Source organism: Pseudomonas sp. SWI7, from assembly GCF_006351945.1.
In the GTDB taxonomy this organism is placed as follows: Bacteria; Pseudomonadota; Gammaproteobacteria; order Pseudomonadales; family Pseudomonadaceae; genus Aquipseudomonas; species Aquipseudomonas fulva.
Genome location: NZ_CP040930.1, coordinates 859,793 through 1,782,538, shown reverse-complemented (window position 1 = coordinate 1,782,538; position 922,746 = coordinate 859,793). Strand labels below are relative to the sequence as shown.

Annotated in this window: 818 protein-coding genes, 5 tRNA genes, 24 pseudogenes and 3 riboswitches (2 of these 850 only partly in view); of the genes and pseudogenes, 445 read left to right on the top strand and 402 right to left on the bottom strand. The window is 60.8% G+C overall.

Translation table 11 applies throughout. From position 1 onward, the window contains the following. The 10 genes from pstC to nahK form a co-directional block, all read left to right on the top strand. Positions 1-168, top strand: partial view of a phosphate ABC transporter permease subunit PstC gene (gene pstC / locus FH041_RS07980; RefSeq protein WP_028687012.1) — the end only. The gene continues 798 nt to the left of window position 1, outside the view; the window shows 168 of its 966 coding nt (coding positions 799-966); its start codon lies beyond the left edge, outside the window; its stop codon occupies positions 166-168. Then, the gene (pstA, locus tag FH041_RS07975) at positions 168-1,061 is read left to right on the top strand and encodes a phosphate ABC transporter permease PstA (protein ID WP_027914761.1); all 894 of its coding nucleotides are present in this window, start codon (positions 168-170) and stop codon (positions 1,059-1,061) included. The genes pstC and pstA overlap by 1 nt, the downstream gene beginning before the upstream one ends. A gap of 73 nt (positions 1,062-1,134) precedes the next feature. Continuing rightward, complete coding sequence (pstB, locus tag FH041_RS07970) at positions 1,135-1,896, top strand: phosphate ABC transporter ATP-binding protein PstB (RefSeq protein ID WP_042139286.1); 762 nt, start codon at positions 1,135-1,137, stop codon at positions 1,894-1,896. 88 nt (positions 1,897-1,984) lie between these two features. Next, positions 1,985-2,677, top strand: coding sequence for a hypothetical protein (locus tag FH041_RS07965; protein WP_027914763.1), 693 nt, complete (start codon positions 1,985-1,987; stop codon positions 2,675-2,677). Further along, on the top strand, positions 2,674-3,273 hold the full coding sequence (locus tag FH041_RS07960) for a hypothetical protein (protein WP_042139284.1): 600 nt from the start codon (positions 2,674-2,676) through the stop codon (positions 3,271-3,273). Before FH041_RS07965 ends, FH041_RS07960 begins: the two co-directional genes overlap by 4 nt. 260 nt (positions 3,274-3,533) lie before the next feature. Further along, complete coding sequence (locus tag FH041_RS07955; RefSeq protein ID WP_140174385.1) at positions 3,534-4,724, top strand: porin; 1,191 nt, start codon at positions 3,534-3,536, stop codon at positions 4,722-4,724. A gap of 307 nt (positions 4,725-5,031) precedes the next feature. Beyond that, on the top strand, positions 5,032-6,348 hold the full coding sequence (locus FH041_RS07950) for a type II toxin-antitoxin system HipA family toxin (RefSeq protein WP_140174384.1): 1,317 nt from the start codon (positions 5,032-5,034) through the stop codon (positions 6,346-6,348). Further along, positions 6,345-6,773 carry a helix-turn-helix domain-containing protein gene (locus tag FH041_RS07945; protein WP_140174383.1) on the top strand — a complete coding sequence of 143 codons (429 nt, stop codon included), beginning with the start codon at positions 6,345-6,347 and terminating at the stop codon, positions 6,771-6,773. The genes FH041_RS07950 and FH041_RS07945 overlap by 4 nt, the downstream gene beginning before the upstream one ends. A 259-nt stretch (positions 6,774-7,032) precedes the next feature. Beyond that, positions 7,033-8,196 carry a nitric oxide-sensing protein NosP gene (gene nosP, locus FH041_RS07940; RefSeq protein WP_028687015.1) on the top strand — a complete coding sequence of 388 codons (1,164 nt, stop codon included), beginning with the start codon at positions 7,033-7,035 and terminating at the stop codon, positions 8,194-8,196. Further along, positions 8,126-10,780, top strand: a complete 2,655-nt coding sequence (nahK, locus tag FH041_RS07935) for a hybrid sensor histidine kinase/response regulator NahK/ErcS' (protein ID WP_140174382.1) — start codon at positions 8,126-8,128, stop codon at positions 10,778-10,780. Before nosP ends, nahK begins: the two co-directional genes overlap by 71 nt. On the opposite strand, the gene FH041_RS07930 is transcribed toward nahK, so the two are convergent. The 6 genes from FH041_RS07930 to FH041_RS07905 all read right to left on the bottom strand — a co-directional run bounded on the left by FH041_RS07930 (position 10,769) and on the right by FH041_RS07905 (position 15,922). After that, positions 10,769-11,431 carry a response regulator transcription factor gene (locus FH041_RS07930; protein ID WP_027914768.1) on the bottom strand — a complete coding sequence of 221 codons (663 nt, stop codon included), beginning with the start codon at positions 11,429-11,431 and terminating at the stop codon, positions 10,769-10,771. The genes nahK and FH041_RS07930 overlap by 12 nt on opposite strands. 56 nt (positions 11,432-11,487) lie before the next feature. Further along, positions 11,488-12,048, bottom strand: a complete 561-nt coding sequence (locus FH041_RS07925; RefSeq protein ID WP_027914769.1) for a PQQ-dependent catabolism-associated CXXCW motif protein — start codon at positions 12,046-12,048, stop codon at positions 11,488-11,490. Between the two features lie 133 nt (positions 12,049-12,181). After that, a complete protein-coding gene (locus FH041_RS07920) occupies positions 12,182-12,973 on the bottom strand; it encodes an ABC transporter permease (RefSeq protein WP_027914770.1) in 792 nt (263 codons plus the stop codon). Continuing rightward, a complete protein-coding gene (locus tag FH041_RS07915; protein ID WP_028687017.1) occupies positions 12,973-13,713 on the bottom strand; it encodes an ABC transporter ATP-binding protein in 741 nt (246 codons plus the stop codon). The genes FH041_RS07920 and FH041_RS07915 overlap by 1 nt, the downstream gene beginning before the upstream one ends. Further along, positions 13,710-14,699 carry a YVTN family beta-propeller repeat protein gene (locus FH041_RS07910; protein ID WP_033695038.1) on the bottom strand — a complete coding sequence of 330 codons (990 nt, stop codon included), beginning with the start codon at positions 14,697-14,699 and terminating at the stop codon, positions 13,710-13,712. Before FH041_RS07910 ends, FH041_RS07915 begins: the two co-directional genes overlap by 4 nt. 29 nt (positions 14,700-14,728) lie before the next feature. Beyond that, positions 14,729-15,922, bottom strand: a complete 1,194-nt coding sequence (locus tag FH041_RS07905) for an ABC transporter substrate-binding protein (protein ID WP_027914773.1) — start codon at positions 15,920-15,922, stop codon at positions 14,729-14,731. A gap of 147 nt (positions 15,923-16,069) precedes the next feature. Between FH041_RS07905 and FH041_RS07900 the strand changes: the two genes are divergently transcribed. Beyond that, positions 16,070-17,353, top strand: coding sequence for a histidine kinase (locus FH041_RS07900; protein ID WP_027914774.1), 1,284 nt, complete (start codon positions 16,070-16,072; stop codon positions 17,351-17,353). Continuing rightward, a complete protein-coding gene (locus tag FH041_RS07895) occupies positions 17,350-17,988 on the top strand; it encodes a response regulator transcription factor (RefSeq protein WP_027914775.1) in 639 nt (212 codons plus the stop codon). Before FH041_RS07900 ends, FH041_RS07895 begins: the two co-directional genes overlap by 4 nt. Before the next feature lie 14 nt (positions 17,989-18,002). On the opposite strand, the gene FH041_RS07890 is transcribed toward FH041_RS07895, so the two are convergent. Together FH041_RS07890 and exaA are read right to left on the bottom strand one after the other, a co-directional pair. Then, the gene (locus FH041_RS07890; protein ID WP_027914776.1) at positions 18,003-18,662 is read right to left on the bottom strand and encodes a pentapeptide repeat-containing protein; all 660 of its coding nucleotides are present in this window, start codon (positions 18,660-18,662) and stop codon (positions 18,003-18,005) included. Between the two features lie 62 nt (positions 18,663-18,724). Continuing rightward, positions 18,725-20,620, bottom strand: a complete 1,896-nt coding sequence (exaA, locus tag FH041_RS07885) for a quinoprotein ethanol dehydrogenase (protein WP_140174381.1) — start codon at positions 20,618-20,620, stop codon at positions 18,725-18,727. Positions 20,621-20,871: 251 nt separating this feature from the next. On the opposite strand from exaA, the gene pedF reads away from it, so the two are divergent. From pedF to FH041_RS22720, 11 genes are all read left to right on the top strand, one after another. After that, complete coding sequence (pedF, locus tag FH041_RS07880) at positions 20,872-21,333, top strand: cytochrome c-550 PedF (protein WP_027914778.1); 462 nt, start codon at positions 20,872-20,874, stop codon at positions 21,331-21,333. Next, the gene (locus tag FH041_RS07875; protein ID WP_140174380.1) at positions 21,330-22,223 is read left to right on the top strand and encodes an ABC transporter substrate-binding protein; all 894 of its coding nucleotides are present in this window, start codon (positions 21,330-21,332) and stop codon (positions 22,221-22,223) included. Before pedF ends, FH041_RS07875 begins: the two co-directional genes overlap by 4 nt. Positions 22,224-22,232: 9 nt before the next feature. After that, complete coding sequence (locus FH041_RS07870) at positions 22,233-22,997, top strand: quinoprotein dehydrogenase-associated SoxYZ-like carrier (RefSeq protein WP_028687020.1); 765 nt, start codon at positions 22,233-22,235, stop codon at positions 22,995-22,997. Between the two features lie 39 nt (positions 22,998-23,036). Then, entirely contained in the window at positions 23,037-23,969 is a 933-nt protein-coding gene (locus tag FH041_RS07865; protein WP_110606771.1) for a quinoprotein relay system zinc metallohydrolase 1, read from the top strand. Positions 23,970-24,111: 142 nt separating this feature from the next. Beyond that, entirely contained in the window at positions 24,112-25,902 is a 1,791-nt protein-coding gene (pedH, locus tag FH041_RS07860) for a PQQ-dependent alcohol dehydrogenase PedH (RefSeq protein ID WP_027914782.1), read from the top strand. Between the two features lie 118 nt (positions 25,903-26,020). Beyond that, positions 26,021-27,541 carry an aldehyde dehydrogenase family protein gene (locus FH041_RS07855; protein WP_027914783.1) on the top strand — a complete coding sequence of 507 codons (1,521 nt, stop codon included), beginning with the start codon at positions 26,021-26,023 and terminating at the stop codon, positions 27,539-27,541. A gap of 119 nt (positions 27,542-27,660) precedes the next feature. Then, complete coding sequence (gene pqqA / locus FH041_RS07850) at positions 27,661-27,732, top strand: pyrroloquinoline quinone precursor peptide PqqA (protein ID WP_080672057.1); 72 nt, start codon at positions 27,661-27,663, stop codon at positions 27,730-27,732. Positions 27,733-27,795: 63 nt separating this feature from the next. Then, positions 27,796-28,068, top strand: a complete 273-nt coding sequence (gene pqqD, locus FH041_RS07845; RefSeq protein ID WP_027914784.1) for a pyrroloquinoline quinone biosynthesis peptide chaperone PqqD — start codon at positions 27,796-27,798, stop codon at positions 28,066-28,068. 89 nt (positions 28,069-28,157) lie between these two features. Further along, on the top strand, positions 28,158-29,321 hold the full coding sequence (gene ercA / locus FH041_RS07840; RefSeq protein WP_027914785.1) for an alcohol dehydrogenase-like regulatory protein ErcA: 1,164 nt from the start codon (positions 28,158-28,160) through the stop codon (positions 29,319-29,321). Then, a complete protein-coding gene (locus tag FH041_RS07835; protein WP_111475338.1) occupies positions 29,305-31,032 on the top strand; it encodes a NahK/ErcS family hybrid sensor histidine kinase/response regulator in 1,728 nt (575 codons plus the stop codon). The genes ercA and FH041_RS07835 overlap by 17 nt, the downstream gene beginning before the upstream one ends. A 222-nt stretch (positions 31,033-31,254) precedes the next feature. Further along, positions 31,255-31,395 (top strand): hypothetical protein, encoded by a 141-nt coding sequence (locus FH041_RS22720; protein ID WP_165919249.1) that lies wholly within the window; start codon positions 31,255-31,257, stop codon positions 31,393-31,395. Between the two features lie 39 nt (positions 31,396-31,434). On the opposite strand, the gene FH041_RS07830 is transcribed toward FH041_RS22720, so the two are convergent. Further along, the gene (locus FH041_RS07830; protein WP_027914787.1) at positions 31,435-32,292 is read right to left on the bottom strand and encodes an SDR family oxidoreductase; all 858 of its coding nucleotides are present in this window, start codon (positions 32,290-32,292) and stop codon (positions 31,435-31,437) included. Between the two features lie 154 nt (positions 32,293-32,446). Next, complete coding sequence (gene nhaA, locus FH041_RS07825; RefSeq protein WP_027914788.1) at positions 32,447-33,784, bottom strand: Na+/H+ antiporter NhaA; 1,338 nt, start codon at positions 33,782-33,784, stop codon at positions 32,447-32,449. Positions 33,785-34,018: 234 nt separating this feature from the next. Between nhaA and FH041_RS07820 the strand changes: the two genes are divergently transcribed. Continuing rightward, complete coding sequence (locus tag FH041_RS07820) at positions 34,019-38,356, top strand: NEL-type E3 ubiquitin ligase domain-containing protein (RefSeq protein WP_168199526.1); 4,338 nt, start codon at positions 34,019-34,021, stop codon at positions 38,354-38,356. Positions 38,357-38,407: 51 nt separating this feature from the next. Here FH041_RS07820 and FH041_RS07815 read toward each other — a convergent pair whose 3' ends face one another. Then, on the bottom strand, positions 38,408-40,834 hold the full coding sequence (locus FH041_RS07815; protein ID WP_140174378.1) for a TonB-dependent receptor: 2,427 nt from the start codon (positions 40,832-40,834) through the stop codon (positions 38,408-38,410). An 822-nt stretch (positions 40,835-41,656) separates the two neighbouring features. Here FH041_RS07815 and FH041_RS22715 point away from each other — a divergent pair. The 4 genes from FH041_RS22715 to FH041_RS22710 all read left to right on the top strand — a co-directional run bounded on the left by FH041_RS22715 (position 41,657) and on the right by FH041_RS22710 (position 45,805). Beyond that, positions 41,657-41,806 (top strand): hypothetical protein, encoded by a 150-nt coding sequence (locus FH041_RS22715; protein WP_168199525.1) that lies wholly within the window; start codon positions 41,657-41,659, stop codon positions 41,804-41,806. 263 nt (positions 41,807-42,069) lie between these two features. After that, a complete protein-coding gene (locus FH041_RS07800; RefSeq protein ID WP_140174377.1) occupies positions 42,070-44,424 on the top strand; it encodes an FdhF/YdeP family oxidoreductase in 2,355 nt (784 codons plus the stop codon). Between the two features lie 89 nt (positions 44,425-44,513). Continuing rightward, complete coding sequence (locus tag FH041_RS07795) at positions 44,514-45,629, top strand: catalase family protein (protein ID WP_140174376.1); 1,116 nt, start codon at positions 44,514-44,516, stop codon at positions 45,627-45,629. Between the two features lie 17 nt (positions 45,630-45,646). Continuing rightward, positions 45,647-45,805, top strand: a complete 159-nt coding sequence (locus FH041_RS22710; protein WP_165919269.1) for a hypothetical protein — start codon at positions 45,647-45,649, stop codon at positions 45,803-45,805. 195 nt (positions 45,806-46,000) lie between these two features. On the opposite strand, the gene FH041_RS07790 is transcribed toward FH041_RS22710, so the two are convergent. Continuing rightward, entirely contained in the window at positions 46,001-47,329 is a 1,329-nt protein-coding gene (locus FH041_RS07790) for an MFS transporter (protein WP_023533529.1), read from the bottom strand. Between the two features lie 73 nt (positions 47,330-47,402). Further along, the gene (locus tag FH041_RS07785; RefSeq protein WP_049696108.1) at positions 47,403-48,380 is read right to left on the bottom strand and encodes a hydroxyacid dehydrogenase; all 978 of its coding nucleotides are present in this window, start codon (positions 48,378-48,380) and stop codon (positions 47,403-47,405) included. A gap of 224 nt (positions 48,381-48,604) precedes the next feature. Here FH041_RS07785 and FH041_RS07780 point away from each other — a divergent pair, with 224 nt between their 5' ends. Both FH041_RS07780 and FH041_RS07775 read left to right on the top strand, forming a co-directional pair. Further along, a complete protein-coding gene (locus tag FH041_RS07780; RefSeq protein ID WP_027915508.1) occupies positions 48,605-49,282 on the top strand; it encodes an RraA family protein in 678 nt (225 codons plus the stop codon). A 70-nt stretch (positions 49,283-49,352) separates the two neighbouring features. After that, positions 49,353-50,585: an MFS transporter gene (locus FH041_RS07775; RefSeq protein WP_027915509.1), complete on the top strand. Its 1,233-nt coding sequence runs from the start codon at positions 49,353-49,355 to the stop codon at positions 50,583-50,585. Between the two features lie 50 nt (positions 50,586-50,635). Here FH041_RS07775 and cyoD read toward each other — a convergent pair whose 3' ends face one another. From cyoD to cyoA, 4 genes are read right to left on the bottom strand one after another with little or no spacing between them, the layout of a single operon-like run. After that, positions 50,636-50,974: a cytochrome o ubiquinol oxidase subunit IV gene (cyoD, locus tag FH041_RS07770; RefSeq protein WP_027915510.1), complete on the bottom strand. Its 339-nt coding sequence runs from the start codon at positions 50,972-50,974 to the stop codon at positions 50,636-50,638. After that, positions 50,974-51,585, bottom strand: coding sequence for a cytochrome o ubiquinol oxidase subunit III (gene cyoC, locus FH041_RS07765; protein ID WP_027915511.1), 612 nt, complete (start codon positions 51,583-51,585; stop codon positions 50,974-50,976). The genes cyoD and cyoC overlap by 1 nt, the downstream gene beginning before the upstream one ends. A gap of 3 nt (positions 51,586-51,588) precedes the next feature. Further along, a complete protein-coding gene (gene cyoB / locus FH041_RS07760) occupies positions 51,589-53,562 on the bottom strand; it encodes a cytochrome o ubiquinol oxidase subunit I (protein WP_027915512.1) in 1,974 nt (657 codons plus the stop codon). Between the two features lie 4 nt (positions 53,563-53,566). Next, on the bottom strand, positions 53,567-54,490 hold the full coding sequence (cyoA, locus tag FH041_RS07755; RefSeq protein ID WP_080992867.1) for a ubiquinol oxidase subunit II: 924 nt from the start codon (positions 54,488-54,490) through the stop codon (positions 53,567-53,569). A gap of 227 nt (positions 54,491-54,717) precedes the next feature. Here cyoA and FH041_RS07750 point away from each other — a divergent pair, with 227 nt between their 5' ends. Then, positions 54,718-56,040 (top strand): APC family permease, encoded by a 1,323-nt coding sequence (locus tag FH041_RS07750; RefSeq protein ID WP_110607474.1) that lies wholly within the window; start codon positions 54,718-54,720, stop codon positions 56,038-56,040. Positions 56,041-56,140: 100 nt separating this feature from the next. Next, positions 56,141-56,326, top strand: coding sequence for a DUF1289 domain-containing protein (locus FH041_RS07745; protein ID WP_023533540.1), 186 nt, complete (start codon positions 56,141-56,143; stop codon positions 56,324-56,326). A 126-nt stretch (positions 56,327-56,452) separates the two neighbouring features. Here FH041_RS07745 and FH041_RS07740 read toward each other — a convergent pair whose 3' ends face one another. Further along, positions 56,453-57,238 (bottom strand): LysR family transcriptional regulator, encoded by a 786-nt coding sequence (locus FH041_RS07740; RefSeq protein WP_140174375.1) that lies wholly within the window; start codon positions 57,236-57,238, stop codon positions 56,453-56,455. A gap of 315 nt (positions 57,239-57,553) precedes the next feature. Between FH041_RS07740 and FH041_RS07735 the strand changes: the two are divergent. Together FH041_RS07735 and FH041_RS07730 are read left to right on the top strand one after the other, a co-directional pair. After that, a pseudogene (locus tag FH041_RS07735) lies at positions 57,554-58,399 on the top strand (SDR family NAD(P)-dependent oxidoreductase). Beyond that, positions 58,396-58,656, top strand: coding sequence for an SMP-30/gluconolactonase/LRE family protein (locus tag FH041_RS07730; RefSeq protein WP_027915516.1), 261 nt, complete (start codon positions 58,396-58,398; stop codon positions 58,654-58,656). Before FH041_RS07735 ends, FH041_RS07730 begins: the two are co-directional and overlap by 4 nt. A 232-nt stretch (positions 58,657-58,888) precedes the next feature. Here FH041_RS07730 and FH041_RS07725 read toward each other — a convergent pair whose 3' ends face one another. Further along, on the bottom strand, positions 58,889-60,052 hold the full coding sequence (locus tag FH041_RS07725) for a DUF3472 domain-containing protein (protein WP_027915517.1): 1,164 nt from the start codon (positions 60,050-60,052) through the stop codon (positions 58,889-58,891). Between the two features lie 535 nt (positions 60,053-60,587). Here FH041_RS07725 and FH041_RS07720 point away from each other — a divergent pair. Continuing rightward, positions 60,588-61,016: pseudogene (locus tag FH041_RS07720) on the top strand (IS5 family transposase); the annotation flags it as partial. 197 nt (positions 61,017-61,213) lie between these two features. Here the strand turns inward: FH041_RS07720 and FH041_RS07715 are convergent. The 10 genes from FH041_RS07715 to FH041_RS07670 form a co-directional block, all read right to left on the bottom strand. Continuing rightward, positions 61,214-61,675, bottom strand: a complete 462-nt coding sequence (locus tag FH041_RS07715) for a type II toxin-antitoxin system YhaV family toxin (RefSeq protein ID WP_027915518.1) — start codon at positions 61,673-61,675, stop codon at positions 61,214-61,216. Continuing rightward, a complete protein-coding gene (locus tag FH041_RS07710) occupies positions 61,675-61,992 on the bottom strand; it encodes a type II toxin-antitoxin system PrlF family antitoxin (protein WP_140174373.1) in 318 nt (105 codons plus the stop codon). Before FH041_RS07710 ends, FH041_RS07715 begins: the two co-directional genes overlap by 1 nt. Before the next feature lie 707 nt (positions 61,993-62,699). After that, on the bottom strand, positions 62,700-63,455 hold the full coding sequence (locus tag FH041_RS07705; protein ID WP_218938940.1) for a hypothetical protein: 756 nt from the start codon (positions 63,453-63,455) through the stop codon (positions 62,700-62,702). Positions 63,456-63,595: 140 nt separating this feature from the next. Further along, complete coding sequence (locus tag FH041_RS07700; protein ID WP_241194973.1) at positions 63,596-63,859, bottom strand: hypothetical protein; 264 nt, start codon at positions 63,857-63,859, stop codon at positions 63,596-63,598. Between the two features lie 73 nt (positions 63,860-63,932). Next, on the bottom strand, positions 63,933-64,346 hold the full coding sequence (locus tag FH041_RS07695; protein WP_140174372.1) for a hypothetical protein: 414 nt from the start codon (positions 64,344-64,346) through the stop codon (positions 63,933-63,935). A 51-nt stretch (positions 64,347-64,397) separates the two neighbouring features. Further along, a complete protein-coding gene (hxsA, locus tag FH041_RS07690) occupies positions 64,398-65,006 on the bottom strand; it encodes a His-Xaa-Ser repeat protein HxsA (RefSeq protein ID WP_140174371.1) in 609 nt (202 codons plus the stop codon). Further along, the gene (gene hxsC, locus FH041_RS07685) at positions 65,003-66,238 is read right to left on the bottom strand and encodes a His-Xaa-Ser system radical SAM maturase HxsC (RefSeq protein WP_140174370.1); all 1,236 of its coding nucleotides are present in this window, start codon (positions 66,236-66,238) and stop codon (positions 65,003-65,005) included. Before hxsC ends, hxsA begins: the two co-directional genes overlap by 4 nt. Then, positions 66,238-67,725: a His-Xaa-Ser system radical SAM maturase HxsB gene (gene hxsB, locus FH041_RS07680; RefSeq protein ID WP_140174369.1), complete on the bottom strand. Its 1,488-nt coding sequence runs from the start codon at positions 67,723-67,725 to the stop codon at positions 66,238-66,240. Before hxsB ends, hxsC begins: the two co-directional genes overlap by 1 nt. Next, positions 67,722-68,021, bottom strand: a complete 300-nt coding sequence (hxsD, locus tag FH041_RS07675; protein WP_140174368.1) for a His-Xaa-Ser system protein HxsD — start codon at positions 68,019-68,021, stop codon at positions 67,722-67,724. The genes hxsB and hxsD overlap by 4 nt, the downstream gene beginning before the upstream one ends. Positions 68,022-68,368: 347 nt before the next feature. Continuing rightward, a complete protein-coding gene (locus FH041_RS07670) occupies positions 68,369-69,283 on the bottom strand; it encodes a LysR family transcriptional regulator (RefSeq protein WP_023533541.1) in 915 nt (304 codons plus the stop codon). A 204-nt stretch (positions 69,284-69,487) separates the two neighbouring features. Between FH041_RS07670 and FH041_RS07665 the strand changes: the two genes are divergently transcribed. From FH041_RS07665 to ureG, 14 genes are all read left to right on the top strand, one after another. Then, positions 69,488-70,510 (top strand): zinc-dependent alcohol dehydrogenase family protein, encoded by a 1,023-nt coding sequence (locus tag FH041_RS07665; protein ID WP_027915525.1) that lies wholly within the window; start codon positions 69,488-69,490, stop codon positions 70,508-70,510. Positions 70,511-71,130: 620 nt separating this feature from the next. Further along, the gene (locus FH041_RS07660) at positions 71,131-72,510 is read left to right on the top strand and encodes a hypothetical protein (RefSeq protein ID WP_104926111.1); all 1,380 of its coding nucleotides are present in this window, start codon (positions 71,131-71,133) and stop codon (positions 72,508-72,510) included. Next, the gene (locus FH041_RS07655) at positions 72,510-73,838 is read left to right on the top strand and encodes a GntR family transcriptional regulator (protein WP_104926112.1); all 1,329 of its coding nucleotides are present in this window, start codon (positions 72,510-72,512) and stop codon (positions 73,836-73,838) included. Before FH041_RS07660 ends, FH041_RS07655 begins: the two co-directional genes overlap by 1 nt. Before the next feature lie 132 nt (positions 73,839-73,970). Then, positions 73,971-75,620: a VRR-NUC domain-containing protein gene (locus FH041_RS07650; protein WP_104926113.1), complete on the top strand. Its 1,650-nt coding sequence runs from the start codon at positions 73,971-73,973 to the stop codon at positions 75,618-75,620. Continuing rightward, on the top strand, positions 75,617-77,878 hold the full coding sequence (locus FH041_RS07645; RefSeq protein WP_027915529.1) for an ATP-dependent DNA helicase: 2,262 nt from the start codon (positions 75,617-75,619) through the stop codon (positions 77,876-77,878). Before FH041_RS07650 ends, FH041_RS07645 begins: the two co-directional genes overlap by 4 nt. 243 nt (positions 77,879-78,121) lie before the next feature. After that, positions 78,122-79,036, top strand: a complete 915-nt coding sequence (gene xerC / locus FH041_RS07640) for a tyrosine recombinase XerC (protein WP_027915530.1) — start codon at positions 78,122-78,124, stop codon at positions 79,034-79,036. A 282-nt stretch (positions 79,037-79,318) separates the two neighbouring features. After that, positions 79,319-80,152: an urease accessory protein UreD gene (locus FH041_RS07635; RefSeq protein ID WP_128610547.1), complete on the top strand. Its 834-nt coding sequence runs from the start codon at positions 79,319-79,321 to the stop codon at positions 80,150-80,152. Between the two features lie 11 nt (positions 80,153-80,163). Next, a complete protein-coding gene (locus FH041_RS07630) occupies positions 80,164-80,466 on the top strand; it encodes an urease subunit gamma (RefSeq protein ID WP_003253929.1) in 303 nt (100 codons plus the stop codon). Between the two features lie 19 nt (positions 80,467-80,485). After that, positions 80,486-80,803 carry an urease subunit beta gene (locus FH041_RS07625; RefSeq protein ID WP_028687722.1) on the top strand — a complete coding sequence of 106 codons (318 nt, stop codon included), beginning with the start codon at positions 80,486-80,488 and terminating at the stop codon, positions 80,801-80,803. Further along, positions 80,800-82,503 (top strand): urease subunit alpha, encoded by a 1,704-nt coding sequence (gene ureC, locus FH041_RS07620; protein ID WP_028687723.1) that lies wholly within the window; start codon positions 80,800-80,802, stop codon positions 82,501-82,503. Before FH041_RS07625 ends, ureC begins: the two co-directional genes overlap by 4 nt. A 10-nt stretch (positions 82,504-82,513) precedes the next feature. Continuing rightward, a complete protein-coding gene (gene ureE, locus FH041_RS07615) occupies positions 82,514-82,999 on the top strand; it encodes an urease accessory protein UreE (protein WP_028687724.1) in 486 nt (161 codons plus the stop codon). A 17-nt stretch (positions 83,000-83,016) separates the two neighbouring features. After that, positions 83,017-83,562: a HupE/UreJ family protein gene (locus tag FH041_RS07610; RefSeq protein WP_027915535.1), complete on the top strand. Its 546-nt coding sequence runs from the start codon at positions 83,017-83,019 to the stop codon at positions 83,560-83,562. Further along, positions 83,562-84,236, top strand: a complete 675-nt coding sequence (locus FH041_RS07605; RefSeq protein ID WP_027915536.1) for an urease accessory protein UreF — start codon at positions 83,562-83,564, stop codon at positions 84,234-84,236. The genes FH041_RS07610 and FH041_RS07605 overlap by 1 nt, the downstream gene beginning before the upstream one ends. A gap of 11 nt (positions 84,237-84,247) precedes the next feature. Continuing rightward, positions 84,248-84,871, top strand: a complete 624-nt coding sequence (gene ureG / locus FH041_RS07600; RefSeq protein WP_140174367.1) for an urease accessory protein UreG — start codon at positions 84,248-84,250, stop codon at positions 84,869-84,871. Between the two features lie 68 nt (positions 84,872-84,939). On the opposite strand, the gene FH041_RS07595 is transcribed toward ureG, so the two are convergent. The 11 genes and pseudogenes from FH041_RS07595 to FH041_RS23200 all read right to left on the bottom strand — a co-directional run. Then, positions 84,940-87,141: an LTA synthase family protein gene (locus FH041_RS07595; RefSeq protein ID WP_140174366.1), complete on the bottom strand. Its 2,202-nt coding sequence runs from the start codon at positions 87,139-87,141 to the stop codon at positions 84,940-84,942. 134 nt (positions 87,142-87,275) lie between these two features. Continuing rightward, positions 87,276-88,556, bottom strand: coding sequence for a hypothetical protein (locus tag FH041_RS07590; RefSeq protein ID WP_027915539.1), 1,281 nt, complete (start codon positions 88,554-88,556; stop codon positions 87,276-87,278). A 45-nt stretch (positions 88,557-88,601) separates the two neighbouring features. Then, entirely contained in the window at positions 88,602-89,360 is a 759-nt protein-coding gene (locus FH041_RS07585) for a hypothetical protein (RefSeq protein WP_027915540.1), read from the bottom strand. 45 nt (positions 89,361-89,405) lie between these two features. Next, positions 89,406-90,086 (bottom strand): C39 family peptidase, encoded by a 681-nt coding sequence (locus tag FH041_RS07580; RefSeq protein ID WP_027915541.1) that lies wholly within the window; start codon positions 90,084-90,086, stop codon positions 89,406-89,408. Positions 90,087-90,147: 61 nt separating this feature from the next. Then, the gene (locus tag FH041_RS07575) at positions 90,148-91,566 is read right to left on the bottom strand and encodes a hypothetical protein (protein ID WP_027915542.1); all 1,419 of its coding nucleotides are present in this window, start codon (positions 91,564-91,566) and stop codon (positions 90,148-90,150) included. A 49-nt stretch (positions 91,567-91,615) separates the two neighbouring features. Continuing rightward, positions 91,616-92,194 carry an adhesin gene (locus FH041_RS07570; protein ID WP_140174365.1) on the bottom strand — a complete coding sequence of 193 codons (579 nt, stop codon included), beginning with the start codon at positions 92,192-92,194 and terminating at the stop codon, positions 91,616-91,618. A 1-nt stretch (position 92,195) separates the two neighbouring features. Next, positions 92,196-92,630 carry a hypothetical protein gene (locus FH041_RS07565; protein WP_027915544.1) on the bottom strand — a complete coding sequence of 145 codons (435 nt, stop codon included), beginning with the start codon at positions 92,628-92,630 and terminating at the stop codon, positions 92,196-92,198. A gap of 299 nt (positions 92,631-92,929) precedes the next feature. Next, positions 92,930-93,484 (bottom strand): AAA family ATPase, encoded by a 555-nt coding sequence (locus FH041_RS07560; RefSeq protein WP_049696092.1) that lies wholly within the window; start codon positions 93,482-93,484, stop codon positions 92,930-92,932. Beyond that, positions 93,481-94,047 (bottom strand): nicotinamide riboside transporter PnuC, encoded by a 567-nt coding sequence (pnuC, locus tag FH041_RS07555; RefSeq protein WP_140174364.1) that lies wholly within the window; start codon positions 94,045-94,047, stop codon positions 93,481-93,483. The genes FH041_RS07560 and pnuC overlap by 4 nt, the downstream gene beginning before the upstream one ends. A gap of 112 nt (positions 94,048-94,159) precedes the next feature. Beyond that, a pseudogene (locus FH041_RS23205) lies at positions 94,160-94,675 on the bottom strand (methyl-accepting chemotaxis protein); the annotation flags it as partial. Between the two features lie 405 nt (positions 94,676-95,080). Then, positions 95,081-95,704 (bottom strand): annotated as a pseudogene (locus tag FH041_RS23200) (cache domain-containing protein); the annotation flags it as partial. 387 nt (positions 95,705-96,091) lie between these two features. On the opposite strand from FH041_RS23200, the gene FH041_RS07545 reads away from it, so the two are divergent. Both FH041_RS07545 and FH041_RS07540 read left to right on the top strand, forming a co-directional pair. Next, positions 96,092-96,922: an undecaprenyl-diphosphate phosphatase gene (locus tag FH041_RS07545; protein WP_140175107.1), complete on the top strand. Its 831-nt coding sequence runs from the start codon at positions 96,092-96,094 to the stop codon at positions 96,920-96,922. After that, positions 96,915-97,328 (top strand): DUF1294 domain-containing protein, encoded by a 414-nt coding sequence (locus FH041_RS07540; protein ID WP_049696090.1) that lies wholly within the window; start codon positions 96,915-96,917, stop codon positions 97,326-97,328. The genes FH041_RS07545 and FH041_RS07540 overlap by 8 nt, the downstream gene beginning before the upstream one ends. 75 nt (positions 97,329-97,403) lie before the next feature. On the opposite strand, the gene FH041_RS07535 is transcribed toward FH041_RS07540, so the two are convergent. Beyond that, on the bottom strand, positions 97,404-98,306 hold the full coding sequence (locus FH041_RS07535) for a LysR substrate-binding domain-containing protein (protein ID WP_027915550.1): 903 nt from the start codon (positions 98,304-98,306) through the stop codon (positions 97,404-97,406). Between the two features lie 131 nt (positions 98,307-98,437). On the opposite strand from FH041_RS07535, the gene FH041_RS07530 reads away from it, so the two are divergent. The 3 genes from FH041_RS07530 (at position 98,438) to FH041_RS07520 (ending at position 100,555) form a co-directional block, all read left to right on the top strand. Then, positions 98,438-99,049: an FMN-dependent NADH-azoreductase gene (locus FH041_RS07530; RefSeq protein ID WP_140174363.1), complete on the top strand. Its 612-nt coding sequence runs from the start codon at positions 98,438-98,440 to the stop codon at positions 99,047-99,049. A 192-nt stretch (positions 99,050-99,241) separates the two neighbouring features. Then, positions 99,242-100,126, top strand: a complete 885-nt coding sequence (locus FH041_RS07525) for an EamA family transporter (RefSeq protein ID WP_028687733.1) — start codon at positions 99,242-99,244, stop codon at positions 100,124-100,126. Between the two features lie 129 nt (positions 100,127-100,255). Next, positions 100,256-100,555, top strand: coding sequence for a hypothetical protein (locus FH041_RS07520; protein ID WP_027915553.1), 300 nt, complete (start codon positions 100,256-100,258; stop codon positions 100,553-100,555). Between the two features lie 41 nt (positions 100,556-100,596). Here FH041_RS07520 and FH041_RS07515 read toward each other — a convergent pair whose 3' ends face one another. Both FH041_RS07515 and ampC read right to left on the bottom strand, forming a co-directional pair. Further along, complete coding sequence (locus FH041_RS07515) at positions 100,597-100,929, bottom strand: hypothetical protein (RefSeq protein ID WP_023533476.1); 333 nt, start codon at positions 100,927-100,929, stop codon at positions 100,597-100,599. Between the two features lie 297 nt (positions 100,930-101,226). Then, positions 101,227-102,369: a class C beta-lactamase gene (gene ampC, locus FH041_RS07510; RefSeq protein WP_027915554.1), complete on the bottom strand. Its 1,143-nt coding sequence runs from the start codon at positions 102,367-102,369 to the stop codon at positions 101,227-101,229. A gap of 119 nt (positions 102,370-102,488) precedes the next feature. Between ampC and FH041_RS07505 the strand changes: the two genes are divergently transcribed. Further along, entirely contained in the window at positions 102,489-103,481 is a 993-nt protein-coding gene (locus tag FH041_RS07505; protein WP_027915555.1) for a bile acid:sodium symporter family protein, read from the top strand. A 50-nt stretch (positions 103,482-103,531) separates the two neighbouring features. Here the strand turns inward: FH041_RS07505 and FH041_RS07500 are convergent, their stop codons facing one another. The 3 genes from FH041_RS07500 to FH041_RS07490 all read right to left on the bottom strand — a co-directional run bounded on the left by FH041_RS07500 (position 103,532) and on the right by FH041_RS07490 (position 105,793). Beyond that, complete coding sequence (locus FH041_RS07500; protein ID WP_027915556.1) at positions 103,532-104,077, bottom strand: cupin domain-containing protein; 546 nt, start codon at positions 104,075-104,077, stop codon at positions 103,532-103,534. A 139-nt stretch (positions 104,078-104,216) separates the two neighbouring features. Continuing rightward, the gene (locus tag FH041_RS07495; protein ID WP_027915557.1) at positions 104,217-104,744 is read right to left on the bottom strand and encodes a cytochrome b; all 528 of its coding nucleotides are present in this window, start codon (positions 104,742-104,744) and stop codon (positions 104,217-104,219) included. Further along, positions 104,741-105,793 (bottom strand): catalase family peroxidase, encoded by a 1,053-nt coding sequence (locus FH041_RS07490; protein ID WP_049696145.1) that lies wholly within the window; start codon positions 105,791-105,793, stop codon positions 104,741-104,743. The genes FH041_RS07495 and FH041_RS07490 overlap by 4 nt, the downstream gene beginning before the upstream one ends. 126 nt (positions 105,794-105,919) lie before the next feature. Here FH041_RS07490 and FH041_RS07485 point away from each other — a divergent pair, with 126 nt between their 5' ends. Together FH041_RS07485 and FH041_RS07480 are read left to right on the top strand one after the other, a co-directional pair. Then, positions 105,920-106,441: a sigma-70 family RNA polymerase sigma factor gene (locus tag FH041_RS07485; RefSeq protein ID WP_027915559.1), complete on the top strand. Its 522-nt coding sequence runs from the start codon at positions 105,920-105,922 to the stop codon at positions 106,439-106,441. Continuing rightward, complete coding sequence (locus FH041_RS07480; protein WP_027915560.1) at positions 106,438-107,187, top strand: anti-sigma factor; 750 nt, start codon at positions 106,438-106,440, stop codon at positions 107,185-107,187. Before FH041_RS07485 ends, FH041_RS07480 begins: the two co-directional genes overlap by 4 nt. A 33-nt stretch (positions 107,188-107,220) precedes the next feature. Here the strand turns inward: FH041_RS07480 and xthA are convergent, their stop codons facing one another. After that, complete coding sequence (gene xthA / locus FH041_RS07475) at positions 107,221-108,033, bottom strand: exodeoxyribonuclease III (protein ID WP_023533543.1); 813 nt, start codon at positions 108,031-108,033, stop codon at positions 107,221-107,223. Between the two features lie 156 nt (positions 108,034-108,189). On the opposite strand from xthA, the gene FH041_RS07470 reads away from it, so the two are divergent. From FH041_RS07470 to FH041_RS07460, 3 genes are read left to right on the top strand one after another with little or no spacing between them, the layout of a single operon-like run. Next, positions 108,190-108,837, top strand: a complete 648-nt coding sequence (locus FH041_RS07470) for a GNAT family N-acetyltransferase (RefSeq protein WP_027915561.1) — start codon at positions 108,190-108,192, stop codon at positions 108,835-108,837. A 52-nt stretch (positions 108,838-108,889) separates the two neighbouring features. After that, the gene (locus tag FH041_RS07465) at positions 108,890-110,632 is read left to right on the top strand and encodes an autotransporter assembly complex family protein (protein ID WP_027915562.1); all 1,743 of its coding nucleotides are present in this window, start codon (positions 108,890-108,892) and stop codon (positions 110,630-110,632) included. Next, a complete protein-coding gene (locus FH041_RS07460; RefSeq protein WP_140174362.1) occupies positions 110,629-114,303 on the top strand; it encodes a translocation/assembly module TamB domain-containing protein in 3,675 nt (1,224 codons plus the stop codon). Before FH041_RS07465 ends, FH041_RS07460 begins: the two co-directional genes overlap by 4 nt. Positions 114,304-114,365: 62 nt before the next feature. On the opposite strand, the gene FH041_RS07455 is transcribed toward FH041_RS07460, so the two are convergent. The 4 genes from FH041_RS07455 to FH041_RS07440 form a co-directional block, all read right to left on the bottom strand. Beyond that, positions 114,366-114,923 (bottom strand): DUF2589 domain-containing protein, encoded by a 558-nt coding sequence (locus FH041_RS07455; protein WP_027915564.1) that lies wholly within the window; start codon positions 114,921-114,923, stop codon positions 114,366-114,368. A gap of 85 nt (positions 114,924-115,008) precedes the next feature. Then, the gene (locus FH041_RS07450) at positions 115,009-115,644 is read right to left on the bottom strand and encodes a DUF2589 domain-containing protein (protein ID WP_027915565.1); all 636 of its coding nucleotides are present in this window, start codon (positions 115,642-115,644) and stop codon (positions 115,009-115,011) included. Positions 115,645-115,702: 58 nt separating this feature from the next. After that, the gene (locus FH041_RS07445; RefSeq protein ID WP_027915566.1) at positions 115,703-116,083 is read right to left on the bottom strand and encodes a Mor transcription activator family protein; all 381 of its coding nucleotides are present in this window, start codon (positions 116,081-116,083) and stop codon (positions 115,703-115,705) included. 238 nt (positions 116,084-116,321) lie between these two features. Continuing rightward, positions 116,322-116,780 carry a hypothetical protein gene (locus FH041_RS07440; RefSeq protein ID WP_027915567.1) on the bottom strand — a complete coding sequence of 153 codons (459 nt, stop codon included), beginning with the start codon at positions 116,778-116,780 and terminating at the stop codon, positions 116,322-116,324. Positions 116,781-116,928: 148 nt separating this feature from the next. On the opposite strand from FH041_RS07440, the gene FH041_RS07435 reads away from it, so the two are divergent. Continuing rightward, positions 116,929-117,117, top strand: a complete 189-nt coding sequence (locus FH041_RS07435) for a hypothetical protein (RefSeq protein WP_023533551.1) — start codon at positions 116,929-116,931, stop codon at positions 117,115-117,117. A 32-nt stretch (positions 117,118-117,149) separates the two neighbouring features. Here FH041_RS07435 and FH041_RS07430 read toward each other — a convergent pair whose 3' ends face one another. Further along, positions 117,150-117,503, bottom strand: coding sequence for a fe2+ zn2+ uptake regulation protein (locus FH041_RS07430; RefSeq protein WP_027915568.1), 354 nt, complete (start codon positions 117,501-117,503; stop codon positions 117,150-117,152). Between the two features lie 225 nt (positions 117,504-117,728). Here FH041_RS07430 and FH041_RS07425 point away from each other — a divergent pair, with 225 nt between their 5' ends. Beyond that, entirely contained in the window at positions 117,729-120,056 is a 2,328-nt protein-coding gene (locus FH041_RS07425) for an acylase (protein ID WP_050587346.1), read from the top strand. Positions 120,057-120,198: 142 nt separating this feature from the next. Here FH041_RS07425 and FH041_RS07420 read toward each other — a convergent pair whose 3' ends face one another. Beyond that, the gene (locus tag FH041_RS07420) at positions 120,199-120,921 is read right to left on the bottom strand and encodes a UDP-2,3-diacylglucosamine diphosphatase (RefSeq protein ID WP_027915570.1); all 723 of its coding nucleotides are present in this window, start codon (positions 120,919-120,921) and stop codon (positions 120,199-120,201) included. After that, positions 120,918-121,418 (bottom strand): peptidylprolyl isomerase, encoded by a 501-nt coding sequence (locus tag FH041_RS07415; RefSeq protein ID WP_027915571.1) that lies wholly within the window; start codon positions 121,416-121,418, stop codon positions 120,918-120,920. The genes FH041_RS07420 and FH041_RS07415 overlap by 4 nt, the downstream gene beginning before the upstream one ends. 250 nt (positions 121,419-121,668) lie before the next feature. Here FH041_RS07415 and FH041_RS07410 point away from each other — a divergent pair, with 250 nt between their 5' ends. The 3 genes from FH041_RS07410 to FH041_RS22705 all read left to right on the top strand — a co-directional run bounded on the left by FH041_RS07410 (position 121,669) and on the right by FH041_RS22705 (position 125,784). Next, a complete protein-coding gene (locus tag FH041_RS07410; RefSeq protein WP_027915572.1) occupies positions 121,669-123,372 on the top strand; it encodes a glutamine--tRNA ligase/YqeY domain fusion protein in 1,704 nt (567 codons plus the stop codon). 9 nt (positions 123,373-123,381) lie between these two features. Further along, positions 123,382-124,764, top strand: coding sequence for a cysteine--tRNA ligase (cysS, locus tag FH041_RS07405; RefSeq protein ID WP_027915573.1), 1,383 nt, complete (start codon positions 123,382-123,384; stop codon positions 124,762-124,764). A gap of 738 nt (positions 124,765-125,502) precedes the next feature. Beyond that, positions 125,503-125,784 (top strand): hypothetical protein, encoded by a 282-nt coding sequence (locus FH041_RS22705; RefSeq protein WP_168199524.1) that lies wholly within the window; start codon positions 125,503-125,505, stop codon positions 125,782-125,784. 240 nt (positions 125,785-126,024) lie between these two features. Here the strand turns inward: FH041_RS22705 and FH041_RS07395 are convergent, their stop codons facing one another. Continuing rightward, positions 126,025-127,416 (bottom strand): HAMP domain-containing sensor histidine kinase, encoded by a 1,392-nt coding sequence (locus FH041_RS07395; protein WP_027916477.1) that lies wholly within the window; start codon positions 127,414-127,416, stop codon positions 126,025-126,027. Then, positions 127,394-128,074 (bottom strand): response regulator transcription factor, encoded by a 681-nt coding sequence (locus tag FH041_RS07390; protein WP_027916476.1) that lies wholly within the window; start codon positions 128,072-128,074, stop codon positions 127,394-127,396. Before FH041_RS07390 ends, FH041_RS07395 begins: the two co-directional genes overlap by 23 nt. Positions 128,075-128,266: 192 nt before the next feature. Between FH041_RS07390 and FH041_RS07385 the strand changes: the two genes are divergently transcribed. From FH041_RS07385 to proP, 3 genes are all read left to right on the top strand, one after another. Next, positions 128,267-129,160 (top strand): PA4780 family RIO1-like protein kinase, encoded by an 894-nt coding sequence (locus FH041_RS07385; RefSeq protein ID WP_027916475.1) that lies wholly within the window; start codon positions 128,267-128,269, stop codon positions 129,158-129,160. Positions 129,161-129,330: 170 nt separating this feature from the next. Then, positions 129,331-130,305, top strand: coding sequence for a porphobilinogen synthase (hemB, locus tag FH041_RS07380; RefSeq protein ID WP_027916474.1), 975 nt, complete (start codon positions 129,331-129,333; stop codon positions 130,303-130,305). Between the two features lie 162 nt (positions 130,306-130,467). Next, positions 130,468-131,970, top strand: a complete 1,503-nt coding sequence (gene proP / locus FH041_RS07375) for a glycine betaine/L-proline transporter ProP (RefSeq protein WP_027916473.1) — start codon at positions 130,468-130,470, stop codon at positions 131,968-131,970. A gap of 24 nt (positions 131,971-131,994) precedes the next feature. Here proP and FH041_RS07370 read toward each other — a convergent pair whose 3' ends face one another. The 7 genes from FH041_RS07370 to nspC all read right to left on the bottom strand — a co-directional run bounded on the left by FH041_RS07370 (position 131,995) and on the right by nspC (position 140,217). Then, on the bottom strand, positions 131,995-132,672 hold the full coding sequence (locus FH041_RS07370) for a YoaK family protein (protein WP_140174361.1): 678 nt from the start codon (positions 132,670-132,672) through the stop codon (positions 131,995-131,997). Positions 132,673-132,687: 15 nt separating this feature from the next. After that, positions 132,688-133,311 carry a riboflavin synthase subunit alpha gene (locus FH041_RS07365; RefSeq protein ID WP_140174360.1) on the bottom strand — a complete coding sequence of 208 codons (624 nt, stop codon included), beginning with the start codon at positions 133,309-133,311 and terminating at the stop codon, positions 132,688-132,690. 76 nt (positions 133,312-133,387) lie between these two features. Continuing rightward, complete coding sequence (gene treS / locus FH041_RS07360) at positions 133,388-135,454, bottom strand: maltose alpha-D-glucosyltransferase (protein ID WP_027916470.1); 2,067 nt, start codon at positions 135,452-135,454, stop codon at positions 133,388-133,390. A 110-nt stretch (positions 135,455-135,564) separates the two neighbouring features. Beyond that, positions 135,565-136,413 (bottom strand): TIGR03915 family putative DNA repair protein, encoded by an 849-nt coding sequence (locus FH041_RS07355; protein WP_027916469.1) that lies wholly within the window; start codon positions 136,411-136,413, stop codon positions 135,565-135,567. After that, positions 136,404-137,624 carry a putative DNA modification/repair radical SAM protein gene (locus FH041_RS07350; RefSeq protein ID WP_023533877.1) on the bottom strand — a complete coding sequence of 407 codons (1,221 nt, stop codon included), beginning with the start codon at positions 137,622-137,624 and terminating at the stop codon, positions 136,404-136,406. Before FH041_RS07350 ends, FH041_RS07355 begins: the two co-directional genes overlap by 10 nt. 217 nt (positions 137,625-137,841) lie before the next feature. Further along, positions 137,842-139,086, bottom strand: a complete 1,245-nt coding sequence (locus tag FH041_RS07345; RefSeq protein ID WP_049696073.1) for a saccharopine dehydrogenase family protein — start codon at positions 139,084-139,086, stop codon at positions 137,842-137,844. A 33-nt stretch (positions 139,087-139,119) separates the two neighbouring features. Beyond that, entirely contained in the window at positions 139,120-140,217 is a 1,098-nt protein-coding gene (gene nspC / locus FH041_RS07340; RefSeq protein ID WP_027916467.1) for a carboxynorspermidine decarboxylase, read from the bottom strand. A gap of 193 nt (positions 140,218-140,410) precedes the next feature. On the opposite strand from nspC, the gene FH041_RS07335 reads away from it, so the two are divergent. Then, on the top strand, positions 140,411-140,620 hold the full coding sequence (locus tag FH041_RS07335) for a DUF2945 domain-containing protein (RefSeq protein WP_027916466.1): 210 nt from the start codon (positions 140,411-140,413) through the stop codon (positions 140,618-140,620). A gap of 138 nt (positions 140,621-140,758) precedes the next feature. Here FH041_RS07335 and FH041_RS07330 read toward each other — a convergent pair whose 3' ends face one another. The 4 genes from FH041_RS07330 to yghU all read right to left on the bottom strand — a co-directional run bounded on the left by FH041_RS07330 (position 140,759) and on the right by yghU (position 145,227). Continuing rightward, on the bottom strand, positions 140,759-141,679 hold the full coding sequence (locus FH041_RS07330; protein WP_027916465.1) for a pyridoxal-phosphate dependent enzyme: 921 nt from the start codon (positions 141,677-141,679) through the stop codon (positions 140,759-140,761). Next, complete coding sequence (locus FH041_RS07325) at positions 141,676-142,380, bottom strand: transcriptional regulator (RefSeq protein WP_371259687.1); 705 nt, start codon at positions 142,378-142,380, stop codon at positions 141,676-141,678. The genes FH041_RS07330 and FH041_RS07325 overlap by 4 nt, the downstream gene beginning before the upstream one ends. Before the next feature lie 51 nt (positions 142,381-142,431). After that, positions 142,432-144,135 (bottom strand): amidase, encoded by a 1,704-nt coding sequence (locus tag FH041_RS07320; RefSeq protein ID WP_027916463.1) that lies wholly within the window; start codon positions 144,133-144,135, stop codon positions 142,432-142,434. 252 nt (positions 144,136-144,387) lie between these two features. Next, complete coding sequence (gene yghU, locus FH041_RS07315) at positions 144,388-145,227, bottom strand: glutathione-dependent disulfide-bond oxidoreductase (RefSeq protein WP_049696072.1); 840 nt, start codon at positions 145,225-145,227, stop codon at positions 144,388-144,390. Positions 145,228-145,416: 189 nt separating this feature from the next. Between yghU and FH041_RS07310 the strand changes: the two genes are divergently transcribed. Further along, positions 145,417-146,460: a dienelactone hydrolase gene (locus FH041_RS07310; protein WP_088523793.1), complete on the top strand. Its 1,044-nt coding sequence runs from the start codon at positions 145,417-145,419 to the stop codon at positions 146,458-146,460. On the opposite strand, the gene FH041_RS07305 is transcribed toward FH041_RS07310, so the two are convergent. From FH041_RS07305 to FH041_RS07260, 10 genes are all read right to left on the bottom strand, one after another. Further along, positions 146,442-148,028: an ABC-F family ATPase gene (locus tag FH041_RS07305; protein WP_088523792.1), complete on the bottom strand. Its 1,587-nt coding sequence runs from the start codon at positions 148,026-148,028 to the stop codon at positions 146,442-146,444. The two genes, FH041_RS07310 and FH041_RS07305, sit on opposite strands and share 19 nt — an antisense overlap. Before the next feature lie 20 nt (positions 148,029-148,048). Further along, a complete protein-coding gene (locus tag FH041_RS07300; RefSeq protein WP_140174359.1) occupies positions 148,049-149,242 on the bottom strand; it encodes a site-specific integrase in 1,194 nt (397 codons plus the stop codon). A gap of 211 nt (positions 149,243-149,453) precedes the next feature. Next, on the bottom strand, positions 149,454-149,810 hold the full coding sequence (locus tag FH041_RS07295; protein WP_140174358.1) for a hypothetical protein: 357 nt from the start codon (positions 149,808-149,810) through the stop codon (positions 149,454-149,456). Positions 149,811-149,860: 50 nt separating this feature from the next. Next, a complete protein-coding gene (locus FH041_RS07290) occupies positions 149,861-150,061 on the bottom strand; it encodes a hypothetical protein (protein WP_140174357.1) in 201 nt (66 codons plus the stop codon). Then, positions 150,058-150,423, bottom strand: a complete 366-nt coding sequence (locus FH041_RS07285; RefSeq protein WP_140174356.1) for a phage protein NinX family protein — start codon at positions 150,421-150,423, stop codon at positions 150,058-150,060. The genes FH041_RS07290 and FH041_RS07285 overlap by 4 nt, the downstream gene beginning before the upstream one ends. Continuing rightward, positions 150,420-150,668 carry a hypothetical protein gene (locus tag FH041_RS07280; RefSeq protein ID WP_140174355.1) on the bottom strand — a complete coding sequence of 83 codons (249 nt, stop codon included), beginning with the start codon at positions 150,666-150,668 and terminating at the stop codon, positions 150,420-150,422. The genes FH041_RS07285 and FH041_RS07280 overlap by 4 nt, the downstream gene beginning before the upstream one ends. Continuing rightward, the gene (locus tag FH041_RS07275; RefSeq protein WP_023379810.1) at positions 150,665-150,916 is read right to left on the bottom strand and encodes a hypothetical protein; all 252 of its coding nucleotides are present in this window, start codon (positions 150,914-150,916) and stop codon (positions 150,665-150,667) included. Before FH041_RS07275 ends, FH041_RS07280 begins: the two co-directional genes overlap by 4 nt. Then, positions 150,913-151,407, bottom strand: coding sequence for a hypothetical protein (locus FH041_RS07270; RefSeq protein WP_140174354.1), 495 nt, complete (start codon positions 151,405-151,407; stop codon positions 150,913-150,915). The genes FH041_RS07275 and FH041_RS07270 overlap by 4 nt, the downstream gene beginning before the upstream one ends. 65 nt (positions 151,408-151,472) lie before the next feature. Next, positions 151,473-152,666 carry a DUF3450 domain-containing protein gene (locus tag FH041_RS07265; RefSeq protein WP_140174353.1) on the bottom strand — a complete coding sequence of 398 codons (1,194 nt, stop codon included), beginning with the start codon at positions 152,664-152,666 and terminating at the stop codon, positions 151,473-151,475. 53 nt (positions 152,667-152,719) lie between these two features. Continuing rightward, on the bottom strand, positions 152,720-153,670 hold the full coding sequence (locus FH041_RS07260; RefSeq protein ID WP_140174352.1) for a phosphoadenosine phosphosulfate reductase family protein: 951 nt from the start codon (positions 153,668-153,670) through the stop codon (positions 152,720-152,722). Positions 153,671-153,774: 104 nt separating this feature from the next. Between FH041_RS07260 and FH041_RS07255 the strand changes: the two genes are divergently transcribed. Beyond that, the gene (locus FH041_RS07255) at positions 153,775-154,227 is read left to right on the top strand and encodes a hypothetical protein (protein ID WP_140174351.1); all 453 of its coding nucleotides are present in this window, start codon (positions 153,775-153,777) and stop codon (positions 154,225-154,227) included. Between the two features lie 21 nt (positions 154,228-154,248). Here the strand turns inward: FH041_RS07255 and FH041_RS07250 are convergent, their stop codons facing one another. Then, the gene (locus FH041_RS07250; RefSeq protein WP_140174350.1) at positions 154,249-154,794 is read right to left on the bottom strand and encodes a hypothetical protein; all 546 of its coding nucleotides are present in this window, start codon (positions 154,792-154,794) and stop codon (positions 154,249-154,251) included. 109 nt (positions 154,795-154,903) lie between these two features. On the opposite strand from FH041_RS07250, the gene FH041_RS07245 reads away from it, so the two are divergent. Next, on the top strand, positions 154,904-155,377 hold the full coding sequence (locus FH041_RS07245; RefSeq protein ID WP_140174349.1) for a hypothetical protein: 474 nt from the start codon (positions 154,904-154,906) through the stop codon (positions 155,375-155,377). A 6-nt stretch (positions 155,378-155,383) separates the two neighbouring features. On the opposite strand, the gene FH041_RS07240 is transcribed toward FH041_RS07245, so the two are convergent. The 12 genes from FH041_RS07240 to FH041_RS07185 all read right to left on the bottom strand — a co-directional run bounded on the left by FH041_RS07240 (position 155,384) and on the right by FH041_RS07185 (position 163,900). Next, the gene (locus FH041_RS07240) at positions 155,384-155,950 is read right to left on the bottom strand and encodes a hypothetical protein (RefSeq protein WP_140174348.1); all 567 of its coding nucleotides are present in this window, start codon (positions 155,948-155,950) and stop codon (positions 155,384-155,386) included. A 249-nt stretch (positions 155,951-156,199) separates the two neighbouring features. Continuing rightward, positions 156,200-156,712, bottom strand: coding sequence for a hypothetical protein (locus tag FH041_RS07235; protein WP_140174347.1), 513 nt, complete (start codon positions 156,710-156,712; stop codon positions 156,200-156,202). A 9-nt stretch (positions 156,713-156,721) separates the two neighbouring features. Continuing rightward, a complete protein-coding gene (locus FH041_RS07230; RefSeq protein ID WP_140174346.1) occupies positions 156,722-157,339 on the bottom strand; it encodes a lambda exonuclease family protein in 618 nt (205 codons plus the stop codon). A 3-nt stretch (positions 157,340-157,342) separates the two neighbouring features. After that, positions 157,343-158,101, bottom strand: a complete 759-nt coding sequence (locus FH041_RS07225; protein WP_140174345.1) for an ERF family protein — start codon at positions 158,099-158,101, stop codon at positions 157,343-157,345. Between the two features lie 7 nt (positions 158,102-158,108). Next, positions 158,109-159,239 (bottom strand): hypothetical protein, encoded by a 1,131-nt coding sequence (locus tag FH041_RS07220; protein WP_140174344.1) that lies wholly within the window; start codon positions 159,237-159,239, stop codon positions 158,109-158,111. 165 nt (positions 159,240-159,404) lie between these two features. After that, positions 159,405-159,626, bottom strand: a complete 222-nt coding sequence (locus FH041_RS07215; protein WP_140174343.1) for a hypothetical protein — start codon at positions 159,624-159,626, stop codon at positions 159,405-159,407. Continuing rightward, entirely contained in the window at positions 159,623-159,844 is a 222-nt protein-coding gene (locus tag FH041_RS07210; protein ID WP_140174342.1) for a hypothetical protein, read from the bottom strand. Before FH041_RS07210 ends, FH041_RS07215 begins: the two co-directional genes overlap by 4 nt. Beyond that, a complete protein-coding gene (locus FH041_RS07205) occupies positions 159,841-160,044 on the bottom strand; it encodes a hypothetical protein (RefSeq protein WP_060516552.1) in 204 nt (67 codons plus the stop codon). The genes FH041_RS07210 and FH041_RS07205 overlap by 4 nt, the downstream gene beginning before the upstream one ends. Further along, the gene (locus tag FH041_RS07200; RefSeq protein WP_140174341.1) at positions 160,041-160,454 is read right to left on the bottom strand and encodes a hypothetical protein; all 414 of its coding nucleotides are present in this window, start codon (positions 160,452-160,454) and stop codon (positions 160,041-160,043) included. The genes FH041_RS07205 and FH041_RS07200 overlap by 4 nt, the downstream gene beginning before the upstream one ends. Positions 160,455-161,610: 1,156 nt before the next feature. Then, a complete protein-coding gene (locus FH041_RS07195) occupies positions 161,611-162,036 on the bottom strand; it encodes a hypothetical protein (RefSeq protein WP_140174340.1) in 426 nt (141 codons plus the stop codon). A gap of 107 nt (positions 162,037-162,143) precedes the next feature. Beyond that, a complete protein-coding gene (locus tag FH041_RS07190; protein WP_140174339.1) occupies positions 162,144-163,130 on the bottom strand; it encodes a hypothetical protein in 987 nt (328 codons plus the stop codon). A gap of 23 nt (positions 163,131-163,153) precedes the next feature. After that, positions 163,154-163,900, bottom strand: coding sequence for a helix-turn-helix transcriptional regulator (locus FH041_RS07185; RefSeq protein WP_140174338.1), 747 nt, complete (start codon positions 163,898-163,900; stop codon positions 163,154-163,156). A gap of 87 nt (positions 163,901-163,987) precedes the next feature. Between FH041_RS07185 and FH041_RS07180 the strand changes: the two genes are divergently transcribed. Genes FH041_RS07180 through FH041_RS07130 form a run of 12 tightly spaced genes read left to right on the top strand, consistent with a single transcriptional unit; the run spans position 163,988 to position 169,346 of the window. Next, positions 163,988-164,200, top strand: coding sequence for a YdaS family helix-turn-helix protein (locus tag FH041_RS07180; protein ID WP_140174337.1), 213 nt, complete (start codon positions 163,988-163,990; stop codon positions 164,198-164,200). A 2-nt stretch (positions 164,201-164,202) separates the two neighbouring features. Further along, entirely contained in the window at positions 164,203-164,514 is a 312-nt protein-coding gene (locus FH041_RS07175; protein ID WP_140174336.1) for a transposase family protein, read from the top strand. A 1-nt stretch (position 164,515) separates the two neighbouring features. Beyond that, positions 164,516-165,499 (top strand): phage replication protein, encoded by a 984-nt coding sequence (locus FH041_RS07170; RefSeq protein ID WP_140174335.1) that lies wholly within the window; start codon positions 164,516-164,518, stop codon positions 165,497-165,499. Further along, a complete protein-coding gene (locus tag FH041_RS07165) occupies positions 165,489-166,292 on the top strand; it encodes a hypothetical protein (RefSeq protein WP_140174334.1) in 804 nt (267 codons plus the stop codon). The genes FH041_RS07170 and FH041_RS07165 overlap by 11 nt, the downstream gene beginning before the upstream one ends. Beyond that, positions 166,292-166,525 carry a hypothetical protein gene (locus FH041_RS07160; RefSeq protein WP_140174333.1) on the top strand — a complete coding sequence of 78 codons (234 nt, stop codon included), beginning with the start codon at positions 166,292-166,294 and terminating at the stop codon, positions 166,523-166,525. Before FH041_RS07165 ends, FH041_RS07160 begins: the two co-directional genes overlap by 1 nt. Continuing rightward, positions 166,525-166,782, top strand: a complete 258-nt coding sequence (locus tag FH041_RS07155; RefSeq protein ID WP_140174332.1) for a hypothetical protein — start codon at positions 166,525-166,527, stop codon at positions 166,780-166,782. Before FH041_RS07160 ends, FH041_RS07155 begins: the two co-directional genes overlap by 1 nt. Then, positions 166,779-166,910: a hypothetical protein gene (locus FH041_RS22980; protein WP_257225419.1), complete on the top strand. Its 132-nt coding sequence runs from the start codon at positions 166,779-166,781 to the stop codon at positions 166,908-166,910. The genes FH041_RS07155 and FH041_RS22980 overlap by 4 nt, the downstream gene beginning before the upstream one ends. Beyond that, a complete protein-coding gene (locus FH041_RS07150) occupies positions 166,907-167,314 on the top strand; it encodes a hypothetical protein (RefSeq protein ID WP_140174331.1) in 408 nt (135 codons plus the stop codon). The genes FH041_RS22980 and FH041_RS07150 overlap by 4 nt, the downstream gene beginning before the upstream one ends. After that, the gene (locus FH041_RS07145; RefSeq protein ID WP_140174330.1) at positions 167,307-167,777 is read left to right on the top strand and encodes a hypothetical protein; all 471 of its coding nucleotides are present in this window, start codon (positions 167,307-167,309) and stop codon (positions 167,775-167,777) included. Before FH041_RS07150 ends, FH041_RS07145 begins: the two co-directional genes overlap by 8 nt. After that, a complete protein-coding gene (locus FH041_RS07140; RefSeq protein WP_140174329.1) occupies positions 167,774-168,073 on the top strand; it encodes a response regulator transcription factor in 300 nt (99 codons plus the stop codon). Before FH041_RS07145 ends, FH041_RS07140 begins: the two co-directional genes overlap by 4 nt. Beyond that, complete coding sequence (locus tag FH041_RS07135) at positions 168,064-168,666, top strand: recombination protein NinG (RefSeq protein ID WP_140174328.1); 603 nt, start codon at positions 168,064-168,066, stop codon at positions 168,664-168,666. Before FH041_RS07140 ends, FH041_RS07135 begins: the two co-directional genes overlap by 10 nt. After that, positions 168,663-169,346 carry a hypothetical protein gene (locus FH041_RS07130; RefSeq protein WP_140174327.1) on the top strand — a complete coding sequence of 228 codons (684 nt, stop codon included), beginning with the start codon at positions 168,663-168,665 and terminating at the stop codon, positions 169,344-169,346. The genes FH041_RS07135 and FH041_RS07130 overlap by 4 nt, the downstream gene beginning before the upstream one ends. A gap of 493 nt (positions 169,347-169,839) precedes the next feature. Here the strand turns inward: FH041_RS07130 and FH041_RS07125 are convergent, their stop codons facing one another. After that, positions 169,840-170,229 carry a hypothetical protein gene (locus FH041_RS07125; RefSeq protein WP_257225418.1) on the bottom strand — a complete coding sequence of 130 codons (390 nt, stop codon included), beginning with the start codon at positions 170,227-170,229 and terminating at the stop codon, positions 169,840-169,842. A 59-nt stretch (positions 170,230-170,288) separates the two neighbouring features. Here FH041_RS07125 and FH041_RS07120 point away from each other — a divergent pair, with 59 nt between their 5' ends. Continuing rightward, positions 170,289-170,615, top strand: a complete 327-nt coding sequence (locus tag FH041_RS07120) for a hypothetical protein (RefSeq protein WP_027916422.1) — start codon at positions 170,289-170,291, stop codon at positions 170,613-170,615. Continuing rightward, positions 170,612-170,923, top strand: a complete 312-nt coding sequence (locus tag FH041_RS07115; RefSeq protein ID WP_140174326.1) for a hypothetical protein — start codon at positions 170,612-170,614, stop codon at positions 170,921-170,923. The genes FH041_RS07120 and FH041_RS07115 overlap by 4 nt, the downstream gene beginning before the upstream one ends. A gap of 46 nt (positions 170,924-170,969) precedes the next feature. Here the strand turns inward: FH041_RS07115 and FH041_RS07110 are convergent, their stop codons facing one another. Beyond that, positions 170,970-171,302, bottom strand: a complete 333-nt coding sequence (locus FH041_RS07110) for a hypothetical protein (protein WP_140174325.1) — start codon at positions 171,300-171,302, stop codon at positions 170,970-170,972. A 141-nt stretch (positions 171,303-171,443) separates the two neighbouring features. Here FH041_RS07110 and FH041_RS07105 point away from each other — a divergent pair, with 141 nt between their 5' ends. After that, the gene (locus FH041_RS07105) at positions 171,444-171,635 is read left to right on the top strand and encodes a hypothetical protein (RefSeq protein WP_140174324.1); all 192 of its coding nucleotides are present in this window, start codon (positions 171,444-171,446) and stop codon (positions 171,633-171,635) included. A gap of 275 nt (positions 171,636-171,910) precedes the next feature. Here the strand turns inward: FH041_RS07105 and FH041_RS07095 are convergent, their stop codons facing one another. Next, positions 171,911-172,126, bottom strand: coding sequence for a hypothetical protein (locus FH041_RS07095; protein ID WP_140174323.1), 216 nt, complete (start codon positions 172,124-172,126; stop codon positions 171,911-171,913). Positions 172,127-172,201: 75 nt separating this feature from the next. On the opposite strand from FH041_RS07095, the gene FH041_RS22970 reads away from it, so the two are divergent. The 21 genes from FH041_RS22970 (at position 172,202) to FH041_RS06990 (ending at position 188,709) form a co-directional block, all read left to right on the top strand. Then, a complete protein-coding gene (locus tag FH041_RS22970) occupies positions 172,202-172,612 on the top strand; it encodes a hypothetical protein (protein ID WP_257225417.1) in 411 nt (136 codons plus the stop codon). Positions 172,613-172,775: 163 nt separating this feature from the next. Then, positions 172,776-173,390, top strand: a complete 615-nt coding sequence (locus tag FH041_RS07085; RefSeq protein ID WP_140174322.1) for a putative metallopeptidase — start codon at positions 172,776-172,778, stop codon at positions 173,388-173,390. 31 nt (positions 173,391-173,421) lie between these two features. Then, the gene (locus tag FH041_RS07080; RefSeq protein ID WP_140174321.1) at positions 173,422-173,898 is read left to right on the top strand and encodes a DUF2280 domain-containing protein; all 477 of its coding nucleotides are present in this window, start codon (positions 173,422-173,424) and stop codon (positions 173,896-173,898) included. Beyond that, entirely contained in the window at positions 173,873-175,201 is a 1,329-nt protein-coding gene (locus FH041_RS07075) for a terminase (protein WP_140174320.1), read from the top strand. The genes FH041_RS07080 and FH041_RS07075 overlap by 26 nt, the downstream gene beginning before the upstream one ends. Further along, on the top strand, positions 175,201-176,661 hold the full coding sequence (locus tag FH041_RS07070) for a DUF4055 domain-containing protein (RefSeq protein WP_140174319.1): 1,461 nt from the start codon (positions 175,201-175,203) through the stop codon (positions 176,659-176,661). The genes FH041_RS07075 and FH041_RS07070 overlap by 1 nt, the downstream gene beginning before the upstream one ends. Continuing rightward, positions 176,612-177,673 (top strand): minor capsid protein, encoded by a 1,062-nt coding sequence (locus FH041_RS07065; protein ID WP_140175101.1) that lies wholly within the window; start codon positions 176,612-176,614, stop codon positions 177,671-177,673. Before FH041_RS07070 ends, FH041_RS07065 begins: the two co-directional genes overlap by 50 nt. Positions 177,674-177,785: 112 nt before the next feature. Beyond that, the gene (locus FH041_RS07060; RefSeq protein WP_140174318.1) at positions 177,786-178,559 is read left to right on the top strand and encodes a hypothetical protein; all 774 of its coding nucleotides are present in this window, start codon (positions 177,786-177,788) and stop codon (positions 178,557-178,559) included. A 3-nt stretch (positions 178,560-178,562) separates the two neighbouring features. Further along, complete coding sequence (locus tag FH041_RS07055; protein WP_132578447.1) at positions 178,563-179,540, top strand: major capsid protein; 978 nt, start codon at positions 178,563-178,565, stop codon at positions 179,538-179,540. Between the two features lie 46 nt (positions 179,541-179,586). Beyond that, entirely contained in the window at positions 179,587-179,892 is a 306-nt protein-coding gene (locus FH041_RS07050; RefSeq protein WP_140174317.1) for a HeH/LEM domain-containing protein, read from the top strand. A 3-nt stretch (positions 179,893-179,895) separates the two neighbouring features. Then, positions 179,896-180,273 (top strand): hypothetical protein, encoded by a 378-nt coding sequence (locus FH041_RS07045; RefSeq protein ID WP_140174316.1) that lies wholly within the window; start codon positions 179,896-179,898, stop codon positions 180,271-180,273. Positions 180,274-180,276: 3 nt separating this feature from the next. Beyond that, a complete protein-coding gene (locus tag FH041_RS07040; protein ID WP_140174315.1) occupies positions 180,277-180,669 on the top strand; it encodes a hypothetical protein in 393 nt (130 codons plus the stop codon). Position 180,670: 1 nt separating this feature from the next. After that, entirely contained in the window at positions 180,671-181,345 is a 675-nt protein-coding gene (locus FH041_RS07035) for a hypothetical protein (protein WP_140174314.1), read from the top strand. Further along, positions 181,342-181,779, top strand: coding sequence for a phage tail terminator-like protein (locus tag FH041_RS07030; RefSeq protein ID WP_140174313.1), 438 nt, complete (start codon positions 181,342-181,344; stop codon positions 181,777-181,779). The genes FH041_RS07035 and FH041_RS07030 overlap by 4 nt, the downstream gene beginning before the upstream one ends. Further along, positions 181,776-181,967, top strand: coding sequence for a hypothetical protein (locus FH041_RS07025; RefSeq protein ID WP_140174312.1), 192 nt, complete (start codon positions 181,776-181,778; stop codon positions 181,965-181,967). Before FH041_RS07030 ends, FH041_RS07025 begins: the two co-directional genes overlap by 4 nt. Before the next feature lie 61 nt (positions 181,968-182,028). Beyond that, a complete protein-coding gene (locus FH041_RS07020; RefSeq protein WP_059183913.1) occupies positions 182,029-182,688 on the top strand; it encodes a phage tail protein in 660 nt (219 codons plus the stop codon). A 9-nt stretch (positions 182,689-182,697) separates the two neighbouring features. Next, positions 182,698-183,081: a phage tail assembly chaperone gene (locus FH041_RS07015; RefSeq protein WP_140174311.1), complete on the top strand. Its 384-nt coding sequence runs from the start codon at positions 182,698-182,700 to the stop codon at positions 183,079-183,081. A 47-nt stretch (positions 183,082-183,128) separates the two neighbouring features. After that, entirely contained in the window at positions 183,129-183,395 is a 267-nt protein-coding gene (locus FH041_RS07010) for a DUF1799 domain-containing protein (RefSeq protein ID WP_257225415.1), read from the top strand. A 3-nt stretch (positions 183,396-183,398) separates the two neighbouring features. Further along, positions 183,399-186,854: a phage tail tape measure protein gene (locus FH041_RS07005; RefSeq protein ID WP_140174310.1), complete on the top strand. Its 3,456-nt coding sequence runs from the start codon at positions 183,399-183,401 to the stop codon at positions 186,852-186,854. Further along, on the top strand, positions 186,854-187,192 hold the full coding sequence (locus FH041_RS07000; protein WP_140174309.1) for a phage tail protein: 339 nt from the start codon (positions 186,854-186,856) through the stop codon (positions 187,190-187,192). The genes FH041_RS07005 and FH041_RS07000 overlap by 1 nt, the downstream gene beginning before the upstream one ends. A 9-nt stretch (positions 187,193-187,201) precedes the next feature. Further along, positions 187,202-187,951 carry a phage minor tail protein L gene (locus tag FH041_RS06995; RefSeq protein WP_140174308.1) on the top strand — a complete coding sequence of 250 codons (750 nt, stop codon included), beginning with the start codon at positions 187,202-187,204 and terminating at the stop codon, positions 187,949-187,951. A 2-nt stretch (positions 187,952-187,953) separates the two neighbouring features. Next, complete coding sequence (locus tag FH041_RS06990; protein ID WP_140174307.1) at positions 187,954-188,709, top strand: C40 family peptidase; 756 nt, start codon at positions 187,954-187,956, stop codon at positions 188,707-188,709. Positions 188,710-188,828: 119 nt separating this feature from the next. Here the strand turns inward: FH041_RS06990 and FH041_RS06985 are convergent, their stop codons facing one another. Next, the gene (locus FH041_RS06985; RefSeq protein ID WP_140174306.1) at positions 188,829-189,056 is read right to left on the bottom strand and encodes a hypothetical protein; all 228 of its coding nucleotides are present in this window, start codon (positions 189,054-189,056) and stop codon (positions 188,829-188,831) included. 586 nt (positions 189,057-189,642) lie between these two features. Here FH041_RS06985 and FH041_RS06980 point away from each other — a divergent pair. The 9 genes from FH041_RS06980 to FH041_RS06940 are packed head-to-tail and all read left to right on the top strand — an operon-like array spanning position 189,643 to position 200,458. After that, on the top strand, positions 189,643-190,065 hold the full coding sequence (locus tag FH041_RS06980; RefSeq protein ID WP_140174305.1) for a hypothetical protein: 423 nt from the start codon (positions 189,643-189,645) through the stop codon (positions 190,063-190,065). A gap of 41 nt (positions 190,066-190,106) precedes the next feature. Next, positions 190,107-190,703: a tail assembly protein gene (locus FH041_RS06975; protein WP_140174304.1), complete on the top strand. Its 597-nt coding sequence runs from the start codon at positions 190,107-190,109 to the stop codon at positions 190,701-190,703. Between the two features lie 56 nt (positions 190,704-190,759). Continuing rightward, entirely contained in the window at positions 190,760-197,851 is a 7,092-nt protein-coding gene (locus tag FH041_RS23195; protein ID WP_140174303.1) for a phage tail protein, read from the top strand. A gap of 3 nt (positions 197,852-197,854) precedes the next feature. Then, positions 197,855-198,157: a hypothetical protein gene (locus tag FH041_RS06965; protein ID WP_140174302.1), complete on the top strand. Its 303-nt coding sequence runs from the start codon at positions 197,855-197,857 to the stop codon at positions 198,155-198,157. Positions 198,158-198,165: 8 nt separating this feature from the next. Next, positions 198,166-199,017 (top strand): hypothetical protein, encoded by an 852-nt coding sequence (locus tag FH041_RS06960; RefSeq protein WP_140174301.1) that lies wholly within the window; start codon positions 198,166-198,168, stop codon positions 199,015-199,017. Between the two features lie 17 nt (positions 199,018-199,034). Beyond that, a complete protein-coding gene (locus FH041_RS06955; protein WP_140174300.1) occupies positions 199,035-199,256 on the top strand; it encodes a hypothetical protein in 222 nt (73 codons plus the stop codon). 58 nt (positions 199,257-199,314) lie between these two features. Beyond that, positions 199,315-199,803: a glycoside hydrolase family protein gene (locus FH041_RS06950; RefSeq protein WP_140174299.1), complete on the top strand. Its 489-nt coding sequence runs from the start codon at positions 199,315-199,317 to the stop codon at positions 199,801-199,803. Continuing rightward, a complete protein-coding gene (locus FH041_RS06945) occupies positions 199,800-200,177 on the top strand; it encodes a hypothetical protein (protein WP_306674838.1) in 378 nt (125 codons plus the stop codon). Before FH041_RS06950 ends, FH041_RS06945 begins: the two co-directional genes overlap by 4 nt. Further along, a complete protein-coding gene (locus FH041_RS06940) occupies positions 200,174-200,458 on the top strand; it encodes a hypothetical protein (protein ID WP_140174298.1) in 285 nt (94 codons plus the stop codon). Before FH041_RS06945 ends, FH041_RS06940 begins: the two co-directional genes overlap by 4 nt. A 188-nt stretch (positions 200,459-200,646) precedes the next feature. Here FH041_RS06940 and FH041_RS06935 read toward each other — a convergent pair whose 3' ends face one another. Next, positions 200,647-201,024, bottom strand: coding sequence for a response regulator (locus FH041_RS06935; protein WP_140174297.1), 378 nt, complete (start codon positions 201,022-201,024; stop codon positions 200,647-200,649). Between the two features lie 290 nt (positions 201,025-201,314). Here FH041_RS06935 and FH041_RS23105 point away from each other — a divergent pair, with 290 nt between their 5' ends. Then, positions 201,315-201,470, top strand: a complete 156-nt coding sequence (locus FH041_RS23105; RefSeq protein WP_306674837.1) for a DUF2514 family protein — start codon at positions 201,315-201,317, stop codon at positions 201,468-201,470. Here the strand turns inward: FH041_RS23105 and FH041_RS06925 are convergent. Continuing rightward, complete coding sequence (locus tag FH041_RS06925; RefSeq protein ID WP_140174296.1) at positions 201,457-201,909, bottom strand: response regulator; 453 nt, start codon at positions 201,907-201,909, stop codon at positions 201,457-201,459. The two genes, FH041_RS23105 and FH041_RS06925, sit on opposite strands and share 14 nt — an antisense overlap. A gap of 180 nt (positions 201,910-202,089) precedes the next feature. Between FH041_RS06925 and FH041_RS06920 the strand changes: the two genes are divergently transcribed. Together FH041_RS06920 and FH041_RS06915 are read left to right on the top strand one after the other, a co-directional pair. Next, positions 202,090-202,314, top strand: coding sequence for a hypothetical protein (locus tag FH041_RS06920; RefSeq protein ID WP_140174295.1), 225 nt, complete (start codon positions 202,090-202,092; stop codon positions 202,312-202,314). A 67-nt stretch (positions 202,315-202,381) separates the two neighbouring features. Next, entirely contained in the window at positions 202,382-202,762 is a 381-nt protein-coding gene (locus FH041_RS06915; RefSeq protein WP_140174294.1) for a LexA family transcriptional regulator, read from the top strand. 186 nt (positions 202,763-202,948) lie between these two features. On the opposite strand, the gene FH041_RS06910 is transcribed toward FH041_RS06915, so the two are convergent. From FH041_RS06910 to FH041_RS06895, 4 genes and pseudogenes are all read right to left on the bottom strand, one after another. Beyond that, the gene (locus FH041_RS06910; protein ID WP_140174293.1) at positions 202,949-203,299 is read right to left on the bottom strand and encodes a hypothetical protein; all 351 of its coding nucleotides are present in this window, start codon (positions 203,297-203,299) and stop codon (positions 202,949-202,951) included. A 416-nt stretch (positions 203,300-203,715) separates the two neighbouring features. Next, the gene (locus FH041_RS06905; protein ID WP_373682130.1) at positions 203,716-204,705 is read right to left on the bottom strand and encodes a DUF4062 domain-containing protein; all 990 of its coding nucleotides are present in this window, start codon (positions 204,703-204,705) and stop codon (positions 203,716-203,718) included. Between the two features lie 537 nt (positions 204,706-205,242). Then, positions 205,243-205,557, bottom strand: a pseudogene (locus FH041_RS23100) (integrase). 43 nt (positions 205,558-205,600) lie between these two features. Further along, a pseudogene (locus FH041_RS06895) lies at positions 205,601-205,953 on the bottom strand (SAM-dependent methyltransferase); the annotation flags it as partial. A 273-nt stretch (positions 205,954-206,226) separates the two neighbouring features. On the opposite strand from FH041_RS06895, the gene FH041_RS06890 reads away from it, so the two are divergent. Further along, on the top strand, positions 206,227-206,697 hold the full coding sequence (locus FH041_RS06890) for a lysozyme inhibitor LprI family protein (protein ID WP_158526960.1): 471 nt from the start codon (positions 206,227-206,229) through the stop codon (positions 206,695-206,697). Between the two features lie 378 nt (positions 206,698-207,075). Here the strand turns inward: FH041_RS06890 and FH041_RS22950 are convergent, their stop codons facing one another. Then, a complete protein-coding gene (locus FH041_RS22950) occupies positions 207,076-207,357 on the bottom strand; it encodes a hypothetical protein (RefSeq protein ID WP_088523790.1) in 282 nt (93 codons plus the stop codon). An 831-nt stretch (positions 207,358-208,188) separates the two neighbouring features. Further along, entirely contained in the window at positions 208,189-208,608 is a 420-nt protein-coding gene (locus tag FH041_RS06880; RefSeq protein WP_125922693.1) for a hypothetical protein, read from the bottom strand. A 483-nt stretch (positions 208,609-209,091) separates the two neighbouring features. Between FH041_RS06880 and FH041_RS22695 the strand changes: the two genes are divergently transcribed. The 6 genes from FH041_RS22695 to FH041_RS22690 all read left to right on the top strand — a co-directional run bounded on the left by FH041_RS22695 (position 209,092) and on the right by FH041_RS22690 (position 211,907). Continuing rightward, positions 209,092-209,259 (top strand): hypothetical protein, encoded by a 168-nt coding sequence (locus tag FH041_RS22695; protein WP_168199523.1) that lies wholly within the window; start codon positions 209,092-209,094, stop codon positions 209,257-209,259. A gap of 788 nt (positions 209,260-210,047) precedes the next feature. After that, positions 210,048-210,353, top strand: coding sequence for an NIPSNAP family protein (locus FH041_RS06875; protein WP_088523788.1), 306 nt, complete (start codon positions 210,048-210,050; stop codon positions 210,351-210,353). 166 nt (positions 210,354-210,519) lie between these two features. Next, a complete protein-coding gene (locus FH041_RS06870) occupies positions 210,520-210,810 on the top strand; it encodes a hypothetical protein (RefSeq protein ID WP_225806690.1) in 291 nt (96 codons plus the stop codon). 62 nt (positions 210,811-210,872) lie between these two features. Further along, positions 210,873-211,229: a hypothetical protein gene (locus FH041_RS06865; RefSeq protein WP_027916392.1), complete on the top strand. Its 357-nt coding sequence runs from the start codon at positions 210,873-210,875 to the stop codon at positions 211,227-211,229. Between the two features lie 201 nt (positions 211,230-211,430). Further along, the gene (locus FH041_RS06860; RefSeq protein ID WP_027916391.1) at positions 211,431-211,619 is read left to right on the top strand and encodes a hypothetical protein; all 189 of its coding nucleotides are present in this window, start codon (positions 211,431-211,433) and stop codon (positions 211,617-211,619) included. A 120-nt stretch (positions 211,620-211,739) separates the two neighbouring features. Then, the gene (locus tag FH041_RS22690; protein ID WP_165919287.1) at positions 211,740-211,907 is read left to right on the top strand and encodes a hypothetical protein; all 168 of its coding nucleotides are present in this window, start codon (positions 211,740-211,742) and stop codon (positions 211,905-211,907) included. Positions 211,908-212,014: 107 nt separating this feature from the next. On the opposite strand, the gene FH041_RS06855 is transcribed toward FH041_RS22690, so the two are convergent. Then, the gene (locus tag FH041_RS06855) at positions 212,015-212,392 is read right to left on the bottom strand and encodes a VOC family protein (protein ID WP_088523787.1); all 378 of its coding nucleotides are present in this window, start codon (positions 212,390-212,392) and stop codon (positions 212,015-212,017) included. Positions 212,393-212,481: 89 nt separating this feature from the next. Next, on the bottom strand, positions 212,482-212,919 hold the full coding sequence (locus FH041_RS06850) for an acetyltransferase (protein ID WP_088523786.1): 438 nt from the start codon (positions 212,917-212,919) through the stop codon (positions 212,482-212,484). A 170-nt stretch (positions 212,920-213,089) separates the two neighbouring features. Here FH041_RS06850 and FH041_RS06845 point away from each other — a divergent pair, with 170 nt between their 5' ends. The 6 genes and pseudogenes from FH041_RS06845 to arsH all read left to right on the top strand — a co-directional run bounded on the left by FH041_RS06845 (position 213,090) and on the right by arsH (position 217,361). Further along, positions 213,090-213,506, top strand: coding sequence for a hypothetical protein (locus tag FH041_RS06845; RefSeq protein WP_028687865.1), 417 nt, complete (start codon positions 213,090-213,092; stop codon positions 213,504-213,506). 496 nt (positions 213,507-214,002) lie between these two features. Then, positions 214,003-214,419 (top strand): annotated as a pseudogene (locus FH041_RS06835) (transposase); the annotation flags it as partial. A 68-nt stretch (positions 214,420-214,487) separates the two neighbouring features. Further along, entirely contained in the window at positions 214,488-214,838 is a 351-nt protein-coding gene (locus tag FH041_RS06830; protein ID WP_088523785.1) for a metalloregulator ArsR/SmtB family transcription factor, read from the top strand. A 19-nt stretch (positions 214,839-214,857) separates the two neighbouring features. After that, positions 214,858-216,147, top strand: a complete 1,290-nt coding sequence (locus tag FH041_RS06825) for an arsenic transporter (RefSeq protein ID WP_140174291.1) — start codon at positions 214,858-214,860, stop codon at positions 216,145-216,147. Positions 216,148-216,156: 9 nt separating this feature from the next. Beyond that, positions 216,157-216,627, top strand: a complete 471-nt coding sequence (locus FH041_RS06820) for an arsenate reductase ArsC (protein ID WP_059184053.1) — start codon at positions 216,157-216,159, stop codon at positions 216,625-216,627. A gap of 56 nt (positions 216,628-216,683) precedes the next feature. After that, positions 216,684-217,361 (top strand): arsenical resistance protein ArsH, encoded by a 678-nt coding sequence (gene arsH / locus FH041_RS06815; RefSeq protein WP_230396049.1) that lies wholly within the window; start codon positions 216,684-216,686, stop codon positions 217,359-217,361. Positions 217,362-218,044: 683 nt separating this feature from the next. On the opposite strand, the gene FH041_RS06805 is transcribed toward arsH, so the two are convergent. Continuing rightward, positions 218,045-218,377, bottom strand: coding sequence for a hypothetical protein (locus FH041_RS06805; RefSeq protein WP_088523783.1), 333 nt, complete (start codon positions 218,375-218,377; stop codon positions 218,045-218,047). A 196-nt stretch (positions 218,378-218,573) separates the two neighbouring features. Between FH041_RS06805 and FH041_RS22945 the strand changes: the two genes are divergently transcribed. After that, the gene (locus FH041_RS22945; RefSeq protein WP_027916381.1) at positions 218,574-218,873 is read left to right on the top strand and encodes a hypothetical protein; all 300 of its coding nucleotides are present in this window, start codon (positions 218,574-218,576) and stop codon (positions 218,871-218,873) included. 464 nt (positions 218,874-219,337) lie between these two features. On the opposite strand, the gene FH041_RS06790 is transcribed toward FH041_RS22945, so the two are convergent. Then, complete coding sequence (locus FH041_RS06790; protein ID WP_088523782.1) at positions 219,338-219,595, bottom strand: hypothetical protein; 258 nt, start codon at positions 219,593-219,595, stop codon at positions 219,338-219,340. 316 nt (positions 219,596-219,911) lie between these two features. On the opposite strand from FH041_RS06790, the gene FH041_RS06785 reads away from it, so the two are divergent. Beyond that, positions 219,912-220,220: a hypothetical protein gene (locus FH041_RS06785; protein ID WP_088523781.1), complete on the top strand. Its 309-nt coding sequence runs from the start codon at positions 219,912-219,914 to the stop codon at positions 220,218-220,220. Positions 220,221-220,255: 35 nt separating this feature from the next. Here FH041_RS06785 and FH041_RS06780 read toward each other — a convergent pair whose 3' ends face one another. The 3 genes from FH041_RS06780 to FH041_RS06770 all read right to left on the bottom strand — a co-directional run bounded on the left by FH041_RS06780 (position 220,256) and on the right by FH041_RS06770 (position 221,249). Continuing rightward, complete coding sequence (locus FH041_RS06780) at positions 220,256-220,492, bottom strand: hypothetical protein (RefSeq protein WP_305955534.1); 237 nt, start codon at positions 220,490-220,492, stop codon at positions 220,256-220,258. Positions 220,493-220,616: 124 nt separating this feature from the next. Then, the gene (locus FH041_RS06775; RefSeq protein ID WP_028687870.1) at positions 220,617-220,823 is read right to left on the bottom strand and encodes a hypothetical protein; all 207 of its coding nucleotides are present in this window, start codon (positions 220,821-220,823) and stop codon (positions 220,617-220,619) included. 117 nt (positions 220,824-220,940) lie between these two features. Beyond that, positions 220,941-221,249 (bottom strand): hypothetical protein, encoded by a 309-nt coding sequence (locus tag FH041_RS06770; RefSeq protein ID WP_059184049.1) that lies wholly within the window; start codon positions 221,247-221,249, stop codon positions 220,941-220,943. 214 nt (positions 221,250-221,463) lie between these two features. On the opposite strand from FH041_RS06770, the gene FH041_RS06765 reads away from it, so the two are divergent. Next, positions 221,464-221,790: a hypothetical protein gene (locus tag FH041_RS06765; RefSeq protein WP_027916377.1), complete on the top strand. Its 327-nt coding sequence runs from the start codon at positions 221,464-221,466 to the stop codon at positions 221,788-221,790. A gap of 93 nt (positions 221,791-221,883) precedes the next feature. Here FH041_RS06765 and FH041_RS22685 read toward each other — a convergent pair whose 3' ends face one another. Then, positions 221,884-222,054 carry a hypothetical protein gene (locus FH041_RS22685; protein WP_023533860.1) on the bottom strand — a complete coding sequence of 57 codons (171 nt, stop codon included), beginning with the start codon at positions 222,052-222,054 and terminating at the stop codon, positions 221,884-221,886. A gap of 135 nt (positions 222,055-222,189) precedes the next feature. Between FH041_RS22685 and FH041_RS06760 the strand changes: the two genes are divergently transcribed. Beyond that, entirely contained in the window at positions 222,190-222,708 is a 519-nt protein-coding gene (locus tag FH041_RS06760) for a methylated-DNA--[protein]-cysteine S-methyltransferase (protein ID WP_059184048.1), read from the top strand. Here the strand turns inward: FH041_RS06760 and FH041_RS06755 are convergent. Together FH041_RS06755 and FH041_RS06750 are read right to left on the bottom strand one after the other, a co-directional pair. Further along, positions 222,693-222,935: a hypothetical protein gene (locus FH041_RS06755; protein WP_027916375.1), complete on the bottom strand. Its 243-nt coding sequence runs from the start codon at positions 222,933-222,935 to the stop codon at positions 222,693-222,695. The two genes, FH041_RS06760 and FH041_RS06755, sit on opposite strands and share 16 nt — an antisense overlap. Then, on the bottom strand, positions 222,932-223,672 hold the full coding sequence (locus FH041_RS06750) for a carbon-nitrogen hydrolase family protein (protein ID WP_140174290.1): 741 nt from the start codon (positions 223,670-223,672) through the stop codon (positions 222,932-222,934). The genes FH041_RS06755 and FH041_RS06750 overlap by 4 nt, the downstream gene beginning before the upstream one ends. 114 nt (positions 223,673-223,786) lie before the next feature. On the opposite strand from FH041_RS06750, the gene FH041_RS06745 reads away from it, so the two are divergent. Continuing rightward, on the top strand, positions 223,787-224,479 hold the full coding sequence (locus tag FH041_RS06745; protein WP_140174289.1) for a metallophosphoesterase: 693 nt from the start codon (positions 223,787-223,789) through the stop codon (positions 224,477-224,479). Here FH041_RS06745 and FH041_RS06740 read toward each other — a convergent pair. Then, entirely contained in the window at positions 224,460-225,071 is a 612-nt protein-coding gene (locus tag FH041_RS06740; RefSeq protein WP_140174288.1) for a LysE family translocator, read from the bottom strand. The genes FH041_RS06745 and FH041_RS06740 overlap by 20 nt on opposite strands. Before the next feature lie 97 nt (positions 225,072-225,168). Beyond that, complete coding sequence (locus tag FH041_RS06735) at positions 225,169-225,990, bottom strand: AraC family transcriptional regulator (RefSeq protein WP_088523776.1); 822 nt, start codon at positions 225,988-225,990, stop codon at positions 225,169-225,171. Between the two features lie 128 nt (positions 225,991-226,118). Between FH041_RS06735 and FH041_RS06730 the strand changes: the two genes are divergently transcribed. Then, positions 226,119-226,742, top strand: coding sequence for a LysE family translocator (locus FH041_RS06730; RefSeq protein WP_088523775.1), 624 nt, complete (start codon positions 226,119-226,121; stop codon positions 226,740-226,742). A gap of 42 nt (positions 226,743-226,784) precedes the next feature. Here the strand turns inward: FH041_RS06730 and FH041_RS06725 are convergent, their stop codons facing one another. The 12 genes from FH041_RS06725 to FH041_RS06670 form a co-directional block, all read right to left on the bottom strand. Continuing rightward, positions 226,785-229,259 carry an autotransporter outer membrane beta-barrel domain-containing protein gene (locus tag FH041_RS06725; protein ID WP_140174287.1) on the bottom strand — a complete coding sequence of 825 codons (2,475 nt, stop codon included), beginning with the start codon at positions 229,257-229,259 and terminating at the stop codon, positions 226,785-226,787. Positions 229,260-229,391: 132 nt separating this feature from the next. Beyond that, on the bottom strand, positions 229,392-229,667 hold the full coding sequence (locus FH041_RS06720) for a peptidylprolyl isomerase (RefSeq protein ID WP_027916368.1): 276 nt from the start codon (positions 229,665-229,667) through the stop codon (positions 229,392-229,394). 75 nt (positions 229,668-229,742) lie between these two features. Next, positions 229,743-230,513: a 3-hydroxybutyrate dehydrogenase gene (gene hbdH / locus FH041_RS06715; RefSeq protein ID WP_028687875.1), complete on the bottom strand. Its 771-nt coding sequence runs from the start codon at positions 230,511-230,513 to the stop codon at positions 229,743-229,745. A 178-nt stretch (positions 230,514-230,691) separates the two neighbouring features. Continuing rightward, complete coding sequence (locus tag FH041_RS06710) at positions 230,692-230,973, bottom strand: peptidylprolyl isomerase (protein ID WP_027916366.1); 282 nt, start codon at positions 230,971-230,973, stop codon at positions 230,692-230,694. 36 nt (positions 230,974-231,009) lie between these two features. Continuing rightward, complete coding sequence (locus tag FH041_RS06705) at positions 231,010-232,119, bottom strand: 3-deoxy-7-phosphoheptulonate synthase (RefSeq protein WP_042139876.1); 1,110 nt, start codon at positions 232,117-232,119, stop codon at positions 231,010-231,012. 570 nt (positions 232,120-232,689) lie between these two features. Continuing rightward, a complete protein-coding gene (locus FH041_RS06700) occupies positions 232,690-232,998 on the bottom strand; it encodes a hypothetical protein (protein ID WP_027916365.1) in 309 nt (102 codons plus the stop codon). Between the two features lie 98 nt (positions 232,999-233,096). Continuing rightward, positions 233,097-234,392, bottom strand: coding sequence for an MFS transporter (locus tag FH041_RS06695; protein WP_028687876.1), 1,296 nt, complete (start codon positions 234,390-234,392; stop codon positions 233,097-233,099). Positions 234,393-235,780: 1,388 nt separating this feature from the next. Continuing rightward, positions 235,781-236,935, bottom strand: coding sequence for an HlyD family secretion protein (locus tag FH041_RS06690; RefSeq protein ID WP_028687774.1), 1,155 nt, complete (start codon positions 236,933-236,935; stop codon positions 235,781-235,783). Beyond that, the gene (locus FH041_RS06685) at positions 236,932-238,581 is read right to left on the bottom strand and encodes an MFS transporter (protein WP_027916362.1); all 1,650 of its coding nucleotides are present in this window, start codon (positions 238,579-238,581) and stop codon (positions 236,932-236,934) included. The genes FH041_RS06690 and FH041_RS06685 overlap by 4 nt, the downstream gene beginning before the upstream one ends. A 75-nt stretch (positions 238,582-238,656) precedes the next feature. After that, on the bottom strand, positions 238,657-241,170 hold the full coding sequence (uvrA, locus tag FH041_RS06680; protein WP_140174286.1) for an excinuclease ABC subunit UvrA: 2,514 nt from the start codon (positions 241,168-241,170) through the stop codon (positions 238,657-238,659). 112 nt (positions 241,171-241,282) lie between these two features. Next, positions 241,283-241,861, bottom strand: a complete 579-nt coding sequence (locus FH041_RS06675) for a hypothetical protein (protein ID WP_028687776.1) — start codon at positions 241,859-241,861, stop codon at positions 241,283-241,285. After that, a complete protein-coding gene (locus FH041_RS06670) occupies positions 241,845-242,531 on the bottom strand; it encodes an HAD family phosphatase (protein WP_028687777.1) in 687 nt (228 codons plus the stop codon). Before FH041_RS06670 ends, FH041_RS06675 begins: the two co-directional genes overlap by 17 nt. Before the next feature lie 93 nt (positions 242,532-242,624). Between FH041_RS06670 and lexA the strand changes: the two genes are divergently transcribed. The 4 genes from lexA to FH041_RS06650 are packed head-to-tail and all read left to right on the top strand — an operon-like array spanning position 242,625 to position 248,364. After that, complete coding sequence (gene lexA, locus FH041_RS06665) at positions 242,625-243,242, top strand: transcriptional repressor LexA (RefSeq protein ID WP_027916358.1); 618 nt, start codon at positions 242,625-242,627, stop codon at positions 243,240-243,242. Continuing rightward, a complete protein-coding gene (gene imuA, locus FH041_RS06660; RefSeq protein ID WP_027916357.1) occupies positions 243,242-243,862 on the top strand; it encodes a translesion DNA synthesis-associated protein ImuA in 621 nt (206 codons plus the stop codon). Before lexA ends, imuA begins: the two co-directional genes overlap by 1 nt. Before the next feature lie 6 nt (positions 243,863-243,868). Next, positions 243,869-245,287: a DNA polymerase Y family protein gene (locus FH041_RS06655; RefSeq protein ID WP_028687778.1), complete on the top strand. Its 1,419-nt coding sequence runs from the start codon at positions 243,869-243,871 to the stop codon at positions 245,285-245,287. Beyond that, a complete protein-coding gene (locus FH041_RS06650; RefSeq protein WP_104926708.1) occupies positions 245,284-248,364 on the top strand; it encodes an error-prone DNA polymerase in 3,081 nt (1,026 codons plus the stop codon). Before FH041_RS06655 ends, FH041_RS06650 begins: the two co-directional genes overlap by 4 nt. 21 nt (positions 248,365-248,385) lie before the next feature. Here FH041_RS06650 and FH041_RS06645 read toward each other — a convergent pair whose 3' ends face one another. Both FH041_RS06645 and FH041_RS06640 read right to left on the bottom strand, forming a co-directional pair. Then, positions 248,386-249,207, bottom strand: coding sequence for an aldo/keto reductase (locus tag FH041_RS06645; protein ID WP_028687780.1), 822 nt, complete (start codon positions 249,205-249,207; stop codon positions 248,386-248,388). Next, a complete protein-coding gene (locus FH041_RS06640; RefSeq protein WP_140174285.1) occupies positions 249,195-250,100 on the bottom strand; it encodes a LysR family transcriptional regulator in 906 nt (301 codons plus the stop codon). Before FH041_RS06640 ends, FH041_RS06645 begins: the two co-directional genes overlap by 13 nt. A gap of 141 nt (positions 250,101-250,241) precedes the next feature. Between FH041_RS06640 and FH041_RS06635 the strand changes: the two genes are divergently transcribed. The 8 genes from FH041_RS06635 to FH041_RS06605 all read left to right on the top strand — a co-directional run bounded on the left by FH041_RS06635 (position 250,242) and on the right by FH041_RS06605 (position 258,024). Further along, complete coding sequence (locus FH041_RS06635; protein ID WP_023535422.1) at positions 250,242-250,940, top strand: CoA transferase subunit A; 699 nt, start codon at positions 250,242-250,244, stop codon at positions 250,938-250,940. 33 nt (positions 250,941-250,973) lie between these two features. Further along, a complete protein-coding gene (locus tag FH041_RS06630; protein WP_027916352.1) occupies positions 250,974-251,630 on the top strand; it encodes a CoA transferase subunit B in 657 nt (218 codons plus the stop codon). Between the two features lie 152 nt (positions 251,631-251,782). Next, entirely contained in the window at positions 251,783-253,201 is a 1,419-nt protein-coding gene (locus FH041_RS06625) for a short-chain fatty acid transporter (protein WP_023535446.1), read from the top strand. Between the two features lie 319 nt (positions 253,202-253,520). Beyond that, entirely contained in the window at positions 253,521-253,697 is a 177-nt protein-coding gene (gene eppA / locus FH041_RS22680) for an EPS-associated small membrane protein EppA (protein WP_165919238.1), read from the top strand. Positions 253,698-253,926: 229 nt separating this feature from the next. Continuing rightward, positions 253,927-254,484, top strand: coding sequence for a polysaccharide biosynthesis/export family protein (locus FH041_RS06620; RefSeq protein WP_027916351.1), 558 nt, complete (start codon positions 253,927-253,929; stop codon positions 254,482-254,484). Between the two features lie 25 nt (positions 254,485-254,509). Next, complete coding sequence (locus FH041_RS06615; protein ID WP_027916350.1) at positions 254,510-255,625, top strand: hypothetical protein; 1,116 nt, start codon at positions 254,510-254,512, stop codon at positions 255,623-255,625. Positions 255,626-255,644: 19 nt separating this feature from the next. Further along, complete coding sequence (locus FH041_RS06610; RefSeq protein ID WP_028687782.1) at positions 255,645-257,207, top strand: Wzz/FepE/Etk N-terminal domain-containing protein; 1,563 nt, start codon at positions 255,645-255,647, stop codon at positions 257,205-257,207. Between the two features lie 10 nt (positions 257,208-257,217). Further along, on the top strand, positions 257,218-258,024 hold the full coding sequence (locus FH041_RS06605) for a CpsD/CapB family tyrosine-protein kinase (protein WP_088523732.1): 807 nt from the start codon (positions 257,218-257,220) through the stop codon (positions 258,022-258,024). 40 nt (positions 258,025-258,064) lie between these two features. Here the strand turns inward: FH041_RS06605 and galE are convergent, their stop codons facing one another. The 3 genes from galE to FH041_RS06590 all read right to left on the bottom strand — a co-directional run bounded on the left by galE (position 258,065) and on the right by FH041_RS06590 (position 263,278). Continuing rightward, positions 258,065-259,042 carry a UDP-glucose 4-epimerase GalE gene (galE, locus tag FH041_RS06600; RefSeq protein WP_028687783.1) on the bottom strand — a complete coding sequence of 326 codons (978 nt, stop codon included), beginning with the start codon at positions 259,040-259,042 and terminating at the stop codon, positions 258,065-258,067. Between the two features lie 106 nt (positions 259,043-259,148). After that, positions 259,149-261,746: a cellulase family glycosylhydrolase gene (locus FH041_RS06595; RefSeq protein ID WP_140174284.1), complete on the bottom strand. Its 2,598-nt coding sequence runs from the start codon at positions 261,744-261,746 to the stop codon at positions 259,149-259,151. After that, positions 261,743-263,278, bottom strand: coding sequence for an O-antigen ligase (locus tag FH041_RS06590; protein ID WP_042139422.1), 1,536 nt, complete (start codon positions 263,276-263,278; stop codon positions 261,743-261,745). Before FH041_RS06590 ends, FH041_RS06595 begins: the two co-directional genes overlap by 4 nt. A 95-nt stretch (positions 263,279-263,373) precedes the next feature. Between FH041_RS06590 and FH041_RS06585 the strand changes: the two genes are divergently transcribed. The 12 genes from FH041_RS06585 (at position 263,374) to FH041_RS06530 (ending at position 275,454) form a co-directional block, all read left to right on the top strand. Then, positions 263,374-264,750, top strand: coding sequence for an oligosaccharide flippase family protein (locus FH041_RS06585; protein ID WP_140174283.1), 1,377 nt, complete (start codon positions 263,374-263,376; stop codon positions 264,748-264,750). A 40-nt stretch (positions 264,751-264,790) separates the two neighbouring features. Further along, positions 264,791-265,003 (top strand): twin-arginine translocation signal domain-containing protein, encoded by a 213-nt coding sequence (locus FH041_RS06580; RefSeq protein ID WP_027916344.1) that lies wholly within the window; start codon positions 264,791-264,793, stop codon positions 265,001-265,003. Beyond that, positions 265,000-266,466, top strand: a complete 1,467-nt coding sequence (locus FH041_RS06575) for an FAD-dependent oxidoreductase (protein ID WP_027916343.1) — start codon at positions 265,000-265,002, stop codon at positions 266,464-266,466. Before FH041_RS06580 ends, FH041_RS06575 begins: the two co-directional genes overlap by 4 nt. Positions 266,467-266,570: 104 nt before the next feature. Next, on the top strand, positions 266,571-267,188 hold the full coding sequence (locus FH041_RS06570) for an acyltransferase (RefSeq protein WP_027916342.1): 618 nt from the start codon (positions 266,571-266,573) through the stop codon (positions 267,186-267,188). After that, positions 267,181-268,134 (top strand): glycosyltransferase family 2 protein, encoded by a 954-nt coding sequence (locus FH041_RS06565; RefSeq protein ID WP_033695182.1) that lies wholly within the window; start codon positions 267,181-267,183, stop codon positions 268,132-268,134. The genes FH041_RS06570 and FH041_RS06565 overlap by 8 nt, the downstream gene beginning before the upstream one ends. A gap of 8 nt (positions 268,135-268,142) precedes the next feature. Further along, on the top strand, positions 268,143-268,667 hold the full coding sequence (locus tag FH041_RS06560) for a serine O-acetyltransferase (protein WP_049695992.1): 525 nt from the start codon (positions 268,143-268,145) through the stop codon (positions 268,665-268,667). Continuing rightward, positions 268,664-269,650 (top strand): glycosyltransferase family 2 protein, encoded by a 987-nt coding sequence (locus FH041_RS06555; protein ID WP_049695991.1) that lies wholly within the window; start codon positions 268,664-268,666, stop codon positions 269,648-269,650. Before FH041_RS06560 ends, FH041_RS06555 begins: the two co-directional genes overlap by 4 nt. Before the next feature lie 9 nt (positions 269,651-269,659). Then, positions 269,660-270,664: a DUF535 family protein gene (locus FH041_RS06550; RefSeq protein ID WP_027916338.1), complete on the top strand. Its 1,005-nt coding sequence runs from the start codon at positions 269,660-269,662 to the stop codon at positions 270,662-270,664. Between the two features lie 49 nt (positions 270,665-270,713). Then, complete coding sequence (locus tag FH041_RS06545) at positions 270,714-271,916, top strand: glycosyltransferase (RefSeq protein WP_140174282.1); 1,203 nt, start codon at positions 270,714-270,716, stop codon at positions 271,914-271,916. Further along, the gene (locus FH041_RS06540; protein ID WP_140174281.1) at positions 271,913-273,100 is read left to right on the top strand and encodes a glycosyltransferase family 2 protein; all 1,188 of its coding nucleotides are present in this window, start codon (positions 271,913-271,915) and stop codon (positions 273,098-273,100) included. The genes FH041_RS06545 and FH041_RS06540 overlap by 4 nt, the downstream gene beginning before the upstream one ends. After that, on the top strand, positions 273,100-273,858 hold the full coding sequence (locus FH041_RS06535) for a WecB/TagA/CpsF family glycosyltransferase (RefSeq protein ID WP_028687791.1): 759 nt from the start codon (positions 273,100-273,102) through the stop codon (positions 273,856-273,858). The genes FH041_RS06540 and FH041_RS06535 overlap by 1 nt, the downstream gene beginning before the upstream one ends. A gap of 174 nt (positions 273,859-274,032) precedes the next feature. Then, positions 274,033-275,454, top strand: coding sequence for an undecaprenyl-phosphate glucose phosphotransferase (locus tag FH041_RS06530; protein ID WP_027916334.1), 1,422 nt, complete (start codon positions 274,033-274,035; stop codon positions 275,452-275,454). 38 nt (positions 275,455-275,492) lie between these two features. Here FH041_RS06530 and FH041_RS06525 read toward each other — a convergent pair whose 3' ends face one another. Further along, positions 275,493-276,446 carry a LysR substrate-binding domain-containing protein gene (locus FH041_RS06525; RefSeq protein ID WP_027916333.1) on the bottom strand — a complete coding sequence of 318 codons (954 nt, stop codon included), beginning with the start codon at positions 276,444-276,446 and terminating at the stop codon, positions 275,493-275,495. A 146-nt stretch (positions 276,447-276,592) separates the two neighbouring features. Between FH041_RS06525 and FH041_RS06520 the strand changes: the two genes are divergently transcribed. After that, the gene (locus FH041_RS06520) at positions 276,593-277,969 is read left to right on the top strand and encodes an L-serine ammonia-lyase (RefSeq protein WP_059184034.1); all 1,377 of its coding nucleotides are present in this window, start codon (positions 276,593-276,595) and stop codon (positions 277,967-277,969) included. A gap of 12 nt (positions 277,970-277,981) precedes the next feature. On the opposite strand, the gene FH041_RS06515 is transcribed toward FH041_RS06520, so the two are convergent. From FH041_RS06515 to FH041_RS06500, 4 genes are all read right to left on the bottom strand, one after another. Beyond that, on the bottom strand, positions 277,982-279,901 hold the full coding sequence (locus FH041_RS06515; RefSeq protein WP_033737093.1) for an acyltransferase family protein: 1,920 nt from the start codon (positions 279,899-279,901) through the stop codon (positions 277,982-277,984). A 120-nt stretch (positions 279,902-280,021) separates the two neighbouring features. Beyond that, positions 280,022-281,317: an FAD-binding oxidoreductase gene (locus FH041_RS06510; RefSeq protein ID WP_028687794.1), complete on the bottom strand. Its 1,296-nt coding sequence runs from the start codon at positions 281,315-281,317 to the stop codon at positions 280,022-280,024. A 13-nt stretch (positions 281,318-281,330) separates the two neighbouring features. Next, a complete protein-coding gene (locus FH041_RS06505) occupies positions 281,331-282,419 on the bottom strand; it encodes a polyamine ABC transporter substrate-binding protein (protein ID WP_028687795.1) in 1,089 nt (362 codons plus the stop codon). Between the two features lie 67 nt (positions 282,420-282,486). Then, the gene (locus tag FH041_RS06500; protein WP_027916328.1) at positions 282,487-283,845 is read right to left on the bottom strand and encodes a glutamine synthetase family protein; all 1,359 of its coding nucleotides are present in this window, start codon (positions 283,843-283,845) and stop codon (positions 282,487-282,489) included. Between the two features lie 161 nt (positions 283,846-284,006). Between FH041_RS06500 and FH041_RS06495 the strand changes: the two genes are divergently transcribed. Both FH041_RS06495 and FH041_RS06490 read left to right on the top strand, forming a co-directional pair. Beyond that, positions 284,007-284,906 carry a helix-turn-helix domain-containing protein gene (locus FH041_RS06495; protein ID WP_028687796.1) on the top strand — a complete coding sequence of 300 codons (900 nt, stop codon included), beginning with the start codon at positions 284,007-284,009 and terminating at the stop codon, positions 284,904-284,906. A 101-nt stretch (positions 284,907-285,007) separates the two neighbouring features. After that, the gene (locus tag FH041_RS06490; protein WP_140174280.1) at positions 285,008-286,918 is read left to right on the top strand and encodes an AAA family ATPase; all 1,911 of its coding nucleotides are present in this window, start codon (positions 285,008-285,010) and stop codon (positions 286,916-286,918) included. A 218-nt stretch (positions 286,919-287,136) separates the two neighbouring features. Here the strand turns inward: FH041_RS06490 and FH041_RS06485 are convergent, their stop codons facing one another. Beyond that, positions 287,137-288,522, bottom strand: a complete 1,386-nt coding sequence (locus FH041_RS06485) for an aldehyde dehydrogenase family protein (protein WP_028687798.1) — start codon at positions 288,520-288,522, stop codon at positions 287,137-287,139. Positions 288,523-288,628: 106 nt separating this feature from the next. Here FH041_RS06485 and FH041_RS06480 point away from each other — a divergent pair, with 106 nt between their 5' ends. Both FH041_RS06480 and FH041_RS06475 read left to right on the top strand, forming a co-directional pair. Beyond that, positions 288,629-289,498: a LysR family transcriptional regulator gene (locus FH041_RS06480; protein ID WP_023535440.1), complete on the top strand. Its 870-nt coding sequence runs from the start codon at positions 288,629-288,631 to the stop codon at positions 289,496-289,498. A 366-nt stretch (positions 289,499-289,864) separates the two neighbouring features. Beyond that, positions 289,865-290,386 (top strand): acyloxyacyl hydrolase, encoded by a 522-nt coding sequence (locus FH041_RS06475; protein WP_027916324.1) that lies wholly within the window; start codon positions 289,865-289,867, stop codon positions 290,384-290,386. A gap of 51 nt (positions 290,387-290,437) precedes the next feature. Here FH041_RS06475 and FH041_RS06470 read toward each other — a convergent pair whose 3' ends face one another. Continuing rightward, entirely contained in the window at positions 290,438-292,573 is a 2,136-nt protein-coding gene (locus FH041_RS06470) for a TonB-dependent siderophore receptor (protein WP_140174279.1), read from the bottom strand. 135 nt (positions 292,574-292,708) lie between these two features. After that, the gene (locus FH041_RS06465) at positions 292,709-293,491 is read right to left on the bottom strand and encodes a helix-turn-helix transcriptional regulator (protein ID WP_042139415.1); all 783 of its coding nucleotides are present in this window, start codon (positions 293,489-293,491) and stop codon (positions 292,709-292,711) included. A 412-nt stretch (positions 293,492-293,903) separates the two neighbouring features. Here FH041_RS06465 and FH041_RS06460 point away from each other — a divergent pair, with 412 nt between their 5' ends. The 5 genes from FH041_RS06460 to FH041_RS06440 all read left to right on the top strand — a co-directional run bounded on the left by FH041_RS06460 (position 293,904) and on the right by FH041_RS06440 (position 337,292). Further along, positions 293,904-300,245, top strand: a complete 6,342-nt coding sequence (locus FH041_RS06460; protein ID WP_140174278.1) for a non-ribosomal peptide synthetase — start codon at positions 293,904-293,906, stop codon at positions 300,243-300,245. A 132-nt stretch (positions 300,246-300,377) separates the two neighbouring features. Then, positions 300,378-322,730: a non-ribosomal peptide synthase/polyketide synthase gene (locus FH041_RS06455; RefSeq protein ID WP_140174277.1), complete on the top strand. Its 22,353-nt coding sequence runs from the start codon at positions 300,378-300,380 to the stop codon at positions 322,728-322,730. Continuing rightward, complete coding sequence (locus FH041_RS06450) at positions 322,727-334,045, top strand: non-ribosomal peptide synthetase (RefSeq protein WP_140174276.1); 11,319 nt, start codon at positions 322,727-322,729, stop codon at positions 334,043-334,045. The genes FH041_RS06455 and FH041_RS06450 overlap by 4 nt, the downstream gene beginning before the upstream one ends. 83 nt (positions 334,046-334,128) lie before the next feature. Further along, positions 334,129-335,286 (top strand): macrolide transporter subunit MacA, encoded by a 1,158-nt coding sequence (gene macA, locus FH041_RS06445; RefSeq protein ID WP_027915637.1) that lies wholly within the window; start codon positions 334,129-334,131, stop codon positions 335,284-335,286. 2 nt (positions 335,287-335,288) lie between these two features. Then, on the top strand, positions 335,289-337,292 hold the full coding sequence (locus FH041_RS06440; protein WP_050587349.1) for a MacB family efflux pump subunit: 2,004 nt from the start codon (positions 335,289-335,291) through the stop codon (positions 337,290-337,292). Positions 337,293-337,320: 28 nt separating this feature from the next. Here the strand turns inward: FH041_RS06440 and FH041_RS06435 are convergent, their stop codons facing one another. Further along, the gene (locus tag FH041_RS06435; RefSeq protein ID WP_219859649.1) at positions 337,321-337,944 is read right to left on the bottom strand and encodes a helix-turn-helix transcriptional regulator; all 624 of its coding nucleotides are present in this window, start codon (positions 337,942-337,944) and stop codon (positions 337,321-337,323) included. Between the two features lie 212 nt (positions 337,945-338,156). On the opposite strand from FH041_RS06435, the gene hisN reads away from it, so the two are divergent. Together hisN and FH041_RS06425 are read left to right on the top strand one after the other, a co-directional pair. Beyond that, positions 338,157-338,948 carry a histidinol-phosphatase gene (gene hisN, locus FH041_RS06430; RefSeq protein ID WP_027915634.1) on the top strand — a complete coding sequence of 264 codons (792 nt, stop codon included), beginning with the start codon at positions 338,157-338,159 and terminating at the stop codon, positions 338,946-338,948. 113 nt (positions 338,949-339,061) lie between these two features. After that, positions 339,062-339,793 (top strand): hypothetical protein, encoded by a 732-nt coding sequence (locus FH041_RS06425; protein ID WP_028687501.1) that lies wholly within the window; start codon positions 339,062-339,064, stop codon positions 339,791-339,793. Here the strand turns inward: FH041_RS06425 and FH041_RS06420 are convergent. Next, the gene (locus FH041_RS06420; RefSeq protein ID WP_028687502.1) at positions 339,744-340,688 is read right to left on the bottom strand and encodes an alpha/beta hydrolase; all 945 of its coding nucleotides are present in this window, start codon (positions 340,686-340,688) and stop codon (positions 339,744-339,746) included. The genes FH041_RS06425 and FH041_RS06420 overlap by 50 nt on opposite strands. A 223-nt stretch (positions 340,689-340,911) precedes the next feature. On the opposite strand from FH041_RS06420, the gene FH041_RS06415 reads away from it, so the two are divergent. The 4 genes from FH041_RS06415 (at position 340,912) to aldA (ending at position 346,502) form a co-directional block, all read left to right on the top strand. Continuing rightward, on the top strand, positions 340,912-341,985 hold the full coding sequence (locus tag FH041_RS06415; RefSeq protein ID WP_028687503.1) for a metal-dependent hydrolase: 1,074 nt from the start codon (positions 340,912-340,914) through the stop codon (positions 341,983-341,985). A gap of 6 nt (positions 341,986-341,991) precedes the next feature. Then, positions 341,992-342,696 carry a TraX family protein gene (locus FH041_RS06410; RefSeq protein ID WP_088523656.1) on the top strand — a complete coding sequence of 235 codons (705 nt, stop codon included), beginning with the start codon at positions 341,992-341,994 and terminating at the stop codon, positions 342,694-342,696. 196 nt (positions 342,697-342,892) lie between these two features. Then, the gene (locus FH041_RS06405) at positions 342,893-345,061 is read left to right on the top strand and encodes a PQQ-dependent dehydrogenase, methanol/ethanol family (protein WP_059184021.1); all 2,169 of its coding nucleotides are present in this window, start codon (positions 342,893-342,895) and stop codon (positions 345,059-345,061) included. A gap of 7 nt (positions 345,062-345,068) precedes the next feature. Then, the gene (gene aldA, locus FH041_RS06400; protein WP_088523660.1) at positions 345,069-346,502 is read left to right on the top strand and encodes an aldehyde dehydrogenase; all 1,434 of its coding nucleotides are present in this window, start codon (positions 345,069-345,071) and stop codon (positions 346,500-346,502) included. A gap of 43 nt (positions 346,503-346,545) precedes the next feature. Here the strand turns inward: aldA and FH041_RS06395 are convergent, their stop codons facing one another. The 3 genes from FH041_RS06395 to FH041_RS06385 form a co-directional block, all read right to left on the bottom strand. Then, complete coding sequence (locus FH041_RS06395; RefSeq protein WP_088523654.1) at positions 346,546-348,462, bottom strand: sigma-54-dependent Fis family transcriptional regulator; 1,917 nt, start codon at positions 348,460-348,462, stop codon at positions 346,546-346,548. 84 nt (positions 348,463-348,546) lie between these two features. Continuing rightward, positions 348,547-350,067 carry an FAD-dependent oxidoreductase gene (locus tag FH041_RS06390; protein ID WP_088523653.1) on the bottom strand — a complete coding sequence of 507 codons (1,521 nt, stop codon included), beginning with the start codon at positions 350,065-350,067 and terminating at the stop codon, positions 348,547-348,549. Positions 350,068-350,229: 162 nt separating this feature from the next. Then, a complete protein-coding gene (locus FH041_RS06385; RefSeq protein WP_027915625.1) occupies positions 350,230-351,558 on the bottom strand; it encodes an MFS transporter in 1,329 nt (442 codons plus the stop codon). A gap of 161 nt (positions 351,559-351,719) precedes the next feature. On the opposite strand from FH041_RS06385, the gene FH041_RS06380 reads away from it, so the two are divergent. Continuing rightward, positions 351,720-352,817, top strand: coding sequence for a sugar diacid recognition domain-containing protein (locus tag FH041_RS06380; protein ID WP_028687509.1), 1,098 nt, complete (start codon positions 351,720-351,722; stop codon positions 352,815-352,817). Positions 352,818-352,949: 132 nt separating this feature from the next. Further along, entirely contained in the window at positions 352,950-354,089 is a 1,140-nt protein-coding gene (locus FH041_RS06375; RefSeq protein WP_028687510.1) for a glycerate kinase, read from the top strand. 18 nt (positions 354,090-354,107) lie between these two features. On the opposite strand, the gene FH041_RS06370 is transcribed toward FH041_RS06375, so the two are convergent. Continuing rightward, positions 354,108-355,094: a site-specific integrase gene (locus FH041_RS06370; RefSeq protein WP_140174275.1), complete on the bottom strand. Its 987-nt coding sequence runs from the start codon at positions 355,092-355,094 to the stop codon at positions 354,108-354,110. 62 nt (positions 355,095-355,156) lie between these two features. Continuing rightward, entirely contained in the window at positions 355,157-357,244 is a 2,088-nt protein-coding gene (locus FH041_RS06365; RefSeq protein WP_028687511.1) for a bifunctional diguanylate cyclase/phosphodiesterase, read from the bottom strand. 134 nt (positions 357,245-357,378) lie between these two features. Then, positions 357,379-357,495: riboswitch (TPP riboswitch) on the top strand. Positions 357,496-357,577: 82 nt separating this feature from the next. Between FH041_RS06365 and FH041_RS06360 the strand changes: the two genes are divergently transcribed. The 3 genes from FH041_RS06360 to codA all read left to right on the top strand — a co-directional run bounded on the left by FH041_RS06360 (position 357,578) and on the right by codA (position 360,265). Next, positions 357,578-358,225 (top strand): TenA family protein, encoded by a 648-nt coding sequence (locus tag FH041_RS06360; RefSeq protein ID WP_140174274.1) that lies wholly within the window; start codon positions 357,578-357,580, stop codon positions 358,223-358,225. Next, positions 358,222-358,884 carry a thiaminase II gene (gene tenA, locus FH041_RS06355; protein WP_049695966.1) on the top strand — a complete coding sequence of 221 codons (663 nt, stop codon included), beginning with the start codon at positions 358,222-358,224 and terminating at the stop codon, positions 358,882-358,884. The genes FH041_RS06360 and tenA overlap by 4 nt, the downstream gene beginning before the upstream one ends. A gap of 139 nt (positions 358,885-359,023) precedes the next feature. Then, positions 359,024-360,265, top strand: coding sequence for a cytosine deaminase (gene codA / locus FH041_RS06350; protein WP_140174273.1), 1,242 nt, complete (start codon positions 359,024-359,026; stop codon positions 360,263-360,265). Positions 360,266-360,276: 11 nt separating this feature from the next. Here codA and FH041_RS06345 read toward each other — a convergent pair whose 3' ends face one another. From FH041_RS06345 to FH041_RS06335, 3 genes are all read right to left on the bottom strand, one after another. Next, positions 360,277-361,224, bottom strand: coding sequence for an ornithine cyclodeaminase family protein (locus FH041_RS06345; protein WP_140174272.1), 948 nt, complete (start codon positions 361,222-361,224; stop codon positions 360,277-360,279). Further along, entirely contained in the window at positions 361,221-362,216 is a 996-nt protein-coding gene (locus FH041_RS06340; protein ID WP_033695114.1) for a threonine/serine dehydratase, read from the bottom strand. Before FH041_RS06340 ends, FH041_RS06345 begins: the two co-directional genes overlap by 4 nt. A 102-nt stretch (positions 362,217-362,318) precedes the next feature. Next, complete coding sequence (locus tag FH041_RS06335; RefSeq protein ID WP_028687516.1) at positions 362,319-362,924, bottom strand: transcriptional regulator; 606 nt, start codon at positions 362,922-362,924, stop codon at positions 362,319-362,321. Between the two features lie 257 nt (positions 362,925-363,181). Between FH041_RS06335 and FH041_RS06330 the strand changes: the two genes are divergently transcribed. After that, a complete protein-coding gene (locus FH041_RS06330) occupies positions 363,182-364,171 on the top strand; it encodes a DNA-binding protein (RefSeq protein ID WP_140174271.1) in 990 nt (329 codons plus the stop codon). 53 nt (positions 364,172-364,224) lie between these two features. After that, entirely contained in the window at positions 364,225-364,395 is a 171-nt protein-coding gene (locus FH041_RS22675) for a DUF6021 family protein (protein WP_165919237.1), read from the top strand. A gap of 100 nt (positions 364,396-364,495) precedes the next feature. On the opposite strand, the gene FH041_RS06325 is transcribed toward FH041_RS22675, so the two are convergent. Next, complete coding sequence (locus FH041_RS06325; RefSeq protein ID WP_028687518.1) at positions 364,496-364,765, bottom strand: hypothetical protein; 270 nt, start codon at positions 364,763-364,765, stop codon at positions 364,496-364,498. A gap of 7 nt (positions 364,766-364,772) precedes the next feature. Continuing rightward, positions 364,773-365,273 carry a DUF4142 domain-containing protein gene (locus FH041_RS06320; protein ID WP_027915612.1) on the bottom strand — a complete coding sequence of 167 codons (501 nt, stop codon included), beginning with the start codon at positions 365,271-365,273 and terminating at the stop codon, positions 364,773-364,775. A 140-nt stretch (positions 365,274-365,413) separates the two neighbouring features. Between FH041_RS06320 and FH041_RS06315 the strand changes: the two genes are divergently transcribed. Beyond that, positions 365,414-366,994 carry a sensor domain-containing diguanylate cyclase gene (locus tag FH041_RS06315; RefSeq protein ID WP_140174270.1) on the top strand — a complete coding sequence of 527 codons (1,581 nt, stop codon included), beginning with the start codon at positions 365,414-365,416 and terminating at the stop codon, positions 366,992-366,994. Between the two features lie 18 nt (positions 366,995-367,012). Here the strand turns inward: FH041_RS06315 and FH041_RS06310 are convergent, their stop codons facing one another. Further along, positions 367,013-367,708 (bottom strand): MgtC/SapB family protein, encoded by a 696-nt coding sequence (locus tag FH041_RS06310; RefSeq protein WP_059184010.1) that lies wholly within the window; start codon positions 367,706-367,708, stop codon positions 367,013-367,015. A 388-nt stretch (positions 367,709-368,096) separates the two neighbouring features. Between FH041_RS06310 and FH041_RS06305 the strand changes: the two genes are divergently transcribed. The 10 genes from FH041_RS06305 to FH041_RS06260 all read left to right on the top strand — a co-directional run bounded on the left by FH041_RS06305 (position 368,097) and on the right by FH041_RS06260 (position 376,531). Next, positions 368,097-368,567, top strand: a complete 471-nt coding sequence (locus FH041_RS06305) for a sterol desaturase family protein (protein ID WP_027915609.1) — start codon at positions 368,097-368,099, stop codon at positions 368,565-368,567. 125 nt (positions 368,568-368,692) lie between these two features. Beyond that, a complete protein-coding gene (locus FH041_RS06300) occupies positions 368,693-369,580 on the top strand; it encodes a Dyp-type peroxidase (RefSeq protein ID WP_140174269.1) in 888 nt (295 codons plus the stop codon). An 82-nt stretch (positions 369,581-369,662) separates the two neighbouring features. Beyond that, a complete protein-coding gene (locus tag FH041_RS06295) occupies positions 369,663-370,571 on the top strand; it encodes an aldo/keto reductase (protein WP_027915607.1) in 909 nt (302 codons plus the stop codon). A 4-nt stretch (positions 370,572-370,575) separates the two neighbouring features. Further along, the gene (locus FH041_RS06290) at positions 370,576-371,859 is read left to right on the top strand and encodes an NTP/NDP exchange transporter (protein ID WP_088523644.1); all 1,284 of its coding nucleotides are present in this window, start codon (positions 370,576-370,578) and stop codon (positions 371,857-371,859) included. A gap of 147 nt (positions 371,860-372,006) precedes the next feature. Continuing rightward, complete coding sequence (locus FH041_RS06285) at positions 372,007-372,180, top strand: general stress protein (protein ID WP_028687523.1); 174 nt, start codon at positions 372,007-372,009, stop codon at positions 372,178-372,180. Positions 372,181-372,240: 60 nt separating this feature from the next. Continuing rightward, positions 372,241-372,438 carry a hypothetical protein gene (locus FH041_RS06280; RefSeq protein ID WP_028687524.1) on the top strand — a complete coding sequence of 66 codons (198 nt, stop codon included), beginning with the start codon at positions 372,241-372,243 and terminating at the stop codon, positions 372,436-372,438. A gap of 21 nt (positions 372,439-372,459) precedes the next feature. Then, positions 372,460-373,806 carry an iron-containing redox enzyme family protein gene (locus FH041_RS06275; RefSeq protein WP_028687525.1) on the top strand — a complete coding sequence of 449 codons (1,347 nt, stop codon included), beginning with the start codon at positions 372,460-372,462 and terminating at the stop codon, positions 373,804-373,806. Beyond that, a complete protein-coding gene (locus FH041_RS06270) occupies positions 373,806-374,759 on the top strand; it encodes a class I SAM-dependent methyltransferase (RefSeq protein ID WP_028687526.1) in 954 nt (317 codons plus the stop codon). Before FH041_RS06275 ends, FH041_RS06270 begins: the two co-directional genes overlap by 1 nt. Before the next feature lie 219 nt (positions 374,760-374,978). Beyond that, a complete protein-coding gene (locus tag FH041_RS06265) occupies positions 374,979-375,566 on the top strand; it encodes a nucleosidase (protein WP_027915601.1) in 588 nt (195 codons plus the stop codon). A gap of 104 nt (positions 375,567-375,670) precedes the next feature. Next, on the top strand, positions 375,671-376,531 hold the full coding sequence (locus FH041_RS06260) for a Ku protein (RefSeq protein WP_028687527.1): 861 nt from the start codon (positions 375,671-375,673) through the stop codon (positions 376,529-376,531). Between the two features lie 6 nt (positions 376,532-376,537). Here the strand turns inward: FH041_RS06260 and FH041_RS06255 are convergent, their stop codons facing one another. The 5 genes from FH041_RS06255 to ligD are packed head-to-tail and all read right to left on the bottom strand — an operon-like array spanning position 376,538 to position 382,154. Then, positions 376,538-377,212, bottom strand: a complete 675-nt coding sequence (locus FH041_RS06255; RefSeq protein ID WP_059184005.1) for a glycosyltransferase — start codon at positions 377,210-377,212, stop codon at positions 376,538-376,540. Next, the gene (locus FH041_RS06250) at positions 377,209-377,808 is read right to left on the bottom strand and encodes a bifunctional 2-polyprenyl-6-hydroxyphenol methylase/3-demethylubiquinol 3-O-methyltransferase UbiG (RefSeq protein ID WP_027915598.1); all 600 of its coding nucleotides are present in this window, start codon (positions 377,806-377,808) and stop codon (positions 377,209-377,211) included. The genes FH041_RS06255 and FH041_RS06250 overlap by 4 nt, the downstream gene beginning before the upstream one ends. Positions 377,809-377,819: 11 nt before the next feature. Further along, positions 377,820-378,575: a PIG-L deacetylase family protein gene (locus FH041_RS06245; RefSeq protein WP_027915597.1), complete on the bottom strand. Its 756-nt coding sequence runs from the start codon at positions 378,573-378,575 to the stop codon at positions 377,820-377,822. Then, positions 378,572-379,615, bottom strand: a complete 1,044-nt coding sequence (locus FH041_RS06240) for an acyl-CoA dehydrogenase family protein (RefSeq protein WP_140174268.1) — start codon at positions 379,613-379,615, stop codon at positions 378,572-378,574. Before FH041_RS06240 ends, FH041_RS06245 begins: the two co-directional genes overlap by 4 nt. Positions 379,616-379,649: 34 nt before the next feature. After that, positions 379,650-382,154 carry a DNA ligase D gene (gene ligD / locus FH041_RS06235; RefSeq protein WP_140174267.1) on the bottom strand — a complete coding sequence of 835 codons (2,505 nt, stop codon included), beginning with the start codon at positions 382,152-382,154 and terminating at the stop codon, positions 379,650-379,652. A 147-nt stretch (positions 382,155-382,301) separates the two neighbouring features. On the opposite strand from ligD, the gene FH041_RS06230 reads away from it, so the two are divergent. Together FH041_RS06230 and FH041_RS06225 are read left to right on the top strand one after the other, a co-directional pair. After that, a complete protein-coding gene (locus tag FH041_RS06230; protein ID WP_027915594.1) occupies positions 382,302-382,760 on the top strand; it encodes a hypothetical protein in 459 nt (152 codons plus the stop codon). A gap of 2 nt (positions 382,761-382,762) precedes the next feature. After that, the gene (locus FH041_RS06225) at positions 382,763-382,987 is read left to right on the top strand and encodes a metallothionein (RefSeq protein ID WP_027915593.1); all 225 of its coding nucleotides are present in this window, start codon (positions 382,763-382,765) and stop codon (positions 382,985-382,987) included. A gap of 178 nt (positions 382,988-383,165) precedes the next feature. Here the strand turns inward: FH041_RS06225 and FH041_RS06220 are convergent, their stop codons facing one another. From FH041_RS06220 to FH041_RS06205, 4 genes are read right to left on the bottom strand one after another with little or no spacing between them, the layout of a single operon-like run. Further along, the gene (locus FH041_RS06220) at positions 383,166-384,119 is read right to left on the bottom strand and encodes a lysylphosphatidylglycerol synthase domain-containing protein (protein WP_028687531.1); all 954 of its coding nucleotides are present in this window, start codon (positions 384,117-384,119) and stop codon (positions 383,166-383,168) included. Beyond that, positions 384,119-385,321: a cardiolipin synthase ClsB gene (clsB, locus tag FH041_RS06215; RefSeq protein WP_027915591.1), complete on the bottom strand. Its 1,203-nt coding sequence runs from the start codon at positions 385,319-385,321 to the stop codon at positions 384,119-384,121. The genes FH041_RS06220 and clsB overlap by 1 nt, the downstream gene beginning before the upstream one ends. Then, positions 385,318-386,103, bottom strand: coding sequence for an endonuclease/exonuclease/phosphatase family protein (locus FH041_RS06210; protein WP_028687532.1), 786 nt, complete (start codon positions 386,101-386,103; stop codon positions 385,318-385,320). Before FH041_RS06210 ends, clsB begins: the two co-directional genes overlap by 4 nt. Further along, positions 386,100-387,017, bottom strand: coding sequence for a DUF72 domain-containing protein (locus tag FH041_RS06205; protein WP_027915589.1), 918 nt, complete (start codon positions 387,015-387,017; stop codon positions 386,100-386,102). The genes FH041_RS06210 and FH041_RS06205 overlap by 4 nt, the downstream gene beginning before the upstream one ends. A gap of 186 nt (positions 387,018-387,203) precedes the next feature. Here FH041_RS06205 and FH041_RS06200 point away from each other — a divergent pair, with 186 nt between their 5' ends. Then, positions 387,204-387,755: an ATP-dependent Clp protease proteolytic subunit gene (locus FH041_RS06200; RefSeq protein ID WP_027915588.1), complete on the top strand. Its 552-nt coding sequence runs from the start codon at positions 387,204-387,206 to the stop codon at positions 387,753-387,755. 44 nt (positions 387,756-387,799) lie between these two features. Here the strand turns inward: FH041_RS06200 and FH041_RS06195 are convergent, their stop codons facing one another. After that, positions 387,800-388,198, bottom strand: a complete 399-nt coding sequence (locus tag FH041_RS06195) for an NUDIX hydrolase (RefSeq protein ID WP_028687533.1) — start codon at positions 388,196-388,198, stop codon at positions 387,800-387,802. A 90-nt stretch (positions 388,199-388,288) separates the two neighbouring features. Further along, positions 388,289-392,428: a CheR family methyltransferase gene (locus FH041_RS06190; protein ID WP_140174266.1), complete on the bottom strand. Its 4,140-nt coding sequence runs from the start codon at positions 392,426-392,428 to the stop codon at positions 388,289-388,291. Between the two features lie 319 nt (positions 392,429-392,747). Here FH041_RS06190 and FH041_RS06185 point away from each other — a divergent pair. After that, positions 392,748-392,921: pseudogene (locus FH041_RS06185) on the top strand (general stress protein); the annotation flags it as partial. A gap of 131 nt (positions 392,922-393,052) precedes the next feature. After that, a complete protein-coding gene (locus tag FH041_RS06180; protein ID WP_027915584.1) occupies positions 393,053-393,322 on the top strand; it encodes a DUF6555 family protein in 270 nt (89 codons plus the stop codon). A 25-nt stretch (positions 393,323-393,347) separates the two neighbouring features. Here FH041_RS06180 and FH041_RS22670 read toward each other — a convergent pair whose 3' ends face one another. Continuing rightward, the gene (locus FH041_RS22670) at positions 393,348-393,518 is read right to left on the bottom strand and encodes a hypothetical protein (protein WP_154665202.1); all 171 of its coding nucleotides are present in this window, start codon (positions 393,516-393,518) and stop codon (positions 393,348-393,350) included. A 155-nt stretch (positions 393,519-393,673) separates the two neighbouring features. Beyond that, positions 393,674-394,288, bottom strand: a complete 615-nt coding sequence (locus FH041_RS06175) for a response regulator transcription factor (protein WP_027915583.1) — start codon at positions 394,286-394,288, stop codon at positions 393,674-393,676. A gap of 115 nt (positions 394,289-394,403) precedes the next feature. On the opposite strand from FH041_RS06175, the gene FH041_RS06170 reads away from it, so the two are divergent. Further along, the gene (locus FH041_RS06170) at positions 394,404-396,026 is read left to right on the top strand and encodes a hybrid sensor histidine kinase/response regulator (protein WP_088523640.1); all 1,623 of its coding nucleotides are present in this window, start codon (positions 394,404-394,406) and stop codon (positions 396,024-396,026) included. An 18-nt stretch (positions 396,027-396,044) separates the two neighbouring features. Here FH041_RS06170 and FH041_RS06165 read toward each other — a convergent pair whose 3' ends face one another. The 4 genes from FH041_RS06165 to FH041_RS06145 all read right to left on the bottom strand — a co-directional run bounded on the left by FH041_RS06165 (position 396,045) and on the right by FH041_RS06145 (position 399,987). Continuing rightward, positions 396,045-396,341, bottom strand: coding sequence for a hypothetical protein (locus tag FH041_RS06165; RefSeq protein ID WP_027915581.1), 297 nt, complete (start codon positions 396,339-396,341; stop codon positions 396,045-396,047). 360 nt (positions 396,342-396,701) lie between these two features. Next, positions 396,702-397,955, bottom strand: coding sequence for an arsenic transporter (locus tag FH041_RS06155; protein WP_088523639.1), 1,254 nt, complete (start codon positions 397,953-397,955; stop codon positions 396,702-396,704). Positions 397,956-397,962: 7 nt separating this feature from the next. Next, entirely contained in the window at positions 397,963-399,213 is a 1,251-nt protein-coding gene (locus tag FH041_RS06150; RefSeq protein ID WP_111475847.1) for an MFS transporter, read from the bottom strand. 309 nt (positions 399,214-399,522) lie between these two features. Continuing rightward, entirely contained in the window at positions 399,523-399,987 is a 465-nt protein-coding gene (locus tag FH041_RS06145; protein ID WP_140174265.1) for a class I SAM-dependent methyltransferase, read from the bottom strand. A gap of 1,474 nt (positions 399,988-401,461) precedes the next feature. Here FH041_RS06145 and FH041_RS06140 point away from each other — a divergent pair. After that, the gene (locus FH041_RS06140) at positions 401,462-402,769 is read left to right on the top strand and encodes a site-specific integrase (protein WP_088523636.1); all 1,308 of its coding nucleotides are present in this window, start codon (positions 401,462-401,464) and stop codon (positions 402,767-402,769) included. Between the two features lie 473 nt (positions 402,770-403,242). On the opposite strand, the gene FH041_RS06135 is transcribed toward FH041_RS06140, so the two are convergent. The 4 genes from FH041_RS06135 to FH041_RS22940 form a co-directional block, all read right to left on the bottom strand. Further along, the gene (locus tag FH041_RS06135) at positions 403,243-405,444 is read right to left on the bottom strand and encodes a hypothetical protein (RefSeq protein ID WP_088523635.1); all 2,202 of its coding nucleotides are present in this window, start codon (positions 405,442-405,444) and stop codon (positions 403,243-403,245) included. Beyond that, complete coding sequence (locus FH041_RS06130; RefSeq protein ID WP_088523634.1) at positions 405,444-406,607, bottom strand: hypothetical protein; 1,164 nt, start codon at positions 406,605-406,607, stop codon at positions 405,444-405,446. Before FH041_RS06130 ends, FH041_RS06135 begins: the two co-directional genes overlap by 1 nt. Next, positions 406,604-407,041 carry a MazG nucleotide pyrophosphohydrolase domain-containing protein gene (locus tag FH041_RS06125; protein WP_055137105.1) on the bottom strand — a complete coding sequence of 146 codons (438 nt, stop codon included), beginning with the start codon at positions 407,039-407,041 and terminating at the stop codon, positions 406,604-406,606. The genes FH041_RS06130 and FH041_RS06125 overlap by 4 nt, the downstream gene beginning before the upstream one ends. Positions 407,042-407,574: 533 nt before the next feature. Then, positions 407,575-408,045 (bottom strand): antitoxin Xre/MbcA/ParS toxin-binding domain-containing protein, encoded by a 471-nt coding sequence (locus FH041_RS22940; RefSeq protein ID WP_256585620.1) that lies wholly within the window; start codon positions 408,043-408,045, stop codon positions 407,575-407,577. A gap of 610 nt (positions 408,046-408,655) precedes the next feature. Here FH041_RS22940 and FH041_RS06115 point away from each other — a divergent pair. Further along, the gene (locus FH041_RS06115) at positions 408,656-409,606 is read left to right on the top strand and encodes a hypothetical protein (protein WP_088523633.1); all 951 of its coding nucleotides are present in this window, start codon (positions 408,656-408,658) and stop codon (positions 409,604-409,606) included. A 231-nt stretch (positions 409,607-409,837) separates the two neighbouring features. Here the strand turns inward: FH041_RS06115 and FH041_RS06110 are convergent, their stop codons facing one another. The 3 genes from FH041_RS06110 to FH041_RS06100 form a co-directional block, all read right to left on the bottom strand. Beyond that, complete coding sequence (locus FH041_RS06110; RefSeq protein ID WP_088523632.1) at positions 409,838-411,565, bottom strand: RNA-directed DNA polymerase; 1,728 nt, start codon at positions 411,563-411,565, stop codon at positions 409,838-409,840. A 180-nt stretch (positions 411,566-411,745) separates the two neighbouring features. Then, positions 411,746-411,973, bottom strand: coding sequence for a hypothetical protein (locus FH041_RS06105; protein ID WP_111475846.1), 228 nt, complete (start codon positions 411,971-411,973; stop codon positions 411,746-411,748). Positions 411,974-412,270: 297 nt separating this feature from the next. Further along, positions 412,271-413,101 carry a hypothetical protein gene (locus FH041_RS06100; protein ID WP_176417812.1) on the bottom strand — a complete coding sequence of 277 codons (831 nt, stop codon included), beginning with the start codon at positions 413,099-413,101 and terminating at the stop codon, positions 412,271-412,273. Between the two features lie 268 nt (positions 413,102-413,369). On the opposite strand from FH041_RS06100, the gene FH041_RS22665 reads away from it, so the two are divergent. The 3 genes from FH041_RS22665 to FH041_RS06090 all read left to right on the top strand — a co-directional run bounded on the left by FH041_RS22665 (position 413,370) and on the right by FH041_RS06090 (position 414,511). Continuing rightward, positions 413,370-413,537, top strand: coding sequence for a hypothetical protein (locus tag FH041_RS22665; protein ID WP_165919278.1), 168 nt, complete (start codon positions 413,370-413,372; stop codon positions 413,535-413,537). Between the two features lie 173 nt (positions 413,538-413,710). Continuing rightward, positions 413,711-414,064 (top strand): hypothetical protein, encoded by a 354-nt coding sequence (locus FH041_RS06095; protein WP_140174264.1) that lies wholly within the window; start codon positions 413,711-413,713, stop codon positions 414,062-414,064. A 57-nt stretch (positions 414,065-414,121) separates the two neighbouring features. Next, entirely contained in the window at positions 414,122-414,511 is a 390-nt protein-coding gene (locus tag FH041_RS06090) for a hypothetical protein (protein ID WP_140174263.1), read from the top strand. Between the two features lie 812 nt (positions 414,512-415,323). Here FH041_RS06090 and qatD read toward each other — a convergent pair. Genes qatD through FH041_RS06075 form a run of 3 tightly spaced genes read right to left on the bottom strand, consistent with a single transcriptional unit; the run spans position 415,324 to position 417,688 of the window. Then, positions 415,324-416,064 (bottom strand): Qat anti-phage system TatD family nuclease QatD, encoded by a 741-nt coding sequence (gene qatD / locus FH041_RS06085; RefSeq protein WP_088523629.1) that lies wholly within the window; start codon positions 416,062-416,064, stop codon positions 415,324-415,326. After that, positions 416,064-417,329 (bottom strand): Qat anti-phage system QueC-like protein QatC, encoded by a 1,266-nt coding sequence (gene qatC, locus FH041_RS06080; protein ID WP_088523628.1) that lies wholly within the window; start codon positions 417,327-417,329, stop codon positions 416,064-416,066. The genes qatD and qatC overlap by 1 nt, the downstream gene beginning before the upstream one ends. Continuing rightward, positions 417,326-417,688, bottom strand: coding sequence for a hypothetical protein (locus FH041_RS06075; RefSeq protein ID WP_204846419.1), 363 nt, complete (start codon positions 417,686-417,688; stop codon positions 417,326-417,328). The genes qatC and FH041_RS06075 overlap by 4 nt, the downstream gene beginning before the upstream one ends. 2 nt (positions 417,689-417,690) lie before the next feature. Between FH041_RS06075 and tssA the strand changes: the two are divergent. The 16 genes and pseudogenes from tssA to FH041_RS05995 all read left to right on the top strand — a co-directional run. Continuing rightward, positions 417,691-418,287, top strand: a pseudogene (tssA, locus tag FH041_RS06070) (type VI secretion system protein TssA); the annotation flags it as partial. 35 nt (positions 418,288-418,322) lie between these two features. Next, a complete protein-coding gene (locus FH041_RS06065) occupies positions 418,323-418,577 on the top strand; it encodes a PAAR domain-containing protein (protein ID WP_028687577.1) in 255 nt (84 codons plus the stop codon). Between the two features lie 11 nt (positions 418,578-418,588). Continuing rightward, a complete protein-coding gene (locus FH041_RS22935; RefSeq protein ID WP_239937953.1) occupies positions 418,589-419,710 on the top strand; it encodes a hypothetical protein in 1,122 nt (373 codons plus the stop codon). Continuing rightward, positions 419,710-420,564, top strand: coding sequence for a hypothetical protein (locus FH041_RS06055; protein ID WP_088523626.1), 855 nt, complete (start codon positions 419,710-419,712; stop codon positions 420,562-420,564). Before FH041_RS22935 ends, FH041_RS06055 begins: the two co-directional genes overlap by 1 nt. A gap of 36 nt (positions 420,565-420,600) precedes the next feature. Further along, entirely contained in the window at positions 420,601-423,354 is a 2,754-nt protein-coding gene (locus FH041_RS06050; RefSeq protein WP_140174262.1) for a type VI secretion system Vgr family protein, read from the top strand. Continuing rightward, complete coding sequence (locus FH041_RS06045) at positions 423,351-424,340, top strand: DUF2515 family protein (RefSeq protein ID WP_239938282.1); 990 nt, start codon at positions 423,351-423,353, stop codon at positions 424,338-424,340. Before FH041_RS06050 ends, FH041_RS06045 begins: the two co-directional genes overlap by 4 nt. Beyond that, positions 424,333-425,190: a hypothetical protein gene (locus tag FH041_RS06040; protein ID WP_166741504.1), complete on the top strand. Its 858-nt coding sequence runs from the start codon at positions 424,333-424,335 to the stop codon at positions 425,188-425,190. Before FH041_RS06045 ends, FH041_RS06040 begins: the two co-directional genes overlap by 8 nt. 36 nt (positions 425,191-425,226) lie before the next feature. Beyond that, a pseudogene (locus FH041_RS06035) lies at positions 425,227-427,708 on the top strand (type VI secretion system Vgr family protein); the annotation flags it as partial. Positions 427,709-427,928: 220 nt separating this feature from the next. Further along, positions 427,929-429,632 carry an alpha/beta fold hydrolase gene (locus FH041_RS06030; RefSeq protein ID WP_225806693.1) on the top strand — a complete coding sequence of 568 codons (1,704 nt, stop codon included), beginning with the start codon at positions 427,929-427,931 and terminating at the stop codon, positions 429,630-429,632. 101 nt (positions 429,633-429,733) lie between these two features. Then, a complete protein-coding gene (locus FH041_RS06025) occupies positions 429,734-430,696 on the top strand; it encodes a T6SS immunity protein Tli4 family protein (protein WP_140174260.1) in 963 nt (320 codons plus the stop codon). Between the two features lie 641 nt (positions 430,697-431,337). Beyond that, positions 431,338-432,195 (top strand): hypothetical protein, encoded by an 858-nt coding sequence (locus FH041_RS06020; protein WP_236167241.1) that lies wholly within the window; start codon positions 431,338-431,340, stop codon positions 432,193-432,195. Between the two features lie 36 nt (positions 432,196-432,231). Continuing rightward, a pseudogene (locus FH041_RS06015) lies at positions 432,232-434,702 on the top strand (type VI secretion system Vgr family protein); the annotation flags it as partial. Between the two features lie 281 nt (positions 434,703-434,983). Further along, complete coding sequence (locus FH041_RS06010) at positions 434,984-436,684, top strand: triacylglycerol lipase (RefSeq protein WP_088523458.1); 1,701 nt, start codon at positions 434,984-434,986, stop codon at positions 436,682-436,684. A 20-nt stretch (positions 436,685-436,704) separates the two neighbouring features. Then, positions 436,705-437,685, top strand: coding sequence for a T6SS immunity protein Tli4 family protein (locus tag FH041_RS06005; protein ID WP_236166153.1), 981 nt, complete (start codon positions 436,705-436,707; stop codon positions 437,683-437,685). Between the two features lie 697 nt (positions 437,686-438,382). Continuing rightward, positions 438,383-439,270 (top strand): T6SS immunity protein Tli4 family protein, encoded by an 888-nt coding sequence (locus FH041_RS06000; RefSeq protein ID WP_088523459.1) that lies wholly within the window; start codon positions 438,383-438,385, stop codon positions 439,268-439,270. 105 nt (positions 439,271-439,375) lie between these two features. Then, a pseudogene (locus tag FH041_RS05995) lies at positions 439,376-440,599 on the top strand (DUF2345 domain-containing protein); the annotation flags it as partial. Between the two features lie 175 nt (positions 440,600-440,774). Here FH041_RS05995 and arfB read toward each other — a convergent pair. The 4 genes from arfB to FH041_RS05975 form a co-directional block, all read right to left on the bottom strand. Next, complete coding sequence (gene arfB, locus FH041_RS05990) at positions 440,775-441,188, bottom strand: alternative ribosome rescue aminoacyl-tRNA hydrolase ArfB (protein ID WP_028687427.1); 414 nt, start codon at positions 441,186-441,188, stop codon at positions 440,775-440,777. Between the two features lie 138 nt (positions 441,189-441,326). Further along, positions 441,327-441,665: a hypothetical protein gene (locus tag FH041_RS05985; protein WP_177413045.1), complete on the bottom strand. Its 339-nt coding sequence runs from the start codon at positions 441,663-441,665 to the stop codon at positions 441,327-441,329. A 188-nt stretch (positions 441,666-441,853) separates the two neighbouring features. Then, positions 441,854-442,231, bottom strand: a complete 378-nt coding sequence (locus FH041_RS05980; protein WP_028687429.1) for a nuclear transport factor 2 family protein — start codon at positions 442,229-442,231, stop codon at positions 441,854-441,856. 49 nt (positions 442,232-442,280) lie between these two features. Beyond that, positions 442,281-443,102, bottom strand: coding sequence for an NADPH-dependent oxidoreductase (locus FH041_RS05975; protein WP_088523460.1), 822 nt, complete (start codon positions 443,100-443,102; stop codon positions 442,281-442,283). A gap of 259 nt (positions 443,103-443,361) precedes the next feature. Between FH041_RS05975 and FH041_RS22930 the strand changes: the two genes are divergently transcribed. After that, positions 443,362-443,556, top strand: coding sequence for a hypothetical protein (locus tag FH041_RS22930; RefSeq protein ID WP_236165909.1), 195 nt, complete (start codon positions 443,362-443,364; stop codon positions 443,554-443,556). On the opposite strand, the gene FH041_RS05965 is transcribed toward FH041_RS22930, so the two are convergent. Together FH041_RS05965 and FH041_RS05960 are read right to left on the bottom strand one after the other, a co-directional pair. Next, complete coding sequence (locus tag FH041_RS05965) at positions 443,539-443,901, bottom strand: hypothetical protein (RefSeq protein ID WP_027914972.1); 363 nt, start codon at positions 443,899-443,901, stop codon at positions 443,539-443,541. The two genes, FH041_RS22930 and FH041_RS05965, sit on opposite strands and share 18 nt — an antisense overlap. A 9-nt stretch (positions 443,902-443,910) precedes the next feature. Next, positions 443,911-444,216 (bottom strand): DUF6482 family protein, encoded by a 306-nt coding sequence (locus FH041_RS05960; protein ID WP_027914971.1) that lies wholly within the window; start codon positions 444,214-444,216, stop codon positions 443,911-443,913. 239 nt (positions 444,217-444,455) lie between these two features. Between FH041_RS05960 and FH041_RS05955 the strand changes: the two genes are divergently transcribed. From FH041_RS05955 to FH041_RS05940, 4 genes are all read left to right on the top strand, one after another. Beyond that, positions 444,456-445,742 (top strand): DUF2254 domain-containing protein, encoded by a 1,287-nt coding sequence (locus FH041_RS05955; protein ID WP_088523462.1) that lies wholly within the window; start codon positions 444,456-444,458, stop codon positions 445,740-445,742. A gap of 283 nt (positions 445,743-446,025) precedes the next feature. Continuing rightward, the gene (locus FH041_RS05950; protein ID WP_028687434.1) at positions 446,026-446,718 is read left to right on the top strand and encodes a DUF421 domain-containing protein; all 693 of its coding nucleotides are present in this window, start codon (positions 446,026-446,028) and stop codon (positions 446,716-446,718) included. 157 nt (positions 446,719-446,875) lie between these two features. Continuing rightward, on the top strand, positions 446,876-449,137 hold the full coding sequence (locus tag FH041_RS05945) for a TonB-dependent siderophore receptor (protein ID WP_088523463.1): 2,262 nt from the start codon (positions 446,876-446,878) through the stop codon (positions 449,135-449,137). Positions 449,138-449,401: 264 nt separating this feature from the next. After that, entirely contained in the window at positions 449,402-450,409 is a 1,008-nt protein-coding gene (locus FH041_RS05940) for a zinc-binding alcohol dehydrogenase family protein (protein ID WP_049695936.1), read from the top strand. Between the two features lie 23 nt (positions 450,410-450,432). Here the strand turns inward: FH041_RS05940 and FH041_RS05935 are convergent, their stop codons facing one another. Continuing rightward, on the bottom strand, positions 450,433-451,047 hold the full coding sequence (locus tag FH041_RS05935) for a dTMP kinase (protein WP_049695935.1): 615 nt from the start codon (positions 451,045-451,047) through the stop codon (positions 450,433-450,435). Between the two features lie 199 nt (positions 451,048-451,246). Between FH041_RS05935 and FH041_RS05930 the strand changes: the two genes are divergently transcribed. Continuing rightward, complete coding sequence (locus FH041_RS05930) at positions 451,247-453,793, top strand: HWE histidine kinase domain-containing protein (RefSeq protein WP_140174259.1); 2,547 nt, start codon at positions 451,247-451,249, stop codon at positions 453,791-453,793. 128 nt (positions 453,794-453,921) lie between these two features. On the opposite strand, the gene FH041_RS05925 is transcribed toward FH041_RS05930, so the two are convergent. Beyond that, entirely contained in the window at positions 453,922-455,565 is a 1,644-nt protein-coding gene (locus tag FH041_RS05925; protein WP_104926235.1) for an acetolactate synthase large subunit, read from the bottom strand. A gap of 168 nt (positions 455,566-455,733) precedes the next feature. On the opposite strand from FH041_RS05925, the gene FH041_RS05920 reads away from it, so the two are divergent. The 5 genes from FH041_RS05920 to FH041_RS05900 all read left to right on the top strand — a co-directional run bounded on the left by FH041_RS05920 (position 455,734) and on the right by FH041_RS05900 (position 461,130). Then, positions 455,734-456,615, top strand: a complete 882-nt coding sequence (locus tag FH041_RS05920) for a LysR family transcriptional regulator (protein ID WP_027914963.1) — start codon at positions 455,734-455,736, stop codon at positions 456,613-456,615. A gap of 206 nt (positions 456,616-456,821) precedes the next feature. After that, a complete protein-coding gene (locus FH041_RS05915) occupies positions 456,822-457,955 on the top strand; it encodes an MFS transporter (RefSeq protein WP_033695050.1) in 1,134 nt (377 codons plus the stop codon). A 160-nt stretch (positions 457,956-458,115) separates the two neighbouring features. After that, complete coding sequence (locus FH041_RS05910; RefSeq protein ID WP_140174258.1) at positions 458,116-458,967, top strand: LysR family transcriptional regulator; 852 nt, start codon at positions 458,116-458,118, stop codon at positions 458,965-458,967. A 94-nt stretch (positions 458,968-459,061) separates the two neighbouring features. Further along, positions 459,062-460,057: an aldo/keto reductase gene (locus tag FH041_RS05905; RefSeq protein WP_140174257.1), complete on the top strand. Its 996-nt coding sequence runs from the start codon at positions 459,062-459,064 to the stop codon at positions 460,055-460,057. A 122-nt stretch (positions 460,058-460,179) separates the two neighbouring features. After that, positions 460,180-461,130: an endonuclease gene (locus FH041_RS05900; protein WP_049695929.1), complete on the top strand. Its 951-nt coding sequence runs from the start codon at positions 460,180-460,182 to the stop codon at positions 461,128-461,130. A gap of 24 nt (positions 461,131-461,154) precedes the next feature. Here FH041_RS05900 and FH041_RS05895 read toward each other — a convergent pair whose 3' ends face one another. The 8 genes from FH041_RS05895 to FH041_RS05860 form a co-directional block, all read right to left on the bottom strand. Continuing rightward, on the bottom strand, positions 461,155-462,117 hold the full coding sequence (locus FH041_RS05895) for a D-glycerate dehydrogenase (protein WP_104926239.1): 963 nt from the start codon (positions 462,115-462,117) through the stop codon (positions 461,155-461,157). Further along, entirely contained in the window at positions 462,114-463,418 is a 1,305-nt protein-coding gene (locus FH041_RS05890; protein ID WP_028687445.1) for an MFS transporter, read from the bottom strand. Before FH041_RS05890 ends, FH041_RS05895 begins: the two co-directional genes overlap by 4 nt. A gap of 43 nt (positions 463,419-463,461) precedes the next feature. After that, positions 463,462-464,427 (bottom strand): sugar kinase, encoded by a 966-nt coding sequence (locus FH041_RS05885; RefSeq protein ID WP_027914957.1) that lies wholly within the window; start codon positions 464,425-464,427, stop codon positions 463,462-463,464. Further along, entirely contained in the window at positions 464,420-465,208 is a 789-nt protein-coding gene (locus tag FH041_RS05880) for a sugar phosphate isomerase/epimerase (RefSeq protein WP_027914956.1), read from the bottom strand. Before FH041_RS05880 ends, FH041_RS05885 begins: the two co-directional genes overlap by 8 nt. A gap of 74 nt (positions 465,209-465,282) precedes the next feature. Further along, the gene (locus FH041_RS05875) at positions 465,283-466,302 is read right to left on the bottom strand and encodes a LacI family DNA-binding transcriptional regulator (protein ID WP_104926241.1); all 1,020 of its coding nucleotides are present in this window, start codon (positions 466,300-466,302) and stop codon (positions 465,283-465,285) included. Between the two features lie 323 nt (positions 466,303-466,625). After that, positions 466,626-467,900 carry a c-type cytochrome gene (locus tag FH041_RS05870; protein WP_371259673.1) on the bottom strand — a complete coding sequence of 425 codons (1,275 nt, stop codon included), beginning with the start codon at positions 467,898-467,900 and terminating at the stop codon, positions 466,626-466,628. Between the two features lie 48 nt (positions 467,901-467,948). Further along, entirely contained in the window at positions 467,949-469,733 is a 1,785-nt protein-coding gene (locus tag FH041_RS05865; protein ID WP_132578803.1) for a GMC family oxidoreductase, read from the bottom strand. Between the two features lie 3 nt (positions 469,734-469,736). Continuing rightward, entirely contained in the window at positions 469,737-470,480 is a 744-nt protein-coding gene (locus tag FH041_RS05860; protein ID WP_140174256.1) for a gluconate 2-dehydrogenase subunit 3 family protein, read from the bottom strand. A 171-nt stretch (positions 470,481-470,651) separates the two neighbouring features. On the opposite strand from FH041_RS05860, the gene alkB reads away from it, so the two are divergent. Beyond that, positions 470,652-471,299, top strand: a complete 648-nt coding sequence (gene alkB, locus FH041_RS05855) for a DNA oxidative demethylase AlkB (protein WP_059183978.1) — start codon at positions 470,652-470,654, stop codon at positions 471,297-471,299. Between the two features lie 142 nt (positions 471,300-471,441). Continuing rightward, a complete protein-coding gene (locus FH041_RS05850) occupies positions 471,442-471,729 on the top strand; it encodes a hypothetical protein (RefSeq protein ID WP_049695925.1) in 288 nt (95 codons plus the stop codon). Between the two features lie 33 nt (positions 471,730-471,762). On the opposite strand, the gene FH041_RS05845 is transcribed toward FH041_RS05850, so the two are convergent. The 4 genes from FH041_RS05845 to FH041_RS05830 form a co-directional block, all read right to left on the bottom strand. Next, the gene (locus FH041_RS05845) at positions 471,763-472,023 is read right to left on the bottom strand and encodes a DUF1652 domain-containing protein (RefSeq protein WP_027914949.1); all 261 of its coding nucleotides are present in this window, start codon (positions 472,021-472,023) and stop codon (positions 471,763-471,765) included. Between the two features lie 219 nt (positions 472,024-472,242). Continuing rightward, on the bottom strand, positions 472,243-473,106 hold the full coding sequence (locus FH041_RS05840; protein WP_140174255.1) for a pirin family protein: 864 nt from the start codon (positions 473,104-473,106) through the stop codon (positions 472,243-472,245). A 45-nt stretch (positions 473,107-473,151) separates the two neighbouring features. Then, a complete protein-coding gene (locus FH041_RS05835) occupies positions 473,152-474,072 on the bottom strand; it encodes an alpha/beta fold hydrolase (protein ID WP_059183977.1) in 921 nt (306 codons plus the stop codon). A gap of 20 nt (positions 474,073-474,092) precedes the next feature. Then, positions 474,093-474,716 carry a LysE family translocator gene (locus FH041_RS05830; RefSeq protein WP_033736985.1) on the bottom strand — a complete coding sequence of 208 codons (624 nt, stop codon included), beginning with the start codon at positions 474,714-474,716 and terminating at the stop codon, positions 474,093-474,095. 134 nt (positions 474,717-474,850) lie between these two features. Here FH041_RS05830 and FH041_RS05825 point away from each other — a divergent pair, with 134 nt between their 5' ends. The 8 genes from FH041_RS05825 (at position 474,851) to FH041_RS05790 (ending at position 482,177) form a co-directional block, all read left to right on the top strand. Continuing rightward, the gene (locus FH041_RS05825) at positions 474,851-475,330 is read left to right on the top strand and encodes a GNAT family N-acetyltransferase (protein WP_028687455.1); all 480 of its coding nucleotides are present in this window, start codon (positions 474,851-474,853) and stop codon (positions 475,328-475,330) included. A gap of 44 nt (positions 475,331-475,374) precedes the next feature. Continuing rightward, positions 475,375-475,598, top strand: a riboswitch (cobalamin riboswitch). Positions 475,599-475,685: 87 nt separating this feature from the next. Beyond that, on the top strand, positions 475,686-475,877 hold the full coding sequence (locus FH041_RS05820) for a CbtB-domain containing protein (RefSeq protein ID WP_140174254.1): 192 nt from the start codon (positions 475,686-475,688) through the stop codon (positions 475,875-475,877). Between the two features lie 10 nt (positions 475,878-475,887). Continuing rightward, a complete protein-coding gene (locus tag FH041_RS05815; RefSeq protein ID WP_028687456.1) occupies positions 475,888-476,574 on the top strand; it encodes a CbtA family protein in 687 nt (228 codons plus the stop codon). Between the two features lie 41 nt (positions 476,575-476,615). Then, positions 476,616-476,957, top strand: a complete 342-nt coding sequence (locus FH041_RS05810; protein WP_042139238.1) for a cobalamin biosynthesis protein — start codon at positions 476,616-476,618, stop codon at positions 476,955-476,957. A 34-nt stretch (positions 476,958-476,991) separates the two neighbouring features. After that, positions 476,992-477,738, top strand: coding sequence for a precorrin-4 C(11)-methyltransferase (cobM, locus tag FH041_RS05805; protein WP_028687458.1), 747 nt, complete (start codon positions 476,992-476,994; stop codon positions 477,736-477,738). A gap of 63 nt (positions 477,739-477,801) precedes the next feature. Beyond that, the gene (locus FH041_RS05800; protein ID WP_081783955.1) at positions 477,802-478,044 is read left to right on the top strand and encodes a DUF1272 domain-containing protein; all 243 of its coding nucleotides are present in this window, start codon (positions 477,802-477,804) and stop codon (positions 478,042-478,044) included. Positions 478,045-478,264: 220 nt separating this feature from the next. Next, positions 478,265-478,879, top strand: a complete 615-nt coding sequence (locus FH041_RS05795) for a response regulator transcription factor (RefSeq protein ID WP_027914941.1) — start codon at positions 478,265-478,267, stop codon at positions 478,877-478,879. Positions 478,880-478,895: 16 nt separating this feature from the next. Next, complete coding sequence (locus FH041_RS05790) at positions 478,896-482,177, top strand: transporter substrate-binding domain-containing protein (RefSeq protein ID WP_028687459.1); 3,282 nt, start codon at positions 478,896-478,898, stop codon at positions 482,175-482,177. A gap of 43 nt (positions 482,178-482,220) precedes the next feature. On the opposite strand, the gene FH041_RS05785 is transcribed toward FH041_RS05790, so the two are convergent. Then, positions 482,221-483,240: a LacI family DNA-binding transcriptional regulator gene (locus tag FH041_RS05785; protein ID WP_027914939.1), complete on the bottom strand. Its 1,020-nt coding sequence runs from the start codon at positions 483,238-483,240 to the stop codon at positions 482,221-482,223. Positions 483,241-483,445: 205 nt separating this feature from the next. Here FH041_RS05785 and FH041_RS05780 point away from each other — a divergent pair, with 205 nt between their 5' ends. From FH041_RS05780 to FH041_RS05750, 7 genes are all read left to right on the top strand, one after another. Continuing rightward, positions 483,446-483,985, top strand: a complete 540-nt coding sequence (locus FH041_RS05780; RefSeq protein ID WP_027914938.1) for a gluconokinase — start codon at positions 483,446-483,448, stop codon at positions 483,983-483,985. 109 nt (positions 483,986-484,094) lie between these two features. After that, a complete protein-coding gene (locus FH041_RS05775; protein WP_027914937.1) occupies positions 484,095-485,447 on the top strand; it encodes a GntP family permease in 1,353 nt (450 codons plus the stop codon). Between the two features lie 85 nt (positions 485,448-485,532). After that, positions 485,533-485,820 carry a hypothetical protein gene (locus tag FH041_RS05770; RefSeq protein ID WP_027914936.1) on the top strand — a complete coding sequence of 96 codons (288 nt, stop codon included), beginning with the start codon at positions 485,533-485,535 and terminating at the stop codon, positions 485,818-485,820. 175 nt (positions 485,821-485,995) lie between these two features. Further along, positions 485,996-487,237 carry a multidrug efflux RND transporter periplasmic adaptor subunit MexE gene (gene mexE / locus FH041_RS05765; protein ID WP_027914935.1) on the top strand — a complete coding sequence of 414 codons (1,242 nt, stop codon included), beginning with the start codon at positions 485,996-485,998 and terminating at the stop codon, positions 487,235-487,237. Between the two features lie 12 nt (positions 487,238-487,249). Continuing rightward, positions 487,250-490,429 carry an efflux RND transporter permease subunit gene (locus FH041_RS05760; protein ID WP_059183975.1) on the top strand — a complete coding sequence of 1,060 codons (3,180 nt, stop codon included), beginning with the start codon at positions 487,250-487,252 and terminating at the stop codon, positions 490,427-490,429. Then, complete coding sequence (locus FH041_RS05755) at positions 490,426-491,841, top strand: efflux transporter outer membrane subunit (protein WP_049695916.1); 1,416 nt, start codon at positions 490,426-490,428, stop codon at positions 491,839-491,841. Before FH041_RS05760 ends, FH041_RS05755 begins: the two co-directional genes overlap by 4 nt. A gap of 188 nt (positions 491,842-492,029) precedes the next feature. Next, entirely contained in the window at positions 492,030-493,085 is a 1,056-nt protein-coding gene (locus tag FH041_RS05750) for a tetratricopeptide repeat protein (protein WP_028687463.1), read from the top strand. A gap of 18 nt (positions 493,086-493,103) precedes the next feature. Here the strand turns inward: FH041_RS05750 and FH041_RS05745 are convergent, their stop codons facing one another. Further along, on the bottom strand, positions 493,104-494,996 hold the full coding sequence (locus FH041_RS05745; protein ID WP_088523493.1) for a PAS domain-containing sensor histidine kinase: 1,893 nt from the start codon (positions 494,994-494,996) through the stop codon (positions 493,104-493,106). A 473-nt stretch (positions 494,997-495,469) separates the two neighbouring features. On the opposite strand from FH041_RS05745, the gene FH041_RS05740 reads away from it, so the two are divergent. Continuing rightward, positions 495,470-496,282, top strand: a complete 813-nt coding sequence (locus FH041_RS05740; RefSeq protein ID WP_027914931.1) for a CSS-motif domain-containing protein — start codon at positions 495,470-495,472, stop codon at positions 496,280-496,282. A gap of 15 nt (positions 496,283-496,297) precedes the next feature. Here the strand turns inward: FH041_RS05740 and hppD are convergent, their stop codons facing one another. Then, positions 496,298-497,374, bottom strand: coding sequence for a 4-hydroxyphenylpyruvate dioxygenase (gene hppD / locus FH041_RS05735; RefSeq protein WP_027914930.1), 1,077 nt, complete (start codon positions 497,372-497,374; stop codon positions 496,298-496,300). Positions 497,375-497,670: 296 nt separating this feature from the next. Here hppD and FH041_RS05730 point away from each other — a divergent pair, with 296 nt between their 5' ends. Further along, positions 497,671-499,257 (top strand): EAL domain-containing protein, encoded by a 1,587-nt coding sequence (locus FH041_RS05730; RefSeq protein ID WP_088523474.1) that lies wholly within the window; start codon positions 497,671-497,673, stop codon positions 499,255-499,257. A 33-nt stretch (positions 499,258-499,290) separates the two neighbouring features. Then, positions 499,291-500,178: an EamA family transporter RarD gene (gene rarD, locus FH041_RS05725; protein ID WP_027914928.1), complete on the top strand. Its 888-nt coding sequence runs from the start codon at positions 499,291-499,293 to the stop codon at positions 500,176-500,178. Here the strand turns inward: rarD and FH041_RS05720 are convergent. After that, entirely contained in the window at positions 500,141-501,712 is a 1,572-nt protein-coding gene (locus FH041_RS05720; protein WP_027914927.1) for a TerC family protein, read from the bottom strand. The genes rarD and FH041_RS05720 overlap by 38 nt on opposite strands. Positions 501,713-501,997: 285 nt before the next feature. On the opposite strand from FH041_RS05720, the gene FH041_RS05715 reads away from it, so the two are divergent. Further along, the gene (locus tag FH041_RS05715) at positions 501,998-502,579 is read left to right on the top strand and encodes a LysE family translocator (protein WP_027914926.1); all 582 of its coding nucleotides are present in this window, start codon (positions 501,998-502,000) and stop codon (positions 502,577-502,579) included. On the opposite strand, the gene FH041_RS05710 is transcribed toward FH041_RS05715, so the two are convergent. The 3 genes from FH041_RS05710 to FH041_RS05700 form a co-directional block, all read right to left on the bottom strand. Next, positions 502,572-503,360 carry an AraC family transcriptional regulator gene (locus FH041_RS05710; RefSeq protein ID WP_027914925.1) on the bottom strand — a complete coding sequence of 263 codons (789 nt, stop codon included), beginning with the start codon at positions 503,358-503,360 and terminating at the stop codon, positions 502,572-502,574. The genes FH041_RS05715 and FH041_RS05710 overlap by 8 nt on opposite strands. 36 nt (positions 503,361-503,396) lie before the next feature. Continuing rightward, positions 503,397-504,527, bottom strand: a complete 1,131-nt coding sequence (locus FH041_RS05705) for a glycosyltransferase 61 family protein (RefSeq protein ID WP_027914924.1) — start codon at positions 504,525-504,527, stop codon at positions 503,397-503,399. Positions 504,528-504,593: 66 nt separating this feature from the next. Beyond that, positions 504,594-505,745 carry a hypothetical protein gene (locus FH041_RS05700; protein ID WP_027914923.1) on the bottom strand — a complete coding sequence of 384 codons (1,152 nt, stop codon included), beginning with the start codon at positions 505,743-505,745 and terminating at the stop codon, positions 504,594-504,596. Between the two features lie 314 nt (positions 505,746-506,059). On the opposite strand from FH041_RS05700, the gene FH041_RS05695 reads away from it, so the two are divergent. The 4 genes from FH041_RS05695 to FH041_RS05680 all read left to right on the top strand — a co-directional run bounded on the left by FH041_RS05695 (position 506,060) and on the right by FH041_RS05680 (position 512,869). Beyond that, positions 506,060-509,338: a dermonecrotic toxin domain-containing protein gene (locus FH041_RS05695; protein WP_140174253.1), complete on the top strand. Its 3,279-nt coding sequence runs from the start codon at positions 506,060-506,062 to the stop codon at positions 509,336-509,338. Continuing rightward, positions 509,257-509,868 carry a hypothetical protein gene (locus tag FH041_RS05690; RefSeq protein WP_140174252.1) on the top strand — a complete coding sequence of 204 codons (612 nt, stop codon included), beginning with the start codon at positions 509,257-509,259 and terminating at the stop codon, positions 509,866-509,868. The genes FH041_RS05695 and FH041_RS05690 overlap by 82 nt, the downstream gene beginning before the upstream one ends. Before the next feature lie 141 nt (positions 509,869-510,009). After that, the gene (locus FH041_RS05685) at positions 510,010-511,629 is read left to right on the top strand and encodes an NADP-dependent glyceraldehyde-3-phosphate dehydrogenase (protein WP_049695911.1); all 1,620 of its coding nucleotides are present in this window, start codon (positions 510,010-510,012) and stop codon (positions 511,627-511,629) included. Between the two features lie 58 nt (positions 511,630-511,687). After that, on the top strand, positions 511,688-512,869 hold the full coding sequence (locus FH041_RS05680; RefSeq protein ID WP_027914920.1) for a hypothetical protein: 1,182 nt from the start codon (positions 511,688-511,690) through the stop codon (positions 512,867-512,869). Between the two features lie 9 nt (positions 512,870-512,878). On the opposite strand, the gene ilvA is transcribed toward FH041_RS05680, so the two are convergent. The 4 genes from ilvA to FH041_RS05660 all read right to left on the bottom strand — a co-directional run bounded on the left by ilvA (position 512,879) and on the right by FH041_RS05660 (position 517,139). Next, the gene (gene ilvA / locus FH041_RS05675) at positions 512,879-514,438 is read right to left on the bottom strand and encodes a threonine ammonia-lyase, biosynthetic (protein ID WP_140174251.1); all 1,560 of its coding nucleotides are present in this window, start codon (positions 514,436-514,438) and stop codon (positions 512,879-512,881) included. 178 nt (positions 514,439-514,616) lie between these two features. After that, on the bottom strand, positions 514,617-515,048 hold the full coding sequence (locus FH041_RS05670; protein WP_023535716.1) for a PACE efflux transporter: 432 nt from the start codon (positions 515,046-515,048) through the stop codon (positions 514,617-514,619). 81 nt (positions 515,049-515,129) lie between these two features. Next, positions 515,130-516,437 (bottom strand): ATP-binding protein, encoded by a 1,308-nt coding sequence (locus tag FH041_RS05665; RefSeq protein ID WP_140174250.1) that lies wholly within the window; start codon positions 516,435-516,437, stop codon positions 515,130-515,132. A gap of 6 nt (positions 516,438-516,443) precedes the next feature. Next, entirely contained in the window at positions 516,444-517,139 is a 696-nt protein-coding gene (locus FH041_RS05660; protein WP_049696125.1) for a response regulator transcription factor, read from the bottom strand. A 208-nt stretch (positions 517,140-517,347) separates the two neighbouring features. Between FH041_RS05660 and FH041_RS05655 the strand changes: the two genes are divergently transcribed. The 3 genes from FH041_RS05655 (at position 517,348) to mobA (ending at position 522,300) form a co-directional block, all read left to right on the top strand. Continuing rightward, a complete protein-coding gene (locus FH041_RS05655; RefSeq protein WP_027914917.1) occupies positions 517,348-518,523 on the top strand; it encodes an efflux RND transporter periplasmic adaptor subunit in 1,176 nt (391 codons plus the stop codon). Positions 518,524-518,534: 11 nt separating this feature from the next. Beyond that, the gene (locus FH041_RS05650; RefSeq protein WP_110606434.1) at positions 518,535-521,663 is read left to right on the top strand and encodes an efflux RND transporter permease subunit; all 3,129 of its coding nucleotides are present in this window, start codon (positions 518,535-518,537) and stop codon (positions 521,661-521,663) included. Positions 521,664-521,724: 61 nt separating this feature from the next. Then, on the top strand, positions 521,725-522,300 hold the full coding sequence (mobA, locus tag FH041_RS05645; RefSeq protein WP_027914915.1) for a molybdenum cofactor guanylyltransferase MobA: 576 nt from the start codon (positions 521,725-521,727) through the stop codon (positions 522,298-522,300). A gap of 171 nt (positions 522,301-522,471) precedes the next feature. Here mobA and FH041_RS05640 read toward each other — a convergent pair whose 3' ends face one another. Beyond that, a complete protein-coding gene (locus FH041_RS05640) occupies positions 522,472-522,777 on the bottom strand; it encodes a DUF3077 domain-containing protein (protein ID WP_104926251.1) in 306 nt (101 codons plus the stop codon). Positions 522,778-523,328: 551 nt separating this feature from the next. Here FH041_RS05640 and FH041_RS05635 point away from each other — a divergent pair. Together FH041_RS05635 and FH041_RS05630 are read left to right on the top strand one after the other, a co-directional pair. Then, positions 523,329-524,399, top strand: a complete 1,071-nt coding sequence (locus FH041_RS05635; protein WP_140174249.1) for an enoyl-CoA hydratase/isomerase family protein — start codon at positions 523,329-523,331, stop codon at positions 524,397-524,399. 16 nt (positions 524,400-524,415) lie between these two features. Next, positions 524,416-525,567 (top strand): acyl-CoA dehydrogenase family protein, encoded by a 1,152-nt coding sequence (locus tag FH041_RS05630; RefSeq protein ID WP_028687477.1) that lies wholly within the window; start codon positions 524,416-524,418, stop codon positions 525,565-525,567. 49 nt (positions 525,568-525,616) lie between these two features. Here the strand turns inward: FH041_RS05630 and FH041_RS05625 are convergent, their stop codons facing one another. Both FH041_RS05625 and FH041_RS05620 read right to left on the bottom strand, forming a co-directional pair. After that, entirely contained in the window at positions 525,617-526,549 is a 933-nt protein-coding gene (locus FH041_RS05625) for a LysR family transcriptional regulator (protein WP_110606432.1), read from the bottom strand. A gap of 5 nt (positions 526,550-526,554) precedes the next feature. After that, on the bottom strand, positions 526,555-527,268 hold the full coding sequence (locus FH041_RS05620; protein WP_028687479.1) for a class I SAM-dependent methyltransferase: 714 nt from the start codon (positions 527,266-527,268) through the stop codon (positions 526,555-526,557). Positions 527,269-527,394: 126 nt separating this feature from the next. Between FH041_RS05620 and FH041_RS05615 the strand changes: the two genes are divergently transcribed. After that, positions 527,395-527,775: a RidA family protein gene (locus FH041_RS05615; RefSeq protein WP_027914909.1), complete on the top strand. Its 381-nt coding sequence runs from the start codon at positions 527,395-527,397 to the stop codon at positions 527,773-527,775. A gap of 145 nt (positions 527,776-527,920) precedes the next feature. Here the strand turns inward: FH041_RS05615 and FH041_RS22925 are convergent, their stop codons facing one another. Both FH041_RS22925 and FH041_RS22920 read right to left on the bottom strand, forming a co-directional pair. Continuing rightward, on the bottom strand, positions 527,921-528,358 hold the full coding sequence (locus FH041_RS22925; RefSeq protein WP_028687480.1) for a hypothetical protein: 438 nt from the start codon (positions 528,356-528,358) through the stop codon (positions 527,921-527,923). A 105-nt stretch (positions 528,359-528,463) separates the two neighbouring features. Beyond that, a pseudogene (locus tag FH041_RS22920) lies at positions 528,464-528,697 on the bottom strand (hypothetical protein); the annotation flags it as partial. Positions 528,698-528,905: 208 nt separating this feature from the next. On the opposite strand from FH041_RS22920, the gene FH041_RS05605 reads away from it, so the two are divergent. Beyond that, positions 528,906-530,906 (top strand): U32 family peptidase, encoded by a 2,001-nt coding sequence (locus FH041_RS05605; protein WP_140174248.1) that lies wholly within the window; start codon positions 528,906-528,908, stop codon positions 530,904-530,906. 25 nt (positions 530,907-530,931) lie between these two features. Here the strand turns inward: FH041_RS05605 and FH041_RS05600 are convergent, their stop codons facing one another. Continuing rightward, a complete protein-coding gene (locus FH041_RS05600; RefSeq protein ID WP_027914907.1) occupies positions 530,932-532,254 on the bottom strand; it encodes a sigma-54 dependent transcriptional regulator in 1,323 nt (440 codons plus the stop codon). 341 nt (positions 532,255-532,595) lie between these two features. Here FH041_RS05600 and FH041_RS05595 point away from each other — a divergent pair, with 341 nt between their 5' ends. Next, complete coding sequence (locus FH041_RS05595; RefSeq protein WP_140174247.1) at positions 532,596-532,862, top strand: YcgL domain-containing protein; 267 nt, start codon at positions 532,596-532,598, stop codon at positions 532,860-532,862. Between the two features lie 101 nt (positions 532,863-532,963). Here the strand turns inward: FH041_RS05595 and FH041_RS05590 are convergent, their stop codons facing one another. The 4 genes and pseudogenes from FH041_RS05590 to cobW form a co-directional block, all read right to left on the bottom strand. Then, entirely contained in the window at positions 532,964-533,509 is a 546-nt protein-coding gene (locus FH041_RS05590; protein WP_241015289.1) for a VWA domain-containing protein, read from the bottom strand. A gap of 119 nt (positions 533,510-533,628) precedes the next feature. Further along, positions 533,629-534,639, bottom strand: coding sequence for an ATP-binding protein (locus tag FH041_RS05585; RefSeq protein ID WP_140174245.1), 1,011 nt, complete (start codon positions 534,637-534,639; stop codon positions 533,629-533,631). A gap of 1 nt (position 534,640) precedes the next feature. Continuing rightward, positions 534,641-538,402: a cobaltochelatase subunit CobN gene (gene cobN, locus FH041_RS05580; protein WP_110606428.1), complete on the bottom strand. Its 3,762-nt coding sequence runs from the start codon at positions 538,400-538,402 to the stop codon at positions 534,641-534,643. 3 nt (positions 538,403-538,405) lie between these two features. Then, a pseudogene (gene cobW, locus FH041_RS05575) lies at positions 538,406-539,472 on the bottom strand (cobalamin biosynthesis protein CobW). 99 nt (positions 539,473-539,571) lie between these two features. Further along, positions 539,572-539,785, bottom strand: a riboswitch (cobalamin riboswitch). Positions 539,786-540,038: 253 nt separating this feature from the next. Here cobW and FH041_RS05570 point away from each other — a divergent pair. Beyond that, positions 540,039-541,058, top strand: coding sequence for a branched-chain amino acid aminotransferase (locus FH041_RS05570; RefSeq protein ID WP_023535596.1), 1,020 nt, complete (start codon positions 540,039-540,041; stop codon positions 541,056-541,058). Between the two features lie 162 nt (positions 541,059-541,220). Further along, positions 541,221-541,940, top strand: coding sequence for a TorF family putative porin (locus tag FH041_RS05565; protein ID WP_088523482.1), 720 nt, complete (start codon positions 541,221-541,223; stop codon positions 541,938-541,940). A 43-nt stretch (positions 541,941-541,983) separates the two neighbouring features. Here the strand turns inward: FH041_RS05565 and FH041_RS05560 are convergent, their stop codons facing one another. From FH041_RS05560 to FH041_RS23095, 3 genes are all read right to left on the bottom strand, one after another. Next, positions 541,984-542,877, bottom strand: a complete 894-nt coding sequence (locus FH041_RS05560; RefSeq protein ID WP_140174244.1) for a DMT family transporter — start codon at positions 542,875-542,877, stop codon at positions 541,984-541,986. An 88-nt stretch (positions 542,878-542,965) separates the two neighbouring features. Beyond that, the gene (locus tag FH041_RS05555) at positions 542,966-543,394 is read right to left on the bottom strand and encodes a RidA family protein (RefSeq protein WP_132578788.1); all 429 of its coding nucleotides are present in this window, start codon (positions 543,392-543,394) and stop codon (positions 542,966-542,968) included. A 142-nt stretch (positions 543,395-543,536) separates the two neighbouring features. After that, complete coding sequence (locus tag FH041_RS23095) at positions 543,537-543,749, bottom strand: PLDc N-terminal domain-containing protein (protein WP_023535666.1); 213 nt, start codon at positions 543,747-543,749, stop codon at positions 543,537-543,539. A gap of 220 nt (positions 543,750-543,969) precedes the next feature. On the opposite strand from FH041_RS23095, the gene FH041_RS05545 reads away from it, so the two are divergent. Further along, a complete protein-coding gene (locus FH041_RS05545) occupies positions 543,970-544,977 on the top strand; it encodes a GlxA family transcriptional regulator (protein ID WP_132578787.1) in 1,008 nt (335 codons plus the stop codon). Between the two features lie 31 nt (positions 544,978-545,008). On the opposite strand, the gene FH041_RS05540 is transcribed toward FH041_RS05545, so the two are convergent. After that, a complete protein-coding gene (locus FH041_RS05540) occupies positions 545,009-545,890 on the bottom strand; it encodes a hypothetical protein (RefSeq protein ID WP_049695899.1) in 882 nt (293 codons plus the stop codon). A gap of 196 nt (positions 545,891-546,086) precedes the next feature. On the opposite strand from FH041_RS05540, the gene FH041_RS05535 reads away from it, so the two are divergent. The 3 genes from FH041_RS05535 to FH041_RS05525 all read left to right on the top strand — a co-directional run bounded on the left by FH041_RS05535 (position 546,087) and on the right by FH041_RS05525 (position 549,416). Continuing rightward, the gene (locus tag FH041_RS05535) at positions 546,087-547,067 is read left to right on the top strand and encodes an aliphatic sulfonate ABC transporter substrate-binding protein (RefSeq protein WP_027914897.1); all 981 of its coding nucleotides are present in this window, start codon (positions 546,087-546,089) and stop codon (positions 547,065-547,067) included. A 14-nt stretch (positions 547,068-547,081) separates the two neighbouring features. Further along, on the top strand, positions 547,082-548,473 hold the full coding sequence (locus FH041_RS05530; protein ID WP_140174243.1) for an LLM class flavin-dependent oxidoreductase: 1,392 nt from the start codon (positions 547,082-547,084) through the stop codon (positions 548,471-548,473). Between the two features lie 106 nt (positions 548,474-548,579). Next, entirely contained in the window at positions 548,580-549,416 is an 837-nt protein-coding gene (locus FH041_RS05525; protein ID WP_023535538.1) for a bifunctional allantoicase/(S)-ureidoglycine aminohydrolase, read from the top strand. Between the two features lie 59 nt (positions 549,417-549,475). Here the strand turns inward: FH041_RS05525 and sodC are convergent, their stop codons facing one another. From sodC to ggt, 3 genes are all read right to left on the bottom strand, one after another. After that, positions 549,476-549,991 (bottom strand): superoxide dismutase family protein, encoded by a 516-nt coding sequence (gene sodC / locus FH041_RS05520; RefSeq protein WP_023535661.1) that lies wholly within the window; start codon positions 549,989-549,991, stop codon positions 549,476-549,478. Between the two features lie 99 nt (positions 549,992-550,090). After that, positions 550,091-550,972: a LysR substrate-binding domain-containing protein gene (locus FH041_RS05515; RefSeq protein ID WP_027914895.1), complete on the bottom strand. Its 882-nt coding sequence runs from the start codon at positions 550,970-550,972 to the stop codon at positions 550,091-550,093. A 69-nt stretch (positions 550,973-551,041) separates the two neighbouring features. Further along, entirely contained in the window at positions 551,042-552,832 is a 1,791-nt protein-coding gene (ggt, locus tag FH041_RS05510) for a gamma-glutamyltransferase (RefSeq protein WP_140174242.1), read from the bottom strand. A 227-nt stretch (positions 552,833-553,059) separates the two neighbouring features. Here ggt and FH041_RS05505 point away from each other — a divergent pair, with 227 nt between their 5' ends. Further along, positions 553,060-553,458, top strand: coding sequence for a MerR family DNA-binding transcriptional regulator (locus FH041_RS05505; RefSeq protein ID WP_028687491.1), 399 nt, complete (start codon positions 553,060-553,062; stop codon positions 553,456-553,458). Positions 553,459-553,477: 19 nt separating this feature from the next. Continuing rightward, positions 553,478-554,377, top strand: a complete 900-nt coding sequence (locus FH041_RS05500; protein ID WP_027914892.1) for a hydroxymethylglutaryl-CoA lyase — start codon at positions 553,478-553,480, stop codon at positions 554,375-554,377. 533 nt (positions 554,378-554,910) lie between these two features. On the opposite strand, the gene FH041_RS05495 is transcribed toward FH041_RS05500, so the two are convergent. Next, positions 554,911-555,417 (bottom strand): MgtC/SapB family protein, encoded by a 507-nt coding sequence (locus tag FH041_RS05495; RefSeq protein ID WP_028687493.1) that lies wholly within the window; start codon positions 555,415-555,417, stop codon positions 554,911-554,913. Positions 555,418-555,692: 275 nt separating this feature from the next. Here FH041_RS05495 and FH041_RS05490 point away from each other — a divergent pair, with 275 nt between their 5' ends. The 4 genes from FH041_RS05490 (at position 555,693) to FH041_RS05475 (ending at position 561,043) form a co-directional block, all read left to right on the top strand. Continuing rightward, positions 555,693-555,932, top strand: a complete 240-nt coding sequence (locus FH041_RS05490) for a DUF3203 family protein (RefSeq protein ID WP_059183964.1) — start codon at positions 555,693-555,695, stop codon at positions 555,930-555,932. Positions 555,933-556,052: 120 nt separating this feature from the next. Next, on the top strand, positions 556,053-557,456 hold the full coding sequence (gene ccoG, locus FH041_RS05485) for a cytochrome c oxidase accessory protein CcoG (RefSeq protein WP_088523489.1): 1,404 nt from the start codon (positions 556,053-556,055) through the stop codon (positions 557,454-557,456). A 49-nt stretch (positions 557,457-557,505) separates the two neighbouring features. After that, a complete protein-coding gene (mapR, locus tag FH041_RS05480) occupies positions 557,506-558,915 on the top strand; it encodes a GntR family transcriptional regulator MpaR (protein WP_027914888.1) in 1,410 nt (469 codons plus the stop codon). 484 nt (positions 558,916-559,399) lie between these two features. Then, positions 559,400-561,043 (top strand): PAS domain-containing sensor histidine kinase, encoded by a 1,644-nt coding sequence (locus tag FH041_RS05475; RefSeq protein ID WP_049696124.1) that lies wholly within the window; start codon positions 559,400-559,402, stop codon positions 561,041-561,043. Positions 561,044-561,059: 16 nt separating this feature from the next. Here the strand turns inward: FH041_RS05475 and FH041_RS05470 are convergent, their stop codons facing one another. Further along, entirely contained in the window at positions 561,060-561,806 is a 747-nt protein-coding gene (locus FH041_RS05470) for an SDR family oxidoreductase (RefSeq protein ID WP_028687497.1), read from the bottom strand. Between the two features lie 558 nt (positions 561,807-562,364). Between FH041_RS05470 and icmH the strand changes: the two genes are divergently transcribed. The 5 genes from icmH to FH041_RS22855 all read left to right on the top strand — a co-directional run bounded on the left by icmH (position 562,365) and on the right by FH041_RS22855 (position 570,154). Then, the gene (icmH, locus tag FH041_RS05465; RefSeq protein ID WP_140175095.1) at positions 562,365-563,159 is read left to right on the top strand and encodes a type IVB secretion system protein IcmH/DotU; all 795 of its coding nucleotides are present in this window, start codon (positions 562,365-562,367) and stop codon (positions 563,157-563,159) included. A 116-nt stretch (positions 563,160-563,275) separates the two neighbouring features. Then, positions 563,276-565,462: a type VI secretion system Vgr family protein gene (locus FH041_RS05460; protein WP_140174241.1), complete on the top strand. Its 2,187-nt coding sequence runs from the start codon at positions 563,276-563,278 to the stop codon at positions 565,460-565,462. Beyond that, the gene (locus FH041_RS05455; RefSeq protein ID WP_082693207.1) at positions 565,459-566,361 is read left to right on the top strand and encodes a DUF4123 domain-containing protein; all 903 of its coding nucleotides are present in this window, start codon (positions 565,459-565,461) and stop codon (positions 566,359-566,361) included. Before FH041_RS05460 ends, FH041_RS05455 begins: the two co-directional genes overlap by 4 nt. Next, positions 566,349-568,958, top strand: coding sequence for a T6SS effector BTH_I2691 family protein (locus FH041_RS05450; RefSeq protein WP_140174240.1), 2,610 nt, complete (start codon positions 566,349-566,351; stop codon positions 568,956-568,958). The genes FH041_RS05455 and FH041_RS05450 overlap by 13 nt, the downstream gene beginning before the upstream one ends. Then, a complete protein-coding gene (locus tag FH041_RS22855; RefSeq protein WP_177438145.1) occupies positions 568,958-570,154 on the top strand; it encodes a DUF6708 domain-containing protein in 1,197 nt (398 codons plus the stop codon). The genes FH041_RS05450 and FH041_RS22855 overlap by 1 nt, the downstream gene beginning before the upstream one ends. A gap of 167 nt (positions 570,155-570,321) precedes the next feature. Here the strand turns inward: FH041_RS22855 and FH041_RS05440 are convergent, their stop codons facing one another. From FH041_RS05440 to FH041_RS05430, 3 genes are read right to left on the bottom strand one after another with little or no spacing between them, the layout of a single operon-like run. Continuing rightward, positions 570,322-571,854: a DHA2 family efflux MFS transporter permease subunit gene (locus FH041_RS05440; protein ID WP_027914885.1), complete on the bottom strand. Its 1,533-nt coding sequence runs from the start codon at positions 571,852-571,854 to the stop codon at positions 570,322-570,324. Then, complete coding sequence (locus tag FH041_RS05435) at positions 571,851-573,044, bottom strand: efflux RND transporter periplasmic adaptor subunit (protein ID WP_140174239.1); 1,194 nt, start codon at positions 573,042-573,044, stop codon at positions 571,851-571,853. Before FH041_RS05435 ends, FH041_RS05440 begins: the two co-directional genes overlap by 4 nt. Positions 573,045-573,074: 30 nt before the next feature. Further along, positions 573,075-573,548: a MarR family winged helix-turn-helix transcriptional regulator gene (locus tag FH041_RS05430; RefSeq protein ID WP_027914883.1), complete on the bottom strand. Its 474-nt coding sequence runs from the start codon at positions 573,546-573,548 to the stop codon at positions 573,075-573,077. Between the two features lie 238 nt (positions 573,549-573,786). Between FH041_RS05430 and FH041_RS05425 the strand changes: the two genes are divergently transcribed. Then, positions 573,787-574,785: a FecR family protein gene (locus FH041_RS05425; RefSeq protein ID WP_027914882.1), complete on the top strand. Its 999-nt coding sequence runs from the start codon at positions 573,787-573,789 to the stop codon at positions 574,783-574,785. An 11-nt stretch (positions 574,786-574,796) separates the two neighbouring features. On the opposite strand, the gene FH041_RS05420 is transcribed toward FH041_RS05425, so the two are convergent. After that, positions 574,797-576,116 carry a Na+/H+ antiporter family protein gene (locus FH041_RS05420; protein WP_140174238.1) on the bottom strand — a complete coding sequence of 440 codons (1,320 nt, stop codon included), beginning with the start codon at positions 576,114-576,116 and terminating at the stop codon, positions 574,797-574,799. 216 nt (positions 576,117-576,332) lie between these two features. Here FH041_RS05420 and FH041_RS23190 point away from each other — a divergent pair. The 6 genes and pseudogenes from FH041_RS23190 to FH041_RS05395 form a co-directional block, all read left to right on the top strand. Then, positions 576,333-577,571 (top strand): annotated as a pseudogene (locus FH041_RS23190) (chemotaxis protein); the annotation flags it as partial. Between the two features lie 150 nt (positions 577,572-577,721). Then, positions 577,722-578,477, top strand: a complete 756-nt coding sequence (locus tag FH041_RS23185) for a methyl-accepting chemotaxis protein (RefSeq protein ID WP_371259672.1) — start codon at positions 577,722-577,724, stop codon at positions 578,475-578,477. Between the two features lie 69 nt (positions 578,478-578,546). Then, positions 578,547-579,563 (top strand): ABC transporter substrate-binding protein, encoded by a 1,017-nt coding sequence (locus FH041_RS05410; protein WP_125922266.1) that lies wholly within the window; start codon positions 578,547-578,549, stop codon positions 579,561-579,563. Next, a complete protein-coding gene (locus tag FH041_RS05405) occupies positions 579,560-580,408 on the top strand; it encodes a proline/glycine betaine ABC transporter permease (RefSeq protein WP_027914878.1) in 849 nt (282 codons plus the stop codon). Before FH041_RS05410 ends, FH041_RS05405 begins: the two co-directional genes overlap by 4 nt. Before the next feature lie 90 nt (positions 580,409-580,498). After that, the gene (locus FH041_RS05400; protein WP_049695884.1) at positions 580,499-581,416 is read left to right on the top strand and encodes an AEC family transporter; all 918 of its coding nucleotides are present in this window, start codon (positions 580,499-580,501) and stop codon (positions 581,414-581,416) included. 249 nt (positions 581,417-581,665) lie between these two features. Next, positions 581,666-582,517, top strand: coding sequence for a CAP domain-containing protein (locus tag FH041_RS05395; RefSeq protein WP_125922267.1), 852 nt, complete (start codon positions 581,666-581,668; stop codon positions 582,515-582,517). A gap of 64 nt (positions 582,518-582,581) precedes the next feature. Here the strand turns inward: FH041_RS05395 and FH041_RS05390 are convergent, their stop codons facing one another. The 4 genes from FH041_RS05390 to pgm all read right to left on the bottom strand — a co-directional run bounded on the left by FH041_RS05390 (position 582,582) and on the right by pgm (position 588,300). After that, positions 582,582-584,987 carry a TonB-dependent receptor gene (locus FH041_RS05390; RefSeq protein ID WP_140174237.1) on the bottom strand — a complete coding sequence of 802 codons (2,406 nt, stop codon included), beginning with the start codon at positions 584,985-584,987 and terminating at the stop codon, positions 582,582-582,584. Positions 584,988-585,118: 131 nt separating this feature from the next. Beyond that, positions 585,119-586,075 (bottom strand): FecR domain-containing protein, encoded by a 957-nt coding sequence (locus FH041_RS05385; protein ID WP_132578714.1) that lies wholly within the window; start codon positions 586,073-586,075, stop codon positions 585,119-585,121. Next, positions 586,072-586,584, bottom strand: coding sequence for a sigma-70 family RNA polymerase sigma factor (locus FH041_RS05380; RefSeq protein WP_132578713.1), 513 nt, complete (start codon positions 586,582-586,584; stop codon positions 586,072-586,074). Before FH041_RS05380 ends, FH041_RS05385 begins: the two co-directional genes overlap by 4 nt. A gap of 78 nt (positions 586,585-586,662) precedes the next feature. Next, positions 586,663-588,300, bottom strand: a complete 1,638-nt coding sequence (pgm, locus tag FH041_RS05375; protein ID WP_088523423.1) for a phosphoglucomutase (alpha-D-glucose-1,6-bisphosphate-dependent) — start codon at positions 588,298-588,300, stop codon at positions 586,663-586,665. Between the two features lie 232 nt (positions 588,301-588,532). On the opposite strand from pgm, the gene FH041_RS05370 reads away from it, so the two are divergent. Beyond that, positions 588,533-589,180, top strand: coding sequence for a DUF1345 domain-containing protein (locus FH041_RS05370; protein ID WP_128610445.1), 648 nt, complete (start codon positions 588,533-588,535; stop codon positions 589,178-589,180). 335 nt (positions 589,181-589,515) lie between these two features. Then, a complete protein-coding gene (locus FH041_RS05365; protein WP_027914870.1) occupies positions 589,516-589,776 on the top strand; it encodes a DUF1652 domain-containing protein in 261 nt (86 codons plus the stop codon). Here the strand turns inward: FH041_RS05365 and FH041_RS05360 are convergent. The 9 genes from FH041_RS05360 to FH041_RS05320 form a co-directional block, all read right to left on the bottom strand. After that, the gene (locus FH041_RS05360; RefSeq protein WP_132578712.1) at positions 589,773-591,839 is read right to left on the bottom strand and encodes a bifunctional diguanylate cyclase/phosphodiesterase; all 2,067 of its coding nucleotides are present in this window, start codon (positions 591,837-591,839) and stop codon (positions 589,773-589,775) included. The genes FH041_RS05365 and FH041_RS05360 overlap by 4 nt on opposite strands. A gap of 145 nt (positions 591,840-591,984) precedes the next feature. Continuing rightward, positions 591,985-593,472 (bottom strand): efflux transporter outer membrane subunit, encoded by a 1,488-nt coding sequence (locus FH041_RS05355; protein ID WP_132578711.1) that lies wholly within the window; start codon positions 593,470-593,472, stop codon positions 591,985-591,987. Next, complete coding sequence (locus tag FH041_RS05350; RefSeq protein ID WP_027914867.1) at positions 593,469-596,576, bottom strand: efflux RND transporter permease subunit; 3,108 nt, start codon at positions 596,574-596,576, stop codon at positions 593,469-593,471. Before FH041_RS05350 ends, FH041_RS05355 begins: the two co-directional genes overlap by 4 nt. Before the next feature lie 31 nt (positions 596,577-596,607). After that, positions 596,608-599,703, bottom strand: a complete 3,096-nt coding sequence (locus FH041_RS05345) for an MdtB/MuxB family multidrug efflux RND transporter permease subunit (RefSeq protein ID WP_027914866.1) — start codon at positions 599,701-599,703, stop codon at positions 596,608-596,610. Further along, positions 599,700-600,974 carry an MdtA/MuxA family multidrug efflux RND transporter periplasmic adaptor subunit gene (locus FH041_RS05340; RefSeq protein WP_028686353.1) on the bottom strand — a complete coding sequence of 425 codons (1,275 nt, stop codon included), beginning with the start codon at positions 600,972-600,974 and terminating at the stop codon, positions 599,700-599,702. The genes FH041_RS05345 and FH041_RS05340 overlap by 4 nt, the downstream gene beginning before the upstream one ends. Positions 600,975-601,192: 218 nt before the next feature. Beyond that, entirely contained in the window at positions 601,193-601,693 is a 501-nt protein-coding gene (tpx, locus tag FH041_RS05335; protein WP_027914864.1) for a thiol peroxidase, read from the bottom strand. 153 nt (positions 601,694-601,846) lie between these two features. Then, entirely contained in the window at positions 601,847-603,127 is a 1,281-nt protein-coding gene (locus FH041_RS05330) for a serine/threonine transporter (RefSeq protein ID WP_027914863.1), read from the bottom strand. Between the two features lie 312 nt (positions 603,128-603,439). Next, on the bottom strand, positions 603,440-604,636 hold the full coding sequence (locus FH041_RS05325) for an amino acid aminotransferase (RefSeq protein ID WP_027914862.1): 1,197 nt from the start codon (positions 604,634-604,636) through the stop codon (positions 603,440-603,442). A 147-nt stretch (positions 604,637-604,783) separates the two neighbouring features. Beyond that, the gene (locus tag FH041_RS05320; RefSeq protein WP_027914861.1) at positions 604,784-605,809 is read right to left on the bottom strand and encodes an Ldh family oxidoreductase; all 1,026 of its coding nucleotides are present in this window, start codon (positions 605,807-605,809) and stop codon (positions 604,784-604,786) included. A gap of 428 nt (positions 605,810-606,237) precedes the next feature. Here FH041_RS05320 and FH041_RS05315 point away from each other — a divergent pair, with 428 nt between their 5' ends. From FH041_RS05315 to FH041_RS05295, 5 genes are all read left to right on the top strand, one after another. Then, positions 606,238-607,047: a gamma-glutamyl-gamma-aminobutyrate hydrolase family protein gene (locus FH041_RS05315; protein WP_104926273.1), complete on the top strand. Its 810-nt coding sequence runs from the start codon at positions 606,238-606,240 to the stop codon at positions 607,045-607,047. Between the two features lie 286 nt (positions 607,048-607,333). Next, entirely contained in the window at positions 607,334-608,245 is a 912-nt protein-coding gene (gene kdgD, locus FH041_RS05310) for a 5-dehydro-4-deoxyglucarate dehydratase (RefSeq protein ID WP_027914859.1), read from the top strand. 102 nt (positions 608,246-608,347) lie between these two features. Next, the gene (locus FH041_RS05305; RefSeq protein ID WP_111475637.1) at positions 608,348-609,712 is read left to right on the top strand and encodes an MFS transporter; all 1,365 of its coding nucleotides are present in this window, start codon (positions 608,348-608,350) and stop codon (positions 609,710-609,712) included. Between the two features lie 76 nt (positions 609,713-609,788). Beyond that, positions 609,789-611,342 (top strand): galactarate dehydratase, encoded by a 1,554-nt coding sequence (gene garD, locus FH041_RS05300; RefSeq protein ID WP_059183957.1) that lies wholly within the window; start codon positions 609,789-609,791, stop codon positions 611,340-611,342. 23 nt (positions 611,343-611,365) lie between these two features. Continuing rightward, on the top strand, positions 611,366-612,958 hold the full coding sequence (locus FH041_RS05295) for an aldehyde dehydrogenase (NADP(+)) (protein WP_049695877.1): 1,593 nt from the start codon (positions 611,366-611,368) through the stop codon (positions 612,956-612,958). Between the two features lie 45 nt (positions 612,959-613,003). Here FH041_RS05295 and FH041_RS05290 read toward each other — a convergent pair whose 3' ends face one another. Then, entirely contained in the window at positions 613,004-613,753 is a 750-nt protein-coding gene (locus tag FH041_RS05290; protein WP_027914855.1) for a FadR/GntR family transcriptional regulator, read from the bottom strand. A 138-nt stretch (positions 613,754-613,891) separates the two neighbouring features. Between FH041_RS05290 and FH041_RS05285 the strand changes: the two genes are divergently transcribed. Then, the gene (locus FH041_RS05285) at positions 613,892-614,542 is read left to right on the top strand and encodes a DUF998 domain-containing protein (RefSeq protein ID WP_049695875.1); all 651 of its coding nucleotides are present in this window, start codon (positions 613,892-613,894) and stop codon (positions 614,540-614,542) included. Positions 614,543-614,616: 74 nt separating this feature from the next. Beyond that, the gene (locus FH041_RS05280) at positions 614,617-614,946 is read left to right on the top strand and encodes a hypothetical protein (protein ID WP_027914853.1); all 330 of its coding nucleotides are present in this window, start codon (positions 614,617-614,619) and stop codon (positions 614,944-614,946) included. A gap of 110 nt (positions 614,947-615,056) precedes the next feature. Here FH041_RS05280 and FH041_RS05275 read toward each other — a convergent pair whose 3' ends face one another. Then, complete coding sequence (locus FH041_RS05275) at positions 615,057-616,271, bottom strand: YeeE/YedE family protein (RefSeq protein ID WP_027914852.1); 1,215 nt, start codon at positions 616,269-616,271, stop codon at positions 615,057-615,059. A gap of 134 nt (positions 616,272-616,405) precedes the next feature. On the opposite strand from FH041_RS05275, the gene FH041_RS05270 reads away from it, so the two are divergent. Then, positions 616,406-617,314: a LysR family transcriptional regulator gene (locus FH041_RS05270; protein WP_049695873.1), complete on the top strand. Its 909-nt coding sequence runs from the start codon at positions 616,406-616,408 to the stop codon at positions 617,312-617,314. Here FH041_RS05270 and FH041_RS05265 read toward each other — a convergent pair. The 4 genes from FH041_RS05265 to FH041_RS05250 all read right to left on the bottom strand — a co-directional run bounded on the left by FH041_RS05265 (position 617,299) and on the right by FH041_RS05250 (position 622,116). Beyond that, positions 617,299-617,832 carry a DMT family transporter gene (locus tag FH041_RS05265; protein ID WP_027914850.1) on the bottom strand — a complete coding sequence of 178 codons (534 nt, stop codon included), beginning with the start codon at positions 617,830-617,832 and terminating at the stop codon, positions 617,299-617,301. The two genes, FH041_RS05270 and FH041_RS05265, sit on opposite strands and share 16 nt — an antisense overlap. Positions 617,833-618,020: 188 nt before the next feature. Next, positions 618,021-619,310 (bottom strand): sorbosone dehydrogenase family protein, encoded by a 1,290-nt coding sequence (locus FH041_RS05260; RefSeq protein WP_027914849.1) that lies wholly within the window; start codon positions 619,308-619,310, stop codon positions 618,021-618,023. Next, positions 619,307-619,735, bottom strand: a complete 429-nt coding sequence (locus FH041_RS05255) for a DUF2231 domain-containing protein (RefSeq protein ID WP_027914848.1) — start codon at positions 619,733-619,735, stop codon at positions 619,307-619,309. The genes FH041_RS05260 and FH041_RS05255 overlap by 4 nt, the downstream gene beginning before the upstream one ends. A gap of 194 nt (positions 619,736-619,929) precedes the next feature. Beyond that, positions 619,930-622,116 carry an OsmC domain/YcaO domain-containing protein gene (locus tag FH041_RS05250; RefSeq protein ID WP_088523435.1) on the bottom strand — a complete coding sequence of 729 codons (2,187 nt, stop codon included), beginning with the start codon at positions 622,114-622,116 and terminating at the stop codon, positions 619,930-619,932. 263 nt (positions 622,117-622,379) lie between these two features. On the opposite strand from FH041_RS05250, the gene FH041_RS05245 reads away from it, so the two are divergent. Genes FH041_RS05245 through FH041_RS05235 form a run of 3 tightly spaced genes read left to right on the top strand, consistent with a single transcriptional unit; the run spans position 622,380 to position 626,439 of the window. Further along, positions 622,380-622,835 (top strand): (2Fe-2S)-binding protein, encoded by a 456-nt coding sequence (locus FH041_RS05245; RefSeq protein ID WP_027914846.1) that lies wholly within the window; start codon positions 622,380-622,382, stop codon positions 622,833-622,835. Then, a complete protein-coding gene (locus tag FH041_RS05240) occupies positions 622,835-625,075 on the top strand; it encodes a molybdopterin cofactor-binding domain-containing protein (RefSeq protein ID WP_140174236.1) in 2,241 nt (746 codons plus the stop codon). The genes FH041_RS05245 and FH041_RS05240 overlap by 1 nt, the downstream gene beginning before the upstream one ends. Positions 625,076-625,092: 17 nt before the next feature. Continuing rightward, positions 625,093-626,439, top strand: a complete 1,347-nt coding sequence (locus tag FH041_RS05235; protein WP_132578706.1) for a cytochrome c — start codon at positions 625,093-625,095, stop codon at positions 626,437-626,439. 31 nt (positions 626,440-626,470) lie between these two features. Here the strand turns inward: FH041_RS05235 and FH041_RS05230 are convergent, their stop codons facing one another. Together FH041_RS05230 and FH041_RS05225 are read right to left on the bottom strand one after the other, a co-directional pair. Next, positions 626,471-627,247, bottom strand: coding sequence for an ABC transporter substrate-binding protein (locus tag FH041_RS05230; protein ID WP_110607206.1), 777 nt, complete (start codon positions 627,245-627,247; stop codon positions 626,471-626,473). 69 nt (positions 627,248-627,316) lie between these two features. Beyond that, entirely contained in the window at positions 627,317-627,634 is a 318-nt protein-coding gene (locus tag FH041_RS05225; protein ID WP_027914842.1) for a hypothetical protein, read from the bottom strand. 311 nt (positions 627,635-627,945) lie between these two features. On the opposite strand from FH041_RS05225, the gene FH041_RS05220 reads away from it, so the two are divergent. Together FH041_RS05220 and FH041_RS05215 are read left to right on the top strand one after the other, a co-directional pair. After that, positions 627,946-629,691: a BCCT family transporter gene (locus FH041_RS05220; protein WP_028686362.1), complete on the top strand. Its 1,746-nt coding sequence runs from the start codon at positions 627,946-627,948 to the stop codon at positions 629,689-629,691. A gap of 466 nt (positions 629,692-630,157) precedes the next feature. Further along, positions 630,158-630,808 (top strand): TIGR04211 family SH3 domain-containing protein, encoded by a 651-nt coding sequence (locus FH041_RS05215; RefSeq protein WP_027914840.1) that lies wholly within the window; start codon positions 630,158-630,160, stop codon positions 630,806-630,808. A gap of 158 nt (positions 630,809-630,966) precedes the next feature. Here FH041_RS05215 and FH041_RS05210 read toward each other — a convergent pair whose 3' ends face one another. Beyond that, the gene (locus tag FH041_RS05210) at positions 630,967-631,848 is read right to left on the bottom strand and encodes a LysR family transcriptional regulator (RefSeq protein WP_028686363.1); all 882 of its coding nucleotides are present in this window, start codon (positions 631,846-631,848) and stop codon (positions 630,967-630,969) included. Between the two features lie 133 nt (positions 631,849-631,981). On the opposite strand from FH041_RS05210, the gene argC reads away from it, so the two are divergent. Next, positions 631,982-632,941, top strand: coding sequence for an N-acetyl-gamma-glutamyl-phosphate reductase (gene argC, locus FH041_RS05205; RefSeq protein ID WP_104926278.1), 960 nt, complete (start codon positions 631,982-631,984; stop codon positions 632,939-632,941). 61 nt (positions 632,942-633,002) lie between these two features. After that, positions 633,003-633,689, top strand: a complete 687-nt coding sequence (locus FH041_RS05200) for a GNAT family N-acetyltransferase (protein WP_027914837.1) — start codon at positions 633,003-633,005, stop codon at positions 633,687-633,689. A gap of 50 nt (positions 633,690-633,739) precedes the next feature. On the opposite strand, the gene FH041_RS05195 is transcribed toward FH041_RS05200, so the two are convergent. The 5 genes from FH041_RS05195 to FH041_RS05175 all read right to left on the bottom strand — a co-directional run bounded on the left by FH041_RS05195 (position 633,740) and on the right by FH041_RS05175 (position 638,232). Continuing rightward, positions 633,740-634,495: an ABC transporter permease gene (locus tag FH041_RS05195; protein WP_027914836.1), complete on the bottom strand. Its 756-nt coding sequence runs from the start codon at positions 634,493-634,495 to the stop codon at positions 633,740-633,742. After that, positions 634,495-635,700, bottom strand: coding sequence for an ABC transporter substrate-binding protein (locus FH041_RS05190; RefSeq protein WP_140174235.1), 1,206 nt, complete (start codon positions 635,698-635,700; stop codon positions 634,495-634,497). Before FH041_RS05190 ends, FH041_RS05195 begins: the two co-directional genes overlap by 1 nt. Then, a complete protein-coding gene (locus FH041_RS05185; RefSeq protein ID WP_028686367.1) occupies positions 635,687-636,508 on the bottom strand; it encodes an ABC transporter ATP-binding protein in 822 nt (273 codons plus the stop codon). Before FH041_RS05185 ends, FH041_RS05190 begins: the two co-directional genes overlap by 14 nt. Next, positions 636,505-637,569: an acyl-CoA dehydrogenase family protein gene (locus FH041_RS05180; protein ID WP_140174234.1), complete on the bottom strand. Its 1,065-nt coding sequence runs from the start codon at positions 637,567-637,569 to the stop codon at positions 636,505-636,507. The genes FH041_RS05185 and FH041_RS05180 overlap by 4 nt, the downstream gene beginning before the upstream one ends. A 99-nt stretch (positions 637,570-637,668) precedes the next feature. Continuing rightward, positions 637,669-638,232, bottom strand: a complete 564-nt coding sequence (locus FH041_RS05175) for a carboxymuconolactone decarboxylase family protein (RefSeq protein WP_023535132.1) — start codon at positions 638,230-638,232, stop codon at positions 637,669-637,671. Positions 638,233-638,334: 102 nt separating this feature from the next. Here FH041_RS05175 and FH041_RS05170 point away from each other — a divergent pair, with 102 nt between their 5' ends. Both FH041_RS05170 and FH041_RS05165 read left to right on the top strand, forming a co-directional pair. Continuing rightward, entirely contained in the window at positions 638,335-639,246 is a 912-nt protein-coding gene (locus FH041_RS05170) for an AraC family transcriptional regulator (protein ID WP_027914832.1), read from the top strand. A 211-nt stretch (positions 639,247-639,457) separates the two neighbouring features. Then, positions 639,458-641,083, top strand: a complete 1,626-nt coding sequence (locus FH041_RS05165) for a methyl-accepting chemotaxis protein (RefSeq protein WP_128610435.1) — start codon at positions 639,458-639,460, stop codon at positions 641,081-641,083. A 48-nt stretch (positions 641,084-641,131) separates the two neighbouring features. On the opposite strand, the gene FH041_RS05160 is transcribed toward FH041_RS05165, so the two are convergent. Then, positions 641,132-642,538, bottom strand: coding sequence for a cytosine permease (locus FH041_RS05160; RefSeq protein WP_027914830.1), 1,407 nt, complete (start codon positions 642,536-642,538; stop codon positions 641,132-641,134). 316 nt (positions 642,539-642,854) lie between these two features. Between FH041_RS05160 and FH041_RS05155 the strand changes: the two genes are divergently transcribed. From FH041_RS05155 to FH041_RS05110, 10 genes are all read left to right on the top strand, one after another. After that, positions 642,855-643,340, top strand: coding sequence for a flavin reductase family protein (locus FH041_RS05155; RefSeq protein WP_088523440.1), 486 nt, complete (start codon positions 642,855-642,857; stop codon positions 643,338-643,340). A gap of 98 nt (positions 643,341-643,438) precedes the next feature. After that, positions 643,439-644,479 (top strand): LLM class flavin-dependent oxidoreductase, encoded by a 1,041-nt coding sequence (locus FH041_RS05150; protein WP_027914828.1) that lies wholly within the window; start codon positions 643,439-643,441, stop codon positions 644,477-644,479. A 247-nt stretch (positions 644,480-644,726) separates the two neighbouring features. Beyond that, the gene (locus tag FH041_RS05145; RefSeq protein ID WP_028686370.1) at positions 644,727-645,323 is read left to right on the top strand and encodes an amino acid synthesis family protein; all 597 of its coding nucleotides are present in this window, start codon (positions 644,727-644,729) and stop codon (positions 645,321-645,323) included. A gap of 67 nt (positions 645,324-645,390) precedes the next feature. Continuing rightward, positions 645,391-646,224 (top strand): alpha/beta fold hydrolase, encoded by an 834-nt coding sequence (locus FH041_RS05140; RefSeq protein WP_027914827.1) that lies wholly within the window; start codon positions 645,391-645,393, stop codon positions 646,222-646,224. Continuing rightward, complete coding sequence (locus FH041_RS05135) at positions 646,221-647,702, top strand: aldehyde dehydrogenase (protein ID WP_028686371.1); 1,482 nt, start codon at positions 646,221-646,223, stop codon at positions 647,700-647,702. Before FH041_RS05140 ends, FH041_RS05135 begins: the two co-directional genes overlap by 4 nt. A 12-nt stretch (positions 647,703-647,714) precedes the next feature. Beyond that, positions 647,715-648,200, top strand: a complete 486-nt coding sequence (locus FH041_RS05130; protein WP_027914825.1) for a flavin reductase family protein — start codon at positions 647,715-647,717, stop codon at positions 648,198-648,200. 75 nt (positions 648,201-648,275) lie between these two features. Continuing rightward, positions 648,276-648,665, top strand: a complete 390-nt coding sequence (locus FH041_RS05125) for a carboxymuconolactone decarboxylase family protein (RefSeq protein ID WP_028686372.1) — start codon at positions 648,276-648,278, stop codon at positions 648,663-648,665. A 91-nt stretch (positions 648,666-648,756) separates the two neighbouring features. Beyond that, the gene (locus FH041_RS05120) at positions 648,757-649,509 is read left to right on the top strand and encodes a GntR family transcriptional regulator (protein WP_023535134.1); all 753 of its coding nucleotides are present in this window, start codon (positions 648,757-648,759) and stop codon (positions 649,507-649,509) included. A 2-nt stretch (positions 649,510-649,511) separates the two neighbouring features. Next, entirely contained in the window at positions 649,512-650,075 is a 564-nt protein-coding gene (locus FH041_RS05115) for an NUDIX hydrolase (protein ID WP_028686373.1), read from the top strand. Between the two features lie 83 nt (positions 650,076-650,158). Then, positions 650,159-651,976, top strand: a complete 1,818-nt coding sequence (locus FH041_RS05110; RefSeq protein ID WP_140174233.1) for an ATP-binding protein — start codon at positions 650,159-650,161, stop codon at positions 651,974-651,976. Positions 651,977-651,986: 10 nt separating this feature from the next. On the opposite strand, the gene FH041_RS05105 is transcribed toward FH041_RS05110, so the two are convergent. Together FH041_RS05105 and FH041_RS05100 are read right to left on the bottom strand one after the other, a co-directional pair. Beyond that, entirely contained in the window at positions 651,987-654,170 is a 2,184-nt protein-coding gene (locus FH041_RS05105) for a response regulator (RefSeq protein ID WP_140174232.1), read from the bottom strand. Between the two features lie 136 nt (positions 654,171-654,306). Next, the gene (locus FH041_RS05100) at positions 654,307-655,011 is read right to left on the bottom strand and encodes an NUDIX domain-containing protein (protein ID WP_027914821.1); all 705 of its coding nucleotides are present in this window, start codon (positions 655,009-655,011) and stop codon (positions 654,307-654,309) included. Positions 655,012-655,149: 138 nt separating this feature from the next. On the opposite strand from FH041_RS05100, the gene FH041_RS05095 reads away from it, so the two are divergent. From FH041_RS05095 to FH041_RS22660, 4 genes are all read left to right on the top strand, one after another. Further along, positions 655,150-655,800, top strand: coding sequence for an isochorismatase family protein (locus FH041_RS05095; RefSeq protein ID WP_027914820.1), 651 nt, complete (start codon positions 655,150-655,152; stop codon positions 655,798-655,800). Next, complete coding sequence (pncB, locus tag FH041_RS05090) at positions 655,797-656,999, top strand: nicotinate phosphoribosyltransferase (RefSeq protein WP_132578698.1); 1,203 nt, start codon at positions 655,797-655,799, stop codon at positions 656,997-656,999. Before FH041_RS05095 ends, pncB begins: the two co-directional genes overlap by 4 nt. Positions 657,000-657,095: 96 nt before the next feature. Continuing rightward, positions 657,096-657,341, top strand: a complete 246-nt coding sequence (gene trbK / locus FH041_RS05085) for an entry exclusion lipoprotein TrbK (protein ID WP_023535077.1) — start codon at positions 657,096-657,098, stop codon at positions 657,339-657,341. Further along, the gene (locus FH041_RS22660) at positions 657,341-657,496 is read left to right on the top strand and encodes a hypothetical protein (RefSeq protein WP_165919244.1); all 156 of its coding nucleotides are present in this window, start codon (positions 657,341-657,343) and stop codon (positions 657,494-657,496) included. The genes trbK (FH041_RS05085) and FH041_RS22660 overlap by 1 nt, the downstream gene beginning before the upstream one ends. Here FH041_RS22660 and FH041_RS05080 read toward each other — a convergent pair. Further along, positions 657,493-658,383 (bottom strand): LysR family transcriptional regulator, encoded by an 891-nt coding sequence (locus FH041_RS05080; protein ID WP_027914818.1) that lies wholly within the window; start codon positions 658,381-658,383, stop codon positions 657,493-657,495. The two genes, FH041_RS22660 and FH041_RS05080, sit on opposite strands and share 4 nt — an antisense overlap. Before the next feature lie 110 nt (positions 658,384-658,493). Between FH041_RS05080 and FH041_RS05075 the strand changes: the two genes are divergently transcribed. Then, positions 658,494-659,555, top strand: a complete 1,062-nt coding sequence (locus FH041_RS05075; protein WP_140174231.1) for a YeiH family protein — start codon at positions 658,494-658,496, stop codon at positions 659,553-659,555. A gap of 132 nt (positions 659,556-659,687) precedes the next feature. After that, the gene (gene ppnN / locus FH041_RS05070) at positions 659,688-661,061 is read left to right on the top strand and encodes a nucleotide 5'-monophosphate nucleosidase PpnN (protein WP_023535126.1); all 1,374 of its coding nucleotides are present in this window, start codon (positions 659,688-659,690) and stop codon (positions 661,059-661,061) included. Positions 661,062-661,212: 151 nt separating this feature from the next. Here the strand turns inward: ppnN and FH041_RS05065 are convergent, their stop codons facing one another. The 3 genes from FH041_RS05065 to pssA all read right to left on the bottom strand — a co-directional run bounded on the left by FH041_RS05065 (position 661,213) and on the right by pssA (position 666,530). Then, positions 661,213-662,361, bottom strand: a complete 1,149-nt coding sequence (locus tag FH041_RS05065) for a GGDEF domain-containing protein (RefSeq protein ID WP_049695861.1) — start codon at positions 662,359-662,361, stop codon at positions 661,213-661,215. Positions 662,362-662,556: 195 nt separating this feature from the next. Next, positions 662,557-665,103: an EAL domain-containing protein gene (locus FH041_RS05060; RefSeq protein ID WP_132578696.1), complete on the bottom strand. Its 2,547-nt coding sequence runs from the start codon at positions 665,101-665,103 to the stop codon at positions 662,557-662,559. Between the two features lie 101 nt (positions 665,104-665,204). Continuing rightward, on the bottom strand, positions 665,205-666,530 hold the full coding sequence (gene pssA / locus FH041_RS05055; RefSeq protein ID WP_132578695.1) for a CDP-diacylglycerol--serine O-phosphatidyltransferase: 1,326 nt from the start codon (positions 666,528-666,530) through the stop codon (positions 665,205-665,207). Between the two features lie 52 nt (positions 666,531-666,582). On the opposite strand from pssA, the gene FH041_RS05050 reads away from it, so the two are divergent. Further along, positions 666,583-667,575 carry a GlxA family transcriptional regulator gene (locus FH041_RS05050; protein WP_132578694.1) on the top strand — a complete coding sequence of 331 codons (993 nt, stop codon included), beginning with the start codon at positions 666,583-666,585 and terminating at the stop codon, positions 667,573-667,575. Between the two features lie 15 nt (positions 667,576-667,590). Here FH041_RS05050 and FH041_RS05045 read toward each other — a convergent pair whose 3' ends face one another. From FH041_RS05045 to FH041_RS05015, 7 genes and pseudogenes are all read right to left on the bottom strand, one after another. After that, the gene (locus FH041_RS05045; RefSeq protein WP_132578693.1) at positions 667,591-668,802 is read right to left on the bottom strand and encodes a M24 family metallopeptidase; all 1,212 of its coding nucleotides are present in this window, start codon (positions 668,800-668,802) and stop codon (positions 667,591-667,593) included. A 149-nt stretch (positions 668,803-668,951) separates the two neighbouring features. Next, positions 668,952-669,829, bottom strand: a pseudogene (locus FH041_RS05040) (DMT family transporter). A 167-nt stretch (positions 669,830-669,996) separates the two neighbouring features. Next, positions 669,997-671,409, bottom strand: coding sequence for a DOPA decarboxylase (locus tag FH041_RS05035; protein WP_049695857.1), 1,413 nt, complete (start codon positions 671,407-671,409; stop codon positions 669,997-669,999). Positions 671,410-671,528: 119 nt separating this feature from the next. Further along, on the bottom strand, positions 671,529-672,473 hold the full coding sequence (locus FH041_RS05030; protein WP_140174230.1) for a LysR family transcriptional regulator: 945 nt from the start codon (positions 672,471-672,473) through the stop codon (positions 671,529-671,531). Positions 672,474-672,572: 99 nt separating this feature from the next. Next, positions 672,573-673,283 carry a YebC/PmpR family DNA-binding transcriptional regulator gene (locus FH041_RS05025; RefSeq protein ID WP_028686384.1) on the bottom strand — a complete coding sequence of 237 codons (711 nt, stop codon included), beginning with the start codon at positions 673,281-673,283 and terminating at the stop codon, positions 672,573-672,575. A gap of 123 nt (positions 673,284-673,406) precedes the next feature. Then, entirely contained in the window at positions 673,407-674,183 is a 777-nt protein-coding gene (gene tam / locus FH041_RS05020; protein ID WP_140174229.1) for a trans-aconitate 2-methyltransferase, read from the bottom strand. Between the two features lie 110 nt (positions 674,184-674,293). Then, positions 674,294-675,703 carry an amino acid permease gene (locus tag FH041_RS05015; RefSeq protein WP_027914808.1) on the bottom strand — a complete coding sequence of 470 codons (1,410 nt, stop codon included), beginning with the start codon at positions 675,701-675,703 and terminating at the stop codon, positions 674,294-674,296. Between the two features lie 323 nt (positions 675,704-676,026). Between FH041_RS05015 and FH041_RS05010 the strand changes: the two genes are divergently transcribed. Further along, positions 676,027-677,451, top strand: coding sequence for a PLP-dependent aminotransferase family protein (locus FH041_RS05010; protein ID WP_140174228.1), 1,425 nt, complete (start codon positions 676,027-676,029; stop codon positions 677,449-677,451). Positions 677,452-677,633: 182 nt separating this feature from the next. Here FH041_RS05010 and FH041_RS05005 read toward each other — a convergent pair whose 3' ends face one another. Beyond that, positions 677,634-678,611: a polyprenyl synthetase family protein gene (locus tag FH041_RS05005; RefSeq protein WP_050437964.1), complete on the bottom strand. Its 978-nt coding sequence runs from the start codon at positions 678,609-678,611 to the stop codon at positions 677,634-677,636. A 186-nt stretch (positions 678,612-678,797) separates the two neighbouring features. Between FH041_RS05005 and fni the strand changes: the two genes are divergently transcribed. From fni to FH041_RS04980, 5 genes and pseudogenes are all read left to right on the top strand, one after another. Beyond that, positions 678,798-679,844 (top strand): type 2 isopentenyl-diphosphate Delta-isomerase, encoded by a 1,047-nt coding sequence (fni, locus tag FH041_RS05000; RefSeq protein WP_110607221.1) that lies wholly within the window; start codon positions 678,798-678,800, stop codon positions 679,842-679,844. Then, positions 679,841-681,118, top strand: a complete 1,278-nt coding sequence (locus FH041_RS04995; protein WP_140174227.1) for a glycosyltransferase — start codon at positions 679,841-679,843, stop codon at positions 681,116-681,118. The genes fni and FH041_RS04995 overlap by 4 nt, the downstream gene beginning before the upstream one ends. After that, entirely contained in the window at positions 681,103-682,269 is a 1,167-nt protein-coding gene (crtY, locus tag FH041_RS04990; protein ID WP_027914804.1) for a lycopene beta-cyclase CrtY, read from the top strand. The genes FH041_RS04995 and crtY overlap by 16 nt, the downstream gene beginning before the upstream one ends. Further along, on the top strand, positions 682,266-683,756 hold the full coding sequence (locus tag FH041_RS04985; protein ID WP_140174226.1) for a phytoene desaturase: 1,491 nt from the start codon (positions 682,266-682,268) through the stop codon (positions 683,754-683,756). The genes crtY and FH041_RS04985 overlap by 4 nt, the downstream gene beginning before the upstream one ends. Next, positions 683,753-684,685 (top strand): annotated as a pseudogene (locus FH041_RS04980) (phytoene/squalene synthase family protein); the annotation flags it as partial. The gene FH041_RS04985 and the pseudogene FH041_RS04980, both read left to right, overlap by 4 nt. Here the strand turns inward: FH041_RS04980 and FH041_RS04975 are convergent. Continuing rightward, entirely contained in the window at positions 684,609-685,160 is a 552-nt protein-coding gene (locus FH041_RS04975; protein ID WP_080992844.1) for a sterol desaturase family protein, read from the bottom strand. The pseudogene FH041_RS04980 and the gene FH041_RS04975 overlap by 77 nt on opposite strands. Before the next feature lie 237 nt (positions 685,161-685,397). Here FH041_RS04975 and FH041_RS04970 point away from each other — a divergent pair, with 237 nt between their 5' ends. Beyond that, positions 685,398-686,333 carry a LysR family transcriptional regulator gene (locus tag FH041_RS04970; RefSeq protein ID WP_027914800.1) on the top strand — a complete coding sequence of 312 codons (936 nt, stop codon included), beginning with the start codon at positions 685,398-685,400 and terminating at the stop codon, positions 686,331-686,333. Here FH041_RS04970 and FH041_RS04965 read toward each other — a convergent pair. Beyond that, entirely contained in the window at positions 686,303-687,514 is a 1,212-nt protein-coding gene (locus FH041_RS04965) for an MFS transporter (protein ID WP_059183944.1), read from the bottom strand. The two genes, FH041_RS04970 and FH041_RS04965, sit on opposite strands and share 31 nt — an antisense overlap. A 192-nt stretch (positions 687,515-687,706) precedes the next feature. Here FH041_RS04965 and FH041_RS04960 point away from each other — a divergent pair, with 192 nt between their 5' ends. Then, entirely contained in the window at positions 687,707-689,077 is a 1,371-nt protein-coding gene (locus tag FH041_RS04960) for an 8-oxoguanine deaminase (protein ID WP_140174225.1), read from the top strand. Between the two features lie 123 nt (positions 689,078-689,200). Here the strand turns inward: FH041_RS04960 and FH041_RS04955 are convergent, their stop codons facing one another. After that, on the bottom strand, positions 689,201-689,692 hold the full coding sequence (locus FH041_RS04955; protein WP_049695852.1) for a GNAT family N-acetyltransferase: 492 nt from the start codon (positions 689,690-689,692) through the stop codon (positions 689,201-689,203). 119 nt (positions 689,693-689,811) lie between these two features. Between FH041_RS04955 and FH041_RS04950 the strand changes: the two genes are divergently transcribed. From FH041_RS04950 to FH041_RS04940, 3 genes are all read left to right on the top strand, one after another. Continuing rightward, entirely contained in the window at positions 689,812-690,432 is a 621-nt protein-coding gene (locus tag FH041_RS04950) for a biliverdin-producing heme oxygenase (RefSeq protein ID WP_028686392.1), read from the top strand. Between the two features lie 148 nt (positions 690,433-690,580). Beyond that, positions 690,581-690,967 carry a VOC family protein gene (locus FH041_RS04945; protein ID WP_027914795.1) on the top strand — a complete coding sequence of 129 codons (387 nt, stop codon included), beginning with the start codon at positions 690,581-690,583 and terminating at the stop codon, positions 690,965-690,967. 70 nt (positions 690,968-691,037) lie between these two features. Further along, positions 691,038-691,607 (top strand): hypothetical protein, encoded by a 570-nt coding sequence (locus tag FH041_RS04940; protein ID WP_027914794.1) that lies wholly within the window; start codon positions 691,038-691,040, stop codon positions 691,605-691,607. A 41-nt stretch (positions 691,608-691,648) separates the two neighbouring features. On the opposite strand, the gene FH041_RS04935 is transcribed toward FH041_RS04940, so the two are convergent. After that, complete coding sequence (locus tag FH041_RS04935; RefSeq protein WP_027914793.1) at positions 691,649-692,575, bottom strand: alpha/beta fold hydrolase; 927 nt, start codon at positions 692,573-692,575, stop codon at positions 691,649-691,651. A 176-nt stretch (positions 692,576-692,751) separates the two neighbouring features. Continuing rightward, positions 692,752-695,304 (bottom strand): UvrD-helicase domain-containing protein, encoded by a 2,553-nt coding sequence (locus tag FH041_RS04930; RefSeq protein WP_140174224.1) that lies wholly within the window; start codon positions 695,302-695,304, stop codon positions 692,752-692,754. 43 nt (positions 695,305-695,347) lie between these two features. Between FH041_RS04930 and FH041_RS22850 the strand changes: the two genes are divergently transcribed. Next, on the top strand, positions 695,348-695,746 hold the full coding sequence (locus FH041_RS22850; RefSeq protein WP_177438143.1) for a hypothetical protein: 399 nt from the start codon (positions 695,348-695,350) through the stop codon (positions 695,744-695,746). Positions 695,747-696,469: 723 nt separating this feature from the next. Then, positions 696,470-697,168: a pirin family protein gene (locus tag FH041_RS04915; RefSeq protein WP_027915730.1), complete on the top strand. Its 699-nt coding sequence runs from the start codon at positions 696,470-696,472 to the stop codon at positions 697,166-697,168. A 28-nt stretch (positions 697,169-697,196) separates the two neighbouring features. On the opposite strand, the gene FH041_RS04910 is transcribed toward FH041_RS04915, so the two are convergent. Continuing rightward, positions 697,197-697,688, bottom strand: coding sequence for a cysteine hydrolase family protein (locus FH041_RS04910; protein WP_059183940.1), 492 nt, complete (start codon positions 697,686-697,688; stop codon positions 697,197-697,199). 279 nt (positions 697,689-697,967) lie between these two features. On the opposite strand from FH041_RS04910, the gene mrdA reads away from it, so the two are divergent. Then, complete coding sequence (gene mrdA / locus FH041_RS04905) at positions 697,968-699,863, top strand: penicillin-binding protein 2 (protein WP_104926296.1); 1,896 nt, start codon at positions 697,968-697,970, stop codon at positions 699,861-699,863. 14 nt (positions 699,864-699,877) lie between these two features. On the opposite strand, the gene FH041_RS04900 is transcribed toward mrdA, so the two are convergent. Beyond that, positions 699,878-700,504 carry a glutathione S-transferase family protein gene (locus tag FH041_RS04900; protein ID WP_104926716.1) on the bottom strand — a complete coding sequence of 209 codons (627 nt, stop codon included), beginning with the start codon at positions 700,502-700,504 and terminating at the stop codon, positions 699,878-699,880. Between the two features lie 227 nt (positions 700,505-700,731). On the opposite strand from FH041_RS04900, the gene FH041_RS04895 reads away from it, so the two are divergent. From FH041_RS04895 to FH041_RS04870, 6 genes and pseudogenes are all read left to right on the top strand, one after another. Next, positions 700,732-701,052, top strand: coding sequence for a DUF2388 domain-containing protein (locus FH041_RS04895; protein ID WP_027915726.1), 321 nt, complete (start codon positions 700,732-700,734; stop codon positions 701,050-701,052). A gap of 119 nt (positions 701,053-701,171) precedes the next feature. Continuing rightward, a pseudogene (gene glcD, locus FH041_RS04890) lies at positions 701,172-702,670 on the top strand (glycolate oxidase subunit GlcD). Next, positions 702,670-703,725 (top strand): glycolate oxidase subunit GlcE, encoded by a 1,056-nt coding sequence (glcE, locus tag FH041_RS04885; RefSeq protein ID WP_104926297.1) that lies wholly within the window; start codon positions 702,670-702,672, stop codon positions 703,723-703,725. Before glcD ends, glcE begins: the two are co-directional and overlap by 1 nt. Before the next feature lie 9 nt (positions 703,726-703,734). Further along, entirely contained in the window at positions 703,735-704,985 is a 1,251-nt protein-coding gene (gene glcF, locus FH041_RS04880) for a glycolate oxidase subunit GlcF (RefSeq protein ID WP_104926298.1), read from the top strand. 161 nt (positions 704,986-705,146) lie between these two features. Beyond that, positions 705,147-705,485 carry a hypothetical protein gene (locus tag FH041_RS04875; RefSeq protein WP_033695131.1) on the top strand — a complete coding sequence of 113 codons (339 nt, stop codon included), beginning with the start codon at positions 705,147-705,149 and terminating at the stop codon, positions 705,483-705,485. Between the two features lie 81 nt (positions 705,486-705,566). Then, positions 705,567-707,000 carry a PLP-dependent aminotransferase family protein gene (locus FH041_RS04870; RefSeq protein WP_059183937.1) on the top strand — a complete coding sequence of 478 codons (1,434 nt, stop codon included), beginning with the start codon at positions 705,567-705,569 and terminating at the stop codon, positions 706,998-707,000. Here the strand turns inward: FH041_RS04870 and FH041_RS04865 are convergent. Together FH041_RS04865 and FH041_RS04860 are read right to left on the bottom strand one after the other, a co-directional pair. Further along, positions 706,993-708,189: a CynX/NimT family MFS transporter gene (locus tag FH041_RS04865; RefSeq protein ID WP_027915720.1), complete on the bottom strand. Its 1,197-nt coding sequence runs from the start codon at positions 708,187-708,189 to the stop codon at positions 706,993-706,995. The two genes, FH041_RS04870 and FH041_RS04865, sit on opposite strands and share 8 nt — an antisense overlap. Next, positions 708,186-708,644, bottom strand: coding sequence for a nucleoside deaminase (locus FH041_RS04860; RefSeq protein ID WP_033695130.1), 459 nt, complete (start codon positions 708,642-708,644; stop codon positions 708,186-708,188). The genes FH041_RS04865 and FH041_RS04860 overlap by 4 nt, the downstream gene beginning before the upstream one ends. A gap of 193 nt (positions 708,645-708,837) precedes the next feature. On the opposite strand from FH041_RS04860, the gene FH041_RS04855 reads away from it, so the two are divergent. Beyond that, positions 708,838-709,275, top strand: a complete 438-nt coding sequence (locus FH041_RS04855) for a carboxymuconolactone decarboxylase family protein (protein WP_028686398.1) — start codon at positions 708,838-708,840, stop codon at positions 709,273-709,275. Positions 709,276-709,652: 377 nt separating this feature from the next. Here the strand turns inward: FH041_RS04855 and FH041_RS04850 are convergent, their stop codons facing one another. Continuing rightward, positions 709,653-710,114 (bottom strand): hypothetical protein, encoded by a 462-nt coding sequence (locus FH041_RS04850; RefSeq protein WP_027915718.1) that lies wholly within the window; start codon positions 710,112-710,114, stop codon positions 709,653-709,655. A 131-nt stretch (positions 710,115-710,245) separates the two neighbouring features. On the opposite strand from FH041_RS04850, the gene FH041_RS04845 reads away from it, so the two are divergent. From FH041_RS04845 to FH041_RS04830, 4 genes are all read left to right on the top strand, one after another. Then, positions 710,246-710,737, top strand: coding sequence for a DUF1543 domain-containing protein (locus FH041_RS04845; RefSeq protein ID WP_028686399.1), 492 nt, complete (start codon positions 710,246-710,248; stop codon positions 710,735-710,737). A gap of 35 nt (positions 710,738-710,772) precedes the next feature. Beyond that, on the top strand, positions 710,773-711,741 hold the full coding sequence (locus FH041_RS04840) for a 5'-nucleotidase (RefSeq protein ID WP_027915716.1): 969 nt from the start codon (positions 710,773-710,775) through the stop codon (positions 711,739-711,741). Positions 711,742-711,785: 44 nt separating this feature from the next. Next, positions 711,786-712,556 (top strand): SDR family NAD(P)-dependent oxidoreductase, encoded by a 771-nt coding sequence (locus FH041_RS04835; RefSeq protein ID WP_059183936.1) that lies wholly within the window; start codon positions 711,786-711,788, stop codon positions 712,554-712,556. A 72-nt stretch (positions 712,557-712,628) separates the two neighbouring features. Next, positions 712,629-713,393 (top strand): hypothetical protein, encoded by a 765-nt coding sequence (locus FH041_RS04830; protein WP_059183935.1) that lies wholly within the window; start codon positions 712,629-712,631, stop codon positions 713,391-713,393. Positions 713,394-713,445: 52 nt separating this feature from the next. Here the strand turns inward: FH041_RS04830 and FH041_RS04825 are convergent, their stop codons facing one another. Beyond that, entirely contained in the window at positions 713,446-713,763 is a 318-nt protein-coding gene (locus FH041_RS04825) for a hypothetical protein (protein ID WP_027915713.1), read from the bottom strand. Positions 713,764-713,872: 109 nt separating this feature from the next. Further along, the gene (locus FH041_RS04820) at positions 713,873-714,061 is read right to left on the bottom strand and encodes a hypothetical protein (protein ID WP_033695128.1); all 189 of its coding nucleotides are present in this window, start codon (positions 714,059-714,061) and stop codon (positions 713,873-713,875) included. A gap of 112 nt (positions 714,062-714,173) precedes the next feature. On the opposite strand from FH041_RS04820, the gene FH041_RS04815 reads away from it, so the two are divergent. Then, positions 714,174-714,632, top strand: a complete 459-nt coding sequence (locus FH041_RS04815) for a GNAT family N-acetyltransferase (RefSeq protein ID WP_059184164.1) — start codon at positions 714,174-714,176, stop codon at positions 714,630-714,632. A 135-nt stretch (positions 714,633-714,767) separates the two neighbouring features. Here the strand turns inward: FH041_RS04815 and FH041_RS04810 are convergent, their stop codons facing one another. Both FH041_RS04810 and FH041_RS04805 read right to left on the bottom strand, forming a co-directional pair. Beyond that, complete coding sequence (locus FH041_RS04810) at positions 714,768-714,992, bottom strand: hypothetical protein (RefSeq protein WP_059183934.1); 225 nt, start codon at positions 714,990-714,992, stop codon at positions 714,768-714,770. Between the two features lie 119 nt (positions 714,993-715,111). Next, on the bottom strand, positions 715,112-716,173 hold the full coding sequence (locus tag FH041_RS04805; RefSeq protein ID WP_027916043.1) for an aldo/keto reductase: 1,062 nt from the start codon (positions 716,171-716,173) through the stop codon (positions 715,112-715,114). Between the two features lie 222 nt (positions 716,174-716,395). Here FH041_RS04805 and FH041_RS04800 point away from each other — a divergent pair, with 222 nt between their 5' ends. Further along, a complete protein-coding gene (locus tag FH041_RS04800; RefSeq protein WP_027916044.1) occupies positions 716,396-716,902 on the top strand; it encodes a GNAT family N-acetyltransferase in 507 nt (168 codons plus the stop codon). Positions 716,903-716,905: 3 nt separating this feature from the next. Here the strand turns inward: FH041_RS04800 and FH041_RS04795 are convergent, their stop codons facing one another. Continuing rightward, a complete protein-coding gene (locus tag FH041_RS04795; protein WP_080992843.1) occupies positions 716,906-717,076 on the bottom strand; it encodes a DUF2986 domain-containing protein in 171 nt (56 codons plus the stop codon). Positions 717,077-717,154: 78 nt separating this feature from the next. On the opposite strand from FH041_RS04795, the gene FH041_RS04790 reads away from it, so the two are divergent. The 3 genes from FH041_RS04790 (at position 717,155) to FH041_RS04780 (ending at position 719,708) form a co-directional block, all read left to right on the top strand. Continuing rightward, the gene (locus FH041_RS04790) at positions 717,155-718,021 is read left to right on the top strand and encodes an AraC family transcriptional regulator (protein WP_049695843.1); all 867 of its coding nucleotides are present in this window, start codon (positions 717,155-717,157) and stop codon (positions 718,019-718,021) included. A gap of 29 nt (positions 718,022-718,050) precedes the next feature. Further along, on the top strand, positions 718,051-718,437 hold the full coding sequence (locus tag FH041_RS04785; RefSeq protein ID WP_027916046.1) for a cupin domain-containing protein: 387 nt from the start codon (positions 718,051-718,053) through the stop codon (positions 718,435-718,437). Between the two features lie 107 nt (positions 718,438-718,544). Further along, the gene (locus FH041_RS04780; protein ID WP_027916047.1) at positions 718,545-719,708 is read left to right on the top strand and encodes an AAA family ATPase; all 1,164 of its coding nucleotides are present in this window, start codon (positions 718,545-718,547) and stop codon (positions 719,706-719,708) included. A 74-nt stretch (positions 719,709-719,782) separates the two neighbouring features. Here FH041_RS04780 and FH041_RS04775 read toward each other — a convergent pair whose 3' ends face one another. From FH041_RS04775 to FH041_RS04765, 3 genes are all read right to left on the bottom strand, one after another. After that, positions 719,783-721,357: an aldehyde dehydrogenase (NADP(+)) gene (locus tag FH041_RS04775; protein WP_027916048.1), complete on the bottom strand. Its 1,575-nt coding sequence runs from the start codon at positions 721,355-721,357 to the stop codon at positions 719,783-719,785. A gap of 88 nt (positions 721,358-721,445) precedes the next feature. After that, a complete protein-coding gene (gene araD1 / locus FH041_RS04770) occupies positions 721,446-722,435 on the bottom strand; it encodes an AraD1 family protein (protein ID WP_028686406.1) in 990 nt (329 codons plus the stop codon). 29 nt (positions 722,436-722,464) lie between these two features. Continuing rightward, on the bottom strand, positions 722,465-723,772 hold the full coding sequence (locus FH041_RS04765; protein WP_027916050.1) for an MFS transporter: 1,308 nt from the start codon (positions 723,770-723,772) through the stop codon (positions 722,465-722,467). 184 nt (positions 723,773-723,956) lie between these two features. Here FH041_RS04765 and FH041_RS04760 point away from each other — a divergent pair, with 184 nt between their 5' ends. The 3 genes from FH041_RS04760 to FH041_RS04750 all read left to right on the top strand — a co-directional run bounded on the left by FH041_RS04760 (position 723,957) and on the right by FH041_RS04750 (position 730,029). Further along, positions 723,957-725,690 carry an IlvD/Edd family dehydratase gene (locus tag FH041_RS04760; protein WP_027916051.1) on the top strand — a complete coding sequence of 578 codons (1,734 nt, stop codon included), beginning with the start codon at positions 723,957-723,959 and terminating at the stop codon, positions 725,688-725,690. Positions 725,691-725,924: 234 nt separating this feature from the next. Continuing rightward, the gene (locus FH041_RS04755; protein ID WP_027916052.1) at positions 725,925-726,647 is read left to right on the top strand and encodes a FadR/GntR family transcriptional regulator; all 723 of its coding nucleotides are present in this window, start codon (positions 725,925-725,927) and stop codon (positions 726,645-726,647) included. Between the two features lie 244 nt (positions 726,648-726,891). Beyond that, the gene (locus tag FH041_RS04750; RefSeq protein WP_140174223.1) at positions 726,892-730,029 is read left to right on the top strand and encodes an autotransporter domain-containing protein; all 3,138 of its coding nucleotides are present in this window, start codon (positions 726,892-726,894) and stop codon (positions 730,027-730,029) included. Between the two features lie 189 nt (positions 730,030-730,218). Here the strand turns inward: FH041_RS04750 and FH041_RS04745 are convergent, their stop codons facing one another. After that, entirely contained in the window at positions 730,219-730,932 is a 714-nt protein-coding gene (locus FH041_RS04745; protein ID WP_028686409.1) for a hypothetical protein, read from the bottom strand. 471 nt (positions 730,933-731,403) lie between these two features. Here FH041_RS04745 and FH041_RS04740 point away from each other — a divergent pair, with 471 nt between their 5' ends. Together FH041_RS04740 and FH041_RS04735 are read left to right on the top strand one after the other, a co-directional pair. Beyond that, on the top strand, positions 731,404-731,646 hold the full coding sequence (locus FH041_RS04740; RefSeq protein WP_027916055.1) for a hypothetical protein: 243 nt from the start codon (positions 731,404-731,406) through the stop codon (positions 731,644-731,646). 115 nt (positions 731,647-731,761) lie between these two features. Further along, positions 731,762-732,034 carry a DUF3077 domain-containing protein gene (locus tag FH041_RS04735; protein ID WP_028686410.1) on the top strand — a complete coding sequence of 91 codons (273 nt, stop codon included), beginning with the start codon at positions 731,762-731,764 and terminating at the stop codon, positions 732,032-732,034. 23 nt (positions 732,035-732,057) lie between these two features. On the opposite strand, the gene FH041_RS04730 is transcribed toward FH041_RS04735, so the two are convergent. Next, positions 732,058-733,236 (bottom strand): multidrug effflux MFS transporter, encoded by a 1,179-nt coding sequence (locus FH041_RS04730; protein WP_104926306.1) that lies wholly within the window; start codon positions 733,234-733,236, stop codon positions 732,058-732,060. A gap of 144 nt (positions 733,237-733,380) precedes the next feature. On the opposite strand from FH041_RS04730, the gene FH041_RS04725 reads away from it, so the two are divergent. The 3 genes from FH041_RS04725 (at position 733,381) to FH041_RS04710 (ending at position 737,604) form a co-directional block, all read left to right on the top strand. Continuing rightward, positions 733,381-734,250, top strand: a complete 870-nt coding sequence (locus FH041_RS04725; RefSeq protein WP_027916058.1) for a LysR family transcriptional regulator — start codon at positions 733,381-733,383, stop codon at positions 734,248-734,250. Positions 734,251-734,416: 166 nt separating this feature from the next. Then, positions 734,417-734,827, top strand: coding sequence for a VOC family protein (locus FH041_RS04720; protein WP_027916059.1), 411 nt, complete (start codon positions 734,417-734,419; stop codon positions 734,825-734,827). A gap of 161 nt (positions 734,828-734,988) precedes the next feature. Beyond that, positions 734,989-737,604 (top strand): ATP-binding protein, encoded by a 2,616-nt coding sequence (locus FH041_RS04710; RefSeq protein ID WP_236165607.1) that lies wholly within the window; start codon positions 734,989-734,991, stop codon positions 737,602-737,604. A gap of 51 nt (positions 737,605-737,655) precedes the next feature. Here FH041_RS04710 and FH041_RS22655 read toward each other — a convergent pair whose 3' ends face one another. The 7 genes from FH041_RS22655 to pcaQ form a co-directional block, all read right to left on the bottom strand. Further along, positions 737,656-737,826 (bottom strand): hypothetical protein, encoded by a 171-nt coding sequence (locus FH041_RS22655; protein WP_166741483.1) that lies wholly within the window; start codon positions 737,824-737,826, stop codon positions 737,656-737,658. A 226-nt stretch (positions 737,827-738,052) separates the two neighbouring features. Then, complete coding sequence (gene pcaC / locus FH041_RS04705) at positions 738,053-738,454, bottom strand: 4-carboxymuconolactone decarboxylase (protein ID WP_027916060.1); 402 nt, start codon at positions 738,452-738,454, stop codon at positions 738,053-738,055. A gap of 18 nt (positions 738,455-738,472) precedes the next feature. Continuing rightward, complete coding sequence (gene pcaD / locus FH041_RS04700) at positions 738,473-739,261, bottom strand: 3-oxoadipate enol-lactonase (RefSeq protein ID WP_132578412.1); 789 nt, start codon at positions 739,259-739,261, stop codon at positions 738,473-738,475. Continuing rightward, positions 739,262-740,632, bottom strand: coding sequence for a 3-carboxy-cis,cis-muconate cycloisomerase (locus tag FH041_RS04695; protein ID WP_140174222.1), 1,371 nt, complete (start codon positions 740,630-740,632; stop codon positions 739,262-739,264). Positions 740,633-740,838: 206 nt separating this feature from the next. Continuing rightward, the gene (gene pcaG, locus FH041_RS04690) at positions 740,839-741,444 is read right to left on the bottom strand and encodes a protocatechuate 3,4-dioxygenase subunit alpha (RefSeq protein ID WP_027916063.1); all 606 of its coding nucleotides are present in this window, start codon (positions 741,442-741,444) and stop codon (positions 740,839-740,841) included. A 12-nt stretch (positions 741,445-741,456) separates the two neighbouring features. Next, on the bottom strand, positions 741,457-742,176 hold the full coding sequence (gene pcaH, locus FH041_RS04685) for a protocatechuate 3,4-dioxygenase subunit beta (protein WP_027916064.1): 720 nt from the start codon (positions 742,174-742,176) through the stop codon (positions 741,457-741,459). 120 nt (positions 742,177-742,296) lie between these two features. Beyond that, positions 742,297-743,226 carry a pca operon transcription factor PcaQ gene (pcaQ, locus tag FH041_RS04680; protein ID WP_027916065.1) on the bottom strand — a complete coding sequence of 310 codons (930 nt, stop codon included), beginning with the start codon at positions 743,224-743,226 and terminating at the stop codon, positions 742,297-742,299. 682 nt (positions 743,227-743,908) lie between these two features. Between pcaQ and FH041_RS04675 the strand changes: the two genes are divergently transcribed. From FH041_RS04675 to FH041_RS04660, 4 genes are all read left to right on the top strand, one after another. Continuing rightward, a complete protein-coding gene (locus FH041_RS04675; RefSeq protein ID WP_140174221.1) occupies positions 743,909-746,326 on the top strand; it encodes a glucose/quinate/shikimate family membrane-bound PQQ-dependent dehydrogenase in 2,418 nt (805 codons plus the stop codon). A 115-nt stretch (positions 746,327-746,441) separates the two neighbouring features. After that, complete coding sequence (locus tag FH041_RS04670) at positions 746,442-747,722, top strand: carbohydrate porin (RefSeq protein ID WP_042139108.1); 1,281 nt, start codon at positions 746,442-746,444, stop codon at positions 747,720-747,722. Positions 747,723-748,051: 329 nt separating this feature from the next. Beyond that, positions 748,052-748,501 (top strand): type II 3-dehydroquinate dehydratase, encoded by a 450-nt coding sequence (gene aroQ, locus FH041_RS04665; protein ID WP_088523187.1) that lies wholly within the window; start codon positions 748,052-748,054, stop codon positions 748,499-748,501. Continuing rightward, a complete protein-coding gene (locus tag FH041_RS04660) occupies positions 748,498-749,346 on the top strand; it encodes a shikimate dehydrogenase (RefSeq protein ID WP_028686418.1) in 849 nt (282 codons plus the stop codon). Before aroQ ends, FH041_RS04660 begins: the two co-directional genes overlap by 4 nt. Positions 749,347-749,562: 216 nt before the next feature. Here the strand turns inward: FH041_RS04660 and FH041_RS04655 are convergent, their stop codons facing one another. Then, on the bottom strand, positions 749,563-750,234 hold the full coding sequence (locus tag FH041_RS04655) for a TetR/AcrR family transcriptional regulator (protein ID WP_027916070.1): 672 nt from the start codon (positions 750,232-750,234) through the stop codon (positions 749,563-749,565). 128 nt (positions 750,235-750,362) lie between these two features. After that, positions 750,363-752,270: a 3-dehydroshikimate dehydratase QuiC gene (gene quiC / locus FH041_RS04650; protein WP_028686419.1), complete on the bottom strand. Its 1,908-nt coding sequence runs from the start codon at positions 752,268-752,270 to the stop codon at positions 750,363-750,365. A 302-nt stretch (positions 752,271-752,572) separates the two neighbouring features. On the opposite strand from quiC, the gene FH041_RS04645 reads away from it, so the two are divergent. Next, a complete protein-coding gene (locus FH041_RS04645; RefSeq protein ID WP_140175089.1) occupies positions 752,573-753,949 on the top strand; it encodes an MFS transporter in 1,377 nt (458 codons plus the stop codon). Between the two features lie 519 nt (positions 753,950-754,468). Here the strand turns inward: FH041_RS04645 and FH041_RS04635 are convergent. The 9 genes from FH041_RS04635 to thrS all read right to left on the bottom strand — a co-directional run bounded on the left by FH041_RS04635 (position 754,469) and on the right by thrS (position 761,956). Beyond that, positions 754,469-754,545 (bottom strand) — tRNA-Pro (locus FH041_RS04635). 111 nt (positions 754,546-754,656) lie between these two features. Continuing rightward, positions 754,657-755,013: a MerR family transcriptional regulator gene (locus FH041_RS04630; RefSeq protein WP_003250681.1), complete on the bottom strand. Its 357-nt coding sequence runs from the start codon at positions 755,011-755,013 to the stop codon at positions 754,657-754,659. Continuing rightward, positions 754,994-755,296 (bottom strand): integration host factor subunit alpha, encoded by a 303-nt coding sequence (ihfA, locus tag FH041_RS04625; protein ID WP_003250679.1) that lies wholly within the window; start codon positions 755,294-755,296, stop codon positions 754,994-754,996. The genes FH041_RS04630 and ihfA overlap by 20 nt, the downstream gene beginning before the upstream one ends. A gap of 4 nt (positions 755,297-755,300) precedes the next feature. Further along, a complete protein-coding gene (pheT, locus tag FH041_RS04620; RefSeq protein ID WP_027916074.1) occupies positions 755,301-757,682 on the bottom strand; it encodes a phenylalanine--tRNA ligase subunit beta in 2,382 nt (793 codons plus the stop codon). A gap of 33 nt (positions 757,683-757,715) precedes the next feature. Next, positions 757,716-758,732 (bottom strand): phenylalanine--tRNA ligase subunit alpha, encoded by a 1,017-nt coding sequence (gene pheS, locus FH041_RS04615; protein WP_027916075.1) that lies wholly within the window; start codon positions 758,730-758,732, stop codon positions 757,716-757,718. A gap of 109 nt (positions 758,733-758,841) precedes the next feature. Continuing rightward, positions 758,842-759,198 carry a 50S ribosomal protein L20 gene (gene rplT / locus FH041_RS04610; RefSeq protein ID WP_003250671.1) on the bottom strand — a complete coding sequence of 119 codons (357 nt, stop codon included), beginning with the start codon at positions 759,196-759,198 and terminating at the stop codon, positions 758,842-758,844. A 27-nt stretch (positions 759,199-759,225) separates the two neighbouring features. Next, a complete protein-coding gene (gene rpmI / locus FH041_RS04605; RefSeq protein ID WP_003250667.1) occupies positions 759,226-759,420 on the bottom strand; it encodes a 50S ribosomal protein L35 in 195 nt (64 codons plus the stop codon). A 62-nt stretch (positions 759,421-759,482) separates the two neighbouring features. Continuing rightward, a complete protein-coding gene (infC, locus tag FH041_RS04600; RefSeq protein ID WP_173645890.1) occupies positions 759,483-760,034 on the bottom strand; it encodes a translation initiation factor IF-3 in 552 nt (183 codons plus the stop codon). After that, complete coding sequence (thrS, locus tag FH041_RS04595; protein WP_027916077.1) at positions 760,034-761,956, bottom strand: threonine--tRNA ligase; 1,923 nt, start codon at positions 761,954-761,956, stop codon at positions 760,034-760,036. The genes infC and thrS overlap by 1 nt, the downstream gene beginning before the upstream one ends. A 336-nt stretch (positions 761,957-762,292) precedes the next feature. Here thrS and FH041_RS04590 point away from each other — a divergent pair, with 336 nt between their 5' ends. Together FH041_RS04590 and FH041_RS04585 are read left to right on the top strand one after the other, a co-directional pair. Then, a complete protein-coding gene (locus FH041_RS04590; RefSeq protein ID WP_027916078.1) occupies positions 762,293-762,598 on the top strand; it encodes a hypothetical protein in 306 nt (101 codons plus the stop codon). 162 nt (positions 762,599-762,760) lie between these two features. Continuing rightward, positions 762,761-762,973 (top strand): cold-shock protein, encoded by a 213-nt coding sequence (locus tag FH041_RS04585; RefSeq protein WP_027916079.1) that lies wholly within the window; start codon positions 762,761-762,763, stop codon positions 762,971-762,973. A 105-nt stretch (positions 762,974-763,078) separates the two neighbouring features. On the opposite strand, the gene FH041_RS04580 is transcribed toward FH041_RS04585, so the two are convergent. Then, complete coding sequence (locus tag FH041_RS04580; RefSeq protein WP_027916080.1) at positions 763,079-763,399, bottom strand: I78 family peptidase inhibitor; 321 nt, start codon at positions 763,397-763,399, stop codon at positions 763,079-763,081. 258 nt (positions 763,400-763,657) lie between these two features. Between FH041_RS04580 and FH041_RS04575 the strand changes: the two genes are divergently transcribed. Then, the gene (locus tag FH041_RS04575; protein ID WP_027916081.1) at positions 763,658-763,870 is read left to right on the top strand and encodes a hypothetical protein; all 213 of its coding nucleotides are present in this window, start codon (positions 763,658-763,660) and stop codon (positions 763,868-763,870) included. Here FH041_RS04575 and FH041_RS04570 read toward each other — a convergent pair. From FH041_RS04570 to FH041_RS04540, 7 genes are read right to left on the bottom strand one after another with little or no spacing between them, the layout of a single operon-like run. After that, positions 763,842-764,843 (bottom strand): nucleoside hydrolase, encoded by a 1,002-nt coding sequence (locus tag FH041_RS04570; RefSeq protein ID WP_111475619.1) that lies wholly within the window; start codon positions 764,841-764,843, stop codon positions 763,842-763,844. The two genes, FH041_RS04575 and FH041_RS04570, sit on opposite strands and share 29 nt — an antisense overlap. Positions 764,844-764,892: 49 nt before the next feature. Next, positions 764,893-765,291, bottom strand: a complete 399-nt coding sequence (rbsD, locus tag FH041_RS04565) for a D-ribose pyranase (RefSeq protein ID WP_027916083.1) — start codon at positions 765,289-765,291, stop codon at positions 764,893-764,895. Next, entirely contained in the window at positions 765,288-766,196 is a 909-nt protein-coding gene (gene rbsK, locus FH041_RS04560; protein WP_027916084.1) for a ribokinase, read from the bottom strand. Before rbsK ends, rbsD begins: the two co-directional genes overlap by 4 nt. Positions 766,197-766,205: 9 nt before the next feature. Next, positions 766,206-767,228 (bottom strand): LacI family DNA-binding transcriptional regulator, encoded by a 1,023-nt coding sequence (locus FH041_RS04555; RefSeq protein WP_027916085.1) that lies wholly within the window; start codon positions 767,226-767,228, stop codon positions 766,206-766,208. A gap of 3 nt (positions 767,229-767,231) precedes the next feature. Next, positions 767,232-768,227 (bottom strand): ABC transporter permease, encoded by a 996-nt coding sequence (locus FH041_RS04550; RefSeq protein ID WP_027916086.1) that lies wholly within the window; start codon positions 768,225-768,227, stop codon positions 767,232-767,234. Then, complete coding sequence (locus FH041_RS04545; RefSeq protein ID WP_140174220.1) at positions 768,224-769,777, bottom strand: sugar ABC transporter ATP-binding protein; 1,554 nt, start codon at positions 769,775-769,777, stop codon at positions 768,224-768,226. The genes FH041_RS04550 and FH041_RS04545 overlap by 4 nt, the downstream gene beginning before the upstream one ends. A gap of 20 nt (positions 769,778-769,797) precedes the next feature. Next, positions 769,798-770,757 (bottom strand): sugar ABC transporter substrate-binding protein, encoded by a 960-nt coding sequence (locus FH041_RS04540; RefSeq protein WP_027916088.1) that lies wholly within the window; start codon positions 770,755-770,757, stop codon positions 769,798-769,800. 375 nt (positions 770,758-771,132) lie between these two features. Between FH041_RS04540 and FH041_RS04535 the strand changes: the two genes are divergently transcribed. Both FH041_RS04535 and FH041_RS04530 read left to right on the top strand, forming a co-directional pair. After that, positions 771,133-772,221, top strand: coding sequence for an asparaginase (locus FH041_RS04535; RefSeq protein WP_028686428.1), 1,089 nt, complete (start codon positions 771,133-771,135; stop codon positions 772,219-772,221). 458 nt (positions 772,222-772,679) lie between these two features. Beyond that, positions 772,680-773,183 carry a hypothetical protein gene (locus FH041_RS04530; protein ID WP_088523184.1) on the top strand — a complete coding sequence of 168 codons (504 nt, stop codon included), beginning with the start codon at positions 772,680-772,682 and terminating at the stop codon, positions 773,181-773,183. An 85-nt stretch (positions 773,184-773,268) separates the two neighbouring features. Here FH041_RS04530 and FH041_RS04525 read toward each other — a convergent pair whose 3' ends face one another. Then, positions 773,269-775,266, bottom strand: a complete 1,998-nt coding sequence (locus FH041_RS04525; RefSeq protein WP_239936042.1) for a TonB-dependent receptor — start codon at positions 775,264-775,266, stop codon at positions 773,269-773,271. Between the two features lie 266 nt (positions 775,267-775,532). On the opposite strand from FH041_RS04525, the gene FH041_RS04520 reads away from it, so the two are divergent. Both FH041_RS04520 and FH041_RS04515 read left to right on the top strand, forming a co-directional pair. Then, positions 775,533-775,778: a DUF1654 domain-containing protein gene (locus FH041_RS04520; RefSeq protein WP_028686430.1), complete on the top strand. Its 246-nt coding sequence runs from the start codon at positions 775,533-775,535 to the stop codon at positions 775,776-775,778. A gap of 6 nt (positions 775,779-775,784) precedes the next feature. Beyond that, entirely contained in the window at positions 775,785-776,474 is a 690-nt protein-coding gene (locus FH041_RS04515; protein WP_027916093.1) for an endonuclease, read from the top strand. 18 nt (positions 776,475-776,492) lie between these two features. Here FH041_RS04515 and FH041_RS04510 read toward each other — a convergent pair whose 3' ends face one another. The 3 genes from FH041_RS04510 to FH041_RS04500 form a co-directional block, all read right to left on the bottom strand. Next, positions 776,493-777,062, bottom strand: coding sequence for an SPOR domain-containing protein (locus FH041_RS04510; RefSeq protein WP_027916094.1), 570 nt, complete (start codon positions 777,060-777,062; stop codon positions 776,493-776,495). Between the two features lie 133 nt (positions 777,063-777,195). Next, positions 777,196-777,272 (bottom strand) — tRNA-Val (locus FH041_RS04505). Positions 777,273-777,431: 159 nt separating this feature from the next. Further along, positions 777,432-777,508, bottom strand: a tRNA-Val gene (locus tag FH041_RS04500). Between the two features lie 199 nt (positions 777,509-777,707). Here FH041_RS04500 and FH041_RS04495 point away from each other — a divergent pair. After that, positions 777,708-778,991 carry an FAD-binding oxidoreductase gene (locus FH041_RS04495; protein WP_027916095.1) on the top strand — a complete coding sequence of 428 codons (1,284 nt, stop codon included), beginning with the start codon at positions 777,708-777,710 and terminating at the stop codon, positions 778,989-778,991. 149 nt (positions 778,992-779,140) lie between these two features. Here FH041_RS04495 and FH041_RS04490 read toward each other — a convergent pair whose 3' ends face one another. Continuing rightward, positions 779,141-779,824: a peptidase C39 family protein gene (locus tag FH041_RS04490; RefSeq protein ID WP_088523183.1), complete on the bottom strand. Its 684-nt coding sequence runs from the start codon at positions 779,822-779,824 to the stop codon at positions 779,141-779,143. Positions 779,825-780,045: 221 nt separating this feature from the next. On the opposite strand from FH041_RS04490, the gene FH041_RS22650 reads away from it, so the two are divergent. Beyond that, positions 780,046-780,222 carry a hypothetical protein gene (locus FH041_RS22650; RefSeq protein WP_165919234.1) on the top strand — a complete coding sequence of 59 codons (177 nt, stop codon included), beginning with the start codon at positions 780,046-780,048 and terminating at the stop codon, positions 780,220-780,222. A gap of 49 nt (positions 780,223-780,271) precedes the next feature. On the opposite strand, the gene FH041_RS04485 is transcribed toward FH041_RS22650, so the two are convergent. Both FH041_RS04485 and FH041_RS04480 read right to left on the bottom strand, forming a co-directional pair. Beyond that, the gene (locus FH041_RS04485; protein ID WP_027916097.1) at positions 780,272-781,024 is read right to left on the bottom strand and encodes a TerC family protein; all 753 of its coding nucleotides are present in this window, start codon (positions 781,022-781,024) and stop codon (positions 780,272-780,274) included. A gap of 29 nt (positions 781,025-781,053) precedes the next feature. Then, positions 781,054-781,293 (bottom strand): hypothetical protein, encoded by a 240-nt coding sequence (locus tag FH041_RS04480; RefSeq protein WP_059183857.1) that lies wholly within the window; start codon positions 781,291-781,293, stop codon positions 781,054-781,056. A gap of 132 nt (positions 781,294-781,425) precedes the next feature. Between FH041_RS04480 and nhaR the strand changes: the two genes are divergently transcribed. From nhaR to FH041_RS04465, 3 genes are all read left to right on the top strand, one after another. Beyond that, positions 781,426-782,319, top strand: coding sequence for a transcriptional activator NhaR (gene nhaR / locus FH041_RS04475; protein ID WP_059183856.1), 894 nt, complete (start codon positions 781,426-781,428; stop codon positions 782,317-782,319). Positions 782,320-782,402: 83 nt separating this feature from the next. Then, positions 782,403-783,614 (top strand): serine/threonine transporter SstT, encoded by a 1,212-nt coding sequence (gene sstT / locus FH041_RS04470; protein WP_140174219.1) that lies wholly within the window; start codon positions 782,403-782,405, stop codon positions 783,612-783,614. A 75-nt stretch (positions 783,615-783,689) separates the two neighbouring features. Further along, positions 783,690-784,337: a YceH family protein gene (locus tag FH041_RS04465; protein WP_088523182.1), complete on the top strand. Its 648-nt coding sequence runs from the start codon at positions 783,690-783,692 to the stop codon at positions 784,335-784,337. A 3-nt stretch (positions 784,338-784,340) separates the two neighbouring features. Here FH041_RS04465 and FH041_RS04460 read toward each other — a convergent pair whose 3' ends face one another. The 8 genes from FH041_RS04460 to FH041_RS04425 all read right to left on the bottom strand — a co-directional run bounded on the left by FH041_RS04460 (position 784,341) and on the right by FH041_RS04425 (position 791,762). After that, on the bottom strand, positions 784,341-784,529 hold the full coding sequence (locus FH041_RS04460; protein ID WP_027916102.1) for a hypothetical protein: 189 nt from the start codon (positions 784,527-784,529) through the stop codon (positions 784,341-784,343). A 146-nt stretch (positions 784,530-784,675) separates the two neighbouring features. Next, complete coding sequence (gene ahpF / locus FH041_RS04455) at positions 784,676-786,238, bottom strand: alkyl hydroperoxide reductase subunit F (RefSeq protein ID WP_027916103.1); 1,563 nt, start codon at positions 786,236-786,238, stop codon at positions 784,676-784,678. Positions 786,239-786,424: 186 nt separating this feature from the next. Next, positions 786,425-786,988: an alkyl hydroperoxide reductase subunit C gene (gene ahpC, locus FH041_RS04450; protein ID WP_028686434.1), complete on the bottom strand. Its 564-nt coding sequence runs from the start codon at positions 786,986-786,988 to the stop codon at positions 786,425-786,427. A 248-nt stretch (positions 786,989-787,236) separates the two neighbouring features. Continuing rightward, the gene (gorA, locus tag FH041_RS04445) at positions 787,237-788,592 is read right to left on the bottom strand and encodes a glutathione-disulfide reductase (protein WP_027916105.1); all 1,356 of its coding nucleotides are present in this window, start codon (positions 788,590-788,592) and stop codon (positions 787,237-787,239) included. Positions 788,593-788,740: 148 nt separating this feature from the next. Beyond that, positions 788,741-789,580: a UTP--glucose-1-phosphate uridylyltransferase GalU gene (gene galU / locus FH041_RS04440; RefSeq protein WP_027916106.1), complete on the bottom strand. Its 840-nt coding sequence runs from the start codon at positions 789,578-789,580 to the stop codon at positions 788,741-788,743. Between the two features lie 183 nt (positions 789,581-789,763). Continuing rightward, complete coding sequence (locus tag FH041_RS04435; RefSeq protein ID WP_049695791.1) at positions 789,764-790,675, bottom strand: c-type cytochrome; 912 nt, start codon at positions 790,673-790,675, stop codon at positions 789,764-789,766. Continuing rightward, positions 790,672-791,322 (bottom strand): cytochrome c, encoded by a 651-nt coding sequence (locus FH041_RS04430; RefSeq protein WP_104926317.1) that lies wholly within the window; start codon positions 791,320-791,322, stop codon positions 790,672-790,674. The genes FH041_RS04435 and FH041_RS04430 overlap by 4 nt, the downstream gene beginning before the upstream one ends. A 77-nt stretch (positions 791,323-791,399) precedes the next feature. Then, complete coding sequence (locus FH041_RS04425; protein WP_028686437.1) at positions 791,400-791,762, bottom strand: hypothetical protein; 363 nt, start codon at positions 791,760-791,762, stop codon at positions 791,400-791,402. Positions 791,763-791,921: 159 nt separating this feature from the next. Here FH041_RS04425 and FH041_RS04420 point away from each other — a divergent pair, with 159 nt between their 5' ends. From FH041_RS04420 to csrA, 8 genes are all read left to right on the top strand, one after another. After that, positions 791,922-792,224 (top strand): DUF1883 domain-containing protein, encoded by a 303-nt coding sequence (locus FH041_RS04420; protein ID WP_027916110.1) that lies wholly within the window; start codon positions 791,922-791,924, stop codon positions 792,222-792,224. Positions 792,225-792,232: 8 nt separating this feature from the next. Then, entirely contained in the window at positions 792,233-792,403 is a 171-nt protein-coding gene (locus FH041_RS22645) for a hypothetical protein (RefSeq protein WP_088523181.1), read from the top strand. 39 nt (positions 792,404-792,442) lie between these two features. Continuing rightward, entirely contained in the window at positions 792,443-793,519 is a 1,077-nt protein-coding gene (locus tag FH041_RS04415; RefSeq protein ID WP_140174218.1) for a nitronate monooxygenase family protein, read from the top strand. Between the two features lie 116 nt (positions 793,520-793,635). After that, complete coding sequence (gene modA, locus FH041_RS04410; RefSeq protein WP_128610402.1) at positions 793,636-794,388, top strand: molybdate ABC transporter substrate-binding protein; 753 nt, start codon at positions 793,636-793,638, stop codon at positions 794,386-794,388. Beyond that, a complete protein-coding gene (gene modB / locus FH041_RS04405; protein ID WP_027916113.1) occupies positions 794,388-795,068 on the top strand; it encodes a molybdate ABC transporter permease subunit in 681 nt (226 codons plus the stop codon). Before modA ends, modB begins: the two co-directional genes overlap by 1 nt. Before the next feature lies 1 nt (position 795,069). Continuing rightward, on the top strand, positions 795,070-796,161 hold the full coding sequence (gene modC / locus FH041_RS04400) for a molybdenum ABC transporter ATP-binding protein (RefSeq protein ID WP_028686440.1): 1,092 nt from the start codon (positions 795,070-795,072) through the stop codon (positions 796,159-796,161). A gap of 71 nt (positions 796,162-796,232) precedes the next feature. Then, positions 796,233-797,255, top strand: a complete 1,023-nt coding sequence (locus FH041_RS04395; RefSeq protein WP_028686441.1) for a DNA topoisomerase IB — start codon at positions 796,233-796,235, stop codon at positions 797,253-797,255. 253 nt (positions 797,256-797,508) lie between these two features. Then, complete coding sequence (gene csrA / locus FH041_RS04390; RefSeq protein ID WP_027916116.1) at positions 797,509-797,700, top strand: carbon storage regulator CsrA; 192 nt, start codon at positions 797,509-797,511, stop codon at positions 797,698-797,700. A gap of 41 nt (positions 797,701-797,741) precedes the next feature. Here the strand turns inward: csrA and FH041_RS04385 are convergent, their stop codons facing one another. Genes FH041_RS04385 through FH041_RS04375 form a run of 3 tightly spaced genes read right to left on the bottom strand, consistent with a single transcriptional unit; the run spans position 797,742 to position 800,717 of the window. After that, positions 797,742-798,095, bottom strand: a complete 354-nt coding sequence (locus FH041_RS04385; RefSeq protein ID WP_027916117.1) for a response regulator — start codon at positions 798,093-798,095, stop codon at positions 797,742-797,744. Between the two features lie 11 nt (positions 798,096-798,106). Then, complete coding sequence (locus tag FH041_RS04380) at positions 798,107-799,552, bottom strand: ATPase domain-containing protein (RefSeq protein WP_028686443.1); 1,446 nt, start codon at positions 799,550-799,552, stop codon at positions 798,107-798,109. A 10-nt stretch (positions 799,553-799,562) separates the two neighbouring features. Beyond that, positions 799,563-800,717 (bottom strand): nitrogen regulation protein NR(II), encoded by a 1,155-nt coding sequence (locus FH041_RS04375; RefSeq protein WP_027916119.1) that lies wholly within the window; start codon positions 800,715-800,717, stop codon positions 799,563-799,565. A gap of 290 nt (positions 800,718-801,007) precedes the next feature. Here FH041_RS04375 and FH041_RS04370 point away from each other — a divergent pair. Next, positions 801,008-801,092, top strand: a tRNA-Leu gene (locus tag FH041_RS04370). A 59-nt stretch (positions 801,093-801,151) separates the two neighbouring features. Here FH041_RS04370 and FH041_RS04365 read toward each other — a convergent pair. After that, positions 801,152-801,340: a hypothetical protein gene (locus tag FH041_RS04365; protein ID WP_027916120.1), complete on the bottom strand. Its 189-nt coding sequence runs from the start codon at positions 801,338-801,340 to the stop codon at positions 801,152-801,154. 432 nt (positions 801,341-801,772) lie between these two features. On the opposite strand from FH041_RS04365, the gene adhP reads away from it, so the two are divergent. After that, positions 801,773-802,783, top strand: a complete 1,011-nt coding sequence (gene adhP / locus FH041_RS04360; protein WP_027916121.1) for an alcohol dehydrogenase AdhP — start codon at positions 801,773-801,775, stop codon at positions 802,781-802,783. A 99-nt stretch (positions 802,784-802,882) separates the two neighbouring features. On the opposite strand, the gene FH041_RS04355 is transcribed toward adhP, so the two are convergent. After that, positions 802,883-803,116 (bottom strand): hypothetical protein, encoded by a 234-nt coding sequence (locus FH041_RS04355; protein ID WP_028686445.1) that lies wholly within the window; start codon positions 803,114-803,116, stop codon positions 802,883-802,885. A gap of 367 nt (positions 803,117-803,483) precedes the next feature. Here FH041_RS04355 and FH041_RS04350 point away from each other — a divergent pair, with 367 nt between their 5' ends. From FH041_RS04350 to FH041_RS04335, 4 genes are all read left to right on the top strand, one after another. Continuing rightward, positions 803,484-803,705: a hypothetical protein gene (locus tag FH041_RS04350; RefSeq protein ID WP_027916123.1), complete on the top strand. Its 222-nt coding sequence runs from the start codon at positions 803,484-803,486 to the stop codon at positions 803,703-803,705. A 35-nt stretch (positions 803,706-803,740) separates the two neighbouring features. Then, a complete protein-coding gene (locus FH041_RS22905; protein WP_080992835.1) occupies positions 803,741-803,977 on the top strand; it encodes a hypothetical protein in 237 nt (78 codons plus the stop codon). Between the two features lie 129 nt (positions 803,978-804,106). Further along, the gene (locus FH041_RS04340) at positions 804,107-805,093 is read left to right on the top strand and encodes a DUF1852 domain-containing protein (RefSeq protein WP_059183852.1); all 987 of its coding nucleotides are present in this window, start codon (positions 804,107-804,109) and stop codon (positions 805,091-805,093) included. Positions 805,094-805,120: 27 nt separating this feature from the next. After that, positions 805,121-806,161 carry a methionine synthase gene (locus FH041_RS04335; protein ID WP_028686447.1) on the top strand — a complete coding sequence of 347 codons (1,041 nt, stop codon included), beginning with the start codon at positions 805,121-805,123 and terminating at the stop codon, positions 806,159-806,161. A gap of 222 nt (positions 806,162-806,383) precedes the next feature. On the opposite strand, the gene hcnC is transcribed toward FH041_RS04335, so the two are convergent. From hcnC to FH041_RS04305, 6 genes are all read right to left on the bottom strand, one after another. Then, positions 806,384-807,622 carry a cyanide-forming glycine dehydrogenase subunit HcnC gene (hcnC, locus tag FH041_RS04330; RefSeq protein ID WP_027916126.1) on the bottom strand — a complete coding sequence of 413 codons (1,239 nt, stop codon included), beginning with the start codon at positions 807,620-807,622 and terminating at the stop codon, positions 806,384-806,386. Position 807,623: 1 nt separating this feature from the next. Continuing rightward, positions 807,624-809,018, bottom strand: coding sequence for a cyanide-forming glycine dehydrogenase subunit HcnB (gene hcnB, locus FH041_RS04325; RefSeq protein WP_104926319.1), 1,395 nt, complete (start codon positions 809,016-809,018; stop codon positions 807,624-807,626). Continuing rightward, on the bottom strand, positions 809,015-809,320 hold the full coding sequence (gene hcnA / locus FH041_RS04320) for a cyanide-forming glycine dehydrogenase subunit HcnA (protein WP_033695161.1): 306 nt from the start codon (positions 809,318-809,320) through the stop codon (positions 809,015-809,017). Before hcnA ends, hcnB begins: the two co-directional genes overlap by 4 nt. Positions 809,321-809,530: 210 nt before the next feature. After that, positions 809,531-810,226 (bottom strand): lipopolysaccharide kinase InaA family protein, encoded by a 696-nt coding sequence (locus FH041_RS04315; protein WP_080992834.1) that lies wholly within the window; start codon positions 810,224-810,226, stop codon positions 809,531-809,533. A 207-nt stretch (positions 810,227-810,433) separates the two neighbouring features. Next, a complete protein-coding gene (gene umuC / locus FH041_RS04310) occupies positions 810,434-811,708 on the bottom strand; it encodes a translesion error-prone DNA polymerase V subunit UmuC (protein WP_028686450.1) in 1,275 nt (424 codons plus the stop codon). Next, entirely contained in the window at positions 811,698-812,126 is a 429-nt protein-coding gene (locus FH041_RS04305) for a LexA family transcriptional regulator (protein ID WP_027916131.1), read from the bottom strand. The genes umuC and FH041_RS04305 overlap by 11 nt, the downstream gene beginning before the upstream one ends. Before the next feature lie 103 nt (positions 812,127-812,229). On the opposite strand from FH041_RS04305, the gene FH041_RS04300 reads away from it, so the two are divergent. Together FH041_RS04300 and trbK (FH041_RS04295) are read left to right on the top strand one after the other, a co-directional pair. Continuing rightward, positions 812,230-812,949 carry an SOS response-associated peptidase family protein gene (locus tag FH041_RS04300; RefSeq protein WP_027916132.1) on the top strand — a complete coding sequence of 240 codons (720 nt, stop codon included), beginning with the start codon at positions 812,230-812,232 and terminating at the stop codon, positions 812,947-812,949. Positions 812,950-813,072: 123 nt separating this feature from the next. After that, positions 813,073-813,318 carry an entry exclusion lipoprotein TrbK gene (trbK, locus tag FH041_RS04295; RefSeq protein WP_042139095.1) on the top strand — a complete coding sequence of 82 codons (246 nt, stop codon included), beginning with the start codon at positions 813,073-813,075 and terminating at the stop codon, positions 813,316-813,318. A gap of 228 nt (positions 813,319-813,546) precedes the next feature. Here the strand turns inward: trbK (FH041_RS04295) and FH041_RS04290 are convergent, their stop codons facing one another. Then, the gene (locus FH041_RS04290) at positions 813,547-814,806 is read right to left on the bottom strand and encodes an MFS transporter (RefSeq protein WP_027916134.1); all 1,260 of its coding nucleotides are present in this window, start codon (positions 814,804-814,806) and stop codon (positions 813,547-813,549) included. Between the two features lie 349 nt (positions 814,807-815,155). Between FH041_RS04290 and FH041_RS04285 the strand changes: the two genes are divergently transcribed. After that, positions 815,156-816,538 (top strand): VOC family protein, encoded by a 1,383-nt coding sequence (locus tag FH041_RS04285; protein WP_027916135.1) that lies wholly within the window; start codon positions 815,156-815,158, stop codon positions 816,536-816,538. A gap of 81 nt (positions 816,539-816,619) precedes the next feature. After that, entirely contained in the window at positions 816,620-817,507 is an 888-nt protein-coding gene (locus tag FH041_RS04280; RefSeq protein WP_140174217.1) for a LysR family transcriptional regulator, read from the top strand. Between the two features lie 42 nt (positions 817,508-817,549). Here the strand turns inward: FH041_RS04280 and FH041_RS04275 are convergent, their stop codons facing one another. From FH041_RS04275 to sohB, 3 genes are all read right to left on the bottom strand, one after another. Then, positions 817,550-817,750, bottom strand: coding sequence for a hypothetical protein (locus FH041_RS04275; protein ID WP_027916137.1), 201 nt, complete (start codon positions 817,748-817,750; stop codon positions 817,550-817,552). 474 nt (positions 817,751-818,224) lie between these two features. Beyond that, positions 818,225-818,298 (bottom strand) — tRNA-Cys (locus FH041_RS04270). A gap of 151 nt (positions 818,299-818,449) precedes the next feature. Then, the gene (gene sohB / locus FH041_RS04265) at positions 818,450-819,469 is read right to left on the bottom strand and encodes a protease SohB (RefSeq protein WP_027916138.1); all 1,020 of its coding nucleotides are present in this window, start codon (positions 819,467-819,469) and stop codon (positions 818,450-818,452) included. Between the two features lie 196 nt (positions 819,470-819,665). On the opposite strand from sohB, the gene FH041_RS04260 reads away from it, so the two are divergent. The 4 genes from FH041_RS04260 (at position 819,666) to FH041_RS04245 (ending at position 822,822) form a co-directional block, all read left to right on the top strand. Further along, a complete protein-coding gene (locus FH041_RS04260) occupies positions 819,666-820,376 on the top strand; it encodes a histidine phosphatase family protein (protein WP_027916139.1) in 711 nt (236 codons plus the stop codon). A 56-nt stretch (positions 820,377-820,432) separates the two neighbouring features. Then, positions 820,433-820,750: an SCP2 sterol-binding domain-containing protein gene (locus tag FH041_RS04255; RefSeq protein ID WP_027916140.1), complete on the top strand. Its 318-nt coding sequence runs from the start codon at positions 820,433-820,435 to the stop codon at positions 820,748-820,750. Between the two features lie 199 nt (positions 820,751-820,949). Next, complete coding sequence (locus tag FH041_RS04250; protein WP_028686509.1) at positions 820,950-822,017, top strand: phosphotransferase family protein; 1,068 nt, start codon at positions 820,950-820,952, stop codon at positions 822,015-822,017. A gap of 37 nt (positions 822,018-822,054) precedes the next feature. Beyond that, positions 822,055-822,822: an SDR family oxidoreductase gene (locus FH041_RS04245; protein WP_059183849.1), complete on the top strand. Its 768-nt coding sequence runs from the start codon at positions 822,055-822,057 to the stop codon at positions 822,820-822,822. Here FH041_RS04245 and FH041_RS04240 read toward each other — a convergent pair whose 3' ends face one another. Together FH041_RS04240 and FH041_RS04235 are read right to left on the bottom strand one after the other, a co-directional pair. Further along, entirely contained in the window at positions 822,823-823,644 is an 822-nt protein-coding gene (locus tag FH041_RS04240) for a bifunctional 2-polyprenyl-6-hydroxyphenol methylase/3-demethylubiquinol 3-O-methyltransferase UbiG (protein WP_027916143.1), read from the bottom strand. A gap of 104 nt (positions 823,645-823,748) precedes the next feature. Further along, the gene (locus tag FH041_RS04235) at positions 823,749-824,099 is read right to left on the bottom strand and encodes a hypothetical protein (protein WP_023535507.1); all 351 of its coding nucleotides are present in this window, start codon (positions 824,097-824,099) and stop codon (positions 823,749-823,751) included. 117 nt (positions 824,100-824,216) lie between these two features. On the opposite strand from FH041_RS04235, the gene FH041_RS04230 reads away from it, so the two are divergent. From FH041_RS04230 to FH041_RS04220, 3 genes are all read left to right on the top strand, one after another. Beyond that, positions 824,217-824,504, top strand: coding sequence for an RcnB family protein (locus FH041_RS04230; protein WP_027916144.1), 288 nt, complete (start codon positions 824,217-824,219; stop codon positions 824,502-824,504). A gap of 158 nt (positions 824,505-824,662) precedes the next feature. After that, on the top strand, positions 824,663-826,492 hold the full coding sequence (locus FH041_RS04225) for an SLC13 family permease (protein WP_049695783.1): 1,830 nt from the start codon (positions 824,663-824,665) through the stop codon (positions 826,490-826,492). Between the two features lie 119 nt (positions 826,493-826,611). Next, the gene (locus FH041_RS04220; RefSeq protein WP_027916146.1) at positions 826,612-828,033 is read left to right on the top strand and encodes a GGDEF domain-containing protein; all 1,422 of its coding nucleotides are present in this window, start codon (positions 826,612-826,614) and stop codon (positions 828,031-828,033) included. A 657-nt stretch (positions 828,034-828,690) separates the two neighbouring features. Here the strand turns inward: FH041_RS04220 and FH041_RS04210 are convergent. Further along, positions 828,691-829,044 carry an SH3 domain-containing protein gene (locus tag FH041_RS04210; RefSeq protein WP_027916147.1) on the bottom strand — a complete coding sequence of 118 codons (354 nt, stop codon included), beginning with the start codon at positions 829,042-829,044 and terminating at the stop codon, positions 828,691-828,693. A 211-nt stretch (positions 829,045-829,255) separates the two neighbouring features. Here FH041_RS04210 and FH041_RS04205 point away from each other — a divergent pair, with 211 nt between their 5' ends. The 4 genes and pseudogenes from FH041_RS04205 (at position 829,256) to FH041_RS04195 (ending at position 832,222) form a co-directional block, all read left to right on the top strand. Then, positions 829,256-829,441 (top strand): hypothetical protein, encoded by a 186-nt coding sequence (locus tag FH041_RS04205; RefSeq protein ID WP_027916148.1) that lies wholly within the window; start codon positions 829,256-829,258, stop codon positions 829,439-829,441. A gap of 407 nt (positions 829,442-829,848) precedes the next feature. Continuing rightward, positions 829,849-830,331 (top strand): annotated as a pseudogene (locus tag FH041_RS23180) (MCP four helix bundle domain-containing protein); the annotation flags it as partial. A 141-nt stretch (positions 830,332-830,472) separates the two neighbouring features. Then, positions 830,473-831,474: pseudogene (locus FH041_RS23175) on the top strand (methyl-accepting chemotaxis protein); the annotation flags it as partial. A gap of 220 nt (positions 831,475-831,694) precedes the next feature. Continuing rightward, positions 831,695-832,222, top strand: a complete 528-nt coding sequence (locus tag FH041_RS04195; RefSeq protein WP_027916150.1) for a ProQ/FinO family protein — start codon at positions 831,695-831,697, stop codon at positions 832,220-832,222. A 116-nt stretch (positions 832,223-832,338) separates the two neighbouring features. Here the strand turns inward: FH041_RS04195 and FH041_RS04190 are convergent, their stop codons facing one another. The 7 genes from FH041_RS04190 to nicC form a co-directional block, all read right to left on the bottom strand. Continuing rightward, the gene (locus FH041_RS04190) at positions 832,339-834,555 is read right to left on the bottom strand and encodes a TonB-dependent siderophore receptor (protein ID WP_028686513.1); all 2,217 of its coding nucleotides are present in this window, start codon (positions 834,553-834,555) and stop codon (positions 832,339-832,341) included. Positions 834,556-834,743: 188 nt separating this feature from the next. Continuing rightward, the gene (locus tag FH041_RS04185; RefSeq protein WP_128610397.1) at positions 834,744-836,036 is read right to left on the bottom strand and encodes an OprD family porin; all 1,293 of its coding nucleotides are present in this window, start codon (positions 836,034-836,036) and stop codon (positions 834,744-834,746) included. Between the two features lie 135 nt (positions 836,037-836,171). Next, positions 836,172-837,485, bottom strand: a complete 1,314-nt coding sequence (locus FH041_RS04180; protein ID WP_049695779.1) for an MFS transporter — start codon at positions 837,483-837,485, stop codon at positions 836,172-836,174. A gap of 209 nt (positions 837,486-837,694) precedes the next feature. Next, a complete protein-coding gene (locus FH041_RS04175) occupies positions 837,695-838,336 on the bottom strand; it encodes an N-carbamoylsarcosine amidohydrolase (RefSeq protein ID WP_027916154.1) in 642 nt (213 codons plus the stop codon). A 15-nt stretch (positions 838,337-838,351) separates the two neighbouring features. Then, positions 838,352-839,104, bottom strand: coding sequence for an Asp/Glu racemase (locus tag FH041_RS04170; RefSeq protein ID WP_128610396.1), 753 nt, complete (start codon positions 839,102-839,104; stop codon positions 838,352-838,354). A 13-nt stretch (positions 839,105-839,117) separates the two neighbouring features. Beyond that, a complete protein-coding gene (gene nicD / locus FH041_RS04165; RefSeq protein WP_027916156.1) occupies positions 839,118-839,924 on the bottom strand; it encodes an N-formylmaleamate deformylase in 807 nt (268 codons plus the stop codon). Then, complete coding sequence (nicC, locus tag FH041_RS04160; RefSeq protein WP_027916157.1) at positions 839,921-841,069, bottom strand: 6-hydroxynicotinate 3-monooxygenase; 1,149 nt, start codon at positions 841,067-841,069, stop codon at positions 839,921-839,923. The genes nicD and nicC overlap by 4 nt, the downstream gene beginning before the upstream one ends. Before the next feature lie 326 nt (positions 841,070-841,395). Here nicC and FH041_RS04155 point away from each other — a divergent pair, with 326 nt between their 5' ends. The 4 genes from FH041_RS04155 (at position 841,396) to FH041_RS04140 (ending at position 847,223) form a co-directional block, all read left to right on the top strand. Continuing rightward, on the top strand, positions 841,396-842,448 hold the full coding sequence (locus FH041_RS04155; RefSeq protein ID WP_028686518.1) for a 2,5-dihydroxypyridine 5,6-dioxygenase: 1,053 nt from the start codon (positions 841,396-841,398) through the stop codon (positions 842,446-842,448). A gap of 69 nt (positions 842,449-842,517) precedes the next feature. Next, complete coding sequence (locus FH041_RS04150; RefSeq protein WP_028686519.1) at positions 842,518-842,994, top strand: MarR family winged helix-turn-helix transcriptional regulator; 477 nt, start codon at positions 842,518-842,520, stop codon at positions 842,992-842,994. 195 nt (positions 842,995-843,189) lie between these two features. Further along, positions 843,190-843,663 (top strand): (2Fe-2S)-binding protein, encoded by a 474-nt coding sequence (locus FH041_RS04145; protein ID WP_049695776.1) that lies wholly within the window; start codon positions 843,190-843,192, stop codon positions 843,661-843,663. Continuing rightward, a complete protein-coding gene (locus FH041_RS04140; protein ID WP_140174216.1) occupies positions 843,660-847,223 on the top strand; it encodes a molybdopterin cofactor-binding domain-containing protein in 3,564 nt (1,187 codons plus the stop codon). The genes FH041_RS04145 and FH041_RS04140 overlap by 4 nt, the downstream gene beginning before the upstream one ends. A 2-nt stretch (positions 847,224-847,225) precedes the next feature. Here FH041_RS04140 and FH041_RS04135 read toward each other — a convergent pair whose 3' ends face one another. Then, positions 847,226-847,864, bottom strand: coding sequence for a TetR family transcriptional regulator (locus tag FH041_RS04135; RefSeq protein ID WP_027916162.1), 639 nt, complete (start codon positions 847,862-847,864; stop codon positions 847,226-847,228). A 299-nt stretch (positions 847,865-848,163) separates the two neighbouring features. On the opposite strand from FH041_RS04135, the gene FH041_RS04130 reads away from it, so the two are divergent. Then, entirely contained in the window at positions 848,164-848,709 is a 546-nt protein-coding gene (locus FH041_RS04130) for a hypothetical protein (protein ID WP_088523163.1), read from the top strand. Positions 848,710-848,754: 45 nt separating this feature from the next. Here FH041_RS04130 and FH041_RS04125 read toward each other — a convergent pair whose 3' ends face one another. Then, entirely contained in the window at positions 848,755-849,390 is a 636-nt protein-coding gene (locus tag FH041_RS04125) for a hypothetical protein (RefSeq protein ID WP_088523162.1), read from the bottom strand. 421 nt (positions 849,391-849,811) lie between these two features. On the opposite strand from FH041_RS04125, the pseudogene FH041_RS04120 reads away from it, so the two are divergent. Continuing rightward, positions 849,812-850,319, top strand: a pseudogene (locus FH041_RS04120) (transposase); the annotation flags it as partial. Positions 850,320-850,537: 218 nt separating this feature from the next. Here FH041_RS04120 and FH041_RS23170 read toward each other — a convergent pair. Continuing rightward, on the bottom strand, positions 850,538-850,666 hold the full coding sequence (locus tag FH041_RS23170; RefSeq protein WP_345788826.1) for a hypothetical protein: 129 nt from the start codon (positions 850,664-850,666) through the stop codon (positions 850,538-850,540). A gap of 118 nt (positions 850,667-850,784) precedes the next feature. Continuing rightward, entirely contained in the window at positions 850,785-851,183 is a 399-nt protein-coding gene (locus FH041_RS22895; protein WP_239936011.1) for a hypothetical protein, read from the bottom strand. Positions 851,184-851,896: 713 nt separating this feature from the next. Here FH041_RS22895 and FH041_RS04110 point away from each other — a divergent pair. Next, complete coding sequence (locus tag FH041_RS04110) at positions 851,897-852,820, top strand: hypothetical protein (protein WP_239935995.1); 924 nt, start codon at positions 851,897-851,899, stop codon at positions 852,818-852,820. 153 nt (positions 852,821-852,973) lie between these two features. Here FH041_RS04110 and FH041_RS04105 read toward each other — a convergent pair whose 3' ends face one another. Both FH041_RS04105 and FH041_RS04100 read right to left on the bottom strand, forming a co-directional pair. Further along, positions 852,974-854,149 carry a restriction endonuclease gene (locus FH041_RS04105; RefSeq protein ID WP_088523160.1) on the bottom strand — a complete coding sequence of 392 codons (1,176 nt, stop codon included), beginning with the start codon at positions 854,147-854,149 and terminating at the stop codon, positions 852,974-852,976. A gap of 48 nt (positions 854,150-854,197) precedes the next feature. Next, positions 854,198-855,556, bottom strand: coding sequence for a DUF4041 domain-containing protein (locus FH041_RS04100; RefSeq protein ID WP_088523159.1), 1,359 nt, complete (start codon positions 855,554-855,556; stop codon positions 854,198-854,200). Between the two features lie 1,821 nt (positions 855,557-857,377). On the opposite strand from FH041_RS04100, the gene FH041_RS04085 reads away from it, so the two are divergent. Both FH041_RS04085 and FH041_RS04080 read left to right on the top strand, forming a co-directional pair. Next, the gene (locus FH041_RS04085; RefSeq protein WP_168199522.1) at positions 857,378-857,767 is read left to right on the top strand and encodes a hypothetical protein; all 390 of its coding nucleotides are present in this window, start codon (positions 857,378-857,380) and stop codon (positions 857,765-857,767) included. Positions 857,768-857,790: 23 nt separating this feature from the next. After that, on the top strand, positions 857,791-858,684 hold the full coding sequence (locus FH041_RS04080; RefSeq protein ID WP_140174214.1) for a viroplasmin family protein: 894 nt from the start codon (positions 857,791-857,793) through the stop codon (positions 858,682-858,684). Between the two features lie 201 nt (positions 858,685-858,885). Here FH041_RS04080 and FH041_RS04075 read toward each other — a convergent pair whose 3' ends face one another. Both FH041_RS04075 and FH041_RS04070 read right to left on the bottom strand, forming a co-directional pair. Next, a complete protein-coding gene (locus tag FH041_RS04075) occupies positions 858,886-861,033 on the bottom strand; it encodes an AAA family ATPase (RefSeq protein WP_140174213.1) in 2,148 nt (715 codons plus the stop codon). 549 nt (positions 861,034-861,582) lie between these two features. Further along, positions 861,583-861,948, bottom strand: a complete 366-nt coding sequence (locus tag FH041_RS04070) for a histone-like nucleoid-structuring protein, MvaT/MvaU family (RefSeq protein WP_140174212.1) — start codon at positions 861,946-861,948, stop codon at positions 861,583-861,585. A gap of 422 nt (positions 861,949-862,370) precedes the next feature. Between FH041_RS04070 and FH041_RS04065 the strand changes: the two genes are divergently transcribed. Both FH041_RS04065 and FH041_RS04060 read left to right on the top strand, forming a co-directional pair. Further along, the gene (locus tag FH041_RS04065) at positions 862,371-863,261 is read left to right on the top strand and encodes a helix-turn-helix transcriptional regulator (protein ID WP_140174211.1); all 891 of its coding nucleotides are present in this window, start codon (positions 862,371-862,373) and stop codon (positions 863,259-863,261) included. Positions 863,262-864,084: 823 nt separating this feature from the next. Next, positions 864,085-865,062 (top strand): phospholipase D-like domain-containing protein, encoded by a 978-nt coding sequence (locus FH041_RS04060; protein ID WP_140174210.1) that lies wholly within the window; start codon positions 864,085-864,087, stop codon positions 865,060-865,062. Positions 865,063-865,171: 109 nt separating this feature from the next. On the opposite strand, the gene FH041_RS04055 is transcribed toward FH041_RS04060, so the two are convergent. The 7 genes from FH041_RS04055 to FH041_RS04025 all read right to left on the bottom strand — a co-directional run bounded on the left by FH041_RS04055 (position 865,172) and on the right by FH041_RS04025 (position 872,717). Further along, complete coding sequence (locus FH041_RS04055; RefSeq protein ID WP_140174209.1) at positions 865,172-865,801, bottom strand: hypothetical protein; 630 nt, start codon at positions 865,799-865,801, stop codon at positions 865,172-865,174. Next, complete coding sequence (locus FH041_RS04050; protein WP_168199521.1) at positions 865,798-867,234, bottom strand: AAA family ATPase; 1,437 nt, start codon at positions 867,232-867,234, stop codon at positions 865,798-865,800. The genes FH041_RS04055 and FH041_RS04050 overlap by 4 nt, the downstream gene beginning before the upstream one ends. A 387-nt stretch (positions 867,235-867,621) precedes the next feature. Continuing rightward, a complete protein-coding gene (locus FH041_RS04045) occupies positions 867,622-868,077 on the bottom strand; it encodes an NUDIX hydrolase (protein ID WP_140174207.1) in 456 nt (151 codons plus the stop codon). Positions 868,078-868,118: 41 nt separating this feature from the next. After that, positions 868,119-868,769, bottom strand: coding sequence for a hypothetical protein (locus tag FH041_RS04040; RefSeq protein WP_140174206.1), 651 nt, complete (start codon positions 868,767-868,769; stop codon positions 868,119-868,121). A gap of 3 nt (positions 868,770-868,772) precedes the next feature. Beyond that, positions 868,773-870,452: an adenylosuccinate synthetase gene (locus FH041_RS04035; protein ID WP_140174205.1), complete on the bottom strand. Its 1,680-nt coding sequence runs from the start codon at positions 870,450-870,452 to the stop codon at positions 868,773-868,775. A gap of 3 nt (positions 870,453-870,455) precedes the next feature. After that, entirely contained in the window at positions 870,456-871,022 is a 567-nt protein-coding gene (locus FH041_RS04030) for an AAA family ATPase (protein ID WP_257225386.1), read from the bottom strand. Between the two features lie 648 nt (positions 871,023-871,670). Next, on the bottom strand, positions 871,671-872,717 hold the full coding sequence (locus tag FH041_RS04025) for a DUF4062 domain-containing protein (protein WP_140174204.1): 1,047 nt from the start codon (positions 872,715-872,717) through the stop codon (positions 871,671-871,673). A 426-nt stretch (positions 872,718-873,143) separates the two neighbouring features. Between FH041_RS04025 and FH041_RS04020 the strand changes: the two genes are divergently transcribed. The 5 genes from FH041_RS04020 to FH041_RS04000 all read left to right on the top strand — a co-directional run bounded on the left by FH041_RS04020 (position 873,144) and on the right by FH041_RS04000 (position 879,060). Further along, entirely contained in the window at positions 873,144-873,581 is a 438-nt protein-coding gene (locus FH041_RS04020; RefSeq protein WP_140174203.1) for a hypothetical protein, read from the top strand. Positions 873,582-873,632: 51 nt separating this feature from the next. Further along, a protein-coding gene (locus FH041_RS04015) for an IS3 family transposase (protein ID WP_140174202.1) occupies positions 873,633-874,795 on the top strand; the annotation gives its coding sequence in 2 pieces (ribosomal slippage) (positions 873,633-873,888 and positions 873,888-874,795; 1,164 coding nt in all). A gap of 119 nt (positions 874,796-874,914) precedes the next feature. Further along, a complete protein-coding gene (locus tag FH041_RS04010; protein ID WP_140174201.1) occupies positions 874,915-876,687 on the top strand; it encodes an SIR2 family protein in 1,773 nt (590 codons plus the stop codon). A 350-nt stretch (positions 876,688-877,037) separates the two neighbouring features. Further along, a complete protein-coding gene (locus FH041_RS04005; RefSeq protein ID WP_140174200.1) occupies positions 877,038-878,084 on the top strand; it encodes a hypothetical protein in 1,047 nt (348 codons plus the stop codon). Between the two features lie 202 nt (positions 878,085-878,286). Continuing rightward, complete coding sequence (locus FH041_RS04000; RefSeq protein WP_140174199.1) at positions 878,287-879,060, top strand: hypothetical protein; 774 nt, start codon at positions 878,287-878,289, stop codon at positions 879,058-879,060. A 1-nt stretch (position 879,061) separates the two neighbouring features. On the opposite strand, the gene FH041_RS03995 is transcribed toward FH041_RS04000, so the two are convergent. Then, positions 879,062-879,442, bottom strand: a complete 381-nt coding sequence (locus FH041_RS03995) for a hypothetical protein (protein WP_140174198.1) — start codon at positions 879,440-879,442, stop codon at positions 879,062-879,064. A gap of 415 nt (positions 879,443-879,857) precedes the next feature. Here FH041_RS03995 and FH041_RS03990 point away from each other — a divergent pair, with 415 nt between their 5' ends. Both FH041_RS03990 and FH041_RS03985 read left to right on the top strand, forming a co-directional pair. Next, on the top strand, positions 879,858-880,565 hold the full coding sequence (locus FH041_RS03990; protein WP_140174197.1) for a hypothetical protein: 708 nt from the start codon (positions 879,858-879,860) through the stop codon (positions 880,563-880,565). 305 nt (positions 880,566-880,870) lie between these two features. Beyond that, complete coding sequence (locus FH041_RS03985; protein WP_038453505.1) at positions 880,871-881,065, top strand: hypothetical protein; 195 nt, start codon at positions 880,871-880,873, stop codon at positions 881,063-881,065. A gap of 888 nt (positions 881,066-881,953) precedes the next feature. Here the strand turns inward: FH041_RS03985 and FH041_RS03975 are convergent. The 3 genes from FH041_RS03975 to FH041_RS03965 form a co-directional block, all read right to left on the bottom strand. Beyond that, positions 881,954-882,451 (bottom strand): hypothetical protein, encoded by a 498-nt coding sequence (locus FH041_RS03975; RefSeq protein WP_140174196.1) that lies wholly within the window; start codon positions 882,449-882,451, stop codon positions 881,954-881,956. A 186-nt stretch (positions 882,452-882,637) separates the two neighbouring features. Further along, a complete protein-coding gene (locus FH041_RS03970) occupies positions 882,638-882,952 on the bottom strand; it encodes a hypothetical protein (RefSeq protein WP_140174195.1) in 315 nt (104 codons plus the stop codon). Then, positions 882,952-883,683, bottom strand: coding sequence for a metallophosphoesterase (locus tag FH041_RS03965; protein ID WP_140174194.1), 732 nt, complete (start codon positions 883,681-883,683; stop codon positions 882,952-882,954). The genes FH041_RS03970 and FH041_RS03965 overlap by 1 nt, the downstream gene beginning before the upstream one ends. Before the next feature lie 338 nt (positions 883,684-884,021). On the opposite strand from FH041_RS03965, the gene FH041_RS03960 reads away from it, so the two are divergent. Beyond that, positions 884,022-884,435 (top strand): helix-turn-helix domain-containing protein, encoded by a 414-nt coding sequence (locus FH041_RS03960; protein ID WP_371921251.1) that lies wholly within the window; start codon positions 884,022-884,024, stop codon positions 884,433-884,435. 13 nt (positions 884,436-884,448) lie between these two features. Here FH041_RS03960 and FH041_RS03955 read toward each other — a convergent pair whose 3' ends face one another. The 5 genes from FH041_RS03955 to FH041_RS03935 all read right to left on the bottom strand — a co-directional run bounded on the left by FH041_RS03955 (position 884,449) and on the right by FH041_RS03935 (position 889,875). Continuing rightward, entirely contained in the window at positions 884,449-885,105 is a 657-nt protein-coding gene (locus FH041_RS03955) for an HAD family hydrolase (protein ID WP_140174193.1), read from the bottom strand. A gap of 439 nt (positions 885,106-885,544) precedes the next feature. Then, entirely contained in the window at positions 885,545-885,856 is a 312-nt protein-coding gene (locus tag FH041_RS03950; RefSeq protein WP_140174192.1) for a hypothetical protein, read from the bottom strand. A gap of 831 nt (positions 885,857-886,687) precedes the next feature. Next, complete coding sequence (locus FH041_RS23165; protein ID WP_166741485.1) at positions 886,688-886,867, bottom strand: MbcA/ParS/Xre antitoxin family protein; 180 nt, start codon at positions 886,865-886,867, stop codon at positions 886,688-886,690. A gap of 302 nt (positions 886,868-887,169) precedes the next feature. Then, entirely contained in the window at positions 887,170-887,757 is a 588-nt protein-coding gene (locus FH041_RS03940) for an NAD(P)H-dependent oxidoreductase (protein WP_239937007.1), read from the bottom strand. Between the two features lie 456 nt (positions 887,758-888,213). Next, positions 888,214-889,875 carry a choline dehydrogenase gene (locus FH041_RS03935; protein WP_140174191.1) on the bottom strand — a complete coding sequence of 554 codons (1,662 nt, stop codon included), beginning with the start codon at positions 889,873-889,875 and terminating at the stop codon, positions 888,214-888,216. A gap of 735 nt (positions 889,876-890,610) precedes the next feature. Here FH041_RS03935 and FH041_RS03930 point away from each other — a divergent pair. The 8 genes and pseudogenes from FH041_RS03930 (at position 890,611) to FH041_RS23155 (ending at position 900,901) form a co-directional block, all read left to right on the top strand. Continuing rightward, positions 890,611-892,044 carry an APC family permease gene (locus tag FH041_RS03930; protein WP_088523311.1) on the top strand — a complete coding sequence of 478 codons (1,434 nt, stop codon included), beginning with the start codon at positions 890,611-890,613 and terminating at the stop codon, positions 892,042-892,044. Between the two features lie 64 nt (positions 892,045-892,108). Beyond that, a complete protein-coding gene (locus FH041_RS03925) occupies positions 892,109-893,542 on the top strand; it encodes an aldehyde dehydrogenase family protein (protein WP_088523312.1) in 1,434 nt (477 codons plus the stop codon). A 101-nt stretch (positions 893,543-893,643) separates the two neighbouring features. Beyond that, a complete protein-coding gene (locus tag FH041_RS03920; RefSeq protein WP_257225381.1) occupies positions 893,644-894,453 on the top strand; it encodes a FadR/GntR family transcriptional regulator in 810 nt (269 codons plus the stop codon). Beyond that, positions 894,453-895,127, top strand: a complete 675-nt coding sequence (locus FH041_RS03915; RefSeq protein ID WP_140174190.1) for a cache domain-containing protein — start codon at positions 894,453-894,455, stop codon at positions 895,125-895,127. Before FH041_RS03920 ends, FH041_RS03915 begins: the two co-directional genes overlap by 1 nt. Positions 895,128-895,364: 237 nt before the next feature. Beyond that, the gene (locus FH041_RS03910; protein WP_088523314.1) at positions 895,365-896,096 is read left to right on the top strand and encodes a TorF family putative porin; all 732 of its coding nucleotides are present in this window, start codon (positions 895,365-895,367) and stop codon (positions 896,094-896,096) included. Positions 896,097-896,726: 630 nt separating this feature from the next. Continuing rightward, on the top strand, positions 896,727-898,649 hold the full coding sequence (locus FH041_RS03905) for an ATP-binding cassette domain-containing protein (RefSeq protein ID WP_140174189.1): 1,923 nt from the start codon (positions 896,727-896,729) through the stop codon (positions 898,647-898,649). Between the two features lie 152 nt (positions 898,650-898,801). After that, a pseudogene (locus FH041_RS23160) lies at positions 898,802-899,995 on the top strand (cache domain-containing protein); the annotation flags it as partial. A gap of 144 nt (positions 899,996-900,139) precedes the next feature. Continuing rightward, a complete protein-coding gene (locus FH041_RS23155; RefSeq protein WP_373682145.1) occupies positions 900,140-900,901 on the top strand; it encodes a methyl-accepting chemotaxis protein in 762 nt (253 codons plus the stop codon). Positions 900,902-901,268: 367 nt separating this feature from the next. Here the strand turns inward: FH041_RS23155 and FH041_RS03895 are convergent, their stop codons facing one another. From FH041_RS03895 to FH041_RS03845, 11 genes are all read right to left on the bottom strand, one after another. Beyond that, the gene (locus tag FH041_RS03895) at positions 901,269-901,895 is read right to left on the bottom strand and encodes a TetR/AcrR family transcriptional regulator (RefSeq protein ID WP_088523317.1); all 627 of its coding nucleotides are present in this window, start codon (positions 901,893-901,895) and stop codon (positions 901,269-901,271) included. Between the two features lie 219 nt (positions 901,896-902,114). Continuing rightward, positions 902,115-902,774: an amino acid ABC transporter permease gene (locus tag FH041_RS03890; protein ID WP_140174187.1), complete on the bottom strand. Its 660-nt coding sequence runs from the start codon at positions 902,772-902,774 to the stop codon at positions 902,115-902,117. Then, positions 902,774-903,421 (bottom strand): amino acid ABC transporter permease, encoded by a 648-nt coding sequence (locus FH041_RS03885; protein WP_088523319.1) that lies wholly within the window; start codon positions 903,419-903,421, stop codon positions 902,774-902,776. Before FH041_RS03885 ends, FH041_RS03890 begins: the two co-directional genes overlap by 1 nt. After that, positions 903,421-904,188: an amino acid ABC transporter ATP-binding protein gene (locus FH041_RS03880; RefSeq protein WP_220634175.1), complete on the bottom strand. Its 768-nt coding sequence runs from the start codon at positions 904,186-904,188 to the stop codon at positions 903,421-903,423. Before FH041_RS03880 ends, FH041_RS03885 begins: the two co-directional genes overlap by 1 nt. A 176-nt stretch (positions 904,189-904,364) precedes the next feature. Then, positions 904,365-905,261 (bottom strand): nitrilase-related carbon-nitrogen hydrolase, encoded by an 897-nt coding sequence (locus tag FH041_RS03875; protein ID WP_088523321.1) that lies wholly within the window; start codon positions 905,259-905,261, stop codon positions 904,365-904,367. Next, a complete protein-coding gene (locus FH041_RS03870; protein WP_088523322.1) occupies positions 905,254-906,753 on the bottom strand; it encodes a class I adenylate-forming enzyme family protein in 1,500 nt (499 codons plus the stop codon). The genes FH041_RS03875 and FH041_RS03870 overlap by 8 nt, the downstream gene beginning before the upstream one ends. 45 nt (positions 906,754-906,798) lie before the next feature. Beyond that, a complete protein-coding gene (locus FH041_RS03865) occupies positions 906,799-907,281 on the bottom strand; it encodes a MaoC/PaaZ C-terminal domain-containing protein (protein WP_042571930.1) in 483 nt (160 codons plus the stop codon). Between the two features lie 15 nt (positions 907,282-907,296). Then, positions 907,297-908,109: a polysaccharide deacetylase gene (locus FH041_RS03860; protein WP_042571931.1), complete on the bottom strand. Its 813-nt coding sequence runs from the start codon at positions 908,107-908,109 to the stop codon at positions 907,297-907,299. Beyond that, on the bottom strand, positions 908,106-909,290 hold the full coding sequence (locus FH041_RS03855; RefSeq protein WP_088523324.1) for an acyl-CoA dehydrogenase family protein: 1,185 nt from the start codon (positions 909,288-909,290) through the stop codon (positions 908,106-908,108). The genes FH041_RS03860 and FH041_RS03855 overlap by 4 nt, the downstream gene beginning before the upstream one ends. Continuing rightward, complete coding sequence (locus FH041_RS03850; protein ID WP_088523325.1) at positions 909,287-910,075, bottom strand: SDR family NAD(P)-dependent oxidoreductase; 789 nt, start codon at positions 910,073-910,075, stop codon at positions 909,287-909,289. The genes FH041_RS03855 and FH041_RS03850 overlap by 4 nt, the downstream gene beginning before the upstream one ends. 55 nt (positions 910,076-910,130) lie before the next feature. Next, positions 910,131-910,919 carry an aspartate/glutamate racemase family protein gene (locus FH041_RS03845; protein WP_088523326.1) on the bottom strand — a complete coding sequence of 263 codons (789 nt, stop codon included), beginning with the start codon at positions 910,917-910,919 and terminating at the stop codon, positions 910,131-910,133. A 347-nt stretch (positions 910,920-911,266) separates the two neighbouring features. Between FH041_RS03845 and FH041_RS03840 the strand changes: the two genes are divergently transcribed. From FH041_RS03840 to FH041_RS03825, 4 genes are all read left to right on the top strand, one after another. Continuing rightward, on the top strand, positions 911,267-911,665 hold the full coding sequence (locus tag FH041_RS03840; RefSeq protein ID WP_140174186.1) for a RidA family protein: 399 nt from the start codon (positions 911,267-911,269) through the stop codon (positions 911,663-911,665). Positions 911,666-911,682: 17 nt separating this feature from the next. After that, a complete protein-coding gene (locus FH041_RS03835) occupies positions 911,683-913,263 on the top strand; it encodes an NAD(P)/FAD-dependent oxidoreductase (protein ID WP_088523328.1) in 1,581 nt (526 codons plus the stop codon). 277 nt (positions 913,264-913,540) lie between these two features. Further along, entirely contained in the window at positions 913,541-913,942 is a 402-nt protein-coding gene (locus tag FH041_RS03830) for a thioesterase family protein (protein ID WP_140174185.1), read from the top strand. Between the two features lie 38 nt (positions 913,943-913,980). Further along, positions 913,981-914,589 carry a TetR/AcrR family transcriptional regulator gene (locus FH041_RS03825; protein WP_371921252.1) on the top strand — a complete coding sequence of 203 codons (609 nt, stop codon included), beginning with the start codon at positions 913,981-913,983 and terminating at the stop codon, positions 914,587-914,589. 40 nt (positions 914,590-914,629) lie between these two features. Here FH041_RS03825 and FH041_RS03820 read toward each other — a convergent pair whose 3' ends face one another. From FH041_RS03820 to FH041_RS03805, 4 genes are all read right to left on the bottom strand, one after another. Continuing rightward, positions 914,630-915,475, bottom strand: a complete 846-nt coding sequence (locus FH041_RS03820) for an ABC transporter substrate-binding protein (RefSeq protein WP_088523330.1) — start codon at positions 915,473-915,475, stop codon at positions 914,630-914,632. Between the two features lie 66 nt (positions 915,476-915,541). Beyond that, positions 915,542-916,201 (bottom strand): TetR/AcrR family transcriptional regulator, encoded by a 660-nt coding sequence (locus FH041_RS03815; protein ID WP_088523331.1) that lies wholly within the window; start codon positions 916,199-916,201, stop codon positions 915,542-915,544. A 56-nt stretch (positions 916,202-916,257) separates the two neighbouring features. Next, the gene (locus FH041_RS03810) at positions 916,258-917,058 is read right to left on the bottom strand and encodes a citryl-CoA lyase (protein ID WP_088523332.1); all 801 of its coding nucleotides are present in this window, start codon (positions 917,056-917,058) and stop codon (positions 916,258-916,260) included. Between the two features lie 763 nt (positions 917,059-917,821). Continuing rightward, on the bottom strand, positions 917,822-918,613 hold the full coding sequence (locus FH041_RS03805) for an FAD-dependent oxidoreductase (protein ID WP_218570365.1): 792 nt from the start codon (positions 918,611-918,613) through the stop codon (positions 917,822-917,824). 173 nt (positions 918,614-918,786) lie between these two features. Here FH041_RS03805 and FH041_RS03800 point away from each other — a divergent pair. Next, positions 918,787-919,745 (top strand): annotated as a pseudogene (locus tag FH041_RS03800) (IS66 family transposase); the annotation flags it as partial. A gap of 26 nt (positions 919,746-919,771) precedes the next feature. Here the strand turns inward: FH041_RS03800 and FH041_RS03795 are convergent. Continuing rightward, positions 919,772-920,895 (bottom strand): annotated as a pseudogene (locus tag FH041_RS03795) (sensor histidine kinase). A gap of 110 nt (positions 920,896-921,005) precedes the next feature. Between FH041_RS03795 and FH041_RS03790 the strand changes: the two are divergent. Next, positions 921,006-921,491: a hypothetical protein gene (locus tag FH041_RS03790; RefSeq protein ID WP_257225365.1), complete on the top strand. Its 486-nt coding sequence runs from the start codon at positions 921,006-921,008 to the stop codon at positions 921,489-921,491. A gap of 283 nt (positions 921,492-921,774) precedes the next feature. Here FH041_RS03790 and FH041_RS03785 read toward each other — a convergent pair whose 3' ends face one another. After that, positions 921,775-922,746, bottom strand: partial view of a hypothetical protein gene (locus tag FH041_RS03785; protein ID WP_177438141.1) — the 3' portion only. 618 nt of this gene lie beyond the right edge of the window; 972 of the gene's 1,590 nt are visible here — the last part of the coding sequence; its start codon lies off the right edge, out of view; it ends in the stop codon at positions 921,775-921,777.

Below are 922,746 nucleotides of genomic sequence, written 5' to 3'. Positions count from 1 at the left end.
GCGCCGGCCAATACCCTGGCAGCGTTGCTGGCCCTGAACTTCCCCGAAGCCGGACCAAACGAGGTGGAAGTGCTGATGTACGCCGCCCTGGTGCTGATGTTCATCACGCTGCTGGTGAACGTGCTGGGCTCGATGATCATGCTCTACGCGCAACGAGGTAACCGCTGATGACCGATCTCTCTACACCAGTGGCCGCGCTGCCAAGCCTGCAGCGCAAGCTCGAGGGCCGGGCGCTGCGCAGCGTACTGCTGACCACACTGGCCTGGCTCGCTGCCCTGGTGGCCAGCGTGCCCCTGATTTCGGTGCTGTACATGCTCATCACCCGGGGTGGCGCACGGCTGAACCTGGAAGTGTTCACCGAGCTGCCGCCAACCGGCTTCGAAATGGGCGGCGGCTTCGGCAACGCCATGGTCGGTACCCTGGTCATGGTCGGCATTGCAGCGGCCATCGCTGTGCCGGTGGGCATCCTGGCGGCCGTGTTTTTGGCCGAGCTCGGGCCTGACAGCAAGCTGGCCAACGCCGCACGCTTCGCCGCCAGGATGCTGACCGGCTTGCCGTCCATCCTGGCTGGCGTGTTTGCCTATGCGCTGGTGGTGATGACCACTGGGACCTACTCGGCGCCGGCGGGCGGCGTGGCGCTGGCCGTTTTGATGCTACCAATCGTGGTCCTGACCGCCGAGGAAGCCATGAAGATGGTGCCCAAGATCATGAAGGACGCCGCCTACGGCATGGGCTGCACCCAGGCCCAGGTGATCTGGAAGATCGTGCTGCCCACCGGCCTGCCCGCCATCCTGACCGGCGTCATGCTGGCCGTGGCCCGGGCGGCGGGTGAAACGGCGCCGCTGCTGTTCACCGCGTTGTTCAGCAACTACTGGATCTACCACGATGGCAGCCTGGCGGTGATGAACCCCACCGCTTCGCTGGCGGTGCTGATCTACAACTTCTCCGGCATGCCGTTCGACAACCAGTTGGAGCTCGCCTGGGCGGCGTCGCTGGTTCTGGTAATGATCGTGCTGGTCATCAACATCCTGAGCCGTGTATTCGGCAAGCCCAAGTACTGATAAGGGAGCATTCGACGTGAACGTATCCACCGCCCAAAGAGTCGCTCCCCTGGCCAGCGAAACCCCCATCGTCATGGATTGCAAGCTGGACAAGATCTTCTACGGCAACTTCATGGCCGTGCGCGACAGCCACGTGCCGATCCGCAAGAACGAGATCACCGGTTTCATCGGCCCGTCCGGTTGTGGCAAAAGCACCGTGCTGCGCAGCCTCAACCGCATGAACGACCTGGTCAAGGGCTTTCGCTTCGAAGGGCATGTGCACTTTCTGGGGCAGGACGTCTACGGCAAGGGGGTCGATCCAGTCGTGGTGCGCCGCTACATCGGCATGGTGTTCCAGCAGCCCAACCCGTTCTCGATGAGCATTTTCGACAACGTGGCCTTCGGTCTTCGGCTGAACCGCTACAAGGGCGATATCGGTGACCGGGTCAAGCATGCCTTGCAAGGCGCTGCGTTGTGGGATGAAGTGAAAGACAAGCTCAAGGTCAGTGGCCTGTCCCTGTCCGGTGGCCAGCAGCAGCGCTTGTGTATTGCCCGGGCCATCGCCACCGAACCCGAGGTGCTGTTGCTCGATGAACCCTGTTCGGCGCTGGACCCGATTGCGACCCGGCGGGTGGAGGAGCTGATGGTGGAGTTGAAAAAGGACTACACCATTGCGCTGGTGACCCACAACATGCAGCAGGCCATTCGCGTGGCTGACACCACGGCGTTCTTTTCGGTCGACATTTCCCAAGGCACGCGCACGGGCTACCTGGTAGAGATGGGGCCCACCACCCAGATATTCCAGGACCCTCGTGAACAGCTGACTGCCGACTACATCAGTGGCAAGTTCAGCTGAGCCTCGCTTGAGAACGCCCGCGCGCCAGTGCCAGGACGGCCAAGGCCCGCGGTGGTCTTTACCCCAATACCGCAATCAGGGATAACCGATGCCAGCGACGCCCCGCCTGGATCTCAACGCCGTCGAGCACGCCCTGCGCCAAGTGCAGGCGCATTTCGCCGAGCTCAGCCGCCACTTCACCGAACCTCGCGACCCGTTCACCGACGAGGTGCTGTGCAACGTGCTGGAGGGCTACGCGTTGGTCGATCACTACGTGGCGCGCGGTATCGACCTGTTTCACCTGCAGCAGGTGAACCTGATGCTGGAAATCAACGCCACGGTGCTCTGTGGCACCGACGCCGCCCGCCGCCAGGAGTTCGCTGCGCACCTGGCGGCTACCGAAACCCATTTTTTCAACAACGTCGAAGGCGGCATCAAGGACTTGTACAACTGGTACTGCGGTTATGGCAGCGATTCGATATGGAAGCGCGCAGCTGGCGTGTACGTGCGCATCCTCAGCAAGCCGCAGCTGTTCATCGAAGGCAACAACCGTACCGGCTCGCTGATCGTCAGTTATCTGCTGATGCGCGCAGGCTTGCCGCCATTCGTACTGTCGCTCGAGAACGCCGAAGGCTACTTCAATCCCTCGTCAGTCATCCGCAACTCGGCCAAGCATGGCGTCAAGGCGCTGTACGAGCTGCCCAAGATCAAGAAAAAGTACGCCGCCTTCCTGGAAGCCCATGCCCCGGCGCCCGAGACGTTTTTCCTGCCAACCCCCCTGCGCGAGAGGAGCCTTCGATGAGTCGCGGATTAGCCTGGCAGCGCTGCCGAGCGGTGCTCGAAAGCACTGTACGTCAAGCGCGAGTGCGCATCTCGTTCGACATCGACGATACCTTGGCCTGCCTGCCCGAGCACGCCGAAGCCGAGCCGGACCGGCTACCGAGCTTCGTCCACCGCTGGTTGGGCGAGCCACTGCGCAGCGGTACCCGGGAATTGATCAGCGACCTGCGCCGCCAGGGTTGCAGCGTGTGGATCTACACATCGTCCGGACGCACGCCGGCCTACATCCGCCGATGGTTGCTGCTGTACGGTATCCGCGTCGATGGCGTGGTCAACAGCGACCGCCACCAGCACATGCTGGGCCAGCGGGGGCTGGTCAACTCGCCCTCCAAGCTGCCCTCGGCGTTTGACATCGACCTGCATGTGGACGACTCCGAAGGTGTACGGCTCGAGGGGCTCGAGCATGGTTTTCGCGTGGTAGTGGTCTGCCCCAAAGACGACCAATGGACGCAGAAGGTCAAGCAGGCGGCTACCGATGTTCAGGCCACGCTGGCCTGGCAGCAACCTCATCGCTTTACCACAGCACGTGCGCAGCGGGGATCGATGCTCGCTTCCTGACCCGCCAGAGGCCAGGCAGGCCCTGCCTGGTCAGCTATCCCGTTCATACGCTCGGCCACTTTCGTGCCGATCTTCGGTGTCCATCATTGATGCGTAAGCCCTAGGTCGCACGACCCGGCCTAGCCCGTAGTGGTCCCAAACCACCGGGCCTTGCACGCCCTTCGCAAGCAGGCTCGATGCTGCGCCAAAGCAGCGTTTCTGACCGCTACCCACCTTTCGATAATCGCCTCCGACCCTCTGTCCCCCGTTTGGAGCGCGCCATGCACAACAATAAAAACAAGTCTCTGCGGCCTCGTTACCTGGCAGTTGCCATCGCCAGCCTTGCGGCTGTCAGCCTGAGTTCCCTGGCGCAAGCCGAGATCATGCTGTACGACCAGAACCAGACCACCTTTTCCACCGACGGCTATATCAACGCGTTCTACGTCAACAGCAAGGTCGACCGTGAAGGTGAACAGTTCGACCGCCGCCAGTCTCGGGTGAAGATGGGCTTTCTGCCCAATTACCTGGGTTTCAACATGGGCAAGCAGGTCAATGACCTGAAGCTCGGTGCCCGTGCCTCGTTCTGGGTCACCATCAACGACAGCGAAAGCACGGGTACCGACACGGCCATCGATGTCCGGCAGTTCTACGGTACCGTGGCCAACCCTGAATGGGGCGAGGTGCTCATCGGCAAGGACTTCGGGCTGTTCGCCCGCTCGAACATCCTGCTCGACGAGTTGCTCGCCGGTTACGGTCAGGTCAGTGACACGCTGGGCCTTGTCGATGGCGGTGGGGTATCGTTCGGCAACATCGGCAGCGGCTACCCGTACCCGTTCCCGACCTCGCAAATCACCTACCGTACCCCGGTCATGGAGGGCCTGCGTATCGCCGTGGGGATCATGGATCCGGTCGACACCAACGACAGCAGCCCCACGGGCAAGGCCTACCAGAAGAACCCCCGCACCGAGTCCGAGATCACGTACCAGTTCGACCTGGCAGGCGCACACATCTACAGCTGGCTAAACGGCAGCTACCAGAGCTCCGACAACACTGACGACGCGGTGCGGTCTGTCACCTCAAAAGGGCTTGGCTATGGCGTGCAGGCCAAGCTGGGCGGGCTGTCCCTGACAGGGTCCGGCTTCCAGGCCAAGGGCATCAACCCGTTCTTCACCAACAATGCCGGCGAACCGGTGTTGCGCAACGTGGACAGCGACGGCTACCTGCTGCAAGCCTCTTACAAGGTCGGCAAGAACCGGATTGCGCTTTCCTACGGCAAGACCAAGGACGACGGCAACGGCGCGGTAGGCAGCGGTGCCGATTATCAAACCCGCGGGGTGGCGCTGTTCCATGACATCAACGACAACCTCAAGCTGGTGGCCGAGTACAACCAGTTTTCCATTGAGGGCCATGAGACTCGCGAGCAGAACGAAGACACCGATACGTTTGCCGTGGGTGCGGTGCTGACGTGGTAACGATGTGGCGCAGGCGCAGTGTTCAACGGGGCTTGCGTGGTATTCCAGACCTTCAGGGTCAGGCGCCTGATGGCGGTGCAGCGCTGCAGCCCGAATGATGCTTGCACGCACAACGCTGTTGACGCTCACTTGCCCGCCGGACGCTTCCCAGCCGTCAGGACAGCACCCAATGCATCCGGCAAGCAATTAAAACCAGCAGTTTAGTGCCGGTTTTTTCAAAGTTCAGGCTGTTAGTCAGCATTTTATTGCCGGTTATTGACCCGGGGACTATTCTAATCAGCATTGCAGGACTGATTAGGAGATTGACATGCCACTCAAGCTCGTCATTCAAGCTTTTTTTGATGGCACATGGGCCGACGCGGCCACGCTTACGCTTGAGAACCCTGAGCGTGTTGCTGAGGGTGCGTGCCTGGTGGCTTATGACGACGACTACATCATCGCAAACTTTGAATGCATGGAAGATCGTTGCGAACGGGCGCTGAGCGTTGGCCTGCCCTTGAACTGGGATCACCACCGCGGTAAAGGCTACCCGGCATTTCTATACGACCTCATTCCTTCTGGCGCTGCCAAAGATTCCCTTGAATCGCGCTACGCGCGATCCAAACCCGAAGGTATGGAAATGGGGCTGTACCTTTTGGAGCGTTTCACGCCGGCCCCCGTCGGGCATCTGCGTATCAAGGAGTCGGTAGAGGATCTCCAGCCGGGTCGACAAGAGGCATTCGCGCGCCTTGAAGTCGTGAACAGGACGCATGAGTTTCTGGAGTACGCCTTTGAAACCGGTGCGGCGTTGGGTGGCGCTACCGGTGCCAACGGGCAAGCCCCCAAACTGCTTATGACCCAATCCCACGACGGTGCGCTATACGCTGATGCAATGCTTGCCGATAACCAAGCGCGTCAACACTGGCTGATCAAGTTCGCGCGCAATAAAGGGAGTGAGCGCGATAACGATATCCTGCGCACCGAGTTCCATTACTACAACGCGGTGGCGGCCCTGGGACTTGATACGGTTCCCACTGAGGGCTTGATGCTCGAGGAGGCAGTCAAGCCCAGCCTGTGGATGTCGCGCTTTGATCGCCGAGTCGTGAATGGCGTAGTGGAGCGGGTGCCACTGGAGTCGGTGTATTCAATCTGCGGCATTACCGGTTATGGGCAGGTGATGGCCCATGCTGAAGTCGTTCACCGATTGGTGGAGCTGTGGACCCACAACGGCCAGCAGGATGAGATAGAGGACTTGGTGTTCGAGTACGCACGGCGCGATCTGCTCAATCGCATTCTGGGCAATACCGATAACCACGGACGAAACATCTCCATCATCCGTGAAAATGGAAAGTTTCGTTTGGCCCCGATCTATGACCTTGCGCCAATGATCCTTGACGAAGAGGGCGTCACACGGACGACGAAGTGGGTGGCCGAGCGCAAGGGTTCCTCCAACTGGAGGGACAATTGCGCTGAACTGGCCGGTTACACCGATCCCGATGTGCTGCTGCAACGGTTGATGAATGCGGCTGATGGCTTCAGGGCGTTGCCCGATCTGCTGACGGGTGTCCCCGAGTCGGTACGCAATGCAGCCTCTTTGCCGGTCAATGACCTGGACAAGCGACTCGCACAGTGGGGGTTGAGATGAAAAAATTACAGCCCGAACAGCGTGCTCAGCTTGTGGAGGAGATCGCCCAGCGCAACGCCTTGGGGCTTGATTCGATCGGAACATCCATCCGCCGCTTGCGGCTCGAAGTCACCGGTCTGGATCAAGAGACCTTTGCAACGATGTGCAAGATGTCCACGAAAAGCTTGTATGAACTCGAAAGTGGGAAATCCAACCCCAAACTCGGCACCCTGGAGGCTGTGCTGCGTCTTTTTGGGCTGCGGATGGGTATTGTGCTCAATCCCCGGGGGGGAATTAACCCGGTGTCGTTGACCGATACACCCGCACAGGCTGAACCGAAACGAGGAAGAAGCCCTGCGGCAGCTAAGGCAAAACGGGGAGGATCCAAGCAGGAAACGTCCAAATTGCCGTCACGCGACGACGGACAGTCAAAGGGCGGTAGCTGAGCGTGCGAGAGGCGCGCTGACGACCGCCTGGATGATCTTGCGATGGTGCGGGGATCGTTTCGCCAGTGCATGGAGGCTCGGGCAGTGCTGCTACCGGACGTTCTGGGCCACCCCGGGCATTCGCCTCCTCCAGCAATAGCGTGCGTCAGTAGCTCACCACTACGCCCATCGACGCGTGCACCCGCTACGCAAGTAGCATTCGAACCCTGGCCCATGCTTCGTACACTCACCGCTCAGCCAGCCCTTGCCGGAGACCCCGATGCAGCAGGCACATAACGAGGGCGTGGTCAGCGCCATGTCCCAGGCCAGCGATGCACGCGTGGCGGCTCAGGAACTGGCGCGGCAACTGCTGCATCCGCACTTGGGCTTCGTGCTGTTCTTCTGCACCGCCGAGTACGACCTGCAGGCCTTGGGCCAGGCCCTTGAACAAGGCTTTGGCGGCATCCCGCTGGTCGGGTGCACCAGTGCGGGGGAAATCACGCCGCTGGGTTATGGGCGCAGTTGCGTGACGGCCGTAGGTTTTGATCACCGGCATTTTTCCATCGCCACCGAACTGATCGACGAAATGGAGCGTTTCAGCCTGATCGACGCCCAGCAGATGGTCGAGCGGTTGGTCGGCAGCTGTCGCGGCAACGCCTTGGCCCAGATCAAAGGGCACAGCTTCGCCTTGACCTTGCTCGATGGCTTGTCCAGCCGTGAAGAGACGGTGCTGGCGGCCCTGAGCGCAGCGTTGGGCGATATCCCGCATTTTGGCGGCTCGGCCGGGGACGACAACTACCTGACACGGACCCACGTCTTCTATGGCGGGGCGTTTCACCACGGTGCTGCCGTGGTGGTGCTGGTCAATACCTGGCTGGACTTCGAAGTGTTCACCACCCACCACCTTGAGCCACGGCAGGAAAAACTGGTGGTCACCGGCGCCGACAGCGCCCAGCGACGGGTGTATGAGCTCAATGCCGAGCCTGCGGCCGAAGAATATGCACGCCATATCGGGGTGCCCGTCAGCGCCCTGGACCACAGGCTGTTTGCCGCCCACCCGCTGGCCGTGCGCATGCACAACCGGTACTACGTGCGGGCCATCCAGCAGGTGCATGCCGATCTGAGCCTGAGCTTCTACTGTGCGGTAGAGAACGGCATTGTGCTCACGCCCATGACACCCGGCCCGTTGCTGCCGAACCTGCAGCAGCTGTTCGATGGCCTGCAGCAACGCCTGGGTCCGCTGATGCTCACCATCGGCTGCGACTGTTTTTTGCGGCGCTTGGAGCTGGAGACCCAGCAAGGCCTGGCGGCGGTGGGTGATTTTCTGCGCGAGCAGCGGGTGATGGGCTTCAACACCTATGGAGAACAGTTCAATGGCATGCACATCAACCAGACCTTCACCGGGGTTGCCATTGCCCGCAACCGAACCCGCCCCGGGCAATGACGTGCAGGCCGAACTGGCGCAGCTTCGCTATGAAAACCGCAAGCTGCAACGGATCAACGCCGCGCTGATCGAGCGCATCGAGTCGGGTGGCACGCGCGGCAGCGATCCCTATGCGGCGTTCCAGCATTCGGTGGTGCTGGCCGAGCAGGTGCGCGAGCGCACTGATGCGTTGAACCAGGCCATGGCCGAACTCAAGGCGGGCAACCAACTGCTCAGCGAAGCACGTCTGCGCGCTGAAACCGCGCACCAGCACCTGATCGATGCCATCGAAAGCATTTCCGACGCGTTCATCCTGTTCGACCGAAACCTGCGCATGGTGCTGTGCAACAGCCGCTTCAAGGCTTTCTGGGAGAACCGCCGCGTGCGCATCATTCCCGGCATGCGCCTGGTCGACGTGCGCAAGCTGATGACCAGCAGCGGCCTGTTCAGCGAGGATCCGCGCGGCCCTGCCGACGAACATCTGTTGTACCGACAGCACAATGGCCGTTGGCTGCAGGTCAACGAGCGCCCCACCTGCGAGGGTGGCCGGGTGATCCTGTTCACCGACATCACCGAGGTCAAACTCAGCGAAACCCTGCGCAGGGAACAGGCGGTGGCGCAGAAATCGCACCTGTTGCAGCGGGCGGTGGACAACCTGTCCCAAGGCGTGGCCATGGTCAACGCGGACGGTGTCTTGGAGTTGTGGAACCGCCGGTTCCTGGAGCTGAGCGGGCTGGCCCCGGTCGCTGCGCACCGTCCCTTCGCCGACGTGATTGCCGACAGCGAGCTGCGTTTGCTCACGCCCGAAAGCCGCGACGACAACGGGCGTATGGTGCACGAGTGCGAGCAACGCCTGTTCGACGGGCGCATGCTGGAGATCCGCACGCATCCACTGCCCACTGGCGGATTCGTCAACACGTTTACCGATATCACCGAACGCTACCTGCATGCCGAGGCCCTCAGCGAAAGCGAGCGCTGGATCCGGCTGATCACTGACCATGTGCCGGCACTGATCGCCTACCTCAACGCCGACCTGGTGTATGAGTTCACCAACAAGGTCTATGAGCAATGGTATTGCTGGCCCAGTGGGCTGATGCTGGGCCAGAGCCTGCGCCAGGCCCATAGCGAGCAGCATTATCAGCGCCTTGAAGCCTATGTGGCGCGGGCGCTGGCAGGGGAGAGCGTCACGTTCGAATTTCCGGAAACCAACATCAACGGCCAGGAGCGCCACATGCTGCGCTCCTATGTGCCCAATCGGCTGGCCTCTGGCGAGGTGGTCGGTATCTTCGTGTTGATCCGTGACATCACCGAACGGCGCAACACCGCCCAGGCGCTGCACCAGGCTTATCAGCACCTGGAGCTGCGGGTCCGTGAGCGTACGGCCGAGTTGACCAGCCTCAACGAACAGTTGTTACGGGAGATCGAAGAACGGCGACGTGCCGAGGCGCGTTTGCGCGAGGCCAAGCACGAGGCTGACCAGGCCAACCTGTCCAAGACCAAGTTCCTTGCCGCGGTCAGCCATGACCTGCTGCAGCCACTGAACGCGGCGCGCTTGTTCACCAGCGCCTTGCTCGAGCGCCGCGATCCGCTGGCCAGTGCACAGCTGGTGCGTAATGTCAGCAACTCCCTGGAAGACGTCGAGAACCTGCTGGGAACGCTGGTGGACATCTCCAAGCTCGATGCCGGCGTCATCACAGCCGACGTGGCACCCTTCGCCCTGGCGGAACTGATGGACAACCTGGCGGCAGAGTATGCCCACGTCGCCCGCAGCGAGGGGCTGGCCCTGCACTTCGTAAGCTGCTCGGTCGTGGTGCGCAGCGATATTCAGCTGCTGGCGCGGATCCTGCGCAACTTGCTCAGCAACGCCATCCGCTATACCCCCAGCGGGCGCGTGGCGCTGGGCTGTCGCCGCCAGGCAGGTTGCGTGCGCATCGAGGTGTGGGACACCGGTATCGGCATTGCCGAGGAGCATCTGGAGGAAATGTTCCAGGAATTCAAGCGTGGCGCCGTGCAGCGGCCGGATCAGGATCGCGGCCTGGGCCTGGGGCTTGCCATCGTCGAGAAGATTGCCGGCATCCTCGGCCACCGTATTGCCGTGCGCTCCTGGCCCGGCAAGGGGTCAGTATTCGCCGTGGAAGTGCCGCTGAGCACCGCCGTCCCGATTGCACGGCCCGAGCATGCCGTATGCCAGCCGATGCTCGAGTGCCTGCGTGGGGCCCGGGTGTGGGTGCTGGACAACGACGCTGCCATCTGTGCCGGCATGCGCACACTGCTCGAAGGCTGGGGCTGTTGCGTGATCACGGCACTGTCGGAGCAGGACCTGGCCCGTCAGGTGGAGAACTACCACGCCGATGCCGACCTGCTGATTGCCGACTATCACCTCGATGACGACTGCACTGGCGTCGACGCCGTGGCACGTATCAATGCCCGCCGTGCCCGGCCGCTGCCTGCGCTGATGATCACCGCCAACTACAGCAATGAACTCAAGCAACAGATCCGTGAGCGAGGCCATACGCTGATGCACAAGCCCGTACGGCCCATGAAACTCAAGACCGCCATGAGCCACTTGCTGGCCTCCCGGGCCCCTTGGGGGTCAGCGCCGTAGATAGTCAGCGAAGTCGATGTCGCCGGCGCTGAGGATGGCCTGCACCCGGTTGTGCACGTTCAGCTTGCGCAGGATGGCCGAGACGTGGGCCTTGACGGTGGTTTCGGCGATGTCCAAGGCATAAGCGATCTGTTTGTTCGATTCGCCCTTGGTCATGCGTTCGAGCACCAGCAACTGCTTGCGCGTCAGGGCCTGGAGCATTTCCGGCGGGAAGCTTGGGGCATCGCTCAGGCGGCGGCTGCTGCTTTTCTGCGCGCGGATGATATCCGGCGGCAGGTACACGTTGCCGTTGAGGATCTGCTCGATCGCCTCGATCATCTGCGCGCGCGGCGAGGACTTGGTGATGAAGCCCACCGCACCGTAGGTGATGGCTTGCAGCACCACCTGCTTCTCCTGCTCGGCCGAGACGATCACCACCGGGGTGGTAGGTGCCTCGTTGCGCAAGGTGATCAGCCCGTTCAGGCCATGCATGCCCGGCATGTTCAGGTCGAGCAGGATCAGGTCGAGGTCGTCATGGTCCTGGGTCAGCGTCAGCGCACTGTCCAGGTCGGCGGTTTCCATGATTTCACTGCCCTGAAACCCGTCACTGATGACGTTGTGGATCGCTTCGCGAAACAGCGGGTGATCGTCGGCAATCAAGATTTTGTACATGGCCTTTTCACCTTGTTCTTGTTTGAATAATTAAGCGCGCAGGGGCAAGCAAGCTGTCAGGGAAACGCTGCTGGCTGGGCCGTCTGCACGGGCAGGTCGGCCTGCTGCCAGGCGTCTAGCCCGTCGCGGTACCAGTAGAGGTTGGTGTAGCCCAGGTGTGCTGCGCGTTTTACCGCGTTCCAGCTCAACCAGCAATCGGACCGACAATAGAAGACGACAGGGTAATGAGGCTGCCCCCCTGTGGCCTGACGCAGGTGATGCTCGAAGTAACCTTGCCAGGCAGGGCTGAGCACGCCGTCGCCGGTGTTGGGCAGCCACAGGCTGCCAGGCAGGTTGGCGTGGGGCTCGTCTTCGATGAAGCGTTCATGCAGCCACTGGCGGCGGTAGACGTCGATCAGGACAGGGGCCGGATGCCCCCGCATCATCGATTGCAGCGCGGCAGTGTCTATCACCTTGCCACCTTCGACCTGCGGCGGGGTCGGGCTGCGGTACAGCGTGGCGCGGTAGCCATCTGGCGTGAACGTCGGTGGGGCGGCGGCCTGGGCATGGCCCAGCAGAAGGCTCAGCGAGGCGGCGGCCAGCAAGCACAGGGGCAGCCTTTGGAGGGCACGTGGCATGGTCTGTTCCTTCTTGTTATAAGCGCATTACATGCCAGTGCCACGGCTTTGTGAATGCGACCATAGACACCCTGGGTAGTACCAAAGTAGTAGAGGCGAGCCTCCCCTGCAGCGCACGGTCCACCGGGGCACCTCACCGTGGTTTGCGCAGGGCGGCGTGCTGCGGGTTGAAGGTGACGATAGCCAGCAGCGTGAACAGCATGCTCAGCGTCAGGCATACCGCCAGCGCCAGAAGGCTCAGCCGCTCGTAGAGCGCAAAGCGCACCAGCTCGACGGCGTGGGTGAACGGGTTGACCGCACACAGCCAGTAAAGCCACTGGCTGGCCTCCTGCATTTTCCAAAGCGGATAGAGCGCCGACGACAGAAAGAACAAGGGGAAGATCACGAAATTCATCACTCCGGCAAAATTCTCCAGTTGGCGGATGGCATTGGACAGCAACAGCCCCAGTGCGCTGAGCATGAACCCCACGAGCAGTACCGCGGGCAGGGCCAGCCCCAGGCCGCCGACTGGGGGCTGAATGCCGTAAAGCCAAGCGATGGCGATGAAGATGTACACCTGTAGCACAGAGATAAGCGACGTCGCCAAAAGCTTGCTGCACAACAGAAAGGCCCTGGGCAGCGGGCTGGTCAGCAGCACCCGCATGCTGCCCATCTCCCGGTCGTAGACCATCGATAGCGAACCTTGCATGCCATTGAACAGCAGGATCATGCAGGCCAGGCCCGGCACGATGTAGACCTCGTAGGGAATGTAGCTGTCGTATGGCTCGATGATGGCGATGCCCAGTGCAGCACGAAACCCGGCAGCGAACACCACCAGCCACAACAAGGGGCGCACCAGTGCGCTGATCAGACGCGTGCGTTGGCGCACGAACCGCAGGGCTTCACGCATGAGGATGCCGCTAAAACAGTACCAATAGGCGTTCATCAGGCGGGCGCTCCAGCCGTGTTACACGTGTGATAGGCGAACGTACGGCCCAGATCGCCGCCGTGGGGCTGCATCATGGCCTCGGCAGGCCCATTTGCCACCACCCGACCCTGGTGCAGGATGACCAGGTCATCGGTCGCCTGCACTTCATCGAGCAGGTGAGTGGTCCACAGCACGCTCAAGCGCCGATCGCTGTGGCACAAGCTACGCACGTGCTGGTTGAGTGCTTGCCGGCTGGGCGGATCCAGGCCAACGCTGGCTTCGTCGAGTAGCAAAAGGCGGGGCCCGTGCAGCAGTGCCCGGGCGATTTCGACGCGGCGCCTGTGCCCAACATTGAGTTCGCGCACAGGGTCACGGCGCCGCTCTCCCAGCCCTTGGCGGGCCAGTTCGGCGTCCACGCGGCGCTGGGCCTCCCGCCGGGGCATCCCATGCAGCGCTGCGTGATAGCGCAGGTTCTGTTCCACGCTAAGGTCCAGGTCCAGCGTGCTCTGCTGAAACACGACGGCCAGCTGCCCTAGCGCTGCCCGAGGCTGACGGCGCAGCGAATAACCCAAGACCTGGATATCGCCGTGCTGCACGTCATACAGGCAGGTCATCAAGGCAATCAAGGTCGACTTGCCGGCGCCGTTGGGCCCCAGCAAGGCGGTGAAGTGGCCGGGCGTCAGGCTGAAGGTCACGTCCCTGAGTGCCGCGCGCTGACCATAGGCGAAACTGACCCCCTCAATGTGCAGCGCGTTCATGGCGTGACCACCACACCCCATGGATAGCGGCCGACCTTGATCGATTTGAGCACCTTGAGGCTGGCCACGTCGATCACCGACACGTCGCCGCTCACGCCATTGGTGGCCAGCAGTTGCTGCTGGTCAGGGGTGAAGGCCAGCTGCCAGACGCGACGCCCCACCAGCAGGTAGTCCAGCACTTCGAATGTCCTGGCATCGACCACCGCCACATGATTGGCCGGGCCCAGTGCCACGAACGCGTACTTGCCATCGGCGCTGAGCTTGATGCCCACTGGCTGGACTTTGTCAGGGTGCACGCCCTTGATGGCGAAGTTCAGGGTCTTGAGCACCTGGCGCGAAGCCACGTCCAGGATGGTGACCGTGCCGCCGATTTCTGCCGACGCCCACAGGTGCTTGCCATCCTGGCTGAATTCCACGAAACGGGGGCGCTGGTCCACCGGGGTGCTGTCGGCCAAGGTCTGGGTCTGGGTGTCGATCCAGTGCAGCATGTTGGTGGTTTCGCTGGTGTTGACCGCCCATTTGCCATCCGGGCTCACGGCCATGCCCTCAGGTTCGATGCCCACATCCACCTGGGCCAGCACCGTGTCGCTAACGGTGTCGATGACCGTGACCAGGGCATCGTCTTCGTTTGACACGTACAACCAACGGTCGTTGGGATGCAGGGCGAATTGCTCGGGGTCTTTGCCTGACGGGAGTTCCTTGACGAGGATACGGCTGGCCACGTCCATCACCTGCACCCGATCCGAATCGCTGGCGCAGATGTACAGCAGCTTGTTGTCGTGCGACAGCAGCAGGCCGCGCGGGCGTTGGCCGACGGGCAGGGTGTCGGTCACCGTCAAGGTCTGCAGGTCGATCAGGCTCAGGGTGTTGTCCTTCTCGTTGGACACCCAGGCGGTGGCGGCCAGAGCAGGCTCGCCGGCCAGGGCCAGGACGACCGGCAGAAGACGGGCGCACAGCAGGCAGCGTGATGAGGGGCGGCGGCGCATGACAGGTTCCTTGTTATTGTGTGGGCGTGTCAGGGGTAAGTGCAGGTCACATCGGCCTTGTCGAATCCCAGGCTGTCCATCTCGTTGGAAGGGTGCAGGAAGCCTTCCTGCGGTGAGGTGCTGACCAGGGCTCTGGGCTGCACCAGGGGGATGGGTTGGCGCAGCTCGCCATTCCAGGGCCTGTAGCTGAGCTTGCGCCCCTTGAAACCGTCGAGTGGCAGTTGTTCGCTCACAAGCAGTTGCTGCAAGGCCCTGGGCTTGGCCTCGCGCAGCTTGCTGACGGCCGTGGCGATGCTGCGCACGGCCATCCACGCTGCGAAATCGCGGTCGTTCATCCAACGGCCGGCCTGCGCTTCGAAGCGTTTTTGCAATTGCGCGGCGCCAAACGTTTCTACGGTCTTGTGCCAGCCGGTGGGCGTCAGGCCCTGAGTGCCGGCGACCGGGCGTGGCAACCAGGTCTGGTAGGGCACGTATTCGCCGAAGTCGCCCCGTTCATCAGCCACCAGCACCACGTCGTATTCGCGCGCCTGAGTGAACAGCGGCATGTCGGCCTGGGCGCTGCGGCGCTGGTCGTTGTCGAACGTCCAGCGCTTCTCGGCCACCAGTTGCAGGCCAAAGCGCTTGGCCGCGCGGCGCAGCGCGGCGGCGTAGGCTTCATCGTCCGGGGTCTGCCCGACGATCAGCAACCCGCGCTGCCATTTGCGCAGCACCAGAAACTGCACCAGCGCATCGGCCAGCATCGCCCGCCCAGGCAGGGCGTGCAGCACATTGCCCAGGCACTGCACGCTGCGTATGGCGTCATCCGGGCTGCCGGCATTGAACAGCAGGCTGTCAGGCAGGGCCGCAGACAAGGCCCGCAGGCTGGCGACCGGCGCGTTGATGACGAACAACCGCACGCCATCCCCATGCTGGGCCTGGGCGGCATGCAGCAGTTGCTCGGCGGAGTCGGCACGTGCGCTGACCAGCGCGAACTGCTGCTTGAGAAACCGCCCGGTGGTATTGCTGTCGGCAACGGCTAACTGTGCCCCTTGCAGGCCGGCATCGTTCGGTTCAGGCCAGATAGTGGACAACAGCGGGCCGCTGTCAGGGCGATAGCTCAGGTAGCCGATACGGATCTGCAAGGGGCTCACGGCCTGTGTGTCGGCCCTTTCGTTCTGAGCCCAGGCCGTCGGCGCAAGCAAGGTCAGCAGGCAAGTCAGGACAAGGTGGGCAGGCTGGCGCATATCGCACTCCACGGCAGATGGCGCCAGCATAGAAAGCCTACCGGGGCCGGGGAATATGCAGAAAGTAGCGCCCAGCCGCTACCAAGGTAGTAGCGGGTGCGCTGGCGTGGCGCCCTAGGATGGCAGCAGTTGCCCTGGAGCCCGGTCATGCATGCTGTCAATCTGTCTGCCCTCTGGCGTATCAACCTGTGGGTCGCTGGCTGTTTCGCGGTGTTGACCCTGGCCTGCGCGGGGGTCGTGCTGCACCAGGCATCAGCCGATGTGAAGCGGGAGTTGCAGTCGGCCGAAGCGGTGATGGCGTACATGGCCCAAGCCGCCAGCCACGACCCGGCGAGCCTGCAACCTGTGCTGACCGAGCACCTGCGCCACGTGCGCGTGCATTGGCTGAACCCTGGCGAGCCTGAAAAAACGGCGGTGCCGTCCGAGGCCGGGCTCGATGGCTGGTTGGGCACGGTGCTGGCAGGCGAGCATTACGACAGCACCCGTATGCTGGTACTCGATGATGGCCGCCGCGTCGCGTTGAGCGTGGACGCACGCGATGAGGTCGATGAAGTCTGGGACTCGCTGCAACAGCTGCTGGCGGTATGTGCTGTCGCGTTGGCCATGAGCCTGCTGTCCATCAGTTGGGCCGTGCAGCGCGGGCTGCGCCTGCTGGCTGCGCTGCTGCGTGCATTGCGCCAGGTGTCGCAAGGGCAGTTGGACGTGCGTCTGCAAGTGACCGGTGGCCCGCAAGCGCGCCAATTGGCCGGGCACTTCAACCAGATGGCCGCGGCGATCGAGCAGGCCCAGGCCGACAACCAGCAACTGACTGGCGCTTTGCTGGCGGTCCAGGAGCAGGAACGCACGCGGCTGGCTCAGGCGCTGCACGACGACCTGGGCCAGTACGTGGCCGGCATCCGCGCCCAGGTGTGTCTGTTGCAATTGTGTGCCCACCAACCTGAGCAGGTGCGACAAACCACCCAGACGCTGGAGCGCAACTGTGCAGGCTTGCAGTTCGGTTTCCGAGCCTTGATACGGGACTTGTACCCGGTTGCGCTGCAGCACCTGCCCATGGCCGAAGCCCTCGACCAGTTGGTGAGCCAATGGCGTGCCAGCCAGGCCATCGAGTGTCATTTGCGGGTCGGGGCCCAGTTGCCGGCGCTGTCATCTACCCAACGCACGCATCTGTACCGGTTGTTGCAGGAAGCGCTGACCAACGTCGCTCGCCATGCCCACGCCCGTCAGGTGCGGATACGCCTGCAACGGGGCGCCAACGGGCTGCGCCTTCTGGTTCGCGACGACGGCTGCGGCGCCAGCCAGCCTGGGCGGCCCGGGGTAGGTTTGCATTCAATGGCCGAGCGCGCCCGCAGCCTGGGCGGTGAACTGCTCATTCTCACCCGTCCCGGTGCCGGGTGGGCACTGGCCCTGACGATTCCCCTGGAGGTGTCATGAATATCGTGCTGGTCGACGACCACGCCGTGGTTCGCCAAGGCTACGCCAGCCTGCTGCGCGCCGTGTTGCCATCGATGCAGGTGCGTGAGGCTGCCAGCGGTGAAGAAGCCCTGGCTCGCGTGCAGGAGCAGGTACCGAATCTGGTGATCATGGACTTCGGCCTGCCCGGCATCAGTGGGCTGGAAACCACCCGACGCCTGCGCCAGCGCCTGCCGCAGTTGCGGGTGCTGTTCTTCAGCATGCATGACGAGCTGCCACTGGTACGCCAGGCGCTGGACGCCGGCGCGGCCGGCTATCTGACCAAGAGCTCGGCCCCGCAGGTTCTGGTCGAGGCCGTACAGCGCGTGCTTGCCGGATACGCGTACATCGAGCAGGGGCTGGCTACCCAACTGGCCTGCAGCTCGACGCACGATGCTTGTGATCCCAGGCTGCAACGCCTGACCCAGCGGGAGCTGGAAATCTTCGTGATGCTGGTTCGCGGCACACCGGCCCGGTCGATCGCCGAGCAGCTGTGTATCAGTGCAAAGACCGTCTCCAATCACCTGACCATGCTCAAGAGCAAACTGCAGGTCGGCTCCCATGCTGAACTGGTGCACGTGGGCATCGACCTGGGTCTGGTACGTGTAGCGGGTTAGCCGAGTGCTCGAAGTCAATGTTCCCAGGTGGCTGGGCAGCCGCTGCAGCCTTGCATGTTGGCGTCCTGGAAGTTGCCGTAGTGAAGGCGCGCGCCTTCCAGCTTGGCTTGTTCGAGGTTGCTCTGCCCAAGCTTGGCTTCTTGGAGATTGGCATCGTTCAGATGCGCGCCGCGCAAGTCGGTCTTGTTCAGCCAGGCCATTTCCAGGTCCGCAGCCTGCAAGTTGGCCTGCTGCATCCTGGCGCCCGAGAGCCGGGCGAATTGCAGGTAGGCAGCGCTCAGGTCGGCGTTGGTGAACTGGGCGCCTTGGGCAAACAGCCCCCAGCCCTGGATGGCCATCAGCCGTGCACTGCTCAGGTCGGCCAGGCGCAGGTTGCTTTGCTGCAGGCTGGCGCGGGTCAGGTTGGCGCCCTGCAACCGGGCTTTTTCGAGATTGGCCAGGTCCAGCCGGGCGTGGCGCAGGTCGGCATCGCGCAGGTCGGCGCCGGCCAGGTTCATCTTGCGCAGGTCCTGATTGGCCAGCTTGGCGCCCCGCAGGTTGGCGCCGGGGCATTGGCTGGCTTCGGCGATCACGCAGCCGTTGATGCTCAACGGCGTGTCGCCGTCATCGCTATCAGTGGCCAGCGCCAACGCGGGAGTGATGGCCAGCAACAAGGCCAGTGGTAGAAAGGTCATGATCGAGTTCCCTGGACAGACGCAAAAGGGCGGGGCGCAGCCGGAGCGCGCCCCGCTGTCGGTCAACGTTGAGCAGTCGTGGTGTCCCAACTCGGTATCTTGAACACCCAGAACGAACCGCCCTGGGCCACTGGCTTGGTCAGTTCGGCCATGTCGCCGCCCCACAGCGGCACCGCCCCGCCATAGCCGACAGTGACACCGATGTATTGCTCCCCGTCCTGCTCCCAGGTAATGGGCGGGGAAACGATGCCGCTGCCCGTCTGGAATTTCCAAAGCTCTTTGCCGGTCTTGGCGTCGAAAGCCTTGAAGAAACCGTCACCGGTTCCGGTGAACACCAGGTTGCCCTTGGTCGCCAGCACCCCGGCCCACAGCGGCAGTTGCTCCTTGTGTTCCCACACCAGCTTGCCGGTGGTCGGGTCCATGGCGCGCAGGGTGCCTACGTGGTCGTCGTACATGCGCTTGATGCGAAAGCCCATGCCCAGGTAAGCGGAGCCTTTCTTGTAGTTCACTTCCTCGGTCCAGTATTCCTCTTTCCACTGGTTGCCCGGGATGTAGAAAAGACCGGTGTCCTGGCTGTAGGCCATGGGGTTCCAGTTCTTGCCGCCCAGGAAGGGTGGCGACACTTCCACCGGCTTGCCCTTGGTTTCTCCCGGCAGCGGCTTGGCAGGCCGTTGCCCTGGATTTTCCACGGGACGGCCGGTCTTGAGGTCGATGTGACTGGCCCAGGTGATGTTGTCGACGAAGGGGAAGGCGTTCTGCAGCTTGCCGTCGTTGCGATCGACCACGTAGAAGAAACCGTTGCGGTCGGCATGCCCTGTGGCCTTGATCACCTTGCCTTGCTTGTCCTTGTAGTCGAACAGCACCAGCTCGTTGTTGCCAGAGAAGTCCCAGGCGTCGTTGGGGGTGTGCTGGTAGAACCATTTGACCTCGCCAGTGCTGGGGTCCACGCCCACCTGGCCGGAGGTATAGAGGCTGTCGTAATCGTGCGGGTTGCCGTCCTTGGCGGTGCGTGCCCAGGTGTTCCAGGGGCCTGGGTTGCCTGCACCAACGATGATGGTATTGCTTTGGGCATCGAAGCTTGCACTCTGCCAGGGTGCGCCGCCGCCGTGGCTCCAGGCCTCCACCTTGCCGGTTTCGGTGGTCGGGTCATCCGGCCAGGACGGTGCCTTGACGTTGCCAGTAGGGGTGCTGTCCTTGCCATTGAGGCGGCCCATGTGGCCCTCGACGAAGGGGCGCATCCACACTTCCTCGCCGGTTTCCGGGTCACGGGCGAACAGCTGGCCCACCACGCCGAATTCGTCACCCGAGCTGCCGTGGATCAGCAGCACCTTGCCGCTGGTCTTGTCCTTGACCAGCACAGGCGCCCCGGTCATGGTGTAGCCGGCGCTGTGGTCGCCGAATTTCTTGTTCCACACCACCTTGCCGGTGTGTTTGTTCAGCGCGATGACCCGGGCGTCCAGCGTGCCAAAGTAGACCTTGTCGCCGTAAATGGCAGCGCCACGGTTTACCACGTCGCAGCACGGGCGAATGTTGTCCGGCAGGCGGTGATTGTAGGTCCACAGGCGTTTGCCGGTCTTGGCATCGAGGGCGAATACCCGCGAGTAGGAGCCGGTGACGTACACCACGCCGTCGCTGACAATAGCCTGAGACTCCTGGCCACGTTGCTTTTCGTCACCAAAGGAGTAAGACCAGGCCGGGGTCAGCTTGAACACGTTCTTGTCGTTGACCTGGGCCAGCGGGCTCCAGCGCTGGGCGTTGGTGCCCATGCCGTATTGCAGGACGTCTCCAGTCGTGAGGTGGTCGTTGGCGATGTCTTCCCAGGTCACGTTCTTGCTGGCAGGTGCCGGGCTTGTGGTTGCCGCCGTGGCCACTGTCCCGGTGGCCAGGCTTGCGGCCAGCAGCAGGGCCTTCACGCTCAGGGCCAGGGGAGACGGGGCGGGTAGCGATCTTGTTGTCATGGTTGCAATTCCCTGTGGAGTTTGGCCCGCACAGCGTGGTCCGTCCGGACGCTGCGCAACAGGGAGAAAATCCCGCCGAGGCCGGGAAAACTTCCCACCGCCAACCTCTTTTCGCACGTCGTCGCAAGCCCTACTACCAAGGAACGAGCACCCGACCACCAAAGCAGCATACGGCCCCGGCGCCGCGGTTTCTAAGATGGCGGCACGGCCTCTGTGGTTGAGGCCTTGCGTGCAACCGTGAGGGCATAACAATGACAATCAAACGCAACGTCGTGCTGGCTGCCGGCCTGTTGGCCGGTGCCGTGTTGACCGGGTCGGCCTGGGCCCATGGCAACGTGGTGCCGCAGGCGGTGGAGACCCAGGGGCTGACCCCGATCAAGGAGGCCGGCGTGAGCCTGGATGCCGATGGCTGGGCGGCGGTCAACCCTTACCGCGAGTCACCCGAGCACGACAAGGCGGTCGAAATCGGGGCGTCGGCGTACAACCAGAACTGCGCGGCGTGTCATGGTCTTGAAGCCAAGTCCGGCGGCATCGCGCCTGACCTGCGCATGCTCGACGTCGGTGAAGCGGGTGATGAGTGGTTCGTCGAACGTGTGCGTCACGGTGCCGTACGCGATGGCCGCGTATACATGCCCAAGATGGCGGACTACCTGAGCCAGGAAGCGCTCTGGGCAGTGCGCACTTACCTGGACAGCGTGCACGTGGAGGAATGAACGTCGTGCGCCACTGGGCGGCCATGTTCTGCGCCATTGCCGGCCTGCTGCTAGGGGCGGCGGCGGTGCAGGCGCAGGTGCGCAACTACGATTCGATCATCGCCGCAGGCGAGCTCAAGGTGGCGGTCTACAAGGACTTTGCCCCCTACAGTTTCCAGGACCATGGCCAGGCCCGTGGGGTGGACGTGGAGCTGGCGCAGGCGCTGGCCGACGGGTTGGGCGTACGCCTGCAACTGATCTGGGCACCGCCTGGCGAGAAGCTCGACGACGACCTGCGCGATTACATCTGGCGAGCAAGCCCGCTGCGTCACCAGCAGCTGGCCGATGTGATGATGCGCGTGCCCTACGACCAGGCCTATACCCAGAAGCGCAACGAATTGGGCGAGCTGGAAAACGGCCAGGTGGTGATGTTCGGCCCTTACCAGCAGGAGCGCTGGCAGGTGGCGTTCGATCGCAGGCGCCTGCCTGCGGTCAGTAGTATCGCGGCGCTAGAGGGTCACCCGGTCGGGGTCGAGGTGGACAGCGTGCCTTCGTTCTACCTGACATCGGTGTTCGACGGGCTACTGCGTGCCAGCGCGCGCCACTACCCCAGCGTGCAGCGAGCGTTCGCGGCCATGGGCAAGGGCGAGGTGGATGCGGTGATGGCCATGCGCGGTGAAGTGGATTGGCAACTGCACCAGGCCCGCGATCGGCACCTGCAGGTGGCTGAAAACGCCTACCCCAGCCTGGGCAAGCAGGTTTGGGACATCGGAATGGCGGTGCACGAAAGCAACCGGCAGCTGGCCTATGCCCTGGAAGAAACCCTGGAAACGATGATCCGCGAGGGGCGCATGCAGGCGCTCTACGCGCACTACGGGCTGCGCTACGAAGTCCCGGAGATGTACCAATAGGAGCGGACGATGAACTGGCGAGCGGGATTGGGGCTGGTGTGCATCCTGAGCGGGTCGGCTCATGGGCTGGGCGGTACACCTGCCAGCAATGCCGACCCTGTCCCTTCGGTGATGTGGGCGTTCTACCACAAGCAGATCTTGAACCAGGCGCCGTTCGTCTTCGATGATCGGGTCAAGGTGCTGGCGCCGCCTTTTGCCGAGGATGCTCGCCAGGTCCCGCTGGAGATCGATGCTCGGGCCTTGCCTGACGTGGTGCGGATTCTGGCCTGGGCCGAGCTCAATCCGTTGCCGCGCATCGTCGACTTCGAACCTGGGGAACAGGTCATGCCCTGGTTGTCGGTGCGCATCCGGGTCGAGCAGGCTACGCCGTTACGCGCAGCGGCGCTGACCCGCGACGGCACCTGGCATGTGGGATCGGCCCTGGTCGACGCAGCGGGTGGGGGGTGCACCGCACCCAGCGTGGTGCGCACCCAGCCTGGATGGGAGGAGCACTTGGGTGAAGTGCTCGGGGGGCGCTATCGGCGCCAGGATGGCAGCCGCTTGCGCCTGCAGATCGCTCACCCCATGGACAATGGCCTGGTCAGCGGGATTCCCGAGTTCTTCATCAACCAAGCTGAGTTGCTGGATGAACACGGGCAGCAGATCGCGACCTTGGTGCTTTATCCGGCGGTCAGTGAAAACCCAAGCCTTGGGTTCGATGTACGCGCACCGGGGCCTATCCGCCTGGTGCTTCAGGACAACAGCGGCAATCGGTTCGAAGCCGCCGTGCCTTGAACGTGGCCGGCGTGGTTTCATGCCCATGGGAGGTATCTGATGCGATGGATGATGCTCTTGCTGCTGGGCGTGGGCCTGCCGGCGCTGGCCGACTTCGACTACCGGCTGGGGCCGCGACAGATCGCCCAGGGCACCTGGGTAATTGAAGGCAGTACCGACAATTTCCAGAAGGCCAACGGCGGTAATGTCGTGAACACGGCGTTCATCGTGACCGACGCCGGTGTGGTGGTGATCGATAGTGGGCCGTCCAAGCGCTATGGGGAGGCCATGCGCCAGGCAATCGCCGGGGTCACGGACAAGCCCGTCATCGAAGTCCTGTTGACCCATCACCACCCGGATCATGTGCTGGGTAACCAGGCATTCGCCGAGGTGCCGATCGCTGCGCTGGCCGGTACGACCGAGCTGTTGCGCCAGCAGGGCGATGCCATGGCCGAGAACATGTACCGTCTGGTCGGTGACTGGATGCGAGGCACCGAAGTGGTCTTGCCGACCGAGGTGGTACAACCCGGCAGGCGTGAAGTGGGCGGGCATCGACTGCGCCTGTTGGGCTTGGCAGGGCATACCGGCGCTGACCTGGCCATTTTCGATGAAACGACCGGCGTGCTGTTCGCGGGCGACCTGGTGTTCTACGAGCGTGCCCTGACCACGCCCAACAGCCCGGGGCTGGACGTCTGGCAACGTGACCTGGACACGTTGCAGGCCTTGCCCTGGCAGCAACTGGTACCGGGCCATGGCCCTGTCGCAAGCGATAGCAGGCCCTTTGCCCAGATGCACGATTACCTGCGTTGGCTGGATGGCCTGATGCGCGAAGGCGCCGAGCAGGGCGCCGACATGGTCGAGATGATCCGCAGCCCTGTGCCCGAGCGGTTTGCCGCGATCAGCCTGACGCGCTATGAGCTGATTCGAAGTGTCAGTCACCTGTACCCACGCTATGAAAAGCAGGTGATGCAACGGGTGGATGTGAGGCCCTGATAAGGGCCAGGCCCTGTTCCCTTGTACCAAGGAACTAGGGTTTTGCGCATTGCGGTCAATTGCTGGCAGCCAGGGCGGGAACAAGAATTCCCGCCACACCGGGAAAATTTCCCGGCATAACAAAAAGCCAAAGGTAGCTGCCATGACCCGTACTCCATGCCGTCCCGTGTTTGCCTTGAGCCTTGTGTTCAGCGCCTTGCTGCTTGCCGGCGCAGCCCACGCCGGCGTCACCGATGCCGAGATCCTGCAAGACCCCAAGAACCCCCAGCAGATCGTGACCAACGGGCTGGGTGTGCAGGGCCAGCGCTACAGTCCGCTGGACATGCTCAACACCCGCAACGTCAAGGAGTTGCGGCCGGTTTGGGCATTCTCGTTTGGCGGCGAGAAGCAGCGCGGCCAGCAGGCGCAGCCGTTGATCAAGGATGGGGTCATGTACCTCACAGGTTCCTACTCACGGGTATTCGCCGTCGACGCACGCACCGGCAAGAAGCTGTGGCAGTACGATGCCCGCTTGCCCGACGATATCCGCCCTTGCTGCGATGTCATCAACCGAGGGGTTGCGCTGTACGGCAACCTGGTCTTCTTCGGCACCCTGGATGCCAAACTGGTGGCCCTGAACAAGGACACCGGCAAAGTGGTCTGGAGCAAAAAAGTGGCCGACCACAAGGAAGGCTACTCCATCAGCGCGGCGCCCATGATCGTTAACGGCAAGCTCATCACCGGCGTTGCCGGGGGCGAATTCGGGGTGGTGGGCAAGATCCAGGCCTACAACCCGGAGAATGGCGAGTTGCTCTGGATGCGGCCCACGGTCGAGGGCCACATGGGCTATGTCTACAAGGACGGCAAAGCCATCGAGAACGGCATCTCGGGCGGTGAAGCCGGCAAGACCTGGCCGGGTGATCTGTGGAAGACCGGCGGCGCGGCTCCCTGGCTGGGCGGCTACTATGACCCGGAAACCAATCTGATCCTGTTCGGCACCGGTAACCCCGCCCCCTGGAACTCGCACCTGCGTCCCGGCGACAACCTGTATTCGTCCTCGCGCCTGGCATTGAACCCGGACGATGGAACGATCAAGTGGCACTTCCAAAGCACGCCCCACGACGGCTGGGACTTCGACGGCGTCAACGAGCTGATAGCGTTCAACTACAAGGACGGGGGCAAGGAGGTGAAGGCCGCCGCCACGGCTGACCGCAACGGCTTTTTCTACGTGCTAGATCGCACCAACGGCACATTCATCCGCGGCTTCCCCTTCGTCGACAAGATCACCTGGGCCACGGGCCTGGACAAGGACGGTCGCCCGCTCTACAACGACGCCAGTCGCCCGGGCGCACCGGGCAGCGAGGCCAAGGGCAGCTCGGTGTTCGTCGCGCCGGCCTTCCTGGGCGCCAAGAACTGGATGCCCATGGCCTACAACCGTGACACCGGGCTGTTCTACGTGCCTTCGAACGAATGGGGCATGGACATCTGGAACGAGGGCATCGCCTACAAGAAAGGCGCAGCGTTTCTGGGCGCAGGCTTCACCATCAAGCCCCTGAACGAAGACTACATCGGCGTACTGCGTGCCATCGACCCGGTCAGCGGCAAGGAAGTCTGGCGCCACAAGAACTACGCCCCGCTGTGGGGTGGGGTGCTGACCACCAAGGGCAACCTGGTCTTCACCGGCACCCCCGAGGGGTTCCTCCAGGCCTTCGATGCCAAGACCGGCGAGAAGGTGTGGGAGTTCCAGACCGGCTCCGGTGTGCTTGGCTCACCAGTGACCTGGGAAATGGACGGCGAGCAGTACGTGTCGGTGGTCTCCGGCTGGGGCGGGGCTGTACCGCTGTGGGGCGGGGAGGTGGCCAAGCGGGTCAAGGACTTCAACCAGGGCGGCATGCTCTGGACCTTCAAGCTGCCCAAGCAATTGCAGGGCGCCAGCGCAACCGCGCAGCGCTGAACCCTACTACCAAATGACGAGCGCCCCGCTGCCAACGATGCATTCGCCTGGCAAGCGGGGCTTTTTACCATCGTCGTATCGCCTGTCGCAGGCAGGCATCGACCCGCAGAGGCTCAGCATGATCTACGCACAACCCGGAACCCCAGGCGCCGTCGTGTCCTTCAAGCCACGCTATGGCAACTTCATCAACGGCCAGTTCGTACCGCCAGTGGCGGGGCAATATTTCACCAACAGCTCGCCGGTCAACGGCCAGCCGATCGCCGAATTTCCGCGGTCCACCGCCCAGGATGTGGACAAGGCCCTGGACGCCGCCCACGCCGCGGCCGATGCCTGGGGCAGAACCTCGGTGCAGGACCGCGCGCTGATGCTGCTGCGCATCGCCGATCGCATCGAGCAGAACCTGGAGGTGCTGGCGATCACCGAAACCTGGGACAACGGCAAGGCCGTTCGTGAAACGCTCAATGCCGACGTGCCGCTGGCGGCGGATCATTTCCGCTATTTCGCCGGCTGCATCCGAGCCCAGGAGGGCGGCGCCGCCGAGATCAACGAGGGCACCGTCGCATACCATTTCCATGAACCGCTGGGTGTGGTGGGGCAGATCATCCCTTGGAACTTCCCTTTGCTGATGGCCGCCTGGAAGCTTGCCCCGGCACTGGCCGCTGGCAACTGCGTGGTGCTCAAGCCCGCCGAGCAGACGCCGCTGTCGATTACCGTGTTTGCCGAACTCATCGCCGACCTGCTGCCCGCTGGCGTGCTCAATATCGTCCAGGGCTTTGGCCGTGAAGCCGGAGAGGCCCTGGCCACCAGCAAGCGCATTGCCAAGATCGCCTTTACAGGTTCCACGCCGGTGGGCGCGCACATCATGAAATGCGCTGCGGACAACATCATCCCCTCGACGGTAGAGCTGGGCGGTAAATCGCCGAACGTGTTCTTCGAGGACATCATGCAGGCCGAGCCCGCCTTCATCGAGAAGGCGGCAGAAGGGCTGGTCCTGGCCTTCTTCAACCAGGGAGAGGTGTGCACCTGCCCGTCGCGGGCGCTGATCCAGGAATCGATCTACGAGCCGTTCATGGCCGAGGTGATGAAGAAGATCGCCAAGATCAGCCGTGGCAACCCGCTCGATACCGACACCATGGTCGGCGCGCAAGCCTCCGAGCAGCAGTACGACAAGATCCTGTCCTACCTGCAGATCGCCCAGGACGAAGGCGCGCAATTGCTGGCCGGCGGCGCTGCCGAGCGCCTGCAGGGCGACCTTGCCAGCGGCTATTACATCCAGCCCACGCTGCTCAAGGGCGACAACAAGATGCGCGTGTTTCAGGAGGAAATCTTCGGGCCCGTGGTGGGTGTGACCACCTTCAAGGACGAAGCCGAGGCGCTGGCCATCGCCAACGACAGTGAATTCGGCCTGGGCGCTGGCGTGTGGACCCGCGATATCAACCGTGCCTACCGCATGGGCCGCGGCATCAAGGCCGGGCGCGTCTGGACCAACTGCTACCACTTGTACCCGGCGCACGCTGCGTTCGGGGGCTACAAGAAGTCGGGCGTGGGCCGCGAAACCCACAAGATGATGCTCGACCACTACCAGCAGACCAAGAACCTGCTGGTGAGTTATGACATCAATCCACTGGGCTTCTTCTAAGGCTCAGGCACCCTCGTCCATGGGCGCCGTGAGTTCGTTCCAAAGTAGCATTTGGCCCCGCGGCTGCCCGTGCATTAATGGCTGTACCGGAATCGTCCGGCCCAAGAAGAGGACACGCCATGTGGACCAAACCCACCTTCACCGACTTGCGCATTGGCTTTGAAGTGACGATGTACTTCGCTAACCGTTGATCCGCACGCCGGCCACCCTCGCGGTGGCCGGCGTCTTTCTACCCGCCAGGAACATGTTGAGCCGTGGAGCCGATCAGCCGTCAGCAGGCCTTGCAAGTGCACCGGCGGGCACGCTTGCGCTGGGAGCCGAGTACCGGCATGCATGTGCTCCAATGCCCGGGCATGGTCATCGAACTGACCGGCAGTGCCGGTTGGGTGCTGGAACTGCTGGACGGGCAGCGCAGCGTGGCCGTTGTGATCGAGCACTTGCGTCAGCGCTATGGGGACGTGCGAGGCCTTGAGGAGGATGTGCTGGGCTTTCTCGAGCTCGCCAGGGTCAGGGCCTGGGTCGAGTGAGCAACGATGCCACCTAGGTCTGGTTGCTTTCGTGGATGGATGCATTACGCTGGCACTCACCTTCCAGAACAATAAGATCAGGCTTGCCCATGAGCCAGAGTTTCAGCCCGCTACGCAAATTCGTTTCGCCTGAAATCATCTTCGGTGCCGGCTGCCGGCATAACGTGGCCAACTACGCCAAGACCTTCGGGGCCCGCAAGGTGCTGGTGGTCAGCGACCCCGGGGTGATCGCTGCCGGGTGGGTGGCCGACGTCGAGGCCAGCCTGCAAGCCCAGGGCATCGACTATTGCCTCTACAGCGCAGTGTCGCCCAACCCCCGGGTCGAGGAGGTGATGCTCGGCGCCGAGATCTACCGGCAAAACCATTGCGATGTCATCGTCGCAGTCGGCGGGGGCAGCCCGATGGACTGCGGCAAGGCCATCGGCATCGTGGTGGCGCACGGACGCAGCATCCTCGAATTCGAGGGTGTGGACATGATCCGCGTGCCCAGCCCCCCGCTGATCCTGATCCCGACCACGGCCGGCACCTCGGCGGATGTGTCGCAGTTCGTGATCATCTCCAACCAACAGGAACGCATGAAGTTCTCCATCGTCAGCAAGGCGGTGGTGCCCGACGTGTCGTTGATCGATCCGCAGACCACCCTGAGCATGGACCCGTTTCTGTCGGCCTGTACCGGGATCGATGCCCTGGTGCATGCGATCGAGGCGTTCGTCTCCACCGGCCACGGCCCCTTGACCGACCCCCATGCCCTTGAAGCCATGCGGCTGATCAACGGCAACCTGGTGCAGATGATCGCCAATCCGACCGACATCGGCCTGCGCGAAAAAGTCATGCTGGGCAGCATGCAGGCGGGGCTTGCCTTTTCCAATGCCATCCTCGGCGCCGTGCACGCGATGTCCCACAGCCTGGGCGGCTTCCTGGATCTGCCCCACGGGCTGTGCAACGCGGTGCTGGTCGAGCATGTGGTGGCGTTCAACTACAGCTCGGCGCCAGAGCGTTTCAAGGTGATTGCCGAGGTGATGGGCATCGATTGCCGGGGCCTGAACCACCGGCAGATCTGCGCGCGTCTGGTCGACCACCTGATCGCCTTGAAATACGCCATGGGCTTCCATGAAACACTCGGGCTGCACGGTGTGCGCACCAGCGATATTCCATTCCTGTCGCAGCACGCAATGGACGATCCGTGCATCCTGACCAACCCACGTGCCTCCAGTCAGCGAGACGTCGAGGTCGTTTATGGCGAAGCCCTCTGAAGCGCAGCAGCGAGCACTGGCCGGGCTGCTCGGGCTGGGCGACCAGTCCGCGCGCAAGAGTCATTACCCGGAGCTGGCCGCGCGGCTGGAGGAACTGGAAGCTGAGCGCAACCGCTACAAGTGGTTGTTCGAAAATGCCGTTCACGGCATCTTCCAGGCCAGCCTGCAGGACGGCATGCGTGCTGCCAACCCGGCCCTGGCGCGGATGCTGGGCTACGACGACCCTCAGGCCGTACTGTTCTCGTTGACCGACCTTGGCGCCAACCTCTTCGTCGGGGGTGCTCAGGAACTGCACGCCATCACCACGACCTTGGCGCGCGAGCATAGCCTGCACGGTTACGAAACCCGCCTGCGGCGCCGTGATGGCAGCCACATCGACGTGCTCATGAACCTGTTGCGCAAACCCGGGCATGAGGGCTTGGTGGAAGGGTTCGTGGCCGATATTACCGAGCGCAAGCTGGCGCAGCAGCACTTGCAGCAACTCAACGATGAGCTTGAGCAGCGGGTGGCCGACCGGACCGACCAACTGCTCGAAGCCAATCGCAACCTGCACCAGCAGATCACCGAACGCAAGCAGATCGCCCGGGCCCTGCGCGACGCCCGGGACGCCGCACAACTGGCCAATCGCAGCAAAGACAAGTACCTGGCGGCGGCCAGCCATGACCTGCTGCAGCCGCTCAATGCCGCCCGCTTGCTGATCTCGACCCTGCGCGAGCGGCCGCTTGCGCAGGCCGAACAACTGCTGGTGGAGCGCACTCACCAGGCCTTGGAAGGGGCCGAAGACCTGCTGACTGACCTGTTGGACATCTCGCGACTTGATCAGGCCGCCGTGAAGCCGGACATGGGCGTGTACCACCTGAGCACCGTGTTCGCGCCGCTGGTGTCTGAGTTCGAGCCAGTGGCCGACGCCGCAGGGCTCAAGCTCAGGGCGCGCATTCCCGACGTTGCCGTGGGCACCGATCTGCGGCTGATGACCCGTATCCTGCGCAATTTTCTCAGCAATGCCTGCCGCTACACGTCAACGGGCGGCGTGCTGTTGGCGGCGCAGCGGCGTGGCCATTACCTGGCGCTGCAGGTATGGGATACCGGGCGCGGTATCCCGGAAGATCGCCTGGAGTCGATCTTCCTCGAGTTCAACCAGTTGGATGTGGGCCGTGCAGCCGAGCGCAAGGGGGTTGGCCTGGGCCTGGCGATCGTCGAGCGCATCGCCAAGATACTCGAGCATCCGGTACGGGTGCGGTCGCGGCCCGGACGAGGGTCGGTGTTCACGATTGAGGTGCCAATGGCAAGCTGCCTGCCGGCTGCTACCCCAGTGGTCCTCCTGCAGCCGAGCATGGGGGACCCACTGCCGGGGCGGCGGCTGCTGGTGCTGGATAACGAGTCGAGTATCTTGCACAGCATGGGCGCCTTGTTGAGCCAATGGGGGTGCGAGGTCGTCACGGCTTTGGATCAGCACGCGGCCTGTATCGCGCTGCAGGGTCGGCCGCCAGAATTGATTTTGGCCGACTATCACCTGGATCATGGCGTTTTGGGGTGCGACGTGGTTGAGCGGTTGCGTGAGCAATTCGGGTGCACGATCCCTGCGGTCATCATTACCGCCGACCGCAGCGACGAAGGCAGGCGGGCGTTCCAGGCGCTGGGCATGCCGGTACTGAACAAGCCGGTAAAACCCGGGAAACTGCGCGCGGTGCTCAGTCAACTGCTGACCTGACCGACAATCGGGCAGCGTATTTCACGGAATTTAAGCGTTGGCACGGATATCTCATGGAAGTTGGCCATGCCCGGGTCGGGTGGGTCATGCGACCACGCGTTGGTGAACAAGAACAACAAGGGGGCTTACATGAGCTGTCTGATATGCGCAGGACAAGCAGAGTCCGTCGAATGTGCCGGCGGGTGGGAGCAGCGCCAGTGCGCCCAGTGTGGGTGTTACCGAATGTCCCAGGCATTGATTCTGACGATGATGGAAGAAGGCCAGATATTCGACACTGCTCGCATGCGCCAGTGGCTCATGGTGAGCAGGGACAGCATGCCGGTGCCTTGCATTGACCACGCTCAGGCGATTCTGATGCCGTGAGGTGGTGGAGGGCTCTGCGGGTGCAGAGCCCTGCGTCAGTCAGAGAATGGGCTTGCCGCCTGTCACTGCATAGCGCGAGCCGCTGATGTAGCTCGCTTCGTCCGAACCCAGCAGCACGTAGATCGGGGCTACTTCCACCGGTTGGCCCGGGCGGCCCATGGGGTAGCTGGAGCCGAAATTCTTGACTGCTTCGTCGGGCATGGTCGCGGGGATCAACGGCGTCCAGATCGGGCCTGGCGCTACGCTGTTGACGCGTACCCCTTTTTTGGCCAGCAGTTGCGCAAGCCCTGCGGAGAAGTTGGCGATGGCGCCTTTGGTCGCCGCATAGGCCAACAGCGAGGAAGACGGATCATCGGAGTTGACCGAGCTTGTGTTGATGATCGAGCTGCCTTTGGGCATGGACGGCAAGGCGGCCTTGCAGATGCGGAAGATCGCCGTGATGTTGGTGTCGAAGGTTTTCACCCACTCGTCGTCTTCGATTTCCTCGAACGTTTCGTGGGCCATCTGGAAGGCGGCGTTGTTGACCAGGATGTCGATGCGGCCGAATTCGGACACGGTTTTTTCCACGATCGCATGGCATTGCTGCTTCTGCGCCAGATCGCCTGGCAGCAGTAGGCACTTGCGCCCGGCTGCCTCGACCCAGCGCGCGGTCTCCTTGGCGTCTTCGTGTTCGTCCAGGTAGGAGATAGCGACATCGGCGCCTTCACGGGCATAGGCGATGGCCACTGCGCGGCCAATGCCGCTGTCGCCGCCAGTAATCAGCGCTTTCTTGCCCTCGAGCCGGCCATGGCCGACGTAGGTCTGCTCGCCGCAGTCCGGTACCGGGTCCATTTTCGGCTGGGAGCCGGGCACTGTCTGGGGTTGGGAGGGGAAGGGCGGGGTAGGGTAGTCGCGCATGGTAAAAGCTCCTGCAGTTGAGAATGCTCGTACCTGTTCGAAAGGTCCCGTTGCCCTGGGTTGACTCGGATCGATGATTGGGACGACGAGCGGCTCTTGGCAAGCCTTAAGCGTGTTTCCCCATGCGCGTGAGCATGGGGAAACAGCGTCGGCGCTACCTGTGTTTACCGCGCACGCGCCACGCGCCCCATGCCAGGCCCAGCGTGGCCGCAACCACCGAGCCTGCCAGCACGCCCAACTTGGCCGCACCCAGCGCCGCTGGGCTGGCGAACGCCAGGTTGGCGATGAAGATGGACATGGTGAAGCCAATGCCGGCCAGCAGCCCGATCAAGGTGATGCCGCTCCAGTTGACCCCTGGCGGCAGCGAGCACACGCCCAGGCGCACCATCAGCCAGCTGATGCCGACGATGCCCACTGGTTTGCCGATGACCAGCGCCGCCATCACCGACTCCATCACCCAGCGCGGCGTCTCGCTGTCCAGGTTGACGCCCGACAGGCTCACCCCGGCATTCGCCAAGGCAAACAGCGGCATGATCCCGAATGCCACCCAAGGGTGCAGCGCGCTTTGCACACGCACCACCGGCGGCAGCACTTCACGTTGGGCCACGCGCAGCTGCTTGAGGGGCGTCAGCAGTTCGCTTGCGTCTTGGGCCGCGGCTTTGGCGCGGCCGACTACCTCATCGCTCAGGCGCGACACGGCTTCTACGGGGCGCTCCCACATGGGTCGGCTGGTGACAGGGGTCATCAGGCCGAGTACGACGCCTGCCAGGGTAGGGTGGGCGCCGGTCATCAGCACACCCACCCATGTGATCGCGCCTGGGATGACGTAGGCGAAGGCCGAGCCGACGCCAATGCGCTGCATGAGCAGGACCAGCAGCACGCCCACTGCCGCGACAGCGAAGCCTAGGTAGTCCAGGCCACCGGAATAGAACACGGCGATGATCAGCACGGCGATGATGTCGTCGATGATCGCCAGGGCCAGCAGAAAGACGCGAATATTCGACGGGATCGACTTGCCCAGCAACGCCAATACGCCGACCGCAAAGGCGATATCGGTGGCTGTCGGCACGGCCCAGCCTTGCTGTTCGCTGGGCGCATGGCCGAAGCCCAGGTAGACCATGGCAGGCACGGCGACGCCGCCCATGGCTGCCACCATGGGCAAGGACGCCTGGCGCAGGCTGGAAAGGGCGCCTTCATGAATCTCGCGGCGAATCTCCATGCCGACCACGAGGAAGAAGATCGTCATCAGGCCGTCGTTGATCCAGAAATGCAGGGACTGGGAATAGACCAGCGAGCCGATGCCCAGCGTGATTGGCGTATGCCAGAGGGCGTCGTAACTGGCGGCGGCCGGGGAGTTGGCCCAGATCAGGGCGGCGATGGCGGCGATCAGCAGTACCACACCACTGACGGCTTCGATGTGCAGGAAACGTTCGAGGCTGGCCAGCGCGCGCTCGGCCAGTTGCTGTGCTTTGGGGACTATCGTGTTTTGCATAGGCGCAATAACTCCCGCATGGCGGCCCGACCTGCGTAGCTTGTTTAACCTGCTTCACTGCCCCAAGCAGCTAGCACCCGGGCGCGATTGTAGCGCAACTGGCCACGTGTGGGGAGACTGAGGTCGGTGACGCCGGGCTATGCACCGCGCTGCATGTGGGTGGCGTTAGACAACTACCTCAAAGACAGGTCTCGAAGCTGGCTGAGTGACGCTTTTGCGACTCACAGGTGCTTCATGACAAACTCGCCGTTCTCCGATGATTCCGTGGATGCATTCATCGCCGACCGACTGCCGCCCTGGATGACTGATGCCACGGTCGAGCAGCTCCAAGTCCTGCATCAGGCGCTGCTTGACCAGCAACGGGCGCGTGAGCAGGTTCAGGCCGTTTTCGCCCAAGTGCAGCCTCTGGACGACTTCGCCAGCACATTACTTGAGGCGGCATTGCAAAGGCTCTTGCACCGGCCGGTGGACGTCCGAGCTGCCAGGCTTCATCGCGTGGTGCATGTACGTTACCCGTCCGGTGTAACCGCCATTCCTGATCGCGTGGTTCCCAAGACGCTGGAGCAACCCTTGCTGGCCTGTGCGTTGCACAATTTTGATCGGCGAGAGACCGCCGAGGTAGCCTGGTTGCCACAGTCGAACGTGCTGGATGCGGATGGGACGGTGCTCCCCTTGCGTCCGCGGGCTTTCGCGGGGGTCTGTCGGTCCTTGGACCTGGGCGCTGCTTACCAGCAGCACCTCAAGCAGGTGCTGTTTGCCGACGACAAGCGCCGACGCGAAGTCAACGCGGACCTTGAAGAGGGGTGGCGCCGCAGCCTACTGGCCGCTGTAGAGCTCGCGCGGCTACAGGGCGTCGTGAAGGGTGCGGAGCTTGATCGCCTGGTCAGTGCTGTAGCCGGCGCTGTCGAGCCACTGCCAGGCGCGTTCAGCGAAATTCGGCTGTTTGGCCGAGTGGTGACCGGTGTTACGGTGTTCGAACCTGCGTCTGAGCACGGCTCATCCGCGCCACAGAACCTGATCGTGTGGATACCTGACGATCCCCATGGCGCCATTGGCGCTTACCCTTCGTGGTCGCAGTTGTTTCGCAGCCTTGGCACGCGTTTGCGCGACCCTGCGTACCGGCAGTTCTTCCAGCGCTTCATCAAGGAGCATGATCGCCTGCATTTCAGCCAGCGCTTCCAGCATGCGCTGGGCAGCGCAGCGGCTGAGGACCCCATCGAACTGGACGGTCGCCACCAAGTCATCCACGGTGCACTGATCGCGCACCTGCGCAGCGTCCAGGTCGATACCCTGCTCGAGGACGCGCAGTCCCTGGCTGTGCCCAGCACGGCGGTGGACAGTCAAGCGCGCGACCGGCGTAACCACTTACTCAAGGGTCTCGGGCTGGACCTGCTGGGCTTGGCCAGTTTCTTCGTACCCGAGCTCGGGTTGCCCTTGCTCGCACTGGCGGCGCGCCAGGTTACCGATGACGTGATCGATGGCTACCACGAGTGGGCGCTTGGCGATCGAGAGGCAGCGCTCGGTCATCTGATGTCGGTGGCGCAAAACGTCGTCATGATTGGGGTAGGCGCCGCTGTCGGTGCAGCCACGGGCCGGATGCTGGCGCGAGAGGGCGTTATCGATGAACTGGCACCTGTGCTGACGCCTGCGGGCGAGCAGCGCCTGGCCCGGGTCGACCTGCCAGGTTATGCGGTTCCCGACTCGCACCTGATGGCCGGGCAGCGGGGTTTGCTCAATGGGCGTTTACACGTGGCCGTAGAGGGCAGTGCCTACAGGTTGGGGCCTAGTGAGTATCGCGCGACGATTGAGCATCCGCAGCGTGTCCAAGCCCCTGCAGTTAGCCTGGAAGACAATGAGGCGGGCGGGATGCGCCATGCACTGGAGCGCCCTCAGGAGTGGTCCGACGTCGGCATGCTGGTGGCGCGTCTGGGCTCGAACCTGAGTTCGGTTAGCCCAGCAGCGGTGCGCGCGGTGCTGCGCAGTGTAGGGCTGGACGAAGCCGCGTTGCGTCGCTTGCATCTTGAAAACGCACCTGCACCTGCGCGGTTGTGTGATGCCGTGCACAGATACGAGCTGCATCGAGCGTTCCCCCGCCTGCGTGGACAAGCCTTCGAAGCGCATTGGCATGAGGCACAGGAAGTGCCCGCGCTGGCGGCCGAGCCGCTGCACCGCGATTTTCCAGCACTTTCCACGCGCGCTGGCCGGGAGTTGCTCACGGCCGCGGGCGATACCGAGCTCAGGCAGTTGCTGGAGCAACGCAAAGTGCCGCTTGCGCTGGCCGAGCGGGCACGATGGGCGTTGCATGACGCACGCCTGGATCGTGCGTGTGCCGGTTTCGAGCAGGCCAACGCCGTTAACAGGGATACCGAGCGGTTGGCTTTGGCATTGCTGCACCGCGACTGGGCTTGGGCTGCGGCAGTCAAGATAGAAGTGCACGAGGCGCAATTCGGGGGCGATATGCGAGCCAGCGTAGGCGCTGACACGGCACCCGAGACCCGCTGCCTGATTCATAAGGCACAGGGGTACCTGATAACCGATCATGCAGGACGTCCCCTGCACGGTGCTGTGGCCAGTGATGATTTTTTCCAGGCATTGCTGCGCACCCTTGACCCCGAGCAGCGCGTTGCCATGGGGGCGGCCTCGGGGGCCCCGGCCGATCTTGCCAGCGCGCTGGCAGACCGTGCTTTTGCTGACCGGACACAGGCTGCGCGGCTCTTGGGCATGGTGCCGGTGGGCAAGCCAAGGCCCGCGATGCGCCTTGGCGATGGACGTATCGGCTATAGGCTGAGTGGCCGTCCGGAAGGGTCGCGGCAAGCCATGCTTCGGGGCTACCAGCAGATCTTCCCGACGCTGAACGAGATGGAAATCGAAGTGTATCTTGAGCGGGTGCGGTTGCAGGGCGAGCAACCGTGGGATCACCTGCGCCAATTGCAGCAGTGCCTTGTCGATCTGGGTGAAAACCTGGCAGCCTGGCGCCGAGAAGCAACCACTGCGCCTTTGCCTGAGCGCCGTCGACAGATTGCTCGTCGCATCCGCCAATGCTGGCGGCGTAAGCGACCCGATGCCGATGGCGAGTACCGCCTGGTCATCGACAGCGAGCGCATCGAAAGTCTTCCGCTGTTGCCTGAGCAAGCGTCGTTCGATCACGTCACCCACCTGACAATTCGCCGCGCCTACTTGTCGGGCATCACCGAGGGGTTTCTCCAGCGATTCCCCAATGTACGCACCCTGGACTTGAGCCACAACTTGCTAAGCAGTGTTCCAGAAGGCTTGCAGGCACTGACCCAGCTCACCGAGCTGCGCCTGACGCGCAACCAGATCGTGATCGACGATGCAGGCCTGGCCAGGCTCAGTGCATTGACCAGGTTGCGCATCCTTGACCTGTCGCATAACCCTATCGGTCGGCTGCCACCGCTGGGACGGTTGCTGGATCTACAACGGCTGCACTTGCGTGGCACGGGCTTGAACGAGTTGCCGATAGAGGTATACATGCACCCCGCGTTGGAAGACATCGACCTTCGCGACAACCATATCGCGGGCATGAGCCCGACCCTTGCTCACTCTCACCGGCGTCTGGCTGGGCTAAGCCTGCACGATAACCCTGTGCCCGAACCCACGCAGACCGCGCTGCGCAGCACTCTGGGCGAAGTCGGGGCAACGGCCTTGCCTGTGCGCCGTCATGGCCCTGGCGGGCAAGAATCCCTTGAGCGCTGGTTGGCGGACTCCAGCCCTGAGGAGCGTGGGATTCGCTCCGAGCATTGGGCGGCGCTGACCGACGAGCCTGGCAGCGATGACCTGATGCGGTTCTTCAACGACCTTGGGCGCTCGAACGACTATGACTTTCAAGGCATCGATCTGCGCAGGCGCATCTGGGCGTTGATCGAGGTGTGTGTCGAGCATTCGCTGGTCCGTGAAGCTGTCTTCCAGCAGGCAGCGGGCCCGCGCACCTGTGCTGATCAGATGCTGCTGATGCTTAGCCTGTTCGAGGTGCGTGCCCTGGTCGCGACCCGCACCGCAGGGCTTGCCGCCGCAGACACGGCGCCTGCTCTCGTGCGCATTGGCCGCGAGCTGTATCGCCTGGACGAGGTGGATCGTGTCGCAGCCCAGCACATTGCCAGCGAGCGGGCCAGCAACCCCTACGGCCTGATCGATGAAGTGGAGATACACCTGGCATATCGGGCAGGGTTGGTCCGGCCGTTGGGACTGCCGGCTCAATCACGCTACATGTATCACCGGGTATTTTCCGACGTCGACGATGTGCGTCTGCGTGAAGCCGCACGCAGTATTCTGCTGGCTGAAAGCAACGCGCGGATTGCCGATTCGCTACTGCAGCGCACGTTTTGGATGGATTTTGTGCGCACTTCGTATGCAAACGAATACGAGACATTGAACCAGCCCTACCACGTCCAGCTCGAGGCACTTTTGCAGGGCCAGGAAGGTATGACCGAGCAGCAGATCATCGAGGCCGTGGGTAAACTTGCCGATGAGCGCAGCGCGGCCGAGCGCCAGCTGACCCTGTCATTGACCTTGCGGCTGCTGCTGGAGCATCCCTGGGAGGGAGAACTGGCGTAACTACCGGGCCCGTCATTGATGGGCCCGCTTATCCGCTGGCGGGTGTGGGCCTCAGAAGTTGTAGCGCAGGGTTGTCATGACGTTGCGTGGTGCGCCGTAGATGCCACCCGCCGTGGTCGTCAGGTAGTGCCTGTCGAACAGGTTACTGACGTTCACACTGGCTGAAAGCTGTGGAGTGACCTGGTAGCGAGTCATCAGGTTGACCAGCGCATAACTGCTCTGGGTGGTGGCGTAGCTCAAGGCGTAGCCCGTTTCACTTTGCCAGTTGACCCCGCCGCCGACAGTCCATTTATCCAGCTCGCCCGGCAGGCGGTAAGTGGTGAACAGCTTCACGCTGTTGCGCGGAATCTCGGTGACGATGCGCTCGTCGTTGGTATCGAAGCTGACGTTATAGGAATAGCCCGCCATTACCTGCCAGCCTTCAGCCAGCTCACCGTTGACCTCAAGCTCCACACCTTCGCTCGTGGTGCCGCTCTCGGCGCGATACGCCTGAAACCCGTTAGGCTGGAGCAGGCGCCCATCGGCGATTGCCAGGTTGTCCTGCTCTACTCGGAACAGGGCCAGGCTCGCGGTCAGGCGTTCGTCGAGCAGGTCGGCTTTCAATCCTACTTCGTAGCCTGTGCCTTCCTGTGGGTCGAGGGGCGAGCCCTTGACGTCGCGGATCTGGTTACCTTGCGGGTTGAAGATTTGGGTATAGCTGGCGTAGGCAGCCCAGGTATCGTTCAGGTCATAGACCAGCCCAGCATAGGGGATGACCACACCATTTTCGGTGCGCTCGGTGCGTTGACGCGAGCCACTATAGAGCGCGCTCTTGTTCACCCTGTTCCAGTCGACCACGCGCGCCCCGAGGATCAGCCTGGCGGCGTCGCTCAGGTGCAGCCGCGAGGTCAAGTAGCCGGCGTACTGGGTTTCGGTCATGTCGGTGGTACCGATTTGGGTGAACACTGGCTTGGGGGACGACCCGTTCCAGTTGAAGATGTTGTCGATGGTGTCGTCGTAGCCTGTTCGAGCGCTCTGCCAGCCGCCGAAGTTGGAGGTGCCTCTTTCCTCGGTCCGCGACAGGGTCACGCCGCCGATCAATTCGTGCTCGCGCCCCAGGGCGTCGAAGGTGCCGGTGAGATAGGCGTCCAGGCTGTCCTGGGTGGGCGCTGCCTTCCAGCGTGTCGGGTTGATCGTTGCACCGGCACCGGTTGCTGGGTCGATTTCGCCATCGACGTAGGCGATCACGGTGTCGTAGTCGTTGCGCGCGTGCGTGTACTCCACCTTGCCGCTCCACCCGTTGGCGAACTGATGTTCAAGCGAGGTGAAGAGGGTACTTTGCTGCCGATCATAGTAGCTCCAGTTTGGCGCGGTATTGAACGAGCGGGAGAAATGTGTGCGTGCCCCGTCCGTGGTGAACAGCGGGAAGCCGGTGCGAATGGGGGCGGTACTGTGGGTGACCTGATGGCTGAGGCCCAACGTCAGCAGGGTCGTGTCGCTCAGGTCCAGTTCGGTGATGCCATATAGGGTCGAGATTGCTTGGCTAAAGCGGTCGATCCAGGCGTGCTGGTCCTTGTGATCGGCCACCAGGCGGCCGCGCAGCCTGCCGCTTTCATCGAGCGCGCCGCTCACATCAACACCCAGGCCATAGTGATCCCAGCTACCAGCCTCGGCGCTCAGTTGCACGTGAGGATCAACGGTGGGGCGTTTGCGAATCAGGTTGATGGTGGCCGATGGGTTGCCCATGCCACTGATCAGGCCCGTGGCGCCGCGCACGATTTCCACGCGGTCGTACATGGCCGTGTTCTGGGTGTAGTTGTCCATGTTCGCCGACGTGGGGACGCCGTCGATCTCGAAGTTGCGGATGGCAAAGCCCCGTGACAGGTACGCCGTACTGTCGGCGCCCAGACTTTCGCGAATGACGGTGATGCCGGTGGTCGCGTCCAGTGCGTCGGTGAGGGTATCGAGCTTCTGGTCGTCCAGGCGCTGGCGCGTCAGGACCGTGATCGATTGTGGGGTTTGCTTGAGTGACAGGTTCAGGCGCGTGGAGCTGCTGGACGATTCGGTCGTGTAGGCGCCTGAACCTTCGGTGAGTGCGCCGGGGGCCTTGCCGGAAATGCTCAGGGCGGTCAGTTCCATCGCCCCGCTGTTGCTCGGGGCGGGGGGGAGCACTAGGTAGCCACCATTGGTGTCGCGACTGAGGCGCAGGCCAGTGCCTTGCAACAGGTGATTAAGCCCTTCCCATGCGCCGTAGCGTCCTTGCAGGCCGCTCGAGCGCAGGTCGGCGAGGGCGTTACGATCGAACGACACCGAAAGGGCGGCGCGCTGGGCGTATTCGTTCAGTACGCTGTCGAGGGGGCCTGGGGCGATATCGTGGCTGATGGTCTTCACCTGATCAGCTGCCAAGGCGGGTAGGTGGTCAAGCGGTGAGAGGGCAACGGCTAGCAAGGTTAGGCGCAATATCTGGGTACGTGAAAGTGATTGGGTGCGAAGTGTCATGGCGTGTCCGTTCGTCCTAGGCGTGATCGCGGGTTATTCCGCCGCTTTTTTATATGAACGAACGAGCACGATGATTCACCAGGGTTGTTGGGGATGAGCCTTGGCTAGGGTGATATTCTATGGCCCTACAAGACTAATTTCAGTTGCAATACATCTTGCAGGGCGCGCGGCTTGCAGTTGCAGTTGCAGTTGCAGTTGCAGTTGCAGTTGCAGTTGCAGTTGCTCTTGCTTTTGCTCTTGCTTCTAAGCGCGCGGTAGCCCAGGCGCCGCAGATCGCGACTTCAGGAGGCCGAGCGCAGGGCTTGCGGAGGGAGGTGACAGGCATGGATGCCTGTCAAGCGCTGGGCCCCAGGATGGGGCCTGCAGCGCGGTCCTCCCGGGAGCAAGCCCGGAGCGAGGGGACCCCGGAGCGTAGCGTAGGGGCCGGATGATAGGAGCAGGCGGTTTTTGCTTACTTTTTGACAAGACAAAAAGTGAGCCGCCGTAAGGGCGGAAGGGTGACTGTGCGCCACCCGCGCCAATGAATACCAACTCGATATATGCGCCAACGCTTTGAAGTTTGAAGTTTGAAGTTTGAAGTTTGATTGGGTTGGTGTGGGTATTGATAGAGCGCATAGTCCATTTGCGATGGCGACGGTTAATCACCTTTTCGCCCTTACGGCGAGTTACTTTTTGTCAAACGCCACAAAAAGTAACCAAAAAAGGCTGCGCTCCATTCATACGGCCCCTACGCTGCGCTTCGGGGTTCCCTCACTCCGGTCTTGCTCCCGGGAGGACCGCGCTGCAGGCCCCATCCTGGGGCCCAGCGCTTGACAGGCATCCATGCCTGTCACCTCCCTTCGCAAGACCTGCGTTCGGCCTTCTGAAGTCGCGAAGATCAAGATCAAGATCAAGATCAAGATCAAGATCAAGATCAAGATCCACAGCGACAGCGGTGACGACGATGACAACTATGTTGGAAGTAGTTTGTAAGCGTGTCCATATCGAATAACTAAGAATTGAATATCGCCCCTAGGTACCCTTATCCCCCATGTGGGAGCGGTCTCGTGCCGCGATGGGCCGCACAGCGGCCCCTGGCGTTATCGGATCGATCTCAGAAAAGACCAATTTGCAGCGACCCCTTTGAGAAGACGCTCCCACCCCACGCCCACTCAGCCAGCAAACACCATGCTCGCTTGAACTTCCCTCTCCCATCCCACCTCGAAATATTCAGACATAACTACAGCGAGGCGGCCATGTCGCTCATCCACCCTCAAGCGCGATACAAGCCCTATAAAGATGCAGCAGGCGGTTGGGGGTCGGCGCGCTCTGTCATGACCATACTCTGGCGGGAACAGGCCATTACAACAGCACCCATGGCGCTGGTCAGGCAAAACAAACCCAAAGGCTTCGCCTGCGTCAGCTGTGCCTGGGCCAAGCCAGGCAACCCACACGCGCTGGAGTTCTGCGAGAACGGCGCCAAGGCCACCGCCTGGGAACTTACCCGCCACCGCACCGGCCCGGATTTTTTTGCCACCCATACCCTCTCAGCGCTGCGCACATGGACCGATTACGCCTTGGAGCAGCAAGGCCGGCTGACCCACCCCATGCGCTACGACCCGGCTAGCGACCGTTACCAAGTTACCACCTGGGCAGAGGCGTACCAGCAGATCGGCCAACAGTTGCAAGCCCTGAGCCCGGACGAAACGGTGTTCTATGCCTCGGGCAGGGCATCGCTGGAAGCCTCGTTCATGTACCAGCTGTTCGCCCGCGCCTACGGCACGAACAACCTCCCGGACAGCTCGAACATGTGTCATGAGAGCACGTCGGTCGGACTGCAGGAGAGTATTGGTGTACCCGTCGGCACCGTCACGCTGGAAGATTTTGAACACACCGACTGCATTTTCTTCTTCGGCCAGAACGTAGGCAGCAACAGCCCGCGAATGCTTCACCCGCTGCAGGAAGCGCGCAAGCGCAATGTGCCCATCATCACCTTCAATCCACTGCGCGAGCGAGGGCTTGAGCGCTTCGTCAACCCTCAATCCCCCAGTGAAATGCTGGGGCCTGAATCGACTGTGATCAGTACCCAGTATCATCAGGTCAAGGTAGGGGGCGACCTGGCAGCAGTGATGGGGATCATCAAGGCCCTGCTTGCGATGGAACAACAGGCAAGTGACGAGGGCAAGCCGGCTGTGCTCGACCATGCGTTCATCCAGGCACACACCGATGGGTTGAACGCGCTGCGAGAAGAAGTTCAGCACCATGAGTGGGCGACCCTGGAGCGTCAGTCCGGCCTCGGGCGTGCTGCGATGGAAGCTGCAGCTACCGTCTATGCCCGTAGCAGCAAGGTCATGATCATCTACGGGATGGGCATGACCCAGCACCGACGCGGTGTCGACAACGTGCAGATGCTGGTCAACCTGCTGCTATTGCGCGGCAACATCGGCAAGCCCGGCGCAGGCATCTGTCCCGTGCGCGGGCACTCCAATGTGCAAGGCCAGCGCACGGTCGGTATCACGGAGGACCCGGCCAAGGTTCCGGGTCAAAAACTGCAAGCACTGTTTGGCGTGCAGGTTCCACCGAACAAGGGCATGGCCACGGTGGACTGCTGCCAAGCGCTCGTCGAGGGCAAGGTCAAGGCTTTCATCGGCCTGGGTGGCAACTTCCTGCGGGCGATTCCCGACACCCAGTGCATGGAGGCGGCCTGGCAGACGCTTACGCTGAACGTCCAGGTGGCGACCAAGCTTAATCGCACGCATCTGTTCCCGGGGCGACATGGCTGGTTGTTGCCCTGTCTTGGGCACATAGAAGCTGATCGTCAGGAGGGTGTAGAGCAGGTCTATACCACCGAGGACAGTACCGGCTGCATCCGCGCCTGGCAGGGCCGCAATGAGCCAGCCAGTGAACACCTCCGCTCCGAAGTGGCGATTATTGCCGGGTTGGCCGAAGCGACCCTGGATCAGCGAACGACTGTCGACTGGGATGCTTGGCGCCACGACTATGCATTGATCCGCGAAGCGATCAGCCAGGTCTACCCCGAGATATTTCACAACATGGAAACACGCATGTGGGAGCACGGCGGTTTCCATAGGCCCCTGCCGGCGGCTAAACGGGAGTGGCAGACCCCGTCTGGCAAAGCCCAGTTCGTGGCGCCCCAGGGGCTTGATGAGGACAACGACTTGCAGCCCGCTGTCTCGGCGCATGATGTGCTGCAATTGATGACGCTGCGCAGCAATGACCAGTTCAACACCACTGTCTATGGCTACGACGACCGTTTTCGTGGGGTAAAAGGCACCCGTAGCGTCGTGTTCCTCAATCGCAGCGATGTGGTTCGGTTGGGTTTGGCTGCAGGCGACTGGGTGCTGCTACGCACTGCTGTCGAGCCCCAGGTCGTGCGAGAAGTCGGTCCTTTGCAGATCATCGCCTATGACATTCCCGAAGGCTGTGCGGGCGCCTATTACCCTGAGTGCAATCCGCTGATCCCGCTGTGGCACCACGCTGAACGCAGCAAGGTGCCTGCCGCCAAGTGCGTGCCGGTGACGCTGCACAAGGTCGATCCCCGTGCAAGCGACCTCAGCAAGGCAGTGCCTGCGCACGATCAGATCAATTGAGCGTGAGGGGTGCTGGACCATGCAGAATCGTGAAGGCTGTGTGCTGGTAACCATCCCATTGTTCGTCTCGAGACGACAGGAGCGTAGTAATGAATAAGCTGCCCGATGCCCCCGCCTTGGTAGTGCCATTACCTTTTGAGCCTGGGTTTGAACAGATTCCCGAAGATGAAGCACAGACCAGCCAGGCGTTGCAGGATACGCTGCGCGAAATCATTGAGACCACCTTCAAGGACAATGGCCATGCCAACCGCAGCGTTCATGCAAAAGCACATGGATTGTTGCGCGGCACACTGAAAGTGGCGCCAGGGTTGCCGGCGCAGCTCGCTCAGGGGGCGTTCGCCACACCGGGTGAGTTCGATGCTTACCTGCGGTTTTCCACCAACCCGGGTGACATCCTCGATGACAAGGTTTCCACCCCACGGGGGCTGGCGCTCAAGATCGTTGGCGTACAAGGCCCGCGGTTGCCAGGCAGTGAAGGGCAAGTCACGCAGGACTTTGTCATGCAAAATGCCAAAGCCTTCACCGCGCCAGACCCCAAGGCGTTTCTCAAGACGTTGAAGTTGCTTGCCAAAACCACTGACAAAGCGCCGGGTACGAAAAAGGTAGTGTCGGCCGTGCTGCGCGGTGCAGAAAAAGTGGTCGAAGCGTTTGGCGGTGAGAGCGGCACGCTCAAAAGCCTTGGTGGGCACCCTCAAACCCACATTCTTGGCGAAAGCTTCAGCACCGTCGTACCTGTACTCTATGGCCCTTACTACGCAAAGCTTGCGGTAGTGCCCGTGTCGGCGGCCTTGACTGCGCTGACCGATCAGGTTGTTGACCTCAAAGACGATCCAGACGGGCTACGTCACGCCATGGAAGCGTTTTTTGCAAGCGAGGGCGGCGTCTGGGAGCTTCAGGTCCAGTTGGCCACCGACCTTGATCAAATGCCGATCGAAGATGCATCCAGTCAGTGGCCCGAGACGCTCAGCCCCTATGTGACCGTGGCCACGTTGGAGGTCAAGCCTCAAGCGGCATGGAGTGAAGAGAATGTGCGCCGTATCGACGACGGCATGGCGTTCAGCCCCTGGCACGGTCTGGCGGCGCACAGGCCCTTGGGTGGCGTGATGCGGGTGCGCAAGCCGGCCTATGAAATGTCGGCCAATTTTCGTGGGCAGCACAATGGGTGCCCAATCCATGAGCCCGGTCCTAAAGGGCCGAGCCTGTAAGTCGAGGAGAGTACGCCATGCAACCAGAAACCGCGGGCACTGAAGAGAAAGGCCCAAGCGATGTGCCTTATATCAACGATCCGTTAAAACCGACTTCCCCTGCGCTCAATGACGCGGATGCCACGGAGGCGGCGGAGGCTGAGATGGACATCGAGGACGACGGCGAATCGCTCTAGGTTCGCTGGCGCCGTCGCCCGAGCAGCGGCGGCGCCAGGTATGAAGTCTGAGTCTACCGGTCGTTTGAATAAACCTTCCACGTGGTAAAGCCATCACCGCCTGATTTTTAGTGTTGTGGTTTGACTTGGCGCCGGCTTCGCCGGCTCCATGGCACGCTTGTGAGCCATGGACGGCAACCGAGCGCCAAGCGGCTTCTACTTGGCAGCCAGCGTTCCTGCGGCCTGCGCCTGTTCAAGCTGGCGCTTGCGGCCAATGACCAGCACCATGACCCCAGCCAGCGTGCACAACGCCGCCAGTGGCATCAGTGCCAGTGCGTAGCTGCCGGTGGCGTCATGGATGGCGCCGTACACGTTGACCATCAAGCCACCCCCGATCAGGTTGGCCATGGCGCCAACCGCAGCCAGCCCAGCTGCTGCAGTGGAGGAGGACAACCAGCCCGACACCAATGCCCAGAACGGGCCTTTCATGGAGTAGGCCCCCACCAGCACCATGGTCAGCATCACCACCGTGGCCGGCAGTGACGAGGTGAACAGGGTCATCAGCAGGCCGGCCGCAATCAGCAACATGGTCATTGCGGTGTGCCAGCGACGTTCACCGGTGCGGTCGGAACTGCGGCCCCAGATGACCATCAGGATCGAGGCAACGCCATAAGGAATCGCGTTCACCAGCCCGATTTCCATGGAGCTCAGGCCGAAGGTCTTGAGCAGTTGTGGCGCCCAGACGCTCATGGTGCTGCCAGCCGCCGAGGCGCCCGAGTAAATCAGCGCGAGCACCCAGATGTCCTTGTGGCGCAGCAGTTTCCACAGCGAGATATGACCGATGGTGGTTTTCTGTGCTCGTTCCTCGGCCAACCGCCCGGTGAGCCAGCCGCGTTGATCGTCATTCAGCCATTTGGCCTGCTCAGGCCGATCGGTCAGTACGAACAGGCAGGCGATCCCCAGCAGCACCGCCGGGATGCCTTCGAGGATGAACAGCCAATGCCACCCACGCATGCCCAACCAGCCGTCCAGGCTCAACAGCAGCCCTGAAATCGGCGAGCCGATGAAGTTGGCGGCGGGAATCGCGACCATGAATAGCGCCACCATGCGCGCGCGATACGCCGACGGCAGCCAGTAGGTGAGGTACAGCAGCACCCCTGGGAAGAACCCGGCCTCGGCAGCGCCCAGCAAAAAGCGCATCACATACAGTGAGTTGGCCCCTTGCACGAAGGCGGTACCGGCGGAGATCAGCCCCCAGGTGATCATGATGCGCGCGATCCAGATGCGCGCACCGTAACGCTGCATGGCCAGGTTGCTGGGGACTTCCACCAGGAAGTAGGCGAAGAAGAACAAGCTGCTGGCGAAACCGAAGACCTTGGCTGACAACTCCAGGTCCTGGTTCATCTGCAACGATGCCATGCCGATGTTGCCGCGATCGATGATCGCGATCAGGTAGCAGATGATCAGAAAGGGCAGTAGACGCCAGGCAACACGGCGCATGGTGGCGCGTTCGAGCTCGCTGGGCGGGGTTGAGGCTGCTTTCATGGTGCTCTCCAATTGTTTTTTTTCTGGAGTTACGCAGGGGTCTGTGCGGCCGGACAAGCCGGCGCAAGGGCAATCAGTTATCGATCAGGTGACGGTTCACCACACAGCGCGGGTCCAGCGCCTTGCCGTCCCAGGCATCGAGGATTTGCTGCAGGGCAACCAGGCCTACGCGGTCCCGGGCTTCGCTGGTGTTGGCCCCGATGTGAGGTGTGGCGACCAGGGTTGGCAGGCCCCACAGCGGGCTGTCGGCCGGAGGCGGTTCGGGGTGGAAAGTGTCCAGGCCGGCACCCCCGATGCGCCGCTCGCTCAACGCAAGCACCAAGGCCTCGGTATCGACCAGCTCGCCACGTGCGGTGTTGATCAAGATGGCACCTGAACGCATGCGCTCAAGCTGCTGGGCGCCGATGAGGTTGCGATTGGTGTCTGTGAGGGGGCAATGCAGGCTGATGATATCGCTATCGGCCAGCAAACGATCGAAATCCTCTTCGCGCTCGAGGTGATCACGCACGGGTAACTGCTGCAAGTAAGGGTCGTAAACCTTGACCTTCATGCGCAGCGGCGCCACCAGGTCCATCAGGATCGCGCCGATCGAGCCAAGGCCGACCAGGCCCAGTGTCTTGCCCGCCAACTCCATGCCGTTGGCAGTGGCCTTGTCCCAGTGGCCTTCGCGCATGCGCGCATCGAGCAAGGCGGTTTGGCGCGCAACGCTGAACATCAACGCAAAGGCGTGCTCGGCCACTGACTGGGCGTTGGCCCCAACGGCGACGGAGACAGGAATACCCCGGTCGGCGGCGGCCTGGATGTCGATGGTGTTGTAGCCGACCCCATGCTTGGCGACCACCTTCAACGCGTTGGATGCGTCGATCATCGCGCGGGTCAGGCTGCCTTGTCGCACGATGATGGCATCGGGTTGCTCTGCGCGGATGATCGCTTCGAGCTCATGCTCGGACAGATAGGGCGTGGTGGGGATGACGCGGATGGCGTGTTGATCGGCCAGGCGCATCGCGTCGTCGGCCAGCGCCGGACCTGTCAGCAGAAGGGTACGGGACATCGTCGATACCTTGTTTTTGTTGAAGACGGTAGGACTGCACTGAGTGCTTTCACCAATAACCTATCATAATGAAATGGCGTTGCAACAATAGATTTTTAGTCAGCCACATTGCCGAATAACTGAGATTTCAAACCCTTGAAATCTGTTTAATGGAATGCCATTCTGAAATGGCGTTCTGATTCGACGTTGAGCGCGCCCAATAAATCCAAGAAGAGGTAGGTCACATGAGCATTGGTTTCCAGGTGCTTGAGCGCACGCGAAAAATCGGTGATGAGTGGGTATCGCGCTACCGCGAGGTGCCGGTCGCCAACGTCAGCGACTCGATGAATCGCATGACGGCGGGTGGTGCGCGTTTGCGCCCCATGCACCGGGAAGGTGTGCTGTGCGGCGCGGCTCTGACGGTCAAGGCCCGTCCTGGTGACAACCTGATGCTGCACTACGCCATCGACAGCGCCGAGCCAGGTGATGTGATCGTGGTCGATGCCGGCGGCGACCTGACCAATGCTCTGATCGGCGAGATGATGGTGGCGTACGCCGTGAAGCGCGGTGTAGCGGGCATCGTCATCCATGGTGCAATCCGCGATGCTGGCAGCATCAAGGCCGGTGACTTCCCCCTGTTCGCTGCCGGTGTTTCCCATCGCGGCCCTTACAAGGACGGGCCGGGTGAGATCAACGTGCCCATCGCCATCGATGGCATGGTGATCGAACCCGGGGACCTGATCATCGGTGACGATGACGGCTTGCTGTGCGTACCCTATGCCCATGTCGCAGAGGTCTACCAACGCGCCACGGCCAAGCACGCTGCCGAAACGGCGCAAATGCAACATATCGCTCAAGGTACCAATGACCGCACCTGGGTCCTGGAGTCCTTGAAAAAGAAAGGCTGCCTGCTGCCAGGCTGAGGATCGACCCGCACGTGGTCCGAGCAAGATCCTTCAATGGCGGCTGCTTCTCACCTGAGGACTCGCTCACTTGTCTGACCTGACGCCGCCCCCTCGTACCCGTTGGCCTTCTGCTGTACGCGCATTGGGCCACCATCATTTCCAGGTTTATTTTGCCGGCCAAGGCGTTTCGACCTTGGGCAAGTGGGTTCAGCAAGTCGCGCTGTCCTGGTTGGCCTATCACCTGACCGGGTCAGCTGTATTGCTGGGCCTGATCACCTTTCTTTTTCTCGCCCCGCAGTTGATCGTCGGTCCGTTCGCAGGCGCCTGGATCGATCGCCACGACAAGCGTCGACTGCTGATCGTGGTCCAGTCGATGCTGGTGGCGCAATCGGCCGCGCTTGCGCTAGTGACCTGGGCTGGTTGGGTAGATGGCCCCTTCATTGCCGCAATGGCACTGCTGCTGGGCTTGCTCAATGCCGTCGAAACACCCCTGCGTCAGGCCCTGATCGGCTCTTTCGTGGAAGATCCAGCTGACCTGCCCAACGCGCTGGTCCTCAACGCGATGCTTATCAACGCCGCCCGCTTCGTGGGCCCGCCACTGGCCGGCGGGCTGATAGCCGTGGCGGGGGAGGCGGCTTGCTTCGCCTTGACCGCCGTCGCCTTCACCGCGCTGCTGGCAGGGTTGCTGAAGGTGCAAGCCACAGCCAGCCCTCGGGCGACAGGTTCCACTGCCCAGGTCTTTCGTGAGGGCCTCGCTTATCTATGGCGGGAACAGGGCGTCAGGCAACTGCTGTTCAATGTCATCATGGTCAACCTCCTGGCGTCCTGCTATGCAGCGCTTCTGCCGATCCTGGCCAAGCGCGTGTACGCCGGTGACGCACGGGTGCTGGGCTGGCTCTGGGGCGCGGCAGGCGCTGGCGCGTTCGTGGCCACGTTAGTGCTGGCGGTGGGCGGAGCCTTGCCTCGCCTTCGGCAGTTCATCGAAGTGGGCGCAGGGCTTTGCGCCCTGGCACTGCTGGGTGTGTGCTGGGCAGGGCAGTGGCAGCTGGCATTGCTGGCGCTTCTGGTGCTGGGGTTCGGCATCACGCTGAGCAACGTGAGCACCAACATGCAGTTGCAGAGCCAAGCGCCGGGCCATCTGCGCGGACGTGTCATTGCGTTCTACATCGCCATGCGCTTCGGGTTCGAGGCGTTGGGTGGCATGGCCGCCGGGCTGCTGGCTGCTCGTGTGGGCGCCCCGGCCACCTTGGGTGCAGCCGGGGCAGTGTTGCTGTTGGGTGTCGCGGGGACTTGTGCATGGCGCAACCGTCGGGCTGCATGAGCGCGCCGGTCCGACCTGCTGGTGGCAGGCCAGCCCGGATGGGAAGACAGTCATAACCCGAGCATGTTGTAGTGCACGTAGTACATGATCCACAGCGACAACCCCACCAACAGCGTGATGATCACCACCGTGAACACCAGCGCGATCAAGTTCCAACGCTGCTCTCGCGCTGTGGTCAGGTGCAGGAAAAACACCATGTGCACCACGATCTGGACCAGGGCGCACACCAGCACGGTCATGAAGGTCAGGTGACGCGGCAGGCTGGGGTACATGGCCAGCCCGAAGGGCAGCAGGGTGAGCAGGGCTGCCAGCACGAACCCTGTGTTATACGAACGGTGGCTGCTCTGGCTAGCGCCGGCACTGCTAGGTACATGGCTTTGACGACTCATCAGATCACCCCGAACAGATAAACGACGGTAAACACACAGACCCACACGATGTCCAGGAAATGCCAGAACAGGCTCAGGCAGCTCAAGCGCGTAGCATTGACACAGGTCAGGCCGCGCTGGTGAACCTGCATCATCAACAGGGCCATCCAGATCAGCCCCACCAGCACGTGCAGGCCGTGAGTGCCCACCAACGTGAAGAACGCCGTCAGAAACGCACTGCGTTGGGGGCCTGCGCCCTCGCTGATCAGATGATGGAATTCATTGATCTCCATGGCGATGAAGCCCAGGCCGAGCAGGAACGTGACGCCCAGCCAGCGCAGCACCCAGCGCTTGTCCTGGCGGTGGTTGGCGAGCATCGCATAGCCGTAGGTGATGCTGCTCAAGAGCAACAGGAACGTCTCCACCAGCACATAAGGCAGTTCGAAGATGTCCGCCGCGCTGGGCCCACCTGCCACAGACTGTCCCAGCACCGCATAGGTAGCAAACAGGGTGGCGAACAGAATGCAGTCGGTCATCAGGTAGACCCAGAAGCCGAACAGGCTCAGGGAGCCTGCGTCTTCGTGGCCATGCTCTTGCTCGCGGGCCGTTTCGTTGTGCACGACATGGGACATGATTCAGGCCTCCGCCAACCGTTGGCGACGCTCGGTTTCCATCCGTTCGACCGCTTCGGCCGGGATGCAGTAGTCGGTATTGGGGTCGTAACTGCGCACGATCAGGGTGGCGATGACTGCCAGTGAACTGGCGATGACCAACCACCAGATGTGCCAGATCAACGCAAAGCCCAGCACCGTGGACAGAACGCCTAGCCCCAGGCCCAGGCTGGTGTTGCGAGGCATGTGGATCTTGCGAAAATCCATCTCGGCCAGGGTTTTCACGCCTTTCTCCTTCATGCCCCAGTACGCGTCGATGCCGCCCACGACAGGTTGCTCGGCGAAGTTGTAGAACGGGGGCGGCGAAGCGGTCGCCCATTCCAGCGTGCGCCCGTCCCAGGGGTCGCCCGTCGTGTCGCGGTTCTCATGACGTTTGCGGATACTCACCACCAGTTGCATGACCTGACAGGCCACGCCACACAGGATGATCAATACACCGACCATTTCCAGCAGCAGGAAGGGCCGCCACTCGGGTACGTCGAAGTGATTCAGGCGCCGGGTCATGCCCATGAACCCCAGGAAATAGGACGGCATGAAGGCAAAGTAAAATCCAGCCAACCAGCACCAGAAGGCAGCACGCCCCAGTGGGTCATGGAGTTTGAAGCCGAAGGCCTTGGGGAACCAGTACGTCAGGCCGCAGAGGTAGCCGAAGACCGCGCCGCCGATGATCACGTTGTGGAAATGGGCAATCAGGAACAGGCTGTTATGCAACAGGAAGTCCGCACCGGGCACCGCCAGCAGGACCCCGGTCATGCCCCCGATGCTGAAGGTGACGATGAAGCCAACCGTCCACAGCATCGGCGTCTCGAAACGCACCCGACCCCGGTACATGGTGAACAGCCAGGTGAAGATCTTCACCCCGGTGGGGACGGCGATGATCATGGTCATGATGCCGAAGAACGCGTTCACGTTGGGTCCTGCGCCCATGGTGAAGAAATGGTGCACCCAAACGATGAAGGACAGCACCGTAATGACGATGGTCGCCCACACCAGGGAGTAGTAGCCGAACAGCTTCTTGCGCGAGAACGTCGAGGCCACCTCCGAGAAGATACCGAACGCTGGGAGTATGAGGATGTACACCTCGGGGTGGCCCCAAGCCCAGATGAGGTTCACGTACATCATGGGGTTGCCGCCCAGTTCATTGGTGAAGAAGTGCATGCCCAAATAGCGGTCCAGCGTGAGCATGAACAAGGTGGCGGTGAGGATGGGAAAGGCAGCCAGGATCAGGATCGAGGTGCACAACACTGTCCAGGTGAACACCGGCATGCGAAACAGCGTCATGCCGGTGGTACGCATCTTCAGAATGGTGACGAAGAAGTTCAGCCCGGTGAGCAGGGTGCCTACCCCGGAAATCTGCAACGCCCAGATGTAGTAGTCCACTCCCACCCCGGGGCTGTATCCGATACCGGACAACGGGGGGTAGGCCACCCAGCCGGTGCGTGCGAACTCGCCAATGCCCAGGGAAAGGTTCACCAGCACGGCGCCGGAAACAAACAGCCAGAAGCTGACGGCATTCAAAAATGGATAGGCCACGTCGCGGGCGCCGATCTGCAAAGGTACCACCACGTTCATCAGCCCGACCACGAACGGCATGGCCATGAAGAAGATCATGATCACCCCATGGGCGGTGAAGATCTGGTCGTAGTGCTCAGGCGGCAGGTAGCCAGGCGAGCCGTCCGAGGCCATGGCCTGCTGGGTGCGCATCATTAACGCGTCGGCGAACCCGCGCAGCAGCATCACCAGGGCGACGACGATGTACATCACGCCGATGCGCTTGTGGTCCACGCTAGTGAACCACTCCTGCCACAGGTATTTCCATTTGCCCATGTAGGTGATGGCCCCTACGACCGCCAGGCCCAGCAGCCCGACGACGGCCAGCGTGTACATGATGATCGGCTCGTGGAGGGGGATGGCGTCCCAGGTCAGTTTTCCGAACATGCGCTTACTCCTTGCTGCCTTGGGGGCTCTGGCCCTGGGAATCGCTGAGGCGGCGTTCGACCTCCCGGGAGCGGTTGACGCCCTGGTACTTGTCGATCAACGACTGGAACAGGTGCGGGTCGACCTTGCCGTAATGTTCTACCGGGTGGGCAATACTGGGCTTGGCCAGCTGCGTGTAGGCAGCCCCATCGAGCTGGCGCCCGGCGGCGCGGGTGCGTTCGACCCAGTCATCGAAGCCCGCCGGGTCGAGGGCCAGCGCCTTGAAGTGCATGTCGGAGAACCCCGGGCCGTTGTAGTTGGCGGCGATCCCGGTGTAGTCGCCTGCGTGGTTGGCGATCAGGTGCAGCCGTGTCTGCATCCCGGCCATGGCGTAGATCTGGCCGCCCAGGGCCGGAATGAAGAACGAAGTGATGGCGCCGTCGGAAGTCACCCTAAAGTCAACGGGCGTGTCTACAGGCATCGCCATTTCGTTGACCGAAGCAATGCCGAGTTCGGGATAGACGAACAGCCACTTCCAGTCCATGGCGATGACCTGGACCTTGAGCGCAGGGGTGTCGGATGCCAGCGGCCGGTACGGGTCCAGCGCATGGGTCGAACGCCAGGTGACAACCCCCAGCACGATGATGATGGCCAGCGGCACGCCCCATACCACCGCTTCGATCAGCCGCGAGTGGCTCCAGTCGGGGGTATAGCGGGCCTTTTCGTTCGAGGCTCGATAGCGCACCGAAAACACCAGCGCCATGATCATCACCGGTACCACTACGATCAGCATGAGCAAGGTGGCGAGGATGATCAGGTTGCGCTGCTCGAGCCCCACCTGCCCCTTGGGGTTGAATAACACCATGTCGCAGCCCGAGAGCTGGAGTGCTACGGTGCCCAGCGCCATCATCCAGAGCAGTCGCCTTGCCGTTTTCGGTTCCCTGGCCATGTGAGCATCCCGTATGTGTTGTCAGATGTTTCGGCTATCACATCTGAGAGGAACCCAATGCTCCCAAGGTTGTTTGCAATGCGCGATTGGTCGACGAATGGCAGCCCAGGTCAGGGAACTTATGCCCATGGGTGGCTGGCAGTTGGCGCGCCACCTGGGCAGGGCACTGAACCTTGCGCGCAGGGGGGCAGTCACAGCGCCATTGACCAGACGATTGGAGCGCCATGATGGCCAGCGACGCAACCGCCTCACTCAAACGCGTGATTACCCTGCCGTTGCTGGTGTTCTTCATCCTCGGGGACGTATTGGGCGCCGGGGTATACGCACTGGCAGGCGCCATCGCCGACCGGGCCGGTGGCGCCATCTGGGCGCCTCTGGCCCTGGCACTGTTCTTCGCCCTGTTGACTGCGGCGTCCTACGCCGAGCTTGTCAGCAAATACCCCCGGGCTGGCGGTGCGGCGGTGTTCGCACGGCGGGCGTTCGGCTCGCCGTTGCTGGCTTTTTTGGTGGGGTTCGCCATGTTGGCGGCAGGCATCACCAGTGCCGCAGGGTTGGCGCTGGCGTTTGCTGGGGAATATCTGCGCGTGTTTATCGACTGGCCTTCGGCGGTGCTGGCGCCCCTGTTTCTAGTATTGATGGCAATGCTCAACGCCCGGGGTATCAAGGAGTCGCTCAGTGCCAACCTGGTCATGACCCTGATCGAACTCAGCGGCTTGGTGCTGGTGATCGTCGCTGTGGCGGTGTTGAGCGGCCAAGGGCAGGCCGAGCCTACCCGTTTGCTGGATTTCGGCGAACAGGGCCCGGCTACTGCGGTACTGGGCGGCGCTTTGCTGGCATTTTATTCGTACGTGGGGTTCGAGACGTCCGCCAACCTGGCCGAGGAAATCAAGGACGTACGCCGGACGTACCCACGCGCGCTGTTCGGGGCCTTGCTGGTGGCCGGCCTGGTTTACCTGGCAGTCGGCGCCGGCGCCGCGTTGGTCATGCCAGTGCAGGCACTGATCGACGCCAAGACGCCCTTGATGGACATCGTGCACAACGCTGACCTGGGGCTGCCCCACGGTGTATTCGCCATCATCGCTTTGGTGGCGGTGGCCAACGGCGCCATGTTGACCATGATCATGGCCAGCCGCCTTGCCTGGGGCATGGCCCGCGATGGCATGCTGCCGCGCGTTCTGGGCCAAGTGCTACCCAACCGCGGCACACCCGGTTATGCGATAGCCGCGACCACGCTGCTGGCCATCCTGCTGACCTTTACTGGCTCGCTGGAAGTGCTGGCCGAAACCGTCGTGCTGTTGCTGTTGTTCGTATTTTTGAGCACGAACGTGGCGGTGTTGGTGCTCAAGAAGGAAAAGGTCGATGCCGAGCATTTCTCGGTTCATCCGGTGGTCCCTGTGTTGGGTATCCTGTCGTGCCTGCTGGTGCTGAGTCAGCAACCTTTCGAGAACTGGCTGAGGGCAGGGGCATTGCTGGGTTTGGGGGCGGTGTTGCACTGGCTGGCGGGCAAGGGCATTGGTCGGACCATTAGCGAGGGTGATGCGGGACAGTGACGGGGGCAAGCGATCATGTGCGAGCTTTGAATGTCCCATACTTCACTAGCCAACCGCGCCCCTGCGCAGACTTGCGCTGCTACTCATCAGGAACCGTTCAATGGCCAAAGAGATTGAAAACCCTTGCGTGTCGAGCTGCAAGCTCAAGCATGAAGTGTGTACCGGCTGCGGGCGCAGCAAGGAGGAGATACGCGGCTGGCGAAACATGAAGCGTTCCGAGAAGAAGGCGACGGTCGAGAAAGCGGCTGCGCGCTTGAAGAAGATCAAAAAGAAGGGCAAGGGGTGAGTGGTGTGCAGGGTTTGTTGACAGCCCGGAACGGTTGGTAGGCGCAATTTATCGGCGTGCGGCCTGTGCATGGGCATCAATCACCTTGGTCCTTGCCGCATGGCTCCAGGATGTCCAGCTGGCGTTCTAACTGACACGAGCGGCCAACATCCCCTCGACCTGGGGAGCGACATCGAGGTCGAACATGGAAATGAAGCTGTCCATCAACGGTGATTCGTTGTGGGTGCTCCAGCTCATGTACAGGCCGATGGCCGGGTTGGGGGAGGCGGTCACGGGGTGGATACGGCGGAACACGACCCTGTCGCGCATGATCGAGTTGGCAATCGACTCAGGCACCAAAGCAACGCCGAAACCGCAGGCCACCAAGCCTATCAAGGTATGGATCTGCGCGGCCTCCTGCACCACCTTGGGGTAAAAACCGGCGGCTTCACACAAGGCGGTCAGCTGGCTGTGATAGCCGGTGCCCAGCGCTTCGGGGGTGAAGACGAAGTCTTCCCCGGCGAAGTCCCTCAAGTCGATCTGACCTTCCTTTGCCTTCGGGTGATGGGCGGGCAGGGCCATCACGATCTCTTCGTCCAGTAACAGGCGCGACTCGACGTTTTCCGCCGAGATCGGCAATGCCGTTACTGTGAGTTTGCCAGCAATGCCCTCGGACACCTGGGGTGCGTGTTCGATGCCCAGCTCAAGCGCCTTCAACGTGCTGTAGGCCGCACTCAGGAATGCACTGCCGGCGGGGGTCAGTTTGACCCCGCGCTTATTGCGCGTGAACAGACTGAACCCCAGTTTGTCTTGCAGCCGATGGATGGCTTGGCTCAACGGGGGCTGGGCCCTGTGCAGGCGAATAGCGGCCTTGTGAAAGTGCAGCTCTTCAGCCACGGCGATGAATTGGCGCAGCAGGCGGGTTTCGATCACTTCTTCTGTTCCTTCATCTGAATTGATCTGAGGACGGGGGTGCGGCAAGGTTACCGGTTAACAGGCCCCCGACTAAATACTAAACAAAAAGTAGAGCTAAGTTAATCATTGGATCCAATACCCGCAAGCGGTCTCGAACAGGTCCGAGTTCGGTGGCGTGGCTTACGAAAGGGCCTCAGAAGAGTAATCATCAAGAAATTATTCGGATTTACCAGCAACTTGATAGGCACCAGGTATCAACCTGCGCTGCCGTTAGTATTAAACAACGTGAACATTCATTGTTAAGGTAGGGCGGTACTCAAGCGGAAACAGACCATGAACTTTACAGGAAAGACCGCCCTTGTAACGGGTGCTGGCCGAGGACTCGGTTTCAGTTATGCGCACGCTTTGGCGACACTGGGCGCCAATGTGGTAATTAGTGATATCGGCGCAGATAAGCTGGGCGCCGGGGGCGATGGCTCCATTGCCATGGAGGCTGCGAAAGCGCTCCGGGGCTAAGGTTTCAACGTGTTGGGGCATCATGGGGACTTGTCCGGTGAGCAGGGTTGCGAGCAACTGGTGGCAATGGCCATCGAGGCATTTGGTCAACTCGATATCGTGATTCATAACGCCGGTTGGGTCGGTTATCAAGCGATTGAAGACGCTGATGCGACATTCATTGGCCGCGCCGTGGATATCAATATCTATACCCCCGTGTGGTTATGCAAACATGCATGGAAACACCTCAAACAGTCTGCTGCCACACGGGTCGTGCTGACCTCATCCGACCGCGCGATGTACCAGCAATATGCCCAACCGGGCCTGGTGGCGTATGCCGCCGGCAAGATGGCACAACTGGGCATCATGAATGCGCTAAGCATGGAAGGCACCGAAGCCGGCATTCTCGTCAATGCTGTATCTCCAGTGGCCAAGACCCGTATGTGGGGCGTGACGGGTGAACCGGAGAATCTCAAGCCTGAATGGGTGACGCCCGGCGTGGTGTTCCTGGCGTCGCCGCAGTGCCAGGACACAGGTTATGTCCTGCGTGCCAGCAATGGCCAATTTACGGCCACGCGGTTTGTGGAAAACCCAAATGTCGATTACCCAGTCGATCTGGCCCGCGTGAAGGCCACTAGCGCCGAACAAGTTGCCCAGCGGTGGGACCACATTAAGGAGCGATGAATAGGCCTCCTCAGGAAAACCTCAAACGCTTCTTACCGTGCCAGGCCGATCTGGAGGAAAGCCCGGTCTGGGATGAAGCTCATCAGTGCCTGCGCTTCGTCGACATCAGTGGTGGCCAGATCAATGCGCTGGACCTGCATGGGCAACTGACGCGACTGTATGAATCGCCTGCGCGCATTGGCGCCCTGGCTTTGACTGAAAAGGGCAACCTGATTGTCTCCCAGCATGCTGGCGTTGCCATCCTAGGCTTTGTGTGAAAAGTCTTGAGACAAAGGTCAGGCAAAGCGAAAACAGCCGAAGGACGGCCGAAGTCGCGCTCGACTTTACGGGTTGCAAATGAGCCTTCCGACCGTGCGGCCGCTCCAGACTGTTTTCAACGTAGCCTCACCGAGTATCAAGGCGCTTGATACAAAGCCTAGTGCCCACAATCAGAGCCACCGCCGGTGTCGGGTTGAGCAGATGGGCCGCCTATGTGCGTCGCCATTCAGGTTAGGCGTAATCAAATACTACCTGAACGTACCCATTATTGGATTTCTGCTCAAAGATGTCGAAGTACTCGATACGTGCGAAGTACCTGTACGTTCCTTTGTAATCGTTCTCCCTGAGCAGCAGGTCATTGGTGATAGCCTTGCGGCCACTGGGTCCGTTGATTTCATGGAGATAGACGTCCTGTCCGTATACTTCATCACGTGAAATGGAGAGCAAGGTCCTGATGGGAGGAGGCGAACTGTCTTTGATGGTCCACGCCCATTCAATTGTTTGCGCACGCACATGGTAGGTCACGGTGAATGACTCAATGATCGGCGGCGTGATGGTGGTGGGCCGGTTTTGCTGCGCTGGCCTCAATGTGATTTCTTGATCTCGTTCGGGCGTTTGCCCAACTTGGACTTTGACGTCTTGTCCGGAGTGACCATTGACCAAGGAGGCTCGCCATGGTGCTTTGCCGGCCCCGACGGTGTATTTGTGGGGTGACTGCCACTCGCCACCCTCGACCATGATGAAGTAGTTGCCAAAATGCCCGTAGTAGTGCTGTGCATTGCCTCCATAGCGCTCTACGAAGCCGGCGGGATTACCCTCAAGCATCAGCGCGCGCCCTGCAATCCGTGCAGACATCCAATGCGTCCATGTCTTGGCCGTGAACGAATACATGAACATCGACGTGTAGGTGTACTTGTCATCACCTTTGCGTGTCCAGCGGCGTATGACCATGGCATAGCGCTCACCGGGTTTCCATGCATTCTGATTACTGGTGTGCAAACCAGTTCCTTCATTGCCGAAGTGATCCCAGTATATACCAGGTCTACCGCTGATAAGTGTTGCCTCGGGTAAGGTGTCCTCGGGCAAATCATCGGAATCCCAGATGGAGCAGATGTTGTTTCCGTAAACATCGTTACCCGGCACTAGGCTCATCTGTATTCCAGCATAACTGGGGTTCTTTCCATAGTTTGGATTCATCAGGCTCCAGTAGATGTAGCGCTGGGCCCCGGCCTGCGGCACATGTATCTCGGCATAGAACAGTTCAACCCCTTTGCGCGGGTTGAAGTGGGCGGTGATGTAAGGTCCCCACGCTGGTACGTCGTTGGCAGGCTCAGGCAGGTCAGCGTGTTCATCTCGCAATATTGCGGTCATGGACTGTGCTTGACGGGTATCCATTGAGTGTTCCTCGTTATGTAAACGTCGCGATAGTGCGATGAAAGTCATGCTATTCGGATCCCTTGTGCCCACAACTGGCAGTTTTGACAGGTCTTCATCTTGCAACACGGTACAACCGCGACCTCCTGAGCTAGGTCGACCGGGGCCAGCAGGGCAGTAAGCAGAAGCCGCTGTTATGAGGGGCGCGACGTCTGTGCTGCATAACCTAATGCATCAGGGAAGTCTCCGGTCTATTGGTGGTACTCAATGCCGGTTGGTGCCCAGTCCTTAGGCCCTATGTGAAAAGCGTTGATACTCGGTGATGCTGCGTCGAAAACAGCCTAGTGCGCCAGCCCGGTCGGATTGCTCATTTACAACCCGTTAAGTCGAGCCCGACTCCAACCGTTCCTCGGCTGTTTCGCCTTGCCTGAGCTTCGTCTCAAGACTGTTCACACGGAGCCTAGGCTCTCTGCGAAATCACGAAAAACCTAATCGTTGCCCCTTCAGCGCTGAGATTTTGTAGAGTCACACGCCATCAACGGAAGGGAACCCTGTGCTGGCAAGGCGCTACGAACTCGCGGACGAGGCCTGGGATGTGGTCTCCGATCTCTTCATCGAAACCCATGGCCGGGGCCGGCCGCGATTGAGCGACCCACTGATGCTCGATGGCGTCCTCTGGGTACTCTGCTCAGGGGCTGCATGGCGAGCTATGCCTGAGCGCTTCGGTCCATGGACACTGGTGTATCAACGGTTTCGGGACTGGCGAAACCAAGGGACTTTCGAGCAAATGCTCAAACGTCTGCACCTGGGATTGAATGAGCTGGGCTTGATCGATCTGCAAACCTGGAGGATCGAGTCAACCGCAGTACGCGCAACCGAGCCTCATCTGGCGCCGGGAAATAAGGGGGCTGACGAACCTGCCGATCACGCTCTAGGCCGCAGTCGTGGCGGCCTGACAACCACAATCCACATGCTCTGCGACGCACCAGCCTGCCAGAAGATGCCTCAAGACTCTCAGGATCCCCAAAAAACATTTGGGCAATCATGCTAATCAACAAGTTACGAGTGAGAAATTCAATTTGTACCCCCAGAAGTACCCTTTTTGCAGTGGTTCCGAGTGGACGATAGTGGACGCACTGAGGCGCGGTGTTGAACGTGCTATCACTCGCCAAAGCGTGCCGCCTACGCTTTGGGCTCGTCCCAGTCGCTACGCGTCGCAGCAGTCAGCGCATCCCAGTCATCAGGAGGGTTGCCGCGGCTAAGCATCTTCTCGAATACAGCGTAGGGATCGGATTTGCTGCCTGCAGACCGGAGGGTATTTTCGTCGTTGACCCATGCATAGACGATGACCTTGGATCTTGAGTCGTAGCGAAAGAACAGCCGAAAGCGCCTACCGATCTTTGCCCGCCGCCAATGTCGGTAGGCGGTGCCCAGCGTGTTGCCTTGGCGGAACTCATCACGGCCCGGGTCGGCAGGCACAGCCTCCATGATCAGATGGCTCAATGCCCGAAACAGCTTGACGTTGGCATTGCTCTCAAAACCTTGCGGGTCGTTTTGCTCGGCCCGGGCGGCGGCTTCTTGCAATTTGCGTAGCTGTAAAGTCACACCTTCATGGAACAACAGTGTCCAGCCATGTCGCACCATCAGATCGCGACCTCACCATCGATATCTTCGTCCAGGTTTACAGGGTGTTTTGCATTGGCGAGCATGGTTTGCGCCAAGTCTTCCGGCAGGGTAGTGAGGTTGCGTCCGTTTCGGATATCAGCCTCCAGCAATCCCAGGAACGCACCGATTGCAGGGTCTTCGTGGGTGGTTTCGACGCGGCTGACCACGATTTCACCGCCGCGTACGTCGAATGCAATCTTGCCACCTGTGTCAATGCCCAGTAGCTGGCGAACGGATTTGGGCAGTGTGACCTGCCCCTTCGAGGTCAACGTGGCGATTTCGTGGATGGCAGGCATGAGTGTTCTCCCAGATATACTAAGCGAATGGTAAGGAATAATCCTTACGTGGTCAATCTTGGTTTCTGGCCAAGGAGCGAGATGCTGACACTGATCAGAAGAAGGGCTACGTCTGCCTTTCCACCTCGGCGGCGACATGCCAGGATGGCGTATTGACTTCGGTGCGTAGGCTTGGCCTACTCGCGGCGTCAATTCTGTAGTGTGAGCGTGGTCGCTTTTCGGCGCTTGGCACCTCGAGGTTTGCTGCCAAATTCTAGAAAAGGAGTTCTCTGCAAATTCTCGAACGACTCGCATGGCTTACTAACAAACCGGTCACTCGAGATCGGCAACACTGTTCTTCTTCAAAAGAGGATCTTATTGGACATGATAGATGTAAACGCATTGGCGCCCTATGTGAGTAATCCACTCGCTCTGGTCGCCTTTGTATTGCTGGTGATTTTGTTAGCCATGCTCAAAGTACCCGCCAGTAGTACGTTTCTCAAGGTGCTCGCCTGTATTTTGATCGTGGCTAACCAGGTTTAACGCAGTATCGAGTCAGACTCAGTCTCTGAAGCAGCGCTGCTGAGCAGCCAAATCAGGGCAGGGGATTGCTTGACGTGTTCTGCCATGGTTGTCATTGCAACCTTGAGAGGGGGAATAGTCGACACCACGACATCGTAATTCTCAGTAGGCTGTAAACGAACGCCAATGATGACACTTTTGTCTTCTTATTCGCGGGCGTAAGCAATAAAACCATTCTCCAACGGATGCACATATTCTCCATTCCGCACGTCGGGATAGTTTGGGGCTTTGTGGAAATCACTTCGTAGTGCAATGACTTTGGTCACGGCCTTGAAGGCCGGGCTGAAGTTGTCGGTAAGATAGTCGTAGCTCATGGCAAATAGCACGCTAATGATAAGAGCCCCTGCACCATGGAACATGATCATACTGCGCGATTGCTTGAGCTTAGCCTGAAAGCTGAGGAGCGCGGCCAAGCGGGTCATGTGTTGCCAGGCTGCTTCGAATGGCAGGCTGATCATCGCGATGACCATGATCAGTATTGCTGTCAGACCAAGGAGTATTGCCACCACAAGCAGCCACGATGGAATGTAAAATAGCAACGCGAGAAAGCCGACTGTCAGATCAAAACTTTGAGGAGGCAGCCCTAACGCCTCGGCAACCGCGAAACGCGCGCATGCTGTGGATATCAGCAGTGCAAGCAGATGCATAATGATGATGGGCGTTTTGGCGAATGGCTTCTCCCATGCTGTATGGAGCCAGCGGGCGAAAGGGATGCACCAGGCAATGAATCCGCAAATTATCAATGCAGCCGCGACCGTCGTCTCGATGGTAAGCGCGGATATGCCCGTATATTGAGAAGCTGCGATCGTGATGAGGTACGTAACTACCGAGGCGAGATAGAACCGTTGGGATACGGAATATTGTTGGAATTTGGCGAGCAGTTTTGCTTTCAGAGCTATCATTTTTCATCCTTGAACTTCTTTTCAGTGCTTCCAAATCCATGCGGATAGCAATGCTTGGCCGCCTTGATGTACGTTTTGTTCTGCCATTTGAGGTGGATGACCTCGTGGCGGCCCATCAAACTCCCACGAGTTCAGCTTATTTATGTGGGCACGAATGACGAATCAATCGGCTGGCAGACAATCCGCCACATCCCGCGTACGCCGTCTTCGACCCAAGTGCCTTCCAGTACATTCGAGCCTTCGAAGCGGTACAGCGTTGCTCTGCCGTCGAAACCTTCTGATTGCAGTTCGTAATGCCCCAGGCCTTTTGCCTGGCCTCGGTATTGCCAGGGCTGCCCCGCGTCGTCATAGGAGACGGTGATAAACTCGATGTCGATCGTCACCTTGCAGGGTTGATCAAACACGCGGCACTGCCGGGGCGAAAGGTGTCCATTTTGGCGTACATGTTGGCGTCCTTGTAAAGATATCAGGAGCTGTTCAGGGCAGCAGCCAAGTACTGTTTGGGGTGGTGGACCGGATGCCGACTGCCTGGCACTGCTCCAGAATCGGCAGAATGTAGGTGATGTTGGTACGCCCCGGCTTGCCTTCTGCTCTGTAACGAGCCGCCTGGCAAAGTGGGCCTGCTTTTTCGTAGGTATGGTTAGAGCTGATTTCCACAGCTTGTGCTTGGCCGAAATGATTGTTACCGGCTAGGTAGTCCAACGTTTGCTGGAAAGCTGCTCGAGTCAGCGCCAACTGCGAGTCTTCCGACCCGGTTTCAATCACAACGCGATTTGCATCAACGGTCGTGATTCGGAAACGGGCGCTACGCGACGGTGTTTGCAGTTCCTTGCCTTGCAGGCGGCTGATCAATGCCCAGAGAGTGTTGTCGATTTGAATGATGTGCTGCATGGGATAATTTCTTTCGTTACTGAACGGACGCTAGCTTTAACCTGAAGCGATTTATGGAATCTTGATACCCAACGCATTCAGCGATGGCGTATCCATCCGGCCATTCACGGTCAGCCCACTGTCCATCTGAAAGGCCATCAACGCACCTCGTGTCGCCTTGCCCATCACCCCATCAATGGTGCCTTGGTAATACTGGCGCACCATCAGCGCGGTCTGCACACGGGTGACCAGGTTGCTTTTTTGCTCATTGGTCGCGCGGCTCTTTGAAGTGCTCGAACTTGTCCCGCTGGTAGTGCCAGACGACTGATAAAGGCTGTTGCTGCCTGAGGTGCTGCTCGAAGCACTCGGCGCGCTGTAGCTTCGGGTACTGGTAGCAGGTGGGCTGTAGTAGCGAGGTGCGCTATAGCCACCCGAGCCGCTGTAGTGAGAACTGTGCGAACTGTGGGACCGGTGTGAACTGTGTGAGCGATGTGCTGCATAGATGTTGACGGCATCTGGCGCATTGAGCGTATCGGTAAATACTGGGGGCTGAAGCTTGTCATTGGGTTGCCAGTTCGCATCGGCCAGTGACAGATGTCCCGGCTGTGCCAGGGTAGTACCTGCCATTGGCAGCAGGCTGATCCCACTGATCAGGACTTTCCAGCGTTCGAGCAATTTCACTGTGCACTCCTTGCATAGGCACTGAAGGCCTCGGTCGATAGTGGTTGTACGCCGCGGCTCTGCCAACGGTCGGTATGGGATTTGAAAAAGCCAGAGCAATGTTTGACGGCAGCGCATTGTTGGCAGGTTTCGATGAACAGGTTTTTCCAGTCCGAGATGCTCTGGCGGGCGAAGCGCGAGAGGTGGGACGGGATCAGGCACAGGGGCAAGTTGTAGATCGAAACCGGCACGCCACGGTTGGACAGGAAATACACGGCCTGGGTCAACGACCCTTGATAGTCCAGCGGGTCAATCCACAGTTCTTCATAGTTCTTCCTCGCCAGGCCGGTACTTTCGATGCCCATCAGCGCAACATGCCGCATGAAGGGCAGGTTTCTGAATACATAGTGGGCGAGCTCTGGCAAGCGTGGTGTGGTCAGGCGATTGAGCACCACGCGAATTTCGATGATCTGGTTGGCCCGCGACAGGTTATAAAGACCTTGCAGGGTTTCGCTGAACGCGCCTGGGGCCTGCACCACATGGTCATGGTCTTCGGCATTGTCGGCGTACAGGGGGATGCCCCAGCTCAACTGAGGGTGACCGATTGCAGAGAGCGCTGCGATCCAGCTTGGGTCTCGGAACAGGCGCCCGTTGCTGAGCACATGAATGGATTTCTGCGGCAAAACAGCTTTGCACTTGGCCAGGATTTCCAGCAGGCCATCGCGATAAAGTGTTGGTTCTCCGCCGCTGATACCTAGATTTTCCTCGCCCGGATCCATCAGGTCGATCAGCCGTAGGTTTTCTTCAATGTGCCAACGGTCATCGATATCCTTGGGCGGCTGCGAGCACATCAGACAGAGGCTGTTGCAACGATCGGTCATGAACAGCAGGTTGCTGTCCGAGCCTCGTCGATAGAGCACTCGCACCAACGTGTTGCCTGGAGTGATGGCAATGACATCGCCGGGCTGCACGACATCCGCATCCTTGGGAGTGTGCAGGTATGGCCGCGCGCTGTCGAAGTCGCCGATCAATGGCTCCGGGATCAGGAACCCACCTACTGGCAGCGAGAGCAGATGCGGGCTGCGTAGCCGTTCTTCGTTTGGCAGCCAAAGCAGCAGGTCATCGAACGCGGCAGTTCCGGCGCAAGCAGCCAGGCCGTGTTCGATGAACTCATCCAGCGTGATGACCTTGAGCAGTTTCGGCTCATTCAGGTGATGGATTTCGAAGTGGGTATCTTTGCGCAGCATCGCAATCAGCCCCTGTAACCCGGGATCCGGACATCGCTGTAAGAGCGCCTGTTCAACCAGGACAGCAGCACCCTCTGCACGTTGTCGTCGCCATCGCGAAGCAGGCCGAAAAGATGCTTCAGAAGACCCATGTTCTTCTTGCAGAAGCTGCTGAACGCTCGATGTCCGATCGGGTCAGCGTGGCGAGCATAGTGTTCGATGGGGTCAGCACCACAGTACGGGACAAGCGCGCAGTCGGAGCAGCCCGGCAGCGCCTCTGCTATTCCACTGGCGAGCAACGCATTCATAACTGGCGATGCGAGCAATGCTGACAAGGGTTGCTGCACGGTGCCGAGCCTCAAGCCGTCTTCACCCATTTCCAGCAGCATTCGGGCTTCGTCCGAGGGATAGACGTAACCGTCATAGTTATAAACCAGCGCCGCAGTGCCAGCGCCAGCAGGGGACCGCAGGTCTACGTAGCCGGAGGAGAAGGGTGTCAGGATATTTTTCAGCAGCAGGCTTGTATAACTCTCTGAGATATATACGCCCTGTTGGTTGATATGCAGCAAATAGGCCAGTGCCTTCTTGTAGAAGGCCAGGTATCGCTCAATAGGGTAATCAAGTCGATGGGCACTCTTGGTGGCAAACCCATAAGGGCTCAGAGGCCGAAGCGAAATGCTGGAGAAGCCCTGGCTTACATACTCATCGATGATCGCTTCAGGTTGTTCGAGGCTTCTTGAAGTTAGCGTGGTCAGCGCGGAAACTGCATCATGGCCAAGGCGCTCACGGACCCACTGGATACCTTTTACAGTGCGTTCGTAGGAGTCTCGTGACGGGGTAGGGCGGTTGGCATTGTGTAAGGGCGCCGGCCCATCGAGCGAAGTCGAAAACTGGATGCGATTTTGTTCTGCGAAGTCGAGTATTTCCTCCGTCAGGTGGTGCAGCGTGGTGGTGATGACGAACTGAATATCCCTTTGTTCGACCACGTTCCGTTCAACGACCCATTCGACAATCTGGCGGACGCGCTCGAAGGCCAGTAGCGGCTCGCCACCCTGAAACTCCACAGTCAAGGCGGGAGCGTTCGATTCGAACAGGCGATCGACCGCCGCCTGTGCATCTGCTTCCGATAGATCGTGGCCGGATCCTCCCAGAGGGGCCCTCGATACCTGGCAGTACTGGCAGGTGTGGTTGCAGCGCAATGTAACCACGAACAAGTGCAGTGCAGGGCCCTGGAAGAGGAAGTCCTTTCGGCTCCGATATTGCGCGGCCATTTCCGGGAACGGATCGTGGCGGCCTGGTTCGTAGATGAAGTGGCGGGCCAGCAGGTCCTTGTAAAAAGGCGTACTTGCTTGAAGGTCGAAGTAACTGAGGGCTCGTAATTGCGCGTCGTTCACGTGCATGTACTCACCGGTATCGGAGGTGAGCAGGATGTCACGGCCATTTCCCGTGTTCATGCGCATAAATCGAAAAGGCAGCAAGCGGTAGTGCTTGGCGTCTGTCGCAATCAGTGTCACTGTGAAATCCCACATCCAGCGAGCGCGGCTCGGGCCAGGACTTCGCGCAACCCTACTGTTTCGCAGTTGATATGGTCGCGTAGGGCGAAGTCGTTCAGATGCTGAAGGATCAGCGAGTGAGCTTGCTCCGGGGAAAGCGTTAGCCTTGCTTCAGCGGGGTGGGCCGTGAGGCTTATCTGATTGGCTTCAATACCGACCTGGATCGTGACAGTGCCGGCCAGGGAATAAGCGGCGCGTTGCACCACGCTGAGCGGGTAGGCTGCACTGTCGAGTTTTAGCGTGACTGGCCATGTCATCGGAACCGGTCCTTCAAATCCGTTGGGAGCGTGTGGATTTTGCCGGTTGACGCGGCATTATGCCATCATAATTTTTTACATTTGCACGCATTTGTCCAGCGTGGCGGGTGGTGAGCTCACTACGGCTCGGTCATTGAGACGGGGTAGGGTCGCGGGTTCATATCTCCCTCAGTCCACCCATTGCCATCTATAACCTGCTTGGCCTCAGGCTAGGGGCATCCTTTTCAAACCATCCATAGCATGCCGTCATATATGCCCACCAATGTAGCAATCCACTGGAAGTACATAGAGCTCCATGGTTTGTGGAAAGGCAGGAATGATCAGCCGAACAGCCTATCCGGCGGCGACTAGAGACTCTCAGGATCCCCAAAAAACATCTGAATCCTAGACCTTAACCACCGCTCCGCCGGGTCATTGTCCTGCGCCCCACGCCAGGCCATGTGCAATTCAAAGCTGCGCACGTCCAGTGGCAGCTCTTCAGCCCGCAACCCACCGGCCGCCGTCAGGGCATCGGCCGTGTAGTCAGGCACGGTGGCGACAATGTCGGTGCCGGCCAGCAGGCTGCCCAGGCCATTGAACTGCGGCACGGCGAGGACCACGTGGCGCTTGCGCCCAAGCGCCTGCAAGGCTTCGTCGATAAAACCCGACAGGTCCCCGGCGAAAGACACCAGGGCATGGGGCCGTGCGCAGAAATCATCGAGGCTGATGCTGCCCGGTACGCTGTCGGCACGCAGCAGCTTTGGCCGGCTGCGGCGCAGCACTTTGCGCTTGGCATTGGCCGGGAGTTCGCTGGTGTAGCTGACGCCAACCGAGATTTCGCCGGAGGCCAGCAGGGTGGGCATCAACAGGTAATTGACGCGTCGTATCACCAGCACGATGCCTGGCGCCTCGGCGCGTACGCGCTTGAGCAACTGCGGCAGCAGGCCGAATTCGGCATCGTCCGACAAGCCGATGCGAAACACGGCGTTGCTGGTGGCCGGGTCGAACTCGGCCGCTCGGCTGACGGCCGTGGAAATCGAATCCAGCGCGGGCGAAAGCAGGGCGAAGATTTCGTTGGCGCGGGCGGACGGCTCCATGCTGCGCCCAGTGCGCACGAAAAGCGGATCATCGAACAGGTTGCGCAGGCGCGAGAGGGCGGCGCTGATGGCGGGCTGGCCGAGGAACAGCTTCTCCGCTGCACGGGTCACGCTTCGCTCATGCATGAGCGTTTCGAACACGATCAGCAGGTTGAGGTCTACGCGACGCAGGTCGTTTCGATTCATCGGGGCGCTTCGCCAGAAAAGGAGCAGGGGTGAATATTAAGGCCAAAGGCTGGTAATCTGCACCCATCCAGGGGGCCAATAGCAGGGAAAATGCGGGGCCCAATCGATGACAGGCATGTCGACTATTAATGATCGCGGCTGGTCCGATGCGTAAAGCCCGGATAGAGTCAGTGGCAATTGATGTTTCACTAGGCGAGGTAGGCGATGTCCCGCATGATTCGGTTCCACAAGTTCGGCGCTGCGGATGTGCTCCGTTGCGAGGAGCAGGCCGAGCCGATGCCTGCCGCCGGTGAGGTACAGATCCGCGTCGAGGCGATCGGTGTCAGCTGGTACGACGTGCTCTGGCGCCAGAACCTGGCGTCCTCCCGTGCCCGGCTGCCAGCCGGTATAGGTCATGAAATGGCCGGCGTGGTGACGGCGGTGGGCGATGCGGTCGACGACATCGTGGTCGGAGACAGGGTCGCGAGCTTCCCAGCCACCAGTGCCAACGATCACCCCGTGTACGGTGACGTTATCGTCTTGCCCCGTTCAGCCATCACCCGCTATCCGGAGGTGCTGACACCGATTGAAGCGAGCGTGCATTACACGCCATTGCTGATCGCCTATTTCGCGTACGTCGATCTGGCCCGTGCAAAAAGTGGGCAGACGGCATTGGTTACCGATGCCAGTCATTGCGCGGGACCGGCGTTCGTGCAGTTGGGCAAGGCGCTTGGCCTGACGGTGTTTGCTGCGACCAAGGATGGCGAGCAACGTGATTATCTGCTCGGCCTGGGCGCTGACAAGGTGATCGTCACCGAGGAGCAAGACCTGGTGATGCAGGTAGGCAAGTACACCGAGGGTCGCGGTGTGGACATGGTGCTCGATGGCCTGGGTGGGCCGCAGATGTCGTTGCTCGGTGATGTGTTGGCCCCGCGTGGCAGCCTTGTGCTGTATGGCCTGCAAGGCGGCAACCAGACCCCATTTCCGGCCTGTGCTGCGTTTCAGAAGAACATTCAGTTCTATGTACACTGCATTGGCAATTTTACGGGCAAGCCTGAACTGGGCATCAGCCAGGACCAAGTGGCTTTGCATAGGGCGTTGCGCGATATCAACCAGTTCACGGCCGACAAGCTGCTCACCCCGCAGATCATCAAGGTGTACCCGTTCGAGCAAGTGGTCGACGCCCATCGCTACATGGATCAGTGCCCTTGCGGTGGGCGCGTGGTGCTGGACCTGATGCCTGCCTGACAGGCTGTGCGCGCAATGATGGCTCGCTTCATTAGGCGGGCGTCCACAGATCGTCGCCGACCGCATCGGGCTTGACCCGCCGATACCTATCCCAACGTTCAGCTGTCGTCGGCGTCCTGGCCGGCGGCGACTGACTGTTCCTGGCCGTTCACTCGGTTCGGCAAGTGGCCGGCGATCCTGTGCATGAATTTTATAAAAGGATAATTCCTACAACGCACCAAGACTGATACTACATAAAGTTTCAGTGTTATGGAGTTTGGGAAATATCTCGCCTCTTATCTTTGATTGAAGTCTTCAAGTTTCAAGGTCAAGCTGTCGTTTCAACAGCTCTGACTACTTTTTTTCCCCTGATCTGTATCTTCAATTCTTCTGTTGCATATCGATAATGGCGCAATGACAGTTTACGCAAGGAGCGTGATATGAGCAGGGCTGAGCTGGCTGGGCAATGGCGTGAAAAGCCGGTGTGCCATGGGTATGCGGTGAGGGCTTCCGGCGTGTGTCGACAGTGAAGATGAACTTCGTTGTGCGTGGACTGTAACGACCATTCGGAATATCCCGGCCAGGGTTGATGCCGAGTGCTTGTGCATCGACTGGCCGCATGAACTGGACGAGGTAATATCGTGACGGCTATTCACGATCAGGCAATGCATCATATTTATCGGCAAGTGCTGGAGCGCTTGTTGAATCATATGTCCCAATCACAACGTGCTTCCTTGCAGTTGTTGATTCAGCGATTGCTGATAGCTGCCGGAGGCGCTGAATATATCGGGACGTTTCGTGTATTGGCTCTGCATGGCAACGACCGCCGTAGTGCCAGATTGCTGGCCATGCTCCGGGCTGCGCAATTGAGCATCGCCACACGCGGGCCGGTCACCTTCCAGTTGCGTGTGTTGGTGATCAGTCAACCCGCTCCTGGTTCTCACACCCTGGTATGTCACGAGCGTGCGTTCAATGCCTTGTTCCTCCAGGATGATCCACGCGTTGAGTTGCTCATGGTCCAGGGTCGGGCGGTCAGACCCTTTTCGCGAGACTGGGTGCCCAGCAGGGACGACGTCCCTCTGGCCAGCACTGCCATGCTGCTGTTGGGGCATCTGGCAGGGGCCAGGCCCGAGGGATTGTTGGGCGCTTGGCTTTATCTGGACCTGGCAAACACATTCAGCGAGGCCGTGCAGTTCCAAACACCTGTCGACGTGATGATCACGGCAATACCGGCTCAAGAGCGGCATCGTTTTCTGGCCTGGTTCCGGCGCATCTTGCACCTTGCCGGCGAAAGCGGCTTGCCCGAGGCGCAGCATTGCCTGGCTGCGTTGGCTGACGGGCTCGCTCAACTGGGCCAGCGGCTGGAGGGTGTTGTTGGCCAGGAAGTCAGGCCGGCAGGCCGGCAGGAGCAGGTATGTACGCCACTGCGGGTCATGGGGATCGATGAGCTTCTGGCAGACTTGCTTGAAGGACAGAAACTTGAATCGATGCTCGGCAATCCGTGCGCAGTGCCGCAGGATGCCTATCCATTGGGGGCTTTCGTGGATCCTGAGGCGTTGGCGCAGGTGCACCAACTGCAGGCCCGCGCTCAGCAAGCCCAGGGGTGCAGGCCCGCATTGTCGCTCAAGCATCAGGTGGACAAACCGGGCCGGGGCCGCACTGGGCAGGTGGGCGGCGTGTTGGGGTTGAGCCACGATCAGCTGATGTGCTTGCTGTTCACACCCTTTGCTCGCAGGGGTAAGCATTTGGAGCGCTTCCTCAAGTGCCGGCATACCGACATGCTGGTGGCATTGCCCTACCTGCATCACGCCTTGCGCGGCGAGCCATGTCCACAAGCCGTGAAGGCTTGGCTCGTCAATGTCAGTGGCTTGCCTGTTGCACAGCTGCGGGCCCTGTATGAAACCAACTTGCCTGCCTCGGCCATGCGCGTGTTGAGGCACCTGGCCCGGCGTGACATCAACTTGCGTCTGCTGTGCCAGGCGCCCTTGCCGGCGCAAGGCTGCGACGTGGAGCGGCCGTGATGCCGCAGGCCCCGCATCGCGAGTTTGCCTATCGCAAGGTCTACCGGTACATCGAAGCACTCATTGATCAATCGCCGCCCGGGCAACGGCAGCGTTTGCCCTCGCTGCGAGGCCTTGCTTCGAGGCTACGGGTGTCGCTGGGCACTGTCCAGCATGCCTATAACCTGCTGGAGGAGGCCGGTCGTGTTGAGCGTCTGCCCAGGTCGGGCTACTTCGTGCACAGTGCATCAAGCAGCGAGGTGGCCCTCACGCCCCGGCAACCGCCGGTATTCGAGCCATCGCTGTTCGAGCTGAACTTGCACAATCATGAACGTCGGCTGGCGCGTCAGCGGCTGCGAGCCATGGGCTGGGGTCAGGACCCGGGCAGCGTGAGATTGCGTCAGGCGCTTGCCGAGCGCTACACCCATTCCAGCAGCCGCTACTGGTGCGCCACGGATGTGCACGTGGCGCCGGACCTCACTGCGTTGCTCGATACCGTGTGGGCAGCGCTTGAGCTCAAGCATGCGGCAGTGGTGGTTCATTCACCTTGCTGCTGGCAGCTATTGCAGGCGCTCGCTCGCACCGGGGTGCCCGTGCTTGAGGTGCCAGTGGATACTCGGGGTGATCTCAATCTGTATGCGCTGACCTGTCTGTTGGAAAGCGAGCCAGTGGGGCTTGTGGTGCTGCCCTCCTGTCTGAGCACGCCACAAGGCCGGCTGGTGACCTCGGCGGGCCAGCAGCAGTTGGGCCATCTGCTCTCGCGGTATCGGGTATGGGTGCTGGAAAGCGACCTGGACAGCGAGCTCTGTCACGCAGGCCCGCCTGTCATCCGCCAGCGAGACTGGGTGGATGTCAGGCAACTGCTGGTGGTGGGTGGGTTCGAGGCAGTGCTTGGGCCCGAGGCCCCGTATGCCTACGTGTTAGGACCGACCGGTGCCCTGACCAGAGGCTTCTGCGAACGGGCTTTCCGCTTGCCACCCTTACGCATGCAGGCGTTGGCCTGCATGTTGGACAAGGGGGAGGTGGATGCACAATGGGCCCGGCTTCGCCAGGCCCTGCAACGCCGTACCCGAACATTGGCACGCGTGCTCGCGTTACGCTTTGGGCCACAGCTGCAACTGCGCTTGCCCGACGGTGGCGGCTTGCTCTGGGCAAGGTTGCGCCAGCCTGTCCATTGGGATTCCATCAGTAAGGCCCTGGCCGGTACGCCGCTGCATGCCATGCCTGGCAAGCACTTCAGCTTGCACGGCCGCTTTCAGCATCATCTGGCCTTGGGCTGGACGGGTGATGACCCGGTAGAGCTACAGATTGCCGTCGATCGACTGGCTCAGGTCGCCGGGCACCCTTGATGACCGCCCCAGGCCTGCACCGGCCATGCTGCCAGGGCGCGAAGATGCACGGCCCGACCCGCGGCACTTGTCACACGCGCTAGTCTGTATGTATAACCAGTACCCCGTAAAGCTGCCGTCCGACCGATTTCCGTGATTGCCCATTCTGTCGAAGATCCGTTGTATTACCTGCATAACTTCCGCCAGGTCCTGTGCTGGGTGGGTCAGCGCTACGCAGACCTGCTCGATCTGAGCGAGCAGGCGTTCATCGCTACGTTCGCCGAGCTCGACGCACCTGCACAGGCGATCATGGTGCGCATGGTCATGCGCAAGGGTGAGCTGTTTCGCGATGATCGCCTGCAGTATGCCGAGGTTGGTGATATCGGGCAGGCGCTGGCACCTTTGATGGGGCTTGGCTGGGTGTGCGAGCCCGAGCACTTGACCCTGGAGCAGTTGTTCACGCTCTTGCGCAAGGATGAACTGGTGCAGTGTTTCGCAACGCAGCTCAGCCGGCCGCGTGCGGCCAAGCATGAGTTGCTGGCCGAGCTGCAAGCATTGGAGCTGGCGCCCCGTTCTTTGCGCCAATGGTTCGCCCACAGCGAACTGCGTATCGTGCAGTGGTGCCGACAGCCGGTCTGTGACCGGATCCGGCTGCTGTTTTTCGGCAATCTCTATCAAGACTGGTCGGACTTCGTGCTGGCTGACCTGGGTGTATTGCGCTTCGAGCAGGTAGCGTTCAGTGCTGACTCGCGGGCCTTGCACCAGCGCTCGGAGGTTGACCTGGCGCTAGCGCTGCACCAGTGCGCCGAGCGTCTTGAGGAGGGGGCCGATACCGCTTCGGTCCTGGCGACACTGCAAGGCTTGCACAGTGGCAATGCATGGCTGGCCAGGCGCCGGGCGCGGTTACTGTTCGCGCTGGGCCAGCAGTGTGAACGCAGGGGCGAATGGGATCAGGCCATGGCAGTGTACGCCCAGTGCGCCCACCCCCAGGCGCGCATTCGTCAAGTACGCGTACTGGAACGCACGCAGTCCTGGGAGCAGGCCCATGCCCTGGCCTTGCAACTGGCAGCAGCGCCGGCCAATGCGCTCGAGGTACAGGCGCTGGAGCGCATGTTGCCGCGCCTGGCGCGCAAGCTTGGCGGGCCACCTCAGCGTCGCCAGCGCCTCAAGCCAGTCGAGTTGATCGAGCTGGAACTGCCCAGGGCCCACGCCGAGCTTGGCGTTGAGGAAGCGGTGCGACAGCACCTGGCTGCTTCGGGTGGCGAAGTGCACTATGTGGAAAACACCTTGTTCAACAGCTTGTTCGGCCTGTTGTGCTGGGAGGCTGTGTTCGCCCCGGTTCCAGGGGCCTTCTTCAACCCGTTCCAGTCGGCGCCCCAAGACCTGCACGACAGCGACTTCCAGCATCGGCGCAGCGACGTGTTCGAGCGTTGCCTGAGCCGGCTGGACGACGGTACGCATCGGCAAATCATTCGGGACTGCTATGCCACCAAGCGCGGTCTGCAATCGCCGTTCGTGTTCTGGGGCATGCTTAATGAAACCCTGCTGGACCAAGCCTTGGGCTGCTTGCCGGGCGCTCATTTGAAACAATGCTTTTTGAGGCTGCTGCAGGACATCCGCAATAACCGCACCGGCATGCCGGACTTGATTCAGTTCTGGCCGGAGCAGGGCAGCTACCGCATGGTGGAGGTCAAGGGGCCGGGTGATCGCCTGCAGGATAACCAGCTGCGTTGGCTGGAATTCTGCCGCCTGCACGGCCTGCCGGTTGCGGTGTGCCATGTGCGCTGGAGCGAGGCGGCGTGAGCTACAGCGTGGCCGTACGGGCGTTGTGTGAGTTCAGCGCCAAGGTGGGTGACCTGGACCTGCGCTTCACGCCGTCGCCCACAGCCCAGGAAGGCATCGAAGGCCATCGGCGCGTGGTCGCACGGCGGGGCGCGGGCTATGAATCGGAAATCGCCTTGGAAGGTCAGTTCGAAACCTTGCGCGTGCGCGGACGCGCCGACGGCTATGACCCGGCCTGCAACCGCCTCGAAGAAATCAAGACCCACCGTGGTGACCTGGCTCGTCAGCCTGACAATCATCGCCAATTGCACTGGGCTCAAGCCAAGGTCTATGGCTGGCTGCTGTGCCAGGCGCGTGGCCTGGCAGCCCTAGATGTCGCCCTTGTATACCTGGACGTCGACAGTGATGGGCAGACGCTGATCACCCAGCACTGCACAGCGACGGATCTGCAGGCCTTCTTCGACGACCAGTGCCAGCGGTTTCTGGCCTGGGCTCACGGTCAGCAACGGCGCATTGCGCAGCGCGACCAAGGGCTACTGGCGCTGCGTTTTCCCTATCCGCAGTTTCGTCAAGGGCAGCGACAGCTGTCTGAGACCCTGTACAAGGCCGTGAGCACTGGCCGCTGCCTCATGGCCCAGGCCAGCACTGGCATCGGCAAGACCCTGGGGACGCTGTTTCCCCTGCTCAAGGCCATGGTGCCGCAGCAACTGGACAAGCTGTTCTTTCTGACAGCCAAGACACCGGGACGCGCGCTGGCCCTTGATGCACTTCGTCAACTGACCGACACCCAGGCCCAGCCCGGCCTGCGCACGCTGGAGTTGATCGCCCGCGACAAGGCCTGCGAACACCCGGACAAAGCCTGCCATGGGGAGTCATGCCCGTTGGCGGCGGGCTTCTACGACAGGCTCCCCGCTGCACGCGAAGCCGCCGCTGCCCAGCCCTTGCTCGACCGCAGCAGCCTGCGCGCAGTGGCATTGGCCCACCAGGTATGCCCGTATTACCTGGGGCAGGAAATGGCGCGCTGGGTCGATGTGCTCATTGCCGACTACAACTACTATTTCGATGCCCACGCCTTGCTCTTCGGCCTGGCCCAGGCCAACCAGTGGCGTACCGCCGTATTGGTGGACGAGGCTCATAACCTGGTCGATCGAGGCCGCAGCATGTACAGCGCCAGCCTCGATCAGGGCCAGCTGCAGGCGTTACGCCAGCGCAAGCCGGCCGGGCTGACCACGGCGCTGGACCGTTTGAACCGGCAGTGGAATGCGCTGCACAAAGAGCAGCGCGCACCGTACCAGGCCAGTGACGTGTTGCCCCAAGCGCTGCTGCGCGCACTCCAGCAATGCATAAGCCTGATCCAGGAGCAGATGAATCAATCCCCGGCGCATACCGATCCGCAACTGCTGCAGTTTTTTTTCAGTGCGTTGCAGTTCAACCGGGTGGCTGAACTGTTCGACGAGCATTTCATGTTCGACATCAGTGTGCGCAACGGCCCACGCAACAAGCGCTATTCCACACTGTGCCTGCGTAACGTCAACCCGGCGCGGCTGCTCTCGCCCCGCATGCAGGCGGCCCGCAGCGTGACCCTGTTTTCAGCCACCCTGAGCCCCCGACGCTTCTACCACGACCTGCTGGGCATGCCGGCGGACACCGCCTGGCTCGAGGTGGCCGCACCGTTTCGCGCCGAGCAGCTGCAAGTGCGCATCGCAAGCCAGGTTTCCACGCGTTATCAGCAGCGCAGCGCCTCGTTAGCGCCAATCGTCGAGCTGATTGCGCAGCAGTACCAGCGCCTTCCCGGTAACTACCTTGCCTTCTTCAGCAGCTTCGAATACCTGCAGCAGGTGGCGGAGTTGCTGGCGCGCCAGCACGGGCAGATCCCCCTCTGGTCGCAAGCGCCAGGCATGGACGAGGGTGAACGTCAGGCGTTCCTGGACCGATTCGTCGAAGGCGGGCGCGGCATAGGGTTTGCGGTATTGGGCGGGGCCTTCGGTGAAGGTGTCGATCTGCCGGGAACGCGCTTGATCGGCGCATTCGTGGCCACCTTGGGTCTGCCCCAGGTCAACCCGATCAACGAGCAATTCAAGCAGCGACTTGGGCGCCAGTTCGGCGCCGGGTTTGACTATGCCTACCTGTATCCAGGTGTGCGCAAGGTCATCCAGGCCGCAGGCAGGGTCATCCGGGGCGACCAGGACCGCGGAGTGCTGGTGCTCATCGACGAGCGCTTTGCCGAACCCCGCGTCCAGCAGATGTTCCCAGGCTGGTGGCCGCCAGCGATTGCCTGACCCTACTGCTTGGGCCCGATTCCTCAACTGATGAAAAGGCGGCTTTGAGGCCCTGCGTTCGTTCTGGTCGAGCCTTTGCGGTAAGATCAGCGACCACACCGATCCGCAATCCGTTGTATTGGAGGGCGGTTGAGCGTGTCAGGTTCGCAGTGGCCTGGCCCGTGCGCTGTCTCGAAAGCCTGAGAATGGGTAGCCTGCACTCATCGCCCGCCTGCGCTGCAACACTGCTACAGGATTTATGTTTTGTCCGAACTTCCGAAAAACCCGCTCTTGCAGTACATGGACCGGCTGGCGCCCTCCAGTCAGCAGACCATGCGCTATATCCTCCAGGACGCTGCCGACCGGCTAGGGTTCGTGGACTGCAACCTGGTCGATGTGCCGTGGCACCAGCTTGAGCCTGGCCATGTGATAGGGCTGGTCGCCGCGCTTCGCAGTGATGGTTTTGCGCCCAACAGCTCGTCACTGTATGTCAATGCCATTCGCGGCGTCATGAACGAGGCCTGGCGACAGGGCCTGATCGACCACGAGCACCTGCTGCGCATGCGCGAAGTCAAACCTGCCACTGGCTCGCGACTACCGCCTGGTCGCAACCTGCGGCGCAGCCTGATTCGTGAACTGATGGATGTGTGCGCCGCTGACCCGCGCCCGCAGGGGGTTCGTGACGCCGCCATCATTGCCTTGTTGTACGGCACTGGCATGCGCAAGTCGGAATCGGTGGACATCGATCTGAACCAGGTGGATTTCGAGGCCCGCAGTTTGCAGGTGGTGGGCAAGGGCAATCACCAGCTGATCAAGTACGCCCCGCCCTGGGCCTTCGAGAAACTGCAGGCCTGGCTTGACCTGCGGCGCGCTGACTTGCCTGCCGGCGCCGAGGACGATCCGTTTCTGTTCAACCGTATCCGGCGGGGCAACCACATCACCCGGGCCCGGATCACCAAGCATGCGATCTACTACATTGCCCGCCAACGCGGCACGCAGGTAGGCGTGAAGATCATGCCGCACGATTTTCGTCGGGCCTTCATCACGCGGGTCATCGAAGAGCACGACCTGTCCATCGCTCAGAAGCTGGCGCACCACGCCAACATCCAGACCACTGCCATCTATGACCGGCGCGATGACAATGAACGTCGGCGTGCTGTGGACCGCTTCGACTACTGAACACGCCCATCCTTTGTCCTGAGGATGGCAGACCCTACGCCCATGGCCACGAGCACCTCAATAGCGCTCGTGGTTGCCCCTGCCTAGTGCACGCGATATCGGGCTGCCCGATGCGGGCGCAGCTGTCTGATATCAGCGTCTGTGACTGATCCACTGAATTGGCCCATTCCCTGCTAAGTCCACTTCGAGAATATTGATCGAGTGGTCAGGCAGGGGCGGGCAGCCGTTCCCGCCCAATGCCCTCCCAACGGCTACCAGGCCACGCATTACAAGGGCTGCAGGATGATGCTCGCAGAGCCGCTGAATACATTGGATGACCCGAGCGGGTGGAGCGCTCATCTGCAATTGCGTTTCGTCCTACGTGAGGGTGTGACCCGCCTTGGTGCGCGCCGGCATTTCGGACCTCTTTTGGTGCAACGGCCATTCTATCCAGAAGGTGCGCCATGCCATGTCTATGTCCTGCATCCGCCAGGCGGCATCGTTGCCGGTGACCGGTTGGAGTTGGACATCAGCCTGGAACCCGGTAGCCACGCACTGCTCACCATGCCGGGGGCGAGCAAGTTCTACCGCAGCGTGGGGCCGACGGCGCGCCTGACCCAGCGCTTTCGCCTAGCAGCGGACAGCACACTGGAGTGGCTGCCGCAGGACAGCATTTTTTTCAATGGTGCCAAGGCAACGCTCGAGAGCCGCTTCACCCTCGAAGCAGGTGCTCGACTGCTGGCCTGGGAAACCCTGTGCCTGGGCAGGCCGGTCATGCAGGAGCGCTTCGAGCAAGGCGCGCTCGACAGCCTGCTGAGCATTGAGCAGGCAGACGAAATCGGCTTGCACGAACGCTTGCGGGTGCGCGGTGGACGCCTGGAGAAGCTCGGCGGTCATCCGTTGCTGTCAACCTTCTGCGCTGCGCCCGCCAATCAAGACACCCTCGAGGCCGTACGCCCGCAACTGGATGGGCTAGGTATCCCGGCAGGCGCGACGTTGCTCGGCTCGCTGCTGGTGATTCGCCTGCTCGATCACGATAACCAACGCCTGCAACACACCCTGCAACGCCTGTGGCAAGTGCTGCGTCCGGCCGTCCTGGGGCTGTCCGCCTGCCCGCCACGCATCTGGGCCACCTGAAGAGAGTACCGATGGAGCTGACCCCTAGAGAGAAAGACAAACTGCTGCTGTTCACCGCCGCATTGCTGGCCGAACGGCGCCTGGCCCGTGGCCTGAAGCTCAATTACCCGGAGGCGGTGGCGCTGATCAGCGCGGCGGTGCTCGAAGGAGCACGCGACGGGCGAACGGTCGCCGAGCTGATGAGCCTCGGCCGTGAGGTGCTGACCCGCGAGCAGGTCATGCCCGGCATCGCCGAGATGCTGCACGACGTGCAGGTAGAAGCAACGTTTCCCGATGGCACCAAGCTTGTGACGGTGCATGACCCCATTGTCTGAAACCCCACCGGAGCCCCTGATGATTCCAGGTGAAATCCAGGTCGCCCTCGGCGACATCGAGCTCAACAGCGGCCGTGCCACCGTCAGCGTGAGCGTTGCCAACCATGGCGACCGCCCCGTGCAGGTCGGGTCGCATTACCATTTCTACGAGGTCAACGCGGCCCTGGTTTTCGAGCGTGGCCCTACCCGCGGGTTTCGCCTGGACATTCCGGCAGGTACCGCCGTGCGTTTCGAACCCGGCCAGGCTCGTACCGTGCAATTGGTCGCCTACGCCGGCAAGCGTGAGGTGTACGGGTTCCAGGGCAAGGTCATGGGGCCTCTGGAGCGTGAAGCATGAGCCGACTGTCTCGCCAGGCTTATGCCGACATGTTCGGGCCCACGGTGGGGGACCGGGTACGCCTGGCTGACACCGAGCTGTGGGTGGCCGTCGAAAAGGATTACACCCTGTACGGTGAAGAAGTGAAGTTCGGCGGCGGCAAGGTCATCCGCGACGGCATGGGCCAAGGGCAGATGCTGGCCGCCGAGGCCATGGATCTGGTCCTTACCAATGCGCTGATCATCGACCACTGGGGCATCGTCAAAGCTGACATTGGCATCAAGCAGGGCCGCATTGCAGGCATTGGCAAGGCCGGCAACCCTGACGTGCAGCCAGGCGTCACCTTGCCAATCGGCCCCGGCACCGAGGTGATTGCGGCCGAAGGCAAGATCGTCACCGCCGGCGGCATCGATTCGCACATCCATTTCATCTGCCCACAGCAGGTGGATGAAGCCTTGAACAGCGGCGTCACGACCTTCATTGGCGGCGGTACCGGACCTGCCACCGGCACCAATGCCACCACCTGCACACCAGGCCCCTGGTACCTGGCGCGTATGCTCCAGGCAGCTGACAGCCTGCCCATCAACATCGGGTTGCTGGGCAAAGGCAATGCTTCGCGGCCAGAGGCGCTGCGCGAGCAGATCGCCGCCGGGGCTGTGGGGCTCAAGCTGCACGAGGATTGGGGGTCGACCCCCGCGGCCATCGACTGTTGCCTGGGGGTGGCCGAGGAGATGGACATCCAGGTGGCTATCCATACCGACACCCTCAACGAGTCCGGCTGCATCGAAGACACCCTGGCCGCCATTGGCGAGCGCACCATCCACACCTTTCATACCGAAGGGGCTGGCGGGGGGCATGCGCCCGACATCATCCGGGCAGCGGGGCAGCCCAATGTACTGCCGTCCTCGACCAACCCGACCTTGCCCTACACGGTCAATACCGTGGATGAGCATCTGGACATGCTGATGGTCTGCCACCACTTGGACCCGAGCATTGCCGAAGACGTCGCCTTCGCCGAGTCGCGTATCCGGCGCGAGACCATTGCGGCCGAGGATATCCTGCATGACATGGGCGCCTTCGCCATGACGTCTTCCGATTCCCAGGCCATGGGCCGGGTCGGGGAAGTCGTGCTACGCACCTGGCAGGTGGCACACCAGATGAAAAAGCGTCGCGGACCCCTGGCGCCCGATACGGCCTACAGCGATAACTTCCGGGTCAAGCGCTATATCGCCAAGTACACCATCAACCCTGCAGTCACCCACGGGATCGCCCATGAGGTCGGCTCGGTCGAGGCGGGCAAACTGGCAGACCTGGTGTTGTGGTCACCGGCGTTTTTCGCGATCAAGCCCGCGTTGGTGATCAAGGGCGGCATGATCGTCACTGCGCCCATGGGCGACGTCAACGGCTCGATTCCAACGCCGCAACCGGTGCACTACCGGCCGATGTTCGGCGCCCTGGGCGCGGCCCGCCATGCCACACGCATGACCTTCCTGCCACAGGCCGCAATGGACGACGGCCTGCACCAGGCATTGAACCTGCGCAGCCTGATCGGGGTGGCCCACGGCTGCCGACGGGTGCGCAAGGCCGACATGATCCACAACACCCTGCAACCGGTGATCGAAGTCGACGCCCAGACCTATCAGGTCAGGGCCGACGGTGAACTGCTGGTATGCGAACCGGCCACCGAGCTGCCGCTGGCGCAGCGCTATTTCCTGTTCTGAAGGAGTTCCGATGCTAGTCCTTACCCGTCGTATCACCGACCCCGGTACTCATGCCCAAACCGGCACTGTCACCCTGGATGTGGACAGCCGCATCAAAAGCCGTTTGCGGGTAACCCTGGACGATGGCCGCGAAGCGGGCTTGATGCTGGAACGGGGTCACCTGCTGCGCGGCGGAGAACTGCTGGCAGATGCCACCGGTAGCCAGTTGATCCGAGTACAAGCCGCGCCCGAAGCAGTCTCGACCGTGCGCTGTGCGGACCCGCACCTGCTTGCACGCGCCGCCTATCACCTGGGGAATCGACACGTACCCCTGCAAATCGAGCCTGGCCTGCTGCGCTTTCAGCATGACCATGTGCTCGATGACATGCTGCGTGGCCTGGGCCTGACAGTGGAGGCCGAACAGGCGCCTTTCGAACCGGAGGCCGGCGCCTACCAGAGTGCGCCACATGCCCATGCCCATGGCCATCCCTTCGTGCGCCTGCCTGCTCATTCCTGACCCTGTTGGAGCTACCTATGAAAAAGATGTTCGCGTTGTTGCTGCTGATGCTGGCATTGCCGGCTTTCGCCCACCCGGGTCACGATACCCACCCGCTACAGGACGGGCTGTTGCACCCACTGACCGGGCTGGATCACCTGTTGATGCTGCTGGGTACAGGCGTGTTAGCGGCGCTCACCGGCCGCACGTTGCTGCTCCCCCTGGCCACATTGGCGGCGATGTTCGCCGGTGCTGTAGGGGGGCACGTGTTCGGCAATGTGCTGGGCATGGAAACCCTGATTGCTGGCTCGCTGGTGGTGGCTGGTGCAGCAATGCTGCTGCCAGCAAGGCAACTGCTGCTGGCCCTGGCCATGCCGGTGTTCGCGCTGTTCCATGGCTGGGCGCATGGGGTGGAGGCGACGCCTAGCGCGTTCTGGCAGTTCAGCGCAGGTTTCGTTGCAGTGAGCGGCCTGTTACTGGCCTGTGGCTACGCCGCAGGCCTGCTGCTGCGTCGTCATGCGCGGCTGCAGAAAGCGTTCGGCGGTGGGCTGTTGGCCGGTGCAGCCCTGGTGCTGGCAGGTTGATGAGCACCGATCTGGCGTTGCTGCGATTGTTGCAGCTGGCAAGCCCCGGCTTGCCAGTCGGGGGCTTCACTTACTCGCAAGGCCTGGAATGGGCAGTTGAAGCAGGGTGGGTCAAGGACACGGCTGGCTTTGCAGCCTGGCAACGCGAACAGGTCCAGGACACCCTCGCGTGCCTGGACTGGCCCGTGCTTGTCCGCCTATACGACGCCTGCCTGGCCAGCGATGCCCAGGCTTACGCCCGCTGGTGCCGGTTCTTGCTGGCCAATCGCGAAACCGCAGAGCTGCGCCTGGAAGAGGGACAGCGCGGGGCCGCGCTGGCGCGCCTGCTCGACGGTTGGCAACTGGCACAGGTCCCGGCCTGGCGTGACAGCCTAGGGCTCACCCAGCTCGGTGCCATGGCCTGGCTGGCTGTGCATTGGGCGATTCCCTTGCGCCAACTGGCCATGGGCTACGGCTTCGCCTGGCTCGAAGGGGCGGTGATGGCCGGCGTCAAGCTGGTGCCGTTCGGCCAACAGGCTGCCCAGACCCTGCTGCATGCGCTCAGCAACGACCTGCCCGACGCATTCGATCATGCACTGACCCTCGGCGACGACCAGCTTGGCGGCGGCTTGCCGCTGCTGGCCATCGCATCGTCGCGTCACGAAACCCAATACACCCGTTTGTTCCGCTCTTGAGGACTGCCTGAATGCAAAGCTATCAACAACCCCTGCGTGTCGGTGTGGGTGGCCCTGTGGGCTCCGGCAAGACCGCATTGCTCGAGGCGCTGTGCAAGGCCATGCGCGGTCATTACCAGATCGCGGTGGTGACCAACGACATCTATACCAAGGAAGACCAGCGTATTCTGACCGAAGCCGGCGCACTTGAGCCTGAGCGCATCGTGGGCGTGGAAACCGGCGGCTGCCCGCACACGGCCATTCGTGAAGATGCGTCGATGAACCTCGCAGCCGTCGAGGAGCTGGCGCGCAAGTTTGGCAACCTTGAAGTCATCTTTGTCGAAAGTGGCGGCGATAACCTGAGCGCCACGTTCAGCCCCGAGCTCGCGGACCTGACCATCTACGTGATCGACGTCGCCGAAGGGGAGAAGATTCCGCGCAAGGGCGGACCCGGCATCACCAAGTCGGACTTCCTGGTCATCAACAAGACCGACCTGGCACCGTACGTTGGGGCTTCACTCGAAGTAATGGAGCGTGACACCCAACGGATGCGGCCCGAGCGGCCCTGGACGTTCAGCAACCTGAAAAAAGGGGAGGGGTTGCAGGCGGTGATCGACTTCATCATCGAGCGAGGCATGCTGGGCGTGCGGACCTGACTCCGCTTGATGTGCAACCCCCAGCCTGGGCCGTACGCCAGGCTGGGTAGACAAGACCAGGCAGCGCATCAGCCTGAGTGCGCAACGTGCTCCGGCGTCAGTTCATCCTGAAAATCCGCCTCGCCAGGCAATGCAGTGATGACGCTGAAGTCACTCACCTCGACCTGCCCACCCCCATAACCCAGAAGGTGGAACGAGAAGGCCTTGCGTTCCACTGGGTTGTCGAACCCGAACTCTATCTCCAACGGTTCGTCGGCGGTGACCCTGACTTCCTCCGGCAAGCCTAGCGGCACATCCTGCTCCAGTTGCTTGGCCTTGAGCTGGATGTAAGCGGCGTGCCGGGCGTCCAGCGCACGCACCTTGACCCTGACACGCGTGCGCGAGCCTTCGGGCATCTCCAGGTACTGCGCGCCGATCAGGTTATCGGCCCAGTCGTCATGGATGCGCTTGCTGAGCTGGATGGGTGAGGGCCCGCCAAATTGATAGCGCAGATTGAGGGGGCTTTGCATCAGCGATTGGTCCAGTACGCCGGCCAATGCACCTATTTGCTGCCCCAGCGCATTGTCGCCCTGGTCCAGGTAGCGGGCCCGATCGGCAATGAACCCTTCACTGGCGTAACGGCGACAGCGCTGCTGGAAATCGCACTCGGTAAACACGCCCTTGCCGTCGTGGTAGCGGAGCATGCCATTGGTAAACGAGATCATTTCGCGGCCGGTGTCGTAGTCTCGATACATCGACCGCCCGCCAAGGGCCAGCGGGATGGGCAGCGCGAAATAGTCGAGCAGCGAAGTGGCCAGGTCGACGTGACCGTAGGTACCGCCCTTGAGGTGAGGCAACTGGGCCTGATCGGGTGCGAGGGTCAGGTTGAAGCCCCAGGAAGAAGCCAAGCGCACCCCATCGATGCCGTGGGATTCATCCGAGGTGACCACCACCAAGGTATCCTTGAGCACGCCCTGGCGCTCCAGGTTGTCCAAGAAAGCGCCCAAGGCGTCGTCCAGATAGGCCACGGCGGCCTGCTTGGGGGTGTCGAAGCGCGCCAGGTAATCGGCAGGGGCGGAGTAGGGCTGATGGGTGCCGACGGTGAGCAGGGTGAGCATCCACGGTTGGTCTTGCTTGCGCAGTTGCCCGACGTAATCCAGCGCCCCTTCGAAAAAGGCTCGGTCATCCTTGCCCCATGGGAAGTCCAGGTAATTGCGGTTGCCGAACCACTCCACGCCATGTACCGAATCAAAACCTACGTGGGGCATGATGCGGTCCTTGGCCATGAAACGCAGCCCAGCGCCTTGCAGGTAATGGGTGGTAAAACCAGCCTGGCGCAACTGCGCCGGCAGGCAGGCCTGGTTGCGCTCGGCCTGGGTCAACAACTCCACGCCTTTGGGCGTGCCGTTGGCCAGGTTGTCGTAGTCGCCGCAGAGCATTGCATACAGCCCGCGTATGGTCTGGTGGCTGTGTAGGACATAGTCCGGGGTATTCATGCCCCGCGTAGCCCACTGGCTCAAGCGCGGCATCAAGTCTTCGTCGAAGCGGCTGTGCAGCGCCTCGCGATTGGGACGCAGGTAGGCACCGGGGATGCCCTCGACCGTGATGACCAGCAGGTTGCGCGCACTGCCTGGGCCATCGAGCAAGCGTTGGCCGTTGAGGTCTGATTGGGTAAGGCCGGCGCTGGGCAGGGGGGTGAACGGCGTCACCTGGCCGCTCCAGCGTTGCACTTGGCGCTGCACATCGCCCACCGCCGCAGAGGCGAGCTGATGGCCCAGGTTGTATTGGCGCCATTGCTCGGCATCGGAGGGTGCCAGGTGTTGACTGGCCCAATGCACGCCGAACAAGGCCAGTACCGCTACCCACGCCTTGCGTGGTAACGGCCGGCCAGGCTGGCGACGGGTCTTCCATGCCCAGGCCAACCAGGCCAGCAGCCCGGCACCCATGGACCAAGCCAGCCAGGCGTGGGCCAGGCCGCCCCCGGTGGAGTTTTCCATGAACTGCGGGTCGACCAGGTAGGCGAGGTCTGCGCTGGTGGGCAACCGTCCCACCGCGCTCACCAGTTCGGCCGAGGCGACCCAAAGCAGGGCCCACGCCAGCAGCACCGGCAGCGCCAGCCACCAGGGCCGACGATGCAAAAGCAGTAACAGCGCGCCGCCCAGGGCCAGGTCGGAGAGATAGCCAAGCGGGTTGGACCAGCCCAACGCGGCACGTGCGCCCAAGGGTAGCACCAGCACCAACACGGCCAAGGCGGCGAGCCGCTTGTGTGAGGGGTCTGAGAGGCTTTTCACAAAAACGTTCCTTTGCCATTAAATCGTCATCAATCTGTGGCTGATGATAACAGGCCAAGGGCGGGCAAAGCGGGCGTGCAAAGCGCTGGCACACAAAAGCCAGGCCCGCGTAAGCGGGCCCGGTGCGTCGATCATCAGAAGTAGTAGGGGAATTTCAGACTGAACGAGAAGTCGGGCGCATCATCGGTCAGCCCGATGGACAGATTGGGCACGATCGTAAGGTTGTTGGTCGCCGCAAACGTCATGCCGACGTTGAAGTTGGCCGCGTTGTAGTCGCTGTTGGAGACCGATTGCCAGTCACCACCGTCGGGCTTGATCTTGCTCTTGCGTCCGAACTGGTCGGAGACCGAGAACGACATGCTCATCTTCTCGTTCAGCGCGAAGGCAATGCCCGCACCGATTTGCCACGAGTCGCCCAGCTTCACGTCACCGGGTACCTTGCTGTTGACCTGCGGGCTGATGTCGCTGAAGGAGTCTTCCAGGTTGTACGTGTAGGACAAGCTGCCGAACAGCACGGCCGGGTCGAACGTCTTGACCAGGGAGATACCCGGCGTGATGGACCAGACCCCGTTGCCGGTCGGCAGGCTCTCAGGCACCGAAAGGTTGTCGTTGCCCGCCACTTCGCGCAGCTTGATCCCGTAGGGGTCCTTGCCGGTCGGCGCCTTGACCCGCAAGGTGGCTACGGCATCTGGCCAGGTCTCGGATTCGTCCAGGAACTTGTAGGCGACACCTACGTTGATATCGCCGATTTCCGGGTCGCGCGTGACCGTGGCGTCCGAGGTGCTCGGCCCGGCCCCTCCAGCGCCGCCAGACGAATAGGTGGACTCGCGGTAGATGACCGGGACGTTGATGTCAAACTGCCAACGCTGGTCCAGGTTGTAGCGTGCCGTCAGGTCCAGGGTCCAGTTGTCGGCCTTGATACGGTCCAGGTTGATATTGCCCAGGAAGATCGAATCCAGCGCCAGGAAGCCGTTGAGGGTCAGGGCGCGGGTGTCGTAGTGGGTATAGGTCAAGCCGGTTTCGAGGCTGAACTTGCCACCCCCGAAGAACCCGCTGGCCTCGTCGTACAAGTTGGAGACGCTCTGCGCAGGCTCGGAGTCCGCGGCCAGCGCCTGCCCATACGAGGCGCCGGTGGTCCCAGGCGCCCCGGCAGCGACGGTCTGGCCCCCCTTGACCCGTTCGCTGGGCGATCGCACCAGGCGTTTGGGCGGGGGGGCTGCCGGGGTTTCTTCGACCTGGCGAACCCGCTGCTCCAGCACCATCAGCGCCTGCTGCTGGGCTTCGTAGCGGCGCTTGAGTTCGGTCAGTTCCTGTTTGAGTGCTTCGACTTGCGGATCTACAGCGGCGTATAGCGATGTGGCGGGTGCCAAGGTTGTCAAACACACAACCGCTTTGAGTGCTAACGATCGTTGCATGAAGATGCCGTCCCTTCCGACTGCTGTGATGAGACTGAGCGTAGATCAGTATCCGACAGAGCGAAGCCCTTTGAGCTGGTCCAGGCTGCCATTTAGCGAAGCGGCGGTTGGCAGGTTCTGGCGCATGACCACGTTCAGAGAGGTGACGTTGTTCACCAGGTTGCCATTGCCGAGCACGGTGGTGTTCTGCATCAACCCGCCTTGGGCCAGACGCTGCACGCTGTTGCCCTGATTGCCGTGGGCATCTATGTTCATTTGCACGCCTACGCCTGTGGACGACACGCTCAGCGCGCCGGCGCCGTTCTCGGCCATCAGCGTCTGTCCGGCGGCCAATACCTGCCCATGGGGCTGCACCGTGGGAGCCTGGTCGGCTTTGGTCACATTGACGTTCACATTGTTGTAGGCACTGTTGTCGTCGCCGGCCGCGCGGACCACTTGGGTCACCCCCTGCGTAGTACCAAGCCCGGCACCGCCGCTCACCGTACCGCTGCCCTGGGCAACCGGCTGGGCACTTCCCTGGGCCGTCGGCGCGCCGCGCTCATCGATCAACGAGACGTAGAATTGCGGCTTGATCGTGGCCTGCTGCACCTGCAAGGTGCTGCTGGCGCCTATCACTTCACCGCGCGCGTTCTGCCAGGTGCTGCTCATGACGATGCCGAAACTCACGATTCGACCCGGCATCACGTAGCGTCCGCGCAAGCTCGCCAGTTCCTGGTCCTTGAGCTCGATAGGGTGCAGCACTTCGGCGTGGATAGGCAGGCTGGCCGTCATGCAGGCCAGAACCAACCAGATAGGGGTCTTCATGCAATGCTCCCCGGCGCATCGTGCACCTTGTTCTTGGAAGAGGCGTTAGAAGAAATCGCTTCGAATGAAGCCGTAGTCCAGCAGATCGGCATCCTTGACCGGCGTGAAGCCGTCCAGGCGGCCTTTGGCCGTCAGCGGCAGCGGAGGGTCGAGCAGGGCGTTTTGCTTGTCGTAGCCCTGGCCGATCACCGCGAAGATGATGCCGTTCCAGCCCTTTAGGAAGTCCTCGGTTCTGTAACGCTTGTGCCCCAGCACCGGATCGCCGATGTAGACCCAGCCCCGGTCGACCTTCTGCATGACCACAAAGTGCTTGTAGCCGCGGATGTCCATCAGCACCACCACTGGGATTCGAACGCTGTTCAGTGTCTCGGGCGCCACTCGGTAACCCCGGGCGCGCATGCCCAGGCTTTCCACATAGCGCTTCATGTCGAGCATCGAAAACCCCTGGGTGCGGACCAGGTTCTGGTCGGCATGGGTGAGCATGCCCTCGATGATCTGGTGTTCGTCCACGTCCAGCCAGTAGGCCTGACGCAGGATGGTTGCCAGCGCGGCGGCGCCGCAGCTGAAATCGGTCTTCTGTTGCACCAAGTCGGCGAACTTGCGTTCGCGCATGCTCTGGATGGGCTTGAACACCACCGCGCCGCCAGGCAGGACCGACAGCGGCATCTGGGCTGCTTGACCCATGCTGGCCAGGCACAGCAGGAACGCCAGGGCGAATACGCGCATGATCGACGCCTTTGGGTGCGTTGGAGATAGGCCCCCAAAAAGGGGGCCTTGGGGTCTGGCATCAGAACGAGGTGTTGGAGATGGCCAGCGAGTTGCTCTGCTGGTTGCCCACACCGGCCGCCACGTTCACGCCCAGGTTGCCGCTGCCGCCATTGACCGAACCGCTAAGGGTTGCAGTGTTGGTCACAGGGTTGGCCCAGCCGGTCGGGGTCAGCACTTGGAAGGACACGGTATTGCTCAAGTCGTAAGCGCTGCTTTCGCTGTAGCTCTTGGCGACGTCGTTGGAGGACTGACTGGAGGTTTCGCCAGACTTTTCATACGCCGAAGCCGAAGCGTTCTCGTAGGAAGAGTCATGCGACTTGGTGTACGACGAGTCCCGCGAATGGTTATAGGACGACTCGCGCGACTTGTCGTAGTTGGAGTCGAAGGCTTTTTCGAACGAAGAGTCGTATGCACTTTGCTGCGAGGTGTTCACCGAAGCATCCAGGGATGCATTGAGCGAACCGTCTACGCTGCTGGTGCGGGTGCGCTCGCGATCGCCGTTGGTCAGGGTCAGGGTACGCGTGGCATCGGCAGCCGCTGCCAGGCTGGCACTCAGGCTGGCGCTGCTCGAGGCGCTGGCGCTGCCGCTTGCCGAACCGTTCATGCCCCAGCTGTTGGAACCACTGGCACTGGCACTGTTGGAGCCGCTGGCGTTATTGGCACTCGAACCACTTGAATTCCAACCGCTGGAGCCGCTGGAGCTGGCACTTTGCGAACCCGCCAGGTTGAAGCTGGACGAGGCACTGCGGTCATCGGTGGAGTTCAGCGTACCTTCACGCGAGCTGGAACCGGTGGCCGAGGTGGTGAAGGTCAGGGTATCGACGCGGTACGTGCGGTCGGCCCCGTTGTTGACCACAAGCCCTGGGCCGTTCTGATCGGCCTTGGCCGTAGCCGTGGCATTGCCGATACCGGCGTTGGTATTGGCGATGGCCATGCTGTTTTTCTGCTGGTTCAGGTCGCCGCCGGCAATGTTGATGCCCACGTTACCCGAGCTGCCTTCGCCAGAGCCGCTCATCACTGCCGAAGACTGGGTCGACCAGTTGTCGACACGGTTGTTGTTGCTGTACTGGCTGACGTCAGCGTTGGCTTCGGCGGTGCCGAAGACGAAACTGTTGTCCAGGGTAGAGTCGGCAGCGGCATTGGCGATGGCCGACGCGTTGCCCTGCTGGTTGCCGTTACCAGACGCCACGTTGACACCCACGTTGCCACTGGCACCGGTTGCCGAGCTGCTCATTTCAGCTTCGTTGACGGTGCCCTGGTTGGTGATGGTGTTGCCGGTGCTACGCTGGGTGTCCAGCGCATCGGCCTTGGCCGAGATGGGCAGCCAGGTGGTGCTGTTGCCGTTGTAGCTGCGACGGTTCTGATCGGCTTGTACAGCAACGGCCATGACCGCAGCAATTGCGAAAACCAGAGGCTTGAGTGCCATCGAAGGTTTCATGGTGATTCTCCGTACTCTAAAGGTTAAGTGTCGTTCATGACTCAAACGGTCAGTCGGCGACCCGTATGCTCAAGGTGTTGGCCATGCGGTTTCCCACCCCGGCACTCTGATTCAGCTGAACCACGCCACGGCCACCGGTGAACGCTTGGTCACTGGTGGTGACCTGGCGATGACCCGTCGAGGTAGCAGCTGAGTCAAAGGTGTTGAGCAGCGTCACGTTCTGTTGCAGGAGGACGCTGTCGTCGATGCTTTGCGGTTGTGTACCCACGCTGATGCGCAGGGCGTTGGCCTGCTGGGTGCCTGCACCGGCGCTCTGGTTGACACCAAGCGCGCCATTGCCGTGGCTGAACGAGGCGCCGCCAATATTGGCCTGGGTATCCATGGCAGCGTCCGGAGGTGTATTGAGCCGCTGCCGGATCTGTGTCGTGGCACTGGCGCCGTGGCCCAGGGCGAACGCCCGGGCGTTGGCCTGCTGCTGCAGGTCTCCGGCAGCCTGGTTGACCGTCATGTTGCCCTGATAGGCACGGCCGGCGTCGTCGATGGTGGCGTTGTTGCTGACGGCAGCCGGTGGCTGGGCGATGGCGGACGCGCTGCACAGCAGGGTGATTACGAGCAGGGCAGGCTTCATGTCATTTGCCCCCCGTCAGGATCTGCAGGGGCGCGAGGCCTTTCTGCACGCTCGAATTGACCATGTTGGAGATCCCGTTGCCCGAGCCTGATCCACGTCCGCCTGCCAGGTTGGGCAATTGGGTCTGGTGGCCGAGGTTGCCGCCCAGGTGGTCGGTCTGCTGGGTGATCATGGCGTTGATGCCTGAGCCGCTGCTGATGCTGGCGAAGTCGCCGTCACTCAACTCGTTGGTCTGGCGCAGCACATGATTGACCGGGTTGGCATTGACGGTGGTAGGTGTGGGGTCCGGGCGCAGTGGGGGAATCACGGCATTGCGTGTCTGCACGTCGCGGGTAATGACGATGGTGCCATTGTCGGCTTGGGTGGTTGCGCTGAGCGAGCTGACCACGCACCCCAGCAGCAACAGGTAACCCAGGCGTTTGTCGATGTTCCTCACGACGGCGGTTCCTTCTTCAGCCGCTGGCCTTGTTCAGCGTTGCGCTAGCAAGAGCAGGAGCCGTGCCGCTTTTGAGAAGTCGCGGTATTTCAGGGGGTTAGCGTAATAAAGGCCGTCGTGCAGGCCTGCGTTGTGTCAGGGCTGATACAACGAGCAGATACCGGTGACCGAGCGGTCACCTCTGGGAGAGGGTTTGATCACAGTGGCAGGCAGTGTTTCGGTGGCGTGACACTTACCGCACTTCACGGCGTAAGCCGCATGCTTGCAGGGTTGGCTGCGGCGGGGGTGTGTCAGGGGCTTTACACCGGGGCCGAGCGACGCAGCATTGAAGCGACCAGCTCCAGCGCCAGGGCCTGCCGTGTTGCCCAGTCGCCTTCGATGATGCGGTAAGGCTGATCGTGGTCTTGCAACCAGTGCAGGCTCGCCTCGAAAAACTGCTGGCGCTCTCGCACATCCGGCTGGGTGCGCTGACCATCGGCAACCCAGGGCACGCCCTCAGGGCTAAGCAGCAAGTGCAGGTCGTAGTGACGATCGAGAAGAGCCTGCTCCAGCCAAGGTGGGCAATCGCCGAACAAGGTCTGGCTCCAGAGCATATTGCTGAGCAGATGAGTGTCCAGAATCAGCAGCGACGGCGAGCTTGCGCGTGCAGCGTCTTCCCAGGCCAATTGCCCACGGGCGATGCTGGGGATGTCGGCGTAGCACGTGTCGCGGCAGTGCTGGTCGATGAAGTGACGCACGTACTCACCCACTACCAGCCCACCGAAACGCGCCTGGATCTGGCCGCTCAACCAGCTCTTGCCACTGGATTCGGGGCCGCACAGCACCACCACCTGAGTGCTCGTCACAGCGCTCATGCCTTCACCAACGCTGGGTCCCGGTACCACTCCAGCCATCCGCGCAGGGCGATGAGGGTAAGCACCGCAAACAGCGCTGCGGTGAAGTACAAGTGCTGGTGCAGGTACTGCCCGACATAGATGATGTCCACCACGGCCCACAGGGGCCAGCATTGCAAGCGCTTTTGCGCCATCCACCACTGCGCCACCAGGCTGAAGCCGGTCAGGCTGGCGTCCAGCCAGGGCAGGGCGGCCTCGGTCCAGGTGGCCATGGCAGCACCTAATGCTGCGCTGAGCAGCACGCCCAGGCACAGGTGGGTGAGCAGCGCGCCGGGTCGCAAGCTCGATACCTGGCGTGCCGCATCTTGGCGTTCAGGGCGCTTCCACTGCCACCAGCCATACACTTGCAACAGCGCATAGGCAACTTGAAGCAGCATGCCCGAATAGAGCTTGACCTCGTAAAAGAGCCAGGCATAGATCAGCACCATGATCAGGCCAATGGGCCAGCACCAGGCGTTCTGCTTGACCGTGAGCCACACAGCGATGACGCCGAGGACGGCGGCGATGAGTTCAAGGCCGGACATCGGCGATCCTTGGAGAATTGAGCGGGGGGCGCGATTGTAGCGGTTAGCTCAAGGAAGGTGTAGGGCGTTGCCGGCATCAGGGCCGTCTTGCAGCCCTGAGCCGGTGTCGGCTTCAGACCTTGAACTGGCGCAGCAGTTGTTCCAGGTCCTGGCTGAGCCGGCCCAGCGCCACGCCGGCTTCACTGGACTGACGCGCCGCATCGGCCGCCTGCTGGGAAAGGCCTGCCGTGTCCAGCACGTTGCGGTTGATGTCTTCCACTACGTGGGATTGCTGCAGGGTGGCGCTGGCAATGGAAGCATTCAACGCTGTCAGGGTGTGCAGGGCCTGGTTGATCGCATTGAGGCTGGCGCCTGCTTCACGGGCTTGCGTGACAGTTTGCCGTGAGGCCTCGCTGCTGGTGTCGATCGCCTTGACGGCGGCATCGGACTGGCTCTGCAAGTGTTCGATCATGGTGTGGATCTCGGCGGTGGACTGGGCCGTGCGCTGCGCCAGCAGGCGCACTTCATCGGCTACCACGGCAAAACCCCGGCCTTGCTCGCCTGCGCGAGCCGCTTCGATCGCCGCATTGAGGGCCAGCAGGTTGGTCTGTTCTGCAATCGAGCGGATCACGTCCAGTACGCCGCCAATGCGGGTACTGTGCCCGGCCAGATCGCGGATCACCTGCACTGCCTGTTCGATGGTCATGGACAACCGGTCGATCTGAGCCAGGCTGCCATGGATCGCCTGCTGCCCCTGCGCGACCTGTTGCTGAGCGGTGTGCATCTCCCCGGCGGCCTGCTCGGCGGTCTTGGCAACATCCTGCACGGCGTAGGTCACCTCGTTCACGGCCGTTGCCACCTGGTCCATCTGCAGTGATTGCTGCGCGCTTTGCTGTTGCGCCGCACCGGCGTTGTCGCCTACATGGTCGGCCGATCTGGCCAGCGCATGCGCCGCCCCTTGCAGTTGTCCGATCACCCCTTGCAGCTTGCCGTTGAAGCGGTTGAAGTGCTCGCCCAGCTGGCTGAGTTCATCACGCCCGTGGGTATCCAGCCGCCGGGTCAGGTCGCTTTCGCCGCTGGCGATATTGCCCATGGCCTGCACGGCTTCCTGCAGCGGGCGGGCAATGCTGCGTGCGATGACCCAGACCATCAGGCCCATCAGCAGCGCGATCACCACGCCCAGCAGCGAAGCGTCACGCAGCTGTCGAGCGAACTCGGCCTGTACGTCGTCCACGTAGACGCCAGAGCCGATGATCCAGCCCCAGGGCTTGAACAGCTGGATGAAGGACGTCTTGGCAACAGGTTCGCTAGCCCCGGGCTTGGGCCAGCGGTAATTCACAGGCCCCGCCCCCTGCTGGCGCGCCAGCGCAGCCATTTCGTTGAATACCGCAAAACCATCCGGATCCCGGATGCCCGACAGGTCCTGGCCATCGAGCTTGGGATTGGCCGGATGCATGATCATGCGCGGGGTCAGGTCGTTGATCCAGAAGTAGTCGTCATGGTCATAGCGCAGCGCCCTCACCACCTGCAGGGCTTGTTGCTGGGCCGCGTCGCGGCTCAACGTGCCGGCGGCCTCCAGCTGTTGGAAATGCACCAATACACCTGTGGCCGTTTCCACCACATGCCGGGTTTTCTCAGCCTTGGCCTGGTACAAGTCGCCGTGGATCTGGCGCAGCATCAGCAGACCAAGCGCCAACAGCATGGCTATCGCCACTACCAGGATCAGCCACAAGCGGCTGCTGATCGACATCGATCTAAGCGTCTTCATTGCGCATGCTCCATTTGTTCTTGTTTTCACCTGCATCCAAGCACGCCTGTGGCCATGGACCCACTCGACCAATGGCTAAGTGCCATGTGCCGTGGAGTCTGTTGCCTGCAACGTCATGACAGTGCAAAGGGGTTCTGCCAGCATTTCGGCGGCGCAACATGAAACCTTTAGTAACCGTGAACTTTTCCACTGGCTTTGCGACCAACAGACGCTGTAAAACAGCCGGGCCGCGTGCGGCAATATTCAGGCAAATCAAGAACAAGGAGCTTGCCACGAGCAGGCTCCATCGGGGGGATGATGGATTTTTGGACGGCCTTTCAGGCAATCATACTGGGCGTGGTGGAAGGGCTGACGGAGTTCCTGCCGATTTCCAGTACCGGCCACCAGATCATCGTCGCCGACCTCATCGGGTTCACAGGTGAGCGGGCGATGGCCTTCAACATCATCATTCAGCTGGCCGCCATCCTGGCGGTGATGTGGGAGTTTCGCGGCAAGATAGTCGACGTGGTCCGCGGGTTGCCCACCCAGCCCAGGGCCCAGCGCTTCACCGGTAACCTGCTATTGGCCTTTCTGCCAGCGCTGGTATTGGGTGTATTGTTCGCCGACCTGATTCATGAGTACCTGTTCAACGCGGTCACCGTGGCGGCTGCGCTGGTGCTGGGTGGGGTGGTCATGCTCTGGGCCGAGCGACGGCAACATACGGTTGAGGTGACGCATGTCGATGAGATGCGCTGGAGCCATGCGCTGAAAATCGGTTTTGTGCAGTGCCTGGCCATGATTCCTGGTACTTCGCGCTCCGGCTCGACCATCATCGGTGGCCTGCTGTTTGGCCTGTCGCGTACTGCTGCGACGGAGTTTTCCTTCTTTCTGGCGATGCCGACGATGGTGGGGGCTGCCGTGTACTCGGGCTACAAGTACCGTCATCTGTTCCAGCCCGATGATCTACCGATCTTTGCGCTGGGCTTCGTGACCTCGTTCATCTTCGCGATGATCGCCGTACGCGGCCTGTTGAAGTTCATCGCCAACCACAGTTATGCCGCCTTTGCCTGGTATCGGATCGTCTTCGGCATGCTGATTCTGGCCAGCTGGCTGTTCGGCTGGGTCGACTGGACCGTTGCCCATGGTTGAGCAGCCAGATCGCCAGCGCCCCGCGCAGATACGCAACGCCCGGTTCAAGGGGGTGCTGCTGGGGCTGCTGTGTGTGCTGCCGGTGCTGGGTGTAGCGTGCCTGGCCTACGACGCGCAGGCGTGGTGGCCGCTGGTGGTGTACCCGGGGATGAGCCTGGTCAGCGTGTTGCTCTACTGGCACGACAAGGCCCAGGCCCGCACCCAGGCGCGGCGCATCCCGGAGAAGCTGTTGCACGGTACAGAACTGTTCGGTGGCTGGCCTGGCGCTCTGCTGGCGCAGCAGTTGTTCAGGCACAAGACACGCAAGGTGCCTTACCAGGTTACCTTCTGGGCAATCGTGGTCGTGCACCAGGCCGCCTGGGCGTATTGGCTGTTCTTCCAGGGGCGAGCTGCGGCATTGGCGTGAAACCGCTTTATCACACACGGGAGCGAGCGCGCTTAATACATTTCCCGGCCACTCCTCTATTTGCTCAGTGACCTGTCAGACATAGCGTTCCCCGCACGTTTCGAATGAGGCGGCCAAATGGTCGATCCATACGCGCACCGCAGGCGTGACACCGCGTCTGTGAGGGTATACCGCCTGCAGGTAGCCGCCTGGCAAGGACCAGTCCGGGAGCAGCCTGACAAGTTCTCCACGCTGCAGCTGCTCTTCACAAAACAGGCTGGGCAGGGCGGTGAAGCCCAGGCCCGCGCGTACAGCTGCATTACGTACCACGAAATCGTCCACTGACAGCCTGGGTTCGAGCGCCAAGGCGCGCAGCTGGCCCCCAGGCCCTTGCAGCCTCAGGTGTACCAGGCGGTCGGCTTCGGGTGCGCCGAGCACCGGCAGGTCGGCTAGCTGCTCAGGCTCGCGTACCTGTGGGGCAAAACCAGGCGCGGCAACCAGTTGCATCTGTGCCTGACAAAGTCGCCGGGTCACCAGCGTAGGGTCCTCATCGCCCAGGTCACGCACACGCAGCGCTACATCTATACCTTCGGAGATCAGGTCCACCCGACGGTTGAGCAAGACCAGGTCCAGTTGTACGAGCGGATATTGCCGCAAAAACTGGGTCACCACGTCCGGCAAGAACGCATGACCCAAGGCCACCGGGCAGGATACGCGTAGCCTGCCGCGCGGTTCACTGCTCATGCTGGCTACCGCTTCCTCGGCAGCCTCGGCTTCGAGAAGCATGGCCTGGCAGTGATGCAGGTAGCGCTCGCCCACGGCGGTCAGTTTCACCTGGCGTGTAGTGCGCTGTAGCAGGCGCATCCCTAAGCGTTCTTCCAGTTCGGCGATTCGACGGGACAACCTTGATTTCGGAATGCCCAGTTGGCGTCCGGCGGCGGCGAAGCCGCCTGCTTCGACGACGCGGGCAAAGTAGAACAGATCGTTCAAATCCTGCATGGGCAATGCTCATTGTTCCAGGGATAGGACAAACTAACGCGATTGGGGGCACTTATCATCCATTACTCGCTTAGGTAACATCGTTCCCATCAAACATCTCCCGCTTCAACCCCTTTTCGCAGGAGCACCTCATGAAACTGCTGCACATCGATTCGAGCATCCTGGGTGACAACTCGGCCTCGCGCCAACTGAGCCGTGAGGTCGTAGCCGCTTGGCAGGCCGCTGAGCCAAACGTCGAAGTGGTCTATCGCGACCTGGCAGCCGATGCCATGGCTCATTTCTCGGCCGCTACCCTGATGGCTGCCGGCACGGGTGAAGAGCTGCGCGATGCAGCCCAGGCCTTCGAGGCCAACCTCAGTGCCGAGACCCTCGAAGAGTTCCTGGCCGCCGATGCGGTGGTCATTGGCGCACCGATGTACAACTTCAGCGTGCCGACCCAACTCAAGGCGTGGATCGACCGCATCGCCGTCGCCGGCAAGACCTTCCGTTACACCGAAGCTGGCCCGGAAGGCTTGTGCGGTGACAAGAAAGTGGTGCTGGTTTCCACGGCAGGTGGTGTGCACGCCGATCAACCTACCGGGGTAGGCCATGAAGACTTCCTCAAGGTGTTCCTGGGCTTCATCGGCATTACCGACCTGCAGGTGGTTCGGGCTCACGGCCTGGCTTACGGTCCGGAGCAGCGTATCCAAGCGATTACCGCTGCACAGGCGCACATCGAGAACTATCTGTTCGCCGTTGCGTGACGGCGAGGGTTCGCCTTAGCGCAAGTTGAGGGTCGCCTAGGCGGCCCTTTTTCATGCGCGGCCACCGCATTCCGCTAACGGCGACACAGCCTACTGTTGCGCAACGCTAGGGCTCAACTGTAATGGTGGGTCATCGAGGAATAGCCTTATGCTGTAACGAAATATGTATAAGCGCTGAAGAAGGAAGCCGCAATGCCGCTCAAGGACCTGCTCATCGCTCTGGTGGTAATCATCGCCTGGGGCGTCAACTTCGTCGTGATCAAGGTCGGGCTCGATGGGTTGCCGCCCATGTTGCTGGGGGCGCTGCGTTTTCTCCTTGTGGCATTCCCCGCGGTGTTCTTCATCAAGCGGCCAAACCTGCCCTGGCGTTGGCTGATCGCGTACGGCGCGACCATCTCCCTGGGGCAGTTCGCATTTCTGTTCCAGGCCATGGCCAGCGGCATGCCACCGGGGCTGGCTTCATTGGTCCTGCAGTCCCAGGCCTTCTTCACCCTGGGCTTCGCCGCGCTGTTTCTGGGCGAGCGCTTGCGCGTGGCCAGTGTGCTCGGGCTGCTGGTGGCCGCTGGTGGACTGGCGCTGATCGGCAGTGAAGACGGCAGCCATGTTCCCACGCTCGCGCTGATATTGACCTTGTGTGGCGGGGCGATGTGGGGCTTGGGCAACATCATTACCCGCCGCTTCGGATCGATTGACCTGGTGGCATTGGTCATCTGGGGCGGCTTGATCCCTCCGCTGCCCTTTCTGCTGCTCTCTGGCTGGCTGGAGGGGCCTGAACGCATCAGCCAGGCGCTCACGCACATCGGCTGGCACTCGATTGCCGCGCTGGCATACCTGGCATTCGTCGCCACCATCCTGGGCTACAGCCTCTGGAGCACGCTGTTGTCGCGCCATCCGGCTGGCAAGGTCGCGCCTTTTTCGCTATTGGTGCCTGTGATAGGCCTGAGTTCGTCGGCACTGCTGCTGGGTGAGCGCCTGACCGAAACCCAGGGTTGGGGTGCCTTGCTGGTCATGTGTGGTTTGCTGGTGAACGTGTTTGGTGCCCGACTCGGCCAGCGGCTCAGGGCCGCGAGGGCCTGAGTAACTGCGGGCGCTACCCGTTTTTTTCGAGTTTTGATTGACCAGGCTCATGTTGTTGGTCGGTTACAGTCGCCCAGCAGGCACGGATATGCTTCCCTGGCTACGTTTTGGTAGGGAGGACCGCAAACGATGCGAGTCAGGGACGAAATCTATTGGCAGTGGGCCGATGCACAACTGCACAGCCGCTGCCACGACGAGGCGCTCAGCGACGGCACGACCCTGGATGTGCAGGTGCGCCTGTCCAGGCAAGGCGCAACTCAACTGTTTCTTGGCCTTTACGCTCGCGACGGGCAGGCTCTGGTGGAGGAGTATTATCCCGCCCGCTGCGGCGAAACCATGACCCGCGCGCTGGTGTGGGGTGTGGAGCGCGCTCGGGCATTGGCCACGGGCGCCACGCCGTTACCCCATAAGGCAAAAAGGCGCGCATGAAAAAGCCCGGCGCGGTGGCCGGGCTTGAGACCGCGTGAGGGTCAGTACTGCGCTTCGATCACCTTCACGGCATGTTGCGTACGCGCCTCTGGCCATTGCTGTTGCAGGGTTTGCAAGACACGGCCGACGAACTCGGTATCGGCAGCCGCCTTCTTGCCTACATAGCCCTGGCCTCGGCGGTAGGCCTTGAAGCGCGCACGCATGCTTGGCAGGTGCTCCTGGAATTCATCTTCAATCGTGTTGGGTGGCAAGCGGTCCAGGCGCACTTCGCCGCTTTGGCTCACCCACAGCAGATGGTCATCAAGGCTGTCCTTGCGCGTGGCGAACAGCTTGGCCAATTGATCAATGGTCGGATTGTCGTTCAAGTTCATCATAAAGCCCCCATTACCCAGTTTCAGGTGATATTCACAGTTGGCGCTATCGCGATGTAGCGCGTTTCCAAGGCTGCTACTGCAGCTTTGCAACAGGGGCTTTCTCACGCTGCCTTTTGGACAGTTCCCTCTCCACGGGCCGCCTGCGTTACCGCGCAGGCGGCCTGGAACACCCTTGCCACGACTCCCGATCAGGGAGACGGCCTCATCATGCACAAGCGCGATGAACGGCGTCAACCGTTTTGTAGTGATTATTTTTGCTCACTACATTTTCGTAGAGTTGTCCGACAATCCTTGGTTTCAGAGCCCTGAAAGAATCTCGAATGCCGCGCGGACCCGGGCTTCGTTGGGGTAGTTGCGGTTGGCCAGAAGCACGATGGCCAACCCTTCTGATGGGACGAACGCTGCATATGAACCGAAACCGTTGGTGGAGCCGGTCTTGTTGTACCATGCTGCCGCCAACGGAGCGGCTGGCGGCTGCAGCCGTTGTGCCGGCTGGGGGCCTCGTATCATCTGCGGACCATTGCCGGTGAGGAGGGTGCGCAATGTGACGGGGTACGCATAACGCTCCCAGCCCAGGCCTTGTGTCATCTCACCGATCTGGGCGTAGCCATTGCGGGTGATGAGGACGGCGCGGGCCAAGGGCGCGGGCAGATCGTCGGGCTGCATGTTCAAGCGCACGTAGCGCAGCAGGTCGCTGGCACTGGTCTTGATGCCGTAGGCTTGTTGCGCGTAAGGGCCAGGGTTCACGCGCACAGGCTTGTCGCTGGCATCGTAGCCTTGGGCATACAGGCTACGTGCATCGCTGGGCACATCCAGGTAGGTACTGTGCAGGCCCATGGGCTTGAGCACGTTTTGCTCAAGCAAGGTGGCAAACGGTTGATGCTGGGCACGGGCGGCCAGGTCGCCGAACAGGCCCAGGCTCGGGTTGGAGTAACACCGTTGGGCACCCGGCGTGCCTTTGGGCTGCCATTGCCGCAAGAACGTCACGATTTGCTGGGGGGAGTTCACGGTGTCGGGGAACTGCAAGGGCAAGCAGTCAGCGCTGTAGGTGCCCAGGTCCTGCACGGTGGCGTCCCCCATGGGAGTACCCCCCAGGGCCGGGTGATAGCGTTTGGCAGGGGCGTCGAGGGCGAGCTGGCCTTCGGCATTGGCCACGGCTACCAACGTGGCGGTGAATGTCTTGCTCAGCGAGCCGATTTCGAACAGGGTGTCGCGGCTAACGGGCACGCCGCTGTCGCGGCTGGCGACGCCGTAGCTGAAGTAATGAGCGTGGCCATGGGCATACAGCGCGACGGCCATGCCGCTGATGCCCTCGGCCTGCATCAGGGGGCCGATGACGGTGTCGACTTTAATTCGCAGCGGATCATTGGCGTAGGCGGATGACCAGGGTGCGCCGAGCATGAGGGCGACCGCAATATAGACGGAGCGGGAGCAGATCATTGAAGTTCCTTGGCTGAGTGTCCGTTGCGCGATACCGGCAGGGGTTCCGGCGTTAGCGCCTGGGGACGCAAAACCTTATCCTCCGTGCTTGCCCAAAGACAAGACGGAACGGAACTGTGATGAAGTATCTGCGCATGCTGTTCGACAACTTCACCCTGGCGTTGCTGGCCGTGGTGGCGATTGCCACCGTGCTGCCTTGCTCAGGTCAGGGGGCTGTGTATTTCGGCTGGCTCACCAACCTGGCGATCGGTTTGTTGTTCTTCCTGCACGGGGCCAAGCTCTCGCGGGAGGCAATCATCGCTGGGGCGGGGCATTGGCGCCTCCATCTGCTGGTGTTTTCCTGCACGTTTGTGCTGTTTCCACTGCTGGGCATGGCGTTCAAGCCGCTGTTCCTGCCACTGGTGGGAGATGAGCTTTACTTGGGGGTGCTGTACCTCTGCGCGTTGCCTGCCACCGTCCAGTCGGCCATTGCGTTCACCTCGCTGGCACGGGGTAACGTGCCGGCGGCCATCTGCAGCGCAGCCGCCTCCAGCCTGCTGGGCATATTCCTGACCCCAGTGCTGGTGATGTTGTTGCTGGGCGCCAGCGGAGACACCGGCTCAGGTCTGGACGCAGTGCTCAAGATCACCTTGCAGTTGCTGGTGCCGTTCGTGGCCGGGCAGCTCGCCCGCCGCTGGATTGGTGCCTGGGTCAAGCGCAATGCGCGCTGGCTGAAGATCGTCGACCAGGGCTCGATTCTGCTGGTGGTCTACACCGCCTTCAGCGAAGCGGTGGTCACAGGCTTATGGCACACCGTTTCGCCGCAGCACCTGGCAGGCCTGTTCGCCGTCTGCGGCATCCTGCTGACCGTGGTGCTGGTAGGGACGAGTTTGCTGGGTAAAGTGTTTGGCTTCAATCTGGAAGACCGGATCACCATCCTGTTCGCAGGCTCGAAGAAGAGCCTGGCAACCGGGGTGCCGATGGCGCAGGTGCTGTTCGTCGGGAGCGGCATTGGCGCAATGATCCTGCCACTGATGCTGTTCCACCAGATCCAGCTGATGGTCTGCGCCGTGCTGGCGCAACATTACGCGAGCCGCGAGCAGGATGATATCGAGGTGCCAACGGTCCGATGAACCGGTGATGGTTGCAGCCGACCTGGGCTGCAACCCTCACGGCGCCTGAATCAGAAGTTCGCGGGGGTATTGGCGCTGATGATCTCCGCTTCGTCCTGGCCAATATTCTTGAAACTGTGGGGCAGCGTGGTTGGGATGTAGTAGCCGTCACCGGCATTGAGCACGCTGACTTGGCCATCGACCCACAGCTCGACGGTGCCTCGGGTGACAAGCCCGCACTCTTCACCCTCGGCGTGCACGATGGGCTCGCCCGAGTCGGCTCCTGGGGCATAAAGCTCGCGCAGCATACGCATTTGCCGGCCCTCGACGCTGGCACCCACCAGCAGCATGCGCAACCCGTTGCGACCCAAGTCGGGCTGCTCGCCTGCCCGGAACACAAATCGCTCCTCACGCACGGGTTCATCGAAGCTGAAAAACTCTGCCAGGCTCATCGGAATGCCCTCCAGCAGCTTTTTCAAGGAGCTGACTGAAGGACTGACGCGATTCTGCTCGATCTGCGAAATGGTCGAGTTGGTGAGCCCGCTGCGGCGCGCCAGCTCTCGCTGCGAGAGGTTGTTGCGTTCACGCACTAGTTTGAGTCGCGTCCCCGTGTCCATAGCCGCCTTGTGATAAGAGGTGTCAAGAATAATGAGCGAGGCGCATTAAAACATACTCTCAAGCCTTGCGCGCTGCGGTTTGCCAGTGCAGGCCGTTGGCGATGCCGGATGGGTCATCGCCAGGCGAGATACGGCGCCCTTATTCCGCTCTCGGGCCTGGCCACATGCTGCGCAGCACCCCGTCACGGCGAACCCAGGCGTGCATCAGCGCAGCGCCCACGTGTACCAGTACCGTGGCAAACAACAGGTAACCCGCCCAGCCATGCGCCTGGCGCAGCACGGCATACAGCTGCACGTCATGAGGCGCGATCGCCGGCAGGTCGAGCGGGCGAGGGTACCCGCCGGCCGAGAGCATGGCCCACCCCAGCAAGGGCATGGCAAGCATGAGGCCGTACAGAAGCAGATGCGAAGCGCCCGCAGCCAGGCGCTGGACAGCTGGCAGGTCCTGGGGCAGGGGCGGATGGGGAATACTCAGGCGCACGATGATGCGCGCTATCACCAGTACCAGCAGCGCCAGCCCTGTGCCCTTGTGCAAACTGACCAGCACTGGATGACGGACCGACAGGTCCGTGACCATGCTTACCCCGATGAAGAGCATGGCCAGGATCAGAATCGCCATCGACCAGTGCAGCACGCGGGCGACGGGATGAAAGACGGTGGGTTTCATGGTCGGGCTCCAGTGCTCAAGGACTCGCGGCTACGACGGTTGAACGATTCGGAATAGGCCGCTGAACGAGCCGCGAGTATAGGGTCGGCGGTAGGTTCGATGCCGCGGGGCAGGATCAAGGGATCGAAGTTGAGGTCGCGGCAGGCACCCTGTTCCGGTGCGTCGACCTGTTCAAGCACCAACGTGCCTGCGTTGACGCTGCGCCGGTTCGCAGGCCAGGGTTTGGCGGGGTCGTCGATGGCGTCATCCGGCTCGGCAAGTACCAAACGCAGGGTCCAGCGCAAGGGCCCCTGCGCCAGCCGTCGCTGCAGGTCATGTTGCAGAAACAGGGGGTCGTCTACCTGCGCCGGCAACGCGGTGTAGGGCGTGAGCGGTTCAAGCTGCCAGCGCACCGGGTGGGCATTGCCGTCGGCATCGATCAACTTGAATGCATTGATGCTGTGGTACTGGGTGTTGGCGAAACTGTCGCTGGGCTTGTAGCTGGCGGCCCATTGCCGAAACGCGGCGCTTTCGGGGTGGGTTGCAAAGAAGGCCTGTACCTTGGCAGGGTCCGGCTTGCGCGTCGCCGGGTCCGGGGTGTTGGCAAGCACCTGCTCGTAGAACGCCTCGGCCGTACTCACTGCCAGTACGGGCGGATTGTTCATGCCTGTCCTCCAGACTTGCCCGTCATCGGTGGAGAGCTCGATTGCCAGGCTGCGCACGGGGATGCCGGTGTCAGGCGCGAACGGGTTGGCACCGCCAATGGCCAGGCGGCCTATCACCGGCACGCGCGCCTGGGTGAACGCCCGTGCCGTCGACAAGCTTGCCGCTTGCCCGCTGGCCTGGAAATAGCCGCTCACGCACAGGCCTTTGGAGTGGTTCTTGCGATAACCCGGGTAATGCCCAGCCTGGGCCTCGAACGTATCGATGATGCGCTGTGGTGTGAGCGCGGAGGGGCCAAGCCAGCCGGCGCTGTAGGCAAAGCCCGCACCGGCAGCCAGCATTAACGCGCCGATTGCCGCAAGACGCCAGGCCTTGGCCTGGCCCTGCAAAGGTTGGTTCATGGTCAGTCCCGTTGATTTCACGAAAGGTGCCAGTACGACGCTGCACTGAAAAAGTTATTCCTCGGGTGGGAATAACTTTTTCTCCAGCGCGTCTGTTCCCTACACTGCCCCATCATTGCCCGGATACTTTCCATGCAGGACTTGGACGACCAACAATGGCGAGCGCTGCTGGCCCGACTGCGCCGCTTCGCCATCTGGTTGACTCGCGAGGCGGGGAGTGCCGATGACCTTGTGCAGGCCACGGTCGAGCGTGCCTTGAGCCGGCGTCAGCAGCATCAGGATCCCGATGCCCTGCGCGCCTGGCTGTTCACCATCCTTTATCGCCTGTTTCTGGATGGCAAACGGCGAGAACGCCTGCACGCCCGCTGGCTCTCCTGGTTCGCCAGCAGCAGCGCGGCCGAAGAAGTGGCTGGCGACAATCTTGAGGACATCGTGCTGGCCCAGGCGGATTTGCAGGCATTCGGCCGACTCAAGACCGAGCAACGTGCCTTGCTGTTGCTGGTGAGCGTTGAAGGTCTGAGTTACAAGGAGGCTGCCCAGACGTTGGGCATTCCCATCGGTACTGTCATGTCACGCCTGTCGCGCGCGCGCGATGCCCTGCGCGCATTGACCGAGGACAGCCCTCGACCACCGGCCTTGCGGAGATTGAAATGACACGTCTTATGCCTAGTGAAGAAGAGCTTCATGCCTACGTCGATGACCGCCTGGACCCGGTGCGCCGCGCCGAAGTCCAGGCCTGGCTGGCCAGCCATCCCCAGGCTGCGCAACGCGTTGAAGGCTGGCTCGCCGATGCGCGCCAATTGCGTACGGGCCTGGCGGGCCTTGCGCAGCCGCGGGCGAGCACGCTGGTTGATCGGGATCAGCTGCGGCGACAGGCGCGACACCGCCTGCAGCGTCGCTGGGCAAGTGCTGCCGCGATCGTAGTGGCCTTGGGCGTAGGCGGGCTCGGTGGGTGGCAGGCGCGCGATGCCAGCCTTGCTGACGTAAAACCCATGGCTGATGCCGTGCAGGCTCACCGCTTGTTCGCCGACAGCCAGGCGCTGGACATCCAGGCGCGTGATTCCGATCAATTGCGCACTTGGCTGCAAGCGCACTTTGATCAGGTGGGGCAACTGCCTGACCTGGCAGGCTACGGGTTCACCCCCGTGGGCGCCCGACTGCTCAGTAACGAGCAAGGGCCGGCGGCGCTGGTGGTGTTCGAAGATGGGGTGGGGCGCAGGATCAGCCTGTTCCTGCGCTCACCCGGCAAGCACTTCCGGCGCATGCCGCAAGGGCAGCGCATCGATGGTCAGCTTCAGGCCCGGTACTGGTCCCATGGTGCGTACAATTTCGCCCTGGTCAGCGCCGCCGATGATGGCCGGGGTGTCGGCATCGGGGAGGCCTTGCGCACGACGTTGTGAGCCGGACGAGACCCCGTGCGCGCCCAGGCTGGCTTAGCTGAGCTCTAGCCAGATGGGCGCATGGTCCGACGGTTTCTCCATCGCGCGCAGTTCGTAATCCACTCCCGCAGCCTTGATCCTCGGGACCAGGCTTGCCGAGGCCATGATCAGGTCGATGCGCAGGCCTCGCTTGGGCGCGTCTTCGAAGCCACGGCTGCGGTAGTCGAACCAGCTGAAGCGGTCGTCGACACCCGGGTGCAGATGCCGGAAGCTGTCTACCAGGCCCCAGCCTTTCAAGCGCTCCATCCACTCACGCTCCTCTGGCAGGAAGCTGCATTTGCCGGTCCTGAGCCAGCGCTTGGCATTGTCTGGGCCGATACCGATGTCGCAGTCTTCTGGCGATATGTTCATGTCGCCCATCACCAGCACGGGTTGGTCATTGCGAAACTGGCCTTCGAGCAGTGCTTGCAGGTCGGCGTAGAAACGCTGCTTGGCCGGAAACTTGGTGGGGTGGTCACGGCTTTCGCCCTGCGGGAAATAGCCGTTCATGACGGTAATGGGGTTGCCTTGGTGGTCGGCGAAGGTGCCCCAGATGAAACGGCGCTGAGCGTCTTCTTCGTCCGTTGCGAACCCCTTGTGAAGGCTCAAGGGTGCCTGGCGCGACAGCAGGGCGACACCGTAGTGGCCCTTTTGCCCGTGGTAATGCACGTGATAGCCCAGGGCCTGGACCTCGGCTAGCGGAAACTGATCGTCGCTGACCTTGGTTTCCTGCAGGCCGATGATGTCCGGCTGGTGCTTTTCGACCAGGGCGGCCAACTGGTGTGGGCGCGCCCGCAGGCCGTTGATGTTGAAACAGACGATCTTCATGCAGAGACGATCCCGGTAAAAAGGCGCGATGCTAGCCGACATCGGCGTTGATCACCAGCATGGTGGCGCGTAGGCGCCACTGGTGCAGCGCCAAGGTGAACGATGGGCGGCATTGTGCCTCCAAGGCCTATCAGCCAGCCCAGAAGGTTCCCCTCCATGTATCAAGCCCCTGCCGCCGAGGCCCGCGTTTGCCTGCTCGATTCCGGTTACCGCCGCGAAACCCGGGCACTGCTGTACACCGTCTACCGGGACGACCCAACCTTCGCTTATCTGCTCGAAGCGCATCGCCCCGGTTATGAGCGGCGCCTGCGCACACTGCTGCGCGAGTGGGTCCGCCAGCATTTTTACCTGCAGCTGCCCGCCGTCGGCCTGCTACTCGACGATCGTCTGATCGGCGTCGCGCTGATCGTCCCGCCCCTGCGGCGTCTGGGTGTGGCAGACAGTTGGGCCTGGCGTTTGCGCATGATGGTTGGCGCAGGGGTGCGTGCCACCCGGCGCTTCATGGCTTACCAGGCGGCCGTCTCGACGTGCCGGCCTACCGATCAGGTGCACGTGTTACCGCTGCTGGGTGTGTTGCCAGTGCTACAAGGCCAGGTGTATCCGACCCAGTTGTTACATGCGGTACAACACTGGTGCAGAAATGATGGAGATGCCCAAGGCATCGTCGTCGACACGGGCAATGACGAACACGTGGCGTTTTATCACACCCAAGGCTTTGTCGAGACCGGTGAGGTCGCCATTGGGACAGTACGCCAACGCGTCTTGATGTATGACAACGCTCAGGCCGGTGAGCCATTGGCGTGAATGGCGTTTGGGTTGGCTTCTTTTACACTGTTGGTCTGGTAGCATGCGCGGGATGACATATTCAGGAAGAGTTCGCTGGGGCCTGGTGATCTGGGCCGTTAGCTTTGCTGCATGGGGCCAGAGCGAATTGGTGGTGACGGTCAAACCGGCCAACAAGGCGCTCAAGGCCAATGTCGAGGGCTATATCGGTAGCTTGGGTGACCGCGACGAGCAAGCGCTGCTGCGTTTCAGTCGCGGGGCCGAGGAGCAGGCGCGCAAAGCGGCCCAGGCGCTGGGCTACTACCAGGCCCAGATAAGCACCGACGTCAAGCCGCCTAGCGGTGATGACGGTTCACCGCGATTGGTGGTGAACATCGTGCCTGGCGAGCCGATTCGCCTGCGCAACGTAACCGTGCGCGTCGAGGGGCCGGCCAGTGACATGACCGCCTTCAGGGTGCCTTCCGGCGGCGCCCTTCGCGCTGGCCAGCCACTGAACCACGGCGTCTATGAAGATGCCAAGCGTGTCATTCAGAACCAGGCCTCACGTTATGGCTTCTTCGCAGGCCGCTTCAGCCAGCAGCGCCTGGCCGTCGATCCACGTGCTGGCGTGGCCGATATCGATCTGGTCTACCAAAGTGGGCCGCGGTACCGCTTGGGCGCGGTCACCTTCAGTGGCGATACGCCGTTGGACGACGATCTGCTGCAGCGTATGGTCTCGTTCAAGCCCGGTACACCCTATGATTCGGAGCTGATTGCCGAACTCAACAACGATTTGCAATCGAGCGGCTACTTCGAGGGCGTGCGCGTAGACGCCGCGCCCACGGCCGCTGTCGCCCAGAACATTCCGGTCGATGTGCGCCTGGAAACCCGCAAACCCCGTACATTAGGCCTGGGCCTTGGCTACTCCACCGACGTCGGTCCGCGCGGCAAGGCCAACTGGACTCGCCATTGGGTCAACCCTCAGGGGCACAGCTATGGCTGGGAAGCGGAGCTGTCGGCGCCGCGGCAAAACGTGGGGTTGTGGTACGACATCCCGTTGGACCCACCATTGACGGACAAACTGCGTTTTGCCGGGGGGTACCAGAACGAGGAACTGGCGGGTACCGACACCCTCAGCAAGCTGTTGACGGTAGGCCCTGAATGGCACAGCAAGCTGCCCAATGGCTGGCAGCGAGTCATATCGCTCAAGTACCAACGCGAAGAGTACCGGCTGGGGGACGATGCGGGCCTGAGCAACCTGCTGATGCCCGGTATCAGCTATTCGTTTCTGCGCAGCGACAACCGCATAGACCCCCACAATGGCTATCGCGTGCAGTTCGAAGCGCAAGTGGCCAAGGAAGGTGTCGGCTCCGATACGAACCTGCTGCGCGGCAACGTGTTGCTCAAAGGGCTTACGACGGTAGGCCAGAATCACCGTCTACTGGGCCGCGTGCAGTTTGGCGGTAGTGCCACCAACGGTTTCCAGAACAGCGTTCCGCCTTCGCTGCGGTTTTTCGCCGGTGGCGACCAGAGCGTGCGCGGCTATGACTACCAGACGCTGTCGCCAAAAAACAGCGATGGGGATCGCATCGGTGGTCGCTACCTGGTGGCGGGCAGCGTCGAGTACCAGTATTCCCTGACGGACAAATGGCGCCTGGCAACCTTCGTCGACCAGGGCAATGCGTTTAATGACTTCGAATTGCCCAACCTGAAGACGGGCGTCGGCTTCGGCGTGCGCTGGGTGTCACCGGTAGGGCCGCTACGCCTGGACCTGGCCAAGGCCCTGGACGACGACGGCGGCATCCGCCTGCACTTTTCCATGGGGCCTGAGCTTTGAAACCTGTAATCAAATACATGCTGCTGGGCCTGTTGGGGCTCGTGAGCATCCTGACCCTGACCATCGCGTTGCTGATCGGCACAGAGGGCGGCAGCCGGTGGGCGCTGGGCAAGGTTCCCGGGCTGAGCGTAGAGGGCTTCGCAGGACGGCTGGCGGGCACTTGGCAAGCGACTCGTCTTTCCTACGTCGATGGGCAAACCCAGGTTCTGGTGCAGGCGCCCTTGCTGAACTGGTCCCCGGCGTGCCTGCTGCGTGGGGCTTTGTGCATCGATCAGCTGCACGCAGAACGTATCGACATGGCGTTTGCCCCTTCGACCGACGTCAGTGACGACGGCCCGCTGCAATTGCCCACAGTGGACTTGCCGCTTGCCATCGAACTGGGCGAGGTGCAGATCGGGCAATTGCGTCTGGATGGCAGCGACCTGCTTGGTGATCTGCAACTGGCTGCGCACTGGACCGGTGAGGGCATGCGCATCGACAGCCTGCATCTGACCCGCGACGATTTGAAGCTGGACCTGCAAGGTGACGTGAAGCCCCAAGGCGATTGGCCTGTGCAGCTACAGGCCCAGGTGCAGCTCCCTGCCATGGGTGACCAGCCATGGCAACTGGCATTGCAGGCCACGGGTCAATTGCAACGCTCGCTTGACCTGACCGGCACTAGCAGTGGGTACCTGGATGCCACTCTTGCAGGCAAGGTCCAGGCGTTGGCCGAACACCTGCCCGCCAGCTTGAGCATTCAGTCCAAAGCGTTCAAACCGTCGGAAGCACTGCCCGACACCCTGCAGCTCGATGACCTGGTGCTGCTGGCCGATGGGAACCTGGAGACGGGTTATGCATTGACCGGTTCTGCCAACTTGCCAGCCGAGCAGTCGCCCATCGCTCTGGCCTTGTCCGGCGTGGTCGACAGCAAGGGCGCCGTGGTCAAGGGCCTTGATCTCAACGCAAGCGATAGCCAGCAGGTGAAGCTGCAAGCCAAGGTCGACTGGCAGGAGGGCCTGGCAGCGGACGCGCAATTGGTTTGGCAGGACTTCCCCTGGCTGCGCCTGTACCCATTGGATACACCACCCGAGGTGACGCTCAAGCGCCTGAATGCAGAGGTCCGCTACCGCGACGGTCGCTATGAAGGCAGCTTCGATGGCGATCTGGACGGGCCTGCCGGCGCTTTCAAGGTGGCGAGCCCCTTCGAAGGTGACCTTGAGCAGGTCACCTTGCCAACGCTGGCGCTCACTGCGGGGCAAGGCAAGGCAACTGGCCGTGTGGCCGTACGCTTCGCCCAAGCACTCGCCTGGGACGTCGACCTGCAACTGTCGGCGTTGAACCCGGCCTATTGGGTTGCGGAACTCCCTGGAACATTGGCCGGGCCGTTGCGCAGCAAAGGCCAGGTGCAGGGCGATGACCTGTCGCTCGACGCACAGCTTGACCTCAAGGGCCGCCTGCGTGGTCAACCCGCTGTACTCAACGTTCAGGCGGACGGGGCCGGGCAGCGCTGGACCCTAGCAGCCTTGCGCGTACAACTGGGCGACAACCGCATAAACGGCAGTGGCAGCCTGCAACAGCGCCTGGCCGGCAAGGTGGACATCGACCTGCCACGCCTTGGGCAGCTGTGGCCCGAGCTGCAGGGCCAGGTCAAGGGGCAGCTGGACGTGGCCGGCACCCTGCAGGCGCCGCAAGGCACACTGGCTCTGCGCGGTACCGGGTTGGCCCAGGCCGAGAATCGCTTGCAGCAACTGAACCTGTCGGCCCGTCTGGACGACAGGCAACGGGCCAATATCGACTTGAAGGTCACGGGCATTCAGGCGGGTGATACCGACCTCGGTACGCTGCAAGCGGTCGGCAATGGCGACATGCGACGACAAGCATTGACGCTGGCGTTGAACGGCCCGCAGCTGAAGTTGGACGTGGGGCTGGACGGGCAACTGGACGATGGTGACTGGCGCGGCCGCCTGGCCACTGGGCGGGTACAGGCTGGCGGACAAGACTGGCAATTGCAGGCGCCTGCCAAATTGCAGCGCCTGGCCAGCGGTCAGCTGGATTTCGGTGCCCATTGCTGGCGATCCGGGCAGGCCAGTCTGTGTGGTGACGATCAACGGTTGGCGCCTGAGCCACGCCTGCGGTACCACCTCAAGCGCTTCCCGCTGGACAGCCTGGCGCAGTGGATGCCCAAGGATTTCGCATGGCAGGGTCTGCTCAATGCCGACATCAACCTGGACCTGCCCGCCAGCGGCCCGAAGGGTACGGTGGTAGTGGACGCCAGTGGCGGCACATTGCGCGTCAATGACGGTAATCGCTGGGTCGATTTCCCCTACCAGACCCTGCGACTGGATAGCACCTTGGCACCGCGGCGTATCGATACGCGTCTTGCATTCCGTGGGGAGCGCCTGGGACAGCTGAATCTCACAACGCGCATTGACCCACTGGGCAAGGACAAGCCGTTGTCCGGTGATTTCAACCTGGCTGGTCTCGACCTTTCGGTCGCCCGTCCCTTCGTGCCGATGGTGGAGCACCTGGCTGGGGAGCTCAAGGGTAGCGGGCAGCTGTCCGGCACATTGTTGGCGCCGCAAGTCAACGGTAGTGTGAATTTGAGCGGTGGCCAGATCACCGGCGCCGAACTGCCGACCCAGTTCCAGGACCTCAGCCTCCAGGCCCGGATCGCGGGTGAACAGGTGCAGCTTGCCGGCACCTGGCGCAGCGGCAGCACCGGGCGCGGCCAGGTCGATGGTAGCCTGACCTGGGGCCAGGCGCTGGGGATGAACATCCGCGTGCAAGGGCAGCAGTTGCCCGTCACGGTCGAACCCTATGCCACCCTGGAGGTGGCGCCGGACCTTACCTTGCAACTGATCGACGACAAGTTGGCAGTCACAGGCAAGGTGCAGGTGCCCAACGGCAAGATCACGGTGCGCGAGCTGCCCCCCTCGACGGTCAAGGTTTCCGACGACACGGTCATCGTGGGCAACCAGACCGAGGAGGGCAAGCCGCCCATGGCCATGGCCATGGATATCGATGTAGAGGTAGGACGAGGCAAGCTGTCGTTCAGTGGTTTCGGCCTGACTGCCAACCTGCTGGGGCACGTACATATCGGTGACAATCTCGATACGCGCGGCGAGTTGAGCCTGGCCGATGGTCGCTACCGCGCCTACGGCCAGCGGCTGACCATCCGCCGCGCCAGGCTGCTGTTTGCCGGTCCGATCGACCAGCCCTACCTGGACATCGAAGCGATCCGCCAGGTTGATGACGTGATTGCCGGCATCCGCTTGAGCGGCAACGCCGAGCAACCGACCAGTACGGTGTTCTCCGAGTCTGCCATGAGCCAGGAGCAAGCGTTGTCCTACCTGGTGCTTGGCCGTCCGTTGGGAGCATCGGGTGAAGACAACAACATGCTGGCCGAGGCCGCATTGGGCCTGGGACTGGCTGGCAGCGCAGGGATCACGGGGAATGTGGCATCGCGTCTGGGCATCGACGACTTCCAGCTCGATACCGAGGGTTCAGGCAACACTACCAGTGTGGTGGCCAGTGGCAACCTGACCGAGAAACTCAGCCTGCGCTATGGGGTAGGTGTGTTCGAGCCGGCGAACACCATCGCTCTGCGCTACAAGCTCAGCAAGAAGGTGTATGTCGAGGCTGCCAGTGGAGTGGCAAGCTCGCTGGACGTCTTCTACAAACGGGACTTCTAGTCGCCACCCAAGGTTGACGGCCTGACCTGGCCGAGGGTCGGGCTGAGCAGATGGTGTCGGAATCAACGGATCGTCGCCGCCTCGATGAACTCGTTGGTGGGCGCGGGGGGTGTCGCTGGAGCCGGGGCGCGAACTGGGGTGATCAAGTTCGTGTACTCCTCGATCAGCCGGTTCAAAGCCTCGGGCGGTTCGCTTGCCTGGAACTGCATGCGGATCTGCACTTCGTCGGGATCGCGGTTATCCCCTTGGCGGCCATGGCCGCCGATGGTGACCTTGAAACTCGCCGAGCGGTTTCCATCGGCTGGGGTGAGAGCTCGGCGTGCTTCGGTATTCTGGACGCGAACCGACAGGTCGACCTGCATCCGTTCGAGCGCCAACCCTTTGGGCGAAACCAGCGCAAAAAGGGGCACGCGCATCAAGTGTTGCCCATCCATGGCCACCTCGACCATCTTCGCGGTCATCGGTGCGCCCAGCTCTTGGTGATTGCAGTCGAAAAAACGATCGAACAGTTCAATGTACTGTTGCGCGATCATGCTGTTGGCGGCGCTCGCAGCTTCCTGCAGGCCGCGAGTGATTTCGCGCAGGTCAATGGAGGTCATGGGGGCGGGGCTCTTGTCCATGGGGTCGACTCATTGGGCCAAGTGGGTCCCCTGAAGAACCTTCAGGGGGACAGGTCGCGTCACGCCGTGAGTGCGTCGACGGTGGTCATGCCGTTGGGCGATTGCGCTCTTCCTGAGCCTCAGATGGCGGATTCGAAGGGCGCTCTTGCTGCGTGGCATCCTTTGCAAGAACGGGCTTGGTGGCGGCCTCCGTGAGGAAGTCGATCACCCTCATCATTGCCTCCGGTGGATCCTGGCGCTTGAGGGTCGTGTTGAATGCGTACCGCGCCCGGGTGTCGGTCTTGCGAGTTTGCGAGGACTTGTGGCTTACGCTGCCCTTGACGTTGAGTTTGAAGGGTCCCCAACCCAAGGAGGCGGCGGCTTCTGCGTTCACATCCCTGGCCGACGTGTCTTCGGACATCTGGTTGATGACCAGCTCGAATTCGACAGTACCGTTTTCGATGGCGATGTTGGGGTGGGTGATCGCCGCCATCAGCGGCACTTGCAGCGTCTTCTTGACCACGCCCTTTGATTGGCCCTGCTCGTCGACGATGGTCTCGTCGTAATCGAACTGAATGGCGACCGCCTTGCCGTCCTGTACGCAGACTTGCATGAGGAAGTCTGCGTAGGATTTGCTGGCGGTGACCTGGGCTTGGACCATGGCCTGCAATGGGCCTGCGATCATGCGGTCCATGGGCAGGGCGTTGATGACAGACCCGATTAAGCTGTTATCTATAGACATACTGGGTTCTCTTCTTAGGTTTCAGGTTGAGGGGGGGTATGAGTTGATAAAGCGTCGCTTATCGCAATGGCAAATCCTGACGGCGGATGTTGCCGATCTGGCGCAGGCTCAGCCCGTACTTATTGGCCAACAAGCTGCGCGAGAATCCGCTGGCGCTTTCTTTCTGAATCTGTTGGTTGCGCAGTTGGCGGACGAAATGATCAGCCTTGGGAATCTCGAGCGCGACACCTGCAAAGCGCTTGATCAGGGCGTCGAGTGCCTCAGCCGGTAACACATCAGCAAGCTTGGTACGATCGCGGTGCTTTGGAATGTACTTAGGCCTACCGCCAAACGCGCAGGTCAGCTGGTACGCGTTTTCTATGCCTATGCACTCAATCAATGCCTGTAACGATTGCGGCAATTGGCTGACGTCGATGTGGCTCAAGTCTGGCGTTTCCATATGACGCTCCTTCGAAAATGGTAGGGATCACCAGCGGCATAACGTCGAGGTGTGGCTGGATTTTCAGTGATAGCCGGCGGGGCCCGCTAGGCGCCATTAGGGCTGAGGGTTGTAGCTTCGGTTACTAGCTTATGCAGGCAGCGCAGTCTCACCGTGTAGGAAAACAGCATGTATGCGCTTGAGAATCGACTGTTGTCAGGGGGTGAGCGCAACGTATGGCATTTTGGGTACTAGCACCTCAGTCGCAGGGATAGGCACTGAGTAAACTGGCGCTGCTCACGCGCGCCTGTTCAAGGCTTCGCAGCTCCGATGGCACGGACCTCCAGTCCACTTGCACGCAGAGCGCGCGAAGGGGCTGCCCTTTACGGGATCCGATAATCCGGTCATCGAAGGTCCGGCGGTAGATCGCCTGGGTCTGGGACACAGGCCGTACATGGTCGGCCCCGGCCAGGGTCTGCTGCGCAAGTGCTGGCAATACAGCGGAGGGCACCTCGAAGCGCAACGAGGTGTTGTCAGGACTCAGGTAGCCAGCCTTTCGGACCCGTTGCCACAACTGTTGCCACTGGCTGCTCCCTGCTTGCTGGCTCAGCGTGTGCCCAAGCTCGAGCAGTGTTGCGCAAGGGACTTCAGTTGTAGTGAAAGCGTGCAGTGGCGTGGCGACCAGGCACAGCAAGAGGGTTGTCAGGCGCTTGTTCATGGGGCTCCCCACAGGTGTGATGAAGCCGTATGTTTTCAGCTGGCGATGCTACCAGGCAGCAGGAAATGCAGCGCCGGGGCGGGCGAACGTTGTATCATCTGCGCGGCTTGAGCAAAGCCATCTGTCCCGGATGTAGCAAGGAACCCTGATGACACACGTGCAGCGCCTGAAATATTCTCTCCTGATCATTCTGGTAGTCCTCGGGCTGATGATCGGTCTTTCCCACTTGCAAAAAGCCGGTACGATCAGCGAGCAGACCTTCCAGATGCTGGCTATCGCCATTGCCGTGGTCGTGGTCGTGATCAACGGCATACTACGACGCAAAGTCAGGCGCTGATGCTTGCCGGGCCAGTGGGCCGGCCCAGCTGCTCAGGGCGAAATAGTCCGCTCCAACAGGGCGCGTGCATGCGGATCAAGGCTGTAGCATTTGTCGGCCCCTAGCTGAATCACGCCTTCGGCGCATAACCGCTTGAGCACTTCTCGTACGCTGAGAAATGACAGCGGTATGTCCAATTGCTCCAGTTGCGCATGCACACCTCGCACCCCAATGCTTCTTCCATTTCGCTGCGCCGCGTGCAGGGTGTCTATCACTTTCAGCCGTATCAGGCTGGTACGCAGGCCGAAGCTGCGCAGCAACTCGCGTATCTGCTCGTTGCCGGTTCGTTCGTCGATCTGCGCGTCCTGCCCCGTCGTGGCATGCATCGGAGTTGGCGGGTTGTACATGTGAATGCTCCTTTTCCTGGACGAATCCGAACGATGGGTGCCTCTTTGAATAAGACGAATGAGCGCATGTAATCTGCAATGCAAAAGCAGAAAAAACTTGATCATTCGTTGGGTTTCCAGATCAAGCGGCCTCTTCTCCAGTCATGTCTTGGGCTCTGCGCGCTGGTGCCAGGCCTGAGCGCGGAGGCCGCCTAAACTCTACCCACGTTCGTTCGTTTCACCGGCATGAACCGTATTCGAGGAGTGCCCGTGTCCCCACTTATCCGCTCAAGTCGTTGTGCCGGTTTAGCCGCAGCGCTCATGGTTGCGGCCTTGACCGCACAGGCCGAAACCGTAGCGCAAGACGCCAGCGCCCAGATCCGTCGCACTACCTATGGCGTGCCGCATATCGTGGCCAAAGACGAAAGAGGGCTCGGTTATGGCATTGGCTATGCCTATGCCCAGGACAACCTTTGTTTGCTGGCTGACCAGGTGCTGACGGTCAGTGGTGAGCGCTCGCGCTATTTTGGTAGCCAAGGCCAGACCGTGGACCAGCGCGAGAACCTGGCCAGCGATGTGTTCTTCACGTGGCTCAACGCGCCGGCTCAGGTGCAGGCCTTTCTGGAGGCACAGCCCGCTGCCATCCAGGCCCTCCTGGCGGGTTATGCCAGTGGTTTCAATCGAGCACTGGCCGAGCGGCGTCAACAGGGCTTGCCTGCGGAATGTGGAGATGGCACGTGGGTGCGCGCCATCACCAGCCAGGACCTGGTCAAGCTTACCCGGCGGTTACTTGCAGAAGGTGGGGTCGGGCAGTTCGTCGAGGCCCTGGCCGGGGCGCACCCGCCTCAGAACGATGCCCAGCGACCCGCCGTCGCTTATGGGCAAGCGTTGGAGCAGCAGCAACGCTTTGCCACCCAGCGCGGCAGCAACGCCATTGCAGTGGGTGCCCAGCGTTCGCTCAATGGCCGAGGTTTGCTGTTGGCCAACCCGCATTTCCCTTGGGTGGGAGGCATGCGGTTCTACCAGATGCAATTGACCATCCCCGGTGAGCTCGATGTGATGGGCGCAGCGCTGCCAGGCTTGCCGATGGTCAATATTGGCTTCAATCGCCACCTTGCGTGGACCCACACCGTCGACACGTCCAGGCATTTCACCCTGTTTCGCCTGCAACTCGATCCAAAGGACCCAACCCGATACATGCTCGACGGCAAGTCGCTGCCGCTGACCCGTCAAAGCATCAGCATCATGGTCAAGGCCGCCGATGGCCAATTGCAGAAAGTTGAGCGTGTTCTGTACAGCTCGTCATTTGGCCCGATCGTCCGGTGGCCAGGGCGGTTGGATTGGGACAGACATACGGCTTACAGCCTGCGCGATGCCAACAGCGACAACACCCGCGTCTTGCAGCAGTGGTACCAGATCAATCGCGCTGACAGCGTGGCGGCGCTGACGCGTTCCGTCGAGCAGCTGCATGGCATTCCATGGGTCAACACCGTCGCTGTGGATGAAGGTGGCAAGACGACCTACCTGAACCAGTCGGTGGTGCCTTATGTCGACCAGGCATTGCTCGATGCCTGCGGGGGCGAACAGGCAGGCCCGTTGGTCGTGCTCGATGGTTCCCGCAGCCTGTGTAACTGGAAGGTTGACGGCCGCGCCGCCCAACCCGGTACGGTTCCGGCTGAACTCATGCCGCGCCTGGAACGCGATGACTTCGTCCAGAATTCCAATGATCCAGCCTGGATGACCAACCCTGCGCAGCCGCTGACAGGCTACTCCCCGTTGGTCAGCCGCAGTGATCAGCCTCTGGGCATGCGCGGGCGTTTCGCATTGGAACGTTTGCAAGGCAAGGCGCTGCTTGGTGTGGACGACCTGCAGCGCATGGTGACCGATGATGAAGTCTACCTTGCGCGTTTGTTGCTGCCGGATCTGTTGAACTGGTGCAAGCGTGCCCCCACAGATGTCGAGCCAGTGTGCCGTAGCCTGGCCAGCTGGAACGGCAAGGCCAACCAGCAGAGCAACATGGGGCTGGTGCACTTTCAAAACATCTACGATGCACTTGAGCAACAACCGCAGGTATGGCGAGTAGCGTTCGATCGCAACGATCCCGTGAATACCCCGCGTGGTTTAGCGGTGGAGCAGGCATCGGTGAGCAAGGTGGTTCATCAGGCGGCGCTTGCCTCACTCCGTCAAGTGGCCGAGGAGGGGATCGACCCGATGGCGCGGTGGGGGCAGGTGCAACAGGCCCATGATGGCACGCCAGTGCCGGGCGGCCCCCAGGCGCTTGGCGTGTACAACGCCATGTACAGTGTGCCGATGGGGCAGGGCAAGCGTCTGGTTGTCAGCGGCACCAGCTACCTACAGCTGGTCAGCTTCACCGACGATGGCCCCAAGGCACGCGGTCTGCTGGCGTTCTCCCAATCGAGCGAGGCGGCCTCGCCGCATGCCAGTGATCAGACCAAGGCGTTCGCCGCTGGTCAGCTGCATGATATGCCGTTTACAGAGAAGCAGATTAAGGCCGATCCGGCGTACCGGGCGATGATTATCCGTGAGCGAGATGAGCGGCCAGGCGTTCAGTGATTGTCGGTACGGGAGACGAGCCTTGCTGGTCTCCCGCATGCCTTGACTGTGAGCGTCGCGCGTTGCGTATGAGCATCAGGCCGACGCCTGATGCTGCGCTCAGGCGGGCTATCCCGTTGTCGAGCAGGTAGCGCTCAAGCGCTCAGGGAAACTCGAACGGCGCCAGCTGAAACCCTTGCGCGTCCACTTGCAAGGCCCAGGCCCGCTTGTCCCAGTCGCCCAGCACGATGCGCCGGGCCGGCTCCCCGTCCACCATCAGCTTGTGAATCGCCGGACGATGGGTGTGGCCGTGCACCAGCGTTCGCACGTGGTGCGCTGCCATGACCTTGGGCACTTCCTCGGGCGTGACGTCAACGATCTCCGTGGACTTCATTTGCGTCTGTGCGCGGCTTTCGCTGCGCAGCTTGCGTGCCAATTTCATCCGAACTGACAGCGGCAGGTGCCGAAGCAACCAGAGGCTTACAGGGTTGCGCAGTAACCGGCGCATTTTCATGTAGCCCACGTCGCGGGTGCACAAGGTATCGCCGTGCATCAGCAGCACCCGTTCTGCTCCCAACTCCACCACGCAGGGGTCGCTCAGCAGGGTGCAACCTGCGGCCTCGCAAAAGGCCTGGCCAATCAGAAAGTCGCGGTTGCCGTGCATCAGGTACACCGCTGTGCCGCTGTCACTGAGTCGGCGCATGGCCTGGCAGATCGACTGCTGGAAAGCGGTCATGGCATCGTCGCCGATCCACGCTTCGAAAAAGTCGCCCAGTATGTACAGTGCCTGGGCCTGGCGAGCACGACCTTCGAGCAGATCAAGAAACGCCCGGGTAATGTCCGGGCGTTCTTCTTGCAAGTGCAGATCAGAGATCAGCAGTATCACTCAATGATCTCGGCTTTCTCGATGATCACGTCGTCTTTGGGTACGTCCTGGTGGCCAGCACTCGAGCCCGTGGCAACCTTCTCGATGGCGTCGACGACTTCACGGCCTTCGATCACTTCGCCGAACACGGCGTAGCCCCAGCCCTGAGTGTTCTTGCCACTGTGGTTGAGGAAATCGTTGTCCGAGGCGTTGATGAAGAACTGCGCCGAGGCGGAGTGCGGGTCCATGGTGCGCGCCATGGCGATGCTGTACTTCTTGTTCTTCAGGCCGTTGTCGGCTTCGTTCTGGATGCTGGCGCGGGTTTTCTTCTGGGACATGCCGGCTTTGAAGCCGCCGCCCTGAATCATGAAGCCTTTGATGACACGGTGGAAAACGGTGCCGTCGTAGTGGCCTTCCTTGACGTACTGCACGAAGTTCGCGGTCGTCTGCGGCGCTTTCTCGGCGTCCAGTTGCAGGACGATGTCGCCGTGGTTGGTGCTCAGTTTGACTTTGGACATGCTGAAACTCGCTTTTTCAAGGCAATCGGAAATTGGGATGCGCTGGGCGCTGATTACTAACCAGACGCGGCATCAGGTGTTGGGGACACATGGCGCGCTTGCGCCATTTTGCCAAGGCTGCGGCAAAAAGGCGTGATAAAACACGCCAGTTTGGCGGAGCCCGACTGTCGGCAGCTTGACTGCTTCGGCTATGATAGGCCCTTTGATTCATTCGGCCTACCCAGGCCGGCTACGTGCATTCAAGGATCCTATGAGCAAGCCCACTGCCGACAACGCGCCCAACGCCGCTGCCAAAGGCGCCCCCGCTGTCCCTGCGAACTTCCTGCGGCCGATCATCCAGGCCGACCTGGACTCGGGCAAGCACGCCAGCATCGTCACCCGCTTCCCGCCAGAGCCAAACGGCTACCTGCACATCGGACATGCCAAGTCGATTTGCGTCAATTTCGGCCTGGCCAAGGAGTTCGGGGGTGTCTGTCACCTGCGTTTTGACGACACCAATCCTGCCAAGGAAGACCAGGAATACATCGATGCCATCCAACGCGATGTAAAGTGGCTGGGCTTTGACTGGGCCGGTGACGTTCGCTATGCCTCCAGCTACTTCGACCAACTGCACGCCTGGGCCGTCGAGCTGATCAAGCAGGGCAAAGCCTACGTGTGCGACCTCACCCCGGAGCAGGCCAAGGAATACCGCGGCAGCCTCAAGGAGCCAGGCAAGAACAGCCCGTTCCGCGAGCGCAGCGTGGAGGAAAACCTCGATCTGTTCGCGCGCATGAAGGCCGGCGAGTTCAAGGACGGCGAGCGCGTGCTGCGCGCCAAGATCGACATGGCGTCGCCCAACATGAACCTGCGGGACCCGATCCTCTACCGGATCCGCCATGCGCACCATCACCAAACAGGTGATACCTGGTGCATCTACCCCAACTACGACTTCACGCACGGCCAGTCGGATGCCATCGAAGGCATCACCCACTCCATTTGCACCCTGGAGTTCGAAGGTCACCGGCCGCTGTACGAGTGGTTCCTGGACAACCTGCCGGTGCCGGCGCATCCGCGCCAGTACGAGTTCAGCCGTCTTAACCTCAACTACACGATCACCTCCAAGCGCAAGCTCAAGCAACTGGTGGACGAGCAACACGTCGAGGGCTGGGACGACCCGCGCATGTCCACGCTGTCGGGCTTCCGCCGCCGTGGCTACACACCAGCATCGATCCGCAACTTCTGCGAAATGATCGGTACCAACCGCTCGGACGGCGTGGTCGACATGTCCATGCTGGAGTTCTGCATCCGCGACGATCTGGACCGCACTGCACCCCGCGCCATGTGCGTGTTACGCCCTTTGAAGGTGGTGATCACCAACTATCCCGAAGGCCAGACCGAGCAGCTCGAGCTGCCGCGCCACCCCAAGGAAGACATGGGGGTGCGCGTGCTGCCGTTCGCACGCGAGTTGTACATCGACCGTGACGACTTCATGGAAGAGCCGCCCAAGGGCTACAAACGTCTTGAGCCCAACGGCGAAGTGCGCCTGCGCGGTAGCTACGTCATCCGCGCCGACGAGGCGATCAAGGACGCCGATGGCAACATCGTCGAACTGCGCTGCTCGTACGATCCCGACACCCTGGGCAAGAACCCCGAAGGCCGCAAGGTCAAGGGCGTGATCCACTGGGTGCCGGTCGAAGGCAGCGTGGAGTGCGAAGTCCGCTTGTACGATCGGTTGTTCCGTTCGGCGAACCCTGAGAAGACCGAGGAGGGTGGCACTTTCCTCGACAACATCAACCCCGATTCGCTGCAAGTGCTCAGCGGCTGCCGTGCCGAGCCCTCGCTGGCCCAGGCGCAGCCAGAAGATCGCTTCCAGTTCGAACGCGAAGGCTATTTCTGTGCTGACCTCAAGGACAGTCAGCCGGGCCGCCCGGTATTCAACCGCACCGTCACATTGCGTGACTCCTGGGGCAGCTGAGGAACCATCGTGCTCACGATCTACAACACACTGACCAAGACCAAGGAGCCGTTCAAACCGTTGGACGGCAACAACGTGCGCATGTACGTCTGCGGCATGACCGTCTACGACTACTGCCACCTGGGCCATGGTCGCAGCATGGTGGCCTTCGACTTGGCCACCCGGTGGTTGCGCAAGAGCGGCTACAACCTGACGTACGTGCGCAACATCACCGACATCGATGACAAGATCATCAACCGGGCCAACGAGAACGGAGAAACCTTCGACGCACTCACCGCCCGTATGATCGACGCGATGCATGAGGACGAACGCCGCCTCAACATCCTACCTCCGGACCAGGAACCGCGCGCCACCGATCACATTGCCGGCATGCATGCCATGATCCAGACCTTGATCGACAAAGGGTATGCGTATGCGCCTGGCAACGGCGACGTGTACTACCGCGTCGGCAAGTTCGTGGGTTACGGCAAGCTCTCGCGCAAGAAGATCGAAGACCTGCGCATTGGTGCGCGGATCGAGGTCGGCGAGGCCAAGCAGGACCCGTTGGACTTCGTACTGTGGAAGGGCGTCAAGCCAGGCGAACCCAGCTGGGAGTCACCCTGGGGGCCTGGCCGGCCTGGTTGGCACATCGAGTGCTCGGTGATGTCCACGTGCTGCCTGGGTGAGAGTTTCGACATCCATGGCGGCGGCAGCGACCTTGAGTTCCCGCACCACGAGAACGAAATTGCCCAGAGCGAAGCTGCAACCGGCAAGCCGTACGCCAACGCCTGGATGCACTGCGGCATGATTCGCATCAACGGCGAGAAGATGTCCAAGTCGCTGAACAACTTCTTCACCATTCGTGACGTGCTGGAAAAGTATCACCCTGAAGTGGTGCGCTATCTGCTGGTGGCGAGCCACTACCGCAGCGCGATCAACTATTCGGAGGACAGCCTGCGTGATGCCAAGGGCGCACTGGAGCGGTTCTACCACGCCTTGCGTGGCCTGCCCCGTGTCCCGGCCAGCGGTGGGGATGCTTTCGTCGAGCGTTTCACTGCTGCGATGAACGACGATTTCGGTACGCCGGAAGCCTGCGCCGTGTTGTTCGATCTGGTCCGCGAGATCAACCGCCTGCGCGAGAGCGATGTGTCTGCAGCGGCAGGCTTGGCGGGGCGTTTGCGTGAGCTGGGTGACGTGCTGGGTGTGTTGCAGCTGGAGGCCGATGACTTCCTGCGTGCGGGCGCTGAAGGCAAGGTGGACGCAGCGCAGGTCGAGGGTTTGATCCAGGCGCGGTTGCAGGCGCGGGCCGACAAGAACTGGGCCGAGTCTGATCGCATCCGTGACCAGTTGACGGCCATGGGTGTGGTGCTTGAAGACAGCAAAGGCGGGACGACCTGGCGGTTGGCGGACTGATCTGGGGGGCGAGCTGATTGGGTTGCTCGCAACCCATGTCTAGCGCGCCTCGACTCCAAGATTGCCAAGCTAGTCGCCCTTGTCCTTGTCCTTGTCCTTGTCCTTACCGCTACGTGTTTCTGCTTCTGCTTCTAAGCGCGCGGTAGTCCAGGCGCCGCAGATCGCGACTTCAGGAGGCCGAGCGCAGGGCTTGCGGAGGGAGGTGACAGGCATGGATGCCTGTCAAGCGCTGGGCCCCAGGATGGGGCCTGCAGCGCGGTCCTCCCGGGAGCAAGCCCGGAGCGAGGGAACCCCGGAGCGCAGCGTAGGGGCCGGATGATAGGAGCAGGCGGTTTTTGCTTACTTTTTGACAAGACAAAAAGTGAGCCGCCGTAAGGGCGGAAGGGTGACTGTGCGCCACCCGCGCCAATGAATACCAACTTGCTGTATGCGCCCACGCTTTGAAGTTTGAAGTTTGAAGTTTGAAGTTTGAAGTTTGAAGTTTGAAGTTTGAAGTTCGATTGGGTTGGTGTGGGTATTGATAGAGCGCATAGTCCATTTGCGATGGCGACGCTTAATCACCTTTTCGCCCTTACGGCGAGTTACTTTTTGTCAAACGCCACAAAAAGTAACCAAAAAAGGCTGCGCTCCATTCATACGGCCCCTACGCTGCGCTTCGGGGTTCCCTCACTCCGGTCTTGCTCCCGGGAGGACCGCGCTGTAGGCCCCATCCTGGGGCCCAGCGCTTGACAGGCATCCATGCCTGTCACCTCCCTCCGCAAGACCTGCGTTCGGCCTTCTGAAGTCGCGAAGATCAAAAGCAAGAGCAAGAGCAAGAGCAAGAGCAAGAGCAAGAGCAAGAGCAAAAGCAAGAGCAAAAGCAAGAGCAAAAGCAAGAGCAAAAGCAAGAGCAAAAGCAAGAGCAAAAGCAAGAGCAAAAGCAGGATCAAGATCAAGATCAAGATCAAGATCAAGATCAAGATCAAGATCAAGATCAAGATCAAGATCAAGATCAACAGTAAACCGTTAAACTCTCCTTAGTGGAGCCATCTGGGTACGCGTAATGGTTATATTCAGAACAGTGGTCACGATATCTGCTGTGTATCTAGCAACTTGTAGGAGCGGCCTAGTGCCGCGATGGGCCGCAAAGCGGCCCTAAAAGACTCAAACACGAAATAGGAACTTTTGGATTTACTGCGCGGGTCCCCGCGCCGGTCCAGCGCCCCCTACAAGTCCGCTCCATGCCCGCACCACCGCAACGATTGCCAGCCCTGCACCGGCTTACTTAACCAAGCCCGCAAGAGGACAATGCAACACCAGCTTCGCCCCTCCCAGCCGACTTTCACCGATCTCCAAACCAAACCCATGCAAGTCCACGATCGCCGCCACGATGGACAGACCCAAGCCGAAGCCCGCATGCCGATGCCCCTCGTCGCTGCGATAGAACCGCTTGAGCACCGCAGTACGCTCCTGTTCCGCAATGCCAGGTCCCGTGTCTTCCACAGCCAAGTGCACGCCCGTGTCATCTTGGGAGGCTGCGATCTGTACCTGTCCTCCTTCAGGCGTAAACTTGATGGCGTTGCCCACCAGGTTGGCCAGCGCCTCGAACAACAGCTCGCGGTCGCCATGCAGCGCTGCCAGCTGCCCTGGTTGATGCAAGGTCAATTGGATGCCACCGTCCTCCGCCAATGGCAGGTAGAAATCGTGAAGTTCCACCAACAGGTCATGTGGGTCCAGCTGCGTGAACCCTGCACGACGCTGGCGATCTTCCAACTCACTGATCCGCAACAGCCCGCGAAAACGGGCCATTAGCGTATCGGTTTCACCAATGGCTTGGTCCAGCGCCTCCGCCTGGGCGGTATCGGCATCGCTTTGCTGGCGTATGCGGTACAGCTGCGCGCGCAGCCGCGTCAGCGGCGTACGCAGGTCGTGGGCGATGTTATCGCACACACCCTTGACCTCGTGCATCAGGCGCTCGATGCGGTCGAGCATGGCGTTGACGATGGCAGCCAGCATGTCCAACTCATCGCGCCGTGCCGACAGCGGCAAGCGATGGGTCAGGTCGCCCGCCACGATCAGTTCGGCCTGGGCCTGTACCGCACGGATGCGCTTGAGCGGCCTGCGCCTGAGCAGGTACCAACCTGCAAAACCCGGGATCAGCGTCAACGAGATGCCCCACAGCAAGGCGTCGAGGATGATACGTGTGACGACGAACAACGAGCCGTTGTCCCGGAACAACACCAACCAACGGCCATCCTGCACCTTGATCGCCACCGCATCGCAGCTATGGCGCGGCATGTTCGGATCGTCGGCATTCAGGCAGCGCTTGAGCTCGTGAATCTTGCCGTCCAGTGCCAGCTCAGGGGGCAGGGCACGCACACTGCCGCCCAACGGGTTGAGTTGCGCGTCGAACAGGCCATAGGCATCGAAACTGCGTTCTTCGAACGCCTGGCTGGCGATCAGGGCGTCGTCCAGTTGCTTGCCGCTCATGTGCGCGAACAGGTGTTGGCGCTGCAGCATCGAATGCCGGGTGAGTTTGTTCAGGTAGCTGGAAACCTCGAAGTACAGCACCCCCATGAGGATGCTGCTCCAGGCCACGAACAGAAAACTGTAAAGCGCCAGCAGCCGGCTCGTGGACGAACTCCAGCCCTTAGACGGGTTCAGCAATGGCATAACCGGAGCCCCGTACGGTACGGATCAACGGCGACTGGCCAGGCAGGTCGATCTTCTTGCGCAGGCGGCCGATGTGCACGTCAATGAGGTTGGTGCCTGGATCGAAGTGATACCCCCAGACTTCCTCGAAGATCATCATCCGCGTGATGACCTGACCGCTGTGACGCATCAGGTATTCGAGCAGTTTGTACTCGGTGGGGAGCAAATTGAGCGTGTGCTCGCCGCGCCGGGCTTCATGGGTGATGAGGTCCAGCTCCAGGTCGGCCACCTGCAGCTTAGTCTGCGTCATGGGCACACTGTTGCGGCGCAGCAAGACTTCGACGCGCGCTGCCATCTCGTCCGAGGCGAACGGCTTGGTCAAGTAGTCGTCGCCGCCTGCACGCAGGCCCCGCACCCGTTCATCCACGTCCGACAGCGCGCTGATCATCAGAATGGGCGTGGCGATCTTGAGATTGCGTAGGGTGGTGACGATGGTCAGCCCGTCCACCTCCGGCAACATGCGATCAAGGGTGATCAGGTCATAACCGCCGGCGATGGCCTTGGCCAGGCCCTCGCGGCCATTGTCGGCCCAGTCAACGTCCAAGCCATGGCTGTTGAGTTCAGCGACGATTTCCTGACCGGTGACGGCGTCGTCTTCGATGGTGAGTACGCGAGGCATGCGGGTTCCCGGGCATCCAGATGAAAGCCTGATTGTGCCAAAGAACGGCCAGCAGGCGATTTAAGAATAATTCATCTGGCGCCTGTTGCATTGCTTTGCTTGTTTATCGGCTTGCGTGGCACATGGGCAAGCAAGTACGACTCGGCTGTGAGAGGATAGGCCGCATCACAGCCAGGACCCGAACACAGCCTGATGAAGACACCCAAGAGAATCGAACCCCTGATTGAGGACGGCCTGGTCGACGAGGTACTGAGGCCGTTGATGAGTGGCAAGGAGGCCGCCGTGTACGTGGTGCGCTGTGGCAACCAGGTACGCTGCGCCAAAGTGTACAAGGAAGCCAACAAGCGCAGCTTCCGCCAGGCGGCCGAGTATCAGGAAGGGCGCAAGGTGCGAAACAGCCGTCAGGCCCGGGCCATGGCCAAGGGCAGCAAGTACGGGCGCAAGGAGGCCGAGGATGCCTGGCAGAACGCCGAGGTGGCCGCGCTCTTCCGGCTGGCCGGGGCAGGCGTCAGGGTACCCAAGCCCTACGACTTCCAGGATGGCGTGCTGCTCATGGAGCTGGTGACCGATGCCGATGGCAATGCTGCGCCCCGGCTGAACGATGTTTACCTCGAGGCGGACCAGGCGCGGGACTATCACCGGTTCGTGATCAGCCAGATCGTACTGATGCTCTGCTCGGGGCTCGTCCATGGCGACCTCTCGGAGTTCAACGTACTGCTGGGCCCGGACGGGCCGGTGATCATCGACTTGCCTCAGGCAGTGGACGCTGCGGCCAACAACCATGCGTTCAGCATGCTGCAGCGCGATGTGTCGAACATGGCGCACTATTTCGGACGCTTTGCACCTGAGCTGAAAGCCACCCGTTATGCGCAGGAAATGTGGGCCCTGTACGAAGCCGGCGAATTGCGTCCCGACAGTCCGCTCACGGGGTTGTTCGCTGAAGATGAGCAGGCAGCGGACGTGGCGGGGATCATGCGCGAGATCGATGCCGCCCGGCTGGACGATGCCCGCCGCCGTGAAGCGCGAGCCGAGGCCGAGCAGGCGCAACCCCAGGCTCAAGAGCCACCGCCGCCCTGGCTGCGCTGACACATCCAACCTGCCGGTGCGGGCGAACGCCATACATCAGGCTGCGCCGGCCAGGTTTTGGCCCGCGCGACGGTCATTGCCTTTGACGCAAGACAATATCTCGTCATTTGGCCTTTCCAGTGTCGCGGCTCGGGCTTAAGGTATACGCCGTTCATCTTTCTGGAGCTGTCATGTCCACTCTTTTCCCGTCCGTCCGTCCCCGCCGTCTGCGCAAGAGTCAAGCGCTGCGCAGCGTTTTTCAGGAGACCGAGTTCCGCCTCGATGATCTGATCTTGCCGATCTTCGTGGAGGAGGGTATCGATGACTTCGTGCCGATCAAGAGCATGCCTGGGGTCAATCGCATCCCCGAGAAGCTGTTGGCGCAGGAGATCGAGCGTTACGCCCGTGCTGGCATTCGTTCGGTGATGACCTTCGGGGTCTCCCACCATCTGGACGCCGTGGGCAGCGACACCTGGAATGAAAACGGCCTGGTCGCGCGCATGTCGCGGATCTGCAAGGATGCGGTGCCGGAAATGGTCGTGATGTCCGATACCTGCTTCTGCGAATATACCAGCCACGGCCACTGTGGCGTGCTGCATGACCACGGCGTGGACAACGACGCCACCTTGGCCAACCTCGGCAAGCAGGCCGTGATTGCCGCCGCGGCAGGTGCTGATTTCATCGCGCCCTCGGCGGCCATGGACGGGCAGGTCCAGGCAATTCGCAGTGCGCTGGACGGCGCAGGCTTCCATGACACGGCGATCATGGCCTACTCCACCAAGTTTGCCTCTTCCTTGTATGGGCCTTTCCGCGAAGCGGGCGGTACGGCGCTCAAGGGCGACCGCAAGAGCTACCAGATGAACCCCATGAATCGCCGCGAAGCGGTGCGCGAATCACTGCTCGACGAGCAGGAGGGCGCCGACGTACTCATGGTCAAGCCGGCGGGTGCCTACCTGGATGTGATTGCCGACATTCGTAACGCCTCGCGCCTGCCATTGGCGGCCTACCAAGTCAGTGGCGAGTACGCCATGATCAAGTTCGGTGGACTGGCTGGTGCCATCGATGAGGGCCGCGTCATGCGCGAGAGCATTGGGGCGATCAAGCGTGCGGGCGCCGACTTGATCCTGACCTACTTTGCCATGGACCTGGCGCTGGAAGGTATTTGAAAACGTGGTCATTGGGGCTGCGCAGCAGCCCCAATGACCCAGCGCCCTAAAAGCTCGCATCCCTCTTTAAGCCTGCGTTTCACAAAAAAACGCTAAGCGCTGAATTATTTAGTGTCCCTTTGTATCTGATCCCTTAGAGCAGTCACCGTCAGGGATAAATAAATGAAATCTCGCAAGAAAAGGGTTCAGCCGATTGGCCTGAAGGACATCACCATCGTCGATGACGCCAAGATGCGCAAGGCCATTACCGCCGCTGCGCTGGGCAATGCGATGGAGTGGTTCGACTTCGGCGTCTATGGCTTCGTCGCCTATGCCCTGGGCAAAGTGTTCTTCCCCAATGCCGACCCCAGCGTTCAAATGATTGCCGCGCTGGCCACTTTCTCCGTGCCGTTCCTGATCCGACCACTGGGTGGTTTGTTCTTCGGCGCGCTCGGCGACCGTTTCGGGCGACAGAAGATTCTCGCCGCCACCATCGTCATCATGTCCTTGAGCACATTCGCCATTGGCCTGATACCGTCCTATGCCAGTATCGGCATATGGGCGCCGATTCTGCTGTTGCTGGCCAAGATGGCCCAGGGCTTCTCGGTAGGGGGGGAGTACACCGGCGCTTCGATTTTCGTGGCCGAGTATGCGCCTGACCGCAAGCGTGGTTTCCTGGGCAGCTGGTTGGACTTCGGCTCCATCGCCGGCTTCGTACTGGGCGCCGGCGTGGTGGTGATGATCTCCACCGTATTGGGTGAGGAGAAATTCCTCGAGTGGGGCTGGCGCCTGCCGTTCTTCCTGGCCTTGCCACTGGGTATGATCGGCTTGTACCTGCGTCATGCGCTGGAGGAAACCCCAGCCTTCCAGCAGCATGTCGACAAACTGGAGCAAGGTGACCGTGAAGGCCTGGCTTCCGGGCCCAAGGTGTCGTTCAAGGAAGTGGCGACCAAGCACTGGCGTAGCCTGATCACCTGCATCGGCGTGGTGATCGCGACGAACGTCACGTACTACATGCTGCTGACGTACATGCCCAGCTATCTGTCCCACAACCTGCATTACAGCGAAGATCACGGTGTACTGATCATCATCGCGATCATGGTGGGCATGCTGTTCGTGCAGCCGATAATCGGCCTTCTGAGTGACAAGTTTGGCCGTCGGCCCTTCATCATTCTGGGCAGCGTCGGCCTGTTTGCGGCGGCGATTCCTGCCTTCATGCTGATCAACAGCGGCGTGCTGGGCTTGATCTTCGCAGGCCTGCTGCTGATGGCCGTGCTGCTCAACTTCTTCATCGGTGTGATGGCTTCGACCCTGCCAGCGATGTTCCCGACGCATATCCGCTACAGCGCCCTGGCCAGTGCTTTCAACATTTCGGTGCTGATTGCAGGCCTTACCCCGACCCTGGCCGCCTGGCTGGTGGAAAGCTCCGGCAACCTGTACATGCCGGCGTACTACCTGATGGTGATTGCCGTGATCGGTTTCATCACCGGCGTGACCATGAAGGAAACGGCCAACAAGCCGTTGCGTGGCGCGGCGCCAGCGGCCTCCGACATCGATGAGGCGCGCGAGCTGCTTCAGGAGCACCACGACAATATCGAGCAGAAAATCGAAGACATCGATACCCAAATTGCTGAACTGGAGGCCAAGCGCAAGCTGCTGGTGCAGCAGCATCCCCGTATCGACTGATCAGCGAGGCATGTAGCCTCGCTGTCAGGCACGAGGAATGAGCAGCGACACCAGGGTCAGCAGGCAGGTCAAGAGGCAACTGCCGACCATAGCCTGAAGACCCAGGTGTTTCTGCAACCAAGCGCCACAGGCTGCCCCCAGTAACATGCCCAGCCACGGCACCAGTTGCACCCGCCAGCCATGACGGCGAGCGCCCAGCATCCAGTGGCCCAGGCCACGACCAAAGCGCGAAAGGGCACCGGTAACGTAGGTCAGGCCAATCGGCAGACCGTTGACCTGTTCAACCACTGCATTGATCATCCCCATCGCCAATGTGGCGGCCAACAAAGGCACTGAGGTATTCGGCGCGGGCATCATCCCCGCAAACCCGAGCAGAACGGCTACCACCAGCAACACTGGCCAAGCACGGCGCCGGCATGAGTGTGCCAGCACCACACCCAGGGTATTGCCGGCCACGAAGCCCAACAGCGCACCTGCCAGGCGCAGTATCATCGGGCCATCGACGTCATTGATGGCGACGGCAAGGCGGGTGGTGTTGCCGCTCATGAACGATACGAAATCGCCCAAGGCCAACAGACCGATGGCATCGGTCATCCCTGCCAGTACCGACAGGCCGGCCACCAGCCCCAACCCTACGCGGCCTCGTAACCTGTGGACACGATGGCGCTTGGAGGTAGGTGTGGCCGTGGTGGCTGGCAGCATGTGCAGTCCTCGGGTCTACCGTTGCTCGCGGGCCAGGGTGTTACGAATGGTGCGCTCCACGACATCGACCAGCACAATGGTGTGGTGATCGACTTCGATATTGAGCAGGTCGCCTTTCTGATAACGGGTGAACGTGGTCTGGCGCAGGGTTTCTGGAATGAGGTTGATGGTGACCACGTTGTCGTCGATGTCGGCGACGGTAAGGCTGCAGCCATTGACGCCAATAAAGCCACGGGCAAAGACGTACTTGGCCCATTCGGGCGGCATGCGGAACTTGATGTATGCACCGGCGTTGGCGATGGAGATGTCGACGATGTCTGCAGTGGTGGCGATGTGGCCAGCCATGAGGTGGCCGCCCACCTCCGCATTCATTTTTGCCGAGCGCTCGATGTTTACCCCTTGGCCGGGCTGCAGGTTTCGCAGGTTGGTGCGTTCCAGCGTTGCCGTCATGGCGTCGAAGCGCACCTGCGTGCCTTCGATTTCGGTGACCGACAGGCAAGTGCCTTCAACGCTGACACTGGCACCGATCTTCAGATCGTCGAGCAGTGCCGGGGTGAGGTCGATGGTGAACTGGTTGTGGCCAGGGTGACGGGCGATATCAAGCAGAGGGCGGACGGCCTGGACGATGCCGGTGTACATTGCGTTGCTCCTGGGCACAGGTAAGTTGACTTGCGCAAACTATGCCCAGGCGCTTGCAAATGCAAGTCACAGCACCTCAGACGTGGCCACTGCTGTTGACGATGCGCAGGCACAGCGCTTCGTAAGGGTCCAGGTTGACCATCAACCGCCCGTCCTCGGTCAAATCGCCTTCGACCGTTTCGTTGATCATGTCCACCACAGGGCCTGGTGTGAAACCGGTCAGTTGCAGTTCTTCACTGATCTCGTCCTGGCTGAAGTTCAGGGCGGTTATCTGGGTGCCGCGCCCTGCAGGCAGTTCGTGAACCATCACCAGCAGGCCAGGCGAAGTCACATCCGGCACCAGCAGTTGCCGGCTGGTGGCGATGCCATACGCCTGGCGAACCGCGAGCAGCTTCTTGACCTTACTGGCGAACGAGTCACTGCGCTCCAGTTGTTCATCAAGGCTGCCGTACAACGCGCGCGCACGCGGCATGCCCCGCACTGAGGTGTGCGCCTCTGGGTCAAGACCTGCCAGGTCGTAACCGCCGCGATGAATCCAGCGAGTGTCGCCGTCGGTCATTCGCTCAGCCACCGCTTCGCCAGGCAAGGGCAGGGCGCCCACCAGGTCCCAGCCGGATATGGCCACCACCCCAGGCTGCATGGCGTTGTACATCACCAGCAGCAAATGCAGCTTCTGTATCGATTCGACCTGCTCGGGGGTGATGTCGTCAAGCTCACGGATTCCCAGGGCGGCGGTGATCAAGCTGGCCGTGGTGCAGGAGATGCCATTGGTGACGAACCGCAGGTTGTAAGGTGCGTGTTCGCCGGACAGGCGCTCGTAGATCTCCTCGCGGATATGCTCGCGCAGGATGCTGCCTGGCAAGGTCTGGCCCTTGTACAGGTACATGTCATGCGCATGCAGTGTCCAGAAATGCACCAGCTCGACCGTCAACTCGTCATGGTTTTGCAAGGCATGGATCAGCGAGGCCGGGTCGATGCCGAAGGCGTGCATTTCCTTGAACATCAAGCGCAGGAATTCGGTGTCGCCGGTCAGCAGCGCGTGCTGATAGGCCGGTCGGGTAATGAAGTCGTAGGACAGGTCGGCACCGCCGCTGGACATCTGGGCGATGTCATCGAGGGTGAGGTTCAACTCCTGGAAGCTGAACCCTCCTGCCTTGCGGATCATGCCACCGATCAACTGGTTACCAACCAGCGACAAGGGATGGCTTTCCGACCAGGCGGTGCCGCTGGCCCGGGTTTCGACGCCAAGGAAACCGTTGGCATCCAGACGCAAGCCACGTGCGCCCAGGCAGTCCAGGGCGTGCAGGGCATCGCCGATGATCATCTGCTGCGCCGTGAACGTCGGGTCTAGCCAGTTCAGGGAGGGTTGACCGTCCTTGAAATAATGCAGGTAAACCCAGCGGCGGGTTTTGCCATCCACGCCCGTGATCGGCGCCGTGGCACTCCAGTCAGTCTCTTTGACGCCTGGCTCGAAGAAGATCACCCGTTGCAGCTGGCCGACGATATAGTGGCGGGCCTTGAGCTCGTCGCACTGAGCTGGGAGCAGGTTGACCGAATCGCGGCCCTCGGGCACGTCAGGTAGCAGCCCCCAGTCCTCTTCACGGATTTCGACCATGTGGTAGAGGCCAGGGTAGGGCGCCAGCGCCAGCTCGGCCAGACGGAAGTCGGCGCCTTTGCCAGTGTGCGAAGGGATCAGGTCATCGATGGTCACGGCATTGTGGGCAGCGGCCATGCGGCTCATCTGCACCAGTTCCTGCTCGGTACCGTAAAGCGGGTCGATGTCGAAGCTGATACGGTCGAAGTTGCCGTCTACACTCGGCGTAACCTCGCGTCCGCTGATGCCGCCGGAACGCTTGATCGGCCCGGTGTGCACCCCTTGAATACCAATGTCTGACAGACGCTTCCATAGCGCTTCATGGGCCAAGGCACCCAGCACTGAGCATCCATCCGGCGCGATGATCGCATCGGGGTAGACCGTGAGCCAGACGGAGGCGATTTCTGTCGCACGGCGCGGCTGTGCCTGGGCGTAGGGCTGTTGCCACAGGCGCGCTTGCCCGGAGTACAGGCTGGCCCGCTCCTGGGATGCCTTTAGCATGGAGCGTTCTTCAAGCCATTTGACGTATGACGGGTCGGGTTGGGTCATCTCGCGTCCTCTTTGCGTGTCGGCACCGGCTCAGGTTAAGACGGCAGGGCAAGCGGAACGTTCGGATCAAGACAGGGTTTGTCGCAGACGCTTTGGTTGCTTGCTGGCAGTCAACCTTCCCGGGAGGACTTGTTGATCTGCTTGCCAGCTTGGGCCGCTACTTCCACGGCCTGGCCGTCACGCTGCTTGCCTTGGCGCGCCAGGCCCTCCAGTTGAGGGATGAGCATCCCTTCTGGCAAATGGCGCCAGAACCGGCCAGGCATATGCAAGCGCAAGGCATTCGGATTCAGGCGGGCGGGGTTGAAGGTATGGCGGTAGTAGGTACGCCACAACTCGGCGCCAGGGTCTTCTGCGTGCTGCGCCCATTGCTGCCAGAGCTCCGGGCAGCGGCGTTGATAGTCGAAATGGCGGCCGTCATAGCGGATGCCATCGCGCGGCGTTGCGATCAGCCACCGCAGCCGTCCCAGTCTGTCGGCAAAATGGGGGCTGGCGCTTTGCAGAATGTCGTGAGCAGGTTCGTGAAAAGCGACCAGGTCCAATTGCAAGTGCTCGACCAGCGCTTCAGGTAGCGGCACGAACCGCAAGAACGCATGCAGATGATGGGCTTCACGGCTGACTTGCTTGATGCGTCGATGCAGCTCGCTGCCCAGCCGATCACCGGCCAGCATCGCCGTGCGGTCGCCGTGGGCGACCCGCCACAGCACGTCGTACAACAGGTTCCACCGCTGCTCGCCGTGATAGCGTGCCGCTTCTTCCAGTTGACCGAGCAAGGCCGCTGGCACCTTTGCCCGAAACGGGCCCGTACCCGCCGGCAGCGTGGTGGTGTCCGCCAGCATGTCGGTCATGGGCCCCTGCGACCAGGTGACTTGCGATGGATCGATGCCATGGCTCAGCAAGGACCTGGCTTGCTCACGCCAGATCCCGAACAGGTCATCGCAATCGAGCGCAATCACCCCCACAGCCCCATTTGAACCGGTGCCTGTGGCTCGCGCAGGCGGGCACGCAGCAGGCTGCTGCGTAGGTCGGCCTGGGCTGGGCGGTAATCGCTGGTCACGATAAAGGGCCGCGCCTTGTCGAGCACGCAGCGCAGCTGAATCAGGTCGTCATAGCGGATACGCCGCTCGCGACGCAAGGCGACCAGGCGCTGCACACTGCGCAGGCCTATCCCTGGAATGCGAGCGAGGAGAGCGGGCTCTGCGCGGTTCACATCCAGCGGGAACACTTCGCGATTGGCCAGTGCCCATGCCAGCTTGGGATCGATATCCAACGCCAGGTTGCCGGTCTGGCCCAACAGCTCGCCGGCTTTATAACCGTATCCACGCAAGAGGAAATCGGCCTGGTACAAGCGGTGTTCACGCAGCAGAGGCGGGGCGGCCAGTGGCACGCTGCCCGGGCTGTCGGGGATAGGGCTGAAGGCTGAGTAGTAGACGCGTTTGAGGCCGTACCCCTGGTACAGCGATTCGGCATTGCGCAGCAATGTGCTGTCGTCGGTACTGTCGGCCCCGACAATAACCTGGGTGCTTTGGCCGGCAGGGGTAAAGCGCGGAGCGCGAGGCTCGTTGGCCACCGCTTGCTGCCCCTGATGAATCACGCCCATGGCTTGACGAATGGTCGACGCTTGTTTTTCCGGTGCCAGGCGCTTGAGGCTGTCGTCGGTGGGCAGCTCGATGTTGACGCTCAAGCGATCGGCCAGGCGGCCTGCTTCTTCGATCAACAGCGGATCGGCGTCCGGAATGGTCTTGAGGTGGATATAGCCACGGAAGTTATGTTCTTCGCGCAGCAATCGCGCCACTCTGATCAGCTGCTCCATGGTGTAGTCGGCAGAGCGAATGATGCCCGAGCTCAGGAACAGGCCACTGATGCAGTTGCGCCGGTAGAAGTCCAAGGTCAGGCGTACCACTTCTTCGGGGCTGAACCGTGCGCGAGGCACATTGCTCGAACGTCGGTTGACGCAATACTGGCAGTCGTACAGGCAAAAGTTGGTAAGCAGAATTTTCAGCAGAGACACGCAGCGACCATCGGGTGTATAGCTGTGGCAAATGCCCATGCCGTTGGTAGCGCCCAAACCATTGCCACCACGCGAGCTGCGTTTTGGCGCACCACTACTGGCGCACGATGCATCGTATTTGGCGGCATCGGCAAGAATGCCCAGTTTGGCGATCAGTTGCATGACTCTTACCTGTCGTACTGAGTATTCATACAGTATTGAGGGCCAGGGTCAATTGCAAGGGTTGAACGCCGCGCGGCGGGGTATCCGAGCAAATTCGTGGGTTATCCGATGAATGGTTGGACAGCGGACGGCTGAGGGATTTAAGTAGTTAACAAAGATTCAGTGTGGGCTGATCGATAACGGAAGAGGGCGCCTCAACGGCGCCCTCTGGGGTGAATCAGGCTTCAGCGTCCCACGGACGGTCACCTTTTTCATCCTTCACCCGGGTTGGCAAGCCCATCATGTCCAGCGCCTTGAGGAACGGCTCGGCGGGCAGCTCCTCGACGTTGACCATGCGCTTGGCATCCCACTCGCCGCGGGCGACCAGCAAGGCAGCGGCGACCGGTGGCACGCCCGCAGTGTAGGAAATGCCCTGGCTGTCCGTTTCAGCGTACGCCTCTTCGTGGTCGGCCACGTTGTAGATGAACACTTCACGGGGCTGCCCGTCCTTGGTGCCTTTGACCAGGTCACCGATGCAGGTCTTGCCGGTGTAGCCGGGCGCCAGGGACGCAGGATCAGGCAGCACGGCCTTGACCACTTTAAGCGGTACCACTTCCAGGCCTTCTGCGGTCTTGACTGGCTGCTCGCTGAGCAGGCCCAGGTTTTTCAGGACCGTGAATACATTGATGTAATGCTCGCCGAAACTCATCCAGAATCGGACGTTGGGTACGTTCAGGTTCTTGGAGATGGAGTGCACTTCATCGTGACCGGTGAGGTACAGGTTTTGCGAACCCACCACGGGCAGGTCATCGGTACGCTTGACTTCGAACATGGTGTTGCTGGTCCACTGGCTGTTCTGCCAGCTCCACACCTGCCCGGTGAACTCGCGGAAATTGATTTCCGGGTCGAAGTTGGTGGCAAAGTACTTGCCATGCGAGCCTGCATTGACGTCGAGAATGTCGATCGAATCAATGTGGTCGAAATACTGCTGCTGCGCCAGTTTGGCGTAGCTGTTGACCACACCCGGGTCGAAACCGACGCCGAGAATGGCCGTGATGTTCTTGGCCTGGCACTCTTCGAGGTGTTTCCACTCGTAGTTTCCGTACCATGGCGGGGTTTCACAGATCTTGCCCGGCTCCTCGTGGATAGCGGTATCCAGGTAGGCGACGCCGGTATCGATGCACGCACGCAGCACCGACATGTTCAGGAACGCGGAGCCGACATTGATCACGATTTGCGATTCGGTCTCGCGGATCAATGCTTTGGTTGCCTCGACGTCGAGGGCATTGAGCGAAAAGGCCTGAATGTCGGCGGGTACCTTGAGGCTACCCTTGGCCTTGACGCTGTCGATGATGGCCTGGCATTTGGAGATGTTCCGTGACGCGATGGCAATACGACCCAGTTCGTCGTTATGCTGCGCGCACTTGTGGGCCACCACCTTGGCGACACCTCCTGCACCAATGATAAGAACGTTCTTCTTCAATTTACCTGTTGCTCCTTACAGACGAGGCCTGTCTTACGACAGGCTGGAAACGTAGTCTTCGAAACCGAACTCGCGTACCACCTCGACGCTGCCGTCGAGTTGCTTGACCACGATGGATGGCATCTTCAAACCGTTGAACCAGTTTTTCTTGACCATGGTGTAACCCGCAGCATCCACGAAGGACAGGCGGTCGCCGATCGCCAGCGGGCGTTCGAACTGGTATTCACCGAAAATATCGCCGGCCAGGCAAGACTTGCCGCATACCATGTAGGTGTGCTCGCCGTCGTTGGGCGCCATCTTGGCGTTGAGGCGGTAGATCAGCAGGTCGAGCATGTGCGCTTCGATCGAGCTGTCGACCACGGCCAGGTGCTTACCGTTGTACAGCGTGTCCAGCACAGTCACTTCCAGCGAAGCGCTCTGGGTGATCGCGGCTTCACCTGGCTCCAGGTAGACCTGCACGCCATAGGTCTGCGAGAACGCCTTCAGGCGCGCGCAGAAATCGTCCAGTGCATAGCCTTCGCCGGTGAAGTGGATGCCGCCGCCCAGGCTTACCCATTTCACTTTGTGCAGCAGGTGGCCGAAACGTTCCTCGATACGGGACAGCATCTGATCGAACAAGGCGAAGTCGCCGTTCTCGCAGTTGTTGTGGAACATGAAGCCTGATACCTGATCGATCACGGTCTCGATCTTGGCCGGGTCCCATTCCCCCAGGCGGCTGAACGGGCGCGCCGGGTCGGCCAGCTGATAGTCCGAGCTGCTGACCTGGGGGTTGACGCGCAAACCCCGGACCTTGCCTTCGGACTGCTCGGCGAAGCGTTGCAGCTGGCCAATGGAGTTGAAGATGATCTTGTCGCAGTTCTCGAGCATCTCCTGGACCTCGTCGTCGGCCCACGCCACGCTATAGGCGTGGGTTTCACCGGCGAACTTCTGGCGGCCGAGCTTGAGCTCGTACAGCGAAGACGACGTGGTGCCGTCCATGTACTGCTGCATCAGGTCGAACACCGACCAAGTGGCGAAGCACTTGAGCGCCAGCAGCGCTTTGGCACCCGAGTGTTCGCGCACATAGGCGATCTTCTGCATGTTGCTCAGCAGCTTGGTCTTGTCGATGAGGTAGTACGGCGTATTGATCATTTAGAGGCCCTCGGCAAGGCCGGCCAAAAAAAGGACACGCATTGTGCCTTCACTCGCCGCAGATCGAAAGGGTGCAATTGCATTTCGTCCGGGCAGCGTTGCCGTGACTGAATCTTTTTGCGTTCGGCGTGCTCAGTAGAACAACGACAGATGACACTCTCAATCATCCCACGCAGGGTGCAAGGAGAAATCGATGAGCAATGCCTTCAAGAAAGGTGACAAGGTGCACTGGAACTCAGAGGCCGGCGTCATACATGGCACCGTCGAGAAAGTGCATACCCAGGATGTCGAATTCATGGGGCGTCAGCGCCATTGCTCAAAGGAGGAGCCACAGTACGAGGTCAAGAGCGACAAGACCGGGCACATGGCCATGCACAAAGAGCAGGCATTGAAGAAGGGCTGAGAACACAGGTTATTGCGTTGGTGCTCAGTTGCCCGTGTGTATCACGGGCTTTTTTATGAGCCGTTTCGTCAGGTGCACTTTGCAGCCGGTGACGCAAGGAGCGGGTTCAGGGCCGCTCCCCGCACCCGCAGGCTGGTTTCATGCCTCGAGCGCTGCCCGCCACGCCTGGATCTGCGCCAAGGTTGCCGTGGCGCCCCCGCACACGACCACCAGTACATTGCGGTAGCTTGCCAGTGCGCTGGCGTCATATCCCACCGCCAAAGCGGCGCCGCAGGCCGGCTCGACCAGCAGACGGTGATCCAGCAAAAAGCGCTCGCACGCCTCCAGGGCCTGCCGGTCACTGACCAGCAGGCTTTGCACGGGATGTTCCTGGGTGCAGAGAAACGCGTGTTCGGCTACCTGTTTCGCGCCCAGCGTGGTGGCAATCGTATCCAGCCGCTCCAACGTCACCAATTCGCCGGCTTCGATGGCGGCATGCAGGGAGGCTGCGCCCTGGGTTTCCACGGCCAGGACCGGCACATCGGCCCAACCATTGCGCTGTAGCCCCTGCACGACGCCGCTCAGCAAACCGCCGCCGCCCACGGAAAGCACGACGGCATCGGGCTTGATGCCGGCTTCTGCCACCTCGTCGACCAGGCTGGCATGGCCTTCCCACAGCAGCGGATCGTCGAACGGGTGAATGAACGCGGCATCGTCGCCCATCAGGCTCAGCGCCAACGCATTGGCCTCCTGCCAGGACTGCCCGTGGACGATGACCTCCGCATCTTCAAGGCGCAGCAATTGCTGGGCGCGCGCGGTGGTGGTCTCGGGCACGACAACGGTCACGGGAAGGCCGAGCTTGCGCCCGACATAGGCGACAGCGAGCCCGGCATTGCCGCCTGACGACGACACGAACCGTTTAGCGCCGCGGCCGTGGTGGAACTCACAGGCGTGGGCGACGCCGCGCAGCTTGAAGGAGCCGCAGGGCTGCAATGCCTCGAGCTTGAGCCAGACTGTGCAATCGGCAGCCAGCGACAGTGGGCGTGATTCGATAAGGGGGGTAGGGATGTGCAAGGTCACTGGGAGGCTCCGCGCAAATGTTCGAGGTAGTTGTAGACGGTGTACCGGGTCACGCCGAGGGCGTTGGCCGCTTTCTCGACGCCGCCCTTGACGATGAACAGCCCGCGTTCCTGCATCACGCGCACCGCTTCGATCTTGGCTTGCCTGGTCATGCGGCCTTGGCCGGTGCCATGCAGGGCCGCCTGGATGATCTCGGTCATCAGCGCCTCCATGTCGGCGGGCTCCGCCGGCGCGGGCGCGCTGCCCATGGGCGCGAAGCTTTGTAAAAAGCCCATGGCAGCCTCCAAGCCCGTGACATCGGTGTTGATGCACAGGCTGGCGAAGGGGTGGCCAGCGCTGTCGCGAAAGATCGCGGTAGCGCTGCGCAGCGTGCGGCCCTTGATGGCGGTCGGGTAGTCGGGCAGTACGACAGGCCCGCAGCCTTGCTGATCAGCCGCGGCCTTGAGCAACGCTTTCAGGCCTTGATCCTGCTCCGGTACAGCCAGGATAGGGCTTCCCACCTGCCGGCCGGAGAGGTGGCCATTGACGATGGCAACGACGGACCGTTCGGGATGGTCCAGGTCGTGAAGCAGGATTTCGGTGTTTTGTGTGACGACGCTGCCCAAGGCCTCAATGGAGGCTTTGAGCACGCTCAAGGTCAAGCGGCGTTCATCTTCGGGTAAGAGGGCCATGCGAACTCTTCGAATCAACAGTTTGTGCATATTTACACATAACGTTGATTTTCGCGAGATGCCTGGCGCTCTGTTGTGCCGTCAGCCCAAGGGCGGGGTGCGGGGTGGAATCATCCGCCGTGAACCGGTGGCTTCGAACGCTGCGGCAAAGCTCAACAGTGCAGTGTCACTGTAGGCCCGCCCCGCGAAGGTCAGGCCTACCGGCATACCGATGTCGCTCATCACGCCCATGGGCACGGTGACCGTGGGCACCCCCAGGTGGCGTATGGCCAGGTTCCCGTTGGCCACCCACACGCCATTGCTCCAGGCAATGTCGGCCGATGCCGGGTTCACATCGGCGTCGGCCGGCCCGACGTCGGCCACGGTGGGGAACAACACGGCATCGAGCCCAAGCGCTTGCATCCAGTCTTCCAGGTCGATCTTGCGAGTCTGTTCAAGGCCACGCAGACCGTCAGGCAGGGTCTCGATCTGATCCCAGGTCTTCAGGCCGCGCTTGGCCATGTTGACGTACTCATCCATGCCGGCGGCCAGATCATCCTCACGGTTGGGCAGGGTGCCAGGGTCGTGTGGGAAAATTCGTGGACCGTCCACATCCGCCAGCCGGTTGAGATTCGGGTCGTCATTGGCGCGCAGGAAGTCGTCGAACGCCCAGCCGGAGAGCTCCCACAGCTCATCGTGCAGGAATGCCTTGCTGACGATGCCCCGGTTGTAGACGGTCGGCGCGCCCGGCCGGTCGCCTTCACAGTTGGAGACCAGCGGGAAGTCGACTTCCACAACCTGGGCACCGGCCTTTTCCAGGGCTTGGCGAGCTTGCTGCCACAGCGTCATGACGCTTGCCCGCGTCTGGATGCGCTGGCCGGTAGGGCCGCCAATGCCCGGTTTTTCCGACGTGCCCGCGTGCTCGTCGGCGTTGATGTACATGCGCGGTACGCCGAATCGCTTGCCTTGCAGGGCGGCGGTGCCTGCTGCCAGGTCCAGGTAGCTGGTCGGGCGGACCTGCGAGGGTTTCGGGATCGAGACCCAGGGCTGCAGCCGCCATAGGTCACCCCGGGTATCGGGATCATCGGCCACGACCACGTCGAGAATTTCCAGCAGGTCATGCATGGTGCGGGCGAACGGCACGACCACATCCATCGTCGGCGTGAGGGGCCAGTTACCCCTGACCGAAATGATCCCGCGTGAGGGGGTGTAGGCGCACAGCCCGTTGTTCGACGCAGGGCCTCGGCCGCTGGACCAGGTTTCCTCGGCCAGGCCGAAGGCGCTGAAGCTCGCAGCTGTCGCGGTACCGGCGCCGTTAGAGGAGCCCGAAGCGAAGGGCGCGGTCAGGTACGCCGCATTGTAGGGGCTCTCGGCGCGACCATAGACGCCGCGCTGCATGCCACCGTTGGCCATGGGCGGCATGTTGGTCTTGCCCAGGCAGATGGCCCCGGCTCCGCGCAGCCGTTCGATGGTGAAGGCGTCGCGCTGGGCTATCAGGTGCTTGAAGGCTGGGCTACCGGACGCTGCGGTCAGGCCTTTTACCAAATAGCTGTCCTTGGCGGTGTAGGGTATGCCGTCCAAGGGCCCAAGCACCTCGCCACGGGCCCGGCGGGCGTCCGAGGCCTCGGCTTCGGCAAGTGCATCGGGATTGCGCACTACCACGGCGTTGAGGGCGGTGTCGGTGCCGGCGCCATCGTAGGCGTCCATGCGGGCCAGGTAGGCCTTGACCAGTTCGACCGCCGTCGTGCGGCCCGCCTCGAGCGCGCTGCGCAACTCGGCGATGGAAACCTCGGTTACCTCGATCATGCGTTCACCAGAAAATGCAGGTTGAGCTAATGCGGTAATGCTGTTCATCTGAGATCGTTGGGACCGCGATGGGCCGCGCAGCGGCCCTAAGTGAACAGCATTAGGCTAATGCGGGGAGTGTACAAGAAGGTTAAAGCGTACGCAGGTGTGCGCAGGAGCAAACGGGTGCGTGCAAGGGGGCATTGAATGGGGGCACCTCATTGACACCTGGGCGGCCCCGCCAGCAGGGCCGCCCGAGGATCAGCAGGCCGTTCAGTCCAGATCCGCTGCCGAATGCCGCTCCGGTACCTGGCTGGCTTCATCACCCCAGGTCCGGTTCACGCGCGTGCCGCGTTGCACGGCGGGACGTGCAGCGATCGCCTGGGCCCAGCGCTGAACGTTGGGGTATTCGTGAACTGCGAGAAACTCTGCAGCGTTGTAGAGGTTGCCCAGCACAAGCTGGCCGTACCATGACCACACCGCTATATCGGCGATGCTGTAATGACCGCCGGCAAGGTAGGTGGTTTCGCCCAAACGGCGGTCGAGCACGTCCAGCTGCCGCTTGGCTTCCATGGTGAAGCGATTGATCGCGTACTCGATTTTTTCCGGCGCATACACGTAGAAATGCCCAAACCCACCACCCAAGTACGGCGCCGCGCCCATTTGCCAGAACAGCCAGTTCAGGGCTTCGGTGCGTTCGGCTGCAGTTTGCGGGAGCAGGGCATCGAACTTCTCGGCCAGGTACAGCAGGATGGACCCCGATTCGAATACCCGCACCGGCGGCTCGACGCTGCGGTCAACCAATGCGGGGATCTTGGAGTTTGGATTGACCTGCACGAAGCCGCTGGAGAACTGGTCACCTTCGCCGATACGGATCAGCCAGGCATCGTATTCAGCGCCGGCATGGCCGAGTTCCAGCAGCTCTTCCAGGGCGATAGTGACCTTGACGCCATTGGGTGTAGCCAGGGAATAAAGCTGCAGCGGTTGCTCGCCCACTGGCAGGTCCTTGTCATGGGTAGGCCCGGCGACCGGCCGGTTGATACTGGCGAAGTGGCCACCAGAGGCCGCTTCGTTGCGCCATACCTTCGGGGGTTGGTAAGCGGGTGTGCTCATGCTCGGCTCTCCACGATTGCGAATGATCGACGACGTCTGATTGACCTGCCTATATGCCACGGGTTCGATGGCGGGCACAAACACAAAACGGATCAGCCCTGGCGCGGCCGATGTTTCATCGGTTTTTCATTTTTGACGCAAGGGCAGCGATTAAGCTCAACCTATCCAGCGGCCATGCGCAGAGCCCCCATGATCCTTCCTCGTTGCTTGCTGGCACTGGCCATGGTCGTTGGCTCGATGGGCGCAGCCAATGCTTCGCTCTGGGTAGCCGGCTTGCATCATATGATGCTGACCGACCCGGTAGACAGCCGACCCATGCAAGCCTTGGCGTTCTATCCTGCCAAGGGGCATGCTCGGGCCAGCCACATCGACGGTTACGCGCTGGAGGTGGCTGAAGAGGTGCCTGTGGCCCAGGGGCGTTTTCCGTTGCTCGTGCTTTCGCATGGCAACACCGGTAGCCCCCTGGCCTTGCACTACCTGGCAACGTCACTGGCCAGGCAAGGGTATGTGGTGGTCGCTGTGGTCCACCCAGGCGACAATGCCCGCGACCCCAGCCGGTTGGGCACCCTGAGCAATCTCTACGGTCGGCCACTGCAAGTCAGCGCCGCCATCACCGCTGCGCGCAGCGATGCGCTGCTTGGGCCTCGGCTGAACGACGGGAAAGTCGGATTGATCGGTTATTCGGCCGGCGGCGAAACCGCCTTGATCCTGGCCGGCGCGCGCCCTGACCTTGACCGCCTGCGTGCATATTGCCTCGAGCGACCCGATGATCACGACGCCTGCAAAACCCACGGTGTGTTGATTGCCGACCGCAGCGAACTGTCACCCCAGGCAGACTCCCGCGTCGGGGCGGTGATGCTGATGGCGCCGCTGAGCCTGCTGTTCGGACGCCACGCCTTAGTCGATGTGCACCTACCGGTGCTCATCTACAGTGGCGACAAGGACCAGCTCGTCGCCGTCGATCGCAACGCCCAAGCCCTGGCCCGCAAGTTGCCCGTCACACCTGACTACCGCCTGCTGGCAGGCGCTGGTCATTTCGTGTTCATGGCGCGCTGTGACGCCGAGCAGGCTTTGCGCATGCCGGCGCTGTGCAAGGATGCCGAGGGGGTGGACCGCCGGCACATCCATCGTTCGCTGCAACGCGAGACGGCTGCGTTCTTCGAGCAGACGCTCGAGGCCCCGCAGCCTGAAAAGCGCTCAGTGAATACGCTGAATCAAGCCACCACGCCCTGACTGCGCAGGTATTCGTCGTAGGTGCCGCTGAAGTCCACCACGCCGTCGGCTGACAGCTCGATGATGCGGGTCGCAAGCGAGGAGACGAATTCGCGGTCGTGGCTGACGAAAAGCAGGGTGCCTGGGTAGTTTTCCAGCGCCAGGTTCAACGCCTCGATCGATTCCATGTCCAGGTGGTTGGTCGGCTCGTCCATCACCAGCACGTTGGGCTTTTGCAGAATCAGCTTGCCGAACAGCATGCGGCCCTGTTCGCCACCGGAGATGACCTTGACCGACTTGAGGATCTCATCGTTGGAGAACAGCATGCGCCCCAACGTGCCGCGGATCACCTGCTCACCCGATGTCCACTGGCCCATCCAGTCGAACAGGGTCATGTCGTCTTCGAAATCATGGGCGTGGTCCTGGGCGTAGTAGCCCACTTCCGCGCTGTCGGTCCATTTGACTTCGCCCTTGTCCGGGGTCATCTCGCCTACGAGCGTACGCAGCAAGGTGGTCTTGCCGATGCCGTTGGGCCCGATGATCGCGACGCGCTCTCCGGCTTCGACGGTGAAACCGAGGTCCTTGAACAGCACCTTGTCGTCGAAGGCCTTGGCCATTTTCTCGACCGTCACAGCCTGGCGGTGCAGTTTCTTGGTCTGCTCGAAGCGAATGAAAGGGCTGACCCGGCTCGACGGCTTGACCTCGGCCAGCTGGATCTTGTCGATCTGCTTGGCCCGCGAGGTGGCTTGCTTGGCCTTGGAGGCGTTGGCCGAGAAGCGGCTGACGAAGGTTTGCAGTTCAGCGATCTGGGCTTTCTTCTTGGCGTTGTCCGACAGCAGCTGCTCGCGGGCCTGGGTGGCGGCGGTCATGTACTCGTCGTAGTTGCCGGGGAACAGGCGCAGCTCACCGTAGTCCAGGTCAGCCATGTGGGTGCACACGCTGTTGAGGAAGTGGCGGTCGTGGGAAATGATCACCATGGTGCTGTTACGCGCGGTGAGCACGGTTTCCAGCCAGCGGATGGTGTTGATGTCCAGGTGGTTGGTCGGCTCGTCGAGCAGCAGTACGTCCGGGTCCGAGAACAGGGCCTGGGCCAGCAGCACACGCAGCTTCCAGCCCGGCGCTACTTCGCTCATTGGGCCGAAATGCTGCTCCAGCGGAATGCCCAGGCCCAGCAGCAATTCGCCTGCGCGCGACTCGGCGGTGTAGCCGTCCATTTCGGCGAACTCGGTTTCCAGCTCGGCGACAGCCATGCCGTCTTCTTCGGACATTTCAGGCAGCGAATAGATACGATCACGCTCGGCCTTGACCTTCCAGAGATGGCCGTGGCCCATGATCACGGTATCGATCACGGTGAATGCTTCGTAGGCGAACTGGTCCTGACGCAGCTTGCCCAGGCGCGTATTGGGCTCGAGCATCACTTGGCCGCCAGAAGGCTCCAGGTCGCCGCCCAGGATCTTCATGAAGGTCGACTTGCCGCAGCCATTGGCGCCGATCAGGCCATAGCGGTTGCCATTGTTGAATTTGACCGAAACGTTTTCGAACAGCGGCTTGGAGCCGAATTGCATGGTGATATTAGCGGTGGAGATCAAGGAGCTTACCTATCAATAACTTACGTGGCTTCATCGCAGCTACGGACCAATTTCGGACCAATCTGGAGCTTTTCCAGCTCCTGCCAGTCATTGGACGAGTTAATCCAACGTGCATAAGTCGATAAGAGCATCTGCACGCTATGCCCGAGCTGTTGGGCGATGAATGCGGGGTTGAGACCGGACATTAAGCATATTGTCGCATAGGTATGGCGGCAGTTATACGGTGGGCGATATCGGATCCCCAAACCCTTCAGGGTTGGGCGCCATTGGTGGTGGAGGTCCGATGTCTGCTTGACGTACTCGCCATTCTTCCCTGGAGGGAAGACGAACGGCGACTCATTGAACTGCCCCTTGCCCTGCTTGCGGCGCTCTGCATACTGCTTCGCGAACGCCAAGGCATGCAGCGCTCTGTCGTTGAGCAGAACAAACCGATCACGGCCGGTTTTAGTCCTCTCTTCCACAACGCCCAGCGCGACTGTCCGTCGGACGTGAGCGGTTTTCTTTATCGAATCCACCGCATCCCAGCGTAGAGCCAAGCCTTCAGAGAGGCGAAGCCCCGTGAAGAACATGAACTCGAAGAATGCTGCGTAGATCTGGCTGGGCCAGTGCGCGTGCTTGTATAGCTCAGCGATGATCAAATTGGCCTCGTCGAGAGTGAACGGATCGACTTCCTTCCTTGAGCGCGCTGGAAGTTGGATCGCTTCGGCGGGATTCCTGGTGATCAGCCCGTCCAGCACAGCTGAGCGGAGGATTGTCGACAGCTTCACCATGGCATTGCGTTTAACGGATGCCGATGTCCAGGTGATCGAGGTGACGATCCGCCTAAGAAGCGTGGACGTGATTAGATCTATACGTACCAAGGCGAGGTGGGGCACCCAATACAGATTCAAGGTGCCTTTGTAATTGAGCCTCGTGCCCGCCGCGATCTCCCGGCTGTCCAACCACAATTGCGCGTACTCGCCGAACGTTGGTACGCCACCAACGACAGCGCCGGAGCTGGGAAAGAGTTCTGCGTACTTGTCATGGTCGAGTAGGTTGAGCTTTATCAGGCTGTTTACTTTATCTCGAAGCTGGGATGCAGCCTTGATGCCTTTTTGTGTCGCGGGATAGGGAAGGGTCTCACTCCTGCGAGCACCTTCCCACATGAACCTGAGCCGGAGCGAGCCGTAGTGGACGTCGATGCCAGGGGGTAAATCCATTGGCTTTCCAGCCATTCGTCATACCTCTTTTTGCTGTAGATAATTCGGCCGCTGTGCTTTATCCATACGCCCTCGGGAATAGACCCCCGTAGTCGCCGGCCTTCGAGAGCGCGCTTCGTGCAGCCGAGTAAATCGGCCATTTTCTGTTCGGTAACTTTGTCGACGTCACCGGTGTTGGCGGTTTCCATGGGTGGTCTCCACGCCGCCGGCGGCGGCAGGTTGGTGGTCAGGCTGCTATCTGTGAGTGCGCAGCGTCACGGCGGCGGCAGATTTGCACCTGCAGCCGATAGGCTCGGAAGCGGCGGCCGTCACCTGGTGAAATTTCCGGAGCCAGGTTGGCCAAGTCCTCTTCCAGCATGCCGAAGTAGTAGAGGTGCTCTCCGTCGCCTATCCATTCAGGCTGGGCAATCGCCCAGTCGCGCGCTTGAACGCACGGAAGGCAGGTCTTGAAACTCTCCATTGAGCCTTCCCAGCATCCAGCTACCAGTTGATATCGCTGCCCAGGGTCGATATGCCCACGGCATTCGCAGCAGGCGTGGCGCTTTCTGGCCACGGGTTCGGTCGTGGTCTGAAAATCAGACATGGTTGCTCCTCGCCCACGCATGTCGGCGGGCTTAAGTAGTAGGGGAGGGGTTAGGCGAGTTCGGCCGCGAAGGCGTCGACCAGGGCTTGGCTGGTGAAGTTGATCGGCAAGGCGTCAGTACTCTTGCCGTCGCTAATCAGGACCCAGCCATTCTTGTAGAGGGTGCAGGTATTGCGACCAAGTAGGACGCGCGCAATCGGCAGCCTGCCGAATGGTAGCCAGCGGTTGAGACGGTATATCAGCTTCCTCAAGGCATCAGCTCCTTGGGTACCTGGACGGTATCGCCAAGCTTTGCCTTGACCAGGCTGCGACAGAAGGCGACTAGGGCTGATGGCCCATAGCACCAAAAGCCACTGCCTGCTGGGCCAGCACCGTAGCGAAACTGAGCATCTGCCAGATGAGCCTGGTAGTGGGCGCTTGCGTGATGCTTGTCCAGCAGCGGGCCGCCCTGACTCCAGTTCCAGCTTGGCCGCCATGCGCTGGTATCATCTGGAAGTTTTCGAACCCATCCTTGGTGATCGACGAAGACCGGTACCGATTCGGCCTTGGCCACCGCCCAGTCCAGCGCCGCGCCGACCAGGTTGGATACCCTCACTTCGATAAGGTCGGTCATGGCTTGACCACCTGCAGTTTGCTTCTGGCAACGTCACTAACGGCGTCGCGGATCGCATCGTTGATGATGCGAGCGTTGACGGCGCCCAGCTGTGCATACATTGCGCCGTTTGCCGCGGCCATGAACCCTGCCCATAGCTGGCCTTTTTCAATTGGTCCGTCGAAACCGTTAGCTGCCGCAACATCGTCGAAGGTTGGCCGAAGCATGATCCACATGTCGCGGCCGAGTGCTGATGCGTCTTTCACAGCTCATACCTCTCATCAATCCAGCGCCCAGGCGCCAGAGCGGGTGTAGGTTCGGGTTGGGTTTCGTGCGGGGAGAGCTGGCGCTCGTTGCCGGCCTGCAGCTGGCTGTCGGGGATGCAGCTGATGCCGACCCCGTTGAGCAGGTAGCAGGTGACGCCGCGCTGGCTGTCGTGCTGCACGTCGATGACGTTCTCGGTTGCGCTGGCGCCGGTGGCCAGCAGCAGGAGGCAGAGGGCGAGGCGGGTCATGGCGCCACCTCAGGAGCGCCTGGGATATCCTCGAACTTGTAGGTCTTGATGACACGCTCTTGCACGCCGGTGACCTTGATGAACTTGGCTTCCTGTACCCAGGGATAGGCGCCTGGGTCGCCGTGCTTGCCGCCGCCGCTCATCTCACAGAAGGCGAGGGCGCGACCATCGGGCAAGATGAAAGCCTTCACGTCGATCTCGTAATTCCTTCCCCAGCTGTAATGGCACCACTCAGGAATGCCGCTGACATCTTCAGCCTCGTAGCGGACCTCGTTGATGGCGTCGTCGTGCTCGTTTTGTTCGAAAAGCGCTTCCAGCAGATCACCAGGCGCAGCAGCGAGGAAGGCGTGATCGACTGTGGCGGATTGACCATCATCATTGGTGAAGGTGTAGTCGTAGCCAAAGTCGAGGCCTTTGCGCATTACCAGCAGCATGGCCAACTGGCTTGCGGTCAGGGTGTCGAGGGAGTCGTGAATGTTTGCGTTAAGCACAGGAAGTCCTTGGCCGCCATATCGCGGCAGTGAATAGAGGGGAGAGGGGTTACAGCTGGGTGGTGTTACTGCTTGCTAGTGAGGACGCCGCGTGCACACCATGCGCCATATGCGTGACGCATCCAGTCTTGGATGAAAACCCCGGCATCAGTCTTTCGGTAGTCAGCTGCGGCGAAGGGACGGTCGGCCCACTCGCGGAACTCGCCTTCCTCGCACTCCATGCACTGGTTGCCCAGGTCGCGGCAGATGGCGCATTCATTCGGCGCGCTCGGCTCTGCGCTGGCTACTGGGTCTTCCTGCACATTGCCGCAGGCGTGGCACTCTTGGCCTGTGCGAGTGACATTGCCCTCCTTCCACCACACGCCGCTGCGCTCGTCATGCCGGCAGGTATTTGGGCTCTGCTCGAATCCGTGGCTGCTGCCGCGTTCCTCGCTCGGCTCTGCGCTGGCTGATAGCATATCCCGCAGTTCGGCCCGTGTTCTGGCACGCTCTTCGGGGTCCACATTCGCCCAGTTGTAGCCAGCGACTTTGCGCAGCATCGCTTCCAGCTTGTCCACCTGGGTGCGCAGGGCATCGCGCTCGTTTGCGCAAGCAGATAGCGCCTGATCCATCTTCCGGCGCTCCCGGCGCAGGGTGTCCCGTTCTTCAATTGCTGCATCACGCTCCGAGCGCATCCCGTCACGGCCTTTTTGCCACGCATCAAGTCCTGGGTGGGTGTAGAGCGGCCCCAGCTTGGCTATTTCGTCTAGGCAGGCGTTCCAGCCATCGGCCTTCGCCACGCCTCCGGGTACAGCCCATCCCTGAGTCGGGTCTTTGCGCGCAGGCAGCGTCACTGGCTCGCCCTGATGCTGTTCGGCAAGCACTGCGCCGGCCATAGGCCCCAGCCCAACAATCGGCAGCCCAGTCTCCACCGCATCCCTCTCTGCCTCTACTTTGGTCCACCAGAAGGCAGTACCAACCATCCAGGCTATTGGGTCGGGGTGGAACTGCTGGGCTGGTGATCCGGTAACGCGCCGCTCAATGGCAGCCCAAGCCGGTGCGGATTCAGGCCAGTCGCTTTCGAGCACCAAGTACTCCCGCGCCGGGCAGTTCCACTCGTCCATCAGCGACAGCACCCCTTCCAGGTAGGAGTGCGCGAGGTCAAAGTCGACTGGCGAGAGCAGTGCCAGGTCTCTGCGCTTGACGACGATGTACCGGTCTTCGCGCTGGAAAGGCACGCTGACCATCTCTGTGTTGCTGGATCGGTTTTCTGTGGGCATAGGATACCTCGCCGGGGTGGCGTGACTGAATGGGAAGGGGTGGAAAGGTGGCTTTACTCGCAGAGGCCGTAGGCTGAGGAGCAGCAGTGCTGGCTATCGGCGCGGGCGATCAGGTCGACCATGTCGAATTGGCGACCGCCGCGTGCTGTGTTGGCCCAGTCGACCATTCGGTCGATGCCGTGGGTTGAAGCGCTGATGTTGTCGCTCGCATGCACGGTTGGGTCGTTGGTCGCCGTAAAGAACGTGGCCGATCCGCGCTTGCTGGCGATGCTGACCAGACGTTCCCACTCACGGACCCTGGCAACCTCCTCGGGCCACCGGGATGCGATCTCGCGCAGTTCGTCCTTCGCACACATCACGCACGGCATGCAGCCGACACGGTTGCAGCCCTGCAGGTACAGCGGGTTCGGTTTGATCCCGGCGACGCGATGAGCCTCGAACACAGCTTCGACCGGCCATTTGAGGATTGGCCGGTAGTTGAACAGGCCGCCGCCAACCTCGTCACATTCCGGCAGGTAGCGGCGGTCGAAGGACTCGTCGGCGCGCACGCCCTGCCAGGACAAGATCATGTTGTTGCCATCCATGAGCGGCATAAAGACTTGCTCAATGATGGGGTTTCGCTTCAGCTCTTCGGTGCAAAAGCGGGCCTTTGTGCTTGGGAACCGGCCCTTCCAGAGGCACATATCCAAGAACGGGTTGCTAGTCGGGTGCAGTACCTCCAGCGCCCCGACCACGACCGCCTCCGGCACACCTTTCTCACGCCACTTCGTTTCGACGAATTTGCGCTTGCCGGAAATCTGCCTGGCGAAGTCCGCCCTAACCCAGCGGATCGGCACGCCCGTAGCATCGGCCAGGTAGTGCACGTAGTCATAGGTGGCCGGGTGTTCGTGTCCGGTATCGGCGAAGACGGCGCTGAGGTTCGGCACCTCCAGCTCGCGGGCGACCAACAGCGTGGCCGTGCTGTCCTTACCGCCGCTCATGCTGACGATGTTGTATTCGGTCATCGTGTGGTCCTTGCGTGCAGGCGCCGCCCTCGCCGGGGTGGCGTGATTCGTTGAAGTTGGGTACGTTCGCCCATCGCGAATGGAACGGTTGATCCGAGGTGGCGATGAACAAGCAGTTGGGTCTTGCAAAACGGTGCGGTTTTGCACTTTTGGCGGCAGCGGTGCTTGGCTTACCCATTGGGTTATTTGCCGAGGGGATAACGGTCGAAACTTACATAGCTGTTTCCACTGCATGGCTGCTTGTGGCCGCTATGTTGATCTTGGGAGAAAGCGTCTCAGAGGTCACAGTGTGGCAAGCAACGATAAAGCGAGATGTGCAGGCGGCTAAAGATGCGCGAAACGAGGCTGAAGCTGTCCGAGATGAGCTGAGAATCGCTCTTAAGGCATTGATAGAAAGTTCCGAAATCGCCTTCAGCGTTACTAGGATTGTAGAATGTCCCGATGAAGTACTCGATAGGCGTCAGGCTGCCATAGAGCGTCTGCAAGAGTTCGCTGAGTCAGACCCCGTAAAGCTACTGGCCTGGCGACGCGACTTGGCAAGGATGCTGAATCGCTAGCCGGCGGGCAGCGCCGGAGAGTCAGGCCGCGATCGGGTACTGCTTGGCTAGGGCCTGCTGCACCGTATCGATGATGCGGCAGAGGTAGGCCCAGTCGGGATTCGGCTCCATAGCGTCGGCTGGCAGGTTCCACCAGTCGTCACCGAATACCCGGTGCATGAACTCGCGGTGGGCGCCGCCGCACTCGTCGAGCGAGCCGGTGTAACGAACATCATCGGCCTCGTCGAACAGGCTCCGGGCATCTTCTGCGTCCAGATCCCGGTCACGCCGCATCTGCACGATCACCTTCCGCGCTTTGTCGGCCAGGGCCTCGGCGCTGAACCGGCGAGAACTCAACTGCCGTTCGAAGTAGCCGATGATGTAGGCGTCGTGTAGCTTGCAGAAGAACTGGCCGATAGTCAGGCCATCCCACATGCCGCCCCAGTAGGCGTGCCAGGTCTTGTCGAAGCAGCTGACGGTGATCTTGCCTTTGCAGGGGGCAAGGTCTTCCAGGTAGACGCTGATCGGGTCGAGGTTTGGCGCCCCAGTGATCAGCAACTTGGTGACGGTCGATGTCTCGATGTTCATGGCTTTCTCCATGCATGCGCCGCCCTTCTTGGCCGGATGCGGCATAGTGGCAATTTGGTTTGGGATGGGGTATTACGGGTGACCGGCATGGGGCTGGCGGGAGGTGGCAATGGCGCAGGAACTGACTGATATTGCAGTAGCTGGCATTACCGCTGTTTCGATGATTATCGGGTTTGTGGTCAACTGGGGCTTGAATTCGATAAGCGCAGACACTACCGCGCGCCGTACTGAGAAAACAGATAGGCGAAAATCTATTGAAGACCGCTATCTATCAGTGCAGACCTCAGTCGAGCTATTCCTGAGATCTAAAATCCGCGGGTCCGAAATGGATAAGGATTTAGCGCATCTGAACTCAATCATTGCTCTTTTTGCTGATCAAGCTGTCAGAGAAGCTTTCAACGGTTTTCAGCACGCCTTGACTGATTTCTACCGCGCAATCGAAGGTTCGCCGAAGAAGCATGTCTACCTGACCGATGCGGCTGAAGATTTCCGGGAAGAGTGGAATGATCTAATTCGGTCTCAGGAGGCGATATCAAGTGCAATGCGTGATCACATTGATGCGCTCCGCTCGTTTAAAGACTGAACGTGCTCATATCGTTCCTGCGAGAACCAGCAGTCCTTTGTCGTCAGGATCGGCGCCAAGCCTGATGTCTGGCGCACGAAGTTCACGCTGCATTCGCCATTGATCCAAGGCACGCGCCACGGAAATGCTGATTGCATATTTGTGGCGCGGTGGCAGAGATAGAAGCGTGAGGGCCTGAATCGGCCCGAGCGCATGGGCGCGCTCGATCAGTAGGCGGATGATGAAGCTGCGGTCCGTAGCGTTGATCCACTCGCCCATTTCGTCGATCTGCTGGATTGTGCCGCTCCGAGCCATGAGCCGAATCTCGGTGCGATCTGCCTTGCTGTGCTGATCGCTTTCAATTTCGAGGTGGACGCCGGCGGCGAAAAACGGGAACTTCGAGCGGCCAAGCTTGTGCGCGTTGTAGATCAGAAGGGTGAGCGCTTCGCCGCTTTCCTCGATCTCATCCCAGGACATCAGCTCAGAAAGCTGGCCGGCATGAGCTGCGGTGACCTTCAAGCGCAAATCCTGCTCGCCCAAGCGCTCCTGTTTCTCGCGCCGGCGCTTGTCGCGCTCCTGAGGCGTCATCGCCATACGGCACCTCCATGATTCCGCTGGGCGGGATGTGTATGTGCAGCTGGCGGCGACGCTGCTGCGTGAGTTTCTGGATGCGTCTCATGGGTGGCACACCTCAATGGGCGTTTTCTTCGTCGAGCCTGACGGCATGACCACCAGTAGGCGCTTGTTTCCTCGGTATACGCCCCAAGGCTGACCAGTGGATCTGGCCATGGCCGCCGCGTACTTCACGGCGGGCACGGGCTGGGAGATTGTTGCGATCATGGCCTACCCCCGATTCCGCTGGAGCGGGAAGTCAATGTCGAACTCGGCAAGAATTCGCGCGAACCTGCAGTTACCGATGCCCAGCTCCAAAGTCACACCCCACCGGGACATGCCGGTATCACGCAGGGCAATGATCTTGTCGGCGAGATCACGATCCTCCTGGCTCGGTTCGGCCTTTGCCTTCGCCGGTCTGGCCGGCTTCGGAGGCCTGAAGAACCTGAATCCTCCCCGCGCCGCTACGCCCCAGAGAGCGGTCTTGGTTTCGCCCAGGAGCTTTGCGACCTCGCCACAGGTCATGGTCTTGGCGAGCTCTTCTACCTGAGCTGTGCGTGCCTTGGCGCGGCTTTTACGCTCGCCGCCGCGCTCCTGCTTGACTGACTTGACCCGCTTCGGCTTCGGCTCAGGGTGATGACGTTGGCGGAAGGGCACGTACTGGAACCCCTCCAGCACAATGATCCGGCCGCCAGACGAGAAGAAGGCCGCTTTGGCGGCCTCCAGGTCGATGGATTGGTTCATACTGCCACCTCATGCTGCTATGCCGAGCACCCTGTTCATGCGCTCGTCGAGGATTTCGTAAAAGGTCTTCACACGCTCCGAGAGCTTGCGGATCATCGCCTCGTCCCGATAGGCACGCTTCACGAACAGCGGCATGCCCGGGCAGTAGCAAATGAAGTCGATCCACTCGCGCTCCGATACCCACAGGCCGCCCTGGCACTGGGCGACGTGCTCTTTCGGGATCTCACCGCCCAGGATCACGTCCACCTGCAGCTTCGGCAGCTTGGTCTTGATCTCGGTCAGGCCCTTGTCGCCTACCAGGGCGTCCGGCGAGTAGCCGATTCCGTGGTTGAGGATGATCCCAACCTCGGTCGTTTCGACCTCTTCGCTGTCGCGGTAGAGGTTGCGGGCAACACCTTCCAACTCATGGCCGCGCTCTGTATGCCGATTGCCGCTGAACGGATCGGCCGCTTCGCCGGTGATGCGTTCGCCGATGAGTGTGTTCATGTAGGTGAAGGCGCCGGTACCGAAGCCGGCCTCGCCCTTGCCGTTCACCAGCAGACAGTCCAGCTCACTGCAGGTGATGATGCCCAAGCGCAGGTCTAGCCAGGCCTGAGTGCCTTGTTCGACATCTGAGATGATCTGCATGGTTTACTCCTGCGGCCGGTTGGCCGACTTGGTGAGGCGAGCGAGCACAACGTCGAACTCGGACTTGTAGACGTTGGCAGCGCAGCCGTACTTGGCGGTGAAGTTGTCGACCAGGACCTGGCTGCATTTTTTCAGCAGCTCATCGAGTTGGGCGGCTTGGCGCGGGGTAATGACCGGCTCGTCAGGCACCTGCGTCGGTACGGCTCCTTGGCCGTCATCGTCTTCACCGGTAGTGGTGAAGTTCAGAAGGGCGCCTGCCGTGTAGCGCTTCCCATAGCTGACAGAACTGGCAACGGCTTGGACGGCATTCTTGCTGCCGGTAGCATCGGCAGGCAGGAGGATTGATGTCGTTTCCCTGTGGCCGTCTCGATGACTAAGGACGCCCTCAACCTCGATGCCTTTGTCGGTGCGTGGAATTCGGAAGGTGAGTGCAAAGCCGTGCTTCGCCAGGATGGGCTTCAACTCCTCGTTGATGTCCTCCCATAGGGCGTAGGTAGATTGGACGTTCTTGTACTTGTCCTTGATTGCGCCGCGCTCACGGATAACCGGAAGCTCTTCCTGCATGGCGGCTAGCGCGGCATCGAACGCTTGCTGCGCCTGTTGCGCTTGGTGCTGGCGGTGCATCGCCATCAATCGCTCCATCTTGTCGATGTCTGCATTGGGCGACATTGCGACTTGCTGGATGATCTGCAGGATGGTTACCGACTCGGCAGCGATGGCCGGCGGCTGGGATTGGGTTTCGACCCTGGCTACTTGGCTCATGGCGACCTCAGAAGTTGATGGTGATGTTCGGGACTTCGCGGCGGGCGATCTTGAGCACGATGGACCTCGCCAACTCCTCGGTGATGCTCAGTGACATCAGCGCGGTTTTGGCCTCGCCCATGACTTTGGTCTTGTGGGCTTGGTCGCGCTCGCGGGCTTCCTGCTGACGGAGGATCTCGGCGGCAGCGGCATCGGCGCGGCGGCGTTCTTCCTGGCGCGCCTGCTCGGCTGCCTCCTCTTGCCGTCGAGCGGCGTCCTGGCGCTCCTGCTCCATTCGCTGCTCGGCCGCAACGCGGTCGGCCTCGGCCTGAATCCGGGCGCGCTCGGCTTGTTCGGCTTGCAGCTTGAGTTGCAGGCGCTGGTTCTCGGCTTCGCGCTCTTGTGCGGCAGCCTGGTCAAGCAGTTCCTGCTCGCGGCGGGCTGCGGCTTCACGCGCTGCCTGCTGCTCTTGGGCCACACGCTGACGCTCTGCCTCTACTGCGGCCTCCTGTGCCGCTCGGGTGCGGTCCTGCTCGGCGCGCTCTTCTGCCTCGCGGCGCAGGCGGGCCAGCTCGGCCTGTTCGACGTCGTACTTCTGGCGGGCGACCAGGGCGGCCTGCGCTGCATTCAGCGAAGCCTCTTTGGTCCGAGCTGCCTCAGCCTCGAATTCCTCCCACGCTTCGCCCAACTGGAACGCGGAGAGCTCGCTGAGGCGCGCCTGCAGCTGCTCGGCATCCAAGGTGCCCAGTTCGGCGGCCAGGTCCTTCATACGGTTGATTGCGTCGTTGTGGCGGTCGATCCGCGCATCCTCGGCGGCCTGCCAGTCATCCAGAGGTTTGCGCACCTCCTTCTGCCAGGATTCAAGAATGTCCCAAACCCGCTTGCGCTCAGCATCGATGCGGGCTGGCACCTTCTTCTGCTCGGCAGACAGCTCCTTGCCCTTGTTTTCGATTGCAGTCTTGGTGCGTGCAACCTCATAGGCCATCGACGCAATTTCTTTGCGGCCTTTTACCGTTTTCAGGTCCGGGACAACTGCCAAGAACTCGTCGATCTTGACGCGGATCTGCTGCAGCCAAGGATCAAGGCCCTTTTCAGCGCTATACACCGCCAGGGCTGTTTCCTGCGGAGGAGCGACGATCAGTTCTTTTTCTGCGGACATGCGTTTCTCCCGCGCCATCCATGCGGTGGGCGCTGATTAAGTGGTTACTGTGTGATGGTCCCGGCCAGGGCGCTCAGGAGGAGCCAGCCGGTGCAGAAGGTGAGGGCGATGAAGCTGCCGCGCCAGGTGGCTATGCGGCGGGCTCGCTGGTAGCTGGTCATATCTTCACCCTGGAAGATTTGGCTTAGGGATGCGCTTGAAATTCTGGACTGGCTGAAGCTTCGAAACCCCATACCAATGACACTGAGGGCGCTTGGCTATGGAGCGAAGGCTGGCAATACAGCACTCTTTGTCCATGGCGTTTCGAAATCCACCCCAGAGGTAACGCCGCAGCCTTTTGTTGAACTCGATGAGGTCAAGATTGCTGTGGAAGTAGCGTTCGCTCATGCCCGCACCTCATACCCGACCGTCCACTCGCCGCACATCCACCAGCTGCGGGTGACTGCCTCGGGATTCTCGATGAAAGCCTCAGCTGCGGCTCTCTTGGCATCGAACAGCGTCGGCCCTTTGAACAGCATCAGCACCCGGTCGGCCGGCATAGCCTTGGCCTCGGGCAGTTCGGCTATCTGCTCATCGATAATCGTCGTGATCAGTGGCGTCGTCATGCTGCCTCCTTGCGCCGTTCGGCAATACGCCGGATGCGCTCGCAGTAGTGTTTGAACTCGTTGGAGTCGATGGCCAAGAGAGAGAAGTAGGCGACCACCAGTGTCTCGGCTTTGGCATCCTCCACCGGGCCAGAGCCCGGGAGAAGCATCGTTTCGATTGCGGCCTCTATGGCGCTGACTGCCAAGCTGTGAGGGCTCATAGCGCCTCCTCGGCCTGGGCCAGCACTCCCTCTTTCGCGAAGGGCTTGAGCAGCGTCCTGGCGATCTCCTGCAGCATGGATTCAGGGTTTGGCACGTTGATAGCCTCGTCTGCTGCGGCTGCCGCGTCGCCCGATGATTTACAGCGCGCGGCCAGGACCAGGCGGCCCAGGACCGAGCCGCTTATGCCTGACTGGCCCAGCTGGCCCATCACAAACTCATCAACCGCCTGAGCGAAGCGCTCGAAGGTGACGCCCTGCTGCGGCCGCAGGCGGCGCTGAAACACGAAGTCGCGGCGCGCCATCAGCTCAGCGATGCCGTCGTCGATCCAGCGTTCCTCGGGCGAGCTTTCACTCACCGCCGGAGGCATCCGGTTGTCGTACTCAAACTGTGCTGCTCGAAGTGCGCCCATGGCGTCCTCCTGGGGGTTGTGCGGCCGCATTGGTCGGGCACCAGGCGCAGTGACCAAACTGGGCGTGAAAAGCCAGCCTGGCGCCTGCCAATGCGGTCGTATTTGAAGGGAAGGGGGTGCTGGGTGTATCGGTGAAGCTTCTGGTCGCCTTATCTTGCTGCCCAGTTGCGGCTTCCGGTTGCCACACCGGTTATGTTTGCTTGGGCATCGCAGAGGAGATTGCGCAGAAGCTTCCCGATCCACCCTGCGATGGGGAGCAGGGCATCGGGCAGTTAACGTCAGGGCTGACGTGGCGCTGGTTTTCTACTTAGTCCGAGCCTCAGCCATCCAGTCGTCGCGACTGATTCGGCAGTGAAGGACCAGGCTCCATTGGCGAGTTTTCCGAGCTCTGATCAGCTCCCGATTTTGATAACGAGCGTGACGAACGCAGCCTTGCTTGGATACTCCAGTCATCGTCTTGCTTTCCAGGGCGGTTGATTTCCCAGATGCCACTCGCTGAATGGCACCTGGTGAAATCCCGGCCTCGCTACTGGCGACAGGCCGGGGCATTGCGTCAGCGGTGTCTTTGCCGGTTACGTTTCCGGCGCTGAAGCCAACAGCCGTTCGGATCAGGATCGCCATCAAGGCCTGCTGGCTAACGGGGCTGGCGGCACACCAGCGCACTCCGCGACCGATATTCTCTCGTCGGTCAAAGCGCCTGGCTCTGTAGCGGCCAGGTAGGCTGTCGCTCGGCGACGGTTAGTTACTTCCACATGTCGACGCCCTCCATTGCACGCTCACTGGGAAGGCAGTGGCCACCTATCAGAATTGGTGTTTCTCCCATTACCGCCGGGTTGGCGGGGCGCATTGCATGCCCGGGTCGTTCTCGCGGTTAAGGCATTTCGCCTTCGTCAGCCGTGCAGGGTGTTCCTGCCGTGGGCAGCCTTTCGGGGCTGTCTGATCGCCGGTCGCCGGTAGAGGCAATGCGGTCTGTTGGTTGTTGCGCTGGTTGTTAAAGAGCGGTCGGCTTGAGGGCCTGTCGAGGGGCTGTGTAGCTTGCCGTCTCGATGGGGTGAATATAGGAGATCCTATTTTAGCAGTCAATAGGTGTTCCTATATTTTTTACCAGCCCACAAAAAAGCCCGCGCTAGGCGGGCTCGTCTGGGTGTCGTGACTTCTACATAGAATCGATCTGTGCGTTCAGCTGATTTGCTGAGTGCTCATATAGGCGTCGGTAGGCGTCGCGATCGTCATCAATCAGGTGATCCAGATAACCGAGCCACGACGCGTACATAGCGGCCAGCTCTGTTTTGAGCTGCGGCAGGCGATCGGCCTCAGCCTTGTACAAGGCTTTTCCTTTACTCTTGGCGTCATCTACACAGACCCTGACCACATCTAAGCGTTGATGGAAGGCTTTAGACCACCGCTTGCTGCCCTCGCCAAACCTTCTTTCTGCATCCCAAACCTTTGTCTCTTGCTCAATCGCATCAATGCTGCAGATGGCGGGGAGGCCGGTCATTTTTTCGATATACGTCGGCTCAGCGGAGACCAGGGTTGACCACAGAAGAGAAGTGAACAGACTAGCTAGAAGGGGCTTGCGCATTTTGCTCTTCCTGAGAAATCTCCATCCTACCATTCTGGCTATCAGCCATCACGCAGGCATCAAAAATCCCACGTTGACTCGTGGGCTGGTGCTCACGATAGGCTCATTTACTGAACAGCTTTAGCTTTCCCTAAGCTAATATCATCCACTGCAAGCACATCAGTTCTCAGGATGCGGTCCTTTTGCTCGGACGAGTAATGGTAAAGGCGAATGGGGCTTGAATCACGGAGCGAGTCGAACAGCCTATTCACGTTCGCCTGATCGAATTTAGACAGATCGACCCGACCGGGGAAGGTGTAATCTGAGCCGGGCAGCCTCAAGGTCAATGATAGGTAATCTGGATGGCGCTTCACCATCTCAATGTAGACATCCTCTCTGCGTTCCTTGCGACTTTTTGGGAGCGGATCCTGCGTCCTGATTTTCTCTAATTCATCAGCGTTGAAATGCTGACCTTGAATGTCCATTGACGTCGCATCAGGCGCCCCAGCCACAATCGCTCTGTAGCCCTCGGCTGCTCTGTCTTTAATAGCCACGGCTTCTGGCGGCAAGCTCTTTGACGCGAGCGCGTCGGCTAGCTTGCCAATGAGCATTGCTTGTGTATGAGATTGCCGCTCTGCACTGGCAATTTTAGCCTTCTCAAGGTCTGCTTGGTTCCATCCAGAAAAGACCATATAACCTGCAACGCAGAGCACGGCGATGATCAGCAAGGCCGTTACGTTCCCTGCGCTCATCTTGTTCATTGGCAGCGCCGAAATAATCTTGTTGAGCGCTCCATCAAGCGGGCCTTGGCCATCGGTGCTCCCCTTCGTGATCGCTAGGACTATCTCGAGATCTGCCTTATCGGCAGCGCTTAGCTTACCAATCCACGAGGAACCATAGCGAATTTCCGCGTAGGTGCGCAGAAGCTGATCCTGAAACTCAATGAGGCCAGCCATTAATTTCGGTGTAAGGGTGCCGTTGTAACGATCACCCTCGACCTTGACGTTGAATTTTGGCCAGCCGTCGAATAGCGGAAGAGAGTCACCGAGCAAGTCTATTCGGTCCAGAGCCATTAAAAAGGACTCAGGGCTATCAACGATAACAACATCATTCATCAAATGCATTCCGTGCTCGGTGGTCAGAAGCTCCGTCCGGTCCACCAGTAAATGATCTGCGCAAGGATCTTGATGTCATCCTCGCGCTCGCCGGGAACCTCAATCGGTGGGTACTGCCCGTTATCAGAGATGATCGTCAGCCCATCCAGGCCGCGCTGTATCCGCTTGATCTGCAGCTTCCCGCGCATGAGGAAGAAGTAGATGGCATCGTCCTCGACGGTGGTCACCCCAGCATCGACCAGTACGGCATCCCCGCTGCGGATCGTCGGCGCCATGCTGTCGCCCCGACCCGAAATCAGCTTCAGGTTCTCCAGCTTGGTGTAGGTGAGGTTCTGCCGTACCCAGTTCGCATCCAGGCTCATGTGCTCAACAACCATGTTGATGTCAGGCGGCTCCGAGCCCGGGCCCATGGAGCCCTCTACGTCGTAGCGGGGCACGTCCACCAGATTGCGGTAGCTTTTGATCTTCTGGGCCAGCGGGGCGGGCAGGCCTTCGATGTTGATCGTTTCATTCGACTTAGGATCATTGGACCGAGCATCGCTAGGGCCGTGGCCCTGACCCTGCTCAGTCATACTGCCCTCGCCAGTTTCTAGCCACAGTGCGCTTACGCCACAAATGCGGGCAATGCTCGCGCCAAACGTGGACGAAGCTGACTTGCCCGTCTCTAGGTCGGAGATAGATGTCTGCGTGATTCCCACGGCTTTGGATAGCTCCGCCTGGGTCAGCTTAGCGTGCTTGCGAGCGGCTTTGAGTCTTTGGCTGTAGTTCATGTGAGTCTTATATAGGTGGTCCGATAACCTTGCAAATAGGTGTTCCTATGTGTAGATTTATAGGAAATCCTATAAGGAGGGTTTTCGATGAGCATTTACGATCAACTTGTTGACCACTTTGGTGGGCAGGTTAAGACCGCTAAATCGTTAGGGGTCAAGCAGGGAACGGTTTCCGGATGGGTTTCTGGTCGTCATGGCATGAGCGCAGTTACGGCTCTACGGGCACAAGCTGAGACTGAGGGTCTCTTCTCGGCAGTGGAGCTTTGTCCTGCATTGGTCAGAGCTGAGATGGTGGCCTGATCATGTCTGAGAGCCAATTAAGCCTGAGCGAAGGCGACATCGCCCGAGAGATCGAGACCCTGATCTTGCAGCGGGTTGCACAGGTCAGCCAAAAGCGCATTGCGCTGGAAACGGGTTGCAGTGAGTCGACGGTTTCCCGCTGGAACGACGGCGAGTACCAGCGCTGGGCCAAGGTCCAGGCTATGTTGGGGCTTCGCGTTGTGCCGCAGACAGCTGTCGTCGTAACAGCTGAGTACCTGTCCGCATTGGAAACCATGGCCAGGATCGGGCTGAAGGCTGAGAAGAAGCGGCCAGGCCCGCTGGGGTGGGACTGACATGCAATTCACCGTCACGATCAACCAGGCGAAGGCGCTGAACTGGGGATTGAATGCCCAGCAAGCGCTGCTGTTCGCGTTCGTCTACGAGTGCCCAAGCTGGGCCAAGTTGGTCAAGACGGACAAAGGCGATTTCTACGCCTTGAGCAAGGCGAAGATCGTCGAAGAGCTGCCACTGCTCACCGACAAACCGGACACTGCCTATCGCCTCCTGAAAGCGATTGCTGGCGCCGGTCTGATCAATCTCTCCAGCACCAACAACATCACGCTGGTGCAGCTCACAGCAAAGGGCAAGGAGTGGAACAAGAAGCTGGACGGGTCGGAAAAATATCCGACCAAAAAAGAGAGGGTCGGAAAAAAATCCGATCCTTCACCTCGGAAAAAAATCCGAGCAGGGTCGGAAAAATCTCCGATCAAGGTCGGAAAAATATCCGAGCCTGGGTCGGAAAAATCTCCGACAAATCAGGATACCAGTAATCAGGATACCAATCAGGGTACCAGTCACAGTGTGCAGGAGGCCCCGACTGCGCCGTCGCAACCTGCCGCGCTGACGCTGGTTTCGTCTGCCGCGCCGCGCTGCGAAATTCCAGCGGACATGCCAGGGCCGAAAGACCCGGCCTGCAAAACCTTCAAGGCCTGGGCCAACTACGCCATGGCCTACCGCAGCCGCCACGGCGCATGGCCGGTATGGAACGCCAAAGCCGGTGGGCAGATCGGGCAACTGGTAGACCGCTTGGGTGTCGATGTCGCCCACCACGTCGCGGCGTACTTCGTTCGGATCAATGACAGCAAGCTGGTCAACCGCATGCACAGCCTTGGTGACCTGCTTCAGAACGCCGAGGCCTACCACACCCAATGGGTCACCAATCGCCAGATGACTGGCACCACTGCCCGCCAGATCGAGCAAACCCAAGCCAACGTCAGCGCCGCCGAGCAGGCGTTGCAAGCGCAGCGAGCCAAGAGGGCTGCAAGCCATGCTGAGTGAAGACCAGCAAGACCAACTGTTGCTGTCCCTGTTCGCCACTGCCGAGGTGATGGGGCAGCAACTCACCCAAGGCGCTGCGCTGCTGATGGTCGAGGACCTACGCGAGCACAGCGAACCCGTTCTGAGTGGCGCGCTCCGCAACTGTCGCCGCGACGGTGGCCGGCTGACGGTGGCCGCGATCCTCAAGCACGCCCAGGCCGCTGACGGCCACCCTGGCAAGGACGAGGCCTGGGCCATCGCCCTGTCGGCCAGCGACGAAAGCGAAACAGTGGTGATGACCGCCGAAATTCGCCAGGCGATGACTGCTTCTGGCCCAGTTTTGGAGGCTGGCGACAAGGTAGGCGCACGCATGGCCTTCATGAGTGCCTACGAACGCCTGGTGGCCGCCGCAAGGGCTGAGGCGACTCCAGCTAAGTGGGAAGTCTCCCTGGGTTACGACGCTGCACGCCGCGTCACTGCAATCGAATCCGCTGTGCGCTCGAAACTGATCAGCCATGAGGCTGGCGCGAAGCATTTGGCTCACCTGCAGATTGCGCCACCCAGCGAGGACGGATTAGCCATTGCCGGGCTAATCACTGGGCAGGCCCGGGCTAAGGCCAGCCCCGAAGTGCGGCAAAAGCTCGCCGAGGTCCGCTGCATCATCGAGGCCGCCCAGGCGAAGAAAGACCACCTGCGCGCCAAGGATTCCCAGCGCCGCCGAGTGGAAACCTATCTGCGTAAGCGGCAGACGCGTGCCGCCATCGCTCAGTTGAACATCAAGCGCGCCGGGCAGCCGGCCGGGGAGGGGGTGTGATGGACAAGCCCGATTTGAAGCGCGCAGGCCATCTGTATAACCAGATGCCGGCAGGCGCCCGAAAACTGATGCATGCATGCCTCATGGAAAACGAGCTTCGCCTGATCAAGCGCGAGCAGGACCTGATCATGGAGCGCGCCAAGAAGGCAGTAGCCGAACACCAGGTTCGATTCAACAAAATCAAGCGCGACCTGGATCAGGCGCTGCTCGAAATCGAGAAGGGGCAGCACTGATGGACACCAACAAGATGCGCGAGCAGTTCGAGACCAGCCCGAAGTTCAGGGGTATGGATTTCACGCGGTCGTCCACGCACCCCGAGTTCTACGAAAGCCCATATGCAAATGGCGCCTGGGATGGCTGGCAGGCCTCCCGCGCCGCCGTGGTGGTGGAGCTGCCAATGTTCGACGGCTACCCGGCCAGCATGGAGCGTGACATGCGCGAATCGCTGCGTTCTGCGATCGAGGCCCAAGGCCTTAAGGTGACCCCATGAAGCGCGTATGGACCGTAATCGTAGGCCCCAAGGCCTTCCAGATGGTGCTGATGGAGCAGAGCCTGCACCGTGCTGGCGCGCTGCGTGAGGCGCAGTTGATTTGGCCTGAGTGTGAGGTGGTGGGATGAGCATCGACAAGCAAGAAATCAAGGAGCTGGCCCTGGCTTGCGACCCAGCCAAGTGCGCAGATGAGGCCGAGGAGGGCCGGCGCCTGGCCGAGTTCTACAGCGAGCTGACGCCTGAGACTGTCCTGGCCCTGCTCGCGGAGATCGAGCGACTTGGAACCTGGAGCACCGCATTCCTTGCCGAGCGCGAGGCGCAGATCCGTCAGCGCGACCAGCACAAGGCCGAGAACGAGGCGCTGCGTAAGCGAGTTTCCGATTTGTCTCCATTCAGGGGCGCCCCTTTGGCCGGCCCAGATACGCGCTGCCTTGCATGCGGTGAGCACCATTACGGGCTGGGTGGGCTGCCTTGCCCGAAAATGACCTCGTTTGCTCTTAAAGCATCGGGCAAGGGGACTAGTCATGGCTGACCGAATCAGCGTCAACAGCACTACCAAGCTCTCCGAGGCCATCAGCAAGCTTACCAACATGTTCCGCGACAAGAAGTTTGTGGTGGTCAGCCTGCGCCCAGGCAAGGATCGCACCCTGGACCAGAACGCGCTGTGGTTCGCCTTCTACAAGCGCATCGCTGAGATGACCCAGATCGGCGACGCGGCGGACGCCCGGCGCTACTGCAAGCTGCACATCGGCGTGCAGATCCTGTTGAACGAAGACGCCGAGTTCCAGCAGGCGTGGTACCGGGTCATGCGCCACCTACCGTACGAGGAGAAGCTGGCGATGATGGGCGAGTGCAAGCTCTTCGGCCCGGACGGTTTCCCGGTGACCAGCCTGTTCAACCGCGCCCAGGGCGTGGCCTACACCGACCGCATCCTGGCCGAGTTCACGCCCAAGGGTGTCTTCTTCGGCGACTTGGTGGGCGAGGTGGCGGCATGAAGAGCCAGGAAGCAAACCTCAAGCGGAACAAGGACCAAGGCGTTTTCGCGGCGCCGGGCTGGCGGGGGCTGTATGGCCATGGCCTAACTCGGCGTGGTGTGCAGTGTGTGGTTCTCGCTGCATCAGGGAAGAGTGGTAAGCAGATCGCTCGCGAGCTCGGCATTTCGCCGGGCACGGTAACTAGCAGGATGGCTGATGCCCGCCTGCACCTGAAGGCATCCAACCGCACGGAACTTGTCGCCAAGGCAGTTGCAGCAGGGATTATCTACTCATCGGAGGCCGAGTCATGCGCGTAGCCGAGATCAAGCCGAAGAAGTGCAAGGCCCCAGGCTGCGGCCAGCGCTTCAAGCCCATGCTATCGACGCAGAAGGTATGCAGCCCGGCCTGCGCGCTGGCTATGGCCAAAGACCCGCAGCTCCAAAAGGTCGCGGCCAAGGCCATCACCAAGCAGGCCCGGGAAGACCTCAAGGAGCGCCGGGATAAGCTGAAGACGCGCCGCGAGCACATGTCCGAGGCCCAGACTGCTTTCAATGCCTACATCCGGGAGCGGGACGCCGGCCTGCCGTGTATCAGCTGCGACTCGCTGCCCAGCGACAGCGACTTGATAACGGGAAGTCGCTGGGACGCCGGCCATTACCGCTCGGTCGGCGCCTGTCCAGAGCTGCGCTTCGAGCCGCTGAACGTCCACCGCCAGTGCGTCAGGTGTAACCGCAACCTTTCAGGTAACGCGGTCGAGTACCGCATCCGGTTGGTGAAGCGCATCGGTGCCGACCAGGTGGAGTGGCTTGAAGGGCCTCATCAGCCCCAGCGCCTGACCATCGAAGACCTGCAGGCCATCAAGGCCACCTATCGCCAGAAACTCAAGGACCTCCGGAGGGCCGCAGCATGAAATATCAGAACGTGGTATCCGCAGTAGTGCGCGCCCTGGCGGCAGAGACGATCAACAGCGCTGGTGGCTGCAGTGTTGAGCCCAGGGTGCAGACCAGCAAACTGAAAGGGGAAATCACCGGCAAAGACGCGGCGCTGCTGGCCGACTGTATCGTGCACAAGATGCTGCATGCTCAGCTCAGCTCCAGGCACTGGCACGCGCTGCTGGCCAGGTACAGCACGCATAAGGGGCGCAAGCTCCAGGCCATCTGCGCGCTGATACCAGTTGTTCCCACGCCCGCGCCCAAGCGGTTCACCCAGCAGGCCGTGATGGTGTGGGCCGTGCCGGAGCAGCGCAAGGGTGTGCAGCGCGTAGCGGTCCAGGCCAAGCCTGCCGAGGTGCGCGAGTGCGACAAGGGCGAGGATCGCTGGGCCTGGCGCAACCAAGCCGCACAGCGTGCCGTGGAGCGGGCCAACGCCCAAGCCAGGTCAGTGGCTGAGGAGCGCCCGGGTGACATGATCGTGCTGGCAGCCTCGAACTACGACATGACCACATGGGATGAGCAGGGACTGACGGAGCGGACGTATCAACGTTGGAACAAGGCCATACGCGGGTCGCTGGAAGGGATGGTGAACGAGGCACTGGTCGAGGCCCAGCACATGCTGGAGGCCGTGGGTGTTCTTGCAAGCGAGGCAGCGTAAAAAGTCCCTGGAAAGGGCTTGCAATATCATGTCGCCATGTCGCAATATATGCCCATCCTGTCATTCCTGCGCTCTGTGTAGGAGTGCTTAACGAGCAGCGAGCTTAAGCTCAAGCGGTAGCGATGGCGGGTTGTTGATGGTTGGGGGTCTGGTATGGATAGTTACAATGTGGTTCCTGCTAGCACTGATTGATACACCAATCGCAGTACAACGATCCGGACAAGAAGGAGGTAGTCGCATGAAGAAAGTTATGTGGAAAACCCTGATTAGTTTCTCGGCAAACGCATCAACAGCTCTCGGCGTCAACAGCCTGCCATCCCTCACCATTACAGGTCTTCGATAGTTTCGGAGATCTAGTCAGCTTCAACGTGTCGCTTGTCCGGCACACCAAATTTAAGGACCCGGACCTCGCGCCGGGTTTTTTATTGCCCGCAAAGGGCCTCAAGAAGGCCTGCTATAAGTATCTTGTCCTGACTCAGGCAGGGGCAGGCATTCAGAAATCTGATTTTCTGAAGGTTTTATCGCCAGACTGATCATTGCGGATTGTTAGTTCGCCGCCCGCTACCGAATAGGTGGTTGTTGCATCCCCCTCAGAATAACGGTTCCGCCAGCGCCCCCAGGTGCGGGTATCGTTCAAGAACGTTGACCAAACAACAGTGTCGTCGCTTACCTGGCATCGGTATCTGAAAGAGTCTCCATCAGGACGCTTGTAAGAGATCTCGGGTACCGCACCATGCGATCTGGTCTTCATCTTTTTGGTGGGTCGGCTCATTTCCACGGAAATTGCAGCCTTGCAGATCTCCACGCTTGTGAAATCGCTTGCTTGCACACCTTGAGCCACGCCTAGCACTGCGAGCGATACCGCGGCTACATACTTTTTCATTCCCTTGTCCTCAGCTTTGTTGGCCAGGGGATTTTACATGCACATACGGAGTCGAGCGCATGGAGTTTTTTCACCGCCTGCTCGACAAGCTCGACTGGGCAATAGCGGGCCTATTGGGGGCCTTGGTTGCCACCCGCTGGCACAAGGATGACCTGACGGACCGCAAGGCCTGGATTCTATTCTTGCTCACTGGTATGGCTTGCGCTCACTACCTTACTGGGATGGTCAGCGCATACTTCGGGATCGTTGAGCCACGCAGCGTGGCAGGCGTCGGGTTTCTACTGGGCACCTTCGGCGGATCACTCATCGCTGCCGTAACCCGCGCCATCAAGGCCGCTGATCTCTGGTCTGTCATCAGGTCCAAGTTCGGGGGGCCAAACGGATGATTCTCGAATACGTTAATGCGCTGGCTGCCGGCGTGATCGCCCTGTGGGCATCCTGGGCAGTCCTGAGCGGAAGGGTGCGAGATGGGGTAATCGGCAAAATCCTCTACTCGATCATCGCCCTGAGCGGCTACGCCATCCTGGCCAGGTCGGACCGGATGTTCTTCACCCCGAACACCGCCGGCGTGACGATGCACGTCGCCCTGGCCCTGGCCGGTATCCGGCACATGTTCGTGGTGACCTATTGGCCGAGGGTAAAGCGCTGGATCTGCCGGCGTCTGGACTGTGACCTGTGCAAGCAATCCAAGTGATGCGCGCCACAAAATCATGAGTTGCCATTTTGTGGCGCGAAGATATCTAGTCCTTCATCGGGCTGGCTTGTTTTTGCATCACCGGGTAATTCAGCCACCCATCATGGGCGAATGGTTGCTTGAAATTGCGGGTAACCTCAAACAGATTTTCGCTGTTCCGCCCATTGGGAAAGGTAACAGTCACGGCGTAAATCGATTGCCAGCCTGGGAACGGTTCCAGCCTGAAACTGATGAGGCCGGCCCTCTTGACCATCGACAGGCTGCCATCAGCGCCAGCAGTGATCGACCGGTCACCGGGCTGAAATTCAAAATCAATATCTTCAAACGACAAGTCATCAGCGTTAGACGAGAAGAACGTCAAATTTCCTGTGCCTTTCATAAAATGCTCCTATTCATGATGAGCTTCACTCATAGCTCCCAAATCATGAGCATTCAACAAAAAGAGGCGCGATAGTCTCAAAGAATTCGCGATGGCGCTGACAACAGCACTTCAAGGGCACCCCTACTGCGAGGAATATGTATGAGCAACGTGACACGTATGCGGCATGTCCTGCCGCTCCCTGCCGATGTGGTAGCTGCAACGAATGCGCTTGACTCGGCCTTGATCAAGGCCATTGATACCGCAAAGGAAGCCGGGCTTCCTCAGGGACTGATCGCCGCGATACTACACGGCCAAGCGCATGCCGAAACGCACAAGATGGTGTCCTCCTGAAGGTCGTTGAGTATCGGCGAGAGGGGTGGCGCGGCACGGTCAAAGCGCTACGCAAGATCGCTGACGACCTGGAGCAGGGCAACATTCATCCATGCACCATTGTGGCGGTCGCGCTTCGTTACCCGACGGGAAGGTGACGGCTTTCGGCGTCGGCCCGGTTGCAGATGACCTCCAGGCCCTGGCGCTGTCCAGACTGGCGGAGCAGCAGCTGATTGATGTGCTTCTGGATTGCGGGGAAGGGTAGGTGTGCCGCAGGTGAGTGCGGCACAGGCGGATTACTTGACTTTCAGGGCTTCTTGGATCTGGTCAGCGTATTTGCTGAGGTTATTCATTTCTCTATCAAGGTGCGTGCCGTGAGTGGTCGTTGTGGTGACCCGAGCGGCAATAACCTCAAGAGCCGCAGCTACTGCCACTGCTCTCTTGCGATCATTGCTGAGTTCGCAATAGGCCAGAGAACCGGTTTCTGTTAGAGCTTTAAGTGGTACAGACATTGGCAAATCCTTTCATTGATTGATCTCCATCAATAGCGGCAGTCTGCCACTATTTCAAGTATCAGAGACCCCTTAATGACCACCAAGCAGCCCTACTGGGAGGCGATCGAGCGAGCCTTTCGGGCCAGGCCTATCTATTCCAAACAAGCACGATTTGGCGCAGACCAACCCAATGTTGAGCTGATCTGCTCAGTGGTGTGGATCGATATGTCAGCACCAGCTACCTTGAGGGTTCACGCAAGGAGTTTGGACATGTCAGATAAATACGTTGGAAAGCTCACGGGCGTAGGCACGGACAATGTGAGGTACGTGATCAACATCTATCAGGACGAGACAGTTGAGCGCTCATCCCGAGGCATGGTTCGACATGAAGGTATGAAGCATTTCGAAATGCAACGCGGTGGTCAAGTGAAAAAGATTTCTGAGACTGAGTACGAAATTGTGGCCACGGGAGTGAGGATCACTGTGTGTGATGACCAAAACTAACAGCGTTGGTCTGTAATGCCGGTATCTGGATGAGCGCGCCGAATGTTAGGCTGGATGAATTAATGATTATGCCTAGCCTACGTCGAACGTCAGCCCCCGGGCGAATCCCTGTCCGCATCGAACCAATTCTTGCCGCACCATCATTTCAAGCTCAAGGTGATCTATGGATAGGCCATATCCACCATCGTCACTGCTTGAGCTGTCCGACTTCGGCATCCGCCTGACCCCAGCCCCTGAAGTTTGGGAGTGGATCCAAGCCGAGATCCTCGCTGACACCGGCAGCATTCACAACGAAGACCATGCCCACCTATTGGATGCTGACATCCGGGTTATGTGGGCGTCTTCGAGCGTCGCCAAACAGGGCCGTACAGTCTTGGGCCAGGCCGAACAGGTAGCGTTTCGCGCTGGCGGCTGGCAGAAGGCTCGGATGGAGCAACAGATGCGTGATTGGTTCGGCGATGTGCCGGCCTTCATCATCACCTTGGCTGCTGACTACTGCGCCCAGTGCAGCGACGTTGAGTTCTGTGCACTCCTGGAGCACGAGCTGTATCACCTGGCTCACGCGACCGACAAGTACGGCCAACCAGCATTCACCCAAGACGGCGCACCAAAGATCAAGCTGCAGAGCCATGACGTCGAAGAGTTCGTCGGTGTGGTGAGGCGCTACGGTGCCAGCCACGAAGTACAGCAGCTGATCGACGCTGCAAGCCGGCCGCCTGAGGTGGCCAAGATCAACATTTCGAGGGCCTGCGGAACCTGTCTGCTTAAGTTGGCCTGATGTGAGACAGGCATGAGACGGAATCCAATCTATGGCAGCCCTGACAAACGATGTGAAAGCCTTCATCGTTCAGGCTTTGGCGTGCTTTGACACGCCCACCCAAGTCTCACAAGCCGTGAAGCAAGAATTCGACATCGATGTGACCCGCCAGCAGGTGGAGCAGCACGACCCGACCAAGCGCGCTGGGGCCAACCTGGCTGCCAAGTGGCGAACCCTCTTTGAGGACACCCGCAAGCGCTTTCGCGAGGAGACCGCCGACATCCCTATCGCCAACCGAGCGTTCCGCTTGCGCGGCCTCGGTCGAATGGCTGAGAAAGCCGAGAGTATGCGCAACCTGGCGCTGACGGCCCAGCTGTACGAGCAGGCAGCCAAGGAATGCGGCGACATGTACGTCAACCGCAAGATCGAACCCGACAAGCCCCTGGGCTCCCAGGCGGACCAGCAGCACGCCGTTGCTGAGTACACGCTGGAGCCAGACGAGAATGTCCCGACTACCCCGTACCTATGACCCGCCGGTTAAGCTGACGCCGAAGCAGGCGAACATCTACTGTTGGGGATTCCAGCCAGAGGCGCGTTTCCGTGATGCGGTATGCGGCCGCCGGTTCGGCAAGACCTTCCTCGGCAAGGCAGAGATGCGACGCGCGGCTCGACTGGCTGCGGAGTGGGGCGTGAGCGTCGAGGACGAGATCTGGTACGGCGCGCCGACGTTCAAGCAGGCCAAACGCGTGTTCTGGCGCCGTCTGAAGCAGGCCATTCCCGAAGCATGGCGCGCGGCCCGCCCCAACGAGACCGAATGCTCTATCACGCTCAAGTCCGGCCACATCATGCGTGTGGTCGGCCTGGACAACTACGACAACCTTCGCGGCTCCGGTCTTTTCTTCGTCCTGGTGGATGAGTGGGCCGACTGCCCGTGGGCAGCGTGGGAAGAAGTGCTGCGTCCCATGCTCTCGACCTGCCAGTACACGATTCCCCAGTCCGGCGAATTGAGGAAGGGAGGCCACGCGCTGAGGATCGGCACCCCCAAGGGTTTCAACCACTGCTATGACACCTACCGGGATGGCCAACCAGGTGGCGAGCCTGACCACAAGAGCTGGCAGTACACATCGCTCCAGGGTGGCAATGTCCCGGCCGAGGAGTTAGACGCGGCCCGGCGCAAGATGGACCCGCGCACGTTCCGCCAGGAATACGAGGCCGGGTTCGAGAATTACGCGGGTGTCGTCTACTACACCTTCGACCGGAATGAGTGCCGCACCAGCGCGCGCATCGAGCCAGGCGAGGCCCTACACATCGGCATGGACTTCAACGTCATGAAGATGGCCGCGGTCGTGTACGTCGTGCGCGACGGCCTGCCGCTGGCGCTGGACGAACTCCACTCGGTGCGTGACACGCCGGAGATGATCGACAAGATCAAGGCGCGATTCCCTGGGCATGGCATCTCCGTATATCCAGACGCCAGCGGCCAGAACACCAGCAGCAAGAATGCCAGTGAATCGGACCTGTCCTTGCTCAAGAAGGCAGGCTTCACCGTTGTGGTCGACTCGCAGAACCCTGGCGTCAAGGACCGCATTAACGCGGTCAACTCCATGTTCCTGAACACCTACGGAGAGCGCCGTCTCAAGGTCAATATTGACCAGTGCCCGCAGCTCACACAGTGCCTGGAGCGCCAGACCTATACGGATAAAGGCGAACCGGACAAAGACCCGAAGAAGGGTCACGACCACATGAACGACGCCGCGGGCTATTTCATCGCCAAGCGGTTCCCGATCAAGACTCAGTCCGCCGGCACCCGCCGCATCGGAGGTTTGGCGTAATGCCTGTTCAATCCACCAACCCAGAGTACGACGCTCACATCGAAGAGTGGCGGATGATGGACGATGCTCTGGAAGGCGAGTGCGCCATCAAGGGCAGTCCACGAAACCTGCCCAAGCCCAGCGGCATGGTCGAGGCTGAAAAGCTGGATGGCCAGGGTAATGCATATCTCTACCAGAACTATACGGCGCGGGCGCAGTACGAACACTGGGTGCGCGATTCACTGCGCTCGATGATGGGCCTGGTCTCCCGGCTCATTCCTGAGGTGAAGCTGCCCAGCGGTCTCAAGGATCTAGAGGCCAATGCCACAGCCGATGGCTTCGGCCTGACCCAGCTTTTCCTGCGCATCGTTCGGCAGACCATCTCCCACGGCCGTGTGCCGCTTGTGGTCAACGTGGACGACAAGGGCCAGCCTTACTTTGCAACCTACGCCGCCCGGAACGGCATCAACTGGGACACCGCCGACCAAGGCGGGCGCCAGGATCTGGTGCTGGCCGTGTTCCGCGAGTTCCGCAAGATGGCGGAGGACCGCTACAGCCATGAGTGCCAGACGGTCTATCGCGAGTTCTTCATGCAGGGACAGGTCTGCTACACGGCTGTGCGCAACGAAGCAGGCGAACTCATCGATGATGAGCGCCCCCTTGGCACCGTTGGCGCAGGCAACCAACTGGTGCGTGGGCTCGAGTACATCCCGGTCATCTACTGCGGATCGACCGACAATTCACCGGACGTGGACGAGATCCCGCTGCTGACGATGGCCAGGGCCGCGCTGAAGTCCTACCAGCTCAGCGCCGACTACTTCACCGCGCTGCACCAGACCAGCCACCCGCAGCCGTGGGTGTCGGGCCTGGACGAGAGCGTCGAGCTGAGCGTGACCGGGCCGTCTGCAGCCTGGGATCTCGGACCCAAGGGTCAGTGCGGCTATCTGGAGTTCCAAGGGGCAGGTGTTGAGGCTGTCCGAACGGCCATGTCTGACCAGAAGAGCGCAGCCCTAGAGGCTGGCGCCAAGGTCATGGACGTGTCCGGTACCGAGTCGGGAGAGGCACGCAAGACGCGCCAGAACGACCAGCATGCCACGCTGCACAGCATCGTCATCACCGCAGCGGCAGCCATTGAGCAGGCCTTGCGGTACGCCGCCGAGTGGACTGGCTACAACCCGGACGACGTGGTCTTCACGGTCAAGCCGGAGTTCGTCATACCTGAGGTCAACGCCCAGGTGCTGGCTGAGCTGCAGAAGAGCGTCATGGCCGGCACGATCAGCGCCGAGACCTACTGGCAGTACCTCACCACCGGCAAGCTGCCCGAGCGGGCCTACGACGAAGAGGCCGGGCTGATCAGCGACGAGCGTGAGTCGGCCGGCATCAATCTGGACAAAGACGATGGCGACGAAACCGACGCAAACGGCGGACGAGATGCTGCTGGAGCAGGTCAGTCGGCACGCGGTGCTGCTGGAGCGGCTTAAAGCGGGTGAGGTCAAGAAGTTCGAGACGGTCCTGCGCCAGGTGGATACCCAAGTGCGGGACCAGCTGACCCGTAAGGAGCTCACGACCTACAGCCGAACCCGGCTTGAGGAGTTCCTGGGTCGAGTTGGCGGCAAGCTGCTGGGCATCTACCAAGCGTTTGGCGATCGCATGCAGGCAGACTTGGTGGACATCGCGCTGTACCTGGCCGCTTTCGAAAGCCGGAGCCTGTCCAAGGCACTGCTCATCAATGCCATCATGCCGACCGACTCGCTGATCCGGGCCGCGATCAATACCCAGCCTCTGCAAGTGGCGGGCATTGACGGCGGCACGCTGCTTAAGCCCTTCCTGACGGGCTGGACGCGTACCGAGGGGACACGCGTAACTAACGCCATCCGGCTCGGCGTGGTCCAGGGACAGACCAACGCCCAGATTACCCAGGCGATCCGCGGCACGGCCGCGCAGAACTTCACCGATGGCGTGCTGGCGGTCAGTAACCGTAACGCCAGGTCGGTTGTGCACACCGCCGTACAGCACGTATCTGCAACGGCTCGCATGGAAACGATGGCTGCGAACGCTGAGTTCATACCGGGCTATCGCATCGTGGCTACTCTGGACCGGAAGACCAGCCAGCAGTGCAAGAGCCTGGACGGGCGTGAGTTCGAGGTAGGGAAAGGGCCGGTGCCGCCGTTCCACATCAACTGCCGCACGACCATCACGCCCATCACCAAGCTGTCAGCAGCATTCGCGAAGGGCGCCACGCGCGCATCTGTGGGCGCATCTGGCGGCGCGCAGGTCTCCGCCAGCCTCAGCTACTACCAGTGGCTGAAAACGCAGCCACCGGCGTTCCAGGACGCTGCGCTGGGACCGGTGCGCGCAAAGCTGTTCCGCGATGGCGGGCTTACTGCCGAGCGCTTCGCCGCGTTACAGCTGGACAAGAACTTCAAGCCGCTGACGCTGGATCAGCTCAAGGAGCTGGAGCCGTTGGCGTTCGAGAGGGCCGGTCTTAACTGACCCGCGCCACAAAACAACTAGCCACGATTTCGTGGCGCGAACTACGGCCTCGCATTGCGGGGCCTTTTTCTGCCCGCCAGGCGGGCCTACTCAGTCCCCAGGGGATAGCCACATGCCTTTTGACTTCGACCCGGCCGCCCACGGCCTGACCCTCGACGAAACCCAAACTGCCGCGCTGAAGGCAGCGCTCGGCGGCGAGGTACAGAAATTCCTGGACGGGGAGGTCTCGGGCCTCAAGTCCAAGAATCGGGAGTTGATCGACTCCAATAAGACCATCAAGACCGAACTGGACGGCCTCAAGGGCAAGTTCGAAGGCCTGGACATCGAAGCCGTCAAAGGCCTGCTGGCCAAGGCCGGCCAAGACGAAGAAACCAAGCTGATTGCCGAGGGCAAGCTGGACGAGGTCATCAGCCGCCGCACTGAGCGCCTGCGCACCGATCTGGACAAGCAGGTCAAGGCTGCCAACGAGCGTGCCGACAAGGCCGAGGCCTTTGCTGCCAAGTACAGCGACAAGGTACTGGCTGACTCCATCCGCGCTGCCGCCATCAAGGCTGGCGCGCTGCCCGAGGCTGCCGAGGACATCATCCTCCGCGCCCGCGGCACCTTCAAATTGAGCGAAGACGGCGAGCCCGTTGCCACCGACCGTGCCGGCGAAGTCGTGTACGGGAAGGACGGCAAGACCCCGCTGTCTCCCCTCGAATGGGCGGAATCGCTGCGCGAAACCGCTACCCACCTGTGGCCAAGGGCTCAGGGTGCCGGACAGACCGGCGACAACGGTGGCAAGGCCACGAAGAAATGGGGCGAGTACTCCGAGCAAGAGCGCGCCGCGCTGGCTCGAGACAACCCTGAAGCGTTCAAGCGACTCCAAGCCACCCAAGGAACCTAATCCATGGCAACTACTCAGCTGTCGGACATTTTCGTCCGCGACTACTACGGCGCGTTGGCGCCGGTGAACACCCCTGAAAAAACCGCCGTCTTCGAATCGGGCATCGTGACCCGCTCGCCGACGCTGGACAACATCGCCAACAACGGCCAGGGCACCTCCGAGATCAGCTACTGGCAGGATCTCGATGCCGACGAGGCGCCGAACATCTCCAACGACAACCCGGATGACCTCGGCGAGGTCGGCAAGGCTGAGCAAGGCAGCATGCGCGCGCGCACGCTGTACCTCAACAAGGGCTATGGTGTCGCTGACCTCACGGCCGAACTGGCCAATAGCGAGCCGATGCAGCACATCCGCAACCGCTTCGGCACGTACTGGACCCGTCAGTGGCAGCGGTACCTGCTGGGTGCTGCACGAGGCATCATCGCCTCGAACATCGCCAACAACGGGGGTGACATGGTCAAGGACGCCGGTGCCAGCATCAGCGCCTCCGCGTTCCAGGATGCGGCTTTCACCGCCGGCGACGCGGCTGACATGTTCGGCGCTATCGGCGTGCACTCGGTCGTCATGAACCAGATGGTCAAGCAGGATCTGATCGAGTACCTGCGCGACTCCACTGGCAAGATCATCCTGGCCACCTATCTCGGCAAGCCCGTCTTCATGGACGACAGCCTGACCTACGCGTCCGGCCAGTTCCTGTCGGTCTTCTTCGGCCAGGGCGCATTCGGCTACGGCGAAGGCACCCCTCACACCCCCGTCGAGATGCAACGCAAGCCTGACGGCGGTAACGGTGGTGGCGCCGAGGTTCTGTGGGAGCGCAAGACCTTCATCCTGCAGCCTGCCGGTTTCAGCTGGAAGGGCAGCAACAACCTGAACCTGAGCCCGAATGCCACCCAGTACGCCAGCGCGGCGAACTGGGAGCGAGTATTCGATCGCAAGCAGGTACCGTTCGCCGCGGTCATCAGCGGCACCGCCACCCCTTGACCCGCCAGGCGGGGCGCTGACCTAGCGCCCTGCGCAGGAGACCACCATGAAAGTCATCTACACCGACAAGCCCGGCCGTGAGCGCGGCGTTTGCTATCGACTCCTGAGCCAGTTCTTCGGAGTCATCGACGGAGCCACACAGGTTGTGATCGAGGGTGACGCGCCCGAGATCGTCGAGGCCTACGAGGCGGCCGGTATCAAGGTTGGCGAGCAATCCAGGGGCGACCAGTCTGAAACCGACCCGCACAAGATGAACGTCCCCGAGCTTAAGGAATGGCTCACCTCCAAGGGTATCGAGTTCGACGCCAGCGCGAAGAAGCCCGACCTGCAAGCCCTGATCCCGCAGGAGTGACCGATGACCGACTTCATCACCGTTGCTGACGTCGATGAGGCGCTCGGGCAGGGCTGGGCTAGCGCCGGTGATGCGGTCCTTGCCGTGGCCATGGCCAACGCCTGGCTCACGGCCAAGATCAAGCGCGCGTTGCCCGAGGTAGTGCCGGTTGCCATCAAATCCGCTGGGGCCCAGGTGGCCAAGCTGGCTGTGGCCGGCAAGCTCTACAAGGACACCGAGCGCGAGGTGCAGAGCAAGACCGTATCGGCCCAGTCCGGAACGTCGACCAGCAAGACCTACGAGGCAGGCTCCGTCGCGCGCTCGAGCGCCGAGAACTATGCGCTGGACCTGATCGCGCCCTGGACCCGCCGCCAGGGCACCGTGATGCTCAAGAGGGTCTAGGCCATGGGCATGCGTGAAGAAATCCAAGCGGACTTGGCCGAGGCATTCGACGACCCCGACGGCCTCGCCGATGCAGTCCGCCCAGTGGAGGGGGCTCGCTCCATCAAGGGCGGCTACGACCCTGCCATCGGCGGCACGGTGCCGGCATCCACGCTTCACTACACGGGCCGCGGTGTCTTTGGGAGCTACCTAGCCAAGGAGATCGACGGCTCACGTATCCAGACCCAGGACGTGAAGCTGCTGGTGCTGCAGAACGAGTTGTTCGAAGAGCAGGCCGATGCTGTGACAGCCATCCCGGCAGAACCGAAGATCGGTGACCTGATCAGCGGGTTTCGGACGCTCAACGTCTCCGAAGACCCAGCCAAGGCCACCTGGACCGTCCAACTGAGGAAGTGACATGCCACGCGGATCACACATGACCCAGCGCTATGGCGGGCTTGAGGGAGGGTTCGCCGAGAGCATCCGCGCTTTTGCCGAGCAGGCGCAGCAAGCATTGGACGCCACCTTCCGCGAGATCGTGATCGAGATTGGCAGCAGTGTAATCCGCATGTCTCCGGTGGGTAACCCGGAGATCTGGGCGGTCAACCTGGCGCACCGAGAAGCCCGCACTGCCGAGGCTGACCGCTATGACGCCAAGGTCGCAGCGCGCAACGAGGCCATCAACCAGAATCCGAGCAACTTCACCAGGTCGGGCAATCTCAGGCGGGGCGTGCGCTACGCCAAGCCGCTGACCAAGACCGAGCGGGACCAGAACTTCTACGTGAATGGTCTGGTAGCGGGTCAGGGCTACGTCGGTGGCCGCTTCCGGGGTAACTGGCAGTTCTCCATCGACTCGCCCGCTACTGAGGAGCTTGACCGTATCGACCCATCCGGCAGCGAGACGATTGCTGCGCTGGTGAGTCAGGTGCAGGCGCTGACCATCGCCCAGACGGCCTATATCGTGAACAACCTGCCATATGCGATTCCGCTGGAATACGGGCATTCAACCCAAGCCCCGGCCGGCATGGTCCGGGTCACCCTGGCCAACTTCCAGCGCATCGTCGACGAAGCTACCAGGAACAACAGCGTATGAGCCATGCACGAGCCCGTCAGGCCATCGAGGTCAAGCTGATGGCCTGGGCCGCCGCGCGCCCGATCCGGGTGGCCAACTCCGAGGAGGGGTTCGAGGCCGAGTCCGGTGAGACCTATCTTCGAGCCTACTTGCTGCCGGCCAGCACCACCTGCCGCTACCTGGGCGGCGACGCCTACGAATACACCGGCGTCTACCAGATCAGCATCGTTTGCCCGGCAGGCCAGCCCCTGGGCGTTGCCGAATCACTGGTCGACGAGCTGAGCAGCCTGTTCCGGGTTGATACAGAGCTAAGCCGCAGCGGCTTCGAAGGCCTGCTCACCGAGCCACTGGAGCAGGGCCCAACCATTACCGAGTCGGCGACCTATACGGTCCCGACCAGCTTCACCTACCGCGGAGTCGCGGACCAGCCAACCTTCCAGGAACAGAGCCCATGAGCCAGCATCCAGCCATTTCTCAGCCTGCTCAGCTGTCGCCTCCTTTCGTGCTCCGGGATGGCCAGCTGTTTATGAACGACGCCTTGATTCAGCCGGCCAGTGCGCATCCGAAGAGCCAGATAGAACGCATTGAGGCCGCATTCAAGCGGCGGTTCATTGCAGACCTTAAGTTCAGTTGGAACAACTAGAACCCGCCACCACTGTCCGCTGCGTGCGGACATTTTTGTTTCTACTCAAGAGGAAAACACCATGGCCGCACGCTTCCCGCTGCCGAACGGCTCTGTGCTGGAAATCGCCAGCGTACTCGCCGCTGCCGTTGCCTTCACTGCTCTGACCAACGCTGCACCTCCAGTGGCCACCGCCGCGGGGCACAATATCAAGAACGGCGACGTCCTGGTCGTCAGTTCTGGCTGGTCGCTTATCAACGACCGCGCGGTACGCGCTGCCAGTGTTGCCGCTGACAAGTTCTCGATGGCTGGCCTGAACACCACCAACGCCGACAAGTACACCGCCGGTGCAGGTGTCGGGTCTGTGATCCCTGTGACCAATTGGGCTCAGATCTCGAAGGTGACCGCCTTCACCTCTTCCGGCGGCGAGCAGCAGTACCTCACTGTCGGGTACCTGGAGGACGATGACGATCGACAGTTCCCTACCAACCGCAACCCCATCACCTTGTCGATCACTGTCGAAGATCAGCCTGCGGCTGCCTACGTGGGCCTGGTCGAAGCGTACGGCGACAGCAAAGAGCTGACGGTCGTCCGCCTCAAGTTGCCCAACGGCGACCAGATCCTCTACCCGGGCTACGTGAGCATCACCACCACCCCGACCATGGAACGCAACAACCTGATGACGCGAACCATCAGCATCGCGCTCTCGGGCCGTCCGGTTCGCTACCTGGCTGCTGCCTAAGGAAACCTCATGGCGAAGATCAAAATCGCGCAGAACCCGACCTTTACTGCCGAGGTGCAGGTGCCTCGAATCGGTGGAGAGTCGGTGCCGGTGGAGTTCGAGTTCCGCTACATGGACCGCGTGACGCTGGCTGGCATGTTTGATCGCTGGAACAAGGCGCGCGACGCCTGGGCAGAGAAGGCCAAGGCCGACAACGTCACCTGGGAAGAGGTGACAACCGGCGAGATTGCTCTGCAGGCTGAGCAACTGGGCGAAATCGTCACCGGGTGGGACTTGGAGGACAAGTTCAGCCCGAAGGCGATCCTCGAGTTGGTACGTACCTGCACGGGAGCGCCAAAGGCCGTCATCGACGCCTTCCAGGCTGCCTACAGCCCGGCCCGCTTGGGAAACTGAGGGCGGCCGCCCGCGCGTGCTACGAGCAGGGTCCTTCTGCTGAGCAGTTGGCCGCTCTCGGCCTGACCTTGGCTGACATTGCGGAGGATGAAGTGGAGGTGTGGCCAGATGCCTGGCCTGCCTTCCGGCTGTTCGACGCAATGGGCACGCAATGGCGAGTCGGCACAGGCGGCCCGTCTGGACTGGATTACACGGTAATTCCGACAGCAGCCTCAATGCTGGGCATCAAGCGCCGCGACCTTCCCGACATTTTTCCCGACCTCCGCGTGATGGAAGTCGAGGCCCTGGCCGTCATGGCCGAATCCATGGAGTAGATCATGACCACCATTGCCTCCCTCGGTCTTCAGATCGATTCCGGTGATGCTGTTGAGGCCAAGGATAACCTCGACCAGCTGACGGACGCTGGCAAGCGTAGCGAGGAGTCGGCTGGGCGAACTGGTCGCGCCTGGGAAACGGCCCTGGGCAGCTTGCAGGGCGACACCCGGCAGATCGTGCAGGAGCTGCAGTCGCTTAACGCCAAGCAGGCCGAGCTCGCGCAGCAGATGGCCACTGTGGGCCGCGCAGTTACCAGCGCATCCACGGCATTTAGCAGCGCTGCAGCGAACATGGGCTCGTTCCGGGCTGAGGCTGCGCAGGCCGGGCAAGTTCAGCAGGCGCTGACTACCGCCACGGATGCCGGTGCCCAAGCAGGCCGTCGCGCCGCCGAGTCCGCTGACGAGCAACAGGCCAGGATTCTGGCCGTGGCCAAAGCCTCTTTGGAGGCGAGCCAGTATGTTCAGACGCTCAATCGGGCCACTGAACAGAGCGCGGAGGTCACCGGCCAGGCGAACGCCGTGCTCTCAGATAGCGCCAGCCGTCAGGCGGCCATCAACAGCCGGGCCCAAGCCCTCATCGCAACCGAAGAGCGCCAGGCTGAGGCGGCGAGGAGGACAGCCGGCGCGCATCGGGAAGAAGGCCAGGCACTGGAAGAGCTACTGGGCAAGATCGACCCGACCATCGCTGCACTGGGCCGTCTGGACCAGATGGAGCAGAGGCTGAAGAGCTTCCGTGCGAGCGGTGCGCTGGATGCTGAAACCTTCGGCGAGTACCAGTCAAAGATCGATCAAGCCCGCACGGCCCTGGGAGGCGCAGATACAGCGCTGAACAAGACCGGCATGTCGGCCAAGGCAACCGCCGCCGCGCTTCGCGGGGTCCCCGCGCAATTCACTGACATCGTCGTCTCCCTGCAAGGCGGTCAGGCGCCGCTCACCGTCTTGCTCCAGCAGGGCGGGCAGTTGAAGGACATGTTTGGTGGCGTCGGGCCGGCCATCAAGGCCCTCGGCGGCTATGTGCTTGGCTTGGTGAACCCGTTCACGGTCGCGTCTGCAGCTGTGGGCGTGCTTGGATACGCCTATTACAAGGGCAGCGAGGAGGCCGTCGAATTCCAGAAGGCGCTGATCACGACCGGCAATGCCGCCGGAACTACGTCGGACCGCCTATCCGGGATGGCGCGCGAGGTTGCGGCCACTGTTGGCACCACCGGCGCCGCGGCAGAGGTGCTCACCCAACTGGCTGGTAGCGGGAAGGTCGCTTCTGACAGCTTCGTAGAGATCACAGAGGCCGCTCTGGAGTGGCGCTCGGCCACCGGCAAGGCGGTCAAGGAGACCGTGGCCGAGTTCGTTAAGATCGGCAAGGACCCGGTTGCTGCTGCCAAGGACCTTAACGAGCAGTACAACTTCCTGACCGCTTCGACCTATTCGCAGATCGTTGCTTTGAAGGAACAGGGTGACACGATTGGGGCCGCCAAGCTGCTCACCGATACCTACGTCGATACCATCAAGAACCGCAGCAAAGAGGTCACCGAGAACCTGTCGATCTGGGAACGGGGCTGGAAAGCCCTGCGGGGCGAGGTTGCTGCCACCGTGGACGCGGTCAACAACATCGGTCGGGGTCAGGACATCGCAAGCCGCATCGTCGAGACGCAGCAGCGCCTAGCAGCGGCCCAGAGTGCGGTGAATGGTGATCCTGACGACACCGCAGCGCAGAAGAAGCTGACCGATGCCAACCTTGAGCTCAAAGCGCTCATCCAGCAGCGAGACACGCAGCAAGCCATCGCGAGGGCTCAGGAGCTCGATGCCCAACGTCAACAGGCAGCCATTGTCGCGATGGGCAAGATTGACGCTCTGGAAAAGTCCGCTCGGAGCAACGCCGAGAAGCGCGCGGACGCACTCAAGGAATACACCAAATCCCTGGAGGCGATCCGCAAGGTCAACCCTGAAGATGAGCGACTGAAACCTGAAAACATCGCCAAGGTAAAGGCGGACATCGCCAAGCAGTACAAGGACGCGGCTGGCCGCACCACACCGGTCGATCTCACGGGCTTCAACACTCAGAAAAACGCTCTTGCCGCCATCCAGGCCGAGTACAAGAACCACCAGAAGGAACTGGACGCCGCACTGAAGGCCGGTCTGATCTCTCAGGAGTCCTACGCGTCGCAGCGCGCCGCGATCATCGAGCAGCAGAAGTCCGATGTAACGCATGCTTACGAGGAAGAGATTGCTGCGCTTGAGCAGGCGAAAGGACGCAGCAGCACCAGCGCGCAGCAGCGCATCCAGCTCGACCAGAAGATAGCGGATGCGCGTGCCGCGATGGTCAAGGCCCAGAAGGACGCCGATACCGAGCTTTCGGTGCTGGCGACCAACGAGCAAGGGCGGCTGGCTAAGCAGGCCAGGGCAGTGCAGACCTATACGGACGCGCTCAGCCAGCAGGTAACAGCGCTGAGGCTTCAAGGGCAGCGCTCAGCCGATAACCTTGGCCTTGGTGGTCGCCGGCGAGGGCTTCAGGACCAGCAGTACGGTATCACTGATCGCATTAACCAGCAGCGTCTGGACTTGGCCAACCAGTACGGCGATGGCTCTCGTGGCATGAGCCTTGATGAGTACAACCAGAAGCTGGCGGCCCTGAACAAAACCGAGAAGGACCTGCAGGAAACCACCATCGCCAACTACGACCAGATGACGGCCGCGCAGGGCGACTGGCGCAAGGGTGCATCGTCTGCCTTCCAGAATTATCTGGAGCAGGCCCGGGATGTAGCCGGGCAGACGCGATCCTTGTTTACCAATGCATTCAGCTCGATGGAGGATGCAGTCGTCAACTTCGCCATGACAGGCAAGTTCTCGTTTGCAGACTTCACCAAGTCGATCCTTGCTGACATGGTCAGGATTGAGACGCAGCGCGCTGCCTCTGGGCTGCTTGGCAGTCTGGTGAGCTGGGGTGCCACTGCGGCATCCGCCTACTTTGGAGGTGGCGGTGGTAATGGCATGGAAGCCGGCTCGGCGGGCGCGGTTTCCTCAAATCTCGGAGCCTCTCAAGCTGGTTACTCGTCTGCTTACGGATTCTCGGACGGCGGCTACACCGGTGCGGGCGGCAAGTATGACCCTGCCGGCATCGTCCACGCTGGTGAGTTTGTGCTTCGCCGCGAGGTAGTCAGCCAGCCCGGAATGCTCGATTACCTATCAGCCCTCAATAGCCGCGGCTACGCAGACGGTGGCCTGGTATCACCCATGCCGGTCCCTCGGCAGGTCTCTGGACGGTCTCAGTCAGGCGCGTCTATCAGCGTATCCGCCCCTGTGAGTCTGGTCATGGAGGACAGAAGCAGCGAGGGCATGCAGCTCGATCAAACGCTGCTTCAGCAGAACATGCAAAAGCAAATGCAGATGGCTGCCGAGAGGGCGGTGGCCGACTCATGGCGCCCAGGTGGCGTCAGCCATCGAAACACCAGCGGGAGGCGCTGATGGCCATCGAGAAATTCAGCTGGCCAACCCAGCGTGGGGAAACGCCGGAGATCAGCTACCGCACCCGCGAATCCCGGTTTGGTGGCGGGTACCGGCAGGTGGTTGGTGACGGTCCTAACAACAAGGAAGACAGCTACCCCATCACTGTCACCGGTACCAAGGCCCAAGTACGCAAGATCATGGAGTTCTTCGACAGGCACGGCGGCGCTAAGGCTTTTCTCTGGACTACGCCACTCGGAGATTTGGGGCTATTCACCTGCAAAGACCCCAAGCCTACCCCAGTGGGTGGTGGTCGTTTCAAAGTGACCGCCACCCTCGAGCGGGCTTTTCACCCATAAGGAACCAGCATGTCACTGATCAAGGACATCCAGACCCTGGAGCCTGGCAACGAGGTGCTGCTGTTCGAACTCGACGGTTCGGACTTCGGCGCCGACACCCTTCGCTTCCATGGCCATGCGATTCCTCATGCCCCCGAGGAACTGCGAGCAACCGGCGCCAATGCCGACCAACTGCAGGCCAAGTCCATATGGTGGCAGGGCAACGAGTACAGCGCCTGGCCAGTGCAGATTGAAGGCATCGAGGCGAACTCCGACGGCACTGCGGTGCGGCCGACGTTCAGCGTGGGCAACGTCAGTGGCCGGATCACGGCGCTGTGCTTGGCCTTCGACAATCTGCTCGAATTCAAGCTGACCATGCGGCACACCTTCGCCGAGTACCTGGACGCTGCGAATTTCTCTGGCGGCAACCCCTCCGCAGATCCGGCAGAGGAGGCGATCGAAGTCTGGTATATCGATCAGAAGGTGTCCGAGAGCGGCACCACTGTGGCCTGGGAGCTTGCAAGCCCAGGCGATGTGGGTGGCGAAACGATTGGGCGTCAGATGACGCAGCTATGCCATTGGGCGATGACGGCAGGGTACCGTGGGCCAAACTGTGGCTATACCGGACCCTACTACGACATGGATGGGAACCTGACCTCGGACCCAGCCAAGGATCAATGCAACGGCTGTCTGGACACTGGTTGCACCGTCCGGCATGGCCAGGGCAACGAACTTCCCTTCGGCGGCTTTCCTGCCGTCTCGCTGATCGCCCGGAGCTGACCATGCGCAAACACATACTCGCCGCCTTGCAGGCGCACGCAGCGGCTGAATACCCGCGCGAGTGTTGCGGGCTGCTGTTGCAGGTTGGCCACAGGCAGGTCTATCACCCATGCACCAACGCATCTAACGATCCGACTGAGGAGTTCCGGATTGCACCAGAGCAGTACGCTGAGGCGGAGGACATGGGCGACGTGATTGGAATCGTTCACTCACACCCCGACGCGACCAGCAGGCCGTCGCCGCGCGACCTGGCAATGTGCGAGGCCACTGGCCTGCCCTGGTACATCTTGTCGTGGCCGGAGGGTGACCTGCGCACGATCACGCCCACCGGAAGAACGCCGCTGCTGGGGCGCCCGTTTGTGCACGGCGCATGGGACTGCTGGCAGACCTGCGCCGATTGGTACGAGCGTGAATGGGGGCTGGAGTTTCCCGCCTACGCCCGGGAAGAGGGCTGGTGGGAGAATGCTGACGGCCCCAGTCTGTACGAGCAGGCCTATGAGGCTGCTGGCTTCTACCAGGTGAGCCAGCCACAACGCGGTGACTTGGTCGTCATGGCCGTGGGGCGCACTGCCCATCCAAACCATGCGGGCATCTACCTGGGCGCTAATGCCCAACTGCCAGGCGAGGTGGGCCAGGTCTTCGGGCCGGGCCCATTCATGCTGCACCACCTGCTAGGGCGGCCATCGGAAATCATCGTGTTCGGCGGCCCATGGCTCGACCGGGCGCGCCTTGTGTTGCGTCATCGGGACGCCAAATGAAGCGGCATAGCCGTAGGAGTAGATAATGGAAGCGAAAACCGTAGCTTCTTATGTGCCTGCCGGAAAGGGTGCAGGCCTTGAAGGTAAAAAGGCCGAGCCGAAGCCCAGCCCTGTCCCAATTACTTGTGCTGATTGAAAACCAAGTTGATGCGGTCAACGTCTGGCGCAGTAGCTCCACCTTGGCCCATTTGCTGGGCAACTGCCAATGCGAATTGGCGTGCTGATTCAATACCTTCAGCGCCCTGTGATTCGCGAAGCTGTTGAAGCAGGCCCGCGATGATGCAACTGATAGTCTTGATATCGTCGCCGTGGGAGTTGATTGCATCGATAACTCGTTGCTCGGTCATGGAGTATCCTTACTAATTTGCCCCAGTCCATGGGCTTTCCTGCAGCGAACCGGGGCGGGTCGTTGGGAGGCACAACGCTACTACGGCATGGAGAGACGCGATACTGGCATTGTGTACACGCTGTATAAGTGGTCAGCGCTAATTAAAGGGAATCGTGTCCGATGATCCGGAATAAAACTTCTCTGGCGCAGATGAGCGCACACTCGGAGAAGCTCAGAGCTTCTGAGCATTGAGAGGTGCGTATGTCCAGAGACAGATATGGCGTAGACAGTGAAAGGCCGATCAGCGACACAGGCGGCCAGGGAACGTCGCCAGAGCGTTCTGATAAGCCTTCAAACCAATCTCGCCCAGAGGACCGTGACGACTATTTCGACAAACCTCCCTTTCGGAAAGAACAGGGGCAACGGACGCCGGATCCATCGAGGACATCCCCTGCGGAGCGCTATAGCTACCACAAGCGACCATTGGAATAATTGCTAGCTCTTACAGAGCATGATGAGAGCCCAGCCCCGCGCTGGGCTTTTTGCATCTGCACAGGCCCAGGCTGCGCTGTGGTAGATTCCCTCGATCATCAAGGAGGGTTTACATGCGGATTTTAATCGGAGCACTGGGGCTGGCTTTTCTGGCGGGATGTACAACATCGGTCATTTCAGTACAGCAAGCTCAGCCAGTGCCTAGGGATGAGATCTATGCTTACCAGGTGAGATCCGCATCGAGCGATGGTGCGCTCACCGTTGTACGAGATTCAGGCATGCTCGGCTCCGGTTGCGACATCGTTGTATACATCGATGGGAAAAAGTCGGCGAAGGTTGGGCCCTCTCAAAAAGCCACTTTCTACTTGCCGGCGGGACAGCCGAACTTGGGAATAGGACTGGCTGGATCAGGCCTCTGCGCAGGTATGGCCATCCGCTCCATCACCGGCAGCGTTGAGTCGGGCAAGGAGACTATCTACCGGATCAGCGGAGACATGAGTGGTGTCTACATAGGTCCCTACCTCCAATACAACTGACAAACCGCCTTCGGGCGGTTTTTAATGCCTGGAGAAATTCGATGGCAACTGCACTCAACACTGGTTTGATGACGATAAAGCTGTCCGGTCCGCTTGTTCGACGGTTCGGTCGGGTACATCGGCGCGTGATTGACACCGGTACTGTAAAGGAGGTGTTTTCAGCGCTTCGGGCAACCCTCCCAGGGTTCGAGAGGGAGATTAGGAGGCTTGATTCCCTGGGCATGCGCTTCGCGATCTTTCGTAATGGGAAAAATATTGGGCCTGCAGAGTTCGAACGGTCAGGTACCCAGGAGATTCGTATAGTGCCGGTGGTCGGCGGCAGCAAGCGCGGAGGGGTGCTGCAGACGATTGTAGGAATCGTCATGATCGTGGCTGGCGCGTTTTTAAGTGCAACGCCATTTGGCGCCCCGCTGATCGGGGCAGGCATAGGACTAGTCGCTGGCGGCGTAATTCAAATGCTCAGCCCCCAGGCCAAGGGCCTATCCCAAAGCGCCGCGCCAGAAAACCTACCGTCGTACGCCTTCGGCAGCGCCAAGAACACCACGGCCAGCGGCAACCCCGTCCCGATCTGCATCGGCGAACGACGCTGGGGTGGGGCAATCATCTCTGCCTCGATCGAGGCGCAGGACAAGGCATAGCGCCAAAAGAATGCACAGACCGCCAGTTGGCGGTTTTTTTTCGCCCGGAGGAAAGCATGGGCCCAGTAGATCACCTGGAAATTGTCGGCGCCAAAGGCGGCGAGAGCCAGCCAAAGCAGGCAGTGGAGTCGCCGGACAGCTTGCGCTCGACGAACATCGCCAAGATTCTGCTGGCAGTGGGCGAAGGCGAATTCGATGGGGTACCCACCGACCGGGACATCTACCTCGACAACACCCCGATCGCTGATGCCAGCGGCAATGTGAACTTCCCAGGTGTGAAGTGGGAGTGGCGCCCGGGCTCCGTTGAGCAGAGTTACATCCAGGGCATCCCGTCGGTGGAGAACGAAACCTCCGTCAACGTTGAGCTGCGCAGTGACAACCCGTTCACTCGCGCCCTGAGCAACACCCAGCTCTCGGCTGTTCGCGTGCGCATGTCCTGGCCGCGCCTGGCCAAGCAGGAGAGCAATGGGGACACCAGGGGCTATCGCATCGAGTACGCGATCGATATCGCTACAGACGGTGGCGCTTATGTCGAGGCTCATCTTGGCGCCGTTGATGGCAAGTCCACTAACGGCTACCAGCGCTCGGTGCGCGTGAATCTGCCCAAGGCAACTTCCGGGTGGATGCTGCGTGTGCGCCGACTCACGCCGAACGCGAACAGCGGTACCGTGGCCGATACCATGACCGTGGCGGGCTACACCGAGATCATCGACCAGAAGATCCGGTACCCGAATACGGCCTTGCTGTACATCGAGTTCGATGCCCAGCAGTTCCAGAACATCCCGGCGGTGACGGTGAAGTGCAAGGCCAAGCGCTGGCCGGTACCGAGCACTTACGATCCGATCACCCGCACCTACAGCGGTGTTTGGGACGGTACGTTCAAGCTGGCCTGGACCAACAACCCTGCTTTCGTGACCTATGGCCTGTGCGTGGAAGACCGCTTCGGCCTGGGCAAGCGCATCAAGCCGTGGATGGTCGACAAGTGGGAGATGTACCGCATCGCCCAGTACTGCGACCAGCTTGTGCCGGACGGTGTGGGCGGTCAGGAGCCGCGCTTCCTCTGCGACATGAACCTGCAGGGCCGTGCCGAGGCATGGACGCTGCTGCGCGACCTATCGGCGATCTATCGGGGCATGGTGTATTGGGCCCACGGTTCGCTGTTCATGCAGGCGGACATGCCGCGCGCGCAGGACATCGACTACGTCTTCACCAGGTCGAACGTGATCGATGGTGAGTTCGTTTATGGCGGGGCCGAGCGCAGCACGCACTACAGCCGCTCCCTGGTCAGCTACGACAATCCGGCCAACAACTACGACACCGACGTTATTCCGGTGACAGATAACGCACTGCAGCGCCGGTACCGGGACCGCCCAATCGAGCTTTCCGCGATCGGCTGCACCCGGGCATCCGAGGCTCAGCGCCGCGGTAAATGGGCGCTGCTGAGCAATAGCCAGGATCGCACCGTTACGTTCAAGACCGGCATGGAGGGCCGTATCCCGCTGCCTGGGTTCGTCATTCCCGTGGCGGACGAGTTGGTAGCAGGCCGTCCAAACGGCGGTCGCATTTCCTCGGCTGCTGGCCGCGTCGTGACGCTGGACCGTAACACCCCGATCAAGGCCGGCGACCGGCTGATCGTGAATCTGCCCAACGGTACCGCCCAGGCGCGGACCGTGCACTCCGTCGCGGGACGGGCTGTGACCGTCACCACCGAGTACAGCCTGCAACCCGAACCAGAATTGCAGTGGGCGATTGACTACGACGACCTGGCCGTACAGCTGTTCCGGGTGCTCAAGACCACCCGCACCCAGGAGGGCAACTACGAAATCACTGCGCTCGAGTTCAACCCGAGCAAGTTCGCTGCGATCGACACCGGTGCGAAGCTGGATGAGCGTCCGATCAGCGTCATCCCGGTGACCACCGTGGCGCCTCCGGCCAGCGTATCGCTGTCGTCCGGCCACATGATCGACCAGGGCATCGCGGTCAGCACCATGACCATTGCCTGGCCGGCAGTGGCGGGCGCCGTTGCCTACGATGTCGAGTGGCGCAAGGACAATGGCAACTGGGTCCGCTTGCAGCGCACTGGTGCCGCGTCTGTGGACGTGGTCGGCATCTACGCTGGCGCATACCTGGCCCGCGTCCGTTCGGTCAGTGCATTCGATATCACCTCGATCTGGAAAAGCTCGGATCTGACCCAGCTGAACGGCAAGGAAGGGTTGCCGCCGGCCGTTACGTTCCTGACCACCGAGAGCTTGCTGTTCGGTATCGGGATCAAGTGGGGACTGCCTGCCGGCGCCGAAGACACCGAGCGTACCGAACTGTGGTACAGCGAAGGCACCGACCTCGGCGCGGCAACCAAGCTTGCTGACTTGGCCTATCCGCAGAGTGAGCATGTCATGCAGGGCCTGCGCGCGGGCCAGCGCTTCTTCTTCTGGGCACGCCTGGTGGACCGGTCCGGTAATGTTGGGCCGTTCTTCCCGGTGGCGCCGACCGTGGTTACCGGCATCGCCAGTGCCGATGCTGGCCCGATCCTCGAGCAGATCAAGGACCAGATCACCGAGAGCGAGCTGGGCAAGGAGCTCACTGGCCGCATTGATCTGATCGACAAGAACGGACCTGGCTCGGTGAACGAGCGGGTAGGGGCGGCGAAGACCGAGTTGGCCAAGCAGGTCGGCGAGGTGAACAACGCCCTCAACACCGTAAAGGGCAACCTCGAGCAGCAAATCACGGCTGTGAGCGCGGACGTTTCCGCCTCCAAGACCGAGCTGCAGCAGCAGATCGCCAATATCTCGGCCCTGGCCGGCTCCCTGCCGTATCGCAAGGACAAGGCCTACAGCGTCGGCCAAAGCGCCCTGGGCAGTGATGGCAAGCTATACCAGGCCCTGAAAGCGGTACCGTTGAACACGCCACCGCCGAACGCCACCTACTGGACTGATGTTGGCCAGGCGGCGGTGACTGCCAGCGGCATGGCCGCGCGGGTTTCGAAGGTCGAAACCGATGTGTCGACGCTGGACGGCAAGGTGACTGCGCAGGCATCGCAGATCAGTGGGCTGCAATCGAGCCTGACCACCACCAATGGGAACGTCTCGGCTGCCCAGCAGGCTGCTCAGGATGCGGCCACGCTCGCGGGCGGGAAGGGCAAGGTCATTGTTCAATCGGCAGCGCCTGCTGTCGCTGATCGTTTGGCGCAGAACCTGTGGATCGACACCACCGGCAATGCCAACACCCCGAAACGCTGGAGCGGTTCTGCTTGGGTAGCGGTAACGGACAAGGTGGCCACCGATGCAGCAGCAGCTGCCCAGTCGGCGCTCAGCCAGGTAGCGTTGAAGGCCGACGCGAGCGTTGTGAGTAACTTGAGCACCCGTGTCAGCGATGCCGAGGGCAAGCTCACATCGCAAGCCACCCGCATGGACGGCATGCAGACCAGCATCGACGGCAAGGCCAGCTCGCAGGCGCTGCAGCAGGTCACCAGCCGCGTGACGGCGACCGAAGACAAGGACAAGGCCCAAGATCAGCTCATCAGCTCACAAAGCCAGGCGCTTATCTCGCTGACTGACAACGTGAGCAAGAAGGCCGACGCCTCAACGGTCCAGGCCCTGAGCAACGAGGTGAAGACCCAGGGTCAAAGCTTAACGGCGCAGGGGCAGGCGCTTACGAGGATTGATACCAACCTTGGCAGGCTTGGGGCTAGTGGCGTCAACTTGGTGCCGGCTGACTTCTCGGTTTTTACCAAGGATCTGCCTGCAGGTATCTATTCAAACGGCGGGGTCGCTCTCAGTACTGTAACCGACGCATCATGCTTCAAAGGCTACGCACTGAAGGCTGACAACAGCAACGAGAATTCGCATACGTTCGGGCTCGCTACCGCGTTCACGGCCGCTGCGTGCAACATGGGGTTCAAACGCGGCAAGTATTTGGTGTCTTTCAGGGCTCGTGCTCAGACTGCAGACCATGTAGTTGGTTGTTATGCCCGCGTCTTGCTCGCCGACGGTGTCAGTTTCAAGACATCCAGCGCTCCATTATTCACGTTGACCACAGCCTGGGCCCGGTACTCTGCGCTCATCGACCTGACCGCTGCAGATTACGATGGCACGCAGATGCAATTGGCTATCCAAACCAACCGGTCAGGGGTTCCTAACCGTACCACCTACTTCGATCAGTTCATGTTCGAAGCGGTGGTCAATGATCAGGCTGAGCCGTCCATCTTCAATTTGGGAGACAGCTTCGAACAGGCGGCCACAAATGCTGCAGCAACTACCGCATTGTCGGCCAGGGTGGAAAAGACTGAACAAGGGCAGACAAGCACAAGCCAGCAGGTAACTCAGCTGGAGAATACGGTCAGGTCTCTTGATTCGAAGGTTGGAGGCAAAGCTGATGCTGCTGCGCTGCAGGTGCTTGCAAACACTGTGGATCAGCATGGTAAGAGCATCACTGCTAATAGCCAATCGCTGACTAAGGTCAATGCCAGCCTCAGCGGCCTGGGGGCCAGCGGGGTCAACTTGGTTCCAGCCGAGTACTGCGCCTTCACCAAAGACTTGCCAGCGAACATGTACTCAAATGGCGGTGTTGCGATGAGCACCGTACCTGACGCTGCCGCTTTTAAAGGGTATGCGTTGAGGGCGAACAACAGCAATCCTGATTCGCACACCTTTGGATTGAGCACTGGCTTTAATGCTGCCTCATGCAACATGGGCTTCAAGCCTGGAAAGTACCTGGTGTCGTTTTACGCTCGTTCCGAAGTGGCTGGGCACATTGTTGGGATCTACGCGCGCGTGCTCCTTGCCGATGGCTCGTCATTCAAGACCTCGAACGCGCCCACTTTCGCGCTGACCACGGCGTGGGTCAGGTATGTGGGCGTCATTGACCTGACGGACCCGGCCTACACGGGTGCGCAAATGCAGCTCGCGGTCCAGAGCAACCGCTCAGGGGTTGCCAACCGGGTCACCTACTATGATCGCTTCATGCTCGAGGCCGTTGTAAACGACCAGACCGAACCATCCAACTTCAGCATGGGCAATAGCTTTGATCAGGCAGCTGTTCTCGCTGAAGCAACCACAGCGCTCTCGGGGAGAGTTGTAAAGAACGAGGAGGGACTGACCTCAGCTAGCGCGCAGCTTACACAGCTGAAGAACTCTATCGGTGGTAGTGGCGTAAACCTTCTGCCAGCCGAGTATTCGACCTTTCAGAAGACATTGCCAGTGTTGGACGGCAGCAGCTTCGTAGCAAGCGTTGAGAACGATTCGGCTTCATTCAGCGGCGGTACATTGAAGTTCGCGTGGGCAACTGACTCCACCGGACTGTCTGCTTTCCTGTCGCCGAAGTGGAACATCGGCAACATGGGTATGAAGCCCCAGAAATACATCATCTCTTATCGCGCCCGCGCTAGCGCCGATGGGCATGTAGTTGCGTTGTATTTGCGAGGGATCAACCCGGATGGCAGCGTTGTCAACAGCCCGGCGGCAACCCAGCAGCCACTGACCACTTCGTGGAGCCGTTATTCCTACGTGGCAGATCTAACAGGAGGCGGCTTCACAGGCGACAAAATGCTGCTGGTAGTCCAGATGAACCGATCAGGCTTTGCCGGTCGTTCGGTATGGTTCGATCAGATAATGGTTGAGCAGGTGTTGGGCGAAGGTACTGCGCCAAGCACTTTCACCCCTGGTAACACAGCCGATCAATCTAGCGCCTCAGCATCAGCGATTGAGTCGCTAAATTCCGCTGTGAGTCAGCAAGGCAAAGACCTGACATCTGTCACAAGTCGCACAACGCTGCTTGAGGGGTCAGTCAACAGCCCTAGCAGCGGACTGAATACAAAAGCGAGCACCAGCGCGCTGCAAACACTGACAGGTCGGGTATCAGCTGCTGAGGGGGGACTCACCGCAGCTAGCTCTAGCATCACACGGATTGGAAGCCAGATTGACGCTATTGGCGGAGCAGGAAGCAATTTGATCCCTGCCGAGTTCACCACCTTCGGCTCAGCCGCGCCGAGCATCTACAAACTGGCAGCCATGCAGGTGACGACTGAAGCGGACTCAGCGGCCTACTCAGGATATCTGCTGAAAGCGATCGTATCGGGAAGTGCTGCTACCGGTTTCATGTATCTGGCGTCGGCCATCGCAGACTACAACCTGCGACTTAAGCCCGGCGCGACCTACACGTTCTCAGTGTGGGCCAAAGGTAGCGCGGCCCATGTTGTAGGTGTGCGTTTGCGCTTCGTCAACAGCTCAGGTTCAGTGACCGAGGCTGTGGTAGGGACCATTGCCGTTACAACCACGCTGGCGAGGCAAAGCGTGGTGATCACGGCGCCAACCAACTTGGTGTCAACTTGCTGTCTGGTGCTGTTCACCCAGAACACTGCGGCAGTAGGAACTACCTGGTTCGATGGGTTCATGCTAGAGGCCCAGGTTGGAGCATCAGCCGAGCCAAGTGCATTTGTTCCTGGACCATCAAACCGCCAGATCGCTGCCCAGGCCATAGCAGTAGATGCCCTGGACACAAAGGTGACACAGCAGGGAGCAAAGATTGAATCCGAGGCCAAACGCACCGATGGTTTGTATGTCTCTGTCGGAGATGCCAATGCCGCAATTCAGAACGAGGCCTCAACCCGGGCCGGCGCTGATGTGGCCATGGGCAAGCGAGTCGATGGCGTCCAGAGCAGCTTAGGCAGCACCAATGCCGCCGTACAGCAAATCAGCACGGCGCAGGCCAACCTGGATGGGAAGGTCAACGCTACCTGGTCGGTCAAGCTGGGGCTTACCTCGGGAGGAAGCTACTACGCCGCCGGCTTCGGTCTGGGCCTTGAGAACCAAGGCGGGACGTTCCAATCCAGCTTTGTCGTGCTGGCAAACCGGTTCTCGGTGCTCAACCCCGTAGGGGAGGGGCTCGTCAACATCTTCACGGCGGAAAACGGTCAGGTCGTCATGAACGACGCCCTGATTTCAAAGCTCACCGTGCAGCGGGCAATTGTCGGTAGCTCGATCAACTCGTCTGAACTGGCCAACGATGGAACACCGATCATGCGAATGGACTTCGCCTCGGGCACGTTGATCCTGCTCAACAAGGCCGCAACGGCCTACACCGTTTACAACAGGAGGGGTATCGACATGGTCATCAACGGTGTCCGTCGTATCCGCATGGGCGAGTGGGATTGAATCATGCCCAGTGGACTGGAGATATACGGCTCTGACGGTCGACTGCTCGTCAACATGACGATGTCGATCAGTCAGCACCAAGGGGATATTGTCACCAATGCAACGAGCGGGGCGATAACCCTGCCCGGTATTCCAGCGGGTAAGCGGCGGTTCTATATCGTCGTACCGCTGGTTGATACCCAGCAATGGAAGGGCAAGAAACCGGGCGTGACAATCTCGGGCAATACGCTGTCCTGGCAATACCAGCACTCAACTTGGTTTGGCCAGTTCAGCGCCAATTGCAGAATCTACTACGGATATTATTAGGAGGTGAAATGCCTGTCGGATTCCAGGCTTTCAAAGAAGACGGCACGCTCCTTTTTGATATCGACCGGATATCTTATGGCTTGCTGAAAAGTGGATATCTGAACTTGGTAGATAGGTGGGGGCGTTACACTTTGCGGTCTCTCAATCTACCGCCAAATGAAGAAAGTAGTTATTCATACTCGCGGCTGATTGATCCCATATGCGGGATCACTGTCACCGGTGCTGTCTCGCCGATCGTTTTCCTTGTCGGCGATGGCAAACCATGTGGTGAAGCGATCAGCGGTAATACCCGAACGCTGTACTTCAAAGGCTGTGGCCCGAACACTAAAGCCTATATCTTCGACCTGATGCGCGACGTCGGCGAGAGGACTGGCATGGAGTGTTACGACGCTGCTGGCCGTCTCAGTTTTACAACCGGAATGCCGCCGCTAAACATCATTGCGGCTGTAGATCCTCCACCAATCAACGCTCCGGCTTATCCCGGTTCAGACATGCGATTAACTCCCTATTCGGGTGGGAGTAACGAAGCATCAGGTAGAGAATGGGCAAACACTGACTACCCGCAGCCTAAAGGAGCTGTATTTGTACCAGTAGCGTCTGGTGAGCTTGCAGCCTATCTGACGTTCTCTAGGATCTGCATGTTAGGCGAAGGGTACACATTAGGAGAAGGCGCAAGCGTGAGCGCTAATGAAGGTTGTGGCGGTGCCTCTGGTGGCGTCAGATTCTTCTTCAGCCCTGCCGCTGCAACAATCTCTCAACACAGCGGTGCACGAGACGCAACTTGGACCGATATTCCGACTGACCGCCAACCTCAAGCGCTCGTTATTCGAGCGAGCGACTACCCATTTCCATTTAGATAACCAAAGAGGAAACACCCATGCCCTATGTAGCTATCAACCTGGCCAATGACTATGACTCGGCCAACAAAACCCGCTATGCCACTCAGGAAGAAGCCGACGCCCGCGCTCGCGAGATTCTGAACCAGTTCCCGACCGCGCAGGTTTGCGTGGCCCAGGTGATGAAGGATTACAGCGCCAAGGTCTCGATCACTGCGAAGGAGCCTGCAGCAGCGCCCGAACCGGAAGCCCCGGCCGCTTAACTGGCCTCGTTCAAATCCAGCCCGCCAAGCGCGGGCTTTTTTTCGCCTGGAGAAAAACATGGCCAGACTCACCGAATCTCAGGCCGGAGGTGCAAACGTGCTCCGGTTCCTGGACCTGATCGCCTTCTCGGAAGGCACATCTCCCATAAAGGCCAGTGACGACGGCTACAACGTTCTGTACGGCGGCGGCCTGTTCCAAGGCTATGCCGACCACCCTCGGCGCAAGCTGACGTTTCCCATCAACGGCAAGAACGTTACCAGCACGGCTGCCGGGCGGTACCAGTTGCTGGAGCGCTACTGGGACGCCTACAGGGTCAGCCTGCGCCTGTCAGGCGGGTTTACGCCGGAGAATCAAGACCGGGTAGCGCTCCAACAGATCCGCGAGCGCCGTGCACTGGACGACATCAAGGCCGGGCGCATTCAACCAGCGATCGCCAAGTGCTCGAACATTTGGGCCTCGCTGCCAGGAAACAATTATGGGCAGAACCCGCACCGCCTGGACAAGCTGCTAAGCAAGTGGGGTGAGATGGGCGGGTTGCTGGAATGAACGCCGCGCTCGCTGCACTCAACGCAATACCGCTCTGGCTGTTGCTGGCCCTGGCCGCCGCCGGCGTTATCTGGTGGCAGCACGGCCAGATCCAAGACGCCCGCGCCGACGTTGCAGCAATGGCTGAGAAGGCCGGCAATTGCCAAGCGGCCAGAGACAACCTGGTCGCCCTAGCCAATGAGCAGGGTAAGGCACTGGGTGACCTGCAGCTGGCCGCCCAGCAGCGCCAGGCCGCCGCCGAGAAGGCGGTAGCCGAAGCCCGCGCCAGTGCCGAGCCGGACTACCAAGCAGCCAACCGCATCCAGCAGGAGCGCACCGGTGGCGATCAGTGCACGGCTGCCGCCTCGATCATCGACAAGGAGCTCGGCCTATGACCATTGCAAGCCAATCCCTGCAAGGGGTGGTGGTGCTTGCAGGCTTTCTCCTGCTTGCGGGCTGTGCAGGACAGGCAGAGCCGGAGATTAGCACCTTGCGCGTCGAGGTGCCCGTGCAGGTTCCTTGCCGCACGCCTGACGTTCCCGTGCCGCCCTGGGTCGCCGACAGTCTACGCAAGACCGATAGCCTTGAGGTGAAGGTGCGCGCCCTGCTGGCGGAGCGCAGACAGCGCGTCGGCTACGAGAAGGAACTGGCGGCGGCCGCTGGCGCATGCCGATAACGACGGAGCATATTGCTCTCCGACCAGCCCGCAGGGCTGATGCAGAAGCGCGAGCCCTGGTGAGAGCTCAATTAGCATGCGAGTTGTGAGAGCCCCTTATACATAGATTGGTCACGATACAGTGAGAGAGCGCTGCAGGGAGTCTATAAAGTCCTCAAGTACGCCCGGATTCCATCCTCTGCGTACGATCATTTTGCTAGGTAAACCTCAACGAGCGCGTAGAGGTCGTCTAGGGACCAGGGCTTTGCCAAAAAGCTGACATTTGGCGGTAGCGGCAGGCCCAGGGCATTGTGGTACCCGCTCATCACAATTACTTCTATCTCTGGCTGATGCTTACGTGCTGCGCTTGCCAACTCGATCCCGTTGGTTCTGCCTGGCGTTTGAACATCGGTGATCAGCAGTGCCCAGGGCTGACGATACAATTCGAGGAAACCCTCATCGGCCGTGGCGACGCTTGTGATAGCCACAGGGAAATCTTCAAGCATGTTTGCTAGCATTTCTCGAATTGCGGGCTCGTCCTCCACCACCAACACGGCCTGGATTAAGGGGGAATTATTGCTATTCATATGTCGCTCACACTGAGCGCACGCCCAGAAAATCCAAGAAGAAGGCGCAGCCTAGACTGAAGGATACGCGCGGTGAGCTGTCGACCCCCTTATCTTCCGGCAATTCAACTATCGTTCTTAAGCTGCGCTCGGTGGTAGCCGATGCCTGCCAGGGACGCCAAGGGCTGCCTTCCATCGAGCACTGCTGACCAGCGGCTGCGCAACGAAGGCATCGTCCTCGCCGCCGCCGTCAGTTACCCCGGCACGGATACCGCCGCTGTCGCCGAAGCCAGGCAGCCACCCGCGCCGCCATGGCGCACTCCGACCTACTCGCACGGTCTGTCGAAATGAATCGAGCGTTGGCGAAAGCTTATAACCAATCCCGAATAGCAGGCGATCAGTGCCGACGAGAGTATGATGGTCTGACGCAGGCTGATCGCCGTGAAGGGACCCTCAGCGCACGCTAATCCGGGTAGAGCCTGGCGGCGGTTCGTTGAGAAATGCCCAGAACAAACCCAATTCGGACACAGCCGCCACGAAGCCTTTGAAGCCGACCGGCTTCACGACGAACGAATTTGCTCCTAGCTCATAAGCGCGAGTGAGATCGGATCCCATCTTTGAGCTAGTCAGCATTGCTACAGGGATCGTGCGGAGGTGCTCCGTCGATCGTATTGTTTCCAGAACTTCAAGCCCATCCATCTTGGGCAGCTTAAGATCCAGCAACACCACGGCTGGATTCGCCTCGTCCCTATCTGCGAATCTCTCTCGGCGAAGCAGATAATCAAGCGCTTCGACTCCATCTCGGGTTATTACAACCTCATTCGCTAATTGACTGCGCTCCAGAGCGATCATAATGAGTTCAAGTTCGCGCTTATCATCTTCGACGAGCAATATAGGTTTAAGCATAACGGCCTCGGGTATTCATCCGTGCATGCTACCAGTCATCCGTCTTGGAATTGCATATTTATGATGCTCTAGACTCTGATCGAATGTCGGTAAGCCTGGCTGCGGCGCCTGTGCGAAGCCGACTCGCGGCTTGGGCTGCGGGGCTGTTTATAATCCCCTGACCAATTAAGGATATCCCCGATGGACAAGGATGAATTTGCCGCTGTCGTTAAGGCAGGCGAACCACTGATCGAGCAGTCGATGGAAGCTCTCAAGCGGTACTGGGAGGCCAGGGACCATGGCGCCCCGCCCGAGGAGGTAGAGCGCCTGCGACTCCATTCCGAGGCCTTGGCCCAAGCGGTTTCCGACTACCAGCTTCGCACCGTCTCCAAGCTGATGGGTAACAAACTGCCCCCGCTGCACTAGCGCATCCCGCTTGTCGGCAGTTGCCTGCCCCATTGCAGGCCACTACCATACTGTTCATTTATACAGTATGGAGGCCCCGCCAATGAACACCGCCCTTGACTTCGAAATCGACGACATGCCCCAGCTCAGCCTGGACGATCTGATGCAGGTACGTGCGCCCTGGACCTACCTGGTCAAGATCGAGGGCGAGAGCATGCAGGGTATCGGGATGTGCTCCGGCGACCTGCTGGTCGTTGATCGAAGCGTTGAGGCCAAGCACGGCGACATCGTGATCGCGGCGGTGAACGGCGAACCGGTCTGCAAGCGCATGTGCCATGAGCACGGTGTGCTGGTCCTTCGGTCGGAGAACCCAAAGTACCCGTCGCGGTACATCATGGAGGGCGATACGTTCGAGGTGTGGGGTGTTGTCCGGTTCAGCGTCCGGGATCACGACCGGGTAACAGGGTAGGGGTGGGATTCGGCAGAACGCCGGAGGAGGATGGCCACGCTGTCTAATACTGCCGTGAGGCACCGCGCTTTTACTAGGCGAAACCCGCTAAAAATAGGGATAGGGTATTAGACAGCCATGGCTTGGGCGCCGCAGATTGCGCGGCTTTAGGCGTGGATCTTCCGCTACTGCTGCATTACTGGATGCTCAGTAGCAGCCGTAGCTATTGCAGGTCGAGTGATAGGCGTTTCCGCGGGAGTCCACACCACTGTTGATAACGGTGTTGCCTATCCGCTGACTGGTTCCGTTCCAGGAATTCCCATTGGCAGAAGCACCATTATGGAAGGTGGTATTTCCGATGGTGGTGCTGTGCTGGTTCCATGACGAGCCAGTGCCAGCATTGAACCCTTGCACATTGGTGGTGTTGCCGAATCGCTGAACGTTATAACTGTTCCCGCTGTTATCGGTACATGTCTGAAACGAGCCGCTACCGAAGCAGCCTGCGAATGCAGCAGGAGAGAGGGCGATCAATCCGAGTACCGCAGCAAGCCTTTTCATGGTGACAGCTCCAAGTCAGTGATGGCGCGCAAGCATAGTGCTTTCGATATCACGATGCCATGCCCTCAAATGACTAGCGGATGGATGGCAATTGGGCTGAAAATCGATTCCAAAACCGAAACGACGACCTTTGCAGTATGCGGCCTGTAGCCGTGCCGTTTCGTCTTTGTTCTGGAATCGATTTCGCAGCTGACACCTTAAGGATTGGGCGTTTGTAGCACGGTCTTGAAAACCGTTGAGCTAAACCGACGCTTTTGCCCAGGATCTGCTGGACAACTTGAGGTCGGCTTCCCGCGAAAGGCCGCTTTCGACCCATTGCAGCCCGTCGCATTCGCGATGGCTCCCCCCAAGCTGCGAGTTGACGGTAGTAGACTTGAGCTTTTATATTGATCCACTCAGCAAAATATGGTTTCGAGTTATAAGAGGTTTTCCTTTGTCAACCGCGGCCTGCGAATCGCACGCAACCTGGTCATAACGGTGTCACCATAAGGTGTCAGGGTCCAATAGGTCGCGGTGTCTTTCACACTTCTGTTCTTGCTGCTCTGAGTGATAAGGCCGACGGCCCGCAACTGCACCTTGATGGTTTGGTAATCATCAGGAGAGACTTTGAAGCTTATTAGGTTTAAGCTCTCTAGATCTTTATCGTCCTTATATTCTTCAGTCGCGAGTTCCTTGATCATTGAGGTGAGGGCTTGAACCAGCGTTGAGTCCTTGGCCTCATCGATCATGTGTGGCGAAAGAGCGAAGAATATTTCGTCCCATTCGACAGAAAGAGCAGCCTCATACCCAATGCCGTCATGATCCCACTTCGTCGGCGATGCAACAAAGGTGTAAGCGATATCGAACTTGTCTGCGCCCTGTGCTAACTCCGCCGCACCCTCTGGCGGAGTAACTCGTGCGGACTGGATTTCATACTCCAATTCTTCGATTCGCCGGCGCAGAGTAAGCATTTCCTCTAGGGCGCCCTCATTCGGAACTTGATCGCCGCGAACCCAGCCGATTGCCGGGTGACTCTTGATGAGCTTTATAAGACTGCGACTGACCTGGCTGCCCAGGTCTGATGGACTGACCCAGAATCGGCACATTTTCCTCTGCGCCAATTCACGGAAGGCCATTAGCTTTTCTCTGCCAGCTTCCGTCTGCTCGCATTTGTCTGCGACAAGCGAGCCGGGCTCACGATGAACGAAGCCAATTACCGGCTTACCAATTTCCGTTGCATAGCGATATTCCATCTCTGTGTAGCTCAAGCCGTTTGGCCCCACAGAGCCGTATCGTCCTGCCAGTACGACGATGTAGTAATCACAGTCGTCGATGACTTTTTTGATGAGGCTCCACTGGTCCTCGTTGGCCGCTGGAAATAGCTCCATTCCCGAGGGTATGCAATCTAGCTCAAGCAGTGCCTGCATGACTTCTTGCCGTTCTTCTTGCAAGTCGAGAAAGGTCGAGCTTACGAAAACCTGGTACCTCTTATCCACATGCAATCCCTCTCTTCGTGCGACTTTTAGTCTTAACCGTACTACCTAGATGCGTCATGCGAGCTAATCTAGCGCGTGTCTATCACGTCTGTCTCCCCTTAAGCCACGCTACAGGCACCGTTTCGGATTTTCTGCGCGAATATACGGGCTCAAGCCTCCTCACCATTCATGGAAGGGAGAACTAGGTCAGAGTATTGATGCTAATGGGCAGCTGTGGGTCGATAGCAGCCGTTGAATCAGGCGGAGCATGCGCCGGGAACGACCTATGTTATACCGGATCGGCATCATGGTCGGATGAAAGCCATCGGACCAATTCGCGAACCAACTCATGCGTATGGGTGGGGGAGTGAGAGGAGTTTGGCCCAGCAAAATCTACACATCCCCACCTGCTAAACCCCATGGCATAGCGCATGGTGATGTTTGCTGTGGAGATCAAGTGCTTGTCCTGCGGGGGTTCCAGAGGTGTATTTAGGCCCTCTCGTCAGTTCTGGGCCAATTTTGGGCCATTTCGACTCGGGGCGGCAGCTTCTCCAGCTCCCTCCAGTCCAAGGAGGAGCTGATCCATTTCGCGTAGGTAGAGAGCTACATCTCGACGCTGTAGCCGAGCTGGCTCGCGATGAACGCGGGGTTCATCCCAGACATCAGGCACATGGTTGCGTAGGTGTGGCGGGTGTCGTACTGACGGCGTTCACGGATGTTCAGCGCCTTCAGCGCCGATTTGAAGTGGCGGATTGTAACACTTGGCTCGTTGATCCACAGCCCACCTTCGCTAGGTTGGAACACGAAGGGACTGGTTGGTGCTGACCAGCACTTGGGCTTCGTTTCACTTGAAGATCAGGATTCCCTCAGGTTCCAGTACACGGAAACGCTCGGCAAAGCCTTGGGGGATATCCTCCCGCCATTCACTGGTGAGCACTCTGTACATTGCCCGCATCCAGCGAGCCACGTCGGCCCGGGTCAGATGCGGCGGATCGAACACGACCCAGCGCAAAGCGGCGTCCCCAAGGGCAGACTCCGAAAGTCCATCAGCACATCTGGCTCAACCTTCAGTATCCGGCTGTCGCATCGCTGGTGTTCGTCGTCGCGGATGTCGCCGAACAGGGCGCGCTGGTCTTCCTTGTCGAACCACATCATGCGGCGGGCACTGCATGTGTCGAGCACTTCAACCGCTGCGCTCATCGCGGCCCCCTGCAAATCAGGTAGGCCATGTACATCAGGGCTAGGGTCATAGAAGGTGTCCTCCGGCATACCGCAGGGCGTCACGATCTTGTCGAAGCTAATCGCGCGCTTTGATCAGGCCTTGATTGCGGTTGAAATGTTGCGGTGCTCCAACTCGAGGGTAATGGCAACGCATATAATGCGTCAGGATCACCTCGCCCGGCTTCTGGCCGAGCCAAACCCGCCTGGAACGGCATCACGCCGGCCGGGCTATGACTCAGGGAAATGAGACCAATGAAGACCGTTACCAAGGCCGGTATCGCTGGCGCGGTGCTGGCAGTAGTAGGCGCAGCCCACGCCGAGCTGCACGGGGAAGAAGCAGAGATTGCAGCACGGGATGCAGCGGTGCGTCAGTACGCGGCGAAGCTTGAGGCCGATTGGCAGCAGTGCTTGAGAAAGCCGGAGACCAAAACCACCCATGATTCAGCTCATTGCGCATATGAAATGCGGGAGGCGGCCAAGGACGCGGTGGAAGAGAAGTACCAGAAGGCCCTGGCCACCGCAAAGGGGTATGTCGATGAAGGCTCGCTCCCGAAAAATGTACCGGCCATGATGCCCCAGGCGCAGGCAGCGTGGGAGAAGTTCGTAGAGGCAGATTGCGACGTGGTAGGTGCTCTCGTCACTGGGACCGCGAGTTCTACCTATCAGATAGTGTGCGAGTACAAGCACCAGATACAACGTCTCCACGACTTGGACGAATGGTGATTTTGATGGTGTTTGATAGGCGCAGGTCGTCGTAGTCGGGGCAGTCGCTCGATTTCGAAGCTTCGATGATTTCTCCCAAAGATCTCATGGCTTGACTCCAGCGGCCAGGGCCTCAGCCTCCAGTGGGGTGTACGCCACGCCATCCAACGCGCTGCCTCGTGGTATTTGGCGGGGTTCTGCCACTGGCCCACGTCCTTGACGATCTGCCTCAGCAGCCAGCCTTCTGCTTCGATCCGGTCGGTCATGTCTAGCCCCAGTAGCCAAGGCCTTCGTCAATAGCATCATGCGGATGCCAGGCGCCGAACGTCTTATGCAGAGAGTCGGCCATCTTCCAACTAGCCCACCCTATGACAGCCTTCAAGAAATCTCGAATTTTCCTCACAACTCATACCTCTCATCAATCCAGCGCCCAGGCGCCAGAGCAGGTGGAGGTTCGGGTTGGGTTTCGTGCTGGGAGAGCTGGCGCTGATTGCTGGCCTGCGGCTGGCTGTCGGAAATGCAGCTGATGCCGCCGTAGAATACGTAGCAGGTAACGCCGCGCTCCTCGTCGTGCACACAATTGCCGCCCCTGTCGATGTTCCCGAATGCCTCGACATGAAAGGTTTGCCCGGCGCTTGCGCCTGTGGCCAACAGCAGGAGGCAGGAGGCGAGGCGGGTCATTCGCTCACTTCATCAACGGGCACCACCGTGCCGCCGTTTGTGCGCTGGGCCTACGGATTTCTTGGCCGCCATATCTCGGCACTGATGCGTAAATACACCATTAAAAATGCGTCAGGCATATATACTAGCCGGACAAGTAATTAAGATAATTCAAATTTCAAGAGAGATAGCCACGTGCGCAAAACATACCTAAGCCTGATCGTAGGCGTTGCTGCCACACTTCTGATTCACGGCGCCCTAAAGAGGAAAGAGGAAAATTACGGGGGATCTTGCGATTCAATTGATGATGGAAGGTACGTGCCTGAGGTAACTGGCAAGGCAGCGGCATCATTGTTTGAGGTTAGGCGACGCCTATACGCAGCTGCAATCGCGGTGTTTATTTCATTCGCTTGGAGTATCGCGTGGTGGTTTGAGGGAGACGCTGCGCAATTTTCACGGTCGGGATCTGTTGTAACTGTATTTGCCCTTCTTGGCGAATCGCTTTTGGGCGAGGGTGTGAGCAGACTCAACAGGCAGATGCGAAGATCGCATGGCAGTTACTACACATTGTGGCGCGCTGTTTGCGCCATCGCGGCAGTCTTGGGAACGCTGGTCTGGGGTTACGGTGATCTGTTACATGCCAACCTGATGCCGGAGCCTGTGCCTCAGCCTCAAATTTGCATGCAAACCAATTGAAGCAGAGGCTTCTCTAAGCTGGCTGTTCGCTGGGCACGAGGGGGAACCGAGCCGCTAGTATTGTTTCATGTGGGGCGGGTCAGGCTTTATCGACATAGCGCAGCAGTGAATAGGGAGAAAGGGGTTATAGCGGAGCGTAGTACATTTGTACTCCTATTAGACTTTCAGCGTATTACCTGCCTTCGCCAGCTCGGCTGTTACACGCTGACGCCAATCCGCGCCGTGCCTAAAGGAGTGCCCGAGAGGCCAGTGAATCACGACGGCCCGCTTGACTTCGGCATTGGGTGCGATCGTGAGCCCCATGATACGTTGAGCCTTGGCGATGTGGTGGCAAGTAAGGTTCGGGCGTCCGAGGATTTCGCGAAGGTCGCTGCTGAGCGCTGGAATGATTGTGGTGTTCCAGTCAGCTAGCTTGGTGTGCAGTTCCAAATTCTCGGCCCGAATACATCTATCCTGGATGTCAGCGTCATCGTGGATCGTCAATGCCAGCTGCAGCTCTGCGATTTCCAGCAGCTGATTGATGTCGGCGCTATCGACATAGGTCCAGCCCAACAATCGGCAGCCCAGCCTGCTCAAGGTTACCTATACCTAAAGGTGAGGTGTTTCCTAGCATGACTAGATCACAAAGTGTTGCGTACTTGGCTGAGCTGAAAAGACCACCGTTGCAGTCGATGATCTTTAGTGATGGTGAGGTCTATCGGTGATCTGCCTGGAAAAATGATACTGATAGTTTCCCCAGTTGCGTTTATACTTACGGTGTTACAATTAGGTCAGATATCTTGGGTCGAATTTGGTCGAAGACTTCGATCGGTGAAGCACTTTTGAGTACGCAGAAGCTTACGTAAAAGGAATGTGCCTGCAGCGAAGTAAAGAGGATATGGAGGCTAGTTATAATTAAACCCACATGGAGGCGTTTTCACCTCCTTCAAAGAATTCGGTTGGACATGAAAGCGTTCATGTTTTGAGTACGGCAGGTGGTGGCTACTGGCTCAGCGCCATGCTTTGCGGCGATTGGCGATTTTTGATGTAATGCCCGACCATCTCACAGGAAGGAACCTTATGAAGCACACCATGATTGGCGCAATTCTCGTCGCCGTTACTGCGCTGTTGCTGAGCGGCTGCTTTGGCTCAACAGAAGAGCAAAAAGCAAAGGCGCAGCAGGAATCCAGCGACAGGCTATGGGACATCCCACCTCCGAAGTCACCAGATAAGGGTTTCAAGCCCTGATGGGGAATTTCTAATGCCGCCTATCTCTAGGCGGCGTTTTTCGTTTGGGTGCTGGCGGGCAGCGCCGCAGGGTTAGGCGGCAGCGCGAACTACGAAGCTCAGGATGGCAGTGGCGTCGTCGTTGAAACACTCGGCCAGGTTTTGATACGTCCGATACTTCGAGTTTTTCCAGCTTGCTCCAGTCGGAGCTTGGGTTGAGCCAACGGCATAGGTCGATATCAGCATGTAAACGCTGTGACCCAGCTGTTGGGCTATGAATGCGGGACTTAGAACAGAGGCAGTCGGCGTATGGCCTGGCGAACTGGATAGCACGCAAAGCCTGATCGTTCAGCAGCACACAAGTCCCTTTCTGTCTTCGTTCCTTCCTCTATCTTGCTTAGGGCGACTCTCCTTATGACTTGCTGCATCCTCTTCTGCAGATTGATCACATCCCATCGGCTGGCATGACGTCTATCGGTACATTAGCTACGTCTTTAATCTTACTGCGCTGCGAGAGGGCGAGAGTCGCAAAGAATGCGCCATCTGACTGAAGTGCAGCGCACACGCCGACCTCGTGGGAAGTCATTGCGTGTTGCTCGCTCCAGTTGATCCTCCTTGAGCATCCAAGCCCAACTCCATGGGCTTTCCGGCAACGGACCGGGGCGGGTCGTTGGGAGACAACGCTACGACGGCATGAGGCCGTACGGTTACGGGTGATGCGTCCAGGGGGATAGGTGGTCATCCTTGGAAGTCTGTGCAGGATTGCCTTAGAGTTTGCGCTTTACTCAAGCCTTCAAAGGAATGACTCCATGGTCACCTGCCATGTTCGTTATGTGATTGATCCCTACCAGCTTCCCGCTTTTGAGGCGTATTCCCGTCACTGGATCGCTCTGGTCGAGCGCATGGGAGGCCAGCACCATGGCTATTTCCTGCCTTCTGAGGGGGCGAGCAATGTCGCCTATTGCCTGTTCAGCTTCGAGAGCCTTGCTGCCTATGAGCAGTATCGACAGCAGGCGGCAGGCGATTCGGCATGTATGGAATTGGTCAAGGAGGCCAGCGACAGGAAATTCATTCTGAGTTACGAGCGAAGCTTCTTGCGCCCAGTGTTCAAGTAGTAAGCAGATTTCCTTGTATCAGCCCAGCTCTGTTCTGGGCTTTTCGCATCTGGGCAGGGCCACGCCGCCTTGTGGTGGATTCCCGGCATCATCAAGGAGGGATCAAATTCGAATCTTGATCGGGGCAATGGGTTTGGCTTTGCTAGCGGGATGCATGGCTCCAACCATGAATGAAGCTCGTCAGGCTGGTCCCTATAAAGTTCTGAGATCGACCAAAACTGACGCCGCGCTGGCGAAGTGTGTCCAATACGAATGGCAAAATCAGCCGATTTTTGGTGGAACACCTGGCGCCACTCTTCAAGCAGGCCGCGATGTCGGCTATACCGTCTTCACGCAAGTATCAGAGTATTTCGTAGACATCCAGCCAGCACCGAGTGGGTCTGAAGCAAAGTACTACGTGGTGCTGGGGAACTGGATCGCAAAAAAGCGCCTGTCAGCATTGCAAGGCTGTCTGTAGCGGTTCCGTCGAGCGCGCAGATGCCGGGCTGATACGGTCTCGACTTTCAGGAGATAGAAAATATGCGAAACATCATAGTCGGGTCGGGCTTGGCATTGCTGGCGGGGTGTGCGAGCGTTGGCGACACCCGAAGCAATCCGCCACTGCTGGACTTGAAGTCGTCAAGGCCACCCCAGCAGGTTGCCGAGTGCATCCGAGATGCCTGGCAGAACACCACGGTGCTGGGGGTAAGTGTCGGCGGTATCTTGCAGACATCTGGCGACCGCTACGCTGTCTTGGCGCCTGACGCGCAGACGCCTATCCATTTGGTCGATGTGGCATCAGCACCAAGTGGTTCGACTGTCCGTTATCACTTCTATCGCACCTGGCAGTCACCGCTGGAGCGCGTGACAGATGCGGTCAGGTCATGCGCCGGTTGACCTATCCGGGGTGGATAGCTTTTCAATGGTCGCTGACTGCTACCGAGCGCGTGGTGGCCACGCTCAAGGCCACGGTGCCCGCCACTGAGGAGTACAGCATCAATGAATGCTGTGGCGTGCTGCATTCCCTAACCTAAGAACACATAATGCAGCACAGAGGACGCACGACAGGGTGCGGCTCAAGGCACGAAAGGACGGCCAATGACCGAGAAGGAGGAGCTGGAGCTTGAGAAGCTCCAAGCTGAAATTCACAAGCTCACCGCCGAGGCGCGAAAATTGATCGCCGAGGCCAACAAAATGAAGCGCGAGACGCTGTTTTACCCCTTTGTCGCGGTGGGAGGGCTAGTCACCGTCATCGTTACCGCTGCGGCCTTCATTCAAAAGCTCTAGCCTGCCGTCCTGAGAAACAGGCTTGCGCCGAGTGGTCTTGAGCTTTACGCCAATTCGGCCGACACTATCGCCATAGGGTCTAGCAACAGGCGTGACCTGGCATCACAAGCGAGGGCGACCATGAGCCATGATCAAGTTATCAAGCAGATGAAAGAGAACCTGGCACAGCTGGGCAGTGAGGTCCGCGAGGGCACGCAGCACCAAGCGCGCAGCATCTTTCTGTCGGCTGCTGCGGGCGCAGTCTTCGCTTTGGCGACGAGCTGGGTAGCGTTCAAGCTCTTTTCCTGATCGGTCGGGGCCGTTACCGGCAAGCCCCAACCCCATAGCCTGCTTGGTTTTCTCGAGAGCACCCAGGCCTGTCTGGATCGCGCTTCATTCTGCTCCTGTAAACCCTGCTAGAGTCGCTCCGATATCTCTATCAAGTTGAGATCCGGGTCGCGCACATAAACGGATCGGATAGGTCCCGTGGCGCCGGTGCGTTGAACGGGGCCCTCGATAATTGGCCACTGCTGTGCTTCTAGATGGGCCACGACTTTCTCAAGGCTGATCGAGGCGATGAAGCAGAGGTCCAACGCGCCTGAGACTGGCAAGTGAGCCTTGGGTTCGAATTCGTGGCCACGCACGTGTACGTTGATCTTTTGCTCACCGAAGCGCAAAGCCAAGCGCCCGGCACCGAAAATTTCCAGGTTCATACGCATGACGCGGGTATAGAAATCCTTGCATGCCTCGACATCGATGGTTGTCAAAACGAGGTGATCCAGATGGTTGATCATTTCACTGCCTCCCTGGGTGAGCAGTTGGTTTTCGATGAAGGTTTCGTAATGGTCAATGAGCGGACCAGTAGCACCCCACGGCTGCAGTGCTAGCCGGGCAAGCTCAGGTGCAGCAAGGGGAACGGGCGGCCCTCACCATCGAGAGGGGAGCGGCCTGTTTGGATAAAACCATAATGCAGATAGAACCCGACCGCTTTCGGATTCTGCTCATTCACATCAACGCTAATTTGGCCGCGTGAACGCCGGGCGTGATCCAGTAGCGCGCGGCCGATGCCTTCACCTCGCCGATTGGGTTCGATAAACAGCATTTCTACGTGGCTTACGTTAAGCCCGATGAACCCAAGCGGGCCGTTTACGGCATCCTCTGCCATCCATAATTCGACAGCCGGCAGGTAGCTATCGCGCAGTTGAGCAAACAACGCCTCGATATCGGCTTCCTGTAGGAAATGGTGAGTGGCACGAACGGCGCGCAGCCAAAGGTCGAGCAACTGCGGATGGTCGGTATTAGTAGCCTGGCGAATGATCATGGCATCATCCTTAACGGGTGATAGCGGAAAAAGAGGGGTGGCAGGGAAGATAGTGAGTCTAAGCGTGGCACATCGGTAGGGTGGCCGAACGAGCAGCGCCTGGAGCGTGGTTTTGACGAGGCCAATTGTAACGTATGGCTCATCCACTGTATTTGACCTGACGTGACCTGATGAAAAATTATCGATATCTGCTCATGGCCACTGTCGTGCTTTCGAGCTGCACTGCGCAACCTGTACGGCCGGTTATGGGTGAGGCTCAGTACAAGGGTTTTGCGCTGTCATCCATTACAGGTGAGCAGTGCGCGCTCACTGGGATGCTGGATGTCGACCTGGCCGCCGCCAATAGTGTGATGCTCGAGGCGCGAGCTGCGGCGTTCGAGTATGACCCAGCAAGGATGGAAATTGAGCGTCGGCAAGCCGCTATCGACCTGCAGCGTGGGCATGGCGTGACTGAGCCTGTCTGTCATGCGCTTGCTTATGAGGTATTGAGAGCGCTGGCGGTGCGCAGGATCGAAGATCAGTCAGCGCTGCAGCACAAGCGCATGACCTTGCAGGCAATGAAGCAGGCGCGCGGTGTTCTTCCCTGACCTACTGATAACCGGGACATAGTAGCTGATGGCCGCAATTTTCCGGCACACGTCAATTCATGCGGATACAAGGCGCGATGAATCAGAACGACGACAGCGACTGCGATCGTTAGAGTGCAGCACAGGTGGTGATAAACGTGCAGGCCATGCTTAGGCGGTTTCAGAGATGGTTTACACCAGCGCGCAAACGATGGGCGGGGGGGGCATTGATCGTTATCGCGTTGGTGGGTATGGCGATGAATCCCGCGAGCAGGTGGCCTTGGGTGTTGGCGACAGGCGTGATATGGCTGCTCGCGGCCTGGTTACCCAGAAGATGACAGATCGTTAGTCGCAACTGCTGGTGCTCGATCCGCTGTCGCTAGCGTGGCTGTCCCCGATAGGGCGCTATTGCTGGCGTGATGGCAGTCGTAGTGTAACCGTCCGGCAACCACATCTTCCCCGCACGACTGCTGAAGGCCATGGAGCCCCCTAAGTTTGAGTGGACACCATTTCTGGTCCATCAAGCGGATTTCCTATGCAGCCTCGTTTTCTGGGCTCGTGGAATGGCTAGTTGGTCTGCGATGACTTTGCAGGTTACAACGCCAGCTTCGTACAGGGCTTGTTCGACATTGGCTGTATGGCCCATGCCCGTCGCAAATTCTTTGACCTGTTCGCTTCGAATGTGCCCATCCATAACAATCAGGGGGGAAATGAGATTCGCCCATGGGCCCTCGGTCGTTCGAACTGGCTCCTTGCCAGGTCGTTACGCAGCGGTAAACGGGCAGCGGCGATCATGAGCCTGATCCAGTCAGCACGGTTGAATGGACATGATCCATACGCCTACCTGAAAGACGTCCCTAGTCGTCTGCCAACCCAAAGGGTAAGCGAGTTTCCTGATCTGCTTGCGCATACGTGGGCGCCTGAAGCGAGATGAGCCGCTTCCAATTGCGGCTACATATCTGTAAATTCGCATATGCGTAGAATCGAATATAAAGGTTGGTCATGCTCATTCAGCCGCCTATTTTCTTTAAATGCCTTGGTGACGAAACCCGCGCCCGGATCATGCTCATGCTCGCAGCTGAGGGTGAGCTGTGCGTCTGTGAACTGATTTGGGCACTCGACGACAGCCAGCCGAAGATCTCACGCCACCTGGCTCAGCTTCGTACCTGCGGGCTGCTGGAGGATCGTCGGCAGGGCCAATGGGTTTACTACCGTCTTCATCCGGAACTGCCCCTATGGGCACTGGATGTACTTCAGGCGACGCTCGAGGCTAACCGCACTTGGCTCGGTGATGACCAAGGTCGCCTTGCTTCCATGGAAGGTCGCCCGGTACGCCAGGTTTCCTGTTGCTAAGTGTTATTGGAGACCCGAGATGTTGTTGGCAGTGTCTATTTTTCTGGTAACGCTGGTACTGGTGATCTGGCAACCCCGAGGGCTTGGCGTGGGTTGGAGTGCGTCTGCCGGAGCGGTGGTCGCGTTGCTAACTGGCGTTGTTGCGCTCAGTGATATCCCGGTGGTCTGGCACATTGTGTGGAACGCAACGGCGACGTTCATTGCGGTGATCATCATCAGCCTCCTGCTGGATGAGGCAGGCTTTTTCGAGTGGGTAGCGCTTCATGTGGCTCGTTGGGGGAGAGGCAGCGGGGCACGCCTGTTTGCACTACTGGTACTCTTGGGTGCAGCTGTCTCGGCCCTGTTTGCTAATGATGGCGCAGCATTGATTCTGACCCCCATTGTCATCGCAATGCTTACGGCGCTGCGCTTTAGCCCGGCAGCAACCTTGGCTTTCGTGATGGCTGCCGGCTTCATTGCCGACACTGCCAGCTTGCCGCTGGTTGTCTCGAACCTTGTGAACATCGTCTCTGCCGATTTTTTCGACATCGGATTTGGTCAGTACGCCTCGATTATGTGGCCGGTGAATCTGGCCAGTGTCGGGGCGACGCTAGGCATGCTTTGGTTGTTTTATCGAAAAGAGGTACCGCTGGCGTACTCACCCGAAGAACTACCGCGACCAGAAGAGGCCATCAAGGATCGCCATACGTTCATTGCTGGCTGGTGGGTGTTGCTGCATCTGCTAGTCGGTTTGTTCGCCCTTGAGCCCCTAGGCATACCGATCAGTGCTGTCGCCGCTGTATGCGCACTGGTGTTGCTGATAATTGCCGCGAAAGGGCATGTGATCTCGACCCGCAAAGTCATGCTCAACGCACCCTGGCAGGTCGTATTGTTTTCACTTGGCATGTATCTGGTGATCTACGGCCTGAAGAATGCAGGGCTGACAGAAGGACTCGGCTCATTGTTCGGCACCTTCGCCGATCATGGTCTGTGGGTTGCGACACTCGGCACCGGTTTCACGGCTGCGCTGCTGTCATCTGTCATGAACAACATGCCCAGCGTGCTGATTGGTGCCTTGTCGATTCAGGACAGTGGCGCGACGGGGCTCGCCCACGAAGCCATGGTGTACGCCAACATCATCGGCTGCGACCTTGGCCCCAAGATAACCCCCATCGGTAGTCTGGCGACGCTGCTGTGGCTGCATGTCCTGGCTCAGAAAAACATCCGCATCACTTGGGGTTACTACTTCAAGGTTGGCTGCGTAATCACTTTCCCCATTCTGCTGCTGACACTGGCAGCGCTTGCCGTGCGCTTGAGCATCAGCAGGTAGGAGTAACTTATGAAGATGCTGTTCATGTGTACGGCCAATAGCTGTCGCAGCGTCCTGTCCGAAGGACTGTTCAACCATGTTGCGCCGGACGGCTTCACGGCCATCAGTTCGGGCAGCCTCCCCAGCGGCAAACTAAATCCCCGTGCGGTGAGCACGCTGCAAGGACTGGGTGTCGACACGTCCGCCCTTTATAGCAAGGGATCAGAAGCGTTCGCGGACTCGCCACCCGATATCGTGATCACTGTGTGCGACAAGGCAAGTAGCGAAGCCTGTCCGGTGTATTTTGGCCCGGCCATCAAGAGCCACTGGGGGCTGCCTGACCCATCGGAAGTGGATGGCAGCGACGAGGCTATTCAGGTCGCATTCGACGCAACGGTTGAACACATCAAAAGGCGGTTCGCAGCGTTATTCGCGTTGGATCTGAAGACACTTCAAGGCGACGACCTGAAGCAGGCTTTGGATCGGATTGGAGCATTGTGATGAACGAGTTCGATATCGACTCTGCCGAGGCCTTTCCTGCCCTCGATCTGTTGCTGATGGATCTGCCCACTGCCGATAAGCTTAACCTGGCTGATGCGTCGAACGTCAAACCACGCATCCTTCTGCTCTATGGATCGACCAGAGAGCGTTCGTTCAGTCGTCTCTTGACGCAAGAGGCCGCTAGACTGCTCCAGTACATGGGCGCCGAGACGGTGATTTTCGATCCGTCAGGTTTGCCCTTGCCGGATGACGCGCCAGTCGAACACCCGAAGGTACAAGAGCTGCGTAATCTGGTGCTGTGGTCAGACGGACAGGTATGGTGTTCCCCCGAGCGTCATGGCGCTATGTCCGGGGTATTCAAAGCGCAGATCGATTGGATTCCTTTGACCCTGGGTGCCGTGCGGCCAACCCAAGGCAAAACACTCGCGGTGATGCAGGTGTGCGGCGGGTCTCAGTCATTCAACGCTGTGAACCAGATGCGTGTGTTAGGTCGATGGATGCGCATGCTGACCATCCCGAATCAGTCGTCCGTGCCGAAGGCGTATCTGGAGTTCGACGATGCTGGCCGAATGAAACCTTCGCCGTACTATGACCGCGTGGTCGATGTGATGGAGGAACTGGTGAAGTTCACGCTGCTGGTTCGTGGCCGTGAGGGCTATTTGGTAGATCGATATTCGGAGCGAAAAGAAAGCGCTGAAGCTCTATCGGCCAGGATAAATCAACGCTCCATCTAGGAATCGCTTGGATGGGATGTCAGCCATTACGCAACTTCAATTGCAACGTGTAATGGCTGGTGCGCTTACGTCGTAGCTTCGTATCGAGCAGGTTGTGGTCAGGCGCGTGGTCTCGTCGTTGTCCATGAAGGGCACGGAGGAGGGAGGGCTGATCTGGCTGGAGTCGGTTGAACGGTTGAGTTCAGCGTGCCCTGGCTTATCTGTGCGCTTGAACAAGCGGGCCAAGAAAGCAGGCATGACTAGTCCTTTCTTAAAAGCCTGTTGAGCAGCCCCTCTTGGTGCACATTGTCGTAGCACCCAGGTTGATTAGGTGGCGTGGCGTCACAGGGGATATTTCGTTGATCCCAGCGACTTCCATAGGGGCTGTTGAAATAATGATTGCACCCCGTAAGCAGGGTCACCACCAGCCCGATCAGTAGACCTTTATTCATTGCACATTCAGCCCTCAAATGTCTCACGTAGTACGGTACTGGCAACTGGCAGGGCAGATTAAAGTCGAATCGGATAGGTCCGTTGACTCAGCGGTAAGTTTCGCCCCTTTACGCAGCCAGCGCGCGTCATCTCCCATCGTTCAACGTTCATCATGCCGCTGATAAACACGCTTTCTACAAGAAGCCGATCAAGCGCATGCTCTCGAATTCTGACACCTAGTGAGATGCCTGATCGGCCACCGCCAAAGCATATTAGCCATTGACCCGCACAGCCAGCAAAGCCCGTTCCTTGCTCAACGGCTTGAGCAGGCCTGGCTGCTCTCCGATTTTCATGAACAGATAGTAGTCTCCGCGCTCGCCAAGGAGAATGCGATAGACCTGGGCAGTTCTGTCGGTGCTGGGCGAAGTCAATTTGTCCACGAGCAGTGTGTAAGTGGTGACACCCAAGGTGCTCAAGGCCTGTGCAAGTTCGGTATCGATTTTCGCTCGCCATTTCTGCATGACGTGCCGGTGCGCCATGACCGTCAGGGCGATCGCCAACAGTGGCAACACCGCAGCTGCGAAGAAGGTCAGTAACGAATTCATGATTGATGCTCGCGGTAGATGTGCAGTGCGTCCAGGCATCGCTAATGGCGCCCTATCGCGACAGCCCAGCATTATGGCACCGACGTTCCCGCTCGTCTGATCGATGAGGTTCGATGCCATATTTCGCTAGTAGCCCAAGCGGCAGGCGGCTAATGTCCCTCTTAGCGGCCATTAGACTAAAGTATTAGGAGGCGCGATGCGGATACGCGGCAGTGTGTTCTGGTCCTGGGCTGACCCTACGTTGCACCATCGCGCGCACGAAGAGACATTAAGCGACAAGACGTCGATTAATGTACAGGTTCGTCTGTCCCGAAAAGGCCTCGTTCAGCTGTTCATAGGTGTCTATGCCCCTGGCGGCGTGCCTGTCTATGAGGAGGCGTTCGACGACCGCCCAAAGGAGTCCATGTCCCGGGCATTGGCCTGGGGCGTCATGAGGGCCCGCGAAGTGGCTTCTTTCAATTCCCAGAGCATCCCCAAGAGCGGTCATGGAACATGATGGCTGCCGATACATCTGAACTGCTGAGCGCAACAAATGCCCAACGTTTCACACGTTGAGGAGTTTGAACATGACTGAACAGCAACCTGAACCCAAAAAAGATCAGGTACCGGCTCACGCCACCGAGGAGGAAAAAGCGCGACTCAAGGACAAGAACAAGGATGGCATTCCGCCTGGAGTCGCCTGACAGTCTTTACCGGGCATGAACTTCTGAATGCCACCGCTTATCTGATTCAGGCGCCGGGTCATTCGGCTCAGGACAGTCGTTTCTCAAGCGGAAAGTTGCGTATGTTTTCAGAGGACTTCTACGGTATCTACCTTGTTGTGGAGGCGGTGGTGGCTTTCGTCGTGCTGGCGATCGCTGCTCATTGGAGTCAGGGTACTTGAGGGTGCGAGACGGCACGGGTCAATCCTGTGCCGTCTGCAGCTGCATCTCTGGGGATTTATTTCAGCCAACTACCCGCTCAACCCCTGATCATCTCCAGCCGTTCGCGGCCTGCTTCGGTAATCGCGCTCTCGCCCTCGTCACTGATGCGGTACCGTCCCGATGGCAGCTTGTGAATCGAGAACCGCACCAGCCCGCTGCGGGCAAGCGCTTGTCCGGCTTCATAACTCATTGCATTTTCCAGATCGTAAACCTTGATCTCACCAATCTTGAAACGTGAAAACGCAATGAGTGCTGAATCGATGACGTCTTGGCTGACGGAATGAACGTGTTCCATTTGACTTCCCAGTTCGTGAGTGGCCCGGTCCATGGACATAAGCAACGGACCTTGGCAGTTCGTCGAAAGGCGAACGCTACTACGCTTGGTACGAGACGTGTACTGGGTTTGCATCCACGCTGGATGCAAACCCAGCGACATGACCGCGGCACTGGGAGTGCCCGATGCTTTTCCCCACGACAGCTAACTGAATACTGAAGTAGCAGCCAAGCGCGTAGAGGCGTCATGAGCACTTTGCTTTTGACGCACTCAACCGCAATACTTCGCGTATTCAATCGGAGGAAAGTGCGTGGAAACAAGAAGTGCTGTAGCTGAAATGTTCATTGGCATCCCAACACATTTCTGGGTATTGCCCGTGGCAGGCCTGATCGCGTATTACGGCGTCAAATGGTCAGCCAGGCCTACACCACGCGCGCACTGGATCAAAGGGGCAGCCTACTTGCTGCTGATCGCCCTGGCCTTGATCCCGAACGCACTTTACGCGCTCATGCCGCCTGCCCCCGGTCCTGAGCAGCTCATCGACAACCACCCTGTGCCCAACTATGCCGGCCGCTTCTACCTGGACCTGTTCTACGTATTCGGCGGCTGGGCGCTGAGCAAGGTGGTCAAGCTCAGGTTTCATTGAGACGATCTTCGGGGGATGGGATTGTACTCAATGCGTCACTTGTTACGCACGGCAGGGCTAAGTGAGCGTTGCATCTTGGTTGCCACCTCCCGTAGGGCTTCGGTTACCTGTGCAAGGGCTTCAATGTGTGCGTTCACGTCGATCTGATCCGGATGAGCACCCCGCGCCTGCATGAAGCGCGCATGGCCGTTCATGGCTTTGCCAAGTTCTTCTAGATGATCTGCGGTTTTGACCAAGTCCGATTTGATGCAGTCAAGTGATTCCATGAACATGTTGACTCGATGGGCGATGCGTTCAACGTTAGCATGTTTGTCAGCCGCTGCGCTTGGCCCGGCTTCCAGCAACGGAAGGGAACGCCTGTGCCCACGCTCTTTCTGCACCTGCCTACGACCCCAATCAGGAGGGTGCTTGATCTTCGGATTGCACCATTAGAACCGATCCCTGAGCGTCAGTACCCAGCAAGGCCGGGCCACTATCAACACGCGTTTCGGCAAGCGCTGTATCAGGGGAGCGAAAGATCTGCTGACGCTGCTCGGGGCTCACGAGGGTTATCAGCTTACCGTTCTGGTAAAACAACCGCGTTTGTTTAGACGACTCGTTCATGGGCTCGGCATCCTTGGCTGAAGGGTTCGCGTGCCGGGATTGGCCTGATGACATTGCCACCCTATACCTGCCCTTGCTACTGGCAGAACTGTCAGGCGACAACCTGCACAGCGCCGCCTACTCTATCAAGCGTTCCGGGTTGAAGAAAAAAGAGGCGATCAGAACTGCGGCGATAACACCACTGGCGTCAGCCAGGAACAACGACAATGAGTGACTGTTGCCTGCTGTTGCGCCCAGGCCTGTAGCAAAATTCACCCCATGCGGGAATGCAGCGACCATCAGCAGCACGCTGGCCAGCAGGCAAGCGAGCAGCTTCATGTACAACCTGCCGAACGCCAGCCCGTAGGTCCAGAACACCAGGATGCACACCACGGCCAGACCGGTCGATGTTGCAAATTGTGCAAGCACTTCTAGCCACCACACCATGTAGGACTCCAGCGAATCGCCTAATTAAATCAGTCAAGCAGTGCCCACATTTGTGTGGCTGTGCATGATTGCTCATCAGAAACAAGACAGGCTGCATTCGTTCCGCACGCCGGTAAAAAAGGGCAACCGTGATGTTTCCGGAATTCGACGATGGTCCATTCCTCCTTGGCCCTTTCACTTGCTAAAATGCCCGCGACTGATCGAGGCCAAAGAAATGCCTAACTTCCTGTATGTCGTGGCGGCGCTGTGTGTAGCACTCGTGGGCTGCGCTTCACCCGGCAAGCCCACTGCAAGCAAGCTCACATCCAAAACGCCCCAGCAATATGCCGCCTGCGTTATGCCGCAATGGCAGGCCTTGGCACCCAATTCAACGCAGAAATCCATCCCCCATGGCGTACGCATGACGGCGCCTAGTGCGGTGACGACCGATGATGTGCTGGAGGTGATCGAGTCGGGGGAGGGTAGCCGCGCGACATTCTATAAAGGCAGCTTTCTGTCGGGCGACAAGCTAAGGGTGGCGGCACGCGAATGCCTTGAGTGACAGGTGCGTCAGGCGGGTTTGCAGGCGGGCGTGATCGCAGGAAAAAGGGCGGTCCTTCGCCTATTCAAGAGCGTGGTAGTTGCGGCGCGCCGTTCATTGAAGCAGTGCAGGCTTGCGTGCGGTTTTGCGGCGTACTACATTGCATACCCAGCGCTTGCCACACCGGTAAGGCGCGCGGATGAACGTCAGGTCAGCGATCAACCTGGCCCCTTGTGCCTTCAGGGCTTGTGCGAGTTGTGCGAGCGTCTCAGCTTCGATAGTCATGATTCACCTCGTCAGTTTCTTGCAGCGTTCACAAGTGTTGACCGGTGCCGATTCGCAGTAATTCAGTTCCATTACGGTTAGTCGCTTTGTCATAAGCACCCACCGCAAGCTGCCTTTTAATTTCCGAGTAGCGGTATGCCTAGCCTGTACACCCTCATGCCATCGATGGTTGGCACGCTGACCCTTGTCTCTCGGGATCAAAGGCTGATCGCCGTGCTGTGGGAGCAGGAGCGGGAAAACAGAGTGCGTCTTGGTCCGTTGCAGCGTGACGATCACTGCCCCGTTCTGATCGAAACCGCACGTCAACTGACCGAATACTTCGCCGGCTCACGTCAGTGTTTCGATCTGGCCCTGGAATTCTCTGGGACGGCGTTTCAGCGTCGAGTGTGGGACGCATTGCTCTGCATACCCTTTGGTGAAACCCGCACGTATGGTCAGATCGCCCAGCAGATCGGCAACCCCAGTGCCGTGCGGGCGGTAGGCGCTGCCAATGGCCGCAATCCGATTTCGATCATTGCGCCCTGTCATCGTGTGATAGGGACTGGCGGTGGGCTCACCGGCTTTGCCGGTGGCCTGGCCGCCAAACAACTGCTATTGGCCCTCGAAGGCCGGCAGACGTTGCCACTGGACTTGCGGCTTCAGCCCAGCCAGTAGGCGCCAACGCACGACAGTGCAGTCAGAAATGTACCTACCATGAGTGAATACTCCCAGCGCACACGGCGCAATCGTGCCTGAACAGCCCGCAGGTATTGACCTGGGGCAGGCGCATCACGGCGATGGCGCATGCCCTCGGCAATGTCGGCCACCTGGCCATCGATTAGCAACCCGATCACGTAGTAGCTTAGCCCGTAGCTCGCCAGTGCCAGTACCAGGTAAATCACGCGGGCGCATCCAGCGGCATCACGCTGGCAGTGCCAGCCTCGTTGTCCAGCAGCAGCAGGCCTTCGCTGTGGGAGTCCAGGCAAGCCAGCAGGCGACCCTCACTGTCCCACGCCGCAGAACCACCGGCCGCCAGGAACTCGCCGGCGGGTCCAACGCAGTTGGCCATCAGCACGGTCAGGCCCAGTTCGCGCGCCACCTGCGGATAATGCATGTGTCCTTCGCTTACGCCTTTTGCCGTCTTGGCCACACTCACCAGATAGATGTCTGCCCCTCGTTCTCGTGCCGATGCAGCATGTGCCATGAACATCGATTCATAGCAGATGGCGGGCGCAATTTGGTGATGCGCCGTCTGAATCAGCGAGGTGCTCACCCCTGCGTTGAAGTAGGGCAGTTCATCTTCGTGCAGACGCTGTTTTGCATAGGCTTGGCGTGGGGCGCCCGGGGTGAAGATCGGCATGCCGATCTGGATGCCGTTCGGGGTTGGCAACGGTAATCCCGCCGCAACGAGGATGCCCAGGCGGTCACTTGCCGCTTGCAGCGGGTCCAGGCGTGGGGAGCCCAGGGGCAGCGCAGCCTGACGGGCAATGGTGGGTTCGTAACCGGTCAACGACAACTCGGGAAAGACGATCACGGCAGCGCCCAGCCTCGCAGCTTGTTCGATGCAGGCCAGATGACGCCTGACGTTGGTCGCCACATCGCCCTTGAATGAACCCAGTTGTGCAGCGCACAGATTCATGACACTTCCTTCCCTGGCACGTGATCGCCGAGCATACTCCCGACCAGCCGCTTGTGCCATGCTGCCCAGGCAAAGTCCTAGAAAGTCTTTGTCTACTTGCAAAGGAATAAGGTCATGCAGCGTTTCCAGCTTGTCGGTGCCAATGTTCAAGGTCGGGATCTGGCCGTCGGAGACATACACGGCCATTTCGACCGGTTGCAGCAAGGCCTGGACGCCGTCGGTTTCAACAAGGAAAAGGATCGGCTATTCAGCGTCGGCGACCTGGTCGATCGCGGGCCCTTTAGCCGGGCAGCCCTGCATTGGCTGGAGCAGCCATGGTTTTATGCGGTCCAGGGCAACCACGAGTCGCTGGCGATCAACCTGGTCCGTGGCGGCCGGCTGGACCTGGCGATGTACCGTGCAGCAGGGGGTGGGTGGTTCATCGATTCGACGGCCGCTGAGCAGCTGCGCTTCGTCGAGCGTTTCGAACAGATGCCGATCGCCTTGCAGGTCGAGTCGGCAAGCGGCCCCATTGGCCTGTTGCATGCCGACAGCCCGTTCGACGACTGGTCCACCCTGCGTACCTGGCTCGAACTGGACGATGACCCAGACGTGCTTGAAACCTGCCTGTGGTCAAGGCGACGTTTGAAGCAGGCCGATACCACGCCCGTAAAAGGGTTGCGCGCCCTGCTGGTCGGTCATACCACTGTCCAGTCTGTCAGGCAGTTGGGCAATGTGTGGCACCTGGATACCGGGGGATGGACCAGTGGGCATTTCAGCCTGATGGACCTGCGTACACTGAAGCTGGTCAACGCCAGGCCAGCGTGATCAGCAAACCGATGCCGAGCAGTAGCAACACGAGGCCTGACAGCCGTTCGATTAAGGGCAGGGCACTGCTGAATCGCCGCAGCACCCGCGGGTGGCCTATGCTGACAGCGACTAGCAGGTCCCAGGCAAGCACCGCGCAGAACATCCAGATGCCGTACGACAACAGCCACATAGTAGAGCTGCCCGCTACCAGGCTGGCCAGGCTTGCGTAAAACAACCCATTTTTCGGATTGAGCAGGCCGGACAGCAGGCCCATCTGCAGGTTGCGCCACCAGGTGGGTGCGCTGCTGGCCGAAGTCGGGGACACGCTGGCACTGCCGGCATGTCGCAGAAACGCAATACCCAGATAGACCAGGTAAACCGCACCGGCCAGTTGCAACAGCTCGAACAGCGCGCTGCCCTCGTGCAGTATGGACACCCCGGTGAAGGCCAGCACGATGAATACCCCGTTGCCCAGGGCAATGCCCACACATGCGCCGCTGGCCACGCGCCAGCCACTGGCAATTGCGGTTCGGGCAATCAGGAAGAAATCCGGCCCGGGCGACAACAGCGCCAGGAAGTGGGCAAGGGCAATCAGGATAAATGCTTGCATGGTCGCAGGTGGCTCGGCGCTTGAGATCAGTTGCCTGAGTGTGCGAGTGCAGGCACGCTGCGTATTGAACAATATTGCAGGTGGTGACCGCGCAGCCTTACTTCATGGTCTGAGCCTTGAGGTAATGCCCCGGTGTGATCCCGACATGCGCCTTGAATACCCGCTGAAAATGGCTTTGATCGGCGAACCCCAGGTCGTGGGCGACCTCAACCAGTCGGTGACCCTGCCGGAGCAGTTGACGGCCCCGGTTGATCCTGGCGTTGAGCAAGTAGGCGTGCGGCGTCAGGCCTGTGGCAGCCCGAAACGCGCGAATCAGTTGATAACGACCAAGGCCTGCTTCCCGGGCCAATGACTTCACGGTCAGGCGAGCCGGATCCTGGTCGTGCAGGGTCGTCAGCAAATCCTGCAGCGCTGGGGCTTGAAGGACGGGTGCTGCGGCCAAGGGCGAGAAGGTGTCGAAATCCATGTCGCACAGAAAAGCGATCAGCTCGGCCTCCTTTTGCATCGGGGCCGCCTCGGAAAACAGCACGTCGTTGAGTTGGCAGAATCGGTGGTACGCTTCGGCATCCCGGCTGACACGCGCCGGTTGTTCAGGCGCGCCGCAGGGCAGGCCGGACTCAGTGCGCAGCTCAGCCAGCCAGCGCGCATCCACATGCAGCATCTGGTAGCTCCAGGGCTGGTCTGCCTCGGGGTTGCAGGCATGGACCCGGTGCGCGGGGACCGCCACCAGCGTACCGGGGGTGAGCCGCTCGGTCCCGCAGCCTGCACCTGTGAACAGGCTGGAACCCGTGTCCACGGCACCGATGGAGAAGGTCGGATGGCTATGGGCTTTGTAGCAGGCCCGGCTGTTGCAGGCGCGGCGGCTCTCGACCTGCGGCAAGCGCGGATCTCGCCACAGGCGGGTATTGGAACGCGGCATCGGAAAGTCCTCGTGATGGCTGACAGCTTAAACAGACGCTGCTGGCCCGTACAGTTGTCGCGCGTGACTGTACCTTGACGCTGCGGCCTGGTACCTGCGATACAGCCCTAAATCTAGAGGATAGAGGGATGGACCTTGCCAGCCTGATGCTTTTCATACCGGCCTGCTTTGCCCTGAACATGGCACCAGGTCCCAACAACCTGTTGTCGCTGCACAATGCCAGTCGCTATGGGTTGCGCGCCGCTTGCCTTGCCGGGGTAGGGCGCCTGTTTGCTTTCAGCGGCATGATAGGCCTTGCGGCCATGGGCCTGGCCGTGGTCCTGCATACCAGCGAAACCCTGTTTCTGGCGATAAAAGTGGTGGGGGCGGTGTATCTGTTCTATCTGGCGTGGCAACTGTGGCGTGCGCCAGTGGCCGCGGCCGTCGATGCTGGGTACTCGGCGCACAGTGGGTGGCGCCTGGCGCGTCAGGAGTTCATGGTTGCAGCAGGCAACCCGAAAGCCATCCTGATATTTACAGCCTTTCTGCCACAGTTCGTATCGGTCGCCAGCCCCGTGCCGGTAGGCCAACAGTTCCTGTTACTAGGGGTTTTGTTTCTACTGCTGGAATGGGCAGCCATCGCGCTCTACGCTGCAGTGGGCGCTTATTTGCAGCGATGGTTCTCGCGGCCGCGGCCTCGTAGGTTGTTCAATCGCACCAGTGCCGCGCTGCTGGCAAGTGCAGGGGCAGGGCTGTTGGTCGTTCGGCGTTAGTCAAGGGCAGGGCGCGCGATGGTCGCGCGCCCCGCTTACTTGTCAGAACTGCCAGCGTACGCCCAGGTTGACGCCGCTGGCCTCTTGTTCACGGCTATCCAGATGCGTCGTGTACTGAATCCCGCCGTGCACGCTCAACGAAGTATTGAGTTGCGCTGCAACGCCTGCTTCGGCTTGCAGGGCGGTGTAGCGGTAATCAGTCTTGACCTTGTCCGTCTTGTCGAAGACCAGCGCATCCCTGCCGCCGTCCCCATGCCACAGGTTCACTTGCGCGTAGGGCTGCAGCAGCCGGGCCCCGTTGGGCTGGAATCGTCCCTCCAGGCGCAGCCCGATGCGGCCAGTGAGTTCAACCTGCGCGTCATGGTCGATACGCGAGACGCGATCATTTGCGGTATCGAACTTGGTCTTCTGGGCGATGACCTGTGCCTGCGGCTCGATTGCCCAGTGCGATGACAAGGTTACGGGCACGCCGGCTTCCAGCGAAGCGGCCCAGGCGTCCCCGTCCAAGTCCAACTTGTCGCCTCGGTCCGAGCGCGCCCGCCCATCCAAACGGGTGTATTGCAACACGCCATCCAGATAGCCACCTTGCGCACCCACCCAGCTCCAGTACGCACCTGCGCTTTTTCCATCCAGGCGCAAGTCACCGACGCTACGGTTCTCCTGGGCCAACGCGAAGCCCTTGACACCGGCCGTCAGGCGAGACTGGCTGAGGTATACCCCAGCGTGTTGACGGGCACCGCTATCACTCACATGAGCGTACACGTCCTGACCAACCTTGAAGCCATACAGGTCGCCATCGAGGCTGGGGCTGACCGTACCACTCCACTGTTGACGGAGTGCGCCGCCGTAGGCCTGACCCCAGGCAGCGGGCAGTGCGCCCTGGCCCTCCAGCAACTGCTGGTCGCCCTGACGCTGATGGAAGGTGCCCAGCCCCTGACGCACCACGATGGCTGCCCCCCTGGGGGCGGCGGCGTAGACCGCGACCTCGGGACGATACAGCGGCAGGCTCTGGTTGCCGGCGATCGGGGCGGGCAAGTCCAGTTGCCCTGGGGCTGGAGCGGCAACCGGCGGGGTAACCGCCGGCTGTTCGGGCGCCGGCTCGGCAGGGACCTCGGGTTCGGGCTCAGCCGGCGGCGTCACCACAGGTGGCGCCACCAGCGTCGAGCGCAGGTACCAGTTGTTCTCGCTGCCAGCGGTAACACCACCTTTGAACAATCGATAGTCGTAGGCACCCGCCGAAAGGGTTTGCGTTTGCACGAAGGCGGTAGCCGTACTGGTGGCACCGTCGCGTGCCTCCACGACCTGAATGCCGTTCTGGGGTGTCGACGCGCCGGCTCCCCCCAGATTGTTGACGATCAGGCCGGTCGTCCCCGTTATGGACCCGGCGCTGACCACCAGGCGATCGGAGGGCGCATTGTCACCGGCCAGCACACTGTTCACGCGCAACAGGCCGTTTTCGCCGACATAGTCGCCTTGGATGGTAAGACGGCCCAGGGCATCGCCACCCTCGGTAAGGTTGAGCGTTCCGGCGTTACTCACCGATGCGCGTTGCCCTGGGCCAAACGCTGTGATCACGCCCTCGCTTGAGGCAAGGACGCTGTTGCTGTCGAGGGTGAGCCTGCCGGTTCCGGTGCCGGCGTCTCCAAGGACCAGGGTGTCGTTGAGCGCCAGCTGACTAAGATTGGTCAACGCCACCGTCTCCCAGTTGAGGTAGCGAGCACCGCCCACCGCGCGGCTATTGTCGAACGTGAGGATATCGTTGCCTTCGCCGCCATCGATTGTGATGATCAGCGTTTCCGGATTAAGCCCGGAGAGCAGCGCAGTGTCGTCGCCCGGCCCGGCATCGACTTTCCCGCCGATCGCCCCGCCGTCCCAGACGAAGCGATCGTTGCCCGTGCTGAGCAGCACGTCCCCTGCGACGCTGCCGCCATGGATCAGGACGCTGTCGTCGCCGCCGCTGACGCTGATATTGCCGCCAATAGTGCCATCGAAGACCTCGATGTAATCGGTGTCGAACGCGGCAATGACATTCCTGTCAACGCTGCCACCGCGCATGATGAAGGTATTCTTGTCCAGGCGCAGGTTGACGTTTCCGATCCTGCCGCCGTCCATTTCGGCGTAGTCGCCGCTGTCGAAGGTGCCCTTGATCCAGCCGCCGGACATGTAGAAGGTGTCCAGCCCGTCACCCTGGTTGACGTTACCCTCGATCACGCCGCCGCTCATGACGAAGTCATCGATGCCGCCACCCTGATTGACGTTGCCGGCGATCGTGCCGGAGGCCATGTCGATACTGTCCCGGCCTGGGCCAAAGGTGACATCGCCCTCGATGGCGCCGGTGCCACCTGCCGGAAACACCAGACGGTTGTCACCCTCGGTATCCACCAGCGAAGGCGCTGACCCGCTGTCGCAGACATACGTGTCGTTACCGGCCCCAGGGGAAAATGTACAAGCTGCCTGAGCGGATGGCAGGGCCGCGCCCAGCAAACTCAGTGAGCCCACAATCAGTCGTACACGCATAGCAAAGCCTCCATTCAAAGCCAGCGCGCAACGTCAATTGCGCGGGGTCAGGCACTTTTTACAGAGGAAGGCTTGGGAGCGACAACTGGCAGAACTGCTAGTTGCTGGGTATTTGGACGGCAGTGTTGAGACTCAGTCGCGGTAGAACGTCTGCACCAGGTGATAGCCGAATTTGCTCTTCACGGGCCCATGCACAACGCGCAGGGGCTTCTTGAAGATGACCTGGTCGATCGCACCGACCATCTGCCCAGGGCGAATCTCTCCAAGATCACCGCCACGCTTGCCCGAGGGGCAGAGGGAGAACTTCCTGGCGAGCACATCGAACGCCTCACCCTTGGCGATGCGCTGCTTGAGCTTTTCGGCTTCGTCAGCAGTCTTGACCAGGATGTGGCGGGCTTGGGCTTTCATGATCTACCTGTGCATGCAGCGAGAGAAAGCAGCCATTATGCCCGACGCACCGCTACCACCGCGAATCGGCATGGCTTATTGCGCCAGCCATCCACCGTCCATGTTCCAGGCCGCACCGCGCACCTGGCTGCCAGCCTCGCTGCATAGAAACAGCACAAGCTCGCCCAGGTGCTCGGGCGCTACGAACGCTTGTGAAGGCTGTTTTTCCGCGAGCAATTCCCGTTCTGCCTGCTGCGGATCGACGCCGGTTGCAGCACGTGCGTCGATCTGCTGCTGCACCAGCGGCGTCAACACCCAGCCTGGGCACAGGGCATTGCAGGTCACGCCGCTCATGGCGGTTTCCAGCCCTACGACCTTGGTCAGGCCAATCACCCCATGCTTGGCGGCGACATATGCGGCCTTGCCGGTGGAGCCGACGAGCCCATGGACCGAGGCGATGTTGATGATGCGGCCCCAGTTGCGGGCGCGCATACCTGGCAGCACCAGGCGAGTGCCGTGGAAGACCGCAGACAGGTTCAAGGCAATGATCTTGTCCCAGCTGTCCACCGGGAAGTGCTCGACAGGTGCCACATGCTGGATCCCGGCATTGTTGACCAGGATATCCACGGCACCGAATGCCTGTTCGGCAAAGTCCAGCATGGCCTCGATCTGCGCGGCATCGGCAAGATCACCGGGGTGATGGCGCACCTGCACCCCTAATTGCTCAAGGCTGGCGATGGCAGGTGAAGGGTCACCAAAACCGTTGAGCACGATGTTGGCCCCCGCTCGCGCCAGCACATGGGCAATGCCCAGGCCAATGCCGCTGGTGGAACCTGTGATCACTGCTGTCTTGCCTTTGAGGGTCATGCAAAGCTCCCTAACAGCGCGCCGGCGCCGACTGGAACGAAGAAAGCCGTTGGGCATCGCCCGGGATGGGCTGAGCGTAGGAGCGGAGCGGCTGATCAAAGGTTCCGCAGGGGCCTTCGCGTGAGGCCAAAGCAGCGGCTTTGCGCCACTCCCTCCTACCGGGCTTGCTTCGCAGGACTTAGTCCTGGCGGCTGGTCACTTCCAGCAGGTGGTAGCCGAACTGAGTCTTGACCGGACCCTGCACGGTGTTGACCGGGGCGCTGAAGACCACGGTATCGAATTCCTTGACCATCTGGCCAGGACCGAACGAGCCCAGGTCACCACCCTGACGGCTGGACGGGCAGGTGGAGTTGGCCTTGGCGATTTCAGCGAAGTCGGCACCCGCTTCGATCTGGGCCTTGAGTTCGTTGCACTTGTCTTCGCTGTTGACCAGGATGTGACGGGCGGTTGCACGTGCCATGGGGTACTGCTCCTTGGGAGGGTAAAGAGGCAAAGCCTAACGCACTTCAACCGGTCGTGTCTCGCAGGGTTCGGCCTGCCGCTCACCCAAAAGGCGTGCCGCACCCTGCAACAAGGTCTCAGTGGTGCTCCAGCCAAGGCAGCCATCGGTGATGGACACGCCGTATTTCAGCGCCCCGTTGCTCAGGGCCTGACAACCCTCGAACAAGTGCCCCTCGATCATCATGCCGACGATCGAGGTGTCGCCGCTCAATCGCTGTTGCAACACCTCGTTGAAAACAGCCGGTTGCCGGGCGGGGTCCTTGCCACTGTTGGCATGGCTGCAATCGACCATGATGCGCGCAGGCAGGCCTGCTTTGGCGAGCCCCTGACGGGCCAGGGCAAGGCTGTGGGCGTCGTAGTTCGGACCTTGATGGCCACCTCGCAGCACCAGGTGAGTATGCGCGTTACCCAGGGTTTCGACGATCGCAGGGTAGCCCTGTGCATCCATGCCGAAATGCCGGTGGGCATGGGCAGCACTGCGCATGGCGTCCGTCGCGATGGCAACGCCGCCATCGGTGCCGTTCTTGAAGCCTACCGGCAGCGCCAGCCCGCTAACCATTTCTCGATGAATCTGTGATTCGGTGGTGCGGGCGCCGATGGCGGCCCAGGCCAGTACATCGTCGAAGTAGCCAGCGGCCATGGGCTGCAGCAATTCGGTCGCAACCGGCAGGCCCCGTTCGATCATGCCCAGCATCAGCCCCCGCGACAGTGCCAGACCTGCATGCATGTCGTCGCTGCCATCGAGGTGAGGGTCGTAAGCCAGGCCCTTCCAGCCCACCGTCGTGCGCGGTTTTTCCACGTAGGCACGCATCACCAGCAGCATGCGTTCGCCGACCTGTCGGCTCAACGCGGCCAGGCGATCGGCATATTCCAGCGCCGCGCGCGGATCATGCAGCGAGCATGGCCCTACGATGACCAGCAGGCGAGGGTCGCGCCCTTCGAGAATGTCGCAAATGGCTTGGCGGTGCGCCTGGACTTGGTGTGCGAGCGAGGCAGACAACGGCATCTGTTGTTTGAGCAGGTGCGGGCTGGGAAGGCGGCGGCTGACAGCGGTATTGGCAGCTTGGGCTTGGGTCAGGGGCAGGGCGAGGCTGGAGGCTTGCATGAGGGTTTTCCTTGGGCGGACGGCAGGCACTATGGCTGCGCAGTCGGCCCTATCGAGGTGTTCGACAGATCGGTGTTTGGCTATTGGCTGAATCAGTGCCACCTGTGCAGAACCGGTCGGAGGCGGCAGGCTGGCCCGAGCGGACGTGGCTAAATCGCCAGGTGGAGGTGCTGGTTACGTAATAGGTGTCGTATTTCATGAATCTGTCCTCTGGATCGTTTGGGTGTAGGCCTGAAAAAACAAAACCCCCGGTCGGGAGGCCGACCGGGGGTTTGAGTATTCTCATGTTCGGCGGCCCCTCGAAGGTGGACGCCGTGTGGGTATCGGCGCCTAGTGGCTAAACCAATACCCGAAGTAATAGGAGGCAGGTGCGTTCACGCACACGGTCACGACCGCTGCCGGGCGCGGGGCGCGGCCAGTGGTAGTAGCGAGTGTGTGGATGGTTGCTTGCATGCTGCTCTCCAGTGAATGAGCCCGAGCTTACTGCACATTGCGCGGGCCATTCAATGGAAAATTGCTATGAGCGTAATCGATCGGATGATTACGCCGGGTGGTCACTGGACCGTAGTCTTAGTGACTGTCTTGATCTTCAGCTTGACCACCAGTGGCGCCTGCGCCTGAGCCAGTGGCTTCGCCGGTGCTGTTGGAGCCGCCCGCAGCACCGTCATGGGCACCTGCGGCCCCGGCGTTGCTGCTGTCATTGTCACGGCTGCTGCCTGGGGTATTCACGCTGCTGCCTTCACCTGCAGTCTTGCCGCCCATCTGGTCGGTTTTCGGGTGCATGTCGGTGTTGGTGGTGTCAGTGGCGGCCTGACTGGTACCGGCCAGGGTGGCCAAGGCGAAAGCAACGGACAGCGAAAGGCTACGGATGCGAATCATGGCGAAGCTCCTGTGCATGGATTCTGTCATTGCTTTGGCATAGTCCTGCACAGGAGGTGCCCAGAGGGCGACGGATGGTCGGTTAGGGCACGCTTGCCTCAACAGGCCTCGCCGTGGTGCGAAGGCTTGGGTTCGGCCGTTTCCATCGGAGGATGCTCCTGCGCGGCATGCATCAGGTCCTCGGTGACCCGCAGTTCGGCGCCAGTAGGCGAGAAGGTGGTGGAGGCCGTGAACGGGGCAGGGTGTTCCGCGGCCGGGCGCTTGCCGCGCCGCCACAGGAAAAAGCCCACCATCAACAGGTTGACCACGGCAAACGCCCAGAAAAGCCCGGCTTCGCCAAACTCGGTCATCACGGGTGATATCGCCATCGGCGCCATCGCCGAGCCCAGCGAGTTGATTAGCAGCAGCCCTTGGATCATGGGCACCAAGGCATCGGATGGGGCACGGTCGGCTGCATGGCTGACCGCCACCGGATACAAGGTGAACACCCCGCCGCCCAGCAGAAACAGCATCGCCGGCAGCAGGAATGCATCCGAAGGCAGGAACACGGTGACCAATGCCAGCGCAGCGCACACTGCCGCCAGGGCAATCAGCACGTCCTGACGGTCCTTGCGGTCCGACCACCGCCCCACCGGGTATTGCAACAGCATGGCCCCGAGGATGACCCAGGCCATCATGTTGCCTACTTCGCCGACGTCCAGCCCGATACGTTGGAGATACAGCGGCAGCAACGTATAGATCCCGGCAATGGCCACGCCCGAACCAAAGCATCCCACCAGCCCCGAGGGTGCCACGCCCAGCAGTTGCCGCGGCTTGAGCGGCTCTACCTGGTCCAGCAGTGGCGAAACCCGTGGCAGGATCACGATCGGCAACACCGACAGGGCGGTCAGCACACCTGCCAGCATGAAAGGCGCGGTCTCGCCCAGGCGGGTGATCTCGCCAAGCCCTGCCTGAGCCAGCACCCCGGCGCCATAGAAGGCGATCATGTACAAGGCCAGCAGGCGACCGCGGATCTTGGCGTCTCCGGCAAGCAACAACCAGCTCTCGATGACCAGGAACACCCCCACGGCCGCCCAGCCATTGATCAGGCGCAGCACCGACCACCAGGTCACGTCATAGAACAGGCCTTGCAGCAGGATGGTGACGCCGATCAGCGAGGCAAAGCTGGTGTAGGCGCGGATATGGCCGATGCGCAGGATGAGCCGATCATTGAAGATGGCCCCCAGGGTCAGACCGATGAAGTAGGTGGACGAGACGATGCCGATGGTGGTGGCAGACTCGCCAGCCTCGCCGAGTCGCAGGGTGGTCAGAGAAGACATGAAGCCGTTGCCCAGGGCAATGATGAACAGCCCGAGCAGCGGCGCCAGCGCCATGGCCAGCAAACGCGCAGACATAGGTACCTCTAGTTGGATAGGCGAAGGTTGGCCTTTTCGAGCGCTCACGCTGGTCGACCCGGGTAGGGTAGAGGCTGCACGGATGCGACCTGGGCAAGACTCAACCGCTTGGCCATGCAGGAAGACGGCCGGGCGGGGAGGGTTGAGCCTATTTCACATGAGCGTTCATGGGGTCAGGCGCGGACTCGGTCTTGGTTGCCGGTTGCCACCGTTCAAGGCGACGGGCGAAAAGGAAGCGCGATTCTACGGGCTTGCAGGGTTTTGCCAAGGGTTGACTGCCTGCGGCGCAATGCCGCAGTCTCGAAAAGACATGCCAATGTCTTTCCCAGGCAAATCGCCCGCAGTCGCAGTCGCAGTCGCGGCTGCTGTTGCTGTTGCTGTTGCTGTTGCTGTTGCTGTGGCTGTGGCTGTGGCTTTTGCTTCTAAGCGCGCGGTAGCCCAGGCGGCGCAGATCGCGACTTCAGGAGGCCGAGCGCAGGGCTTGCGGAGGGAGGTGACGGGCATGGATGCCCGTCAAGCGCTGGGCCCCAGGATGGGGCCTGCAGCGCGGTCCTCCCGGGAGCAAGCCCGGAGCGAGGGGACCCCGGAGCGTAGCGTAGGGGCCGGATGATAGGAGCAGGCGGTTTTTGCTTACTTTTTGACAAGACAAAAAGTGAGCCGCCGTAAGGGCGGAAGGGTGACTGTGCGCCACCCGCGCCAATGAATACCAACTCGATATATGCGCCCACGCTTTGAAGTTTGAAGTTTGAAGTTTGAAGTTTGATTGGGTTGGTGTGGGTATTGATAGAGCGCATAGTCCATTTGCGATGGCGACGCTTAATCACCTTTTCGCCCTTACGGCGAGTTACTTTTTGTCAAACGCCACAAAAAGTAACCAAAAAAGGCTGCGCTCCGTTCATACGGCCCCTACGCTGCGCTTCGGGGTTCCCTCACTCCGGTCTTGCTCCCGGGAGGACCGCGCTGTAGGCCCCATCCTGGGGCCCAGCGCTTGACAGGCATCCATGCCTGTCACCTCCCTCCGCAAGACCTGCGTTCGGCCTTCTGAAGTCGCGAAGATCAAGATCAAGATCAAGATCAAGATCAAGATCAACAGCGTCTGTGGTGGGGATGATAACGTCTAAACTTGCCGCGATATATATCCCGTGTAGGAGCGACTTTGTGCCGCGATGGCCGCGAAGCGGCCCTAGTGTTTGAATCACAGCAAATAAACTGGGGCCGCTGCACGGCCATCGTGGCACCTCGCTCCTACAAGAAGTGGTGGCTCGCAAAGGTGTTCGAATGCAGCCACACCCTGATTAAAGAGACTGATCTATGGGGTGTAGAGTAATACCCATTGTCCACTCTCGCCAACACGTGACCCATCCAAGGGCACACCCCCCATCAATCCGCTAGCAACCCGCTCTGCCACAGGACGGCTGCTCCCCCGTATCGATACTGACCACCACCGACATACCCGGCCGCAGCCGCGCAGCCTCTGGCTGGCCGGCATCCACTGTGATACGCACCGGAATGCGCTGGGCGATCTTGACGAAGTTGCCGGTCGCATTGTCCGCCTGAAGTAACGCGAACTCCGAGCCAGTGGCAGGGGAAATCTGTTCGATGTGCCCGTACAGTTTGAGATGGTTCAAGGCATCCACCGTGAAACTGGCCGGCTGGCCGATGCGCACGTCGGCCATCTGCGTTTCCTTCATATTGGCGATGATCCACAAGGTATCGGGTACCAGCGCCATCAGCTGGGCACCGGAGTTGACATAGGCGCCCAGGCGCGTCCCGATCTGCCCCAACTGCCCGTCCCTTGGCGCGGTCACGCGGGTGTTGTCCAGGTCGATGCGGGCCAGGGCCACGGCGGCCTTGGCATTCTCGACCGCAGCCAGCAGCGCCGCGCGGTTGACGATCACCGACTCGCGATCCTGCCGGGCAATCTCCAGCGCAGCCTTTGCCTGCGCAAGGCTCGCCGCCGCCGCCGCCTCGCTGGCGCGGGTGACATCCAGTTCACGTCGTGACACCGATCCATCGGTGACCAGCGCCTGGTTGCGCGACAGATCGGCCTTCGCCTTGGTCAACTGCGCGGCAGCGTCATTGATGGCAGCCTGGCGCTGGGCGATGGTCGCCTCAGCGCTCTTGCGCTGCTGCGCATTGTTGGCCAGCGCCGCCTCTTGTTGCTGCTGCTGAGCGATGGCCTGAGCAAGGCGCTGGGTGTAGATCCGGTCATCGAGCTTGACCAGCAACTGGCCCGCCTTGACGTACTGGAAGTCCTGCACTGGCACCTCGACGATATAGCCGCTCAACTGCGGTCCGATGATCGTGACCTGCCCGCGCACCATGGCGTTTTCGGTACTTTCGATGGCGCTGCTGAAAGGGGGCAGGCGCCACGCATAAAGCACCACCAGTACGCCGACCAGGGCGACACAGCCGAAGGTGATGGCTGACAGTATGCGCACCTTGCGAGTGCGTCCGGGTGAAGTTGGCTCACTTGGTGGCGTAGTGCCCTCCGGCGCTTCGGCGATGGCAGTCGTGGTGGTGGTGCGGGATTGTTCGGTCATCGTGTCGGTGCGCCAAGGGATGAGTCGGTCAGGCGAGCCTGACGTTTGCTGTACCAGAGCCAGGTGCCGCGTATGCAGATCCAGATCATGGTGAGAATAGCGATAGCGCCAATGAGCATGAACACATCGTTGTAGGCCAGCACATTGGCTTCTCGGGTGGCCGCGCTAGCCAGTTGGCGCATGCCCACTTCAGTACGCAGGGCAGGGTCGGCGATCAGGCGCCCGACGCTTGCACCCCCACTTTGAACCCGGGCGGTGACCAGCGGTTCCACGCTGCTCAGGTGGTCCATCAGGTGACTTGAGTGAAATTTTTCCCGCCAGATCTGGAACGTGCCCAGCAGCGCTGCACCGATCAGACCACCGAGGTTGTTGCAGATGCCGAACAGCACCGAGAAGCTCACCAGGTTCTGCGGGTTGGCCCGCACATGGCCAATGCCCAGGGCCATGGAGGGGCCCAGGAAGAACGTACTGCCGAAGGCCAACAAAAACTGGCTCAGGTACATTTGCGCAGGCCGGGTCAGGTTGCTCGACGTGCTGTCCATGAAGGCGCCTACTGCCATGGCCAGCAGGGAGATCAGCAGCGGTAGGATCAAGTGATTAGGGTTGATGGTCAAGGCGCTGGTCGCCAACCCGGCGACCGCACCGAGCAGCATGATCCAGTACAGCGAACGCATCTGTTCACTGGACATGTTGAGCATCTGCAGAAAGCCGACTGCGCCGGTGGATTGCTCGGAGGTGACCATACGGATGAGGATCACGCACAGTCCCAGGCGGATGATGGCGCCGCTGCCCAGCCACCGCGTCATCAGCAGGGGGTTCTCCCGGTTGTGCTCGATCGCCAGCCCGCTCAGGATCAGGACGATCGAGCCTGCCAGCGCCATGCCGATCCACGGCGCATCCAGCCACCAGTCGATGCGCCCAAGCGACAAGGCAGCGCAGAGCAGCGCCGTGCCGCTGGCCATCAGGGCGAAGGTGAGAAAATCCAGAGGCTCGAAGGTCTTGAAGCGGTCACCGGGCGGTAGTTTGAGCAGAAGTACGCAGCCCAGGGCTGTCAGTGCCAGCCCCAGTTCGAACAAGTAAAGCCCCCGCCACTCGGCGATCAACAGCAGGTCTTCAGAAAATATCCGTGCCAGCGGCAAGGCCAGCTGGGAAGCGCCAAGGCCCAGGACCATTGCCTTGAGCCGCCACTGTGCCGGGAAGGCCTGGATCATGTAGTACAGGCCAAGCGAGGTCAACGCGGCGCCCACCATGCCGTGGGCGGCCCGCACGGCAATGGCCGAATTGAGGTCGTTGACCAGCAGGTGGGCGAAGGTCACCAAGGCATAGAGCACCAGAAACACTTCGGTAAAGGCACGCAGGCCGAATTGCTGGCGAAACTTGACCAGCAACAGGTTCATGGACACGTTGGTCATCACGTAGGCAGCCGGCAACCAGGCCATTTCCGCAGTGGTCGCGCCCAGTGCACCTTGCAGGAACACAAGGTTTGCGGTCACCAGCGCGTTGCCCAGCCCGCCGGTGATGGCGACCAGCAAACCAACCAGACCATAGGCCAGGCGCTTGGCTGGGCTGTGCAGGGGCGTGGACGGCGAACCTGGCAGGGTCGGTTTCTCGTGAGGTAACCACTGGCGGGGTGCGTACTTGTCCATGAAACAGCCTGTCTAAGGTGTTGGATGCAGCCGTTGTGTGGCCGCTTGCGCCTGCGTCGATGTTATCCAGCGCTGCTACAAGGCCCGTGCCAGGAAGGCGGCTGTGCGGCTGTGCTTGGCCTTGGCCACCTGACCGGGGTTGCCGCTGGCGACCACCTTGCCGCCGGCATCGCCAGCCCCAGGGCCGATGTCGATCACCCAATCGCACTGGGCGACTACGCGCATGTCATGTTCGACCACCACCACGCTGTGGCCGTTATCCACCAGGCGGTTGAGCTGCACCAGCAACCGGTCGACATCTTGTGGGTGCAGGCCGCTGGTGGGCTCATCGAGTACATACAAGGTGGCGCCGCGGGCCTGGCGTTGCAGTTCGGTGGCCAACTTGATCCGTTGTGCTTCGCCCCCTGACAGCTCCGTTGCCGGCTGGCCCAGACGCAGATAGCCCAAGCCTATGTCTTGCAGCACCTGAAGCGAACGCCGCGCCGAGGGCTGATCCTCAAACACGCTCAGCGCTTGCTCCACGGTCAGTTGCAGCACCTGGGCGATATTCATGCCTTGCCAGCTCACCGAAAGGGTCTCTGGATTGTAGCGGGCCCCGTGACAGGTCGGGCAAGGAGCGAACACGCTTGGCATGAACAGCAACTCGACACTGACGAATCCTTCGCCTTCGCACGTAGGGCATCGACCTTTCGCGACGTTGAATGAGAAACGCCCGGCATCGAAGCCCTGGGCCTTGGCCTGTTCGGTACTGGCGAATAATTTGCGCACATGATCGAACAAGCCGGTGTAGGTGGCCAGGTTGGACCGAGGCGTTCGGCCGATCGGTTTCTGGTCTACCTGCACCAGCCGCTTGATGTGCTCAAGGCCTGCGCTGACGCGGCCCGTGCTCACCTGCTCTGGCTCGTCTTCCAGGTCAGGCACCTGGGCATCCTGTGAAGCCTCCGCGTGACCCAGGTGTGTGCCTACCAAGTCCAGCAGGGCCTGGCTGACCAGGCTCGACTTGCCGGAGCCCGAAATGCCGGTCACCGCCGTGAAGCAGCCCAGCGGGAACGCTGCACTGAGGTTGTCGAGGTTGTTGCGGGTTATGCCCTCCAGGCGTAGCCAGGCCTGGGGCTCGCGATGTTGGCGGTGTGTCTTGTCCTGTGCCTGGAATAGATAGCGGGCCGTACACGATTGCTCGACCTGGGCCAGGCCGGCCGGAGGGCCACTGTAGAGAATCTTGCCCCCGTGCTCTCCGGCGGCCGGCCCCACGTCCACCAGCCAGTCCGCACGGCGCATGGTGTCCAGGTCGTGTTCGACCACGTACACCGAATTGCCCGCCTGCTTGAGGCGCTGCAGGGCATCGAACAAGGCTTCGCTGTCGGCCGGGTGCAGGCCGGCGGAGGGTTCGTCCAGCACATAGACCACGCCAAACAGCTGCGAATTGAGCTGCGTGGCCAGGCGCAGGCGCTGCAGCTCGCCCGAAGACAGGGTAGGGGTGCTGCGTTCGAGTGCCAGGTAACCCAGGCCGAGCTCAAGCAGCGTGTCGATGCGCACCAGCAGCTCACTGGCAATGCGTTGCGCGGCCAGGCGTTTTTCAACTGTCAGGTCGTCGTCCTGAATCAGGTACTCGGCTGCCGCCACCTTGCGCAATACCTCAGCCAAGGCCTGCAGGGGCAGTTGCGAAAGCGCTGCGATATCCAGGCCTGCGAAGGTGACACTCAATGCCTCGCGCTTGAGACGTTTGCCTTGGCACGTGGGGCAGGGGCTCGGGCGCATGTAACGGGAAACGCGCTTGCGCATCTGTGCACTTTGCGAGTGCATGAACGTATGCAGCACATAGCGCCGAGCGCCGGTGAACGTGCCTTGGTAGCTAGGTTCTGCCTTGCGTTTGAGGGCGGCACGTGCCTGGGCCGGCGTAAGGCCCGCGTAGACTGGCACGGTGGGTGTTTCTTCGGTGTAGAGAATCCAGTCACGCTGCTTCTGGGGCAGATCGCGCCAAGGCACATCCACGTCGTAGCCCAGGGTGACCAGAATGTCCCGCAGGTTTTGCCCTTGCCACGCCATGGGCCAGGCAGCCACTGCGCGCTCCCGGATGCTCAACGAGGGGTCGGGGACCATGGTCGCCTCGGTGACCTCGTAGACCCGGCCGAGCCCATGGCACGCGGGGCAGGCGCCTTGCGGCGTGTTCGCCGAGAAATCCTCGGCATACAGCATTGGCTGGTCCGCGGGGTAATGGCCTGCACGCGAGTACAGCATGCGGATGGAGCTCGATAGCGTGGTGACGCTGCCTACCGAAGACCGCGCACTGGGGCTGCCACGCTGCTGCTGCAGCGCCACCGCGGGAGGCAAGCCTTCGATGGCGTCCACGTCCGGTACACCCACTTGGTCGATCAGCCGCCGAGCGTAGGGCGCAACCGATTCGAAGTAGCGGCGCTGGGCCTCGGCGTACAGTGTCGAAAAAGCCAAGGAAGACTTGCCGGAACCCGACACTCCGGTAAACACCACCAATGCGTCGCGCGGTACCTCTACATCGACATTCTTGAGGTTGTGCTCGCGCGCACCCCGTACACGAATGAAACCGCTGAAGGCGGGTTTGTCGCTTGGCATGTTGCTGTCCTTGCTTGGCAGTCGGGTCGAGGAGACATAGCAGGCCAGCGATCACGTATGGCCTGCGGTCGAATAGGAATAGCTGTAGGACGCTCCAAGCGGCCAGGAGGTTCTACCGGGCAGCCTGCGAGCCGAGTGGAGCGTGGCCATCCACCTGGACGCACACCGTCCGGTCACCCACCGTTTTGCAGGGCCAATGATCATTGATGTAAGCATCCGGGGTAAAACACACCCGGTCATCATTGACCCAGAACATGTGCCCGCGCGATCCGGAAATGCGCAGTTTGGTGCAGGGCCGATAGTCCTTGATCAGGAGCGTGGCCGTGCTGACTGCAATCATCACCGGGGCCGCGATGCATATCGCCATGAGTGTGACCTGAAAAGAGCGAAGCTGGAATCGAGCAAGCCAGGACCCCCTCGGCGGGTCGAACTTGCGCCCGGTAAAAAAGCCGGTCATGGCAGCGGCGATTACAATGGGCGTCAACGAAATCACCCCGATCAAGAAGAAAGCTCCAAATGAAGTCTCGACCACCGGAGCACCGCGGTACAGGCGCCCGAAGACTGGTAGCACATCCACCCAGATGGCATACAACGCCAGGCTGCACACGGCGACCATGCCCAGCCCAATACCCAACGCTACGAAGCGAAACAGCAAGGGGCTGCGCAGGTGAAGCTCAGCGTGCTGTGTCATCGCTTCCCGCCGGTGCCCTGTCCGCGCCCAATAACGCCCACAGGCGCGCATCTTCGAAGTTGTCGATGACCAGGCGCGCACCTGCCTCGATCAAACGTTGTGGCGTCTGGGTAGTGGCAAGGCCGACCGTGAAGATCCCGGCAGCGCTGGCTGCCCGAACGCCCGGTAGCGAGTCTTCGAAAGCCAACGCCTGGTCAGCATGGGCATCCAGTCGCTGCAGGCCGGTCAGGTAGGGAAGCGGGTCGGGCTTGGGCTTGGCCAGTTCATCGGCAATCACCACGTGGTCGAACCTGTCGCTCAGCTTCAGGCCTGCGAGCATGTGTTCGGCATTGAGCCGCGGGGCGTTGGTCACTACGCACATGCCAAAGCCGTGGGTGCTGGCGTGATCGAGCAAACGGATCAGCCCAGGCAGGGGCTCGAGCTTTGGTGACATTTCACGAAAAAGCGCTTCCTTGCGTTCGGCAAGTGCCTGGCACTGCAAGGCAGTGGCACCCTCGAACAACTCGGCGAACAGTTCGCCATTGGCCCGGCCGCTGATCTGAGCATCGAACTGGCCCTGGCTCAATGCTCGGCCGTCGTATTCACGCAAGAGCTGGCGAAACGCCTGTAAATGGAGGGTATCGGTGTCGGTGAGGGTGCCATCTAGGTCGAACAGCAATGCATTGAGCATGGGGATTTCCAAAGCAGGTACAGGGTGGCCATAGGATCATAACCAATGACGACGACGAAGGGGGCTGGTCAGCGTGCTCCGGAAAGAGTACAAATGTGCTCCATGGATAATCTAACCCCCAAGCGCCGCGCCATTTTCGATTTCATTCGCGAGCGCATCACCGAACAAGGCCAGCCCCCCAGCCTGGCCGATATCGCCACGCGCTTTGGCTTTGCCTCACGCAGCGTGGCCCGCAAGCACATCACCGCGCTGTGCCAGGCAGGCTACATCGACGTCACCCCCAATCAGGCCCGCAGTATTCGCCTGGCAAGGCCGCTACGCCGGCCTGAAATGCTCGAACTGCCGGTGCTCGGACAGGTGGCCGCGGGTGCGCCGATCGGGCCGGACCTCGACATCCACGAGCAATTGATGCTCGACCCCAGCCTGTTTCGCCGTACCCCCGATTACCTGCTCAAGGTGCGCGGGGACTCGATGATAGGTGACGGCATCCTCGACGGTGACCTGGTCGGCATCCGCCAGCAGGGCGATGTACGGGAAGGGCAGATCGTGGTCGCTCGGCTGGACGGCGAGGTGACCATCAAGCGCCTCCAGCGCCACGGCGAGGGCTATCGGCTGGTGCCGCGCAATCCGGCGTACGCACCAATTGACGTAGGGCCGGATCAGGAGCTGTTCATCGAAGGCATCTTCTGTGGCCTGGTGCGGCGCGACTGATGGGCGCGGTCATTGATCTGGACAGGCTGCTCGACCAGCGTCGGGTATGGCGTGGCCGTCAAGCCCAGGCCCGGCCACAGGGTCTGCAACCGACCGGGCATGCCAGCCTGGACGAACGCCTGCCCGAAGGCGGCTGGCCGGCGGCGGCGCTCAGCGAATTGTTGCTCGTGCGGCCTGGTAGCGGCGAACTGCAATTGCTTTGGCCCACGCTGGCGCGCCTGAGCGGCGAGGGCGGACGCGTGGTGTTGGTATCACCTCCCTTCATTCCTTTTGCGCCAGCCTGGCAGGCGGCGGGTATCGACCTGCGCTGGCTGTTCCAGGTCGACGCGGGCACTACCGACACCCTGTGGGCCGCCGAACAGTGCCTGCGTTCGGGCAGTTGTGCCGCGGTGGTATGTTGGCCAGAACGCGCCGATGACCGCGCCTTGCGCCGCTTGCAGGTCGCGGCGGAAACCGGGCAGGCCCTGGCGTTCGCCTGCCGTGGGCAAGCGGCCATGCATAACCCGTCGCCTGCGGCATTGCGCATCGCCATCGACGCACGCCCACCCCAGTGGCGGGTACTCAAATGCCGTGGCGGCATGCCGCCGGCCTTACCGATCGCGTGTTCAAGGCAGGGATGATGGAACATGTTGTGGGCCTGCATTCTATTTCCGCAGTTGGCGCTGGACAGCCTGCTGCGCGAGCGCGACGACCGTGACGCACCGCTGGTGCTGCTGGGTGGTCCCAGTCAGCGCCGGGTCCTGCAATCGGTCAACCCTGCGGCAGCCGCTCTGGGGCTTCGCGCCGGCCAAACCCTGACGGCCGCCCGTGCGCTGGCCGATGGCTTCTCCTGCCTCGAAGTCGATCCCAAGCGCATCGATGCTTTGCAGCAGTTGCTGGCCGCCTGGGCATATCGCTTCAGTGCCCAGGTCAGCTTGCACTATCCGCGAACCTTGTTGCTGGAAGTAGGGTCGAGCCTGCAGCTGTTCGGGCCATGGCCGGTACTGGAGGCGCGCTTGCGCCAGGAACTGTCTGCGCTGGGCTTGCGTCAACGCATCGTCCTGGCCAGCAATCCGGTGGCTGCGCGCATGCTGGCCAATACTCACGACGGGTTGGCGTTGGAGGATGCCGCTTCGACTCGTGCGGCACTGGCCGAAATGCCCATCGACCGGATCGGCCTGCGCCCGGAGGATGCCCAGGCCTTCGGCCGCATGGGGTTGCGCCAGCTGAAACATGTACTGGCGCTACCGCGCGACGCATTGGCAAGGCGCTTTGCTGCCCAGGTGCAGTTGCACCTGGACCAGTTACTGGGCATGCGCAACCTGGGCCTTGCATTCTTCGAACCGCCGGACCGTTTCGAGGCGCGGTTGGAGCTGAACTTCGATGTGGAGTCGCACCAGGCGCTATTGTTCCCATTACGTCGCATGCTGACAGACCTGGCCGCTTTCCTGGCTGGGCGCGACTGTGGCGTCCAGCGATTCAAGGTGTACATGGAGCACGCGCAGGGCCATGACACCCAGCTTGACGTTGGATTGCTGGCCGCAGAACGCGACTCAGCCATGTTGCTTGAACTGGCCCGTGGCAGGCTGGAATTGGTGCGTCTGAAGGCGCCGGTGCGCAACCTGCGCCTGGTGGCCGAGGACTTGCCGCCGTTCGTGCCTCAGCACAAGGCGTTGTTCGATCCACGCGCCCAGCAGGCCCAACCGTGGGAACAACTGCGCGAACGCTTGCGTGCACGCCTGGGTGACCAGGCCGTGACGGGGCTCAGCGCCGTGGCCGATCACCGTCCTGAACAGGCATGGCAGGCCAATGAAGTCGGCCAGTGGTCCAGCCTGTGCGTCACACCGGGCAGCCGTCCTGGCTGGCTGCTGGCCACCCCCACGGTGCTCGACGAACAGGCCTATCAGGTTCACGGGCAGGCCGAGCGCATCGAGTCCGGTTGGTGGGACGGCGCGGACGTACGCCGTGATTACTACCGCATCGAAACCCGTGAGGGCCTGCGTGGGTGGGCCTACCGTGACCTCGGCCAAGGCGGGCCGCTATGGTTGCAGGGCTGGTTTTCATGAGCGGCTTTGGCTACGCGGAGTTGCATTGCCTGAGCAATTTCAGCTTCCAGCGCGGAGCGTCAAGCGCGGATGAGTTGTTCCGCCGGGCTCGCGAGCAAGGCTACCAAGCCCTGGCCATTACCGACGAATGCACCTTGGCTGGCATTGTGCGCGCCTGGCAAGCGGCGAAAGAGCAGGGTGTACGGCTGATCGTCGGCAGCGAAGTGCAACTGCAGGATGGGCCCAAGCTGGTGCTGCTGGTGCAAGACCTGCAGGGCTACCAGAACCTTTGCGCCCTGATCACCCGTGCGCGGCGTCGGGCGCCCAAAGGGGACTACCAGCTGTTGCGCGAGGACCTGCCTGCGCACAGCAAGGGCCTGTTGGCATTATGGGTGCCTGATGATGTTGCCGATCAAGCTGTGGGCGACTGGTTGAGGGAGGTCTTCGCGGCCCGCCTCTGGCTGGCCGTGCATTTGCACCGCGGTGTCGATGACGACCAGCGCCTGGAGCGTCTGCGCGCATTGGCGGCAACCTTGGGTGTGAATGCGGTGGCGTGCGGGGATGTTCACATGCACGTGCGCGGTCGGCGCGCCCTGCAAGACTGCATGACGGCAATTGGCCGGCGCTGCCAAGTGGCTGAAGCAGGGCGCTTTCTGTACGCCAACGGCGAGCGTCATTTGCGTACCCCTGCCCAATTGGCCGAGTTGTATCCCGCCGACCTGCTAGCCCAGACCTTGGTGATTGCCGAGCATTGCCGTTTCGACCTTGGTGAGCTGCGCTATCGATACCCCGAAGAACTGGTGCCCGCTGGGCATACCGCTGCCAGTTGGTTGCGTGAGCTGTGCGAACAAGGGTTGCCGCTGCGCTGGCCCCAAGGCCCGAGCGATCAAGTTCGCCAAGCCCTTGATCGGGAGCTGGCCCTGATCAGCGAGCTAAGCTACGAGAGTTACTTCCTCACCGTTCACGACATCGTGGCCTTTGCCCGCGAGCAGCACATCCTGTGCCAGGGGCGCGGCTCTGCCGCCAACTCGGTGGTGTGCTTCGTGCTGGGGATCACCGAGCTGGACCCCATGAAACATCGGTTGCTGTTCGAGCGCTTTCTGTCACGCGAGCGCAACGAGCCGCCGGATATCGATGTGGACTTCGAGCACGACCGGCGCGAGGAAGTCATCCAGTACGTGTTCAGGCGCTATGGTCGACACCGCGCGGCGTTGACGGCGGTCGTCAACACCTATCACGCCAGCGGGGCGGTACGCGATGTCGCTCGCGCATTGGGCCTGCCGGCCGACCAGGTGGACGCCCTGGCCAAATGCTGCGGCCGTTGGAGCGACCGCATCCCCGATGCACAGCGTTTGGCCGAGGCGGGGTTCGATGCAGGCAACCTGATGTTGCGGCGTATCCTGGTGCTGGCCGGTGAGCTGATCGGTTTTCCCCGGCACCTGTCACAACACCCAGGTGGCTTCGTCATCTCGCAACAACCCCTCGACCAGTTGGTGCCCGTGGAAAACGCGGCCATGGCCGAACGCACCGTGATCCAATGGGACAAGGATGACCTGGACATGGTCGGCCTGCTCAAGGTCGATGTGCTGGCGCTGGGCATGCTTAGTGCACTGCGTCGCTGCTTCGCGCTGGTGCAGCAGCACCGTGGGCGACATTTGACGCTGGCCACCGTCCCTGCCGAAGACCCGGCCACCTATGCCATGATCAGCCGCGCCGAGACCATGGGCGTATTCCAGATTGAGTCCAGGGCGCAAATGGCCATGTTGCCGCGCCTGCAGCCCAGAACCTTCTACGACCTGGTCATCGAGGTCGCCATCGTGCGCCCTGGCCCCATCCAGGGCGACATGGTCCATCCCTATTTGCGCAGGCGGCTCAAGCAGGAACCGGTGACCTACCCATCGCCCAAGCTGAAAGCGGTGTTCGAGCGTACCCTTGGCGTTCCGCTGTTCCAGGAGCAGGTGATGGAGTTGGCCATGGTAGCGGCTGACTACAGCCCCGGTGAGGCCGACCAGCTGCGTCGCAGCATGGCCGCCTGGAAACGCCACGGCGGGCTGGAGCCGCACCGCAAGCGCTTGCTCGAAGGGATGCAGCGCAATGGCTACGAACTGGCGTTCGCCGAACGCATCTTCGAACAGATCAAGGGCTTTGGCAGCTACGGATTCCCCGAGTCCCACGCCGCCAGTTTCGCACTGCTGTGTTATGCCAGCAGTTGGTTGAAATGCCACGAGCCGGCCATCTTCACCTGCGCGCTGGTCAATAGCTGGCCGATGGGGTTCTACAGCCCCGACCAACTGCTCCAGGAGGCCCGCCGCCAGGGTATCGAGGTAAGGCCGGTGGACGTGTGTCACAGCCAGTGGGACTGCACGCTCGAGCCTGGGCCCGGGGGAGAACTGGCCATTCGCATGGGCTTGCGCTTGGTCCGCGGCCTGGCCGAAGCCGATGTGCGCCGGCTCGAACAGGCAAGGGCGGTGCAGCCGTGGCGAGACGTCGAGGACCTGTGCCTGCGCTCGGCCCTGGATGAGCGCGCCCGGGCTCGTCTGGCGGACGCAGGGGCCCTGGTCGCGCTGGCCAGGCACCGGCACCAGGCGCGCTGGGAGGTGGCGGCGGTGCAGGCGCAATTGCCTTTGTTCGCCGACGTGCAGGCGCCCCCGGAGGAACGCGTCGACCTGCCGGCACCCACCGTCGGCGAAGACTTGGTGGCCGACTATCATGCCATGGGCACGACCTTGGGGCCCCACCCATTGACCTTGCTCCGATCCCGTCTGCGTGCCCTGGGCTGTCGCAGTTCCGGTGAACTGCACGGCGTCGAACATGGCGACGCCATTGCCATGGCAGGGCTGGTGGTGGGCAGGCAGCGGCCACAGACCGCCAGTGGCGTGACCTTCGTAACGCTCGAGGACGAGTTCGGCATGGTCAACGTGGTCGTATGGCGGGACCTCGCCGAACGGCAGCGGCGCGCGTTGGTCGGCGCTCGGCTGATGAAGGTCAGTGGCCGCCTGGAACAGGAAAATGGCGTACGCCATTTGGTGGCCAGGCGGCTGGAGGATGTCAGCGTGCTGCTGCAGGGGCTGGACGTACGCAGCCGGGATTTCCACTGAACCCCTGCAGCACGGCTTTGCTTACACCATCGCTAGGCGCTGCTTGCGGGTGGGTGCTTCGAATGCCTGGTCGATGGCGTTCAGGTCATCGGCGGTCAAGTTCAAACGCGCTGCCTCGGCATTGAGCCTGACATGCTCGGGTGTCACGGCTTTTGGAATCGCGATCATGCCATTGTGCCGCGTGACCCAAGCCAGGCAGACCTGGGCCGGGGTAGCACCATGGTCGTGGGCGATCTGCTTGAGCACTGGGTGTTGCAGCAAACGCCCTGCCTGAGCAAGGGGGCAGTAGGCCATGATGGGCAGTCCCTGCTGTATCGACCAGGGCAGCAGGTCGAATTCGATACCTCGTTGCGCAGGGTTGTAGAGCACCTGGTTGGTTGCACAATCGGGGTTGTCCAGTTCTTGAAGGTCATCCACGTCGAAGTTGGACACGCCCCAACGCTTGATCTTGCCTGCCTCGCGCAGGCGCTCGAAAGCGTCCACGGTTTCCTGCAATGGGTACTGACCGCGCCAGTGCAGCAGGTACAGATCAATGCAGTCGGTACCCAGGCGCTTGAGGCTGCGCTCGCAGGCGGCCTGCGTGCCGCGCTGGCTGGCGTTGTGCGGGTAGACCTTGCTCACCAAAAATACCTCGTCCCGACGCCCGGCGATGGCCTGGCCCACCACCTGTTCCGCACCGCCCTCGGCATACATCTCGGCGGTGTCGATCAGGCGCATGCCCAGGTCGATGCCTTGTTGCAAGGCAGCGACTTCCGCCGCCCGACGGCTCGGGTCTTCGCCCATGTACCATGTGCCCTGGCCGATGATCGGCACGTTGGCGCCTGCCAATTTCACGTCACGCATGTCACCTCCGGTGGATGGGTATTATTCAGTAGAACATCCAGCAGCGCCTGGGCTGCCGTTGACAACGTATGCTCGCGCAGGGCCATTACGCCAATGCGCCGCTCGACCGCAGGTTCGACCAGGGGGATGCAGCGGGCCCCCAGCTCCTGCATTTGTGTGATACACAGCGCCGGCACCGCGCTGACGCCCAGACCACTGGCGACCATGCGGCCTACGGTTGCAAGCTGATGGCTTTCGAAAGCCACCGCCAGCTTGCCGTGCTGCACCGCCACGTTCTGCTCGAGCAACAGGCGCACGGCAGAAGGACGCTGCAGTGCCACGAAATCCTCGGCCAGAAGCTGCGCCCAACTGATTTGCGCGAGCCGGGCCAAGGGCGAGTCAACCGGCACGACCGCAACGAACCGGTCAAGGTACAGCGGGTGAAAGTGCAAGCCCTCGACATTGTCTGGCTCAAAGCCGATGCCCAGTTCGACGCGCCTGTGCCTGACCAGTTCCTGCACCTGTTCATTGATGACGTCGTGCACGGTCACGTTGACCTTGGGGTAGCACCGGCGAAAAAGCTTGAGAGCCCCTGGCAACAGGTTGCCAGCAAAAGAGGGCATTGCCGCAATGGCCACCCGGCCCAGTTGCAGGGTGAAGCGCTGGCGCAGCATTTCTTCGGTGTCGTCCCAGTCAGCCAACAGGCGACGTGCCAAGGGCAGCAGTACCTCACCTTCGGCAGTCAGGCTGACGCTACGCGTGGTACGGCTGAGCAGCGCGCCGCCCAAGTTCTCCTCCAGCGCCTTGATGGTCAGGCTCAGGGCGGGCTGCGAGATGTGCAGGTGCTCACCGGCCTGGGCAAAGCTCTGGAACTTGGCCACGGCGACGAAGGCGCGCAGTTGCTTCACATTCATGGGACTCGCCTATGCTTTGATTTGGAGTGCTTATCAATCGATCATAAAAACAAAATTAACAAATCAGTGAGCAAGCGAGAAGATACCCCCACACGCTCACCGACGCCCCGTCGGCTCAACAACTACAAAAGGCGAACCAGCATGGCCGGATTGGACAAACGCGTAGCTACGTACGAACAGGCCCTGGAAGGGCTGACCGACGGCATGACCGTACTGGCCGGAGGGTTCGGCCTGTGCGGCATACCTGAAAACCTGATCGCCGAGATCAAGCGTCGCGGCGTCAAGGGCCTGACCGTGGTCTCCAATAACTGCGGCGTCGATGGCTTCGGCCTTGGCGTACTGCTCGAGGACCATCAGATTCGCAAGATGGTCGCGTCCTACGTGGGGGAAAACGCTGAATTCGAACGCCAGCTGCTCAGCGGTGAGCTTGAGGTCGAACTCACGCCCCAGGGTACCCTGGCCGAAAAGATGCGCGCTGGCGGAGCGGGCATTCCCGCCTTCTTCACTGCCACCGGCTATGGCACCCCGGTGGCCGAGGGCAAGGAAGTGCGTGAATTCAAGGGTCGCAAGTACATCCTCGAAGAGGCCATTACCGGTGACTTTGCCATCGTCAAGGGCTGGAAGGCTGATCATTACGGCAATGTGATCTACCGCAACACTGCCCAGAACTTCAATCCGCTGGCCGCCACCGCCGGCAAGATCACCGTGGTCGAAGTCGAGGAAATCGTCGAACCTGGCGTGCTGCTGCCCAGCGAAATCCATACCCCTGGCATCTTCGTGGACCGCGTCATCGTCGGCACCTTCGAAAAGCGCATCGAAAAACGCACCGTCAAGGCCTGAGCGCCCCCACAGAACAACAAAGAGACTCTCACCATGGCACTGACCCGCGAACAGATGGCCCAACGCGTTGCACGTGAACTCAAGGACGGCTACTACGTCAACTTGGGTATCGGTATTCCCACCCTGGTGGCCAACTATGTGCCGGCCGACATGGACGTGATGCTCCAGTCGGAAAACGGCCTGTTGGGCATGGGGGAATTCCCCACCGAAGCGACCCTTGACGCTGACATGATCAACGCAGGCAAACAGACCGTTACCGCCCGCATCGGCGCATCGATCTTCGACTCGGCACAGTCGTTCGCCATGATCCGTGGCGGTCACGTCGACCTGACCGTGCTCGGTGCCTTCGAAGTGGACGTGCAGGGCAACATCGCCTCCTGGATGATCCCTGGCAAGCTGGTCAAGGGCATGGGGGGCGCCATGGACCTGGTGGCCGGTGCGGAAAACATCATCGTCACCATGACCCACGCCTCCAAGGACGGGGAGTCCAAGCTGCTGCCCCAGTGCAGCCTTCCTTTGACCGGCGCGGGCTGCATCCGCAAGGTACTAACCGACCTGGCTTATCTTGAGATCGAGGATGGCGCGTTCATCCTGCGCGAAACCGCCCCCGGTGTGAGCGTCGAAGAAATCATCGCCAAGACAGCCGGCAAGCTCATCGTGGCCGACGATGTGAAGGAAATGACCTTCTAACCTACATGCACTTTCGCCCTGCTGCGGCGAACCCGCCCGTTCAGGTAGCCGTTTTCACCACGGCATCTGGGCGGGCGGGTTCGTTGGCGCAGGGTTCGCGCATTTCTGCGCAGCCTTTCATCTACCTATAAAACCAATAAAAGGACGCTTCCGTGGCCGCTGAACTACAAGACAGCCGCTCTGCACGTTTTGCCCTGCGCTGCTCCAACTGGGCAGAGCGCTGGTTCCCCGATTCATGGGTATTCGCCGCCTTGGCGGTGCTGCTGGTGTGCTTGGGCGCGTTGGCCATGGGCGCCAAGCCACTGGACACCGCAAAGGCCTTCGGGGATGGATTCTGGAGCTTGATCCCCTTCACCATGCAGATGGCGTTCGTGGTCATCGGCGGCTATGTGGTCGCCAGTTCGCCGCCTGCCGCGCGGCTGATCGATCGCCTGGCCCGCATTCCCCGCAACGGTCGCTCGGCCGTTGCATGGGTAGCCCTGATCTCGATGCTGGCGTCATTGCTCAACTGGGGCTTGTCCCTGGTCTTTGGTGGCCTGCTGGTGCGTGCATTGGCGCGTCGTACCGACCTCAAGATGGACTACAGGGCTGCCGGTGCGGCGGCCTACCTGGGCCTGGGCGCAGTGTGGGCGCTGGGGCTGTCCTCATCGGCGGCTCAGTTGCAGGCCAATCCGGCCAGCCTTCCACCCTCGATTCTGTCGATCACTGGCGTGATTCCTTTCACCGAAACCATCTTTCTCTGGCAGTCAGGCGTGATGTTGGCAGCCTTGGTCGTGGTATCGCTGGTCATCGCCTATGCTACAGCCCCCGGCCCCAACAGTGCGCGCAGCGCTCAAGCGTGTGGCGTGGACCCAAGCTTCAGCGCTCCGCCGGCACCTGCGCGTACACGCCCGGGGGAGTGGCTCGAGCACAGCCCTGTGCTGATCCTGCTGCTCGTTGCGCTGGCCGCAGGCTGGCTGTATCAGGAGTTCGCGAGTAAACCCGCCATCACGGCCATCTCTGGCCTGAACACCTACAACCTGCTGTTCATCATGCTCGGCGCTCTGCTGCACTGGCGGCCGCGCAGCTTCCTCGACGCTGTGGCTCGGGCCGTGCCCACTACCACTGGCGTGCTGATCCAGTTCCCGTTGTACGGCTCCATCGCCGCAATCCTCACCCAGGTCAAAGGGGTCGACGAACAGACGCTTGCCCATCACATCTCGCTGTTCTTCACCCAAATTGCCACCCACGATACCTATGCCCTGTTGATGGGTGTGTATTCGGCGGTATTGGGCTTCTTCATTCCGTCAGGTGGCGGCAAGTGGATCATCGAGGCGCCCTATGTGATGCTGGTGGCCAATGACCTGCAATACCACCTCGGCTGGGCTGTGCAGATCTACAACGCAGCCGAAGCGTTGCCCAACCTGATCAACCCGTTCTACATGTTGCCGCTGCTGGGCGTGCTGGGCCTGAAGGCGCGGGACCTGATCGGGTTTTCCTTCGTGCAGTTGCTCGTGCACGTTCCTCTGGTGCTGTTCCTGTTGTGGGCCTTGGGCACCACGTTGCAATACACGCCACCGGTCATGCCGTAGCAGCTGCTCCTGGCTACAGAACTGTGCCTTGCCTTGGGGTGAGGTGCAGGTCTGTGAGTCAGTGTGCTTTCTGCGCCAACCTCAGGGGAAGAGGGCAACTTGCTCCTGACATCCAGACTCGCCCAGCCACGTAAATTTCCCCTTCGCATAATTTATGCGACGGTATTTTGACTTATTACGGCGTAGCCCATTGAGATTTATTATGGTGTCGGTTCATTGACGTAGTGTCAGAGTGCCCATAAGCTCAAGTCAATACCGCAACACACCCCGCATCATCGCGCCACTTACTCATTGATTATCCTGGTTGAAAGGACGGCGTATGCGCTCGACTCTGATTGTGAAATCGATCTTTTTGTTGGTGCTGTTGAGCGGTGCTGCCCGTGCGGCTGACTCGTATATCAATCAGACCAGTATCATTCCCGTTGCAACCGCGGGTTGGTTCTTCGCATTTGCGGTCGTGGGTTTTGTCGCCGTGGCCAATCGCAGAAAGATTTGAAATACCGCAGTTACAGTCACTCAGGCTAGACCGCTTGAGTTGGCTTGTGAATTCGTCAACCGTTGCTATATTGCCATTACCTTCTCGAAGCCTGGTCAGCAGGGTTCGACGTGCCGCTCAGGCGGCCGGCAGAGCATGGCGCTCGCGGTGGTGACAGCGAAGTGGAGCGAGAGTTGGTGTGTTGTTCTCTTCAGTGCTCTAGTCGGGCCATCTGGCCGGAGGGACCCTCATGGTGCGTTCATTGTTCGCCGTCGTTGGCCTGGTTGCAATGTGGTCGGGTCATTGCGCTGCCGCGCCCTCGGAACCGGCCTACCGCCTCAATCCCGGCGATGTGGTGATGGTCTCGGTGTGGCAGGAAGACAGCCTCAAGCAGGAGGCCACCGTGCTCCCCGATGGCAGCATCACGTTCCCTCTGGCCGGCCGCATAGACGTGGCAGGGCTGGATGTTGCCTCGGTTGAAAAACAAGTGGCCAGCAAACTGGAAAAGTTTCTGCCTGACCCGAACGTCAGCGTGGTAGTCAAGAGTAACGCGGGCAACTTGGTGTATGTCCAAGGCAAGGTCATAAAGCCCGGCCCCGTACAAATGTCAGGCCCTACGGCGGTGCTGCAGGCGTTGAGCATGTCGGGTGGCCTGGACAAGTTTGCCGATGAAAGCGAAATAATGGTCGTGCGTGGCACCGGCACGTCCCAGAGAATCCTGCCCGTGCGATACAAGGACTTGGTGACGGGCCGCGACATGTCGACCAATATTCAACTTCAGGCCGGTGACACGCTGGTCGTTCCTTGATCATGCCTTTTAATAAGTAGACTTGATGCCTCTTCCAAGAACAACTCGCATTGCCGCGGCAATTGTGGCCTTGCCGCTTGCGCACTCAACCCAGGCCGCTACCTGGCAGTCGACGGTGGTGGTACCAACGTCGGTCGAACACGACAGCAACCCGCTGTTGCTATCGTCGGGCGAAAAAGGCGTGACACGTACCCTGATTGCACCTGACTACACCCTGATCGGCAGTTTCGGCCGAGATGAACTGCGGTTAGGTCTGGGCCTGGATATTCTGCGCTCCTCCGACACCAACGTCGTCGATGACCGCGAAGACCCAGACATCAGCCTGGGCTGGCAACGCACCACCGAACGCGGGCAGTTCGGGCTGCTGGCACGCTACAACGAAACCTCTACGCTGTCGGGTACCGTGCTCGATACCGGCGTTGTTACTACCGATGGGACGCAGAAGCTGTACACCTTGACGGGTAACTGGCGCCAGGCGATCACCGAACGCAGCACCCTGAGCAACGAAACCACCTACAACCGCGCCCGTTACGATATCAACAGTCTGACTGGCTACGACGAGCTGGCCAATACCCTGACCTGGACCTACGCCTTGAGCGAGCGCGCCGATGCCTATACCCGCTTTGGTGCTCGGCGTTATGAACCCGAGGACGACCTGACCGCCACGGCCTCCAACAGCTACAGCCCGGCGGTGGGGATCAAGTACCAGTTCTCAGAGTCATTCAGCGCCGATGCGCACCTGGGCGTCAACAAGGTATCGGGCAGCCAGGGAGGGCGGCGCGGGGAGGGCGGCGTGGCGCTGCTGTACACCGGCGCACGCAGCGATGCCAGCCTGACGGTCGAGCGCAGTACGGTAGCCAGTGCCCAAGGCGGGTTCGCCCAGCTCGATCAGGTGCGTGGGGTCTGGAGTTATGCGCTCGACCCCTTGACCCGGGTCGGCGCCGACGCCGCCTGGCAGGACAGCAAGGGCCAGATACCCAATACCTTGCAGATCTACAGCCTCTGGGCCAGCCGCCAATTGTCCCCCTACTGGGACCTGCGCCTGGCGCTGACGTACAAGGAGCGCAAGCAGGACCTCGACGGCGATGCGACCGCCACGATCGTTGGCTTGACCCTGACATACCGCTATCCCGACATCTGAACCGCTTGCAGGTGGCCCCATGAAGTCCGATTACGAGCTCTCTCTCAGAGATTACATCGCCATTATCAAGGACCGGGCCGTGGTGTTGGGGGTCAGCGCAGCCGTTATCCTGGCTGCCACCGTCGCCGTGGCGCTGACGGTGCCACCGATCTATCAGTCCACCGGCACGATCCTGGTGGAGTCGCAGCAGATATCTCCCGAGCTGGTGTCGACCAACACCACCAGCTTTGCCGACGAGCGCATCGAGGTCATTCGCCAGCGGGTGATGACGCGCGAGAACCTGCTGCGCATCATCGACAAGTACGGACTGTTTGCCGACAAGCGCTTGAGCGAAAGCGACAAGATCGACCAAATGCGCAACGCCATCGCGGTCCAGACGCTGACCACCTTCGTGCGTGGGCGCGGCGAGGCGACGGTCGCCTTCAACGTGTCTTTCGAGCATCGTCAGGCAGAGGTGGCCAAAGAAGTCGCCGATGAACTGGTCACGCTGTTTCTCAACGAAAACCTCAAGCAGCGCACCGAACGGGCCAACGAGACCACCGAGTTTCTGACCCAGGAGGCGAACAAGCTGGGGGCAGAACTGGCCAGCCTGGAGAACCAGTTGGCCGACTTCAAGCAGGCCCATGCCAATGCGTTGCCTGAGCATCAGACGCTGCGCATGAACATGCTTTCGCGGGCTGAGCTCGAGTTCCGGGAGGTCGACCGCGATTACAAGGCGGCCCAGGAGGAACTGCGCTACCTGGAGCTTGAACTGTCCGCCGCCAATGCCGGCCTAGGTACCAAAACCGGCGAGGGCGCGCGCCCAGCGGGCGCCGACCAGCCCCAGGACCTGGCGAGCCTGAAGGCCGAATATGCCCGCTTGCTGACCCGCTACAAAGAAGCGCACCCCGACGTGGCGGCGGTCAAACGCAAGATTCAAGCGCTGGAGGCCAGTGGCCAGACCGGTAGCGTGGCCTCGACGGTGAGCCTGGATGCGGCACGCGTACGGGCCAAGATGAGCGCGGCACAGGTACGCATTGCCTCGCTGGCCGAGCAGAAGCGCGAGCTGACCCGCAAGATGGAAGGTTACGAAGCCGAGATTCTCGAAGCGCCGCAGGTCGAGCGCGGCCTGGTTACGCTGATGCGCGACCATGACAACGCGCGCAAGAAGTACGAGGAAATCCGGGCCAAGGAAATGGGCGCCAAGATTACCGAGAGCCTTGAGCAGGAAAACAAGGCCGAGCGTTTCGTGCTGCTCGAACCGCCCTTGATGCCTGAGAAGCCGATCAAGCCCAACCGCAAGAAAATCGCGGCACTGGGCCTGGTGCTGGCGCCGGCAGGTGGTGGGGCACTGGTCATGTTGCTGGAGATGCTCAACCAGCGCGTGCGTGGCGTTGGCGCCCTGGAGAACCTGCTTGGCAGGCGCGTGCTGGTGGCGCTGCCTTATATCGACACCCGCGCCGACGTGGCCAGGCGCAAGCGCTGGCGCAACGGGCTGATCCTGGCAGCGTTGTGCCTGGTGGCTATCCTGGTAGGGCTGGTACACCTCTTCTACATGCCGCTGGATGTGCTGTTGCTCAAGCTCACCTCCAGGTTTGCATAGGAAAGCAGTGATGGACAGGAATACACCGGCTCATGGCAATACCCTTCACCCGGTCACTCCAGGTACGCCCCAGGCCGTGAACCCGGCACCGGGTACCGCGCTTGCGGAGGTCCCGGGGCAGTTCGACTACGTCAATACCAAGGTGGTGGCGCTCAAGGCCGATCATCTGGAACGTCACCGCATTGTCGCCTACAACAAGAACTCCAGCATGAACGGGCCCATTGACCTGTTGCGCACCCAGGTGCTCAGGACCATGGAGGAAAACGGCTGGCGTACCCTGGCCATTACCTCCCCCACGCCCGAAGCGGGCAAGACGGTACTGGCCATCAACCTGGCCATGAGCATTGCCCACTACACCACCCGCACCGCCTTGCTGGTGGATTTCGACCTGCGCCGTCCTCGCGTCGGCAGGAGCCTGGGGCTGCCCATGGACTGCTCGCTGAACGAGTTTCTCGATGATCAGGCGCCGCTGCAGGAATGCCTGGTGAACCCCACATTGCCTCGTTTCGTCGTACTGCCGACGCGGGTGCCGGTACCCATGTCGACCGAAGTGTTGTGCTCACCCAAGGTCACTCACCTGGTCAGAGACCTGCGTAATCGCTATGCCTCGCGCATCTGCATCTTCGACCTGCCACCGCTGCTTAGCTCCGACGATGCGATCACCGTGCTACCCACGTTCGACTGCGTGCTGTTGGTGGTGGCCAACGGCATGAACACCAAGAAAGAGATCGAGGACTGCCTGCACCACCTGGGCACGGCGAACCTGATTGGCACCGTACTGAATAAGGCCGACGAAAAACCGCAGCCCTATTATTGAGCGTTTTCAAGGGGCGCCGTCGGGCAGCCCCGATGGACGCTCAACGCCATGTCATTGCCGGCCATGGGTACTGCCGCTCCCATTGCCAGGCGTGCGCCACGATCACTTCCAGGTCTGCGTGCACAGGCCGCCAGCCCAGCACCTGCATGGCCTTGCTGGCGTCGGCCACCAATCGGGGCGGATCGCCTGCGCGGCGCGGTGCGTCCAGCACGGTGATGGGTTGGCCCGTCACGGACCTGGCCGCATCGATGACCTCCTGCACCGAGAAGCCCAGGCCATTGCCCAGGTTGAACACTGCACGCTCGCCGCCGTCGAGCAGGTAGTCCACGGCCAGCGCATGGGCGCAGGCCAGATCGGTCACATGTACGTAATCGCGGATGCACGTGCCGTCGGGGGTGGGGTAGTCCCGGCCGAATACCGTCACTGCCTCGCGCCGGCCAGAGGCGGCCTGGAGAATGAGCGGAATCAGATGTGTCTCCGGCTCATGACGCTCGCCGAGCAACCCCGCCGGGTCGGCGCCTGCGGCATTGAAATAGCGCAGGCATACCGACTTGAGCCCGTAAGCCCGATCGAAATCCTCAAGGATCTGTTCCACCATCCACTTGCTCAACCCATACGGGTTGATCGGCGCCTTGGGATGGGCCTCGTCGATAGGCACGTACTGCGGATCCCCATACACAGCCGCCGTGGAGGAGAAAATCAGGCACTTGATTCTTGCGCTGACCATCGCCTGGAGCAGCGACAGGGTAGCGGCGACGTTGTTCTGGTAATACTTGCCCGGAGCGCTGACCGATTCGCCCACCTGGATGAACGAGGCAAAATGAAAGACCGCGTCGAACGTGCACATGCCGAACAGCACGTTGAGCGCGGCTTCATCGGCGATGTCCAACCTGGCCCACTGAATGCCCGGCCCTGGAGATACCAGGTCCGCTACCACCACTTCATGCCCGGCAGCCAACAGATAGCCGACCATGTGCGAGCCAATATAGCCCGAGCCCCCCACCACCAGGTACCTCATCCACACCTCCACGAAGCCGCTGTCGACAGACACCGTGAACCGTCCCTGGGACATGCAGGCGGGATGCTCGGCTAACAGGTGCCATGAGCGTAGATGGCCATCTGCCCTATTTCAAGAACAGCCAATTGGACATGTAGGTGCCATCCAGGGTGATGTGATAACGCCCATCACGGTAGCTGGCGGGCAGGGGCTTGAGCTGCGCCTGGGCATCGCGGGCGAACAGCTTCAACCCGGCAGGCGCCTTGATGCTCAGCTGGGCCTTGAGCGGTTCGACATGAAAGCGCGTGTTTTCCTCAGGCTGGGGCACCGCTCGCGTGCCCAGGGACACCAGCAGGCTGCGCGACTGGCCCAGTACCACACCGTCGAGACTCTGCACGGCGATACTGGCGTAGGGTGTGCTCGCCTGAACCTGGACATCCCCCAGGGTGACCGTACGCCCGCCCAGCCAGCCCGTTGCCGCTTGGGTGAGGGGCGTGTCGATGGTGTAGAGGCCTGACTGCCAGTTGCGCTTGAGCTCGCCGGTATCGCTCACCGACTCGGTCGCGTCTGCCGGCAGCAACGCCTGGGCAGGGTCGTGCAGCACGGTAGCTCCGTCAGCGGTGGCAGCAGGTTTGAGCCATGGCAGCTGGGGCGTGACAGGCAAGGCGATCTGCAGTTGGCCCAGGCCTACGGCCGTGCGCAGCAGCGCCGAGGTACGTGGGGTGATGTCCTGGTTGTACAGGGTTTCGGGGCTCGGCGCGAACACGTAGCGGGTACTGGCGGGTTGAACGTCCCCACGCCTGTACATCAGTGCGGCAGCCGGCATCGTGGCAAGCAATGCCGGATCATTGTAGGCATGCCAGTTGTCTGCCGTGCGCCAGCCGGGGTTGAACGCCTGTTGACTGTAGGCGTACTGCAGCATGGCGTCCCAACCTTGGTGGCTGGCGGTTCCGGCGATGTACAGCGGCAGGGAATGCCGGTCAGGCAACGGGAAAGGCTCGGCGTTCCATTCGCTGACCGTCAACGGTTTGCCCACGACCTGAGCGGCGGCCAGCCAGTCGATCAAGCCGTCGCTGGTCAACGGGTTCTTCTCCAGCTGGCCACTGGCGCCGTAGCTGTGGGCATCGATGACATCACCCACCGTGAGGGCGGGCAGGGCACTCAGGCCGTTGCCGCCCCAGGTGCTGGTGGTGGCGATCGGCACCCGTACCCCCAGGGCGCGCAGGTGCGCGATCATGTCGGCATTGAAGCGCTGCTCCAGGTCGTTGAGAAACAGCTTGGAGGGCCCAGGTTGCCAGGCCCGCCAGGTCAGGTCCGCTGGCAGGTCGTGCTGGCTGGCGAACGCCTTGGCAGCGGCCATGTAACGCTGACTGTGACGGGGGACGCCCTTGTCCGGCAGCAGGGCGTTGCCGTAGTGCTGGGTGATGTCGTTCTCGTTGGTGAGCAGGATGGTCGCGATGGCGGGGTCATCTTTGTAGGCCAGGCCTGTCAGAGGGTTTACATGGCCCAGGTACTGAGCGGCGAAGTTTTTCATCGCCTGCTGGATGCTGGCGTTGACGTAGGCGTAGCCCTTGAGGTCGACCCGCGCTTGGCCCTTGGCCAGTTCGCCAAAGTCATCGATACCGTCCTGGGCGGTCAGAGCGCGCTGGACATGCAAGTCCAGCCAGATGTAGATGCCCTCGTCCTTGAGCGCCTTGATCCAGAGGTCAAGCTTGCGCATGGACTCGGCGTCCAACTGCTGGGTGTCGCGAACCTGCGTGCCGTCACCAAACACATTGGGGCTCACCCAGGGGGAGTCGTGATGGTGCAGCCGTACAAGGTTGAAGCCCAGCGCCGACAGGCGTTTTGCCTGCTGGGCAATCTCCTCGTCAGGGCTCTTGAACAGGGCGTAAGCCGACAGGTTGGTGCCCCAGAAACGCACGGGGGTATTGTCCTCGAACACCAGTTGTTCCCCGCGCGCCTGCACAAAGCCGTGCTTGCCGGCGGGCTTTTGCCGCGCATTGAGAAACGAAAGGTCAACGGGGGATGTGCGCCAGTCCAACTGGTCCTCTGGCCAGGCAGTAGGGTCCACCAGACCGAAGCGCTCGGTAGGGGTGGGCGCGAGTGCGATGTCCCCGGTTACGTTCAGCACCGCCTTGACCTGTTGCTTGCCGGCAGCGATGGCGTCCTTGTAGAAGAAGGCGCGCAGCTCCGAAGGATTGCCGCGCTCGAAGTAGACCTTGGCCAAGGGTGGGTCGAAACGCATTTCTACACGCCTGCCCTGCTCGGTACCGCCCCAGGACCACCCGCGGTTGTCGGCCAACAGTTGCGGGGCACCCATGGCCCCCGCGATCTGCGCAGGATCGAACTGGAACACCATGCCGCCGCCAATCACATCGCGCTGGCGGCTATGGGCGTCAAGGTCGAAGTCCCACGCCAGGGTTTGCGGTTGCACCTGGGTGATCGCCGCCTTCAGCTCGAAATCCAGGGCCTTGTTCAGCCCCTGCAAGGTGTAGCGCCCGGGGCCATCGACGCTCAGGGCGGTCTGGAAACCCGTCCAGCTCCAGTCCTGCGCCCAGAAGTCGAACTTGGCGCTCATCACCGGCCCGCCGCCCTGCGTCACCACCGGCAGGCCGTTTTGCTCATCGATGCTGACCTGCCACGCCTCGGACCGAACGCTCGTGGGCAAGCCCAGGGAGCAAAGGGCGGTCAGGCACAGCACGGCACGCAAGGCAGACAGGGTCATGAAAGGCTCCTGGGTTGCGCAGAGGGGATGTCGTAAGAGGGCGTAGCGAGCGAGTGCTGCCGGCGGACCATGTGGGTATAGGCCACGCCTAACCCTGCGATGGACCAGTACACCACCGGGATGAACGTGATGCTGCTGACGGTGAAGATGATCACCAGGATGCCGATCAATGTCGCCAGCAGCACCCGGCCAAGCTGACGACGTTCGTCGTCCTTGTCGTCGAAGCTGCGCATGGCCTTGTAGATGCCGCGCAGTACCATGGCGAAGAAGGCCACGAACAGCCCGAGCCCGACCAAGCCGACGTGCAGGGCCAGGTTGATGTAGGAGTTGACGATATCGATGATGCCTTCGCCCTGGATCATCGACTGCATTTCGGGCGTGTTGCGAAAATCGAACGAGCCGAACAGCGGATTGCGCTGGATGACGATCCACGCATTGTCCATGAGCCGCTCGCGGTAAGTGATGTTCTCTTTTTCAAGGTTGCCAATGAACGGCAGCAGGTCCAGCACCTTATCGCCACCCGGTATCACACCGAGCAGCGGCAGGGCGAGCACCCCCGCCGTTGCCAGCAGGGCCAGGCGCCGCACGGCCCCCCTGCCCAGCGCCACGAACACCACCACGATCACCGCAGCGCCAATCCAGGGCCCGCGTGAGAGCGGCGCGAACAGACCGGCAGCCAGCAACAGCGCGCCCATCCAGCGATGCAACGGCCGGCGCAGATAGCCTTGCACGAACAGGAACAGGCCGATGGCGACACTCATGACATAACCCAGCACGATGGCCTGGCCCGTGGTGACGCTGGCCCGCAGGGCGCCGCCCCGGCTCAGGTAGCCCGACAAGCTCCACGGCACACCCATGGCGTCGATCAGGGCGCTGTACAGCAACCAGTGACGTACATACTCGGCGACCCCGATCAACGCCAGCAGGAAGCCGACCAGGACGAAGGCCAGCATGGCGTCCTTGAAGTCGCTGACCTGGCGCAACCCACGGCTGGCCACGTAGTAGGGCAGAAATACATCGACATACAGGTACAGGGCCTGGCGCAGGGTATCGGTGGGCGTGGTTTCGCGCAGATAGAGCACACTCATCAGCACCAGGCTTGCCGCCAGCAGGCGATCTGGCCAGGTGCGGCCAAAGCGCAGCGTGTCCGGCTGCCGACGCAAGGCCAGGGCGGCTGGTAGCAGCACGCACAGTGTCAACAGGCGGATGTGGTTGAGGTCGACCAGGTAGTTGACCACACCGAACCCCGGCACCTGCGCCGCCGCCGGTGGGATCAGAAACAACAGCAGGTAGAACAGCGCCATGGGGTTGTGTTCACGACGCCCGGCCAGGTACAGGATGAGCCCGCCTGCCGCCAGGTACAGCCAGAAACTGTGGGAGACGAATGCCAGCACCGTCAGCAGGAACCAGAGATTGCGCCGGCGCTTGAAATCGCGCAGCGGGATCAGGTCGGTGGCAGGACGCCGAGCCAGCACGAATACCACGCTGGCCAGGAACAGGATGACGATCAACGCGCGAAAATGTTCAGGCATCAGCTATTTACACCTTCCTTTCGGTGGGCCACGGCTAGCATCATGGCTGATTGAAACTATAGTGACTTTTAGCCATCTAGTCAGAGATAGAACCCATGCCGTCGATTGAGGTGTCAGCCACCGCAAGCTTGCGCTCGCGGGCCTTGCGGGCGGGGTCATGGAACCTGGTCTCGCAAGTGGCTTCCCAACTGATGCGCCTGGGCGGCAACCTGATCATGGCGCGTATCCTGGTCCCCGAGATGTTCGGGGTCATGGTCATCGCCACCACGGTTTCGGTACTGCTTCACTTGCTCTCCGATGTTGGCTTACGCCAGAACATCATCCAGAGCCATCGAGGTGACGACCCCGTTTTCCTCAACACGGCCTGGACTGTCCAGATCATTCGCGGCTTCATCCTGTTCGCCTTGACCTTGCTGCTGGCCCTGGGCGCGTGGCTGGCGCAGGTGGCTGAGCTGTGGCCTGCGGACGCGACCTACGCGGCCCCGGTTTTGCCGGCGGTACTGGCCATCACCGGCCTGTCTGCCGTGATCTGGGGTTTTCAGTCCACCAAGATAGACGTGGCAGTGCGAACCTTCCAACAAAAGCGCGTGGTGCTGGTCGACCTGGCGTCGCAAGTCGCGGGTCTGCTGGTGATGCTCGTGGTGGGCTACCTGACCCATTCCATCTGGGCGCTGGTCAGCGCTGGCCTGGTGTCCGCCCTGGCCTGGACGGTACTGGGCCACACTGCGCTGGAGGGCCCTCGCAATCGTCTGCACTGGGACCGCGCCGCCCTGAACGAGCTGATCGTGTTCGGGCGCTGGATCCTGCTGTCTTCGATGGTCGGGGTCCTGGCCATGTATGGCGACCGCATCTGGTTCGGTGCCAGCATGACGGCGGCGCAGCTGGGCGTGTACTCCATCGCCGTGCTGATTCTGGGGGCAGTGCAGATGGCCATCATGAAGGTGGTCGGCGCCGTTGCGCTGCCGGCGTTCAGCGAAGCGGCTCGTGCTGATGATCGCGAGCGTCTGGTAGCCCTGTATCACCGTTTTCGGCTATTGGTGGACCTGCTGGTGCTGTTCATCTGCGGAGGGTTTCTGACCGCCAGCCCGCTGCTCATTGGCTGGATGTACGACGAGCGGTACCGTGAAGCAGGGCCGATGCTCGCAATTCTCTCGCTGTCATTCCTTACATTGCGCTATACATTGGCCCATCAGGTCTGGATCGCCTTGGGGCTGACCAAGTACCAGGCCATGGACAACATCATTCGCCTGGTCTCGTTGTGGGGGTTACTGCCGGTACTGCTGTATTTCGGTGGGGTGGACTGGGCGATCTGGGGCGTTGCCCTGCACACGCTGCCCACACTGGTGTTGATCGTTTACGTGAACAGCAAATTGGGAATGTTCAGCCTCAAGCGCGAGCTTGTAGTGCTGCCGGCCCTGTTGGCCGGGGCGCTGTGCGGGGCTGCATTGACCGCTTTATTCGAGTGGATCTGAGCGCGACCTGTAGGAATTTCGTGAGGATGGCCAGGTAATCATGGGCAAGCAGAGCGTGTGTGCGTCACGGGTAGGGCGTAGGGGCTTTCTGAAGGGGTGCGCGGTGGTGGGGGCGGCAGGCGCTGTGCTGGGCCCAGTGACAGCGGTCGCCGGCCAAACGCTGCCCCGGCCCACCGCCGAGGCCAATGAGGCGTTCGTGGTCATCAATGGCTGGGTATTGCCGTCTCAGTATTTCAAGAGCCCGTCGGCATGATCACCGATTTCCAGGAACACAAGACGCTGCGCGACAGTTACGACGTGTGCATCATCGGCGCCGGCCCGGCCGGCATCACGCTGGGGCTGCGCCTGGCGGCCGCAGGCTGGAGCGTGCTGCTGGCCGAGGGGGGCGGCCATGACTACGCACCTCGCTCTCAGGAGCTGTATGCCTGCACCTCCAGCGGGCTGCAGCTGTATGCCGAGCAGACCCGGCTACGTTATTTAGGCGGCACTTCAAACCATTGGGCAGGCCGGTGCCGACCCTTCAGCCCGTCCGACTTTTCGATCGCACCGCCAGGTGACCTGCCGGGCTGGCCCATTGAGTATGCCGAAATCGCGCGCTACCTGCCCGCCGCCATGGACATCGTCGACCTGCCCGCCGGTGCCGACTTTCATGCCATCAACACGGGGCTGGACGGCGACGAGTTCGAACCGGACCGCTTCCTGCTCAGCACCCCAACCCGATTTGCCCAGAAGTACGCCACCGCCTTGGAACAAACCCCAGGGCTGGACGTATTCATCAACTGCAACTGCGTGGACCTCGAATTCGACCCTGCCTCTGGCCGGCTGGCAGCAGTGCTGTTGTCGGACTACGCTGGCAACCGCCAGCGTCAGGTCGCACGGCATTTCATCCTCGCCGCAGGCGCCATCGAGAACGCCCGGCAACTGCTCAACAGCAGCTCCCTGGCAGCGGCCGGTGTGATCAGCCAGGACGGCCTGGTGGGCCGTTGTTTCATGGAGCACCTGAACATCGATATGGGCACGTTCATCCTCAAGTCAGGGCTGGATCCCGACCCGCGCGAGTACTACACCACCGATGCCTTCATCGAGCACTTCAAGATCGGCAAGGGCAATGTGCGCGCCGCCCTGCTGGCCGACGTGCAAACCTACGGCCGTACCGCCGAGGTCAAGTACTTCCTTGAAACCCTGGCCTGTGACATGGGCGTGGCCAGCAAGGTGGCCTTCGTCGCCAGCTTCAGCTGCCCGGGCGATGGCATCATCAGCACCATGATCGAACAATTCCCAAGCCTGCACAGCCGGATCTCGTTGCTCGACGAGAAGGATGCGCTGGGCGTGGCCAAGGTCAACGTCAACTGGGTACTCGACGAGCAGGACCGGCATACGATCAAGTGCATCGGCACCGAACTTGCGACCCAGTGGGCCAAGGAGAACCTTGGGTTCGTCAAACTCAACGACTTCGTCTACGACACCTCGATACCGCTCAGGCTGTCGCCGCACGCCCACCACATGGGCACCACGCGCATGGCCGCCGACGCCCGTCATGGGGTGGTGGACCGCGACTGCAAAGTGTTCGGCACCGACAACCTGTATGCAGCCGGCAGCAGCATCTTCGCCACCGGCGGTGCCTCCAACCCGACCATGCCACTGTTGCAATTCGCCGTGCGCCTGGCTGAACACCTCGATGCCCGCATGAGCGCCCAGAGGAGCGCCGCGGCGTGATTCACCGGCTTTAGGACAAGGGGTGCGGCGGTCAGCACACACAAGAACGAGACCGGCGCCGCCCAGGGATAACTCAGGTTGCATCGATTGCGAGGCCAGGCAGCATGATGGGATGGATACGCAGAGCCGTAATGCAGTATGCCCACCGCACGGGACGGGCACGCGGTTTGTACAAGAAAATGTGCAACCCAGCGGGGCTGGAATGGGGCACCTACCTGGCCCGCTGGGGCGGTTTTCACTCGGTGGGCACCAACGTCTACATCAACCAGGGTTGCAACGTGACCGACCCATCGCTGGTGCGCATTGGCAACAGCGTGGGCCTGTCCGATTGCACCCTCATCGGCCATGACGGCGTCGTGCTGCTGATCGAGCACCGCTTCGGCAAGCACCTGGACTCGGTCGGCTTCATCGACATCAAGGACAACTGCTTCATCGGTCACGGCGCAATCGTCATGCCGCGCGTGACCATCGGGCCGGACTCCGTCGTGGCCGCCGGGGCCGTGGTGACCAAGGACGTGCCGCCCGGCACCGTCTATGGCGGTAACCCGGCGGCCTTCATCTGCACCACCGATGCGCTGATCAAACGGGTGGAAGCCCGCTGCGAAGCCTATCCCTGGATCGACATCGTCAAGCAGCGCAAGGGCGCTTTTGACCCCCAGGTGGAGCCCATGCTGATGGCCCAGCGGCGCCAGTACTTCTTCGGGGACAGCGACAATGGCTAAGCCGGTGGACGTGATGGTGGTCAATTTCAATACGGCCGGTTTGCTGCAGCCCATGTTCGATGCCTTGCGCAGCGCCGACAGCGAGCACCTGGCGCGCTACCTGGTGGTGGACAACGCTTCGGCCGACGACTCACTTGCCCGCTTGACCCAGGTCTGCCCTCAGGCGCTGGTGCTGAGCAATCGGCAGAACGTAGGGTTTGGCCGTGCCAACAATCAGTTGCTGACCCACCTGCAAGGTCAATACGCCCTGCTGCTCAACACCGACGCTTTCGTGGCCCAGGACGCGTTGCACAAGACCCTGGACTACATGCAGGCGCACCCGGAGTGTGGCGTGCTGGGTGTTCGGCTCGAAGGTCGCGATGGCAGCCTGCAACCGAGCTGCCGGTATTTTCCGACACCGCTCAACGTGTTTCTTGCCCGCACCGGCCTGGAACGCTTCGTCCCCGGCGTACAGCGCGTTGATGACATGAGCTGGGACCATGGGTCGGTGCGCGAATGCGATTGGCTGCCTGGGTGTTTCTACCTGGTGCGCCGTGAGGTCCTCGACCAGGTCGGGCTGTTCGACCCCCGTTTCTTTCTGTATTACGAAGAAGTCGACCACTGCAAGCGCGTCAAGGCAGCGGGCTGGAAGGTAGTGTTCTACCCGCACACCACGGTGGTGCACATCGGCGGCGAGAGCTCCAAGTCGGTGGCCCAGCTCGAAGCCGCGAGCCGGCAGATATCCGCTTACCAGATAGAAAGCGAGCTGCTGTACTTTCGCAAGCACCACGGTCGGGCCGGCCTTGCCCTGCATATGCTGCTGGTGAGCCTGGGTGACCTGATACTGGCGCTCAAGGCCTTGATCAAGCGGCGCGGGCGGGCGGCCTTGCGGGCCTGCTGGCTACACAGCCGCACCACGTGGGCATTGCTGTTCAAAACCCGCTATGCCACCCAGCCGACAAGGTAGTGCGCACCATGTTCGAGAATATTCGTGCCGATTTGCGGGCCCATGGGGGCGATTGGGGAGCCCAGGGGTTCTGGGTGATGCTGGTCTACCGATTTGGCCGCTGGCGCTATGGCGTGAGGCCCGCGCCGCTGCGCAAGCTCTGTTCGCTGGTCTACAAGGTGTTGTTCAAGCTGGTACAGATCCTGACCGGGGTCGAACTGCCCTGCGAGGCGGTAGTGGGCCGGCATTTCGTCATCGATCATTTCGGCGGCATCATCGTCAGCGGCTATGCCCGGTTCGGTGACGACTGCCGCATTCGCAACGGTGTGGTGGTGGGGCTCAAGCAGGTCGATCGGCCTGTGGCGCCCGTGTTCGGCAACAATGTCGACATTGGCACCGGCGCCAAGATCCTGGGCAATATACGCATTGGTAACAATGTGGTGATCGGCGCCAATGCGGTCGTGCTGGTGGATGTGCCGGACAACTGCATTGCGGTCGGCGTGCCGGCCGTGATCAAGCCCAGGCACAGCCCCGCGACGCAGGTGATGCCGTGAGCACACAACTGGAGGCGGTCGGCGTCGTGGTGATCGGTCGCAACGAGGGCCAGCGCCTGGAGCGCTGCCTGCGTGCGCTGGTGGCCCGTGTCGATACGGTGGTGTACGTGGATTCCGGTTCGACCGATGGCTCGGTTCAGCTCGCGCATCAGTTGGGTGTGCACGTCCTGGCCTTGGACTTGAGCATTCCATTCACCGCCGCCCGCGCGCGCAACGAAGGTTTCGCCCGGCTGCACCAGCTGCAGCCTGGCCTGAACATGGTGCAGTTCGTTGATGGCGACTGCGAGATCGACCCCCAGTGGTTGCCCACTGCCCACGCCTTCCTGCAACGGCACGCGCAGGTGGCGGTGGTCTGTGGGCGGCGGCGCGAGCGGTTTGCCCAGCAAAGCGTGTACAACCAGTTGTGCGACCTGGAGTGGGACACCCCGGTTGGACAAGCCAAGGCCTGTGGCGGTGACGCGTTGATGCGCGCCCAGGCGTTCGCCAGCGTAGGGGGCTTCCGGACGGGGCTGATTGCCGGCGAAGAGCCGGAACTGTGCGTGCGTTTGCGAGCCGCGGGCTGGAAAGTCTGGCGCCTGGACGCCGAAATGACCCTGCACGATGCGGCCATGACGCGCTTCAGCCAATGGTGGCGACGCAGCATGCGCGCCGGCTACGCCTATGCCGAAGGCGCTTGGTTGCACGGTGCTGCACCCGAGCGGCACTGGGTGCGTGAGTCCCGCCGTGCCTGGGTCTGGGGGCTGGGGATTCCGCTGCTGACACTGTTGGCTTGTCTGATGTTCGGGGCAGGGGGGCTGGCGCTCTTGCTGCTGTACCCACTGCAAATCCTGCGGTTGGCCAGGCCTGGCGCCCTGGCGCCCCGGCAACGCAGGTTGCAGGCCTTGTTTCTGGTGCTGGGCAAGTTCCCAGAGGCAGTGGGCCAACTCAAATTCTGGCGCCAGCGGCTGTTGCCCGGCAAATCAGCGCTGATCGAGTACAAGTGAGATGACCCCATGATGCTTGTCCGCCTCGTGACCCGCGTATCGACGTTGCAACCCGGTTTCACCCCGCGCGCCGTGAAGAGCAAGTGCGCGCTGGCCCTGCTGATGATGAGCCATCGCCACGCGCTTGTGCGCTTCATGGGACGCATGACGACTGCACTGGGCCCACAATGGCGCCAGCGCATGGGCGACGACGCGCTGGGCATGGTGCAATGGCCCTACATCAGTAGTGCCTGGAGCGTGGCCCAACGGTTAGATGCCGTGGCCTCGCATTTCGAAGTGGTGACTGCACAAGCGCCGGGGCTTCTGGTCACAGGCCGCGATGAACGCCGTGTGTTGTGCGACCTGGGGGATCATTCACCCGCTTGCAGCCTGGTACTGGACCGGCCGATCTGGTTCAAACGCGAAGGCGAGTTGGTCCTGAACCTGTTTCAGGGCGACCTGCGGGTCGCGTCACTCGCCTTCACCCTGTGCAGGGACGCAAACACGTTGACGCTGTTCATTGGCGCGGTGCAAGGCATCCACAAAGGCATCGACAGCGAAACATCCCTGTCCATCTATCGCGACCTGACCAAGCATTTCGAAGGCCTGCGCCCGCGCAGCCTGGTGCTCGAAGCGCTCAAATGCCTGGCGCGCTCGCTTTCGGTCGATCGCATACTGGCCGTCAGCGACCGTTGCAGGCACCACCGTCATCCTTATTTTGGCGCCGACACCGCCCGGGAACTGGCGGCCGACTACGATGCTATCTGGCAGGAGCACGGCGGCCAACCGACGCCCTGCAACGGTTTCTTCGAGCTGCCCCTGGTGGCTGCACAGCGCGCCGATTCGGATATTCCCGCCAAGAAACGGGCCATGTACCGCCGCCGGCAGGCGTTGCTCGACGATGTTTTCACGCGCATGCACGAGGCTTTGGCAGGCGCTGCCGGGAACCATGAACTACAAGAACTACAAGGGGATGCATGCGCTGGGCATGCATCGGCAGTGGACGCTCCGCCCCTGACAGAAGGCCGTTCATAAGGCTTGTCGGGCGCGGGGGGTCATCAAGCGGGTTTGGATCTGGATTTGTATGCGTATTGCTTACTTCGTCAATCAGTACCCGAAAGTGAGTCACAGTTTCATACGGCGCGAAATCCTGGCGCTTGAACGCCTGGGCATTACGGTACAGCGCATTGCCCTGCGCGGATGGGACGCCGAGGTGCAGGATCCCGAGGACGCTTGCGAGAAAGCCAAAACGGTTTATGTGCTGCAGCAAGGGCTGTCGGGTTTGCTCAAACCCCTCTGGCACGTGCTGCGGGCACAGCCACGGCGGTTCCTGCACACCCTGAACCTGGCCTTGCGCATGGGATACAGGGCGGACCGCACCTGGCCGTATCATTTGGTGTACCTGGCCGAAGCCTGTCAGGTACTGCTCTGGCTGCAGCAAAGCGGGGCCTCCCACGTCCATGCCCACTTTGGCACCAACTCCGCTGAGGTCGTCATGCTCGTCCATGCACTGGGTGGGCCGCCTTTCAGCTTCACTGTTCACGGACCGGAGGAGTTCGACAAACCGCAGTTCCTGCACCTGGGCGAAAAGGTCGACCGAGCCGCTTTCGTGGCAGCGGTCAGTGCCTACGGACGCAGTCAGCTGTATCGCTGGGTGGCGCACGCCCACTGGCCAAAGGTCAAGGTAGTGCATTGCGGTCTGGAGCGTGCGTTTCATGAAGTGCCTAGCGTGGCGATACCCCAGGCGCCGAGACTGGTTTGCGTGGGTCGCCTGTGCGAGCAGAAAGGCCAGTTGCTGTTGCTCGAAGCTGCCTCCCGGTTGGCGGCGCGTGCCATCGCCTTCGAACTGGTGCTGGCCGGTGATGGCGAGCTGCGTGGGGAGATAGAACGGTTGATCGCCCATCATGGCTTGCAGCACCAGGTGCGCATCACTGGCTGGATTGGCAGTGCGCAAGTGCGCGAGCACATCCTGGCGGCGCGTGCCCTGGTGCTGCCCAGTTTTGCCGAAGGGCTACCCGTGGTCTTGATGGAAGCCATGGCGCTGCGCCGTCCAGTGCTGAGCACCTACGTGGCAGGTATCCCCGAGCTGGTGCGCCCCGGCGAGAACGGCTGGCTGGTGCCGGCGGGCGACGTCGAACAATTGACCGAAGCCATCGCCGAGTGCCTCCAGCAGCCCGTCGAGGCGCTGCAGCGCATGGGCGCAGCCGGCCATGCTCGGGTATTGGAACGGCATGATGTCGACACTGAGGCGGCCCGGTTGGCCGAGTATTTCAAGGCAACGGCATGATCACTGTATTGACGTTCTTGCTGGGGGCACTGGCGTTCCTGGTATCGGTTCCGGTGCTGGTACTGCTGGGGCAGGTGTTGCTGGCGTACCTGCCCGCTCGTGCACAACCTGCCGCTGCCTGGACGCGCCCGCAGGTGGCCGTGCTGGTGCCGGCCCATGACGAGGCGAGCATCATCGGCGCAACGCTCGCGAGCCTCGTGCCGCAACTGCAAGCCGGTGACCGCCTGCTGGTTGTGGCCGACAACTGCAGCGACGACACGGCGCGGCGGGCCGAGGAGGGCGGCGCCGAGGTGGTCGTGCGTCAGGATGCCTTGCGCCGGGGCAAAGGCTATGCGCTGGACTTCGGCATGCGTCACCTGGCCGCCGACCCACGCCAGGTGGTGATCATCGTCGATGCCGATTGCCGTGCAGAGAAAGGTGCGCTCGAGCAGTTGGCCCGTCGCTGCGCACAGAGCGGCCGACCCGTGCAGGCGCTGTACCTCATGAGGGCGCCGGCAGGTGCCGGTCTCAAGGTGCAGGTGGCCGAGTTCGCCTGGCGGGTCAAGAACCTGGTCCGGCCCCGTGGCTGGGCACGGGTGGGCCTGCCGTGCCAGTTGATGGGCTCGGGCATGGCGTTCCCTTGGCAGGACTTGGCCGCCGTGGACTTGGCCAACGGGCATCTGGTCGAAGATGTGAAGTTGGGCCTGGACCTCTGCCAGCGGGGCACGCCGCCATTGTTTTGCCCGCAGGCGCTGGTCACCAGTCAGTTCCCCACTAGCGAGCAGGGCCTGAACAGCCAACGCACGCGTTGGGAGCACGGGCACCTGGGGCTGATGCTGGCCGATGCGCCCCGTCGCGCCTGGGCTGCCGTGCGCCAGCGCAACCTGGCCTTGGCCGGTTTGACGCTGGACGTGCTGGTGCCTCCGCTGGCCTTGCTGGTCCTGATGCTGTTGGGGCTCAACGCCCTTACCTGGTTGGCCTACGCCGTGGCAGGCATTGCGATACCTGCCTGGATGGCGCTAAGTGCGTTGCTGTTACTGGCGCTTGCGGTGCTGCTGGCCTGGGCGCGGTTCTGCCGCGACGTGATTCCGTTCTCGGTGCTGCTTTACGCGCCGTTCTACGCCTTGCGCAAGGTCCCGGTGTACGTGGGTTTTCTGATCAAACGCCAGGTGGAGTGGGTGCGCTCCCGCCGGGAGGAGGATTGATGGCCGGTGAGCAGTGGCGAGCACGATGGCACGCGGTCATCGACCAGTTGCAGGTGATCCAGGACGACGAGGCTGCCGAGCGCCTGCTGCAAGGCTTGGCTGCCCCTGTAGCCCCGACCGTGCTGGGCTTCGTCAATGCCCATGCCATGAACCTGATCGTTAGCGATGACGCCTATGGTGAGGCGCTGCTGGGGGCCGATGTGCTGCTGCGCGATGGCTCGGGCATGGCGATGCTGTACCGGCAGCTTGGGTTGGCGCCAGGGTTGAACATGAATGGGACCGATTTCATTCCTCGGTTGGTGCACGCCTATGGTGGGCGCCGCGTGGCCTTCTGGGGCACCCGCCAGCCCTTCCTGGAGCAGGCTGTTCAGTGCTGCGTTGCCACCTATGGCGTCACGCCGGTTTCGGTGCATGACGGCTTCGCCGACGTGCCGACCTACCTGCGCCTGGCGACCAAGCACCGGCCGGATCTCATCGTGCTGGGCATGGGCATGCCCAAGCAGGAGGCGGTGGCGGCTGCGCTCAAACGCACCGGCCTGGCGTGCACGATCGTTTGCGGCGGCGCCGTGCTGGATTTCATGGGCGGCAAGGTCCATCGCGCACCGGCCTGGATCAGGCGCCTGGGTGCGGAATGGTTGTACCGCCTGTTGTGCGAGCCACGGCGGCTGTTCATGCGCTACGTGGTTGGCAATCCGCTATTTCTGTTACGCGCGCGGCGGTTCGCCCAGGCAGAGCGAGCGCCGCACCCTGGCGACTGACGACATGGCGCGGTTGCCCAAAGGCACCGCGCACCCAAGGACGGGCTGCTACAGTGATATCACGGCTACACACACCCGAGCGCGCCTGCTGCTTTACCGGCTTCGCCAACGCTGTTCTTCAGTATCAAGGGGCGATCACAGGCCCTGGCCATGCACCCATCGATGAGGTCTGAAATGGTGTTCGAACCCCGAAGCAGCCGGTCTTTGCTTCAGCGCAGAAGCAGTGTCAGCAACGCCGTGCAAGCCGGTCTGGATGGCGTAGCGGTGACCGGCATCGCCTGGTACCTGATCTACGACCAGTTCGGCTACATCACATCCGACTACGTCATCATGCTGTTGCTGCTGATCGGGGCGCTGGCGGTCATTTACGATCACTACGCCATCTATCGCACCAACGTCGGGCTGTCGATCAAGGCGTTCCGGCTGTTCAAGGCGTGGTCAGCGACGTTCTGCTTCCTGGTGGTCATGGCCTTTCTGACCAAGCAGAGCGAAACCTACTCACGGTTGCTGGTGGTGGAACTGTTCGTCATCGGCTACATCGCCCAGCTGTTCCTGCATTTTGCCGTGCGTGAACTGCAAAAACGCTTTACCGCCCACGCTCGCCTGGAGAACGCCCTGATCATCGGCGACGGGGACCTGGCCAATTTTCTCTATCAGAAAATCAGCAGCAACCCCTGGTTCGGGGAACGGGTGGTGGGCTGCGTGTTGACTGCAGAGGCCGCGCCGCATGGCGACGACGTTGAGCAAGGCAAGCAGCGCCTGCCGGTGCTCGGGCATATCGGTGATCTGGACGGCATCGTCGCCCAGCATGGCATTCGCACGGTCTACCTGGTAACGCCCCTTGGAGGCTCGCAAGTCATCAGCGACGTCTATTTCAAATTGCTCGACAAGTGCATCGCGGTCAACTGGGTGCCCGACATTTTCTCCCTGCGCCTGATCAATCACAGCGTGCGCGAAATCGCCGGCATTCCCGTTCTGACCTTGTCCGAAACCCCTTTGACTGGCATGAGCCTGTTCCTGAAGAACCTCGAGGATCGCATCCTGGCGGCACTGATTCTGCTGTGTGCATCGCCCGTGTTACTGGCCGTGGCCCTGGCAATCAAGCTCGACAGCCCAGGCCCGGTGTTCTTCCGGCAGGAACGCACGGGCTGGACCGGGGAGTCGTTTCGGATCTGGAAGTTTCGCAGCATGCATGTTCACCAGCCCGAAGCCGGGCAGATCAAGCAGGCGCAGAAGAACGACCCGCGCTTGACCCGGGTCGGCGCGTTCATCAGGCGCACCAGCCTCGATGAGCTGCCACAGTTGTTCAACGTGCTGACGGGCGAGATGTCACTGGTTGGCCCAAGGCCCCATGCGTTGCAGCATGACACGTTGTACTCCCAGGACATCGTCGACTATTTTGCGCGCCACAACATCAAGCCGGGCATGACCGGCCTTGCCCAGGTGCGAGGCTTCAGGGGTGAAACCAAGGACATCGAGCAGATGATCCAGCGCGTCGATTCGGACATCGAGTACATCAACAACTGGTCCCTGTGGCTGGATTTCGTGATCCTGGTGCGCACCCTCAACGCTTTTACCGGCAAGCAGGCGTATTAGCGACCCTAACCGCTTCCAAGCATCCTCGGTGCTCTGCGCTAGAGGTCTTGCGGTGCGCCAGACAGAGGATGCAATTCACGAAATGCTTGCGCTTCTGCCACCAGCCAGTCGTGTACCGCACGCGCGCCGGGCTGGTTCAACCCGCCGGGTGGGTAGTGCACCACGTAGCGCTTGTGGTTGGGGATGGCGACCCCGAATGGCACGATCAGCGCGCCGCGCTCCAGTTCGTCGTTGAGCAGAGTACGCCGGGCAATGGCCACGCCAAGGCCCGCAATGGCCGCCTCGATGGTCAAGTGGTTGCGGTTGAAGGTGTGGCCACGCCGAACGGGTTGCGCCGACGCGCCGATGCCCTCCAGGTAGAACTCCCATTCGGCATATTCCGAGCTGCCTCGCCACGCCGTGATGTCGTGCAGCAACGGGTAATGCACCAGGTCCGCTGGCCCGTGCAGCGGGGGGCGCCCACGCAGCAGGGCCGGGGAGCAGACCGGGAAGATCTGCTCGGCCAGCAGCGGCGTCGACAGCATGCCCGGGTAGCTGCCGTCATTCAGGTCGATCGCAAGGTCGAAATCCCCAGGCGTCAGTGCCTGTGCGCTGTCCTCGGCCACCAGCCGCAGCTCGATGTCGGGATAGCGCTGCTGGAAACGTGACAGCCGCGGCGTCAGCCATTTGGCCAGAAACGATGGGATCGAGCGCACCCGTACGGTGCCGCGAATTTCACCTGCATCCAGGCGCAGCAGTTCGGCCTCGATGCTGCCATAGGCATCGGCCACCGTCTGTGCCAGGCGCTGGCCTTCGGCACTCAGTTCCACGCCACGGGCGCGGCGCAGGAACAGCCGATAACCCAGCCGTTCCTCCAGCTGGCGCATCTGCTGGCTCACGGCCCCCGGGGTGATATGCAGCTCTTCGGCGCAGCGGGTGAACGACAGGTGGCGGGCAGCACAGGCGAACACGTGCAGCCAGACGAAGGATTGCCCTGTCAGTTGACGTCTCATGGTTTAGTCCTGCTAAAGGCTGGCTTAGGAAGTTTCGTTGGTCATTTGTAGCACAGGCGCGCAGTATCTCGCGAAACGGGCCTGTGCGCCCTGGGTTTCCAAGCGTTGGGTGTTTTGGCAGCAGCAACCGCCCGTCAGGTATTAGCATGGCTATCAGTGTTTTCGACCTTTTCAAGATAGGTATCGGCCCCTCCAGTTCGCACACGGTTGGACCGATGCGCGCCGCCGCCACATTTGCCCAAGCGCTGCGCGAGCAGGGCCTGCTCCGAAGCACCCAGCGTGTCGAAGTACGCCTGTACGGCTCGCTCTCGGCCACTGGCGTGGGCCATGCGACCGACCGGGCCTGCCTTCTGGGCCTGATGGGACAGTGGCCGGACCGCATCGATCCTGCCAGCATCGACTCGCGCATCGGCCAGGTACTGCAGGAGCACTGCCTGATGGTCGACGGCAGCCATCCCGTGGCGTTCGACTACGCCCGCGACCTGCTGTTGCTCGATGAAAACCTGCCTTATCACCCCAACGCCATGCGCCTGGAGGCGTTCGACGCGCAGACCAGCCTGCTGCACCAGACCTACTATTCGGTGGGCGGCGGCTTCATTGTCGAGGAGGCCGAGCTGACCGCGCCCGCGGGGCTGGCGCCAACCGTCACGCTGCCCTACGAGTTCGACAGCGCAGCCGAGCTGCTGGCGCTGTGCGGCCAGCATGGCCTGAGCGTGGCCCAGTTGATGATGGCCAACGAATGCGCCTGGCGACCCGAAGCGCAGGTGCGGGACGGGCTGCTGCGCATCTGGGCTGCCATGCGCGAGTGCGTCGACAATGGGCTGCGCAACGAGGGCGTATTGCCAGGCGGCTTGCAGGTCAAGCGCCGGGCGGCCAAGTTGCACCGCAGCTTGCAAGAGCTGGGCAAGCCCAATGTCATCGGTTCTACCTTGAGCGCCATGGAGTGGGTCAACCTGTTCGCCCTGGCTGTCAATGAAGAGAATGCCGCCGGTGGTCGCATGGTCACCGCACCCACCAATGGCGCAGCTGGCATCATCCCGGCCGTGTTGCACTACTTCATGAAATTCAACCCCGGCGCCTGCGATGACGACGTGGTGGATTTCCTCCTGGCGGCTGCGGCGGTGGGCATCCTGTGCAAGAAGAACGCGTCGATTTCCGGCGCCGAGGTGGGCTGCCAGGGCGAGGTGGGCTCGGCGTGCTCGATGGCAGCCGCAGGCCTGGCGCAGCTGCTGGGCGCGACACCGGCGCAACTGGAAAACGCCGCTGAAATCGCCCTGGAGCACAACCTGGGCCTGACCTGTGACCCGGTCGGCGGCCTGGTACAGGTACCTTGCATCGAGCGCAATGCCATCGCCGCGGTCAAGGCGATCAATGCCGTGCAGATGGCGCTGCGCGGTGATGGAGAGCACTTCATTTCCCTGGACCGCGTCATCCGCACCATGCGCGACACCGGGGCGGACATGCACGCCAACTACAAGGAAACCTCTCGCGGCGGCTTGGCCGTTGCGTTCGTCGAGTGTTGAGCACCCTGCGCTTCAGCGCACGGCAGTCGAACCCGTGTTGCTGTGCAGGGCCTGCTTGAATAGGCCCTTGAGTTGTTCGTTGCCCGCGTCGATCAAGTGGTTGTCATCGAAATACAGCGGCCTCCCGTCCTTGGAACCCATGCACCTGCCGTCCGGACACAGGTAGGGCACCGGGTCGACGATACCTGCGTGGCAGCGTTCGGCCGCCGTCTCGATGGCTTCCAGGGCCAGGCGGTTGCGGGCCTGGTACTCGCTGACAGGCGTAACGATGTCGCTGTTCATGCCCAGTAGCCGATGCTGCAGGGTCAGGCCCTTGTACACACTGAACGGCATTTCCGGCACTGGCTTGACGATATACACCGGGCGATTGCGTGCCAGCATGCAGACCGTTTGGGTGTAGGTCTGGATGAACTGCCGTTCGAATGCCGGGCCGCTTTGGTGCTTGTCGCCGTTGAAATAGACGCTGTAGCCACTGTGCCGACGCTGGTCGGTATACAGCGCTGCCCGGCTGAACAGGAACAGGGGGACGCCGGGGTAGTCCGTAGCCAGTTTGGCGAACTTGTCGGCGTTGAAAGCTTTGCAGTGCTGCTCGACGTCCTTGTCGCCCATTTCGAAGTCGATCAGGGTAGGGCAGCCGGCCCGGGCCCAGCCCATGGCCGCGCCGGGGTTTTCCAGCATCAAGGCCGCAGCGGTTGACTGGGCATGACTGTCGCCCAGCAAAAGGGCCGAGATGTCGCCGGTGCCCAACACGCACTGCGAGGCCCCGTACGCGTTGGTGTCGCAGTGCTGTGCGTACAGCTTGCTTTCGTATTCTGGCTTGCCGTCATCCTGGGTCCAGCGCAGTTGCGGGTTGTGCTTGATCGCCGAGGCCACGGCGCCGGCCGTTGCCACCCACACCAGGCCCATGCCCGCGTAGCGGACAAGGCCCAGTACCGGGCGCTTCAGGGCGCGTGTCCTGCTTTCGATCAACCCATAGGATGCCGCGCCCAGCGCAACCGACAACAGCACCGCACAGGTCACCGCGCGCCAGTCGTGTAGTAGCCCGCAGGTATAGAGCAACACCACCAAAGGCCAGTGCCACAGGTAGATCGAATACGACGTCTTGCCCAGAAATGCCAGCGCCCGGTTGCGTGCGAACAGGCTGTTGGCATTGGCGTGGATCACCAACACGGTGCCGATCACCGGCACCAGCGCCAGGTAACCCGGCCAAGTAGCATCGTGGGGCAGCAGTGCCAGGGCGCCTGCAATCAGCGCAAGGCCCAGGCCTTCGCACAGTGCCGCAGCCCTGGGCGAAAGCGCGAGCGGATACAAAAACACCAGCCCCCCAGCGAGCATTTCCCAGGCCCGGGTGGGCAGCAGGAAGAACGATGCGACCGGATGGCCTGGGGTGTAGAGCGCCGAGAACACCAGGGAACCGACACCAAGCGCCAACACAAGGCGCTTGAAGGTTGGCAGTGCAAACACCTTGTGCAGGCCCATCATGATCACTGGGTAAATCAGGTAGAACTGCCACTCCACCGACAGCGACCAGGTGTGCAGCAGCCAGTTTTCCTGAAGCGGTGCGTCGAAATAACTGCCGTCACGGGCGAAATAATGGTTGGACGTGAACAGCAGGCTTTGCTTGCTGGTGCGCAGCAATTCCCGGTAGTCGTCCGTTGCCAGGAAAAAATACCCGAACACTGCCAGGGCGATGCACAACCCCAGCAGGGCCGGAATGATTCGCCTGGCCCTGGCCGCGTAGAAGCCGATCAGCGAGAACTGCTGTTTGTGCAGGCCGCTCACGATGATCCGCGTCATCAGGTAGCCCGAAATCACGAAGAACACATCCACGCCGAGAAACCCGGCCGAGAACCCCGGGATCTTGAAGTGGTACAGCACGACCGATACGACAGCCAACGCACGCAAGGCGTTGATGTTCTTGTGGAACAGCATGGGAGGGGTCCTGATCTGGCCTGGGCCTGGTGGCCCGCTTCCTTTTGGCAGGGTCGGCGTGACCGTGCATTTCAAGGGGCGCAGACTACCACATGGCCCTTGGCCTATACCTGAACGTCTTCACCCCAAGGCCTCGCGCAGCCGGTACCACAACATGCCAAGGGCCAGCAGAGGTGAGCGCAACGCTCTGCCGCCGGGGAACGTGAGGTGCGGCACGGCGCTGAACACATCCAGCCCCTTGCTTTGCCCCAGCGCGATGCTTTGGGCGAGCAGCCTGGCCGTCCAGTGTGTGACGTTCAGCCCATGGCCCGAATAACCTTGGGCATAGTAGACGTTGGGGTGATCACGTAGTCGTCCGACCTGCGGGAAGCGGTTGGCAGTGATGCCGATCATGCCGCCCCATTGGTAGTCGATGCGCACTTCGCCCAACTGCGGGAACACCCGCTGTACCTTGGGCCGCATGTACGCGGCGATGTCGCGAGGATCGCGCCCGGAGTAGTGGCAGGCACCGCCGAACAGCAAGCGCCTGTCGGCGGTCAGCCGATAGTAGTCCAGGCCCACTTTTTGATCACACAAGGCCATGTTCTGGGGGATGAGCGACTTCGCGACCGCTTCCTCCAGTGGTTCGGTTGCGACCACGTAGCTGCCCGCCGGCAGCACCTTGCCGCTGAGTCTGGGTTCCAGGCCCTCAAGGTGGGCATTGCAACCGAGTACCAGGCTGGCAGCGCGCACTTTGCCGTGTGCGGTGTGCACCGTTACCGTGGAGCCGTGGTCGATGCGAAGCACGGGGCTCTGTTCAAAGATCTGCACCCCCAGGGACTGCGCCGCTCGAGCTTCGCCCTGCACCAGATCCAGGGGATGTAGGTGCCCTGAGCCCATGTCCACCATGCCGCCTGCGTAGCGGTCGCTGCCCACCACCTCGCGCAGCCGCTCTGCCGGCACCCGGTAGGTGTGCGGCTGGTATCCCAGCGCCGCCAGCTCCTGCTGTTCGGCGCCAAAGGCAGCGAACTGGGCGGGGGTATTGGCCAGCTCGCAGAAGCCCCAGCGCAGGTCGCATTCTATGCCATGGCGGGCGATCCGCTCAGCCACCAGGGTGACCGAGTCGATGCCTGCCTGCTTCAGATACCGCACGCCGTCCTCGCCCACGTACCGGGCGAAGCCGTTGACGTCGTGGCCGATACCACGGATCAGCTGGCCGCCGTTGCGCCCGCTGGCACCCCAGCCCACGCGCCGGCCTTCGAGCAGCACCACCGACAGGCCGCGCTCGGCGAGTTCCAGCGCAGTGTTGACCCCTGTCAGGCCACCGCCGACGACGCACACATCGGCATCGATGTCGCCCTCCAGGTGCGGGTAGCGGTTGGTATCACGGGCAGTGGCCGCATAGTAGGACGCGGCATGTTCGGCAGGTAAAGTCATGGGGCGTGCTCACTCAGCGATTGGACTTGATCTTGGTCCAGGAGCGCGTCATCAGGCGCATGATCTTCGGACTCTGTGTCGTGGAGATGTACAGCTTGTCCAGCACCTCCTGAGGGGGGTAGACCTCGGGGTTGTTCACCAGCGCCGGGTCCATGAATGCCTTGGCATCGGGGTTGGCATTGGCATAACCGACCGTCGCGCTCACCTTGGCGATGACCTGTGGGTCGAGCAGGTAGTTGATGAAGGCCAGGGCCTGCTCGGGGTTGTTGGCATCCTTGGGGATGGCCAGCAGGTCGAACCACAGGTTGCTGCCCTCCTTGGGGATGCTGTAGGCGATCTTCACGCCATTTTTGGCGTCCGCCGCGCGGTTGGCCGCCTGGAACACATCGCCCGAATAGCCAAACGCGATGCAGATGTTGCCGTTGGCCAGGTCCGATACGTATTTGGAGGAGTGGAAGTACGTGATATAGGGCCGCAGGGCCAGCAGGCGCGCCTCGGCTTTGGGATAGTCCGCTGCGTTTTCGCTGCGCGGGTCCATGCCCAGGTAGTTGAGCATGGCTGGGAACAATTCGTCGGGAGAATCCATGAAGGCCACGCCGCACTGCTTGAGTTTCTTGAGGTTTTCGGGCTCGAACAGCACCGCCCAGGAGTCCACTCGATCGATACCCAATGCTGCCTTGACCTTGTCCACGTTGTAGCCGATGCCGTTGGTCCCCCACAGGTAGGGCACTGCATAGCGGTTACCGGGATCGTTCTGCTCCAGCAATTTGAGCAATTTGGGGTCCAGGTGCTGCCAGTTGGTCAGCTTGCTGCGATCAAGCGGCAGGAAAGCGCCCGCCTGGGCCTGACGGGCCAGGAAGTGGTTGGACGGGACCACCACGTCATAGCCGGTGCGACCGGCCAGCAGCTTGCCTTCGAGGGTCTCGTTGGAGTCGAACACGTCGTACACCACCTTGATACCGGAGCTGGCCTGGAAGTCCGCCAGCGTCGTGTCACCGATATAGTCGGTCCAGTTGTACACGCTCACCGTCGGCGCCGCCTGGCTGGTGGCCGCGAACAACAGGGTGAATGCAGAAGGGATCAGGGCTTTCAGGTAATGCATGACGACACCTCGTTGGCATTGTTGTGGGTGTGCGGTATGGAAGGGCCGCGCTGCGGCCCCTGCAGGGTCAGACGCTCAGCATCAGGAACTCACGCTCCCATGAGCTGATGACGCGCTTGTAGTTCTCATGCTCGGCGCGCTTGACCGCCACGTAGCCTTGCACGAAGGACTTGCCCAGGTACCGTTGGACGGTCTGGCAATCTTCCATGTGTTGCAGCGCATCCTCGATGGTAATCGGCAGGCGCAGGTTGCGCCGTTCGTAGGCCCGGCCCTGGACCGGGGCGCTGGGGTCGATCTGCTCGACCATGCCCAGGTAGCCGCACAGCAGGCTGGCGGCGATGGCCAAGTAAGGGTTGGCGTCTGCGCCCGGCAAGCGGTTTTCCACGCGCATCGACTCGGGTGTGGAGGTGGGTACGCGCAGGCCTGCGGTGCGGTTTTCCTCGCCCCACTCGACGTTGACCGGGGCGGAGGTGTCCGGCAGGAACCGGCGGAACGAGTTGACGTTGGGGGCGAACATCGGCAGCAACTTGGGTATGTACCGTTGCAGGCCGCCGATGTGGTGCAGAAACAACTGGCTCATGCTCCCGTCATCGTTGGCGAACACCGGCTTGCCCGTGGCCACGTCGAGCACGCTTTGGTGCAGGTGCATGGCGCTACCCGGTTCATCGGTGATGGGCTTGGCCATGAACGTGGCCGCCACGTTGTGCTTGAGGGCCGCTTCGCGCATGGTGCGCTTGAATACGGTGATTTGGTCGGCCAGGTCAAGCGCGTCACCGTGACGGAAATTGATTTCCATCTGCGCCGGGCCGTCTTCGTGGATCAGGGTGTCCAGGTCCAGCCCCTGCAGCTCGCACCAGTCATAGACATCCTCGAACAACGGGTCGAACTCGTTGGCAGCGTCGATGGAGAACGATTGGCGCCCACTCTCGGCACGCCCGGAGCGTCCCAGCGGCACCTGCAATGGCAGATCGGGGTCTTCGCAGCGCTGGGTCAAGTAGAACTCCATCTCCGGAGCCACGATGGGTTGCCAGCCTTTATCGGCATACAGTTGCAGCACTTTCTTGAGAACGTTTCTAGGTGACAGCTCGATCGGGTTGCCCTGTTTGTCGAAGGTGTCATGGATCACGATGGCGGTCGGCTCGATAGCCCAGGGGATTTGATACACCGCGCTGGGGTCAGGCCGGCAGATCATGTCGATGTCGGCCGCATCGAGCAGGCTGTAGTAGATATCGTCGTCGACGTAGTCGCCGGTGACGGTCTGTAACAGCACGCTCTCGGGCAGGCGCATGCCGCGTTCGTGCAGGAACTTGGCAGTAGGGGCGATCTTGCCGCGGGCGATGCCGGTCAAGTCGCTGATGACGCATTCGACCTCGGTGATGCGGTGCTCTTTCAGCCAGGCGGACAACTGATCGAAGGGGGCGTTCATACGGACCTCTTGAGGTTATCGGTGAGTGCGCGGCATTACAGGTGAACAGCCATTGGCTTCCCAGTCGACGCGCTGGCGACTATCTTGGTCGCAGTCCCGGCTACGATCTATCCACTTTCTACGCTGTTGAATGCACCATAAGAGTGCACAAAGGATGTCGCGTGAATACCGCAGATGCCTTGCAAGTCCAGGCTTATCACACTCACGATGTGACCGAGCAGGTCCGCGTCACACCTGGGTGGCAGCAGCACTATCGGCAGATGTCGCCGGGTCATTTCAGCGGCGAGCTCCGCTGCCTGGGCCTGGACGGGCTGCAGGTGTACGAAGAACGTCTCAACACCCGCGTGGAACAATTCTTTCGGCCTCCGCAGGGCTCGTTGACCTTCTGCTTCGACCGAAGCGAGAACAACCTGTACCTGCTCAATGAGCATACCCGCAACATCTGGATCACCCCCGAGCACTATCAGGAAGTGGCCGTGGTGTTCGAGCAGGCCTTCCTGCTCAGGCATGGGCTGGACCTGGAACGCCTTCAGGGCTTGTTCATGGTGCCGCTGGGCAGCGGGCAAACGGCGTTGTTCGGCAGTTGGCTGAGCGCCACCCTGACCCACTTGGGACAATCCCAGGGCCGTGTGCAGGGGCAAGCCCTGGCCGAGCAGCTGCTGCACGATTGCCTGTTCATCCTGGACACTGCCTGCCAGCGCTTGCAAGGCGTGGCACTGGGGCAACAGGTTGAGGCGCGGGCCATCATGCGCCGTGTCAGTGAATGGGCCGCCGATTGTCCCGAACAGACGCTTAACCTGGTCGAACTGGCGAGCGTTGCGGGCGTTTCGCTACGCCAGTTGCAGCAGGCGTTCAAAGCCTTCACAGGGATGCCCCCTGCGCAGTGGTTGCGGTTAAGACGCCTGAACGGCGCCCGGCGCGATTTGTTGAATGGGGCCGGCGGCACGGTGGCCGAGGTGGCGATGCAATGGTCGTTCTGGCATTTAGGAAGGTTTTCAAACAGTTACAGGCATTTGTTCAAGGAACTTCCCAGTGACACGTTACGGCGTGCCAAGGCTTGAGCAGCCCTCAAGTTGCGGCATGACAACTCCCAGGTGTTTGGTGCCTGCATCAGGGGGATAAAGTTGCTATCGTGCCGCCCTGATAAACGCCTGAGGTGCCGATGTTCTACCTGCCTTTGCCCAGTGACCAGGCCGACAGCCTCGCCGGCGGCACGTGCGCCGATCCACTGGCCGCTGCCGATGTGCTGCAAGCGGCTGCCGTGCTGTTCGTCCAGCACCTGGCCCGTCAACCCAGGCCGCTCACAGCCGACGCCCAGGAGCGGCGCTTCGCCGAGGTGCTGCGCATTGCCCAGCAGGTCGAGCAGGCAGCGCCCGGGCGCTTTCAGGCGCAGGTACAGCAGCAGTTCGACCGCGAAGCGTTCGCCATGGGCCTGGGCATGCTGGGCGAGAATGGCGTCGCGTTGCTATCGCCTGAGGTCGCCTATTCGCCGGATGAATTGCTGGACGATCAGGGGCAGTGGAACTACCAGTTCGCCGACCTGTATCGCCAGCGCGTCACGCCCCTGCATGCCGTGCACCTGCCGTCCCTTGCCAGTGACCTCAAGCTCAGTGACCAGCAGAACCGCCTGTTGCGTGAGTTTCTCAGCGGGGTGGACGAGTCAGTGGCGGTGCAGGGCTTTGCGGGCACCGGCAAGACCTTTCTGATCCATCAGTTCGCCAGGTTGCTCGATCCGCAGCGCACCTTGCTGCTGGCCTTGACCGAAGGGCAACTGCGCGCGCTGCAGGCGCGGGTAAAGGATGCCGCGGCCTACACGGCCATGACGTTCGGGCAACTGGCCGATGAGCTCTTGAACCGCGACCTGACCCGTACCGGCTGGCGACTGCGTGACCCGTATCGCACCCGGCAGTCCTGGCGCCCGCAGGAGTCGCAGATCGTGCGCTGGCTCGGCTTGCCCGACGTCGGACCGCTGTCGGCAGTCGACGTGGTGGGTGTGTGCGTACGCGCGGTGCGCGCCTTTTGCCACACTGGTGACGCCCAGATTGGCTTGCACCACTTGCCGCCGTCCGTGCCCGGTAGCACGCCGCTGGACCAGCAAGTGATGCTCGAAACGGCGCGCCTTTACTGGCAGGCGCTGATCCGCCCCCCGGCCAGGGAAATTCAGTTGCCGCTGCGTGATTACCACCGGGTGAAATTGCTCGCCCTGACCGGCTATCTGATCGATGCGCGTTATACCCACGTCATCGTGGACGAAGCCCACGAATTGTCAGCGCCCATGCTCGAGGTGCTCGACCGCAGCCCGCAGTCGGTGATTGCGCTGGGTGACGAGTTGCAGAACCTCAATGGCCTGAGCGCCCACCACGGCGGGTTCATTCGTCAACGCTACATCGACCATTCGTTGCGGGTCGGGCCGGCCATGGACAATGTGCTCAACCCGTTGATTCAGGCGCACCCGGCGGCCATCCAGGCCGCGTTCAGCGGCAGTGCCGAGCATTACACGCGCGTCAGTTTCTTCGACGGCGTGACCGTGCCCGAGCAGCCAACGGCCTTGATCGTCGAGGACGAGTGGGGCCTGTTCGGTTGGTTCCAGCGCCTGACGCACCTTGGGGTTGCGTTCGTGATGCTGCACGGGGCACGCAAGGACTTCGAGCTGTTTGTGGAAGACTGCATCGAGCTGTACCGCCACGGCACCCGGCCCCGGCACCCGATGCTGTTCCGGTACGCCAGCTGGCAGGCGCTGGCCGAGCACAAAGGGGACGACAAGGCGTTCATCGCGGTGGCTTCGATGCTGGGCAAGGGGTATACCGCGCAGCACTTTGCCAAGGCCAAGAGCCGCTATCGCTGGGACAAGGCGCCCAAGCTGTTCCTGGGGCGGGTTCGGGATGTGAGAAACATGGAGTTCGCGCGGGTGATGGTGTCGCCAGAGCTGATAGTGCCGCAACAGGTGACAGGCAATCGCAACGAGCGCGCTCGGTTGCTGGCAGGGTTGTACACGGCGTGTTCCAGGGCTCGACATGAGCTGATCGTGCCGGGTGGGATGCTCGATTGGGTGAAAGATCAGGGGCGGGGGTGATGGAGAGTGAGGGTCAGCCGGGTGGGTAACAATTGCACCTCGGCTGAACGCTGCTCGTTCTTTCAGGCAGGGGCCCCCTGCCTGAAAGGTGCTGCAGCGCCAGGCCCCCGCATTCAGCTTTGACTCTAGATCGGGGGGCCGCGCAGCGGCTTCGCGCGATGTAACACGCGAAGCTAAAACGCCATGACCACAACCCGGCTCTCATGCCAGACAGCGCCTTAGTTGCGATCCAACCACACGGTCTGCACATTGGTGAACTCCCGCACGCCAAAGTGCGACAGTTCACGCCCGAACCCGCTTTTCTTCACCCCGCCGAAGGCGACACGGGGGTCGGAGGCGCAGTAGCCATTGATGAATACCGCACCGGTCTCCAGCGCCGACGTCATCCGTTCGGCCAAGGCATAGTCGGCCGTGTAGATGGTCGAAGCCAGGCCAAACTCGCTGTCGTTGGCCAACGCCACGGCATGGTCGGCATCCCGCGCGGTCGTGATCGCCGCAACCGGGCCGAACAATTCCTGCCTGAAGGCTGTCATCTGAGGCGTCACATCACCCAGCACGGTGGGTGCATAGACATTGGCCACACCTTCGACTTTGTGGCCACCGAGCAACAAAGTAGCCCCTTCGGCAAGGCTGGCCTGCACCTGGCCATCGAGCTCGTCACGCAAATCGTAGCGGGCCATGGGGCCAATATAGGTCGCATCTTCAAGCGGGTTGCCCACTTTCAAGGCCTGTGTTGCTTCCACGAATTTGCGTGTGAAGGCCTCGGCGATGCTCTGTTCGACGATAAAGCGCTTGGCGGCCGCGCACACCTGCCCGGTATTCTGATAACGGCCGATCACTGCCGCCTGCACCGCCGCATCCAGATCGGCATCGGCCAGCACAATGAAAGGGTCCGAACCGCCCAGCTCCAGGACGCACTTCTTCAGCGCAGCACCGGCCTGTGCACCGATCGCCATGCCGGCGCGCACGCTGCCGGTCAAGGTCACCGCCGCAATGCGCGGGTCGTTGATGGCGCGTGTCACACCCTCCGGTGTTACGTTGAGCACCTCAAACACACCCTCTGGTACGCCCGCATCCTTGAACAGCTTATCCAGCAGGTAGGCGCTGCCCATCACGTTGGGGGCATGCTTGAGCACGTACGTATTGCCCGCCAGAATCGCAGGTACCGCGCCGCGCAGCACCTGCCAGATGGGGAAGTTCCAGGGCATCACAGCCAGGATCGGGCCCAACGGGCGGTACTCGATACGGGCTTTTTCAACCTGGGTCGCTTCAGGCGCGAGCATCGCGGGGCCGTGCTCGGCGTACCAGCGGCATAGGCCTACGCACTTGCTGACTTCACCCCGTGCCTGCGTAATCGGCTTGCCGATTTCGCGGCTGATCATCTGAGCAAAGGTCTCTGCCTGCGCCTCCAGGACAGTGGCCAGGGCCAGGAGGTGCTCGCTGCGCTGATCGGCCGACAGCCGGCTCCACTGGCCATAGCCGCTCTTGGCCCGCGTTAGCGCCGCCTCGAGCGCGGCATCGGTGTCGAACGGGTAAGCGCCGATCTGTTCGCCGGTGAACGGGTCGAGTGAGATGGCGTGGGTCTGGCTGCTGATCGCATTCATGGCGGAGCACTCTCGCTGTAGTTATGCAGTGGGCTCAGACTAATGGGCTAGGGCTTTAATGAAAACTGAATAATAATGAGTCACTCATTCACGTTTGGAGAAAGCCGTGGACCTGATACAACTTGAGATGTTCAAGGCAGTCGCCGAGCAAGGCAGCATCAGTGCAGCCGCGCAGCATATCCACCGGGTGCCCTCCAACCTGACCACGCGCATCAAGCAACTGGAAGAGGACCTGGGCGTGGACCTGTTCATACGTGAGAAAAGCCGCCTGCGCTTGTCCCCGGCCGGCTGGAACTTCCTGGAGTACACCCGGCGCATCCTCGACCTGGTTCAGGAAGCGCGTAGCACCGTGGCAGGGGAGGACCCACAGGGCACGTTCGCTCTGGGCTCCCTGGAGAGCACTGCGGCGGTGCGCATCCCGGCTGTATTGGCAGCCTACAACCAGCGCTATCCCAAAGTGGACCTGGACCTGTCCACGGGCCCCTCCGGGACCATGCTCGAGGGCGTTCTGTCGGGTCGGCTGGTGGCCGCGTTCATCGACGGGCCGGTCTTGCACCCTACCTTGGAGGGCATGCCGGTTTTCGAAGAAGAGATGGTCATCATCGCGCCCCTCAACCATGCGCCTGTGAACCGGGCGCAAGACGTCAACGGCGAGAATATCTACGCGTTTCGCGCCAACTGCTCCTACCGGCACCATTTTGAAAACTGGTTCGTCAACGATCAGGCCGTCCCACGCAAGATTCACGAAATGGAGTCCTACCACGGCATGCTGGCGTGCGTCAGTGCCGGTGCGGGCTTGGCCATGATGCCGCGCACCATGCTGGAGAACATGCCAGGGTGCAGCACGGTCAGTGCCTGGCCGATGTCTGAAGACTTCCGTTACCTGAAGACCTGGCTGGTCTGGCGCCGTGGGACGGTCTCGCGCAGCCTTTCGACGTTCGTGAATCTACTTGAAGAAAGCATCTCATCATCCTGATTTGAAAAGATTTGAACGATGCTGAGGGCGTTCGGTCTAGGCATCGGTCGCCGGGCTCGATGCATCAGACTGTCACGCTAGAGCCTTGGATATATCAAGCGGTCTAGCACGCTTATCTGCCTAACCCAAGCAGTAAACGGCTAAAAGGATCACGGGAAGTGATAGCAATCTACTTCCAAGTTCCTATACAACTGACCATAATCCGGCAATTATTACATCGTGTGACCGAAACACGAGATTCGGTTACCAAAAATTTCGAGAGGTTAAACCCTGCGCCGTTCGGTCAGCGTTCAGCAAGCTGACGCAACCAACTGACACAGGGTCCATGCCTCCAGTTGTCGCACTTACCATCAGGAGATGTCATAGATGAAATCCCGTATCGCTGCTTCGTTGGCTGCCGCCGTGCTGGCCTTCGCCGGGGCGAACCTGGCCCAGGCTGCCCAGGTTACCGGCGCCGTCGGTGTCACCAGCCAAGGCGACATGACCTACCGTGCAGGCTTGTCCTTCGACTGGGACAAGCAGTGGTTCGAGACCAGTGTCGGCCACCTGACCGGCTACTGGGACGCGGGCTACACCTATTGGGAGGGCGGTGACGCCAGCGGTGCCCACTCGCTGTCCTTCAGCCCGGTGTTCACCTATGAATTCAGCGGCTTCACCTACACCCCCTACATCGAAGCAGGCATCGGTATCGCGGCATTTTCCAAGACCCGGGTCGGCGACCAGCGCATGGGCTCGTCCTTCAACTTCGAAGACCGCATCGGCCTGGGCCTGAAGTTGCCGTCGGAGCAGAAGGTCGGAATCCGCGCCATCCATTACTCCAACGCGGGCATCCGCCAGCCTAACGATGGCATCGAGTCGTACTCGCTGTTCTACAGCAAAGGCTTCTGATGACCAGCCCGGCTCGGCGGCTGCCTGGCCGCCGAGCCGGTCGAGTGCCTGTCAGAAGGTGTAGGCCACCCCGGCCTGCACCGTACGAGGCGCGCCCGGATAGGCGTAGGTGTTGAACGAGCCTTCGTCATAGCCCTTATTGAACAGGTTCTTCACGTCCAGGTTCAGGCGTACGTGCTCGCTGACCTTATAGAAGCTCAGCAGGTCCACCACGCTGTAGCGCTCCATGGTGTAGGTGCTGGTTGCGGTCTGGCCGGCACGGTCATCCACGTATTTCACCCCAACGCCCAACCCGAGCCCCTTGGCCAAACCGTCCTGGAACTCGTAGGTGTTCAGCAGGCTGAAGGTGTTGCGCGGGATATTGGCAAGGCGCGTACCGCTGGGCAGGCTGGTGTCCTTGGTGACTTGGGCATCGACATAGGAATAGCCACCGATGACGCGCCATTCGGGGGTCAGGTTGCCTGCCACGTTGATATCAAGCCCGCGGCTGCGCACCTCACCTGCAGCCACCTTGAAGGTGTTGGTAGGGTCGCTGGGGTCGTTGGCCAGGACGTTTTCCTTGACGATGTGATAGACCGCAGCATCCGCGCTCAGCTGGCCATCGAGCGACGCCCACTTCAACCCCAGCTCATAAGACTTGCCCTTTTCCGGATCGAAGCCGCCTCCGCTGGCGGGCGTGCCGGTGTTGGGCTTGAACGAGCGCGCGGTGTTGGCGTACACCGCCAGGGTATCGGTCAGGTCGTAGATCAGGCCAAAGCGCGGCGTCACGCCATTTTCGCCTTTGCTGAAGTCGCGGTTGGTCGGCATCTTGTCGTCGTAGTCATGCTCGAAGCGCTCCAGGCGTACCCCGGCCAGCGCCTTGAGGCGCTCGGTCAGGGCCACTTGGTCCTGAATGAAGAACGCCCAGGTTTGCAGGTTTTCCTTGTCCCAGGTGGTCGTGCGGGTCAGGGCAGGGCGAGGCTGGCCCAGTAGCGGGTGATAGATATCGATGGGGTAGGTGCCATCGCGCGCCGAGGAGCGCTGGATGATGGAGTTGTAATCGTAGTTCTCGTATTCGACGCCGGTCAGCAAGGTATGGCTGAACGCGCCTGTATCGAAGTGCCCTGTCAGGTTCAGCTGCCAGTCCCGGTCGGTCCACTGCAGCTTGCGCCAGTTGAAGTTGCGCTCCAGGGTGCGACCATCCACCGGGGCCTTGTTGGCTTCCACGGCATTGCCCTGCAGGCTGCCATCGAGGAACTGGAACCCGCCGGCCAGCGTCCAGTCTTCGTTGAGCAGGTGCTCGAAGCGTATCTGGGCCATGTTGTTGTCGTTGTGCAGCAGGTTGTCACTGCCCTTTTCCCAGATGTAGGTGTCCCGCGAGGCGCTGCGCGGTTGGGTAGCGTAGCGGGTCAGGCCGCGATCAAGGGGGTGGTTGTTGCGCATGAAGTCGCCTTCGAACACCACCTTGGTGCTGTCGTTGACCTGCCAGCTCAGTACTGGGGCCACGTCGTAGCGCTCGCCCTGCACATCGTCACGGAAACTGTCGCCGCCTTCGCCCAGCACATTGAGCCGGTAGGCCACAGAGCCGTCCTCGTTTAGCGGCCCGGTGGCATCGAGGGTGGCGCGGTGCATGCCTTGGTCGTCGAACTGACTGCCCAGTGTCACGCTCGGGTCCGACAGGGGATGCTTGCTGACCACGTTGAAGGTGCCACCCGGATCGCCACGGCCATACAGGCTGCTGGCCGGGCCACGGATGACTTCCAGGCGCTCGACCGTATTGGCGTCTGGCGCATTGGGGTACCCCCGGTTGATCGGGAACCCGTTGCGGTAGAACTCGCCGGTGGTGAAGCCGCGCACCGTGAAAGTGGTAAGGCCTTGGCCGCCGAAGTTGTTGGCGCGGCCGACGCCGCCGGCATAATCGAGCCCGTCCTGCAGACGGGTGGCGCCGGTATCCTGGAGGACATCCTTGGGTACCACGCTGACGGACTGAGGCGTCTCGTGCAGTGCCGTGTCAGTGCGCGTGGCACTGGCCGAGCGGCTGGCCTTGTACCCCTGGACCGGGCCGTCGGCCCGTTCGGCATCGGCACTGCCGGTAATGCTCAAGGCTTGAAGTTCGATTTGCGCGGCGTCGGGCGGGGAGGCCGGATCGGCAAACGCCAGGGGGGAAACGGCATGAAGTACACAAAGCGAGACGAACGTGCGACGCATCGACAGTACGATCCTGAGTAGGGCGCTGGAGTTGGAGGTGTAACCGCGCCGGGAAAATACTACGAATCATTATCAAATGCATCTATTTCGGTTTACACCTGTGCTCTGTTTGCGCAGAGGGGTAGGCGCAGGTCGCTACCCGCCTGTCATCCATTTGGTCAGGCCATTACGGCCGCTTACGCCTAACTTGGCAGCAGCGCGTTTGAGATAGGTTTCCACCGAGCTGTTCTTCACATTCAACCGCCGGGCGAGCTCAGGGACCGTGCAGCCGCTCAGCAGGCCCACGCACACCTCTTGTTCGCGCACCGAGAGCTTGACTGAAGCCTGCATCAGACGTCTGCCGAACGTCTGTTGCAGTCTGCCGACCTCTGCGTCATCCAGCGCCTGGCCAATCACTTCGGCGCCGTCATGATCGAGCAATTGACCGTGATGTTCGACGAGCGGCAGCAGCGTACTGGAGAGGCTCTTGAGCTGCGACAGCTCTGCCAGCGAAAAGCGTCGCTCGCAGGGCAAGCGGTAGGCACTGATCACCCACCGTTTGGTACCGCTGCAGGACACCAGGTGGCATTGATGGGCCGGGCGCAGATTACGCGGATTGCTGCCTTCGGGCGCCTTGAACTCGATGAGCAATGGGTCGTGCATCTGCTCGATCGATTGCAGCAGGGGATGAGGCAAGCGTGAGCCCACCTGCCTTGCATGCACACCGGCGCGGCCGAGCACTTCGACCCGGCTGTCCGTCAACTGCGGTGCATCGAGGGTCCATTCACTGATTTCCAACCCGTCGATGCTGACTTGATCCTGTACCAGGCGAAGCATCTGCTCGGCGAAACAGGCGCCGCCGGTCTGCGCGATCAATTCACCCAGCTGCAGATAGAGATGAGGGTCCGGTCGGTAGTCGGAGCGAGCGTTCAACATCATGTCGATGGGTTCCTGAGGGCCTGCTGTAACTGCGTCTGCCCGCGCAATCACATTGCAATCGGGCAGGGTGTATGGGCGTATTCAAGCCCGCTGACTGGAAGACGTCTGTAGCGGGATTCAGGGACAGAACATGCCAGCAAAAGGTGGTAGGCGCAGATCATCGGATGCGTGGGGAACGCTGGAAAAAGGGCCAAATGCCAGCAAATTGGCGTCAGAAGGGTGGCTCCGCAGGGATAAGCGAAGCCAATACAATATGCCGTGAGCCATCGTCGCCAGCCCCGTGTAGGTAATCTCCTACAAGGATTTCAGCAGCCCACGTTGCTTGCGAGGGTGTCCGGGTTTAATGGGCCATACAGGGCAGGCGCCCGGTGTTTGAATCGCACGCTGACCCCTCAGAAGGACCTGACCGATCATGCCTGCCGCCGACCTTTTCGACCTCACCGTTGCCCAGCGGGATATCTGGCTGGAGCAACTCAGCCAAGGCACATCCCCGCTGTACAACATTGGCGCCTATGTCGCGCTGGAGGGGCAGGTGGACAGGACCAGGCTGACGCTGGCACTGCATCACCTGGCCAGCCTCCACGATGCCTTGCGTACCGTGTGGGTACAGGAGGGTGGCTCGGCGCGGCAGCGTTTCGCCCCCCAGCTGCCCGTGACCTTGATGTGGGACGACCTTCAAGCTGACGCCCACCCGACCGATGCAGCCCTGAACCTTCTCGATGCCTGGATGCGCATGCCCATTGCACTGGAGCAAGGGCCGCTCTGGGAGGCCAGGCTGATCAGGATGGGCCCCCGCGAGCACTTGCTGGCCTTGCGCGCCCACCATCTGGTGCTCGATGGGTGGGGCGTTGACCAGTGGTTCAAGCAACTGGCCGACCTCTACCTCACGCTCGAACACCAACAGGCGCTGCCCGGCAGCGCGCCCTCGTACTGCGCCTTTATCGAAGAGGATGCGCGCTACCGGGCCTCGGCGCGTTATCAGCGTGACCGTGAGTACTGGCTGACCAGGCTTGCCCAACTGCCCGACCCCCTGCTGCGGCCTACCCAACCGGCCTTGTCGCCGGAGGATTCACCGAGCCATGCGCTTGATCTGGCGGTTACGCCTGGCTTGATGCGCAAGTTGCGGGCGCTGGCCGACACCCTAGGCGTGTCGCCGTTGCCGGTGTTGCTGGGGGCACTGCACGTCTGTGTCTGCCGCACTTGGCAGCGCGATCAATGGATGGTCGGCTTGCCGGTACGCAACCGCGCCAACGCACAGTTCAAGGCAACCCTGGGATTGTTCACCCAGGTCAGCCCACTGCGCATGGACTTTGGCAGGAACCTGTCCTTCGCGGACCTGATTCAAGCCATCGTCGCTACGCTCAAGCAGGATTTTCGTCATCAGCGCTACCCGTTGAGCGCGCTCAAACGCGACGTCGCCGCGCATCAGGAGGGGCGCACGCAGTTGTTCGAGCTGCTGGTGTCCTTCGAAGAAGACAGCAACGCGCTGCAAATCGGCGACGTGGCCGGTGCGACGGTCATGATCTGCAATGGCCATGAACCCTCACCCTTGAGCATCCATTTGCGCTGCAACACCCACGCAGGCACCGCGCGCCTGCACTTGGTGCACAGCCGCGCCTGGTTCAGCGACGAACAGGCCAAAGCCCTCGGCGCACGACTGCTGCATGTGCTGGAGCAGGGCCTGGCCCAACCCCAGGCCCTGGTATCGGCCTTCGACATGCTGACCGCACCCGAGCACCAACGCCTCAGGGCATGGAACATGACGGCCATGTCAGCGGCGCACACGGCGCCCTGCCTGATTCAGCAACGCATCGAGCTGCAAGCCCGCACGCAGCCGGGAGCCCTGGCGGCCTGTTTCGGCGACCAAACCTTGAGTTACGGCGAGCTCGATCACCGCGCAAGCGCCTTGGCCCAGCACCTCGCAAGTCTCGGGGTAGGCCCTGAACGGCGCGTGGCAGTGGTCGCCCAGCGAGGGCTGGCCACCCTGGTTGGCCTGCTGGCGGTACTCAAGGCAGGCGGTGCTTACGTGCCGGTCGATCCCGCCCATCCGGCAGAGCGCATCGCCTACCTGCTGCAGGACAGCGCTCCGCACGTGGTCCTGACCCTTTCGCGCTTCGCACCGCGCCTGCCCAAGCACGGCAGGCCACAGATCGAACTGGACGACCCGTCGTGGCCGACCGAGCCCGCAGCCACCTTCTCGTTCGCACCGCAAACGCGTACGGATTTGGTCTACATCATCTATACCTCTGGCTCCACCGGCCAACCCAAGGGAGTGATGGTCGAGCAACGCATGCTGGCCAACCTGGTGGACTGGCACTGCACCCAATTCGCGCTTGGCCCAGGCCGCCATCAGTCCAGCGTGGCGGGCTTTGGCTTCGATGCCATGGCCTGGGAGATCTGGCCGGCGCTGTGCAGTGGCGCCACCTTGCACCTGGCACCGGTACGCGAAGGGGCCGAGGATGTACACGCCTTGCTCGCCTGGTGGCGGGCCCAAACGCTTCACGTCAGCTTCTTGCCCACGCCGATTGCGGAACTCGCCTTCGCCCAGGGGATGCCCCATCCAACATTGGAAACCCTGCTGGTGGGCGGTGACCGCCTGCGACGACTGGGCCGGGAGCTGACGTGCAAGGTGATCAACAACTATGGCCCGACCGAGGCCACGGTAGTGGCCACGTCGGGGCAGGTGCAGCCGGGTGGGCCATTGCACATCGGCGTTCCGGTCGCCAACACCCAGGTGTATGTGCTGGACGGGCAGGGCCAGTTGCTGCCGCCCGGCGCGGACGGTGAGCTGTATATCGGTGGCCAAGGGGTGGCCCGGGGCTACTTCAACCAGCCGCAACTGAGCGCCGAGCGCTTCGTTCAAGACCCGTTCAGTAGCGCGCCTGGCGCCCGGCTTTACCGGACCGGTGACTGGGTGCGCTGGCTGTCCGACGGCACGCTTGAGTACCTGGGCCGCAACGACGACCAAGTGAAGATCCGCGGTATGCGGGTCGAGCTTGCGGAGATCGAAGCCGCCTTGAGCCGTCACCCGGCGGTGAACGAAGGCGTGGTCATGCTCCGCGAGGGTCAGTTGCATGCCTGGTTCACGGCGACCGATCCGGTCACGCCCCGGGCCCTGCACGATCACCTGCGCGATAGCCTGCCAGTCGCCCTGTTGCCGGTCGCCTACATGCAGGTCGCCCACTGGCCCTTGACCGCCAATGGCAAGCTCGACCGACGCGCGCTGCCCCCAGCGGATGACACGGCCATGGTGCGGCACGAGCATGAGCCGCCAGAAGGGGAGATGGAGCAACGCCTGGCCGCGCTCTGGGCCCAGTTGCTGCACATCGAGCGCATCGGCCGGCACGACCATTTCTTCGAGCTGGGCGGGCATTCGCTGCTGGCTGTCCAACTGATCGAGGCCATGCGCCAACAAGGCCTGCAGGTCGATGTGCAGGTGCTGTTCGGGCAATCGACCCTGGCAGCGGTCGCCGCCAGCGCCAGGGCCACCGAGTGCGTGCACACCCCACCGCCGTGCATCCCGTTGCAGTGCCAGCGCATCGAGCCGGGCATGCTGCCCCTGGCCACGCTCAGTCAGGCAGCGCTCGACCGCATCGTAGCGGGGGTGCCGGGTGGCGCGGCCAACGTGCAGGAAATCTACCCCTTGGCGCCCTTGCAGCAGGGGCTGCTGTACCACCACCTGACGGACACGGTCGACCCGTACCAGCAACAGGCCTTGTTCTCGTTCGCCACCGAGCAACAGGTGCGCGACTTCGCCGTAGCGTTGCAGCATGTGATGCAGCGCCACGACATCCTGCGCACCAGCCTGGCCTGGGAAGGGCTGGAGACGCCGCACCAGGTGGTCTGGCGCCATGCCCGCCTGCCAGTCGAACGCTGGCAGGGGCCTGAAGGTCAATGGCGTGACCACTACCATCCCGGCCGGCGCCCGCTCAGCCTGGACAAGGCGCCGATGCTGGCACTGGTGTGCATGGATGCACCTGAACAGGGCCGTTGGCTGGCCTTGCTGCGTTTTCACCATCTGGTCAACGACGCGGTGTCCTTGCAGGTGCTACTGGGCGAGCTGGAGGCCTGTATGGCGGGGCGGGGCGCGCAATTGCCAGCGCCAGTGCCGTATCGGGATTACGTGGCGCTCACTAACCGCGCCGAGCGCCAGGCCGCCCACCGGGCATTTTTCACCGAGCAACTGGCGGGGTTGGCGCCGCAGCAGCCGCTGTCGGGCTGGGGCGCAGTGGCGCTCGATCCGGCCGACCTCGAGAACGCCAGCCGTGACCTGCCCGCCGCCACGGTCGCCAGCCTGCGCGCCCTGGCAAGGGCGCATGGCGCCAGCCTTGCGAGCCTGCTGCACCTGGCATGGGCCCACGCACTGGGTAGCCTGAGTGGGCGCGACCAAGTCGTGGTGGGCACGGTATTGCTGGGGCGCAGCATGGCCGGCCCTGGCGCCGACCGGGCGCTGGGGATGTTCATCAACAGCTTGCCGCTGCGCATCAACCTCAATGACTGCACCCCAGCGCAGGCGTTGGTGGATACCCATGCTCGCCTGGCGGCGCTACTGGCCCATGAAGATGCGCCGCTGATCCTGGCCCAGCAATGCAGCGGTCTGCCGGCCGGCAGCGCACTGTTCGACAGCCTGGTGAACTACCGTCAGGGTGCGCTGCCGTTGGGCGAGGTCATGCCGGGTGTCGCGCTGGTCGAAGCCAGTGAAGTGACGAGCCATGGCCTGGTATTGACGGTGGATGACCCGGGAGATCGCCTGCAACTGTCTGTGCGTGCCCCGCGTGCGCTGGGGGCGCAGCGCATGCTGGACTACCTGGGCACGGCGCTCGAACAGATCGGCCAGGCACTATCGGACCCGACATCCGGCATGCTCCAGCAGCTATGCCCGGTGCCTGCACGGGAGCTTGCGTTGATGCTCGAAGGCTTCAACGCCACCGAAGACCCCACCAGCCCTGTTCACCAGACACTGCCGACGCTGTTCGAGGCCCAGGTGCAACGTACCCCCTGCGCCATCGCCCTGCAGGCCGACGGCCAGAGCCTGGACTACCAGACGCTCAACGAACAGGCCAACCGCCTGGCGCACTACCTGATCGGCCTGGGCGTGACACCTGACAGCCGAGTGGCGGTGTGCATCGAGCGAGGTGTCAGCCTGATGATCGCCTTGCTCGGGGTGCTCAAGGCAGGTGGTGCCTACGTGCCGCTGGACCCTGAATACCCGCAAGAGCGGCTGCGCTTCATGTTGCAGGACTGCAACCCGGTCACGGTGCTGGTGCACGGGGCCACGGCAGGGCTCTTCGCGCCGTTGCAACAGCCCACCCTGAACCTGGACCGCTGTGATCTGACCGAGCGTCCTTGCACCGACCCTCAGATGCCTGGCCTTGGCCCGCAGCACTTGGCTTACGTGATGTACACCTCAGGTTCGACCGGCACGCCCAAGGGCGTGATGATCGAGCATCGCGGCCTGTGCAACCTGATGCACTGGGGCTCGCTGATCCGGGCACCACGTGCCGGTGACGCCTTGCTGCAACGCGCCCCGTGCACCTTCGACGGTTCGGTCTGGGAGTTGTTCTGGCCGTTGACGGCGGGGGTGCGCCTGGTCCTGGCTCGCCCCGGTGGGCACCGCGACCCTGGCTACCTGGTGGAGCTGATCAAGGCGCAGCAGGTCAGCATCGTCAAGTTCGTCCCGGCGCTGTTGCAGCAGTTCCTCGATCAGCCAGGGGTGCAGGGGTGCACCCGGCTCACCGACATTTTCTGCGGAGGCGGCGATCTTACCCCCGCGTTGCTGCAAAGCCTTCGCGAGCGCTTGCCCTGGGTGTGCGTGCATAACGTGTATGGCCCCACCGAGGCCACTGTCGACAGTACCGCCTGGTCGTTGCCGGCCCATACGCCACTGCCGGTGCAGACACCGCCGATCGGCCGTCCGATCCCCAACACCCGCGTGTATGTACTCGATGAACACGACCGCCCGGTACCGCTGGGCGGCGTAGGCCAGTTGCACATCGGTGGAGTAGGCGTGGCGCGCGGCTATCTGGGCTTGCCTGAGCTTCAGGCCGAACGCTTCATCGCCAGCCCCTTCGTCGACGGCGACCGGCTCTACCGCACAGGCGATCTGGTGCGCTATCGAGAAGACGGCAACCTCGAATTCATGGGCCGCAACGACTTCCAGGTCAAGCTGCGCGGCCTGCGCGTGGAACTTGGAGAGATCGAGGCCTCGCTCACCGCCCACCCGGCCGTTGCGCAGGCGGTGGTGTTGATGCGCGAAGAGCGCCTTGTGGCCTACTTCACGCTGTGCGACGGTCAGCCTGCGCCGGCCCTCGAGGCGCTGCGCGGTCACCTGCTGGCCTGCATGCCGGAGTACATGGTGCCCCAGGCCTTCGTGCGCCTGGCGCAGTTGCCCTTGAGCGCCAACGGCAAGCTGGATCGGCGCGCCTTGCCCGCGCCCGGCGCCGATGCGGTCATCAGCCGCGCCTACCGTGCACCCGAAGGCGAGCTGGAAGCGGCCATGGCGGCCATCTGGGCCGAGTTGCTCAAGATCGAGCAGGTGGGCCGTGACGACAACTTCTTCGAGCTGGGCGGGCATTCATTGCTGGCCGTGAGCCTGGTGGCGCGCCTGCGCCAGGCCGGGCTGCACGTCGATGCCAGGGCGCTGTTCACCCAGCCCACCCTCTCGGGGCTCGCCGCCAGCAGCCAGGCCCAGCCTGAACAGGCCGTCATCCCGCCTACCACCATCCCAAGCCTGGGCAAACGCAGGCGCCTTTGAGGCCAAGCCCGGGGCCCGCCGGCCCCGGCAATCGTTTGCGCGGTTGTCCCCACTTCCCATGTCAGACCGGCCGGTCGCGTTGCTTTAGCGTGTCGGCCATCAACCCTTCCAGGCAAAGCAGGATGCTTACCGATGCACTTCAGCGAACTGATCAACGCACTTTCCACCCGTCCCATCCGTCTGCAGCGTGAAGACCAGGACCTGATCGTCCTGGGTGATGACCAGACGCTGGACGACCCCCTGTGGGAGGCGTTGTCCCGGCACAAGCCGGCCTTGCTGGAGATGCTTGCAAGTCAGGATGACGATTGGCTCAGCCCGGCATTTCGCGTCACCCCCGACATGCTGCCGTTGGTCAGCCTCGACCAGGCGGCCATTGACCGTATCGTCGACAGCGTGCCGGGCGGGGCGGCCAACGTACAGGACATCTACCCGCTGGCACCCCTGCAGCGGGGCATGCTGTACCACCACCTGTCGGCCCAGGACGGCGACCCCTACCTGTCGCAGGTGCAATTGCGTTTCGCCAGCAAGGCGCACCTCGATGCCTTCGCCGACGCCCTGCAAGCGGTCATACAGCGCCACGACATCCTGCGCACTGCCGTACATTGGGAATGCCTGGACGAGCCCGTGCAGGTGGTATGGCGCGAAGCGGCCCTGGTGCGTGAAGCGTTGCCGTTCAAAGGCCACGGCGCACTGACCGAGCTGTGCGACCACCTCGCCCCACGCCGTTATCGACTGGACCTGCGCCAGGCACCCCTGATGCAACTGGCCCAAGCCCAGGGTGAGGGGCAGGCGTGGGTGGCAGTGCTGACCTTCCATCACATGATCATGGATCACACGGCGCTCGATATCGTGCGCCGGGAAATCCAGGCGCATTTGGCCGGTACGGCCGCGCAGTTGCCCGCGCCGACGCCGTTTCGCAACTTCCTGGCGGCGGCCCGCCAGGCCCTGGACGAACAAGCCCACACCCAGTTCTTCGAGCACATGCTGGCCGATATCGACGAGCCGACCCTGGCCTTCGGTGCCCAGGCAAAGCCCGAGCAGCTTCTGCAGCAAGCCCGCCTGACCTTGCCGACCCCTCTGGCCCGTCGCCTGCGTCAACAGGCCCGGCAGCTCGGGGTCAGCCCAGCCAGCGTCCTGCACCTGGGCTTCGCCCGGTGGGTAGGGCAGCTGGCCGGGCGTCAGACGGTGGTGTTCGGCAGCGTATTGCTGGGCCGCATGACCGCCGGGGAGGGCGGCGAGCAGGCATTGGGCATGTTCATCAACACGCTGCCGCTGCGTATCGACGTGACAGAGGTGGGGGTCAAGGACGGCCTGTTGCACACCCACCGTCGTCTGACCGGCTTGCTGGCCCACGAACAAGCGTCCCTGGCCCTGGCTCAGCGCTGCAGCGGGGTGGCTGCGCCCACGGCCTTGTTCAACAGCATGCTCAATTACCGTCACAGCGACGCCGGCGACGCCGCCGAGATCATTCCTGTCGCGCCGGGTATCGACATTGTCGGCGCCGAGGAGCGTACCGATTACCCATTGACGGTGAGCGTGGACGATTTGGGCGACGACCTGCGCCTGACCGTGCAAAGCCTGCCTGAATGGGATGCCGCACGCCTGAGCCAGCAGTTCGAGCAGGTGCTCGCCAATCTCGTGCACGCCCTGGAACACGAGCCCGACACGCCTTTGCAGCACGTGGCCGTACTGCCGCCGCAGGAATTCGATCAGGTGGTGCGTCGCTTCAACGACACCGCCTGCACCTATCGGCAGGGCGACACTGTGCACGCACGGATCCAAGCCCGTGCGCGCGTGGCGCCAGAGGCCATCGCACTGCGTCAGGACGGCCAGGTGCTGAGCTACGCGGCGCTCAACCAGCAGGCCAATCAACTGGCCCACCGGCTGCTGGGAGAAGGTGTGAAGCCAGGCCAACGCATCGCCCTGTGCCTGCCGCGAAATGCCAACAGGCTGGTCGGCATGCTCGCGGTGCTCAAGGCCGGTGCGGCCTACGTGCCCGTCGATCCCGCTTACCCCGCAGACCGCATCGCCTACTTGCTGACCGACAGCGCACCCGCCTGGGTGCTGGCCGAGTCCGGCATCGAAGGCCTGCCCACTGGCGTGCCGCGCCTGGATCTGGACCATCCCCCTACCGACGCCCCGACACACGACCCTGTGGTCACGGGGCTGGATAATCGGCAACTGGCCTACCTCGTCTACACCTCAGGCTCGACCGGCCAGCCCAAGGGCGTAATGGTCGAACACCGTGCCCTGGTCAACCTGGTGGACTGGCACTGCCAGGCTTTCGAGCTGGACGAGCACGGCCACGCCTCGAGCGTGGCCGGGTTCGGTTTCGATGCCCTGGCCTGGGAGGTATGGCCCTGCCTGTGCGCCGGGGCTACGCTGCACCTGCCGCCGGCGGATGTTGGCAATGAGCATGTCGAGGCGCTGCTCGACTGGTGGCTGGAGCAGCCGCTGACGGTGAGTTTCCTGCCAACGCCCGTGGCCGAGCACGCGCTGCGCCGCGAGCGCCAGCACCCGACCTTGCGCACCCTGCTGGTGGGCGGCGATCGCCTGCGCCACTTCGAGCGCGATCCAGGCTTTGCATTGGTCAACAACTACGGCCCGACCGAAACCACCGTGGTCGCCACTTCTGGACGACTGCGCCCAGGCGGTGCCCTCCATATCGGTACGCCGATCGCCAATACCCAGGTCTACGTGCTGGACGCAGGCCTGCAACCGGTGCCCGTGGGCGTCGTAGGCGAGTTGTATATCGGGGGCGCTCAGGTGGCGCGGGGCTACTTCAACCGCCCCGAACTGACGCACTCGCATTTCATCAAGGATCCGTTCAGCGATGACCCTCGGGCACGCCTGTACCGCAGCGGTGACCTGGTACGCTGGAACACCGACGGCACGCTGGATTACCTCGGGCGCAACGACGACCAGGTGAAGATTCGCGGCGTGCGCGTTGAGCTGGGTGAAATCGAGGCGGCGCTCAAGTGCCAGCCTGGTGTCGAAGACGCCGTGGTGCTGGTGCGCGACGGCCGACTGCTGGGTTGGTATACCCAAACTCGGCCTCTTGAAGCGCTGGCGCTGCGCGAGGCGTTGCAGGCCTGTCTGCCTGCGCAACTAGTGCCCGCGGCACTGACCTGCCTCGATGCATTGCCGCTGACCCGCCATGGCAAGCTTGACCGCCGGGCGTTGCCAACCCCGGACACCTCAAGCCTTGCTGCCAGCGCCTTCGAAGCCCCGAACACCCCGACCGAAACGGCCATGGCCGCGATCTGGGCCGACGTGCTGCAGGTCGACCGGGTAGGGCGCCACGACAACTTCTTCGAGCTGGGTGGGCACTCGTTGTTGGCGGTCACGCTGGTCGAGCGTCTGCGCCGGGCGTCGCTGGTGGTGGACGTGCGCATGCTGTTCGCCCAGCCCACCGTCGCCGCCCTGGCCGCTGTGGTTGGCGATAGCCCGGCCTTGCAGGTGCCGGCCAATGGCGTGCCGACGGGCGCGCAGCGCATTACGCCCGACATGCTCAGCCTGATCACGCTGGAGCAGCACCTGATCGACCGCATCACTGCTCAGGTACCAGGCGGCGCGGCCAACGTGCAGGAAATCTATCCGCTGGCACCCCTGCAGCAGGGCGTGCTCTACCATCACCTGAGCGCAGAGCAGGGCGACCCCTACCTCTTGCAGACACGCCTGGCATTCGACAGCATCGAGCGCCTGCTGGCCTGGGCCGGCGCCCTGCAACAGGTCATCGACCGACATGACATTCTGCGCACCGCTGTCCTGAGTCACGGCTTGGCGCAGCCGCTGCAGGTGGTGTGGCGCAAGGCCGAGCTGGGCGTCTTCGAGGTGACCGACCTGCACGAGGATTCGGGCACCTCGCGCATCGACCAGTTGCAGGCGCGCTTCGATGCCCGCCATCACCGCATGGACCTGAGCCAGGCACCCCTGGCGCAGTTGCACTATAGCCTGGACCCTGACAATCACCGGGTGGTGGCCGTGTTGCTGTTCCATCACCTGGCACTGGACCACACGGCCCTGGACGTGGTGCTGTACGAGATGCGCGCCTTGCTGTTCGGGCAAGGGCATACCCTGCCGCCGGCCGTGCCATACCGTAATTACGTTGCCCGGGCTTGCCTGGGCAACGAAGCCGCCCACGAGGCCTTCTTCAAGACCCTGCTGGCTGATGTCGATGAGCCCACCCTGCCGCTCGGTCATGCCGACGTGCAAGGCGACGGTGCTGGCATCGAGCACGCCTTGCTGGCGCTCGACCACGGCCTGGCCCAGGGCCTACGTGCCCAGGCTAGGCGCCTGGGTGTCAGTGCTGCGAGCCTGATGCACGTGGCCTGGGCCCGTGTACTTGGGGTGTTGGCCAACCGCAGCGATGTGGTGTTCGGCACAGTGCTGATGGGGCGCTCGCAAGCCGGCGAGGGCGCCGACCGCGCACTGGGCATGTTCATCAACACCCTGCCTCTGCGTGTCGATACCGCCGCCGGGGTAGAACAAGGCGTGTTGGCCACGCACCGCCACTTGTCGGCCCTGCTGGCCCACGAGCATGCGTCGTTGGCACTGGCCCAGCGTTGCAGCGGCGTGGCTGCCGGGGCGCCGTTGTTCAGCGCACTGCTCAACTACCGCCACAGCGCCGACCCGGCCGCCCAGGCAGGTGACGGCCTCTGGGAGGGCGTACAGCTGCTGGGGGCAGAGGAGCGCAGCAACTACCCGCTCACCCTCAGCGTCAACGACCTGGGGAATGGTTTTACCTTCAATGTGCTGGCGTTGATCGACATCGGCGCGGCGCGGGTCGCCGAGTGGATGGCAATGGCCGTGGCGCAGATGGTTCGGGCGTTGGAGCACGACCCGCAAACCAGCGTTCAGCGCCTGTCCATACTGGACGATGCGGCGCGCGAGCAGGTGCTGGGCGGCTTCAACTTGACCGCGCAAGCGTACCCACAGGGCCAGACCGTACATGCGCTGATCGAGGCCCAGGCTGCCGCGGTGCCCGATGCCACAGCGGTGTGCCAGGGCTCCCTGACCCTGACCTACGCCCAGCTCAACCGACGCGCCAATCAGTTGGCCCATCGGCTGATCGCAGAGGGTGTAGGCAGGGCTGACCGCGTCGCCTTGTGCCTTGATCGCACACTGGACCGTATCGTCGCCTTGCTGGCCGTGCTCAAGGCCGGGGCCGCCTACGTGCCCGTGGACCCGGCCTATCCGGCCAGCCGTATCGCCTACCTGCTCGAAGACAGCGCGCCGGCCCTGTTGCTGGCCCAGGCCGACATTGGCGGCCTGCCGCCGCACGTGCGCCGCATCGACCTCGACCAGCCGGATGCTTACCTGAGCCTTACCGACAACCCGCACGTGGCGGGGCTGACTGCCAATGACCTGGCGTACCTGGTGTACACCTCAGGGTCCACCGGCCAGCCCAAGGGCGTCATGGTCGAGCACCACACCGTGACCAACCTCGTCCACTGGCACTGCCAGGCGTTCGCCGTGCAGGCGGGCACACGCACCTCCAGCGTTGCCGGTTTCGGTTTCGACGCCATGGCTTGGGAAGTCTGGCCCGCCCTGTGCGCGGGGGCCACGCTGCACCTGCCGCCGGCCTACCTGGGCAACGAGCAGGTCGAGGCGTTGCTGGACTGGTGGCTCGAACAACCCCTGACGGTCAGTTTCCTGCCGACCCCTGTGGCTGAACAGGCGCTGCGCCGCCCACACCAGCACGCCACGTTGCGCACCCTGCTGGTGGGCGGCGATCGCCTGCGTCAGTTCGAGCAGGACCCAGGGTTCACCGTGGTCAACAACTACGGCCCCACCGAGTGCACCGTGGTTGCCACCTCGGGTGCGTTGGCACCCGGCGCAGCCCTGCACATTGGCATACCCATCGCCAATACCCGTGTCTACGTGCTCGATGACCTGGGCCAGCCTGTGCCGGTCGGGGTCACCGGCGAGCTCTACATTGGTGGCTCGCAAGTGGCGCGAGGCTATTTCAACCGGCCGGACCTGACCGCAGAGCGCTTCCTGCGTGACCCGTTCAGCCGCCTTCCCAACGCCCGCCTATACCGCAGCGGCGACCTGGTGCGCTGGAACAGCGATGGCACGCTTGATTACCTGGGCCGCAACGACGACCAGGTCAAGGTGCGTGGCGTCAGGGTGGAGCTGGGTGAAATCGAGGCCGCGCTCCGGGCGCAGCCCGGCGTCGGCGATGCCGTGGTGCTGGTGCGCGGAGAACGCTTGCTGGCCTGGTTCACCGAGACCTCTCCTGTCGAGGTGAGTGCCGTGCGTCAAGGCTTGCAGGCATGCCTGCCTGGTCAGCTGTTGCCCCAGGCCTTCATCCGCATCCAGGCGCTGCCCCTGACCAGCCATGGCAAGCTCGACCGTCGCGCGCTGCCCGAGCCACAGCCCCAGGACCTGGTCCAGCAGGGCTATGAGGCCCCGCTGGGTGAAACCGAGGCGATCATCGCCCAGGTGTGGGCCGACGTGCTGGGCCTGGAGCAGGTCGGCCGGCACGACAACTTCTTCGAACTGGGCGGGCATTCGCTGTTGGCCGTGAGCCTGATCGAGCGGCTGCGCGAACAAGGCTTGGCCCTGGATGTGCGCGTGTTGTTCGGGCAACCGACGGTGGCGGCATTGGCCGGGGCGCTGGGCTCAGCCCGCGAGGTCCAAATCCCTGCCAACGGTATCCCGGCCCACTGCACCCGCATCATCCCGACCATGCTGCCCTTGCTGACGCTGGAGCAGGCTGCGCTGGACCGCATCGTTGCTGCGATCCCCGGCGGTGCGGCCAACGTCCAGGACATCTACCCACTGGCGCCGCTGCAGGAGGGCATTCTCTATCACCACCTCAGTGCAGACGATGCCGACCCGTACCTGCTGCAATGGCGGGTCACCTTCGATTCGCGGCAAAGGCTGCATGCCTTTGCCCAGGCGCTCGACCAGGTGGTGGCCCGCCACGATGTGTTGCGCACGGCGGTGCTCTGGGATGGCTTGCCCCAGCCGGTGCAGGTGGTGCAGCGTTCGGCGAGCCTGGCGTTGATCGAGGTGACCTCGAACGACGCGATGCTTGCTGGTCAACGTATCGAGCTTGCCTCGGCGCCGCTGATTCGGCTGTTGCCTATCCATGACGCGGCAGGCGTGCAGGCCGTGCTGCAGTTCCACCACATCGTGCTCGACCACACCGCCATGAAGGTGGTGTTGGCAGAAATTCGCGATCACTTGCACGGCCAGACGCCGGCAGGGGCGCCGGTGCCTTACCGCAACTACGTGGCCCAGGCCCGGCTGGGTATCAGCGAGGCCGAGCACGAAGCGTTCTTCAGGACCGAACTGGGCGATGTCGAAGAGCCGACGCTGCCCTATGGGCTTGCCGATCTGCAGCATGAAGGCGGTGATTTCGAGCTGGCCAGTACCGATTTGGCCACTGAGCAGTATCAACGGCTGCGGGCGCTGGCCCGCCAGTGCGGGGTGAGCGCCGCAAGCCTGGTGCATCTGGCCTGGGCGCGTTTGGTCGCGGCCACCAGTGGCAAGGACGACGTGGTCTTCGGCACCGTGCTGCTCGGGCGCCTGCAAGGCGGCGAGGGCGCCGACAGGGCCTTGGGTATGTTCATCAACACCCTGCCGCTGCGCCTGAACCTGGCAGGGCTCGACGTACGGGCAGCGGTGCAGCTGACCCACCAGCGCTTGGCTGCGCTGCTGGTCCACGAGCACGCCTCGCTGGCGCTGGCCCAGCGCTGCAGCGGCGTGGCCGCACCCACGCCGCTGTTCAGCGCGATGCTCAACTACCGCCACGGCGCGACCGAGCAAGAGCAGCAGGCGCGCGACCAGGCCCTTGAGGGTATCGAGGTGCTGCCGGCCGGCGGGCATGGCAACTACCCGATCAGCGTCAACGTCGATGACCTGGGCACAGGGCTGCGCATCACCGCCCAGGTGTGCAGGCCCATCGGCGCCCGCCCACTGTGCGAGCAATTGGCGCATGTACTGGTCGAGCTGCTGGATGCGCTTGAACGGCGCCCGGCGCTACCGGTGCACAGCCTGTCACTGCTTGACCCTGCGGCGCGCGCAGCGGTACTGGGTAACCATCGCGCCTGTCCACATGACCTGACCCAGACCCTGCACGGTCTTTTCGAAGCGCAGGCCCTGCGCAGCCCGCGGGCCATAGCGCTGGTCGCTGAGGACGGCGAGCTGAGCTACGCCGAGCTCGATCGACAGGCCAATGGTCTGGCTCACCATTTGCTGTCGCTGGGCGTACAGCCCGACGACCGCGTTGCGCTCTGCCTTGAGCGCGGTGTCGCGCTGGTGGTTGGTCTGCTGGGCATCCTCAAGGCTGGCGCGGCCTATGTGCCGATCGACCCTGGTTATCCCGCCGAGCGCATTGGCCACATGCTGCGCGACAGCGGCCCACGCGCGGTGCTGGTGCATCGCGCCACTGCCGACCTGGCGCTGCCTACCCAGGCGCCCAAGGTGGACATGGACACCGCCCGGTGGGCGCAGCAAGCGCATTTGGCTCCCCAGGTGCCTGGGCTCACAGCACGCAACCTGGCCTACGTGATCTACACCTCCGGCTCTACCGGGCTGCCCAAGGGCGTCATGGTCGAGCACCGCAACGTGGTGAACCTGGTGCACTGGAGCCAAGGGCAGTGGCCGCTCGCGGGGACCCAGGCTGTACTGCACAAGACGCCGATCAGCTTCGACGCCTCGGTGTGGGAGCTGTTCTGGCCACTGTGCAGCGGCTTGCGCCTGGTGCTGGCCCGCCCGTTGGGCGAGCGCGACCCGGACTACCTGGCTCGGCTGATCCAGGCGCAGAGCGTGGCCGTGGTGCAGTTCGTGCCTGCGCTGCTGCAACAGTTCCTCGATCACCCAGGCAGCCGCCTGTGTTCAGGCTTGACAGACATCGTGTGCGGCGGCGGTGAGCTGATCCATGCGCTGGCCACGCAAGTGCGCGAGCAGTTGCCCCAGGTGCGTCTGCACAACGTCTACGGCCCCACCGAGACCACGGTCGATTGCAGCGCCTGGACGCTGCAGCCCTCTGCCGCCATCCCCGTCGCTGGCCTGCCGATCGGAAGCCCGGTGGACAATACCCGCCTGTATGTACTCGATGCACACGACCAACCGGTGCCGCCAGGCGTTGCCGGGCACCTGCACATAGGCGGTGCTGGCGTGGCGCGCGGGTACCTGGGCTTGCCCGAGCAGCAGGCGGAGCGTTTCCTCGACAATCCCTTCGTCGAGGGCGAGCGGCTTTACCGCAGTGGCGACCTGGTGCGCCTGAATGCTCAGGGCGAGCTGGTCTTCCTTGGTCGACTCGACCAGCAGATCAAGCTGCGTGGCCTGCGAATCGAACCAGGCGAGATCGAAACCTGCCTGCAGCGCCTGCCTGGCGTGCACGCCGCCGTAGTGCTGGCGGTGGACGGTACGCGCCTGGCTGCCTGGTACACCGGTGACCCGCAGGCCCCAGAGGCACTGCGCCAGGGCGTGCTCGAGCACTTGCCCGAGCACATGGTGCCTGCGGTGTTCATTCACGTGGATCGCTTGCCGCTGACGCCGAACGGCAAGCTCGACCGCAAGGCCCTGCCCACCCCGGACAGCGTGGTGCAGGGACGGGCCTTCGAGGCGCCGGTGGGTGATACCGAAGCCCTGCTGGCCCGTCTGTGGGGCGAATTGCTGGGGGTGGCGCAGGTAGGCCGACACGATAATTTCTTCGAATTGGGTGGCCACTCGCTGCTGGCCGTCACCCTGACTGCTCGGCTGCGCCTTGAAGGCTTGCAGGTCGATGTGCGCACCTTGTTCGGCCAGCCGACCGTGGCTGCCCTGGCTGCCACGCTCACTGCCAGCCGTCAGGTCCAGGTGCCCGAGAACCGCATCCCGCCCGGCTGCTCGCACATCACCCCCGACATGCTCAGCCTGATCGAGCTGGACCAGGCTTGCATTGCGCGGATCGTCTCGCAGGTCCCGGGCGGTGCAGCCAACGTGCAGGACATCTACCCCCTGGCGCCGTTGCAGGAGGGCATCCTCTACCATCACCTGTCGGCCGAGCATGATCCCTACGTGCTGCACACGCGCCTGCGTTTTAGCGACAAGCAACGGCTGCAGGCCTTTGCCGCTGCACTGGACCAGATCATCGCCCGCCACGATGTATTGCGCACGGCGATCTTCTGGGAAGGGCTGCCGCAAGCGGTGCAGGTGGTGGTGCGCCAGGCGCGCCTGAGCGTGGACGCCGTGCCTGACCTGTCGGCCACTGCCACCCTTGACCTGGCGCGGGCGCCGCTGCTGCGACTGGTGTACAGCCAGGGACAGAACGGCATCGACGCCAGCTTGCAGTTCCACCACATCGTGTTGGACCACACGGCGCTGGAGGTGGTGGGCGAAGAACTGACAGCCTTGCTCAGCGGTGCCCCCGCACCGGCTCATGCTGCGGTGCCTTACCGCAATTACGTAGCCCAGGCCAGGCTGGGGGTCGATCAGCGCGCCCATGAGGCGTTCTTCACCGCGCAACTGGGTGAGATCGACGAGCCGACCTTGCCTTATGGCCTGGATGACGTACAAGGCGACGGCCGCGACCTGGACGAGGCCAGGCAGGTCTTGCCCGAGGCGCTGTCCACCGGCTTGCGCCAACAAGCTCGGCGCCTGGGCATCAGCGTTGCATCATTGTTCCACCTGGCCTGGGCCCGCCTGCTCGGGGCTGCCAGTGGCAGAACGCGCGTGGTGTTCGGCACCGTGCTGCTGGGGCGCCTGCAGGGCGGAGAAGGGTCCGAGCGGGCACTGGGGATGTTCATCAACACCTTGCCACTGCGTGTGGACCTGGAGGCCATCGGCATGGTCGATGCGGCCAGGGCCGTGCATCAGGGGCTCAGCGACCTGCTGGCCCATGAGCATGCCTCGCTGGCGCTGGCACAGCGTTGCAGTGGCGTCGCGGCGCCGCAGCCGCTCTTCAGCGCAATGCTCAACTATCGCCATGGCACCCAGCCGGGTGCCGATCGCGGCGAAGGCTGGGCGGGTATCGAGGTGGTGGACGGGCAGGAGCGCACCAACTACCCGCTGAGCCTGAACGTGGATGATCTGGGCGAGGCTTTCCGACTGGTGGCCACCGTACCTGCGCAGATCGGCGCGCAGCGCATCTGCGGGCAGGTGCAACAGGTGCTGCAAGCGCTGCTGAGCGGGCTTGAACGCACCCCCACGTTGCCCGTGCAGCAATTGCCCGTGCTCGAAAGCCATGAGCGTGAACGCGTGGTGGCAGGTTTCAACGCTACCGAAAAGGCGTACGGGCTCGATCACACGCTGCATCGACTGATCGAAGATCAGGTACAGCGCACCCCGCAGGCCATCGCCGTCAGCGCCGAGGAGGGCGAACTGACCTTCGAGCAGCTCAACGCCCAGGCCAACCGCCTGGCTCACCACCTCATCGCGCTGGGCGTGACACCCGATGATCGCGTGGCGATCTGCGTTGAACGCAGTTTGTCGATGATGGTGGGGCTGCTCGGAATCCTGAAGGCGGGCGGCGCGTATGTGCCGGTCGATCCGGATTACCCGGCAGAGCGTATTCGCCACATGCTCACCGACAGCGACCCGGTGGCGGTGCTGGTGCACGCGGCGACCCGGCATGTGCCCGAGCACGGCGTCGTGATCGATCTGGACGCGCCGTTGAGCCTGGAACTGCCTGCCACCAACCCGGAAGTGCCGGGGCTCACCCCGCAGCACCTGGCGTACGTCATCTATACCTCAGGCTCGACCGGCTTGCCCAAGGGCGTGATGAACGAGCATGCCGGCGTGGTCAACCGCCTGCTGTGGATGCAGGACGCCTATGCGCTGGGTGCCGACGACGTTGTGCTGCAGAAGACCCCGTTCAGCTTCGACGTTTCGGTCTGGGAGCTGCTGTGGCCATTGCAGACCGGTGCGAAACTGGTCATGGCCCGGCCCGGCGGGCACCGCGACCCGCAGTACCTGCAACAGGTCATCGATACTGAAGGTGTCAGCACGCTGCACTTCGTGCCGTCGATGCTGGACGTGTTCCTCTCGGCCATCGAATCAGGCTGGTGCGCGCCTTTGCTCAAGCGTGTGGTGTGCAGCGGCGAAGCACTGCCAGGCAGCCTCGTGCGCCGCTTCCACCAGCAACTGCCGGATGTTGAGTTGCACAACCTCTACGGCCCGACCGAAGCCGCCGTGGATGTGAGTGCCTGGCACTGCGTGAGCGCACCCGACAACACCCCAATCGGCAAGCCCATCGCCAACACCACCCTGTACGTGCTGGACGAGCAAGGCCAGCCGGTACCGCAGGGCGTGGCCGGCGAGCTGTACATCGGTGGCGTGCAGGTCGCCCGCGGTTACCTGAACCGGCCCGAACTGACCGCCGAGCGCTTCCTGGATGACCCGTTCGGTCAGCGCCCAGGCGGGCGGCTGTACCGCACAGGCGACCTGGCGCGGCACCTGCCGGACGGCAACCTCGAATACCTGGGCCGTAACGACGATCAGGTGAAGTTGCGTGGGCTGCGTATCGAACTGGGTGAAATCCAAGCGGCCATGACGGCTGTCGCGGGCATCAAGGAGGCCGTGGTCATCGCCCGCGACCAGCGCCTGATTGCCTATTACACCGGAGCCGAACAAAAGGTGGACGCGCTTCGCACGGCCTTGCTGCACCAATTGCCGGACTTCATGGTACCGGCGCTGTTCATGCACCTTCAGGCTTTGCCGCTAAGCCCCAACGGCAAGCTCGACCGCAAGGCGTTGCCTGCCCCTGACGTGACCCAGGAGCGCGTCTTCGAAGCCCCACTGGGCGAGACCGAAACCTTGCTGGCGGCGCTCTGGGCCGAACTGCTGGGTGTGGACCGTGTGGGCCGACAGGACAACTTCTTCGAGCTGGGCGGCCATTCGCTGCTGGCGGTCACCCTGACGGCGCGCCTGCGTGAGCGGGGGCTGCAAGCAGACATCCGGGTGTTGTTCGGCCAGCCGACGCTGCAAGCGCTGGCTGCCGCGCTGGGTCGTCAGCGCAGCGTCGTCGTGCCGGCCAACGTGATCACGCCTGACTGCACCCGTATCACGCCTGACCTGTTGCCACTGGCGGATCTTTCGCAAGCGGCCATCGACACGTTGGTGACGCAGATTCCCGGCGGCGTGGAGAACATTCAGGACATCTACGGCCTGGCGCCCTTGCAGCAGGGCATCCTCTATCACCACTTGGCCTGCGAAGACCGCGACCCCTACGTGCTGCAGGCGCGCTTCAGCTTCCCCGACCAGGCGCAGCTGGACGCGTTCGCCGCTGCCCTGGACGTGGTCATCGCTCGCCATGACATCCTGCGCACCAGCATCCATTGGCACGCGCTCGAAGAACCTGTGCAGGTGGTGTGGCGAAACACGCCTGCGCTCGCCAGCCAACTTGCCACGCCTGGCGAGGGGCTCACGCTCACCCAGGCGCCGCTGGTGCGCCTGGTGCAAGCGCCCTCTGGGCAAGCGGTGCAGGCAACGCTGCTCATCCACCACATCATCCTCGACCATGCGGCGGTCGAGCAGCTGGTGGCGGAAATCACCACTGTGCTGCAAGGCCAGCCGGTGCTGCACGCCAGCACGCCGTACCGCAACTATGTGGCCCAGGCACGCCTTGGCGCCGATCCTCAGGCTGACGAGACGCTGTTCCGTGAGTTGTTGGGCGATATCGACGAGCCGACTGTCGTGTTCGGCTTGCATGACGCCGATACCGGTACCGGCGAGGTGTTCGAGACCCGCCAGTGGATCGAAGGCGGGGTGGTCTTGCAGCTGCGCGAACAAGCGCGTCGACTGGGCGTGAGCGTGGCCAGCCTGGTGCACCAAGGGTGGGCGCAGGTACTGGCGCAGCTCAGCGGCCGCGAGGAGGTGGTGTTCGGCACTGTCCTGCTGGGCCGCCTGCAGGGCGGCGCAGGCGCCGAACGCGCCTTGGGCATGTTCATCAATACCTTGCCGCTGCGCGTCAGCGCGGGCGCGGCGAATGTCGCCGATGGCGTGCGCCTGACCCACCAGCGGCTGGCCAGCCTGCTGGCCCACGAACAGGCATCCTTGGCCTTGGCCCAGCGTTGCAGCGCCGTGCCGGCTTCACAAGCACTGTTCACCAGCCTGCTTAACTTCCGCCACAGCGCACCGGCCCAGCAGGGCTTGAGCCAGGCCTGGAACGGCATCGAGCAGGTGGCGGCGGTGGAGCGCAGCAACTACCCGTTGGTGGTCAACGTAGACGATGTGGGCGATGCCATGGCACTTACCGTGCAGGCCGTGGCCCAGGTCGATGGCCAGCAGGTCTGCAGGCTGCTGGGTCATGCGCTGAGCCAACTGGCGCAGGCCCTTAAGCAGGCGCCCGGTACGCCGTTGTGGCAGGTTTCGCAGTTACCGGCGGGTGAACGCGAACGGGTGCTCGACAGCTTCAACGCGACCGTGCGCGACTATCCACGCGATCAACCGCTGCACGCCTTGTTCAGCGCACAGGCCCAGCGTGCGCCTGGTGCCTGCGCCGTGATGCATGGCGAGCAGCAATGGACGTATGCCCAGCTGGAGGGGCATGCCAACCGTCTAGCCCACCACCTGCTGGACCTGGGCGTGACGCCGGGGGACAGCGTGGCACTGCTATTGCCACGCAGCTTTGACCTGTTGGCGGCGCAGCTGGCCGTCAGCGCCTGCGGCGCCGTCTACGTGCCGCTGGACAGCTATGCGCCCGTGGAGCGCCAGGCCTACATGATGCAAGACAGTGGGGCCGCCGTGCTGCTGACGTTGAGCCACGAGCCCGCGCTGCCGTGTGCCGTACGTATCGACCTGGACCGCTGTGATCTCGCCGGTCAGCCGGCGCAGGCGCCGCGCCTCGAGGTTTCAGCCCAGAGCGCGGCCTACGTGATGTATACCTCCGGCTCCACCGGGGCGGCAAAGGGTGTGCAGGTGCCCCATCGGGCCATTGCCCGTTTGGTCATCAACAACGGTTTTGCGACGTTCACCGCCCAGGACCGTGTCGCCTTCGCCTCGAACCCGGCGTTCGACGCCAGCACCCTGGAAGTGTGGGCGCCGCTGCTCAATGGCGGTGCGGTGGTGGTCATCGATCAGGACCAGGTGCTGGCGCACGACAGGTTGCGCGATGCATTGCTGACCCAGCAGGTGAGTGTGTTGTGGCTCACCGCCGGCCTGTTCCATCAGTTCGCCGAAGCCTTGCTGCCGGCCTTCGCACGCCTGCGCTACCTGATGGTCGGGGGTGACGTGCTGGACCCGCACGTCGTGGCCCGGGTGCTGCGAGACGGTGCACCGGCGCACATGCTCAACGGCTACGGGCCGACCGAAGCCACCACCTTTACCACCACCTTTGAGATGACCCGTGTGGAGGCGGGCAGCCTGCCCATAGGCCGGCCGATCGGCAACACCCGTTGCTACGTGCTGGACACTCACCAGCAGCTTTTGCCCGTGGGGGCCGTCGGCGAGCTGTACATCGGCGGGGACGGTTTAGCCTTGGGTTACCTGGGCCAGCCCGCGCTGACGGCCGAGCGCTTCATCGCCGATCCGTTCAGCGGTCGGCCGCAGGATCGGCTGTACCGCAGCGGCGATCTGGTGGCCTGGCAAGCAGACGGCACCCTGCGCTACCTGGGGCGTGCCGACCAGCAGGTCAAGCTGCGTGGTTTCCGCATCGAGTTGGGTGAAATCGAGGCGCGCCTGGCCACGTGCGAAGGCGTGCGGGAAGCTGTTGTGCTGCTGCGCGAGGACCAGCCGGGCGACAAACGGTTGGTGGCCTACTTTACGGCCCACGCTACCGCGCCCCTGATCGCCGACCTGCACGCCAGTTTGCAGACACAGTTGCCCGACTACATGCTGCCGGCCGCTTACGTCCAGCTTGAGGCATTGCCGCTCACCGCCAATGGCAAGCGTGATCGGCGTGGCTTGCCGGCGCCTGGCCTCGACGCGGTCGTGACCCGTGGCTTCGAGGCCCCGCAGGGGGAGATCGAGGTGGCCTTGGCAAGTCTCTGGGCCGAGGTGCTCAAGGTCGAGCGCGTGGGTCGGCATGATCACTTCTTCGAACTGGGCGGGCACTCGCTGCTGGCCGTGACCTTGGTTGAACGCATGCGCAAAGCCGGCCTGGGCGCCGACGTGCGTGTGCTGTTCGCCCAGCCTACCCTGGCAGCCCTGGCCGCCGCCGTGGGCCAGGACCGCGACCTGCATGTGCCTGATAACCGCGTGCCAGCGCACGCCGAGCGCATCACGCCGCAGATGCTCAGCCTGATCACGCTCGATCAGGACAGCATCGACCACATCGTGGCCAGCGTGCCTGGCGGGGCCGCCAACGTGCAGGAAATCTACCCCCTGGCCCCGCTGCAGCAAGGCATTCTGTTCCATCACCTGAGTGCCGAGCAGGGTGACCCGTACCTGCTGCAATCGCGCCTGGCCTTCGACAGCCTGGCGCATCTGCAACGCTGGGCAGCGGCGCTGCAACAGGTGATCGACCGCCACGACATTCTGCGTACGGCCGTGCTCAGTGAAGGCCTGGCGCAACCGGTGCAGGTGGTATGGCGCAAAGCGCAGATGACGGTCAGCGCCGTCGACGGGCTGGACGAGACTGACGTGCTGCAAGCCTTGCAGGCGCGTTTCGATGCCCGCCAGCAGCGCCTGGACCTGGCGCAGGCGCCGATGATGCGCCTGGTGTACGCGCCCGATCCGCGCAACCTGCGCGTGGTGGCCATTTTGCAGTTCCACCACCTGGCCCTGGACCACACGGCCATGGAGGTCATCGCCAGCGAGATGCAGGCACTGATGACCGGGCAGGGTGACACGCTGACGGCGCCGGCACCGTATCGAAACTACGTGGCCCAAGCCCTGCTCGGGGCCGACGAGGCGGGGCACGAGGCGTTCTTCCGCCAGATGCTGGGCGATGTGGACGAACCCACCTTGCCGCTGGGCCTTGCCGACGTGCAAGGCGAAGGGCACGCCATCGAGGAGGCGCGCCTGGGCGTCGATGCCCGCGTGGCCCGGGGGTTGCGTGAGCAGGCCCGTCACCTGGGCGTGAGCGTCGCCAGCCTGGCGCACCTGGCCTGGGCGCGGGTGCTGGGCGCACTGGCCAACCGCAGTGACGTGGTCTTTGGCACCGTGTTGATGGGCCGCCTGCATGGCGGCGAAGGGGCCGACCGGGCGCTGGGTGTGTTCATCAATACCTTGCCGCTGCGCATCGACCTGTCCGTGCCGCTGGTCGAGGCCGTGCGCACTGCTCACCAGCACCTGAGCGCGCTGCTGATGCACGAGCACGCGTCCCTGGCGCTGGCCCAGCGCTGCAGTGGGGTGGCCGGCTCGCTGCCGCTGTTCAGTGCCTTGTTCAACTACCGCCACAGCAGCGCCGCCGACGGCAGCCATAGCGCGGCCATGCAGGGCGTGCGTCTGCTCGGGGGCGAAGAGCGCAGCAACTATCCGCTGACCTTGAGCGTCGATGACCTGGGCGAGGGCTTTAGCCTGAGTGTGCTGGCCCAGGCGGGGATCGACGCTGGGCAAGTTGCCAGTGCCATGAATCAGGTACTGTCCGCTCTGGTGGTCACGCTTGAGCAGGTGCGTCAGCCAGGCGCAGACACCGGGGCGGGTCTGCCAGTGGCCATGCTGCCGGTGCTTGACGCTCAAGCGCAGGCGCAGCTGTTGCAGGGCTTCAACGCCACTCACAAAGCCTTCCCTCAAGGGCAAACCGTGCATGGGCTGGTCGAAGCCCAGGCGGCCCGCGCGCCGCAAACCGCTGCGCTGGTGCAGGACGGATGCGTGCTGAGCTATGGCGAACTCAACCGCAGCGCCAACCGCCTGGCGCATTACCTGATTGAGCAGGGCGTAGGCCTGGGTGATCGCGTCGCTTTGTGCTTGGCGCGCAACCCGCAGCGGCTCATTGGCCTGCTGGCCGTGCTCAAGTGCGGGGCGGCCTACGTGCCGATCGATCCAGCCTATCCCGATGAGCGTATCGCCTACCTGCTCGATGACAGCACCCCGAAAACGGTGCTGGTGGACCATGTCACCCAGGGCCGGATGGGCGCTGTGCATTGCACGGTCGTGGACCAGGACGACTGGCAGGGCGAAGCGCATTTCAACCCCTGCGTGAACGGGCTCGATGCGCACCAGCTGGCCTATGTGGTCTACACCTCCGGCTCCACCGGGCGACCGAAGGGGGTGATGGTCGAACATGCCACCCTGGCCAACCTGGTGCATTGGCACTGCGACGCCTTTGGCGTAGGCCCCGGCACCCACACCAGCACCGTTGCAGGCTTTGGCTTCGACGCCATGGCCTGGGAGGTCTGGCCGGCCCTGTGCGCCGGGGCCGTTTTGCACGTGCCGTCTGCGCACATCGGCGCCGAACACGTGGATGAGCTGATCGACTGGTGGCTGCAACAACCGCTGGCGGTGAGCTTCCTGCCTACCCCGGTGGCCGAGCAGGCGCTGCGCCGCGAGCATCAGCACCCGACTTTGCAGACCTTGCTGATCGGCGGTGACCGTCTGCGTCAGTTCGAGCGTGATCCGGGCTTCAAGGTGGTCAATAACTACGGGCCGACCGAAGCCACGGTGGTTGCCACCGCCGGGGCCCTGACCGCTGGCGCGCCGCTGCACATCGGCACGCCGATCGCCAATACCCGGGTCTACGTGCTCGATGCCCATCGCCAACTGGTGCCGCTGGGTGCGGTGGGCGAGTTGTACATTGGGGGCGCAGGGGTGGCACGCGGCTACTTCGAGCGCGAGACCTTGACCCACGAGCGCTTCCTGCCCGACCCATACAGCCCTCAAGGCAATGCTCGCATGTACCGCAGTGGTGACCTGGTGCGCTGGCGAGCGGACGGCACCCTGGAGTACCTGGGCCGCAACGACGACCAGGTCAAGGTGCGCGGCGTGCGTGTGGAACTGGGCGAAATCGAATGCACGCTGGCTGCCCAGCCAGGGGTTGGCGATGCCGTGGTGCTGGTACGTGATGACAGGCTGCTGGCCTGGTTCACCGAAACCGCGCCGGTCAACGTGGAGGCGCTGCGCCAGGCCATGTTGGCCAGCCTGCCCATGCACCTGGTGCCCCAGGCCTTTACACGCCTGGATGTGCTGCCCTTGACCAGCCACGGCAAGCTCGACCGCAGGGCGCTGCCCGAGCCTGCCGTGCTGCACCGGGCCGGCGAAGGCCATGAGCCACCACAAGGTCCTGTAGAAACCGCGCTGGCCCAGGCCTGGGCTGACTTGCTCGGGGTCGAGCAGGTGGGGCGTCACGACAACTTCTTCGAACTGGGCGGGCACTCGTTGCTGGCGGTCAACCTCACCGCGCGGCTGCGCCGCGAAGGCCTGCAGGTCGATGTCCGTACCTTGTTCGGCAAGCCGACCATCGCGGCGCTGGCCAGTACCCTGGGCCAAGCGCGCGGGGTCACGGTGCCGGCCAACCTGATCGCCCCTGGCTGCGAACAGATCACCCCGGCGATGCTGCCGTTGATCGCGCTCGATGACGGCGCCATCGCGCGCATCGTTGCCCAGGTGCCAGGGGGCACCGGCAACGTCCAGGATATCTACCCGCTGGCGCCGTTGCAGGAAGGCATCCTCTACCACCATGTCAGTGCCGACGGCCACGACCCCTATGTGCTGCAGTCACGCTTCGTTTTCGAGACTCGTGGGCACCTGGACAACTTCGTGGCGGCCTTGAACAAGGTCATTGCCCGGCACGATGTGCTGCGCACAGCCATTTTCTGGCAAGGCCTGCCCCAACCTGTGCAGGTGGTGCTGCGCCACGCTTCGCTGGCCGTGCTACCGGCACAAGACGCCGCAGGCGGGCCTCCACCGGCATTCGACCTTGGCCAGGCACCGCTGATGCGCCTGGTCGTCGGTTCGACAGGCCATGACCAGCAAGTGCAGGCCACCTTGCAGTTCCACCACATCGTGATGGACCACACGGCCATGGAGGTGGTGGCACAGGAGCTGATCGCCTACTTGCAGGGCGATGACGCGCCCGACCAGGCGCCGGTGCCTTACCGCAATTATGTGGCCCAGGCGCGCCTGGGCATGAGCCAGGCCGAGCACGAAGCGTTCTTCCGGGCGCAGCTGGGCGCGGTCGAGGAACCTACCTTGCCCTTCGGCCTGAGTGATGTGCAGGGCAATGGCCAGGCGCTGGAGGACGCCACGCTGTGGCTTGACGAGACCCTGGCCGCTCGTTTGCGCAGCCAGGCACGCCGCCTGGGCATCAGCGCCGCCAGCCTGTTCCACCTGGGCTGGGCGCGTCTGTTGAGTGCAGCCACAGGGCAGGGCACGGTGGTGTTCGGCACCGTGCTGCTGGGCCGTCTGCAGGGCGGCGAGGGTGCCGAGCGGGCCTTGGGCATGTTCATCAACACCTTGCCGCTGCGCATCGACCTGGCGGGCATGCCCGTCGAGGCCGCTGCGCGGGCGGCCCATCGCCAGCTCAGCGAACTGCTGGCCCACGAGCATGCCTCGTTGGCCCTGGCCCAACGCTGCAGTGGCGTGGCCGCGCCGCAGCCGCTGTTCAGCGCCATGCTCAACTACCGGCACAGCACCCAAGCCAGCGCCGACCAGAAAGCGGCGAGCGCAGGCATCACCATCGGCCAAAGCCAGGAACGCAGCAACTACCCCCTGGGGTTGAACGTGGACGATGTAGGCCAGGCCTTCCGCCTGGTGGCCACGACCACGCCGGCGGTGGGTGCAGCGCGCATCTGCGGGCAGATGCAGCACGTGCTGCAGGCGCTGGTGACGGCGCTTGAGCAAGCCCCTGAACGCTGCGTGCAGCACTTGCCAGTGCTGCAGGCCGCAGAGCGCGAGCGGGTACTGGCAGCGTTCAACGCCACGGCCAGGGACTACGACCTGCACCACACGCTGCACGGGCTGATCGAAGCCCAGGTGCGACGTACACCGACGGCGGTGGCGGTCAGCGCCGAGGAAGGCGCGCTCACCTTCGAACAGCTCGACGCCCAGTCCAACCGCCTGGCGCATCACCTGATCGGGCTGGGTGTGAAGCCTGATGACCGGGTGGCGATTTGCGTCGAGCGCGGTTTGTCGATGGTGGTGGGGCTGCTCGGGATCCTGAAGGCGGGCGGCGCGTATGTGCCGGTCGATCCGGACTACCCAGCAGCGCGTGTGCGCCACATGCTCACCGACAGCGAACCCGTGGCCGTGCTGGTGCATGGCGCGACCCGGCATGTACCGGAACACCCGGTCCTGATCGATCTGGATGTCCCCGTCTGGCAACATTGCCCGGCTGTCGCTCCGTCGGTGACCGGACTGACACCTCGGCATCTGGCCTATGTGATCTACACCTCAGGCTCGACCGGCTTGCCCAAGGGCGTGATGAACGAGCACGCTGGGGTGATCAACCGCCTGCTGTGGATGCAGGACGCCTACGCGCTGGGTGCCGACGACGTTGTGCTGCAGAAGACCCCGTTCAGCTTCGACGTCTCGGTCTGGGAGCTGCTGTGGCCATTGCAGACCGGTGCGAAACTGGTCATGGCCAGGCCCGGCGGGCACCGCGACCCGCAGTACCTGCAGCACGCTATTGAGGCTGAAGGCGTCAGCACGCTGCACTTTGTGCCATCGATGCTGGACGTGTTCCTCTCGGCCATCGAATCAGGCTGGTCCGCGCCTTCGCTCAAGCGTGTGGTGTGCAGCGGCGAAGCACTGCCAGGCAGCCTCGTGCGCCGCTTCCACCAGCAACTGCCGGATGTTGAGTTGCACAACCTCTACGGCCCGACCGAAGCCGCCGTGGATGTGAGTGCCTGGCACTGCGTGAGCGCACCCGACAACACCCCAATCGGCAAGCCCATCGCCAACACCACCCTGTACGTGCTGGACGAGCAAGGCCAGCCGGTACCGCAGGGCGTGGCCGGCGAGCTGTACATCGGTGGCGTGCAGGTCGCCCGCGGTTACCTGAACCGGCCCGAACTGACCGCCGAGCGCTTCCTGGATGACCCGTTCGGTCAGCGCCCAGGCGGGCGGCTGTACCGCACCGGGGACCTGGCGCGGCACCTGCCGGACGGCAACCTCGAATACCTGGGCCGTAACGACGACCAGGTGAAGTTGCGCGGGCTGCGTATCGAACTGGGTGAAATCCAAGCGGCCATGACGGCTGTCGAGGGCATCAAGGAGGCCGTGGTCATCGCCCGCGACCAGCGCTTGATTGCCTACTACACCGGCGCTCAACAACCGGTGGACGCGCTTCGCACGGCCTTGCTGCACGTATTGCCGGACTTCATGGTACCGGCGCTGTTCATGCACCTTCAGGCCTTGCCGCTGAGCCCCAACGGCAAGCTCGACCGCAAAGCATTGCCCGAACCCGACGTACTGCCGGAGCGCCCGTTCGAAGCCCCCGAAGGGCCGACCGAGACCCTGATGGCTGCACTGTGGTGCGAGCTGCTTGAGGTGGAGCGGGTAGGGCGGCACGACAACTTCTTCGAGCTGGGCGGGCACTCGCTGCTGGCCGTCACCCTGACTTCAAGGTTGCGCGAAGCGGGCCTTGAAGCCGACGTGCGGGCCCTGTTCGACCAACCGACACTGGCAGGCTACGCAGCCATCACAGACAGAATGGAGATCGTCCTGTGAGCATCAACCAATTACTGGCCACACTGGCCGACCACGACGTGCAGCTGGCGCTCAAGGATGGCCAACTGGTGGTGCAGGGCAACCGGCAGGCACTGACCGACGGCGCCCTGGTGGCCCAGTTGCGGGCCCACAAACCGGCGCTGGTGAGCCTGATCGAACGCGGCGAATACGTGGCTCGCAAGCACGGCCCGGTGGCGGTGCCACCCAACCTCATCGCACCTGGGAGCACGCACATCAGTGCAGCGATGCTCAACCTGGTGACCCTGGACCAGGCCGCCGTGGACCAGGTGGTCGCTGCCATCCCGGGCGGGGCGCCCAACGTGCAGGACATCTACCCGTTGGCGCCCCTGCAGCAGGGCATGCTGTTCCACCATGCCCGCGCCGAAGGCCACGACCCGTATGTGATGCAAGCGCGCTTCGCCTTTGCCAGCCAAGCACGTTTCGACGCCTTCGCGCAGGCGCTGCGCGGCGTCATCGCCCGCCATGACATCCTGCGCACGTCGGTACACTGGGAAGGCTTGGCCCAACCTCTGCAGGTGGTCTGGCGGCACGCTGAGCTCGCGGTGCTGACGCTGGCGGACCCGGCGACCGACCGGGACTGGATCGACTTGACCCAGGCACCCCTGATTCGCCTGCTGCGCGAGCCCGCTCAGGCAGATGGCACGTTACACGCCACCTTGCAGTTCCATCACATCGCCCTGGACCACAGTGCACTGGACGTGGTCCGGCAGGAGCTGATCGCCTTTCTGACCGGCAACGGCGCGCAGCTCGGGGCCGCGGTACCGTTTCGTGACTACGTGGCTCAAGCCGTGCTTGGGGTCAGCGAGGCCGAGCACGAAGCCTTCTTCCGCGACATGCTGGGCGACATCGACGAGCCGACCCTGGCCTACGGGCTTGCCCAGGTACAGGGTGGCGACTCGGTGCATGAGGAGCATCAACTCGACTTGCCGCTGGCGCTGTGTCAGGGTTTGCGCAGCCATGCACGCACCCTGGGGGTAAGCGTTGCCAGTCTGTTCCACCTGGCCTGGGGGCGCGTGCTGGGCGGGCTGACCGGGCGCGATCAGGTCGTGTTCGGCACGGTGCTGATGGGGCGCCTGCTCGGCGCGCAAGGCACCGACCGGGCCCTGGGCATCTTCATCAACACCTTGCCATTGCGGGTGGACCTGGCGGCGGCGAACCTTGAAGGCGCTATCCATGTGACCCACAAGCGCCTGACCGCCTTGATGCGCCATGAACACGCGCCACTGGCCCTGGCCCAACGGTGCAGTGGCGTGGCCGCACCTGCGCCGCTGTTCAACAGCCTGCTCAATTACCGGCACAGCGCTGTCGGCCCGGCTGAGCCGCGCCGGGCAGCGTTGGCCGGCATCGACATCATCGACTCGGTAGAAGCCACCAACTACCCGCTGACCTTGAGTATCGACGACCTGGGTGAGGGGTTGCGCCTGACCTTGCTTGCCGACGCCCAGGTACCGGCGCAACGTGTCTGCGCCTATCTACGGCAGACCCTGGAGAGCCTGTTGCACGCGCCGCAGGCGGCGGTACTCGACCTGCCCATGTTGCCTGTCGCCGAGCGTCAATGGCTGCTGGACACCTTCAATGCCTCCCACGCCGATTATGACGAGCAGCATACGCTGCACCAGCGTATCGAGCAGCGCGCCCAGCATAGCCCTGATGAGGTGGCGGCGACCTTTGGCGAACGGCAGTTGAGCTACGGCCAACTCAACCGCCAGGCCAATGCCCTGGCGCATCACCTGATCGCCCTGGGGGTGCAACCGGATGACCGCGTGGCGGTGCTTGCCCGGCGCGGCCTGGAAACGCTGGTGGGCTTGCTGGCAGTGCTCAAGGCAGGCGCAGGCTATGTGCCTGTCGATGCTGCCCACCCGGACGAGCGGGTGCGCTACCTGCTCGAAGACAGCGCCCCGGTGGCGCTGCTGACCCAACGGGCGCTGCTGCCACGGGTCGGTCATAGCGCACGGCCGGTGCTGCTGCTGGACCAGCCCGACTGGCCGGCCCGGGACGACGATCCTGTCGTCAAAACCCTCACCCCTCGGCACCTGGCCTATGTGATCTACACCTCGGGCTCGACCGGTGAGCCCAAAGGGGTAATGGTCGAGCACCTGACGGTGAACAACCTGGTCGACTGGCATTGCCGCGCTTTCGGCCTGGCCCCGGGCCGGCATACCTCAAGCCTTGCCGGGTTCGGCTTCGATGCAATGGCCTGGGAGATCTGGCCGGCACTGTGCGCCGGCGCAACCGTGCACCTGGCCCCGACGAGCGGCGCCAGTGATGACCTGGACGCCATGCTCGCCTGGTGGCAGGCGCAGCCGCTGGATGTGAGCTTTTTGCCCACGCCTGTGGCCGAATATGCCTTCAATCATCACCTGGAACATCCCACGCTGCGCACCCTGCTGATTGGCGGTGACCGCTTGCGCCAGTTCAACCGAACTCAACGCTTTACCGTGGTGAACAACTATGGCCCCACCGAAACCACGGTCGTGGCAAGCTCCGGCGCCGTGCACGCCGGCTGCGCCTTGCACATCGGCAAACCGGTGGACAACGCCCGGTTGTACGTGCTCGATGCGCGCCTGCAACCGGTGCCGCTGGGCGTACCTGGCGAGCTATACATCGGGGGTGCCGGGGTTGCCCGTGGTTACCTGAACCGCCCGCAACTGACGGCAGAGCGCTTCGTGCAAGACCCGTTCGCGACCTCGGCCAGTGCCCGCATGTACCGCTCGGGCGATCTGGTGCGCTGGCTTGCCGACGGCTCGCTGGAGTACCTGGGTCGCAACGATGACCAGGTCAAGATCCGCGGCTTGCGCATCGAACCCGGTGAGATCGAGAGCCGCCTGGCGGCCTTGGCAGGTATCGACGAAGCAGTGGTCATCGCTCGCGAAGATCAGCCGGGGCACCCGCGCTTGGTGGCTTATTACACGGTCAGGCCCGACGTGGCCCCGCTCGAACCTGAAGGCCTGCGCGCCCAATTGCAGGCCCACCTGCCCGAGTACATGGTGCCGGTAGCCTTCGTCGCCTTGCCAGCGCTGCCCCTGACCGCCAACGGTAAGCTCGACCGCCGCGCACTGCCGGCACCGGAGCGCACAGCGCTCTTCGAGGTGGGTTTCGAAGCGCCAGTGGGTGAACTCGAACAGGCCCTGGCCCAACTGTGGGCCGAGTTGCTGCACGTGGAGCGGGTCGGGCGGCATGATGATTTCTTCCGCCTGGGTGGGCATTCATTGTTGGCCATGCGCATGGTGTCCCAAGTGCGCGTACGCCTGGGGGCTGAACTGAGCCTGGCAGCATTGTTTGCCGCGGCACAATTGACCAGCGTGGCCAGGCACCTGGAGCAGGCTGGGCGCAGCGAGGTGCCGCCTATCGTGGCCGCAGCACCAGGGCAGGCCTTGCCCATGTCCTACGCCCAGCAGCGCCTGTGGTTCCTGGCCCAGCTGGAGGGTGGCAGCCAGGCCTACAACGTCCCCCTGGCCCTTGGCCTGCGCGGTAGGTTGGATGTCGATGCGCTGGAAGCAGCCCTGCTGCGCCTGCTGGAGCGCCACCCGGTGCTGCGCAGCCAGTTCAAGGCCGTGGCTGACAGCGCCGAAGTGGTCATTTGCCCGGTGCCGCAGACAGGCTGGTTGCAACGCGAAGCAGTGACGCCCGCCGCGTTGCCCGCCCGGCTTCAGGCGCTTGCCCGAACCCCCTTCGACTTGGCCTGCGGGCCCCTGGTGCAGGCGCATGTGCTGCGCTTGGACGAGCAGCATCACGTACTGGCCATGACCGTGCACCATATCGTGGCCGATGGCTGGTCCCTGGGCGTGATGACCCACGAGTTGAACCTGCTCTACGCCGCATTGCGTGAGGGCCGGGAGGACCCGCTGCCCGCACTGGCCCTGCAGTACACCGATTACGCCGTGTGGCAGCGTCGATGGCTGACGGGTGAACGCCTGCAACAGCAGCTCGATTACTGGCACCAGACGCTGGAGGGCGCGCCGACGCTGATCAACCTGCCCACCGACCGGCAACGCCCGACGCGGCAGGACCTGGCCGGTGCCAGCGTGCCGGTGCACCTGTCGCCGCGTCTCTCGGCGGCACTGCGCACCTTGGCCCATCAGCACGGTGCGACGGTGTACATGACGGTGCTGGCCGCATGGTCAGCACTGCTGGCGCGCCTGTCCGGCCAGTCCGAAGTGGTGGTCGGCTGCCCGGTCGCAGGACGAGGGCGTGCCGAACTCGAACCCTTGGTCGGGCTGTTCGTCAATACGCTGGCCCTGCGCATCGACCCAAGCGCAGCACCGACCGCGCACGCCTTGATAGGCCAGGTACGCGACCGGGTTCTGCAGGCCCAGGCCCACCAGGACGTGCCGTTCGAACACGTGGTGGAAGTGCTGCGCCCTGCGCGCAGCCTGAGCCATACGCCCGTGTTCCAGGTCAGCTTGAACTGGCAGGCGACCGAGGGCGCCGCGCTGACGCTAACAGGTTTGCAACTGGAGGCCGTCAACCAAGCCAGCGCTGTGGCCAAGTTCGACCTGACCTTGAACCTGGGGGAACAGGGCGACTGCCTGATTGGCAGCCTGGACTACGCCACTGCGCTGTTCGATGAGGCGACGGTGCGCCGCCACCTGGGTTACTTCGAGCGGCTGCTCTGGGCGATGACGGCCAATGACCAGCAACCGTTGGCCCAGGTAGACCTGTTGGACGCGTCCGAGCGTGATCATCTGCTGTATGCGCTTAACCAGACACACACTGCCTGTCCCCGCGCGTGCAGCGTGACGCATCTGTTCGAGCGACGCGCGGCCGAGCATCCCGCCGCCATCGCCGCGGTGCATGGCGAGCACGTCCTGGGTTATGGCGAGCTCAACCGGCAGGCCAACCGCCTGGCACGCTACCTGATTGCCCAAGGCGTCAAGCCCGATGCGCAGGTGGCGCTGCTGTTGCCGCGCTCCTTCTCCTTGCTGGTGGCCCAGTTGGCCGTGCTCAAGTGTGCGGCCAGCTATGTGCCGCTTGACCTGCATGCACCTGCCGAGCGCCAGGCGTTCATGGTGCAGGACTGCCAGGCCAGCCTCGTGCTGACAGTGGCCACGGTCAATGCACCCCTGGGCCCACGTCGCATCGACCTGGATACCTTGCAGCTTGCACACGGGTCTGGTGATGACCTGGGCCTGGCACCGGCCGCCGACAGCACTGCCTACGTGATGTACACCTCCGGCACGACCGGTCAGCCAAAGGGCGTGTGCGTCCCGCACCGTGGCATCGTGCGCCTGGTGGTGGACAACGGCTATGTCGAACTGGGCTCCAATGACCGCCTGGGCCTCGCCTCCAACCCGGCGTTCGATGCCAGCACCTTCGAGGTCTGGGGCGCGTTGCTCAACGGCGGCCAGGTGCATGTGATCGACCACGCCACGCTGGTCGACCCTGAGCGTTTCGCCTGCGCGCTGCAGGACCAGGCCATCACGGTGCTGTTCCTGACCACCGCGCTGTTCAACCAGTACGTACAGCTGATGCCCCAGGCCCTGGCCGGGCTGCGGGTGCTGATCAGCGGCGGGGAGCGGGCCGAGCCGGCTGCGTTCCGCGCGCTCCTGGCCCAAGCACCTGGCCTGCGCCTGATCAATGGCTATGGCCCTACCGAGACCACCACCTTTGCCGTCACCTGCGAAGTTCAGGCCCTGGCGCCGGATGCAAACCAGGTCCCTATTGGCCGCCCCATCGGCAATACCCAGGTGTATGTGCTGGATGCGTGGCAGCGCCCGGTGCCACAGGGCGTGGTCGGTGAATTATATGTCGGCGGTGACGGTGTGGCCCTGGGTTATCTGAATCGGCCCGACCTGACCGAACAGCGCTTTGTCCAAGACCCGTTCGGCCAGCAGGCGGGGGCGCGTCTTTATCGCACGGGCGACCTGGTGCGCTGGAATGCCGACGGCCAGCTCGAATGCCTGGGGCGTAACGATGATCAGGTGAAAATCCGCGGTTTCCGTATCGAGCCTGGCGAAATCGAGCAAGTGCTGGCTCAGGCACCCGGCATCGGCGAGGTGCTGGTGATGGCCATGGAGCAGGCCCACGGGCCTCACCGATTGGTCGCCTGGTACACACGCCGTAGCGAGGACCTTGATGGCACGGATCTTCGCGATTACCTGCGCGCCCGACTACCCGATTACATGGTGCCGTCGGCGTTCGTGCCTCTGGTGCGGATGCCGCTGAACAACAACGGCAAGATCGATCGTATGGCGCTGCCGGCCCCGGGGCTGCAGGATCTGTCGACGGTGGTGTTCGAAGCGCCTCGGGCTGGGCATGAGGCTGACCTGGCGCGTATCTGGGCCGATCTGCTTGGGCTCAACACCATCGGCCGGCAGGACCGTTTCTTCGAGCAGGGCGGGCACTCCTTGCTGGCCATGCGCATGCTGGCCCAGGTACGCGAACAGATGGGCTGCGAACTGGCGTTGGCCGACCTGTTCGCCGACGACTGCCTGGCTGCAGTGGCGGCCACCTTGCAAGCCAGCGTGCAGGCCTTGCCGGCCCTGGAACCGATGCCGCGTGAAGGGCGCCTGCCGCTTTCCCTGGCCCAGCAGCGCCTGTGGTTCCTGACCCAGATGGCTGAAGCCAGTGCTGCCTATCACATTCCGGTGGCGCTGCACCTGGAAGGGCGCCTGCACCGTCAGGCGCTAGAGCGCAGCCTGCGTGCGCTGGTGGCCCGTCATGAAAGCCTGCGCAGCCGATTCCATGAGCATGACGGTGAACCGTATGTGGCGCTGGCAACCGATACAGAGGCGTTCACCGTGCAGTGGCACCGGGCCTGCGGGCTGGATTCGCCTGGTCTGCAAGCATGGGCCCGTGCCGAGGTCGCGCGGCCCTTTGCTCTGGACCAGGACCTGCCGATACGCGCTCACGTGCTGGACCTCGGTGATGACCGCCACGCGCTGCTACTGGTCGTTCACCACCTGGTGGCGGATGGCTGGTCCCTGGGCATTCTGATCGGCGAGCTCGCGGCGCTCTACCAGGCTTTCGCTACGCACGCCCCCAACCCGCTGCCCGCGCTCAGGGTGCAGTACCTCGATTATGCCCAGTGGCAGCAGCGCTGGCTCAACGGTTCGGCGCTGGATGCCCAAGCCGACTACTGGCGCAAGCAGCTCCACGGCTCGCCCGCGCTGCTCAGCCTGCCATGGGACCGGCCTCGTCCGGAGCGCCAGCAATACGCGGGCGACAGCGTCCAGGTCCAGCTCGACCTGCCGTCCAGTGAAGCCCTCAAAGCCGTGTGCACGCGCCATGGCGTCACGCCTTTCATGCTGTTCACGGCAGCGTGGGCAGCGCTGCTCGCTCGCCTGTCCGGGCAGCAGGATGTGGTCATCGGCTCGCCGGTCGCCAATCGACGGCAGAGCCAGGTCCAGGGGATGGTGGGCATGTTCGTCAATGCCCTGGCCTTGCGCCTGGACCTGTCGGGCCGCCCGCCGGTATCTGCGCTGCTGGCGCAGGCCAAAGCCGTGGTGCTGGAGGCCCAGGCCCATCAGGATGTTCCGTTCGAACAGGTGGTGGAGCTATTGCGCCCGCGGCGAAGCCTTGGGCATACGCCGCTGTATCAGGCAACGCTGGACTGGGACGCCAACGCCGGGCATCGGGCCCCTGCGTTTGCAGACTTGCATGTCAGCGCCATGGCTGCCGAGGCCGAAGTGGCCAAGTTCGATTTGAGCTTGAGCATGGGTGAGCGGGCCGGCTGCTTTGCCGGTGGCATCGTGTATGCCACCGCGCTGTTCAACCGCGCCACAATCGAACGCTTCGCCGGTTACCTGCAGCGCGTCCTGCAAGCCTTTGCGACCAGCGACCAGGCCATCGTCGCGGACATCGACCTGCTGGCTGGCGAAGAACGCGAGCGGGTGCTGCACGCCTTCAATGCGACCGGCACCGACCATGTCCTTGGCTGTACCCTGCACGCGCTGGTCGAGGCCAAGGCGCAGCGCACCCCGCAGGCTGTCGCCGTCAGCGCCGAGGAGGGCGAGCTGACCTTCGAGCAGCTCAACGCCCAGGCCAATCGCCTGGCTCACCACCTCATCGCGCTGGGCGTGATGCCCGATGATCGCGTGGCGATCTGCGTTGAACGCAGTTTGTCGATGATGGTGGGGCTGCTCGGAATCCTGAAGGCGGGCGGCGCGTATGTGCCGGTCGATCCGGACTACCCGGCAGAGCGTATTCGCCACATGCTCACCGACAGCGACCCGGTGGCGGTGTTGGTGCACGCGGCGACCCGGCATGTGCCCGAGCACGGCGTCGTGATCGATCTGGACGCGCCGTTGAGCCTTGAACTGCCTGCCACCAACCCGGAAGTGCCGGGGCTCACCCCGCAGCACCTGGCGTACGTCATCTATACATCAGGCTCAACCGGCTTGCCCAAGGGCGTGATGAACGAGCATGCCGGCGTGGTCAACCGCCTGCTGTGGATGCAGGACGCCTATGCGCTGGGTGCTGACGACGTTTTACTGCAGAAGACCCCGTTCAGCTTCGACGTTTCGGTCTGGGAGCTGCTGTGGCCATTGCAGACCGGTGCGAAACTGGTCATGGCCCGGCCCGGCGGGCACCGCGACCCGCAGTACCTGCAGCGCGCTATTGAGGCTGAAGGCGTCAGCACGCTGCACTTTGTGCCATCGATGCTGGACGTGTTCCTCTCGGCCATCGAATCAGGCTGGTCCGCGCCTTCGCTCAAGCGTGTGGTGTGCAGCGGCGAAGCACTGCCAGGCAGCCTCGTGCGCCGCTTCCACCAGCAACTGCCGGATGTTGAGTTGCACAACCTCTACGGCCCGACCGAAGCCGCCGTGGATGTGAGTGCCTGGCACTGCGTGAGCGCACCCGACAACACCCCAATCGGCAAGCCCATCGCCAACACCACCCTGTACGTGCTGGACGATCAAGGCCAGCCGGTACCGCAGGGCGTGGCAGGCGAGCTGTACATCGGTGGCGTGCAGGTCGCCCGCGGTTACCTGAACCGGCCCGAACTGACCGCCGAGCGCTTCCTCGATGACCCGTTCGGTCAGCGCCCAGGCGGGCGGCTGTACCGCACAGGCGACCTGGCGCGGCACCTGCCGGACGGCAACCTTGAATACCTGGGGCGTAACGACGATCAGGTCAAGCTTCATGGCCTGCGTATCGAGCTGGGTGAAATTCAGGCGGCGATGACGGCCGTGGACACCGTTAAGGAAGCGGTCGTGCTCGCCTGCGACCAGCACCTGGTAGCGTACTACACGGGCCAGCGTCTCATCCCCGAGGCGCTGCGGGCCGTCTTGATGGCGCGCTTGCCAGCGTTCATGGTTCCGTCGCACTTCATCCACCTGGCCGCGCTTCCGCTCGGCCCTAACGGCAAGCTTGACCGCAAGGCGTTGCCAGCGCCCGAGGTGCAGCAGCGCCCGTTCGAAGCCCCTTGCGGGGACGTCGAGCAGCTTGTCGCGAGCCTTTGGTGCGAGTTGCTCGACGTCGATGAGGTGGGCCGCCATGACAACTTCTTCGAGTTGGGCGGTCACTCGCTGGCGGCCATTCGCCTGGTGGACCGCCTGCGCAAGGCCGGGGTACCCGTTGCGCTCACTGACGTCTTCCAGCGTCCGAGCGTGGCGTTGCTGGCCAAGCAGGTGGATAGGCAAGCGCCAGCGGTAGCGACCGTGATCACGGTCCGGCCGGGTTCTGCCCAGGCGCCGCTGTTCCTTGTGCATGAATTTTCCGGGCTGGACTTCTACTTCCCTGTGCTTGCCCACCAGGTGGGAGGCGACTTTGCCATCTACGGCCTGCCGGGATTACCCAGCGATGCCCCACAGCCACGCACGCTGGAATGTCTGGCGCGCTACCAGATCACGCAGATGCGCACCGTGCAACCCCACGGGCCCTACCGTCTGGCCGGGTGGTCATTCGGCGGTGTGCTGGCCATGGAAATGGCCAATCAACTGCGCGGCGTTGACGAGCAGGTGGCATTCATCGGTTTGATCGACACCTACGCACCGCGCTTGGCCGACCAAGGCAAGGCACGCTGGGAGGGCCCGTATGCCTTGGAGCGGCAGTTGCTGCTCAACTGCACGGCGTACTGGCAAACCAAGGGCGAGGCAGGCCGCGCCAAGCGGGCGCTGCTCGCGCGCCTGGAGCAGGACCAGGCCGACTTTGCGACCTTGCTGGCAAGCTGCCGTGAGCACGAGGTGCTCTACGGCCTGTGGGCCAGCATGACGGACGCCGACCTGCGGCATTATTTCTGCCGAGAGCTTGCCCATGGCCATGCCCTGGCCCATTACCGCCCAGCGCCGGTGGATGTGCCGGTGCACCTGCTCTGCGCCGCGCAGGCTGACGAGGCGCCTGAGGGCCTTGGCTGGCGCACGGCGTTGCCGACCCAGGTGCTGGTGACGCACACCGTTCCGGGGGATCACCGCAGCTTGATGCAAGCGCCCCATGTGACGACCGTTGGCCAGGTGCTGACGCAGGCGCTGGCGTGTGCTGCTGCCCCGGCTGTACCACCGCCCTTGGCCCCCGTGGCTATTCAGACCGGCGCTGCCGGGCACACGCCCGTGTTCTGCGTAGCCGGTGCCGGCGACAGTGTGACCAGCTTCATCGGCCTGGCCGAGGCGTTGGGCCCGCAGTGGCCCGTGCAAGGCTTGCAGGCCCGAGGCCTGGATGGCCTGTCGCTGCCGCACACCTGCGTCGAGGCTGCGGCGGCCTGGCATGTGCAGGCTATCGAAGCGGTCTATCCCGAGGGCCCGCTGAACCTGGTGGGGCATTCGTTCGGAGGCTGGGTGGCCCATGCCATGGCCGCGCGCTTGCAGGCCAAAGGGCGTCAAGTGCGCTCCTTGACGTTGATCGACAGCGAGGGCCCAGGCCCAGGGAGCACCTGCGGCCAGCCCCATACCTTCAGCCAGACGCTGCTGCGCCTGATCGAAGCGCTGGAAATGTCCACCGGCAAACCCCTTGGTCTGGACCGGGTGGCGTTTGCACAAGCCAGCGACGACCAGCAACAGCAGCAACTGCACACGGCCATGGTGCGGGCAGGGCTGATGCCCGCCAGATCCAGTGCGCGTGCGCTCGACGGCACGGTGCGCACTTTCGGTGCTGCGCTGCGCACGCCTTACCATCCAGAGCTGCCGTACACCGGCCCGGCAGGGCTGGTGCTGGTGGACGACCCGGGGCTGGACGCCGAAGGCAACGCTGCCGAGCACCGTCTCATGCAGCAGCGCTGGCAACAGTTGCTGCCTGGGCTGAAGGTATGGAAGGCGCCCGGCGATCATTTCAGCATCCTCAAGGTGCCCCATGTGTTCAGCCTGGCAGCGTGGTGGCATGACGGTCAGGCGCTTGCGCAGGCCCAGGTCGTTCAATAGCCGGTTACCTGGCGGCCGGTGGGCGAGCCCGCCGCTGCCAGGTCTCGGTGCAGTCTTGTCAAACAAAGGAATTACGCGTGTCCATGGACAAAACCAAACTGCGCAAATGGGGCATCGGGCTGGGCATTGCCGTGGTAGCGGGCATTGGCCTGTATGCGGTCCAGGCCCCGGCCAAGGCACCGCAGTACATCACCGCCCAGGTCGAGCGTGCCGACATCGAGAATGCGGTACTGGCCACCGGCGTGCTCGAAGGGATCAAACAGGTGGATGTGGGCGCCCAGGTTTCCGGTCAGCTGAAATCGCTCAAGGTGAAGCTGGGCGACAAGGTCACCGAAGGCCAGTGGCTGGCCGAGATAGACCCGCTGGTGCTACGCAACACCCTGCGCCAAGCGGAGGTGGACGAGCAGAAACTGCAGGCCCAACGGCGCTCGACCCTGGCCCAGCTCAAGCAGGCCAAAGGGGTCTATGAACGCTATCGAGAACTGCAAATCGATGCCTCGGTCTCGCGTCAGGAATATGAAAAGGCCGAGGCCGACTATCAGGTCCAGCAGGCTGCCGTGGGCTCGCTCGATGCGCAGATCCGCAGCGCTCAGGTGGAAATTGACACGGCCCGGGTCAACCTGGGCTATACCCGCATCAACGCGCCGATCACAGGCCACGTGGTGGGCATCGTTACTCAGGAAGGGCAGACGGTGATCGCCAACCAGCTGGCCCCGGTGCTGCTCAAGCTGGCCAACCTGGACACCATGACCGTCAAGGCGCAGGTCTCGGAAGCGGATGTGATTCACATCACGCCGGGCCAGGCGGTGTATTTCACCATCCTGGGGGAAGACAAACGCTACTACGCCAAGCTGCGCGGCACCGAGCCTGCCCCACAGCACTACGCCCAGAGTAGCGACAAGGCAGAGGGCGGGGCCGGCAAGCCAACTGGCGCGGTGTTCTACAACGCCCTGTTCGAGGTGCCCAACCCGGACCACCGCCTGCGCATCGCCATGACTGCGCAAGTGCACATCGTGCTCGATACCGCGCAAAAGGTTCTGACCGTGCCGGTGGCGGCACTGGGTGGGCGCGAGGCGGACGGCCGCTTCGCCGTGCGGGTGCTCGACGACAAGGGCTTCGCCGAGCAGCGCAAGGTGGTGGTGGGGATCAACAATAATGTTCGGGTACAGATCGAGCAGGGCCTCGACGAAGGTGACCGGGTGGTGATTGGCGAGCCGATTACCGGCGATTCGGGAGCCTGAGCATGAACATGAACGTGCAACCCACTGCCCCCCTGTGCCAGGCAACGGGGCAGGGCGAACCCTTGCTTTGCCTGGAGGGCATTACCCGCAGCTTCCAGGCCGGCGAGCGGGCCTTTCTCGCGCTCAAGGGCATCAACCTGCAGATTCACCGTGGTGAACTGGTCGCTATCATCGGCGCATCGGGCTCTGGCAAGTCCACGCTGATGAACATTCTGGGCTGCCTGGACAATGCCAGCACTGGCAGTTACAAGGTCGATGGCCAGCAAACCCGGGACCTTGACGTCGATGCCCTGGCCGCCCTGCGTCGCGATCACTTCGGGTTCATTTTCCAGCGCTACCACCTGCTGCCGCACCTGGACGCCCTGCACAACGTCGAGATCCCTGCCGTGTACGCCGGCATGGACCTGCAATGGCGCCATGAACGCGCCCAGACGCTGCTGAGCCGGCTTGGGCTTGGCGAGCACTTGCACCACCGGCCCAGCCAGCTGTCGGGAGGCCAGCAGCAACGGGTGAGCATATGCCGGGCATTGATCAATGGAGGGCAGGTGATCCTGGCGGACGAACCCACAGGCGCGCTGGACAGCGCCAGCGGCAAGGAGGTCATGAAGATTCTGCTGGAGCTGCACGCCTCGGGTCACACCGTGATCCTCGTCACCCATGACCCGCACGTGGCCGCGCACGCCGAGCGCATCATCGAAGTCAGCGACGGCCAGATCGTCAGCGATCGGCGCAAGGTTGCTGACACGGTGCCTGCACGGGCCGTGGCGCCGACGCCGGCACGCAAGCGGGGACATCGCCTGTTGGCAAGCCTGGGCATGTTCCGCGAGGCGTTCAAGATGGCCTGGCTGGCCTTGGTGTCACACCGCATGCGCACCTTGCTGACCATGCTCGGGATCATCATCGGTATCACTTCGGTGGTGTCGATTTCAGCCATCGGCGAAGGGGCCAAGGGGTACGTACTCAAGGACATCCAGGCCATCGGCAGCAACACCATCGATGTGTATTCGGGGAGCAACTTCGGCGACAGCCGGGCCAGGAACATTGAAACGTTGGTGCCGGCGGATGTGGCGGCGCTCAACGCCTTGTACTACGTCGACAGCGCAACCCCTGTGATCGGCCAGGGCACGCTGGTGCGCTATCGCAACCTGGACGTGGATGTGCAGCTCAATGGCGTCAGCGAGCACTACTTTCAGGTGCGCAACATCCCACTGGCAGCGGGCATCGTGTTCAGCGCCGATGATGCGCGGCGCCAGGCCCAGGTCGTGGTCATCGACCATAACACCCGCGAGCGCCTGTTCGGCCCGACCACCGACCCCCTTGGGCAGGTGATCCTGGTCGGTAATCTGCCCTGTACCGTGATCGGTGTGACGGCGCGCAACAAGAACCTGTTCGTGGCCAGCAACCAGCTGAACATCTGGGTGCCGTACGAGACGGCTGCCGGACGGGTGCTGGGACAGCGTCACCTGGACAGCATCAGCGTGCGGATCAAGGACGGGGTGCCCAGCAAGCGGGTCGAGGAGGAGGTCAGCCGTGTACTGCTGCAGCGTCACGGCAGCAAGGACTTCTTCACCAACAACCTGGACAGCATCATGCAGACCGTACAGAAGACCAGTCGATCCCTGACCTTGCTGCTGTCGCTGATCGCGGTGATCTCGCTGGTGGTGGGCGGCATAGGGGTGATGAACATCATGCTGGTGTCGGTGACCGAACGTACCCGTGAAATCGGCATACGCATGGCCGTTGGTGCCCGTCAGGCCGACATCCGCCAGCAGTTTCTGGTGGAAGCGGTCATGGTCTGCCTGTTGGGCGGGGTCGTGGGCGTGGGGTTGTCCTACGCGGTGGGCTACCTGTTCGAGCTGTTCGTCAAGCAATGGGAAATGGTGTTCTCCCCAGCCTCGATCGTGATGGCGTTCGCCTGCTCGACCTTGATCGGTGTGGTGTTCGGCTTCGTGCCAGCGCGCAATGCGGCTCGCCTGGACCCCATCGAAGCACTGGCACGGGACTGAACCACCTGCGATGCCGGTCGACCGATGCCTAGGCGTGCATCCAGCGCATCAGCGAATGCCGCCCGCCGATGCCCAGCTTGATCACGGCCCGGCGCAGGTAACTTTCGACGGTGTTCACGCGCAGGCCAAGCCGGTCGGCCTGCTCGGGGGCCGTTTGACCGGCCAGCAACCCTAGGCAGACCTGGCGCTCGCGTTCGGAAAGCTTGAGGCCTGTTTGGGCCAGGCGTTCGACGAACCGCTGCTCCAGGCTGTCGTGGCTGTTGCGCTGCACGGTGGGTTGCAGGGCACGCAGGTGTTTCTCCAGCATCGGCAGCACCAGGGGCGTGATGGCTTCGAGCCTATTGCGCTCCAGGGGGGAGAAGCCATAGGTGGTGTCGGCGCGCAGTACGCGAATCTCGACCCGCGCGTCACTGGCGCGGATACGGTGCAGGCGCGAAGGGTCATCCGAGGCGGTGGCCGTGGGTTGATCGCACGAGAACACGGTTTCGTCGAGTACGGTGGTTTCGCTAGGTGAGCGTGGCAGCTGGCGGATCTGCGTGGCGTCGATGCACAGGTGAGCCTGAATCAGGTCATGCAGCAGGCGGGGAAACTGGCGGCTGCCGGTGCTGGCAATGATCTTGCCGATCTGCGGATAGATGGAATTGATGCTCATCGAATCGTCCTTGAGGCCAGGGCACAAGCCCGGCTGTAGTGCAAGCCCTCATCCTGGGCCTGCATCGGTGCGTGAGGGGTATGCTAGTACAACGAGCAAGCCTTGGCTAAATGCAGCCTGGATGATGCCATATTGATATCTCCTGCGGACGCCATGCCGATCAGCGGGTTTGCTATCATGCCGCCTCCCTGACTAGCACAAGGCCCATTTTCATGCCCCTGAGCGCTGAACAGATTGCCGAGTTCCGTGGATTTGCCGAGCAGTTGGCCGATGCTGCGAGCGCTGCCATCACGCCTTACTTTCGTGCAAGCCTGGAGGTCGAGGACAAAGGCGGCCGGTTGTACGACCCGGTGACCGTGGCCGACAAGGCGGCCGAGGACGCGATGCGCGAGCGGATCCAGGCGCGCTACCCAGACCATGGCATCCTTGGTGAAGAGGCGGGCGTGGCCGTGGGCAGCAGCCCGTTGACCTGGGTGCTCGACCCGATCGACGGCACCCGCGCCTTCATCACCGGCCTGCCGTTGTGGGGCACGTTGATCGCGCTCAACGACGGTGCCCGGCCTGTGGTGGGGGTGATGAACCAACCTTTTACCGGCGAACGGTTCATCGGCACGCCCGAAGGTGCCTGGTCGGGCACGCGAGCGCTAAAGACCCGCGCCTGCAAAGCGCTGGCAGCGGCCACCTTGATGTGCACCACCCCTGACATGTTCGATACGCCTGCGCGCAAGGCTGCGTTCGAGCACGTGGCCAGCCAGGCACGGCTGATGCGCTACGGTGGGGATTGCTACGCCTATTGCATGCTGGCCTCGGGCTTTGTGGATGTCATCGTCGAAGCCAGCTTGCAGCCCTATGACGTGCAGGCACTCATGCCCATCATCGAGGGCGCGGGCGGCGTGATCACGGCCTGGGACGGCAGCAGCGCTCAGCAAGGCGGCTGCGTGGTGGCCTGCGGTGATCCGGACCTGCATGCCCAGGTCGTTGAGCTGCTGCGCGGCGCGATGTAGTTCAGGTAGCTACACCTGCTGGCGCATGCCGCACTTTTTTGGCTTTCGGGGCTCTATGCTAGGCCCAGGCTGCCGCGATCCCCGCGGCGGCCGCCGAAAACGAACCGGTGCCGATGGTAGTGTGCAGTTGCTCCACGATAGTTCGCCTGCTGTTGGCAGGCATCTTGGCCAGCCTGTGCGCCTGCACTCAGCAGCAGGGGCGCGACATCGTCAACCAGCTGGGCGAAGGCAAGCCCAGCGAGCTGTTCCAGACCAGTGTGGACCGCCTGGCGACCTTGTCGATGCGCGACAACCTGCAAAGCCTCTACCTGCTGATGAACAAGCTGTACCTGCGCAATCCCAACCAGTTGCAACGCTCGGGCTACCTGGACGCGGCCACGGCCGAGCGCCAGATCCGCCTGGCCATCGAACAGCGCCAACCCCTGGCGCAACTGGGCAATCGCCGCGACCTGGCTGCCTTGAGCTATGCCTTGAGCCCGGAATTTCGCGGTGATCGTGTGGGTGCGTTCATCTACGCCATCGGCAGTATGCTGATCACCGCCCACGGCGGACGCACCGCGTTCTACATGACCGACACCCTCGACCCGTTGTTCATCAACAACGCCGCGCGCAACATCGAGAAAGCCACCTGGATGCTGAGCCAGCGGCAGGACGCCAACGGTGTGCTGTTGCTGTTCTCCAACGAGATTTCGGAGGAGGGCAGCAACCTGAGTTTTGCCGTGGAATTTGGCAAGGTGGTGGCCCGCCTGGACTTGCTGGCCGAGCTGCTCGACGAGCGCTACCGCCGTATCGGCCTCAATTATGCGCAAAGCCTGCTGTTGATGAATTTCCTGCCGGTACAGTGACCTGCCGCGCCTGGAACAGGGCCTGTATCGCCTTGCGATAACGCTGCCCGGCCAGGCTCATGCTGTTGTTGTGTGTCGCACCTGGCACCAGCAACAGCGTCTTGGGTTCGCGCGCGGCCTCGAACAGCCGCTGGCTGAAACGCGAGGGCACGTAGCGGTCGTCCAGGCCATGGACCAGCAGCACCGGCAGGTCGATATCGCCAATTTTGCCCAGTGAATCGAACTTCTGCGACAGCAGCCAGCGCACCGGCAGCGATGTATTGGCGACCACGCCTGCCACATCGCCCAACGAGGTGAACGTGGACTCCAGGATCAGCCCTCGCGCCGGGGCAGGGGTGCGCGTGTCTCGGGCTTCACGGGCGAGCGTGCGCGCCAGGTCGACCGCTACGGCGCCCCCCAGGGAGTGCCCGTAGATCAGACGTTTGCTCGCATCAGGTTGCAGTTGGGCGAAACGCTCCCAAGCCACGCGAGCGTCCTCGTACACGGTGGCTTCGGAAGGCAAGTCCCCTCGGCTGCGGCCAAAGCCGCGGTAGTCCACCGCCAGCACCGCATAGCCCATGGCGTGCAGCTGTTCGATGCGAAACAGCTGGCCGGTAAGGTTCCAGCGCACACCGTGCAGGTAAAGGATGGCCGGGGCATCGGCGCGTCTTGCCGGCCACCACCAGGCATGCAGGCTCTGGTTATCGGCGAAAGTGCGCGGGCGCAGGTCCAGCTCCTGGACACCGCCGGGCAGGCCATGAAACCAACTGGCCTGGCCTGGCTCGATGCGAAATACCAGCTCGCGTTCCTTGTGCTGCAAGACCGAGCAGCCGGCCGGCAGGGCGAGCACCAAGGCGGCGGCGCACAGCCAGGTGAACCAGCGACGGCGTAGGGCGCAGAGCAACCGGGTAGACATACGGATGTTGGGGATCTCGGAAAGGGTCAAGGCGCGGGAAAGTACAAGCAACGTGGCGTAGTTCTATCAAATGCTGCAGCTCAGATGTAAGAAATATTACCAGCCGGCGGACCAGCTTTTTTGCAAGCTGTTTCCAGCGCGGGCCTGCGCACCGTCCGCCGATTGCGCAAGCGCCCCGCAAGCAGGTAGCGTGGCCCAACACCCTCCTGACGAAGGCTTTGATTTGGACTCGATAACCCAAGCTGTTCTTGGCGCTGCGTTGCAAGGCACACTGTTGGGGCGCATTCAGGGCCGTAGGGCCCTGGTCTACGGCGCTGCGTTGGCCACACTGCCGGACTTGGACGTGATCATCCGTTATGCCGACCCGGTCTCGCAGATGACCTACCACCGCGGCTTTTCCCATTCAGTGTTCGTGCTGACCGCGCTGGCAGCGCTTCTGGCGTGGCTGGTGAACAGGACCTGGCCGGACAAAGGCTACACGCTGCCCCGGTTGTTCCTGACATTCTGGCTGGTGTTGGTGACCCACCCCGTGCTCGACGCGTTCACCGTGTACGGCACCCAGTTGCTGTGGCCCTTGCACGTGACCCCGCAAAGCTGGGCGGCCGTGTTCATCATCGATCCGGTGTATACCGTGCCGCTGCTGGTGGCGGTGGCGTACGCCGCCGTGCGCGGCACCCACGCCCGGGCGGTACGGTTCATGGCCGTTGCGCTGGGCTTGAGCACCGCTTACCTGGGCTTAGGCCTGGCCAGCCGTACCCTGGCCGAACACCGTTTCCAGGCCGCGCTCGATGCCAAGGGCGTGACCGTGAACGAGGTACGGGCAGTGCCCATGGCGTTCAACAGTCTGGTCTGGCGGGTATTGGCCAAGGCGCCGGACGGCGTCTATTACGAGGGGGTCAGTAGCCTGTTGGACCGCGAGTCGCCGGAGATGCTGCGCCTGAACCGCAACCTGCCTCTGGCCCAGGTGCTGGCAAACGATCCGCTGCACCAGCGGCTGCGCTGGTTCACCGACGACTGGCTGCGCTACGACCAGGTCGGCGACCGGCTGGTGGTGACCGACCTGCGCATGGGTACGCCGGGCAACTACACGTTCCGCTTCGACATGGCCCGGCAGGGCGAGCAGGGCCGCTGGCAGGTGCAGCAACCGGCCGTGCACACAGCCAGCGGCCCGCGCGACCTGTTCGACGGGCAGGCGCTGGGGTTGATCTGGCGCCGCATCGTCTTCCAGCAGCCCCCGCTACCCTTGGCCGCCTGGACCGCGCGCATTGCAGCGCCTGGGCAAGGGCAGGGGGAGTAGCGCCCAGTGCGCTCAGCCGGGCTGGACCTGGTCAAATGGCTGGCAATGCTGGCGATGCTCGCCGACCACCTACGCTTCGTCTGGCCGCAGGCCCACGGCCTGTTCGTGGTTGGCCGACTGGCGTTTCCGCTCTTTTGCCTGGCCATGGCCATGAACGTGGTGCGGCGCGAGCCTGACACGCCGCTCGATCGCCACCATGGGCGGTATCTGGGGCTGATGCTGCTGTTCACCGTGCTGTCCGAGCCTGCCTACCGCTGGCTGGACAGCGGTTCGACCACGTTCAGCGTAATGCCGACGCTGTTGTTGGGCCTGCTGGTGGCCTGGAGCGTGCAGCATACCCAGGCAGCCGCGCGGCTGCTGGGGTTGGTCGCGCTGGGCGCGGCTTGGACTGGCAGCCCGTGCCTGATGTACGGCCTGCCAGGGGTACTGCTGCCCGCCGCCTGCGTACTTGCCTACCGCTGTGGGGGCGCAATGTGGCTTGTGCCGTGCGTGCTGGCGGTGGCCGGCAACTTGACCAACAGCTGGTTGATGACGCACCTGGGCGCCCACTTCACCTGGGTCACCCTGGCGGTTGCCGCCGTGGCCATTGCGGTCGGCAACGGCCTGTTGCACTGCCGATGGCATCGCGTGCCAGCTGTGGGTCGCTGGGCCTATGGTTTTTACCCGCTACACCTTTTGCTGATCAAAGCCTTGAGCACGCTTGGGCTGTGACACACCTGTGCCACGGTTGACCCAGGGTTGACGCAACTGTGTCGAGCATTTGCCCGTATCCAGCCCCTCCCCACTGACGGCTCGAAGGCTCTACTGCGGTATCTGCGGCCGTCAGCCGGCCGTTTGGCACAGCCGTTGCTCTTGTTTGGACTGACGCTCGTCGCAGCGTCGCCATAACAAGAACGGAGAACAGTGCATGAATCGATCAGGCCCCCAACGCCTTGCACGCGGCTGCTTGGCCCTGGCTCTCAGCTGGACACCCCTGGCCTTCGCCGCCGGTGTCGATGGGCAACGCATCATTGATGCGGACAAAGAGCCCGGCAACTGGATGAGCCATGGCCGCACGTACGACGAGCAACGCTTCAGCCCCCTCAAGACTATCGACCAGAGCAACGTGGGCCAGCTGGGGCTGGCGTGGAGCTACAAGCTCGACCTGGACCGCGGCGTGGAGGCGACCCCCATCGTGGTCGATGGGGTGATGTACACCACGGGGCCGTTCTCGGTGGTGTACGCGCTGGATGCGCGCAACGGCCAGCTGCTGTGGAAGTACGATCCGCAGTCCGACCGCAACCGTGCCGGCGAAGCCTGCTGCGATGCGGTCAACAGGGGCGTGGCGGTGTGGCAGGGCAAGGTCTATGTGGGTGTGCTGGACGGTCGCCTGGAGGCCATCGATGCCAAGACCGGCAAGCGGGTCTGGTCGGTCGATACCCGCGCCGATACCAAGCGCAGCTACACCATCACCGGTGCGCCGCGGGTGGTCAACGGCAAGGTGGTGATTGGCAATGGCGGCGCCGAATTCGGCGTACGTGGCTACGTCACCGCCTACGATGCCGAGACCGGGCGCCAGGCATGGCGGTTCTACACCGTACCGGGCGATCCGAAGCTGCCGCCTGAGGATAAAGCCATGCAGATCGCCAGCAAGACCTGGCACGGGGATGCCTATGTCGAGTGGGGCGGCGGCGGCACCGCCTGGGATTCCTTTGCCTACGATCCGCAGCTGAACCTGCTGTACATCGGCGTGGGCAACGGCGCGATGTGGGACCCCAAATGGCGCAGCCAGGCCAAGGGCGACAACTTGTTCCTGTCCTCGATCGTGGCGGTGAACGCCGATACCGGCGAGTACGCCTGGCACTACCAGACCACGCCCGGCGACGCCTGGGACTTCACGGCCACCCAGCACATGATCCTGGCCGAGCTGCCCATCGACGGCAAGCCGCGCAAGGTGCTGATGCAAGCGCCCAAGAATGGCTTCTTCTACGTGCTGGACCGGGAAACCGGCGAGTTGCTGTCGGCCAAGAACATCGTGCCGGTGAACTGGGCCAAAGGCATCGACATGAAGACCGGCCGGCCCATCGTCGACGACGAGGCAGCGGCCTACTGGAAGGACGGCAAGCGCAAGCTGGTGACTCCGGCGTTCTGGGGGGCACACGACTGGCACCCGATGTCGTACAACCCGCAGACGGGGCTGGTGTACATCCCGGCCCACATCATGTCGGCCTACTATGAGCACGTGCCAGAAGCGCCCAAGCGCAACCCGTTCAAGAGCGTCTACCAGTTGGGGCTGCGTACCGGCATGATGCCCGAAGGCGCCGAAGGGCTGCTGGACATGGCCAAGACCTGGTCAGGCAAACTGATTGCCTGGGACCCGGTAAAGCAGGCGCCTGCCTGGGAAGTGCCGTACATCACGATCTTCAATGGTGGCACCTTGAGCACGGCCGGCAACCTGGTGTTCGAAGGCAGCGCCGACGGCCGGGTCATTGCTTATGCCGCCGAAACCGGCAAGAAGCTGTGGGAAGCGCCTGCGGCCAGCGGCGTGATGGCCGCACCGATCACCTATGCCGTCGACGGCGAGCAATACGTCACGTTCATGGCTGGCTGGGGCGGCGCATTTTCCACGTTCGCTGGCGCACTCTCTTTGCGTGCAGGCGTGCAGCCCTATGCACAGGTGCTGACCTACAAGCTGGGCGGCACGGCCAAGCTGCGCGAGCCGGCCCCGCCTGCCGATGCGCCCAAGCCGCCACCTTTGACCGCCAATGCCGAGACGGTCGCTGCAGGCGCTGCGCTGTACGACGGCAACTGCTCCCAGTGCCATGGCATCCATGCTGTCAGCGGCGGGGTCCTGCCCGACCTGCGCAAGCTGGGCGCCGACAAGCACCAGATGTTCCTCGGGATTCTCTACGGCGGCAGGGTGCCCGATGGCATGCCCTCGTTTGCCGACAACCTCAACCCTGAGCAAGTCGAGCAGGTCCATCAATACCTGATCAAGCGTGCTCACGATTTGCAGGAGGAAGGCGAGGTCTGGAAGCGGTTCAGCGCCCGTCCGGCAACCCCTTCATCGCTGGCTGACAATGCCCCACAGGAGTGAAATGCCCATGAACGATTCGGTCTACCAGAACTTCATCGACAACCGGTTCGAACCCGGTGAAGCCCTGCTCGAGGTTCATAACCCGGCCAATGGCCAGTTGCTCGGTCGCGTGCCGGAGTCTTCGCAGGCCCAGGTCGACCAGGCCGTGAGCGCGGCACGCCGGGCTCAGCGCGCCTGGGCAGCCCGGCCTGCGCAGGAACGCGCAGGCTACCTGCGCGCCATCGCGAACCGGATACGGGCCAATGCCGATCAGCTGGCCCGGACCATCACCCTGGAAGGCGGCAAGGTGCCGGCCCTGGCCCAGGTGGAAGTCGGCTTCACGGCCGATTACCTGGACTACATGGCCGAATGGGCGCGACGCCTGGAAGGCGAGGTGTTGACCAGCGACCGTCAGGCCGAACACGTGTTTCTCATGCGCAAGCCCGTGGGCGTGGTGGCAGGCATCCTGCCGTGGAACTTCCCCTTTTTCCTGATCGCCCGCAAGATGGCGCCGGCGCTCATTACCGGCAACACCATCGTGGTCAAGCCGAGTGAGGAAACCCCGATCAACTGCTACGCGTTCGCCCGCCTGGTGGCCGAGACCGGCCTGCCACCCGGGGTGTTCAACGTGGTCGGCGGCACAGGCGCCGCCGTGGGCCACGGCCTGTCCAGTCACCCGGGCGTGGACATGGTCAGTTTCACCGGCAGCGTGGCGACCGGTGCGCGGATCATGGCAGCGGCGGCGCCGAACATCACCAAGCTGAACCTGGAGCTGGGCGGCAAGGCGCCTGCCATCGTGTTGGCCGATGCCGACCTGGACCTGGCAGTCAACGCGATCGTCGCCTCGCGGGTGATCAACACCGGGCAGGTGTGCAACTGCGCAGAGCGTGTTTATGTGGCGCGCCAGGTGGCCGATCGGTTCATCGATCAGGTGGCCCAGGCGATGGCCGCCACACGCTATGGCGACCCATCGACGCAGCAGGACCTGCACATGGGACCGTTGATCAACCGGGCCGGCCTGGACAAGGTGGCGCAGATGGTGCGCACTGCCCAGACCCAAGGCGCGCAGGTGGTCACGGGCGGGCAGGTGGCTGACCTTGGCAGCGGTTTTCACTATCAGCCCACCGTGCTGGCAGGCTGCACGGCCGACATGGAGATCATGCGCAAGGAAATCTTCGGGCCGGTGTTGCCAATTCAGGTGGTGGAGGACCTGGACGAAGCCATTGCCTTGGCCAACGACAGCGAGTACGGGCTGACCTCGTCACTCTACACCCGCGATCTGAACGCCGCGCTCAAGGCGTGCCGGGAAATCGACTTCGGCGAGACCTACATCAACCGCGAAAACTTCGAGGCCATGCAAGGCTTCCACGCCGGGGCCCGCAAGTCGGGCATTGGTGGGGCGGACGGTAAGCACGGGCTCTACGAGTACACGCGCACGCAGGTGGTCTACATCCAGGGTTGAAGCCCAGCCGTGGCCAGTGCCCCGGCGTGGCGGGGCACTGGGCTCAGTTGCCCTGGCGATTCGGTTGCACGATGCCGTGGCGCTTGATCTTGCGGTACAGCGTGGACCGCGAGATGCCAGCGGCCTGGGCGGCGGCACTCATGTTCCACTGGTTGCGCCGCAACAGCGCCAGCAGGTGGTCGGCCTCGGCCTCTTCCACCTGCTGCCCAAGGCGCGGCGCTGCGCAGATCGTCCTGCCTGGTTCGACCTGCGCTTGCTGCAACTCGGCGGGCAGGTCGGCCAGCTCGATGCACCCGTCTTCGGCCAGGGCAGCGCCCTGGCGCAGGGCATTGAGCAGTTGGCGAATATTGCCCGGCCAAGGATAGGCCAGCAGCGCGGCGCGTGCTTGGGCCGAGAGGTGCAGCCCCGGCGCCAAACGTGCTAGAACACCCTCGATCACCTGCGCCCGATCACTGCGTTCGCGCAGCGCCGGCAGGGTGATACGCATGCCGCAGAGTCGGTAGTAGAGGTCCTCTCGGAACTGGTGGGTGGCGATACTGGCAACCAGGTCCTGATGCGTCGCCGATATCACCTGAATATCCAGCCTTACCGGCGTGGTCGCCCCCAGCGCAACCAGCTCCCGTTCCGCCAGTACCCGTAGCAGGCGGGTTTGCAGATCGGCAGGCATGTCGCCTATTTCATCGAGAAACAGCGTGCCGCCATTGGCCTGTTCCAGCTTGCCTTTCATGCCCTTGCGGTCTGCCCCGGTGAAGCTGCCGGCCCGGTAGCCGAATAGCTCGCTTTCGATCAGCGCTTCTGGAATGGCGGCGCAATTGAGCGCCACGAAAGGCCGGGCGCTTCGGGCGCTTGCCTGGTGCAGGGCGCGAGCGAACGCTTCCTTGCCCGTGCCGGTTTCACCGCTGAGCAGCAGCGCGATGTCCTTGTCCAGCACCTTGCGCAGGCGCGTCACGGCGTGCTGAAGCTGGGGGTCGCCGCCTGCCAGTTGGTCGAGTGTCGGATGCGCGTTGGCAGATGCCGCCGGTGCGGCCGGGGCACAAGCGCGATAAGCGCGCGGCACTCGCAGGCCCACCTCAAGGCCCTTGACCTGGCTGGCATCGTACAATTGCGCGCCCCGAGCACCGCCCTGGGTCAGGGCCAGCAGCTGGTCGATATCGGCGCTTAACACATGCTCGATGCGCAGCCCGAGCAGGGCATGGGGGTTGTTGCTGAATGCGGCCCGGTTGGCACCGACGATACGGCCACCCTCGTCGAGTGCCAGCAGTTGCTCGGCTACCAGGTCCGCATCGCCGTCGCAGGGCTTGACCGCGAGGGTCAGGCAGTCGCGGTAACGCTGGCGAAAGTGTGCGTTTTCGATCAGGCGGGCGTACAGCGTCACCAACTGCAGGGTCAGGTGCTGGGCCTGCTTGGGACCATCGTCATACAAGCAGGTCGCGTTCAGGCAACCGAGCAGGTGGTTGTGGCTGTCGAAGATCGGTGAGACCGAGCAACTGAGCCGGGCATTGCTGGCCAGGAAATGTTCCTGACGGTGAATGGTCAGTGCCTGTTGCGAGGCCAGCGCGGTGCCTATCCCGTTCGTGCCGGCGATGGACTCGTCCCAGCGCGCCCCCACCACCAGCCCGGAACCTGTGAAGCGCCCGGTGTCGGCAGGTAGGCGAGCATCAAGCGTGACCCCTGCCGCATCGCTGAGCAAGACGGCGAAACCTGCATCCGCTACCCGCCGGGCCAAACCACTCACGCCTTGGCTGGCGAGGGTCAGGTAGGCTTGGTGTTGGGCTTGCAGCTGGCGGATTTCGGCGGCGCTGAGGATGTTGTCCGTTGGGTGCACGCTCGGGTCCAGGCGGTGCTGGGTGACGCTGCGGTACCAGGATTCGGCGATCACCGTTTCCGGGACCAAGCCGCGGTGGCCGAAGTGACTGTCGACGAAGGCCGCCAGTTCCGAGGCAGGATTATGAGCGGGCATGGGCGCTCCACAGTTATTGTTATCGAAGGTGAAGATAACCATAGCTGATGGCGCGCTACCAGCCCGGGCGCAGGGCAAGCCTTGTCAGTGGATCAGTTCGAGTGCCTCGGCGGTGGTGAGCGGGCGCTTCATGCGTTGCGACAACTGCATCATGGCTGAGGCGTAACCCTTGGCGACCACGGCCTGCACCTGATCCTCCAGGCATTGCAGTGCAATGAAATCACCGCTCTCCGGCGTGCCAACGAAGGTGATGGCGTCCCACTGTCGGGCGTGGCCCAGCACTTCGAACCGCTGCCCATGGTGATAGGTCCAGAAAAACGGCACGTCGGCGTAGCGGCGTTGCTCGCCCAGCATGTTTGCTGCCGCGATGACGCCGTGCTGCTGCGCCAGCCGCCAGTGCTCAATGCGCACCGGTTGGCCGGCGAGGGGGAAGGTGGCCATGTCACCCACAGCCCACAAGCCTTCGGTCACCTGCATTTCACCGTTGACCGGCACGGAAAGGTCATCGGCCAGCGCTACGCCATTGAGAAAAGCCGTGGCCGGAGCTACCCCCGTTCCCAGCAGCACCACCTGGCAGTGCACTCGCTCGCCGCTGCCGAGCATGACCGCTTCGACCTGACCATCGCCTTCGATCGCCGTCACCTGGGTCGGGCCATGGAACGTGACGCCCTTGCGCGCGTGCAAGGCACGGATCGCCCGCCCGATACGCTCGCCCAGTTGCTTGGCCAGCGGAACTTCATGCCGTCCAATCACGTGGACCTTGGCACCGTATTCGCTTAACGCCGAGGCTGCTTCCAGGCCGATGAAACTGTCGCCCACGATCACAACCGGTTTGCCCGGTTCCACGGCATCGAGCAGTTGCGCAGCGTCCGCGCGCGAACGCAAGGTGAAGACCCCAGGCAGGTCGCGCCCCGGGATATCCGGGCGCTGCGCCTTGGCGCCCGTAGCGAGCAAACAGGCGTCATAGTCGATGCGTTGGCCGTCGGCCAGCAGGAGCTGGCGTTTCTGGGCATTGAGTGAACGGACCTTGGCGTGCCGACGCTCCAGTTGACCGATGCGCAGATCATCAGGCTCCAGCAGCATCGGCACCTCATCCGGGGCCATTTGGCCTGCGAGCACGAATTTGCTCAGGGCCGTGCGGTCGTAGGCCGGCTGGCGCTCCTGGTCGATCCACACCAGGCGGCCATTGAAGCCATGGCGGAGCAAGGTGACCACAGCGGCGCTGCCTGCCGCACCGGCTCCCAGCACCACGAAACACCGCGCATCGCTGTGCCGGGGCGGGCGCGCCCTGGGCAAAGGGCGGTCGTCCACCCACACCTGGTCATCCTTGACCCAGGCCTTGTAGCGGCGCAGGTCGGTCAGGGCAGGGGGCTCGCACACGGCGCCCTCGTCCACGGCGAACGCGGCCTTGTGCCAGGGGCAGATCAGCAAGCCGCCGCAGACGCGGCCCTCGTCCAGCGGCGCTCCTGCATGAGGACAGTTACCCTGAAAAGCACGAACCTGATCACCCTGACGCACGATGATCAGCTCTTCGTTACCGGCTTCCACGCGCAAAGGGGTGTGTTCATCGAGGTCGGCCAGCCGGGCCACGGCGTATTCGGTCATGGTGAATTCTCCAAAGGGGGCCTCTGGAACGGTTCGACGCCGATTTACCCGAACGGGCTGCGTCGAGCTGACGACTGGAGTGCTGTACAGGGAACAAGATGATCAGCCTTCCTTGCACGGGTCTGGATGACCCAATGCAAGGAAGCGCTGTTGACGCGACCGTCAGTCGGCTATGGCAGGCGCCGGCAGACGAGTACGGGTGGCGCGCAGGGCCACCAGGCTACCCAGCACGATCAACGCCGCCAGGGCGTAGAGGGCAGCGTCGGTCGAGCCGGTCTGGTCCTTGATGAACCCGACCAGGTAAGGGCTGAGAAAGCCCGCCATCTGGCCCACCGAGTTGATCAGGGCCAGGCCTGCCACGGCCGCACCTGCGCTAAGCAACGCCGTGGGCATCGGCCAGAACATGGGTAGGCCAGTGAGGGCGCCCATGGTGGCGATGGACAGGCCAAGGATGGCGATCGCCGGGGTGGCCGCGAAATTCACGGCCATCAGCAGGCCCACGGCGCCCATCAGCATTGGCACTACCAAGTGCCAGCGGCGCTCGTTGCGAAGGTCCGCCGAGCGCCCGCACAGGATCATGAAGACTCCGGCCAGCAAGTAGGGAATGGCGCTCAGCCAGCCAATGAGCAAGGGGTTGTCGAAGCCCATGTTCTTGATGATCGAGGGCAGCCAGAAGTTGATGGCGTACACACCGCTCTGGATGCAGAAGTAGATGAAGCCGAAGGTCCAGATCAGTGGGTTGGCCAGCACGGCCAGGACGCTGTCGCCGGTGGTAGGCGGCTTGCTGTCGGCATCGGCCTGCAGGTCGGCGGCAATCAGCCGGCGCTGCTCATCGCTCAGCCAGGTCGCCTTCTGATAGCCATCGCTGAGCAGGAACACCGCCAGCACGCCGAGCGCAACGGTTGGCAGCCCTTGAATCAGGAACATCCATTGCCAGCCGGCAAGGCCATGTTGCCCGGCGGCGAAGTGTTCGAGGATCCAGCCGGAAAACGGGCTGCCCAACAGACCCGAGACCGGGATCGCGGACATGAACAACGCCATGATGCGGCCACGTCGCGCACCGGGGAACCAGCGCGAAAGGTACAGCACCACACCCGGGAAGAAGCCTGCCTCGGCGGCGCCTGTGAGCAGGCGCAGGGCATAGAACTCGGTGGGGGTCGTCACGAACAGCAAGCAGGTGGACAAGCTGCCCCAGGCAATCATCATCAAGGCGATCCAGCGCCGTGGGCCGAAGCGGTTGAGCGCCAGGTTGCTGGGAAGGCCGCACAGGACATAGCCGATGAAGAAGATGCCGGCGCCGAGGCCGTAGACGGTTTCGCTGAATTTGAGCGCGTCGAGCATCTGCAGCTTGGCGAAGCCGACATTGACGCGGTCGAGGTAGTTGAACAGGTAGCAGATGAAAATGAACGGAATCAGCCGCAGGGTGATGCGCCGGTACAGCGCATTGCGGGTGGTGTCCGTGCCTTGGTCAGGGGCGGGGCTGTGTGCCATGATCGGGTTCTCTGTTGTTATGGTTGTCACCGCGTCGCCTGTTCCGGCGCTCGCTTGAACGAGTCTCGGGGACGGCGGCGTGGCTGTCTTTGTGCTTTTGCACAAGCCATGGGCCTTGCTGCTGTGCCCGAGCCCAACCGCACGCCCTCAAGGACCGTTGAATGTTCGAACTCGACCACGACCTGGCACAGGATATCGTAGACCGTGCCATGGCGATTCTGCCCTGCAACGTCAACGTCATGGACAGCCACGGCCTGATCCTGGGCAGCGGCGAACCAGAGCGCGTCAACACGCGGCACGAAGGCGCCCAGTTGGTGCTTGCCAATGGCCGCATCGTGGAGCTTGACCAGGAAGCGGCACGCTGCCTCAAGGGCGTGCAGCCGGGGGTGAACCTGCCCCTGATGCTCGACGACCGGCTGATGGGCGTGCTGGGCTTGACGGGTGATCCGCAGCAGGTTCGGGTGTATGCCGAGCTGGTGCGCATGACCGCCGAAATGCTGCTGGCCCAGCGTCACCTGCAGGCTGACCAGCAGTGGCGCAAACAGCGCTGCGACGATTTGCTGGCCCTGCTGCTGGGCGGAACCGGCGACGCCTCGCGGCTGCTGGACGAAGCGCGCCAGTTGGGGCTCAAGCCGCAACTACCGCGCATTCCCTGTCTGTTCGAGCTGGCCAGTGGGCCCGACGCCGAGGCGCTGGCAAGCTGGCTGATGAGCCGTTACCCGGACAGTTGGTGCGTCAGCCCAGCGCGCCACTCGCTGCTGTGGTGTCGCCCGGCAGGCGTGGCGCTGGAGGCTGCACGGCTGGTCGAGCGCATAGAGCGGCACGGTTGGGCAGTTGAGCGCTTGGCCATGGGTACTGCCGCGCAGGGCCTTGAGCAGCTGCGCCGCGGCTACCGGCGTGTGCGCGACCTGCTGGCCTATGGGCGTGAGGTGGTGCCCCAGGAACGGCTGCTGAGCTTGCAGCGCTACCGCCTGCCAGCCTTGCTCTGGCGCCATCGCAACGATGAGGCGCTTGACGAACTGCTCGAGCCGTTGCTGCGCATCCAGGCCCGCGACAGCAGCGGGCAATTGCTGGCCACGCTGCGCGCCTGGTGCGCCCACGATGGTCAGAGCCAGGCCTGTGCCGAGGCGCTGGGTATTCACCGCAACAGCCTGCGTTACAGGCTTGAACGTATCGCCGAGCTGGGCGAGGTGGACCCGATGCGCCTGGAAGGCCTGCTTAGTTTGTACCTGGGGCTGCAATTGCTGCCTACCCGATAGCGCGCACTGGCTGGGCAGGGCCGCCGGGCGCTGGCATCTGCCCAAACAATCTGTCGGGCGGTTTGTGCATTTGACCGACGCCGCCTTGCTGGTCAGCTGTCAGCATGCCGCTACCCGGACAGGAGAATCATCATGAAGATCGTCATCGCGCCTGACTCGTTCAAGGACAGCCTCGAGGCGGCCGACGTGGCGCGCGCCATCGCCGCTGGCCTGGCCAAAGCGTTGCCCGACGCCCAGTTGATCGAGTGCCCCATGGCCGACGGTGGCGAAGGCACGATGCAGGCCATTCTCGCCGCCAGCGACGGCGAGCTGCGCCGGCTTACCGTGCGCGGCCCGTTGGGCACGGCTGTTGAGGCAGGCTGGGGCTGGCTGCCCCAGAGCCGCACCGCAATCATCGAAATGGCCCAGGCCAGTGGCCTGCAACAGGTGCCCACCGGGCAGCGCGACGCTTGCCGCAGTTGCACCTGGGGCACCGGCGAGCTGGTTGCCGCGGCGCTCGACGCTGGCGCGCAGCGCGTGGTGCTGGCGATCGGCGGCAGTGCCACCAACGATGCTGGCAGTGGCATGCTGCGCGCCTTGGGCCTGCGTTTGCTGGATGCAGACGATCAACCACTGGCCGAGGGTGGCCTGGCCCTGGGTGACCTGGCGCGGCTCGATGCCAGCCAGCTGGACCCGCGTCTGGCGCACGTGCAGTTCGAAGTGGCGGCCGATGTCGACAACCCGTTGTGCGGCCCACAAGGCGCATCGGCCATATTCGGGCCGCAGAAGGGTGCCAGCGCGCAGCAGGTTCAGGCCTTGGACCAGGCGCTCGGTCACTTCGCCGACCACTGCGCCCGCTTGCTGGGCCAGGATGTGCGCGATTACCCAGGTTGCGGCGCCGCCGGAGGCATGGGCTTTGCGGCCAAGGCCTTCATGGGTGCCCAGTTCCGAGCCGGTGTGGAAGTGGTGGCCGAACTGGCGGGCCTGCAAGCTCATGTCAGGGACGCGGACCTGGTGGTGACCGGGGAAGGCCGCTTCGATGCCCAGACCCTGCGCGGCAAGACGCCGATGGGGGTGGCCCGGGTCGCCAAGCGTCATGGCGTGCCGGTGATCGTGCTGGCGGGCATGCTCGGCGAGGGCTACCAGCAGCTGTATGCTCATGGCGTAGATGCCGCCTTTGCGCTAGTGGATGGGCCCATGACCTTGGACCAGGCGTGCCGCGACACCGCCCGCTTGCTTCAAGCCCGCGCCTGCGACATCGGTCGGCTGTGGGCCTGCCTCAAGCGCGTCTGAGCCAATAAAGGGCGCAGCTCAGGGTGCCAGCACCGGCAGGGGTGTGCTGGGCAACAGGGCCAGGTCACCGAAGCGTTGCGTCGAATCGATGTAACGCAGCGCGGACTTGGCATCCTTCCAGCCCACGTAGCTCATGAGCGACTTGAGCTCCCAGCCATTGGCGCTGGCCCAGGTGGCAAAGCCGCGACGCAGTGAATGACCGGTATACAGCGCTGCTGGCACTTGGGCGCGGGTCAACATGCGCCGCAGCAGGCCCACCAGGCTGTTGCTGTTGAGCGGTTGGTCACCGAGGTTGCCCCAGCGGTCGAGCTTGCGGAACACGGGGCCGTGGGCGATGCCGGCTACCTGCACCCATTGCAGGTAGGCCGTTACCGGGCACAGTGCCTTGAGGGCAGGGGTGCGATGCTGTACGCCCAGTGCCTCGCGGTCGCCTTTACTGCGCGGCACGAACAGCGTGATACCCACGCCCGCTTCGGCCTGGATGCGTTCGACCCGCAAGCGTGCCAGTTCATCGCCGCGAAAGCCACGCCAGAACCCTATCAGCAGCAATGCCGTGTCGCGCCGGGCGCGGCGCAGGCCGGCCACATCGTGGCTTGCCTGTGCTTGGCGGGCCTCTTGCTCGAAGCAGGTCACGGCCGTTTGCAAATGTTGCAGCAACAAGGGTGCTGCCTGCCTGGGCGGGGTGGGATGAAGCGTGCGGATGCCCCGCAGTACCTGGCGCACCACCGGCGCTTTGGTGGGGTCGGGGAAACCTTGGCTGATGTGCCACTGGCTGAGGGCCGCCAGGCGCTGGCGCAGGGTGCTGACCGCATGCTGCTGGGCGTGGTCGGCCAGGTATCGGGCGATGCTTTCGGCGGTGGCCGGTAGAAAACCGCCCCATTGGGTTTCGAAATGATCCACTGCCGCCTGGTAGCTGCGGCGGGTGTTGTCACGCGTGGCGGCGCGCAGGTAGCGCTCGATATCGGTCATGGTGCGGGCGTCGGCGGGTGGGTGCAGTGGTACCACCTTAACCCCTGAGGCCTGTTGGCACCAAGGGTTAGCCAGGGGCTTGCATTCAGTGCCTGGCTTCAGTGCAACGCGGCGAGGGGCTGCGCCTCACCTCTGAAGGGCGCGTAGTCACGCAGTTGCGCGGCGGACAGGGGCCGACTGAAATGATAGCCTTGGGCAACATCGCACCCCGCCAGGCGCAAGCACACGACCTGCTCGCGGGTCTCCACGCCCTCGGCCACCACCACCAGCCCCAGGCGCTTGGCCAGGATGATGGTGGAGGCCACGATGGGGCTGTCGTCCGGACTGTTGGAGAGCGAGGCGATCAGGGATCGATCAATCTTCAGCTTGCTCAGGGGCAGTGCATGCAGATGGGCAAAGCCTGCATAGCCCCGGCCGAAGTCGTCCAGGCTGATCCCGATGCCTGCCTGGCGCAGGCGATGCAAATGCTCGATTGCCGGGCCCTCTGGGTCGAGGATGGTGGTTTCGGTGATCTCCAGTTCCAGGTGCTCGGGCGCAATGCCGTGGTCGCTCAGGTGACTGAGCAGACGCGCGGCGAAGTCAGGCTGAAGCAGCTGCAGGGCAGATACGTTGACGGCCAGACGGACCAGTCGACCTTCCATCTGCCAGGCCGACAAGGCCTCGCAGGCAAGGCGCAGCACTTCCCAGCCCAGCTCGACGATAAAGCCGCTGCGTTCGGCCAGGGCGATGAAACGGTCGGGGTAGAGCAGGCCGAACTCCGGATGCTGCCAACGCACAAGCGCTTCATAGCCTGCGACCTGGTGGTCATCGAGATCGATCTGCGCTTGGTAATGCAGGACGAATTGCCTGCCTGCCAGTGCCGTGCCAAAAGCTTGCTCCAGGGTAAATGCCTGGATGTCGGCCACGTTCAGGGAGGGGTCGAAGTAGCGGTACTGCGCGCGGCCTGCCTGTTTGGCCGAATACATGGCCGCGTCGGCGCTGCGCACCAGGCTGTCGATGTCCTGGCCATCGCGCGGGCAGATACTGACCCCGATACTGGGACTGGTATTGACCTCCTGGCCATCCAGGGCATAGGTGGCCGACAGCCTGCGCACGAGTTCGCGTACCCAGGCATCGATCTGCTCCTCGCTGCGCTCGCCTGCGAGCAGCACGACAAACTCATCGCCACCAAAGCGCGAGGCTTCATCGCCGGGTTCGAGCAAGCGCTGGATGCGGCCGGCCACGGCCTGCAACAGCAGGTCACCGACCTTGTGGCCTAGCGAATCGTTGATGGACTTGAAGCGGTCCATGTCGATGAAAAGGATGGCCATCAGTTGCCGCCTGCCACGCTGATGGATCAGCGCAGCACCTGCCACTTCGACGAATTGACGACGGTTGTGCAGGCCGCTGAGATGATCGGTGGCGGCGGCATGGCTGCTGCGCCGGTGTGCATCCTCCAGGCGCCCGATCAGCTGCTGGTTGATGTGCTGGGCTTGCTCCAGCGCCGTGAAGGCGTCCTGACGCTTGCGCAGCAGGCGCAGGGTCCAAGCCAGGCTGGCCAGGATCATCAGCGTCATGCCAAGGGTCAGCCAGAACTGCCGGGCATAGGCCGCGTCGACGGCCCCGGTGATCTCGTTCTCGCGCTGGCCGATGATGAGGGTAAAGCCATGCTCGGGCCGGCGCCTGAAGACGCTCTGGTAAGCGTCACCCTCCAAATACTGGGTCAGCGCGCCCGCAGGGGGGCCATCGATTGGCAGTGGCGGCTGTAAGGCAGCAGTGATCGGCACCAAGCCGCGATTGCCGATGCGCAGGCTTTCCGTGCCGTCGGCCTGCCACACACTCACGCGGGTCGAGTCGCCCAACTCCACCTCTTGCAGCAATTGCGTCAAGGGCTGGGCGGCGAGGTGCACTGCAACCAACGTGCTGCATGCTTTGGACTGCTCAGGTGAGGGCATGAGGAACGGGGAGGCGGTCGCACACGCTGCGCCGTCGGTAGCTGCTTGGGCACGGTCGAGCAATTGGCTGACGCTCTCGGCAAGCAGGTTGGCCAGCCGCTGATGTTCGCTGCCACGGTTGATCAGGGCGTCCTGCCGAGCAGTGGATTTCTGCGCAACATGCACCCCCCACAGAAAGGCCAACGAGGCAGCGCACAGCAGCAGGATCAGCAGCCTGAGCAGGCTCGCCGACGAGAGTGAACGTCGTGTCAATTGCAGTGTTTCCCGGCCTTGGATGAGGCCCGGACACTACGACAGCAACATGACAGGACCATGACTAATGGCAAATAGCCTGTAGCGATGCCTGCACGAAGGATGACAGCCGCGGGTCTAGTCGGGTATACCTTGCCGCTACCAAGGGGAGCCCGATAACGGGCTGAGAAACCGCTGAGCCTGGTGCAGCGCGGTGACCCTTCGAACCTGATCCGGATAATGCCGGCGAAGGGATGGGGTGCAATTCCACCTGCCTTTCTGCCGGTCTCAAGGCGAGACCCCATTCATGACGATTGTCCAGGTCTCGCTGCCACCTCCACCAAGGACAGCGCCATGACCGAAGGTTTCACCCAGACCCTGCGCCGCCAGAGCGAGGCGACATGGGCCGCCGCCACGGGCCATCGTTTCGTGACTCAACTGTGTGACGGCAGCCTGCCTGACCCGATCATGATCGACTACCTGGTCCAGGATCATCGCTTTCTGGACAGCTTCCTGATGCTGCTGGGCGCCGCCATTGCCAGTGCCGACACCTTCGAGGCGCGCCTGCGCCTGGGGCGATTCGCGGGCATGATCAGCAGCGAGGAGAACACCTACTTTCTGCGGGCGTTCCAGGCGCTGGGTGTCAGCCTGGCGCAGCGTGAAGCGCCGATGGACACGGTGCCCACGGCGGCCTTCAAGGCCATCATGCGCGAAGCGGCCGCCACCCGCTCGTATGCCGCAGCGCTGGCAGTGCTGAACGTCGCCGAAGGCCTTTACCTGGACTGGGCGCTGCGCGCGCCCAAGCCCCTGCCGCCGCGCTTCATCCACGCCGAATGGATTACCCTGCACGACAATGCGGATTTCCAGGCTTTCGTGGCGTTCCTGCACGCCGAACTGGATCGCGTCGGCCCTCTGCAGGCCGCCGTGGCGCAAGACTTTCACCAGCGCACCTTGGCGTTGGAGCTGGCCTTCTTCGACGCCATCTACCCGGAGGCTCAATGAACATGGACATTTTCGATCGGCTCAAGCAGGCCGCTGCACCGCAGTGGCACAGTTACGTGGACCATGCATTCGTGCAGCAGATGGGCGATGGTACGTTGAGTGAAGCCGCATTTCGGGCCTATCTGGTGCAGGACTATCTCTTCCTCATTCAGTTTGCCCGCGCCTGGGCGCTGGCGGCTTACAAAAGCAGGCGGCCCGCCGATATCCGTGCCGCTCAGGCGGGGCTCGCAGCGATTCTCGACGAAACCGACCTGCACGTGCGTTTGTGCGCACGCTGGGGCCTGAGCCAGGCTGACATCGAGGCCGCCCCCGAGCATCCGGCCACCGTGGCCTACACGCGGTATGTACTGGACTGCGGTGCTGCTGGCGACTTGCTGGAGCTGCACGTGGCGCTGGCGCCCTGTGTAATCGGCTACGCCGAGATCGGGCAGTCCCTGGCCGCACGTATCGGCAACCTGGCCGAGCACCCCTATCGCGAGTGGATCGGCGAATACGCCGGTGCCGGCTACCAGGCCGTCGCAGCAGCTGCACGCACCCATCTGGATTCATTGGCGGCCCGCAGCATGACGGATCAGCGGTTTGCCGAACTGGCCGCGATCTTTGCCCAAGCTTCGCGGCTCGAGGCCGACTTCTGGCAGATGGGTCTGGACATGGCGTGACGGGGCAGCCCCATGCCTGGATCGCCACTGGCTCCGTGCGCCATTGGCTGGCAAGCTGTGGTGCACAAGGGCTGGGTGCGGATGAACGCCGCGACTGGCCCGCAGCGCTCGAATACGATCCAGGACGAGGAAGGACAGCATGAACATCATCAATGCACGGCTGCGTGGCAAGCCTGGCCTGTTTCGCATCGAGCTGGCGGGCCAGCGTATTGGCGCGATCACCGCGCAGGACGCGGGCGTGCTGCCCGTGGCCGGCGCTGACCTGGATGCCGGCCAGAACCTGGTGGTACCACCCTTCGTCGAGCCCCACATCCACCTCGACGCGACCCTGACGGCCGGGCAGCCTGAGTGGAACATGAGTGGCACGTTGTTCGAGGGGATCGAGCGCTGGGCCCAGCGCAAGCAGAGCACCACCCATGAAGACATCAAGACCCGGGCCAAGACCACCCTAAACATGCTGGTCGATCATGGAATCCAGCATGTGCGCACGCATGTGGACGTTACCGAGCCCGGCCTGGTGGCACTCAAGGCCATGGTCGAGGTCCGCGATGAAGTGCGTGATCACGTGGACCTTCAGATCGTTGCCTTTCCTCAGGAGGGTATTGAATCCTACCCTGATGGCCGCGCATTGATGACCGAGGCGGTGGCCATCGGCGCCGATGTGGTTGGCGGCATTCCCCATTTCGAGAACACCCGTGAGCAGGGTGTGTCGTCGATCCAGTTCCTGATGGATTTGGCAGAACGCACCGGCTGCCTGGTGGACGTGCACTGCGACGAGACCGACGACCCGCAGTCGCGATTCCTGGAGGTACTGGCCGAACATGCTCGGGTCCGGCAGATGGGGGTAAGGGTGACTGCCAGCCACACCGTGGCCATGGGTTCGTACGACAATGCCTACTGCTCGAAGCTGTTTCGGCTGCTGAAGCTGTCAGGCATCAACTTCGTGTCATGCCCCACGGAGAGTATTCATCTGCAGGGGCGCTTTGACACCTATCCGAAGCGTCGCGGGGTCACCCGCGTAGCCGAACTCGACCGCGCGGGCATGAACGTGTGCTTCGGCCAGGACTCGATCGTCGATCCGTGGTACCCCTTGGGTAACGGCAATATCCTGCGGGTACTGGAGGCGGGCCTGCACATTTGTCACATGCTGGGCTATCAGGACCTGCAGCGCTGCCTGGACCTGATCACCGACAACAGTGCGCGCGCCTTGAACCTGGGTGAGGGCTATGGCATCGAGACCGGTCGCCCTGCGAACCTGCTGCTGCTCTCGGCTCCGGACGACTACGAGATGGTGCGCAGCCAGGGCCACGCGCTGGTGTCGGTGCGCAATGGAAAGGTACTGATGCGGCGCCGGCCTGCGCAGGTACAGCGCGAATTTTGAACCCGGCGCTTTCAGGCGCCGATGGCCGCCAGCACACAATCGGCGATCTGCGCATCCTGGATGGCGACGCCGGTCAGGTCGGCCAACGTGATCTGGTCATCAGACTCCCGGCCATGGGCTCGGCTTGCCAGCAGCGTTCCAAGTTCGACCAGTTGGCTAGCTGTGATCAGGCCTTTTGCGATCGCATGGGACACTTCGCCGTACTGGGTGCACTGAGTGACGGAGTCGACGACCACGCGGTCGGCCCTGGCGACCAGCGCAGGGTCCAGCTCTTGCTTGCCAGGCCCGTCCGCACCCACAGCGGTAATGTGAGTGCCTGGTTGTATCCAGTGCGCCTGCAACAGCGGCTGGCGCGAAGGGGTGGTGCAAACGATGAGATTGGCAAGGCCGGCCAGTTCTGCGGCATCCAGTGTACTGCGCACGGTAAAGCCAAGTCCTCGCGCCATCGCGATGTAAGCGCCTAGTGCCTCGGCGTGACGCCCCCAGACGATCACCTGGCGGCAGCCGGTGACGCTGCGCAACTGCGCCAATTGCATCCTGGCCTGCATGCCTGTGCCCAGTATGCCGATGGCCTTGACCTGAGACGGCGCGAGCAGCCGTGCCGCGATCCGCCCCGCCAGTGCTGTGCGCATCGCCGTGAGCCAGCCTTGGTCCTGGAGCAGGGCCAGCGGCTGGCCGGTGTGGGCCGAAAAGACCATCATCAGCCCGTCGTTGCTCGGCAAGCCGTTGGACGGGTTGTCGTAAAAGCCGGTGGACACTTTGACAGTGAACGTGGGGCTGCCGGCTTTGTAGGCTGACTTGATGCAGCAATCCCCGTTGGTTTCGGCGAAGGTGAATGCTTGTACGGGCGGCACCTGGACGTTGCCAGCGGAATAGGCGATAAAACCCTCTTCGATGGCCCTCAGTGCTCGCTCGGTGTCCAGGCTCGCCAGGATCTGGGGCTTGGCGATCAGCTTCATTTCACGGCCTCGAGGAAGGTATCCAAGGCGATGTTACGCCCACACAGCACCACGGCCACACGCTTGCCCTGGTATCGGTGCGCGCATTTTTTCATGGCGGCCACGGCGACAGCTGCCGCGCCTTCGATGATCCAGCGCTCGCTACTGGCGATGTCGCGCATGGCGGCGCGTATTTGCGCTTCGCTGACCAATACGGTGTCGGTGAGCAAGGCCTTGCACAGGGGCAGGGTGATGGCGCCGGGCTCGACACCGCCCGCCGTGCCGTCGGACAGCGTGGCGCTGGCAGGGACCTCGACGATCTTGCCGGCCTTGAGCGACTGCTCGAGGGCTGGATCATTCTCGGGCCAGCAGCCGATGATATCGACACCCGGTGCCAGGGTACGCAGGGCAGCGCCGATGCCGGCGATCATGCCGCCACCCCCCACCGCGACGAACACGGCGTCCAGGTCCGGCGCCTGCTCGAACAGCTCCATACCGATGGTGCCCTGGCCGGCGATCACCTGCAGATCGTTATAGGGCGATACGAAAGGCACACCCTTGGCCTGGGCTTGCCTGGCCGCTTCCAGTTCCGCGCTCAAGGGGTCGGTCGGCAGGCAGATCACTTCAGCGCCGAGGTTGCGCATGGCTTCGACTTTATAGGTGGACGCCGTCGTGGTGGTGTAGAGGGTCACCGGAACCCCGGCGGTCTTGCCGGCCAGGGCCAGCGCCTGGCCGTGGTTGCCGGACGAGGCGGCGATGACGCCGTGTTCACGTGCACTTTCTGGCAAAAGCCTGACTTTATTGCTGGCCCCGCGAAACTTGAAGGAACCTGTGGGTTGCAGGTGTTCGCACTTGAGCCATACGTCCACGCCAGTCGTTGCCGATAGAGGCTGGCTGCGCGTCAGCGGGGTTGTGCTCACGGCTGGCCGCAATGCGGCATGAGCATGCTTGATTGCCTCGAACAGAGCATCGAGGTCAGTTTCGCAAACGGTTGGCGTTGCAGGGTTGGACATGAGCTTCAGGCTCCGCATGGAATTTGCGTCTACGGTAGACCTGTTGTCTATAGTCTTGCAAACACTTCTTTTAGCGCGGAGCAGGCCTCGGCATCGAATTCGTCATGCCTTGAGCGCCTTCAGGTATTTGTAAACCGTCGCACGTCCCATGTTCAGCACATTGGCCACATAGTCCACGCCAGTTCGGCCTTCGAATGCGCCTTCGGCGTGCAAAGCCTGAACAAGACTGCGCTTGTCCTTCATCTGCAGTGTCTGCAGAGACAACGTGCGCGCCTTGAGCCAGGCATGCATGAAGGTATTGATGCGCTCCTGCCAGTCATCACGAAACAGCGCCTGGGGCTGCTCGACCAAGCGCCCCATCTGAAAGAACGCTTCCAACGCTTGGCGGGCGTTTTCAAGCACCGACAGGTCCAGGTTGATGCACAGCAAGTGCCGCGCGTCACCTTGCTCATCACGCAAGACCGTACTGATGGAGCGGACCTTCTGACCGTTCCAGTTCAACTTTTCATAAGGGCCCAGCTTGGCACCGCCGAGCAGGTCGCCCAGATCCTCGGCGATCGCCGAGTCATCACCCAAGCTTCGCTTGGAGATGTTGTTGGCGATATGCACCACCGTCTGGGTCTGCAGGTCATGGACGACGACTTCAGCGTGTGGATATAGCAGCAGGGCGATGCTTTCGGCGATGGCCTGGTAGTTCTCGAGCGACATGCGGGACCACTGTGCATTTTTAGGAAGCGCTTATGGTGGCCCTGGGAGCTTGCTTGCACAAGGCGCGTATGGCACGCGAGCCCACGGTGTACGCCAACCTGCGCTGATTACGCTCAAGATGGGTTGAAAATCGGTATCACATTCGATAAGCCGTGATTATTCCATGTTAGCTAGGTCTTGTGTTTCCGGCTAATAACTAAAAAAATCAGTATGTAATTACATAGTACATACAACATTACGAAATCGTAGGAGCGCGCATGGCACGTGGCGGGATCAACAAGGTGGTTGTGCAACAGGCCAGGCAGGCACTGATCGCAAGGGGGGAGAACCCCAGTATCGATGCCATCCGCATCGAGCTAGGCAACACGGGCTCGAAAACCACCATTCACCGCTACCTCAAGGAGCTCAACGGTCAGCAACCAATGCCCTCCGAGGGCGGCGCGCCAATCAGCGAGGTGCTAAGCCGCCTGGTAGGGCAGTTGGCGACGCAGCTGCAAGATGAAGCGGACGTGGTGATCGAGCGCGCTGAAAGCGTGTTCACCGAGCAGCGTGAAGCGCTCGAAGTGGCCTTGGCGACAGCCCAGCAAGCGCTTGCAGCGAGGGAACAACAGCACGACATCGATGCAGCCGCCTTGCGCGAGGAATCGGAGAAACTCAGCAGCACCCTCAGTACGTTGCAGGCTGAGCAGCTGCGCAGCGCCAGCCTCAACCAGTCCTTGGGGGAGGTGCAGGTGCGCCTTGCAGATAAGGATGAGCAGGTCAAATCCCTGGAAGACAAGCACCGGCACGCCCGCGATGCGCTTGAGCACTACCGCACGGCAAGCCGCGAGCAGCGCGAGCACGAGCAGCGTCGTCACGAGGCTCAACTGCAGCAGATGCAGGTCGAGGTACGGCAGTTACAGCAGGCCATGATCGTCAAGCAAGACGACCTCACTCGCCTGCACCGTGATAACGAGCGCCTGCTGGGCGAGAACCGCCAGGCGAGCAACGAACGGCGGGCTCAGGAGCAGCTGCTTGAGCAGCGCGACGCCCAGATCCAAGGCTTGCGCACGATGCTGGCGCAGGCCCAGGGGGGTAGCGACGAGCTACGCCGCCAACTGGATGTGCAGGCCAGAGTGCTGGAGGACAGTAGGGCGTCGTGTCGGGACCAGGCGCTCAAGCTTGAAGCGCTGGAGCGGGCGTTGGCCGAGAACCAAGCGTCGCTGCGCCTGTGTCAAGACCAGCTACGGGATGGCGAAGATAAATAAAACTTTCTGGCGCACCGGCTTTCTTCCCTAGACAGCCATTTGGAGAAGACCGCATGAGCGAACAAGGCACAACCCACGGCACGCAGCACGGGCCTCACTCGACTGACGATGCCGAGAAACCGGATGATCTTGGCTTTGACCCTGACTCTCCTGACCTCGATGATCCTCAGGTGGACCCGCAAGGCCCCGCTAAACCGCCACGGGATGTAGAGAAGAACACCTGAAAGACACGTACCAAACAAAAGGCCCTGGTCGCTAAGATCAGGGCCTTTTGCATGATGCGTCCATATCAGGGCGGGCTTTGCCGGTGGTGACCAGTGAACGTCAGGCTTGCGCCTGTTTGTCCATTTCAGCCTGCTTGGCCGCCTCGACACCCTTGGCCGAGAGCTTGATCGGGTAGTTGAGCGTCACCTCATGATCAGCATCGACACTTACGCTACCATCGTGGATCAGGCCATCGTCCTGCAGCGATTTCAGCATGCCGGCCACGGCTTTTTCACCGCGGTAGTTGTCCAGCAGCTCCTTGCCCAGGCCATGAGGGTGAGCATGGTTGAGTCGAGTCAGAATTTCGCTTTTCAGTGCGTCGTTACTCATGCTTGCCTCACTTGCCGTGATGGGTTTGCAGTGCCTTGGCTTCTTCCAGGTGCTTTTCAAGGGTAGGCAAGGTCTTGGCAGCGAATGCCTTGAGCTCAGCCTTGTCCGAAGAAGCGGCTTCTTTCTTGAACAGTTCGACGGTTTTCTCGTGAGCATCGACTTGATTGTTCACGTAGGACTTGTCGAAGGACTCGTCACGCCATTCCAGAATCACTTTCTTCACTTTGTCGGTAATGGCCGCGTCATCGGGTACCGAGATGTCCAGCTTTTTCGCGATGTCTGCCAGCTCCTGGTTGGCCTGGGTATGGTCGGTCACCATATGCTGGGCAAAGGTCTTGATCTCAGCGTTCTGGCTCTTTTCCAGGGCAAGCTTACCGGTCACGATCTCTGCGATGCCGGCTTCGGTAGCCGCGTCTACGAAGTCGTCCGAGCTAGCAGCAAAGGCGTGAACCGAAGCCATGCCCAGCACCATGGAAAGGCCGACGCGCTTGATGAAGAGATTGCTCATGTTTCACTCCTTAAACGATGGCGCGACATCAGTGTCGCGTACTGTTGAGGGCGCGCGCAGGCCAAAGGTTTCATCTTTTTTGCATCATCAGGGTGTGGCAGTGGTCAACTGCGTTGACGAAGAACGTGCAGGGGATGTGCATGCGAAGCGCCAGGCAGACCGACGAAGAAACAGCCCTTGCGCTGGCGGGCCAGGGGCGAGCGGTGGCCCTGTTTCGCCTGGTGCTGGCGTTCATGTTGGTGGTCATGACGACGTTCGCAGCCGTAGAGGGCTGGCGAATCTGGCGTGATTACCGGGACGCGTTCCACAATGCCGCGAACATGGTGACCAATCTGGCCCAGGCCACTGCACAGCATGCCGAGGACGCCATTCGCCAGGTCGATTCAATCAGCGCGGCGCTGGTGGAGCGGGTGGAAGGCGATGGGTTCGAGCACTTGGATCGCAAGCGCCTACATGGGCTGCTCAGCCAGCAAGTACGCATCATTCCGCAACTTCACGGCCTGTTCATCTACGACAGCCACGGTCGCTGGCTCGTCACGGACCGGTCGGCAACGCCACCAGCTGCTAACAATGGGGACCGTGATTACTTCATCTATCACCGCGACCATCCTGACAGCGCCATACGTATCGGTGCAGTGGTGCGCAGCCGCTCGACGGGTGACCTGATCGTACCTATTTCAAGGCGTCTGAATTACCCGGATGGACGTTTTGCGGGGGTACTGCTGGGCACCATCAAGGTCGACTGGTTCGTACGTTACTACGGAGAATTCAAGATCGACGAGCGTGGTGCGCTGGTGTTGGCCAAGCGCGACGGTACGATTTTGGTGCGGCGTCCATTCGTCGAGCCGCTGCTTGAACGCAACCTGGCCAACAGCGACATTTTCAAACACCACCTGCCATACGCTCCCCAGGGGTTGGTCGAAGCGGTAGCCGTTGTCGACGGCACGCCGCGCCTGTATGCCTACCGAGCCTTGGCCAGCTACCCACTGGTGGTCGAAGCGGGCCTTTCTCGTGAGTCGATCATCGCCCCCTGGCGCCAGGACGCGATCAAATCGCTGCTCGTGTTACTGGTGCTGGTCATGGTCCTTGCGTTGTTCGGTTGGGTGGTCCTGCGCCAGGTGCGCGAACGCATCGTGATCGAGCGCGCCCTGCACCAGGCACACCAGACGCTCAAGACCCTCGCCTTGACCGACAGCCTGACAGGATTGGGCAATCGTCGCAGGTTGGACGCGGTGTTCGAGGCCGAGCTGCGCCGTGCCCGACGACAGGCGTACCCAGTGTGCGTGGTGATGCTCGACCTGGATCACTTCAAGGCCTACAACGACCGTTACGGACATGGGGCAGGCGATCAGTGCCTGCAGCGCGTTGGCGAACTGCTGCGCCAGGCTGCCCAGCGTCCGGCAGACCTGGCGGTACGCTACGGGGGCGAGGAATTTACCTTGCTGTTGCCCGACACGGATGTACGGGGAGCGAAGGTGTTTGTCGAGTCGCTGCAGCAAGCCCTGCGCAAGGAGATGATGGTGCATGCGGGCAGCCCACTTGGGATTGTTTCATTCAGTGCGGGTATTGCGGTGGCGGAACCCGCGCGCAGTGAACGGAGTGCGCAGCAGCTATTGGAAGCGGCAGATGCGGCCCTGTATGAAGCCAAGCGCCAGGGCCGGGACCGCTACGCGGTTGCTGATCCTGAAGTACGGCATGGGGATGCGGGCAGCCCGGCCTAGCCCCGGCAGGCACTGGCCTCACGCCTGAAGTTGCCAACGTACCGAACTGACGCCTTTCTCCAAGCTGACCCGGCTGACCAGCCGCTCCAACTGGGCTGGCGCCTGTGAGGTACCCAGTAGCTGGGCGCGCACCTCCAGCCGGGCCGGGTCTGCCAAGTCCTCGCTATGCAAGGACTGCAGGCGCAGTTGAGTCTCGCCGAAGCTGTGCAGCATCAAGCTGCGGACCTGAATTTCATCCTGGGCTCGACAGACGATACGCACCTCGAACTGCTGCTCCACCTCCGTGGCAGGCACCACCTCCTGGCGGTCGAGGCGCTGGGCAATATCGCGCAGCAAGATGTTGGCGCACAGCACGACCACTGCACCCAAGGTTGCTTCGAGCAGCAGCCCCAAGCTGCACAACACGCCAATGGCCGCGGTGCACCATAGCGTTGCGGCGGTGTTCAGCCCACGCACGTTGAAGCCGTCACGCATGATGACGCCGCCGCCCAGAAAACCGATGCCCGACACCACATAGGCCGCCACCCGGGAGGCATCGGTAGGTGCCATGCCCGGGACCGTCTGGGTCATCAGCACGAACAGGCAGGCACCCGTGCTGACCAGGCCATTGGTGCGCAGGCCAGTCAAGCGCTGACGCAGTTGACGCTCGGCGCCGATCAAGGCCCCTAGCAGCAGGGCGGTGCTGACACGCAGCAAGAATACGTTCCAATCCATAACAAACCTCTTCCGCGGGCACAGGCCCGCTTCAACGCCATCACTCAGGAGGGCGCGGTGGTAACAACCAGAGATGCGAAAGGACCACGGGAAAGGAGGGGGCGATGCTGTGCATCGGCTACCTTGGCAACTCGGCCAGGCAGCATGGGAGACTGACTGGCTAGCGCGCTGCGTGGGCCTGTCGCAAGCGACTAGTGTCCAATGCAGGGCTCCTGTTGATGAATGCAAAAGTGCGGCGCGGACGATAAGCCCGACCCTTGATCAGGTCAAGGGTAAAAACATGACAATGGCTTCATCCGGAAAAGCCTGACAAGCCGGCGGGTACGATGGAAAAATCCACGTTCAATGGGTAACCTTTTGCTTTTTACGGACCGTCGCGGGCTGATTCATGCTGTTCAATATCCTCGTCCTGCTGGGCACACTGGTGGCCATGGAGGGTGTCGGCACCTTGGCGCACAAGTACATCATGCATGGCTGGGGCTGGTGGCTACATCGCTCGCACCACGAACCCCACCTGGGCGTGCTTGAAACCAACGACGTTTACCTGCTGGCACTGGCGGTCATTTCGCTGGCACTGGTGGCGGTTGGCAAGGCCGGGCACGCGCCATTGCAATGGGTCGGAGGCGGGGTGGCGGCTTACGGCGCGCTGTACGTGATTGCGCATGATGGCTTTTTTCACCGTCATTGGCCGCGCAAGATGCGCCCGGTGGGGCGCTACCTGACGCGCTTACACCGCGCCCATCGGTTGCACCATGCCGTCAAAGGGCGCGAGGGTGGTGTGTCGTTCGGTTTTTTCTACGCACCTCCGCTAAAGCGCCTGGTGCGCGAGCTGCGGCGCAACAGGGACGCCGGTCACTGAGATCTCACGCGCACAGGCGCTTTAGCTGAGCGAGTTCCCCCGCGATCCTACCGGTTCGGGCATACATTGCACTGTCTGGGTCTGCGCAGTAGCATGCGCGCTTTTCAGCCCAGGACTCGCTCTTCATGTCGTATCAGCAAGGTCTGCTTGCCACGCCCGTGCCGGTGCACGCGCGTCACCTGTTCTTTTCCATCGAGTCAACCGAGGCCGTGCCTGCGGCGTTAGACGCCTTGCTGGGCCATGTCGACGGCCTGCGCGTGACACTGGGTGTGGGCGCGCCGTTGGCAAAAGCGCTGAACGCTCACGTCGAAGGCCTGACCCCGTTCCCGCTGCTGGACGCCGCGGTCGAGAACCCCAGTACCCAGCACGCGCTGTGGCTATGGTTGCGGGGTGACGAACGCGGGGACCTGTATCTGCAGGCCCAGGCGCTGGAGCGCCTTCTAAGCCCGGCGTTCGCGCTGGTTGATCACGTTGATGGTTTCCTTCACCAAGGCGGCCGGGATCTGACCGGCTACGAAGACGGCACGGAAAACCCCAGTGGCGATGACGCCATCGAGGCCGCCATCCTGGGTGAAGGTGCGCCAGGGTTGCTGGGGTCGAGCTTCGCCGCATTTCAGCTGTGGAAGCACGACATGCAGTATTTCAAATCGCTGCCTCAGCAGGTGCAGGACAACATCATCGGCCGTCGCCTGAGCGACAACGAAGAGCTGGATGATGCGCCCGAGTCAGCGCATGTGAAGCGTACTGCCCAGGAAAGCTACGCGCCCGAAGCTTTCATGGTGCGTCGCTCGATTTCCTGGGCTGACACCCGCGGTGCGGGACTGGCATTTGTGGCCTTGGGTACGTCTTTCACCTCGTTCGAGGTCCAGTTGCGCCGCATGAGTGGGATGGAAGACGGTGTGATCGATGCTCTGTATCAGTTCACCCGCCCGCTAACCGGAGGCTATTACTGGTGCCCGCCGATGACGCACGATGTTGTGGATCTGCGCCTGCTGTTGCAGGCTGAGCGTTAAACATCCAGATACACAAGATGATCGCAAGGCATCTATGAAGAACTAGCATTGGATATTTCCGCTGTGTTACCGGAGAGTTCCTATGTATGGACGTCGGGAAGTCCTACGTGCAGGCGCTGCGATCGGTCTGCTGGCCGCCAGTCCCTGGCTGAGCGCAGCTGCACCGGCGAGCATGCTGTCGCGCCCCATCCCGTCAACGGATGAGCGACTGCCGGTGATCGGCGCTGGCACGTCAGGCAGCTTCGAAGTCGCGGCAGGCTCAGCGGACTATCGGCAGCTGTATCAAGCGCTTGAAGCCTTCTTCGCAGGTGGCGGGCGGGTCATCGACACCTCTCCCAATTATGGCGGAGCAGACAGTATCCTGGGGCAGTTGCTCGACGAAGGCGGGTGGCACCGCCAGTGCTTCATTGCCACCAAGATCGCCGCCAACAGCCGCGCAGATGCCCAGGCCCAATGGGCCGGCACGCTACGCAGCCTGCGCACGGACAGCGTGGACCTGCTACAGGTGCACAACTTGCGTGACTGGCAGCAGCAGTTACCTTATGCACGTGAACTCAAGCAACAGGGCAAGACGCGGTATGTGGGCATTACCCACTATCTGAACGCTGGGCACGATGAAGTGGCCGCAATCGTGCGCAGCCAGGCCCTGGACTTCATCCAGATCAACTACGCGGTCAATGCCCCCGGCGCTGCGCGTGAGCTTCTTCCCCTGTGCCGTGACAAGGGTGTGGCGGTGCTGATCAACCGCGCCTTCGATGACGGTCGTCTGTTCGCCACGGTCAAGGACCGCGCGCTTCCAGAATGGGCACAGGAGCAGGGCATCGGTAGCTGGGCACAGCTGTTCCTGAAGTTCGCCCTCAGCCACCCGGCGGTCACCGCCGTCATACCGGCTACTGGCCGACTGGACCGTCAACTGGACCAGCTCAAGGCAGGGCAGGGCCCGTTGCTGACTCAAGCGCAGCAGCAAGCGCTCATCGAGCAGTTCTCCTGACATCATGGTGACGTGGCGGCAGCGCCTGCAGCGGATGCTGGACATGCGGCCCGGGGAGGCGCCAGCCGTCCTGGCAGGCAGCCTGCTGTTCTTCATGCTGTTCACGGGCTATTTCATGCTGCGGCCCGTGCGTGAAACCATGGGCGTTGCCGGTGGTGTCGAAAACCTGCAATGGCTGTTCACCGGTACCTTCATCGCCACTGTGGTATGCCTGCCTGTGTTTGGCTGGCTGGCCTCCCGTGTACGACGCCGGTACATACTGCCTTGGACCTATGGCTTCTTCATCTGCAACTTGCTCGCCTTTGCCGCGTTGCTGGCACGCCACCCCGACGGGCCTTGGGTGGCACGAGCGTTTTATATCTGGTTGTCGGTATTCAATCTACTCAGTATCTCACTGGCCTGGAGTGTGCTTGCCGACCTGTTCAGCACCGAGCAAGGCAAGCGCCTGTTCGGTGTAATGGCAGCAGGGGCAAGCCTGGGCGGGCTGAGCGGGCCGCTGCTCGGCACACTGCTGGTGGCGCCTCTTGGACACCCAGGCTTGTTGACGCTCGCGGCGATACTGCTGCTGGGCAGCGTACTGGCCGCCTGGGTGTTGCAGCATTGGCGTACGACTAACCCTCTACCGACCCGCGAAGCCCCCCATGAAGGCCGCGCGCTGGGTGGCAATCCGTTTTCAGGCGCAGCGGCGGTGATGCGTACGCCGTATTTGCTCGGGATCGCCGTGTTCGTCGTGCTGCTGGCCAGTGTCAGTACATTCCTCTATTTCGAACAGGCCCGCATCGTCAGTGAAACCTTTACCGACCGCACTCGCCAGACGCAGGTGTTCGGCGCCATAGATGCAATCGTTCAGGCACTGGCTATTCTGACGCAGCTGTTTCTCACCGGTCGACTCGCCCGACGCCTGGGTGTGAGGGTATTGCTGGTAGCAGTGCCCCTGGCCATGGCCGCTGGGTTCGTATGTTTGGCCTTGTCACCTGTCTTCGTTTTGTTCGTCATCGTGATGGTCGTACGGCGTGCCGGCGAGTACGCCCTGGTACGGCCAGGACGCGAGATGCTGTTCACGGTGGTCAGCGCCGAAGACAAATACAAGGCCAAGAACTTCATCGACACCGTGGTGTATCGAGGCGGTGACGCGGTCAGCGGCTGGATAAAGCGGGGCCTGGACCTTATCGGGGACCATCCACAAGTGGCCATGTTGATCGGGGCGACACTCGCCGTTTGCTGGGCCGCAACCGGTCATTGGCTAGGTGGCCAGCAGGGCCGACGGGACAAAACGCCAGGCCGGTGACGGGGACGCGAACTATTGGGCATACCGTTGTTTAACGCCGTTTGTCCGAAGCCTTCTCGATAATGCGAATCCTGGCGGACGTCCGGACTCCCAATTCATGTACGGCATTGGCGCCGTGCATTCCGAAGTCATAAGAGGTTTCAGATCATGGCCACTAAAGACAATAGCCGTAGCGGTAACCAGCAGGGCAGCCAAGGCGGTAGCAAAAATTCGGGCAACTTCGCCAATGACCGCGAGAAGGCTTCCGAAGCCGGCAAGAAGGGGGGCCAAGCAAACGCTGGCCACTCCAGCGAGTCGGGCCGCAGAGGCGGCAAGTCATAAGTGAAGCCTTGCAGTGCCAGGCCCGCCTGGCACTGCGTTTACTCGAGCAAGGAGCCGGCCATGCGCACATTCCCACTGATCACACTGATGGGCGCCTTGACCATCGTCGGCGGTTGTTTTGACCGCGACAATAATCACCCCGGCAAGGATTCCGATGCCAGCAAGCCGTCCTTGCAGATGCAAAAACCCGATGAAAACGCTGCACCCCGTTCTGCGCCAGCCCCTGAGCCGATGACAGGGCAGAAAGCCAATCAATAATACGCGCACGAGGAATATGCCATGACGGTCATGACCCGCCAGACCGCCGCGATGGTCCAAGCCCCATCTGTCGCCCCCAGCCTGAAGGACCGTTACCACGCCTTGCTCGAGGGCCATGACACCAGCAGCCGGGCCTGGCTTGATGCCCAATTGGAGCAAGCTCAGGACATGCCTGACGACTTGCCAGATGATCCGGCGCAACTCGACGCCTGGAGTTTGCAACACGCTGCCGGTGTGGCCGAGGGCTACAAGGCCTATCTGGATCAGCGCAAGCAGGGCGGCCCGCGGCGCTTTTTTGCTAACCGGGCCCAGGCCTTGTGGTTCCTGCAACAAGTTGAGCCCACTAAGGTTGTAGACGGTGCCTGGCTGTTCAGTGCTTTGCGGGAATGGCAAGATCCACGTTATCACGGTCTTATCCGTACGTACCTCGAAGAACTGGGCAGCGGTGATCCTCGCTGCAACCATGTATTAATCTACCAGCGCCTGATGAGCCGGCTCGGCTGCCTGGAGCGTCCGGACCTGGAGGATGGTCGCTACTTGCAGGCATCCTTGCAATTGGCGCTCGGCGAGTATGGCCAGGACTATCTACCCGAAGTGATTGGCTACAACCTTGGCTATGAACAGCCGCCTTTACATCTGCTGATTACAACGTACGAATTGGCAGAGCTGGGTATCGACGGATTTTACTTCCAGCTGCATGTCACCATCGACAATGCCGCCAGCGGGCATGCCCATCTGTCGCTCCAGGCGCTGCGCCAATTGTGCCCGGCCGATGACGTGGCGGGTTTTTATGAGCGCGTCCGTCGGGGCTACCGGCTCAATGATCTGGGGATCAGCACCCCTGCGCTCATCGCACGTTTCGACTTGGAAGCAGAGCTGCTCCAGGCCCTGGAACACAAGCGCAATTTCGGTCAGTTCATGCATTCGGACCACTGCCGTCTGCAAAAGCGCACCATTAATCAGTGGCTGGCCGAGCCGGGCGCCATGCCGGCCTTTCTTGAAGCCATGCAGGCCCAAGGCTGGATTCGCCGAGGCGAGGCTCCCGAGCAAAGCCGCTGGTGGAAACTGATCGAGGGGCCGACCGCGCCCATGTATGGTGTATTTACCGCCTACGAGAAGCAGTTGTGGCACGACTGGATCGCCGCAGGGTCGCAATCGCGCATTCGCCGGGTGCTACCGGGTACCTGGGAGGCATCCCTGCAATTGCAGGACCAGACGTCGAGTAATCGACGGCCGTGCACTGCGGACTACGACATGGATACGCTAATCGGTGCCATGTCCGGCAACAAACATGCGACGCCCGAAGGATTGGTCGCGACCCGGGCTTACATACAGGCCACTGGCCTGCTCCAGGAAGGATCTCACTGATGCCCCTCGATTCATCTCAGACAGCCGCAGACCAGGCCTTACTCCAGTTGGGTAAGCGCCTTCGCGCCGATGGTTATCATTTTACCTGCGTGACACCCGCAACCCATGCTTTGGTCAACGCCCGGCCAGGCGCCGAGAAGGCCTGCACCGTCCGCGATGTGTTTGGTTGGAGTCGGCCGTTTGCCGCCTCGATGCTGTCGGACGATGAGCTCGACCTGATGAAAACCGCCGGCGTAGTGAACACTCATCGAGACCTGCTGGCCAGCACCGTCCGTTGGTCGACCCTGGACGGGGTGATGCTGGTGCACTCGGCTTACCCTACGCAGGCCAGCGATGCGGTGTTCTTTGGCCCTGACAGCTATCGTTTCGCCCATGTGATCCAGGATCACCTGCAATCGACCCTCAAGCGCATTGAGCGTGCGGTGGACATCGGCTGTGGCACAGGGGTGGGCGCATTGGTGATCGCCCGGGCTGCGCAGCATGCACAGGTAACCGCTGTGGACATCAATCCCAATGCATTGCGTTTTACTGCGGTCAATACAGCCCTCGCCGACGTCAGTAATGTCTCTGTTCAACACAGCAATATTCTCCAGGACGTGACGGGTCAGTTCGACCTGATCGTGGCCAATCCTCCCTACATGCTTGATGACGGGGAACGCACGTATCGTCATGGCGGAGGATCGCTTGGGGCTGACTTGTCGCGTCGCATCATCGAGCAGAGCCTTGCGCGACTGACCGTGGGGGGATCACTGTTGCTCTATACCGGCGTTGCCATCGTTGAGGGGCAGGACGCTTTGCTCGAAGGCGTTCGCGAGCAACTGGCCGGCCCTGAATTTTCCTGGGTCTATCGAGAGATCGACCCTGACGTGTTCGGCGAGCAATTATTGGAGCCAGGCTATGAGCGAGTCGAACGTATTGCGGCTGTGGCACTGACGGTTACGCGCAATCGGTGATGGTACAGGATTGAGCGATATCCAGATGTGCCCCATGGGGCGCACAGCGGTCTCCGGGGTTCGGTATCACATCACACATTTCATCTTTACCGCTGCTTGCAAGGGCGCTCTGGCCGGGTGCCTCTTTGGCAGTCCGGCCTTCGTACGTAGGTGTTTGATTTCACCACCGGTTCAATGAGAATAGCGGGATCCATCACCGTTGTGCCAAGGACCGTAACCATGATGCTGACCCCGCTGTTCCCACGTGTAGCCCTTGAAGACACGCTGTTCGTCTTCGCCTTGGAGGCAGAGGCGGGTGGTTTGTTCGGGCATATGAATACGGTCTTCACCGGCATTGGCAAGGTCAACGCGGCGATTGCACTCACCCGCGCCGTTACCACGCGCAGGCCCAGGCTCATCGTCAATCTCGGTTCGGCAGGCAGTCGGCTGCATGGTAAGGGCAGCCTGGTGTGCTGCACACGGTTCGTCCAGCGTGACATGGACGTCACGCCCCTCGGGTTTGCGCGCTACGAAACACCGCTGTCCGACATCCCTGTCGTGCTCGAGCATGGGCTGGCCATTTCAGGTTTACCCGTAGAAACCTGTGGCACCGGGGACAACTTCGAGATCAGCCACGGTGATGCACCTTATGACGTGGTCGACATGGAGGCCTACGCGCTGGCGCTCATCGCACGCTCCGAGAACATCCCGTTCGTGTGTCTGAAATACATCTCGGACGATGCCGGGAGTGATGCGGCCAGTGACTGGTCCGTGCAGGTGCACTTGGCGGCCGAAGCCTTCAAGCGGGTGCTCTTCAATCCTGGCTGAGTTTCTGTCCAATGGCTGTGTTAGCCACCCAGCGCTGCGGTTAAACCTTTGCCCAAGTAGCGCAGTCACTTGAGGTATCAGCAGATCACTCAGGGAGCATGTCAATGGCCAGGGCAATCTGGAAAGGCGCCATCAGTTTCGGTTTGGTACACATACCCGTGGCGCTCAATTCCGCCGTCAGCAGTGAACGCGTTGATTTTGACTGGCTGGACAAGCGCAGCATGGACCCGGTGGGCTACAAGCGCATCAACAAGGTCACTGGGAAGGACATTGACAAGGAAAACATCGTCAAGGGCGTGGAGTACGAGAAGGGCCGCTATGTGGTGATCAGTGAACAGGAGATCCGCAAGGCGCGCCCGGAAGCCACCCAGACGATCGACATCTTTTCGTTCGTGGATGCGGGGGACATTCCCCTTCAGCACTTCGATACCCCTTACTATCTGAGCCCTGACCGGCGTGGGGGCAAGGTCTACGCGCTCTTGCGCGAAACGCTGGCTACCACCGGCAAAGTGGCCTTGGCGACAGTCGTACTCCACACCCGCCAGCACCTTGCACTCATCCGGCCCTTGGACGAGGCCCTGGTGATGATCACGTTGCGCTGGCCAGATGAGGTGCGTGGGCTCGACACGCTCGAACTGGACACTACAGTGACCAAGGCCAAAGTGGACAAACGGGAGCTGGATATGGCCAAACGTCTGGTTGAAGACATGGCCGGCACTTGGTCACCGGACGAGTATCATGACGCGTTTCGAGACACGATCATGGAGCTGGTTGCCGAAAAGGCCAGCAAGGGCAAGATCGAGACGGTGGAAAAAGGCGAGGACACCAGCGGCGAGAAGGGCGCAGATATCATCGACCTCACCGAGCTGCTCAAGCGCAGCCTCGGCGGCAAAGGCCCTGCGCCTTCCAAAAAGAAACCTGCTGCCGCGAAGAAGCCCGCCAAACGCACGCGCAAGGCTTCCTGACGGCAGTCACAAGTGCTTGGCCTGCAGGTGCTCCTGCAGGCCGGCCAGGTAATCGCCAAACCCTTCGCGTGCGCGACACTCGCGTCGGCTGCTGGTAGCCACACTGTGCCCGGCTGACCAACTGATCGGTACCCCCAGCGCTTCCAGGTCCCGGACCAGACGCACATCCTCGTGGGCCGCCAGAGGCTGGAACCCGTCGACGCTCTGATAGGCCTGTGCGCTCACGCCGAGATTGGCACCATGGATATGACGATGACCATCACGTGCCTCGTAGCGGCTCAGATAGAGTTTGCGCAACGCAGCGGTTTGCCAAGGCTGCCAGTGGCTCACGTGGACCGTACCGCACACGACTTCAGCGCCGCATTCGAGCTGTGCCGTCAGCCAGTGGGCAGGGACCTGGCTGTCTGCGTCCGTGCAGGCAAGCCAGGTCGCACCGCGCGCGAGCATCCATTCGGCACCCGCGCGCCGGGCCATACCGACGTTGCCAGCTTCGATCGCGAAGGTGTGTGCTCCGTGGCGCTGTGCGACGGCGGCGGTGCCGTCGGTACAGCGATCCAGAACCACCAGAATGGCGACGTGATGACCTGCCGCCGCAGCGTATTGGGCAGCAGCCGAGGCGGCCTTCAGGCATCGCCCCAGACGCCGGGCCTCGTTGTGTGCCGGAATGACGACGCCGATCATACGCACGTCTCGTCAAGGTCTACCACGCTGGGTTGGTTGGACCAGTAGGCCATGATGAAGTCGGCCTCGTCGTGGCAGAACACCGGGTATAGCGGCAGGTGTTTGGACAGCATCCGATGCACCTCGCGCCCGTCCTGCGGACACCCGGCGATGGGATGCTTCCAGTGGCACGCCAACAGGCCTCCATCATAGGACAGGCTGGCAACAGACTGCTCGATCACCTGCAACCAGTCGGTGGGATCAAGGTAATACCCCACTTCGCTGAGCACGATCAGATCGAAACGCCCGCCCGGCCAGTCGGCAGGCAGGCGAGCGCGTTCTACCCGTGCGTGGCGGATATCGGCCAGGCGATCGGTGGCCAGGCCCACGGCTTTCGGGTCGAGGTCCTGGCACACCAGCTCGGCACAGCGCTCGGCGAGCAGCACACTGAGTTCGCCATTGGCGCAGGCCGGCTCGAACACACGCTCGTAGCACTGCCGGGGGAGGCTGGCCATGACCAGGTCGCGCTTGCGTTTTTCATACCAGCGGGTACGAAAAGCCCAAGGGTCTTCATTGGCGGCATACAGGTCGGCAAAATATTGGGCATCGATACTCATGGCAGATCCTTTTACAAGAAGACCAGTTCGAAGGGCTGTAGCACGCAGTCCAGCAAGTTGGGGCGTAGCACCGGCGGTGTACAACCGTCAGGTTCGAACTGGCTGACGTGTGCAGCGATGGCTTTGCGCTTGCGCCCCACCTGATCCTCATTGAGTTGCAAGCGGTGCGCACGTTCCCAGGGCAGACGTGGATCCTCGGGTTGGCCCCAGTGCCATGCCCATACGGGGACTTCCACCAACTGGGCCTTACGCGCCAACGCTGCCTGCGCGCCGGCCCGGCCTACCGCCTCGTGATCGCAGTGGCCGTCACCGCGCCAGGTTGTCATCAGCACATCTTCCGGGCGCAGCAGCTGAGTCAGGTGGCTAACCAGAAAGGCTTCCTCCCTGGCCAGTTGACTGTCCTTCAGGTGCAGGCGGCGCCAATCGATGCGCTTGGGGTCCAGCCCGAGCTGCTCGATGGCCTTGCGGCTTTCTTGCGGCCGGTCGCGACGCAGGCGATGCTCTGTCCAGCGAGTCGAGCCAGGATGGCTGCCTTCGCCGTCGGTCGCCGAGATCAGCACCAGGTCCTCTTCGCGCCCTGCAAAATCGGCCAGCAGACCACCGGCCATGAGAATCTCGTCATCTGGATGTGGGGCGATCAGTACCAGGCGTCGACCCGGTGGGCAGAGCTGCTGGGCAGAGACCCAGGTGGCCCGGGCCAGGTGGGCCGAGTGCTGCCACGCTGACCAGGGCGTGCCGTCATTGGACTGGATCAGGTCTTCACTCATAGCTGCCATGCTCCGGAAGAAAGCTGTGCGATCTGCGCGCCGAGTGCTGCAAGGTCTCGTTCGGCGTGACTCTGACGAATGAACACTGGCAGGTCAGCGCTCAACCGCGCAAAGTGTGCATTACGGCAAAACGGTGTTGCGCCCAACGCGCGGCCTACATGTCGCATGACGTGCTCCACGGCGTGTTCGACGTGGGCGCGCACGCGCTGCACGATGAGACTGGCATCGGCGCGTGGATTGCGATCGATCCAAGCGGCACATTCACGTAATGCCGCCCGAGCGCCGCACAGGGCGGCATCCACGGCGCCCAGGTGCGCATCGGCGTGGGGGTCCGGTTTGGGCTTGCGGCAATGCTCGCGCAGGCAGTCGGCCAGCGCTTCGGCCGCCCCATACCAACAGGCGGCAATGCCCGCGCCGCCGTGCCAGAAGCCAGGCCTTGATAAATACTCGCCCGCCGTACCGACCAGCACACCCGGCGTGTCGTTGAATTCGACCTCGACGCTGGCGGTGCTTGCCATGCCTACGGCCTGCCAGTGCTCGATATTCAGACCCAGGGTTGGGTCGGCCAAGCGGATGGCAACCAGCTGCGGTTGACCCGACTCGTCCCAGGCGGTGATCAAGGCCTGGTCGATTTGCAAGGCGCCCGAACACCACGCCTTCTTCCCGGCAAGGCGAACGCAATCTCCGTCTCTGGATGCAACGACGGCGCGAGCATCCGGCGGCTCTGCGGCCCACACACCCCAGATCCCATCGCCTACAAGATGGCCAGCGCCACATTCGGCCAGAATCGCCAAAGCGTCAGTGTGGCCCTCATAGAGCTTGGCCAAAGCCAGGTCACAGCCGGCCACGCGCGACAACGTCTGCCAGCGCTCCAGGGTCCTGCCGTGACCCGGGCGCGGTAGGACGTCCAGGCACTGGGACCGCAAGGTTTTCATCAATTCGAGTGACTGGGTATCGACATTGAGGGGCTGCAGCCGCTCCTCGTAAGTGCGCAACAAGCGGTCCAACGGGGTGAGGTCGTGGTCCTGAGGCATGCTCATGCGCGAAACTCCCTGTAGCGGTAGACGTCGGCCATCACGTGAGGCCAAGTTGTTTGCGCATCCGCGCCGTGATGGATTGACGGGTCTTGCTCATGTCGGCCCAAGGGTCCTGGGCATCGGCCAGTCGCTCGCCAACGGTGGCGATGGTCCACTGGTTGGCCCCCTTGAGCTGCGCCAGCTCTTCACGCCAGACGGGCACTGAAACCGGCAAGCCCTCGCGAGCACGCAGCGAATAGGCACACACCGTGGTGGCGCCTTTGCCATTGCGCAGGTAGTCGATGAAGATACGGCCCACACGGTTCTTGGGGCCGGACACCGCGGTGAGCCGATCAGGGAACAGTTTTGCCAGGTAGGTGACGATGGCGTGACTGAAATCCTTGACGTCGTCCCAGCTCGCTTTTCTCGTCAGCGGGACAACAAGGTGGATACCTTTGCCCCCGCTGGTCTTGATGAACACCTTCAGACCCAGTTCGTCCAGCAGGGTCAAGGTCAGCTGCGTGGCCTCCAGCATCGCTTTCCAGGGCAGGGCCGGGTCAGGATCCAGGTCGAGCACGAAACGATCTGGCCGGTCGAAGTGTGTGTCCGTGGCGTTCCAGGTGTGCAGTTCGAGCATGTTCATCTGCACAGCGTCCAGCAAGGTGTCGGGGCGGTTGATCACCATGGCGGCTTGGCCGGCCTGCTCTTTGTCGTATGTACGCACGTTTGGAATGTGCAGCTGACCAGCGTTCTTCTGGAAAAACAGTTCCCCGGCGAGGCCGTCTGGCGCGCGTACGAGCGCAACCGGCCGGTGCTTGAGGTGCGGCAAGATCCATTGGCTGACCTGGGCGTAGTATTCGACGACGTCGCGCTTGGTCATGCCTGAGGTGGGATCGATCACGCGATCAGGGTGGGTCAGGCGCAGGTCGCCCAGCGTCTCGGTGTCCTTGGCCGCCTTGCGCTTATGGACGGTCTTGCTCGGCATCGCGCGCTCCAGGTCGATAGCAGTGGCCGGCTTGTCGTCGCGCAAGCCGTGAAATACCGCGTGGCGTACTACACCGTCACGCGTCATCTGGGCAAAAGCGATCTCGGCCAGCAAGGTGGGCTTGAGCCAATGTACACCGCGGGCCTCGGCTCCAGTGGGGGGGTTGGCCACAGGGGGGCTGGCGGTCTGCAGGGGTTCGAGTCGTGCGTGCAGCGTATCCAGCGTGGTGGTACTGAAGCCGGTGCCGACCTTGCCGGCGTACCGCAGCGTGCCCCCGTCGCCCTCGTGCAGAGCCAACAGCAAGGCGCCGAACCCATTGCGGCTCCCCTTGGGGTCGGTATAGCCCACTACCACGAACTCTTGCCGCCGCTTGCACTTGAGTTTGATCCAGTCGGCGCTGCGCTTGCCTGTGTAACTGCTGTCGGCGCGCTTACCTATCAGGCCTTCAAGGCCCAGCGTACAGGCGCTTTCAAGCAACGCTTCGACCGGCTCGTCGAAGTCTGCGGAGTAGTTGAGGTTGTCCGCAGTGTTGTGCTCGAGCAAACGCTTCAACGCGTCGCGTCGCTGCTGCAAGGGAAGGGCGCGTAGATCCTGGCCGCCCAGGAACAGCAGGTCGAAGACGTAATAGGTAATTTGTTCATCATGAGCGGTATCGAATGCATTCTGCAGGGCCTGAAAATCTGCAACCCCTTGATCGTCATTGACGACCATCTCGCCATCGAGCCACGCAGAGTCCACACCTAATGCGCGTAGCGCAGCGACCTGGCCGGGCATTTTGGCGCTCCAGTCATGACCATTGCGGGTGTAGAGCCGTACATCATCGCCCTCAATGCGCGCAAGGATGCGATATCCGTCGTACTTCACCTCATACCGCCACTCCCCGGAAGGCGGTGAATCGACCAACGTGGCTAACTGCGGCTGTAGGTGGTCTGGTAGTTTACCGGACTTGGACTTGGCGGCCTGCTTGGGCGGGGCAGGCTTACTTTTAGCCTGTTTGGCCGTCTTCGCAGAAGGCTTGGGGGTCAATGTCCGGTCGCTCAGCACGCTGTCGGGCTGTTCCTCGACGATACTGTACTGCGCCTCACTGCGGGCCTGGCTGTCGTTTGACTTGACCAGCATCCACTGCTCTTTCTTGCCTGCCAGCCGTGTTCGGAACAGGTTCCACATGCCAGCGAGCTTCTCGCCTTGCAGACGAAAGCGTAGCTTTCCTTTCTCGTACCCCTCACGCGGATCTCCGTCCGGCTCCCAGACGCCACGGTCCCAGACGATGACATCGCCGCCACCGTAGTGACCTTCCGGAATATGGCCTTCGAACGTGGCGTAATCGAGCGGATGGTCTTCGACATGCACGGCCAGGCGTTTGACTTTCGGATCCAAGGAAGGGCCTTTTGGAATCGCCCAACTTTTAAGCGTGCCGTCGAGTTCCAGCCGGAAATCATAGTGAAGATGGCTGGCGTCATGCTTCTGAATGCAGAACTGTAATGCGTGGGCCGCTTTGGTGCGGCCGGATTTGCCGCTCGGCTCAGGCGTGGCGTTGAAATCGCGCTTGCGCGCGTATTCCTCGAGGGGCTTGGCCATGGGAACTCCGGAACCTGCGCTGTCTTGATCTTGGGAGGTGGCGAACAGCGCTGGAGTTCAAAAAACCGCCGGTAGCCGCGTAAAACTCTGAATCTTCCTGGGTGCAGAGCAGTCGACTTTGGGTAAGCCAACTGATGGAGAGGCGTAATGTCCAGACCCGATGAACCCAAAGCCTATACCCCGACCGAGATCGATGACATCGAGGATCGAATGGGCAGCGTGCATGAGCTGAACTTCAGTGATCGCCTTGATGACCGTCAGGGACGGGTAGGTGATGAGCGGCCAGAAAGTGAAGTGGAGCAGGAGTTTCCGGAAGAACGGGTGCGCCAGAGCGGCTTGACCGGCGGCGAGGCACTGACCGACAGCCTGCATGAGGACGGCGTCACCGATGACGACCTGAGCCCGGACACGCTGCTGGATGAGACCGGCGCCCGAGATCCTCATGAGCCTGGATATGGCGGCCCTGCCGATCAGGCCCTGACCGAAGTTGACGCGATGGAAATCGGCGGCGGCCGTGGCCTTGACGAAGCAGAACTGGCCCGCACCAACCCGCTTGACGGGAAACCGTGGACTGATGATGCAATTGAAGAAGACGAAAGGAGCTGATCATGAGCGAATTACGCTGCGCTTGTACTGAGTGTTCCTGCACGGTGAGCACCTTGCCGCAGAATGGCAAGGCCTACTGTTGCGAGGCGTGTGCAACCGGACACCGCAACGGCGAGCCATGCCGCATGCCAGACTGTACCTGTGGCAAGGTCGAGCAAAAGAAGGAAACCAGTGTGGACAATGCACTGGATGAGACTTTCCCTGCGAGCGATCCTATTTCGCCGTGAGGGATATTGAGCCGGGTCTGCTCGGGCAGACCCGGCCTGTTCAACCTGCTTTGCATTGTTTGTGATAGCTAGCGAATTTCAGCGTGTGGGCGCGGCCTCGCCGGCGCCCCGGCAAGACCGCTCCAAGGAGCTGAGCTAAGTCGGGATCTGCGCTATCCCTGCTCTACTTACCTGTCAATCACGTTGGTGCTGCCGAGTCTTGCCGGCGCATGGCCTTGGCGCGCTTCTCCAGCACGAGGTAGGTGATGACCGCCAACACCAGCGGTATCAGGTAGTACAAGGTTCGATAGGCCAATAGGGCTGCAACCAGGCTGCCTTGTGGAATCTGTCCTTGGAGCAAGCCTAGGAATACCGTCTCCAGCACCCCGAGCCCTGCCGGTATGTGGGCCACTACACCGGCCACGCAGCTGATCAACAGCACCCCCAGAATGGAGGGATAGAATGCCTGATCTGGCAGCAGCCAGAAGATCAGAAGCGCCATCATTGCCCAGTTGCTGGCACCCAAGGCCACCTGGCATAGCGCAAGGCGCAGCGAGGGTAACGTCAGTTCATGTTCGCGCCAGCGCCAAGTGCGTTTTTTGGCAAAACCGCAGGCTAGCAGGTAGCCGATCGAGATGGCCAGCAACGCAAAGCCAATCAGCTGCAGCCCGGTGGTGCCGACGGCCCAGTTTGCCGGCAACTCAACCAGGCGCATTGCAAACACGCCGCCTGCCAGCAGCATGTAGCCCATCCAATTGGTCAATAGCCCCAAGGTCAGGATGCGTGTGATGGTGGGGGTATCGAGCCCGAGCCTGCCATATAACCGATAGCGCAACGCGACCCCGCCTACCCAGGTGGTGAAATTGAGGTTGAAGGCGTAGCACACGAAAGCGATCGGCAGCACTTGACGCACCGGCAACTTGTGACCGGTATAGGCACGAGCCAACAGGTCATAGCTGGCGAAGATCAGGAAGCTCATCAGTGCCATGACCAACCCGACAGCCAATGTGCCGGGCTTGTAGGCCAACAGCGATTCACGTACCTCGTTCCAGTCCAGGTTGCGCGCCAGCGTGAACAACAACGCCGGGATCAGGATCAGGAACAGGACCGTGAACAGACGCTTGGCCCACACTTGCCAACGTTTTCGTTCCATCAGGTGTTGCCCTCGTGCAGGTTGCCTTGGGTCTCCACCGCTTGCCCGGGCGTCTTCAGACGCTTGCGATGCGCAGGTAGCCAGCCGGCAATGCGCGGGAAATGACGTATGACATGGAAGCTCAAGAAGATCAGCGGCGCCCGCCACCAGTAGCCGCGGATCATTCGCTCAAGGGTGACCGTCTTGCACTGTTCGCTGGCCAGCGACTGCAAATGGTCGTGGAGCTGTTGGTTGAAGGCGCGGCTGCGGATGAACAGGTTGGCTTCAAGGTTGAACGACAGGCTCAGCGGGTCGAGGTTGCTCGAGCCGACCGTGGACCATTCGTCGTCCACCAGCGCGACTTTGCCGTGCAGGGGGCGTCGGCAATACTCATGGATCCGCACCCCATCGCGAAGCAGGTAGTTATAGAGCAGGCGAGCCAGCGTACGCACCCACCACATGTCCGGCTCACCTTGCATGATGAGGGTCACTTCAACCCCTCGACGCGCGGCGTTACGCAGTTCGCGCAATAGGCGATAGCCTGGGAAAAAATAGGCATTGGCTACCACTATGCGCTTACGAGCGCCACGCAGGGCTTCGAGGTAATACGCTTCGATCGCTGTGCTGCGTTGGCCGTTGTCCCGCTCTACCATCACGGCGGTGATGTCGCCAGTGGGGTCGGTAACCGGGCGCACCTCGCTTGGGGGCTCCAGCACCGGCGACATCAGTCGACGGCTCACGGCATGCACCTGGGCGACCACTGGACCGGTGACCTCCACGGCGTAGTCCTGCTTGGCCATCGGCCCATAGTCGCCGAGATGATCGGCGCTATAGTTGATGCCGCCAATGAACGCACGCTCCCCGTCGATCACGACGATTTTGCGATGCAGGCGGCGGAACAGGTTGGTGCGCAGGCCAGCCAGACGAGGCTGGGGATCGAACAAGTGAAACCTCACCCCCGCTTCGGTCATCGCTCCGATGAATTCAGCTGACAGGTCAGCGGTGCCATACCCATCGGCAACCACTTCGACACGAACCCCGCGTTGCGCTGCCTCGATCAGGGCACGCTGCAACTGATGGCCAACCTTGTCCTCGTAGATGATGAATGTCTCAAGGAGAATTTCATCGCGCGCCTGGCCCATGGCCTCGAAGACTCGCGGGTAGAACGCCTCACCATTGATCAACAGCTCGACGCTGTTGCCATCGACCCAAGGTCTTTTCACACGTTGATCTCCGCAGCCAAGGGGGCGTGGTCGGACAGGTGCGACCACGGATAGTTGGATAAAACCTTTGCAGCATGGGGCATGGCATTGCGCACGTAGATCCGGTCGAGCCGAAGCAGCGGCAGGCGCGCGGGAAAACTGCGGGCCGGCGAGCCGAAACGCTCGCCAAATGCCTCAATCAGGCGCTCTGACAACACGGCATCGGCCTTCAAGCGCCAGTCATTGAAATCCCCGGCGATGATCACGGGCGCCTTGGCAGGCAGGCGGTCGAGCAACTCGAACAGCAAACTCACCTGTTTCTGGCGGTGTGCCTCCCGTAGCCCCAGGTGTACACAGATTGCATGCACCTCGTCATGGCCCGGCACCTCCAGTTGACAGTGCAGCAGACCTCGCTGTTCGTTTCCCTCGACCGATACGTCGAGGTTCTCTGAACGTACGATTGGGAATTTGGAGAGCAAGGCGTTGCCGTGATCGCCATGGGGGTAGACGGCGTTGCGCCCATAGGCGAATTGCGGCCACATGCTGTCTGCCAGAAACTCGTACTGGGGCGCCTCCGGCCAGGCGGGATGGCTGATCGCATGCTGCTGATGGCTGCCATGCACTTCCTGGAGAAACACCAGGTCGGCGTCTGTGGCACGTACCGCATCGCGCAGCTCTGGGAGGATGAAGCGGCGGTTGAAGAAGGTGAAGCCTTTGTGCACGTTGAGCGTCAGCACGTTCAGGCGGTGCACGGCGGTGATTTTGTCGATGATGCAGTTTGGCGCGGGGAGTGTAGGGTTCACAGCTTAACCTCCGGCTCGGCGCCCGGCTCGGTCATCAATTCGTGGTCCAAGTGCATCTTTTCCAGCAGTCGGCGCGCGTCGTAAGGGGCATGGACTTTCTGATCGTTATCGAAATAGCAGTACACGTCACGCGTTGGGCACCGGGGTGGCGGCCCTTGTACGATCAGATGTGCGTCGTCGGGCTGGCTTCCCTCAGTCCACTGTTCGATACGTTTCTTCCAGCGGCGAAGCGCGCTGACGGTATACCCGCTGCTATAGAGTTCGACATCGCCATGCAGGCGCATATACATGAAGTCTGCGGTGACGTCTTCGACGTAAGGCCACTTACCCGCGCTGTCGGCCACCACCAAGGCAACGTTGTGCTGGCGCAGCAGTTCCACGAAGCGATCGCACAGGAAGCTTTCGTGGCGTATTTCCACCGCATGGCGTAGGGGTGCATTCCCGCTTATCTGCGTACCGCCGTTACCTTGCAGGCGTTGCTCGCAGCCATTGGCGCTACGTTTGGCAGCGGCTCGGTCACGCGGTAGCAACTGCAGAAATGCACCGAATCGCTCAGCGTCGAAGCGCATGTTGGCAGGGAACTGCCATAAGAAAGGGCCGAGCTTGTTGCCCAGAAGAAGCGGCCCGGAAGCGAAGAAATTGGCCAATGGCGTATCGATGTCCTTGAGTCTGCGGATGTGGGTGATGTATCGCGGTGCCTTGACGGCGAAGACGAAGTCATCGGGTGTGGCGTCATGCCAGGCTTGATAGCGTTCGGGCGTTTGCAGGCTGTAGAACGAGCCATTGATCTCGATGGTCGTGACCGCCCTCGATGCGAAGGCCAGTTCGTCATCCTGGCGCAGGCCCTTGGGATAGAAATCCCTGCGCCAAGGGCCGTATCGCCATCCTGAAATGCCAATGCGTACCTCGCTCACGCTGCCTCCTATCGCATCTCCATTCCATTCACCATTGCGACCAGCGCAGTGGCAGGAGGGTTCAGGCGCAGTTGATCAATGGCGGTGGCCGGGGGTGGAATTGAACTTTGCAGATGAGCTCGATTCCATTTTTAGACAGGCAGGGTGGTGACCGACGCTCTGTATCGACACTTCTTGGAGGTGCGCATGGCCAGACACATCATCCATTTCACCGGCCCTATCAATTCTTCTACCTGCGGCAACCTGATCAACACCTGTACCAAGGCTGTGAACCAGGGGGCCGAGGTGGTGCAACTGAATGTCGCCACCATGGGCGGCGAGTGCAGCTACGGGTTTACCTTATACAACTACCTGCGGACTTTGCCTGTCACTGTGCACACGCATAACCTTGGCACGGTGGAGTCGATGGGCAACATCCTGTTTCTGGCCGGCGAGCGCCGCACCGCGTGCACGTACAGCAAGTTCCTGTTCCATCCCTTCCACTGGACGCTACACGGTTCCATCGACCACTCTCGGATGGCCGAATATGCAATGAGCTTGGATTATGACTTGCGCCTGTACGCCCAGATTGTGGCTCAGCGCACGGAAGGCGCGGCGCAGGCGCTTGACGTGCCCCGCTACCTGATGGCGGCCCCACGGATCCTTGGCCCACAAGAAGCTCTGGACAGCGGGATGATTCATGCGATCGACGATTTGCCGATTGAGGCGGGCGACTGTCAATGGAGCGTGCACGCCTAAAGCGGCACGCCTGTACTCCAGATAGCAGCCAGTCGAGGAGGGCGTCAGCGAACAGACGCCGCAGTAGCCGCGTCACACTCGAGCAACGAGCGAATCAACTTCCTGATGTCTTGCTTGAGCGTGCTGACGTTTTCGAAATGCGCGAACTGAAAGTCAGCGATCTCATGCAAGGCGCAAGGCTGGGGCGCTTCATCAAACTCGGCCTCGAAGACATAGTGCATGCGCTGGGGCGTCTCGTGGCGCATCAGCAGCGTGAAATTGTGGGCCTGCAGACCTGTCTCCTCTAGCAATTCACGCTGGGCCGCCTCAAGCGGCGTCTCACCAGGCTCAACTTTGCCACCTGGCAGCGTCCAAGGGGCGTTTTGCTTGCGAACCCATAGCCATTTATGAGCGTGTTTGCCATGCCGACAGATAATGGTTGCGCGGGGCTTGGCAGATTTCATGGGTACTCCGGCGAATCACATTCCTATGAGGAATTAGTCGCCGAGAACCGTAAAAAAGTCATAAAACTGTAACAATTCACCGACGAACGGTCAGTATAGAACCGAATCGTGCAGGCTTTCGATGGCCTCTACCAATTCGTCATAGCCGACGGGCTTGTTCAGGTGGCGATCAAAGCCTGATTGCTTCGACCGGTGCTGATCGGCGCTCGCCCCATAGCCAGTCAGGGCGATGGCCGGCGTGTGCTGCAGGTGCTTCATGTTTCGCAGGGCCTTTATCAGTGCATGGCCGTCCATGACTGGCATGCCGATGTCCGACAGAATGACGTCGTACTTCGTGTCCCTGGCGACCTCGAGCGCCTGGCGCGGGTCAGCGAACGCGCTTACCTGCGCACATTCCATTTCCAGAAGCTGTTGCATGACGTCGAGCACTTCGGGCGAGTCGTCCACCAGCAGCACGTGCAAGCCATCAAGGCGACCCATGCGTTCAGGTTGCTGGCAGGCAAGCTGCTCACCTCTACCACTCTGGGACAAGGGCAGAGTGACGGTGAACGTACAGCCTTGACCGAGGCCTGCGGAGTACGCGCTTACGCTTCCGCCATGGGCCTCCACTAACTGACGGACCAGCGACAACCCTATTCCCAGACCCTCTCGAGCCGCGTGCCCGAGCGGCGACGCTGCCTGGCTGAACAGATCGAAAATGTGCTCCAGGCTGTCTGCCGTGAGGCCGATGCCCTGGTCTATCACGCTGAGCGACACCTGCGTGTCATCGTGGCTGAGCGACAACCGAATGGCGCTACCGGGCGGGCTGAACTTCAGGGCGTTGTTGAGCAGGTTCCAGATCACTTGCTCCAAGCGTGTGCTATCCCCGTCGATGAACAGCGGTAGACGGTCAGCAGGCAGCTCCAGCACCACTGCCGAGTCAGGCTGCTCGCTGACGACAACCCCATGGATACCCTCGACGATGGCAGCCACGTCTACTGCTTCGGTCTTGAGCTTGAGCTTGCCGGTACGGATACGGGCCACGTCCAGGAGATCGTCGATGATGCGCGCCTGGCTGGCGACCGCCTCGCGGATGGTGGCTACCGCCTTGCTCGCAGCGGCGATGTGGGCGATCGAAGGCAGGCGACGCAGGATCTCGGCGTTGAGCTGGATCAGGTTGAGCGGGTGTTTGAGCTCGTGGGACATGATGGCAAAAAACTCATCCTTCATGTGGCTGCTGCTTTGCGACTCGGCCAATTGCTTGCTCTGTTCATCGTGCAGGCGCTTGTGCCCGGTCAAGTCACGAGCGATCTTCACGAAACCACGCAATGAATTGCCTTTCAAGCGCGAGATCTCACCGCTGGCATAGAAGCGGCTATCGTCATTGCGCATGTGCCAGCGCTCATCCTGGCTACGGCCGTTGGTGCGCGCCCTTTGCAACTCCTGCTCGGGAATGCCGTGCTGGCGATCTTCCTCGGTAAAGATGAGCTGGTAATGCCGGCCCACCACATCGGCCTTTTCATGGCCGAAGATCAATGTGGCGCCTGTGTTCCAATCAGTGATCAAGCCCTGCTCATCCAACAGGATGATGGCGAATTCGTGGGTACTTTCAGCGACTACTCGCATGCGTTCCTCGCCAAGTCGCAGACGCTCCTCGGCCGCGCGGCTCTTGCTGATGTCGATAAAGGTAAGCACGGCCCCGTCGATCTTCTGTTCGCTTGAGCGATAGGGCAGCAACCTGGCCAGGTACCAGTGGTAGGCCTGGCCTCCGATTTCGCGCTCGATGATGTGCTCGCCATTGACCACGGCACGCGCATCATCTGCCAGAGCGGGGTAATCCAAGCGATGAGTGATGTCGAGCAGAGAGCGGCCTGTGTCCACCGGCAGCATGTTGAACAGGTCGGTCGCACGCGGGGTGAACCAGCGAATGTGCAGGTTGCGGTCGACGAACACGGCGGCGATGTCAGTGCTGGCAATCAAGTTGCGCAGGTAGTCATTGACCTTGTCGGTCTCCTCGACCTTGTTCTTGAGCTCGTAGTTGACGGTCAACAGTTCTTCGTTGATCGACTGCAGCTCTTCCTTGCTGGTTTCAAGTTCTTCGCTGGCCGAGCGAAGCTCTTCGTTGATGGTCTGCATCTCTTCATTGGAGGCGGTGAGCTCTTCACTGGAGATCTCCGACTGCTCGATGGTCTCCTGCAATTGCAAGCGCGTGCGCTGCAACTCTCGCTCCAGGTTGTTCAGCACCATGCTGTCGGTCTGGCGAATGGCACCGACCAAGGGCAATGACGGATCGGGCGCGCGCTCTTCGAACACTACCAGCAGGTATTCGCCGGCTGTCTGCTCATCCTTATGCGGTTGCACCGTAATCTCTACCTGGCAGCGCTGGTCATCCTCGCCCAGGTCCACAGGGCGAGAGGTGACCGCATGGGTGCCCTGGCGCGCCTGGAACAGGGTGCTGCGAAGCGCCAGTCGCAGGCTGGGCAGTACCAGGTTGAGCAAGTTACGGCTCAATTCACCGCTGCCCAGTTGCATGAAGCGCCCGACCCCTTCACTCAGATGAAGGATGGTACCCTCACCGTCGATGATCAGGCTCGGCGGGGTTCGGCGCGCCAGTGCGCGGTGGTGCACCTCTGCATAGGAGGGCTTGCGCTGGGCTCTGCTTTTGGCGGTGGCCGGCTGCTTCAGAGCGCCTAGATCACCCCCTTGCAGCTGACGCCCCGGACGCGTGCCGGCACCGGCGACCTCGCGCGCCCGGTAGATGCGATTACGCTTGTCCACCACTGCAAACAGCTCGCCAGCCAGCTCTGCCGATTCAGACGAGCCCAGGAACAGGTACCCACCCGGGCGCAGGGCGAAATGGAACATGCGCAGGATGTCACGCTGGATTTCGCGGTCCAGGTAAATCAGCAGATTGCGACAGACGATCAAGCCCAATTGCGAGAAGGGCGGATCGGATAGCAGGTTATGCCGCGCAAAAAGCACTTTCTCGCGTATTTCCTTGCGTACTCGATAATGCTGGTCTTCCTTGACGAAGAACTGGCGCAGCCGCGATGGCGGCACGTCGGTGATGATGGACTCTGGATACAAACCCGTGCGGGCATGGCCAATGGCGCGCTCGTCAAGATCGGTGGCGAACACCTGTACGTTATTGGCACGTTGGTCCACGGCCAACTGCTCGCATGTCAGCATGGCCAGGCTGTAGGACTCCTCTCCTGTCGAGCAGCCGGCGGACCAGATGCGAATCTCTGCCGGGTTGTCAGCCGAGTCCGGCTCGCCCACCAGTTGGGGCATGACAATTCGTTCCAAGGCTTCGAACGCTTCACGGTCGCGGAAAAAATTGGTGACGCCTATGAGCATGTCCGCTAGTAAGTCGGCGGATTCCTCCTTGTGGTTTTCGAGGTAGTGCAGGTAAGCCCGCAGGTCGGCCTGCCCCGTGACATGCAGGCGCCGCTCAATCCGTCGTAGCACGGTGGCGCGCTTGTAGTGCTGGAAGTCATGCCCGGTAGCACTACGCAGTTGCAGCAGGATCTCTTCCAGCAAAGGTTCGCATGACTCCGGGTCGCCCGCCCGGGTACCCAGCGCAGGCGGCAGGCTGTCATCCTCGATGCGTGGGAGGTTGACCTGCCGTGCGTTATGCCACAGCTCCATCAGCTTTTGGGCAAGCTCTGCCGCCGGGAGAACAACGTCGACCAGCCCGGTTTCGATGGCCGCCCTGGGCATGCTGTCATACTGGGCATCATCCGGGCTTTGCACCAAAGTGACGCCGCCTTGCTCCTTGACGCGCGCCAACCCTACGGCGCCGTCTGCGCCGGTGCCGGACAGTACCACGCAAAAGGCATGGTCCTTGTGTACGTCGGCCAAGTCACGGAAAAACAGGTCGATCGCCACATGGTCACCGCGTCGCCTGTTGGCGGGTGCCACACGCAGATAGCCGTCATTGGTCGACAGCCGATTGGCAGGGGAGATCACGTATACATGGTTGCGTTCAATCGGTACCGGCGCCGTTACCTGGCTCACCGGCATGCGGGTGGTCTCCTGAATGATTCGATCAGCGACACTCTGATGGTCTGGAGACAAGTGCAGCACGATGACGAATGCCATGCCAGAGTCGGCAGGCATCTGCCTGAACAGGGTACAGATGGCTTCGATCCCCCCTGCAGAAGCACCAATACCCACCACCGGGAAATTGAGATGACTAGGATTCAGGTTCGAAGGATGGGGTGCGGCGGGCTGGTTAACGGTCGACTTCATGGCGGTGCCCTGTACAGACCTGACGGACAGCCCATCGACATGTCGCGGGGCAGGAGGAGCGACATTATAGGCAACGCGCGAGGATATTCGCGAGCGCCTTTACGAGGCGCTAATGGCTGGCCCGCAAGTGTTCGGCCAGAGAATCAATTCGCGCCACCGATCTGCAATCCATGCCTTGGGACTGAGTAGCCTGTCATCGCACGGGTTCTGATGAAGGGCGCGGCTTCGTGCCATGCGCACTTCCAGAACCGCAAGGAGAAACGATATGGCTCGTGATCAAAAATCGACCGGTCAACGTGGCGGCACCAAGGAAACCAACCCGGGCAATTTCGCCAATGACCGCGAAAAGGCCTCCCGTGCTGGGCAGAAAGGGGGTCAGGTTTCAGGTGGAAACTTCGCCAATGACCGTGAGCGCGCTTCGCAGGCTGGCCGTAAGGGTGGTCAGAACAGCCACGGCGGCGGGCGTAGTGCAACGAACGAAGCGCGTGGCTGAACTCATCCTGGGTGCCTGCCAAAGGCTGTGCCAGGCACCCCTTGGGAGCAATGACGCATATTCGATTGAATCTTTATCGCCGAGCTGCACTCCATCGCAGGGTCATCCACGCAAAAGAGGAGGGTGCAGCGATGCCTAGTCCCCAGTTATACATCATCGATTATCGGCTCCATGGCGAGCCCCGCACCTTCATCATTCGTCTTGAACGCCTGGATAACGCCGAAGCCTGGCACTGGGCGAGCTGCGATGCAGGCATTGGCATCATTCCGAAATTCGGGCGCGAGAAAATCCGCAAGGTCAGCCGGCCCATGGCCGAACGCTACGGCGTCACGGACGTGACCTGGCGCCTATCAGGCAGCAAGCCTGGGCAGTCCCTGGAAGACCCTGCCACCACCGCCTGATTGCGCAGCCTGCATCATCAACCGATCACGCACCCGCCTCGGGATCGCTGGCAGGCACGCCTGGCCGATCCTGGTCTTCATCGGTCAGACCGGGATCAGTGTCCGGGTCATCGACCTTATCATTGCGCTGCTCTTGCTCAAGCTCGGGCCAGTCGTCCTGGACATTGCCGCCCCCCATCATCAGTTTCTGCATCATTGCGCGCGCCTCCGCTGGTTCTAAAAAAAGGCCCGCCCTGACGGCGGGCCAACACAGGAGTGAGGGGCACAGCCATTGCCAGGCCTCTCACTTGTTCAGAGCACCACCGCACGCGTAGAAGTCCGTCTAGGCAGGCGCAGGTCTGACCAACGGTGCTACCCGGCCGAGTACTTGACGGCAGCAGCGGTACGCGAGCTGACATTAAGTGCCTTGAGCAGTGACGAAACGTGGATGCGCACCGTGAAGGGCGAGATATCCAAGGCCTTGGCTATCTCCTTGTTGGTCTTGCCCTGAGCGATCAAGCGCAGCACGTCTTGTTGGCGTTGAGTCAGGTGCTCGGTACCCGAGTCGGCATTGGCGACCGGCAGCAGCCCTGAGGGCGCGAAGCGCACCAACACTTCTCCGGCTCGAACGGCAAGGATCGCAGCGCCCATTTGCTCGGCGCTCAGGCTTTTGCCGATGAAACCATCAACGCCGCAAGCCATGACTTGGTCGATGATGACCGGATCATCCACCATCGAGACGACGATCAAGGTCGTGCGCGGCAGTTGGCGTTTGAGCTGGGCTAGGCGGCTGACGGAATCCAGGCCCGGAAAACGCAGGTCAAGGATCAAGGTGTCGAGGGCCTCGCCGACGCTGGCAAGCTGCAGTACCTCATCCAGGCTGCCGGCCTCAGCTACATGGGCGCTTGGCAGCACACGGTAGACGGTACGCACCATGGCTTCCCTGAAAAGCGGATGGTCGTCCGCCACGATTATTCGACTGGTCACGCTTGGCAACTCCCTTTGGCCGCAGGTCGATCGGACCATGTTAACGTAGCAGCCCTGGCAAGTGCGTGCCGCCCCGTCACGGGAGCAAAGCCGCCTGATGAAAAGGATTCTGGCCATGGCCCTGGATAAAAACAACGAGCTCGATCAAGCGAACTTGCGTCTGGTCGTTGGCAGTTGCGCCTTCGCCTATGTGGCGATGCTGGTCTTTCTGCTGGACCGTTCTGCTGCGCTCTACGTGCCGGTGGTCGTCTACATTGTCGTCTTTCTCCTGGTATCGGTGCTTCTGCGCCAGGCCATCGCACGCTGGCCGGGGCACTATCCGTGGCGCCGGGTGCTGGGCATGGTGCACGACTACACAGGCACCTGCTTCGGCCTGGTAGTCGGCGGTGAGGCGGCGCTGCCCCTGTATGCCGTGATGGTGTGGGTCAACCTGGGCAACGGCATGCGTTTCGGCTCCCGGTACCTGGCCATCGCGACCGGGCTGGCGCTGATCGCCTTGGTTGCGGTGTACCAACTGACGCCTTACTGGCAGGCCAACCCTTTTCTGGTGCTGATGTTGCTGACCACCAGCACCGTGATCCCCGTCTATGCGCACTTGCTGCTCGAACGCACGCGCCGAGCTTCGGAGCAGGCCGCTGCAGCCAATCTCGAGAAGTCCCGCTTTCTGGCCCAGGCGAGTCACGACCTGCGCCAACCCATTCACTCCATCAGTCTGTTCACCGCTTGCCTGCGCGAGGCGCGGCTGGGCGAGGAGGAACGCAGGCTGGTGGACAGCATTGATCGATCGCTGCTGAATGTGTCCCAGCTGTTTCGTTCGATTCTGGACCTGTACACCTTGGACAACGGGCGTGTGCAGCCGCGCCATGAGCCCTTTGCCCTGGGCGATTTTCTCGAGACCCTTGCGCGTGAGCACGCCGAGGCTGCTCGCTGGGCGGGGGTGGAGATACGGGTGCGGCCTTGTGCCTACTGGACGCGTGCAGACCGCGGCATATTGACGACTATGGTCCAGAACGTCCTTTCCAACAGCCTCAAGTACGCACCGGGACGGCCACTGTTGATGGGTGTCCGACGCTGCCAGGGATGTCTTGCCATCATGGTCTGTGATCAGGGGCGAGGCATCGAACCTGCACACCAGACGCTGGTGTTCGAGGAGTTCTACCGGGTCAGGCAAGTGCGCGACAAGGACGTCGAGGGCGTCGGATTGGGCCTGTCGATCGTTCGTCGGCTTGCACGGCTGATGGACGTGCAGGTGCACCTGCAATCTCGACCCGGCCACGGCACTACCGTGAGCCTGAAGGGGTTCGCGCAGATAACGCCTCAACCTACACGGCCAGCGCCTGAGCACGAGCTTGCCGCTGCAGGTTTGCTCAGCGGCCTGCGAGTCTGCCTGATAGAAGACGACCATAACGTGCTCAGGGCAACGTCGGCCCTGTTGCAGCGCTGGGGGTGCGAAGTGGATGGGCACAGTTCTGCTGCCGCTTCGAATGAGGACTGTGACGTCATCGTTGCCGACTATGACCTTGGCCAGGACGCCACCGGAGTCGATTGCATCGAACGGCTGCGCAGCGAGCGGGGCTGGGCTGTACCAGCCTTGATCATGACGGGGCATGATCCGGACCGAATACAGGACGCGGTACAGGGTCGCGATATCGCAGTGCTGTCCAAGCCTGTGCGCCCGGCCGAATTGCGAGCCATGCTGCGCACGCTCTGTGGTGAGCCCACCTTGCCTCCCTGTTGAAAGCGGCCGCAGCCCTAGTCACAGGCGGCCGGTCTGGCCTTCTTTCACGCAGCTGGGGGTGGGTTGATAAATGCCCATGCCCGCCGCAGCGACAAGTGCACCGCTGGGCATCTGGCATTCGAACCGCCCTTTGCCAGTCGTGGCGGTGTAGTAGGTGATGGTGCTGTCGCTGCGCACATCTTCCACTTTCGACACTTTGGTGTTGAGCACGAACTCGGTACGCTTCTTCAGGGTGTCATCAGACGGCTTGACCGTTTGGCAGCCGGCCATGGCCAATAGAGCCCCGGTAATGGCGATCAGCTTGAAGGGGGTCATGGGGATGGTTCCTTAGCGATGAAAGAACCGAAATATAGCGTGGGCGGGATGCAGGATCGATTAGGGCAGATGTGCTAAATGGCATTTAGCTACTCAGTATCCGACAGGCAGATATCAAGGCCGCTATTGGTGTATCGCCGCACCTGCTGCGCTCCTTCATGCTGGTGCTATGGCGGCTCGGCATCAAGGATACCGTCCTGGAACATCCCGAGAGCGGCCAAGTGGTCACCCTCGGCCGCCTAACCCTGAAGGGCAAACTGGGCACCTGCGCTTCGCGATCACTTTGCCACCTTCCTCGCGGGTGCCGACCTAGACAGCGCGTGCGCAGCGGCGAGCAGTGATCGGATGCTCAGTTGAGCCTCAGACCATAAGGGCCAACAGCGCTGCGGCTAGAGCTGGCGGCATGACCAGCAGCCCCAGGCGCAGAAATTGCCAGGCGCTGACAGACTCGCCTTCACGTCGAATCGCCACCAGCCAGAGCAAGGTTGCAAGGGATCCGGTAATGGACAAGTTCGGACCTATGTCGACCCCAATCAGCAACGCGGCGGTAGTTTGCCGAGGGAGGTGGGCGATATCGACCATGGAGCCGGCAATCAGCCCACTCGGCAGGTTGTTCATCAAGTTGCTAGCCACGGCTACACCCACCCCCGCGGTCCAGCTCGCAGCGGTCTGAGACGTCTGCTCCAGGGTCATGAGCGCATGCGCCAGCTGGTCGATCGCGCCTGTCTGAGCCACTGCTTCGACCAACACGAACAAGCCCGCAACCAATGGCAGCACACTCCAGGCAACGTGTCGCAAAACTGGCATCGGGCTGCGCCGCTGGCGCAAATGGATCAGCGCGGTGGTCGCGATACCAGCGCTGAAGGTAGGTAGGCCTAGTGGTACGTCAAGCGCCGATGCACCCAGCAGCACGCAGGCAGTCAGCGCAATGCTCCATGCACACAGGCGCGCACCGGCTGGAAGAGGCTGTATTTGCACGGTCAACGCAAGCGGCTGGCCGATCTGACGGCGTTGGGTGATACGCAAAATGACATAGGTCGCCGCGATGGCTGCCAACGAAGGCAAGGTGAACTGCTTTAACCAGTCCAGCAGAGGAGGCATCTGGCTGCCGAATACCACCAGGTTGGCGGGATTGGAAATGGGCAGAACGAAGCTTGCGGCATTGGCGATGAATGCACAGATGAACAGGTAGGGCAGAGGCTCAGCCTTGGCGGCCTTGCAGGCGGCATACACTGCTGGCGTCAGAACCACGGCAGTGGCATCGTTCGAGAGAAAAACGGTCACCAGGGTACCGACCAGGAAAACCAGATTGAACAGCCGTTGACCAGACCCTTGGGCATGGCCTACGGCATAACGAGCCACCCAATCGAAAAGCCCCTCCTGGCGGGCCACTTCGGCCAGAACCATCATGCCGATCAAAAACAGGTAGACGTCGCTCCCCTTGACCACCGCCGCCAAAGCGTTCATCGGGGCAATCAGCCCAAACAGCACGAGTACGGTGGCACCGCCTAGGGCCCAGATGAATTCGGGCACCTTGAAGGGTCTGAGTATGACGCCAGCAGTGGCCAGGGCCGAGACGATCCAGATGATCAACGATGTTTGGCTCAGGTGCATCAAGGGTTCAGTTTCCGGCGGCTGACGGCATAGAAGAGGAGTGCGCATCGCCCTGGCGTGGGTGCGTTTCGGGGAGGGCGACCAGCACAAGAACAAATGCGCAGGCTGCGATCCCGGCCAGCGTCAGGAACGCGGCATTGTAACCCGCCGCTTGGACGACGAACCCCGCCAGACCAGGGCTCAGCGCAGCACCAAGGCCGAACACGGCGGTGAGCGCGCCAAGGCTTACGTTGAACCGCCCGGTACCCTCGGTGAGGTCCTTGACGATGATCGGGAACAGCGCCCCGAAAATGCCCGCGCCAATGCCATCGAGTAGCTGCACGCCTACGAGCCAGAAGGGGTTGTCAGACAAGGTGTAGAGCGCGCCGCGCAGTGGAAGTATCAGGAACCCCACGAGCATGAACGGCTTGCGCCCCCATTGTTCGGCACGCGCCCCGACCAGCAGCGCCATGGGCACCATGACCAACTGGGCCGCCACGATGCAAGCCGAGGTCAATGGCGTGGCCAGGCGCAGGTCGACTTGAGAGAGTTTCTGGCTTACCAACGGCAGCATGGCCGCATTGGCCAGATGGAACAAGGCACAGCAGATCGCGAAGAGCAGCAATGTGCGGTTATGCAACAGCAGCGCCAAGCCCGCCGGATTGTCCTGATCGTTCGGGCTATGGGTCAGGCCTCGAGCCACGTGATGGTCAATCTCAGCGCCCGGGACGCAGGCTACCGCGATGATGCTGGCCACGGTCAATGCAGCCATCAGATAGAACACCACCACCGGCCCATACAGGTAGGCGAGGCCACCGGCCAGTAGTGCAGAGAAAGCATTTCCAGCATGGTTGAAGGTCTCGTTGCGCCCCACGCGTCGCGTGAACGCCTTCGGTCCGGTCAGCCCCAGAGAGATGGCTGCGATCGCCGGCGCGAACACGGAGCCGGCCAAGGCGCTGATGGTTTGCGTTACGGCAACCCAAGTGAATGATGTGATGAAAGGCAGTAACAGACAGCTCCCGGTTACCAGCACTGCCGCTATGACCACAACGGCACGTTTGGCGGGCGTACGGTCAATCAGGGCGCCGGCGGGCGTCTGAGCGAGCAGGGCAGTAACACCGGCAATCGTCATGACCAGCCCTATGCTCGCGGGCTGCCATTGATGAACGGCGAGCAGATAGATGGCAAGGTACGGTCCAAGTCCGTCACGTACATCGGCAAGGAAGAAGTTCAACCAGTCAAGCGAGCGATGCGGGGCGGATTGCCTAGGATTTTCCAAGGACGTGCTCTCGAGAGGGCCACGTAGCCATCGCTGGCATGGGCCAGGGTATGGGCGGCGGGCGAGTGGTGATGCTGGGGTATCTTTGGCAAAGACTGTGCACGGCGAGGATAGGTTCCAGAGGCGGATTTAAGTTATCTGGATGAGGGCCGGGAATTCGGCGAGGGATGGAATGGCGGGCTCGGTCGGCACGCATCGCCCAATGAAAACCTGGTACGGAAGGGATGGATAGGCGACGACAACCTAGGTCAATTATATAACTAAACTAAATGAATATTTAGTGTAGTTATTACTGAGAAGAATATTGAGTTAGGGTAGGAGACGCCCTAGCCATACTGTCAGTCCCCCGGAATCCGGATCTTCAACAACATGATCAAGCACCTCGAACCCGTTGGCGTGTAACTGATCGACGTATTCATTGGTACTCAAGCTGGCGTGATACAACGTCTCGCCCTCGAATGTACCCAAGGCTTCGCCATGGGAGGGCCCACTTGTAAACATGAGCAACGCCCCTGGGGCCGCATGGCGACGAAAAATCGGGAACATCAGGCGCTGATCGGTGGGCTTTAGGTGGAAAAAGCTGTTCCAAGCAATGATTGCGTCGAACTGACAGCCCAAGCCCAGATCCAGAACACGTGCTGACGGCTTCAGCATGTTCCCGAAATGCGGAATCCATTTGCGATCAGTGAAGTGATTGGCGCGCTTTTGGTGCCAAGTAAATGCATGGCGGTCGTAAAGGTCGATGATGTGGTCTGCTGATGGATGGTGGGACATGCGAGGACGGTTTCCTTAAACGATCTTACGAGAGGACGCTGTAAGCGATTCGTGGCTTCGAATGTACCCCGGGTTGGTATCGAGCAGGAAATGCCTGGGTGCGCATAATGTGTATTATGTTAAATCATGTATAAGGCTGCTGGGGCTGGATCACGATCAGTGCTGACTGGCATGACAAGCTCAGCTGTAACCGTCGCGAATCACGGACACTCCTACCCCTGAAAACCCCGAACCCCCCAGCCCACAAGGCCTCCAGCCTTTCTGGGATGCTTCTGAACTCCAGCAAACCTCAGAAATGCGGACACTTTTGCCTCTGAGCGCCTTCCGCAAACCCTTGAATCCATTAGGTATCTTCAAAAAACGATCGTTTGAACCGTTGCTCCGGTTTTCTACGCTATCTGGACACTCGAGTAATCTGCGGGATTTCCAAAACCACCCCTGTAAGCCAGTAAATCTAACGCCTGCAGGGTGGTTTGCGCCTAATGCGGACACCTTCTTGCGCACACAGCGAACCCCATAATCAGGACACTTTCCATATTCAACGCTCAACGAGCCACAGTTCTCACCTGAAATACACATACCCTGAACCGCCCCCGAAGCCCAGCAGCACCAAGCAGACAAATCGCTCCAAGCCAAGCGCTCCGGGCCTCACAACGGTTTCCACGATCTCGATCTTGGAATTGAGGTCTCTGGAAACCGCTTAGCAGTAAAGCTTTCGCACAGCTCATCCACAAACGACTCTCCGAGCCGTTTTTCTGCGAACGCGACGATAATGCGGACACTTTCCAAAGCCCGCCCTGAGCAACCACCAGGCGGGATCCCTGTTTTTGCTGCCTTTGGTGTAATTTGCGGTCAATGCGGACACTTTCCGAAATCGACTTGCACGACAATAATGCGGACACTTTCGTATGAATAAGCTTGTAATGTGGACACTTTCGGGGGCGAAATGGACATTGGAGTGACGAAGCGTATTTATACCTATATTGCCAATCCACGCCAGTGACTAGAGAACCTCAAAGAGGCTTCCTCATCCTGCAAACAATATAGAGGAAATTCGCATAGTTCCTAAAGTCCTGCACCCGAAGGTGGCCACTGAAGCTAAAACAACAATATTCTTATAAGCCGAAATTTATCTGAGTGGCACGGCACCACCAATGTCTGACGCTGCCAGATGCAAATTGCTCATATATGACGCAGCCGGGCAGATCCATAACTCCGAATATGGCCTAGTGAGTTTCTTGTCATATGTCAAGCAAGCATGATAGTCACGGACGGATGGTGTTGATGGGCAAAAAATTTGTCAAGGTTGCGGCCGGCCAAACTTGGCGCTACTATCCGGCAATTCCCATTAACTATGGCCAGTCGATTGAAGTGAGTGATTGAAGCGGGCGGTACAGGAGTTGAAAACTTCCTGAAACAGCCAGATTAGGAAGTTTCAATTGCTGATGTATGCCAGCCCATTACGGTAAGTAAGATGACCTGCACTCCCCGGCCCATATTTGAATCTCACAGTGATTTCGTGGATCAGGATTTCACTGTAGGCCGGCCATCAATCACGAGCGTCGAGCGATTCTTGGAAAGCTTTGCTCCCGAACTCAAAGCCATCCCAGGGTTCCTGGCTATCAGGGGTTATCTGAGGTGTTATGCCGACAACGCGCTCACATACAGCACGTACCGAGGCCACGTTGAGCGGCTATTTCTCTGGGCGCTGATCGTGCGCCAGAAGCCTGTGCACGAGTTGAAACGGCTTGATGCCGAAGCGTATCTTGAGTTTTGCAAACACCCGCCAGCCACTTGGGTTGGGCCAGTCATTCGCAATCGGTTCATTTCAGAAAATGCTTTAAGTAGTGCTGATCAGCTACCGGATCTGGAATTAGCGGCCAACCCCAAATGGAAGCCTTTCACACTGCGCGCTCCCAAACAAAATCGCAGCCTGAGTGAAAGTACTGGGGACAATTCGTCGACCGACTATCACTCATCATCCGGCAGCATGAGCAATGTATTCAAAATTGCAAGCGGCTTTTATGAATATCTAGTGGAAGAAGAAATCGCTACTTCGAATCCGTTCCGCAAGGTTTCTAAAAAGGGGCAGTATAGTTCATCTCAGCTAGAATCCAGCACTTCTCGGGCGTTGACCCCTTTGCAATGGGATTATGTGATTGACACTGCAGAATCCATGGCCGCTGCTGATCCTAGGAAACATGAGCGCACCCTATTCGTGCTCGTTACGATGTTCAGCATGTATTTGCGCATATCGGATATCGTTGGGCGTACCAATTGGCAGCCCACCATGGGAGATTTTCGTCTGGATGCTGATGAAAACTGGTGGTTCTATGTTGTGGGTAAGGGCAACAAGTCCGGAAAAATCGCAGTGCGTGATGAGTATGTAACGAAGTATCTCACAAGGTACCGTACCTTCATTGGACTGAGTCCATTGCCTACTCATCAGGAGAAAACTCCGCTTCTGAAAACGCTGAGCGGTCGCGCAGGCCTCTCGGATCGACAGGTGCGCGCCCTCCTCCAAACCGTTTTTGACCAGGCGCTCGTCAGAATGCGTGCAGAAGGACGTGAGCCTTATGAAATGGACAGCCTGCGCGGAGCATCATCGCACTGGCTACGTCATACCTCGGCGACCTTTGATGCGCCGTTCAGAAACGCGAAGGATCTCCAGTACGATCTAAGGCATTCCAACTTGGCGACAACTCAAAACACCTACTACCACTCACATGATCAAGAGCGAGCGCGGTCGGTCAAACACTTAGGAACGCGAGACAGAGGCTGATACTGCGCTGCCCTGCTCTTGCGTCACGATAATGAAAGGGCAAGCTCAATACGCACAGGGCAGCATTGGTATCCCATGGAGACCCTACCTGTGCCAGGCTAAAAACTCAGTCTCAATCAGATAAACTAAGTCAATTGCGACCATGCTCACTACACATCTGCTGCGCCGCCTGATTGGACATTAAAGCTGTATATATATACAGTATTGGGTCGACCACGCCCGCTCCAGGCGCCCTGCCCTTGCCTTTGCCCTTTTCCGCACAAGCGCCAGCGGTTTGCACAGCTAGGCAAAAACTAAGCTAGAGCTTAGATTCTCACCCCAACCGCTCAGAAGTCTGCAAAAACTAAGGTAAACCTTAGATTTCAACGGCGTCTTCTAGTCACTGTCGCCTCACAAAGATAGCTGTAAACCAACTTTTTGCACTGTAAACCACAGCGGTTAACAGTATAAAAAATTGGTTTACAGCCTCTGCTCTACCCTTCGGAGGCAGGGAACAGCGCCCGTTGGCTCAGCAGGAGCAATCCCAGCAGGCTGGAGGCCTTGTCCTTACGGTTTTCGATAGCCTCCTCGAGCAGTGTCCGGGCGTCTTCCTGCGTGAGTTTCAGGGTACCGGTAGCCAGTGCAGCGGCAAACTCTAAGGCGGCATCGCCGTAAGTCCGCTCCCAGCGGGCGAATACCTTGGCGATGAACTCCTTCATCAGCTTGCTCAATTCCGGGCTTGCTGAGTAATCAAGCTCTGAAGGGAGACACGCCCGGAGGAATGACGCCTGCAGGACGTTGTCGTTAAACCGGAGGAAGCACTCCGGTGATAACACCACGGATTCATACCCCGTCGGTTGCAGGCGCAGCTCATGATTTTCGTGCTCCCGAGCGAACTGGAGGACGGCAGCAATCGTAAAGAACACCGTGCTTTGCGGTACGTTTTGGCAGTCCTTGCCCACATTACTTGAGGGGTCGAAGAACAAAAAACCATCGGATAGGGCGAGCGCGTTGCCATTATGTTTTGGCAGGAAGCTGTGCTTGTGCTCCTCAATCAGCTCAGCGGCCTCATCAAGAGCCTGATGACGAACCTCGTCCGAGACTGCAGGCGTGAAGCCGACGTCATCGACCTGCCCGGCGGAGGTAACCTTGGTCAACCGACTCCAGGCGTTTTCTTTTCCGTCATCTCCGATGGGCAGGCACAGCCAGTTAGAGAAGCCATACTCCCGGGGCGTGGGGTTCTTCATCAGGAAAGTTTTGAGAAGCGTCCAGGCTCTCGCGCTCTGTGGAATCCCGATCGGTGCAAGGAACCTGCGCGGCACGGTCGCATCCATGTAGGCCCGCAGATCACGACTGATTTCTCTCAGGATGCCGCCATCGCGCGCAACTACTGTCGCGACCAGCACCCCGGAGACGGTTTTGAACTCAACTTGGTCAAGCTCGCTATAAGGTACGCATTGGATTGGCTTGGTCGCGCCCCATTTCTCGCTGAGAATCTCATGGGCCACCTCGCCAAGTTTCTTCGACCCGTCATCGTCGGCGTAGACGATCAGGTTTGTCGCCATGGAGACCGACCAGTCAATTTCAGCGGCCAGCCATGTTCTGAAGGCAGCGTCCGCCAGCAACAGATCAGTATTGAGCGTCAACAGCTTGCGAGGCTTGCTCGACTTGTTGAATCCATCAATTCCTCCCATACCGAAGTACTTGTGGAATTTGGCCAGCCGCTTCGGGTCATGCTTCAAGGATATCGTGATCGACTTGGGTGGCTTGGATTTCGCCGAGAAGTTCTCTCCTATGATCTCGATCAGCGTGCAGCCTTCCTCAGCCTTGACTGGCAGTGGATAGTCAACGTCGTCCAGGGCGACCAGCACACCTCCGTATCGGCCATCCGCTGTGCGATCGATCAGCGTGGCTACGCACTCCTCTGTGAACCCCTGCTCCCCCATCTGCTTAGCCATACCGCCAGATGTAGAGGCTGATACCACGCAGAAATACTCACCTTCCGGCGGGTAGATGGTCTTGAGCCGTTCGTAGGAGTGGAAGCTCATGACTTCAGCCTTGCTGTCCAAGCGAGCGAGCGCATTTTTCGCGAATGCATAGATGCCCATGGTGTCGATGTACACCTTGCCAGCCTGGCGCAGCCTGGCACCGTACTCGAGTGCAATTGCATACCCGACCACACACACCTCGGCTTCATCACTCGCCAGTTCCCTGGTCTGGATGAACACGTTGTTTAGTGTGCCAGAGGGGTGCTTGAAGGAGTGCGCGGATGGCGCTGCATGAATCACGTTGTTCTTTTCGATCAGCGTTCTCAAACCATCCCTCAAGAGAGCGCTAGGATCATGACGGTAGACAAGCTCTTTGCCGCCCAGCACATGGGGGGTGAAGCTTGCGCCATTCCACTCCAGGAACACGTATTCATGGACACATACACGCGCGTTTTTCTCGCCACGCTTCAGGAGGTTGGCCAGGCGGTCTTGGTCGTCAGCCCAACCGCTCCTGAATACGGATAGCTGATCAGACGTCCCCAGGATGTAGACGCAGTCAGGTAGATGGCGTTGGGCCTTGAGAGCCACCTCGATGTCAGTGAAGACATGCTGAACCGAGAGCTCGGAATCGTTGTAGCAGACGACCAACGCTTCATGACTGCTACTGGGGTCGCTGACAGCGGACATCCATTGATAGAAACGCTCCATTACATGCCCCTCAATGGAATCATGATGGTGACAACAGCGCCTGCAACGGGCGCCAAATCGGTGGTGTCCCAATCCCTGAAATCGTCAGGATGACGGTGCTGGTCGTTCTCTTCGAATTGGTTGTAGATGCACAGTCGCCCGGAACGGATACGGATCAATCCGCCTACCATGCGAAGCTCGTTCAGGATGGCAGGCAGGCCGATGCCCGCAGCGTCCAGAGTCTTGCTGGACTGGCGTGGCTGCAGGCATTTGAGCAGGTAGTCTCGCTCCTCCTGGAGCGACATCTCTTGCACCGCCCTGCCGCTAAACCTGGAGGCGAATCCGGGGCCTGAGTCGAAGAAGCTGATGTGCAATGCGCGCAGGCTGGTCTTGTTGTTGTCGGTGGTGGACGACTCTCGCTCCCAGTAACGGCGCAAGTCCTCACTACCGTCAAAGTCTTCAGCGAAAATCTCGTCCTCAAGTCGCTTCCAGCCGACCATGACGCCTTCTACGTGGGCGAAATACGGGTGGCCCAAATGGTCTGAAGTCGCGTGTTCCTGGGTGTTGGATACAAGCTCAGAACAGAGCAGGCCCAAGCTTTCGAGGAGAGAATCCGGAACACTGGCACGCCCGCTCTGCTTGTTGACGAAGTCAATGAGCCTGCGCATCTCAGTGGTCATTTCAGACGCAGGCTTCACCTTGCCTTCCGCGCTAAAAAGCGGTCGCAGGTGCTGAACCTTCGATCCTGCAACACAGATCAGATCGACGACTCGGCCGTTGACGACGTCCTCGTACCTGCCGGCGTCCATGGCCTGCATTCGTTCGACCGACTCCTGAAAGACCTCTCGGCGATTGAATGTCTGCTCGCCGAGCCGGATACCCTTGGAAAGGCGCAAGGCAGCAATACCTGGCGAACAGTTAGCGAGGTTGTGCAGCAACGCTTGAGCATCGGCTTGCGGGTTGAAATCAAGGTAGTCGCTCTGCAACTGCTGCCGGGCCAAGGTAACGATCAGTTGCAGGCGTGCGGCATCATGCATGGCGCCATGCCGCGCACTGAGCATGTCTGCCTGAATGAGAAACCTCTCACCCTGGCTGTCGCAGATCTTGCGAATGGCCGCTTCGATGTCTTTGAGCGTACGCGTCTTGCCAAGGTTGATAGGTTTCAAGCCTGTTTCTCCAATCAAACGTCCGCTTTGTCCCCAGCGCCAAGAAGCAAGGTTTTGATCTTGGGCTCTGGCTTCCAGTAATTCGGGCCTTTGAGGAACTTCCCGTTCTCGTCGTAGATAGGCTTTCCATCTGCTCCCAGTTTGCTTTCGTTGCTGTCCATGATGACGTCCAGGACGTCCTCCAATGGTAACCCGTACTTCAGGGCCTCAGACCGGCAGTAAACCATCACATCACCCAGCAGGTCGGCTATGGCAACCTTGATATCGATCTCGGCTTCACCTTTCTCGATCTTCTCGACGATTTCATCGATCTCATGGACTTCAGCCATCAGTGTGGCCTTGAACTTCCTGAGCTTGTCCGCAGGATCGGCGAGAAGCGTCGGAGCGCTGTTGATCGGCAGCTTATACATCTGATTCATAGCATGAATGCGGTCTTTGAAAGGCTTACTCATGAATGCTTCCTTCTCGATAAGTCAAAAGTGGTGAGTCCGCTTTGCATGATGCAACACGCAAAAAATCAAAGGAGCGGCTTGAGCGTCGCGATGACGGGACATGAGCGTTGGACAGGCGCGGGGATGCCTGGCTGGCATTGAGGCCGCGAGGTCACGCTGGGAATGGGCTGGGAGCGGTTGGGAGTCTGGGCAATCCATTTGCGATTGAAAACTCATTGTCTCTCACTACTCCGTTAGCCCAGGACGCCAGTTAAGAAATCAAGATCCCAGAAGCATACTGGAGAGCTCGAACAGCGGCGAGCCTTAAACAAACAGCGTGCGCATGTGGCCAAACCCAAAAATCCAGAGGCGCCAGTTGAAGAACATCGAGCCACATTTGCGAAAATTTGGCGGTTACCCTCCTCCGTAGCCGAGAACGGTCGGCGTTTCGATCGCGTGACCGATCCAGTCTTAGCGTTGGTGTATACCTTTGATGAGCACCAAACCCTCGGCCACGACAGCATTGCGGGCAAAAGGGCCCGCCTCGAGGTCACTCAGGCGACAAAACCGTGCTCTAAGCGCCTGATGAACTCAATCACCGTCTCAGCCTCCAGCCTGGTTGTGACCATGCTGCCAGGAGCTTTGCCATCAAGCGCTTTGACTGGGTGAGACATCCAGCGCATCGCCGCATCATGATCGCCGCTATACAGTCGCATAGCTGCTTCGAGCACTTCTAGGTAACGGTCGTGTTGATCAGGGGACAAAGTGCTCATGTGAAAGCGCGCTCCGCTTTGGCTATGCCGGGCATGTGGCGGCGTCGAGTTGTGATTATGGTCGATCGCTGGGCGAGCGTCTGCTGCCATTTGCGATTCCCCACCGCTGGGTTGCTTCTGAGCTGCAGCGCTTGCGGTTCCGCGCTTCAATGCCAACTGTTCCCGCATCCAGTGGCTTGCAGTGTCGAAGTCTCGCATCATGGCCGCAAACTCTTCGTCAGTGAGAAGCGCGGGCAGTCTGTCTGGCGTCACGGCGACTCCATTTATGCGGCTGGTCGATCGGCGTCGGATTGATCCAACGGCGACCATGCATTCAAAAAACCAACCTAACATGGCACTACGGGAAGCTCCAGCGCACCACGCCGTGGCGTGAGCCCGCTGGCACGGATCAGGCGGGGTCGAGGAGCGGCAGATGACAGCCATGGGCCATGGGTGCATGGGGTCGCGCAGACGCCTCCCCAGATGATCTGACATCCTCCGTCACTTACGCATTCCTTAGTATGCCTGGAATGCCCTGCCCGCTTTGTGGCCATCGCATCAAATCTAGCCCTTAAACCGGATGGCCCACCATTAATCTAGCCATCGAACTGCTGAGTCAGTCACCAGGTTCCGATTACTGATCCGGTTCACCGCGCCGGCGCCAGCTCGCGCTCACGGTGCCGCTCGACAGGCAAATGGGAAGAAATTCGACGATTTCATTTTGCCATCCTCGCAGATCGCCATGCTCCGGATTGTGTGCGAGGATTCGGTCAGCGCGATGCCTCAAGGGCGTGCTAGACGGTAATCAGGATATCGAGCCGTTGATTTCCTCGCTGTGGCGCTGGACGCCATCATGATGATTACAGGAGGTTGTACTAGAGACATGGCATTGGATGTGGCGTTTAGCCTTGAGGCTGGAGATTTTGTCGACCCCGATCGAGCCTATGACCTGTATTGGGCAGGAGTCATCACCAACAAACGTCTCTTCGTTTGTCCGGGCGCGGGCTGCACAGCGCAGGTGACCTGTGCGAATCTGGACAAGGACGTGCAGAGCATGCGGGTGGTGCCGCACTTCAAGGTCTACGGCGACCATAGTGAGACGTGCGGGGTTGTCAACGGGAAGGCGGTCGATCTGAAGGTTGAGCCGAACGGCCCCGACGGGCAGGAGCGCAGAACTGTCGATGAATCCATTGTTGACGTCTTCAAGCTCGAGCGTCCCGACTCGTACTACGACGAGCCCACCCAGGATCCCGCTGCCGATGTGCAGGTAGCGAAAAAGCGCGCTAAGAGCACCAGGCCATACACCACCAAGCTGGGTGAGTCTGGGATCGTTGGCCCCATCTACTCCGTCCGTTCGGTGGTGAGTCGGTACATTCGCTATCGATCTGACAACACCCTGGAGTTTCGCCGCCTCAACATCGCTGGCCAGGACGTAGCGTACGACAGCATTTTCAAATGCATTTGGGAGCAGGATCTTAACGACCTCCCCGACCACCCCGTCATCTACTATGGCTGGGCCTACATTGACCGCACCAGAAAAGACGATGCGTACCGGATCAAGTTCAAGAAATGCTTGATGCGCGGAACCGAAAGCTTAACAACCTCAAGCTTCGTCTCGGATGCGCTCATCGACCGCTACAGGCTCAAGAACCTCATGGCAACCAGGCTTTCAAAGATCTCTCAGGAGCCTAAACCGACCGCATTCGTGTTCCTGTACGGACAGCCCACAGTACGTACATCGAATGGGACAAGCTACGCCAATTTCGAGCTGAAGAACTTGGACATGATTGACGTCAATTACGACTGTCCATTGCCTTCCAAGTACGACAGGTAGCCTGCGACTCCTGCGCAGCCCCTCAAAGCACACGACGTTTGCTAGGTCGAGGCTGCCATGATGCTAGGCCAGCCCAGGCCTGGTAACGCCAGTAAATCCAGCAGTGGGATGTTGAGGTCAAGGCGCCATCGGTACCGTCGGTTGTACATCTAAAATCGCCCGGAGGGCTGCCCAGGGGCGTCGCCTGGACGAGCCTGCCTACCCACCGCCAGCTGCGCCCTACTCGCCCGCCTACCAGACTTCGTTTGGATCGGAGTCGTCGGCTGCAAACAGATCTTGGGTGCCAGCTGGCCGCGCGGCCGTCTCTGGCTCGTCCTCGTCCTCGTCCTCATCGCCATGGTCAGCGGAGTCAAAGTACTCTTCATCCATGTCATCGAAGTCGAATTCGTCTTCGATGGCAGCGTCGGAGTCGAAATCGAAGTCGTTGAGCGCTGATTGCTTAAGCTGGAAGATAGGCGGGAGCTCAGCCTCTTCGTTATAAAAGCCTACGCCAGCTTCTAGCATCTTTGCGAAGCATTCTTCCCCTTGGATGAATTCAAGGTTTGTGTTGGAAAGCCAACACCGGCGCCCGCCTTCATAAGCCAGCATCCAATTGTTGCCTACAAGCGCCTGGCCCGTTGCCAACGACTCGAGATCGGCAAGACTGAGCTCGCCGGCCACCAAACCGGACTGATTTAGATCCAGCGCGATGAGCGAGCACACAGAGCTCTCCATCTGGAGCACTTGCTGTACCAGTGGCGCCTCTAGGGAAATCCTGAGCTCCTTGCACAGCCATAGTAGCCAGGCCGTTTCACTATGATGGTTCGCTGCAGAGGCTGACCCGAGGAGGTTCCTGCAGAAATCGCCCAGCGCTTCCCGGTTCAATTCATACTGATGGCGATGATAAGTCACCAGGATCTGGGTGATCACTTGAAGTGTGTTGGGAAATCCATACCCGCATTTGAGCAGGTAGGCTTCGGCGATGGGCCAGTTGGATTTTTTGATAATCGTGGATGAAAGCTGCTTCAAGCCATACTTGACCAAGCTTTCATCCTTGAACCGTGCCTCCAGCGAGAACAGCACCTCAAAATAGTGGTGGATGTCGTCTTTTTGCTGACGGCGCTTCGGTGAGACAACCAGCTTTTTGAGGGTGTATTTCCAGGACTCCTGGACGAGCTCGCGGACTTCAACAATCTTCGTTTTGGATGCATTGATCTGCAGTTCAAATGCGCTGACGCACTTGATGATGACAGCCAGCGCGCGTTCAGCCTCTTCCCTGGTGTTGAAAAAGAAGGTGAAGTCATCGACATAGCGGAAGCCTTTAGGCCAGCCACCCAGCGCGTCTCGAATGGAATCGTCAATCGCGACGCCTATCATCTCGGCGATGATGTGCGACGTATCCGGGCCAATCGGCAACCCAATGGTCTGCCCATCCTGCGTACCCATGCAGCGCTGATCCAGGGTGTTGCCGAAGAACTGATCGGATTTGCCCCTGTTGATCTTGGCTAGCGCCTTTGTATGCAAGGCCCACGGAATCGTATGGGTGTAGATGGTGGGAAAATAGCTCGAGATATCGGTGACCAGCGCATACCGTGCGCCCGCCGAGCGGCGCACGCGCTCCTCGTACAGGTCAGTGAATTTCGTCAGCTCAATCGCCCGCAGCGATCCTCCAGTCCCAGGAATGCTTCGAGAGATTTCACTCTTGTCGAAATGCTCTTGGATTTTCGGCCAGTACCGGCAGATGTCCTTGGCCAATCCATAGAAATTGACCGGGTTGGGTATAGAGGTGGTACGTCTGCTGTATGACGACCTCGCCACCGAAAATCGTTCAGATTGGGAAAGTATGCGCCTTCTTCCGTCCAGGGCCTCATCCCAGGAAGCTTGGAGCTCCTCGATTTTTTCCGCCAACTGCGTGGTGCTGAATCCGACTGGAAGCTGGATCGGGAAATACCCTCTTGAAAGCAAGTCCTGTAGCTGCATGGCTCTCCCTGGCAATCAGGTGTTGGTGAGTGAAGGGCCTCAGTTTTGCAGGCTCAGTCTTTCCAGAAAGCATTCAGCCCCCACATGGCAACAGGTTTCAATCACATGGATGCCGGCGGTGGTGATTACCCGGTAGCTATATGCCATGAAAGTTTGGTGAAGGCTACTCGACGACGCCGCTCAGCGAATCTTGCCCCTGCTGCACTCAGCGGCTTGAAAGCCATCTGGGGACACTCCATCAACCACGCCTGCAACGGGAAAGCCTCTGGAATTGATTCCTTGAGTGTTGACAGGCACATTCAATGCCAATGTCAGCACCAGCCCCCCGAAGGCCTCGAAGGATTGGCCTATTGCGCCAATTTCACTGGCTAGCCTGCTGACATAGTGAGCGCGCTTGTAGGGATCCATCTTACCCATCTTCCTCAAAAATCACCCAGAGCGGGCGTGCGGAGCACTGACACAACACTTCAGCACGAGTCATTGCGGTTGGCGAGGTCAGCCCAGAGCGTTCCAGCCTCCAATGATGAAATGCTATCCGGCCCATCAAAGGAACACTAGGCCTGATCACCCTAGCGCCACCTCTAGTGAGTTTTTCCATCCTGTTCTCTATCGGCATCAGCAGACGATTGTCTGGTAAAGCGCGAGCACTTTCCCGAAGAACCTCATTGCCTTGCTGTGTGCGAACAGCGGCTTCAAAGCGCAGAGTCAACCGTCCTGGGCCTCGCTCTCTACCCTACTATCACGCCACCGGAAGCAAAGCCTGTCATCTTCGTCCATCACCCAGAGCCCAGACCAAATGGCTAGCCAGAATTGCGTCCTCACCAAGGCCGGCAGGCCCATTAACAGACCCAGCGCCTGCAATACAGGGCTCATGCTGAATTTCCGTTTTGAGGAGGCGAAGGGTGTGTAAACGCGGTACGTAGGTAGGCCGAACCTGAATCGCCAATAAAGAGCAATCTCGCTCTTGGCAAATTTGATCGCATTACAATTCCAGCGATTTCCCCAGCGGAGTCTCCACTCATCGCTCAAGAGCCAACTCTGGGTCATGCAGGACGTGACGGAATTCTGGGCAGGCAACTCAGCCCCCGTTGATTGCTGGATCACACACTGCCGCAGCTGGATCTCCTCTACCGAGAATGCAATGCCATACTCCTTACCGCCCACGAATGCCTGGACGGGGATATTCGTGAGGTTCCAGACGATAGGGCGAGTGTCCACATCGCATACCGATACTTTCTCCTGATAGCGAATGCCTGCTCCAATCGCCTCGAAATACAAGTCAACTTTCGCAAGGCTCTCTCCGGTTGCGCGCAGCGCCAAACGCGAGATCCTTGGCTCCGGATCTGTAGGCAGTGCAAGGCGTACCGAATACTCCAAGTGCTTACCCAAGGGATCCCACCGCGCTCCTAGCCGGTGGCGAATAGCCCATTTTTCATGTGACGCAGCATAGGTTTTGTACAGCAAGGCTTTGGTGACTCGCTGCCAAATCCAATCGGCAGCCTTGACTACGAGGTTGAATGGAACTGGGATATCCAAGCTTAACTCCTGGTTTCAGTGCAAAGGCTCGATGTCTGAGCAGTCGATCTTCGGGGCGTACTGCTGCAGTCACCGCATAGGCATGACAGCTGATACGGTACCCCCAGATTTCCGCGCCTAGATCAGCAATGGTGGGTGTCGGATCAACTAACCGGTGCCCGCTCCAAGCAACAGGCCTAAGTCGATGGCAAAGTGCTGATCGCGTATTTCTCCTGAAGCCTGCTCATTTATACTGGCGATCGCAAAGGCGAACACATGGTGGGTTTAGATGTTTATTGAGTTTGACCTCAACCGCAACGATTTTGATGCCTTGATGCGGCATTGCCAAACGTACAGGCCGGAAACCGGGGATGCCCGTGAAGATCGACGCTTGCTCGATGCGCTTGAAGTGCTGTTGGAAGCCATGAGGGGGTCTGATCAGTCCCCTGAGAGCTGAAAGCCAAGAGCTCTGCCCTCGGAGATCCATGGCGTGCATTTGATGCGCAGACGTCTATGTGGGCGCCAGCTCAGGCTGGGATATCGAGGCGCGGATGGATTATGTACGCTGAGCAGATCGCAGATCTGCCCAGAAAATCGTGTGTCTTCAAAATGAGCCTGCAGGGAGGCAACTTGGCCAAACTCGACTTTATTTTCAGTGTTCATATGTGTGCCCTCAGCGAGTCCATCTCTGTCATGCGAATGCTCGCAGAGCAGGCAGAAAAAAATGTGGCGCTTGCACTCAAGGAAGCCGAAGATTTGATAAAGGAGCATGAGCACGAAGAAGAAGCGTACGATCAGTACGGTGAAAGCTACGTGCGGCAACGGACTTTCTACTCATGTGGCGCTTCTATCGATTATGACCATGATGAAGTGTTATTGACGCACAAGTTTATGATTGCCCAACTCACTCGACGCTCAGCATTTCTTACGATGTTTGGGTTGTTCGAACACCGTATGAGTCAATGCCTGGAGTTTATGCTTTAACTCACTGGGTTTGAGGGAAAGCTCAAGGGTATGGGGCCAATTGAAAAGGCCCACGATATGCTGAAAAAGGTCATTGGTGGCAAAGGCATCACAGACCTGGATCATCTGACTGTTATCAGGAACGTAATGGCTCACAGCGACGGCACCGCTAAGGGCTACAGGGAAATAAGCACGCGTATTGGTAGAAAGAACACTTGGGAAAAAAGGGTCTTGTCAGCCATTCGCAAAACCGAGGGTGTGGGGGTGTCGGTCAACTTTTTTGACGGTGTCCTGATGGACGAACGCTTTTTGGAGTATGCCGCCGACGATTTTCAAAGGTACGTGGGAGAAATGGAGGCGGCAGTGCAGCGATATCATGCAAAATATGGGAGTGAATCAAGTAAAAACCGGCGCAAGGGGTGGTTGAGCAGGATAAAAGAGCATTGGTTTGTCAAAATGTTCGCCTAGTACTTTTCGAACCTGTCGAATGCCCTACAGAATAGATGATGCCATCGATCGGAGGGCGCGCCTCTAACCTCAGTCTGAGGTATTCATGGTCACGCCCCGATCCGACTTACGCTACGAATGATCTAATGCGAAACGCGAGAAGCGCTACTGCTACCACACCTACACATTGAGACCAAAAAGGCTCGAACCAGACGTAGGTATCCTCGCCAAGCCAAACGCTGAACGCAGGCATGAGTGCGATCCAGGAGAGCCCAAGGCACACTGGCCAGCTGTAGCTGAGGCCCACGCCTAGTAGCCCTCGGCCCAGGCAGTATCCAAAGAACCAGGCTAGAGCCAGCCTCCCCAAGACAACACCGGTCGTGGCAATATCCAGATGTATCTGGTCGGCCAACGTGACCACGGCACAGAAACACAAAACCACAGCCAAACAGATCAAGATTCCGGCAGGCGAGCTGCTGCTGTAACTTCCACGCATTGTTGTACCTCACTGATGAACGGTGATGTATCAATGCCCTTAAGCTGTTTCGATTTCAACTCAACCTGGAGCACTTTCTCCCAGGTCTCCTGAAACCGCTTGATGCCGGTGCCCTTTCGGGGGATCCACCCTACCCTCTGCCTCTCATGCCCCCTGCTGCCTGGCGCTGGCCGTCTGAAGGCGTGTCATGGATTGTGCACCGATTAGTGATCGCGGCGGTCAGACCTGGCCGCCAACATGCACTCGGTTGTAACGTTGTGCTCGGTTCGGTTGCTCCATGCATCCATCCTCCATTCACCGCCCGCCTGGCTAACCTGTACGGGCTTTATGGCTTGGATCAACCCTGTGCCCGAATCAGGCCAAGAAGCCGACGAGAATTCGACTCCAGAATATGCATGGCGTCTGCAGGAGTGACGTCCCATACCTTTTCCAGCATCTGCGCGGTATGACCTGCACTCCACGGCATGACACTGGCGCCATCTACCTGCGCAAATGGCCCATCGCTTTCAGGGACGACCCGATCGCGTGGGAGTTTCTTGGCCAAGGCCTGCCCCGCTGCCGAGTTGAAGGCTGCTGGGCCAATGCTGAACCAGCAGTCCTGTGCTATTGCCGCCTTGAGCTCCGTCGTGGTTCCAGTGAACCAGTGCAGCACCGCAGTACCGTAGCCCGGATGATCGTGCAATACCGCCAGCACATCCTTAACGGCCTGACGCGAATGGATGCTCAGTACTCGACCGCCGAGGGCTGCGCACTGCGCCACGACGGCAACAAACACGCTGCGCTGCACGTCGTAACTCGCCTGAAAGCGCTTGGAGCCATCCAGGCCGACCTCGCCCACTGCCTTCACGTGTCTGATCTGCTCAAGCAGCATGTCGAGCTCAGCGTGACGGGCGCCAACGATCTCCGGGTGCAGTCCGGGAGTGATCAGCACCTTGTCGCTTCCACCCAGCACTCTGGACGTCGCGCTGAACGCTCGGGGGCTGGTGGTGACAAGCCACGTGAACTCGTTCCTCTCCTGTGCCTGTGCAAAAACGTCACGGGCACTGGGGTAAAGGTCGAGGTGGCAGTGGAAGTCCATCAAAGTACGCCATCTCCAGTTAGCAAGGCTTCAAGTTCATTAATGCCATTCGTGAGCACTGAGCGATACTGTGGGCGCTCATCGACTGGAGCAAACGCGAGCGAGGCGCCCAGGAATCTGTCGATACCCTTAGACCGGGTCGTCAAGACAGCCTGTGCCACAGCCATGGGATCATCAGGGCCGCTGGACTTGTCGCTCCCGACCAGGCTGGAATACACATACTGGGTGGCATCATTCCCTCCCGTCCATGCTGTGAACGCAGCGCGACGAATCATACAAGGTACGCAGCGTCCGCAGTGCGTGCGGTTATAGGTGCGGAAACGCCCACAGCTGGTCGTCTGCCAGGCCAACTGCTGCAGGCGCACCGGATCAAGGCAGTCGTTCATCATTTCGCCCTTGGTCTTGAACCGATAGGGTAATTCCAGCTGCACATGCACTCCAATGCCGTCCAGCACCTGCTGGAGCTTGGCTATGAACAGTGGGTGCGTCGTGCGAGTGCTCAAGCTCGATACGCGCCCGGGGACAAGCGGCGGATTCACGCAGATGAACCCGTTCTCAGGAATGAACAACGTGGGGCGAGGGTCGGCCAGCCGCGAGGTCGCCAGCACCGCGAACGCATAGAACGCCAAGGATCGGGCACGGGTTGAAGGTTCTTTGGGGCCCTTGAAGCTGATGCCGTGACTCCACTGATAATGAGCTCCATCGCCGCCTAGCAGCTGGGCGTAATCTCGCTGGCGCTGCGAGTCCTCATGCGCCAGTTGCGAGACAAACAAGGGACGCCGCCCTTGAGCTACCAGATCGAGACCGCCGATCAGGCTATCAAGGCCTCCCGACAGCAACGACACGCAGTCCTGAGGTTTGGCAACGAACTTTCCTTCAGGTGGCGGCATGCCCGCGCCGGTGAAGATAAGCGTCCAGTAATCCCCGGTCAAAACCTTGAGCAGCTGTTCCAGCTCGGCTCTGTAAGGCTCCCATCGCAGCGGCTCATGCAAGCCGACGCTGAGCTCAATCGTACGCGTCCAACCATCGGCGCTGGTCTTGCGCATCCCACACAGATCAGTTGCGCACACCGCCAGGCAAAACTGAACGAAATCCCAAATGGCCGGGCTAGGCCGGAAGCCTTTGCGCTTGAGGGATCCATGCCAGCCCTTGGCAATGGTACCAACACCCTCTCGCCGGGCGGACTTGAAGTACGAAAAGGCGCGTTCGCCCTGTTGAAGTTCAGCGGGCAGTTGGTCAGCTCTTGCGCAAATTACCTTGATCATTCTGCAAAGACCTCCAGGGCGCCCTGGAGGACTGTTTGCGCCAGGGTTTGGCAATCCAATCGTTGGCCTGCTAGTCCTTCCATGATCCGCTCTACCTCACCGTGTACCCATTCCTGAACATCATTTCGAAGCTCTTGCACTTGAAGGGGCGAATACTTCAGTTTTTCGTAGGTCTGGCCTAGTTGCTCGTCGAGTCGGTTGCACACAGCGTTACCGATTGTGAAACCGATGACCGAGTTGATCTGGTCATCGGTGAGGACGAAAACATCGACGTCTGGATCTTTTTGGTACAGCAAGGCCATCGCGTCCGACCCTGCGTTGCGCAGCGACTCATCATCGATGCTCCCGGTGTCAGGCATGACTTCCTTACCCCTCGGCCATGCACCAGGCACTGGAAGATGGCAAGATCAACGCCGAACTCTTCCAACGCTCGGTGGTGATGACCGATACCGAGCACCTGCACGTTTTGCACGCGCAAATCAGTGAATGCCTGGGCGCCTGCCAGCAACTGCAGACCACAGCCGATAATGCGTTCGGCCATGACGCGCCGAGCTTTCTGCCCCTTAACGACGTGCTTGTGCAGGCCCGACAACTGGTGGAACGCCTACTCAAGGAGCGCGGTGTAGAGTTGGCACCCGCTCCAGGAGCGTCAGCCGAAGAAGCAGCACAGCCCGAACTGCCGGCAGCAGCCGGTACGGCCCCGGCCGCTGCACAGCTTAGCCACAGTGCCCCGTTGCGAACCGTACCGCTGAACCGTGAAGAAGCCTTCACCTTGCTCCAGGGCGTGGCGCAGTTCTTCAAGCAGACAGAACCGCACAGCCCGGTGCCCTACCTGGTGGAACGTGCCATCAAGTGGGGCAACATGCCGCTGGAATCCTGGCTCAACGATGTGATCAAGGACAGCAGCGTGGTTGATGGCATTCGCGATGTGCTCGGCACCCTGCAACCTCGTGACTGATTTGTGGTCCTAGCCGGCTGAAAAGGAGTTTCGACATGCGTCCGATCATTCTCTTGAACGACCCTACCGACCGCGGCGGCATGGTTGTGCAGGCCTCCTCATCGACCCTGGTCAACGGCCGCGCCGTGGCCAGGCTCGGCGACAAGGTGATGTGCCTGCACGGCGCCTGCGTGATCGCCAGCGGCGACACCTCCACCCTGGTCGACGGCATGCCGGTGGCCCGCCATGGCGACAAGACCGCCTGCGGCTCCAGCCTGATCGCCACCAACAGCGACACCGGAATACTGTAAGGACTGCCAGCATGTTGAAACCCTTCGCCCAGGGCCATCGTTCGTTGTGGGACGTGATCGGCGAGCGCCGCGAGCAAGCACAGCGCCTGGCACCCCCACCACGCCCGCGCGCCGAGTACGACACCACCCGCATCGGCCTTAGTGATGCCTGGGTGTGGCTGCCTAACCTGAGCCCGGCCGACGCCAAGGCAGGCAAGGCGCTGGGCAGGGTAAACGCCGACTTCGAGCACGACCCGCGGCTGGTCACCCCGGCCGGCCACCGTCATACCGTGCGGCGTATTCGCGCGGGCAGCGCGCGTGCCGAAGTCAGGATTCTGCCCAGGGCCCTGCAGCTGCTGCAGGCCATGCTCGGCCAATGGCACGACTTCGCTGGCGGCCTGGACTGGGACCAGACCCAAGTGGTGGTGTTCGCCCCCACCGGCATCGACGCCGACCCCTGGCTGGATGCACTGCTCGAAGTTTGGCCGTTCGACTACTTGCCCGGCCACGGTTTTAGCGCCCCCGGCCAGACCTTCGCCACCTGGCTGCCGTGGGCCCAGTGCAACGAGCTGGAAGCCGCCAACCTGCTGTGCATCGGCATCGACAGCTGGGCCACGGTGGACCGCGCGGGGAGCGTGAAAGGCGAACGCATGGCCGGTGAAGCGATCGCGGTGCTCAACCTGCAACGCATCGACCTGGCCAACCCCGAGGGCAATGCGCGCTGGCAGCTGCACCCTGCGGTGAACCACGCCCATGGGCCTCGGGCGCTGTTGCCGCGCAAAGGCTGCGGTGGCCTGGAGCAGGTGAGCGAGCAGCTGTGCGAACAGGCCGGCATTGCCTTGACCGACGTGAAAGGCCTGGTTACTGACGGCCACCACGACGACAACCGCCTGGAGCACCTGTACCAGTTGCTCGATACCCACCTGCCCGACTGCGACATGCAGCAACACGTGATCGGCCATGCCCTGCTGGCGGGTGAATACGCGCCGGGTATCAGCGAAATGAGTGCGCTGGCGCTGGCGTTGCAAGCGGCCAACAGCCTGGAAGGTGCAGTGCTGGTGATGGATCGGCATGCATCGACACAGACCCAAGGCTGGTTGCTGGGGCCGTTGCAGGCGGTGGTTGCCGAGCAGCGACCGAGCGAGGGCGTTTGATGATCAAATACGCCAGTTGTGCATTTTTCCTGGCGCTTGCCGGGTGTGGGGACTCGAACACGAATGTGGAAAAGCCCTCCATACGATTCGAACTGGACGCGCCTGTCGAGAATGCCTTCTCGGGCTCATCTGTGCAGTTTCAGAAGGACTGCATGGTAGGGCTATGCATGTACAAGTACTCCTTGGCTTTCAGCGAGCCCCTTCGAGCGGACCTGGAAATGGTTTCTGACGCAGGCAGCTTAAAGTTTGACGACGTAGTCAGCACAAAGCTAACTACATTTGAAAGCGATATTGTGACTAGCGCCAACGTAACGTTATGCGGTGTGAAACCGGATGCCGAGCCCACTGAAGCCATGATGTATCACGCCCAATTGCTCGACAAATTGCGAGCAGAAGGCTGGCGTCGATTCATCCTTCAAGATGAAGCCCGTATACCAGGCACCGAAGCCCAGAAATTCAAACCTTACTACGTCTTGGATAAACCCGTGGGCACAGGGCCTTGGAATGATCCTGAATTGAGGTTGACCCAGGAAGCGTGGTTGTCGAAGCGGACATTGAGCAATTGGTATTTGCAAAAGGACGGCGTCTACCTGGTGCTCCGTGTACTGCGTTGGGATAGTGAGATTGTGCCCGAGAAGAAAGCTTCTTACCTGTTCACGTTGGAGTTCGAGTCAGAAAGTGAATTCTACAAAGACTACTTCGAAGGCGATGACCGTGAGCATTGGTCAACCCTCCTCCCCGCCGAACTCAAACGCATGGCCCAGGAACGCGCCCAAACCGAGGCACGCCTGAAAAAAATGGGCATCGCCATCGATGAGGACTACCAGGACCCGCCCATCAAGGCCCTGGAATAACCACCCGATCAGCCCCCACTCAGGAGACCCTTTGTCATGGACCTGACCTTCGGCACCCCGCTCTCGCAAAGCGGCCGCCTGCTGCAACTGGCCACCCCATTGGGTGCCGACCAACTGCAGGCCCTGCGCGCCCACGGCGTCGAGCGCATCGGCCGCACCCCGCGCTACACCCTCGATGTGTTGGTGCAGGACACCGAGTACGACCCGGAAAAACTCATCGGCCAGCCCGTCAACCTCGCCCTGCTCTGCGACGACGGCAGCCAGGCCTCGCGCCATGGCCTGGTCGAGAGCGTGCGTTATCTGGGCAGCGACGGCGGCCTGCACGACTGGCAGCTGGTGTTCGCGCCCTGGTTCAGCCTGCTCGAATACCGTAGCGACTGCCGCATCTGGCAAGACAAAACCCTGCCCGCCATCCTCGAGTCCGTGTTCGCCCAGTACGAACACGCCAAAGGCAACTACCGCCTCGACCTGCGCCGCGAGTACGCACCGCTGTCCTACGTCACCCAGTTCAACGAGACCGATGCCAACTTCGTCCAGCGCTGGTGCGAGCTCGAAGGCATCTTCTGGTACGTCGAGCACAAGGCCGACAGCCACTGCATCGTCTTCACCGACAGCAACGACACCCTGCCCGCCCTCGCCCCACAGCAACTGCCGTTCCACACCCAGAGCGTGACCCAGAAGCAGGACGGCATCACCCAGTGGAGCACCGGCTCGCAGTTGCTCAGCGGCAAGCTCAACTGGCGCAGCGTCGACTACCTGGCCCACAGCCAGCCGCGGGAAAGTGTGATGCCAGCCTTGCAGGCCGCCTCTGCCCCTGCCGCGCTGGAGCGTTACGAATACCAGGGCCAGTACAACTGGCAGAAACAGGAGCGCGGCGACTGGCTCAGCCGCGTGCAGATCGAACAGCGCGAATCCCAGGCCCGCCGCGTGCACGGTCAGGGCGGGGTGCGCCAGTTGCAGGCCGGCCGCTGGTTCGAGCTGACCCAGCACCCGCTGTACGAGCGCAAGGCCGCCGAGGCCCGGCAGTTTCTGCTGATCGAGGTGCAGTTTTTTGCCGAAAGCAACCTGCCCATGGCCCAGCAGCGCCGTGATGCCCCCGGCGGCCTGGCACCGCTGTTCAAGACCGTGCGTCCGGCGCCGGACGATTCGCTGCTTGGCTCGGTATTGAGCGAAGCCTCCTACGGTTTCTTCACCAACCACTTCGAAGGCCAGCTACACAGTGCGCCGTACCGCAGCCCGTTCGAGCACGCCAAACCTTCCAGCCCCGGCCCGCAGACCGCCGTGGTGGTCTCCGCCAGCGGCCATGAACTGTTCACCGACACCCTCAACCGCGTCTGCGTACGCTTCCACTGGGACCGCCTCAGCCAAGACGGCGAGTTGAGTTCCTGCTGGCTACGCATGCTGCAACCAAGCAGCGGCCCTAACTGGGGCAGCGTGAACGTGCCACGCGCTGGCGAAGAGGTGGTGGTCACCTTCCTCGACAACGACATCGACCGCCCGCTGATCATGGGCCAGGTGTACGGCGGTCACAAACCGGCCTGGCACTCCAGCGGTTTGATGAGCGGCTACAAGAGCAAGGAAATCGGCGGCGGCGGCTTCAACCAGTGGGTGATGGACGACTCCACCGGCCAGGTGCGCACCCAGCTGCACAGCAGCCACGGCCACACCCAGCTCAACCTCGGCTACCTGATCGACCAGCGCGGCAACCACCGCGGCGCGCTGCGCGGCACCGGCTTCGAGCTGCGCACCGACGCCTACGGCGCCCTGCGCGCCCAGCAAGGCCTGTACCTGAGCACCTGGAAGCGCAGCAACGCCCAGGGTGCGCAGCTCGACGTCAGCGAAGCTCAGCAACAACTGCAGAACAGCGAGCAGCGGCTTAAGACGCTTTCCGATACCGCCAAGCAACACAACGCCGATGCTCTACAGGCCGGCCTAGACAGCCTCACCCAGCTCAACGCCGATGCCGACGTCACTTATGGCAACGACAACAGCAGCCCGAGCCAAGGCCCGAGCGAACAGCAACGCAACGGCGGCGACACCGCGTGGGCCATCCGCAGCGGCGGCCGCGGCAAGACCCCGGGGTACCAGAAGCCACTGCTGATCGCCTCCTCCCCAGCCGATATCGCCACCGCCACCCCGCAGAACACCCACCTGCACAGCGGCAAGCATCTGACGGTGAGTACCGGCGAAGATGTCAGCATCGCCAGCGGCAAGTCATTGCTGGCAAGCGTGGTGCAAAGCATCAGCCTGTTTGCGCAGAACGCCGGGGCCAAGTTGTTTGCCGCCCAGGGCAAGGTCGAATTGGAAGCGCAAAGTGATGCCATGGAACTGACTGCGCTGCAAAACATGAAGCTCACGTCGCTGGAACAGTTGATCGAGATGTCGGCACAGAAAGAAATTCTGCTTACGAGCGGGGGAGCCTATATCCGCATCAAAGGCAGCAATATCGAGGTGCATGCGCCGGGAACCATCGACATCAAGGGAGCGAAGAAAACGCTGGATGGACCGGCCAGCATGGAGCACTCGTTCAAAGAGCTTCCAAACGGTCCTGACTCGGGCATGTATGACGAGCAGAACAAATTTATGACCAATTTCGGCGTTCCACTGGAAAACGTAGCTGTCGAGTTCGACATTCCTGGCAAAGGCAAGCGGGTTTACTTCACTGATCAGGAAGGTATGACACCGCGCCTTTTCAGCGACACACCCGACTCAGCCAAAATGCGACTTGTACCCGATGAACTCGTGGTACCGGCAGGGGCTGACAAATATGTGCCGAGAAAAAAACAATGAACCAAAATTTCAAATTCAATGAGCAAACGTGCTCTACAAACCGCCCCAACCTCCATTACAACGAACTATGGACCCTCGGCCAGCAAGAAGCGGTACGGCGGCTATCGGTGAAAACCCGCATCGAATTCAAAGACACTGCACGCTATGAATTAATCAAAGACTTCAGCACGAGAGCAGAACGCATCGCCGGCAATTACGCGCGAATTTATCTTGAACTTGAAAAAAATGGCAAACCCGAACTAAAAGGCCGATTCTATTGGACTGGGCTTGCTGCGTTCGCAAGCAAGCAAGTCATGTGTGCACTGGACTACTCAAGCAATAGCAAATGGCGCTGGACTGTGGCAGCCGCGCCTTTTTTTGACATCACCATGATGCACTTGGGGGAAGGAAACTTCTGGCTGTTCCAGGATATTTTTGTATGGCACTGGTTTTACATAAACTACCCTCACGAATTCAACAACGCCGTCCCGGAACGAAATTGGAATAGCTATATTTGCGAATTCAAAGATACATTCCAAAAACTTCCTTGGGCTGCTGACGCACTGCCCAAGGTGAATTTTCTAGCAAAAACCCCGCCACTTGAAGAAGGCTTTGCACTCATTCAGCAAGTTGAACGCGTAAAAGATTTGCGATCGCGCAGGGATCTCCAATTAGCATCATTGATGAAAATCGCTGACCACGAGCAGCTTTGGATTCTGCAGCCGCTAATTTACGAGAACTGGGACTTCCAGTTGCTTCTGGATGGGCAGGCAAAGATGGAAGGTAAGTTAGGTGTGCCTCGCAGATTGGCAGCATTCAGCACGCAGTGTGAAACCGGAAACCCAGAGCTTGATGTAACCATGACCAAAGGCGATCTATATAACGACAAAGACAGGATGAAATTCATCACAAAAATTGCCGACAAATACCACAAACTTATGACCACAGACCAGAAATCAATGGAAGAAGTAATTGGCACGATAGCCACCTGGTGGGATCATGCGTAAAATAATTTGCGCCATCATCTTCATCACGCTGGCCGCCTGCGGAGACTCGAATATGAACGAAGAAAAACCAGTCATCAGATCCGATCTGAATGGCACCATTGAAAATATGTTATCGAGCTCCACTGCCTCTTTTGACAAAGACTGCAATTCCAGCTTGTGTTTTTATGACTTTGACATTCCCGCAGAAAGCACTAACAAAGCGAAAGCGTTCCTCACATCGAGCGAAAGCTCACTGGTTTTTAACGATGTTATAAGCGCAGTATTCATTACGCACAACGGCAGCATGATTACCGACACCAACATTATTCTGGGGGGCGTGACTGAGAACGCCAAGCACACCGAGGCCGCTATTTATTTTTATGAAACACTAGATAAAATGAAAGCCGCAGGATGGCAGCGCTACATTTTCCCTGGCGAAGCGAGAATATCAGGAGCTGAAGCCAAAAGATTTGATCGGTTTGATGAAGTGCTAGGCGTACCTGCCGTCACGGGCCCATGGAAAGACCCTGCGTTGAAATTAGACCAAACGGATTGGCTGGCCATGCCAACGATTAACAGCTGGTATCTCTATAACAATGGCAATTATTTGCAGCTTCGTGTGCAACGCAAAAATAGCCTGCAAGCACCACAAGACCGCGGCACCTATTTATTTTCGCTTAATTTCCAAACAGAAGCCGAATTCTATAAAAGCTTCGTCGAAAGTGACGACCGTGAACGATGGACCACCCTCCTCCCCGCCGAACTCAAACGCATGGCCCAGGAACGCGCCCAAACCGAAGCACGCCTGAAAAAAATGGGCATCGCCATCGATGAGGACTATCAGGACCCGGCCATTAAGGCCCTGGAATAACCACCCGATCAGCCCCCACTCAGGAGACCTCTTGTCATGGACCTGACCTTCGGCACCCCGCTTTCGCAAAGCGGCCGTCTGCTGCAACTGACCACCCCGTTAGGGGCCGATCAGCTGCAAGCCTTGCGCGCCTACGGCGTCGAGCGCATTGGCCGCACCCCGCGCTACACCCTCGATGTGCTGGTGCGGGACGCCGAGTACGACCCGGAAAAACTCATCGGCCAGCCCGTCAGCCTCGCCCTGCTCTGCGACGACGGCAGCCAGGCCTCGCGCCATGGCCTGGTCGAGAGCGTGCGTTATCTGGGCAGCGACGGCGGCCTGCACGACTGGCAGCTGGTGTTCGCGCCCTGGTTCAGCCTGCTCGAATACCGTAGCGACTGCCGCATCTGGCAAGACAAAACCCTGCCCGCCATCCTCGAGTCCGTGTTCGCCCAGTACGAACACGCCAAAGGCAACTACCGCCTCGACCTGCGCCGCGAATACGCACCGCTGTCCTACGTCACCCAGCTCAACGAGACCGATGCCAACTTCGTCCAGCGCTGGTGCGAGCTCGAAGGCATTTTCTGGTACGTCGAGCACAAGGCCGACAGCCACTGCATCGTCTTCACCGACAGCGTCGACACCCTGCCCGCCCTCGCCCCACAGCAACTGCCGTTCCACACCCAGAGCGTGACCCAGAAGCAGGACGGCATCACCCAGTGGAGCACCGGCTCGCGGTTGCTCAGCGGCAAGCTCAACTGGCGCAGCGTCGACTACCTCGCCCACAGCCAGCCGCGGGAAAGTGTGATGCCAGCCTTGCAGGCCGCCTCTGCCCCTGCCGCGCTGGAGCGTTACGAATACCAGGGCCAGTACAACTGGCAGAAACAGGAGCGCGGCGACTGGCTCAGCCGCGTGCAGATCGAACAGCACGAATCCCAGGCCCGCCGCGTGCACGGTCAGGGTGGCGTGCGCCAACTCGAAGCCGGTCGCTGGTTCGAGCTGACCCAGCATCCGCTGTACGAGCGCAAGGCCGTCGAGGCCCGGCAGTTTCTGCTGATCGAGGTGCAGTTCTTTGCCGAAAGCAACCTGCCCATGGCCCAGCAGCGCCGCGAAGCCCCCGGCAGCCTGGCACCGCTGTTCAAGACCGTGCGCCCGGCGCCGGACGATTCGCTGCTTGGCTCGGTATTGAGCGAAGCCTCCTACGGGTTCTTCACCAGCCACTTCGAAGGCCAACTGCGTAGCGCGCCCTACCGCAGCCCGTTCGAGCACACCAAGCCCACCAGCCCTGGCCCGCAGACCGCCGTGGTGGTCTCGCCCAGCGGCCATGAACTGTTCACCGACAGCCTCAACCGCGTCTGCGTACGCTTTCACTGGGACCGCCTCAGCCAGGAAGGCGAGCTTTCCTCATGCTGGCTGCGCATGCTGCAACCGAGCAGCGGCCCGGACTGGGGTAGCGTGCATGTGCCACGCGCTGGTGAAGAGGTGGTGGTCACCTTCCTCGACAACGACATCGACCGCCCGCTGATCATGGGCCAAGTGTACGGCGGCCATAAACCGGCCTGGCACTCCAGCGGTTTGATGAGCGGCTACAAGAGCAAGGAAATCGGCGGCGGCGGCTTCAACCAGTGGGTGATGGACGACTCCACCGGTCAGGTGCGCACCCAATTGCACAGCAGCCACGGCCATACCCAGCTCAACCTCGGCTACCTGATCGACCAGCGCGGCAACCACCGCGGCGCCCTGCGCGGCACCGGCTTCGAGCTGCGCACCGACGCCTATGGCGCCCTGCGCGCCCAGCAAGGCCTGTACCTGAGCACCTGGAAGCGCAGCAACGCCCAGGGTGCGCAGCTCGACGTCAGCGAAGCTCAGCAACAACTGCAGAACAGCGAGCAGCGGCTTAAGACGCTTTCCGATACCGCCAAGCAACACAACGCCGATGCTCTACAGGCCGGCCTAGACAGCCTCACCCAGCTCAACGCCGATGCCGACGTCACTTATGGCAACGACAACAGCAGCCCGAGCCAAGGCCCGAGCGAACAGCAACGCAACGGCGGCGACACCGCGTGGGCCATCCGCAGCGGCGGACGCGGCAAGACCCCGGGCTACCAGAAGCCACTGCTGATCGCCTCCTCCCCGGCCGATATCGCCACCGCCACCCCGCAGAACACCCACTTGCACAGCGGCAAGCACCTGACTGTGAGTACCGGTGAAGACGTCAGCATCGCCAGCGGCAAGTCATTGCTGGCAAGCGTGGTGCAGAGCATCAGCCTGTTTGCGCAGAACGCCGGGGCCAAGTTGTTTGCAGCCAAGGGCAAGGTGGAGTTGCAGGCGCAGAACGACGAGATGCTGCTGACCTCGCTGCAAAACATGAAACTCAGTTCAACCGCTGCCGGTATCGAGATTGCCGCCAAGGATGGGATCTTGCTCACCAGTGGCGGCGGGTACATCCGCATCAAGGGCGGCAATATTGAGATTCATGCGCCAGGGACGATCGATGTGAAAGGGGCGAAAAAGATTTTCAGCGGCCCTACGAGCTTGTCACATAGTTACAACGAAATGCCAGACGTAAAATTTGAGAAACGGGTTGCGGTCAAATATCAAAATGGCGAAGTTGCACGAAATGTGAAATATGAGATTCATCGAGAGGACGGCAGCATCATTAGCGGGGTCACTGATGCTGAGGGCCGCGCCCAGCAGCAGAAAAGCGACATGCTGGGCAAGTACGTCTTCAAGATTATCGAATAACCATAGGTGCCCCCATGGATCAGAAAGAAAGCATATTGCAAACTCAGATAGGGCCTGACGGGCGTGAACAAGCCTCTGCGCCGCTAGAGAGCCAGGGCTGTGCAGACAACCTTTTGTATATCAGCCCAAGGCAGGCAATTCCTGTCATCTTCGTACCTGGCATTATGGGTACACCGTTACTCGCGACAGGCAAGAATAATAAAAATTTGGTGAAAAAATTAAACGGCCGATGGGCCTGGTTTCCGGATAGTTTGGGTTGGATGGGGATTGCAAGCATCATTGGTGGATTCAATCGACTCAGCCCAGCGGAAAAAAAGACTCTGCTTGATCCTGAACAGACCAAAGTTCCGATGGCAATAGGTGAGGCGGATTTCTCCGGATTCGATTTGAAAACATGCCCGCTGCCTAAGGATGAGATCGAACGACGCGGATGGGGTTCGGTTCTGTTAAGCGACCTTGGCGGCTATGGACCAATATTGAGCTTTCTCGAAAACGAACTGAGAACGCTCTATCATGATACGGGTAGAGGCAAACCGCGAGTCAAAGGTGCGATGTTAGCATTTGAGGGCAGCATTCAGGCAATTAAGGGTTATGAAGCGCTGGACCTAACTGCCTACAAGAAAGCCTCAGCATGGAGTTATCCTGTATACGCGTGCGGTTATAACTGGCTGAGAAGCAATGAAGAATCGGCTGATGAATTGGCTCATTACATACAGTATGTACTGAACGACTGCAGAACACGGCTGAAGTTAAAGTGCGACAAAGTCATCCTCGTTACTCACTCAATGGGTGGGCTCGTAGGGAGGCGTTGCGCACAAAAACACCCCGAAAATATATTAGGGGTTGTCCACGGCGTACAGCCAGCTATAGGTGCCGGCACAGCATATCGACGCGTTAGAGCCGGGTGGGAAGATGTCATAGGTCGGTGGGCTATAGGGGAAAATGCTGATGAAGTCACCCCGGTCTTTGGCGCCCCAGGCCCTTTACAGTTGCTACCGAATCAACTGTACGGCAACGGGTGGCTTAATGTCCGCTGGGGGAAAAAAGACGGTCCCCTCTTGATGTCACTGCCTAAGCAATCCAACCCCTACGACGAAATTTATTCAAAAACCACTGCATGGTGGCGTCTATGCGATCCTCGTCTAGTAGAGCCGCGCGCGCAAAATAGAGAAGGACTTGCAGATGGCTGGAATTTGTATTTGAAAAATCTGAAAATGGCTCAGAATTTTCATGCAACTTTAGGCACTTATTATTTCCCTGAAACCTATGCGCATTTTGGATCTGATAGCAAATTCCCAGCATGGAATAAAATTGACTGGATTCTCAAAGCATTCAGAAATATGACCGGCCAATTCTCTCCTGTGTCGTCAAAAGAGGCGACCCCACACCTTAGGTTGAGTTCAGATAACAGAGTCAATTATCTGACGCTCAATAATGCACAAACGGCCGGCAAAATAGCCTATCAACCGCTGCACGGTCCTGCAGTAATAGGGGCTGAATACAGCGGGGACGCTTATCACGCGGCGATGGCCTCGCAGGATGATACGGGTGACGGGACGGTGCCTTCGCACTCAGCTGCTGCTGTAACAGACCATATAAAATTTTCAGCACGTCTTTCTGGGTTCGAACACAGCGCGTCCTACAACGACAAGTCGGCCCGGGCAATCACGCTCCACTCGATTGTCAGCCTCGCCAAGGATGCTAAGAACCTATGCTAGTGCCTCGTACTGGAAGTGCGGCTGCGATTGCAATCGTGATGAGCTGTGCTTTACCGGCTGTCCCATTGACTACCCCTACCGCACAAGGAGCCACAACAGTAATGGACTCAAGCACGAACCCCAAAAAAACGGTCCGCGTGGGTCGGTTCACCATGGACTTGCCGGGTGACGCCGTATTTGATGGCGCTTTACTAGAGCTGAATGGCGTGCCTGTAGCCATCACACCGCGCTTCATCAAGCCCCGTGTAGAGCGAGAGGCACAAAAAAACTGGCGCATCATCGAAGATCGAAATCGTGGCAACGCGGAACATAAGGCAACCCGAAAGGATTTAGCACAGGGGGCCGTTATCTTCAATTATGACCATACTCGAATTACGGGTGAAGGGCTCGATGGAGAACCTATTAACAAAGTAGTGCACTCCACACTGGCGTACCAGTGGTTTAATAACTTAAAATTTGTTCTTGGCAACGACAGCACACTCAATCGAGAGAACCAAATCAGGGAAATACTGGACTCAATACTCCTCAGTGGCACTGATGTTAAACAAGCCCTCTGCTACATGGAAGGCTGCTTGACCTATCGAACCGGCAATGAAGGTGTTTATGTGGACATTAATTTCGCAGAACGGCCCAATCTGAGAGCAAAGTTTACATCTAAGCAATATGGGGGTGCAGCCAACCAATATTTATCTGAAAGAAACAAAAACGGCTTTTCATCAGCTGATGCGACAGCATGGATAATGAAGTCTGAGTTCCAGCACCGCACCTATCGCAACACCAAACGGACAGTCAATAATCTGGTAGGTGAAGAAATCATTGAGGCAAGCACAGAGAAATCAGCAGAAGGCTACCTGACCGAAGTGAACGCTGTCTGGTATTATCCGGGCGAGCCCAATAGGGCTGACAAGCCCGAAATTCGTTTGGATTTGGATTACAGCTACACGACCAAGCAACCGCCAAAAAATGGCACAGGATTTCCTGATCAAGAGGAAACCTACTCAGTGCGCGAGGAAGAATTTATGAAGATCTGGGATGACGCGCTCAATTCCCTCGTCTCAAAATAACCTCGTTAAAATGAAGATCTGCCTGCCTGGTGCAGTGATGCGAAATAGATGCAAGGCTGTTCACTATCAAGCATCGGGCAAATCTCCATCAGGTATTAAGCAACTACGCAAAGGGCAAAATACTCATGACTTCGACCTCTTCTAATCCTGTACGCTATTTAGGAGCCGTGAGTATCGGCTTTGCAATCCTAGGCTCGATTGTCTCTCTCATTTTGTTAACGGGGCCAAGCCACGGCACGATGCCTGGGATAGGAGGATACCAGAAAATATTCGCCTTACTTTGTTTATCATTCACAAATGTTGTGACCTTGATAAGCAACACAATCTATTTCTTCTATACGCAAAAACCTAAGTGGTTGAAAATCATTATATTAATGCAGCTTATGGTTGCGCTCATTACCCTTGCTCTTTTGATTTGATATTCACGGCGTCTTGTTCCACATGACTCTGTCCATTGGCATCCCACTTTCAAAGAGCGAACCTTCATGGAGGCTTGACGAGCTACAAACGTTGCGCGCTTTCAGACATCTCTACCTGAGAAGTTGGGAGTGCGGCGCACAGTAGTCGTCGCAGAACACCGAACACCATCACAATCCCTTCTTCGACTCCGCTACACCGCGCGATGGCCTTTTGGAGTAAAAATGCCCAGGCCCGTAATTATCGTGATGTTCGCAGCACTGCATGGATGTGAGAACTCGGAAATGAAAAACGACAGACCCACAATCAAAATAAATTTTCACGAACCTATCCAGTCACTGCTGTCTCAATCGACTGCACCGCTGTCCAAAGACTGCAATAGTGATATCTGCTTTTTTGAGTTCGACACCTCTTCAGCCAGCCCGAACACAGCCGTATTGACCTTTGAAAGCAGCAATCAACCTATGGTTTTTGACGACGTTATCAGCGCGGCATTAGTGTCCTACAAAAGTGATACGCTCTTAAACTCGTATGTCACGCTGAATGGCGCAGCGCCAAATAGCGAGCACGAACTTGCCATGAATTATTTTAGTGAGCTCCAAGATAAACTCAGCAAGGCGGGATGGCAACGCTATATCTATCCAAACGAGGCGAGAATCCCAGCCACTGAAATCAGTAAATTCAAAGATGTGGATGAAGTCCTAGGTATTCCTGTCGCAACGGGCCCATGGCGAGACCCCACCCTTGGCCTGAATAAAAATGGGTGGCTATCTATGCCAATGTTCAGTAATTGGCTGTTGTATAGAGACAATGAATACCTAAAAGTAACCGTACAGCGTGAAAACGGCGCGCAAGCGCCCAGAGAGAAAGGGTCCTACTTGTTCACCTTGACCTTCCGGAGGGAAGCCGATTTTTACAAGGGCTTCGTTGATGACGAAGACCGTGAAAACTGGAAGGCGCTCGTCCCCGCCGAACTCAAACGCATGGCCCAGGAACGCGCCCAAACCGAAGCACGCCTGAAAAAAATGGGCATCGCCATCGATGAGGACTACCAGGACCCGCCCATCAAGGCCCTGGAATAACCACCCGATCAGCCCCCACTCAGGAGACACTGTGTCATGGACCTGACCTTCGGCACCCCGCTTTCGCAAAGCGGCCGTTTGCTGCAACTGGCCACTCCGTTGGGTACCGATCAGCTGCAAGCCTTGCGCGCCCACGGCGTCGAGCGCATCGGCCGCACCCCGCGCTACACCCTCGATGTGCTGGTGCAGGACACCGAGTTCCACCCGGAAAAACTCATCGGCCAGCCTGTCAGCCTGGCCCTGCTCTGCGACGACGGCAGCCAGGCCCCGCGCCATGGCCTGGTCGAGAGCGTGCGTTACCTGGGCAGCGACGGCGGCCTGCACGACTGGCAGCTGGTGTTCGCGCCCTGGTTCAGCCTGCTCGAATACCGCAGCGACTGCCGCATCTGGCAGGACAAAACCCTGCCCGCGATCCTCAAAGCCGTGTTCGCCCAGTACGAACAGGCCAAGGGCAACTACCGCCTCGACCTGCGCCGCGAATACGCACAGCTGTCCTACGTCACCCAGTTCAACGAGACCGATGCCAACTTCGTCCAGCGCTGGTGCGAACTCGAAGGCATTTTCTGGTACGTCGAGCACAAGGCCGACAGCCACTGCATCGTCTTCACCGACAGCGTCGATACCCTGCCCGCTCTGGCTCCGCAACAAGTCCCGTTCCACACCCAGAGCGTGACCCAGAAGCAGGACGGCATCACCCAGTGGAGCACCGGCTCGCAGTTGCTCAGCGGCAAGCTCAACTGGCGCAGCGTCGACTACCTGGCCCACAGCCAGCCGCGGGAAAGTGTGATGCCAGCCTTGCAGGCCGCCTCTGCCCCTGCCGCGCTGGAGCGTTACGAATACCAGGGCCAGTACAACTGGCAGAAACAGGAGCGCGGCGACTGGCTCAGCCGCGTGCAGATGGAACAGCGCGAATCCCAGGCCCGCCGCGTGCACGGCCAAGCCGGCGTGCGACAGTTGCAGGCCGGCCGCTGGTTCGAGCTGACCCAGCATCCGCTGTACGAGCGCAAGGCCGTCGAGGCCCGGCAGTTCCTGCTGATCGAGGTGCAGTTCTTTGCCGAAAGCAACCTGCCCATGGCCCAGCAGCGCCGCGAAGCCCCCGGCAGCCTGGCACCGCTGTTCAAGACCGTGCGCCCGGCGCCGGACGATTCGCTGCTTGGCTCGGTATTGAGCGAAGCCTCCTACGGGTTCTTCACCAGCCACTTCGAAGGCCAGCTACACAGTGCGCCGTACCGCAGCCCCTTCGAGCACACCAAGCCCACCAGCCCTGGCCCGCAGACCGCCGTGGTGGTCTCGCCCAGCGGCCATGAACTGTTCACCGACACCCTCAACCGCGTCTGCGTACGCTTCCACTGGGACCGCCTCAGCCAAGACGGCGAGTTGAGTTCCTGCTGGCTACGCATGCTGCAACCGAGCAGCGGTCCTGACTGGGGCAGCGTGAACGTGCCACGCGCTGGCGAAGAGGTGGTGGTCACCTTCCTCGACAACGACATCGACCGCCCGCTGATCATGGGCCAAGTGTACGGCGGCCATAAACCGGCCTGGCACTCCAGCGGTTTGATGAGCGGCTACAAGAGCAAGGAAATCGGCGGCGGCGGCTTCAACCAGTGGGTGATGGACGACTCCACCGGTCAGGTGCGCACCCAGCTGCACAGCAGCCACGGCCACACCCAGCTCAACCTCGGCTACCTGATCGACCAGCGCGGTAACCACCGCGGCGCCCTGCGCGGCACCGGCTTCGAGCTGCGCACCGACGCCTATGGCGCCCTGCGCGCCCAGCAGGGCCTGTACCTCAGCACCTGGAAACGCAGCAACGCCCAGGGCGCCCAGCTCGACGTCAGCGAAGCCCAGCAACAACTGCAGAACAGCGAGCAACGCCTCAAGACCCCTGTCCAATACCGCCAAGCAGCACAACGCCGATGCTCTACAGGCCGGCCTAGACAGCCTCACCCAGCTCAACGCCGATGCCGACGTCACTTATGGCAACGACAACAGCAGCCCGAGCCAAGGCCCGAGCGAACAGCAACGCAACGGCGGCGACACCGCGTGGGCCATCCGCAGCGGCGGACGCGGCAAGACCCCGGGCTACCAGAAGCCACTGCTGATCGCCTCCTCCCCGGCCGATATCGCCACCGCCACCCCGCAGAACACCCACTTGCACAGCGGCAAGCACCTGACTGTGAGTACCGGTGAAGACGTCAGCATCGCCAGCGGCAAGTCATTGCTGGCAAGCGTGGTGCAGAGCATCAGCCTGTTTGCGCAGAACGCCGGGGCCAAGTTGTTTGCGGCCAAGGGCAAGGTGGAATTGCAGGCGCAGAACGACGAGATGCTGTTGACCTCGTTGCAGAACATGAAACTTAGCTCGACGGCGGCCGGGATCGAGATCGCCGCCAAGGACGGGATTCTGCTGACCAGTGGTGGCGGTTACATTCGTATCAAGGGCGGCAACATCGAAATCCATGCGCCGGGAACCATCGATGTCAAAGGGGCAAAAAAGGTCTTCAGCGGCGGCTCCAGCCTGTCGCACAGCTTCAATGAAATGCCCAAGACCGACTTTGCCGACCCGTATGTGATCAAGAAGCTCAGCACCGGGGAGCCTGCGCCGGGGGTGAAGGTTGAGGTGACCCGGGCTGATGGCAGCGTGATGCAGTATGTCTCGGATGCGGCTGGGAAGATTCCGGTGCAACAGAGCCAGATTGCTGAGTTCATGAAAATTAAAGTCTTGGGGGATGCATGACGGGTTGTTTCGCTAAGCCTCGTCTATCCACATTTTGAAATAAGGGCCATCGCCATGGGAACTAAAACCACGACACCTAAAGACGCTGCGTTGCACCTGCCTCAAGAATACGATGAGGATGGCATGCTGACGGCCACCACCACACTGTCTTCGTCCACCGACCCCAGAGAAAAGTGTGTAGCCTACAAAGGTCAGAAAATTGTACCGATCATCTTCATTCCTGGGATCATGGGTACCAACCTCATGAACATGAAAACCAAGAAGCGTGTCTGGGTTGCCCCAAACATGGACGGCTTATTCCCGGTGGTCAAAACGCTTGGCCTGCTATTCGGCAGCTGGTTCAAGTCATCTAAACAACGGCAGGCGGAGCTTGACTCCACGCCGGGTGCTTTGGGTGTTTACGAAGGAGGTGAGTTGGACGATGCCGGCAGCGGGCTTTCAACAGATGAAATGCGCACCCGCAAGTGGGGGGCAATCATGCGATCTGCTTATCATCCGATCATGGGTGAAATGCAACGGCAGATGAATAACATCATGCTCAACAACGATCTTCAGGGCGAATGGAAAGAGCGTGTTGGCCAAGCACCAGGCGACTGGGGAGACTGGGAAAACAACCCCAGTCTTGCAGCAATGGGCGATGCGAGTGGTTTGAAAAACGCAGCAGATACACAATATGAGGTGTGGGCGGCTGGCTATAATTGGCTTCAATCGAATCGAGATTCAGCGAAAGACATTATTAACTTCATCAACAACACAGTACTTCCACATTACAATGGCAAAGCCGGAAACGTAATCATCGTCACCCATTCAATGGGTGGGTTAGTAGCACGAGCAATGGTGGCATGCCATGGATTCTGCAAGTTATATGGAATTATTCATGGCGCAATGCCTGCTACAGGAGCTCCGGCGAGTTACAAGCGAGTTCGCGCTGGCTTTGAAGCATTGGCTGAAAAGAAAATTTTAGGCCGAGATGCTGCCGATGCAGTCGCGGTGATGGCGTTCGCATCCGGGCCGTTGGAGCTGCTCCCTTCCCACGATTACAATGACGGCCACCCGTGGCTTTTCACCAAAGACACCACTACATTAGACCGCGCAATGCGACTGCCAGTGCGCTGCCCTTATGAAGAAATCTACAAATCAGATAAATGGTGGGGTTTAGTTCCTGACAATAATAACAGACTGTTAGACCCCGCCGGAGTTGTGGCGGCGCACCAGGCCAAGCAATCTAAATGGAGTGGCATTGGCGATGAACCTCCATCATTACGATCACGGTTTTTCGAAGTTATCGATGGCGTCAAGGCCTTCCATGGAGACATAGAGGAAAAGTACCACTCTGAAACATTTGTACATTACGCTGCCGAATCAAAATCTTCGAAGCTTTATACTTGGGGCACTATTGAGTGGGGGGCAAAAAATTTGATAGGCCTTGATGCAATGAATGCAAAACTGAGCGGTGACAATCTAGAGGCGCAAGTGGAACTCAATGGGTTTTACACACTCGAAATTGGCCCAGGCTATTATCCTGGCGACGGAACGGTGCCTGCTTTTTCCTCTTCGTCGCCACGTGGAAAGCCGGGGGTTAAGGGTGCCTTCGCGCATGGTCAGAACAGCGGAGCGTTAAACCAATACTGCAAGACAGGAATATTCAATCAGTCAACCGGTTACGGCCATCAAGATGCCTATACTGACAAGGCTGGGCGCACTCGATTTGCCACACTGTACAGCTTAGTTCGACTATCTGCACAAATCAGCTAACGGTGCCCAAGGAGTAGTAAATGCGCAGTATGTATAAAGCTTCTCTAACGCTATCTGCCCTATGGTTACTCAATATATCCGTTGCGACTGCAGACAAAATGGAAGGCAACGCCATGAATGATACAAACTGGACTACACATTATTTTGGCCGTTTCGAAATCACCCTACCGAAAGGATCAGAAATTTCGGCAGACTATAAAATTTTCAACGAAAATCTTGTCCTGATAAGTAAAAACGGACGCAGTGACCTGCCGACCTTAGCAAACCAAAAAACAGAGGAACTCAAAAAGGGTATTGCTCGAGGAACCAGCAGTCGTTACGAAAAAACGGTGCCTTTAAACAACGGCAGCATATTGCTTCTTTCTCGGCTCGGTGAGTTTTATACATTCAATGTATATTTACTTTCAAATAAAAATACACTCTATCACCTGATGGCCAAAACAATTAACAAAAAAAGCATACCTGGCGGCGTTGAAAAAATGCGCTTGCTGAGCGATTCAATTTTCTTCCGTCGCCCCAATGAAGCCCCTCCACCGGGCGGTTTTGCCATTGAGGCCGGTTATACCACACTCCCTAACGACAAATTCTTTGAGTCCATCTATATGGGTGCTCAAATCTCCGGTCACCCTGGCACCTATATCAGTCTTCTGACCAAAGGCATCCTAGAGAAAGAACCAACTCTTTTGCAGCGATTTGATAATCACGAGCATGGCATTTCCTTAAATGAGCTGACCCATTCAGGCCGGATACGAACGTTGCGAAAACAAAAGCGGAGCGTTGGACACTTAAACGGTGAAGAAGTCGCGATTAGTACATCAATCGATGGCAAGCAATTTTATGCATTCCAGTTCGAGTACGAAGGAACGCTGGAATCAAATACGCGACCTTACGTCGCCATTGAACTCGGTACACATGAAGAAGGAAGTAACTTTAGATCTGAGGATGAGGCATTAGCATTTTGGGATCGCATGCTAGCCAATTTCAAACCTCTCTCGGAGTAAAGAAAAGACTGTTCAGAGTGGCTATGCGTCATCTATTGCGACTACTCACTCTGTCAGGTTGCGATATTTAACGGGCCTTTGCGTATAACTCTTACCGATATCCTGACCCATCCATGATAGGCGCTCGCCTTTGTGTTTATCAGCGAGCTTCAGAGATTTTCCGACCAGCCCGGGCGACTTTTGCACACGGAAATAATGGCACACTAAATCTAACTATTTGAGGAACAATCGAGTGGGCAGCCAACAACTTACAAGGCCTCGATATTAAAACAGCCAATCTGAGCAGCGACAGCTTAGACGCTGAAATCACGCTAAACGGCTTGTATACCCTTAGCATTGGGCCTGGTTACTACCCTGGCGACGGTACGGTCCCGGCATTCTCATCTACTGCACCTCGGGGAGAACCAGGCGTGCTCGGGGCTTTTGCTCATGAACAAAATAGTGGATTACTGAACCGTTACTGCAAAGAAGGAATTTTTAATAACACGGTGGGCTACGGCCACCAAGATGCTTATACTGACAAGGCGGGAAGCACGCAATTTGCCACATTGTACAGCCTGATAAGAATTTCCAGCAGCATTTGATGTTTCGATAGGGATTCGGGATGAATATAAATCACCGTTTTTTATTAGCTGCAGCATTAATATGTACTTCATGTTCCCTTTTCGCAGCCACCAGCAAACCAAGCGAGACCTCCATGTCTGGTAACAACTGGAACACGCATTACTTCGGGCGTTTTCAACTATCGCTCCCACCAGGCTCGGAAATCGTTGCTGACTACAAGATTTTTGATGAAAACCTTGAATTGGTGAGCAAAAATGGAAAGTCTCAACTCCCCGTCATTACTCAACGCCTCATCGAGGATCTGGAAAAAGGAGTCGCTCGCGGGACAAGCAGCAAATACGAAAAAACCATTCAGCTCGACAATGGAAGCGTCCTTTTGCTTTCACGCCTCAGCACACTATACACCTTGAATGCGTACTTGCTCACAAGCAAAAACACGCTATATCACATGATGATAAAACGTGTCACACCAAACGGTGTGCCCGAAGCAGTAGAGAACATGCGAAAACTAAGCAATGCCATTTATTTCAGACGTCCTGATACGGAGCCCCCGCACGGAGCATTCGCATTGGAGGCTGGTTACTCCACGCTCCCCAACGATCAATTTTTCGAATCTGTCTATATGGGCGCGCAAATTAAGGGCCACGCAGGATATTATGTAAGCCTCCTTACAAAGAGTATTACTGAGAAAGAGCCCAGCCTTCTCGAACGGTTCGACCAAAAGGAATATGACCCTGTAGTCGGTGAACTGTCGAATCGTGGTAAGCTACAAATACTTCGAAAGAAAAAACTTACTGTCGGCGGTATCGAAGGGGAAGAGGTGGCCGTTAGCACCGTAATTGATGGAAAAACATTTTATGCCTTCCAATTTGAATACGACGGAACATTAGAATCGAATACGCGCCCCTATATCGCCATTGAACTGGGCACTCATGAAATCGGAAGTAATTTCAATTCGAATGAGGAAGCACTAGCGTTTTGGGATGAGCTATTGCGTGGCTTCAAACCTCTTTCGGAGTGAATGGACGATGGCGGAACAGCTATACATTTCGCCATACAGCCACCTGCTGCAACTGTCCCCCATTGGCGGAGTGAACAATGGGTAAATCGGTAATTATCCTGCTATCTCAACCGTGTGTGCGTGCGTTTCCACTGGGACCGCCTCAGCCAGCAAGGTGAACTGAGTTCGTGCTGGCTGCGCATGCTGCAACCGAGCAGCGGTCCTGACTGGGGTAGCGTGCATGTGCCACGCGCTGGTGAAGAGGTGGTGGTCACCTTCCTCGACAACGACATCGACCGCCCGCTGATCATGGGCCAAGTGTACGGCGGTCACAAACCGGCCTGGCACTCCAGCGGTTTGATGAGCGGCTACAAGAGCAAGGAAATCGGCGGCGGCGGCTTCAACCAGTGGGTGATGGACGACTCCACCGGTCAGGTACGCACCCAATTGCACAGCAGCCATGGTCACACCCAGCTCAACCTCGGCTACCTGATCGACCAGCGCGGCAACCACCGCGGGGCCCTGCGCGGCACCGGCTTCGAGCTGCGCACCGACGCCTATGGCGCCCTGCGCGCCCAGCAGGGCCTGTACCTCAGCACCTGGAAGCGCAGCAACGCCCAGGGCGCCCAGCTCGACGTCAGCGAAGCCCAGCAACAACTGCAGAACAGCGAGCAACGCCTCAAGACTCTGTCCGATACCGCCAAGCAGCACAACGCCGACGCCCTGCAAGCCGGCCTGGACAGCCTGACCCAGCTCAACGCCGATGCCGACGTCACTTATGGCAACGACAACAGCAGCCCGAGCCAGGGCCCGAGCGAACAGCAACGCAACGGCGGCGACACCGCGTGGGCCATCCGCAGCGGCGGACGCTGCAAGACCCCGGGCTACCAGAAGCCACTGCTGATCGCCTCCTCCCCGGCCGATATCGCTACCGCCACGCCACAGAACACCCACCTGCACAGCGGCAAGCACCTCACCGTGAGCACCGGCGAGGATGTCAGCATCGCCAGCGGCAAGTCGCTGCTGGCCAGCGTGGTGCAGAGCATCAGCCTGTTTGCGCAGAACGCCGGGGCCAAATTGTTTGCAGCCAAGGGCAAGGTGGAGTTGCAGGCGCAGAACGACGAGATGCTGCTGACCTCGCTGCAAAACATGAAACTCAGTTCAACCGCTGCCGGTATCGAGATCGCCGCCAAGGACGGGATTCTGCTGACCAGTGGTGGCGGTTACATTCGTATCAAGGGCGGCAACATCGAAATCCATGCGCCGGGAACCATTGATGTCAAAGGGGCAAAAAAGGTCTTCAGCGGCGGAACGAGCCTGTCGCACAACTTCAATGAAATGCCCAAGACCGACTTTGCCGACCCGTATGTGATCAAGAAGCTCAGCACCGGGGAGCCTGCGCTGGGGGTGAATTTTGGGTGGCGCTTCAAGTCTAGCACGGCCCACCTGGAGTAGTTATGTACTCCTGGGCTGGTCACTAGTCAGTGAATTCAGAGCCGTGAAATCAGTATCCTACCGAGCCCATCTAGAACTCCACTTTCCCTCTCCCGGCCTTGATACCGCTACGCCTGGCCTTCCCCTCCAGGCGGCGCGTTTTGGACCCGAGCGTCGGCTTGGTAGGCCGACGCTTTTTCTCGACCTTGCCTGCACTCACGATCAATTCGGCCAGACGCGTCAACGCGTCATTTCGGTTCTGCTCCTGAGTGCGGTACTGCTGAGCCTTGATGATCAAGACGCCGTCGCTGGTGATCCGGCTGTCTCGTAATGCCAGCAGCCGGCCTTTGTAGAACTCAGGCAATGAAGACGCCGGAATGTCGAATCGCAAGTGCACAGCACTCGACACCTTGTTGACGTTCTGCCCACCCGCGCCCTGAGCGCGTACGTACGTCAGTTCGATTTCGGCGTCCGGCAGTTGTACGGAATTGGAGAGGGTCAGCATGAAGGTCCCTTATGATTGACCGAACTATCACAGTAATGGCCGCGCGCCCAAGTAACGCTGCTTGATTATTCGATGGCTGGCCCCTGTGAAAGGTCAGTCAGACCTCAGCAGGGACTCGTGCACCCTGCCCCACCAGCCTCAGTCAGTTTGAGCGCCAAGCGAGTATTCGTCACTTGAATCAAGCTGCTTAAGTAGCAGGGCAAAATCGGACACCAGCGCCAAGGCCTCTTTCTGATACTGATCACGCCAGCACTGTGACCAATCTGCAGGGCGACCTTGGTCTTCCCAATCAGCCAGCGCCAGCCCATTTAGGACTTCCATTTCTAACCAGAGTGTTTGCCAAGCCTCCAGCGCCGCCAGGTCTGCTGAGTGTTGCCAGTGAAATTCAGTATCAGTGACAAATTGATGCCAGTGCCTGAAATCACCACACGCCTCTAACGCGGTTGAGAACAAGTCTGAAACCCGAGTCACATTCATCGTCCTGTAAGCCTGTACGATTCACGAAACTGCCCCTTGTTGGAACTTCCGGTGACAATGGTTAGAGGGGCATACAATGCAACAGTTGCCACCCGCTGCTGTCTAGGTGTTCGAACAGTCTATACGTCGCCAGCGGCCGCCGATCACGAGATCAAGACGCCCGCGAACTTAGCCGCTTAACCGAGCACTCATACCGCCCAGGTCTCATGCAAATGACGCCATTTCACCCGCCCCGCCTCCAGCACCAACAGTGCCGTCGATACCCGTACCGTATCGTCCTTACCCTCGGCGCTATGTATCTCCCGATACCTGACCAGCGCCCCGTCGGCCCATTGATGCAGGGTTTCCAAGTCCGTTAGCTCAATGTTCAGCCCCGGCTGACTGCCCGTGTTCCGCTCAAAAAGCTGCTCCACATCCTGCAGACCGAATTGCAGCCCCGCGGGTGAAACCATCGAGAAACTTGGTACGAAGTGCTCCATCATCGCTTCCAACGACCCCTCGCCCCGGGCAAACCGTGCTTCGATCAGTTGGTGCAAGTCCACGACTTCTTGAAGATAGCTATTCATAAGGGTTTCCTAACCAAAGATGCGTAGTGATCGGCAAATGAATGCCGCCTCACCGCAACCCAAACCCCATCCGCTTCAACTCATCGTGCAGAGCCTCTCGCCCATGCAGGCTGGCAGCGCTTCGTAGCCGGCTGACGACCTGCTCCGACCACCCCGAGGCCTTCATGCCTTCACGGTGGTAGAACGCCCCCAGGCGCTCGTCGTAACAGGCCAGCAAGCTCTGCTCCTGAGCGGTCGAGTACGTCTCATGATGCAGGACGGCCTCCTGCGGTAGCCGCGGCTTGACCTTGGCGGGCCGGTCGGCAGAGGGATAGCCGACACACAACCCAAACACGGGATAGACATGCGCGGGCAAGTCCAACTCCGCGGCCACCCCTTCGATGTCGTTACGAATACCGCCGATGTAAACGCTCCCAAGTCCCAGAGACTCCAAGGCGACGACCGCATTCTGCGCTGCGAGGGCTGCATCGATGGTGCCTAGCAACAAGCTTTCCAGGTAAGGCAGTGCTTCGAGCGCCACGTCATGCTGCTCGCCAATGCGCGACACCCGTGACAAGTCGGCAAGCCAGACGAGAAACAGCGGCGCTTGGTGGATGTAAGCCTGATTGCCCGCCAGAGCCGACAACCGCTGCTTGCGGCCGGGATCCTGAACGGCCACCACGCTCCAGACCTGAAGGTTGGAGGACGTAGACGCAGATTGAGCAGCGGCGATCAAGGCGTCCAACGTCCCCTCAGGCAGCGGTCGGTCCGCAAATGCACGGACGCTGCGATGGTCGAGCAACTGCTCGATCACGGCATTGCATTGGCTGAGCGGCGATACCTCTTCGGTCCCATAGCGGGCGACCAGTTTTGCTCGGCTATCGGCTGTCATACAATTCCTCCAAAAAGATAGGAGGCTATCAAAAAACCGCGTCCTGCACATAGCAGGTGTCATAGTCTCCGAGCCTTCCGGCTGGATCAGGTACCCTGTGCCGACTGACTTTCAACTCAATGGATAACGGACAATCAGCGTGGCGACACCTTCGCTTGCACCTCGAGAGGTCTACCAGATACTGCGTGATATTGCCCTCGGGATTCGGGATTTACAGCGTGTGAGCGAGCCACGCTGGGCGGAAATGGCGTGTGGGTCCATGACTGTGCAAGCGGACGGGTGGATGCTTACCTTGTGCAATGAGGAGGGTGCGCTGGATCACTGCATCCGCTGCTCCAGCCCCGATGGCCGTGCTTACCAGTTCGATACTCACCACCCTTACGGCACCAACCCGGTGGCGTTGATGAGCACTTGGGAGCATGCGCAACTGCTGCGGTTACTTGGGGCGGCCTAGCCCCTGAACGCGGAGTCTCGCCAGCGCCCGTTCCCAGCACCGGGCGATCTCATCACCCACCGCCCCGCTGCGCGGAACTGCCGGCTCGAACGACCGCACCCTGACGTGTTCGATCAAGAACTCGTCCGTCCAGCCTGCCCACTCGCCGGCCATGGACCTGAGATTCCACTGCAAGGCCGGATACAGTTCATGCCACAAGATGCTGTGCAGTTGATCGAGTGTATAGGGGCTCTGGGTCATGACACTTGCCACCCACGCCAGGCTCGCCTCGGTCAGTTCGGTGTCCAGGAAGAACTGCGACAGGGCTTGCCAAGCGTGCAGGCGGCTCTCGTCTACCCTTTGCATCGGGTGGTACTACCACTGCTCTGCTAGCGTCACGGGCACGCGCAGCGGCGCCAGCGGGCCATCGCGCTGACCGCACATCTCGTCATGCACCACATGCTGCACCAGCATGCACGGCACAGGCGGTACATCGGCCAGCAGCTCGCGCACCTCCGTCATTGACCGCAGTCGCACTGCCTGCCCTTGGGCATCGCTGAACGTCTGCGGCCCGTCGGCCGTCAACGCACGCAGGACGTAAAAGCCGCCTTCGAGCGACAGCAATTCGAGTTCATTGACAGTGCCGGCAGTGGCCAGTTGCTTCAGTTGCTCTAGGTTCATGGCAGGTACTCCATCCGGCAGGCGCGGCCTGCATCGGGCTTGATGGAAAATGTCGAGCGCGTGCACTTATACAAATCCAGCGCCTTGTATAAGGATGCCGACGCGCCGCGGTCGTTCCGTATGGATTGCAAAACTCAACCCAGGGTCGCGAAACTATCTGCACGGGCTAGGACTCAATCGTGGCGATGCCGCAGCGCTCCAGCCTGCATCGGCCTATCTGTTGAGGAAGAATAACCACCATGATCGCTCGCTGGCGTTGGGCACTTGCGCAAACGACGAAAAGGCTGTGGTTTCGCGCCAGCCTGTTTTCCCTGATCGGCGTACTCACCGCGCTGCTGGCAATCGCCTTGCGCGACATGGTGCCAGCGTCGTTGCCGGCGAAAGTCGGGGCCGACTCGGTCGACAAAATCCTGGGCATCATCGCCTCCAGCATGCTGGCCGTAACCACGTTTTCGCTCAGCACCATGGTGTCGGCCTACAGCGCCGCCAGCAGCGGCGTCACGCCTCGTGCGACCAGCCTGGTGATGGAGGACGCCACGACTCAGAATGCCCTGGCGACGTTCATCGGCTCTTTCCTGTTCAGCCTGGTGGGCATCATTGCCCTGAGTACCGGCATTTACGGCGCTCAGGGCCGTGTGGTGCTGTTTGCAGTGACCCTGGTGATGATCGTACTGATCGTGTACACCCTGCTGCGCTGGATCGACCACTTGTCCAAGCTTGGCCGCGTTGGGGAAACTATCGATCGGGTGGAAGACGCGGCCATTGCAGCGCTCAAGCGCCGTGCGCAGTGGCCTTACCTGGGTGCGCAGCCCTACACCGATGCAACGCAGGTTGCCCCGTCGGCAATCGCAGTCCTTTGCGAGGACATCGGCTATGTACAACACGTCGATGTCAGTGCCCTCGCCCACGCAGCTGACAAGCACAATGCCGTGATCTACCTGGAGGTGCTGCCGGGCAGCTTCGTGCACCACGGTACGGTGCTGGCGCGCGCCGTCCGCGCAAGCCAGGCCGCCGAAACCACAGACCTTGAAGATGAGGTGCTGGCTGCAGTGACGCTCGGTGCACGGCGCACCTATGGCCAGGACCCGCGCTTCGGGCTCTCGGTGCTGGCAGAGATCGCCTCACGCGCATTGTCTCCCGCGACCAACGACTCTGGCACGGTCATTGACGTCATAGGCCGTGGGGTACGCTGCTTTTCCACCTGGGCACGGCAAGCGCCCGACACCACGACCGACGGCCAGTGGCAGAACGTGCATGTGCGCGGGTTGACAGTCGACGACATGTTCGATGACTTCTTCACCCTGATTGCACGGGACGGTGCTGGCTTGCTGGAAGTGGACATCCGCCTGGTGAAGGCCTTGGCGAGCCTGGCGCAGATCGCGCCCGATCGGTTTGGCCAAGCTTGCATCACGCATGTGGACCTGTTGCTCAAGCGGGCCGAACAGGCATTACCGTTGGAGGAGGACAAGCAGCGCTTGCGGGCGCTGGTCCGAAGTTTGGAATGGCCCCTGGCACTGCTGTCCTGAAATTACCTGAGGATCTGACCGTTCATCGCCTGTGCCGCATAAATGAGCACTCCACACAATGGGGACTTTTATTTCACCGAATTTTCACGTTGCCGAGTGGATTATCAACTCATCCCCATGAGAAAGACTTAAGCCCGACTAGCAGCGGGCTTTCTTTTGCCCGCTCGACAAGCCCCCTTCCTGAAATCCCCCCTTCCTTGCCTGGCCCATGGCGAAGGCCAGGCTGAACCGTAGTTAATGAACTCAGGTCAATTGATCACAAGGTGGCGACGGAGGGCGCTCGATGGAGTCATTCGATCTGCAAAGGATGCTGCTGGGTGACTTGCCCGTCACGTTTCTGATGGAAGTGATGGTGCGCGTGGTTGCGGCCTTTCTCGCCGTGTTTCTGTTTCTGAAGTTCAGCGGCAGGCGTGGCATCAAGCAGCTCTCGCGCTTCGAACTCGTCGTCATCCTGACCCTGGGTTCTGCTGCAGGCGATGTGACCTTCTACGAAGATGTGCCATTGTTACCAGTGGCCCTGGTGTTCGTCACGCTACTGCTCCTGTATCGCGGCACGATCTATCTGATGCGTCGCAGCAAGATGTGCGAAGCCTGGATTGACGGGCTCCCGATCACCGTCGTCAAGGACGGCCAATATGAAATTCACTCGTTGCGCAACCTGAACATCTCCTCCAACGAGTTGTTCATGGAACTGCGTCAACAAGGGGTTGAGCACCTTGGCCAGGTGCGATTGGGTTTGCTGGAGACGGACGGCGAACTGAGCCTTTATTTTTACGAGGCCAAAGACACTCGACCGGGCCTGTCCGTGCTGCCGCCCGAGCACCGTCCAGAATACGACTCTCCACCGTCTCCAGGCCTGTATTGCTGCGTTAGCTGTGGCCTGCCAGTGCAGCATCAGCTGCATGACGTGATTGCCTGCATGCGCTGCGGTCATCGCAGTTGGTCACCTGCCCTGCAAACAACGCGCAACCGTTAACCGTCCGGACCCTCAAGGTCGTTGAGCAAGCGCCAGGTTACAACTTGGGCTGGAGCTGCAAACAAAAGCTTAGCGATAACGATTCCCACTCGCTATAATTCTGCGCTTTGTAGCACGCCAATTCCCTGTCGTCCCAATTCCTTGATCAGGTTCTCACATGCCCTTCCCGAATTTTGCCCGCAAGCCTGCGCTGCACACCGTTGTCTGGTTGCCCCTGGGGTTGGTCGCAAGCGTGGCCTCACCGCTCGCACTTGCTCAGAACGCGCTGGAAATCCCGGTGCCGGTTGCACAACCTGTGAATACGGCCGGTACCACCGGCGCGGTCCTGGAGCTTGAAGAAACCGCAGTTTCGGCCAGCGCAGACGCCTCCAAGGATGGCTTGGTTCCTGAGTATGAAGGGGGGCAAGTGGCCCGGGGCGGGCGCGTGGGTATCCTGGGCAACAAGGACTACATGGAAACGCCCTTCACATCCACGTCCTATACCAACCAGCTGATCCAGGACCAGCAGGCGCACAGCGTGGCGGACATCCTGCAGAACGACCCCTCCGTGCGGGTCGCCCGTGGTTTCGGCAACTTCCAGGAACTGTATGTCATGCGGGGCTTCCCGCTGTATTCCGACGACATCGCCTATAACGGCCTGTATGGCCTGCTTCCGCGTCAATACGTGGCAGCGGAGTTCATCGAACGGGTCGAGGTATTCCGCGGGGCCAACGCCTTCCTTAATGGCGCCGCACCCGGCGGTACCGGCATTGGCGGCGCCATCAACATCCTGCCCAAGCGCGCCCCGAACGAACCCCTTACCCGCTTGACCGCTGGGGTTGAAAATCGCGGCTTCGGTACCGTTTCGGCTGACGTGGCGCGCCGCTTCGGGGAGCAGGATCGTTTTGGCGTTCGCATGAACGTGGCCAAGCGCGACGGGGAAACGTCGGTACAGGACCAGGACCGCTCCCTGGACATGTTCGCCCTGGGCCTGGACTACCAGGGCGAACGCCTGCGGCTTTCGGCCGACATTGGCCACCAGTACCATTTCATCGACAATCCGCTGCCCAGCGTCACCCCTACGGGCCGCGTACCTAGCCCGCCGGATGCCGACAAGAACTACGGCCAGCCCTGGACGTACTCCAAGGAGAAGCAAACATTCGGCACCTTCCGTGCCGAGTATGACCTCTCCGATGCGCTCACCACCTGGGCTGCCATCGGCATGCGCAAAGGTGAAGAGAAGAACGTGCTGGCCAACCCCTCCTCCGACGCCAACGGCGTGACCCGATCGACGCGCTTCGATAATTACCGGGAAGAGACAGTGGCTACCGGTGAGGTGGGCATGCGCTACACCCTGCAAACAGGTCCGGTGTCGCATCAGTGGGTGCTGTCCGGTTCGATGTTCGACAACAAGGACCGTAATGCCTGGGCGGGCAATTTCAGTGGTTTCGCCAACGATCTCTATGACCCTTACGATGTTGCTGAGCCTGTCTCCAATCCGGGTAAAGGTTCGATGTCGGACCCCCATGTTACCGCGAGGACCCGAACCCAAAGCCTGGCCGTCGCCGACACCCTAGGATTCTTCAACGATCAGTTGCTGGTCACTCTTGGCGTGCGCCGGCAGGGGCTGAACGTGACAGGTTACGACTACGATTCCGGGGACAAGACATCCAAGTACAACCGCTATGAAACTACGCCCGTTGCCGGCGCGGTGTACCAGATCAACGAGCAGTTCTCGGTTTACGCAAACTACATCGAAGGCTTGACCAAAGGCGATACGGCCGGCGCCACCACTACCCTGCCTGACGGTTCCACAGCCCCGGTGCTCAATGCCGGTGCCTCACTGGCGCCCTACGTGGCCAAACAGACCGAAGTGGGTGTGAAGTACGACGGCGGTGGCCTGGGTGGCAGCCTGGCGGTGTTCGAGACGCGCAAGCCGGTCGGCATCGTCGAGGACCAGGTGTTCAAAGATGGCGGTGAACAACGCAACCGCGGAATCGAGTTGTCGGTATTCGGTGAGCCGACGCCCGGCGTGCGTCTGCTCGGTGGCGTCACCCTGCTCGATGCCGAACTCAGCAAGACCCAGAACGGTCAGGACGACGGCAACCAGGCCATCGGCGTGCCTAAAACCCAGGCCAACATCGGCGGCGAATGGGACGTGCCGGGTGTGAACGGCCTGACCCTGACCAGCCGCGTGGTCTACACCGGCCGTCAATACATCAACAACGCCAACAACCTCGAGATTCCTTCGTGGACGCGATTGGACCTGGGGGCCCGCTACGGCTTCAAGGTAGACGAGAAGGACGTCACCCTGCGTGCGCGTCTGGACAACGTGGCCGGTCGTGACTATTGGGCCTCCGCTGGCGGGTATCCAGGCTCGAACTACCTGGTACTCGGTGCACCACGTACGCTTTCTCTGAGTGCCTCGGTCGATTTCTGATCGCGCCAAAGTCGCACAACCTGGGGTTCCCCGACGGCGAGCGTTGCGTCATGCACCGTTCAGGGCTGCCCCGCAGCCCATCGCCGTTGAGCCCGGCGCTTCACGACTTCAGAATTGTTGCAGGCCTCAGGTTTGAATGCTCACGGATCGAGCGCCAACGCGCTTTCACTCCTGAAAAGAAAGTATTAATTCTTCAAGCCTGTTTTTCTGCGCAATCGATAGTAATAGCCTAGGCAGGTACCTTTTCAACCAAGGCCCTCCCCTATGAAATCTGTCGTTTACTCGCAGCCTGGCTTGCCCCTGCAAGACCCTCAATCTCTCTATGATGCAGACCTGCCCGTACCGTCCCCCGGTGCGCGAGACCTGCTGGTCGAAGTCAAGGCCATCGCAGTCAATCCGGTCGACACCAAGATTCGCGCCAGCCGTGGCGGTGAACAGCCGCAAGTGCTGGGTTGGGACGCGGTCGGCATCGTCCGTGAAGTGGGCGAGCAGGTGACCCTGTTCCAACCAGGGGATGAGGTGTTCTACGCCGGCGCCATCGACCGCCCCGGCTGCTACAGCGAATTCCATCGGGTGGACGAGCGCCTCGTTGGGCGCAAGCCATCTAGCCTGGATGCTGCCAGCGCCGCTGCGCTGCCATTGACGTCCATCACTGCGTGGGAGCTGCTGTTCGACCGCCTGCGCCTCGAAGAAAATGGCGGTCAGGGTCAGCACCTGCTCATCATCGGCGCTGCCGGTGGGGTGGGTTCGATCCTGGTGCAATTGGCCCGCCAGTTGACTGGGCTGACCGTGATCGCTACGGCTTCCAGGGCCCAGACCCAAGCCTGGGTGAAGGACCTGGGCGCGCACCTGGTGATCGACCACTCGGCCCCACTGGCCGCCCAGCTCAGCGCACACGGTGTCGCAGCGGTCGATCACGTGATCAGCCTGACCCATACCGACACTTACCTTGAGCAACTCATCGAGGTACTGCGCCCGCAAGGGCAGCTTGCCTTGATCGATGACCCTGCGCAGCTGGATGTGGTCCCACTCAAGCGCAAATCCTTGTCGCTGCACTGGGAGCTGATGTTTACCCGTTCGCTCTATCAGACGCACGACATGATCAAGCAGCACCAGCTGCTCAACCGCATCAGCGAAATGGTCGACACCGGTGTGCTCAAGACGACGGTGGGCGAACATTTCGGGACAATCAATGCGAGCAACCTGAAACGGGCGCACGCGGTCATCGAGAGCGGCAAGGCCAGGGGCAAGATCGTGTTGGAAGGCTTCTGAACCCAGTGGCCTGAACGATGGGTTCAGGCGTGCAGCAGCGGCGTGACGGCCTCCACCAACTGATCGACGGCGTCCGCCACGGTGCCTTCATTTTGACAAAGCAGCCAGCCGTGCTCGTGTGCAGCGTGGTTGAACGCCTGGGTACTCGCGATCTGCTCCTCCAAGGTATGGATGACCGTGCTGCCCAGGCCCCGACGGCGGGACGCAGCCCTCGTCCAGGACGTTTGCGCCGTGGTGAGCACCGCGATGTGCAGGTCAGGCACCTGCACACCGCGTTCGATGTTCAAACGCAACACCTGGTCGAATGGCACGTTTCGGCGAAACGCCGCGTCCGAGGGGTACCAACGGTCAATCAGGACAATGCTGTCGCCAGGTTGACGCGGCAGTACGTGGCGGGTGATCCAGGCGCGGCTTTCGGCCAATCGCTCGCAGACCTGCCACTCAACCGTTGGCGAAGGCTGCTTGGCCAGCTGATTGACCAACGCCATGGTCTGCGCGCGCTGTGGATCATTGTTGCGCTCGCACAGCCTGACCACTTTGTTGCCTCGGGCCCGTAACGCCTGGGTGAGTGCTTCGAGCAGCGTGGTCTTGCCAGTACCCTTCGGCCCGTCCATGGCGATGAAAAGCGGGCGACTCATGTGCGTGTACCTCCAAAATCAAGGGCCGCATGAAACCACCGAGACCAGTCACACACAAGCGCTGGCACCGCGTGCAGACGACTGACACCCACAAAACTGCTATCCGGGGCACTCACTGGCTATGCCGTACGCGGGTGTGCTGATAGGCTGACGGCGGCAGCCGCGCAGGCAGCCTTTACATCATCTACAGGCATGGCTAATGACCCTCGACCCACAGGTAAACCTGAGTAATTGCGACCGCGAACCCATTCAGATTCCCGGCAGCATCCAGCCCCATGGCTGCTTGCTGGCCTGCGACGCCACCGCAACCGTGGTCCTGCGTCACTCGGTCAATGCGCCGAAATTACTGGGGGTCACGCTGCCGCTCAATGGCCGTAAACTCGATGACGTGATTGGCGGGGAACTCGCCCATACCTTGCGCAATGCCCTGGCCCGTATCCGCGAAGGATCGCGCCCGGCGTTGAGCTTTGCAGTCGCCCTGCCCGATGGCCGGCGTGTAGATGTGTCGGCGCACCGCTTCAAGGGCAGCACTCTCCTGGAGTTCGAGCCTGCGGGCCAAAACGTTGCAGAACCCATCGAGCTTGCGCGCACTTTGATCGCGCAGCTGCGCGAAATCGACCAGACCGACCGCCTGTTCCGCGATGCCGCGCGTTTTGTGCGTGCAGTACTGGGCTACGATCGGGTAATGATCTACCAACTGGGAAGCGATGGCGCCGGCAAAGTGATTGCCGAGGCCAAGCGCAGCACGCTCGAGAGCTTCCTGGGGCAGTATTTTCCCGCATCGGACATCCCGCAGCAGGCACGCGCCTTGTACCTGCGCAACCCGATCAGGGTCATCCCTGACGTGCAGTTCGAGGCGGTGGCCCTGGAGCCTGTGCTGGACCCTTCGGGCGAGCCGTTGGACCTGTCCTATGCCCACCTGCGCAGCGTGTCTCCCATCCACTGCGAATACCTGCAGAACATGGGCGTTGGCGCCACCATGTCCATCTCGATCATCGTCAATGGCGCGCTGTGGGGGTTGATCGCCTGCCATCACTACTCACCACGCAACCTGACCATGGGCCGACGCGTGGCGGCCGAGATGTTTGGCGAGTTCTTCGCCCTGCACATCGAAACAGTGCGCAGCCGGCAACAACTCGAAGCGGCCGTGCAGGTGCACGACACGCTCGACCTGATGCTGCGCGATGCCAACCATGCCGCCGACATGCACAGCTTCTTCGAAGACCGGCTGCCAAGGCTGATGTCGCTGATTCCGTGCGATGGCATCGGCATCTCCCTGCAAGGGCGTTGGTCGAGTGCCGGTACCGTTCCGCCTAGAGCCTGCGTGCCTGAACTGCTGCGCTTCGCCGAAAGCGTGGCCGAAGCCAGGACGTGGGCATCGAACAGCCTTTCACTGGCCCATCCGGCGGCCCAGGCCTACTTCAGCGACGTGTCGGGCGTGCTGCTCATCCCCATTTCGCAGCGCCCGCAAGACTACATCATGTTCTTTCGCAAGGAGGTGGTGCAGACCCTCGACTGGGCGGGCGACCCCAACAAGACCTATACCAGTGGCGCGATGGGCGACCGGCTGACGCCGCGCACGAGTTTTTCCATCTGGAAACAGACTGTGCACCAGCAGTCTGCGCCATGGACGGAGCAGGATCGACAGTTCGCGGACGCCATTCGTACGGCCATCGTCGAGGTGTTGCTGCACAACAGCGAACTGCTGGCCAGCGAACGCTCCAAGGCCGAGGTGCGCCAGCGGGTGCTCAACGAAGAGCTCAACCACAGGGTCAAGAATATCCTGTCGCTGATTGGCGCACTGGTTGCCCATCCCACGGCCGAGGGCCAGACGCTCAAGGGTTACGTGAACACCTTGCAGGGCCGCATCCAGGCCCTGTCGCTGGCCCACGACCAGGTCGTGCGGGGTGATGGCGGTGGGCGCCTGGCGATGTTGCTCGATGCCGAATTGTCGCCTTACCGCACGGCTATTGCCGACATCGTCATGCAAGGACCCAACGTGATTCTCGATGCCAGGGCCTATTCGGTGATGGCGCTGGTGCTGCACGAACTGGCGACCAACGCGGCCAAGTACGGTGCGCTGTCGAGTCCAGGGGGGCGGCTGTCTGTGAGCTGGGCGATCGATGCTGCAGGCGCCTGCGCCATCATCTGGCAGGAAAGCGGCGGCCCGCAGGTGCAGGTACCCCGGCGCCGCGGCTTCGGCTCGGTACTCATCGAGCGCAGCATCCCGTTCGATCTGGGCGGTACCAGTAGCGTGGAGTACTACCCTGATGGGGTGCAGGGCTTGTTCACGCTGCCAGCCAGGCACCTGGCGGTTGCCGAGTCCGAGCCTGCGCCTGCTGCTGCCGCGCCCATGATCGATTCCTCTGACCCATTCGCCGCACGACCTGGCCTGAGCGTGATGATCCTGGAGGATCAGTTGGTCATTGCCATCGGCCTCGAGCAAATTCTCAACGACGCCCACATCGAGCATGTCATCACGGCCAGTTCCGAGCAGGAAGCTTTGCAGGTTTTGGAGCGGCACTCACCCGACGCCGCCATTCTCGATGTGAACCTGGGGCGCGGTACGTCCATTGCCGTGGCCGAGGCATTGATGCGTCGGCGCATCCCTTTCCTGTTCGCAACCGGTTATGGCGATGGCATCAGTATTCCCGCGCACCTGAAGCACATTCCGGTCACACGCAAACCTTATGACATGAGTACCATCGTGATGAGCCTTCGTGGCCTGCTCGAACCGCAGGACTGAAGACGCTCAAGACGGCGGCCATTGCGGCCGCCGTACACAGCCTGAGATCACATCCACGCATCCTGCTGCAGCTGGTCAATGCAGCAGGATGATCGACTCGGCGATCAGACGCAGCGTATGGGCACGCTTCAGATCGCCAGCGCCCGCTCGCGCAGCTCGCTGTTGAGAATGCGGTCGTTCTCGCTGTAGTCGACCGGGCAGTCGATCACATGAACGCCTGGGGTGGTGATGCAGTGCTCCAGCAAGGGCAGCAGGCCGTCGGCGCTTTCGACACGGTGGCCGGTGGCGCCGTAGGCTTCGGCGTACTTGACGAAGTCCGGGTTGCCATAGTCCAGGCCGAAGTCGGTGAAGCCCATGTTGGCCTGCTTCCAGCGGATCATGCCGTAGCCGTCGTCACGCAGAATGACCACGGTGATGTGCATCCCTAAGCGCACTGCGGTTTCCAGTTCCTGGCTGTTCATCATGAAGCCGCCGTCGCCGCATACCGAGATCACCGGGCGGTCCGGGTAGACCAGATGCGAGGCCATGGCCGATGGCAAGCCGGCACCCATGGTCGCCAGGGCGTTGTCCAGCAGCACCGTGTTGGGCTTGTGAGCCTTGTAGTTACGAGCGAACCAGATCTTGTAGATGCCATTGTCCAGGGCCACGATGCCCTCGGAAGGCAGTACGCGGCGGATGTCGGCCACCAGGCGTTGTGGGTAGACCGGGAAGCGGTCGTCGTCGCCGCCTTCGGCGATCTGCGCCTCGTTGGCTTCACGAATCGCCATCAGGCGGGTGAAGTCCCAGTGCGCGGTGTCGGTCAGTTGCTCGCTGATCTGCCACACGGCGTTGGCGATGTCACCGATCACTTCGACCTGAGGGAAGTACACGGCATCGACTTCGGCGGAGCGGAAGCTGATGTGGATGACTTCGGTGCCGCCACGGACCATGAAGAACGGTGGCTTCTCGATCACGTCGTGACCGATGTTGATGATCAGGTCGGCCGCCTCGATCGCACGGTGCACGAAATCGCCGGACGACAACGCCGCGTTGCCCAGGAAGCGTGGGTGACGCTCATCGACCACGCCCTTACCCATCTGGGTGGTGATGAACGGGATGCCGGTCTTGTCGATCAGCTGCTTGAGCACCTTGGCGGTCATCTTGCGGTTGGCGCCGGCACCGATCACCAGAATCGGGCTGCGCGCTTTATGCAATTTTTCCACGGCTGCGTCGATGGCCACGTGCTCGGCCAGCGGGCGACGGTGCAGGCTGCGCGGGATAGGCAGGGCATCGGTCTGCTCGGCGGCGATGTCTTCAGGCAGTTCCAGGTGCACAGCACCCGGCTTTTCTTCCTCGGCCAGGCGGAAGGCTTCGCGCATGCGGGCCGGGATGTTGTCGGCCGAGGCGAACTGGTGGGTGTACTTGGTGATGGGGTCCATCATGCCGCACACGTCGATGATCTGGAAACGGCCCTGCTTGGACTTCTTGATCGGCTTCTGCCCGGTGATCATCATCATCGGCATGCCGCCGAGATAAGCATAGGCGCTGGCGGTGACCAGGTTGGTAGCGCCGGGGCCCAGGGTGGACAGGCTGACGCCGGTCTTGCCGGTCAGCCGACCGTAGGTGGCGGCCATGAAGCCTGCAGACTGTTCATGGCGGGTCAGTACCAGCTTGATCTTCGACTTGCGCAGGGATTCGAGCAGGTCGAGGTTTTCTTCACCGGGAATGCCGAACACATACTCGACACCTTCGTTTTCCAGGCATTGCACAACGACATCGGCGGCCTTGGCCATTTAATGTACTACCTCAAGATCCAGGGAGGATGCAGCCGGCTGGCTGCGTGACTGAGATGTTGCAGGATGTCTCAATGCCGCGCATCGTAGGCCTTGGCGTTAATAATAGTAAATATATTGTTATGATGCTGAGCATCACAAAACGTTATCAATTCCGGAATACCTCAAATGAATCTCAAGGCGCTGCGTTGTTGCGTTGAAATCGTCCGCCAGGGCAGCTTCACCAAGGCCGCTCAGCACCTGCACATCGCCCAGCCGGCGCTGAGCATGGCTGTGACGCGTCTTGAAGAAGAACTGGGCGTCAGTCTGTTCAACCGCACCACACGCAAGGTGGTGCTGACGGTGGAAGGCGAGCAGTTTCTGCCCCGCATCGCATCAGCGTTGCGGGAGATGGACGTGGCCCGCCAGGCGTTGCGCGACATGGCCGACCTCAAGCGTGGCGAAGTGAGGCTGGGGATCCCGCCCATGTTCGGCCTGCACTATGTGCCCGGGCTGATGAACGCCTTTCGCCGGCTTTATCCCGGCATCGCCATGACGGTTTTCGAGGGCAGCGCCGAAGACATTGGCCAACGCCTTGAACAACGGGAAATCGACTTGGCGCTGCTCGAGTCTCGCCGCGTGCCCTCGGACAAGGAGTCGATCCTGTTGGGTAGCGATGAGATGCTGGCCTGCATGCACCCGGATCACCCCTACGCCAGCAAGGCAAGCCTGACCGCCGAAGATCTGCGCAACACTGACATGGTGGTGTTCGACCGCACATTCGTACAGCGTCAGCTGCTTGACGCCTTCTTTGCCGAACACGGCATCACTTACCAAGTGGCATTGCAGAGCAATTTCGTCTCGTTGGTGGTCCAGGCCGCCCTGGACAACATGGGCGTGGCCACATTGCTGCGCTCAGTGCAATTGAGAACACCAGGGATCGTTGGCGTGCCGTTCGAGCCTGCCCAGCAGATGAGTTTTCGGCTGTGCTGGCGCTCGGGTGAGTACTTGTCGCTGGCCAGCCAGCGCTTCATCGATTTTGCCGGACAGAGTCAATATCTGGATCGCTAGCGGCCTGGAGTACATCTGTACTCCAGCTCGCTCGACGCTGTCTGCGCCCACATAGCTTCGTTAATTGGGTCGGCTAGTGAGTCAGCGCGCCTCGACGCATCGTTCGCGTCTCCATTATCATCACTTGAACGTTTCAGCATGTTTCAAGGAGCCAGATGTCTGTTCTAGAACCCTCCCTAATGCCCGGTAAAAGTACCGTCGTAAAAATGGAAGCCGCCATGGCATTGGGCAGCTTCGCCATTGGTACCGGCGAGTTCGCCATCATGGGTCTGATGCCGGATATCGCCAGCAACCTCAACTTGAGCGAACCGCAGGTCGGTCACGCCATCAGCGCTTATGCGCTAGGGGTGATGGTGGGCGCACCCACCTTGGCCATTCTGGGCGCCAAGGTTCTGCGCAAGCACATGCTGCTGATGCTGATGGCCCTGTACGCCCTGGGCAACCTGGCCACTGCCTTCGCACCGTCGTTTGGCGGTCTGATCGCGTTTCGCTTCATCAGCGGCCTGCCCCACGGCGCGTACTTCGGCATCGCCGCAGTCGTAGCCTCCAGCATGGTGCCCAACAACCAGCGCGCGGGCGCCGTGGCCCGGGTCATGATGGGGCTTACCCTGGCCATGTTGCTGGGCAACCCGATCGCCACCTTTCTGGGCCAGTACTTCGGCTGGCGTTCGGCGTTCGTGTTGGTCGGCCTGATCGCCGTTTGCACCATCGCGATGGTGTGGCGCTTTGTGCCCCAGCGTCATGATGAGGTGCGCAGTGACCCGCGCAAGGAACTCAAGGCCTTCACCCTGCCCCAGGTATGGATGGCGCTGGGCATTGCGTCCATCGGCTTTGCCGGCATGTTCTGCGTGTTCAGCTACCTGGCCCCGACCATGCTCGAGGTGACCCGCGTGGCGCCCCAGTGGATCCCGTTCGGCCTGGCAGCCTTCGGCCTGGGCGGCATCGTCGGCAACATCGTGGGCGGCAAATTATTCGACCGCTTGCAGTTCCGCGCCGTGGGGCTGGTGCTGGCGTGGTCGGTGTTGGTCCTGCTGTTCTTCACCTTTGCCGCGGCGAACCTGTGGAGCCTGCTGTTGGGCATTGGCCTGGTGGGCACCATGATCGCCCTGGCAGCGCCTTTGCAAATCCGCCTGATGGACATCGCGCACGAAGCCCCAAGCCTTGCAGCGGCCTCGAACCATGCCGCCTTCAACCTGGCCAACGCCCTGGGCCCATGGCTGGGTGGCATGGCTATCACGGCGGGGTTGGGCTGGACCAGTACAGGCTACATCGGCGCCGCCATGGCGCTGCTGGGCCTGGGACTCTATGCGGTGGCGCGGCGCATGAAAGGCGGCGCTTGAGACAGAGGACAGCACCGCGCTGATGGTGTGCCTGGCGGTGGCGTGGCCGGCGCACCAGTACAGCCCGTTGCCAGAAGCGGGCCTTGCCAAACGGCCGGCACGGGCTAGTACCCTAAACCCCACCTAACCCCTCTCAGACCCACCACTGCCGAGCCTGCTCATGTTCGATTGGGAAGACCTACGCCATTTCTCGACTTTCTGCGCCACCGGGTCGCTGTCTGCCGCCGCCAGGCTTCTGTCAGTCGACCACGCCACCGTCGCTCGGCGGATCGCCTCCCTCGAAGCTTCGCTGAATCTGAAGCTGGTCGACCGCCGCGCACGGGCCTATGTACTCACCGACGAAGGCGAACGCGTAGGTGAGTTGGCCGGCCAGATGGCCGCGTCGTCCTTCGCCCTCGAACACTTCGCCAGCGCCGGTCAACAGACGGTAGAAGGTGAAGTGATCCTTTCGGCGCCGCCCGCCCTGCTGGGCAGCATCATCGCCAGGCGCCTGGGGGACCTCTACCTGCAATACCCCCAACTGCGGCTGCGGTTGGTCGGCAGCAAGTCCCGGGCATCCTTGGCCAGGCGCGAGGCCGACATCAGCGTCGTCTTGTCACGGCCCACCGAGCCCACCCTGGTGGTCAGTCTGCTCGGTCACCTGGATTACCGTTTGTATGCCAGTGCCGATTACCAAGCCAGCGGTTCGGCACGGCGATACATCGGTTATGACGCCTCCCAGGCCCATTCGCCGCAGCAGCAGTGGCTCAACCGCCAGGCGGGCGCGCAACCCTTCGCCCTGCTGAGCAACGACCTGCGCATTCAGGCCCAGGCCTGTGCCGGGGGGATCGGCATCGCTTGCCTGCCCGCCTTCATGGCCCATGAGCAAGGGTTGATCGTGGTGGGGCTGCCTGAGCAGACCATGAGCATCGAGATCTGGCTGGCGGTGCACGAAGACGTGCGCGCCACGCCGCGCATAAAGGCAGTGACCGATTTCCTGCACCAGCAGGTCAAGCCCCTGTTGCGCTTGTGAATTCCTGCATGTCCCACTTGCAGCAACAGGGAATGTGCCTGCATGGCCAACAAGGGTACGCTGCACCTATTCAAAGGCTGACGAGGACACACTGATGCAATACGTGAAACTGGGTACCACCGGGTTGGACATTTCCAGGTTGTGCCTGGGCTGCATGACCTTCGGCGAGCCGGATGCGGGCACGCACCCCTGGACACTGGGCGAAGAAGCGAGCAGACCTATCATTCGCCACGCCGTTGAGCAAGGCATCACCTTTTTCGACACGGCCAACAGCTATTCAGCGGGCACTTCCGAGGTGATCCTCGGCAAACTGCTCAAGGAGTTCACCCGGCGTGACGAGACGGTGATCGCCACCAAGGTCTTCTACCCAGCCAACATGTGGCAAGGCGCCAGCCGTCCCAACGAGCAAGGGCTGTCGCGCAAGGCGATCATGACCAGTATCGACGCCAGCCTCTCGCGTTTGGGCACCGACTACGTCGACCTTTACCAGATCCATCGCTGGGACTACACCACGCCCATCGAAGAGACCATGGAAGCACTCAACGACGTGGTCAGGGCGGGCAAAGCGCGCTATATCGGCGCTTCGTCGATGTACGCCTGGCAATTTGCCAAGGCGCAACAGGTAGCCGCCAGCAACGGCTGGAGCCGTTTCGTGTCGATGCAGAACTTCCTGAACCTGCTGTACCGCGAGGAAGAGCGCGAAATGATTCCGCTGTGCCTGGATCAGGGCGTCGGGCTGATGCCCTGGAGCCCTATGGCACGGGGTCGCCTGACACGCCCCAATGGCCAGCAGACCGAGCGGACTCGCACTGATCTGTCCGGACAGTCATTCTTCGAAAACAGCGAGGAACAAGACGGACGGGTCATCGACGTGGTCGAACAGATTGCCCAGGAACGCGGCGTGCCGATGGCGCAGGTGGCGCTTGCCTGGGTACTGGGTAAGCAAGGGGTCAGCTCGCCCATCGTAGGTGCGTCCAAGCCTGCGCACCTGGACGACGCGTTGGCCGCTATTGACCTGCACCTGACGGCTGAGGAAACCGCTCGGCTCGAAGCACCCTACGTGCCCCATGCAGTCACCGGTTTCAAGTAGCCTCAGCGTGCGATAAAACCCATTGACCACCCCTTTTCCTACACGTGGTGGTCAATGTGTGCTGTCTGCTCTGGGTAGAAGTACTACAATGCACGCCCCTGTAATCTGTGTGCTGTTTACCCATGAAATCATTGCGTTACGCCCTTCATCTACTGCTAATTCTAAGTGGCTATACCTGGGCTAATCCGCCCTCCACCTTTGCTGAAGCCAAAGTCGTGGCAAAGCAGCAGGTCTACATGGACCAAGGCAAGAGCGCCATGGGCGAGCTGTACTGCGGCTGCCAATGGACATGGGTAGGCAAGTCAGGCGGACGGATCGACGCGGCTTCGTGTGGGTACCAGACCCGAAAACAGCAAAACCGCGCCGAGCGCACCGAGTGGGAGCACATCGTGCCAGCCCATACCTTCGGTAACCAACGCCAGTGTTGGAAAAACGGCGGTCGGGAGCATTGCGTGGACAGCGACCCGGTGTTCCGCGCCATGGAAGCCGACCTCTTCAACCTCTACCCAGCCGTGGGTGAGGTGAACGGTGACCGCAGCAATTTCAACTACGGCATGGTCAGTGGTAATCAAGGCGAGTATGGCCAGTGCACGACCAAGGTGGATTTCGCCCAACGCGCGGCCGAGCCAAGGGATGAGGTCAAAGGCCTGGTCGCCCGTACCACGTTCTACATGTTCGATCGCTACCGCCTGAACATGTCGCGCCAACAGCAACAACTGCTGATGGCATGGGACCGCCAGCACCCCGTCTCAGCCTGGGAAAAAGAGCGCGACCGACGCATCTCCGCCATCATGGGCCACGCCAACCCGTTCGTCACGGGCGAACGCCAATGGACGCTGAACTACACACCCACGGGCGATGGCGTTCAGCCGTCATTGGCGGCGCCAGTCCGTACCTCCGCCGCTAGCCAAGCCCCGGTGGGCGCCGTGCTGGGCAACCGCAACAGCCACGTGTATCACTTGGCTGCCGGGTGCCCGGGCTATCACCAGGTCGCGCCCAAGAACCAGATCGCGTTCGCGACCGAGGTAGAAGCCCAGGCGGCGGGCTACCGAAAAGCCGGCAACTGCCGTTGATCCACCACCCTCAGCGGCGGCTTATCAGCCATTGACCGCGTTGGCCGGGCGCCTACCCGCCAGCGCGGCGAGCAGGTTGTCCACGGCGCAACGCGCCATCGCTTGCCGAGTTTCTTCTGTGGCCGAACCTATGTGCGGGGTGGCCACTACGTTGTCCAGCCGGAGCAAAGGCGAGTCGGCCGCCAATGGCTCCTGAACGAATACATCCAGGCCCGCGCCGCGGATGCGCCGTGTTTCAAGGGCATCGATCAATGCCTGTTCGTCCACGACCCGCCCTCGGGAGATATTGATCAGGATGGCCTCAGGCTTCATCAGCGCCAGCTCCCCGCGCCCGATCAGCCCTTCGGTAGCTGCGCTCAACGGGACGGTGAGGCAGACGAAATCTGCCTGCGCCAATAGCTCGTCCAGAGCAAAGCGTCTGGCCCCGTAGCGGGCCTCGACGTCAGGCTTGGGTCGCTGGCTGTGGTAGATCACCTGCATGCCGAAACCAGCGGCCGCTCGCCGCGCCAGCGCCTCACCGATCCGTCCCATGCCGACGATGCCCAGCGTCTTGCCGTGCACGTCGCTGCCGAACTGCGCAGGACCAAGGCCCGATCGCCAGTGACCGTCGCGTACCCAGTTGGCCAGTTCCACCACCCGCCTGGCGGTGGCCAGGATCAGTGCGAAGCCGGTGTCGGCCGTGGTTTCGGTCAACACATCGGGGGTGTTGGTAAGCACGATACCGCGTCGATCAAGGTCGGCGATGTCATAGTTGTCCACGCCCACCGAGACACTGGAAATGACCTCGAGCTCGGGCGCCAGGTCAAGCAGGCTGGCATCCAGGCGCACACTGGCGCCCAGCACCCCGTGGGCGCCAGGCAGCGCATCACGCAAGCGCGCCATGCCATCGGGACGGGCCAGGTCGACGGTGGTGACCTCTGCCGCGGCCTGAAGGCGAGCGAGCAAGTCGGGGGACAACGCCTTGTACAGCACGATGCGTTTTTTCATGTCGGGTTCCTGGAAGGGATGGCCGGGCGCAGGCAAGGTGTCTTGGCACGCCCGGAGGTGGTTGAGTTGTTCAGCGCTGCGGTCAGGGCGACGGCGCACAGCAGCGCGCCGCACATGAACAGGTACGAGGCCGCAGGGCTACCCGTGGCACCGTTGAGATAGCCCACCAGCCACGAACCACCGAACGAGCCCAGCGCACCCATGCTGTTGATCAAGGCCATGGCGCCACCGGCCACGTTGGCCGGCAGAATCTCGGGCACGATCGCGAAAAACGGGCCGTAGGGGGCATACATGCAGGCCCCGGCGACCACCAGCAGTGCATACGACAGCCAGAAGTGCTCGGTCCCCAAAGCGTAGGAGCCGTAGAACGCGAGCGCTGCCACCAGCAGCGGTGGCCACACGAAGCGCTTGCGCCGTTGCATCCGATCGGAGGCCCAGGAGACGCCCACCATCGCGATCACTGCTGCCAGGTAGGGTACCGAGGCCAGCCACCCGGCCTCGACGATGTCGACGTTGGCTGCCTGCTTGAGGATCGAGGGCAGCCACAGCACAAAGCCGTACACGCCAATGCTCCAGCAGAAATACTGCAGTGACAGAATGATCACCTGCGGCGAGCGGAACGCCTCTCGGTAGTTCTTGACCGGCTTGATGCCCTGCTGCTCTGCCGCCAGCGCCTGTTGCAGATCATTCTTCTCCTGCTCGCTCAGCCATGAAACCTGCGCAGGCCGGTCATCGACCAGGCGCCACCAGCAAAACGCCCAGATGACCGCCGGCAAACCCTCGATGATGAACATCCAGCGCCAGTCGAAATGCTTGATCAGGTAGCCGGACACCACCGACATCCACAGGATGGTCACTGGATTGCCCAGCATCAGGAAGGTATTGGCGCGCGAACGTTCCGCCCGGGTGAACCAGTGGCACAGGTAGACCAGCATGGCCGGCATCACCGCCGCCTCTACCACACCCAGCAGAAAACGGATGCCAATCAGCATGTACACGTTGCTGACCATGCCGGTCAGCGTGGCCAGCCCACCCCACAGGATCAGGCAGACGAAAATGAGCTTCTTGACGCTGCGCTTTTGGGCGTAGATAGCCCCCGGTACCTGGAAGAAGAAGTAGCCCAGAAAGAACAGCGCACCCAGTAGCGAGGACAGCACAGGGGTGATGTGCAGGTCTTCGGCCATGCCCGATGCGGCTGCGAAGCCGTAGTTGGCACGGTCCAGATAGGCAAGGCTGTAGGTGACGAACACGATGGGGATGATGTACCACCAGCGGCGTGGCGCCAGGCTTGTACGTTTCATGGTGAGTTTCTCCTGAGCTTGTTGTTTTTGTGCGACAGGTGATTCAGGCCGTGCGTATTTCAGGGTTTTGTGGGGATTCGTATGCCGTCAGGTCCTGCCGGTGCGGCAAGCCCTCCATATCACCGCGCGACTGCACCGCGCGGCTGCCGCACCAATTGCCGCGGGCAACGGCGTGCTCGACGGGCTGGCCTTCAAGCAAGGCGCTGAGCACGCCGACGGCGAAGGCATCGCCAGCGCCCACGGTATCGACCACGCAGGGCGCAGGTACGGCCGCGACTTGGCCCTCCTCGTTGGCACTGCGGTAGTAGGCGCCCGCCTCGCCCAGCTTGATCACCACCAGGTCCACACCAAGGTCCAGGTAAAAGCCGGCGATCTCGGCAGGTGTCTGCCTGCCCGTGAGCAGGCGGCCCTCCTCCAGCCCCGGCAGCACCCAATTGGCCTGGGCAGCAATGGCGTTGATCTCGGTGATCATGCGCTGTTTGTCGGGCCATAGCGTCGGGCGCAGATTGGGGTCGAATGAAAGGGTGCGACCGGCTTTGCGCATCTGGCTGACCAACGCCTGGGCAAGCCCCCGACAGCCGTCCGACAGCGCCAGCGGAATGCCGGTTACGTGCAGGTGGCCCGCGCGCAACCAGGCCGGATCCAGCATCGAAGCGCTCATGTGGCTGGCTGCAGAGCCACGCCGGAAATACTCGACGACAGGGTCACTGCCGTCATCGCAGCGCGCCTTCAGTTGAAAACCCGTCGGATGCGTTGGGTCAACCTGCACATCCGCGCAGTCGATCCCCTCTGCGCGCAAACTGTCGAGTACGAAGCGCCCCAGCGAGTCGTTGCCGACCCGGCTGATCCAGCGCACGCCAAAGCCAAGCCGCGACAAGCCGATGGCGACATTGCTGTCGGCGCCGGCAATGCGTTTGCCGAAACGCCCGACCTGTGCAAGATCCCCAACATCATCGGCCACGAACATGGCCATGGTCTCGCCGAAGCACAACACGTCATGATCAGGCATGGCTCAGCTCCCGTGCGCAGTGTCGCGCACCCAGTGCGGACAGTTGATGTACGTGGCTGCGCGTCACGGTCAGCAAGTCTTCGCCAAGCAGCGGGTATTCCACAGCACGCATGACCCCAGGTGTGAAATGGGCCAGGATCTGCTGCCAGTGCTCAAGATCGGGCGCCTGAGGTGCAGCGGCAGCCAGTCGCCCACCACCATGGCGAGTCACTGCTTTGCAGTGCACATACTCAACCCATCGCCCAAGAAGGCTGGCGGCTTCCAGCACCGGCTCGTCCAGCCACTGCCAGTTGCCGATGTCGAACGTCATGCCGACCCGCACGCCGCACGCGTGTGCCTGTTCGAAAAAGCCCACGAGCGGCGCGATCCGCCCACCGTGCTCAGTCTGGTCGTTCTCGACCAGCAACACGGGGCCGTCCTCGGGTAGCACCGCCCGCAATACCTGCATGTCGACGCCAGCTCGGTAATGCCCCAAAGACACCTTCACCGCTACAGCCCCAAGTGCCTTGGCGATGCGCAGCTTGGCACCCAGTTCGGGCGCGGGCGTACCCTCTGCGCACCAAAGCTCCAGCGGTGTGGAATAGAGGCACTGCAGCCCTGCACCGGCGATGAATGCACCCAAGGCAGTCGGGTCGGGCTGGCATGAGAACAATTCCTCACGTAACTCAACGCGGCTTGCCCCGGCGCTTGCCAGCAGATCGATGAACTGCTCCTGGCCGCGTTGTCGGACGAAGTCTGCGCCGTAGCTGGACAGGCTGATGGAAACAGGATTTGCATGCATTGTTATTGTCCTATGAAACCGGTTTCATTTTTGAACGTCAGGCATTGCGGATAGGCCGCTAGCCGCCGTTATGTTCAGCGTAGGGGGGTGGAACCTCGTATGATCAGCGACGCTTTGAAATCGATGCGCCGGGCGGCGCCTTGTTCACCATGCAGGCGACTGAGCAAGTGCTCGAACGCTGCCATGCCGATGCGTTCGGTGGGCTGCGCCAGGGCCGTGATGCCGTTGCCTACCAAGGGGTACCAGTCAAGGTCGTCCAAGGCGATCACCCCAACATTACCGAACAGCGCATGCCCGGCCTCGCGCAATGCGCTGGTGACCGCCAGCGTTGCAACGCCGTTGAGGGGGAAAAGTGCCTTGGGACGGGTGCCGTTGCTGCCCAGGAAACGGATGAGCGCTTGCGACAATGCCAAGCCGGTCTGCACGACCTCGCACTGCATGTCGGCGCGGCTTTGGACACAGGCGGTCAACGCCTGGACCCGCTCGGCTCGCGAGCTGGTACCATCCAGCGGCTCGGTGACGGCGAGAATGTCCCGGTAACCCCGGGCGTGCAGATGCTCGACACCCTGCTGCATCGCTTGAGCGTTGTCCAGGCCGACCAAGTCGGCGTTAATCTCAGGTAACTGCCGGTCGACCAGCACGATGGGCAGGTCACGCATGACGGTAAGCAACTCACCTGGGTGGTGGCCCAGGGTGTTCACGATCAGCCCTTCCACGTTGTAGGACTGCAACGCGCGCAGATGGTGGCGCTCTTGCTCGTCATCGCGATTGGTGTTGCACACTACAAGGCTGTAGCCATGCTGGCGGCAAGCCGTCTCCACGCCATGCATGACTGCGACCGAATAGGGATTGAGAATATCGGCGACCAGCATGCCGATCAGTCGTGTCTGCCCGCGCTTGAGCCCGCGCGCCATCTGGTTCGGCCGATAGCCAAGCTGCTCGATCACCTCGCCCAGGCGTTGGGCCGTGGCATCGGCCAGCAACTGGCGATCGCCTCCGATGTACCGGGAAACGGTGGCCTTGGAGACACCTGCGACACGGGCCACCTCGCTGATGGTGACACGGTCGCGCGCTGGCGCGGGTGCTGGGCTCATGATGGGACCTTATGGTTGTTGTGATCATGATGAAACCGGTTTCACTAGAACAAAAAATGCCTATACGCGTCAATCCACCGTTGATCGGGAATGCTGTTTACTGCCGGTTCAAACAGTAGGAGGGCCCTGTGGAAGCGGCCTAGCCGGGGCGCCGGACCAGCCGTGATGGGCCGCCCAGAAGCCCCAGCGATGTAAGATACGAAGCTAAAATCTGGGGGCCGCTGCGCGGTCTATCGCGGCCGGAAGGGCTTTGACTCTCGGGATTCCAGGCTGCAGGGGCAGTGCAAACACAGGGCCCCTGGCAGCGGCATAGCCCTGCAGCGCTAGTGCTCGGTCACCTGCCCGAGATCATCACCCGATGTCTGCTTCATGTCGCTTGTGCGAAGCTTTTTCACCGCCTTGACCTCGATAGGCTCACCCTGGTTACCCCAGCTGGTGCGGATAAAGTTGACCACGTCAGTCACCTCCTGGTCGCTCAGGCGCCAGCCATAGGCCGGCATGGTGAAGTTCGAGGGCGCCGTGCGGGTCGCGGGCAGGGTCCCACCCTTGAGTACCAAATGAATCAACGAGGTAGCATCCTGGGTCTGCACCACCGGGTTACCGGCAAGCGCTGGGAAGACGCGCGTGTACCCCTTGCCATCGGTGCGGTGGCAGGCGGCGCAATTGTCGATATATACCCCAGCCCCTGGCTTGCTGTCGTCGCCTTTCCACAGCGCATCCGCCACTTGCCGGTCGTAGACGTGGGGCGTGTCATTCGGATTGCTGGGCGGCAAGGTCTTCAAGTAGCGCGCTATGGCTGTCAGGTCGGCGTCGCTCATGTACTGCATGCTGTGCTCCACCACATCGCTCATGCCACCGAACACGGCACTGGTGTCGCTGCGGCCAGTCTTGAGAAACTGCACCAGCTGTGCCTCGCTCCAACTGCCCAGACCATCCTTGTGATCGCCTCGCAGATTCTTCGCCACCCAGCCTTCGAGCGGCGCGCTGCCGGCCAGGAAAGCATCGCCCTCCTTTGCACTTAACGCTTTTTCCTGCATGGTCAGTGCCCTTGGGGTATGGCAGGCACCGCAGTGGCCCAGGCCTTCGACCAGGTAAGCGCCGCGATCGATCACCGGATCTCGCTCGGGCAACGGCTGCCAATGTTCAGGCTTCGGGGCGAATACACCGCGCCAGATCGACAACGGCCAGCGCATGCTCAGGGGCCAAGGAATGTCCGTGTCCTTGTTCGGCTCCTGCACGGGAGTTACGCCCTTCATGAAGTAGGCGTACAACGCCTGCATGTCGGGTTCGGTCAACCGCGCATAGGACGGGTACGGCATGGCCGGGTACAGTGTACTGCCATCCTTGCGGATCCCACGGCGAAGGGCTCGGTCGAAGTCTTCGAAACTGTACTGACCGATGCCCTCGGATGAGGGGGTGATGTTGGTCGAGTAGATCGTGCCAATGGGCGTTTCCATCGGCAACCCACCCGCAAAGGGCTTGCCGTCCTTGGCCGTGTGGCAAGCCACACAGTCCCCTGCACGCGCCAGGTACTCACCCTGGCTAACCAGCGTCTGTTCGGCCTGCGCTGCCTGCGTTGTCTGCGCCGTCATGCCCATACCCACCAGCACAGTGGCGATCAACATTCTGTTCATGCTCATCGCTCCTTACACCGCCACCAGGGGGCCGGGATTCTTCAGGTACCGTTCACGAATGGCCCGTGCCGACCAGTAGGTCAGCGCAGCGACCAGACCGGTCGGGTTGTAGCCAAGCCCCTGCGGGAACGCCGAGGCCCCAGGTACGAACACGTTGTGTACATCCCAACACTGTAAATAGCGGTTCAAAGCGCTGGTTTTGGGGTCGCTCCCCATGATCGCCCCACCGTTGAGGTGAGTCGTCTGGTAGGTAGCAGTATTGAAATGCTCCTTTACCTGCTTGCCCAGCACCGCAATGGCCTTGGGGTTCATGGCCTTGGCGATGGCGCTCAGCTTGCCGACCATGAACTGGTTCATTCGGATGTCGTTTTCCTGCCAATCGAAGGTCATGCGCAGCAGCGGCAAGCCATAGGCATCACGGTAGGTAGGGTCCAGGTCCAGGTAATTGCCGCGGTAGGACTGGTGCGCGCCGTGGGCATCCATGGATATCTGGTGGGTGTAATAGTCGGCGGTGGCCTTTTTCCAGGCGCTGCCCCATGCAGGCGTGCCCGGCGGGTTGCCTACACCTGCGATGGGCCGGGTCCCCGCCTGGTTGACCCACATCGGTGAGCCACCCACGAAGCCGTGAGGGCCATGGTCGAAATTGTCGGCATTGAAGTCGTCGATCGCCACGCCATTGCCACCGGCGCCGATGAAGTTGTTGGTGTGCAAGTCCTTGTCGAAAAAGGCCTTGACCGTGCCCATGTTCTGATAGGCGAAATTGCGCCCGACCACCCCTTCGTTCTTGACCGGGTCGTAGGGCTTGCCGATGCCAGAAAGCAGCATCAGGCGCACATTGTTGAACTGAAAAGCCGACAGGATCACCAGGTCGGCCGGCTGTTCCACCTCACGGCCCTGGGCGTCGATGTAGGTGACCCCGGTCGCACGCTGCTTGCTGTCGTCCAGGTTCACCTTCAGTACATGGGCATTGGGCCTTAGCTCGAAGTGCTCCACCTGGCGCAGCGCGGGCAGGATGTTTACGTTCGGCGATGCCTTGGAGTACATGTAGCACACGTAGCCGCTGCAAAATCCGCAGAAATTGCACGGTCCCATCTGAGCGCCATACGGGTTGGTGTAAGGGCCGGATGTGTTGGCCGAGGGCAGGTTGTAAGGGTGATAGCCCAACGACGAGGTGGCCTTCTGGAAAACCTGAGCCGACACCACGTTCTTCTGCGAGGGCAGCGGGAACGGATTGGAGCGGTCCGGGGCAAACGGATTGCCGCCTTTGCCCTGCCCGACCAGTTCACCCTTGACCGTCCAGGCCTGCCCCGAGGTGCCGAACACCTTCTCGGCGAAGTCGAAGTAGGGTTCCAACTCTTCGTAACTGACGCCGAAATCCTGAATGGTCATGTCCTGGGGGATGAAAGACTTGCCGTAGCGTTCTTCGTAGTGGCTGCGCATGCGCAGCTCCATCGGGTCGACACGAAAGTGTACGCCCGACCAGTGCAAACCGGCACCGCCTACGCCCTTGCCGGGCAGGAACGCGCCCAGCTGGCGGTACGGCAACGCTACATCGTTGACGGTATGGCGTATGGTCACCGTTTCCTTGGAAAGGTCCACGAACAGCTTCTTGCGCACGCTGTAAGTCAGTTCGTCGATCACTTGCGGGTAGCTGCCATCGGGGTAAGTGTCCTGCATGGGCCCGCGCTCCAGCGCCACCACGTGCAGGCCGGCCTCGGTCAGTTCCTTGGCCATGATTGCCCCCGTCCAGCCAAAGCCGACGATCACAGCGTCGACCTTCTTCAATGTGTTGGCCATGCCTCAAGCCCTCTCGCCGCGGATGGACACAGGAGGGAACGGGTAGCGCTCGTTACGCTCTGCCCAATCCATGAAGTCGGCGCGCGCACCGGGAAAACCGATCAGTTTCCAGCCGACCATGCCCTGATTGCCCCCATGCACCGGGTCGCAGAAAAAGCCTTCGCGCGTGTTCTGCAGCAGCAGGCTGAAAAATGCTTTAGCCGGCACCTCCTTCAACGCCAGCTCACCAGACTCCAACTGCGCCAGCACCTCGTCCTGCTGCTCGGGGCTGCGCGCGTGAAACGCCTTGTTGCCGTTGGCCAGGCACCATTGGTGCACACCTGCAATTCCCAAGCGGTAGATCTGCTGCGGGGTCAGTTGCAATTGATAGCCAAGCTCGGGTGCCGCATCGGCCTCGAACGGGCCTTGCATGTACCAGAGCCCGCCGCTGGCGTAGGCCGTGCCCATCTGACGGTCGATATACTGCGCAGCGCCGGCCTCGAGGGCACCAGGCCCTAGCGCGTCGGCTGGAATGAGCCGGCTGACCGCTGCCTGGACGAAGGCGAACTCCTCTGGGGTGAAGAACGCAGGAGGGTAGGCAGTGTCAGCGGGTTTGGCTTCAGGCTGCTCAGGCGGGCGTACCGGCTCGGCCAGGGCGGTGGCTGCGCCCAGCCCAATACCGGTACTGGCCACCGTTACCACCGGTATCAAGGTCAAGGTCTTGCGCAGGAAGTCCCTGCGGGGGTTGTCCGGTACATGCTCAGACATATGTAATCCTCATCGTCAATCGGCTACCGCGGCCACGGCACGATGAAGACCATCAACGGACGAATGGCGTTCAGAAACGTTTTGAATTATTTGGCGGCTGACTGATAGTGAACGCTCAAAGACGCCAGCTTTCTTCTGCTGGATAACAGGCTTACTGGAATAGTCAGACTGATGATCCAATCCGATCTGGACCTGTTCGGGGCCCAACCGCAGCAGCTGGCACCCCGCACGGTGCTGTTGCCCGGCGTCGCGCTAGATGACGTCGAGCACGTACTGGATGCGCTTCGCCCAATACTGCGATCAGCGCCATGGCGGCACATGCGTACGCCTGGCGGTTTGAACATGGCTGTGGGCCTGACCAACTGCGGCGCACTCGGTTGGATCAGCGACGAACGCGGTTACCGATACAGCCCCGTGGACCCGCTGTCCGGCAGACCCTGGCCGATGATGCCGCCCGTGCTTCTGGCCTTGGCCACGCAGTGCGCTGCGCGTGCAGGGTTCGATGGCTTCGTACCGGATGCGTGCCTGATCAATCACTACCTGCCGGGCATTCGTCTGAGCCTGCATCAGGATCGTGATGAGCAGGATTTCAGCCAACCCATCGTGTCCCTTTCCCTGGGTTTGCCTGCCGTGTTCCTGTTGGGTGGCTTGCAACGCGCGGACAAGACCCAGCGTATTGCCTTGAATCATGGCGATGTGCTGGTGTGGGGTGGTGAAGACCGTCTACGCTTTCATGGCGTCTTGCCCATCAAGCCTGGCGTGCACCCACGCATGGGCCCGCGGCGCATCAACCTGACGTTTCGCAAGGCAGGGGCCTGAACGACGAAGCAATCGAATTGAACGCATGGAGCAGGACTGGGCTCCCATGCAGCCTGCAACCTCCTCGAATGCCTTTCCTACAGGAGATCGTCATGACAAATCTGCATGCCCTAGCACGTACTTCGATCAGAGAGCAGCGATCATGAGAATGCCAGGCCGCGCTCCAAATGCATCGGTGCAACTCGACTACGTCCGCGACACCCTGTTCGGTCCCGTGGCGCAAAGCGTCGAGTGCCAGTGCCAGCTTGCGCCGCTCAACCTGCAAGGTCGGCCTGCACTGCGTCTGCACATCTGCCCGCCTCTGCCTAATAAGGTGCACCGTGCGCACAGTGTCGCGTTCATCTGGGACGGGCGCAGTTACCATGGCGTTGTCAGAGACCAGGGCAAGTGCGGCGACGGTGGGCTCAATCTTCTGCTTGAGTTGCAGTGACGGCCGGTTAGAGGCGAGCTTTGCGCCGCGCGGTCAGGCTAATTTCTTCGAGTGCATGGGAGCACTGTCACGCATTGCGTGTAATTGGCCGACCAGGTTAACCAAGTCCCTGCTGCTGTTCAGACTGCTCAGCGGAACATCGCAAAGCGTGACGGCCTCTGTCAGATCCTGACCATTGCCGAGCCGGATGGTCAGGTGTGAGCCATCGGCACAGTTGATTTCACAACGATCTGGCAAGCATGCCTGTTCGATCATCTGTCGCAGTTCCAGTGTCGATACGCCTAACAGTGACATGGCAGAGAGCCCTCTCTGTATTAACTTGCGGTTGGACAGGCCTGGGCCAGGCACAGGGCCACAGGAAGAGGAACCTGTCGGTGCGCATGTGGATATGCGTTATCGATCGTGCGGGGTTCCATCTGCACCTTAGCTGAAGAACCCGAGCGGTGCTGGGTAGTTCGAGCCGTGTCGAATCGGTGCGACGGGTGGTGCTTCGCGCTCCAGGACGGTGCGCGTTCAGGGCATACGGCCGAACTTCCCCAACTGAAAGCCTTCGATGGACTCGATGATTTCTTCCCGCGTGTTCATCACGAAGGGACCGTATGCCACCACAGGCTCGTCGATAGGCTCACCGCTCAGCACCAGCACACGGGCGGGCTGCAGGGCTTCAAGCAGCACATCGGCACCGTCACGGGCCAATAGCGTCACTGAGCACGGGCCGGCCTCGCTGACCTGGTTCAACCGCAAACCGCCTTGCAGGGTCACCACCGCAGCCGTGCGGCCTGCCGGGATAGGGAGCACCAGTTTAGCGCCGGCCTCAAGGTCCAGGTCCCACACGTCCATCGGCGTAAACGTGCGCGCCGGCCCGCTCACCCCCTGGTACTCACCTGCGATCACACGCAGGCTGCCCGCGCCCGCACCCAGATTCACCGTGGGGATATCGGCGCTGGCCAGGGTCTGATAGCCGGCCGGAGCGCGCTTGAATCGGGCCGGAAGGTTCACCCACAGTTGCACTGACTCCAAAACGCCTGCGCTGCGGGCGAATCCAGGTGAGTGAAACTCTTCATGAACGATGCCGTCTGCAGCGGTCATCCACTGAACGTCACCCGGTCCTATTACTCCGCCGGCGCCCGTTGAGTCGCGATGCTCCAGTTCGCCTTGGTAAACGATCGTGACTGTCTCGAAACCCCGGTGCGGATGAGCCCCTACGCCGCGACGCGTCGAGGTGGGGGCGAAGGTGTGGGGCCCGGCGTAATCGAGAAGCAGAAACGGGCTGGTGCGACTGACGTCGTCGTCATAGGTGAACAGGCTTCGCACCGGAAAGCCATCGCCTACCCAGTGCCCGGCAGGATTGGAATGGGTATGCAAAATCGTCTTCATCGTGCGCTCCTCAACGTCCGGGTGCCACCTTAACGTTGCATCGATTCACGGGCTAGCTACCTGAAACGGTCCAGCCTGTTCTACCGGTAGGACGCTGGGTCGAAGGAAAGCCAGCACCTCCTGCGCCGCAGCCTCAGGGTATTCCTGCATGAAACAGTGTCCGCCGCCCACCTCCCGAACACTGACATGAGGGTTGAGCGCTGCCAGCCGTAACGCCGAGGCCCGCACATAAGGGTAGGTCTGGCTGCCGTACAGCACACGCGTCGACACGCCGATACGCGACAGGCTTGACCACAGGTGGGACGGATAGGTACTGAAGATGTCCACTTCGCGGCTTGGGCGACACTTGAGCAGCACGTCGCCCTCGCCTTCGGCGATCGCATGCGACACATAGGCCTGCAATGCCGCGTCGCTCCAGCCTTTGAAGATGCCCCGCCCTTGCAGGGAAATCATGGCTGAGTGGCGGTCGGGCCAGGTGCTGCGCCTGCCGGCCGTTTTGCGCGCCAGCGCATGGTGCCGGTTCAGCCCGAAGCAGGCGGCCAGCTTCATCGAAAACAGCATGCGCCTACTGAAAATCACCGGGTCGAGCAGCACAGCGCGCTCGAACAACTGCGGCTCACTGGCCAGCAACAACCCGGTGAGCACCCCGCCGAAGCTGTGGCCGATGGCAAGGCGGGGTACGTCTGCGTACTCAGCCACATGCGCGCTGAAAGCTTCAGCCGCCAGCGCTGCCGTGCGATTCCAGCCACGGAACGGGCCTGCGTGGTCACTGTCTCCGTGCCCCTGAACGTCGCTGAGCCAGAGATCGAAGTGTTGTCCCAGTTGCATCAGCAGCGGTTGGTAGGCGAGCGAGCAAAACCCGTTGCCGTGCAGAAAGTGCAGCAGGGGCCGCCCTGTAGGCTCGCTGCGCCAGCCGCGCAGGGTGAACCCTTCGCTACAATCGTGGGACCACGGTGTCAGTTGCATGGTGGGCGCTGCCTTCTGCCTCAAGGGTGGAACGTAGATTCTACAAACAGCAGCGGGTAGAGCGAAACGACCAGCAGTGCAGCCATCAGGACATTGAACAGCATCAGCCAGCGTGGGTTTTGCAGCAGGCCACGAAGGGCACTGCCGAACATGACCCACACACCGACGCTGGGCAAGTTCACCAAGGCAAACACGGCGGCGATGACCACCACGTTGGCAACGTAGCCTTGCGCTGGGGTGTAGGTCGTTATCGCACCTATGGCCATCACCCAAGCCTTTGGGTTGACCCATTGGAAGGCAGCCGCGGCCCAAAAGCCAATCGGCTTTGGCTCTGCCGTAGAGGCGGTGCCAACCGGCCCTGAGGTGGCAATTTTCCAGGCCAGGTACAGCAGATAGGCCGCTCCGGCATAGCGCAACACGGTATAGAGCACAGGCCAGGCCTTGAAGACCTCTCCCAGACCCAAGCCGACGGCAAGGACCATGACCATGAACCCGACGCTGACGCCCAGCGCGTGTGGCACCGAGCGGCGCACACCGAAATTCACGCCCGAAGCCAACAGCATGGTGTTGTTGGGCCCGGGGGTGATGGAAGAAACGAAAGCGAACAGCACGAAGGCGATCAAGAGGTCGAGCGAGGCGAACATGACGGGTATTCCACTGGGTTCAGGAAAGGGTTCACACTAGCCCATAGCCCTTTGCCCCCTAGCAGTACAGATATAGAGAATTTTGCAGATACACATAGCTGTATCACTCGCAGCCGACAAAGGATAAGCGCTCGATGAGTCTTGTAATTCGCCCTGCCCTACGCACCGATGCCCAACAAATTCTGGACTTCATTACTGAATTGGCCGAGTACGAACGCGCCCGAGAAGAGGTACTGGCCACTACCCAGGACATCGAGCGCAGCCTGTTCGACGCCGACAGCACCGTTCATTGCCTGATGGCCGAACGTGAAGGCCGTGCGATTGGTTTTGCCATCTACTTCTACAGTTACTCGACCTGGCTCGGGCGCAATGGCATCTACCTGGAAGACCTTTACATCTCGCCCAACGACCGTGGCGATGGCGCCGGGCGCCAGTTGCTCAGGTACATTGCCAAGCAGGCAGTTGCCAAAGGCTGCGGTCGCCTTGAATGGAGTGTGCTGGATTGGAACGAGCCGGCCATCGGGTTCTATGACGCACTGGGGGCGCAACCACAAACGGAGTGGCTGCGTTATCGGCTCGATGGCGAGCGGCTGATTGCCTTCGCCCAGCAATGATCGAGCGTAGCCTGTGCATTTGACGCAACGCGGCCCGCGTGCTTTTCTATCGCATTGCGTCAGGTGCCCCTAGAGGGTGAAACGGGAAATCGGTGCGTCGCAGGCTTGCCTTACAGGCCTGGACTATTCCGGTGCTGCCCCCGCAACGGTAAGCGAGTGAGGCGTCTTTACCACTGTGCCGCCAGATACGGCATGGGAAGGTGACGCTGCCCAGGAGATACCCTCCTCCTCGCAAGCCCGGAGACCGGCCTGACGTTCATCAACACCCCGCGGTGGGCGGGCGCTGTCGCATTCCTGCGGGTATCGCCCGCAGCTGCCGCGCCTGCCCGTCGCCTACACGCAGAGGAAGGCGCCAATGCCCGTCACTACCCGCCCGCACGTTAGCAGCATCGTTGCACTCGTATCCCTCAGTCAACGCATTGTCGTGGCTGCAAGCGCCGGCCTGCTGGGCCTGTGCCTGGTTTACTTTGCCGGCTTCTCGCACATCGAAGCCGTTCATAATGCTGCGCATGACACCCGTCACAGCGCCGCCTTCCCCTGCCACTGAGTTGCCGCCCATGATCACGCACATCGCCCGTACGGCGGGCTTCAGCGGACTGCTGGCGGCACTGTTGCTGACCGTACTGCAAAGTTTGTGGGTCAGCCCGTTGATCCTGCAAGCGGAGACATACGAGGCGTCGGCGCCGGCACATTCGCATGCCCAAGGTACCGAGGCCGCCCATGAGCACAGTGACGAGGCCTGGTCGCCTGAAGAGGGCTGGCAGCGCACGCTCTCGACCACCGGCGGCAACCTGGTGGTGGCGGTGGGGTTCGCCTTGATACTGGCTGGCTTGTACAGCCTGCGCCAACCGCGCACCACGGCCAGCGGTGCTGCCTGGGGCCTTGCTGGTTTCGCCGTGTTCTGTCTGGCGCCCACGCTCGGATTGCCGCCGGAGCTCCCGGGAACCGCGGCGGCTGACCTGGCGCAGCGCCAGGTTTGGTGGGCTGGCGCTGCGGGTGCCACGGCCGTAGGCCTGGCACTGCTGGTATTCGCCCGCCATTGGGCATTGAAGGTGTTGGGCGTCATTGTCCTGGTGTTGCCGCACGTCATAGGCGCCCCTCAGCCTGAAGTGCACCAGAGTTTGGCTCCAGCAGCCCTGGAGACCCAGTTCCAGGTGGCGTCCTGGCTTACCAATGCAGCATTCTGGCTCGCCCTTGGCCTGATCAGCGCAGGCCTGTATCGTCGCTTCAGCCGCTCGGTGTGAAGCCGTTCTATGCAGGGTTTGGCTGCCGTGGTGGTTGCCCGATGGACAGGTTGTTGACCTTGCTCGAACAAGGCCTCGCTCAGCGGGGCCTGGACGCTGCGTACCTTCACGGTATCGCCAGCATCGATCTCAAGGCGCACGAGCCGGGGCTGCATGCATTGGCGAGCCATCTGGCGCTGCCTCTGTTGTTCTACCCTGCATCGCACTTGAATCGCTTCGAAGCGCATCTGAGCCACCGCTCAGCCGTCGCTTTTGCGCACAGCGGGTGCTGGGGCGTGGCAGAGAGTGCAGCACTGGCAATGGCCGACCAGTACAATGGCGAAACGAAGCTTCTGATCACGCGTCAAACCCTGGGCCCTGCGACCCTCGCCATCGCTCATTGATCCCGCTCACCCTTGTCAATCATTCAGGAATACCATGACGGTTTATTTCATCGGCGCCGGCCCCGGCGACCCCGAGCTGATCACGGTCAAGGGGCAGCGCCTGATTCGCACCTGCCCTGTCATCATTTATGCCGGTTCCCTGGTCCCTCTTGCCGTTCTGGAAGGTCACTGCGCCGACACCCTGATCAACAGCGCAGAACTGCATCTTGAGCAGATCATCGACGCCATTGCGTGCGCCCATGCCCAGGGCAAGGATGTCGCACGCGTGCACAGCGGTGATCCGAGTCTTTATGGCGCTATCGGTGAGCAGATCCGCCACCTACAGCGTCTTGGCATTGATTATCAGATTGTGCCGGGCGTCACCGCCGTGGCTGCGAGCGCCGCGTTGCTGGGATGCGAACTGACCTTGCCCGACGTCGCTCAGAGCGTGATCCTTACTCGCTTCGCAGACAGCTCGCCCATGCCAGCCGGCGAGCAGTTGGAGGCGCTTGCGCGCCATGCCACGACGCTAGCCATTCACCTGGGGGTCAAGCACCTGGCACGCATCGTTGAGCAGCTGCGGCCTCACTACGGTGGCGACTGCCCCATTGCCGTGGTTTACCGCGCCACCTGGCCGGACCAGGACTGGGTGCGAGGCACACTGGACGACATCGTCGAGCGCGCCGCCCTCAAAGGTTATCGCCGCACCGCGTTGATTGTGGTGGGCCGAGTGCTGGGTGACACGCCGTTCGCCGAATCGGCCCTTTACCGTGCCGGACATGCGCACCTGTACCGCGCCTAGCTTGCGAGCCAGTTCCAGCCCGGAGCACACTGCCTCCAGACCCTCCCGACAGGAACCACGCCTATGCTGGAATTACGCCCCAACTGCGAGTGTTGCGATGCCGACCTGCCCGGTGACAGCCTCGATGCCTTCATCTGCTCCTTCGAATGCACGTTTTGCCGAGGGTGTGCGCAGGGACGCTTGCATGGTCGATGCCCCAACTGCCAGGGCGTTCTTTCGATTCGTCCCGCGCGCGTGGGCAAATCGTTGGCTGAACACCCTGCATCTTCACTGCGCGTAAACAAAGTACACACTGCCTGTACCTGATCATACGGTTCGGCAGCCAACGCGAGGCCACAAGCTGCTGAACCGCCCGCCTTTTTGTAGGATTTTTCATCGGCTCCTTCAAGGTTATTCAACACTTCTATACTCGGCATTATCAAAGTTCGGTAATGGTCGTATCTTGCTGCGCTTCTGACTAACCCGCTTACAGAAGTATTCCTGAGTGTCCCAGGAAGCGGACCATATCTGAACAGGAGTTTTCCCAATGACCAATGTGCTGATCGTGGACGACCACCCCGTCGTCCGTATGTCCCTGCGCATGCTGCTCGAACATGAACGTTTCAATGTCGTTGCAGAAGTGGGCAATGGCAGTGAAGTCGCGCAAATGGCACGCGAGCTCAAACCGGACGTGGTGATTCTCGACATCGGTTTGCCTGGGCTGGACGGAATGGAAGTTATCAAGCGCCTGCAATCACTCGATCAGGTGCCCAAGATCATGGTGCTCACTGGCCAGGCGACCGACTTGTATGTACGCCGCTGTCTGGACGCAGGCATCGGCGCATTCGTGACCAAGGATGAAGATCACGACGCCTTGCTGTTCGCGCTCAAGGCCCTGGTAAAAGGCTATTCGACGTTCCCGCAGATGTCGGTCAACAGCAATTCGCTCGAAAGCGAGCCCATGCGCCTGGCGAGCCTTTCCAACCGCGAAATGGAGGTTCTCAGGCGTCTGGCCCGTGGAGAAAGCAACAAGAACATCGGCAGTAGCATGAACCTCAGCGCCAAGACCATCAGCACCTACCGTGGCCGGATCATGGATAAGCTCAAGACCGAGTCGCTGGTGGAAATGGTAGACCTGGCCAAGCGCAACCACGTCTACTGATGAGCGGTGCATGACGATTAAACGTTTGCTGGCCAGTACCCTCCTGCTGATGGTACTGGCAGGGCCTGTCGCGCAGTCGCTGGCGAGCGAGACGCGCAGTTTGCTGGCCCGTTCGGTGAGCGCCACGCAGCCCTTGAATCTGCAAACGGCCGAGCGCCAGTGGCTGGACGCTCGCAAGCGCCTGGTGCTGGGCACCTCACGGCCGGACTATCCACCATTTGATATCAACGTAAGTCCCAGTGACTACGAAGGTCTGACAGCGGATTACGTCGGCATCATCGCTGAGTTGTTGGGTATAGCCGTCGAAGTAAAGCGTTTCGATAGCCGTTATCAGGCCATTGAGGCGCTGCATGAAGGACGTGTGGACGTACTGGGCAGCTCCAACAGCTTTGAGGCTGCAGACGCTGGGTTGAGTCTGAGTACATCGTATGCCGATGACCTGCCGGTGATCGTCACGCGCGAAGGCCAGCGTCTTGCACCGGCCCACGATCTTGCAGGGCTGCGTCTGGCCATGGTTGACCATTATCTACCCGCCAATCGTGCCCGCGCCCTTTACCCGGCAGCGCAGCTGGTTTTGTATCGCTCCACCCAGGCTGGCCTTGCCGCTGTGGCTATGGGCGAAGCCGATGCCTACCTGGGCGATGCAATCAGCACAGACTATCTGATCGGCAAGACCTTCAGAGGTGCCCTGCGGATCGATCACTTCTCACCCATCGTCCCAGAAGCGTTTGCCTTTGCAGTGGCACGCGATAACGATGCGCTGCGTCAACTGCTCGACAAGGCACTGCGCCGGATTGGGGAAAGCGAGCGCCTGGCCATCCTCAAGCGCTGGAGCAACAGCAATACCAGTCTTTTGTTGCAGCGCCACCTGAGTGTACTGACAGATGAGGAGCAAGCCTGGATCAAGGCTCACCCGGTGGTAGACGTGTTGATCAATCCGGCCTTGGCACCCTTGACGTTCTACGATGATCAGCAGCGACCCAGTGGCATAACCCTGGACCTGCTTAAACAAATTACCCTAAGGACCGGGCTGCATTTTCATACCAGGCAAGCCGAGTCTGCCCAGTCCATGATCGACCGTCTGGGCCAGCGCGACGCACTGATGATCGGCGCATTGGGTTACGGCGCTGAACGGTCCAAACAAGTGCGCTACACACGGCCCTACCTGATCAGCCCGCGCGTGCTCGTTACCCGCGTCGATAACCCTTCGCAAGCCGGCATCAAGCGCTTTGAACCGCAACGAATCGCATTTATTCGCAATTCTCCGCAACGCGCCATGCTCCAGCAGCGCTACCCCCGCGCGCGGCTTGTCGAAGTCGACAACCCGCTGGACCTGATGGAGGCTGTGGTCAATCGCAGCGCTGATGCCGCGTTGAGTAGCCATATCAACGCGGCCTATTACATCAGTCACGTCTTCAAGAACCGCCTTCAGATCGCGAGCATCCTTGACGAAGACCCAGCCGTTGCGGCGTTTGCCGTCGCGGCCGATCAACCCCAACTACAATCGATCCTGGACAAAGCATTGCTGAGTATAGCGCCCGAAGAACTTGAGCAACTGATCAATCGCTGGAGGACGAGCACCGTGGTCAGCGACAGCCCATGGCGCAACTACCGAGAACTGGCGCTCCAGGTACTGGTGATTGCCGCGTTGCTGATCGCAGGTGTCGTCTTCTGGAACAGCTACCTGCGCAAACTGATCCAGAAGCGGGTCGAAGCCGAGCGCGCCCTGCAGACACAACTGGCGCTGAGCCGAGGCTTGCTGGAGCAACTTCGCCATGCCAAGGATGAAGCCGAGCAGGCCAGCCTCATGAAAAGCACGTTCCTGGCCACCATGAGCCATGAGATACGCACCCCCATGAACGCCGTGCTCGGCTTGTTGGAACTGGCGCTCGAGGACAGTCGCGCCGGTCGATGCGATACCCACATGCTCGAGACAGCCCATGAGTCGGCACTGGGGCTGCTAGGGTTGATAGGCGATATTCTCGATATTTCCAGGATCGAGTCAGGCCACATCAGTTTGCAGCCGATCCCCACCGACCTGGTGGACCTGGTGCGCGCTACCCTTCGCGTGTTCGAAGGCAATGCGAGGTTCAAGGGCCTTGAGCTCGCCTGTGACCTACCCACCGAACCGGTCTGGGTCCAGGTAGATGCTGCGCGCCTGAAGCAGGTGCTGTCGAACCTGATCAGCAATGCGATCAAGTTCACCGACCGTGGTGAAGTCCACACCGCGATGCGCACCTCGGTACAGGGCGAACTCCAGCGCGTCGAGCTCTGTGTGCGCGATTCGGGTATCGGCATAAGCCCTGCGGACCAGGCACGCCTGTTCAATGCATTCGTACAGGTCGACGGGCCCCGTGCGCGCCAGGGCACTGGGCTGGGCCTGGTCATCAGCCGTGCCCTGGCCGAGCTCATGGGCGGTACGCTGACACTGCAGAGTGTGGAGGGAGTGGGTACCAGGGTCCAGATCCTCATGGCCCTGCCCCAGTGTACGCCCCAGATCATTTCTGACGGGCAGGACCCAACCACGGGCCTTGATGCTTGCCCGTTGCACATCCTGGTCGTGGACGACTACCCGGCCAATCTGCTGTTGCTTGAACGTCAGTTGCGCGCCTTGGGCCATCAGGTGACCCAGGCGCAGAACGGCGAAATCGCGTTGCAGCTGTGGCGAGAAACGCGCTTTGACGTGGTGATCACCGACTGCAGCATGCCTGTGATGGACGGTCATGAGCTGGCCTGCTGTATCCGTGCTCAAGAACGCCAGCAAGGACTGTCGCCCGCGACGATTCTGGGGGTAACCGCCAATGCCCAGGCCGAAGAGCGGGAGCGATGCCTGGCGAGCGGGATGGATGACTGCCTGTTCAAGCCTATCGGCCTGCATGGCCTCAAGGCACACCTGCCGCAGGCGGCTCGCAAGCCACCAGCAGCCCCTGCACCTGCCCGGCCCGGCGGCTTGAACCTGGCCGAGCTGCGTCACTTGACCCGCGACGACGACGATTTGATCAGGCATCTGATCGAGCAATTGTCGCAAAGCGTGGCCGAAGACCTTTCAACGCTGCGCACCCTGGATGGGCAGCCGCCGGACGGGACGCTCAAGGCATTGGTTCACCGCATCAAGGGTGGGGCCAAGATGCTTAAGGTACGTCACTTGGTCGCCGACTGCGAAGCACTCGAGCAGGCGCTTGTAGCAGGTGATCCTGTAGACAACTTGTGTCGGGTACTCCAGGACACCCTGCAAACACTGCACAAAGACCTGATCGCTACCTTGGAAGCCATGCCCAGACCATCAGAGCCGAATTGAGTCACTCGCACCAGGTGCGCGTAAAACCGGTGCGCGTGAAACCTCAGGAGCTTTCTCGCACCATCAACTCAAACCCCAGGTCCTGCCGGGCTGGCGTCACGGCTTTGCCATCGAGCAGCGTCAACAACGCCTGGGCGGCGACACGTCCCACCGCAGCCCTTGGCGTGCGAATGGAAGTAAGCCTGGGCACCATGTGCGCCGAAGCCGGCAGATCGTTGAAGCCGACCATGGCCACCTGCTGCGGGACACGGATGCCCTGGCGCAGCGCTTGAAGCACCGCGCCTTGGGCAAGGTCATCGTTGCAAAAGAAGATGCCATCCACCTCGGGGGCTTGCCTGATCAGGCGGCTGAACAACTCCCCTCCCAGTGCGATCGAGGACGGGGCCGGGGTCAGGACCTCCCGCTCGGGCGCGTGCAATCCAGCTTCGGCCAGCGCTAGCCGAAAGCCCTCAGCCCGCTGCATGACCCGGGGATCCAGCTGTGCTGCAATAAATCCAGGCCGGGTGCAACCGCGTTCGATCAGGTGTTGGGCTGCGGCCCGGCCAGCCTGGTGTTGGGAAAAGCCTACCGCCAACGCGTCGGCCTCCCCGTCCAGTTCCATCATGTGCACGCAGGGTACGCCACTGGCCGCGAGCATCTGACGCGAAGCGTCGGTGCGTTCGAAACCGGTCAGCAGCATGCCACAAGGCTGATAGGCCAGGTAATTGCGAATGAGGTTTTCTTCCTCGGCGGTATCGTAGTGGTAGTTGCCGATCAGCACCTCCAGCCCTCGTGGGCGCATCACATCATGGATGGCTTCCAGTGTGTCGATGAACAACTGATTGGACAGCGACGGTATGAGCACCACGACCGAGTGGCTGCGGGCAGATGCCAACGCGCGGGCGGCGGGATTGGCCACATAGCCAAGGGTGGTGGCCGCAGCCACAACCTTGGCCGCGAGTTCAGGGGCCACGGTACTGACGCCGCGCAAGGCCCGGGATGCAGTGATGGGGGAAACCCCGGACAGTCTGGCGACTTCAGCCAGGGTGGGACGACCAGTTGTGCGCGAACCAATGCGGGCCATAATGTTGTAATTTTACTACTTGCAAGGACTGGGAACGGCCTCTAAGGTAGCGCTGTCTCAGGACGTAGGCAACGGCTGTTTGCAGGTTGCTCTCAGGTGATTGCCGCACGGCGTCCATACTGCGTAAGCACAAGATCAATAAACATTGGGGAGACCGCGCTGCCCGAGCCCAAGACAGCGCTGTCCCACCCAGCAGGAGGTACAGATGAATTCTCCACTGCCCGCCATCGTGGTCATGGGTGTGGCCGGGTGCGGCAAGAGCTGCATTGCGTCTGCCATCGCCGCCTACAGCGGCGGACACCTGATCGAAGGTGACGCGTTCCACCCGCAGGCCAATATCGACAAGATGAGCGCCGGTATTCCCTTGGATGACCATGACCGTGCCGGTTGGCTGGTACGCCTGGGCCAGGAGATGCAAGCGACGAGTGAGGCCGGCATGCGGCCGATTCTCACCTGTTCCGCACTCAAGCGCAGCTACCGCGACACATTGCGCTGCGCGATGCCTGGGCTGATGTTCGTCTTTCTTGAGCTCACCCCTGCCCAAGCTGAGCAACGGGTTCTGGCGCGACCAGGGCATTTCATGCCGGCCAGCCTCATCCAGAGCCAGTTCGCCGCCCTTGAGCCGCCCTACGATGAACCGCTCACCCTGACGCTGGACGCCACTCAGCCGATCGTTGCGCTTGCCGAGGCGGTCGACGGCTGGCTCAAGCGCTGCGCCGAGCACAGTGTTGCGCAGACTGCCTGAGTCTGCTCGCATTTCGGACCGTCAAGACAGCGCTGTCTTAGCCCATTCATGCAATGACTTACCCAACAAGCTACGCCAAAAACAACGATAAGACCGAGGCCTATACACCATGTTCGGACTGGCTACTGATACTTTCCTGCTCCTCGACGCGCTGGTTACCATCGTCGGGCTGATCCTGCTTATCACTCATTTCAAGGTGCACCCCTTCGTTGCCCTCACCCTGGCTGCCGGCTTCCTCGGCCTGACCTCTGGTATGCCGGTAGCCAAGGTCATGAAGTCGTTCCAGGACGGTTTCGGAGGCGTGCTCGGGTTCGTCGGCATCGTGCTCGCACTGGGTACGATGCTGGGCAAGCTGATGGCCGATTCCGGCGGGGCCGATCAGATCGCTCAGACCCTCATTCGGGCCTTTGGCAAGAAGAACGTGCACTGGGCCATGATGTTCGCTGCCTTTCTGGTGGGCATCCCGCTGTTCTTCGAGATTGGCTTTGTCCTGCTCATCCCACTGGTCTTCATCGTCGCGCGGCGCTCCGGAGTGTCGCTGATCAAGATCGGCATCCCCTTGCTGGCAGGTCTGTCCGTCGTGCACGGCCTGGTACCGCCGCACCCGGGGCCGTTGCTGGCCATCGGCATCTTCCATGCCGACATCGGCAAGACCATCTTCTACGGCCTGATCGTGGCCCTGCCCACGGCCATCATCGCCGGCCCACTGTTCGGCAACTTCATCTCGCGCTATATCCCTGGGCACCCTTCACAGGAGCTGATGGACCAGATCGCCAAGGAATCGGACCAGGCCAACCTGCCGAGCTTCAGCGTCACCTTGATCACCGTCTTGCTGCCGGTGGTGCTGATGCTGCTCAAGACCTTCGCCGATGTGGTATTGCCTGCTGAGCACATCGTGCGCCAATGGATGGACCTGATCGGGCACCCCATCACTGCGCTGCTCGCCGCCTTGCTGCTGGCGTTCTACACCTTTGGCTCGGCGCGCGGCTTCAACCGCCAACAGATCATGAAGATGCTCGATCACAGCCTCGCGCCCACGGCTGCCATCGTCCTGATCGTTGGCGCCGGCGGCGGTTTCAAGCAAATGCTGGTCGATACCGGTGTCGGTAACGTGATCGGGCAAATGGCTGTACAGGCCGAGATATCACCGATTCTGCTGGCCTGGCTGGTCGCCGCAGTGATTCGAATTGCCACGGGCTCTGCCACCGTGGCGACCATTACCGGTGCGGGAATCGTGGCACCTGTGATCGACCTGGTGCCTGGGGTCAACCGTGAACTGCTGGTGCTGGCGACCGGTGCCGGGTCGCTGATCCTGTCCCATGTCAACGATGCCGGTTTCTGGCTGGTCAAGCAGTACTTCAACATGACTGTGGCCGAGACCTTCAAGACTTGGAGCATGATGGAGACCCTGCTGTCGGTGGTCGGCATTGTATTCATCATGGCGCTGTCGCTGGTGGTGTGACCGTTGATCGGAGTGCTGGCACTTTGAACGGCCGGGCAAGGCCAAAGGTTACGAACCTGCCCTGCCCGTTGCAAAGGAGATTGCCATGAATCGTCCCAGCTTCCTGTTGCTTGCCCTACTTGCCTCGCCCCTGGCCCTGGCGGCCGGCACCGGGCCTACCTACCCGGATGACCCGCACAACCAGGCACCCAAGCCGGGTGCAGACAGCACGCTCAACCCGATCGAGAAGCCCATGCCCCGTGATACCGATCCAAGGCTACAGGGCAATGATCCAGACAGCCCGCCGGCGCAGCAGAACGACAACCAGGATTTACCGGGCATGGACGGCACTGGCTCGGAAGGCGCATCAAGCAAGGGTGCAAGCCAGCCCTGACTCATTGGGGGCGCCGGGGGCGCCCCACCGCTGAGCGGCTCCTTCATCACCAGGTGGCGATAGCCGATGGGTTCATATCATTCACCATGATAATAACCTTCAGCCCATTCGATTCGTTCCCCGCACGCAACACACTCACACTCCGCCCATTCCTAATATATTGGCGGAGTTCTCCATGGAGCAGTCACTCAAACCTTTCGGTGTTCCACTTGCAGCCCTCGCAGTGGTAGCGCTCGGCGCTTGCAGCAAAACCCCCGATGCCGCGCAGGCCCCGGCAGCTCCGAAGGTCACCGTGGCCAAGGTGATCGAACAGCCGATCAACGAATGGGACGAGTTCACCGGACGCCTGGAAGCACCGGAAACCGTCGAGGTGCGCCCCCGTGTGTCGGGCCAGATCGACCAAGTGGCGTTCACCGAAGGCGCCCAGGTACGCAAGGGTGACCTGTTGTTCCAGATCGACCCTCGGCCCTTCCAGGCTGAAGTCCGCCGCCTTGAGGCCCAGCTGCAGCAAGCCAAGGCCAGTGCCATCCGAAGCGCCAATGAAGCTCGCCGGGGTGAGCGTCTACGAGACAGCAACGCCATCTCCGCCGAACTGGCAGAGTCACGCAACAGTGCTGCGGCCGAAGCACGCGCCGGCGTAGATGCCATCCAGGCCCAACTTGACCTGGCACGTTTGAACCTGAGCTTCACCCGTGTCACCTCCCCTATCAACGGCCGCGTGAGCCGCGCGCAGTTCACCGCCGGCAACATCGTCACTGCCGATGTCACGCCCCTGACCAGCGTGGTCTCCACTGACAAGGTGTACGCCTATTTCGATGCTGACGAACGCGTCTACCTCAAGTACACACAGCTGGCCCGCCAAGGCCAGCGCGGGCAAAGCACCCCGGTCTACCTGGGCCTGACCAACGAGACTGGCAACCCGCACCTGGGGCAGATGAACTTCGTCGACAACCAGGTCAACCCGCGCACCGGCACCATTCGTGGCCGGGCCGTGTTCGACAACAAACGCGGTGAATTCACCCCTGGCCTGTATGCACGCCTGAAGCTGGTCGGCAGCGCTCAATACGATGCGGTGCTGATCAACGACGAAGCGGTGGGCACCGACCTTGGCAAGAAGTTCGTGCTGGTCATGGACAAAGACAACAAGGCGGCCTATCGCGCTGTCGAGTTGGGGCCAAAGCTTGAGGGCTTGCGCATCGTGCGCAGCGGGCTGGGCAAGGACGACCGCATTGTGGTCAGGGGCCTGCAGCGAGTGCGTCCAGGCTCCCAGGTCACCCCTGAAGAAGCGCCAATGGCCAGCGAGCAGACACTGGCCGCGCTTGCCGAGCAACGTCAGGCTCTGGAGGCGAGCACCCGCACGGCCAAAGTGGCCGGCAACACCAATCAGGGCGCCAGCGCGCCTGCGCCGCGCGGTTGAGGAACCCCACCGATGAACTTCTCCAAATTCTTCATCACACGGCCCATCTTCGCGGCGGTGCTGTCACTGGTGCTGCTGATCGCAGGCTCCATTTCGCTGTTCCAGTTGCCCATCAGTGAATACCCTGAGGTCGTACCGCCTACGGTTGTGGTACGCGCCAACTTCCCGGGTGCCAACCCCAAGGTCATCGGCGAAACCGTTGCCGCGCCCCTGGAGCAAGCCATTACCGGGGTCGAGAACATGCTCTACATGTCCTCGCAATCCACCGCCGATGGCAAGCTGACCTTGACCATCACCTTCGCCCTGGGGACCGACCTGGACAATGCCCAGGTGCAGGTGCAGAACCGTGTGACCCGCACGCAGCCCAAGCTGCCCGAGGAAGTGACACGTATCGGTATCACGGTGGACAAGGCGTCGCCCGACCTGACCATGGTCGTGCACCTGACTTCACCGGACAACCGCTATGACATGCTCTACCTGTCCAACTACGCCATCCTGAACATCAAGGACGAGCTGGCACGGTTGGGTGGTGTGGGTGATGTGCAGCTGTTTGGCATGGGCGACTACTCCCTGCGCGTCTGGCTGGACCCGAACAAGACCGCCTCGCGCAACCTGACGGCCACCGATGTGGTCACTGCAATTCGCGAGCAGAACCGCCAGGTGGCCGCGGGTCAGCTGGGTGCTCCGCCGGCGCCGGGCTCCACCAGCTTCCAGCTCTCGATCAACACCCAGGGCCGCCTGGTCAATGAGGAAGAATTCGAGAACATCATCATCCGTGCCGGTGCGGACGGTGAGATCACGCGCCTGAAGGACATCGCTCGTGTCGAACTGGGCTCTAGCCAGTACGCGCTGCGCTCGCTGCTCAACAACCAGCCTGCCGTGGCCATCCCAATCTTCCAGCGCCCGGGCTCGAACGCCATCGACATCTCCGATGAAGTACGCGCCAAGATGGCGGAATTGAAGAAAGACTTCCCCGAGGGCATGGACTACAGCATCGTCTACGACCCTACCGTGTTCGTGCGCGGCTCGATCGAGGCGGTGGTGCACACGCTGTTCGAAGCATTGGTACTGGTGGTGCTGGTGGTCATCCTGTTCCTGCAGACCTGGCGTGCATCGATCATTCCGCTACTGGCCGTACCGGTATCGCTGATCGGCACCTTCGCCGTGATGCACCTGTTCGGCTTCTCGCTCAATGCCCTTTCCTTGTTCGGGTTGGTGCTGGCAATCGGCATCGTGGTCGATGACGCCATCGTGGTAGTGGAGAACGTCGAGCGCAACATCGGGCTGGGTCTCAAACCGCTCGAAGCCACGCAAAAAGCCATGAGCGAGGTGACAGGCCCGATCATCGCCACCGCCTTGGTGCTGTGCGCGGTGTTCGTACCCGCAGCGTTCATCTCGGGGCTGACTGGACAGTTCTACAAGCAGTTTGCCCTGACCATTGCGATCTCCACGGTGATCTCGGCGTTCAACTCGCTGACCCTGTCCCCTGCCTTGGCGGCGGTACTGCTCAAGGACCACCATGCGCCCAGGGACAAATTCTCGCGGCTGTTGGACAGGTTGCTGGGTAGCTGGCTTTTTGCGCCCTTCAACCGCTTCTTCGACCGCGCCAGCCATCGCTACGTGGGCGGTGTCCGCCGAGTGATCCGTTCCAGTGGCATCGCCCTGTTCGTCTATGCCGGTTTGATGGGCCTGACCTATCTGGGCTTCTCCTCCACGCCGACCGGTTTCGTGCCTGCCCAGGACAAGCAGTACTTGGTGGCGTTTGCCCAATTGCCGGATGCCGCCAGCCTTGATCGCACCGAAGCGGTGATCAAGCGCATGAGCGAGATTGCCCTCAAGCAACCGGGCGTGGCGGACTCTGTCGCGTTCCCGGGCCTGTCCATCAATGGCTTCACCAACAGCCCCAACAGCGGCATCGTGTTCACGCCTCTCAAGCCCTTCGACGAGCGCAAGGACCCCAGCCAGTCGGCCGCTGCCATCGCCGCAGCCTTGAACGCCCAGTTCGCCGACATTCAGGACGCCTACATCGCGATCTTCCCACCGCCGCCCGTGCAAGGGCTCGGCACCATCGGTGGCTTCCGCCTGCAGATCGAGGACCGTGGCAACCTGGGTTACGAAGCGCTGTACAAGGAAACCCAGAACATCATTGCCAAGAGCCATGAGGTGCCTGAGCTTGCGGGACTGTTCACCAGCTACCAGGTCAACGTGCCGCAGGTCGATGCGGCCATCGATCGCGAGAAAGCCAAGACCCACGGCGTGGCCATCAACGATATCTTCGACACTCTGCAAGTGTACCTGGGGTCGCTGTATACCAATGACTTCAACCGATTCGGACGTACCTACCAGGTCAACGTGCAGGCCGAGCAGCAGTTCCGACTCGACGCCGAGCAGATTGGCCAATTGAAGGTGCGCAACAACCGGGGCGAGATGATCCCATTGGCCACGTTCCTCAAGGTCACCGACACCTCCGGGCCCGATCGCGTGATGCACTACAACGGCTTCATCACCGCAGAAATCAATGGCGCAGCGGCGCCTGGGTACAGCTCAGGCCAGGCAGAAGCGGCCATCGAGAAACTCCTGAAGCAGGAATTGCCCAACGGCATGACCTTCGAGTGGACGGACCTGACCTACCAGCAGATCCTCTCGGGCAACACTGCGCTGTTCGTGTTCCCGTTGTGCGTGTTGTTGGCGTTCCTGGTACTGGCCGCCCAGTACGAGAGCTGGAGCCTGCCCTTGGCGGTGATCCTGATCGTGCCGATGACGCTGCTCTCGGCCATTACTGGCGTCATTGTCTCCGGTGGTGACAACAACATCTTCACCCAGATCGGGCTCATCGTTCTGGTCGGGCTTGCCTGCAAGAACGCCATCCTGATCGTGGAGTTCGCCAAGGACGAGCAGGCCAAAGGCCTCGACCCTCTGGCTGCGGTGCTGGAAGCCTGCCGTCTGCGCTTGCGCCCCATCCTGATGACGTCCATCGCGTTCATCATGGGTGTCGTACCGCTGGTGTTCAGCTCGGGAGCAGGCTCGGAGATGCGTCATGCCATGGGCGTGGCGGTGTTCTCCGGGATGATCGGCGTCACGGTGTTCGGCCTGTTCCTGACCCCGGTGTTCTTCTTCCTGATCCGCCGTTTTGTCGAGCGACGTCAGGCCCGCAAGGCCGAGCGCATCCATCCGCTGGAGAACCCTGCATGAACCTGTTCAAACACCTGACACCGAGCCTGCTCAGCCTGGCCCTGGCGGCCTGCGCGGTAGGGCCTGATTACCACGCGCCGGCTACTGCCCCAGCTCAGCTGGACGTCGATGCCCAGGCCAAGGCCTATGACCGCACCCGTTTCGAGAGCCTTTGGTGGAAACAGTTCGACGACCCGACCCTGAACCAACTGGTGCAGGCCTCGTTGGAAGGTAACCGAGATCTACGGGTCGCTTTCGCACGACTCAAGTCGGCCAGGGCGATTCGGGACGATGCCGAAAACGATCTGTTCCCGGTCGTGACCAGCCGTGCCAGCAGTGAAGTGGGCAAAGGCCAGGTGCCTGGCCAGACTGACCATCGGGTCAATGCCGAGCGCTACGACCTGGGCCTGGACATGGCGTGGGAAGTCGACCTGTTCGGGCGGATTACGCGCCAGATCGAAGCCAGCCAGGCTCAGGAAGCAGCAGCGGCGGCTGACCTTCAGCAACTTCAGGTCAGCCTGATCGCCGAGCTGGTCGACGCCTACGGTCAGCTGCGCGGCGCGCAACTGCGTGAACACATAGCCTTGGCGAACCTCAAGACCCAGCAACAATCGCGCACCATCACTGAAACGCTGCGCGATGCCGGGGTGGGTAATGAACTGGACGTGGTACGGGCCGACGCGCGCTTGGCAGGGGTCGAAGCCAGTGTGCCGCAGTTGCAGGCCCAACAGGCCAGATCACGGCATCGCATCGCCACCTTGCTGGGACGTCGACCTGACGCAATCGGCATTGACCTGTCCCCCAAAGCACTGCCAGCCATCGCCAAGGCCTTGCCTGTCGGTGACCCTGGTGAACTGCTGCGCCGACGCCCCGACATACGCAGCGCCGAACGCCAGCTCGCTGCGGCCACCGCAAACGTCGGGGTGGCGACGGCAGATCTGTTTCCCCGGGTGAGCCTGAGTGGTTTCCTGGGCTTCACCGCAGCGCGCGGCTCCCAGCTCGGCTCCTCGGCAGCGGGCGCCTGGGGGTTGGGGCCCAGCATTACTTGGGCGGCCTTTGACTTGGGCAGCGTGAGGGCACGCCTGCGCGGCGCCAAAGCCGACGCGCAAGGCGCGCTGGCCAATTATGAGCAGCAGGTATTGTTGGCGTTGGAAGAGTCGGCCAATGCGTTCAGCGACTACGACAAGATCCAGCAGCGGCTGCTGTCGCTGATGCGCCAGAGCGAGGCCAGCCGCAAAGCGGCCGACCTGGCGTCGATCCGCTACCGCGAGGGGTCAGTCGATTACCTGGTGCTGCTCGATGCCGAGCGCGAGCGCCTGAGTGCGGAGGATGCACAGGCCCTTGGCGAGGTCGACCTCTATCGGGGAATCGTTTCAATTTACAAGGCACTCGGTGGCGGCTGGCAACCTGACACGGTAGCCAGCTCGCACTGAACCGCAGCTCAACAAGCTCCTTTGGTTGGTCCCGGACCGGCCGTTTGCCCCGCAGATCGAGTTCTGCGGGGCTTTTTTTGCTCGGGCCTGCGGGTTTCAGGCAAAGCCTGCCACAGGCGTACCCAGCCCGGTTGCATTTAACCGAAGGCTGGCCCAAGCTTTGCCTCTCCTGACACACGGACCGTCCGATGCCAAGACGTACCCGCTACCTGATTGCACTGCTGGCGTTGATGATGCTGTCAGCGCTGTTCGGTTATCTGTGGCGCGACGTGGAGCCTGATCAGCCAGCACTGCCCCCGCATAGCTACGTGAAGGCACTGCGCCAGGCCCATGACGGTCAGCCCGGCGCTGCACGGGTCTTGTACCAACAGCTTCAGCGCCATGACCTACCGGCCATCCGCCGAGCGGCCCTGTATGCCGAGCTGCCCAATTACCCGTCTGCGCTAGCCTTCAAGCTGGCCCAGGCAGATCTGGACCATGCCGATGCCATCGTTCGTCGCGCCGCCGTGTCCGCGATCAGCCGCCTGCTGCCTGGGCCTCAGCGGAGCCTGATACTTGGCCCCCTGCTTGAAGACAGCGATCAGAGCGTTCGTTTTGCGGCCGTAGGGGCGCTGTTGGACGTGGACGCTGACAGCATGGGCCTGTATCTGCGTGCCTTGCACGAAGCCATTGGGGCGCAGGAGCAGGTTCTGCTCGCCCAGCCCCAGGACGTCGATGCACAGGTCCAGCTGGCTCGCCTGTACCTGCACGAGGACGAGTATGCCAAGGCGGCCGCTGCCATCGAGCGGGCATTGGCGGGCGATAACAGCAACCTCGATGCCGTGGCGTTGAAGGTGACCGTGCTCGAGCGCCAAGGGGCGCACGATGCTGCACGTCAGGTGCTGGCCGATGCGTTGGCAGTGACACCCGATTCGGCGTTCTTGCAGCATGAGCTCGGCCGTTGGCTGATTCGTCACGACCAGCAGGAATACGCGCTATTGGCGCTGTCGCGGGCGGTCGAACTGGAGCCGGACAATGCCGAGTATCGTCTGACCCTTGCCACGACCTTGCATGACCTTGAACAGCTGGATGCGGCTCAGAGACAGCTGGAAGCCATCTTGAGCAGAGCGCCAGCCAATCGGCAAGCCAGAGTCCTGTTGATCGAGTACTGGAAAGCGTCCGGACAGTTGCAGAATGTCCAGGTGCTGCTCGCCGAACTCGAGCGCCAGAACCCTGATGATCCATTCCTGCAGAAAGACCTTTAGACTCGCGGCCACCCTGCGTCAGCTGTCGATCATCTCTAATGCCTGCTCCGCCAACTGCGCCAGCTGGAATGGCTTGCGCAGAAGCGCCGTTCCGGGCTGCTCAGTGGCGTCGGAGTCGATTTCCTGCAAGGCATAGCCCGTGATGAACAGGATCTTCTGGTCTGGCTTGAGCATGCGCATGGCCTTGGCCACTTGCCTGCCACTGAAGCTGCCGGGCAACCCGATGTCAGTAATCACCAGCTCGAAAGGTTCATCCTGGCGAAAGCGCTGCAGAGCACTGTTGGCATCCGCGACATCGGTTACATCGAAGCCAGATTCAATCAAGTATTCGCGCATCACCGTACGCAGGTTCGATTCATCATCGACCAGCAGTACGCGCTCGCCGCTCCCTACCCGGCTTGAGCTCTTGCGACCGGCGAGCGTTTCGTGAACGGCCTCAAAGCAGCGTGGGAACAGCATGCTTACCTTGGTCCCCTCGCCCACCGTAGACTCGATCCACGCATAGCCACCCGATTGACGAACGAAACCGTAGACCATTGATAGCCCCAGCCCAGCCCCCCGACCTGGAGGCTTGCTGGTGAAGAAGGGTTCGAAAGCCCTGGCCACGTCGCTGGCCGGCATGCCATGACCTTCATCGGCTATATGCAGGGCCACATAGTCGCCGGCAGGCAACCCTGTTTCATCCGGAAAGGGCACGCTCAGCCGTTCGTTGACGCTGCGAACCCTCACGGTGCCCTTGCCTAGGCTTGCCTCGCGCGCATTGGCGCACAGGCACAGCAATGCGTTTTCGAACGCCGCAATGTCCAAGGCTACGACCCAGGATGCGACGTCCAGTTGCCAGTCGATGTGCATCTCGGGGCCCAGAGCGCTCAGCAGCAGCGGCTCGCTCAGGCGCAGTTGGCGATTGAGGTGAAACGGTCTCGGCGCCGAAGGCCGATCACGAGAAAAGGCGAGCAGGCGATGGGTCAGTTCCATGGCGCGTAGTACCGAATCACGAGAAAGCTTCACATACTCCTCGATACGTTCCAGGCGCCCTTCCTGGAGTCGCAGCTGCAGTAGCTCAAGCCCACCCCCAATACCCGACAGCAGGTTGTTCATCTCGTTGCCCATGCCGCCGGCCAATTGTCCCACCGCCTCCATGCGCTCGGTGTTACGCATCAACATGCGGGATTGGCGCATGGCCTCTTCGCGTGTTCCGGTGATGTCTCGCCCTACGATGGTCACCAATCTCGCACCCACTCGCGCACGCCATCTAAACCAGTGGTAGTGGCCTTCACGGTGCCGCAGGCGCGTCTCGATCTGATGGGTATCGTTGCGACGCAGCAGCGATTCAATCGCTAGCTGGACCTGTGCAAGGTCTGCAGGGTGGACCAGGGACAAGATGGGCAAGTGCCGCACCTGCTCCAGCTCCCATCCGAGAATGCTTAGCCAGGTGGGATTGGCATTGTGCAGCTTGAGGTCGGAGGTGACCGTCATCATGGCGTCGTTTGACAGCTGCCAGATTCTTTCCAGCTCGCTGGCATGAGATGCAATCTGCCTCTCCAACGACATGGCCTGGCTTCGCCAATGCTCACGGCCCCCCTTGGTCGCCGTGGTTTCGATGATCGTATGGACAAACCCTGCGACCTCCCCTAACTCATCGTTCAGGGGGGTATAACCCAAGGCGCACCAGGTGCCGTCAGCGTGATCGCAGCGAGCGATGTGGACTGGCGGATGTTCGATGAAACTGGAACGGCCCGCTAGCGCGTCGAACACAGACGGGCCCAGACTTTCCCAGTCGTCGTGCCACAGCGTATCGAAACGCGCACCTAACGTGATTGGCGATCCCTTGAGCGCCACATAGGCGTCGTTGGGTATGACCGTCAGTTGACTGCCCCACACCACAGCACACGCAAACGGCGAGCGAGACATGGTGTCGACTGCGATGCGCAAGCAGGCAGGCCAGTGGGGCAAGGCCCCCAGAGGCGTATGCGACCAATCGAAGCGGATTACTTGTTCCTTGAAATCGGTTGGGCGTGTCCGTTTGGAGAGTCTAGTTGCGACCGATCTCGTTGAGACTCCAGGTCCTTCTTTGCCGACCAATGTGGTTCTCCGTCGTTAAGCGAAAGCCGGTGGCCTTAGTGATGGGCCTGCACGCAAGCTCCATGCGCCGTGCCACGTTAGCATAGGCCAGCGCGACACGCAGACCCTCCTGCCCCGGATGTGCCGGCGCAAGCCCATTCATCTGTTGCTGCACCGCTTATGAATACGGATGGCAGCTACGTTCAGCCTAACCAAATCCCACACCTTCTCGGCTATCCCCCTACAGTGGTGCTTTCAACAACGCCCTAGGCTTGAGCCAGCTGCCTACCCTGGGCAGCGCGAGGCTTGAGGAACGATGATCGATGGACAAGTTCATGCATGCGGGGCGGAGCCTGCTTGAGTTGGTACTGCTGATGGCTGTAGGTCTGGTACCTGTCTTTTCAGGACTACTGGTCATCAACTATCAGCAGGAGGCCAAGCTTGCGGACAACGCTGAAGTGTCGGTTCGGGAGGCGGTTTTCAGCGTCGATCAAGCCTTGGACCGCGTACAAGAGGTGGCCATGAGCACGCTGCCACTGGCTGGTCAGCCTTGCAGTAGCATCAGACGCGCCCTTGTCGACCAGGTGACCAGCCGTTCGATGCTCAGGTCGCTGGCTGTGATTGATGACGGCAAGGCCTATTGCGGCTCCGCCTCGGACTCGCATGAGCTGCTGACTGAAATCGCCTCGACCGGGCAACTGTTGACGTTCAACCACCTGATGCAGGATGCGAAGGGTTACTTGCTGATGAACATGTACGTGCAAGGTGAGAAAAAAGGCGTGATCGCAACAAGCTTTCCAGTGCAATTACGCACTGAACTTGACGCTTTCAAGGACGGACTCGCGCTGGTGTTGGAGTTTGACAAGCACTCTGTCTGGAAGGATGGCGATAGCCTGAACGGTACAAGGCCTTCCGTCGCGGAATTCACCCATGAACTGGGGTCCACCCAGTACCCTTACCGGGTGGTCGCTGGCTATCCCGCTGGTTACGCCGCCCAGGAACTGCGCACTGCCGTGTTCAAGATGCTCCCTTCATTGATGCTGGTGGGGCTCATGACGGGCTCGGTGATCTACATGGTGTTGAGCAAAATGCGCGGCAGGCAGCGAAACAGTGCCGTCGATCGCCCAGGACCATGACGGCACCGCCGGTATTTACTCGACGCTGAGCACGCCGCGGCGAACCTGGTCACGCTCGATGGATTCGAACAGCGCCTTGAAGTTGCCTTCTCCGAATCCGTCGTCACCCTTGCGCTGGATGAACTCGAAGAACACCGGCCCCAGCAGCGTTTCGGAGAATATCTGCAACAACAGTCGTTTGTCCCCGGCTTGTGCTGCACCGTCCAGCAAAATGCCACGTGCCTGAAGCTGATCCACCGGCTCACCATGATCAGGCAGGCGCTCGGGAAGCATCTCGTAGTAAGTCTGCGGCGGCGGGGTCATGAAGCGCATGCCCAGACCTTTGAGCGCATCCCAGGTCTTGACCAGGTCGTCGGTCGAGAACGCGACATGCTGAATGCCTTCGCCATTGAACTGCATCAGGAACTCTTCGATCTGCCCCGCACCCTTGGACGATTCTTCGTTGAGCGGAATCCGGATCATGCCATCGGGCGCAGTCATCGCCTTGGAGGTCAGACCTGTGTATTCCCCCTTGATATCGAAGTAGCGTATTTCGCGGAAGTTGAACAACTTCTCGTAGAACCCAGCCCAATAGGCCATGCGCCCGCGATAGACGTTATGGGTCAGGTGGTCGATGACCTTCAGGCCTGCACCGGTCGGGTGGCGATCCACGCCGTCGATGAAGTTGAAGTCGATGTCATAGATCGAGCTACCTTCTTCAAAACGGTCGATAAGGTAAAGCGGGGCACCGCCGATGCCCTTGATCGCCGGAAGACGCAGTTCCATCGGGCCCGTCTCGATCTCGACGGGCTGTGCGCCCAGCTCCAGGGCGCGGGCGTAAGCATCGTGAGCGTTGCGCACACGAAACGCCATGCCGCAAATGGACGGGCCATGCTCAGCGGCGAAATACGAAGCTACGCTTCTGGGTTCATTGTTCAAGATCAGGTTGATGTCGCCCTGTCGATACAGGTGCACATCCTTGGAGCGGTGGGTGGCCACCTTGGTGAAGCCCAACATCTGGAATACAGGCTCCAGAACCCCGGGAGTAGGCGAAGCCAGCTCGATGAACTCAAAGCCCATCAAACCCATAGGATTGTCGAAAATATCAGCCATGTGCGTGTCCTCATCTGCAGCGAATTCAATGTTTGCCTGGGATGTCGAACAGCGCCGGCGGGGAGCACGGAATGCCCCGCACACTGCGCGCGAGGAAGTCACCAATGATCAATCTGAAGCCAGGGTATGTCATAGGACCCGTACTCAGCAGGTGTGACGCCTTCGGAACAAAGGCGCCTTATTGTTTTTTTCGTAAACCGATTCTACACAGCGTAATTTGTTTTGTCCCGCATTAGTTCCTCACCCCCTGGGCACAGGGCTATGCTTTGTAACGTCTCCTTCGATCAGTTGCCACTATGCCCCTTTCTAGAAAATCGCGCTCAGGCTTCGGCTGGCGAACCCTGCTGCCCTGGATGGTCGGCGCATTCCCTATCGCATGCGGCCTGACCGTTATGAACTGGCAGATTGAGCGTGATCTGCAAGCCGGCAGCCGAGCGACTGCCGAGCAAGTCATCGAACATGTCGAGCGCATCCTCGACGGCGCCTCGCGTACGGCGATCGCGTTGCTACCCTCGGCGGGTACGCCGTGTACCGAGGCGCAGCTGCTGTTACGTGGCGAAGTGACCCGCAACGCCTTCATTCGCTCGACCAACCTGGTCAATCAGGATCGGTTGTACTGCAGTTCGTTGTTCGGGGCGTTCGATGAACCGGTAACAGCCAGCGACTATGTCGATGGGCACTTGTGGTTGATGGACGGCAATTCCGTCACACCTGGGCACCCGCTACTGGTCTATCGCGCCAGTGACAAAGACCGCGCGGCAATCACCACGGTCGATGGCGATCATCTGCTGATGGCGCTGCGTCTGCTGGGTGCAGGCCACGCACTGTACCTGCGCGTGGGAAACGCCTGGATGGGCCGAGACGGCATCGTTCACCGGGGGCCGGCACCGGTTGCGGTTAGCGCCCCCGTGTTCATGGTGTCTGCACATTATCCGTTCAGCGTTGAAGGCGGCTATATGGCGCACCAGTCGAGCCGGCTTTGGCGCAGCCACTATCTGGCGCTTCTGGGCTTACTGGCGGTGCTGGGCGTTCTTGCCGGCGTTGTCTGTCGCTGGCAGATCAGGCGGGCCACGTCGCCGCGTGCCGAGCTGCGCAGGGCATTGGAGGCCGACGAGTTCATGCCCTACTTCCAGCCTGTGGTTCGTCGAGGGGATTACCGCTGGGCCGGTGCAGAAGTGCTGATGCGCTGGAATCACCCGAGTGAAGGTCTGGTTAGGCCCGACCTGTTCATTCCCTATGCCGAGCACAGCGGTCAGATCGTGGCGATGACCCGTTCGCTGATGAAGCATACGGCGAGCAGCCTGGCGCCCTATGTTGCCCTGATGGAGGACGGGTTCCACATCGGCATCAACATCACGGCCGACCACTGCCGCAGCCTTGAGCTTCTGGATGACTGCCGCGCATTCCTGGCCCACTTCCCACCCGGTCGGGTCATCCTCACCCTGGAGTTGACCGAACGCAAGTTGCTCGAACCCTCGCCCACGACGCTGGAGCTGTTCGAGCAGTTGCATGAGATCGGCGTAATGATCGCCCTCGACGATTTCGGCACGGGCCAGTCGAGCCTCAACTACCTCAGGCAGTTCAAGGTGGATTACCTGAAGATCGACCAGAGCTTCGTCGCCTTGATCGGCGGGGACGCGTTGTCCGTTGCCATTCTCGAAACCATCATCGAGCTGTCGGTCAAGTTGGGTCTTGGCATCGTAGCCGAAGGCGTCGAAACGGCGGTTCAGCGTGATTACCTCGAACAACATGGGGTTCACTTCCAGCAGGGTTATCTATACGCCAAACCCATGCCTGCCGCTCAGTTTCTGCAGGCGCTGGCGGCGCAGCCCGCCGCTTCGCGGTTGCCGCAGAGCACGCCCCCTGAGATCATGCGCGGCTGATCTCAACGCTCATCTCCTGCATACGAGGCACTTGTGTCAAAAGGGATTGTTACATCGGTCACGGCATCCTGCCTGTTCGCCGTGATGTACTTCTATACATCGCTGCTCAAGCCACTGGACGGCGAGGAAATCTTCGGCTGGCGAACCCTGCTCACGCTGCCATGCCTGACCCTGTTCATGCTGGTGTCCAAGGACTGGGCAAGGGTGGGCGAACTGCTGCGCAGGGTCCGACGTACACCACAGCTGCTGCTGGGTATGGTGGGTACGTCCTGGCTGATGGGCGTGCAACTGTGGCTGTTCCTGTGGGCGCCGCTGCACGGACGCAGTCTGGAAGTGTCGATGGGGTACTTCATGTTGCCCCTGGCCATGGTGCTCACGGGCCGGTTGGTCTACGGCGAGCAATTGTCGCACTTGCAGAAAATTGCAGTGGGCTGTGCGGCGCTTGGTGTGGGCCATGAACTGTATCAGCATGGCAGTTTCGCCTGGGAAACCTTGGTAGTGGTGGTCGGCTACCCCATTTATTTCGTGCTCCGGCGCCGCTGCGGCACGGATCATCTGGGCGGGCTGTGGTGCGACATGTGCCTGCTGTTGCCTTGGGCCCTCTACTTCGTGGTGCAAGGGCCGCTTTCCAGCGCCGACATGCAGGCCCATCCCGGCCTTTACGTACTCATTCCCGTGCTGGGAGCGATCAGCGCGTCTGCGTTGATCGCCTACGTCATGGCCAGCAGGCTATTGCCGTTCAGCCTGTTCGGGTTGCTCAGCTACGTCGAGCCTGTCTTGCTGGTCGGCGTAGCCTTGCTGTTGGGCGAAACCATCGGTGCAGACCAATGGCTGACCTACCTGCCCATCTGGGGGGCCGTGGTGGTGCTGGTCATCGAAGGATTCAAGCACATGCTGCGTCACCGTCGGCGTTCTGTTTGAGGCGCACCTGACGCACCCGACGCTCTTCTACCGCCTCGACGATCAGCGTCCAGTCATTCCAGGCAAGACGATCGCCTACTACCGGAAGGCGATCGAGCAAGCTCATCACCAGGCCCGCCAGGGTCTGGTAGTCCTCGGTCGCACGGGCGGCGAAGCCCGTTCGAGCCTGCACCTGAGCCAGGTTCACTGCGCCGCTGACGACGAAGCCCTCCCCATCCTGGATGATCCCAGGCCCCTCCACTTCACTGGCGTCAGGTAGCTCACCGGCGATGGATTCAAGAATGTCGGTCATGGTCAGCACACCCGTGAAATCACCGAACTCGTTGACCACGAAAGCAATGTGGGTGGATTGGCTGCGCATCTGTTCGAGTGCATTGAGGATGCTGAAACTGTCCAGCAGGTTCAACGGTGCCCGGGCCATGCCTTCCAGGTCAGGCTGATTGCCCGACAGCAGCTCCTTGAGTAGCTCCTTCTTGTGCACGAAGCCCAGTGGCTCGTCCACCCGACCGTTACGGATCAGCGGCAGCCGCGAGTAAGGCGAATTGATCAAGGCTCGCGTGATGGCGTCGGCCGGTTGGGCCAGATCGATCACGTCGACTTCCGAGCGCACGGTCATGACTGTCCGGATCGGGCGTTCGGCCAGGTTCAGCACGCCGCTGATCATGATCCGCTCACGACGATCGAACAGCACCTGTTCGCCATTGCCCTCTAGCATGTCGGCGATTTCTTCCCCAACTTCGTCAGCTTCGACGCGACGACCGCCCAGCAGGCGCAACACCGCATGCGCCGTACGCTCACGCAAAGGTCGATGCTGCTGCAGGCTGCGCTTGCGCCGCGCCCTGGCCAGCTGGTTGAACAGCTCGATCAGAATCGAGAAACCGATCGCTGCGTACAGATAGCCTTTGGGGATGTGGAAGCCCAGGCCTTCTGCGGTCAGACTGAAACCGATCATCATCAAAAAGCCCAGGCACAGCATGATGACCGTCGGGTGGGCATTGACGAACCGGGTCAGCGGCTTGCTGGCCACAATCATGATACCGATGGAGAAAATCACCGCGATCATCATGATGGACAGGTGTTCGACCATGCCGACTGCGGTGATCACCGCATCCAGGGAGAAGACCGCATCGAGTACCACGATCTGCGCCACGATTGGCCAGAAGGCGGCGTGACGAACGGGGCCGCTGGCCTGGGCAACATGGCCCTCGAGCCGCTCATGCAATTCCATGGTCGCCTTGAAGAGCAGGAACACGCCACCAAACAGCATGATCAAGTCGCGCCCGGAGAAACTCTTGTCGAACACCTCGAACAGCGGCGCCGTAAGGGTGACCATCCAGGAGATGCTCGCCAGTAGGCCCAAGCGCATGATCAGCGCCAGGCTCAGGCCGATGATGCGCGCGCGGTCGCGCTGATGAGGGGGAAGCTTGTCTGCCAGGATGGCGATGAATACCAGGTTGTCGATACCCAGCACCAATTCCAGGACGATAAGCGTGAGCAGGCCTAGCCAGGCCGTCGGATCAGCCAGCCATTCCATCAGCGAGTACTCGTCAAAATTGAAGGGGTTGAACGATGTGGCCAGCAAGGCCGGGGACTGGGAGGCTCCGCGAAGGTGCTCATAGTGACCTGAATAACAATTAGGGAAGATGATCCTACAAGCACAGCAGGTTTTTCGGTAAGCGCAAAACTATTACAAACCGTTAGCAGCTATGCCCGTGCACGGCCGGTGCGCTCCCCTGGCACCAGGTAGGCACTTTTGTTCAATACCTGACTGACGTTGCGCCTGGATGATGTGCGGTAAATGACCCACGAGTACGTTCCCATGAATCTAGCATTGTCCATGGCTGCCTTCGCACTGGCGGCCTCCATTTCGCCTGGGCCAGTCAATGTGGTGGCCCTGGCCAGCGGCGTTCGACACGGCCTGCGCGCAAGCCTTGGCCACGCAGCAGGCGCGACATTCGGTTTTTGTGTGCTCCTGCTCCTGGTGGGCAACGGCCTGCACCAGTTACTGGGACATTGGGGGCCGCTACAGGGTGTACTCCAGGCAGGTGGGGTGCTGTTTCTGCTTTACATGGCCTTGCGACTCGCCAGTGACGACGGCGCACTGGGGGCCGGTCATGCCTGCGCACCCCCTTCAGCCTGGTGCGGCGCAACCATGCAGTGGTTGAACCCCAAGGCGTGGCTTGCCGCCGTGGCCGGGGTGGGCGCCTACACGGCTGGCGAGCAACAGGCGCTGTGGATCTTTACCTGGATATACGCACCGATATGCTTCGTGTCCGTGGCCTGCTGGGCTTGGGCAGGCAGCGTGGCGGGCCAGCACCTGCAGAGCCCGCGGCCGCTGCGCCTGTTGAATCGTACGCTTGCCGCTTTGTTGGTCGCCAGCGCGTTGGGGCTGGTCATCTAAACGCTGTGGTTTGCCGATAATGGCCGGGGGTGGCCGCCAGATGACGCTTGAATGCCCGCTGCAAGTGCGACTGGTCGGCAAAGCCTGCGGACTGGGCAGCCTCGGCGATCGATTGCCCGTGGCGCAAGTGCGAGCGGGCCAATTGCACACGCTGATCAAGCAGGTAACCGTGGGGCGTCAAGCCGAAGCGCTTGCCAAAGGCGCGGATCAGGTAGGCACGCGACAAGCCGCAGGCCGTGGCGATGTCCTCAAGCGTCAGCGGGTCGCTTCGATGGGCGCGGATAAACGCTGCGGCCGCTTCAAGGCGTGGGTTGATTCCATCCTCTGACGCCGGTTCTTGGCCAAGGAACCTGGGCAGGTCGCACAGCATCGCTCTAAGTCGTTGCTCGCGATCAGCCGCATCAGGGTCAAACAGCGCAGCGCACACCGATAGCACTTGCTGGTACAGGCCCGGGGCTGCGCTGTAACGTTGGCTCGGCAAGGTTAAGCCCACCGATGCCAACCATGGCGTGTCGATGAACAGCATGATGTACGACCACGGCAGACCCGAGACAGGATTGCACGCGTGAATCACACCCGGGTTGATCAACACCGTGCTGCCGGCCGCCACCTCGAACTGGTCATGACCGCTGACGTAAGTACTGCGCCCGCCGGTGATTACCCCGAGTGAAAAACTCTCGTGGGAATGAGCGGCATGGCATACCTGACGCCCGTCTCCGACCACTCGCGCCTCGACGAAAGGCAGTGCCGAATCACGCCAGAACCGAGATACCTCAAGCATCGCCGCCTTATCCCCTTCCCATGCAATCGGCCGATACTACACCGCCGGAGAGGGAAACAGGTCCAGCGTTCGCTCTACCTCCTGGATGTCGATACGAAAGCCGTCCCCGTCGGGCACGCCAACCACGAACCCGAAATGCTGATGGTCGCGGTCGGTGAGGTACTTGTAGTAGCTGACGAAGCGGTTCGGGGGTTGGAGGGTCAGCAGACACCCGCCCGCCTCCAGCACGTTCACGCCGTGCACCAGTTGGCTGCCCTCCACCCCGATGACCACGTGCGCCCCGGCGCAGGCTGCGACGATCGAAGGCACGTCGCTTTTCAACGGATCGACCACGCGGAACCCCCGGGTGACGCGCAAGTGCTCAGCCAGTGCCAGTTCGTTGCGCAGCAAGCGCAGATCACCGTCGCCTCCGCGCAGCAGAAAGACACCTGGATGCGGGCAATGGGCCACATGCGCCCGAAGTTTGTCGCCCATCGCCCGATAGCGGGCGTGGCGGTCGCGGTTGTTGCTTTGGTCGTCGAACAGCACCAGTTCGCGAAAGAACGCCGTGCGCAGGCGATGCGGCTGCATGCCAAGCCATGCTTCATAGGCAGGGGCCTGGGTGAAGATTGGGTACTTTGCAGAGGGCGCGGTAGTGACGGGCATGCCCTCGTTGCAGGCCAGTGCATAGGTCGGGCAGTCCTCCATCAACCAGGTGCCAAACCATGCATTGCCGTTATGGGTGCAGTAGATGGCCCCGCGGTCGATTTCATGCTCAACGCTCAGGGGGGGGAACGCGCTGTGCCTGTGCGACAGCCACTGCGCTGCCCTGCCCTTGTACAACGCGCCGTCGATCAACCACACGTCCCTGCACAGGTAGCCGCGGGTCGACCCATGCGCGGTGCGGATGCCGCCCTCCATGGTCGAGCGCGGGTGCACGAAGGGATAGAACCGCTTGCCTTCCCAGCCTGTGACGCGTTCGAGCTGGCCTGGCAAGAATATCGCGGGCGGGGTTATGGACATCTCGCCCGGCGCAATGTCCCACGAACGCTCGGCAATGCTCCTGATGTCTGGCGAGGGCTGCCTGAGCAGGCGCTTGCGCACCATGTACTGATAAGCGGCCAGGGTCCATGAGCGCGACGACAGGGCCGCGGGCAAAGTGCTGGGCTGCAAGCTATCACCTGCCATTGAACGTCTCCCCGCAAAACTGTCGATTAAGGTGGCCGCCTGGCCCATGCGTTGCCTGGACCGTACTCAGGTACAGGTGATGATCTCCATCGCCGGCGCTGATGGCAGGCCTGCATAACGCTGCCTGAGCGCCGCGATCAGCTGATCGCCCGCTCCCGTGGCCCCGTACAAGTAGATCTTGCTGAGCCCGCCGAAGACCATTTCGTGATAACGACTGGCCAGCGCCTGTTCGCTCGCACCGTCAGGCACGCCGAGGTGCAGCGTCAGCTTGTCACCTTCGACGGCGAACAGGGGTGTCTCCCAGAGAAAATGAGCGATACCGGATTTAGGCAGGCGTACGAAGAGGTGGGCGTGGTTGCCCAGCGAGTCGACGTCGCCGCCTCTGCGGCGCTTCCATTTCAACAGCCCGTCGTCAGGCCGCGCCAGACACAGGCCGATGTCGTAGTAATCGAAGCCCTGCCCAAGCGCCCACTCCATCGCCATGTAAGTTGTAATCGAGTTGACTTCACGCAGGCGCTTGGCATCGGAGAACACGGCTTCGCAATAGCCGAAACGCACCGTGCTCCAGTAGCGCTTGCCGGCGCGAACCACTTCACAACCCAGGTGACAACCGATCACTTGATCATCCTGGACGATGAGGTCGAGCCTGCCGACCTGCCTGGCGATTCTGAAGACTTCATCGGTCGGTATCTGCGATGCAAGAAGACCCTTGCGGGCTGTGGCATAAGGGCGCAGAAACTCCCGGTCCGCGGACTCGATGTCTTCGTCAGACAGCGCCTGGCGCATGTGATAAAGGGGCCGGTGTTTGCGAATGCTGCGGCGCAACTCGCTGTCATAGCGCGCGGTGATGTCCTCAAGGGGGCGCCCCAATGGCACGACGGCACTCACATAGTGAGGCACCGTCAGCGCGCCTGCGGTGGGCACTTCGCTGACCATCACCACAGGTCGTCGCGTGGTGGGTTCAGCAGGGCTGATCATTGCAGAGGGGGGGCTGGCCAGTCCGGTCATCAGCAACTTCGCCATGTCGCGTTGCTGTTTGCGGCCCACGTAAAGGATGTCATGGGCACTTTCGTGTTGCAGGCGAAACCGACTGATTTCCCAACGCCATACACAAGCACGGGCGGCAAGCTCACGCGCCTGGCTTGCCAAATGCCTTAACCGATAGCGCTGAGAAGGTGACAGTGAGCGACGAGCCACTGCCGAGAGCGTCTGTTTCATCAGGTTCAACGTCCACTGAAAGTTTTGCGTTCTTGCAGACATATAAAATGCCAGGCACGACTAACCTATTGATTAATTGAGCATTGCATTACTTTAAGATTCATATTCAGTAACAATTTAAGGTGCTGCCAAAGTGTTTGGCAAGTAGCGAGCCGATATAAAGGCCATATGTTTTATGGCGCCAATAATCCACGGCGCCGCCTGGCCTCGATTGGGCCAGGCTATGAGTCATAGCGCCTGGGTAATAACCCAGCACCACCGCATCAGTCACCCATGACGTGTGATAGCGCCTCAATACAAGGAGCTCGCACCACATGTCTGAAAGCAACTCAGTTTCACCTGTGACTTTGCCTCATTGGGCTGCACGGGCCACCGCGCACCAATGGCAGGCCCTCAAGCACACTCAACACCCCACTTGGCAAACGCAAGACTGGTTCTGCAATGCCCCTCCGGATCTGAGGGAAACCGTTGCCGCCAGTCATCGAAGATTGATCAGCGCGCAGGCAGCGCTAGGTCGGGCGATGCGCGGCCTTGAGCAAGTGGCAGAACTCGCCGAACGTGCACTACAGCAGTGCTTGCAGCGTCAGGGGTTAGATGTGGACGTCAACGCCTGCGAGTTGCTGCGCGTCGAGCAAACTTGGCGATGGGTCGGCCTGCGCTATGTATTTAGCCACCAACGGGAAAACATCGTAAGGGCTGCATTGCAGAACTTTGCGGAGGATGAAGTGTTCTCTTCCCAGAGTGCAATCGCCCTGAGCAAGGATATTCACATAACGCCCATCACGGTGACGGGCACGGCGCCGATTGGCATGCAAGAGCCGGCTGCACAATTTCCCATCGACTCGGAGCGTTACCAAGTAACACCCTTGCCCCTCACGCCGGCCGCTTTCGCCACCCTGACGCGAGCGCTTGATTTGGGAAGTGCCTACCATGGTCATCTTCAAGGCTATTTCGACAGCCCGGCCGTAAAAGCGCACATGTTGCAGGTGTTCAAAGCGCGTCTGCAGATGGCGGCAGACTTAGCTGTGCTCAGGCACTTGATCAGCGGCAGCGCTCGCGATGACCTTGACCGCCTGCTGCAGGGAGAGCCTTTGACGTGCTGGCGGCTGAGCTTGTTCGGGACCGATCTTTACGAAGTCATGCTGATCGACCTGGGGCAGAACGGCCTAGGCGTGTACCTGCCCAACCACGAGCCTGCATTGCGCAGCTGCAAGGACCTGGCAGCCGTGCATGAAGCGCTGGCCATCCTGTTGCTCGAGCCTGCAGCACGTGAAGCGTTCACAGGGTATGTAGCCCAAGACCAACGCGAACATTTCTTCGATCTGTTGCAGCAAAACCTCGACGCGGCTGGCAACACTCCGGCCGACAAACCCTGGGAGCGCGCCTTGGACGCAGACCTGCGCCCGGCTCGTCAGCCCATCGAGGGAGACCCGTTCAGCGACTGCTACGTCCGGCACTGGGCACGTTTGCAGCACGAAGCCAGTTTGCTCGCCGTTCCTACTGCACAGTTCGACGCCAGCGCCAGAGCCCAACGTCTGGCGACGTGGGAAAGTCGCGGCTGGGACCTGCTCAATATCGCCAGCTTTTTCGTACCTGGGGTGGGCACTTTCATGTTGGCCGTCACTGCCTGCCAGCTCCTGGGCGAAGCTTTCGAAGGGTATGAAGCCTGGGAAGCCGGGGATCGTCACCTGGCGCTCGAGCACATCGAATCGGTTGGGATAAACCTTGCTTTGCTGGGCGGTTTCGCCGCAGCCGGACACGCGTTGCCACGATTGTTCGGCAAACTGTCCGGTACGACGCTGCAAGAGGTACGCGTCAGCGACGGCACATTCAGGCTCTGGAACCAGGACTTGGCCCCTTACCGTTCCAAGGAAGTGCTGCCAACGCAGTTGCGGCCCAATGCGCAGGGCCAGTATCTGCATGATGGCCGATACTTCATCAAGATGGACGGACACCTCTATGAGCAACGGCTGGACCCTTCACTGTCGCGCTGGCAAATTGTTCACCCCGAGCGGCCAGATGCCTGGCAGCCCCCCCTTGAGCACAACGGTCAAGGCGCTTGGCGCGCCCAGCACGAGCCGCTAGGCGAGTGGCCGCTGGTAACGCTGGTAGAGCGCCTGGGTGAGCCGTTCGAGGCCTTTACAGCTGAGCAAATCCAGCAAGCGTGCGATGTGACTGGCATCGACGCCGACAACCTGCGAGACCTGCACCTTCGCGGGCAACCGGCGCCGCCGCTGCTGTTGGACGTTCTACAGCGTCTGCGCATAATCGCCGAACGCCCTTCGATGGATGTACAAGGCGCGTCGCAGTGGTTCGAGCAGCGCTACAGCCCAAGCATGCCGCACGATCCCGGCGTGGACCGCTTGCTTACCACCTACCCGCGTCTCACGCCGCCTTTGGCCAAGCAACTGCTGGGCCGGCTGGAGGCCGCCCAAGCGTTGACCTGGGAGCAAGAAGGAACACTGCCTGCCAGGATTCGACAATCGGTAGAACAGGTGCATAGCGAATTACCTCTGGTTCGGGCGCTGGAGGGCCTGGTGCAGCCGGCGCTCGCCAACACTGAGACCGAGCGCCTGCTATTCAGCGCACTGGAGGCCATGTCGGACTGGCAAGCCGACATACGTCTGGAACTGCGTGCCGGCAACCCTGACGGTCCCACCCTCGCTCATACCGGCACAGGTCAGCTCATTCGTGTGATCAAATCAAGCCAAGGCTATGAAGCTTTCTTGGGAGAGCGTCCTGCGCCCGGCGTGGTGAGTATCGATCTTTGCCGCGCCATCGAACAGGCACTGCCCCGCGCCCGTCGCGACCTGCTGGGTATCGAGCACCCTGACGGCGTCCACCTTCGCCGTCGGGTGATGACCTGGGTCAGGGCAAACCGCGCCACGCTCGCCCCCAGGCTCTATGGGCAACGCAGCCAACGCCTGGTAACACGGGGTTGGTTGCGGGGTGGAAAGCCGCTCGAACCACTGCCGGCAGCGCCACGCCAGACCACCTCGTTGAGCGCGGCCTATCGGCGTCTCTACCCCACTGCGACCGACGCAGAATTTGCCGACTGGCTCAATGAAGGGGAAGACGAGGACAACCTGCATGACATGCGCTCACCCACCCAACGCTTGCGCGACCTACAAGCGCGCCTAGAGAACTTGCGTCGTGATCTGGCCCAGTGGGCCGCCCCCAACCCCCAGCGCCCACATCAACGCCACCTTGCCGTGCAGCCGATCATCAATGCCTGGCGACGGGTTTCGTGCACGGTACTCGATGGCGGCGGTTGTCTGTACAGCCTCGATCTCTCCGGGCTGGGCCTGACTCATGATGACTTGGCCAGCTTGCCACTGAGGGATGACTTCCATCACATCGAGCACCTGACGTTGTGCGGCAACCCCGCACTCAGCCAACTGCCTGCGGTCTTCCACCAGCGACTCCCGAACCTCACGCGGTTACTGCTCAGCGATGCCGCTTCGACCACCTGCCTCGCCTGGCCTTCGGTCAGCGCCTGCGCTGGCTGGATGTGGACCGCAACCGGATTACCTGGGACCCTACGGATCAAATTACCCTGCAACGATACCCCGGCCTGGCCGTACTTGATCTGAGTGAAAACCCGCTGCTGGTCGCGCCCGATCTGCGCCTGCATCCCGACATCAGATCGCTGTTCCTGTCGGGATGCTCGCTGACCGAGTTGCCACAGGGGTTGGCGCAATTAACGGAGCCGCTCGCCGTTGACCTGACGAACAACCAGTTCGTGCAGTTACCCGAGGACTTCACTTTGCCCATTCCCGTAGCTGACACCCTGTCCATGGAAAGCAGTTGGCTGGCAGAGCCGATACTGAGTCAGATCGAAACGTACAATGAGATTCATGACGTGGATCTGTTAGTGAACGAGGGCGACTACACTGAATTCTTCGAACTTGCAGGCCCGCATGAATACAGCCTGTGGCGCCGCTTGCCATTGCAATATCGGCGCGACCTCAGGGCGCTGCTGGACGACGATCCTTTCCTCACCTACCCCGAACGAGCGCGCCGGGAGTTCTGGCGTCGGCTGTCTGTGATCGATAACGCAGGGCCAGACCGGCAGGCCCTGTTGGAACAACCAGCAGAGAGATTGTTCGAGCTCGACCTGTGACACCCTGATCAGGCGCCGGGCGACCGGCGCACTGCTCAAGCGCTTGCTGTGCGCTGGTATTCTGGTCGCCTCAGGCGCATGCTCGTCGCTGAACCGTTTCACTGTGCTAAACCCTTCCCGGCCACTGTGAGGTGCAGTTTCATGGAATCCTTGCTCGACAACCTTTACCCCAACGCCGCCGACGTACCTCCAGCGTGGCAACTGGGGGCTCCCCTTGAACAACGTGACTACCTCGTGGGCGGTGAACTGCGCCATTGGGACGGGCCGTTGGCCACAGTCCGTAGCCCCATTTGGCTAAAGGACAACGGCCAGGAGCAACAGGTGGTGCTGGGCCACGCACCGCTGCTGGACGCCGACACGGCCATGACCGCACTGGATGCTGCGGTTCAAGCTTATGACAAGGGGCGCGGTGCATGGCCGAACATGCGCGTGGCAGAGCGCATCGGCCATGTGGAGGCCTTCCTGGCGCGCATGCGCGAGCAGCGCCAGGCCGTGGTCAAGCTCCTGATGTGGGAAATCGGCAAGAACCTCGCGGATTCGGAAAAGGAATTCGACCGCACCTGCGACTACATCACTGAAACCATCAATGCCCTCAAGGACCTGGACAGACGCTCCAGCCGCTTCGAACTCGAACAGGGCACCCTGGGCCAGATACGCCGCGCGCCGTTGGGCGTGGCGCTGTGCATGGGCCCGTACAACTACCCTCTCAACGAAACCTTCACCACCCTGATACCGGCCTTGATCATGGGCAACACCGTGGTGTTCAAGCCCGCCAAGTTCGGCGTTTTGCTGATCCGCCCGCTGCTCGAAGCCTTCCGCGACAGCTTCCCGCCCGGTGTCATCAATGTCATCTACGGCAAGGGGCGTGAGACCGTCAGCGCAGTGATGGCCAGCGGCAAGATCGACGTCTTCGCCTTCATCGGCACCCACAAGGCTGCCAGCGACCTCAAAAAGCTGCACCCACGACCACATCGGCTGCGCGCGGCACTGGGCCTGGACGCGAAGAACCCCGGCATTGTGTTGCCTCAGGTCGACTTGGACAACGCCGTCGACCAGGCTCTGACGGGCGCCCTGTCGTTCAACGGCCAGCGTTGCACGGCGCTCAAGATTCTGTTCGTCCATGAAGATGTGGCCGATGCATTTCTGGACAAGTTCACGCGCAAGCTCGCCACCCTCAAGCCGGGCATGCCCTGGGAGCCAGGCGTCGCCCTGACACCGCTGCCCGAACCCGGGAAGATCGATTACCTCGACGGCCTGGTGCACGATGCGACCGCCAAGGGAGCACGGGTGATCAACGAGCACGGGGGCCGCAGCCGGGGTTCGTTCTTCTACCCCGCCCTGTTGTATCCGGTGTCGGCGCAGATGCGCGTGTACCAGGAAGAACAGTTCGGGCCAGTCGTGCCGATCGTCCCCTACCGCGATCTGCAGACGGTCATCGACTACGTCCTGGACTCGGACTATGGCCAGCAGTTGAGCCTGTTCGGCAGCGACCCTGCCACCGTCGGCAACCTGATCGACATCTTCGCCAACCAGGTCGGTCGCATCAACATCAACACCCAATGCCAGCGAGGCCCGGACACCTATCCGTTCAATGGCCGCAAAAACAGCGCCGAGGGCACCCTGTCGGTGCACGATGCCCTGCGGGTCTTTTCCATACGCACCCTGGTGGCCACGCGCTTCCAGGACGACAACAAGGCCTTGTTCAGTGACATCATCCGTAATCGACGGTCGAGTTTCCTGACTACCGACTACATCTTCTGACGGTTGAAAGCGGCACCGCTTTGCTGGAAGCTTGAAGCTCATAGCACGGAGCCGCTCAATGCGTATCATCGACAAGACCGCCGCCCAGGTGCGCAGCCTGACGCCCGCCGAAGACGCGCTGCTGGTGGAATTTGCCACCGGCGGCTTGACCGGGCCCCGCCTGCTGCAGGCCAACCAGATGCTGATGAAGGTGCGCAACGCCAATCAATGGCTGGCCTGCGACTGCCGCACCGACGCCCTGCCTGTGCTCAATGTCACCCTCAATGGCAACACCGGTACGTTGTTTCTCAAGAACAACCCAGGCACGGCCGAACATGCGCCGGGCTGCCCCTTCACCAAGGATGAACAGGAAGCGGCCGAGCGTGCTCAGGCACCTGTTCAGCCGGTGGCCTGGCTGCCTCCCGACACACCGCTGCGGCTGATCGGCGACTTCCGCACGGGGGCAAGCGCAAGCACCAACGAGCCAGGCGAGCGCCGCGAACAACAGCGTTTGCTGGCCTTGTTGTTGACGTGGATCGAGACCAGCGGCCTCAACCTCTACGCCACGCATTTGAAGCAGGACCTGACCGGGCAATTCGCTCAACTGCGCGCCGTGGCCAGTCGCTATCCGCTGGTGGAACGGGTGCCGGCCAGCAACTACCTGGAAACGCGCCTGGACATGAAGCACATGATGATGCTCAAGGCCCGTCTGCGTGAAGCAACGATCTTTGGCAACCATCGTCGTCATGGACTACTGCTCGACTGCATCGACCAGATCAAGGGCCGCAAGGTCTTTCACTACCGCAGTGAAGAGGGTTTCGATTTCCAGGGCCATCATCTGTACTGGGGTGGTCAGCGCACCTGCGGCCCGTTGCTGACGCTGGCACTCTATTCGCCTACGACTCCCGGCAGTCACTTCTATGAACTGATCCACGTGGCCAGCGTACCGGTGCTGTCGCGCGGCCATCTGTTTCCGGTCTATCGCGATGAAGAGCGCGAACCGCTCAAGGCATTGGTATCGCTGGTGGACTGGATGGCCAGCAAGGGCGTCAAGGTGCAGATGCGCCGCCCGGTGGTCGGCGGGCAGCTCATGGATGAACTGGTGATGACGTCCGACCAAGACCGTGTACTGTCCATTTCGCTGCTCGAACAACCCATCGGGCCCGAGCCGGATACCGAGAACTTCAAACGGTATGCCGACTTCAAGAGCCCTGAAACCTTCCGCAAGTTCGTGGCCGGTTTCTTCATGCGCGAGCGGTGATCCGCCGCCTCAGCCGAGGAACAGGTGATAAGCCGGGTTATCCGTTTCGTCCCAGTAGCGATAACCCATCTGGTCCAGCGCCGAAGATAACCCGGCACGCTCATCGGCAGGCACCTGCAGCCCAGCGAACACCCGCGCATGGGCTGCACCGTGGTTGCGGTAATGGAACAGGCTGATGTTCCAGCGCTGGCCCAGGCGCTCCAGAAACGCCGGCAGTGCCCCGGGGCGCTCTGGAAACTCGAAACGCAGCACCTGCTCGTTACTTCCAGGCGCCAAAGGCCCACCCACGGTATGGCGCACATGCAGCTTGGCCAGCTCATTGTCGGTCAGGTCCACAACCTCATAGCCTTGAGCCTGCAAACCGTTCAACAGATGATCGCGTGGATCCTGCAATGGGTGCGTTTGCACACCCACGAACAGCCTTGCAGGTTTGCCCGGCTGGCAGCGGTAGTTGAATTCCGTGACCTGGCGCTTGCCCAACGCTTGGCAGAACGCCCGGAAGCTCCCAGGCTGGTCGGGGATGGTCACCGCGATCACCGCTTCGCGCTGTTCACCCAGTTCGGCGCGCTCTGCCACATGGCGCAGCCGATCGAAGTTGATGTTGGCCCCAGAATCGATGGCCACCAGCGTCTTCCCGCGAACGCCCTCGCGGTCCACATACTGCTTCATGCCCGCGACCGCCAGGGCCCCCGAGGGCTCGGTGATCGAGCGGGTGTCATCGTAGATGTCCTTGATCGCGGCACACAACGCGTCGCTGCTTACAGTCAGCACCTCGTCCACAAAATGCCGGCATAGCTCGAAGCAGTGGGCGCCCACCTGGGCCACGGCCACCCCGTCGGCGAAGGTGCCGACATGCGGGAGCACCACCCGCTCGCCAGCCTGCAGGGCGGCCTGCAGGCAGTTGGCATCCTCAGGCTCCACACCGATCACCCTGACCTCGGGGCGCAGGTACTTGATGTAGGCCGCGATTCCGGCAATCAAGCCACCTCCGCCTACCGGAACGAAGACAGCCTGTAGCGGCCCAGGACACTGCCTGAGGATCTCCATGCCGACCGTACCTTGACCGGCAATCACATCCGGGTCATCGAAGGGTGGCACGAAGGTGGCTCCTTCCAGCTCGGCCAGCTTCAAGGCATGTGCCAGGGCATGAGGGAAGCTGTCACCGTGCAGCACCACCTGGCCACCGCGGGCGCGCACGCCCTGGACCTTGAGCGAAGGCGTCGTGGACGGCATGACGATCGTGGCCGTCATGCCCAGATGCGCGGCGGCCATGGCCACGCCCTGGGCATGGTTGCCCGCCGAAGCGGTCACTACACCGGCCTGACGCTGACGGGTGGTCAACCTCGACAGTCGCGTGTACGCCCCACGGATCTTGAACGAGAATGTGGGTTGCAGGTCTTCGCGTTTAAGCAGTACCCGATTACCCAGCCTATCGGACAACCCACCGGCCTCTTGTAACGGCGTTTCGATGGCCAGGTCATACACGGGCGCTGCCAAAATTCGCCGAACCTGCTCGGACAGCAGTTGCTCAGGGGTGATTGCTCGCGGGGCGCAACACAGGTTGGACATCATCGACTCCTTGGCCGGTTAACGGTGCCCAGGAGTCAGATGGAAAAACCCGCCTCCAGGGCGGGTTTGGTGCATGCTCGCGCTAGCCCGCCAATCTGATGATGGCGGTAATAATGCTGGCGAAGGCAGGCTGATAGCGGTTCATGTGCCGAACGTTAGCCCGAGGCTTGGTCGCGCGTCAACACTTGGCCTGCTGCGCCGACAACGGCACGTCGAATACCTTGTCGAAGCCCCACTGGAACACGAAGGCGTAGACGAAGAAAAAAGCGAACAGGGCCAGATTGGTCAAGAGCGCTGCCAGCAGGCTGACTTGCAACCAATAAGCCACCAGCGGGAGCAGGATCACCACCAGGCCACCCTCGAAGCCAAGCGCATGCAGCAAGCGGCGCAACAGCGTGCGCTTGCGCTGAGGCTGGCGCGCCTCCCAGCGCTCGAACACCCAGTTGTAGAGCATGTTCCAGCTCATCGCGACGCCTGACATCAATACCGACAGCACAGTGGACTGCGCCATCCCCGCCCCGAACGCAAGTTCCAGGGCAGGGGCAACACACGCCACGGCGATGGCCTCGTAGAGAATGGCCTGGACGATCTTGCGGGCCTTGCCTTGCATGTTCAGCTCCCTGAATGACGACCCGACACGCTACAAGATCCCGCCGGTTAAAAGAAGAGGCTTACTACCAGGCATCAGCCTTCAGGTCACCTGCCCGGCGGGCAAGCGGATACGAAATTGCGCACCGCCCAATGGGGACTGGGCGACCGTCAGGGTCCCGCCCTGCCCCTCAATGGCCCGCCGGCTGATCGCCAGCCCCAAGCCGAATCCACCCGTGCTGCGGTCCCGGCTGCGATCCAGGCGATAGAACGGCTGGAAGATTCGCTCACGCTCCTCGACAGGGATACCAATGCCATCATCCTCCACCGTCAGCGAGCAAGCCCCGTCGGGCTCCAGGCGCAAGCGCAGTACCAGGCGCTGCTCACAGTAGCGCATGGCGTTGCGCACCAGATTCTGCACCGCTCGGGCCGTCAGGCGCGGATCGAGCACGAAGCGCGGCAACTCGGCGTCGGCATGCACCTCCCACTGGATGCCCCGCCCGTCCAACTCCTCGGCAAAGCCGCCTAGCACGCTGTCCACCAGCTCGAGCAACGACACCTCCACTCGTTCGCGCGCCTGGTCGGCATTGTACAACCGGCTGTAGGACAACAACTCCAACACCAATTCATCCAGCTCTCGCACATGCCCGACCAGCTCCAGCAAGCGCTTGCGGCTGGCCGCAGGCACTTCGTCGAAGAGCAGCACCAAGCCGAAATCCAGGCGCGTCAGGGGCGTGCGCAGCTCGTGAGATACGGCATTGAGCAGCTCGCGCTGCTGATTGACATGGCGCTCAAGGTCGCTAGCCATGGTGTCGAATACCCTGGCCAGTTCGCCGATGTTCGAATGCACCGAGATATGCGTGCGCTCGGACATCTGCCCCTGCCCCAGACGCCGAGCGGTTTCCTTCAGGCGCTCCAGGTCACGCCAGTGCGGCCATACCCAAAGCAACAGGCAACCCAGCATCGCGGCCCCGATCAACACCGTCACGCCCCATGACAGGACGTTGATGTCCAAGGGATCAGGCGGCGAATCCAAGCGTACCAGCCAGTGGCTGTCCAACGGCGCCAGCAGGGTTTCGTAGTAGCCCCATTGGGCCAGGCGCACTGCCGACTCCCCTTGCGCCAGCCGCGCGCGCTCCGTTTCATTCAAGTGGGCCTGGTCGATGGGCAGCAGCTGGACCTGCAAGGGTGCAAAGTCGTCGGCCAGCGCTTTCGCTACGTCAGGCCACTGGGCCTGAGGCGCCTGATGGAACTGACGTACGATCAGCGACTGCACGCCTTTGGTCTGGGTGAGGTTGTAGGCCATGAAGCGTTCCTGAAACAGCCCCACGATGGTGTCGGGGATGAACAGCAAGGCACCGGCATACGCCACGATGATCAGCAGATACAGCCGCACCAGGATCTTGAACATCGCAGCTCACTCCCACTCGACACGGCTGAACAGATAACCTTTGCCCCAGACCGTCTTGATCTTGCGTGCTTCGCCTGCGTTGTCGTCGAACTTGCGGCGCAGCTTGGAAATGGCCACGTCCACCGAGCGGTCGGTGCCGTTGAACTCGATACCGCGCAACTGTTGAAGAATGCGATCGCGATTGAGCACGACCCCGGCATTGCGCGCCAGCACGACCAACAGGTTGAATTCCCCGCCCGACAGTTCGACAGGCTCGCCGCGCCAGGTGACGGTGCGTTCGGCCAGGTCGATGCATAACCCACCTACCACGATCAGGTCATGGTCCAGCCTGGGTTCGTTAGCGCTGCGGCGCAGCAAGGTGCGCACCCGGGCCAGCAACACCCGTGGCTCGCACGGTTTGGTGACGTAGTCGTCGGCCCCCATTTCCAGCCCCAGCACCTGGTCATGGCTGTCATCGCGGGCGGTGAGCATCAGGATCGGCAGGCATTGGGACTGCTGACGCAATTGGCGACACACCTGCAGGCCGTCCAGCCCTGGGAGCATCAGGTCAAGAATCACCAAGTCGGGTTTGTCGCGGCAATACTCGTCCAGCACATGGTCACCCCGGGCGATGACCCGGACGACGAATTCGTTGCGTTGCAGGTAACTGGCGATCAGCTCGGCCAGGGCGCTGTCGTCTTCGACCAGAAGTATAGTGGGCATGGGTGGCTTGGCAGGCAGGTGGAGGGACTTGCAGCGCACCGGCTCGGTGTGGCCTCGTAAGCGCTGCGTTCTAGTGACGCAAGCTTATAGAAACATCGTGGTGCACAACCCATCGCTTCACACTTTTTCACACTCCCCGTACAGCTGTTAACAGCCAACCATGACCCGGGTGCCGTAGCATAGCGCAGATCATCAGCGGAAGATCCCAATGTCCGACACACTCACTGTTACCCTGCGCCGCATGGCGCTTCTGGCGCTTGTAGGCTTGGGCCTGGGCGGCTGCAGCGCTAGCGACGAACCCGAGCAGCAAGCCCCGGCCCCGCAAGTGCGGATCGAAACGCTGCAACTGCAACCGCTGGCCATCACCAGCGAGCTCAACGGCCGCATTCTGGCGCCGCGTACCGCCCAGGTGCGGGCTCGGGTGGCCGGCGTAGTGCTCAAACGGGTGTACCGCGAGGGTAGCGACGTCAAGCAGGGCGATGTGTTGTTTCAGATCGACCCCGCACCCTTCAAGGCCGACCTGGACAGCGCCCAGGCGGCACTGGCCAGAGCCGACGCTACCCGTTATCAAGCTCGCCTGCAGGAGCAGCGCTACCGCGAGCTGGTCAATGACAAAGCCGTCAGCGGCCAGGAATACGACAATGCCAAGGCCAGCCTGCTGCAAGCCAACGCAGCAGTGGCCGAGGCCAAGGCGGCTGTGCAACGGGCCCGTCTGAACCTGGGATACGCCACTGTGACCGCTCCCATCGCCGGGCGCATTGGCCGTGCCCAGGTGACAGAAGGCGCATTGGTCGGGCAGAACGAAGCCACGCCACTGGCGACCATCGAGCAACTGGACCCCATTCATGTCGACGTCACCCAGTCGACCCGTGAGATCACGGCGCTGCGCAAGGCTTTGCGTGCCGGCCAGCTGCAACGGGTCGACGCAGACCAGGCCAGTGTCACCTTGATCGAGGACGACGGCAGTGCCTACCCGCTGCCCGGCAAGCTGTTGTTCTCCGACATCCAGGTCGACCCCTCTACCAACCAGATCACCCTGCGCAGCGAGTTCCCCAACCCGAACCTCGACTTGCTGCCGGGCAGCTATGTGCGCGTGCGCCTGGCCCAGGCCGTGCAACCGCAAGGGCTGAGTGTGCCGCAACGGGCGATCCTGCGTGACAGCGCAGGCGTGCCGAAGGTACTGGTCGTGGATGGCCAATCGCAGGTCAGCGAACGGCAAGTGGTTCTGGGCAGCGTACAGGGCGACCGCTGGGTAGTACGCGAAGGCCTCGCTGCCGGTGACCAGGTGGTGGTCGAAGGCCTGCAACATGCCAAGGCAGGCGAACGCGTGCAGATCGACCCCGCCCCCGAGGCCACCTCCGCCACCCAGCACACCGGCCAGTGAGGGCCTGATCGATGCCGCAATTTTTCATTGACCGCCCCATTTTCGCTTGGGTAGTGGCGCTGTTCATCCTGCTGGCTGGCGCCTTGGCCATTCCTCAACTGCCCGTGGCGCAGTACCCCAACGTGGCGCCGCCGCAGGTGGAAATTTACGCCGTATACCCTGGCGCCTCGGCGGCTACCATGGATGAAAGTGTGGTCAGCCTCATCGAGCAGGAACTCAACGGCGCCGACAACTTGCTGTACTTCGAGTCGCAAAGCAGCCTGGGCAGCGCCACCATCACCGCCACCTTCGAGCCGGGCACCGTGCCAGACCTGGCACAGGTTGACGTGCAGAACCGCTTGAAAGTGGTCGAGTCGCGCCTGCCACGCCCGGTCACCCAACAAGGCTTGCAGGTTGAAAAGGTGTCCACTGGTTTCCTGCTGCTGGGCACGCTCACCTCCGAGGATGGCAAGTTCGACGAGACCGCGTTGTCCGACATTCTGGCGCGCAACGTGATGAACGAGATCCGGCGCATCAAAGGGGTCGGCAAAGCCCAGCTGTATGGCTCCGAGCGCGCCATGCGCATCTGGATCGACCCGGCCAAGCTGGTCGGCCTCAATCTCACCCCCAACGACGTGGCCGAAGCCATCACCGCACAGAACGCGCAGGTGGCGCCCGGCAGCATCGGCGACCAGCCTAGCCCCGCTACCCAGGAGATCACCGCCAATGTGGTGGTCAAGGGCCAGCTGACCACACCAGAAGCGTTTGCGGCGATCGTGCTGCGAGCCAATACCGACGGTTCGGTGGTGACCATCGGTGATGTGGCCCGGGTAGAAATCGGTGCGCAGGAGTACCAGTACGGCACGCGCTTGAACGGCAAGCCGGCCACCGCATTCAGTGTGCAGCTGGCCCCGGGTGCCAACGCCATGGAAACGGCCACGCTGGTGCGCGCCAAGATGAAGGACTTGGCGCGCTATTTCCCGGAAGGCGTGAAGTACGACATTCCCTACGACACCTCGCCGTTCGTCAAAGTCTCCATACAGCAGGTCATCAGCACGCTGTTCGAGGCAATGGTGCTGGTGTTCGCGGTGATGTTTCTGTTCCTGCAGAACCTGCGTTACACGTTGATTCCCACACTCGTGGTGCCCGTGGCGCTGATGGGCACCTTCGGCGTGATGCTGATGCTGGGCTTCTCGGTCAATGTGCTGACCCTGTTCGGCATGGTCCTGGCCATTGGTATTTTGGTGGACGATGCCATCGTGGTGGTCGAGAACGTCGAGCGAATCATGGCCGAAGAGGGTCTGGCGCCGCGTGAGGCCACACGCAAGGCCATGGGCCAGATCAGCGGGGCGATCATCGGTATCACGCTGGTGCTGGTGGCCGTCTTCCTGCCCATGGCCTTCATGAAGGGCTCGGTCGGCGTGATCTACCAGCAGTTCTCGGTGTCCATGGCCGTTTCCATCCTGTTCTCGGCCTTCCTTGCCCTGAGCCTGACGCCGGCGTTGTGCGCCACCTTGCTCAAGCCTGTGAACCCAGGTGCGCACCATCAGCGCGGCGGTTTCTTCGGTTGGTTCAATCGGCGCTTCGAGGGCATGAGCAAGGGCTATGAGGGCTGGGTGTCGCAGGCACTGCGTCGCAGCGGGCTCTACCTGTTGGTGTACGCCGTGCTGCTGGGCGTGCTGGGCTACGGCTTCAGTCAGCTGCCCACGGCCTTCCTGCCGACCGAGGACCAGGGTTACACCATCACCGATATCCAGCTGCCGCCTGGCGCCAGCCGCATGCGCACCGAGCAGGTGGCGGCTCACATCGAGGCGCACAACGGCGATGAGCCTGGCGTGGGCAATACCACGGTGATTCTGGGTTTCAGCTTCTCCGGCAGTGGCCAGAATGCGGCGCTAGCCTTCACGACCCTCAAGGACTGGTCCGAGCGTGACGCTGAGGACAGTGCCCAGTCCATTGCCGATCGCGCGAACATGGCATTCACGCAACTCAAGGACGCCATCGCCTTCGCCGTACTGCCACCACCGATTGACGGGCTTGGCGAGTCCACTGGCTTCGAATTCCGCCTGCAGGACCGGGGCGGGCTTGGTCACGCCCAACTCATGGCTGCCCGTGATGAACTGCTGGCCAAGGCGAGCAAGAGCGCGGTACTGACAAACGTGCGCGAGGCATCGTTGGCCGAAAGCCCACAAGTGGAGCTGGAGATCGATCGCCGTCAGGCCAATGCGTTGGGCGTCTCGTTCGCCGATATCGGCTCAGTGCTGGACGTGGCGGTGGGTTCGAGCTACGTCAATGACTTTCCCAACCAGGGCCGCATGCAGCGGGTGGTGGTGCAGGCCGAGGGCGATCAGCGCAGCCAGGTGGAGGACTTGCTGAAGATTCATGTGCGCAACAGCGCCGGCAAGATGGTGCCGCTTGGCGCCTTCGTCCAGCCCAGATGGGTTAGCGGCCCGGTCCAGTTGACGCGCTACAACGGTTACCCGGCGGTGTCCATTTCTGGTGAGCCGACGGCCGGGCAAAGCTCGGGGCAAGCCATGGCCGAGATCGAGCGAATCGTGGCGCAGCTGCCGGCTGGTGTTGGGCTGGAATGGACTGGGTTGTCGCTGCAGGAAAGGCTCTCGGGCAGTCAAGCGCCGGTGCTGATGGCCCTGTCGCTGCTGGTGGTGTTCCTCTGCCTGGCGGCGTTGTATGAAAGCTGGTCGATCCCCACGGCGGTGCTGCTGGTGGTACCCCTGGGGATTCTGGGCGCGGTCCTGGCAGTCACGCTGCGTGGCATGCCCAACGACGTGTTCTTCAAGGTCGGGCTGATCACCTTGATCGGGCTGTCGGCAAAGAATGCCATTCTGATCATCGAGTTTGCCAAAAGCCTGATGGACCAGGGCATGGATGCCACCCAGGCTGCCATCGAGGCTGCCCGCTTGCGCCTGCGGCCCATCGTGATGACGTCCCTGGCGTTCATCCTTGGGGTGGTGCCACTGGCCATCGCCACCGGTGCCAGTTCGGCAAGCCAGCAGGCCATCGGTACAGGGGTCATTGGCGGCATGTTGAGCGCCACGCTGGCGGTGGTGTTCGTGCCGGTATTCTTCGTCGTGGTGATGCGTTTGTCCCGGCGCCGGCGGCCACAGGAACCTGGCGACGAGCCAGCCCCGCGCAGTCACTGACTGGACAAGCGGAACGTGAAATGGGAGGGTTTCTGGCACTGACTGCCAGGAACCCTTTTTCATGCCTGCTACCCTGCCCCTTTGCTCTGTCCTCATGCTCGCCGGCGGCCGTGGCCAACGCATGGGCGGGCGCGATAAAGGGCTGATCGACTGGCAAGGCCGCCCTCTGATTGCCCACGTGCATGCGGTGGTTCGGGGCCTCAGTGATGACCTGATCGTTTCGTGCAATCGCAATCAGCAGATATACCAGCGGTACGCCGAGCACTGCGTGTGTGATGCCGAGACCGGCTTCCCTGGCCCACTGGCTGGCGTGCTTGCCGGGTTGGCGATAGCGCGGCACGATTGGGTGGTGGTGCTCGCCTGTGATGCGCCGCGGGTCGATCAGGTGCTGGTCAACGACCTGCGGCGCGCCGCCTTGGCGGCGAACAGTGCCGCGATGGTCCGCCAGGGTGGGTATTGGCAACCGATGTTCAGCGTGCTGCCCCGCGCCATCCTGCCGCTGCTTGAGCAGGCTTGGAATGCTGGGGAGCGCAGTTTGCAGAGAGCCTTGCTCGGCGCGCCCGTGGCAGCAGTTGATTGCGCTGAAGAGGATTGCCGGCTGAATAATTTCAACAGCCCGCAATGGCTTGAGGGCTGACAAGGGGGCTGTCGATTTTTTTCGATACTAAAGGCGCGCCAGGGCCTTAGGAATCTAGCTTCGCAGCGCAGACCCGGCGATACCGCGTTGAGCCTGGGAGTTCGCTAACCACCCAGGCCGGAGCCAGGCAGTTGACTCCGCCACTGCCTAGGCGCACCCCGCCGTCTCCGACTAGCGGTGAGCTACCAGCCGCCGAGCCTCCAACCCATTCAACAAAGCCTCCACCACTGCGGTCGCCGATTCCAGTCCATGGTCATTGCCCAGCAACAGGTCGAAACAGGTCCCATTGGCCAACTCCATGGCCTTCAGATTAGCGGCATAGGCGCCACGCAACAGCGTGGACAAGTGCACCAGCGCGTCTTCGAGATCGACGCCCGGACGTACCGAAAACAAAGGCGGATGGCTGCTTTCGCAGGTAGAGAAGGATGTGGGCGCGGTTGTGAGACTGGCAGGAGGATCAGGTAACCCTTTTGTCATGGTGTGCTCCTTGATTCATCAGGAGCCGCCATCAATCGCTACCAAACGAAATGGTGACGGCTATGCGCAGGTTGGTAGACCGGGAATCAAGGAAACCGGCGCGCACAGAGGCGCCCTACGCACAGCCGCCATAAAACGCTACAACCGAGCACAAAAAATGCGCCAACCATAGCGAAAGCGGGCGCTTTGTGCGCCTTGATCAATTCGGGCTACCAAACCCGACTGCTGGATTGACAGCAGCCCGCGAAGACTAACCCTCTCGCACGGTGCTTTCAAGCCAAAAGCCCCGCTTGAAACACTTGTAAGTGTCTTAGCAGGGCGCCGATAACGCCTACTGGCGCCTGGTTCGCGCTACAGTGAACGCCTGTGACCCATCAGCGTGCAGTTCCCATTCACGCTGACTGGCAACGCAACGGGCATCGGCGCAAAAATGCACGATGCCCCTGCACAATTGTCGATTGTACTAGGCAAATTCGCATGCCAGGATCCAGCGATCCTCCAGCGAACTCCAGATTTCACATGGAAAATCAATAACAAGCAGGGAGACCGCAATGACAGCGCTTATTCAGACGCCGGTTACCGAACACATTCTGAGCGAGGTTCGCAACCAGATCGGCCACCTGCGTCTCAACCGCCCCGCTGGGTTGAACGCCCTGACCTTGAACATGGTGCGCAGCTTGCGCAAGCACCTGGACGCGTGGGCCGGTGATCCGAACATCCGCGCCGTCGTACTGCGCGGCGAAGGGCCGAAGGGCTTCTGCGCCGGTGGTGATATCCGCTCGCTGCATGACAGCTACAAAGCCGGTGACGACCTGCACGCGGTTTTCTTCGCCGAAGAGTATGCCCTGGACTTGCTGATACACCGCTACCGCAAGCCTATCCTGGTGCTCATGGACGGCTTTACCCTCGGCGGGGGCATGGGCTTGGCGCAGGGCTGCGAGCTGCGGGTGGTCACCGAGCGCAGCCGCTTGGGCATGCCAGAGGTGGGCATCGGCTATTTCCCCGACGTGGGGGGCAGCTACTTCCTGTCCCGCCTGCCGGGCGAGCTGGGGACCTACCTCGGCGTCACCGGCACACAGGTCCAGGCGGCCGATGCCCTGTATTGCGGCCTGGCCAACTGGTATGTGACGAGCGACAAGATCGAAACCCTTGATCGCGAGCTGGACCAGTTATCCCTCAATGACAATCCGCTCAAGGATTTGCAGAACCTGCTGGCGCGCCTGGGCACACAGGCGCTGGAAGCGCCACCACTGGCTGCGCTGCGCCCAGCGATCGATCACTTCTTCGCCCTGCCCGATATGGCAGCCATCGTCGAGCAGTTGCGTGCCGTCAGCATCGGCGACAGCCATGCCTGGGCCGTTGCCACTGCAGAGCTGTTGGAAACCCGATCCCCACTGGCCATGGCCGTGACGTTGCAGATGTTACGACGCGGCCGACAGTTGAGCCTGGAAGAGTGCTTCGCCATGGAGTTGCACCTGGATCGCCAGTGGTTCCAGCACGGCGACATCATCGAGGGGGTGCGCGCCCTGATCATCGACAAGGACAAGCAGCCGCGCTGGACCCCCCCTACATTGCAGGGGCTGGACCGCCAGCGGGTCGACCAATTCTTCGAAGGCCTGTGAGCCCGGGAGCAAGCAGATGCAAGACGTGGAACTGAGCGAAGAGCAGATCATGATCCGTGACATGGCCCGCGACTTCGCCCGCGGCGAGATCGCCCCCCATGCCCAGGCGTGGGAAAAGGCCGGCTGGATCGATGACGCCGTCGTGCGCAGCATGGGTGAGCTTGGCTTGCTGGGCATGGTGGTCCCCGAGGCCTTCGGCGGTAGCTATACCGACTACGTGGCCTATGCGCTGGCGGTGGAAGAGATTTCAGTCGGGTGTGGCTCCACCGGGGCCTTGATGAGCATCCATAACTCGGTGGGGTGCGGCCCGTTGCTGGCCTACGGTAGCCCCGAACAGCAGCAGCACTGGCTGCCGCGGCTGGCCAGTGGCGAGGTGATTGGCTGCTTCTGCCTGACCGAGCCCCAGGCAGGATCCGAGGCCCATAACCTGCGCACCCGCGCCGAGTTGATCGACGGGCAGTGGGTGATCAACGGCAGCAAGCAGTTCGTCAGCAATGCCCGTCGCGCCGGGCTGGCCGTCGTGTTCGCCGTGACCGATCCTGACCTTGGCAAGAAAGGGCTGTCGGCGTTTCTGGTACCGACAGACAACCCCGGCTTCAAGGTCGATCGTACCGAACACAAAATGGGGATTCGCGCGTCCGATACCTGCGCCGTCACACTCGACCAATGCCGTATCCCGGCTGGCAACTTGCTGGGCGAGCGCGGTAAAGGCCTGGCAATCGCTTTGTCCAATCTCGAAGGCGGCCGAATCGGCATCGCCGCCCAGGCTCTGGGCATCGCCCGGGCTGCCTTCGAAGCGGCGCTGGGCTATGCCCGGGAACGTGTCCAGTTCGGCAAGCCGATCCACGAACACCAGAGCATTGCGAACTTGCTGGCTGACATGCAGGTGCAGATCAATGCGGCTCGCTTGCTGATCCTGCATGCCGCGCGCCTGCGCAGCGCCGGCAGGCCCTGCCTGTCCGAGGCGTCACAGGCCAAGCTGTTTGCCTCGGAAATGGCTGAGCGGGTGTGTTCGATGGCCATCCAGGTCCACGGTGGCTACGGCTACCTTGAGGATTATCCGGTCGAGCGGCACTACCGTGATGCGCGAATCACCCAGATCTATGAAGGGTCGAGCGAAATTCAGCGGATGCTGATCGCACGTGAACTGAAACACTACGCGCTGTAAGGTCCGGCCTGCCTGTCCTACAACGACGGGAGCTTGTGCCCCGCTGCCGTCAGCGGCAATAACGGGGGTCTTCGACCAGGCGGGCGTGGGTGACGAAAATGGGCGGCAGTCGTTCCTTGAGGTAGTCGATCCAGGTTCGGACCTTGGCGTCCAGGTAATGCCGCGAGGGATAAATCGCATACAAGGCGTTTTCCCGCAGCCTGTAGTCGGCCAGTACCCGGTACAGGCGCCCCTGTTCCATGGCTTGGCTGGCGGTGTAGAACGGCAGCAGACCAATACCCATGCCCAGCTCGCTGGCGACCAGCATGGCGTCCGCCACGTTGGTCATGAAGCTGTCCTGCGGTGCAATGACGCAATCCCCACCTGCCTGCGGAAACACCCAGTCACCCTCGTACAACGGGTAGGCCATGCGCAGGCAGCGATGCTGGTGTAGATCGTCCGGGCGGGCAGGAACGCCTTTTTCATCCAGGTAGCCGGGAGCGGCACAGGCAATACTGAAAATCGTGCCCAAGGGGACGGCAATCAACTGTGAGTCCGGCAATGCCTGGTCCACGGTGATGACCACATCGTGCCCTTCAGCGAGCGGGTCAGGGTTGCGCTGGGAAAGCGTAAGCTCGATGACCACGTCGGGACAAAGCGCGTTGTAGCCCGCCACCAACGGCATCAACAGCAATCCAAGCCCATGCGGACAATGCACGCGTAGCCGGCCACGGGGCGTGAGGTGAGCACCCCGCGCCTCTCCCACTGCCTCGTCGGTCAATAGCAGTATCTGCCGTGCGCGCTCAAGGAACCGCTCCCCGGCCTCGCTCATGCGCAAGCGTCGGGTGGTGCGGTGCAGCAATCGGGTTTGCAGCTGATTCTCCAGCTCCGCCACGATGCGCGAGACTTGAGCAGCGGAGATGTCCAGCGCGTTGGCCGCCGCGGCAAAGCTACCGCACTCCACCACCCGGACGAAGGTACGCATGGCCTGCAACATGTCCATGAAGGCTAGTCCTCGGTATGGGGGCGTTCGGCCAGCAGCCGGGTGATCCAGTCCACCTGTTGTTCGAAGTCTGCGACCTTGGCCGGCGGTACGGCAACGCGGGCCTGGGCGAAGTTGGCAAGGGTCTGCTTCTTTTGCCCAAGCATGCGTTGCCACTTTACGTGAAATGCCTGGCCATGGTCCTGCATCAACAGGGGGCCGAAATACAACTGCTGAGGGTTGTAGGCCACATAACCGGGTTCGGCCACGATGATTTCGTAGTCGAAGCGATGCTCGCGCAGAACATCTTCGGCGACGATACGGTAGCCATTGCTCATCAGCCACTGACGCACCTGCGGCTCGGCGCCATTGGGTTGCAGTACCAGGCGCTCGACACCCGCCAGGTGTGCCCTGCCCGCTTCGAGAATCTCGCAGATGGTTTCGCCGCCCATGCCGCACAGGCTGACGACCGTGATGCGGTCATCAGGCGCGATGACTGTCAGCCCATCGGCTAAGCGCACGGCAATGCGCCGCTCCAGCCCCTGCTTGCGCACATTGCGTTGAGCGGCCGCGAAGGGGGTGTTGGCGACCTCCCCGGCCACTGCGTACTCAATGCGCTCGCGAAGCATCAACGCCACGGGCAGGTAGCCATGATCAGAGCCAATATCAGCCAGACGAGCGCCTTCAGGCACATGGGTGGCCACGCGCTCCAGGCGCATGGACAAGGTGTGTTCGTTCACGGTAAGCCTCTCTGCAATGGCGGCGATTCTGACCGCGAATGCCGCGCTTTGCAAAAAACCGGCCTCTCGACCGGCGCAGGCCGCTCGCGTAGGCTTGAGGCTTTTCTACCCCGCAAGGCAGACCTCATGGCACATGCAGATATCGTCTACACCCCGGACAGCGACCCAGAATCCATTTCCTCCGATGTCGCCGAATACAACGGGATGCTGGTGACCACTCAAGTCCCGGTACACCCTGACGGTAGCCTGGCGTTGGGAGATATCGTCGAGCAGAGCGAATGCACGTTGCAGGCTTTGAAGGATGCCCTGGAGAAAGCCGGCAGCGGCATGGACCGGGTGCTGCACCTGACCATCTACCTGACCGATATGGCCGACCGCGCCGCCTTCAACCGGGTCTATCAACGTTTCTTCACTAAACCCTGGCCGGTGCGCGCTGCCGTAGGCGTGGCGGCGCTCGCGTTCGAGGGCATGCGCGTGGAAGTAACGGCAATGGCGGCCAAGAAGTGACGCTTAGCCGCCTGCTGGCAGGTGTCTCAATGCCGCACGTTGGCGGCGGCTCGCAGTGGTCGTGCTCAACCCTCGCCCTAGGGTAGCCATGCCACGCCGCCGCCGGCCCTTGTCTGGGCCGACAGAATCAGTGCAGGACCATGAGCTAAAGCTGCTGTCTGATTTTTTTGAGTTCAAGCAAAACGGAACGGTCGAGCTGTGCCATTGAAGCGACTCGAAAAGATTTCAGCTGTTTGGCAAAAGATTCTGGTCCGATTCCAGAGGCCGCAAGGGTAGCTTCTGTTGCAATGTAGCGGGTGATGATGGCAGCATCAGGCTTCAGAATTCGGGTGAAGTGCCTGTCCAGGTACTCTCCGGAAGCAAAAAATTCCCAAACCTTCTGATTGGATTCAAGACGATTGAGCCAGTCGGTACCAAGCGCTTGCGCTGCGGGCTCTCTAAAGCGTTTATCGCGCAATGTAGCCATGAAATTACTGCGCAAATCATTGCTTTTCTCTGGGCGCAGTAAAATACCGAGCGTGTGCTTGAGTTGTGCTCTGGCCTGCGCCAATCCAAAATCGATCTCCGGCTTTAACGGCGTCATGGGAGCAGATCTGGGCCGCTTCCAAAACTTCAATCTTTCCAATAGGTGTCCAGTTGGGTCGACGTGATTGACTGGATCGCCTGCGCAATACGCATAGGCGTTGAGGCCGCCTTGGTCGAACGGACTCAACGAATCGGGTGTTTCAAATCTCATCATGACACTGTTGAGGTATCTATAGCCCTGGCCAAACCCATAACAGCCCCGCAGCCCCTCCTGTACCGCCCCAACGTAACCCGTTTGGGAAAGGCGTGCGATGGCGCTATAGCCATACGGGGTATAGGCCGTAGGCGTGACAAGGGTTAAGCGACAACGCCCTGAAGCGGATGCCGGCCTGAGCATGTTATACACCTCCCTGCATCAATGGACTTGTCAGCCCTACTCTGTCCAGAGAGCCTACTGTAGGCAACTGCCATAAATACCAGGTCGTTGAAACACAGGCGCAGCCTGACAAGAGGCATTCATCCGACCAGCGCAGCCCGATGGTGTCGCCCGGCCGAATCGTCGGTACAATGCCCGGCTATACCGTGACAGCCGAAACCATAACGACATGTCCCTTCCCAAGCATCACCTGGAACTGCTCAGCCCTGCCCGCGACGTGGCCATCGCCCGCGAGGCCATCCTGCATGGCGCCGATGCCATCTATATCGGCGGCCCTAGCTTTGGCGCCCGTCATAACGCCTGCAACGAGGTGGGCGATATCGCCGAGTTGGTCGAATTCGCCCATCGCTACCATGCGCGCGTGTTCACCACCATCAATACCATCTTGCATGACAACGAGCTGGAGCCGGCGCGCGCGCTGATTCACCAGCTGTACGACGCCGGCGTCGATGCGCTGATCGTGCAGGACCTGGGGGTCATGGAGCTCGACATTCCACCCATCGAGCTGCATGCCAGTACCCAGACCGACATTCGTACCCTGGAGCGGGCCAAGTTTCTCGACCAGGCCGGCTTTTCTCAGCTGGTACTTGCACGCGAGCTGAACCTGCAGCAAATCCGTGCGATCGCCGCCGAAACCGACGCCGCCATCGAGTTCTTCATCCATGGTGCGCTGTGCGTGGCATTCTCCGGGCAATGCAACATTTCCCACGCCCAGACCGGTCGCAGCGCCAACCGGGGCGACTGCTCCCAGGCGTGCCGACTGCCCTACACGCTCAAGGACGACCAAGGTCGGGTAGTGGCGTTCGAAAAGCACCTGCTGTCGATGAAGGACAACAACCAGACCGCCAACCTGCGCGACCTGGTCGATGCCGGCGTGCGCTCGTTCAAGATCGAGGGGCGCTACAAGGACATGGGCTATGTGAAGAACATCACGGCCCATTACCGCAAGGAGCTCGACGCCATCCTGGAAGACCGCCCTGCCCTGGCCCGCGCTTCCAGCGGCCGTACCGCGCACTTCTTCGTACCGGACCCGGACAAAACCTTCCACCGCGGCAGCACCGACTACTTCGTGACTGACCGCAAGGTCGATATCGGCGCCTTCGACTCCCCTACGTTCACCGGCCTGCCGGTGGGTGTGGTGGAGAAAGTGGGCAAGCGCGACCTGCAGGTCGTCACCGACGTACCCTTGACCAACGGCGATGGCCTCAATGTGCTGGTCAAGCGCGAAGTGGTGGGGTTCAGGGCCAACATCGCCGAGGCACGCGGCGAGTTCGAAGAAGATGGCCAAAAACGCTGGCGCTACCGGGTGGAACCGAACGAGATGCCTGCCGGGCTGCACAAGCTAAGGCCAAACCATCCGCTTTCGCGCAATCTGGACCACAACTGGCAGCAGGCCCTGCAACGGACCTCGGCCGAGCGCCGCATCGGCGTACGTTGGCAGGCGGTATTACGCGAGGAGCGCTTGACCCTGAACGTGACCAGCGAGGAAGGCGTGCATGTGCAAGTCGCCCTGGATGGCCCATTCGGCCCGGCGAACAAGCCAGAGCAAGCACTGGACCAGCTGCATGACCTGCTTGGCCAACTCGGCACCACGCTCTACCACGCCGACAGCATCGAGTTGGATGCCCCCCAGGCGTTCTTCATTCCCAACTCGCAGCTCAAGGCCCTGCGCCGGCAGGCCATCGAGACGCTGACCGAGCAACGCATCCAGGCGCACCCCCATGGCCGGCGCAAGCCGGAAACCTCGCCGCCGCCGGTGTATCCCGAGTCGCACCTGTCCTTCCTGGCCAACGTCTACAACCAGAAAGCCCGGGATTTCTATCACCGCCATGGGGTGCAGTTGATCGACGCGGCGTATGAAGCCCATGAGGAGCATGGCGAGGTGCCGGTGATGATCACCAAGCACTGCCTACGCTTCTCCTTCAACCTGTGCCCCAAACAGGCCAAAGGGGTGACCGGAGTGCGCACCAAGGTGGCGCCGATGCAGCTGGTTCAAGGGGATGAAGTACTGACCCTGAAGTTCGACTGTAAACCCTGCGAGATGCATGTGATCGGCAAGATGAAGAACCACATCATCGACTTGCCGACCCCTGGCAGCGCCGTGGCCCAGGTCGTCGGCCACATCAGCCCGGAAGATCTGCTCAAGACCATCGTCCGCGCGCCTCACTGAGGCGCGTCGTACGCCGCCTGCGCCTTCAGCGAATCTGGTGCTTGTGCAACAAACGGTAGAAGGTCGGCCGTGAGATGCCCAGCACCTTGGCTGCAACGCTGAGGTTGTCGCTGTGACGGTCCAGCACATCGCACAACGCCTGGCGCTCGGCCTTGTGCTTGTACTCTTCCAGGGTGCCCAGCGGCGGCTGTTGCGCAAATGGCTGCAAACCCAGGTCCTTGGCCTCGATCTGACGCCCTTCGGCAAGCACCAGCCCGCGGCGCACCCGGTTGGCCAATTCACGCACGTTACCGGGCCAATCGTGCTGCCCCATTGCCGTTAGCGCATGCTCACTGAAGGAGCGAGGCCGCCTGCCGGTTTCCAAGCTGTAGAAATGGGCAAAATGGTTGGCCAGCATCGGCAAATCGCCATGGCGGTCGCGTAACGGAGCGGTTACCACCTGCAGCACGTTCAGGCGGTAGTACAGGTCTTCCCGGAAGCGGCCCTGCTCGATGGCCCTCTCCAAATCCACGTGGGTGGCGGCTAACACCCGCACATCCACCGGTACTGGCTGACTGCCCCCCACCCGCTCAATGTGCTTTTCCTGGAGAAAGCGCAGCAGGTTGGCCTGCAACTCCAGCGGCAGGTCGCCTATTTCATCGAGAAACAGCGTGCCGCCGTTAGCCGCTTCGATGCGGCCGATCTTGCGTTGATGGGCACCTGTAAATGCCCCCTTTTCGTGCCCGAACAGTTCGGACTGAATCAAGTGCTCGGGGATGGCCCCGCAGTTGATCGCCACGAACGGCTGGCCACTACGCTGCGATTGGCGGTGTAGCGTACGCGCCACCAGCTCCTTCCCCGTGCCGCTTTCGCCGCGGATCAGCACAGGCGACTCGGTCGGTGCCAGCTTACCCAGCAGTTTGCGCAACTCTCGAATCGGCCGGCTCTCGCCCAGCAACTCGTCTTGGGTGTCGAGCGCCTTGACCGTGCCCTTGCCACGCAGCCGCGCCATGCCAAAGGCCCGGCCCAGGGTGACCTGTACCCGCGACTCATCGAAGGGCAAGGTATGGAAATCAAAAAACCATTCACAGACGAAATCCCCGAAGGCCGGGGAGCGCAGTTGTTCGGCGCTCAGCACCGCGATCCACTCGGTGTTGCTGCGCTTGATCATGTCCTTGACCACGTCCGGGTGTTTGAGATGCGCCTCATCCAGGCGCAATACGCCTACATCGCAGCGATGTTCCAATGCCTGCGCCAAGGTGCAGCTGTCGACATCCCACCCAGCCTCTAGCAAGCCAGGCGTCAGGCGCTGGCAATCGTCACAAGGATCGACGATGAGCAGGCGGCGTTGCACTGCGGTTTGTTGCATGACCGATCCTTGGCGCCAAGTATTGGTTTCTTGAAGTAAAACAGTAAGTTGTGGCGCCCGAATAACAGTAGCAATGAAGTTGACGGTGCCTATGACCGTTTGTCTGCCAATACGGCTTTTCGTAACTTGGCGGGGGAATTTTCGATGGGTAACGTCCTCACATGGGGCGCGTTAGAACGAAAAATGAATAATCGTTGATTATTTTGCTGTACCCATGTGACTCGATGCCGGTTGTCGAGCATCAGTACACATAACCCCGCGCTGCATTTCGCGATACATGAGGCGACCTTGAAGCAACGCGGACGTCACTTGAATGTTTGGGACCACAGAGAGACCGAACCATGAATGCCCCGCTCCGTGTCAACGAAGCACTGCTGATCGCCGACCACGCCTTCGAACCCTTCCATTGCGTGGCCTGGGACGCCCCCAACGGCACTGGCGACCTGAGCCTGGCGGTCATCGACCGTACCAGCGTCCGCATCGGCAGCAAGCAGGTAACCTCGCAAACTTATTCTGACAAAGCCCAGTGGCTTAACCTGATCGAAGAAGTACGCGCTGAACTTTGTGAAAAAGGCTACCACCTGCAGCCGTGGTCGATGCCCAAGTAAATGAACAGCTTCGACATGTGCGTGCTCTGCCACGCACATGCACTTCCAGCCGTCCCTGTTTACCCTTCTTGCGTGCGACTTGTTGCCGCACCATACCGCTGTTACTTCACCGCTTCGAAACTTAGCAGGTGTTGATAGTCCGCTGCCAATTGCTGTGCCAGAAGGCGAGCACGGCCCAGGCGGACCGGTGTCAGTTCCATGTCCACCAGCAATGTGCAGCACGGCAAGGGCTCGACGGTACCCCATTGCTGCAGGCGGCCGTCGGTGAACACCAGGCAGCGTACTTCCTCGTTAGGATGGGCCTTGCGCCGCGCGCCCAGCCACTGCCTTGCTTGCTCCAGCGCCGGCAGCAACGGCGTGCCGCCTCCCGCGCCCAGCGCCTGCAGCCAGGGTTGCAGCGCCGCCGAAGCTTTGAGCCCATGGCGCTGCCATTGTGGGGCACTGCCACTTGCCGTCAATAAAGCCAGCCGTGCCCGCTGGCGGTAGGCATGGTCGAATAACGTGGCCAATAGTCCTTTGGTGTGCGCGAGCGCCTGATGACGACGTGTCGAAGCGGAGGCATCGACGATGATCAGCCATAGCTGGGCCGGTGCGCCCCTGCGGGTGTGCCAGCATAAATCGTCGCGGTGCCTGGGCCGGCCCTTCAATAGGCTTTGTAACCAGGCGACCCGGCCAGCACTGGCTGCCTGGGCTCGACCGCGGCTTGCACCTGAGCGCGCGCCCTTGCCTGCTTGCGCACCCGTCGTCTTGGCCGGCTGACGGATGCTCAGGGCTTTTTTGCCCAGTTCGGCACCTCACGCCTTGGCCCGCTTGCCACAGGCTGCGGGGCCAAAGACCCCCAGTCCCCCTGCCCGCCCTTCTCGGCCGAGCTGTTGCCGGTCTGTGACTGCGGCTGCTCGGGCGCTGCGGGCGCAGTAGCCTGGGCGGGCGATTGCCTGCGATGGCGCAAGGCAAAATCTTCCACCGCATCGATATCTGCCGCCTCGATGGCCGCCGCCCCGCGCCATGCGCAGTGGGCGCGGGCCGCGCGCAGCCACACCAGATCGGCCCGCAGCCCATCGACTCCAGCGGCGAAGCAGCGTTCGGTGATGCTGGCCAAGGTCCGGTCATCCAGTGCAATGTCGTCCAGCGCCTGGCGCGCTGCCTGACAGCGCTTACGCAAGGCCTCCTGGGCCGGTGCCCACTGGGCACAAAACGCCAGGGGGTCATGGTCGAAGGCCAGCCGGCGCCGGATGATCTGTTGCCGTGCATCAGGCGCGGGTAGACCGTCGAGCGCCACATTCAGACCGAAGCGATCGAGTAGCTGAGGGCGCAACTCGCCTTCCTCGGGGTTCATGGTCCCGATCAAGACGAAGCGGGCATCGTGACGATGGGAAATGCCGTCGCGTTCGATGCGGTTGGTACCACTGGCGGCGACATCGAGCAACAGGTCGACCAAGGTGTCCGGCAGCAGGTTGACTTCATCGACATAGAGCACGCCACCATTGGCCTGGGCCAGCACGCCGGGGGAGAACTGCGCCTTGCCCTGCCCGAGTGCGGCATCCAAATCGAGTGTGCCCACCACGCGCTCTTCACTGGCGCCCAGCGGCAAGGTCACGAAAGGCCCATCGCCCAGCAGGTCAGCCAGGCCGCGGGCCAGGGTGCTCTTGGCCATGCCACGCGGGCCTTCGATGAGCACCCCGCCGATCCTGGGATCGATGGCCGTCAGGCACAGGGCCAACTTCAAATCGTCGGCGCCCACTACGGCGGCCAGGGGAAATTGTGCAGCGTCGTTCATTTCAAGCCTGTTCCTCGCCATCGAGCAGCTGTTCTTCCAGGGCATCGCGGTACTCGCCGGGGGACTGCCAGAGGCCGCGTTGCTGCGCCTCGATCAGCCGCTCGGTGAGGTCGCGCAGCGCCTGCGGGTTGTGCTCGCGCATGAAGTCGCGGGTCGCCGGGTCCAGCACGTAGGCATCGGCCAGCGACTGGTAATGGTGATCGTCGATCAGGTGCGTCGTGGCGTCGAAGGCGAACAGGTTGTCGACCGTCGCCGCCATCTCGAACGCCCCTTTGTAGCCGTGGCGTTTGACGCCATCGATCCACTTGGGGTTCAGCGCGCGCGCGCGGATCACGCGGTTGAGTTCTTCCTTCAATGTACGGATGCGCGGTCGGTCCACCTGGCTGTGGTCGCCGTGGTAACTGGCCACGGACGCGCCGGCCAGCGTTTCTGTGGCCGCCAGCATGCCGCCCTGAAACTGGTAGTAGTCATTGGAATCCAGCACGTCATGTTCGTGGTTGTCCTGATTTTGCAGCACTGCCTGCACCTTGCTCAGGCGCTCGACGAACTGCGCCCTGGCCGGCGTCCCCTCGTCCTGGGCGCCATAGGCATAGCTGCCATGGTTCAGGTAGACCTCGGCCAGGTCTTCACGGGTCTGCCACAGCCGCCCATCAATCGCATTCTGGATGCCAGCCCCATAGGCACCGGGCTTGGCGCCGAAGACGCGCCAACCGGCCTGTCGAGCCGCCTGCTCAGCGTCTAGGCCCTGCTGCTGCAAGGCCAGACGCTCACCGCGCACGCGCGCAGCCAACGGATTAAGATCATCGGGCTCATCAAGTCCGGCCACGGCCTGGACGGCAGCATCGAACAGGCGGATCAGGCTGCCAAAGGCGTCCCGGAAGAAACCCGACACCCGCAGCGTCACGTCCACCCGCGGACGATCCAGCAGGCTGAGTGGCAGTATCTCGAAATCGTCGACCCGCTGGCTGCCGGTGGCCCACACTGGGCGCACGCCCATCAGCGCCATGGCCTGGGCAATGTCGTCCCCACCGGTACGCATGGTCGCGGTTCCCCACACCGACAGCCCGAGCTGACGCAAGTGGTCACCATGATCTTGCAAATGACGTTCGAGTATCAGGTTGGCCGACGTAAAGCCTAGCCGCCACGCTGTCGTGGTCGGCAAGTTACGCACGTCGACGGTGTAGAAATTGCGGCCTGTGGGCAGCACGTCAAGCCGCCCACGGCTGGGTGCGCCGCTAGGACCGGCCGGCACGAAGCGCCCAGCTAGCGCTGCAAGCAACCCATTCATCTCGGCGGCGCCGCAGGCGTCCAGGCTCGGCGCCACTGTAGCGAGCAGATGATCGACAACGGCCTGGACGGGCGCTCCAAGTTCCACCTCCAACGCTGGCAGCGAGCCGTCGAGCGCACCTTCGATAACCTGCAATGCCAGCAGTTCGAGGCGCTCGCGCGTATCGCCGGCCGTGCGCCAGGCCTGGTCGCTGATGTTCATCAGTAGCAGAGGCCGTGGGCCTTCCCAGGGTTGCCCAAGGTCGCAGTCCAGCGGATCGAAGCCGGGGACCAGTGCCTTGGCCAGGGCGCGCAACACACTCGCATTGCCGCCACGGCCATCGCCACGCTCGACACGCAGCAGTGCCAGCAGCGTATCCAGGCGCAATCGGCCCTCGGGCGACTGGCCGAATACATGCAAACCATCGCGGATCTGCGATTCCTTGAGGTCGCACAGGTAGGTGTCCAGGCGTGGCAACCAGACGGTTGCATCGTCAAGCTGCCCTTCGAGCTGCAATTCCCGGTCGATGTGATGGGTCCTGACCAGTTCGAGGATGTCGCGTTGCAGCTCCCGGGCGCGACGCGGGTCGAGCAGTTGTGCTTCGTAGAATTCATCGGCCAATTGCTCCAGGTGGCGCAGCGGGCCATAGGTCTCGGCGCGGGTCAGCGGCGGCATCAGGTGATCGATGATCACCGCTTGCGTGCGCCGCTTGGCCTGCGCGCCCTCACCCGGATCGTTGACGATGAACGGATAGATGTTAGGCAGCGGGCCGAGCAGCGCATCCGGCCAGCATGTATCAGACAGCCCTACCCCCTTGCCCGGCAGCCATTCCAGGTTGCCGTGCTTGCCGACATGGATGACGGCGTCGGCGGCATACCCATGCCGTAGCCAGAAATAGAACGCCAGGTACCCATGGGGTGGCACCAGGTCCGGGTCGTGATAAACGGCGCTGGGGTCTAGCTGATAACCACGTGCTGGCTGGATGCCGACGAAGGTCATCCCCATGCGCACCCCTGCCACCATCAGGCGGCCCTCGCGGAACATCGGGTCTTGCTCGGGTGGCCCCCAGCGCTCCAGTACCGCCTTGCGGTTGGCGGCAGGCAGGCGGTCGAAGGCTGCCTGGTAATCGAGCAGGCTCATGCTCTGGGCGCAGGGCCGTTGGTCGATGTGGTCGAGGTCGTTGGTCACACCGCCCAGCAAGTGATGGATTAGCTGGGTGCCACTCTCGGGCAGCTCGCTGACCGGGTACCCTTCAGTGCGCAGCGCACGCAAGATATTGAGCGCCGCAGCCGGCGTGTCCAGGCCAACGCCATTGCCGATGCGCCCATCGCGCGTGGGATAGTTGGCCAGAATCAACGCCACGCGTTTGTGCGCATTGGGCTGGCGCGCCAGGGTCACCCAGCGCCGTGCCAGCTCGGCCACAAAATCCATGCGCTCGGGGTGCGCGCGGTAGCACACCACATCCGATTGGCTGCGCTCGCTGTGCCAGGCCATGTCCTTGAAGCTGACCGGCCGTGTGATGATGCGCCCGTCCAGTTCGGGCAGCACAATGTGCATGGCCAGGTCACGTGCGCCCAAGCCCTGCTCGCTGGCCTCCCAACCCGGCTGGTTGTCCTGCGCACAAATGGCCTGCAACACAGGGATGTCTCGTCTTAGCGGGCGCAGGTTAGGACGCTCAGGGCTGGACAGGGCAAAACCGGTGGTATTGAGCACCACCTCGGCGCCGACAATGTCGAGCCATGCCTCAACCTGTTCCAGGCAGGCGCTTTCCTTCAGGCTGGCTACCGCAATGGGCAACGGATTCAAACCTGCTGCCTGCAGGCGCTGGCAGAACACATCGATGAAGGCCGTGTTCGCCGCCTGCAGGTGCGAACGATAAAACAGTATTGGCGCCACCGGATAATCGGTATCCCAGTGTGGGAACCAGTCCTCCAGCGCCCCACTGCCCACCTGAGGGTGGTAGACCGAGGTGCGGGGCAACGCCCGCGGCTCGGACCAGCAATAGTCACGGTCCAGCCACTGACTGGCAAGGTAATAGAACAGGTTGAGTGCGTTGGCCTTGCCACCTTGGCGCAGGTAGTGCCACAACTGCTCGGCTTGCGCCCCCTGCACGGACCCGAGCCCGGTCAGTTCCGGGTCGGGACGGTCGTCGCCGGGCACCAGGATCACGTGCACGCCGCGCGCGGCGAGCGTGACCAACTGTTCCACGCCGTAGCGCCAGTACCCCACGCCGCCGTGCAGCGACACCAGAATGACCTTGGCATGCTGCAAGACCTGATCGACATAAAGGTCGACCGAGGCGTGGTTCTGCACCTGCATGGGGTTGGCCAGGCGCAGGCTTGGGAAGTCGCCGGGCAGTTGCTCGGCGCTGTCGGCGAGCAGGGCCAGGTGCGAATCACCGCTGCAGAGAATAACCAGTTCGGCAGGGGTCTGGCCGAGGTCGGCGATGCTGTCGTCCGGCACGAAGCCGCCGGGCTGGGTCCGCAGCAGGTGCATGGGTCAGGCGCCCAAGGCCTGGCGCAGACGCGCTTCGAGCTGGGCAGGGTCAAGGTCCTGACCGATCAGCACCAGGCGTGTGATGCGCGGTTCTTCGGCACGCCAGGCGCGGTCGAAGTGCTTGTCAAAGCGCGTGCCTACCCCCTGGATGAGCAAGCGCATCGGCTTGCCGGCAATGGCGGCGAAACCTTTGACGCGCAGGATGCCGTACTCGACCACCAGTTGGTTGAGCGCCTCGATCAGCACTCGCTCATCGGATTCGGGCAGGTCGATGGAGATGGAATCGAAGGCATCATGGTCATGATCGTCATGGTCATCGCCGTCGTGATGGGCATCGTGGTGGGTCGGGCGGGCGTCGATGTGCTGCTCGGACTCGGCGCCCAGGCCCAACAACACCTCCAGCGGCAATTTGCCACTGCTGGCTTCGATAACTTTGACGGCCGCTGGCAGCTCTTCAGCGACCTCGGCACGTACCTTGGCCAGGCCGTCAGCGTCAATCAGATCGGCTTTGTTCAACACGACCAGGTCGGCGCTGGCCAGTTGGTCAGCGAACAGCTCGTGCAGGGGGACTCGTGGTCCAGGTTCGGGTCCAGCTTGCGCTGGGCGTCGACTTGGTCCGGGTAGGCGGCGAAAGTGCCTGCGGCAACGGCAGGGCTGTCGACCACGGTGATCACCGCATCGACGGTGCAGGCAGTGCGGATCTCAGGCCACTGGAAGGCTTGGACCAGTGGCTTAGGCAGAGCCAGGCCGCTGGTTTCGATCAGGATATGGTCCAGGTCGCCGCGGCGCGCCACCAGTTCGCGCATCACCGGGAAGAACTCTTCCTGAACGGTGCAGCACAGGCAACCGTTGGCCAGTTCGTACACGCGGCCATTGGCCTCTTCTTCGGTGCAACCGATGCTGCACTGCTTGAGGATGTCGCCATCAATGCCCAGCTCGCCGAATTCGTTGACGATCACGGCGATGCGTCGCCCTTGGGCATTGTCGAGCATGTGGCGCAACAGGGTGGTCTTGCCCGAGCCCAGGAAGCCGGTGACGATGGTAACGGGGAGCTTGGCCAGTGTTTTCATGTTGCAGTGCCCTTGGCAGAATGGCGTGGGCATGCAGGACGAGTGCCGTCGACCAGACTGGCCGGGCATGTTCGCCACCGGATCACCCCGCCCGGTTTAAAGTCGAAAACGTTGCGAGGCAGGTCTCCTGGCTTGCACCTGCGCCAGGCACGGTCATCAGGACCGGGCTTGGGAGAAGACGCCTTCCCGCGCTTGGCGCAGTGGCAGTGTCGACTCATCGATGGTGCCTACAGTTGCGGGGGCAGCCGCGGCTTGAACCGCGTTCCCGTCTTAGCTCCGGCCTGGCCGAAGAACCTCGAACGGCCAAGGCTACGCAGTGGCCGTCGGGTGGTCAACCGTTGTCGAGGCTGTGGGGACGCCGCGGCGAGCATCTTCTGGTTCGCACAGAGTGCGTATCACGACTAGGTGCAGCTCGATGCGCTAAGACTCGACAGCTACTTGCACCTTGCGGGGCCGGGTACCAAGTCGTGATAGGACATTTCCGATCCGGCGAAGATGTATTAAGGTGGCGTGTGCGCATATAACAGCAGCCCCAACGTGGGCACTTGCAAGACAACGAGGGTGTCATGAGCAACGAAAGCATTAACTGGGACAAGCTCGGCTTCGACTACATCAAGACCGATAAACGCTATCTGTCTGTCTGGCGCGATGGCGCGTGGGATGAAGGCACCCTGACCGAAGACAACGTGCTGCATATCAGCGAAGGCTCCACGGCCCTGCATTACGGCCAGCAGTGCTTCGAAGGCATGAAGGCCTACCGTTGCAAGGATGGCTCGATCAACCTGTTCCGCCCCGACCAGAATGCTGCCCGCATGCAGCGCAGCTGCGCGCGCCTGCTGATGCCCCACGTGCCTACAGATGTGTTCATCGAAGCCTGCAAGCAGGTCGTCAAGGCCAACGAGCGCTTCGTGCCACCCCATGGCAAAGGCGCCCTGTACCTGCGCCCATTCGTCATCGGCACGGGTGACAACATTGGCGTGCGCACCGCGCCGGAGTTCATCTTTTCCATCTTCGCCATCCCGGTAGGCTCGTACTTCAAAGGCGGCATGAAGCCCCACAACTTCCAGATCTCCAGCTTCGACCGGGCTGCCCCGCAAGGTACCGGCGCTGCCAAGGTCGGTGGCAACTATGCGGCCAGCCTGCAGCCAGGCTATGAGGCGAAAAAGGCCAACTTCGCCGATGCCATCTACCTCGACCCGTTGACCCATACCAAGATCGAGGAAGTGGGCTCGGCCAACTTCTTCGGCATCACGGCCAATAACGAATTCGTGACGCCCAAGTCGGCTTCGGTACTGCCCGGCATCACCCGCTTGTCCCTGATGGAGCTGGCGCAGTCTCGCCTGGGCCTGACTGTCATCGAAGGGGATGTGGAAATCAGCCAGCTGGATCGCTTCATCGAGGCAGGTGCCTGCGGTACCGCGGCGGTGATCACCCCCATCGGCGGCATCGAGTATAACGGCAAGCTGCATGTGTTCCACGACCTTGAGAAGGTCGGCCCCGTTACCCAGAAGCTCTACAACGAGCTGACCGGCATTCAGAGCGGCGACATTGAAGCGCCGGCAGGCTGGATCGTGAAAGTGGCCTGATCACCGAAGCTGCGCAATGTCCAAGGCGCGCTCCTCAGGGAGCGCGCTTTTTTTGCACGTCGCGACAGGCAATTGCGTACTTGAGCAGGCCATGAGGTTTCCTCCTGGGGCCAGGCCCGGTATCCTTCAAGGCTCTACTGCAAGCCCTTCAGGAAGCCGACCATGATCAGGCCCCTTCTAGTGCTGAGCGCGGCCCTGCTGTTCAGCCCCACGCTCCTGGCCCAGCAGATCAAACGTGAAGTGGGCGACTTCGACTTTACCCTCAGTACGACCCCTACCCGCAGCATGGCCCAGGGGCTTATTTCCCCAGCCGCTACCGGCGCCTTTCATGGCGGCCTGGACTTCAGTCACACCAGCGGGTGGTACGTAGGGCAGTACACACCCAGCATGGGCGTGGCGCCAGGGTCCACCCTGCGGGTCGACAACTACGTGGGCTACAAGCATCACTTCGACAGTACCTTGGGTTACGAGATCGGCGTCATCCACTACAGCCAACCCAACATCGCAGGCGCAGAGAGCCATGCGCTGTATGGGGGGATTTCGATCATGGGCAGCCGCTTCGGCGGGGCATTGCGTGACAATCCAAGCAACCGGATCGGCACCTTGTATGCCGATTTCGGGCAGGTTCCCCTGCTCAATGCCGACCTGACGGTCAAGCTTGCACATCATCGGCTCGGCACCCCGTTCACGATTGGCGACGGCAGCCAGGTCAACGGTTTCTCCGACTGGTCCATGCAGCTGTCGCGCCCCTGGTTGGGCCTGGACCTGAACCTCATCTACAGCGACTCGAACCTGACCGGTGGCGGCTGCGATGCTTATTCGGGGATCAACACCTATTGCGAGAGCGTGGTGACACTCAAGGCCCAGCGCAGTTTCTTCTAGGCAAGCCTGCTCATGCTCAGGCTTTGCCGACCATTGGGCCACCTCAAGCCTGTGTCGGTGCCTGTAGACGGGGAGCCGTTACAGCGATAGCCACCCCACCCAGCACTATCGCGCAGGCACCCATGGCACGTAGCGACAGCGCCTCACCGATCACCCACACCCCACCCAGCGCGGCGATCACCGGGACGCTCAGTTGCAACGTGGCGGCCTGTTGAGCGCTGATGCGCCGCACCACGCTGTACCAGACGGCATAACCTGCCGCCGATGCCAGCATCCCAGAGCACACCGCGAAGAACACGCCGGCCGTCGAGAACCGTAGCTCGGCACCCAGAGCGATCAGCGGCGTGCACAACGCCAGGAAGGGCACGCTGCGAACGAAGTTGCCTGCCGTGTCCGCCAGCGGCCGAGGTGACCCCTGGCCCAGCAAGGTATAGAGACCCCATGCCATGCCCGCGGCTACCATCAGCAAGGCGCTCGTCAGTGTAGATGCGTGGCTGCCAGGCAGGAGCAAAACGACCAGGCCTGAAAAAGCCATCAGCATGCCTGACAACGCGCGCAGGCTGATCCGTTCTCCACGCACCGCCGCCACGCTGAACATGGTCAGCTGAACGGCACCGAACAAGAGCAATGCCCCTACGCCCGCGCTCAAATCAAGGTAGGCAATGGAGAACAGAAAGGCGTAGCAAAACAACGCCAGACCGCCTCTCCAACTGCCGGCAGCCCCTGAACAGGGGTTGCGCAGCCGCACCAGCCACCACAGGCACAAGGCGCCGCTGCCCAGGCGCAGTGCGGTGAAGGTGATGGCGTCGACGGCGCCATCCTTGAGCGCCAGCCGGCAAAGTACCGAATTGGCGGCGAAGGCCATCAAGCTGAACATGGCCGGCCAGAACCAGGCGCTCAGTAACGGCCGGTCGATCGGGGAAGAGGTCGTGCTCATGGTGTGGTCACCTCTGAGAACTGCTGTGCTCATCGCGCAGGAAGGCGCAAACCTGATTAGAGGTTTACTACACAGCGAGTCGTTGGCGCTACCTACCTTGGGAGGAGGCGGGCAGCGCCGCTACGGCATCCACCTCGATTAGCATCCCGTCCAGGGCCAGTCGCGGAACCGGTATGAGCGTGCAGGTAGGTTTGGTAGCCTGGCCCCAGGCGCGGTCTACGGCGTCCACCCATTGCTTGAGGCGTGCATGGCTATGATCGACGATAAGCAGTGTGAGCTTGCACACGTGCTCAGGACCCGCGCCTTTGCTGGACAAGGCCAGCGCCAGATTGGCAATGGCCTGTCGAGCCTGGACGGCGAAATCAGGGGACAGCGTTCCACTGACCTGCTCCCCACCTTGACCCGCGATGAACAGCAGCCTGCTCCCGGAAATCACGTCAGCCACATGGGAGTAACCGTTGCCACTGGGGTCATACAGCGATTGAGGGTTACTCAGGTCAAAGGCGGAGGTCTGCATGGCATTGGCTCTCGGTCTGTGGAATGAACGCCGAGTATCCAACCTCAAGCAGACCTGAGGTCAAGGGCCGAAAGCGGCCCTGAGCGTGACAGTAGAATTACAGCAGCGATGCCGCCAGACGCCCCCGCGCCTGGCCCGCGATTCACTTCTCTTCCAATACAGCCTTGCCCTTGACCGCGCGAGGCCCGCGCCAGGCCCAGATCGGCAGGCCAGGAAACGGTGCCCACACCACGAACACAATCCACAGCATCTTGCGCTCGGCGCGCCGATCGCTGCCCATGATGTGCCAGATCGCCCAGATCTCCAGCAAAATCAAGATGATTGCCACCACGAACCAAATCGTTCCGATTTCCATGAGCTTCCTCCCATTGGCACTTACCCTATTGATTCCCCGATAACACCTAGGGTTCCGTTGGATTTGAACGGCGCCAGCACGCATGCAACCTCCCTGCCCCAGGCCGACGCCCAGCGCATGCCTGAACACGACCTGCACATTGGCGCCAGCCACCTTGCCGATTGTCTTTCCAAAGGGCACCGGCCACACTTTGGTGCGAAGCCAGGAAGCGGAGTCCAGCGTGTCCACACCCCGTCAGTTCAGCAAAAAGAGCAGCACCAGCAACATGCTGCGGTTAAAGACCAGCAGCGCCAGCGTTGAAGCGCCCTATCGGGTCGACTTCGTTTTGCTCGAACACTTTTCCATGGCCAGCTTCACCGTGGCCATGGACGTACTGGTCACGGCTAACCTTTTGCGCGCCGACAGCTTCCAATTCACGCCCTTGTCGCTTGCCGGTGACCGCGTACTGAGTGACCTGGGGCTCGAGTTGATCACCACCGAGCTTTCGGCGACCGCCCTCAAGCACTTGGACTTGCTGGTGGTCTGCGGCGGCTTACGCACGCCGCTCAAATACCCTGAACTCGACCGCTTGCTCCAGGACTGCGCTTCCCACGGGACGGCCCTGGGCGGCTTGTGGAATGGCGCATGGTTTCTCGGGCGCGCCGGAGCGCTGGATGACTACGGCTGCAGCGTTCACCCCGAACAACGTGCCAGCCTTGCCGAACGTAGCCCGCAGACGCGTATCACGCCTGCAAGCTTTACCCTCGACCGGGACCGGCTGAGTGCCGCCAGCCCAAACGGGGCGATGGAACTGATGCTGGGACTGGTACGACGGCTGTACGGTGATGGCCTGGCAGAGGGCGTCGAGGAGATTCTGTCCTTCTCTGGTGCGCGCTATCGCCAAGTGGGTCCCGGGGCCAAGAAGTCGATGAGTCTGCACCTGCGCACCATCGTCGAGCTGATGGAAAACAACCTCGAAGAAACCCTCAGCCTGGACCAGTTGGCGGCTTACAGCGGCCGGTCCCGACGCCAGATAGACCGCCTGTTCCAGGCGCAGTTGGGCACCTCCCCCCGGCGTTACTACATGGAACTTCGCATTACCAAGAGTCGCCGCCTGTTGCAGTACTCCGATCTCTCGGTGATGGAGGTGGCGGTAGCGTGCGGCTTCGTCTCGGTGTCGCACTTCAGCAAATGCTACGCCGCCTACTTCGGCTATCCCCCGTCGCGTGAGCAGCGGCTGGGGGATTGATGGCTGCTGTCATCGACTCTTTTTTCAGACTTCAGTTTGACGCAGCGGCCGGCTGCGCTGGAGGGGTCAGGTGCAGCACGCGATCACGTCCGCCTTCTGCAAGCCAGTAACCACCGCTGCCATCGGCCACGATCGACTGCGGCGCCTTGAGAAACGAGAGCACGGTCTGGCGAGTCCCATCGGGCTTTATGCGCAGCAGCCGCGCCCGGTGAGTGTTGTCTTCACTGATCCAGAGACCACGCTGGTCGCAAAACAGGAATGTAGGGTTGTTGAGGCCATCGATCACCACAGGGTCCTTGCCATCCTTGGACAGCGCCCGGACCTGCCCTTCGGCTTTCTCGGTATACAGTAGCCGGCCACCCCCGCATCGGGTCAAACCTTCGGCTTCGGTCAGGCCCGCACGCAACACGTCCACCTGGCCGCTGCGCCAGTCATAGCGCAGCAAGCGGCCATCACCCTTGCGGTCTTCGATGGCGAAAAGGTGGTTGCCCTCGTTCCAAAGGCCCTGTACCGCAATGCCCTCGAAAAGTGGTGTGACGTGGCCATCGACCGCCAGACTCACCGGCGCCAGGCCACCTTCCTGGCTGAAGACCCAGCCCCCTCTTGCCGCCACCATGCCGTCCGGCTTAGACAGCTTGTCCACGAGCACTTCGCGCTCACCGTCCGCAGCAATCTTGAGAATGCTGCCGCGACCATCGTCCAGCTCTTGGCTGACCAACAGGCTGCCGTCGGCCTGGGGAAGCAGTGACGCAGCCTTGTCCACATTGCGGTGCACGACCTCGACCTGCCAGCCCGAGGCGGCTTGCACGGGGTAGAAGCTTTGCCAGGCGAAAAACCCGAGGGTTGCGACTACAAGGCCAGTGGTAGCGGTTAGCACGATGCGAGTGCTGCGTGTGCGCAGGAAGGTAGACATGGAGAACTCCTTGATTCTGCTAGGAATGCTACCAACGGGATGTGAAAAAAACGTCGACAGCGCACAACTGATTACAAAACAAAAGGATATAAAAATAACTAAACAATCTAATAATTAGTAATAAAAAAATTGAAGAAGCGCGCTCATGTGCTTATTTTCTGGTGCTCCTGTTGAACTGAACATCAAGGATCGCGCCATGCCCCACCCCCTCTTTTCATCACTACGTCGGCGAGTACTGGGAGGGCTAATGGCCTCGCTTACCGGCGCCCTGCTGTTAGCCGGACCGGCCCAGGCGGGGGAAAACAGCACCCTGCGCATCGGATACCAAAAATTCAACAGCCTCAACATCCTCAAAGGCAGCGGTGCGCTGGAAAAGGTCCTTGCCCCTCAAGGGGTGAGCGTCAGCTGGCATGAGTTTGCTGCGGGCCCTCAGTTGCTCGAGGCGTTGAGCACGGGTGCCATCGACGTGGGGCACGCTGCCGATGCGCCTTCGGTGTTTGCCCAGGCGGCCGGCAAATCCGTGGTCTACCTGGCTGCTGAACAGCCGTATCCACGTGGGATCGGGCTGGTGGTGCGCCAGCAGGACACTCTCACGCACGTGCAGGATCTGAAGGGCAAGCGCGTGGCCACTGGCCGGGGGTGGAATGCCCAGTATTTGCTGGCCGTGGCTTTGCAACAGGCAGGGCTGAGTTACCAGGACATCACCCCGGCGTACGTCAACAACGCAGCCGACGCGATAGCCGCGCTGCAGTCAGGCAGCGTTCAGGCCGCTACGCTATGGGACCCGTTCCTGGCTGCAGCAGAGCGTCAGCCAGGGCTGAAAAACCTGCGTGACGGGACCGGCTTGACCAATAATCGCACTTTCTATTTGTCCACCGCCCACTTCGCGGACAGCAACAAGGCGTTGCTCAGAACATTCTTCAGCGAACTGGCCAAAGCCAGCCAGTGGGCCAATGACAAACCTGCCGACGTCGCCGCATTGCTGGCACCGCAGCTTGGCATCAACGCCGATGTACTGGAGGTGGCGAGTCAACGACGCAACTACAACGCCGTGCCGGTGACGCCAGAGATCGTTGCCGAACAACAGAAGTTGGCAGACACCTTCCAAGGGCTTGGCCTGATCCCCCGCAAACTGAACGTAGCCGAAGCGGTTTATCCCGCTTCCGTGCTGCCCTGAGGCGAGGTCAGCCTATGCCCCGCCCTATACGCTTCAACGCCTTCAGCATGAATGCTGCCAGCCACCAATCGCCTGGATTGTGGCGCCACCCACGCAACACCAGCACCGATTTCAACCGCCTGGCCTACTGGACCGACCTGGCGAGGCTGCTCGAACGCGGTGTGTTCGACGCATTGTTCATTGCCGATGTAATGGGCATCTATGACGTCTATCAAGGCAGCCCAGGCCCGGCCTTGCGCGGCGGCGTTCAGGTGCCGGTGAACGACCCGATGCTGCTGGTCCCGGCCATGGCCGCTGTGACCAAGCACCTGGGTTTTGGGGTCACCTTCTCGCTGACCTACGAGCATCCCTACCCCTTTGCCCGGCGCATGTCCACGCTCGATCACCTCAGCGACGGGCGCGTGGGCTGGAATATCGTCACCGGCTACCTGAACAGTGCCGCGCGTAATCTTGGGCTGGATCGACAACTGGGGCATGACCAGCGCTATGACCTGGCCGAAGAGTATCTGCAGGTGCTCTACAAGCTCTGGGAAAAAAGCTGGGACGAGGATGCCCTGGTGCTGGACCGTCAGACTGGCCGTTACGTCGAGCCAACCCGTGTACACGCCATCGGTCACCTCGGCGAGCATTTCCAGGTACCTGGTATTCACCTGTGCCAGCCCTCTCCGCAACGGACCCCCGTCTTGTTTCAAGCAGGCGCATCTGCGCGTGGTCAGCAGTTCGCTGCAAGGCATGCCGAGTGCGTGTTCATCAGCGGGCCTACACCCACGGTGCTGCGGCGCTACGCCGATGGTGTTCGTCAGGCCAGCGAAGCGGCAGGACGCACGCGTGACGATGTGCTGATCTATGCCCAGGCGTTACTGATCGTCGCGCCCACCCACGAGCAGGCGCAGGCACGCTTTGCCCAATACCGCAGTTTCGTCGACATCGAAGCAGCCCTGACCCTGCTGTCAGGGTGGACCGGTATCGACCTGGATGGCCTGGACCCTGATGCGCCGATCCAGTACGTGGAAAACGATGCAGGCCGTGCGGCCCTGGCAGCCTTCACGGCGGCTGACCCTAGCCGCCAATGGACAGTGCGCGAAGCGGCGCAATTCATCGGGCTAGGAGGACGCGGGCCCGTCCTGGTCGGTACGCCAAGCGAAGTCGCTGACCAGTTGGAAGCGTGGGTCGATCAAACCGATATCGACGGTTTCAACCTCACCTATGCTGTCCAACCTGATGACCTGACCCACGTCGTGGAGTTGCTCATTCCTGTGCTGCAGCGCCGTGGCCGTTATCCCAAGGGCTACGTCGATGGCACATTGCGCCACAAGTTGTTCGGCGAGGGAGACCGTCTGACGGCGCACCATGTGGGTAGCCAGGTGAGTATTCAGCAAACAAATACCGGGTATTCCAACATTTAATTTGTAGATGCTCGGCGCGCCACCCTATCCTGTGCCCACGTCCCCTGCACCGCACCGGCCGGTGCGGTCCACGGCATGGGGATAGAACAACAAGTCGAGAGCATTCATGTCGAACCACGCCTATTTCGCGCCCCACGGCGGCCACCCGGCTCAAACCGAGCTGCTGACCGACCGTGCCATGTTCACCGAAGCTTACGCGGTCATTCCCAAGGGCGTGATGCGTGACATCGTCACCAGTCACTTGCCCTTCTGGGACAAGATGCGCATGTGGGTCATCGCCCGGCCGCTGACAGGGTTCGCCGAGACGTTCTCCCAGTACATCGTCGAGGTGGCGCCTGAAGGCGGGAGCGAACGGCCTGAATTGGACCCCAACGCCGAAGCGGTGTTGTTCATCGTCGAGGGCGAGCTGGACATCACCGTCGAGGGCCAGCACCACACACTGGTGCCAGGGGGCTATGCGTTTCTGGCGCCTGGCGCCGAATGGAGCTTGCGCAACAACAGCAAGGCCAATGTCACCTTCCACTGGCTGCGCAAGCACTACCAGAAGGTCGAGGGGCTGGACGTGCCGTCCTCATTCGTGACCCATCGCGACAACGCTACCGTGATCGAGATGCCAGGTACCGAAGGCCGCTGGAAAACCACCCGCTTCGTCGACATGGCCGACATGCGCCATGATATGCACGTCAATATCGTCACGTTCCAACCAGGTGGCGTCATTCCGTTCGCTGAAACCCACGTCATGGAGCACGGGCTTTACGTTCTCGAAGGCAAGGCGGTCTACCGCCTGAATCAGGACTGGGTCGAGGTAGAAGCCGGCGACTTCATGTGGCTGCGCGCCTTCTGCCCGCAGGCCTGCTATGCCGGCGGCCCTGGCAACTTCAGCTACCTGCTGTACAAGGACGTGAACCGTCACGTGCACTTGACGCTCAACCCCAAGCGCTGAAGTCAAAAGACCGCCTGCCGGTCGACGAGGCGCACCCACCAGGGTGCGCCAACCCGCCGTTACTCAACCACCCCACACGCCACGCGCGCACCACCGCCACCCAACTTCTCGGGGTGGTCGCTGTGGTTATCGCCACCTGCGTGCACCATCAAAGCATGGCCTTTGAAGTCCTCAGCCTTCAAGCGCGGTGCCAGCACTGGATAGGTTGCCTTGCCATCGGCACCTACATACAACGCCGGCAGGTCACCGCGGTGACCGCTGTCATCATAAGGGCCTTTGTGCGCGTTGGTCGATTGAGGGTCCCAGTGGCCCCCTGCTCCCCCTGCTGGCACGGTTTTGCCTGCGTCCTGCGCAGGTGCGCAGGACGGATTCTGGTGCAGGTGGAAACCGTGCACACCCGGTGGCAGGTCTTTGAGGTCCGGAGTCAGCAGCGTTCCGTACTTGTTCTGTTCGATACTGATGGTGCCGATCGACTTGCCTGGGCCATCGGCGCCTGCCAGCTTGAGCTCGACGGTCTGGGCGGCTTGGGCCAGGCCGGTAGTGGCCAGCAGGGCAGCGATTACAACTGCTTTCATAGGGTTCTCCATGGCGTGGTGAAGGCGGACGTCATACCCGCGTTGTGCATGGGACTGCATCATCGCGCAGTCATTCCCTTGTGCCACAGCCTGAAACACTTAAAGGCTACCACCGGCCAACAGCTGCTTGAGCACCTGCGCCAGGTCCTTGACCGTTGGATCGGCGGTCGGGCGGTGCACGATGACGATCTCATAGCTGTCGACTTCGTCCAGCCCCTGCTCGACGCCCAGCACGCGATGCTCCGTGGTGGCGGCGCGCGGCGGTAGCAGGCTGATGCCCATGCCATCGGCGACCGCGGCCTGGATGCCACTCAGGCTCGAACTGGTGAAGCTGATACGCCAGCGCCTGCCACTGCGCTCGATGGCGGTAATCATGTCCTCGCGGTACAAGCCCCGCGGCGGGAATGTCACCAACGGCACCGGGTCCAGTTCAAAGGCAGGCAGGCGCGCGCTGTCGATCCATTGCAGGCGCTCTGGCCAACAAGCGACGCCTTCGCGACTGTTGCGTCGTTGTTTGAGCAGTACCAGGTCCAGCTCGCCATTGTCGTAGGCCTGGCTCAGATCCCGGCACAGCCCACTGGTGACCTCCAGCTTCACCTGCGGATTGAGCCGACTGAAGGCCGATAGGGCATGGGTGGTCGATCCGCCCACGAAGTCTTCGGGCACACCCAGGCGCACCGTGAAGCCGACCATGGCACCGGCCAAGGCTTCGAGCATCTGGTCATTCAGGGCCAGCATGTGCCGGGCGTACCCGAGCAACGTCTGCCCGGCGTCGGTCGGGAGCACGTCGCGGTTGCCACGTACCAGTAAACGATGCCCCACCATGTCTTCCAGGCGCCGGACTTTCTGGCTGATGGTGGACTGGGTCGAATGCAAGCGAGCGGCAGCCGTGGTGAAACTGCCGCAGTCGGCCACCACGACGATCGCCCGTAAGAGGTCCAGGTCGAATAAGGCCCTATTCGGTTTAACGTTATGAGACATGCGAGTATTCGACAAATGAATGGGAGGAGCGTTTTCTAGCACGCGCCTGTACAGCTCGCAACGCTGGCCTTAGTCCCCCAGTGCCACGCCCTCCCGGCGCGGGTCGGCACCCCCCGACCAGTCTGACCCAGCTCGCCAAATGACTTGCAGGCCGCTGGTCATGTCCATTGGCGTTACCGTGTGGCCCCACGCCTCGAGCTGGCGGATCAACGCAGCGCTGGTCAACCCTGATTCCACCTCGGTTGCGCCGTTGCGGCTGCCGAAATTGGGCAAACCGGCGGCTTGCTGGGGGTTCAGCCGCCAGTCCAGCAATGCGATGAGTGCCTTGTTGACGTAACCGATGATCTGCGAGCCGCCGGGCGAGCCAAGGCTGGCCACCAACGCCCCATTGCCGCGGGAGAACACCAACGTTGGCGCCATGGCTGACAGGGGACGCTTACCCGGCTGAACGCGATTGGCCACTGGCCTGCCCTGTTCCCGGGGCACGAACGAAAAATCGGTCAGTTGGTTGTTGAGCAAGAACCCTTTGACCATCAGGTGCGAGCCGAATGCGCCTTCTACCGAGGTGGTCATGGCCACGGCATTGCCTTGGTCATCAATGGCGCTTACGTGGGAGGTGGCTATGCGCGGTGGCGATCGGTCAGGCGCGAGCGTCAACAGCGCACCCTTCGGATAGCCGGGGCTGGCCTTGTTCATGCTGCGCTCACCCACCTGACTGGCACGCTGTGCCAGGTAGCCCGGGTCGAGCAGGCCCTTGAGCGGAACGGGTACATAGTCACTGTCGGCCAGATACTGGGCGCGATCGGCATACACCAATCGTTCGGCTTCGGCAACCAAGTGCACGGCGCGTGCTGGCGCCTCCAAGGTGGCAGCAGTGGTCGAGGGGACGGGTGTGAGGTGGGCTAGATCGTCCCTGGCCGATCTGCGTTGCAATGCCTCCAGTATGCCCAAGGTCTGCAATACCGCCACGCCCCCGGAGGAAGGGGGTGGCATGCCGCATACCTGCCAAGCTTTGTAGGGCCCGCAGACAGGTTCACGCTCGCTGGCGCGGTAGTGCTTCAGGTCATCGATGGACAGATACCCTGGGTTAGCGTGGTTATGAACAGCGGCCACCATGGCCTGCGCGACCTCGCCGTTGTAAAACGCCTGCGCGCCGTGCTGCGCGATCTGCTCGAATGTGTCGGCAAGTGCGGGGTTACGCAGTCGTGTGCCTACCGCAAGCGGGCGCCCCGTCGCGTCCAGAAAATAGCCAGCCATGCTGGGCGACCTGGCCACGAAGGGGCCAGCCTCCAGCAGCGCGTGTAGCCGTGCCGAGACTGGGAACCCGGTACGGGCCAATTCGATGGCGGGTTGGAACAACGCTTGCCAGGGCAGGACGCCGTGCTGCTTGTGGGCCAGCTCCAAGGCCCGCAGTACGCCTGGCACCCCCACCGCTCGCCCGCCTATCTGGGCTGACCTGAAGGGTATGGGTGCCCCTTTGTCGTCGAGAAACAGCCGTTCGGTCACCTGTGACGGCGCCGTTTCCCGGCCATCGAATGCCTGCGTCTTTTTCCCGTCCCAGTGGAGGATAAATGCACCGCCGCCGATCCCACTCGATTGGGGTTCGACAAGTGTCAGTACCATTTGCATCGCAATCGCCGCATCCACCGCGCTGCCCCCGGCGCGAAGGATGCGTTGTCCAGCCTGGCTAGCCAGCGGGTTGGCGGCTGCTACCATATGACGCTTGGCTGCCACCGGCTGCAAGCCGGCGCGATAACCGGAGCCAAGTTCGGGTGCTACGGGCAGCACTTGCCTGGCCTGGGCTAGGTTACAGGACAGGCTCAGGCACAGCGCGCTGACGGATACAAAGAGAGGGTTCATACAGCCGCTTCCTGCGTTGGGCCTGGCATCGATGCCAGGCTGTCGAATCGAAAAGGGGCGCTGACGCTTTTAGGTAAGCATTCTGGCTGGGCGAGGATAACGCGACTGCAACGCCCGGGACCATCGACGCTCACGCGGTTGTTGCGCGGTTCGATTCCTGTCGCTCACCTTGACGTATACGTAAAGCACGCTTCAGGATGGCGGCATATCCTGTCCAGAGCCCTGGTATGAGTACCCAGACCTACAGCATTTCCGACCTGTCCCGCGAGCTGGACATCACCACGCGTGCCATTCGTTTCTATGAAGAGCAAGGGCTGCTTCGCCCCGAGCGACGCGGCCTCGAACGCATCTATTCGGCGCGGGACAAGGTCAGCCTCAAACTTATCTTGCGGGGCAAGCGTATCGGCTTTTCGCTGGCAGAATGCCGTGAGTTGATCGAGCTGTACGACCCATCGGGCGGCAACCTCAAGCAACTCAACAGCATGCTCGCCAAGATCGCCGAGCGGCGCGCCCAACTGGAACAGCAAATGCTCGACATCCACCAGATGCAACTCGAACTGGACACTGCCCAGGAGCGCTGTGAACAGGCGCTGGCTTGCACGCTTGCCAATAAAGACCACGGTTGACCGTTACAGGAACCTCATCATGTCCTTGCCTGAAAAAGTTCGTCTGGTAGAAGTTGGCCCTCGCGATGGGCTACAGAACGAAGCCCAGCCCATCCCTGTTGCCGACAAAGTACGGCTGGTGGACGACCTGACAGCGTCTGGCGTCGCCTACATCGAAGTGGGCAGTTTCGTTTCACCCAAGTGGGTGCCGCAAATGGCCGGTTCGGCCGAGGTGTTCGCGAGTATCGAGCAGCGTGCGGGCGTCACCTACGCAGCCCTGGCGCCCAACCTGCGAGGCTTCGAAGATGCCGTGGCGGCGGGCGTCAAGGAGGTGGCGGTATTCGCCGCCGCGTCAGAAGCGTTCTCGCAGCGCAATATCAACTGTTCCATCTCGCAGAGCCTGGAACGTTTCGAACCCATCATCGAGGCCGCGCGAGCCCAGGGTGTGCGGGTGCGTGGGTATGTATCTTGCGTACTCGGCTGCCCATACGAAGGCTCGGTCCGTGCGGAGCAGGTGCTGCCGGTGGCGCGCGCCCTGCACCAGATGGGCTGCTACGAGGTGTCGCTGGGCGATACCATCGGCACCGGTACTGCTGGTGACGTCCGACGCTTGTTCGAGGTGGTGGCGGGCCATATACCCCGCGCGCAATTGGCGGGGCACTTCCACGACACTTACGGCCAAGCCCTGGCCAACGTGTATGCGAGCCTCCTTGAAGGCATCAGCATATTCGACAGCTCAGTGGCGGGTTTGGGTGGCTGCCCCTATGCCAAGGGCGCGACGGGTAACGTCGCAACCGAAGATGTCGTTTACCTGCTTGATGGGTTGGGCATCGAGACCGGTATCGACCTGCAACGCCTGATCGAGGCCGGGCAGCGCATCAGCACGGTGTTGGGAAGGGCCAACGGATCGCGCGTTGCACGTGCGTGGCAGACGCGCTAGGTCATCAAGGTGTCACGTCCGTGTGGGTGAAGTGTTACCGCTTAGCGAAGACGAGGCCAGATACGGGTATCACGGAAACATCTGGTGTGGTTTTACCGACGTCGCGCTTTTGCGAATTTCTTCATCCCATTGATTCAAAAGGATTTTTAAAACCTGGCACGCGAACTGCTATATCTCTTGCATAACAAGAACAACAAAGCATCACTCAATAAAAATAATAGAGAACGGCTCTGACAGAACAAGAACAACACGGCAGAGGCGTAGCAAGCAGATTTTTTTGGAGTCGACCCGCGTTCCTGGGGCAAGCCCCGCGAATTGGCACAGAACAACAAAACTACCTCCAGGTAGCAGCAGCCAACTCGGATCGTACGTGATGAAGGTCGGTCAGCGCTCAAAAAAATACGTTTGCTCTTGGTCCCGAATGGGGGCCTTGCACCACCCGGGCAGGCTGACAAAAACAACAACAGGCCAGCCCTAATAATAAAAAGAGCAAGCAGCAACGCTTTGGGGGGAGCTTCGGCTCCCCTTAGTGCTTATCCCTCCTCCTTCTGCTTCTCTTCGTGCTTGCCCTCGGCCTTCTCGACCAGCAGTGGCATCGTGCCCAACACCAACAACGCCAGCACCGTGCTTATCAATGCGGTGGCCTCCCGGCCCATCCCAGCGGCAGTGCCTATGGCGGCGGTCATCCAGAGGCCAGCGGCGGTCGTCAACCCTTTCACGTGGCTGGTGTCCCGTCCGTTGCCTTTCAGGATGGTGCCCGCCCCGAGAAAACCGATGCCGGCGACGATGCCCTGGATCACGCGGCTGAGGGCCTGTTCGTCGGCGCCTGCCATGCTGGGCGCCAGCACGAACAGCGCAGCACCGAGCGACACCAGCATGTGCGTGCGCACCCCGGCAGACTTGCCCCGATGTTCCCGCTCGAACCCCAATACCGCGCCGAGCAACGCTGCCATCAACAAACGCACAAGAATGCGTGTCACCTCGTGCGCATCGGTCACGTCTGCAAATTCGATCTGGATCGCGTGCCAGATAGTTTCCATCCTGTACGTTCTCTTCTAAGGCTGGCTGCTTGGCGAACGTCAGGTGCCTAGGTGGCAGGGCCATGCTTGCCCCAAGTGCTAATACACCAACCACGGCCCCCATACGATCGTGCTTGCCGGCAATGGGCTGCACAGCTGCACCCAACACCGGGCCCAGCATCCCCTCTTCACATTCATGGACCCTGAGTGCCTCTGCAAAGTGCCGTTGAGCCAAAGGGTGCAACGATGTCCAATACCCTGCGGTCAACCGTTCGAATCACATCAGGAGACTTGTCATGCCAGTGGAAATCGATGCCCAAACCCAACGCTGCACGCTCATCAATGATCAGCAACGTCTTGAAGGCGCCGCTTGCGACGTCGAGATCTTGACTGACGAGCAAATGCGCATGTCAGTGGCGGTACTGGCCGAGATGCGCACGCCTATCACCGAATTAGAGGCAGATGCCCTGACGGTGGCCGGTGCGGTCGATAGCCGCAGGCATCTGAAGAGCACCGCGCCAGGCTCGATCATATAGGGGGATGCACGGCATGCGGCGCAACTGATATGGTTTTTATCGCCAAGGCTGAGCCTGTGCTGCTAGCAGAGTGAAGGCCATAGTGCACAGGCCTGATTCAGGCTAGAAGAGCACGGAGCCATGACCGATAGAACGCCTTACTCAGTGATCGCCGCTGTTCCTGCCAATCCTTCCCGGCGCACTCGCGAAGCCGCCATCCACACGCGCAGTTTCAACGGGCTGTTTCGCACCCTGCGCATTGGTTTCGCCGGCGCCCTGTTCGCCCTGTTCTTCGGCACTGCCTGGCTGAACTGGAACGGCCGCCAGGCCGTGCTGTGGGACCTGGAGAACAGCAAATTCCACATCTTTGGCGCTACCTTCTGGCCGCAGGACTTCATCCTGCTCTCGGCGCTGCTGATCATTTGTGCGTTCGGCCTGTTCGCCATCACCGTCTACGCCGGGCGCGTCTGGTGCGGTTACAGCTGCCCGCAAAGTACTTGGACCTGGTTGTTCATGTGGTGCGAAAAAGTCACTGAAGGCGACCGCAACCAACGCATCAAGCTGGCCGCAGCCCCCTGGAGCGTGGACAAAGCCGCCCGGCGCATCGCCAAGCACTCGCTCTGGCTGGCCATAGGGCTGGTCACCGGCATGACCTTCGTGGGCTACTTCACACCAATTCGTCCGCTGGCGGCCGAATTGTTGACACTCCAACTGGGCGGCGTAGCGCTGTTCTGGGTGTTGTTCTTCACAACGGCCACGTACTTCAATGCCGGCTTGCTGCGCGAAGCGGTCTGCCTGCACATGTGCCCCTACGCCCGTTTCCAGAGCGTGATGTTCGATAAGGATACCCTGGCCGTCGCTTACGATCCGCGCCGTGGCGAAGCACGTGGCGCGCGCAAGAAAGGCAGCGACCCCCGCGCCCAGGGCCTGGGTGACTGTATCGACTGCACCTTGTGCGTGCAGGTGTGCCCTACTGGCATCGACATTCGCGACGGTTTGCAAATGGCCTGCATCGGCTGCGCGGCCTGTATCGATGCCTGCGACGGCGTGATGGACAAGATGGGCTACCGACGCGGGCTGATCGGGTACAAGTCCGAGCACAGCCTGCAAGGGGGTACTACGCACTGGCTACGGCCACGCCTGCTCGGTTACGCCGCAGCACTGCTGGTGATGATCGGTGCCTTGTGCGTGGCATTGTACCTGCGGCCGATGGTATCGCTGGATGTGATCAAAGACCGCGGTCTGTTCCGCGAAAATGCGATGGGTCAGATCGAGAACATCTACCTGCTCAAGGTGATCAACAAGACCGAGCACACTCAACACTACGCGCTTCGGTTGCTCGATGCCGAGGGCTTTACCCTGCAGGGGCAGACAGCGCTTACTGTACCCGCCGGCGACATGAGCGAAATGCCGGTGTCCGTGGCGATGCTGGCCGACCGACCCGAAAGCAGTGCGGTGCCGCTTACATTCGAAATCAGCGAACGCGACGACGATTCGGTGCGCAGCGTTGCGCACAGCCGCTTCGTGGCGCCCATGAACCGATGACGCCTACACTCCACTTTTCTTGCCTGCCAGGCTTCGACAGAAGGCCACAATGAAACGTTACGAACGCTTCGCCGACGACATCGCCGAACTCATTCGCTCCGGCGTACTGGGCCCTGGTGAGCGCGTGCCCTCCGTGCGGTACGCTAGCCAGACGCACGGGGTCAGCCCCTCCACGGTATTCCAGGCGTATTACCTGCTGGAGCGGCGTGGGCTGATCCGCGCCAGGCCGCGCTCGGGCTACTTCGTCAATGCCCATGCGACTCGCCAATTCAGCGAGCCTCAAGCGCTGCACCCGATCAGCGAGTCCACCGATGTGGACGTAAGTGCCCTGGTCTTTTCCATCCTCGACTCGATCAAAGACCCCAACACGGTACCCTTTGGCTCAGCCTTCCCGAGCCCATCGCTATTCCCTCTCCAGCGCCTGTCCCGGTCACTGGCCAGCGCCAGCCGTGCCATGGACCCTCGGGTGGCGGTCACGGATCTGTCGCCCGGCAACCCGCAACTGCGACGGCAGATTGCCCTGCGCTACATGGTCGGCGGACTGATGCTGCCGATGGAAGAACTGCTGATCACCAACGGGGCACTGGAGGCCTTGAACCTCTGTCTTCAAGCTGTCACCCAGCCAGGTGACCTGGTTGCAATCGAAGCGCCCGCATTTTATGCCTGCCTGCAGGTATTGGAACGGCTCAAACTCAAAGCCGTCGAAATCCCCGTACATCCCCGCGATGGCATGGACCTGGAGGTGCTCGCCCAAACGCTGCAAAAACACCCGGTCAAGGCGGTGTGGTGCATGACCACGTTCCAGAACCCGGTCGGCGCGAGCATGCCGGAGGCCAAGAAGCAGGCGTTGGTCGAGCTGGTGACTCGCCATCAAGTGCCCCTGATCGAAGACGATGTCTACGCCGAGCTCTATTATGCCCAGCAGGCCCCCAAGCCTGCGAAAGCATTCGATACCCAGGGCCTGGTCATGCATTGCGGCTCCTTCGCAAAGAGCCTCGCCCCGGGCTATCGCATCGGCTGGGTCGCCGCTGGGCGGTTCGCACAGAAGGTCGAGCGGTTGAAGCTCATGACCTCGCTCTGCGCCTCGATGCCGGCCCAGGCTGCCATCGCCGACTACCTGCAGCACGGTGGCTACGATCGGCACCTGCGCAAGTTGCGTTATGCCCTCGAAGGCCAGCAAGCCAATATGCTGGCAGCGATCGGGCGTCACTTTCCGGCACAGACACGTGTCAGTCAACCGTCAGGGGGGTATTTCCTCTGGCTGGAGTTACCGCAACAGATGGACGCGCTCAAGCTGTTCCACATGGCGCTGGCGCAAGGCATCAGCATTGCCCCGGGGCCGATCTTCTCGCCCACCCGGCGCTTCGGCAACTGCATCCGGCTCAACTATGGCAGTCCCTGGAACGAAGGTGCCGAACAGGCAATGGCCACCCTGGGGCGGATCATTCGTTCTTTCTGAGTTGTGCCTTTAACCTCTCATGCACACACGGCTATAGTTGTCGAAATTTCCAAGCCCAATTGCCCGCATGACATCACAAACGACGTTGGACGACCGCGCAGCCTTACAGGCCAGGCTGCTTGAGCTCGAGGCCGAGCACGAGCAGCTGCGCCTGAAGGCTGCTGCGTATGACGCCGTCGTCGAGCAAATCGATGAAGGCCTGTGCATCTTGCAAGTGCTTGAGGATGAGCACGGCCAACTCAATGACTATCGCTACCTGATGTACAACGAGGCCTGCGCCCGCCACACTCTTCATGTCAAAGAGGTGGGTTTGACCGCAAGGCAAACCATTCCTGACGAAGTGGACCAATGGCTCCCACATTTCGCCGAGGTGGCTCGCACGGGTGTGCCCATGCACTTCGAACAGCGGCTGGCGGTCTCGAATCGCTGGCTGACCTTGAAAGTCAGCCGCCTCGAGCCCGCCTGCGAGCGAACATTGCTGGTTCTGTTCACCGGCAGGCCCGACGAAAACGCTGACGTCAATCAGTTGCAGGCGCTCAACCAGGAACTGGCACAGCAAGTAGACAGAGAGCTTGCCAGTCGCAAGCTGCTGGGCAACTTGGTCGATCACAGCGTTGCCAACGTATTCGCGGCCGATTGCAGCTTCAGGCTGCTGGCGATCAACCGTACCGCGCAGGAAACCTTCAAGCGGTGGCGCGGCCTGGTGCCCAGGGTTGGTGAGTACATCCCCGACTTCATCGCCGACCAGCCGGATATCGTCAAACAATTGAGCGGGCTGTGGCCAAGGATCATGGCGGGTAAGTCTTTCGTGGACACCGTTGCCATTGGCCTGCAATCGGATGTCCGTCACTACGAGGTGCGCTACAACCCGCTGCTCGATGCCGACCAGGTCGTGCAGGGTGGTTTCATGTTCGCCTATGACATCACCGAGCGCGTCGCTGAGCAGCAGCGCCTTGAGCAAGTGGAAGAAACCCTGCGCCAGTCCCAGAAAATGGAGGCCATCGGCCAGCTGACTGGCGGGATCTCCCATGACTTCAACAACTTGCTCGGCAGCATAATGGGTGCGCTGGAGGTTGCCGCTCAGCGGCAGACCGAAGGTCGCTATCCGGATGTTGCCAGGCTCATCGGGTTGGCCAGGCAGGATACGAAGCGGGCGGCTACCCTGGTGCAACGCCTGCTGACCTTCGCCCGGCAACAAAAACTGACCCCACAGACGGTCGACGTCCATGCGTTGGTGACCAGCATGCACGATCTCATCAAGAGCTCGTTGCACGCCAGCATCGAGTTCCAGGACCACACCACGCCTGGACACTGGCTTATCCAGGTCGACCCTTCCCAGCTGGAAAACGCGTTGCTCAACCTGTGCATCAATGCACGCGACGCCATGCCTTTAGGCGGGATGCTGGACATTCGCAACAATGACGTGCGGGTGCAGCCTTCGCTGGCCGACCGTCTTCACTTGCCTGTAGGCGAGTACGTCAGGATTTCTATCAGTGACACCGGCGTGGGAATGAGCAGCGATGTGGCAGAACGTGCCATGGAGCCGTTTTTCACCACCAAGCCACTTGGCCAGGGATCGGGACTGGGGCTACCCATGGTCTATGGCTTCATTCGTCAATCCGGCGGTCAGGTGAAGATCACCAGCACGCCGGGGCAAGGCACGTGTGTGGACCTTTATCTACCCAAGGACACAGGCCAGATCGCGCTGAGCATTGCCAACGTACCAACGCCATCCTGGCCCTCCCGGCAGGATAAACATCTGGTCATGCTGGTGGAGGACGAAGACACGTTGCGTCTGGTGATAGAGGAACTGCTGATTGATCAAGGGATGGAGGTGCGCGCCTTTGCAGAAGGCTCGCAGGCTTTGGAAGCTTTGAGGGCCGGCCTGCAGCCGTCGCTGTTGATCACCGACATCGGCTTGCCAGGCAGAGTCAGTGGCAAGCAGCTGGAAACCGCCCTGCCCGACTCGGCAGCCCTGCTCTACATCACTGGCTATGCCGATGAACAGGGCGTCGCCATGTCGCGTAAGGGTGCAGTGATGTGCAAGCCCTTTGCACTGACCGCGCTGGTCGAACAGGTGGCCCTGCTGCTGGCCGGCCATGACGCTGGCTCGAACAGGCGCGTTTGATGATGCGGGCGGCCGGTTATCTTCCGCCACTTAGGTCGATGAATGTACCTGTCGAATAGGAAGCTTTGTCAGACAGCAGCCAGATGATCGCCTCGGCCACCTCCTCGGGCCGCCCGCCTCGGCCCATGGGCAACCCGGACTCGAGTTTGCAGACCCGATCTGGGTCACCCGAAAGCGCATGAAAGCCTGTATGAATGTAACCGGGCCTGACCCCGTTGACCCTTACACCTTCCGCAGCTAGCTCTTTGGCAAGGCCCAGTGTGAACGTGTCGAGCCCTCCTTTCGAGGCGGCGTAGTCGATGTACTCGTTCGGCGACCCGAGTCGGGCGGCCAGGGATGAGACGTTGACGATGGCCCCGCCATTTCCGCCGTGTCGTGCGGCCATACGCAGTACGGCGTGCTTGGTGCAGAGCATGGGGCCGACGATGTTGGTCTTCATCATGCTGAGCAATCGCGACTCGGTCATGTGCTCGAGACGGGTTTGGGGAGCGATGGTGGCGGCATTGTTTACCAGGGCCGCGATAGGCCCCAGATCTTTATCTATACGCTGAAACATCGCGATAATCTCGGCTTCGCTGCTGACATCGGCGCGCACGGCAATAGCCTTGGCACCCAGGGTACGGACTTGGCTGAGGATGGCTTGGGCAGCTTCATCGTTGCTGAGGTAGTTGATGCACAAGTGGTAGCCATGCCGGGCAGCTAACAGTGCAGTGGCAGCACCTATACCGCGGCTGGCGCCGGTAATCAGGATGACAGGGTTCATAAGGTGTCGAATAGATTGAGGCTGTGGTTTGACGATAGAGGACATTTAAGTAGGTTGCCAGTTAAGCGGGCGGTGATGGGAATGAGCAGGCGAATTTTCAGTTGGGCATTAGTGCTTGAAGTGATCGACTGAACCTTACGCAGGATAAGCGTGCGTTGTCGGCAACACCTAAATTGAAGTCCAAGAACGCTTATAGGAAGTGCGTCTCACAACGAAACTTCCTACGATAAGTTAAGAACATCCCTGCGCGACGAAAACAGCAATTAATAATATAAAAGATGGCAACTGGAACACTGTCCTGATCACCCAATCGCCGCGGTGTGCATGACCGTCCACACAGAGCCATTGCCATGGAACAAACCCGTACGCAGCATCACGACTTCAGCAACGGGGGGTCGCACGATGCCCAACGCTGCTTCGACTGCCAGAGGCCGGCAACTTTCCATCAGCTCCGTGGCAACGGTCGGCAGCAACGATCGTTCCAGGCAAAGAGGAGTTGGTGAGATGAGGAATGCGAGTAACGATCGTCAGGATGACAACACGGGCCTTTTCGATGCGATGGCTAAGCCAGGAACGGCGGCAGGAAGATCCGTTACTGCCCCCAACACGCGCGCACAGGCACAAATGCCTTCGCAGGGTTACCGCGCCGACCCCGACTTTAAACTACGCGGCGGCTATGCCAACCCCATGCTGGATGCCGCCGCTCCCCTGTTCGGCCTGGTGATTCGCCTGCGCACACTGAACTCACTGCCGAACATCAAGGCCGTGCATCAACAGGTACGCAACCAGATCCACACCATCAGGGAAGAAATGCGCCAGCACGGCTACGAGCACGCTCAGTTGCTCGCGTACTCCTACGGCCTGTGTCTGTACATCGATGGTGCAGTCATTGAACGGCCTTGGGGCAAAGCCAGTTGCTGGAGCCAGGAACCCCTGCTCAGCATCTTCCACGACGAAACCTGGGGTGGGGAAAAGTGCTTCACCGTGCTCTCGCGCCTGATGCAAGAACCCAAGCGTTATCTGGATGCATTGGAGTTCATGTACTTCGCGTTGTGCCTGGGCCTCAAGGGCAGGTACGCCATTGCGCCGAACGGTGAGGCGTCGTTGAACGCCCTTATCCACCAACTCCACGGGACCATCCGTGAACTGCGCGGACCCACGCCAGAACACGTGTGCGATCCCTACCCCCATGTGACTCCCCGTAACTTACGCATGCGCCGGCAATGGCCGTCGTGGAGCCCATTGCTGGTATCTGCCGGGGCCATGGCCGTGGCCTACAGCATCTACAGCTACCGGCTGCACCTGATTACCACTGAGGTGCTGGGTTCGCTGAACGGCATCTTGCAGCAGTGAGTTGCAGAAAGACGCCAACAACTGGCGCAACCGGATCGCCTGACCCCACTGGCGTGCCCCTGGCAGCCAGGGTTACCTGGATAGTTTGAATCTCGACCGGCAGACAAGGATCGCTTATGCCTCGCCAATCTGACCTGCGTTACAGCTTCCAACCCCTGGTTGGCGATGCGGAATTCGAAGTGGTGTCGTTCACACTCAATGAAGGCATCAGTCAGCCATTCACCCTCGAACTGCAGCTGATCAGCCACGAACAGGACATCGACTTCGGCCATTTGCTCGACAAGCCGGTGCTGTTCACCCTCTGGAACGGCGCGCGTCCCGTGCGCTACGTGCACGGGTTGGTCAGCCGTTTCACCCAGGCTGAAAGCGGCTTCCACCGCACCTACTATCATGCGCTGGTCGAGCCACGCCTGGCCCGCGCCGGCCTGCGCTCGAACTGGCGTATCTTCCAACACAAGAACGTGCCGCAAATACTGGCGCTGATGCTTAAGCGCCAAGGCATCGACCCGTACGAAATCCACGCCAGCCTGGACCATCAGGTCCGCGAGTTCTGCGTTCAGGCCGGCGAGACGGACCTGGCGTTCATCGCACGCCTTTTAGCCGAAGAAGGCTTCGTCTATCGCTTCGCCCACAGTGAAAAACAGCACACGCTGATCATCACCGATCGGCTGCTGTCACTGGGGTTGATCAGCCATGGCGCCGTCACTGCCGACGATGAAGACGATGGCTTTCACGGGGACGATCAGCCCTTGGGCGCCCATACCGTCCTGTACCACGCCAACAGCGGTGGGGACCAACCGGTTTTTTGCTTGCGCCGCTTGAACTACAGCGAACAGGTTCGCACGGCAAGCCAGGTTCAGCGTGACTACACCTTCACCAACCCGGCCTACCGCCAGGAACACAGGGCCACGGGCCCGTTCCTGGAGCACCAATCCAGGGACTACGAGTATTTCGACTATCCAGGGCGCTACAAGCGCGATGCCGTAGGTAAACCGTTCACGGAAAACCGGGTCATGGCGTTGCGTCACGATGTGCGGCTGGCGCACGTGCAAGGTGATGATGTGCGCCTGCAACCGGGCCTGAGCTTCACGCTGACCGGTCACCCCAGACGCGACCTCAATGCGCACTGGCGGGTGAACACGGTCACTCACCAAGGCAGCCAGCTCACCAGCCTGCAGGAAGAGGCGACCAATGCCGAGCAGAGCACGCAGTACGCGCTGAGCGCCGTCCTGGTCCCCGGCAGGATCGAATGGCGACCCTCGCCTCTGGCAAAACCGCGCATTGACGGCCCGCACATGGCTACCGTGGTCGGGCCGAAGGGCGAAGAGATCTATTGCGATGAGTGGGGGCGGGTCAAGGTCAGCTTTCCCTGGGATCGCGAGAGCGAGAACAACGAATTCAGCTCCTGCTGGGTGCGGGTGTCACAAGGCTGGGCCGGTGGCAGCTGGGGCTCGATGGCCATTCCGCGAATCGGCCAGGACGTGATCATCCAGTACGTCAACGGTGATCCTGACCAGCCGATGATCACCGGGCGCACGTACTGTGGCAATCAGCTGCCGCCCTACGACCTGCCTGAACACAAGACCCGCATGACCATCAAGAGCCAGACCCACAAGGGTGACGGCTTCAATGAGCTGCGCTTCGAGGATGAATTGGGACGCCAGGAGGTGTTCATCCATGCCGAAAGGGATCAGAACAATGTGGTCAAGCACGATGAGACGACGCAGATTGGGAACGACAGGTGTGAACGTGTAGCGCGGGATGAGCACATCGATATCGGTCATGACCGACACGAGGACGTGGGCAACGATCAACGTTTGAACGTTGGGAAAGATCATCACTGCCAGATCGGCCAGGATGATGTACTTGAGATCGGACGTCATCGCGTGCTCAACGTGGCACAAGATCGTACGGAGCAAGTCGGTAACAATCGCTATGACAAGACCACAGCCAATCATTCGATAGAAATTGGCGGCCACCTGGAGCAACACGTCGCCGGTCATGTCGAGCTACGGGCAGGGCAAGCGATTCGCCAAGGGACGCAAGTCTTGGAGCTCCAGGCATCAGAAAGCCTGACCATCAGGGCACCCGGCGCAACATTAAGGCTCGACGGCAGCGGCCTTACCATTGACGCCATTGCAATCAACATCAAAGGCCCGGTCGCACAAACCCCAACAGGGCGTTCACATGACCTGGCCATCCGTGCCACGCCAACACCTGGTGAAGCCATCTGCATCAGCTGTTTATTGAAAGCAATCACAGAAGGTCGGAATGTCGTTCGCCTGGAGGGGAACCCGTCATGACAAACACCTTGTCCAAAAAACTTTTTCTTCCTCTGCGACAAGCAGAACGCTACCAACTTAGCGCCGTTCTCGAACTTTCCACATTAGGCCCTGAACAGTTAAAACGCCTTGTCCCACGTGAGCACAGAATACTGCACCCCCTGATGCAACAAGCCGAATTTAGCAACGTGCGTCAGTGCGGCATCGGTTTGTATGCCGTCAAAGGCAAGGCTACAGTACAAAGCCAATCCAACCTTTTCTGGCAATTGAACGAGTTAGCAGCCGATGCCATATGCGGCTGGATCGTCAGCGCATTGCCCACTGCTGCCTTGGCCTCGCACCTGGCGCAAGCCAATACCGTGCTGGGACCTGACGGGCAACGTTATTTACTGCGTTATCACACCGAACACTGCCTACGCGTGCTGCATGGCCGTAAGGATCTGCCTGAACTCGTCGAATGGTTCGCTCCGATCCACAGTTGGTGGGTGCCTTATCCGGACGCCAATGAAGAAATTTGGGGCTGCCTGATGGGCGGCGACAGGCCGGCCACCCAAGCGCTCAAAGACCTCACGCTGGACGCTGCGTGCTGGGAAGCGCTGGCAGTAGACCCCCTCGAACATCGCCTTGCCGATCAATTGAAAACCTCGCTGACCGTCAGTGGGCAAGCCAAACAGTGCCACAGCGTCCGCCTGGGGAGAGTGCGTAAATACCTCAAGGCTGCGCGAGAAGCTGGGTTCATCGAGCAGCAAGACCTGATCACCTACGTCACCCATTTCGCCCTGCTTGGCGACAGATTGACACTCGAGCCCATCTGGCAGACCGCCGTCAAGGAGTCGCTCGAGCAAAGCTTGCCCCTTGATCAACGCCTTCAAACACACCTGCACCGTCTAATTCGCCAGGGGCCCTCATGTTCGATCTGAAGATGCTGATGGAAATCAATCGGCAGAACTGCGAAGCCTTGCAAGACCCTTTATCCATAGGGCCCGCCGTCTCATGCACCCGCACCTTCACCGTTCTGCCATTACGCTATGCCGCCGTGGGCGGTAATCCCCACCAGCGTCAGCAGCTCCCTACTCTGCCCCAACACCTGCGCCACCCGCATCGCACCGCCGCGCTGCATCAGGCGGACTATGCCATTCGCCCGCTGCGTGAAGGTTTCCTGTATGTCATGGAAAAGCGCAGGCTCAGTGGGCAATACAGCCTTCACCCTCCCTACCGAATCGCCGCGAACGGCGCCCTGTCGCTCTTCGACCCTGAACATCCAGAGCCAAAACCGCCTGGCATCTCCACATTCCAGGATGTCGTGCGCGCTATGACCTGGGCATTCACGGTTCATGATCTCGACGACTTGCTCGAGCTTCGCCTGTTCTACAGCCCCGATCCGTTGACCATCGCGGCGCAGCGGCAATTGCTGCGTCGACGCGACCTGCTGCCTGCCGTAGACATAGCGCCCTTCGCCAGCCCCAGCTGCCCAATGCCCAGGCCCTACACGATACGTCATGACCAGTTGAACCTTGTCGCCGACTTTGCCGCGGAATCCAACGACGTGTTGCGCACGCTGTTGGACGCTCAGGTCTTCAGTACACCAAGCATCAGCTCGCTGGCGGCGGCACGGCAAGCCCTGGGTCCCTTGGGCAGTAAACCTGAAGCACGGGGCGTTGCCGTGGTGGTGGAGGACGCCATCGGCATTACCCAGGAACTCAATGCCTGGCGCAACGCTGGCATGGAACACCTCAGGAATTGGCTGGAAGCCAGTACCGAGAACGGTGGCCCCAGTAACGAGCGGAAGGTGTTGGTTGCTCAAGCCTTTAGCGAGCTGCATGAGCAATTCACGGAGCGAAAGGTTGCCGCGTTGGTCGGTCATTATGACAAGGCGCTACGCGCCAGTCTCGCCTACGTCATGCAGGGTTCGCAGTCGCGGCTGGCCGAACTTTGGGAACAGAAAAAAGAGGCCATCTTCGAAATACACGTAGAAAAAGAGAGGCAGAAGCTCGAAATCCTTGCCGAGAACGGCGAGTTTGCCAAACATTTCGAAGACCGCTACCTGCCACTCGTCAACCTGCAAGGTATGCATCGACACCTGGAGACGTTCGAGGCGCAGAGCGCCGAAGCACAACGTCTCGCCGAGTCCAGAGCGGCAGATCACCTCACGTGGTTGAAGTCGTCCGCACTGGTAGACGCACTTGTCCACTATGATGAGAGCGACCTCACCAATGGCTTTTGCTTTGCACATCAAACGGGCCTATGCGTGATAGGCCTCGAAGGCGTGCCAGCAGGCGCAGCATTGCTCGCCCAATGGTGGCGCGCCGACGATATAACCCCTGACAACCTTGCGCTGCGCTCGTTTGTCCTCAACCAGCGTGAGATTGCAGAGGTGCTTGGGCGGACACGCACAGCGCTGGACGCACTGGCACAGGGTAGCGACCCTATTCTTCAACTGGAGATGGCCCTAAAACAGGCCAAGGAGCTCGGCGCGCACTTTAGCCGGCTGGACAGCCATCTGGACCAGCTCACGCAACACAGCCCTATCAACACTGCTGGCGCGTTGGCTTGGCTTGGGCAGCTTGGGCGACAGAGCTTGTCAGTGGGTGCACCCGGCAGCACTGATCGGTTGCTGTACCGACGCCTAAGCACCTACCTCATTGCCTCACTGGGTCAGCAAGCGGTGGAACTGCGCTTGAGTGAGCAGGCGCTGGACGGTAAAACGCCCTCGCCCGGTCGCGTCGCGGCCCCCATCGTGCGCCGGCTTGATCGAGCTTATGCCGAGACGTTGCGCGGGGTGCACGGGAATCAGTTCTATCGCTTGCGGATCGCCAGCGGATTACTGCTGTTGGAGGCCGGGCTCCTGTTGTTACAAGGAAGACGGGAGGACAAGGATCGACGCTTCTGGAGCGATGTGACTGCGGCTGCATTTACCAGTGCGGCTGCGGGGATGGAGCTGCTTGCAGTGGGCACTGAAGTGACGCTTAGAGGTGTTGGTGCGAACAGCGCTACTGCGCGGGGCGCGCAAGTTAGCCTGGGACGCTATCGGCTGTGGGGGGCTGGGTTGGCAGCGGTGGGAGGGCTCGTCAGTATCATGTGGGACATTTCAGATGCTGCGGAGGCAAGGCAAAAATCAAAATTAATAATAGCTGCAGCTTATGCTGTTAGAACAGTCGCAACTTTTGCATTAATCGCAGGGCAAGGAGGGGTTGCATTTTCACAGGCTAGCGAGCTTTTCAAATGGATATCAATCAAGGCACCTAGTTTTAATATTAGTAATTTCAGCGCAAAGCTTTCAAAATCATCTTCACACTTGGCGGCGAATAGAGCTGCCATGATCTGGCTTAGTCGGCTGGGCTGGGTTGGGGGCATCGTTGTGCTCGCTAGCAGTAGTGCTTTATTGCTCTTCGATGAAGATGCTTTAGAAAAATGGTGCCGTAAATGCTGTTTCCGCCTTCACCTATCTGAGAAAGGCTTCGCCAATGACGCAGAAGAAATTGAAGCTCTGCAGAACTCCGTAAGTGGGGTTATGTAATGTATTTCGTGGAGTGGCTAGCATGGCTGACCTATATTGAACACAAAGAGGAGCGCGATGCTTTTGAAAAGCAAAACAAGAAGGAAAAAATAAAGGTTATTTATGAAAGCGACGACCAGGAGATGCTTGAAGCCGCCAAGAAATCGGCTAGCTCTAGCCCTAAAAGTCGAGGGCCAATTTATGTTTACAGCCGCCATATATTGGAAATGCGTTGCGGCATGTGGGAACACAAGCGAGGACTGATAAGCCTAGTGTCCCTTGCAGTCATAGGCTACTCACTGGCGATGACGGCGATTGCTTTGGAAGATATAAAAACCCTCATTAGCCTATCACTCAACTACAACGGTGAGCCTTATGGTGAACACCTGCTCATGGCATCCCTCTTCGCTACTTTAGGCTTATGTGCGTCAGGCCTCTACTTGAAATTTGGACTCCGTTTCACACGACTCGAGATGTTCACGTCTCGGCACATGCTAATACGCTTCAATAGAATCACCCAGCAGGTTTACCTGCATCGCCCAACGTACTGTGGTGGCATCGTCACACTCCCTTGGCACGGTATCACCTCCAGTGGCTCAGATAAAAGATACGCGGCTGCCGGTAGCTTGGGCCTTCCGTTGGATCTCGTGTGGCCGCTCTCCTTTACCGGAACACTTCACCCGGAGCACATCTTCGTAGGCAAAGCCGCCAACAACTTCACGGAGCTGCAATCCGAGTGGGAGTTCATCCGCCGCTTCATGGACGAGGGCCCGGAGGACCTGCCCCGCCCACCTATGACCTCGCACTTCCCCTGGCCCTGGCAAGCCTTTACCCCTCAATTCGAAGGCCTGACCCACTACTTTCGAAAATCCTCTCGAATCATCAAACTCGGCCTGGTCTTGATCTCGCCCGCCTTCCTGATCATCGGCACCGGCCATTGGCTAAGCCTGATGCTGTGCTGGAAACCGCGCTGGCCCAAGATCATTCGTGAAGCCGGTTTGCCCGGGAAACCCGTTCCGCCATTGACCACCGTCAATGACTATCCACCGGCCATTCAAGAGCGGTTACGCGAAAACGCTTACCTCTGGGCCGTTCGCCCAGGTAAACGCCCGGAGAGGAAGAAACGCACCTCGACTCGGCGGCTAAAGACCGAAGTAGAAACTTCGACTGCCCAAATGAGTAGGCCCCGTGCAGCCCCCCGTGATGATCAGCCATGACGATGCAGTGAAGAGCAGAAGCGCGGACTCAAAAAACATCGGCTCCCCATGAAATTCTCTTTAGGGCTGCTGTGCGGCCCATCGAGGTCGGTCCGGCGCTCCGGCAAGACCGCTCCCACTGGGCTCCGGTATTTAGCAAAACACCGGTCACGCAACCCAAATCAAACTCAATGCCCGCCCCCGGGCCCCGCCTTGGCCGTAAACGGCGGCTTCGCGAACCAGACCAACAATATCAGCCCTGCGAACACCCACGTCATCATCATGAAGTAGTCCACCGTCGACATCATGTAAGCCTGCCCGTTGAGCACCTGCTCCAACTGCGCGTAGTTGTGCAGGTTCGCCCCGCCCATCTGCTCAAGCGTATGCCGTGTCGCCGGCTCGTACTGGCTGATGTGCTCACTCAAGTAAGCATGGTGCTGGTCAGCCCGGCGGATCCAGATCCACGTCGTCAGCGAAGCCGCAAAGCTACCCCCCAATGTGCGCAGGAACGTCGCCAAGCCTGATCCATCGGCGATTTGCTGGGGCGGCAGGTCGGACAACAAGATGCTCAATGTGGGCATGAAGAACAGCGCAACCCCGATGCCCATGAACAACTGCACCAATGCCACATGCTGGAAATCCACCTGGCTGGTGAACCCTGCACGCATGTAGCAACTGCTACCGATCGCCAGAAACGCCAGCCCCGCCAGAATCCGCAAGTCAAAGCGATGCGCGTACTTGCCCACGAATGGCGACATGATTACCGGCAATATCCCGATAGGCGCCACGGCCAAGCCTGCCCAGGTGGCGGTATAGCCCATCTGCGTCTGCAGCCACTGGGGCAGGATCAGGTTGATGCCGAAGAAGCCTGCGTAGCCACCCACCAGGACGATGGTTCCCACGCGGAAATTGCGGTGGGCGAACAACCGCAGGTTCACCACCGGGTGCCGGTCGGTCAGCTCCCAGATGACGAATACAGCCAGGAACACGACGGATATCAGCGTACCGGTGATGATGAACGAGGACTCGAACCAATCAAGGTCGTTGCCTTTGTCCAGCACGACCTGCAAGGCCCCTACCCCAACGATCAACGTCAGCAGCCCTATGTAGTCCATCGGCTGTCGGCTGGTGACCACCGGACGATCGCGCATTTGCTGGCGCACCACTGCAGCGGCGAACAGGCCGATGGGCACGTTGATGAAGAAAATCCACGGCCAGCTGTAACTGTCCGTGATCCACCCACCCAGGATGGGCCCGGCGATAGGGGCCACGACCGTCACCATGGCCAGGAGTGCGAGCGCCATCCCCCGCTTGGCAGGGGGATAGACCGCAATCAGCAAGGTCTGGGTCATGGGATACAACGGACCGGCTACCACCCCCTGCAATACCCGAAAGCCCACAAGCTCCGGCATCGACTGGGCGATGCCGCATAAGAACGATGCCAGCACGAACAACAAGGTCGCCCACAGGAACAGCTTCACCTCGCCAAAGCGTCGGCTCAACCAGCCTGTTAGCGGCAAGGCGATGGCATTGCTCACGGCGAACGAGGTGATCACCCAAGTCCCTTGCTCGTAACTGACCCCCAGGTTGCCCGAGATGGTCGGCAAGGCCACGTTGGCAATGGTGGTGTCCAGCACCTGCATGAACGTGGCAAGCGACAGGCCGATGGTGGTCAGCAGCAGGCTAGGCGGCGTGAACTGGGCGGCGGCGTTATTGCTCATCGCTGTGCCGTCTTGCCAGGCGCGCTGTTGTCACGGATCAGTTGCTCGATCAGCTTGTCCGCCTCGACCAACTGGCGATCGTAGACGTCGGTGGTGTAGCTCGCCTGTTGCGCAGGTTGCTGAGCCAGGGCCGGGCCACTCTGGTCGTGCAAGTCCACATCCACAACCGTGGACAGGCCGATACGCAAGGGATGGTCCTTCAACTGGTCGGGGTTCAAGTGAATGCGCACAGGCACCCGCTGCACGATCTTGATCCAGTTGCCGGTCGCGTTCTGCGCAGGCAGCAAGGCGAACGCGCTGCCGGTGCCGGCACCCAGGCTGTCCACCGTGCCACTGTAGGAGACATCGCTGCCATACAGGTCGGCAGTGATCTCAACCGGTTGGCCGATGCGCATCTGGCGCAGCTGGGTTTCCTTGAAGTTGGCGTCGATCCACACCTGGTCAAGCGGAATCACTGCCATGGTGGCAGTACCGGGTTGCAGGCGCTGCCCGAGCTGCACGCTGCGCTTGGCAACGTAGCCGGTCACTGGCGCTACCAGCGTGGTGCGCGCATGAGCCAGGTAGGCCTGACGCAGATCGGCCGCCGCGGCCATGACCTCTGGGTGCGAAGCCACCACGGTGTCATCGACCAAAGCAGCACTGGTACTCAGTTGCTGGCGGGCACTGTTAACCGCCGCCTGGGCAACACTCAGGTCATCGCGCGCATGGGAAAGCTCTTCGCCGGCGATAGCGCCGCTTTCGGCCAGCACCTTGCGCCGGTTGAAGTCCTGCTGGGCCTTGCGCAATTCAGCCTGACGCGTCTGCAACTGAGCCTTGAGCGAATCGACGTTGCTGTACAGACCGCGCACCTGCCTTACCGTACGCGCAAGGTTGGCCTGAGCCGATTGCAGGGCCACTTGGCTGTCGGCCGGGTCGAACTGCAGCAAGACCTGGCCGGCATGCACCAGGTCGCCATCGTCGGCGCCAATGCTGGTCACCGTACCGGCCACCAACGGCGTGATTTCGACCACGTTGCCGTTGACGTAGGCGTCATCAGTGCTCTCGTACCAACGCCCAACCAGGCTGTACCAGGCCCAAGTGCCTAGCCCACCGAGGATCAGCAGCACCAACAGGCCAATCAGCCAGAGCTTGCGCTTGCGCGAGGAGGTGGGTGCCTCGGTGGGTGCAGGGGTGTCTGAGGAAGTAGCCATGACAATACCTTGGAATAAAGGAAACGGGGTTCAACGATCACCGAAGCGACGGATCGTCAGCGGATCGCCAGCGCCAAGCAGTACCTTGGCCAACAGACGCTCCAAGTCTTTGAGCTCATCGGCCGCCAGGGCGCCACACAGCTCGTTCATGGCGGCAGCTCCGATCTCGGGCAAACGGTCGGCCAGCCGCTGGCCATCGGCCGTCAACGCCAGGCGCACCACGCGGCGGTCCGTCGGGCAACGGGTACGCACCAGCAGGTCCTTTTGCTCAAGGCGATCGAGCATGCGCGTCATCGATCCGCTGTCCAGGCCCAGGTAGCGGCAGACCTCCGCCGGGGTATCGACCTGGTACTGCGTCACGATGATCAACACCTTGAACTGCGCGGCAGTAACGCCCTCGGACTCCAGGTGCCAGTCGAGGATCCGATCCTTCAGAAGCGCCGCGCGGCCCAACAGCATGCCGATGGCGCACGTCTCGAAATTGTCTGGCGAGAAATGGGGCATGAATGATTGCTCGAACAAGTGTGTGTAAATATTACTGCCTAGGCAGTGAATGTCAAAGACTTAATTAGCTTGCTATGTACGTGACACGAGCGCCTTTATTCATGGCGCGAAGCGTTCTCAAAAGCGAAAAATCTGAAGGCTTTTGCCGAAAAAGGCCGGGAAATGAAAGGGTTTGGCGGCTTTCCGTGTTTCTCGACGCGGTGGTGGAACGTTAGAATGCGCAAAACCTGGAGCCGCGATGAACCAAGACCGCCCGACTATCCACACCGATGACAGCATGGCCGACGCCGCTGCGCACTGGTGCATGCGCCTGCATGAAGGCGATTGCACGACTGCCGAGCGTGAGGCTTTTGCCCAGTGGCTGGCAGCCGATCCGCGTCATGCCGAGGAATACCAGGCCATGCTGGATATCTGGTACACGGCCGACTTGCTGCCGCGTCCCGTTCAAGCGAATGGGCACCCTGCCCCGGTGCGGCGCAGCGGTCGCAGGTGGCGCGCTCAGGCTTACGCTGCCGTCATCGCGTTGGCGGCTCTGCCGCTGGTGGGGTGGATCGGCTGGGAGCAAGGCTGGGTTCCCAACCGCTACCAGCACGTCGAAACGACGGACCACATGCAGACCGTGCAGTTGAGTGACGGCAGTACGGTGCAGCTCAACCTGAACACCGACCTGACCTACCTCAACTTCAAGCACCAGCGCCGTGTCACGCTCAAGCGTGGCGAAGCCTTCTTCACGGTCCACCACGACAGCTCGCACCCCTTCGTGGTCCGCGCAGGCAATGGCCAGACCCGCGTGACAGGTACCCGCTTCAATGTCTGGAAATACCAGGACAGGGTCAAAGTGACCCTGGTCGAAGGATCGGTGCTGGTATCCAGCGAGGGCAATGCGGGCTATCGGCTTGGCCCCGGTATGCAGGCCACCTACCGCAAGGGCGACTATGAGCCCCAGTTGCTGGAAAACAGCAACTTCGCCGACGCCCTGGCCTGGCGCAGCGGCAAACTGGTGCTCGACAACTTGACCCTCGAACAGGCACTGCCGGCCATAAACCGCTACCTCGACAAGCCACTGAGGCTTGCCGATGTCGGTACCGGTCAGATTCGTATCAGCGGCATCTACAACACCCGGGAAGTAGGCCAGTTGGTGAACAACCTGCCCAAGGTGCTGCCGGTCTATCTGACCCGCAGCAACGACGGCAGCACGGTGCTCAACCGTATTTCGCCGCCGCCCGCCAAGCGCTGAGTGCCCTGCTGTTAGAGCGTCATCGCCGCCAGCCATCCGAAGGCCAACAGCGGCAGGTTGTAGTGAATGAACGTCGGCACCACCGTGTCCCAGATGTGATGGTGCTGCCCGTCCACATTGAGCCCGGAAGTCGGACCCAGGGTGGAATCCGATGCTGGCGAGCCTGCGTCACCCAACGCGCCTGCCGTACCGACGATACACACGGTCGCCAAAGGGTCGAAGCCGAGCTGGACGCACAGCGGTACGAAAATCGCAGCCAGAATCGGTACGGTGGAAAACGACGAGCCAATGCCCATGGTGACCAGCAGGCCCACCAGCAGCATCAGCAAGGCACCTGTCCCTTTGCTGTGGTTGATCCAATGCGCCGAGGTTTCGACCAGGCTTTGCACATCACCAGTGGCTTTCATGACGTCTGCAAAGCCAGAGGCGGTGATCATGATGAAACCAATCATGGCCATCATCTTCATACCTTCGGTGAACAGATCATCGGTGTCGCGCCACTTGACGATGCCTGACAGCGAGAAAATCAAGAAGCCGACCATCGCGCCGATGATCATCGAGTCCACCAGCAGCTGAACGACGAACGCGGCAACGATTGCAATGCCGGCCACCAGGAGCGTCATCGGGTTGTAACGCACGCTCACCTGTTCGACCTGCTCGATACGCGCCAGGTCGTAGTCGCGTTTTTTTCGGTAGCTGACGAACATCGCCACTATCAAGCCCACCAACATACCAGCGGCGGGAATGGCCATGGCGTGGGTAACGTTGACACCCGTGATGTCGACCCCTGCACGCGCCACGTTGGCCAGCAGAATCTGATTGAGGAAAATATTGCCGAAACCCACAGGCAGGAAAATGTAGGGCGTGATCAGGCCGAATGTAATGACGCAGGCGATCAGGCGCCGGTCGATACGCAGGCGGGTCAGCACATAGAGCAGCGGCGGCACCAATAATGGAATGAAGGCGATATGGATGGGCAGAATGTTTTGCGACGAGACGGCCACCACCAGCATCAAACCGATCATCAACCATTTGACCCTGCCACCTTGGTCGTGGCCTTGCCGGTCGATCATGGCCAATGCCCGGTCGGCCAACGCATGCGCCAGGCCGGATTTGGCGATGGCCACGGCAAAGGCACCCAGCAACGCATAGGACAGTGCCACGGTAGCCCCCCCGCCGAGCCCACCATTGAAAGCTTCAAGTGTGCCTTGCACACCCAGGCCGCCGACCAGCCCACCTGCCAGGGCACCGACGATCAGGGCGATGACCACGTGCACGCGGGACAGGCTCAGTATCAGCATGATGCCGACCGCGGCAATCACTGCATTCATGGGGGGCTTACCTCACTGGGAACAAAAAAGCGCGCACTCTGACGCAGTGCACGGCAGATGTCAAAACTGCCAGGCAACGGCGGATTGCCCGCAACCGAGCGGATTAAATTGAATGTTTGAATAAAGAAAAGTCTGTAGGAGCCGATACCCACCTGGGGCTGGAAACCGCCTCGCCCGTGCCCTAACCCTTACTTGTCATAAAAAGGGATCTGCCCCATGCCTCTGCGACAACTTTCCATCCAATGGAAAATCACATTGCTGGCCGGCCTGTGCCTGGCCGGCATCGTCACCCTGCTCATCGGTTTGTCCCTGTACCGGATGGACCACAGCTCGGACCTGGTCAAGGCCAGCAGCATGCAGATGCTGACCGAATCGGCCCAGTCGCGCATCGAATCCCAGGGCGAGGTGCAGGCCCTGAACATCCGCCGCCAATTCATGGATGCTTACCAGTACGGTGCAGGCTTTTCCAGGCAGGTACTGTTCCTGCGCGAACAGGCCGAAAAGCGCTTTCTCGATGCGTTCGACCTGCGCGAGGACATGACCCGGCAGGTGCGCGCCGCGCTCCAGGCCAACCCCGATCTGCTGGGCCTGTCACTGGTGTTCGAGCCCAATGCGCTGGACAGCAAGGACAGCCTGTTCGCCGGCCAGGCTGAGCTCGGCAGCAACGAAACCGGGCGCTTCGCCCTGTACTGGTCGCAACCGCACGTGGGCCAGCTCACCTCGATGGCCCTGCCCGAGCGCGACATGGCCGACACGTCCATTGGACCCAGCGGCCAACCTGCCAACACCTGGTGGGTATGCCCGCGTACATCGGGCAAGGTCTGCGTGGTCGAACCCTACTTCTATGCCATCGATGGCCAGCAGGTGCTGATGACCAGCATCGTCTTCCCGCTGGTGGTGGACGGCAAGGCGATCGCCACCCTGTCGGTGGACATCAACCTCAACAGCCTGCAGGCCCTGAGCGAACAGGCCAGCCGCAGTCTCTACGAAGGCCGCACCACCGTCGGCATCCTCAGCCCGGTGGGCTTGCTGGCAGGCTACAGTGCCGATGCCAGCAAGCTCTCCCAGCGTTTCGATCAGATCGACACGACCAAAGGTGCGGAGCTGGTGGCCAAGATGGCCGACGGCAAGATGACCATCATCAATGACCGCCAACGCCTGAAAGTGCTCGCGGCCTTCCGCCCGATCCCGGACGCCAAGCCATGGGGCGTGTTGCTGGACGTCCCCGAAAACGCCCTGACCGGGCCCGCCGAGGCCCTGAAGCAGGAACTGGACGCCCTCAACACCAGCGGTACCCTGCTCGAACTGGGCCTAGGCCTGGCAGCAGCCATTTTTGGCCTGCTGATGGTGTGGCTGATGGCCCGGGGCGTTACTCGCCCGATACTGGGCGTGGCGGCCATGCTCAAGGACATCGCCAGTGGCGAAGGTGACCTGACCCGCCGCTTGACCTACGACAAGCAAGATGAACTGGGTGAACTCGCGGGCTGGTTCAACCGCTTCCTGGACAAACTCCAGCCCACCATCGCCGAGGTGAAACAGTCGGTACAGGCCGCCCGCTCGACGGCCGATCAGTCCTCGGCCATCGCCACCCAGACCAGCGCCGGCATGGAGCAGCAATACCGCCAGGTGGACCAGGTAGCCACCGCCTCGCACGAGATGAGCGCGACCGCCCAGGATGTCGCCCGCAGCGCAGCGCAAGCCGCGCAGGCGGCCCGCGACGCCGACCAGGCAACGCGCGAAGGGTTGGCGGTGATCGATCGCACTACCCACAGCATCGATTCGCTGGCCGCCGACATGAGCACGGCCATGGCCGAGGTGCAGGGCCTGTCGCAGAACAGCGAAAAAATCGGCTCCGTACTGGAAGTCATCCGCTCGATTGCCGAGCAGACTAACTTGCTGGCGCTCAACGCCGCCATCGAGGCAGCCCGAGCCGGTGAGGCCGGGCGCGGCTTTGCGGTGGTCGCCGATGAGGTTCGCAACCTGGCCCAGCGCACCCAGGAGTCGGTCGAAGAAACCCGCCAGGTCATCGAGGCCTTGCAGGACGGTACCCGTGAAGTGGTGGGCGCAATGGACAACAGCCATCGTCAGGCCCAAAGCGGCGTGCAGCAGGTCGGCCAGGCCGTGACCGCCTTGCAGCGCATTGGCCAGGCGGTGACGGTCATCACCGACATGAACCTGCAGATCGCCTCGGCAGCCGAGGAGCAAAGCGCGGTGGCCGAGGAGATCAACAGTAACGTGGCGACCATTCGCGATGTCACCGAGTCGCTGTCAGGCCAGGCCAACGAATCGGCGCGGGTCAGTCAGTCGCTCAATGCCTTGGCCAACCAGCAGCAGGCATTGATGGACCAGTTCCGCGTCTGAGCCTGCCCCCTGTGCTGCGTCGTCTACACTTGCCCCATTCCCGAAGGGCCGTAGACGACGAGGTCAGGCATGAAAAGAGGTTCATCGCTGCTGCTCGGGGTGCTGTTCGCCCTGGGCCTGGCCGCTGCCGACAGCGCTAGCGCTGCCGATCAGAAGCCACCCATCCGCTTTGGCGCCCTTACCTGGGAAAGCGGTGCCTTCACCACCGAACTCCTGCGCGTGATCGTCGAGCGTGGGTACGGCTACGCCACCGAGACATTGCCTGGTAGCACGGTCAGCCTGGAAGTCGCCCTGGCCCGCAACGACCTGCAAGTGATCGCCGAAGAATGGGCCGGTCGCAGCCCTGCCTGGGTCAAGGCCGAGCAGGCAGGTCAGGTGTTTGCACTGGGCGACACGGTCAAGCATGCCGAGGAAGGCTGGTGGGTGCCGGCGTATGTCATCGAAGGCGATGCGTCGCGCAACCTCAAGGCCTTGGCGCCTGAGCTGCGCAGCGTCGAGGATCTCAAGCGCTACGCTGCGGTGTTTCGCGACCCCGAATCACCCGACAAAGGCCGTTTCCTGAACAGCCCCAGTGGCTGGACGTCCGAGACCGTGAACAGCCAGAAGCTCAAGGCCTATGGGCTGGACCAACTGTACACCAACTTCCGCACAGGTTCCGGGGCCGCGATGGATGCGGAGATCGGGTCGGCCATTCGCCGGGGCCAACCGGTGCTTTTCTACTACTGGAACCCTACCCCGCTCATGGGCCGCTACAAGCTCGTGCGGCTACAGGAACCTGCATTCGATGCCCAGGCCTGGGCGACCTTGACCGACCCTGCCAACCCAGCCCCAAAAGGCAGCAGTTCGCTGCCGGCGAAACTCTCGGTTGGCGTGTCCAAAGCCTTTCGTGAGCAATACCCGGACGTGGTCCAGGTATTCGAGCGGGTGGATTTGCCTATCGACACGCTCAACCAGGCATTGGCGCAGATGAGCGAAAAACGTACCCCACCCCGTGACGCCGCCTTGGCGTTCATGCGCCAGCACCCGCACGTGTGGAAGGCTTGGCTTCCCGAGCAGGTGGCCACCAAGGTCGAGGGCGGTCTGTGAGCAATGGTTTCCCCCAGGCTTTGCAGTTTTCCTTCGCCGATCAGGTCAACCGCATGGTCGACTGGTTGGTACTCCATTATGGGGACCACCTGCGCAGCGTCTCCGACCAGTTGCTGCAAGTGCTCGTTGGCCTTGAAAACCTGCTGCGGCTCATGCCGTGGTGGCTACTGCTGGCGGCGGTCGGTGCGCTGGCCTGGCATGCTTGCCGAAGCCTGCTGCGCAGCTGTGTCCTGGTAGGGCTGCTGGCGGTCATCGGTATGCTGGGGTTATGGGACAAACTGCTGCAGACCCTGGCGCTGGTGCTGGTCAGTACCGGGTTGTGCGTGCTGGTTGGCATACCGCTGGGGGTCGTGCTGGCCGCTCGACCGTTGGCAAGGCGCCTGGTAATGCCAGTGCTCGACGTGATGCAGACCCTACCCGCTTTCGTCTACCTGATTCCCGTGTTGATGCTCTTCGGTCTGGGCAAGGTGCCTGCGGTTTTCGCGACCTTGATCTATGCCCTGCCACCGTTGGTGCGACTCACTGAACTTGGGTTGAGTCAGATAGACCCGTCGTTGCTCAAAGCCGCCCAAGGCCTTGGCGCGACCCGTGCCCAGCGGCTCAGGCGCATCGCACTGCCCCTGGCGCTGCCCAGCATCATGGCCGGGCTCAACCAGTCGGTCATGATGGCCCTGTCGATGGTCGTGGTCGCCTCGATGATTGGGGCGCGAGGGCTTGGCGAAGATGTGCTTGCAGGCATCCAGACGCTGAACGTTGGTCAAGGCGTCGAGGCCGGGCTGGCCATCGTGGCACTGGCCATGGTCATTGACCGTATCAGCCAGGCGTATGGGCGTGGACGGCGTTGAAAGGCCATAGCCAGGGCGGTAGGACGGGCATGGCAAAGCAAGTGTCCGGCCGGTACTCTGTGCAACGTACCCGGCCACGGATCTGCCTCCATGCTGCATGTGCTGTTGACCACCCTGCTCCCCATCATCCTGTTGATCGCCCTGGGCACGCTGCTGCGGGTGCGTGGCTTCGTCTCGGACAGCTTCTGGCCGGGAGCCGAGCGCCTGAGCTACTACGTGCTGCTGCCCTCGTTGTTCCTCCATGGCCTGGCCACTGCCAACCTGGACGGGGTGCCGGTGCTGGCCATGGTCGCGGTGCTGATGCTTTCGACCCTGTCCGGGGCGTTGCTGTTGGTGCTTTATCAGGGCGTGCGCCAGCACGACGGCACCGACTTCACGTCGCTGTTTCAGGGTGGCATCCGGTTCAACAACTACATCGGCGCGACCTTGGCCGCGGGCATCTACGGCAGCGCGGGCATCGCATTGGCAGCAGTGGCCAACGCAGCCATCGTGCCACTGGTCAATCTGCTCTGCGTGCTGGTGTTCGCGCGCTTCAGCGCCCGGCACAGCTCGCCGCTGACGGTGCTGCGGGCGATCCTTGCCAACCCACTGATTCTAGGGTGTGCGGGGGGCATGCTGTTACGGGTGACGGGGCTGGGCCTGCCGGCTGGCATCGAGCCTACCCTTGGCGCGCTAGGGCATGCCGCGTTGCCGCTGGGGTTGCTGTGCGTCGGTGCGGCCCTGGGTGGTGCACGTCTCGGTGATCAGGCCCAGCCATTGATAGCGGCCTGTGTCTTCAAGTTCCTGGTGATGCCGGTGACGACATGGGGGCTCTGCCGCCTGCTCGGCCTCAGTGGCCAGGCCGCTGTAGTGGCGGTGATTTTCCAGGCGCTGCCAACGGCATCGTCGTCCTACGTCATGGCCAGGCAAATGGGCGGCAACGCGCCTCTGATGGCGACCATCATTGCGGTACAGACGGTGGCGGCGGCGGCCACGCTTCCTCTGGTCCTTTCACTGTTGTTGGGCTGACAGCTGCACAACATCATGCATGGCCGATATCATGCCGAGTGCAAGTCCGGTCCACGCACACTCAGCATTGCCCCCTTACACCTGGCCTGCACGCCGCCGCACTTTTTGCCCAGCCTGCGGTCTACTCTCCCTTACGACCGACAATGACTGCAGGCGTTTTCAATGCGTTGCACAGCTCGGGTCAAAACCATCGGGCTTGTGTAGGATAGGCAGCGCCTACTCGCCGCTGCCAGCCTCAGGGAGAACCATATGCGCGTCCTGTCATCTGTCGCTGCCTTCACGCTTGGGCTGATCGTTTCCTCCCAGGCACTGGCTGTCACGGGCGAAGAAGCACAGTTGATAGCGGCCATCAACGTCTACCGCAGCCAGGCGCAGCCCTGTGGCGAGCAAGGCTCGCTCGAACTGCCGCCGCTCAACAGCGACACACGCCTGGCACTGTCTCCCGAAGGCACTCGTGACCTTCAGCAGGCCATGACCCGCGCCGGTTACCCCATGGTCAACGTACAGGCGATCAGCCTGTCTGGCCCCCGAGATGCACCCGCTGCCATGCACGCCATTGAAGAAAGCTTCTGCCAGGTGGTGCTCGATCCTCAGTTCGTCGACATCGGCGTCAGCCAGGAAGGTCGGGATTGGCGCATTGTGCTGGCGCGCCCCCTGCTCTCTGGTCGCTTGGGCGACTGGCAGGCGGAAGGACAAAAGATGCTCCAGGAAATCAACGCCGCGCGTCGGCAACCCCGCCAGTGCGGCGGCCAACCCTACGCCGCCGCACCTGCACTTGGCTGGAACACCGTGCTGGCCGGAGTGGCAGCCGGCCACACGCGGGCCATGGCCAACCAGAACTTCTTCGATCACATCGACAAAGAAGGCCGCACCCCAGGTGATCGGGCCGAGCTTGCCGGTTATCTGTACCAGCAGATTGGCGAGAACATCGCCGCCGGGCGCGACACGCCGCACAAGGTGGTTCAAGGCTGGCTGGACAGCCCAGGCCACTGCGCAGTCCTGATGAGCGCCGACTTCCGGGACCTCGGCGCAGCCTATGCCGTAGACCCGAAGAGCGATGCCGGCATCTATTGGACGGCCCTGTTCGGCTCGCCGCAATAGCGCCTGGTTGAACCGGCGACACCCGACACCCGCAGTGTTGGCCCCGGGCTTCAGGCTGGCCGGATCAGAAACCCAGCGTGGCAGACAGCAGGTAAGTGCGTGGCGTCGACAAGGTAAGCCCCGGTTCGGCGTCATCCGGCGCGCCTGCTGAGCTCCAGTAACGGTCGTCGAGCACGTTTTCGACGCTGGCGCGCAGGGTCACCTGCGTGTCGTCCAGCTTGAAGGCGTACCGTGCCCCCAGGTCATAGCGTTCCCAGCCGTCGATCTTCTTGCTGTTGTTCTGGTCCAGGTACTGGGAGCTCGAGTGCGTCCCGCGCGCCGTCAGGGTCAGCCCCTGGACCACCGGCACATCCCATTCGGCCCCCAGGTTGACGTTGTACGCGGGCGTTGCGGGCGCACGGTTGCCATCGTAGGCACCCCCCACGGTATCGGTCAGCTCACTGTCGATGTACATCACCCCGCCCAGCACACGCACCCCTTTCGTGGGTTCACCGAACACGGTCAGCTCCACACCCCGGTTGTTGCGCTTGCCATTAGCGCCGAAGACCCGGGAGCCGGGGTTGGTTTCATAGGCAGGCTGACGGATTCTGAAGGCGCTGGCCGTGAACGCCACGTTGCCCAGGTCATACTTGGCACCCACTTCCACCTGGCGGCTGGTGAAAGGCGGGAAAATCTGATCCTCGTTGATCGAGGTGGACGGTGCGATCTTGCCTTGGCTCAAGCCTTCCATGTAGTTGGCATACACCGACAGCTCATCCGTCACCTTGTACAGCACACCACCGGAGGGCGACACCTTCTTCTCGTCATACGCCGTGTCGCCTTTGACCCCATCACTCCAATCGTCCACCTGCACCCGCTGCCAGCGCAGCCCCAGGGTCAACAGCAATCGGTCATCAAAGAAGCCGAGGGTGTCGGACAACGCCAGCCCAGAGAAACGGTTCTCGGTGTAATCCTTCGAATCGAGCCGCGTCGGGGTACCTGGCGTGGGCGTCACCGTCGGATGATAGAGGTTGCCGGCTGAGGAGGCGTAACGGGCCCCCCCATTGGTGAAGTCCATGTAGTAGTACGTGGCAGCCAGGTTGATCTCGTGGCTGACGGGCCCGGTGTGCAACCAGGTCCTCAAGCCCGCCAAGGCAGTGCGTACCGATTCATCCCTGCTGAAATCGCGGGGCTGGATGGTGAAGTCGCCAGCATTGTTGATCACAGAGACGTTATGGCGCAGGAAATCGTGTCGGCTCTCCCGGGCACCCACTGCGCCATAAGCCAGCACAGAATCGCTGAGGTCATATTCGGCATGCACTGCCCCGAAGGTATCGTTGGTGCGCGCCTTGCTCCACGCCTGGGCGTAGTTGCGGTGCACATCGCCAGCACGCGGTACCTGGGCGCTTGCCCCTACCAGCACACGCTCCTGAGGGGCATCGGTGTCACGCTCGGTATGCCCAAGGTCGGTCGAAAGCCGCAGGCGCTCGCCGCGAAAATCCAGCCCCAGTACGGCCATTTCGCGGTCCACTTGCTGGTGGTCCCATTCGGTATCGCCAGACTGTTTCACCGCGTTCAGACGCATGCCGAACTGCTGCTGTTCACCGAACCTTCGCCCTACGTCAACGGCTCCGCCTACCTGGCCCGCCGAGGCGTAGCTGCCGGTGAACTCGGTGATCGGCGTGTCGCCAGCGCGTTTGGGTTGGACGTTGATGCCGCCGCCGACGCTACCCCGTGGCGCAATGCCGTTGATCAACTGGCTGGGGCCCTTGATGATGTCGACCCGTTCGGCCATCTCCATATCGATCGAATAGGTAGGCAGCAAGCCATAGAGGCCGTTGTAGGACACATCACTGTTATACAAGCTGAAACCGCGAATGGTGAACTGCTCGAAACGCCCACCGGCCGGGTTGGTGGCACGAACCGAAGGGTCGCTGGCGACCAGTTCGCTCAGGGTGCGGGCCTGTTGGTTCTTCACGAGGTCGCTGGTGTAACTGGTGATGCTGAACGGCGTTTCCATGAAATCGCGCGCACCCAGCAAGCCCTGCGCGCCTTGGCGGGCGACCTGCCCGCCTGCATAAGGGGGTGCCTCGTCGGTCGCCGGTAGGCCACCGACGATGCTGGTAGGGGCTATTTCCAGCGGGCCACTTTGCTGGGGCGACGGCACGAGAGTGAAAGCATCTTGGCCCACGGCTACCCATTGCAGACCGCTGCCGCGCAGTAACTGCGTGAAGCCTTCATCGACGCTGTATTGCCCGGTCAGCCCTTCGCTGCGCAGGCCCTTGACCAGCGCTGGGTCCAGCGACAAGCTGACCCCTGCTTGATCGGCGAAGCGGGTCAATGCCGCCCCCAGGCTCGCCGCTGGCACTTGGTAGGTGCGCCGGGCTGGCTCATCGGCCCAAGCGGGCGTGCCGAGCAGCAGGCTGATGGCGAACAATGGGCGTGCTGCCCGCACCCATGGGCGCAGGTGGATGGACTTTACTGCAGGCATCTATAAAGCTCCCCTTTATGGTGTTCTAGGGGTAATGACAGGCGAGTCCGGAAAAGGGGACAGCTTCTCGTTGATATCACGTGCAATGCGTCGCAACGCAGCGTTCGGGGTGAACTTGGCGGGTTCGAGCTTCAGGCAGTCGTTGCTCGCGGCACCAGCGTGATCCAGTAGCGGGTACGGGCTACCACCTGCACCGGCAGGCTTGCCGCGAGCAGCGTCAGCACCTGGTCGGTGTCATCCAGGCGGAAGGTGCCGGTCACCCTCAGACTGTTTAACGCCGGATCCCAGCGCAGCACACCTGGACGATAGCGGCTCACCTCCACAAGCAAGTCGCCTAGCCGCTGATCGTCCAGGCGCAACACGCCATCACGCCATCCCAGTCGCCATGCCTCGAAGAAACCGAGATTTCGAAGACCTGACGCCACAAGGTCGGCCTGCTGACCGGCGTTGAGGCGCAGGCGATTACCCCCTGAGGGCTGCACGTCTGCCCTGCCCTGGACTACCGCGACCTGACACCCTGATTCGATCAGGCGGACGCACACCTGTCCAGGGCCAAGGGTTGCACCACCCAGCGACACCTGGCCTGAAGGCACCTGGATGGTCAGGGGTTGAAGGCCAGGCGTGGTGACTGAAATTTCGCCGCTTCGCAACCACACCTTGTGATTTACGGTGTCCAGGTCGACAGCGCTGTCGGTGTTCAACTGCACCGTGGTGCCGTCATTGAGCGTCACCACTCGACGCTCACCTACATTCGTGCGCAGGTCGGCAGTCCAGGCCTCAAGGGGCAGTTCGTGGCTCACCCACCAAGCCATGGGCACCAGCGCTGCCAAACCCAGTATTTGCCCAAGCGCGGTACGCCGGCTCTGGTCCGGACGGTCCAGCGTGGCCATGGCCAGACTGGCAGGCAAACCGGTGAAGCGCTCGCGCAAGCGCAGCGCCTGCTGCCAGGCAGTCTCATGCACAGCGCTTTGGCTGCGCCACTGCTCAAGCCCGGCCAGGTCCGCTTCACGGGTATCGCCTGAATCGATGAGCGCCAACCACTGCGCGGCCTCGCGCACCGCCTCCCGCAGGAGCACAGGCGCACTCACAGGAGTTCGGCCAGCAGGCAGTGCTCATAAGCGTGCGCCATGTAGCGCTTGACCGACCGCTCGCAAACACCAAGCCGGCTGGCGATGTCGGCGTAGCTCAGTCCTTCGAGCTGGCTCAGCAGAAAAGCCTTGCGCACGACCGGCTTCAAACCGCCCAGCAATTCATCGAGTGCCTGCAGCGTTTCGAGCAACAACCAGCGCTGCTCGGGCGAAGGTGCGTGCTGTTCGGGCAGGTGGGCCAGGGCCTCAAGGTAGGCTTTTTCAAGGCTGCGGCGTTGGTGCAGGTTGCTCAGCAGTCGCTTGCCAACTGCCAACAGGTAGGCGCGTGGTTCGCGGATGTCGGTCAACGGCTGGGCGCTGGCCATCACGCGAAGGAAGGTATCCTGACTCAGGTCGGCCGCATCCCAGGCATTGCCCATGCGCCGTCGTAGCCAGCCCTCGAGCCAGCCACGGTGCTCCCGGTAGAGGTCAGGGAAGCTTTGCGAGGGCGGCGGCGCGGCTTCGAACATGGACAAGTCCCTGCGATGGCGTAAATAGGATTAATTCTAATTTACATCTCACCACAGGGCCAAGCCCTTTATCACTGCTTACGCAATGGCCGCATCCACCAGTACCTGGGCTTCCTGTACCAGACGTTGCAAGTGGGCTTCGTCGACGAAACTCTCCGCGTAGATCTTGTAGATGTCCTCGGTGCCGGATGGGCGGGCTGCGAACCAGCCATTGGCGGTGATGACCTTCAGACCACCGATGGCCTGCCCATTCCCTGGCGCGTGGCTCAGGATCTGCAGGATCGGCTCTCCAGCAAGCTCGGTGGAGGTCACTTGCTCAGGCGCAAGCTTGCTCAACAACCCTTTCTGGCGGGCATCGGCCTTGGCTTCCACGCGGGTAGCGAACGGCTTGCCCAGGGCCTGGGTCAGCTCGGCATACGCCTGGCTTGGGTTACGTCCCGTCCGGGCGGTCATTTCCGCAGCCAGCAAGGCCGGGATGAGGCCATCTTTGTCGGTTGCCCATACCGAGCCGTCGCGGCGCAGGAACGAGGCGCCCGCACTTTCTTCGCCACCAAAGCCCAGCGTGCCATCGAACAGGCCTTGGGCGAAGAACTTGAAGCCTACGGGTACTTCGTACAGCTCGCGGCCCAGCCGTTGGGTTACGCGATCGATCAGGCCGCTGGACACGACCGTCTTGCCGACGGCTGCGTCGCTACGCCACTGGGGACGGTTGCGGTACAGGTAGTCGATGGCCACGGCCAGATAGTTGTTAGGTTGCAGCAAGCCGTCGGGGGTGACGATGCCATGGCGATCATGGTCCGGATCGCAGGCAAAGGCCACGTCGAAACGCTCGCGCAGGCCGATCAAGCCCTGCATGGCGTAGGGTGACGAAGGGTCCATGCGAATCTGGCCATCCCAGTCGACGCTCATGAAACGGAACGTCGGGTCGACCTCGGTGTTTACCACTTCCAGGTCCAGTTGATAATGCTGGGCAATGGCCGACCAGTAGCGCACCCCTGCCCCACCCAGCGGGTCCACACCCAAGCGCAGCTTGGCCGCACGGATGACCTCGAAGTCGATGACGTTTTCCAGGTCTGCCACGTAGTGGCTGACGTAGTCGTGACGATGGGTGGTAGGGGCCTGCAGCGCCTGGGCGTGGTCGATACGCTTGACCCCCGCCAGCCCGGCCGCCAGCAACTCGTTGGCCTTGGCTTCGATCCACTTGGTGACGTCGCTGTCGGCCGGGCCGCCGTTGGGCGGGTTGTACTTGAAGCCGCCACTTTGCGGCGGGTTGTGCGAGGGCGTGATCACAACCCCGTCGGCCAGGCCGCCCTGGCGCCCACGGTTGTAGCAGAGGATGGCATGAGACACTGCCGGTGTCGGGGTGTACTCGTCGTCCTTGGACAACATCACCTGCACGCCGTTGGCAGCCAGCACTTCCAACGCACTCGCTGCTGCAGGTGCTGACAGCGCGTGGGTGTCGGCACCGACGAACAGGGGGCCATCGATGCCCTTTTCCTGGCGGTACAGGCAGATGGCCTGGGTGATGGCCAGTACATGGTATTCGTTGAAGCTCAACTCAAGCGAAGTACCCCGGTGCCCCGATGTGCCGAAGGCGACCCGCTGGCTCGCCACGCCAGCGTCCGGCCGGCCGGTGTAGTAGGCCGTGAGCAGGCGGGGAATATCGACCAGCACGCTGGCTGGAGCCGGCTTGCCTGCCAAAGGACTGAGCGTCATGCATTAACCTCGAGTTCAGCGAAATGTGGGGGGTTAGAGCGTGCAGTGTACTGAGAGTTGCAAGTGCGCGCGATGCAGGGCACGAAAGAAACCCCGGGTCTCGCTCGATGATAATTTGATGCAGCCCCCCCGTCCCTGCCACGGGATGATATCGAGCCCCTGCCTTATGTGGATCTTGGCTCAAGCCATGCGGTCAGAAGCCTTGTCGAGCACACCATTGCTGTGAGGCACCATGGCTTTCTATCGTCTGACGCGCACCCACCCTCGATTGAGCCTGGCCACAGGCGCAGGGTTGCTGAGCGCCTGGCTGGTCCCTGTCAGCGACCCTGTGCAACGCCTGCTGGCAGGCTGGAACATTGGCGTCTGGTTGTACCTGATGCTGGTACTCTGGCTCAGCTGCACCGCAAGCCCTGCAAAGGTTCGCAAGGTGGCCCACAGCGAAGACGAAAACGCGGGCCTGGTGCTGCTGACCGTCTGCGTCGCAGCGATCGCCAGCCTGGTCGCCGTGACGCTGCAACTGGTGTCCAGCCGCGGGCTGCAGGGCAATGCATTGACGGCTCACTACCTGTACACCGGGTTCACCGTCGCAGGCTCCTGGCTGCTGATTGGCTGCATCTTCAGCCTTCACTATGCACGGCTGTTCTATGCAGTGAAGGCCACGGCGCCGCCTTTACGCTTCGCCGATGGCGAAACCCAGCCAGACTACTGGGACTTTCACTACGTCTCGTTCACCATCAGCGTGGCCGTCCAGACATCCGACGTGGGGGTAGCCGGTAGCGCGATGCGGCGCGTGGTATTGGCCCACTCGCTGGTGGGGTTCGTGTTCAACACCGCCATTCTTGGCTTTACCATCAATATCGCGGCTGGGTTGCTTGGGTGAACCACCCGTCGGTCAGGTTTCATGAACTCACGCCATGCTCGGCTTTATACGTTCTATAGGCTTATCTCGTATCCCCACCCTGAACCCGGCTTCCGAGGTTCAGCGTTTGGATTGGCTCGATGCGGTGGGCGTGTGCCCGCCGGACGGGCAAAATCATGAGGATGCGCCTTAACCGGCTTCAGATTCCCACAGCGCTGTGATGCAGGTCATGCCCTGCAACATTTGTCACATTTGCAAGCGAGAATCACGTCAGCCAGATGCTATGGTTACATTCCCGGCAGCCACGGTGCGCGGCCGCCCTTCACCAGCTTTCAGTCACGTACAAGGAGGCTCGGATGAACAAGATGACCTTCCCCAACGCCTGTCAAGTCATGCGCTGGCACTTCCATCCGTTGGGTTTCGAAGCCAACATGGATGCACCGCGCAGCATGGTGGCGCGGCTGTTTGATCGAAGCACGGGCGAAACCTTGCTGGCCATAGCAGGCATCCCCTGCACAGCCATCATGGCTGCCAGCGATGTAGAGCGCATCATCGAAGCGGTCGAAACCGAACTCGATGCCTTCCAACCCCCTCCTTTGCTGCGCAACGCCAGTTAACCCAGGGTCGAGCTCGACCCCCGCAACTGCTCGGCCGGCACGGGTCGACCGAGCAAGTAGCCCTGAAGCGAATCGCAGCCTAACCGCGTCAGGAAGGCCTGCTGACTGGAGGTCTCGACGCCTTCTGCGACGATTCGCAGCCCCAGTGCGCGGCCCAAGGCCACGATGGCCGACACGATGGCCGCATCCTCGCCCTCATCTTCCAGCTCGCGCACGAACCCTCGGTCGATCTTCAGCTCGTTGGCTGGCAAGCGCTTGAGGTACATCAGGCTGGAATAACCTGTACCAAAGTCGTCAATCGATAGGTCCACGCCCATGTCCGAGAGCTGCTGGAGTACGGTCAGGCTCACCTCCACGTCGGACATCGCCGTGGTTTCGGTGATTTCCAACGTCAGGCAGTTGGCGGGCAGTGCGTGACGTTCGAGGGCACGCGCCACGCTATCGAGCAGGCCCGCGTGGCAAAACTGGATGGCCGACAGATTGACCGCGATCCGCCAGCCCTCGATACCTTCATCCAGCCACAGGCGCATCTGGCGACACGCCTCGTCCAATACCCAGTCACCGATGGGGATGATCAGGCCGGTCTTTTCCGCCAGGCCGATGAAACGGTCTGGGGCCAAAAGCCCGTGCTGAGGATGCTCCCAACGCAGCAACGCCTCGGCGCCGACCGGTTGACACCGCTTGGCGTCGAACTTGGGTTGGTAATGCAGACGGAACTGACCGGCTGCCACTGCCAGGCGCAAGTCCTGCAACAACTGCAGCTGCTGACGGGCGTTGCTGTTCATCGAGGCGTCGAAGAAGCTGTAGCCATTCTTGCCGACCCGCTTGGCGTGATACATGGCAGCGTCCGCGTTGCGCAGCAGCTCGTGCTGATCCTGGCCGTTGCCGGGATACAGGACGATACCCAGGCTCGCTGAAAGCTGCAGATCATGCTCGGCCACTCTGAAAGGCCGCGAGACCAGATTCACCTGTTTGATGGCAACGTTCATGGCATCGCTCGGGTCCTGTAACTCGACCAACAGCACGAACTCGTCCCCGCCGATGCGCGCCAACGTGTCCTGACTGTGCAGGTGACCCCGCAATCGCGTCGCCACAGCCTTGAGCAGCAGGTCCCCAGCATGATGGCCAAAGGCGTCGTTGACCGGCTTGAACCCATCCAGATCAATGAACATCAGCGCAAAGCACCCCCCCTGCTCAGCGACCTTCGCGATGGCCAGTTCTATGCGGTCAGCCAGCAGACTGCGATTGGGCAGCCCTGTGAGCGTGTCGTGCAATGCCAGCTGAGTCAGCTCCTGGTTGGCCAGGGTCAAAGACCTGGCCAACGCCGCCGTGCGAGCTTCAAGGCGCGCGTCCAGTACGGAGGTCAGCAAGGCTACGAGCAACACGGCAAAGGTCGTGATCAGGACAAGCGATACCAGGCCGTCCCCTTCCAGGCCATCGGGCAGCGCGCCACAGAAACTGCCCTGGGGAAAACCAGCGGCCGCCATACCGGTGTAGTGCATGCCAACGATGGCGATCCCCATGAGCACCGCTGCCAGCCCACGTATCTGACGCACGTAGGGGGTCTGCCGGCGCAGCCGGAACGCGGTCCACAGCGCCGCAGCCGAGGCGCCCACCGCGATCAGCAGCGAGGCCATGAACAGGCTCGGGTCATAGTCGATCCCAGGTGTCATGCGCAGCGCTGCCATGCCGGTGTAATGCATGCTGGCGATCCCGGCTCCCATGATGAGCGCGCCGAGGGCAAGCTGCAGGACGGGCAAGCTGGGCTGGCTGACCAGCCACAGGGCGAAGCCCGAGGACAGCACCGCGATCAACAGCGAACATGCCGTCAACGTGAGGTCATAGCCCAGCTCGACAGGCAGCTGCAAGGCGAGCATGCCGACAAAATGCATCGACCATATGCCGGTCCCCATGGCCAGCGCCCCGCCGATCATCCATAGCGAGGCGGCATACCCTCTGGCGGTGGCAATGCGCCCGGCAAGGTCCAGCGCCGTGTAGGACGCAAGGATGGCCACGCACAGGGAAATCAGCACCAGCGAAGAGGAGTAGCTAGCGGTCAGCATTTTGCGAAGTACCAGGGGCTGGCAGAGGTAGGCACGAAAGGCCGACCATTGTACTCAAGCTTTGGTAAAACGCACGGTGTTTCGACATGTCAAATGGCCATGTCGACAGCAGGTAGGTGCGTCGACATGTGCCATGGGCTGCACATCAATCCTGGTCGGCGAAAGCCCCACGGGCATCCCAGCCACCGCCCAGCGCTGCCACCAATTGGACACTGGCGACCAAGCGTCCCTGCAACAGGTTGAGCACACTGCGTTCGTTGCTCAGGGCGGTGGCTTGCACATTGACCACATCCAGATAGCCGATCAAGCCGGCCTTGTACTGATTTTCCGTAAGCCGCAGCGATTCGCGGGCTGCCTCCAGGGCTTCCTGGCGCACCACGGCTTCGTCCCCGTACACCTTCAGTTGCACCAGCAGGTTCTCGACTTCCTTGAACCCATCGAGCACGGTCTGGCGGTACTGGGCGACCGTCTGGTCGTATACGGCAACGGTACGGTCCACCTCGGCGCTGCGCCTGCCGGCATCGAACAGGGTGAGCGCAAGCTGTGGGCCAACCGACCAGTAGCGGTTGGGCAACTCGATCCAGTTGTTGAAGCTGCTGCTCGAATAACCGCCATTAAGGCTCAGGCTGAGATCTGGGAAGTAAGCCGCACGTGACACGCCGATATTGGCGTTGGCGGCCATCACGTTGCGCTCGGCAGCGGCGATGTCGGGTCGGCGCTCGAGCAGTTGCGACGGCAGTGCCACCGGGATTTGTGGCAATGCAGGAATAGCCTGGCTGTCGGCCAGGGCAAATTGCGCAGGCGTCTTGCCCAGCAACACGGCAATGGCGTTCTCGAATTGAGCGCGCTGCCAGATCAGGTCGATCAGGTCAGCCTCGGTGCTTTTGAGCTGGGTGCGCGCCTGGGCCACGGCATCGGGGCCGGCGATGCCCGCGCGGTATTGATTCTGGTTCATCCGCAGCGATCGCTCGTACGCGGCCACGGTGGCTTGCAGCAAGCGTTTCTGCTCATCGATGACGCGCAGTTGCAGGTAGTTCTGCACCAGCTCCGACTGCTGGCTCAAGCGCATGGCGGCAAGGTCGGCCAGGCTGGCCTGGGCACTGGCCTGGTTGGCATTGAGCGTCTCGCGCAACTTGCCCCACAAGTCGATTTCCCAGCTCACGCCCAACTGGGCGTTGTAGGTGTCACGAATGCCGCTGCTGTTATTGGACAGGCTTGAGCTGGAACTGCCGGTGCCCTGGGCTGACCTGTTCTTGGTCACGCTCAGGTCAAGGCTTGGAAACAGTCCGGCGCGGCTACTGCGCACCAGCGCCTGGGCCTGACGATACTGAGCCTCGGCTTGCGCCACACTCTGGTTGTTGCGGTTGAGCTCCTCGACCAGTGCGTTGAGTTGCGCGTCGCCGTAGATCTCCCACCAGGCACCGCGGGCGATGGCGTCAGAAGGCGTGGCCTGCGTCCAGCCTTCGGCATGCTTGAATTGCGCCGTGCCGGCCATTTCCGGGCGGTGGTAATCCGGGGCCAGTGTACAGGCGCTGAGCAAGGCGGCCCCCAAGGCAGCCCCCAGCAAACGCGAGCCGCGAACACGGCTGAGCACTTGCAGGGCACGATGAAGCGGAGTCTGGGCAAAAGTCATAACGGGTTTTCCAAGGCCGCGTCGGTGCGCACGCCGCGCCAACGGTTGTAGCGGTGACGCAAGCGGTCCAGATACAGGTAGACCACAGGCGTTGTGTAGAGGGTCAGGACCTGGCTGAAAACCAGGCCGCCGATGATGGTCAGCCCCAGCGGCTGACGCATCTCCGCCCCTTCTGCCTGGCTCAGCAGCAGGGGCAAGGCGCCGAGAATGGCCGCCAGCGTCGTCATCAGGATCGGGCGCAAGCGCAGCAGGCACGCGCGCCGAATGGATTCCTCGGGCGAGAGCCCCTGGTGGCGTTCAAGTTGCAGGGCCAGGTCGATCATCAAGATGGCGTTTTTCTTCACGACCCCGATCAACAGGAATAGCCCCAGCAGGGAAATCAGGCTGAATTCGCCACCGGTCACATACAGCGCCAACAAGGCACCAACGCCGGCCGAGGGCAGCGTGGACAAGATGGTCAGGGGGTGGATATAGCTCTCGTACAGGATCCCGAGCACCAGGTACACAAGCACCAGTGCGCCCAGAATCATGAAAGGCTGCCCCTGCGCGGTCTTGGTGAAGGCGTCGGCGGTGCCGCCCAGCTTGGCGATCACCCCTTCCGGTAGGCCGAGCTTGGCCACGGCACGCTCGACCGCCGCCAGCGCCTGGTCGGTGCTGTAGCCTTCGGCGACGTCGAAGGCGATGTCCTCGGAGGCGAACTGGTCTTCGTGGCTGACCCGGTCGTTGGCCAGGCTATTCTCGTAGTGCGCGATGGTCGACAGCGGCACCCGCGCGCCCTCGGCGGTAATCACCTGCACCTGCTCCAGCGTACTGGGGTCCCAGGCGTATTTCGGGTTGATCTCCAGCACGACCTGATATTGGTTGAGGCTGTCGTAGATGGTGGAGATCTGCCGTTGGCTGTAGGCGTTGTTCAGCACGGTGGTGACCATCTGCATGTCGATGCCCAGACGCTTGGCCTGATCACGGTCCACCACCAGTGTCACCTGCTGGGTGCCCGCCCCGTCGCGTGCGTCGATGGCGGTCAGCTCGGGCAAGGCGCGCATGGCCGCGACGACTTTGGGGAACCATTGGCGCAAAGCTGCCAGGTCGCCGCTCTGCAAAGTATACAGGTACTGCGAGGACGACTGATCGCGCCCACCGCCGCCTAGCTGCAGGTCCTGATCGGCCATCAGGAACAGCCGCCCGCCTGGCACCTTGGGCATTTCCTTGCGCAGGCGCTCGATGACCTTCTGGGCATCGAGCTTGCGTTCGCCGATGGGCTTGAGCCTGACCAGAACCATGGCGTTGTTGGTGCCGCTGTTGCCGCCGATGAAGCCTGCAACACTCTGCACGGCAGGGTCTGCGAGCAAGGCGCGCCGGTAGATTTCCATCTTTGGCTGCATCACGCTGAACGACAGGCCGTCGTCACCGCGAATGAAACCCATGAGCTGGCCGGTATCCTGCTGGGGCATCAGCGTTTTGGGCACCACGATGTATAGCGCCACGTTGACTGCAATGGTCACCAGCAGGCTGATCAGGGTCAGGCGCCGATGCCGCAGCGCCCAGCCCAGGCTGCGGTCATACGCGGCAACCATGCGCCGGTGCACGGCATCGCTCCAGCGTTGCAGGCGAGTCTGCTCGGCCTGGTGCGCAGTCAGCCAGCGGGCGCACAGCATGGGGGTGAGGGTCAGCGACACCAGCAGCGAAACCATGATGGCGGCCGCCAGGGTGATGGAAAATTCCTGGAACAAACTGCGCACGATGCCGCCCATGAACAGGATCGACACGAACACGGCCACCAGTGACACGTTCATCGACAAGAGGGTAAAGCCGACTTCCTTGGCGCCCAGGAACGCCGCTTTCATGGGTGGCTGCCCGTCCTCGATATGCCGGGAGATGTTCTCCAGCACAACGATGGCATCGTCCACCACCAGTCCCGTCGCCAGGATCAGCGCCATCAGCGACAGGTTGTTGAGCGAGAAGCCGCACAGATACATGACCGCGAACGTGCCGACCAGCGACACCGGCACCGCAAGGCTTGGAATCAGTGAAGCACGCAGGCTGCCGAGGAACAGGTAGACCACCAGGATCACCAGTACCACGGCGATCAGCAGGGTATGCTCCGCCTCCTTTAGCGTGGCCTTGATCACCGGCGAACGGTCCATGGCCACGTTTAGCTCGACGCTTGCCGGGAGCAGCGATTGCAGTGCAGGCAACTGCGCCTTGATCTGGTCCACCGTGGCAATGATGTTGGCACCTGCCTGCCGGTTCACGACCAGCAACACCGCGCTCTGGTCATTGAAAAAACCACTGTTGTAGCGGTTTTCGACCCCATCGGTGATGGTTGCCACGTCCGATAACCGAAGAATCGTGCCATTCTCCTGGCGAATCACGATCGGCCCGTAGTCCTTGGCGCTTTCCAACTGATCGTTGGCCCGCACCTGCCAATTGCGCTCGGCATCCTCGACAAAGCCCATGGGCCGGCGCTGGTTGGCGTTGGCCACGGCGGTACGCACCTCATCCAGCGCCAGGCCGTACTGGTTCAACAATTGCGGCTCGACCGAAATGCGCACGGCCGGCAGCGAACTGCCCCCGATCTGCACCTCACCCACGCCAGGCACCTGGGCCAGGCTTTGGGACAGGATGGTGTCGGCCAAATCGTACAGCTGCCCTTTCTGCAGCACACTTGAGGTCAGCGACAGGACCATGACCGGTGCCTGCGACGGGTTGATCTTCTTGTAGGTCGGCATGCTGCGCATGCCGCTGGGCAGCAGGTTGCGGGTGGCATTGATTGCGGCCTGCACCTCGCGCGCAGCGCCGTCGATGTCGCGGCCAAGCTCAAAACCAATGATGACCCGCGTGGAGCCCTGGTTGGAGCTGCTGGTCAATGTGGTGACGCCGGCGATGCTGCCCAGCTTGCGCTCGAGCGGCGTTGCCACGGTCGAGGCCATGACCTCGGGGCTTGCGCCCGGCAGGTTGGCCGACACCACGATCACCGGGAAATCCATCTGCGGCAGCGGCGAGACCGGCAACAGACCGAAGCTGACCGCGCCCAGCAGCATGATCGCCAAGCTCAACAGCATGGTTGCCACGGGCCTGCGGATGAATGGCGCCGACAGGTTCATCGGGCCGCCCTTAGGAACGCGCTGCACGTACTCATACCGGCTCCTGCGCCAGGTCGCGCTTGCCGAAGCGACGGCCCAACCGGTCGAAATACAGGTATATGACCGGCGTGGTGAACAGTGTCAGCACCTGGCTCACCAGCAGCCCGCCCACCATCACCAGGCCCAGGGGTTGGCGCAGTTCGGCGCCGGACCCGGTGGCCAGCATCAACGGCACTGCACCGAACAGGGCCGCCAGCGTGGTCATGAGGATCGGTCGGAATCGCAGCAGCGCGGCCTGGTAGATGGCATCGCGCGGACTCATGCCTTGGTGACGCTCGGCTTCGAGCGCGAAGTCGATCATCATGATGGCGTTTTTCTTGACGATGCCGATCAACAGGATGATGCCGATGATGGCGATCATGCCCAGGTCATTGCCACTGATCAGTAGCGCCAGCAACGCACCCACGGCAGCCGAAGGCAGCGTCGAGAGGATGGTTACCGGATGGATATAGCTTTCATAGAGCACACCCAGCACGATGTACATGGTCACCACCGCCGCGAGAATCAGCAGCAAGGTGCTGGACAGCGATGCCTGGAACGCCTGCGCCGCGCCCTGGAAACGGGTCTGGATACCCAACGGCATGCCGATGTCCTGCTGAACCTGCTCGATCACTTGCACGGCCTTGCCCAGCGACGCGCCCTGCCCCAAGTTGAATGACAAGGTGACCGCCGGGAACTGGCCGATGTGGGAAATGGCCAGCTGCGCCTGGCGCTGCTCGATGCGCGCCAGCGCGGACAGTCGCACTTGCCCGCCATCACTGGCCTTGACGTGGATCGACTCCAGTGCCTGGGGCCCGATCACGGCCGCGTCTCGCGATTGCAGCACCACCCGGTATTGGCTGGCCTGGGTATAGATGGTCGATATCTGCCTTTGGCCGAAGGCATCGTAAAGCGCGTTGGTGATCTGCGATACGCTGATGCCTAGCCGACTGGCCATGTCCCGGTCGATCACCAGGTACACCTGCAAGCCATTCTCCTGCAGGTCACTGGCCACATCGGCAAGCTCGGGGCGCAGGTTCAGGGCCTGGACCAGCTTGCCACTCCACTGCCCCAGCAGCTCGGCATCGGGCGATGACAGCGTGAACTGGTACTGCGTGCGGCTGACCCGGTCCTCGATGCTCAAATCCTGCACCGGCTGCATGAACAGGCGGATGCCCACCAGCTTGTCGAGCTGGGGTTGCAGGCGCTTGATGACATCGGTTGCAGTGACATCGCGCTCGCCATGAGGCTTGAGGTTGATGAGCATGCGGCCGCTGTTGAGCGTGGCGTTGTCGCCGTCCACGCCAATGTAGGATGAGAGGCTCTGCACGGCAGGGTCTTGCAGAATAACGCGGCTCAGGGCCTGCTGGCGCTCGCTCATGGCCGCAAACGAGGTGGACTGGGGCGCTTCGGAGATACCCTGAATGACGCCCGTGTCCTGGACCGGGAAGAACCCCTTGGGCACCACCATGTACAGCAGTACCGTCAACGCCAGGCTAGCCACCGCCACCAGCAGGGTCAGGGGCTGGCGCTTGAGTACCCATTGCAGGGCGCTGGCGTAGTGCTTGATCAGCCAGTCGATCCAGGCGCCGCTGGCGCGGTAGAAGCGGCCTTGCTCGTCAGGGGTGGGTTCACGCTTTAGCAGGCGGGCACACATCATCGGCGTGAGGGTCAGCGAGACCACCAGGGAAATCAGGATGGCCACCGCCAGGGTGATGGCGAACTCCCGGAACAGGCGCCCTACCACATCGGCCATGAACAACAGCGGGATCAGCACGGCGATCAGCGAGAAGGTCAGCGAGATCAAGGTAAAGCCAATCTGCCTGGCGCCTTTGAGCGCCGCCTGCATAGGCGTTTCGCCCTCCTCGATGTGCCGGGAAATGTTCTCCAGCATCACGATCGCATCGTCCACCACGAAACCGGTGGCGATGGTCAGCGCCATCAGGGTGAGGTTGTTGATGGAAAACCCTGCCAGGTACATGACGGCGAAGGTACCGACCAATGACAGCGGCACGGCAATCGAAGGAATGATCGTGGCGCTGAACCGCCGCAGGAACAGGAAGGTGACCATCACCACCAGGGCGATGGCGATCAGCAGTTCATGCTGAACGTCGCGCACGGCGGCACGGATGGTCTGGGTACGGTCAGTGAGCACGGACACGTCCAGGCCCGCGGGCAGGTTGTCGGTGATCGAGGGCAGCATGTCCTTGATGCGGTCCACCACCTCGATGACGTTGGCACCTGGCTGACGCTGGATGTTCAGGAGCACGGCATGGTTCTGGTTGGCCCAGGCCGCCAGCCGCTCGTTTTCCGCGCCGTCGACGATTTCCGCCACATCCTTCAAACGCAGCGGAGCGCCGTTGTTGTAGGCCAGGATGAGGTTGGCGTATTCCTCGGGCGAGCGCAGCTGGTCATTGGCGTCGAGCATCGAGACGCGGGTAGGACCATCGAAATTGCCTTTTGGCTGATTGACGTTGGAGGCCCCGATGAGTGTGCGGACATCCTCCAGGTTGAGCCCGTTGGCTGCCAGCGCATCCACGTTGACCTTGATGCGCACGGCCTGGCGCTGGCCCCCGGCGATGCTGACCATGCCCACCCCGCTGGTCTGCGCCAGCTTCTGTGCCACGCGGGTGTCGACCAGGTCGTTGAGCTTGGGCAGCGGCATGGTCTTGCTGGAGATGGCGAGCGTCAGCACTGGCGTATCGGCCGGGTTGACCTTGTTGTAGACAGGAGGCGCCGGAAGATCGCTGGGCAGCAGGTTGCTGGCGGCGTTGATTGCAGCCTGCACCTGCTGCTCGGCCACATCCATGTTCATGTCCAGGTTGAAGCGCAGGGTCAGCACCGACGCGCCACCGGAACTGGTCGAGGCCATCTGTTCAAGGCCGGGCATCTGGCCGAACTGACGTTCGAGTGGCGCGGTAACGGCACTGGTCATGACCTGGGGGCTTGCACCGGGATACAGGGTCATGACCCGAATCGTGGGGTAATCCACCTGCGGCAGCGCGGCGACAGGCAGCATGCGGTAGGCAATCAGACCGGCCAGTACCAAGGCCAGCATGGTCAAGGTCGTTGCGACTGGCCGCAGGATGAACAGGCGCGAGAGGTTCATGCGCCCGCCTTGCCTGCGGTGCTGTCGGCCTGGCCCGGGGCACTGCTTTCTTGGCCCTGCAAATGCTGGCCGGGCGTGGTGGGCACCTGGGAGCTGTCATCGACCACGTCCACCTTGGTGCCTTCGCGCAGACGGTCGGTGCCTTCGAGCACCAGGCGATCACCGGCCGCCAGGCCTTCGAGGATCACGCTGTTCTCACCGTCGCTGGGGCCGACTTTCAGCTTGCGCACGTTGACGGTATTTTCGCCGTTGACCACGTAGGCGAACGTCCCGTCGTTCCCGAACTGGATGGCGGCGGCTGGCGCCAGCACCACCTGCTTGAGCGTATCGGCAAGCAGGCGCACGTTTACGAACTGGTTGGGGAACAGGGCCAGGTCCTTGTTCTCGAAGCGGCCCTTGAACTTGAGGGTGCCAGTGGCAGTGTCGATCTGGTTGTCGATACTGCCCAGCACGCCAGTGGCCTGCAGCTTGCTGTCGCCTCGATCCCACGCCTCCACGGGCAGGCTGGCCCCGGTGCGATAGCGCTCAAGAACGGTGCCCAGTTCGGTTTCTGGCAGTGTGAACGCCACGTTGATCGGCTCTGTCTGGGTGATCACCACCAGGGCGGTGGTGTCGTTGGCGGCCACCAAATTGCCCAGGTCGAGCTGGCGCAGGCCGACACGGCCGCTGATGGGCGCGCGAATCTGGGTGAATTCGAGGTTCAGGCGCGCATCGTTGACCTGCGCCTGGTTGGTCTTGACCAGCCCCTGGAATTGCGCCACCTGCGCCTGCGCAGTGTCCAGGGTTTGCTTGGCGATACTGTCCTCGGCGTACAGCCCTTTGTAGCGAGCGACGTCGACCTGGGCATTCTTCAGTTGCGCCTGGTTCTGGGCCAGGGTGCCCTCGGCCTGCTGCAGGGCAATACGGTAGGCACGTGGGTCGATTTCAGCAAGCAGGTCACCGGCCTTTACTTGCTGGCCTTCCTTGAAGTGCACCTTGACCAACTCCCCCCCTACACGGCTGCGCACATTCACGGTATTGGTCGCGGTCACGGTGCCAAGCGCCTTGTAGTAAAGCGGGAAGTCGCCCACCCGTGCAGGTTCCACCCTGACCGGGACAGGGTCGGTAGACCCTCCGAAACCGGGCCGCCCGCTCTTGCCACCCAGCCCCCCAGCAGCCTGGTCGGTGGCTGGCGTGGCAGGCCATAGCCACCAGGCCAGCACTGCAACCAGCAGCACGATCAGCAGCATAACGAGCCAGCGACGGGGAGAACGGGATGTAGGCGCTTGCATGGGTTGAACGAACCTTGTTCGGATTGACGATTCAGGAGGGTGAACGATAAGCACTGTCGACAGCCAAGCAAAGCGCCTTTACCAGAGGTTTACCTTTGCCTGACGTTGCCAAGACCCTGAACTTTAAACGAAAACGGCCCGGAAAAGCGTTCCGGGCCGTTACAGGGTATAGCTTGGAGCAATGGGCAGGAGGAAGGTTCGATCCCTGCCCGGCGCCGTCACTTCAACGCGGCAAGGGCGGCGTCGTAGTTGGGCTCGTCGGCGATTTCAGCGACCAGCTCGCTGTGCAGCACCTTGTCGTGCTCGTCCAGTACCACGACGGCGCGGGCAGCCAGGCCTGCCAATGGGCCGTCGGCGATGGCAACACCGTACTGCTCAAGGAACTCACGGCCACGCAAGGTGGAGAGGTTCTTGACGTTTTCCAGGCCTTCGGCACCGCAGAAGCGAGCCTGGGCGAATGGCAGGTCGGCGGAAACGCACAGTACGACGGTGTTGGCCAGCTCGTTGGCCTGGGCATTGAACTTGCGCACAGACGTGGCGCAGGTAGGCGTATCGACACTTGGGAAGATGTTCAGCACCTTGCGCTTGCCGGCGAAGTCATTGAGCGACTTGTCGGCCAGCCCCTCGCCTACCAGGGAGAACGCCGGCGCCTGAGCACCGACCTGTGGCAGCGAGCCATTGACTTGGACGGGGTTGCCTTTGAGAGTCACTTGAGCCATGACAAAATCCTTGATCTTGGGTTGGGAAAAGGATCAAGAGTTAACCATGAAGGCCAGCATGTGCCTATGGGGCAACGTGAATTTGTTGGCGGTGAAGCATTGGCCCGCCCCGGCGCACGTACCGAGCACCGGGGCGGGCCTGCAGCTGGGCGCTTAAGCCAACAGGCCGTAGACGACCGAAGTCAGGGCGACCAGGCCGATCACGGTGACGAACACGTTCGACAGCGCCCCGCTGTACTTGCGCATTGCCGGCACGCGACGGATGGCATACATGGGCATCAGGAACAGCAATACCGCGATGATCGGGCCGCCGAGAGACTCGATCATGCCCAGGATGCTGGGGTTGAGCGTGGCAACGATCCAGCACACCACCAGCATCAGCGCCGCCACCACGCGGTCCAGGGCCTTGGCACCCGGGCGCGCGCCGGTCTTGGCGATGATGCCCTTGAGACCCTCGCTGGCGCCGATGTAGTGGCCCAGGAATGACTTGGCGATGGCGACGAAGGCGATCAAGGGCGCGGCGAAGGCGATGGTCGGGTTGCTGAAATGGTTGGCCAGGTACGACAGGATCGACAGGTTCTGCGCCTTGGCTTCGGCCAGCTGCGTGCTGTCGAGGGTCAGCACGCAACTGAAGACGAAGAACAGCACCATGGCCACCATCAGCAGGTGCGCACGCGCCAGAATCTGGCCGCTGCGGGCGTCTGCATGATCGCCATAGCGGCGTTTCTGGTCGACCGCGAAGGCCGAGATGATGGGTGAATGGTTGAACGAGAACACCATCACCGGGATGGCCAGCCATACCGTGTGCAGGAAGGCCGAACCGCTGGGCACGGTGTGGACGCTGTCGAGAATGCCGCCGGTCCAGTGCGGAACCAGGTACAGGCCCAGCAGCGCCAGGGCCACGATGAACGGATAGACCAACAGGCTCATGACCTTGACGGTGGCCTGTTCGCCGCAGCGTACGATTGCAAGCAGGCCCAGGATCAGCACGAACGACAGCAGTGCACGGGGTGGAGGCGCCATGTGCAACTGGTGCTCCATGAAACTGCTGACCGTATTAGTCAGGGCCACGCTGTAAATGAGCAGAATGGGGAAGATGGCGAAGAAGTACAGGACCGTGATCACGGCGCCTGCCTTGATGCCGAAGTGTTGTTCGACCACGTCGGTGATGTCTGCCCCTTCGCGCCCCGAGAGCACGAACCGGGTCAACCCGCGGTGGGCGTAGTACGTCATCGGGAAAGCCAGCGCCGCCAGCACCAGCAATGGCCAGAACCCGCCAAGCCCGGCATTGATCGGCAGGAAAAGCGTACCTGCGCCAATGGCGGTGCCAAACAGGCCGAGCATCCAGGTGGTGTCCTGACGGGACCATTTGCCGAGGGTACCGGCGGTCGTTTCTTCGTAACGCTGTTCTACGCTTGAGGCCTGCTCATTCATCCGGGTGACGCTCCACTCGCAAGACTGCAACAGGCTGAGAATGACGAAGCGTTGGCTGCGCCCTACTCAACCGGAAAAAGAGGGGCGCGATTGTGCACGGAAAGGTTGCACTTGCGAAGCCTTTTTCGGAGGGGCGGTTGCACTTGTCTGTACAAGCGGTAGGTGCAGCCGGGCTGCTCAGCACGCTCCGCGTGCAGAAGGTCTTGACTGGCACAGGCGTCCTTGCGGGCAGGACACGGATAAAGAATGACGATGGCCGAAGCCGCAGGGCGGCCTCGGCCATCGTCGTTGCATAACGTTAAGCGTGGGCGCTTACTGATGCACAGCCGCGAATGCCTCGGCAACACGCTGCAGGTTTGCCGGCCGCAGGCCTGACATGCACACGCGCCCACTGTCGATCAGGTAGACGCCAAACTCATCGCGCAAGCGGCGCACCTGCTCCACGCTGAAGCCTGTGTAACTGAACATGCCCCGCTGACGCAGCAGGAACTGGAAATCACGCCCCGGCAGCAACACGCCCAACGCATCGACCAGCGCTTGGCGCATGTCCAGAATGCGAGTGCGCATGACTTCCACTTCCGCAGCCCACTGGGCATTGAGGACGGGATCGTTGAGCACGCCTGCGACCAGTTGGGCACCGAAGTTGGGTGGGCTGGAATAGTTACGGCGCACGGTGGCCTTGAGTTGGCCAAGCACGCTCTGCGCCGTGGCCGCATCGTCGCAGACCACCGACAGGCCGCCCACACGCTCCCCATACAGGGAGAAGATCTTGGAGAACGAGTTGCTGACCAGGCACGGCACGCCTGCGCTGGCCATTTCGCGGATGGCGAACACGTCTTCGACCAGCCCTTGGGCAAAGCCTTGGTAGGCGATGTCCAGGAAGGCGATCAACTGACGGGCCTTGACCACCTCCACCACCTGCTGCCACTGGCCCTGGTCCAGATCGGCACCTGTCGGGTTGTGGCAGCAGGGGTGCAGCAGCACCACACTGTTGGCAGGCAAGGTGTGCAACGTGGCAAGCATACCTTCGAAGTCCACGCCACGGGTGGCCTGGTCGAAGTACGGGTAGGTGTTCACCGTGAAGCCCGCACCCTCGAAGATGGCGCGATGGTTGTCCCAGGTGGGGTTGCTGACCCAGACTTGCGCCTGCGGGAAATAACGTTTCAGGAAGTCGGCACCGACCTTCAGGGCTCCGGAACCACCGACGGTCTGCACCGTTGCCACGCGACCGTCGGCAACCGCCGGGTGGTCGGCCCCGAACAGCAGGGCCTGAATGGCCTGACGGTAACTGGCAAGGCCTTCCATGGGCAGGTACAGCGAAGCATCGTGATCCTGACCTGCGATGCGCTTTTCCACTGCATCCACTGCAGCGAGCTGCGGCACTACTCCGGCTTCGTCGTAGTAAAGGCCGATGCTCAGGTTGACCTTGTCGGCGCGTGGATCGGCCTTGAAGGTTTCCATCAACGAGAGGATCGGGTCGCCGGCGTAGGCTTCGACATGTTTGAACACAGCGTGCAGCTCCTTGGGATCAGGACGAGTCAAAAAGGCAGCCAAGAGCATACCCGTACTGGCTGAGAATGGGCACCAACTATCGTGCAAGGGGTATATGCAACCCTGCATGATCGGGTAAGGGCCGCCTACCCTGCCCTGCGGCGATCAGATGAGCAGATCGCGCAGCGCCTGCAGGGTACTGATGCCGATTGCCACCCCTTCGCGCTGCGCCCGTTCACGCTCCAGGTGCCGCCGGGCACCTGGCATGCGACTGACGCCGGCCGCCTCCATCTGCTCGAGTAGCAGGCGGCTGCGCTGGGCGAACCGTTGCCCTTGTGCGATCTGTGGATCGATGACGATCAGCAACTGCCCGGTCCACGGCGTCTTGGCCCCGGGATGGCCAGACCAGTCGAACTCCCACGAAAAATGCCCACCCGTGAGTGCTGCCGCCAACAATTCCACCATCATCGACAAGGCTGAGCCCTTGTGCTCGCCGAACGGAAGCAGAGCACCGCCGTCCAGGATCTTGGCCGGGTCCTGAGTCACCTGGCCCTGCCCGTCCACGCCCACCCCCAGGGCCACGGGCTCCCCGGCACGGGCAGCCAGTTGCACATCGCCATGGGCCATCGCACTGGTGGCCATGTCGAACACGATGGGTGGATGCCCTTCGCAAGGCGCAGCGAAGGCGATCGGGTTGGTCCCGAACACCGGCTTGCGCGCACCGTGCGGTACGACGCATGTCATGCTGTTGACCACGCTCAGGGCAACCAGGCCCTGTTCGGCGAACGGCTCCACATCCGGCCACAATGCGGCGAAATGATGGGAATTGTGGATGGCCAGCACTGCGATCCCAGCGGCGCGTGCCTTGGCCACCAACACGTCCCGGGCAGCCGCCAATGCGGGCTGCGCAAAACCACCCCGTGCATCGACACTGATATAACCGGCCGCCAGATCACTGACCTCGGGAGTAGCCTTGCCATCCACCCAACCGCTGGCCAAGGTCGACACGTAGCCAGGCATGCGGAACACGCCATGGCTATGCGCGCCATCACGCTCGGCGCTGGCACAGTTGGCGGCCAGTACCCGAGCAACTGCCGGCGTACAGCCATGACGTTCGAAGATCGACTCAAGCAGGGCTTTGAGCTCAGCAAAGGGAACATGGGTGACGGGCTCGCTGCTAGGGATGGCCATCAAAATATCCTTCTTCTGATCATGGAGGGATGTGCTGCACCGCAACAGCTCGGAAGACTAACCCACGCCTGCTGGCAGGGCCACGTGATCCGGTCGAGTCACCTGCCAAGCATCAGCCTGTAGCCCCTGGAACCGTTGGAACATTGCGCCGCTGCAATGAGTCGACTGCGTCGTTAAGTATTATTGACCATCGCCCTAGCCAAACCCGCGCCGCCACTGCCTTTCAGCCCGCCAGGCCCCGTGATTGGGGCCCAGAGGCCTGCTGCGGTCGTTTGACATATCGAACGGCTCTGGCAATCTAACACCAAGTCCCGACCGGCATCGTCGACGCCGACGAGTCGGCAGTGCTCGGGGCCTCAGGTTGCACCAGCGCCGCGCGCCGTGCACCTGCACAACAACGACAGGTTCAACCTGTCCCAAGGTGACATATGTCCAACAGCAACATTGGCAACAAGCAACCTTCCCTGCGCAAACCCATCGTTCTGATGACCATGGGCACCCAAGAGCGCAAAGGCCATGACTACCAGGTCATGACCCACAAATACATCACCCCGCTGGTCGATTTCGCCGATTGCGTCCCGGTCCTGGTGCCCACCTGCTGTGGCACCGAGGCGCTGGAGACCTACTTGGACATGGCCGACGGCGTGTACCTGACGGGCGCGGGCAGCAACATCGACCCAGCGCTGTATGGCCAGGAGAACGAAACCCCAGGCAAAGGCCAGGACAGGAACCGTGACCTGTTCGACATTCCGCTGGTCAAGGCGGCGATCAAGCGCGGCCTACCCATCTTCGGCGTGTGTCGGGGCATGCAGGAAATCAACGTGGCGCTGGGCGGGGACATCTACCAGAAGGTGTACGCCGAGCCTGGTTTCAATGATCACCGTGAAAACCCCGAAGACCCTGTCGAGGTGCAGTACGCTCAGGCTCACAGCGTGAAGATCAAGCCAGGCAGCTGGCTGCGCGACACCCTTGGCACGGACGAAATTCGCGTCAACTCCCTGCATGGCCAAGGCTTGCGCAACCTGGGCAAGGGCATCGAAGCCATTGCCCACGCCGAAGACGGGTTGGTCGAGGCCATCCATGCCCCGGGCCTTTCGTCTTTCCTGTTTGCCGTTCAATGGCACCCGGAGTGGCAAGCTGCCAAGAATCCTGACTCGATCAAGCTCTTCCAGGCCTTTGGCGATGCGTGCCGAGCGCAGGTTCGCAAGGCACAGGGCAAGCCTCAACAGGCGGCCTGATCACCCGCACACAGGCGAGTAATTAAGCATGGGGCGGCGCAAGGCCGCCTCATTCGTTTGTAAAGCGACTACCCATCCCAGAGATACGATGACCCGACAGCAGACACAACTGTCTAAGGCCGCTTTCTGCGCGCCACCATCCATCCATAGCGCGCCATTAATGCAATCCCTCATCACCTAAACCGAAAAAAAAATCCAGAGGGGACTGTTCTTGAGTTAGGTTGTACGATAACTTACCTCATACAAACCGCACCGCTCCCACCCAAGTGTCTGGATGCCTATAACAATGAACCCACAAGAACTGAAATCCATCCTCTCCCACGGCTTGCTGTCATTTCCTGTCACCGACTTCACTGCGCAGGGCGATTTCAATCAGGCTGGCTACATCAAACGCCTGGAATGGTTGGCCCCATACGGCGCGAGTGCGCTGTTCGCCGCCGGGGGTACGGGCGAGTTCTTCTCCCTGGCTGCCAGCGAATACAGCCAGGTCATCAAGACAGCGGTGGACACATGCGCCACGTCGGTACCTATCCTGGCGGGCGTAGGTGGTGCAACCCGCCAGGCCATCGAGTATGCGCAGCAAGCCGAGCGCCTGGGGGCCAAGGGCCTTCTGTTGCTGCCGCACTACCTCACCGAAGCCAGCCAGGATGGCGTCGCTGCCCATGTAGAGGCCGTGTGCAAGTCGGTCAACATCGGCGTAGTGGTCTATAACCGCAACGTCTGTCGCCTCAATGCCACCTTGCTCGAACAACTGGCCGAGCGTTGCCCGAACCTGATCGGCTACAAGGACGGTCTGGGTGACATTGAACTGATGGTGTCGATCCGTCGCCGCCTGGGTGAGCGTTTCAGTTACCTGGGCGGGCTGCCGACTGCCGAAGTCTATGCTGCAGCGTACAAAGCGCTGGGTGTGCCGGTGTATTCATCGGCGGTATTCAACTTCATCCCCAAGACGGCCATGGACTTCTACCACGCCATTGCCCGGGACGATCACGCCACCGTAGCCAAGTTGATCGACGACTTCTTCCTGCCCTACCTGGAAATTCGTAACCGCAAGGCCGGTTACGCCGTCAGCATCGTCAAGGCGGGTGCCCGCATTGCCGGCCATGACGCAGGCCCGGTTCGTGCACCGCTGACCGACCTGAACCCCGAGGAGTATGAAATGCTTGCCGCCCTGATGGACAAGATGGGGCCGCAGTAAACCCTCGCGGCGCCTGCCAGCGCCGCCCCCGGAGTGGGCCCGCCCTACTCCGGCACAATTCGAAGACCCCGCACAACAATAACTAGTGGGAGTACTACCAGCATGCAAGCGACGAAGAAAACGCATGTGCGCTACCTGATCCTGTTCATGCTGTTCGTGGTGACCACGATCAACTACGCCGACCGCGCAACCATCGCCATCGCAGGGTCGAGCCTGCAAAAAGACCTAGGGATCGACGCCGTCACCCTGGGCTACATCTTCTCGGCCTTCGGCTGGGCCTATGTGGCCGGACAGATTCCCGGCGGATGGTTGCTGGATCGCTTCGGCTCAAAAAACGTCTATGCATTCAGCATCTTCACCTGGTCACTGTTCACCTTGCTGCAAGGCTTCGTCGGCGGCCTGCCGGTGGCCTGGGCAGTCGTCACTTTGTTCACCCTGCGTTTTCTGGTCGGCTTTGCCGAAGCGCCGTCGTTCCCCGGCAACGCCCGGATCGTCGCCGCCTGGTTTCCGACCCAGGAGCGAGGCACGGCCTCGGCGATCTTCAACTCGGCGCAGTATTTCGCCACCGCCCTGTTCGCGCCCCTGATGGGCTGGATCGTGTTCAGTTTCGGTTGGGAGCATGTGTTCGTGGTCATGGGCGTGCTGGGCATCCTCTTTTCGATGGTATGGCTCAAGACCATCTACAACCCACGCCAGCACCCGCGTATCAGCCCCGCCGAGCTTGAACACATCGAGCAAAACGGCGGCTTGGTGGACATGGACCACAAGCGCGGCAACCACGGGCCCAAGTGGGGCTACATCAAGCAATTGCTGACCAGCCGCATGCTCCTGGGTGTGTACCTTGGCCAGTACTGCATCAACGCCATCACCTACTTCTTCCTGACCTGGTTCCCGGTGTACCTGGTGCAGGAACGGGGCATGACCATCCTCAAGGCAGGGTTCATCGCTTCGCTGCCGGCTATCTGTGGCTTCATCGGTGGGGTACTGGGCGGCGTGATCTCGGACTGGTTGCTGCGCCGCGGCAATTCGTTGACCTTCTCGCGCAAACTGCCAATCGTGTGCGGCCTGATGTTGTCCACCACCATGGTGTTCTGCAACTACGTCGATGCCGAATGGATGGTAGTAGGCTTCATGACCCTCGCGTTCTTCGGCAAAGGCATTGGTGCGTTGGGCTGGGCAGTGGTGGCCGACACCTCGCCCAAGCAGATCGCAGGCCTGTCCGGCGGGTTGTTCAATACCTTCGGCAACATCGCCTCGATCACAACCCCTATCGTGATCGGCTACATCATCAGCGCCACCGGCTCGTTCAAGTGGGCGCTGGTCTATGTGGGCGCCAATGCGCTGGTGGCAGTACTGAGCTATCTGGTGATCGTCGGTCCGATCAAGCGCATCGAGCTGCGCGATGAGACGCCTGAGCCCAAACCAGCGCCTGTGGCGGATGCCCAGCTTGCCAGCCCGCGTCATTGAATGAGCACGTGCGCACTGCCCGCCAGTGCGCACGCACGTAAAAAAAGCCTGAGAACCTGAACAATAGGGCCCGAACATGCAGCTGATCGAACATTCCGAATCGCCGCGCTACATCCGTCTTCACGATGATGACAATGTGGTGGTAGTGGTCAACGACGGCGGCCTGGGCGAAGGGGCCCGGTTCGCCGATGGGCTTACCTTGGTAGAAGACGTGCCCCAGAGCCACAAGGTGGCCACCGTGCCCATCGCCAAGGGCCAAGCGGTACGGCGCTATGGACAGGTGATCGGCTATGCCCTGGAGGACCTGCGCCAAGGCAGCTGGGTGCAGGAGGGTCAGCTGGCCATGCCCGCCCCACCCGAGCTGGACGATTTGCCACGCTGCGATGCAGTTCCCCAGCCGAAACCACCGCTGCTGGGTCATACCTTCGAAGGCTATCGCAATGCCGACGGTACGGTCGGCACCCGCAACATCCTGGGTATCACTACCACCGTGCAATGCGTCACCGGGGTGCTGGAGCATGCCGTCAAGCGCATTCGCAATGAGCTGCTGCCGCGCTATCCGAATGTTGACGATGTGGTGGCCCTCACTCACAGCTACGGCTGCGGCGTGGCCATCAATGCCCGCGATGCCTATATCCCCATCCGTACCGTGCGCAACCTGGCGCGCAACCCTAACCTGGGTGGCGAAGCGCTGGTCATCAGCCTGGGCTGTGAAAAGCTGCAGGCCAGCCAAGTGATGCACGAAGACGACCTGTCGGTCGACCTCAGCGAGCCCTGGCTGTACCGTCTGCAGGACGCAAGCCTGGGCTTCACGGAAATGATCGAGCAGATCATGGCCCTGGCCGAAACCCGCCTGAAAAAACTCGACAAGCGCAGGCGTGAGACTGTGCCGGCCAGTGAGCTGATCCTGGGCATGCAGTGCGGCGGCAGCGATGCCTTCTCCGGCATCACCGCCAACCCGGCGCTTGGCTACGCGGCAGACTTGCTCGTGCGGGCCGGTGCAACAGTGCTGTTCTCGGAAGTGACCGAGGTACGCGACGCCATCTACATGCTCACCTCCCGCGCACAGGATCCGCAGGTGGCCGATGCGCTGGTACGCGAAATGGACTGGTACGACCGCTACCTGCACCAGGGCGCTGCCGACCGCAGCGCCAACACCACCCCAGGCAACAAGAAAGGCGGTTTGTCGAACATTGTCGAGAAAGCATTGGGCTCAATCGTCAAGTCCGGCAGCGGCGCCATTCAAGGTGTGCTCGGGCCGGGGGAACGGGTGAATGGCAAGGGGCTCATCTTCTGTGCCACACCTGCCAGCGACTTCGTCTGCGGCACCCTGCAACTGGCCGCCGGGATGAACCTGCATGTGTTCACCACCGGCCGAGGTACGCCATACGGCCTGGCAATGGCGCCGGTGGTGAAGGTATGCACCCGCACCGAGCTGGCGCAGCGCTGGCCGGACCTGATCGACATCGACGCCGGGCGCATCGCCACGGGCCGCAGCACCATCGAAGCGCTGGGCTGGGAGCTGTTCCATTACTACCTGGACGTGGCCAGCGGGCGCAAGCACACCTGGGCTGAGCAACACCGCCTGCACAACGACATCACCCTGTTCAATCCCGCACCCATTACCTGATCCTTTTTTCTGAGGAGTTCCAGATGCCAGAGATTCTTGGCCACAACTTCATCGCCGGCCAGCGCAGCGCCGCCGGCACCCAGCGCCTGCAAAGCTTGGATGCCACTACCGGTGAGCCCCTGCCCTATGGCTTCGTACAAGCCACCGAGAGCGAAGTGGACGAGGCGGCCGAAGCCGCACAGGCCGCTTTCGCAGTGTTTCGTCAGTTGGCACCGGCACGGCGCGCCGAATTTCTGGAGGCCATTGCCGCAGAGCTCGATGCGCTCGACGATGACTTCGTGGCGATCGTCTGCCGTGAAACCGCATTACCAGCAGCCAGGATCCAGGGTGAGCGCGGCAGGACCAGCGGTCAGATGCGCCTGTTTGCACAGGTGCTGCGCCGAGGCGACTATCTGGGTGCGCGTATCGACCTGGCGCAGCCAGACCGTCAGCCGCTGCCGCGCGTGGACCTGCGGCAGATGCGCATCGGCGTTGGACCTGTAGCGGTGTTCGGCGCGAGCAACTTCCCCCTGGCCTTCTCTACCGCCGGTGGTGACACCGCCGCTGCACTGGCTGCCGGTTGCCCGGTGGTATTCAAAGCGCACAGCGGCCACATGGCTACCGCCGACCTGGTCGGTTGTGCCATCGAACGCGCGGCCGCCCGTACCGGCATGCCCAAAGGCGTGTTCAACATGGTGTTCGGGGCAGGCGTGGGTGAGCCATTGGTCAAGCATCCGGCCATCCAGGCGGTGGGCTTCACCGGCTCGCTCAAAGGTGGCGATGCCCTGTGCCGCATGGCCGCCGAGCGCCCCCAGCCGATCCCGGTGTTTGCCGAAATGTCGAGCATCAACCCGGTGATCGTCCTGCCTGGGGCGCTGGCCAAGCGCGGCGAAGCGATTGCGCGTGAACTGGCAGGCTCCGTATGCCTGGGGGCTGGACAGTTCTGCACCAACCCGGGGTTGGTGATAGGGCTGCAATCGCCCGCTTACACCCAACTGCTCAAGAACTTGGGCAGCCATCTTGATCAACAGGCTGGCCAGACCATGCTCAATGCAGGTGGCCTGCGAAGCTACGCCAGTGGGCTGGATCATCTTCACGCCCATGACGGTATCGTGCACCTGGCCGGCCAGCCGCAGACAGGCCCGCAGGCACGTGCACAGCTGTTCGAGGCCGAGGCCCGCCTGCTGGTGGAGTCTGACCCGCTTTTGCAGGAAGAAGTCTTCGGCCCGACGACGGTAGCGGTGCAAGCGCGCGACGAGGTACAACTGCGCAGCGCCCTGCAGGGCCTGAGAGGCCAACTGACCGCGACGCTGATCGGCGAGCCTGAAGACTTTGCTGCGTTCGCCTGGTTGGTACCGCTGCTGGAGGAAAAGGTCGGCCGCATCCTGGTGAACGGCTACCCCACCGGGGTGGAGGTATGCGATGCCATGGTCCACGGCGGCCCGTACCCCGCCACCTCGGACGCTCGGGGCACGTCTGTCGGCACGTTGGCCATCGACCGATTCCTACGGCCGGTGTGCTATCAGAACTACCCGCAGGCGCTGCTGCCAGAGCCGCTGCGCGACAGCAACCCGCTGGGGTTGCGCCGGCTGGTGAATGGCCAGTGGAGTGATAAAGCGATCGAAGGACAATCTTGAGTCATTAGCCGTGATGAGGGACACCAGGAGGCTGGGGCGATGGTGTCACGCCCCGCTCACCTGTGCCCGCTCATGCGCCTGGCGCAGCCGTTCCCGGCTGTTGCTCAGGTGCATGCGCATGGCCATTTTCGCCCCTTCGCTGTCCTGACGTGCAATGGCCTCATAGATCGCTTCGTGCTCATGCATCAGCCTGCTCATGTAATGGGGCTGGTCGTCGTGGGCCAAGCGGGCAGAATTGAGGCGGGTTCGAGGGATGATGCTGGTGCCCAGGTGGTTGATGATGTCGGCGAAATAGTGATTACCGCTGGCCTGGGCGATGCGCAGGTGGAATTGAAAGTCCGCGGACACTGCATCGGTAGCATGAGCTGCCCCTTCATTGAGCTCATCGAGGGCCGCGCGCATCCCAGCCAGCTCTTCATCGCTGCGTCGCTGCGCGGCAAGGCTGGCCGACTCGATCTCAAGGGCGATGCGCAGCTCCAGTACCGCGAGTACTTCGCGCAGCGTCACCACCGTGGCCGGGTCGATGCGCAGCCCCCCAACCGGTGGAGCGTCCAGCACGAAGGTACCGATACCATGACGGGTTTCCACCTGCCCGGCGGCTTGCAAGCGCGAGATCGCCTCTCGCACGACCGTGCGGCTGACCCCTTCCTCGGCCATGATCTGCGATTCGGTCGGCAGCTTGTCACCGCGCTTGAGTTGACCACTGCGAATGCGTTCGGTCAGCACCGTGACCAGTTCCTGGGCCAGGCTGCGCGGCTTGCGCCTGGCCCGAGCCGGTGGTTGTAGATCTGACATGCCCTGTGCTTCACCTTGAAAGACAGCTGTCATGATAGCAGGCAGTTGTACGATCACATACGGCTGCCACGTTATTGGTGCTGGTGCTATCACGACACCGTTTGTTAAGGTCCGGGCTTTCCATGGAAGGATGTCTGCATGAAACTGCTCGACCGAGCACTGCTGAGCTGTGGCTTGCTCATTCCATTTTGGCTGGCTCTGGGCGTTTCGCTGACGGCCATGGCCTACCCCGGCTACGATCATCTGCAATTGGCAATGAGCCAGCTTGGCGCCGTCGGCGCCCCAACCCATGGCCTCTCCCCGCTGGTGAACAATTTCCCACTAGCGCTCTTGTTCGCCTTGTTCGCCTGGGGCATTGCGCGGCGCTGGCGCGGCTCCCGGCTGGCCATGGTCAGTGCGGTACTGTTGCTACTGCACGCCGTTGGCAGCTTGGGCACGGGTTGGTTCGCCTGCGACCAGGGCTGCGCGCCTGACCAGCCTTCCACGTCGCAGCAGTTGCACGACCTGTCAGGGCTGTTGATGTTCTTGTCCTTGACCCTCGCCAGTGGCCTGTGGGTCTGGCTCGGCGCTCGCGTCGCGGACTCTCGCGCCCTGGCGGTCACCTCGCTGGTATGTACCCTTTGGGCAATCATCACCATCGGGTTCATGGGCCAAGCCATGCAAAGCGGCGAGTTGTTCGGGCTTTACCAGCGGCTTAATTATGGCGTGGGGGTGGTTTGGGTAGCGGCTATCGCCGGGTACAGCCTGCGTGAACAGGCCAGCACAGGCGCCAAGGCTGCGCTGGCCTGAAGGCAAACTGCTGGCCCCTGGCTACGGAGGGAGGAGGCAAACTTCTTTCTCCTTCAAGCGCTTAGGACAGGAACATGCGAGTCATTCTAGCAATTACAACGGGCTGCCTGCTGGCGACGGTAGGTCTCAGCGCCAGCGCGCGATCGTTGACTCAGAACGATCGCCAAGCCTGCACGTGGGGTGCCCAGATTGCAGCCCAGGCCCAACAAGCCAAGTTGTCTGGCGTGACGCTCTATACCGCGCGCAAGAAGCTGCAGGCCCGCAAGTTTGCCAAGCCGTGGATGCGCATGACAGCCTTCGGCATCACCGAGCAAACCTATAACAGCCGCTCGCGGCTCTCACCGGCTGCCATCGGCAAAACCTACCATGAACAATGTGTACAGCATGCTGTGGCACGTAGATAGCTATTTAAATCAGATAGTTACGAACTATATTTGATGTTAACTATCAGTCCAGCAGCCCCCAACCTAACGTTGATTGGCCGAGTCGTTAACCACCCGGCCAGCCCCTTGCCTTAACAGCCGGTCAAGGTCGTCGCGCGGCGCTCCCCTGCAAAGAACGCAGGGCGTAGCCGTACCCCGACCACGTTGCCCATGTAGGCGGCGATCAGCCATAGCCAGCCGTGCAGGCTCCCCGATGCGATACCGCTGAAATAAGCGCCAATATTGCAGCCGTAGGCCAGGCGAGAACCGTAGCCCAGTAACAGGCCGCCAATGACAGCAGCGATCAGTGACGGCAGCGGGATCTTCAGGCTCGGCGCAAAGCGCCCGGCAAGACCTGCGGCCAGCAGCGCCCCCAGCACGATGCCCAGGTCCATGACGGTGGTTACATCCTGCCAGACTGGCGAGGCCAAGGCCTTGGCATTGGCCGGCGCCTGCCAGAACACCCAGCTGCTTACCTGAACGCCAAGGCTGTCCAGCACCTTTGCGCCCCACAAGGCGAAGGCCGAGGTGATGCCCCAGGGCCGCCCAGCCAGCGCCAGGGTGGCATAGTTGAGCACGGCCAACGCGACGGCACCCCAGACCAACGGCCAGGGGCCCCGTACAAAGCGTTGCAGACCTGCCCGGCCATGCTGCTCAGGCTGTTCAAGCCCACCGTGGCGGCGCTTTTCCAGGTGCACCGTGACCCAGGCGATCAGGCCGAACACGCCCAGGCTCACCAGCAGGGCGGGCACGAGGCCCCATGCCTGCACGATCGAGGTCGCAGGCAATGATGGCAAAGCAAACCACCAGTCGGCGTGGTGCGTGGCGGTCACGGAACCGATGATGAAGAACAGCAGGGTCACCAGCATTCGGGCATTGCCGCCACCAACGGTGAACAAGGTGCCCGACGCGCAGCCGCCCCCCAGCTGCATGCCGATGCCGAAGATGAAAGCCCCGAACACGACGGACACCCCGGCCGGTGCCACAAGCCCTGTCACGGGGTTGCCGAACAGGTTGCCGGCCGCAAGCGCCGGGAAGAACAGCAGTACGGCCAGTGCCAGCATGACCATCTGTGCGCGCAAGCCGGCGCCACGCCGCTCATTGATGAACACGCGCCACGCGGAAGTGAAACCGAAGGCGGCGTGATACAACGTCAGGCCCAGCGCAGCCCCCAGCAGCAGAAGCAGCACCTGCTTGAAGCCTGCGTTGACATCCAGGAACCAGGCGCCAGCCATCAGTAGGCCCAAGGCGACTAGGGGTGCGCCCAGGCGGCGCGGTTCAGGTGAAGCGGTAGCGGAAAGACCCATCGAAATACTCGGAAAAATCGAACAGGTGCGCAGTATAACGGCAACCGCCGGCAAGGTCGTGTTGTGCCGCCAGCGGCACAGGCGCGCATTTGTTAGGCTTGGCCCTGCCCCCTTACGGATCAGACGCCCGGACCATGGATCAATTGCGCAGAATCGACCTGAACCTGCTTCTGGCCCTGCACGCCCTGCTCACCGAGCGGCATGTGACACGCGCTGCCATTCGCCTGCACCGCAGCCAGCCGGCGGTCAGCCATGCGCTGGCACAGCTGCGCGAGCATTTCGATGATCCTTTGCTGGTACGTCAGGGTGGCAAGATGATGCTCACCCCGCGGGCTCAGGCCTTGGCACAGCCGCTGGAACACGCATTGGCGGATCTGGAAGGGCTGCTGAGCACGCCGCAATTCGATGCCACGCAGGCCCGGCGATGCTTTCGGCTCTCGCTGTCGGACTACGCCGCACGGATCATCCTCCCACCTCTGCTACGCCATGTGCGGCGCGTTGCCCCGGGCATCGACCTGGCGGTCAGCCAGGCCAGTCGCGAGGCGATGGTGGCTCAATTGCTCGACGGCGAACTGGATCTGGCACTGGGGGTCTTTCCGGAGCTGCCTCAAGGCATCATCGCCCAGTCATTGTTTGACGATCGCTTCGTAAGCGTGGCTGACCAGCAGACGCTGCCGGCCACGGGCGAACTGAGCCTGAGCCAGTGGTTGGCGCGCCCCCATGTGCTGGTGGCTACGCGCCCCGACGCCTTCGATGAGATTGACCGTGCCCTGGCCTCCCAAGGTCATCGCCGTCACATTGCCCTTGCACTGCCCCATTGGAGCGCAGCCGTGCAAGTGTTGAAAGATACCGACCTGATTCTTACCGTGGCGCGACGGGCCGTTGCCCCGCTGCCTGCCCATGCAGGGGTTCGCGAGTTCATCCCGCCGGTGCCTCTGGACTGCATCGATTACCGGCAAGCCTGGCACAGCCGCAAAGACGGTGACGCAGGGCATCGCTGGCTGCGCGAGACGGTGCTGACGTGCTGTCAGCCGGAGGTCTGATCGTGGCTTGAAGACTGTACTGCGGGCTCGCTTTTGCTGGATGTACTGGTCGCCCATTGACTCTGCACCAGCCACACGCCCGCCAGAATCATAACTAGCCCAAGTACTCGCGCCAGTCCCAGGGGCCTGCCAGGCAGGTTCATGATGGCAAAATGATCAGCAACCACCGCCGTAACGATCTGCCCTGCCACCACCAGCACCAGAAAGCCTGCCGCCCCAAGCCTGGGCGTCAGCGCCGCCGCCCCTGCCACATAAAGGGCGCCCAACACACCGCCGATCCAGAGCCACCAAGGCCCTTGCAAGGCTTTGCCGATGTCCGGCGCAGGGATCCGCATCACCAGCAGCGCTGTGATAACGACCACCGCGCTGACGGCAAGTGACGCAAAAGCGCCCCACAGCCAGTGACCGAGTGCCTTCCCCGCAGCGGCATTGCCAGCTGCTTGAAACGGCAGGACAGCGCCAGCAATCAACGCTAAAACAATGGGTAACAGCACAAATATAAGAGATTTACTGAACATGACCGTTCTCGCTACCAGGACGGAGTTCAGCATGAGGCTATTGATGCCTCGCATGGAAATCGAAAACTGAGATGGAAACTATTCGTATGGCGAATAGCAACCTGGCGCGTCTTCGCCCAGGCACCGCGTGACTCTCACATTGAGTGTCGGCTACAGGGGCAATGTGTCCTGCCCCCGTAGCCGATTCATCAGTTGCGCGTCACCCGCCAGATGGTGTTGGCCAGATCGTCCGCAATGATCAGTGCCCCACGCGGGTCGACGGTCACACCCACCGGCCGCCCACGCGTCTTGCCATCTTCGCCTCTGAAACCGGTGGCGAAATCGATGGGTTCTCCCGCCGGCTTGCCGTTGCTGAATGGCACGAAGATGACCTTGTAGCCGACCGGGTTCGGCCTGTTCCAGCTTCCGTGCTCACCCACGAATACCCCTTCAGCAAAGCCTTGCCCCATGGCGGCCGTGGAGAAGTCGACACCGAGCGCTGCGACATGCGACCCCAGGCTGTAGTCGGGCTTGATCGCGGCAGCCACCTTGTCAGGGTTCTGCGGGCGCACCCGGTCATCGACATTCTGCCCCCAGTAACTGTAAGGCCAGCCGTAGAAGCCGCCTTCACGCACTGAAGTCAGGTAATCGGGAACCAAGTCCGGGCCGAGTTCATCGCGCTCGTTGACCACTGTCCAGAGCTGCCCGGTACCCGGCTGGACGGCCAGTGCAGTGGGGTTGCGCAGCCCAGTGGCGTAGGGGCGATGCGCGCCAGTCTGGGCATCGACTTCCCACACCATCGCACGGTCGATCTCGACCTCAAGCCCCCGCTCGGTGATGTTGCTGTTCGAACCGATGCCCACATAGAGGAAGCGGCCGTCCGGGCTGATGGTCAGTGCCTTGGTCCAGTGATGGTTGATCTCGGCTGGCAGGTCGGTGAGTTTGACCGGTGGGCCGTCGGCCTTGGTCTGGCCGTCGCGGTAGTCGAAGCGCACCAGCGCATCCTGATTGGCCACGTACAACTTGCCATCGGCAAATGCCAGGCCATAGGGCGCATTCAGGTTTTCGGCAAAGACGGTCTGCAGCTCATACTTGCCGTCACCGTCGGCATCGCGCAACAGGGTTAAGCGGTTGCCGCCCTTGACCTGGGTATTGCCCTTGGCCTTGATCTGGCTGGCGATCACATCCTTGGGCTTGAGTTTGGCAGCGCTGCCGCCGCGCCCCTCTGCCACCAGGATGTCGCCGTTGGGCAACACCAGGCTCTGACGCGGGATTTTCAAATCGGTGGCGATGGCGGTGACGCTGAAACCGTCGGGTACGGTCGGCTTTTGCTGACCCCAAGCCACCGGCTCGGCGATCTTCATGCTGGGCAGCAGACCGCGCTGGGGCTCGGGCAGTTTCGGGTCGGGCCCACGGGCCTGGGTAGGGTCACCCTCACCGCCGCAAGCGGCCAGCAACAGCGAAAGGGACAACAAGCTCACAGCGTGCAGCGCTCTCATGCTTCACCTCCCGAACGCAGGTTGCTCAAGCCAAGCCACGCCGTTACCACCGCGAGCACCGTCACGATTACCGACAGTACCAGCCCGGACGGCATCACAGCCCAGGCGTCCTTGGCGTGCTCGAAGGCGTTGACCAACCCAAGCACCCACGTCACCAGCAGCAACAAGAAATAAAGGGTCGGCCGCCCGGCCTTGCGCCGAGCGCTGATCAAGTTGGCCAGGGCGAACAGCAGGGCCAGCCCGCAGAACACCAGGCCCCCTGCGATCAGCCAGGCGGCAAAGTTGCTCCATTGAATCTGGTAGCTGTTGTAGTAGGCAATGTCACTGATCATTGCCCCCAGGAACAGCGGCACGGTGCCCGCCAACAACAACGCATGCAGTGGGCCAGGTCTGCAGCGGTACAGGGTAGGGTCGGATACGGTCACGGTGCCTCCTTTTCGTTCAGTGACCAGGGCCGGCGAGAGACGGCCCACGGGGATACGCAGGGTGCGCCTAGCAAATGAGCACCCTGGCGAGCCGATAGTTCAGCCACGCACCACTGAAATATCCTGCAAGAAATCCCGAACCGCCTCCCTGTGTGGCATGCGCGGCCTATCCAGGCCCGCATGCCTGCAGGACGTCAAGCCAGCCGCGCCCGAGCGGCGTGCAGCTTCTTGTAGCTGTCGATCAGGCGCAAATGGCGATCCAGCCCTTCGAGCTTCATGCTGGTCGGGGTCAGGCCGTAGAAGCGCACGCTACCTTCGATCGAGCCCAGTACCGCATCCATCCGTGGGTTGCCGAACATGCGGCGGAAATTGACTTCGTAGTCGGCCATGTCCAGCTCATCGTCCAACTGCACTTCCAATGCCACGTTAAGCGCCTGGTAGAACAACCCCCGCTCCACGGTATTGTCGTTGAACTGCAAAAACGCCTCGACCAGTTCCTTGGCCTCCTCGAAGCGCTGCACGGCCAGGCAAATGAGCAGTTTGAGCTCGAGGATAGTCAGTTGCCCCCAGACCGTGTTGTCGTCGAATTCGACGCCAATCAGCGTGGTGATGGTGGTGTAGTCGTCGACATCGCAGTTGTCCAGGCGCTTGAGCAGCAGCTTGAGCGAGCGGTTGTCCAGGCGGTGCAGGTTGAGGATGTCGGCGCGGAAGGACAGCGCCCGGTTGGTGTTGTCCCAGATCAGGTCCTCGACCGGGTAGATTTCCGAATAGCCTGGCACCAGAATTCGGCAGGCGATCGCCCCGAGGTTGTCGTACACGGCCATGTAGACTTCTTTGCCAAGGTCTTCGAGGATGCCGAACAAGGTGGCTGCCTCCTGCGCAGTGGCACCTTCGCCCTGGGCAGTGAAATCCCAATCGACGAACTCGAAGTCAGGCTTAGCGCTGAAGAAGCGCCACGACACAACGCCGCTGGAGTCGATGAAGTGCTCGACGAAATTGTTCGGCTCGGTCAGGGCGTGGCTTTCGAACGTGGGCTGCGGCAGGTCGTTCAAACCTTCGAAGCTGCGGCCCTGCAGCAGTTCCGTCAGGCTGCGTTCCAAAGCCACCTCAAGGCTTGGGTGCGCACCGAACGAGGCGAACACACCACCGGTGCGCGGGTTCATCAGGGTCACGCACATCACCGGGAATTCACCGCCCAGCGAGGCATCCTTGACCAGCACCGGGAAGCCCTGTTCTTCCAGCCCCTGGATACCCGCGACGATGGATGGATAGCGCGCCAGCACCTCGTCCGGCACATCTGGCAGGCACAGCTCGCCTTCCAGGATTTCACGCTTGACCGCTCGCTCGAAGATTTCGGACAGGCACTGCACCTGCGCTTCGGCCAGCGTGTTGCCCGCGCTCATGCCGTTGCTCAGGAACAGGTTCTCGATCAGGTTCGATGGGAAGTACACCACTTGCTGGTCCGACTGGCGCACGAACGGCAGTGAGCAGATGCCCCGGGCCGTGTTGCCCGAGTTGGTGTCGTACAGGTGCGAGCCGCGCAGTTCGCCATCGGGGTTGTAGATGGCCAGGCAATGCGCGTCGAGGATTTCGCTGGGCAGGGCATCACGGGGGCCGGGCTTGAACCACTGCTCGTCCGGGTAGTGCACGAACGCCGCATTGGCCAGCTCCTCTCCCCAGAACTGGTCGTTGTAGAAGAAATTACAGTTCAGCCGCTCGATGAATTCGCCCAATGCTGACGCCAGGGCAGCTTCCTTGGTAGCGCCTTTGCCATTGGTGAAGCACATGGGCGACTGCGCATCGCGCACGTGCAGCGACCAGACGTTAGGCACGATATTGCGCCAGGAGGCAATTTCGATCTTCATGCCAAGGTCGGCCAGGATGCCGGACATGTTGGCAATCGTCTGTTCCAGTGGCAGGTCCTTGCCCGGGATGCGCGTGCTGGTTTCGGCCACCGGCATCAGCAGACCCTGGGCATCGGCGTCGAGGTTGTCGACGACCTCGATCACGAATTGCGGACCGGTCTGCACCACCTTCTTGACCGTGCAGCGCTCGATTGAACGCAAGATGCCCTGGCGGTCCTTGTCAGTGATGTCTTCGGGCAATTCGACCTGGATCTTGAACACCTGGTTGTAGCGGTTCTCAGGGTCGACGATGTTGTTCTGCGACAGGCGAATGTTTTCGGTCGCAATACCGCGTGTCTGGCAGTAGAGCTTGACGAAGTAAGCCGCGCACAGCGCCGAAGACGCCAGGAAATAGTCGAACGGCCCAGGGGCCGAACCATCGCCCTTGTAGCGGATCGGTTGATCGGCGATCACCGTGAAGTCGTCGAACTTGGCTTCGAGACGGAGATTGTCGAGAAAATTGACCTTGATTTCCATGCGGGTTTACCGTGACTTTAAGCGTGCAAAACACAATGGTCGGCATTATCCGGTTTTTCACCGCGGAAATCCTCCCCGAAGGTCGTACGCGGCAGCTACAGGCGCACGCTTGCGCATTCCGGGGAAATCCTTGCCTGATCCTCTGCATCTGCACAGCCTGCCGCAGGCAACGGTTCAGCGGTGTGCTAGCGTTTCTGCACGGGGCAACGCATCCCCAACCATCACGACAAGAACAGCGCAGACCGATCACTGGCAGGTGAACCATGGAATTACACATCAACGGCACGACCCACCAGGTCGATGCAGATGCCGACACGCCCTTGCTGTGGGTGATCCGCGACGATCTGGGCATGACCGGCACCAAGTATGGCTGCGGCCTGGCCCAATGCGGGGCCTGCTCGGTGCTGGTCGACGGCGTTGTGGTGCGCGCCTGCGTTACCCCGGTGTCCGGCGTGGTTGGCAGACAGGTATCGACCATCGAGGCGATCGAAGCGGACCCTGTGGGCAAGCGGGTGGTAGCGGCCTGGGTGGAACACCAGGTCGCGCAATGCGGGTATTGCCAGTCCGGTCAGGTGATGGCAGCGACCGCACTGCTCAAGCATACCCCTGCACCCAGCGCCGAGCAGATCGATGCGGCCATGATCAACCTGTGCCGTTGCGGCACTTACAACGCTATCCATGCAGCCATGCATGACTTGGCGCAGGGAGTCAAAGCCTGATGAGCGCTCCTGATCCCGTTGCCGAACTGCATAGGTTGCAAGCTGGCGAAACCGTCAATCTTTCGCGCCGCCGTTTCCTCGTGGGCACGGCCGCAGGCGCATTGGTCCTGGGCTTCGGCCTGCCGACGGGCGTTGCGCGTGTGCAAGCCGCTGCCGATGCGCAGCGAGGCACCCAGGTACCGGCGTTCCTGGAAATCCGACCGAATGGCACGGTTCGTCTGCTCAGTCCGTTCATGGAAGGCGGCCAAGGACCGTTTACCGCCATGGCGCAGATCGTTGGCGAGGAGCTGGATGTGGATCCCGCTCATTTCGTCGTGGACAGCGCCCCACCCGGCCAAGCCTATGTCGTGATGGAAAACGGCATGCGCATCACCGGCGGCAGCATGTCCGTACGCATGAGCTACCCCACCATGCGCCGTCTGGGCGCACTGGCGCGGGCGATGTTGCTGCAGGCCGCCGCGCAGCAACTCGGGGTCGAGATGAGCGAGCTCACCACGACGCCGGGCACCGTAGTACATACCACGTCAGGGCGCACACTCGGTTATGGCGAGCTCGCCAAGCGCGCCATGGACTTGCCGGTCCCCGACCCTGCCACCGTCAAGCTACGAGATCCTGCCCAGTTTCGCTGGATCGGCAAACCGGTTCGGCGGTTGGATGCGTACGACAAGTCCACCGGCAAGGCCTTGTACTGCATCGATATCAGCGTGCCAGGCATGCTTCACGCAGCCGTGCAGCATGCCCCTCGCCTGGGCATGACGGTGGGCCAAGTGCGCAATGAGGCACAGGTGTCTGCCATGAAGGGCGTGCATTCGGTACATCGCCTGCCCGGGGCTGTTGCCGTGGTTGCGCCGCGGTGGTGGCACGCCAAGCGTGCTGTCGAGGCGCTGCAAGTGGAGTGGCTGGAGCCGGCCGCAGACTCCACCGTACGGGCCATGCCGGCTGATTTCTCCAGCGACGGCTGGCTCCAGCACCTGGCCGATGCTACAGGTCCGGCCCGTGATGAGGAAACGGCCGGAGATGTGGCAAGCGCGCTGGACAACGCCGTGACCACTGTAGAAGCCAGCTACCACAACCAGTACCTGAACCATGCCCAGTTGGAACCCCCTTCTGCCATTGCCCGCTTCAATCCCGACGGCACACTGGAGGTCTGGCTGCCCAACCAGGCGCCCGACATGTTCCGCGATGACATTGCCAAGCGCACCGGACTGCCACCCGACCAGATCACGCTGCATTCGCCACTGCTGGGGGGCTTCTTCGGTCGGCACTTCCTGTATGAGTCGGCCAACCCCTACCCGCAGGCCATCGCGCTGGCCAAGGCGGTAGGCCAACCCGTCAAGCTGATCTGGAGCCGCGAGGAAGAGTTCTTGCGCGATGTGCTACGCCCAGTCGCCGCGGTCAAGTTCCGGGCCGGGCTCGATGCCGAAGGCTTGCCGGTGGTCCTGGAAGCGGTCAGCGCCACGGAGGGCCCCACTGAAGCCCTGGCCGGCAAACAAGGTGAAAAGGTAGACCCCACGGCATTGGAGGGGCTATCGGGCAAAGCCTATGCCATTGCCAACAAGCGCATTGCACAGGTGTACGTCAAGGGCCCGGCCATGCTCGGCTATTGGCGGTCGGTGGGTAACTCGCTCAACGATTTCTTCTATGAGTCCTTCCTGGATGAGCTGGCGGACAAAGGGGGCCAGGACCCTCTGGCCCTGCGTCAACACCTGCTGCGAGACAACCCACGCCTGACCCAGTTACTGCAAGCGGTCGTCGAGCTTTCAGGTGGCTGGAAACGCGGGCCTTTCACTGCCGAGGATGGCACGCGGCGGGCCCGGGGCTTGGCGATGGCGTCCCCTTTCGGGTCCGAAGCGGCCGTGATCGCCGAGGTCTCCATCGAAGATGGCCACGTGAAGGTCCACGACATCTGGCAGGCGATCGATCCGGGTAGCATCGTCAACCCGGCCATCATCGAGCACCAGGTCAATGGCGCGGTCGCCTTGGGGTTGTCGCAGACGCTGGTCGAGGAAGCGGTATACGTCGATGGCATGCCGCGTGCGCGCAACTATGACCTGTACCCAATCCTGCCGCCTGCGCGCATGGCCCGGGTGCATGTACGCATCGTTGAAAGCGGCGCGAAGATGGGCGGTATCGGCGAGCCACCTTTGCCCGCGGTAGCACCGGCAGTGGCCAATGCCGTGGCCCAGCTGACCGGACAGCGGGTTCGCAGCCTGCCCATGAGCCGTCATACCTTCAGCTGACCGACAAGGACGCCGCCATGAACCCTCGTACTGCTAGAACCCTCGGCTGGCTGTTGCTGCCCTGCGCGGTCGTCGCTGGCTTGGCCGGTTGGTACGTCACCCGAGAACCTGCCTCGCCGTTCGCTGATGAGCAGGCACGCGCCACCGACGACCTGGCATTGATCCGACGCGGGGAATACGTCGCACGGCTGGGCGATTGCGTCGCCTGCCACAGCGTGCCTGATAACCCGCCCATGGCAGGTGGGCTCGAAATGGCAACGCCGCTTGGCACGATCCACGCCACCAACATCACCCCTGACAAAGAAACAGGCATCGGCGCCTACTCGCTGGCCGATTTCGACCGGGCCGTGCGCCACGGTGTGGCGCCTGGTGGCCGCCGCCTTTACCCCGCCATGCCCTACCCCTCCTATGCCAAACTCAGCGACGATGACGTACGAGCGCTGTACGCATTCTTCATGCGCAGTGTTCAGCCAGCACGGCAGCCGAACAAGCCTGTCGACATACCCTGGCCATTGAACCTGCGCTGGCCCATTGCCCTGTGGAACGGAGCCTTCGCCCCTGCCAGCCCGTACTTGGCGAAGAACGACAAGAACACACTGTGGAATCGCGGCGCCTACATCGTGCAGGGACCGGGGCACTGCGGCAGTTGCCATACCCCCCGCGGCCTGGCCTTCAATGAAAAAGCCTTTGATGACTCGGGCACGGCGTACCTCGCAGGCGCCTTGCTCGATGGCTGGTACGCGCCAAGTTTGCGCAATGATCCCAACACCGGCCTCGGGCGCTGGAACGAGACTGAGGTGGTGCAGTTTCTCAAGACCGGTCGCAATCGACATGCCGTGGTCTTCGGCTCGATGACCGAGGCATTCAACAACTCTACGCAGTTCATGACCGATGGCGATCTACAGGCCATCGCCCATTACCTCAAGGCGCTGCCCGGCGACCCATCCCGTGATGGCAAACCCTGGCAGTATCAGCCCGAGCCCACACTCGCGCAGCTGGAGCGCCCAGGCGTACGCACTTACATGGCACGCTGCGCCACCTGCCACGGCATGGATGGCAAGGGCCAGGGCGAGTGGATGCCGCCCCTGGCTGGTGCCACTTCCTTGCTCGCCAAGGAGGCTGCCTCGGCCATCAACATCACCCTGAACGGGTCGCAGCGGGCCGTGGCCGATGGCAGGCCCGATGCCTACCGCATGCCCGCCATGCGTGCACAGTTGAGCGATCAGGAAATAGCAGAGGTGTTGAGCTATACCCGAAGTGCCTGGGGTAACCACGGCAACGCCGTGAAAGCGGCGGCCGTGGCCAAGCTGCGCAACGATACCGACCCTGCCAGCCCCAGCCCGATCATCCTGCAAATGCGCTGAGGCATGCCACGCCGTCGAGCACGGGAAAGCCTTAGCGGCTGCGTTCCAGGTTGAGTCTGAGCAACTGCTGCGGTACATCCTGCGCGTTGAGCTGCTGCATCGCCCGGCCCAAGGCTTCGCGCAGCGCCGGCTGGTTGCACGGCGAAGCCTTTGACAGGGCCAGGTACAGGCCTTCGCTGGAGACAGGCGGCTGCAGGATCAGCACCTGCTGGTCAATGCCCAAGGTGCGCGCCAGGGCCATGCCCGGGTACTGCTCATAGATCACATAGTCACTGCGCCCGTGCATCAGCTTTTCGAAAGCCTGCCTGGCGCTGGGCACCGCTTCGAGCATCAGGTGCTGCCTGGCATAGGCATCGAACTGTTGACCGTGACTGTTATTGACCAGCGTTCCGCCCTTGAGGCCCTGCAGATCCGACCATTGCCCGTAGGCGAAGCCATGCCCCTGACGAGCCCAGATCACGCTCGGCGTGTAGAGAAATGCTGGCAGAATGTAGTCCATCTGCTGCCGGCGAGCGTCGGTGATGAAGTAGCCGGCCATCAAGTCGATCCTGCCGGTGCGAACCTCTTCCTGGGCTCTGGACCAAGGGCCTACATAGAGGACGTCGATTTCCAGGCCAAGGCTGTTGGCCAGGTGGGTGACCAGATCGGCATTGGCCCCAACCAGGTGTTGCGGGTCGAGGGGGTCATGCCAAAGGTAAGGTGGGTATTCCGGATTTCCGGTAGCGGTCAGGCGTTTACACGGCTCGGCAGCCATTGCCAACGATGGCAACAGCCCGAGGCACAACAGGCCAACCAAACCCTTGATCATGCAAGAACTCCGGCAGACGACGCTGTGATTCCTCGTTCCCTGCGCTGGGCGCTGGACGTAAAACCTGCTTCAGGCGGTCAGCTCTACCCGCGCGCGCTCACCGGCCCGCTGGAACACCTCGCGCACCTCGTCGGCTTTGGCCTTGGTAACCGACTTGCCGCTCAGCAGTTCGTCGACCACACGCAGGCCTTGCTCGACGGCAGTGGCTAATTGGTCCGCATCGGAGGCGTCGGCGATATCACCCAGATAAGGCGCGATGAGGTAGACATAGCGATCCTGCAGTTTCAGTGTCTCCAGGGCGTCGAGTGCCTGCTGGAAGCGATCGGCAGCGGCGGGGCTCATGCTCAATTTATCGAAATGAATCAGGCTCACACGATCAGTGGCCATGTTGACGAATCTCCGTTTCCTGATGCGGCCCAGGCCACGAGCAGCAGCGTGTCCACGCTACTCGGACAAGCAGGCCCGGGTAATGTCGATCAGGTTAACAGAACACGACACAGAAAGGGTCATCCGCCCAGGAACTAAAAGTGACCAGCAGGTCGCGCAATGGAAGCCCCAGGGCGCAACCGGGACAGGCAGCGGGATTTGGTGCGCAGGATAATCGCCCGGCAAACCACCCTGCCGAGAACGCCACCACGCGCTCGCCCCTACAACAACAAGCCTGTTTCAGCAGGCACGTCACACAGGGCTTCAACTTCATGGCAAAGGAACACTTCGCAGAGACACCCGATCTTGGCGTGACCGATCCCTCCAAAACGGACGAAGCCCGACAGGATAGGCGCCTGGAGGGCAAGCTCGACTGGGTCGTGTTCGGTTTCACCAGCCTGCTGGCCATCGCGTTCGTGCTGTGGGGTTTCCTCAACCAAGTCAATTTGGCTAGCAGCGCGTCCAGTGCGCAGTCGTGGGTCATTCTCAACTTCGGCTGGTTCTTCGTGCTGACCTCGACTGTGTTCGTCGTGTTCGTACTGTGGTTGGCTGCCAGTCGTTATGGTCGTGTGCCGCTGGGCAGGGACGGGGAACTGCCCGAATTTCGAACGGTGTCGTGGGTGGCGATGATGTTCAGCGCCGGCATGGGCATCGGCCTGATGTTCTTCGGCGTGGCCGAGCCGTTATCGCACTACGTTTCCCCGCCGCCGGGCTCGACCACTGGTCAGTCGAGCGAAGCGATGCAGGTGGCCATGGCCACCACCCTGTTTCACTGGACGCTGCACCCTTGGGCAATGTATGCCATCGTCGGGCTCGCCATCGCCTATGGCACTTTTCGGCGCGGCCGCTCCCAACTGATATCCGCAGCCTTCAGGCCCTTGATCGGCAAGCACGCCAATGGCCCGCTCGGCCGGCTGATCGACATGATGGCAATCTTTGCCACGCTGTTCGGCTCGGCCGCATCGCTGGGGCTTGGGGCGCTGCAAATTGCAGGTGGCCTTGAATACAACGGCTGGATCGAGCACCCCGGCAAGCTGTTCTACATCGCACTGATCACCGTGCTGACCATCGCCTTCGTCACCTCAGCTGTGTCGGGCATCGGCAAGGGTATCCAGTGGCTGTCCAATACCAACATGGTGCTTGCACTTGTGCTCGCCGTGTTCGTGTTTCTGGTCGGGCCTACCCTGCTGATGCTCAACCTGCTGCCGACATCGATCGGTATCTACATCAAGATGCTGCCGGAAATGATGGCGCGCACCAATGCCAGCGGCGGCGAACCGATGAACGCCTGGCTGGCCGGCTGGACGGTGTTCTACTGGGCATGGTGGATCTCCTGGACGCCTTTCGTCGGCATGTTCATCGCCCGTATCAGCCGTGGCCGCACCATTCGCCAATTCGTCACCGGGGTACTGCTGGTGCCAAGCCTGGTCAGCCTGGTGTGGTTCACCATCTTCGGCGGAGCGGCCATCGACGCCTTGCGCGAAGGCGCCTTCGTGCTGGCTAACGGTGCCGTCAACAGCAACCATGCGCTGTACCAATTGCTCGCCAGTTACCCTTTGGCCTCCGCCACTGCGGTGCTGGTGATGATCCTGGTCGGTATCTTCTTCGTATCCGGTGCCGACGCAGCATCACTGGTCATGGGGACGCTGTCCGAACATGGCACCACCTCCCCTTCACGACGCACGGTGATTTTCTGGGGAGCGCTCACCGGCACGGTCGCAGCCATCATGCTGGCCATCGGTGATCCCAGCGCGCCGGACAAAGCCCTGACCGGGCTGCAAAACCTGACCATCGTGGTGGCCCTGCCCTTCGTACTGGTCATGGTGCTGCTGTGTCTGGCGCTTTATCGCGACCTGCGCAAGGACCCCATGATGCTGCGCCACCTTCGCGGTACCGAGCTGATCGAAAAAGCTGTGTTGTATGGCGCCGTCAAGCATGGCGAAGAGTTCTACATCGTCGTTCAGGAAAAGAAAGCCTCGGTGAAAGCTGTTGCAACCAAAGAGCTGACCGAATCATGAGGTCGCCAGATCGGGCGCTCTGATGCCTACCCGCGAAACTGGTAAAAGTGCCAGTTTCGCAGCCCCAGCGACCGACGCAATATCGTCAACGCCTTCCAGCCGAATGAGCGCAGCGCTCATGAATGACCTTCAGCAAGGTAGAGTCGCCTGGTTCGATGCCGACCAGGGTTTGGCTGCAGCCAGGGAACGAACGGCATCAGTTTTCCATTCCAGGGGCGACGCCTGCTAGACCCAGGCAGGCCCCATTGCCGCGCTCAGGTTTACCAATCGAACCGGTGTACAGAAAGAATGCCTGGTTGACCCTGACCCGCACCTCATCCATTTGCGCAACATGTTGAAGACTTTTCGCGACGCCAACGGTGAACCAGCTTACAAAAAAACGGTCTTTGGCTGACGGTTCACTACCCGACCGGTTCGCGGCCCATTCATCGGCCTACATTTGTCCAGCTTCAGCGAAGACCCCAAAATGCCCGACTCCCGCCTAACTGCCTTTGCCCTCCCTGCCCTGCGCGGCGGTCTGCTTGCCAGCGCCCTGGCGCTCGTCACGCCCGCGCACGCCGAGACGCCAGCCAGCGATGCCCGCTGGGTCAGTGACAGCCTCAGCACCTACGTACGCAGTGGTCCGACAGACGGCCACCGTATCGTCGGTACGCTGAAGTCCGGGCAGCCGCTGACGCTGATCGGTACCCAGGGCAACTACAGCCAGGTCCGTGGACAAAACGGTGATGTGGTGTGGATCCTCTCCAGTGATCTGCAGTCAGTGCCTGGCCAGAATGAGCGCTTGCCTGAGCTCGATGCCAAGGTGGCCGAATTGACAGGGCAATTGAAGACCATCGATGACAGCTGGAAGAACCGGGTGCAGGGCATGCAGGAAACCCTGGATTCGCGCAAGCAACTGGTCGACGAACTCCAGGCGCGCAACAAGGACTTGAACGAGCAACTGGACCAGAGCCAGTCGAACCTTCGCGATGCCCAGGCGCGCCTGGGTGACGAGAACAAGCAGGTGATGATGCGCTACATGGTGTATGGCGGCAGCATCGCAGGGGCGGGCTTGTTGGTCGGTCTCATTCTACCGGCCTTGACCCGTGGGCGGAAAAAGAGCGATCGCTGGTTCTAAGGCTTGTATTGACGATTCGGGCTGAACGCCTGGGGCTGCGGCGCAGCCCATCGCGGCCCCGCCTGCTTAGCCCATGGCGCAGATACTTGCGCCCTGCCCGTTTTCGGCATTGCTCAACCCGTCATCCCCAGCATTGACCGCTGCTGCGCCTGCCCACGCTACTGACTCAGCCGCTCCAATGCCTGAAGCACATAGTGAGTAGCCTTATCCTGCCTGGCGTCCCGGCAGGCGATCCCCAACTGCCGCCACAACCCAGGCCTCAAGGGTCGACAGACCAGACGTGGGTCTGCCTCCGTTACCTCACCCTCCTGCGGCAGCAACGTGGCACCGTACCCGGCACTCACCAGGCGCTTGATCGCGTCGTTGTAGTTCAGTTCGATGCGTGGCTGTGGGTGCAGCCCGGCAGCTGCGAACCATTCGGAGCAGACCCGCGACAACTGCGTGCTGCTGTCATTGAGGATCAAAGGGCGCTCGGCCAACCACTGAGGCGTGACAGCTGCCGGCGGCTGCCAGTCAGCCGGCATGTAAGCCAGGATGGGGTCTCGGCGCCAAGCAGTGACCGCCAGGCCCTTGCCCGCCACTTGTGGCAAGGCCACCAGGCCGATGTCCAGCAGCCCTTCACGCAACTGCACCAGGGACGCCTGGGAAGTGAGGACCTGCACCTGCACATCGATGCCCGGGTGATCAATGCGCAGGTGCTCAAGCGCCTCGGGCAGCAGGTGCGCGATGGCCCCTGTCGATGCGCCAAGCCGCACACGCCCTGTCAGGCCTTGCACTTGATTGCGCACCTCATCCAGGGCCAGTTCGGCATCGGCAAGCAGGCGCCTGGCGCGCACCAGAAGGGTTTCGCCAATGGCTGTCGGCCGAACCTGGCCGCGTGTGCGGGTCAGCAGCGAAGCGCCCACCCGCGACTCCAGCTCGGCCACGTGCAGGCTGATGGTGGGGGGTGCCAGATTGAGCTGACGGGCTGCCGCCGCGAAAGACCCTAGCTGACTGATCACCACCAGCGTCCGCAGGCGGTCAAGGCTTATTTCACGCACAGTGCCACGGTTTCCTTGAGCTAAACGTCGAAAGGTTCAGAATAGCTGAACGTCCCGGTCATGAAATGTAAATTTTCTTTACGTCTGGCTTGAGCGACGCTGGTGTCCGACCTACTGGCTTGGACACGTGAACATGCATCTACCTCTTGTCTTCATCGATGGCGATCAAGGCACCACCGGGCTGCAAATCCATGCCCGCCTGCACGATCGCAAGGACCTGCGCCTGCTGACACTTGCCGACGCCCAGCGCAAGGACCTCAAGTGCCGCAGCGAGGCCATCAACCGTGCCGACATCGCCATCCTCTGTTTGCCCGATGACGCTGCACGCGAAGCGGTGAGCGTGATCGACAATCCCGGGGTGCGGGTGATCGATGCCAGCTCAGCCCACCGTACCGCGCCAGGTTGGACCTACGGTTTCGCCGAACTGAATCGTGACCAGGCTACGCATATCGGCCAAAGTACCCGGGTCAGCAACCCTGGCTGCTACCCGACGGGCGCGATCGCACTGCTCGGCCCCTTGATCGCGGCAGGCTTGGTACCTGCCGACTACCCGCTGGCCATCCATGCCATCTCGGGCTATTCCGGCGGCGGGCGCGCAGCGGTGCAGCAGCATGAGCAGCAGGACAATAGCGACGCCTCGGCCGTGCTCATGTACGGGCTGGACCTGGCGCACAAGCATGTGCCCGAGATCCAGGTCCACGCCGGCCTATCGGCCCGTCCCATGTTCATGCCCGCCTATGGCGCCTATCGCCAGGGCATCATCCTCAGCATCGCCCTGCACCTGCGCTTGCTGCCCGGCCGGGTCAGCGCGCAGCAGTTGCAGGCGTGTCTGGAGCAGCACTACCAAGGCGCGCGCCACGTGAAGGTGATGCCGCTGCAAACCCAGGGCACAGCCGAGCGGCTCGACCCCCAGGCGCTCAACGGGACCGATGATCTGCGCCTGGCCCTGTACGCCAACCCCTCGCACGGCCAGGTGCTGTTGACCGCCGTCTTCGACAACTTGGGCAAAGGGGCTGCCGGGGCTGCCGTGCAGAACCTGGACTTGATGCTCGACGCCCTGCGCGCCGAAGGCGATAACGGCAAAAACGGGTAGACTGTACAGCCCGCGCACTCATGCTGCGGGCTGTATTCCATTCGCCGGAGCCTGTTTGCCGATGTACATCCTGAGCCGCCTGTCCAGCGTGCCGCCCGAGTCGTTCCAGAACCAGATCCGGGAACTGGTCATCCACGAGGTGGGTGAGCTGAGTAGTGTCGCCATCACGCCTGACAACCCGTTATACCCGTTGTACCAATACGGTGTAGGCATGGAGGTACACCAGTACCTGCAAGCACTCGATGGCACCCGCGGGCTGCGCGTTGCCCTGACGCTGGCGCTCGATGCCGATGCCCCGGATCAGTTACTGGGCTTCGCTCTGGCATTGCCCGCCGACAACGACGACCAGGCCTGCGCCCTGGCTTTTCTCGCTGTAGCGCCCACGTACCGCCGCAAGGGGGTCGCGCGCGCCTTGCTGGCCGACCTGCAGGCTCAGTACAGGTACATCGAGTTGAATGCCTTTGCCCATCAGGTGCCGTGGTTCGAAGTCATGGGCATGCAAGCCGTCTCGGCCAACGGCCCACAGGTACTGATGAGCAGTACCGGTCAGGGCGGTGATGCGCTGATCGGGCGCCTGGACATCGCGCCCATCTACCAGACGACCGAAGTCATGCAAATCCACACCTATCTGCTGAACCAGCACGGCGAGGACGCCATGATCGAGGCCGAACAGCGTCGGGACGAGCGTCTGGATGAACTAGCCCTTCAGGCTCAAGCCTGTGTGCAGCAACGCCTGACGGTACATTGATCCCCCTGCTCCTGCTCCTGCGCCTGTGACACGGCGCAGGTTGCCCACACTCAGGCATGCACCCAACGGCGATGCAGACCACGGGCCAGCGCATCCAGGGCAAAGCCCAACACCCCGATCAGCAGCACCATGGCCATCAGCTCTGAATAGGCCAGACGGTCGCGTGTATCGAGAATGAAGTATCCCAGGCCTGCGCTCACCCCGAGCATCTCGCAGGGCACCAGCACGATCCACAGAATGCCGATGGCCAGCCGTACGCCTGTGAGCACGTGCCCGATCACACCAGGGACGATCACCTTGCACAAGGTTTCCCAGCGGGTGGCGCTCAGGCTTCGGCTCAGCTGCAGCCAGCGCGGGTCCAGTTGTCTTACACCGGCAGCGGTATTGAGCAGGATCGGCCACAGCGCTGCGAACGCCAGCAGGAAGTAGATAGGTTGGTCGCCCACCCCCATCAGCATCACCACGACCGGCATCCACGACAGCGGCGAGATCATGCGCAGAAACTGAAAAGCAGGTGTAGTCGCCGCCTCCAGGTGCCGGTAGCTGCCCACCAACAGCCCAAGGGGCACGCCTATCAGCAGTGCCAGCACTAACCCGATCAGGATTCGTTTGAGGCTGACCCAGATGTGACCGTACACCTCGCCTTGCCCAAGCAGCTCGATCAGGCTGGTAAAGGTGGCTGAGGGCGAGAAGCGTGCCGACAGACCATCGGGCTGGCCGAAGGCTGCCACCCCCGCCCACCAGACCAGCAGCAACCCCAGCAATCCGGCCAGCCCCAGGCTGGCATGTACCACGTGCTTGCGCATCAGACCGCGAACTCCTCGCTGCGCTCGAAGCTGTCGCCAATACCGAAGACCGAAGGGCCACCGACGCTGGCGATGGCGTTGCGCACAAAACGGTCGTCGACCAGATCACCGGCCACGTGGGCCGGGTCCAGGTCGGCGAGGAACGCGTTGTTGCCTTCGATCAGGGTGCGCTTGAGCCGGGAAACGAGCTCTTGGGTGTAGCTGGGGTACGGGTACGGCTGGAAATCGATGCGTTTCTCATCCCACTGCTGGTGCTGTATGGCGCCAGTGGCAATGTAGTCGGCACGGTCGCTGGCAGCGGGTGCCAACACCTTGGTCAACACCGCGGGATCGTGCGGGGTGTACTTGTTAGGGCCTGACTTGGACAGCAAGGCAGCCGCCTCTGCCCGGTGTTCGCGGGTCCATTGCTGGGCCTTGACGATGGCGTTGACCACCTTCTGCGACCAGTCCGGCCGGTTGTTCAGGTCGTGCTCGTGCATGAACACCACGCAGCAGGCATGGTTGCGCCAGACGTCTGCGGTGAAGCGCTGCACGCGACCGACCTTGAGGTTTTCGGCCAAGGCGTTGAACGGCTCGGCGACGATGTAGCCGGCGATGCGCTTGCTGGCCAGCGCTGGGGGCATGTCAGAGGGAGGCAGCACCAGCAGGTTGACTTCGTTGGCGGCGAGCGCTGCTGTGGCAGGCTTGGACACGGCGGTCAGGCCGCTGTCGGCGAGCATCTGTTGCAGCACCACGTTATGGATCGAGTACCAGAACGGAATGGCCACGGTCTTGCCACCGAGCTGTTTCATGTCGGTGATGTCCGGCGCTACCGTCAGCCCCGAACCGCCCACGTGGTTCCAGGCCACCACTTTGGCCGGCACCTTGCTTGCGTAACGCGCCCAAACCGTCATCGGTGACAACAGGTGAATGACGTTGACCTGCCCAGAAATGAACGCTTCGATCACCTGTGCCCAGCTGCGCAGCAACACGGGCCGTTCGGCCTTGATGCCTTCGGCTTCGAACAGGCCATTGTTATGCGCCACCAGCAACGGGGTGGCATCGGTGATAGGTAGATAACCGATGCGCACAGGCGCATCGGGTTCTGCGGCGGCGCGCGCCTGCAGGCTGGACAGCAGCGGCAAGGCGCCAGCTGCGGTCAGCAGTGCGCTCATCTTGAGAAAATCGCGACGCGAAGAAGCGCCGCAGCAGTCATCCATGCACATGGACAGCCTCCGAGGGCAACGGGGTGGGTTGAGGTTCGTTTGTGCGGCTTGCCCGCCGAAGGGTTTTGAGAATCTCGATGCGCAAAGCGCCCAATGCCTCGACCTGCTGCGTCCGGGGTTGCAGCAGGTCGACGCGCCATTGCCCGAGCGTGTGCGCTGGGTGGTCGCCCAGTAGCAATACGCGGTCGGACAACAGCAGGGCTTCGTCGATGTCGTGCGTGATCAGGACCGCCGCGGTGTTGTGCGTGGCGATCAATTGCAGCAGCAGTTGCTGCATGTCGGCGCGGGTCACCTCGTCCAGCGCGCCGAATGGCTCGTCGAGCAGCAGCACTTCAGGTTGGCGCGCCAGGCAACGGGCCAATGCCGTGCGCTGGGCCATGCCGCCGGAGAGCTGGGCCGGGTACTGGTTGCGCGCATGCTCCAGGCCCACGGCGGCAATGGCATGGTCGACGCGTGCCCGACGCTCGTCTGCGGCAAGCGCTGGCTGGCGAGCGAAGTCCAGGCCGAAGGCAACGTTCTTTTCCAGGCTCAGCCAAGGCAGCAGGCTTGGATCCTGAAAGGCCACTGCCAGGCGCGGATGCGGACCCTGCAGTGGCTGGCCGTGCAACATCACATGCCCACCCTGGGGTTGCTGAAGGCCGGCCAGCACGCGCAGCAGGCTGGACTTGCCGACCCCGCTGGGGCCCAGGATGCTCACCACCTCGCCTGGGGCCAGTTGCAGATCGAACTGCGCCAGTACCTGCTGCCAGCCCTCGGCACGGGGGTAACCCAGGCTGATGCCCTGGGCTTGTAGCACCACGCGGGTCATGCCGATGCTGCCTGGCGGTGAAGTTCAGCGCGCAGTTGCACCAGGCTGGGGGTGACGATGGGCACGAAGGCCGACTCACGCCAGCGCCGAGCGAAGCCTTCGCCGTACTCGCACAGGTAAGCTTTGCCGCCGCTTGCCTGAAGCTCAAGCTGCACGGCATCGGCAGCGCACTCGGCCAGGGTGATGCGCAATTTGAACAGCGCTGCCGGTTGCTCCTTAAAGCGCTCATCAAGCAGCCCCTGCTTGAGCTCGCTCACGGTGTTCTCCAGGCGAGCACTGAGTACCTGCCTGGCTTCATCCAGGAACGAAGCGCGCCCGTGCAGGTGACCCTGGACTTCCTCCAGCGCCCTGCGCGCCAGGCCGATGGCCATGCCGCATTGCAGCCCCAGGAAAGCCGGCCGCACCCGCGGTAGGAATTCACGTGCGTTATCGTGCAGCAACCAGTCACGCGGCAGCTGCACCTGGTGAAAGGCCAGCGCAGCGGTGTTACTCGACTGCAAGCCCATCAGTTGCAGGTCGTCTGAGCGCTCAAGACCTTGAGCATCGGACGGAATGGCCAGCACGAAGGGGGCGCCACCGCCTTCATCTTCGATAGCCGCGGCGACAACGAAGCCGCTCTTGCGCAGGTTGGTCACCCAGTGCAACCGCCCTTCCAGGTCCCAGCCATCCTCCAGAGGCCTACCGCGCACCTGCAGTGTCTCGATACCCGAAAGAAACTTCATGGCGTTGGACAAACCCGTAGCGCCGGCCAGTTCACCGCTCAGCAGTGCAGGCAGTAGCCGTTGGCGCAGCCCGGCATTGGGGCTCTGCAGCAGGTACTCGATGAAGGCCCGCTGCCCCCAGCAAACGAAGGCCGTCGCCAGTGAACGGCTGGCAATGGCTGCGATGGCCTCCACGGCATCGGTGATCTGACCACCTGAACCACCCAGGGCAGGGTCAATGCCAACGCGCAGCAGCTGCGACTGGGCGATCTGCGACAGCACCCGTTGCGGCTCGCACTGGCCTCGGTCGATGGCTTCGGCATTGGCATCCAGCCACTGTCCAAATGCGCACTCTTGCATGTGTTCTTGCTCCTTTTGAAACGCCGCGGCCGCCTGGCGACCCGTCCACGGCCAATGGCCGCTCCTGCACCGACCGCCGTGCGGCGGGTTGCCTGCGCCTTATGCAGACGGCTGTTGCCAGCGGTACTTACCCAACTCATCGTTGAGCGGCGTCTGGGCGAACACATTAGCAAAGTTGCACAGGGTTGCGAGGCTGACGCCCAGAATCACTTCCAGCGCATTGCCCTCGGTGAAGCCGGCGTCACGAAAAGCCTGGTAGGTTGCCGGGCTCACGTCGCCGCGGGTAGCGATGACTTCGCGGGCAAACGCCGCCAGGGTTTCATAACGCGCGTCGGGAAGCTCACCGCGCGCGCGCAGGGCGTCGACCACTTCATGGGGCAGCTTGGCTTTATTCAGGGCCACTGCGGTATGGCCCGCCACGCAGAAGTCGCAACCGTGCTGGGTGGCGGCGATCAACTGCACCACTTCGCGCTCGGCCAAGGTCAGCTCCGACTTACCGTTCAACGCCGAAACGGTGACATAGGTCTCCAGCGCTGCTGGCGCATTGGCCAAGACACGCAGCAGGTTGGGGATGAAGCCCGAGTTCTTCTGGGCGTTTTCAAGAAACGGCTTGGCCGCCTCTGGTGCGGTCTGCAGGTCGTGTAGGGTAATGCGCGAGGACATGGGGTAATCTCCTTTGCCGTGTATCAGTACAGTCTGTTGGTTATAAGAAGTACGCTCCATATTCATCAGTCGTTTTTACTTGCTTCTGAGTGTTTGCCTTAGATGATTTCGTCCAGCCATCTCGTCGAGCGGTTATTAGAAAACCTCGAGCTAGACGCCAGCCTGTTCCATGTCGGCCGTTACTGCGGGGGTTGGCACGCCAGCACTCACGGCATGGGTCACGCCAGTTTTCACCTGGTCGTGCAAGGCGGCTGCTGGCTGCACGCCGATACCCTCGAACAGCCAGTGCGCCTTGAGCGCGGCGACGCCGTGTTCCTGCTGCGTGACGTAAGTTATCGGCTTGCCAGCGAAGCCGATGCAGCGCAGGCCTGCGCCCAACCACGCCAAACCATGCAGCCCCTGGATACCCAAGCCAGCGATGGGGTGGGCCTGGTCTGTGGATTCTTCCATTTCAGCAGCGGCCTCTCGGCACTGATCATCGACGCAATGGCCGACCTGATCATCCTGCGCGCCGAGGATCCCGCTGGCAGCGCTGCACGGGCGTTGTTCGATCTGATCCTGGAAGAATGCCGGCGCGCCAACGGGCCGTCTCAAGTCTTGCTGGAGCGGCTGACGCACCTGCTGTTCCTTTATGCCTTGCGCCAACAGGTGCATGGCGCTCAGCCGCTGGGAGGGCTGATCGCCCTTGCCCGCCAGCCGGCGTTTGCCGACTTGCTCGAACAGTTGATCAAGGCCCCTGGGGCCATCTGGACGCTGGAGCGCATGGCGGCGTGCACGGGCTTGTCGCGCTCGGCGTTCTTCAAGCGTTTCAGCGAGCTGGCCGGGCAGTCACCCGGCCAAGTGCTTTTGGCACTGCGCATGCGCCATGCCAGCCAGCTGCTGCGCGCTGGCCATACGGTCGAGCAGGTTGGCGTCCAGGCGGGGTATCAATCTGTGGCGGCGTTCACGCGTGCCTTCGCCAAGGCAGTGGGTGTTCAGCCGGGGGCGTATCGGCGTCAGCAAGGGCGAAGGTGAAGCCGCTTCCAGCGCCTGCGTGCAGGGCATTGGCGCTAGCATCTCGTTACATTGCATGACTGTCCTACAATAATGGCTTTATGTCATCATCCGCGCGTTTAAGTTCATCGCACTCCCCCTCCCGCCCCATAGCCTCTCCAGAGCCTGGCGCCGTCCCGAACGGCTTGCGCCAACGCGCCTCGCCCCTGCACGCCTTTCCTAGGAGCCTTCAATGCATTTCAGGAACATGAAGATCGGCATTCGCGCAGCCTGCGTGTTTGCCTTGTTGGGCATGCTGATCCTGACCATGGGGCTGGTCGCCCTGTATGAAACACAGCAGATGGATGAGTCCACGGATGAGATTCGCCTGACCTGGATGCCCACCGTCATGTCGCTCAGTGCAATCAACAGCAACCTGGGCCGTACGCGCGCCCTCACCCTGCGCGGTGCATTGGAAGAAGACGCCAGCGAGCGCACCCGCTACCTGAATACGATCCAGAACATCGAACGCGAATTGGATGAAGGCTTCGAGGCCTACGTGGCAACCATCGTGTCCAGTGAAGACCGCGCGCTTTTCGAAACGGCCCGCAGCGCCTACCAGCACTACCACGAGCTTCAGGAGACGGTCTTGGCCGAGCTTTCGGCCGGGCGCATGGACACTGCTCGCCAGCTGATCAACGGCCCGCTGACGGCGCGTGCCGAAACGATGATGCAAGCCATGTCCACGCTCATCGCCTTCAACGCCAAAGGCGCAGAAGCTGCCTCCCAGCTGAGCAGCGACGTGGCTGATGAGGCATTCGTGGCCATTATCACGGCATTGGTGGTGATTCTGCTGGCACTGGTGATGATCGCCTACCTGCTCACACGCAGCATCATCGTGCCGCTGGCCGAAGCCGTTACCGCCGCAGAGCGTGTGGCCGCCAGTGACCTGACCCAACCGATCAAGGCCGAGGGCCGCGATGAGCCCGCCTTGCTGCTGCAAGCCTTGGCCCGCATGCAAGCCAACCTGCGCCAGACCATTGCCCGCATCGCGGCCTCCTCGGACCAACTGGCGTCGGCGTCCGAAGAGCTGCACACCGTGACGGAAGACACCAGCCGCGGCCTGCACCAGCAAAGCGCAGAAATCGACCAGGCTGCCACGGCTGTCAACCAGATGACCGTCGCCGTGGAAGAGGTCGCCAGCAATGCCGTGAGCACGGCGGACGCGTCCAAAGGCGCAGACCGCACGACCCGTGACGGCCGCGATCAGGTCAACCAGGCATTGCAGTCTATCGAGCAGTTGGTCGCCGATGTCACCGGCACTTCGGCACAGGTGCAGCAGCTGGCCAGCAGCGCCAATGAAATCACCCGGGTGCTGGACGTGATTGGCGCTATCGCCGGGCAGACCAACCTATTGGCACTCAACGCCGCCATTGAGGCGGCGCGAGCAGGTGAAGCAGGCCGAGGGTTTGCTGTAGTGGCCGACGAGGTGCGCGCCCTCGCCCACCGTACTCAACAATCGACTGCGGAAATCGAACACATGATCGCGGGCATCCAGAACGGCACCGAACGCGCCGTGACGGCGATGTCCAGCAGTCAGGGTCGAGCGGCCGGTACGTTGGAGGTAGCGCAAGGTGCAGGGCGGGCGCTTGAGGTCATCGCCCAAGTCATCGCCTCGATCAACCAGCGTAACCTGGTGATCGCAAGCGCCTCGGAGGAGCAGGCTCAGGTAGCCAGAGAAGTGGATCGCAACCTGGTCAACATCCGTGATCTGTCCATGCAGACTTCGGCCGGGGCCAACCAGACCAGCGCAGCAGCGCAGGATCTGTCACGCCTGGCGGTAGACCTCAATGCCATGGTTGCGCAATTCAAGGTGTAATCCTCAGAAAGGGGCCGTCCAGCGGCCCCTCCACGTGGAGCCCTAGGCTCACTTGCTGACGCTGACCACGCGCCCCACGTTCTGCGCTGCCTTGCCACGGGTCGCCAGGCAGTAGTACAGCGGCACCGTCACGAGCAAACCGAACAGCCACGACAGGTCGGCCCCTTCGACGATGTTCGAGTAGGGGCCGACATACAGCGCAGTGTTGGCGAATGGCAACTGCACCAGAATGCCGCAGGCGTAGGCAATGATCGCGTGGTGGTTGAAGCGGCCATAGATGCCACCGTCGGCGCTGAAGATCGAGGCGATGTCGTACTGGCCTTTCTTGATCAGGTAGAAGTCGACCAGGTTGATCGATGCCCAGGGCACCAGCACCAGCAGAAGCGCCAGGATCAGACCGATGAACTGGCCGATGAAGTCGGCCGATGCATTGAGCGCGACCAGTGCGCAGGCTACCAGGATGACGCTGGCCAGGGCCACACGCACCTTGATGCTCGGCGTCCACTGGGCGAAGAACGTCTGAATTGCCGTCACGATCGAAAGCACGGCGCCGTACAGGTTCAGGGCGTTATGGCTGATGATGTTGAGCAGAAACAGCACCATCAGGATCGGCCCGAGCCAGCCGGTCGCCTGCTTGACGGCATCCATTGCATCGGTGCCTTCGGGCACGCATAGCACGGCGACTGCACCGAAGCTGAAGCACAGGATGGTGCCCAGGGTGGCGCCGAAGTAGGTCGCCCAGAATGGACGCGCGATGCCCACTTCACGCGGCAGATAGCGCGAATAGTCGGAGGTGTATGGCGAGAAGCTGATCTGCCAGATCGTGCCCAGCGACACGGTGGCGATGAACCCGGACAGGTTGAAGGCGCCACGGCTGAAGAAGTCGCCCGGCAGTACCTGCGTGAACATCATGATGAACCCAGCCAGCAACGCCGAGCCCATGACCCAGGTGCCGATACGGTTCAGGATGTGGATGAAGCGATAGCCAACGATGCCAATGGCGGTGGCACTCAAGGCGCCGATCACGATCGCGCCGGGCATAGGGACCATGGGTGCGATGCCGTGGATCGTCTTGCCTGCCAGTACGATGTTGGAGATGAAGAAGCCCACGTAGATCAGCGCGGTGAAGAAAACGATCAGCAGCGCGCCGTAGCGTCCGAACTGCCCCCGGCTCTGCACCATCTGCGGGATGCCCAACTGCGGCCCTTGTGCAGAGGCCAGGGCAATCACCACGCCTCCGAGCAAGTGCCCCAGGACGATAGCGATCAGTCCCCATAGCAGGTTCAGGTTGAACACCTGGATCACCATGGCGCCGGTGACGATGGGCAGTGGTGCAATGTTGGTGCTGAACCAGAGGGTAAACAGGTCGCGCGCCTTCCCATGGCGCTCGGCAGGTGGAACGTAATCGACCGTGTGATTCTCGACAAACTGATGTTGCGACGACGGTTGGGACATGATTTTTAGCTCGAAAGGTCGTTTTTATCGTTGTAAGGAAACCGCATCTAGGCGGCCTCTCAGCTGAAGACCATATTATGGTATTCCAAGGTTTTGACAATACTGATCCGTATTTCAAATTGTCAGCTGATACGATTTAGCGAGTACCGCAATTCGTTCGTTTACGCGTGTACCCCTTTAACTGCGCGGCTTTGAACCATTCATCGCAGTGTTAGCCAAGCCGAAAAATGTGCTTGCAAAAAAGGTATTACGGTATACCATCAGACACATCAACGATAAAAACCGCGGCCCACCGCAGCTTTAAGAGGTACATCAGATGATCGACGCAACCGTCTACAAGAACGTCATGGGTTCCTTCCCTTCTGGCGTTACCGTCATCACCACCCTGGACGACGACGGCTCGGTTGTTGGCTTGACCGCCAGCGCCTTCTCATCCCTGTCGATGGACCCTCCCCTGGTGCTGTTCTGCCCCAATTACACGTCCGACTCCTACCCGGTGCTGATCAAGCACAAGCGCTTTGCCATTCATTTGTTGTCCGGTAACCAGCAGGCCGAAGCCTATGCTTTCGCCAAGAAGGGCAAGGACAAGGCGGCCGGTATCGAGTGGTCGTTGAGCGCGCTGGGCAACCCCATCCTCGCCGGCGCTACCGCCGTGATCGAATGCGAGCTTTGGCGCGAGTACGAAGGGGGTGACCACGCGATCATGGTCGGCAAGGTCCACAACCTGATCGTGCCGGAGCAAGCGCCGCTGCCGATGGTGTACTGCCGCGGAAAAATGGCCAGCTTGCCCGCGCTCGCCTGATCTCTGCACCGCTGAACGCACTTGGCGGGAAGCAATGTTCTGCTCGCCGCGATACCCGGCTTTACGCCGGGTGACACAACCAGTCCGAGGAATGCCCCATGAAATTTTCGTTGTTCGTGCACATGGAACGTTGGGATGAACAGGTCAGCCACCGCCAGTTGTTCGAAGACCTCACCGAACTGACCTTGATGGCCGAAGACGGCGGTTTCAGCACCGTGTGGATCGGCGAACACCACGCCATGGAATACACCATTTCGCCAAGCCCCATGCCATTGCTGGCTTATCTGGCGGCGCGTACCGAGAAGATCCGCCTGGGCGCCGGCACCATCATCGCCCCGTTCTGGAACCCGATCCGCGTCGCCGGCGAATGCGCTTTGCTCGATGTGATCAGCAACGGGCGCATGGAAGTGGGCCTGGCCCGGGGTGCCTATCAATTCGAATTCGATCGCATGGCCAATGGCATGCCAGCCACCGATGGCGGCAAGGCACTGCGCGAGATGGTCCCGGTGGTACGCAAACTGTGGGAGGGTGACTACGCCCATGAAGGCGAGGTGTACAAGTTCCCGACCTCCACCAGCGTACCCAAGCCGTTCAATGCTACGCCGCCCATGTGGATCGCGGCCCGCGACCCTGACTCGCATAACTTCGCCGTGGCCAATGGCTGCAACGTGATGGTCACGCCGCTGATGAAGGGCGACGAGGAAGTGCTGGACCTTCGCAACAAGTTCCAGGCCGCCCTGGACAATAACCCCGACGTGCCTCGCCCACAATTGATGGTGCTGCGCCACACCCACGTGCACAGCCCGGCAGAGCCGGACGGCTGGAAGGTAGGGGCCAGCGCGATCTCTCGTTTCTACCGCACCTTCGACGCCTGGTTCGGCAACAAGACCACGCCGGTCAATGGGTTCCTGGAGCCCAGCCCGGAAGCGAAGTTCGCCGAAGTCCCTGCCTTCGAGCTTGAGAACATCCGCAAGAACACCATGATCGGCACCCCGGAAGAAATCATCGCGCGCATCAAGTACTACCAGGAGCTGGGCGTCGACGAATTCAGCTTCTGGTGTGACAACAGCCTGCCCCACGCTGAGAAGAAAAAATCGCTGGAGCTGTTCATCAAGGAAGTGATCCCGGCGTTCACCTGAATCCCATTACCTGATCTCTTGCGGGACATGCCCGCTCGCGTGGGCCAATTGGCACCGCGCGAGCGGGTTTTTTTCAGCCCAACGTTAAGTGCTGCGCCGCTTGCTTGATACAGATGCGATGCAGACCTGCACATCAGCTCACCTTTCGTCCCGGCTGGATGAGAAAACACCACGCAGTGCTTGCAGAACAAATATTATGGTATACCATCAGACAACAAGATCTGATCACACCGTACAGGAGCCCCCCATGAGTTTTGAAATTCGCAAGATCGTCACCTACTCCGAAGAGACGCGTATCGAAGGTGGCAAGGCCACTGACAAGCCGGTCACCATGGTGGGCCTGGCGGTGGTCATCAAAAACCCTTGGGCTGGCCGTGGCTTCGTCGACGACCTTAAGCCCGAAATCCGCGAGCATTGCTCGGAATTGGGCGCGCTGATGGTCGAGCGTCTGACCGCCGCCATCGGTGGTGCCGACAAGATCGAGGCCTACGGCAAGGCTGCAGTGGTGGGCGCCGACGGTGAAATCGAACACGCTTCGGCCGTCATCCATACCCTGCGCTTCGGCAATCACTATCGCGAAGCCGTGCAGGCCAAAAGCTACCTGAGCTTCACCAACAAGCGTGGTGGCCCTGGCACGTCGATCCAGATTCCGATGATGCAAAAAGACGACGAAGGCCTGCGCTCGCACTACATCACCCTGGAAATGCAGATCGAGGACGCACCTCGCGCCGATGAAATCGTGGTAGTTCTTGGCGCTGCCGATGGCGGCCGCCTGCACCCGCGCATTGGCAACCGCTACATCGACCTGGAAGAACTGGCGGCCGAAAAGGCCAACGCTCAATAACAACAATCAAGCCGGGCCTGGGCGTGGCGATTCTTCCACCACGCCCGACCTCAAAGGAGCGCCCTCCATGATTCAGCCCGTCGCTGAACATACCCCCGCCGGCACCAGTTACCTGTCCGTCGGTCAGGGTCAACCCGTGGTACTCATTCACGGCGTGGGCCTGAACAAGGAAATGTGGGGCGGTCAGATCGTTGGCCTGGCCAACGACTACCGCGTCATCGCCTATGACATGCTCGGCCACGGCCAGAGCGCCTTGCCCCCGGCCGACGTCGGCCTCGAAGGTTATGCCGCCCAGTTGGCCGAGGTGCTCGATCACCTGCAACTGAGCCAAGCCATCGTCATCGGTTTCTCCATGGGCGGCCTGGTCGCACGTGCCTTCGCCCTGCACTACCCCCAGCGCATCGCTGCCCTGGTGGTGCTCAACAGCGTTTTCAACCGCAGCCCCGAACAGAGCGCCGGGGTCATCGCCCGTGCCGCTCAGGCAGCAGAGCTGGGCCCGGACGCCAATGTCGAGGCGGCACTGGACCGCTGGTTCAGCCGCGAGTACAAGGCGGCCAACCCGGCCCAGGTCGCTGCCATCCGTCAGGTGCTGGCCAGCAACGACCCACAGGGTTATCACACCACCTATTCGCTGTTTGCCACCCAGGACATGTACCGCGCAGGTGATCTGGGCAGCATTCAGGTGCCGACGCTGATCGCCACAGGTGAGCTCGATACCGGCTCTACGCCGGCCATGGCCCGCCAGCTTGCCGCTCGTATCCCGGGTGCGCACAGTGTGGTGCTGACCGAGCAGCGGCATATGATGCCGGTGGAGGCGCCGCGCGAAGTGAACAAGATGCTGCTGGACTTTCTCGCCAAAGCCCGCAGCCTGACCGAATCAGCCAAGGGGATTGTGGCATGACCCTCGTTCGTTTTCAGATGTGCATCGACGGCCAGTGGTGCGATGCACAAAGCGCCAAGACTTTCGACAGCCTGAACCCGGCCACCGCACAGCCCTGGGCACAGCTGCCGGACGCAGGCGAAGCCGATGTGGAGCTGGCGGTACAAGCCGCCCAGCGGGCATTCGAAAGCCAGGCCTGGCGGGCCATCACTGCCACGGCCCGTGGCAAGCTACTGCGCCGTCTCGGTGACCTGATCGCCGAGAACAAGGAACACCTGGCCCAGCTGGAAAGCCGTGACAACGGTAAGCTGATCCGCGAGACCCGTGGGCAGGTAGGTTACTTGCCAGAGTTCTTCCATTACACCGCAGGCCTGGCCGACAAGCTCGAAGGCGGCACGCTGCCGTTGGACAAGCCGGACCTGTTCGCCTACACCGTGCACGAGCCTATCGGTGTGGTTGCCGGGATCATCCCGTGGAACAGCCCGCTGTACCTGACGGCGATCAAACTGGCGCCGGCACTGGCCGCGGGCAATACCATCGTACTCAAGCCCTCCGAGCATGCCTCGGCGACGATTCTGGAGCTGGCGCGCCTGGCGTTGGAAGCCGGGTTTCCGGCTGGCGTTGTCAACGTGGTCACCGGCTACGGCCCGAGCACCGGCGCGGCGCTTACCCGTCACCCGCTGGTGCGCAAGATCGCCTTCACAGGCGGTGCGGCCACCGCTCGCCACGTGGTGCGCAGCAGCGCCGAGAACTTCGCCAAGCTGTCGCTGGAGCTGGGCGGCAAGTCGCCGAACATCATTTTTGCAGACGCCGACTTGGACAGCGCCATCAATGGTGCCGTGGCGGGGATCTATGCCGCGTCTGGACAGAGCTGCGTGGCCGGCTCGCGCCTGCTGGTGCAGGACGAAATCTTCGATGAATTCGTCAAGCGTCTGATCGAGCGTGCCCAGCGCATTCGCATTGGCAATCCCCAGGACGATGCCAGCGAGATGGGCCCTATGGCCACCGCTCAGCAATTGGCCGTGGTCGAGCAGCTGGTCGCCGCGGCCAAGGCCGAAGGCGCCAAGCTGCACCTGGGCGGTAAACGGGCCGAGGTCGATGGCGGTGGCTGGTTCTACGAGCCGACGCTGTTCGAATGCGACAGCAATTCGATGAGCATCATGCAGGAAGAGGTGTTTGGCCCGGTGGCGGCTGTCATCCGTTTCAAGACCGAGCAAGAGGCGCTGGCGATTGCCAACGATTCACAGTTCGGCCTGGCCGCTGGTATCTGGACCCGCGACCTGGGACGTGCCCACCGCCTGGCGCGCGACGTGCGCTCGGGGATCATCTGGGTCAATACCTACCGCGCCGTGTCTGCCATGGCGCCCATCGGTGGGTTCAAGAACAGCGGCTACGGACGCGAAAGTGGCATCGACTCCGTGCTGGCCTACACCGAACTGAAAACCGTGTGGATCAACCTGTCCACCGCCCCCATGCCCGACCCCTTCGTGATGCGCTAGGAGGTAATACCGATGATCGAACCCGGCATCTACAAAGACGTGATGGGCTCCTTCCCCTCCGGAGTGACGGTCGTCACCACCCTGGACGCCGAGGGTGGCATTGTCGGCATCACCGCCAGTGCCTTCAGCGCACTGTCGATCGACCCGGCGCTGGTGCTGTTCTGCCCTAACTACGCCTCCGACACCTACCCGATCCTGCGCGACAGCAAGCAGTTCGCCATTCACCTGCTGTCGGCAGGCCAGACGGCTGAAGCTTATGCCTTCGCGGGTAAAGGCAAGGACAAGGCCAAGGGCGTACAGTGGCACCTGAGCGCCTTGGGCAACCCGCTGCTGGACAATGCCACGGCGATCATTGAGTGCGAGCTGTGGCGAGAGTACGACGGCGGCGACCATGCCATCATTGTCGGTGCCGTGAAAAACCTGGTACTGCCCGCCGAGCCGATGACGCCCATGGTGTACCACAAAGGCAAGCTGGGCGCCCTGCCCCCATTGGGCTAAGGCCCGCCTCTTCCAGGGGCCGCGCTGGCGTCTCACCCTCGTTTGCGCCCCCTGTTCTATTTCGGAGTAGCGTGCATGAACAATGAAAAGTACGAAAAAGGCCTGCAGATACGCACCCAGGTCCTAGGCGAAGACTATGTGAACCGGTCAATCCAGAATGCCGACGCATTCACCCAGCCGTTGCAGGAACTGGTGACCGAGTACTGCTGGGGCCATGTCTGGGGCCGCGAAGGCTTGTCGCTCAAGGAGCGCAGCATGATAAACTTGGCCATGATTTCGGCACTCAACCGGCCACACGAGCTCAAGCTGCACATCCGCGGCGCCTTGCGCAACGGCCTGAGCCGCGAGCAAATACGCGAGATTCTGCTCCAGGTCGGCATTTATTGCGGCGTCCCGGCGGCGGTGGACAGTTTCCGCCTGGCCCGGGAAGCGTTCGCCGAGGCCGACGCGGAGTCCACCCGTTAACACCGGGCTGTTCGTACCCACGCAAGGAGCACCCAGGGCCGTGGTGCCCCGTTTCGGTCGTGGCCGGGCAGCCTTATTCAGAGCGCACTCGATGAAACGCCAGCCACTGGACGACAGCTTCAAGGTCAATCGCAACCCCGTTACCCTGCGCGAAATCGTGCTCGACAAACTGCGCGGCGCGATCATGAACTTCCACCTGCTCCCAGGCGATCGCCTGGTCGAGCGCGACCTGTGCGACCGCCTCGGCGTCAGCCGCACGTCCGTGCGTGAAGCCCTGCGCCACCTGGAATCCGAGGGCCTGGTGGAGTTCGCCGATGCCAAGGGCCCGCGTGTTGCGATCATCACCCTTGAAGATGCGCGCGACATCTATGAGTTGCGGTGCGTACTCGAGGGTCTGATCGTGCAGCTGTTCACGCTCAATGCCAAGGCCAAGGACATCCGCGCGCTGGAACGAGCCCTGGCCGTCAACCGTGAGGCGTTGGAGGAAGGTGAGCTGCAGCAGGTGCTCGAGTCGGTGCAAGGATTCTATGACGTGCTGCTGGAAGGTTCAGGCAACCAGGTTGCGGCGCAGCAGCTTCGTCAGTTGCAGGCGCGCATCAGTTACCTGCGTGCCACATCGGTATCCCAGGCCAACCGCCGCGGAGCCAGCAACCTGGAAATGGAAAAGATGGTCGAGGCCATCAAGAGCGGCGACCCGCTGGTAGCCCACCAGGCCTCGGTGGATCACGTGCGTGCCGCGGCCAAGGTTGCCCTGGATTACCTGCGCCAGAAACAAGACGACAATGCCAAGGTTCGCGATATCGTCGCCCCCCTGGCCCTCAAGGAACCTCGCATAGGCCGCTGATCATGCCCAGTGCTCCCCGCTACTGCCCCCATTGCACCACGACGCTGGCCCAGGGCACGCCTGCGGGAGACACCCATGAGCGGCTGCACTGCGCCAGCTGCGGCTACATCCATTACATCAACCCCAAGATCATTGCCGGTTGTATCATCGAGCGCGACGGTAAATACCTGCTGTGCCAGCGCGCCATCCCCCCTCGCCCCGGCACCTGGACGCTGCCGGCAGGCTTCATGGAAGCGGGCGAAACCACCGAGCAGGCGGCGCTGCGCGAGGTGTGGGAAGAAAGCGGCGTACGGGCAGAAATCGTCTGCCCCTACTCCATTTTCAGCGTGCCGAAGATCAGCGAGGTCTACATCATCTTCCGCGCCTTCGTCACCGAGGAAACGGGCCAGTTTGGCCCGGAAACCCTGGCCTATCGGTTTTTCGAGCCAGAGCAGATCCCGTGGGATGACATCTATTACCCCGCTATCCGGCAGATTCTCGAGCGATACATTCTCGAGCGTCAGGCCGGTGTCTACGGGATCTACACGGGCAACGATGACGTCGGCAAGGTGCATTTCATTCGCTGACTGGCCAAGCGCCATAAAACGCTCGCCAATCTTGCCTCAAGGGTGCACCCTAGAGCCCCCTGTTTCAATGATCGGCAGAGCAGATGGCGAAGTGGCTAGCAGGCGGCGGCGCGATGGCCGACCGTATTCTTGGGCATGACTGGGCGTGCACCTCGTTAGGTCCGCTGGAAAACTGGCCCGATACCCTCAAGACCACCTTGGCGCTGTGCCTGGGCTCGCACTTTCCACAGGCTGTGCTGTGGGGGCCCGATCTGCTGACCTTTCACAACGATGCCTTTCTTCCGATTCTAGGGCGCAAGCCGGTGGCGCTGGGAGTGCCGTTTGCAGAGGTCTGGCAGGAGGCATGGGACGATATCCGCTGCATGGCCGACAGGGCCTTCAAGGGCGAAGCGGTCTACATCCAAGACTTCCCCCTGGTCATCGACCGTAATAGCAGACCGGAGCGTGCCTACTTCACGTTCTGCTACAGCCCTATCCGTGACTTGCAGGGCAATGTGCTTGGAATGCTCGATACCGTCACCGAAACCACGGCGACCGTGCTCGCCAACCAACGGCTGGCGTTTCTGGACGAGCTCGGCCGGGCAGTGGCCCAAGCGGTTGATCCTCAGGAGATCATGGCGACGACCACCCGCCTGCTCGCCAATCACCTGGGGCTATCAGGTTGTACTTACGCGGTCATGCAATCCGACGATGATACCTTTACGGTCTGTGGCGAAGCGCTGACCGACGCAAGCCCCTCATTGATCGGAGAGCATCGCCTGCGAGATTTCGGCAAGCAGGCGAATGAACGACTGCGCAGCGGTCTGGCATTGACGCTCGATGATTGCAGGCAGGAACTTCCCGATTCTGAGGCGGCTGTGTTTGCAGCCCTCGGGATCGCCGCCACGTGCTGTGTGCCGCTGATAAAAGGCGGGCGGCTTACCGCCTTGATGGCGCTCAACAGCACGTCGGCGCACGCGTGGACCGAATATGAGCGGGCGTTGCTCGGTGATGTGACCGAACGCAGTTGGGCACATATCCAGCATGCCCAATCCACGGGCGAAACGCAGGCCGCCCTGCTGGCGCTCGAGGCGCTCAATACGAGCCTGGAGCAACACGTACGGACCCGCACTACGCAACTGCTGCACACCGAAGCGGAGCTGCGCCAGGCCCAGAAGCTTGAGGCCATCGGCCAGCTTACAGGTGGTGTGGCGCACGATTTCAACAACATATTGACCATCATTCATGCCTCGCTGCACTTCTTGCAGCGTCCAGGCCTGGACGACGACCGACGCATGCGCTATCTACGCACCATGGTCGAGACGGTCGAGCGCGGCTCCAAACTGACCGGCCAGCTGCTGGCATTTGCACGGCGCCAGGCCTTGAACCCGCAGGTGTTCGACGCAGCGGCGCGGCTGGCAGCCATGGCCGACCTGTTCGACACCGCAGCAGGCGCGAGCATTGACGTCGAGCTGGACTTGCCCGCTTCGCCGTGCCATGTGCGCGCCGACGTTAGCCAATTGGAAACGGCGGTCATCAACCTGATGCTCAACGCCCGCGATGCCATGGCTGCGGTGGGCGTCGTGCGCATACGTCTCGAAGCCCACCAGCACTTACCGGTAGGCCGCGATGAGGTCCCCGATCCGTGCGCGTATGCTGCCATTTCTGTAACCGACACGGGCGTTGGCATCAGTACGGAGCTCTTCGAGCGTATATTCGACCCCTTTTTCACCACCAAGCCTGCCGGGCAAGGCACTGGTCTGGGCTTGTCCCAGGTATTCGGTTTCGCTAAACAGTCCGGCGGGGATATCAAGGTCAGCAGTGTTCAGGGCCAGGGGACTACCTTCACCCTCTACCTGCCGCAACAGTCGCCCGCCGCCTTGCTGGAGCAAGAGCAGATGTGCAGCCTGCAAAAAGGCTGATGCTGGCGTGTCAGCGTCGACTGAGGGAAGCCCCCGCCAGCAGGCGCGCCACACTCTGAGCGAGTTCGGCGCGTCGATAAGGCTTGCGCAGTACTTCGAAACCGCTTAGCTGGCGCGGCGTCAGGTTCGCATAGCCCGTAATGATCAGCACCGGCAGCTCGCTGTGATGCTGGCGCATTTGCTGGGCAAAGCGTACGCCAGTCATCTCGGGCATGACATGGTCGGTCACCAATACATCAGGCAGCCACCCCTTTTCCACCAGGCGCAGGGCGGCCACTGCACTTGGCGCCTCGGTCACCTCGTAGCCCAGGTCGCGCAATTGCAAGGCCGTTGCGTGACGCACGATTTCTTCGTCGTCCACCAGCAGTATCCGGCTCGGACGCTCGGCCACAGGCCCGTCGCAGGGCTCGATGTCACGGTGGGTGGGCAATGCGTCGCTGGCCGGCAACCATAGCGTCGCCTGAGTCCCTTGGCCTGGTATGGAATGAATCTCGAACCCACCGCCGGATTGAACCGCCAATCCTTGGACCATTGGTAAGCCCAAGCCAGTCCCCTTGCCCACCTCCTTGGTAGAAAAGAAAGGTTCGATGCACCGCCTGAGTTGTTCATCGTCCATGCCGCAGCCGTTGTCCCTGACCTGAATCCATACCAAACGTTTGCCCGCAAGGTCCTCGGGCGGCGCCAGGCAGTGGGTGTCATCACCGGCGATGATTTGCAGCTGGCCGGCGCCGCCGATGGCGTCGCGGGCATTGACCGCCAGATTCAATAGGGCCAACTCCAGTTGGTGCGGGTCGACCACGACGCAGGGTAATGACGGATTGATATTCACGTGCACGGCAATGGTGGGCCCGAGCGAGCGCGCCATCAACTCGTGCATGTCCTCGACCAGGGCTGCCAAGGACACAGGTTGCGGTTTGAGTGTCTGGCGGCGTGCGAAGCTGAGCAGGCGAGCGACCAGGTTGCGCGCACGTTCAGCTGCCTGCAGGCCACCGTCGATCAGCCGGGGCGCGCGATCGGTCTGCGGATGGCGGCGCAACAGCTCGAACGACCCAATGATCGGCGTGAGCATGTTATTCAGGTCGTGGGCGATACCACCGGTCAATTGCCCGATCATTTCCATCTTGTGGGCTTCGTGCAGTTGCATCATCACCGACTCGCGCTGGGCCAGCGCCGTGGCAACTCGCTCCTCAAGGCTCTGGTTGAGCAGATGCAACGCCTGTTCGGCGCGGGCGTGCAGGATTGCAGCCCACACTTGCTTGGCGGTCTCTTCCACAAGCTGGCAGTCCTCCTCGAAGCACCCTCGCGCATCACTGAAATGAACGGCCAACAAGGCCTCGAGTCGCCCCCCGCGCAGCACAGGGGCATGCAAGGTGGTGCTTATGCCCGCCAGACAAGGCTCGGGCTGTTCGTAGCTATGTTGAACGGTCCTGCCGTCGCTCAATTGCTCATACAAGTCGGTACCGAACGTCAGGTACGAATGCGTGCCCACCAACGACGTCACGCCCTCGGTCCAGTCGTGACTGACCTTGAAGCCGACACCGTCGCCTTTGTCTTCACCGAAGCAGACCCTGGCCGCCCCCAACTCCTGCGCCAGGCGTTGAACCGCATAGGACTCGATGCGCGCAGCATCACCCAGCCCAGGCAATGTGCGGCTCAATTCCAGAAGAAACGCCTGGCGCTGGTGGAAGCGCACGCGGTCAGTGGTCTCTGTGACCAGGCACAAGACACCGCCAACGCTTGCATCAGCCTCGCGCACGGCAGAATACGACACATCGAAATACACCGTCTCACCGTGCCCACGGCGCTCGATGTAAAAAGCGCGGTCCTTGGCCGAAAACGTCTGCCCGGTGTCACGCACACCGCGCAGCAACGGTTCGAGGTCATCCCACAGCTCGGCCCAATTCTCACGCGCCGGGCGCCCGAGGGCTTGCGGGTGCTTGTTACCGATGGTGGGCGCATAGGCATCGTTGTACAGCGCGACATAGTCCGGGCCCCAGAACAGCACGACCTGGGTCTGCGCTGGCAGGAGGGTGGCCATCGCGGCCTGAAGGTGCGGGGACCAGCCATGTGGCGTCCCAAGTGGAGAATCCTGCCAGTTCATCGTTTGAAGCAGACGGCCGATCGCACCGCCATTGAGCAGGAAGCTCAGCGGTGTGGAGGTGTCATCGATCAGAGAGGTTTGGAGCGATCTCATGTCAGGGGAATCCGCGGCACAGGCCATCCATCTCTGGATAAGAGGCATTGACTCGCGGTTCGTTCCACTGAGATTGATCAGTCGTTCAATGTCGGCACTGGCCCTACCTCGCGCGGCCAGTCTGCCGGGTCGATGCTCAACTGCCCTCCGGCAGCAAGCTACGGTCGAACATGAACGGCCCCTGCCCTTGCGCGGTGTACTGGTACAGTTGCTGCGGGCGCCCCATGGGTGGTTGATTCTTTTCGCCTGTGTCCTTGACCCAGCCCAGCACGCGCAAGCGCTCCAGGCGCTTGCGCAGCGATGTCGCGTTCACAGGCTGGCCCAGGCAGGCTTGCATGGCCCCCAGCGCATCGAGGACGGTGAACCGGGTGTCGAGCAGGTACAACGGCAAACTGCTGTAGACGGACTTGGCCGCGAGCCGCTCATGGGCTCGGCGCGCCAGCAGGTTGTGATCGAATGGCAGCAGCACCCTGCGTTCCACCACGTCGGCGAGGTCGAAAAAGGCCAGCTGCTCATTCTCGACTTCCTGGCAGGCGGGCAACAGCGCCAGGTAACAGGTGCTCAACGACCAGCCCCGCGGATCGCGAAAGGCATTGCCTTCGGTAACGACTTGCTCCAGATAGTGCGGCTGGACGCGCGCTTTCTCGCTCAAGGCGCGGTGGGCAGCGCTCTCAAGGCTGGTATCAGGGGTGCGCCCATTGATGATCACACCGGGCAGTGCCCATTGACCATGGTGCGGTTCTCGCTCACGGCGATGCAGAAGCACCTGCAGGTGCTCACTGCCAGGCGGCAGGCGCAGCGCGACGATGTCGACGCTTGCCAGGACTTCAGCTGTACTCACTCGTAACTCCTTGACTGAAGCCTTTTATAGTTCACTAGAGCGAATAAGTAAATCTGCATAATGCAGCCTATTTACGGACACTTGACATATATAGTTCACCAGGTGGACTATGTAGCCATTCCAGCGAGGAGAGCCACCATGAAAATCGCCAGCTTCGATGTCGACGCACAACTAGGCTTCACGTGCCATGCGCCTCAGGAACTCCCAGTCCCCGACGGTCACGAAATCGCACCCGACCTCAACGCCATGGCACAGCGGGCCGACCTGCGGCTGGGCAGCAAGGACGCGCATCCCGCCAATGCCGCGTGGGTGGTGGCCGACGCCACGCAGATGCTGCAGCCGCTGACACTTGCCAATGCGGACCTCACCTGGGTCAGCCACTGCATCCCTGGTACCCCCGGTTTCGAGCTGCTGCCGGGCCTCCCTGCCCCCATCGAGTACGACTACTTTGTGTGGAAAGGCGTGGAGCCCGACCTGCATCCCTATGGCGCCTGCTATCACGACCTGGCCGAACGCCGCTCCACGGGTGTTATCGAATACCTCAAGGTGCATCAGGTGGGTGCCGTGATCGTAGGCGGCCTGGCGCTCGACTACTGCGTGCGCACCACTGCCCGGCAACTGCGTCAGGCCGGGTTCGAGGTGCTGCTGTACCTACCGGCTTGCCGTGCCCTGACCCAGGCCGGCGCGATAGAGGCCTGCGGCGCCCTGGCTGGCGAAGGTGTGAAGCTGTGCGGCGACGAGTCGGCCCTCGACCATCAACTGGCCCTGATCAAGGAGCAAGCAGCATGAGTGACAGCGTATTTGGCCCACGGATCGTTCAGAACCTGCTGGACACCGACTTCTACAAGATCACCATGATGCAGGCGGTGCTGCACAACTATCCCAATGCGGAGGTGGAGTGGGAGTTTCGCTGCCGCAACGGTGAGAACCTGGCCCCGTATCTTGCAGAAATCCGCTACCAGGTCGAGCAACTCGCCGAAGTCACGGTCACCCAGGACCAGCTTGCTTACCTTGAGAAGATCGCCTTCATCAAACCTGACTTCATCCGCTTCCTGAGCCTGTTCCGCTTCAACCTGCGCTACGTGCATGTTGGCCTCGACGACGCCGGCCAGTTGGCGATACGCGTGCGCGGCCCCTGGCTGCACGTCATTCTGTACGAAATCCCGTTGCTGGCGATCATCAGCGAGGTTCGCAACCGCTACCGCTACCGAGAAGTGGTGATCGAACAGGTACGCGAACAGTTGTACCGCAACCTCGACTGGCTCAGGGCCGAGGCCAGCAGTGACGAATTGGCAGGCTTTCAGCTAGCGGATTTCGGCACTCGCCGACGCTTCTCCTACCGGGTGCAGGAAGAGGTGGTGCACATCCTCAAGCGCGACTTCCCAGGCCGCTTCGTCGGCACCAGCAACGTGCACCTGGCGCGGGAGTACGAGCTGCGGCCGATTGGTACCATGGCGCACGAGTGGTTCATGGCCCACCAGCAGCTGGGCCCTCGCCTCGTGGACAGCCAGGCGGCAGCCCTGGAGTGCTGGGTGCGCGAGTACCGCGGCCTGCTGGGTATCGCCCTTACCGACTGCATCACCATGGATGCCTTCCTTGGCGACTTCGACCTCTATTTCGCCAAGCTCTTCGATGGCCTGCGCCATGACTCGGGCGACCCGCTTGCCTGGGCGGAGAAAGCCATCGCGCACTACCACCGGCTGGGCATCGACCCGAAGACCAAGACCCTGATCTTCTCCGACGGCCTGGACATGCCGAAAGCGCTTGAGCTTTACCGCGCATTGCATGAGCGCATCAACGTGAGCTTTGGCATCGGGACGCGCCTGACCTGCGACATTCCAGGGGTCGAGCCGATGAACATGGTGATCAAGATGACAGCCTGCAACGGTGCGCCGGTAGCCAAGATTTCGGACAGCCCTGGGAAAACACAGTGCCGGGATGAAAATTTCGTGGCCTATTTGAAGCATGTGTTCAACGTAGGCGCGTGACTTTCTGCAGGTGGCATTGCAAGGCCTGGGTCCGTATCATGCCTTCCGGTTCAACACTCAACCCCACTTTCAGCGCACCAGGAGAACGATCGCGATATGGACATCAAATTGGCAAAGCTGGTCACGGCAATGGGCTTGGCAGCCTTGCTCGCAGGCTGCAGCGAGGAAACGGTGCCCGAGCCTACCGCTGACAACTGTACCCCGCAGATGCAGGAGAAAATTCTGGCGGATTTGTCCAAAGAGGCCAATCGCAATACCTTTACCGCCAACTGCAACAGCTTCCTCCAAGCGCGCAAGCACACCGACTGGACCTTCAAGAAGAGCCCGAAAGACGACTTCTGATGAAGTACTGGCGGCCCTGGCAGCATACGTGCGGCGTGGCGGCCGGGCCGCTGGCCTTGATCACCGGTGAGTTATTGCCTGGCTTCGCGCTACCCAGCGAGCACGGTCAGCCTCAGTTCAAGGGCCAGTATCGTCGTAACTCGCCGCGTCGCTAGGCCGAAGCGCCGAGGAAAGCCACACACAGATCGTGAAAGCGGGCAGCCGCTCGAGAGGGTGAGCCTGCGTGGGGCAGCACTATCGAGAACCGACGAGTCAGTGAACGCGGCCCCACCCGGACCTTGCGCAAGACCGTATTTTCATGACGAATCGACAGGGCGGACACGAAGCCTACGCCCATACCTGCGCGCACTGCTTCCTTCACCCCCTCTACGCCAGCAATCTCCAGGCCGATCTTCATCGGCAGTTGATTGTTGGCAAATGCTTGCTCGACGACCTGGCGCACGCCCGAACCCTGCTCACGGAGCACTAATGGGAAGCCTGCCACGTCCTTCAAGGAGCGAGGTTCGGCGCCAGCCAAGGGGTGTGCGACCGGGACGATGGCGACGATTTCGTCCTCAAGCCACTCCGTCACGCCAGTGCCCACGGGCAGGTCTCGCCCCGGTGGCCCTTCTATCAACGCCAAATCCACGCTACCCAGAGCACCGACGATTTCGGCGGTGTTGCCCTGTACGGTGGTAATCGCTACCTGCGGGTAGAGTGTCTTGAACTGGGCGATCAGGTACGGGAGCAGGTAGCTTGCAGGCGTAGTGCTGGCACCGATCCGCAATGTGCCTCGTTGAAGGCCGCGCATTGCTTCGCGAAGTAACCGGGCCTGATCGAATGTATCGCGCAGCCGAGTCGCATGCGCCAGGAGCTGTTCGCCTGCTGCCGTGAGGCGCACCCCGCGCCCGGCCCGATGATAAAGAGGCTCACCGAACGCTTCCTGCAGTAGCTTGAGTTGACCAGACACCGCCGGCTGCGACAGATGCAAGGCCACTGCGGCATGGCTGATGTTGCCGTGCTCGGCAACGACAGCGAAAGTTATAAGCTGTTCAGGGGTCATTCCGCAAAACTATCAGCTAAATGGATACTCTGCATTCCAGATTACGATTTTTCATAAGCTTATAACCAAATTATTGTGGTGCTCATTGATTCCGCTCGCTGGAGAATCCCATGACACCCGCCCCTAGTACGCCCCCTGACGCACCTGTCGCGCACCGCTGCGCAGTGCTCAAGGGCGTGATTTTCGTTACGGTTCTCGCCCTTGGCGTCAGCCAGGTGGCTGCCCTGCCCCTTTTTGTCCAACTTGGCCTCAGCCCGTTGATCCTTGGCATTATTGCCGGGGCGTTCTGCGGCAATGTGCTGGAAGATCGCCTGCTGGCCGGCTATGGCCCGGGCATACACCTCTGCGCCCGGGCCCTGCTCCGTGTAGCCGTGGCCTTTTTCGGCCTGCGGATCAGCCTGCAGGAAATTGCACACGTTGGCTGGCCTGGCTTGGTGATCTCGCTGCTGGTGATCAGCAGCACATTGGCGATAGGCGTGTGGTGCGGCATGAAACTGCTCGGGCTTGACCGGGAGACGGCCCTGCTTACGGCTGCGGGCAGCGCCATCTGCGGGGCTGCGGCCGTTTTGGCTTTTGAATCGACGCTGCGCAGCGCGCCGCATAAAAGTGCGGTGGCCGTGGGCAGCGTGGTGCTGTTCGGCACGGCGTCGATGTTTTTCTATCCCTTTTTGATTCAGGCCGGCTGGCTGCACCTGGATGCCCAGACCGCTGGGCTTTGGCTGGGTGGCACGCTCCATGAAGTGGCTCAAGTAGTAGGCGCCGCCAGTACCCTTGGCCCTGACGCCAGCCATGTAGCAACCATCGTGAAAATGACGCGCGTGATGCTGCTGGTGCCCGTCCTGTTACTGGTTGGCTTGTGGATCAGCCGTACCCCACGGGCTGGCGTGGTGCCCGGCAAGGGTCGGCTCTCGGTGCCTTGGTTTGCTTTTGGGTTTCTGGCACTGGTGGCGATCAATTCCCTTCAGATTCTACCTTCCAACCTGCGCGAGGCCGTCAACGGCCTGGACACCTTCGCATTGACCATGGCCATGACGGCACTGGGCATGGAAACTCGGTTCGAGCAGATACGCCATGCTGGGCCTCGCGTGCTGGCGACTGGGGCGATTCTGAACATGTGGTTATTTGGGGGTGGCTTGGCCATTACCCTCGCCGTGCAACGGCTGGTGGGCTGATTGTTTGCCAATGCGCGCAGCTGGAGCGGCCATGAAGTACCGGGCTTTTTTTGCAGGCCTCTCGTTGCCGCTTCCATTTCTCGGTATGGTGTGGTGAAAGAAGGATGTTTTACCCGCACAGGAAAGACTTAGATGCCCCAACGCCATGTCATCAATGCATCCGTCAGCCCCAAGGGCAGCCTAGAAACGCTGTCCCAACGTGAAGTACAGCAACTGAGCGAAGCCGGCTCCGGCAGTCTCTACACCCTATTCCGCCAGTGCGCCCTGGCCATCCTCAACACCGGCGCCCATGTCGACAATGCCAAGACCATCCTCGAGGCCTATCAGGATTTCGAAGTACGCATCCATCAGCAGGACCGAGGCGTTCGCCTTGAACTGCTCAACGCCCCAGCGGACGCCTTCGTCGATGGCGAAATGATCGCCAGCACCCGGGAGATGCTGTTCAGCGCCTTGCGCGATATCGTGTATACCGAAAGCGAGCTGGCCAGCCAGCGCATCGATCTGGAAAGCTCTCAAGGCATCACCGACTACGTGTTCCACTTGCTGCGCAACGCCCGCACCTTGCGCCCTGGCGTCGAGCCGAAGATGGTGGTGTGCTGGGGCGGTCACTCGATCAGCACCGAGGAATACCAGTACACCAAGAAGGTGGGCCATGAACTGGGCCTGCGTAAACTGGACGTGTGCACCGGTTGCGGCCCGGGCGTCATGAAAGGCCCGATGAAAGGTGCCACCATTGCCCATGCCAAACAGCGCATGCAAGGCAGCCGCTACCTGGGCCTGACGGAGCCAGGCATCATCGCTGCCGAGGCGCCCAACCCGATCGTCAACGAACTGGTGATCCTCCCAGACATCGAGAAGCGCCTGGAGGCGTTCGTGCGGGTCGGCCACGGCATCATCATCTTCCCGGGTGGTGCAGGCACGGCAGAAGAGTTTCTGTACCTGCTGGGGATCCTGATGCATCCGGATAACCAGGATGTGCCCTTCCCGGTCGTGCTGACGGGCCCGCGCAGTGCAGAGCCCTACTTGCAGCAGTTGCATGCATTCGTCGGCGCGACGCTCGGCGAGGCAGCGCATCGGTTGTACGAGATCATCATTGACGACCCGGCTGAAGTGGCGCGCCACATGGTCGAGGGGCTCAAACAGGTCAAGCAGTTCCGTCGCGAGCGCAACGATGCGTTTCATTTCAACTGGTTGCTGCGGATCGAAGAGAGCTTCCAGCGCCCCTTCGACCCCACCCACCAGGCCATGGCTGACCTGGATTTGCGTCGCGAGTTGCCACCCCATGAGCTGGCAGCCAATTTGCGCCGGGCGTTTTCCGGCATTGTGGCGGGTAACGTGAAGGACAAGGGCATCCGCCTGATCGAAGAGCATGGGCCCTATCAGATTCGCGGTGACAGTGCTGTGTTGGATCCGCTGGGGCGTTTGTTGCAAGCCTTCGTTGACCAGCATCGGATGAAGTTGCCGGGCGGGGCGGCTTATGTGCCTTGCTATCAGGTGGTGACGTGACCCACGGTTCGCAGCGAGGCACCTAGCGGCCTCCGTTGAGCGGCCTTGCCGGGGCCGCTCTGCGGCCCATCACGCGGGCAGCGAGACCTACAGGGCTGTACCGGTACGCCCACGGCGCACTTAGTTCAGGCCGGCAACGCTAATACGTCACTCAAGAAAACCCACCACTGGCGACCTGCCGTTCTACGAATCGAATGCTATTCCGCCCTGCGCGCTTGGACGCGTACAGCGCCGCATCCCCTTGCTCGATCAACGCCGCCAGACTCGCTGGCGCCTGGTCAAACACATTCACCCCAATGCTCAACGTCACCGCTGCAGGTGTCGGTACCGCCCCGCCGGCGTAGGCCTGAAACTGCTCCCGCAAACCCTTGGCCAACACCAGGACGCCTTCACGGCTCGCCCCACTGAGCAAAATCACGAACTCATCCCCGCCTAACCGCGCGGCCAAAGAGCGCTCTGGTAACACCGTACGAATCATTTCACTCAACGCCACCAGCAACCTGTCCCCTGCCGCATGCCCATGCAGGTCATTGACCAGCTTGAAGTTGTCGATATCGATCAACAACAACGCCGCAGGCCGTACATTGCTGACCTCCTTGAAGAAAGGCCCCGCACGCACTTCCAGGGCACGCCGGTTGTACAGCGCAGTCAGCGGATCCCGTGCTGCCAGCCGAGCGATACGTTCTTCGCGACGGTAACGAACCGTGCCTGTCATCGACAAGGCGATCATCATGATCGCCATGGCGCCTTCCACCAGGGACACCTGGATGATCAACCCTCCGAAACTGGCCAGGTCAATCAACGTGCCCGGCGCAATCGCAATGATCGCCTTGATCACGTAGAACAACCCGTGCACCAGAAGCACATACCGCAACTGGACTGCACCTACGCTCAGCGATTGCCCATGGGGCTGGAGCAGGCTACTGGCCTTGAGGGTCAGGGCGGCAACCAGCAGCGAGTTGGCCATCAGCATGACTTTCGACCACTCCGGGCCTGCAGGCAGCAATAACAGGGCGAACCAGATCAGCACGATCACCAGCCAGGCGCGCGAAATTCGGTCTTGGGTGAAGCGCAGCACGCCTAGCAGGAAAAGCCCATGGGCCACGACCAGCAGGCCATTCGCAAACCAGATGCCGATGAATAAAAGGCCAACGCCTCGCAGCAGCGCCAGCGTGCAACCGACGGTGATGGTCGCAAAACCGGCGCTCCAGTAAAGCAGCGATGACTCGCGGACACTGCGCCACTCTATCGCCAGGTAAAGCGCAGCCGCTGCCGCCAGGGCTATGGAAATGGTGAGCATGGTAGGTGGGTCTAGCGCCATGGCGGGTGTAGCCTATCGAAGTGGTTCGTAAAGGCGGCGATTGTATGCGCTCGCGCAGGATTTTCAGAGCAGTTGACGACCGCGTGCGCCAGACTTTCCTGCTGCTGTGACCGGGTGTGCATGAAACCGGAATCTTGCCGGTCCGGCGCCCCGGCAAGGCCCCTCCAGGCCTGTTCAATCCGAGGTATATGACGGAGTGGCCGCCGAGGTCATCAACTTGATCAGCGCCTGATTGTTCACCGGCCGGCTCAAAAAGTATCCCTGGACCTCATGGCACTGGTCATCACCGAGCAAGGCGAGCTGCTCAGCTGTTTCCACCCCCTCGGCCGTGACCGTCATGCCCATTGCGTTCCCCAGGCTGATGATCGCCTGCACCACGCTGCGGTCACTGCTGCTCTTGCCCAGCGACTGAACGAACCGACGATCGATCTTGATGCTGTCGAACGGGTAGGTACGCAGGTAGCCCAGTGATGAATAGCCTGTCCCGAAGTCGTCCATGTTCAAGCGCACGCCAAGTTCCTTCAACGCGTTCATCGTCTGCAGCGCGCCTTCGACATCGTTGAGCATCACGTTCTCGGTGATCTCCAACTCCAGCCGGTGTGCAGGTAGCCCGGTGGTGCGCAGAGCCTCGGCCACATCGCGCACCACGTCGCTACGGCTGAACTGGGCAGGCGACATGTTCACGGACACGATCACTTCGAGCGGCCAAGCGCCCGCCTCACTGCACGCTTGTTGCAGCACCCAATTGCCCAGCAACACGATCACATCGCTTTGTTCGGCCAAGCCGACAAAATCATCCGGCATCAACAACCCAAGGCGGGGGTGCTCCCAGCGCACCAGCGCTTCGGCGGAGGCGATCGTTACGCCATCCACCTTGAACCGCGGTTGGAAATGCAAACGTAATTCCCCACGGGGGATGCCCTCGCGCAGCTCCTGTTCGAGTACACGCTTCTCAAGCAGCGCAGCGCTCATCTGCGTGGAGAAATACCGCCATGTGTTCTTGCCCGATTGCTTGGCCCCGTACAGCGCCACGTCGGCATAACGGATCAGGTCGCTGGGGCCACCCGGGTAATCGTCGGACATGACCACACCCAGGCTGGCGCCTACCTGGACCTTATGGTGCTCCACCGCCATTGGCTGCTTGAGGGTGTCGATGAGCCGGGCGCAGAACCGGTCGAGTTCATCACGCGCGCCCGGTGCGATCAGGACAATCACGAACTCATCGCCACCCAGGCGCGCGACCAGATCGCTGGAACGGGTCATTTGACCGAGCCGCATCGCCACCTCCATCAACACCGCATCACCGGCCGGGTGGCCGAGGCTGTCATTGATCGGCTTGAAGTTGTCCAGGTCGAGCATCAGCACGGCCCGCGACACCTTGGCACTGTCCTCGAGGAAGCGGAACAGCTTGTTGCGGTTGGGCAGCCCGGTCAGGGCATCATGTTGGGACAAGTGCTGAATTCGGGCATGGGCTGCCACCTCATCGGTGATGTCGGTACAGGTTCCGCGGAATCCCTTGCAGATGTTGTGCTCGATGATGGCTCTGGCCGCAATTCGGCATTCGCGTCGCTGCCCGGCCTTGTCCAGGTACTGGCAGCGCAGCGTGCCGGTAGACTCGCTGGCGCCCAGGCCGTGCAGCCAGGTTTCGACATGACCGGTTTCACAATCGAACAAGGTGCAGATCGGCTGATTCAGCCAGTTCTGGGCGTCGTGCCCGGTCAATTCGGCAAAGCGTGGTGAAAGATAGATCAGCTGCTGCTGCGCATCGGTCTCCCAGATCCAGTCGGAGGCCGCCTCGGCCACGGCTTTGAAGCGCGTTTCGCTGGCCTCCAGTGCCCGCTTGGAAATAGCCAGCTGATGGTAGCCGCGGTCAATGTCGGCGCTGGTGCGCATGGCATAGCGTGCGAGCAGTACCATCAGCGCCAGGATGATGAGCAGCGCCACAGCCAGCGGTGCGAACACCGCTTGCAGCAAATCGCTACCGGGCTGGTCCATGCGCCAGGTCAAACGATAGGGAACCTCCTGAAGTGGCAAATGCCCCATGTCTTGCGCAGCATAGTCGCTCGCGGTGATAGCCAGGTCCGTGAGGCCGGCCGTCTTACCCATCTGACTCAGCAAGTCGGCTTCGATCATCCGAATGAAGACCATCACCGAGTTATGCTCCGCCAGGCTGTCGGCGAGCGCAGGAGGACGTATCACGGCAGAGGTGAAGACCGCAGGCTGGCCAGCAAACATGACGTAGCCCGATGCCGGTTGTTGTTGCGCCATGGCCTGGCGGGCCTGTTGCAGGACGCGATGGCCTTCGGGGCTGAAGTGATCGAAACCCAGGTCGGTCAAACGCCCTTGCACGACCGCATAGAGCGTACCCTGATCGTCAAGGACGAACACGCCTGCATAGCCATCATCGCTGTAGAGCGTGGCACCCACGTTACCTTCCTCGAACGCCCACTGCCGGTCTGCTGGACGCGCCAGATGATCGTAGGCAGCCTGCCAGGAAGCATGGGTCCACAGGTAGCTGCGCTCAGTCTTGTGCAACTGTGCCAGGGCCGCGCCCGCATGAAATCGGCTTTGTTCCAGCTCCCGCTCATCGAGCGAAACAGCGATGCGGTACAGCGACACCAGCCCCAGCGTCATCGCCAACAAAAGCAGGCTCGAAAAGGCAAATACAAGATGGCGCATCACACGGCTGCGCGGCGAATCAGTGCCAAAAGCTGCTTCCATTCCTTGAGCGCCTATTGTCTGGGATGCACTGGGTGGACCAACAGCGTGCCTGGCCGATCAACGCAATCGACCATCGAGCAGGCCAACTACCCGTCCCTGCCCTACAACACCCGCTTGATCAACGGTTCCAACCGACTATAGCGTAGCCTGCGCAGCAGCTTGCGCACGGGCTTGGGGTGTTCGGCCTTGACGCCCAATGCGCGGGCAGAATCGATAGCCGGGGCGTGCTCACGCAATGCGCTGAGTTCCTTCTCGCACGGCCCCCGCCATTGCCCAAGGGGGTCATCGATAAGCAGGCCGTTTTCCAGGTCCAGGTTGAAGCCGCGTGGGTTCAGATTGTTGCCGGTCAGCAGGCAATAACGCTCATCGACCCACACGCCTTTGGCGTGAAAGGTGTGTCCTGGGTCGTTCCACAGCCTGATCTTCAGCTGACCGCTGGCCAGCAAAGGCTCGCGACGCCGCGCAAAGGCCCGCAGGTTGTCCTCGTACAGATATGGCAATGCCCCGCTGGCATGGAACGGCTCTCCCGGAGGGACGTAGAAGTCATTGGCGGTACGATGGCCGACGATGAACTCTACCCGCACGCCTCGTGCCAACGCATCGTCAATCTCGCGCATCACGACGCGAGGCGGATTGAAATACGGTGTGCTGATGACGATACGTTTCCGGGCCACGGCCAGTAGCGCGCACACGGTCTTGTTCAAGGCATTGCGCCTGCCAACGCCGATCAGCGGAATGACCCGCAGGTGCCCCGGCTCGGTTGCAGGGCCCGGTGCGTACGTAAGCCGGCGCATCCGTGCCCGCAGGCGGCGGATGTCACTGCGAAGATCGGCGGTGGAAGGCGCTGGAAGGTCCAGGCGCGGCGTGGCCTGCGGGTGGAGCAGCCGCTGCACCAGGTCGACCATGCAGTCGGCCAGGGCCTTGCTGTGGAACAGGTGGTAGCGATCAAGCCGATAACGGTCGAACCGATGAAGGTAGACGTTGTTGAGGCTGGCGCCGGTGTAGATGACGCAGTCATCGATGATGCTGCCCTTGAGGTGCAGCACTCCGAAGAGCTCGCGGGTCTGCACAGGCACGCCATGGATCGTAATGTCCAATTGGCGGCTCTGGCGTTCGGCCTGGTACCAGGCTGCATTGCCAGGCTGCCTGCCCGCCCCCAGCAGGCCACGCCGGGCCCGGAACCAGTCCACCACGACAGTTATTTCAAGCGCTGGACGCGCCGCCTTGGCCTGATAGAGTGCGTCCAGCACCTCCTGGCCGGCCTCGTCATGTTGCAGGTAAAGCGCCACGATGACGATACGCCGGGTGGCTGCGCCGATACGCTCGAGCAGGCAGGCCCGGTAGGCCTGGGCATCCGGAAGCACTTCGATCGCATCGGCAGCCAACGGGTAGCCGGGCAACTGGGCCAACAGGTTTTCTGGGTTCACTTGCAGCCACCTTCTGGGCAAACTATGCCCCAGCTTGCACAGGAATCGCCCAATGGTCCACCCCGCTTCGGTAAATCCGCAGTCCGGCACGGTCAAGACATTCGGTTTTCTGATCATGCCCAACTTCACCACCATCGGCCTGGCGTCGGCGGTCGAAACCCTGCGCATGGCCAACCTGGCGGCATGCCGGCCTGTTTTTCGCAGCGTACTGATCGCGGCACAAGGGGCGCCGGTCACCGCCAGCAACGGCATGCGCGTGCTGCCCGATTGCACGCTCGATGACGCGCCAGCGCTGGACGTACTGTTGGTAGTGGGCCCTAATCCCATCGAGCGCGGCCCTGCCACCGGGGCTTACCTGCGCTGGCTGCGCGAACGGGCCAACCAACGCCTGCCGATTGGGGGCATCTGCACCGGCAGTTACCTGCTCGCCAAGGCGGGGTTGCTCGACGGCTACCGCTGTACCATTCATTGGGAGGACCTGCCAACGCTGCGAGCACGCTTCCCGAACATCATATGCTCGCAGCAGCTGTTCGAACTGGACCGCGACCGTTACACCTGCTCAGGCGGTGTCGCCGCCATCGACATGATGCTGCAACTGGTGGCTCGCGAGCCGAGCGGCCAGGGCATTGCCGCCAAGGCCGCCGAACTGTTGCTGTGCGACCGTGTGCGTAGCGAGCGCGAACGTCAGCGCGTTTCGCTAAGGACCTTGCTGGGCACTGCGCAACCGCGGCTAAGCCAAGTCGTTGCAATCATGGAAGCCAACCTTGAGGAGCCTTTGGCGCCCAGCGAGCTGGCCAACCTGAACGGCATCACCGTGCGCCAGCTCGAGCGCCTGTTCAAGCACCAGCTGCAACGCACGCCCACACGCTATTACCAGGAACTGCGGTTGTCCCACGCCAGGCAGTTGCTGCTGCAAGGCGACGCGCCAGTTGGCGACGTCGCGCTGGCCTGCGGCTTCGGCTCGGCGGCGCACTTTTCCAAGGCGTACAGCCGACTGTTCGGTGTTTCGCCTTCTGCGCAGCGCCGCCTGGCAGCTTTGCGATGACAGCGCGCTTGTCGCTTATTGGCAGATGACGTTGTGCTGCGGCCCACAGGGGAACTGGGTAATGTTGTCTGCCCCCTGCTCGGTCACCACCAGGATGTCATGCTCGCGATAGCCGCCTGCCCCTGGCAGGCCCTGGGGCAGCATGATCATGGGCTCGATCGACACCACCATGCCCGGCTCCAGTACGGTGTCGATGTCCTCGCGCAACTCCAAGCCGGCCTCACGCCCGTAGTAGTGGCAAAGCACGCCGAAGGAATGGCCGTAGCCGAAGGTGCGGTATTGAAGCAGGTCGTGCTGGCGGTAGATTTCATTGAGCTCAGCGGCAATGTCGCAACAACGTACGCCTGGACGGAGGAGGCTTTGGCCTGCCTCGTGCACCTGGACGTTCACCTGCCACAGGCGCAGGTACTCGTCCGGGCAATGATCGAGGAAAAGTGTGCGTTCCAATGCGGTGTAGTAGCCGCTGATCATGGGGAAGCAGTTGAGGCTGAGGATTTCACCCTTGCTCACACGACGGCTGGTCACTGGGTTGTGGGCGCCATCGGTGTTGGGCCCGGATTGGAACAGCGTCCAGGTGTCCATCAACTGGCTGTCGGGAAAGCGCCTGGCAATGTCCCGGACCATGGCCTGGGTGGCATGCATGGCTACCTCGAACTCCGGCGCCTGGTCAGCCAGCGCCTCGATCACCGCCGCGCCGCCAACATTGGCGACCTGTGCCCCCTGGCGGATCAGGGCCTGCTCTTCAGCCGACTTGATCAGGCGCAAGCGCATGCAGGCGGTGCTGATATCGACCAGCTCGGCAAGCGGGTAGCACGCCGCGAGCGCGGCATGGGTGTGTAGCGTCAGGTGGTCGCCCTCCACGCCGATGCGTCCTGCCCGCGGTAGCGCCTGGCGCAGGGCGGTGAAAAAACTGCCCTGCCGCCAGTCGGTGTAGACGATGTTGTCGGTGCCGACCGACCGGCGCCACGGCTGACCGCCGTCGATGTTGGCGCTGATCAGGACGACCTGATCAGGGGTGATCACCACGGCATAGGCGCGTCCGAACGCGCAATAGAGGTAGTCACTGTAGTAGTTGACGTTGTGATAGGAGGTCAAGACGAGTGCTTCGAGCTGCTGAGCGCTCATCAGGGCGCGCACCTCGGCATGCCGGCGGGCATATTCTTGAGCCGAGAACGTCGCCACGGCCTTCTGGCCATTGCGAACTCTGAGGGTATCGGGCATGTGCATGAGCGTGATTCCTTGGGGTTGTGAGCACGCAAATCAGGCCGGCCGCCTGAAATCATTGCAGCACGCAACCGGCAAGCACGTTTGTACCCAAGCGACTTCGAATTGGCAGCAGCACTGCCTTTCACATCTGCAGTGTCACTGGCCAGTGGCTAACGCCGCCGTTGCATCCAGGCTGCCCCCAGCCCGCTAAGGCAGATCACGCAAATCCCGATCAGGCTGAGCGTATCGGGGGTCTGACCATAGAACACCAGGCCCAGCAGGCCCGCAAAGATGATCTGGCAGTAGCTGAAGGGCGCCAACAGCGCAGGCGCTGCCAAACGGAAGGCCTGGGTCAGCAGCAAATGAGCGGTCATGCCGAAACCACCCAGCGCCAGCATCAGCAAGGCATGGTCCCAGCGCGGCGTTTCCCAGAAAAACGGCACCAGCGCACTCATGGCCAGGGTGTTGCACAGCCCTGCATAGAAGTTGCTGGTGGTCGGGCTGTCGTGCGCCGCCAGAATGCGGGTCAGCAGTTGGTAGAAGGAAAAGCCCAGCGCCGAGCCGAACGGGTACAGGATGGCGGGCGTGAACAGGGCCCCGCCTGGGTGTACGACGATCAGCACCCCGAGAAAGCCCAATACCACTGCCACCCACTGCGCTACCGTGACCCGTTCCTTGAGCAGTGGCACGGACAAGGCAGTGACCAGTACAGGTGCAAGGAAGTTGACCGCAGTTGCTTCGGCCAATGGCAGGTACTGCAACCCAGACGTGAACAGCAGGCTGGTGCTGAGCAGGCTCAAAGCGCGCAAGGTTTGCAGCAGCGGGCGCCGGGTGCGCAACACGTTGAGGCCAGAGCGAGGCAGGAAAATGCCAGCCATCAACAGCGTGTGCACCACGTACCGCGCCCACACCACCATCACGATGGGGTACAGCCCCCCAGGAACTTGGACAAAGCGTCGTGGCTGGCGAACATGAACGTGGCGCACACCACCAACACGATGCCACGAAGCGGTTGGTTGACGCCGGACAGCGGGGTACTGGAACTCATGGCTCTCTCGAAGTGGACGCAAAACCGCGCTGCGCCATTATGAAGCCGCGCGCACGCCCCGATTGGGCGTGGCAGCAGGATTCTAGAAGAGATACCGGGAGCGCGGAAGTTCAATCATCACCGCAGTCTCTTTTTTCTCGTGGCAACGGTTACCTGCGCCATCGTTGTCAGCCCTGCACCACGTGCTGCAGCCTGGCCCAGAGGCGTTGCACGTCCTCCCTCTCAGTGTCCAGGGCGCCGATCGACACACGTACCATCCAGCGCCCGTCTAGTACGGCGGGGGTTACATAGGCGTCACCTGATGCATTCAGGCGCTCGGCCCAGGCTCGGGTGTGAGCGTCCAGCGCCTGGCCGGCCATCCCTTCAGGGCAATGCCGAAGGCACAGCGTCTGCAACGGCACTGGGGCGAGCAACTGCCAGTCGCTGGCCGCGCGCACCTGCTCGGCCAGCCACCTGGCATTGTCCATGTCCCTGCGCAGCCGGGCTTGCAAGGCCTCGACACCTTCTGCGCGCAACATGAACCATAGTTTCAACGCGCGGAACCTGCGCCCCAAGGGTATGCCCCAGTCGCGCAGGTTCTTGACCTGCCCATCGACCGAAGACTGCAAGTAACTGGGGTTGGTGCTCATCACGCGCACAAGGTGCTGGGGATCGCGCACATAATAGACCGAGCAGTCGAACGCGACCCCTAGCCATTTGTGCGCATTGACGACGACCGAATCGGCGAGCTCTATCCCATCCCACATCCAGCGGCACTCGGGCACTATCATCGCCGAGCCGGCCATGGCCGAGTCCACATGCAGCCACAGGCCATGTTGCTGGGCCAGGGCGCCGATGGCGCGCAGCGGATCGAGGGCCGTCGTGGCGGTGGTGCCACAGGTGGCGACGACCGCACACGGCCGATTGCCAGCCGCCAGGTCCTGTTCGATGGCCTGCTCCAGCGCAGTCGGACACAGCGCATAGGCTTCATCGGTCGCGATCAGGCGGATATTGTCGCGACCGAAGCCTGCCAGCAACGCCGCCTTGTCCACCGAACTGTGGGCATGGGCGCTGATGTACACGATCAGGGGCTTGTCCTGGCCCTGAAGCCCGTGACGGACCAAGGCGTAATCACTCGAGCGCTCACGGGCACAGATGAGCGCGACCAGGGTGCTGGTCGAGGCGGTGTCCTGAATCACCCCGCTCCACTGCGGCGACAGGCCGAGCATCTGGCGCAGCCAGTCCAGGGTCGTTTCTTCCAGTTCGCTCAATGCTGGGCTCGATTGCCACGACAACCCCAGTACGCCAAGCCCGGTACTCAGGAAGTCCCCCAGCACGGAGGACAACGTCCCGTTCGAGGGAAAATAACCGTAGAAATCCGGGTGCTGCCAATGGGACAGGCCCGGCATGATCAACTCATCCACGTCCTTGATAATCGCGTCGAAGGGCTCGCCCTGTTGCGGCGCGGCCGGCGGCAGGGCCGCCTTCAGGTAACCGGGCTCGACCTGGGCCATGACCGGACGCTGATGCACGGTCTGGCGGTAATCGGCGATCAGGTCGATCAGTTGATGGCCATACTGGCGAAACTCTTCGGGGGTCATGCACGTGCTCCTGTGGTGGGCGCCTCACCGCCTGATGGCGGTCAATGCGCGCCGGCGGCTGGCCGAGAGCAGTGTAGAGCGCGTCGCCTGCGCGAAGAACCGCGCCTTGCGCATAGCTGCTATGGCAAATGCGCAAGGCCGCCCTGTACACCGAATTGCGATTGGCGCCACAGCTCGAACACCCGGTTTCGAAACCAGCGATGCTCGGCCGATGCCTGCAGGCGTTGGTGCCACACCACCCAATAACGCTGACTGTGCTCGACGAACCCCAACGGTCGCCAGGCCAGCGGATGCAGGCGGCACAGTTGGCGGGCGATGTGTTCGGGTACGGTAGCCACTGCCTGGCTGGTGGCGACCACCTTTACCGTGGCGCAAAAAAACGGCACTTGCAGGCTGATGCGCCGTTGCAGGCCCTGTGCACGCAGGTGCTGGTCAATGAAGCTGTCCTTGTCCCCGCCACCGGAGATCCGTACATGCCTGCACGCCAGGTAATCGCTTTGCGAAACCCACCCATGGACAGTAAAGGGGTGGTCTTGCGCCATCAGGCACACCGCCCGATCCTCGCCGAGCAGACGCCCGTGCACATTGGGCGGCGATTCATCGAACAGGGTGGTGGCAAGGTCGATCTCGCCACTGGCGAGCAAGTCATACTGCCCGGCTTGCCAGGTGCGGTACTCCAGGCTGATGCCTGGCGCTTCCTGCTCCAGCGTCGTCACCAGCAAAGGCAGCATATGCTCGGCGACATAATCGGAAGCAGCCAGGCAAAAGCGGCGTTGGCAGCGGGCAGGCTCGAATACCGCAGGCTGACGAAGTGCCTGCAGCTCGTCCAACACCTGGCGCAAGGGCTCGCGTAGCGTCTGGGCATGCTCGCTCAGTACGTAGCCCCGGCCTTGGCGGACCAGCAGCGGATCGTCGAAGGCCTCGCGAAGTTGAGCCAGTTGACGGCTCAAGGCCGACTGGCTCACGCCCAGGCGCTCAGCCGCCCGACTGAGGTTCTTCACCTGCAGCAGGTGGTCGAGCGCACGCAGGTGCGCAAGGCTGAGCGTGGCAAAGGCAGGATTCACGGCAGCTCCAGCTCGGGGCACGCCCCGGTGCAGCGCTGCCCAGCCATCACCTGTACAACACGCCTGGCAATGGGCAGCATCGGCAAAGGGGGCTCGAGCTTACTGCGTCAAGCCAACGTAGACGTTCTGGACGTCATCGTTTTCGTCGATGGCTTCGAGAAACGCCTCGACTTCGGCCAGGGCTTCGGCGCTCAGGCTCGAAGCGCTCACCGGGTTTTTCGGGGTGTAGCCGATCTTGGCCGACGTGACGGTGAAACCGTGCACCGGCAGGGCCTTCTGCACAGCGTCCAGGTCGGTGGTATCAGTGATGAACAGGGTAGCCCCCTCCTCTTCTCCTTCTTCGAAGTCCTGGGCCCCGGCTTCGATGGCAGCCATCTCAGGATCAGCGTCACCGTTGGGGGTGGCTTCGATCAGGCCGACATGATTGAAGTCCCAGGAGACCGAGCCGCTGGCCCCTAGCTGACCCTTGCGGAACAACACGCGAATTTGCGCCACTGTGCGGTTGACGTTGTCAGTCAGGCATTCAACGATCAGCGGAACCTGATGCGGGGCAAAGCCTTCGTAGCTGACAGCCGCATACTGCACGGCATCGCCATCCAGGCCGGCACCCTTGCGAATGGCTCGCTCCAGGGTTTCGCGAGTCATCGAGGCCTTCTTGGCCTGTTCGATGGCCAGGCGCAAGCGCGGGTTCATGTCCGGGTCGGCGCCGGATTTGGCGGCAATCTGGATTTCCTTGGACAGCTTGCCCATGACCTTGCCCTTGGCATTGGCCGCGGCTTCTTTATGTTTGGCTTTCCACTGTGCGCCCATGTCGACTCTCTTGTTTCAACGGCCGGTTCAGGAAGCGACCGGCACAAAAAGTGGGAGCAGTTTATACGCCTATGGGGAAGGATCGACAACCGTCTGCGCTGCACCGACACCTCACCCGACGACTTAACGGGTGGCAACCAAGAATAAGCGCGGAAACGCCAGCAGCACCTTGCCGTCGGACGCTGGCGGGTAGGCGCTTTGCATGGCCTGCAGGTACATCTGCAGGAAGTCTTCCTGCTCCTGCGGCTGCAGCCGCGCCAGGTAAGGCCGCAAGGCCGAACCCTTGAACCACTGCACCACGCCCTCAGCGCCGTCGACCAACGGGTGGTGGTAGGTGGTGCGCCACACCTCGACGCGGGCGCACAGCGGGCTCAACAGGTCGTAGTAGAACGCCGCGCCATGGCGCGGCGGCAACGTGAAGTCGTCGAATTTGGCCGCCCACGGGCCCCGGCGGGCGATCTCGCGCAACGCGGTGTGCGCGGGCTCCTCCAGGTTATCGGGCGTCTGCACCGCAAGGCTCGCCCCTTCGCTGAGCTGACGCACCAGGTGCGGGTAGAGCTGCCCGTGGTCGGGCACCCACTGCAACGAGGCGTTGGCCAGGATCAGGTCCTGGGGCTCAGGGGCGGACCAGCCTGCGATGTCCGCCGTGACCATGTGCACGCGCGGGATGCACAGCCGCTTGCGCGCTCGGGCCTTCTCGATCATGTCTGGGTCGCTGTCCAGCGCGGTCACCTGCGCGTCGGGACAACGTTGCAGCAGGACCTCGGTGGAATTGCCCGGCCCGCAGCCCAGGTCGGTCGCGTGTCGCACCGGGCGCGGCGGCACGGCCCCCAGCAGATCGCGCACCGCCCGGGTGCGTTCGTCTTCGAACAAGGAATACTGGGTTGCAGACCAGGACATGGCGACGTTCTCCGATGAGCGATGCTCTGAAGCATATGCCATCTGTCGCCCAAAACGCGAAGCGGCCGGCCCCTTTGAGGGAGCCGGCCGCTTCGCAAAACCAATGAGCCTTAGTGTCGAGGCGCGCTGCGCATCTGGTGCACAACCCCCATCGCCACCACCAGCGCCGCCGCGATGCCGGTGGAGATCACCAGGATCTGGTAGTCAGGCATGAACGCCATGGTCACCAGGGCTGCCACGATGAAGGCGATCACCAGGTAGGTCAGCCACGGGAACAGCCACATCTTCAGGCGCACTTCCTTGCCTTCGGCAATCAGCTTGCGGCGCATGCGCAGCTGGGAGAACGCGATCACCAGGTACACCAGCAGGGCAATCATGCCCGTGGTGTTCATCAGCGTGTCGAGTACGTCCTTGGGGCGCAGGGTCTCGCTGAAGTTGATCAGCGCACACACCACCGCCACCGCGCACGAGCCCATTATCGCGTACACCGGCACGCCAGTGCCGGCACGGGTGATCTTGAAGAACGACGGCGCGTCGCCACGCTGAGCCAGGGAGAACAGCATGCGCGAGGCGGTGTAGTGGCCGGAGATCAGGCAACTGCTCACCGAGGTCAGCACCACGAAGTTCATCAGCAACTCGGCGTAAGGCACGCCCAGCAGCTCAAGGGTACGACGATAGGCGCCGTAGCCGGAGACGCCCAGGTGCGGGTCATTCCACGGCACCAGGCAAACGATCAGGAAGATCGAGCCTACGTAGAACAGGCACACGCGCCATACCACCGAGTTGGTGGCCTTGACGATCTGCGCAGCCGGGTCCTTGGCCTCGGAGGCCGCAATGGTCACGATCTCGGCGCCAAGGAATGCGAACATCACCCCCAGCAAGGCTCCGATGACCGTGGTGATGCCATTGGGCATGAACCCTTCGGCGGTGAGGTGGGTAATGCCCCGCACCTCGCCGAATTGCCAGATGTTGAGCACCGCTGCGGTACAGACGATCAGGAAGCAGACGATCGCGATGACCTTGATCAGCGCGAACCAGAACTCGAACTCCCCGTAATGCTTGACGTTGAAGAAGTTGACCGTGATCAGCAGCAACGTCGTGGCCAGCACGAACACGTTGACACTGACGTCCGGGAAGAACCCGTGCAGGATCTTGCCGGCTACGTAGGCTTCCCAGGCCATGAGAATGACCCAGTACCACCAGTACAGCCAGCCGATGGTGAAGCCAGCCCAGCGCCCAATGGCGCGGTCGGCATAGGTGGAAAACGAGCCCGTGTCGGGTGAAGACGTTGCCATTTCGCCAAGCATGCGCATGATCAGCACCACGAGGATGCCGCCTGCCAGGTAGGCCAGCACCGCGGCCGGCCCGGCGCTGTGGATCACGCTGCCGGATCCTACGAACAAGGCGCCGCCGATGACCCCGGCGATGGACATCATCGTCAGGTGGCGCGACTTCAGCGAGGCACTGAGCTTGCTCTCGTGCCCGCCGTTCGCGGTGGTGGTTGTGGATGTTGCGTCCATCAGTTGTGTACCCCGTGCTTCTTTTTATCCAAGGAAAACCGTGAAACCCCGATGGCTGGCGGTTTCACCTGTACATCAGTGCTAATGCGCGCAGGAGGTGTGAACGAACACACGCAGGCCATCCATGGCGGCCTGCTGACGCGCCCCAGGGCTGAGGCCTGGAGCGAACTGAACATGCTTTGTGTGGCGATATCCGACACCTAATGTAAAAATGTCCATCGCAGAGAGCCATGCACAGTGGCATGAAACTCGCACTGCACTGTACAGGTCGCCAACCCTATACACCGGGCCAGCACCTGGCGTTACACACCTGAAGGTCCCCCATGCTGCAATTGAATCCAGACGCTTCCACACCGTTGGTCAACCAGATCATCGACGGCCTGCGCACCCTGATCGACACCCAAACGCTCAAGCCTGGCGCCAAGGTGCCGTCGATCCGCGCCTTCGCCGCCACCTACTCGGTCAGCACGTTCACCGTGGTGGAAGCCTACGATCGCCTGGTCGCCCAAGGGCTGCTGGTGAGCCGCGGCAACGCTGGCTTTTTCGTCAATCGGGCTGCCGCTGAGCTGTTGGACACGCACACGGCAGACCCTGACGCAAGCCGACCAACGTTCAACACCGAGTGGTACCTGCAGCAGATCTTCGAAACCCGGCAGTTGCCGTTCAAGCCAGGCTGCGGTTGGCTGCCCAACGACTGGATGTACGAAGACGGCTTGCGCCGAGGGCTGCGGCAGGTGGCTGGCAGCCCGCTGGAACTGTCCGGTTACGGCGATCCCATGGGGTTGCCAGAGCTGCGCGCGTTGACGGCGCAGAACCTGCAGCAGGATCTGTCGATCGTCGCCAATCCCGCTCAGCTGATGTTGACCCACGGCGCCAGCCAGGCCCTGGACCTGGCCGTGCGTACGCTGGTCCGCCCCGGTGACGTGGTGCTGGTGGACGACCCTGGCTACCCCAACCTGATGAGCATCCTGCGTACCCAAGGCGCAACGCTGCTGGGGGTGGCGCGCACGCCCAATGGCTACGACCTCAATCAGCTCGAGCAGTTGCTGGCGCAACACCGGCCCACGGCCTTCTTCACCCAGCCTCACCTGCACAGCCCAACGTGCTCGCGCACACCGCTGCCGCAGTTGCATCGCCTGCTGCAACTGGCCAGCCAGCATGGCTTGCGGCTGGTCGAAAACAACCTGTACGCCGACATGATCGCCGAACCGCAACCCTGCCTCGCCAGCCTTGACCACTTGCAGCAGGTGGTCTACGTGGGCAGTTACTCGAAAAGCATCTCACCCAATGTGCGGGTGGGCTACCTGCTGGCCAATCCGGAACTGGCGCAACAATTGGTACACCTGAAAATGCGCTCGGGCCTGACCACCTCGCAGGTCATGGAGCGGGTCGTCTACGCCGCCATCATCGACGGTCGCTGGCGCAAGCACCTCAAGCGCCTGCGTCAACGCCTGGCCGAGGCGCATCAACGGGTGGGTGCGCATCTGCACCGACTAGGCTTCGAGCTGTTCACGGAATCGAACGAGGGGATGTACATCTGGACCCGCCATCCCTCGATCCCCGACAGCGCGCTGTTGCTCGATGACGCGCTCGAAAAAGGCATCATGCTCGGCCCTGGTCAGCTGTTCATGGTGGACGCCAGGGCAACGGGCTGGATGCGTTTCAACGTGGCGTTCAGCCTTGACCCGGTCATGTGGGAACTGCTGGAAAAGGTATTTGCCAGGCATGCCAGGCGATTGGATCAGTGAGTTTGGAATTGCTGGGGCGCCCTAGGTTCGCCTCTGCAGGATCCGCGGCCCCGTGGAGGAGCGACCGCGCCGGGCCTCCGGCGAGCTGAAAAACTTGGGGCCGCTGCGCGGCCCATCGCGGCCGGTCCTACACGAGACCGCGTAGACCCTCGGATTCGCGCTGTGGCACGTCGTCCTGCGTCTTACACGTGATGCACGACTGCCCCACCCACCGCAAGCCCGCTCAGGCCTTGACGCCATACGGTGCTGCCGCCAGCCGGCACACCCTTCGAAGCGAACACCTTGCGCAAGACCCCGCCAATCGGTGAGGCCTGAAGGCCCAGGCTGGTCAGGCACTGTTCGACGCTCTGCAAATGGGCTTCCAACCGCTGGCGCACCTGCATCTCGCCACACATGGCCAGCAGGGTCGACTTGCCTTGGTCCAACCCCATGCTCTTGCCGCTCTCAGGGTCACGGTCATGCAAATCATCGTGCAATTGAAACGCTTGCCCCAATTCCCCCGCCAACTGCTGCAAGGTGCCCTGCTGGGTTTCGCCAGCCCCCGCCAACCGGCCGGCCATACCCAGCAAGGCCGAGAACAAGGCCCCGGTCTTGAGTTGATTGGTCTGGGCAATTTCAGCCGCCGTGCGCGGCCGTGCACCGTCGCGCAGATCCTGCAACTGCCCCTTGACCAGCCCATCGGCACCGATTGCCGAGGTGAGGGTCACGACCAGGTCGCTGCGCACATCCGGCCCGACCGTCTGCAACCCCGCCACAACCCCGAACGCACGGGAGAGCAGGGCAATGGCCGTCAACACTGCCACATCTTCCCCAAACGCCAGGTGCAAGGTAGGGCGACCGCGGCGCAAGGCGGCGTTGTCCATACAGGGGAGGTCGTCCAGTACAAGGGAGGCTGCATGCACCATCTCCACGGCGCAGCCGAGGTCGAGCGCGGCGTGTGGGCATGCGCCCAGGCCTTGTGCCGTGAACAGTAACAGCAGGGGCCGCAAGCGCTTGCCTGGCGCCAGGGTGCAGTCGCGCATGGCCGCAACCACTAGGTCACGCTCGTGACCTGCCGATGGCAGCAATGCCGCCAGCCGGGCTTCTACGGCCGCATGTGCGACGGCCAGTGGCTGATCGTGATCAGCGCCAGCGCTGTGCGGGGGGGCGATGGTCGTCATCCTTGCCTCTCGATGTGGGCGGCCCATTGACCGTAGATGAAAAAGGAACGACTGATAGGCGCCGTTGCCTGATGCTTTGCTTTTTATGAGCTTAGCTATACAAAACGGGTAGTGTTGTACAACTTGTCTGTCCTAAGCACACAGACCGCACGTACCTCAGGATGATTCCCTGGCAGTGGAGCCGGCATGAACAAAAGCCCGTTGAGTCAACGCAAGGATGATCACCTCGATATCGTTCTGGCCGCCGGCACCACCTCGCATGGGGTCGATGCTGGCTGGTCGGCGCTGCGTTTCGAACATTGTGCACTGCCTGAGATGGCCCTGGAAGACGTCAACCTGGGTACCGAGCTGTTCGGCATGGCACTGCGCGCACCGCTGCTGATCAGTTCGATGACCGGCGGTGCTGAGCGGGCACGGTTTATCAACCAGCACCTGGCCGAAGCTGCGCAGGCTTTGGGCCTGGCCATGGGCGTGGGTTCGCAGCGAGTTAGCTTGCGCAGCGGCCAGGACCAGGGGCTGACCACGGAGCTGAGAAGGCTCGCACCCGACGTCCCGCTCCTGGCAAACCTGGGCGCCGCCCAGTTACGCGAGGCTGATGGTGTAGACCTTGCCCGCCGTGCGGTCGATACACTCGATGCCAGCGCCCTGATCATTCATCTCAACCCCTTGCAGGAGGCCGTTCAGCCCGAGGGCGACCGCAACTGGAACGGGGTGCTCGCCTGCATCGAGCACGTCGCCGGGCAGCTTCACGCGCCCATCATCGTCAAGGAAGTAGGCGCCGGTATCTCCCCAGGCGTGGCCCGGCAATTGTACGACGCTGGCGTGTCCATGATCGATGTGGCCGGCGCCGGCGGCACGAGCTGGGCCGCTGTCGAGGCGGAGCGCGCCAATGACCCTGCCGAGCGTGCGGTGGCAATGGCCTTCAGCGGCTGGGGCATTCCGACCGCCCAGAGCCTGCTTGCCGTGCGCCGCGCCGTGCCCACGGTTGGTCTGATCGCCTCGGGTGGGGTGCGCGATGGGGTGGACGCGGCCAAGGCCATCCGCCTGGGGGCGGACTTGGTGGGCCAGGCTGCCGGCGTGCTGACGTCTGCGATGGCGTCTACCGAAGCGGTGATCTCACATTTCGACGTGATCATCCGGCAACTGCGTATCGCCTGCTTCTGTACCGGCTCCGCCACGCTGGCGCACTTGCGCCGGGCCCGACTGGTCAATGCCCAGCTCGACCTCAAATGAGCCACTTCGCCCTGGTCGCCCCACCCTACCCCAGCCATTTTGCAGCCATGCAGGCGCTGGGCGGCGAGTTGGTCGAACGCGGCCATCAGGTCAGTTTCTTTCACCAGCCCGAAGCCGAACGCTGGCTGAGTGACTCGCGGCTGGGCTTCGTCGCCATTGGCCATGCCGAGTGCCCGCCGGGCAGCCTTGACCTCGCCATGCGTCGCGTGGCCGACCCCGCCGGGCCGCTGCGTCTGCGTCGCTTGATCAAGCAGTTGGCGCACACCACCGGCATGCTGATCAGCAACCTGCCGCAGGCCCTTAGGGACCATCGGGTCGACGCGATGATCTGCGACCAGATGGAACCCGCAGGCGGCTTGGTGGCCGAGGCTTGCAACCTGCCGTTCTTTTCGGTGGCCTGCGCGTTGCCGATCAATCGCGAACCGGGCTTGCCATTGCCCGTGATGCCCTTCGGGTTCGGCTTGGATGCGCGCCTCTACGAAGGCAGTGCTCAAGTCCATGACTGGCTCATGCGCCCGCTGCACGACACCTTAGTGCAGGCGTGTCATCGCCACGGGCTGCCACCGCGCAGCGGTGCCCATGAGTTTCTCTCGCCGCTGGCCCAGTTGAGCCAGACACCTCTGCATCTGGATTTCCCAAGAGCGGATCTACCCAAGCACTTTCACGCCGTCGGCCCTTTACGCAGCACGCCCTCCCAGGCGAGCCCCAACTGGTCTTTCGAATCCGGCAAGCCTTTGGTATTCGCAAGCCTGGGAACGCTGCAGGGCCACCGGTTCGATCTGTTTGCACGGATTGCCAAGGCTTGCCGGGGCCTGGATGCCCAGTTGCTGGTGGCTCACTGCGGCGGGTTGGACGCGCATCAGCAGGCACGGCTACGCCAGATCGGTGCCACCGTCGTGACCGACTTCGCCCCCCAGCACTGGGCTGTGCGACGAGCCAATGTGGTGATCAGCCATGGCGGCTTGAACACGGTGCTCGATACCGTGTGCGCCGGCACACCGCTGCTGGTCATGCCCATTGCATTCGATCAGCCCGGCGTGGCCGCACGGGTGCGCCATCACCGCTTGGGCCGGGTGCTCTCCAAACGTGCCAGCGCATCGGCCATTGGCCAAGCGTTGCGTCAGCTGCTTGATGAGGCTGCACCACGTGATGCGGCGCTTGAAGCCGAGCTTGCCACCTGCGGTGGCGTACAGCGCGCTGCCAGCCTCATCGAAGCCGCTCTGCGCAGTGGCCAGCCCAGCATTTCGGAGAATGTACCGTGCCCTATGACCTGATCCTGGTAGGTGGGGGGTTGGCCAACGGCCTGATCGCCTGGCGACTGCAGCAGCTGCGCCCGCAATGGCGCGTGTTGTGCCTGGAGCAAGGGCCGGTCCTGGGCGGCAACCATACGTGGTCCTTCCACGACGCCGACCTTACTGCCGAGCAACTGCGCTGGCTCGCCCCGCTGGTGGAACAGCGCTGGCCTGCGTACCACGTGCACTTCCCGGCTTTTTCCAGGCGCATGGAAGGCGGCTATGCGAGCATTACCAGCGAGCGTTTCGCGCAGGTGATCACCCCAGCCCTCGGCCCGAGCTTGCGCACCGACTGCGCGGTCGCCGAAGTGGGTGCCAGCCATGTCACGCTCGCCAGTGGCGAAACCTTGCACGCCGCGGTGGTGATCGATGGCCGGGGCATGCAGCACAGCCCTCACCGGGTCCTCGGCCAGCAGGCGTTCCTCGGGCAGGTCGTACGTCTGACGGCCCCCCATGGCTTGGTCGCACCGATTCTGATGGACGCACGGGTACCTCAAGGCGAGGGCTATCGCTTTGTCTATGTCCTGCCGTTCACGGCTGACACCTTGCTGGTGGAGGACACCCATTACGTCGACAGCCAGGCGCCCGCCGCGCAGCAGCTGCGCCAGCACATCGAGTGCTACCTGCAGCAGCGCGGCTGGCACGTCGCCGAATGCCTGCGTGAAGAACAGGGCGTATTGCCGATTACCCTGGTCGACGACTTTCCTGCCTGGTGGAACGAACAGCACGGGCCGCTCGCCGTTGGCCTGCGGGCCGGATTGTTTCACTGCACCACGGGTTATTCCCTGCCCGATGCCGTGCGCCTGGCCGACTGGTTGTCAACGCAAGCGCTGGAGGACACGGCGTCGCTCAAGCCCGCGTTGGGCGCCTACCTGCATCGACGCTGGCGTGAGCAAGGGTTCTATCGCCTGCTCAACCGAATGCTGTTTCTGGCCGGCCGGCCGAACCGTCGCTGGCAGGTGATGCAGCGCTTTTATCGATTGCCTGAGGGGCTGATCGCCCGTTTCTACGCAGGCCAGAGTACGCTGCGTGATCGCCTGCGGATCCTGTGCGGCAAACCGCCTGTGCCCGTCGGCGAGGCCATGAAGGCTGCCTTGCGACACTCCCCTGCCCATTTCAAGGATTATCCATGAGCAACGAACGATCCGCCCTGGTCATCGGCGCAGGCCTTGGCGGCCTGGCCCTAGCCATCCGCCTGCAGGCCGCGGGTATCCCCACGACCTTGCTCGAGGCGCGCGACAAACCAGGTGGCCGCGCTTACGTCTATCACGACCAAGGCTTTACCTTCGACGCAGGCCCCACGGTGATCACCGACCCGAGCGCCATCGAAGCCCTGTTCACCCTCGCCGGCCGGCCCATGCATGAGTATGTGGAATTGCTGCCGGTAACGCCTTTCTACCGCCTGTGCTGGGAGGATGGCCGGGCATTCGACTATGGCAATGACCAAGCCGACCTGGAGCGCCAGATCGAGGCCCTCGAGCCCAAGGACGTGGAAGGCTATCGACAGTTCCTGGCCTATTCCAAGGCCGTGTTGCAGGAAGGCTATATCAAGCTTGGCGCAGTGCCCTTCCTGTCTTTTCGCGACATGCTGCATGCCGGCCCGCAGTTGGCTCGCCTGCAAGCCTGGCGCAGCGTCTACAGCATGGTGGCGCGGTTCATCAAAGATGACCAACTGCGCCAGGCGTTCTCGTTCCACGCCTTGCTGGTCGGGGGTAATCCCTTCGCCACGTCCTCGATCTACACGCTGATCCATGCGCTGGAGCGCACCTGGGGTGTCTGGTTCCCCAAAGGCGGCACGGGCGCGCTGGTGCAGGGCATGGCCAAGTTGTTCACCGACCTGGGCGGCACCCTGGAGCTCAATGCCGAGGTGGCCGCGTTCGAAACCCAAGGCAGCCGCGTGACCGGCGTGCGCACCCAGGACGGGCGGCGCTGGCGGGCAGACGCAGTCGCCTCGAATGCCGATGTGGTGCACACCTACTCCGACCTGCTGGCCGAACACCCTCGCGGTGAACAGGAAGGCAAGCGGCTCAAGGGCAAGCGCTTTAGCAACTCGCTGTTCGTGGTGCACTTCGGGCTCAAGCGCACGCAGCCGCAACTGCGTCATCACACGGTGTGCTTTGGCCCGCGCTACCGGGAGCTGATTGACGAAATCTTCAACGGTCACGAGCTTGCCGAAGACTTTTCACTCTACCTGCATACCCCCTGCGCCACCGACCCTAGCCTGGCCCCGGAAGGATGCTCGAGCCACTACGTATTGGCGCCCGTACCGCACATGGGCAACGCGGCCATCGACTGGGAGGTGGAAGGGCCACGGTTCCGGGACAAGATTCTCGACTACCTGGAACGTCACTACATTCCAGGCCTGCGCGAGGACTTGGTCACCTGCCGCACCTTCACGCCGCTGGACTTCCGCGAAGAACTTAATGCCCACCTGGGGTCGGCGTTCTCTCTGGAACCCATCCTGACCCAGAGCGCCTGGTTCCGCCCGCACAACCGTGACAGCGAAGTGAGCAATCTGTACCTGGTGGGGGCAGGCACGCACCCAGGGGCCGGTGTGCCAGGCGTGATCGCCTCGGCCAAGGCCACCGCAGGCCTAATGCTCGAGGACCTGGGCGCATGACCGCACCGAACCACGACCAGTTGCTTGCCCATGCCGAACACAGCATTGCCGTAGGTTCGAAAAGCTTTGCCGCAGCAGCCCGGCTGTTCGATGCCCACACCCGGCGCAGCGCTGTGCTGTTGTATGCCTGGTGCCGCCATTGCGATGACGTGATCGATGGTCAGCAAGCCGGGCATGATGCGGTGGTCATCAGCCAGGAAGAAGCGCAGGTGCGCCTGTTGGATCTGCAGCGTCAGACGGAGGCCGCCTGCGCGGACTTGCCCGTGAACCAGCCGGCCTTCGCCGCACTGCGCGAAGTGGCCAGGCGCCACGGCATTCCCCGCGCCGAAGCCTTCGACTTGCTCGAAGGCTTCGCCCAGGACGTGTCCGCCTGCCGCTACCAGACCCTGGATGAGGTCATGGTCTACTGCTATCACGTAGCAGGTGTGGTGGGCCTGATGATGGCCAGGGTCATGGGTGTTCAAGATGCCCGCGTGCTGGACCGGGCCTGCGACCTGGGCCTGGCCATGCAGCTGACTAACATCGCCCGGGACATCGTCGATGATGCCAAGGTCGGGCGCTGCTACTTGCCTCAGGCTTGGCTGTCGGAATTCGACCTCAGTGCAGACGACCTGGCCGATGTGCGTCATCGCGCAGCCGTCGCTACCTTGGCCAGGCGCCTGGTCGCCCACGCCGAACCCTACTACGCCAGCGCCCAGGCCGGGCTGCAGGCCTTGCCGCTTCGCTCGGCGTGGGCAGTGGCCACGGCAGGCCAGGTTTACCGGCGCATCGGCCTGAAGGTCGACAGCGCCGGGGTCGACGCCTGGGACGGCCGGCTGTCTACGTCAAAACTCGAAAAGGTCGGTGCCTTGGTCACGGGGTTTTGGCAGGCGCTGAGCTGTCGGCTGCATCGCCACCCTCAGCGCCCAGCTCGCCTGTGGCAGCGCCCTTCGCCCGCAGCGGCCCCCCATGCAGCGCCCGAAGTTGCCGACGCAGCCGTTCGATAGTGGGTACGTACAGAAAACCGAACGACACACAGCCTTCGCGCCCCTGCACGGCATGATGAAGCCGATGTGCCTGGTACAGGCGCTTGAAGTAACCTTTGCGCGGGACCACTTTGAAAGGCCAGCGCCGGTGGACCAGGCCGTCGTGGGCAACGAAATACAGGACACCGTAGGCCGTCATGCCTGCGCCTACCCATTGCAACGGGTACCAGCCGGCATTGCCCAGGGCGATGAGAATGATCGCCAGCACGGCGAACACCGCGGCGTAGAGATCGTTCTTCTCGAAGATCCCGGTGCGTGGCTCATGGTGCGAGCGGTGCCAGCCCCAGCCGAAGCCGTGCATGATGTACTTGTGAGCAAACCAGGCCACGCCTTCCATGGCGGCCAGGGTGCCGAAAAAGGTGAGTAACGTCAGGGTCATGCGCAGGCTATCCAGGCAAGAGGGAACATGGGGGCAGTCCTTTGGTGCGTCGGGGCCCGGTGGGTACAGCATGATCTACCCAAGGCGCTGGCGCAAAGCCTATGAGTGTGCAAGATGGGCTGGTGTTCCGTTGGCAACGCGCTATCCAGCCCTGCCCGATGCTTTAACCCTGAAACGCCATCTCAGGATCCCTTATGCTGCCGGGGTCTGCACCACGAACCCATGTAAAGGCCGGCCATGCACTCCTCAGAACGACTCAAAGGGATCGACGTCTTCGTCGCGGTCGCCGACCTTGGCAGCTTCACGGCAGCGGCCGGGCGACTGAGCCTTACCAGCTCGGCGGTCAGCAAAAGTATTGCGCGCCTTGAGGCGCGCATGGGCGTTCGCCTGTTCGAGCGCACCACACGCCGGTTGTCGCTGAGCGAGGCCGGCGTGGTTTTCTACCGCACCTGCACGTCGGTGCTGGCCGATCTGGAAGAAGTCGAACACACCCTCGCCACGACGGGTAATGAACCTCACGGACGGGTACGCATTGACCTGCCCGCCTCCTACGGTCGCCTGCACGTGCTGCCGCTGATCCTAGCGTTCACCCGGCAGCATCCGCTGCTACAGCCGCACGTATCGTTTTCCGACCGTTTCGTCGATCCGGTGCAGGAAGGCATCGACATCGTGGTACGCATCGGCGGCCCCGATACATGGCCCGCCGCCCTGGGCCATCAGTACTTTGGCGCCCAGCGCCTGATGTTCTGTGCAGCCCCCGACTACCTCGACACCTACGGTACGCCGCAAAGCGAGGAGGACCTGGAGCACCACCACTGCGTGGGCTATGGGCACACCGACGGCTTGGTCAGCCCGTGGTTCTTCAAAGGGCGCCAGCCTGGCGAGATGGAGCGTCGCACGGTACAGCCGCGCATCGCCGTAGGTGATGGCGAAGGCGAGGTCGCGGCGGTGCTGGCCGGCCACGGTATAGGGCAGCTACCCACCTGGTTGACCCAGCAGCACCTCGATCAAGGACGGATGATCGAGGTGCTGCCGGAGCTGGCGACCGATGGCCTGCCGATGAACCTGGTCTGGCTCAAGCGTCGCGAGCACCTACCCAAGGTGCGTGCCTTGCTCGATTACCTGTTGCCCAGGCTCGCGCCTCACGGCACGCGTGCCGCCGAACCCGTCTGAGGTGCCAGCCTGGCTACCACGGGCACTGCCAGCAGCGCCAGCACCGCGACTGCGGCGGCCACATAACCGAGGTAGGCAATCCCCAGACCGTCGATGGTCATGCCACCGAGCACCGCACCCAGGCCGATGCCGGCGTTGGCAGCCGACACGTTGGCAGTACCAGCCAGTGCCTTGGCGTGGCTCACCGACGCCATGACGCGCACCTGGCAAACCGGGTAGAGCGCCGTGTTGGCGACACCCCACAAGGCCAGCGCCAGGCAGAAAACCAGGCCTGCATGGGCCAAGGGCACCAGCGCGGCCATGCCGATCGCCAGCAGCACCAGAAAGCCCGCGGTAGCCTTGAGAACGGAGTGGTCGACGGCACGCCCCCCGATCCAGTTACCCAGCAGGCCAACGGCACCGAAGCCCATCAGCCACCAACCGGTGTGAGCCGGGGCCACACCCGCCACACGCTCGAGCAGGTCGGCCAAGTAGGTGTAGCCGGTGAACATCGCGGTGAACACCAGAATCGACAGCAGCACGTTCGCCACGAAGAAGCGTTCGGTGAAGATCCGCGCCTGGCGGGCAAAATCCACCTTGGCGGTACGGGCCACGTGGGGCATCCAGACGCTCATCGCCACGGCCATCACCAGCGAAAGCACCGCCAGCGCCCAGAACGCGCCACGCCAGCCCAACGCGTCAGCGGCCAACGTGCCCAGCGGGATGCCCAACAGCATGGCGGCAGAGATGCCGAGGTAAACCTTCGACACCGCGCGCCCTGCATGCTCGGGCCCCGCGAGGTGTCCTGCTGTCTCGCTGGCGGTCCCCCAGAACACCGGTAATGCCAATGCCGGTATGACACGTGCAACGGCCAGTACCCAGAAATTGTCGGCCACGGCCGCCAGGGCATTGGCCGCGGCAAAGACCAGCAGGATGGTGATGAACAGCCGTTTACGGTCCAGGTGCGCCAGCATGGCCGTGAGGAACGGCCCTGCCAACATGACCGTGAAGGCGAACAGCGTTACCAGTTGTCCCGCCATGGAGATGGACACCCCCAGGTCGCGACTCAGGGCAGGCAACAGGCCCACAATGAGAAACTCGGTGGTGACGATCAGGAAAGCGGAAAACGCAAGGATGGCAATACTGATGGCTGCCCGTGGAGCTTCGTCGACGGGTGAAGCGGTGGAAGATGCGGCAGGCATGGAAAAACTCTCAAGACGTTGGCCGCCAGTCTATTCGATCGCGCAGGTCTTATTTTTGGCCGATTTTCACATATGGGATGACGCAAATTCACCAATCATCTCAATGTATACAACTTCCCCGTTTCCTGATTACATAGCCGCGTCGCCTACGACGCTGGCCATCGCCGGCGCGTATTGCAACAGGCATCAACCATGTCACCTGCACGCACTTCAAGAACGCTACTGATCAAAAATGCCCAACTGCTCGTCACCATGGATGGCGAGCGTCGCGAAATCCGCGGCGGTGGGCTGTACATCGAAGACAACCTGATCAAGCAGGTTGGCCCCAGCGAAACCCTTCCCCAGCAGGCGGACGAGGTGCTGGACATGTCCGGCAAGGTGGTCATCCCTGGGCTGGTCAACACGCACCACCACATGTACCAGAGCCTGACCCGGGTAGTGCCAGCCGCCCAGGACGGCGAACTGTTCAACTGGCTCGCCCAGCTGTACCCGATCTGGGCACGGCTCACGCCCGAGATGATTTCAGTCTCGACCCAGACGGCCATGGCTGAGCTGATCCTTTCCGGTTGCACCACCTCGAGCGATCACCTGTACATCTACCCCAACGGATGCAAGCTCGACGACAGCATCCATGCGGCTGCCGAAATTGGCATGCGTTTTCATGCTGCTCGCGGCAGCATGAGCGTGGGTCAGAGCCAGGGCGGGCTGCCGCCGGACTCGGTGGTGGAAAAGGAAGCGGATATCCTCAAGGAGTCCCAGCGCCTGATCGAGGACTACCACGATGCCAGCCATGGCTCGATGCGCCGGATCGTGGTCGCGCCCTGCTCGCCCTTCTCGGTCAGCCGCGACCTGATGCGCGAAGCGGCTGTTCTGGCTCGCCAACATGGTGTATCGCTGCACACGCACCTGGCCGAAAACGTCAATGACATTGCCTACAGCCAGGAAAAATTCGGCATGACCCCTGCCGAGTACGCCGAGGACCTGGGGTGGGTCGGGCCCGACGTGTGGCACGCTCACTGCGTGCAACTGGACCAGCATGGCATCGAACTGTTCGCCCGCACCGGTACCGGGGTCGCCCATTGCCCATGCTCGAACATGCGTCTGGCTTCCGGTATCGCTCCGGTACGCGCCATGCGCGATCATGGCGTTCCGGTCGGGCTCGGGGTGGACGGATCGGCGTCCAACGACGGTGCCAGCATGATCGGCGAGGTTCGCCAGGCCCTGCTGCTGCAACGCGTAGGGTTTGGCCCGGACGCGATGACGGCCCGTGAAGCACTGGAACTCGCTACCTTGGGCGGTGCCAAGGTGCTCAACCGCGATGACATCGGCGCATTGGCACCGGGCATGGTCGCCGATTTCGTCGCCTTCGACCTGGGCCATGTAGCCTACGCCGGCGGCCATCATGACCCGCTTGCAGCGCTGGTGTTCTGCACCCCGACCCAGGTGCATACCAGCGTCATCAACGGCAAGGTGGTGGTCAGGGAAGGTCAGTTGGTGACTGTCGACCTGCCACGGGTACTCGAGCGCCACAACCGCCTGGCCTATCAGTTGGTCGCGGGCTGATAAAGGCGGTGCCTTAAGGTGCTGGCTGCCAAGTGCCTGCGGGGCTGCATAGCAGCCCATCGCCGGCAAGCCAGCCCCCGTCTGACGGCAAGCTCACCCTGTAGGCACCGCACGGCAACAGGCTTACAGCACCATCACCATCTCGTGCCACGCCATGCCGCCGTGGTCGGAAGGTGACGGCTGGACGTACTTGTAGCCCAGCTTGCGGTACAGTGGCACGTGCTGTTCCTTGCACATCAAGTGGATGGTCTGCTTCGCGCAGGCTTTCATCCGCAGAATGAACGCTTCCATCAACCGCTTTGCATGACCTTGGCCCTGGTAAGCCGGGTCGACCACCACCGACATGATCACCACGTTGGGGGCATCGGGGTCATGCCCGACCAGCTCCTTGAACGCTTCGTCCGACATCACGACCTGATGGGCGCAACCACTGTTGATGAAGCCCACGATGGCCCCGTCGCTTTCAAGCACTAGAAAACCTTGTGGATACTGACTGATGCGCGTCTGGATCTTTTCCAGCGTGGCCGCTTCGTCTCCCTCGTAAGCACCGATCTCGATGGCGTGGCAGCGGCTGGCGTCCTCCAGGGACGGCGTACGGAACTGAAGCGAAGGCATGACCGGCTTTTCCTTTGGGTCTGAACGATACGGCGACCATGATAACCGTGCCTGACGCTTGCTGCGATGCTCACCGCCACGCATCATGGAGGCCTTTCTGCCCGCGACGGACTCACCGAATGATCGCAGTACCCGTGCCACCCCTGGAGACGAGCCGTTGCAAACGCCTCAAAGCGGCCACCCACCGCGAACATGACGGTGTCGATCAGTTGGTCATGGCCGCCCACCCTTTTCAGGACAGGGCGCGCTATGCGCGCTTCCTGCTGGTACAGCATCATTTTCACGGCAGCCTCTTGGGACTTTACGAAGACCCCCACCTCAATACGTGGCTGCCGGGCCTCTCGTCGCTGTCGCGGTTTGCAGCGGTCGAGCAGGACATTCGCGACGTGGGACAACTGCCACCTGCCTTGCCGACGAGCGTGAAGGTAGACCCGGCCCATGCACTGGGCTGGCTGTATTGCAGCGAAGGATCGAACCTGGGCGCCGCTTTCTTGTTCAAGCACACCCAGCGCCTTGGCCTGGACGAGGGCCTGGGTGCGCGGCACCTGGCAGCGCACCCGCAAGGACGGGCGCTGCATTGGAAGGCGTTCGTGAGCGCAATCGACGGCCTTGAACTCGACAAACAACAGGAAGCTGGCGTGATCGCCGGCGCCATCGCAGCCTTTGAAGCCTATCGGACGAAGGTCACCGAGGTATTCGCCGCTGACCTGCAAGCCGCTGCGCACACCTGCGAAGGCTGAACGCTTGTGCTGCATTGGCCAGTCGCCAGCTTGCGGCCCGGATACGCCGATGGCATGAACAAAATAGCGATTTGATGCTGGGCTGGATTGCCAAACGCCATGGGCCGTCTTTACTGGTACTTAACGACCCCGGCATAGGTGTGCGCCCATGAAGATCATGCTCACCCGTATTCTTGTCGACGACCAGGCCAAAGCGCTTGCCTTCTATCATTACGTATTGGGCTTCGAACCCAAACAAGACCTCGCCATGGGCCAGCACCGCTGGCTGACCCTGACCTCGCCCAACGACCCCAACGGCGTGCAATTGCAACTGGAGCCAGAGGTGCATCCCGCGGCGAAAGCGTACAAGGCTGCGCTCAAGGAAGACGGTACCCCCACCGCGATCTTCGCGGTGCGTGACATTCAAGGCGAATATGCCCGGCTATCCGCTGCCGGTGTCAAGTTCCACCAGGCTCCCGCCGAGGTCGATAACGTCTTGACTGCAATCTTCGACGACACCTGCGGCAACCTCATCCAGATTACCCAGTTACACTGACCGCCCCTTGCAAACCGCCTGCGCCAGTTCAACTGGCGCGGCCCTACCGATCGTTGCCCAAGGACATGCGATGCGTCATGAGTTCGACGAAGTGCTCAACGACCTGGTCGACTACTTTCTGCTAGGTGACATTCAACTGCTTGAGCGCTTCAAGCAGGAGCATGGCCTGCCTGACGACCTGGCCCACGAATTCACCCATCATGACAGCGGCGACATGGCCGTGCGCGACGGCGTGGTGCTGCCTGTGGCCGGCGTCGACAACCTCCCCTATCACGTGGTGTTCACGCTCGATGGGCAAATGCCCAAATTGCGCGAGCCGGGCAGCCGGCTCAAGCACCAGCGCGGTGGTTATTCGCTGAACGTCGAGCATGGCGCTGTGATGCTGTACACCTGGCGCATCCTCCAGTACTTCACCCCCAAGACACTGGGCGACTTGATGGCGCGCTACCGTGAGCCCGGCCGCCCGGTGATCGAACTGGACAACGGTTGGTATGAGGTCGAAGTCCTGGCCGGTGCGTGCGTGCGCGATGGGCTGTACGAGCCCACCTTCGAGTTCGTCCTGAGCAAGCGTAGCGGGCGTGTGGCGAACACCACCGCGGACACGGGGTACAGCTTCAGCCTGCGAGGCTACTTTGACTAAAGCCAGTGTGTCTGAACGAATGGCGCAACCTTACCTGGGCGCTACTCGTTGACCAGCCGCTGCAACACGGCGCCTTCATGGCGCGCGAGGATACGTAGCAGTTGATCAACCAAGGCACGGTCCGGCGCATCGAGGTGGAAATGGTGGCCGCCTGGGTGCCAGGACACTTTCGCCTGGGGCGGCAATGCCGCTTCACGGCGGTCGAAAGCCTCGCCAGTGAAAGCGCCCTGCCGGCCGAACATCAGGTACAGCGGGCAGCGAATCTGGCTGAGCAGCGCGCAAGCTTCAGGCTCGGTGAGCGGCATGGGCTCTGGGAGCACCAACCGCGGGTCGTGTCGCCAGCAATAACCGTCGTTGAGCTGGAGCAAGTCGCGCAGCGCTAGTAACCTTGCCGCTTCTTGGGACAGGTCGGTGTCGAGCCGTTCGCGGCGCTGCGCCAGCGCGCTGTCCAGATCGTCGAAGCGTTGCACGTCCCGCTCGTTGAAGCCCTGCATCTGCGTACGCTGGACCATGCGCTTGAGGCGATAGGCCCGTGCCAGGTGCTGCACGCGGTCATGCTCGGCTACGGTGAATGGTGCTCCCATACCGTCGAGGAAGGTCATGCTCGCGATCCCGCTGGTCATGGCGGCCAGCAGCGAAGCCACACCGGTGCCCATGCCGTGCGCCAGCACATGGAATTGCCGCATGCCAAGGCTTTCGGTGACCGACAGCATGTCCTCGGCGTGCTCCCACAAGTAGTAGCCGCTGTCATGACGACGATGGTCGGAACGTCCGTGGCCGACCAGGTCGGGGGCTACCACGAAACAGCCATCGAGCAGGGGTGCCAGGCGCTCGAACGAGGCGGCGTTGTCCAACCAGCCATGCAAGGCCAGTACGGGAATGCCATCCTCCGGGCCCCAGCAGCGCACCGCCACTTCGATGCCATTGATGTCCAGCGGGTGATCCTTGGGTGTGGTGGTTGATCGCATGGGTATGCTTCCTGATCGGCAGCCTGATGCACGTACACCAGACCGAACACGCCACCGCATTCCACGACGCCTGTCGTCTGCGGCAACCCTTGCGCCGGAGCGCGCATGGCGCCGACAGGTCACCTTGGCGCAAGCCAGTGGCCACCACTGGCCCCTTACCGACGGTGACTTAACCGTCACCGACCCCGGCAGTCTTCGAAACAGTCCTGGCGGCCATCGACGCGGCTGGAAGCGCGAGCGGCCACGGCGGCGTCGCCATTGGCCGGTTCCACGTGCCAGTAGCAATGCTGAACTGCTCGGGTCACGGCCACATAGGCCAAGCGCTGCACCTCCTCTTTCTGGGCGGTGTCGAACGGCTGCGGGTCGCCCGCCTTGCCCAGGCCCGCCTGGCGGTACACCTGGTTCTTGTAGGGCGAGCTGGTCAGGTACTGGCAGTCGCCCAGCATGAACACCGCATCGGCCTGCAAGCCCTTGGCGCTGTGGTAGGTGAGTTGGCGAAGACGCCGCTGCTCGGCGGGCACTGCTGCCTCGGCCTGAAGCACAGGTTCCAGGTGTTCGCTCATCGCTGCCCGGTCATTGCCCTTGCGGTAGAGCATCAGCACCGACTCGCCGCGCTGGTAATGCTCGATGAGGGTCTGGCCCAGGGCGGCCTCGTCACGCTCGAAGACCTTGACCGGTGAACCGGCAAGTTCAGCGGCAGGGCCAGCGGCTCGGGCCTTCTTGCCGGCGATGGTGGGTGTGCCCTTGACCAGGTGCTCAGCGGCATCGATGACCTGCTGCTGGCAGCGATAGTTTTCCACCATCATCACTCGAGTGCTGGCGGGCGTCGGAAACGCCTTGGTGAATTCGGTGAAGTACTTGGGCGAGCTGCCTCGCCAGCCATAGATCGACTGCCAGTCATCGCCCACGCACAACAGGGACGAGTGCTGAGCATGGCGGCCGACATTCATCCCGGGCCCGCGCCTGCGGATTTCGCGCAGGGAAGCCCGCAGCCAGCTGACGATTTGCGGCGAGACGTCCTGGAATTCATCGATCATCAGATGCGCCAGCGGCCGTAGCAGCGGGTCGGGCAACAGCTGCAGGTTTTCCGGGTTGTTTTCCCCGAACAGCGCGAACATGCGATTGTAGCTCATGACCGGAGGGACCTGATCAAGCAGATGCGCTTCGAACGCCTTCCAGTAAAGGGCTAACGCTTCGAAGAACAGCGCGTCGCTGTCGCCTGGCACGAAGCGCATGTCGGCAATCGCCGTGTTCACTTCGAGCCCGAGGTTTTCGATAAAGCCCGCGGCACTGACGAATGCGTCGAGCAGCGGCGCGGCGGACAGCTCGCCCTTGACCTTGTATTCAAACCCCGGCCCCGTCACGGCGTCGCCCGCCAGCGAAGCGGCCAGGCGCCGGGCCATGGCGTAGTTGTCCAGCCAGATCAACGGCTGGTCGCAGAATGCCTGCACCAGGGTTCGTTTGACTGCCCACTCCCCGCGTACGGCCAGCTTGGCGCCGGGTCGTTGGTACTGGGCACTCTCGGAGGGGTCGAAGCCCAATACCACCAAGGGCCCTGTGGCACCCAACCGGCCGTGTACATGAAAACGGCATCCACGGATCTCCACGGTGTCGCGCGTCGGCTCAATGCCCTGGATCGGCCAAGCGCCTGCTGCGAACCACAGGTCCTCGATCACATCGCACAGCTCTTCGTCGCGTTGCGCAGCCAGCTGCGTCACCTGGGCGCGTTTCTGCACCTCGGGGTTATCCGGATCCACTGGCTTGAGTTGCAAGGCTTCGTTGCGCAAGTGGCCAATCAGCTCGGCAAAGCGCGGGCTGTCCGCCAGCAGGGTGCTGTAGCAATGATTGAGCTGTTGGCGCTGGGCATCGTTCAGGCGCAGGTCGAACGGGTTGCTATCGGCCTCGGCCTCGCGCCCGGCGGGCATCTCGTTGCCCAGGGCCTCGAACGCACGCACGTGCTCGAACCCAGGCAGGCTGCGCACCAGGGGCAGGATGCGGGAGTGGAAGGTGCGGACCAGTTCGCGCGCCTGTGCCGGTTGCAGGTGAACATCCCACAGCGCGAACACCTGCACCAAGCGCTTGATGAAGTCCTTGCGCGACTCGCGGGTGAAGGTGACGACCGTCATCGCGTCGAGTTCGTAGCCCAGGTAGTGACGCAGCAGCAAGATTCGCAGCACCAGGGAGGTGGATTTGCCCGCCCCTGCCCCGGCCACCACGCAGGTGGAGGGTGTGTCGCTGAAGATCAGTTTCCATTGCGCGGCGCTGGGTTGCGCGTGGCTGGGCAGGCGCTGGGCGACGTCGGCCTTGAAGCGTTTCTTCAGGTCGGCGGTCAAGGCCAGTCGCCAATCCTCGAACAGGTGATCGTCCTGGCCGGGCACGGCCGGGGTGTCGGGGCGATGGTCACGGATGACCAGCACTTGCTGGCCTGCCTCGTACCCTTGCGCATGGCCACGTTCGTACCCTGCGCGCTGGCCTTCGTCACGGCCCTGGTGCTGGCCATCGGCATGGCCCAGCCACCAGGAATGAGGGTGTTGCGCCTGAATGCGGGTCAGGCCACGCCCAAGGCACTGGGCGATGAGCCGTTTAAGCCAGGGTAGCCGTGTGGGTGGGGTCAGTTCGGCGAGGGCCTTGGGTTGCTCGTTGGCCACAGTCACTCCGTTGGCAGCAAAATCAGCCGGCAATGTTCGCCGCAATGGCGCAAAAGCGCCAGCGAATGCGTGGGAAAACATCGGGGGTCACGGCTGGGGCAAGGGGGAGTAGGCTTGCGCGGTCTTGACCGAGGGTGACGTACGCTGGGTTAGCGGCCCATCGCGCTCGGTTCGGCGCCCTTCAAGGCCGCTTCCGCAGGGGAAAGAGTGTATCGTTGAGCCATATGCGAGGCTCAAGCCATTCAATCAAGTCAAGTTTGAAACTTTTAATTCCAATATCGTAGTTAAGATTATTGCTGTTATTGCTGTTATTGCTGTTATTGCTGTTATTGCTGTTATTGCTGTTGCAGTTGATCTTGATCTTGATCTTGATCTTGATCTTGATCTTGATCTTGATCTTCGCGACTTCAGAAGGCCGAACGCAGGTCTTGCGGAGGGAGGTGACAGGCATGGATGCCTGTCAAGCGCTGGGCCCCAGGATGGGGCCTACAGCGCGGTCCTCCCGGGAGCAAGACCGGAGTGAGGGAACCCCGAAGCGCAGCGTAGGGGCCGTATGAACGGAGCGCAGCCTTTTTTGGTTACTTTTTGTGGCGTTTGACAAAAAGTAACTCGCCGTAAGGGCGAAAAGGTGATTAAGCGTCGCCATCGCAAATGGACTATGCTCTCTTTCAATACCCACACCAACCCAATCAAACTTCAAACCGTTGGCACATATATCGAGTTGGTATTCATTGGCGCGGGTGGCGCACAGTCACCCTTCCGCCCTTACGGCGGCTTACTTTTTGTCTTGTCAAAAAGTAAGCAAAAACCGCCTGCTCCTATCATCCGGCCCCTACGCTACGCTCCGGGGTTCCCTCGCTCCGGGCTTGCTCCCGGGAGGACCGCGCTGCAGGCCCCATCCTGGGGCCCAGCGCTTGACGGGCATCCATGCCCGTCACCTCCCTCCGCAAGCCCTGCGCTCGGCCTCCTGAAGTCGCGATCTGTGTTGCCTGGGCTACCGCGCGCTTAGAAGCAAAAGCCAAAGCAACGGCAACGGCAACGGCAACGGCAACGGCAACGGCAACGGCAACGGCAACGGCAACGGCAACGGCAACGGCAACGGCAACGGCAACGGCAACGGCAATATAGAGGGTTACCTCAAAAAAGATATCTATTTATTCGATTAAAAAAAGCCGATATTTACGCTTATTTTAGATATTTCATTAGCGCATGATGGTCCCATTCCACCCCTTGAAGGAGTCCGATCATGCTTCAACTACGACCATTCAACACCCTCGGCGCCGCCAACCACGGCTGGCTCGATGCGCACCACCACTTCTCATTCGCCGAGTACTACGACCCAGCACGCATGCATTGGGGCAACCTGCGCGTCTGGAACGACGACATCATCGCCGCTGGCAGCGGCTTCCCGCCCCACCCTCACCGGGATATGGAAATCATCACCTACGTCCGCGAAGGAGCCATCACCCATGAAGACAACCTGGGCAACAAGGGCCGAACCGAGGCCGGCGACGTGCAGGTGATGAGCGCCGGCACGGGCATCGCGCACAGCGAGTACAACCAAGAGGACAGCGACGCGCGCATTTTCCAGATCTGGATCGTGCCCGAGCGCAGTGGTGAAGCACCGTCCTGGGGTACACGCCCGTTCCCCAAGGGTGAACGCGGCGAAGGCTTCGTGACCCTGGCCAGTGGCAGGGATGGCGATGAAGGCAGCCTGCCGATTCGTACCGATGCCCGCCTGGTCGCCGCAACGCTGCGCGCCGGAGAAACCGCCGAATACCGGTTCGACCCCAAGCGTCGCGGCTACCTGGTCCCGGCCAAGGGCCGCATCGAGGTCAATGGGCTGAAAGCCAATGCCCGAGACGGCGTGGCCATCGCCGAAGAAACGCTGCTGCAGGTCACAGCCCTGGAAGACAGCGAAATCGTGCTGGTTGACGTTGCCTGAGACAGTAGCACCCAGCCGGGCCAGTCCCTCAAGGATTGCCCGGCTGGGCCAACTCAGCCAACACCTCGGCGGACGTGGTGACCTGGCGGAAATGATGCGCCCACAAGGCGATGCCCATCTTCGCCGAGCGATCCAGCGAGGAGCCGACCGTCATGTCAGTCACCAGCGTCGGCATCAACCCGGCGTCGAACAGTGCGAAACCGGCTGCCAGCACACAGGTGTCGGTCTGCAAACCGCTCACCAGCACACGCTGCACCCCCAGACCGTGCAGGTACTCGATCATTTCGGTACCCGGCCCGTAACCATGCTTGATGAACACCTGATCGGCTTCGATCAGGCTTTCATCCTGGGCAGCCGGATGCCAGCCCAATTGCCGCTCGAACGGTGTCACCCGCTCATCGTGCAACTCGACCGAGGCGATGGTAGGTATATTGGCCGACAGCAGTCGCAGCCCGTCGATCAACCATTCCGGCGGGCTGAATGTGGACTGGACGTCCACGATGAGCAGGACCTGACGCATGAGCACCTTCTGTCATGAAAAAAGCCACGGAGTATACCCGCCTGGGCCTAAAGAGCGCGTTGAAGCCAAACCTGCTGGTGCGGGACAGTGCTCGGCAAGGCTGATGAACAAATCTTCATGCAGGCCTGAGCCCCACAGGCTCGGGCGGCCTGGGCCTGGGTCTGCTCACCATGCGGCTACGCGCCTTGAGGCAGGCATGCAGCTTGCGTAGCATCACTGCCCCATCCGGCACCAGGCAGGACCCACGCCTGCGCGCCCAGCCTTCTACAGACAGAGCCCATGCCCCAACCGATCCCCCTCAAGGACCATGAAAAGGAAAAGCACCTGGTCAACCGCCGGCTACTGGCCTGCGCTGCGCTGGTCTTCAGCCTGGTCGCCATCCTGATTGGTCGGTTATATGTGCTGCAAGTCATCCAGCATGACCAGCAAAGCGCCGTCTCGGAGAACAATCGCGTCCATGTACTGCCGATCGCACCCGAGCGAGGCTTGATCTACGACCGCAATGGCACCGTGCTGGCCGACAACAAGCCCAGCTTCGACCTGACCATGACCCGTGAACGGACCGGCGGAGACAGCGCCAAGGTGCTCGACACCCTGACCCAGGTCCTGGGACTGGATGAGGAGGACCGCAAGCAGTTCGACAAGGATCTGCGACGCGGGCGCAAACCCTTCGAACCGGTCACCTTGATGGTGGGCTTGAACGAAGAGCAGATTGCCTTGATTGCCGTCAACCAGTTCCGGTTGCCGGGCCTTGAAGTCGAGCCGCAATTCATCCGCGAATACCCGCTGGGCGAGCACTTCGCCCATTCGGTCGGATACGTAGGGCGCATCAACGAAAAAGAAGCCAAGACCCTGGACAGCACCGAGTACCGGGGTACTCAGTCGATCGGCAAGACGGGCATCGAACGCTTCTATGAAAGTCAGTTGCACGGCCACGTAGGCTATGAGGAAGTCGAGACCAATGCCCAGGGCCGGGTGATGCGCGTGCTCAATCACAAGGCCCCTACCCCAGGCCAGGATATCGTGCTGACCCTCGATGCCCACCTGCAATTGGCGGCGGAAAAGGCCCTGGGCGAGCGCCGTGGCTCGGTGGTGGTGCTGGACCCGGCCAACGGCGATGTGCTGGCGATGGTCAGTAACCCGGGCTTTGACCCCAACCTGTTCGTCAAGGGCATCAGTTTCAAGCAGTACGCCCAACTGCGCGACTCCATCGACCGCCCCCTGTTCAACCGCGTGCTGCGCGGGCTGTATGCCCCAGGTTCGACGGTCAAGCCCGAGGTGGCCATTGCCGGGCTGGACAGCGGCGTGATCACGCCGGGCAACCGGGTGTTCGACCCGGGTTACTACGAGCTGCCCAACTACGACCACAAGTACCGTAACTGGAACCGTAGCGGTGATGGCTGGGTGGACATGTACACGGCGATCATGCGCTCCAACGACACCTACTTCTACGACCTGGCGCACAAACTGGGTATCGAGCGCTTGCACGACTACATGGCTGAGTTCGGCCTCGGCCAGAAGGTGTCGCTGGACATGTTCGAAGAAGCAGCCGGGCTGATGCCTTCGGCCCAATGGAAGCGCGAGACACGCCGACAGCCTTGGTTCCCGGGTGAAACGTTGATCCTGGGCATTGGCCAGGGCTACATGCAGGTCACGCCGTTGCAGTTGGCCCAAGCCACCAGTCTGCTGGCCAGCAAGGGCGTATGGCACCGCCCGCACCTGGCGATGACCGTCGGTGGCGATGCGCCCGTCGACCCCAACCCCATGCCCGATATCGTCCTGCACGACAAACGCGCCTGGGACCAGGTCAGCCAAGGTATGCAAATGGTCATGCACGACCCGCGCGGCATCGCGCGTGCTGCCGCTGCCGGCGCGCAATACCGCATTGCCGGCAAGAGCGGCACAGCCCAGGTCGTGGCCATCAAGCAAGGGGAACGCTACAACCGCAACAAGACCCTGGAACGGCACCGTGACAACGCCTTGTTCGTCGGTTTCGCTCCGGCCGAGCACCCTAGCGTGGTCGTGGCGGTGATGATCGAAAACGGCGAAGCCGGTGGGCGGGTCGCAGGTCCGGTAGTCCGCGAGGTCATGGACGCTTACCTGCTGGACGATCAAGGTCATCTCAAGCCCGAGTACGCCGGCAGCTCGGCGGTCAAGCCACCTGCCCACGGCTGAAATCGGCCATCCGTTCAGAGCGCGACGCGGGGCATCAGATCGTAGGGGTGCTGCCAGCCTGGCAACGCCTGCAGGCGGGCTTTCCAGGCTTCGATGTGCGTGTACTGCTGCACGTCCATACCGGTGTCCTCGGGCATGAACACATAACCGGCCAGCGACAAGTCGGCGATGGTCGCCCGCGCGCCGACCATGAATGGCGTGCCGGCCAGGTGCCCATCGACGATGCGGTAGGCTGCGGCGGCGCGCTCGCGCAGAAACGTCGTCACCTCGGTTTCGCCCGTCTTCTTCAGGCACAACAGAAAGCGCAGCGCCGCGTAATAGCTGGTGAACTTGTGGTTGTCGAACAGCATCCAGCGCCAGATCTCACGCCGATCTTCTTCATGCTCCGGGCCGAACTGGCCTGTCTGTGCGCTCAAGTACTCGAGGATCAACGCCGACTGGGTCAAGCAGGTGCCCGCATGCATCAGCACCGGCACCTCACCCTGCTCGTTCACCTCATCACGCCACACCGGGTCGCGGGTCTGGCCGTTGAAGAAATCCACGAACACTGGCTGCCAGTCCTGGCCGGTCAGCTCGAGCATTAGCGCAGCCTTGTACGCATTCCCGGATTCGGCGAAGCAATGCAACGTGTATTCAGACATGGTGCAGCCCTCGATGGCTGTCAGGGTGGGCCCCTGAGCAGAGCACGCGGGTGGCGGTACGGTCAACCGGGCCTGGCGTCGATGGTTGCCAGGCCGGTTGACCAGCCCCATCCTGTCCCGTATGAGCAGACCATCGGCTAACGCTTCGGTGATGGAACTCCACCCACCTGCGTAGCCTCTCACCAATAGTGGTAATCCCCTGGGCTTCACCTATTGGAGAACACGACATGCGCCAACTTGCCCTCGTACCCGCACTGCTGCTTCTATTGCCTGCCGGCGCTGCCATGGCCCGCGTCGACGGCCGCGACATTGCCACCTCGGCCGGTGTCTCGGCTTCGCTGTACTCAACGTTCAAGGATGACAAGCGCATCATTCCTGCCCGTGACGAGCTGTCTGCATTCGTCGCCAGCGGTGGTGCCATTCGTGGTGCCTACGTGGAAGCTGCCTTGCAGCAAGCACGCAAGGACCACCCCGGCCTGCAAGTCAACGATGAAGAACTCGCTCGCGCCATTCTCTCCCAGGACGACCCTCTGGTCGCCCAACAATGACTGCCGCCGGCGTTGGCTTTCGTAGTGGCCAACGCCGGTCGTAGCCCGCCCTGCAAGCCCTGGGCCCGAACTGGGGCTACACTCGTCATGACCCCATAAAAACAAAGCATCCAAGTGAGATGGCGATGTTGTATGACGAACGCGTCGACGGAGCGCTGCCAACGGTTGACCGCGCGCTTTTGATCCAGTCCCTGCGCGATGCACTGCCCGATCTTCAATTGCTATGCCGCGATGAGGACCTCAAGCCGTATGAGTGCGACGGTCTGGCGGCGTACCGCACGGTCCCGTTGCTGGTGGTGTTACCCGAGCGCGTGGACCAGGTACAGGTTGTGCTGCAGATCTGCCACCGGCTCACCGTACCTGTCGTGGCTCGCGGCGCCGGAACCGGGCTGTCTGGCGGTGCCATGCCCTTGGCCAAAGGCGTGTTGCTGGTCATGGCGCGGCTCAATCGTATTCTTGAAGTCAGCCCCCAGGGCCGCTTCGCCCGCGTCCAGCCGGGCGTTCGCAACCTGTCCATTTCCCAGGCCGCCGCCCCTTACGGTCTGTACTACGCCCCCGATCCCTCATCGCAAATTGCCTGCACCATCGGCGGCAATGTGGCTGAAAACGCAGGCGGCGTGCATTGCCTGAAGTATGGTCTGACCGTTCACAACATCCTGAAACTGGAAGTGCTTACCGTGGCAGGTGAACGGTTGACCCTGGGTAGCGATGCGCTCGACAGCCCTGGGTTCGACCTGCTGGCACTGTTCACAGGCTCCGAAGGCATGCTGGGGATCGTCACCGAGGTGACCGTACGGCTGCTGCCCAAGCCACCCGTGGCACGGGTCCTGCTGGCCAGCTTTGACCGGGTCGAGGACGCCGCACGGTCCGTCGCCCACATCATTGCCGCCGGCATCATCCCCGGGGGCCTGGAAATGATGGATAACCTGGCGATTCGCGCTGCCGAGGACTTCATCCATGCCGGGTATCCAGTGGAGGCAGCCGCCATCCTCTTGTGTGAACTCGACGGCGTCGAGGCCGATGTGCAGGAAGACTGCGAACGGGTTGCCGCGCTGTTCACCCAGGCCGGCGCCTGCGAGGTGCGGCTGGCGTGTAACGAGGCACAGCGTGCACGGTTCTGGGCGGGACGCAAGAATGCCTTCCCTGCCGTAGGCCGCCTGTCCCCGGACTATTACTGTATGGACGGTACGATTCCGCGGCGTGAATTGCCTTACGTGCTGGTGCGGATCAGTGAAATGGCGCGCGAACATGGGCTGCGGGTGGCCAACGTGTTCCATGCGGGTGACGGTAATATGCACCCGCTGATCCTGTTCGACGCCAACCGGCCTGGCGAACTGGAGCGGGCCGAGTCCCTGGGTGGAAAAATCCTTGAACTGTGCGTGGCCGTGGGGGAAGCATCACCGGTGAGCATGGGGTTGGCCGGGAGAAGATCAACCAGATGTGCGCCCAGTTCACTCATGACGAGCTGCGCGTGTTTCACGCGGTCAAGGCTGCATTCGACCCGCAGGGCTTGCTCAACCCTGGCAAGAACATTCCCACGCTGCACCGTTGCGCCGAATTCGGTGCGTTGCACGTGCACCATGGGCAGTTGCCCTTCCCTGCCCTGGAGCGGTTTTGATGGACGCGGACCAGGATGCAAGCCAGGCGCTGCTCGACCAGGTACGCCAAGCGCTGGATGCAGGTACGCCCTTGTGCATACAGGGCAGCGGCAGCAAGGCGATGATCGGCCATGCCGTCCACGGACAAGTGCTTGATACACGCGGCCATCGCGGCATCGTCAGTTATGACCCCACGGAGCTGGTGCTGACGGCTCGCGCCGGTACGCCTTTGCGCGACATAGAGGCCGCGCTGCAGGATAACGGACAAATGCTACCGTGCGAGCCACCGCACCTGGGCCCGGGTGCCACCTTGGGCGGCATGGTGGCGGCTGGCTTGTCCGGGCCCCGGCGGCCCTGGGCAGGATCAGTGCGCGACTTCGTGCTGGGCACACAGGTAATCACGGGCCAGGGCAGCTTGCTGCGCTTTGGCGGCCAGGTAATGAAAAACGTAGCCGGGTATGACCTTTCACGGTTGCTGGCAGGCAGTTTCGGCTGTCTGGGCGTGTTGACCGAGGTATCGCTCAAGGTCCTGCCCGTGCCGCGGCACTGCGTAAGCCTGCGCCTTGGAATGGACCGCAGCCAGGCCTTGGCCGAGCTCACGCGCTGGGGCGCGCAACCGCTGCCGCTGAGCGGCGCCTGCCACGATGGCCAAGCGCTGTTCGTGCGCCTGGAAGGTGGCGAGGGTTCGGTAGCGTCGGCCCGCCAGCGCCTTGGCGGCGAGTGCGTGGACGGCGAGTTCTGGACGCAACTGCGTGAGCAGCGCCTGGCATTCTTCACCCAGGGCAGCGAACCTTTGTGGCGTGTGTCGGTACCTCTCGCGACAGGAGAACTGGACCTGCCAGGGCGCCAATGGCTGGACTGGGCAGGCGCTCAGCGTTGGCTGCGCACGGATGCCCCAGCCCACGTCATTCACCGCATTGCCGAGCAGGCTCGCGGCCATGCGCTGTGCCTTACCCCAGGCCAGGCCCACTATCCGCCGTTGTCGGAGCCGCTGATGCGCTACCACCGTAGCCTCAAGGCCCAGCTGGACCCCAAGCGCATTTTCAACCCTGGCCGTCTGTACCCGGACCTTTGAGGGCAGCCTATGCAGACCAACTTGAGTGACAGCGCACGCACGCTCGAGCGCGCCGACGAGGCAGAACGTATCTTGCGCGCGTGCGTACACTGCGGCTTCTGCACAGCGACCTGCCCCACCTACCAACTGCTTGGCGATGAGCTCGATGGCCCGCGTGGACGTATCTACCTGATCAAGCAGGTGCTCGAAGGCCAGCCCGCCACTACCAGCACTCAGGCTCACCTGGACCGATGCCTGTCGTGCCGCAGTTGCGAAAGCACTTGCCCGTCGGGTGTGCGTTATCACGACCTGCTGGACATCGGCCGGGCCGTCGTGGAGCAGCAGGTGCCACGGCCAATGGGCCAGCGCCTGTTGCGTCACGGCCTGCGCTTTACGATGGTGCGCCCCGCTGTTTTCAGAGCCCTGCTCCGAGCTGGCCAAGCCCTGCGCCCGTGGCTACCGGCGCAGGCCCGGGAAAAGGTTCCGCTGCGCAAGGCAGCCGACCTGATGCGCCCTGCCGTACGCCACCGGCGACGCGTCCTGATGCTCGAGGGGTGCGTGCAACCGGCATTGTCACCGGCGACCAACGCCGCGGCGGCGCGCCTGCTCGACCGCGTCGGCATCAGCGTGACCCCTGCACCGGCCGGGGAGTGCTGTGGAGCCATCGATTTCCACCTCAGTGCCCAGGAGCAAGGCTTGCAGCGCGCACGACGGCGCATCGATGCCTGGTGGCCGGCCGTCGAGGCCGGCGTCGAGGCGATCGTGATTCCAGCGAGCGGCTGCGCCGCGTTCGTGCGCGAGTATGCTCACCTATTGGCCGCTGACCCGGCCTACGCAGCCAAGGCGGCACGGGTCAGCAGCCTGTGCCGTGACCTGGTGGAAGTCCTGGGTGATGCGCCTATCGAGCAGTTGGCGGTACCCGCCGGGCGGCGCCTGGCGTTTCATTGCCCATGCACGCTGCAACATGCCCTGAAACTGGGTGGGGCTGTAGAAGCGCTACTGATCCGGATAGGGTTTACCTTGACGCCGGTTACCGATGCTCACCTGTGTTGTGGCTCGGCAGGCACCTACTCGCTGACCCAGCCAGGGATGTCCAGGCAGCTGCGCGATAACCGGCTGGAGGCCCTGGAACGCGGGCAACCGGACGAGATAGCCACCGCCAACATTGGCTGTCAGGTGCATTTGAATGGCGCAGGGCGCACTGCGGTTCGGCACTGGGTAGAGATCGTCGAAGAGGCAGTCAGGCACGCAGAGGACCACGCCGGGACGCACAAGGAGTAGGCGGCCCTGCTGCCGTGAGCATCTCGATCACTGCACGTTTGAGCGTTGCCCATTCATGTGATTGGGATTTTTCACCGGCCACCTTAGGAACCGTCCTACTTGTCGCTTGGCATGGCAGAAAACATGATCGGCGCAGTCGCCCCTCACACAGGACGCTGCGCATGCTCGACACTCCGCACCTTCTTGCCGAACTGCGCAGCAACCTGCGCGAACTGCTTACCCATGATCTGACCAACCCGGACCAGGACCCTCATCTTTCTGGTGTCATGTTCTTCTGCGTCACCGATGAGCAATCCAGACAACTGATCGAGCGAATCGAACTGCTCGCCAGTGAAGCGTTCTTCGACGTTCGGGGCCGAGCCATCACCCATCACATGAAGGCCGTCGCACAGGAAGGCGTGCTCATCAAGCGCTGCCGCAGCGCCCCTGCGGACGAAACACGCATCCGCATCATCCTATCGGGCAAAGGCTATATCACGGTGAGCATGGCCAGGTCGTAAGCGATCTTGCTACTGCAGGAGCAAGCGCCTTTGCCGTACGCAATCCGCTATCCTGAGCGCTCTCTTGCTCTGGAATGCCCCATGGAACTGCATATTCGCCTGGAGGGCCGCAAAGGCTTGGCTGCCCAGCTCTACGCGCAATTGCGCGCGGGGATCGAGCGTGGTCACCTGGCCGCTGGCAGCCAGTTGCCGCCCAGCCGCCTGTTGGCCGAGCAACTGGGCGTGTCGCGCAAGACCGTCGCGGACGCCTATGCACGCCTCACCCAGGACAACCTGCTGAGCGCGGTGGTCGGCCGGGGGACGTTCATCAATACGCTTGAACCCAAGCGCAGCGCGCGGCCACGTGCCTTGACCCTTGCCGGCGATGCGTCGCTCAGGCGCTGGCAATCCCGCGCCACCGTGCTAGGCCAACGCCAAGCGCTATCGACGGTGCGTTATGACTTCATCGGCGGCGTGGCGAGCAAGGCACTATTCCCGTTCGACCTGTGGCGCAGTTGCCTGAACTACGCCGGGCGGCGGAGCCAGCATCACCCCCAGCGGCACTTCCCAGCCCAGGGCCTTGCGGAGCTGCGCGAGGTCATCGCCCACCACATCGCCTACGCCCGGGGCGTGCACTGCACGGCTGACGATATCCTCGTCTGCAACGGCGCACAGCAGGCCCTGGACTTGATCGCCAGGGTGCTGGTGGAGCCTGGCTGCAAGGTCGCGATGGAAGACCCGGGGTACCCGCCGGCACGGCAGTTGTTCCTGGCCTTGGGCGCCCAGGTGCAGGGGGTGCCGGTGGATGACGAAGGGTTGTGCGTTGACCAGATAGCCGAGGGCGCGCAGCTGATCTATGTCACCCCTTCGCACCAGTTCCCACTGGGTATGCCGATGGGCGAAAAACGCCGGCGAGCGCTTCTGGCCCGGGCAGCCGCATTGGGCGCACTGATCATCGAGGACGACTACGACTGTGAATTCCGCTATCAAGGGCCCAAGGCCGACGCGCTGCAGCGTCTTGACTCCCATGGCCTTGTGGCTTACGTCGGCACGTTTTCCAAGACCTTGCTTGCGGAGCTGCGCCTGGGTTATGCCGTTTTGCCAGAGGCCGTGCTCAAGGCCAGTTGCGTGGCCAAGCAACTGAGCGACTGGCACAGCCCGACCCTGCTGCAGTGGGCCCTGGCCCGTTTCGTGGAACAGGGGCATCTGAACCGGCACATCCGCCGTTGCCATGAAGTGTACAGCGCACGCCGCGATCGCTTGTTGCAGCGGCTGGACGACGACCTTTCCCCTTGGCTCAGGGTCATTCCCGCCGAGGCCGGTTTTCATCTAAGCGCCTTGGCGCAACCAGGGGTCGATGTGGAGGACCTGGTAGAACAAGCCCGCAAGGTCGACCTGGGCATTTACTCACTTGCCCCGTTTTTCAATGAAACGCCAGTGCGCCCAGGACTGTTGATGGGCTTTGGTGCCATTGAAATGCTCGACATCGACCCGGCACTCGACCGGCTGCGCGATACCCTGCGGCGAATCAGCTGAGGACAGCGACGCTATCGACCGCGGCGGGTCGAGCCAAGGCCTTCGCGTAGCTTTGCGGGCTGAAGGCCAACGTCACCAGCAGCATCGTCACCACGCTGGCGATGAGCACAATCCAAGCGCTTTGAAAATCACCGTCGAGCGCACGCAGCCACCCGACAATGTATGGCACACAGCCGGTGATGATGAAGCCGATACCCTGGACGAAACCCGCCAGGCCGCCGGCTTCGGCTGGCGTAGGAAGATGTTCGAGGGTCAGGGTCAGGCTTTGGCTGAAACAGGCGCCCAGCCCGAACCCGATCAACGCTACCCAAAGCCCGGGTGCTGCGGTGGGCGCCATCAGCAACCCCATGAACCCCACCAGTTGGATCGACAGCGCCAGCGCAAGGCCTGGACGCCGATCTACCCAGCGCCTGAGCAGCAGCGGCAGGCCCAATGCGCCCAGTACTTGGAACAGGGTCATCAGCCCCACCAGGTCGGCGCCGCCCTGTGCGCTGCCACCCTGCTCCAGGTAAAACGCTGGAAACCAAGCGACCATGCTGGTGTAGCCTCCGTTGATGAGGCCGAAATACACCGCCAGTAACCAGGCCCGTCGGTGGCCAAACCAGTGTCCGCTGACTGTTTTGAAGACAGGGGCTTGTGCGTTGCGTGGCCGCAAGATGAGCCATGCCAGCATGGCAACCAGCGCCGGCGCGGCCCAGACCCCCAGTCCCACCTGCCATTGCCCGGCATACTCGGCCAGGTGCGGGCCCAGCACAGCAGCCAGCCCGCCGCCGCTCATCAAAGCAGCCGAGTACAGGCCCATTGCGCCAGCAAGCCGCCCTGGAAACCAGCGATTGACCAGGCCCGGCATCATGCCCTGCACCACCGCCACGCCCAGGCCGGCGAGCACTGCGCTGGCAAGCAGTGCCCAGGCACTTTCGAGTTGCAACCGCCAGAGACACGCCAGCGCGATGGCCGCCAGACCACCGAGCATGCCGGCCTGTTCGCTCAACCATCGGCGTGACCAAGGGTGCAATAATGGCACCGCTCCCATGCACAACACCGGCAGCGCCGTCAGCAATGCCGCTTGCTGATAACCCAGGCCGGTACTGATGCGCATTGGATCGAGCAAGGGGCCGATGCTGGTCAGAATCGGTCGCAGATTCAACGCCAGCAGCACGACCAGCATCGCTCTCCAGACTGCTGTCATTGGGCATTGGCCTGTTGCCACTGAGCGTACAGCCCATTTTCGCCGTCGGGCTTGAGGGCGCGTAGCGGCAATGACTGCTGCTGAGGCGCACGGGTCATCTGCGCGTACACGTCAGCGGTGGACAGCCCGTAAGGCTGGCCTTCCTCGTTGTCATACGCGAACCAGGCCTGGCTGATACCGCACAGGTGCATGGCCGCCAGGCACATGGGGCATGGGTGGCCGCTGGCATACACCTCTGCGCCATCCAGGCGAGCGCGCCCCAGCGCCTGGCTGGCCTGGCGGATGACTTGCATCTCGGCATGGGTAGTCGGGTCTTGTGAGCGGTGGATTTCATTGACACCGCGCGCAACGACTTGGCCCTCATACACCAGCACGGCACCGAACGGCCGTCCTCCGGCTGCGATGTTGGCGCGTGCCAGTTCGAGGGCTTCGCGCATGAAACGGACGTCGGGCATGGCTCAATCTCCTTGGATGGGACGGGTCATTATCCTGAGTCGGCGGCAGTGACAGAAATGAAGAGATTGGATGCCTGTCAGTGGGGATGCGAATGGCGGGATTGGCCTCCCCGAAGATCAGCGGATTGGCTATCGGACGTATCGGCGGCCGAGGGTATTGTGGCGCCACCCTAATGCGTTTCTGGAGAGCGCCATGCAACACCGCATCGACTGGTCGAAACAAGCCCCTGACGCCTACAAGGCTATGGCAGCCCTGGAGCAGGCGTTGACCCGCACAGGCCTTGAGCATGATCTGCTTGAACTGGTGCGCTTGCGCGCATCGCAGATCAATGGCTGCGCGTACTGCGTCAACCTGCACGCCAACGACGCGCGCAAAGCCGGGGAGCGCGAGGCCCGCCTGCAGACGTTGTGTGTGTGGCGAGAGACGACTTACTTCACGGAGCGTGAGCGAGCGGCGTTGGCGTGGGTCGAAAGCCTGACACGGCTGGCCGATTGTGGTGCCCCACAGGGGGAATATGAGGCGCTGCTGGAACACTTCGAGCCAGCGGAGGTGGTGAATCTGACGCTGGCTATCGCGACGATCAATGCGTGGAACCGGTTCGGCGTGGGGTTTGCCATGGTGGCGGGTTGAGGACGTCTGGTGTTTGCTTCAGTCTTCTCTGATTGGAAGCAGCAGTAGCAACATCCAGCTATGCCGCATGTTGAATCGTTGCACATCCCTCGAAGGCCACTCAGTTCCAGTGTGGAAGCGGACTTGCCGGGGCGCCGGGCCGGCCGCGATGGGCCGCATGGCGGCCCCAGGATTTCAGTTTCGCAGCTCACATCGCCAAAGCCGCAAAGCGGCCACACACCTTCAAGTTGCGAAGCCTGGCTCCTGGGTTGCTCGGCCCGTCGCATCCACCGCTGATGGCTGAGCGTGATGCGGTGGTGTCCTGGTGCGGCAAGAAGCGTGTCCTTGCTCCAAACCCAGGCGCTTGCGCGTTGCGCTTCAACGGTCACGCCACTGCATCAACCCCCTGCAACCCGCCCAGCCATCTTAACCAGTGCCTGCCTCAAACTGGGTAAATCACTGTACCGCTGCTCTGTCACCACTTTGCCGTCCTGAACCTCCAGCCATTGCACCGATTCGCGGTCCCCGCCATAGCCCTTGGCCACCTCGCCGTCCCGATCCAGCAAAATCCGGTAATTGGCCGACCGCATGGCAGGCACCATCACCGCTGCCACCATGCTGGGCATCTTCTCGATGTCCGCGACGAACACCACGCCCCGCGCTTCAAGATAGCCCTCTGGCGTATGCTCGACCGCATTGTTGACCAACCGTGCAGTGGCCATGCTGCGCGCAACCATGACCACGCGGGTCTTGTCGTCCAACGTGAACGCCTGGTCGAACTGGTCATTCAACGTCCAGTGCTCGGCGGCTTGCACCAGGGGTGCACAGAGCATCGCCAGGAACAGAAAAGGAGTGCGCATCTTGCTATCTCGCAGTCAAAGGTTCGCCCACACTAGCCTTCTTGTGCCCAGGCGCCAAGCACTGCGCTTGAAGCGGCGTGCGGATGCTGCAAAATGACGCCATGCGATGATCGATTCAACAAGGAAACCTCATGCTTTATATCGTCATGCTGGGGGGACGCCATGCAGGGGCCAAGATCGAGGTCCACGACATGGTGTTCGCCCAGGCACCCAGCCTGCAACAGGCCTATGCGCAACTGCGCGACGCATGGTTCGGCAGCCAGCAGGGGCTGCACATCGATGCCTGGCTGGAAGTGGACGGCGTGGATGGCATGCGAGTGGAGTTGCACCCCTACCCTGCAAAACGCGGTGCGCTGCGCCTGTACTTCATCAACCTGGGCGGCTACGAACGCGGTGTGTTCGGCGAAGCGCACCGCTATGTGCTGGTCAGCGCCCGCAACAAGGCCGATGCCAAGGCATTTGGCAAGCAACACATGCAGGCCGGCTGGCTCAAGCCGCACACCGATGCGGTGCTGAGCGTGGACGACTGTCTGGCCATCGACTGCGTGGACGGGCTGTACGTGCACTTGGTCGAAGGGCCGCACAAACCGGTCGTTTCGCGTAACGACTACATCCCCCTCTGACTTTGCGCCTCTGCCGGGGCCGTAGGGAGTTTCCCATGCCTTACCCCATCGAACAGAAACTGGTGATTGGCGTTGCCTCCAGTGCGCTGTTCGACCTTACCGTTTCGGACGACATCTACACCCAGGAGGGTGTCGAAGCGTACCGATGGCATCAGGAACAGAACCTGGATGAGCCCTTCCCCAAAGGCGTGGCGTTTCCGTTTATCCGTCGTTTTCTGCGTATCAACCAGGCGTTCCCCGAGCAGTTGCCCGTCGAGGTGGTGTTGCTATCGCGCAATTCGCCGGAAACGGGCCTGCGGGTATTTCGCTCGATCAACCACTACGGCCTGGACATCACCCGCGCCGCGTTCATGTCGGGCCGTTCACCGTATGAGTACATACCAGCGTTCAACGCATCGCTGTTTCTGAGCGCCAACGAAGAGGACGTACAGAAAGCCATCGACGCCAATTACCCCGCAGGTCGTGTTCTGCCGACCCGTATCTACGATGACGAAATCGATACCGAGCTGCGCGTGGCGTTCGACTTCGATGGCGTGATCGCCGACGACGAAGCCGAAAGCGTCTACAAGCGTGGCAACAGCCTGGATGAATTCCAGGCCCACGAGCAGGCCCATCAGCGCGTGCCCCATACGCCTGGGCCCTTGGCCGACCTGTATCGCAAACTGTCGCTGATTCGCACGCTCGAAGACCGCAAGCTCGAAGATGACCCGCACTACAAGCGCATCCTGCGCATCGCCATTGTCACGGCACGCAATGCACCTTCCCATGAGCGGGTGGTGACGACCCTTAAAGATTGGGGCGTATCGCCCGACGAGTGTTTCTTCCTGGGCGGCATGGAGAAACCCCGCGTCTTGTCGATTCTCAAGCCCCATGTCTTCTTCGATGACCAGCGCAGCCACCTGCACTCGCCTGCGGGCGATTTGCCGATGGTGCATGTGCCCTTTGGGGTGGCGAACCGGATACCGACGACTGAACCTCATGTCGATGGAAATCCGGATGACTGAGGCGGTCTACCCTTGACCGAAACGATGGCCAGAGAGTGCCTGTCATGAGTCTCATACCAGGGTTGGACGAGAACGCCTGCGTGCTGGTCTGCGGGGCCAGCCGTGGAATCGGGCTCGCGCTGTGCAACGCGCTGGCGACCCGCGAAGACGTCGATCAGCTGATAGCGGTGTCGCGCCGCGCCACGCAGAACCAGGCATTGAGGGCGCTGGCCGACGCTCACCCCAATCGTGTACTACTGGTGGACTGCGACGCGCGCGAGGAGGCCAGCCTGGGCGCCATGGCCGCGCAAGCAGGCGAGCGATGTGTGCACTTGCACCTTGTCATCAGTACCTTGGGGATCCTGCATCAGGAAAACGCCAAGGCCGAAAAGTCACTGGCGCAATTGGACCTTGCCAGCCTGCACGCAAGCTTCAGCACCAACGCCTTTGCCCCGATCTTATTGCTGAAACACCTGCTGCCTTTGCTGCGCAAGCAACCTGCAACCTTCGCTGCACTGTCCGCCCGCGTGGGCTCGATCAGCGATAACCGTCTGGGGGGTTGGTACAGCTACCGGGCCAGCAAGGCGGCGCTGAATCAGTTGCTACACACAGCCAGTATCGAACTCAAGCGCCTGAACCCTAACGCGACCGTTCTGGCCTTGCACCCGGGTACAACGGACACGGAACTGTCAAGGCCGTTCCAAGGCAACGTGCCTGAGGGCAAACTGTTCGAGACGACGTTTGCCGCGCAGTGCATCGTGGAGCTGATCGGGCGTCTCGGACCGAACGTGACGGGCAGCTTCTGGGGCTGGGACGGTCGCAACATCCCCTGGTAGGCATCAGTGGCGGGCATCCGGGCATTCAACAGGGTAAAGTCGGCACTGTCTTGAGAGCCGGAACGCGCCGCGATGACCTTGTTCTACCTGAAACTTGCCATTACCCCTTTGCTGATGTGGGCCATCTCTCTCGCTTCCAGGCGCTGGGGTGGGCTGCTAGGGGGATTACTGGCGGGCATGCCCATCACGTCGGGGCTGGTGATGACCTTCCTGAGCCTGGAGCAAGGGACAGACTTTGCCCTGAACGCCGTGCCCGGAGCACTGGGCGGCCTGGCAGCCGTGCTCGCTACCTACGCCTTCTACCTGTATGCAACACGCAGGCTTGCCCTCGGGGCTGCTGCGGGCTTGGCGATCGTCTTCTACGGCTTGGTCGCCTATGTGCTTACGCACTGGGGCCATTTGTATGTGTCGATAGGCGTAGCGCTGGCGTTGATCGTACTTCTGATCGTCGCCAGCGGGCGTGAACCCAAGCCTGAGACGCTGGCACGTGTACGGCATCGTTACTGGGAAATCCCCTTGCGCATGGTCTCGGCAACGGCGTTGCTGATGATCACCACGCACCTGGCGGCCTGGCTTGGACCCCAGACCAGCGGCATGCTCGCGCCAATCCCGGTCATCGCTTGGCCATTGATGGTATTTGCTCACGTGCAGAACGGGCGCGCGGGGATGGCGGCCATGGTGCGCGGCAACGCCATAGGCGCAGTGGGTGTGCTGGCGTTCTACCTGATGTTGTCGGGTCTGATGAGGGCTCTGGGGGTCATGCCGACCATTGTGCTGGCAATGGCCACGGCGGTTGCGTTGACGGTAGCGCTGGCAGGCCTGCTGCGCCGCCGCTAGCGCTGTCCAAAGGCGCTGTGGTCAGCCCCAGCGCCTCGGATTTAACCCTGTATCACGGGTGTTCTTGCGACACCGAGTTGTTCGCTTCCACGTCCTTCATGTCTTCCTCGAGCGCTGCATCCCCTGCGCCAGGGTCTTCATGGGTGCGTGCGGTACCATTGTCACGTGGCACCTGGCTGTCCTGGTCAGAGCCTGGATTACCTGGGGGTGGATTCCAGTCCTCGGGGCGCTCGCCGCCAGCGTGGCCGGCACCTTGCTTGGGTTCCGAAGGGGTCTGCTCAAGGCCTGAACCGTGCCCCTCGCCTGTGTCCGGGCTGTTCTGCGCCGGGCCTGGGTAGGGTGCTGCAGGACCATTATTGTCGATCGGCATATGCATTCTCCTGATTGAGGCGCTGAAATAGCGTGAGTCTGGTCAAAGCGGTTGCCGCTGGCATCCGTGGCAAATCGGCGAGGCGTGGCTGGACACTGAACGACGCCCGTTATTCTCTGGGCGTATTCACATCCATGGGCGGCTGCTCGGAATCCTCCATGTCTCCACCCTCCTCTTCGTTCATGAGCGGATCATCGTCCGGATCAGGTATGGTCGGGTTGTCAGGGTTCACCGACGGGTCCGGTGAAACGGGCATGTCATCGTCAGCGCCGTCCTGTGCCATGGGATCTCTGTTCATTGCCGCGTACCTCGAAAGAATGGATGAGGCCTACAGTTATTCGAGAACAGCGCGGGCGCAGGGGTTCGATTGGGTTGAAGCCCGTCCGTCGCAATCGAGGGGGACGAGGTTGATGGCAAGGGTGATCAGAGCGGCGAGCGTCCTGGACGCTGAAAGCATCAGCCGGGTTATCCTGGCTGCACTGCGCCACAGCAACGCAGCAGACTATGACGCCGCCACATTGGCGCGCGTGGCGCGCGCTTTCACGCCCCAAGCCGTGGTCCAATTGCTGGACAGGCGGGTTGTATGGGTGGCCTTGGAGAGCGACGTGGTCGTCGCAACGGCAAGTCTTGAGAAGAACGTAGTGAGAAGTGTATTCGTTGACCCGAGCTACCAGCGCCAGGGTCTTGGCGAACAACTGATGGGCTACATCGAGCAAGAAGCGCGGGACACTGGGGTCCGGCAGTTGCAGGTGCCTTCTTCACTCACTGCTCAAGGTTTCTATGCCAGGCTAGGTTATACGGCCGTTCGTGAAGTGCGCTATGGAGACGAGCGAACGGTGGTCATGGCGAAGGTGATGACTGCGAGCTGACTTAGGGTGCTGAGTACCTTGCGCGCTCTTTCAAGCCCTGCACATCTCGTGTAGGAGCCGTCTTGCCGGGGCGCCGGACCGGCCGCTCCCACGTGGGATCAAGCCAGTACCGCCTTGAGCCCACTAGCCAGCTACTTAGACCACCACGATGTCCGTCAACCCCAATACCTCGGCCTGCGCCAGGATCTCATTGGGCGTGGCGTCGGCCGAAGGCATCACCAGGCTGTTCTCGCCGTCGCCAAAGTGCAGCACGATCAGGTGCCAGGCGGCCTCGTGCAGGGCCAGCTCAGGCTGGTCCAACTCAAAAGTATGGTCGGTCGAATTGCCATTGAGCGAGTAGCGAACAGTGAAGGCGTGCATGAGCACCTCGGTCTAGGTTGGGGACTCATTACTTGACCGGTGAGACAGGAAATAATTCACACAACTCCCGAGGTCGCCTCGCCAAGCAGGCAAGACGACCCGGTATCCGGCGGCGCAGACTACTTCATGGTCTCTCGGTACAGCTCGATGAACGGCGCTTCAGCAGGATCGATGCGGTCCATGCCAGCGGCAATGCGGTGCCAGTAGGGGTACTGCGGCGCGATGCGTGTGGCCTGTTCGATCTGCTTCAGGTCCTCTTGCGTCAATACAAGGTCTGCCGCCTGCAGATTGTCTTGCAGTTGATCAAGGGTGCGGCCAGCGGTAATCACGCTGGTAATACCCGGGCGATCCTTCAGCCAGGCCAGGCAGACGCGTGACGGCGAGCAACCGTGGCGTTCGCCGACCGCGATCAAGGTCTCGATGATGTCGTAGGCGCGCTCACGATCGTGCACGTAGGGTTCCGGCCAGTCATTGCCCTGACGTGTGCCCTTGGGCGTCTGCTGGCCACGACGGACCTTGCCGGTCAACAGGCCTTCACCCAGCGGGCCCCAGACCAGTGTGGCAAAGCCTTGGTCAATCGCCATCGGCAGCAACTCGTACTCGGCCTCACGCGATTCGGGCGTGTAGTAGATCTGCTGTGAAACAGGCTGTTGCCAGCCGTTCAATTGCGCGCTGCCCAGGGTTTTCATCATTTGCCAGGCAGTGTAGTTGGACGTACCGAAGTAACGGATCTTGCCGCTTTGCACCAGATGATCCAGTGCTGCCAGGGTCTCCTCCACTGGCGTCACGCCGTCCCAATTGTGGATCTGATACAAGTCGATATGGTCGGTCCCCAGGCGCTTCAAGCTGGCCTCGCATGCGCGAATCAGGTGATAGCGCGAAGCGCCGCTGTCGTTGGGGTTGTCGCTCATCGGGCTGCGCGCCTTGCTGGCCAGGATGATGGACTGGCGACGCTCGCCCAAGGCCTTGCCGACGATTTCCTCGGCCAGCCCATGTGAATACAGGTCGGCGGTGTCCACCAGGTTGACCCCGGCGTCGAACGCGGCCGCGAACATGCGCTTGGCGAGGTCCACATCGACGCTGCCGGTTTTCTCGAACGAGCCTCGTCCGCCGAAAGGCACCGTGCCAATGACCAGCTCCGAAACCAACAGACCGGTGTTGCCGAGTGCGCGATATTTCATGGAAACCTCCAAAGCAAAAGACTAGAAATACCGACGTACCTGTGCGCTGAAACGTTCAATCGGAAGCTTTTGACGGCGTTCTGCGCCAAACCAGCGTTTGCAACAACGACAGTCGACCGCTTGCCAACCCAGCACGCCTGTCGTGATCCCATCCGCAGGTGGCAAAGGCGCTAAGCCACAGGCATGCTGGCAAGCTGTTCAGTGGACGACGCGAGATGAACGATGCAAACACCCTGCACCACGTACTACCTTGAAATGACCTCGCCAGACGAACTGGTGGAAAAGCCCCAGCGCCCGGATTTGCATATCGTCGAATGCGAGGTGCCACAACCAGCCTTCAACCGCTTTCTGTACACGTTGGTCGGCACGCCCTGGTCGTGGGGCGACCTGGACGCCTGGAGCGAGGCGCAGTGGCAGGCGCAGGTCGAGCAGGAAGCTCACCGCACCTGGGTGGCTTATCACCGGGGCGCCATTGCCGGTTATTACGAACTGTATCGCCCTGATGGGAGCAACGCCGAGATCCGCTACTTCGGCTTGGCCCCGCAATTTCTGGGCGCAGGCTTTGGCGGTCCGCTGTTGAGCCAGGCGGTGCGTAGCGCCTGGGCTTGGCCCGGCACGCAGCGTGTATGGGTGCATACCTGCACCCTGGATCACCCTGCCGCGCTGGGCAATTACCAGGCGCGCGGCTTCAGGATCTACAAGCAGGAAGAAACCCTGTCAGACGCCTGAGGTTCAGGCCTGCGAATCGCGCTGCGCTGCGGCATCCGCGGCCGCTTGCAGCGCCAGCTTCTCGCGATCGGCCTTGCTGATGTACTTGGGCTTGGTACTGCGCGGTGCCAGCTTGGCGCTGGCCTTCTTGGCGTGTGCCTTGAGCAGTTGCTTGATTTTCTTCTGACGGTTCATGGTGGGTTCTGGTGAGGTGGATTGGGGCTTATGATAGCGCGTTGTCTTTCCTTTCCGTGAACCGCCGGGACCTGTGCCATGAAACGTTCGTCCAACATGCCCCCGGTTTCGGACTGGGTCATCCGCAGCCAGCAACATGGGGCTGTCGAGCGGATCGAAGCGTGGTTCGGTAGTCATGGCTATGATCCTCATCGGCATGACACCTACTCCGTCGGCCGTACCTTGGCCGGGGTACAGAGCTTTCATTACAAAGGCTCGTTGTGCCACGGCATTGCGGGCAACACGCTGGTGTTGCACCCCGATGAATTGCACGACGGCATGGCCGGCACCGAGGCAGGTTTTCGCTACCGCATGGCCTACATCGACCCTGCGCTGATTCAGGCCGCACTGGGCGGGCAGCCGCTACCGTTCGTGCCTGGCGGGCTTTCCAGTGACCCGCGCCTGTTCCATGCTAGCGAACCGTTTGTGCAGGCTGTGGACCATCCCCTCGAGCAGCTGGAAGAGCAAGACGCCATCTATGACCTGGCCATGGCGCTGCGCGCTGTCGCGGGCAAGCCACGCGGGCGCAAGCGCCTGGATTACCGGTCCGCCGAACGCGCCAAGGCGTTCATTCTGGAGCACCTGCACCTGGGCATCACCCTGGAGATGCTCGAGCACGCCAGCGGCCGTGAGCAATGGAGCCTGTCTCGGGACTTTCGGGCCCTGTACGGCACCAGCCCTTATCGCTTCGTCACCCTGAGGCGACTGGACAATGTGCGTCGGTTGTTGCTCGATGGCTTCACCCTGGTCGACGCTGCCTTGGCGGCAGGCTTTCACGATCAGAGCCACATGACCCGACACTTCACCCGCAGTTATGGGGTGTCGCCGCTACGCTGGCTCGAACGCCTGCGGCCAGGGCAGCAACGTGCAGGATCGTACAAGCGTGCAGGCACTGAGCTGCAATAGGCTGCGTGCTCCAACCAGGAGTAACCACCATGTACGAATCCAGTCAACACACTCAGCCCCATCCGATAAACCTGAACCAGAAAGCGTCGATGATCGACAGCCAATGGAGCCCCAGGGTTGTTGCACAGATGAACGACTACCAGTTCAAGGTTGTACGCATCGAAGGGGAATTCATCTGGCATGCGCACCCGGAAACCGATGAAGCCTTTCTGGTACTCGAAGGGACGCTGCGCATCGACCTGCCGCAACGCAGCGTCCATGTAGCGCCCGGCGAGTTGTTCGTGGTGCCGCGGGGTGTACAGCATCGAACAGCGGCCGAGGGCGAGGCCAAGCTGCTGATGATCGAGCCATGTGGCGTCCTCAACACTGGCCATGAGGGCGGTGAGCGCACGGCGCCTAATGATCTGTGGATCTAGCCATCGCCGTCAGCGATTGGCCCGCGTCGGCTGGTCGACATGGGCAAGGGTTGGCCTCGGTGCTTGATTGAGGCCAAACTTGCACCATCGTCGATGGGAAGAACGCCATGCTCACTACCCTGGCCATCAGCAATTATCGCTCCATCAATCACCTTGTCCTGCCACTGGGCCAGCTCAACGTGGTAACCGGAGCCAACGGCAGCGGCAAGTCGAATCTGTACAAAGCGCTGCGCCTGCTGGCCGAAACGGCACAGGGCGGGGTCATCCAGGCACTCGCCCGCGAAGGTGGGCTGGACTCGACCTGGTGGGCGGGCCCGGAACCGAGTGCACGCATGATGCGCGGTGAAGTGCCGATCCAGGGGCAGCACCCGCGCGATGCCCGTCGCCTGCGGCTGGGCTTTGCCACCGAGGATTACGGATTCGCCATCTCCTTGGGGTTGCCCATCCCCCTGGCTTACCCCTCAGCCTTCATCCTCGATCCGGAAATCAAAAGTGAGACCATCTGGGCAGGTGGGGCTTACCGACCTGCCTCGGCGCTGGTCGAGCGCAAGAATGCGTTGGTGAAGGCTCGTGAAGGTAACGCCTGGACAATACTTGATCAGCATGCCGACAGTAGCGAAAGCTTCTTCAGTGTGGTGGGCCGCCCACGGCAGGCACCGGAAATCGGGCAGTTGCGCGCCTTCATCAACAGTTGGCGTTTTTACGATCACTTTCGGATCGATCGGGATGCACCCTGCCGCCAGCCCCAATTGGGCACCCGCTCGCCAGTGCTGCATCATGACGGGCGTAACCTTGCCCCCGCCTTGCAGACCATCATTGAAATCGGTGACGTGGAAGGCCTCAATGCCGCGCTGGAGGACGCGTTCCCCGGCAGCCGCCTGGACATCGATGCTCCACCTGGCGGGCTATTCTGCGTACGGCTGCTCCAGCATGGATTGCTCAGGCCATTGACCTGCGCAGAACTTTCGGATGGGACCTTACGCTATCTTCTGCTGATGACCGCCCTGCTGACGCCCAGGCCACCGGCCCTGATGGTGCTCAATGAGCCGGAGACCAGTCTGCATGTAGCCTTGCTGCCGGCCTTGGCCCGGCTGATCATTCGCGCGTCCGAGCACAGCCAGGTGTGGGTCGTGTCGCACAGCGCGCCATTGATCGAAGCCCTCAGCCAATGTGAGGATTGCAACCTGCTAGCCCTGGACAAGGTGCAAGGCAAAACGCAACTCAAAGACGTGGGCCTGCTGGACGAGCCGCTGTGGCGGTGGACTGACTGAATGGGGTTCATCAAGCAAGCGCCGCCTGACCCTCACCAGACGGCACACACTCAGGTACCAGTACCGTCAAGCCTTCATGCAAGCGCCTCGCGGCTATGCTGCCCGTCGATCAGGCGCAGCAGGCCCAGCGGGTTGGCGTTCTTGAGGGCGTCGGGCAGCAGCGCGTCCGGATAGTCTTGAAAGCAGACGGGCCGCAGGAAGCGGTCGATAGCCAGGGTGCCTACGGAAGTACCGCGCGCATCGGATGTAGCGGGGTAAGGCCCGCCGTGCACCATCGCCTCGCACACTTCGACACCAGTCGGGTAGCCATTGACCAGCAGGCGCCCGGCCTTGCGCTGCAACACCGGTACCAGCGCGGCGAAGCGCTGGATATCTTCAGCCTCAGCGACCAACGTGGCCGTCAGTTGCCCCTGCAGCGCTTCGAGGGCCCGGCGCAGTTCGGCTTCGTCAGCCACTTCGATGGCGACCGTGGTAGGTCCGAACACTTCTTCCTGAAGCACTTCATCGCCCTGCAACAAAAGGCTCGCCTGCGCCATGAACAACTGGGGCTGGGCTTGGTTGCCTTCCTGTGCGGACCCGGCCAGGTGGCGTATCCCTGGGTGCTGGTGCAGGCGCTGGACGCCGGCGCAATAGCTGCGCAGGGTTCCGGCATTGAGCATGGTCTGGCTAGGCTCGTCACCCAGGTGCGCGCCTAATTGCGCCAGGAAGTCGCTGAAGGCTTGGCCAGCGATACCGATGACCAGCCCCGGGTTGGTGCAAAACTGCCCACACCCCATCACCACCGAGTTGGCCAGCTCCCGGGCGATCTGTGGGCCACGCGCTTGCAGCGCACCTGGCAGCACCAGCACCGGGTTGATGCTGCTCATTTCGGCAAACACCGGTATCGGCTGCGCACGAGCAGCCGCCATGTCGCACAGGGCACGCCCACCTTTGAGCGAGCCAGTAAAGCCTACGGCTTGAATCATCGGATGGCGCACCAAGGCCTCACCTACCCCCCCACCGTAGATCATGTTGAACACGCCAGCGGGCATACCGGTCGCCACAGCGGCCCGCTCGATGGCTTCGCCGACCCACTCGGCCGTGGCCATGTGCCCGCTGTGCGCCTTGACCACCACCGGGCACCCTGCCGCCAGCGCAGCGGCGGTGTCGCCACCGGCCGTGGAAAAGGCCAAGGGAAAATTGCTGGCGCCGAATACCGCCACCGGACCCAGGCCGGTGCGGTACTGACGCAGGTCAGGCCGTGGCAGCGGCTGGCGTTGGGGTTGTGCGCGATCGATGCGGGCGCCAAGAAAGTCGCCGCGCCGCAGCACCTTGGCGAATTGGCGCATCTGGTTGCTGGTGCGGGCACGCTCGCCTTGGATACGCCCTGCTGGCAAGGCGGTTTCTCGGCATACGGTGGCGACGAAGGTGTCGTCCAATGCATCGAGCTGATCGGCAATAGCGTCGAGAAACTGCGCGCGGCGCTCGGGCGCCAGGGCACTGTATGCGGGGAAAGCGGCTTCGGCGGCCTGGGCTGCTGCGTCCACTTCTTCGGGGGTAGCCTGGCTGAAGGTGACCGGCAGGGCCTCCCCGGTGCAGGCATCGAGGCTGTGCAGGCGCACGCTGCCCGCGGCACTGCGTTGGCCGCCAATGAAATTGCTTCCAGTCATGATGACTCCTGAATTAAGAAATTGAAGTGGCTGCACGTGACCGCTTCCCTGGGCCGCGGGGCACGTACTCTGAATGACAGAGGTGGGCTTACAGGCTTTTCACCCTCCCTGGCCGCACCTGCTTGGCTGCTGGCGCAATGGCGTTGCGCAGCGGCTCGCCGAAGGCCGGCAGGCTGATTTCGAAGGTATCGCCGGGCTGAGCCTGGATGCCGTCGGCGAACGACAGCGTCGCGGTGCCGAAGTAGTGCACATGAATATCGCCAGGTCGCAGGAACTGGTCGTATTTGAAGTGATGGAACTCCAGGTTCTCGAAGCTGTGGCACATGTTCTGCTCACCCGACAGAAAGGGCTTGCTCCATACCGGTTGGCCATCACGCAGGATGCGGCTGGTCCCTTCGAGGTCCGCCGGCAGCGCACCCAGCCGTAGCTCCGGTCCGAAACTGCAGGCGCGCAGCTTCGAGTGTGCCAGATAAAGGTAGTTACGCCGCTCCATCACATGGTCGGAGAACTCGTTGCCCAGCGCGTAGCCCAGGCGATAGGGCGTGCCATCAGGGCCGATCAGGTACAGGCCGACCAACTCAGGCTCTTCTCCGGCATCCTCGGCGAACGCCGGCAGCGGCAGGTCCGCCCCCGGGCGCACGACGATGGCACCGTCGCCCTTGTAGAACCATTCCGGCTGTGCGCCCACCTGCCCTGCGGGTGGCCGGCCGCCTTCCATGCCCCATTGGAACATGCGCATGCTGTCGGTCACGGCGTCCTGGGCCTGCTGCTGATGCATCTTGTCGCGCGTGGCGGCGCTACCTAAGTGGGTCAGGCCAGTGCCGGTCACCAGGCAATGGGCAGGATCGGGGTGATCCAGCGGCGGCAGCACCCGGCCCTCGGCCAACAGCGCCCGGTAATCGTGACGCTCACCCAGGCTCAATACCTGCACGTGGTCGGCCAGAGTCCGGCCAGCGGCAATGGCCTGCTGGGCCAGCTCGCGGGTGGTGTCGGTGCCACATACGCGCAACACGTACTCACCTTCCACCACGCCGACATGGCGCTGGCCGGTGGCGGTTTCAAATTGGATCAATCGCATGGTCGTACTCGCTTGTCGGTTGCGAAAAATTATCGGGAGGCGCCGGCCACTTGAGCGGCCGCATCACGCTGTCGGCGCTCCAGCCGGGTGTAGACAACCCCGGTAAGCAGCACCCCAAACAGGGTGACCAGGGCCAGGAAATACAGCCCGGACGACAGGTGACCTGTGTGTTCTTTCAAGGCGCCGATGCCAAATGGGCCCAGGTAGCCGCCCAGGTTGCCGATCGAGTTGATCAAGGCAATGCCGGCCGCAGCGCTGGCCCCGGAGAAGAATCGCCCAGGCAGGGTCCAGAAGATCGCCGTGCACGAAAACAAGGCGAACGCCACCAGGCACAGTGCCGCCAGTTGCAACGCCGGCACGCTCAACCAGGCGCTGAGGAACAGCCCCGCTGCGGCCAGGGCATACAGCAGGCCAAGATGACCGTAACGGTCGTTGAGGCGGTCCGAGCTGCGCGGCACGACCAGCAAACCAATGATGCCGAACAGGTAGGGCACCGCCGACACGAAACCGGTGACCAAGTCACTGCCGCCGAACTGGTGGATCAAGGTGGGCAGCCACAACCCGAGCCCGTAGATGCTCAGGGTCATGGGCAGGTAGAACAGCGCCAACAGCAGCACGCGGCTGTCCTTGAGTGCATGCAGCGGGTTGCCGTGGCGGGTCTGGCCGTATTCACGCAGGTCATCGGCCAGCTGTTCCTGCAACCAGGTGCGTTGCGCGTCGCTGAGCCAGCGTACCTTGGCCGGGCCATCGGGCAGCAGGCGCAGGGTGGGCCAGGCCAACAGCACCGCAGGGGTCCCGATGCAGATGAACAGCCATTGCCAGCCGTGCAGGCCATAGGTGCCGTCCAGACCCAGCAATGCGCCGGAAAGCGGCCCTGTGACCAGCATCGCCAACGGCTGGGAAAGGATGAACAAACCCAGAATTTTGCCGCGATGACGCACGGGGTACCACTGCGTGATGTAGTACAGCACCCCCGGAAAGAACCCCGCCTCGGCTGCCCCTAGCAGAAAGCGCATCACATAGAAGCCGTTCGGCCCGGTCACGAATGCCATGCCAATGGTGATGGCGCCCCACGTAAGCAAGATGCGCGCAAACCAGCGGCGTGCGCCAAAGCGGTCCAGCAGCAAGTTGCTGGGCACTTCGAACAGAAAATAGCCGATGAAGAACAACCCGGCGCCCAGGCCGTAGGCAGCATCGCCCAGGCCAATGTCGGCGCCCATGTGCAGCTTGGCAAAGCCGACCGCCGAGCGATCGACATAGGCCACCAGGTACAACAGGACCAAAAAAGGGATGAGCTTGAGTGTGATCAGGCGGACGAGCCGCTGCTCCTGAATCATGGCGATGTCTCCAATTGTTCTTGTAATGGGTACAACACCAGGCCGAGGTTTTTTGGCAGACCGCTGACCTAGGAAATTGATCTTATAGTATTACTATTTAAAACGACAAGCCTTCACATGTTCGTTTTTTGGCGATACATTTGGCGGCATAAAGACAAATAGTAATACTAATAAGGTGTCCATCATGTCCGATAGCAAGCCCTCACTGCGCTCCGCCCAATGGTTCGGTACCGCCGACAAGAACGGGTTCATGTACCGCAGCTGGATGAAGAACCAGGGCATTCCGGACCACGAGTTCCAGGGCAAACCGATCATCGGCATCTGCAACACCTGGTCGGAGCTGACCCCGTGCAACGCGCATTTCCGCAAGATCGCCGAGCACGTCAAGAAAGGCGTGTTGGAAGCAGGCGGCTTCCCGGTCGAGTTCCCAGTGTTCTCCAGCGGTGAATCCAACCTGCGCCCCACGGCCATGCTCACGCGCAACCTGGCGAGCATGGATGTGGAAGAAGCCATTCGTGGCAACCCGGTCGATGCCGTGGTGCTGCTGACCGGTTGCGACAAGACCACGCCTGCGTTGCTGATGGGCGCGGCCAGCTGTGATGTTCCGGCCATCGTGGTGACCGGCGGGCCGATGCTCAACGGCAAGCACAAAGGCAAGGATATTGGCGCCGGCACTATCGTGTGGCAGATGCACGAGGCCTATAAGGCCGGCCACATCGACCTGAACGAATTTCTCTCTGCCGAGGCAGGCATGTCGCGCTCAGCCGGCACTTGCAACACCATGGGTACGGCTTCGACCATGGCCTGCATGGCTGAGGCGCTGGGCACTTCGCTGCCGCACAACGCCGCCATCCCTGCCGTGGACGCGCGCCGTTACGTGTTGGCGCACTTGTCGGGCATGCGCATCGTGGACATGGTGCGCGAAGACTTGCGGCTGTCGAAAATCCTCACCCGCGAAGCCTTCGAAAATGCCATCCGGGTGAACGCAGCCATTGGTGGCTCGACCAACGCCGTCATTCACCTCAAGGCCATCGCCGGGCGCATTGGCGTAGATCTGCAGTTGGAGGACTGGACGCGGGTGGGACGGGGTACGCCGACGCTGGTCGACCTGCAACCTTCGGGGCGTTTCCTGATGGAGGAGTTCTATTACGCCGGCGGTCTGCCGGCCGTGATCCGGCGCCTGGGGGAGCATGGGCTGCTGCCCAACCCGACTGCGCTGACCGCAAACGGTAAAAGCCTGTGGGACAATTGCCACACCGCGCCACTTTATGATGAGCACGTCATCCGCCCGCTGGACAAACCCCTGGTGGCCGACGGGGGTATCTGCATCCTGCGGGGCAACCTGGCGCCCAAGGGCGCAGTGCTCAAGCCTTCGGCGGCCACGCCTGCGCTGATGCAGCATCGGGGGCGCGCCGTGGTCTTCGAGCACTTCGAGGACTACAAGGCTCGCATCAACGACCCAGACCTGGATGTGGACGCCAACTCGATCCTGGTGATGAAATATTGCGGGCCCAAGGGTTATCCCGGCATGGCCGAGGTGGGCAACATGGGGCTGCCGGCCAAGCTGCTTGCCCAAGGCGTAACCGACATGGTGCGCATCTCAGACGCGCGCATGAGTGGCACGGCCTACGGCACCGTAGTGCTGCACGTTGCGCCAGAGGCTGCCGCAGGTGGGCCCCTGGCCGTGGTACGCGAAGGCGACTGGATCGAGCTGGACTGCCAGCAAGGCCGCTTGCACCTGGACATCGACGAGCAGGAGCTGGCCGGCCGCCTGGCGGATCTGCAGCCACCGCCACAGCTGATTACCGGGGGGTATGCCAAGCTCTATCTGGACCATGTGATGCAGGCCGATGAGGGCTGCGACTTCGACTTTCTCGTCGGCTGCCGCGGGGCGGCGGTGCCCAAGCACTCTCACTAGCCCAGGGAAATTACCCCAAGCGGGGCCGTGACTGGCTCAATACAATAGGGGCGCACAGTGCCGCTTGCCGCTCTAGCGGCCGTGGAGCCGTCCATGCACCGACAGCTCCCGCGCCCGCTAGAGCGCCGAGGCCCGCAGGGACCACCTCTGTCCGCCCTCAAGGCGCTGCAAAACAGCCCTGCATTTATCAGTGCTATGATGCGAGCCCCGCCAGAAGGACCTCGCACAACCCCCATGAACTACCGCCAGCCCTCAACGCGCAAGAGCATGCACGCTACCTTGGTCCAGGACCTGGGCCTGCAGATCGTGTCCGGCCAACTCGCCCCAGGGCAGAAGCTGCCGTCCGAGGCAAGCCTGTGCGAAACCTACGCGATCAGTCGGCCGGTGTTTCGCGAGGCCATGCGCGCCCTCACGGCCAAGGGCCTGGTAGAAGCGCGCCCCCGCGTCGGCACCCTGGTCAGACCCCGCCATGACTGGCACATGCTCGACCCCGATGTGCTGCACTGGCTGATGCAGGCAACGCCGCAACAGGAGTTCTTCAATACCCTGTCCAGCGTGCGCTGGGTCATTGAGCCCGCTGCCGCCGCCTTGGCCGCCACCAATGCCACGACAGAGGACGTAGCGTCGATTGGCGAGGCTTATCAAAGAATGGAGGCAGCGCGTACCCCGGATGAGCGGCTGCAGCCAGACCTGGACTTTCATGCCCGTATTGCCGACGCCACCCACAATGACCTGCTCGCCTACCTGTGCAACATGCTGTCGATGGCGTTGCGCGAATCAGTGCGCTTTTCCAACCAGCGCCCCAATTTTGATGAGCTCGCCCTCCCCCGACACAAAGCCATTTTGACAGCTATCCAGAACGGCGATGCGCTTGGCGCCCGGCACGCCTCCCTGGTGCAGCTCGAAGATGCCCGTGTGGCGCTGAGCAAGGTGCTGGGGCAGGACCCGGCGAGCTGAGGGCCTAGGGCCATAACCAAAAGGCCATTACTGGCGTAACAGCCTTTGAACGCGGCGGATCGGCCACCTGTGGCTGAGAAGTGTGCAGTGCGTCACAGTGGGCGCCCCACTAGCACACTCGTACTATTTCACCGTCTTGGGTCGCTCCCGATACTCCCCCTGTTAACCGCCGTATACAGGAACACCAAGCCCTTCGGGCTCGGTGGCCACGCAGGTGGCATCTCATGGAGTCTCCGGAGTCGTTATGAACCCTTTGTTCAAGTTATCCCCCCTCACCTTCGCGATAACGCTCGCCATGGCACCCGGCGCGTACGCGGCCGACTATGTGCTCGACAGCGGTCAGGACACCTTCAGCAGCGACCGAGGCATTGACGGCGCTGTGGTGCTGCGCCCCAGCAACGGCACGCCGTCCACGCTTACGCTCAACAATGGCGCCCAGGTCACCAGCTTCGGCGGCCGAATCGGTGGGTCGTCCACCAACGACGCGGCCAGCACGGCGATGGCCACGGTCATCGTGCAGGGCCCTGGTACGCGCTGGAACGTGCCACGCACCGGCGCGGTGCTGGGTAACACCATCGTGATCGGTGGCGCCGGGCAAGGTACTCTCAACGTGCTTGGCGGTGGGCAGGTGTCGGTGCGGGACCTGCAATTGAGTGACAATGGCAATGCCGGCAACGCCCTGTCGCGGGCCAACCTGCTGGTCAGCGGCCAGGGCTCGAAAGTAGACACCGTCAACGTCACGTCCGGTGGCGTGTTCCTGTACGACTCGCGCATCAACCTCAAGGATGGTGGGCAACTGGTCAGTGAGCGCGTGGCCATCAACTCGATCAGCGAACTGTCGGGCGCTGGCACCCGCTGGGACAACACCGGCACCTTCAGAAACCGCAACGACCTGAGCCTGAGCGACGGCGCCGTATTGACCAGCGACTCCATGGCGCTGGGCTCGGCCAACGTCAGCCGTAACACCCAGGTCAATGTCTCCGGTGAAGGCACCCGTCTGGCCACGCGCGCCATGACGCTGGGCACCACGACATCCAGCACCATCCTGACCCTGTCCAACGGCGCCGAGCTGAGCAGCGCCGACGGCATCGACATTAGCGAGCTGACCAGCATCAACTCCGCCGCCCGTGGCACGCTAAGCATCGGTGGTGCCGTCGTGCGGGACGATGCGCGTACCGACATCGATGCCATCAGCGCCGGTTCTGCCCAGGCGGCGGGCCGTCTCGATCCGCAAACCGCCATTCGCTTCGGCGCCGGCAGCGGTGCGCTGGCGTTCAACCATACCGACAGCAACCTGCAAGTGAACAACCGCATCAGTGGCGCGGGCCGTGTGTACGCGTTCAGTGGCGACACCACCTTGGGCGGCGACCTGACGGGCCTTTCCGGCAGCACGGTAGTGCGTGGCGGGCGGCTGGTACTCGACGGCGATGTAGACCAGACCAACCCACGAGGCACGTCATTGCTGAGTGTGGGCAACGGCACCTTGGTGGTCAACGGTACCGTCGGGCATACCGACGCTTCTGGCAACTACAGCAACCGTGCCCAAGTACTGGCAGGTGGCGTGCTGGCCGGTAACGGACAGGTCGGGAGCACGCAGGTAGCCTCGGGCGGTACGCTGTCGCCAGGTGAAGCGGCACTCGGCACCTTGAACATCAAGGGCGACCTGGACATGGCCGAAGGCTCCAGGTACGCCGCCGACATTGCAGGCAATGGCGGCGCCGACCGGGTTAACGTCAGCGGCAGCGCAACCCTGCGCGGTACGCGTGTAGACGTGACCACCCTCAACGATGCGCAAAGCTATCAGACCGGCCAGACCTACACCCTGCTGGCCGCCCAGGGCGGCGTGGTGGAGGGCGCAGCAGCAGGTACCGCGTATGCGCAGGCGTTCACCAACTCGGCATTTCTCAATGTCAGCCTGCAGCGCACCGCCAATGAACTGAACCTGACCATTGCGCAGAAAGGCACTACACCGCCTGTCGAACCACCTGTGGAGCCGCCTGTGGAGCCGCCTGTGGAGCCTCCCGTGGAACCGCCGGTACAGCCACCTGTAGAGCCCCCGGTCGAGCCGCCCGTGCAGCCGCCCGTGCAGCCGCCCGTGCAGCCGCCGGTCGAGCCACCTGTCCAACCCCCGGTGCAGCCGCCTGTAGAACCGCCCGTCGAGCCCCCGGTGCAGCCCCCGGTCGAGCCACCCGTGGAACCCCCGGTACAGCCGCCGGTCGAGCCACCTGTTCAACCGCCAACGACAGGCACCCCGGGCATCTTCCAGACCGTGGCGCTCACACAGAACCAGTGGAATACGGCGGGTGCCCTGAGTGGATTGCAACAAAGCGGCGACCCCCTGCGGCTTTACAACAACTTGCTGGTACTGGATGCAGCCAGTGCCCGCAATGCCATCGATCAGCTGTCCGGTGATTACCACAGCAGCACGGGCACCGCGCTGATTGCCAACAGTCAGGTCGTGTCTGGGGTGCTCGGCACCCGCGTTCGCGGTCTGTTGGACAACAACACCGTGCGCATGCCGACAGGGGCATCGAACCTGATGCCGGCCACCCCAGAGGCGCAAGGCGGCGCATGGGCACAAGTGTTCGGCAACTGGTCGAAGCTCGATGGCAACAACGGCGCCAGCGGCTTGCACCAACGCACCGGCGGTGTGCTGATCGGCGCAGACGGCAGCATCACCCAGGATTGGCGTGCCGGCGTGTACGGCGGTTATAGCCGCTCCAAGTTCGATGCCGATGACCGCGATGCCAAGGGTCACAGCGACAACTATCACCTGGGCCTGTACACCGGCGCCCAGATCGACGCGCTGCGCCTGAGTGCAGATGTGGGCTACACCTGGCACAAGCTCGACAGCAGCCGCAACGTTGCGTTTGCCGGTTACAGCGACCATCTCAAGGGCAAGCGCGACGCCAACACGCTGCAAGCCAGTGGCGAAGCGGCCTACCGCATCGGCCTGGGCGCGGTGGCGTTGGAGCCGTTCGTAGGGGTGTCCTACGTGAACTACGACGCCGACCGTTTCCGCGAAAAGGGCGGCGCAGCGGCCCTGAACGTGTCGAGCGAGAAACAGGACACCTGGTTCTCCACGGTCGGCATGCGGGCCTCGACCCACACACGCGTGGCCAATCACGATACCCAACTGTTCGGCTCCCTGGGCTGGCGCCGAGCCTACGGCGACCTGGACCCACGCAATGAGCAGGCGTTTGCAGGCGGACCGAACTTCGAGGTGCAAGGGATTGCCCAGACGCGAAACGTGGCACTCACTGAAGTGGGGGCGAAGGTGCAGCTGAACCGTCAGACCGATGTAGGGCTGTCGTATCAAGGGCAGTTTGGCTCTGATTCCCGGTTCCATTCGGTCAATGCCGGGATCACGGTTCGCTTCTGAGGAGCGGCGGGGGTAGAGCCCCCTGCCCGCCATAGTGACTGCTACATCCGGGGCTGCCAGGCAGCCTTGGATGGGCTGCGCACGCGCTCGCACAAGATCAATCCCCTGCGGTTGTGCAGGGGCGCCAGCCCATAGCGGCACAACGCTGCCTCAAACAGAGAGATCACATTACCTCCGGCCCGCGCTCACTCAGGGGCGCATCAGCGGCTCGATCCCGATCCACGTCTTGACCGGTTGATAGCACAGTTGCAACGGTGGGATGGCGACGTCCTGACCCTGCACCTGCAGATTGCCCAGGTGAATGGTCCACTTGGACTCGGCGTCAAACGTGTCCGTCGGGAAAATCACATAAACGGACCCGTAATGCTTGTTGTTGGTGATCTTCGGAATTTTGCTGTGCACTTCGTCTGCGTTGATGTCATACGGCGAAGGTCGCGCCTGCTGCGGCGCGAATGTCGGATAGTCATATACCGGGCCACCCAGATAAAGCTCGGGTCTGGCATTCAATCGCGAACCGTCATTGAGGGTGATGAACGCCTGCCGGCTGTCATAGAGGATGGGTATCGGCGCGGCCCCGCGTGCGGAACCGGACGCAGGCCGCTGACGCCCCTCGTTGTAAGCGATCAGTTGTACATAGAATTCCGGTCGCGGGTATTTTTCCCCTGGGTACTGTACATGCAGCACCTGCTCGAATGGTTCGTCGCGCCAGCGCGCGGAGTAATCATAGAGGTAGGTTTCGAGGTGGATGGGTCCGCCGTCTGGCAGGCCTGCAACCTGAAGTTCATGCTTCGTTTCGCAGACATCCGCGTACGCTGCGCGCTCCCGCTTCCACGGCACGCAGGCAGTAAGCGAGGCTGCACAAAAAAAGATAAGGAGTGAAGGCGTGCACGTGCGATAAGTCATGACCGGCCCTGGTCTGGCGTGATGAGTGATTTCAGGTACTGACGCGTGGGTTCGATATCCATGTTGCCCATAGGCGAACGTACCAAGGTATTGGCCAAAGGTGGATGAGCTAGGTCCGTGTGTTCAATCATCGAAGACGCCAAGGGGTGACAGTGCAGCAATCGCATTGCGAAAAAATCAGATTTAAGCCCTTCCCTGTAGGCCATTTCCCAAAGATACTCCCTGCGCCCATTTGTTGTTGCACATGAACGGTGTGGATTCTAGTCTCGCCGGGTCGCTGCCAATTCAGCGACCGGTTTTGACGGACCGAGAACGCTGCCTCATGTGCACACTTTATGGTGGCTGTACGTGCGGGCACCCTGTGGTGCGCCGAGTGCCAACGTCTCGGTCCGTCAACCCGCGTACAGCTACCACCCTCATTGCTTGACGGCCTGAATGTGGTAGTTCCTCCTTCCACGTTGGAGTTGAACCATGCTCAAGATCGTCCCCGATCCCCCTCTTCACAGTGGCTCCCTTGAAGACATTTTGGTCCAGGCCACCGAATACGCCACGTGCGCGGCCGCCGTGGTGCAACAGGCCATGTCACTGGGTTTCAGGTCGCCCGCTTCGGTGCTGATGCTGACCTCTCTGCATGAACTCGAGACGCTGAAGGCTCTGCTCGAGTCAGCGGTAACGCATGTCCAGATGCGACCGAAGCATCCAATCTGCCATTGACCCGTAACTGTTGAAAAGTGCGCTCGCATGGCGAATCGTCCGTTCACCCCGCTGGGTGTTGGTTCGCCAGCGATGTGGCTCGTGCAAGCACTGCACCCTTTTGAGGAGAACGAAGATGTCCGGAGAAGAAACCACGTTTACCGTTGGCCAAACCACCTTCTATCAGGGCACCGACCAAACAAGCCCTCTCTTCCGTATCGAGCCCGGTATACCCTGTGAGATGGCCCGCGAGCAGGCCTCGGAGCTGATGGGTTACGCTCGGGACATGACCCTTGACGGCTTGATGGAAGACAAGCAGCACTTGATCTGGGCTTCCCACTACCTCTGCGCGATGGCCAAGGCCTTGCTTGACGACGCGCAACTGGGCGAAGCGCTGAGCCAGCATTAAGCGTGCAGGCCAACCCGAGCGCGCTACCCTCGCTGCGCCGGTTGCTTGCGATAGGCCAAAGGGTTGCACGCAGACAATGCCACACAGCTCAACACCGCCACCGCCCCGGCGAGTACACCAAACCCTGTGCCTGATACCGCACTCACACCCATTGCCACAACGGCTGCGCTGCCAATCTGGCAAAACCCCACCAACCCCGATGCAGTGGCCGCATGCCCATGTTCGCTGGCGATAGCCCCCGAAATCGCCAGCGACAACGACGAGCCGTTGGCCAGGCTGACCAGGCACATCGGCAGCACCACGGCCGTCACGCTGCGCCACCCCATGGTATAAGCCAGAAGAAAACCCATGGCGCCCAGTACGAAGCAGGTAATGCCTATCGCGACAATACGGTCGTAAGGCAAGCGGTCAAGCAACCGCCGGGCCAACCGGTTAGCTCCGATGATGCCCAAAGTAAGCGGCACGTACAGCCACCCGCTTTGCGCCTCGCTCAAGCCTGCTTGTACGAAAAGAAATGGCGACTGCGTCAAATAAACGAACCAGGCGCAGTAGATTGAACACACCACTACTGTGTAGCGGCAAAAGTTGCGGTCACCCAGTACGCGGCCGAAGCCGGCGAAGAGTCCCGTCCTGGTACGCGTCGCGACCGGTAGCGTTTCAGGCAATACAAACAGTGCCAGAAGCAGTGCTAGCGCCCCGAATGCGGCAACGAACAGAAAGTCGGCTCGCCAGCCGAACGCCACGGCCAAGTGCCCGCCGATTGCGGGGGCCAAGGCCGGCGACAGTGACACAAGGGGGTAAACCACGGCGTAGACTTTCGCCGAAGTGCGCTTGTCGCAGGTATCGGCAATCAACGCGCGACCAATCACCAGCCCCGCCGCTGCTCCCAGCGCTTCTACCATACGCCACGCTATAAAGCCCATGTAGCTGCTGGACAGCGCGCAGCCCATGGAGCCCAGCAGATAGAGAACGCCACCGGCCAGCAGCACGGGCTTGCGTCCACGTCGGTCAGACAGTGGGCCATAAACCAACTGCGCAAAAGCCAGTGCCAGCAAATAGAACGAGACGGTTTGCGGCATTTGCCAACTGGCAACGCCAAATTCAGTGGCCATGCCCGGCATCGCGGGTAGGTAGATATCCGAGGCGACGAGGCCGAAGGCGCTCAGCATGGCGACTGTCAGGATGAAAGATAAGCGAGGCATGGTGCTCCTGATACCCGGCTTAAGCCGGCTGCGTGATTCGGACGGTGATTCAAGCCCGCTATGTTATGCAGCGTGCATCAATGCGAAAATGCACGTAATCGCAGCCCAGGGCTGCATATTTGCATCTTCAGGAAGCGTGCATTGATGAATTGGGATGACGTACGCATTTTCCTCGCGGTACACCGTGCCGGCACCCTGCGGGCCGCAGCCACGGCGTTGGGCATCGACCAAACCACAGTCGGTCGGCGTCTGGCGGGGCTTGAGCAGACGCTGGGCAGCCGACTGTTTCTTCGCAGCACCGGTGGCCTGGCGTTGACTACCACTGGGCAACAGCTCGTACAGAAGGCTGAGGAGATGGAGCGGATGGCCGTCTCCTTCGAGCGCCAGGGTGAGGGAAACGATCCTCATCCATCGGGTGAGGTGCGCCTCACCACCACCGATGCGCTGGCCGTGGATTTCGTCATACCTGCGATCGAGCAACTGCGGGTCACTCATCCGCAGGTGCGGGTAATTCTGACCACCACCACTCGTCTACTGGACTTGGGGCGCAGGGAGGCCGACGTGGCCGTGCGCACCGTACGGCCGGAGCAACCTGACCTGATCGTGCGCCGGCTGGCTCACTGGCCTGTGGGGCTGTATGCGGCACAGCGGTACCTTGACCTGCGTGGAAAGCCAGAACCTGGCAGCGCCTTGGTAGGCCATGACATCGCCTTTTACCAACAAGGTGTAACCGCCCGGCAGGACGATACACTGGCGGGAGAGCCCAGGTCCGGCGGCCGGGTAGTCGCGGAGCTGGACTCGAGCCTCATGTTGGCGACCTTCGTGCGCGCCGGGCTGGCCCTGGGTGAGCTGCCGGAATACATGGCCCAGCGCGATGCCAGTTTGGTGCGCGTCTGGCCTGATCGACAGCGGGCCACGCCCTATGAAGCCTGGCTCGTGTTGCATCGGGACCTGGCACATACGGCACGGGTGAGGGTTGTAGTGGATGCGATTGTTGCGGCTTTTGCCGAGTGAGGGTCATCTAGGCGCTGCTGGGCCTAACCCCTCATCGCCAGTGAGCCTTAAGCTTTCTGAACCCAGCTACCCAGGGCGTGACATCTGACTGGGTGAGCGATGGCATTGCCTTTCTCAGATGAGCTGTGTGTTACTGCTGTCGATCAACGGATCTTATGGAGCGTACATGTTCAGCCACATTCAGCTAGGTGCTCGCGACCTGCCGGCCATGATCAGGTTCTACGATGCCGTACTTGCCACCCTGGGGCTTGTCCGCATGCCCGACAACCACGATGGCGGCCCGCAGGGTGCTGGATGGCAAAGGCCGGACAGGGAGTGGCCTCAGTTCTACGTGCAACTGCCGTTCAACGGACTGCCGGCGACATGGGGAAACGGCGTGCAAATAAGTTTTGCCGCCGCTTCGCAGGATCAGGTGCAGGCGGCATGGCGTACAGCCTTGGCGATGGGTGCTCAAGATGAGGGCGCACCTGGGTTGAGGCCGCAGTATGCCTCGGATTACTACGGTGCTTATTGCCGGGATATTGAAGGGAACAAACTCTGCTTTGTGCATGCAGCTGGCGTGATGTCGCCAACATGATCAAACAAGACGAATTCCCCACCTTGTTAGTGCTAGAGGTGGGTTTTTCTGAGAGACTCCCGGTTCTACGCGTCCGCCAGTAAACGCCGGTAACGCACTCCCCTTCTTTTTCGCACTGACCAGACTACAGATCAAGACGCTGTGGCCGTTGGGAGATTCGTTTGCGCAATGATTCCAAGCACCCGGCCAGCGATGACCGCCTCAACCACGTGCTCAATGCCAGCGAGCGCCTGGCCAGGGCCGAATCCGTGGAAGAAGTCGTTGCCGTGTTGCGAGACAATGCACGCGCGGCGGTAGGAGCTGAAGGTATTACAGTCATCCTCGAAAATCACGGCAAGTGCCTCTACGTAGCCGAGGATTCGGCATCTGCCCTATGGCAAGGGCAGGATTTTCCAGCCGACACCTGTGTTTCAGGGTGGGCCATGCAGCATCAAGAAACGGTTGTCATCGCTGACATTCGGCTCGACTCACGCATACCCAGCCAGGCGTACTCCTCGACTTTCGTCCGCAGCCTTGTGATGGTGCCCATCGGGCGGCCTTTGCCGGTGGCTGCGTTGGGCGCATATTGGTCCGAGGCAAAAGACCATGATCTCGATACGATCAACAGATTGGAGAACCTGGCGCGGCTGGCAACGATTGCCATCGAAAATGCGCGTCTGACCCAAGCGCGTAACCGTGGGGCGGCACTTGCAGCGGCGCAAAACCGAATCCTGGCACTGGCGGTTACATCGACCCCTCTGAGCACCACGCTGGAGGCGATCGTTCGCGAGGTGGAGGGGCTATCGGTTTCAGGTTTCGTTGGGAGCATTCTGCTCTTTGATGAGCGGGTAAGCCATGTGCACCACTGTGCAAGCCCCAGCCTGCCTGGCGTCTACCGTGAAGCCCTTGCGGGCGCCCCCATCGACCTGGGGCTGGATGCCTCGAGCACCCTGGCGGCAGTGGACATCAGCACCCGCTCTCGGTGGGCCACCCTTGGCGATTTGACCTTCGAACATGGGCTGCACCCCTGCTGGTCGACATCGATCCGTTCAGCCCAGGGCGAAGTGCTTGGCCTATTCGTCCTGTACCACGCTGAGCGCCGGAAACCACTGCCCGCCGATATGGAAATCATCGATTTCGTGACCCAGACCGTGGGGCTGGTCGTGCACCGCTCCCGTTCGGACTGCGCGGTTCGTTCCAGTGAGCAGAGGCTGCGTCTGGCAGTTGACCATGCTGACGTAGGCTTCTGGGACGTGGATTTTATCAATGACACGCTGGTATGGCCTTCGCAGACCAAGGCGATGTTCGGGATGTCAGCTGACGCGCCGGTCACCCTCCAAGATTTCTATGCAGGCATACACCCTGACGACTACGAGGCAACGATCGACGCATTCGCGGCAGCGATCGATCCGCTGCGCCGTGCACTCTACGACGTGGACTATCGAACCGTCGGCCGCGATGACGGCATCGTACGCTGGGTGGCGGCCAAAGGCCGTGGCGTCTTCGACCACACCGGCCGGTGCTTGCGCGTGACCGGGACAGCGATAGACATCACTGCTCGCAAGGTCGCCGAAAACGCGCTCAAAGAGCTCAACGCCTCCCTCGAAGAGCGGATCGCCAGAGCCATTGCAGAGCGTGAAGAAGTACAAAAAGCATTGCGTCAAAGCCAGAAGATGGAAGCGATGGGGCAACTTACCGGCGGCGTCGCTCACGACTTCAACAACCTCCTCACGCCTATCGTCGGCACCCTGGACATGCTCCAGCGCCGGGGCGTGGGCGGCGAACGCGAGCAACGGCTGATCGCTGGTGCGATGCAGTCGGCAGAACGTGCCACGACGCTTGTCCAGCGGCTGCTTGCCTTCGCACGTCGACAACCCCTTCAGACGAGTTCGGTGGACGTGGCAAAGTTATTGAACGGCATGGCCGACCTTGTGGCCAGCACCATTGGGCCTCAAATCAAGGTCGTGGTCGATGTTCCGGCAAATCTGCCAGCGGCCATCGCGGATCTCAATCAACTTGAGATGGCCATGCTCAATCTTTCGGTGAATGCGCGTGACGCGATGCTTGACGGCGGCACGATGCGCATTTCCGCCAGCACGGAAATGGTCGACATTGACCACCGCTCGAAACTTCCGGCAGGCGAGTACCTGTGCCTGTCAGTTGCTGATACGGGGATTGGCATGGATGCGACCACCCTCGCCCACGCGGTGGAGCCATTCTTTTCAACCAAAGGTATCGGCAAAGGCACCGGGCTGGGCTTATCCATGGTGCATGGCTTGGCCTCGCAACTTAACGGTGCGCTCACCCTTCATAGCGCTCCAGGGCTAGGTACGAATGTAGAGCTTTGGCTGCCTCGCAGCACAACCGAACCCAATGAGGCACTGCGCATCGACCCACTCCAGGAGTCACCGCTGGTGCGCGGCACCGTGCTGCTGGTGGACGACGAAGAACTGGTGCGGGCAAGTACGGCGTACATGCTCGCTGAGCTGGGATACTGCGTGGTCGAGGCTGCGTCCGGTGAGCAGGCATTGGAATTGATGCACACTAAACAGCCGTTCGACCTGCTTGTCACCGATCATCTCATGCCCGGCATCAGTGGGACCGAGCTGGCTAGAGCGGTTCGCATTAGCAGACCTGACATTGCGATTCTGATCATCTCCGGCTACGCAGAACGTGAAGGCATTGATCCGGCGCTGCCTCGGCTCAACAAACCCTTTCGAAAGTATGAGTTGGCCACAAGGTTAGCTGGGCTGCGCGGCGGATCGAGGGACGCGCCTTTATTGCCTCAGGTGGTTTGACGGGTCAGATTTTGCAGTTGCACTCATCCATCAGTTAGGCAAGTACGCGCCTCAGGCCCGCTTGCGATACCCAGCTATGAGCAATGCCAGCCCAGGCGTCAGCAAGCCGACTGCGGTATACCCGAAAGCGGCCTGCCCTGAGGCGCCAACGGCTGCAAATGCCGTACCCACGGCAATCAGGGGTATGGCGACGAAGTAAAACGGTTTAGCTACCTTGCTCATATCGAACCTCCTGTTAGCACTCATGTGTGCGGGGCATCCAAGCTTACATGCACGCGTGTTCGGTAGGGTAGCCATGCTTGACCAAGCCCCCCTACTTGAACGCCGATAACTACAGCCCGCTTCGACCGTTCGAAAAAGTTAGTACGTAGGGCTGCGCCGCGTTGCAACCGTAACTGCCCGCTCGGCGATTGATGGCGCGTCTTTCAACCCTGGCGACTCGAGGCATTCATCTGGCAGAATCGAGGGATTCCACGCCAAGCTCGTCCCACACCGATTCGGCCAGGTGGAAGGTGGCGTTGGCAGCCGGGATGCCGCAGTAGATGGCGCTCTGCATCAGCACCTCCTTGATTTCCTCTCGAGTTACGCCGTTGTTCCTGGCCGCGCGCAAATGCAGCTTCAGTTCACCTTCGCGGTTCATGCCGATGAGCATCGCAATAGTGATGAGGCTGCGTGTGTGGCGCGACAGGCCCGGGCGAGTCCAGATATCGCCCCAGGCATGGCGGGTAATCATTTCCTGAAACTCCTGGTTGAACGGCGTCAGGTGCTTGAGACTGTGATCAACATGGGCTTCACCCAGCACAGCGCGGCGTACCTGCATACCAGCTTCGTACCGTTGTTTCTCGTCCATCGGATGGTCCTCGCGCGCTTAGGCGGTCAGGAAGGCCAGCACGTGCTGGCTGAAGGCATCACTGGCCTGCACGTTGGAAAGGTGCGCGGCGTGGAGTTCGACCAGCTCGGCACCGACAATGCGCGCCTGCATCAGGCGGCCGTGCTCGATGTTAGTCACCGGATCGCTGCTGGCGCAGATGATCAGTGTCGGCACACCGATAGCACCGAGCTGCTCGCGATAGTCGGCGTCGCGCACCGCAGCACAACTGGCGGCGTAGCCTTGCGGTGAAGTCTGGGCCAACATGTCGACAATGGGCTCGACCTTGGCGGGCTCGGCCTTGGCGAAGTCGGCGGTGAACCACCGTGAGATCGAAGCATCGCGCAGATCGCGCATGGCCTGAACGCCACCGGCCAGCACGACTTCGATGCGCGAATTCCACACCTGCGCAGTGCCGATTTTTGCAGCCGTGTTGCAAAGCACCAGGCGCTCGATACGCTCAGGGGCATGGATCGCCAGCCACTGGCCAATCAGCCCACCCATGGACAGGCCGCAGAAGCTTGCCCGCTGAATATCAAGTCCGTCGAGCAACGTCAGCACGTCGCCCCCCAGTTGTTCGATGCTGTAGGGGCCCTCGCTGACCAGCGACCGCCCATGGCCTCGGGTATCGTAACGAAGTACTTGAAAGTGCTCGGTGAAAGCCACCATTTGCGCATTCCACATGTGCAGGTCGGTGCCCAGCGAGTTGGACAGCACCACTACGGGCGCACCAGGCGGTCCTTCGAGTTGATAGTTGAGGTCGCCATCGGCAAGTTGTAGGGTAGGCATCTAAAGCTCCTCACGCGAAACGTTCGAATGTTCAGCGACAGCACATTGGACCCATCGGCGCGCTTGACCGAGGTATTGGGCCGGGTCGAGCAGGCGATCAAGCTCAGTGGCACAGAGCTGTGCGCTGACTTCGGTGTTGGCCGACAGCACTGCGCGAAGGTGAGTCCCCTCCTCCACCGCCTCGCGGCAACACTGTTCGATCAAGTGGTGGGCGGTATCCCGTCCGATGCGCTGCGCCAGAGAAATGCTCACCGCCTCGGCCAGTACCAGACCTTGTGTCAGTTCGATATTGCTGCGCATGCGCTCGGCATCCACCTCCAGCCCAGACACCACCAGCAACGCCTGCTGCAGTGCGCCGGAAATCATGCAACACAGCTCCGGAAGGGTTTCCCATTCTGCATGCCATAAGCCCAGACTGCGTTCGTGCTCCTGCGGCATGGCCGCGAGCATGGTGGAGACCAGCCCCGGCGCGCGTACGGCCACGCCGATCAGCACGGCGGCACTGACCGGGTTGCGTTTGTGCGGCATGGTTGAAGAGCCACCCTTGCCCGGCGCGGAAGGTTCGAAAACTTCACCGACCTCGGTTTGCATCATCAAACTCAAGTCCCGGCCCAGCTTGCCCAGACTGCCGGCGATTAAGCCGAGCAGGCTCGCGAACTCGACCAGTCGATCGCGATGCGTATGCCAAGGTTGTTCAGGCAAATTCAGCCCCAACTCGCGGGCCAAGGCCTCGCTGACTGGCCAAGCCTGCTCGCCCAATGCTGCCAGGGTGCCGGAAGCACCCCCGAACTGGAGCACCAGTAGACGTGGCTTTAGCTGCTCAAGGCGCTGGCGGTGGCGAGTCACTACACCGAGCATGCCTGCCAGTTTCATGCCCAAGGTTACCGGCGTGGCCTGCTGCAACCAAGTGCGCCCGATCATTGGGGTATCGGTATGACGCTCGGCCTGCGTTGCCAGGGCGTTGGCCAGATCGGCGAGATCGTTTTCGAGCACCTCGACAGCGGCGCGCAGCTGTAGCACCAAGCCACTGTCCATGACGTCCTGGCTGGTGGCGCCATAGTGTACGTAGCGTTCTGCGTCTGGGCTTTGCGCGGCGACGCGCTTGCCCAGCGCCTTGACCAGTGGAATCGCCGAGTTGCCAGCGCTGACGATTGCATGTGCCAGCTCCGCCGGATCGTAGAGGTCGGCGTTGCAGGCGACGACGATCGGCGATAGCACCTCAGCGGGAATCAAACCGGTGCTCGCCTCGGCACGTGCCAACGCGGCCTCGAAATCCAGCATACCCTGCAGTCGTCCACTGTCGCAGAAGATCGCACGCATGGCCGGCCGGGTGAAATACAAGTCGAAAAGTTGATTGCTTGGGCTGCTCAAGCGGGTACTCCAAAAATCGGGAAAGTTATCTGGGGCGCAGCGTCTGCCTCAGGGGCCCACCGGCAAAATCAGGACCGCTGCGCGGACCTTCTTTCGAGCTGAGAGGCCGCAAGGGCAGCTCAGGCCCGTTCGACAGCCAGCGCGCCAAGCCCTGACTACGCTCCTGGCGACGGCTCGGCAACAGAGCCAGCGCCAAATGGGTACGCTCAGCAGTCAAAAAAAACGGTTTCCCCCTCGCCTTGGATCCGCATATCGAAACGGTAGGCCAGATTGCCGTTCACCTCACAGCGTTTGGCGATCAACGTCTGGCGACGCTGTGGCTGCTCGATCAAGTTGAGTACCGGATCGTCCTGATTGGCCTGGACTTCATCATCGAAGTAGATACGCGTATGCAGGTGGATATTGATACCCCGGGCGAAAAGCAACACGTTGATGTGCGGTGCCATCGGCACTCCAGCGGCGTTTTTCACGACACCCGGCTTCACCGTCTGCAACGTCCACTCGCCCGCATCGAAGGTCGTGGCGGTACGGCCGAAGCTGTTGAACGACTTCTCCAAGTCAAAGCGGGTGTCGTAGACCCCTTCATGGTTGGCCTGCCAGATTTCAAGGAAGGAATCACGCACTAAATGGCCATTGCCATCATAGACATGGCCGAACAGCAGAATGTGCTCGCCAGGGGCATCTGGCTTGGCCAGTTGATTCCAGATTTCCTGCGGACGTGGGGCAACACCGGCGGCTTCCAGAGCCAGTCCAATATGAACGTAAGGTCCGGCGGTCTGCGAAGGGGTTTCGGGCAGCAGTTCAATAGGCATGTGCGTGAGTCCTTAGCGATCTTCGAAGTGCGTCTTGCGCTGGCCGCGCAACACGATGTCGAAACGGTAGGCCAGGCAATCCATGGGGTTGGCCATGCCCATGTCGAGCTTGGCTATCAGGCTCTGTACCGCTAGCGGGTTTGCGATCGACTTGACGATGGGGCACATCGCAATCAAGGGGTCGCCTTCGAAATACAGCTGGGTGATCAATTTAGCGGAGATCGACGGGCCACTGATGGAGAAATGGATATGCGCTGGCCGCCAGTCATTGGGTCCGTTACGCCACGGGTACGGGCCGGGCTTGACGGTACGAAACATGTAGTTGCCTGCGCTATCTGTCAGCGTGCGGCCGACACCCCCAAAGTTAGGGTCGATCGGTGCCAAGTAGCGGTCGTTCTTGTGTCGATAGCGGCCACCAGCATTGGCCTGCCACATCTCCACCAAGGTATGCGGGATCGGCTTGCCGTATTGGTCCATGACCCGGCCGGAGACGATGATGCGCTCGCCGATCGGCAGGCTGCCGGTGTTGAAGTTGAGCAGCAGGTCGTTGTCATGATCGCCCATCTTCAGGTGCGAAAAGTCCGGCCCTGTGGTCTCCGAAATAGACTGCGCAATGCTCACCAACGCCTGTCGCGGCGAGCGGGTGATCGACGTTTTATAATCGGGCGTAAGGGCTTTGGGGTGCCAGTTGCGGTCTCGTATGACGAAACGGCCGGTGTCCAGTTCGGACATGGCGGTCTCCTGTTGTTGGCGTTATAGGAGCCTGGAAACTATCAGGCATGTGCGCCGCAGTTTCCGCGAGCCTGCCGGATCTGAAAACTGAAAAGGCGCCGCGTATCCATAACCAACAGGTTATGGATACGCGTGCACGCGATACTCCTGGCCTAGCTCGCGCAACACTTCCTGGCACCAGCGTGCGCCGAGGGACAGTGGTAAGGCGGCGTTGCTGCAGATGCCCACCGAGCCACCCCCCTCTTGCAGCTGCGGCGCCAGTTCCACCAACTCCCCTTTGGCCAGGGGGCTGCGCACGGCATCGGTCGGCGCCACCCAAACCGCTTCGCTGGTATCGACATAACGCCGGCTCAGGCTTAATGACAGGGTTTCCAGTCGTCGATTTGGCAAACGCAGACCGTGCTCGACGAGCAGGCTTTCGATGCGTTTGCGGATAGTAGTGCCAACTGTCGGAAGGACCATTGGATAGTCCTCCAGCGCGACCGTATCGAAAGCCCTCTCGAGCAGTGGATGGCCGGCTCGTACCACCAGGGTCAGGGGCTCGTTGTAGAGATGCTCGAAGGTCAGTCCTTGGATCTGCGGACTATCAGTCATGCGCCCGACAACCAAGTCCAGCTCGCCCACGCGCAATTGCGACAGAAGAGGCGCGCTGGGCCCGGTAACCACGCTGATCACCAGCGAGCAATGGCGCCTGTGCAGACGGCGCACCACCTCCGGCAGAAACTCGCCCTCGACCGTGGACAGCACGCCAAGGCGCACGTTGCTGGGTTGGAAGTCTCCGCCGCGTAGGCTCTCCACCCCTTCGCGCAGTGTCTGCACGCTTGGCCCGGCATAACGCAGGAAGACCACCCCGGCCTCAGTCAGCGTGGCGCCTTCCTTACCACGCTCGAACAACTGTGCGGTCAGCGCATCCTCTAGCTCCTTGAGCGTCTTGGAGACGGCAGGCTGGCTGATCGCTAGCCGATCGGCTGCACGCGCCAGGCTGCCTAGGCGTGCCACCTCCAGGAAGCACTGCAGGTGACGAAACTTGATGCGTTTGTCGATGCTCATCGGTCACTCCAGAAGGCCTTGGGCCACTGCCCCGTGCCGGGTTAGAACACGCCGTGAACGTACACCAGCACGCAAAGGCTCATCGGGTCGGAGAACGCCTGTACCGTCATACCGGTGTAGCCAAATTGCGCTTGGCCTCCTGGAGCAGGCTCTGAGTGATCAAATGCAGCATTTTGCTCGTAATTGACCTCACGGCGGCCGATTACTATAAACGCCGTAACGCCGACATCAAACGCTCACGTTGGGCTGGCTACCCGTCAAGGACCTATTACTGCCCAAGGTAGACGTGGCACAGGCAGAGAAACAACAGCGCCATAAATTGACGGTGAGCATAAATCGCTGATGCGCCGGTAACTCAGGTGGTCATTTTCGCCGATCACTGGGGTCCACTGTGGCCAGCCAATGTCCGTCAGAAAGGTCAGATTGATGAGACCGGGCGGCTGCCAGGTCTGATGCCTGAAAGCTCAACCTACACATAGCCGTGACAAATCGATGTTTTTGACGAAATTTTCACGTCATTAAACTCGGCATGTTAGAGAAAATTACCTACACATTTCGATAATTTCGTCGCATCTTGGCAATGTTGGCGTTGCAATACGCTATCTCGGAGATAAATGTACTAACTTGTTAATTAGCTTGCTAAGGGCTTATGCTTTGCGCATTCCATCGCGAGATCCTTGGCATGAACGACTCACCGCGCGCATCTGGCGCCTCGAAAATCATTCTGGTTGGCTTTGGCGCGGTCATCGCCCTGCTTGGCCTACTGCTGGCTGCTGGCGGCATCAAGCTGGCCAGTCTGGGCGGCTCTTGGTACTTCCTTATCGGCGGCTTGGCCATGGCGATCGCCGGTATCCTGATCGCCCGCAGCAAGGTCGCTGGGGCCTGGCTGTATGCCGCATTCCTGCTCGGCACCGCACTGTGGGCCGTGATTGATACCGGACTGGTGTTCTGGCCATTGTTCTCGCGCCTGTTCATGTTTGCCGTGATCGGTACCGTCGTCGCGCTGGTGTACCCGCTGCTCAAGCGCGCCAACGGTACCGGTACTGGACGCGGTGCCTACGCTGTCGCTGGTGTGATGGCGGTAGCGGTTGTGGTCGCGGCCGGCAACATGTTCGTCGCCCACCCAAGCGTGGCCCCGACCGGAATAGGCCCGGGGCTGACCGCAGTCGCACCTGCGCATGCGCAAAAAGACTGGGCTCACTACGGCAATACCGAAGGGGGGAGCCGCTTTGCCGCCCTTGATCAGATCAACCGCGGTAACGTCGACAAGCTGCAGGTCGCCTGGACCTACCACACCGGCGATGTCGCTATCAGTGATGGCAACGGTGCCGAAGACCAGCTGACCCCGCTCCAGGTCGGCAACAAAGTATTCATCTGCACGCCGCACAACAATCTGATTGCACTCGATGCCGACACCGGCAATGAGCTGTGGAAAAACACCATCAACGCCCAATCGAAAGTCTGGCAGCGCTGCCGCGGCCTGGCCTACTTCGACGCCACTGCGCCACTGGCCCAGCCCACCCAGCCGAACAGCTCACCCGTCGTTGCAGCTGCGCTAGCGCCTGGCGCCAACTGCCAGCGCCGCCTGCTGACCAATACCATCGACGGTCGCCTGATTGCAGTCGACGCTGACACTGGCGAGTTCTGCCAGGGCTTTGGCACCAATGGTCAGGTCAACCTGAAGGCTGGCCTGGGCGATGTACCGGACTCCTTCTACCAGCTGTCCTCGGCACCGCTGATGGCCGGCACCACCGTGGTTGTTGGCGGCCGTGTTGCAGACAACGTACAGACCGACATGCCAGGTGGCGTGATCCGTGGCTTTGACGTCATCACTGGGCAAATGCGCTGGGCCTTCGACCCAGGCAACCCTGAGGACCGCAATGCCCCCGCCGACGGCAGCACCTACGTGCGCAGTACGCCGAACAGCTGGGCGCCGATGTCCTATGACCCTGCGATGAACACCGTGTTTCTGCCGATGGGCTCATCGTCCACCGACATCTACGGTGTTGAACGCAGCAAGCTCGACCACACTTACGGCGCCTCGGTATTGGCCTTGGACGCCACTACCGGTGACGAGAAGTGGGTTTACCAGACCGTCCACAACGACCTGTGGGACTTCGACCTGCCGATGCAGCCGAGCCTGATCGACTTCACCAAGGACGACGGCCGGACCGTCCCTGCGGTGGTAATCGGTACCAAGGCCGGGCAGATCTACGTGCTCGACCGTGCTACCGGCAAACCGCTGACCCAGGTCGACGAGGTGCCGGTCAAGCCAAGCAACATCCCCAACGAGCCGTACTCACCCACTCAGCCCAAGTCGGTCGGTATGCCGCAGATCGGTGCTCAAACCCTGGCCGAATCGGACATGTGGGGCGCTACGCCATACGACCAACTATTGTGCCGCATCGACTTCAAGAAGATGCGCTATGACGGCCTTTACACCGCACCTGGCACCGACGTATCGCTGAGCTTCCCGGGCTCGCTGGGCGGCATGAACTGGGGCAGCATCTCCACCGACCCGGTGCATGGTTTCATCTTCGTCAACGACATGCGCCTGGGGCTGTGGAGTCAGATGATTCCGTCGCAGAATCAGGCTGAAGCTGCCAGTGGTGGCGAAGCACTGAACACCGGGATGGGGGCGGTACCGCTCAAAGGTACGCCGTACGCAGTGAACAAGAACCGCTTCCTGTCGATTGCCGGAATCCCGTGTCAGGCGCCACCGTTCGGCACCCTGACCGCAATTGACATGAAGACCCGCCAGATCGCCTGGCAAGTGCCGGTCGGCACCGTTGAAGACACGGGTCCGCTTGGCATCCGCATGCACCTGCCGATCAAGATCGGCCTGCCAACGCTGGGCGGCACCCTGTCGACCCAAGGCGGCTTGGTGTTCATTGCCGGTACCCAGGACTTTTACCTGCGCGCCTTCAACAGTGGCAACGGTGAAGAAGTCTGGAAGGCTCGCTTGCCCGTCGGCAGCCAGGGTGGCCCGATGACTTACGTGTCGCCCAAGACTGGCAAGCAGTACGTGGTCGTCACCGCAGGCGGTGCCCGCCAGTCGACTGACCGTGGCGATTATGTAATGGCCTACGCCTTGCCATAACTGGCGCCTCTCCCGTACAGCACGAGGCCGCTTCTGCACACACGTTGCAGTGGCGGCCTCATGCATTGAGCGGCGCCGTTCATCATCACCTTGCGATTTCCAGGAAAGCTGCGCAATGTCCTTCGTGTTCCGTTTGTCCCCTGCTCCCATCACCGCCGGCCTGCTTCTGGTCCTGGCCAGCAACGGTGCCATGGCCGAAGCCGATCTGCTGCGCCGCAGCACCTTCACTGGCGACTGGGGCGGCCTGCGCCATCAATTAGAAGACAACGGCGTCAAGTTCAGCGCTGACTACAGCGGCGAAACCGCCTACAACACCGATGGCGGTCTGCACCGCTCGGCGCGCTATTCGCAGAACATCAAGCTTGGCGTGCAGTTCGACTTGTCCCGCTTGTACGGACTGGACAACGCCGGCAAGGTCCAACTGAGCATCAACGACCGCCGCGGGCACAGCGCTTCGGAAGAACTGGTAGGCAACCGCCTGCCGATCCAGGAAAACTTCGGTGGCCTGTACACCCGCCTCACCGAGCTCAGCTATGAGCGCAACTTTACCCCGGCGCTGAATATCAAGCTCGGCTACATGGCCATGGGCAACGACCTTGGCGGCCTCGACAGCGGGATCCTATGCAACTTCATGAATGCCGGCTTTTGCGGGCATCCGCTGAACATGTCCGGCGGCAGTGGCTGGACCAATTACCCCAACGCGCGGCTCGGTGCACGGGTCAAATACGACCTGTCGCCAGCCTGGCAAGTGCGCGTGGCGGCGTTCAATGTCGACCCCGAGAGCAACGGCAACTCCAGCCGTGCCTGGAAGCTTGGCCCCAAGCACACCACAGGCACGGTGGTGCCGGTGGAGCTGGTGTACAGGCTGCTGGGCGAGCTACCGGGTGAGTACAAAGTGGGTTATTACTACGACAGCTCAAACGTCAAGCGCATTGGCCGCAATGACGAAGTGGCCGGCCGTGGTGGGCACTACCTGCTGATCGATCAGGCGGTATGGAATGACCCGGGCGTGGCAGGCCGCAGTTTGCATGCCTTTGGTCAGTACTCGGCATCGAGCAAGGCTGCATCGCCGTTTACAAAATGGTATGGCACGGGTGTTGTGCTGTATCAGCCGTTTGCAGGGCGCCCGCGGGATACCTTGTCGCTGGGCTACGGCCGCGCCGTACCGAACCCCCGTAGTCGAGCTGTGCTGGAGGATGCAGCTGCGCGCAATGATCAGGAGTTCCCGACCATCGACAGTGCCGAGCAGTTGATCGAGCTGAGCTATGGATATCAGGTCACACCCTGGCTCAATCTGCGACCGGATCTGCAGTACATCATCGAGCCTGGGGCATTTACCGGCGCTGATATTGATAATGCGCTGGTAGTCGGATTGCAGGTCAAGGCCAGTTTCTGAAGCGCTCTGGATGGCACGGCTTGGTAATCCTTTCCGCTTCCTGGGTGTCCTCTCGTCATGCTTGCAGCCCCTGGGGTCGGGGCAACGAGACGCCCCGTGGTCGGGCATGGCGATAGCTAGAGGGCGCGAACACGGCTGTAGCAACAAAGCTACGCGTGGAACTGTAAAACAGGCCCCAACACAGCGCATTCAAGTTTCGCGCTGCCAGGCAGCCGAACTTCGTGGTTCGGTAATCGCACATATTCAACGTGCAATCACGTACATCGATTGACGAATTAACCAGATAGTACAAACATCGGAGCTCCCAATAACAACACAGTGATCTGCCAATGACGCCCCGCATCCTCGTGCTCAACGGCCCCAATCTCAATCTGCTTGGCACCCGCGAGCCGGACCAGTACGGTCGCGAAACGTTTAGCGACCTCGCTAATAGCTGCGGCGCCAGCGCTCGCGATCTGGGCCTGGACATCGAATTCCGCCAGACCAACCACGAAGGCGAATTGATCGAATGGATCCACGCTGCCCGCAGCCGTTGCGCCGGTATTGTGATCAACCCAGGCGCGTGGACCCATACGTCGGTGGCCATTCGTGATGCACTGGTGGCCAGCGAGCTACCGGTGATCGAAGTGCACTTGTCCAATGTGCACAAGCGCGAGCCGTTCCGGCATAACTCATTCGTTTCATCGATTGCAGTCGGGGTGATATGCGGTCTGGGCAGCGCAGGTTATCGCATGGCGCTGGCACACTTTGGGCACATGTGTGTCGAGCGAGCAGCATGAGCGAGCAAAGCATTCTGGTTGGCCTGATTGGCCGCGGCATCCAGGCATCGCGCACCCCTGCTCTACATGAGTGTGAGGGCGACGCGCAATCGTTGCGTTACTTGTACCGGCTGATCGATGCCGATGAGTTAGGACTCAAAGACAGCGCCCTGCCCGATCTGCTCGATGCTGCTCAGCGCACCGGTTTTACCGGACTCAACATCACCTTCCCGTTCAAGCAAGCGGTCGTGCCGTTGCTCGATGAACTGTCCGATGAGGCGCGTAGCATCGGCGCGGTCAACACGGTGGTCTTCAAGGACGGCAAGCGGATGGGCCACAACACCGATTGCCTGGGCTTCGCCGAGGGGTTCAGACACGGCCTGGCTGACGTCCAAAAACGGCGTGTGGTGCAGATGGGCGCCGGTGGCGCCGGGTCTGCCGTCGCCCATGCGCTGCTGACCGAAGGTGTCGAACAGTTGGCGCTGTTCGACATAGATTTCGCCCGCGGGCAAGCTCTGGTCGACAACCTCAACGAGCGCTTCGGTGCAGGCCGAACCAGCCTTGGCATTGACCTGGCCGCCACCCTGGCTGACGCCGATGGCCTAGTCAATACAACGCCGGTGGGTATGGCCAAGCTACCGGGCACACCCGTGCCCGTCGGATTGCTGCATGCACGGCTATGGGTCGCCGAGATCATCTACTTCCCGCTTGATACGCCACTCCTGCGCCACGCTCGAGCACTCGGTTGCCGGACCCTGGACGGTGGCAAGATGGCGGTGTTCCAGGCGGTCAAGGCATTCGAGCTGATCAGCGGCAATGCTGCTGATGCTGGCAGGATGCAGGCGCATTTCGCCAGCATGGACTGAAGTGAGCTCGCCTGTTGGTGTAGATACCTGACACTGACGGGCCCAGGGCGCCTGATCAGGCAGTCGTTCATGAGCGCCGCACCGTGCTGATGCCCTTGCCGGACCGCTTCGATGCATTCGCCGTGGATCAGCCCAGCAAGGGCATCACGCTTTGGCTGCTCAATGACGATCAGGCGTTTTGCGGTCATTGGGCAGGTACAGCACGTGCCGTCTCTTTCATGCCTGGATATAGCGCAGCACCACGTCGCCGATCATCTGTTTGTGGCGCTGCTTGATCTGCTCGTCGGTCATATCGATCTGGAAGATCTCACCGAAGGTGTGTCGGTTGGAGACCCGATAGAAGCAGAACGAGCTCATCAGCATATGCAGGTCGATGACTTCGATACCCGCGCGAAAAACGCCCTCGGCAACGCCGCGTTCCAGCGAGCGGCCGAGCGTCTTCAACACCACGCTGCTCATCTCGCGGATCACCGGTGATTGCTTGACGTATTCGCCATAGTGGATATTTTCGGTCGAGACGATACGCACGAAGTCGACGTTGTGATCATGGTGATCGAAGGTGAACTCCACCAGTCGGCGGATGGCCTGCTCCGGCGGCAATGACTCCAGATCCAGGCTGTGCTCGGTCTTGCGAATGTCGCCATAAAGCTTGACCAGGCACTCGACGTAGAGCTGCTCCTTGCTGCCAAAATAGTAATAGATCATGCGCTTGGAAGCAGCGGTACGCTCGGCGATGGCGTCGACGCGGGCACCGGCCAGGCCCTGCTGGACGAACTCGCCAATTGCGGCCTGAAGGATATCCTCGCGGGTCTTCTCCGGGTTGTTCTTGCGCGATTTACGGCCCCCGTCGGAGGCAGGCTCGCCAAGGCTGACTACGGAATCATTCATACCCACTCACAGCCTGATTATTGGAATGGGTGGGATTATCCGTCACTGGTGCGACGCAGGGAAGCGCGCGGAGGGTGGCACCGGTCAGGTTTTGTCACAGGGGCGCCGGCCCAGGGCCGGCATCTGCCTTACAACACCGGTTTGCGCGGGGCCCCGCTGCGGGCTTTGGCCATGGCCGCCAGGCGGACCGCAACATTGGCAGCGCCATAACCGGCATACCCACCCTTGCGCTGAATGATTTCGAAGAAGAAACGCTTCTCGAAGGGCTCGGTATACACATGGAACAGCTCGCCACCCTGCGCATCACGGTCGTACAGCACATTGTAGTAAGCCAGTTCGCTAAGGAATTCGTCGTCGAAATCAAACCTGGCCGCGAGGTCATCGTAATAATTCAACGGGATCTCCAGCAGCGGCACGCCAGCGTTTTTCGCCCGCGCCACCTCGCCAAAGATGTCGGCACAGTCAAAGGCGATGTGGTGCACTCCCGAACCACGGTAGCTTGACAGCGCGTGAGCAATTGCGGTGTTGCGATTCTCGGAAATGTTCAGTGGCAGGCGCAGTGTGGAGCATTGGCTGCGCAAGGCACGGCTCTTGACCAGGCCATAGGGATCGGGCAAGACCACTTCGTCGTCGGCCTCGAAGTCGAACAGGCTCTTGTAGAACAGCACCCAGCTGTCCAGCGATTCGGCCGGAATGGCCAGGGCCATGTGATCAATGCGTTGCAGGCCGCCGCCAGCGTCGGGGGCGGCATCCAGGCGGAAATCGCTGTCGTAGATGGTATGCCCGGCACCTGCCTGCTCGACCAAGTAGATCAGGCTGCCATCCGGCGAACGCACGGCCGGGATCTCGCGTTCGTTGGGCCCGACCAGGCCACGGAACGGCTGACCACCGTAGGCGGTAGCGCGCTGCAAGGCGGCCTGAGCGTCCTTGACCCGTAGTGCGATGGCGCACAACGAGGGACCATGGGCTTCGAAGAAGTTGTGTGCAAATGAATAGGGCTCAGCGTTGAGCACGATGTTGATATCGCCTTGACGCAGCAGTCGAACACCCTTGCTGCGGTGAGCGCCGGCTTCGACAAAACCCAGACGCTCGAGCCAACCACCCAGACGTGCACCGACTGACTCATCGACGGCAAACTCAAGGAATTCTACACCGTCGTAGGCACTGGCCGGGGCTGGGTCAAACAGTACCCCAGGCTCGATCCGCTGGGCTTCGTGCTGCAATTGCAGGCGCGTCTTTTCTTCCAGATACAGGAGTGAACGCAGTCCATCGGCGGCAATCTGCCGGGTAGGTGCGGCGCGAAAGCCATCGTTGAAGATTTCCAGCGACAACGGCCCGCGGTAGCCGGTTTGCAGAATCGGTGCGAGAAAGCCCGCCAGGTCCATCTCGCCCTGCCCTGGGAAGCAGCGGAAATGACGGCTCCACTCCAGTACATCCATGGCCAGGATGGGTGCATCCGCCATTTGCACGAAGAAAATCTTGTCGCCTGGAATCTGACGGATAGCGCTCGGGTCGCCCCGCAGTGACAAGGTATGGAAGCTGTCGAGGATCACGCCCAGCCCCGGATGATCGGCCTGGCGGACCAGGTTCCAGCCCTGCTGGTAGGTATTGACGTGCCGGCCCCAGGCCAACGCTTCATAGCCAATACGCAGGCCGCGGACACCGGCGCGTTCGGCCAGCAGCCGCAGGTCGTCGACCAGAAGCTGCCCATCGCCCAGTGCGTCCGCCTGACTGTTGCTGCACACCAGCATCAGATCAGTGCCTAATTCCTGCATCAGGTCGAATTTGCGTTCGGCGCGCTCGAGGTTTTTCTGTAGACGCTCGCGGCGACAGCCTTCGAAATCGCGAAATGGCTGGAACAGGGTGATGGCGATGCCTAGATCGGCGCACATCTGACGGATCTCGCGCGGGCTACCGGCGTAGTAGAGCAGGTCATTTTCAAAAATCTCGACGCCGTCAAAGCCGGCTGCGGCGATGGCTTCGAGTTTCTCCGGCAGAGTGCCGCTCAAGGATACGGTGGCAATCGAACGCTGCATGCTGGGGTTCCCTTTATTTGAAAGGCATCAGCCAACGAACCCTTGCAGGCGCTTGGCGCACTCGATTATTCGCGGGTAAAGTCACGCCATCAATGGGTTTTGTACGAAATGGTTAGTTTTCGTTCGATTACCGAACGAAAGCGGGTTTATCGAATTGATTCGCCGCTCACGCCTGGTTGAACATGGATCCAGTTACAGATCATTCGAGCATTTCACTGCCCTGCGAACGCTCAGCAGATCCTGACCTACAAGCCCAGCGTCACGACCTAACAAGTTCAATAACAAGAACAACGGAGACAACAATGGCTCACTCCAGCTCCCAAGCTAAGAAAGCGACCGCCAGTGGGTGGATAGGCTCGGCCCTCGAGTACTATGACTTTTTTATCTACGCCCAAGCCGCAGCTTTGATCTTCCCGCAGTTATTCTTCCCGTCGATGGACCCCACGATGGCCATCATCGCGTCGCTGGCAACTTATGGCGTCGGTTACCTGGCCCGTCCCGTGGGTGCGGTTGTCCTCGGTCACTGGGGCGATACCCGCGGTCGCAAAAACGTTTTGCTGCTGTGCATGTTTCTGATGGGTATTTCGACCATGGCCGTAGGCCTGCTGCCCACTTACCACGACATTGGCATCATTGCCCCAATTGTTCTTGCGCTGCTGCGCCTGGTTCAGGGCTTTGCAGTCGCTGGTGAAATCTCCGGTGCTAGCGCCATGATCATGGAACATGCGCCCTTCGGACGGCGAGGTTACTACGCCAGCTTCACCTTGCAGGGGGTTCAGGCCGGTCAGATAATGGCTGCTGCGGTGTTCCTGCCACTGGCCTACTTCATGCCAAGCGAAGCGTTCAGCGATTGGGGCTGGCGCATTCCCTTCCTGCTCAGCGCATTCGTGCTGGTAGCCGGTTTCATCATCCGCAAGGAGGTCCATGAGACCCCGGCCTTCGTCGAGGGCGAACAGGTAGACAAGATCGCCCGCTCGCCCGTCAAAGAAGCCTTCAAGTACAGCTGGAAGCACATGGTGCTGGTCGTGTTCATGGCGCTGATGAACGTCATTCCGGTGGTTGCGACGGTGTTCGGCGCAGCCTATGCAGTTCAGCCGGCCTACGGCATTGGTTTTGACCAAAGCGTCTACCTGTGGATCCCAGTAGTGGGCAACATCGTCGCAGTGCTCATGATCCCGTTCGTTGGTAGCCTGTCTGACAAGATCGGCCGGCGTCCGATCATGATCACTGGCTGTCTGGGCTCGGGGCTGCTGGCTTTCGGTTATCTGTATGCGATCAGTATCCAGAGCGTGCCGCTGGCCTTTGCCGCTTCGATCCTCATGTGGGGTATGGTCTACCAAGGCTACAATGCAGTTTTCCCAAGCTTCTTCCCGGAGCTGTTCAACACGCGCTACCGCGTCTCGGCCATGGCCATCGCACAGAACGTCAGCACCATGTGCACCGCCATGCTGCCAGCCATCTTTGCTGCCATTGCACCACCGGGCTCGGACAACATCTGGCTTATTGTGGGGGGGTCGGCGTTTTTCATCACCTGCATCTGTGCCTTAGCCGCCTATGTCGCGCCTGAGACATACCGCTTGGCGATGGAAGATCTCGGCAGCCCAGACGCCAAGCCGATCGATGAAAATGCATACGGCGCCCTCTGCAAAGACAGGCTCAAGCCTGCTGCCACTCACTGAAAACCGGTCGGGGCGGCATGCAGCCCCACCCGCCAGCGCCCATTCGCCACGCAGCATCAGTCAAAGTTTGAGTCAGCCAGCTCGGTGTTGCCGTGTATTCAGCGACGCTCAGGCAGGGTCATTGCCGAGACGGCAATGACCGAGTCATCTTCCAGCCACGCTGGCACGCTTGGCTGATAGCGCTGACCGCTGCCGACGAGCGCAGCACTGTAGTCTAGGCCTCGATCAGGATTCACAATTTCGAGCACACTTTAGGTCGGCGCCTGAAGGCTGCAGGGTGAACCAAAGAAGACCGCAAGCCGTCTCAGGACACAAGAATGGCAGCGTGACCAATTACTCTCCGGGCACGGAGATCAGCCAACTCATTGAGGCGGCAAACAAAGTTCCAGCCAGGGACTGGTTGGCCAAGGCTGAGCAGGTTGAAGAGGAACCATGCGTAACACCCTGAGAAGTCACGCAAAAGTCACGGACATGAAAAAGGCCACCCCTTTCGGAAATGGCCTAAGTCATTGAATATAATGGTCGGGACGGAGTGATTCGAACACTCGACCCCTTGCACCCCATGCAAGTGCGCTACCGGGCTGCGCTACGCCCCGACTCGGTTTGAAGCATGTTCTCGTTACCGCTGAGAACGATGAAGAAGATACCCTAACCTTTTGATTAATGGAAGCTTTTTTTCAAAAATTTCCACTCATCTTAAACAACGGTCACTTCTTCAACACCACCAGCACATCTTCCAGCTCCACAATCATCTGACGAATCAGCTGTTTGTACTGGCTCGACTCATCCTTGGCCTCATCACTGGAAAGCCGCAAGCGCGCCCCGCCGATGGTGAAGCCCTGGTCGTAAAGCAATGCGCGGATCTGGCGAATCATCAGCACGTCTTGGCGCTGATAATAACGCCGATTGCCCCGCCGCTTCACAGGATTGAGCTGATCGAACTCCTGCTCCCAATACCGCAGCACGTGCGGTTTTACAGCGCAAAGTTCGCTCACTTCACCAATGGTGAAGTACCGTTTGCCCGGTATGGGGGGCAGTTCGTCGTTATGGCTTGGTTCCAGCATAGGCCTCAACCCGGGCCTTCAACTTCTGCCCTGGACGAAAGGTGACGACGCGCCGTGCGGTGATGGGGATTTCTTCCCCAGTCTTGGGGTTGCGGCCCGGCCGTTGGCGTTTATCGCGAAGGTCGAAGTTGCCGAAACCGGACAACTTGACCTGCTCGTTCTCTTCAAGTGCGTGCCGAATTTCTTCGAAAAACAGCTCGACCAGCTCCTTGGCCTCACGCTTGTTAAGCCCCAGCTCCTCGTACAGCCTCTCGGCCATCTCAGCTTTCGTCAGAGCACCCATGCCGTTATTTCCTTAACGTGGTGTTCAACCTTTGTTCGAGCGAGGTGAGGATAGTGTGCAAGGTAGTGTTCACCTCATCGTCGTTAAGAGTGCGCGATGGATGCTGCCAGGTCAAGCCGACTGCCAGGCTTTTTCTATCAGGATCAATGCCTTTACCCTGGTAGACATCAAACAGCCTGAGGTCTGTGAGCCATTCGCCTGCATTGTCACGAATTACGTCAAGTACGTCTTGAGACGCTACATCACGTCCTGCGATCAACGCCAGGTCACGACGGGTTTCCGGGAACTTGGACAGCTCGCTGAATTTCGGCAACCGGCCTTCGACCACATCGGCCAGCACCAACTCGAAAACGAAGACTTGACGGTCCAGGTCCAGGGCTTTTGCAAGCTCGGGATGGAGCGCGCCCAAATAGCCAACAACCTTGCCTTCACGCTGGATTTCAGCCGTCTGACCAGGGTGCAAGGCTGGATGCTTGCCAGCGACGAAGGTGAAATCGTCCAGCGCGCCGGAATAACCCAACAAGGCTTCCACATCGGCCTTCACGTCGAAGAAGTCGATGGTGTCACGGCCATTGGCCCAGCCTTCAGGCAAGCGGCTGCCCGTAACGACGCCGGCAATCATCGGCTCCTGCGCCAAGTTGCCCAGTTGGCCAACGAAACGCAGGCCACTTTCGAACAAGCGCACCCGATCCTGCTGGCGATTGAGGTTGTGCTGCACTGCCTTGACCAGGCCCGGCCACAAGGAGGCACGCATGGCCGCCATGTCGCTGGAGATGGGGTTGGCCAGCAACAGTGGCTCTACGCCTGGGCTGAACAACTCGAACAGTTTGGGATCGATGAAGCTGTAGGTAATGGCTTCCTGATAACCACGAGCAACCAGCAGACGACGCAGGTTCGGCAGCTCGCCACGGGTTTCCAGACGGGCTTGCGGCGCCAGGCGTGCCTGCGGGTAACGCACGGGCAAGTTGTTGTAACCGTACAGTCGCGCGAGCTCTTCGATCAGGTCGACTTCAAGGCTGATATCGAAGCGGTGGCTCGGAACGTTGACCGTCCACTGCCCTGCCCCGTCCGCCTCGGTAGCCAGACCAAGGTTGTTGAGCAACTGCTCGACCTGGGCCGGGTCCATTTCCATGCCAAGCATCTGGGCGATGCGCTCGGCACGCAAGGTAACCGGGGCGATGCTGGGCAGGTGTTGTTCGCTGACGGCTTCGACGATGGGGCCGGCTTCACCGCCTACCACTTCCAGTAGCAACGCGGTCGCACGCTCCATGGCTTCACGGGCCAACTGGGAATCGACGCCGCGCTCGTAACGGTGCGAGGCATCCGTGTGCAGGCCGTAGGAGCGGGCTTTGCCTGCGACGGAAATCGGCTCGAAGAACGCGCTTTCCAGGAACAGATCGCGGGTTTTGGCAGTATCGACGCCGCTGTGCTCGCCGCCCATGACGCCGGCGATGGCCAGGGCGCGGGTGTGGTCGGCGATGACCAGGGTGTCCGCACGCAGTGCAACTTCCTGGCCGTCTAGCAGGACGAGTTTTTCGCCCTCTTCGGCCATGCGCACGCGAATGCCGCCGTTGATCTCTGCCAGGTCAAAAGCGTGCATCGGCTGGCCGAGTTCGAGCATCACGTAGTTGGTGATATCTACGGCAGCGTCGATGCTGCGCACGTCGCTGCGGCGCAGACGCTCGACCATCCAAAGCGGCGTCGGCTTGCTCAGGTCAACGTTGCGGATCACCCGACCCAGGTAACGTGGGCAGGCAGCCGGCGCTTGGACCTCGACCGGGCGTACTTCGTCGTGCGCGGCAGCCACGGCGGGTACCAGCGGGCGGGTAACCGGTACGTCGTACAGCGCGCTGACGTCGCGGGCCAGGCCAGCGATCGACAGGCAATCACCCCGGTTGGGGGTAAGTCCGATTTCGATACTGGCATCATCCAGACTCAGGTACTGGCGAATGTCCTCGCCTACCGGCGCATCGCTGGCCAGTTCGAGCAGACCGTCGTTTTCTTCACTGATCTGCAATTCCGCCGCCGAGCAGAGCATGCCGAAGGACTCCACACCGCGCAGCTTGGCCTTCTTGATCTTGAAGTCGCCAGGCAGTTCGGCGCCGATCATGGCAAACGGGATCTTGATCCCTGGCCGTGCGTTAGGCGCGCCGCACACGACCTGGAACGTTTCCTGACCATTGCTGACCTGGCACACACGCAGCTTGTCGGCGTCCGGGTGTTGTTCGGTGGCAAGGATTTCACCCACCACGATGCCGCTGAACTGGCCAGCAGCAGGGGTTACGCTGTCGACTTCCAGGCCGGCCATGGACAGGCGGGCCACCAGTTCGTCACGGGAGACTTGCGGGTTTACCCAACCGCGCAGCCACTGTTCACTGAATTTCATGCTGTTCTTCTCCTGAAGGTTGCGTCGATTGGCTTAGCGGAATTGGGCTAAGAACCGCAGGTCGTTGTCGAAGAACAAACGCAGATCATTGACGCCATAGCGCAGCATGGCCAGGCGCTCGGCGCCCATGCCGAAGGCAAAGCCCTGGAATTCTTCAGGATCGATGCCCGACATGCGCAGCACGTTCGGGTGCACCATGCCGCAGCCCATCACTTCCAACCAGCCGGTCTGCTTGCATACCCGGCAGCCATTGCCCGAGCACATGACGCACTGGATATCCACCTCAGCAGACGGCTCGGTGAAGGGGAAGAACGATGGACGGAAACGCACCGCCAGTTCTTTTTCGAAGAACACACGCAGAAATTCTTCGATGGTGCCCTTGAGGTCGGCGAAATTGATGCCGCGGTCAATCAGCAAGCCTTCGACCTGGTGGAACATCGGCGAGTGAGTGATATCCGAGTCGCAGCGGTAAACGCGGCCAGGGCATACAATGCGAATGGGTGGCTGGGTGGACTCCATGGTCCGTACCTGCACCGGCGATGTGTGGGTACGCAGCAGCATGTTGGCGTTGAAATAGAAGGTATCGTGCATCGCCCGGGCCGGATGGTGGCCCGGGATGTTGAGCGCTTCGAAGTTGTGATAGTCGTCTTCGACTTCAGGACCTTCCGCAATGCCGTAGCCAATGTGCGTGAAGAACTGTTCGATGCGTTCGAGTGTACGGGTGATGGGGTGCAAGCCACCGGTGGCCTGGCCACGGCCTGGCAGGGTCACATCAATGCATTCGGCAGCCAGGCGAGCGCTGAGCTCGGCTTCTTCGAAGGCTGCCTTGCGTGCGTTCAGCACAACGGTGACGCGCTCTTTGGCGTCGTTGATCAGCGCGCCCACTTTGGGCCGCTCCTCGGCTGGCAGGTTGCCCAGGGTCTTCATCACCTGGGTCAGCTCGCCCTTCTTGCCGAGATAGTTGACCCGGATCTGTTCCAGGGCATTGATGTCTTCAGCGCGCTCCACGGCCTCCAGGGCTTGGGAGACCAGCGCATCCAGGTTTTCCATGTACAGACTCCAGATACGAAAATAGGGGAAGAGCTTTGAAGGCTCTTCCCCTATCGATGACGTTCAATGCCCGGCGACGCAAGCGTCGCCGGGTGATTGTCGCGGGTACTTAAGCCAGAACGGCTTTAGCTTTCTCGACAATCGCAGCAAACGCCGCTTTTTCGTTCACTGCCAGATCGGCCAGAACCTTACGGTCGATTTCGATCGAAGCCTTTTTCAGGCCAGCAATCAAACGGCTGTAGGACAGACCGTTGGTGCGGGCACCGGCGTTGATACGAGCGATCCACAGTGCGCGGAACTGACGCTTCTTCTGGCGACGGTCGCGGTAGGCGTATTGGCCTGCCTTGATGACCGCTTGCTTGGCAACACGGAATACGCGCGAACGTGCACCGTAGTAACCTTTAGCCAGTTTCAGAATTTTCTTGTGACGCTTACGGGCGATGACGCCACGCTTAACACGAGCCATGAGTAACTTCCTCTATCTTAACCAGAATTAACGTACGCGCAGCATGCGCTCGACTTTTGCCACGTCGGACGGGTGCAGCAAGCTGGCACCGCGCAGTTGACGCTTACGCTTGGTCGACATTTTGGTCAGGATGTGGCTCTTGAAAGCGTGCTTGTGCTTGAAGCCCGAAGCGGTCTTCAGGAAGCGCTTCGCAGCACCGCTCTTGGTTTTCATTTTTGGCATGTTGGAACTCCGCATTCGATAAAAATTACACAATAATCATCAGGCCTGCCGTGCCCGGGAGATTACTTCTTCTTTTTGGGGGCGATGACCATCATAAGCTGGCGTCCTTCCATCTTAGGATGCTGCTCGACGGAACCGTATTCGATCAGGTCAGCTTCAACCCGCTTCAACAGCTCCATGCCCAGCTCCTGGTGGGCCATCTCACGACCACGGAATCTCAGAGAGATCTTGGCCTTGTCCCCTTCGGTAAGGAAACGTACCAGGTTGCGTAGTTTTACCTGGTAATCCCCTTCTTCCGTCCCTGGACGAAACTTGATTTCTTTAATCTGGATCTGTTTCTGGTTTTTCTTGGCTTCGTTGGCCTGCTTCTTCTTCTCGAAGAGGTGCTTGCCGTAGTCCATCACCTTGCAGACGGGCGGAAGCGCGTCTGCAGAGATTTCCACCAGATCCAGCTTCGCTTCTTCAGCGATACGAAGCGCTTCATCAATCGAGACGATGCCAACCTGCTCGCCGTCTGCGCCAATTAACCGAACCTCGCGGGCCGAGATATTCTCGTTGATCGGGGCCTTCGGTACAGCACGTTTATCATTTCTCATTTCACGCTTAATAGTCATTACTCCGTTGTTTGGCGACCACGCCGGGAAACCGCTTGCGTCAGGAGCTCAGCGAACTGGGCGACGGGCATGGAGCCCAGGTCAGCGCCTTCGCGAGTACGCACTGCTACGGTCTGCGTTTCGACTTCGCGGTCCCCTATAACCAAAAGGTACGGGACCTTGAGCAAAGTATGCTCACGGATTTTAAAGCCGATCTTCTCATTTCTCAAGTCCGACTTGGCACGGAAACCGCTACCGTTCAGAGTTTTCTCAACTTCAAGGGCAAAATCGGCCTGTTTGTCGGTGATATTCATGATCACCGCCTGCGTCGGCGCCAGCCAGGCAGGGAACACGCCGGCGTAGTGCTCGATCAGCATGCCGATGAAGCGCTCGAACGAACCCAGAATGGCGCGGTGCAGCATGACCGGGCGCACGCGGCTGTTGTCTTCGGCGATGTAGCTGGCGTCCAGACGCTCCGGCAGGTTCGGGTCGTACTGCAGGGTGCCGCACTGCCAGTTACGGCCGAGGCAGTCACGCAGGGTGAACTCGATCTTCGGCCCATAGAAGGCGCCCTCGCCCGGCTGGTATTCCCACTCCAGGCCAGATTCGTTCAGGGCATCGGCCAACGCGCCCTCGGCACGGTCCCACAGCTCTTCGGAGCCAACACGCTTGGCCGGACGGGTGGACAACTTCATGGCGATGTCGCTGAAGCCGAAGTCCTTGTACACATCCAGGGTCAGCTTGATGAAGTCGGCCGCTTCTTTCTTCACCTGCTCTTCGGTGCAGAAGATGTGGGCATCGTCCTGTACGAAGCCGCGCACACGCATGATGCCGTGCAGGGCGCCAGATGGCTCGTTGCGGTGGCACGCACCAAACTCGGCCAGGCGCAGCGGCAGGTCGCGGTAGCTCTTGAGCCCTTGGTTGAAGACCTGCACGTGGCAGGGGCAGTTCATTGGCTTGACTGCGTAGTCACGGCTCTCCGACGACGTGGTGAACATGTTCTCGGCGTAGTTGGACCAGTGGCCCGAACGCTCCCACAGGATGCGGTCGACCACTTGCGGGGTCTTGATTTCCTGATAACCGTTCTCGCGCTGGACATTACGCATGTACTGCTCGAGCACTTGGTAGACAGTCCAGCCGTTAGCGTGCCAGAACACCATGCCCGGTGCTTCTTCCTGCAAATGGAACAGGTCGAGCTGCTTGCCGATCTTGCGATGGTCGCGCTTCTCGGCTTCTTCGATGCGCTGGATGTAGGCCGCCAGCTGCTTCTTGTCCGCCCAGGCAGTGCCGTATACGCGCTGCAACTGTTCGTTCTTGGCATCGCCACGCCAGTAGGCGCCGGACAGCTTGGTCAGCTTGAATGCCTTGAGGAAACGGGTGTTGGGCACGTGCGGGCCGCGGCACATGTCCACGTATTCTTCGTGATAGTACAGGCCCATGGCCTGCTCGTTCGGCATGTCCTCGACCAGGCGCAGCTTGTAGTCTTCGCCACGGGCGGTGAACACGTCGATGACTTCAGCGCGCGGAGTCATCTTCTTGATGACGTCGTAGTCCGTGTCGATCAACTGCTGCATGCGCTTCTCGATGGCCGCCAGGTCATCCGGCGTGAAGGGCCGCTCGTAAGCGATATCGTAATAGAAGCCTTCGTCGATCACAGGGCCGATCACCATCTTGGCGGTCGGATACAGCTGCTTCACCGCGTGGCCAACCAGGTGGGCGCACGAGTGACGAATGATCTCCAGTCCCTCTTCATCTTTGGGGGTGATGATCTGCAGCGTAGCGTCGTTCTGAATCAGGTCGCACGCGTCGACCAGCTTGCCGTCTACCTTGCCGGCAACGGTGGCCTTCGCCAGACCGGCGCCGATGGATGCGGCGACCTCGGCAACGGACACGGGGTGATCGAACGAACGCTGGCTGCCATCGGGAAGAGTAATGGTGGGCATTGGCGCCTCCTCTCCTAGTGGTGACCCCTACCAAAGGTCACGTGGGTTGGGATGAGCCAGTACAAGATCCGAACCTGCCTTCCGTTTGACGGGAAGCCTGCCTCACAGTGGCAGAAGCCTTTGGGCTTGCGGGGACGAACCAGAGTGACTGGAAAGAAAATAGAACAGCAGCGGGGACGTTGTCAGCTGCAAGCCGGGCATGCTAGCACGCAGTCAGAGCCGTGCGCAGGAATATTTGGAAATTGCCGCCGGCGGTGAACTTCCGCGACAGCTTCCCTATCAGACGTGTGGAAGCAACCTGCTCTTGATGAGAACTGACCCAAGGAGTAATCGGTTATGCGAGTTCCGTCTCTTCTGGCCCTTGCGGCCGCTGGCGCCCTGCTGATGCCAATGGCCGCGAACGCTGGCAACTTCCCTGCCGGCAAGGAAAATGCCTATATGGCCCAGTGCACGCAAGTTGCCACTGGTCAGGGCGTTGATGCCGCCGCAGCGAAAAAGCACTGCGACTGTGGTGCACAAGCGATCAAGAAGAATTTCTCCGACGCTGAAATTGCCGACCTCGACAGCAAGGATGGCGTTGACGCCAAACTCATGCAAAAGGCGCAAAGCGTCGTGAAACAGGCCTGCGCACCTAAAAGCTGACGCTGTGTAGCTGCCGGTGATCCGGCAAGAAATTGCGCTGGATCACACTGGGGTGAAGGTAAAAGACGCGACAGCCGCAGAATTAGACTATGATGTACCCGTGCTCCGTAGCTTCGGCCACATTGCACCACCGAAAATACTAAATGTTCTGGAGATTCACCCATGTCCAATCGCCAACAAGGCACCGTCAAGTGGTTCAATGATGAGAAAGGCTTCGGCTTCATCACCCCAGCAGGCGGCGGCGACGACCTGTTCGTTCACTTCAAAGCCATCGAATCTGACGGCTTCAAGAGCCTGAAAGAAGGCCAAACTGTTTCCTTCGTCGCCGAGCGCGGCCAGAAGGGCATGCAGGCTGCGCAGGTTCGTCCGGAGTAATTCGGATAGCCGTAAAAAAACCCGCCCTCGTGGCGGGTTTTTTTTGACTTGGCTTTGACGGCTCACGTACAGGGCACAGGCGCCCTCGATACGTGAGTTAGATCTTTAGCCGCAGTTGACGCGTGTCACGCGCCCTTGCTCGTCGACGTTCAAGTTGAGCCGCTCTGAGCGGTATTCCAGGGTCACCACATCGTGGGGCTTGAGGATGCGCGCCATTTGCGAACCGCTCGCCTTGCGGGCCTGCTCCAGCAGCTCTGCGCTCCCCATCTTGCCCACTGCAAAATCAGCGCCGCTGGCCTGGCAGCGTCCATCATTGCCCGCAGGTGCCTCAGGCACTTGGCCGCCACTGGAGTCTCCACCAGTGCTGCAGCCCGCCAGGACAGCAGCCACCGCCAGGGTCGCCAGATAAGCACGGGTACGTAACATGAAGCCTCCTAGATCATTTGGGAACTGCCTGATCCGACAGCCTCACCTTAAATTCGTTGCAAAACTGGCCAAGTCTGCACCATCAGGGCGGCTGATGGGGGACACAATCGTGACCGAATTTTACCGCCCGGCCCACACGCCGCTTGGTTTGGCCTGCAAAGTCATGATTTACTTTAAGAAGTGAAGGCATAGTGCCTGCTACGAATGCCAGGTTTGGACGTTCGTTCTTTCATCCCGCGCCGCAAGCGAGAGCTTTTCATGAGCACCCACAGCATCGATGCCGACATCAAGGTCAAATGGGCGGAGGGGCAAAGCGCCTATAGCCCCAGCACCCCGGAGGAGTTGCTGCTGATCGCCATCGACCTCCTGGTACGCGACCGCGGCGCAGAGGCAGCGCGCGGCTTCATCGACCAGGTGGTCGAACGGTATGCGCCACGCCTTGCTACTTCAAACGCGCCAGCCGCTCGCTAAGCAGGTCGAACAGCCCCTGGGCATCCCCCTCCTCTACCCACATGACATTGGCCGGTTGCTTGAGCACCCCGTACCAGTCTGCCACTGTCTGGCCGAAGGTCGGCCCCTCGCGGGTGTCGATCGTCATGTGGATCCGCCGGCCGCTGAACTGGTGGGGTTTGAGCAGATAGGCGATGACGCTGGCGTCATGCACCGGGCCACCGGGCATTCCGTATAACGCCATGTCATGGGTGATGTAGGCATTGAGGATGTCCACCACACGCTTGCTGGCCTGTGTGTTGACGCCGGCCAGTTGCTTGAGCCGTGCGTCGCTGGTCAGCAGCTTGTGGGTAACGTCCAGGGGCAGGTAGGTCAACGGTACGCCACTTGCCAGTACCACGGCAGCCGCGTGTGGGTCGGCATACAGGTTGAACTCGGCCGCAGGTGTGATATTGCCACCGTTGAAATGAGCCCCGCCCATCACCACCACTTCCTTGATGCCCTTGGCGATCTCCGGGCGCTGGATCAAGGCCAGCGCCAGGTTGGTCTGTGGCCCAAGCATGGCCAGCGTCACGCTGTGTGGCGGGGCGGTATCTAGCGTGTCGACCAGGTACTGAACAGCGTTGCCGCTCGCCAAAGGCTGCTTGGGTTCATGTACCTCTACCCCGGTGACACCTTCTTCACCATGCACTTCGGCCGCGTAAATGGGGGCGCGCACCAAGGGGCGACCCGCACCGGCGTACACCGGAATATCCTCACGGCCTGCCCATTCGCGGGCAAGACGGGCGTTACGGGCGGTCTTCTCCAGACGCACGTTGCCGGCAACTGTCGTGATGGCACGAATCTTAAGCTCATCAGGCGAAGCCATGGCCAGAAAGAGTGCAACCAGATCGTCAGCCCCCGGATCGGTGTCGATGATCAAGTCGATGGGTGCCGCTTGTACGGCAGACGCTGCGGCCATGAGAGCGAGTCCTTGAAGCAGGGGTTTTAGCATGACGAGGCACTCCTGTTGCCAGTGGATAACGAGTAGGAAACCGTCAGTGTCAGAACGTTACGCCAGACACCAGGGCGATATTGCTGTAGGGCTGGCACTCACCCGTGCGTACCATGGCCCGCGCCTTACGCGACAGTAGCTTGAATGCTTCATGGGGCATGTATTCACGCTCGCCCAGCGTGCCCTTCAGGCGCTCGATTTCTGCAAAAGCCGGCGGCGCCACGGTTTGTATTTCTTCGGCCAACAGGTGACGCTCGACCTGCAGTTCGCTCAGCACACAACGCAGCACACTGGCGAAATCAGGCAGCCCCGGGGTGACGGCCAAGTCGATCAGCTCGACGCCGGGCGGTACGGGTAACCCGGCATCGCCGATGATCAGGATGTCGCCATGGCCCATGCTGGCAATGGTCCGGGACAGTGCAATGTTCAGCAAGGGCGTCTTCTTCATGGCAGTAGCTCCGCGAGCCTGGGAATGGAAGGTTGCGCGCCGGCGCGGGTCACCGACAGGGCAGCAGCCCGTTGCCCGAAGCGGATTGCCTCGCCCTCCTCCAGGCCCTGCACCAGCCCCGCCGCAAAGCCTCCGATGAAGGTGTCCCCTGCGGCAGTGGTGTCCAAGGCTTGCACCACGGGTGCTGGATAATGCTGGTGGCCAGCGGGCGTGACCAACAAGGCACCTTGTGCGCCGAGGGTGATGATCACCTTGCCAGCTCCCAGCGCCAGCAGGCGCGCGCCCGCCAATAAAGCGCTGGCCTGATCGTGCACAGCAACACCGGTCAGCGCCTCGGCCTCGCTTTCGTTGGGCGTCAGGTAATCGACATGGCTGAACCATTCGGCGGGCAGCGGCCCCGTTGCCGGCGCCGGATTGAGTATCACCCGCTTGCCGAGCTGACGACCCCTGGCCAACGTCCAGGCCACGGTAGCCAATGGCACTTCAAGTTGGCAGATGATCACCTGCGCCGCCTGCAGCAGGCCGTCGAAGCGCGCTACGGCGTCTGGCACCAGCAACCCGTTGCCCCCAGGCACGATCACGATGCAGTTCTGGCTGGCCGCATCCACGGTGATCATCGCCACCCCTGTGGACACGCCGGTGCAGGTGACCACGCCCTGGCAGTCAATGCCTTCTACTTCCAGGGCATTGCGCAATTGCGGGCCGTAGGCGTCGTCGCCTACGCAGCCAATCATTGCAGCGCTGGCGCCCAGCCGCGCGACCGCCACGGCCTGGTTGGCCCCCTTGCCTCCGGCGGCGGTGAAGAAGGTATCGCCGGCCAGTGTCTCGCCAGGCCGTGGCAAGCGTTGGGCGCGCGCCACCAGGTCCATGTTGAGGCTGCCGACTACCACGACCTTGGCACTCATGTTGTTTCCTTAGCGGTAATCGTTGAACAGGTCCGGGCGCGGCCCGGTGGACTCGCGCAGAACGATGCGCGGGGTGACGATGCGCTGCTGCGATGCGCTGTTGCAGGGCTGAGCGATACGCGCCAGCAGCAGTGCCGCAGCGCTCTCGCCAAGCTCGCGGATCGACTGCCCCACTGTGGTCAAAGGTGGGTAGACGTAGCGGCTCAGCTCGATGTCATCGAAGCCGATGACCGACAGCGCACCCGGCACGTCAATGTGGCGCTCGGCCGCTGCGCGCAATACGCCGAAGCCGATCATGTCGTTGCCCGCGAAGATGGCCGTCGGCCGCGCCCCTGCCAACAGCTCGGCAGCTGCAGCGTGGCCGCCGGGGCTCGTGAAGTCGCAGTGGCGCACACGCTCAGCGGCCACGGTAACGCCCGCCTCGGCCAAGGCCCGACGAAAGCCGCGCAGGCGCATCTGCGTCACCCCGGTTTCTGCTGGCCCACCGATGTAGGCAATATCCCGATGGCCAAGCTCCAATAGATGGCGCGTAGCCAGGTAGGCGCCCAGCTCGTGATCGATGCGCACCAGGTCGGCGTCGACGCCTTCGAGCTCCCGGTCCACGATGACCATGGGTGTGCGCACCCCTGCCAGGCTTTGCAACAAGTCGTCATCCTGCCCTACCGACCCGACCACCAGCCCATCGATGCGCTTTTCGAGCAGCACGCGCAGGTAGTTGCGCTGTTTTTGGGGATCGTCGTCGGAATTGCACAGGATCACGCAGTAGCCATTGCGCTCGCAGGCGTCTTCAATACCTCGGGCCAGCTCGGCGAAGTAAGGGTTGACGCTGTTGGGCACGAGCAAGCCGATGGTGGCCGTGCTGCGCGCCTTCAACGACCGCGCGACGGCGCTGGGCACGTAGTCCAGTTCCCGAATGGCGGCCTCGACTTTGAGCCGGACAGGCTCGCTCACCGGTCGCGTTTTATTTAACACATGGGACACTGTGGTGTAAGAAATCCCCGCCAGCGCCGCGACGTCTTTGATGGTTGCCATGGTTCAGTTCCGCCGGGCTGCGCGCCGGCTGCGATAAGTATCGAGCACCACGGCAATAACGATCACAGCCCCGGTAATGATGCGCTTGGTCGGCTCACTGGCCCCGATCTGCGCAAGGCCTGCCGCCAGCACCGAAATGATGAGCACACCAAAAAAGGTGCTGATGACTGAGCCACGCCCACCCATCAGGCTGGTACCGCCGATCACGACAGCGGCAATCACCTGCAACTCCAGGCCAGAGCCCGCGTTGGGGTCGGCTGCCTCCAGGCGCGACACCTGAAACAACGCAGCCAGGCCAGCCAGCAGCCCCATCAGGGCGAAGACCAGCACCTTGTAGGGACGCGGATCGATACCGGCCAGGCGCACAGCCTCTTCGTTGGTGCCGATCCCGATCAGGTAGCGCCCGAATACGGTACGGGTGAGTACCAGGTGAGCGATCACGATCACCAGCAAGGCGATGATGAACGCGGGCGATATCCCGAAGGCTATCGGGTTGGAAAACCAGGCATAGGCATCACCAATGTAGGCCGTGCGCGAATCGGTGAACTGGTAGGCCAGGCCGCGAGCCATTTCCAGCACCCCCAGCGAAACGATGAACGAAGGGATACGCCAGGCCACGGTGACGACGCCGGTAACGCTGCCAGCCAATGCGGCTACCGCCATGCCCAGCAGTGCAGCCGGCACGATGCTCCAGCCCCAGCCAAGGATCGCCACGCTTACAGTCGATGCGGCCAGGGCCAGCACCGAACCGACCGACAAATCGATGCCGCCGATGATCAGCACGAATGTCATACCCACGGCCAATACCATCAGATCAGGTATCTGGTTGGCCAGGGTACTGAAGGTACTGTATGACCAGAAATGGCTGCTCAGCATCGAGAACAGCACGATCATCGCCAGCAAAGCGCCGGCCAGGCCCAGGTAAGTACCAAGGCCCAGGTAGGTGCCGCTGCGGCGTGCCGGGGCAGCGCTTTGGTTTTCGAGCGGTGTGGTTTTCATGCGTCCATCCTGGGGGCTGCAGGGTGCAGCAGTGCGTCACGTTTCTGATAGCCGGCGAAGGCTGCCGCCAGCAACTGGTCCTGGGTCCAGTGGTCACGTTCGAAGGTGTCGATCAAGCGACCGGCAGACAGGACCGCGATGCGGTCGCAGATCAGCATCAACTCGCGCAGGTCGCTGGAGACCACGACCAAAGCCTTGCCCTGCCGCGCGAGTTCGGCGAGCAACCCGTAGATATCGAACTTGGCACCGACGTCGATGCCGCGCGTGGGCTCGTCGAACAGCAAGACCTGGCAATCGCGCTCAAGCCAGCGGCCGATTACCACCTTCTGCTGATTACCACCCGACAGCTCGCCAACCACCTGATCGGCGCCGGCACTGCGAATGCGCATGGCCTGTATTTGCCGCTCGGCCAGTTCGCGTTCGGCTCCGCGGTCCAGGACACCGGCCCGCGACACCGCACCCAGGTTGCCCAGGGCGATGTTGGCGCTGATCGACTGGCTCAACAACAGGCCTTCGCCTTTGCGATCTTCAGTGATCAGGGCAATACCCGCGCTGACGGCGGACTTCGGCGAATCGATGGTGACAGGCAGCGGCGGCTGGCCAAGGGCGATGCTACCGCTGTCAGCGCGGTCGGCGCCGTAGATCAACCGCAGAAGCTCGGTACGACCCGCGCCGATCAGCCCGGAGATACCGAAGATTTCCCCTGCACGGACTTCGAAGGACACCTCACGCACCTTCTCACCCCGGCTGAGCTTGTCCACCCTGAGCAATGGACCACCGATGGAGCGGCGGCCCAGGTCGATGTGTTCTCCCAGCTCACGCCCAACCATCAGGTTGACCAACTCGGCGCTGCTGTAGCGCTGGATCGGCTCGTCGCATACCAGCCTGCCGTCGCGCAGCACGACGATGCGTTGCGCGACGCGCTGCAGTTCTTCGAGCCGGTGGGAGATATAGACGATGGCCACCCCCCGGGCGCGCAAGCGCTCGATCTGGGTGAACAGCAACTCGACCTCGCGGGCGGTCAACATGGCGGTGGGCTCATCGAAGATCAGCACGTGGCAGTCTCCGATCAGGTTGCGGGCAATCTCGACCATTTGCTGGTGACCGATGCCCAATTCTCCGACCGGTGTATCGGGGTCAATCGCCTCGAGCCCGACCTGGGCCATGGCATCGACAGCCATCTGGCGCAAGCGCTTCTGGCTGATCCAACCGAAGCGGCTGGGTAGGTTGTCCAGAAACAGGTTTTCTGCGACGGTCAGGGTGGGTAACAGGTTCAGTTCCTGCATCACCATGCGCACGCCGAGGCGCTCGGCCTCGCTGCGACTGACCGGCGCATATGCCTGCCCACGGTACAGCATGTGCCCGACAGTGGGGGTTTCCAGGCCGCTGAACAACTTGGACAAGGTGCTCTTGCCGGCGCCGTTCTCGCCGGTCAAGGCCAGTACCTCACCAGCACGCAGCTCCAGGCTCACCTCGCCCAGCACTGGCTGGGCGTACGTCTTGCCGAGGCCGCGGGCAGTCAGGACCACGTCATAGACCGATGCGGACATCGCCGTGTCTCCTGGCAGCATCAAGGCTTCTTCGTGATCAGTTCGACCGGGGTCTGGATGACGTTATCGGCATCCACATCGGGCTTCTCGCCCTTGACCATTTTCAGCGCGGCCTGGATACCGAACACAGCCTGCTGGCTAGCTGCCTGGTCAAGCGTTGCCAGTACGCGGCCATCGGCAATCATGGGCTTGATGGCATTGATGTTGTCGTAACCGACAACCTGCACCTGGCCAGCCTTGCCAGCGGCTCGTACCGCCGAGACTGCACCCAAGGCCATGCTATCGTTGCCCGCCAGCAATGCCTTGAGCTCAGGGTATTCGTTGAGCATGGACGCAGCGACGGCATTACCCTTGTCGATTTCCCAGTTGCCGCTCTGTGTAGAGACGATCTTGATTTGCGCAGCGTCCATCGCATCCTTGAAGCCTGCGGTACGCTGCTGGGCATTGGTCGTGGTCGGCACGCCTTCGATGATGCCCACCTGATCGCCCGCCTTGAGTTTTTCCTTGGCCAGGTACTCGCCCACCAGGCGTGCGCCCTTGCGGTTGTCAGGGCCTACGAACGGTACGCTGATGCCTTTGCTCTTGAGCAGTTCAGGGTCAAGGCGGTTGTCGATGTTGATCACCACCACCCCCTGGTCCATCGCCTTTTTCACAGCTGAGACCAATGCCTTGGAGTCGGCCGGCGCGATCACCAGCGCCTTGGCACCGGCGTTGACCATCTGCTCGACGATGCGGATCTGCTCGCCCGTGTCGGTCTCATTCTTGATGCCGTTGGCAACCAGGTCGAATTCGTCTGCATGGGTTTTCTGGTAGGCCTTGGCGCCGTCTTCCATGGTGCGGAAAAACTCATTGGCCAATGACTTCATGACCAGCGCCACCTTGGGTTTGTCTTCGGCATGAGCAGCAGACAGTGGCAGGGCCATGGTCAAAGAAGAAAGAACAGCGGCGGCCAACAAGCGGCCTGGGAAAGGCAGTTTCATGGGCGATGACTCCGAATCTTGTTTTTTTATCGGAAAGCAAACGTTTGCGCTGGGTAACTATGCGAACGCGGTAGGCGTTTGTCAAATACGTTTAGCTGAAGCCAGCGCAAGATTATCCGTAAATTTCCGGATAACCGAACACGTTTCCCTACAATTAATCGGGTTTTCGAATGAAATACTTCCGGCCCTGATTACGCAAGTCATTCGATGCCCCGGCCAAAATATCATCCTCAACAGCGCCCGCTGCGGGGTTGAACCTGTCCGAGCGCGGTGTCACGAGCTGTTACAGAGGCCCCCGGGGATCTGGTACGGAACATGCCTTACCGACTGCGCGACGTACTAAAACCATCTCATTAGGAAGAGAGCACAAAAACGATGAATGCCGCACTTAAATCCTTTGCCCCCAGCGCACTCGCCCTGCTGCTGATCCTGCCAACCACGGTTTCGGCCGAAGAAGCCAAAACCCAGCAGAAGCTCGCCAACGTGGTCATCCTGGCAACCGGCGGCACGATAGCCGGTGCCGGTGCCAGCGCCGCCAATAGCGCCACTTACCAGGCCGCCAAGTTGGGCGTCGACAAATTGATCGCCGGCGTACCGGAACTGGCAGACCTGGCCAACGTGCGTGGCGAGCAGGTCATGCAGATTGCTTCCGAGAGCATCTCCAACGACGATCTGCTCAAGCTGGGCAAGCGGGTGGCTGAGCTGGCCGACAGCAAGGACGTGGATGGCATCGTCATCACCCACGGTACCGATACGCTGGAAGAAACCGCCTACTTCCTGAACCTGGTCGAAAAAACCGACAAGCCTATCGTGGTCGTCGGCTCCATGCGCCCCGGCACCGCCATGTCGGCAGACGGCATGCTCAACCTGTACAACGCCGTCGCCGTCGCCAGCGACAAGCAGTCGCGCGGCAAGGGCGTGCTGGTGACGCTCAATGATGAAATCCAGTCGGGCCGTGACGTCAGCAAGTCCGTGAACATCAAGACCGAAGCCTTCAAGAGCGCCTGGGGCCCGATGGGCATGGTCGTGGAAGGCAAGTCCTACTGGTTCCGCCTGCCAGCCAAGCGCCACACCCTAGACTCGGAATTCGACATCAAGCAGATCAGCAGCCTGCCTCAGGTGGACATTGCTTACGGCTACGGGAACGTGACCGATACGGCCTACAAGGCGTTGGCACAGAACGGCGCCAAGGCGCTGATCCACGCAGGCACCGGCAACGGTTCGGTATCTTCGCGCGTAGTGCCCGCACTGCAGGAGTTGCGCAAGAATGGCGTGCAGATCATTCGCTCTTCCCACGTCAACCAGGGTGGCTTCGTGCTACGCAACGCCGAGCAGCCTGACGACAAGAACGATTGGGTAGTGGCCCACGACCTGAACCCACAGAAAGCCCGCATCCTGGCCATGGTCGCCATGACCAAGACCCAGGACAGCAAAGAACTGCAGCGGATTTTCTGGGAATATTGATCAACCCTGTAGTAACCGGTGCCATCTGTGGCACCGGTACTTGGGAGCTAGGTAAACTTGGCGCTTACAGCTACATGGCTGAAATATAATGCTCAGGCATCACATTTTGCCGGCAATAAACCAATGGATACCCGAGCGCATTCCTCATTCCGAAAGCGCACTCCTAGCACGCCGTACACTTTCACAGTTAACACCCTTCACGTTCAGCGCACACCCGTTAATTCGAAAACTGTCAGCGCGTACTGACAGCGCCATTTCGCAACGCGCAAAACCTCACGCAAAGCCGAAAAACCAATACCCTAGTAGAACGCCCTCCTGGCTTGACGAAGCCTCATTGCCGAATGCTTTAGATCGCCTAGCCAAATGCATGTTTCGATAGTATTGAAGCACCCGTTCGAATAAGCGTACCTGCAAGCGCTCGTGCTACGCTACCGTCCCAATCGCCAAGGACCACCGTAATGAATTCGAAAACAGCCTCTGCAGCCCTAATCCTCCTCATTGGGTCCATTGTCTCCCCCGCGTGGGCCAGTACAGCACAGGCCATCAACTCGGTGAAACAGGGAAAAGCGGTATGGGAGTTCTATGAGTCAGCGGTCGCTGACCCAGCCCAGATAACCTTGCTGTCAATTGACATTGAGGCCACTTTCCAAGATGACCCCAATAACTACAAAGACCTCAATAATACATTTGCAGAGAATATGGGCTGGTTCAAAAAGGGCACAAGAGGGTCAGACCTGCTTGTGCTGCGCTCAGAACCGTCGTCCCATTCAGAACATGGTCGCTATTCAATCACTTTCAAGGATCTTAGTGCTAAAGAATGTCGGTTCCTGGCGAGCTATCCATCATTCAAGGATCGGTTTGATCATCTGGAAGTGAATCAAACTAAAACCGCGGCTGCTTCGTCATGCAAATCCAAGCTGTTCGGGTCTGATGACAACGCAATCAAATTCGTAAGCCGTTAGTCAAAACTCAAGCCTCCATGCTCAGCCCAAGTGTCGATGCGCGACGCTTGAGCTATGGGTACACGGTGTGCTCGCTTCAACCTCACTACTTGAACTGATATTCCAAGCCAGCACCGGCGTACCACGAACGCCCTGGGGCTGCCTCGTAGTAGCGTTTATTGCTGTCACCGACAATCACCGAACCCACGTATTGACGGTCGAACACGTTGTCCAGACGCACCAGTTGATGGAAAGTCCAGGGGCCGACCTGCTGCTCGAAGCGCGTGCGCCAGTTGAACACAGCATAGGCAGGCGCAGCTTTCTGCTGGTTGCTGTCCTCGACGAATACCTTGCTACGGTACTGCCCCTCGAACCCCATGCTGACCGAAGCGGTCGGTTTCCACACCACTTCTGCATACAGATTGTCTCGCGGCACGCCCGGCAAGCGATTGCCACTGTCGATGACTTGTCCGCCTTGCTTGAAGTCATCGGCGTAGCGAGCGTCGGTATGGGTGAACACCCAGGTGGTCTGCCAGTGCTCGGCAAAGTCGCTCTGCATGCTGGCTTCAAAACCACGGCGCACGGTCTGCCCGGCGTTGTGATAGCTGGTGCGGCCGTTAGTGGAATTATCGACCACGATTTCGTTATCCGTGCGGATCTCGAACAGGGCAGCATTCAGCCGCGTGGTCGCGCCCAGGCGATATTTCACCCCTAGTTCATATTGCTTGCTGGTTGCTGGGTCCAGCCCGAAGTTGAAACTTTCCTGCAAGCCTGGCGCATAGGCCATTTCAGCCTGTGTAGGCGTTTCGAAGCCCTTTCCTACGCTGGCATAGCCACGCAGATCAGGCGTGAAGGCGTACATCACCGACAGCGTCGGGTTGGCCTGCTGATAGCGCTTGACACCGCTGGCGTCACCGTTTTCCAGGTAGTGGTCATCGACCTTCATCTTCATGGTGCTGTAGCGCACGCCCAGCTCGCTGGTCCAGTTGCCGATTTCCCAGTGCGCCTGCACATAGGGGTCCAGGCTGGTCGCGATGTCTTTCTCGTCGCGCTTGAGCTCGCCCTTGACCCCCAGTTGGTCGCCCCGGAAGTTCTGGAAGCCCCGACGGTCATCCGTGCTCTGGTCGTAGTCGGCACCCACGGTGAGCGTGAAATGGCCGGGAACGGCCGGTACCGGCTGAATCCAGCGCAGCGTACCGCCGTGAAACTCGCGGTCAAAATCCACCACACCACCACCGCGCTGGCTGTTGGAGGCGATTTGCCGAGGAATCGACAGGTACTGCACCACGCTCCGACGCCCTGCGTAGAGATTGAACTGAAGGGTAGCGTCGCCAACGTAGCGCTCGTAGTTCATGCCCACCTGCTGGTGATCGATGCTCTTGCGCGTGTTGTAGTCCCTTGCGCCATCGGCGACCGAACGTGGGTCGTGCTTGTAGCTGGACCAAAGCTGACCCAGCGGGTCTTGCGTGTTGTTCTGTTCCAGGCTGCTGTAGGTCAGCGCCAGGCGTGAATCGGTATCTGGCCTGATGTGCACCTTGGCGAACGTCTGGTCGCGCTTGGCCGCGCTATGGTCGCGATACCCATTGGTGTCCATGCGCGAAGCGTCCAGCACGAAACCCCCGATCTCGTTGCCCCCCTGTGCCGACAGGTGATGCTTGCTGAAGCCATCGCTGCCAAAGGTGGTTTCGGCACCCAGGCGAGCCGGCCCCACCCCGTCACGGCTGAACATCTGGATGACACCGCCAGCGTTGCTGCCATACAGCGTAGCGGCCGGGCCGCGCAGCACCTCGATACGGTCGGCCACATCCAGGTTCAGCGTGGCTGCCTGGCCCTGTCCATCCGGGGTGCTGGCTGGGATACCATCGCTGAGCAGCTTGATACCGCGCACGCCAAATGCAGAGCGAGCACCAAACCCGCGGGATGATATCTGCAGGTCCTGGGCATAGTTCTGGCGATTCTGCACCACTAGGCCAGGGACCTTCGTCAGCACCTCTGACAAGTTGACGCCAAGTTGTCCATCGGTGCCATTGGACAGGTCGACCGTGTCCACCAAGAACGGCAGATCGAAGCTGCTGGTAGGCGCGTAGGCACCCGTGACAACCATCGGATCGATAACGATCGCGGTTGCCGGGTCGGCCCAGGCTTGATTATGAGAAGTGACACCACCGACAAACAACAGGGCGAGGTGCGTGGAAGAGGTAACGCGTAAGACCAATCGATACATGAGCAATTTCCGGAAAGTTCCGCTATTACAGCAGACCCTGGCCTGAATCGCGAACATGGCGAGGGCGATCCACAGAACTTTCCCTTCAAACTGTTGCGAAATCCCTTACAGTGAAATACTGTACGTGCATACAGCAAAAAAAGGAAATGCCTGTGTCTACCTCCTCGCCCTCACCTGCCAGCTACCAACAACTGGGCATGCGCATTCAGAAAATCATCAACAACCCCATTGCCCAGCGCAGCCGGGCGGCTTTGATTTTTCGCCTGGAACAGGAAACACCAGAGGACTGGGACACGTTGCTGGCCGAGATTGCCGAAAATGACAACGTTACCCTCGCCCACCGCGACGATGGTGGCGTACAGCTTTTCTGGACCGTGCCCAAGGAAGACTGACCGCGCATGAGAGTTTCGCTTATTGCAGCTGCCTGCCTGCTGATGGCTCCGCTTGCCTATGCCGATGCGCCCCGCACGTTCCAGGAAGCCAAGAAGGTGGCCAGGCAACTCTACGCACCACAATCCACCGAGTTCTACTGCGGTTGCAAATACAACGGCAACAAAGTCGATATGGCTTCATGTGGGTATTCACCACGCAAGAATGCCCAACGCGCTTCACGCATCGAGTGGGAGCACATCGTGCCGGCCTGGCAAATCGGCCATCAGCGCCAGTGTTGGCAAAGCGGCGGTCGTAAGGCCTGCTCGCAGCACGACGAGGTATACAAACGCGCCGAAGCCGACCTGCACAATCTGGTGCCAAGCGTTGGGGAGGTCAACGGCGACCGCAGCAACTACAGCTTCGGCTGGCTGCCGGAACAACGTGGGCAATACGGCCAATGCCTTACCCAGGTGGATTTCAAGGCCAGGAAGGTCATGCCGCGGCCTTCGATCCGCGGCATGATTGCACGCACCTATTTCTACATGAGCAAGCAATACAACTTGCGCCTCTCAAGGCAGGACCGTCAGCTGTTCGAGGCATGGAACAAGACGTATCCGCCGCAGCCTTGGGAGTATCAACGCAACCAGCGGGTCGGGTGCCTGATGGGGCACGGTAATGAGTTTGTAGGGCCGGTCGACCTCAAGGCGTGCAGCTGATCGACCGGCCACGAGCGCTTAGCGGGCTGCGCCGTGCTGGATGACCACCGAGTCGGTGCCAAGCTTGGCCATGACTTCATCGCGACGGGCCTGCGCCTGCTCCCGGGTAGGAAACGGTCCCAGCAGCACCACAGGCTTGCCGTCCCGGTACTCCACCGAAGACGGAATACCTTTCTCGATCAGACGCGCGGTCATGTCGCTGAGTGCACCCATGTTGGCGCCCTGGACCACTTCGACGTCCCATCCCTCTGGCGCGGGCTCACCTTCGAGCGCTTGCGCACGGCGCTGCAATTCAGCACCCCCACACAGCTCCCGAATACGCAGGTTGTCGCCATTGTCGTCGACAATGATTTCGTACTGACCGTCGCGTTTGATGGCCACATAGCTGCGGTAGGCCTGGAATTGGCCGGCATCGTCCTTGCCGCGCACCTGACCGCAGATCGTACCCTGCGTATCGATGCGAACGTTACCGAACTTGGCGGTCTTGGGATTTTGCAGGTGTTCGGCCACACGCTTGTGCACGCCCTCCACCTCGTTGTCACAGCCCGCCAGGGCCAGCACTGCCATTACCACCACCAGTTTGCGCACGCGTGTACCTCCAGGTTCGAAGAGGCGGATTCTACCACGCGAGACTGAGCATCGAACTGCGGCCAAAGGTTACAGGCTGATTCCGCCGGGCATGCAAAAAGGGCGATCATTTCTGATCGCCCTTTTTGGGATTTGGTAGGCACAATTGGACTCGAACCAACGACCCCCACCATGTCAAGGTGGTGCTCTAACCAACTGAGCTATGTGCCTGTCGTGTGGTGCGCATAGTAGAGACTCACTGAACACCTGTAAAGCTTTTTTTCGATATAAATCAAAAACTTTCGAGCAGCCGGAGAATTGGAGCCATCTAAGCGCTTCCAAAGCAAAACGCAAAAAAGGGTGACCCTTGCGGATCACCCTTTTTCAATTTGGTAGGCACAATTGGACTCGAACCAACGACCCCCACCATGTCAAGGTGGTGCTCTAACCAACTGAGCTATGTGCCTGTCGTGGTGCGCATTCTACGCAATTACAAAGGCGTGTCAACAGTTTTTTTGAAGCTAACCCACTGAATTGCAAACTCTTTATAAAGAGGCGTCAGGCGCGAGCACTGTTCATGATTTTCAGCGGACGACTAGCGGGTGTTTATTATTATTGATAGCATCGCTACATTCGTTAAAAATATAAAACACGAGGTTCTGCAGCATGGCTAACACCCCCTACCCCCAGTCCTACTACGCCGCCTCGGCCAACCCGGTGCCGCCACGTCCGGCGCTGCAGGGTGAGGTGCAAACCGATGTCTGCATCATCGGCGCGGGCTACACCGGCTTGTCCAGCGCCCTGTTCCTTCTGGAAAATGGCTTCAAGGTAAGCATTGTCGAAGCGGCCAAGGTAGGCTTCGGCGCATCGGGCCGCAACGGTGGCCAGATCGTCAACAGCTACAGCCGCGACATCGATGTCATCGAGCGCACCGTGGGTGCTCGCCAAGCCCAGCTGCTAGGCCAGATGGCCTTCGAAGGCGGGCGCATCATTCGCGAGCGGGTGGCCAAGTACAACATCCAGTGCGACCTCAAGGACGGTGGCGTGTTCGCTGCGCTGACCAGCAAACAAATGGGTCACCTAGAATCGCAAAAGCGCCTGTGGGAACGTTTCGGCCACAACCAGCTGGAGCTGATGGATCAACAGCGCATCCGCGAAGTGGTGGCCTGCGACAACTACATCGGCGGCATGCTCGACATGAGCGGCGGGCATATCCATCCACTCAACCTGGCCCTCGGCGAAGCTGCTGCGGTCGAATCGTTGGGCGGCACCATCTATGAACAAACTCCGGCGGTGCGCATCGAGCGCGGCGCCAACCCGGTCGTGCATACCCCACAGGGTAAAGTGCGCGCCAAGTTCATCATCGTGGCGGGCAACGCCTACCTGGGCAACCTGGTCCCGGAGCTTGCCGCCAAGTCGATGCCTTGCGGTACACAGGTCATCACGACCGAACCCTTGGGCGATGAACTGGCGCGCACACTGCTTCCCCAGGACTACTGCGTCGAAGACTGCAACTACCTGCTCGACTACTATCGCCTGACCAGCGACAAGCGCCTGATCTTTGGAGGCGGCGTGGTTTATGGTGCACGGGATCCGGCCAACATCGAGGCGATCATTCGTCCGAAGATGCTCAAGGCCTTCCCGCAGTTGAAGAACGTCAAGATCGACTACGCCTGGACCGGCAACTTCCTGCTCACCTTGTCGCGTCTGCCACAAGTCGGCCGTATCGGTGACAACATCTATTATTCCCAGGGGTGCTCAGGGCACGGGGTCACCTATACCCATCTGGCAGGCAAAGTCCTGGCCGAGGCCATGCGTGGCCAGGCGGAGCGGTTCGATGCCTTTGCCGGGCTGCCGCACTACCCCTTCCCGGGCGGTCAGATGCTGCGCGTGCCCTTCAGTGCCTTGGGCGCTTGGTACTACAGCTTGCGTGACCGTCTGGGCTTCTGAGTCAAGACGTGGCAACCGGTAAAGGGCTGCCACTGGCGTGATGGGGTTCACTCATGTTCGCCGGGCCGCGTTGCGGCCCATGCCGATCAGCCCAGCGCCCCGGCAAGGCCACGCCTTCAGTGACCGTGGAAAGCCAAATGCGAGCAGCCTCACTTGAGGCTGTCCAGGGCCTGCCTGGCCGCCAGTTCCTGGCCCGCACGCGCCAGATCGTCAGCGGCCTGTTGCCAGCGCTGACGGTCAACGTTCGCCGGCAACTCCCCCGGCGGCTGCACCAGGATTGCCCAACGGCCCTCTTTCGCCCAGGCAGAGGCGAAATCGTCGAATGCCATCACCAGGCGGCGCTGCATGCCTGCACGCATCAGCACACGCTGTTTGTAACGGTCATACCCTATCAATACCGCATACCTGGGTTCGCTCCACCATGCCGAACCGTCCTGGTAGCGAACCAGCACCGGGTTTCCAGCGGCCACCTGCGTCAACAAGGCATCTAGCCGCTTGTCCAAGGGGTACACCACCCTACCGTAGTCGCGCGCAACGCGCGGGATGCTGGTATCTAGGCTGTCGATACCTGTGGGCAGGTTCAGCGGCTGATCGAGCAGCCCAGGCGTGATGGGCGCACCTTGCTGCGACAGAATCGCGGCCAATGCCATGGCTGCGCTGTGGTTGGCGTTACCGCGGTAGAACGGAACGCTGCTGAGCTCCACCCGCTGGGGCAGGCTCTGGAGTGCGGTAGAAGGTGTCCCGGCACAACCTGCCAAGGTGACACCCAACCAGCACGCCAGGATGAGCTGGCGAACGACCTTGGTCGGCGACGAGAAGGTGAAATTGGGCATGGATACTCGCTTGCTGAACGCAGGGCAGGCAGCGCCCTGCTGTGTTCGCGATGATAGGTCCCACAACGATGGCGGTACAGTCCGACAGGGCATGTTGGCGAATCATCTCGGCACCGCAGGCGTTATTCGATGGAACGTACCCACGCAAGGGCTACACTAATCAAGTGTCTGGAAGGCAATCGCTGGCGTATCAAGCGCTCGCCGTAGAGATGGAGGCACAAATGAATATGACCTTGGCAATCATCATGTTGGTGTGCATGTGGCTCAGCGTTGCAGCGGCCATGCTCTGGGGCGTACTGCGCATCGCACGGCGGCACGCTCAACCCGTTGCGCAACCACAGCCACGCCCTCAACCCGCCCCTGCACGGCGTGCTCCACACGCAGCAGCGGCGCACTGAACCCACCTGAAACATGCAGCGAATGGGGCGCCATGCGCCCCGCCTGCTGTCACCCTTGCTTGGCCTCACGCTTCAGCCGTGCTCGACGCGCCAGGATATTCAGAATCTCGATAGCGGTTGAGAACGCCATGGCGGCATACACATAGCCCTTGGGCACGTGGGCTCCGAAGCCCTCCGCGATCAGCGTCATGCCGATCATGATCAGGAAACCGAGCGCCAACATGACAACTGTTGGGTTGTCGTTGATGAAGTTGGCCAGCGGATCGGCCGCCACCATCATCACGATCACGGCAGTGATCACGGCGATGATCATGATAGGCAAGTGCTCAGTCATGCCTACTGCGGTGATAATGCTGTCTACCGAGAACACAATATCGAGCAGCAGAATCTGGAAAATCGCTGCGGCGAAGCCCAAGGTAACGGTAGAAGAAGCCTTGGACTCTTCCTTGGCACCGTGTGGATCGACGTTCTCGTGAATTTCCTTAGTGGCCTTCCACAGCAGGAACAGGCCGCCGGCGATCAGGATCACATCCTTCCAGGAGAAGGCGTTGCCAAACACCTCGAACACAGGGTCGGTCAGCTGCACGATCCAGGCAACGGTGCTGAGCAGTGCCAGGCGCATCACCAGTGCCATGCTGATACCGATGCGGCGTGCCTTGGAGCGATACGCGACTGGCAGTTTGTTGGTCAGGATGGAGATGAAGATCAGGTTGTCGATACCCAGTACAACTTCCATGGCCACCAGCGTGGCGAGCGCCACCCAGGCTGTCGGGCTAGCGGCAAGTTCCAGCAAATATTCCATTGTTCACATCCTGTCACGCGGGTTGGGGATCAAATGTCCTGGGTTTCGGAAGCGGTGTCATCTTGCTCGGGCTCTCGCCGGTCGGTCCCAAGCGCGTCGCTCAAGGCCTGCTGGGCCGCCTGGTTGGTTTGCTCGATCACCTGCTGAGCCGACTTCGCCGCCTGGTCAAGCACTTGCTGGGCAGACTTCTCGGCCTGATCGCAGCCGGCCAGGGCCAACAGCGTCATGCCCATGACCAGCGCAGTACCCATTGATTTGAAATACAGCATAGGCGCCTCCGGAATGATGTGCGCAGGCTCGTATCCGCCTGAATGAAGTGGATTCTAGAGGGCGCAATACTTCTGTAAAATTCGTATTTTCAAGCGATATACTTCGGTTTTTCCGAATCGGCATCTGCGCTAATGCTTAACTATCGCCAGCTCCACTACTTTTGGGTGGTAGCCCGAACCGGCAGCATCATTCGGGCGAGCGAGCAATTGAATCTGACGCCACAGACCATCAGCGGTCAGATCACGCTATTGGAACAGGCTTATGGCGTCGAGCTGTTCCAGCGGGTTGGCCGGCAATTGGAACTCACTGAGACCGGACGCCAGGCGCTGACGTATGCCGAGCAGATGTTCCAGCTGGGGGGCGAACTCGAAGCCATGCTGCGTGCCGGCCCTCAGGAGCAGATCCTGTTCCGGGTCGGGGTGGCTGACGTGGTGCCAAAGTCCATTGTCTATCGATTATTGGCACCCACCATGGAGCTTGAGAACGTGCTGCGCATCAACTGCCGTGAAGACAAGCTGGAGCGGCTCCTGGCCGACCTTGCCATTCAGCGACTGGACCTGGTCATTTCAGACAGCCCGATGCCACCCCACCTGGACATCAAAGGGTATAGCCAGAAACTGGGAGAATGCGGCCTGAGCTTTTTCGCAACCCCAACATTGGCCCTTCAGCACGATGGCCCGTTCCCTGAATGCCTGCACGATGCGCCGCTGCTCATACCCGGGCAAGAAACGGTGCTGCGCAGCCGCCTTCTACGCTGGCTTGGTGATCAACATCTTCAACCGCGCATCGTCGGCGAGTTCGACGACAGTGCCCTGATGCAGGCGTTCGGGCAGTCTGGCAGCGGCATCTTCGTGGCGCCCAGCGTGATTGCCGAAGAAGTGTGTCGGCAGTATGGCGTACAGTTGATTGGGCAAACCGAGGCCGTGAACGAGTCCTTCTACGCCATTTCGGTCGAGCGCAAGGTCAAGCATCCTGGCATCGTTGCCATCACCGAAGGGGCGCGACGCGAACTGTTCAACTGGTAGCGCTCCCCACAACGGGCAGTAAGTGCCTGGGCGAGGTCTATGGTAAAGTCCAGCCCTTTTCGAATTTCAGGACCTCGCAGCGCATGACACCGCTTCTTCGCCTTCTCAACCGCACCGGCCTGGTGACGCAAATCGTTATCGGCCTGGTGGCAGGTATCGCGCTTGCCCTGATCGCCCCCACCGTTGCCCGTGACCTGGGCTTTCTCGGTACGGTGTTCGTCAGTGCCTTGAAGGCGGTGGCGCCAGTGCTGGTCTTCGTTCTGGTCATGGCATCGATTGCCAATCACCGGCACGGACAGGAAACCCACATCCGCCCCATCTTGGGGCTGTACTTGCTCGGCACATTCGCCTCGGCTGTCGTGGCGGTGGTTGCCAGCATGGTATTTCCTTCACACTTGGTACTGAACGCAGCGGATGCCGCCCTGAGTGTACCGGGCGGCATCGGTGAGGTGTTGAAGAACCTGTTGCTCAGTGCGGTCGACAACCCGATCAACGCGTTGCTCAATGCCAATTTCATCGGCGTGCTGACCTGGGCTATCGGCCTGGGCATCGCGTTGCGCCGCGCCGGTGACACCACCCGCAAGGTGGTCGACGACCTGTCCAACGGCGTCACGCTGATCGTGCGCATCGTCATTCGCTTTGCGCCACTGGGCATCTTCGGCCTGGTCACCTCCACCTTGGCTCAGTCAGGGCTCAAAGCCATGTTGGGGTACCTGCACCTGCTGGCGGTACTGATCGGGTGCATGCTGTTCGTCGCCCTGGTCATGAACCCGCTGATCGTATTCTGGAAAACCCGTCGAAATCCCTACCCACTCACCCTGCTGTGTCTGCGCGAAAGCGGCATCACTGCATTTTTCACCCGCAGTTCGGCAGCCAACATCCCTGTGAACATGGCGTTGTCCGAACGCCTTGGGCTGCATGAGGATACTTATTCGGTATCCATTCCGCTGGGGGCCACGATCAACATGGCTGGCGCTGCAATCACCATCACCGTATTGACGCTGGCGGCGGTGCACACCTTGGGGATTCCCTTGGACCTTCCCACGGCAGTGTTGCTCAGTGTGGTAGCGGCGGTCTGTGCCTGCGGTGCGTCCGGTGTGGCCGGCGGCTCCCTGCTGCTCATCCCATTGGCCTGCAGCTTGTTCGGCATTCCCAGTGAGATCGCCATGCAGGTTGTGGCGGTGGGGTTCATCATCGGCGTGCTGCAGGATTCTGCCGAGACCGCGCTCAACTCCTCCACCGACGTGCTGTTCACCGCAGCCGCCTGCCAGGCCGAAGCGCGCCGCAGCGCCTGATTTAGCCGGGCCGTCTTGCGGCCCTCCCCTCATACACCTACGCTAATGGCCTTTTCCCAGCAATGAGACAGGGCCATGTCCGAGCAAGACACCACCACTGAAGGTCGCTTGAGCAGCGTCGAGATTCGCGTGCTCGGCTCGCTGATCGAGAAACAGGCCACCAGCCCGGAAAGTTACCCGCTTACCCTAAACGCCCTGCTCCTGGCCTGTAACCAGAAGACCAGCCGCGAACCGGTGATGAACCTTACCCAGGGCCAAGTGGGTCAGGCGCTGCGCAGCCTCGAAGCACGACAGATGGCACGCTTGCAGATGGGCAGCCGCGCCGACCGCTGGGAACACCGGGTGGACAAGGCGCTGGAATTGGTTCCTGCGCAGTTGGTGTTGATGGGGCTGATGTTCCTGCGTGGCCCGCAAACCTTGAGCGAGTTGCTGACCCGTAGCAACCGCCTGCACGATTTCGACGACACCGACCAAGTTCGCCACCAGCTAGAACGTCTGGTGTCACGGAACTTGGCCGTGCACCTGCCGCGTCAGGCTGGCCAGCGTGAGGACCGTTACACTCATGCGTTGGGTGACCCGGCAGACATCGAAGCCATTCTGGCTGCAAAGCAGCAGGAGAGCTCAATGCGAAGTGGTACCAGCACGGTTACGCAGGATCGAATCGAGGCACTTGAAGCGCGCATCGCTGCACTGGAAGCGCGGCTGGACGCACTAGGCAGCTAGTCTTCAGCGGTCTGATTTGGGGAAGTTGCGGCAGCTCTTGCGCTCGGTCATTTCGCGATCGCTTGGGCGCTGGTCGACAAACACCGTGTGGCCGTTGCTGTAGATCTCAAGGTAGCCCCAGTGCAGGTCTTGTTCAGTCTGCCCGGGCTTTGGCGGCACTAGCCACCAGGGTTCGCGGCTGATCAGGGTCATGGCGTGGCTCCTGAGGGGTCTGCTTGTAAGCATAGACACCCTCATGGCTCGTGGGTTTAGCCAGGCCCATGACAAGACCCCCGCATGCGCTGCGCCATGGGGCACGGCCAGTTCATGCGAGGGTTGCGGTTCTGCTGAAATGTCGCTTATGCAGGCGCGGAGGTGCGGATCAGGTGGTCGAAGGCGGCCAGAGACGCCTTGGCCCCTTCGCCAACGGCGATCACGATCTGCTTGTAAGGCACCGTCGTCACGTCACCTGCAGCGAACACACCGGCAATACTGGTCTGCCCTCTGGCATCGACGATGATTTCGCCGCGTGCCGACAGTTCAACGGTGCCTTTGAGCCAATCAGTGTTCGGCAACAGACCGATCTGAACGAAAATCCCCTCCAACGCCAGCTCATGCTCGATGTCGCTGGTGCGGTCCTTGTAGCGCAGGCCAGTCACTTTCTCGCCATTGCCGATCACTTCGGTGGTCAGTGCCTGGGTGATGACCGTCACGTTAGGCAAGCTGTGCAACTTGCGTTGCAGCACCGCATCGGCACGCAACTGGCTGTCGAATTCAATCAACGTCACCTGCGCCACGATACCCGCCAAGTCGATCGCCGCTTCCACGCCAGAGTTACCACCACCAATCACCGCCACGCGTTTGCCCTTGAACAACGGGCCGTCACAGTGCGGGCAGTAGGCCACGCCACGGCCACGGTATTGCTGTTCGCCCGGCACATTCATTTCGCGCCAGCGAGCACCGGTGGCCAGGATGACCGTCTTGGCCTTGAGCGAAGCCCCGCTCGCCATGCGCACTTCATGCAGGCCACCGTCGGTAGCCGGAATCAGTGCTTCACCGCGCTGCAGGTTCATGATGTCCACGTCATACTGCTTGACGTGTTCTTCAAGCGCGGTGGCCAGTTTCGGGCCTTCGGTTTCATGCACGGAAACGAAGTTCTCGATGGCCATGGTGTCGAGCACCTGCCCGCCGAACCGTTCGGCGGCCACGCCAGTGCGGATACCCTTGCGCGCGGCATAGATGGCGGCAGAGGCACCCGCCGGGCCACCGCCTACTACCAGTACATCGAATGCTTGTTTGGCGTTGAGCTTCTCGGCCTGACGTGCGCCGGCGTTGGTGTCGATCTTGCCAAGAATTTCTTCAAGGCCCATGCGCCCCTGGCCGAACACCTCACCATTGAGGTACACGCTGGGCACGGCCATGATCTGGCGGGCATCGACTTCAGCCTGGAACAACGCACCATCGATGGCTACATGGCGCACGCTGGGGTTGAGCACCGCCATCAGGTTCAATGCCTGGACCACATCCGGGCAGTTCTGGCAGGACAGCGAGAAGTAAGTCTCGAAGTTGAACTCACCTTCCAGCGTCTGGATCTGCTCGATCACTTCCAGGCTGGCCTTGGAGGGGTGGCCGCCCACTTGCAGCAGCGCCAGCACCAGGGAGGTGAACTCGTGGCCCATGGGAATACCAGCAAAACGCAGGCTGATGTCGCCGTTGGGGCGATTGAGCGAGAACGAAGGGCGGCGGGCGTCGTCGCCATCGGCTCGCAGGGTGATGAGGCTGGACAAGCCGGCGATTTCCACCAGCAGGTCGTGTAATTCGCGGGACTTCGCACCGTCGTCGAGGGAGGCAACGATCTCGATCGGCTGGGTGACCCGCTCCAGGTAGGTTTTCAGTTGCGATTTAAGCGTGGCGTCCAACATACGGGCGATTTCCTTTTTCAAACTCAGATACAAAAACGCCCAGGCGAAGTCGCCCGGGCGTTTGACGGGGCGGTAAGTGGTTCAGCTGTGGCGGCTGCTTACCGCCCGCGTTTGGCACATGACTGGCTGCTCATCCCGCAAGGCCTGTGCGGCGCTGCCGCTGCACAGGCGCTTATCGGGCGACAATCAGATCTTGCCGACCAGATCCAGCGACGGCGCCAGAGTGGCCTCGCCTTCTTTCCACTTGGCTGGGCAGACTTCGCCTGGGTGGGCGGCGACATACTGGGCAGCCTTGACCTTGCGCAGCAGCTCGGTGGCGTCACGACCCACACCGCCGTCGTTCAGCTCGACGATCTTGATCTGGCCTTCGGGGTTGATCACGAAGGTACCGCGGTCCGCCAGGCCGGCTTCTTCGATCAGCACGTCGAAGTTGCGGGCGATCACATGGGTCGGGTCGCCGATCAGTGGGTACTGAATCTTGCCGATGGTGTCCGAGGTGTCGTGCCACGCTTTGTGGGTAAAGTGGGTGTCGGTGGAAACACCGTAGATCTCAACGCCCAGTTTCTGGAACTCGGCATAGTTGTCAGCAAGGTCACCCAGCTCGGTCGGGCAAACGAACGTAAAGTCGGCTGGATAGAAGAACACGACAGACCATTTGCCTTTCAGGTCGGCTTCGCTGACCGGGACGAACTCGCCCTTGTGGTAGGCAGTGGCGTTGAACGGTTTGACCTGGCTGTTGATGATAGGCATGAGAGACGCTCCTTCATGGGTTGAAATCAGTTGACGGAGAGAATCCTAACCGCATGGACCGATAAAGGCTCATTGGCAAACCTGATGCTCATGATTGGTTTTGGCTATGAGTGGGACAGGTTAGAGAGCGCTTACCGCGGTAATGCCCAAGCGCGCGGCTAGCCTATGAAACCGACCGCGCATGGGGCGACGATTACGTAATCGTCGCCCCGCAAGCAGGCCGCACGTTGCATGCGGCCTGGGCTGAGTCAGCGGGTCACCGTGCGCAGAGTCACGAACTCTTCCGCTGCCGTGGGGTGCACGCCGATGGTTTCATCGAACTGTTGCTTGGTCGCGCCCGCCTTGAGTGCGATGCCAAGGCCCTGGATGATCTCGCCTGCATCCGGCCCGACCATGTGGCAACCCAGTACCTTGTCGGTCTTGGCATCTACCACCAGCTTCATCAAGGTCTTTTCCTGAATGTCGGTGAGGGTCAGCTTCATGGCGCGGAAGCGGCTTTCAAAGACCTTGACCTCGTAGCCCTGCTCGACGGCCTGTTCTTCAGTGAGCCCTACCGTGCCGATAGGCGGCTGGCTGAACACGGCCGTGGGGATGTTCTGGTAATCCACGGGGCGGTACTGCTCCGGCTTGAACAGACGCCTGGCCACAGCCATGCCTTCGGCCAATGCCACCGGGGTCAACTGCACACGGCCGATTACATCTCCAATGGCCAGGATCGAAGGCGCCGTGGTCTGGTACTGATCGTCTACGCGCACGTAGCCCTTGTCATCAAGTTCGACACCAGTGTTTTCCAGGCCAAGGTTGTCCAGCATTGGACGCCGGCCGGTGGCGTAGAAGATGCAGTCGGCAACCAGTTCCCGCCCGTCCTTGAGCGTCGCCTTGAGGCTGCCATCCTCAAGCTTGTCGATGCGCTGGATGTCAGCATTGAACTGCAAATCGAGCCCGCGCTTTTCGAGCTCCTCCTTCAGGTGAGTGCGCACCGAACCATCGAAGCCGCGCAGGAACAGATCGCCGCGGTACAACAACGTTGTCGCGGCGCCCAGCCCTTGGAAGATCCCGGCAAACTCCACCGCGATGTAGCCGCCGCCCACCACCAACACCCGCCGCGGCAGGTCCTTGAGGTAAAACGCTTCGTTGGAGGTGATCGCCAATTCCTTGCCCGGGATGTCCGGCACCTGGGGCCAGCCGCCAGTGGCGATCAGGATGTGCTCGGCACTGTAGCGCTGGCCTTCGACTTCGACCTCGTTAGGTCCGGTGATGCGCGCATGACCTTGAACCAGGGTCACGCCGCTGTTGACCAGCAGGTTGCGGTAGATACCGTTGAGCCGTTCGATTTCACGGTTCTTGTTGGCAATCAGGGTGCCCCAGTCGAAGTGCCCTTCTTCCAGGGTCCAGCCGTATCCAGCCGCCTGCTCCAGCTCATCAGCCACATGGGCGCCATACACCAGCAGCTTTTTGGGCACACACCCCACGTTGACGCAGGTGCCGCCCAAATAGCGGCTCTCGGCAACCGCTACCTTGGCGCCAAAACCGGCAGCGAAACGTGCAGCGCGCACGCCACCGGAGCCGGCGCCAATCACGAACAGATCAAAATCGTAGGCCACTTTTCGTTCTCCAAAAAAAAGCTGCAAGCTTCAAGCGGCAGGCTGCACGAACGGGCAGCGTGGCTTGTCACTTGCAGCTTGGTACCGGCAGTTTCAAGCTTCAAGCATCAGGCAGCAAGAAAAAATGCGCCTGGCTTGCAGCAGGGGCTCAGTAAGCCTTGCCAGCCTTGTAGTAGTTCTCGAAGCAGAAGTTGGTCGCGTCGATGTAGCCCTCGGCGCCACCGCAGTCGAAACGCTTCCCTTTGAATTTGTACGCGATCACGCAGCCGCTCTGGGCTTGCTTCATCAAGGCGTCGGTAATCTGGATCTCACCGCCTTTGCCGGGCTCGATGTTCTCGATGATATCGAAGATGTCGGGCGTCAGGATGTAACGGCCGATGATGGCCAGGTTGGACGGCGCATCCTCGGGTTTGGGCTTCTCAACCATGTTGGTGACACGGAAAATGTCGTCACGAATCATGTCGCCGGCAATGACACCGTATTTGTTGGTTTCCTGCGGATCGACTTCCTGAATGGCGACGATCGAGCAACGGAACTGGTTGTACAGCTTCACCATCTGGGTCAGCACGCCATCGCCTTCCGGGTTGACGCACAGGTCATCGGCCAGCACCACTGCGAACGGCTCGTCGCCGATCAGGGGACGGCCAGTGAGGATCGCGTGACCCAAGCCTTTCATTTCGGTCTGACGGGTGTAGGAGAACGAGCACTCGTCCAGCAGGCGACGAATGCCTACCAGGTACTTCTCCTTGTCGGTGCCCTTGATCTGGTTTTCCAGCTCGTAGCTGATGTCGAAGTGATCTTCCAGTGCGCGCTTACCGCGGCCGGTAACGATGGAGATCTCGCTCAACCCTGCATCCAATGCTTCCTCAACGCCGTACTGGATCAACGGCTTGTTGACCACTGGCAGCATTTCCTTCGGCATGGCTTTGGTGGCTGGCAGGAAGCGAGTGCCATAGCCGGCTGCCGGGAACAAGCATTTCTTGATCATAAACGTCCTTAACAAAGGCTAGGCCTGGGGGTTACGGCGCAGTCTAATCAGGCGGCGGTCACCTTACAATGCCCCGCCTGTGGCCGATCGTTGGGAACATAGAGGCAACCGCTCACGGATAGTTCAAAGGGCCGCCCAATATTCCTGACCGGTACGTCATCCTTCCAGGCCCTTGCCTGGCCATCAGCGACCGGTGCCCTGCCCGATCAACACGCCTTCGACCTTCTGGCCGTAGAGATTGACCCCATCATTGGCATGGAACTTCAGGCGGGTTTTCTCGATGGAGCCCTCTACCAACCTCGGGTCCTGGGGCCGCTCGTGCCGGTTTATCCAGGCCGCCACGTCCCAGGCCTGCTGGTCGCTGAGCGAGCCCGGTCGACCCAGCGGCATGTTGTACTTGATGAATGACGCCGCCGTATTGATCCGGTGCATGCCCGCCCCCCAGTTGTAGGCGTCCCTGCCCCATAGCGGCGGCATCACATACTCGCCCGCCACCTTCTGGCCTTCGCCCTTCTTGCCGTGGCAGATCGCGCACTGCTCGAGGTACACCTGCTGCCCACGCTTGAAGTCATAGCCCCCCGCTGGCGGCGCCACTTCCGGATAGCCTCGCCCGGCCAACGGCACACCGGTCGGCGCTTTGGTAGAGAGCCAGTAGGAATAAACCGACAGCGCGGTCATCTCCGGGCTGTCAGCCGCCGGCGGCTTGCCGTTCATGCTGAACTGAAAACATCCCTGGATTCGCTCGGCATACGTGTTGACCTTGTCGTTTTTCTTTCGGTAGGCCGGGTACATCGGGTAAGCGCCCCACAGAGGGGCCGAGTGCGCCATGCGCCCTTGATCAAGGTGGCAATTAGAGCAGTTCATGCCGTTGCCAACCGCTTCAGGCATCAGACGTCGGGTATCGACGAACAGGGCGTGCCCCTCGCGCACCCTCTTCCCAAACGCATTGTCCGGCAACTCGCCCTCTGCCGGCGGCACGAAGCGCGGTTGCGCCTGTGCATTCGGCACTTTGAGCTGGGACTGGTCTTCCATGGTCACGGGGCTGGCGTGAACGCTACCTGCTGCCAGCAGCAGGGCTGTAAGCAAAGGCTTCATGGCTTGGCCTCCAGGTTGGCAGGAAGAGCGAAAAACGCGGAAACGGCCGTGATCTCGTCGGGGGTCATGGCCTTGGCCACGCCGACCATCAACTGGTTGGGGTCGTTGCTGCGCGTTCCATCACGCCAAGCGTTCAGTTGAGCCGCCAGATAAGCGGCGGGCTGGCCAGACAACGGCGGGAAATGCTCGCCTACGCCGCCACCGCCTGGGCCATGGCACTGGATACATCCAGGGACGTGCCGGTTCCAGTCGCCATAAAGCGCAAGCCGCAGCGTTGGATCATTGGCGATTTGCTGACGACGCAGGTCACCGGTTGCCGGCGCCGGCAAGCTGGCCAGGTAGGCACTCACCGCTGTGATCTCGTCCTCGGACAATGCCTTTGCCAAGGGCGCCATGACCGCCTGCTGTCGAGTACCATTGCGCCAGTCACGCAGTTGCTTGCTCAAGTAAGGGGCCGGCAGGCCGGCGAGCCGTGGGAAGCCTGCTGCGCCGATACCGTTGCCATCGGCACCGTGGCATCCAATGCAGGCGAGGGCTGCAGGGTCGGCGCCCCCTTGGGTAAAGACTTTCTGGCCATCTGCAGCGTGGGCCGATGCCCAGGCCAGGGACATCAGGCCACCGATCACCATGACGCTGAATGGTCTCATCACGAACCTCCTTTTCTATTGTTATATGCTTAGGCCCAAAACATATAAGCAAAAGGAGGTCGGTCACTTGCGCTGGGTCAATCCCCGGAAATACAAGCCGTCGCGGCGTTACGCACATCACCCGGGCGCAATGGGAAGTTGCTCAGACGTTCATGCAACTTGATGCTGCTGCCATTGTTGCCACGCTGGCTGATATCCAGAAGCGCGCCTGGGCCCTCGCCTGGCGAAAACTTCTGCGGCACGATCAAACGCAATCCATCACCGCGTTTTTCTTCCGTCAACGGGCCACGCGAGTCGGCCAGCCGGGCCTTCACGCAGTCGGCATATTCACGTGGCGTCTTGCCTGACATCACATCCATCGTCTCATGGGATTGTTCTAGGTCAGACACACTGGCGCACCCGGCCAGGGTCAGCATCCACGCCGCCAACATCCACTTCATCTGCTGCACCTCTGTCATCAGGAACACCGTTCGACCGTGATCTGGCTCTTTTGCTCCCTGTACTGGCAGATTTATCTGCGCCCGGTCAGCAGCCCGGCGCGCTCACCGCGCATCGTGTTATCGTGCGCGTTTGCAAAACCAGACTTTGCGGAGCCACACATGAAATTCGTACACCAGCGCGAGCACCTCAACGAGGACGACATCGTCGTCATCGAGTGCTCCCAGCGCTGCAACATCCGTCTGATGAACGACGCCAACTTCCGCAGCTTCAAGAATGGCGGTCGTCACACCTATCACGGCGGCCACTTCGACAAGTTCCCCGCCAAGATCACCGTGCCAAGCACCGGTTTCTGGAACATCACCATCGATACCGTGACGACCCGTCCGATCTCGGTCACGCGCAAGCCCAGCCTTACGCACAAGATCAAGATCATCCGTCGTTCCTCGTCGCAGCTCAGGTAAGGCCAGCCATGACCCAAACCATCAAGTACGTCATCAAGTACAAGCTCGAAGGCCAGCGCCGCTGGGATTTCGCCCTCATGTCAGACGACTCTCGGGAACAAGCGCTACAAGCCCTGCGCAAGATCCATGGTGAAGACGTGGACAAGGTCAGCGACATCCAGGTCAGCAAGGCACTCTAATCGCCCAGTCTCCATCCATTGCGCCTGAAGGAGCGTCGCATGAGCCAGTGGCCCGATCGCCGTGTTCTCGATTTGCTGGGTATCGAACTGCCCATCCTTCAAGCGCCGATGGCCGGGGCATCAGGTACGGCGATGGCTATTGCGGTAAGCCAGGCCGGTGGTCTGGGCGCATTGCCTTGCGCCATGCTCACGCACCAGCAGGTACGCGAGCAAATCGCTGTCTTTCGAGCCGCCAGCCCTGGCCGCGCCCTGAACCTGAACTTCTTCTGCCATCAGGTACCGGCATCCGATGCTGACGCCCTCACCGCTTGGAAGCAGGTGCTCGAGCCCTACTATCGAACGCTGGGGGCTGATTTCGAAGCACCTGCACCGGTGTCCAACCGCGCGCCTTTCGACGAACACAGCTGCCAGCTGGTCGAGAACCTGCGCCCTGAAGTGGTGAGTTTTCACTTCGGCCTGCCTCAGGCTGACCTGCTGCGCAGGGTCAAAGCCAGTGGGGCCCGAGTACTGTCCAGTGCCACAACCGTCGAAGAGGCACGCTGGCTGCAGGATCGCGGCTGTGATGCGATCATCGCCATGGGTTATGAGGCTGGCGGGCATCGCGGCATGTTCCTCAGTGAAGACATCACCACCCAAATCGGTACGCTTGCGCTGGTGCCGCAGGTGGTCGATGCCGTCGATGTCCCGGTGATTGCGGCCGGTGGCATTGGCGATCACCGTGGTGTGCTGGCCGCACTGGCATTGGGTGCCTCTGCGGTGCAGATCGGCACCGCCTACCTGTTCTGCCCCGAAGCCACCGTGTCGCCGTTTCATCGGCAGGCGCTGGACAGCGCGTCCGCCAGCGACACGGCCCTGACCAACCTGTTCACCGGTCGCCCGGCCCGCGGTATCCATAATCGCCTGATGCGCGAGCTGGGCCCCATGAGCGCGCAGGCACCCCGGTTTCCGCTCGCAGGTGGCGCATTGATGCCACTGCGGGCAATCACTGAAGCCCAAGGCAGCAGTGATTTCAGCAACCTTTGGGCAGGCCAGGCACTACGCCTCGGCCGGCACTTGTCCGCTGCAGACCTGACCCGTGACATTGCAGACAAGGCATTGGCTCGTCTGAACCGCTAACCGGACCGATCAAGCGCGCCGTGCCTTGCTTGAGCCTCGATCCAATAAAAACAGCTGCAAGCAACTGGCGAAGCGCTATATAGTCAGGCATATAACGAAAACCAGGAGCTTTCCCAATGCGTTCTCGCCTGCCTTACCTAGCCGCCCTCGCCAGCCTGATTACCCTGAACACTGCCTGGGCCGACGAGGTCCAGGTGGCTGTCGCTGCCAACTTCACCGCACCCATCCAGGCCATCGCCAAGGACTTCGAGAAGGACACCGGCCATAAGCTGATTGCAGCCTACGGCGCTACCGGACAGTTCTATGCCCAGATCAACAACGGTGCCCCTTTCGAAGTGTTCCTGGCCGCAGACGACAGCACCCCGGCCAAGCTCGAGAAAGAGCACGCCATCGTGCCAGGCTCACGCTTTACCTACGCCATCGGCACGCTGGCCCTGTGGTCGGCCCAGCCTGGGTATGTGGATGACAAGGGCGCAGTCTTGCAGCGCAATGCATACCAGCACCTCGCGCTCGCCAACCCGAAGACCGCCCCTTACGGCCTGGCGGCCACGCAAGTGCTAGAAAAGCTCAAGCTGACCGAGGCGACGCGCGACAAATGGGTAGAAGGTCAAAATATCACCCAAGCCTTCCAGTTCGTCTCTACCGGTAACGCAGAACTGGGCTTCGTGGCGCTGTCGCAGATCTTCAAAGATGGCAAGGTGCAGAGCGGTTCGGCCTGGATCGTCCCGGCTTCCTTGCACGCCCCCATTCGCCAAGACGCGGTGATTCTGGAAAAAGGCAAAGACAACCCGGCTGCCAAGGCCTTGGTGGACTACCTCAAGGGCCCCAAGGCAGCTGCGGTGATCAAAGCCTATGGCTATGAAATCTGATGCCGCTCGATGCCAGTGATCTTGGCGCCATCTGGCTCACCCTGAAGCTGGCCAGCCTGACCACCCTGATTCTTTTAATCGTAGGCACACCTGTTGCCTGGTGGCTGGCACGCACGCGGTCATGGTTTCGCGGGCCGATAGGCGCCATCGTTGCCCTGCCCTTGGTGCTGCCGCCGACGGTGATCGGGTTTTACCTGCTGATTGCACTAGGCCCGCATGGCTGGCTTGGCCAAGGGATTGCGGCACTGGGCCTGGGCAATGTGGTGTTCAGCTTCTCGGGCCTTGTAATCGGCTCGGTCATCTACTCGATGCCCTTTGTGGTCCAGCCGTTGCAAAACGCTTTTGCCGCCATTGGCAAGCGCCCCATGGAAGTGGCGGCCACGCTGCGCGCCGGGCCCTGGGACAGTTTCGTGCATGTGGCGCTACCACTGGCCCGTCCGGGTTTCATCACCGCCAGCATCCTGGGTTTTGCCCACACCGTAGGCGAGTTTGGTGTCGTGTTGATGATCGGAGGCAACATTCCAGACAAGACCCGCGTGGTATCCGTGCAGATCTTCGACCATGTCGAGGCGATGGCCTACACCCAGGCGCACTGGCTCGCAGGCGCCATGCTGGCGTTCTCTTTCTTGGTGCTGCTGTTGCTGTACGCAGGCCGACGCGGCAATGCGGGCTGGAACTGACATGACGCACTCGATCGTGGCACGCCTGAAACTGGCACGCGACGCTTTCACCCTGGACGTCGACCTGCAACTGCCAGGGCGCGGTATCAGCGCCTTGTTTGGACACTCTGGCTCGGGCAAAACCAGTTGCCTGCGCTGTCTGGCCGGGCTGGAGCGCCCTGGCCAAGCGTATGTGGAAATCAATGGCGAGGTCTGGGAGGACACCGCTCGTGGCGTCTTTCTACCGCCCCATCAGCGCCCGGTGGGCTACGTCTTCCAGGAGCCCAGCCTGTTCGCGCACCTGACCGTGCGTGGCAACCTGGAGTTCGGCTGGCGCCGTGTGCCGTGGACCCAGCGCAAGGTGGACCTGGAACACGCCAGCGAGCTGCTGGGCATCGGCCACCTGCTGGCGCGCCGGCCCTCGACGCTATCGGGTGGCGAGGCGCAACGCGTCGGGATTGCCCGCGCGCTGCTCAGCAGCCCCCGGCTGCTGCTGATGGATGAGCCCCTGGCTGCCTTGGACGGGCCCCGCAAGCGTGAAATCCTGCCTTACCTCGAGCGCCTGCACGAGGAACTGGACGTGCCTGTGGTTTATGTCAGCCACGCACAGGACGAAGTGGCGCGGCTGGCTGACCACGTCGTGCTGCTGGAGCATGGACGTGTGGTAGCGAGCGGCCCGGTTGCCCCTACCTTGGCGCGTCTGGACTTATCGTTGGCTCAGGGCGAGGATGCCGGCGTGGTGCTCGAAGGCCAGGTGACAGGCCATGACCCGCACTACGACCTGCTTGAACTGCGCTTGCCTGGCAACAACGGGCTCGTACTACGTTTCGCACACCCCATCCGGGCCCTGGGCAGCGCCTTGAGGGTCAAGGTCCACGCTCGCGATGTCAGCCTGGCGCTCACCGCCGACGGCACCTCAAGCATCCTCAACCGAGTGCAGGTTCAGGTACGCGCCACCCACGCTGCCGACAACCCAGCCCATTTATTGGTCAGCCTGGATGCCGACGGCAGCACCCTGCTCGCCCGTATTACGCGTTTCTCGGCGGACCAGCTTGGGGTACACCCAGGCCAGCGCCTGTATGCACAGATCAAATCGGTTGCATTGCTGAGCTGACGCGCTGAAATGGAGCAACGGCCAAGCGGCCGTTGTCCATTGATCAGTGACTTGATCGAGGCCTGCCGCCCATGCTCGACTGCCCGCTTCCCGAAACGCTGCATTACGTCGACGACAGCCAGCCCGGCTTGACTCGTCGCCGCTGGCGCGACCGCTTCATCTACCTGGACGCCAATGGTGAACGGGTCCGCGACCCTGAAACACTGGCACGTATCGCCGCACTGGTGATCCCACCGGCCTATACCGATGTCTGGATATGCGTCGACCCGCAAGGGCACTTGCAGGCCACTGGCCGCGATGCCCGTGGCCGCAAGCAGTACCGCTATCATGCCCAATGGCGTGAAACCCGTGACCAGCACAAATACGGCCGAATGCTCGCCTTCGCCCAGGCATTGCCAAAGCTGCGCTCACAATTGGAAACCCACTTGTCACGACCGGGCCTTGACCGTGAAAAGGTCATGGCCCTGGTAGTCAGCCTGCTGGACCATACCCTCATCCGCATTGGCAACCAGCGCTACATGCGCGACAACAAGTCCTATGGGCTGACGACCCTGCGCAATCGACATGTAGAGGTCAAGGGCAGTACCATCCGCTTTCAGTTCCGTGGCAAGCGTGGCGTCGAGCACGATGTGACGCTGCGTGACCGACGCTTGGCGGCCTTGCTGAAGCGTTGCATGGAACTGCCCGGCCAAGCGCTGTTCCAGTATCTGGATGCCGATGGCCAGCGTCACAGCATTGGTTCGAGCGACATCAATCAGTTTTTGCAACAGTTGACTGGCGCCGACTTCACGGCCAAGGACTACCGTACCTGGGCCGGCAGCAGTCTTGCGTTGGACCTGCTCAGACCCTTGGCCTGGGAGCCTGAAACCGAGGCCAAGCGCCAGGTCGCTGCCATTGTCAAACAAGTCGCCTCGCGCCTGGGCAACACCCCCGCCGTGTGCCGACGCTGCTATATCCACCCAGCGGTGCTGGAGCATTACACACTCGGGCGGCTGGCCGCCTTGCCCAAGAGCCGAGTGCGCAAGGGGCTGGACCCGGAAGAGGTCGCTTTGCTGGTCTTTCTCAAGGCATTGGAACAGCAGGCCGCACATTGAGCTTGTCTATCCACCCCATGATGCAAAGGTATTTCCTATTGAACGAGGCCCCCACTATCCTTCCCAACAGAGCACCTTGTCCTACAAATCCTTTATACGGTAGCTGGCTGTTCGCATCCCTTCTTCGTGCCATAGATTTTGACATTTTGGGAATTACTAGGCTTCTAAAGCGTCTTTAATGGAAGGAAAAGGGATAGGCTCCCACCGCTAGCGCACATGGCCTGCGGACTTTTTTATCACCAAGGAGAAGTACATGCTGATACTCACCCGTAAGGTTGGCGAGAGCATCGTCATCAACGATGACATCAAAGTCACCATTCTGGGCGTCAAAGGGATGCAGGTGAGAATAGGCATCGACGCACCCAAGGACGTTCAAGTGCACCGCGAGGAGATCTTCAAACGCATCCAGGCCGGCAATCCGGCCCCTGAGAAGCAGGACGATTGACACCGATCATTCAAGCGGGCTGCAGGGATGCGCCCACAGCCTTAGCCCTTCAGTAGGCCACGCACGGTCGCAATCATCTCGCCCATGTCGAATGGCTTGTCGAACACTGCCGCGAATAATGTCGGGCATCCCTCGCTGGCCTGGGCGCCGCTCATGAGGATGACCGGCAGCGTTCGCAAGGCAGGATCTGCCCGCATGGCACGTACCAGCTCCTGACCATTGAGCACGGGCATCATGTAGTCGGTGATGACCAACTGCACCTGTACGCGTTTGAGTACCTCCAGCGCTTTCTGGCCGTTACTCGCCTTTTCGATCGCATACCCTTCGTCTTCCAGGGCAAAACCCAAGATCTCGGCTATCAGGTATTCGTCGTCGACGATCAGCACAGTCTTCATGTAAGAGAAACCTAAAGGCTCCCTTGCGGCACGGCTGTGCCAGAAAGGGCCCCGCTGGTGCCTTCGAACGCTCTACGCAGTGAGATCCCAGACGATGCGATTACAAGCTCATGCAAAGACGCGTCGTGAGCACTGTCGCGTACTTTCAGGATGGAGAGCATTCGGCGCAAGGTGCCGTCGTGCTCAACGAATCGCATCAACACCAGGTTGTCGACGATGCTTGATAAATCGGGCGCCGGCGCAGTGATCTCCGCACCAAAGATATCGCGCATTTCCCAGGTCAGCATCACACTCACCTCTCGATTGCGCAGCTCTCCGGTCAACGCGCGAAAAAAGGCATTCAGACGGTCAGGCTCCGTGGACAGGCGGCTCCACGCGCCCAGGCTGTCGATAAGGACTCGCTTGGCCCCGGTTGCCTGCACCTGTTCGATCAAGCGCGCACCCAGCTGATCCAGCAGCACCTGCGTACAAGGCTCCCAGCACAGTGTCAAGCTCTGGGTCTGTTCCATGGCTGCAAAGTCGTACCCCAGCGAAGCCGCCTTGATGCGCAGGCGATCGGGTGATTCGTAGAAACCGAAATGCAAGCCGGGCGCCTGGGGTGTGCTGGCCGCCAGAAACGCCATGCCAAGCGAGGTCTTGCCAATGCCCGACGGGCCGATCAGAAGCGTTACAGAGGCGCAGGACAGTCCGCCATCGAGCATGTCGTCGAGCGTCGACACACCACTGCTGATCCGTGATGCAACTGCACTAGCGGGCGCACTGGGCTTGGCGAACAATGACTCCAGACGCGGAAACACCCTCACACCGGTATCGTCGATCAGGCACTCGTGACGCCCGGACAAGGCTCCGCTGCCACGTGTCTTGCGCAACTGAATCGTGCGAACGGCGCGGCTACCCATCATCTGCTCACCCAGTTCGATCACGCCGTCGACCATCGTGTGTTCAGGGCTGCCTTCTTCGAGCCGCGCACTGGTCAACAACAGTACGGTGCAGCCAGCAAAGGCCGCATGACCTTGCAGCGCTGAGACGAATTTTTTGGTATCGAGCGATGTTTCGGCACGTAGGCGGGCATTGAGTACGCCATCGACGATGAGCAGGCTGGCCTTGTGTCGACTGATCTCCTGCCTCAGCAACCTGACCACGGCATCAAGGCCATCCTGCTCCAGGGTGTCGAAGGCGCTGACGAACTGGATCTGATCGCCGACCATCGAGGGGTCGAAGAAGTCCAGCGTGCCCAAGTATTGAAATAGCCGCTCATGGGACTCGCTGAGCAACGTTGCCACCAGCGCCCGGCCCCCCTTGCGCACATGCTCGCAGGCCAGTTGGTTGGCCAGAATGGTCTTGCCTGCGCCAGGTGGGCCCTGCACGATGTACGACGCACCCGCCACCAACCCACCTTTGAGCAGGGCATCGAGCCCGTCGATACCTGTCAACAATCGCTTGAGTGTCTGAGTCATGCTGTGCCCCTCACGGCTCGGTAACTGGCTGGCTTGAATGAACGGGCAAATACAGCCGCATGCACGTGCCGACCCCCAGCTCGCTTTGCACGCTGATGGCACCGCCGCTTTGCCTGGCAAATCCGTACACCTGGCTCAGGCCCAGGCCGGTGCCCTGACCGAAGGGTTTAGTGGTGAAAAAGGGTTCGAAAATACGTGGCTGTACCTCCGCCGCCATGCCCTCGCCGCTGTCTTGCACCTCGAAGCACACGAAGTGGCCGTGCAGGCCATCGACCTCACCTGTCAGCGACACCGCTTCGACGGTCAGCACGATGCGGCCTTCCTCGGCGATGGCATCCCGGGCATTGAACAGCAGGTTGAGCAACACCATTTGCAACTGACCAGCATCCACTTCGATGATGGGAAGATCGGGCTGCACTCGCGCATCCAGTGTGACCGAACTGGGCAGTGCGTGAACAAGCAATCCATGGGTGGCGTCGATCAGTTTGGCCGGCTCTATACAGGTCACCTCGAGCTTGCGATGACGCGCAAAGCTGAGCAGCTGACGGGTCAGGTCGGTGCCGCGCTGGCCAGCTTCCAGAATGTTGTGCAGCATGCGCTGAACGCGCTCTGGGTCCGGGGCGGCAAGGGCCAAGCGTGCAGAGCTGAGGATAATGGTCAGCAGGTTGTTGAAATCATGTGCCAGGCCACCGGTCAACTGACCCAGCGCCTCGAGCTTCTGAGCCTCGAACAGCTGCGCTCTGACGGCGTCCAGTTGCATCGCTGACTCACGGCGGTCGGTAATGTCCCGCGTAACCTTGGCAAGCCCGACGACCTGGCCTTGGTCATCGCGAACCACATCGAGGGCCACCAATGCCCAGAAGCGCGTGCCGTCTTTGCGCTGGCGCCACCCTTCATGCCGCGACACCCCCTGTTCGAGCGCTTGACGCAACAACTGCTCAGGCTTGCCTTCGGCGCAGTCTTCAGGCGTGAAGAACAGGGAAAAATGACGCCCCACCACTTCATCGGCGCTATAGCCCTTGATCCTCTGGGCGCCCGCATTCCACGAGGCGATATGGCCGGTGGTATCGAGCATGTAGATGGCGTAGTCCACCACCGACTGGACCAATTGCTCGTAACGATGAGCAGGCATATCTGAATTGACCTGGCAATCAGTTGAAACCATGCGAGCTCCATCGGCACGGCAGGTGAACATCATCCAAACGGCTAGAGCTCAGACCTTGACGCACGCTGTTCACCTTCATTGCGCAGTCGTCGGCCCGACCATCACATCCAGTGACTTGGCTAACATTGGGCCAAGCTCATGACACTGTCAATCGGCCAGGTGTGATGGGATGCGATGTGCGGAATATGGCAGCCAAGGTTGACTCTGCTATAACGGTGGGTTATAAAGCCGCCTTGATTGCACAGCCCTTCTGTCTGAAGTGAGCCGGCCCCCGTGGCCCTTTCAAGCGTGCGAGTGTGGTGGAATTGGTATACACAGCAGACTTAAAATCTGTCGGCGTGAGCCTTGCGGGTTCGAGTCCCGCCACTCGCACCACATCCTGAAGAAGGCGCCCAAGGCGCCTTTTTTGTTGCCTGTCTTTTGCTGGCCCGCCATCACTCATCCTCGCAGTCGTCGAACCACGCAGGATGATCGCGCTCTTCTTCTTCCAGCGCGTCAAGCGATGGCATCTCGATCTCGTCTTGCGCCCCATGGGCATCCGGCTCGAGCGCGTCTTGTTCATCGTGAAATTCATGATCCAGCAAATGATCATGCTCAGGTTCGTGCAGGTCGTCGTCGCGCATAATGAGCCTCGATTCAAGTGGCACGCCTGTATAGGCTCAACGGCTTCTGCGGTCAACGCCGCAGTGACTTAATCCCAGGTTAACGCCCTGCGTTCAACGTAGGAGCTCTCCCTTCAAGACGTTGTTGGCCCGCTCGTTCCTGGCGGGCATTTTTTTGTCGGTCAGCAGGGCCTGCCACTGCCCAGTCGCACATTTTCTTCACGTACGACGTACCCATCACCTTCTCTTCACGAAATGATCACATTCGCCTTGGCACTCTGACCGTGCTCCGTATGTTCTTGCAGCCCGCCGCATTCTTGCCGCGGGCTTTTCTTTTTGTCGCCGTCCTCAACGCCACCGCCTTCCTATGACCTGCGGCAGTTTTCCACTTGCAAGCGGGCGCTATTCTGCATGGGCTAGCTTCAAGTCAACCGAATAGACACGGAGGTTCGTATGAAAGCTGCTGTCGTAGCCCCAGGCGGTCGCGTTGAGGTGGTCGAAAAACATGTTCGCCCTCTCGAATACGGCGAGGCCCTGCTGAAAATGCAGTGTTGCGGCGTTTGCCACACTGATTTGCACGTCAAGAACGGTGACTTCGGCGACAAGACGGGTATTGTGCTGGGCCATGAAGGCATTGGCGTGGTGCAGGACGTCGGTCCTGGCGTAACGTCCCTCAAACCGGGCGACCGCGCCAGCGTGGCCTGGTTCTATGAGGGCTGCGGCCACTGCGAGTATTGCACCAGCGGCAATGAAACGCTGTGCCGGCAGGTCAAGAACGCCGGTTACACCGTAGACGGTGGCATGGCGGAGGCCTGTATCGTCAAGGCCGACTACTCGGTAAAGGTACCGGAAGGGCTATCGTCCGCTGCGGCCAGCAGTATCACCTGCGCAGGCGTGACCACGTACAAGGCAGTCAAGACGTCCAACATTCGTCCCGGCCAGTGGATCGCAATCTACGGCCTCGGCGGGCTGGGCAACCTGGCACTGCAGTACGCCAAGAACGTCTTCAACGCCAAGGTCATTGCGATTGATGTCAACGAAGAGCAACTGCGCTTCGCGACTGAAATGGGAGCCGATCTTACCATCAACCCCTCCAGCCAGGATGCTGCCAAGGTCATCCAGGCCCAGACCGGTGGCGCCCATGCCGCTGTGGTTACCGCCGTGGCCAAGGGCGCCTTCGATTCGGCCGTCGATGCTCTGCGTGCCGGTGGGCGGCTGGTGGCCGTGGGGCTACCGTCAGAAGCGATGAACCTGAATATCCCGCGCTTGGTGCTCGATGGCATTGAGGTCATCGGTTCGCTGGTGGGCACGCGCCAGGACCTGCAAGAGGCCTTTCAATTTGCTGCCGAAGGCAAGGTGGTGCCAAAGGTCAGCCTGCGCCCCATCGAAGACATCAATCAGATCTTCGAAGAGATGCTCGATGGGCGCATCAAGGGCCGGATGGTGATCCAGTTCGAGGGCTGAACGAGGCCCTCCACTCAAGCTGTGTGCAGCGGGCAGCGGCCCTGTTCATCGGGGTCGCAAGCCACTGCAAGGGTGGCTGCAGACCGCTGAGCGCCGTGCTCAACGGCCATGACCTCGCACCGCATAGGCCGACGTCGTCGCTTTTCTGCTGCGCCCTTCATAGACCCAGACCTGAGATCCTGGCAACTGCGCCATGACCTCGGCTTCCTCCGCTTCTGCACGCGGTTCCTCACAGGCGTCTTTGGCCTTTGCACACGCCTGCGCACGCTCACGCTCGTCCGATGCCGCCTTGAGCATCTTGTTCAAAGATTCGACCATACTGGAATAGTCCATTGCCTGACTCCTTTGCGGAAGGTGTTCACCTGATGAGCCTGATCATAGCGAGCCAACCTTTCAGAAACTGGCAACGCAAAACGCAATAAATCGTGGGTCTCTTACTTGATGACCCCCACTGCCGCGCGAGGTTCAGCCAAAGCGATCAACAGGTACCTTGAGACTAGCAGTCCCTGCTGTGTTTATCTGTCCCCGCCTCCACATCAGCCATGATCTCCACGCGCCTCGAACAGTTATCAAGGCGCTGCTACGTTCGTCGGAGAAGGTCACCAACAGCGAAGTATTGCGCTCTACTTACACAGGAGTCCCCGTTCAAGGTCCAGGTTCTATGGGACGTGGACGTTTCTGCTCAACCGGAGTAATCGTCATGACAGAAGAAGAAGCGAGTGATGTTGTAACGCGCATCCAACACGAACTCAGCCATCAAGCTCGTGTTGCTACGCGCATTGAAATACATGATCTGGGCCTCTGGGCACGTCTGGAGAAGGCGCACTTCACGACGACCATTCACGGCAACCAGTTGTTCGAAAAACCCGTCGTGATCGTACCCAGGTGCGATGCGTCATACACCATCCTTTACACCTGTTGAGCCAACGCGTTAACCGGTCGCCACGGGAGTCTCGAATGAGTATCCGTAGTCTTAAGAGGAACCTGCCTGCTGATCCACACAAGCCAGGGTGGGTACTGGGCTGGGGCGTGTTGAGAGATCGTCATCCGTGGCATTTTGTCGACGTCTACGCTGACCAGCGTACGGCCCACATCGAAGCCCAACGTCGAGGGAGTGGGTATGTGGTGGAATATGGCGCTCATCGCCTGGGCTCGAATGACTTTGTCTGTGGCGTCAGCCTTCCTGAAGGCTGACGCGTGCGCCTGGCTTCATGAGTCCTCTTGATCCTGTGCTGAAATCAATTCAGTAGGGATACCTGTGCGCTCACTCTAAGATGACCCCCACTTTACAGGGACAGACTCAACGAGTGGACCTCAATACTCATGACGCATCAAGCCATTACCTACTCGCTCAAACGCACGCGATTTGACGAACATTATTGCCCGTGCGAAAACACGCGGCTGACCACCAACTTTGCCAACTTGGCAAGGGGTTCACTTCGCGAACAGAACCTTCGCCACACACTGGGCATGATCAATAATCGCTTCAACGCGCTGGCCCACTGGGACAACCCTGCCGGTGACCGCTACACCGTAGAGCTGGATATCGTATCGGTGTACATTCACTTTACAACCGAGGTCACGCATACGCCGCTGCCCTTGATCGAAATACTGTCCACTGCCGTCATTGATCATCACACCGGCCAGCGTTTGCCGGGCATAGCCGGCAACAACTTTTCGTCCTATGTGCGCGATTACGATTTCAGCATCGTGCTGCCCGCCTATAACGTCCACCGCCCGGACTTCAGTGCCCCTGCCGATTTTGGCGTGCTGCACGGTAAACTTTTCAAAGGGTTTGTGGGCTCATCGGTTTACCAGCAACACTTTATCAAGCCACCGGTCATTTGCCTGAGCGTGTCAAGTAGCAGAACCTATCAGCGCACGGGGCATGACCACCCCGTGTTGGGCCAAGAGTACCGGCAGGATGACTATTCATTGACCGATGCTTATTTCAAGCAAATGGGCTTGCGTGTTCGTTATTTCATGCCTGCAGGCAGCCGGGCGCCGCTGGCCTTGTACTGTTCGGGCGACTTGCTCAATGACTACACCTCATTGGAACTGATCAGCAGCTTGAGCACGATGGAAACCTTTCAGAAAATCTATCGTCCCGAAATTTATAACGCCAATGCAACGGCCGGCGCCACGTATCAGCCTAGCCTGCAACACGAAGACTACTCTTTGACGCGCATTGTTTACGACCGTGTAGAGCGCAGCCGTTTGGCCGTTGAACAAGGAACGTTCGCTGAGGCCCACTTCATCAAGCCTTACCACACGCTGCTCGAACAATGGTCTGCACACTTCGCAGGTTGATCGCCTCCTCGCACAAGGTCGAATTTCATGAACACATTGCTCCCCACCTCTACCGCTGGCAGCTTGCCCAAGCCGACCTGGCTGGCTCAGCCCGAAACCCTCTGGTCACCTTGGAAACTGCACGGCGATGCCTTGCTCGAAGGCAAGCAGGACGCACTGTGCCTGGCGCTGCACGAACAGTCGAGCGCCGGGATAGACATCGTCAGTGACGGCGAACAGACGCGTCAACATTTCGTGACCACGTTCATCGAGCACCTGAGCGGCGTGGACTTCGAGAACCGGCAGACTGTGCGCATCCGTGATCGCTACGACGCCAGCGTTCCGACAGTGGTAGGTACCGTGGCCAGGCGCAAGCCCGTGTTCGTCGACGATGCCAGGTTCTTGCGCGCGCAGACTCGACAGCCTATCAAGTGGGCGCTCCCAGGGCCCATGACCATGATCGACACGCTTTACGACAGCCACTACAAGAGCCGCGAAAAGCTCGCATGGGAGTTTGCCGTGCTGCTCAACCAGGAAGCCAGAGAGCTGGAAGCTGCAGGTGTCGACATCATCCAGTTCGACGAACCCGCCTTCAACGTGTTCTTCGATGAAGTGAACGACTGGGGCATCGCCACGCTCGAGCGGGCGTTGGAAGGCCTCAAATGCGAGACAGCAGTGCATATCTGCTACGGCTACGGGATCAAGGCCAACACTGACTGGAAGAAAACCCTGGGTGCCGAATGGCGCCAGTATGAAAAGGCGTTTCCCAAACTTCAGCAATCGAGTATCGACATCGTGTCGTTGGAATGCCAGAACTCACGCGTACCCATGGACCTTATCGAGTTGATCCGCGGCAAGAAAGTCATGGTCGGCGCAATCGATGTGGCCACGCACGCTATCGAAACACCCGAGGCCGTTGCCGATACGCTGCGCAAGGCGCTGGCATTCGTGGACGCCGACAAGCTCTACCCATGCACCAATTGCGGCATGGCGCCCCTGCCCCGCTCGGTTGCCCAAGGCAAATTGCGCGCACTGACAGCAGGCGCTGCAATCGTGCGGCAGGAATTGTCGGGTGCAAAAGGGCCATGAGTGCACGTCAGTTTGCATTCGACAGTCGTCCTCCGCGGCAAAACTGAACACACTGGCGCCACTGAATTGACCGTTCAGTGGCTAGCGGCGACCACCCGAATCAAGGGTTTGCGCCTTGGCGTCTGCCGCACCCTTTGCCATGGCCAAATCGATCAGCACATCTTCACGCATTGCCTGACGCACAGCCTGGCGAGCCGCTTTCACACGGCCCGCCAGGCCCTCTCACGCCGGCAGCGCCACCTTGCTGAACCGCTGCGCCAGAAACGGGGTGATGTCCAATGGCAAAGCCTCCTCGTGGACCACCTTGTCCAGCATTACCCCCGTGATTGCCGAGGTCAGCACCCCGGTGCGGAAATGCCCGCAGGCGTTGAAATAACCCGGCATCTCATCCACGGGCCCGAGGATGGGTAGCTCATCGGGCGAGCCTGGCCGCAGGCCGGCCCAGGTACGCTTGAGGTTGACCTGTTCGAGTGCCGGGACGCAGCGTATGGCGCCCTGGACCAGGCTGCTGATCTCCGGGAAGGTCGTGGTGACATCGAAGCCTTTCTCCTCGGTGGTGCTCCCGATGAGAATCTCCCCATTGTCCTTTTGCGCCATGTAGCAGTCACTGGTGGTGATGCACCCATCAAGCAGCTTGGGTAGGCGCTCGGTCAATACGATCTGCCCCTTGACAGGTTTGACGGGGATGGACGTGCCCGTGGCCCACTCGCTCAGTTCGGCAGCCCAGGCGCCGGCCGCATTGATCAGGGTGTCGCAATGGAAGTCACCGGCCTGTTCGGTACGAACCCCTTTGATGCGTCCGCCCTGATGCAACACGCCGGTGACACGCGTGTTGAGATACAAATCGACGCCATTTTGCCGTGCACCTTCCATGTAGGCGTCCCCCAGGCGAAATGGGCTGAGCTGGTGGTCGCAGAGAAACTCCAGCGCACCGTGCGCGTTTTCGGTGACCGATGGCTCCGCCTTGCGAAGTGCCTGGCGGTCCAGCCAGCGGATCTGTGACTGCAGATGAGGGATGTGCTTGACGATGTGCTCGGCGTAAAGCTGATCCTCATCGTCCTGGATCACGTACTTGAGTCCAGTGCGCTCGAACTTGAAGTCCATCCCGTGGCGCTCGATCAGCTCCTGGTGCAATTGCGGATAAAGCGCATTGGACTGCAACGCCAGATCGAAGAAACATTGCGGCAGGATGTGCGGGGTGCTCGAGTCCACGGCCACCGCCGCACCGTGAGCTTGGCGCTTGGCCTGGGAAGACAGCATGCGAAAGAAAATCACCCCGCAGCCCAGGCCCACCGATTCGCCGATGGCCCACAGCCCACCTGCCGAAGCACGCGTGGCATTGCCGGGCCGCTTGTCGTCGATCAGGGCAATGCGCAGGTTGCCGCGCTTGGACAGCTGGTACGCGCAGGACGCGCCGATCACACCGGCACCGGCAATCACGATGTCATAGGTCTTGTTCATGTCAGGCCTCCGTGCCTGCGTGCTTGAATGCCGAAAACGGTACCGGGTCTACCGGGAATCGCGGCCGCAACCAGCCTACGTCAGCACGCCCCGTCGCGGCGCGCAGGCGATCGCTGCAATAGCCCACGCACATGCGTCCCTGGCAGTCCCCCATGCTCACCCGCGTGCGCATCTTCAGCCCGGCCATATCCTGAACCCCCTGCTCCAATGCCAGGTCGATGGCCTCGCGCGTCACCTGCTCACAGCGGCAAATCACCGTGTCAGCCTGTGGCAGCTCGACCTGTGCTGGCCCCCGCGCGGTATAGCGCTCGACGCCAGAGCGAAAACGCTTGATGCTTGCCAACTGGCCCAGGTAACGCTCGCGCCGTTCAATGGCCTGCGCAGCGTTCAGCACGCCACGCTGCTGCAGAATTGACACAGCCGCGATGCGTCCGGTCAGCATTGCTGCCTCCCCTCCGCGTATGCCGGCCATGTCGCCTGCCAGGTGAATATGCTCCAGGCTGCTTTGCTGCCATACGTTGCACTCGGCGCGCAGGTAGCCATCGGTGCTGTAACCATGGGCAAGCCCTAATTGCTGGCTAAGCTGCGTACGCGGGATGAAGCCGTAGCCTACCGCCAGCGTCTGCACCGACTCGCGACGCCCATGGGTCATGTCCGCTTTCCAGGCATCGTCGTAGGGCGCCACGCTGACTTCGGTCAACTCACCTTCGCCCCGCGCCTCGACCACGCCCCAGCCATAGTGCATGGGAATGCCGTGCAGCTTCAGGTAGGCCAGCATGCTCAGGCCGTCGAGGAACAACTGGGGCTTGTTCATCAGCGCCAGGCTCTGGCGTGCGATACGGTTGAACGCACAGGCCTCGTACACCCCCGCCACCTTGGCACCGGCGGCGTGCAACTGACAGGCAACCAACGGCAGTAACGGGCCTGTGCCAGCGATCAGGGTCGTACCCAATGGCTTGACCACGTTACTTTTGATCTGCAACTGCAACCCGCCGAGCAGCATGACGCCCGGCAGGGTCCAGCCCGGGAACGGCACATTGCGCTCATGGCAACCGGCTGCCAGGATCAGTTGCTCGAAGGCCAGCGACTGCAACTGTTCCTGCTCGTCGAGTACTACCAGGCTATGGTCATCACCGCCCACGACACGGCTATTGAGCCGCAGGTCGATAGACTGCGCACGGGCGGCGAAGTCGGTGTGCAGTTTACCCAGAGCCTTGCTGTAGCGAGCGCCCAGGTAGCCCAGGTCGACACCTGCGCGCAGCGGGCCACGATAGACCACCCCGCCGGGGCGCGATGCCTCGTCGATCAGCATGCAGCGCACGCCCGCGTCCACCAACTCGATGGCGGCAGCCATCCCCGCCGAACCCCCTCCGACAATGACTGGATGCCCGCTCATACCCGCGCCTCCCCGACAATCGGATTGACTTGGGTTTCGACGCGCATGCCGGCCCGCACCAGCGTCTGACAGGCGCGCCGCTTGGGGCGTCCATCGATAGCGACCAGGCAGCAATGGCATACGCCCATGCCGCAGAAAGCGCCGCTGACCTGGCCATGGTCGTTGAGGGCGAGCTGACGCACGCCCACGGCGTTGAGCACACTTAGAACAGTTTCGCCCGGGGCGGCAGTCACGGCCGTGCCGTTGATGGACAGGGGGATTTGTTCAGCCGGGAGTGGCTGTATATCGAGGGTTCGTTCCATGAAATGTCGTCTGCCTTCCGTGATTGAAAGACAGACAGACTACGGGAGGCGTCAGGCCAGAAAATTGACCTGAGACGGGGTTTTAAAGCTTTTTTACAGCCCTTTTTGAGCGCTGCAAGCAAGCCCTCTACCTGGTGAAGAACGTTTGTAAGCGAAGCCGCCTATTGCCGCTGCAATCAACGCTTCGCAGCCCCGACACTTCACATGCCGTCAGAGGAATCGCTCCACATCCCTGCCGAACACCTGCCGATAACCCTTGCAAAACGCCTCCCACTCGGCCGTTGCCCAGTCAGACCTGCGCTTGACCTGTCGTAGGTCGTGGCGGCTGGCTTTCATTGCGGTCAGCCGCTGCCTGGCTTTCTCGAAATCCAGCAACGCGATCTTGATGCCCGACTCGTCGAAGGCGACGAACACATGCTTCAAGTACAGGCAACCATGCTGCCAGCGGCCAAGGTTCAGCGTGGCCAGTGCACGCCCATACGCTTCAAGAATGTCGTGGTGTAGCTTGGGCTCGATGGTCTTGTCCAGGCCTTGGAGGTAAAAGTCTTCAAGCGATACATAACCGTCCAGCGCTGCCGTGACCATCACCGCACGCCACTCACCGTCCTGCTTGTGGACGTCGCTGTGCAGCAGCAATGGCGTAGCGACGCCCAGCGCGGCAGCGGCACGCAGCGCCTTGGCCTCACGGGCCACTGTCGGATAGCCGAACGGGTGCACAAGGCTACGGTAGATATGGCCGACCTGCTGCTTCTTGTAGAACGTGAAGCCGTCGAGCTCGACCTTCAATACACCGCTCTCACCGCCCCTGCGGATATTCGGCGGCTCTACCCACACCCCAGGAGCACTCAGAATGGCCTGCACCGGCGGGTGAGAGGCCTCATGGCCAGACGCGCTAACGTGTTTCATTAAAACCTGCTGAATATTGAGCCACACTGCGGCAAGGGGCGAAATATATCAGCCAAATCTGAAAGAAAGCGATTATTGCGACACGGCGTTGATCGTTTTTTACAGGGATGAACAGACAAAACTGCGGGCACAATCGCCATTGTCTGACAATCCTGCAACCGCCAAGCCTCCGTCGCGCCCGCTCGTCAGCGTCAAGCCGCTTCGCACTCAACCCCTGATGGTCCATAGTTGATCGATTCGGGTGGTGTAGGACTGGCTCATCATCTCCCGTTTCATGCCCCATTCCGGCGCGGCTGGCACGCTGGCTGCACGGACCGTCCCCCTGCCCCAACGCTCATTGATGCTGTCCAGTACTTCCATGAGACGATCACAGGCCGCCGATTGCCTTGAGGCGAACAAGTCCCCCGAAAAATCACCCGGTTGACGCAGGTCCATCAGCAACACCTCCGCCTTGCTGTAACGAAGCCCCGGCCGGAAGATCCGCTCTACGGCATCGGTAGCCAGCTGGGTCATCAGCAACGTGTCGCAGGTCGGATAGGGAAGCTCCACCCATGCGCCTTGAGCATGGTGCACTTCGTTCGGGTTGAACATGCCCGTGCGGATGCTCACCCGCATGCGCTTGCACACCGATCCCTGGGCCCTGAGCTTTTCGGCGGCACGGCCGACGTACGTGGCCACTGCCTGCTTGATCGGCGCCAACTCGCTCAGGCGCGTGCCGAACATTCGGCTGCTGCAGATTTCCTGCTTGGGCGGTTCGACATCGTCCAGCTCCAGGCAAGGCGTGCCTGCCAGTTCCCTGGCCGTCTTTTCCACCACCACGTTGAAGCGTTGCCGTAACGTCCAGGCATCGGCGCGGGCCAAGTCCATCGCCGTTCGAATGCCCATGGCCTCCAGGTGCGCCGTCATCTTGCGCCCAATACCCCACACCTCCTTGACCGCAGTATTGCGTAGCACCCAATCCCGTTTTACCGGGTCGGTGATGTCCACAACGCCGCCAGTGTGGCTCTGCAGTCGCTTGGCAGTGTGGTTGGCCAGCTTGGCCAAGGTCTTGGTACGTGCGATACCTACACCGACAGGGATGCCGGTGCACTGGGCAATGCGCAAGCGCAGCCGGTGCCCGAACAACGTCAAGTCCTGGGTCATGCCCGTGAGCTCAGCGAAACATTCGTCGATGCTGTAGACCTCGGTGGCAGGCACCATCGCTTCGATCAGCGTCATCACCCGCTCGCTCATGTCGCCATACAGCGCGTAATTGCTACTGAATGCCACCACACCGTGCCGACGGAGTTTTTCCCGCGCCTGAAAATAAGGCTCGCCCATTTTCACGAATGGCTTGGCGTCATAGGACCGGGCAATGACACAACCGTCGTTGTTGCTCAGCACCACGATCGGCGTCTTCGCCAGATCAGGCCGAAATACGCGCTCACAGCTGGCGTAGAACGCGTTGCAGTCGATCAGCGCAAATATTGGCTCACTGCGCATGATCGCGGACGCTATAGCGCACCACGCCCCAAATGAGCAGATCATCACCCTCCATGACATAGCGCGGGGGGTAGGCTCGGTTCTCGGACTTCAAGATCACCACACCGTCACGTCGGTGCAGGCGCTTGCAAACGGGCTCACTGTTGATGGCCGCAATCACGATATCCCCGTGCTCGGCTTCGCGCCCCCGGTCCACCACCACGATATCGCCCGAATAGATGCCAGCGCCTTGCATGCTGTCACCCTCCACTTTCACCAGATACACATGCGGTGCGCGGATGTCGAATAACTCATCGAGGGATATGTAGCCCTCAAGATGATCCGCGGCAGGCGACGGAAAACCGGCCGGAACGTAATACGAATAAATCGGAAGTGGTTCAGAGCTGCCACGTGGCGCGCCCAGGAAGGTGATGGTCATGAGAGAAAGTCCAATGCAAACTGTATGCATATACAGTTAATCTGGCATCGGCGGACGGGTCAATCCTGAACGTGTGAATTTCTGACGGACGAGAGGTGAATACATGTGCGGACGCTACTCGATCTACGAGTCGATGGATCACTACTTGCGACAGCTGGCGCTGGACTTGGTGGTGATCAACGGCTACGACCATGAACCGGTTGATCGCTATAACGTGGCGCCTTCTACCCGCGTCGAAGTTATACGCCAGGCTGAGGCAGGTCTGCACGTAGACAAAGTGAAGTGGGGATGGTCGCCTCGCTGGGCCAAAGGCAAGCGACTCGACCCTATCAATGCCCGGGCCGAAACCGTAGCCACTGGCAAGTTTTTCAAGGGTCTGTGGCCACATGCAAGAGCGCTCGCCCCTGCCAATGGCTGGTTCGAATGGCTGCCAGATGCGCAAGATCCCAAGCGCAAACAACCCTACTACATCACCAGCGCCGACGGTGCACCGCTCTACTTTGCCGCGCTTGCCGAAGTTCACCAGAACCTTGAACCAGACGCGCACGATGGTTTCGTGATCATCACGGCCGCCGCTGATCAAGGCTTGATCGATATTCATGACCGAAAGCCCCTGGTGTTGGCGCCGCACCTTGCCAGGGAGTGGCTGGACCCCGCCACTTCAACGCAGCGAGCCGAGGCGATCGTGGCGACAGGCTGCCGTCCGGCCACTGACTTCCGCTGGTATCCGGTCGACAAGGCCGTTGGCAATGTTCGCAACCAGGGTGCGCAACTGATAATGCCGATTGCCGAACAGAGCAGGCAAGGTGATCTCGAATTCTGAAAAGGGCGTTATGCGTGGATGTGCCAGCCAAAACACTCAGCTGGCGTGATAGTCTGCGCACCCGCTGGCTGGCTAGCAGACAACTTGGACGCACCTTGAAATAGACCGACGAAGGATTCCGTCATGGACAGAAAACGCGCCCTCCTCCTCCCGCTTGTTGGGTTGATCACCCCGCTGGCAGGCTGCACCGAAGAGAAAGTGCCCGAGCCAACGGCAGACAATTGTGGCCCGCAACTGTACGGAAAAAACCTTGCCAGCTTGTCAAAGGATGCAAACCGCAATGTGTTCATCGCGAACTGCGAAAGTTTCCTGGCGGCGAAGAAAATGACGGAATGGAAGTTCGAGAAAAGCCCCAAGGGCAAGTACTGAGCGGCTGGCCGAGGTGATTGCCAATCCGATGATCTAGCCGCAGGGTCGTCAAGCTTGCCGAGCAGGAACACCGCCTTTACAGGCGGCGTTTTCAAGCAGACTCAGGGCGCTCAGTCCTTCGCGTACGAGCACGCCTTTAGCAGAAGCGGTGACTGCACTGGGTCATTTCTTGGAAAGGTGAGCCAAGGTTTACCGAGCACGCGCCCCCGCCTTATCGGCCACCACCGATCATTCACGAGCCGGATCGAATTGTTTCTCACGGATGCACAGCAGCGGGATCATGCCGCAAAGGAAATAAGCAGCGCCAACGATCAGGAAACCGACACCGATCGAGCCCTGGCTGGCGAAGAAGCCAATGGCAGCCGGTGACACCGCAGCACCGATACGCCCGATATTGTAGGCACCGCCAACCGCAGAGCCACGGAACTTGGCCTCGAAGCTTTCCGTCATGTACGTGGCGTTGACGCTGTAAGGCACGCCATAGAGGAAGCCGAAGACGATCAACAGCCACAGAATGTTTTCCGGCTGGTTGAACAGCACGATGATCGGCAGGAACAGCGCCGTCCCCAGGCAACCCGCGGCAAACACTTTGCGCCGCCCGAACTTGTCCGCCGCCATGCCGGCGATGACCTTGCCAAGGATCGAAGCGGTGTAGGTGCCGACCAGGAACGTGGTCATCTGCTTGAACGCCATGCCCAACTCGGTCTCCAGGTAGCTGGGCATCCAGTTGTTGACGCCATAGTTACCAAACTGCAAGAAGCCTGCAGTCAGCGACCAGAGAACGAACATCTTCGCGGCATTGGGGTTGGCGAAGATCTGTTTGTACTTGCCGCCCTCCACACGCTCACGCGCCTTGCGCTCTGCACGATCGGCACTCTGCAAGCGGGTCCAGGTCGAAGGTTCCGGCACCATCTTGTGCATCAGCAGGGCAAGAATCACCGGTGTGACGCCCACGAAGAACAACGTGCGCCAGCCGTAGCTTGGCAGTATCCAGGCAGCGAGCAGCGTTGCAACGATATACCCGACCGACCAGCCCGCTTGCAGGCTGCCAAGGACGGTATTTCGGAACCGGGTAGGTACGTACTCGGCCATGAGTGTATTACATGCAACGTACACCGAACCAAGGCCTAGGGCCGAGACAAAGCGGATGATCGCAAACTGTACATAGTTCTCGGTAAAGCCCAATAGCCCCGTACCGAGGCTGAACAGCAGCACACTGAGCACCACGGTGCGCACCCGCCCAAGGCGGTCGGTTGCCCAGCCACCGTAAATGCCCCCAACAGCCATGCCGGCCAGGGTGCAGCTGCCGAGCATGCCTGCCTGCAGGCCAGTCAGGCCGAATTCCGTTTTGAGCGTGGCCAGGCTATAGGCCAGGATCATGACATCGGCGCCATCGATGACCATCGTCAGGAAGCAAAACACGAAGGCTGTGATCCAGGTCCGCTCGGTGGACGCGGCGATGACCCCGGCGGGGTTAGGGTTGTGCATGTTTTATCCTTATTATGGCGGGTTACGACGTGCCTGTTCCGGCACTACACGGCGCTGCAGTAACAGCGCAGGCGGCGGGCACAGCCCACCGTCAAAGGCCGTCACAACCTGCGGTAAAAGCTATGTTCACGCAAACGAAAAAATATCGGGCCTGCATTCCCGGTAGGAATGGCCTGATTTGCAAGGTACAAGCCGCTGTGACTGCCGACTCAGCATGCCGTGGCACTGCCGGTGCACGTACCAGACGCCACGCATGCGAAAAAGTCAGGCAGCGATTCGGTTAATTCGTTTGCCAGGGCGGCGCGTCACCGTGATCAATGCAGGCCTCGAATTTTCCAGGAGGCTCACCATGGACCCGGTCCGTTTCATGCACCCCGATGCAATCCGTGCGCTTTTCAGTACCGCCCTGTCAGCGATGTACAAGCAGGAGGTACCGCTCTATGGCGATTTGTTGGACTTGGTCGCCGAAGTCAATGCCCAGACCCTGGCCGCTCAGCCTGCATTGGCAGAACGACTGCGTAGCAGCGGTGACGAGCAGCGCCTGAGCGTGGAACGCCATGGCGCGATCCGTGTTGGAACGGCCGAGGAGCTGCAAGGCTTGCGCCGACTGTTTGCAGTCATGGGCATGTCGCCAGTTGGCTACTACGACCTGAGCATCGCCGCCGTGCCAGTACATGCCACCGCATTCCGACCTATCGAGGCAGCGTCGCTGCGCGCCAATCCGTTCAGGGTGTTCACCTCGCTGTTGCGGCTCGAATTGATCGAAGACCCACAACTGCGTGAACAGGCCTGCCAGTTGCTGAGCGAGCGGACCATTTTCACCCCTGGCGTAATGGCGCTCATCGACCGCCACGAATGTGACGGCGGACTTACCGATACGGACGCTCAAGCGTTCGTCCAGGAGGCGCTGGAAACCTTTCGCTGGCACCAGAGCGCGACGGTCAGTGCCCAGCAATACCGCGCCCTGCATGACCAGCATCGCCTGATCGCTGACGTGGTGGCGTTTCGTGGGCCGCACATCAACCACCTCACGCCCCGCACTCTCGACATCGACCGCGCTCAGGCCCAGATGCGTTCGCGCGGCATGACCCCCAAGGCAGTCATCGAAGGGCCACCGCCGCGCCAGTGCCCAATCCTGTTGCGCCAGACAAGCTTCAAGGCCCTGCAGGAAGCGGTGACCTTTGCTGGTGGTGATGGGGCACCGGGGCATCACACGGCTCGTTTCGGAGAAATCGAGCAGCGCGGCGCGGCGCTGACACCTGCGGGCAAAGCACTGTATGACCGGCTGTTGAGCCAGGCCAGGCAAGCGCTGGGCGCAGCACCATCGGCGGACAATGCCGAGCAGTATGCGCACCTACTCAAAACGGCATTCAGCGCGTTTCCTGACGACTACGCCTCGCTGCGCACGCACAAGCTCGCTTACTTCAATTATTTCGTGAGGGATGCGGCTAAAGCGCGTGGGACGGATCTCGAAACGCTGATCGAACAAGGCGCGGTCGGTTTCGAGCCACTGGTGTATGAGGACTTCCTGCCTGTGAGCGCTGCCGGGATCTTTCAGTCCAACCTCGGCGACAACACCAAGGCCGACGCCATGACGCAAGGCAACCAGCAGCAGTTGGAGGCAGCGTTGGGCGCTCGCGTGATCGACGAGACGACCCTGTACGCCCAGGCCCAGGCGCAATCCATCGCGTCCTGCTTGCGCGCGCTTGAAATCCAGGCAACCAGCGCATAGATTGGCCGACCGCCCAGCCGCCCAGGCCCAGGCGGCTCGTCCGGCCTGCCTGGCCATAGTCTTAGGTGATGCCTGCAAGCCATGCACAAGAAATTGCTTCCGTCCATGATGTCGCTGCAGTGCTTTGAGTCCACTGCCCGTCATGCCAGCTTCACCCTCGCTGCCCGTGAACTGAGCCTGACGCAAAGCGCCGTCAGTAAGCAGGTCGCTCAACTTGAGCAAATGTTGCAGCGTCGGCTGTTCAATCGGTTGCGTGGCGGCTTGCAACTGACCGCCGTGGGCGAGCTGTACCTGAGCGAAGTTGGCAAGATCCTGAGCCAAACGGACATCTCGACGCGCTTCATCCTAACGTTCGATGGCCAGGCAGAAACCTTGAGAATCGCGACCCAACCGACATTCGGCTCGCGCTGGCTGATTCCTCGGCTGCCGGCATTCAGCGCAGCGTATCCGCACGTGCGGCTAAGCGTGCGCAATGAACTGGAGCCGTTCGACCTGTTACAGGCCAAGGCGGACGTTGCATTCTTCTATGGGCGTGGCACCTGGCCCGGCGCCCAGTGCGTCGAGCTGTTTCGCGAAGACGTCGTGCCCGTGTGCGCTCCTGCCCTGCTGCTGCACCGGCCGCTGAAGGCTATCGATGACATTCACAGCCATACGCTCTTGCAGTGCGTTTCGCGACCCGAGGCGTGGCATGACTGGCTGGGTGCTCAGGCGATGACATCCAGAAACAGCTACAGAGGCCCGCAGTTCGACACCTTCGACCTGTGCATTCGCGCAGCGATCGCAGGGTTGGGTGTGGCCTTGGTACCCAGGTTCATGGTGACAGAAGAACTGCAGCGCGGCGCCTTGCTGATTCCCCTGCACTACTATGCACCCAGCCCGGATGCTCACTACGTGGCCTATGCGACCCAGAGCCACGATTCACCGAAGATCCGCAACTTCGTGGACTGGGTGTGCGAGCAGACGTCTTGAGCGGACCTGCGTCCGCGCCTCATGCACCCGCATGAGCGGGAGCTACCACTTGTCCGCCATGTAAAACATGCCGCCACCCAGCGCGGTCAGGAACAGCCCGCCCAGCACGTCTGTCAGCAAGGCCTCGCCATGAATGTACGCTTCGATTTGAGTGGCAAGAAACAAGACGGCCAATACCAGAACCACGGCCGATACGCGGCGCTGAATCTTGAACCTGGATTTTTCGGGGCCGATCCACCACATGCGCATTTTCCTTGAGCGGGTTGAGTATTGAACCTTAGCTACATCACCAGCCGTTGACCAACGACCAGGTGTGAGCGCCGCTGGCCAGTGTCTTGGCTCGGAAGGTAAACGCACTGCGCCAGCGTAGTATCACAAGGTCGTCATAAGGTAAGCCGCGAAGCCCTTGGCGACGCGCCAAGGCTTCAAGGCGGACAGGTGGTCGAACACTCGGCTCGAGTTGCCTGCCAGCCCTGCAAGCACAAGGTAAACAACCCACTTTCGCAGCGCCCTTGAGATTTTTCTTTTCATGACTCGAAACAAAGGGTGCGCCTCGGGAAAATCCTACCGCTTGAAGCGAAAAAGCCCAAGATCCAGTGCGCAGTTGATCCAAACCGCGCCAGCATTGACCAGCTCCCTTTGGCTGCTGAGCACTGGAGAAAATCGCGGGCATTAAAAAAGCCCCGCAACCCAAAGGGCTGCGGGGCTTTCGAATGGTGGAGGCCGAGGTCGGAATCGAACCGGCGTAGACGGATTTGCAATCCGGAGCATAACCACTTTGCTACTCGGCCTCAAAGTCAGGATCTAGCGGCTTACACCTCGCTATCTCCCCGAAACACTGCGCCTTTAAAGCGTGCTGCGTTTCGATGGGCGCCATTATGTCTACATTCACGTAACCGTGCAACCCCCTGAACGAAAAAAAATTTCAGCAGGTTCAAGGTGTTAGCGCAGACGGCCAAGTTTGCTCCACAACCCTACCAGCGTATTCTCCACGGTGCCGCTGGCCGCCATGCCAATGCGCTCCTGCAGGCTCTTGCGCTCTGCGAAGTGCAGGTGGAACAGGTTGGCACTGCGCGCGCGTTCGCTGAGGTATTCATCGCTGGTCTGCAACGTGTCCACCAGCTTGCGGTTCAGGGCTGCAATGCCCAGCCACACTTCACCGGTGGCCACTTCATCGATGTGCAGCTGGGGGCGGTAGCGGGCGACGAAGTCCTTGAACAGTTGATGCGTGACATCCAGGTCTTCCTGGAACTTTTCCCTGCCCTTTTCGGTGTTTTCACCCAGCACGGTAAGGGTGCGCTTGTACTCACCGGCAGTCAGCATCTCGACATCGATGTCGTGCTTCTTCAACAGGCGATTGATGTTGGGCAACTGTGCCACGACGCCGATGGAGCCGAGCACCGCAAAGGGTGCGCTGATGATCTTCTCGCCGATGCAGGCCATCATGTAGCCGCCGCTTGCAGCCACCTTGTCGATGCATACCGTCAAGGGGATGCCGGCCTGGCGAATGCGGGCCAGCTGGGAGGCAGCCAGGCCATAGCTGTGCACCAGCCCGCCCCCGCTTTCCAGACGCAGTACCACCTCGTCTTGAGGGGTGGCGAGGGTGAGCAGTGCGGTGATTTCGTTGCGCAGGCTTTCGGTTGCAGATGCCTTGATGTCGCCATCGAAATCGAGCACGAAGACCCTGGCTTTTTCGTCCGCCTTGACCTTGCGGGTTTTCTTCTCGGCCTTGGCCTGCTGCTTGCGTAACGCCTTGAGCTGAGCCTTGTCGAACAGGCCTGATTCCAGCCGCTCGCGCAGGTCCTTGTAGAACGCGTTCAAGCGGGTAACCTGCAATTGCCCACCCGGTTTGCGCCGCCCTTTACCGCGCAAGCCGGCAATGGCCGACAGCACGATGAGAACAGCGATGACCAGGGTGGCGGTTTTGGCGAGAAAGCTTGCGTACTCGGCAAGAAACTCCACGGTGACTCCTTCGATAGCTGCGCCAGAAGGCGCGTGAATGGTACAAGCATACCGGTGCACCCCAGGCGCTGCCAGGGGATGTAAACGCTGGCAACACCTTTCAAACGACCTTTTCAAACGCTTGTATGTTTTTTCGTTGACAGCGCTGTGCACCGCACCCTAACCTCGGCAGCAACCTTCAACAGCGGAAGCGTTCGTGGGCAACCTCTACCTGATTCGACATGGCCAAGCCTCCTTCGGCGCACAGGACTACGACGTGCTGTCGCCCGTTGGCGTGCGCCAGAGCCAGGCGCTAGGTGAGCACCTTGCCCAGCTAGGGATACGGCTGGAGCGGTGTGTGGCGGGCGATCTGCGCCGCCAGCAAGACACTGCCCGCCTGGCCCTTCAAGCGATGCAGGCCAGTGGCAACGCCGTGCCGGCTGTTGAGACCGACGCTGCATTCAATGAGTTCGACGCCGATGGGGTGATTCGCGCGCTGTTGCCTGGCTTGTCGATAGACGAGCCCAACGCGCCAGAAATCCTGAGCAACGTCACGCATCACCGCAGCGAATTTCAGCGCCTGTTCGCACTCATGGTGCAGCGCTGGCACGCAGGCACCCATGGCAGCGACGAACTGGAAACCTGGGAAGCGTTCACTGCCCGCGTGCGCGAAGGGCTGAACCGCGTGCTGGACAACGCAGGCAATGGCGACAACATTGCCATTTTCACCTCCGGTGGCACCATTGCCGCCTTGCTGCACCTGGTTTCAGGCATTACCCCGGACCAGGCATTTGCCTTGAACTGGCAAATAATCAACACGTCGCTGAGCCAATTGAAGTTCAAAGGCCGCGACGTGGCATTGGCTTCTTTCAACAGTCAAGCCCATGTGCAACTGTTGAGGACGCCGGCGCTCATCACCTATCGGTGAGCCCGGCCTGTTGTGTCCCTGCGGGGACGTGAAAATCACTCTATAAGGAATGCGCCATGACCTCCGTAGCTGATGCCGTCAAAAAGATGCAAGAGAAATTCAACCCATCCGCTGCCCAAGGCCTGGACCTGGTATTCGGCTTCAACATTACCGATGAAGACAAGCACTACGCCCTGATCGTCAAGGACGGCACCTGCCAACTGCAGGAAGGCGAGAACCCGGACGCCAACTGCACGTTGGTGATGGACAGCGAAACGCTCAAGGGCATCGTCAGCGGCGAAACCGACGGCATGCAGGCCTTCATGGGTGGCAAGCTGCGCGTGGAAGGCGACATGATGCTGTCGATGAAGCTCAGCGAACTGTTCCCGTCCTGAGCAGCATCCCTGGATGACCCTGAACCGAAGCCCACAAGGCTTCGGTTTTTTTTGGTCCGGCGTTTGTCGGCACGGCAAGCATCAAGGGCATTGATCGACCAGCAACACCCCGGCCAATGGCGACCTGGGACGCTTGTCCCAACCAAGCGCAAGCATTAGATTGCAAAATAGTCCGCGTGATCGAGAATAAGGAAAACCCATGACGCTCACCGACGAGTCTACGCAAGTACGTTCCGGCGAAGAGCTTGACCTGGCAGCCATCGACGGCTATCTCAAGGCGCACATTGACGGCCTGGCCGGCGCGCCCGCCGTCAGCCAGTTCCCGGGTGGCGCGTCCAACCTCACTTACCTGGTCAAATACGCCGATCGAGAATTGGTCTTGCGCCGACCGCCGTTCGGGCAGAAAGCCAAGTCGGCGCACGACATGGGCCGTGAGTTTCGCATTCTCAACCAGCTCAACAATGGGTTCCCCTACTGTCCCAAGGCTTATGCGTACTGCACCGATACCCGCCTGATCGGCAGTGAGTTCTACGTCATGGAGCGCGTCAAAGGGATCATCCTGCGCTCGGACATTCCCGCGGCACTGAACCTTGACGCTGCACGCACAACGGCCTTGTGCAAAAGCTTCATCGACCGCTTGGTGGACTTGCACCGTGTGGACTACAACGCCTGCGGCTTGAGCGACCTGGGTAAGCCCGACGGTTACGTGCAGCGCCAGATAGAAGGATGGGCCAGCCGTTACGACAAGGCCATGACCCCCGACGCCCCGCGCTGGGAGCAGGTCAAGACCTGGTTGCGTGAGAAGATGCCTGCCGACCACGCCACACCTGCCATCGTGCATAACGACTATCGGTTCGACAATGTCATCCTGGATGCCGACAACCCGATGTGCATCATTGGCGTACTGGACTGGGAAATGGCCACGCTGGGCGATCCTTTGATGGACCTGGGCAACAGCCTGGCGTACTGGATTCAGGCAGACGACCCGGCGCCAGTACAACTGATGCGCCGCCAGCCGAGCAACGCTGCGGGCATGCTTACCCGGCGCCAGTTCGTGGACTATTACGCCGAGCGTGCAGGCATCGACCTGGACAACTTCGATTTCTACTACTGTTACGGCCTGTTCCGTCTGGCCGGCATCGTCCAGCAGATCTACTTCCGTTATTTTCACGGCCAGACTCAGGACAAGCGCTTCGCCCAGTTCATTCACATGAACCGGCTGCTGGAGCAGATGACCTTGCAGGTCATTGCCAAGTCGAGCCTCTGATCACCAACGCACCTTACGACCACAAGGGACCAGCAGCATGCCGCAGACCCACCTGTTCGACCTTCAGGGCAAGATCGCCTTCGTTTCCGGGGCCAGCCGAGGCATTGGCGAGGCGATTGCACACGTGCTGGCGCAGCAAGGCGCACATGTGATCGTCTCCAGTCGCAAACTCGAGGGCTGCCAACACGTGGCCGATGCCATCATCGCGGGCGGCGGCAAGGCCACGGCAGTGGCGTGCCACATCGGCGAGCTGGAGCAGATCCAGCAGGTATTCGCCGGCATACGCGAGCAGTTCGGGCGCCTGGACATCCTAGTGAACAATGCCGCGACCAACCCACAGTTTTGCAATGTGCTGGACACAGATCCAGCGGCGTTCCAGAAAACCGTGGATGTGAACATTCGCGGCTATTTCTTCATGTCGGTGGAAGCAGGCAAGCTGATGCGCGAACATGGCGCCGGCAGCATCATCAACGTGGCGTCGATCAATGGCGTATCGCCTGGCCTGTTCCAGGGCATCTACTCGGTGACCAAGGCGGCAGTGATCAACATGACCAAGGTGTTTGCCAAGGAGTGTGCGCAGTTCGGGATTCGCTGCAACGCCTTGTTGCCGGGCCTGACCGACACCAAGTTTGCATCGGCATTGGTCAAGAACGAGGCTATCCTCAATACCGCGCTACAGCAGATCCCGCTCAAGCGCGTGGCAGACCCCAAGGAAATGGCCGGGGCTGTGCTGTACCTGGCAAGCGACGCCTCCAGTTATACAACCGGGGCGGCGCTCAACGTCGACGGTGGCTACCTGTCCTGATCAGGTTTTGACGGCTGTCAGGGTATAACTCAGCGGCAGGCGAGCGGGTTGCTCGCGCAACCGCCACTCCCCGTCCGGGCCTTTGTCCATTTGCCCCGGCAGTGCCTCCCACGGCACGCTTTGGTGTTCTACCAGCGCTGTCAGCTGCAACCCGTTGGCCATCAACGCGGTGATCAGCTCGCCCAACCCGTGGTTCCACTCGTGGGTCTGGGTGTTGGCCAATCGCTGCGAGGTGGCCACATAGGTCTCGTCGCTCTGCCATACGGTTGGCTGCTCGCATTCGAAATACGGATAGTCGAGCTGCAGGCGGTCCTGATGGCCTTCATTGACCGCCCACAGCATTGGGTGCCCCTCGCGCAAGAAAAGCCGGCCACCGGGTTTGAGCAGGGCTGCCACGGTGTGTGCCCACGGCGCAATGCGCGGCAGCCAACACAGGGCGCCGATGCCGGTATAGACCAGATCGAACGTGCCTGCCGGTAACACCTGGGCTGCGGCGTACACATCGGCCTGATGGTAGTCGATGGGCGTAGCGCACAGGGTTGCCAGGCGCCGGGCCTGCGCCAGGGAGGCCGGGGAGAAGTCCAGGCCGCACACATCGGCGCCCAGCCGGGCAAGCGAAAGCGTGTCGGTGCCGATGTGACATTGCAGGTGCACCGCCCTTTGCCCCTCGATATTGCCCAGCATCGGCAGGTCGAACTGAACAGTCTGTGAAAGGTGCGCAGGGCGTTGGACGTACTGATCGAACTGGTAGTCCTGCGAGGCTGCGTGCAGCGGTGCGCGCTCGTCCCAATTGGCTTGGTTCAGCTGTGATGAAGGGTTCACGGCGACATCCTTGATGGGTAATGGGGCATGCTAGCGGCCGATGCCACACACCTGACAGCGTTCGGATGCTAAAAAGTGTAAAGCCCTGGCTCGCCCCTTGCCCGTCAAAGACAGGTTGCAGCCGCCGCCCGGCGCTGCAACGAGACGCCGTTGTCGTTCTGGGTGTAGTAATCGACACGCGCACCGCCGTCCTGCGGGTAGACATCGACGAACGTTTCGGCCTCGCGGGTATAGACGGTAAAGCCACCTTGCTTGCGCGGCTCCAGGTAGCCGCTGGCGTCCTGGCCGAACACACGCTCTTCCTGCCACCCGTACTGGATGCACTGGGCAACGCGTTCAGGCGCCTTGCGCGAATTCATGTGCGTAGTGGGTTGGCCGCTACGGGCCGCATCCATGGTCGCAGAAGCACAACCGACCAGCAGCACGGCTGCGGCCACGGGCAGAATCACACGCATGGTCCATCCTCGAAATCATTTAAGAAGGAGGCGACTCTAGCACTGGCATGCACGAGAGTGAATTGTGGCGCGACTTTCGCTGTCTTAGCACAAACACCACGCAACAAGGAAACCGCCATGAAACTGCACTACCTGCTCCTCGCTGCCCTGCCCTGCCTACCCATGGTCGCCACTGCAGCGACGTCTACCGACGATAGCGTGCAGAATTCGGCCACCCACAACCGTGAACTGAAAGAAGGCGACAAAGCCCCGGATCAATACAAGCGCGACAATGAGGCCATCAAGGACTGGAAAGCCAAAGGCCTGCCGGCACCGGAGAAGGAAAGCCATTGGGTAAGCATGGGCGATCGTTACGTCCTCGTACAAACGACCAATGGCGTGGTCCTGGCCATCCGCACCAAATGATCCATTGCTCGGGCGGGTGCCAGGTACCTGACACCCGCCCGAGCACCCGCGTCGTTCCTCCCCGATAAACACTGCAATACATCAACACCTCGTTCACACTCAGGTGGCACACTACCGGCTATCGTTCATGTGCCCTGTGTGAAGGAACACCTTTCCCGATGAATCTAGAGCTGACATGGGTGCTGGCCCTGCTTGCCATTGTCGTCGTGCTGTTCATCATCAACCGTCCACGCATGGATGTCGTGGCGCTGCTGGTGATCGTGGCATTGCCATTGTCGGGCGTGCTGACGATCGAACAGGCGCTCGCAGGTTTCAGCGACCCGAACGTCGTGCTAATCGCTGCGCTGTTCGTCATCGGTGAAGGGCTGGTGCGCACCGGTATCGCCTATCGCATCGGTGAGTGGATGAGCGAACGGGCGGGCAACAGCGAGGCCCGACTGTTGGTACTGCTGATGGTCGCGGTGGCCGGCCTGGGCTCGGTCATGAGCTCCACGGGAGTAGTGGCCATCTTCATACCGGTCGTGTTGAGTATTGCCGCGCGTTTGAAACTCTCGCCCAGCCGCCTGATGATGCCGCTGAGTTTTGCCGGCCTGATCAGTGGCATGCTCAGCCTGGTGGCGACCCCGCCCAACGTGGTGGTGCACAGCGAACTGGTACGCCATGGTGAACAAGGCTTCTCGTTCTTCAGCTTCACGCCCTTTGGCTTGGTGGTACTGGTGCTGGGTGTGGGCTACATGCTTCTGACCCGACACTGGCTCAATGGCGAGGTGCGCAAGGATGGACGTGTCGAGACCCGGCGGACCTTGCTGGACCTGGTTCTGGACTACAAACTCAATGGTCGTGAGCGTCGCTTGCGCATTCGCCCCCAATCACCGCTGATCGGCCATACCTTGGGCGAGCTGGAGCTGCGTACCCGCCACGGGGCCAATGTCATTGGCATCGAACGTCAACACAAGTTCACCACACGCGTCATTTCGCCTGATTCCAATACCGTGCTGCACCAGGGTGATGTACTGCTGCTGGATCTGTTTGCCAGCCGCGACGATTTGCGCAGCCTGTGCCAGACCATGCAACTGGAACCCTTGCACTTCAAGGCCGCCTACTTCATCGACCAATCGCAGGAGGTAGGCATGGCCGAGGTGTCCCTGCCACCGGGCTCGCAACTGATCGGCAAGAGCATCCTCGAGCTGGGCTTTCGCTCGCGCTACGACCTCAACGTGGTGGGCTTGCGCCGGGAGCAGGCGGCCGTGCAAGACCAGTTGGTCGAAGAAAAGCTGCGCCTGGGCGACACCCTGCTGGTGGTCGGGCCGTGGAAGGCGGTACGCCAGCTACAAGGCAAACCGCGCGATTTTCTGGTGTTGAGCTTGCCGGCCGAGATCGACCTGGTGGCACCTGCTCGCCGGCGCGCGCCCCAGGCGTTGTTGAGCCTCGCGGTGATGGTTGGCCTGATGGTCAGCGGCGCGGTGCCCAATGTCATGGCAGCGTTCATTGGTTGCCTGTTGATGGGCGCAGGCCGTTGTATCGACATGAACAGCGCCTACCGTTCGATCCATTGGCAAAGCCTGATACTGATCGTAGGCATGTTGCCATTTGCCCAAGCCTTGCAGAAAACCGGTGGCATAGACTTGGCCGTCGGGGCGCTGGTGAATGTGCTGGGCGACGCCGGGCCCAGCGCCATGCTGGCCTGCCTGTTCGCGGTCACGGCAGTGATCGGGCTGTTTATCTCCAACACTGCAACCGCAGTGCTGATGGCACCGGTTGCCATCTCGACCGCAACGCAGCTGGGCATGTCGCCCTACCCCTTTGCGATGACAGTGGCGCTGGCGGCCTCGGCGGCCTTCATGACGCCGGTGTCTTCGCCGGTGAACACGCTGGTGCTTGGCCCTGGACAATACCGATTTGCGGACTTCGTGAAGATAGGGGTGCCGTTCACGCTATTGGTGATGGGGGTCACGGTGGTCATGGTGCCGTGGTTCTTCGGGCTGTGAAGTAGGCGGCATACGCAAAAGCTTCGAGCTGGGCAGATTGACATCAACTAGCCGGAACAACACACTGATGCGCAATTGCCCCAGGTGCGTTCAGCGGTCGTCCTGGATATCGTTTCCGCTTGCCGGTCGAGCCCATGGTTTTTCCAGCCCAATCGCGCTTGTTGCCCTACGCCGCACTGTTCAGCCTGACCTTCGCGCTTACCATTGGCGGCATTCTGGCTCGCCCGATCGAATCCCTGTCCTTGTTCTGGCCAGTCAATGCCGTACTGGCAGGCGTGTTGCTGCGCTATCCACGCCAGGCAACTGTGGCTGGCTTCGTGTTGATGTGGTTGGCCATGGTTGGCGCGGACCTGCTCTGTGCGAGTGCCCTGGGGCCGGCGCTGTGGTTCAACCTGTGCAACATGGGCGTCGTGGTCACCGTTTGGCAATTGCTATCGCGCTTGCCGCGCCTGCATCGGCGCATGCGCACGCCCCACGGGGTGCTGAGTGTGTTTGGCGCATGTGCAGCCGGGGCCTCGGTGGCTGCGAGCCTGGCCTCGGTGATGGCTGCCCCCTGGTTCGAACAGTCCCTGCGCAGCACGTGGCTGGCGTGGTTCAGCGAGCAGTTTTCCACCGCAGTACTGGTGCTGCCGGTGATGCTCACCGCACCGGCCGCGCGTACCTTGCTGCGTGGTGGGAGCCAAAGGATTCGCCTTGCGCCCCTGATGGTCATGCTGGTGTCGCTGGCGTTCAGCATCGCGTTCGGCGGCCCCGGCGCCATCGCGTTTCCGATCGCAGCCCTTTTGTGGTGTGCTTGGACGTACTCGCCCTTCCTGGTTTCGTTGTTGACGCTGACAGCCGGTAGCACGTTGATCGTTGCCGTTGCCCAGAGCCTCATGCACTTCAGCGTGCCGCAGAGCGAGTCGGGTGTAACGGCGCTGATGTCGGCGCGCCTGGGCATCGCCATGCTGGTACTGGGGCCGCTGGTAGTGGCCTGCGTGACCCAGGCCAATCGCAGCCTGCTTGCGCGTTTGGCGCACCAGGCCACCACCGACCACCTTACGGGCACTTTGAGCCGCAGCGCTTTTACTCGACGTGCAAACGCGCTGCTGGAGAGTCGTCAGCATCAGCAATTCCTGCCACTGACGCTGATGATGCTGGATATCGATCACTTCAAGTCCATCAACGATGCCCACGGGCACGCCGTTGGCGACCAGGTGCTGCGCCAGTTCGCCGATGCGTTGCAGGAACAGTTGCACAGCGGCGAAGTATTCGCGCGCATGGGTGGCGAGGAGTTCGTGATCATCGTGCCAGGGCTTGCACCGGACAGGGCGCAATTTACGGCCGAGCGCCTGCGCCGTGCCGTTCAGGACCTTCAGGTGGAGCAAGCCGGCCAGCGCTTGCAGATCACCGTCAGTATCGGTCTGGCAGGCTGCGACGAAGGCATGCCGACGCCAGACCTGACCACACTACTGGCCAGCGCCGACAAGGCGCTTTACCTGGCCAAGGCGAAGGGACGCAATCGCGTGGAGCAAGCTGAGCCGCAGCGTCGAGCCATCTGAGGCTTCTGCTGCGCGCTCACTGAAGTCAAGCAGCTTCACCCGGCAACTCGAGATCATCGCCGGTCCATCAAGCCAGTTGATAAGGCGGTTTGGGCAAAGAGAATGTGTGACGGCTCCGCTCGATTAGGCAGTCCAAAAGCCAGACGAAATGTTGCTCAATTTCTGCTCAATTTAACGGAGCCCGCCGGGGGCTTGGGTTACAGCACGTTATCCACAGACCTACCCACTTTTTCTGTGGACAGATTTCCCAGCCTGGAGAACGACTTATCCCACTTCGACCATTGAACAGATGCGCCGGACAGATCGGCGGCTGTGATAACGCCGAGCCTGAAGACTGACTGGGGATAGCGCTGGAATGCGGCGCAAACGACAAGCCCGCCTGGGCACTGGAAACCCGGCGGGCTGAAAAGGGAAATGGTCATGCGATCAACTGGGAGGAATGGTCCCCAGCAGCCCGATCATGATGGTCAACAGCAGGAAACCACCCAGGAACAGCGCCAGCTTGCTCATTGAAACCTCGACAGTGTGATACGGAATGACGTTATTTTCCGTTCTTCACTGATATGGTTACAGATTCAGGTTTGTAGAAAAAAAGCAGATCAGATCAGGAATGGGCGCCCCACGTAGCCGTCCACCGTAGCGCGGGGTCGTTTACCTTCACATCAGTTGCTGGAGCTTGCCGACAGGTAACCACCCCAGCTCCCCATCACCATGACGACGACACCATAGCCAGCCGTTGAGCAGGCGCAACCGCTCAACCAACTGGCCTGGTTCCACATCCAGCTCGTGGGCGCAATAGTGATCCAACGCCCTACCCTGATTGAAGTCCAGGCGCTCGATAAGCTGCTCCGGCACCCAGCCTGGCTCCTGGCCCGTGCAACTGCACAGGTACCAGTCCTGCATGCCCGGCTCACTCTCAAAACGCGGCCCCACTTCCAGCAGCGTGCCTTGAGCGAAACGCAGAGGGCGTCGGTAGGCACTGCGATGCCGCTCGATCACGATGAAATGCACAGGCCTCTCCTTGGCCGGAAACCCTCGAGCCTAGCAGAAGCTGCAGAAGTTGCTGCCTCGCAGCCTCTTTGTAGGAATATGTATCCCGCGATGTAGGAGGTTTCCTTAGACTTCGTTCTCGCTGTATGAAAGATCAGTTTATGAGGTGGAACTGACCTGTTACGGTCAGCCTTTCCTACAACAGCAAGGACGCTATCGTTAAGAGAACTCTATGGACGACTACAATGAGCCGGCGTTGAGACTTCAAAAAACCCTGTTGAACCTGCGCCGCGAGCGAGACAAGCTCAAAGGCGAAGGCAAGTACGATGAGGCCAGCGCATTGGCGGTATCGATAGCGCGAATCGAAACCACGCTGGCACAACTGCCGGCGGCGTTTAAGCCTGACACACTGCAATAGCCCCAGCGGCCTCGGCCCTTACGAGGGGCGGGGCTGCCTGTTTCCAAGGCTCACAGCTAACATTCGATACTCGCGCGCCTTCAAACAGGCCTATGTTGACGAACGATTCAAAGACCTGCGGCCGATCCAATCAGCATTTTCTTGATCCAGATCAATACGAAATAAATTGTTACCTAAATAACCCTGCACAATGACCATAAGAACAGGCTCGCGGTGTGCTGAAAACCACGGCAATTGAGCGATCCAACGGCGAACTACGCCGTTCGTAAACTGCTTATGTTTATTCTTAAAGTTTATTGCTCAAGGTGCCGATAGCTGTTTCAACGAGAGGGCTGCAGCCTTATTACCACGGTCACCCTGCTGGACTTGCTTAGCCTAGCAAGCATTGCTACACCAAGGAGCTACACATGTATTTTCGGAACTTGAAAATTGGCACACGCGCGGCTGTCATCTTTACGCTGGTCGCCCTCCTCGTACTGATCCTGGGGCTGGCATCGTTGTACCGCATGCACACGATGGACAAGGCCACTGACGAAGTGCGCACCGAATGGTTACCGTCAATCATGCTGCTGGACGAGGTCAGCATGAACCTGGGCCGCGCCCGAGCACTGACCTTGCGCAGCGTTCTGGAAGAAAGCCCCAGCGCCAGGGCCGCGACACTGGACAAGATCGCGGACATCTCCAAGCACTACCAGGAACAAATCAAAACGTACAAGGCAACAGCGACAGAAGAACGAGACCGGGCCCTGTACGACGCATTTCTGGCCAGAAGCGAGACCTACCATAGGTTGCAGGACGCAATTCTTGACGCTGTACGCAGGAACGACATTGCAGAAGCGACCCGCCTGGTCAACGGTGAACTGGCCAACTACGCCGACGCAATGATGAAGTCGCTGATCGAGCTGACCCAGTACAATTCCAACGGCGCAACCAACGCCTCCCAGATCAGTACGGACGCCTATGATCAGTCCTTCTCGATTATCACGGCGACTATCGTGGGCATCATCGTACTGATGATTGCGCTGGCCATTATGCTGACCCGCAGTATCGTGCGGCCTTTGAGCGAAGCGGTGGCCGTTGCCGAGCGGGTGGCCTCAGGTGAGCTCAACCAGGTCATCACGGTGACGGGTAGCGACGAACCCGCGCTGTTGCTGCACGCCTTGTCCAGAATGAAAGACAGCTTGCGCGAGACGATTGCCGGCATCGCAGCCGCCTCCGACCAGCTCGCCTCGGCATCCGAAGAGCTGTTCACGGTCACCGAAGACACCAGCCGCGGCCTGCATCAGCAAAGCGCCGAAATCGACCAAGCCGCCACGGCCGTGAACCAAATGACCGCAGCGGTTGAGGAAGTGGCCAGCAATGCCGTCAACACCGCCGATGCCTCCAAAGGTGCAGACCAGACCACCCGTGAGGGCCAGCAGCGGGTCAATGATGCGCTGCAATCCATTGGTCAGCTCGTCGGCGATGTCACGACCACTTCCCAGGAAATCGAACAGCTGGCCACCAGCGCCAACGAGATCAGCCGGGTACTGGATGTCATCGGCTCGATCGCAGGCCAGACCAACCTGCTTGCGCTCAACGCTGCCATCGAGGCTGCGCGCGCCGGTGAAGCCGGCCGTGGTTTTGCCGTGGTCGCCGACGAAGTCAGGGCGCTGGCGCACCGAACCCAGCAATCGACAGCCGAGATCGAAGGCATGATCACAGGCATTCAGTCGGGCACCGAGTCTGCAGTCGGGGCCATGCACGCCAGCAAAGGGCGGGCGTCAGGCACCCTGGAAATCGCCCAATCCGCAGGCCAGGCACTGAACACGATTGCCGAAGCCATTTCGTCCATCAACCAACGCAACCTGGTGATCGCCAGCGCCTCCGAAGAGCAGGCCCAGGTGGCCCGCGAAGTGGATCGAAACCTGGTGAACATCAGGGACCTGGCGATGCAGACCTCGGCCGGCGCGAACCAGACCAGCGCCGCCGCCCAGGAGTTGTCACGCCTGGCTGTGGACCTGAACGCGATGGTCGCCAAGTTCAAGGTCTAGGGCTGGATGACAGAGGGGCAGCGGCCTGTCGGGAAAGCTTGCACCGTGCCCCTGGGGCAAGGATTCGCGCCATTGTGTGACGCAAATACCGCTGCCCTGGAGCAAGACCGTCGTGGGTTTCTGTAAAAAAAGCGACGATTTGTGCCTTTTGGGCTGCTCACCGGGGCTGCATCGCATATCCTTGCACCACGCAATCAACCTTGAAGCAGTGAATTGAACGATGAGCTTTGAACAACTGGCAGCGCTACGGGATCGCCTGCGGGCTGAAAAAGAGCAGCAACAGGCAAGCGCCCCAGCGCCGGCCAAGCGCAAGCCCCCGCAGAAGACCAAGCCGCGTGAACTGGACCCGGCAGTGGCCGCCATCTGGCCGCTGCAGAAGCACTTCCCGTTGGCCTTCCCTGTCAACCCTGCGCCGAAAGTGCCGCTCAAGGAGGGCATCTTCAAGGATGCCGAGCAACACCTGGAGCTGCTGGGCATTACCCGTGAGCAACTGAAGCTGGGCATTTCCACCTGGTGCCGGGGCAACCGCTACTGGACCAGCATGGTGGAAAACGCCCCGCGCCTGGACCTTAACGGTGAGCCGGCAGGCGTGGTGACCGCCGCCCAGGCGATCCATGCCAAGCGTCAGGCGGCCCAGCAGCGTAATCAGGAACGCCGCAAGCGGGCGCAAGCCAAGGCACAGACCGCTGCGCCTGCAGCACAGGGCGAGGCTGCAGACGAGCCGGCAGTGGAACAGGCCGCTGAGTAAAGGCTTGGTCTGAGCAAGCGCCCATCGCCCGTTCGCCAAGTGCGCGGGTGATGGGCGCTGCGGGCTATCACATGGCCGCCGACTGGCCGAGTGTACAGCGCAACCTGGTCATCGCCTCAGAGCCTCCAATCCAGGCTGACCATCATCGTACGTGGCTCACCGTGGTACACGCCGTTGTAGAAGCCGACGTTGTTGTAGTAATGCTCGTCGAACAGGTTCTTGACGTTGACAGAAGCAGTCAGGTGCTCATCGATCCGGTAGCGCGCCATCAGTCCAACCACCGAAAATGCTTTCTGGCCGATCTCGTCCTTGGCCGTGATGATTCGATCACCGTCGCGCCCTACCGGTCGGTTCGCCAGCCTGAAATTGTCGCTCTGCCAGTCCAGGCTTGCCCCTACGGTCAATGCTGGTGTTAGGGCATAGGTGCTGGACAAGCGCACCAGGTTCAAGGGTTGTTCGGTGTTCTTTCGCTTTTTCTCGGCCGTGGCAGCATGCGTATAGCTGTAGCCCAGGCTCATCTGCCACCCGGTCATCACCTCGCCTGCGACTTCAGCCTCGTAACCTTCGACAACCACGCCCTTGCCACCGCTTTTGTAGAATACTTCGTTGCCATTGGGCGGCACTGAGTCGTCTTGTTCCGCCACGTTGTCCTGCTTGCTGCGAAACACTGCCGTGCTCAGGTTCAGGCGGTCAGCGAACAGGCTGCCCTTGAGCCCCACCTCATAAACCTTGCCTACGATGGGCTCCAGGTACTGCTTGTTGACGTCTCTCACGGTTTGCGGGTTGAAGATATCGGTGTAACTGACATAGGCGGTGAACTGGTCGGTCAGATCGAAGAGTACGCCGGCATAGGGCGTCCACTGATCATTCTGGACCTGCTTGGTAGTGGACTGATCGGTAACTTGCAGGGCATCACCGTAATCCCACTCCCGCTGTTGCGTCTGCCAACTGCCGTAGCGGCTGCCAATCACGATGTGCAGGCGATCCGTGGGGTTCAGACGTGTTGCAATGTAGCCGGCCTTCTGACGAATGCTGGAGCGCGAACTGTCCAGCCCGGTTTCGAGGTCATAGAACGTAGGTGTGGCCCCCATGTACTTCCAATCGGCAATCGTCTCGAAACCGTCGGGTACAGGCAGATCAAGGCGGTGGGGTTCACTGTCGCGCCGTCGCGACTCGCCGTAACCGATCATGAAATCATGGCTGCGGCCGAACAACTGGAAAGGGCCCGCGAGGTTGAAGTCCAGCGCGTCCATCTGCTCGGAGCCCCCGAAGTGCGAGTACCAGGCCTGCATGCCGCTACGGTCGGCTTCGGGGAAGCCATTGCCCCCATAGTAGACCTTTCCGTCGCTGTCGCTTTGCCGGTGGGTATACGCCACCTTCATGACCCAGTCGTTGGCCAGATACTGGTCGAGGGTAGCGAATACCGTCTGGTCTTTGAGCGGCCAGGAAGACCAGGGCGCACTGAGGTTGGTGGAACGGGGCAAGTTGGCTTTGCTGCCGTCGGCGTTCCAGAACGGTACCGTGCCCCAGGATGACCCTTGCACATGCTTGTTCTGATAGTCATACCCCACCGCCAGCACGGTGCTTGGGGTCAGGTCGGCTTCGAGCACGCCGTAGGCCACTTCACGCTGGGTGGCATACTTGTCCATGAACGACTTGTTGTCGCGGTACGCCAGCACGGTGCGTCCGCGCAGACGGCCGTCCCAGCCCAGCGGGCCACCCACGTCCAGGTAGCTGTAGTAATTGTCGAAACTGCCACCACTTACACCACTCTTTACCGCCAACGCGTGCGTAGGGCGCTTGCGAACCATTGCGATGGTGCCTGAGGGATCGCCTGCACCTGTGGTCAAGCCTGTGGCCCCACGCACGACTTCGATTCGATCGTAGATGATGGTGTCGGAGTCGGACTTGAGCCCCGAGAACGTGTTGAGCATGCCATCGATCTGGAAGTTGTTGATGGCGTAACCACGCGAATAGTAGCTCGGTCGCTCCGAGTCATTGCGTTGCACCGTAACTCCCGTGACGTGAGCCATGGCCTCGGACAGGCTGTTGAGCTGGAAGTCGTCCAGCTGCTGGCGGGATATGACCGAGACCGATTGGGGTGTCTCCTTGATCGAGAGATTCAACCGGGTGGCTGCGCTCATGCTACCGGTGGTGTAGGAGCCACTGCGTTCAGTGACGCTGCCAAGGCCGGTAGCAATCACATCGGTTGAGCCCAGCTCCAGCACGGGGCCGTCTTGGCTTGCCTGGGTATCGGCAAAGGATGGCGGGCAGATTAAGCAAGCGTACAGGCCGAGGGTGAAGGTAGTGGGATGGGAAATGGACGGGGGCATTGCGAGCTGACTCCTTGCGCGTGAAAATCCGTGCGCGCAAATCTACATCATAATCATCATCATATGATAATTAATCGCATAAACCGCTACAGCTGAGCGGGGTTGTACACCTGGTCGCTTTTAGCCGGCCAGGTGCACGTCCGAGGTGGCCGTTTGTCGTGCTCGCCTGATGGTGTCCGCTACAACCTCTAGAACAGCTTCATGGTATAGCTGAGCACCACGCGGTTCTCGTCGATATCTGTTCGGTAATTGGAGCGAGCCATCACATTGCGCACGCGCACGCCGAGCCCCTCCAGCGGCCCACTTTGCACCACGTAGGCCAGGTCCAGATCCCGCTCCCGATCACGCCCTTCAAAGCCCAGCCCGGTTTTGACGTCCCGGCCTTGTACGTAACGCAATGTCGAGGTCAGCCCGGGGATCCCCCATGCCGCAAAGTTGTAGTCATGCCGCACCTGCCAGGAACGCTCCCCAGGCGCCGAGAACTCGTAGGTCGGCAGGGTATTACCCATCGGGTTGGTGTTGGCGCCCACCTGGATGAAACCGTCCTCCCCGCCTATCTGCTGGTAGCCCACGTAAAACGTATGCCCGCCCGTTCTCGCCGAGAACAGGCTGAACAGCGCATGGTTATCATAGTTGCCGGCAAGCTTGCGCCCATCCTCGCGGGCGTGGAAATAGCCGGCATTCACACCCAAGGTCCAGTCACCTAGGGGCTCGGCGTGCTTGAGGCTGTAGAATCGCTGCCGGTAGATGTCCTGCAGCTGCGCCTGCCATACCCCCACGCTGGAGCGGTTGTCGTTGAAGGCATAGTCGGCGCCCAGGTAATTGAAGCGGTCACTGGTAAAGCGGGCCAGCCGCGCGGGGTTGATGGGGTCGTTGACCAGCGCATACATTTTCTGACTGTTGGACGAGTCGCGCAGGCTGGTGGAGCGAAATTGGCCGGCACTGAGCGTCAGCCCAGCAAACTCATGTGACTCCAGCATTGCGCCCTGATAAGTCGGTGGCAGCAGGCGCAGGTCGCTGAACAGCAACACAGGCAGATTGGGCATTAATTCCCCCACCTTCAATTCGGTTTGGGAAACCTTGAACTTGAGCGCCGCGCCCACGCGGCTGTAATGGTCGGCGGACGTGCCGCTGTCAAGGCTTGGCAGTAGGCCTGAGCGTGCATGTTCGGGGCTGCTGTCGAGTTTGAAACCCAACAGGCCGATCACATCGACCCCGGCACCAATGATGCCCTGGCTATAACCTGAGCTGGCGTTGAGGATGAAGCCCTGCGCCCACTCCTGAGTACGCGATTGGGTGCTTGCTCCTTTGATATCGGCGTAGTCGCGGCTGAAGAAATAATTGCGAGCCTGGAGGGTCGCACGGGCGCCTTCGATGAAACCGACCTCTTCAGCCGGTGCCTCGGTACACAGCGCGGCTGCGATGCAGCCGCCAGCCAGGCGTGCCTTCGGGAAAAAACGCGGTGCAGTGCAAGCGTGCATGGGGCGATTCCTGAAATTCGGGCAACAGCAATCCACCGGCGAGACAAACGCCCGCCGACGTGCAGATTGCATTGAGAATGGGTGGGCAGGCCGGCATCGGCCCGCCTGCCCTACCGGGCGTGAAGCGCTGGACCGCTAGCGGTTGACCAGCTTCGCTGGCAGGGCGATGACCAGGAAGCAACTCAGGAGCAAGCAGCCGGCGAACACCCACAGCGCCGCGTGGGAAGTACCGGTCCAGTCAGTGACCAGGCCCATCAGCGAGTTGCTGACCAGCCCGGCAATGTTGGCCACCGAACAGGCCAGGGCAAACCCGGTGGCGGCTGCCGTTCCTTTCAGGAAAGTCGCCGGCAGGCTGAAGAACACCGGCACCGCACCAATGATCGCGGCCGAGGCGACTGCGAACAGGAATACAGTCATGACCAGGTTCTGGCTGAACAAGGTGCTGCTGGCCATGGCGATGGCGCCGACGATGAATGGGACGATGATGTGCCAACGACGCTCACGGTGACGGTCGGAACTGGCGCCGATCAGCAGCATGCCGGCCAGTGCGGCGAGGCTCGGGATGGCAGTGAGCAAGCCGATGTGGAACGTGTCGCTTACCCCTGCATCGCGGATGAAGGTCGGCATCCAGAAGCCCATCGCGTAGGCGCTGAGCAGGATCGAGAAATCGATACCGCCGAGCATCCACACCTTGAGGTTGAAGAACCCGTCACGGAAACTGTGCTTGCTGTCCTTACCCTCTGCATCGTCGGCGGCAAGGTCTGCTGCCAGCTGAGCCTTGTCTTGGCTCGACAACCACTTGGCCTGCTGGAAGTGATTGGGCAAGGCCCAGAAGGTCAGAATGCCGAGCAGCACGCTGGGGATCGCCTCCAGCAGGAACAGCCACTGCCAGCCATGCAGGCCGTGGACCTGATCGAAGTGCCCCATGATCCACCCCGAGATAGGCCCACCGATCACGCTCGACAGCGGCAGCCCGATCATGAACAGGGCGATGATGCGCCCGCGTCGGTAAGTGGGGTACCACATGGTCAGGTAGAACAGTACCCCTGGCAAAAACCCTGCTTCGGCCGCGCCGAGCAGAAACCGCAGGATGTAGAACTGGGTGGTGGTGCTGACGAACATGGTGCACGCCGACAACAGGCCCCAGGTGATCATGATGCGGGCGATCCACAGCTTGGCACCGACGCGCTGCAGAATCAGGTTGCTGGGCACTTCGAAAATGATGTAGCCGACGAAGAACAGCCCGGCACCCAGGCCATAGGCGGCGGTGCTGAACTGCAGATCTTCGAGCATCTGCAGTTTGGCGAAGCCGACGTTGATACGGTCCAGGTAGGCGGCAAGGTAGCAAAAGCACAGGAAGGGAATGAGCCTCCAGGTGATCTTGCTGTACAGCGCTTTGGTGCCCTGATCAATGTCGCTATGGACCGTGGTTGCATTCGCAATTGGCATTTCCTGTCTCCTGGCGGGCGACTTTGTGGTTGTTTTTAAGGCCAGCAGTTTTCGACGCACAAGGACCGTCGCACGCTACACGCGACATGCCCAGGCCACGCCTGAAAAACCCCGAGTGCTCCTGCGGGGCGACCGCCCGGACAGCAGGCGGTCATGAACGTGCTTCCGGCACCGTTCCTTGATTGTTATTGGGTAGGCGCCTGCCGGTGTCAGCCGGTCAATTGCCTGAATTGCGCCATCGCTTCCTGGCGGGAAACCACATCGCCGTACTTACTGTCGATGTCGAACAGGTTGGCGTGGTGCGGGTCGTCATGGCGATCACCCACACATTCGCGCACCACGATGGTTCGAAAGCCATGCTGCATCGCATCTACCGCGCTGGCGCGGATGCACCCGCTGGTGGAGCAGCCGGCCAAGACCACGGTGTCCACTCCTTGGGCGTGCAGCAGCGGCGCCAGGCTGGTGCCGAAGAAAGCGCTGGCGTACTGCTTGCTCAGCACCACCTCCTCCGGCTGTGGGGCAACGGCCTCGCAGAACGCCGCCAAGGGGTTACCCTCGACCATGTCCTTCATCACCGGCGCCTTGCGCACCCATACCCCGCCATCGACAAAATGCGGGGGCTGGTAGCGGATGTTGGTATGCACCACCAGGATGCCGCAATCGCGGGCTAGCGCCAGCAGGTCCGCGGCCTGCGCCACTGCCGTGACGACGCCTGGGGCGTACAGCGCAGCCCCCGGCGTGGTATAGCCCTGCATGAAGTCGATCATCAGCAGCGCCGGTGCGCGACCAAAACCGATACGCTGCCCCCATACACCCTGATAGTTGTCCCGAGCACTTTGTGCCTCGCTCATGTCCATCTCCCGATTTCAATAAGCGCCCGACAGCAAGGCGCCGGCACCTGGCACCACCGCCTCGAGGTTCAGCGCCTTGAGCATGGCGTAGGTGGTAGCGATGGCAGCGGTGACCACAGGCTTGCCGGTCTGCGCCTCGACTTTGGCCACGGCCGGCAACGACTGCATCTGCACGCAGGCCGACAAGACCACCACATCCACCCCTTCAAGGTTCATGCCGGCGACGATACCGGGCAGGTTGGCGGGGTCGTGACGGGCCACGGCCAGGTTGTCGGGAATCTCCAGGGCACGCCAGTCTTGAACCTCGAAGCCTTCTTCGCGGATATAGTTCACCACAAGCTCGGTCAGCGGCTTCATGTACGGGGCGACGATGGCGATGCGCTTGGCCTTCATCACATGCAAGGCTTCGACCAGCGCTCCGGCACTGGTGATGACCGGCGCCAGTGCATCATTATCGGCAGTCGCCTGCCTGAGGCGCTGTTCGGATTGCCGGTGATAGCCCAGGCCCATGGCCATGATCGCCACCAGGCAGGCGTAGCCCAGTACATCGACCCTGGCATCGGACAGCTCCACCGCGCAGCGGTCGGACTCGGCATCCATGGCCGCCAGTTCTTCCTTTCTCACCTGCTTCATGCGCATGCGGCTGGAATGAAAGGTGAAGCGCTCCGGGCGGATGGCTTGGCGCGCGTTGAGCATCGCCGGTATCTCGGTTTCCATGGTGGTGTTGGAACTCGGCACGATCTGGCCGATGCGGTATAGCTTGGTCATGTCTCGTGCTCCTTCAGGCAAGGGATCGATCGAGGAAGAGGCCGAATGCAGCAAAGAAACCATCGAGGTCGTCCCAGGGAATCATGTGCCCAGCGTTGGCAACCTGTACGACCTGAATGTCAGGCTTGAGCTCACGGATTTCGGCGATGTCGCACGGCTCGATTACCCCGCCACGCCCAGCCACCATCAACAACGCCGGCTGGCGTACAGCGGGCAGGTACTGATGGATGTCTACCTCGTGGAAGTCATCGAAGGCCCGCACGATCGCAGGCTCGTAACAGGTGTGCAGCCACTCGGCCCTCAGCGCCAACTGCTCGTCGCTCCAGGTGGCGCAATAGGTGCGCATGTCCTCGCCACTCATACCCATGCTGGCCTGGCGAATGGAATCGACATACCAGGGCAGCTTGCTTGGGTAGGCGCGGCGCCCTGGCCCGGATACCGGCGGGTCGACCAGCACCAGCTTCTGCAAGCCTGGCGCGCCGTTGGCAGCGGCACGAATCGCGAACCGTGCGCCCATCGAGTGCCCAACCAAGTGATAACTGTCCAGCCCCAGCGCGGCGGCAAAGGCGGGAATGTCGGCGGCACAGGCATCGGTGGCGTAGTCCAGATCGGGGCCGCTTGACGACAAACCACGCCCGCGCACATCCAGCACGTAAGTATCGAAGTGCTGGCCAAGGCGCTCGGCGACGAACCCCCAGGTAATCGCCGGGCTGGTGATCCCTGGCACCACGATCAGCGCATGCCCCTTACCGCCATAGCGCAGGTAATGCTGGCGGATACCATTGGCGTTCACATGACCGCCAGTCACGAAGGTAGTCATGCGGCCTCCCCGCTCTTGAGCGGCTGACCGTACAGGTCGTAGCCGTATACCCAGGCTGGATCCTCCTGCGTATAGAGCCAGGTGTTGGCGTTGGATACCGACTGCACCTGGGAGGCTCGCTCTTTACGGTTGGCCTCGTACAGGGCAAAGGCGGTGCGGTGGTCCGACAGACCGGTCTCCTGCAGGCAGCGCGTCAACATGGCCGCATCCTCGATGGCCATGCAGGCGCCCTGCGCCATGTGCGGTTTCATCGGATGACAGGCGTCACCGAGCATCACCAGACGCCCACGGCTCCACAGCGGCAGCGGGTTGCGATTGCGCAGCGGCCACTTGGTGATCGATTCGGTGGCGTCGATCAGCTTCTGGACGGTGGGGTGATAGCCCTCGAAGGCAGCGCGCATTTCTTCCTGGCTGCTGTCCACGTAGGCGCCCTGGAAGTCCCACGCCTCGTGGGGCACACCGGTCACGAAGTAGTATTCGTCGCGCTTGGCCGTGGTGTAGTAGACCATCATGTGCCGGTCTTCGGACCACCACTTGACGCAGGGCTCGAATGCGTCGGCATGCTGCGCCAGGTTTACCCCACGGATCAGCGCACGGTGCGCCACCCAGCCGCTGTAGTTCGGCGCTTCGGCACCGAGCAATTCTTCGCGGATCTTGGAGTGGATGCCGTCGGCCCCTATGACGATGTCGGCGACCGTGTGGGTGCCATCGGCGAAGTCCAGACGCACCTGATCACCCTCATCGATGATCTTTTCCAGGCGTTTGCCGAAGTGCACGGTACCCGGCTTGATGGCATCGATCTGCAGCGCATGCAAGTCACCCCGGTGGATGGTGATGTAGGCCGCACCGTATTCGCGGCGAGCATGCTCACCCAGTGGGATGCGCGAGAGGTAATCGCCGCTCTGGCCGTCGCGGCTGAACCAGAAGTCCGGGTGCGAACCCATGAGTTCCAGCTTCTGCTCCAGCCCCATGCGCCGAAAGATCTTCATGACGTTGGGGCCGATGTGGATCCCGGCACCCAGGCGGGTGAACGCCGGGGCCTGTTCGTACACCTCGACATCGAAGCCGGCCTGCTGCAGCAACGTTGCTGCTGCCGCCCCACCCAAACCCGCGCCGACGATTGCGATTTTTTGGCTTCCCCGCATGGAGAGTCTCCTGTTGTTCTGATGTGTGGCAAGCGGCATGGCCGCGAGTCATTTACAGCGTATACACTTTAAATGACTCTTAGGAATAGCCTTGCTAAAATATTTTCAAACGGGTGATCGAACGGCCACATGGCCGTTTGTTACCGCATAACTGGAAGATGAGTTGTTTGGTAACGTCTCAAAGATCACTTGCGTTGATCGAATGAATGCGCTCTTATCGCTCATGTTATGGCGTACACACTGTTTTTTGTGCGCCAAGATAAAGCGTCGAGCACTGCGATGGTGCACCGCTTGATGCCGCCAGAGGCCACCCAGGAGAACCCACAATGCCGGTGAGCAATGCACAACTGACCCAGATGTTCGAGCACGTACTGAAGCTGTCCCGTGTGGACGACACCCAGAGCGTGGCCGTCCTCAAGAGCCATTACTCCGATCCGCGCACGGTCAACGCCGCGATGGAAGCGGCGCAGCGACTAGGGGCGAAGGTCTACGCCGTGGAACTGCCGGCGTTCAATCACCCGACCGCCATGGGCCGGGACATGACCGCCTACTGCGGGGACACGGCACTTACCGGCAATCTGGCGGCGCAGCGCGCACTGGAAGCCGCCGACCTGATCGTCGACACGATGATGCTTCTGCACTCCCCCGAGCAGGAGCAGATTCTCAAGACCGGCACCCGCATTCTGCTGGCGGTGGAACCAGCCGAAGTGCTGGCGCGCATGCTGCCCAACGAGGACGACAAGCGCCGGGTACTGGCTGCCGAAACCCTGCTCAAGCAGGCGCGCAGCATGCATGTGCGGTCCAAGGCTGGCAGCGACTTCCATGCCCCGCTCGGCCAGTACCCGGCAGTCACCGAGTACGGCTACGCCGACGAGCCGGGGCGCTGGGACCACTGGCCCAGTGGATTTCTGTTCACCTGGCCAAACGAGGACAGCGCCGAGGGCACGCTGGTCCTGGATGTAGGCGACATCATCCTGCCGTTCAAGAACTATTGCCGCGAGCGCATCACGCTCGAAATCGAAAAGGGCTTCATCACCGGCATTCATGGCGGTTTCGAGGCCGAGTACCTGCGCGACTACCTCAAGTACTTCAACGACCCTGAGGTTTACGGCATCTCGCACATCGGCTGGGGCTTGCAACCGCGCGCCCAGTGGACTGCCATGGGCTTGCACGACCGCAACGACGGGATGTGCATGGATGCCCGCGCGTTTTACGGCAACTTCCTGTTCTCCACAGGCCCGAATACCGAAGTGGGCGGCAAGCGCAAGACCCCTTGCCACCTAGACATCCCGCTGCGCAACTGCGATATCTACCTGGACGATCAGGCCGTGGTCATGGCCGGGGACGTGGTCGCGCCCCAGCAATCGCTGGCGCGATAACGGTTATACTGGCCGGGCGCTCCGCTATTGGCGGCCGGCCAGCTCCTTTCCACCAGCCCAAAGCCTCTCATGCCGAACACGACTCCCCCCAGCAGCGCCCCACACGACACCGCCCCCTACGACGTTACCGAACAGGTGGGTCACTTGCTGCGCAAGGCTTACCAGCGGCACACGGCGATCTTCCAGCAGCAGGCTTGCGACCCACAGTTGACCTCCATTCAATTCGTCACCCTGTGCGCCCTGCGCGATCACGGCCCCAGCTCTCAGGCCGAGTTGATCAAGGCAACGGCCGTGGACCAGGCGACCATCCGCGGGATCGTCGAGCGTCTGAAAGCACGTGAACTGGTGCAGCTCTCGCCAGACCCGGGAGACCGGCGCAAGGTGATCGTCACGCTCACCGACAGCGGCGCGGCCTTGCTCGATGCGATGATTCCCTGCGCCCGGCAGATCAGTGAACTGAGCATGGGCAGCCTCAATGCCGCTGAGCGCGTCGCCATCTTGTACCTGCTGCGCAAGATGATCGACAGCGACGACGGCGCGGCCTGAGCCACACCACTGCCGGACACCCCTTCGCGCGCCCTGCCTGAGCCACCGATTCGGTGAGCTCATTTTTCATGCCCTGCTCATCCGAATGCCTGGCCTGCTTCTTGCTCGCTCATTTCATGTAGTGAGTACTTACCGAAATGCACGCACCCTGTGGGTGCTTCGGTAGCGCAAGTCACCTCCAGAGATGAGCCCACCATGCAAACAACCCTCTCCGTGCGGGTCAACGGCCAGTCGTTCGAAGTCGACGCCCTGCCTGAAACGCCCTTGCTGCTGATCCTGCGCAACGACCTGTGCCTGAACGGCCCCAAGTACGGCTGCGGCCTGGGTGAGTGCGGGGCATGTACGGTGATCATCGACGGCATGGCCGCCCGCTCCTGCATCATCCCCCTGGCCGGAGCCGTCGGCCGGGAGATCACCACCCTTGAAGGGCTGGGCTGCAAGCGCGCGCCGCACCCTGTGCAGCAGGCGTTCATCGACGAGCAGGCAGCCCAATGCGGCTACTGCATGAACGGCATGATCATGACCGCCACGGCCCTGCTCAATCGAATCCCCCAGCCGAGCGACGAACAGATTCGCAACGAACTGTCCGGCAACCTGTGCCGCTGCGGCACTCACGTCGAAATCCTGCGCGCCGTGCGCCGCGCCGCCGACACCCGGAGAAAAGCATGAACCACTCGCAACAGGTGCCCAGCCGTGACCAACTGCTGGCCAAGACTGGGGTGCTGCTGATCGTCGATCAGATCACACCGCCTTCCGGCCCGGTGGCCAAGGGTGTGACGCCCGAGCCCCGGGAGCGCGAACTGGCGCTGTTCATCGCCGTCTGTGACGACGGCAGGGTCTATGCCTTCAATGGTCACGTTGACCTGGGTACCGGTATCCGCACCTCGCTGGCGCAGATCGTCGCCGAAGAGTTGAACCTGCGCATGGACCAGGTGCACATGGTGCTGGGCGACACCGAGCGGGCGCCCAACCAAGGCGCGACCATCGCCAGCGCCACCCTGCAGATTTCAGCCGTGCCGTTGCGCAAGGCTGCGGCGACTGCGCGCCGTCATTTGCTGCAACGGGCGGCACTGCGCCTTGGGTGCGAGCCCGAGTCGCTGCGCATCGAAGAAGGCACGGTCCTCACCGACGACGGCACTGCACTGAGTTATGCCGAACTGGTAAAAGGGGAAAACCAGCAACTGCACATTGCCGAGGATGCGCCGCTCAAGCCCATCGAAGACTACACCTTGGTCGGGCGCAGCACTGCCCGCGTGGACATTCCCGGCAAGGCCACGGGTGAACTGACCTACGTTCACGACATGCGCCTGCCCGACATGCTGCACGGGCGAGTGATCCGTCCGCCCTATGCTGGCCATGACAGCGGCGACTTCGTTGGCAACAGCCTGCTGGCCGTCGATGAGTCATCCATCGCCCACGTACCCGGCGTCGTGGCCGTGGTCGTGATCCGCGATTTCGTCGGCGTGGTTGCCGAGCGCGAGGAGCAGGCCATTCGTGCCGCGCAAGACCTGAAAATCAGCTGGAAGCCCTTTACCGGCAAGCTGCCCGACCTGAGCGATGTGGCCCAGGCCATCCGCGACAACCCGAGGGTCCAGCGCACGGTGCTGGACCAGGGCGATGTCGATGCAGGCCTTGCCAATGCCAGTCAGCGCCTGAGCCGTACCTATCTATGGCCGTATCAGCTGCATGCTTCGATTGGCCCATCATGCGCGCTGGCCGACTACACGCCTGGGCAGATCCGCGTGTGGTCTGGCACCCAAAACCCACACCTGCTGCGCGCTGATCTGGCCTGGCTGCTGGCCTGCGGCGAGGAGCGCATCGAAATCATCCGCATGGAGGCTGCCGGTTGCTACGGCCGTAACTGCGCCGACGATGTCTGCGCCGACGCCGTGCTGCTGTCGCGTGCTGTGCTACGCCCCGTGCGGGTACAGCTGACCCGCGAGCAGGAACACGCCTGGGAACCCAAAGGCACTGCACAATTGATGGAGATCGACGGCGGCCTGAACGAAGATGGCAGCGTGGCTGCCTATGACTTCCAGACCAGCTATCCGTCCAACGGCGCGCCGACCCTGGCCCTGCTGCTCACTGGCGCGGTGGAGCCGGTACCGGCCTTGTTCGAAATGGGCGACCGCACGTCGATTCCACCGTATGACTACGAACACATGCGCGTGACCATCAACGACATGACGCCGTTGGTGCGCGCTTCGTGGATGCGCGGTGTGTCGGCCATGCCCAACAGCTTTGCCCACGAATCGTACATCGATGAGCTGGCGTTCGCAGCGGGTGTCGATCCGGTGGAATATCGGCTCAAGCACTTGTCCGACCCGCGTGCCATCGACCTGGTCAAGGCCACCGCCGCCCGCGCCGACTGGCAGCCGCATACCCAGCCCATGCAGAGCCAGGGCGAAGGTGACGTACTGCGCGGGCGCGGCTTTGCCTATGCGCGCTACATCCACAGTAAATTCCCAGGCTTTGGCGCCGCATGGGCGGCGTGGGTGGCTGACGTGGCCGTTGACCGGCGTACCGGTGAAGTCGCCGTCACCCGCGTGGTGATCGGGCATGACGCCGGGATGATGGTCAACCCCGAAGGCGTGCGCCACCAGATCCACGGCAATGTCATTCAGTCCACCAGCCGCGTACTCAAGGAGCAAGTCAGCTTCGAAGCGTCGACCGTGGCCAGCAAGGAATGGGGCGGCTACCCGATCCTGACCTTCCCCGAGCTGCCTGCCATCGACGTGATGATGCTGCCGCGTCAGCACGAAGCACCGATGGGCAGCGGCGAATCCGCTTCGGTACCCAGCGCCGCTGCCATTGCCAACGCCATCTTCGATGCCACCGGCATCCGCTTTCGCGAGCTGCCGATCACGGCCGAACGGGTGCGCGCCGCCCTTGGCGCCAATGACCAGGGGCCTGGGCCCTCGGCCCCGGCGCAGCCTGCAAGCAAACGCTCAAAGTGGTGGTTCGGCGGCCTGGCTGGGGTGTTGGGCGCAGCCCTGGGCATGCTTGCCACCGCCCTGCCCTGGCGCAGTGAAATCGCACCGGTCACCCCGCCCGGTGCTGGCAGCTGGAGCGCCGCGATGCTCGAACGCGGGCGCCAGGTGGCAGCGGCCGGCGACTGCGCCGTGTGCCATACCGTCAGCGGCGGCAAGGTCAATGCCGGCGGGTTGGCCATGCACACGCCCTTCGGCACGCTCCACACCACCAACATCACGCCCGATCCGGAAACCGGCATTGGCCGCTGGTCATTCGCCGCCTTCGAACGGGCCATGCGCGAAGGCATCAGCCGTGACGGCCGTCACCTGTACCCCGCGTTTCCCTACACCTCGTTCCGCGTCATCAACGACGCCGACATGCAAGCGCTGTATGCCTACCTGATGTCGCAGACCCCGGTACGCCAGCAAGCGCCCGCCAACCAGATGCGCTTCCCGTTCAACCAGCGACCGCTGATGGCTGGCTGGAACGCCCTGTTTCTGCAGCGCGGTGAATATCAGGCCGACCCGCAGCGCAGCGATCAGTGGAACCGCGGCGCCTACCTTGTCGACGGTCTCGGTCACTGCACGGCGTGCCATTCGCCGCGCAACCTGATGGGCGCCGAGAAAGCTGGCAGCAGCTACCTGGCCGGCGGGATGGTCGATGGCTGGGAAGCACCGGCCCTCAATGCGTTGGGTAAATCATCCACCCCGTGGACCGAAGACGAGTTGTTCAACTACCTGAGTACCGGATTTTCTGACAAACACGGTGTGGCGGCCGGCCCCATGGGCCCGGTGGTCAGCGAGCTGGCGACGCTGCCCAAAAGCGACGTGCGTGCCATCGCCCATTACCTCGGCTCACTCGATGGCGAACCTCAGTCGCAGGCGACCAAGGCACCGCAGCCGGCTGAAACACACGTTTCATTGAGCAATGGCGAACGCGTGTTCAAAGGCGCCTGCATGGCCTGCCACAGCGATGGACTGGGGCCGAAACTGTTCGGCGTCAGCCCGTCGATGGCGGTGAACAGCAACGTTCACAGCGACCTGCCAGACAATCTGCTGCGGGTGATACTGCATGGCATTCCTACCCCCGCCACCCGTGACCTGGGCTACATGCCAGGCTTCAAGGACAGCTTGTCGGACCGACAGGTAGCCGATCTTGCGGCGTACCTGCGCCAGCGTTTTGCAGGTGACAAGCCCGCCTGGCAAGGGCTCGCCGCCACGGCCGCGCAGGTTCGCGCCAACCCAGGCAGCCATTGAGGTCAGCGGCGCAGACCGCGCAGGACAAGGTCACTGATGAACGCCAACCAGTCGGCCTTGGCCTTGGGGTCTGCCAGGTCCACGGCCAAGAACGAACTGAGCGTATGGCGGTTGGAGTTATAGAAATAGCAGAGCGAAGCAATCATCAGGTAGGCGTGGGTGATGTCGATGTCGTCGCGAAACAGGCCCTTGGCCTGGCCCGCGTCGATGATCGGCCGCAGCACGCCAACCGCTTCGCCCGACAAGGCCTTGAGGTTTTGCGACTTGCGCGCATGCTCGCCTTGGTGAAGGTTCTCAGTGGCCAGCAGGGTGACGAATTCGGGGTGTTGCACGTAATAATCCCAAATGAATGCCACCAGCGCACGCACCGCCTGTTCAGGGTTGGCCAAGTCCAGCTGCAGCCCGGCTTCGGCCTGGTTGAAGCTGGCATAGATGTGCTCCAGCACACTGATGAACAGCTTTTCCTTGTTGCCGAAGTAGTAGTAGATCATTCGGTCGTTGGATTTCGCCAGGCTGGAAATCTGCTCGACGCGCCCACCGGCGAAGCCTTCCCTGCTGAAGACCTGTACGGCAGCCTTGAGGATGTTGTCCCGGGTGCGGTCGGCCTGTTGGGCACGGATACCGGTTTTGCGCGTTTGCATGGAGGTCCCTGAGGTGCTGGGCAGAGGGTCCACACTGCCATAGATGGTGCCTGATGCGCGAGTTTTCGGGCGGGGTTGAAGATGATGAGCGGTAAACGTCCGTCTATGTCAGATTGTTTCACTACTTAAGGTCAGCTCGTTTCTGCCGATGCTGACCTTAAGGGTGCTTGGAGTTAGCTCCCGTTCTTAGAAGCTTTGAGGCGCTAGGACAACCCTGCTCCCAGTATCTATCAGCTCGCTTGCTGGGGGGGGTGCTACGTCTCGATAATGCCTCCTCCTCTCTCACGCAAGGATCTGCCGTGAAAAAGCTGTATCTCGCCCTTCCCGTCTTCGCACTGCTGTTGCAGGGCTGTGGTGTAACCATGGCCCGCTATGAACCCAACTTTCAGAATGTGCAGCAGCTGAAACAGCATGCCCCCATGCAGCCATTGCGCGATGCGCAGGTGCAAGCTGATTCTGGCCAAGATTCTTTGAGGGTGCGTCTGAACCCGATATCTTCACCTGAGGGCAGCGTGCCTCTGCACATTCAAGCGGCGATCAACGATGAACTCCGCCACGCGGGCCTGCTTGACCCGCGCGCTGATAGGCAGCTGCAGGTACAACTGATCAAAAGCCAGCTCAACTCGGGCGTAGCCAACGGTCACGGAGCATTGGCTGCTCACTTCACAGTGCGTAAAGGCGACCAGGTGCTCTACGAGACAACCAAATGTGTGGAGCGGGACTGGGATAGCAGTTTCTTCGGCCCGATTGCAATTCCCGCTGCCGCAAACAACTACAATCTCATGTTGCAGGATTTGCTGAAGACCTTGTACAGCGACCCCCAGTTCGTTCAGGCATTGAAGTGATCGACAGAGAGGCGCCGCGACTGCGGCCCCTTCCGCTACTCACTTTCAGGTGCGAGGCACGCCTGCATCGAGCGCTGAGTACTTCGTACGATTCGCGTCAACCCAATTCTTCAACAACGCGCTTACTTGCCGGCTGAAGGTATCGGTGACTGCGGCTTTGGGGGTATTGCCTGCCAATGGCAAGAACCAGATACCTATCCAAGTATTGATGGCATCGTGATTTTTGGTTTGGCCCAGCGACTGGCCCTTGTCATCCAATGTCTCCAGGCTCATGGTGTACTGATCGGTAGCGAGCGCCGGAATAATGGTCAACGTCAAGCCACTGATGAAAGCCAGCACCATCTGCCCACCACTGGGGGTATGGTTGTAGACCTTCAGCCGCAAGCTGTAGTCGCCGGGCTGTTTTTGAAACTCGTCGAACGTCACTCGACCAAACAATTCTGACTCGTCGAGAACACGCTTGAGCTCGGGCTTTAGCATGTCGCGGGCCTGCGGCACTTCCGTTGCCTTGGCATTGCCAGGGTCGCCTTGGAAAAAGTCAAAATCCACATAGACGTTCGGTTTGTTTGAATAGCTGGCCATGGATGGCAAATCTACCGGTGCCACTTCATCCTTGGTGAAACTGGCACAACCACCGAGGCTCAACGCCAAGGTCAAGACTACGGCCTTTCCAATTCGCATTTCAGACTTCCTTGCTTGATTGATGAAACGCCTTCCAACGAAGGGCTGGCAATTCTAGCGGCAACCCTGCCCCCGCCAACAGCAAGTTCTCATTCACTTCGACTGCGCTCCGATGCACCGCCAGTGCAACCGCTGCGCTGAACGCCTGCGCGTCCTTCCTCGAAGACACCAGCTAAAGCCACCTTCGAGGGGTGACAGCCGCCCTATTCTTCTTGAGAATCCCGCGTTTCTACCACTAAGGAGTCAATGGATGTCCGCGTGTTTTCTATACTCCGCCATCAGCATTCGACGAGCAGCTCTAGGCACTGTACGAAATCAGGCATCGTAGACACCGCATGGCGCAAGCCAGCCAAACCATCGCTGCATAACGTTGTGCAAGCGCCTCGAAGCGCATGCCCAACCGGCGATCGGTAAGCGCCTGATGACTGCTGCAGCTATCGAGGATGCGTCTGCGGCGTTCATGAAGGCCCTGATCGAACGCGCCCAGAGTACCGAGCTGGGTCAATCCGCCGGGCGCGCAGCGCCCAGAGGATGAAACCAATCAACCTAATGGCAGGAGCGGCAAGACCGTCATAGCCGGGGACGGCCCATTGCGGCTGGAAATCCCCCGGGATTGAGACGGCAGTCTTGCGCCCATTCTGATCCTCAAGCATGAGCGGCGTTACACGGGTTTCGATGACTAGATTATCGCCATGTATGCGCGTGGAATGAGGGTCATAGAGATCCGCGCCTTTCTGTCCGAGCAGTACGGGACGGACGTTTCACCCGATTTCATTATCTCTGTGACCACCAAGGTCATTGCAGAAATTGGTGCGTGGCAGCAGCGGCCGCTTGAGCCTATGTACCCGGGCATTTTCTTGGATGCACTGCCGGTGAAGATCCGTGAGGAAGGCTTGGTGCGTATTAAGGCCATTTACCTGGCGCTGGGCGGCGATGAATCAATTCGCGATTTTGTACGGGGATAGATTCATCAGGCCAACCTGGTGAAAATCAGGGCCTGCCTGACGGCAGGCCGCTACCAGCCCACAGACACAAAAACTGACACTCCCGTCTACATAAACGGTCAACGAGTACGCACGCCTTCTCAGCCCTACCAATGCCTAGGAGCAGTGGTAGGGAAATTTAAGGAATGAGCAGGAGCCTAGGATCACCCGATGCAGAGGGTTTTCCACCAGATTTTCAGGTCAGATGTCTGGCCGATCCTCTTAAGGCGAGCCTTGGGGAGTGTCTTTGCAGGAACGACGTACAGGAGCTGCTGGACAATCGTCTCCTCGATCCGGGCAACGAGATCAGATTCAGCCTTGTTTTCTTCGGATTTAGAATTCTGCCCTGCTTTTGCAGAGGTTTCGGTTGAACGCGGAGATTCCGAGGCCGCGTCGGTATCGGTAACAAGCTCATACGCCCCAGAGATCAGTGTCCTTGCCGAATGTGGCTAGCGAAACAAATGCGTGGACGAATTCAGGATGGCGATGGAAGAAGGTTCGAAGCGCGCCGCTCTTCCCTGCCCCGTACTCCCCCGTGATCGCGATGTTCCTGACTTGATTGTTCCTCAGCCCATTCAATAACTCACGCTCATACCGCTGGATCTTCCCAGGCTCGATGAGTACTGGGGTTAGCGGCTGGAACAGATTCTCATGAAAGGGCGCGGCCAAGAATGCACGTGCGGCTTGATAGGCGCTGACGGCCGCACGTGGGTACCGCTTCAAAGCGGCTAGCTTGCTGCGAATCTTATTAGTCCAGGCGTTAGAGGCATCTAATGCCCGGTTATTGAAGGCGCGCACGCGAATGAACATCCATGTCCCCAAGCAGGCTGACGGCTACCAGGCATTCATCTGCCGATCGACCTTGGGTCTGAGCTGGAAGGTAAACTTACGGTTAGCCTGGTACAAAGGTTGAAATGATAGCCCACTGCCATCACCGCATACGAGCTCTTTGCGTCGGGGAGACCGTCACTAAGAATTGCGTCCTCGCACCATACCATGTGCCAGCTATTGACCTTTCTCTTGACGCATGGCCAAATGCGCATAAGGCTGCCGATTCGTGATGATAAGCTCAGCCAGTAGGCGGTAGGCCCGGGGCTTACCCCGGGCCTACCGCCTACTGGCTGAGCGAAAGCAGAGCATTTTAGGGGCCTCCTCGCCTGATCGTCCTTGCGAGCTCGGCACTCAACGCTTATGCTTCGATCCATACACATGCGTTTGCTGCGATTCGTCGGCATCCTGAGCAACGTAGGATGCTACGAGACAATGCGTATGTTAGCCTTTACGTGGATACCTTTTCAGTCTAGACAGGCGCTATAGCGATGAACTTGGTCAACGTGCAAGCCCAGAGCCTCAGCTTTTCGAATATCATGGCCTTTAAGGACATGGCACGAGAGCAACAGGTGCAAGCAGTGTACAGCGCTGATCGTAATGCTCTGGAGATGGCTGCCAGCCTAGTAAAATCGGCTCTGAGAGGGAATGCAGCAGCGATTGCGCGCCCTCGACGCTTTTCGGCAGCCTAAAGGGTGTCGCAGCCCGAGCACCTGCCTGAGGCTGCACCCGGTCTGGTTGTCAACGTCACACCATCCCCTTTCCAGCTTTTGGAACGATCCGAAGTTTTTGTCACACTTCGCAATCTGATTCAACGTGCCTATCAACCTTCAGTGGAAGAGGTTGTGAAGCAACATCACCTCGTGATTGTCGGCGGCCAGTCACTAGCCTTGTGGGCAAGGCAATATCTCATCGACGAACTGACCGGCGAAGAAGTCGCATTTGTGACCAGCGACGATTTAGACTTCATTGGCAACAGCTCGTCTATCGAACATTGCCGACAAGCCCTCAAAATCGATTTCCGTAAGGCATCAATCGAAGACAACACGCCCAATTTAGCTATCGGTCTTTACGAATGGCAAAAGGACAAACGGCTTGTTGTGGATATTTTGGGAGAAATTGCAGGCGTCGAAGAGAAGGTCTTGCTCAAGAACTTGTCCCTCATCGACCTGGAAGGTGTAGCTATCGCGGTCATTGACCCTGTTACGTGCATTCAATCGCGCCTAGCCAATCTTTTCGCCCTATGGCAGTCAAATCCCCAACGTGAAGCTATCCGAACGAAGATCGCAATCAGAGCCGCGAACTGCTTCATCCGGGAAATCCTCGTTCATGATGGGTACCGTGCAGCCGCCCCAGTCATTAGGCGAGCCAAGAGGCTAGCTCTTTCAGACTACGGCAAGCGTGTATTTGTCGAGTACGGCATCGACGTATTTAATGCAATCCCGAACGACCCAGCCATATTCCCTGCACTGTATAGCACTCGCGAGCGGCCAAAGAACGTAAAACAGCTACAGGACATGCGCCGGAGAAAGCTCGTTCAATACAATCGCTTCGGAAGAGGCGGCGACATTCACGAGTCCCATATGCAGCCGCAGATAATGCCGTTTGACAATCGTTAAGCGAACAATAGCTCAATCGTCTACTATGCCGCTGCGGTCGCGGAAAGGCTTGACATCGCCGCCTGAAAGGTCGATTTCGGTGGTGCTGGGTTGCACGGCCTATTCGTTTAAGTCAGGTCATCACAGCCAAAGCAGGTGGCGATTACCACCTAGCTAAGTCTCTTCCATCTCGGCTTCAGCCTGGAACACCTCAATGAGCTTCAGGTTGTAGTCGTCGAGGTAAGCCTGAAGCCCTGCGCGGTCAACCAGTCGCACCGCCGCCGTAGCTGCAAGCTCCTTGGCTGACTTAGTGAAATAGGAGTTTGTGACAACCATTGCTTCATCGCAGCCATAGAAGGCTTTGGCTGAGATCGCCTGCTGCACAGCAGCATTGCCGACCGAACCGCTATAGTTCTTGGCTTGGATCACCATCGTCTTACCAAAGCGGCTCACGAACAGATCCGCGCCTTGATCAGCAGTCTTCTGTGTCTCTCGTACGTCGTATCCGATGGTTTGGAAAATCTCGACCAAGAACGCCTCAAACTGAAATCCATCCATCGCGTCGACCAAGTACATCGTGATGAAGCGGTTGGGGTTGAAGTGCTCGAGCTGGCTTCCCAAGCGCTCAACTAGGATGTCGAAGTAGATTTCTTCGCAAAGGCCCAACCCAGACTGGAATGTCTGAAGGGGAAGCAATGGAACGCCGGTCATGGTGGCAGCCTGAGGGTTGAACTGCAGCCCTGGGAAGGAGGCGTCGCTTTCCCAGAGGTAGTAGTAAAACAGCGCTAGGTCAGCCCGGAATGTCGTACCGGCTTCCTCGATCCACGACCTCAACGAACTGGCCAGGTCGGATCGGATGTGGCGGGTAACCTCGCGCGAGAAGCCGGCGTATACAGAGTTGAAAGCGGTCGTGAGCAGCAACTTGTCCAGCAGAGCGGGCAATTGCTCAAGCTCGTCAAAGCCTCTGCGAATCAATACCTCCCTGAAAAGCTCGCGTTCTGAGTAGACGCCATTTATACGTGCGCCTGGCACTGCAGCCTCATCCACTGTTCCCCCCACAGGATCACGGGTGGTGTGAATGAAGTTGGTGAAATACGGCTGCCTCAGCTCGGAGTACTTTCTGAGAACGCTGTTCAGAAGGTCGTTGAGCTGGGCCTGTTCCTTTTTCTTGCCCCAGATGTCTTTTAGGAAGCCCTTCGACTGATACTGGAAATCGGGGTAGAACGATGGGTCAAGTGGCGTCAAACCTTGCGGAGCTTGCTGAGGTAGTGACGCACCTTCAGCAGACCCGCATGGGGAGCAATAGGTCTCAAAGGTTGAGCGATGGCAGTGGTTGCATTGATAGATCACGGTATATCGTCCCTGTGTCGTTACGCTTCACATGCATTTCGTCACGAATTAGCTTTGCGCAGCCAAACGCTCTGATTGCTGTATCGCCGGCTTGGGCAATGCCATACGAAGACTTTCACGATACTGCTCTGCCAGGGCCTCATGAGTGACCTCGACGACAGCATCATAATTTTCTCGAATGACCTTCTCGATCTCAGCAATCTCAGCGCGGAAGAACTCTTTCCGCCCGTTGACTTTGTTGAGCCGGCCCGATGCAAAATGCTCGTGGAGTTTCGCTTCCAATGCAGGAGCATTGTTCGAGAACACCATCGCATGCACGTCGAACCAGAACGGTACCGAAGCGTCGCCGAGCTCATCAACTCGTTCCATAGGTTCAAGGCGGCGAGTCATACCGATCTTGTAAATCCCTTCACCGAACGCACCCAGGTTAGAGATCACATACACATACCCGGCCTTGGCATTCTGCTCGCGATAATCAATGAGCTTTTCTTCACTCTCGAGCTCGGCACGGCCTGCCTCGAACTCGGCCAACTTCATCAGCATTGCTGAACGCTCTTCTCCAGATTGCACTAGCGCAAGGCGGGCCTCAAGGTCGCGCATAGCGGTGGTGAAATGTTTGCGTTCCTTGGCAATTTTCTCCCGGGCCGTGCGAATTTCTTGCTCCAGCTTCTGCTGCTCTCGAAGCTCTTCTCGTGCGCGTTTGGCCTCTTCCTTCTCTTCTTGCTTCTTGATCTGGAACTCATGGGCAAGGTGCAGCTCATCGAGCTTAAGGTCGAGGTAGACTCCAGAAATCCCTACGCTCATGATCTTGCCTAGCCGGTTGCAAGCCTCAAACGATTTGAGGATTCGCTTTTCGCCGAGCTCAACGTTGTCGAATTTCACATTGGCCACGCAGGCATCCGCTTCGTTGTTGAACGAGCGAATCACCAGCTTGATCATGTCGTTGACGAGCTTGCGACCTTGGGCCTGACTGTTGTTTACCGTCCAGTGCATGTTGCCGGTGGCGGCCTGCCCATTCTTGATCAGGACTTTCTGACGATCACGAACGTGATCCAGTCGCGCCTTGTACTCCTGGCTGGAAGTCAGCTTGAATTTAGGCTCATAGAGCGCGAAGCTTTCCAGAAGCAATGTCTCTTCCCAGATGAGTATTTGCCCTTGCAGGTCAGCCGAGCGCTGTGCTAGCGCAGCCAACTCCCTTTCCGAACACTGGGTTTTCTCGCGTACATCCGCCAGCCTGGTCTGCTCTTTCTCAATCAGCTTCTGGATATTCACTACGTCCATGGCGCCGATTTTCGTAACGAGCTCTTGCAGCTGCGAATGCTGTACTTGTATCTCAGTGAGCTGTGCCTCGAGAGCTTCCGCACGCTGTCGGTGAGCTGGGCCTTTGAGATAGTCGCTAAACGACATGGGTTCCTTCCTCGTTTTGAGTCGAATGCATAGACCGGAGAAGCACGAGGCAGGTATCGGAATGCCCTGCAATGACTTGCCGTCCGAAGCCCATACGGCAATAGCTCAATGCACCTCTTCCCTGCTGCAAATGAGCGTAACCGGAGTGAAATCATAAAGCCATCATGAAGACAGTTAGGATGAAGAAATTTACGAGTGACCAGTGGTGCTCATATCAAGCTGCTGCCTCGCTTCACTCAAGTCCACCTCGGCTTGCCGTAGATTATTTCTGATACCCAGCTCTATTAGAACCAAGATGTCAATTTTTTCGCGAGGGCGCTTAACTCCTCGCCCATCACAAGCAGATCACTCTCAAGTGGAAGGCACTGGTGCTAGAGCAGCTCCTCTCGCGAAAAAAACGCAAAGCAGTTGTCTTGGGTCTCGCGTGAATTGTTCATAGCGCTTGTCACCGTATGGAGTACGAATGTTCTCCTTCTGGCCTTAGCGAGACACATTGTATGCATCGACAGTGTATCTATGGAGGGGAATGCGCATCACATCTCCTCCCTGCCCTAAACAGAGGATCATTCAGACTGAGGGAGGCCGTGACCTCACGTGGTGTAACTGAGGACGAGTACATATGGAGGAATTGCACATGTCACTGAAGTCATCATTCGCCATCGTCCTTCGGACGCTCCGCACCAGACGAAAAATCTCGCGATGCGACTTGAGGGATATCAGTCGGACTTTCCTTTCCAAAATGGAAGGCGCCCGATCAAGCCCAACACTGGACAAGCTCGAGCAGGTGAGCCACCGGCTTGAACTGAGCTTATCAAGATTGCTGACTCTTACCTTGAGCCAGGAGCTTGGTAGATCTGCAGCGGAACTCATCGACGATCTCCGCTCAGAAATTTAGAGATTGGAACGCGATGGAGATATGCCGGGCTTGGAACAGCCTGCGCATGAATCGCGCATACCGCTGGCTTCCTAGGCTTGGCGTATTGCGTCACGGCTGGTAGATCAGGCACCTGGACAAAGCCGGGATACGTTAGCTGGGCCCAAATACCTGTCGACACACGTTCGCCAGCCAGATCCTGAGCAGCGGGGTTGCTATCCCCGAGTGGGTTGCGGACCAGATGGGACACACCCACACAGCCATGATCTTCAGGTACTCCGCAAAATGGATCAGCTAGGACGGCCCGGAAGTTGTGGGATCGTTAAATCAGGCGCTCAGGTTGACCTGAACGCAAAAAAAAGGGGCCGCAAGGGCCCCGTTCTTCTGCCAGTCTTTCCCAAAGTGTTCCCAAAACGCTCCCATTTGAGGGTCAAGCGGTGGCGAACATCAATGAAATCAAGCACTTGTATGGCGGAAGCGTAGAGATTCGAACCCTTCTCTAAGGAGTCCCCCCGTATACCGGTGGTAGGAATCCGTCACTGCTCACCTTGATTTCAAGTCTAACCCAATGAAAACGGGCCTCTCAAGCTTTTTTCATTTTCCACCCAAAAGATGCAACTAGTTGCACCTTAAGTGGTTACAGCTTATGAGAGGGATCTGCCCCGAGACTAACGCGCCCTCCCCGTCGACCTGCTGCATAGGAGCTCGCGAACAGCGGCGGATAGGTCATACCGATGGCCGCACCGGTGCACCGCCGAGGTCTTTTGCGTTGACCGTAACCAAAGCACCTGAGGGCTGTCCGAGGTCGCCCCTCACTCGTAACTAGCAATGCCCCCACGCTGATCTCTCGTTCAACGAATGATGCTACCCTTCAAAGCCTCACCCCCGCGAGATAAGCGATGGCCCGTCAGTCCAGGAACGCTAAGAGTTGGAGCTCACGCTACCGAATGGTTGTCGTCGCGCTCGGTCTGACCTGTTTTGCGGCGATCCTGTACGATGAATTGCACGCATCCGAGACGACAGCTCGCTATGTCCCGATCTACTGGCTCCTGTCTGCCTATGACAGTAACCAGTCACGGGCCGCCGAGCTCTACGCCGGCAACCGAGTGGCTACGCGCGGCACAGTGGAAGCCATCTACATTAACCGCGACCAGGCGTATTTACGCTTGACCACCAAGCCAGAGCCGCCGATCCACTTGCAAGGATTCTTCAACCCTTCGAAAGCCGCGATGTTGTCCTCGCTTTCAGAGGGCGATGCCATCAAGGTAGAGTGCACCATTGGCGAACCTGGCGAGCTATTGCTTGCTCACGATTGCTCGCTTCAACAAGCGAATTAGGTAAGTCAGGAAGGTTGCACAGGATGGCAAAGAAACCCAAATTCTACGCTGTCGTTCGCGGTCGGAAACTCGGGATTTTCAACAGCTGGGAAGATGGGGCTCGCCCGTCTATTGACCGGTTTCCAGAGGCGAAGCACCAGTCGTTCGCAACGCTTGCGCTCGCTGAGGAGTGGTACCGCCAGAACACCCTCACGCCTAGCTCGAATCACTCACCAGTTCTTCACTTCAGCACGCAAACGTCCAAGCCGCAGACGACCTCCGTCCGTAAGCAGACGGCACTTGAAGGCGTTGGTGCCAAGAAATATGTTGCTTATCTAATCATTGATCCCGTGACAGAGGAGCCTTTTTACGTGGGCCAGACGGGCGACTTCGGAAGTCGGCAGCAAGGCCATCTCGGGAAAGCCAACCACGACTGCAAGCGTGCAGCAGCCAAGATCGCCCAGATACTCGATGCGGGAATGACCCCAATATTTAAAGTTGTGGAAACCTGCGATTCTGAAGAGGACTCGTTGGAGGCAGAGTCACGCTGGATCGAGCACTGTACCTCCAGGGGTATCACGGTTTGGAACCGCTGGAGGGAGCACCGCGAAATCCAGGCATTACACATGAAGCCCAAAATCCAGTTTGATCGAATCATCGGGGACGGCCCCTTTACCCTCGGCCCTTACCAATACGACTCCAGGTTTGAGCTGAAGAGCAAGCTCAATGCCTTTCTTGCGAAATCTTCCCAAGGTGCTATACAGCTGCGCATAGCCACCGAGAAGCTCAAGTTGATCTGGAAACTCACCCGCCAGGCAGGGGAAGTGAGTGAATTTCGCATCATCAAGGACGCATCCAAGCATCAGCTCGAAGCAGTCCTCGTGTCCGGGTCAACCGTGAACTTTGACTATGGCGCCGCGATTGACCGCCTCCCCTAACTTCCCTGCTAAGCAGTAGGAGTGCACCTCTAGCCGCTTCCCCATGCTCCCTCACGAGACGTTACTAGAAAACTATACACAACCCTTACTCCCACCTTCCGTGGTTATTTTCAACATAGAAAGCTACGAAATCAACCTGCTCACTACTACCAAGACTGCCGTCTTCACTATTAAGAACGTAATTCACACTAATCAGCCGACTCAAGCATACTCTCCCATCATCTTCTCATAGTGCTCTTCAAAGCCAGTCCTAACAAAAACCTGCCTGAATCGATCCACGTAATGCGATGGCACAATCTCACCAAAATCCGTCAAGTTCACTGCGTCGGAATGAGACTCTCGATTGATATATCGATAGAGGGCTTTGAATTCAGTATCCTCATCAGATAGCGCCAGTAGCGCTGCCTGGAGTTCATCCTGCCGATGAACGAAGGTAAAGTAATACTCCAAGATGTTTCGCATCATATTCGGAATTACGCTAGAAGAAGTGCGGCCCGCCTGAGCATCCTTGATAGCCTGCCAGAATGACTGATAGTCATTCTGTACATCACTGGCCTTCATCGGTGTAATCATGCTGTGCGCTGCTTTGGTGATACGGAACAACGAGTATTCATCGGACTTCTTGAGGTGTTTAAGCATTTCATGAAAGAAGAATAAATTGTGCGTCAGGATAAATACTTGTTTGAAGCGTTCCTTTGGACTCAGCACTCGCCGATGGATCATCGTAGCGATGTCGTAAATATAGTTATGAGAGAGGCTTGAGATTGGATCATCAATGACAATGATCCGCTCACTTTTAAGCTTGCCACCTTTTTCGTCTAGCTCGCCATTACAGACTTCAAGGAAGTACAGGAATGAGATCAGAGTCTTCTCTCCCTCGCTGAGCGTCTTGAATACCCCAGCCTGCTGATCAGGCCGCTGAAGACGGTAGCGCGGCAACTCCCCCTCCTCCCTGACTACCACAAAGCCGTTCAGGCCCAATGCGGTAAGCGAGGAGTTAATGCTGTCAATGGATTGATCAATATTCGTGATCTTGGCTTTACTCTCGGCGATGATGTCTTGGTGAGCTTGTGATTTGAGACGGATCTCATCCGCCAGCTTACGTTTCGCGTCCTTCTTGACCCCAAGCTCCTCGTGCACCTTCCTGGCCGATGCGATGGCAGCATCGCAACTGGCTCTGAAGCAGATCCAGAAGCGTGACTTGATTTTTTCCAAATGGTTTTTCTTGTCTTTTACCTTAAGATTGAAAGCATCTATTTTCCTTTGATCTTCCGCAATCAAGTCGGAGAGATCATCAATGATCAACCCGGTAGGATCCAGTGCCACAACCATTGAAGGACTGGCCACTTTGGCATCCAGCTTTTGCGTATTTAGAGAAAGCAGAGTATCGAGTTTCGTAATCAGCAGCTGATACTCAGACGCGTGGTATTCGGGACGCTTGAGCTGGGTTCTCAAGCGAGTGACGCCGCCTTCGTACCGCGTTTTCAGGGCTTTCAATTGGGTAATGCGCTGTTCATACGTTTTGTCGAACACCTTCTGGATTTCTTCGTAAAATCCAGATGGCAGGGTTTGCTGACAAAACGGGCACTCCTCTCGCTGGGGGTACTGCAACCCTTGCTTAACCCAATCGGAGTTTCCAAGGTTGGTGATCAATGCCGAAAGATAGGAGTCGCCGGAGCCGGCAATGGCCTCCGACAGCAATGAGCTGACTTCAACGTCCGCTTCGGCGAACCTGATAGTTGGTATCGCCGGCAACTCAGCATCACTGGCTGATTGCAGCTGTTCCGCCTCCGCCGCCAACGCTGCGAAATCATCCGGCGACGGCGCAAGAGACAGGGTGCGTAGCTTTTCCCCAAGCCGTTCCTTAGTGTTGAGAGAGGCGAAGCAGTACCGCAGAGGCCCGGTATCGAAAGGTCGTTTGAGGGCCCATAGTTGATCGAGCAAACCCGCTTTATTGGATTTCTGGGATTCCCCGAACCCATTGCCCGCTGCCACCTCGGCCTGATGTTCAATCAGTAGCTTTTTGAGTGCTTCTTCAGCCGCGAGCAGCTTTTTCTCGGCCTCAATATTTCCTTCATTGAGCGTGAAGATGCCGGGCTGTGAGCTTGCGTGAAAATTGGTCTCCATGAAGGTGTGGTTGTAGACCATCACTTCACGTTCTGCCGAGACAGGCTGGGTCTTGCACTGGTGGTAGAGCAGGTCAGAAGGATCTTGAAGATAGTTGCCGATCGTGGTCTTACCCGTCCCGTTGTGCCCATAGAACATGTTCACTTTGGTGAGGGGGCCGATCTGGGAGTTTTGCTCGGGGGAGTAGCTCGAAACGCCGCGCAATATCAAAGTCTTGATCACGATGCTGTCCTTAGCTGCTGAAGGCCACTACTCGGTATCCTATTACCGTCGAGCCCAAGAGGAAAGACTGCTTTCGAGGCCTGTTTAGGCGTTTCCCCGGGCCAACCTTCGCCACGACGACACGCCAACCGTGCCCTGTTCAACCCACAATTTGCCGACGTCTCGGCTTGTGCCAGCCAGGCGCATGGTTCTCAACAGATTTCCCTTCAAATCGCTGTTCCACAGGAGTGATGCGAGCGCAGATCGCATTGGCTTGGCTTGGCTCATGGCACAAAACCCTGGATCGTTTCCATCCCAAATACGACCAGACTCCACCGCCTCGAAGAGAACATCGGCTCCGCCACTATCAGTTTGGGCGAGGACGATATGTCATCGGTTGCCGCTGGGCTTGATCAGATCTAGATCGTGGGTGACCGTCACCCAGCCAATTCCAGAAAAACTTTAGCCGATAAAAGTTCTCGTTAACGTGATTCCGGCTTTCGTGGCAGGAAAACAAAAGCAAAAAACGGCCTCAATGGCCGTTTTTCTCATGAAGCGAATTTCCGAGACTCAGGAGAGCCAGGACTCAACTACATCGCTTCCATACTGAGCCTTCCACTCTTTCAACTGCTTGTGGTTGCCACCTTTGGTCTCAATGATCTCGCCACTTTCTGGATGCTTGTAGCGCTTGACCTGGCGCGCTCGGCGCGGCGCTTTTTCAGTAGCCGCAGGAACAGCTGCGCGGCGATCTGACTGAGGATCCAGGAGGTTGATGACGTCCCGGAGGCTGTATCCATACTCGCCCAGTAGAGCGCGGAGTTTGGTCTCAAATTCGATTTCCTTCTGCAGCTCCGAGCTGCCCTTCAGAGCCTCCAGCTCTGCAAGCTGCGCGGCCAGCTTCTGTTCAAGGGCACGAAACTCTAGAAGACGCGACATTGATACCTCCTCAATACGTGATAAGTAAGTTTAATTTAAAGCATTAAACACAATGCCCCCGAATTCAATCAAGATTAATCGCGTCATCAGCACTGATCCGTACAAACAGCGCTCGTGTGCCCCACTGAACTCTGGTTGTGCATACCCTATCTTGATCACCCGCGCGGCCAACACCGACGAAGGCCTTTCGGTAGATCTCACGAGGTGTCGCAGCACCGGGCTATGCCTGAACACCATCAAGTGTCACGCCAACCTATGGCGAGCCTCTTCCACAAGGTAGATTTCTGCCACATCATCGCTACTTGGCGCGAAAATTTTGCGACGTAACTTCCAACTCCTTTCCCACTGGAAACCAAGGTCGGAAGGTTCAATAGCGACCCTTCTCGACTGAGACATACCTTTATCGTTTGCTAGGACATAATTTGATCGAGCTACTGAAATCAAAGATCGGGCTGCTACACGGTGCAGAGCTCGAAAAATTCGTGAGACAACTGCTGCCGACGGTCTCCAGCGATTACGAGCTCTTGACCGATACACTGAATCACCTGGGCCGAGTCACCCAGGGGCCTGCCGACCTGCATGCCTACAAGCAGTCCAATGGTCGTTACATCGCTGTGCTGTGCTCTGGCCAGATCTCTGGGCTCCAAGCCAAGGTGTTGAGCGACATTGAAAAGCTCAGACGAGAGGACTGCGCGATCCGAGATCGGATAGACCATGTGGTCATCTGTCTATCAATGCCCGGCAGTACTGACGAAGAGATCTATCGCGGAGCATGCGAAAAATACGGATGGTCAACAACCGTGTACGCTCTGGATGGTCTGGCTCAGCTCGCGAACCAAAGCCCGGAACTCACTGATGCCCTGTGCGCTCGGGAACTGTCCGAAATGAGAAAAAAGCTAGCCCTTGAATCGCCTCCGCTGCCAGTGCCCTCATCCGCCCCACCCAAGGAGCGGCTCTACGACTGCGGGAAGCGAGTCGGTACCGTGAGAGCTCGCCTAGGGCTGTCCCCAAGCGAGTTCATTGATCTGATCGACTACGACAGTGAAAAGCGACTGGGCCAGCTGGAATCCGAGACGCTCGACATGAGCCAGTCAGAGATCACCAAGGTTTGCGAAGCAACAGGGGTTTCCGCAGAATGGCTGATACATGCCAAGGGAAGCATGTTCCCGATCGAGAGCATCTCAACCTACCACTGGGCAGAGCTAAAGCAGCTGAATGATGCGAACCCCAAATCGGTGCACATGCTCGTCAATAGCAAGACCCAGCAGTTGGTGATGCTCGCGCATCTGCACGCCAAAAATTGGAAAATCTAATGCATCGCATTCGATCTCAACTTTTCTGGATGGGCTGATGGTCATTTCAACATCCCAGAGATCTACGACATGCTCAAGCAGCTTGATGACGACTACAAACGACGCATCCATGGGGCCGGGTGATCAGCCCCGAGAGCTTTGCCGATATCCTCTCAGGTGACACTCATCCAGCACCTTTCCTCAAAAAGACCAATAATGCATATATGCATTGGTTTGACGACTTCCTTGACTATCGTCACAGGCATTCGGTAGCTGAGAACTATGAAGATTGGTACGGGGAGTGGTTCACAACCGCTCAAGAGTATTTCAGACGTTACGTAGTCGAGAAGGTGGCGTCCACCGCCGTTGAGCACTAAGCCAGTACCTGAGGCACGTGGGATCCGGGAAAGGTTGGCCATGACGTCTAGAACTGGAGAATGGCCAGTCAGGTTTCACAGAGGCTAGGACAGCGCTTACCTGTGCCGACGTGCTAGTCGTTGCCCGCCTCGGCGGGCATTCTTTTTTCAGCAATATAACCAGCACAGAACCCACGGGCTATTCCCCCACTGCTTAGTGAAGCAATATCAAAATGAACAAGAGTATTTTCGTTAATAGCAATGTACCAATCTACCCAAGATGGATCTGCAAGGTTGCTCAAGCGCTATAAATCCACGTTAGCCAAGCGATACATGGCATCCCGACCAAGGAGGATGTACCATTGGCAGCCTAATTAGACTTCTAATATCTGGCTCATTACCGACCAAATCGATGCCATCAGATCAATTAGCAGAAAGTCTAACGAAATTTTAGTATACACCAACTTAACAGCAAGGATTAGGGATAGATGCTCAGGCCACCCTCCAAAAAAGAAGAAGTACATTTCGACAACATCGATTACTACCTCACTCAATGCCTGCAAAAATGCAGGGAATCCCTGAAGGTGTGTGTTGCCTGGATTTCCTGGGATCGGTACGCGCCGATTTTTAAGAGGCTGGCCGAAAAAGGCGCCACTGTAGAAATCATCTTCAACAACGACCCCAAAAACAGCGGCGCTTCTAGATTACAGGGCATTCCAGGAATAACGCTTTACCCTGTCAATACCCGACGTAAAAACTCTATAATGCACAATAAATTCTGCATCATTGATGACACCACATTACTAACCGGCAGTTTTAACTGGTCGCGCAACGCTGCAACACACTTCGAAAACATCCTGATTCTCTATAATCATTTTGATGTCATCAAGGAATACAAGCATGAGTTCGAAGATTTAAAGTGGCATTACGATTTTTACTCGATAGCCGAGAACATCGTATGCGGAAGCAAAGAGGAAGGTAGTCGGCATCCTTGTAAGTCCACGGCCTATCACTTGGGAATCCTAGGGGCATCGCGCGGATACAATAACGAGTCGACAGTTACCGTATGGAAGCTTTGCAGAGTATATGGACATGCAAAGCTGATTTCTGAGTCTGAAGAAATTTACTTGAATGACACCCTGTTTTCAGAGAACGAAGACGACCATAACTTTCCCCACACCAAAGACGCCATGTTGCAGTCTTTCGATGGAGAGAGAAGCAGAATGACAAGAGTTTCAAAATATTTTTCGGACAGGCACGAACTCCAGATTGATGCGGTCGGCATAGTCAGCATCATGAATGAACCAGAGCATTTAAAGTATCAAGAGCCGCCGGAACATGGCATTAGGATACTATGGCGCAACATGTACAGTCGCAAAATCATTCCTGACGAATTTTATGATGGCGAGTCTGATGGCGTGGACGAGATAATTGAAAGCACACTCAACTCCAATTATTACGACTAAATTTCAATATGCACCAAATGCCACTAAGCTTAGCCTCCTATCTTAGCGCCTCACCCAGGGCAGTTACATTGACTGCCCTGAGAAAATCGGAGGAAAACTTGCATTTCCTTTATAGCACGCGACTACCGAGACCTTGGACGGCTTGTACGACTAGAGCTTCTACATTGTGGGGAAGCAAGCCATGATCACGAGATTCATATAGAACTTCCTTTGCTCGCTCTCTCGTCAACCCAGGAGAGTCTAGGCTTAGGTTTAATATTGTCCATATTCCTTTTTCTGTCTTACCCACCGCAACTACTGGTAGGTCGTCATCATCCTTATCAAACCCTATATGCACCTCAACCTCATCCAAATAAGGATGCACCACATAAAACTCACAATCCTCATACTTTGCACTCAGAGTTTTAACAGTCGGCAAATCACCCTTATTAGAAAAACCGTTACAATACTCACAGGAAAGTACCAAATTTACGGCCAAAAATGTCCATTCCGGATGAATGGATTTTGGCGCGATATGGTCTCTGTGAATGGTTCGCCGCCCATCTTCCCCCAGGGGTAACATGCACCAAGCACAAAAGCTTTTTTGAATTGTTTTGCCTTGCTTCAAAATCTCATCACGAAATTGTAAAACGGCTTGCGACCTGCCATACCAACGCTTGGGTCGAATCGATACTGCGTATTTATCGAGTTTTGCAATGACACTGGCTGGAATCACAGCATGCGCTGCGAACCTAATCATGCCTCTGCATCCAGAAATGATGAGATTCGTTCGAGGATCACGTTCATTGCAATATTGTCAGGGCCATTGACCCGCTGTAGCCTTTCGTAAATATTAGTCAACTTTGACTGCTCGAGCGGCAATGTACCAGAAATCATCTGTAGGGCATTTCGCAGGTCATCTTCGACATAGATATTTCCAGCGGTTGCGACACCAAAAGCTCGATAAAGGATATTTTCTGGCGATCGTCCGTAGACATCCCCCTCAAACAGTTCAAAGCGGCACCTACGGCTGCTTTCGTCTTTCTGCGCAATCACCAAAGAAGAATTTTTATCATCAAGATCGGATATCATAAAATGCGAATGTGTGGCGATGAGTACATGGACACCCGATATGGATTCCAAGCATTTTTTTAGCGTTGGAATGTAGCGCATCTGCCACTCGGGGTGCAGACTTACTTCAGGCTCATCAATTACCACCAAGGAGTCTTCAGCTATTTCAGACAGAAGCCTAGAGTGGGTACCGATCAGTTGTTGCTCTCCAGAGCTCAGCTCTGAGAAAGGATATTCTTCTACATCATTTTTTCGTGAAAAAATTAGCGAAGCGCTTCTGAATGCCCTTAAACGCCTAGCTGCTTCATACCCTTTGCGCCAAGAGCTCAGCTCAAGATCGCTCATACTGGAAAGGTCACATAAATAAGTGACGCCCTCCACAGGATAATCCTTTAACCGCTGCAGAAAATTAAAAGCAACTGTCGTGCCATCAGAGGCCTGCTTAGTTACCCAGCCCGGCCTCTGCATCTCCAGCAAGACATTTTCCACTTCGCGAAAATCTTTAGAAAGCACTCTATCATTAATTGGCGAAATCTTAATCGAAAGCTGGTCGCTATACCCAGCCAGTGACAACCAGCTTTCCAAACTCCGCCTAAATTTCGGCCTTTCATAAATTTTTAGTACACCCTGAATTACTTTTGCTTCCAGTGCACCGGTTGTTGTGAGGTTTGTCGACTGCCTTAAACCTAAATACTTATAGAATGACTTTGGGTCATCTCTAACAAATCGAAATCTATCTACGGGCAAGTGCGAAACCACCGCAGCTTGCTTGGGGAACGGCATACTTCTCAAGTTGCATTCGATATCATTCGCATAACACTTGAATGAAAAGTGCTCGCCTAACTTGATTTGATACTCGACCCCATCGAGCCTATAGGCTATTTTTTTAAATCCTGAAAAGCTTCTCATTTTCCAGGTTTTTTTTTGATCATTACCAAGCCTGAGCTCTGCCAAGTATGTGAAGGCATCCACAATCCGACTTAGCACACGACTTTTACCCGAGCCATTCGGGCCAATAACTACGGAGACCTTGGTTTCACCTTGATCCTTGACGTCGTCAAGCAGCGGGATGTGAAAATCGCGATCTTGGTACTCGCGTAGCAAAAAACCAGTCTTACGCATCCATCTAAATTCCATTTGGGTATGGTGGGCTACTCAATGAGCGCCATCATAGTGCCATACTCCCATCCAGGGCAATCTAATGGGCTGCTCAAGATAGCTGCCCCGCGCCATAAATTCGCGACGTCATAAAGGTTCAGTGTCATAAGGGTATTGGGCGGGGTGAGAAGTCACCCGGATAACCGTTCTCGACTCAAAGACGCTGTTACAGCGGTCTATAGACGTTGCCCTGGCACCGCCCAGACCTGGGTGGTTGTCGTCGCTAATCGCTTGCCCGTTTCATGACCCCGATTTCGCAACGAATAGGAACAACAGGACATCCAATTCGACAACCATTTCTAACTGAGCCTATCCAGAAAGAGCCTTGGAGCTTGTGCGCTCCTGATCGGCTTACGACCACTTTAGAGCCTGGGTTAGTAATGTAGGTAGATCCGGCGGAAACACAACCTCCTGGCACGCTAGCAACTCCTCCTCTGACCACCACCTCACTTCACTGACCACTTCACGCTCTTGGTCACTCCAACCCGTGGCGTCAAGCTGCTGCTCATTTGCATGCACCACGAAGTAATGTTCAACCGCGAGCACACGCTCGCCATCCGGCATCACCCAAGGAAACTCCTTGCGAGCAATGCACTGGCTGACGGACTGAACCTTGAGGCCAGTCTCCTCATGAAGCTCGCGCACTGCCGCTTCCTCAAATGCCTCGCCAGCCCTTAACTTCCCGCCAGGTGTCGCCCAGTAGCGCATGCCTGCCAAGACACCGGTGCGGTACTGGATCTTGAAGAGCAGTAGGCGGTTTGACGGGCTGATTAACAAGACCCGAGCTGCTAAACGATGGCGCAGCATAGTTCCCGCCCCTGCAGGTGGATTGATGTCAGGCGAGCAGGTTATCCAATAACGCCTAAGACCTCGCTGCCTTTCATACGGCGAACCTCCACCACGTATTCGGCGATGTTAGGTACGGCGTAGTCGACCACTAGCTCGACAACTGCCTTGGCTGGGCTGCCGGAAGGTTTCACAGGATAGTCTGGGATTCTGCGGAACACATCGGTACCACGACGGTGAGGAATAGGCCAAGTGTTGCCAGAGTTCATGTGGCACAGCCAAATCTTTTCAGCATACGCAGGGATCAGCGCCGCTGAGTTGAGGGTGAGCACGTCGTGCTCAAGATTCCGATAATCACGTGCGCCAAGCAGACGGTGGAGTCGTTCCTCTTCGACCCAGAAGAAGACTTTCTCGTTGATCAGCTCATACCACTGCTGCGGGGTTGTTCCATCCGTAAGCGCCTGCAGCAAACGCCCTTCGGGCATAGGTTTTTGATCCCGCAGCACGATATTGGACGGGTGCCCTGCCCTCACATCCATCTTCTGATCGCGATGCTCGCTTTCGAAGCGAGCTCGGTCATCCCCCTCAACTTCGAGATGGTCGAGCACGGCAGTGGTGCTCATCAGCCCGTGGGTGCGAATGCTGTCCCAAGCACCGCGCTCCGCCATGTGATACACGCGCGGGTACATCTCAATCAGCTTTTCCAGATTCATTCGTTACTTCCTACCAGATCGTGCAGTCCAGTTACGTCGGTCGATTAGAGAGCGCAGATCACTAGCCCCTGTGTCACGCGAGAATCGGGTATTGATGAGCGACACAGGCGCTTGTGAAACTCGCTCTAGCTCCTCCACAAACTTGATGGTTTCTGGATCGAGCTGCTCAAAGCGGCGCGCCTGGCTGTTGGTGGATTTGAGGTAATCCGCGAACGTAAGAACGATGTCGGTGGGCGCGTTGAGCGCACACGCCTTGCGGAATTGATCCCATTCGAACCAGCCTACGCGCCGGTTCCGCCGAGTGGTGGAGGTCTTCTCGGCTGCATTCAGTGCCGTGCCGTCTAGACCAGCAAATTCAGCAATCTCGTCGAAGGTCGTACCATGCTTAAGCTCTCCGGAGGTGTGCCCCTGGTCTCCATCAGGATCTCCAACACGAATGGGCATTGGCCGGATAACCATGAGTATTTTTCGGATGCGGCTGGGTGATATCCCAGCCTCGGCAAGGCAACCTGCGACGTTGGTGTCCCTTGAGGTCACATGAGGGTAGTCCCCATGAAATATGCTTAAGCCACTGCCTTGTGTGCCCTCCAGCAATATGGAGTGACCTCTACGGTAGGCCTCTTCCAGCCTATCTGTCGTACACCCATGGTAGTTTCCATCTGTACCTACGTATGGCCGTAATTCCTCGACATCCCTGGCGAGCCTGATCGTCTTCTTGCCTCTGCTAAGAATGCGCCTTGCCGCTGCTGCACCGCTCCCACTGCCCGTGGACGCGATTGTAGAGACCAAATGAGCCCGCTCCGTTTCAAGGTCATCATCTTCGATGATAGTGGCCTGGGGATCGATGAATAGTCGGTCAGGGCCGATATTGCACTCCTTGATCTCCTTCAAGAGCCCCGGCAATCGAATCGTCATCCCAGGGCCCAGCAGAAGCCTCGCACTTACGTCCCGCGACCCTGAGGGAAGATGATGGTAGGTATAAGGGCCAAGAGGGCTAGCGACTGTGTGTCCGGCATTGGGGCCACCGACGCGAACCATTACGTCATATTCACGGGCTAGGTAAGAAACGATGTTGCCTTTGCCCTCGCTCCCATACTGCCCCCCAATGAGTACATCCACGCACCTGATTTCGGGTGGTGTGAAGAGATGCAAGCGAGCGGCGACCCGCACAAGTGTGTCATTGGAGGCAGATCTCTCGGTGTAGATGCGGACGTCTGCATCCGCCTTGAGCAGCTCGATTTCGGCCTGGTCTCTAAGTTGGTTAACCTGGTCGTAAGCCGCTGGATCAGTATGCCCCTGGACACGCTCTGCGTACCGTCTCTGAAGCGTCGGATCGCTTGCATAGAGATGGACATGGATAAGGTTTGCCCCGAAGGTCTTTCGAAACTCCAGCACCTGCGCCAGAGTGTTCAGGTGATCGACCACCAGCGGCGGGCCTTCAACGTCCTTGGCGCATCTCGACTTGGTTTCCTGAAGCATCCAATGCTCATGTTCAGCCCCCTCCAGCTCACGCCGCCGATCAAGCACCGCCGGCTGATCAAGCTGTAGATGCCAGTCAGGATTTTTAGACTCTCGACGATCGCAAACGACGTCGAAGCTATATTCCTTTACCAGCAAATTAGCCAAGCCACTTTTTCCGCTGCAGGTCTTGCCACTGATGACTACTATCTGCCGAGTTTCCATGCGCTACGTCCCCCAGACTTGAATGATCTGATCTGCGATATCGGATGGGGTAAGCCCTTCGGTATCTAGGATTTGGTCGGCCAGGCTCGCCAAAGATCGCGCGCACTGCTCGTTGGGATGTGAAACGTCTGTCTCGTACTGAGGGAGATGATGCGGGTTCCGTGAAGCGTATCTCTGCTTGAGTACGGCTTCTGACGCGACGACGTGTACGTGCTTGACTGCATCTGTGAAACGATTCCTGAACAGCTCCACCTGTCGGGGCTTGCGGACGGCATCAACTAGCCAATTCTCGACGTCGGGTCGAGCCGTGATCGCAGGTATGGCTACAGACTCTATGAGCCAGGAAAAATCAGTCTCTTTGTCTAACGCATCGCCAAGTTCTTGCAAGTTATGGCGATCAAGCATCTGGTATCGGGCAGTAAGCTCCGCACGCAGATAAGCGCCACTGCTGACGGGGAAAAAGCCATAGCGTGCTTGCAGCACTTCAGAGATTGAGGTTTTGCCGCAGGCCATCGGCCCACTAAAAAGAAGTAGTCGCTTCACCGTGATGACGTTCCCTGTCTTGGACATGCAATATCACGGTAAAGCGTAGCTTGGTTCCCCAGAAACACACTTCAATCTAGAAGCTTCAAAAAGGCATGACATTCTCGCGCTGAACCTGCGAAATTGTCTCGTTAATGCCACTGGCCTTGCCATTACCTGAGGCCAAGGCACCCACAAGGCGCAGATTTGCGTCCGGGGAGTCAGAATCTGCACCGCACCGAGTAAGGGGCACCGCTCCGCAAGCGCGGCAGCCAGGAGACTGCTAACGCTCGTCGATCAAATGCGACCACGCTGCCCGATTCTTCACAAGTCGCGATCAGCAAGGGCTGTTGTTAGCCCTGAGCGGAGTTCCAGCAACCCTAGATGCCATAGAAACGCCCCATTACCCGGGGCAACGATGGCTGAATTAATCATCATCAGCGCAGTGGCAGGCGCCCTGGCATGTCACCCTCCGAGCCGAAATGAGGACATCCGGGCGCCCTCGACCTCGGCTTGTAAACCAAATTTTTGACGTGTTAACCAATGCGGTTTACACATCAAAAAAGAGGTTTACAGGGGGTGTGAGCGGCGAAGCTCTTCTTGGTGGTGATATTGAAGCGACCGCCCCACGTCCCACGATGAACAGTCCAGACGGTCTGCCTTATAGGCTTTGCCCTCACCGGCCCACGTACACCATCACATGGACATTTTGCGCTCAAACCTGAACATCACCTCGTCCAACCAATGACGGTACGCCGCCGGCGTGGCAGGAATCAACAAGCTCCGCTCTTCCAGCTTCTGCTCAGATCGGAACGGCAACGAAACGCTGTTGGAAGATGAAGCCGGAGGCTCAGCGAAGAGCTTGTGGTCAACCCCAGTTAGGCTGATCTGGAACCACCCACTCTTCCCTTCGCACAGCAGCCCGAACGCAGCTTCAGCGCCTGCTCTGACCCTGGATGGCGATAGGTAATACGAGTCCATGACGCCTCGCGACGTCGAAGCGTTGGCCAGTGAAATCGACAACCAGCACAAACCACTCTCATGGTGTCGCCACTTCAAGTCCGGAGTATCAATTCCCGTCTGATCGGCGCTATCGAAGTCCTTGTAGCCGCCTTTGATCGAGCCAAGCCCAGCCTGGCACAGCTTGAGAAAAAACGGGTCGTGTTGAGCATGGGCGGCGCGCAACGTGCCGAGGGTTTCAGGCTGAGGCAAGAACGCTACCTCCAGGCGAGCTTCGTGGTCATAGCCACCCCGCCGGCCATTGCCATCTTTCTGCTGCAAGCGCTGTACGAACTCTTGCTCCGATATGGCCTTACGACTCAGAGATAGTTGATTCAGGCCCTGAACGATGCCGTCTGATAGCTCATGCTGATCAGAAAATGTCAGCCGGAACAGGCCGTCGAGATAGTCGGAGACTTCCCGTGAAAACGCTCTCTGGCGCTCTTCCATCTCCACTGTTTCGAGAAAAGCCAGGATAGGCTTGCCGGTCGTCTTCGCTCGCCGAAACTCCTGTTGAGTAACTGACTCACCAGTGTCAGTTTCGTAGCCGAAATTCGCGCCAAGGATAAGTACCACGGCATCAGCTTGGTCGATCTCCGTCATGCACGCATGCTGCGAAGAGTAAGGACGTGCACCGAAGTCCTCGCACATGACTGGCGTGTGCCCCAGCAGTGTGATCGCCTTCCTAGCTGCAGCCCGGTACTGCTCAAACCCTCCGACAACGGAGCTCACGAACACCTTCATAATGATCCCCCAAACGCACGCCAAACTGACGGCCTTAGGGAACTACTGTATGTCCTAACAGCGGTCAGTGCCAAGCACCCGACGGAGCCAATTAGCGTCCGAATTGCGGGTGATAAGCCTTCTCCCACCTGCAGCGAATAGGGCACCAGAAGACGCTGAGCTTCATATTCATTTGGAGGGCAGCCGGGCGCGGGCATAGATAGACGCGAAAACGCGTCGCACGGAACACCGATGGCGATGACCAGAGCGACCACCGCCTTGACAGCCTCGCAACAGTTACTGCACCATTTTGGCCATAGGTACGACTACAGGTGCCTGAGCCGCCCGCTGGCCCAAGTGAGAACACTGTTAGCAAAAATCTGACGACTACCCACAAATCTTGGGCCTGAGCGGGCCAGAGCTCCGTATTGGATTTATGGGATAGTTATGTCCAAAACTCTTACCACCACACATCCCCTCACCCCCGAGCTTTTTCAGCAGATTAAGCGCGAAGCCAAGATTTTGAAGCGTAATAGCCAGAAGGCTTTGCGACATAAAGCCTGCTTGTCTATCGTCGCGCGCCGCTACGGCTTTGAGTCGTGGAAAAACTGCTTCGAAGCCTTCAAGAATGCATTCAAATCGTGGCGCGACCACGGTAAAGACCGCTGCGCAGCGGCACCAACCGACGAAAGAAAATCCTATTACTTCGTCCAGTTGCACGACTTCTTTGAGCGCAGCTTCTTCAGCCATTGGGTTGGGTGGTCGGACGACGGTTATGAGCTCCGAGTTCCATCGAAGGTTAACCCTGCTTGGTTTATCAGAGCCTTCCGGGAAACCAGAAAGGAGACGCTCTACGTGATCGAGACGCAGGATGTAGTGGTCTAATGATTCCGGACACCCATTTAGGCGAAAATGCTCGCCATAGAGAGGTGTCTGATGACCAAGCAACGTCGTACCTTTACCCCAGAATTCAAGCGCGAAGCTGCCAGCCTGGTGCTCGACCAGGGCTACAGCCATATCGATGCCGCCCGTTCACTTGGGCTGGTGGAGTCGGCCCTGCGTCGATGGGTTAACCAGCTTCGGGAAGAGCGAAATGGTGTAACTCCGACCAGTAAAGCGCTGACGCCCGAACAGCAAAAAATCCAAGAGTTGGAAGGTCGAATCAATCGTCTGGAACGGGAAAAATCGATTTTAAAAAAGGCCACCGCGCTCTTGATGGCCGAGGAGCACGAGCGTTCGCGTTAATTGATCAACTTCGTTCTGAAGAGCCTGTTGATCTGTTGTGCTCGGTATTTGAAGTCACCCGATCTTGCTATTACGCGCACTGCCGCAAGCGCCGATCTCCGGACGTTGAGCGATTAGTTTTACGCAGCCGAGTGAACGAGCTGTTCACTCAAAGCCGCAGCGCGGCGGGCAGCCGAAGCATCATGCTCATGATGCGCGCGGACGGCATAGAGATTGGGCGATTCAAGGTGCGCAAGCTTATGAACGAAATGAAATTGATCAGCAAGCAACCTGGCTCACATGCCTATAAAAAGGCGACGGTGGAGCGGCCGGATATCCCGAACGTGTTGGATCGAGAGTTCACCGTGTCGGCGCCGAATGAGGTCTGGTGCGGTGACATCACGTATGTCTGGGCTCAAGGTCGCTGGCACTATTTGGCGGCTGTGATCGATCTGTTCGCCCGTCGCGTGGTGGGCTGGGCGTTTTCATCGAAGCCTGACGCTGACCTGGTTATCAAGGCTTTGGATATGGCCTATGAGCAGCGTGGTCGGCCTCAGAACGTTCTGTTTCACAGCGACCAAGGAAGCCAGTACGGCAGCCGAGGCTTCCGTCAGCGACTGTGGCGCTATCGCTTCAAACAGAGCATGAGTCGACGGGGAAACTGCCACGACAATGCACCGATGGAACGGTTGTTTCGCAGCCTGAAAACGGAATGGATACCGACCGTGGGCTACATGAGCGCTTCGTTAGCACAGCAGGATATCGGCCGGTTTTTGATGCAGCGCTACAACTGGCAACGGCCACATCAATTTAACAGCGGGCTGGCGCCCGCTGTGGCCGAGGAAAAACTTAACGCAGTGTCCGGGATTAGTTGACCACTACAAAGCGATCCCTGCGTCAGTGATGGCCATTAGCTAGAATATCCCCACCCAGGATAACGTCAGCGAATCCGAGAGTTTCTGATTCGCTCTCCCCAGAACACAAGGAAGACCTTATGCCCATGATCGCAAATGACCCAACTACCCAGCTTGCATTTTCGGTGTACGAGAACAAAGGGGTGTACGCACTACTCCTGGGGTCAGGAGTGTCACGCTCTGCCGGCATCCCGACTGGGTGGGAGATCACCATGGAGCTGGTCAAGCGCGCCGGTATTGCCTCAGGCGTAGGGGAGCAAGAAGACTGGCATGCTTGGTATGTAGGTCAGACAGGAGAGCAGCCTAACTATTCGACGCTGCTTGAGACCCTGGCAGGGACGCAAAGCGAACGCAGGGCGATTGTTCAAGGCTTCCTGGAGCCCACAGCCCAAGAGCTAGAGGATGGGTTGAAGGTTCCCACACGGGCTCATCGAGCTATTGCAGAAATGGTGCGTGCTGGACACGTACGTGTCATCGTCACCACTAACTTCGACAGGCTAATGGAAAATGCTCTGCGTGATGCCGGCATTGAGCCCACTATCGTGAGTTCAGTCGACGCCTTGGCAGGGGCCGAGCCGATCACCCATTCCCAGTGCTTCATCCTCAAAATTCATGGTGACTACAAGGACGCCAGAATTCTGAATACGGATGTGGAATTGGGTGACTACTCTGCCGAGTTCAACGCCCTGCTCGACCGCATCATCGATGAGTTCGGTTTAATCGTCGCCGGCTGGTCAGGGGAATGGGATCATGCCCTGAGGGCCGCGTTTCTGCGCGCCCCCTCACGCCGCTACCCAACTTACTGGCTTGCCCGTGGTGGTCTCTCTGAACGTGGCCAGGAATTGGTCACACAGCGTCGCGCATCGGTGGTCACTGGCACTGACGCGGATACATTTTTCGACGCGCTTAAGCTGAAGCTTGAGACCATCCAGCAATCACGCCAGCCCAACCCGGCAAGCGTCGAGCTGATGATCGCCATGACAAAACGCTTCATGGATCGACCTGAACACAGGATCCAGCTAGACGACTTGGTCACGACCCAAACTCGGCAGACGATTTCTGATTTCTCCCCGCTTTTCGCAGGAGGGGCTGACGTGAGAAACGAGGCTTTCAGTGACTGGGTTCCAGAATACGAGGCCATTGTCGAACCTATCGCCCGCCTTGCTTCAGTATTAGGACGTTGGGGCACAGGTGACGAGTTGCGGCTCGTCCTGGACGCAGTCCAAGGGCTGTATGCCGAAGCTCATAGAGAGCAGGCTGGCTATACACACTGGCTAGCCCTGAAAGACTATCCGGCAATGTTGGTCGTGCTTGGCTATGCACTTGGGCTAACTCGTGCGAATCGCCTGGACGTTCTGCATCGGCTATTCAGTTCAACAGTTATTAACCGGCGCGAGCGGCCTAGTGTGGTGGGCTATGAACTATCACCGTTCTACCTTGAGTCCGGCAACGGGCTTCTAGCGCACTGGAAAACCCTAGAGGGCCAGAGCAGCGCCCGTACTCCCCTATCCAATCGACTTGCCAGCCTCATTTCCTGCAAATGGGCCCCCTCGTTTGCCGGAGTGCATGATCCTGAGCTGCTCTACGAGCGATTCGAGTTTATGAACCTACTGTTCTTCGTTCAAGAGAATGGCGTCAACGAAGAACAGCTCAACATTCTGATCCAGCAAAGTCAATTTCGAAATATCGCGATGGGGCGACTGTCATGGCACTCGGAAACCATCTCTCGCTTCGCTCAGGAATACTCTATCCCGGAATTCAGGGAGCCTTTGCTTGCTGCCGGCTTCGCCTTTGGCAGTGAAAGCTACCTCCAGCGATTTTTAGAGGGATTGGCGCGATTTAACAGGTGGTGAGACCTCCACTCCAGCGCTCAAGGCATCCAGGTCATGGATCACCGCTTGCCTCCAGATCCCGACGGAAGATTCCTCAGCATGTTGAAGATCCGCCTTCGAGGTACCAGCATTGATAGGCGTTTTCACCACCTGCTCAAGGAGGCAATCCAGCAAGCCAAGCAACGATCTCTTCGACCAGTAACCTACGTCGCCATGGTGGCGCAGCCCATCATGCGACAATGCCCGCCTCTTCATTTAAGCCCGGAGCCCGCTTTGGAGATCCCAGTAGGATGACGGTTGTAGAGAGCTAAAGCGAGCATCCATAGCCCTCACCGGCTTACCAAGAACGACGATTGCGACAGGACTTCAGAATGCTTGATCTAGCGCTGCTTGCTGCAACAATACTGTGTCCCGCATTGACCACCTTCTGGCTAGTCAGCAGAAAGCTCGGGGAAGGTCATGACTTGCATACCAAAGCACGCTCTGTCTTTGAGCTCAACACCGAGCATGGATTGATCAGGCAAGGTTTGCTGTGGTTAGCCATTGGCATTCCCTTGAGCCTAGGCTTCGCATTCGGCCTATGGACGTGGTCAGGTTATGAGGTAAGTCTCACAACCGAAGGGTACAAAAGGTTCGCTGAGATAAGTCTTCTTCCACTGGCGCTCATGTCAATATCACTGCCATTAGCCGCTTTGGTTGCACGCTTTCACTCGACCCAACAAGCTGCTAGACAAATCACTCTAAGCCGAACCAAGAACAATTTAGATGCTTACTACGCGCATCGAAAAGCCATGTTCGAATATTTCAAAGAAATAGACGATACCAAATACTTCAACCAGTATACGTTCAGCTACAAAACCCACCCAGTGATTCATAAAAGATTTTTTATTGGTACACCTGAAGACGGCACGCCCGTCATACATAAGCATGCCTTTGAACAAATTGAAAGTCTTATACAGGGAGCCGCCAGCCACTTGAGAGGCGTACTAGATGGAAGCAACAAAGACTCATTTAGCTTTTATCTGGCAGCAAGCAAAAACATTTATCACGCAGCAAAAAAACTAAATATCAAAAAAATATACATGACAATGAGAGAGCAAGGAGTGTATGTGCGATATGAAGACAACTCCGACGCCCCGACTTTTGGCACAAGCACCTTAGAAACTTTAGCTGCACTCCGCTTTACCTGGGAGTACTACAACAATCTGTGCGATTTTTCGGGAAGAGATCGTATGGATATCCCTCCCGAGCTAGAGGCCGTGTTCACAAAGACTGAGTTCTGGCTGAACAAGGGGAAATTCATTGAGGCGCTGCATGAAGGCCCAATTGCTGAGCTGGTAGCCAGTGGCCGCGCGAGCCTCGGAGAGCTGCATCACACACTTCAACCTAAGTCGGTCGGCTCAGCTACCTTGGAATAAAATCGGCCAAGTGGCGGGACTTTTCCCGAATAGAGCGCCAGGCCGAGCTTCGGGAAAACTCGCGCAAGCTCAACCCAGGCAACCCTCCAACGTCAATTGCGAACTGCTGGAGGAGCGTGCTCAAACGCTGCAGACAACCATCAGGGTGGCGATACCCGGCTCAACGCTTTAAGGTCGCCCTTTTGCCCACAAGGAATGACGGATGGCTGCAAGAGGTGGATTCTCGAACCGCGTTTACCAAGTTCAGGATATTTTCAGTCAGGCGCTGTACCCAAGAATGCGCGAGGAGCCGCTGCTCAACGAAGCAGATGAGCTGGTAATTCCAGTGAGAAATATCGACAGTCCCCATTTCAGGCGAATTGGCCGGGCCTCCTTTGGCACGCGTCTAGGAAGAAGCGAAAACGACCCCACGCACGATGAATGCGTGAGCTTGCTCTACGAAAACTTGAGTAGCGACAAAATCAACCGTGTCTCGATCTCAGTCTACGTCTTTGATGACAACGGGAAATATCAGGAACAGGTGGTCTTTTCCACCCTGGCAGGGACAGATTACCGTTGGTTCATGGAAAGCACCGCTCGCGTAGGCTTTCACGACGATAGGTACATCCAACCCGACCTCTCTGGGCGGGATGCCAACAAGTTCTTTCCCACCTCCAGCTCCCCTAACGTGATCATCGAGGTGATCCGTACCCACATTCCTGAAGAGACGACATTCGCGCGCCTACAGGAGCTCTCCAAGGCAAACACACTGGTGATCTTCTACTTCATCAACGAGCAAGAGGATGGGAGCAAAATCAACCGGTATCGGAAAAAAGACGACCAGTTGACGATACGGGTATCGAGGTACATGGTCGGCGGAGAGGTCTATGTGAATGGTTCGCCAGTGTTCGCTCAGCAGCCGGAGGAGAGCTTTTCACATTGGTATCGCTTCCTCTCCAACTCTTTCTTCGCTGACGGCATGAGACAGGCAAAATAGGCTACAGCGTCAGGGGTTGGAGGATGCACTGGGCTTCTCGCACGATCTGCCCTACCACCTTCCTCTGGTGCGCTACCGCTTCCCAGTATCCCTGACGCTCCGCCAGTGCCATTGCAAGTTCAAAATCTTGCTGCCTGATGGCCAAGTCTGTGTACTTGCGCACCACATCAGGTCGGACGGCAAACAACATTTCCTCAGCCGAGCGGATCGCTGTCTCCTCATCCCGGACTATGGGAAAGCCTGCGTCATCTTCGATGGTGTAGCACCATGCGTCACTCTCACCGACCTGGTAATCAAGCCCAAAGCTGAAAGCCAACGGGTCAACAAAGATCCCTACCTTGATAAAAGGCAATCTTGGGTGTGGTCTAGCATCTCGCATCATGATCTCTCGCCGCCTCAAATTCTGCGCCTTGCCCCTAACATCGCGTTGGAGCTGTGGCTTCGGTTGATTTGCTCTCATTTAGTTTGCAGATGGAGCAGAACCGAGCTCAAGAGTTTGTGGTATGAAATGTCGAGAGCAGCTGCGTCCCTGACGCATAACGTTAACGGATGGAAGGCTCAGACGAGCAACAACAGCTTCCAATTGTCGCGGAGGCGCCTTGTCAACCTACGTGCATGCACGGCCAAGCTCTCCAATAGGCATGAGGAACGCCTCTGAAAGGCTACTTGAGTGTGCAAGGCTTGGCGATCATACGCCCCCTCAACCCAGCGCCCGCGGCTTTGATAAGCGGCCTGATAAGCCATCATCTCCAAGACCACTCAGACCTGCCCACCACTCATCACTATAAGGACTTCAGATGCTGCAATGGATTACCCAACGATTTCGACAGGCTCGTCGATACCTTCCCTCAAACCATTTTCAGGATATCCCTGGAAGCTACGAGCCCACGATTGATGACCTGAGAGAAGAAGCCATCAATTTCGACAAATATGTGAAGGCTTACGTTGAGCGCGCGACGGGAAAAAAGCCGAAGGACTCACTAGGGGACTTGGTTCGTCACATCCTAAAGGCTCACCCGCAGAATCCTGAACACCCTGAAATCTGGGAGGAGTTCGTGAAGAAAGCGATAGATCTCAAAGGCTATCGCAATAGCATCATCCATGCAGACACCGAAGGCCTCCCACCCATTTCAGAACTATATGAGCAATTCAAAAAAGCAAACGCAATTCTCCGACCGTTCAGCGTCTATGGTGCCCGCCGAGACCGTTTCACGCAGTTCCGCTGGAAAATGGACTTTCTGAATTTCAAGATTGACGAGCAGTCTTTTTGTTTGTCCCAGCAGGACATTGAAAATCTGCTATCCGAACTGCACCCATCATCGCGAAGCAGGATCTACTTCAAGGCTGGCAAGCAGGTTAATAGCGCGATGCTGGACGTCGAAAATATAGCCCGTACGTATTTTGTAGAGGGCTACGAGCCTTTCAAGCTGAGCGATGAGGAGGCCATGGCTCTGGACGACTTGCTGATCTGCTTCCTCGGGAACCCTGGGCTCAGGATGTCTTGAGCAGAAGTGTTCAAGCGATGGCGAACGTCGACTATGTGATTGCCTATACACCACGGCCCACCTCCCCAGCATGCTTTCTACCGGAATCGTCACCGTGTCGCGGGAGGTCTCACCGTACCATCCGGGCCTCAATGCGGTCGCGAGTCCTGCTTCAGCGCGCCGAGGAGCGGCTCCAACTGGCATTTTTCCACATGCTGAGCAAGCTCCTTTGGGTCAGTGCCGTGTCATAACGCGACAATCACGCCGTGCTACGATCCTGCCACCATCGCATCACGCAGGGACGCCCCCCAATCAACGAGACGCGCATGACCTTATCCGACGCCATCCTAGTTCTGATGCTCGCTGACCGAATCCATGGTTCGGATGAAGCAGTCCGCCGCGCGGGCAAGAATATCGTTAAGAAGCTGCCCCGCAGCAAAAGAGACATCATCTACGAACTGATCAGTAACCCCCGCCCCAGGGAATTGATCCACCACATCGCGCTGAATATCGACGATTAGCCCGCCCGCGCGGCTGTTTGAGGCAAGGGAGGCTCGCGCTCAATCGCCTCACTGAAGAGCAGAGCATGCCCATGGCAATGAGTACCAATAAGACACGATACCAAACGCATCGGCTATGCATCGCCCCACGCATCCAAGTTGATCAGCGGGAGGGCTTTCTAGCGGGCGAATTAGCGCAGAGGCAGCGATGGGTGAATGGCCTCCGCAAACGCTTGGCCTGAATTGCTACTGGGAAACCAGGTGCCAGGCTCCGGCCCGTGTCAGCCGTTGCCCTAGGCCGCAATTCGCACCTCCGCGATACTTTCCGAGACGCTCGGTATCTGATGTCCTCAGTTCACCCTTGATCACCATGAACGTCATCGGGCCGCAATGAGTACGCAGCTTGATGCTAGAAGCCCCATATCCATGCCCCGCAATTTCATACGGCGCTTCCAGCGCCGCGACCTCAGCGCCTTGCTGAATGACTACACGAGCCTCCCCTCTCGTACCATGTACAAGGCTAGAACTGCTGAGTTCCAACCATGCGCCGTCCCCCAATGCCTGTGCTGCAGCGCCTGTATAGATTCCTGGGCACAAGATGCAGATGACTCCAACCATTGCGACCACATGCGCTGCCGACTTCTTCAAAACTGACACGTCTGGCTCCTTCTCACTTTCTCAAAATGCCCATAACAGTTGAGCAACGACTCAAGCTATCAGGTCTGTCAGGAAGAATCCTCCGAAGGCAGTGCAACCACTCACAGGGCTCTTCTTGACGTGCCTGCAGGACGGAAATCGGGAGCGGGAGTCAGTTCGGGCAGATGTTGATGGCAGGCCAACTGGTAGGGAAAACCTGACGCTCTGGGTCAACAGCAGCTCGCTTGCTCAAATCACTGGCTTCAAGCGCATTTATCGAACGACAACCCCATGCTCCGCCAGCTCTCGCACCAGAGTCTCACGGCGCAGCAGACCGGGTATTTTGAAAGCACTTCTGTACGCATAAAACAATCCAACCGGTATGAATACCAATCCAACGCCGAAGGTTGCTGTCGCGATGATCAGCCCCGCTGGGATGGCCGCCACGGCAAAAATAATGCCTTTGAGGACACTGGACTTCGCAACCGCCCGCATGTGCTCCAGATCATACTCAACCTTTCCGTTACTTTTTTCGAATGCAATGAGAACAATCGACTTCTTGCCAAGATGTTTGTAGTACCAAGTGCGCCGAGCATCTGTAGCGATCGCACCATGCCTCCTCAAATAGTTGAGCATCACGACTTCTTTAAAGTAAAAAGTCGTCCCTGCTTCATCCTCACACCGAACATTTCGATAGAGGGCATCTAGATCGCCACTCGCTTGAAGATCAAAGTTCTTAACTGTGACTGCAATTTTTTTAAGTTCAGACATGCATTATCCTTAAGCGCACTTATTCACTACGGAGGCTTGCGCGTAAATCTCATCGGTAGCGCAATACGTCACCGCCTTCAATCAGATAGGCGGCTTAGAGAATTGGAAAACTGCACCGGAGGTAGAATCCTGCGATCCGGCGTAATTGATAGCTAGCACTGAGTAGCAGCGCCCTGCGAAGCTCGGCTACATGTTCAGCTCGCTAGTGATTACGTAATAATCCTCACCACTAACACTACGCATCAATTTGAAACCCGACCTGGCCTCGACATATTCAAGAGGCGGTGTAGCGATGGTCATGCCATCCTGATTCACCCCTGACCGATCGCCGTAGATCAAAGCGGCATATCGCCTCCCGGCCTGAGCAGCATCGGCTAAGAACGCGTCGATAGGGACATTCCAGTCAATGCCCTGCGCCTGGATTACCTCCAAGGGAAAGTCCCGCGCAAGGGAATCGGAATCGACAGCGAACAAAGGTTGCTTGTTCAAGTGATTAACCATCAAATCTGGATCTCGAAATAGGGATCAAAGCCCGTGTTTTCATTTGGATAGCCCTTAGGGTTCGAGATCACCCGGCAGCCAGCTAACTCAACGTCGACGGCGTAGTGCGTATGGCCAAATACCCACACATTCGCCTGAGCAATGAGCTCATTCCAGTCGTTCGCATAGGAGGCTGTGAGATGGCCTTCGTGCTCGTTACCTATCACCATCGAAGATGGTGAGTGATGTGTCAGCACGAGTGTTTTACCCTCAAATTGTTTTTCCAGCTCCTCACGGAGCCAAGCCTTGGCGACGTGGTTCCTGGAAATGACATCATCGGGCCGCAAACGCCTGTAGTTCAAATCAGCACGAATGTATTTGAAGTCGCTCATCCACTCCCGGGCCATATTGGTCGCCGCCACCTGGTCACCTGTCGATGTAAAATCAGTCCACCCCGTCGTGCCCAGGATCCTGAGATTGCCAAACGTCAGGGTTTCATTCTCTAAAATGTGGACGTGGCCAGCGGCGGCGTCCCTCATTTTCTGCAGCGTTCGATCAACATGGCCGTCGTAAAATTCGTGGTTACCACTGACGTAGGCCACTGGGCATTCGAACGCCGCATTGGCCCAACGGACACCTCGCCCCTTCTTGTCAATGTCGCCCCCCAATAGTACGAGGTCGACGCCAGTGCAATCCGGAGCCTCCCAACCGTCAAACTCTCGGTGTAGGTCAGAATAAATCCGCACTCTCAAACCCTGACCTCCATTGAACTGGCAACCTCTCGGAAAGGATGATTGCAACGCGATTTAGGGGTTTATTGATCGTCAGGAGCCCCCCTGAAGACCATGACGAAGGGCGCTTGGCATATGCAGGCTCGGCCCCACGCTGGCCCATCACCGCCGGCCAGCCCAGAGCAACACATGGCGCAAAAGCGCCCTCGAACAGTTTTATACACTATGTGATGTGTAACTGTACACGCCGACGTGGCTACATCCTCAGTTTTGAGGACAACGACTTGACGTCGATAAGGCCCGCGCTTGCAGCAGTCATACGCTCAGTTCGTGGTAGCTTGGGCTTGACTCAAGAGGGTATGGCGCAGGCAACCTCCCGCACCTATCTGACCAAAATTGAAAGTGCCCAGAGCTCTCCTACCCTGGATAAATTCATTGAGCTTGCGGCTGCGCTCGAACTGAGCCCAGTGGCGCTGATGGCCTTGGTTCTGGGTACGCGTGACGAGCAGTCGAGCGCTGACCTACTGGCCCAGGCTAGAGAGGAATTGGAGGCGCTCCAAATGCGGGTGACCCCGGAAGACATCGCTGCACAGATGATGGGCACCGAGGTCGTTAAACGGCCACCCGCACGTCCAGCGGATCTGATAAAGCTGCAGAAGGTTCAGGCGTGTAAAGAGTCTGGCCTGAGCCAGGCAGCAACAGCACGGCAGCTGGGAATCAGCAGATCAACTGTCAGCTTTCTATGGAAGCGAGAGCTGCCGGATGCTCCCTAGACCGGCTCCCCCATCAACCCCTACTTTCCCCTAGACGCTCACCCTTGATCACACGTTCTGCAAACTGAACGAGATCGGAGAGAGATCCAGCTCCCGTTCTGTCCATAAAGTGCCCGGAAATCCCGACAGCCCTAGGGCCTTTTTGATCACATTGCAGGGAATCGCCGACCATCACGACTTTGCCACAGGGGTCAGTCAAATCCGTCCCCAAGCGTGCACCTAGTTGACGGCAGATCTCGCGATAGATTCCCTCATGAGGCTTCATAAGACCGACCTCATAGCTCAAGGCAAACCCATCCATGTCGCTCAGCAGATTCCTAAGCACAGGGCCGTAGGGCGCCGCCAGATTCGAACAGACTCCCATCACCATTCCCTCTGCCTTTAGTAACTGCTGCGCCTCAATGGCATCGGCATACACCGAGATCGACTCCAGCTCATCAAGGAGGTCATCCTGCAACGCCATCAATTGCTGCGAGCTCAATCTGATGCCGAAAACTTCAGCAGCCTCCTCCAGGGACAGGCTCGTCGTCATCAGGCAATGGAGGTCTGAAGCGCTTGGCTTGCGACCTTGCTGAGCACCAATGCGCAGCAATTTCCGGAATGGATGGTGCTTGCGCCTGATGTGAACCACAGTTCCAAAAGCATCAAACACTGCAGCAACGATTGGCATGAGATTGGCTTCCAAGAGTGCCGGCTAGCGTGCCGGCGGACTACGAACGGCTGGATCGTAGTAAGCAGTAAAATGGCCACACGTACACAACACTGAATCACCATCGAGGAGCGGGTATGCCCTCCAATGAATGCTTGCCGATTTCACGTCGTCGTGGACATACCCATAGCGGTAATCCGAGAAGCCGAGGGGTCTCGAACACTCTCGGTTACCACAGACCACAGTGTCGGGCCGTTGCTCATGGCGTGAAGGCATAATGATTCGCTCTCAATGGTGAATAGTCTGCGTGGGTAACCCGTTCACCAAGTCCTGCTCCACTGCAGGTGATCCCCTTTCTGTAATCGCCTGGGCTTTGAAACCACGCCTGCTGCGGGGACGACTGAGACAGGCAATGAATGCCCCGCCCCGCTCCCCCCTCCCAGCCAGCGATGCCGCATACTCAAACCTGAACAGGGGTGACTGAGATTACGTTGAAATATCGATACTTATTCTTTTTAGCCGCCGCTTTCGCTTCTGCCTCCGCAATCAATGTGCTGAGGGTATCGGCATCATGAGTGAACACGTCCTCCGGCCCTTCGAACTCCTTGGTGACGTGCAAAATGACACGCAACCTGGAGGACAGGCGTTTAGCCCTAGACGGCTTGACAGCCTCTAGCAACGCGGCCTGCTGCTGAATCGGCTCGCCGACAGAGCCAACCGTGTCCCCGAACAACGCGGCTCTCATCTCTTCTTCGCTTAGGTTCTCACTCATGTTTCAGATCTCAAGCACTTCAATTTCAGGGTGAATACCGTAAACGGGCCATAGGACGCTCAAGGGATGCATTTTACACGTACCCGCTAGATCACTCATGACTTCAGGCTTGAAGCAACTCCTGGTGCAAGGCTGGCCCGCCCCCCTCTGACAAAGGTGGCCAATGAAAGCAAAAACACTACATATAGACAAGAATCGCAAACAAATACACAAAGAACACTATATGTAGTTTTTTTAAAAAATTTACGTTTGGTTTGTAATCAAAGCGGAAGCAGCAGCCTGACGGCTGCAAAGTAAAGCGTTCTCCCCACGCTGCACCCTTCTCGACCTCAGCTTCACTGCCAAGCTTCAAACCGTGGGATCTGGAAGGCGGAAGAATCAGATGTAAAAGCCGGCTGTATCCTGTGAAATTGACGGGTGTCTAAGCCACTACAGCTTTTTCTTTGCCCTCAAATATAAAACTCCGTCTCGCTTTAAAAATTTCAAGAGGGGGGGGGCTGAATTTGTCGCGAATCTGAACGTTATGTCGCGCAGAGGACAGTTTGGACGACACTGGACGGGGATATCTTTCGAAGGCGGACTCTGACCGATGTGGATTTCCGAGCTCATCGCGACACGCACGAGTCACTTATTCATGCTCGGGTGCGACTGCTGTTCCTTTCTAGCTGAGTAATTGTTGCGCCGAGGTTACCCAGGAAGAGAGAACGTCACTGGAGGAGCCGAGTTGTTGGCAGGGACGCTTTCTGTAACCTACTCGGCAAGCTATGGCGCTTAGAGCCCTGTAGGGCTGTGCATCCGAAGAGGGCATGCCCAGTACGAAGCACCGTTGCGCTAGGCAGAAAAGCCATGATCCAGCCGTGTGAGCAGGTCTAATGCCTCTTTGATGTCTACGTCAGCCGGATTCTTCCCGCCTAAATTTGGCACGGGGGTGGTCAGCCATCGTATGGCGCGCACCCGATCGCCGAAGACTCGGACAGCAGCCTCTAGTAAGACAGGATCGATTCTCTCCATTGATGCTCCCTGAGCCCGGATCGGACTGCCTTCGGTGACAAATGTCGAGCCGGAGTCACCTGCCCCGTTTGCCTGCAATAAGTGCATCATAGGCCACGCGGCTCGACAGGCCCACCCTAAGCCTTGTCAGAAACTCTGCAGCAAGTGAACACGGGCCAGGAAACGCGCGCATGCCTGTCCAAGGCCAGCCAAAATGTCCCCCCCTAGCACTGGGGCCTGGTCATTACGGCAGCGATAGCAGAGATGTTGAGACATTTAAATCTCACGCTGTACAAGTGCGTCGACACCGCTGCTCCGTTCGGTCAGATACACTCCGAATGGCTCTGCTTAGCCACTGATCGATGGGGTGATGTCGCTGTAATTTCGGCCATGAAAGAAGCAAAGTTTTCATCATCGACATAGTCGGCTCCCCAAAGCATGGAAGTCCGGACGTCCTTTAGTCCGCAATACCCCAAAATGCCATCAACCACCTGAGTTTGAAATGCTGCTTTGCTTCCGTGTCGGCAGAACGATTCTTCGCCCGTTGTGATGGTGATAATGAGATGAACTGGGACAGGCTTCAGTCGCCCCGATGCTTTGCCATCACCCTGGTAGTCATAGGCCCATCCTGATGTGAACACACGCTCAAACCAACCCTTCAAAAGCGCAGGAACAGTCCACCAGTAAATTGGAAAAACAAAGTAGACCATGTCAGCCTTGTCGAATCGTCGCTGCTCCCTGACCACATCTTCTGGCAGATCACCCTCGCCTCGGTAGTAAGACACATCAGCAGGTGTCATAGCCGAAATAAATCCTTCAGCATGAAGGTCAGCAACCTCTACAGAAATATCGGCATCTATCAGCGCCTCACGTACCTGCCGAACGATTGAGTGGGTGAGTGATTCGGTCATTGGATGTGCGGCAATGATCAGTGCATGCTGCTTTGACCTAGTAGGAGCCATTAAAAACCTCTGCGTTCATGTCACGGTATTTTCGCGCATTATCGAAAGGAAAGCGAAGCGCCTGCCTAATCCCCAGGAATCTTGGCGCATGAGTCGCTCAAAAAAAATTCGGTGGGCGATGTTGGAGCTCCGTGAACCGATGGCCTTCTTTGACGGGCTCTACTCTCAAACCACGTGAGACCCCGGCTAGGCCGCTCCAGCAGTGGGTTCTCATGCCACCACCCCATCGGAAAGAGCTGCAAGATTTTTGAAGGGGTACTTCGCTCACACCGGTGATTAAGGGGGCGCACAGAGAATGGCCACCTGTGTCAGAGCATGCGGCTCAATCTGATGCGGTTTGGAGAGGCAACCGTCGAAGGGTAATGTCGCAGTGCGAGATAAGGGGGCCTAAGCCCCCCTCTCGAATCAGGCGTGTTCAAGCTCTGCTTTATAAAATTTTGCATTGGAGGGCGGAAGTTGGCGCCCCAGAATCATATCTGCGGCTTTTTCTGCGATCATGATGGTCGGAGCGTTGGTATTGCCGTTAGTAACCTCAGGCATTACCGACGCATCGACCACCCGCAAGCCGCGAACACCCTTAACGCGAAGCTGGCCGTCGACAACCGCATCACTGCCGCTACCCATCTTGCAGGTACCACAGAAGTGATACCCACTTTCCGCGTGGTCGCGGATGAAGTCGTTAAGACCCTCATCATGCATCTCGGTTTTAAGCGGTTTCAACATCTTCCCGCGATACGGCCTGAAAGCGTCCTGCTCCATGATTTCGATGGTCGAACGGATGGCGTTTCGTGAATCGATCCAGTCCTGCTCATGGGTCAACCAGTTGGGCTGGATAAGAGGCGCATCTTCAGGATTAGCAGAGGCGAGATTCAGCCAGCCTCGGCTCTTTGGCCGTTGAGGGCCAAGGTGCACTTGGTAGCTGTGGCCTTCAGCAGCCATTCGCCCGCTGTACTCGGCAGCAACCCCCACGAAGTGGCACTGAACATCCGGCCAAGGCTTATCAGGGGTCGAGCGCAAGAAGCCTCCCGCCTCGAAGAAGTTCGAAGCACCCAAGCCCGTATGCTTCGCCAACCACTCGGCGCCAATGGCTGCTTGCCTATGCAGCTTCAACTCCTTGTAGTACGAGACAGGCTTCAAACAGTCGTAGGCCACGATGTATTCAATATGATCACCGAGGTTCCGGCCCACACCAGGCGAATTGCAGACTACCGGAATACCGTGTTTTTTGAGCTCGTCCTCTGGCCCTACGCCCGACAGCATAAGCAATTGGGGCGACTGGATGGCGCCCGCAGACAGGATGACCTCGCGATCACAGCGAATCACTTGTTCGCTGTTTTCACTACGCAGAGCAATGCCGACGGCTTTGTCTCCTTCAAACACCACGCGTCGCACCAGCGCACCTGTGATTACCGTTAGGTTCGGGCGGGTCATCGCTGGGTGAAGATAAGCACGAGCAGCACTCTCCCTTACCCCATTGTGAACAGTCATATCCATGCGACCGAAACCCTCTTGGCGATAGGCGTTCTGGTCATTGACGTGCGCGTGGCCTGCTTCCTGGGCCGCTTCAAGGAACACCTGATACAGCGGGCTAGCTCCAAAGCCCTTGGTAACATGCAGTGGGCCAGAGCCACCCCGATACTCGCTTTCGCCTTGGTCGTAAGTTTCAGACTTCTTGAAGTATGGGAGACAGTGAGCGTAAGACCAGTGAGCCAGTTCTGGATCCGAAGCCCAGTTATCAAAGTCCATCGCGTTACCACGAATGTAGACCATCCCGTTAATGGTCGATGAGCCGCCCAAAACCTTCCCCCTGAAGTAGGGTACGCGACGGTTGCGAAGCTCAGGCACAGGCTCAGTCAGGAACTGCCAATTATAGGTTTTCCCCACCAGCGGATACGTAAGGGCAGCTGGCATTTGGATGCGGAAATCCCATTTCCGATCAGGCCCACCCGCCTCGATGACCAGCACCTTGACGTTGGGATCTTCACTTAGACGGTTTGCCACAACACAACCGGCCGAGCCGGCGCCTACGATGATGTAGTCGTACCCGCCACCCTTCACTGCACTCATTTCGCTCACCTTTTTGTTCGATTTTTCAACTGCCAGATCGGCAACACACGTCAGAAATTTGCGCTCTGAAGCTGGCCGGGCGGCACCTTAACCTGAGGAAAATTCGGCGCGCCGTGCATAAACCGCGCGACGTCGACGATAGCTCTCTCCCAAATGCTTCAAAATGAGGCGAAAATCGCTCAAATCGCACCATTTTGACCCGGTTACAGCGCGACCTAGCTCAGCGCAGGACTGCCTGTTCGTCTTTTCAAACTACCAAGCAAAAAAGATCTTGTCTAAAAATATTTGTAGACGTAGATTTAAGGCCAGCCCAGCGTTGCCTGCGGTTCACAAAAATAAGAGGCATGAAAATGACAACGATCAACGTCATCAGACGTGTCGCAGTGGTGGCAGCCCAGAGTCCCCTCTTTCCGAGCGAATCTGAGGCGAATCATTACTGCTGTGATGTGCGCGAAGAGTCCGTCAAGGACGTCCAACACTGCGTACCAAAAATAAGAAAAACAGGCTCTCCTAGCAGCCTGATTGAGCAGATCGAGCGCTGCTCCTTCAATGCTCTCCTTCCCCTACTGCCCAGGCAGCCACTACGGCTGAATTTTCTTACGCAAACGAATGCTCAGACGGGCTGATCCAGCCGTACGACGTACGAACTTGCAGCAAGTCCAAACTTACCTTGGCGGCACCTCTGCATAGACGGGGATTAAATGTATGAGTTATTCAGAACCTGCAGGGCTTAGCATGACAGCCCCTAAACAGCACCAGCCAGCGCAGCGTCTGCGCGGCAATCTCGGCACGTTCGACATCGTGTTCACAGTGCTCGCGTACAACGCCCCCTTGACCATCATCATTGGGTTGATCCCAGTGATTATTGGCATGGGTAACGGTCTGGGCGCCCCCCTCACCTACCTGGCGGCGGGCGGCTTGATGCTTCTTTTCGCCGTTGGCTTCACAACGATGGCTCGGCACGTGCCCAATGCGGGAGCGTATTACGCATATATCACTGCTGGCCTGGGTCGCTCTCTAGGGTTAGGCAGTGCCTTCATGGCGATCTTGGCTTATACGTTCATGCTGGTTGGGGCGTATCTCTATGTCGGGGTCACCTTCTCGACCATTTCACTCTCGTGGATCGGTCTGGAGACGCTGCCTTGGTGGCAGTGGTCGTTAGGTTTTGCCGCTATCGTGGCGGTGCTTGGCCACTTCCGCATATCGCTTTCTGCAAAGCTTTTGTCCTTGGCTCTTGTCTGCGAAGTGATCATTACCTTTGTCTGGGAAGCCGCCGTGTTCCAAGACGGAGGAGCCAACGGCTTATCACTGTCGTGGCTGACCCCCCAAGCATTGACCTCCGGATCGATTGGCTTGGCAGTACTCTTCGGCGTTACGTGCTTCGCAGGCTTCGAAGCCACTGCTGTGTTTCGTGAGGAGGCCCGCAATCCGGAAGTCACTATTCCCCGGGCGACCTACATTTCGATTATTGCCATGTCAGTGTTGTTCGCCTCAGCTACCCTGTGTTTCATCCTTGGATGGGGGCCGGAAGTAGCTCTAGATAAATCGATCAACGATCCAGTTAATGCCGGCATGGGCGTCATCGAGGCCTACTTGGGGAACGTGGGGGTCAGCATCGTCCACACGCTGGTATGCACCAGCATCTTCGCCTGCGTACTCGCAATCCACAACATCCTGGCTCGGTACATCTACTCCCTGAGCGTTGACGGCGTCCTGTTCAAATCACTGAGCACCGTCCACCCGACTCATGATTCGCCGTATCGCGCCTCAGGAATGGTTGCCATCATCACCGTACTCAGCATGTTCGCCGCCATTTATTCAGGTGTTGAACCCTACTCGGGTTACTCGTCCCTAGTGGGCATCGCCGGTTATACGCTGCTGATACTCCAGATCCTGACCTCGGTCGCGGTCATCGTGTTCTTCATCAAGACGCCCAACAGTGTGAGCGCGATGAAGACCAAGGTAGCTCCCGCTCTTGCACTAGTCGGCCTGTCTACGACCGCCTGGTTGGCAACCCAGAACATCGGTTTGCTCACAGGTAGCGAAAGCGTAGCCATGATCTTGCTAGCGTTTCTCTTTGGATCTTTGGTGTTCGGCTGCATCTACGCCATTTGGCTAGAACGCTCATCGCCCCTGGTCTACAGAGCGATAGGACGTCAGGTGATCTAACTCGTAGCGGGCTGCGATCGACTGCAGCCCAACAACGCCACCTTAGGAATGGAAGTTAAGCAACATGCAGAAGTACTCGACATTCTTCATCGGCGGGCAGTGGGTAGCACCTGCGTCGTCCACCTTCTCGCGACTCGCAGTGATTGATCCAGCAACAGAGGAAGCATTCGCCGAGATCGCGATGGGCACCAAAGAAGACGTGGATCTCGCCGTCCAAGCAGCTTCCAAAGCGTTCGAAACTTTCTCCCAGACTACCGTCGAGCAGCGCATTAACCTGCTGGATGGGGTTCGACGCGGTTTGGAGGAGCGTCGTGAGGACATTGCCCAGATCATCAGCCGTGAAATGGGCGCGCCGATCACGTTTGCTCGCGAAGCACAAACCTTTACCTGCATCGCTCACGTAGAAGCGATGATCGATATCCTTCGCAGCTATAAATTCGAGGAATCGCTTGGCACCACGCAGATCCTCAAAGAGCCTATCGGGGTAGTAGGTCTGGTTACACCGTGGAACTGGCCGCTCAATCAAATCATCTGCAAAGTGATTCCCGCGATCGCTGCCGGTTGCACTGTCGTGCTCAAGCCCAGTGAGATCGCTCCTCTCGATGCCATCATCTTCGCCGAGATCCTTGAACATGCGGGCGTCCCTGCCGGGGTATTCAACCTGGTAAACGGCGACGGGCCAACGGTTGGGGACGCTATTTCCCGCCACCCGGATATTCAGATGGTGTCCTTCACCGGTTCGACCCGTGCAGGCATTCAGGTGGCCAAGTCCGCTGCAGATACTGTCAAGCGAGTGACCCAGGAACTCGGTGGCAAATCTGCAAATATCATTCTGCGCGGAGCGGATCTGGAACAGGCTGTGGCTACAGGTGTCACCGTCTGCCTCAGCAACAGTGGACAGTCCTGTGACGCGCCTACCCACATGCTCGTTCCTGCGGAGCACTACGAACAGGCCCTGGCGATCGCAGCCAAGGTCGCGAATGAGGCCATCGTTGGCCTTCCAAGCGACCCTGCAACCGAGTACGGCCCGCTTGCCAGCCGCATGCAGTTCGATAAAGTTCAGACCCTGATCGAATCTGGTGTCAAAGAAGGCGCACGCCTGGTCGCCGGCGGCCTGGGTCGCCCTGACCATCTGCAGGTCGGTTTCTACGCTAAGCCGACAATTTTCGCAGACGTAACTCAAGAGATGGCGATTGTACGTGAAGAAATCTTCGGCCCCGTGCTGGTGATCTCGTCCTACGACACCGAGAAACAGGCGATCGAATTCGCCAACTCCGGTCTCTACGGTCTGGCGGCGTATGTGCAGTCCAACGACAAAGCAAAGGCCAACGCTGTCGCTAGGCAACTGCGGGCAGGTTCGGTGTTTGTAAATTATCCGGACTGGGACGTGATGGCTCCATTCGGCGGCTATAAGCAGTCTGGGAATGGTCGGGAAGGAGGGCCGCACGCCCTTACGGAGTATCTGGAAGTAAAAGCAATCGTTGGCTACGGCGCTTAACGTCCCAAACCGTGGCCGGCGCTCGTTTGATGCCCGGCCCTGGTTCTGATCGCCAGCGTCGACCCGAAGCGTGAGTTAGGTAGAATAGGAAGTCGGCTCCAATGTATTCCTATGAGGACTCAATGATCAGTGGTGTAAACCATCCCCAGCGCTTAACCATGTTCGCTCTGCGCTCGGAGCAGACGTTCGGCGTTGAATCCGTGATAGCAAGATTGCGCACGGCCATCGATCTTGGGTTTCTCCAGCACGGGGAGATGCTTCCTAAAGAAGCGCTGCTCGCCAAAGAGCTTCATGTGACAGCCTTTACGTTAAGAGAAGCGCTGGCTCAGCTCCGGGCAGAAGGCATGGTGGACACGAAGCCTGGCCGAGGTGGTGGAACGTTTGTTAACCATGCTTCAAGGCTTGTGAGAGGTAAAGCTACCTCACGGCTGCGAGAGCTGTCGGCTGTGGCACTTAGGGACTTGGCAGACTGGAAGGCGATGCTTTTAGGAGAGTCCGCAGAGCTCGCAGCTACGAGAGCTTCACCGTCGAACATCGCTCGGCTCGTTGGGTATAAGGCAAGGATCGCCGATGCCAAGGATGCTTTGACAGCTTGCCGAGCCCACGCTCGATTTGACGTCGAGCTTGCATCTGTAGCTCAGTCCGTTCGACTGAGTGCTGCAGCACTACAGATTTATGAAGACTTCGGATGGTTACTGGCCCTGGCCCACGAAGAACAAGAATATACCGATCTGTGCGCCGCCACTGTCGGAGAAGTTCTTGAGAGAATCACCCAAGGTGAAGGCATAGAAGCCGGGAACGTGGCACGGTCACGGACTCGCGTGTCTTTTGACAATCTCGTACGTTTAAGATTGAAGCTGATTGCCGAAGGCGCAGAGAATATCTTAGGCGAAAAGTTAGAGACCGCGTAATGTTGAAGCCGTTGGTAGACTCAGCTAGTGCTGTTTTTGACTCAACCTTCACCGAGCTAGAAAAGCTTGCGAGTCGGTTTGAGCTTCTGATTTCGAGCTCGAAGAACACTAAGAAAAGCATTAGTGAGTCGGGGCTGTCAAAAATTCGCCCGGACATGGTTCGATCCCTAACCAGCGTGGGAGTTTATGCCTATGCGCTGGGCATCGTTCTTGATGAAGGTGTAATTGAGGATTCGCCGTTTTGGCTGAACTGGATTGAGATCGACTCGGATGGCATCATCAATGATGACTCGAATATCAGGTACCCATGGCGCGGAAATTTCTATGAGTACCCAAATGCCGATTGGATGGTGATCCCTAAGACTCAGCGCTGCCCAGCAATTGTGGGCCCTTATGTTGACTTCGATAAACACATCATTACGCTCGCAACACCAATAGTTGTACAAGACCGATTTCTAGGTGTAAGCGCCGCCGACATCCGTTTAAGCGATTTCGAAAGAATCGTGGCCACCCCGCTTTCACGCATAGGCCGAGACTGTCTGCTCTGTAATCATGAGGGACGGGTAGTGGTATCCAATACAGCCAGTGCTCCCGTAGGCTCTCTAAACCCGGCATATTTGGGTGCGGGCGAAACCGTATCGACAACCGGCTGGAGAGCAATCATTCTAGATTGAAAGAGCAGCTTGTCGCTTCCTTTCAGCAGTAGGTCTTACACGGGCTACGACGGACAAATTCCTGATTAATAGCAACCCATAAGTGTCTATAGAACGAGCAACAAAATCGTACGCCCAAAATACTGACTACTGGGTATGATTTTACGATACCTAGTGTTCATTTATTCCGCAGGACGCTGGGCTACGCGAGTACCTTTGAGCAACTGAAATCTGCCAACAACATAATAGGATAAAAATGTGAAGACCAAATTTGGCATTATTACAGCTTCGATTCTCAGCTTCTCCTCCGGCATTGTCAGTGCCGCTGAGTTGAATGATGATTTTTCGATCGCACTGACGGCTGGCGTATTCAGCGACTATTGGTCACGAGGTGTGTCGCAAACCAAAGGTGATCCTGCGCTGCAGGCCTCGGCGACCCTTATCCATTCCAGCGGTTTGTATGCGGGCGTATGGTCTTCGAATGTAGACTTCGGCAACGGCAGCAAGACTCGACAAGAAATCGACTATTACGCGGGGTACTTCTGGCAGATATCAGATGATATTTCTCTAGACCTAGCCTATTACAAATATGAATACCCCAGACAGTCTCTCTCGAATTACTCTGAATACTATGCAAAATTAACCGCATATGGCTTCAACGTAGGCGGATACTATTCAGACGATCTAAATGATGATCAGAGCTACCTTTATAGCTTTGCAGGCTACACCGCCAATCTTCCCCACGAGGTCAAGTTAGACCTAACCTACGGAAAGGTCGACTACAAAGATCCTGTTTTTGTAAATGGCAGTGGTCAGTCTCGCGACAGTTATAATCTATGGCTAGCCAAGGTCAGCAAACCACTCTATGGCTTCGTATGGTCTGCCGCGTACGGTGATACAGATCTCTCCAGACAAGAGTGCATGAACTTCAATGGTTATGACGACATCTGCTCAAGCACGGTAATTTTCGGCGTCGAAAAGTCCTTCTAAACCGAACGGGAGGGCATTCTTGCCCTCCCCTCCCCTGCATCAGGGTGTTCGCACATGTTTATGAATCTCTGCCCCCTAGGCCAACAAGCCAAAATGGCTTCGAGGCCAGGCGCATAGCATGAGCACCGCATGCAACGGCGCACAAGGCGCCTAAATGCTCAGCTGAGCCCAATCGTTCACCCATTGGCAAAACTCGCAGCCGGAAACGACGCGTAAATTTTAGTCGGTGTAGGGGTATGGTCTAGGTGACGTACGGCTGGAGCTCGCTAGCTCGTGCTTGCTCGGAGTCGATTCGAACTCGCTGGGCCGACCAGTGATAGAGGCTGGCATTCGCATGCCCCAATATCAGCGTTGGCAGATGCCGCCTGGGATGAAAAGGCTATAGGGTTTGAGACCAGCCCAAACGCTCGCTTTGGGTTTGCGAGCATCCGAGATTTCTCATAGCTCCAGTCGCAGCGTTTTGGCCCATCCATGGGAATGCGATGGCACCCTCAATTCACATCCAGCCCCAGCTTAAAAACCCATCATGCATATTTCAAAACCTAGTGGTATCATTTTCTGACCACTCGGTATTTTTGCTATTCCCCTCCCCTAGCAATGCCGAGCCTTCCATTGCAGTCAGGCCCCCACATGATTTCTCTGAAGAACATAGAACTGAGATTGGGCACCAAGGTGCTTCTGCAGGACGCCACCATGACTGTCAATGCCGGAGAGAAAGCCTCTCTGATCGGAAGGAACGGTGCGGGGAAATCAACACTGTTTTCGCTTTTATGCGGCGCGCTTCATGAGGAGGCCGGCAAGGTCGAGCTACCCCGCCAGTGGCGTATTGCCCAGGTTGACCAGCACATGCCGGAGACCTCGGATGCTGCGACAGACTTTGTGCTTCAAGGAGATACCGTCCTGATCCATGCGAGAGCGGAGCTGAGACGTGCGACCGATCGCGACGACGGAATGGCAATCGCACAGGCGTACGGTGACCTTGCTGATGCCGGCGACCATGATTCAACGTCCCGAGCTCAATCTCTCATCCTGGGCCTTGGCTTCAAACCGAGCGACCTTGAAAAACCAGTGAATAGTTTTTCGGGTGGCTGGCGAATGAGACTACAACTGGCCAGGGCACTCATGAGCCCATCTGATCTGCTGCTGCTGGACGAACCGACTAACCATCTGGATCTTGATGCTCTGGTTTGGCTTGAAGAATGGCTCAAGAAATATGAGGGCACATTGCTGGTCATCAGCCACGATCGTGAATTCCTGGATGCCGCTACCCAGGTCACCATTCACCTTGAGCATGCGCAACTCACCCGATACAGCGGCAACTACAGCGCATTCGAACTCCTACGCGTGCAGAAGCTTGAGCAGCAACAAGCCGCTCACGAAAAGCAGCAGGAAAAAATGCAGCACCTGCAGAAGTACATTGATCGATTCCGCTACAAATCCACCAAAGCCAGGCAAGCTCAGAGCCGTATCAAAGCGTTGGAGCGCATTGAAAAAATCAGCGCCGTGGCCGCTGACGCCGAGTTCACGTTCACTTTCAAAGAGCCCGACCATCTACCAAACCCCATGATCGCGATTGACGACGCTGACTTCGGCTACCAGACGTCCGATGGAAGCCCTGATCGTAAAGTTCTGTCTCATGTCCGCAAAACCATAATGGCAGGCCAGCGGATTGGGATTTTGGGTGCGAACGGCCAAGGCAAATCGACTTTCATCAAGTCCATCGCGCGTGACTTGGAACCCCTTGCTGGATCGATCACCGAGGGAAAAGGGCTGACGATCGGCTATTTTGCCCAGCAAGAATTGGACGTCCTGGATCCTGAGCAGACGCCGCTGCACCATATGCTGGAGCTTGCACGCAAATCAGGGCAAGCCGGTCAGAGCGCCAGGGAACAGGAGCTGCGGAATTTCCTAGGCACATTCAACATCAACGCAGGCATGGTGACCCAGACCGTTAGTACATTGAGTGGTGGCGAAAAAGCACGCCTCGTGCTTTGCATGATTGTCTGGCAGAAGCCAAACCTGCTGTTACTCGATGAACCGACCAACCACTTGGATCTCGCTACTCGTGAAGCTCTCTCCCTTGCACTGAACCAGTTCGAGGGAAGCGTGATGCTTGTGAGCCACGACCGGGCCTTGCTTCGCGCTGTCTGCGATGAATTTTGGCTTGTAGGTCGAGGAGAGGTAACCCCTTTCGAAGGTGACCTTGAAGACTATCACCGCTACCTAGTTGATGAGTCCAAACGCAGCGCCGAGGCTAGACGGGCCGCGCATCCCGCTGTCGAACGCCCCGTAAAAACTGCACACCAACCTCACGCCTCAGGCTCGAAGCGATTAAAAAGCATCGAGCGTGAATTGCAAAAAATTGAGCAGAGGCTTACCCAAGCACAAGAGAACAAAGGTCGGGCCGAAAGTCGGATGTGCCCCATGCTGTCCTACACAGAAGTTCAGACCATCACGCTGGAATGGGAAACCATGGGCAAGCTCATTGGAGAGCTCGAAGAACAATGGTTGTTATTGCAAGACGAAGCTGAAGAATTATGCGCCAAGCGCTAGATCGCATTTACACCCTTAGGACACAGCCGAGCGATCTATAAAGAAAACAATAGTCACCCGTGCGAGCGAGGTTGGCCGCACTGATGATCCTTGCAACCATTCGAAGAATCAAACTGCCGATCTAGAATAACAAACACAGGGGCCAGAATCAGATGCTTCACAACCTTGCAATCAAAACCAAGATCACACTCGCTTCTTTAACCATCATATTAATTGTAATAAGCATTATTACATGCATAGGAATATTAAAAAATTCTGAGAACAACGACCTAATATACAGCAGCAGCAATGAGATAATTTCTCAGAGCATACAACAAGTCTTAGATTCAAAGTCTGCCGAACAGACAGAAAAAATCAGAAGCACTTTCAACAGCCAGATCAACCTCATTGAGTTCCTCGCCCACCAGACCTCCTCGATGCAAGCGCTCATCACCAACGGAGCAGATGCACGTAAAATCCGCTTAGAACAGAACACTCTGCTCAAAGATCTCTTCGAGGCTCACCCTAATATCCTGGGGCTCTGGATCATCATGTATCCCAATCAACTAGGTGAGGACAGCAACTTCGTCAACGCGTTGACAGCGGGATCCAATGAAGTGGGTAGATTTTCCAGCTATTGGGTGAGGCCTGACGGGCGATCTGTCAACCTGGCCACAAAAGAAGATAGCTTGAAAGACACGACCGTAGGCGACTCCGGCTATCCGGCCAACTACTACATGACATGCCCCGACACCAATAGGAGTACCTGCGTCTTGGAGCCGTTCTACGGTTCCGATTCGGGTACAGAGATTTTTATGACCAGTTTTTCGACGCCGATCATCGCCGACGGTAAGGTCATCGGAGTTGCTGGTATCGATGTTTCCCTCTCCTCGCTACAGGCAATCGCCGAAGAAGCTAAGCGCCAGCTATACGATGGAAAAGGCAACCTGGTCATTACCACCAGTCAGGGCCTAATCGCCGCGAATAGCGCTGATCCTGCGTCGATAGGCAAGAAAATAGAGACTGGCAATAGTTCAGGCCCTAACCCCTCAACTGCTACACAAAACGCGCCACTGAAGGTTACCAAGAATCTGGAAGTGGGCAGCACTGCTCCCTGGAAGATAAGTGTGGAGCTCCCGAGCGAGGTAGCCAGCGCAGACTCACTCGCACTAAAAAAAGCCCAGTCTGACCTTCAGCAAGCCTCCACGGTATTCTCGACACTCATTGCCGTAATCGCTGCCCTAGTCGGAGCTGTGGCCATGTGGTTCATCGCGGCAGGCCTGACAAAACCTATGAGCGGTGTAGCGGCAATGTTGAAAGACATTGCTGAAGGCGAGGGAGACCTGACCAAGCGCTTGCATTACGCCAGTACAAACGAGCTTGGAGAGCTGGTGCGCTGGTTCAACCTGTTCCTAGACAAGTTGCAGCCCACCATTCAGAAGATCCGATCAGCCACCGTAGAGACACGCTCAACTGCCAGTCGGTCTAATCAAATAACCAAAGAAACCAGCATGGGGATGCAGTCGCAGCTGCGGGAAATCGAACAGGTTGCCACAGCCTCCCACGAGATGAGCGCCACTGCACATGAAGTGGCGGCCAGTGCAGCCAGAGCAGCAAGTGCGGCCCAGGGTGCGGATGAGTCTGCCAAGCATGGCCTGCAAGCAATCGCGCGCAGTACGCAAGATATCACCGGACTGGTGGAGACCCTGTCTGCCGCAATGACGGAAGCACGGTCGTTATCAGAAAATAGCGAAGAGATCGGAAGCGTTCTGGAGGTCATCAGAAGCATCGCCCAGCAGACTAACCTCCTCGCCCTCAATGCCGCGATCGAGGCGGCACGCGCAGGAGAAAGCGGGAGAGGTTTTGCTGTCGTGGCGGATGAAGTACGGAACTTGGCCATGCGCACGCAAGAGTCCATTGAACAGATCCGGGAGGTGATTGAGCGCCTGCAATCCGGTACCGAGGGCGTGGTCAACTCCATGCAGAGCAGCTACACCAAAGCTGAAATCAGTCATGAGACGATCCAGGCGACGGCGCGCTCGTTCGGAACCATCAGCGATGCTGTTTCCGTGATCAGCGAGATGAATCTCCAGATTGCCGCTGCCGCTGAAGAACAAAGCGCCGTTGCAGAGGACGTTAATCGCAACATCACGAACATCCGGCAGGTCACAGATGAGTTGAGTATCAGCGCCACAGAGACTGCGGCGATCAGCGAACATCTCAGCTCTCAAGCAGACCTTCAGTTCAGCCTGGCAGAGCAATTCAAATCTTAAAACCCATGGGCCCTCACGGGCCCTTTTTTCTCGGTTTGCTCTCCCTTCAGGCCACCAGGCACGTCGCAACTGCAATGCCCGCGCTGTGGAAATTGGGGTCTGCTCGGCATCACTACATGGGCAGAAGTCAGCTAACAATGTGAGCTTCAGGCCCCTTCGCTCGCAGAAGTGAACCGGCAAGAATCATGCATGAGGCCAGCGCAACGTTGAATGCGCTGTTCAGGTGTTGGAGACCTTACCGGCTCGATCAAATTCGCCTTGCACCGCGCCCAGCGAGACAATGATGAGCCTGGGATCCAGGAGTGCCAGCGGATAGGCCATCGAGCATGCGGCCAGAAGTGGTCAACAGAGCTCATCAATGATCCATCTACGTTGTGCCTGCCAGCCGAAGCGCCATTCCTTTCAGAGCTTCAATCGAATCCTGAAGCTTTTCCCCGCTGATAGTTGAGTTATTTATCAACTCATCAAGCATCGCGACGATGGCTTTCGCAGCGAAACGAGCATCTTGGTCGGGAAAGACCTGCGTCGCTTGTCCGTAAGCTAACAGCTCCCATAGCCGAGTCACTTTACGATCTCGAAGCACATTGAGCTCCGATAGTATGCCACTATTCAAGAGATGACCTTCGCGACGGAAAAGCATATGGTGCAATCTGTACTTGAGCCCACAGCGAACATACGCTTCGACGTAATTCTCCACAGCTTTCGATGTAGGGACTTTCCTTTGGCTTGCAGTGCTGACCTCCTCTAGTAAGCTGCTCGCCGCGCTCATGAACAAGTCTGCCAACAGCTGTTCCTTTCCCTCGCTAAGCTTATGAATTGACCCTAGCTTAATATTGGCCAGGGAGGCAATTTGGCGCAAACTAACCGAGGCATAACCGAATTCTAGAAAAAGAGAGAGCGCTGCTTGCTGGACTTCGTGCTTTCTGCCCGGCAACTGATCAGCCTCGATGCGATCTGTTAAATAGTGAAGATATGATTTCGGAAGATAATGCATCTAAGAATCCCGTTCAAAAAAAATGGGCTACCTACGCTAATAAATACTAACGCAGGAGCCCCAAAACGAAGATAGAGACGAGCAGCGGCAAAAAAGCCTGACCTATATGCTGGTACATAAGGCGGGAAAGCTCCCAAGCTAATATGCCAACGCAGCAGTGATGCAAACTAACAATACCAAGTGGTATTTTTGTTAGTCAACCTCATCAGCCGCTATTTATTAGGCACTTTCGTACCGAGATAAATGCTTTTCATAACGCCCTACGAACACGGTCGCCGGTACGCATACCGCCGCATACATCAGCCCGGTTAGCAACAATACCGACATATATTCGAAGGATGCAGATCCAATGTCATTGGCCACGCCGACAAGTTCGGGCAGCGCAATAGTGAAGCACAACGATGTGGTTTGCAGGATCACCAGAGAAAAGCCAAGCAGTGGCGGCAGAGCGATCCTCATCCCTTGAGGCAAGATTATGATCTTTAATGCATCCCAGCTGCTGAGTCCTAAGGTGCGAGCCGCCTCTCGCTGGCCCTGAGGTACTGCCCCCAGTCCTCCGCGAATGATTTCACTGGTGTACGAACCGGTACTCCAAGCCAACGCAAGGATTGATGCGGTGAAAGAAGGCAGCGTGAGGCCAGTGCTAGGCAGTCCGAAGTAAAAAAACTGAAGCAGGATCAGCACCGGCCCTCCGCGTCCGACCTCGATGAAGATGAGCGCGAGTGCACGGTTGAGCCGTTTTTTCGATCCTACCCACAGCGCGAATAACAACCCCAACGGAATCCCTATCACTAGGCTGATGGCGGTGACCTGCAGGCTCAGCCAGTAGCCATCCATCAGTTGAGGGAACCACTCAATCCAGCGGTCAATGAGCTCCATTACCGTTCAACCTTTGCACGAAGGTGAATATCAAGCTGTCGCGACAGCAGGGCCATAACAACGCTCACAACGAAGTACAGTAGGCCCGCGATGGCGTACACACTCAGGCCTCGGAATGTCTCCTGAGAGATATGGTTTGCGACCTGAGCCAGTTCCGACACACCGATAGTGGACGCAATGGCGGTGTCTTTCAGCAGGCCGATACAATAGGTACTCGCCGCTGGAACCGAGATCCGTACTACCTGGGGAACGATCACATGGACGTACTTCTGCCAGGTACTCAACCCCAGCACCTTTGTAGCTTCATACTGCCCTTTCGGTACTGCACTCAACGCTCCACGATAGATCTCGGCCATGTTAGCGGAGGTGATCAATGCCAAACCGATGATCGCTGCCACGAATGGACTTAGCTGAATCACGTACTGGCTGAATGCGAAGAAAATGAAGAACAGCCAAACAATTGGCGGAATTGAGCGCAAGGTCAGAATGATCGCGATGGCGATATTCCGAAGGATCTTGTGCTTGGAGATCCTCATAGCGCAGATCGGAATCCCCAGGATCGCTCCCCCCAGAAACGATCCGGCGGTGAGGGCGATCGTCCAGGGCAAGGCAGCGAGCATCGCCGCCAAAATTTGACTTGTTTCCATCACCGATCCCTCACGGCGGTCAGAAACTGTTGTACCCGTGGGTGCTGGGGATTACGCATGACATCGACGCTGCGCCCTTGCTCGATGATGCCGCCATCAGCCATTACCACCACGCGATCAGAGACGTTTTCTGCGAAGCGCATTTCATGCGTCACGACAATCATCGTCATACCTTCGTTGGCCAGCTCACGCATGACCGCGAGTACTTCCAGTCCAACTTCGGGGTCAAGTGCAGAGGTCGGCTCGTCGAAGAGCATGACTTCAGGATCGAGAGCCAGGGCGCGCGAGATCGCAATCCGCTGCTGTTGGCCACCGGAGCACCGGGAAGGGTACATGTTGGCTTTCGAGGCTAGGCCTACCCGCGTCAGGAGCTGCATGGAACGCTCGTCAGCTTCCTTGGCGCTGCGTTTCAGCACGCGGCGCTGGGCCAAGCTCACGTTCTCCAGAACGGTAAGGTGAGGAAAGAGATTGAAAGACTGAAAGACCATCCCGAGCTTTCGGTTCAGAAAAGCCAGCTGTTGCTTCGTGGCTCCTTTGCTAGCATCGATCGTCTGCCCACCAATGCAGATGGTGCCCTCTGTTGGCGGTTCAAGCTGGTTGATGCATCGCAGAAAGGTGCTTTTACCCGAACCACTAGGGCCAATGATCGCCACCACTTCGCCCGATGCCATCGAGAAGTCAACGTCATGGAGCACTCGAACGGAACCGAAGGACTTACCTAGGCCTTGTACAGTCAGGATAGGTGAGGCGTTTTCTCGGCGATTCATGTCTTTTATCTGCGCGACTTTAGTCATTTTTTCTCTGTCTTATTAACTGAATCTCTATGCCTGACCTGGAGTCGAGGCACATCACGGCAGCATTGCTAAATACAATCCCTGTTCGAGGTTATGCGAGTTATTTTCTTATCTTCAATGCGGGGCATACCTGCCCCGCGCGCTAACAATCAATTAGCTTGAAAACTTTTGTAAAGTTCAGGTCGGCGGTCTTTGAGGTGCCGAACCTCTCCACGCTCGCGGGACAGTCGCAGAGTGGCGAGGTTGAGATCTGCATGGATCAAACCCTCCTCACCCTCGCTGAAATCGGAAACCGCGTAGGTACCGTCCTCGACATTCATCCGGTTGTCGATCGGGCAAGCGATGAATGCTTCACCCGTCCCATTAACTGGGTAGTCGTTTGGAATGCCCAGATTGCCTACGAGTGGTGAAACGCAAACATAGATCTGGTTTTCGAGGGCCCTAGCGTGTGCGCTGTACCAGCTGCGCCAAGCCCCGCGCTTCTCCGTCAGGGTCGGCACGAACAGGACTTCGATGCCTTCAGCCACCAATGCTTGGGTGAGCTCCGGATACTGCACGTCATAACAGACGAACAAACCGCATTTCACGCCATCGATCTCGAACGCCGACAGGGTTTCGCCACCTGTGCTGTTGATGGCGCGCTCCCCACGGGTCAGGTGAATCTTGTCCTGACGCAACTGGGAGCCATCTGGGCTGAACACGAAGGCGCTGTTAAGACCCTTACCGTCTTCCTCATGCCAGAAGGTGCCGCCCACCAGGTAGATGTCGTGTTTCTTCGCCAAAGCAGACATCAGATGCTGGAATTCCGGGAGCATCGGGCTGAACACTTCACGGTAGAAGTCCGAAACTTTGGAGTTGTCGATTTCAGCAGCGGTGCCATGAGTCCACAGCAAGCCCATTGCCAAGAACTCGGGCAAAACCAATACCCGGCTGCCTGCAGCCTTGGCATCCACAACGAAGCGCTCAACGTGCTCGGCAAATTGCGCAAACTGCTGGTAGTGCTGGATACGGAATACTGAAACGGATACTTTCAAATTGTCAGACATGTGCTTTCCCCTTCCACAGCTTCAGCAGTTCTTTTTTGTCGATCTTGCCGGTGTTTCCAAGTGGCATCTCTGCCAGCGCAATGAATTCACTTGGCACTTTGAACTCAGCCAGCACCAAACGGCAGTATTCAGCCAGATCTTCTGGCTTAGGTTGAGTCCCTTGAGCAGCGACGAGGTACGCAACAGGCAGCTCGCCGAACTTCTGGTCTGGAACGCCAATCACAGAGGCCTGCACGACTTGTGGGTGAGACAACAACGCCTCCTCTACCTCAGCCGGGGCAATGTTGGCTCCGCCTTTGATGATGATGTCCTTAATCCGGCCAGTCAGGTAATAGAAGCCTTGAGCATCGACATGCCCAAGGTCGCCGGTGCGGAAGAAGCCGTCAACGAAGGCGGCAGCGCTCACTTCAGGCGCCTTGTAGTAGCCAGAGGTGGTAGCTGGAGCGCGCACCAGAATTTCGCCAGTCACGCCTGGGCCAACCTCTTGACCGTCACCGTCAACAATCTTGATCAATACGCAAGGGCTTGCTTTGCCGATCGCGCCTGCAGGCACTGGGGTGCTATCCCCGGAAAATTTGCCAAATACCGGTCGCACCTCAGTGAGTGCGTAATAGTCCTGGATCTCGACACCGAACTTGCTCTTGAAGCGGGCGCGCAGGTCGCTTGCCAATGGAGCGCCCGCCGAGATGACAGCGCGCATGGAGGACAAGTCGAAGTCCAGCCCGTTCTGCTCTGCGTATTCCAGCATCATGGAGAACATGGTTGGCACACCTTGGAACACGGTGACGCCATGCTGGACGAAGGCCTCAAGGGCTTCTCGCGGGTGGAACCGACGCTGGATGATCGTCTCGCACCCGGCCTGCAGCGCCATAGAGGCTGCGGTCGATAGTCCGTAAAGGAAGCCCAGCGGGAGTGCGACCAGCAGCTTGTCACTTGGCGTGACATACCACATATCGATCAGGGAAGCGTTGCCTGCCACCTCAGCCGGCTGACTGTAGAGAACCGCTTTGGGTACCCCAGTGGAGCCCGAGGTGTAGATGATCAGAAAGTCGTTCTTGATCGCCTCAACTTGCTCAACCTCTTCACTACCAGCGATGGTATTGCTGAAAAATTCACTGACTTCAATCAGACTGCAGGCTGTATCACTGACTGCCGTAACGGCATTCTCGTGCAGCTTTTTGTCAGTGAATAAGAATTTCACATCTGCGTGGCCAAGGATGTAGCTGACTTCAGCTGCACTGAGCACCGCATTAATCGGGACGAATGTTCCGCCCATCTTCGACATGGCGTAGTACAACACCATGATCTCAATATTGTTCTCGCAGTAAACCGCGATGGTGGTGTCAGCACTGACGCCTGCGTTTTTCAACAGGACAACAGCTCGATCAATTTCGCGCGCCAACGCACTATAACTGAGCACTTTGTTATCAAACCGCAAAGCCACACTGTCGCTTCGCTCAGTAGCGTGCTCTTCAACAAAACCTACGATCATCTTGCAAAACCTCAAAAATAGTACGTTAGCGGGCGGCCAAACCAATTACTCTGGTTTGCAGTGCATCATGACCTTCCACTCGCCTTCTTGAACCGACTCGCCGCGCTGGTTCACCAAAGCCACCTGGAAGTTCACAATACCCACGCCTGGCTTTTTGGTTTCGCGCTTGGAGCCAACCTTCTGATTGACATGGATAGTGTCGCCGATCTTGATCGGGCCGCGCAGATCCCAGGTCATACCGAGGAACGCAATTGCAGTGCCTTCTTTAATGCCGAGACGGCTTTCCAAACCGGTTGCGATAGCGAAACCAGCTGGGCCATGCAGGATGCGACCGCCGAATACGGTGTTCTTGGCGAACTCCTCGTCAGTGTGCACCGGGTTATGGTCACCGGTGAGTGCTGCAAACATCACGATGTCAGCTTCGGTGATCGTGCGACGTGGGGAGTTCCACTCTTGACCTTCATACAGCTCGTCGAAGTAGAGAGCGTTTTGGCCGATACCAGCTTCTTGTTTAACAGCAGCAGTCATGATTATCTCCAGCGTTTATTTATTAATCAGGGGTACAGCGTTGATCATGGTCGAGAACACAACATCATCGAAGCTCTGCATATACTCGATCAATTCTTCCAACATCTTGATACGTGGGCCGCGCCCAATAATTTCCGGATGGCAAGTCAAAGTGAACACACCGTTTTGAGCGCGTGCGGCATCAAACTCGGCAGCCCAGTACTTGTATACATCCGCAGGCAGGCGATTGCCGGTGTTCATCGGCTTGACCATGAACTGGAAGTACGGATAGTCATCAAGCTCCCAAGCAACAGGGAACTCGACCACCGAACTTTCGGGGCCTTTTGTGAAACCTTCTTCGGTAAGGACATCATCAGTACGTGCATAGAACAGTTCAAAGTCGTTAGACATCATGCTGCTGTCGTAACGAAGTCCGAACTCTTCCAGCAAAGGAATGGTGTTCGGGCTCAAGTCCCAAGCGGGCGAGCGATAACCTTGAGGACGCACCCCAGTGACGTCTTGCAATACCTTGATGCTCTTGGCCAAAAGCTCACGCTCCTCGGCGAGCTCAAGGTTCACCGGGGACTCATGCAAGAATCCGTGGCACGCGACTTCGTGACCGTCCGCTACAACCTGCTTCACCAAGTCTGGATAGGAGGTTGCAGTGTGCGCTGGCACGAAGAAGGTGGCCGGCACCTCACGACGTTTCAGAACATCCAGGAGCCTCGGCATACCCACATTCGCGCCGTATTCACCCCGCGACAGCGGTGTAGGCGACACTTGCTTGAAGGTGCTAAGCCAGATGGCTACGCCATCGAAGTCGAAGGTCAAGCAGACGGTCGTGGTCATGCTGGCAGCCCCAGAGCGTCCACTTCGCTACCGTCGATGATGCGACGGGCGATAACGATCTTTTGAATATCGTTGGTACCTTCACCTACGATGTAGAGCGGGGCCTCACGGTACAGGCGCTCAACAGGGAATTCGTTGATATAGCCGTAGCCGCCGTGAATACGCAGCGCGTCCTCACAAATTTCTTTAGCCGACTCACTGGCCAAGAGCTTGGCCATACCCGACAGCATGTCAGCGCGATGACCTGCTTCCTTCGCACGAGCCGCTTCTGCTGTCATCAGGCGAGCGGCGACCAGTTTGGTAGCCATGTCCGCCATACGAAGCTGGACGGCCTGATGCTGGTCGATGGTCACGCCGAACGAACTGCGCTCGCTTGCATAACGCTTGGCTTCGGCAAGGGCATTGGCGGCCAGACCGACGGCACTGGCAGCGATGGCAATACGACCGACTTCGAGCGAGTCCAGCAGGTGGCGCATGCCCAGACCGGTTTTACCACCGACAACCGCAGTCGCAGGCACTTTGACCTTGGAGAGCAGGATCTCGACGGTGTCGACCTGGGTATAGGCCATCTTGTGGAATTCGCTTTCCACGGTAACGCCAGGGAAGGCTTTTTCGACCAAGAACAAGCTGGAGCGTGGACGACCGGTTCCAGCGTCAACGCTGGTACGAGCCAATGTCAGCAGCAGCGTGGCGCGCTCGCCATTGGTCACAAAGATCTTGGTGCCGTTGAGCACGAAGTCCGATTCGTCTGCGGAAGCAACGGTGGTGATCGATTGCAAGTCAGAACCGGCTGCCGGTTCGGTCAGGCACAGCGCGCCACGGTGTTCCCCGGTTGCCATGAGAGGGAGGTACTGGCGCTTTTGCTCTTCAGTACCATGCTTGCTGATGGCATAAGCAACCGTGCAGTGGCTGTTGATGAAGGCAGCCAAAGTTGTCCAGCCAGCAGCGATGGCTTCCATCACGGCAGCGAAAACCGGCAACCGCAGTTGGTAGCCGCCATACTCTTCCGGAATGGCCAAGCCGAACAGGCCCATTTCTTTCATCGCGGCCAGCATCTCTGCAGGAAAGGTCTTGCTCAGTTCAAGCTGCTGAACGTTAGGCCGAACTTCCTTGGCGATGTACTTACGGACGGTTTCGAGAATCTCTTTCTCGACATCATCAAAGTCGTTGAATTGGCTCATGCAGTCCACCCTCCGTCTGCGGCAATAGCTTGGCCAGTGATGTAGCTCGCTTCTTCAGTGGCCAGGAAATAAATGAGGTTCGCGATCTCTTGTGCAGTACCTTTGCGCTGCGCCGGAATGATTCGGTTGATCCACTCAGGATTCGCACCGACGCCACGGTTCATGAACTCTGCAGCAGAGCTGACGATTGCAGCCGAGTTGCCACGCACATCAGTGTCGATCGCACCAGGGCAGACTGCGTTGACGGTGATGTTGTGCTTTGCATGGGTGTTGCTGATCTGACGGGTCAGACCCACCACACCAAATTTCGAAGCGGTATACGACGCGCCGTCTGCGCCGCCAATCAGCCCGCCAATGGACGAGGTGTTGATGATTCGCCCGTAGTTCTGCTTGACCATGTGCTTGATCGCGGCCTGGCAGCCAAAGAAGGTGCCTTTAAGGTTGATATCGACCATGTGATCCCAGAGGTTCTCGGTGGTCTCCTCGACATCAGCCATCCCGTCGAAAACCCCGGCATTGTTTACGAGGATGTCGATGCGGCCATACTGGTCGACTGCGCTCTGCACAAGCGCTTCAACGTCTGCTTGGTTACGAACGTCTACCTTGACGAACCGGACTTCGGCGCCAGTCTCCGCCAGTTCACGGGCAACGGCTTCACCGCGTTCGGCGAGAATTCCACCGATAACCGTTTTCACACCGGCAGCGGCAAATGTCTTGGAAAGCGCCAAGCCAATACCGGACTCACCGCCTGTGATGACCGCTACGCGGCCTCTGAGGTCAAACATAGTTATCTCCACATCATCAGGGGCTGAGTCGAAGGACGCAGCCCTTCAGACAGAATTATTTAGCGAAGCGCTGACGACGCCCGAAGCGCTCACGAACCGCAGCAAACTCTTCTGGGCGCTTCTGGGTCATCTGCTCGTAGTAACCGATGCGGCTGATGCCATATGCACCCATTTGCTTCAGCAGGCCGAGCGATTCCGCCATCTTCAGCGCGAAGGTGTTGGGATTAAGGATGGTGGGGTCGCGGTACTGGCCATTGCTGAGTAACCATTTCTCTGTGGCTGCAGAAATGATGGTGCAGGCCAGAATGACCGCTTCCACGCCGCCAACCTCACGGGCTTGTTCGGACGCCGAAAGTGCGTCACGGGCAACGCCTTCCAGGTCTTTGATCATGTCGGTGATGTGCCAGTCGATGTAACGGACATCGCGACACTTCTGCTCGGCACCATAGATTTTCACGAGGTCGGTCATGTAAGCCGCTGACTTCCGGTGATCAGTCACGAGCAGATAGTCGTAGCCAAAATAGCTTACGTGTTGCATCGCAGCCTCAAGAGGCCCGATTACGGGAATGTCCACCAGCTCACGAGCTGCGCGCACGCCTGGGTCGTTGCAGCAACCGATGATCACGGCATCGAAGCCATCTTTCTCAGCTTGGATCACACACTCAAAAAGCTCTTCTTCTACGAGGTGCTTGGGGTACCACCAGTCGCAGTTCTCGGGAACGTTTTCAGTATTGGTGACCACCAGCTCGTTCCCCTGATTGAGGTACGGCGTGAGGGTTTCAGAGATCAACCCGTTATAGGCAGACGTACCGAAGGGGTTGATGAAATTGACGCGAACACCCATAGGAAAAGCTCCGCTGTTGTTATAGCCCCGCCTCGAACGGAGCTTTCGGAAAAACCTACCAGCCGTATTAAAAATTAGACCGTCGAGTCAGTATGATTGAATCTTGCGACGTGTCAATAGGTCACGATCGTCTCGATACGCCTCTGCGTACCCGATCTCGGAAAGGCCCAGAACGCACCAATTAGCGACGCCCCGCGCCAGATCAGTGCAGCGTGAATCTGCTGACTCGCCTCTTGCACCGTGCCGGTCTGTTGTATAGATTATACCCATCGGTCAGTTTTTTAGTATGGCCGGACAATCAGAGGTGACTCATACCTCCAACTCCAAAATGATGTGAGGAGCAACGGATGATCAAGGCAGTAAACGTGGGCGCAGGCTTCCCAGGCGTATCCACCGCCACCCTCTCGGGCGAAGGCGAAATCCTTTTTTTGAGCGGCCATTGCCCAACCGATATCAATGGCGATGTTGTAGAGGGCGACTTCGAAGCTCAGGTACGCGCGGTATTTGAAAACCTGAAGGCAACTCTCGCCGAAGCTGGCGTGGGCTTTGAGGCAGTCGCGAAGCTGACTACGTACGTCGCGCACTTCGAGCCGTCAATGCTTCCCATCTTCAAGAAAGTGCGAAACTCTTACGTGAACGAGGCGTGCCCACCGGCCAGCGCTCTGGTTACCGTACCCATGCTCTACGACCCAGCCGTTTTGATCGAAATCGATGGCTTCGCAGTAGTACCACGTCAACCGAAGTAAATAAGCGAGCTGCCAGAATGTCTCAATTCGATGCTGTGATTGTCGGCGCCGGCCATAACGGCCTGGTATGCGCTGCGTACCTGGCCAAAGCTGGGAAAAAGGTCTGTGTGGTCGAAAGACGTAATATCGTAGGCGGAGCAGCCCTCACGGAAGAACTGTGGCCCGGCTTCCACCTTTCGGTTGCATCCTATTGGATGTCGTTGATGCAGCCCAAAATCATGCTTGACCTTGACCTGCCCAAATACGGCGTCGAAGTGATTCCGACCCCTCCCGGTATTCATCCATTCCAAGATGGCTCAGTCGTCACACATTGGGCAGACGTAGACCGGATGTGCGCCGAAATCCGCCGATACTCAGACAAGGACGCTGACGTCTACCCGGCTTATGTAGAGCACATGAAGAAACTGGTGGGCCATCTTCGCAAGCTGCTGTTTGAGGTGCCTGTTGATATCGCGACGGGCAAGGTAAAAGACCTGACCAAATCAGCCGCCCTGTTGTGGCGTATGAAAGCGGCAGGCCCGATGTTTTACGACATCTGGGATCTGCTGACGCTGAGCTGCCACGACTTCCTCCGCCGTTGGTTCGAGAGCCCTCAAGTGCTCACAATGTTTGGGTGCTACACCTCTGGCAGCGGCGGCAACATTGGCCCGATGGTTCCTGGCACTGCCTATGTGCTCGCTCGACCCTATCTTCGCGACGGCACCACTAAGGCCGGCCCAGGCGGCCTGGTCAAAGGCGGTATGGGCGCTTTGGCCAACGCGGTTAAGCAAGCATGCCTGGATCACGGTGTCACTATCCGCTGCAGCGCTCCCGTGAAAGAGATCGTTGTCAAAGACAAACGCGCCGTAGGCGTACGCCTCGATAATGGTGAGGTCATCCACGCCAAGGCTGTTGTCAGCAATGCGAACGCAAAAACCCTGTTCTTGCGCTTGCTCAAACCTCAAGATTTGCCGCCGGCAGTCATTGATGCCGTGAAACGAATTCGCACCAAAGCGAGCACCTTCAAGATCAACATGGCGCTGTCCGGCCTGCCCAGGTGGCAGGGCCTTAAGGCTTCGGATAACCAGACTCCCGGCTCAATCACGATCGCGGAAAATCTAGAAGAACTGCAGACTGCGTACGAGTCGGCCCAGCACGGTGAGATGGCCAAGCATCCCTACATGTGGATTTTGACCCCAAGCGTGTTCGATCCGACCGCAGCCCCTGCAGGCAAACACACCTTGAGCCTACTAGGCGGTCATGTGCCTTACGCGCTTCGAGATGGCAGGCCTTGGGACGAAACGACCAAGGAAGAGTTGTTCGACATCGTAGTCAATCAGATTGAACGCTATGCACCTGGTTTCCGCGAACTTGTCTTACATAAACAAGTTCTCGTGCCCTCTGACCTGGAGGCAATGTTCGACCTTCCAGACGGGCACGTTCACCATGGTGAGTTGAGCATCGACCAGATTTTCTTCCGTCGGCCTATCGCCCATTACGCAGACTATCGCTCGCCGATCGCTGGGCTGTATCAATGTGGTGCATCGACTCACCCCGGTGGTGGTGTCACCGGTGTTCCTGGCCACAATGCTGCGCAGGTTATTCTTAGCGAAATCTAATCGCGGTGTGGATTCCCCCTCTGCATGTTGGAGGGGGCTTTGCACCATCACCTCTGCTCCGCCGCTTCCTTCCCCGCCCTTCCCTACCGGCTATTCTGCTCGGACATTAGACCCCTTTGGACGCCCACGACCCCACAAACGCGGGCTTACGGGCACCAGACTAGAAAGATAAAAAATTTGACGTATCGGTCTATAAAACTGACAATGGACAACCAATGAGCGTGAAGTACCACTTCAGTCGCTCTCTATCGCACGCCAGAACCGAGTGGATGACTGAATGGAAATCACGTACAGAGGTGTTGTTTACCCTGCGCAAACGGATGCAATGGGACATATGACCGTGCAGTATTATGTTGCAGCGTTCGACCAGGCCTTCTGGCACCTGATCCACTCGTTGGGCTATAACGCCGATTGGCGCTTCGAGCGCAAGGAAGGCTGGGCAGATGTTCGATACGAAATTGATTACAGAGCTGAATTGAAGGTCGGTGACCTGTTCAAGGTGGCGAGCACTGTCGAAAAAGTCGGCAACTCTTCCATTGTCACTCGTCATCAGATGTACAGCGCCAAGGATGAGCTGTGCGCAGAAATCCAAATGACGTCGGTCTATTTCGATCTGGAGCAGCGGACTTCAAAGTCCATACCGAGTGACATCAAAGAAGCAGCCGTGAGCAGAATCTAACTGCCTAGCGATCTTAAACCTCTATCCAGGTGGTTACCTTGAATACTGTCGATTTGCGCGACCAACTAAAGCAAAAAAAACAAGCCTACGTCCAGGATGAAATCCTTGCATCTGCAGCTACCCTGTTCGCTGATAAAGGGTTCCGCGCCATCACCATCAATGATGTTGCTGCCAGCCTAGGCTATACGAAGTCGGTCGTTTACTACTATTTTAAAAACAAAAATGAGATCTTGTGGCAGATCTTCAATCGCATGCACCAGTGCTACGAAGACACGATCGTGGGAATTTTGCAGGAAGGCCTGCCGACTGATGAGACCCTCAAGAAGATCTTGTGCCAGCACGCACTGAACGTGATGCAGCGCAAAGATTGGACGGCGATCTACTTCCGCGACGAGAGCGAGCTTGAAGAGTCGCAACGCCTGGTCATTCGCAAGCGTAAGCGCGAATACGATAAGATGATCGAGGGCGTTTATCAGCGCGGTGTGGAGGAAGGCTTTTTCAAACCAGTGCCCACACACATTGCAGTGAGCGGGTTCCTAGGCATGTGTAACTGGCTGCACACTTGGTTCGATGAGAATGGCAAGATGAGTGCGCAGGAGATTGCTGAGACCTACGTCGACATGATGGCCGGCGGTTACCGAACATAAAAAAAGCGCCTCACAAGAGGCGCTTTTTGTTTCAACACACTTACTGGTCGGCGTAACGGGGCTCTCCCACGTCCGCGCCATCTGCTCTCAGACCCTGGTCAGTCAGCAGGCTCGCCAGCTTGCCCGACTCGCGCAAGCTTTTGATGGTTGCGTTAATCGCGGCGCCCAGCTCAGGATTGCCCTTGTTGTAGATAAACGCCGTTTGTGCCGGATACACTGAAGACTTCACCTTTTCGTCCGGCTTCGCGACCTTGATCTGAATGTCCTTGCCGACACCGCCCTTCTTCTGACTTTCAGCGCCGATTGCATAGGTGTTGACCGCAGCGTCGATTCGGCCACTGTTCAGATCCTGAGAAAGCGCCACAGCGTTCGGATAGAGAGAAAGCTTGTTACCGTAGAGTTTCTTCAACTCCGGAACCCAAAGGTAGCCAGTCACAGTGCCAACCTTGCGATCCTTGAGCTGATCGAACGTATCGGCGCCATCACGCGAGTAAATGGCGGTCTGCTCCAAATACACTGGGTCGGAGATACCCATGACCTTGGAGCGTTCGAAGGTGCGATACCAAGCGCCGACGGAGATGTCGGATCGAGAGGCCACGACGTACTGAATCGAAGCGGCAGAATCGGTGACGATGTGATTGACCTTCAGGCAGCTGTCCTTTGCGATCTGCTGAACAATTTCCCCGTCGACCCCGCTGAATCGACGGGCCTGATCATCATAGGCAAACGGCGGGAGCACTACCGAAGTCACGGTCAACTCGCCAGGCGTGATGGTTTTGAAGGTATACAGAGGTTTGCACTCCTCCGCCACCGCAGAAGCCGAAATGGCTAGTGCCAGAACCGAAGCGCCCATGCCCAGCAGACCTTTGATGCTATTATTTTTCATCGTGTCACCTAGCTTTATGAATTAACCGAGGGAACGTGAGCTTCAGCAAAGCTTCGCTCGCGTAAACTACTGCTTGCTCAAAACGGCTTGAAGTACGAACTTCTGGATCTGCTTGACCAGAGAGGCGACGCAAACGTCGCTTCCCCACTCCTTGGTGAGCGCCCCATCCAAAGTGGCGCAAATCGTCCCTGCAGTCATGCGGTCATCTTGGGCATGAAAGACGCCCCTCGTTCGACCTAAAGCGATAACGCCAGACAAGAGCTCGACAACTCGAACTCGAATTCGGTTGATATCTGCCTGCTGTTCAGCCAAGAGATTGCAGGTTTCACGTCGCGACAACACATAAAGGGAGCGATTTTCAAGCGCAATGGTCATGTATGTTTTGACGAAGGCTTCGAGCGCACTGATAGCATTGCGGCGACTTTTGAGTTCCTGCGTGATCGCATGTAACAACAACGAGTCGAGCTCCTCAATGAAATCAAACAAAAGAGTTTGTTTGCTCTCAATGTGGTTGTACAAAGAGCCAGCCTGGATTCCCACAGCATCGGCGAGCTGCCGGAGGCTGACAGACTGAAACCCTTTAGTCGCAAATAATTCCAATGCGGTGCGCCGTACAGCTACCGACTTGCACGAGCCGCTATCAATATTGGCATTGGTGGCGAACGAACTGGCAAGACTTCCCATATTGATACCACCAACCTCGTACAACAGGATGCCGTTGTACATAAACTAAGAAGTTACTATGAAATGCCGCCGCTCACTGGGAGCGGCAGCAGTAAACGTCAAAGCCCGCTTTTTGCCAGATCTTCCGCAAAGTTACGGCGGTCGCGAGCGTAGTCGACCTCACTGTCGCTGATCGCGCGAATGCGAACTTTGCTCTGCAGCTCCTCAGAAATGTGTGCGACCACACCTGGCATAGTGGAAATCACTGCCAGGCCAGTCATCTCTGCTGGGGTAAAGCCCATCTGAGCCAAAATCGCACCCATCATGCCGACCTCGTTGATCACGATTTCGGGCTTGTTGGCTTGAGTGATAAAGGCCTTGTGCACCGCCTCATACCATTCGCAGATATCGCCCCATACACCGGTTTCAACAGCCAGAGCCTTGAGTTGCTGGGCTCGCGGGTCGGTAAATCGGAAGACCGGGTGGCCCAGCCCTGGAACGCGCTCCTTGCGCGCACGCATACCTTCTACCAAGGCATTGGCCGAGGCCTCGAAGTCGTTTACGTCTGGCGAGAAGGTAGCGTTCAGGAAGTTGCCAGTTTGATCAGGGGCCAGCGAATACTCACCAGCCGACAAAACTGCGGTGGCCAAACCCGCGACCATGCTCGGGTTGCTGGAAACGCAGAAGCGGGCAGCCGCAGTACCAGGCTTTTTCAACGCGTAATCCAAGACCGAGCAGAGAATGCCATCGATCATCTTGGACTCGCCGGCATTCGGCAGGCGACCACGGATCAGCAGATAGGTCGCCGAAGCGAAGCTCAGCTTCCCGATCAAATCGCCCAGGTCATAGCCCCGGATGTAGACAGCGGACTCCTCGACGTCGCTAACCGAGGTGCTCCAATACCGTTTTTCTGTAGTCATTGCTGGTTCCTATGGAATGTTGCCCGTGCCATCCACCGAGACGGCCCGATGACTCGACTGTATTCCAGGTACTTTTTTTTGTCCAGCGGGTACGTAAAAATGATTTACGGGTCTTTATGGCATCACCCTAGCTCGGTGACGTCACTGGCCAGGCCTAGCGGCTCGCCCCTCCCCTAGGCCCACTTCCAGAGCGATGGCGTGGAGTTCTCACTGCTACGGCGATAACTCCCCAATCCATTTTTTCCTCCCCGTGCGAGGCCGGAAATACAAGCGCGAGCCCTCCGATGCCATACCTATCATCGCCGTAGGTATCGGTAGCACTGAAGACCAGCGAAGAAAGTGCATGATCATAGCCGCCGACAATATCCCGGCAATCATTGAATTGCATCCCGACTGGACGACCAACTTAAATCAGAGAAAATGCATTCATTGAATGAGACCTTCTCTGGCTTATTGCCAATTACTGCCGGGAGCTGAGCGCCTGGGATATGAAAGAATCAAGCCAATACCAATCGAGGCGCGCGTCCCCACACATCTATTTTATAAAACCATTAGGAATCAAAAAAGGTTTGTGAATCCACTAACCCTTATACACTCAAAAGGAAGCCCATTAACCTACACACAGACTTATTGAACCAAGACATGCAAATAGCACTAGCACTATAGGTGCCTTATTATCAATCTCGCCTACAGGGCCGTCAGCACTATAGACGAGATTTAACTTGGCGCAGCTTGATTTAAACCGTGAAGCGCACGACCCTAGTCAAACGCCAGCCCAAGGTATATCTCGTGCCGTGATCCTTTTTTTCAATGTGAACCCTTCTCCCGCGACTGGAGAGGAAACCAAGTCCGCAACAATCTGCCCTACTCCTATAGCGCAGATCGCGTCCACGTCATGCCCGACAGCTACAATTGCGCCATTTATTCCTTCAGGACGTCCCAGGTAAGGTTTGCCATAAGGTGTAACAGGTACATCTACTAGATCATCGCCTGCGGCGATGCGCTCCTCTTTGAGCCTTAAATCAAGGTTCAGGCACCCTTCGAATTTGGAACTGAGGACGCCCGCAGCAATAATGGTTTCATCTGCCAAGAACTGGCCAACGGGCGTCGATGCACCAACGACCTTATCGTCAGCCATGATGAGCTCAGTTACTTCGAGCTCTTCAAAAATCCGCCCGCCCCGATCGTTTACGACATTCCTCAAGTCCATAAGCATTTCATGCATCGAAAGCTCATTACCTAAGGTGCCTTTCCGCACACTATGAGCCGTGATCGTCGACTGAGAGGTGAAGCAGAACCGGCTCACCAGTCGCATTTTATAACCAAGATCCTCGAACAGGGGAGACACCAGCTCGCTTCCGCGCCTAGCAAGCTCTGACCTCTTATCACCGCCGCCGATGCAATCAACGAAGGGGGTGCGCGGCCCTTTGAGACCTACCCTTGATTGTTCAATCAAGGTGACTCGCATACCGGCCTTTTGCAGGAAGTAGGCTGAGCAGACCCCTACAGCCCCTCCTCCGATGATGAGCACATCCAGTCCAACGTATTTATCCACAGCGTGTACCTCGTGGTTGCCAGTGCCGGTATGGCCCGCGATCGGCCTCCTGGAGCTCCAGAACGGAACATACCCAGAAGACTGTTTTGCATACCCTTCGGTCAGTATTTGGGTCTAAAGCCGGCCTGTCAATCTATTCGAGTATCCGGGTGACGCTTGAGCGGACGAGTGGCCATATGCCGCTGTATCGCCAAGAGAAAATCTTTGGCCGCGCCGGACTGTAGATTGCTGGCTCGACCTTGGCGCAGTGGGTGGGCAACTGCGGCGTCCAATTACAACCGCTGTTGATGCGCTGCGCGAAGCCGTGCTGACGCATGGCTTCGTCCACGCCGACGAGACGCCGGTACAAATGCGGACACCTGGCGCGAAGAAAACTCATCGTGCTTATGTCTGGGCCTATGCCACCAGCCAGTTTTCCAATCTGGCTGCCGTCGTTTATGACTTCAGTCCGAGCCGTGCTGGTGAACATGCCCGAGCCTTCCTGGGCCACTGGAACGGCAAGCTAGTCTGCGACGACTTCGCTGGCTACAAGGCAGGCTTTGAACTGGGCCTCACGGAGATCGGCTGCATGGCCCATGCACGCCGCAAGTTCTTCGACCTGCACGTGACCAACAAAAGCCAGATTGCCGAGAAAGCGCTGCACTACATCGGGGCCTTGTACGAAGTTGAACGAGAAGTCCGCGAGCTGAAGCCGGATGTCCGACAGCGAATACGGCAGAAAAAGGCAGCGCCGATTATCGACGCACTTCATGCCTGGATGATCGCCCAGAGGCAGCTTGTGCCTGAGGGATCGGCCATCGGCAAGGCCGTGGATTACAGCCTCAGACGCTGGATAGCGCTGACGCGTTATCTAGATGATGGCGGTGTGCCCATCGACAACAACTGGATTGAAAACCAAATCCGCCCGTGGGCCCTTGGACGCTCGAACTGGCTGTTCGCGGGCTCATTACGCAGCGGTAAACGCGCGGTGGCGATCATGAGTTTGATCCAGTCGGCGCGGCTCGACGGTCATGATCCGTACGTTTATCTTAAGGATGTTCTTACACGCCTGCCGACGCAGCGGGCGAGTGAGATTACCGAACTGTTGCCGCATAAGTGGGCGTCTGTTCAGCCGTGCTGGCGTAGCCCGTAGACTCTTACAGAATGGTGTAGACCTCATTAGGTAATCGGTAGCAGCACTTTGAATACTGTTCCCTGCTCAACCGTTGACACCACCTCGATTTTTCCACCGTGGGCCGAGACGATTTCCGCCGCAATGAATAGGCCTAACCCGAGGCCAGCGGACGCACCTTTTTCTCTCGCAGCGTAACTTGAGTATCGAGCGTGTGGATTGAAAAGATGGGGCATTACACTGGAGGGAATAAGTTCGCCGCGATTCTGCACGCTGAAAACCTCAACGTCGTCACCCCGCGACAATGTCACGTTAATCGGTTGCTCTAAATCCCCATGCCGAACCGCGTTACTAATCAGGTTAGTGAACACCTGTTCCATGCGGGCCGGGTCGTACATCCCCGTCACTGCATCGCTTGCGTTCGTAATGATCTGTGCGCGGGGAAACCCGATACGAAGCTCTCCTACAACAGACGCGCAAAGGGCGCGTAAGTCAGCGTCCTCCGGATTTACGGGTATGCCACCTCCAAGATTACTACGAGCTAGATCGAGCAAGTCGCCCACCATGTGGTTAGCTCGACGCACACTCGCGTTAATCTGCGCTGCCAGCTTTTTTTCCCTGGCTGCCAGATTTTCGCTCCCGAGAAGCAGGTCACTGGCCATTAACACAGCGCCCAATGGTGAGCGTAGATCGTGACCTAACACCCCTAGAACCGTTTTGCGTGTGGACTCAACTGCCTGGCCAAAAGTAGCAATAGACTCGATTAGCGCTTGGTCTATGGCTTCATTGAAGCGGATCATGTCCTGCATATCGTGCTCTGCGTCCATCCGATGGTTGGCCAGCCACAGCCTGAGAACGCTAGATCGAAGAGCCCGATACTCTGAAACCATCTGATCCATGGAAAATCCTGCGACGAATCGTGTCATCGCATGCGTCTGAGAGGGTGCATCCCCCTCCGTCACTGGGCCAAGACCATGGGATTTTTTGAGCTGCTGCCGCTCGGATTGAGCCTTTGCATATCCTCAGCTACCGTCGTCAATATGTGCTGAGCGTGATTCCTCAGCCCTTTGGCGTCCATCGCAGGCAACGCGGTTTCCACAGTTCGAGCAAAACTCTCCCAAGCTGACAATATTTGCTCGGTGTGCTTAAGGATGAACTCGTGCAGTCTCATCGTTGTCCTTGAATTAGCTGGAAGAGGGGAATACCGATGCCGCCGCCGTGCGGTTCAAGATTAGTCCTGGAAATAGGTGGTGGCATAGCCGGTCAGCACAAACTTGGAACTTGCTTAACATCCTGTCCAGCTCCTTCTGGGAGCTTCTTCGTGACGCTAAATGTACTCCTGGTCGAGGACGAAAAAATTTTGCGCTCATTGATGGCGGAGGCTGTACGATCCTCGGTCATGTGGTCGACGAATGCCCCACCGCCGATCAAGCGCTGATAGCACTGGAGGGGACGGTATCGTTTTCCTTGATCATCACTGACGTGCGCACGCCGGGCAGGCTCGATGGCTTGGTCTTGGTTCGAACGATTTGGTTTCGATGGCCTTATCTGCACGTAATTATTATGTCCGGCAATACTGTGATTCCGCCTGGGTTTCTGCGCCCAAATGCGAAATATTTGCCTAAACCCGTGCATCTCGACTCTCTACATGGGGCGATTGTTGAGTTGTTGCCGCAAGCAGGATACCGAGGTGAACTCCACGGACGCTTGCCTTTGTTCGGGAACTTTTCCGAGCAAATGTTGAGCTTTGCACCAGCAGAGTGGTGAACATTCCTTAAAGAGCTTGCTGACAAAGTGGTTGACACGGGCACTGTATGAGCATACAGTAAATCCATCCACCCACGGTTCCCTCTTCAACTAGCGAGCAACACAGCATTGCAATGTGCCTGGGTCGAGTTGCGCTACAAACAGGATGTTTGTGACGAGTTGAGATAGCCCCTAATGGGGCTTTTTTCGTTTTTGTGATCAACCCCTGGCGCTTAGTTCGTCGGCTTTCACGCAACCCTCTCTGGGCTATACATCATTGACCGCGCAGCGAAAAACCCCCTGATCAAGCCTGACCGGGGCCTCCCGTTTTTGGGACGGTTTCTTTCAGCTCCGGGGTTGGCTGTGGCTTTATCTCAGGCTGAGGCATTATTTCAGGCTGAGACGCCGGCTTTTGCTGCGGTGTAATTTCGGGCCGAGAAACAGGGGCTGGCTGAGACTTGATTTGAGGCTGAGTCGCGGTGTCGCTGGCAGACGTCTGCGGGGCTGTTGGAGCTGCTGAAACTTGGGACGGGGGAACTACAGACGTCGACGATGAGGGTGGAGGAGCGCTGTAGGTAAAGGCGTAAACGGAAATACCCATGGCCGCGACCCCAAGCATCGCAATACCCAGACGACTCACCTTGTAGAAGAGCCCTTCGGCTTGCTCAATGGGATCCGCTACCATTTTCTTGAATTCGCCTTCAGGCAAAAAGCGATACAGCTTTGGCTGCCAGTCCTTGCGAAGCTTTCGCTGGATGTTGATGAACTTACGGCCCGACATCACGTTCAGTACCGTGTATCCAACTGCGACCGCCATGACGATCGAGATCAGGTACGGGTTGATCTGCAATGTGAGCCTCGCGGCGATCAGGCCCAGGCCAACGGTCAGCGCCGTGGAGATCGCTGCGATTGCTTGCCGGGTCGCGTCTGTGGCCTTCGACGTTTCCTCCGTCACGGCCTTACGAAGATCTGTCAGGGACTTCAGGGTGTCTTTGGTGATTTCCGAGACCGCCATCTGATAAGCGATTCTCGCGCAGTCCAAGGCAGCGGCCATGTTCTCCCTGAAGTACTCCTGTACCTCCCCGTCCGCCCGACCGGAACGCGCAATTTCGGCGGACAGCAGGATGTGCTTCACCTCTGCTTCCCGCGCGTTATCGAACACCCATGCCGCTGCTTCGTGGACAACTTCGAAGTCTGTAAGCGAGATGGATGAAGTCCCATCTATCGACTCTGGGATTGTCAGATTGAGCTTGGGCGGGCCTTTGAAAGTGAGCTT

Excerpts from the sequence above, each read along its gene's own strand:
- FH041_RS04985 (WP_140174226.1), top strand. The coding sequence starts at position 682,266 with ATGAGCAACGAACGATCCGCCCTGGTCATCGGCGCAGGCCTTGGCGGC.
- FH041_RS06475 (WP_027916324.1), top strand. The coding sequence starts at position 289,865 with ATGAAATCCCGTATCGCTGCTTCGTTGGCTGCCGCCGTGCTGGCCTTC.
- FH041_RS06310 (WP_059184010.1), bottom strand. The coding sequence starts at position 367,708 with ATGGATTGGAACGTATTCTTGCTGCGTGTCAGCACCGCCCTGCTGCTA.
- FH041_RS06610 (WP_028687782.1), top strand. The coding sequence starts at position 255,645 with ATGAAGTCCGATTACGAGCTCTCTCTCAGAGATTACATCGCCATTATC.
- FH041_RS07370 (WP_140174361.1), bottom strand. The coding sequence starts at position 132,672 with ATGCTGCCAGCCACCACGGCCACACCTACCTCCAAGCGCCATCGTGTC.
- FH041_RS05760 (WP_059183975.1), top strand. The coding sequence starts at position 487,250 with ATGAACTTCTCCAAATTCTTCATCACACGGCCCATCTTCGCGGCGGTG.
- FH041_RS06155 (WP_088523639.1), bottom strand. The coding sequence starts at position 397,955 with ATGCACCTGAGCCAAACATCGTTGATCATCTGGATCGTCTCGGCCCTG.
- hcnB (WP_104926319.1), bottom strand. The coding sequence starts at position 809,018 with ATGAGCGGGCATCCAGTCATTGTCGGAGGGGGTTCGGCGGGGATGGCT.
- FH041_RS06115 (WP_088523633.1), top strand. The coding sequence starts at position 408,656 with ATGGCATTGGATGTGGCGTTTAGCCTTGAGGCTGGAGATTTTGTCGAC.
- FH041_RS23095 (WP_023535666.1), bottom strand. The coding sequence starts at position 543,749 with ATGGAAATCGGAACGATTTGGTTCGTGGTGGCAATCATCTTGATTTTG.
- FH041_RS06935 (WP_140174297.1), bottom strand. The coding sequence starts at position 201,024 with ATGAATAGCAATAATTCCCCCTTAATCCAGGCCGTGTTGGTGGTGGAG.
- FH041_RS05720 (WP_027914927.1), bottom strand. The coding sequence starts at position 501,712 with ATGGAATGGCTGGCTGATCCGACGGCCTGGCTAGGCCTGCTCACGCTT.
- FH041_RS04300 (WP_027916132.1), top strand. The coding sequence starts at position 812,230 with ATGTGCGGACGCTACTCGATCTACGAGTCGATGGATCACTACTTGCGA.
- FH041_RS03815 (WP_088523331.1), bottom strand. The coding sequence starts at position 916,201 with ATGTACAACGGCATCCTGTTGTACGAGGTTGGTGGTATCAATATGGGA.
- FH041_RS22720 (WP_165919249.1), top strand. The coding sequence starts at position 31,255 with ATGTCCCAGGCATTGATTCTGACGATGATGGAAGAAGGCCAGATATTC.
- FH041_RS22685 (WP_023533860.1), bottom strand. The coding sequence starts at position 222,054 with ATGACTATCGAAGCTGAGACGCTCGCACAACTCGCACAAGCCCTGAAG.
- FH041_RS06320 (WP_027915612.1), bottom strand. The coding sequence starts at position 365,273 with ATGAGCAATCTCTTCATCAAGCGCGTCGGCCTTTCCATGGTGCTGGGC.
- csrA (WP_027916116.1), top strand. The coding sequence starts at position 797,509 with ATGCTGATACTCACCCGTAAGGTTGGCGAGAGCATCGTCATCAACGAT.
- hcnC (WP_027916126.1), bottom strand. The coding sequence starts at position 807,622 with ATGAACAAGACCTATGACATCGTGATTGCCGGTGCCGGTGTGATCGGC.
- pstA (WP_027914761.1), top strand. The coding sequence starts at position 168 with ATGACCGATCTCTCTACACCAGTGGCCGCGCTGCCAAGCCTGCAGCGC.
- FH041_RS05430 (WP_027914883.1), bottom strand. The coding sequence starts at position 573,548 with ATGCCCCATTTCTCGCCAGACAATTTCGAGACGTGCGCCATCGGCATG.
- FH041_RS05770 (WP_027914936.1), top strand. The coding sequence starts at position 485,533 with ATGAATCGTCCCAGCTTCCTGTTGCTTGCCCTACTTGCCTCGCCCCTG.
- FH041_RS06405 (WP_059184021.1), top strand. The coding sequence starts at position 342,893 with ATGAATCGATCAGGCCCCCAACGCCTTGCACGCGGCTGCTTGGCCCTG.
- FH041_RS07910 (WP_033695038.1), bottom strand. The coding sequence starts at position 14,699 with ATGCGCCGCCGCCCCTCATCACGCTGCCTGCTGTGCGCCCGTCTTCTG.
- FH041_RS06790 (WP_088523782.1), bottom strand. The coding sequence starts at position 219,595 with ATGGAACACGTTCATTCCGTCAGCCAAGACGTCATCGATTCAGCACTC.
- FH041_RS22710 (WP_165919269.1), top strand. The coding sequence starts at position 45,647 with ATGCAACCAGAAACCGCGGGCACTGAAGAGAAAGGCCCAAGCGATGTG.
- pheS (WP_027916075.1), bottom strand. The coding sequence starts at position 758,732 with ATGGAAAACCTGGATGCGCTGGTCTCCCAAGCCCTGGAGGCCGTGGAG.
- FH041_RS05885 (WP_027914957.1), bottom strand. The coding sequence starts at position 464,427 with ATGCCTGATCATGACGTGTTGTGCTTCGGCGAGACCATGGCCATGTTC.
- FH041_RS06535 (WP_028687791.1), top strand. The coding sequence starts at position 273,100 with ATGGCCGGTGAGCAGTGGCGAGCACGATGGCACGCGGTCATCGACCAG.
- pedF (WP_027914778.1), top strand. The coding sequence starts at position 20,872 with ATGACAATCAAACGCAACGTCGTGCTGGCTGCCGGCCTGTTGGCCGGT.
- FH041_RS05010 (WP_140174228.1), top strand. The coding sequence starts at position 676,027 with ATGCTGCAATTGAATCCAGACGCTTCCACACCGTTGGTCAACCAGATC.
- FH041_RS05110 (WP_140174233.1), top strand. The coding sequence starts at position 650,159 with ATGGCGAAGTGGCTAGCAGGCGGCGGCGCGATGGCCGACCGTATTCTT.
- FH041_RS07430 (WP_027915568.1), bottom strand. The coding sequence starts at position 117,503 with ATGTACAACCCGCCAACTCCGATGCATGCCACGACGGGGCAGGACGCG.
- FH041_RS23105 (WP_306674837.1), top strand. The coding sequence starts at position 201,315 with ATGGCGCACTCCGACCTACTCGCACGGTCTGTCGAAATGAATCGAGCG.
- FH041_RS06360 (WP_140174274.1), top strand. The coding sequence starts at position 357,578 with ATGACCGAAGGTTTCACCCAGACCCTGCGCCGCCAGAGCGAGGCGACA.
- FH041_RS06045 (WP_239938282.1), top strand. The coding sequence starts at position 423,351 with ATGAACCAAAATTTCAAATTCAATGAGCAAACGTGCTCTACAAACCGC.
- FH041_RS04230 (WP_027916144.1), top strand. The coding sequence starts at position 824,217 with ATGAAACTGCACTACCTGCTCCTCGCTGCCCTGCCCTGCCTACCCATG.
- FH041_RS07250 (WP_140174350.1), bottom strand. The coding sequence starts at position 154,794 with ATGAACATCGAGACATCGACCGTCACCAAGTTGCTGATCACTGGGGCG.
- FH041_RS22970 (WP_257225417.1), top strand. The coding sequence starts at position 172,202 with ATGACCACCAAGCAGCCCTACTGGGAGGCGATCGAGCGAGCCTTTCGG.
- ureE (WP_028687724.1), top strand. The coding sequence starts at position 82,514 with ATGCTAGTCCTTACCCGTCGTATCACCGACCCCGGTACTCATGCCCAA.
- FH041_RS05295 (WP_049695877.1), top strand. The coding sequence starts at position 611,366 with ATGCCAGAGATTCTTGGCCACAACTTCATCGCCGGCCAGCGCAGCGCC.
- FH041_RS22665 (WP_165919278.1), top strand. The coding sequence starts at position 413,370 with ATGTTTATTGAGTTTGACCTCAACCGCAACGATTTTGATGCCTTGATG.
- FH041_RS03970 (WP_140174195.1), bottom strand. The coding sequence starts at position 882,952 with ATGGTTAATCACTTGAACAAGCAACCTTTGTTCGCTGTCGATTCCGAT.
- FH041_RS07190 (WP_140174339.1), bottom strand. The coding sequence starts at position 163,130 with ATGAATGATGTTGTTATCGTTGATAGCCCTGAGTCCTTTTTAATGGCT.
- mexE (WP_027914935.1), top strand. The coding sequence starts at position 485,996 with ATGGAGCAGTCACTCAAACCTTTCGGTGTTCCACTTGCAGCCCTCGCA.
- FH041_RS04825 (WP_027915713.1), bottom strand. The coding sequence starts at position 713,763 with ATGCCGATCGACAATAATGGTCCTGCAGCACCCTACCCAGGCCCGGCG.
- FH041_RS04000 (WP_140174199.1), top strand. The coding sequence starts at position 878,287 with ATGGCTGCAAGAGGTGGATTCTCGAACCGCGTTTACCAAGTTCAGGAT.
- FH041_RS07105 (WP_140174324.1), top strand. The coding sequence starts at position 171,444 with ATGAGCAACGTGACACGTATGCGGCATGTCCTGCCGCTCCCTGCCGAT.
- FH041_RS05450 (WP_140174240.1), top strand. The coding sequence starts at position 566,349 with ATGTTCGATCTGAAGATGCTGATGGAAATCAATCGGCAGAACTGCGAA.
- FH041_RS04225 (WP_049695783.1), top strand. The coding sequence starts at position 824,663 with ATGAATCTAGAGCTGACATGGGTGCTGGCCCTGCTTGCCATTGTCGTC.
- FH041_RS04940 (WP_027914794.1), top strand. The coding sequence starts at position 691,038 with ATGCGTCATGAGTTCGACGAAGTGCTCAACGACCTGGTCGACTACTTT.
- FH041_RS05715 (WP_027914926.1), top strand. The coding sequence starts at position 501,998 with ATGAATCTAGCATTGTCCATGGCTGCCTTCGCACTGGCGGCCTCCATT.
- FH041_RS05785 (WP_027914939.1), bottom strand. The coding sequence starts at position 483,240 with ATGGCCCGCATTGGTTCGCGCACAACTGGTCGTCCCACCCTGGCTGAA.
- FH041_RS07325 (WP_371259687.1), bottom strand. The coding sequence starts at position 142,380 with ATGCACAAACTGTTGATTCGAAGAGTTCGCATGGCCCTCTTACCCGAA.
- FH041_RS05395 (WP_125922267.1), top strand. The coding sequence starts at position 581,666 with ATGCGCGTCCTGTCATCTGTCGCTGCCTTCACGCTTGGGCTGATCGTT.
- FH041_RS07030 (WP_140174313.1), top strand. The coding sequence starts at position 181,342 with ATGAGCCATGCACGAGCCCGTCAGGCCATCGAGGTCAAGCTGATGGCC.
- FH041_RS07260 (WP_140174352.1), bottom strand. The coding sequence starts at position 153,670 with ATGACCGAATACAACATCGTCAGCATGAGCGGCGGTAAGGACAGCACG.
- FH041_RS06300 (WP_140174269.1), top strand. The coding sequence starts at position 368,693 with ATGTCGTATCAGCAAGGTCTGCTTGCCACGCCCGTGCCGGTGCACGCG.
- FH041_RS06565 (WP_033695182.1), top strand. The coding sequence starts at position 267,181 with ATGGCTAAGCCGGTGGACGTGATGGTGGTCAATTTCAATACGGCCGGT.
- FH041_RS04205 (WP_027916148.1), top strand. The coding sequence starts at position 829,256 with ATGGACGACTACAATGAGCCGGCGTTGAGACTTCAAAAAACCCTGTTG.
- FH041_RS04760 (WP_027916051.1), top strand. The coding sequence starts at position 723,957 with ATGTCCGATAGCAAGCCCTCACTGCGCTCCGCCCAATGGTTCGGTACC.
- FH041_RS05065 (WP_049695861.1), bottom strand. The coding sequence starts at position 662,361 with ATGCTCACCATTTCCATAGCCCTGGCGGCAGCGGCTGCGCTTTACCTG.
- FH041_RS07165 (WP_140174334.1), top strand. The coding sequence starts at position 165,489 with ATGCTGAGTGAAGACCAGCAAGACCAACTGTTGCTGTCCCTGTTCGCC.
- FH041_RS03830 (WP_140174185.1), top strand. The coding sequence starts at position 913,541 with ATGGAAATCACGTACAGAGGTGTTGTTTACCCTGCGCAAACGGATGCA.
- FH041_RS06470 (WP_140174279.1), bottom strand. The coding sequence starts at position 292,573 with ATGCGTCGCACGTTCGTCTCGCTTTGTGTACTTCATGCCGTTTCCCCC.
- FH041_RS06730 (WP_088523775.1), top strand. The coding sequence starts at position 226,119 with ATGGACCTTGCCAGCCTGATGCTTTTCATACCGGCCTGCTTTGCCCTG.
- FH041_RS05315 (WP_104926273.1), top strand. The coding sequence starts at position 606,238 with ATGTCCAACAGCAACATTGGCAACAAGCAACCTTCCCTGCGCAAACCC.
- FH041_RS07705 (WP_218938940.1), bottom strand. The coding sequence starts at position 63,455 with ATGATAGCTCTGAAAGCAAAACTGCTCGCCAAATTCCAACAATATTCC.
- FH041_RS06195 (WP_028687533.1), bottom strand. The coding sequence starts at position 388,198 with ATGAAATCTGCCAAGCCCCGCGCAACCATTATCTGTCGGCATGGCAAA.
- FH041_RS04305 (WP_027916131.1), bottom strand. The coding sequence starts at position 812,126 with ATGACCATCACCTTCCTGGGCGCGCCACGTGGCAGCTCTGAACCACTT.
- FH041_RS04730 (WP_104926306.1), bottom strand. The coding sequence starts at position 733,236 with ATGCCTCGCTTATCTTTCATCCTGACAGTCGCCATGCTGAGCGCCTTC.
- FH041_RS05125 (WP_028686372.1), top strand. The coding sequence starts at position 648,276 with ATGAACAATGAAAAGTACGAAAAAGGCCTGCAGATACGCACCCAGGTC.
- FH041_RS06140 (WP_088523636.1), top strand. The coding sequence starts at position 401,462 with ATGACCTGCACTCCCCGGCCCATATTTGAATCTCACAGTGATTTCGTG.
- FH041_RS04275 (WP_027916137.1), bottom strand. The coding sequence starts at position 817,750 with ATGTGGTGGATCGGCCCCGAAAAATCCAGGTTCAAGATTCAGCGCCGC.
- FH041_RS06865 (WP_027916392.1), top strand. The coding sequence starts at position 210,873 with ATGCGAAACATCATAGTCGGGTCGGGCTTGGCATTGCTGGCGGGGTGT.
- FH041_RS06750 (WP_140174290.1), bottom strand. The coding sequence starts at position 223,672 with ATGAATCTGTGCGCTGCACAACTGGGTTCATTCAAGGGCGATGTGGCG.
- FH041_RS04910 (WP_059183940.1), bottom strand. The coding sequence starts at position 697,688 with ATGCGTCAGGTCCTGCTCATCGTGGACGTCCAGTCCACATTCAGCCCG.
- pncB (WP_132578698.1), top strand. The coding sequence starts at position 655,797 with ATGAGTGACAGCGTATTTGGCCCACGGATCGTTCAGAACCTGCTGGAC.
- FH041_RS06220 (WP_028687531.1), bottom strand. The coding sequence starts at position 384,119 with ATGGAACGAAAACGTTGGCAAGTGTGGGCCAAGCGTCTGTTCACGGTC.
- FH041_RS05160 (WP_027914830.1), bottom strand. The coding sequence starts at position 642,538 with ATGTCCCAACCGTCGTCGCAACATCAGTTTGTCGAGAATCACACGGTC.
- FH041_RS06500 (WP_027916328.1), bottom strand. The coding sequence starts at position 283,845 with ATGAACGCCCCCTTCGATCAGTTGTCCGCCTGGCTGAAAGAGCACCGC.
- FH041_RS07240 (WP_140174348.1), bottom strand. The coding sequence starts at position 155,950 with ATGGCGATGACGCCTCAGGAGCGCGACAAGCGCCGGCGCGAGAAACAG.
- FH041_RS07875 (WP_140174380.1), top strand. The coding sequence starts at position 21,330 with ATGAACGTCGTGCGCCACTGGGCGGCCATGTTCTGCGCCATTGCCGGC.
- FH041_RS05285 (WP_049695875.1), top strand. The coding sequence starts at position 613,892 with ATGAAACTGCTCGACCGAGCACTGCTGAGCTGTGGCTTGCTCATTCCA.
- FH041_RS05505 (WP_028687491.1), top strand. The coding sequence starts at position 553,060 with ATGAGTACCCAGACCTACAGCATTTCCGACCTGTCCCGCGAGCTGGAC.
- FH041_RS07485 (WP_027915559.1), top strand. The coding sequence starts at position 105,920 with ATGCAGGACTTGGACGACCAACAATGGCGAGCGCTGCTGGCCCGACTG.
- pnuC (WP_140174364.1), bottom strand. The coding sequence starts at position 94,047 with ATGTCCGGCCTTGAACTCATCGCCGCCGTCCTCGGCGTCATCGCTGTG.
- FH041_RS06255 (WP_059184005.1), bottom strand. The coding sequence starts at position 377,212 with ATGATCGGCGTCGTCATTCCGGCACACAACGAGGCCCGGCGTCTGGGG.
- FH041_RS07300 (WP_140174359.1), bottom strand. The coding sequence starts at position 149,242 with ATGGCTGGAAAGCCAATGGATTTACCCCCTGGCATCGACGTCCACTAC.
- FH041_RS05525 (WP_023535538.1), top strand. The coding sequence starts at position 548,580 with ATGTCGAACCACGCCTATTTCGCGCCCCACGGCGGCCACCCGGCTCAA.
- FH041_RS07785 (WP_049696108.1), bottom strand. The coding sequence starts at position 48,380 with ATGTCCCGTACCCTTCTGCTGACAGGTCCGGCGCTGGCCGACGACGCG.
- FH041_RS06820 (WP_059184053.1), top strand. The coding sequence starts at position 216,157 with ATGAAGATGCTGTTCATGTGTACGGCCAATAGCTGTCGCAGCGTCCTG.
- FH041_RS05380 (WP_132578713.1), bottom strand. The coding sequence starts at position 586,584 with ATGTTCGAAGCCGCGCCGCCGCCCTCGCAAAGCTTCCCTGACCTCTAC.
- FH041_RS06270 (WP_028687526.1), top strand. The coding sequence starts at position 373,806 with ATGCCCCTCGATTCATCTCAGACAGCCGCAGACCAGGCCTTACTCCAG.
- imuA (WP_027916357.1), top strand. The coding sequence starts at position 243,242 with ATGGGCGCGGTCATTGATCTGGACAGGCTGCTCGACCAGCGTCGGGTA.
- FH041_RS07790 (WP_023533529.1), bottom strand. The coding sequence starts at position 47,329 with ATGAAAGCAGCCTCAACCCCGCCCAGCGAGCTCGAACGCGCCACCATG.
- FH041_RS07930 (WP_027914768.1), bottom strand. The coding sequence starts at position 11,431 with ATGTACAAAATCTTGATTGCCGACGATCACCCGCTGTTTCGCGAAGCG.
- FH041_RS06225 (WP_027915593.1), top strand. The coding sequence starts at position 382,763 with ATGAGCGAATTACGCTGCGCTTGTACTGAGTGTTCCTGCACGGTGAGC.
- FH041_RS06945 (WP_306674838.1), top strand. The coding sequence starts at position 199,800 with ATGAACGCCGCGCTCGCTGCACTCAACGCAATACCGCTCTGGCTGTTG.
- FH041_RS07220 (WP_140174344.1), bottom strand. The coding sequence starts at position 159,239 with ATGTCCGCAGAAAAAGAACTGATCGTCGCTCCTCCGCAGGAAACAGCC.
- FH041_RS04480 (WP_059183857.1), bottom strand. The coding sequence starts at position 781,293 with ATGCTGTATTTCAAATCAATGGGTACTGCGCTGGTCATGGGCATGACG.
- uvrA (WP_140174286.1), bottom strand. The coding sequence starts at position 241,170 with ATGCCAAGCGACAAACCCGCCTTCAGCGGTTTCATTCGTGTACGGGGT.
- FH041_RS06465 (WP_042139415.1), bottom strand. The coding sequence starts at position 293,491 with ATGATGTTGAACGCTCGCTCCGACTACCGACCGGACCCTCATCTCTAT.
- FH041_RS04800 (WP_027916044.1), top strand. The coding sequence starts at position 716,396 with ATGCAAACACCCTGCACCACGTACTACCTTGAAATGACCTCGCCAGAC.
- FH041_RS07795 (WP_140174376.1), top strand. The coding sequence starts at position 44,514 with ATGAATAAGCTGCCCGATGCCCCCGCCTTGGTAGTGCCATTACCTTTT.
- FH041_RS07830 (WP_027914787.1), bottom strand. The coding sequence starts at position 32,292 with ATGCGCGACTACCCTACCCCGCCCTTCCCCTCCCAACCCCAGACAGTG.
- FH041_RS06395 (WP_088523654.1), bottom strand. The coding sequence starts at position 348,462 with ATGCCCGCTCATAATCCTGCCTCGGAACTGGCGGCCTTCGTCGACAGT.
- FH041_RS04030 (WP_257225386.1), bottom strand. The coding sequence starts at position 871,022 with ATGTCCAAGACAGGGAACGTCATCACGGTGAAGCGACTACTTCTTTTT.
- FH041_RS07205 (WP_060516552.1), bottom strand. The coding sequence starts at position 160,044 with ATGAGCCCTCACAGCTTGGCAGTCAGCGCCATAGAGGCCGCAATCGAA.
- FH041_RS05355 (WP_132578711.1), bottom strand. The coding sequence starts at position 593,472 with ATGACTTTTGCCCAGACTCCGCTTCATCGTGCCCTGCAAGTGCTCAGC.
- FH041_RS07715 (WP_027915518.1), bottom strand. The coding sequence starts at position 61,675 with ATGGTGCGACATGGCTGGACACTGTTGTTCCATGAAGGTGTGACTTTA.
- FH041_RS06980 (WP_140174305.1), top strand. The coding sequence starts at position 189,643 with ATGCGGATTTTAATCGGAGCACTGGGGCTGGCTTTTCTGGCGGGATGT.
- FH041_RS05650 (WP_110606434.1), top strand. The coding sequence starts at position 518,535 with ATGCCGCAATTTTTCATTGACCGCCCCATTTTCGCTTGGGTAGTGGCG.
- FH041_RS07385 (WP_027916475.1), top strand. The coding sequence starts at position 128,267 with ATGAAGACACCCAAGAGAATCGAACCCCTGATTGAGGACGGCCTGGTC.
- pgm (WP_088523423.1), bottom strand. The coding sequence starts at position 588,300 with ATGACGCTCAGTCCTTTGGCAGGCAAGCCGGCTCCAGCCAGCGTGCTG.
- FH041_RS04815 (WP_059184164.1), top strand. The coding sequence starts at position 714,174 with ATGGCAAGGGTGATCAGAGCGGCGAGCGTCCTGGACGCTGAAAGCATC.
- FH041_RS05780 (WP_027914938.1), top strand. The coding sequence starts at position 483,446 with ATGAATTCTCCACTGCCCGCCATCGTGGTCATGGGTGTGGCCGGGTGC.
- galU (WP_027916106.1), bottom strand. The coding sequence starts at position 789,580 with ATGATCAAGAAATGCTTGTTCCCGGCAGCCGGCTATGGCACTCGCTTC.
- FH041_RS05875 (WP_104926241.1), bottom strand. The coding sequence starts at position 466,302 with ATGAGCCCAGCACCCGCGCCAGCGCGCGACCGTGTCACCATCAGCGAG.
- FH041_RS07890 (WP_027914776.1), bottom strand. The coding sequence starts at position 18,662 with ATGACCTTTCTACCACTGGCCTTGTTGCTGGCCATCACTCCCGCGTTG.
- FH041_RS06280 (WP_028687524.1), top strand. The coding sequence starts at position 372,241 with ATGCGCACATTCCCACTGATCACACTGATGGGCGCCTTGACCATCGTC.
- FH041_RS06775 (WP_028687870.1), bottom strand. The coding sequence starts at position 220,823 with ATGAACGAGTCGTCTAAACAAACGCGGTTGTTTTACCAGAACGGTAAG.
- FH041_RS03940 (WP_239937007.1), bottom strand. The coding sequence starts at position 887,757 with ATGACCGAATCACTCACCCACTCAATCGTTCGGCAGGTACGTGAGGCG.
- FH041_RS05170 (WP_027914832.1), top strand. The coding sequence starts at position 638,335 with ATGATTTCGTCCAGCCATCTCGTCGAGCGGTTATTAGAAAACCTCGAG.
- FH041_RS22895 (WP_239936011.1), bottom strand. The coding sequence starts at position 851,183 with ATGTTCATTCGCGTGCGCGCCTTCAATAACCGGGCATTAGATGCCTCT.
- FH041_RS22655 (WP_166741483.1), bottom strand. The coding sequence starts at position 737,826 with ATGAGCAAGGTAGCTAAACCGTTTTACTTCGTCGCCATACCCCTGATT.
- FH041_RS05290 (WP_027914855.1), bottom strand. The coding sequence starts at position 613,753 with ATGTCAGATCTACAACCACCGGCTCGGGCCAGGCGCAAGCCGCGCAGC.
- xthA (WP_023533543.1), bottom strand. The coding sequence starts at position 108,033 with ATGAAGATCGTCTGTTTCAACATCAACGGCCTGCGGGCGCGCCCACAC.
- FH041_RS07445 (WP_027915566.1), bottom strand. The coding sequence starts at position 116,083 with ATGGAAACGCCAGACTTGAGCCACATCGACGTCAGCCAATTGCCGCAA.
- FH041_RS05140 (WP_027914827.1), top strand. The coding sequence starts at position 645,391 with ATGATTCAGCCCGTCGCTGAACATACCCCCGCCGGCACCAGTTACCTG.
- FH041_RS06075 (WP_204846419.1), bottom strand. The coding sequence starts at position 417,688 with ATGCCTGACACCGGGAGCATCGATGATGAGTCGCTGCGCAACGCAGGG.
- FH041_RS04180 (WP_049695779.1), bottom strand. The coding sequence starts at position 837,485 with ATGCCAATTGCGAATGCAACCACGGTCCATAGCGACATTGATCAGGGC.
- FH041_RS07320 (WP_027916463.1), bottom strand. The coding sequence starts at position 144,135 with ATGATCGAGGTAACCGAGGTTTCCATCGCCGAGTTGCGCAGCGCGCTC.
- FH041_RS07835 (WP_111475338.1), top strand. The coding sequence starts at position 29,305 with ATGGCGAAGCCCTCTGAAGCGCAGCAGCGAGCACTGGCCGGGCTGCTC.
- FH041_RS06545 (WP_140174282.1), top strand. The coding sequence starts at position 270,714 with ATGCGTATTGCTTACTTCGTCAATCAGTACCCGAAAGTGAGTCACAGT.
- FH041_RS07390 (WP_027916476.1), bottom strand. The coding sequence starts at position 128,074 with ATGCCTCGCGTACTCACCATCGAAGACGACGCCGTCACCGGTCAGGAA.
- FH041_RS04515 (WP_027916093.1), top strand. The coding sequence starts at position 775,785 with ATGAGAGTTTCGCTTATTGCAGCTGCCTGCCTGCTGATGGCTCCGCTT.
- yghU (WP_049696072.1), bottom strand. The coding sequence starts at position 145,227 with ATGAGCACACCCGCTTACCAACCCCCGAAGGTATGGCGCAACGAAGCG.
- FH041_RS05915 (WP_033695050.1), top strand. The coding sequence starts at position 456,822 with ATGGAAGCCGCCATGGCATTGGGCAGCTTCGCCATTGGTACCGGCGAG.
- FH041_RS07855 (WP_027914783.1), top strand. The coding sequence starts at position 26,021 with ATGATCTACGCACAACCCGGAACCCCAGGCGCCGTCGTGTCCTTCAAG.
- FH041_RS22930 (WP_236165909.1), top strand. The coding sequence starts at position 443,362 with ATGACTGTGCAAGCGGACGGGTGGATGCTTACCTTGTGCAATGAGGAG.
- FH041_RS06915 (WP_140174294.1), top strand. The coding sequence starts at position 202,382 with ATGGAGGCCCCGCCAATGAACACCGCCCTTGACTTCGAAATCGACGAC.
- pcaC (WP_027916060.1), bottom strand. The coding sequence starts at position 738,454 with ATGGACGAGAAACAACGGTACGAAGCTGGTATGCAGGTACGCCGCGCT.
- FH041_RS06560 (WP_049695992.1), top strand. The coding sequence starts at position 268,143 with ATGTTCGAGAATATTCGTGCCGATTTGCGGGCCCATGGGGGCGATTGG.
- nicD (WP_027916156.1), bottom strand. The coding sequence starts at position 839,924 with ATGACTACCTTCGTGACTGGCGGTCATGTGAACGCCAATGGTATCCGC.
- FH041_RS04865 (WP_027915720.1), bottom strand. The coding sequence starts at position 708,189 with ATGACAGCAGTCTGGAGAGCGATGCTGGTCGTGCTGCTGGCGTTGAAT.
- glcF (WP_104926298.1), top strand. The coding sequence starts at position 703,735 with ATGCAGACCAACTTGAGTGACAGCGCACGCACGCTCGAGCGCGCCGAC.
- FH041_RS07455 (WP_027915564.1), bottom strand. The coding sequence starts at position 114,923 with ATGGACAAGAGCCCCGCCCCCATGACCTCCATTGACCTGCGCGAAATC.
- FH041_RS05420 (WP_140174238.1), bottom strand. The coding sequence starts at position 576,116 with ATGAATGCAGTGATTGCCGCGGTCGGCATCATGCTGATACTGAGCCTG.
- codA (WP_140174273.1), top strand. The coding sequence starts at position 359,024 with ATGAACATCATCAATGCACGGCTGCGTGGCAAGCCTGGCCTGTTTCGC.
- FH041_RS06325 (WP_028687518.1), bottom strand. The coding sequence starts at position 364,765 with ATGAGTAACGACGCACTGAAAAGCGAAATTCTGACTCGACTCAACCAT.
- FH041_RS05015 (WP_027914808.1), bottom strand. The coding sequence starts at position 675,703 with ATGGACGCAACATCCACAACCACCACCGCGAACGGCGGGCACGAGAGC.
- FH041_RS04775 (WP_027916048.1), bottom strand. The coding sequence starts at position 721,357 with ATGACTGGAAGCAATTTCATTGGCGGCCAACGCAGTGCCGCGGGCAGC.
- FH041_RS04570 (WP_111475619.1), bottom strand. The coding sequence starts at position 764,843 with ATGCTAAAACCCCTGCTTCAAGGACTCGCTCTCATGGCCGCAGCGTCT.
- FH041_RS06830 (WP_088523785.1), top strand. The coding sequence starts at position 214,488 with ATGCTCATTCAGCCGCCTATTTTCTTTAAATGCCTTGGTGACGAAACC.
- rbsK (WP_027916084.1), bottom strand. The coding sequence starts at position 766,196 with ATGAGTGCCAAGGTCGTGGTAGTCGGCAGCCTCAACATGGACCTGGTG.
- FH041_RS05905 (WP_140174257.1), top strand. The coding sequence starts at position 459,062 with ATGCAATACGTGAAACTGGGTACCACCGGGTTGGACATTTCCAGGTTG.
- FH041_RS07865 (WP_110606771.1), top strand. The coding sequence starts at position 23,037 with ATGCGATGGATGATGCTCTTGCTGCTGGGCGTGGGCCTGCCGGCGCTG.
- FH041_RS07535 (WP_027915550.1), bottom strand. The coding sequence starts at position 98,306 with ATGCAGGATTTGAACGATCTGTTCTACTTTGCCCGCGTCGTCGAAGCA.
- FH041_RS05425 (WP_027914882.1), top strand. The coding sequence starts at position 573,787 with ATGAACCAAGACCGCCCGACTATCCACACCGATGACAGCATGGCCGAC.
- FH041_RS04415 (WP_140174218.1), top strand. The coding sequence starts at position 792,443 with ATGAGCCAGTGGCCCGATCGCCGTGTTCTCGATTTGCTGGGTATCGAA.
- FH041_RS05555 (WP_132578788.1), bottom strand. The coding sequence starts at position 543,394 with ATGCAGACCTCCGCCTTTGACCTGAGTAACCCTCAATCGCTGTATGAC.
- FH041_RS07495 (WP_027915557.1), bottom strand. The coding sequence starts at position 104,744 with ATGAAACCCACCGTCTTTCATCCCGTCGCCCGCGTGCTGCACTGGTCG.
- FH041_RS06585 (WP_140174283.1), top strand. The coding sequence starts at position 263,374 with ATGCCGTCGATTGAGGTGTCAGCCACCGCAAGCTTGCGCTCGCGGGCC.
- FH041_RS07725 (WP_027915517.1), bottom strand. The coding sequence starts at position 60,052 with ATGGATACCCGTCAAGCACAGTCCATGACCGCAATATTGCGAGATGAA.
- FH041_RS05850 (WP_049695925.1), top strand. The coding sequence starts at position 471,442 with ATGAGAATGCCAGGCCGCGCTCCAAATGCATCGGTGCAACTCGACTAC.
- FH041_RS04935 (WP_027914793.1), bottom strand. The coding sequence starts at position 692,575 with ATGCGATCAACCACCACACCCAAGGATCACCCGCTGGACATCAATGGC.
- FH041_RS07170 (WP_140174335.1), top strand. The coding sequence starts at position 164,516 with ATGCAATTCACCGTCACGATCAACCAGGCGAAGGCGCTGAACTGGGGA.
- FH041_RS06490 (WP_140174280.1), top strand. The coding sequence starts at position 285,008 with ATGTTCTACCTGCCTTTGCCCAGTGACCAGGCCGACAGCCTCGCCGGC.
- FH041_RS04590 (WP_027916078.1), top strand. The coding sequence starts at position 762,293 with ATGCGAGTTCCGTCTCTTCTGGCCCTTGCGGCCGCTGGCGCCCTGCTG.
- FH041_RS07915 (WP_028687017.1), bottom strand. The coding sequence starts at position 13,713 with ATGAACGCGCTGCACATTGAGGGGGTCAGTTTCGCCTATGGTCAGCGC.
- pcaG (WP_027916063.1), bottom strand. The coding sequence starts at position 741,444 with ATGCCTATTGAACTGCTGCCCGAAACCCCTTCGCAGACCGCCGGACCT.
- FH041_RS04080 (WP_140174214.1), top strand. The coding sequence starts at position 857,791 with ATGGCAAAGAAACCCAAATTCTACGCTGTCGTTCGCGGTCGGAAACTC.
- FH041_RS04660 (WP_028686418.1), top strand. The coding sequence starts at position 748,498 with ATGAGCGAGCAAAGCATTCTGGTTGGCCTGATTGGCCGCGGCATCCAG.
- FH041_RS05925 (WP_104926235.1), bottom strand. The coding sequence starts at position 455,565 with ATGGCCAAGGCCGCCGATGTCGTTGTGCAATGCCTGGAAAACGAAGGT.
- FH041_RS05860 (WP_140174256.1), bottom strand. The coding sequence starts at position 470,480 with ATGTCTGAGCATGTACCGGACAACCCCCGCAGGGACTTCCTGCGCAAG.
- FH041_RS07310 (WP_088523793.1), top strand. The coding sequence starts at position 145,417 with ATGATCCTTCCTCGTTGCTTGCTGGCACTGGCCATGGTCGTTGGCTCG.
- FH041_RS03880 (WP_220634175.1), bottom strand. The coding sequence starts at position 904,188 with ATGAATCGCCGAGAAAACGCCTCACCTATCCTGACTGTACAAGGCCTA.
- FH041_RS05840 (WP_140174255.1), bottom strand. The coding sequence starts at position 473,106 with ATGAAGACGATTTTGCATACCCATTCCAATCCTGCCGGGCACTGGGTA.
- FH041_RS06275 (WP_028687525.1), top strand. The coding sequence starts at position 372,460 with ATGACGGTCATGACCCGCCAGACCGCCGCGATGGTCCAAGCCCCATCT.
- FH041_RS06710 (WP_027916366.1), bottom strand. The coding sequence starts at position 230,973 with ATGGCACGTGCAACCGCCCGTCACATCCTGGTCAACAGCGAAGACAAG.
- nhaA (WP_027914788.1), bottom strand. The coding sequence starts at position 33,784 with ATGCAAAACACGATAGTCCCCAAAGCACAGCAACTGGCCGAGCGCGCG.
- modB (WP_027916113.1), top strand. The coding sequence starts at position 794,388 with ATGCCGCTCGATGCCAGTGATCTTGGCGCCATCTGGCTCACCCTGAAG.
- garD (WP_059183957.1), top strand. The coding sequence starts at position 609,789 with ATGCAGCTGATCGAACATTCCGAATCGCCGCGCTACATCCGTCTTCAC.
- FH041_RS22905 (WP_080992835.1), top strand. The coding sequence starts at position 803,741 with ATGAGTATCCGTAGTCTTAAGAGGAACCTGCCTGCTGATCCACACAAG.
- FH041_RS04810 (WP_059183934.1), bottom strand. The coding sequence starts at position 714,992 with ATGCACGCCTTCACTGTTCGCTACTCGCTCAATGGCAATTCGACCGAC.
- FH041_RS06345 (WP_140174272.1), bottom strand. The coding sequence starts at position 361,224 with ATGAAGCTGATCGCCAAGCCCCAGATCCTGGCGAGCCTGGACACCGAG.
- FH041_RS04135 (WP_027916162.1), bottom strand. The coding sequence starts at position 847,864 with ATGCAAACGCGCAAAACCGGTATCCGTGCCCAACAGGCCGACCGCACC.
- FH041_RS22935 (WP_239937953.1), top strand. The coding sequence starts at position 418,589 with ATGTTGAAACCCTTCGCCCAGGGCCATCGTTCGTTGTGGGACGTGATC.
- mobA (WP_027914915.1), top strand. The coding sequence starts at position 521,725 with ATGCCTGCTACCCTGCCCCTTTGCTCTGTCCTCATGCTCGCCGGCGGC.
- FH041_RS05495 (WP_028687493.1), bottom strand. The coding sequence starts at position 555,417 with ATGGAAACTATCTGGCACGCGATCCAGATCGAATTTGCAGACGTGACC.
- FH041_RS04100 (WP_088523159.1), bottom strand. The coding sequence starts at position 855,556 with ATGTCGTTTAGCGACTATCTCAAAGGCCCAGCTCACCGACAGCGTGCG.
- FH041_RS07395 (WP_027916477.1), bottom strand. The coding sequence starts at position 127,416 with ATGCCATTGCTGAACCCGTCTAAGGGCTGGAGTTCGTCCACGAGCCGG.
- FH041_RS05180 (WP_140174234.1), bottom strand. The coding sequence starts at position 637,569 with ATGCAAGAGTGCGCATTTGGACAGTGGCTGGATGCCAATGCCGAAGCC.
- FH041_RS06870 (WP_225806690.1), top strand. The coding sequence starts at position 210,520 with ATGAATGAAGCTCGTCAGGCTGGTCCCTATAAAGTTCTGAGATCGACC.
- FH041_RS07425 (WP_050587346.1), top strand. The coding sequence starts at position 117,729 with ATGAACCGTATTCGAGGAGTGCCCGTGTCCCCACTTATCCGCTCAAGT.
- ihfA (WP_003250679.1), bottom strand. The coding sequence starts at position 755,296 with ATGGGTGCTCTGACGAAAGCTGAGATGGCCGAGAGGCTGTACGAGGAG.
- FH041_RS06705 (WP_042139876.1), bottom strand. The coding sequence starts at position 232,119 with ATGCAAGCCTCCAGCCTCGCCCTGCCCCTGACCCAAGCCCAAGCTGCC.
- FH041_RS05360 (WP_132578712.1), bottom strand. The coding sequence starts at position 591,839 with ATGCTGACCGCTAGCTACTCCTCTTCGCTGGTGCTGATTTCCCTGTGC.
- FH041_RS04995 (WP_140174227.1), top strand. The coding sequence starts at position 679,841 with ATGAGCCACTTCGCCCTGGTCGCCCCACCCTACCCCAGCCATTTTGCA.
- FH041_RS03930 (WP_088523311.1), top strand. The coding sequence starts at position 890,611 with ATGACAGCCCCTAAACAGCACCAGCCAGCGCAGCGTCTGCGCGGCAAT.
- FH041_RS04535 (WP_028686428.1), top strand. The coding sequence starts at position 771,133 with ATGAATGCCGCACTTAAATCCTTTGCCCCCAGCGCACTCGCCCTGCTG.
- FH041_RS07235 (WP_140174347.1), bottom strand. The coding sequence starts at position 156,712 with ATGAACCAATCCATCGACCTGGAGGCCGCCAAAGCGGCCTTCTTCTCG.
- FH041_RS06030 (WP_225806693.1), top strand. The coding sequence starts at position 427,929 with ATGGATCAGAAAGAAAGCATATTGCAAACTCAGATAGGGCCTGACGGG.
- FH041_RS05705 (WP_027914924.1), bottom strand. The coding sequence starts at position 504,527 with ATGGCAGGTGATAGCTTGCAGCCCAGCACTTTGCCCGCGGCCCTGTCG.
- FH041_RS05025 (WP_028686384.1), bottom strand. The coding sequence starts at position 673,283 with ATGGGCGCACAGTGGAAAGCCAAACATAAAGAAGCCGCGGCCAATGCC.
- FH041_RS06650 (WP_104926708.1), top strand. The coding sequence starts at position 245,284 with ATGAGCGGCTTTGGCTACGCGGAGTTGCATTGCCTGAGCAATTTCAGC.
- FH041_RS06955 (WP_140174300.1), top strand. The coding sequence starts at position 199,035 with ATGCCCTATGTAGCTATCAACCTGGCCAATGACTATGACTCGGCCAAC.
- cyoD (WP_027915510.1), bottom strand. The coding sequence starts at position 50,974 with ATGAGTCGTCAAAGCCATGTACCTAGCAGTGCCGGCGCTAGCCAGAGC.
- FH041_RS05680 (WP_027914920.1), top strand. The coding sequence starts at position 511,688 with ATGCGTATCATCGACAAGACCGCCGCCCAGGTGCGCAGCCTGACGCCC.
- FH041_RS05265 (WP_027914850.1), bottom strand. The coding sequence starts at position 617,832 with ATGTTCAGTAAATCTCTTATATTTGTGCTGTTACCCATTGTTTTAGCG.
- FH041_RS05755 (WP_049695916.1), top strand. The coding sequence starts at position 490,426 with ATGAACCTGTTCAAACACCTGACACCGAGCCTGCTCAGCCTGGCCCTG.
- FH041_RS04750 (WP_140174223.1), top strand. The coding sequence starts at position 726,892 with ATGAACCCTTTGTTCAAGTTATCCCCCCTCACCTTCGCGATAACGCTC.
- FH041_RS22650 (WP_165919234.1), top strand. The coding sequence starts at position 780,046 with ATGAATATGACCTTGGCAATCATCATGTTGGTGTGCATGTGGCTCAGC.
- FH041_RS04585 (WP_027916079.1), top strand. The coding sequence starts at position 762,761 with ATGTCCAATCGCCAACAAGGCACCGTCAAGTGGTTCAATGATGAGAAA.
- FH041_RS04355 (WP_028686445.1), bottom strand. The coding sequence starts at position 803,116 with ATGGACTATTCCAGTATGGTCGAATCTTTGAACAAGATGCTCAAGGCG.
- icmH (WP_140175095.1), top strand. The coding sequence starts at position 562,365 with ATGGCTAAGCCAGGAACGGCGGCAGGAAGATCCGTTACTGCCCCCAAC.
- FH041_RS06770 (WP_059184049.1), bottom strand. The coding sequence starts at position 221,249 with ATGGTGTGGTGGCTAGAAGTGCTTGCACAATTTGCAACATCGACCGGT.
- FH041_RS07515 (WP_023533476.1), bottom strand. The coding sequence starts at position 100,929 with ATGATGAACTTGAACGACAATCCGACCATTGATCAATTGGCCAAGCTG.
- FH041_RS07710 (WP_140174373.1), bottom strand. The coding sequence starts at position 61,992 with ATGCCTGCCATCCACGAAATCGCCACGTTGACCTCGAAGGGGCAGGTC.
- FH041_RS07045 (WP_140174316.1), top strand. The coding sequence starts at position 179,896 with ATGACCGACTTCATCACCGTTGCTGACGTCGATGAGGCGCTCGGGCAG.
- FH041_RS04550 (WP_027916086.1), bottom strand. The coding sequence starts at position 768,227 with ATGAAAACCACACCGCTCGAAAACCAAAGCGCTGCCCCGGCACGCCGC.
- FH041_RS07255 (WP_140174351.1), top strand. The coding sequence starts at position 153,775 with ATGAACAAGCAGTTGGGTCTTGCAAAACGGTGCGGTTTTGCACTTTTG.
- FH041_RS05410 (WP_125922266.1), top strand. The coding sequence starts at position 578,547 with ATGAAAAGAGGTTCATCGCTGCTGCTCGGGGTGCTGTTCGCCCTGGGC.
- hbdH (WP_028687875.1), bottom strand. The coding sequence starts at position 230,513 with ATGACCCTCAAAGGCAAGACAGCAGTGATCACAGGTTCCACCAGCGGC.
- FH041_RS03960 (WP_371921251.1), top strand. The coding sequence starts at position 884,022 with ATGGCGCAGGCAACCTCCCGCACCTATCTGACCAAAATTGAAAGTGCC.
- FH041_RS05150 (WP_027914828.1), top strand. The coding sequence starts at position 643,439 with ATGAAATTTTCGTTGTTCGTGCACATGGAACGTTGGGATGAACAGGTC.
- FH041_RS05330 (WP_027914863.1), bottom strand. The coding sequence starts at position 603,127 with ATGAATGAGCAGGCCTCAAGCGTAGAACAGCGTTACGAAGAAACGACC.
- FH041_RS05005 (WP_050437964.1), bottom strand. The coding sequence starts at position 678,611 with ATGACGACCATCGCCCCCCCGCACAGCGCTGGCGCTGATCACGATCAG.
- FH041_RS06875 (WP_088523788.1), top strand. The coding sequence starts at position 210,048 with ATGGTCACCTGCCATGTTCGTTATGTGATTGATCCCTACCAGCTTCCC.
- FH041_RS04575 (WP_027916081.1), top strand. The coding sequence starts at position 763,658 with ATGAGCACCCACAGCATCGATGCCGACATCAAGGTCAAATGGGCGGAG.
- FH041_RS06735 (WP_088523776.1), bottom strand. The coding sequence starts at position 225,990 with ATGCCGCGTTCCAATACCCGCCTGTGGCGAGATCCGCGCTTGCCGCAG.
- FH041_RS06805 (WP_088523783.1), bottom strand. The coding sequence starts at position 218,377 with ATGAATTCGTTACTGACCTTCTTCGCAGCTGCGGTGTTGCCACTGTTG.
- FH041_RS07575 (WP_027915542.1), bottom strand. The coding sequence starts at position 91,566 with ATGAAACCTTCGATGGCACTCAAGCCTCTGGTTTTCGCAATTGCTGCG.
- FH041_RS07160 (WP_140174333.1), top strand. The coding sequence starts at position 166,292 with ATGGACAAGCCCGATTTGAAGCGCGCAGGCCATCTGTATAACCAGATG.
- FH041_RS07050 (WP_140174317.1), top strand. The coding sequence starts at position 179,587 with ATGAAAGTCATCTACACCGACAAGCCCGGCCGTGAGCGCGGCGTTTGC.
- FH041_RS04035 (WP_140174205.1), bottom strand. The coding sequence starts at position 870,452 with ATGGAAACTCGGCAGATAGTAGTCATCAGTGGCAAGACCTGCAGCGGA.
- FH041_RS04335 (WP_028686447.1), top strand. The coding sequence starts at position 805,121 with ATGAACACATTGCTCCCCACCTCTACCGCTGGCAGCTTGCCCAAGCCG.
- FH041_RS04350 (WP_027916123.1), top strand. The coding sequence starts at position 803,484 with ATGACAGAAGAAGAAGCGAGTGATGTTGTAACGCGCATCCAACACGAA.
- FH041_RS03885 (WP_088523319.1), bottom strand. The coding sequence starts at position 903,421 with ATGGAAACAAGTCAAATTTTGGCGGCGATGCTCGCTGCCTTGCCCTGG.
- FH041_RS05820 (WP_140174254.1), top strand. The coding sequence starts at position 475,686 with ATGCCCGTCACTACCCGCCCGCACGTTAGCAGCATCGTTGCACTCGTA.
- FH041_RS05635 (WP_140174249.1), top strand. The coding sequence starts at position 523,329 with ATGACAGCGCTTATTCAGACGCCGGTTACCGAACACATTCTGAGCGAG.
- FH041_RS06505 (WP_028687795.1), bottom strand. The coding sequence starts at position 282,419 with ATGCATTACCTGAAAGCCCTGATCCCTTCTGCATTCACCCTGTTGTTC.
- FH041_RS06620 (WP_027916351.1), top strand. The coding sequence starts at position 253,927 with ATGGTGCGTTCATTGTTCGCCGTCGTTGGCCTGGTTGCAATGTGGTCG.
- FH041_RS04155 (WP_028686518.1), top strand. The coding sequence starts at position 841,396 with ATGCCGGTGAGCAATGCACAACTGACCCAGATGTTCGAGCACGTACTG.
- FH041_RS05490 (WP_059183964.1), top strand. The coding sequence starts at position 555,693 with ATGCCAGTGGAAATCGATGCCCAAACCCAACGCTGCACGCTCATCAAT.
- qatC (WP_088523628.1), bottom strand. The coding sequence starts at position 417,329 with ATGATCAAGGTAATTTGCGCAAGAGCTGACCAACTGCCCGCTGAACTT.
- FH041_RS07780 (WP_027915508.1), top strand. The coding sequence starts at position 48,605 with ATGAGCATTGGTTTCCAGGTGCTTGAGCGCACGCGAAAAATCGGTGAT.
- FH041_RS06125 (WP_055137105.1), bottom strand. The coding sequence starts at position 407,041 with ATGAGTAAGCCTTTCAAAGACCGCATTCATGCTATGAATCAGATGTAT.
- FH041_RS22690 (WP_165919287.1), top strand. The coding sequence starts at position 211,740 with ATGAGCCATGATCAAGTTATCAAGCAGATGAAAGAGAACCTGGCACAG.
- FH041_RS04555 (WP_027916085.1), bottom strand. The coding sequence starts at position 767,228 with ATGGCAACCATCAAAGACGTCGCGGCGCTGGCGGGGATTTCTTACACC.
- FH041_RS22695 (WP_168199523.1), top strand. The coding sequence starts at position 209,092 with ATGAAGCACACCATGATTGGCGCAATTCTCGTCGCCGTTACTGCGCTG.
- FH041_RS05060 (WP_132578696.1), bottom strand. The coding sequence starts at position 665,103 with ATGGAAGCAGCTTTTGGCACTGATTCGCCGCGCAGCCGTGTGATGCGC.
- FH041_RS05470 (WP_028687497.1), bottom strand. The coding sequence starts at position 561,806 with ATGAACCCTGTCATCCTGATTACCGGCGCCAGCCGCGGTATAGGTGCT.
- FH041_RS04375 (WP_027916119.1), bottom strand. The coding sequence starts at position 800,717 with ATGGTTTCAACTGATTGCCAGGTCAATTCAGATATGCCTGCTCATCGT.
- FH041_RS05225 (WP_027914842.1), bottom strand. The coding sequence starts at position 627,634 with ATGGCCACTGATCGTGTGAGCCTGATTCATTTCGATAAATTGAGCATG.
- FH041_RS05975 (WP_088523460.1), bottom strand. The coding sequence starts at position 443,102 with ATGACAGCCGATAGCCGAGCAAAACTGGTCGCCCGCTATGGGACCGAA.
- FH041_RS05530 (WP_140174243.1), top strand. The coding sequence starts at position 547,082 with ATGCCCCGCCCTATACGCTTCAACGCCTTCAGCATGAATGCTGCCAGC.
- FH041_RS06010 (WP_088523458.1), top strand. The coding sequence starts at position 434,984 with ATGGGAACTAAAACCACGACACCTAAAGACGCTGCGTTGCACCTGCCT.
- proP (WP_027916473.1), top strand. The coding sequence starts at position 130,468 with ATGAAATCTCGCAAGAAAAGGGTTCAGCCGATTGGCCTGAAGGACATC.
- FH041_RS06990 (WP_140174307.1), top strand. The coding sequence starts at position 187,954 with ATGCGCAAACACATACTCGCCGCCTTGCAGGCGCACGCAGCGGCTGAA.
- FH041_RS07350 (WP_023533877.1), bottom strand. The coding sequence starts at position 137,624 with ATGCAACTGATCGCCAAACTGGGCATTCTTGCCGATGCCGCCAAATAC.
- FH041_RS06825 (WP_140174291.1), top strand. The coding sequence starts at position 214,858 with ATGTTGTTGGCAGTGTCTATTTTTCTGGTAACGCTGGTACTGGTGATC.
- FH041_RS06985 (WP_140174306.1), bottom strand. The coding sequence starts at position 189,056 with ATGACCGAGCAACGAGTTATCGATGCAATCAACTCCCACGGCGACGAT.
- FH041_RS03990 (WP_140174197.1), top strand. The coding sequence starts at position 879,858 with ATGCTGCAATGGATTACCCAACGATTTCGACAGGCTCGTCGATACCTT.
- FH041_RS04580 (WP_027916080.1), bottom strand. The coding sequence starts at position 763,399 with ATGTTACGTACCCGTGCTTATCTGGCGACCCTGGCGGTGGCTGCTGTC.
- FH041_RS04040 (WP_140174206.1), bottom strand. The coding sequence starts at position 868,769 with ATGAATCTGGAAAAGCTGATTGAGATGTACCCGCGCGTGTATCACATG.
- pedH (WP_027914782.1), top strand. The coding sequence starts at position 24,112 with ATGACCCGTACTCCATGCCGTCCCGTGTTTGCCTTGAGCCTTGTGTTC.
- FH041_RS06290 (WP_088523644.1), top strand. The coding sequence starts at position 370,576 with ATGGTGACGTGGCGGCAGCGCCTGCAGCGGATGCTGGACATGCGGCCC.
- FH041_RS07570 (WP_140174365.1), bottom strand. The coding sequence starts at position 92,194 with ATGAAGCCTGCCCTGCTCGTAATCACCCTGCTGTGCAGCGCGTCCGCC.
- FH041_RS05985 (WP_177413045.1), bottom strand. The coding sequence starts at position 441,665 with ATGAATGTGACTCGGGTTTCAGACTTGTTCTCAACCGCGTTAGAGGCG.
- aroQ (WP_088523187.1), top strand. The coding sequence starts at position 748,052 with ATGACGCCCCGCATCCTCGTGCTCAACGGCCCCAATCTCAATCTGCTT.
- FH041_RS05035 (WP_049695857.1), bottom strand. The coding sequence starts at position 671,409 with ATGACCCCCGAAGAGTTTCGCCAGTATGGCCATCAACTGATCGACCTG.
- FH041_RS22705 (WP_168199524.1), top strand. The coding sequence starts at position 125,503 with ATGCCTGTCACCTCCCTCCGCAAGACCTGCGTTCGGCCTTCTGAAGTC.
- FH041_RS22660 (WP_165919244.1), top strand. The coding sequence starts at position 657,341 with ATGAAGTACTGGCGGCCCTGGCAGCATACGTGCGGCGTGGCGGCCGGG.
- FH041_RS04060 (WP_140174210.1), top strand. The coding sequence starts at position 864,085 with ATGCTCAGGCCACCCTCCAAAAAAGAAGAAGTACATTTCGACAACATC.
- FH041_RS04485 (WP_027916097.1), bottom strand. The coding sequence starts at position 781,024 with ATGGAATATTTGCTGGAACTTGCCGCTAGCCCGACAGCCTGGGTGGCG.
- FH041_RS06725 (WP_140174287.1), bottom strand. The coding sequence starts at position 229,259 with ATGCGTGTACGACTGATTGTGGGCTCACTGAGTTTGCTGGGCGCGGCC.
- glcE (WP_104926297.1), top strand. The coding sequence starts at position 702,670 with ATGGACGCGGACCAGGATGCAAGCCAGGCGCTGCTCGACCAGGTACGC.
- FH041_RS04250 (WP_028686509.1), top strand. The coding sequence starts at position 820,950 with ATGACGCTCACCGACGAGTCTACGCAAGTACGTTCCGGCGAAGAGCTT.
- FH041_RS07465 (WP_027915562.1), top strand. The coding sequence starts at position 108,890 with ATGACATATTCAGGAAGAGTTCGCTGGGGCCTGGTGATCTGGGCCGTT.
- FH041_RS05615 (WP_027914909.1), top strand. The coding sequence starts at position 527,395 with ATGGCACATGCAGATATCGTCTACACCCCGGACAGCGACCCAGAATCC.
- FH041_RS05950 (WP_028687434.1), top strand. The coding sequence starts at position 446,026 with ATGGAGTCATTCGATCTGCAAAGGATGCTGCTGGGTGACTTGCCCGTC.
- FH041_RS07135 (WP_140174328.1), top strand. The coding sequence starts at position 168,064 with ATGCGCGTAGCCGAGATCAAGCCGAAGAAGTGCAAGGCCCCAGGCTGC.
- FH041_RS04975 (WP_080992844.1), bottom strand. The coding sequence starts at position 685,160 with ATGACCCTGACGTTACTCACCTTTTTCGGCACCCTGGCCGCCATGGAA.
- FH041_RS05795 (WP_027914941.1), top strand. The coding sequence starts at position 478,265 with ATGACCAATGTGCTGATCGTGGACGACCACCCCGTCGTCCGTATGTCC.
- hisN (WP_027915634.1), top strand. The coding sequence starts at position 338,157 with ATGCCCCTGAGCGCTGAACAGATTGCCGAGTTCCGTGGATTTGCCGAG.
- FH041_RS05980 (WP_028687429.1), bottom strand. The coding sequence starts at position 442,231 with ATGAATAGCTATCTTCAAGAAGTCGTGGACTTGCACCAACTGATCGAA.
- FH041_RS07295 (WP_140174358.1), bottom strand. The coding sequence starts at position 149,810 with ATGTCTGATTTTCAGACCACGACCGAACCCGTGGCCAGAAAGCGCCAC.
- FH041_RS05365 (WP_027914870.1), top strand. The coding sequence starts at position 589,516 with ATGAACAAGATGACCTTCCCCAACGCCTGTCAAGTCATGCGCTGGCAC.
- FH041_RS05200 (WP_027914837.1), top strand. The coding sequence starts at position 633,003 with ATGTACATCCTGAGCCGCCTGTCCAGCGTGCCGCCCGAGTCGTTCCAG.
- FH041_RS05280 (WP_027914853.1), top strand. The coding sequence starts at position 614,617 with ATGCGAGTCATTCTAGCAATTACAACGGGCTGCCTGCTGGCGACGGTA.
- FH041_RS03845 (WP_088523326.1), bottom strand. The coding sequence starts at position 910,919 with ATGGGTGTTCGCGTCAATTTCATCAACCCCTTCGGTACGTCTGCCTAT.
- FH041_RS04525 (WP_239936042.1), bottom strand. The coding sequence starts at position 775,266 with ATGGTTGTCACGGGTGCCTACGCGCCTACCAGCAGCTTCGATCTGCCG.
- FH041_RS06055 (WP_088523626.1), top strand. The coding sequence starts at position 419,710 with ATGATCAAATACGCCAGTTGTGCATTTTTCCTGGCGCTTGCCGGGTGT.
- FH041_RS05165 (WP_128610435.1), top strand. The coding sequence starts at position 639,458 with ATGCATTTCAGGAACATGAAGATCGGCATTCGCGCAGCCTGCGTGTTT.
- FH041_RS06260 (WP_028687527.1), top strand. The coding sequence starts at position 375,671 with ATGGCCAGGGCAATCTGGAAAGGCGCCATCAGTTTCGGTTTGGTACAC.
- FH041_RS05695 (WP_140174253.1), top strand. The coding sequence starts at position 506,060 with ATGTCTGAAAGCAACTCAGTTTCACCTGTGACTTTGCCTCATTGGGCT.
- ilvA (WP_140174251.1), bottom strand. The coding sequence starts at position 514,438 with ATGTCCAACCTGTGTTGCGCCCCGCGAGCAATCACCCCTGAGCAACTG.
- ahpF (WP_027916103.1), bottom strand. The coding sequence starts at position 786,238 with ATGTTGGACGCCACGCTTAAATCGCAACTGAAAACCTACCTGGAGCGG.
- FH041_RS04840 (WP_027915716.1), top strand. The coding sequence starts at position 710,773 with ATGCCTTACCCCATCGAACAGAAACTGGTGATTGGCGTTGCCTCCAGT.
- FH041_RS23165 (WP_166741485.1), bottom strand. The coding sequence starts at position 886,867 with ATGGAGAGAATCGATCCTGTCTTACTAGAGGCTGCTGTCCGAGTCTTC.
- FH041_RS05075 (WP_140174231.1), top strand. The coding sequence starts at position 658,494 with ATGACACCCGCCCCTAGTACGCCCCCTGACGCACCTGTCGCGCACCGC.
- FH041_RS07440 (WP_027915567.1), bottom strand. The coding sequence starts at position 116,780 with ATGAACAAGCGCCTGACAACCCTCTTGCTGTGCCTGGTCGCCACGCCA.
- ahpC (WP_028686434.1), bottom strand. The coding sequence starts at position 786,988 with ATGCCTATCATCAACAGCCAGGTCAAACCGTTCAACGCCACTGCCTAC.
- FH041_RS06250 (WP_027915598.1), bottom strand. The coding sequence starts at position 377,808 with ATGAGTATCGATGCCCAATATTTTGCCGACCTGTATGCCGCCAATGAA.
- FH041_RS06040 (WP_166741504.1), top strand. The coding sequence starts at position 424,333 with ATGCGTAAAATAATTTGCGCCATCATCTTCATCACGCTGGCCGCCTGC.
- aldA (WP_088523660.1), top strand. The coding sequence starts at position 345,069 with ATGAACGATTCGGTCTACCAGAACTTCATCGACAACCGGTTCGAACCC.
- FH041_RS06315 (WP_140174270.1), top strand. The coding sequence starts at position 365,414 with ATGCGAAGCGCCAGGCAGACCGACGAAGAAACAGCCCTTGCGCTGGCG.
- FH041_RS06265 (WP_027915601.1), top strand. The coding sequence starts at position 374,979 with ATGATGCTGACCCCGCTGTTCCCACGTGTAGCCCTTGAAGACACGCTG.
- FH041_RS07745 (WP_023533540.1), top strand. The coding sequence starts at position 56,141 with ATGGCCAAAGAGATTGAAAACCCTTGCGTGTCGAGCTGCAAGCTCAAG.
- FH041_RS06485 (WP_028687798.1), bottom strand. The coding sequence starts at position 288,522 with ATGAATGCGATCAGCAGCCAGACCCACGCCATCTCACTCGACCCGTTC.
- FH041_RS07925 (WP_027914769.1), bottom strand. The coding sequence starts at position 12,048 with ATGCCACGTGCCCTCCAAAGGCTGCCCCTGTGCTTGCTGGCCGCCGCC.
- FH041_RS05930 (WP_140174259.1), top strand. The coding sequence starts at position 451,247 with ATGACCCTCGACCCACAGGTAAACCTGAGTAATTGCGACCGCGAACCC.
- FH041_RS04195 (WP_027916150.1), top strand. The coding sequence starts at position 831,695 with ATGAGCTTTGAACAACTGGCAGCGCTACGGGATCGCCTGCGGGCTGAA.
- ampC (WP_027915554.1), bottom strand. The coding sequence starts at position 102,369 with ATGATCTGCTCCCGCTCCGTCTATATTGCGGTCGCCCTCATGCTCGGC.
- FH041_RS05605 (WP_140174248.1), top strand. The coding sequence starts at position 528,906 with ATGTCCCTTCCCAAGCATCACCTGGAACTGCTCAGCCCTGCCCGCGAC.
- pcaQ (WP_027916065.1), bottom strand. The coding sequence starts at position 743,226 with ATGAGCATCGACAAACGCATCAAGTTTCGTCACCTGCAGTGCTTCCTG.
- ccoG (WP_088523489.1), top strand. The coding sequence starts at position 556,053 with ATGACCGATAGAACGCCTTACTCAGTGATCGCCGCTGTTCCTGCCAAT.
- FH041_RS05565 (WP_088523482.1), top strand. The coding sequence starts at position 541,221 with ATGATCAGGCCCCTTCTAGTGCTGAGCGCGGCCCTGCTGTTCAGCCCC.
- FH041_RS04490 (WP_088523183.1), bottom strand. The coding sequence starts at position 779,824 with ATGCCCAATTTCACCTTCTCGTCGCCGACCAAGGTCGTTCGCCAGCTC.
- cyoA (WP_080992867.1), bottom strand. The coding sequence starts at position 54,490 with ATGGCCAGGGAACCGAAAACGGCAAGGCGACTGCTCTGGATGATGGCG.
- hemB (WP_027916474.1), top strand. The coding sequence starts at position 129,331 with ATGTCCACTCTTTTCCCGTCCGTCCGTCCCCGCCGTCTGCGCAAGAGT.
- alkB (WP_059183978.1), top strand. The coding sequence starts at position 470,652 with ATGATCCAATCCGATCTGGACCTGTTCGGGGCCCAACCGCAGCAGCTG.
- FH041_RS07210 (WP_140174342.1), bottom strand. The coding sequence starts at position 159,844 with ATGACGACGCCACTGATCACGACGATTATCGATGAGCAGATAGCCGAA.
- FH041_RS05305 (WP_111475637.1), top strand. The coding sequence starts at position 608,348 with ATGCAAGCGACGAAGAAAACGCATGTGCGCTACCTGATCCTGTTCATG.
- tenA (WP_049695966.1), top strand. The coding sequence starts at position 358,222 with ATGAACATGGACATTTTCGATCGGCTCAAGCAGGCCGCTGCACCGCAG.
- FH041_RS06965 (WP_140174302.1), top strand. The coding sequence starts at position 197,855 with ATGCCCAGTGGACTGGAGATATACGGCTCTGACGGTCGACTGCTCGTC.
- FH041_RS04290 (WP_027916134.1), bottom strand. The coding sequence starts at position 814,806 with ATGCACAACCCTAACCCCGCCGGGGTCATCGCCGCGTCCACCGAGCGG.
- FH041_RS06165 (WP_027915581.1), bottom strand. The coding sequence starts at position 396,341 with ATGACCCCCTTCAAGCTGATCGCCATTACCGGGGCTCTATTGGCCATG.
- FH041_RS06330 (WP_140174271.1), top strand. The coding sequence starts at position 363,182 with ATGGCACGTGGCGGGATCAACAAGGTGGTTGTGCAACAGGCCAGGCAG.
- FH041_RS07035 (WP_140174314.1), top strand. The coding sequence starts at position 180,671 with ATGCCACGCGGATCACACATGACCCAGCGCTATGGCGGGCTTGAGGGA.
- FH041_RS04795 (WP_080992843.1), bottom strand. The coding sequence starts at position 717,076 with ATGAACCGTCAGAAGAAAATCAAGCAACTGCTCAAGGCACACGCCAAG.
- FH041_RS06635 (WP_023535422.1), top strand. The coding sequence starts at position 250,242 with ATGGCCGGATTGGACAAACGCGTAGCTACGTACGAACAGGCCCTGGAA.
- FH041_RS05215 (WP_027914840.1), top strand. The coding sequence starts at position 630,158 with ATGCCCGACTCCCGCCTAACTGCCTTTGCCCTCCCTGCCCTGCGCGGC.
- FH041_RS07115 (WP_140174326.1), top strand. The coding sequence starts at position 170,612 with ATGATTCTCGAATACGTTAATGCGCTGGCTGCCGGCGTGATCGCCCTG.
- FH041_RS07200 (WP_140174341.1), bottom strand. The coding sequence starts at position 160,454 with ATGGGCGCACTTCGAGCAGCACAGTTTGAGTACGACAACCGGATGCCT.
- FH041_RS06960 (WP_140174301.1), top strand. The coding sequence starts at position 198,166 with ATGCCTGTCGGATTCCAGGCTTTCAAAGAAGACGGCACGCTCCTTTTT.
- FH041_RS05815 (WP_028687456.1), top strand. The coding sequence starts at position 475,888 with ATGATCACGCACATCGCCCGTACGGCGGGCTTCAGCGGACTGCTGGCG.
- FH041_RS05670 (WP_023535716.1), bottom strand. The coding sequence starts at position 515,048 with ATGCAAGGCAAGGCCCGCAAGATCGTCCAGGCCATTCTCTACGAGGCC.
- umuC (WP_028686450.1), bottom strand. The coding sequence starts at position 811,708 with ATGCGCAGTGAGCCAATATTTGCGCTGATCGACTGCAACGCGTTCTAC.
- FH041_RS07060 (WP_140174318.1), top strand. The coding sequence starts at position 177,786 with ATGCCTTTTGACTTCGACCCGGCCGCCCACGGCCTGACCCTCGACGAA.
- FH041_RS07065 (WP_140175101.1), top strand. The coding sequence starts at position 176,612 with ATGCTGCTGGAGCAGGTCAGTCGGCACGCGGTGCTGCTGGAGCGGCTT.
- FH041_RS04830 (WP_059183935.1), top strand. The coding sequence starts at position 712,629 with ATGACCTTGTTCTACCTGAAACTTGCCATTACCCCTTTGCTGATGTGG.
- FH041_RS22945 (WP_027916381.1), top strand. The coding sequence starts at position 218,574 with ATGCGGATACGCGGCAGTGTGTTCTGGTCCTGGGCTGACCCTACGTTG.
- FH041_RS07630 (WP_003253929.1), top strand. The coding sequence starts at position 80,164 with ATGGAGCTGACCCCTAGAGAGAAAGACAAACTGCTGCTGTTCACCGCC.
- FH041_RS06615 (WP_027916350.1), top strand. The coding sequence starts at position 254,510 with ATGCCTCTTCCAAGAACAACTCGCATTGCCGCGGCAATTGTGGCCTTG.
- FH041_RS07230 (WP_140174346.1), bottom strand. The coding sequence starts at position 157,339 with ATGCAGATCATCTCAGATGTCGAACAAGGCACTCAGGCCTGGCTAGAC.
- FH041_RS05135 (WP_028686371.1), top strand. The coding sequence starts at position 646,221 with ATGACCCTCGTTCGTTTTCAGATGTGCATCGACGGCCAGTGGTGCGAT.
- FH041_RS04545 (WP_140174220.1), bottom strand. The coding sequence starts at position 769,777 with ATGTCCGCATCGGTCTATGACGTGGTCCTGACTGCCCGCGGCCTCGGC.
- FH041_RS06675 (WP_028687776.1), bottom strand. The coding sequence starts at position 241,861 with ATGACACAGCACGCTGAGCTTCACCTGCGCAGCCCCTTGCTGTTTCGC.
- FH041_RS05660 (WP_049696125.1), bottom strand. The coding sequence starts at position 517,139 with ATGCCCACTATACTTCTGGTCGAAGACGACAGCGCCCTGGCCGAGCTG.
- FH041_RS06285 (WP_028687523.1), top strand. The coding sequence starts at position 372,007 with ATGGCCACTAAAGACAATAGCCGTAGCGGTAACCAGCAGGGCAGCCAA.
- FH041_RS05190 (WP_140174235.1), bottom strand. The coding sequence starts at position 635,700 with ATGTGCATGGATGACTGCTGCGGCGCTTCTTCGCGTCGCGATTTTCTC.
- eppA (WP_165919238.1), top strand. The coding sequence starts at position 253,521 with ATGCGCTCGACTCTGATTGTGAAATCGATCTTTTTGTTGGTGCTGTTG.
- cobM (WP_028687458.1), top strand. The coding sequence starts at position 476,992 with ATGACGGTTTATTTCATCGGCGCCGGCCCCGGCGACCCCGAGCTGATC.
- FH041_RS05900 (WP_049695929.1), top strand. The coding sequence starts at position 460,180 with ATGAAATCATTGCGTTACGCCCTTCATCTACTGCTAATTCTAAGTGGC.
- FH041_RS04850 (WP_027915718.1), bottom strand. The coding sequence starts at position 710,114 with ATGCGCACTCCTTTTCTGTTCCTGGCGATGCTCTGTGCACCCCTGGTG.
- FH041_RS07450 (WP_027915565.1), bottom strand. The coding sequence starts at position 115,644 with ATGTCTATAGATAACAGCTTAATCGGGTCTGTCATCAACGCCCTGCCC.
- FH041_RS05245 (WP_027914846.1), top strand. The coding sequence starts at position 622,380 with ATGGAATTACACATCAACGGCACGACCCACCAGGTCGATGCAGATGCC.
- FH041_RS06785 (WP_088523781.1), top strand. The coding sequence starts at position 219,912 with ATGTTCATTGGCATCCCAACACATTTCTGGGTATTGCCCGTGGCAGGC.
- FH041_RS23155 (WP_373682145.1), top strand. The coding sequence starts at position 900,140 with ATGGGGATGCAGTCGCAGCTGCGGGAAATCGAACAGGTTGCCACAGCC.
- kdgD (WP_027914859.1), top strand. The coding sequence starts at position 607,334 with ATGAACCCACAAGAACTGAAATCCATCCTCTCCCACGGCTTGCTGTCA.
- FH041_RS05120 (WP_023535134.1), top strand. The coding sequence starts at position 648,757 with ATGAAACGCCAGCCACTGGACGACAGCTTCAAGGTCAATCGCAACCCC.
- FH041_RS05600 (WP_027914907.1), bottom strand. The coding sequence starts at position 532,254 with ATGCAACAAACCGCAGTGCAACGCCGCCTGCTCATCGTCGATCCTTGT.
- FH041_RS04050 (WP_168199521.1), bottom strand. The coding sequence starts at position 867,234 with ATGCGTAAGACTGGTTTTTTGCTACGCGAGTACCAAGATCGCGATTTT.
- FH041_RS03875 (WP_088523321.1), bottom strand. The coding sequence starts at position 905,261 with ATGTCTGACAATTTGAAAGTATCCGTTTCAGTATTCCGTATCCAGCAC.
- FH041_RS04010 (WP_140174201.1), top strand. The coding sequence starts at position 874,915 with ATGCCCATGATCGCAAATGACCCAACTACCCAGCTTGCATTTTCGGTG.
- FH041_RS06135 (WP_088523635.1), bottom strand. The coding sequence starts at position 405,444 with ATGGAGCGTTTCTATCAATGGATGTCCGCTGTCAGCGACCCCAGTAGC.
- FH041_RS06940 (WP_140174298.1), top strand. The coding sequence starts at position 200,174 with ATGACCATTGCAAGCCAATCCCTGCAAGGGGTGGTGGTGCTTGCAGGC.
- FH041_RS07560 (WP_049696092.1), bottom strand. The coding sequence starts at position 93,484 with ATGAGCGCTGTGACGAGCACTCAGGTGGTGGTGCTGTGCGGCCCCGAA.
- FH041_RS06860 (WP_027916391.1), top strand. The coding sequence starts at position 211,431 with ATGACCGAGAAGGAGGAGCTGGAGCTTGAGAAGCTCCAAGCTGAAATT.
- FH041_RS07225 (WP_140174345.1), bottom strand. The coding sequence starts at position 158,101 with ATGAGCCAAGTAGCCAGGGTCGAAACCCAATCCCAGCCGCCGGCCATC.
- FH041_RS04435 (WP_049695791.1), bottom strand. The coding sequence starts at position 790,675 with ATGAAGCCTTTGCTTACAGCCCTGCTGCTGGCAGCAGGTAGCGTTCAC.
- FH041_RS07470 (WP_027915561.1), top strand. The coding sequence starts at position 108,190 with ATGTATCAAGCCCCTGCCGCCGAGGCCCGCGTTTGCCTGCTCGATTCC.
- FH041_RS06050 (WP_140174262.1), top strand. The coding sequence starts at position 420,601 with ATGGACCTGACCTTCGGCACCCCGCTCTCGCAAAGCGGCCGCCTGCTG.
- FH041_RS07000 (WP_140174309.1), top strand. The coding sequence starts at position 186,854 with ATGGCCATCGAGAAATTCAGCTGGCCAACCCAGCGTGGGGAAACGCCG.
- FH041_RS03870 (WP_088523322.1), bottom strand. The coding sequence starts at position 906,753 with ATGATCGTAGGTTTTGTTGAAGAGCACGCTACTGAGCGAAGCGACAGT.
- FH041_RS06145 (WP_140174265.1), bottom strand. The coding sequence starts at position 399,987 with ATGTCCCACCATCCATCAGCAGACCACATCATCGACCTTTACGACCGC.
- rpmI (WP_003250667.1), bottom strand. The coding sequence starts at position 759,420 with ATGCCAAAAATGAAAACCAAGAGCGGTGCTGCGAAGCGCTTCCTGAAG.
- ppnN (WP_023535126.1), top strand. The coding sequence starts at position 659,688 with ATGCCCCAACGCCATGTCATCAATGCATCCGTCAGCCCCAAGGGCAGC.
- FH041_RS04150 (WP_028686519.1), top strand. The coding sequence starts at position 842,518 with ATGCCGAACACGACTCCCCCCAGCAGCGCCCCACACGACACCGCCCCC.
- FH041_RS07500 (WP_027915556.1), bottom strand. The coding sequence starts at position 104,077 with ATGGACACGGGGACGCGACTCAAACTAGTGCGTGAACGCAACAACCTC.
- FH041_RS05540 (WP_049695899.1), bottom strand. The coding sequence starts at position 545,890 with ATGTCTACCTTCCTGCGCACACGCAGCACTCGCATCGTGCTAACCGCT.
- FH041_RS06670 (WP_028687777.1), bottom strand. The coding sequence starts at position 242,531 with ATGCTCAATGCATTGCTGTTCGACCTAGATGGCACCCTCACCGACACC.
- FH041_RS07955 (WP_140174385.1), top strand. The coding sequence starts at position 3,534 with ATGCACAACAATAAAAACAAGTCTCTGCGGCCTCGTTACCTGGCAGTT.
- FH041_RS05710 (WP_027914925.1), bottom strand. The coding sequence starts at position 503,360 with ATGCTTGAGGTATCTCGGTTCTGGCGTGATTCGGCACTGCCTTTCGTC.
- FH041_RS05830 (WP_033736985.1), bottom strand. The coding sequence starts at position 474,716 with ATGTTCGCCTCGCTCGACCTCTTGATCGCCTTCGTGCTGTTCGCTTTC.
- FH041_RS07820 (WP_168199526.1), top strand. The coding sequence starts at position 34,019 with ATGACAAACTCGCCGTTCTCCGATGATTCCGTGGATGCATTCATCGCC.
- FH041_RS04790 (WP_049695843.1), top strand. The coding sequence starts at position 717,155 with ATGAAACGTTCGTCCAACATGCCCCCGGTTTCGGACTGGGTCATCCGC.
- FH041_RS05570 (WP_023535596.1), top strand. The coding sequence starts at position 540,039 with ATGAGCAACGAAAGCATTAACTGGGACAAGCTCGGCTTCGACTACATC.
- FH041_RS06745 (WP_140174289.1), top strand. The coding sequence starts at position 223,787 with ATGCAGCGTTTCCAGCTTGTCGGTGCCAATGTTCAAGGTCGGGATCTG.
- FH041_RS04955 (WP_049695852.1), bottom strand. The coding sequence starts at position 689,692 with ATGCCTTCGCTTCAGTTCCGTACGCCGTCCCTGGAGGACGCCAGCCGC.
- FH041_RS03995 (WP_140174198.1), bottom strand. The coding sequence starts at position 879,442 with ATGATGCGAGATGCTAGACCACACCCAAGATTGCCTTTTATCAAGGTA.
- FH041_RS04145 (WP_049695776.1), top strand. The coding sequence starts at position 843,190 with ATGCAAACAACCCTCTCCGTGCGGGTCAACGGCCAGTCGTTCGAAGTC.
- FH041_RS06510 (WP_028687794.1), bottom strand. The coding sequence starts at position 281,317 with ATGACTTTACCTGCCGAACATGCCGCGTCCTACTATGCGGCCACTGCC.
- FH041_RS05435 (WP_140174239.1), bottom strand. The coding sequence starts at position 573,044 with ATGGCTACTTCCTCAGACACCCCTGCACCCACCGAGGCACCCACCTCC.
- FH041_RS22715 (WP_168199525.1), top strand. The coding sequence starts at position 41,657 with ATGCCTGTCACCTCCCTTCGCAAGACCTGCGTTCGGCCTTCTGAAGTC.
- FH041_RS07670 (WP_023533541.1), bottom strand. The coding sequence starts at position 69,283 with ATGAATCGAAACGACCTGCGTCGCGTAGACCTCAACCTGCTGATCGTG.
- argC (WP_104926278.1), top strand. The coding sequence starts at position 631,982 with ATGCATCTACCTCTTGTCTTCATCGATGGCGATCAAGGCACCACCGGG.
- FH041_RS07950 (WP_140174384.1), top strand. The coding sequence starts at position 5,032 with ATGCCACTCAAGCTCGTCATTCAAGCTTTTTTTGATGGCACATGGGCC.
- FH041_RS05940 (WP_049695936.1), top strand. The coding sequence starts at position 449,402 with ATGAAATCTGTCGTTTACTCGCAGCCTGGCTTGCCCCTGCAAGACCCT.
- FH041_RS05870 (WP_371259673.1), bottom strand. The coding sequence starts at position 467,900 with ATGGGCATGACGGCGCAGACAACGCAGGCAGCGCAGGCCGAACAGACG.
- exaA (WP_140174381.1), bottom strand. The coding sequence starts at position 20,620 with ATGACAACAAGATCGCTACCCGCCCCGTCTCCCCTGGCCCTGAGCGTG.
- FH041_RS05625 (WP_110606432.1), bottom strand. The coding sequence starts at position 526,549 with ATGGACATGTTGCAGGCCATGCGTACCTTCGTCCGGGTGGTGGAGTGC.
- FH041_RS07285 (WP_140174356.1), bottom strand. The coding sequence starts at position 150,423 with ATGACCGACCTTATCGAAGTGAGGGTATCCAACCTGGTCGGCGCGGCG.
- FH041_RS04965 (WP_059183944.1), bottom strand. The coding sequence starts at position 687,514 with ATGCCTGCCGCATCTTCCACCGCTTCACCCGTCGACGAAGCTCCACGG.
- FH041_RS07085 (WP_140174322.1), top strand. The coding sequence starts at position 172,776 with ATGGATAGGCCATATCCACCATCGTCACTGCTTGAGCTGTCCGACTTC.
- FH041_RS07665 (WP_027915525.1), top strand. The coding sequence starts at position 69,488 with ATGTCCCGCATGATTCGGTTCCACAAGTTCGGCGCTGCGGATGTGCTC.
- FH041_RS04285 (WP_027916135.1), top strand. The coding sequence starts at position 815,156 with ATGGACCCGGTCCGTTTCATGCACCCCGATGCAATCCGTGCGCTTTTC.
- FH041_RS22645 (WP_088523181.1), top strand. The coding sequence starts at position 792,233 with ATGACCCAAACCATCAAGTACGTCATCAAGTACAAGCTCGAAGGCCAG.
- ligD (WP_140174267.1), bottom strand. The coding sequence starts at position 382,154 with ATGGCCAAGCCCCTCGAGGAATACGCGCGCAAGCGCGATTTCAACGCC.
- FH041_RS07590 (WP_027915539.1), bottom strand. The coding sequence starts at position 88,556 with ATGCAACGATCGTTAGCACTCAAAGCGGTTGTGTGTTTGACAACCTTG.
- FH041_RS06530 (WP_027916334.1), top strand. The coding sequence starts at position 274,033 with ATGGTGTTCGAACCCCGAAGCAGCCGGTCTTTGCTTCAGCGCAGAAGC.
- FH041_RS23195 (WP_140174303.1), top strand. The coding sequence starts at position 190,760 with ATGGGCCCAGTAGATCACCTGGAAATTGTCGGCGCCAAAGGCGGCGAG.
- FH041_RS05260 (WP_027914849.1), bottom strand. The coding sequence starts at position 619,310 with ATGAGAGCGCTGCACGCTGTGAGCTTGTTGTCCCTTTCGCTGTTGCTG.
- FH041_RS06720 (WP_027916368.1), bottom strand. The coding sequence starts at position 229,667 with ATGAAAGCCCAAGCCCGCCACATCCTGGTCAAGACTGCTGACGAAGCC.
- FH041_RS07520 (WP_027915553.1), top strand. The coding sequence starts at position 100,256 with ATGCGAGTCAGGGACGAAATCTATTGGCAGTGGGCCGATGCACAACTG.
- FH041_RS05560 (WP_140174244.1), bottom strand. The coding sequence starts at position 542,877 with ATGAGCACGACCTCTTCCCCGATCGACCGGCCGTTACTGAGCGCCTGG.
- quiC (WP_028686419.1), bottom strand. The coding sequence starts at position 752,270 with ATGCAGCGTTCGATTGCCACCGTATCCTTGAGCGGCACTCTGCCGGAG.
- FH041_RS06440 (WP_050587349.1), top strand. The coding sequence starts at position 335,289 with ATGAACATGAACGTGCAACCCACTGCCCCCCTGTGCCAGGCAACGGGG.
- FH041_RS07635 (WP_128610547.1), top strand. The coding sequence starts at position 79,319 with ATGATGCTCGCAGAGCCGCTGAATACATTGGATGACCCGAGCGGGTGG.
- FH041_RS03835 (WP_088523328.1), top strand. The coding sequence starts at position 911,683 with ATGTCTCAATTCGATGCTGTGATTGTCGGCGCCGGCCATAACGGCCTG.
- FH041_RS05340 (WP_028686353.1), bottom strand. The coding sequence starts at position 600,974 with ATGCAAGCGCCTACATCCCGTTCTCCCCGTCGCTGGCTCGTTATGCTG.
- thrS (WP_027916077.1), bottom strand. The coding sequence starts at position 761,956 with ATGCCCACCATTACTCTTCCCGATGGCAGCCAGCGTTCGTTCGATCAC.
- FH041_RS04915 (WP_027915730.1), top strand. The coding sequence starts at position 696,470 with ATGCTTCAACTACGACCATTCAACACCCTCGGCGCCGCCAACCACGGC.
- FH041_RS06000 (WP_088523459.1), top strand. The coding sequence starts at position 438,383 with ATGTCTGGTAACAACTGGAACACGCATTACTTCGGGCGTTTTCAACTA.
- araD1 (WP_028686406.1), bottom strand. The coding sequence starts at position 722,435 with ATGCGATTGATCCAATTTGAAACCGCCACCGGCCAGCGCCATGTCGGC.
- FH041_RS05455 (WP_082693207.1), top strand. The coding sequence starts at position 565,459 with ATGACAAACACCTTGTCCAAAAAACTTTTTCTTCCTCTGCGACAAGCA.
- FH041_RS04675 (WP_140174221.1), top strand. The coding sequence starts at position 743,909 with ATGAACGACTCACCGCGCGCATCTGGCGCCTCGAAAATCATTCTGGTT.
- FH041_RS04970 (WP_027914800.1), top strand. The coding sequence starts at position 685,398 with ATGCACTCCTCAGAACGACTCAAAGGGATCGACGTCTTCGTCGCGGTC.
- FH041_RS04960 (WP_140174225.1), top strand. The coding sequence starts at position 687,707 with ATGTCACCTGCACGCACTTCAAGAACGCTACTGATCAAAAATGCCCAA.
- FH041_RS04645 (WP_140175089.1), top strand. The coding sequence starts at position 752,573 with ATGGCTCACTCCAGCTCCCAAGCTAAGAAAGCGACCGCCAGTGGGTGG.
- FH041_RS05825 (WP_028687455.1), top strand. The coding sequence starts at position 474,851 with ATGAGTCTTGTAATTCGCCCTGCCCTACGCACCGATGCCCAACAAATT.
- FH041_RS05750 (WP_028687463.1), top strand. The coding sequence starts at position 492,030 with ATGCCAAGACGTACCCGCTACCTGATTGCACTGCTGGCGTTGATGATG.
- FH041_RS05275 (WP_027914852.1), bottom strand. The coding sequence starts at position 616,271 with ATGGGTCTTTCCGCTACCGCTTCACCTGAACCGCGCCGCCTGGGCGCA.
- FH041_RS05390 (WP_140174237.1), bottom strand. The coding sequence starts at position 584,987 with ATGCCTGCAGTAAAGTCCATCCACCTGCGCCCATGGGTGCGGGCAGCA.
- FH041_RS05655 (WP_027914917.1), top strand. The coding sequence starts at position 517,348 with ATGTCCGACACACTCACTGTTACCCTGCGCCGCATGGCGCTTCTGGCG.
- FH041_RS07145 (WP_140174330.1), top strand. The coding sequence starts at position 167,307 with ATGGCTGACCGAATCAGCGTCAACAGCACTACCAAGCTCTCCGAGGCC.
- FH041_RS05175 (WP_023535132.1), bottom strand. The coding sequence starts at position 638,232 with ATGTCCTCGCGCATTACCCTACACGACCTGCAGACCGCACCAGAGGCG.
- FH041_RS07730 (WP_027915516.1), top strand. The coding sequence starts at position 58,396 with ATGAATAGGCCTCCTCAGGAAAACCTCAAACGCTTCTTACCGTGCCAG.
- FH041_RS04245 (WP_059183849.1), top strand. The coding sequence starts at position 822,055 with ATGCCGCAGACCCACCTGTTCGACCTTCAGGGCAAGATCGCCTTCGTT.
- FH041_RS05195 (WP_027914836.1), bottom strand. The coding sequence starts at position 634,495 with ATGCGCAAGCACGTGGTACATGCCAGCCTGGGGCTGGCCGGATTGCTG.
- FH041_RS05665 (WP_140174250.1), bottom strand. The coding sequence starts at position 516,437 with ATGTTCAAGATCCTGGTGCGGCTGTATCTGCTGATCATCGTGGCGTAT.
- lexA (WP_027916358.1), top strand. The coding sequence starts at position 242,625 with ATGTGCTCCATGGATAATCTAACCCCCAAGCGCCGCGCCATTTTCGAT.
- ggt (WP_140174242.1), bottom strand. The coding sequence starts at position 552,832 with ATGAACCCTCTCTTTGTATCCGTCAGCGCGCTGTGCCTGAGCCTGTCC.
- rplT (WP_003250671.1), bottom strand. The coding sequence starts at position 759,198 with ATGGCTCGTGTTAAGCGTGGCGTCATCGCCCGTAAGCGTCACAAGAAA.
- FH041_RS03820 (WP_088523330.1), bottom strand. The coding sequence starts at position 915,475 with ATGAAAAATAATAGCATCAAAGGTCTGCTGGGCATGGGCGCTTCGGTT.
- FH041_RS04835 (WP_059183936.1), top strand. The coding sequence starts at position 711,786 with ATGAGTCTCATACCAGGGTTGGACGAGAACGCCTGCGTGCTGGTCTGC.
- FH041_RS07180 (WP_140174337.1), top strand. The coding sequence starts at position 163,988 with ATGAGCATTTACGATCAACTTGTTGACCACTTTGGTGGGCAGGTTAAG.
- FH041_RS06090 (WP_140174263.1), top strand. The coding sequence starts at position 414,122 with ATGCTGAAAAAGGTCATTGGTGGCAAAGGCATCACAGACCTGGATCAT.
- FH041_RS07945 (WP_140174383.1), top strand. The coding sequence starts at position 6,345 with ATGAAAAAATTACAGCCCGAACAGCGTGCTCAGCTTGTGGAGGAGATC.
- ureC (WP_028687723.1), top strand. The coding sequence starts at position 80,800 with ATGAGCCGACTGTCTCGCCAGGCTTATGCCGACATGTTCGGGCCCACG.
- FH041_RS03925 (WP_088523312.1), top strand. The coding sequence starts at position 892,109 with ATGCAGAAGTACTCGACATTCTTCATCGGCGGGCAGTGGGTAGCACCT.
- FH041_RS05810 (WP_042139238.1), top strand. The coding sequence starts at position 476,616 with ATGGACAGGTTGTTGACCTTGCTCGAACAAGGCCTCGCTCAGCGGGGC.
- FH041_RS04430 (WP_104926317.1), bottom strand. The coding sequence starts at position 791,322 with ATGAGACCATTCAGCGTCATGGTGATCGGTGGCCTGATGTCCCTGGCC.
- FH041_RS03860 (WP_042571931.1), bottom strand. The coding sequence starts at position 908,109 with ATGACCACGACCGTCTGCTTGACCTTCGACTTCGATGGCGTAGCCATC.
- FH041_RS06520 (WP_059184034.1), top strand. The coding sequence starts at position 276,593 with ATGGCTATCAGTGTTTTCGACCTTTTCAAGATAGGTATCGGCCCCTCC.
- FH041_RS05185 (WP_028686367.1), bottom strand. The coding sequence starts at position 636,508 with ATGACCCGCGTGGTGCTACAAGCCCAGGGCATCAGCCTGGGTTACCCC.
- FH041_RS06420 (WP_028687502.1), bottom strand. The coding sequence starts at position 340,688 with ATGTCTACCCGGTTGCTCTGCGCCCTACGCCGTCGCTGGTTCACCTGG.
- FH041_RS03840 (WP_140174186.1), top strand. The coding sequence starts at position 911,267 with ATGATCAAGGCAGTAAACGTGGGCGCAGGCTTCCCAGGCGTATCCACC.
- FH041_RS05250 (WP_088523435.1), bottom strand. The coding sequence starts at position 622,116 with ATGGAAATCAAGGTCAATTTTCTCGACAATCTCCGTCTCGAAGCCAAG.
- FH041_RS06920 (WP_140174295.1), top strand. The coding sequence starts at position 202,090 with ATGGACAAGGATGAATTTGCCGCTGTCGTTAAGGCAGGCGAACCACTG.
- FH041_RS06740 (WP_140174288.1), bottom strand. The coding sequence starts at position 225,071 with ATGCAAGCATTTATCCTGATTGCCCTTGCCCACTTCCTGGCGCTGTTG.
- FH041_RS06305 (WP_027915609.1), top strand. The coding sequence starts at position 368,097 with ATGCTGTTCAATATCCTCGTCCTGCTGGGCACACTGGTGGCCATGGAG.
- FH041_RS07185 (WP_140174338.1), bottom strand. The coding sequence starts at position 163,900 with ATGAACTACAGCCAAAGACTCAAAGCCGCTCGCAAGCACGCTAAGCTG.
- FH041_RS06890 (WP_158526960.1), top strand. The coding sequence starts at position 206,227 with ATGAAGACCGTTACCAAGGCCGGTATCGCTGGCGCGGTGCTGGCAGTA.
- hxsD (WP_140174368.1), bottom strand. The coding sequence starts at position 68,021 with ATGACATGGCCAGTCACGCTAAAACTCGACAGTGCAGCCTACCCGCTC.
- FH041_RS07610 (WP_027915535.1), top strand. The coding sequence starts at position 83,017 with ATGAAAAAGATGTTCGCGTTGTTGCTGCTGATGCTGGCATTGCCGGCT.
- FH041_RS07020 (WP_059183913.1), top strand. The coding sequence starts at position 182,029 with ATGGCCGCACGCTTCCCGCTGCCGAACGGCTCTGTGCTGGAAATCGCC.
- nahK (WP_140174382.1), top strand. The coding sequence starts at position 8,126 with ATGGCATGCACATCAACCAGACCTTCACCGGGGTTGCCATTGCCCGCA.
- FH041_RS05585 (WP_140174245.1), bottom strand. The coding sequence starts at position 534,639 with ATGAACGACGCTGCACAATTTCCCCTGGCCGCCGTAGTGGGCGCCGAC.
- FH041_RS04785 (WP_027916046.1), top strand. The coding sequence starts at position 718,051 with ATGTACGAATCCAGTCAACACACTCAGCCCCATCCGATAAACCTGAAC.
- FH041_RS03855 (WP_088523324.1), bottom strand. The coding sequence starts at position 909,290 with ATGAGCCAATTCAACGACTTTGATGATGTCGAGAAAGAGATTCTCGAA.
- FH041_RS06230 (WP_027915594.1), top strand. The coding sequence starts at position 382,302 with ATGTCCAGACCCGATGAACCCAAAGCCTATACCCCGACCGAGATCGAT.
- FH041_RS05920 (WP_027914963.1), top strand. The coding sequence starts at position 455,734 with ATGAATCTCAAGGCGCTGCGTTGTTGCGTTGAAATCGTCCGCCAGGGC.
- FH041_RS05515 (WP_027914895.1), bottom strand. The coding sequence starts at position 550,972 with ATGTCTCATAACGTTAAACCGAATAGGGCCTTATTCGACCTGGACCTC.
- FH041_RS07960 (WP_042139284.1), top strand. The coding sequence starts at position 2,674 with ATGAGTCGCGGATTAGCCTGGCAGCGCTGCCGAGCGGTGCTCGAAAGC.
- FH041_RS05910 (WP_140174258.1), top strand. The coding sequence starts at position 458,116 with ATGTTCGATTGGGAAGACCTACGCCATTTCTCGACTTTCTGCGCCACC.
- FH041_RS05865 (WP_132578803.1), bottom strand. The coding sequence starts at position 469,733 with ATGGCCAACACATTGAAGAAGGTCGACGCTGTGATCGTCGGCTTTGGC.
- FH041_RS05945 (WP_088523463.1), top strand. The coding sequence starts at position 446,876 with ATGCCCTTCCCGAATTTTGCCCGCAAGCCTGCGCTGCACACCGTTGTC.
- FH041_RS22950 (WP_088523790.1), bottom strand. The coding sequence starts at position 207,357 with ATGACCCGCCTCGCCTCCTGCCTCCTGCTGTTGGCCACAGGCGCAAGC.
- FH041_RS07605 (WP_027915536.1), top strand. The coding sequence starts at position 83,562 with ATGAGCACCGATCTGGCGTTGCTGCGATTGTTGCAGCTGGCAAGCCCC.
- FH041_RS05095 (WP_027914820.1), top strand. The coding sequence starts at position 655,150 with ATGAAAATCGCCAGCTTCGATGTCGACGCACAACTAGGCTTCACGTGC.
- FH041_RS03935 (WP_140174191.1), bottom strand. The coding sequence starts at position 889,875 with ATGAGTGCAGTGAAGGGTGGCGGGTACGACTACATCATCGTAGGCGCC.
- FH041_RS06385 (WP_027915625.1), bottom strand. The coding sequence starts at position 351,558 with ATGGCACACAGCCCCGCCCCTGACCAAGGCACGGACACCACCCGCAAT.
- FH041_RS04875 (WP_033695131.1), top strand. The coding sequence starts at position 705,147 with ATGCTCGACACTCCGCACCTTCTTGCCGAACTGCGCAGCAACCTGCGC.
- tam (WP_140174229.1), bottom strand. The coding sequence starts at position 674,183 with ATGTCCTGGTCTGCAACCCAGTATTCCTTGTTCGAAGACGAACGCACC.
- trbK (WP_023535077.1), top strand. The coding sequence starts at position 657,096 with ATGGACATCAAATTGGCAAAGCTGGTCACGGCAATGGGCTTGGCAGCC.
- mapR (WP_027914888.1), top strand. The coding sequence starts at position 557,506 with ATGAAACGTTACGAACGCTTCGCCGACGACATCGCCGAACTCATTCGC.
- FH041_RS07095 (WP_140174323.1), bottom strand. The coding sequence starts at position 172,126 with ATGTCTGTACCACTTAAAGCTCTAACAGAAACCGGTTCTCTGGCCTAT.
- FH041_RS06540 (WP_140174281.1), top strand. The coding sequence starts at position 271,913 with ATGATCACTGTATTGACGTTCTTGCTGGGGGCACTGGCGTTCCTGGTA.
- infC (WP_173645890.1), bottom strand. The coding sequence starts at position 760,034 with ATGACTATTAAGCGTGAAATGAGAAATGATAAACGTGCTGTACCGAAG.
- FH041_RS07080 (WP_140174321.1), top strand. The coding sequence starts at position 173,422 with ATGGCAGCCCTGACAAACGATGTGAAAGCCTTCATCGTTCAGGCTTTG.
- FH041_RS07215 (WP_140174343.1), bottom strand. The coding sequence starts at position 159,626 with ATGAGCGAACGCTACTTCCACAGCAATCTTGACCTCATCGAGTTCAAC.
- FH041_RS06910 (WP_140174293.1), bottom strand. The coding sequence starts at position 203,299 with ATGAAAAGGCTTGCTGCGGTACTCGGATTGATCGCCCTCTCTCCTGCT.
- rbsD (WP_027916083.1), bottom strand. The coding sequence starts at position 765,291 with ATGAAGAAGACGCCCTTGCTGAACATTGCACTGTCCCGGACCATTGCC.
- FH041_RS06575 (WP_027916343.1), top strand. The coding sequence starts at position 265,000 with ATGATCACCGATTTCCAGGAACACAAGACGCTGCGCGACAGTTACGAC.
- FH041_RS05345 (WP_027914866.1), bottom strand. The coding sequence starts at position 599,703 with ATGAACCTCTCGCGCCTGTTCATCCTGCGGCCAGTCGCAACGACCTTG.
- FH041_RS05370 (WP_128610445.1), top strand. The coding sequence starts at position 588,533 with ATGGCTTTCTATCGTCTGACGCGCACCCACCCTCGATTGAGCCTGGCC.
- FH041_RS03950 (WP_140174192.1), bottom strand. The coding sequence starts at position 885,856 with ATGAGTGAGAACCTAAGCGAAGAAGAGATGAGAGCCGCGTTGTTCGGG.
- FH041_RS04745 (WP_028686409.1), bottom strand. The coding sequence starts at position 730,932 with ATGACTTATCGCACGTGCACGCCTTCACTCCTTATCTTTTTTTGTGCA.
- treS (WP_027916470.1), bottom strand. The coding sequence starts at position 135,454 with ATGACCCAACCCGACCCGTCATACGTCAAATGGCTTGAAGAACGCTCC.
- FH041_RS07265 (WP_140174353.1), bottom strand. The coding sequence starts at position 152,666 with ATGCCCACAGAAAACCGATCCAGCAACACAGAGATGGTCAGCGTGCCT.
- FH041_RS07900 (WP_027914774.1), top strand. The coding sequence starts at position 16,070 with ATGCATGCTGTCAATCTGTCTGCCCTCTGGCGTATCAACCTGTGGGTC.
- fni (WP_110607221.1), top strand. The coding sequence starts at position 678,798 with ATGAACAAAAGCCCGTTGAGTCAACGCAAGGATGATCACCTCGATATC.
- FH041_RS05130 (WP_027914825.1), top strand. The coding sequence starts at position 647,715 with ATGATCGAACCCGGCATCTACAAAGACGTGATGGGCTCCTTCCCCTCC.
- FH041_RS07895 (WP_027914775.1), top strand. The coding sequence starts at position 17,350 with ATGAATATCGTGCTGGTCGACGACCACGCCGTGGTTCGCCAAGGCTAC.
- FH041_RS06295 (WP_027915607.1), top strand. The coding sequence starts at position 369,663 with ATGTATGGACGTCGGGAAGTCCTACGTGCAGGCGCTGCGATCGGTCTG.
- FH041_RS06700 (WP_027916365.1), bottom strand. The coding sequence starts at position 232,998 with ATGATTCGCATCCGTAGCCTTTCGCTGTCCGTTGCTTTCGCCTTGGCC.
- galE (WP_028687783.1), bottom strand. The coding sequence starts at position 259,042 with ATGAGGTACCTGGTGGTGGGGGGCTCGGGCTATATTGGCTCGCACATG.
- FH041_RS07480 (WP_027915560.1), top strand. The coding sequence starts at position 106,438 with ATGACACGTCTTATGCCTAGTGAAGAAGAGCTTCATGCCTACGTCGAT.
- FH041_RS04725 (WP_027916058.1), top strand. The coding sequence starts at position 733,381 with ATGAATTGGGATGACGTACGCATTTTCCTCGCGGTACACCGTGCCGGC.
- FH041_RS07525 (WP_028687733.1), top strand. The coding sequence starts at position 99,242 with ATGCCGCTCAAGGACCTGCTCATCGCTCTGGTGGTAATCATCGCCTGG.
- FH041_RS22980 (WP_257225419.1), top strand. The coding sequence starts at position 166,779 with ATGAAGCGCGTATGGACCGTAATCGTAGGCCCCAAGGCCTTCCAGATG.
- FH041_RS06855 (WP_088523787.1), bottom strand. The coding sequence starts at position 212,392 with ATGATCAACCATCTGGATCACCTCGTTTTGACAACCATCGATGTCGAG.
- FH041_RS05800 (WP_081783955.1), top strand. The coding sequence starts at position 477,802 with ATGCTGGAATTACGCCCCAACTGCGAGTGTTGCGATGCCGACCTGCCC.
- FH041_RS06630 (WP_027916352.1), top strand. The coding sequence starts at position 250,974 with ATGGCACTGACCCGCGAACAGATGGCCCAACGCGTTGCACGTGAACTC.
- FH041_RS06975 (WP_140174304.1), top strand. The coding sequence starts at position 190,107 with ATGGCAACTGCACTCAACACTGGTTTGATGACGATAAAGCTGTCCGGT.
- FH041_RS07025 (WP_140174312.1), top strand. The coding sequence starts at position 181,776 with ATGAGCCAGCATCCAGCCATTTCTCAGCCTGCTCAGCTGTCGCCTCCT.
- FH041_RS07800 (WP_140174377.1), top strand. The coding sequence starts at position 42,070 with ATGTCGCTCATCCACCCTCAAGCGCGATACAAGCCCTATAAAGATGCA.
- FH041_RS06425 (WP_028687501.1), top strand. The coding sequence starts at position 339,062 with ATGGTAGTGTGCAGTTGCTCCACGATAGTTCGCCTGCTGTTGGCAGGC.
- FH041_RS05115 (WP_028686373.1), top strand. The coding sequence starts at position 649,512 with ATGCCCAGTGCTCCCCGCTACTGCCCCCATTGCACCACGACGCTGGCC.
- FH041_RS06845 (WP_028687865.1), top strand. The coding sequence starts at position 213,090 with ATGAAAAATTATCGATATCTGCTCATGGCCACTGTCGTGCTTTCGAGC.
- nosP (WP_028687015.1), top strand. The coding sequence starts at position 7,033 with ATGCAGCAGGCACATAACGAGGGCGTGGTCAGCGCCATGTCCCAGGCC.
- FH041_RS05700 (WP_027914923.1), bottom strand. The coding sequence starts at position 505,745 with ATGAAACAGACGCTCTCGGCAGTGGCTCGTCGCTCACTGTCACCTTCT.
- FH041_RS04315 (WP_080992834.1), bottom strand. The coding sequence starts at position 810,226 with ATGAAACACGTTAGCGCGTCTGGCCATGAGGCCTCTCACCCGCCGGTG.
- FH041_RS04190 (WP_028686513.1), bottom strand. The coding sequence starts at position 834,555 with ATGCCCCCGTCCATTTCCCATCCCACTACCTTCACCCTCGGCCTGTAC.
- FH041_RS03810 (WP_088523332.1), bottom strand. The coding sequence starts at position 917,058 with ATGACTACAGAAAAACGGTATTGGAGCACCTCGGTTAGCGACGTCGAG.
- FH041_RS06170 (WP_088523640.1), top strand. The coding sequence starts at position 394,404 with ATGGCCCTGGATAAAAACAACGAGCTCGATCAAGCGAACTTGCGTCTG.
- FH041_RS07870 (WP_028687020.1), top strand. The coding sequence starts at position 22,233 with ATGAACTGGCGAGCGGGATTGGGGCTGGTGTGCATCCTGAGCGGGTCG.
- hppD (WP_027914930.1), bottom strand. The coding sequence starts at position 497,374 with ATGGCTGATATTTTCGACAATCCTATGGGTTTGATGGGCTTTGAGTTC.
- FH041_RS04870 (WP_059183937.1), top strand. The coding sequence starts at position 705,567 with ATGGAACTGCATATTCGCCTGGAGGGCCGCAAAGGCTTGGCTGCCCAG.
- FH041_RS04020 (WP_140174203.1), top strand. The coding sequence starts at position 873,144 with ATGTCCAAAACTCTTACCACCACACATCCCCTCACCCCCGAGCTTTTT.
- FH041_RS04125 (WP_088523162.1), bottom strand. The coding sequence starts at position 849,390 with ATGCGAATTGGAAAGGCCGTAGTCTTGACCTTGGCGTTGAGCCTCGGT.
- FH041_RS04845 (WP_028686399.1), top strand. The coding sequence starts at position 710,246 with ATGCTTTATATCGTCATGCTGGGGGGACGCCATGCAGGGGCCAAGATC.
- FH041_RS05740 (WP_027914931.1), top strand. The coding sequence starts at position 495,470 with ATGGACAAGTTCATGCATGCGGGGCGGAGCCTGCTTGAGTTGGTACTG.
- FH041_RS22925 (WP_028687480.1), bottom strand. The coding sequence starts at position 528,358 with ATGACGCCGTTAAAGCCGGAGATCGATTTTGGATTGGCGCAGGCCAGA.
- FH041_RS06780 (WP_305955534.1), bottom strand. The coding sequence starts at position 220,492 with ATGTTCATGGAATCACTTGACTGCATCAAATCGGACTTGGTCAAAACC.
- FH041_RS05775 (WP_027914937.1), top strand. The coding sequence starts at position 484,095 with ATGTTCGGACTGGCTACTGATACTTTCCTGCTCCTCGACGCGCTGGTT.
- FH041_RS06240 (WP_140174268.1), bottom strand. The coding sequence starts at position 379,615 with ATGAGCATGCCTCAGGACCACGACCTCACCCCGTTGGACCGCTTGTTG.
- FH041_RS06180 (WP_027915584.1), top strand. The coding sequence starts at position 393,053 with ATGCCTAGTCCCCAGTTATACATCATCGATTATCGGCTCCATGGCGAG.
- FH041_RS04945 (WP_027914795.1), top strand. The coding sequence starts at position 690,581 with ATGAAGATCATGCTCACCCGTATTCTTGTCGACGACCAGGCCAAAGCG.
- FH041_RS05630 (WP_028687477.1), top strand. The coding sequence starts at position 524,416 with ATGCAAGACGTGGAACTGAGCGAAGAGCAGATCATGATCCGTGACATG.
- FH041_RS05890 (WP_028687445.1), bottom strand. The coding sequence starts at position 463,418 with ATGAAACGTACAAGCCTGGCGCCACGCCGCTGGTGGTACATCATCCCC.
- trbK (WP_042139095.1), top strand. The coding sequence starts at position 813,073 with ATGGACAGAAAACGCGCCCTCCTCCTCCCGCTTGTTGGGTTGATCACC.
- FH041_RS07905 (WP_027914773.1), bottom strand. The coding sequence starts at position 15,922 with ATGCGCCAGCCTGCCCACCTTGTCCTGACTTGCCTGCTGACCTTGCTT.
- FH041_RS07275 (WP_023379810.1), bottom strand. The coding sequence starts at position 150,916 with ATGACCCGCCTCGCCCTCTGCCTCCTGCTGCTGGCCACCGGCGCCAGC.
- FH041_RS07125 (WP_257225418.1), bottom strand. The coding sequence starts at position 170,229 with ATGAAAAAGTATGTAGCCGCGGTATCGCTCGCAGTGCTAGGCGTGGCT.
- FH041_RS04185 (WP_128610397.1), bottom strand. The coding sequence starts at position 836,036 with ATGCACGCTTGCACTGCACCGCGTTTTTTCCCGAAGGCACGCCTGGCT.
- FH041_RS04780 (WP_027916047.1), top strand. The coding sequence starts at position 718,545 with ATGCTCACTACCCTGGCCATCAGCAATTATCGCTCCATCAATCACCTT.
- FH041_RS04900 (WP_104926716.1), bottom strand. The coding sequence starts at position 700,504 with ATGTCTGAATACACGTTGCATTGCTTCGCCGAATCCGGGAATGCGTAC.
- FH041_RS05050 (WP_132578694.1), top strand. The coding sequence starts at position 666,583 with ATGGTCCACCCCGCTTCGGTAAATCCGCAGTCCGGCACGGTCAAGACA.
- FH041_RS06905 (WP_373682130.1), bottom strand. The coding sequence starts at position 204,705 with ATGCAGGCACTGCTTGAGCTAGATTGCATACCCTCGGGAATGGAGCTA.
- FH041_RS03850 (WP_088523325.1), bottom strand. The coding sequence starts at position 910,075 with ATGTTTGACCTCAGAGGCCGCGTAGCGGTCATCACAGGCGGTGAGTCC.
- FH041_RS06685 (WP_027916362.1), bottom strand. The coding sequence starts at position 238,581 with ATGGACAAGTACGCACCCCGCCAGTGGTTACCTCACGAGAAACCGACC.
- FH041_RS04950 (WP_028686392.1), top strand. The coding sequence starts at position 689,812 with ATGATCGCAGTACCCGTGCCACCCCTGGAGACGAGCCGTTGCAAACGC.
- FH041_RS07150 (WP_140174331.1), top strand. The coding sequence starts at position 166,907 with ATGAGCATCGACAAGCAAGAAATCAAGGAGCTGGCCCTGGCTTGCGAC.
- FH041_RS06190 (WP_140174266.1), bottom strand. The coding sequence starts at position 392,428 with ATGAAGTCGACCGTTAACCAGCCCGCCGCACCCCATCCTTCGAACCTG.
- qatD (WP_088523629.1), bottom strand. The coding sequence starts at position 416,064 with ATGGACTTCCACTGCCACCTCGACCTTTACCCCAGTGCCCGTGACGTT.
- FH041_RS05080 (WP_027914818.1), bottom strand. The coding sequence starts at position 658,383 with ATGACCCCTGAACAGCTTATAACTTTCGCTGTCGTTGCCGAGCACGGC.
- FH041_RS06590 (WP_042139422.1), bottom strand. The coding sequence starts at position 263,278 with ATGCCTGAACATTTTCGCGCGTTGATCGTCATCCTGTTCCTGGCCAGC.
- FH041_RS05105 (WP_140174232.1), bottom strand. The coding sequence starts at position 654,170 with ATGAGATCGCTCCAAACCTCTCTGATCGATGACACCTCCACACCGCTG.
- pstB (WP_042139286.1), top strand. The coding sequence starts at position 1,135 with ATGGATTGCAAGCTGGACAAGATCTTCTACGGCAACTTCATGGCCGTG.
- FH041_RS04630 (WP_003250681.1), bottom strand. The coding sequence starts at position 755,013 with ATGCTGGAACCAAGCCATAACGACGAACTGCCCCCCATACCGGGCAAA.
- FH041_RS22670 (WP_154665202.1), bottom strand. The coding sequence starts at position 393,518 with ATGATGCAGAAACTGATGATGGGGGGCGGCAATGTCCAGGACGACTGG.
- FH041_RS06760 (WP_059184048.1), top strand. The coding sequence starts at position 222,190 with ATGCCTAGCCTGTACACCCTCATGCCATCGATGGTTGGCACGCTGACC.
- FH041_RS04340 (WP_059183852.1), top strand. The coding sequence starts at position 804,107 with ATGACGCATCAAGCCATTACCTACTCGCTCAAACGCACGCGATTTGAC.
- FH041_RS04765 (WP_027916050.1), bottom strand. The coding sequence starts at position 723,772 with ATGATTCAGGAGCAGCGGCTCGTCCGCCTGATCACACTCAAGCTCATC.
- FH041_RS05895 (WP_104926239.1), bottom strand. The coding sequence starts at position 462,117 with ATGAAAAAACGCATCGTGCTGTACAAGGCGTTGTCCCCCGACTTGCTC.
- FH041_RS07695 (WP_140174372.1), bottom strand. The coding sequence starts at position 64,346 with ATGCAGCACATCATTCAAATCGACAACACTCTCTGGGCATTGATCAGC.
- FH041_RS03895 (WP_088523317.1), bottom strand. The coding sequence starts at position 901,895 with ATGCATTATCTTCCGAAATCATATCTTCACTATTTAACAGATCGCATC.
- FH041_RS05835 (WP_059183977.1), bottom strand. The coding sequence starts at position 474,072 with ATGCAACTGACACCGTGGTCCCACGATTGTAGCGAAGGGTTCACCCTG.
- macA (WP_027915637.1), top strand. The coding sequence starts at position 334,129 with ATGGACAAAACCAAACTGCGCAAATGGGGCATCGGGCTGGGCATTGCC.
- FH041_RS04930 (WP_140174224.1), bottom strand. The coding sequence starts at position 695,304 with ATGTTTTCCCACGCATTCGCTGGCGCTTTTGCGCCATTGCGGCGAACA.
- FH041_RS07545 (WP_140175107.1), top strand. The coding sequence starts at position 96,092 with ATGGATTTTTGGACGGCCTTTCAGGCAATCATACTGGGCGTGGTGGAA.
- FH041_RS05745 (WP_088523493.1), bottom strand. The coding sequence starts at position 494,996 with ATGTCTCGCTCGCCGTTTGCGTGTGCTGTGGTGTGGGGCAGTCAACTG.
- FH041_RS04255 (WP_027916140.1), top strand. The coding sequence starts at position 820,433 with ATGACCTCCGTAGCTGATGCCGTCAAAAAGATGCAAGAGAAATTCAAC.
- FH041_RS04740 (WP_027916055.1), top strand. The coding sequence starts at position 731,404 with ATGCTCAAGATCGTCCCCGATCCCCCTCTTCACAGTGGCTCCCTTGAA.
- FH041_RS03905 (WP_140174189.1), top strand. The coding sequence starts at position 896,727 with ATGATTTCTCTGAAGAACATAGAACTGAGATTGGGCACCAAGGTGCTT.
- FH041_RS07965 (WP_027914763.1), top strand. The coding sequence starts at position 1,985 with ATGCCAGCGACGCCCCGCCTGGATCTCAACGCCGTCGAGCACGCCCTG.
- FH041_RS07070 (WP_140174319.1), top strand. The coding sequence starts at position 175,201 with ATGCCTGTTCAATCCACCAACCCAGAGTACGACGCTCACATCGAAGAG.
- FH041_RS06340 (WP_033695114.1), bottom strand. The coding sequence starts at position 362,216 with ATGTCCAACCCTGCAACGCCAACCGTTTGCGAAACTGACCTCGATGCT.
- FH041_RS07415 (WP_027915571.1), bottom strand. The coding sequence starts at position 121,418 with ATGTCCAAAGTCAAACTGAGCACCAACCACGGCGACATCGTCCTGCAA.
- arfB (WP_028687427.1), bottom strand. The coding sequence starts at position 441,188 with ATGCTGACCCTCTCCAATTCCGTACAACTGCCGGACGCCGAAATCGAA.
- ureG (WP_140174367.1), top strand. The coding sequence starts at position 84,248 with ATGCAAAGCTATCAACAACCCCTGCGTGTCGGTGTGGGTGGCCCTGTG.
- FH041_RS04170 (WP_128610396.1), bottom strand. The coding sequence starts at position 839,104 with ATGACCAAGCTATACCGCATCGGCCAGATCGTGCCGAGTTCCAACACC.
- FH041_RS05935 (WP_049695935.1), bottom strand. The coding sequence starts at position 451,047 with ATGAGTCGCCCGCTTTTCATCGCCATGGACGGGCCGAAGGGTACTGGC.
- FH041_RS04055 (WP_140174209.1), bottom strand. The coding sequence starts at position 865,801 with ATGATTAGGTTCGCAGCGCATGCTGTGATTCCAGCCAGTGTCATTGCA.
- FH041_RS04420 (WP_027916110.1), top strand. The coding sequence starts at position 791,922 with ATGAAATTCGTACACCAGCGCGAGCACCTCAACGAGGACGACATCGTC.
- FH041_RS04655 (WP_027916070.1), bottom strand. The coding sequence starts at position 750,234 with ATGAATGATTCCGTAGTCAGCCTTGGCGAGCCTGCCTCCGACGGGGGC.
- cobN (WP_110606428.1), bottom strand. The coding sequence starts at position 538,402 with ATGCACCTGCTGCGGACCCAGCCCGGCGGCTTCGTGCCGGACGACAGC.
- FH041_RS05320 (WP_027914861.1), bottom strand. The coding sequence starts at position 605,809 with ATGGCCATCCCTAGCAGCGAGCCCGTCACCCATGTTCCCTTTGCTGAG.
- FH041_RS04895 (WP_027915726.1), top strand. The coding sequence starts at position 700,732 with ATGCGCCAACTTGCCCTCGTACCCGCACTGCTGCTTCTATTGCCTGCC.
- FH041_RS04805 (WP_027916043.1), bottom strand. The coding sequence starts at position 716,173 with ATGAAATATCGCGCACTCGGCAACACCGGTCTGTTGGTTTCGGAGCTG.
- FH041_RS22855 (WP_177438145.1), top strand. The coding sequence starts at position 568,958 with ATGTATTTCGTGGAGTGGCTAGCATGGCTGACCTATATTGAACACAAA.
- FH041_RS06525 (WP_027916333.1), bottom strand. The coding sequence starts at position 276,446 with ATGAGACGTCAACTGACAGGGCAATCCTTCGTCTGGCTGCACGTGTTC.
- nicC (WP_027916157.1), bottom strand. The coding sequence starts at position 841,069 with ATGCGGGGAAGCCAAAAAATCGCAATCGTCGGCGCGGGTTTGGGTGGG.
- FH041_RS05145 (WP_028686370.1), top strand. The coding sequence starts at position 644,727 with ATGAGTTTTGAAATTCGCAAGATCGTCACCTACTCCGAAGAGACGCGT.
- FH041_RS07140 (WP_140174329.1), top strand. The coding sequence starts at position 167,774 with ATGAAGAGCCAGGAAGCAAACCTCAAGCGGAACAAGGACCAAGGCGTT.
- FH041_RS06645 (WP_028687780.1), bottom strand. The coding sequence starts at position 249,207 with ATGCGTGACGTGAAATTGGCAGGCGCCAACGTGCCGATCATCGGCCAG.
- FH041_RS07155 (WP_140174332.1), top strand. The coding sequence starts at position 166,525 with ATGGACACCAACAAGATGCGCGAGCAGTTCGAGACCAGCCCGAAGTTC.
- FH041_RS06105 (WP_111475846.1), bottom strand. The coding sequence starts at position 411,973 with ATGGATCCCTACAAGCGCGCTCACTATGTCAGCAGGCTAGCCAGTGAA.
- FH041_RS05965 (WP_027914972.1), bottom strand. The coding sequence starts at position 443,901 with ATGCAAAGGGTAGACGAGAGCCGCCTGCACGCTTGGCAAGCCCTGTCG.
- FH041_RS07040 (WP_140174315.1), top strand. The coding sequence starts at position 180,277 with ATGGGCATGCGTGAAGAAATCCAAGCGGACTTGGCCGAGGCATTCGAC.
- FH041_RS06765 (WP_027916377.1), top strand. The coding sequence starts at position 221,464 with ATGCCTAACTTCCTGTATGTCGTGGCGGCGCTGTGTGTAGCACTCGTG.
- FH041_RS06515 (WP_033737093.1), bottom strand. The coding sequence starts at position 279,901 with ATGCTGTTCCACAAGAACATCAACGCCTTGCGTGCGTTGGCTGTCGTA.
- hcnA (WP_033695161.1), bottom strand. The coding sequence starts at position 809,320 with ATGGAACGAACCCTCGATATACAGCCACTCCCGGCTGAACAAATCCCC.
- FH041_RS07505 (WP_027915555.1), top strand. The coding sequence starts at position 102,489 with ATGAAGTATCTGCGCATGCTGTTCGACAACTTCACCCTGGCGTTGCTG.
- FH041_RS04380 (WP_028686443.1), bottom strand. The coding sequence starts at position 799,552 with ATGACTCAGACACTCAAGCGATTGTTGACAGGTATCGACGGGCTCGAT.
- FH041_RS06020 (WP_236167241.1), top strand. The coding sequence starts at position 431,338 with ATGCCCAGGCCCGTAATTATCGTGATGTTCGCAGCACTGCATGGATGT.
- FH041_RS05960 (WP_027914971.1), bottom strand. The coding sequence starts at position 444,216 with ATGAACCTAGAGCAACTGAAGCAACTGGCCACTGCCGGCACTGTCAAT.
- tpx (WP_027914864.1), bottom strand. The coding sequence starts at position 601,693 with ATGGCTCAAGTGACTCTCAAAGGCAACCCCGTCCAAGTCAATGGCTCG.
- FH041_RS06550 (WP_027916338.1), top strand. The coding sequence starts at position 269,660 with ATGATGCTTGTCCGCCTCGTGACCCGCGTATCGACGTTGCAACCCGGT.
- FH041_RS05235 (WP_132578706.1), top strand. The coding sequence starts at position 625,093 with ATGAACCCTCGTACTGCTAGAACCCTCGGCTGGCTGTTGCTGCCCTGC.
- FH041_RS03890 (WP_140174187.1), bottom strand. The coding sequence starts at position 902,774 with ATGGAGCTCATTGACCGCTGGATTGAGTGGTTCCCTCAACTGATGGAT.
- FH041_RS06390 (WP_088523653.1), bottom strand. The coding sequence starts at position 350,067 with ATGACCGAATACGCCGTGGCCCGGCTGGCCGACCTCGATGAACACACC.
- FH041_RS05400 (WP_049695884.1), top strand. The coding sequence starts at position 580,499 with ATGCTGCATGTGCTGTTGACCACCCTGCTCCCCATCATCCTGTTGATC.
- FH041_RS06005 (WP_236166153.1), top strand. The coding sequence starts at position 436,705 with ATGCGCAGTATGTATAAAGCTTCTCTAACGCTATCTGCCCTATGGTTA.
- FH041_RS23185 (WP_371259672.1), top strand. The coding sequence starts at position 577,722 with ATGGAGCAGCAATACCGCCAGGTGGACCAGGTAGCCACCGCCTCGCAC.
- FH041_RS07410 (WP_027915572.1), top strand. The coding sequence starts at position 121,669 with ATGAGCAAGCCCACTGCCGACAACGCGCCCAACGCCGCTGCCAAAGGC.
- adhP (WP_027916121.1), top strand. The coding sequence starts at position 801,773 with ATGAAAGCTGCTGTCGTAGCCCCAGGCGGTCGCGTTGAGGTGGTCGAA.
- ercA (WP_027914785.1), top strand. The coding sequence starts at position 28,158 with ATGAGCCAGAGTTTCAGCCCGCTACGCAAATTCGTTTCGCCTGAAATC.
- FH041_RS06335 (WP_028687516.1), bottom strand. The coding sequence starts at position 362,924 with ATGTCGCTCGAGAACTACCAGGCCATCGCCGAAAGCATCGCCCTGCTG.
- FH041_RS07540 (WP_049696090.1), top strand. The coding sequence starts at position 96,915 with ATGGTTGAGCAGCCAGATCGCCAGCGCCCCGCGCAGATACGCAACGCC.
- FH041_RS07075 (WP_140174320.1), top strand. The coding sequence starts at position 173,873 with ATGTCCCGACTACCCCGTACCTATGACCCGCCGGTTAAGCTGACGCCG.
- FH041_RS05955 (WP_088523462.1), top strand. The coding sequence starts at position 444,456 with ATGATCGCTCGCTGGCGTTGGGCACTTGCGCAAACGACGAAAAGGCTG.
- FH041_RS06065 (WP_028687577.1), top strand. The coding sequence starts at position 418,323 with ATGCGTCCGATCATTCTCTTGAACGACCCTACCGACCGCGGCGGCATG.
- FH041_RS06995 (WP_140174308.1), top strand. The coding sequence starts at position 187,202 with ATGTCACTGATCAAGGACATCCAGACCCTGGAGCCTGGCAACGAGGTG.
- FH041_RS07245 (WP_140174349.1), top strand. The coding sequence starts at position 154,904 with ATGGCGCAGGAACTGACTGATATTGCAGTAGCTGGCATTACCGCTGTT.
- FH041_RS03920 (WP_257225381.1), top strand. The coding sequence starts at position 893,644 with ATGTATTCCTATGAGGACTCAATGATCAGTGGTGTAAACCATCCCCAG.
- sstT (WP_140174219.1), top strand. The coding sequence starts at position 782,403 with ATGACACCGCTTCTTCGCCTTCTCAACCGCACCGGCCTGGTGACGCAA.
- FH041_RS07365 (WP_140174360.1), bottom strand. The coding sequence starts at position 133,311 with ATGTACACCGGCATCGTCCAGGCCGTCCGCCCTCTGCTTGATATCGCC.
- FH041_RS05155 (WP_088523440.1), top strand. The coding sequence starts at position 642,855 with ATGATCGACGCAACCGTCTACAAGAACGTCATGGGTTCCTTCCCTTCT.
- FH041_RS07130 (WP_140174327.1), top strand. The coding sequence starts at position 168,663 with ATGAAATATCAGAACGTGGTATCCGCAGTAGTGCGCGCCCTGGCGGCA.
- FH041_RS04070 (WP_140174212.1), bottom strand. The coding sequence starts at position 861,948 with ATGTCGCGTCTTCTAGAGTTTCGTGCCCTTGAACAGAAGCTGGCCGCG.
- FH041_RS03975 (WP_140174196.1), bottom strand. The coding sequence starts at position 882,451 with ATGTCTGAACTTAAAAAAATTGCAGTCACAGTTAAGAACTTTGATCTT.
- FH041_RS05270 (WP_049695873.1), top strand. The coding sequence starts at position 616,406 with ATGGATCAATTGCGCAGAATCGACCTGAACCTGCTTCTGGCCCTGCAC.
- FH041_RS06925 (WP_140174296.1), bottom strand. The coding sequence starts at position 201,909 with ATGCTTAAACCTATATTGCTCGTCGAAGATGATAAGCGCGAACTTGAA.
- cyoB (WP_027915512.1), bottom strand. The coding sequence starts at position 53,562 with ATGTTCGGAAAACTGACCTGGGACGCCATCCCCCTCCACGAGCCGATC.
- FH041_RS06375 (WP_028687510.1), top strand. The coding sequence starts at position 352,950 with ATGAAGATCGTCATCGCGCCTGACTCGTTCAAGGACAGCCTCGAGGCG.
- mrdA (WP_104926296.1), top strand. The coding sequence starts at position 697,968 with ATGCCCCAACCGATCCCCCTCAAGGACCATGAAAAGGAAAAGCACCTG.
- modA (WP_128610402.1), top strand. The coding sequence starts at position 793,636 with ATGCGTTCTCGCCTGCCTTACCTAGCCGCCCTCGCCAGCCTGATTACC.
- FH041_RS05500 (WP_027914892.1), top strand. The coding sequence starts at position 553,478 with ATGTCCTTGCCTGAAAAAGTTCGTCTGGTAGAAGTTGGCCCTCGCGAT.
- FH041_RS04025 (WP_140174204.1), bottom strand. The coding sequence starts at position 872,717 with ATGAAGGTGTTCGTGAGCTCCGTTGTCGGAGGGTTTGAGCAGTACCGG.
- FH041_RS06640 (WP_140174285.1), bottom strand. The coding sequence starts at position 250,100 with ATGAATGTGAAGCAACTGCGCGCCTTCGTCGCCGTGGCCAAGTTCCAG.
- FH041_RS06580 (WP_027916344.1), top strand. The coding sequence starts at position 264,791 with ATGGGCAAGCAGAGCGTGTGTGCGTCACGGGTAGGGCGTAGGGGCTTT.
- FH041_RS05350 (WP_027914867.1), bottom strand. The coding sequence starts at position 596,576 with ATGAACCTGTCGGCGCCATTCATCCGCAGGCCCGTGGCAACCATGCTG.
- arsH (WP_230396049.1), top strand. The coding sequence starts at position 216,684 with ATGGATCTGCCCACTGCCGATAAGCTTAACCTGGCTGATGCGTCGAAC.
- FH041_RS22675 (WP_165919237.1), top strand. The coding sequence starts at position 364,225 with ATGAGCGAACAAGGCACAACCCACGGCACGCAGCACGGGCCTCACTCG.
- FH041_RS06655 (WP_028687778.1), top strand. The coding sequence starts at position 243,869 with ATGTTGTGGGCCTGCATTCTATTTCCGCAGTTGGCGCTGGACAGCCTG.
- FH041_RS05230 (WP_110607206.1), bottom strand. The coding sequence starts at position 627,247 with ATGATCAAGGGTTTGGTTGGCCTGTTGTGCCTCGGGCTGTTGCCATCG.
- FH041_RS05595 (WP_140174247.1), top strand. The coding sequence starts at position 532,596 with ATGAATGCCCCGCTCCGTGTCAACGAAGCACTGCTGATCGCCGACCAC.
- FH041_RS06695 (WP_028687876.1), bottom strand. The coding sequence starts at position 234,392 with ATGTCTGCGCGTTTGCTGGCCATGGCGCTGGCGCCGCTGCTCGGGCTG.
- FH041_RS07015 (WP_140174311.1), top strand. The coding sequence starts at position 182,698 with ATGGCGAAGATCAAAATCGCGCAGAACCCGACCTTTACTGCCGAGGTG.
- nspC (WP_027916467.1), bottom strand. The coding sequence starts at position 140,217 with ATGATCAATACGCCGTACTACCTCATCGACAAGACCAAGCTGCTGAGC.
- FH041_RS05045 (WP_132578693.1), bottom strand. The coding sequence starts at position 668,802 with ATGCACATGCCCGATACCCTCAGAGTTCGCAATGGCCAGAAGGCCGTG.
- FH041_RS05685 (WP_049695911.1), top strand. The coding sequence starts at position 510,010 with ATGGAATCCTTGCTCGACAACCTTTACCCCAACGCCGCCGACGTACCT.
- FH041_RS04735 (WP_028686410.1), top strand. The coding sequence starts at position 731,762 with ATGTCCGGAGAAGAAACCACGTTTACCGTTGGCCAAACCACCTTCTAT.
- modC (WP_028686440.1), top strand. The coding sequence starts at position 795,070 with ATGACGCACTCGATCGTGGCACGCCTGAAACTGGCACGCGACGCTTTC.
- FH041_RS07110 (WP_140174325.1), bottom strand. The coding sequence starts at position 171,302 with ATGAAAGGCACAGGAAATTTGACGTTCTTCTCGTCTAACGCTGATGAC.
- nhaR (WP_059183856.1), top strand. The coding sequence starts at position 781,426 with ATGCTTAACTATCGCCAGCTCCACTACTTTTGGGTGGTAGCCCGAACC.
- FH041_RS04140 (WP_140174216.1), top strand. The coding sequence starts at position 843,660 with ATGAACCACTCGCAACAGGTGCCCAGCCGTGACCAACTGCTGGCCAAG.
- FH041_RS06435 (WP_219859649.1), bottom strand. The coding sequence starts at position 337,944 with ATGAGCATCAATTCCATCTATCCGCAGATCGGCAAGATCATTGCCAGC.
- FH041_RS04395 (WP_028686441.1), top strand. The coding sequence starts at position 796,233 with ATGCTCGACTGCCCGCTTCCCGAAACGCTGCATTACGTCGACGACAGC.
- FH041_RS07815 (WP_140174378.1), bottom strand. The coding sequence starts at position 40,834 with ATGACACTTCGCACCCAATCACTTTCACGTACCCAGATATTGCGCCTA.
- FH041_RS03985 (WP_038453505.1), top strand. The coding sequence starts at position 880,871 with ATGACCTTATCCGACGCCATCCTAGTTCTGATGCTCGCTGACCGAATC.
- FH041_RS07920 (WP_027914770.1), bottom strand. The coding sequence starts at position 12,973 with ATGAACGCCTATTGGTACTGTTTTAGCGGCATCCTCATGCGTGAAGCC.
- FH041_RS06110 (WP_088523632.1), bottom strand. The coding sequence starts at position 411,565 with ATGCAGCTACAGGACTTGCTTTCAAGAGGGTATTTCCCGATCCAGCTT.
- FH041_RS07175 (WP_140174336.1), top strand. The coding sequence starts at position 164,203 with ATGTCTGAGAGCCAATTAAGCCTGAGCGAAGGCGACATCGCCCGAGAG.
- FH041_RS04175 (WP_027916154.1), bottom strand. The coding sequence starts at position 838,336 with ATGAGCGAGGCACAAAGTGCTCGGGACAACTATCAGGGTGTATGGGGG.
- sodC (WP_023535661.1), bottom strand. The coding sequence starts at position 549,991 with ATGAAAGCAGTTGTAATCGCTGCCCTGCTGGCCACTACCGGCCTGGCC.
- FH041_RS06380 (WP_028687509.1), top strand. The coding sequence starts at position 351,720 with ATGTTCGAACTCGACCACGACCTGGCACAGGATATCGTAGACCGTGCC.
- FH041_RS04365 (WP_027916120.1), bottom strand. The coding sequence starts at position 801,340 with ATGCGCGACGACGACCTGCACGAACCTGAGCATGATCATTTGCTGGAT.
- FH041_RS07655 (WP_104926112.1), top strand. The coding sequence starts at position 72,510 with ATGCCGCAGGCCCCGCATCGCGAGTTTGCCTATCGCAAGGTCTACCGG.
- FH041_RS07580 (WP_027915541.1), bottom strand. The coding sequence starts at position 90,086 with ATGCGCGTATTCGCCCTGGCGTTCCTGCTGTGCCTGGCCAGCATGGGT.
- FH041_RS06570 (WP_027916342.1), top strand. The coding sequence starts at position 266,571 with ATGATGGGATGGATACGCAGAGCCGTAATGCAGTATGCCCACCGCACG.
- FH041_RS04755 (WP_027916052.1), top strand. The coding sequence starts at position 725,925 with ATGAACTACCGCCAGCCCTCAACGCGCAAGAGCATGCACGCTACCTTG.
- FH041_RS04720 (WP_027916059.1), top strand. The coding sequence starts at position 734,417 with ATGTTCAGCCACATTCAGCTAGGTGCTCGCGACCTGCCGGCCATGATC.
- FH041_RS07120 (WP_027916422.1), top strand. The coding sequence starts at position 170,289 with ATGGAGTTTTTTCACCGCCTGCTCGACAAGCTCGACTGGGCAATAGCG.
- FH041_RS07195 (WP_140174340.1), bottom strand. The coding sequence starts at position 162,036 with ATGCGCAAGCCCCTTCTAGCTAGTCTGTTCACTTCTCTTCTGTGGTCA.
- FH041_RS04495 (WP_027916095.1), top strand. The coding sequence starts at position 777,708 with ATGGCTAACACCCCCTACCCCCAGTCCTACTACGCCGCCTCGGCCAAC.
- FH041_RS05220 (WP_028686362.1), top strand. The coding sequence starts at position 627,946 with ATGGCAAAGGAACACTTCGCAGAGACACCCGATCTTGGCGTGACCGAT.
- FH041_RS05880 (WP_027914956.1), bottom strand. The coding sequence starts at position 465,208 with ATGCATGCAAATCCTGTTTCCATCAGCCTGTCCAGCTACGGCGCAGAC.
- FH041_RS07585 (WP_027915540.1), bottom strand. The coding sequence starts at position 89,360 with ATGAAGACCCCTATCTGGTTGGTTCTGGCCTGCATGACGGCCAGCCTG.
- FH041_RS07055 (WP_132578447.1), top strand. The coding sequence starts at position 178,563 with ATGGCAACTACTCAGCTGTCGGACATTTTCGTCCGCGACTACTACGGC.
- FH041_RS04235 (WP_023535507.1), bottom strand. The coding sequence starts at position 824,099 with ATGCGTGTGATTCTGCCCGTGGCCGCAGCCGTGCTGCTGGTCGGTTGT.
- FH041_RS04085 (WP_168199522.1), top strand. The coding sequence starts at position 857,378 with ATGGTTGTCGTCGCGCTCGGTCTGACCTGTTTTGCGGCGATCCTGTAC.
- FH041_RS06245 (WP_027915597.1), bottom strand. The coding sequence starts at position 378,575 with ATGAGTGAAGACCTGATCCAGTCCAATGACGGCACGCCCTGGTCAGCG.
- FH041_RS06605 (WP_088523732.1), top strand. The coding sequence starts at position 257,218 with ATGGACAGGAATACACCGGCTCATGGCAATACCCTTCACCCGGTCACT.
- FH041_RS07005 (WP_140174310.1), top strand. The coding sequence starts at position 183,399 with ATGACCACCATTGCCTCCCTCGGTCTTCAGATCGATTCCGGTGATGCT.
- FH041_RS05640 (WP_104926251.1), bottom strand. The coding sequence starts at position 522,777 with ATGACAAAAGGGTTACCTGATCCTCCTGCCAGTCTCACAACCGCGCCC.
- FH041_RS04460 (WP_027916102.1), bottom strand. The coding sequence starts at position 784,529 with ATGACCCTGATCAGCCGCGAACCCTGGTGGCTAGTGCCGCCAAAGCCC.
- FH041_RS05535 (WP_027914897.1), top strand. The coding sequence starts at position 546,087 with ATGCCCCACCCCCTCTTTTCATCACTACGTCGGCGAGTACTGGGAGGG.
- FH041_RS06690 (WP_028687774.1), bottom strand. The coding sequence starts at position 236,935 with ATGACCGAACAATCCCGCACCACCACCACGACTGCCATCGCCGAAGCG.
- FH041_RS06850 (WP_088523786.1), bottom strand. The coding sequence starts at position 212,919 with ATGATCATTCGCCAGGCTACTAATACCGACCATCCGCAGTTGCTCGAC.
- FH041_RS03865 (WP_042571930.1), bottom strand. The coding sequence starts at position 907,281 with ATGACTGCTGCTGTTAAACAAGAAGCTGGTATCGGCCAAAACGCTCTC.
- FH041_RS03915 (WP_140174190.1), top strand. The coding sequence starts at position 894,453 with ATGTTGAAGCCGTTGGTAGACTCAGCTAGTGCTGTTTTTGACTCAACC.
- FH041_RS04520 (WP_028686430.1), top strand. The coding sequence starts at position 775,533 with ATGCCTGTGTCTACCTCCTCGCCCTCACCTGCCAGCTACCAACAACTG.
- FH041_RS07625 (WP_028687722.1), top strand. The coding sequence starts at position 80,486 with ATGATTCCAGGTGAAATCCAGGTCGCCCTCGGCGACATCGAGCTCAAC.
- FH041_RS04855 (WP_028686398.1), top strand. The coding sequence starts at position 708,838 with ATGCAACACCGCATCGACTGGTCGAAACAAGCCCCTGACGCCTACAAG.
- FH041_RS05845 (WP_027914949.1), bottom strand. The coding sequence starts at position 472,023 with ATGTCACTGTTAGGCGTATCGACACTGGAACTGCGACAGATGATCGAA.
- FH041_RS04425 (WP_028686437.1), bottom strand. The coding sequence starts at position 791,762 with ATGAAGTGGATGTTGGCGGCGTGGATGCTGACCCTGGCCGGGTGCGCC.
- FH041_RS04045 (WP_140174207.1), bottom strand. The coding sequence starts at position 868,077 with ATGCTGCGCCATCGTTTAGCAGCTCGGGTCTTGTTAATCAGCCCGTCA.
- FH041_RS05730 (WP_088523474.1), top strand. The coding sequence starts at position 497,671 with ATGCCCCTTTCTAGAAAATCGCGCTCAGGCTTCGGCTGGCGAACCCTG.
- FH041_RS04385 (WP_027916117.1), bottom strand. The coding sequence starts at position 798,095 with ATGAAGACTGTGCTGATCGTCGACGACGAATACCTGATAGCCGAGATC.
- FH041_RS05460 (WP_140174241.1), top strand. The coding sequence starts at position 563,276 with ATGCCTCGCCAATCTGACCTGCGTTACAGCTTCCAACCCCTGGTTGGC.
- FH041_RS04820 (WP_033695128.1), bottom strand. The coding sequence starts at position 714,061 with ATGAACAGAGATCCCATGGCACAGGACGGCGCTGACGATGACATGCCC.
- pcaD (WP_132578412.1), bottom strand. The coding sequence starts at position 739,261 with ATGCCTACCCTACAACTTGCCGATGGCGACCTCAACTATCAACTCGAA.
- FH041_RS04540 (WP_027916088.1), bottom strand. The coding sequence starts at position 770,757 with ATGAAACTGCCTTTCCCAGGCCGCTTGTTGGCCGCCGCTGTTCTTTCT.
- pheT (WP_027916074.1), bottom strand. The coding sequence starts at position 757,682 with ATGAAATTCAGTGAACAGTGGCTGCGCGGTTGGGTAAACCCGCAAGTC.
- FH041_RS06950 (WP_140174299.1), top strand. The coding sequence starts at position 199,315 with ATGGCCAGACTCACCGAATCTCAGGCCGGAGGTGCAAACGTGCTCCGG.
- FH041_RS07530 (WP_140174363.1), top strand. The coding sequence starts at position 98,438 with ATGAAACTGCTGCACATCGATTCGAGCATCCTGGGTGACAACTCGGCC.
- FH041_RS04465 (WP_088523182.1), top strand. The coding sequence starts at position 783,690 with ATGTCCGAGCAAGACACCACCACTGAAGGTCGCTTGAGCAGCGTCGAG.
- FH041_RS06595 (WP_140174284.1), bottom strand. The coding sequence starts at position 261,746 with ATGACCCTGTCTGCCTTGCGTGCCGTGCTGTGCCTGACCGCCCTTTGC.
- FH041_RS04530 (WP_088523184.1), top strand. The coding sequence starts at position 772,680 with ATGAATTCGAAAACAGCCTCTGCAGCCCTAATCCTCCTCATTGGGTCC.
- FH041_RS04005 (WP_140174200.1), top strand. The coding sequence starts at position 877,038 with ATGCTTGATCTAGCGCTGCTTGCTGCAACAATACTGTGTCCCGCATTG.
- FH041_RS06025 (WP_140174260.1), top strand. The coding sequence starts at position 429,734 with ATGGACTCAAGCACGAACCCCAAAAAAACGGTCCGCGTGGGTCGGTTC.
- FH041_RS07750 (WP_110607474.1), top strand. The coding sequence starts at position 54,718 with ATGGCCAGCGACGCAACCGCCTCACTCAAACGCGTGATTACCCTGCCG.
- pcaH (WP_027916064.1), bottom strand. The coding sequence starts at position 742,176 with ATGTCCGAACTGGACACCGGCCGTTTCGTCATACGAGACCGCAACTGG.
- FH041_RS06460 (WP_140174278.1), top strand. The coding sequence starts at position 293,904 with ATGCCTGCCGCCGACCTTTTCGACCTCACCGTTGCCCAGCGGGATATC.
- FH041_RS04280 (WP_140174217.1), top strand. The coding sequence starts at position 816,620 with ATGCACAAGAAATTGCTTCCGTCCATGATGTCGCTGCAGTGCTTTGAG.
- FH041_RS06455 (WP_140174277.1), top strand. The coding sequence starts at position 300,378 with ATGCACTTCAGCGAACTGATCAACGCACTTTCCACCCGTCCCATCCGT.
- FH041_RS07435 (WP_023533551.1), top strand. The coding sequence starts at position 116,929 with ATGACACACGTGCAGCGCCTGAAATATTCTCTCCTGATCATTCTGGTA.
- FH041_RS07335 (WP_027916466.1), top strand. The coding sequence starts at position 140,411 with ATGAGCAATGCCTTCAAGAAAGGTGACAAGGTGCACTGGAACTCAGAG.
- FH041_RS05240 (WP_140174236.1), top strand. The coding sequence starts at position 622,835 with ATGAGCGCTCCTGATCCCGTTGCCGAACTGCATAGGTTGCAAGCTGGC.
- cyoC (WP_027915511.1), bottom strand. The coding sequence starts at position 51,585 with ATGTCCCATGTCGTGCACAACGAAACGGCCCGCGAGCAAGAGCATGGC.
- FH041_RS06200 (WP_027915588.1), top strand. The coding sequence starts at position 387,204 with ATGGCCAGACACATCATCCATTTCACCGGCCCTATCAATTCTTCTACC.
- FH041_RS04860 (WP_033695130.1), bottom strand. The coding sequence starts at position 708,644 with ATGCCCGACGTCCGTTTCATGCGCGAAGCCCTCGAACTGGCACGCGCC.
- FH041_RS04670 (WP_042139108.1), top strand. The coding sequence starts at position 746,442 with ATGTCCTTCGTGTTCCGTTTGTCCCCTGCTCCCATCACCGCCGGCCTG.
- FH041_RS03955 (WP_140174193.1), bottom strand. The coding sequence starts at position 885,105 with ATGCCAATCGTTGCTGCAGTGTTTGATGCTTTTGGAACTGTGGTTCAC.
- FH041_RS05440 (WP_027914885.1), bottom strand. The coding sequence starts at position 571,854 with ATGAGCAATAACGCCGCCGCCCAGTTCACGCCGCCTAGCCTGCTGCTG.